The organism is Kocuria flava, assembly GCF_001482365.1.
GTDB classification, from domain to species: Bacteria; Actinomycetota; Actinomycetes; order Actinomycetales; family Micrococcaceae; genus Kocuria; species Kocuria flava.
Genome location: NZ_CP013254.1, coordinates 1,648,465 through 2,569,329 on the forward strand (window position 1 = coordinate 1,648,465; position 920,865 = coordinate 2,569,329).

The window sequence follows — 920,865 nt, forward strand, 5'->3', positions numbered from 1 at the left end:
CTGGTAGCTTCGTGGCGGCACTGGCTCACGCCGCTGCCGCGGGCACCGGGGCCAGCATCCCTCGCCGCGCCCCGTGCACCGCAGAACTCACACCTCCGCCGGTGTGAGGGAAACGCCCTCGTCCCGCCGGACGGGGGCGTTTTTTCCTGTCCGCGGACCGCGGACCGCGGACCGTGGTCACGGACCGGTGCCCGTGGACCACCGGCCGCGGGGCAGGTGCTCCGGGCAGCAGGGACTGCCCCGGGGCCGGTGTGCGGCGGGGCGGTGACGGAGTCGACGTTGCCGCCCCGAGCCCGGTGTGAGAACTTCGGGGAGAGCCCGCGCCACGCAGGGCTCCCGGACGAGGGGCGCCGTACCCGGTGTGCGACAAGACGGCCCGTGGAGGTCTCGTCATGTCCTGGTTCGTCCTCGTGCTCTCCGGCGTGCTCGAAGCGGTGTGGGCCACCGCGCTGGGCCGGTCGGAGGGGTTCACCAAGCCGGTCCCGTCCGTCGTCTTCTTCGCCGCCCTGGCCGCCAGCATGGCCGGGCTGGCCTGGGCGATGCGCGAGCTGCCGGTCGGCACCGCCTACGCCGTGTGGGTCGGCATCGGCGCCGTGCTCACCGTGGTCGTCGCGATGACCACCGGTGAGGAGTCGGTCTCGGCGCTGAAGATCCTGTTCCTGACGATGATCGTCGGCGGGGTGGTCGGGCTCAAGCTCGTCCACTGACGCCCGTCAGCCGGCGGGAGCGCTCACGCGAGGGCCCGGCGCATCAGCACCCGCGGGAAGCCGTTGAGCACCGAGGAGGTGTCGGCGGCCTTGGCGAACCCGGCCCGCTCGAACATCGCCCGGGTGCCGACGAAGGCCATGGTCGTGTCCACCCGGCTCCCGCGGTTGTCCACGGGGTAGCCCTCGACGGCCGGGGCGCCGTGTCCCCGGGCGTGCTCGACGGCCCCCTCGAGCAGGGCCTGGGCGATGCCGCGGCGCCGGTGGCCGGCGCGCACCCGGAAGCACCAGATGCTCCACACGGGCAGGTCGTCGACGTGGGGGATCGTCCGGCCGTGGGTGAAGGCGTGCAGCTCCGCCCGTGGTCCCACGCCGCACCAGCCGACGACCAGGTCGCTGTCGTAGGCGAGCACCCCGGGCGGGACCGGCCGGGCGCACAGCTGCCGGACCCGCTCGGCCCGCTCCCGCGGGGCGAGCGCGCGGTTCTCCTTCGACGGGAGGCGGTAGCTGAGGCACCAGCAGACCGCCGAGTCGGGGTTGCGCGGGCCGAGGATCGCGGCGACGTCGTCGAAGCGTTCGGCCGTGGCGGGACGGACGGGAAACGCGGGGGTGGTCATGGCCGCTCCTGGGGAACCCTGCCGGTGGGATCCAGGGTTGAGCGGGTGCCGGGGGAGGGCGAGACCGTGGGGCGGGCGGGCTCAGCGGCCGCGGCGGACCCGGTCGAAGGTCTCGCGGGCGATCGCCCAGGAGGTCTTGCCGACGTCGAAGTGGTCGGTGAGCATGTACACCCCGACCCAGCACTGGTAGGTCCACGACCGCTCGAGGAACCCGGGGTCCTTCGGCCCGGTGTAGCGGGCGTGGACGGCCCGGACGAACTCCTGCCCGTACTCGTGCAGCTCCGCGAAGTCCACGGCCGGGTCGCCCAGGCCCATGTCGCTGAAGTCCAGCACGGCCAGCGCCGCGGCGTCGTCGTCCCACAGCAGGTGCCGGGAGTAGACGTCGTTGTGCACGGGCACCGCGGGCAGCCTCTCCGCCAGCAGCGCGTCGACGGCGGCGAGCATCGCCTCTGCGTCGGCGAGCTCCTGCCGGCTCAGCACGGCGGGCAGGTGCGCCGCGGCCGCGGCCCGGACCTCCCGCTGGTCCTCCGGCAGTGAGACCGGCGCCAGGCGCTCGAGCGGGGTGCCGGCCACGGGGGCGGTGTGCAGACCCGAGAGGAAGCCGGCGAGCTGGTCCACGACCGCCGCGCGCGCCGGGGCGTCCAGGGCGGCGAGGACCTCCGGCTGCAGCGTGCGCCCGGGCAGCAGCGGGTAGCCGGCGAACGAGCCGTCGGGGGCCGTCCGGTCGTAGCGGGGCACGCGCACGGGCAGGCGCGGGGCCAGGTGCTCCAGGACCGCGACCTCCCGGGCGAGGCTCTGCACGTACGGCTCCTCCTGCGGGAAGCGGAACACGAGGGCGTCGTCCAGGACCACGACGACGTGGTCCCAGCCCTCGGTGATCCGCCGCGCCCGGTCCCACCGCAGGTCCGGGAAGGCCGCGGCGATCCGCTCCAGCTCGTCCATCGGGTGCTCCGTCCGCCGTGACCGGGCGGGATCCCGGTGCTCCGGCGCCGACGGTACCGGGCCGCACGGCACGGCGCGCACACCCGTTCTTGCGCATTCCGCAAGACCCGGTGCGGTTGAGGCATTGGCTGGCTACCGTGGAGGGCATGACGACCCCCGCGCACGCCGACGCCCAGGAGCACCCCGCCCACGGACCCCACGGGTCCGGACAGCACGGGGGCGGACAGCCCGGAGCAGGCCACGCCGGTTCCGGCCACCAGGCCCCCGGCGGCGAGGCCGAGCACGCCGAGCTCCTCGCGCTGGACGCGGCGTTGGCCGCGCCGACCGTCGAGCGGGTGGTCGACGAGGTGGCCCGCCACCTGGCCGCGGAGCCGGCCGCGGTCCTCGACCTCGGCTGCGGCCCCGGCGGGGGCACGCTGGCCCTGACCCGGCGCTTCCCGTCCGCGTCCGTGACCGCGGTCGACCGCTCCCCGGTGATGCTCGAGCGCGTGCGCACCGCCGCCCGCGCGGCAGGGCTCGGCGGCCGGGTGCGCACCGTGCCGGCGGACCTCTCCGGGGCCTGGCCCTCCCTGGACCGCGCCGACCTTGTGTGGGCCGCCTCTGTGCTGCACGAGCTCGCCGATCCGCAGCCCTTCCTCGGCGGCGCCCGCGCGGTGCTGCGGCCCGGCGGACTGCTCGCGGTCGTCGAGCTCGACGGGCTGCCCGGGTTCCTGCCCGCCGACCCCGGGGCCGGGCGGTCCGGGCTCGAGGACCGCTGTCACGCGGCCCTTGCCGCGGCGGGCTGGAGCGCCCACCCCGACTGGCGCCCGGTGCTCGAGCGCGCCGGCCTCGAGGTCCTCGCCGTGCGCACCGTCGACACCGTGGCCCCGCCCGCCGGGGCGGGGACCACCCGCTACGCCCGGGCCTGGTTCGCCCGCATGCGCCCGGCCCTCGAGGGGCGGCTGGCCGCCGGCGACCTCGCGGTCCTCGACGCGCTCCTGGACCCGGAGGACCCCGCGGCGCTGCGCCACCGCCGGGACCTGGCCTTCCGCAGCGGGCGCACCGTCTGGATCGCCCGCCGCCCCTGATCCGGCCGCCGCACCGGCACCCGTCCCACCCGCCCCACCGCACGAGGAGGTTCCCGTGACCCGTCAGACCCGCCCCGAGACCTGCGACGTCGTCGTCGTGGGAGGGGGTGCGGCCGGCCTCAGCGCCGCCGTCGCCCTGGCCCGCTCCCTGCGCTCGGTCGTCGTCGTCGACGCCGGCGAGCCCCGCAACGCCCCCGCCGCCGGCGCCCACAACGTCCTCGGCCGCGAGGGCGTCGCCCCGCTCGAGCTGCTGGCCGCCGGCCGGGCCGAGGCCGAGGGGTACGGGGCACGGGTGCGCGCCGACCGCGCCGTGGCCGTGCGGCGGGCCGACGACGACGGCTTCGCGGTCGAGCTCGCCGGCGGCGCCGTCCTGCGGGCCCGGCGCCTGCTGCTGGCCACCGGTCTCGTCGACGAGCTGCCCGAGCTGCCAGGCCTGCGCCCCTACTGGGGGACCGGCGTGCTCCACTGCCCGTACTGCCACGGGTGGGAGGTCCGCGGCCGGCGGATCGTCGTGCTCGGCAGCAGCCCGAACAGCGTCCACCAGGCCCTGCTCTTCCGGCAGCTCAGCGAGGACGTCGCGCTCGTGCGCCACACCATGCCCGACCCGGGCCCGGAGGCCGCGGAGCAGCTGGCCGCCGCGGGCATCGCCGTGGTCGAGGCCACCGCCGCCGGGGTCCGCGGCGCCGACGGGGTGCTGCGGGCCCTCGTCCTGTCCGACGGCACCGAGCTGGCCGCCGACGCCGTCGTCGTCGCCCCGCGCTTCGCGGCCCGCACCGGGCTCTACGAGCAGCTCGGCGGGACGCCCACCGACCACCCCTTCGGTGCGTACGTGGCCGGGGACCCCACCGGCCGCACCGAGATCCCGGGGGTGTGGGTCGCCGGCAACGCCGCGGACCTCTCCGCGATGGTCTCGGTCGCCGGCGGCGCCGGCGTGCTGGCCGGGGCGGCGATCAACGCCGACCTCGTCCGCGAGGACGTCGAGGCCGCCGTCCGCGCCCGCAGCGCGGCCCCTGCGCGCACGGGCTGAGGTTCCCGGCGGCCGCGCCCGGGGGGCTGTGCTCCCGGGGTCCGCGCGCGATCATGGTCGTGGAGGACACCACGAGCACCGAGGAGCCGCCGTGACCGGAGAAGCCGTCGTCGTCGGGGCCGGCATCGCCGGGCTCGCCGCCGCCCGGGGACTGCTCGCCGCGGGCTGGCGGGTGCAGGTGCGCGAGCGCTCGGACGGACTGCCGGTCACGGGCACGTCCCTGGGCATGTGGCCGGCGGCGATGCGGGCCCTCGACGACCTCGGTCTCGGCGAGGAGGTCCGTGCCGCCTCCGTCGAGGCCCGCGGCGGCCGGATCCTGCGCCCGGACGGCCGGGCCCTGGCCCGGCTGGGCCCTGAGCGCAGCGTGCGGATGGTGCCCCGCCCCGTCCTGCTGGAGGCCCTGGCCCGGGACCTGCCCCCGGGCACGATCGCCTGGCACCGACCGGCCGGGGACCCGGGCCTGCTGCCGGACGCCGACGTGGTCGTGGCGGCCGACGGCGTGCACAGCCCCGTCCGCACGGCCCTGTTCGGCGTCGCCGAGCGGCCGCTGGGCACCGTGGCGATCCGCGGGCGGGCGCTGCTCCCGGCCGAGGGCGTCACCGAGACCTGGGGGCCCGGCCGGATCTTCGGCATCACCCCGTACGACGCCATCAGCACCTACTGGTACGCGTGCTTCCGCGCCGAGCTGCTGCCGGAGCCTCCGCCCGCCGGCGCGACGGCGGAGGTGCTGCGGGGGCTCTACCGCGGCTGGCACCCCGCCGTGCAGCAGGTGCTGGCCGCCCTCGACGAGACCTCGCTGGACCGGCGGGAGCTGCTCGACGTCCCGCCGCTGCGCTCCTACGTCACCGCCCGCACCGCCTTGGTCGGCGACGCCGCCCACGCCATGGCGCCCAACCTGGGGCGGGGTGCGGCCGAGGCCCTCGTCGACGCGACCACGCTGGTCGACGCCCTGACCGAGGATGCCGAGCCGCTCGTCGACGAGGCCGGGGTCGCGGCCGCCCTGCGCCACTACGACGCCGTGCGCCGGCCCCCGACGACCCGCCTCGTGCGCGCGGCCCGCCTGCTCAACCGGATGAGCACGGGCCACCGCCTCGTGCGCCCCCGGGACCTGGCCCTGGCGGCCGTGGGCCGGCTGGTGTGACGTCCGGTCGGCACATCGGGGCCGTCCAGCGCGGACCCAGGCCCGCAGGGCACGGTGGGGAGCACGGCCGGATGTCGGCCCGATCGGCCCGATGTGACAACTAAGGGTGCTGATCAGTAGAGTGGGGAACGGCCGACCGGCGCCGGACCGGCCCCTCTCCCCGGGCGGACATGACCGGGGAGATGCGGGAGCGTTCCGTGCGCGTCCGGCCACGAGGTCCGCAGCCGGCTCCGGGGGTGCCGGCGCGGCGGCTCGGCTCCGCCGGGCGGGAATGTTTCGGACCCGCCCGCCGCGGGCCGTGCTCCGGCACGGTGCGGTGTGCCGCTGCTCTCGGGAGAGGGGGGCGGCACGCCGTGGCGACCGGCTCGACCGTTGCAGGACCGGATGCACCGACGGGGGCGCTCTCGACCAGGAGCGCCCCTTCGTCGTGCCCGGGGAGGTCGCACGGCTTCGCACAGGCCCGTCCGGGCCCCGCCGGTCCTAGCATGGGCGGTGGGCGCGGGTCGTCCGCGGCCGGACAGGTGAGGAGCTCCCATGCGCGCGGCACGGTACTACGGCAGGAACGACATCCGGATCGACGACCTCCCCGAGCCCGAGGTCGGTCCGGGCCAGGTGGGCATCGAGGTGGCCTGGTGCGGGATCTGCGGCACCGACCTGCACGAGTACCTCGAGGGCCCGATCTTCTGCCCGACCCCCGAAACGCCCCACCCGATCTCGGGGGAGACCGCTCCGGTGACGCTGGGGCACGAGTTCTCCGGCACCGTCTACGCCGTCGGGGAGGGCGTGGACGACCTGGAGGTGGGCCGGCACGTCGTCGTCGAGCCCTACATCATCCACGACGACGTCGACACCGGCCCGGAGAGCACCGACTACCACCTCTCGCCGGACATGGGCTTCATCGGCCTCTCCGGCCGCGGCGGCGGGCTCGGGGAGAAGATCGCCGTGCAGCGGCGCTGGGTCCACCCGATCGCCGACTCCGTGCCACTGGACCAGGCGGCTCTCATCGAGCCGCTGTCGGTCGGCTACCACGCGGTGCAGCGCTCCGGGGCGAAGGCCGGGGACGTCGCGCTCGTCGGCGGGGCCGGGCCCATCGGGCTGCTGACCTCCGCCGTGCTGAAGGCCCTGGGCGTGACCGTGGTCGTCTCCGAGCTCAGCCCGCTGCGCCGGCAGAAGGCCCTGGAGGCCGGCGTCGCCGACCACGCTCTGGACCCGCGCGAGACGGACGTCGTCGCGGCCGTGCGCGAGCTCACCGGCGGCCGGGGCGCGGACGTGGCCTTCGAGTGCACCAGCGTCCAGGTCGTGCTCGACACCCTCATGGAGGCGCTGCGGCCCACCGGCGTGCTGGTCGTCGTCTCGATCTGGGGCCACCGCTCCGAGTTCGACATGTTCACGCTCGTCATGAAGGAGATCGACGTGCGCGGGACCATCGCCTACGTCAACTCCCACCCGGCGACCATCGAGCTCGTGGAGTCCGGCAAGATCGACCTCGCCCCGTTCATCACGGGGCGGATCGGGCTCGAGGGGCTGGTCGAAGAGGGCTTCGACACCCTCATCCACCGCAACGAGACCGCGGTGAAGATCCTCGTCTCGCCCTCCGGCCGAGGGCTCTGACGTCGGGGCAGCCGGGCACGGGAGGTGGCCGCCGTGACCATGGACCGGGGGAGCAGTCCGCTGTGGGTGTGGTGGGACGCCCGCCGGGTCCACCGCCAGGGGGCGGAGGCGCTGCGCGCACGGCAGCGCGAGCGCCTGGCCGCCCTCGTGGCCCTCGCCCGCACGAGCTCCCCGTACTACCGGCGGCTCTACCAGGGGCTGCCGGAGCGGGTCGAGGACGTCACCGCCCTGCCCGTCACGGACAAGCGGGCGCTCATGGCCGCCTTCGACGAGGTCGTCACGGACCCGGCCGTCACCCGCGCGGCGGTCGAGGAGTTCGTGGCGGACCCGGCCCGGATCGGCGAGCGCTTCGCGGGGAAGTACCTCGTGGCGACCACGGCCGGCACCACGGGCACCCGCGGGCTGTTCGTCCTCGACGACCACTACTGGGCCGTCACGCAGGGGATGATGGCTCGGCTGAGCGCGGACTGGCTGCCGGCACGCGAGATCCTGCGGCTGATCGGGCGCGGGGGCCGCTTCGCCGGGGTCGTCGCCACCGGCGGGCACTTCCTGTCCGTGGCCGCGAGCACCCGGGAGCAGCGGGAGAAGCCGCGGCGCCACCGCCGGCTGCGGATCCTGTCGGTCCACCGGCCCCTGCCCGAGCTGGTCGCCGAGCTCAACGCCTTCCGGCCCCTGCTGCTGGGGGCCTACGCCAGCGTGCTGCGGCTGCTGGGCTCCGAGCAGGAGGCCGGGCGGCTGCGGGTGGCCCCGGTGCTCGTGCTCAGCACCGCCGAGGGCCTGCCCCCGGAGGAGCGGCACCGCCTCGAGCGGGCCTTCGGGGCGCCGGTGCGGGAGGTCTACGGGTGCACCGAGTCCGGCTACGCCGCCTCCAGCTGCGCCGAGGGGTGGCTGCACCTGGTCGAGGACTGGGTGATCCTCGAGCCGGTCGACGCCGCCCACCGCCCCGTGCCGCCGGGCACCGTCTCGGACACCGTTCTGATGACCAACCTCGCCAACCGGGTCCAGCCGATCATCCGCTACGACGTCGGCGACCGGGTGCTCGTGCGCCCCGACCCGTGCCCGTGCGGCAACCCCGCCCCGGCCCTGCGCGTGGAGGGCCGGGCCTCGGACGTGCTGAGCTTCCCCGACGACGACGGGCGCGGCCGGATCGCGGTGCCCCCGCTGGCCCTGGGCACCGTCGTCGACCGCACCCCCGGCGTGGAGCTGTTCCAGATCGTGCAGACCGACCCCACCGCCCTGACGGTCCGGCTGCTCCCGGCGGCCGGGACCGACCCGGAGCGGGTGCGGGCCGCGGTGCGGCAGGGGATCACGGGCCTGCTCGCCGGGCTGGGCCTGGCCCACGTCGCCGTGGACCTGGCGGCCGAGCCCCCGCAGCAGGGCCCGGGCGGGAAGGTCCGCACGGTCGTCCCGCTGCCGGCGGGCTGAGCGGCCTCCGACACGGAGCCGTCATGCGTCACGGTCCCGCCACGATCGGGGCGCCTGGAGGTCCCCATGGGGATCCTCAGCCGCCGCGACGCGCAGGGGCTGATCGTCGAGGAGCACCGCTGCTTCGACCTCTACCGGATGGCGGCCCAGCTCGGGCTCGTCCGAACGCTCAGGGCGTGCGCCAGTAGCGCTCCTCGAGCTGCCGGGCGACCCCGGTGCGGCGGGCCCGCCGGGCGAGCAGTCGCAGCACCGGCATCAGCGCCCGCCCCGGGCCGGGGAGGTTGATGTCGGACTCCACGAGGATCAGGGCGGCGTGGGAGAGCTTCTTCGGCCGCCCGTCCGCGTGGGTCAGCCCGTCGGAGGCCATCCGCTGCAGGGCCACGAGCCACTTCTCGAAGCCGGCGTGGGCGGGACGGACCTCGAGCACGAAGCGCAGGGTGCGCTCGCCGGCGGAGTGCCAGCCGTGCACGGCGCCCGGCGGGACGATCGTCTCCTCACCATCGGTCAGGACGACCTCCTGCCCGGCGACCCGGCCCTCGAGGGTGCCCTCGAACAGGTGCACGGTCTCGGTGTACTCGGTGTGGAAGTGCGGGAACACCGTGATCCCCGGTGCGTACTCGGCGTACATCAGGCTGTACTCACCGTCGGTCTCGGCACCCGTGCGCACCCACGTGAGCGCGGTGCCCTGCGCGGTGTCGCGGAAGGTCTCCCGGCCCTCGCGCAGCGCGGTGATCTGCTCCACGGTCCAGTTCATGGTCCTCGCCCCCACCGGCCAGGATACGACCGCACGGCCCCCGCGGACCCGGCCGTGGCCGGACCGCAATCTGTGACCCGCCGGGAACGGGCGGGGCTCAGGCCCGGCGCAGCGCGGGGGCCGGGTTCGGCAGCACGAAGGGCGTGCCGATGTCGGCCGGATAGCCGTAGTCGGCGCTGGCCACGGTGATGCGCTCCGGGGTGATCTCGCGGATGCGGACCTTCACCGGCTCGGGGTGGTCCTCGACGTCGAGCAGCCAGTCCTCGGCGAGGTAGCTCAGCCCGAGCTCCTCGAGCAGCGCCTCGGCGTCGGTGAGCTCCTGCGGGCCGGCGAGCTCGTTCCACATCAGGTCGATGGGCACGAACCGGCCGTCCTCGCTCAAGCGCAGGTAGCCCACGTGCTCGTTGTCGGATCCGCGGACGTGGGGGAACGTCGTGTCGTCGGCCATGCCCGCAGGCTATGCCACGGTGCGCCCGGGGTGGTGGAGGCGGGGCCGCTGCACCCGGGTGCCGCGGCCCCGCCGTGCTCAGACGAGCAGCTGGTGGGTGGCGAAGTCGCGGTAGAGGGTGCACCGTCCCACGAGCTCGTCGTGCGTGCCCGCGTCCAGGACCCGCCCGCCGTCGAGCACCACGATCTGGTCGGCGGTGACGACCGTGGACAGGCGGTGGGCCACGATGAGGGTGGTCCTGCCGCGGGCCATCTCGTCGAGGGCCTCGCCCAGCAGGGTCTCGGTGGTGGCGTCCACGCTGGCGGTCGGCTCGTCGAAGAGCAGCAGCCGCGGGTCCTGGAGGAGCACGCGGGCCCAGGCCAGGCGCTGCCGCTCACCGCCGGAGAGCACGGCCCCGTGGTCGCCCAGCTCGAGCTCCAGCCCCGCGTCCTGGCGGGCGACCAGGTCCTCCAGGCCCACCGCGGCAAGCACCCGGTGCAGATCCTCGTCGGTGGCGCCGGGGGCGGCGATGCGCAGGTTCTCGGCGAGGGTTCCGCCCAGCGCCGGCGCCCCCTGCTCGACGTAGGCCACCCGGCGGCGGTAGGCCTCGAGGTCGGCCTCCCGCAGGTCCTGACCCAGGCAGCGGACGGTGCCCTCGTCCGGGTCGGCGAATCCTTCGAGCAGGGACAGGACCGTCGACTTGCCGGCCCCCGAGGGGCCCACGATCGCGGTGCGCGACCCGGCAGGCACCGTGAAGGACACGCCGCGCAGCACCGGGTTCTCGCCGTAGCGGAAGTGCACGTCTTCGACGACGACGGCGGGCTCGCCGGGCCGGACCGGGCCGGTCGCCTCCGTGCTTCCGCCGCTGCGCTCCACGGGGCGCTCGAGCACCCGGCGGATGCGGTCGTAGGAGGCCAGGCCGAGCTGGATCTGGGTGTAGGCGCCCATCGCCTGGGTCACCGGCATCACCAGCAGGAACAGGTACATGATGAAGGCCATCAGCTCGCCCACCGTCATGGCACCCTGTGCCACGCGCAGCCCGCCGACCGCGAGGACCACGAGGAAGGCTCCCTGGATGCTCAGGGACATGATGGGCTGGACCCAGGCCTGGATCCGGGCCATCTCGATCCCGGAGGCCTCGGCCCGGCGGGCGAAGCCGGCCACGTTCTCGGCCTGCTCCCGGGTCGCGGCGCTGGAGCGCACCAGCACGATCGAGGACAGGGCCCGGTCGGCGGCCGAGGTCATGCGGGCGACCTCGGCCTGGGTGACCTCGCTGGTGCGGCGCATCCGGGCGCCCATGACGGTGACGCCCGCCCCGCCGAGGACGACCCCGGCCAGGGTGAGGGCGAACAGCAGCGGATCGAGGGAGACCATCAGCACGATGGCCGCCCCGAACATCAGCACCGCGGAGACCAGCTCGAACAGCCCCGAGGTGACGATCGTGCGCACCTGGCCGGTGTCGGAGCCGAGGCGGCTGATCCACTCGCCCTTCGGGGTCGCGGCGTAGTCGCGCATCGGCAGCCGCAGGAGACGGGCGATCAGCGACCGCCGCAGTCCGCCGATGAAGGCCTCGCCCGTGCGCTGGAGCATGTAGGACTGCGCGCCGCGCAGCAGGGCCTCGGCCACGGTGACGCCCACGAGCCACCACACCCAGGGGTTGTCCCCGCCACGGCTCGTGGCGTCGATCATGCGCTGCATCATCAGCGGCTGGGCCACGCCGAAGACCGTGGCGGTGAGGGAGAGCACGGCGACGACCACGAGGGCGGGCCGGTGCGGGGCCACGGCGGCGAGGAAGTCGCGGAACGCGCCCTTGGGGGCCATGGGCCGGGGGTGCTGCGGGGGCGGGCTCCCGTGGTTGTCGGCCATGGTCGTGTCCTCCGTGATCGGTGCCGGTGCTGTCATGCTTCCTCCTCGGGGTGGGTGCCGGGCGCAGGCCGGGTGCCGGGCGTGGCGCGCAGGACCCGGTCCAGGTCCGTGCCGCCCAGCACGGTCTGCTCCAGCACGTGCCACCGCACCCGGTCGGGCGGGGTGCCGATGGGTCCGGTGCGGTCGGCCACGGTGCGTGGCAGCCGGTCGGCGTCCAGGGCGTGGGGGTCCTCCACGAGGTAGACGGCGCCCCAGACGCCGTCCTGCGGGTTCGAGTACCAGGACTTGAGGGCGACGCCCGGCAGTCCGCGGTAGGCGGCCGCGCCGGGACCGCGGGCCCAGGTGCGCAGGTCCTCGAGGGAGGCGTGGTGCCGGTGCAGGTCCCACTCGGCGGTGACGACGAAGTGCACGGTGGTCGGGTCTCCGTTCAGGGGAAGGGGTGGGGCAGCACCGGGTCCGAGGCGTCCGCCCCGGGGCGCAGGCCCAGGCGGGCGGGCACCGTGTCGAGGCGGGCGATGCCCTCGATTCGGCGCAGGTGGTGGCCGAAGGTCATGGTCAGCGACCCGGTCACGAGCACCTTGACGCAGGTCAGGCCGGCGGCGCGGTGCTCGTCGGTGGTCTGGTCGACGACCAGCACCTCCTGTCCCTCCGCGGTGAAGCGCCCGACCATCTCGAGGAGGTCCTCCGTCAGGCTCGCTCCGGTGAACTGGCGGGGGTCCCGCTCGGCCTCGGCGAAGGAGACCTCGGGCCCCTCGTCGAGGAAGTCGAGGTGGTGGCGCATCCGGGGCGAGCCGAAAAGTGTGGAATGGTCCTCCATGGTCCGCACCAGGGAGAAGTCGTCGACCATCCGCTCGGCCCGCTCGGCGAGGGAGGGGAAGCGGGCGATGAAGTCGTTGAGGAACGGGCCGAGCTCGCTCAGGGCGTTGAGCGCGGCCTTCTCCAGGGACGGGTGGGCGCCGGCGGCGCAGACCAGGGCCGGACGGTCGCGGGCCGAGGGATCGGGGTGGCGTGCCAGCGCCCACACGGACGGGATGCCGTTCTCCGTGGTCTGGTCGTGGAGCTGGACCCGGTAGCCGGTCTCGCGCTCGATCATCCGCAGCTGCGCCTCGACGGGATGGTCGCGGGCCGTGGCGGGGCGCAGCCGGGGCAGCGCGAGGCGCCGGTACCAGGCCAGGAGGAAGGCGTCACGCTCGGCCACCTCGAGCAGCCCGTGCAGCGCGGCCTCCTCGGGGGCGGAGCCCAGGGCGCAGCCGTTGGAGACCTCGTACAGGTAGGGGGCGGGGCCCGTGTCGTGGGCGACGTAGTAGTAGGCCTGCGACTCCAGCACGAGCCGGGGACGGTCGTGGAGGAAGGAGTGGGCCCACACCCAGCGGTACGGCGCGTGGGGGTCGAAGTCGCGGTAGTGGTTGCCGGGATCGGCGTAGGTCGCCGCCGGGTGGGCGCCGAACAGGCGCGGGTCCACCGCGTCCTCGCCCAGGTCGGCGAACGAGGCCTCCACGATGGTGCGCCGCCCCCCGGGCTGGACGCCGCCGTAGCGCTCGAGCGCCTCGAGGATCGCTGTGGCCTCGCTCTCCTCGTAGTCGCGGCTGCGGCCGAACCCGGGCTCGACCCACTCGTGGCGGCGCAGCTTCATCAGGGCCCCGGCCACGGCGAGACCGCCCTGGGTGTCCCGGCGCAGGGAGTGCAGCACTCCGCAGAACTCGTCGACGTAGAGCTCCTTGAGCTCGTCGAGGCGCTGGACGGGATCCTCGTACCGGTAGGAGCGGGGTCCCTGCTTGCGCCGGTGGCCGAGCGTCGGACGGGCGTCCTCGGCCCGGTCCGCGGGCAGGTTGCCGCAGACCCGGCACAGGGGGTCGGGCAGATAGCGGTGAGTGGTCGGGGCCAGGGTCTGCGCGTCCACCCTGATCGCGGCCCGGGCCGGGAACGGGTCATCGTGGGCCACCAGACTGCGGGCGACGGCCAGGACGGTCCCGGCGAGGTCGGCCGGCTCGGCGCAGCGGGTGAGCGGGGGGTCGGCGGCGACCCACTGCGCCTCCGCCTCCTGCACCTCGAGGTGCTTCGGGTTGGCCAGGCGGTGGCGGGTGAGCAGGCAGGCGGGGCAGCCGGGGCGGCGGGGGTCGTGGGCGACGACCAGTGCTGCGCCAGGGCGCAGCACCACGGCGACCTCGGGGCCGGCGGGGGCCCGGCGGCCGGTGGCGAACGCGTCGGCGGTGCCGACGCGCAGGGACCAGCCGGTGCCGTGCGCCCGGAGGGCGGGGGCATGCTCCAGCAGGTGCTGCTCCACGGTCCGGCGGTAGCGGGACCAGGTGCGCATCTCGGGCAGGACGGCGGTCATGGGTCAGGCACCTCCGGGGACGAGCAGGACGAGGGAGCGGTGGGGCAGCGCGGCGTCGAGGGCCGGGCCACCGCGCAGGGGGACGACCACGGGTGTGCCGTGCTCACCCAGGACGGTGTCGAGGTCCGCGGCGGCCCGGGGGTGCTGGCCCGGCCCCGGGTGGGGGGCCGCCCACGTGCGGGGGGCAGCGGCCTCGTTGCCCGGGTCCTGCCCCTGGTGGTGGAGCAGCGCCTGGACGACTGCGTTCCGCACCGCCTCCCGTTCGCCGTGCAGGGAGACGCCCGCGACGACCGTGCCGGGGGCCACCGGCAGCGCGACGAGGGCGAAGGGCAGCCCGGTGGCCACCAGCAGCTCGCCCGGGTCCTGGTGAAGGGCGAGCAGGTCCGCGCCGGGCGCCGCGGGCGGCAGGGCGGCGCTGCGCCACGGGCCCCGGCCGTGCTGCAGCACGAGGTGGGCGGCCAGGCGCACGGCTGCGGCGCGTGCGCTGCCGGCGGCGGTGGCCCCGAGGGCGGCGGCCGCGCGGCCCTCGGCGAGCCGGCGCTCGACGTCCCGGCGGGGCAGCCGCACCGGCTCACGGGGAGCCGGTGCGGCCTCCTGGAACCGGTGCGCCGTGACCTCCGGAGCCAGGCGGGAGAGGCCGTGCTCGAGGACGGCCTCTCCGACCGCGCGTCCGCGGGCCTCCTCGAGGCTCCACCCGTGGCCGGTCACCGTGCGGAGCGCCCCGTCGTCCAGGCGCACGCGGCAGGCGGAGAGCTGCAGGGGCAGCTGCCGCAGACCGCTCTCGGTGGGCACGCCCAGGGGACTGGTGACGTCGTCGACGAGCGGGGCGCAGCGGCGCGAGAGCACGAGCGGGTCCGCGAGGTCCTCCGCCGGCCGGTTCAGGGCGGCGGGTGCCGGCGCGGTCCCCTGGGCCGGGTCGGGAAGCTCGTGGACGAGCCGGTGCTCGTCCAGACGGTAGGGGACCCACCCGAGCCGGACGCAGCGGTCGCTGCCGGCCGCGGTCAGCAGGGTCCGGGACAGCCACGGCACCCAGGCCTCCCAGGAACGGTCGTCCGGGTCCGGGTCCGATGCGACACCGGCCCGTTGCAGGTGGCGGAGCAGCTCGGCGGCGCCGGTGCCCCGGGAGGACCCGGCCCCCGGGAACAGCCCCAGCCACAGCTGCTCACCGGTGACGACCACCCGGAGACCGGTCTCCGTCCCGGTGGACGTGCCGTGGTGGACGGTGCCGTCCACGCACCCCGGTGCGGTGCCGTCCACGCACCCCGGTGCGGTGCCGGCCCCGACCGTGCAGGCGGCGCCGGCGGCCCGGAGCCGCTCGCCCAGCCGGCCGGCGAGCGCGGCGGACGCCGGGTCCCCGCCGTGGGTCAGCCGCACGCGGGCAGCCCCGGACGGGACCGGTGCCCCGGGCGCGGCGACGACCGCACCGCGGGTGGTCAGGGCCTCGAGCAGCCGGCGCATCCGGTCCCGGGCCGCCGGGGGCAGGGGGGCGAGCAGCTGCTCCTCGGGCACCGGTGTGCCCAGGCGGGAGCGCAGCCAGTCCACGGGAGCGCCGAGGCCGGTGCCCTTGAGCTGGTGGGCACCGCCCTCGTCGTGGACGAGGACCCCCCAGTCGTGGGTCGTGACGACGGCGGTGGCGGACCACTGCAGGGACCCGGCGCTCATGCGGGACGCTCCTGGAAGCGCTCGTCGGGGTGCGGGGTGCCGAGGAGGAGCTCCCCGACGCTGGTGCACTCCAGGGGGTCGAGCCCGGTGGCGCGGGAGAACAGGTCGCTGTCGCCGCTGCCGATCGCACAGGCGGCCAGGCCCATGTCGGTGGCCACGAGGTACATCGTCTGCATGAGCACTCCGACGTGCTTGAGCATCACGGCGTAGCCCATCTGTTCGTACTTCCACAGGATGCGCCCGAAGCGCGGGGCCATGAGCACCGTCACCTGCGGGGGAGCGTCCACGGTCGAGGAATGGGCGGCTTCGCGCAGCAGGGCCGCGACGTCCGGGTGCCCGAGTCCTTCCCGGACGGGGGCGAGCCCGTGCTCGGCGGGGTCGTAGCGCCACAGCCCGGGGGAGAGACCCTGCACGCGGCGGACCAGGAGGTAGAGCTCGGTCTCGTAGACCGATCCGCCCGAGGGGTAGGGCTTGCTGCCGTACTCGACGCCGTCGACCTCCTGGGCGAGCCGCAGCCGGGCGGTGCGGTGGAGGAACTCGCCGAGGCGGTGCCGGTCCAGCGGGGCCTCGTCGTCGTGACGGCGGACCGAGCGGCGGTCCTCGAGAGCCCGGTGCAGGCTCAGGGACCGGGCGCCGATGGTCGCGGGGTCCACGGGGTCGAAGCGGACGGTGACCGCTGCGGCGCCGTCGGGCCGCAGCGGCGGGGGCGGGAAGGCGCCGCGGGCCCAGAAGGTGCCCCCGAAGCCGCGCTCGCGCCGGTAGCGGCGGGAGCGCTCGTGGAACCACAGCTCGTGGGCCGACCACTGGCGGTGCCCGAGGTCCTCGCGCTCCTCCCGGGGGTCGACGAGGACGCCGCACCACAGCAGGAGCTGCTCCTCGAGGCCGGTGCGCCCCGGACCCTCGAGGCACCGGTGGGTCTGCTCGAGGTCCGGGAAGCGGAGGTCGCACCAGGAGTGCGGTGCCTCGAGGCGCCAGCCGTCGTCCGCGGGCACGAGCACGGCGTGCCGGGACAGGTGCGGCTGCGGGACGGAGCGCGGCCGCCGGTGCGGCGGCCGGCGCCGCGGGAGGACGGTGACCCCGTGGGCCGAGCCGGTGCCGACGGTGACGGTCAGCCAGCCGTCATCGAGCAGCTGCTCGGGCAGGTCCGTGCCGGGCAGGGCCGGCCCGCCGTCCAGCAGGCCGGGGTCGGCCTCGACGCCCTCGGGACTGCCGAGGCGGGTGAGCAGCTCCTCGGTGGCTGCGTCCCACCGGGCCAGGGTGCGGCTGCGGGGCCAGCGCACGAGCACCGCCCGGCCGGCGTCGCGGGCGAGCCAGACGTCCGGGGCGAGGCCCAGGCGCAGGGAGGCCGAGGATCGGGCGGGGGACGGGAGCCGGGGTGCGGTGGCGGTCTCAGGCACGGGAGAGGCCTTTCAGGACGTCGGCGGCGGTGGTGCGGGTCAGGTCCTGCGCGGCGAGGGTGAGCAGGTGGCAGGTGTAGAAGCGGTGGTGGGGGCTCAGACCCAGCTTGCTCAGGTGCCGGTAGGCGAGGTTGAGCACGAGCCGGTACCGGGCGAACCACGCGTCGTGGCGGACCGCGTCCTGCCAGCCGCGGTTGCGGCTCAGCGACGTGTGGAACGCGGAGGAGGAGAGCGCTCCGCCGGAGGCGGGCAGGGCGCTGCCGCCGAAGAGGGCCAGCGGGTCGGTGGCGTCGGCGACCGCGGCGAGGACGTCCGTGACGGCGGTGACGTCGGCGGGCAGGGTGCCCTCCGCCGCCTGGCGCGTGCGCTGCTCGAGCAGCCGGACCAGGGCCGGCCGGTGCCTTGCGTAGGCCTCGTCCCAGCGGGCACGGGTGCCGGCGGCGGCGTCCGTGGCGAGGTAGGCCTCGGCGTGGGAGGCGAAGGACGGGTAGGTGGCGCGCAGGTCGGAGTCGGTGAACCGGGCGGCGACGCCGGCGAGCAGGTCCAGGGCGTGGGCCTCGACGCGCCGCTCGCCCCGGGCGGCCCGGGCGAACAGCGTGAGCTCCGTCTCCAGCAGCCGGGTGTGCGCCTGCTCCACCGTGCGGTCGAGGTCGCTGTCGCCGCCACCGTCCTCGCGCGGAGGCCGGGGGCGCAGCAGGGCCCGGCCGTCCGGCAGCCACGGCTCCAGCGGCCCGGGACGCCGCTCGTAGCGGGCCAGCCGCCCGTGCAGCTCCCGGTGGCGCGCCGGGTCGGTCTCCGGGCCGGGGCCGAGGGCGGTCAGCAGCTCCTGGGCCCGGTCCACCAGCCCGGCGGCCCGCAGGGTCTCGGCCTCCTCCGGGGTGACCCGGAAGCACAGGGACACGTGGGGTCCCTGCCACCAGTCGGTGTCCACGTAGACGGGCCGGCCACCCAGCGCGTCCCGGGCGAGCAGCGGGGCGATCACGTGCGCGACGACGCGGGCGTGCTCCCCGCCCCAGCGCACCAGGACCAGCTCCCACCAGGGGCCCTCCGGCCCGCTCACGGGACTCGCTCCAGGTGCGGGGCGGACGCCGGGTCGAGGGCCTCCCACGAGCTGCGCCGCACGGCCAGCTCCTGCTCGAGGGTCAGGCCCAGCCGGTTGCACACCAGGTGGTGGCAGATGTCGATGCCGGTGCGGCGCTGCGCCGGCGGGACGCCCGCGGCGGCGAGGTCGTCCCACAGCCGGGCGAGGGACGCCCGCCAGGACCCCGACCACGGATCGGTGCCCGCCCGGGCACGCTCCAGCAGCCCGGCGAGGAGCCCGGGGCGGGCCTGCGGTGCGCTCCGGCGGTCCAGAGGCCGGGACGAGTCCCACCGGCCGACCAGCTCCTCGCGCGGCTGCAGGCCCGGGCCCAGGCCCGGGGACGTCCAGCCCGTCAGCACCAGCGCCGCGGCCAGGGAGAGCACCTGGGTGGGACCGGGGTGGCGGCGCAGGGCACGAGCCGCGAGGACCGAGGAGTCCTGGAAGTGGCGCTCGTAGGCGTGCAGCGACGTCCCGGCCCCGTACTTGCCGGTCTCCGGCTCGTAGGCCTGCTCCCAGACCCGGCCGTGGGGCTGCCAGGCCAGCACAGGGCGGTCCTGGCCCTCACGGGCGGCCAGCTGCCCGGCGATCCGGTCGTAGTGGGTGCCCGGGTCGTCGTAGCCGGGGTCGTTGCCGCTCAGCCATGCCCCGGCGCGCTCGCGGACGGTCCGCCGGGCGGCCGCGTGCGCGGCGGGCGGGAGGAGCAGGCGCAGCCGCACGTGCGGGCCGCCCTCCCAGTAGCGCAGGTAGAACCACGCGGCACCGGGCACACCGGCCACGAGCTCCTCGGCGGTGTCCAGGAGGACGGTGCGGAGGAACGCGTCGGTGTCCCCGTCGCAGCGCAGGTGCAGGGACAGCCAGGCGTGCTCCCGGGCGGGGGAGGTCGGGTGGTGGCTCATGGGGTGGGGGATCCTCCGTCGTCGGGGCGGTGCGGGGGGACCTCGGCCAGCAACTCGGTCACCGGGCTCGCGGCGTCGTGGTGGTAGGGATCGGGCAGCGCCTCGTCGAGCACCACGAACCGGGCACCGCCGCTGTGGCGCAGCAGCTCCGTGACGGTCCACCAGGAGTCGAGGTCCAGCAGCATGGGCTTGCGGGCCTTGACCTTGTCCCCGCGCAGCTCCTGGCCCCAGGCCCGGGCGTAGGCGGTTGACGGCAGACCGTGGTCCGCGAACCAGTCGCGCAGCTGCCCGAGGTAGACGGCCCTGCTCTGCGACGGGACCGGCCGCGGGAGGAGATCCGCGGGCACCACGAAGCGCCGCCGCTGGACCACGACGTCCTCGACCTGCACCCGGGGCAGCCGGGTGATCCCCGTCAGCCGGTCCAGGGGCAGGTCGGAGGCGAAGGGCGGGTTGCTGGGGTGGAGCAGGTAGGCGTCGCCGAAGACGCGCTCGACGAACCGGGCCAGCGGCGGCAGCTGGTAGTCGGCGAGCATGCCGACGTGGGCCGGGACGACCACGGTGCCGTCACGGGGGTCGACGAGCTCCAGCAGGCCCGGGACGGCACTGCGGCGCACGTGCAGGCGGCCCACCGGGACACGGCGCTGCCCCGACGCGGGACCGGTGGTGTGCGGGTAGTCCAGGGCCGTGGGCAGGACCGGGCGGCGGGCGTTGAGCGAGGAACCGTGGGTGCCGGTCCACTCGGCCGCGACCGCTCCGGCGGGCCGGTCGGGGCGAGCGGGGTGCAGGGGCCGCGGGTCGAGCCCGGCACAGCGCATGAGGTGGTCGGTGCGGGCGCGGCCGCGGCCGTGCCCGCCGTGCAGGACGTTGACCACCCACCGGCTGCCGGGCTCCTGCGTGGCCTGGAGGTAGGCGGCGGCCGGCGCCCCGGAGCGCAGCAGCTCGGGGCGCAGACGCAGCTGCTCCTGCACGAGCTCGAGGGGGATGCGGGCGCTCTGCCGCTGCGCGTCCGTGCAGCGGCCGACGAGCTCGGTGGCGCGCCGGCGCTCCTCGTGCAGCTGCCGCAGACCGGCGGTCAGCGCCGTGAGAGGGGTGTCGAGGCCGGGCTGGCGGGGCACGGCGGCGAACCAGGTGCGCAGGTGCTCCGCGAGCGGGCCGTCCCCGCGGCGCAGCTCCTGGTGGACGGCCCGGTAGAACTCGAGCAGGGGGAGGGAACCCCCCTCGGGCAGGAGGGTCTCGGCGAAGGCGGCGACCGCCAGACGGCCCGGCCACTTGACGTCGAGCGCCGAGAGCCACGACCGGGCGGTGCCGATCAGGTCCAGGTCCCCGGCCGTGGGGACGCTCGCGGGCAGGACGGGCCGGTCGAGCACCGCCGACTCGTGCACCGGCTCGAGGTCGGCGCCCAGCTCGTCGGGCGTGTGTCCCAGGGCGGCCAGCAGGTCCTCCACCGCACCGTCGAGCTCGCGGCGGTGCACGCGCTGCGCGGATGCGTCCGTGGGCCGCGGCTTCGGCTCGAGCAGACCGGCGAGCCGGGCCAGGAGCGGGAACCAGGGCACGGCCGGGGCGAGCCCGTGGAGTTCGAGCCAGTGCACGAGCTCGCCGACGGGGCGGTCCCCGTGCTCGGACACCGGGTCCTGCGCCTGGAGCGCGCCGGCGCGCAGCAGCATGGGCACGAGTCCGTCGTCGTCGGCCTCGAGGCCGAGCTCTCCGGTGAGGCGCCTGGTCCAGACCTGCGCGGGCACGGGCTCCGGCGGGCCGGTGCGCACCGCCCGCAGCGCGGGGTGCTCGGGCAGCAGACGCAGCTGCTCCTCCGGCGGCGGGCCCAATAGCGCGGTCCGGGACAGCGAGGGGAGCCAGGTGAGGGACGGGTTCGGCCGCACCGGCCACACCGCGGCGAGGGCGTCCCTGCCGCGCAGGTCCTGCAGCAGCAGCGCCCAGATCTTGCCGTCGAGCTGGCGGACCAGCCGCACGGACTCGGCCCCGGGGCGGAGGAGCGCTCCGTCGTCGACCGCGGACCCGGAGCGCCCCGTGCAGGTGAAGGTCGAGAACGGGCTGGTCTTGGCCGCGGCGCGGTGGACGAACTGGGCCACACGGGTGGCGCGCTTGTCCGAGGACAGGTGCGCCGGCCACGTCGCGGCGTCCACGAGGGCCTCGAGGGTGGGGGCGGAACGGAGGATGCCGGTGCGCAGCAGCGGGTCCGCGGCCAGGCCGGCGAGAAGGCTCCGGGTGCGGTCGAGGTCTGCGGCGAAGGCCGTCTCCAGGTGGGCGGCGGCGTCCTCGTGCGCCGTCCGCGCGGCGGCGACCTGCCGCAGCGCCGCGGCCACCGGATCGGGGAGCCCGGCCAGGGCCTCGGCGGACGGCGTCCGTCCGCGGCCCAGCGCCCGCTTGATCCGCAGGAGCTCCTTGGCCGGTGCGCCGGAGGTCCCTGCGGTGCCGATCGCGGTGTAGAGCACGGCGTCGGCGGCGGCCGTGCACTGCTCCAGCGCACGGTGGGCCCGCTCACGGGCCTCGAGTGCCGACCGGGTGGCGGTGAAGCGCAGCTGCGCGAGGACCCCCGCCGGCAGAGCGGCGAGGCGGACGTCCATGACGTCGTCGTGCGCGGCGTCGCCGGTGGTGCCGGTCGCGGACAGCGGCCGGTCGTCGAGGCGGGGGGTGGGCATCTGCGGTGTCCTTCGGTCGTCGGCCCAGGGGGCAGGAGGAGGGCCTGGTCGGTGGGGCGAGCGCGGTGCGCCCGCCCCACCGCGTCAGGTCAGGCGCTGCTCGACGGGGCGGAGCAGGAGCAGCAGGGGTAGCAGAAGCAGTTGGTCGAGGCGCCGACCTCGGTCATGCCGTGACCGGCGGTCAGGGACGTGACGTCCATGCCCTGGTCCTCGAGCTCGAAGACGTCCATCGGGAGGTCGACGATGTCGTGGGGGGTGCGATCCATGGTGATCTCTCCTGTCGTGCGGTTCTCCGGCGCCGCTGACCGGTGCGCGCCGGAGCTCGTCCGGCCGACGGCACTTCGCAACGGGCGGGTGCCCGTCCCCACGGAAACTACGGAAGGGGGCCCGGCGGCAGAAGGAGAAGAAGGATGAACCGGAACTGTCCGAACGGATGAGCGGCGGCCCACCGGCACCCGCTACACGGGCCCGGTGGCCGGGCTGCTCCCTCGTGGTGCACTCCGCGCCGGAACCCGGCCGGCCCGTATCTCCGGGCCGGCCGGCCGAGGCAGGGCTCGTTCCTGCGCAGAGCTGGTCCTCCGCACGGATGGCCGTCCGGTGCTCCGAAGGGATGAGCGGTCATCGGCCCCTCCCGGGTCGCCGGCACGGTGCCGTCCCTCCGTGTCTTTCTGTGACCCGGGTGCGCCCCGAGCCGGCAGGCCCGCGGTGAACGCCGCGCGGCAGGATCCTGCGGACACGCCGGTCCGCGCCCCGCCCCATGGGCCCGGACCGGGCAGACTCGGTGCTGACCAGGGGGAACACGAGATCGAGGGGGCCGGTCATGGCGCGAGCACGAGCACGAGGACGGGGACAGGCACGGACGATGACGGCGGGGGCGGCGGCCGCCGCGCTCGCGGTGACGGGCGCGGCCGGGGCGGGGCCCGCCGGCGCGACCCCGGCCCACGCCGCAGGGCAGCCGTCCTTCGGCTGGGCGCAGGGCTGGCGGGTCGGCGAGCACCTGCGGGAGCTGGCCGACGTGAACGGGGACGGGCGGGCCGACGTCGTCGGCTTCGGGGACCCCGGGACGTTCACCGCCCTGGGCCGGGCGGACGGGACGTTCGCCGCCCCCGAGCCGGCGGTGCCGCACTTCGGCTCGGCCCAGGGCTGGGCGGGAGCCGAGCGCACGACCGGCGACGTCGACGGCGACGGCCGCGACGACCTCGTCGGCTTCGGTGCCCGGGGCGTGCAGGTGGCCTACGCGCAGGCCGACGGCACGTTCACCGCCCCCGAGCGGACGGTCGACGACTTCGGGTCGGCCCAGGGCTGGACGCCCGCCCGGCACGTGCGCGAGGTCGCCGACGTCGACGGGGACGGCGTCGAGGACGTCGTGGGCTTCGGGACCGGCGGCACCTGGGTGGCCCTGGGCCGGACCGACCGCTCCTTCGGCCCCGCCCGGCGGGTGCTGCAGGATTTCGGGTGGGCCCAGGGGTGGCGCCCCGGGCAGCACCCGCGGCTGGTGGCAGACGTCGACGGCGACGGCACCGCTGACCTGGTCGGCTTCGGCGCCGCCGGCACGTGGATGGCCTGGGGCCGCGCCGACGGGACGTTCACGGACCCGGTGCTGGAGGTGCGCGACTTCGGCACGGACCAGGGCTGGCGCGCGGACGAGCACGTGCGCACGGTGGGCGACGTCAGCGGGGACGGGCGCGCCGACGTCGTCGGCTTCGGCCACCGCGGTGTGCAGGTGGCCCGCTCGACCGGCGACCTGCCGCTTCCCGCGACCTTCCACCCCAGCGGGCTCGAGACCCGCGACCTCGCGACCGTCCAGGGCTGGCGCACCGACCGGCACCCGCGCGTCCTCGCGGACGTCACCGGGGACGGGGCCGACGACGTCGTCGGCTTCGGCGACGCCGCCACCCTGGTGATCCCCGGCAACACCGTCCCGCTGCGCGCGGCCGAGCAGCTCACCCCCGCGTTCGGCCGCAACGACGGCTGGACCCCGGCCCGCCACCTGCGCCTGCTCGGGGACGTCGACGGGGACGGGGCCGACGACGTCGTGGGCTTCGGCCGTGCCGGGCTGAGCGTGCGGCTGTCCTGAGCCGGACACGGGCGGGCCCGGCCCCTTCTCGGGAGCCGGGCCCGCCCGCAGGACCGCTCCGCGCGGCGGGCCGGCAGGTCCTCCGTGCGGGTCAGTGCGACTAGCGGTCGACCTTGAGCACGGAGCCGTTCTCGGCGTTGATGTGGACGTCCACCGAGGTGCCGTCGGACTCGTCGACGTCGACCTCCCACACGACCACGCCGTCCTCGGTGTCCAGCTCGGCGGAGTCCAGGGTGCCGTCCACCTCGTCCAGGGCGGTGCGCACGGCGTCCTCGAGCGGCACCTGGACCGCCGCGAGGTTGTCCCGGTCGGCCGGGTCGAGCTCGTCGTCGGTCTCCTGCGGGGTGACCTGCTCGCCGTCGGCGGAGACCTCGACCTCCTGCTCCCGGTCCTCCACGGCCAGCGTCACCTCCCAGCCCTCCCCGGAGTCCTTGCGGTCGATCTCGAAGGCCTGCCCGCCGGTCACGGCCTCCTCCGCGGCCACGACCGCTCCGGTCACGGCGCCGGCCTCGGCGCCGCCCGAGGGGGTCGCGGAGGGAGAACCGCTCGCACTCCCGGACGCGCTCGGGGAGGCCGTCCCGCCGGCGCTCTCGGAGGCGCTCGGGCTCCCGGAGGAGGTCGGGCTCCCGGAGGCCGACTGCTCCGCGGTGGGCGTGGCGCTGCCGGTCGCCTCGGTGGCGGCCGACCCGCCGGTCGGCTCCTCGCCCCCGCCGCCTCCGCCCCCGCCGAGGTCGCCGCACCCGGCCAGCAGCAGGGCGGAGAGGGTCAGAGCCCCCATGGACAGAACTTTTTTGTCAGTGTGCTTCATAAAACGGGATTGTTCCCCGCGACCGTCGTCGGCGCAAGAGTTCGCGCCCGTCCGGACGGATCGAGTCGTCGGTGCATGCTGCCGGAAGGCGCTCCGCGGGTGCCGGAGCATCCTCGGTACAGGAAACGATGTACCGTGGAGGGCGTGACCACCGTGACCCCGCCCCACACCGCCGCCCTCGCGCGGCTGGGCCACGCCCTCTCCGACGGGGTGCGCACCCGGATCCTGCTCGTCCTGCGGGCCGGCCCGGCCACGCCCTCGCAGCTGGTCGAGGCGCTGGGGGTGTCCAAGCAGGTGGTCTCCAACCAGCTGGCCTGCCTGCGCGGGTGCGGGCTGGTGAGCGCGACCAAGGAGGGCCGCCGCTCCTGGTACCGGCTGGCCGCCCCGCACCTGGGCGCCGCCCTGGGCGACCTGCTCGAGCTGGTCGTCACCGTGGACCCGGAGTGCTGCACCCCGGACGGGTGCACCTGCGCATGAGCACGACCTCCCGGGACCCGCAGCCCCTCACCGCCGCCCGGCGGGACGTCCTCCACCGGCGGGTGCGCTGGATCGTGGCCGGCACCATCGCCTACAACGTCCTCGAGGCGGTCGTCGCGCTGAGCGCGGGCGCGATCGCCTCCTCCGCGGCGCTGATCGGCTTCGGCCTGGACTCGATCGTGGAGGTCCTCTCCGCCGCGGCCGTGGCCTGGCAGTTCGCCGCCCCGGACCCGCACCGGCGGGAGCGGGCTGCGCTGCGGGTGATCGCGTTCTCCTTCTTCGGCCTGGCCGCCTTCGTCACCGTCGACGCCCTGCGCGCCCTGCTCGGCGCCGCGGAGGCCGAGCACTCCCCGGTGGGCATCGCGCTGGCCGCGGTGAGCCTCGCGGTCATGCCCCTGCTGTCCTGGGTCGAGCGGCGCACCGGCCGGGAGCTGGGCTCGGCCTCGGCGGTGGCCGACTCCAAGCAGACCCTGATCTGCAGTTATCTCTCGGCCGTGCTGCTGGCGGGCCTGGTGCTCAACGCCACCCTGGGATGGGCGTGGGCCGACCCGCTGGCCGCCCTCGTCATCGCCGCCTTCGCCGTGCGGGAGGGCCTCGAGGCCTGGCGCGGGGACGCGTGCTGCACCCCCGTGGCCGTGCTCCTCGACGAGGACGACGACGGGTGCCGCTGCGCCCCCGGCTGCTCCTGCTGCGGCGACTGACACCCCGCACCAGGAGGCGCCGCGACGTCTTCTTGACACGGTGACGGGCCGCACAGGACCCTGGCGCCTCAGGGCCATCAGCGCTCGGACCGCGCTCCCCGCCTCGTGCAGGCCGGGGAGGGCGTCGCGGACAGGGCCGGCTCGACGCAGACCACGGAGGCCGCCCCATGGACGACGCCCAGCCCACCTGGTACACCGCCGCGCAGGTCGCCGAGCGGGTCCCGGCCGACCGCGCCCGGCGGCTGCTGGAGAAGGTCCTCCTCGAGGGCTTCGACCCCGCGGCGGACCCCGGCCGGATCAGCACGCCGGCCGGCACCGGGCACCTGCTCCTGATGCCCTCGAGCATCTCGGCGTGGACCGGGGTCAAGGTCGCCTCCGTGGCCCCGGGCAATCCGGACCGGGGCCTGCCCCGGATCCAGGCGGTCTACGTCCTGATGGACACCGAGACCCTGACCGTCCGTGCCCTGCTGGAGGGTGCGGCCCTCACCGCCCTGCGCACCCCGGCCGTCTCGGCCGTGGCCGCCGACGCCCTCGCCCCGCCCGGCCCCGCCCACCTGGTGGTCTTCGGCACGGGCCCGCAGGCGGTCGGCCACGTCCGGGCGTTCGCCGCGATCCGGGAGCCGGCCCGCGTCACGGTCGTCGGGCGCCGCCCCGAGAGGGTCCGGGCCGTCCTCGCGGAGCTCGCCGACCTGGACACCGTGCTCGCGGCGGGGACGCCCGGCGACGTGGCCGGGGCCGACATCGTGGTCTGCGCGACCTCGGCGGCCGAGCCGCTCTTCGACGGGTCCCTGGTCCGCGACGGCGCGTGCGTCGTGGCGATGGGCTCGCACGAGGCCGACCGGCGCGAGCTGGACGCCGGGCTCGTGGGCCGGTCCCTGGTGGTGGTCGAGGACGTGGCGACCGCGCTGCGGGAGGCCGGCGACGTCGTCCTGGCCGTCGCCGAGGGGGCCCTCGAGGAGAGCGCCCTGGTGCCGCTGCGGCAGGTGGTCACCGGGGCGGTGACCCGCCGGGAGGACGCCCCCAACGTGTTCAAGGGCGTGGGGATGTCCTGGCAGGACCTGGCCGTCGCCGTCGGGGTCGTGGACCCGCAGGCCTGAGGGCCCGCATCGGGTCCGTCCAGCGGGTCGTAGGGTGAACAGGTGAGAAGCACAGCGGCCGCCTGGCTGGAGCGGCACCAGGTCGGCGTGTACCTGGCCGCGATCGCCGCCGGCCTCGCCGCCGGGTGGTGGGTCCCCGGGGCCGGCGCCCTCGAGGCGGCCATCACCCCGGTGCTGGGGCTGCTGCTGTTCGCCACGTTCCTGGCCGTGCCGTTCACGGCGATCGGCCGGGCCTTCGCCGACCTGCGCTTCCTGGCCACGGTGCTCGTGCTGAACTTCGTGCTCGTGCCCGTCGTCGTCCTCCTCCTGTCCCGGTTCGTGGCGGGGGAGGAGGCGCTGCTGCTGGGGGTGCTGCTCGTGCTGCTGACCCCGTGCGTGGACTACGTCATCGTCTTCTGCGGGCTCGCCGGGGGTGCGGCCGACCGGCTGCTGGCCGCGGCACCGCTGCTGATGCTCGCCCAGATGCTCCTGTTGCCCGCCTGGCTGTGGGCCTTCGCCGGGCCGGAGACGGTGGGGCTCGTGGAGCCCGCCCCGTTCGCCGAGGCGTTCGTGGTGCTCATCCTCCTGCCGCTGGCCGCGGCCGCCGCCGTGCAGTGGGCCGCCCCGCGTGCGGCCGCGGCCCGGGCGGTCGAGTCGTCCACGGCCGCGGCGATGGTGCCCCTGATGGCGGCGACCCTGTTCACCGTGATCGCCTCGCAGGTGCGCGGGGTGGGGGAGCAGCTCGGTGCCCTGGCGGCCGTGGTGCCCCTGTACGCGGCGTTCCTGGTGCTCATGGTCCCGATCGGGCTGCTCACCGCCCGCGCCGCCCGCCTGGACGTGCGCTCCTCGCGGGCGCTGGTGTTCACCGGCGCCACCCGCAACTCCCTCGTCGTCCTGCCCCTGGCGCTGGCCCTCCCGGAGGCCCTGGCCCTGACCCCGCTGGTGGTCGTCACCCAGACGCTGGTGGAGCTGGTCGGGATGATCGTCCTCGTCCGGCTCGTCCCGCGGCTGCTGCCGGAGCGGGCGCGGGACTCCGCGCCGGGGCGTCCGACCTCGGACGGATCCCGGCAGCGGTAGCGGTCCGCGCCGCTACCGGCGGGCGGTCACGAGCGGACGACCAGCACCGGGCAGTGGGCGTGGGAGACCACCGCGGAGCTGACCGAGCCCAGCAGCCGCCCCATGACCCCGCCGTGCCCGCGGGAACCGACGACGAGCATCCGCGCCCCTTCGCTCGCCTCGATGAGGGCCTCGGCCGCGCGGCCGTGGACCAGCCGGGTGCGCAGGGTCTGCGGGCGGTCCTCGCCGAAGACGTCCTCGAGGGCGCCCTCGAGCATCCGCTCGGCGGTGGCGCGGAAGGCCTCGGGGGTCAGCGCCTCCGGGATCCGGCCCTCGTAGACCGCGTACTCGCTGAAGTCGCGCCAGCACGTGACCGCCTCCAGCGGCAGGTCCAGCGCCTCGGCCAGGCGCGCGGCCTCCCGCAGCGCCCGCTTCGCGTGCTCGGAGCCGTCCACCCCCACGACGACGCGGTCGCCGCCGGCGGTGCTGTCGGTGTGCTCGGTCATGGTCGGTCCTTCCACCCGTGGGGCGGTCCCGTGCCGGGACCCGGCCCTGCCGGCGGTTCCCCCTGGCCGGCGGGCCCGGTTCCACGGTAGGCACCCGCCGCCGGTGCCGTAAGGGGCCGTGCCCCGCCGGACGGTTCATGACGTGCGGCGCAGCCTCTTCCGAGCGGTGCTCCCACGGCGTACGGTGCCGCCATGGTCGAGCAGCAGCCGTACTCGACGGTGCGCCGGTATCCCGCCTTCGAGCTGCGGCACTACCCCGAGCTCGTGCTCGCGGAGGTCGAGGTCACCGGCCCCTTCGAGGGAGCGGCCAACAGCGCCTTCAACGCTCTGTTCCGCTACATCAGCGGCCACAACCGGGAACGCCGGGAGATCCCGATGACCGCCCCGGTCGTCCAGGAGGAGGGCGGGTCGCGGAAGATCGCCATGACGGCCCCGGTGTGGCAGCGCTCCGTCTCCGGCGGGGAGGTGGAAGCGGCCGACGCCCACGTCGTCGCCTTCGTCCTGCCCGCCGCCCTCACGGCGGCGACCGCACCGGTGCCCTCCGACCCGGCCGTGCGGGTCCGCGTGGAACCGGCGGCCTGGGCCGCCGTGCTGCGCTACCGCGGGCGGTGGACCCGCGGCTCCTACGAGCGGCACCGCCGGCGCCTCGAGCGGGCGGCGCGCGAGGCCGGGCTCGTGCCGGTCGGGGCGGCCCGCTTCGCGCGGTTCAACCCGCCCTTCACCCCGCCGTTGCTGCGCCGCAACGAGGTGGTCCTGCCCGTCGGCGACCCCGGCCCGGAGACGCCGGCACGGCCCTGAGCGCGGCCGCCGCGGTCGGTGTGCGGCCTCCACCCGGCAGGCCGCACGGGACCGCAGGTCTCCCGGTCAGGGACGGACCACCAGCACCGGGCAGGAGGCGTGGGAGACGACGGCGGAGCTGACCGACCCGAGGAGCATCCCCACGACGCCTCCGTGGCCGCGGGAGCCGACGACGAGCATCCGCGCCCCCTCGCTCGCTTTGATGAGGGCGTCGGCGGGGCGGCCGTGCCAGAGCCGGACCCGCAGGCGCTGCGGGCGGTCGTCCCCGAAGACCTCCGCCAGCACGTCCTCGACCATCTTCCGGCTGCCGGTGCGCACGTCCTCCGGGTCCAGGGAGGGGATGTAGCCGTAGGCGCCCGCGGCGAGGGTCACGTCCTGCCAGCACGTGACGACCTCCAGCGGCAGGTCCAGGGCCTCGGCCAGACGTGCCGCCTCCCGCAGCGCGTGCTTCGCGTGCTCGGAGCCGTCCACGCCCACGACGATGCGCTCGCCGCCGGACACGCTCTCGGGGTGCTCGCTCATGGTCCGTCCTTCCACCGGTGCGGCGGTCCCGTGCCGGGACCGGGTCCCGCCGTCGCCCCTGCTCGGGCCGGCGGTCCCGGTCCCACCGTAGGCCTGCGGTGGGGGAGTCGTCAGGGGACGACGGCGAGCGCACCGGTCATGACGCCCGGGGCCGTCCGCGCCGCCCCTGCTGCGGACGGAGGGGGGCGTAGGATGTTCGGCATGGGCGGACAGGTGCGAGCGGCGCGAGAGGCGATGCTCCCTGTCCTCATGCCCGTCCGTGGCACGGCGAGGACCCAGGAGGACGCCGGCGGTCTCCCCGCCGGCCGCAGATAGCCCTCGCCGACCGGATCCCCGGCCGGCACCGCTCCGGAACCGCACCGCGCTGACCACCGCGACGCCGTCGTCCTGCACCAGGAGAACCCGTCACCGGTCTGCGCGCTCAACGATCTGGTGCGTGCCGAGATCCCGCTGATCCGAGCCCGGGGCGCCCGCCCGTCCCGGGGATCGGTTCCGGGCGGCCGCTGAGCGCCTCCGCGCCACCGAACCTCCGCGCGGCCGCTGCCGCCCATCCCTCCTGTGCTCCCGCTCCGGGCTGCCCGGCCGTCCCGGCGACGGTCCGGCCGACGCCGTGCCGCCCCGGGGCAGGGAACCGCCAAAGACATCCGAAGGACTTCTCCATGCTTCCGCTGACCGACCGGCAGATCCGCTCGAGCTTCCTCAACTGCTCCCGCAAGGACGCCGCCCGTCTGCCCCTGCCTCCCGGCCTCGACACGCTCGACTGGGACCGGCTGGACTACCTGGGCTGGCGCGATCCCCAGTCCCCGCGGCGCGGCTACGCCGTGGTCCCCACCGAGGACGGGCCGAAGGGCATCGTCGTGCAGACCGCCGCACGCGCGGGCACGGGCAAGCAGGCGCTGTGCGCCTGGTGCCAGGACGTGCGTCTGCCCCACCCCGTGGTCCTCTGGGTGGCCAGGCGCGCCGGCGCCGCCGGGCGCGCGGGCTCCACGGTGGGCACGCTGATCTGCGAGGACTTCCAGTGCTCGGCCAACGTCCGCAAGCGCCCGCCCATGCCGTACAAGGGCTTCGACATGGACGCCCACGTCGAGGGTCTCATCGAAGGCCTGCGCGAGCGCTCCCGCGGCTTCCTCGCCTCGGTGGACCGCTGAACGACCGCGGGGCCTGGACACGAGACTCGTGTCCGGGCCCCGCAGGCGCAACAGTTCAGGAGTCGCAGGTGCTCCTGTGGTGGTTGACCCGCACCTCGGAGTTCGAGGAGTGGGAGACCGAGTGGTACCGGCAGTGCCCGTCCGGGGTGGTGACGGTGCCCTTCTCGACGACGTGGGAGACGTGGGGCCACGGGATGTCCCAGGCGGTGATCTCCTTCTTGGTGAACTCCTGCTCCCGGACCAGCTCGCCGTCCACGGTCGTGGTGTGGACGGCCTCGTACTTGTCCTTGTTCAGCCCGCGTCCTGCCGGGTTGGCGTGGCCGCTGCGGGTGCCGGTGGCGGCGTGGCAGTACTCCGTGGCCCCGATGCTGTTGCAGCTGACGGTGTCGTAGGACTCCGAGGAGGCGTACGGCAGCGCCGCGGAGGCCGAGCTCATGCCGGCGAACAGGAGCGCCCCCGCGCCGAGCGTGCCGAGAGCTGCGTGCGTGAACTTCGTGGTCATCGATCCCCCTGGATGGTCGGCGCAGGTCTGTCCTGCGCCGGGGCGGGACCCCCGACGGCGCTGGGGCCGCCGGATCGGCCAGCCGTCGGCCGGCGCTCCGCCCCGACCGATCCTCCGGAGGACGTTCACGAAAGTCAAAGGACGAGGCGTGTGCCCTCTGACGAGCACCGATACGGCCACCAGCGGCGATGAGGGGGCCCGCGCTGTCCCCCGGTCGGGCGACGACGCCGGGCCCGGTCTCGGCCCCGGCCGGCGTGGGTCCGCCCGCGAGGCACGGGGTCAGGGATTCCGGTGCGCGGCGCCGGCCTCCTCGCCATGATGGCCGCCGTCGTGGAGCGGACCTCCCGGCCCATGCTGGAATGGGCGCCACCGGCGGTCAACGGTGCGGGGGAGCGGTGTCGTCACGGGGCGACATCCCGGTGCGGAGGAGCAGCCATGGACGGCATGTCAGAAGGAACCACCCGGTGCCGGGCCTGGGCCTGGGCGAGGCGGGCGGTCGGCGTCTACTTCGCCGGCTCGGCTGTGCTCAACGCCGTGTACACCGTGCGCCGGGCCACCGACCTCGTGGCCTGGTTCCGAGACGGCGCGTGGCTGCCGCCCTACCGGACGGTGCTGGGCGCGCTCGTTCCCGTGGCCCGGCCGGTCGTGCTGGCCACGGCGGCGTTCGAGGCCGTCGTCGGGTGGCACCTGCTGCGCGGACGCCGGGTGAACGGGGCCCTGCGCTGGGCCCAGGCGTGGGTGCTCGGCCTGTGCCCGGCGCTGCCGTGGCCCTACTGGGTGCCCAACGCCCTCTCCGCGCCGCTCTTCGAGCTCGTCCGCCGCCGGGCGACCTGACGTCAAGCCGTCGAGGTCGAACCCGGTCCCGCGTACCGGTCAAGCGCGGCTCGCAGAGTCTTCTCGGCGGCGGATCGTTCGCGGGTCGTCCCCCGTTCGTAGAGATCCAGGGCCGTGGTGAGGGGAGAGGAGACCGGATCTTCGTCGGTGAGGTGGAGGAAGACCTCGCCGTCGGCGTCGGCCTCGAGACCGAAGCGCAAGGAGAGAGCCTCCAGCTCGGGGCGGAGCGCATAGCCCTCGACGAGCTCCGTCCCGCCGCCGGCCAGCCCGAAGTGCGCCGCGGTGGACGGGTCATCAAGGGCAGAGCGTCCGGTGAGGGCCAGCGACTGCTTCAGGGCCTCCGCGCGGCGACGGGTCTGCGTCATCCGCCGTGTCTCCGCGCGGTCCGCGGCCAGACGGGCGAACTCCTCGACCGAGACCTGACCCAGCCTGCTCTTCAGCCGGGTGAGTGTGCTCCCGGTGATCCGGTCGGTCCGGCCGTGGTCGAGAAGGTCGATGGCGGCCCACGCGGTGGTGGCGTTCCAGCGGCGGCCTCGCTGGGTGCTCACCCGGCGCCGGCGGAGGACACCGGAGTCCTCGACGATCACGTTGCGCCCGACCCTGCGCACGACCTGCAACCGGCCGTCCTGGGCGAGCCGCTGTGCCTGGCGGACGGACACCCCCAGTCGCGAGGCTGCTTCGGTCAGGGTGAGTTCCATGCATATAGTGTCGCATGAGCGACTATATGTGGGCAATGGACCTTACGTGCGGGGCAGGACGGTGTCCACCAGGAATTCGTGGAAGCGGCCGGGCTCGTCGAAGTGCGGGGTGTGCCCGGAGCGGTCGAAGACCACGAGCTCCTTCTGCGGCGCCTCGAGCCGCTCGAACCACTCGCGGGCGAGGTCGGCCCGGCCGGGGGACTCGTGGGCGCCCTCCACCACGAACACCGGCACCTCCAGTGCGGGGACGTCGCGGCGGAAGTCCGTCTCCTGCAGCTGCGGGTAGAGCACCGCGAACGTGTCGAGGATCCCGCCCATGCCGCGGACCTGCTCGGTGAGCGTGTACTCCGGCACGAACAGGGACGCGGGGTACTCGCTGGCGGGGTCGTAGTCCTCCCCGTGCGGGAAGTCCCGGTACTCCGGGTTGGCCGAGAGCGCGTCGGGGTAGGCGAGCATGTCCTCGTAGGGCGGGGGACCGTTGGCGCGCAGCCGTGCGGCGAGGTTCTCGGCCCCGGTCCGCTCCGCCCAGGCCAGGGACTCGGCGTACATCCGCCGGTCGGTCTCCTGCTGGTCCACCATCTGCCCGGCGCCGACGTACGCGTGGTACTTCTCCGGCGCCCGCTGCACCGCCAGCACCCCGAGGGTCGAGCCCCAGGAGCTGCCCACGAGGTAGATCCGCTCCTGCCCGAAGCGTTCGCGCAGGTGGTCGGTGACCGCCAGGGTGTCCGTCACCATCTGCTCGACCGTCAGTGTGGCGGTGGGCTCCAGCGCGGAGATCGACTTTCCGGTGCCGCGCTGGTCCCACACCGCCACCGTGAAGTCCTCCTCGAGGGCCTCCCCGGCCACCCTCATCCGGCCGATGCCCGTGCCGCCGGGCCCGCCTTCCAGGTAGAGCAGCACCGGGTTGTCGGCGTCGGCCCCGCGCAGCATGAGCGCCTGCTCGTGCCCGCCGACCTCCACCGTGGTCAGCTCGGCCACGCTGCCCGGCAGCGGCTCGCCGTCGGGGCCGGGAATCGGGGCCGTGGTGGCCGGCCGCAGCAGCCCGGCTGTCAGGACCAGCACCAGGGCCGCCGCGACCACGGCAGCGGCGAACCGCAGCCACCCGCCGGCCGAGCGCCCGGCCCGAAGACCGTCCCCGGCGGCGCGCCGCGCGAGGAGCCGGCCCCACACCACGCCCACCGCCAGCGGCACGTACATCACCACCGCGTCGAAGCCCCGGCCCGCCAGCAGGGCGATGACCGAGTAGACGCTTCCCAGGTGGATCCCGTCCACGGTCGGCCCGCTCGCCGGCACCCGGACCAGCTCGAACGCCGCCGCGAAGACCAGCGGGGCGAGCAGCACCACCCACCGCGACGCCGTGCGCAGCCCCACCAGCAGACCCAGGGCGGCGCAGACCACGAGCACCGTCACGGACTGCGCCGTGGTCACCGGCCCCCGGGGCAGCACCACCCCGGTGACCAGCCCGGCCGCGGCCACGAGGACCACGACGACGACGGAACGCTGCCGCGCCCGCTGCGCACGGGCCGGGCCGGTGCGGGCGGCGCGGTCGTGGACGGTGCTCACGGCTGCCTCATCTCCTCGGTGGCCCGCCGCCGCGGGCGAGGGGAGGCCAGGTCCGGGCCGGTCATCAGCGCCACGACGAGCGCGAGCACTGTCATCACCACCGCCTCCACCGCCTGGAACCCCCGCCACAGGGCGGTGTCGCCGGCGAACAGCACGTCCCCGACCGCGTTGCCGGTGCCGTGCAGGAGCACGAGGACCAGGACGCTGCGGCCGGTGCTGTTGAACACCCAGGCCCAGACCACGCTGGTCGCCAGCACCGACAGGACATAGAGCGGCAGGGGGTAGGCCGACATGGGGTTGCTGCGGTCCAGCAGCAGCGGCAGGTGCCATGCGGCCCACACCACCCCGAGGACGAGTGCGGCGGCCGTCCCGTTCCAGCGCTCCTGCCACCGCGGCAGGGCGAAGCCGCGCCAGGCGGCCTCCTCGGGCACCGCGGCGACGAGCCGGACGAGGAGCACCGCGGACCACGCCCAGGAGGCCCCGAGATCCGCCACCCGGTCGAGCCGGCCCAGGACGGCGAGCGCGCCCAGGGCGAGCAGAACCGGCCCGGCCAGGGCCAGGACGTACCAGCCGGGGCGGACCCGCCAGCGGGTGAGCGGGGCGAACAGCCGGCGCCCGGCCGCCGGACCGTGCTGGGCCCGCAGCACGAGCCACGCCGCCAGCAGCGGCCCCGTCCCGCCCACCACGAACAGCACCGGGACGAGCGGGGCCGGGCCCGCCGGCAGCAGCCTGTAGGAGGCCAGGACCGTCGGTGCCCAGGCAATCCAGGTGATGCCCAGTGCCAGCACGGTGAACGCAGTCAGCGGGTGCGCGGCGGCCCACGTCGCCGCCGGCCGGGCCGTCACGGTTCGCCCCTGCGGGGACGGTCCGTCCCGGAACGGCCCCCGGATGCTGGAGGGAACCCGGAGGCCGGGACGGTGGACCGGCCGAGCGGGCGCAGAAGGCCCCACAGCACCGCCGCCGCCGCGACGGCCAGGACCAGGAACCCCGCCACGGGTCCCACGATCTCCGGGACCGTGAAGACCACCCCGGCCCGCAGCTGCAGCACCGTCTGCACCGCGATCAGCGGGGCCAGGAACACCTCGAGCACCAGCACGGCGCAGGCGATCACGTACCCCAGCGGCCGGCCGCGGGCGATGAGCACCGCACCCCACACCGTGGCCGGGACGAGCACCGCCAGGTCCAGCGCGTGGGTGAACGGCACCGTGTAGGGCCCCAGCCGCCCGGGCGCCGCGCCCGTGACCGCCGCGGCGAGCAGCGGAGCGCCCCACACCACGACCAGCACCACCGCGCTCGCGGCCAGCAGCACGACCGGCCCGCGGCGCGGGGTCCCCGGCGGGAAGAGCCGCTCGGGGCCCCGGCGGACCAGCGCGGCGAAGAGCAGCACGAACGTGTACAAGGTGGCCGAGAACAGGACCACGGAGAGCAGGAACAGCCGGTGGTAGGCCACCGCGCCCAGGGCGTACCCGCCGTGGACGTAGAGGAAGAACCCCAGGGTGCCCAGCAGCAGCGGACCCGCCCACGGCGCGCCCCGCCGGAAGCGCAGGGTGCACAGCACCAGCAGCGGCACGCCGAGGACGAGGGTCACCAGGTCCGTGCCGCGGCTGCCCGCGGCGGTGAAGAGCGTGTCGTAGAAGTACAGCCCCGTCCCGGCCAGCTCGACGCGCTCCCCGCGGACCGTCTCCACGGGGAAGGGTCCCGGTCCGGCCGGCCAGAGCAGCCCGGCCAGGGCCGCCACCGTCGCGAGCACGGCGATCGCCCAGCACAGCGCCGGGAGTGTGCGCGGGTCCGTCGTCGTCGGCCGTTCGGCGGGCGACCGCGTCTCAGCCGGGCGCATCGAGGTGGTCCGCGACCCACGCGTGGACGGCCGGCACGAGCGCGGCCGCGAGCACCGCGGCGCTGCCGAGCAGGTGCAGCCAGAGGTTGATCTGCACGCCCATGTCGCCCAGCCCGACCTCGAGGCGGCGCTGGGCGAGCGCGAACGGGACGACGGCGAGGATCCCGACCACTCCCGACACCACTGCGGCCGTGTCCCACCAGGCGTGCTGCCTGTACACCGCCCACGCGGTGACCGAGAACCCCGCGATCGCCAGGTACGCCAGGACGTTGGTCACGGTCCACAGCCGCCCGGTCGGGGGAGGGGTGCGCCCGGCCATCATGGACGTCATCCACCAGAAGGTCGTGCCGAACAGGAACAGGCCGATGGCCGTCATGCCGCGAACAGTCCACATGATGCCTCCCCGGGGCTCCGTAGAACCATGGTGCGATCCAGCCGGGTTGCGGAAGAAGAACTGCCCGGTACGAGACGACGGCCGGCCGCTCGTCGCTTCGCCCGAGTAGTCATGCCGGGGTAACGCAGACGGGGTGACAGTGAGCGTGGCCTCGGGGTCGTCCCGTACTCCCGGAGCACCACGACCCCGCTCGGCCACCGGATCGGCCCGACTGGACGGCCGCCGGACGGTTTCTAGGATTTCGAGGGGTCCGTGATGAGCAAGCACAACCACCTGGAGGAGCCGGCGTCGAGGAACGGCTCGCTCGTGATGTCCCGCCGCGGTCTGCTGACGACCGGCACCGCGGTGGCCTCCGTCGTCGCGGTCGGGGGGATCCCGTCGGCGGCGACGGCCGCCCCGAACGCCAACGGCGTCATCTACGCGATCGAGTACGACTGGGACCTGCTGTGGTACCGCCACGAGGGCCGCGGCAACGGCACGCCCCGGTGGGCCAACAACGGCCGCGGCAAGAAGGTCGGCAACGGGTGGGACTTCGCCCACGTCTTCCAGGGCGCCGAAGGAGTCGTCTACGCGGTCGGGCACAACGGCGACCTCTGGTGGTACCGCCACCAGGGGATCTTCGACGGCACACCCCGGTGGGCCAACAACGGCCAGGGCAAGAAGGTCGGCAGCGGGTGGAACTTCGCCCACGTCTTCTACGGCGGCGGCGGCGTCATCTACGCGGTCGGCCACAACGGGGACCTGTGGTGGTACCGGCACGAGGGCCGCGGCAACGGCACGCCCCGGTGGGCGAACAACGGCCAGGGCAAGAAGGTCGGCAGCGGCTGGGACTTCGCCCACGTGTTCTACGGCGGCGACGGGATCATCTACGCGGTCGGGCACAACGGCGATCTGTGGTGGTACCGGCACGAGGGCCGCGGCAACGGCACGCCCCGGTGGGCGAACAACGGCCAGGGCAAGAAGGTCGGCAGCGGCTGGGACTTCGCCCACGTGTTCTACGGCGGCGACGGGATCATCTACGCGGTCGGGCACAACGGCGATCTGTGGTGGTACCGGCACGAGGGCCGCGGCAACGGCACGCCCCGGTGGGCGAACAACGGCCAGGGCAAGAAGGTCGGCAGCGGCTGGGACTTCGCCCACGTGTTCTACGGCGGCGACGGGATCATCTACGCGGTCGGGCACAACGGCGATCTGTGGTGGTACCGGCACGAGGGCCGCGGCAACGGCACGCCCCGGTGGGCGAACAACGGCCGGGGCAAGAAGGTCGGCAGCGGGTGGAACTTCGCCCACGTCTTCTACGGCGGCGGCGGCGTCATCTACGCGGTCGGCCACAACGGGGACCTGTGGTGGTACCGGCACGAGGGCCGCGGCAACGGCACGCCCCGGTGGGCGAACAACGGCCAGGGCAAGAAGGTCGGCAGCGGCTGGGACTTCGCCCACGTCTTCGGCGGCGGCGGCGGCATCATCTACGCGGTCGGGCACAACGGGGACATGTGGTGGTACCGCCACGAAGGCCGCCACAACGGCACCCCCCGCTGGGCCAACAACGGCCAGGGGAAGAAGATCGGCAACGGCTGGAACTTCGCCCACGTCTTCTACGGGAACTGAGCGACGCCGTCCGGGTCGCGACCCGCACGACTTCTGGCACACCGACGAGGGCACCTTTCCCGGTGGAGGGTGCCCTCGTCGGTGTGCCGCAGCAGGCGGCCGGGGCCTGCGCCGGGAGCACGCACACCAGCCGCACGTCTTGCGATGTGGCACCGGGTTCGGCAGGTCATGTTCGGTCGCATCCGCACTGTGCCGCGAATCAGGGAACACAATGCCGTGTGACCAGGGGATTCACCACGGCACGGGGGTCGGTCATGCAGTGTTCACCGCAGTCGAAGCTCATCACGGGGGCGGTTGCAGCCGCGCTCGCGGTGGCAGGCCTGGGGGCGGCGACCCCCGCACACGCGGCCGCCCAACCGTACTTCACGTACGGGCAGGGGTGGCGGGTCGACCAGCACGTGCGGGAGCTGGCCGACGTCGACGGGGACGGACGGGCGGACGTCGTCGGCTTCGGCGACCCCGGCACGTTCGTCGCCCACGGCCGGGCCGACGGCACGCTCGCCCCGCCGGTGCTCGCGATCCGCGACTACGGCACCGGCCAGGGATGGTCGGAGAGCCAGCGGACCACCGGGGACGTCAACGGGGACGGCCGCGACGACCTCATCGGCTTCGGCACCAAGGGCGTGCAGGTCTCCTACGCCCGCGCCGACGGCTCCTTCACCCCGGCCGCGCAGGTGGTCGACGACTTCGGCTGGGTCCAGGGCTGGACGGCCGAGCGCACGCCCCGGCACGTGGCCGACGTCAACGGCGACGGCATCGAGGACGTCGTCGGCTTCGGCTACGGAGGCGTGCGGGTGGCCTACGGCCGGGCGAACAACTCGTTCACCCCGGCGGTGCTCGCGATCCGCGACTTCGGCACCGCCCAGGGCTGGCGGACCGACCAGCACCCGCGGGAGGTGACCGACGTCAACGACGACGGCGCCGCCGATGTGGTCGGCTTTGGTGCCGGCGGCGTGTGGATGTCCTACGGGCGGGCCGACGGAACGTTCACCGCACCCGCACTGGAGGTCCGCGACTTCGGGGTCGCCCAGGGCTGGCGGGTCGACCGGCACCCGCGCACGGTGGGGGACGTCAGCGGCGACGGGCGGGCCGACGTCGTCGGCTTCGGCGACCGCGGCGTGATGGTGGCCCCCTCCATCCCCACGCTGCCGCGCAACATCAACTTCTACCCCTCGCGCCTGGAGGCGGCCGACTTCGGGGTGGCCCAGGGCTGGCGGGTCGACCGGCACCCGCGCCACCTGGCGGACGTGACCGGGGACGGGATCCAGGACGTGGTCGGCTTCGCGAACGCCGGCACGTGGGCGGCCTTCGGCGGGGAGGAGAGCCTCCAGAGCCCGGGGCAGTACAACGGTGAGTTCGGCTGGGACGCCGGCTGGACCCCGGAGCGCTACCCCCGCCTGCTCGGGGACGTGAACGGCGACGGCCACGAGGACGTCGTGGGCTTCGGACACTCCCTGACGAGCGTGCGACTGTCCCCGTGACGCCGGGGCGGCAGATGTCCTGAGAGCGAACACGACCGCGGCGTGCGCTCGATGTCCAGAGGCAGAGCAGGCACAGCAGCAGGGGCGCCCTCCGGAGTGGAGGGCGCCCCTGGCTGTGCGGTGCGGAAGCGGTCAGGCCCGGTGCGTGCCCTTGCCCGGGCGCTGCCACGCGGCGAGGTCGAAGCGCTCGGCCTCGGGCTCGTCGGCCGGCAGGTCGGAGACCGCGGCGTCGGCGGGGGACTCGGTCTCCAGGGCGGCGGTGGAGCCGGTGTCCGGCGCGCTGGACCCAGGAGCAGCGGGACCGGCGGCCGGGACCTCCTTCGCCGGGCGCAGGGGCGCCTCGGCGGCGTCCTCCCCGGAGTCGTCGGAGGCGTAGTAGCTCTTGCCGTAGTACCCGTAGAAGCCGGCGTCGGCCCCGGTGGTCGGCACGTGGTTGAGCACCACGCCCAGCACGCGCCCGCGCACCTGCTCGATGTTGCCCAGCGCCTTGCCGAGCTCGTCCACCGTGGTGCCCTGGGCCGTGGCGACCACGAGGGCGCCGTCGGCGGAGGCGGTGAGCAGGGCGGCGTCGGTGACGGGCAGCAGCGGGGGAGCGTCGACGAGCACGAAGGCGTCCTCGGCGAGCTCGGCGAGCATGGTGCGCATCGCCTGGGAGGCGAGCAGCTCGGTGGGGTTGGGCGGGGTGCGCCCGGCGCCGAGCACCTGCAGGTTCGGGAACTTGTCGTAGACCTGCAGGACGTCGTCGACCTCGGCCTCACCCACGAGCACGTCGGTGATGCCCACGCCGGGGACCAGCCCGAACAGCTCGGTCATCACGGGGCGGCGGAGGTCGCCGTCCACGACCACGACGTCCCGGCCGGTCGAGGCGATCGCCACCGCGAGGTTCGCGGAGATCGAGGACTTGCCCTCACCGGGCATCGACGAGGTGACGACGACGACGCGCGGCGGCGCGTCCACCGACACGAAGCTGAGGTTGGTGCGCAGCTCGCGCAGCGCCTCGGAGAACGCGTGATGGCCGCGGCCGCCGGAGGCGCCGGTCTCGATGATCTCGCGGTGGTCGGCGAGCCGGTCGTCCTCGGGGATGATGCCCAGCACCGGGGTGCCGAAGGTCTCGCGGACCTCCTCGACGGAACGGATGCGGCGGTCCATCTTCCAGCGGGCGAAGGCGTAGAGCAGCCCGAGGCCGAGCCCGCCCACGAGCCCGAGCGCGAGGTTGAGCTTCGTGTTGGGGGAGGAGGGGGACAGGGGCAGCGAGGCGTTGCTCAGCGGCTGGACGGCCACGCGGTTGATCGCGTCCTCGTCGTCGCCCCCGGTCTCCAGCTCCTGGACCTGCTCAGCCAGGGCCACGACCCACGCGTTGGCGAGGTCCGCCGACTCGGTCGGGTCCAGGGCCTCGGTGGTCACCCGGATCTCGGTGGTGTCCACGGGCACGTCCGTGGAGACCCGCTCGAGCAGCTGCTCGGGCGTGGTGTCGAGGTCCAGCTCGTCGATGACGCCCTCGGCCACGGGCCGGGAGGTCGCCAGCGACTCGTAGGAGACGGCCTTGGACTGGGCGAGGTTCTCGCCCGCCAGCGCGCTGGCCAGGTCCTGCTCGCCCACGGTGACGACGAGCCCGGAGGCGGTCGCCGAGTAGACCTTCGGCTGCAGCAGGGTCCAGCCCAGAGCGAGCAGGGTGCACAGCAGCGTGATGAGCGTGATGCCGCGCCAGTGGTTCCGCACCAGCCGGAGCAGGTCCCTCGCGTCGAGCGCGGGGGCCTCCCGCTCCACGTCGATGTGCTCCATGGTTCTCCTCGGTGTCGGTGCGGTCTCGTTGGGAGCGGCCTGCGCGGCCGCCGGCGGGTGCTGCGGCGCGGGGCTCACCCGCGGATCTCGTCCTGGTGCTCGCGGTACCACGCGACGGTGTCGCGGATGCCTTCCTCGAGGCCGATGCGGGCCCTCCAGCCGGCGTCGGCGAGCTTGGTGACGTCCATGAGCTTGCGCGGGGTGCCGTCGGGCTTGGTGGTGTCCCACTCGATGGTGCCCTTATAGCCCACGGCCTCGGCGACGATGGACGCGAGCTCCTTGATGGACACGTCCGTACCGGTGCCGACGTTGACGTGCTCCGCGCCGTCGTAGTGCTCGAGCAGGTGCAGGCAGGCGTCGGCCATGTCGTCGACGTGGAGGAACTCCCGCAGCGGGGAGCCGGTGCCCCAGTTGGTCACCGACGCGTCCCCGTTGAGCCGGGCTTCCTCGTAGCGGCGGATCATGGCCGGGAGCACGTGGGAGCCGGTGGGGGAGAAGTTGTCACCCGGGCCGTAGAGGTTGGTGGGCATCGCCGAGATCCAGGGCAGCCCGTACTGGCGGCGCACGGCCTGGATCTGGAGGATCCCGGCGATCTTGGCGATCGCGTAGGCATCGTTGGTCGGCTCCAGGTGGCCGGTGAGGAGGTACTCCTCCTTCAGCGGCTGGGGCGCCAGCTTCGGGTAGATGCAGGAGGAGCCCAGGAACAGCACCCGCTCGACCCCGTGCTCCAGGGCCGCGTCCAGGACGTTGACCTGGATCCGCAGGTTCTCCGAGAGGAAGTCGACCGGGTAGGTGTTGTTGGCCAGGATCCCGCCGACCTTCGCCGCGGCCAGCACCACGTAGCGCGGCTTGGCCTCGGCGAAGAACGCGAAGACCGCCTCGCGGTCCTTGAGGTCCAGCTCGGTGGAGCTGCGGCCGATGAGGTTCGTGAAGCCCTCGGCCTCCAGCTTCCGCCAGATGGCCGAGCCCACGAGCCCGCGGTGGCCGGCCACGTAGAACGGGGCGGTCCGGTCCAGCGGGCCGGGGGTGAAGTCGGTGGTCGAGGGGGCGGTGGTGTCCGTCGTCGTCGTCATCGTGCGGGGTGCTCCGCTCACTTGGTCCAGGAGGCGAGCTGGACGGTGTCCACCCAGCCGTCGGTGTTCTCGAGCATGGCGATGTCCGCGTCCACCATGAGGCGGGCCAGCTCGGGGGCCTTGATGGTGGCCTCCCAACCGAGCTTGTCCTTGGCCTTGGCGGGGTCGCCGATCAGGGCGTCGACCTCGGTGGGGCGCAGGTAGCGCTCGTCGAACTCCACGTGCTCGCGCCAGTCCAGCCCGGCGTGGTCGAAGGAGAGCTCCAGGAACTCGCGCACGGTGCAAGGGGTGCCGGTGGCCAGGACGAAGTCCTCGGGCTCGTCGGCCTGCAGCATCCGCCACATGCCCTCGACGTACTCGGCGGCGTAGCCCCAGTCGCGGATGGCCTGCAGGTTGCCCATGTAGAGCTTCTCCTGCGTGCCGGCCTTGATCGCGGCCACGGCACGGGTGATCTTGCGGGTCACGAAGGTCTCGCCGCGGCGGGGGGACTCGTGGTTGAACAGGATGCCGTTGACGGCGAACATCCCGTAGGCCTCGCGGTAGTTCTTGGTGATCCAGTAGGAGTAGATCTTCGCCGCGCCGTAGGGGGAGCGGGGGTAGAACGGGGTGGTCTCGTTCTGCGGCGGCGGGGTCGCCCCGTACAGCTCGGAGGTCGAGGCCTGGTAGTAGCGGGCGTCGACGTTGGCCATGCGCATCGCCTCGAGCAGGCGCACGGTGCCCAGCCCGGTGGTGTCCCCGGTGTGCTCGGGCTCCTCGAAGGAGACCTTCACGTGCGACTGCGCGGCGAGGTTGTAGACCTCGTCCGGGCGGATCGTGTCCAGCAGCGTGACCAGCCGGGACCCGTCGGAGAGGTCCCCGTAGTGCAGGAACAGCTTCGCCTCGGGGTCGTGCGGATCGGTGTAGAGGTGGTCGATCCGGTGGGTGTTGAAGGTCGAGGCGCGCCGGATCAGCCCGTGCACCTCGTAGCCCTTGGCCAGCAGCAGCTCGGCCAGGTAGGAGCCGTCCTGACCGGTGATACCGGTGATGAAGGCCTTCTTGGGGGTGGGCGTCATGATGCGTCCTTCGGGGGGAGGTGCCGGCCGGGGCGCACAGGGCGTGGGCCGTTGGGGGGACGGGACAATGCTAGTGAATGCATCAGGGAACCGCTTAGTTCTGGGCGGCATGTTGCAGTGGAAATTTAGCCCACCATTCGGGCCCCCTCACGTAACCGGAGCCTCGGGGCTCAGGGCAAGGGATCTGCCACCAACAACAACCGTCCAGCCACATGTAGCAGGAACGCAGGCGAGCACCGACAAGGGCAACAAACTGTGATCTACCCCTCAGAACTAGTGGACAAAAGTATATTGCTCCATGCCCAAATGAGAGATATACGAGCGAATAAGTCCTCGATATCAAGGCAGCAAAGTGTAAGGGGGCAGCCAGGTCCCGAGTCGACCATCCAGGCAGCATGCCCATCACCGCAGTCGAGCAACTGCCGCGAGACACTGGGCGTCGAACGCCCTTCCACCAGCACCACCCCTGGTACTGTCACGGGCGACCAGTGGCACCCGATTGACCTCATGCCGTGGCACGTCCCCAAACGTTTAGGGAGCAAGCTTGACCATCGTCATTATTTCATTCACCACCCGTCCCGGGCATGGTAGCGAAGGCGGCGTCGGATGGTCGTTCCTGCAAGCCGCTGCTGAAGTAGCCACACGCCAGGAGGAGAAGGTCATAGCAATAATTGATGACCGTGACGCCAGGCCGATCCATGAATCTATGCAGGCGTCCAAAATTAGTAGCGTTGTCGAAATCCGGCCTGTAAAAGTCCCTCGACCGCTCCTAAGAATGTATGGCAATCGAAGAACTCGGGCAAGCTATATCGGATGGGCCATCTGCGCACGGAAATTGCTTAAGGAAATTATAGCGGACCGCCAGCCTCGTATTGTGCATCAAGTCACTTTCGCCACAGCATCGCTTCCCCCAGTATTTTTCGGCATTAAGGACGTCAGGGCCCTATGGGGCCCAATTAACATAACAAGTGAACCCGCCAAAATTCCGGGACTGCCCACAGGAATAACACGGCGGATAATCCAATTCACTGGCAAGTGTTTTGCTTTCGGGGCGAGCGACGTAATCGCTACCAACAAAAACACTCAGGCCATACTTGCCCGCACAAATAAGCGTGTGTACCTTGAACCAAATATTTTTGTGGATCCGCCGAGCACATTATCCACCAATGCACTTGACTATCAACTCTGCATGGTGGGAAATCTAAATGAGCGAAAAAGGCCATTCCTTGCCATACGAATGATGCAGAATCCCGAATTCAGCGATTACCACCTCGGAGTAGTCGGCGACGGACCGCTCCGAAAGGAACTTGAAGATTACGCACAAAAACACAACCTGTCTCACCGGGTGCACTTTCTTGGGCGCGTGTCGCGTGGGGATGCGATGAAACACATCGCACAGAGCCGTGTTCTCATACACCCATCAGCGAGCGAAGGCGCGGCATGGGTGGTCGGCGAAGCTGCAGCTCTCGGCGTACCAGCTGTCGCGTTTGAAGGTACAGGAGCTGATTCGACAATTACTTTATGTGGCAATGGTGGCGTGATAGCTGAGTCAGGAACTAAAGACGATGTTCAAGCTCTAGCGGCAGCTGTCTCAAAATGCATAAAGCGACCAAAGCCTGAACCTAGCAAACGATGGTCGTCAGACAGATTACCTGCACTTCTCGAAGAATGGTGGAAATAAAAAGTGGATCACCCGTCATTTTACGTCGCTGGAATCGAAGTTAAGGCAACATCGCCGTCGGAAGCAACTAACTTTGTCGTAAAGAGCGCTCTAAGCGATAGCAGCTCCGCGGTACATTTTATAAACGCTTATACCATTTCACTGGCAGCAACAGACGTAAACCTGAAACAGATTCTCAATTCTGCTACAGCCAATTACCCTGATGGCAAACCACTTAGCTGGATCGGGCGCCTTCGTGGAATAAACGCAAATCAGGTGCGAGGCCCGGAAACTTTTGAGAACGTGCTAGATCAAGGCCGAGTCAAAGGTCTCCGTCATTTTCTACTCGGGGGATCGCCCGATACGCTTGCATCATTAGCAACTGCGATCACGGAAAAGTATGAGGGTGTCCATATTGTAGGCACATACAGTCCACCATTTAGGAAGCTTTCACAAGCGGAACTAGATGAGCAGGATGAACTAATTAGAGACAGCGGAGCCAACATCGTATGGGTCGGCCTTGGAACACCCAAACAGGATTATGAGACAGCTCGTTTAGCTAGATCCGTGCCGATCACCGCAGCCGCAGTCGGTGCCGCTTTCGACTTCACAGCAGGTACAAAGCAGATGGCGCCGGCTTGGATATCTAAGGCTGGATTTGAATGGCTTTATCGATTTATCACTGAGCCAAGACGACTCTGGAAACGGTATACAATCGGAAACGCCAAATTCCTGTATTTTGCCGCGCGAAACTGGAATAGTGATGAAAAGCCTTAAAAGTCGTATCCTGAAAAAACTAGCCATCAGAAACAACGTAGTTGCCGGAAGTAATTTCCACGTCGGACCCGGAACGGTGATATGGGCACCCCGCAGTCTTGACATAGGAAATGATGTATACATTGGAAAAAATGTAACTATAGAGGTCGACGGCAAAATAGGTGACGGGTCTCTTATTGCCAATACTGTTGGGATCGTTGGCCGTCGTGACCATGACATGCGGGCGATCGGTGTTACTGTCCGTCGTTCGCCCTGGGTCGGTGAAGATCCGCATAGATTGAGTGATTTCACGATAATCGGATCTGATGTGTGGATCGGTTACGGAGCAATTATTCTTTCTGGAGTTAGATTGGGAGATAGTTGTGTAGTGGCGGCTGGCGCAATCGTGACTAATGATGTGCCGAGTAATACAATCGTTGCTGGAACGCCAGCACGTATTGTCGGGGCACGTTATGAATCCGAGGACTTTAAGAAACATTGGCAGATATTAGAAAGTAAAGGAATAAAGCCGATGCAGGACGGAATCTGAGCAAATGCGCATAGCCATTATTCATCCTTGGTTTCCTCAGTATCGTCGCGAGTTTTTCGCTCTTCTACGAGAAAAGTCTCTGGAAAACGGTTTCTTCGTTGATATTTATTATGGAGCGGCCCCACCGGAGGTCGCAGCGCGTGACGACGCAGTAGCGGATGTGTCTGCTACAGAACTGCCTACAAAATACTTTAGTGTAGGAACTAGAAGTATTGGCTATAAATCCCTGCGTGAAGTACGAAAGGCGGGTGGGTACGAATTAGTTATAGTTGAACAGGCCGTGCGCAATTTGGAAACATACGCATTACTTATTAACCCCCTTAGCCGTCATTTAGCCTTTTGGGGGCATGGGCGTACGTACACAAAGAGCGTAGGAAAGTGTCAGGAAAGACTTAAGACCCTTCTCACAAATCGAAGCGATTGGTTTTTTTCTTATACGGAAGGTGGAGCTGCCGCCGTAGCAGGCCACGGATTTCCCTCGAGCTCGGTTACCGTGGTCAACAACTCAATTGACACTCGAAGCTTGCAGAAGAGCATTGCCGATGTCAGATCGCGGGATGTCGAGGTATATAAAAAAACGATTGGTGCGCATGGACGTTTGGGGCTGTTCATGGGCGGTCTCGATCAGTCCAAGAGGATTGACTTCTTAATTGCGGCGGCAGCACGGGTGGCGGAGCAAATCCCCCACTTCAAGCTAGTCATTGCTGGCCGGGGAATTGAAGAGAGGGTTGTCGCCAAGGCAGCTGAGGAGAATGAATTTATCGTGTATGCCGGCCCTCTGGCAGGCAAGCAAAAGGCACTTGCAATGGGCGCCTCGGACGTCTTAATGATGCCCGGTCGGGTTGGGTTAGTAGCGGTCGACAGCTTTGCCGCAGGTACTCCGATAGTCACGACAGATTGGCCATGGCATGCACCAGAGTTTGAGTACCTCGAGCATGGCGTAAATGCCGTTATAAGTGAAGACAACATAGAAACCTATTCCAGCAGTGTTGTTGATGTATTAGCAAATCAAGACCAGCTCGAAAAACTTTCGGAAGGATGCGTTATTGCATCCAAAAAATATACAGTAGAAAACATGGTGAACAATTTCGTTCAAGGGTTAGTTAATTACAGAGAATCCTTCACCGAATCAAATGTTTAGCGATGATTTAGGGCAAAAGTTGATGCATTGGGCCAAGAGTGGGACGTCTTGGAAATCTCTGGCTCAAACTGCGTCTCAAGGTCTATCTTCGGCCAACAACTTACTTCTTACAACGGCCGTTCTTTCAGTTGCTTCGGTGGAGGGATTAGGCCATTTTAACCTTCCCTTTGCACTGTATCTTGCCGTCTTGGGAATTCATCGTGCATTAATTGTAGACACCGTACTTGCTTTACGGCGGCGTGACGTTTACGTGGCTGCCCAGCGTGTTTCCATATGCCTTTCCCTGATGCTTTGTTTTATCATCGCAAGCTTCGGCTATTTAGGCCAAAATTACGTTCTTTTGCTTTTTGGTGTTCTTCTCCCCGGGCTTCTTTTAATTGATTTGCGAAGAAATTGGGCGATCGTCTCGGGCGCCCCGAGCGCGGCACTGTTTATTGACGCATTGTGGGTCATGGGAACGCTTTTATCCCTTATTTTACCTATTAATGGTTTAGTGTCTGTTGTAGCTATCTGGGGGGCATCGGGAATTGTGGCTTTAATCCTCAGCTTCTTCCTCCGCGCGCCGAGCACGTCTCAAGGTAATAATAGGAGAGTCAAGTTCTGGAAGGAGGCAAAGGGCATCGCCACTTCCAGTACGGCAGAGTCAGTCGTGTTCCAGATCGGCTGGCAGTTGCCAGTCGCTTTTACTCTGGAGTTGTTGAGTGCGACTGCGGCCGGTGAGTACCGACTTGTTGTCACGCTATTTGGGCCTTTGGCCGTAATAGTTACTTCTTGGACTTTAGGAACATACCGTTTATCGGACGTCGTTGGCCACGTTGACCGCTTCATATCGAAGCGCTCTATAGGCATTGGAATTATCAGTTTGTCCTACTGGTTTTGCTGCCTTGTGGCGTTTTTGATAATTTCGAATTATCTGACAGATCGCAGTTTTCAAATTTCGGTATTTACGTTAGCCATTGTTGGGTTGCAGGTCCCTATCACCGCTACTACAAGTCAGTTTGCCGTTTGGCTTAAGAAGCATCGCTTAGCGGTGGTACTCTTGGTATCTCGACTTTACTCTTCCATAATTGTTTTTGGTGCCTGTGCATTGGCTGTGTGGCAGTTTGCTTCGGTTTACGCATTATCCGCAATGACACTAGCCTTGGCTTTTCATAGTGTGCTTGTTTTTATTTTGTATCGTCGCGAATTACGGAATGCTGTTTAGTATTTATGGTCATCTTTAAACTCGGAAGAAGTTTATGTCAATAATTTTAGTTGGATACTTGGCGTCCGTTCTTGCATGGTGCTTTAGCGGAATTCGAAGTGGTAAGTTCCTGCGAAACGTGGGTGTTTTTGGATTTTCACTGCTTTCGTTGAGTCTTGTCCAAGGCGAAGGTGGCGCTTTGTCCGTTTTGGGAGACCCTGTAATTACGACGGTTTCCATCGCTGTATTGGCCATAGTCGCTGTATTGGCTCGCGTATTTGAGGACAGGAGTATGCGGCGGCCTCCTACTCTTATTGTTCTACTTTCCTTGTTTTTTCTATGGTGCGTCCTTTCTGGGGTTACCAATGTCCGCGACACAGAGCAATGGCGAGTTTTTGCAGTTTACTCCGTAATCTTTCTGCTCCCTATTTTGTATCCATTTACGCATAAAAGCGTTCCGTTACACGGTTTAATGCTTGGTTCGTTTGTTCAGATATTAGCCGTCTTGGTTGGCAATGAGCGAATTTCCACAATATCAGGCATTGGTCAATTAAGTGGGGGAGTGCAGCCTAATATTCTTGCTTTGCAGGCGGTCAGTGTATCTCTTTTTGGCGCATGGATCGCAGGTCGTTCAAGGGCCAGCGCTGCGCAAGTATTCATAGGACTTATTGCTTCATTTGTGGGGCTTCTTGCTGTCGTGGGGACTGTCAGTCGATCTGGTCTAGTTGCACTTGTGTTTGCTGTAATTATTATGTCGATGCTGGTGGTGCCCTTGAGATGGTTCATTCTGCTTGTATTGCCGTCCTTGACTTTGATTTTAGCGTTATTGGGGGGAATATTGCCCAGCGCCTGGGCCAGTGATTGGTTTATTCGAGGGGACGCTACGTCCCTTAGTAGTTTGACAGGTCGAACGGATATTTGGTCCTTCTCGCTTTCGATGGTGTCAGCCAAGCCATTTATGGGCTGGGGATTTGGCGCATTGTACGCGGAAAATTATTCCGGTGGATTCTTCTTAAAGGCTGTGGAAGGAACCAATGCGCACAACGCTTGGTTGCAGCTGGCTGTTGAGGTGGGGATTGTTGGGGCTGTTATGTTTTTGTTGATATTCGTTATTGTTTTTATGTGTGCGTGGCGCAATCGGCGCACCGCTGACGGAGTTATTGTCCTGGGCATGCTGGCGGCATTGTTCAGCAATTCTCTGGCGAGTGCAGGATTTTCAACTCTAGGTTATGCGGCGATTCTGTTTGCTTCGCTTATTTCGATTGAGGCGTGGGCATTGAAGCCCAAGCGTAGAAGAAGAAATGTTCATATTATTTCTCACGCAAAGCTTGGGACATAGGTCTTGCGTGTGTTCTGCCTTGGTCATCTGCGCGTATACTGTTCTTTTTTACCAAGTACTATGCGTTCCGTCAGGTAACGTCCTAGATCGACTCAGGATTGAGTTCGGAGTGTCAGACGTGGGTTGCCGACCTTTACCGATGTGTCGGCACTATGTCCGCCTAATGCTCTCCTGAGTTCTGAAGTGAACCCTGTGGAGCGGACGCCTCGTTCTGTGTCATGGGCTGTCGTTTGTGTCGGATTGAGCTGGGATTGACCAGCCGGGGGGAGGCGCCAGCGAGGGCTGTAGACGGCGTCGAGGCAAGAGAAGACGGCCGTCTCGAGTTTGTGCTAGGTGGGCTGGCAGCGATGGTAGGCGAATTGTGTCTTCAGGGTGGTGAAAATCATCTAAGCCATCTCGTTGTTGAACGCGTTGTCAAACACCGAAGGTGACCGGCCTGTCGACGCCAAGATGCCTGCGATGCTCAATGTCCCCGAACTCACAGGATCTGTACTGCGATTCGTGGGCCGCGTGGTGGATTATCCCCGGCGCGGGTTGCGACTTAATACCGTTACTCCGACCGTGTCCCGGACCAGCTTGGTCCGTAGGTGGTTGACCATTATCGAGCCCATGACCCTTTGCGAGCAGGCGTCCATGGCGACGGCGAGGTACATGGATCGTGCCCAACTCCGCAGATACATGATGTCAGCGCCCCAGAGCTTGTTCAGCGCTGAAATAGTGAACTGCCGCGCGACCGCATCCGGGGCCGTGGCTGTTGAGGCCGGTCATTTGCCGTACCTTGCCGCGATGGCGCCGGCTGACACCTTCGATGCGGCTCAGACGCATCAACGACGGCGACCCTCTTGCCGTCCCTTTCATGCCCGTGGTGGCGCAGCCTGGAAGTGAGCCCGCGGGTCCCGTACACACGTCAGTGTTCTGCCAACGCGGCGCGGATCTGATGGGCCTCATGCACATCGGCCTCATCATCAGCCGATGGGAGACCCTCTCCGGGGCGATGCCCGTAGCATGCGGACTTTGCTGCCCCCGAACTCCCTGCACAGCCAGCGAACCCCGTAGTTTGTCTTCTTAAGCATCGACGATCTCCATCAGCTTGTCCCGGAGGCTTGTCGACTGTCCTTGGCGAGAAAGACTGCTACTTTTTCGGGGTGTCGTTCTCCTCCTCGAGTTCGGCGACCTTATGGCGTAGCCGAACCAGCTCGGGGTCGCTGACCACTGCTCAACGGTGCCGGACCGTCGGCACGGCCAGGGTGTGCCTTTGTCATCCAGTTCCGCGCGTCACGTAGTTGATGTTCAGTTCCCGGGTTGTGTCCCGGGTATCGCGGCCGCCGTCGGGTACCCGTGCGACGGCCCGCTCGCCGAATTGAAGGACGGTACGCGCTCACTCGGCCCATCAGGGCCTCCTACACTGGCTTCTGCCATGTCTGAAGTGGTCCGGCCATGGAAGTCGCTTCATTCATACGTCGTACGGTGATCAAGGCTGCATCGCTTATAGAAATCTGGCACCGGCTCCGACTGTTTTCGGGCGCGAGTTGCGGCTTGTGTCACGGCAAGCATATGCCGCTACTTGTAGCTATGATGTGGCCATGGAGCGAGCTTCTGAAAAGTTGAAAAAGGATTTGAAGGCCAACGAGCGTAGCGCCAAGGGGCGCCTGGTTATGCGACTTTTCCGTGCAGGACAGATGTTGCCTCAACCATTGCGGAGATTCTACCGGATTATCTACTACTCCGGTGTAGACATCGTGATGGGAATTTCTTTGCCCTTTGAGGCGGACATTGGGGGAGGGTTTGTCCTCCGCCACGGACAAGGGGTGGTGGTGTCGTGGAAATCCCGTATTGGGAGGAACTGTGAAATTCACCAAGGTGTCACACTTGGGGAAAAGAACGGCGCGGCGCCAGTTCTTGGTGATAATGTCACCATCGGAGCAAACGCTGTGCTCATTGGTGGAATAACTGTGGGGGATGGCGCCTACATCGGAGCCGGAGCTGTCGTCACGAAAGACGTTCCTGCAGGTGCCATAGCCATAGGCACTGCCGCCGCGATTCGATAGGGGGCCCTTCCCAAATGAGTGTGGGTAAGGGCCCAAGCGGGGTGTGTGTCACGGGGGTCGGGTAGGGGCCGAGGCCTCCAGGATGGGGGTGCTGAATCCAACCGTCCTCGAAGGCCTCGACGTGTCCCATGCTATGTGCGCGCCGGCGTGCGCGCTCTTCGACCTGCCCGATGTCCACGTGCTCACGATCGAGCGGCACCGCTCCTCGTTCACCCTGGTGGTCGAGACCGTGCCGTCACTGGTGGGCTGTCCGGCTTGCGGGGTGCTCGCCGTCGGCCATGGCCGGGTGGCGGTGCTGCTGCACGACCTGCCTTGCGCCGGGGTGCCCGTGCGGGTGGTCTGGCGCAAACGCCGCTACCGCTGCCATGAGACGGCGTGCGAGGTGACGACCTTCAGTGAGGTCCACGAGCTGGCGGCACCGCGGGCCAAGCTCACCACCCGCGCGATTGCTTGGGCGGTGACGCAGCTGCGCTGCCACGACATCGCGGTCTCGGCCCTGGCCGAGATGCTCGGGGTCGCCTGGAACACCGTCTGGGACGCCATCACTCCGGTCATCGAGGCCCAGCTGGCCGCCGAGGACCGGCTGGCCGGGGTGAACGCCCTGGGCGTGGACGAGCACCTCTGGCGCCACGTGGGCCCACCCGGCACTGGGCTGGTCACCGGGATCGTGGACCACTCCCGCGGCGAGGACGGCCGGCCCCGGGCACGACTGCTGGATCTGGTGCCCGGGCGCACGGGGGCGGCCTACGGCGACTGGCTCATCGAGCAGGGACCGGCGTTCACGAGCGGGATCCGCACGGCGACGCTGGATCCGTTCCACGGCTACGCCAATGCCATCCGCGACGAGCTCCCGGAGGCGATCACCGTTCTCGACGCTTTCCATGTGGTCAAGCTCGGCGGGCAGGTCGTCGATGAGGTCCGCCGCCGCGTGCAGCAGGACACTCTGGGTCACCGCGGGAGAGCCGGGGACCCGTTGTACGGGATCCGCCGCACCCTGCAGATCGGCGCCGAGCACCTGACCGAGAGGCAGGTCCGCCGACTCAACACGAAGCTCGAGGCCGGGGACCCGCATCACGAGGTCACCCTTGCCTGGCATTGCTACCAGAAGCTGCGCGCGGTCTACCACGCCCGCCCCGAGCAGGGGCGCCGGCTCGTCGCCGAGATTCTCGGTGCCTTCCCGTCCTGTCCCATTCCGGAGATCGCCCGGCTCGGACGGACCTTACGCCGGTGGAAGGCCGCGATCCTGGCCTACTTCGATACCGCAGGGGCCTCGAACGGGCCCACGGAAGCGGTCAATGGCGTCATCGAGACCATGCGTCGCGTCGCCCGCGGCTTCCGCAACTTCGACAACTACCGGTTACGGGCTCTGCTCGCCGCAGGCGGTCATCGCCCCTGGCGGAGAACCGCTACCCACACTCAGCTGTGAAGGCCCCGATAGGGTTTGTGTGTGGTACGTTGGCCTGCTGGCCGGAATTTTGACAATTGTAGTCAAGCGGGTGTATGTCGTGGGTAAATAGTCGCTCTGGATTGCGCTTAGTTGTAAGAGGGCATGACGTTATTGGCGCGGGCGGGGGCGTGTGAGGCTGGGGGCTGATCACCACAGGCGGTGTGGGGCCGATGGTAGTTGAAGTGGTTCACCCAGACCCAAATCGCTTGCCGGCGGGCCTGCTCGCTGGGATAGGGACGAACGTAGAGCACCTTGTCGGCCAGTAGCCAGTTGTACCGCTCGACCTTGCCGTTGTGCCGGGATGTATAGGGCTTGATGCGCTGGTGCCGGCCCGCGAGGGCTTCCACGCACCGGGTGAAGTCGCGGGCCTTGTAGTTGGCGCCATTGTCGGTCACGACCAGGTGGATCTTCTCGATGCGGTGGGCGGCGAAGAACGCCCGGGCTCGGCAGAAGAATCGATCGTGGTCACCGCCTTCTCGTCGTCCAGGGCCTCGGTGTAGACCAGCCTTGAGAAGCCGTCCACGGCCGAGTGCAGGTAGGTGTAGCCGACCTTCGCCCCGGGCCCGCGCGTGGCCGCCTTCGCCGCCGTACTGCCGCGGCCGTGGGCCCGCCAGACACCGCCGTCGGGGATGCGCGCGACCTTCTTCAGATCGAGGTGCACCATGTGCCCGGGCCAGGCAGTCCGGATCCGCTGGGGCGGGCGTCTCAGGTCGTCCCCGGCCGGAGTGAGGTCGCGCAGGCGGGGAATGCCCAGCCGGGCCAGCCAACGACCGACCCCGCGCAGGTGCAGCTCGTGCCAAAGATCCAGCAGGTGGCGGTGGATTCGCCTGGCCGACCATTTCCGGTCTCGCCGGAGGGAGTCGATGAGCTCCACCACCTCCGCAAGGGTGCGCTGAGCGCCGTGCCTTGGGACTAAGGGGCGGTAGGTCGATCCCGCCTTACCGGCGGCGAGGTAGCGGGCCACCCAGGTCGCCACCGCCGGGCAGCTGATCCGGAACTCGACGGCCACATCGGCCTTCGGAATCCCGTCTTCGAGGTGGCGGCGGACCATGCGCGACCGGCTGTTGGGGCGTTCATGTGGGACAGGAACGGACTCTCTATTGCTGCGGACGGACGGTGTAGGAGCTTCCATGCTGTGGCGATGAGCCCGTTCCTCATCTCATCGGCATCCCGTGGCAACAACCTCCTGCCCCACAGCAGTTAGTAAGCCCCTTCCTTGGCGACGACGGCTTTGAGCGTGCGCCCCAAAATGAGCATGTCCTCGATGGGCGACCAGTTCTCCACGTAGTAGAGGTCCAGCCGGACCGACTGCTCCCAGTCCAGGTTGCTTCTTCCCGAGACCTGCCAGAGACCGGTGATGCCGGGCTTCACGCGCATGCGGCGGTGGACGTAGTCCTCGTACTGTGCGACCTCCTGGGGGAGGGGCGGGCGGGGACCGACCAGGGACATGTCGCCCTTCAGGACGTTGAGGAACTGGGGCAGCTCGTCGAGGGAGTAGCGGCGCATCCAGGTGCCGGGGCCGGTGACGCGGGGGTCGTCCTTCATCTTGAACAGCAGGCCGGCGCCCTCGTTGCGCTCCTTGAGCTCCTTCAGCACCTGCTCGGCGTCCGTGCGCATGGAGCGGAACTTCAGCATCCTGAACCGGCGGCCGTCCTGGCCCACGCGCTCCTGGGCGAAGAGGGCCGGGCCCTTGTCGTGGGCCCGCACGATGCCCGCCAGGGCCAGCAGGACGGGGGAGAGGACCAGCAGGGCCACCGTGGAGAGCAGGATGTCCATCGCCCGCTTGGTCAGGGCACGGCCGCGGCTGAGCTTCGGGGTGGCCACGTGGATCAGGGGCAGGCCGGCGACCTGCTGCATGTGGATGCGGGGGCCGGCGATGTCCGTCAGGCCGGTCTCCATGACCAGGCGGATGCGGGCGTCGGCCAGCTGCCAGGACAGGTGGCGGATCTCCTTGGTGGACAGCGGCACGTTCTGGGAGACGATCACCGTCTCGATGCCGTGGCGGCGGCAGGTGGCCACGATGCCGTCCACGGACGGGGATTCGCCGGCGGGCAGGGCGTTCGGGGGCAGCTCGACCCGGCGCAGCTCGGGCGGGAGCTGCCGCTTGGTCGTGGGGGCGTAGACGGCGGCGGTGTCGAAGCCGGCCATCGGGTGGCGGCGCAGGGACTGGTGCAGCTCCGTCACCCCGGCCAGGCGGCCGACGAGCAGCGTGCGGGAGAGCGACTCCCCGGCCGCGCGCTCCTTGGCCAGGGCGTCACGCAGCACGAACCGCCCGCCGATGAGCAGGCCCAGGCCCAGGGGGAGGGCGATGAGCACGTAGCTGCGCGCCGTCGGGATGGCGAAGGCGAAGGAGACGATGGCCAGGGCGCCGAAGAGCACGAGCGTCGCGGAGACGACCTGGCGGGTCTCCTCGAGGCCGTAGCCGATCAGCCGGACGTCGCGAGCCCCGCGCAGCTCGAGGAAGCCCCACCACACCAGTGCCAGGGCGGTGCCGACGGTCCAGTACGGGACCGAGAGGGGGCCGAGGTCCAGGCCGGCGTTCTCGAGCTGGAAGCGGATGAGGTGGGTGCCCATCAGGGCGAGGGCGACGGCGAGGGCGTCGACCGCGCGCATGCCGGTGACGTAGCGCCTCCGCCAGCCGGTGGTCGTGGGGGAGGTGCCCGGTGCCTCGGCGCGCGTGGACCCGGTCGAGTCCGCGGGCCGGGCAGCACCGGGTAGGTACGCGGCGGTGGCGTTCTCCTGCACCTTGAGCATCGGTCGGTTCCCTCCCCGAACAGGCACGAGCCCGCCCAGGGGGTTGCCTGTCTCCCGGGGGAGGAGACGGTGGGGGGTTCGTGCGGCAACACGTCTGTGGCCAGTTTAGGGGCGCAAATAGATGAAAGTGTTTGTGTGTCACCGACCGTTCACAATCGGGAAGTGTCTGGCCCGGCGTCCCGCGGAACGGCGTCGTCGCACGTCATCCTCCCAGTCCGTACGCCGGGGAGGGTCCCGGCGCGCGGTGGACGATCCTCCAGAAATCGTCCCCCGGCTGGGGGACGGGGCCCTAGTGGGCGCCCTCCTTGGCCACCACCGCGCGCACGGTGCGGGCGAGGATGACCAGGTCCTGGACCGGGGACCAGTTCTCCACGTAGTAGAGGTCCAGGCGCACGGCCTGGTCCCAGTCGAGGTCGTCGCGCCCGGAGACCTGCCACAGCCCGGTGATCCCGGGCTTGACCCGCAGCCGGCGGTGGACGTGGGCCTCGTACCGGGCGACCTCGCTGGGCAGGGGCGGGCGCGGGCCCACCAGGGACATCTCGCCCCTGAGCACGTTGAGGAACTGGGGCAGCTCGTCCAGGGAGTACTTGCGCATCCACTTCCCCGGTCCGGTGACGCGGGGGTCGTCCGCCATGAAGAACAGCACCCCGCCCTTGGCGTCGTTCTGCGCCATGAGGGCGGCCTTGCGCTCCTCGGCGTCGGGGTACATGGAGCGGAACTTCAGCATCCGGAACGGGCGCCCGTCGAGGCCGGTGCGCTCCTGGGCGAAGAGCACCGGCCCGCCGTCGTGGCGCTTCACGATCAGCGCCAGCACCGCCATGACGGGGGCGAGCAGGAGCAGGGCGGTGGCCGCGCCGGCGACGTCGACCGCCCGCTTGAGCAGCAGCCGCGAGCGCGAGAGCCGCGGGGTGGAGACGTGGATCAGGGGCAGCCCGGCCAGGTGCTGGGTGTGGATGCGCGGGCCGGCGACGTCGGTGAGCCCGGTGTCCAGGACCAGGCGCACGTGCTCGTCGGCGAGGTACCAGGAGAGGTGGCGCACCTCCTCCGAGGACAGTGGCGCGGAGGCGGCCAGCACGAGGGTCTCGATCCGGTGCTCCCGGCACGCGGCGACGATGTCCTCCACGCCCGGCCGGCCCCCGGCCGGCAGGAGGTTGGGCGGGACGTCCACGCCCGCCAGGGAGGCGGGGAGGACGAACGACGACGACGGGGCGTAGACCGCCACCGGCGCGAAGCCCGACTCCGGGTGCTCCTGGAGCGAGCGCACCATCTCGACCACCCCGGGGACCCGGCCCACCACGAGGGTGCGGGTCATGGCGGTGCCGGCGCGGCGGGCCCGGATCAGGCGGTGGCGCACGAGGCTGCGCCCGGCCAGCAGCAGCACCAGGCCGGTGGGCAGGGCGGCGACGATGTAGCCGCGGGCCATGGGGATGCCCAGGGCGTAGGAGGCGATGGCGAGCCCGCCGAAGAGCACGAGGGTGGTCGAGACCACCTGGCGGTACTCCTCGGTGCCGTAGCCGATCAGCCGGACGTCGCGGGCCCCGCGCAGCTCGAGGAATGCCCACCACGCCGCGGCCAGGGCGATGCCCACGGCCCAGTACGGGACCGGGACGGGTCCGAGCTCGAGGCGCTCCTGGCCGGAGCCGAAGCGCACGAGCTGCGTGAGCGCGAGCGCGCCGGCCACGGCGAGCGCGTCGGCGCGGCGCATCGCCGCGATGTAGCGCTCGCGCCAGGCGGCCGGGCGCACGGACAGGTTCTTCTTCAGCATGATGGACACTCCCCCCGAAGTGCTGGACGGAGGAGCCGGAACACTCCCTGACGCCCCCCGGCGTGGTTCCGGCTCCCCCGTGAGTTCTGACTTTACTGACGCACATTCATGCAAACAGGTGCTCAACGGGGGACATCCGATCCCCGATGTGGGGGCATTTTCATGGATGTGCGATTGCTACCGTGGAGGCGCACGTCGAGCGCGGCGCACGGGCTGCGGCCGCGCACCGGCGTGCACACGCGGGATCCGGGGGGATCCCGCCGCCGGCCGGGGGACACCGGCCGGCCCGTTGCAGGCGGCAGCCGCCGCCGTCCGTTCTGGGGGGAACCACATGCTCAAGCACCAGAGGCAGCTCAGCCGCACCGGCGAGATCGAGATCCCGGTCAGCGGGGTGCGCGTCACGCCGATGGACGCCGGCGAGCTGCTGCGCTGGATCGACGCCACGTGGGGGCAGCGGCGCAAGGCCGCGATCCTCGCCCACAACCTGCACAGTCTCTACACGTGGGAGGTCAACCCGGTCTTCCGCGCCTTCTACGAGCAGGCCGAGGTGGTGCTCACCGACGGCTTCCCGGTCCTGAAGCTCGCGAAGTGGCGCTCCGGGCGCGACCTCTCCGCGAAGCGCCACCGCCTCGGCACGCTGGACTGGCTGCCCGGTCTGATGAGCGAGACGCCGGTGCGGCGCGTCGCCGTCGTCGGCGCCACCCCCGAGGGCAACGCGCGCACGGTCGGCCTGCTCCAGGCCCAGGCCCCGGAGCGGACGGTCCGCGGCTGGGCGGGGGAGGGGTGGAACCCTGCCCTCGAGGAGCGCGTGGTCGCCGAGCTGCAGGAGTTCGCCCCCGACTTCGTCATCGTGGGCCTGGGCATGCCGCTGCAGGAGGAGATGCTGAGCCGCCGCTGGGCCGAGCTGCCCCCGGCGATCTACGCGGCCGTGGGCGGCGGGATCGACGAGTACGCCGGGATCCAGAAGCCCCCGCCCCGCTGGCTCGGGCCCCTGGGCCTGGAGTGGGCCTACCGGCTCGTCACCCAGCCGCGCCGGCTGGGCCACCGCTACGTCGTCGAGCCGTGGCTGCTCGCCGGGCACCTTGCGCGCAAGGCCGTGCGGGGGGAGCGCGCGCGGGGCTGAGCGCCCCTGGTTCACCCGCGCTCCCCGGGGCGAGCCCGTGCTACCCTGATGCGGTTGCCGAGGCGAGGGGACCCCCGTGGTCCCGTGATCGACGAGGCTGGTTCGAGGATCCCGACCCCGGGAGCGCGGCACGCATCCGTTCGTGCACGGCACGGCTTCCGCCGTCCGGGGAGGGTCTGCGGCCGGTGTCCTCGCCCGGCCGATCCGAGCGAACTGCTCCCGGCAGTTCCCGTCCAGACCCGCACCGAGGAGTTCCCATGGTCGAGACCATCCAGATCCCCGCCGAGACCCGCACCGACTTCGGCAAGGGCTACGCCCGCCGCATCCGCGCCAACGACCAGATCCCCGCGGTCGTCTACGGCCACGGCGCCGAGCCCAAGCACGTGATCATCCCCGGCCACATCACCATGCTCGCGGTCCGCAACCGCAACGCCGTGCTCGAGCTGCAGCTCGACGGCGGCAAGGAGCTCGTGATGGTCAAGGACATCCAGCGCCACGCCACCCGCCCGGAGATCCTCCACATCGACCTTCTCGCCGTGCGCCGCGGCGAGAAGGTCGAGGCCGAGATCCCCGTCCACGTCATCGGCGAGGTCGCCCCGGGCGCCGTGCACAACGTCGAGGAGAACACCCTCACCGTCGAGGCCGAGGCGCTGAACATGCCCGAGTCCCTCACCATCAACCTGGACGGCCACGCCGCCGGCGACCACGTCTACGCCGCCGACGTCCGCCTGCCCCAGGGCGTCACCATGGTCTCCGACCCCGAGCTGCTCGTGGTCAACGTCTCCGAGCCGCAGGCCGCCGAGCTGCCCGAGGAGGGCGAGGAGTCCGCCGAGGCCGGCGCCGCCGCCCCGCAGGGCGACGTCGTCGAGGAGAACGAGGCCTGAGCCTCTTCCTCCACTCGATAGGGTGATCCGCGGAGCGCGGGGCGGCCCCGGCCGTCCCGCGCTCCGTTCTCCTTCGTCCCGTTTCCCTTCCGCGCTCCGCGCGTGGTCCGTGCCCGAGGAGGCATCGATGTCCGACGCATGGCTGGTCGTGGGGCTGGGCAACCCCGGCCCCGAGTACGCCCGCACCCGGCACAACGTCGGGCAGATGGTCCTCGACGAGCTCGCCACCCGCACCGGCGGCCGCTTCAAGACCCACAAGGCCCGCGCCCAGGTCCTCGAGACCCGGCTGCGCCCCGGCGGCCCCCGCCTGGTGCTGGCCAAGCCGCTGACCTACATGAACACCTCCGGCGGGCCCGTGGCCGGCCTCGCCAAGTTCTACGGCATCGACCCGTCGCGCATCGTGGCCGTCCACGACGAGATCGACATCCCCTTCGCCGCCGTCAAGCTCAAGCTCGGCGGGGGAGAGGGAGGGCACAACGGGCTGCGCGACATGTCCAAGGCGCTGTCCACCAAGGACTACCACCGGGTGCGCGTCGGTGTGGGCCGGCCTCCCGGCCGGATGGACACCGCCGCCTACGTCCTCAAGCCCTTCTCCTCGACCGAGGCCAAGGAGCTGCCCTTCCTCCTCGACGACGCCGCCGACGCCGTGGAGCACCTCATCGACCACGGCCTGCTCGAGGCGCAGCAGAAGTTCCACGCGAGGGCCTGAAGGCCCCGGACGCCCGCGGGGCCGCTCCGCCCGCTGCGCGGCGGCCCACCCCGCACGCCCGGGCCGGGGCCCCCGGCGGGGCGGGCGGCAGCACCGTCCGCGCGCCGTCGCCGCCGGCGCACCCGCGGAATTGTTACGGACGCAAATGGTGCATGTGCAGCGCGGTCCTGCCACGATGGCTCTCGTCGGGGCGGAGTTCACGAACGTGATCTCCCGCGGCGGTGCCGGGCACCGCGTCCCGCTGCCACCGGCCGTCGGGGAACACGGCCGGGGCGGTCAGCAACGGTGGGATGGGGGAAGGGATGCACCAGAACAGTCCGCGAACGTCCGCGCCGGGCAGCGGGCGCGCGCTCGCCGGCCGGCCGGCCTGGACGCACGGGAGGGCGCGGCTGCCGCGGGCGGCGAAGGCCGCCGGGGCGGTCGTGGCCGGCACGGCCGTGGTGCTCACGAGCACCGGTGTGACCGCGCTGCCCGTGCCGTCCGCCGCGGTGCCGCAGGTCCTGGCGGCTCCTGCCGAGCCCGAGGAGCTGATCGTCAACGGGTTCCTCGCCGCGGGGGCGGACCTGCCGGAGTGCTTCTTCGCGGCCGGCTGGGGTGACCGGACGGCGCAGGGCTCGTTCAGCACCGACGTCCCGGCAGGCTCGCCGGACGGCGCCCGCTCCTACGCCCTGACGGTCAGCAACCACATCTCCGGGGACGCCAAGCTGCTGCCCTCGGAGGCCTCCGGCTGCGCGCCCACGATCTCGCCCGGCGAGAGCTACGACCTCTCGGTCGACTACTCCTCCACCAGCGACCGCAACGCGCTGACCGTCTTCGTCCACACACCGGCCGGCTGGCGCTACCACACCGACCTGAGGACCCTGCCGGCCACGCAGGGGTGGACCACGGCCGAGGCCCAGCTGACGGACCTGCCCGCGGATGTCGACCGGATCTCCTTCGGGGTCTCCCTGGGCGGGGACGGCGAGCTGCGCACCACGAACTACTCGCTGCGGCGCACCCCGCCGCCCCCGGCGGCCCCGGGCGAGGGCGAGCTCGTGGTCAACGGCACCCTCGCCGAGGGCGGGGCGGTGCCCACCTGCTTCCTGCCCGCCGGGTGGGGGGACCGGGCCGTGAGCCAGCGGGTGAGCACGGACGTGCCCGCCGGCGCCGCGCCCGGCAGCCGCTCCTGGGCCGTGGACGTCTCCGCCTACGCCTCCGGGGACGCCAAGCTGATCCAGGCGGAGACCGCGGGCTGCGCGCCCACGGTTGTCCCCGGCGAGAGCTACGACGTCTCGGTCGACTACACCTCCACGACCGACCGCAACGCCCTCACGGTGTTCGCGCACACGGCCCAGGGGTGGCAGTACCTCACCGACCTCAAGACCCTGCCCACCAGCAGCGAGTGGACCACGGCCACGGCCCGGATCGAGAAGATCCCGGAAGGCGTGGACCGTATCTCCTTCGGCGTCTCCCTCGCCGGCAATGGGCAGCTGAGGACCACGAACTACTCGCTGCGCCCGGTCGAGCAGGAGCCGCCGCCCGTGGCGGGCGCCCCCGAGCTGGTGGGCCGGTGGGACGTCCTGGAGACGGAGCTGCCGATCCGGGCCATCCACACCACGCTGTTGCACGACGGGCGCCTGCTGTTGATCGCCGGCTCCGGCAACGACGGCAACCTCTTCGCCGCCGGCACCTTCCGCGCCGTCGTGTGGGACCCGGTCACCAACGACTTCACCGAGATCCCCGTGCCCTACGACATGTTCTGCGCCGGGCACGTCACGCTGCCCGACGGCAAGGTCCTGCTCGCCGGAGGCACCGCGGCGTTCCCGGAGGAGGACCAGGGGCCGAACACCTTCAAGGGCTCCGACCAGAGCTACTACTTCGACCCCGCCGACGACTCCTTCCACCGCACGGCCGACATGACGGGCGCCCACTGGTACCCCTCGCTGACGAAGCTCGGCAACGGCGACGTGTGGGCCGCCGGCGGCCTCGACGAGAAGGCCGAGGGCACGGTCCTCACGGAGCTGTTCGACACCTCCACCATGAGCTGGCTGCCGCAGAACGCCGTGCCGCAGACCTGGAGCTTCTGGGGCACCTACCCGCACATGTTCCTCCTCGACGACGGCACGATGTTCTACACCGGCGCCCACACGTTCGGCAACGGACTGCCGGGCACGGGCGCCTCCCTCTACGACTGGACCACGGCCCGGATCTGGGACGTGCCGGGCCTGCGCGAGAAGGACCTGCGGGACCAGGCGGGCTCGGTGTTCATCGGCCCGGCCCAGGACCAGCGGATCATGATCGTGGGCGGAGGCAACACGGACGGGAACATCCCGGCCACGAACCTCGTGGACATCATCGACCTGAACGAGCCCACCCCGGCCTACGAGCCCGGGCCCACCCTGCCCGGCCCGGGCAAGGCCTACGTGAACCTCGTGAACCTCCCCGACCGGACCGTGCTCGCCGCCAACGGCGCCCAGTACAACCGCACCGGGGACGTCTTCAGCGCGGCGCTGTACGACCCCGAGGCCAACAGCTGGTCCTCGATCGATCCCGATCCCGTTGGGCGCAACTACCACTCCTCCTCGATCCTGCTGCCGGACGGGAGGGTCGCCGTCTTCGGGTCCAACCCCGCGGACAACTCCTTCGACTTCCGGATCTCCGTGTACAGCCCGCCGTACCTCTTCCAGGGGGAGCGCCCGCAGCTCACCCGGGCGCCGGAGCGTGCCGGGTACGGAGACGTCGTCGAGCTCGGCGTCTCCGGGGAGGTGGTCTCGGCGTCCCTGATGGCCCCGATGTCCGCCACGCACCAGACCGACACGAACGCGCGGCTCGTGGACCTGCCCATCGCCGGCGAGGGCGCCGCCCGGACCGCGCAGATACCCGACAACCCGAACCTCCTGCCGCCGGGGCCGTACATGCTCACGGTCCTCGACGCGGACGGGGTTCCCAGCGAGGCGAAGTGGGTGTGGATCTCATGAGCACCGGAACGAGGCGAGCACGGCGGCGCAGGACGCTGATCGCAGGGGCGGCGCTGGTGGTGCCCGTGGCCCTCGGCGCCGCGGCGGTCACGACCACCGCGTCCGGGGACGGCACCGCGGCCGAGGGCGGGAGCGCCCCGGCGGCCCGCGCGCAGGCGCGCGGGACCGACCGGGTCGAGGCCGGTGACCGGTCGTCCCGGGCCCCGTCCGACCGGGGCTCCTCCGACCGGGCCCCGTCCGACCGCAGCTCGCAGCAGGCGCCCGGCCGCGACGGTGTCCCGGCGGACCCCGCCCAGCCCGTGACGGGAGGGCCCGAGGGAAGCCTGGCCGGTGCGGCCGGGTCCGCGTCGTCGTCCCCGGGCCGGGAGCAGGGGCCCGCCGAGCAGGCGCGCGGCGGCCTCGAGCGGGCGGCCTCCGCCCGGCACGAGCAGGACCGTGGCCCCGTAGACCGCACCGCGGGCCTGCCCGAGCGGGCCGCGGTGGACCCCGCGGAGGTGCTCTCCGAGGCGACCGCTCCGGGCGGGTGCGTGCCCGAGTACGGGGCGGACGGCCAGTGCCTGCCGGCCGTTCCCCCGAGCCTGGTCCAGCACGTGCAGGACATGGAGCAGGCCGGTCTGGACCCCTCCACGATGCCGCACCGCTGGAGCTGCGCCGAGCTGCGCACGGTTTTCCCGGAGGGCATCACCGTGCGTCAACAGGGCAAGGACCCGCAGGAGCTCGACGGCAACGGCGACGGCACGGCCTGCGGGCCCGGCGACTGACGCGGCGGGTGGGCCGGGGCGCCGGCGTTCCCGGAGGACGTCGAGCACCACGAGGACGGCAACCGGCACATGGCCCTGGCCACGGTCCACGACGAGCTCCCGCCGGCACCGCAGGGCCGGGCCCTGCCGAGAACCCGGGGCCCGGCGCCCGATCCGGCGGCACCCTTCCGGGCCTGGGCGCAGCGGCACCGGTGGGACCGGCCCGTGCGGGGCCTCAGCCCTGCACCCGGTGGACCGTCCACTGCCCGGCGGTGAAGGCCACCTCCGCGTGCGCCAGCGCCTGCAGCACCGTGCTCAGCTCCAGGCGGTCGACGGTGCGGCGGCTGTCCGGGCCCAGCACCACCCACTCGACCTCGCGCCAGCCGCGGGGGTGCACCTCGCGGAACTCGGGGTCGAGGTCCGCCTTCTCCAGGGCGATCGTCTCCCACGGCCCGTCCCGGCGCCGCTCGGCGAGCTCCACCCACGCGGCGTAGGGCACGAGCAGGGTGTCCTCCTCGGGAACCTGCGCCGCCACCCACCGCACGGCCGCCGCCCGGTCCGCGTTCGCGTCCCGGTGCAGCAGGTCCGTGTGTCGCTCTGCCCACTGTGCCGCCGGCAGCGCCAGCACCACGACGCACAGTCCGGCGAGCCCGGCCGCCCGGGGGCGCGCTCCGCCGGGCCCGGGCTGTCCCGAGAGCATGCGGGCGCCGATGCGGTCCACGACCGCGCCGACGGCCAGGGCGAGGAAGGGCAGGGACCCCACCACGAACATCGCCGGCAGGTATCCCTCGCTCACGAGCACGGGCAGTGCGAAGCCGGCGAGGGCGACCGGGAGCCAGGCGGTGCGCCGGCGCGTGGCGCACGCCAGGCCCGCCACGAGCCCGCCCACCAACAGCACGGCGTCGTAGTGCAGCCATCCCCGCACCAGTTCCGCCCGTGCGGAGCCGCTGTCCCAGACGGAGCCCGATCCCTCCCGGCCCACGAGCTGGTGCACCAGGGCCTCGTAGAGGGAGACGTGCTCCGGCCCGGGGAGCAGCTCCCAGGCCAGCAGGGCCATCAGCGGGTAGAACGCCAGGACGAGACCGCCGACGACCACGAAGCCCACCACGGAGAACGAGCGGTTCGACCAGGCGCGCTGGTTGAGCAGCGCGGCCAGCAGGGCCGGGCCCGCCACCGCGAACGTCTCCTTGGACAGGACCGCGAGGGCGAAGAAGATCCCGGCCCCCACGTGGTGCCACAAGGCCTTGCGGCGGTTGAGGGCGAGAAGGAAGGCCAGCAGCAGCCAGGGCAGGCCGATGTTGTCCAGGTACACCTGCCGGCCGAGGGTGAAGGCCAGCGGCGAGGCGAGCACGAGCGCCCCCGTGAGGACCGCCGCCGGGCGCGTGAGCTCCAGCCGCCGGGCGACCAGATAGGTCAGCACCACGGTGGCGACGAAGAAGGGGACGACGGCGAAGCGCGCGGCGCCCTCCGGCGTCCCGTCCCCCCACCCGAGCAGGCGCGGGACCCAGGCCAGCAGTCCCAGCTGGATCCAGCCCAGGGGCGGGTGGTCGTACTGGTAGGTGTAGGGGGCGAGGTCGCCCTCGAGCACGCTGACGGCCTGCGCGGTGTAGGTGCCCTCGTCGTCGGCGTAGGGAGTCGCTCCGGTCAGGTTCCACGTGCCGACCAGCAGGGCGCACAGCCCCAGGACGAGCACCGCGGCGCGGTCAGGCCACCGGAGCGAGGCCCGGCGACCGCCCGGACGCCCGGTCTCCTCGCCGCGCACCTGCGGCACGCCGTGGCGGGCCGGCGCGGGACGGTGGCGGTGCGGCCGGTGCCCGTGGCGTGCGGGCGAGCGGGTGGGGGCGCTCACGGAAGTCCTCCCCGTCCGCGGTCCGGGGCCGTCACGACGCCCGCTCCTGCAGGCTGGTCCCGCCCGGGGCGACGGCCGGCCCCGGTGCCGCCGGGCGCGCGGCGGCCGCGGCGGGCCTGACCTCCCGGTAGACCACCCGGGAGTGGTACAGGTACCGGACGACGAAGGCGCCGGCCAGCGTGGCCGCCTGCGCCGCCACGCTGTTCGCGCCGAGGACCTCGACCAGCCCCCAGAGCAGGGGCAGGCGCAGGGCGGCGTCGGCGTTGTTGAACACGAAGGAGCGTAGGAACCGGCGCTGGAGCGGGCCCGCCGCCGATCGCGTGCGGTGGAAGACCATGCGCTCCTGCATCAGGAAGTTCGTCACGATGGTGACCTCCGCCGCCACGACCGCGGCGACGAGGTAGTGGGCGCCGAGCCCGACGAGCACCCCCATGATGAGCAGGTTCAGGACCGTGCCGATGGCGCCGACCAGTCCGAACCCCGCCAGCCGCCCGAAGCGCAGCACGGCGAGCTGGCGCAGGAACCGCCCGCCCTCCCGCCACCCGGCCTTCGAGTCCCCGGCGAGGCGCTGCCCGAAGACGAAGGGCACCTCCGCCACGTCGAGCCGGTGGCGGCCGAGGATCTCCAGGAGGATCTTGAAGCCGGACGGGCGCAGCCGGTCGGTGTGCACCGCGGCGCGGCGGAAGCCGAAGAACCCGGTCATGGGGTCGGTGCAGGAGCGCAGCCGCCGGGGGAACAGGCCCCGGGCCAGGAGCGTGGCGCCGCAGGAGACGGCCCGGCGGGTACCGTTGGCCAACCCGCCGGCGCTCCCTCCCGCGCCGCAGTAGCGGGAGGCCACCACCACGTCGGCCACGCCCTCGCGCAGCCGCGAGAGGAGCACCGGCAGCATGTCCGGCGGGTGCTGGAGGTCACCGTCCATGACGATGCAGTGCGCGGCGGTGCTCGCCCGGATGCCGCAGATGACCGCGCCGCCGAGCCCCCCGGTGGGAGCGGTGCGGTGCAGCAGGCGCACGGGCAGCGGGGCGCCGGCGGCGGTCGCCTCGATCACCTCCGGGGTGCGGTCCGTCGAGTCGTCGACGAACAGGATCTCGGCCTCCACCCCGTGCAGCGCCTGCGCCGCGCGGCGCACGAGCTCCGGGACGTTCGGGGTCTCGTTGAAGGTGGGGACGATGACGGTCAGTTCCATGACAGCTCTTCTCCGGCTACCGTCCGGGCGGACGAGTGGGCCTGGTGCCGGCGGGCGGACGGGCGGTGGGGACGAGGGGGTGGCTCAGCCGCCGCCGGAGCGGTGGACGCTCCAGCCGCCGAACGCGGCCACCGGTTCGGCCCCCTCCAGGGCCTCGCCGGCCATGGTCAGGCCGAGGCTGTCGATGTTGGACCGCACGAACGGGCCCTCCACGATCCAGTCGACGGCCGCGGCGCCCTCCGGGTGGACGGTGCGGAACTCGGGGTCGAGGTCCGCCTTCTCGGTGGCCACGACGTCCCACGGGTCCGACCAACCGCTGCCGTGGAGGTCCTGCCACATGGAGTACGGGACGAGGACCGTGTCCTCCCGGTCGGCGTGGGTGCGGACCCACTCGAGCGCGGCGCGCCAGTCCTCGTTGGCCTCCTGGGCCATCAAGGTGCGGTGGTGGCCGCCCCAGTGAGGGACCACGGTGACCAGCAGCGCCGCCGCCAGCACGGCGAGCCCAGCCGCGCGCCCGGCGGGCAGCAGCTCGGGGCGGCGGCGCAGCCACCGCCGGCACGCGCGCCACAGCAGGTCGAGCCCGCAGACCACGGCGAGGGCGAGGAACGGCAGCGCACCCACCACGTACATGGCCGGCAGGTACCCCTCCCCGGTGACGACCGGGACGGCGAAGCTGACGAGCGCCACCGGCAGCCACAGCGTTCTGCGCCGCAGCAGGCACAGGGCGGCGGCCACGAGGCCCGCCACGATCAGGGGCTGGTCGTAGAACAGCCAGGACTCCAGCAGCTCGGCGCGGCTCGAGCCCTGCTCCCACACCGATCCCGACCCGGAGCGCGTGAGGAACTGGTAGACCAGGGCGTCCTGGAGCGAGACGTGACCGGGACCGCTCAGCAGCTCGCCCCGCAGCAGCGCCAGCAGCGGGTAGAACGCCAGCACGACCGCCCCGGACACGAGGAAGCCCACGACCGAGAACACCCGGTTGGCCCACGCGGGCCGGTTGAGCAGCGCGAGCAACAGCGCCGGGCCGAAGATGGAGAGGGTCTCCTTCGAGAGCACGGCGACCGCGAAGACCACGCCGGCGCCGATGTGGTGCCACAGGGCGCGGCGGGGGGAGAGGACCAGGTAGAACGCGAGCAGCAGCCACGCGATGCCGATGTTGTCCAGGTAGACCTGACGGCCGATCGTCAGGGCCAGCGGAGAGAGGGCGAACAGGGCCGTGGCCAGCACCGCGAGGGGCCGGCCGATCTCCAGACGCCGGGCGACGAGGTAGACCAGCGCGCCGGTGGCGACGAAGAACGGGGCGATGGCCAGGCGGGCCGCGCCGATGTAGGTCTCGTCGCCGAGCCCCAGCAGCCGGGGGAGCCAGACCAGTGCACCCAGCTGGATCCAGCCCAGCGGCGGGTGGTCGTACCAGTAGGTGTAGGGGGCGAGCTCCCCGTCGTCGACCACGCTGAAGGCCTGGGCCGTGTAGGTGCCCTCGTCGTCCTGGTAGGCCGTGGCGCCGGTGACGTTCCAGAGGCTGACCACAGTCAGTGCGGCGACGAGGACGGCCAGCACCACCCGGTCCCGGTCGGCCCCCAGCAGCCTCGCGCTCAGGGCCGGCCACCGGGTGGAGCCCGCGGTCCCGGGCTCCGTGGTCCTCGCGGGGACCAGTTCCAGGGTGGGGTTCATGCCGCACCCGCCCCGGCCACGGGATGCACGTAGGACAGGTGCGCGCCGGAGTGGGCCGTCTTCTCCCAGCGGAAGTCGCCGCGGTAGAACTTCACCAGCGCCCGCACGGCCGCCAGCGCCAGCACCAGCTGGTAGAACGGCGTGCTGACCACCAGCCGCGCGTAGTCCCAGAGACTGACCCGGAAGCTGTGGTCCCGTCCGAACTCGTGCAGCATGCACACGTCGAAGGCGACGGTGGCCAGGGTGGGGACCAGGGGCAGGAAGGCGATGAGCGTCACGGTCATCGGGAAGTCGCCCCACACGGCGGCGACGACCGCGATCGGGATGACGATGCCGGCGAAGGCCATGAAGTGCTGCTGCATGAGCGTCCACCAGGCCAGCGCCCGCCGCCGCCGCGTGGGCAGGCTCCGCCAGTCGCCCTTGGCGAAGACCTGCATGAAGCCCAGCGACCAGCGCGTGCGCTGCTTCACCAGGCTGCGGAGGCTGTCGGGGGTCTCCTCCCGGGTGACCAGGTCCGCGGAGTAGGCGACGACGATCTCGTGGCCCAGGGTCGACAGCCGCACGCCCATGTCGCAGTCCTCGGCGAGACAGGAGGTGTCCCAGCCGCCCACCTCCAGGAGCAGCTCCCGCTTGATGAACACGGTGTTGCCCCCCAGGGGGATGAACCCCTTGTGGGCGTGGGCGTGCAGCCGGGAGCGGAACCACGTGAAGTACTCGAGACAGTTGCGCAGGGAGTACCAGGTGTCCTTGTAGTTGACGAGCTGGACGGCGCCCTGGACCACGTCCGCACCGCGGACGACGAAACAGCTGTCGATGTTGCGCAGGAGGTCCGGGGCGGCGATGGACTCCGCGTCGAACACGCCCACGATGTCGTTGCGGCACATGGCCAGGGCAGCGTTGAGCTGTAGGGGCTTGTTCTTCACCGCGCTGCCCTCGACGCTCACGCGCACCGTGCCGGGGTGCTCGGCCGCGAGCCTACGGGCGATGTCGACGGTCTCCGGGTCATCGTGGCCGACCGAGATGATGATCTCGACCTCCCGGTGGGACTGGCCCAGCAGCGCGTCGAGGGTGGCGCGCATGACCGGCTCCTCCTCGTGCCGGCACGGCATGATCAGCGAGAAGGAGTGCCGCTCCTGCTGGAGCAAGCCTCCGTAGAAGGTGCGCTCCTGCGTCCGCGGATCCCACCACGCGTACGTGTTGAGATACAGCGTCGAGGTGGCGATGGCGAACAGCACGAGTGCGATGAGCACGACCAGAACTGACAGTGCGACCAGGAACACCTGATCCTCCCCCTTGGACCGACCGGCGGCACGATGAACGGTGTCGGACCCGCCGGTCGATGGCAGGGGGTGCGCTGGGTGTCCTCAGCCGTTCTGTGTTCCCCCGAACACGGTCCCCGAACAGCGAGGCCGTCCGCTCCCCCGAGCGGCCCGACGGCGTCATGTTTGCAGGTGCACCTCATGCAATGCCAATAATTTCCAATTGCGACCCGACGGTCGGTGACGGGCTGTCCCTACTGTGGGGAGGGCGGAGCCCGGTTCCGCGGGGAACTCCGCTCTCGCACGCGCCGGCCCGCGGCATGCCGTGGGGAGAAGAGGGGACAAGAACGAGGTTCGTCGTCGTGCGCGGTTTGTCACACGGGCTGGCGATCCGCACCGCCCGTGACTGCTGCCTTGGGGTCCTTCCGCCCACCAGCACGGTCGCCGGCATCGCCGCCCGCTGGGGCTTCGCCCACCCCGGCCGCTTCGCCGCCGTCTACCGGGAGCGCTACGGGCACGGCCCCGCGGAGTCGCTCTATTTCTGACCGGTGCTCTGCCGCCCGGAGCGTGCGCTCTGGCCGGGACGTGGTCCCGCCGGGGCCGTGCCGCCTGCGCCCGGGGACGCAGGCGGCACAGTCGCAGAAGGTCACCGAGGCGTCCGGGAGCCGCAGACCACGTCCATCCGGCGCACCGTCAGTCCCCTGAGCGTCGACGGGCTCCGGAGGCCCGGCCCATCCTGGAGGCGCGCACGGACGAGGAAGCACTGCCGTGCGCGCCGGACCGTCGGTCGCCCGCGAAGCGAGGGGTCCCGGCCCGAGGACGTTCACGGTGGGGGGACCGATGAGCACGATGGAGACCGCGGTGCAGCACGCCAGGGTGCTGCGCCGGTACCTGGACCAGCACCACCTCGACGTGCACCGCCTGTGGTGGAGCGCGTTCCAGCTGGGCGGGGACGTGGGGGAGACCGAGATCGACGCCTACGTGCACGAGTGCCTGCACCTGCCGCCGGCGGTGCGCGGGCTGCTTGTGCGGGCGGCGCAGACGGCGGCGGCCGCGTCGTCGCCCCCGGGACACGCCGGGAACCCGGCATGACGACCTGGGAGGTGCGCGCCTCGATCCGCCCCGAGGCCCGCCCGCACCCAGCCGTGCTCGCCGCGCTGCGCGCGACGCTGCGCGGGCGCCCCGGCACCGAGATCCTGGCGATGGCCGGCGGGATCGGTGTGCGTCTGCTCGCCACGTCCCCGACGCCGGCGGGAGCCTACGCCCTGGCGCTGGCGGTGCTCACCACCGACGTGCTGCCCGTGCTGGACCCCGCCGAGCTCAACGACCTCCAGGTCCGGCCGGTCTCCGGCGGACCCGCCGCCGGGCACCCTCTCGCGGCATGAGCGCCGTCGCGGTGCGGTGGCGCCCAGCAGTCCGTGGCGCCGTGCGGTTGGTGTCCTGCGGTCCTGGGGACGACAATGCTCGCAGAGCACGGGACGTCCGGGGCCGTGCCCTTCCCAGGAGGAGGCGAGCGGCTGTGGCAGACGAGAGCGACACGTTCGGGGTGGCCGTGGCGGTGGCCGGCCTGCAGGGCCTGCTGCTGGAACCGGCGAACGCCACCGACGCCGTCCGCCGGCTGGCCGAGGTGGCCCGGGACCTGGCGCCCATGGCCACGGGCGCCGGCGTCACCCTGGTCGACACCCACGGCGTGCCCACGTCCACGGCCGTCACCGACCCGGTGGTCGAGCAGCTGGACGCGCTCCAGTACGAACTCGGGGAGGGTCCCTGCCTCACGGCCTGGGACACGGTGACCGTCCAGTCCGTGGAGGACACCACCACTGATCTGCGCTGGCCCCACTGGGCGCTCGCGGCCGCGGCCGCAGGGGTCCGATCGGTGCTCAGCGTCCCCCTCGTCCACCGGGGCGAGGAGATCGGCGCGGTGAAGATCTACGCCGCCGAGCCCCACGCCTTCACCGAGCACGAGGAGCACCTGCTGCAGCTGCTCGCCACGGCGGTGAGCGCGCTGCTCGGGTGCGCGGCCACCACGGAGAGCCTCCGGCGCACGACCGCCGCGCTGCAGTCCACCCTGGCCGAGCGCCAGACGGTCCAGCAGGCCGTCGGGGTGCTCATGGAGCGCCACGACCTCGGCCCCGAGCCCGCCCACACCCTCCTGCTGCGCGCCGCCCGCGAGCAGCGGACGACCGTGCACGCACTGGCCGTCCGGGTGGTGCACCGCTCGGACGACCCCAGGCTCTGACGGGAGGGCTGCCCATGGACGACGACGCCATCGGCGCCGACCAGGCCCGGCGGCTCCACCGGGGCCTGCACACCGCAGGGCTCCACGCCCACGCCCTGTGGCTGCACTACTTCCGTCCCGGCGGCACCGTGAACCTCCTCGAGGTCGAGGCCTACCTCCACCACTCCCTGGCCCTGCCGGCCCTGCAGCGGGACCTGCTGGCCCAGGCGCTCGCCGAGCTGGCCGCCGACCTGCCGGTCCCGGCCGTGCTCTTCACCGACGACTACGTGTCCGGACCTCCCGACGGCCGCGGAGCCGGGCGGCTCGTGCCCGCCGGTGCACCATCCGACCCACCGGACGGCGACCCGCCGGCCAGTGACCCGCCGAGAGATGACCCGCTCGACGGAGAAGCGCGGGCCCCTGACGCCCCGCCGTCGCACCGGCGTCTGGCGGATGCGGACAGCGGCCGCCCCGGCGGACCGCTTCCCTCCGAGGAGCAGGACCGCGACGGCTGCGGCCACGATGAGGAGGCCTCGTGACCTCGGCCCTGCCCGAGGCCGACCTGGCGGTGGTCCTCGCCGAGCTGCGCGGGATGCTGCTGAGCCGGGAGGGGGCCACCGAGGCCGTGGCCCACCTCGCCCGTGTGGCCCGCGACCTCGTGGGTCCGGCGGCAGGGGCGGGGGTCTCGGTGTTCGAGCCGGGGGAGGGACGGATCACCACGGCCTCGACCGACGAGCTCGTCGAGGCCGCCGACGCCCTGCAGTACGACCTGGACGAGGGCCCGTGCCTGGCCACCTGGACCACGGGGGCGGCCCACCGGCTCGAGGACACCGGCTCCGACCGGCGCTGGCCGGAGCTCGCCGCCGCCCTGGCCCGGCTGGGCGTGGGGTCGATGCTCAGCGTGCCCCTGAACCTGCCGGACCGCACCGTGGGCACGCTGAAGGTCTACGCCACCACCGCCGGGGCGTTCTCCGCCCACGACGAGGCCGTGCTCACCGAGCTCGCCGCCGCCGCGGCCACCCTCCTCGGCGCCGGGCAGGGCCCGGAAGCTCCCCGTGGTCTGACCGACGGCGCGCTCGAGGCCCTGGCCGACCGCCGGACGGTCGACGTGGCCACGGGCGTGGTCATGGAGCGCCACCGCCTGGCGGAGGACGACGCCCGCCGCCGGCTGCTGACCGACGCGCGGGACACCGGCCGGCCCCTGGTCGAGCACGCCCGGCGGCTCGTCACCGACGTCGGCCGGCGTTCCTGACCTTCTCCTGACGCACTGGCGTCTACTCGACTCGCCCGGAGCGTTCGCCTCGTACGGCACCTGCCTGCACGGTGGAGCTCTCCGTCTCCGCCGTGCTCTCCCGCCCCGCTGGGTCGTTCTTCGCGGTGTCCTCCTGCGCCGTGTCCTTCGCCGCCACGGGGTCGCTCTGCGCCGCCGGGTCGTTGTCGGCCGCAGGATCCTGCGCGCTCGGGTCCTTCGTCGCCGCCGCGTCCTGGGCCGCGGCCAGGTCGTACTCGGCCGAGACCCTGCGGTAGACGGGCGTGAGGAAGGCCAGCAGGGCGGCGGCGACCATGACGATGCCGGCGACCAGGAAGACCAGGGCGATGCCGCGGGACGTGCCCTCGCCCAGCAGCGGCGCCAGCCGCGCGGAGCCCTCGGCCGAGCGGGCGTAGGGGATGATCCAGATCTCGGCGACCGGGGCGATGAGGAACGCGGTCACCGGCGCCGCCGCGGACTCGAAGGCCATCGCGAAGCCGAAGACCCGGCCCTGCCGCTCGAGCGGGACGACCCGCTGGATGACGGTCTGCTCGGCGGCCTCCACGAACGGGACGAGCACGAGGTAGAGCCAGATGCCGGCCACGTACAGCCAGGCCCACTCCCGCACGGTGAACACCGCACCCAGCACGCCCATGACGACCACGGCCAGGAGCATGGTGCGCAGCGGGTTCTTCCCGAGGCCGAACTTGCCGATCAGCGCCCCGCCGGCGATGAATCCGGTGGCACCGAGGGCGAAGACCCCGCCCCAGATCTCCACCGGGAACATCTCCAGGCCGTAGGGGTCCATCAGGGCCATGTAGACCCCGCCGATGAAGTTGTTGAACGTGGAGAACAGGATCAGCGCGAACAGCCCCGACACGGCGAGCACGGCGGCCAAGGACCCGCGCAGGTCGAAGCCGCCGGAGGCGTCCGTGGCGGCCGCCCGCACCTCCTCGGGCATGCGGAGGAAGAGCAGATGGGCGAAGGCCACGGCCGTGAGCGCCACGGCGACGGCGACCGTCCACCCCATGCCGAGCAGCCCGACCGACAGGCCGGAGAGCACCGAGGTGACGATGAACATCAGTCCCTGCACCATGCCGACCAGGCCGTTGGCGTTGGCTCTCCGGTCCGGGTCGATGAGGATCGTCACCGTGGTGGACAGGGCGATGTTGCGCATGTTCTCCACGACCGCCCCGATCAGCACGACCAGGGCGAAGACCCAGATCCACGGCCGGGTGAGGTCGGACATGGCCGCGGCGGGCGTGAGGCCGAACAGGAGGCCGGCCAGCGCGAACAGCACCAGGGTGAAGGCGGCCGCGAAGCGCATCACGGACAGCTTCCGGTAGCGGTCCACGAAGGTGCCGAAACTGATGCTCGAGAGCGCGATCAGCAGCATGTAGGCCCCGCCGACCACACCCGTGGCGATGACGTTGCGGGTCTGGAGGTACACCCAGAACGTCAGGGCGAACCACAGGTAGCTGGTCGTGACGTTGGCCAGCGCGGTGTTGACCAGGATCCCGGTGAAGGTCCGGAACCGCTGCTGCGGGGTGCGCACGGAGGTGTCAACCGCGCCGGGGTCGACCAGGGCGGGAGGGCCGGCGTCGGAGGCCGGGAGGGGAGGGGTGGGTGCTGTGACGACCGGGTCCGCGGGGAGTCCGGCGCCGCCGTCCGGAGCCGCTGCGGTCCGGGACGGGTGATGCTCGTCCATGCCCCCAGTCTAGGAGTGACCCAGGACACCGTAACGTCCCGGTGGAACGACGGACGGCCGCCCCGGAGCAGTGCTCCGGGGCGGCCGTCCGTGTGCCGTGCCGTGTCAGCTCGCGGCGTCCAGCTTGTCCACCGCCACGCCCTGGGCGCGCAGCTTCTTGTAGTGGGCGTTGCGCACCGACAGCAGCGTGCCGCCGATGACCGCGGCGATCGCCGAGCCGGTGAGGATGCCGACCTTGGCGTGCTCGTTGTGCGGGCTGCCGATGCCGAAGCTCAGCTCGGCCACGAGCAGGGAGACCGTGAAGCCGATGCCGGCGACCAGGCTCAGGGCGCCGAGGTCGAACCACGAGTAGTCGTCGTCCTTGGCGGCCGGGGTGAAGCGGTCCATCAGCCAGGACGCCGAGAAGATGCCGATGGTCTTGCCGAGGACCAGGCCCAGCACGATGCCGATGGCCACCGGGTCGGTCAGGGACGCGGTGACGCCCTCGAGCCCGCCCACGGCCACGCCGGCGGCGAAGAACGCGAACACCGGGATCGCCAGGCCGTTGGACAGCGGCCGGAAGCGGTGCTCCAGGGCCGGGGCGAGGCCGAGCCGGGGGTCCTCCTGGCGGATCACCCGCGGGGTGACCTTCTTGACCGGCACCACGAAGCCGAGCAGCACGCCGGCGATGGTCGCGTGGATGCCGGCCTCGAGGACGAACAGCCAGGTGATGACGCCGATCGGCAGCAGGATCACCCAGGCGGCCCAGTGGTGCTGCATGAAGAACTCGGGGAACTTCTGGGCCAGGAACGCGTAGATCCCCAGGGGGATCAGGGCGAGCGCGAGGTAGAGCAGCTTGAGGTCGTCGGTGTAGACGAAGGCGATGATGACGATCGCGATGAGGTCGTCGACCACGGCCAGGGTGAGCAGGAAGGTCCGCATCGCCACGGGCAGGGCCGAGCCGACCACGGCGAGCACGGAGACGGCGAAGGCGATGTCCGTGGCGGTGGGGATGGCCCAGCCGGTCATGGTGGACGGGTCGCCGTCGTTGATCGTGTTGACCGCCACGTAGATCAGGGCGGGGACGACCACCCCGCCGAACGCGGCGACCACGGGCAGCAGGGCCTTGCGGATGTTGCGCAGCTCGCCGTCGACGAACTCGGTCTTCAGCTCGAGGCCGACGAGGAAGAAGAAGATCGCGAGCAGACCCTCCGAGGCCCACTCGCCCACGGTGTGGTCCAGACCGGGGAAGTCGATGCCGATGTGGGTGTCGCGCAGCGCGAAGTAGGTGTCCGCCCACGGCGAGTTGGCGAACACCAGCGCCGCGAGCATCGCGGTCAGCAGCAGCACGCCGCCCACCAGGTCCTTGCGCAGGAAGCTGCCCAGGCCGCGCCCGTGCTCCTCGGTCTCGTCGGTCGGAGCTGCTGCCACCGTGGTCTCCTGTTCGTCGTGGATCGGGAACCCGCACCGTCGTCGGGGACCCGCACAGTCTAGGCCGCGTGACGCGCGTCATCCCACGCGGGGCATCCCGCTCCGCCGGACGTGAGCGGTGTCACGGCACCGGGGACGGACCTCTCTCGACGTCGGCGCGGCGGCGCGACGACCGCTGGAGGACGGGTGTCCGGCGCCGGGTGCGGCGCGGCCGGACGCGCCGCCAGTGCAGCACGCCGGGGATCCCGCCCCGCTCGGGCAGGCCGTTGCCGCGGGCGAAGTCCGCCCACACGGCCCGCAGGGCGCGCCCGGCCTCCTCGACCCGGGACCACTCGGTGCCGCGCAGCAGCTCGGCCCCGGCCCAGGTGCGCTCGTCGCCGAGCAGCAGGGGCAGGTCGACGGTGTGGGTGCTGCCCCAGGCGTTGTCGGGGCCCCAGGTGAGCACGTAGCGCCAGGCCCGCCCGCCGGCGCGGGCGTGCCGGGCGGCGAACGCGGTGCTCGCCGCGGCGTAGACGCTGCGGGTGACCACGGCGTTGAGGGCCCGGTCCAGGAGCGGGCCGAGGACGGGCACGCGCACGGCGCGGCAGGCGAGCGGCTGGACGGGGTAGAAGAACCGGGCCTCGTGGGTGGTGTGCCCGATGAGGACGTCGACGCCGGGGGCCGCGGCGTCCCACGCCGCCGCCACCTCTCCCTCGGCGGGCAGTGGGCCGTGGCCGTACTGGGTGCCGAAGGGCATGAACCGGCGCAGCCCGAGCCCGGTCGCCGCCGCGACGACCCCGGCCTCCTCGGCCAGCACCTCCTCGGTGCTCGAGGTCCGGTCCACCCGGCCGGCGGCGGCGTTCATCGCCGCGGTCATCGGCGCCCGGCCGGTGCGGATGCCCAGCGGGGCGCTCTGCAGGATCACCCGCTCGACGAGCTCCTCCCCGCCGGCGGCCAGCAGGTGCGCCACGGCGTCCCCGCCGGCGGACTGGCCGAAGGCCGTGACGCAGCCGGGGTTCCCGCCGAAGGCCGCGATGTTGCGCCGCACCCAGCGCAGCGCAGCGAGCAGATCCAGCAGGGCCAGGTTCGCGGGACGGTCCCCGCCGTCGCCCAGGCACCCGAAGAGCCCGAGCCGGTAGGTCACGGCGACGACCACGACGTCCTGCTCGGCCACCAGCCGGGCCGGGTCCAGGCCGGGGGAGTCCCCGGCCCCGGCGGCGTAGGAGCCGCCGTGCACCCACACCAGCACCGGGAAGCCGTCCTCGGGCGGGGTCGTGCGGGGGAGGGCGATCGACAGCCGCTGGCAGTCCTCGTCCGTGGGCAGCCCGCCGAGCACGGGACCCAGCATCCGGTCGAGGAACGGCGAGGGCTGCTGCGGGCACGCCGGGGACGGCGCGGTCGCGTCGAGGACCCCGGCGTGGTCCGGGGCCGGCACGGGCGCCTCGAAGCGGCCCGCCCGGGCGTAGGGAATGCCGGTGGCCCGCAGGACGGCGCCGTCGGCCCACCCGCGGACCGGTCCGCACGGCGGGTCGAAGCGGGGCCGGTCCACGGCGTGGGACGCGTCCACCGGGCTCAGGCCCGGTCGGCCAGCCAGGCCTGCGCCTCCTGCGACTGCAGCGAGATCGCCTTGGAGACGAACGGCTCGGCGGCGGCGGCGATCTGCTTGCCGACGAACGGGATGTTGGCCTGCACCACGCACTCCACGTGCACCTCGGTGTGCTCGCCCTGCGGGCTCAGCCGCTGGGTCGCCGTGCCCGAGACGGGCAGGGACGCGACCTGGATCTCGGTGGACACCACGCGCACGCCCTCGGCGTCCGGATCGGCGTAGCGGTCCACCTGGGTGGCCCGCACCGAGCTGCCCACGAACTTGCGGGCCATCTCCGGCAGCTTCGCCGCGTCCATCGCCCGCACCGTGGTCACGGTGAAGCGCGCCTCGACGTCGCCGTCGACCTCCACCGACTCGAGGGTCGCCCCCGCGCGGTGGGTGACGTGGCGGATGAACTCCTCGTCGCGGAAGGTCACCACGACCTGCTCGACGGGCGCGGGAACGGTGGTGGAGGCGGTGACGGCCATGGGAACTCCTGGGATCGGGCGATCGGTTCCTCCCATGGTAGGGCCGGGCGCCTGTCCGCCCCCGGGAGTAAGCTGGGGGCCGCGCTCGCCGGGAACCACGGCCCGCGCCCCACCGCTCCCGTCCCGCACCAGGAGACCGCGCACCCATGACCCTGTCCGGACTGCTCGACGCCCTCTCCGCGGAGCGCTCCTTCGCGAACATCCGCACCCAGGCCGCCCTCCCGCCCGGCGAGCGCAGCCCCGAGACGGTCATCAGCGCCCCGGACGGGATGCGCGCGGTGCTCACCGCGCAGATCCGCCGCGCGCTCGACGACGCCCCCGCCCCGGCCGAGGGCCAGTCCCCGCCGGTGGTGCTGGCCGTGACCGCCACGGGCCGGGAGTCCGAGGACCTCGCCGCCGCGCTGGCCGCCTACCTCCCGCAGCAGGAGGTCGCCGAGTTCCCGGCCTGGGAGACGCTGCCGCACGAGCGGCTCTCCCCGCGCTCGGACACCGTGGGCCGGCGCCTCGAGGTGCTGCGCCGTCTGGCCCACCCGGACGCCGGCGGCCCGCTGCGGGTGCTCACCGCCCCGGTGCGCTCCGTGCTGCAGCCGGTGGTCGAGGGCCTGGGGGACATGGCGCCCGTGCGGTTCGTGCGCGGGGAGGAGCTCGACTTCGACGACGCCGTGGCCGCCCTCGCCCGGGCCGCCTACGCCCGGGTGGACATGGTGACCCGCCGCGGGGAGTTCGCCGTGCGCGGCGGCATCATCGACGTCTTCTCCCCGGTGGCCGACCACCCCGTGCGCATCGAGTTCTTCGGCGACGAGGTCGAGGAGCTGCGCTGGTTCGCCGTGGCCGACCAGCGCACCCTGGCCACCGGCGACCACCCCGACTCCCTCACCGCCCCGCCGTGCCGCGAGGTGCTCATCACCCCCTCGGTGATGTCGCGCGCGGCGACGCTGCGGGACAGGCTGCCCGGGGCCGAGTCGATGCTCGAGCGGATCGCCGGCGGGATCTACGTGGAGGGCATGGAGTCGCTGGCCCCGCTGCTCGTCGACGGCATGGTCCCGGTGCTGCAGCTGCTGCCGCCGGGCTCGATCGTCGTCGTCGTGGAGCCCGAGAAGGTGCGGGCGCGCGCCCACGACCTCGTGGCCACCAACGAGGAGTTCCTCCTCGCCGCCTGGGACTCCGCCTCGGACGGGACGTCCGCGCCCCTCGACCTCACCTCCGCGCAGGCCGCGGGCGACGACGGGGGCCGCACCCTGGCCGCCGGCTCCTTCCAGACCCTCGGCGAGGCGCGGGCCACCGCGCTCGGGCACGGCACGGCGTGGTGGTCGCTCACCGCGCTGAACCTCGCCCTGGCCTCGGCCGCCGACGTCGACGCCGACACCTCCGACGAGGCCGTGGCCCTGCTCGACTCCGAGGCCGACTCCCTGACCGTCGCCGCCCGCGAGCCCCACGGCTTCGCCGGGGACGTCGAGGCGATGCTCGAGTTCCTCGGCAAGCGCGTGGCCGACGGCTGGCGCGTCGTCGCCGTGACCGAGGGCCCCGGCCCGCTCGCGCGCATCGCCGAGCTGCTGCACGAGGCCGGGGTGCCCGCCGCCCGCAGGGACTCCCTCGACGAGGCCCCGCAGCCCGGCATCGTGGAGCTGACCACCGCGGTGGCCGGGAAGGGCTTCGCCCTCGACGCCCTCGAGCTGGCCCTCCTCACCGAGGCCGACCTGCTCGGGAAGGCCAGCCCCTACACGACCAAGGACATGCGCAAGCTGCCCGTGCGGCGCAAGCGCAACGCCGTGGACCCGCTCGCGCTCTCCCAGGGCGACTTCGTGGTCCACGAGCAGCACGGCATCGGGCAGTTCGTGGAGCTCACCCAGCGACCCATCGCCGGTGCCGTCACCAAGCCAGGCCAGCCCAAGCCGGTGCGCGAGTACCTCGTGCTCGAGTACGCCCCGTCCAAGCGCAACGGCCCCCGCGACCGCCTGTTCGTGCCCACCGACCAGCTCGACCAGGTCACCACCTACGTGGGCGGGGAGACCCCGGCGCTGTCCAAGATGGGCGGGGCCGACTGGAACAAGACCAAGCGCGCCGCGAAGAAGGCCGTCAAGGACATCGCCAACGAGCTCATCCGGCTCTACTCCGCCCGGATGGCCTCCCGCGGCCACGCCTTCGACCCCGACACCCCGTGGCAGCGGGAGCTGGAAGAGGCCTTCCCGTACATCGAGACCCCCGACCAGCTGACCACCATCAACGAGGTCAAGGCCGACATGGAGCGGGAGATCCCCATGGACCGGCTGATCTCCGGGGACGTGGGCTACGGCAAGACCGAGGTCGCCGTGCGCGCGGCGTTCAAGGCCGTCCAGGACGGCAAGCAGGTCGCGGTGCTCGTGCCCACGACCCTGCTCGCCCAGCAGCACACCGAGACCTTCACCGAGCGCTTCTCCGGCTTCCCCGTGCGCCTGGCCACCCTCTCCCGCTTCCAGACCGCCAAGGAGACGAAGGCGACGCTGGCCGGGCTCGAGGACGGGTCGATCGACGTGGTCATCGGCACCCACCGGCTGCTGTCGAAGGAGGTCGTCTTCAAGGACCTCGGGCTCGTGGTCATCGACGAGGAGCAGCGCTTCGGCGTCGAGCACAAGGAGAAGCTCAAGGCGATGCGCACCAACGTGGACGTCCTGGCGATGTCCGCGACCCCCATCCCGCGCACCCTGGAGATGTCGCTGACCGGCATCCGCGAGACCTCGACCCTGGCCACCCCGCCCGAGGAGCGCCACCCGGTGCTCACCTACGTGGGCGCCTACACCGACAAGCAGGTCTCGGCCGCCGTGCGCCGGGAGCTCATGCGCGAGGGCCAGGTCTTCTACATCCACAACCGGGTCTCCTCGATCGAGCGCAAGGCCAAGGAGATCGCCGAGCTCGTGCCCGAGGCCCGCATCGCCGTGGCCCACGGGCAGATGTCCGAGTCCCGGCTCGAGCAGATCATCGTGGACTTCTGGGAGAAGAAGTTCGACGTCCTCATCTGCACGACCATCGTGGAGACCGGTCTGGACATCGCCAACGCCAACACCCTCATCGTCGACGGCGCCGACCGCTACGGGCTCTCCCAGCTGCACCAGCTGCGCGGGCGCGTGGGCCGCGGCCGCGAGCGGGCCTACGCCTACTTCCTCTACCCGGCCGAGAAGCCGCTGTCCGAGACCGCCCTGGAGCGGCTCAAGGCCGTGGCCGCCCACAACGAGCTCGGCGCCGGCATGCAGCTGGCCATGAAGGACCTCGAGATCCGCGGTGCCGGCAACCTGCTGGGCGGAGAGCAGTCCGGGCACATCGCCGGGGTCGGTTTCGACATGTACCTGCGCCTGGTCGGGGAGGCCGTGGCAGAGTACCGCGGCGAGGAGGACGAGCGGCCCGCCGAGATGAAGATCGAGCTGCCCGTCAACGCCTACCTGCCCCACGACTACGTGCCGGGGGAGCGGCTGCGCCTGGAGGCCTACCGCAACCTCGCCAACGCCGCCACGGACGAGGCGATCCAGGAGGTCGCCGACGAGCTCGCCGACCGCTACGGCGAGCTGCCCGAGCCCGTGCAGAACCTGCTCGAGGTCGCCCGCTTCCGCGTGGTCGCCCGCGCCGCCGGGCTCACCGACGTCGGGGCGATGGGGAACACGATCCGCTTCGCCCCCGCGGACCTGCCCGAGTCGCGGCGGATGCGCCTGACCCGCCTCTACCCGGGAGCCCAGGTCAAGACCGTGCCCGGCACCGAGACCGCCCAGGTGCTCGTCCCCAAGCCCAAGACCGCCCGGATCGGGGGCAAGGACCTGGTGGACCGGGAGATCCTCGAGTGGGCCCGCGGCGTGGTCGAGGCGGTCTTCGCGAAGGAGCCGGCGGCGGCCTGAGCCGCTGCCCGTCCCGCACCCCGGACACGACGAAGGGCTCCTCCCCGTGCGGGAGGAGCCCTTCGTCGTCGGTGCCTGCGGGACTTACTGCACGGCCTTGCCGTACTTGTCGTCGCCGTGGGCGCGCGCGGTGAGCGCGTCGCGGGTGCGGGCGTCCTGCGGGCCCTGCGGGAACTCGGCGGCCACGGGCTGGTGGCCCGGGACCTCCGTGGAGGGCGGGACGTCCATGGCGAGGGTGCGGCCGCCCTCGGCGCGCTTGGCGGTGGAGGTGCTCAGGAGCCCGACGGGGATGAGCAGGGCCAGGGCGTAGAGCAGCAGGCCGATGATCCACACGGTGGGGCTGTTGGGGTAGGAGGCGAAGGCCCAGAAGCTGCCGATCATCACGGCCATGGCCAGCACGAGGAAGATGAGGTTGTTGACCGTCCGGCCCTGGCCCGAGAACGAGCGGACGGTGGTCCCGGAGGGGCCACCGGTCATGGTGCCCCCGGGCGTGCCGGTGGACGAGGGAGCGCGGTCGGACATGAGAGGTCACCCTTCTGGCGGTACTGGCGGTGGGCAGCGGCCGGTGCGGCTGCCGTGGCGTTCGGACCCAGTCTAGTCGCACCGACCGACCCGGGGTTCCCGGGCGTCCGGCGCCTCGAGCCTCTCGCCGCGCTCCCGGTTCCAGCGCTCTGCCGAGATCTCCGGGCGACCCGGCGCCGTGCGCGGGGTCCGGCTCGCGCCGTTGTCCCGACGACGGACGGCTCCCCTCCCGGCAGCAGGGGAGAGGAGCCGTCCGTCGTCGTCGGGCGGGTGCGCCTACTGGGTGGTGCGGCCCAGGGCGTCGTCGCCGTGCTCGGCGCGGACCTCGGCGTCGCGGCGGGCCGGGTCGCGCGGGGCCTGGCCCAGCTGGGCGGCCTTGGGGTCGTCGCCCGGGACCTCGGTGGTCGGCGGGACGTCCATGGCGAGGGTGCGGCCTCCCTCGGCGCGCTTGGCGGTGGAGGTGCTCAGGAGCCCGACGGGGATGAGCAGGGCCAGGGCGTAGAGCAGCAGGCCGATGATCCACACGGTGGGGCTGTTGGGGTAGGACGCGAAGGCCCAGAAGCTGCCGATCATCACGGCCATGGCCAGCACGAGGAAGATGAGGTTGTTGACCGTCCGGCCCTGGCCCGAGAACGAGCGGACGGTGGTCCCGGAGGGGCCACCGGTCATGGTGCCCCCGGGCGTGCCGGCGGAGGAGGAGGTGCGGTCGGCCATGGTGACGGTCCTTCTGACGGAGCGGGACGGGCCGTGCTGCACGGCCCCGGGCAGTTGGCCCCAGTCTAGTCGAGCGGGGGCGCGGTTCAGCCGAGCAGGGCCGGGCCGCTGCTGGCGCCGATGCGGGTCGCGCCGGCCTCGATCATCGCCAGCGCGTCCTCCCGGGTGCGGATCCCGCCCGAGGCCTTGACCCCGATGTCCGGGCCGACGGTCGCGCGCATCAGCCGCACGTCCGCCACGGTCGCGCCTCCGGTGGAGAAGCCGGTGGAGGTCTTCACGAAGTCGGCACCGGCGGCCACGGCGGCCTCGCACGCGAGGACCTTGGCGTCGTCGTCGAGCAGGCACGTCTCGATGATGACCTTCAGCAGCGCCCCGCCGGCGTGGGCCGCCTCGGCGACGGCGCGGACGTCACGCTCCAGGGTCTCGCGCTCGCCGGCGCGGGCGGCGGCGATGTCGACGACCATGTCGATCTCCTGGGCGCCGGCGTCCACGGCGGTGCGGGTCTCGAAGGCCTTGACCTCGGTGGCGGAGGCGCCCAGCGGAAAGCCGACCACCGCGCAGGTCCGCACGTCGCTGCCGGCCAGCCGCTCCCGCACGAAGGACGTCCACAGCGGGTTGGTGCACACCGCCGCGAAGCCGTGCGCCACCGCCTCCTCGCACAGCGCCGCGATCTGCTCGCGCGAGGCCTCCGGCTTCAGCAGCGTGGAGTCGATGTAGGGGGCGAGGTTCGGGGCGTCGGACACGGGCGGGCCTTTCGACGGGACTGGACGGGGTAGGTCGGGGCCAGCCTACCGGCGATTCAACGATGCCCTGAGCTGGCTCACTTGAGCTCGGACACCGGAACGAATTCGAACCCGAGGTCCTTGATTCCTTGGACCGTCTTCTTCAAGTACTCCAGGTCGAGGTAGGGGTGGAAGAAGAAGCTGGCCGTTGACTCGCGCACTACCAGGTTGGCTTCCGCCCGAGAGACGAGAAACTTTGGATCACGGACGGCGTGGTTGTTCTGTTCCGTCTCGGTGATGTTCCCCAGGTTCTCGGGGTAGACCTTGGTTCCGTAGATGTCATGGACAGTGTAGGGAAAGTGCTGGCTGTAGGCCTTCCCGGGTTCGCTGGGCTTCTGCGACAGAATGCCCGCGAAGTAGTCAGCCTGCTCGTAGCGGGCATCGTAGACCTCGGACATGGCCGCGTAGGCGTTGACGGAGGCGGCGTAGTGCGGAGTCTCGAAGATCACCGGTTCGCCCAATCCCGCGTCCTTCATGACCTGACGACCCTGCTTGATCCGGGCGACATGCTGCGCCACGCTGTCCTCGGCCACCGGCCCGATCTGGCGGATGTAGGAGTCGTTCTCGCATTCGCCGAATTCGTACGGTTCCTGTGCTGTCGTACTGCATCCGTATCGATAGAACTCATAGTCCTCGCCGGTGCGCCCGCTGTAGGGGTTGTTGGCCGCCCCGAACTGATGGGTCGTTCCGTGCTGAATCAACGTCCCTCCTCGCTCCTGCATGTACTTGAGCGCGTCCACCACCTCAGGACGGTCCAGAAGGCTCAGCCCGTACCAGTCATCTCCATCCGGCGTTCGTGCGACGTGGATCGGCATCACCGCAACCTGAAATGGCACGCCGGCTCCGTGCAGAAGGTCAGCCACGGCACGAAGGTCCTGCGGGTCCGCTTCCGGACCGACGTCCTCGAGTCGTACCGCTGCCTGCTTCACCTCGGGCGTTTCCGGCGCCAGCAGGTCGTAGAACAAGTCGGAGTAGATGAGGTAGACATCGTTCACGTCGATGTAGTCCAGAGGAATCTCAGAGACATAGGTGAGGTTTCCTGAGCGAATCGCCCACGGAGCTTCATCGGACGGCACAGGCTGGTCCGGGCTGCACTGCGTCGGTCCGTCGTCGTTCCGGCACTGGGAGGTTGCGAGAACCCCGACAGTCTTCTCGTTTTCGATCACCGGCGCCGCGAGTTCCGTAACACCTTCGGCTGTGCGGGACACCTCACGATCTTTGTACGCGACCGTCCTCACAAGACCGCTGTCCACCGTCAGGGACTTGTGCGGGTCCCAACCGTACTGGTCGACGAAGGCGGCCGAACTCCCGGCCTCCCACCCCGCGAGGTCGTCGATGTTCTGGTCGACCCACATCACCGGTATCCCGCCTTCACGGACGTCATCGACGAAACCCCTCGGAAGGGAAGCTTCGGAGTCGGTTCCGATATAGATGACAGCGCCAAATGACTCCATCGTGTTTGCCGCATAGTCGGCCACCGGCTGGATCTCTGCTTCCCCGAAGTGCGTCGCCAGATTGGCGGTTGCCATGGCATACATTTCAGCGTCGTCGGACATCTCGCCGGTGTTGTCATAGAGGACCAAGGTGGACATTTTTCCGGGCTGCCCGAATCGCCGATCGAATACCGCCTCTGCAGCGTGAGCATCTGAGCCTGCTTTCGTTTCTGTTGCATACTGCTGCGCCAGCGGGGAGCCTTCTCCTTCGACCAAGGTGTCGTCGGTAAGACCGAAAACAGTTCCGACGGACACAGCCAGCAGAGCGGCCAGACCGACGAACCACTCGATTCTCCCCCGTCTCGTCAGCTGAAAGGGCTTGCTCATCGGGTCTCCTCAGCAAGACTCCCCGAAACGTCGGTGGAACGCACCGGGGAGTTCGTCGTGCAGAATCTCGTAAGGATCAGCTGGTCGTTGACACAGTGAGCTGGGGTTCGTAGGTGAACTCGTCGACGAGATCGTCGAACCCGAAGTGTCGAGCAAGGGCGCGCACGGTGCGCTCTGCAGCGCGTCCGTCACCGTAGGGATTGAGAGCCCTGGCCATGCGGCTGTACTCGGCCTGATCTGTGATGAGCGTCGAGACCTCTCGCACGATCGTCTCTTCATCGGTGCCCACGAGCTTGACGGCCCCGGCAGCAACGGCCTCGGGGCGCTCTGTGGTCTCCCGCATGACGAGCACCGGCTTCCCAAGGGACGGGCCCTCCTCCTGGACGCCCCCGCTGTCGGTAAGAACGATGGACGCCCGTTCGAGCAGGGCACAGAACTGTGCGTAGGGAAGAGGCTCTGTCATCAGAACATTTGTCAGGTCTTGGATGGCCGGCTGAATGGCGTCCCGAACCAGGGGATTGCGGTGTGCGGGAAAGACGAAATCGTGGTCGGGGTGCTGTCGAGCCAGCGCAGCGATCGCTCTGCCGACAGCCCGGAGAGGCTCACCCCACGACTCGCGCCGGTGCGCGGTCACGAGGATCACGGGTCGCCCCTTCGCGAGGCGCGCCGCCAGATCGGAGTCCTCAATGCGGGGCTGTGACGCCACAGTGATGAGCAGCGCATCGATGACGGAGTTGCCGGTGACCACGATGCTCGACGCATCGATGTTCTCCTTCAGGAGGTTCTCACGGCTTGCCGCTGTCGGAGCCAGGTGCAGGCTGGCGATCTGCCCGGTCAGCCGGCGATTGATCTCTTCGGGGAACGGGGAGTACTTGTTGCCCGTCCGCAGTCCTGCCTCGGTGTGAACGACCGGGATCTCCGCGTAGAAGGCGGCCAGAGCACCGACGAAAGTGGTCGAGGTGTCTCCTTGTACGAGGACGGCATCGGGGCGGTCCTTCTGCAGAACTTCTGTGAGGCCTTCCAATGTGCGATTGCTGATCTGCGTCAGGCTCTGCCCGGGCGCATGGATGTCGAGGTCGCCATCGGGGGTGATGCCGAAGTTCTGGTTCACCTGATCAAGCATCTCCCGGTGCTGTCCCGTGACGACCACGCGTACTTCGAAGCGTGGGTCGTCGCGGAGCGCGAGAACGAGAGGAGCCATCTTGATGCCCTCCGGACGAGTGCCGTAGATCGCCATGATGGTGATGGGTTTGCTGGGGAACGTGCTGGACATGGTGGCTCCTGATCGATCGATGTAGTCCGCGCTGGCGCACCGGATATCACGTGTCTGTGCTGTTGATGACGTCCAGGTCTTGAAACCGGACGCGGGCGTCCTCGGTGTACAGGCCGATGGCGCCGCCGCGATACGGTCGCTCGTCATCGACGATGGTGGTCAGTTCTCGGCCGTCGACGCGTACGGTCATTCGTGGCCAGTCCTGCTCGACCTCGACACGGTAGGCCTGGCCAACAGGGAAGGTCCTGTCGTCACCTGTTGCGAGGAATCGCTGGCTCCCGGGATAGGCCGGGTCCTGTTTCGAGATCTCCCACCCGTTGGGTTTGAGTGCGACGGCATAGAAGTGGTCGTTGTCCCTGAAGTTCCACAGAACCCAGCCCACTTCCCACACATTCGGGTCGCCCTGCCGGAGCTGCTCCTCAGTCTTCATCGTGATGGCGAAATCAGCGTCCTCGTAGGACTGCGTGGTGTGCACCAACGATCCGTGGGTGACGTCAGGTGTGGCAGCAGCGTTCGGCTCCAGGACCACCTGTTTGTCCGAGCCCACAACGCGTCCGTACCCGGTGTAGAGAACGGACCACTGGCCATGGGTCTCGCCGTCGGACCAAGGCTGAATACGCCACATGTTGTTGACCCCTGCCACGACGACCAGAGCAAGTATCCCGACTCCTAGCACAATCCGGACAGGTTTACTCATGTGTGCACCTCGGTGGTGAGCTCATTCGCGGATGAGTCGACCTGGGTCTTGTTCTCGACGACACGTTCTGTTTTCGACCAGCCGTTCTGCCCGCGTACAGCTCGGTACGTCGCCTTCCATCCCGCGAGGTACCACAGCGTCGCGTAGAGCACGTACGCATGCATGAGAACAACGGCGGTCGGCACTCGCAGACCGTGGTGCCGTTCTTGGGACCAGTAGACGAGGCCGAATAGGAGAGCTGGCCCGAATGCGACGAGATAGGCGGAGATCCACCACCGTGAGACGACGGCGTCGCCCACCACGATCCCGAGGATGACATCGAATGCCCACAGGGCGAAGGCCACGCTGAGGCACGACGTAATCAGCAGGAGGAACGGACTGGTCAGGTGGTACACCAGGTCGGCTCGCCGTGTTCCGGTGAGGTCACGGAGCACCCAGGGGACCAGGCCCCAGGACTGCAGGTGTCCCTGGAACCAGCGAGTCCGTTGCTTCACCCATCGCTTGACGTCCACAAGTCCTTGCTGATGCACCGACGACGTCGAGCAGAACTCCGTCTCCCATCCGTCGATGAGGAGTCGCACGCCTAGGTCGAGGTCTTCCGTAAGGCTGCGCGACCACGGTGACTCTCCCAGCCCGTTCAGGGCGGAGAGGCGGACGAACTGACCATTGCCACCAAGACCGACACTCCTGAGATGGCGTCGTCCACGCTGGAAGACATGTGTGTAGAGCACGAACTCCAGATCCTGCATACGTGCCAGCAGGTTTTGATGCCGGTTGTTGATACGGACGCCGATCTGCACGGCACCGAGCCGATTGTCCATGAACAGCGGAAGAACGTCCCCCAGGGCGTGAGCGTCGAGTCGCCCATCGGCATCCATGACGCACACGACAACCTCGGAGTGGGGTATCCCGGCAATCAGATCACTGTGACGCAAATGCTGGATCGCAGCGTTGAGAGCTTCACCCTTCCCCTGTCGGGCCCCCGGAAGTACTCGTTGGAAGAGATGAACCCGTGGATCCGGGTGTGTGCGCACGATGTCTGCCGTGTCGTCGTCGGAGCCATCGTCGATGACAAGAATGTGCACCCGGGGATGTTCTAGACTTGCCAGACGGTCCAAGCTCGCATTGAGGACCCTGTCCTCGTTCAGGCACGGCACGACGAACACGACCGTCTTGTCCTCCGGAACAAAGGAGCAGAACTCTCGTCGTGCTCGTGCGGAGCGTGGCTCCCACCGCGAGAGAACAAGGACCGTCAGGCCGTACAGGACACTGATGGTCACGAGGAGCACAGCAAGAGAGAGGACGAGGTCAATCCTCTCTCCGAACAGCATGATCATGGTCGGACGCCTCAGGCGCTCAGGGCGCGCTCATCAGCGGCCTCAACCGGCCGGCCGCCCCAACCAACCTCCACCTGCACGGGCAGCGAGGTCACGGTGGCATGCAACTCCTCATGCTGATGACGGTTGCGAATGCGTGTGGCAACGCTCGAGATGGCGACAGCGCTCATCAAGAACAGCAGGTAAGCCATGAAGAGTGCCATGGCGAGCGTGAGCAATATGCGACTGCCGTCCTGCAGGAAGGATTGAGCGGAAGCCGCAAAGGAAGCGGTGCTCATGGGCATGACAAGATTGACGTACACAGAGTTCCCCCCGATGCGAAGCGGGCCCATCCCCCCGATGGGCCAGCCAGCCACCTTCCCCAAGGTGAACCAGCTAGTAATAGAGTTCCAGAAGGGGGGTGCCTATGCAAAAGGGAGGTCTTCCCGCCATCATCTGCGGCAATCCATCCCCATGTGCTTGTTTAAGCAAATATGATTCATAACCATATAAACCATAGGTGCCCGCCCGCTCGTTTGCTACTCAATGTAGCTCGAAGTGGGGACAGACAGAGCTGCACTTTTCAGGCCTGCTGAGATGTTCCGGGTGAGGTCACAATTCGCGCATGACCAGTTGTTTCGTCCCTCAACTCCCCGCTCACAAGCCGCGATTTGCAGTCATGTACCCACACGTCGCTGTAGGCAGGGATGTCCTAGCAGTCCTGGGTGTCGATGTGCAGCAACCGATCAGGAGCGAGCTCAGCTCAGCGCGTCGACCAGCTGCTTGAGCATCGCGCCCATCCGGAAGCGCTCCGGGACGAGCGGTTCGAGGCCCATCGCCTCGAGCGGGGCGGCCGTGACGGGCCCGACGGTCGCGGCGAGCATGCCGTTCCGGAAGGCGGCGAGCAGCTCCTCGTGGAGGCCGAGCTCCTCGGCGGTCGAGAACAGGGCGTCGACGGCCGGGGCGGCGGTGAACGTGATGGCGTCCACGCGGCCGGCGGCGGCCTCGCGGATCAGGACGGGGACCTGCCCGTCGTCGTCGGCGGGGGCCCACCGGTAGGGGGTCACGGTGAGCACGCGGGCCCCGGCGTCGGTGAGCCGGCGGCGCTGGGCGACGTCGGCGATCCCGTGCAGCTGCAGCCCCACCGTGCGGCCGGTGAGGTCCCCGCCGTGCTCGGCGAGCACGAGGTCCACGAGCCCTGCGGTGGTCTCGTCGGCCGACATCCCCGCGTCCTCGAGGCCCAGCCCGCGCACGGCGCCGCGGCCCTTGGGCCCGCGCACGTACACGGCGGCCCCGTGCAGGCAGATCAGCAGCTCGGCGTCGAAGCCCTGGGCCACCGCGGCGTCGTGCCAGCGGCGCAGCCCGTAGCCGGTCGTGATGAGCACGAGGTCCGGCCGGGCCTCGAACAGCGCCCGGGACGCGGCGGCGAGCGGGCCGTCCCGGTCCACGGGCTCGACCTTCAGCGCCGGCGCGTGGATCACCCGCGCGCCGCGGCGCTCGAGGGCCGCGATCTGGTCCTCGGCGCGGCGGTGGGCGGTCACGCCCACGACCCGGCCCGTCAGCGGACCGGGCTCAGCCATGCGCGGCGACCTCCGCGAGGAACGCGTTGCGCTCCGCGGTCGCCAGGCGCACGACCGGGCCCACGACGACGACGGCGGGGGAGCCGCAGCCCGCCCGCGCCGTGTCCTCGACCGCGTCGCGCAGCGAGGTGATCGTGGAGCGCTGCCGGTCGGTGAACCCGCGCTCGACCACGGCCAGGGGCGTGGCGGGGTCGGCCCCGGCGCGCACCAGCCCGGAGACGAGGTGGGGGAGCGTGCCCACGCCCATGAGCACCACGAGGGTGCCGCCGGCGGCGCCGAGGCCCGCGAAGTGCTGCAGCTCCGCCTCGGAGAACGGCACGTGGCCGGAGGCGACCGTGAACATCCGGGAGACCTCGCGGAAGGTCACCGGGATCCCGGCCGCCCCGGGCACCGAGACCGCGCTCGTGATCCCCGGGACGACGTCGACCGGGATGCCGTGGGCGGCGCACGCGGCCAGCTCCTCGCCGCCGCGGCCGAAGACGTAGGGGTCCCCGCCCTTGAGCCGCACGACCGACTTCCCGGCCAGGGCGTGGACGACGATGAGGTCCTGGATCCGCTCCTGCGGCACCGGGTGGTGGCCGGGGGTCTTGCCGACCGGGATGACCTCGGCGCCGGGGGCGGCCGCGGCGACCGCCCCGGCCGGGGCGAGCCGGTCCACGAGCACGACGTCGGCGTCCTGCAGCGCCTGCACCGCCCGCACCGTCAGCAGGTCCTCGGCCCCCGGGCCGCCGCCGACCAGGGTGACCCGCCCGCCCTCGCGGGCGGCCGGTTCGTGGACGACCGGCACGCGGGCCCCGGCGTCGTCGAGGGCCTTCCGCCACCGGGCACGGCCCTCCCCGACGACGACGGCGAGCCCCGCCCCGGCCACGTCGGCCGGGCGCAGCTGCTCGGGGGCCGCGACCGGGCGGACCTCCGCGCCGGCGGCGGCGCAGCGGCGCAGGGCGCGGCGGGCGGCGGCGGGTTCGCCCAGCACGAGCACGGGCACGGCGGTGAGGTCGGCGGTCAGGAGCATGCGGTCCTCCAGGGGGTGGGTGCACCGGGGTGCACGTGTGGTCCGGACTCCAGCGTGCGGCATGCGTGTTTCCCCGGCATTGCCGCGTGACGTCGCATGACGACTGTTGCGTTCCGTGCCGGTTGCCGCTCCCGCACGGGCCTGGCTCCGTTCCGTGAGGCGGGGATCCGGGTCCTAGGCTGGTGCCCATGTCCTCGACCGGTTCCCCCGTCCTGCTCGCCTGCGCCCACGGCACCCGCTCGCGCGCGGGCCGCCGCGCGGTGTCCCGCCTCGTCGACGCGGTCGCCGCGGCGCTGCCCGGCACCGAGGTCGTGCCCACGTGGGTCGACGTCCAGACCCCCGACCTCGCCGAGCGCACCGGGCAGCTGGCCGGGCGGCCCGCGGTGGTCGTGCCGCTGCTGCTCTCGGCGGGCTACCACGTCTACGTGGACGTGGCTCGGGCCGTCGCCGCGGACGAGCAGCACCGGGTCTCCGCGGCGCTCGGCCCGGACCGGGCCCTCGCCCGCCTGCTCGCCCGGCGCGTGCACGAGGCCTGCGCCCGCACCGGCACCCCGCTGCGGCCCGCCGACGCCGTGGTGCTCGCCACCGCCGGTTCCTCCGACCGCCGTGCCGTGGCCGACTGCGCGGTCGTGGCCGAGCAGCTGGGGGAGGAGCTGGGCCGGCCCGTGACGGTGTCCTACCTCGCGGCGGCCTCGCCCCGCGTGGCGCAGGCGGTCGCCGACGCCCGGTCCTCCGTGCCCGCGGGCGGGCGGGTCGTGGTCGCCAACTACCTGCTGGCACCGGGCTACTTCCTGGACCGCTCCCGGGAGGCCGGCGCCGACGTCGACGCCGACCCGCTCGCCCTGCCCGACGGCGAGGTCCCGCCGGAGCTGGTCGACGTCATCGTCACCCGCTACCGCTCGCAGCTGCCGGCCTGACCCGCCGGCCGGCTTTCGTGGTGGCCCTGCGCCCGGGGAAGCCCCTCGCGGCGCCGAGTCCCCACCGTGGCCCCCGGCCCGCGCCCGCGCCGAGTGCCCACAGCACTGACCCCTGCGTCCGCCGAGTCCCCACCGCACCACCTCCCGCACCGCCAGGACTCCAGCACATCGGGCCTGCGTCCGCCGAGACCCCACCATGCCGACGCTGGCGTCGCCGAGTCCCCATCCGCGCAAACCGCTGCTCTCGCTGAGTCCCCATCTCACCGGCTCCGGCAGTGCGGAGTCCCCACGCCACCTGGTCTGCGTTCACCGAGTCCCCTACTGGGCAACCGGTTTGTCGCCGAGTCCCCTTGATGTCGGCATTTCCCCCGTCGCGCGACGGGGGAAATGCCGACATCGAGGGGACTCGGCGACAAACCGGTTGCCCAGTAGGGGACTCGGTGAACGCAGACCAGGTGGCGTGGGGACTCCGCACTGCCGGAGCCGGTGAGATGGGGACTCAGCGAGAGCAGCGGTTTGCGCGGATGGGGACTCGGCGACGCCAGCGTCGGCATGGTGGGGTCTCGGCGGACGCAGGCCCGATGTGCTGGAGTCCTGGCGGTGCGGGAGGTGGTGCGGTGGGGACTCGGCGGACGCAGGGGTCAGTGCTGTGGGCACTCGGCGCGGGCGCGGGCCGGGGGCCACGGTGGGGACTCGGCGCCGCGAGGGGCTTCCCCGGGCGCAGGGCCACCACGAAAGCCGGCCGGCGGGTCAGGCAGTTCTGTCCCAGGATCACGATCGCGCACAACGCCAGGGCGATCATCGGTCCCAGCGGGAAGAAGCGGGCCTTGTACGGGAGGTCGGCCAGGTCCTTGCCCTGGGCCAGGTAGGCCTTGCGGAAGCGGTAGTGGCTCCAGGCGATGCCCATCCACACGATGAACCCCGCCAGCCCCGACGCGCTCACGAGCCAGACGTAGGCGGCCCCGTCGCCGATCAGGGTGGTCAGGAAGCAGGCGGCCCCGACGGTGGTGGTGGCCAGCAGGGCGTTCATCGGCACCCCGCGCCGGTTGACCTTCGCGAGGAACTTGGGGGCTTTGCCGGAGTCGGCCAGGGCCCAGAGCATGCGGGTGGAGGCGTAGAGCCCGGAGTTGCCGGCCGAGAGGATCGCGGTGAGGATCACCGCGTTCATCACCGAGGCCGCGGCCAGGACCCCGGCGTTCTCGAAGACCAGGGTGAACGGGGAGATGGAGATGTCCTCGACCCCGGAGCCCAGCAGGTGGGGGCTGGTGTAGGGGATGAGGAACCCGACGATGGTGATCGCCCCGACGTAGAAGAGCAGGATGCGCACGAACACGGTGCGGATCGCGCGCGGGACGTTCTTCTCGGGGTCCTCTGCCTCACCGGCGGCGACACCGACGAGTTCGGTGCCCTGGAAGGAGAAGCCGGCGACCATGAAGATCGCCAGGATCCCGGCCCCGCCCCCGACGAAGGGGGCGTCCCCGGTGGTCCAGTTGGAGAACCCGGGGGATTCGCCGCCGAGGATGCCCACGATCATCAGCACGCCCAGGACCAGGAAGATCACGACGGTGGCGACCTTGATGAGGGAGAACCAGAACTCGCTCTCACCGTAGGCCCGGGTGGACAGGGCGTTGAGGCCGAAGAGGACGGCCAGGAACAGGGCCGACCAGATCCAGGAGGGGACATCGGGCAGCCAGTAGCGCATGATCAGGGCTGCGGCCACGAGTTCGGCGGCGACGGTGATCGCCCAGTTGTACCAGTAGTTCCAGCCGATGGCGAAGCCGAAGGAGGGGCTGACGAAGCGGGTGGAGTACTCCTCGAAGGCCCCGGAGACCGGCAGGTAGGTCGACATCTCGCCCAGCGACTGCATGAGCAGGAACACCATGAGTCCGATGGCGACGTAGGCCAGGAGGGCCCCGCCGGGGCCGGCGGTGGCGATGGTGTTGCCCGAGGCCACGAACAGGCCGGTGCCGATGGCACCACCCATCGCGATCATCGTCAGGTGGCGGGTCTTGAGGGTGCGGCGCAGGTGCCCCTGGGTCTCAGGGGTCGGCTGCTCGTGCACCGGTGGTGCGGCGATGGCCACGGGATTCTCCTTGAACGGGTGCGGTGGAGGGCACGCCAGGGAGAGGCCCGGGGGGTCACCGTCCCCCCGAACGGTCACAGGGCATTATGGGCGTTCCCGTTTGCGGGCACAAAACGAGCTGGTCGGAGCGGGGTGGAGCGCGCCTCTACGATGGTCGGATGCACCGAGCGCCCGACCCCGAGCAGGGGCACCGTCCCCGTCGTCGTGCCCTGGCCGCGACGGTCGTGGCCGCGGGGCTGGCCCTCGCGCTGGTGCTGATCGCGCTCCCGCGGCTGCTGTGGGAGCCGGGGCTGGAGGCCCCGGGAACGGTCTCGTGCGCGGCCTACGGGCTGCCGGAGCTGACCGTGCCGTCCCGCCCGGACCACCGCCCGCTGGGCGACGGGCCGGTGCTCTCGCAGGGCCCGCGCCTCGGGGAGGGGCCGGCGGACCGCTGGGACGTGGCCTTCGAGCACGAGGGCGTGACCAGCACCTACCACGTGCTCGCCGACGGCATCGACTGGTCCCGGCCGGTGGGCGTGGTCTTCCGGCTCCACGGCGACGGCGCCTACGAGTTCCACCATCCGCAGCGCAAGCTCTCCTGCCTCGCCGAGGTCGCCCGCTCGCACAACGCGATCCTGGTCGCCCCGCGCACCCCGGACCGCACGGGGGAGCCGACGTGGTGGGAGGACCTCGACGGCAACGCCGAGTGGTTCCTCGCCCTGGCCGAGCAGCGGATCTTCGCCGGGTACGACCTCGACCGCTCCCGCACGTGGCTGCACGGGTACTCGGGCGGGGCGGAGTTCATCAGCTACGAGCTGCTCGCCGACAGGATCGGCCTCCTCGAGGGCGGCGGCGCCATCCTCTCCGGCGGTGGGGGCGCCCCGGCCGGCGCGGCGTCCGCCCCCACCGCGGAGCAGCGCGCGGACCTGCGCCTGCACTGGGACGTGGGGGCCGACGACGACGGCACCGACCCGCACGCCCCCTTCGACGCGCTGCGGGCGGCCCGGGCCGGGGAGGCTTGGTACGACCGCCGTGGCTTCGAGCGCACGAGCCTGCAGGTGCGGGAGAACACCGACCACTTCGAGCTGCCCGAGGCACGGGTCCTCGACCGCCTGCTGACGGCCGCCGAGGACTGAGGCCGGCGGAGGGACACTCGCTGCCGTCCGGCACCCGTGGGGGCCGGGGGAGCGGGGCACCCGCTGCCGTCGGGCACCCGTGGCGGCCGGGAGCGGGCGGCGTCCGGCACCCGTGGGGCCGGGGCCGAGCGGCGACCGGTGGCGGGTACGGGCGCAGACCCACCCGTGCTCGGGGCCGGACGGCCCGGTCCGCGCCGGTCCTCCGACGTGGTCCGCACCACGCCGGCGTGACGCGGAACGCACCTGTGATCCTTCTCTCGACTCACCGGTAACCACTAGCTGGCCTGTGGGGCTTGCAACTGCAACCGATCCGTCCGTACGGTATAGTTACGCAGCCGGCGGGGGCCGGCTCAGGGGGGACGACCGGCGCCGGGGGTGCCGGTCCGGACGACCGTCCGACACGCACGCACCCGCCGCCGGCCACGATCCGGCGCGGGCCACGACGTCCCGCGGCCGGGAGCACCGGCCTGCTGAGCGCACCTCGACCTCCCGTCGGCCACGGCCGCGGCACAGACCTGCCGCGGCACGGACGTCGATGGGGGATTTTCAGATGACAGTGCGCCCGATCTCGCGCAGCGGCTCCACCGGGCACCTGGGTGGCTCCGCCGGCGCCGGGAGCCGGCTCGCCGGCGACGGGTGGTCGGAGGAGAACGGTGTCCTCGAGACCGCCCTGCGGACCCAGCCGCTGCCCACCGTCCGCGGCCGGGCCGTCTACCCGGCCGTCGCGCCGCCCGCGCCCCGCACGCTCGTGGACATCGTCCTCGACACCGTGAACCGGCACCCGGGCGCCGTCGCGATCGACGACGGCGGCACCGAGCTGACCTACGCCCAGCTGCTCGAGCGCGTCGAGGCCGAGGCCCAGCGCCTGTGGGACCTCGACGTCGGGCGCGGGGACCGCGTGGGCATCCGGGTGCCCTCCGGCACCGTGGACCTCTACGTCGCGATCCTCGGGACGATCTTCGCCGGCGCCGCCTACGTCCCGGTCGACTTCGACGACCCCGACGAGCGCGCGAACACGGTGTGGGAGGAGGCCGGCGTCGCCGTCGTCTACGGCGCGGGCCTGGCCCTCGAGCGCCGCCCCGGCGTGCGCACCGGCGCCGACAGCGACCAGCCGCGCACCACCGACGACGCCTGGATCATCTTCACCTCCGGCTCCACCGGCAAGCCCAAGGGCGTGGCCATCAGCCACCGCTCCGCCGCCGCCCTGGTCGACGCCGAGGCCGAGCTCTACCTGCCCAAGCGCCCCCTGGGCCCGCGCGACCGCGTGATGGCCGGGCTCTCCGTGGCCTTCGACGCCTCCTGCGAGGAGATGTGGCTGGCCTGGCGCTCCGGCGCCGCGCTCGTGCCCGCACCCCGCTCCGTGGTGCGCTCCGGCACCGACCTCGGGCCCTGGCTCGTGGAGCGCGGGATCACCGCCGTGTCCACCGTGCCGACCCTGGCCTCCATGTGGCCGGCCGAGGCCCTCGAGCGGATCCGCCTGCTGATCTTCGGCGGCGAGGCCTGCCCCAACGACCTCGCCGCGCGCCTGGTCCACCCCGGCCGCGAGGTCTGGAACACCTACGGCCCCACCGAGGCCACCGTCATCGCCACCGGTGCGATCCTCACCGGTGAGCCGCCCGTGCGCATCGGCCTGCCCCTGCCCGGGTGGGAGCTCGCCGTCGTCGACTCCTCCGGCAACCCCGTGCGCTGGGGTGAGGAGGGCGAGCTGATCATCGGCGGCGTCGGCCTCGGCCGCTACCTCGACCCCGCCAAGGACGCCGAGAAGTTCGCGCCCATGGACACCCTGGGCTGGGAGCGGGCCTACCGCTCCGGCGACGTCGTGCGCGCCGACCCCGAGGGCATCGTCTTTGTGGGCCGCGCCGACGACCAGGTCAAGATCTCCGGGCGCCGCGTGGAGATGGGCGAGATCGACGAGCAGATGACCCGCCTGCCCGGCGTGGCCGCGGGTGCCGCCGCCGTGCACACCACGCCCGCCGGCAACCAGGTGCTCGTGGGCTACCTCGTGCCCCAGGAGCCCGGCTCGATCGACGTGCAGGAGGCCCGCCGGCTGCTGGCCGACCGGCTGCCCGGCCAGATGGTCCCCGCGCTCGCGCTGATGGACGAGCTGCCGATGAAGACCTCCGGCAAGGTCGACCGCAAGGCGCTGCCGTGGCCCCTGCCCGGAGGCTCCACCGCCGTGGAGGCCCCCGCGCTCGAGGACGGGCTCGAGTGGCTCGCCGGCCTGTGGGCCGACCAGCTCGGCCCGCTGCCCATCGACCGCGACAGCGACTTCTTCGCCCTGGGCGGCACCTCCGTGGCCGTGGCCAAGCTCGTCTCCGAGCTGCGCCGCACCTACCCCGGGGCCGAGATCGCCCAGCTCTACCGCCACCCCACCCTCCAGGAGATGCACGAGTACCTGGAGTCGCTGGAGCGCGCCGACGTCGTCGCCCGGGACGCCGCCGCCGTCTCGACGGTGCGGGACACCCCGCGCCGCGCAGGGCTCGTGCAGGTGCCGTTCCTCGTGGCCCTCTACGCCGTCTCCGGGCTGCGCTACGTCGTGGGCTCGCTGCTCGTCGTGTGGGTCCTGTTCAACCTCTTCGGCGCCGGCTGGGTCCCCGACCTGCCGCTGCTGCCGCTGCTCGCCGGCTGGCTCGTGCTCTTCGCCCTGCCCGGCCGCATGGTCCTCACCGCGCTGTTCATCCGGCTGCTCACCTTCCGGCTGCGCCCCGGTGCGCACGCCCGCGGCTCCTGGACGCACCTGCGGGTCTGGATGGCCGAGCGCGTGCTGATCTTCAACAAGTTCGACCCGGTCATGGGCACCCCGCTGATGGCCGTGTTCTTCCGGATGCTCGGCAACCGCGTGGGCGACCACGCCCACCTCGACACCATGCCGCCGGTCAGCGGCCTGGCCGTCGTCGGCTCCGGCGCGGCCGTGGAGCACGAGGTCGACCTCTCCGGCTACTGGCTCGAGGGCGACGTCTTCCACCTGGGCACGGTGACCGTGGGCGAGAACGCCCGCGTGGGCGCCCGCACCCTGCTGGACCCCGGCGCGGTCGTCGAGGCCGGCGCCGAGGTCGAGCCCGGCTCCCACGTGGTGGGCACCGTCCCCGCCGGCCGGCTCGCCGCCGGCTCCCCGCTCGAGGACCTCGGCGAGGCCCGCGCCTCCTGGCCCGCCCAGCGCGCCGGCCACGACCGGCCCCTGCGCACCTGGGCGCTGTACTCGCTCGGGCTCGGCACGGTCGGGCTGCTGCCCGTCCTCGCGATCCTGCCCGGCGGCCTGCTCGCCTTCAGCCAGGTCCGCGACCTGCAGTTCTACGAGGCCGTCTTCCCCGTCCTGGCCCTGTGGGTGCCGGTGTTCGCGGTGCTGACCCTCCTCACCTACCTCGCGCTCGTCGTGGTGCTCGTGCGCCTGCTCGCCCGGATGATCACCCCCGGCCACCACCGCGCCGAGGGCCCCGTGGGCTGGGCCGTGTGGCTGACCGGCGTGCTGCTGCAGAAGTCGCTGGTGTCGACCTACCCGGTCTACGCCTCGATCGCGACCCCGCTGTTCCTGCGCCTGCTCGGCGCCCGCGTCGGGCGCCAGGTCGAGATCTCCACCGTGGAGACCCTCCCGCACCTGAGCACCTTCGCCTCCGGGTCCTTCATGGCCGACCACTCGATGGTCAGCGCCCCGCGCACCGGCTTCGGCTGGCTCCACGTCGGCCACTCCTCCGTGGGGGAGCGCTCCTTCGTGGGCAACTCCGCGGTGGTCGGCGCCGACCGCGACCTGCCCGCCGACTCCCTCGTGGCCGTGCTCTCCTCGGCCCCCGAGCACGCCGAGCCCGGCACCTCCTGGCTCGGCCGGACCCCGGAGCAGATCGCCCGGACCTCCGACGCCGCCGACGAGGGGGCCACCTACCGGCCCCGCCGCCGGCTGGTCGTGGCCCGCACCCTCGTGGAGTCGCTGCGCATCGTGCCGTTCATGGTCACCGCCTGGATCGACCTCGCGATCGTCTACGCCCTGACCACGATCTACATGGGCTCCGCCTCCCCGGCCGAGGGCCTCGTGGCGGTCCTGCTGTGGGCCACCCCCGTGGTGCTCGCCGCCGGCGTGGTCGCCGCGCTGATCCCCGTGCTCGTCAAGTGGGCCCTCATGGGCCGCTTCACCCAGGGCGAGCGCCCGCTGTTCAGCTTCTTCGTGTGGCGCAACGAGCTCGCCGACGTGTTCGCCGAGTCCCTCGCTGTGCCCGGCCTGATCCGCCTGGCCGTCGGCTCGCCCGTGTTCAACGTCTGGGCCCGCATGATGGGCGCCCGGATCGAGCGCGGCGTGTGGTGCGAGACCTGGTGGCTGCCCGAGTTCGACCTCGTCCACCTCGGGCGCGGCGTGTCCGTCAACCGCGGCACCGTGCTCCAGACCCACCTGTTCCAGGACCGCATCATGCGCCTGCAGCCGGTGCGCATGGAGGCCGGCTCCACCCTCGGGCCCAACAGCTTCGTGCTGCCCGGCTCCACGGTGGAGGAGGGCGCGACCGTCTACCCCGGCTCGCTGGTCATGGCGCAGGAGACCGTGCCCGCCGGCACCCGGTGGGGCGGCAACCCCATCCGCCCGATGAGCACCCACGCCGATCAGCCGGTGGAGGCCGGCGCCCGTGCGCACTGACCGCGCCGCCGGACGGCGCGGGGGAGCGGCGGTCCTGGGCGTCCCGGCGCCCGAGGGCGGCCGCACCCGGCGCCGGCTCGTGGGCGCCGACGCCGCCCGCGGGCTCGCCCTGCTCGGCATGGTCGCCGTGCACACCCTGCCCGTGTGGGACGCCGGGGCCGAGCGGGCCTCGCTGAGCTGGTCGCTGTTCGCCGGCCACTCCGCGGCCCTGTTCGCGGTGCTCGCCGGCGTCAGCCTCGCCTTCCTCTCCGGCGGGGCGGCCCCGCACACCGGCGCCCGCCTCACCGGCGACCGCGCCGGACTGGTCGGGCGGGCCGCGGTGCTCGCCCTCGTCGGCCTCCTGCTCGGCTTCGCGGCCCCGCCGGTGAACAACATCCTCGTGTACTACGGGGTGTTCTTCCTGCTGGCGATCCCGTTCCTGGGACTGCGCATCCGGCACCTGCTGATCGCCGCGGCCGCCTTCGCGGTCGTCTCGCCGTTCCTCATGCAGTGGTCGCTGGAGGTGCTGCCCTCCCACGTCTACGGCAACCCCACTCCGTGGGACCTCGCCACCGACCCCGTCACCGTGCTCGCCCAGCTGCTGCTGACCGGCACCTATCCCGCCCTGCCGTACATGAGCTTCCTGTGCGCCGGGCTGGCCCTGGGCCGGATGAACCTCGCCAACCGGCGCGTGCAGACCTGGCTCGTCGGGGCGGGGGCGGCCCTGGCCGTGCTCGCCTACGGTCTCTCGAGCCTGCTGCTGCTCGGCCTCGGCGGCTACGGGCGGATCTGGGCCGCGACCCCGTGGCTGTCCGAGGCGCAGATCGACGAGATCATCGTCTTCGGCCCCGATCCGTCGCTGCCCACCACCACGCTGTGGTGGTTGATCGTGCCGGGCCCGCACACCAACACGCCGTTCGCGCTGCTGGTCAGCCTCGGCGTGGCGGTCGCCGTCCTCGGCGGGTTCCTGCTGCTGGCCCGCGCGGCCGGCACGGTGCTCACGCCGCTGGCCGCCGCCGGGTCGATGACCTTGACCCTCTACACCGCCCACCTGCTCTTCCTCGCCACGGGGCTGCAGGACCTCGCCCCCGGGCTGGCGTTCTGGGGGCAGGTCGTGGTGCTGGGCCTGTTCGCCCTCGCCTGGCAGCACGCCCGGGGCCAGGGCCCGCTGGAGAAGGTGGTCGCCCGGGTCTCGAAGCAGGTGGCCCACCGGGTGACGGCGCGCCCGGACACGGCCGGTGGGCCTCGGGCCGGTGGGCCTCGGGCCGGTGCGGCCCGGGCGGCCTCGGCCCGGCCCGGCTCGGCCGCGCCCCGCCGGGACGAGCCCCGGTTCCGCAACGACTGACCCACCCGGGCGCCCGCCTCCGCCGCCGAGTCCCCGCATCCGCCGCCGAGTCCCCTCTGGGGCGTCATCTCCCCCGTAGCGCAACGGGGGAGATGAACGAAGTTGCATCAGATGCACGATTTCGCCTGGTGACAGTGCCGACGTTTGACATCAGGGTGTCTATCCGATCCGGTGAACCCCTCGTCATGCAGAAGGCTCTCGGATAGTCTCTGCATTAGATGCATGATTCGCCCATTTGGTGATGGGGTTCTGATGGTGAAGGCCGAAGTGCCGCAGGGGGCGGCCTCCTTGGTGCTGGCCCCTGGTGTGACCTTTCTGCAGGAGGAAGAAGCCGTCTTCGAGGCCATGGTCCAGGGGTGGTCGGCGCAGATGATCGGCGGGCGTGGACTTCAGCGGCGGTCCGTGGCCGCGGTGGTGTCCACGGTGCGGCGGTTCCAGGCCAGCACCAACGAGTGGCCGTGGCGGTGGAGTCCGCAGTTGTTCGATGAGTGGATGACCGACCGGGTCAGCACCCGGGCGCTGGCCCCCACCACCATCCGCTCCTACCAGTACGCGGTGCGTTCTTTCTGCGCCTATCTGTGCTCGGAGCACTACGGGTGGGTCGCCCAGTGCGAAGGGCGCTTCGGTGAGCCCCCGAGCCAGATCTGTCACGAGGAGAACACCGCCCAGCACCTGCAGGGCTACGAGGGGCGCCCGGGGCGTCGGCCGTTGAGCCGGGATGAGCTGCAGAAGTTGTTCGATCGAGCCGATGCCGAGGTGGCGGCCCGGCTGGATGCCGGGCGCAAGGGCGCGGTGATCGCCTATCGCGACGCGACGCTGCTGAAGGTGGTCTACGCCTGGGGCTTGCGCGCCAATGAGGCCGCGCATCTGGATGTCACCGATTTCTACCGTAACCCGCACGCTGCCCAGTTCGGTGACTACGGGGTGCTGCAGGTCCGCTTCGGGAAGGCCTCCCGGGGTGGTGCGCCCAAACGCCGCTCGGTCGTCTCCCTCTTCGACTGGGCGGTGGAGGCCGTGGTCGACTACATCACCCACGTCCGTCCCCTGGTCGTGAAGAGCGCTTCCAGTGCGGCCTCTAATGCGCTGTGGTTGACCGAGCGCAGGACCCGGCTGCAGGCCCGTGACGTCGCGGACCGGTTCGGGTTCTACCGCGATGAGCTCGGCCTGGATCCGGACCTGTCCCCGCACTGTCTGCGCCACAGCTACGTGACCCATCTGATCGAGGACGGGGTGGACCCCCGCTTCGTCCAGGAACAGGCCGGTCACGTCTACCAGTCCACCACCGCGCTTTACACGGCCGTGAGCGGGGACTTCAAGAACAAGATGCTCCACGACGCGATCCGGGCCGTGCTGCCCACGACCCCGGGAGGGCAGAGACAGTGAAGGTCATCGGCTATGAGTGGAAGCTGCGGCAGGTGATGGCGGCTGCGGGGATGTTCAGTACCACCAAGCTCATCCCGGAACTGGAAGCGAGGGGTATCCATCTGTCGGCCAGCCAGGTCTACCGGCTGGCGGCGGAGAAACCGGAACGGCTGAGTCTGCACGTGCTGGTGGCCCTGATGGACATCTTCGGCTGCACCGCCGATGATCTCATCACCCGCGTCGATCTCGGCGCGGCCACCACTCGCACCCGCACCGGCACCGAGGCGGGGTCGCCCGAGGGCTCGGCTGATGCGTTGCGCGCCTCCGGGGCCCGGCCCAAGCGGGCCCAGATCGTGCCTCCCAGCGATGGTTGAGCACCCGGGGCGGTCTCTCACCGAGGTGATCAGCATGGTGGAGGCCGGTGTACCCGCCGACCGCCTCCGGGAGATCCTGGCCGTCATCGTCGTGCGGCCCCCCTCCGGGACCCGGCTGCTGGGTCAACTTCAGGCGGACCCGGGGCTGTTGACCTCGGGGACCAATGCGATGCCGACCCTGCTGCAGCGCGTCATCGCCGCCCTGCTCGAGGCCGGTGCCACCTCGGTGCGTCTGCCGCGCTGCGCCGGCTGTGGTCTCGAGCGGATGTTGCCCGAACGCCTCGACGGGCACCGGGTCTGCTCCACGTGCAAGAAGCGGGCCGGCACCAGGGCCATCATCTGTCATTGCTGTCGACGAGAGCGTCAGCTCGCCTCCTGCGTTGGGGACGTCGACTACTGCGGGACCTGCTGGCGGGGCATGTACGGGCAAGCACCGGCGATCTTCGTCGCGGCCGCCCACGGCCTGATCCCCTCCCTGGATCCTGCGGTCCTGGCGGGGATCTTCGCCCAGCTTCCCGCCGTCCCCGGGCGCCGGTTGCGCTTGGCCCTGGAGGTCGCCGACTACGGAGCGGACTGGTTCGCAGCCCCTGCCCGGGGGGCGGCCCTCTTCGGTGTCCTCTACGATCAGCTGACCCACCAGGCACCCGAGTTGCCGCCGGCGTGCTGCGGGCACTGCGGGCAGCACCGGCCGCTGACCAACGTCTATGAAGGTCTGCGCTGCTGCTCCCGGTGCTACACCGCACTGCGATCCCAACCGTGCGACGGATGTGGGCGTACGGCCCCGATCGCCCGACGGATGACCGACGAGGCCCGGCTGTGCCAGGGGTGCGCGAAGGCCCTCCCGGATGCCTCAGACACCTGCACCCAGTGCGGCACCCACCAGCACATCGTCTACCGCGGCCCCGCCGGACCCGTCTGCGCCCCGTGCCGGCTCAACGCCCAGATGGACACTTGCACCCGGTGCGGGCAGACCAGACCGTGCCGGTTCCCCGGCACCCCGGACGCGATGTGCGAGAAGTGCCGCAAGCGGAGGGAGACATGCTCCCGGTGCGGCCAGGAGCGGGTCGTCGCCACCCGGGATGAGCACGGGGCCCCGATCTGCCACAGCTGCCACCACATCCTCGAGCCCTGCAGCGTCTGCCACCGACACCGGCGCGTCGTGGGACGGGTGAAGGGGGCGCCCCTGTGCGAATACTGCTACCCGCGCCACCCGGTCAGCTTCCGCGACTGCACCCGCTGCGGCCGCCACGCCAAGCTGAAACGCACCGGGCTGTGCGACCGGTGCACCGCCGATGACCAGCTCGCCACCTTGTTCCCCCCCGAACTGCTCGCCAGCAACGGGTCCGCCCGCACGATGCTCACCGACCTCCAGACCGGGAACCCCGGCACCATCCGCAATGCCTTCCACTGCCACCGCGCCGTGGAACTGCTACGCACGGTGTTGGCCACCCCGGAGCTGCTCGATCACGAGGCCCTCGACGAGCTGGGGCCCGAGTACACGACCCGGGCGGTGCGGGCGCTGCTGGTCGAGCACGGCCTGCTGCCCGCTCGCAATCTGCCCCTGGCCCGGTTCCAGGCGTGGATCCCCACCGCCGCCCAACTGATCGAGGACCCGGGTGAGCGGCAGGCGTTCCTCCAGTTCGCCACCTGGAAGCACCTGCGCGATCTCAGGAGCCGTACGGAACCCCTGTCCGGTCCGCTGGTCACCAGCCGCCGGCGCGAGCTGCGGATCGTGATTGAACTGCTCGCCTGGGCCCGGCACCGGGGCAAGACTCTGGCGACCCTGGATCAGGCCGATCTGGACCACTGGGCCACTACCGGCGCCGAAAGATACCTCGTGGGCGGCTTCCTCACCTGGGCCCACATCAACGGCCGCAGCCAGCCCCTGGAGATCACCCGCCCGCCCAGGACGTACCTGCTGGCCGGAGGACTCAGCGATGACCACCGACGCCAGGTCCTGGATGACGTCCTGGAGCGCGAGGCCATCGGGCCGGGGACGAAGCTGGCTGCCGCCCTGGTGCTGGTTTTCGGCATCCGCCCGGCCCAGATCACCCGGATCCGCCTGTGCGATATCCAGTCCACCGGCGGGACGGTTGAGGTCACGGTGGGACCGGAGCCGCTGCTGTTGCCCGTCCCCCTGGCCGAGTTGGCTACAGGGGCCGCGGCGGACCGCACCGCACGCCGGATGCTGGCCCCCGCCCGCGACCACCACTGGCTGTACCCGGGCGCCCAACCAGGGACACCCTTGTCGGCGGCCGCTCTGGTGCGACGGCTGGCCGCCGCCGGTGTCCTGGTGGCTCCGGCCCGGACCGGGGCGCTGACCACCCTGTCCCAACAGCTGCCACCACCCGTGCTCGCCGACCTCATTGGCATGCACCTGGCCACCGCCGTGCGCTGGCGCAGTACCGTCGCCGCCAGCAACGCTCACTACGCCGGACTGCTGCTCGCCGCCGAAGAGAGCCCAACCGCAGTGCTGCGAACCGTGCTTCCCTCGGCATCCAGCACAGCGCAGCCCTGAGCGTCGCAAGCCGGAGTGATCCGCGGCGTCGTTTGGTTCACCGCCGGGTGGGCGAACTCGTCATCCGTGTTCGTGGGACCGCCGCCTGCGCGTCAGGTGTCGCAATCGGTGCAGTACTTGGCGCCTGGGCCCTCACGAGCGAGCTGGCTGCGGTGGTGAACCAGGAAGCAGGAGGCGCAGACGAATTCGTTCTCTCGCTCGGGAATGACCTGGATGGTCAGATTTTCCTCGATGAGGTCCGCGTCGGGCAGGTCGATGCTCTCGGCAGTGTCGTCGTCGTCTTCGAGGATCGGAGTTTGGGCGGTTGCGTTGCGTTGGGCGCGGATCTCCTCCAGCGATTCGCGGACCGGCTCGTCCTCAGGGGCTGTGCGGGGAGCGTCGTAATCGGTGGCCACGGGGTTTCCTCCCTACGGTCACGGCGGTGGTCACTGACGTGCCCGGTGTGTACGACCGCGCCGCCGAGGGTGGCCTGCGACCACGGGTTTGGCTGGTTCCCCCGGGGACGTCGAGAGTAGGCGCACCGATGAAGCCATCTCGGGCACCGCGCTCAGGCTCACAGCCGGCCACGGGGCTGCCGAGGACGGGGACCAGGCGGGGGCGGGACGGTGATCGGGCAGCTCGGCAGGGGTGAGAATCTGCACCGGGCTGGTGACCTCGTGCGGGCACTCGTCGTGGTCAAGCGCCCAGCGCAGCAAATCCACCGCGGGGGCCTCCACATGGGCGGCGGAGGTGAGATCGACGCTGACGATCACCGGCGGGAGCAACGTCCGGGCCCGTGCCACCACGGGGGACAGGGCCTGCTGGCTGGCCTCGGTCAGGCATCCGGTGACGAGCAGACACACATAGCGGCCGTCGAGGTCGACCTGGACAAGCACCGAGAGCTGGTGATCCATAGGGGCACCCTTCATCGCGTGCACGATCACCGACGACCTGCCGGCGCCTGTCCACGCGAGGGAGGTCCCCCGGGGATCACAAGGGGATCTGCTGGAGCGTGCCCACATTTCCCTAACCGACGAGTACCTTTGAACCTGCCGTTGACAAGGGTGGATGCCGGGGCGGCCGGGGTGTCACCGGCCGGTGTCGGTCAGGCGGCAGCAAATCACGGCCGGGGCGCGGTCGGGGTGATGAGCGCATCCTCGCGCTCGAGTTCTTCCTCGCTGCGGTTCTCCGCGTCGTAGAGGGTGGGGTCCTTGACGTCGAGCTGGCGCATGATGACGTCGAGTTTGAGGTGCACGGCGGCGCTGTCGCGGTTCTGGGTGTTCTGGATGATGAACACCATCAGGAACGTGATCAGGGTGGTGAGGGTGTTGATGATCAGCTGCCAGGTGTCGGAGAAGTCCAGGAACGGCCCGCTCACCGCCCAGGCGACGATGAGCGCCGCGGCCAGCAGGAACATCCCGGGCCGGCCCAGGGCGTTGGCGGCAGCGGTGGTGAACCGGGCGAAGTGACCCGGGTGACTGTCGGTCTTCGAGGTGGTGGGCATGGTGTCCTTCCGGTTCATGATCCGCTTCAAGCGGTGAGGGTCGTCGACTTTCCCTCTGGGGCGTGGTGGATGAGGGCCAGCACCCTGCGTGCGATGTCTCCCAAGCTGTGGCCGGTCGCGTGGCTTCGCGTTGATGCCACACCCCGCAGCCATCACGCAGGATGTCGGCCACCACCACTTCGACCTGCTCCTGCTGGCCGTACTCGGCCAGCACCGGGCGGAGGAGCTCTGGCAGCCGCGCGACGACGTCGCCGGCCCGAGCGGGGTGCCGCTGGCCAGGGCGATCAGCCGCTGCTCGACCCCGGTGTGGCTGCTCCGCCACGACCACGCGCGCCGCAGGTGTGGTGGCCCGGGGACCCGGGGCGGGGCGTCAATGGACGGGTGCGGTGGAGGCGAGGGCGCTCTCGCGGGCGTCGAGCTCGGCAAGGACCTCCTGATGGCGGTCCAGGGTGAACGGGTGAGCCCCCTCCGGGGTGGTGAGGTACTCCCGGTCGAGCTGACGGCAGATCTGGCTGTGCAACACGTGCAGCTCGATCAGGGACAGAGCGCTCAGATCAGCCGGGAAAGCACAGTCCGGCCCCAAACAGGTGCTGGTGGCACCCTCGGTGGGGGCAGAGGCGGTCGGGCTCATGCCGCCACCTTCCGGGCCGGGCCCGTGCCGGCGGAGCTGTCGGGCGTCACCCGACTTTCCGGTGAGACGGTGATCCGGTGGTGGGGCAACACGTCCGGGACCACCAGGGCCACTGGGCGGCTACCGGCGGAGTCGGTGTCCTCGAGGGCGCGGCGCAGCAGCTCCATCCCGGTCGCCTCGATGTGGTGGGCCCCGGACAGGTCGACGGTGACGTGGATGCCGGGAGTCGGGATGCGGGCCCGGCGGATCAGCGGGTGCAGGGCGCGCTGGCTGGCCTCGGTGAGGCACCCGGTGGCGAGGACGCGGACGTACTCGCCGTCCAGATCGACCTGGACGGTCACGGAGAGCTTGTGATTCACAACAGCAGCTTTCGGCGTACACGAACGGTGGCGCGGCCCACTGCTGGACCACCCTTCAACAATAAGTGGTACAGCAACCGGCTTCCAGTCAGGCCCCGTGTCCGAGCAGGTGACCGAAGCGGCCCTGTCGGGCCCACCGGCGGTGCCGTGGCACAGCCGGTGGGCACGGGCAGACGGTCAGGCCTCGAAGTGGGTGCTGGCCGGTCCCTTGCCGACCTGGGCGACGAGGTCGGCGACCAGCTCGCGCAGCTTGACGTTGCGGTGGCTGGAGGCCGCCCGCAGGATCTCGAAGGTCTTCTCCTGGGTGCAGCGGTTCTGGCCCATGACGATGCCCACGGCCAGGTCGATGGTGGTCCGCGAGGCCATGGCCGCCTGCAGGTCCGCTTCGGTGTCGTGGTGGCGGGCCAGGCGCACAGCCAGGCGCACGGCCAGGCGCAGAATGGTGGAGGCCTCGGCGACCTGGCGCTGGATGACCTCCCGGGTTGCCGCGTCAAGGCGTCGGGGCGGTCGGCGTAGACGTCCAGGCCCGCGGTGGCCTCACCCCAGCTCCAGGGGCACGCCCAGAGCGGAGCGGATGCCGTTGGCCGCGGCGGCGGCCCCGTAGGCCGGCCACCTCGGGCCGGTGCGGGTAGCGGAAATGCAGACCACCCGGTGTTCCTGCGCCCCGTCAGACACGACCCGTCGACGTAGTGGTACTGGATCTCATCCAGCGCCTCGGCCCGGGTGCTGGAGGCGGCCACGGTGGTGGAGCGCTTGGGGCGCAACAGGGTCACCGCGCATCACACCTCGTCGCGATCGGTGGACAGGGCTTCGGCGATGGTGGCGGTGAAATCGTCGAGGAACCCGGTGATGTCCTCGGACGCCAGCAGCAGCTCCTGCAGGTCCGACACGGGTGCCGCACTGTTGGGCGCGTGAAGCCCGGCACGTTGTGTGGCGACGCAGGGGGTGTTCGCCAGGATGGCTCTGCTGCGGTGGGGGGCTGATTCCGGCAGGGGTCCTCGGGCAGAGGCTCAACGCCCTTGAAGAGCGCTGAGCCGGTCCGGACCCGCACCGGGAGTCTCGGGTGGAGCGTTCGCCCCTCTCGGGGGCGTTGTTTGTCGGCCATGCCGGCCGCAGCATGGGCGCATCCGGTGGATCCGCCTGGTGACGGGGCGGGGACGGGCTGGTGGGTCTGTCCCCGCCCCGTCGGGGCGTGTCAAAGGTGGGTGGTGGCCCGTTGGTGGGGTGTTGTCACGGAGTGGCTCCACCGTCGGCGGTGGCGTCCGCGGTCGTGGCGTTGTCGCCCACGGGCGCGGCGTCGGGGCCGGCCCCCGTGTCGGCGGGGGTGGCGGCGAAGTGCAGTGCGCCGTCTTGGAGGGTCACAGTCACCGTGTCGCCGGGGTCGACCTCACCACTGAGGATCAGGCGGGAGAGCTTGTTGTCCAGTTCTCGCTGGATGGTGCGGCGCATCGGGCGGGCACCGAACTCGGGCTGGAATCCGCGCTGAGCCAGCCAGTCCACGGCCGCTTCGTCGATGTCGAGGGTGAGGTTCTGCGCCCGGGCCCGGCGACGGGTCTGCTCCAGGAACAGATCGGTGATCTTGCGCAGCTGGGGCTGGTCCAGGCCGCGGAAGATGATGATCTCGTCGATGCGGTTGAGGAATTCCGGCCGGAACTGCTGGCCGAGCAGGTCCATCAGCGTCTCGCGCAGCTCCTCGAGCGGTTGCCCGGCCTGGGCGGTGGCGAGGATGCGGTCGGCGCCGACATTACTGGTCATGATGACCACCGTGTTGGAGAAATCGATGGTACGGCCCTGTCCGTCCGTGAGCCGGCCCGCGTCCAGGAGTTGGAGCAGGGTGTTGAAGACGTCGGGGTGGGCTTTTTCGATCTCGTCCAGGAGCACGACGGTGTACGGGGTGCGGCGCACGGCCTCGGTGAGCTGACCGGCGTCTTCGTAGCCGACGTAGCCCGGAGGTGCTCCCACGAGCCGGGAGACGGTGTGCCGCTCCTGGAACTCGCTCATGTCGAAGCGCACCATCCGGTCCTCGTCCCCGAACAGGGCCTCGGCCAGGGCGCGGGCCAGTTCGGTCTTGCCGACACCGGTCGGGCCCAGGAACAGGAACGAACCGACCGGCCGGTTCGGGTCGGCCAGCCCGGCGCGGGCGCGTCGGACGGCTTCGGCCACGGCGTCGACGGCTTCTTCCTGGCCGACCACGCGCGCGTGGAGGGTTTCTTCCAGGCGCAGCAGCCGGGACCGTTCCTCCTCGGTGAGCTGGGCCACGGGGATGCCCGTGGTGCGGGAGACGACCTCGGCGATGTCCTCGGCGGTGACCGAGGGCACCGGGCTGCGCATTTGCTGGGCGTCCTCGAGCCGGGCGCGGGCGGTGTCCAGTTCGGCCTTGAGCTCATCGGCACGCCCATAGCGCTCTGCCGCCACGGCGGCGTCCTTCTCGCGTTCGAGCGTGGTGATCTGCTCGGTCAGCTCCCGGGTGTCCGCCGGGACGGCCCGGGCTCGTAGCCGGACCCGGGCGCTGGCCTGGTCGATGAGATCGATCGCCTTATCGGGCAGGAACCGGTTGGTGACGTAGCGGTCGGACAGCTCCGCGGCGGCGGTGATGGCCTCGTCGCTGATGCGGACCTGGTGGTGGGCCTCGTAGCGGTCGCGCAGCCCGCGCAGGATCTCAATGGTGTCCTCCACGGAGGGCTCCGGAACGAGGATCGGTTGGAAGCGCCGCTCCAGGGCCGGGTCCTTCTCGACGTTCTTGCGGTACTCATCGATGGTCGTGGCCCCGACGACCTGCAGCTCACCGCGGGCCAGGGCGGGTTTGAGCATGTTCCCGGCGTCCATCGATCCTTCGGCGGCGCCGGCGCCGACGACGGTGTGCAGCTCGTCGATGAACAAGATGACGTCGCGCTCGGCGGCTGTGACCTCGTCGATGACATTTTTCAAACGTTCTTCGAACTCCCCCCGGTATTTGCTGCCGGCGACCATGCCCGCCAGGTCCAAGGTGATGACACGGCGGTTCGCCAAGGTGTCGGGCACGTCCCCGTTGACGATGCGCTGGGCCAGCCCTTCCACGATGGCGGTCTTGCCGACACCGGGGTCACCGATGAGCACCGGATTGTTCTTCGTCCGCCGCGACAACACTTCCAGGGTCTGCTCGATCTCGGAGTCACGACCGACGACCGGGTCCAGCTGCCCCTCGCGGGCCGCCTCGGTGAGATCCCGACCGTACTCATCCAGGGTGGGAGTGCTGGATGGCTCAGCCCCCTGGGACTGGCCGTCGTGCTGACCGGCCCGGGTGTGTCCGCCGGAAGGTCCGGCCTTGGTAGGGCGCACGGCATCGGTGTTCGGCAGCGCACGGGCCAACAGGCGCCCGGCCACGGAGTCAGGGTTCGCGGTGATGCCGAGCAGAACGTGTTCGGGGTTGATCGTTCGCGAACCGGCCTGACGCGCCTGGTGGTAGGCATCCAGCAGGGCGCGTTTGGCCGCAGGCGTCAAGGACGGCTCCTGCTCGTCGGCGCGGGCAGTGTCGGCGGCCACGAGCTGCTGGATCTGGCCGGCGAGCTTGCTCACGTCCACCCCGGCCTGCTCGAGCAGGGAGGCGGTGGCCGGGACCTGGGTGAGCGCCCAGAGCAGGTGCTCGGCGTCCACGTCGGAGCTGCCCCACTCCGCGGCCTGTTCCACGGCAGCGCGGACCAGGGCGCGGGCCTCATCCGAGAGCAACCGGGACAGGTCCACGCGCTGCACCGAGGGCGTGGTGCCTTGCCGGGCGCCCAGCACGCTGAAAGGATCGCGGCCGCCGAAAAAACGACCCATGATGTCATCGAACGGGGAGTTCAGGTCAAACGGATCGTTCGTCATTGTTGCCTCCTACAGGCGTTGAGTGATCGTTAGTTGGCATACCTGACACGGCATCGTTCCGCATCCGCAGATGCTGGGGTCGGTCGGAGGGAGCCCAGAACATCACCGTAAGCAGAGCCTAGCCAGCTTTCGGACGGCGGCGATAGGGCTCAGTGGCATCCGTCGCCCACGGTGCCCCGCCTCGGGCCGCGCGCAGCAAGCGAAGACGGCATCGCGACGGCGTTGGCGAGGACCACGGGTGGGGCTGTGCCACCGGAAGAAACCCGCAGGCCCGTGCCGCTGGACGATGGTGCTGAGCGGTGAGGTCTCGTGGTGGTGCCCGTGCACACCGGTGCGGCCCAGTGTCCTGGCCGGTATCACCCAAGGGGAACAGCCCTCCTGGCGCCTACCCTCTGACCGGGCCCGCACATCGGCGGCCCCGGTCTCTCGATAGGCCCGGCGGTGTGGAGTCAGGCCGTGGGGCGGCTGGTGCCGAGCTTGGCGGCGGCTGCATCGAGGTACTCGGCCTCCACGAGGATCTCGTAGGAGGTCGCCTCGATGCCTTGGACGCTGCTGAAGTCCCGGCGCCCGCCGGTGGCGGCGTGGCCCAGGAGCCCGAAGATCAGCCCCCACACCGCGCCCAGGACCACCGACCACAGGATCACCGACAGCCACCCCACGATGACGAAGATGCCGAACAGCAAGCCGATGAGCAGCCCCAGCCAGGCCCCGGAGGCGGCTCCGTACAGGGCGGCCTTGCCGTAGGTCATCCGGCCGGTGACCTGCTCGACCAGGCGCAGGTCGGTGCCGACCACGCGCACGTGCTCGACGGGGAACCCGGCGTCGGAGAGGGAGTCGACGATGCGCTGGGCCTGGGCGTAGGTGGGCACCGTCCGCAGGACCTGGTAGTGGGTGGAGGCGGTGGGCTGGGTGGGATGGGACATGGTCGTCACTTCCTGTTCGTGGTCTCGTCCTGGGCAGCCCGGTGGCCGGCAGCCGGCGCTGCTGACCACCAGGTTCGGGGTCGACAGGAAGACCGGGGACCGTACGGGCGCGGCGGTCGTCCTGGTCCCCTTCTCCCTGGGGCCGGTGGTGGCGGGCCAGGCGCGCCTGGCCCGCCACCACCGCGGTGCGGTCGTGCGTCAGCCGCGGGTGACCTCGATCTTCTGGGTTCTCTGCTGCTCGTCCCGCTCCGGCATCGGGGCCCGGACCTCCAGCACCCCGTCGGTGTAGGTGGCGGTGATGTCCTCCTCCTTGCACCCGGCCGGCAGCGGCAGGACGCGGGAGAAGGAGCCGTAACGGAATTCGGAGCGGTAGCTGTCCTTGTCCTTGTGCTCGGACTGCTCCCGCCGCTGGGCCCGCAGCCGCAGGGTGTCGTTGACCACGGTCAGCTCCACGTCCTGCTCCGGGTCGATGCCGGGCAGCTCGGCGCGGATCACCTGGGTGTTCCCGTCCTGGAACTCCTCCACCCGCGGCCAGGAGGGGCTCAGATCGCCCTCCAGCAGGCGACGGAAGGGCTCGAGCGCATCGAAGTTCCTACGCATCAACTCAGCCATGGTCGTGGCTCCTCTCGTTCTCAGCGGCCCCGCATCACCAGCCTCCGGGTCCGTGACGGGCCGACGGAGGACCCGCTGACCAGGGCCTTTCGTGTTCTCCTCGAGCACCACCAGTGTAAGCACACTTAGTGTCCTCGCCAATACCAGGCCCGTCACCGGCGGCTCATGACGCCCGGGTCGTCGCCGTTTTCCCACCCGGGCATCACTGGACGACGGTCTGCGCCCCGGGCCCAGGCGGCGTGCGGTACGTGGCGCCCCGTCGCCGGTGGGACGCTGCTGCTGTGCCGCTCAGGCCGGTTTCGGCGCCATGACCTGCCGTGCCACCGACCGTACGGCGGAGCCCAGGGCGGTGGAGGCGGCACGGGCCCTGTCCTGGAGGGCCAGGATGGCGTCGCTGTCGAAGGCGTGGGGCCGGTCGCAGTAGACGTTGAGTCCGGCCCGCAGCGGCTGATCGCCCAGCTCGAAGGGCATCCCCAGTACGCAATGGATCCCCTCGGCCGCGGCGGCCCGCAAGAACTCCGGTCACCGGTGGTCGGTGCGGGTGTCCCCGGTGTGGACCAGGACGTGCTCGCGGGCCGAGGCCAGGCAGGGTCCGTCCGGGAACCGCAGCTGCAACTGGTCCAAGGACAGGGCCCGGTCGTTGCTGGCCGCGATCGTCTCCGCCCGACCCCCACCCAGCACCGTCACCGCGCACCACACCCGGGTCTCCCCGGGCCGGGAGAGATCCTCTTCCAGCACCCGGGCGAACCCGGTGAGGAAATCGGTCAGGAGCTGCTGGTCCGCCGGCACGCGTTGTTGGAAGCCGGATGCCTCCGTCACCCCCGGTGCCCCGGCATCCTCGTGGTGATCCATCACGGCTCCCCCTTGCCCCCGGTGGGGTGCGGCATCACCACACCTCACTCCAGATACCCTTCGCACGAGCCACCTCCAGCCGTCCTGGAGGGAAGCCAAGGACGTGGAGACCTCGGGTCCTCCTACCGGAGTCCGGTTGCGGCCTCCCCGCCGGTCATACCGTCACCCCTCCTTTCGCCCCCGTCCGGCCCCGGCCAGGACGTGCCCAGGAGCTGGGGTTGTCGTGGTTTTCCGGAGGGCGTGCACGGTGATGTCCACAGCCCCGCAGCGCCACCCCGTTCTCTGCACCACCGAAACAACACGATCCTCCACCCCGGAGGCGATGGCCACCGCAGCACGCAACCGGTCAGCAGCGGCCACCCCGGCTGGGTCGATGCACAGGTGCACGGCCACCTCTGCCCGTCCGCCGACAGCGCGCACGTGCACGCCGCTGCAGGTGCCGACGCGGGTACGGGACGGTCGCCAGGATGGGTCCGGGGCATCGGTCACCGGCGAGACCACCGCCAGCACAGCGGTGGCCGGCGTCGGCTGCAACCGCACCACCCCGGGGGCATCCGCCACCGAACAGGCCACAGCTCGCGCCACCGTCCGGCACGTGGTCGCCGCCGGGGCCGCCGAAGCAGGACCCTCCGCCGGCCACCGCTGCACCACGGTTGCCAGCTGCACCCGAGAACGCCACCGCGACGGCAGCACCTGGCTCAAGACGCCCCCACTCCATCGCAGAGCGCGGCCAACCACTGCCACCCCCAGAGGCCCGGAGGAGCGCAGCAGGCTCCCCCGGGCGATATTGCCGGCAGGACCCAGCAGATACCGCTTCTGACCCACGAGACCCCCGTTCCTCGCAGCGAACACCCCAACCCATTGCCCGCCGCCTGGCACCGGGATGGTCGGGGCGAGCACCGACGGGCACATCAGGGATGGCGGGCAAGCGGCCGGAAAGCCAGCCTACGAGCCGAAACACCCATTGGCAAGCGACCTTATTATTGCTTGGTGCCCGTCGTCCTGGACGGGGACCACCCGCCCCTGGACCTGTCGGACATCTGGTAAGAGCGTGTACTGCAGGCCACCGGCGTTACTGCGGCCCGGGGGCGACCTCCTCCAGCACTCCGTTCTCGTCGCGGCGCCACCGGGTGCCGGAGGCGTCCGTGAACTCGAACGCCGTGACCTTCTGATCGGTGGAGGTGGTCATGGGGCGCAGCCGCTGGCACTCGTCCGGGCGCCGCTCCGTGTCCCAGATGCGCTCCGGGTGCAGACCGTAGACGAGGTGGCCGGGCGGGAAGATATGCAGGCGCAGCCGGGAGTCCCGACCCGAAGTCCGGCGAGGCCCGGGGGAGAAGAGGCCGGTGGAGACGACGACGAGGTCGTAGATCGGTGCGCCCGAGCGGTTCTGGACCTCGATCACCGGTGCGCTGCTGCCGGCGTCGTGCAGTTCGGAGGACACCCACGCCGTCACATCGTCCGCCTGTCGCCGGCGCGCCGCCGCGGTCTGCGGTGCACTGCTCTCGGCATGTCCGGCGTCACGGCGCGTGCTCCCGGAGTGCGCGGGGCGCCGGGGGGCGGTTCCCTGGAGCCGACGGGTCTGCGCCACCGCCCACACGGCCACGGCCAGGGCGAGCAGGGCGAGGAGAACGGACAGCAGCTCGATCATGCCGACATGATCCCAGACCGGCCCGCCCCCGCTCCAGCCGAGTCGCCGATGGGGGAGAACCGCTCATCCTCCGCTACCAGGCGCAAGTGACCATTACCCTGCGCCGATACCTCGAGGCTGCTGCCGCATCTTGGAAACAACCATGCGCCTGCAGCCAGCCGCGAGACGATCGTCGCTCTCCACCGCGGATACCGCACCTTTACGCATCTCCTCTGTTCATCAAACGAAGGTTTCCGCTACAAAAACGCCGATCGGCGAAATTTGCCCGTTCGAGGTCCCTCGTGCCGTGTTTTTTGTAGCGGAACCCTGTAGCGATATCTATGGTGCGGTACTGACGGGCTGTGACGGGTTTCGATACATTTGGGGAATGGGGCATCTTCTCGGCTACGCGCGTGTGTCCACCATCGACCAGGACGCCTCGCTGCAGATCGACGCGCTGAACGCCGCCGGATGCTATCGGGTGTTCGTGGACACGATCTCCGGGGCCTCCGCCCAGCGCCCGGAGCTGGAGAAGCTGCTGGACCAGCTGCGCCCCGGGGACACGCTGGTGGTGTGGCGCCTGGACCGGTTGGGCCGCTCCATCCGGCACCTGATCGATCAGCTGCAGGTGCTGGCCGAACGCGGGGTGGGGTTCCGCTCCCTGCAGGAGACCATCGACAGGACCTCCTCGGGGGGCCGGCTGGTGTTCCACGTCTTCGCGGCCCTGGCCGAGTTCGAACGCGATCTGATCCGGGAACGGACCAACGCCGGGCTGGCCGCCGCCCGGGCCCGGGGCCGGAAGGGCGGCCGGCCCCCGGCCCTGAGCTCGGATCAGGTGCGGGCCGCGCGGCGGATGTATGAGCAGCAGGATCTGACCGTCACCCAGATCGGAGAGATCCTCGGGGTCAGCCGCACCACCATCTACCGGGCGCTGGCCCGAGCCCCCGAAAGGCCCGTCACACCCAGGCCGCCGCGGGCGCGGCGCCAGGCATCTGTCTCGACGAGCATGGAGTAGGCCAGACCGTGGACGGGGCCGGGCGGTGGCGGATCCTGCGGTTGCACGTCGAGAACGGCATTCCGCTCACCACCCTCGCCCAGGACACGGGATCGGGCCGCGGACCCTTTAGCGCCGGCACGCCCACTACCGCGCCCACGGCTACGAGAGACTTGGTCACGCCCACCCACGCGGACGCCAGAGACCGCCGCCCTCCGACCAGGCTCGTCACGGGACAGGTCAAGAGGCATCAGACAAGGGATGCCGCGGAGATACCAACGGGCGGCCTGGGCCCGTTTAGGCCACCGGTTACCCCCGGAGGACCTGCCGCATGGGTTTCACCGTGAAGAGCCCAGTAATGATGTCGCCCCCCCGCCGGTATACCAGTCCTCATGAGCAGTGACTTCGTCTCCAAAGGCAGGGAATACCGCAAGAACGAACATCGCAACATACCAACAAGATGACGCCCCAGAGGGGACTCGCCGTCTCTGCTGCCGGGCGGGTGGGGAGTCGGCGAGGGTGGGGCGGGTGGTGTGGGGAGTCGGCGCGGGTGGGCCGGCCGGTGTGTGGGCTCGGCGTGGGGCACGCGGCGCACGTGGACGTCGGGCTCACCGGGAGGCGGGAGGGGCGTGAAGGGAAGTGCACCGAGCCGTTACCGCCGCCGCCCGGCGCGGAAACACGGGCTCCCTAGCGTGAGGAGCACGCCGCGGCCCCGGGCCCGGCGACCTGCACCCGCGCCCCAGGAGGCCCCCGTGAGCCCAGCACCATCGCCCGGCACCCCGCACCCCGGCACGGACACCGGCACGGACACCGCCCCGGCCGGCAGCACCGGCACCGCGTCCGGCGCCCGCTCCGCCACCGCCGTCGATCCCGGCACGCTCGAGACCGGGGGAACAGAGGCCGGCGGGGGGACCGCCCGGACCCTGCCGCCGCTGGCGCTGCGCGAGCGGCCCGGCCGGTGGCTGGACGGCTACCGCCCGGAGGACCCGGCGTTCTGGGAGTCCACGGGCCGGCCGATCGCCCGGACGAACCTGCGCTGGTCGATCCTCGCGGAGTTCCTGGGCTTCGCGGTCTGGCAGCTGTGGGCGATCACGGTCGTGTTCCTGCCGGACGCCGGCTTCACCCTGACCGACGCGCAGATCTTCTGGCTGCTCTCGCTGCCGTCACTGGTCGGCGCCACGCTGCGGGTGCCCTACACCTTCACGGTGGGCCGCTTCGGCGGGCGCAACTGGACGGTCGTCTCGGCGCTGCTGCTGCTGGTCCCCACCGTGGGCCTGGCGCTCGCGGTGTCCGACCCGGCGACCCCGTTCTGGGTGCTGCTCGCGCTCGCGGGGACGGCGGGCTTCGGCGGCGGCAACTTCGCGTCCTCGATGGCCAACATCACCTACTTCTACCCGGCGCGGGAGAAGGGCTACGCGCTGGGGCTCAACGCGGCCGGCGGCAACCTCGGCACGGCCGTGGCGCAGCTGGTCGTGCCGCTGGCGGTCACGGTCGGCGCGGCCGGGGCGCTGGCCCTGCCGCTGGCGGGCTGGATCTGGGTGCCGCTGATCCTGCTGGCCGCGTGGGGCGCGCGCACGCACATGCACAACCTCTCGGACGCCACGGGGGACGTGGCCGGGTCGCTGGCCACGGTGAAGGAGCCGCACTTCTGGGTGATGTCCTTCCTCTACATCGGCACGTTCGGCTCCTTCATCGGCTTCTCCTCCGTGTTCCCGAAGCTGATCACGGACGTCTTCCCGGAGTTCTCGACGTTTACGGTGGGCACCGCGGCGCTCTCGCTCGCGTTCCTGGGCCCGCTCGTGGGCTCGGTGGCCCGGCCGTGGGGCGGGCGCCTGGCCGACCGCTTCGGCGGGGCCGCGATGACGACGGCGGTCTTCGCGGTCATGGCCCTGCTGGCCCTGGCCGTGGTGCTGACCCTGCCGCTGGCGAGCTTCTGGCTGTTCCTGGGCCTGTTCCTGCTGCTGTTCACCGCCGCGGGCATGGGCAACGGCACCACCTACCGGATGATCCCGACGATCTACCGGGTCCGCGGCGCCGGGGGAGCCGGCGGGGTCTCGGCCGAGCGCAAGGCCTCGGCGGCGCTCGGGCTGATCGGGGCGGTCGGCGCCTACGGCGGCTTCGCGATCCCGCAGGTGCTCAGCCTCTCCAGCGGGGCGACCGGCGGCTACGGGACGGCGTTCCTGGGCTTCGTCGGCTTCTACGTGCTGGCGCTGGCGGTGACCTGGGCCTGCTACCTGCGCCCGGGCTCCGCGATGGCCGCCCACCGGGTCTGAGCCCGCACGCACCGACGCGACCGACGACGACGCCCCGGCGAAGGAGACCCCTCGTGCCCACCGCGACCCACTGCCCCTACTGCGCCCTGCAGTGCGCGATGACGCTGGACCCGGCCGGTCCCGGAACCCCCCGGGTCGCCGGCCGCGACTTCCCGACCAACCGCGGCGGGCTGTGCCGGAAGGGCTGGACCTCCGCGGAGCTGCTGGGCCACCCGGAGCGGCTCACCGCACCGCTGCTGCGCGGCCCGGACGGGGAGCTCGCGGAGGTCCCGTGGGCAACGGCCCTGGACCGGATGGCCCACGAGTTCCGGGCGGCGCGGGCGGCCCACGGCCCCGAAGCCGTCGGGATCTTCGGCGGCGGGTCGCTGACCAACGAGAAGGCCTACCAGCTGGGCAAGTTCGCCCGGGTCGCGCTGGGCACCTCCCGGATCGACTACAACGGCCGGTTCTGCATGTCCTCGGCGGCCGCCGCGGCCAACCGCTCCCTGGGCCTGGACCGCGGGCTGCCGTTCCCGGTCACCGACCTCGACGACGCCCGGGCCGTGCTGCTGCTCGGGTCGAACCCGGCCGAGACGATGCCGCCGTTCGTGCGCCACCTGGAGCGGGCGCGGGCGGAGGGCGGGCTCGTCGTCGTCGACCCCCGCCGCACGGCGACCGTGCGGCTGACGGAGGAGGGCGGGGGCGTGCACCTGCAGCCGGTGCCCGGCACGGACCTCGTGCTGCTGCTGGGCCTGGCCCACGTGGTCGTCCACGACGGGCTGGCGGACCGCGGCTACCTGGCCCGCCGCACCCGCGGCCTCGAGACGCTGCTGCCCGGGCTCGCCGCGTGGTGGCCCGAGCGGGTCGAGCAGGTCACCGGGGTGCCGGCGGAGCGGCTGCGGCGGGCCGCGCACCTGCTGGCCCGGCGCCGGGAGGGCACCTACGTGCTCACCGGCCGCGGGGTCGAGCAGCACGTCGACGGCACGGACACCGCGACCGCCGCGATCAACCTCGCCCTGCTGCTGGGCCTGCCCGGCCGCACCGGCTCCGGGTACGGGACGCTCACCGGGCAGGGCAACGGCCAGGGCGGGCGCGAGCACGGGCAGAAGGCCGACCAGCTGCCCGGCTACCGCTCGATCGCCGACCCGGCCGCCCGCGCCCACGTCGCCGCGGTCTGGGGTGTGGCCCCGGAGGACCTGCCCGGGCCCGGGGTGCCGGCCGTCGAGCTGCTGCGCGGGCTGGGCACCGAGGGCGGGGTCCGGTGCCTGTGGGTCAACGGCTCCAACCCGGTCGTCGGCGCCCCGGACGCCGGGGCCGTCGAGCGGGGGCTGCGAGCCCTCGACTTCCTCGTGGTCGCCGACTTCTTCCGCTCCGAGACCGCCGAGCACGCCGACCTCGTGCTGCCCGTGCTGCAGTGGGCCGAGGAGGAGGGCACCATGACCAGCCTCGAGGGCCGGGTGCTGCGCCGGCGCCGGGCCGTGGACCCGCCGCCGGGGGCCCGCGACGAGCTGTGGATCATGGCCGAGCTCGCCCGCCGGCTCGGCGCCCCCGGCACCTTCGACCCCGACCCGGCGGTGGTGCGCGACGAGCTGCGCCGGGCCTCCGCCGGCGGGCGCGCCGACTACTCCGGGATCACCGACGAGCTGCTGGACTCCGGGGCGCCCTGCTACTGGCCGCACCCCGCCGGCGGCACCGGCACCCCGCGGGTCCTCCTCGACCGCTTCGGCCACGACGACGGGCGCGCCGTGCTCGTGCCCGTCCGCCCCCGCGCCGCCGGCCGTGCCGCGGACCCCGGCCCGCCCGCCCACCGGCGCCCGGCCCTCCACCGGCCGGGCACGCTGACCCTGACCACCGGCCGGTGGCTCGAGCACTACCAGTCCGGCACCCAGACCCGCCGCACGGCCTCGCTGCGGTCGGACCGCCCCGAGGCCCGCCTGCAGATCCACCCCGCCACCGCCGCCGGGCTCGGCATCGACGACGGCGCCCCGGTCGAGCTGACCGCCCCCGCCGGCACCGCCGTGGCCCGGGCGCAGCTGAGCACCGACGTCCGGCCCGACACCGTCTTCCTGCCCTTCCACTTCGCCGGGGACCAGTGCGCCAACCGGCTCACCGGGACCACCGCCGTGGACCCCTCCTCGGCGATGCCCGAGTTCAAGGCCACCGCCGTGACCCTCCGCCCGCTCGCCCCCGACGACGACGCCGGCCGCCCCGCCGGCACTCCCCGCCGCCGCTCCGCCCCGGACGGGCCGGTCCCCGTGCCCGACGTCCCGGAAGCCCGCCGATGACGTCCCCGACCCGGCACGGCACGCCCCGCCCCCGTGCGCGGTGCACCGTGCCGGCCCGCCCCCGGACGGTCCGCCCGTGATCCCCGTGCACCCCTCGGCCGCCGCTGCGGTCACGGGTCCGGCCGCCGGCGCCGTCCTCGTCCCCGACGCCCAGGAGGCCCGCCCATGATTCCCGTGCACCCCTCGACCGCCGCTTCGGCCCGCCCGCGCCGGGGAGCACGCTCGGCGGCGGCACCGCTGCGGGCGGGAGAGCACGTCGTCGTCGTCGGCTACGGGCCGGTGGCCGCGCGCTTCGTCGAGGACGCCGCCGACCTCGTGGCCGAGGGCGCGCTGCGGATCACCGTGGTCGGGGCCGAGGCCGAGCCCGCCTACAACCGGGTGCTCGTCGGCGAGCACGCCGTGGGCCGCACCGCCCGGGACGCGATGGCGCTCTCGGACCCGTCCGCCCTGGCGGCGGCGGGCGTGGAGGTGCTGCTGGGGACGACCGTGGTGCGCCTCGACCGCGCCCGGCGCGTGCTGAGCCTGCGCGACGGAGCGGGCGCGGAGCGCGAGCTCGCCTGGGACCGGCTCGTGCTGGCGACCGGGGCCCGCCCCAACCTGCCCGTGCTGCGCGGGCTCAACCCGGACCCGGCCGCCTACTCCCACCTGCCCGCCGGCGTCACGGCGCTGCGCGACCTCGCCGACGCCGCCGCGGTGCGCGCCGTCGTGGCCCGCCGCGGGCGCGTGGTCGTGCTCGGCGGCGGGGTGCTCGGCCTCGAGGCGGCGCTCGCCGCGGCCGAGGCCGGCTGCCCCGTGCACGTGGTCCACCACGGGCCCTGGCCGATGACCCGCTCGCTCGACGCCGCCGGCGGCGCCCTGCTCGAGCGCGCCCTGGCCGGAGCGGGCGTCGAGGTCGTCTCCTCCGCCCAGGCCCGCGAGGTCCTGCTCGACGACGCCGGGGCCTTCACCGGCCTCGCCCTCGAGGACGGCCGGACCCTGCCGGGGGAGCTGCTGCTGCTGTCGGTCGGCGTGCGCGCCCGCACCGAGCTCGCCGAGGGCGCCGGGCTGCGCACCGCCCGCGGGGTGCTCGTCGACCACGAGCTGCAGGCCGACGTCGAGCAGCGGGTCTTCGCCCTCGGCGACTGCGCCGAGGTGCTGTGCCGCGATCCCTCCTGCACCGTGTGCCCCGGGCGCGCCGGCGCCGGTCCCTCCGGGCTGATCGGCCCGGGCTGGCGGCAGGCGGAGTGGCTCGCCGCACGCTTCCGGGCCGAGCTGCGGGCCGTCGCCGGGGGCGGCACCGCCGTGGTCGAGCCGCTCGTGCAGGGCCCGGAGCCGGCGGTGCGGCTGAAGGCCCGGGCCGTCGAGCTGGCCTGCGCCGGGACGGTGTCCGGCGAGCCCTGGCAGGCCGGTCCGGACGGCGGGTCGGTCGTGCAGTGGGCCGACGGCGGGGCCGGCAGCTACCTCAAGCTCGTGCTGCGCGCCGACCGGACCCTCGCCGGCTACGTCGCGCTCGGGCTGCCCCGTGCCGCGGCCGAGGTCGGACTGCTGCACGAGCGCGGCACCCCCGTGCCGGCCGACCCGGGGATGCTGCTGCGCCTCGACGGCGTCGACGCCCCGGCCCCCGCCGCGCCCGGCCCCGAGGCCACGGTGTGCTCGTGCGCCGGGGTCAGCGCCGCCCGCATCGTCCGGGCGGTCGACGACGGCGCCGACTCCCTCGACGCCGTCCGCCGCACCACGCGCGCCGCGACCGGCTGCGGCGGCTGCACCGACAGGGTCCGCCGCCTGGTGGAGGAGCACGCGGCGCGCGTCCCGGCCTGATCCCGTCTGCCGGGTCCGGGCCCGCCGCGACGCCCGGACCCGCACGCCCTGCGCACCGGCTCTCCGTCCGATCGCTCACCAACTCGCAGCGAGTCCCCAACCCCTCGCCGAGTCCCCAACTCTTCACCGAGTCCCCTCGGGGCCGTCGTTTCCCCCGTCGGGCAACGGGGGAGTCGCCGCTTCCGAGGGGACTCGGCGGCGGAGGTGCTGCGGGGTGGGGGAGTCGGCGCGCGGGGGTGCTGCTGGGTGGGGGAGTCGGCGCGCGGGGGTGCTGCTGGGTGGGGGAGTCGGCGCGCAGGGGTGTTGCGGGTGGGGACTCGGCGCGGGAGTGGGGACTCGGCGGGGCCGGTCAGACCGCCAGGCGGTAGCCGCGCTTGATGACCGTCTCCACCAGGGGGACCGGCAGCGCCCGGCGCAGCCGCGACACGGTCATCTCCAGCGCGTGGCCGCTCTCGGCGCCGGCCAGCAGCGCGCTGCGGGGGACCACCGTGCCGGGGACGCGGGCCAGGGCGCGCAGCACGGCGACCTGGCCGTCGGGCAGGGCGAGGAACCGCCCGTCCAGCACCGCGCCGGTGCCGCGCACCTCGAGCGGGCCGAAGCGGGTCGGGGCCCGCAGCGTGCGCTCCGCGGCCACGTGGGTGCAGACCGAGCGGACGAGGGCGCCGAGCCGGTAGCGCTCCGGGACGACCGGCTCGATCCCGGCCTCCCGCAGCGGGCCGGCGCACACCGGGCCGACCGCCGCGGCGGTGACCCCGCTGCGCAGCGCGTCCACGAGCTCCTCGAGCCGGCCCAGCTCCTGCGCGGTGCTGAACAGGGCGTCGACGGCCGGTGCCGCCGTGAACGTCAGCACGTCGAGCCGCCGCGCGCAGACCTCGCGGATCAGGGCGGGCAGGCGCTCGCCGTCGTCGGCGCTCAGCCACCGGTAGGGGGCCACCGTGTCCACGCGGGCGCCGGCGGCCACGAGCCGCTCCAGCTGCAGCTCGTCGGTGAGCCCGTGCAGCTGCACGGCGACCCGCCGCCCGGCCACGCCCTCGGCGAGCAGCCGGTCCACCACCGAGGAGGTCCGCTCGTCCTCGGCGACCTCGGCGTCGTCGAGCTCGAGGGAGAGCACCTGGCCGCGGGCCTTGGCGCCGCGGGCGAGCACGCGGGCCCGGCGGAACGCCTCGCGCAGGTCCTCGCCGAGCCCGGCGGCGTCGGCGGCCTCGAACCAGCGGCGCAGCCCGTAGGCGGTGGTCACCACGACCACCTCGGGGCGGTGGGCGAGCAGCGCCCGGGTGTCCTCGACCACGCGGGTGTCCTCGGCGACGGGCGAGATCCGCAGCGCGGGCGCGTGCAGCACCTGGGCGCCGCGGCGCTCGAGGGCGGCGATGAAGTCGGCGGCACGGCGGTGGGCGGTGACGCCCACGCGGAAGCCGGTCAGCTCGCCGGGCTCGTCGGGGGCGCCGGGGCTCTGGGGGGAGGACATGCCCCGAGCGTAGGAACGGCCTGTGTCGGCAGTGTTTCCCGGCCGTGTCCGGCGGCTCACAGTTCGGCGGGGCGGCGGGCGCCCTCCCGCACCGGCAGCACCGGCCCGGCCACGAGCACCGCGGGGCGCTCGCGCTCGGCGGCGGTGGCGGGGCGGCGCTGGCCGCGCTCGAGCACGTAGGCCTGGGAGTCGTCGGGGGCGGCGTCGTTGACGAAGGAGCGGAACCGGCGCAGCCGCTCGGGGTCCTTCAGCGTCGCGGCCCACTCGTCCTCGTAGCGCTCGACGTGACGGGCCATCGCCTCCTCGAGCTCCGCCCCGATCCCCAGGGAGTCCTCGACGACGACGGCGCGCACGTGCTCGATGCCGCCGTCCAGCTCCTCCTGCCATCGGGCGGTGCGCTGGAGGCGGTCCGCGGTGCGGATGTAGTACATCAGGTAGCGGTCGACGTACCGGACCAGGGTCTCGTCGTCGAGGCCCTGGGCGAGCAGCTGGGCGTGGGCGGGGGTGGCCCCGCCGTTGCCGCCGGTGTAGAGGTTCCAGCCGTCGGTGGTGGAGATGATCCCGACGTCCTTGCCGCGGGCCTCGGCGCACTCGCGGGCGCACCCGGAGACACCCATCTTGAACTTGTGCGGGGAGCGCAGCCCCCGGTAGCGCAGCTCCAGCCGCACGGCCATCCCGGTGGAGTCCTGCACCCCGTAGCGGCACCAGGTGGAGCCCACGCAGGACTTCACGTTGCGCAGCGCCTTGCCGTAGGCCTGGCCGGACTCGAAGCCGGCGTCGACGAGCTCGCGCCAGATCTCGGGCAGCTGCTCGAGGCGGGCGCCGAACATGTCCACGCGCAGGGCGCCGGTGATCTTGGTGTAGAGCCCGTACCTCCGTGCGACCTCGCCCAGGACGATGAGCTTCTCCGGGGTGATCTCCCCGCCGGGCACGCGGGGGACCACGGAGTAGGTGCCGTCCTTCTGCATGTTCGCCAGCGCCCGGTCGTTGGTGTCCTGCAGGGCCCCGCGCCCGGCGTCGAGCACGTACTCGTCGCGCTGGGAGGCCAGGACGGAGGCGACCACGGGCTTGCAGACGTCGCAGCCCAGGCCCGTGCCGAAGCGGGCGAGGACCTCGTCCCAGGAGCCGAGGTCGAGGGCGCGCACGGCCTCGAAGAGCTCGGGCCGGGAGAGCTCGAAGTGCTCGCACAGGGCGGTGGAGACCTCCACCCCGGCCTTGGCGAGCTCGAGGTCCAGGGTCTTCTTGAGCATCCCCACGCAGGAGCCGCACTGGGTGCCGGCGCGGGAGCAGGCCTTGAGCTCGCCGAGCTCGTGCACCCCGCAGGCGATCTGCTCGCGCACCGCCCCGGTCGTGACGTTGTTGCAGGAGCACAGGACGGCGTCGTCGGGCAGCTCCCCGGCGGGGGCCTCGCCGCCCGAGGCGGAGAGGTAGGCGCCGGGCTCGCCGGGCAGCTCCCGGCCCAGCAGCGGGCGCAGCGCGTTGTACGGCTCGGCGTCGCCCACGAACACCCCGCCCAGCAGGGTCTTCGCGTCCTGGGTGACCACGAGCTTCTGGTACATCCCGCGGGCGGGATCGGCGTAGACGACCTCCAGGCACTCGGGGGTGGCGGCGTGGGCGTCGCCGAAGGAGGCGACGTCCACCCCGGCGAGCTTGAGCTTCGTGGCGGTGTCGAAGCCGCCGATCCCGGCGCGCCCGCCGGCGAGGCGGTCGGCGACGATCTCGGCCATGGCGTTGGCCGGGGCAACGAGGCCCAGGCACTCCCCGTTCCAGGAGGCGACCTCGCCGATCGCCCAGACGTGCTCCGCGGAGGTCCGGCACGCCTCGTCGATCACCACGCCGCCGCGCGGGGCGGTCTCGATCCCGGCGTTGTAGGCCAGCCGGTCCCGGGCCCGGATGCCGGTGGCCACGATCACCAGGTCCGCCTCGAGGTCGGGGCCGTCGCGGAACTCGACGGCGCACACCTCGCCGTCGGACCGGCGCAGCCCGATCCCGGTGGGCCGCTCGCCCAGGCGCAGGTCCACCCCGCGCGCGGAGATCAGCGCGTTGAGGGCCCGTCCGGCGCCCTCGTCGAGCTGGGTGTTCATCAGCCAGCGGCGGGAGTGCACCACGGTGGCCGCGGCACCGAGCTCCTGCAGCCCGCCGGCGGCCTCGAGACCGAGCAGCCCGCCGCCGATCACGGCCCCGCGCGGGGGCCGCCCGTGCAGGGCGCGCAGCCGCCCGACCTCGGCGCGGATCGCCGCGACGTCGTCGAGGGTGCGGAGGACGAGGGCGTGGTGGGCACCGGGGACGTCGAGGCGGGCGGCGGCGGAACCGGTCGCGAGCACGAGCTCGTCGTAGCCCAGCACCTCGCCGGCGGCGGTCGTGACCGTGCGGGCGGCCGGGTCCAGGGCCTCGGCGCGGGTGCCCAGGCGCAGGTCCACGCGCGGGTCCGCCCACACGGTGCCCCCGCCGAGGGTGAGGTCCACGGACCCCGCGGGCCCGGTCAGCGCCGCCGAGAGCTGCACGCGGTCGTAGGGCACCCACGGCTCGTCGGCGAGCACGGTCAGGCGCACGTGGTGGTCCTCGGCGGCCAGGGCCGCCTCCGCGAAGCGGTGGGCGGCGGGACCACCGCCCACGACGACGACGTGCTGCGGGCTGCGGGCGGAGAAGGGGGAGCGGCTCACGGGGACCTCCGGGACGGACGGGCTGGGTGCTCCCCCCGACCGTAGGAGCCCGGGATTGCCCCGCCGTTGCCCGGTGGTTCCGGCGGGTTTGCGGTCCGCTCACGGCCGGGGACGGCGTCCGTGAGCGGACCGGAACGCGGGAGCAACGGGTGCGGCGCACGGGCGAAACCCGCCGCGCCTAGCGTCGGGTCCGACACCCCGACCCGCAGGAGGACCCCGTGACGCTGACCCACCCCGGCCCCGCCACCGCACCCGGCCTCGCCACCGCGCCCGGCCCCGCCACCGCGCACCGCCGAGGGACCACGACCGGACCCGCGTCCGGTCCCGCGGGTCAGCCCGCGGCCGAGCGCTCCTGGTACGACGTGTGCGCCCTCGCGGACCTCGAGCCCCTGTGGGGGGAGGCCGCCCGGGTGGGCGGCCGCCAGGTCGCGCTGTGGCGGCTCGACGCCACGACCGTGCTCGCCGCCGACCACCGCGACCCCCGCACGGGGGCGTGCGTGCTCGCCCGCGGCATCCTGGGCTCCCGCGGCGGGGCCGTGACCGTGGCCTCCCCGCTGCACAAGGAGGTCTACGACCTGGCCGACGGCCGGTGCCTGAGCGGCCCGGGCCCGGTGCTGCCGGTGCACCCGGTGCGCGTGGCCGACGGGCGCGTGCTGGTCGGCCTGCCGCCCGGGAACGGGGCCGCCGCTCACTAGGATGGGCGCGTGAGAGCCGACACCCCTCCCGCGCAGCGCCCGCCGCGCTCCCGCCCCGGCCGGCGCCTGCGCGCGGCCCCCCGCCGTCCGGTGGCCACCGCCCTCGGGCTCGTGCTGCTCCTGCTCGTCCTGACCGCCGTGGCCCTGCTCGTGGGCCGTCCGGGCGGGACGCCCGGGGCGGACGACGACGGGGCCGCCGAGACCGTCGCGTGCGGGACCTGGGGCCTGGAGGGGGTCGAGGCGCCGGTGCGCGGCCCGGACGTCCCGCACAGCGGCGGGCTGTTCGGGGTCGACCTGTTCGGCCCCGGCGAGCAGTGGCGCGACCGCTTCGGGCTGGAGTTCGAGCACGAGGGGATCGCCAGCGGCTACCACGTGCTCGCCGACGGCGTGGACCCGGAGCGGCCGGTCGGGGTGGTCTACCACTTCCACGGCGACGGCGGCTTCGAGTACGACCACCCCGAGTACGCCGTCTCCTGCATGGCCGAGGTCGCCCGCGAGCGCAACATGCTGCTCGTGGTCCTGCAGACCCCCGACCACGACGACCCCGAGGTCACGTGGTGGGAGGAGCGCGGGCGCAACGGCGAGTGGTTCCGTGCCCTGGTCGAGCAGCGCCTGCGCGCCGACTACCCCCTCGACCCGGAGCGGACGTGGTTCACCGGCTACTCCGGCGGGGCCCAGTTCATCAGCCAGGAGCTGCTGGCCGACCACGCCGACCTGCTCCCCGGCGGCGGGGCCGTGATGATGGGCGGCGGACAGCGCCCGAACTCCGATCCCGCCACGGAGCCCACGGCGGCGCAGCTCAAGGACCTGCGGCTGCACTGGGACGTGGGCCGCCTCGACGACGGCTCCGACCCGGCCGCGACGTTCGACGCCCTCTCGGCGGCGCGCGACGGCTACCGCTGGTACACCCGCTGGATCGGCTTCGAGGACACCAGCCTGGAGGTGCGCCGCGGCATCGACCACTTCGGCCTGCCCTACGCCGGGATCCTCGAGGACGTCCTCGACGGCGAGCTCTAGCCCCGGACCCGGACGCGGGAAGGCCCCGGCGACTCGGCGTCGCCGGGGCCTTGCCGCAGGGTTGCCGGTGGCGGATGGCCTGTGGCCGGACGACCGGAGACCGCAGTGCCGGGATCGGGCCCGCTGGCCGGCGGGCAGGGGACCGGGCCGGTGGGCCGGGGACCGCCGTGCCGGATCCGGTCAGGACGGCCGGCCGGCGGCGGCCTCCTCGGGCTCGACGCCGAGGCGGTAGAGCTTCCCGCTGCGGCGGTCGGCGAGGTACTCCTTCATCTCCCGCTTGATCACGGGCAGCAGCAGGTAGACGCCGAGCAGGTTGACGAAGGCGCAGACGAACAGTGCCGCGTCCGAGAACGCGATGACCTCGCTGAAGGTCAGCACGCAGCCGGCGACGGTGAAGAAGAGGTAGACGATCCGGAAGACCATCCCGCTGGTGCGGGAGCGGCCGAAGAGGTACTCCCAGGCCTTGAGCCCGTAGTAGAACCAGGTGACCAGGGTCGAGAACGCGAACAGGACCACGGCGATCGCGAGGATCACCGGGAACCACGGGATGACGGTGGCGAAGGCGTCGGAGGTGAGGATGACGCCGTCGGGGGTGCCCTCCCCGGCCTGGACCTGGGCCATGCCCGCCCCGAAGCTGGGGGCGCCGGCGATGATGATGGTCAGGGCGGTCATCGTGCAGATGACCACGGTGTCCACGAACGGCTCGAACAGCGCCACGAAGCCCTCGCTGACGGGCCGGCGGGTCTTCACCGCGGAGTGGGCGATGGGGGCCGAGCCGAGGCCGGCCTCGTTGGAGAACGCCGCGCGCTGGAACCCGACGATCATCACGCCGATGACGCCGCCGGCCACGCCCTCGGGCGAGAAGGCGCCGTCCACGATCGAGGCGAACGCCGCCGGGACGTGGTCGAGGTTGACGAGGATGACCACGAGGCAGGCGGTGACGTAGACGACGCCCATGGCCGGCACGAGCCGGCTGGTCGTCGCCCCGATCGAGCGGATCCCGCCGATGATCACCGCGCCCACGAGGGCCGCGAGGACCAGGCCGAACACGAAGGCCGCCGTGGCGCTGCCCAGGAAACCGTCCGCTCCGCCGGTGACGTTCTGCACCTGGGCGAAGGTCTGGTTGGCCTGGAACATGTTGCCGCCGGCGGAGCCGAAGAACAGGATGGCCACCGCGAAGACGCCCGTGAGGATCTTGGCGGGCCACCGGCCGAAGCGGCCGAAGGCGATGGGAAGGTACTTGAAGGGCCCGCCGCTGACCGTGCCGTCCTCGTGGACGTCGCGGTACTTCACGCCGAGGGTGCACTCGGCGAACTTCGTGGCCATGCCGAGCAGCCCGGCGCAGATCATCCAGAACGTGGCCCCGGGCCCGCCGAGGGCCATGGCGGCGCCGACGCCGGCGATGTTGCCCAGCCCCACGGTGCCCGACAGGGCGGAGGTGAGCGCCTGGAAGTGGGGGACCTCGCCGGGGTCGTCCTTGGCGGAGAAGCGACCGCGGACCACTTCGTAGCCGACCTTCAGCCCGCGGAACTGGATGAAGCCGAAGTAGACGGTGAAGACGACGCCGGCGGCGATCAGCCAGGCCACGACGGCGGGGAAGCTCAGGTCGCCGATGGTGATCGGGAAGAAGACGATGCTGGAGAAGACCTCGGTGACGGGGGCGAAGGCCGAGTTGACGGCCTCGTCCACCGCGGCGAGCCAGCCCACCTCCTCGGTGACGGTGGTCATGGGGAGTGTGTGCGCGATCTGCATTCCCCAACTACAGCGGGGAAATGTGACGCACGCAACACCGGAGGAGGTTTTGCCCCCACAATTTCCGGACGGGAACGCCCGGGTGTGCCCACGGGTGGAGCCGTGGCGCCCGAAGGGGGGCCTGGCCGCCCGCCGCCCGTGCTGTGATACTGATCGCACACGACCGGCAGGAAACGAGCGCGGGAGGTCCGGACCATGGCGAACGAGGCAGCGGCGGGCATCGTGGTGGGGGTCGACGGGTCCGAGGGCTCCGTCGAGGCCCTGCGCTGGGCGGCGCGGATGGCACCCGTCCTGGGTGCGCGGATCCGGGCGGTCGGGGCGTGGGAGTACCCGCCCGAGTACGCGGGCTACGTGCCGATCGGCAGCGACAACTTCGACGAGATCACCCGCAAGCGGGCCGAGGCGGCGGTGCGGGAGGCGTTCGGCGACGACCTCCCGGAGGGGCTCACGACCTCCGTCGTCTTCGGCCACCCGTCCCGGGTCCTCGTGGAGGAGAGCGAGGACGCGGCCATGCTCGTGGTGGGCCGGCGCGGCCACGGCGGCTTCCGCGGACTCCTGCTCGGCTCCGTGAGCGCCGCCTGTGTGTCGCACGCGCACTGCCCCGTGCTCGTGATCCACGAGGACGGCGGGACCCGCTCCGAAGGGGGCGAGAAGGCCCGGAAGCGGCGCTGACCTGGGAGTTTACCCATCATTCAGATGCATGAGATTGATCACGGAATCGTGATCTTTTCGTGACCTGTTACGGCTGTCCCCTGTAGTGTGGTTGCCGCCCCCCAGCCGATGCGCCGATCCGTCGCGTCCTGCCCGCACGGGCGGGGGCCAACCGACGGCGTCGAACCGCAGGGGGACCTCGATGACCATGGCACCGCACATGGCCCAGCACGAAGCACCGCACACCGAAGCGCAGGGGAGCGCGCCGGCCCGCCCGGGCGAACCCCGCGACCGGTCCCGGGCACGCCGGGGCAAGCGCCTCGTCGGCGTCGATGCCGCGCGCGGTCTCGCGCTCGTGGGCATGGTCGCCGTGCACACCCTGCCCGTCTACGACGCCGAGGCCCAGCGCGCCACGCTGTCCTGGTCCCTGTTCAGCGGCCACGCCTCGGCCCTGTTCGCCCTGCTCGCCGGCGTCGGTCTCGCCTTCGGCTCGGGCGGCCCGGCACCGCGCACCGGCCGGGCGCTGACGGCCGCCCGGTGCGCCACCGCCGTGCGCGCCCTGCTGCTCGGGCTCGTGGGCCTGTCCCTGAGCCTGCTGCCCCTCCCGGTGGCCAACATCCTCCCGTACTACGCGACCCTGTTCCTGCTCGCCCTGCCGTTCCTGGGCCTGCGCATCCGCCACCTGCTCACGGCCGCGGCCGCCGCGATGCTGCTCACGCCCTTCCTCATGCAGCTCGCCCTCGACGTCCTGCCGCCCGACGTGCACGGCAACCCCAGCCTGCGCACCCTCGCCGCCCACCCCGAGGCCGTGCTCCCGCAGCTGCTGCTCACCGGCACGTACCCCGCGCTGCCCTGGCTGGCCTTCCTGCTCACGGGCCTCGCGATCGGGCGGATGGACCTGCGCGAGGTCGAGGTGCAGGTGCGCCTGATGCTCTCCGGCGCCGGGCTGGCCGTGCTCGGCTGGGGCGCCTCCGCCCTGGCCCTCGGGCCCCTCGGCGGCTACGACGCCATCGCCGCGGCCACCCCGCAGTACGGGACCGACCGGATCGACGAGGTCATCGTCTACGGCCCGGACCCGGAGCTGCCGACCACGACCCTGTGGTGGCTCACCGTCCCGGGCCCGCACACCAACACGCCCTTCGCCATCGCGCTCAGCCTCGGCGTCGCCGTCGCGGCCCTGGGCCTGTTCCTCCTGCTGACCCGCGCGCCCGCCCTGGCCGCCGTCCTGCGCCCGCTCACGGCGGCCGGGGCCATGACCTTCACGCTCTACACCGCGCACCTGGTGTTCATGGCCCAGCGCCTGCACACCGGCGCCCCCGTGGCCTGGTTCTGGACCCAGATCGCCACGGCCCTGGTGCTCGCCCTGCTGTGGCGGGGCCTGTTCGGCCAGGGCCCGCTCGAGCGGGCGGTCGCGACGGCCTCGCGCGCCGCGGGCCGCGCCGTGATCGGCCGCGGGCCCGCGGCGGCGCGCGCCGACGGGGCCTGAGCGCCGGCAGGCGCCGACGGGGCCTGAGCGCCGGCGGGCGCACCGCGCCCGTCGTCGCCGGCCGGTCACGGACGCGGGCGACGACGACGGGCGCGGTGCCGCCCTCCCGCTCGTCGCGCCGGTGCCGCGGGGAGAACCGCGGGACCGTCCCGGCGCCGGTGTCCTACAGGCCCAGCGCGGTGCCCAGCTCGGCGCGCACCGCCGCCAGTCGCCGCGCGGCCGCGGTCCGGGCGGCGGGCAGCTGCGCCCGGTCGTCCACGGGCAGGACGACCTCGAGATAGCACTTGAGCTTCGGCTCGGTGCCCGAGGGGCGCACGACGACCCGCGTGCCGTCCTCGGTGAGCAGCCGCAGCCCCTCGGTGGGCGGCAGCCCGGTCGCGGGGTCGGTGAGGTCCTCGGTCCGCGCGACCGCCGACCCGGCCAGCGCGGCCGGCGGGTGCTCGCGCAGGGCCGCGAGCATGGCGGGGATGCGGGCGAGGTCGGCCACGCGGACGCTGAGCTGGTCGGTCGCGTGCAGGCCGTGGGTGAGCGCGAGGTCGTCCAGGACGTCCTGGAGGACGCGGCCCTGCCCGCGCAGCTCGTCGGCGAGCACGGCCACGGCCACCGCGGCGCCGATCCCGTCCTTGTCCCGCACGACCTCCGGCGAGACGCAGTAGCCGAGGGCCTCCTCGTAGCCGTAGACGAGCCCGGGCACGCGGGCGATCCACTTGAAGCCGGTGAGCGTCTCGCGGTGGCCCAGTCCGGCCGCGGCGGCGATCCGGCCGAGCAGGCGCGAGGAGACGATCGAGCAGGCGAGCACCGCGTCCTCGCCCCGGCCGGCGGCCGCCCGCGCGGCGGCGGCGCCCAGCAGCGCGCCGACCTCGTCGCCGCGCAGCACCCGCCACGCGCCCCCGGGGGACCCGGACGCCGCGGCGTCGCCGGCCCGGTCCGGCCCTCCGGCCGCGCCGCCCGCACCGGTCGCGCCGGGGGAGGTCGCCGGCGCGGGAGTCCCGGCGGCTCCGGGGCCCGGCGGCGCGGCCACCTCGGCGGGTGCGTCCGGCCCGGCGGGGCGCACCGGCACGGCCACCGCCACGCGGTCGGCGTCGGGGTCGTTGGCCAGCACGAGGTCGGCCCCGACCCGGCGGGCCTCGGCGAGGGCCAGGTCCAGCGCCCCGGGCTCCTCGGGGTTGGGGAAGGCGACCGTGGGGAAGTCCGGGTCCGGCTCGGCCTGGGCGGCGACGGGGTGGACGTCGGGGAACCCGGCCCGGTGCAGCGCCTCCGTCGTCGTCGTCCCGCCGACCCCGTGCAGGGCGGTGTGCACGATCCGCAGGCCGCGTGGCGCGCCCGGCGCGGCGGGGGCGACCGCGGGCAGGACGGCGTCGAGGTAGCGCCGGGCGGTGCCGGCCGGCAGCACGGTCCAGCCGCGCTCGGCGCGAGGGATCGAGGCGACCGGCCCCACGGCGTCGATCCGCGCGGCGATCTCCCGGTCGTGCGGGGCGACGATCTGGCAGCCGCGGGCGGCGGGCTCGACGGCCCGCCCGCCGAGGTAGACCTTGTAGCCGTTGTCCGCCGGCGGGTTGTGGCTCGCGGTGACCATCACGCCGGCCTCGGCGTCGTGGGCGCGCACCGCCCAGGCCAGCACGGGCGTGGGCAGGGGCGCGGGCAGGACCAGCGTCTCGATGCCCGCGGCGGTGAGCACCGCGGCGGTGTCCCGGGCGAAGACCGCCGAGTTGTGCCGGGCGTCGTAGCCGACCACGGCCCGCGGCGGGCGCTCCGGGTCCGCGCCGGAGCCGCGGGTCAGGGCGAGGACGTGCCCGGCGAGCCCGGCCGCGGCCCGGAGCACGACGACCCGGTTCATCCGCATCGGCCCGGCGCCCAGGGCTGCGCGCAGCCCGGCCGTGCCGAAGGCCAGGGTGCCGGCGAAGCGGTCGGCGAGCTCGGCCCGGGCGGCGGCGTCCCCGTCCCCGGCGCGGTCCGCCAGCTCCTCGAGCTCGGTGCGGGTGGCCGGGTCCGGGTCCTCGGCGGCCCAGGCGCGGGCGGCGGCGAGCAGGTCCTCGCCGGTGCGGGGGGCGTCGGTCATGGCGGGTCCTCCAGGCGGGGTGCTCGTCGGGTGCGGCGCGGGCCGGCTCAGAGCGCGGCGACGATCCGGGCCAGCAGCGCCGAGATCCGGGGGCCGGCCGCCCGGCCGGCCTCGAGGACCTCCTCGTGGGAGAGCGCGGCGGGGGAGATGCCGGCGGCCTGGTTGGTCACCAGGGACAGCCCGAGCACCTCCATCCCGGCGTGCCGGGCCGCGATCGCCTCCAGGGCGGTGGACATCCCCACGAGGTCCGCGCCGAGGATCCCGGCCATGCGGACCTCGGCGGGGGTCTCGTAGTGGGGGCCGGGGAACTGGGCGTAGACGCCCTCGTCCAGGGACGGGTCGATCCGGCGGGCCAGCGCGCGCAGGCGCGGGGAGTAGAGGTCGGTGAGGTCCACGAAGGTCGCGCCCTCCAGCGGGGAGCGGCCGGTGAGGTTGAGGTGATCGGAGATCAGCACCGGGGTGCCCGGGCCCCACGCCGGGTCCAGCCCGCCGCAGCCGTTGGTGAGCACCATGGTGCGGGCCCCGGCGGCGGCCGCGGTGCGCACCCCGTGCACGACCGCGCGCACGCCGCGGCCCTCGTAGTAGTGGGTGCGCGCCCCGATCACGAGCGCGTGGGCGCCGCCGGGCGTGCGGATCGAGCGCAGGGTGCCGACGTGGCCCTCGAGGGCCGGCGGGCTGAACCCGGGGATCTCGGCGGCGGGCACCTCGGCGACCGTCTCGCCGATCAGGTCCGCGGCCTGCCCCCAGCCGGAGCCGAGGGTCAGGGCCAGCTCGTGGGTGTCCACGCCGGTGGCCCGGCGCAGCGCCTCGGCGGCCTCGCGGGCCAGGGCGGCGGGGTCGTCGGCGCGGTCGGGCCGGAGGTCCCGGTGCGGGTGCTCGCTGTGCTGGGTGTCCACCCGCCCGAGGCTACCGCACGGGGGCTGCGGGGCCGGGGCGGCGCGGTTGCCAGGCCGCGACGGGCACCTGCAAGAATGGCCGGGTGAGTGCACACAGCGAATTCTCCATCCAGAAGCTCGTCATCATCGGCGGCGGCCCCGGCGGCTACGAGGCCGCGCTGGTCGCCGCCAGCCTCGGCGCCGAGGTGACGATCATCGAGAAGCAGGGCCTCGGCGGTTCCGCGGTGCTCACGGACGTGGTGCCCTCGAAGACGCTGATCGCCTCGGCCGACGCGATGACCCGCTTCGCGGAGGCCGCCGACCTCGGGGTGCACGTGCGCGGCAGCAAGGACGGCAACGAGATCAACGACCTCGCGGTCGACCTCGACAAGGTCAACACCCGCCTGCTGCGCCTGGCCGCCACCCAGTCGCGCGACATCAAGCGCGGCCTCGAGCGGGTGGGGGTGCGGGTGATCGCCGGCACCGGGCGGCTGCTGAGCCCCACGGAGGTGGAGGTCACCACCGAGGACGGGCTCGAGTACACCCTCGAGGCGCAGGCCGTGCTGCTGGCCGTGGGCGCCTACCCGCGGGAGCTGCCCACGGCGAAGCCGGACGGGGAGCGGATCTTCACGTGGAAGCAGCTCTACCACCTCACCGAGGTCCCCGAGCACATGATCGTGGTCGGCTCGGGCGTCACCGGCGCCGAGTTCGCCTCCGCCTACCGGGGCCTGGGCGCGGAGGTCACGCTGATCTCCTCCCGCGACCGGGTGCTGCCCGGGGAGGACGAGGACGCCGCCGTGGTGCTCGAGAACGTCTTCGAGCGCCGCGGCATGAACGTCGTCTCCCGCTCCCGCGCCCAGGCGGTCGAGCGCTCCGGGGACGGGGTGGTCGTCACGCTGGCCGACGGCCGCAAGATCGCCGGATCCCACTGCCTCGTGGCCGTCGGCGGGATCCCCGCGACCCAGGACCTCGGCCTCGAGGAGGTCGGGGTGGCCGTGGCCGACTCCGGGCACATCAAGGTCGACGGCGTCTCCCGCACCACGGTGCCGGGGATCTACGCGGTCGGCGACTGCACGGGCGTGCTGCCCCTGGCCTCGGTCGCCGCGATGCAGGGACGGATCGCCGTGGCCCACCTGATGGGCGACACCGTCAAGCCGCTGCGCACCCACCTGGTGGCCTCCAACATCTTCACCTCCCCGGAGATCGCCTCCGTGGGCGTGAGCGAGAAGGCCATCGAGGAGGGCACCTACCAGGCCGACACCATCATGCTGAAGCTCTCGACCAACCCGCGGGCCAAGATGATGGCGGTCGAGGACGGCTTCGTGAAGATCTTCTCCCGCAAGGGCTCCGGCACCGTGATCGGCGGCGTCGTCGTCGGCCCCCGCGCCTCCGAGCTGATCTTCCCCATCTCGATGGCGGTCACGCACAAGCTGCACGTGGACGACCTCGCGGACACCTTCACGATCTACCCCTCGCTGTCCGGGTCGATCTCGGAGGCCGCCCGCCGCCTGCACGTCCACCTCTGAGCCGCCCGGCCCACGAGGAAGGGCCCCGCCGCCGGTGATCATCGGCGGCGGGGCCCTTCGTCCGCGGGCAGGGAACGCGTCAGCGGCGGGTCCCCACGCTGGTCATGTCCACGTCCTTGGTCTCCGGGGAGAACCACAGCGCCACGAGCGTGAGCACCGCGCCGAAGGCGAGGTAGAGGCCCACCGCGCCCACGCCGTGCTCGGCGTTGAGGTAGACGGCGACGTAGGGGGTGATCGCCGCGCCGAGGATCGAGGAGGCGTTGTAGGCCACGCCCGAGCCGGTGTAGCGCACGTTGGTCGGGAACAGCTCCGGCAGGATCGCCGACATCGACCCGAAGGTCAGGCCCATGAGGGTCATGCCCACGGCCAGGAAGACCAGCACGCGCACGAGGCTGACGTCCTCGCCGGTGCCCACGGCGGCCGGGTCCATCAGGGTGCCGAAGAGCAGCCCGAAGCCCAGGATCGCGGCGGTGATCACGAGCTGGGAGCTGCGCCGGCCGTACTTGTCGGCCAGGCGCCCGGAGACGGGGACCATGGCGGCGAACAGCAGCACGGCCAGCAGCTGGAGCACGAGGAACTCGCGGTAGGGGATGCCCAGCCCGCCGTTCTCGGGCTTGCCGATGCCGTAGGACAGGATCCAGGCGGTCATCAGGTAGAAGAGCACGTAGGTGGCGAGCATGATGAACGTGCCCTGGACGATCTGCAGCCACGAGGTGCGGAAGACTTCGGTCAGCGGGGTCTTCACCTTCTGGCCCTGCTCGAGCGCCTGGCGGAAGACCGGGGTCTCCTCGAGGCGGAAGCGCACCCACAGGCCCAGCACGACCATCACCACGGAGGCCAGGAACGGGATGCGCCAGCCCCAGGTGAGGAAGGGGTGGTCGGCACCCTGCTCGGCCACGGACACGAAGCCCATCACGAGGGTGAGCACGAGGAAGAAGCCGTTGGCGAGGATGAAGCCGAACGGCGCGCCCAGCTGCGGCCACATGGCGGCGCGGGCCCGCTTGCCCTCCTCGGCGTACTCGGTGGCCAGCAGCGCGGCCCCCGACCACTCGCCGCCCAGGCCCAGGCCCTGGCAGAAGCGCAGGATCGTGAGGATCAGCGGGGCCCACAGGCCGATGGAGTAGTAGGTGGGCAGCAGGCCGATGAGGAAGGTGGCGACGCCCATGGTCAGCAGCGCGCCGATCAGGGTCGCCTTGCGGCCGATGCGGTCGCCGTAGTGGCCGAAGATCACGGAGCCGATGGGGCGGGCCACGAACGCGGCGGCGAAGGTGGCCATGGAGGCCAGCAGCTTGGCGGTCTCGTCCTGGCCCGTGAAGAACAGGGCGGGGAACACGGCCACGGCCGCGGTCGCGTAGACGTAGAAGTCGTAGAACTCGATCGTGGTGCCCACGAGGGACGCCATGATCACGCGGCGGCGGGGAACGGCGGTGGCGGAGGACAGCGAGGGGGCGGACGCGGCGTCCGCCCCGGTCACCGATGAGGACATGGGGATACCTCGGAACAGTTCGCGGTGGGTGGGGAACAACCCCCACATGCTACGCGGCCCGTCCGAATGCTGAGTCGTCCGTCCCACATCGTGGACACATGCGGGCTCGCCCGCGGGCGGCCCGCCGGGCCCGGCCCCGGGGAGGGGCCGGCGTGGCCGGCCGCTGCCGGGAACTCAGTCGGCGCGCACCGTCAGCGCCGCCCGGACGGTGCGCGGCAGCCCCTCCAGGTCGAGGGTCCGCCAGCCGGGCACGGGCCGGGCGGGCTCGGGCCCGGCGCCGACGAGGTCGAGGGCCGGGTCCCGCGACAGGCCGGTGCCCATCGCCTTGAGCAGCGACTCCTTGCGCACCCACACGACGGTGGTCGCCCGTGCCCGGCGGCCGCGGCGCACCCGGGCGAGCGCGCGCTGCTCCTCGGGGTGGAGGACGGCGGCCACCTGCCGGGCCGCCGCGAGGGAGGGGACGGTCTCGAGGTCGGCCCCGAGCTCGCGCGGGCCGGTCGCGAGCAGGACGTGCTCGCCGCTGGAGCTCAGCGAGAAGTGCACGCCGGGCACCCCGGGCTTGCCGTGGCGCCCGGCGGGGCCGGGCAGCGGGGCGATCGGCACCGCGGCGGGGTCCGTGCCGAGGCGGGCGGCGAGCACGGCGCGCAGCAGGCACCGGCGGGCCTCGAAGGCGTCCCGGTCGGCGGCGCGCCGGAGCCGGTCGCGGCGGGCGCGCTCGGCGGCGTCCAGCCAGGCGGGGGCCACGGTGCGCGCCCAGGGCACGAGCCGGGCCAGGCGGGCGTGCACGAGGGCGGCGCCCTCCGCGCCCGGGGGCACGGGCAGCCGGGCGCCCGGGGCCCCGGACGTCCCGGGGACGCTCACCGGGGCGGGTCCGAGGGCGGGGCCGGCGGCGGGGCCGACGACGACGGGCCCGCGCACGCGGCGAGGTCGGCGAGCAGCTCGTCGCGGTGCTCGGCCAGCGGGTGGTGGCCGCCCTCGTACTCGCGCACGTGCACCGGCCCGCCGGCGGCTGCCCGCCAGCCGGCCATGGCGGCCCGGCCCACCGTGGCGTCGCGGGTGCCGCGCAGCAGCAGCAGCGGGGCGGCCACGGGGGCGGGCAGCCGGTCGTGCGCCAGGGACAGGCGCAGGTCGGCGCGCAGCACCGGCAGCTGCAGGGCCAGCAGCTCCGGATTGGCCAGCACCGCCTCCGGGGTCCCGCCGAGCCCGCGCAGCCAGCGCACGAGGGCCTCGTCCGAGTCCAGCTCGTCGGCGCGCAGCCCGGCCGGGCCGTCCCCGTCCGCGGGCTCGTCGGCGCCGGGCCCGTCGGTGCCGGGCCCGTCGGTGCCGGGGGCGGCCTTGGCGGAGAGCGCCAGCAGCGCGGGGCGCAGCCCGTGGCGGTGCTGGAGGGCCGAGGCGAGTTCCGCGGCCACGGCCGCGCCCATGCTGTGGCCCAGGACCACGAGCGGGACCCCGTCCCCGGCCCACGGCGCGGCGGCGGCCGCGGCGGCGGCCTCCTCGGCGAGGGCGGTCAGGGACGGGGCGGCCGGGTCCCGGAAGCGGGACTCGCGGCCGGGGTACTGCACGCCGAGCACGTGGACGTCCTCGCGCACGAGGAAGCGCCAGTACCCGGCGGCGGCCCCGGAGGGCGGGCAGCACAGCACCCGCAGCCGCGGCGCGGCCGCCGGGGCGCCGGTGCGCAGCCGGGCCTGCGCCGAGAGGTCGACGAGGCTACGGGGCTCGCTCACGGCCGGCCTCAGGAGATCGTGGCCAGGACCGTGCCCGCGGAGACGGTGTCCCCGGGGGTCACCGAGAGCCCGGAGACCGTCCCGGCCTTGTGGGCGGTCAGCGGCTGCTCCATCTTCATGGCCTCGAGCACGAGCACGAGGTCGCCCTCGGCGACCTCGTCGCCGTTGTCGACCGCGATCTTCACGATCGTGCCCTGCATGGGCGAGGTCAGCCCGTCCCCGCCGGCCGCGGCCGCGGTGCCGCCGCGGCTCGCGCGGGACCGGCGCGGCTTGGACGCGGACCCGGCCGGCTTGGCGACCCCGGCGGCCGCGGCCGCCGGCAGGACGACCTCGAGGCGCTTGCCCGAGACCTCCACGACGATCGCGTGGCGCTCCTCGGCCTCGGGACCGGCCTCGGGGGTGGCCTCGAACGGCGGGACCGTGTTGTCGAACTCGGTCTCGATCCAGCGGGTGTGCACCCGGAAGGGCTCCCCGCCGGCCGGGGCGAACGCGGGGTCCTCGACCACGGCCCGGTGGAAGGGCACCACGGTGGGCAGCCCCTCCACGCGCAGCTCCCGCAGCGCCCGGCGCGAGCGCTCGAGGGCCTGCTCCCGGGTCGCCCCGGTGACGATCAGCTTCGCGAGCATGGAGTCGAAGTTCCCGCCCACGGTCTCCCCAGCCTCCACGCCCGAGTCGACGCGCACGCCGGGGCCGCTGGGCAGGGACAGGGCGGTGATGGTGCCGGGGGAGGGCATGAAGTTGCGGCCGGGGTCCTCGCCGTTGATCCGGAACTCGATCGAGTGCCCGCGCACGGCGGGGTCGTCGTAGCCGAGGGCCTCGCCGCGGGCCAGCCGGAACTGCTCGCGCACCAGGTCCAGGCCCGTGACCTCCTCCGAGACCGGGTGCTCGACCTGCAGACGGGTGTTGACCTCCAGGAAGGAGATCGTGCCGTCGGCGGCCACGAGGAACTCGCACGTGCCCGCGCCCTGGTAGCCGGCCTCCTTGAGGATCGCCTTGGAGGACTCGTAGAGCCGGCGGTTCTGCTCCTCGGTCAGGAACGGGGCCGGGGCCTCCTCGACGAGCTTCTGGTTGCGCCGCTGCAGCGAGCAGTCGCGCGTGGAGACGACCACCACGGTGCCGTGGGCGTCGGCCAGGCACTGGGTCTCGACGTGGCGGGGGGCGTCGAGGAAGCGCTCCACGAAGCACTCGCCGCGCCCGAAGGCCGCGGTGGCCTCGCGCACGGCCGACTCATAGAGCTCGGCGACGGCCTCGCGCTCGCGGGCGACCTTGATCCCGCGCCCGCCGCCGCCGAAGGCGGCCTTGATGGCGATCGGCAGCCCGTGCTCGTCGGCGAAGGCGAGCACCTCCTCGGCGGAGGAGACGGGGTCGGTGGTGCCGGGAACCTGCGGGGCGCGGACCTTCTCGGCGATGTGCCGGGCGGCGACCTTGTCCCCGAGCTTGGCGATCGCGGCCGGGGGCGGGCCGATCCAGGTCAGCCCGGCCTCGAGCACGGCCAGCGCGAAGTCGGCGTTCTCGGAGAGGAACCCGTAGCCCGGGTGCACGGCGTCGGCACCGGAGCGGGCGGCGACCTCCAGGAGCTTGTCGGCCACCAGGTAGGACTCCGCGGCGGTGGCCCCGCCCAGCGCGTAGGCCTCGTCGGCCATCCGCACGTGCAGCGCGTCCCGGTCCGGCTCCGCGTAGACCGCCACGGAGGCGATCCCCTCGTCCCGGGCGGCACGGATCACGCGCACGGCGATCTCGCCGCGGTTGGCCACGAGGACCTTGGTGATGGGGCGGATGGCGCCGTCCGCAGGGCTGTGGTGGGTCACGTTGCACTCCTTGTCGAAATCCTCGGATGCACTGTATTCCCCGGCGCGCTCGATCGCCCAACCACCGGCCGGGCGGCCCGAAATGCGCCCCGGTTTCTGTAGGACTCCTACAAAGGACCGGCCGGGGTGCTCAGGGGCGCGGGGTCCACAGCTCGGGCACGCCCACCCCGGCCTCCGCCAGCAGGCGGCGCAGCACCGCCAGGCTCAGGCCGACGACGGCGTGCACGTCCCCCTCCACGCGCTCGACGAACGAGGCCCCGAGGGAGTCGATGGTGAAGGAGCCCGCCACGTGCAGGGGCTCGCCGGTGGCGACGTAGGCGGCGACCTCGTCGTCGGACATCGGCGCGAAGAAGACCTCGGCGCTCGCCGGGGCGCCCCCGGCGAAGCCCGTGCCGCCGGCGGCGGGGCCGCGGGTGTCCACGAGCCAGTGCCCGGTGTGCAGCACGCCCGAGCGACCGCGCATCGCCCGGATGCGGGCGGTGGCCACGGCCGGGTCCAGCGGCTTGCCGTGGACCTCGCCGTCGAGGGCGAAGACCGAGTCGCAGCCCAGCACGAGGGCGCCGGCGGCCTCGGGCAGCGCCGCCACGGCCTCCGCCTTGGCCCGGGCCAGGACCATCGCGGTCTCCTCGGCGCCGGTCACCCCGCGCTCCCGGACCACGGCGTCCTCGTCCACGTCGGAGACGAGCCGGTCGTGGCCGATCCCGGCGTCGGCCAGCAGCTTGGTGCGGGCGGGGGAGCGGGAGGCGAGGACGAGGCGGGGAGTCACCGTCCCAGGATACGCAGGCCGTGCGCGCGAGGGGCCGCGCTGCGCCCTCGCCCACGCGCGCGGGGCCGCGTCCTGCTGATGAGACGTTCTCCCACCGACAGGACGCGACCCCTCACGATCGCCCGGGACGGGACGCGACCCCTCGCGTCCGCCCGGATCAGTACTCGACGACCACGCGGCCCTCGATCTTGCCCTTCTCCATCTCGTCGAGGATCGCGTTGACGTCCTCGAGCGGACGGGTGCTGTAGGTCGGGTGGATCAGACCGCGCGCGTAGAAGTCGAGGGCCTCGACCATGTCCTGGCGCGTGCCCACGATGGACCCGCGGATGGTCAGGCCCTTGAGCACGATGTCGAAGATCGGCGCCGGGAAGTCCCCGGGCGGCAGACCGTTGAACACGATCGTCCCGCCGCGGCGGACCATGCCGATCGCCTGGCCGAACGCGGCCGGGTGCACGGCGGTCACCAGCACGGCGTCCGCACCGCCCGGGATCTGCGCGAGCACGGCCTCGGCCGGGTCCTCCGCGAACGCGTTGACGGTGATCTCCGCGCCGTGCTTGCGGGCGAGGGCCAGCTTGTCGTCGGCGACGTCGACCGCCGCGACCCGCAGGCCCATGGCCACCGCGTACTGCACGGCCAGGTGCCCCAGGCCGCCGATGCCGGAGATCACCACCCACTCCCCGGGCCGCGCCTCGGTCATCTTCAGGCCCTTGTAGACGGTGACCCCGGCGCACAGCACCGGCGCCACCTCGTACGGGTCGGCGCCCGCGGGGATCTGCGCGGCGAAGCGGGCGTCGACCAGCATGTACTGGCCGAAGGACCCGTCGATGCTGTAGCCGCCGTTGACCTGCTCCTCGCACAGCGTCTCCCAGCCGGTGCGGCAGTTGCGGCAGTGCCCGCACGCCGAGGCCAGCCAGGCGTTGCCCACGAGGTCGCCCTCCTGCACCTCCGTGACCCCCGGGCCGAGGGCCACCACCGTGCCCACGCCCTCGTGGCCCGGGACGAAGGGCGGGGTGGGCTGGACCGGCCAGTCGCCGTGGGCGGCGTGCAGGTCGGTGTGGCACACACCGGTCGAGATCAGCTTGACGAGGACCTGGCCGGGGCCGGGCTCGGGGACCGGGAGGTCCTTGACCTCCAGGGGCTGCCCGAAGGCGGTGACGACGGCGGCGGTCATGGTGCCGGGGACCGCGGTGGCCGCGGACTCCTGGACGGTCGGGGCTTGCTGGGCGTTCATGGTGCTCCTCCTGGAACGGGACGGACGGTCGGGACGGGCCGGGTGAGGGCGGTTTAGAAGAAGCCCTGGGCGTCCTCGGAGTAGGAGACCAGCAGGTTCTTGGTCTGCTGGTAGTGGTCCAGCATCATGAGGTGGTTCTCGCGGCCGATGCCCGAGGACTTGTAGCCGCCGAACGCGGAGTGGGCGGGGTAGTTGTGGTACTGGTTCACCCACACGCGCCCGGCCTGGATGTCGCGGCCGGCGCGGTAGGCCAGGTTGCCGTTGCGGGCCCAGACCCCGGCGCCGAGGCCGTAGAGGGTGTCGTTGGCGGTGGCCATGGCGTCGGCGTAGTCGGTGAAGCGGGTGACCGACAGGACGGGCCCGAAGATCTCCTCCTGGAAGATGCGCATCGAGTTCTCGCCCTCGAACACCGTGGGGGAGACGTAGAAGCCCTCGGCGAGGTCCCCGTCCAGCACGTTGCGCTCGCCGCCCACGAGGACCTTCGCGCCCTCCTGCCGGCCGATGTCGATGTAGGAGAGGATCTTCTGCAGCTGGTCGTTGGAGGCCTGCGCCCCGACCTGGGTGTCGAGGTCCAGCGGGTTGCCCTGGACCATGCCCTTGACCCGCTCGACGCCGTCCGCGAGCAGCCGGTCGTAGATCGAGCCCTGGATCAGGGCCCGCGAGGGGCAGGTGCAGACCTCGCCCTGGTTGAGGGCGAAGAACGCGAAGCCCTCCAGCGCCTTGTCGTAGAAGGAGTCCTGGGCCGCGGCGACGTCCTCGAAGAAGATGTTCGGGGACTTCCCGCCCAGCTCGAGGGTCACCGGGATGATGTTCTGGGACGCGTACTGCATGATGAGCCGGCCGGTGGTGGTCTCGCCGGTGAAGGCGATCTTGCGGATCCGGGGGCTGGAGGCCAGCGGCTTGCCGGCCTCCACGCCGAAGCCGTTGACCACGTTGACCACGCCCGGGGGCAGGATGTCCGCGAGCAGCTCCATGAGCACCATGATCGAGGCCGGGGTCTGCTCGGCCGGCTTGAGCACCACGGCGTTGCCCGCGGCCAGGGCCGGGGCGAGCTTCCACACGCCCATGAGGATCGGGAAGTTCCAGGGGATGATCTGCCCCACCACCCCGAGGGGCTCGTGGAAGTGGTAGGACGTGGTGTTGTCGTCGAGCTGGGAGAGGGTGCCCTCCTGGGCGCGGATGGCCCCGGCGAAGTAGCGGAAGTGGTCGATGGCCAGGGCGATGTCCGCGTTGATGGTCTCGCGCACGGGCTTGCCGTTGTCCCAGGTCTCGGCCACGGCGAGCATCTCGAGGTTCTGCTCCATCCGGTCGGCGACCCGGTGGAGCACCAGCGCCCGCTCGGCGACCGGGGTCTTGCCCCAGGCCGGGGCGGCGGCCCACGCGGCGTCGAGCGCGGCGTCGATGTCCTCGGCGGTGCCGCGGGCCACCTCCGTGAAGGGCTTGCCGTTGACCGGGGAGATGTTCTCGAAGTACCGGCCCTGCACGGGCGGGACCCACTGTCCGCCGATCCAGTGCTCGTAGCGGGGCTTGAAGGTGACCTTCGAGCCCTCGGTGCCCGGCTGCGCGTAGACGGTGGTGAGGGACTGGGTTTCAACGCTCATGGTGACCTGCTCCTGGTGCGTGACGGTGCGTGTGGCACGGGTGCGGACCGCCTCGTCCGCACCATCGTGTGATGCGGATCACGCTACGGGGGGCCACGTTGCACGCACGTTGCACGCACGGTGCGGCGGGCGCCGGGGCCGGTCAGCGGCGCAGCCGCTCCAGCTCGAGGACGGCCTCGGCGCGGGCGGGGGAGCGGGCCGGCAGGAGGCGCAGCAGCAGCGCCCACGCCTCGGCGTCGTCGGCGGCCTCCGGCAGGGTGAGGTACTCGCGCACGGCCTCGGCCGAGCCGTCGGTGAGGACGGCCTCGCGCAGGAGCCCGGTGAGGCGGTGGCGCAGGGCCACGAGGGACGGCGCCTCGGAGTGCGGCAGCAGCGCCCCGGTGTACTCGCGCAGCGCCCGCCGGTGCGAGCCCCGGGCGAGCAGCTCGAGCACCCGGCCCGCATCCGAGGGCAGCGGGGTCTCGAGCCGGTAGGGGCGGGAGGCGATCGCCGGCCCGCCCCGGGACTCGAGCAGCCGGCGCAGCCGCAGGACCTCGGCGCGCACCGTGGTCTCCTGTGCCCGGCCGGCCCACAGCTGCTCCGACAGCTCCGCGGTGCTCAGGCCGTTGCCGGCGCGGGACAGGGCCAGGAGGATCTCGGCGTGGCGCTCGGTGAGCTCCAGGGCCTGCCCGTCCAGCACCAGTGCCGGCGGGGCGTCGCCGAGCACGCGCAGGAACGCGCCGTGGGCGGGGGCGGCGGACGGCGCCGCCGCGGCGTTCTCGGAGCGGCGCGCGGAGCGCAGGGCGAGGGCGAGCTCGGCCCGGGCGGCGCGCACTGCCGCGCCGACCAGCGCCCGGGTGGCGGGGCTCGCGGCGGCGTCCCCGCCCGTCAGGTCCACGGCCCCCAGCAGCGCCCCCGTGACGGGGTGCAGCAGGGGGGCAGCCGTGCAGGTCCAGGGCCGGGCCTCGGGGTAGAAGTGCTGCTCGCGGTGCACGGTTACGGGCCGGCGCAGGACCAGGGCGGTGCCCGGGGCGTTGGTGCCCACGGCCGGCTCGGACCAGTCGGCGCCCTCGACGAAGCCCATGGACTCGGCCCGCCGCCGGGTCGCGGCGCTGCCCCGGACCCGCAGGATCACGCCGCCGGGGTCCGTGACGGCCACGACCAGCCCGGTGTCCTCGGCCAGCGGGGTGAGCAGCTCGTCGAGCACGGGCATCAGCAGCCGCAGCGGGGAGCGGGCTTCCCGGACGTCGGAGCCGTCCAGCACGACCCGCGGGGTGCAGCGCTCGGGCGCCGAGAGGTGGTCCAGCGACCGGGCCCAGGACAGTCGCAGCAGCGGGTCCGTCGTCGTCGGTCCCTCCGCCGGTGCGCCCACGCGCAGCCTCCTGTCCCGTGCTGTGACCCAGCTCTCATGCCCGTCCCAGGGTAGCCCGTGACGCGTCCAGGAACAGCGAGGGGCGGGGAACTGCCGGAATGCGTCGAGCATTCTCCCAGTTCCCCGCCCCTCGCGGTGGGGACGGCGGCGCCGGGGCTCAGCGGGCCCCGGTCGCCGCGGCCTCCTCGGGGGTGGCGCCCTCGGGGGCGGCGTCCTCGGGGACGAAGGGGTCGCCGGAGCGCGGGGCGTCGTAGAGCTCCCGGTCCAGCAGCCCCTCGCGGTGGGCGACGATCGTGGGCACCAGGGCCTGGCCCGCCACGTTGAGCGCGGTGCGGCCCATGTCGATGATCGGGTCCACGGCCAGCAGGAGGCCCACGCCGTCGAGCGGCAGGCCCAGTGTGGACAGCGTCAGGGTGAGCATCACGGTGGCGCCCGTGGTGCCGGCGGTCGCCGCGGAGCCCAGCACGGACACGAGCGCGATGAGCACGTAGTGCGTGACGTCCAGCTCGATCCCGTAGAACTGCGCGACGAACAGGGCGGCGATCGCGGGATAGACCGCGGCGCAGCCGTCCATCTTGGTGGTGGCGCCCAGGGGCACCGCGAAGGAGGCGTAGGCGCGGGGCACGCCGAGGTTGCGCTCGGTCACCCGCTGGGTCAGCGGCATCGTGCCCACGGAGGAGCGCGAGACGAAGCCCAGCTGCACGGCCGGCCACACGCCGGAGACGTACTGCTTCACGGACAGCCCGTGCAGGCGCACGAGCACGGGGTAGACCACGAGGGCCACGACGAGCAGGCCGGCGTAGACGGTGGCGACGAAGGCCAGCAGCCCGCCCATGGAGGTCCAGCCGTACTCGAAGACGGCCCTGCCGATCAGCCCGAGGGTGCCCAGCGGGGCGAGGCGGATGATCCACCACACGACCTTCTGCACCACGGCCAGCGCCGAGCGGACCACGGCCAGGAACGGCTCGGCGGGTTCGCCGACCTTCAGGGCGGCGATGCCCACGGCGGCCGAGACGACGAGCACCTGCAGGACGTTGAAGCTCGTGGTGGTGGCCACCGCCCCGGCCCCGGTCACGGTGGAGGAGGCCTGCAGGCCCAGGAAGTTGCCCGGGACCAGGCCGGTGAGGAACGCGAGCCAGGACCCCTGGGTCCCCTCGTAGGACTCCGCGGGGGCGCTCGCCCCGGTGCCGGCCCCGGGCTGGACCACGAGCCCGAGCACGAGGCCCACGACCACGGCGATCAGCGCGGTGATGCCGAACCACAGCAGCGTCTTCCAGGCCAGCCGGGCCGCGTCGGAGACCTCCCGGAGGTTGGCGATCGAGGAGATGACGGCGGTGACCACGAGCGGGACGACCGCGGCCTTCAGCAGGGTGACGTAGCTGGTCCCGATCGTGTCGAGGGCGGTCATCAGCCCGTTCGGGTCGGTGTCGGGATCACCGCCCAGCGCGTCGGCGGCGAGGCCGAGGGCGACGCCCAGGACGAGGGCGAGGACGATCTGCGGCCCGAAGGCGGTGGCCCAGCGGGGCAGACGCGGAGTGCTTGAAGCGGAAACCATGGGCGCCACAGTACGGCGGCGTACAATAGCGTGTCGAGCTTGTGTGACGCGTTTGTGACGTCGGGCAGATCACAGGTTCAGGGCGAACTCCAAGGTGTCGAGGCCCACGGAGCCCAGCCGCAGCGCCCGCGTGTGGAAGTCCCGGAGCCGGAACCGCGCCCCGGCGGCCGCGCGCGCGTGCTCCCGGGACCGCTCCCACAGCCGCTGGCCCGCCTTGTAGGAGGGCGCCTGGCCCGGCCAGCCGCGGTAGCGCAGCCACTCGAAGCGCAGCATCGGCTCGGCCATCACGATGTTCGCGCGCAGGAACCGCCAGCCGTCCTCGGCGCTCCACACCACCCCGGGGCGGGCCCCGCCCAGGGCGTCCCCGAGCTCGCCCGGGACGGTGAACCCGCAGTGGAAGCCGATGTCGAAGACCACCCGGGCGGCGCGCAGGCGCTGGGAGTCGAGCATGCCCATCCGGTCCCCGGGGTCCTCCAGGAAGCCGAGCTCGTCCATGAGCCGCTCGGCGTACAGGGCCCACCCCTCGCCGTGGCCGGAGACCCACAGTCCCGCCCGGCGCCACAGGTTCAGCTCGGCGGCGTTGGCCAGGGCGGTCGCGAACTGCAGGTGGTGGCCCGGCACGCCCTCGTGGTAGACCGTCGTCGTCTGCTCCCAGGTCGTGAAGTGCTCCGTGCCCTCGGGCACCGACCACCACATCCGGCCCGGCCGGGAGAAGTCCGCGCTGGGGCCGGTGTACCAGATCCCGCCGTCGTGGGTCGGGGCGATCCGGCACTCGAGCCGGCGCATGGGCGCCGTGATCTCGAAGTGGGTCCCAGCCAGCGCGTCGACGGCCGCGTCGGAGAGCTCCTGCATCCACGCCTGCAGGGCCCCGGTGCCGTGCAGCCGGCGGGCGGGGTCGGCGTCGAGGAACGCCACGGCCTCCGCCACGGAGGCGCCCGGGACGATCCGGCGGGCCAGCCGGCGCTGCTCGTCGACGATGTCGGCGAGGTGGTCCACGCCCCAGGCGTAGAGCTCGGCCGGGTCCACGGTGGCGCCGAGGAACTCCCGCAGCCGCAGGGCGTACTCCTCGGGCCCGACCGCGTCGGTTCCCCGGGCCCGCACGGTCAGCTCCCCGGACAGGGCGTCGGCCAGCCCGGTGTAGGCCTCCCGGGCGGCGGCCGCGGCGGCGGCGACCTCCTCGCGCAGCGCCTCCGGGACGCGCCGGTGCCGGGCGAGCCGGTCGAAGAACCCGCCGGGCGCCGCGTAGCCGCGGGCCTGGCGGGCGGCCGTGCGCATCTGGTCGGCGGAGGCCGACCGGCCACGCGCCTGGGCCTGGTGCAGCGCCCGCAGATAGCCGGCCACGGCCCCGGGCACCGCGCGCAGGCGCTGCGCGACGGCCCGCCAGTCCTCGGCGCCGCCGCGCGGCAGCCCGTCGAAGACCTCCCGGATCTCCTGGACGGGGGAGGCGATGTTGTTGACCTCCCAGCCGGTCAGCCCGGCCTCGTGCAGGTCCAGGCCCACGCCCAGCCGCTCGCGCAGGGCGTGGGCGGTGACCCGGTCGGTGTCGTCGGAGGGGGCGGTGCGGGCCAGCTCGGCGAGGGTGTCCCGGGCTGCCTCGGCCCACGCCCGCGGACCGTCCGGGCCGTAGTCCCGGTAGCCGGTCTCGTGCGGGCGGATCCCGTGCAGCGCGGCCTGCGCGGGGTCCAGCTCGAGGGTGCGGGCGTACCAGCGCTCGGCGACGGCGTCGACCGCGGTGGCGTGGCGGGTCCCGGCGGGCACCGGGTCCCCGGAGGGCGTGGTGGCGGACAGGTGGGCGGTCATGCGGGCCACCCTAGCGCCGCGGCCCCCACGGTGGGTGCGGGCCTCAGCCGGGGCGGATCACTCCTCGGCCCGGGAGCGCCGCCACGCGCCGCGGCCGGGGCGCAGCCGCAGGCCCAGGCGCATCCGGCGGAACTGGGCGCGCGGACCGGTGGCCGCCCGCTCGTCCTGCTCGGCCGGGGGCCGGCGGGCGAGCAGGACCGCGGTGACCGCGGCGACCTCCTCGGGGGTCGGGCTGCCGGCGACGAAGCGCAGCGCCGGCGCCTGCTGCTCGGGGGCGCTCACAGCGGGATGTTCCCGTGCTTCTTGGCCGGCTGCGTGGCGCGCTTCTCGCGCAGGGCCCGCAGCGCCCGGACCACCTGCAGCCGGGTCTCCGAGGGGGCGATCACGGCGTCCACGTAGCCCAGCTCCGCGGCCTGGTAGGGGTTCAGCAGCTCCTCCTCGTACTTCTGCACGAGCTCGGCGCGCAGCGCGTCGACGTCCTCGCCGCGCTCGGCGGCGGCCGCGAGGTCGCGGCGGTAGAGGATCTCGACGGCGCCCTGCGCGCCCATCACGCCGATCTGGGCGGTGGGCCAGGCGAGGTTGACGTCGGCGCCGAGCTTCTTGGAGCCCATCACGATGTAGGCCCCGCCGTAGGCCTTGCGGGTGATCAGGGTGACCAGGGGCACGGTGGCCTCGGCGTAGGCGTAGAGCAGCTTGGCCCCGCGGCGGATGATGCCGTTGAACTCCTGGTCGGTGCCGGGCAGGAACCCGGGCACGTCCACGAGGGTGAGCACGGGGACGTTGAACGCGTCGCAGTGGCGCACGAACCGGGCGGCCTTCTCCGAGGCGGCGATGTCCAGGGTCCCGGCGAACTGCAGCGGCTGGTTGGCGACGATCCCCACGGTGTGGCCCTCGACCCGGGCGTAGCCGATGAGCACGTTGGGCGCGTAGAGGGACTGCATCTCGAGGAAGTGGCCGTCGTCGACGACCGCCTCGATCACGGCGCGCATGTCGTAGGGCTGGTTCGCGGAGTCGGGCACGAGCCCGTCGAGGGCGAGGTCGGCCTCGGTGGTCTCCTCCTCCTGGTCGTGCTCGAGCAGCGGGGCCTCGTGGAGGTTGTTGGCCGGGAGGAACTCCAGCAGCTCGTGGACGAACTCGAAGGCGTCCTGCTCGTCCTCGGCGAGGTAGGTCGCGGTGCCGGTCGTCGTGTTGTGCTGCCGGGCCCCGCCGAGGGTCTCCATGTCCACGGTCTCGCCCGTGACGGTCTTGATCACGTCCGGGCCGGTGATGAACATGTGCGAGGTCTTGTCGACCATCACGATGTAGTCGGTCAGGGCGGGGGAGTAGGCGGCCCCGCCCGCGCACGGGCCCATGATCAGCGAGATCTGGGGGACCACCCCGGAGGAGCGGACGTTCATGTTGAAGATGTCGGCGAACATCGCCAGGGAGGCCACGCCCTCCTGGATGCGGGCCCCGCCGCCGTCGTTGATGCCGATCACCGGGCAGCCGTTGCGCAGCGCGAACTTCTGCACCTTGACGATCTTCTCCCCGTTGACCTGGGACAGGGACCCGCCGAAGACCGCGAAGTCCTGCGAGTAGACGGCCACGAGCCGGCCGTCGACCGTGCCGTAGCCGCTGACCACGCCGTCGCCCAGCAGCTTCTTCGACTCCATGCCGAAGGCCGTGGAGCGGTGGGTCGCCAGGGCGTCGAACTCCACGAACGAGTCCTCGTCGAGCAGCATCTCCACGCGCTCGCGCGCGGTGTTGCGCCCCCGGGCGTGCTGCTTGTCGATCGCCGCCCGGCCCGCGGGCGCCTCGGAGCGGGCGCGCCGGTCGTGGAAGTCGGCGATCTTGCCGGCGGTGGTGGTCAGGTCGTGGCTCATGGCACCTCGTGGTCTGCTGCGCGGCCGGCCCGGTCGGGGCAGGTCGGGGACCCGACCACTCTATGCCTCGCCCCGGGCGGGCCCGGTTGTAGGAGTCCTACAATTTCCGCCGCCCCGGCTTCGGCCCCGCCCGGCCCGCCCCGGGGCCCGCCCCGGTCCCGGCGCGGAGCCGGCGCGGAGCCGGCCGCGGAGCCGGCCGCGGGGCGGGCCGGACGGGGCCGGGAGCGCAGGCGGCTCAGCCCACGCGGCCCAGCACGACGTTCCACGGGCGCACGGTGCGCTCGGTGACCACGCCGTGGCGCACCAGGGGGTCCTCGTCGGTGAGCCGCGCCACCTCGGCGGGCTCCGCGGCGAAGACCAGCAGCGCACCGGCGGGCCCGTCGTCGTCGTAGGGACCGGAGGCCAGCAGCAGGCCCTGCTCCACGAGCCCGCGCAGGTACTCGCGGTGCTCGGGCCGGCGGGCGGCGAGGACGTCGGCGGGGCCGCCGTAGACGTAGGTGACGGCGACGACGGGGGGCTGCTCGGGGCTCACGGTGGCTCCTCGGGCTCGGGCCGGTGCCGGGTGCCCGTCCGGGCGCCTCCCGGTCAGCGCGGCTACTGTTGTGGACACCACGAAACCCTACGCGGGGCCGCCGTTCCCCGCCCGTCCGGAGGAGCACCGTGTCCGATCCCCGCGCCCCCGGCGCCGACCTGCGGGACCCCGCCGCGCTGGCCGCCCTCGAGGCCGTGGGCCTGCGGCGGGTCGAGGTGCTCGACGAGGTCGGCTCCACCAACGACCACCTCGCCGCCGCCGCCCGCCCGGCCGGCGGGACGGACCCGGCCGCCGCCTGGCCGGACCTCTCGCTCGTGGCCGCGGGCCACCAGAGCGCCGGGCGCGGGCGGCTCGACCGGGTCTGGACCACCGAGCCCGGCACCGCCCTGACCTTCAGCCTCCTGCTGCGCCCGGCCGGAGCCGTCCCGCTGCCGGACTACCCCTGGCTGACGCTGCTCATGGCGGTCTCGGTCGCCGAGGCGCTGGCGGCCGAGGGCGTGGACGCGGCCGTGAAGTGGCCCAACGACGTGCTCGTGGACGGGCGCAAGATCGCCGGGCTGCTGGCCGTTCTCGTGCCCGGGGACCCGCCGGCGGTGGTGCTCGGCGCCGGCGTCAACGTCGGCCAGGACGCGCTGCCCGTGCCCACCGCGACCTCGCTGCGCCGACTCACCGGCCGCGCGAGCCCCCGCCCCCAGCTGCTCGTGCGCGTGCTCGAGGCCTTCCTGCCGCGCTACCGCCGGTTGTGCGCCGAGCCGGGCGCCGCCGCCCCGGGCGGGGCGCTGCACGCGCAGGTCGCGGGGCGGATGGAGACCCTGGGGCGGGCCGTGCGCGCCGAGCTGCCGGGCGGGCGCCCGCCGCTGGTGGGCACGGCCGAGGGGCTGGGGGCCTCCGGGGCCCTGCTGGTGCGCGACGCGGCGGGGACCGTGCACGAGGTCACCGCGGGGGACGTCGTCCACCTGCGCCCGGCCGCCCCGGCCGCGGCGGCCCCCGGGGCGTCCGACGGCGGGGCGGGGGACCGGCCGTGAGCGCCCGCCCGCCCCTGGGCGCGGGGGAGCGGGTGCTCGTGGCCACCCGCCCGCACGGGGTGCACCTGCTGCGCCCGTTCCTGGTGCTGCTGCTCGTCGTCTTCGCGCTCTCCCTGGCCCAGCGGGCCCTGGGGCTGGTGTGGCGGCCCACGGACGAGCCGTGGCAGAGCCTGCACGCCGGCGCGGAGCTGCTGCTGCTCGCGGCGGCGGCCTGGGTCGTGCTGCGCCGGGTGCTGCTGCCCCTGCTGCGCTGGTGGCGCACCCGCTACGTGCTCACCACCCGCCACCTCGTGCTGCTGCGGGGCGGGCACGAGCCGGTGCGGCTGCCCCTGGCCGGGCTGCGGCACGTGGCCGTGGACGGCCCGCGCGTCCCGGCGCTCGGGCGCCGGGACGGGCGGGTCGTGGCCGACTTCGGCCCGTGGGGCGGGCTGCGCCTCGAGCACGCCCCGGAGGCCCGGCGCTTCGCCGACCTGCTGCGGCGGGCCGCCGACGAGGAGCTCGCCCGCTCCGCCGGGCCCGGTCCGGGCGCCGCCGGGGGAGCGAGCACTACAGTGGGACCCGACGCGGTCCCCGCGCCGCACCCCCGTCCGTCCGCCCGGCCGCTCCGTCTCTGGGGCGGGCGGGCCGCCCACCAGCAACAGGAGTGACGCGTGGCCAGTGAGGACCCGGAGCACGAGGGCGGGCCGTCGGTCGGCCCCCAGACGCAGCAGCTGAACCTGAACCTGCACAACCCCGTCCAGGCCAACCTCTACCGCTCGGCCGAGGCCAAGGCGGCCGTGCGGGCGCTCGAGCGGACCCTGCTGGGCTCCGAGCGCGCCCTGCGCCGGCGCGAGGCCGCCCGCCGCGGCGGGCTCTCGCTGCTGTCGGCGCGCAAGGTCTGGCGCGCCCTGGGCTTCCCGAACGTCAGCGACGACGACGTCTGGTTCACGGAGCAGGACTCCGAGGCGCTGCGGGTGCTCTCGACCATGGTCCTCGAGGAGAAGATCACCGAGGAGGCCGCGCTGTCCCTGGTGCGCTCGATCGGGCAGATGACCGACCGCATGGTGGTGTGGCAGGTCGAGGCGCTCGTGGAGGACATGGTCATCAACGAAGGGATGACCGACGCCGCCGCCCGCCGCGAGCTGCTGCACCTGCTGCCCGACCTCATCGACGCCGTCGAGCAGCTGCTCGTCTACTCGTGGCGGAGGCAGATGAACGCCGCGGTGCAGCGCCTGGCGATGCGCGTGGAGCGCCCCGACGGGTCCACGGCCACCGGGCCCGTGGCCGACGAGAGCGGCGCGGCGATCCTGCCGCTGGCCCGCGGGGTGGGCTTCGCCGACCTCGTCTCCTACACGGCCCTGTCCCGGCAGATGAACGAGCGGACCCTGGCCCACCTCGTCCAGCGCTTCGAGAACCTGTGCGCCGAGGTGATCTCGGTGGGCGGGGGCCGGCTGATCAAGACCATCGGGGACGAGGTGATGTTCCTCGCCGAGAGCCCCGAGGGGGGCGCCCTGATCTCCCTGGCCCTGGCCCGCGCCATCCGCGAGGACCCCGACCTGCCCCAGGCACGCGTGGCCTTCGTGTGGGGCCGGGTGCTGCCGCGCCTGGGCGACATCTACGGGCCCACGGTCAACCTCGCCTCCCGGCTCGTCTCCCTCACGGAGCCGGGCTCCGTGCTCGTCGACGCCTCGACGGCGGCGGTGCTCGCCGGCGACGACCGCTTCATCCTCCTGCCCCAGCCCACGCGCAACGTGCGGGGCTTCGGGGACGTCCAGCCGGTCCTGCTCTCCCAGGGCTCCGGACCCGGGCTGGAGGTCGACCTCGAGTGAGCGCGCCGCTCGTCATCCGCGCCGGCGCCGCCACCGACCGCGGCCTGCGCCGGGAGACCAACGAGGACGCTCTCGTCGTCACCGCCACCATGTGCGCGGTGGCCGACGGCATGGGCGGGCACGAGGCCGGGGAGATCGCCGCGGCGCTGTGCGTGCGCACGCTCGGGTCCTCGCCGCTGTTCACCCTCGCCGACCCGCTCGGGTTCCCGGTCGAGGAGCCCCCGCCGCCGCTCGACGTCGCCCGCTTCCGCGCGACCGTCGAGCGGGAGCTGCGCCTGGACCCGGACGTGCCCGAGGGCGCGATCGAGGCCGTGCGCCGGGTGCGCTCCGTGCTGTGGCAGGCCGACCAGCACATCCAGCACGCCTGCGCCGGGCGGGCCGGGACCACGGTCACGGGCGTGTGGCTGACCCGGATCGAGGACCGGGACCTGTGGATCGTGTTCAACACCGGCGACTCCCGCACCTACCGGCTGCACCCGCCGGAGGCCGCCGCCGCGGACGGCACCCCCGAGCTCGAGCAGCTCACCGTGGACCACTCCGAGGTCCAGTACCTCGTCTCCATCGGGCAGATCACCGCCGCGCAGGCGCTCGTGCACCCGCGGCGCAACGTCATCACCCGTGCCCTGGGCACCGGGCAGGTCTGGGAGCCCGACGTCCGCGTGCTGCCGGCCCGGCCGGGGGAGCGGCTGCTGCTGTGCTCCGACGGGCTGACCAACGAGCTCAGCCCCGCCCACATGGCCCGGGTCCTCGGGCGCACGGCCCACCCCAAGGAGGCCGCCGACGTCCTGCTCGAGGCCGCCCTGCGCACCGGCGGGCGGGACAACGTCACCGTGATCGTCGCCGACGCCGCCCGGGCCGAGGAGGCGACCGGGCCGCTGCCCGCCCAGCCCCCGGCCTGACGCCCGTCCGGACCGGGACCCGCGCGGACCGGGACCCGCGCGGACCGGGGCCGGGCGCGGGCCGGGCCGCGGCACGGACCGGCCCGTGGGCCGCCCGGCCCACGGGCCCGGCCGGTGTCCCCCCAAGTGGGGAGCGTGCGAAAGCGTCACACGGGCCCGCCGGGCCCCCGCGCTCTTTACCTTCGAGAACATGTTGCTCTCCCGCCGCTCCCTCCTGCGCTCCGGGGCGCTGCTGGCCGCCGCGGGCTCCGTGGGCGGGGCCCTGGCGCCGCTCGGCTCCCGGCCCGGCCCCGCGCGCGAGTTCGTGCTGTGGGGCTCGTCCTCGGCCGCCAGCGCGCTCGCCCGGGACCGCCCGCCGGGGTTCCCCGAGGTGCGCATCGACGTCCTGCTCTCCCGCCTGCTGGAGGTCCCCGGGACCTCGCGGGCCGTCAGCGGCGACGTCTCCTCCCAGACCCTGGCCCTGCGCAGCCGGGAGCACCCGTACAAGGTCCTGCTGGGCCGGGGCGGGCTGCCCGCCCACGGGACGGTGGTGGTCCCCACCGCCGACGGCCGGGCGCCCAGCGCGCTCGTCGCCGAGCCGGGCACGGTCGCCGGGGTCGGGTGCACGATCCGCGGGGTGCGCGGGCGCGAGGGCGTGGTCGCGCTGCACCGGGTCGTCCCCGGGGCGGCGCTCGCACCCGGGACCGGTCCGCAGAGCTGGTGGCGCACCGCCCTGCAGGAGGCCCACCGCGGTCAGGTGCACCTGGTGTGGACCGGGAAGAACAACATCGCCGAGCACTGGCAGGTGCTGGCCGACACCCGGGCGATCTGGGCCGTGGAGCCCGAGCGCACCGTGGTGATGGGCCACTGGCACACGTGGCGGGACCGCCGCGGCACCGCGCGCTGGGAGCATGTGCGGGCGGTCAACGCCGCCTACCGCCACGAGTACGGGCAGCGCTTCTACGACACGATGGCCGATCTGCGGGACCCGCGGCTGTGGGCGCTGCCCGCACTGCGGCCCCACCGGATCGGGTCCTCGGCCGAGGACCGCCGGTGGCTCGCCCAGGGGCTGCCCCCGCGCTCGGTGGTCGCGGCCGACCGAGCCCACCTCAACGCCCTGGGCAACACGGTCCTCGCCCACGGCCTGGCCCGGTTCCTCACGGGCCCCGCCGGGCTGTACTGAGCACCGGCCCCCGGGGCGCCCGCGGTCACGGGCGCCCCGGGGGCCGGCTCCGGTGACGGCCGCCCGAGCACCCTCCGGGGCCGGCTCAGGCCCCGGCCGCCCGCGCCTCCTGCGGGGCGGACCCGGCGGCGTCCCCGGCCCGCGCGGGCTCCCGCTCCTCCGGCCGGTCGTCCTCCGCCCGCGCGGGGGCCTGCTGCGCGGCCGCGTCCTCCGCGGCGGCCCGGCGCCGGGTCTTCTTCAGGCCCCGCAGCTCCAGCCGGCGCGCGCGGCGGCGGTCGTGCCGGCGCTCGCCGCGCCGTCCGCCCGTGCCCGGTCCGCCGGCCGGCTCCGCCGCGGGCTCCCCGGGGCCGGGAGCCGGGGCGCCGGCCCCGGTGCCGCCGGTGCGGGCGTCGTCCTTCGCGGTGTCCTTCCCGGCGTCCCTGCCGGCGCGGCGGCGGCCCTCCGCACCCTCGCGCGGGGGAGCGGTCTCCTTGACCGGGGCGTCGCCGGAGGCCCGCAGCCGGCGGTAGTGGGCGGCGGCCTCCTCCTGCCGCTGCGCCTCGACGCCCGTGGCGATCTCCGCGCGCAGGTGCCCCTGCTCGAGGCCGAAGGCGGCCACGAGGTCGAGCGCGTGCGGGCGCAGGCGGGCCAGCAGCCGGTCGACGTACTCGTCGAGGCTGCGGCCGCGGCGCATCGAGACGCGCCCGTAGGAGAGGTACCAGGCGAGGTTCTTCTCGATCAGCCGCAGCCCGAAGACGTCCCGCAGCCACGTGAGCACGGTGCGGGTGCCTGGGTCCTCGACCCGCCGCAGGGCCCGAGTGAAGGCCTCCCACTGCAGCAGCTCGGCGTGGGCGCGGGCCGCCGCGATGAGCTTGTGCTGGTTCTCGTTGAACAGCGCCGCCGCCTCCGCCCGGGGCAGGCGGGCGGTGGGCCGCAGGTTCTCGGCGACCTCGGCGACCATCGTCTGCACCCGGTCGGCCAGCAGGGCGTGCTGGGCGGACTCCTCGCGCAGGGCGTTGACCGAGCGGCGTACGTCCCCGGTGTCGCGGAAGGCCTGGCCCAGCTTGCGCAGCCCGGAGCGGTGGTAGGTCGCCTCGGTGGCCCGCCCGGCGACGTAGCGGGCCATCACGCCCACGTCCACGTGCTTGAGCTCGTCGGCCCAGTCGGAGAGCAGGCGCTTGGCCACGAGCTGCAGCAGCACGGTGTTGTCCCCCTCGAAGGTCGCGTAGACGTCGAGGTCGTGGCGCAGGGAGGTCAGCCGGTTCTTCGTCATGAACCCGGCCCCGCCGCAGGCCTCCCGGCAGGTCTGCAGCGTGTCCAGGGCGCTCCAGGTGGACAGCGCCTTGAGGGCCGCGGCGAGGGTCTCGAGGTCCTGGCGTTCCTCGTCGGTGTCCCGGCGCCCGGAGAAGACGTCGTCGTACTTGGCCAGCAGCTCCTGGTGGGCGAAGTCCATCGCGTAGGTCTCGGCCAGCAGCGGCAGCAGCCGGCGCTGGTGCTCCTGGTAGTCCAGCAGCACTTCCTCGCGCACGTCGGAGGAGGCGTTGAACTGCCGGCGCTCGCTGCCGTAGCGGATCGCGATGGTCAGCGCCGCCTTGTTGGCGACCACGGCCGCGCCGTCGAGGGAGACCCGCCCCTGGACCAGGGTGCCGATCATGGTGAAGAACCGCCGGCCCGGGCTGGCGATCGGCGAGCTGTAGGTGCCGTCCGGGGCCACGTCGCCGTACTTGTTGAGCAGGTGCGTGCGCGGGACCCGCACCCGGTCGAAGCGCAGCCGGCCGTTGTCCACGCCGTTGAGCCCGCCCTTGCGGCCGTCGTCCTCGCCGGAGACGCCGGGCAGGAACGCGCCGTCGTCGTCGCGGATCGCCACGTAGAAGGCGTGCACGCCGTGGTCGACCCCGCGGGTGAGCAGCCGGGCGAAGACCACGGCGGCGCGCCCGTGCCGGGCGGCGTTGCCGAGGTAGTCCTTGGTCGCGGCGGTGAACGGGGTGTGGATCTCGAACTCCTCCGCGGCCGGGTCGTAGGTCGCGGTCGTGCCGATCGAGGAGACGTCGGAGCCGTGGCCGATCTCGGTCATCGCGAACACCCCGGGCACCCGCAGGTCGCGGATGGCAGGCAGCCAGCGGCGGTGGTGCTCCTCGGTGCCGAGGTTGAGCACGGCGGAGCCGAACAGGCCCCACTGCACCCCGGCCTTGATCTGCAGCGAGGGGTCGCCCAGCAGCAGCTCCTCGAAGCCGGCCACGTTGCCGCCGGGGTCGCCCTGACCGCCGTAGGCCTCGGGCAGGCCCCGGCTCATCGCCCCGTGCTCCACGAGCAGGTGCAGCTGGCCCAGGACCCGCTCCCGGTTCTCCTGGTAGCTCAGGTTCTCCTGCGTGTGCAGCCGCTCGTCGAGCAGCATCGCCCGGGTCTGGCGGCGGACCTCGGCCCAGCGCCCGAGCAGCAGCTCGCCGAGGGCGGCGACGTCCACGGCGGCCGGGGCGGTCGCCTCCTGCGCGGTGCCGGTGGGGCGGTCGACGGTGGTGGTCATGTCCTCGCTCCTTCTGCGAGGCCCCGGTCGCGGCGGTCGCCGGGACGGGGCCGGTGGATCGGCGGGGTCCGGGCGGGAAGGTCCCGCCGGCCCCGGGGAGGGACGGGCTCCGGCGCTCAGCCGCCGGGGCCCCGGTGGTCGGGGTCGGGGGCCGCGGGGGCGCCGGGGTCCCCGGCGGGGCGCAGCCCGTGGACGGCCCAGCCCAGGATCAGCTCGGTCATCCGCTGCCGGGAGGGGCGCTCCGTGCCGGCCGGGGTGGACATCCAGGCCTCCCCGGCGCCGCGGACCATGCCGATGGTCGAGGCGGCCCAGTAGCTGAGCATCGGCTCGGGCAGGCAGTGCTCGGCGGGGGAGTGGCGCACGTGCGCCTCCGCGAGCAGGGCCGCGACCGCGTCCGTGAACTCCTGGATGAGGTAGCGCTGCGCCCCGCCCGCGGCCCCGCCGGTCCCGTCGGGGCGCTCGCCGGCCTCCTCCTGGCGGCCGGTGCGGGTGCGCCGGTCGTGGCGGTGGCGCTCGCCCCGCCCCGTTTCGGGAACGGCCCCGACGACGAAGCGGTACACCGCCGGCGAGCGCTCGATGCTCAGCAGGTACTCGGCGACCATCGCCTCGACCGTGCCCTCGAAGGTGCCGGCGGCCCGGGCGGCGTCCCGGAGGCGGTCGCGCATCCGGGTGACGGTGTACTCGCCCACGGCCCGCTGCAGCCCGGTCTTGTCCCCGAAGTACCGGTAGTACACGGACTTGGACGTGCTGCACGCGGAGGCGATCTCCTCCATGGACGCCTGCGGGCCGAGCTCGTCGACGGCCGCGCGGGCCGTGCGGATCAGCTCGAGCCGGCGCTGCGCGCGGTGCCGGGCCCAGCGGGAGGAGCGGCCGTCCTCGACGGCCGGGGCGGTGGCGCCCTCGTCGGATTGCTGTTTCACGATACCCAGGGTATCAGGTAACATCGGCGACGACGTGACCCGCATCACCTCACTTCGGCCCACGGGCCGGGCCGCAGGACCCCGGCGGGCCGCGAGGCCACCGACCGACGAGACCCCAGGAGCAGCTCCGTGACCGAGACCCCCCGCCCCGCCGAGCAGACCGAGACCACCGCCGAGCACACCGTTCCCGCCGCGGCCGAGCGCACCGGCGTGGCCCGCCGCGCGGTCGTCGTCGGCGGCAACCGCATCCCGTTCGCCCGCGCCCACGGGGCCTACGCCTCCGCGAGCAACCAGGAGATGCTCACCGCCGCCCTCGACGGGCTCGCCGCCCGCTGCGGCCTGGCCGGCGAGCGCATCGGCGAGGTCGCCGCCGGAGCCGTGCTCAAGCACCCCAAGGACTTCAACCTCACCCGCGAGGCCGTGCTCGGCTCCGTCCTGGACCCGCGCACCCCGGCCTTCGACGTCCAGCAGGCCTGCGCCACCGGCATGGAGGCCGTCTCGACGCTCGTGAACAAGATCCGGCTGGGCCAGATCGACTCCGGCATCGCCGGCGGCGTCGACTCCGCCTCGGACGCCCCGATCGTGGTGGGCGAGGGGCTGCGCCAGGTGCTGCTCGAGCTCAACCGGGCCCGCAGCACCGGCCAGAAGCTCAAGGCGCTCTCCCGGCTGCGCCCGGGCGACCTCAAGCCCGCGGCCCCCGGCACCGGCGAGCCCCGCACGGGGCTGTCCATGGGCGAGCACCAGGCCCTGACCACCGCCCGCTGGGAGATCTCCCGGCAGGCCCAGGACGAGCTCGCCGCCGCGAGCCACCGCAATCTGGCCGCCGCGTGGGAGCGCGGCTTCTTCGACGACCTGGCCACCCCGTTCCGCGGGCTCGCCCGCGACAACAACCTGCGCCCCGACAGCACCGTGGACAAGCTCGCCGGGCTCAAGCCGGTCTTCGGCCGCTCCCTGGACGCCGAGGCCACGATGACCGCCGGCAACTCCACCGCCCTGACCGACGGCGCCTCCACCGTGCTGCTGTCCTCGGTCGAGTGGGCCGAGGAGCACCGGCTGCCCGTGCTCGCCGACGTCGTGGACGTCGAGGCCGCCGCCGTCGACTTCGTCCACGGCGACGAGGGCCTGCTGATGGCCGGCGCCTACGCCGTGCCCCGGCTGCTGGCCCGCCAGGGCCTGTCCCTCGAGGACTTCGACCTGGTCGAGATCCACGAGGCCTTCGCCTCGACCGTGCTCTCGACCCTCGCCGCCTGGGAGGACGAGCGCTTCGGGCGCGAGCGCCTGGGCCTCGACGGCGCCTTCGGCACGGTCGACCGCTCCCGGCTCAACGTCGCCGGGTCCTCGCTCGCGGCCGGGCACCCCTTCGCCGCGACCGGCGGGCGCATCGTGGCGACCCTCGCCAAGCTGCTGCGCGAGCGCGCCGAGCGGACCGGCCGGCCCGCCCGCGGGCTGATCTCGGTGTGCGCCGCCGGCGGGCTGGGCGTCACCGCCGTGCTCGAGGCCCGCTGAGACCGCCGACGATCCCGAGGAGAGCCCCTGTGACGGACACCTATCTCGACCTCGTCAGCACCGGCCCCGGCGCCGCCCTCGCCGGCCGGCTCGGGCTGCCCCGCCCCGTGCGGCTGCGCCGCCACGACCCCGCGGCCCCGCTCGTGCCCGGCCCGGTCCTCGTGCTGGGCCGCGGCCCCGACGCGGACCGGATCGCCGAGGCGCTGCTGGACTGGGACCTCGACGTCCGCCGCCGCGCCGAGGGCGCCGGGCGCCTGGGCGCCGTGCTGCTCGTGCTCGCCGACCTCGAGGCCCCCGGCGGGCTGCAGGAGCCGGCCCTCGCCCTCGGCGCGGTGCTGCGCCAGCTGGCCCCCGGCGGGCGCGTGGTCACCGTCTCCCGGCCCGCCCCGGGCGTCGGCGCGGGCGCGGCCTCGGCGACCCCCGCGGCCGCCGAGCCGCTCCCGCCCGCGGTCGCCGCGGCCCGCCAGGCCGTCGTGGGCCTGCTGCGCTCGGTGGCCCAGGAGCTGCGCGGCGGGGCCACCGCCAACGGGGTCCTGCTCGCCGACGGCGTCGGCCCCACGGCTCCCGGCGTGCTCGGAGCGCTGCGCTTCCTGCTCTCCGGGCGCAGCGCGTTCGTCTCCGGGCAGTTCGTGACGGTCGGCGGGACCACCGGGACCCTGCCCGCCGACTGGGAGGCCCCGCTCGCCGGCCGGGTCGCCGCCGTCACCGGCGCCGCCCGGGGCATCGGCGCGCAGATCGCGCGCACGCTCGCCGCCGCCGGCGCCCGCGTCGTCGTCGTCGACGTCCCCGCCGCCGGCGAGCCGCTGGCCGCCCTGGCCAACGAGCTGCACGCGGTGGCCCTCCAGCTCGACGTCACGGACGAGCACGCCGGGCGGCGGGTCCTGGCCGCGGCCCGCGAGCGCTTCGGGCACCTCGACGTGGTGGTGCACAACGCCGGGATCACCCGGGACAAGCTGCTGGCCAACATGGACGAGGCCCGCTGGGCCTCCGTGCTCGCCGTCAACCTCGAGGCGCAGCTGCGGATGAACGAGCAGCTGCTCGCGGGCGAGGGCCTGGGCGAGGCCCCGCGCATCGTCTGCCTCGCCTCCACGAGCGGGATCGCCGGCAACCGGGGGCAGACCAACTACGCCGCCTCCAAGGCCGGGGTGATCGGGATGGTCGCCGCCGCCGCGCCCCTGCTCGCGGCGCGCGGGGGCGCGATCAACGCCGTGGCCCCGGGGTTCGTCGAGACGGAGATGACCGCACGGATCCCCGCGGCCCGCCGCCAGGTCGCGCGCCGGCTGAACGCGCTGCAGCAGGGCGGGCTGCCGGTGGACGTCGCCGAGGCCGTGCTCTACCTCGCCTCCGGCGCCGCCGCCGGGGTCAACGGCCAGACCCTGCGGGTCTGCGGGCAGAACCTGGTGGGCGCGTGACGGGCCCGCAGCCGGGGGAGCGCCGGCAGGTCGTGCTCGAGGAGGCCCCCTCCCTCGGCGGGCTCTACGTCCGTGCCGCGGCCGGCGCCGCCGGCGGGGCCCTCGCCCGCCGGCTCCCGGCCTCCCTGGGCGGGGACCGGCGGGGCGGGGAGCCCGTGCTGCCCGCCGTCGAGCACGTCGTCGAGGGCGTGCGCGTCGACCCGGCCGGGCACGAGGCGTTCTGCCGCACCGTCGGCGCCCCGCGGCGGGAGGGCCCGCGCGGACCGGAGGCGTTCTCGGGGCACCTGCACGCCCTCGCCTTCCCCGTGGCCATGAGCGTGCTCACCCGCCCGGACTTCCCGCTGCCCGTGCTCGGCATGGTCCACCTGGCCAACGAGGTCGAGCACCGCGGCGCCGTCGTCGTCGGGGAGGAGCTCACGGTCACGGCCCGCGCCGAGCGGCTGCGCCCGCACCGGGCCGGGGCGCAGGTCGACGTCGTCGCCCGCCTGGCGCGGGAGGACGGCGGAACCGTGTGGACGGGCCGCTCCACCTACCTCGCGAAGGGGGTGCGCGTGCCGGGCACGGCCGAGGACCGCCCGCGCCGGGAGTTCGTCCCGCCGGCCCCGACCGGCACCTGGAGGCTGGCCGCCGGCACGGGACGGGACTACGCCGCCGTGAGCGGGGACTGGAACCCCATCCACCTCTCCGGGCCCTCCGCGCGGGCCCTGGGGATGCCGGGGGCGATCGCCCACGGCATGTACTGCGCCTCCCGCGCCCTCGCCGGCGTCGCCGTCCCCGCCGGGACGGCCTTCCGGTGGACCGTCGAGTTCGCCGCCCCCGTCCCGCTGCCGGGCACGGTGGCCGTGGCGGTCGCCGACGACGGGCGCGGGCCGGGCTGGCGGCGCTCCGACTACGCCGGCTGGGACCCCCGCCGCCGGCGCCCGCACTTCACCGGGACGGTCGAGCGGCTCGGACCGTGAGCCCCCGCCCGCCCCGGCCGCTGGACCCGCAGGGCCCGCCGCTGCCCACGCGCCGGGTCGCGGAGCAGCAGTGGCGGGACGCGTGCTTCGTGCACTGGCGCACCGACCCCGCGCTGGTGGCCCCGCTGCTGCCGCGCGGGGTCCGGCCCGACGTCCACGACGGCTCCGCCTGGGTGGGCCTGGTCCCGTTCCGCATGGTGGGCGCGGGCCCGCCCGGGCGGGGCGGGGTGCCGTGGCTGGGCAGCTTCCTCGAGCTCAACGTCCGCACCTACTCCGTGGACGGGCAGGGCCGGCGCGGCGTGGTCTTCCGCACCCTCGAGGCCGAGCGCGCCGCCGTCGTGCTGGGGGCCCGGGCCCTGCTGGCGGTGCCCTACCGCTGGGCCCGGATGCGCCTGGACCGGGAGCAGGACGACGCCGGGCGCACCGTCCTCGACCACCGCAGCCGGCGCCGGGCCGGGCGCACCCGCCCGGGCAGCCGGGTGCGCGTGGCCGTGGGGGAGCGCCTCGCGCGGCCCGGGCCCCTCGAGGTGTTCCTCACCGCCCGCTTCGGCCTGCACACCCGGGCGTGGGGCAGGTCCCTGTGGGTGCCCAACACCCACGCGCCGTGGCCGCTGCACCGGGGCGAGCTGCTGGCCCTCGAGGACGACCTCGTCCGCGCCACCGGGTTCGGTGACCTCGCGGACCGGCCCCCGGACAGCGTCCTGTGCTCGCCCGGGGTGCGCACCGCCTTCGGGCTGCCGCTGGGCCTCGACGACCCGCGCTGAGCCCGGGCCGGCGGGGCCCGTGCCGCACCGGGCCCCGGCCTCCCGGCGGAGACCCGCCGTGGTGCGGTGCCCCGGCCCGCGGGACGGGGCACCGCGGTGCCGGGGTGCCGCGCCCCGGGCGTGCGGGCCGTGGGACACAATGGTCCGGTGAGCCCACAGCAGACCAGCACCGCGCAGCCCGTCGACGCCTCCGGCCAGGACCTCAACCCGGCCGAGCCCGACGACGCGCTCAAGGAGGAGTACGCCGAGCTCGTCGACCGGGTCCGCGCCGCCCGCACGGCCTACTACGTCGAGGACGCCCCGCGGATCTCCGACGCCGAGTACGACGCCCTGTACCGCCGGCTCGAGGAGCTCGAGGCCCTGCACCCGCAGATCGTCGCCAACGACTCGCCCACCCAGGAGGTCGGCGGCGAGGTCTCGGCCGCGTTCGCCCCGGTCGAGCACCTGGCCCGCATGTACTCCCTCGAGGACGTCTTCTCCACCGACGAGCTCGTGGCCTGGATGGACAAGACCGCCGCCGCGGTCGCCGAGCTGCCCGGCGCACCGGCCCCCGCGTGGCTGACCGAGCTGAAGATCGACGGCCTCGCCGTGAACCTGCTCTACCGCGGGGGCGAGCTCGTGCGTGCCGCGACCCGCGGGGACGGGACCACCGGCGAGGACGTCACCCACAACGTGCGCACCATCGGCTCGATCCCCACCGTGCTCCAGGGCGAGGGGATCCCCGAGGAGGTCGAGGTCCGCGGCGAGGTCTTCATCTCCGCGAAGGACTTCCGCGCCCTCAACGAGGCCATCGTCGCGGAGGGCCGGGCACCGTTCGCGAACCCGCGCAACGCCGCGGCCGGGTCGCTGCGGCAGAAGGACCCGGAGGTCACGGCCCGGCGCCGGCTGTCGATGTACGTCCACGGCGTGGGCGCCGCCACGGGCTTGGAGGCCGCGACCCAGTCCGAGGTCTACGGCCTGCTCGAGGGCTGGGGCCTGCCCGTGAGCCCCTACACGAAGGTGCTGGCCTCCACCGGGGAGGTGCTCGAGCTCATCGAGGAGTACGGCCGGCGCCGCCACGACCTCATCCACGAGATCGACGGCATCGTGGTGAAGATCGACGACCGCCGCACCCAGTTCCGCCTGGGCCACACCTCCCGCGTGCCCCGCTGGTCGGTGGCCTACAAGTACCCGCCGGAGGAGGTCAACACGACGCTGCTCGACATCCTCGTCAACGTGGGGCGCACCGGCCGCGTCACCCCCTTCGGGCTCATGGAGCCCGTGCGCGTGGCCGGCTCCACCGTGGAGATGGCCACCCTGCACAACCAGGACGTGGTGCGGGCCAAGGGCGTGCTCATCGGGGACACGGTCGTGCTGCGCAAGGCCGGGGACGTCATCCCCGAGATCGTCGGGCCCGTGGTCGCCCTGCGCGACGGCAGCGAGCGGGAGTTCGTGATGCCCACGCACTGCCCCTCCTGCGGCACCGAGCTGCGCCCCGCCAAGGAGGGGGACGTCGACATCCGCTGCCCCAACGCCCGCAGCTGCCCGGCCCAGCTGCGCGAGCGCGTCTTCCACGCCGCCGGGCGCGGGGCCTTCGACATCGAGGCCCTCGGCTACGAGGCCGCCCTCGCCCTGACCGCCCCGGACGAGCCCGCGACGCCCCCGCTGACCAGCGAGGCCCAGCTGTTCGACCTCACCCCGGAGGACCTGCGCGAGGTGCGGATCCGCCGGGAGAAGCGCCGGAAGGGCGAGCCCACGGGCGAGACCGAGCTCGTGCCCTACTTCTGGACCAAGGGCACCGCCAAGAAGCCCTCCGAGCCGACGGCCACCACCCGCAAGCTCTTCGAGGAGCTCGAGAAGGCCAAGTCCCAGCCCCTGTGGCGCGTGCTCGTGGCCCTGTCCGTCCGGCACGTGGGCCCCACCGCCGCCCGCTCCCTGGCCACCGCCTTCGGGTCGATGCAGGCCATCCGCGACGCCGACGAGCAGACCCTCGCCGGGGTGGACGGGGTGGGCCCGACCATCGCCGCCGCGGTGACCGAGTGGTTCGCCGAGCCCTGGCGCTGCGAGATCGTGGAGCGCTGGGCCGCCGCCGGGGTCCGGATGGAGGACGAGGTCGACGCGTCCCTCCCGCGCACCCTCGAGGGCGTCACGGTCGTGGTGACCGGCTCGCTCGAGCGCTACAGCCGCGACTCCGCCAAGGAGGCCGTGCTGCAGCGCGGTGGGAAGGCCTCGGGATCGGTCTCGCGCCGGACCGACTTCCTGGTGGCCGGGGAGAACGCGGGCACCAAGCTGGACAAGGCCGAGCAGCTCGGCGTGCCCGTCCTCGACGAGGCCGGCTTCGAGCTGCTCCTCGCCCGGGGGCCGGAGGCCTTCGCCGGCGACGGGGACGACGACGACACCCCGCCGCCGCCCGGCGCCGGGCAGGACGCGGCCGCGGAGACGACGGACGACGAGGACGGGAAGTGAGCATGGGACGCCACGACGACGTGCTGGAGGGCCTGGGCCCAAGCGGCCACGAGCTCGAGGAGCTGCTGGACACGGCGCTGGCCGCCGCCGCCGCGGGGGCCGAGGTGCTGCGCGGGCGCGACGGCGCGCACCTGGACGTCAGCGGCAAGGCCGAGGAGGGCGACTGGGTCACCCGCTTCGACGTCGCCGCCGAGCAGGCCGTGCTCCGCGCGATCCTGGACCGGCGCCCGCACGACACCGTCACCGGCGAGGAGTCCGGCACCCACCGGCCCGATGCGCCCTCGGGCATCCGCTGGTCCGTGGACCCGCTGGACGGGACCACCAACTTCATCCGCGACATCGTCTACTACTGCACCTCCGTGGCCGCCTCCGACGCCGAGGGCAACTGGCTCGTGGGCGTCGTCGACGCCCCCGCCCTGGGGCGGACGTACTACGCCGTGCGCGGGGCCGGGGCCTGGGTCGAGCGCGACGGCGCGTCCCGCCGCCTCTCCGGGCCGGTGCCGGGCCGCCCGGGCCGGCTCTACGGGACGGGCTTCGCCTACGACCCCGAGCGCCGGGAACGCCAGATCGATACTTTCTTGCGATCGATGAGGCAGTACACAGACATGCGGCGTCTGGGTTCGGCGGCCCTCGACCTGTGCATGGTCGCCGAGGGCACCCTCGACGGCTACGCCGAGCAGGGGCTGCACGAGCACGACTGGGCCGCCGGCGCGCTCATCGCCGAGGAGGCCGGCGCCCTCGTGGAGCGCCCCGACCTGCCTGCCGCGGCCGACGGCCCGGTGCCCGTCGCGGCCCGCCTGGCCGAGTGGATCACCGCACGTGAGCGGGGGATCCCGGGCTGAGCCCGGACGCCCGGGGAGCCCGCCGGGGCCGCCGCCCGGGGGTGTGAGCTCCCTCCCAGTCAACGGTCGTGACTTGACCGTGACCTTTTCGTGCCCGTAGCGTGATTCGCGGTGTTCGACGGTGGGCTCGTCCCCCGACCGGCACCAGGACCTCGGTCCCGCCGGCCCGGCCCTGCCGAGCCGGTCGCGCTTCCGGCCGCGGTGTGGGCTACACCACGTCGGCCGGAAAAGGGTGGTGCAACGGAAATCGTTACGCTACTGTTATCAACAGCTTCCCCGGGATTCCCCCAGGGGATCCCCGTGCGTCCGGGCGCCTCTGCCCTGACGTCACCCCACGAAGAACACAACTCCATGCCGGGTGCTGCCGTACCACCGCACGTCGTCCAAAGGGCAGCAACCTGTAAGCACACACCCAACACACTTCTGTCGGGTGGACGGCGGCGCGAAGACATCCGGGGACGGAAACGAGCGCAGGTGGCCCGAGGGAGCATCATGACCAACACCACTGCTGTTCGTCGCAACGTCCGTCGCGGTGCCGCCGCCCTCCTGCTCGGCGGGACCGCCGTCGGCGCCATGGCCCTGCCGGCCAACGCCGCCCCGACCTCCACCTGGGACGCCCTGGCGCAGTGCGAGTCCGGTGGCAACTGGAACATCAACACCGGCAACGGCTTCTCCGGTGGCCTGCAGTTCACCCCGTCCACCTGGGCCGCCTTCGGCGGCACTGGCGCTCCCCAGAACGCCACCAAGGCGCAGCAGATCGCCGTGGCCGAGAACGTCCTCGAGGGCCAGGGCTGGGGCGCGTGGCCCGCCTGCTCGGCCAAGCTCGGCCTGAGCGGTGCGGCCAACCCCTCCGAGAACCCGATGGGCACCGCCTCCACCGTGGCCCCGCAGTCCGTGCAGGCCCCGGCCCCGATCGAGGCGCCCGCCCCGGCTCCCGCCGCCGTGCAGGCCCCCGCCCCCGTCGAGGCCCCGGCGCCCGCTCCGGCCCCGGCTCCGGCCCCCGCCGCCGTCGAGTACGTGGCCCCGGCCGCGACCGCCGCCCCGGCCGCCTCGGGCGAGACCTACACCGTGGTCGCCGGCGACACCCTGTCGATCATCGCCGAGAAGCTCGGCCTCGAGAGCTGGGAGGCCCTGCACGCCGCCAACGCGGACGTCGTGGCCGATCCCAACCTGATCTTCCCGGGCCAGGTCCTGCAGCTGCCGGCCTGATCCTCCCGGATCCGGTCCACGCGAAGAGGGCCCCCACCGCACGGTGGGGGCCCTCTTTCTCGTGTCCGGTCTCGCAGGCCCGGGGCACACGGCCCCGCAGCCCCGGGGCACACGGTCCCGCCGGCCCGGGGCGCCCGGGGTCAGGGCGCCCCGCCGCCCGGGGTCAGGATGCGGGGGGAGCGGGGCGCCGGACGCTCATGCCCACAGCCACCGGCCGGCGGGCTCGGCGACCGCGTCGCCGAAGCCGACCGTGCGCTCCGCGCCCCTGACCCGGTAGGGCTGGACCACCGTCAGCGCGGCGCCCTCCCGGTGCTCGGTCTCGACGACCACGGCCTCCTGCGCCTGCCGGTCGGGCAGCGTCGCGGGGAAGGCCACGCCCGCGCACACGAGCTCGTCGCGCCGCTCCACGGCCAGGGCCCGCAGCGCCGCGAGCACCGCCTCGGGGGCGAGCCCGGCCGTTTCCCCGGGGTCCAGGGTGTCCAGCTCGTACTCGCCGTCCTTGCGCGCGGTGACGAGGAACGCGGGGAACGCCCCGTGCCGGCCCAGCTGCTCCTCGGCCACGGCCTGCACGTGGGCCATCAGGGTGTCGATCGTGGCGGCCGCGTCCCGGCTCACCCGCTGGCGCCAGGCGTTGGCGGCGTCGGCGGCGGAGCGGCCCGCCGAGGGGGCGCTGCGGGCCCGTCCGCGGGGGCGCTCCTGGCGGTCGCGGCCCGCGCCGCGGGCCTTCTTCGTGCGGGCGGGCTTCTTCTCGGCCATTCGGTGCAGCTCCTTCGCGGTTGCCCGCGCTCGTCGGTCGGGTCCTCCCAGGGTAGGCCCGCGCGGGCGCCCCGTCCGCCCGCAGCCGCTCCCGGGCCCGCCGGGGCCCGGCCGGGGCGCGGCTAGACTGGTCCGGACACCGAACCCGATCCCCGAGCAGGAGTCTGCATGTCCGCGATCACCCGCGAGCAGGTCGCCCACCTGGCGAAGCTCGCGCACATCGAGATGACCGAGGAGGAGCTGGCGGCCATGGCCGGGGAGCTCGACCTCGTCGTCGACTCGGTGGCGTCCGTCAGCGAGGCCGCCGGGCCCGACGTCCCGGCCACGAGCCACCCGATCCCGCTGCACAACGTCTTCCGCGAGGACGTGGTGGGCCCGACCCTCACGGCCGAGGAGGCCCTCGGCGGCGCCCCCGACCGCGCCGAGGGCAAGTTCAAGGTTCCCGCCATCCTGGACGAGGAGTAGTCGCATGCCGAACACCGGAACGCCCCAGGGCGTCGTCGGCCTCACGGCCGCCGAGCTCGCCGACCGCCTCGCCGCCGGGGAGACCACCTCGGTCGAGGCCGTCGAGGCCCACCTGGCCCGCATCGGGGCCACCGACGGCACGCCCGTCGACCCGTCCGACCGCTCGCGCGGGAAGGCCGGTCTCAACGCCTTCCTGCACGTCAACGCCGAGGAGGCCCTCGAGGTCGCCGCGGAGGTCGACGCCGCCCGCGCCCGCGGGGAGCAGCTGCCGGGGCTGGCCGGCGTGCCGATCGCCGTCAAGGACCTGATCGTCACGAAGGGCCAGCCGACCACCGCCGCCTCGCGGATGCTCGAGGACTGGCGCAGCCCCTACGACGCCACGGTCGTCGAGCGGTTGCGCGCGGCCCGGATGCCGATCCTGGGCAAGACGAACCTCGACGAGTTCGCGATGGGCTCCTCCAACGAGCACTCGGCCTTCGGCCCCGCCCGCAACCCGTGGGACCTCGCCCGCATCCCGGGCGGCTCCGGCGGCGGCTCCGCCGCGGCCGTGACGGCCTTCCAGGCGCCCCTGGCCCTGGGCACCGACACCGGCGGGTCCATCCGCCAGCCCGCCGCCGTGACCGGCTCGGTGGGCGTGAAGCCGACCTACGGCGGGGTCTCCCGCTACGGCGTGATCGCCATGGCCTCCTCCCTCGACCAGGTGGGCCCCGTCTCCCGCACGGTCCTCGACGCCGCCCTGCTGCACGAGGTCGTCGGCGGGCACGACCCGCGCGACTCCACCTCCCTGCCCGAGCCCGTGGGCGGGCTCGCCGCCGCCGCGCGGGCCGGGGCCGCCGAGGGCGGTCTGGCCGGGCTGCGGGTGGGCGTGGTCAAGGAGCTCACCGGCGAGGGCTTCCAGCCCGGCGTCGAGCAGCGCTTCCGGGAGGCCGTCGAGGCCCTGCGCGAGGCCGGGGCCGAGATCGTCGAGATCGAGACCCCGCACTTCCGCTACGCCCTGGGCGCCTACTACCTGATCATGTCCTCGGAGGTCTCCTCCAACCTCGCCAAGTACGACGGCGTGCGCTTCGGCCACCGCGTGCTGCCCGAGGAGGGGCCGCTGACGATCGAGCGCGTCATGGGCGCGACCCGCGCCGCGGGCTTCGGCGCGGAGGTCAAGCGCCGGATCATCCTCGGCACCTACGCCCTGTCCGCCGGCTACTACGACGCCTACTACGGCTCCGCGCAGAAGGTCCGCACCCTCGTCCAGCGCGACTTCGCCGCCGCGTTCGAGCAGGTCGACGTCCTCGTCTCCCCGACGGCCCCGACCACCGCGTTCGAGCTGGGCGCGGTGGACGAGTCCGCCGACCCGATGCAGATGTACCTCAACGACATCGCGACGATCCCCACGAACCTCGCCGGCATCCCGGCGATCTCCGTGCCCGGCGGCCTCGCCCCCGAGGACGGCCTGCCCGTGGGCATCCAGTTCATGGCCCCGGCCCGCGAGGACGCCCGGCTCTACCGCGCCGGCGCCGGCCTCGAGGCCCTGCTCGCCGACCGGTGGGGCGGGCCGCTGTGGCGGGACCTGCCGGAGACCACCGAGCTCGTCCGGGACCTGGCCGAGTCCACCCTGTCCGCCCCGGCCCGCGGAGGAGCCCGCTGATGACGCAGACGACCGCTGAGATCCTGTCCTTCGACGAGGCGATGGCCGCGTTCGACCCCGTGCTCGGCTTCGAGGTGCACGTGGAGCTGAACACGCGGACCAAGATGTTCGACGCCGCCCCGAACACCTTCGGCGACGAGCCCAACACGAACACCACGCCGGTCTCCCTGGGCCTGCCCGGGGTGCTGCCCGTGGTCAACCGCGCGGCCGTGGAGTCCGCCATCAAGCTCGGCCTCGCGCTGGGCTGCGAGATCCGCCCGGTCTCCCACTTCGCCCGGAAGAACTACTTCTACCCGGACACCCCGAAGAACTTCCAGACCTCCCAGTACGACGAGCCGATCGCCGAGAACGGCTCGATCGACATCGAGCTGGAGGACGGGACCGTCTTCACCGTGGAGATCGAGCGCGCCCACATGGAGGAGGACGCCGGCAAGCTCACCCACATGGGCGGGGCCGCCGGCCGCATCCAGGGCGCCGACTTCTCCCTGGTCGACTACAACCGCGCCGGGGTGCCGCTGATCGAGATCGTCACCCGGCCCATCGTCGGGGCCGGGGAGCGCGCCCCGGAGCTGGCGCGCGCCTACGTGGCCGCCATCCGCGAGATCGTGAAGAACCTCGGGATCTCCGACGCCCGCATGGAGCGCGGCAACGTCCGCTGCGACGCCAACGTCTCCCTCATGCCCAAGGGCGCCACCACCTTCGGCACCCGCTCGGAGACGAAGAACGTCAACTCCCTGCGGGCCGTCGAGCGCGCCGTGCGCTACGAGATCCAGCGCCACGCGGCCGTGCTGCAGGCCGGGGGCACGATCGTGCAGGAGACCCGGCACTGGCACGAGGACACCCGCTCGACCACGAGCGGGCGGCCGAAGTCCGACGCCGACGACTACCGCTACTTCCCCGAGCCCGACCTCGTGCCGGTCGTCACGGACGAGGCGTGGATCGAGCGGCTGCGCGCCGAGCTGCCCGAGCCCCCGGCCGAGCGCCGCCGCCGGCTCAAGGCCGACTGGGGCTACGCCGACCAGGAGTTCCGCGACGTCGTCAACGCCGGGGTGCTCGACGAGATCGAGCAGACCGTCGCCGCCGGGGCCACCCCGGCCGCGGCCCGCAAGTGGTGGATGGGCGAGATCGCCCGCCTGGCCAAGCAGCGGGAGGCCGAGATCGCCGAGCTCGGCGTCACCCCGGCCACCGTCGTCGAGCTCGACGGGCTGATCGCCGAGGGCCGGATCAACGACAAGCTCGCCAAGAAGGTCCTGGCCCACGTCCTGGACGGCGAGGGGAGTCCGGCCGAGGTCGTCGAGGCCCGCGGCCTGGCCGTGGTCTCCGACGACTCCGTGCTCACGGCCGCGATCGACGACGCCATGGCCGCGATGCCCGAGGTCGTCGAGAAGGTCAGGGGCGGGAAGGTCCAGGCCGTCGGCGCCCTCATCGGCCCGGTCATGAAGGCCACCCGCGGCCAGGCCGACGCCGCCCGCGTGCGCGAGCTGATCCTGGAGCGCCTCGGCGTGCAGGGCTGAGCCCGGCGCCGGGGGCCGCGCCCCGTCCGACCCGTCCTGCGGGCCGGGCGGGGCGCGGCCCCTTCCGCGTGCGAGCATGGGGGCATGGACCTCGACTGCGACGTGCTGGTGATCGGCGGCGGCATCGCCGGGCTCTCCCTGGCCTCGGAGCTGGCGCGGCGGCGCGGCACCGGGGCCGGCGTGGTGCTGGCCGAGGCCGAGCCCCGTCCGGCCCACCACACCTCCGGGCGCTCCGCCGAGCAGCTCATCCCCAGCTACGGACCCGCGCCCGTGCGCGAGCTCACGGAGCTGACCGTCGCCGCGCTGCTGGCCCCCGGCCCGGACGCGGAGCGGCCCGTGGCCTGGCCCTCGACCGTGGTCGTCGTCGGCGCGGGGGAGGCCCTGCGCGCCGAGGCCGTCCCGGGCACGACCGAGCTGGACCGGGAGGCCGTGCTCGGACTGTGCCCGGAGCTGGCGTGCGCACCGGCCGCGGAGGTCGAGGGCGGGCTGCTCGACACGACCTCGGTGCGCACCGACGCCGCCGCCCTGGTCGAGCGCCACCGGCGGGCGGCCGAGGCCGCCGGCGCCCGGATCCTGCTGCGGGCCCCCGTCACCGCCGCCGCCCGGGAGGACGGCGCCTGGGCGGTGCGCGCCGGGACCCACCGGGTGCGCGCCCGGCAGGTCGTGGTCGCGGCCGGGGCCTGGGCGGACGCGGTCGCCGGGCTCTTCGGGGCCGTCCCGCTGGGCCTGGTCCCGCTGCGGCGCACCGCGGCCCTCGTGCGCCTGGCCCGGCCCCTGGCCGCGGACCACCCCATGGTCGTCGCCGCCGGGGACGCCTGGTACTACCGCCGTGCCGGGGCGGGGGCGCTGGTCTCCCCGGCCGAGGCCGTGCCCAGCGAGCCGTGCGACGCCCGCCCCGTCGCCGCGGACGTCGACGCGCTCGTGGCCCGCCTCAACGAGCTGACGTGCCTGGGGATCACCGGGGTCGAGCGGGCCTGGACCGGGCTGCGCACCGAGGCCGCCGACGGGGTGCCCGTGTGCGGGCCGGACCCGGAGGTGCCCGGGCTGCTGTGGCTGGCCGGGCAGTCCGGCTACGGCTTCCAGACGAGCACGGCGATGGCCCGCGCGGCCGCCGACCTGCTGCTCGAGGGCGCGGTCGGCCCGTGGTGCACCCCCGCCACGGTCGCCGCCCTGGACCCGGCCCGTCTGCGCGGCTGAGCCCGGACCGCGGCCGGGGCCCCGTCCGGACCCCGGCCGCCTGCGCGGGAGGAGCACGGCGCCCGGCCCGCGCGGGGCGGTCCCGGCAGCCGGCCCGGGACGCACGCCCGCGCCCGGGGGCTCAGGCGCCGGCCAGGCCCATCTGGTCGAGCACCCACGCGTACTCCCAGGCGGTGTCGCGCCACTGCGCGTACCGGCCCGAGGCCCCGCCGTGGCCGCCGGCCATCTCGCAGCGCAGCAGCACCGGGTGCCCGGAGGTCGAGCGCTCGCGCAGGGCCGCGACCCACTTGGCCGGCTCGACGTAGAGCACCCGGGTGTCGTGCAGGCTCGTGACCGCGAGCACCGGGGGATAGGGCCGGGCCCCGACGTTCTCGTAGGGGGAGTACTCGCGCATGTACCGGTAGACGTGCGGGTCCTCGATGGGGTTGCCCCACTCCTCCCACTCCAGGGCCGTCAACGGCAGCGAGGGGTCCAGGATCGAGGTCAGCGGGTCCACGAACGGCACCGCCGCGAGGGCCCCGCAGTACTTCTCCGGGGCGAGGTTGAGCACCGCGCCCACGAGCAGGCCCCCGGCCGAGCCGCCCATCACGAGGATCCGCCGCTCGTCCACGTCCGGGCGGGCGGCCAGGTGGTCGGTGACGGCCACGAAGTCCGTGAACGTGTTGGCCTTGTGCAGCTTCTTCCCGTGCTCGTACCACGACCGGCCCAGCTCCCCGCCGCCGCGCACGTGCGCGACCGCCCACACCACGCCGCGGTCCAGCAGGGACAGCCGCGAGACGGAGAAGGCCGGGTCCGTGCTGTGCTCGTAGGAGCCGTAGGCGTACTGCAGCACCGGCGCGGGCACCGAGGGGTCGAGGTCGGCGCGCCGGACCAGCGAGACGGGGATGCGCGTGCCGTCGGCGGCGGTGGCCCAGTCGCGCTCCACGGTGTAGTCGGCCGGGTCGTAGCCGCCGAGCACCGTCGCCTCGCGGCGCAGCAGCGGCTCGGCCGGCAGGGCGTCGTCGTCGCCGGTGGCCCCGGCCGCGAAGACGTCGTAGACGCGCGGCGGGGTGGTGAAGGAGGTGTAGGACAGCCGCACCACGGGGGCGTCGAACTCCGCGGCCGCGACGGTAGCGGTGTAGAGCTCCTCCCCGAAGGCCGGCTCGACGGCGGCCGCGGCCGGGTCCGCCGCGAGCGCGGCCAGCGGCACGAGCCGGACCCGCAGCGTGGTCCCCGCGCGCACGGAGACCACCAGGTGCCCGGCGGTGACGGCGCAGCCGTGCACGCGCTCGCCGGGCACGGCGGGCACGACGTCGCGCAGCGCCACCTGCGCCACCGGCCGGCCCAGGTCGGCGGGGTCCATCAGCGAGACCCGGGAGTCGGGGGCCTCGTGGTCGTGGGTGAGCAGGATCTGCTCGCGCCCCCCGAGCAGGAACGGCTCGGCCTCGTAGAGCACCCGGTCGGTGCGCGGGAGCACGACCCGCGGCTCGGCGCCGGGGTCGTCGGCGGGCAGCAGGCGCACCTCGGAGTACTCCGAGCAGGCGGCCTCGAGCAGGATCCACCGCCGGTCGGCGGAGAGCCCGGCGCCCAGCCACAGGCCGGGGTCGTCCTCCTGCGCCACCACGACGTCCTCGGCCACCGGGGTGCCCAGCTCGTGGCGGCGCACCTGGTGGGGCCGCCAGGCGTCGTCGACCACCGTGTAGTAGACGCTCCGGGCGTCGGGGGAGAGGAACGCCCCGTAGAAGACGCCGGGGATCTCGTCCGCGAGCACGGCGCCGGTGACGAGGTCCTTCACGCGCAGCACGAAGCGCTCGTCGCCGGTGGTGTCCTCGGCCCACGCGAGCAGGCTCCCGTCCTCGGCGACGTCGAAGGAGCCCAGGGCGTAGAAGGAGTGCTTCGCGGCCTCGGCGTCGGCGTCCAGGAGCACCTGTTCCCCGGGCATGGGGGTGCCGGGCTCGACCACGGGCGGGGTCCAGTCGGCGAGAAGATCCCCGGTCGTGGCGGCGGGCACCCGGCAGAAGGACTGGTGGGCCCCGCCCTCCACGGTGCGGGCGAAGTACCACCAGTCCCCGCGCCGCTCGGGCACGGAGAGGTCGGTCTCCCGGGTGCGGGCGCGGATCTCCTCGTAGACCGTCTCCCGCAGCGGCCCCAGGTGGGCGGTGGAGGCCTCCGCGTAGTCGTTCTCCGCCCCGAGGTGGGCCAGCACCTCGGGGGACTCCTTCTCGCGCAGCCACTCGTAGGGGTCCTCGAAGAGGTGGCCGTGGAAGGCGCGCTGGGCGGGGCGGCGGTCGATCCGTGGGGGCTGGACAGTCATGGGGCCATCCTAGGGATCCGCGGACGACGGGCGGGACACCCCGTGGGACGGGGGAGCCGGGGACGGGACACCTCCGCGGGGCGGGGGAGCCGGGGCGCGGGCACCGGGACGGCGACGGGACGGCGGCGGGCCGGACGGGAGCCGGAGCGGGGGCGTCCCGCAGGGCGCCGGGGAACCGGGGCCGGGGAGCGGCGGGACCGATAATGGGCCGATGAGCACCCCCGCCGTCCCCGACCCGCCCGCGACCCCCGGCCGCGCCGCCCCCGTGCTGGGCTCGGCCCGCGCCGACCTGTGGACCCAGGTCCTGCTCGTGCTCGGCGTCTCCCTGGGGGCCTCCGCCGTCTACGCCGTGCTCTCCCTGGCCGAGCAACTCGCCCGGGGGCCCCTGGCCGAGGCGCAGGCGACCCTCAACCCGGCGCTGAGCCCCCTGCCGCTGCTGGACCTCGCCCGCCAGCTCGCCGGCATCGGCCTGGACCTCGTGCCGGTGCTGCTCGCGCTGTACCTGCTCGCCGGCTCCGCCGCGGCCCTGCCGGCCGTGCTGCGCCGGATCGGCCTCGACGCCCGCATGCCCTGGCCGGACCTGGGCCTGGGCGCGGTGCTCTTCCTGCTCATGGGCCTGGGCACCCTGGCCCTGTACGCGGCCGGGCGGGCCCTGGGCCTGACCGCCGCGGTCAGCACCTCGGGGCTGGGGGAGCACTGGTGGACGGTGCCGGTGCTGCTGGCCTCGGCGCTGCGCCACGCGCTGGTCGAGGAGGTCGTCGTCGTCGCCTTCCTCGCCGACCGGCTCACCCGGCTGGGCTGGCGCTGGCCCGCGGTGCTCGCCGCGACCGCCGTGTTCCGCGGGCTCTACCACGTCTACCAGGGCGTCGGCCCGTTCCTGGGCAACGTGGTCATGGGCCTGGTCTTCGCCGAGCTCTACCGGCGCACGGGCCGGGTCATGCCGCTCGTGGTGGCGCACTTCCTGCTCGACGCCGTCGGCTTCCTCGGCAGCGCCTGGCTGCTGGGCTGAGCCCCCGGGCCCGGCGGGACGCGGTACGGCGGCCCGCAGGACGGCGCGAGGGGCGGCGTCCGGCGGCTCCCGGGAGGGGAGAACCACCGAACGCCGCCCCTCGTGGTCCGGGCGGGCGGTGCCTCAGATGGTCACGGCCCCGTCGGGGGTCGTGAACGTCACCTCGAGCAGCCCCGGCGTGCCCTCCGGGTAGCGCCACTCGACCTCGAGGTCCTCGAGCACCTCCTCGACCGGCGCGCCCAGCCAGTCGGTGACCCGCTCCGGGGAGCCCGCGATGGACATCCCGTGCAGGCCCACGTCCGTGATCCGCGCCTGCGAGGGGTGCATCTCGGGGGCGGAGTCGAAGTGCACCATGAACGGCAGCTGCGGGTCCGCGATGAGACCCTTGACGCCGATCTGGTGCCACTGCAGGCACCGGCCGTCCGGGAACACCCGGTGGCCCGGCACCGCCTCGCGCCCCAGGCGCCGCTCGAACGGGGCCAGGTCCTCGACCTCCACGACCCAGCCCAGCCAGCCGCCGCCGGCGGCGGAGCGGGCCCGCACGGCCTGCCCGTAGGGCGCCTTCTCGGCCGCGGGGTGCTGGAGCACCTCGACGACCTCCACGTACTGGTGGTTGGTCAGCGGCAGGATCATGTTGCGGGTGCCGAAGCGCGGGTGCACCCCGCCCTTGACCGGCTCGATGCCCAGCCGGTCGGCGATGCGCTCCGTGGTGGCCTCGAGGCCCTCGGGGCGGCAGGCGTAGGACACGTGGTCGACTCTCATGGGCACATCGTGGCACCCTGTGAGATTCGTCTCCAAATCGGCTCGTCCCGCCCCGACACGGGCCCGCCCGGGCCGCACCGCGCACCGGCGCAGCACCGCCTCCCGGGCCGGTGCACGATCCTGCCCGGCCCGGTGCGCGCAGCGTCCGGGGCCGCCGCGCGGGCCCCGTCGGGCGGCCCCGGCTTGACGCCGCGTTCCCGGACTCAAGAGAATGAGCCGCAGGTCATGAGCGCCAGCACCGAGCCCCAGCTAGCTGGCCGGCAACCCTCCACCGCGGTGGGGTGCCCTGGGTGAAGACCAGGCTCCTCGCGCCCGGCGAGCGAGCAAGCGCGGGTCCTCGGTGCCCGGCCGCAGCCGGCCGCACCGCTCCGGCCGGACACCGGACCCCTGACCATCCGCAAGGAGCTCACGGCATGTCCGAGTCCCCCCGCACCACCACCGACGAGCGGCCCACGCCCGAGAACCCGGGCGGCTGGTCCTTCGAGACCCGGCAGATCCACGCCGGCCAGAGCCCCGACCCGGTCACCGGCTCGCGCGCGCTGCCGATCCACCAGACCACCTCGTTCGTCTTCCCGGACGCGCAGGCCGCCGCGGACCGCTTCGCGCTCGCCGAGCTCGGCCCCATCTACACCCGGATCGGCAACCCGACCACCGAGGTCGTCGAGAACCGGATCACCGCCCTCGAGGGCGGGGTGGGCGCGCTGATGCTCAGCGCCGGCCAGTCCGCCACGAGCTTCGCGGTGCTCAACCTCGCCGGGGCCGGCGACCACGTCGTGGCCAGCCCGAGCCTCTACGGCGGGACGTTCAACCTCTTCAAGTACACCCTGCCGAAGCTGGGCATCGAGACCACGTTCGTCGAGGACCCGGACGACCCCGAGGCGTGGCGGCGGGCCGTGCGGCCCACCACGAAGGCCTTCTTCGCCGAGTCGATCCCCAACCCGCGCAACGACGTGCTCGACATCGAGACGGTCGCGGGCCTCGCCCACGACGCCGGGGTCCCGCTGATCGTGGACAACACCGTGGCCACCCCCTACCTGGTGCGGCCCTTCGAGTGGGGCGCCGACGTCGTCGTGCACTCCGCGACCAAGTTCCTCGGCGGCCACGGCACCGCGATCGGCGGGGTGATCGTCGACGCCGGGCGCTTCGACTACGGCCGCGACCCCGAGCGCTTCCCCGGGTTCAACCAGCCGGACGAGTCCTACGGCGGGCTCGTCTACGCCGAGACCCTCGGCGCGGACGGCCCGTTCGGCGTCAACCTCTCCTACATCCTCAAGGCCCGGGTGCAGCTGCTGCGCGACCTCGGCTCCTCGATCTCCCCGTTCAACGCGTTCCTCATCGAGCAGGGCACCGAGACGCTGTCCCTGCGCATGGAGCGCCACGTGGCCAACGCCGAGGCGGTCGCCCGGTGGCTCGAGGCCCGCGACGACGTCCGCTCCGTCTCCTACGCCGGGCTGGCCTCCTCACCGTGGCACGCCCGCGCCCGCAAGTACGCCCCGCGCGGGGCCGGGTCGATCGTGGGCTTCGTGCTCGACGGCGGGCGGGAGGCCGGCTCCGCGTTCGTCGACGGGCTCACGCTGCACTCCAACGTCGCCAACATCGGCGACGTCCGCTCGCTGGTGATCCACCCCGCCTCGACCACCCACAGCCAGCTGCTGCCCGAGGAGCAGCTGGCCGCCGGGGTCGAGCCCGGCTTCGTGCGCCTGTCCGTGGGCCTGGAGCACGTCGAGGACATCCTCGCCGACCTCGAGCAAGGCTTCGCCGCCGCCGCGGCCCGCGGGGGCGCGGCATGACGGTGGTCCTGCCGCGCGGCGCGGCCGCCCCCGGACCGGTCCGCGAGGACGGGGTGCTGCGCCACGCCGAGATCGGCACGCTGGAGCTCGAGTCCGGGTTCCGGCTGCCCGGGGTGCGCCTGGCCTACGAGACGTGGGGCACCCTGGCCCCGGACGGCTCCAACGCCGTGCTGGTCGAGCACGCCCTCACCGGCGACACCCACGTGGCCTCCGGCCGCGCCCGTCCCGGCGCCCCCGCGGACGAGCAGCGCGCCGCCGAGGCCGGCGGCTGGTGGGAGGGCCTCGTCGGTCCCGGTGCGGCGATCGACACCGACCGGTGGTTCGTGGTCTGCGCCAACATCGTCGGCGGCTGCTACGGCTCCACCGGCCCCGCCAGCCCGGCCCCGCCCGAGGTGGACCCCGAGGGGCGGCCGTGGGGCTCGCGCTTCCCCATGATCACGATCCGCGACGCCGTGCGCGCCGAGGAGGCCCTCGCCGACGCCCTGGGCGTCGGCGCGTGGCGGCTGGTGATCGGCGGGTCGATGGGCGGGGCCCGGGCCCTGGAGTGGGCCGTCACCGTCCCCGACCGGGTGCGCGCCTGCGCCGTGATCGCCGCGTGCGCCCAGTCCAGCGCCGAGCAGATCGCCTGGGGGCAGGCGCAGAACCTGGCCATCCGCCAGGACCCGGACTTCCGCGGCGGCGACTACTACGACGGCCCCGCCCCCGTGGCCGGCCTCGGCCTGGCCCGGCGGATCGCCCACGTCACCTACCGCTCCGCCGCGGAGCTGCACCACCGCTTCGGGCGCACCCCGCAGGGGGAGCGGGACGTGATCGGCGCCCGCCCGGCCGAACGAGGCCGCTACCAGGTGGAGAGCTACCTCGACCACCAGGCCTCCAAGCTCGCCGGGCGCTTCGACGCCAACTCCTACCTCGTGGTCAACGAGGCCCTGATGTCCCACGACGTCGCCCGCGGCCGCGGCACCCTCGAGGAGGCGCTGGCCCGCGCCTCGTGCGAGTGGCTCGTGGCCGCGGTGGACTCCGACCGGCTCTACCTGCCGCACGAGTCCGACGTCCTGGCCGCGGCCCTGCCGGGGGAGGTGCGCCGGCGCACCCTCACCTCGCCCTCCGGTCACGACGGGTTCCTCATCGAGGGCCCCCAGCTCGGGAAGCTGCTCGTGGAGACCGTCCTGCGGGAGGACTGAGCCGTCCGCGGCGGGTGGCACACTGGGGACCATGACCGACGCCCCCGCCGATCCCACGACCGCCCACCCCGGTGCGGCCCCCGCGCCGTTCGCCGTGTGGAGCAACGACGCCGACGCCCGCCCCGGGACCCCGCTGCTCGTGCTGCTGCACGGCTACGGCTCCCACGAGCAGGACCTCATGGGGCTGCTGCCCGCGCTGCCGCCCGAGTTCAGCGTGGTCTCCCTGCGGGCCCCGCAGCCGGTGCAGGCGGGCTACCAGTGGTTCCCGCTCTCCGGCGAGCTCGGCTTCTCCGCCGAGGCGGTCGTGGAGGCGGTGCTCCCGGTGGCCGCCTGGCTGCGCGAGCGCGCCGCCGAGCACCCGAGCACCACCCTGCTGGGCTTCTCCCAGGGCATGGCGATGGCCACCTCGCTGGCCCGCCACATGCCCGGGGAGATCGCCGCGGTCGTGGGGCTGTCCGGGTTCGTGGTCCCGGGGGAGCACCCCGCCTTCGACGACGCCCGGCTGCGGGAGCGGCCGCTGCCGCTGTTCTGGGGCCGGGACCCGCAGGACCCGGTCATCCCGCCGGCGCTCGTGGACGCCACGGCCGAGTGGGCGCTCGAGCACGCCGACGCCATGAAGGTCCAGTACACCGGGATCGGCCACGGCATCGGCCCCCAGGAGCTCGGCCACGTCGGGGAGTACCTGCGCCACGTGGTCCTGGGCGCCCGCGCCTCCTGAGGGCCGCGCCCTCCCGAGAACCCCGTCCCTCCCGGGTGCGGGACCGGAACGGCTCAGTCCGCGGCGGTGATCCGCACGGCGGCGCCGCCGGCGGCGACCACGTCCCCCGGGTGCAGCTGGCGGCCGCGGCGGGTCTCGACCTCGCCGTTGACCCGCACCTGCCCGTCCTCCACGAGAGCCCGGGCCTGGGCCCCGTCCTCGGCGAGGTTCGCGAGCTTCAGCGCCTGACCGAGGCGGATCATCCCGTCGCGGATCGGCAGGTCGTCGGCGGGTCCGGGGTGCTGGGAGGTCGTCATGGGCCCATTCTCCCGCACCCGCCCCGGCACGCCCACATCCTCCGGGCACGCTCCCGCCCCGCGCCCGGACAGCACCCCGGCCGGCCACGGAGCGGCGGCGGCGCGGTGCCGCGGACCGCGGCCGGTCCGGCCCGGGCGGCGGGCCCGTCGACAATTGGCTACCCTGGGGCGAGGACGTCGCACGCGGCGTCCTCGTTCGTGACGGCCGCAGGCCGTCCGCCCCGCGGCGGACACGCCGGGGGCGACCCATCCCACGCGCGTCCGCAGCCGGCGGTCGGGCGAGACCCCGGAGGAAACCCCTATGGCCCCCAAGACCACGCTGGACAACGTCATCTCGCTGGCCAAGCGCCGCGGATTCGTCTTCCAGGCGGGTGAGATCTACGGCGGCTCCCGCTCCGCCTGGGACTACGGGCCCCTGGGCGCGGAGCTGAAGGAGAACATCAAGCACGAGTGGTGGCAGACCTTCGTGCGCGGGCGCGAGGACATGGTGGGCCTGGACTCCTCGATCATCCTGCCCAAGGCCGTGTGGGAGGCCTCCGGGCACGTGGCGACCTTCACCGACCCGCTCGTCGAGTGCCTCTCCTGCCACAAGCGCGCCCGCCAGGACCACCTGCTGGAGGCCTTCGAGGAGAAGAAGGGCCGGGCCCCCGAGAACGGCATGGCCGAGATCCCCTGCCCCAACTGCGGCACCAAGGGGCAGTGGACGGACCCGCAGCAGTTCTCCGGGCTGATGAAGACCTTCCTGGGCCCCGTGGACAACGAGGAGGGCCTGCACTACCTGCGGCCCGAGACCGCCCAGGGCATCTTCGTGAACTTCAACAACGTGGTGACCGCCGCCCGCAAGAAGCCGCCGTTCGGCATCGGCCAGATCGGCAAGGCCTTCCGCAACGAGATCACCCCGGGCAACTTCATCTTCCGCACCCGCGAGTTCGAGCAGATGGAGATCGAGTACTTCACCCACCCGGACGAGGCCGCCCGCTGGTTCGACGAGTGGGTCGAGGCCTGCTGGAGCTGGTTCACCGACCTGGGCATCGACCCGGAGAACATGCGCCGCTTCGACGTCCCGGCCGAGGAGCGGGCCCACTACTCGGCGGGCACGATCGACATCGAGTACCGCTTCGGCTTCCAGGGCAACCCGTGGGGCGAGCTGATGGGCGTGGCCAACCGCACCGACTACGACCTCGGCGTGCACAACGAGCACTCCAACGCGGAGCTGAGCTTCTTCGACCAGCAGACCGAGGAGCGCTACGTCCCCTACGTGATCGAGCCCTCCTTCGGGCTGACCCGGTCGATGATGGCCTTCCTCGTCGATGCCTACACCGAGGACGAGGCGCCCAACTCCAAGGGCGGGGTGGACAAGCGCACCGTGCTCAAGCTCGACCCGCGCCTGGCCCCGGTCAAGGCCGCCGTGCTGCCGCTCTCGCGCAACGAGCAGCTCTCGCCCAAGGCCCGCGACCTCGCCGCGGAGCTGCGCCGGAAGTGGAACATCGACTTCGACGACGCCGGGGCGATCGGGCGCCGCTACCGCCGCCAGGACGAGATCGGCACCCCGTACTGCATCACCGTGGACTTCGACACCCTCGAGGACCAGGCCGTGACCGTGCGCGAGCGCGACGCCATGACCCAGGAGCGGGTCTCCCTCGACCGCGTCCGCTCCTACCTCGCCGAGAAGCTCGACTGCTGATGCGCACCCCCGCCGGCCTGAGCATCCGTCCCTGGCGGGACGGCGACGACCTGCGGCTGCTCGAGGTCTGGCCCGACCCCGAGACCCCGCAGTCCCAGCAGTTCCGGGCCCTCCTGCGCCCCGACGACGACGCTCCGTGGTCGCGCACGCTGGTGGCCGAGGACTCCGGCGTGCCCGTGGCCGCCGGCACGGTCCACGAGTCGCCCCTGCACCCGCTGCGGCTGTGGGCCTGGGTCGAGGTCGCCCCCGACCGCCGCGGCGAGGGGATCGGCACCGCGCTGCTGGCCCGGCTGCGCGCCGAGGCCGCCTCCGCGCCGTCGGGCACCACGGCCCTGCGCACCCGGGTGGCCCCCGGCTCGGCGGGGGAGCGCTTCGCCCGCGCCGCGGGCCTGGACCCGGTGCGCACCTCGCGCGTGGTGCGGGTCGGGGCCGGCGCGCTGCCGGTGCGCCCGCTCGACGCCGGCCCGGACGGCTCGCCCGCCCAGACGGTCGAGGACCTGGCCACCGGCTCGGTCGAGCTCACCCGGGCCCTGTGGGAGTTCTACCGGGCCGAGCACGGCTGGGACCCGCCGGCCGACCTGCCCGTGGGCCGGGTGAACACCCTCTTCCTCTCCGACGCCGCCCACGCCTTCGGGGCCGTCGTGCTGCGCAACGGCGCGGCCCCGGGGGAGCGGGGCCGGATCTCCGCCTTCGCGGTCAGCTACCGCCCCGTGGAGCTCGACGCCGCCCCGGGGGCCGCGCCCCAGGGGCCGGCCGAGGCCGCGGCCAACGTCCTGCTGGGCTGGGCCCCGGGTGATCCCGCGGCCGGGCGGGCCCTCGAGCAGCTGCTCGCGCTGCTGGTGCACGACCGTCCGGTGCAGCTGCAGGTGGACGGGACCACCTCCCCGCTGGCGGTCGTGGTCGAGAACCTGCTGGCCGCGGGCGCGGCCGCCGTCGTCGAGGAGTCCGTGGTCCTCGCCGAGCCCGCCGCCGAGCCCGTCCGGTAGGCCCGCCGGTCCGGGTGCCCGGACCGGCGGCGCCCGGACCGCTCAGGCCCCGGGGCGGGGGACCGGCACGCCACCGGCCGCCGGGCTGTCCCGGGGGTCCCGTCCGGGTGCGCCGGCCCCCGGCGAGGCGCCGCCGCCGTCCTCCCCGGTGTCGTCCCCGCCGGGAGCCAGGGCCAGCACCACGAGGGCGGTCCCCAGCACGCCCAGGCCCGCCCAGCCCACCGGCGGCAGCCGCTCGCCGACCACGGCCACCGCCAGCAGGGCGGCCACGGCCGGCTCGGCGAGGGTCAGGGTCGTCGCGGTGCTCGGGCGCAGCCGGGTCAGCCCGAGGCCGAAGAGCCAGTAGCCGAGGAACATCGGCACCAGCGCCATGTAGGCGGCCACGGCGAACGAGCTCCCCGAGGCCAGCAGGGGCGCCCCCGTGAGCAGCAGCACGGGCAGCAGCAGCGCGCCGCCGGCGCCGAAGACCGCCCCCATCGACGCCGCACGGCCCACCCCGTGGCCCATCAGGCGGTGGACCGTACAGGAGTAGAGGGCGTAGGCGGCTCCGGCGACCAGCCCCAGCCCCACCCCCGCGGCGCTCGCCCCGGCGGAGCCCGCGGTGCGCCCGGTCCCGGACAGGCACAGCAGGGTGCTCCCGGTCGTGCCCAGGGCGGCGGCGAGCATCCACCACCGGCCCAGCGGCCGCCGCTCGAGCACCCGCTCGAGCACGCCGGAGGCGAGCGGGGCCGAGGCCAGGGAGACCACCGTGCCGATCGCGACCCCGGCCAGGTGCATCGAGGAGTAGAAGGCCAGCGGGTAGACGGCCACCGCCGCGGCCCCCGCCGCGACGAGGGGCCGGTGGGACCGCAGACCGGTGCGCGCCCGGCGCAGGGCGGGCAGGGCGATCGCCGCCTGCAGCAGCCCGCCGATCCCGAGGGCCGCGGCCCCGATCGCCAGGGGGCCGGCGCCCGGGGCGAAGGTCGCCGCCGTGCCCGTGGTGCCCCACAGGACTGCGGTCGTCAGCACGGCCGCGACCCCGGCGGGGGTGCCCGGCGCCGCGCGGGGGCCCGCGGCCCTCACGGCGCCGCCGTCCCCGCAGGGCCCGCTGCGCGGGACCGGGGCGGGACCAGGTCGCTTGTCGTCATCGCCGTCCCTTCGTCGACCGGCCGCGAGTCTACCCGGCGGCCCGCCCGGCGGCCCGCCCGGCGGCCGGTCCGCCGGGCGGGACACCGGCCGGCGCGGGGACCCGTGCTGCCCGCGGTCCCCGCGCTGGGGCAGGTCCCCGCCCGTGACGGGGGCGAGGACCCCGGCTCCTGCGGCGTCGGCCGTCCGTGAGAGAATTCCCCGGTGATGGACACGACCACGACGCAGCGCCCGACGCACGACCCGGCACCGCCGGCACGCCTCGACCTGCCGCCCCTGCGGCTGGGGAGGCTGACGGTCGACGTGCCGGTCGTGCTCGCCCCGATGGCGGGCGTGACCAACAAGGCGTTCCGCCGCCTGTGCCGCGAGTACGGCGGCGGGCTCTACGTCACGGAGATGGTCACCGCCCGCGCGCTCGTGGAGCGCCGGCCCGAGTCGATGCGGATCATCGACCACGACCCGGACGAGACGCCCCGCTCCATCCAGATCTACGGGGTGGACGCGGTCAACGTCGGCCGGGCCGTGCGCATGGTCGTCGAGGAGGACCGCGCCGACCACGTCGACCTCAACTTCGGCTGCCCCGTGCCCAAGGTCACCAAGCGCGGCGGCGGCTCCGCCCTGCCGTGGAAGACCGACCTGTTCACCGCGATCGTGCGCACCGCCGTCGAGGAGGCCTCCCGCGGGGACGTGCCCGTGACCGTGAAGATGCGCAAGGGCATCGACGACGAGCACCTGACCTACCTCGAGGCCGGCCGGATCGCGCGCGACCACGGGGTCGCCGCGGTCGCCCTGCACGGGCGCACCCTCGAGCAGCACTACTCCGGGACCGCCGACTGGGACGCGATCGCACGGCTGCGCGAGGCCCTGCCGGACATCCCGGTGCTGGGCAACGGGGACATCTGGAGCGCCGAGGACGCCGTGCGGATGGTCGAGCGCACCGGCGTGGACGGCGTGGTGGTCGGACGCGGCTGCCAGGGCCGCCCCTGGCTGTTCGGCGACCTCCAGGCCGCCTTCGAGGGCCGCGCCGAGCGCTTCCGCCCCGACCTCGCGACCGTCGCCGGCATCCTGCGCCGCCACGCCCAGCTGCTCGTGGAGACCTTCGGGGACGAGGGCAAGGGCGTGCGCGAGATCCGCAAGCACGTCGCCTGGTACTTCAAGGGCTACCCGGTGGGCGGGGAGCTGCGCGCCCGGCTCGCCCAGGTCCCCGACCTCGCGACCCTCGAGGCGCTGCTGGCCGAGCTCGACCCGGACGTCGGCTACCCGGGGACGGCGGTCGAGGGCCCCCGCGGCCGCGCCGGCTCCCCGCGCCGGGCCCACCTGCCCGACGGCTGGCTGGCCTCCCGGGAGCTCGGCGACGCCGAGCGCCTCGGGCTGACCGCCGCCGAGCTCGACGTCTCCGGCGGCTGAGCACCGCCCCCACCCGAGAGGACCGGCATGCACCACATCTCCGTCGAGGCCGACCGCCCGGCCGTGCCCGCCCCGGGCTACGAGCCCCGGGACGCCGAGCGGCGGGTGGCCGAGGAGCACCACAACCGCCACCGCTCGGACTTCGAGCGCGACCGGGCGCGGATCCTGCACTCCGCCGCGCTGCGGCGGCTGGCCTCGAAGACGCAGGTGGTCTCCCCGGACACCGACGACTTCGTGCGCAACCGGCTCACGCACTCCCTCGAGGTCGCCCAGATCGGCCGGGAGCTGGGCCGGATGCTCGGCTGCGACCCCGACGTCGTCGACGCCGCCTGCCTCTCCCACGACCTCGGCCACCCGCCGTTCGGGCACAACGGCGAGGCCGCCCTCGACGAGCTGGCCCGGTCGGTCGGCGGCTTCGAGGGCAACGCCCAGACCCTGCGCCTGCTCGCGCGCCTCGAGCCCAAGGTCCTCGACGACGACGGGCGCCCCGCCGGGCTCAACCTCACCCGCGCCGCCCTCGACGCCGCGTGCAAGTACCCCTGGCGCGCCGAGGACGCCCCGCTGCGCGCCGACGGCACCCGCTCCCGCAAGTTCGGCGTCTACGAGGACGACCTGCCCGTGTTCGCGTGGATGCGCGAGGGCGCGCCCGCGGGCACCACGTGCCTGGAGAGCCAGGTGATGGACCTCGCCGACGACATCTCCTACTCCGTGCACGACGTCGAGGACGCCATCGCCTCCGGGCTCGTGCAGCTGGGCTGGCTCGCCGACACCGCCCAGCGGGAGAAGGTCGTGGAGTGGACCCGCCGCTGGTACCTGCCGCACACCGACCCCGCCGTGCTCGACGCCGCCCTCACCCGCCTCGAGGACACCCCGCTGTGGCTGCGGGAGATGGACGGCTCCCACCGCGCCCTGGCCCGGCTGAAGAACATGACCAGCCAGCTCATCGGCCGCTTCGCGATGTCCGCCGAGCACGCCACCCGGGCCATCTACGGCGACGAGCCCCTGACCCGCTACGCCGCCCGGCTCGTGGTCCCCGAGGACACCGCCACCGAGATCGCCGTGCTCAAGGGCATCGCCACCGCCTACGTGATGACCGTCCGGGACGCGCAGCCGATCTACGAGAACCAGCGCGAGGTGCTCTCGATCCTCGTCACCGCGCTGATGGACACCGACGGCCGGCACCTCTCGGCCGCCTTCGCCGAGGACTGGCACGCCATCGGGGACGGCCCCGGCGCCGAGGCGGCACGGCTGCGGCTCGTCGTGGACCAGGTCGCGTCCCTCACCGACCTCTCCGCCGTCGCCCTCCACGACCGCATCCGCGGCACGCACTGGCGGGTGGGGGACAAGCCCCTCTGGTGAGCCCGGGCGGACCCCGGCGGCTCCCCGGCCCGCCGTCCCGTTCAACGGGTGTGAGCTGTGCCTCACGGGTGAGCCTCCCTACACTCGTCGAGTCCGCGCCCGTCTGCCCCTAGGAAGACCACCCATGTCCTCTGCCTCCGCCAACACCCCCGCGGCGTCCCGGCGCCCCGGGGGTGCGCCGATCCTGCGCTCCCGCGCCTGGGTCGCCCCCCTGTGCTGGACCGCCGTGCTCCTCGACGGCTTCGACGCCGTGGTCCTCGGCGCCGTCCTGCCCTCGATGCTCGAGGGCGGCGCCCTCGGCATGACCACCGCCGAGGGCACGGCCGTGGCCACCGCCGGCCTCGTCGGCATGATGATCGGCGCCCTCGCCATGGGCTACCTCACCGACCGGCTCGGCCGCCGGCGGATGCTCATCGGCGCCGTCGTGCTGTTCTCGCTGCTCACCTTCGCCGCCGCGTTCTCCCCGAACGTCCTCGTCCTCGGCCTGCTGCGCTTCCTCGCCGGCCTCGGCCTCGGCGGCTGCCTGCCGACCGCCATCGCCATGGTCACCGAGTTCGCCCGCCGCGGCCGGGGCTCCAACGCCACGACCGTCATGATGACCGGCTACCACGTGGGCGCCGTGCTCACCGCCGCCATCGCGATCGTGGTCGTGCGCCAGTTCGGCTGGCAGGAGATGTTCGTCCTCGGCTCCCTGCCCGCCCTCGTGCTCGTGCCCCTGATGCTGCGCTACCTGCCCGAGTCCCCGTCCTACCTCTCCTCCGCCGGGCGCACCGCCGAGGCCCGGGCCGTCGCCGAGCACTACGGCCTCGAGCTCGAGCACCACGCCCCCGGCGAGGACGCCGCCGAGAAGGTCGGCGCCTCGCTGCTGCTCTCCAGCGGGTGGCGGCGCAACTCGATCGCCATCTGGATCGCGTCCTTCATGGGCCTGCTGCTCGTCTACGGCCTCAACACCTGGCTGCCGCAGATCATGCGCGCCGCCGACTACGACCTCGGCAACTCCCTGGGCTTCCTGCTGATCCTCAACGTCGGGGCGGTCGCCGGCCTGTGGGTCTCCGGGCGCGTGGCCGACCGGATCACCCCGCGGGTCGCCGGGATCGCCTGGTTCCTCGGCTCGGCGGTGCTGCTCGCGGCGCTCGCGGTCAAGCTGCCGCTGGCCGGGATCTACGTCATGGTCTTCCTCACCGGCTGCTTCGTCTTCTCCTCCCAGGTGCTCGTCTACGCGTTCACCGCGGCCAACCACCCGCCCCGGGTGCGGGCCACGGCCCTGGGGATGTCCGCCGGCGTGGGCCGGCTCGGGGCGATCTCCGGGCCGATCGTGGGCGGCACCCTGCTCGGCGCCGGCCTGGCCTACCCGTGGGGCTTCTTCGCCTTCGCGGCCGTCGGCGCCCTGGGCGGGCTCGCCCTGACCGGCACGCGCACCCGCCAGGAGCTGCGCGAGACCGCCCGCTGAGGCGCACGGACCGCACCCGGCGCCGGGGGCGGGGTGCGGCGGCCCGTCCGCCGTGCCCCGCCCCCGCTGCACCTCCGGGGCCCGGGCGGGCGCGTCCGCCCGCACGCCTACACTGAACCCCGTGGCAGGACTGATCAGGCGCGAGGACATCGACGAGGTCCGCTCTCGCACGGACATCAAGGAGATCGTCGACGGCTACGTCACGCTCAAGAGCGCCGGCATCGGCTCGTGGAAGGGCCTGTGCCCGTTCCACGACGAGCGGACCCCCTCCTTCCACGTGCGCCCGCAGATGGGCACCTACCACTGCTTCGGCTGCGACGAGTCCGGGGACGTCATCGCGTTCCTGATGAACATCGACCACACCACCTTCACCGAGACCGTCGAGAAGCTCGCCGCGCGGATCGGCTACGAGCTGCACTACGAGCAGGGCTCCGGGCCCAAGAGGGAGGAGGTCGGCAGGCGCCAGCGGCTGCTGGACGCGCACAAGGTCGCCGCCGAGTACTTCCAGCGCAACCTCTACACCCGCCAGGCCGGCCCCGCCCAGCAGTTCCTGGGCGAGCGCGGCTTCGACGGTGACGCCGCCCGCCGCTACGGCGTCGGCTACGCCCCCCGCGGTTGGGACCACCTGCTCAAGCACCTGCGCGGGCGCGGCTTCACCGACCAGGAGCTCAAGCTCACGGGCATGTTCTCGGAGGGCAACCGCGGGCTCTACGACCGCTTCCGCGGCCGGCTCGTGTGGCCGATCCGCGCGGTGGCCGGGGAGGTCATCGGCTTCGGCGCCCGCAAGCTCTTCGACGACGACCAGGGTCCGAAGTACCTCAACACCCCCGAGACGCCCCTGTACAAGAAGTCCCAGGTGCTCTACGGGATCGACCTCGCCAAGCGGGAGATCGCCAAGCAGCGGCGCGTCGTCGTCGTCGAGGGCTACACCGACGTCATGGCCTGCCACCTCGCGGGCGTGCCCACCGCGGTCGCGACCTGCGGCACCGCCTTCGGTCCCGAGCACATCAAGATCGTCCGCCGCTTCCTCTCCGACAGCGGGGGCGGGGGAGAGGTCGTGTTCACCTTCGACGGCGACGCCGCCGGGCAGAAGGCGGCCCTGCGCGCCTTCGAGGAGGACCAGAAGTTCGTCGCCCAGACCTACGTGGCCGTCGAGCCCCACGGCATGGACCCCTGCGACCTGCGCCTGGCCCGCGGGGACGCCGCCGTCGTCGAGCTCGTCGGGACCCGCCGGCCCCTGTTCGAGTTCGCGATCCGGGCGACCCTGAAGAACTTCGACCTCGACACCATCGAGGGCCGGATCCGGGCGATGCGCGCGTGCGCGCCGATCGTCGCCCGCATCCGCGACCGCTCGCTGCGCCCCGCCTACGCCCGGCAGCTGGCCGGGTGGCTCGGCCTGGACCCCTCCGAGGTCCAGCGCGCGGTCGACGCCGCCGGGCGCGCGCCCCGCGAGGACCGGGCCCCGGCCCGCGCGCCCGAGGCGGAGCCCGCCGCCGAGCCCGGCGGGCAGCTGCCCGACCCCCGGGAGCCGGTGGCCCGGATGGAGCGGGAGGCCCTCGAGACCGTCATCCAGTGCGCCCACCTGCTCCAGGACCGGCACTGGGAGGAGTTCGGGCTCAGCGTCTTCCGCTACCCCGTCCACGGGGCGGTGCACGACGCCGTGCTCGCCGCCCGCTCCGGGCTGCCCGCCGGCACCGCCCCCGCCGGGCAGCCGTGGGTCGACGCCGTGCGCGGGCACCTGCCCGAGCCCCTGCACGGCTACCTCGCCGAGCTGGCCGTGACCCCGCTGCCCGCGACCACCGAGTCCCAGCTCGAGCGCTACACCGCCGACATCCTCAACCGGCTCTTCGAGCTGCAGATCAACCGGCGCAAGTCCGACCGGCTCGCCGAGCTGCAGCGCACCGACCCCACCGCCCAGCGCGAGCGCTACCAGCAGCTGCAGCGGGAGCTGCTCGAGCTCGAGATGCAGCGCCGCAGCCTGCGCCCGGACTGAGCGCCGCGCCCGCCGCCCCGGGGACCGGGGACCGGGACAATTTGGCGTTCGCGCGGCGGGGACGGTACAGTGATGGCTCGTTGCACGCGTGCGTGCACGGTCCCCCGTAGCTCAATTGGCAGAGCATTCGACTGTTAATCGAAGGGTTACTGGTTCGAGTCCAGTCGGGGGAGCAGCACAGGAGGCCCTCGCCGGCGGAACAGCCGGTGGGGGCCTTTTCCGTGCCCGCCGGGGTCACCGACGGCGAGACCCACGCCGCCCGGCCGCCCGGGACGGACTGCTACGACGCCTGCTGCGTGGACGACGTCCCCGGGTGCGCCGCCGCAGCGGCGGCACAGGGTGGTGCGCTGGTCAGCCGGCGGTCACCGGAGCCGGGCGCCCGACGTGGTCGGTGGCGGTCCCGACGCCGTGGGCCGCCCGCAGCACCGTGGCCTCCTCGAAGGCCCGCCCCATCGGCTGCAGCCCGATCGGCAGGCCCTCCGTGGTGGAACCGCACGGCACGGAGGTCGCCGGCAGCCCGGTGAGGTCGCCCGGGATGCACAGGCGGGTGTGGGCCTCGGTCGCGTGCTCGCCGGCGCCGCCGGGCCACTACACGATCAGGCCGTCGGCCGGCACCGCCGGCATCGGGGTGGTCGGGGCCAGGACGACGTCGACCTCGGAGAGCACCCGCTGCCAGGCGGCCTTGATCTGCCGGCGGTGGCGGTGGGCGTCGATGTGGTCGGCGGCGAGGATCGTCTCCCCGACCTCCAGGAACGCCCGGACGTCGTCGGTGTAGAGCTCGTAGTGCGAGCGCATGGTCTCGCGGTGGTGGGCGCTGGCCTCGGAGAGCATGATCGCCCACTCGGCGGCCTTGTACCGGTCGGCCAGCGGGGCGGTGACCGGCACGATCCGCGCTCCGGCCTCCCGGTAGACCTCCACGGCCCCGGCCACCGCGGCGGCGCCCTGTGGGTCGACGTCGTCGGTGACGTAGTTGTCCGGCACCCCGACCCGCAGACCCTGCACCGCGACCGCGAGCCCGGTGGTGGATTCCTCGTCGGGACGGTCCACGCTGGCCGGGTCGCGAGGGTCGCGAGGGTCGTGGCCGGCCAGGGCGGTGAGGACCACCGCGGCGTCGCGGACGCTGCGGGTGATCGGCCCGGCGTGGTCCAGGGACCAGGACAGGGAGGCGACCCCGTAGCGGGAGGTCCGCCCGCAGGGAGGTGACCAGCTCCACGGGGGAGAGCTCCCCGGCTGCGACGGCCGTCGAGATCTGGACGAGAGTGAGCTCATACGGTTCCACGGGCAGGTCCTTTCGAAGGGGCGCCGGTCACTGGACGCGGAAGGCGAAGTCCGGCGGGGTCTCGCCCAGGCCGGTGCCGCGCAGCGTTGCCATCAGCGCCTGGACGTCGCCGGCCAACGACCGGAAGGACTCCTGCTGCTGCGGCGGGATGCCCAGCCCGGTGGAGGCGGCCACCTCGTGCCACAGCTGCGGGTTCTCGGGGACGGTCATGATTCCTCGCTTCCCTCCTGGCCCCCTCGACCGGGGAGCCGTGCTGCCAGCGAGCCAAACCGTCTCCGGGGCGACTGCTCGACCGGCACCGGGCCGGGGCTCGTCAGTGGCGACTCACCGGCGCGGGCAGCGTTCCCGGAGGATGCGCGCCAGGGAGTGCAGGCGCCGACGGGCCGGGTGGCGGGCCTCCGAGAGCCGGGGCGGGCGCGTGAGGTGGGACCAGGAGCTGTACATCGCACTGCCCTCGGTGACCGCCATGCGGTTGAGCAACGACGGCTGGCCCCCGGGACCGATGACCCGGCAGGAGACCTTGTCATAGGTGTATCCGTCGTCGAGGGTGAACGTCGTCGCCGTCTGCCGCACCACGTGCCGGGCCACGGCGTGCTCAGCAGCGAGCATCCCGGGGTGCACGATGGCCCGCGCCCCCGGATGCGTGGCACCGCCGTAGTTGACGGACAGGGGGTCTGTCATGACAGGGAGCTCCAGGTGGAGGTGGGGGATCGGCGGGAGCTCGGGAGGCGCGCGCCGGGGTCCCCACCAGGGTACGTCGGTTCCTTGACGGGTCAACCACACAGGGCGAGCCGGCGTCACAGCCCGGGCCGCCGACCGGGCGGCCCGAAGCCTCTGGCCGCTCTGCTTCGCTGTGGGCGGGCCGGTGCCGCACGCCTCTCCTGCGGCGGCTGCACCGGGTCGAGGTCGAGGGGAACCCGCAGCCGATCAACCCGCTCTGCTACGAGGACACCGCGTGCGCCCGGCGGTGTGGCCGAGGCGGTTCGCCGGAGATCGTCGGGGATTCCGGGCCGGCGACGATCACGGGCGAGCCCTCGGGCCGGTCCTCGGCGGGCGCCCGGTGTGGGGCCCGGCACGTCACGAGGGACGTCGCATCAGCAGCGGAGGCCGCCCTGAACGACACCCGCACGTCCGTCGTCGGGCCCGTGCAGGGGACGACCGGAGGAAGAAGGCGGCGCGGACCGTCCGCGCCATCGACGGCCATGACGACGCCGCGTACGCCGGGGCCCGGGCCTCCCGCCGTCCGGGCAGCGGTACGCCCTGCGGAGCCGCGGCACCGAGCGGGCGCGGTCGGCATCCTGGGGCGGACCCGGGCCGGACCGCCGCCCCGGCGACGCGGGGGACTAGCGGGAGGAGCCGCGGTCCCGCGGTTCGCCCCGGTCCCTCGGGGCGGGCGCCTCGGGCCGGCCGGTCAGCGGGCCGGCGTCCTCGTCGGCCACCCGGTCGTCGTCCTCGTCCGTGTTCGCCGTCAGGGCGTCCTCGTCGAGGACGCTCAGGTGCTCCTGCTGCTGCTCGGCCCAGGCCTGGTCGCGGTCGTCGGGCTGGTGGGTCATCGTCGCGCTCCTCGCTCGATCGGCGGTGGTGGCCCGAATCCTACGCGCCGGCCGGGGGCCCTGCCCGGTTCAGGCGGGGACGTCCTCGCCGGCGGGGCGGTCCTCGAGGACCAGGTCCCAGCCGTGCGCCCCGCGCAGGACCGTGGCGCACCGTGCGGTGCCGTCCCGGTCGAACCAGCGCAGGGCCCCCTCGCGGAGATCGACCCGGTAGCCCGACTGTGCGGCCACCCACGCGGCCTCCGCCAGGGCGTCGTCGCGGCTCTGCGGCCAGGAGAACCAGCCGACCGCGGCCGCGGCGGCGTAGCCGAGGACGAGCGCGAGGGCGAGCACGCCCAGCAGGGGCGGGACGAACGGGATCCAGGTGAGGGACACCGACAGGGGCATCCCGACGACCGCGACCACGGCCGGGTTGTTCCAGCCGCGCGGTGCGGGGGTGCGGGGAACGCGGGCCACGTCGGCGAAGACGCGCACCGGGGCGCCGGTGGCGGTCGGGCGGGATCCGTCGAAGTGCTGCTGCAGGCTCACGGTGGTCTCCAGGGGCAGGCAGGAACAGCCGCCTGCTGCGGTCGGTGGGGAACGGGATCGGGGAGCCGGCACGGCGGTGGCTGCGCGCGCGTTTTCCGGGCCCCCCTCTGGTGTACCACCGGGGACGTCCGGGAGCGTCGTCGGGGGACCGTTCGTTTGCTCACACGGGACCCGCGGTACCGCCGAGGTCGCCCCCCGAGGTGGGTGCCCTCGATGACGACCCGGTAGTAGTTCCCGTCCGTGACGGGACCGTGAAGACCCCGAGATCCGTACTGCTTTGTAGCGCTGACCAGGAGTTTTACCTTGGTGACACCTACTCGGGTTGGGGGAAGCCATGAAGAGTCTGCGCACGATCGTCACCGGCCTCGCGGTCACGGGGCTGCTGGCCGCGGGAACCGTCCCGGCCGTCGCCGACGGCAGGGACGGCAGGGGTCACAAGGACGAGCACATCAAAGTGGTCCTCGTCGAGAAGCACGCGAGGAGCGGGCACAAGAAGGTCGTCGAGGAGAAGAAGGTCGACCTGAAGGAGGCCGCCCGCTACGCCGACCGCAAGTGCGAGGACGGCCACTACTGGAAGTTCTACCGGACCGCCAAGTGGGTCGAGGAGAAGGACAGGAAGTGGGTCGAGGTCTGCTCCTACGACCACCGCCACAACAAGCACAAGGACTACTACGTCTACTTCTCGGACGTGGATGCGAAGAAGCACGACCACCACGGCAGGCGCTGAGGTCCCTGCGGACGCCGTGAGCGGGAGGACCCGCCCGGGACGACCGGGCGGGTCCTCCCGTGCGTGCGGCCGGACCGTGTCCCCGGCCGTCGCGGCCGGCGGCCCGGTGCGCGCCCGGCGGCGCCGTCCCCGGTGGTAGCTTTGTGCTCAGTCAACGTACTATCCACGAGCATCCACGGAGGCGGGCATGAGTCACTCGGTAGGCCCCGGCACGGCCGGCACCTCGAAGGCGGGGACGGAGCACTCCGACCCCGGGGAGGCGTCGATCCTCGACGTCGTCAAGGTCTTCGCCCGGCTGCTGCCGAAGCAGCTGAAGGACGAGGCGCAGCTCGCCAAGCTCGAGCTCACCGACAAGGCCAAGACCCTCGGCAAGGGCGCCGCGTTCGTCGCCGTCGGCCTCGTGTTCCTGCTGCTGGCCACGATCGCGCTCGTGGGCGCGGCCATCGCCGGTCTCGCGCAGGTCATGCCGTCGTGGCTCGCGGCCCTGCTGCTCGCCGTGCTGTTCCTCGTGGTGCTCGCCGTGGCGGCGCTGATCGGCGTCTCGACGATCAAGAAGGCCCTGCCGCTGGTCCCGCGCAAGGCCGTGTTCGGCACCAAGTACGACCTCGGCGTCGTCAAGGAGGGCTCGGCCTACACCGAGGCGCGCGTCCAGCGCGAGGAGCAGCTGGCCCGCGAGCGCAAGGAGCAGGAGAAGCGCGAGGCCGCGCAGGACCCCGCCCGCCAGAAGCCGCCGGCTCCCACCGAGGAGCAGCTGCGCCACCGCCTGAAGCTGCGCCGCGAGCACCTGAAGACCCTGCGCGACGACGTCCAGGGCCGCGCCGAGACCATCCAGGCCGCGACCAAGGGCTTCGTGGACCGCACCGGGCGCACGGTGCGCTCGACCCCGAAGGACGTCCGGTCCGCGATGGGCGCCGCCCGCGGCACCCGTCCGGCCGGCGCGAGCGGCGGGCAGGGCGCGGGGCTGGGCGGGCGCTGGCAGCCGCTGACCGTCCTCGCCGTGGCCGGCAGCGCGTTCGTGGTGTTCCTGCGCAAGCTCTTCCGCTGACGCAGGGCCACGGCCGCGCCGTGGAGAAGAGCCCCGAGGGCCCGGGAGCACGCCGCTCCCGGGCCTTCGCCGTGCGTTCACCCGGAGGCCACGCGGGCGGGCGGGTCCGCCGGGTCCGCCCCGATAGACTCGCCGCTGTGGACGAAGGACGGTGGTCGGGATGAACCAGTGGCTGGCCGTCGTCCTCGCCGTCGCCTCGGCGCTGTGCCTGGCCGTGGGGACGCAGCAGCAGGGCACCGCCGTGGCCGACCGCGTGCCCGGCCGGCTGAGCCCCCGTGCCCTGCCCGCCCTCCTGCGCAGTCCGCGCTGGCTCCTGGGCCTGGGGCTGCTGGGGGCCGGCACGGCGCTCAACGTCACCGCCCTCGGTCTCGCGACCGTGACCGTGGTCCAGCCCATCGGCGTGGTGGCGCTCGTGGTCACGACCCTGCTCCACGCACGCCACCGGCGGCTGCGGATCAACCGCCGCACGTGGGCCGCGATCGGGATGTGCACCGCCGGCGGGGCCGTGTTCGTCACCTGCGCGGTCTCCGCCACCGACCCCGCACGCACCATCTCGCGGTGGGCCGAGCACACGGTCGTGCTGGCCCTCGTGGTCCTCGTGTGCGTGCTGGGCACCGCCGCCCTGCTGTTCCGCGGCAGCCTGGGCGGGACCTTCTACGTGGTGGGTGCCGGGATCCTCTACGGGTTCGTGGCCGTGCTCGTGCGCCTGACCCTGACCCGGATCCAGGGCAGCACCGGCGGGCCGCTGGACGACGTCAACTGGGCCGCCGTGGGCGTGGGCGCCGCGGCGGCGGTGCTCGGCGGGTGGTTCGTGCAGAGCGCCTTCGCCGGCGGGCCGCCCGACGTGGTGATCGCCGGGCTGACGGTCCTCGACCCGATGGTGGGCGTGCTGCTCGGCATGCTGGTGCTGGGGGAGGCCGCCGACGGCTTCTCCGTGGTCACCGGCGTGCTCATGGCCGTCGCCGGCGCCGTTGCTATAGTCGGGGTCGCCGTGCTCTCGCAGCACCACCCGGAGGTCCTCGCCCGCCGTGCGGCCCCCGCCGGGCCGCGGCCCCCCGCCCCCGGCGCCCCGGCGGCGGACCCCGCAGCCCCTGACCGCGCAGCACTCCACCGACCGGGAAGCCACGCTTGAGCGCCGAGACCACGACCCCCGACCGGCCCCTGACCGTCCTGCTGGGCGCGGAGACCTACCCGCCCGACGTCAACGGCGCCGCGCAGTTCGCCCACCGCCTCGCGCGCGGCCTGCACGAGCAGGGCCACCGCGTGCACGTGGCGTGCATGCGCCCCGAGCCGGGGCCGTCGCAGCGGCGGGAGGACGACGGCGTGGTCGAGCACCGCCTGCGCTCCCACCACGCCTTCACCCACCCCTACTTCCGGCTGTGCCTGCCCTGGGAGGTCCTCGGGCCGATCCGCCGGATCCTCGACGAGGTGCGCCCGGACGTGGTGCACGTGCAGTGCCACTACATCCTCGGGCGCCTGCTCGTGCGCGAGGCCCGCCGCCGCGGCATCCGCACCGTGGGCACCAACCACTTCATGCCGGAGAACCTCGAGCCGTTCCTGCCCTTCCCCGGCTGGTTCCTGCGCTGGTACCGGGGCGTGTCGTGGCGGGACATGGTCCGGGTGCTCGGCCGCTGCGACGTCGTGACGGCCCCGACCCCGCTGGCCGTGGCCACGATGCGGGAGAACGGCTTCCCGGACTCGGTGCTGGCCGTCTCCAACGGGATCCGGATCGGCGACTACGAGCCGCGCCCGGGGGAGCGGGCCGGCGCGCCGGACCGGCCCACCGTCCTGTTCGTGGGCCGGCTCGCCGTGGAGAAGAACGTGGACGTGCTCGTCGAGGCCGTCGCCCGGCTGCGCCGCGAGCACGGCCTGGACGTGCGCGCCGAGCTCGCCGGCGACGGCGAGCAGCGCCCCCGTCTCCAGGAGCTGGCCCGCCGCCACGGCGTGGCCGACCGGGTGGACTTCCTCGGCCACGTCAGCGACGAGCAGCTGCGGGAGGCCTACCTGCGGGCCGACGTGTTCTGCCAGCCGGGCACCGCGGAGCTGCAGTCGCTGGTCACCCTCGAGGCGATGTCCGCGGCCCGTCCCGTGGTCCTCGCCGACGCCCGCGCCCTGCCGCACCTGGTGGACGAGGGCGTCAACGGGTGGCTGTTCGCCCCCGGCGACGCCGCTGACCTCGCCGAGAAGCTGGCCCGGGTGCTCGGCGCCCCGCCGCAGGAGCGGGCCCGGATGGGGCGGGCCAGCCGGCGCAAGGTCGAGCGGCACAGCTTCCCGCGCACCCTCGAGACCTTCGTGCGGCTCTACCGCGGGCAGCCGGTGGAGCAGGCTCCGGGGCCGCACGCCCACGACGGCGGGGACCGGCCCCGCCGGCTCCTGCGGCTGCGCGGCCCGCGGCCGGTCCGGGCCGCGCGCGTGCGGTAACGTGGAGCTGCGCCGCCGGGGCCCCGCCCCGGCGCGGGGCCGTAGCTCAGCTGGTCAGAGCAGAGGACTCATAATCCTTCGGTCGCGGGTTCAAGCCCCGCCGGCCCTACCCCCCGCACCCGAGAGGCCCCGGACCCCGTCCGGGGCCTCCGCTCGTCGCCGCCCGGCCAGGTCCGCGGGCACGGGCAGCAGCACCGAGGGCTCCAGGGCGCCGACGAACAGCAGCGGGTTGAGGTAGTCCCGGTCGCGGCGCACGCCCCAGTGCAGGCAGGTTCCCGGGTCGCAGTGGTCCCGGCCGCGCAGGGTGCCCACCGCCTGGCCGCGGCGCACGCGGTCCCCGGGCCGCAGGGAGGACTCCACCGGCTCGAAGCTCGAGCGCAGCCCCGCCCCGTGGGCCACGGTGAGCACCGGACGGTCGACGACGACCCCCGACCAGCTGACGGTGCCGTCGGCGGGGGAGCGCACGACCGCCCCCGGCCCGGCGGCCAGGTCCACGCCCCGGTGCCCGCGCAGCCACCGCTCGGCCGGCGGCGCCCACGCCCCCACGACGCGCGGCCGCGGGAGCAGGGGCCACGCCCAGCCCGCCGGGGCGGTCGCGGCCGGGGGAGCGGGTGCGGCCCCCGCCGGCGCGGGCGGCCCCGGCAGCAGCAGGGCCGGGAGCAGGAGCACGAGGGCGGCCCGGGGCAGGACGCGGCGGGCGGGGGAGCGCGGGGGCAGGACGGCCATGGCCCCACCGTGGCCCGGGCGCGCACCGCGGGGAGGGGCGCGTGCGCCTGTGGGCGCAGCCGGCGGCGGGGCCGGCGGTGTGCAGGAGGGATCCCGGCCCTGTAGTACACTCGGGGGCGCAGTCTGCTCTCTGCGCCCCTGTGGCGTGCCCTTCCGTCCCCGACCGGCCCCGGCCGGACACCGGGACGGGGCGGCGAGCGGCTGACTTCGCGCGCAGCGCCGCCGGGAACTCCTGCTCCCGGCCCGGCCGCCTCCGGTCCGCGCCCCGCACCGGCGGGACGCGGCAGGCGGCCGGCGGCGGACCCCACCCGGGTCCGGCCCGCCGCTGCGCCAGGGGCTCGTCCGCCGGACGCAGCCGACAACCGTGGAACCGCGGCCGGGCGCACGAACGCGCCCGGGCGCACGAGAGACCAGGAGACGACATGTCCGTCGTTACCATGCGCCAGCTGCTCGACAGCGGCGTGCACTTCGGCCACCAGACCCGCCGCTGGAACCCGAAGATGAAGCGCTTCATCTTCACCGAGCGCAACGGCATCTACATCATCGACCTCCAGCAGTCGCTGTCCTTCATCGACCGCGCCTACGAGGCCGTCAAGACCACCGTCGCCCACGGCGGCACCATCCTGTTCGTCGGCACCAAGAAGCAGGCCCAGGAGGCCATCGCCGAGCAGGCCACCCGCGTGAACATGCCCTACGTGAACCACCGCTGGCTCGGCGGCATGCTCACCAACTTCACCACGGTCTCCAAGCGCATCGAGCGCATGAAGGAGCTCGAGGAGATCGACTTCGACGACGTCGCCGGTTCGCAGTACACCAAGAAGGAGCTGCTGCTGCTGCGCCGCGAGAAGGAGAAGCTGGAGCGCACCCTCGGGGGCATCCGCAACCTGACCCGCACCCCGTCGCTGATCTGGATCGTCGACACCAAGAAGGAGCACCTCGCGGTCGACGAGGCGCAGAAGCTGGGCATCCCGGTCGTCGCGATCCTCGACACCAACTGCGACCCGGACGAGGTCGCCTTCCCGATCCCGGGCAACGACGACGCCATCCGCTCCGTCAACCTGCTGACCCGCGTGATCGCCGACGCCGTGGCCGAGGGCCTGATCGAGCGCCACAACCGCCGCACCGGCGGTGGCGAGGCCGCCGCCGAGCCGATGGCCGAGTGGGAGCGCGAGCTGCTCGAGCAGCACAACGCCGAGCAGAACGCCCCGGCCGCCGAGGCGCCCGCCGCGGAGGCGCCCGCCGCGGAGGCCCCGGCCGCCGAGGCCCCGGCCTCCGAGACCGCCGCCGAGTAGTCCCGACCACCCCTTCTTCCCCGGTGCGGCCGTGCGCCGCACCGGGGCCGGCCGGGGCGGCCGCGCGCCGCCCCGGCCGGCCCACCGACAACGTGAGGAGTTCCCATGGCGAACTACACCGCCGCTGACATCAAGGCCCTGCGCGAGCGCACCGGCGCCGGCATGCTCGACGTCAAGAAGGCGCTCGACGAGGCCGACGGCGACCTGCAGAAGGCGCAGGAGATCATCCGCGTCAAGGGCCTCAAGGGCGTCACCAAGCGCGAGGGCCGCGCCACCGCCGAGGGCCTCGTGGCCGCCCGCGTCGAGGGCACCGTCGGCTACATGGTCGAGGTCAACTCCGAGACCGACTTCGTGGCCAAGTCCGCCCCGTTCGTCGAGTTCGGCACCAAGGTCCTCGACGCCGCGGTCGCCGCCGGCGCCTCGACCCTCGAGGAGCTGCTGGCCGCCGAGATCGACGGCAAGCCCGTCTCCGAGCACGTCGTCGACGCCGGCGCCCTGCTCGGCGAGAAGATCGTGGTCCGCCGCATCGCCCGCGTCGAGGGCGAGAACGTGGCCGTCTACCTGCACAAGACCTCCAAGGACCTCCCGGCCCAGGTCGGCGTGCTCCTGGCGGTCTCCGGGACCGACGCCGCCCAGGTCGCCCACGACGTCGCGGTGCACATCGCCGCGCTGTCCCCGACCTTCCTCACCGAGGAGGACGTGCCCGCCGAGACCGTCGAGTCGGAGAAGCGCGTCGCCGAGGAGACCGCCCGCGCCGAGGGCAAGCCGGAGAAGATCATCCCGAACATCATCGCCGGCCGCCTGAAGGGCTACTACAAGGACGTCGTCCTGCTCGACCAGGACTTCGCCAAGGACTCCAAGAAGACCGTCGGCAAGGTGCTCGAGGAGGCCGGGGCCACCGCCACCGCCTTCGCGCGCTTCCGCGTCGGCGCCTGAGACCGGCCGCCGGGCAGCGCCCGGCACCGACCACGAGGGAGGCTCCCCGTCCGCGGGGGCCTCCCTCCGTCGTGCGGCGCCCGGCTCCCGGGCCCGGACGACGGCGGGGCCGGCCCCCGGTGCCCCGCCCGGCGTTCTGTATGCTGAGGAGGGCCCGTCCCGCCTCCCCCGCACGCCCCCGTGCGGGCGGCAGGACCCGCGCCCGCCCACACCGCACCGTCGTCGCCGGGAGGAACCCATGCCCACCACGTCCGCCTCCGAGATCCAGGACGAGGCACTGCGCATGAGCAGGGACCCGCGTGCCACCCCCACGCGCCGCCGGGTGCTGCTCAAGCTCTCCGGGGAGGTCTTCGGCGGCGGCTCGATCGGCGTGGACACCGGTGTGGTCCGCGACATCGCGGAGCAGATCGCCGCGACCGTCGGCCGCGTCGAGACCGCCATCGTCGTCGGCGGCGGCAACTTCTTCCGCGGTGCCGAGCTCTCCCAGGCCGGCATGGACCGCTCCCGCGCCGACTACATGGGGATGCTGGGCACCGTCATGAACTGCCTGGCGCTGCAGGACTTCCTCGAGCAGTGCGGGGTCGACACCCGCGTGCAGTCGGCGATCAAGATGGAGCAGGTCGCGGAGGTCTACATCCCCCGCCGGGCGATCCGGCACATGGAGAAGGACCGCGTGGTGATCTTCGGCGCCGGCGCCGGGCTGCCCTACTTCTCCACGGACACCGTCGCGGCCCAGCGCGCGCTCGAGGTGCACGCCGACGAGGTGCTCATGGCCAAGAACGGCGTCGACGGCGTCTACACCGCCGACCCGCGCACCGACCCGCACGCCGTGCGCCTGAACTCCCTCACCTACGACGACGCCCTCGCCCGCGACATCCGCGTGATGGACCAGACGGCCTTCAGCCTGTGCCGGGACAACGACGTCACGATGCGCGTGTTCGGCATGGAGGGGCAGGGCAACGTCACCCGCGCGATCCTCGGCGAGCAGATCGGCACCCTCGTCACCGCCTGAGCCGGGTCCGGCCGGGGCCCGGCGGGCCCGGCGATAGACTGGCCGGAGCACCCGACCGCGCGCCGCAGGCGCCGGCACCGGCCGAGAACGACCCCGCGCGGGCACGCCGTGCGGAACCGACGAAGGAGCCTTGCGTGATCCCAGAGATCCTGTCCGAAGCGAAGACCAAGATGGCCAAGGCCGTCGACGCGGCGAAGGAGGACTTCGCGGCCGTGCGCACCGGGCGCGCCAACCCCTCCCTGTTCTCCGGGCTGCTCGTGGAGTACTACGGCACGCCGACCCCGCTGCAGCAGCTGGCCTCCTTCCAGAACCCCGAGGCCCGCACGCTGCTGATCACCCCCTACGACCGCTCGGCGCTCAACGACATCGAGAAGGCGCTGCGCAACTCCGACGTCGGGGCGAACCCCGCCAATGACGGCAACGTCATCCGTGTGGTCATGCCCGAGCTGACCGAGGAGCGGCGCAAGGAGTACGTGAAGATCGTCGGGCACAAGGCCGAGGAGGCCCGCGTGTCCGTGCGCAACATCCGCCGCCACGCCAAGGACCAGGTCGAGAAGCTGGTCAAGGACGGCGAGATCGGCGAGGACGAGGGCAAGCGCGCCGAGAAGGACCTCGACGGCTCGACCCGCAAGCACATCGAGCAGATCGACGAGCTGCTCAAGAACAAGGAAGCCGAGCTGCTGCAGGTCTGATGTCCGACCCGTCCCGCGCGCCGCACCGCGGGACGGGGACCTCCCCGGCGAGCCCCGGGCAGGCCCCCGTCCCGGGGGCGCCCGCCGCCCCGGAGCCGGCCCGCCGGCACACCGCGCCCTCGCGGGCGGGCCGGAACCTGCCCGCTGCCGTCGGGGTGGCCGCGGTCCTCATCGGCACGCTGCTCGTGGGCCTGTTCCTCCAGCCCCTCGTGCTCGCGCTGCTGGCCGGCGTGGCCTCCGGCATCGGCGTGTGGGAGGTCGGGCGCTCCCTGCGCTTCCGCGGCATCCACATCCCGCGCGTGCCCGCCGTCGCGGCCGGGATGCTCATGCCCCTGGCCGCGTTCGCGGGCGAGGGCGAGGCCCTCATGATGGCCGTGATCGTCGGCCTGACCCTCGTCATCGTCTGGCGGGCCCTCGGGCGGCGGGAGGGGATGATCCTCTCCGTCATGGGCTCGGTCTTCGCCCTCGTGTGGGTCGGCTTCCTGCTGAGCATCGCCCTGCTGCTCTACCACACCGAGGGCGGGCCCCTGAAGGTGCTCACGGTCATCCTCGTGGCGGTGGGCTCGGACACCTTCGGCTACGCGGTCGGCGTGGTCTGGGGCCGCCACCCCATGGCCCCGCGGATCAGTCCCAAGAAGTCCTGGGAGGGCTTCGCCGGGTCCCTCGGCGGATCGGTGCTGGTGGGCGTGCTGTGCGCCGTGCTCCTGCTCGACCACGCCTGGTGGGAGGGCGCCGTGCTGGGTCTCGTGCTCGTGTGCGCGGCCACCCTCGGGGACTTCTCGGAGTCCATGGTCAAGCGCGAGCTCGGCATCAAGGACATGGGCACGCTCCTGCCCGGCCACGGGGGCGTGATGGACCGGATCGACTCCATCCTCTTCGCCGTGCCCGCCGGCTACCTGCTGTTCGCCCTCTTCGCGGCCGTCTGAGCGGGGAGCTGCCGACCGTGTCCAGCGAGCCCCCCGGCGCGGCCCCCGCTCCGCCCGTGCTGCCGCGCTGCCCGCAGCACGAGTCCGGCTACGACCCCGCACCGGTCGACGCCCTCCTGGCCGCCGTCGCGCGGCGCCTCGCCGCCGGCCCCGCCGCACCCGGGCCGGGCGTGCCCGGCCGCGACGGACGCGGGACCTGCGCACCCGACGACGGCGTGCCCGACGACGACGTGCGCGAGGACGGCGTGCCCGACGACGGCGCGCCCGGCCGCGAGGGACCCAGCCCCGGTGCCCTCCGGCCTGCTCCGGACACCGCGGCGGGAGCCGCCCCCGGCCCGGGGGAGCGGCCGGTGATCACGAGCGCGGCCGTGCGCGCGGCGGTCTTCGACGCCGTCCTCGGCGGCTACCGCACCGGCCCCGTGGACGAGGCGCTGGCGCGCGCGGAGGAGGAGCTCGCCGCGCTGGAGCGCACTACCTGCGTGCGCGCCCACGGGGCGGCGGCGTGGCGGGCGCGCACCGACGAGCTCGCCGCCGTGCTGCGGGGGCGCCTCGAGCGGCCCCGCACGCAGCGCTTCCGCCGGCCCGCGCGCGTGCGCACCCGCGGCTACTCGGCCGCCCACGTCGACGTGCTGTGCGAGCGCGTCGCCGAGCGCCTCGCCACGGGGACCGGCCCCGACGCCGCCGCCGTGCGCGAGGCCGTCTTCCCGCCCGCCCACGGCGAGCGCGCCTACGAGGAGCAGCAGGTGGACGCCTTCCTGGACCGGGTCGTCGAGTACCTCCTCGCCGTGCGCTGACCACCCTTCCCGGGGCCGCTGTGTATACACGGTGCGCACGGTTCAGTCCAGAAAGCTCCGCAGGAGTGTCTTCTTGCCGCCGGTTCCGCCTTTTCCGGCAATTCGTCTTGCCCCTCTGCATACAAAGTGCGTACTGTGGTGCGCATCACACGAGGGAGGAGCCCCATGTCCCACCAGCCGCACGTCGGCGCCGCGGATCCCGCCGCGGGCGTCGACTTCCCGACCGCGCAGCGGTCGCCCGAGTTCCAGGAGCTGCGCCGGACGCACCGCAGCTTCGTCTTTCCGCTCGCCGTCGCGTTCCTGGTCTGGTACCTGCTGTACGTGGTCCTGGCCATGTACGCGCCGGACCTGTTCACGATCCGGGTGATCGGCAACGTCAACCTGGGCGTGCTGCTCGGGCTGCTGCAGTTCGTCACCACCTTCGCGATCACGGGCGCGTACGTGTCCTTCGCCAACCGCAAGCTCGATCCCAAGGCCACGGCGATCCGCGAGGACCTCGAGTCCCGCCAGGCGGGCGCCGCCGGTCGTCCCGGACAGGAGAACTGACCGATGCCCCACCTGTACACCGCGGCCGCGCCCCTGGTCCCGGCCGCCGCCACCGAGACGGTCGGCACCCCGTGGATCAACATCTCGATCTTCGGCGCCTTCGTCCTCGTCACCATGGTCGTCGTGTTCCGGGCCTCGAAATCCACGCAGACGGCGGCCGACTACTACGCCGGCGGACGCGGCTTCACCGGCACCCAGAACGGCCTGGCGATCGCGGGCGACTACCTCTCGGCGGCGTCCTTCCTGGGCATCGTCGGCGCCATCGCGGTGCAGGGCTACGACGGCTTCCTCTACTCCATCGGCTTCCTCGTGGCCTGGCTCGTGGCGCTGCTGCTCATCGCGGAGCTGCTGCGCAACACGGGCAAGTTCACCATGGCGGACGTGCTCTCCTTCCGCCTGCGCCAGCGCCCCGTGCGCGTGGCCGCCTCGATCTCCACGCTCGCGGTCTCCGCCTTCTACCTGCTGGCCCAGATGGCCGGCGCCGGCGCGCTCGTGTCCCTGCTGCTGGGCATCGGCTCCAAGGCGGGGCAGTCGCTGGTGATCGTCGTCGTCGGCGCGCTGATGATCGTCTACGTCCTCGTGGGCGGGATGAAGGGCACCACCTGGGTGCAGATCATCAAGGCCGTGCTGCTCGTCACCGGCGTGGCCGTGATGACGGTGTGGACCCTGGCCCTGACCGGCTTCAACTTCTCCGAGCTGCTCGGCGAGGCCGTGGCCACCTCCGGCAACCCGGAGATGCTCGAGCCCGGCCTGAAGTACGGCGTGAGCGAGACCAGCAAGCTCGACTTCATCTCCCTGGGCCTGGCCCTGGTCTTCGGCGCCGCCGGCCTGCCCCACGTGCTGATGCGCTTCTACACGGTGCCCACCGCCAAGGAGGCCCGCAAGTCCGTGGTCTGGGCGATCGCCCTGATCGGCCTGTTCTACCTCTTCACCCTGGTGCTGGGCTTCGGCGCGGCGGCCTACATCGGCGCCGAGCGCATCCAGGCGGCCCCGGGCGGGGTGAACTCCGCGGCACCGCTGCTGGCCTTCGAGCTCGGCGGCCCGCTGCTGATGGGCATCATCGCCGCCGTGGCCTTCGCCACGATCCTCGCGGTCGTCGCGGGCCTGGCCATCACGGCCTCGGCCTCCTTCGCCCACGACATCTACACCAGCGTGATCAAGAACGGCGACTCGGACCCCCGCCAGGAGCTGAAGGTCGCCAAGACCACCGTGGTCGTCATCGGCATCGTCTCCATCCTGGGCGGCATCGGCGCCCAGGGGCAGAACGTCGCGTTCCTCGTGGCGCTCGCCTTCGCGGTGGCGGCCTCGGCCAACCTGCCGACGATCCTCTACTCCCTGTACTGGAAGGGCTTCACGACCCGCGGGGCCGTGTGGTCCATGTACGGCGGCCTGATCATCTCGGTGGGCCTGATCATCTTCTCCCCGGTGATGTCCGGCACGGAGACCTCGATGATCCCGGGCGCCGACTTCGCGTGGTTCCCGCTGCAGAACCCGGGCATCGTCTCGATCCCGGCGTCCTTCCTCCTCGGCTTCATCGGCTCCGTCACGGAGCGGCGCGTCGAGGACCCGGTCAAGCAGTCCGAGATGGAGGTGCGCTCCCTCACGGGCATCGGCGCCGAGAAGGCCGTCTCGCACTGACCCACCCGCTCCCACCTGGGACGACGCACAGCCCGCCCGGAACCCCGTTCCGGGCGGGCTGTGCCGTTGCACATCCGTGAAGAACAGGGCACTGACTTTCAGGTACTGTGGAGTCAGCGGCTCAGGGAGTTCACAGCTTCCGGGGCCGGAGACCGCACAGGACCACGCAACACGAAGGGAAACTGACATGGGAATTCTCGGTTGGATCGTCCTCGGCCTGATCGCCGGCGCGCTCGCGAAGCTCATCATGCCGGGCAACCAGGGCGGCGGCATCATCGTCACCATCGTCCTCGGCATCGTCGGCGCCCTGCTGGGCGGCTTCCTCGGCTCGCTCATCGGCATCGGCAGCATCGACAGCTTCTGGGACCTGGGCACGTGGATCACCGCGATCGTCGGCGCCCTGATCGTCCTGTTCATCTGGGGAGCCGTCACCGGCCGCAAGCGCCACTGACACCCGCACCCGGATCCACGGGGCCCCGCACGCCGGCGACGGCGCGCGGGGCCCCGCCGTCGTCCCGGGACCGGCGGCCGGACCCGACACCCGCCCCGGCAGGGGAGGGCCCCGGGGTGGGGAATACTGGGACCCATGACCTCCCCCGCCGCCCCCCGCACCCGCCCGACCCCCGAGCTGCAGGCCCTGGCCGCCGCGGGCCCGCGCCGGATCGCCGTGCTGGGCGCCACGGGCTCCATCGGCACGCAGGCGCTCGACGTCGTGCGCGCCGCCCGGGCCCTGGACGGGGGCGGCCCCTTCGAGGTCGTCGCCCTCGCGGCCGGGGCCGGGCGCCTCGAGCTGCTCGCCGAGCAGGCCGTCGAGACCCGCGCGCAGGTCGTGGCCACGAGCGGCACCGGCGTGGACGCCGACCGGCTCGCCCGCCTGATCGCCGAGCGCGCGGGCGCCGCGGGCGCGGGCTCCTGGCGCCCGGAGATCCTCCACGGTCCCGGCGCCGCCGCTGCGGCCGCCGCCCACCCGGGCACCGATCTCGTGCTCAACGGCATCACCGGCTCGATCGGGCTGGCCCCCACGCTGGCCGCCCTGCGGGCCGGGCACCGGCTCGCCCTCGCCAACAAGGAGTCCCTCGTGGCCGGCGGGGCGCTCGTGCGGGAGGCGGCCGCGGCCACCGGCGACCCGGACGCGATCGTGCCCGTGGACTCCGAGCACTCCGCCCTCGCCCAGGCCCTGCGCGGGGGCACCGCCGCGGAGGTCGACCGGCTCGTGCTCACCGCCTCCGGCGGGCCGTTCCGCGGCCGCACCCGCGCCGAGCTCGAGGCCGTGACCCCGGAGGAGGCACTGCGCCACCCCACCTGGGACATGGGCCCGATGGTCACCACGAACTCCGCGACCATGGTCAACAAGGCCCTCGAGGTGCTCGAGGCCCACCTGCTCTTCGACGTCCCGCTCGAGCGCATCGACGTGGTGGTCCACCCCCAGTCGGTCGTGCACTCGATGGTCCAGTTCGTCGACGGCTCCACCCTCGCCCAGGCCTCCCCGCCCGACATGCGCCTGCCCATCGCCCTGGGCCTCGCCTGGCCGCACCGCGTGCCGGGGGCGGCCCGGCCCTGCGACTGGACCCGCGCGGCCACCTGGACCTTCGAGCCGCTGGACGCCACGGCGTTCCCCGCCGTCGAGCTGATCAAGGCCGCGGGGGAGCGCGGGGGCACCTTCCCGGCCGTGTTCAACGCGGCCAACGAGGAGGCCGTCCACGCCTTCCACGCCCGGCGCATCGGCTTCCCCGGGATCGTCGACACCGTGCGCGCCGTGCTCGAGGACCACGACGAGGACGGACCGCTCACGCTCGAGGCCGTGCTCGCCGCCGAGGAGCGGGCCCGCCGGCTCGCCCGCGCGCTCCTCTCCCGCTGAGGGCCGCACCGGTCCCGGCGACGGGGACCGGACCCGCCGTGCTAGTCTGTCGTCCGGATGACGAGTCCCAGCACCGAGCCCTGGCTTGCTGGGCGGCAACCCTCTCCCGTAGTGGGGTGCCCCAGGTGAACCATCCGGCCACGGCCGACGACGGCCGGCGGCAAGTACGGCTCGACGCCCGCCGCGCTCCGCACCGCGCGCCGATCGACCGTGGCCGCCGGACCCCGGCCTTGCTGACCTCCGCACATCACGGATCCACGGAAAGGCACCCCATGCGATCGCAGCGCCTCCCCCTCCTCGCCCTGGCCACGACCCTCGGCCTCACCCTCACCGCCTGCGGCGGCTCCGCCGAGGAGTCCTCCGGCGAGGGCGCCCTCGCCGACGGCAAGGTCACCATCGGGGTGGTCGGCACCGACCCCACCCACGACGCCCTCAAGCAGCTCGCCGAGGAGCAGGGGATCACCGTCGAGTACGTCGACTTCTCCGACTACAACCAGCCCAACCCGGCCACCGAGTCCGGCGACGTGGACATGACCTGGTTCCAGCACATCCCCTTCCTCGCCGACTACAACAACTCGGCGGGCGGGTCCATCACCCCGGTCGGCTCGACCTCCATCTACCCCCTGGGCCTGTACTCCAACCAGTACGACTCCGTGGAGCAGTTCCGGGAGGGCGACGAGATCGCCGTCCCCAACGACGCCGTGAACCTCTCCCGGGCGCTGATCGTGCTCGAGTCCGCCGGGCTGATCGAGCTCACGAGCGACACCCTCATCCCCACGGAGCTCGACGTCGACACCGAGGCCTCGAAGGTGCGCGTCACCCCGGTCTCCGCCGAGCAGACGGTGCTCTCCCTCGACTCGGTCGCCGGCTCCGTGATCAACAACGACTTCCTCTCCCGGGCCGACATCGACCCGAAGTCCGCCCTGGCCCAGGACGACCCCGAGGCTGAGGGCTCACGCGCCTACGTCAACCTGTTCACCACGACCGAGGAGCTCGCCGACGACGAGACCCTCAAGCAGGTGGCCGGCCTCTACCATGAGCAGCCCGTGATCGACGCGGAGATGACGGAGACCAAGGGCACCGCCGTGCCGCTGCAGCTGGAGCAGGAGGAGCTGCGCGAGCTCACCGAGCGCTACCAGCAGGAGCTGAAGGACCAGCAGAAGTGAGCGCGGCCGAGCCCGGCCGGCCGGGCCCGCCCGGGCGCCCCGGTGAGGTGCTCGTGTCCTTCCGCGAGGTCTCCAAGGTCTTCCGCACCGGCAGCGGGCGCGCCGCCCGCGAGGTGCGCGCCGTCGACGACGTCACCCTCGACGTCCACCGCGGGGAGATCTTCGGGGTGATCGGCTACTCCGGCGCCGGCAAGTCCACCCTCGTGCGGCTGATCAACGGCCTCGAGCCCGTCACCAGCGGCTCCCTGACCGTGGCCGGCGTCGAGGTCGCCGGGCGCACCGAGACCGAGCTCGCCCCGGTGCGCCGGGACATCGGGATGATCTTCCAGCAGTTCAACCTCTTCACCTCCCGCACCGTGGCCGGCAACGTCGAGTACCCGCTCAAGCGCGCCGGCTGGGACAAGGAGCGGCGCCGGGAGCGGGTCGCGGAGCTGCTGGAGTTCGTGGGCCTGGCCTCGCGCGCCGGCAACTACCCCGAGCAGCTCTCCGGCGGGCAGAAGCAGCGCGTCGGCATCGCCCGCGCACTGGCCACGAGCCCCGAGCTGCTCCTCGCCGACGAGTCGACCTCGGCCCTGGACCCGGAGACCACCCAGGAGGTCCTCCAGCTGCTCCAGCGGGTCAACCGCGAGCTGGGCATCACGATCGTGATCATCACCCACGAGATGGACGTGGTGCGCACGATCGCCGACCGTGTGGCCGTGATGCAGGACGGCCGGGTCGTGGAGCACGGCCCCACCGTCGACATCTTCGCCCGCCCGCGCACCGAGACGGCCCGGCGCTTCGTGTCCTCGGTGATGCACACCGTCCCGGACGAGCGCGACCTCGAGCGGCTGCGCCGGGCCCACCGGGGCCGGCTCGTGATCGTCGACGTCGGCGACGGCATCGACATCGGCGGCCCGCTCTCCGACGGCGCCGCCCACGGGGTGCGCTTCACCATCGCCTACGGGGGGATCAGCGTGCTGCAGGAGCAGTCCTTCGGCTCGCTGACCCTCGAGCTGACCGGCCCGGACCCGGCCGTGCAGGACGTGGTCGAGCAGCTGGCCCGGGTCACCGAGGTGCGGGAGGTGGCGGCGTGAACAACGACTGGTCCCTGCTCGGGCCCCAGCTGCTGAGCGCGCTGGGGGAGACCCTCTACATGGTCGCCGCGACCCTGCTGCTGGCGGGGGTGCTCGGCATGGTCGTCGGCGTCGGGCTCTACGTCACCCGCCGCGGCAACATCCTGGAGAACCGGGCGGTGCACTCGGCGATCAACGTCGTCGTGAACTTCGTGCGGCCCATCCCGTTCATCATCCTGCTCGCGGCCCTCGGGCCCCTCACGCAGAACGTCGTCGGCACCCGGCTGGGGCCGAACGCGGCGATCTTCGCGATGACCATCGGGGCGATGTTCGCCGTGGCGCGCATCGTGGAGCAGAACCTCATGAGTGTGGACCCCGGCGTCGTCGAGGCCGCCCGTTCCATGGGCGTGTCCCGGTGGCGGATCATCACCACCGTGATCCTGCCCGAGGCGCTCGGCCCGCTGGTGCTCGGCTACACGTTCCTCGTCATCGGCATCACCGACATGTCCGCCATGGCCGGTGCGATCGGCGCCGGCGGCCTGGGCGACTTCGCGCTGCGGCTGGGCTACCAGCGGTTCAACGACGAGGTCACGTGGGCGGCGGTCGCCGTGATCGTGGTGCTGGTCCAGCTGGTCCAGTTCGCCGGCAACCACCTGGCCCGGCGCATCCTGCGCCGCTGAGCGCACCGGGCGCACCGACGGCCGGCCCCACCCGCGGAGGGAGGGGCCGGCCGTCGTCGTCCCCGGCTCCCGGTCCGCTCCCGGCCCCGGTCCGGGCGCCGCCCGGGCCGATGGTGCACACTGGTTCCCGCCGTGCCCCGCACGGCACCGCCCCGGCGCCCGCCGCGGGCGCCCGACGACCCCGGAGGTCCCCGGATGGGCACGGCCCTGTTCCTGGTGGGCGTGGTGCTGGCCGCCGTGGCCATCGCCGCCTCGATCGCGCTGCACGAGCTCGGCCACCTGGTGCCCGCCAAGCTGTTCGGGGTGCGCGTGACCCAGTACATGGTCGGCTTCGGGCGCACCCTCGTGTCCGTCCGGCGCGGGGAGACCGAGTACGGTCTCAAGGCCGTCCCGCTGGGCGGCTACGTCGCGATGGCCGGGATGTACCCGCCGGCCGCGGACGGCGCCCCTGCCGTCGCCTCCCGCACCGGCTTCCTGCAGCAGCTCGCGGCGCAGGCCCGCACCGCGGACGAGGAGCGCACCGGCCCCGCGGGGGACGGCCGCGAGTTCCACCGCCTGCCCGTGTGGCAGCGGGTCGTGATCATGCTGGGCGGGCCCGTGATGAACCTGCTGCTGGGCACCCTGTGCCTGACCGTGCTGCTCACCGGCTTCGGCACCCCCACCCCGACCACCACGGTCGCGTGGGTCGCCGAGTGCGTGGTGCCCGCCGAGCAGCAGGCCGCCGGGCGCACCGAGTGCGGCCCCGGGGACCCGCCGGCCCCCGCCAACGCCGCCGGGCTGCGCCCGGGTGACGTCGTGACCGCCGTCGACGGCGCGCCGGTGGGCTCGTGGACCGAGCTCACCGAGCGGATCCGGGACCGGGCGGGGAGCCCGACCACCGTGGTCCTCGAGCGCGGGGACCGCACCGTCACGGCCGAGCTCACCCCCGTGGCCACCTCCCGGCCGGTCCTGGACGCCACCGGCGCCGCGGTGACCGGGGAGGACGGGCAGCCGCGCTACGAGGACGCCGGGTTCATCGGCATCAGCCCCACCAGCGAGCCCGTCCGGCAGCCGGTCGGGGAGGTCCCGGGCGCGGTCGCCGAGGCGCTGGGCCGGATCGCCGGGGTGGTCCTGCACCTGCCCGAGCGGGTGGTCGAGGTGGGCCGCGCCGCCTTCGGGGACGCCCCCCGGGACCCGGACGGGCCGATCTCCGTGGTCGGGGTCGGCCGCATCTCCGGGGAGATCGCCGCCCACGAGGAGATCGCGCTGCGGGACAAGGCGGCCTCGCTGGTCGGGCTGGTCGGCTCCGTGAACCTGGCCCTGTTCGTCTTCAACCTGCTGCCGCTGCTGCCCCTCGACGGCGGGCACATCGCCGGGGCCCTGTGGGAGCAGCTGCGCCGCGGCAGCGCCCGCGTGCTCGGCCGCGCGGACCCCGGGCCCTTCGACCCGGCCCGCCTGCTGCCCCTCACCTGGACCGTGGCCGCCCTGATGATCGGGGTCTCGGGGCTGCTGGTCTACGCCGACGTCGTGGCCCCGGTGCAGCTGTTCTGAGCGCCCCGGGTGGGGCGGGCACGGGGTCGGGGTCGTCACACCGTCCACCGCCCCCGGGGACCCATGGGGCACAATGGAGGACGACGACGGGCCCGCCTGCGGGCCCCGCTGCCACCGCTCGACGTCCCCGCCCTCGACCTCTCGGAGGAACTCCTTGACCCCGGTCAGCCTCGGCATGCCCGCCGCGCCCCAGCCCGTCCTCGCCCCCCGCCGGAAGACCCGGCAGATCCGGGTCGGGTCCGTCGGCGTCGGCTCCGACTCGCCGGTGAGCGTCCAGTCGATGACCACGACCCCCACCACGGACATCAACGCGACCCTGCAGCAGATCGCGGAGCTCAACGCCGCCGGCTGCGACATCGTCCGGGTGGCCTGCCCGTCGCAGGACGACGCCGACGCGCTGCCGATCATCGCGAGGAAGTCCCCGATCCCGGTGATCGCCGACATCCACTTCCAGCCCAAGTACGTCTACGCCGCGATCGACGCCGGCTGCGCCGGGGTGCGCGTGAACCCGGGCAACATCCGCAAGTTCGACGACCAGGTCGGGCAGATCGCCCGCGCCGCCAAGGACGCCGGGGTCTCGATCCGCATCGGTGTCAACGCCGGATCGCTCGACCAGCGGATCATGGACAAGCACGGCAGGGCCACCCCCGAGGCCCTCGTCGAGTCCGCCGTGTGGGAGGCGTCGCTGTTCGAGGAGCACGACTTCCACGACTTCAAGATCTCCGTCAAGCACAACGACCCCGTGACGATGGTCCGCGCCTACCAGCTGCTCGCCGAGCGCGGGGACTGGCCGCTGCACCTGGGCGTGACCGAGGCCGGCCCGGCCTTCCAGGGGACCGTCAAGTCCGCCACGGCCTTCGGCGCGCTGCTCTCCCAGGGCATCGGCGACACGATCCGGGTCTCCCTCTCCGCCCCGCCGGTGGAGGAGGTCAAGGTCGGCGCGCAGATCCTGCAGTCCCTGGGCCTGCGCCCGCGCAAGCTCGAGATCGTCTCCTGCCCCTCCTGCGGCCGCGCCCAGGTGGACGTCTACAAGCTCGCCGACGAGGTCACCGAGGGCCTCGAGGGCCTCACCGTGCCGCTGCGCGTGGCGGTCATGGGCTGCGTGGTCAACGGCCCGGGGGAGGCCCGCGAGGCCGACCTCGGCGTGGCCTCCGGCAACGGCAAGGGCCAGATCTTCGTCAAGGGCGAGGTCGTGCGGACCGTGCCCGAGGACCGGATCGTGGAGACGCTGCTGGCCGAGGCCCACCGCATCGCCGAGGAGATGGCCGCCGAGGAGGACGCGGAGACCGCCGGCCCCGCCGGGCCCGTCGTCACCGTCGGCTGAGCAGGACCGGGACGAGGGCGCGGAACGGGGGAGCGGGGCCGTGAGGACGCAGGGCAGGCTCGCGCAGCGGCTCGTGCCGGCCGGGGAGGTGGACGAGGCCGGGCTGGACCGGCTGCTCGACGCCGACCCGGTCGCGCACGCGTTCGTCGCCGCCCACGTCGACGCCCACCGCGCGAGCCGGGGCGGGCGCGTCCCGCCCGTGCTCGGCACGGCCGGGCCCGACGGCGTGCTCACCGGCGCCTGCTGGGTCGGCACCAACGTCGTGCCCGTGGCCCTCGACGAGGAGGGCATGGACCTCGTGGCCGGCCACCTGCGCCGCGGCGGCTCCCGGCACGCCTCCCTGTTCGGCCCCGCCGAGCCGGTCACCGGCCTGTGGGAGCGGCTGCGGCGGTCCTGGCCCCGGCCCTTCGACGTCCGCCCCGTCCAGCCGCTGCTCGCCCTCGACCACGACCCCGCCGTCGAGGCCCACCCCGGGGTGCGCACGGCCGGGCCCGAGGACCTGGCGGCCGTGCTGCCCGCCAGCATCGCGATGTTCGAGGAGGAGGTCGGCTACTCGCCGACCGCCGGCGGGGACCGCGGCTACCGGGACCGGGTGCGGGGGCTCGTGGAGTCCGGGCGCTGCCTCGTGCTCACCGGGGAGGACGGCCGCGTGGTCTTCAAGGCCGACCTCGGCTCCGTCGCCCGGGGCGTGGCCCAGGTCCAGGGCGTGTGGGTCGACCCGGCCCACCGCGGCCGCGGGCTGGCCGTGCCCTGCATGGCCGCCGCCGTGCGCCTGGCCCGCCGCCGCACCCCCGTCGTGAGCCTCTACGTCAACGACTTCAACGCCCCCGCCCTGGCCACCTACGCCCGCGTGGGCTTCGCCCGCGTCGGGACCTTCGCCACCGTCCTGCTCTGAGCGCGGACCGGGCGCCCGGCCGCCCGGCGGGGGTGTAGATTTGACCGGAATCCGCGGTGCTCCGGCGCCGCCCGACCCCACCACGCCCCGGGCCCGGCACCACCGTGCGCCGCCCTCCCCGGGAGAAACGGAGCCCACGTGGCGCTGCGCCTCTCCTCACTGTTCCTGCGGACCCTGCGCGAGGACCCGGTCGACGCCGAGGTCGACAGCCACCGCCTCCTGGTCCGCGCCGGCTACATCCGCCGCGCCGCCCCGGGGATCTACACGTGGCTGCCGATGGGACTGCGGGTCCTCGGGAAGGTCGAGCGGATCGTGCGCGAGGAGATGGACGCCATCGGCGGCCAGGAGGTGCACTTCCCCGCGCTGCTGCCCCGGGAGCCCTACGAGGTCACCGACCGGTGGACCGAGTACGGCGAGAACCTCTTCCGGCTCAAGGACCGCAAGGACGCGGACTACCTGCTCGCGCCCACGCACGAGGAGATGTTCACGCTGCTCGTGAAGGACCTGTACTCCTCGTACAAGGACCTGCCCGTGACCCTGTACCAGATCCAGACCAAGTACCGCGACGAGGCCCGCCCGCGCGCCGGGCTGCTGCGCGGGCGCGAGTTCGTCATGAAGGACTCCTACTCCTTCGACGTCGACGACGCCGGCCTCGACGAGTCCTACGCCCGCCACCGCGCCGCCTACGTGCGGATCTTCGAGCGCCTCGGCCTGCCCGTGGTCGCCGTCTCCGCCCAGTCCGGGGCCATGGGCGGGTCCCGCTCCGAGGAGTTCCTGCACCCCACCGAGGTCGGCGAGGACACCTTCGTGCGCTCGCCCGGGGGCTACGCGGCCAACGTCGAGGCCGTCACCACGGTCGTGCCCGACGAGCTCGACCCGGGGGCCGCCCCGCCGGCGCGCGTGCTGGAGACCCCCGACAGCCCCACCATCGAGACGCTCGTCGAGCGCTCCAACGAGCTGCACCCGCGTCCGGAGGGCCCGTGGACGGCCGCCGACACCCTCAAGAACGTGGTGCTGGCCGCCGTGCTGCCCGACGGCACCCGCCGGCTCGTGGCCGTGGGCCTGCCCGGGGACCGGGCCGTGGACCTCAAGCGCATCGAGGCGGGCCTCGGCGCCGCCCTCGAGGTCTCCGGGGAGCTGCTCGTCGAGCAGGCCACCGACGAGGACCTGCGCGCGTGCCCGCTGCTCGTCAAGGGCTACATCGGCCCGGGCCTGGCCCCCGACCAGGCCGTGCTGGGGGCGGACTCCGGCACCGGCATCCCCTTCTTCGTCGACCCGCGCGTGGTGCGCGGCACCCGCTGGGTCACCGGCGCGAACGTCTCCGGCAAGCACGTCTACGACCTCACCGCCGGGCGCGACTTCACCTGGGACGGCGTCCTGGAGTGCGCCGAGGTCCGCGAGGGCGACCCCGCCCCGGACGGGTCCGGGCCCCTGGAGGCCGCCCGCGGCATCGAGATGGGCCACATCTTCCAGCTCGGCCGCAAGTACGCCGAGGCCCTCGGGCTGAAGGTCCTGGACCGCAACGGCAAGCTCGTCACGGTCACCATGGGCTCCTACGGGATCGGCGTCACCCGCGCCGTCGCCGCCCTCGCCGAGGCCTACCACGACGACAAGGGCCTGGTGTGGCCCCGCCGCGTCGCCCCCGCCGACGTCCACGTCGTGGCCACCGGCAAGGGCCCCGAGGTGCTCGAGGAGGCCGAGCGCGTCGTCGCCGAGCTCGAGGCCGAGGGCCTCGAGGTCCTCTTCGACGACCGCCCCAAGGTCTCCCCGGGCGTGAAGTTCGGCGACGCCGAGCTGCTCGGCGTCCCGACCGTGCTCGTCGTGGGCCGCGGCCTGAAGGACGGCGTGCTCGAGCTCAAGGACCGCGCCAGCGGCGCCGCCGAAGACGTCGCCCGGGAGGCCGTCGCCGCCGTGGTCGCCGCCGCCGTGCGCGGCTGAGCCCCGTGGCGGCCCTCGGGGACCTGCTGGGCCCCTCGGGACTCGCCCAGGCCGACCCCTCGGTCCTGCTCCTGCTCGCCGCCGCCGGGCTCGCCGCCGGCTTCGTCGACGCCGTGGTCGGCGGCGGCGGGCTGCTCCAGCTGCCCGTGGTGCTCATGGTCCCGGGCATCAGCCCGGTCCAGGCGCTGGCGACCAACAAGCTGGGCTCCGTCTTCGGCACCGCCACCAGCGCCCTGACCTACTACCGCCGCACCTCCCCGGACCTGCGCACCGCCCTGCCGATGGCCGGGGTGGCGCTCACCGGCAGCTTCGGCGGGGCGGCCGTGGCGGCGGCGCTGCCGGCCGAGGTGTTCCGCCCGGTCATCCTGGCCGCGCTGCTCGCGGTGCTGCTGTTCACCGCCGCCCAGCCCACGGTCGGGCAGCTGACGCAGCTGCGGCACGCGGGGGCCCGCCACTACGGGACGGCCGTGGCCATCGGCGCGGTGATCGGCTTCTACGACGGGGTGATGGGCCCGGGCACCGGGTCCTTCCTCGTGATCGCCATGGTCACGCTGATGGGCTACAGCTTCCTCGCCGCGAGCGCCAAGGCCAAGATCGTCAACCTCGCCACGAACGTCGGGGCCCTGGTGTTCTTCTTCGGCCACGGCTCGGTGCTGTGGGGCCTCGGCCTGGTGCTGGGGGCCGCCAACATGGCCGGCGGCTACCTCGGGGCGCGCACGGCGGTCGCCCGGGGCGGGCGCTTCATCCGCGCGGTCTTCCTCGTGGTCGTCTCCGTGCTGATCCTCAAGCTCGGCCTGGACGTCCTGCGCGGGGCCTGAACGGCCCCGCGCCCGCCCGCCGCCGTCACGGCCCGGCCGGGTCCTCGCGGACGATCCCGGGCAGGGCGTCCACCGCCCCGGTGAGCCCGGCCTCGAGGCCCGCGGCCCGGCGCAGGGACTCCAGCGCCCAGCACCGCTGCGCGGTCCCGCCGCGGCCCAGCACGTGGGCCGCGGCGGCCTGGACGTCCTCGGCGACCGCCACGGCCGCCGCCGCCGGGTCCTGCGCCCACCCGGGGGGCAGCACGTAGGCCCCGGCCCGCAGACCGGGATCGGCCGCCACGGCCGCCCGCGCGGGCGGGACCGCCAGCAGCTCCCGCAGCCCGTCCGCGGCGCCCACCGGCACGGCCGGGGCGCCGTCCGGGCCGGTCCCGCGGGCGGCCAGGGCCGGCAGCGCGTACACGGCCCGGTCCAGCGCCGACCACAGCACCGCGGCCGGGCCGGTGCCGTCGCCGTCGCGCCCGGGGTCGCACAGCGGGGCGGCCGGCCCGCCGGCGGTGTGCGCGGCGCCCACGGCGCGCGCCGCCGCCGCGGAGCCCAGGACCCGGGCCGTGGCGGGCTCCGGGACCGTCAGGGCGTCCCCGGCCAGGTCCCGGGCCGAGGCGGCGAGAAGGCCCGCGGCGCCGGCCGGTGCCCCGGCTCCGCCGGGTGCGGACCCGGTGTCCGGCCGGGGAGCCGGGGCGGGGGAGCGCGGGCGGTCCGCGGCCGCCGCCGCGCGCTCGTCGGGGGCGGGTCCGAAGGCCTCGCGCTGGGTCCGCAGGTCCGCCCGCAGCCGCTCGTCCGCCGCCGGGGTCCCCAGCGCCGGGGCGTCGAGCAGCTCGTCGGTGCCCTGCCACGCCCGGGCGCGGGCGGTCTCGGCCGCGGGCACGGGCCGGCCGCTCCCCAGCCACCACCCGGCGGCCAGGCCCGCGGCCAGCAGCAGCGCCAGGAGGGCCGCCACCACCGCCGCCGGCCGGGGGCGGCGGGAGCGCGGGACGGGGTGGTCCACGGGGCGGCTCCTGGAACGGGGAGGAACGGGCGAGGGCCCGGGCCGGGGGTGGGGGCCGGGCGCGCGTTCAGCATAGGATCTCCAGGACCGGGCCGCCGGCAGCGCCGCCCGCGCGCCCCGGCGGCGTCCCGGGCAGGACCGACAGAGCACCCAGGAGGAACCCGTGAGCGAGCACAGCACCACCGGCCCGGAGTCCCGCGACCGCCTGAGCGCGCTGCTCGGGCCCGTCGTCGAGGCCTCGGGGCTGGTCCTGGAGGACGTGGCGCTGAAGACCTCGGGCACGGGCCTCGTGCTGCAGGTGCTCGTCGACCTGCCGGAGGGCCTCGAGGGCGGGGTGGACCTCGACCGGATCGCGGAGGTCTCCCGGGCGCTGTCCGAGGAGCTCGACCGGGAGGACCCGGTGCCGGGCTCGGCCTACGAGCTCGAGGTCTCCTCCCCGGGCGCCACCCGCGAGCTGAGCCTGCCGCGGCACTGGCGCCGCGCCGTGGGGCGTCTGGTGCGCGTGAACCCGGTCGAGGGGGAGAGGTTCACCGCCCGGCTGCTGGAGGCCGGCGAGGACGCGGTCGTGCTCCAGCGCAGCCACCAGGCGAAGAAGGGCATGCCCCCGCGCCTGCTCGAGCCCGAGCGCTGGGCGCTGGCGGACGTGCGCCGGGCCCGCGTGGAGGTCGAGTTCACCGACTGAGCCGGTGCCCGGCGGGCGAGTGTAGGATGGCCCGTTGACACCGCGGCGCCGCACGGCGCCGCACTGGGCAGCGCCCATCGAGTGCAACGACACGGAACGTGCGCACACGGCCCCCGGCAGCGCTCCGTCCCCCGCGGCGGTGCGCTGCTGCGTCTGCCGGGGGCCGACACGCGAGGAAGGCCGGACATGGACATCGACATGAGCACCCTCCGACTGCTGGAGCGTGAGCGCGACATCCCGGTGGACCTGCTCATCCCCACGATCGAGCAGGCCCTGCTGCTGGCCTACCAGAAGTCCCCGGGCGCGCTGCCGGGGGCGCGGGCCGAGATCGAGCGGCGCACCGGGCACGTGACCATCTGGGCGCCCGAGCTCGACGAGGAGGGCAACGCCGTCGGCGAGTTCGACGACACCCCGGCCGGGTTCGGGCGGATCGCCGCCTCCACGGCCCGGCAGGTCATCCTGCAGCGGCTGCGCGACGTCGAGGACGACGCCGTGCTGGGCCACTTCAAGGGCCGGGAGGGCGAGCTGGTCTCCGGGCAGATCCAGCAGGGGCACAACCCGCACATGGTGCAGGTCGACCTCGGCACCGTCGAGGCCGTGCTGCCCCCGCACGAGCAGACCCCGGGGGAGAAGTACCCGCACGGGGCGCGGATCCGCGCCTACGTGGTGGAGGCCAAGCGCGGGATGAAGGGCCCCTCGATCACGCTCTCCCGCTCCCACCCCGACCTCGTGCGGCGGCTGTTCGAGATGGAGGTGCCCGAGCTCGCCGACGGCACCGTCCAGATCATGGCGGTGGCCCGCGAGGCGGGGCACCGCACCAAGATCGCGGTGCGCGCCACCCGGCCGGGCCTCAACGCCAAGGGCGCGTGCATCGGCGAGATGGGCTCGCGCGTGCGCGCCGTGATGAACGAGCTGCACGACGAGAAGATCGACATCGTCGACTTCTCCGAGGACCCGGCCCGCTTCATCGCCAGCGCCCTGTCCCCGGCGAAGGTCTCCCGGGTCGAGGTCCTCGACGAGCGGGGCCGGTCCTCCCGGGCGGTGGTCCCGGACGACCAGCTGTCGCTGGCCATCGGCAAGGAGGGCCAGAACGCCCGCCTCGCCGCGAAGCTGACCGGCTGGCGGATCGACATCGTCCCCGCCTCCCGGCACGGCGCCGGCGCCTGAGCCCGGGAGGGACACCCGCCCGCCCCGCCCGCCCGCTCCGTCCGGGCCCGGGCGGGGCGTCCGCGCGCCCAGGATTCGGCCTGGGGGCCGCACCGCGATAGACTGGTCAGCGGTCAGACCGTTGGTGGTCCCTGTCCGGCGCCGGGCGACCGCGCCACCGGGGCGTCCCGACGTCCCGGCACGCAGCCGCCAGGGCAGTGAGGAGAGCGAACGCGAAGTGAGCGCGACCTCCCGCCGCACGTGCGTCGGATGCCGGACCACCGAACACCCTGACCAGCTCGTACGTGTGGCGACCGAGACGACCGGGAACGGCCCGCGGGCCGTCCTCGACCCGTCCGGGCGCCTCGGCGGTCGCGGAGCCTGGCTCCACCCCTCCCTCGAGTGCCTCACCACGGCCCTGCGCCGGCGCGCCTTCGGGCGGGCCTTCCGGGGCCCGGTGGACACGGAGGACCTCGCCGCCGAGCTGGACGCCCTGCTGTCCTCCCGGACGGCCCCGCGACCGGGCGCACGAGTGCCGACCACGGCCGTCCCCGGACGGCAGCCCGCACGGTCCGACCGGACCGAGGACCACGTCCCCCGGCGGGCCGGAACTGGAAAGCGAGTCAGAGAACCCATGGAAAACCGATGAGTGCCCAGCGATGAGCGCCTCGTTGTGCTCTGCCAACGGCCTCCCGCGTCCCCGCGCCGTCGTCGACGGCCGGACGGGCTCAGGGAGCCTCAACGGAAAATAACTGGTTCGTGCCTGTTTCGGTGCGGACCGAGACAGGAGAGAAGTGGCCAAGCCCCGCGTTCACGAGCTCGCGAAAGAGCTCGGAATAACGTCCAAGGAAGCGATCTCCACGCTTCAGTCACTGGGTGAGTTCGTCCGAGGCGCGTCCTCGACCGTCGAGCCCCCGGTCGCCAAGAAGCTCCGCTCAGCGTTCGCCGGCAAGGCCGAGCGCGCGGCGGAGCCCAAGTCCGCGCCGAAGCCCGGCACCAAGCCGGCCCCGAAGCCCGCCACCGGCGCCCGCCCGGGTGCCGGCACCAAGGCCGGTGCGCCCGCCCCGGGCGCCGCGGCCCCGAAGCCCGGCGACAAGCCCGCCCCGCGGTCCGCCGAGCCCACGGCCGAGCGCCGTGCCCCGCAGCCCCCGGCCGCGGAGCGCCCCGCCCAGGACCGTCCGGCGCCCGAGCGCCCGGGCACCTCGCGGCCCGCCCCCGGCGGCCGCGCGCCCAGCCCCGGCCCGCGCCCGGGCAACAACCCGTTCGCGGCCCAGCAGGGCATGTCCCGGGGCGGCTCCGCGCCGCGTCCGGGCGCGCCCCGCCCCGGCGGCAGCGGCCCGCGCTCCCAGGACGGCGCACCCCGCCCCGGCGGGCCCCGTCCCGGTGGCCCGCGTCCGGGCAACAACCCGTTCGCGGCCCAGCAGGGCATGCGCTCGGGCCGTCCGCAGGGCCAGGGCGGTCCCCGCCCGCAGGGCGGTGCACCCCGTCCGGGCGCGGCCGGCCCCCGCCCGCAGGGCCAGGGCGGCCCGCGTCCCCAGGGCGGTCCCCGCCCCGGCGGCCCGCGCCCCAGCCCGAACATGATGCCCGGGCACACCACCGGTGTCGCCCCGATCGGCTCCCGCCCCAGCGGCGGGGGCGGCGGTCCCCGCCGCGGCGGCCCCGGTGGCGGCGGCGGGTTCTCCCGTCCCGGCGGCGGCCCCGGCCGCGGCGGCCGCGGCGGCACCCAGGGCGCCTTCGGGCGCGGCGGTGCCCGCGGCAAGCAGCGCAAGTCGAAGCGGGCGAAGCGCCAGGAGCTCGAGCAGATGAAGGCCCCGACCGTCGGCGGCGTCTCCGTGCCCCACGGCGACGGCACCACGGTCGTGCGGCTGCGCCGCGGCGCGTCGCTGACGGACTTCGCGGAGAAGATCAACGCGAACCCGGCCTCGCTGGTCACCGTGCTCATCACGCTCGGCGAGATGGCCACGCAGACGCAGTCCCTCGACGAGGAGACCTTCCAGCTGCTCGGCGCCGAGCTGGGCTACAGGATCCAGGTCGTCTCCCCGGAGGACGAGGAGCGCGAGCTCTTCGAGTCCTTCGACATCGACCTCGAGGCCGAGGCCGCGGCCGAGGGCGACGACGTCCTCGAGGCGCGCCCCCCGGTCGTGACGGTGATGGGCCACGTCGACCACGGCAAGACCCGCCTGCTCGACGCGATCCGCAACACCAAGGTGATCGAGGGGGAGGCCGGCGGCATCACGCAGCACATCGGCGCCTACCAGATCGAGACCGAGGTCGACGGCCAGGACCGGCAGATCACGTTCATCGACACCCCGGGCCACGAGGCGTTCACCGCCATGCGTGCCCGCGGTGCCCAGGTGACGGACATCGCCGTGCTCGTGGTCGCCGCGGACGACGGCGTCATGCCGCAGACGGTCGAGGCGCTCAACCACGCCCAGGCCGCCGGCGTGCCGATCGTGGTGGCGGTCAACAAGATCGACAAGCCCGAGGCGAACCCGGACAAGATCCGCGGCCAGCTCACCGAGTACGGCCTGGTCCCCGAGGAGTACGGCGGCGACACCATGTTCGTCGACGTCTCCGCGCGCCAGAACCTCAACATCGACGACCTGCTGGACGCGATCGTGCTGACCGCCGACGGCGCGCTCGAGCTGCGGGCGAACCCGGCCAAGGACGCCCGCGGCGTGGCCATCGAGGCCAACCTCGACAAGGGCCGCGGCGCCGTCTCCACCGTGCTGGTGCAGTCCGGCACGCTGCACGTCGGCGACGCGATCGTGGCGGGCGCCGCCTACGGGCGCGTGCGGGCGATGTTCGACGAGAACGGCCAGGCCGTGGAGACCGCCGGGCCGTCGCGTCCGGTGCAGGTGCTGGGCCTCGACTCGGTGCCGCGGGCCGGCGACACGTTCATCGCGACCCCGGAGGAGCGCACCGCGCGCCAGATCGCCGAGAAGCGCCAGGCCGCGGACCGCAACGCCCAGCTGGCCAAGCGCCGCAAGCGGATCACCCTCGAGTCCTTCGACGAGGCGGTGGCCCAGGGCAAGATCGACACGCTCAACCTCATCATCAAGGGCGACGTGTCCGGTGCCGTCGAGGCCCTCGAAGACTCGCTGCTCAAGATCGACGTGGGCGACGAGGTCCAGCTGCGCGTCATCCACCGCGGTGTGGGTGCGATCACCCAGAACGACGTCAACCTGGCGACCGTCGACAACGCCATCATCATCGGCTTCAACGTCCGTCCCGCCGAGCGCGTGACGGAGCTGGCCGACCGCGAGGGCGTCGAGATGAAGTTCTACTCGGTGATCTACAACGCCATCGACGACGTCGAGAACGCGCTCAAGGGCATGCTCAAGCCGGAGTACGAGGAGGTGTCGCTGGGCACCGCGGAGATCCGCGAGGTCTTCCGCTCCTCCAAGTGGGGCAACATCGCCGGCGCCTACGTCACGAAGGGCATCATGCGCCGCAACGCCAAGGCCCGGCTCGTCCGGGACGGCAGCGTGGTCGCGGAGAACCTCACGATCGAGTCGCTGCGGCGGTTCAAGGACGACGCCACGGAGGTCCGCGAGGGCTACGAGTGCGGTGTCGGCCTCGGGTCGTTCAACGACATCCGCGAGGGCGACGTCATCGAGACGTGGGAGATGCGCGAGAAGCCGCGCACCTGACCCGTCCACGGGCCCCGCGCACCGCGCGGGGCCCGTTCCCCCGGGGCGTGCGGGCGGCACCCGCCCGCACGCCCCGGGTCCCGTCCGACCGACCCCAGGAGCATCCACCATGGCCGACGCCCCACGCGCCGCCCGACTCGCCGACCGCATCAAGGTCGTCGTCGCCCAGGCGCTCGAGCGCCGGGTCAAGGACCCCCGGCTGGGGTTCGTGACCGTCACCGACGCCCGCGTCACCGCCGACCTGCAGCACGCGACCGTCTACTACACCGTCTTCGGCACCGCCGAGGAGCAGGAGGCCACCCGCGCGGCCCTCGAGTCCGCCAAGGGCGTGCTGCGCAGCGAGGTGGGCCGCAACATCACGGCCCGCCTGACCCCGACCCTGACCTTCGTGGCCGACGAGGTCCCCGTCAACGCCCAGCACCTCGAGGAGGTGCTGCGCGCGGCCCGCGAGAAGGACGCCGAGGTCGCCGCCCGGGCCGCGGGCGCGAGCTACGCCGCGGGCGAGGACCCCTACCGCCGCCCGGCCGAGGAGGACGACGAGTCCTCCGAGGACCGCTGAGCGGGTCCGGCCGGGTGAGCCGCGCACGCCCGGAGGTCCCGGCCCCCGACCCGTCCCTGCCCGTGCCCGCCGGGCTCGTGGTCGTGGACAAGCCCGCCGGCTGGACCAGCCACGACGTCGTCGCCCGGCTGCGCCGGCTGGCCGGCACCCGCAAGGTCGGCCACGCCGGCACGCTGGACCCCATGGCCACCGGCGTGCTCGTGGCCGGCATCGGCAGCGCCACCCGTCTGCTGACCTACGTCGTGGGCCAGGACAAGACCTACGAGGCCGTCCTGCGCCTGGGGGTCTCGACCGTGACCGACGACGCCGAGGGCGAGCCGACCGCCGTCGCCGACCCCGCGGCCGTCGCCGCCCTGACCGACGGGGCCGTGACCGCCGCCGCGGCCCGGCTCACCGGGGACCTCATGCAGGTCCCCGCGTCGGTGAGCGCGATCAAGGTGGACGGCCGGCGCGCCTACGCCGAGGTCCGCGCCGGCAAGGACGTCGAGCTCGCCGCCCGCCCCGTGACGGTGCACGCCTTCGACGTCCACCGGATCACCCGCACGGACGACGGCGCCGGGCACCCCGTGGTCGACGTCGAGGCCACCGTGACCTGCAGCTCCGGGACCTACGTGCGGGCGCTGGCCCGCGACCTCGGCGCCGGCCTCGGCACCGGCGGGCACCTCACGGCGCTGCGCCGCACCCGCGTCGGCGCCCTCGGGCTCGAGCACGCCGCGACCCTCGAGGAGCTCGCCGCCCACGTGGCCGCCGGCCGGCCCCTGCCCGTCACCGCCCCCGAGGAGGCCGCCGCCGGGCTGTTCCCCGTCCGCCGGCTCACCGCCGCGGAGGCCGGCGACCTCGCCCACGGCCGCCGGATCGGCCCCACCGCGGGCCCGGACGAGGCCGGGACCGGGGCCGTCACCGCGGGCCTGGCCCCCGACGGGCGGCTCGTGGCCCTGCTGCGCGACCGCGGGCTGCCCGGCGAGCGCACCGCCAAGCCCGAGCTCGTGCTGCTGCCGGGGGAGCGCTTCGACGGCGGCCCCGGAGCGGGGGAGGAGCGGTGATGCCGGGCGGCTGGGACTGGTGGTTCTGGACCGCCGCGGTCCTGGGCGCGGTCTCCGCGCTGGTGTGCACCGTGCAGGCCCTGCGCGGGCGCCGCCCGGACGACCTCACCCAGGGCTCCGTGCTGCTGCTCGAGGCCTTCCTGCTCGTCTACGCGGCCGGTTCGGTGCTCATGCACCTGCTCGGGCCCGGCCCCACCGGCTCGGCCCTCGAGTACTGGGGCTACCTGCTCACGGCCCTGCTCGTGCCGGCAGGGACCTTCGTGTGGTCCCTCGTGGAACGCTCGAGCTGGTCGAACTGGGTGCTGGCGGCGGCGGGCCCCGTCGTCGTCGTCATGGTCTACCGGATGAACGTGATCTGGTACTACCAGTGAGCCGCCCCGACCCCGTCCCCGTCCCGTCCGCGCAGGAGCCGACCCCGTGACCACAGACCGCGAGACCCCGCAGGCCCGCCCCGGCGGGCGCTCCCGCCTCCAGCAGCGCTTCGGCCCCCGGACCGGCGCCGTGCGCACCGACGCGAAGGCCTCCGGCTTCGGCCGGCTCGTCGTCGTGGTCTACGGGGTGTTCTCCCTCTCCGCCGGGGTGCGCTCGCTCTACCAGATCCTCACCGACTTCCCGGCGGCGCCCCTGCCGTACCTGCTCTCGGCGCTGGCCGCGGCCGTCTACGTCCTCGCGACCGTCGCCCTGGCCCGCCCCGGCGCCCGGTGGCACCGGGCGGCGACCGCCGCCGTGCTGGTCGAGCTCGCCGGCGTGCTGGGCGTCGGGCTGCTCTCGGTGCTCGCCCCGCAGCTGTTCCCGGAGCAGAGCGTGTGGTCGCACTTCGGCGCCGGCTACGGCTACGTCCCCCTCGTCCTGCCCTTCGTCGGCCTCGTGTGGCTGTGGCGCTCCCGCCCCGGCCGCCCCCGCGCCTGACCCGAACCCCGACCTGCACAGGAGCCCGCCCATGCCCGCCCTCCTCGCCGGCGCCGAGCACTACGACGTCCCCGTGCTCGACGACGGCACCGTGCGCCTGCGCCGGCTCGAGCCGCGCGACGTCCCCCAGTTGGCGCTCAACTGCGCCGACCCCGCGGCCGCCGAGTTCACCACCGTCCCGCTGGGCTACACCGAGGACGACGCCCGGTGGTACGTCGGGCAGTTCGTGCCGGAGGCCTGGCGGGCCGGGCGCGAGTACAACTGGGCGGCCGTGGACGCCGCCACCGACCGGCTCTGGGGCACCGTGGGCCTCAACGCCCTGCGGGGCACCACCGCCGACGTCGGGCTCAACTTCGGCCCCCACGCCCGCGGCACCGGGGCCGCCGAGGCCGCCTGCCGGCTGCTGCTCGACCACGCGTTCCCCGCGCTCGGGCTCACCTATGCTTACTGGATGGCCAAGGTCCCCAACTGGGCCAGCCGGAAGCTCGCGTGGAAGCTCGGCTTCCGGTCCCCGGTGCGGATCGACGGGTTCATGGAGCAGCGCGGCGCCTCGGTGGACGCCTGGATCCTGACCCTCGCGGCCGGCGACCCCCGCACCCCCACCACCGCCTGGGACGGACCGCCCGCCCCCGGGAGCGCGGGACCGGAGCGGCGGCCGTGACCGCCGCGCCCGCCCGCACCGCCGGCCCCCACCGCCGCCCTGTCCGCCCCTGCGAGGAGAACCGTGTTCCGCTGGCGCAAGCTCACTGACGTCCCCCCGGGCACCGGCCCGTCCGTGGTCACCATCGGCAACTTCGACGGCGTCCACCGGGGGCACCAGCAGGTGATGCGCCGGCTCGTGGCCACCGCCCGCGAGCGCGGCTGGTCCTCCGTGGTCGTGACCTTCGACCCGCACCCCGCCCAGGTGCACCGGCCCGGGGCCCACCCCGGGCTGATCATGGGCACCGAGGACAAGCTCGACGCCCTGGAGGACACGGGCGTCGACGCGGTGCTCGTGCTGGAGTACACCCCGGAGCTGGCCGCGCAGACCACCGAGGAGTTCGTGCTCGGGGCCCTGGTCGGGCCCCTGGGCGCCCGGTGCCTGGTCGTCGGCTCCGACACCCGCCTGGGCCGGGACAACACCGGCAACGTCGACACGCTGCGGGCGCTGGGGCGGCGCCACGGCTTCGAGGTCGTCGTCGTCGACGACCTGCTCGACCCCGCCCCCGAGGCCGACGCGCACGCCCCGGAGGCCGTCGCCGGGCGGCGGTGCTCCTCCACGTGGATCCGCTCCTGCCTGCAGGCCGGCGACGTCCGGGCCGCGGCCCGGCTGCTCGGGCGCAACCACCGGGTGCGGGGCGAGGTCGTGCACGGGGCGGCCCGGGGCCGGGAGCTGGGCTACCCGACGGCGAACCTCGCCCCGGACGCGGTCGGGTTCGTCCCCGCCGACGGCGTCTACGCCGGGTGGCTCGTCGACGCCCACGGCACCCGGTGGCCCACGGCGATCTCCGTCGGGTCGAACCCGACCTTCGAGAACGTGCCCCGCCAGGTCGAGGCCCACGTGCTCGACCGCCCGGAGGAGCCGGTGGAGGACTTCGACCTCTACGGCCAGGAGGTCGCGGTGGAGTTCGTGGAGCGGCTGCGCGGGATGGTCGCCTACGAGGGCGTGGACCGGCTCGTGGCGCAGATGGACGACGACGTCGCCCGCGCCCGGCGGATCCTCGCCGCCGAGGCCTGAGCCGGCCCCGGGGCGGTGCCGCCGGGGGCCGGCCCCGGCCTCACATCTCCTCGTGCTCGTCCGGGTCGTAGCCGGAGGCGCTCAGGCCCGTGTGCAGCAGCCGCATCCGGTGCATCTGCTCCTCGTCCAGCTCCCAGTCGAGCACGTCGAGGTTCTCCGCCATCCGCTGCGGGTCCGAGGTCTTGGGGATCGGGACGGTGTGCGACTGCAGGTGCCAGCGCAGCACCACCTGCGCCGGGGTGCGCCCGGTCCGCCGGGCGATCCGCTCGATCCACGGGTGCTGCAGGATGTCCGTCTTGCGCCCCAGCGGCGACCACGCCTGGGTGATGATCCGGTGCTCCTCGTGGAAGGCCCGCAGCCGCTCCTGCTGGTACTGCGGGTGCAGCTCGACCTGGTTCACCGCCGGGGTCTCCCCGGTCTCCGCCACGAGCCGGCGGATGTGGGCGGGCGTGAAGTTCGACACCCCCACCGAGCGCACGAGGCCCTCGTCGCGCAGCCGCAGCATCGTCCGCCACGACTCGACGTAGCGGTCCACGGAGGGGTTGGGCCAGTGGATGAGGTAGAGGTCCGCGTGGTCGGTGCCCAGCCGCCGCAGCGACCCCTCGAGGGAGCGGCGCACCGAGTCCGTGCCGTGGTCGCGGCCCGGCAGCTTGGTGGTGACGAACACCTCCGAGCGCGGGACGCCCGAGGCGGCGATCCCGCGGCCCACGCCCGTCTCGTTGCCGTAGTTCACGGCCGTGTCCACCATCCGCCAGCCGCGCATCAGGGCCTCGGCGACGTCCGCCTCGGCCTGCGCGTCGTCCATGGGGTAGGTGCCCAGCCCGATCACCGGGATGCGCCGGCCGTCCCGCATCACGTGCGTGCGGTCCGCCGGGACCGTGCCCACCTGGTCTTTCGTGCTCACGCGCTGCTCCTCGCTGTGCTCGCCGTCAGTGCTGTCCCCACCCATCCTCGCCCATTCCCGGCCGATCGGGGACTCCCCGGCCCCGGCGCGCCCGGGCCGCGGCTGGGGTGCGGCGGGACCGTCCGCTAGACTGGACGGCGGTCCGACTGCAGTCCGTGGTTGTCGGACCCCCGGGCCCGCCCGGGACCCGGGGACGAACCCGCCGCCCGGGCCGCACGGTACTGACTCGAACGGAGTTATCACGTGGCACTCGACGCCGCCGTCAAGCAGCAGATCATCACGGAGTACGCGACCCACGAGGGCGACACCGGTTCGCCCGAGGTGCAGATCGCGGTGCTGACCCGACGGATCTCGGACCTCACCGAGCACCTGAAGCAGCACAAGCACGACCACCACACCCGCCGCGGCCTGATGGCCCTGGTCGGTCGCCGCCGCCGCATGCTGACCTACCTGCGCGACACCGACATCACGCGCTACCGCTCGCTCATCGAGCGGCTCGGCCTGCGCCGCTAGTCCGGTCCCGGCGGCGCCCTCCTCCCCGGGGGGCGCCGCCCGCCCGGCCCGCACCGGGCCGGGCGGCACTTGCAGGACCACCGAAGCACGATCCAGAACACCAGCACCCAGGAGGGGACCTCCGCGCGGACCACGTCGCGGTCCTCGGTAGTGATCTCCGGAACCCGGACGGCCCACGGCCGCCGGTGGTCCGTGGATCTCGATCGAAGACCGGGTGGCCGCGGGACGTCCCGCCGCACACGAAACGGAGGTGACCCGTGGAGGGTCCCGAGATCCAGTACGCCGAGGCCGTCATCGACAACGGCTCCTACGGGAAGCGCACCGTGCGCTTCGAGACCGGCCGGCTCGCCAAGCAGGCCGCCGGCGCCGCCCTCGTCACCATCGACGAGGACACCACCCTGCTCTCCGCCACCACGGTGGGCAAGTCCCCGCGCGAGGGCTTCGACTTCTTCCCCCTGACGGTGGACGTCGAGGAGCGCATGTACGCCGCCGGGCGCATCCCCGGCTCCTTCTTCCGCCGCGAGGGCCGCCCCTCCACGGACGCGATCCTCACCTGCCGGCTGATCGACCGCCCGCTGCGCCCCGCCTTCGGCAAGGGCATCCGCAACGAGGTCCAGGTCGTCGTCACGGTCCTGTCCATCAACCCGGACGAGATCTACAACACCGTGGCGATCAACGCCGCCTCGATGTCCACCTCGCTGTCCGGGATGCCCTTCCAGGGCCCCATCGGCGGCGTGCGCATGGCCCTGATGGCCGGCCCGGGCGGGACCCACCAGTGGGTGGCCTTCCCGAAGCACTCCCAGCTCGAGAACGCCGTGTTCGACATGGCCGTGGCCGGGCGCGTGGTGACCGGCGCCGACGGCACCGAGGACGTCGCGATCATGATGGTCGAGGCCGAGGCCACCGACAACTCCTGGGAGCTGATCAAGGCCGACGGCGCCGTGGCCCCCACCGAGGAGCTCGTGGCCGAGGGCCTCGAGGCCGCCAAGCCCTTCATCAAGGCCCTGTGCGACGCCCAGGCCGACCTCAAGGCGCGGGCCGCCCGGCCCGCCCTCGAGCTGCCCCGCTTCGGCGGCTTCGGCGACGACGTCCGCGACGCCGTGGCGCAGGCCGCCGGCACCCGGCTGGCGGAGGTCTACTCGATCGCCGGCAAGCAGGAGCGCGAGGCCGCCACCGACGAGCTGCACCACGCCGTGCTCGCCGAGCTCACCGGCGAGGGCAGGCCCTTCGCCGACCGCAAGGACGAGGTCAACGGCGCCTACCAGGCCCTGACCAAGCACACCGTGCGCCAGCGGATCCTCACCGAGCAGGTGCGCATCGACGGCCGCGGGCTGACGGACATCCGCCAGCTCACCGCCGAGGTCGAGGTCCTCCCGCGGGTGCACGGCTCGGCGATCTTCGAGCGCGGCGAGACCCAGATCATGGGCGTGACCACGCTGAACATGCTCAAGATGGAGCAGCAGATCGACTCGCTGTCCCCGGTGAAGACCAAGCGCTACGTCCACCACTACAACTTCCCGCCGTACTCCACCGGCGAGACCGGCCGCGTGGGCTCGCCCAAGCGCCGCGAGATCGGCCACGGCGCCCTGGCCGAGCGGGCCATCACCCCGGTGCTGCCCTCCCGCGAGGAGTTCCCCTACGCGATCCGCCAGGTCTCCGAGGCGCTGGGCTCCAACGGCTCCACGTCGATGGGCTCCGTGTGCGCCTCGACCCTGTCGCTGCTCAACGCCGGCGTGCCCCTGCGCGCCCCGGTCGCCGGCATCGCCATGGGCCTGGTCTCGGACGAGGTCGACGGCGAGACCCGCTACGCCGCCCTGACCGACATCCTCGGCGCCGAGGACGCCCTCGGCGACATGGACTTCAAGGTCGCCGGCACCGCCGAGTTCGTCACCGCCATCCAGCTCGACACCAAGCTCGACGGGATCCCCTCCTCCGTGCTGGACGCCGCGCTGACCCAGGCCCGCGAGGCCCGCCTGCACATCCTCGAGGTGATGACCGGCGCGATCAGCGAGCCCGACGAGATGAGCGAGTTCGCCCCGCGCGTGATCTCCGTGACCGTGCCCGTCTCCAAGATCGGCGAGGTCATCGGCCCCAAGGGCAAGATGATCAACCAGATCCAGGAGGACACCGGCACCGACATCTCCATCGAGGACGACGGCACCGTCTACATCGGCGCGACCGACGGCCCCTCCGCCGAGGCGGCCCGGGCGGCGATCAACGCGATCGCCAACCCGCAGGTCCCCGAGGTCGGCGAGCGCTACCTGGGCACCGTGGTCAAGACCACCGCCTTCGGCGCGTTCGTGTCGCTGACCCCGGGCAAGGACGGGCTGCTGCACATCTCGGAGCTGCGCAAGCTCAACGAGGGCAAGCGCGTCACCGACGTCGAGGACGTCCTCGGCGTGGGCCAGAAGGTCCAGGTGGAGATCACCAAGGTCGACGACCGCGGCAAGCTCTCCCTCGCCCCCGTCGTGGCCGAGGAGCCGGGGGAGGCCGCCGAGGCCGAGCCCGCCGACCAGGACTGAGCCCGCCCCGGGCACCCGCCCGGGCCGAGCCCACCACCGCAGCACCGCGCAGCCTCCGGCTGCCGGACGAGCACAGGAGCAGATCTCCCGCATGACGGCAGTCGAGCTGCCGCTGGAGGCGGGCGGCCGCGCCCCGGGGTCCACCCCCGGGCCGGGCGCCCGCCTCTCGGCGGTTCCCCCCACCGGATTCACCCACACCCTCCACGAGGGGGAGGGCGGCAGCGCCGTCCGGCGCACGGTGCTGCCGTGCGGGACCCGCGTGCTCACCGAGCGGATGCCCGGCCAGCGGGCGGTGACCGTCGGCTTCTGGGTGGGCGTGGGCTCGCGCGACGAGCAGCCCGGCCGCCTGGGCTCGACGCACTTCCTCGAGCACCTGCTGTTCAAGGGCACCGCCCGCCGCTCGGCCCTGCAGATCGCCGAGGCCTTCGACGAGGTCGGCGGGGAGTCCAACGCGGCCACCGCCAAGGAGCACACGTGCTACTACGCCCGCGTGCTCGCCGAGGACCTGCCGATGGCGGTCGACGTCATCACCGACATGGTCGCCTCCGCCGTGCTCGACCCCGAGGAGCTCGAGCGCGAGCGCGGGGTGATCCTGGAGGAGCTGGCGATGGACAAGGACGACCCCGAGGACGTCGCCTTCGAGGAGTTCACCCAGCGCGTGCTGGGGGAGCACCCGCTGGGCCGGCCCATCGGCGGGACCCCCGAGGAGATCCTCGCCGTGCCCCGCGACGCCGTCGTCGAGCACTACCGGCGCCACTACCGGCCCGAGGCCCTCGTGGTGACGGCGGCCGGCGGGCTCGAGCACGAGGTGGTCGTGGCGCTCGTGGCCGAGGCCCTCGAGCGCGCCGGCTGGGACCCCTCCCGCCCGGCCGCGCCCGTGCCCCGGCGCGAGCGCACCCCGGCGCTGCTGGCCCCGGCCTGGGGCGAGCACGTCCTGGACCGGCCCGTCGAGCAGGCCAACGTCGTCGTGGGCCGGCCCGGGATCGTCGCCGGCGACGACCGGCGCTTCGCGATGACCGTGCTCAACGCCGCCCTGGGCGGGGGGATGTCCTCCCGGCTGTTCCAGGAGATCCGGGAGCGGCGCGGACTGGCCTACAGCACCTTCTCCTTCTCCGGGGCCTACTCCGACGCGGGCTACTTCGGCATGTACGCCGGGTGCCTGCCCGCCCGCACGGGCGAGGTCGTGGCGCTGATGACGGGCGAGCTCGAGAAGCTCGCCGCGCACGGGCCGGCCCCCGAGGAGCTGCGCAAGGTCGTCGGCCAGCTCGGCGGCGGCACGGTCCTGGCGCTGGAGGACACCGGCTCGCGGATGTCGCGGCTGGGCTCGGCCGAGCTGAAGGCGGGGGAGTTCCTGGACCTCGACGAGTCGCTGCGGCGCGTGCGCGCCGTCACCGCCGAGCAGGTCCGCGAGCTCGCCGCCGAGCTGGCCGAGGGCCCCGTGGTCACCACCGTCGTGGCGCCGGCGCGCCCGTGAGCACCGTCTAGAGTGGGGACCATGACCGAGCGCACCGCACCCGTCCCGCCGCCCCCCGGACCCGCCGGCTCCCCGGAGGACCCCGCCGACCTGCGCGTGGCCGTGCTCGGCGCCCGCGGCCGGATGGGCAGCGAGGCCGTGCAGGCCGTGCGCCGCGCCGAGGGCCTGCAGCTGGTCGCGGAGCTCGGCTCGGAGGACTCCCTCGAGGCTCTCGTGGCCGCCGGCGCGCAGGTCGTCGTCGACCTCACCGTGCCCTCGGCCACCGAGGCCAACGTGCGCTTCGCCGTCGAGCACGGCATCCACGCCGTCGTGGGCACCACGGGCTGGGACGAGGAGTCCCTCGACCGGCTGCGCGCGCTGCTGGAGCGCCACCCCGGCACCGGCGTGCTGATCGCCCCCAACTTCTCCATCGGCGCGGTCCTGGCCATGCGCTTCTCCGCCCTCGCCGCCCGCTTCTTCGAGTCGGTCGAGATCGTCGAGCTGCACCACCCGGACAAGGTCGACGCCCCCTCGGGCACGGCCGCGCGCACCGCGGCCCTGGTCGGGCGCGCCCGCCGCGAGGCCGGGGTGGCCCCGTCCCCGGACGCCACCCAGCAGGACCCGCACGGGGCCCGCGGGGCCGTGGTCGAGGACGTGCACGTGCACTCGGTGCGGCTGCGCGGGCTGGTCGCCCACCAGGAGACCCTGCTCGGCGGCACCGGCGAGCAGCTGACGATCCGCCACGACTCCTTCGACCGGATCTCCTTCATGACCGGCGTGGTCCTCGCCGTGCGCGAGGTCGGCTCCCGTCCCGGGCTCACCCACGGGCTCGAGGGCTACCTCGACCTGGGGCTGTGACCCCGTGAGCTCGGTGCGCACCTGGGGCTGGGCCCTGCTCGCCGCCGCCCTGCTGACGCTGTGGCTGCTCCCGATCCCCGGCGGGTCCAAGCTGTGGCTGCTCGCGGTCCTGGCCTTCGCCGGGGTCTTCACGCTGCTCGAGGCCGGCGGCCGCGACCGCGTGCTCGCGGGCGCCATGGTCGCCCTGCTCGTGGTCTACCTGGGACTGAGCCTGCACCGGGCGGTGCTGCTGCTGGGCACCGGGGGCTGGATCGCCACCGGCTTCGGCCTGGCCCTGCTCGCCCTGCCCGCCGTCGGCGCGTGGGCGATGGTGCGCGAGATCGCCTTCGGCGTGCGCACCGAGCGCATGGCCCGCACCCTCGAGGCCGAGGGCGGGCTGCCCGCCGACGACCTGCCCCGCACCCCCGGCGGCCGCATCGAGCGCGGCGCCGCCGACGCCCGGTTCGCCGAGGAGCGGGCCCGCACCGAGGCCGCCCCGGGGGACTGGCGCAGCTGGTACCGGCTCTCCCTGGCCTACGCCGCCGCGGGGGACCGCACGCGCGCCCGCTCGGCGATGCGCGACGCCGTGGCCCTGTCCCGGGGCCGGCCCGCCCGCAACGTCGGGCCGGCCGGCCCGGCCGGCCCGGCCGGCCCGGAAGGCTGAGCCCGTGGCCCCCACCGCCACCCCCGCGGCGCCCGCCCGCCCCCGCCGCGGCGCGGGGGCCCGCGCCGAAGCGGTACGCTGGCACCCATGACTGCTTCACCGGAGACCCCGCGCACCGACCGCCCCGCGGCCGAGGACCGGCCCCTGTTCGGGACCCTGCTCACGGCCATGATCACCGTCTTCGCCGAGGACGGCTCCGTGGACCTCGACGGCACCGTCGGCGTCGCGCAGCAGCTGGTCGACGACGGCTGCGACGGGCTCGTGGTGTGCGGCACCACCGGGGAGTACTCCACGATGACCGACGAGGAGAACCTCTCGGTGTTCCGCGCCGTCAAGGACGCCCTCGGCGGGCGCGTGCCCCTGCTGGCCGGCACCGGCTCCAACGACACCGAGCACTCCCGCCACCTGTCCCGGGAGGCCGAGAAGATCGGCATGGACGGGCTGCTCATCGTCACCCCGTACTACAACAAGCCCACCCAGGCCGGGGTGGAGGCCCACTTCCGCAGCCTCGCGGACTCCGTGGACCTGCCCATCATGCTCTACGACATCCCCGGCCGCACCGGCATCCCCCTCGAGCCGGAGACCCTGATCTCCCTGGCCGCCCACCCCAACATCGTGGCCGTCAAGGACGCCAAGGCGGACCTGTTCGCCGCGACCCGGGTGCTGGCCGAGACCGACCTGCTCTACTACTCCGGCGACGACGGCCTGACCCTGCCCTGGATGGCGATCGGCGCCGCCGGGCTGATCGGCGTCACCACGCACGTGGCCACCGCCCGCTACCGCGAGCTCGTCGACGCGGTGCGCGCCGGCGACCTGGCGACCGCCCGCCGGATCAACTTCGAGCTCGAGCCCGTGGTCCGCGCGACCATGACCCGGGCCCCCGGCGCCGTGGCCGCCAAGACGATCCTCACGTGGCAGGGCCGCCTGCCGCACCCCACCGTGCGCCTGCCGCACGTGCCCCTCACGCCGGCCGAGGCCGCCCTGGTCCGCGCGGACCTCGAGGGCTCCGTCCTCGCCGGCACCCTTCTCGAGACCATCGACTGAACGAAAGGGGTCTCATGACCCGATTCACCGCCGACCTCTCCGCGCCCCCCGCGCTCGGCAAGGACGTCCTGCGCGTCGTCCCGCTGGGCGGGCTGGGCGAGGTGGGGCGGAACATGACCGTGTTCGAGATCAACGGGCAGCTGCTCGTGGTCGACTGCGGCGTCCTCTTCCCCGAGGAGACCCAGCCCGGCGTCGACCTGATCCTGCCCGACCTCAACCACATCGTCGACCGGCTCGACGACGTCGTGGCCGTGGTCCTGACCCACGGCCACGAGGACCACATCGGCGCGGTGCCGTACCTGCTCAAGCGCCGCCCCGACATCCCCGTGATCGGTTCCCAGCTGACCCTCGCGCTGATCGAGGCGAAGCTGCAGGAGCACCGCATCAAGCCCTACACCATGGCGGTGCGCGAGGGGCAGGTGGAGCACCTGGGCGAGTTCGAGTGCGAGTTCGTCGCCGTGAACCACTCCATCCCGGACGCCCTGGCCGTGTTCCTGCGCACGAAGGCCGGCACGGTGCTGCACACCGGCGACTTCAAGATGGACCAGCTGCCCCTGGACGGGCGGATCACGGACCTGCGCCACTTCGCCCGGCTGGGCGAGGAGGGCGTGGACCTGTTCCTCACCGACTCCACCAACGCCGAGGTCCCCGGCTTCACCCCCACGGAGAAGCACATCGGCCCGGTGCTCGCCGACGTCATCGGCCGCGCCCCCAAGCGCGTGGTCGTGGCCTCGTTCTCCTCGCACGTCCACCGCGTGCAGCAGGTCCTCGACGCCGCCGCCGAGCACGGGCGCAAGGTCGTGTTCATGGGCCGGTCGATGATCCGCAACATGACCATCGCCGAGAAGCTGGGCTACCTCGAGGTCCCGCCGAACACCCTGATCGACCAGAAGCGCCTCGACGACCACCCCGACTCCAAGGTCGTCATCATGTGCACCGGCTCCCAGGGCGAGCCGATGGCCGCCCTGTCCCGGATGGCCAACGGCGACCACAAGGTCCAGCTCGACGAGGGCGACACCGTGATCCTCGCGTCGTCGCTGATCCCCGGCAACGAGAACTCCGTGTTCCGGATCATCAACGGGCTCATGCGCCTGGGCGCCCACGTCGTGCACAAGAGCAACGCCAAGGTGCACGTCTCCGGCCACGCCGCCGCCGGCGAGCTGCTGTACTGCTACAACATCGTCGAGCCCGAGTACGTCATGCCCGTCCACGGCGAGGTGCGCCACCTGATCGCCAACGGCAAGCTGGCCGAGGAGACCGGTGTGCCCACCGACCACGTGCTGTACGCGGTCAACGGCACCGTCGTCGACATGGCCGGCGGGCAGGTCCGGGTCACCGGGCAGGTCGAGTGCGGCGACGTCTACGTGGACGGCTCCTCGGTGGGGGAGATCACCGACGCCGACCTCAAGGACCGGCTGATCCTCTCGGAGGAGGGGTTCATCTCCGTCATCACGGTCGTCAACCGGGACACCGGCAAGGTCGTCACCGGCCCCGACGTCCACGCCCGCGGCGTGGCCGAGGACGACCGGGTCTTCGACGACATCAAGGTCAAGATCGCCGCGGCCCTCGAGGACGCGCTCTCCCACACCGGCAAGAACCACACGACCCAGCAGCTCCAGCAGGTGGTGCGCCGCACGATCGGGGCCTGGGTCTCCCGCAAGCTGCGGCGCAAGCCGATGATCGTGCCCGTCGTCATCGAGGTCTGAGCCCTCCGGCGGCCGGCGCCGGCCCCCTCCCGTCCGCGGTGCGACCCGGACGGGAGGGGGCCGTGGTCTACCCTGGGAGGCATGGCGACCCGTACTTCCCCCGCCCGCAAGGGCACCTCGACGTCGCGCGGCAAGAGCTCCTCCTCGTCCGCCCGCTCGACGGGGTCCTCCCGCGGCCCCGCCCGCTCCTCGCGGGCCCGCGGCTCCGCCGCGCGCACCCCGGCCCCCGCGCCGGGATCGGGCCCGGCGCGCGCGCTGGGCGCCGCCGTGCTGTGGTGCGCGCGCGTGGTCGCCGGGGCCTGGAACGGCGTGGCCCGCCTCGTGGGCGGGGCCGTGCGGCGGATGGGCACGCCCCGCACCGGGGTGCCCGCCGAGCGCACGCGCGACGGCGGGGCGCTGCTGCTGCTGCTGCTCGGGCTGCTCGTGGCCGCCGTCGAGTGGTGGAACCTGCGCGGGGCCGGCGCGGCGTGGCTGTCCGTGCCCGCCGAGACGGTCCACGCCGTGGCCGCCGGCAGCTTCGGCTGGACCGCCGTGCTCCTGCCCCTGCCGCTGACGGGCTTCGCCCTGCGCCGCTTCCGCCACCCGGAGGAGACCGCGGCGAACAACCGGATCGCGATCGGCCTCGCCGCCGCGGTCGTCGCCTGCGCCGGGCTGTCGCACCTGCTGGGCGGGCGCCCGCCGATGAGCCGCGGCCACGAGGCGATCAGCGCCGCCGGCGGCACCGTCGGCTTCCTGGCGGCCGACCCCCTCAGCGCCCTCGTCACCCCGTTCGGGGCCGGCGCCGTGTTCGCGGCCGTGCTGGGGCTGTCCGTGCTGGTGGTCACCGCGACGCCCGTGAACCTCATCGTGCCGCGGCTCAAGCAGGCCTACTGGCGCCTGATGGGCCAGGACGGGCCCGTCTCCGCCACCGACCTCGCCGCCGACGCCCACGACCGCTCCTACCTCGAGCGCCACCACGGCGCCCCCGAGCCCACCCGCCGGCAGAAGCGCCGCGAGCGCAGGAAGGAGGCCGAGGCCGAGCGGCAGCGCGCCCTGGACGGCTACCGCGGCGACGAGGCCTTCGAGCGCGCCGTCGTCGAGGACGGCCAGGCCGTCGACGAGCAGGGCCGCACCCGCGTCTTCGACGTCGACTCCGGGGACCGCCCGGCCGCCGGGCCCCGGGCCCGGAAGGCGGCCGCGGCCGCCGGCGCCGGCCCGGCCGGGACGGACGAGCCCGGGCTGCGCCCGGGGGAGAAGCGCCCGACCCGCGACGAGCTCGCCGCCCAGCAGCTGCGCCGCTACCAGGGCCTCGGGACGGGCGGGGAGCCCACCGGGGCGCCCGGGGCGACCGCGCAGGACACCGCCGCGGGCTCGGGCTCACCGGCCCTCGAGGACGTCGCCGCGCCCGCCGCCCCCTCGACCGGGTCGACGGCCGTCACCGCCCGCACCCACACCCCCGAGGCCCCGATCCCGGCCCGCTCCGAGCAGCTGCAGCTGGACGGGGACGTCGCCTACTCCCTGCCCGCCGCCGCGTCCCTCGTGCAGGGCCCGCCGGCCAAGGAGCGCTCCGAGGCCAACGACGCCGTCGTCGCGGCGCTGACCAGCGTCCTGGAGCAGTTCAACGTCGACGCCGAGGTCACCGGCTTCTCCCGCGGCCCCACGGTCACCCGGTACGAGATCGAGCTGGGCTCCGGCACCAAGGTCGAGCGCGTCACCGCGCTGTCGAAGAACATCGCCTACGCGGTGGCCTCCGCCGACGTGCGGATCCTCTCGCCGATCCCCGGCAAGTCCGCGATCGGCATCGAGATCCCCAACACCGACCGCGAGACGGTCTCCCTGGGCGACGTCCTGCGCTCGCACAACGCCCGCAAGACCGACCACCCGATGGTCATGGGCGTGGGCAAGGACGTCGAGGGCGGCTACGTCGTGGCCAACCTCGCGAAGATGCCGCACCTGCTCGTCGCCGGCGCCACCGGCGCCGGCAAGTCCAGCTTCGTGAACTCCATGATCGTCTCGCTGCTGATGCGCGCGACCCCGGACGAGGTCCGGATGGTCATGGTCGACCCGAAGCGCGTGGAGCTGACCGCCTACGAGGGCGTCCCGCACCTGATCACCCCGATCATCACGAACCCCAAGAAGGCCGCCGAGGCCCTGCAGTGGGTCGTGCGGGAGATGGACGCCCGCTACGACGACCTCTCGCACTACGGCTACAAGCACATCGACGACTTCAACAAGGCCGTGCGCAACGGCAAGGTCCAGCCCGAGCCCGGCTCGAAGCGGGTGATCCGGCCCTACCCGTACCTGCTCGTGATCGTCGACGAGCTGGCCGACCTCATGATGGTCGCCCCGCGCGACGTCGAGGACGCGATCGTGCGCATCACCCAGCTGGCGCGCGCGGCCGGGATCCATCTGGTGCTCGCGACCCAGCGCCCCTCGGTCGACGTCGTCACCGGCTTGATCAAGGCGAACGTGCCCTCCCGCATGGCCTTCGCGACGTCCTCGGTCACGGACTCCCGCGTGGTCCTGGACCAGCCGGGGGCCGAGAAGCTCATCGGGCAGGGCGACGCCCTGTTCCTGCCCATGGGCGCCTCCAAGCCGATGCGCGTGCAGGGCGCCTGGGTCTCCGAGTCGGAGATCCACGAGGTCGTCGACCACGTCAAGGGCCAGATGGCCGCCCGCTACCGCGACGACGTGGTGCAGGAGGCGCCGAAGAAGACCATCGACGAGGACATCGGCGACGACCTCGACGTGCTGCTGCAGGCCACCGAGCTCGTGGTCACCACCCAGTTCGGCTCCACCTCGATGCTCCAGCGCAAGCTGCGCGTGGGCTTCGCCAAGGCGGGGCGGCTGATGGACCTGCTCGAGTCCCGCGGCGTCGTCGGGCCCTCGGAGGGCTCCAAGGCCCGCGACGTGCTCGTCAAGCCCGACGACCTCGCCGCGACGCTCGCGGTGATCCGCGGCGAGGAGCCGCCCGCGCCCGCCGCCCCGCCCGGCGGGTCCGTGGACTACGGCGAGGACCCCGTCGAGGCCTCCCTCGCCCAGCCCGCCCCGGAGTACCACGACGGCGCCGACGCCGAGGGCTCCGAGGACGCCTGGCAGCTCACCGGCCGCTGAGCCCCGACCCGACGACGACCCAGGAAGGCGGCCCCGATGAGCCCCGCGCAGGACCAGCACCGGCCCTCCAACCTCAACCTGCCCAACTCGCTGACCGCCCTGCGGATCCTGCTCGTGCCCCTGTTCGTGTGGTTCCTGTGGGCCGGCGGGCCCTGGGGCGAGGACGCGCTGGGCATGCGGTGGGCCGCCTTCGCGGTGTTCGCCGCCGCCATGATCACCGACAAGCTCGACGGCGACATCGCCCGGGCCCGCGGGCTGATCACCTCGTTCGGCAAGATCGCCGACCCCATCGCGGACAAGCTGCTCACCGGCGCCGCGTTCGTGGTGCTGTCGATGCTGGGGGAGCTGTGGTGGTGGGTCACCGTCGTGATCCTCGTGCGCGAGTGGGGGATCACCGTGCTGCGCTTCGTCGTGATCCGCTACGGGGTGATGGCCGCGTCCAGGGGCGGGAAGCTCAAGACCGTCCTGCAGACCGTCGCCCTCCTCCTCCTGCTGCTGCCGCTCGTGCCCCTGGTCGGCGGCTGGTGGCCCTGGCTGGGCTGGACCGCGATGGCCGCCGCGCTCGTGGTCACGGTCGTCACCGGCGTCGACTACGTGGTCAAGGCCCTGCAGCTGCGCCGCGACGCCCTCGCCGGCCGGGGGACACCGTGACCGGCCCCGCCCGGCCGGACACCCCGGCCGGGGCGCTGGTGGCCGAGGCGGTGCGGCAGGGGCTGACCCTGGCCACCGCCGAGTCCCTCACGGGCGGGGCCCTCGCCGCCGCCGTGGTCGACGTCCCCGGGGCCTCCGCGTGCTTCGAGGGCGCAATCGTCTCGTACTCGAACCGCGTCAAGGCCCGGGTCCTCGGCGTCCCGGCCGAGCTCCTCGCCGCCCGCGGGTCCGTGGACCCCGAGGTCGCCACCGCCATGGCCGAGGGGGTCCGCCGACGCCTGGGCACGGACTGGGGCGTGTCCACCACGGGCGTCGCCGGCCCCGAGCCCCACGACGGCCGCCCCGTGGGCACCGTCTACGTCGGTCTCGCCGGCCCGGGCGGGCGGTCGGTGCACGAGCTGCGCCTGTCCGGGGACCGCGCCGCGATCCGCGCGGCCACCGTCGCCCGGGCCCTGCGCCTGCTGACCGGTGCCCTCACAGCCAACTCCAAGGAAAAAAGCCGGCCAGGGGGGGAAGAATGGAACCATCAGCGGGGTTAGCAACCAGTGCAGGCCCGCGTCGGGCCGGACGGAGCAGCGCCGGGTGCCGGTCGCGACCGGCGGAGGCTCCGGACCAGGCGGCGGGCACGTCGCAGAGCACGAGGAGACAAGCGATTCAGATGACGAAGCAGCCCGTGTCCGTCAATGGCGTCGTCCGTTGGATGGACGTGGGAGCGGACCACGACGACCGGACCGAGACGAAGGACATGAAGATGGGTGTGTTGCGCCAGGAGATCGGCGAGGTGCTGCGCAGCGTGCGCCAGCGGCAGGGACGCACCCTGCGCGAGGTCTCCCACAGCGCCCGCGTCTCCCTCGGCTACCTCAGCGAGGTCGAGCGCGGGCAGAAGGAGGCGTCCTCCGAGCTGCTCGCCTCGATCTGCGCCGCTCTGGACATCCCCCTGTCCCAGATGCTGCGGGAGGTCGCGGACCGCCTCGCCCACGCCGAGGGCCTGCTGGTCCCCGACACGGTCCCCAGCGACCTCACCGAGCAGTACTCGCGGGAGTTCGGCCGGGTCAGCGGCGGCGAGGCCGCCGCGGCCGGCGCCCGCTGATCCCGGGGACGGCGGCGCCGTCCCGCCCACCGTGCCGCAGGGCCCGCCGGTCGCAGGACCGGCGGGCCCTGCGCCGTCCGCGGCACCGACCCGTGACCCCGTCCCGTGGCACCATCGGGAACGGCCGTTCCCCACGCACCATCGGGAACGGCCGTTCCCCACGCACCATCGGGAACGGCCGTTCCCCACGACGAAGGAGTCCCCCGTGCGCCTGAGCAGCTTCTGGCAGCTGATGGCCGACGAGTTCGGCCCGGGCTACAGCAAGGTCCTCGCCCGCGACCTCGTGCTCGGCGAACTGGGCCAGCGCAGCGCCGCCGAGGCCCTCGAGGACGGCGTGGACCCCAAGGAGGTCTGGTTCGCCGTCTGCCGCGCCCAGGACGTCCCCGAGGCCCGGTGGTGGGGCGAGGACCGGCCGCCCCGCGGCTGAGGCCCCGGCGCGGCCGTGGACCCGCGCGCCGTTCGAAGGTATATTCGATCCTGCGGTGCGGGAGCCCGCGTCCGGGCCCAGCGCCGGAGGCCGGACCCGTCCCCGTCCCCAGGGCCCGCGGGGGCCCTTACGGTGTCGGCCCGCCCCGGTACCGTGGAGCCCGAACCCAGCAGGACGACCCCAGCAGCACCCGGTCCCGACACCGCACCGCGGGGCCCCGAACGACACGAGGTGGAGATCATGGCAGGCAAGGCCAGGACGCAGAGCACGGAGCAGCAGTTCGGCTCCGACCGGGAGAAGGCCCTCGAGACGGTCCTCGCCCAGATCGACAAGAACTACGGCAAGGGCTCGGTCATGCGCCTGGGCGACCGCCCGGCGAGCAAGATCGAGACGGTGCCCACCGGCTCCATCGCCCTCGACGTCGCGCTCGGCATCGGCGGCTTCCCGCGCGGGCGCGTCGTGGAGATCTACGGCCCGGAGTCCTCCGGCAAGACCACGGTCGCCCTCCACGCGGTGGCCAACGTCCAGAAGGCCGGCGGCATCGCCGCCTTCATCGACGCCGAGCACGCGCTCGACCCCTCCTACGCCGAGAAGCTCGGGGTGGACACCGACAACCTGCTCGTCTCCCAGCCGGACACCGGCGAGCAGGCCCTCGAGATCATGGACATGCTCGTCGGCTCGGGCTCCATCGACATCATCGTCATCGACTCGGTCGCGGCGCTCGTGCCGAAGGCCGAGATCGAGGGCGAGATGGGCGACAGCCACGTCGGCCTGCAGGCCCGGCTCATGAGCCAGGCGCTGCGCAAGATCACCGGGCGGCTCTCCCACTCGAACACCACGGCGATCTTCATCAACCAGCTGCGCGAGAAGATCGGCGTGTTCTTCGGCAGCCCGGAGACCACCACGGGCGGCAAGGCGCTGAAGTTCTACGCCTCGGTGCGCGTGGACGTCCGCCGGATCGAGACGCTCAAGGACGGGGCCAACCCGGTGGGCAACCGCACCCGCGCCAAGATCGTCAAGAACAAGATGGCCCCGCCCTTCAAGCAGGCCGAGTTCGACATCCTCTACGGCGAGGGCATCTCCACCGAGGGCGGGCTCATCGACATGGGCGTGGAGCACGGGATCGTGAAGAAGTCCGGTGCGTGGTTCACCTACGAGGGCGACCAGCTGGGCCAGGGCAAGGAGAACGCCCGCCGGTTCCTCAAGGACAACCCGGAGCTCGCCGAGGAGATCGAGCGGCGCATCCTCGTCAAGCTCGGGATCGTCGTCGAGGAGGAGGCCGCCGCCGAGGACGAGACGGAGACCGCCCTGCCCGCCGGCCTCGCCGCCGAGGTGCCGGGCCCGGCGTTCTGAGTGCCGTGAGCGAGAGCCCCTACGCACGCCGCCGCCGCCGCTCCGCCGCCCGCTCCCGCGGGCCGGAAGGGCAGGCGGCGGCGTCGTCCGTGGCCGCCGACCCGGAGCCGGACCCCCGGGAGGTGGCCCGGGCGATCGTGCTGCGCCAGCTCACCGCCGGCCCCAGGAGCCGCAAGCAGCTCGAGGACAAGCTCGCCGACCGCGGCGTCCCCGAGGAGGTCGCCCGTGCGGTCCTCGACCGCTTCGAGGAGGTCGAGCTCGTCGACGACGCCCGGTTCGCCGAGGTCTACGTCCGGTCCCGCGCGAGCACCCGCAAGCTCTCCCGCTCCGCCATCCGCCGCGAGCTCTCCGCCCGCGGCGTCGACGGGGACGTCGCCGAGCAGGCGCTCGAGCAGCGCACCGACGACGACGAGCGCGCCGACGCCGCGGAGCTCGTGCGCCGGAAGCTGCCCGCCGGGGCCGACCTGGGCGACCGTGCCGAGCGGGACCGGCTCGTGCGCCGGCTCGTCGGGATGCTCGGGCGCAAGGGCTACCCGCCCGGCACCGCCTTCGGCGTGGTCAAGGAGGAGCTGGCGGCCCGGGAGGCCTCCGCCGAGGACCTCGAGGAGCCGTGGCCCGGGAGCCCGTGAGCGCCAGGGCCCGGGCCCGCCGTGAGCGGCTGACCGCCTGCGCCGCGGGCCTGCTGGGGGAGCCGGTGCGCCTGGAGCCCCTGCCCGGGTCCTCGGGCCGTTCCGTGCTCCACCGGGTCCGCCGCCCGCCCGGCGCCCCCGCGCTGCTGGCGAAGCACTTCCCGCGGCGCGACGGCGCCCGCAACGCCGGCGGCTTCGGCTACCTGCGCGAGCGGGCGGGCGCGGGACTGGTCGAGGCCGCCCCCGCGATGGCCGGCTGGTGCGACGAGCACCGGCTCGTCCTGGTCGAGGACCTCGGCCCCCTCCCGGACCTCGGCTCCCTCCTGCGCGCCGCCCCGCCCGGACCCGCCGTCCCCGCGGCCCTGCGCGCGTGGGCCCGCGCGCTCGGCGCCCAGGCCCGCCCCGACCCCGCCCGCGCCGCCGAGCTCGCCGCCCGGCTCGCCGCCGCCGACCCCGAGGCCCGCGACCCCGGGCGCCTGCCGTCGCCGGGTCTGGCCGACCGCGGCCTGGAGCGGCTCCTGGCCGGGGCGTCCCCCGGGCAGAGCGCGGCGGTGCGCGCCGAGCTGGCGGAGCTGCCCGTGCTGCTGCGCCGGGGCCCGCACTCGTGCGTGAGCACCGGCGACCACTCCCCGGCCAACGTGCTGCTCGGCCCGGCGGGCCCGCGCTTCGTCGACCTCGAGGGCACCGCCCACCACCACCCGGCGCTCGCCGCGGCCGCCGTGCGCGGCGGCTGGCCGCTCGCCGAGCAGCCCGTCCTGTGGGACCGGGCCACGGGGGAGGAGCTGCTGGCCGAGTTCCTCCGCGGCGGCGGACCGGTGCTGCACGTCCTGGCGGCCGAGCCGCGGTGGCCGCGCCTGGTGGCTCTCGGCGGCGCCCACGCGGTGCTCACCGGCCTCGAGCTGTGCGCCGCCCCCGACCGCGCCCGCGCGCTCGCCGCGTGGGGGGCCCGGCAGACGGCGGCGCAGCTGCCCGCCCTCGCGGCCCGGCTGGACTGCCGGGCCCGGGAGCAGGGGACGGGACGGGGACCGGCCCGGGGCCGTACAATCGATCGGTGATCTCGACCCCCGCCGCACCCGCACCGCACGCCGCCGACGCCCCGCGCACCTACGAGGTGCGCACCTTCGGCTGCCAGATGAACGTCCACGACTCCGAGCGGATCACCGGGCTGCTCGAGGCCTCCGGCTGGGTCCCCGCCGGGGACGCGGAGCCCGACCTGGTGGTCTTCAACACCTGCGCGGTGCGCGAGAACGCCGACAACAAGCTCTACGGCAACCTCGGCCGGCTCGTGCCCGCGAAGCGGCGCAACGAGCGGATGCAGATCGCCGTGGGCGGGTGTCTCGCGCAGAAGGACCAGGACACGATCCTCGAGAAGGCCCCGTGGGTCGACGTCGTCTTCGGCACGCACAACATCGGGTCCCTGCCCGCGCTGCTCGAGCGCGCCCGGCACAACGCCGAGGCCCAGGTCGAGCTGCTCGACGCCCTCGAGGTCTTCCCCTCGACGCTGCCGACCAAGCGCGAGAGCGCCTACTCGGGGTGGGTCTCGATCTCCGTGGGCTGCAACAACACCTGCACGTTCTGCATCGTCCCGTCCCTGCGCGGCAAGGAGCGCGACCGCCGGCCGGGCGAGCTCCTCGCCGAGGTCCAGGCCCTCGTCGACGACGGCGCCGTGGAGGTCACCCTGCTGGGCCAGAACGTGAACTCCTACGGCGTGGAGTTCGGCGACCGGGGGGCGTTCGCGAAGCTGCTGCGCGCGTGCGGGCGGATCGAGGGCCTCGAGCGGGTGCGCTTCACGAGCCCGCACCCGGCCGCGTTCACCGACGACGTCATCGACGCGATGGCCGAGACCCCCAACGTCATGCCGCAGCTGCACATGCCCCTCCAGTCGGGCTCCGACCGGGTGCTCAAGGCCATGCGCCGGTCCTACCGGGCCAAGCGGTTCCTGGGCATCCTCGAGCGGGTCCGCGAGCGCATCCCGGACGCGGCGATCACCACCGACATCATCGTGGGCTTCCCCGGGGAGACCGAGGAGGACTTCCGGGCGACGCTCGAGGTCGTCGAGGCCTCCCGCTTCTCCTCCGCCTTCACCTTCCAGTACTCGATCCGCCCGGGCACGCCCGCGGCGCAGATGCCCGACCAGGTGCCCAAGGAGGTGGTCCAGGAGCGCTACGAGCGCCTGACCGCCCTGCAGGACCGGATCGCCGCCGAGGAGAACGGCCGGCTCGTGGGGCGCCGGGTCGAGCTGCTCGTCACCGCCGAGGCCGGGCGCAAGGCCGAGCGCACCCACCGGCTCTCCGGCCGGGCCCGCGACCAGCGCCTCGTGCACTTCTCCGTGCCCGAGGGGGCCGGGACCCCGCGCCCGGGCGACCTCGTGACCGTGCCCGTGACCGGGGCCGCGGCCTTCCACCTCGTGGCCGACCCGGCCGGCCCCGGCGACTACGCCCTGCGCCGCTCCCGCGCCGGGGACGCCTGGGACCGCCGCCAGGCCGAGTCCTGCGGCGTGCCCGCCGGTCCCGGCGCGGGCGGGCGCGGCAGGGTGGGGCTCGGCATGCCGGCCCTGCCCGGACGGTGAGCGCCCCGTGAGCGCCCAGCCGCCGGTCGTCGCCGTCGTCGGCCCCACGGGCACCGGAAAGTCCGCGCTCGGCGTCGAGCTGGCCCGCGCGCTGGGCGGTGAGGTCGTCAACGCCGACGCCATGCAGCTCTACCGCGGCATGGACATCGGCACCGCGAAGATCCCGCCGGCCGAGCGGCACGGGGTCGCCCACCACCTCCTGGACGTCCTCGACGTCACCGAGGAGGCCTCCGTCGCGGACTTCCAGCGCGCCGCGCGCGCGACGATCGCCGGGATCCGGGCCCGCGGGGCGGTGCCCGTGCTCGTCGGCGGCTCCGGGCTCTACGTGCGCGCCGCCCTCGACGTCCTCGAGCTGCCCGGCACCGACCCGCGGGTGCGGGCCCGCCTCGAGCAGGAGCTCGCCGAGCGCGGTCCCGGCCCCCTGCGCGAGCGGCTGCGGCAGGTGGACCCGGACTCGGCCGCCCGGATCCGCGACGACCGGCGGGTCGTGCGCGCCCTGGAGGTGTGGGAGCTCACCGGCCGGCCCTTCACCGCGTTCATGCCGCGCCGGGAGCACCTCGAACCGACCGTCCAGATCGGCCTCGACACCGAGCGCACGGTGCTCCACGACCGGCTGGCCGCCCGCGTGGAGGCCATGGTCGCGGCCGGGCTCGAGGACGAGGTCCGGCGCCTGGCCGCCCGCGGGCTGCGGGAGGGGCGGACCGCCTCCCGGGCGCTCGGCTACGGGCAGTTCCTCGACGTCGTGGACGGCCGGGCGAGCACGGCGGAGGCGGCCGGGGCCACGGTCGTGGCCACCCGGCAGTTCGCCCGCCGCCAGCGCACCTGGTTCCGCGCCGACCCGCGCGTGCGCTGGCTCGACCCCGCCGAGCCCGGGCTGCTCGAGCGGGCCCTGCGGCTGGTGGCGGACGGGCCGGAGCGCTGAGCGGCCCCGGCTATCATGGTCCGGTGACCACGCCACGGACGACCCCCGCCCCGACCGCCCCCGCCCCCGCCGACGCCCGCTGCGGCGAGCTGGCGGGCCGGGCGTTCACCAAGGGCCACGGCACCGGCAACGACTTCGTGCTGGTCACCGACCCGCGCGCCGAGCTCGAGCTGGACCCCGGGCTCGTGGCCCGGGTCTGCGACCGCCACCGGGGCCTCGGCGGCGACGGCCTGATCCGCGCCGTGCGCTCCGAGGCCCTGCCGGAGGGCCGGGAGCTGCTCGGCGCCGCCCCGGACGCCGAGTGGTTCATGGACTACCGCAACAACGACGGCTCGGTCGCCGAGATGTGCGGCAACGGGGTGCGCGTGTTCGTCCAGCACCTCGTCGAGGAGGGCCTCGTGACGGTCCCCGAGGGCGAGGTGCTGCGCATCGGCACCCGGGCGGGCGTGCGCACCGTGGGCCGCACCCGCTCCGGCTGGGCCGTGGACATGGGCCCGTGGACGTTCCTCGACGGCGAGGCCGCCCGCTCCCGCGGCTCCGACGCCGTGGTCAGCGCCGGCGGCCTGCAGGTCCCGCGCCCGGCGCTGTCGATCGGGATGGGCAACCCCCACACCGTCGTCGCGCTCGCCGAGGGGGAGAAGCTCGACCAGCTGGAGCTGACCACGGCGCCCGTGGTGCGCCCCGAGCCCGGGGACGGGACGAACGTGGAGTTCGTCGTCCCCGGCGACGGCGACGACGACGGCGTGGGCCGCGTGCGGATGCGGGTGCACGAGCGCGGGGTCGGGGAGACCCAGTCCTGCGGCACGGGCGCCTGCGCCGCGGCCGCGGCGACCCGCTTCTGGGGAGGGGCCGGGGCCCCGGACCAGTGGCTCGTGGAGGTCCCCGGCGGCACGGTCTCCGTGACGTTCGTGCCCGCCCCGGACGGGGCCGAGCACGTCGTGCTGGCCGGTCCCGCCGAGCTCGTGGCCCGCGGCACGTTCGCCTGAGCCCCCGGGCCCTTCCGGGGCGGGGTGGCCGCCCCGGGCCCGGCAGGACGGGGGCGGCTCAGGGGAGGCGCTCGACGCGCAGCACGCGGAAGCCCTTGTCCGTGGTGGCGCGCGCGACGGCGAAGCCGTCGCCCAGGGCCCCGGACAGCCACTTCTGCAGCGAGTCGGCCCCGAGGTTCTTCTGCACCACGAGCCACGCCGTCCCGCCCGGGGCCAGCCGCGGCAGCCACAGCAGCAGCAGCTCGTGCAGCGCGTCCTTGCCGATCCGGATCGGGGGGTTCGACCAGATCGTGCCGAAGCGCCGCTGCGGGTCCACGTCCTCGGGGCGCAGCGCCTCGACCGTGCCCAGCCCCAGGGCCGCGGCGTTGTCCCGGGTGAGGGCGAGGGAGCGCTCGTTGACGTCCACGGCCGTCACCCGCGCCCCGGGGGCCGCGGCGGCCATCGCGAGGGCCACCGGACCCCACCCGCAGCCGAGGTCCAGCAGCTCCCGGCCGGCTGGGTCGGGAACATTCTCGAGCAGCACGGACGTTCCCCTGTCGAGGCCTCGCGGGCTGAAGACCCCGCTGGAGGTCTGCAGCGCCACCTCGCGCCCGCGCAGGCGGACCGTCACCGTCCGCCGCGCCTCCGGCGTCGAGGGGTCCGCCGAGAAGTAGTGCTCGGGCGCCGGGGCGGGGCGGTCGTCGGGGGAGGCCATGGCACCCCATGCTACCGACCTCCCCGCCGCCCCGCCCCGGTGTCCGGGGCGGGGACTAGACTCCCTTCCACCAGCAGAGCCCTCCGAAAGGAACCATGACCCAGTCCCACCCCACCCCTGCCGACCGCTCCGCCGGCGCGGAGCACGCCCCCGAGGGGCTCAGCCGGCAGGAGCTCGAGGACGTCGTCGAGCGCGTCCTTGCCCGCGCCCGTGCCCGCGGCGCCGCCGCGGAGCCCACCACCGAGGACGAGACCGACGGGACCGGTGTGCTCACCGGCCGCGCCCGCGAGCTCGCCGAGCCCGGCACCGGGCACGGCGAGCACGACGGCGAGCAGCAGGACCTCGAGGAGCGGCGCGCGCTGCGCCGCGTCGCCGGGCTGTCCACCGAGCTCGAGGACGTCACCGAGCTCGAGTACCGCCAGCTGCGCCTGGAGCGCGTGGTGCTCGCCGGCCTGTGGACCGAGGGCACGCTCGAGGAGGCGGAGAACTCCCTGCGGGAGCTCGCCGCGCTCGCCGAGACCGCCGGCTCCGAGGTCCTCGACGGCATCGTCCAGCGGCGGCTCAAGCCCGACCCGGCGACCTACCTCGGCTCCGGCAAGGCCCGGGAGCTGCGCGACATCGTCGCCGCCACCGGCGCCGACACCGTGATCGTCGACTCCGAGCTCGCCCCCTCGCAGCGCCGCGGCCTCGAGGACGTCGTGAAGGTCAAGGTCATCGACCGCACCGGCCTGATCCTCGACATCTTCGCCCAGCACGCGAAGTCCAAGGAGGGCAAGGCCCAGGTCGAGCTCGCGCAGCTGGAGTACATGCTCCCGCGCCTGCGCGGGTGGGGCGAGTCGCTCTCCCGCCAGGCCGGCGGCCGCGCCGCGGCCGGCGAGGGCATCGGCTCCCGCGGCCCCGGCGAGACCAAGATCGAGCTGGACCGGCGCCGGATCCGCGCCCGGATGGCCAAGCTGCGGCGGGAGATCGCCGCCATGAAGCCGGCCCGCGAGACCAAGCGGCTCAACCGCCGCCGCAACGCGGTGCCCTCCGTGGCGATCGCCGGGTACACCAATGCCGGGAAGTCCTCGCTGCTGAACCGGCTCACCGACGCCGGCGTGCTCGTGGAGAACGCCCTGTTCGCGACCCTGGACCCCACCGTGCGCCGGGCGCAGACCCCGGACGGCATCGGCTACACCCTCTCGGACACCGTCGGCTTCGTGCGCTCGCTGCCCACGCAGCTCGTCGAGGCGTTCCGCTCGACCCTGGAGGAGGTCGCCGACGCCGACCTGATCCTGCACGTCGTCGACGCCTCCCACCCCGACCCCGAGGGGCAGATCCGGGCGGTGCGCCAGGTCTTCACCGACATCGACGCCCAGAACATCCCCGAGATCATCGTGCTCAACAAGGTCGACGCCGCCGACCCGTTCGTCGTCGAGCGGATCCGGCAGCGCGAGCGCAGCGTCGTCGTGGTCTCCGCCCGCACGGGGGAGGGCATCGACCGGCTGCGGCAGCGGATCAGCGAGTCCATCCCGCGCCCGCAGACGGTCCTGGACCTCGTCGTGCCCTACCGGCGGGGCGACGTCGTGAGCCGGCTGCACGAGTGGGACGCGGAGATCCTGCGCACCGAGCACCTGGCCGAGGGCACGCACCTGCTCGTGAAGGTCCGCGACGAGCTCGCGGCCGAGCTCGCGGAGTTCGTCCCGGAGCACGCGCCGGCCTTCGGCGCCGAGAGCGCCTGACCCGGTGGCCGCGACGACCGCGGGCACCGCACCGGGCACGGCCGCGGCGCGCCCGGAGACGCTGCCGGGCGCGAAGGACGCCCTGGACCTGCTCGACGCCGCGGTGGACGCCATGGGCGGGCAGGTCCGGGAGGGCCAGCGGCTGATGGCGGCCAAGGTCGCCGAGTCCCTGGACCGCGGCCGCCACCTGCTCGTGCAGGCCGGCACCGGCACGGGCAAGTCCCTGGCCTACCTCGCCCCGCTGCTGGCCCACGCGCAGCGGGCGGACAAGCCCGTGGTCGTGGCCACCGCGACCCTCGCGCTGCAGGCCCAGATCGTGGGCCGGGACGTGCCGCGGCTGCTGAGCTCCCTCGAGGGCCGCCTCGAGCGCGAGCTCGACGTCGCCCTGCTCAAGGGGCGCAGCAACTACGCGTGCCTGCACAAGCTCGAGGGCGGCTACCCCTCCGAGGACGAGCCCGGAGCCCTGTTCGCCCTGCCCGACGCCGCACCGCACCCCGGACCGGCGGAGGCCGGGCCCGCCGCGGGCCGGCTCGGCCAGGAGGTGCAGCGGCTGCGCGAGTGGGCCCGGTCCACGGAGACCGGCGACCGGGACGAGGTCGTGCCCGGGGTCACGGACAAGGCCTGGCGGCAGGTCTCGGTCACGGCCAAGGAGTGCCTGGGCCGCGGCTGCCCGCTCGTGGAGGAGTGCTTCGCCGAGCTGGCCAAGCAGCGCGCCGGCGAGGCCGACCTGGTCATCACCAACCACGCGCTGCTGGCGATCAACGCCTTCGAGGGCGTCACGGTGCTGCCCGAGCACGACGTCGTGGTCATCGACGAGGCCCACGAGCTGCAGGACCGGGTCACCGGGGCCGTGACCGGGCAGCTGTCCGCGGCCATGGTCCGCGCCGCCGCGAGCTCCCTGCGCAAGCACACCTCCGCGAGCCCCGACGCGCTCACCGCCGGGGCGGCCGCCCTCGAGGCGGCCCTGCTGGGCGCCCCGGCCGAGCTGCTGCACCGGGGGCTCACCGACGCCCAGGCCGCCGCCGTGGCCCAGGTCCGCGACGCCGCGCGCACCGCGCTGACCGAGTCGAAGTCCGGGCAGGGCGCGGAGAAGGACGCCGACGCCGGGCGGCAGATGGCCCGCTCCCGCGTCAGCGACGTCCTGGAGCTCGCCGAGCGGGTGCTCGCCGCCGAGGGTTCCCGCGAGGTGCTGTGGCTCTCCCGCCAGGGCGGCTGGGAGCCGGGCCGCGGGTGGGTGCCCGCGGAGGACACCGACCCCGCGACCCTGCACGTGGCCCCCCTGTCGGTGGCCGGCACGCTGCGCGAGGGCCTGTTCGACGGCCGCACGGTCGTGCTGACCTCCGCGACCCTGTCCGTGGGCTCCTCCTTCGACGCCGCGGCCGGGGCGCTGGGCCTGCGCGGCGAGGGCGCCCCCCGCTGGGAGGGCATCGACGTCGGCAGCCCCTTCGACTACCCCCGGCAGGGCATCCTCTACCTGGCCCGGCACCTGGAGAAGCCCGGGCGCCGGCTCACCGAGGCGCAGCTCGACGAGATGCTCGCCCTGCTGGAGGCCTCCCGCGGCGGGGCCCTGGGCCTGTTCTCCTCCCGCCGCGCGGCCGAGGAGGCCGCCGAGGCGCTGCGGGAGCGCACCGATCTGCCGATCCTGTGCCAGGGCGACGCCTCCCTGGCCGGGCTCGTGCAGGAGTTCGCCGAGGACCCCGCGGCGAGCCTGTTCGGCACGCTGAGCCTGTGGCAGGGCGTGGACGTGCCCGGCAGCTCGTGCCGGCTCGTGATGATCGACCGGATCCCGTTCCCGCGCCCCGACGACCCGCTGGCCACGGCCCGCAGCCGGGCCGCCGAGCGCGCCGGCGGCAACGGGTTCATGTCGGTCTCCGCCACGCACGCGGCCGTGCGGCTGGCCCAGGGCGCCGGCCGGCTCATCCGGGCCGGCGGGGACCGCGGCGTCGTCGCCGTCCTGGACTCGCGGATCGCCACCGCCCGCTACGGCGGGTTCCTGCGCGCCTCGCTGCCCCCGCTGTGGACCACCACGGACCGCTCGGTGGTCCTCGGGGCCCTGGCGCGCCTGCCGGCGGGCTGAGCCCCCGGGCCACCCGGCCCCCGGACCGTTCGGCCCCCGGACCGCTCGTGCGGCCGGGGACGACGACGGCGCCCGGACCCCTGCGGATCCGGGCGCCGTGCGCGCAGCGGTGGGCGGCCCTCAGAGGCTGCGCAGCACCGAGACGACCTTGCCCATCACCGTGGCGTGGTCGCCCAGGATCGGCTCGTAGCGGGTGTTCTGCGGCAGCAGCCACGTGTGGCCGTCGCGCTGGCGGAAGGTCTTGACGGTGGCCTCCTCGTCGAGCAGCGCCGCGACGATGTCGCCGTTGTCGGCCGAGCTCTGGCGGCGGACCACGACCCAGTCGCCGTCGCAGATCGCGGCGTCGACCATCGAGTCGCCCTTCACGCGCAGCATGAACAGCTCGCCGTGGCCCACGAGCTGGCGCGGCAGGGCGAGCACGTCCTCGACCGCCTGCTCGGCGGTGATCGGCCCGCCCGCGGCGATGTGGCCGACCAGCGGGACCATCGTGACGTCGGCGGAGGTCGACAGCTCGGCGACGGCGTCCGCGCCCGTGCGCGCCCCGGCCGGCTCGCCGCCGGCGGGCTCCGCCGTGCCGCGCAGCTGCAGGGGGGTGAGCACCTCCATGGCCCGCGGCCGCTTGGGGTCCCGGCGGAGGTAGCCGAGCTTCTCGAGCTGGGAGAGCTGGTGGGTGACGCTCGACAGGGACGCCAGGCCCACGAGGTCGCCGATCTCGCGCATCGACGGCGGGTAGCCGCGCTCGGCGATCGAGCGCTGGATCGTCTCCAGGATCGTGCGCTGGCGCGGGCTCAGGCCGCGGGAGCGCCGGGTGCGCGCCGGGCGGTCCCGGGGCTCCTCGGGGGTGGGCAGCTGGGGCATTGCGCGTCGTCCTTTCCCGTCCGGTCGGCGCCGGCGGGCCCGTGCCGTACTCCGATGTCGGACCCGGGTGGTTCTCTGGGTGTCCGGTCGGCCGCCGCACCTGGTGCGCGCCGGGCCGGACCGTTCCCGGACCTGCCCCCAGCCTAGGCGAGTCCGCCGGTGTCTTCAAACACATGTACGAGCAAGTGTCGACACCGTTCGCAGGCACGTGCTAGACATGGTCCGTCGGTGTTCGAAGATGTGTTCGATCGAATGGAGTTCGTACGAATCCGCCGATCGCAGAGCCGTTCGAGGATCGCCCGTCGCCGCGGGCCCGTCAAGGAGTTCATGCCATGAGTGCCAGTGCCAGCATCCGCACCGGGGAGCACGCCGCCCGGCTGACCCTCACCCGCCGCGGCCGGTTCGTGCTCGTGGGGCTGCCCCTGCTCACGGGAGCGGCCGCGCTCGTCGTGCTCGCCGTGATCTTCCTCGTGCCCTCCACCGCGTCCGCGGGCAGCGACCCGCACGTCGGCGCCGGGACCGAGCGCGCCGTCGTCCACCCCGGCGAGAGCCTGTGGGACCTCGCCGTGGCCGCCGACCCCCAGCGGGACCCGCGCGACGTCATGGACGAGATCGTCGAGCTCAACGACCTGCGCAGCTCCGCCCTCGTCGCCGGCCAGGAGCTCGTGGTCCCCGCCGCCTGAGCCGGACCGGGTTCGGGTCGCACGGGGCCGGGGACTAAGCTGTCCGGGTGACGCAGAACCTGGACCGCCTCTCCGCCCTCCCGCTCCGCGACAGCCTGCGCGGCCGCACCCCGTACGGCGCCCCGCAGCTGGACGTCGCCGTCGCCCTCAACACCAACGAGAACACCCACCCGGTGCCGGAGGACGTGCACGCCGCGATCGTCGCGGAGGTCACGGAGGCCGCCCGGACGCTCAACCGCTACCCGGACCGCGAGTTCAACGCCCTGCGCGAGGAGCTCGCCCGCTATCTCGGCCACGGTCTGCGCGCCGAGCACCTGTGGGCGGCCAACGGCTCCAACGAGATCCTCCAGCAGCTGCTGCAGGCCTTCGGCGGTCCGGGCCGGCGCCTGCTGACGTTCGTGCCCACCTACTCGATGTACCCGCTGCTGGCCGCCGGCACGGACACGGAGTTCGTCGCGGGGGAGCGCACCGCCGACTTCGGGCTCGACGCCGCGTCCGCGGCCGAGCAGGTCCGCCGGCACCGGCCCGACGTCGTGTTCCTGTGCTCCCCGAACAACCCCACCGGCACCGCCCTGGGGCTCGACGTGGTCCGCGCCGTCTACGAGGCCACCGAGGACCACCGCGCGCTGGTCGTGGTGGACGAGGCCTACGCCGAATTCGCCCATGCCGGCACGGCCTCGGCGCTGAGCCTGCTCGAGGGCCGCCCGCGCCTGGTCGTCTCCCGCACCATGAGCAAGGCCTTCGCGCTGGCGGGGGCCCGGCTGGGCTACTTCGCGGCCGCCCCCGAGGTCGCCGACGCCGTGCGCCTGGTGCGCTTGCCCTACCACCTCTCGGCCGTCACCCAGGCCACGGCCCTCGCGGCGCTGCGCCACTCCGCGTCCCTGCTGGCCAACGTCGAGGACATCAAGGCCCAGCGCGACCGGATCGTCGCCGGTCTGCAGGAGCTCGGGCTGCGCCCGGCCGTCTCCGACTCCAACTTCGTCTTCTTCGGGGGCATGGCCGACTCTCGCACCGTGTGGGAGGCCCTGCTCGCGCGCGGCGTGCTCGTGCGCGACGTCGGGATCCCCGGGCACCTGCGCGTGACCGCGGGCACCGAGGCCGAGACCACCGCCTTCCTGGAGGCCCTGGCCGGGGTCGTCGCCGAGGGCGCCGGCACCCCGTCGCACGCCTGACGCCCCGGGACCGGGCGCCCGCCCGCGCCCGATAGCATGGGAGCAGACCCCCGGGGACCCCGCCGCCCGCCCGGCGGCGGGCCCGCCCCGACCACCCCAGCGGTCCGGCCCTCCCGCCGGAGGGCCGCGCCCGCGCCCGCGAGGAGTTCCACCGGATGAGCACCCAGCCCGCCGCGCCCCGCCGCGCCGTCGTCGAACGGCGCACGAGCGAGTCCTCGGTGACCGTCGAGATCGACCTGGACGGCACCGGCAGCAACGACATCGAGACCTCGGTGCCGTTCTACGACCACATGCTCACGGCGCTGTCCAAGCACTCCCTGATCGACATGCGCATCCGGGCCGAGGGCGACACCCACATCGACGTCCACCACACCGTGGAGGACACCGCGATCGTCCTGGGCGAGGCCCTGCGCCGGGCCCTCGGGGACAAGGCCGGCATCCGCCGCTTCGGGGAGGCCACCGTGCCCCTGGACGAGGCCCTGGCCCACGCCGTGGTCGACATCTCCGGGCGGCCCTACGCGGTGCACACCGGCGAGCCCGAGGGGCAGCAGTACCACCTGATCGGCGGGCACTTCACCGGGTCGATGGTCCAGCACGTCTTCGAGTCCCTCGCCCACCACGCCGGGATCTGCCTGCACATCACCCTGCTCTCCGGACGGGACCCCCACCACATCGCGGAGGCCCAGTTCAAGGCCCTGGCCCGCGCGCTGCGCCAGGCCGTCGAGCCCGACCCGCGCGTGCAGGGCGTGCCGTCCACGAAGGGAGCGCTGTGAGCGAGCCGACCCCCGGCGCCCGGGACCGGGCCCGCCCCACCGTGACCGTCCTCGACTACGGGGCCGGCAACGTCCGCTCCGCCGTGCGCGCCCTCGAGGAGGCCGGCGCCGACGTGGTGCTCAGCGCCGACCCGCGCGCCGTGCTCGACGCCGACGGCCTCGTGGTCCCCGGCGTCGGCGCCTTCGCCGCCGTCATGGACGGGCTGCGCGCCGTGGACGCCCCCCGGCTGATCGGCCGCCGCCTCGCCGGCGGGCGCCCGGTCCTGGGCATCTGCGTCGGGCTGCAGGTGCTCTTCGACGCCGGCGTGGAGCACGGGCAGCACAGCGAGGGCCTGGGCGAGTGGCCCGGCACCGTCGAGCGGCTGCGCGCCGAGGTCGTCCCGCACATGGGGTGGAACACGGTGGAGCCGCCCGAGGGCAGCGTGCTGTTCGAGGGCATCGAGGACGAGCGGTTCTACTTCGTCCACTCCTACGGGGTGCAGCACTGGGACTTCCCCCAGTCGATCGAGCGGATGCGCCCCCCGCAGGTGACCTGGTCGGACCACGGCGGCCGGTTCGTGGCCGCCGTGGAGAACGGCGCCCTGTGCGCGACCCAGTTCCACCCGGAGAAGTCCTCCACCGCCGGGATCCGGCTGCTGCGCAACTGGCTGGCCACGCTGCCGCGCACCGGCCGGCTCGACGACCTCGTGGCCGCCGACCCGCTGGCCGCCGCCGACGAGCCCGCGGACCGGCCCGGCCCCGCCGACCGCCCGGGGCAGGCCCCGGCGTGAGCGCCGCCGTCGTCGTCATGGCCCTCGGCGCGTTCGTCGCCGGCGGGGCCATCTCCTTCCACCAGCAGAAGAAGCCGGCCTGGACCGTGGTCCTGCTCGCCCTCGTGGCCGCCGGGCTGATCGGCTACGGCTGGTTCGCCTGGCTGCAGGGCCGCTGACCCGCACCCCACCGCCCCGCCCGGTCCCGCCGGGCACCCCGGGCCGCCCGGCCCGCGCTGCACGCCCCGCCCGCCCGGGCGGGGACCGACCACCGACCGAGAAGAAGGACCCCATGCCCCTGAGCGAGACCCCCCGCCTGCAGCTGCTGCCCGCCGTCGACGTCGCCGGCGGCCAGGCCGTCCGCCTCGTCCAGGGCGAGGCCGGCTCCGAGACCGGCTACGGCGACCCGCTCGAGGCCGCCCTCGCCTGGCAGGAGGCCGGGGCCGAGTGGATCCACCTCGTCGACCTCGATGCCGCCTTCGGCCGCGGCGACAACGCCGGGGTCCTGCGCCGCGTGGCCGCCGAGCTCGACCTGAAGGTCGAGCTGTCCGGGGGCATCCGCGACGACGCCTCGCTCGAGCGCGCCCTGTCCCTCGGGCCCGCCCGGATCAACCTGGGCACCGCGGCCCTGGAGAACCCGGAGTGGACCTCGAAGGTGATCGCCGAGCACGGCGAGGTCATCGCCGTGGGCCTCGACGTGCGCGGCACCACCCTGGCCGCCCGCGGCTGGACCGAGGAGGGCGGGGACCTCTGGGAGATCCTCGACCGCCTCGAGGCCGACGGCTGCGCCCGCTACGTTGTCACCGACGTCACGAAGGACGGCACCCTGCGCGGCCCCAACCTCGGGCTGCTCGAGCAGGTCGCCACCCGCACCGACAAGCCGGTCGTGGCCTCCGGCGGGATCTCCTCCCTCGACGACCTCGCGGCCCTGCGCACCCTGGTCCCCTCCGGGGTCGAGGGGGCCATCGTGGGCAAGGCCCTCTACGCGGGCCGCTTCACCCTCGAGCAGGCCCTCGACACCGCCGGCCGCCCGGGGGCGCGGTGACGCAGCGGCCGCTGCCGGAGCACATCGCCGCCCAGCTGCGCGGGGCCGGCGGCACCGCGGACACCGCCGGGCAGGCCTGGGCGGGACGCAACCTGGGGCAGGGCACCAGCCACACCCACCGGTTCCCCGACGACGACGGCGCCGCCGCCCCGGGCGTGCTCGCGGCGCTGGCCGCGCTGCGGGCGGGGGAGGGCGACGAGTCCGCGGTCGTGGCCGCCCTGGCCGGCGCGCGCCTGTTCGTCCCGGTCGTCGCCGAGGTCTCGTCCTCGACCCGCACCGAGGACGGGCTCGTGGCGGACAAGGAGGCGGACATGGCCCTCGTGACCCTGCGCGCCGCCGACGGCCGGCAGGTGCTCCCCGCCTTCACCTCGACGGAGGCCCTCACGGCGTGGCACGCCGGGGCCCGCCCGGTCGCCACCGACGCCCGCCGGGCGGCGGTGGCCGCCGTCAAGGACGGCACCCAGCTGCTGGTCCTGGACCCCGGCTCGGCCGCCCCGTTCGTGGTCCGCCGCCCGGCGCTGTGGGCGCTCGCCCAGGGCCGGGAGTGGGTCCCCTCCTACCGCAGCGCCGAGGTGGCGCAGGCGGTGCAGCGGGCGGCCGCGGGCCTGCCCGGCGTGGTCTCGGCGAGCACCGCCCCCGGGGACGGCGTGGCGGCCCGCGCGGCCGACGGCGCCGCGGTGCCCGGCGGCGGCACGGGCCCGGAGCTCGCCGTCGTCCTCGCCCTGCGCGCCGGGCTGGACCGGGCGGCGCTCGAGGACGTCGTGGCCCGCCTCCAGGCCCGGCTCAGCACGGAGCGCGCCCTCGCCGAGGACGTCGACTCGCTGCAGGTGCGCCTCACGGCCGCCGAGCGGGCCTGAGCGCGGTCCCGGACCGGTCGGGGCGCGGGGCCCGCGCCGCGGGCCGGCTCAGCTGACGGGGCCGGTGAACTTCTCGCCTGGGCCCTGGCCCGGCTTGTCCGGATAGGCCGAGGCCTCGCGGAAGGCCAGCTGCAGGGTGCGCAGGCCGTCGCGCAGCGGCGCGGCGTGCTGCGAGCCGATCTCCGGGGCCGCGGCGGTGACGAAGCCGGCGAGCGCGGTGATCAGCTTGCGGGCCTCGTCGAGGTCCTTGAGCTCCTGGGCGTCCTCGCCCGCGGCCAGCCCGCACTTCACGGCGGCCGCGCTCATCAGGTGCACGGCGGCGGTGGTGATGACCTCGATGGCCGGGACCTCCGCGATGTCGCGCATCTGCTCGTCGACCGCCCGCACCGTGTCCTCGGGGACCGCCTGCGCGGCGGGCTGCTCGGCGCCGTCGCCGGCGCCGTCGTCGAAGCGGAAGGTGTTCTCGGAAGTCATGGTCCCACTCTGCCACACCGCGCCCCGCCGCCCGGGCCGGGAGCGGCCTATCCTGCAGGCAGCGGCCGGGCCCGGCCGGGACGGGAGGAGCTGCGCGTGTGGATCGGCTGGATCGAGTTCGACCTGCTGCTGGGGGACGTGCACTCCCTCAAGGCCAAGCGCTCGGTGGTGCGCCCCCCTCGTGGCCGAGCTGCGCCGCCGGTTCCCGGTCAGCGCGGCCGAGGCCGGGCACGCGGACCTGCACCGGCGGGCCCTCGTGGGGGCCGGCCTCGTCGCGGGGGAGCGCGCCCGGGTCGTGGAGGTCCTCGACGAGCTCGAGCGCTTCGTGGCCGCCCGCCCCGAGCTGGAACTGCTCTCGGCCCGGCGGGGGCTGCGCCGCAGCGACGAGGACTGACGCGGCGGCGCGCCCGCGCTTTCCGATCCGCCCCCGGGTGCGCTAGACTGTCCGGCAGTGTGCAAGTGGAGACTTCTCCCACCCGCGCCGGCCTCGGCCGCCGGGTCCGCGACGACATCGTCCGCACGAGGCCCCGGCGGGCGCGACATTTCCGCCGGTGCGCATCCGTGTCCGGTGTCCCGCGAGCCGAAAAGCGTTCCCCTCGGGGAGTTTCGGTCCGAAGAAGCCTCCGCCTGCCGACCGCAGCGGGGGCTTTCGTCGTTGCGGACCACACCGAACCATGAGGTCCCCGGAGCCCTCCGGGCGATCACGCGACACATCAGGAGCACGGCATCAGCGATCCACGCATCAATGACAGAATCCGCGTCCCCGAGGTCCGGCTCGTCGGACCCGCTGGCGAGCAGGTCGGCATCGTCCGCGTCGAGGACGCGCTCAGGCTGGCCCGCGAATCGGATCTCGATCTGGTCGAGGTGGCCCCCAACGCCAAGCCGCCGGTGGCCAAGCTCATGGACTTCGGCAAGTACAAGTACGAGGCCGCGGTCAAGGCCCGCGAGTCGCGCAAGAATCAGACGAACACGGTCCTCAAGGAGGTCCGGTTCCGCCTGAAGATCGACACGCACGACTACGAGACCAAGGTCGGTCACGCCCGGCGGTTCCTCTCCGCCGGGGACAAGGTCAAGGCCATGATCCAGTTCCGCGGCCGCGAGCAGCAGCGCCCCGAGATGGGCGTGCGCCTGCTCGAGCGCTTCGCCAACGACGTCGCCGACCTCGGCTCCGTCGAGTCCAGCCCCCGGGTGGACGGGCGCAACATGGTGATGGTCGTGGGCCCGCTCAAGAACAAGGCCGAGGCCAAGGCCGAGGCGCGCCGCCAGAAGCAGCGCGACGAGGCCCGCGCCGAGAACGACCGCAAGGCCAAGGAGAAGCTCGACACCTCCTCCGCCGAGCCCGTCACCCAGTCGATCGGGGACGCGTTCCCGGCGGAGCTGCGGCAGCAGGCGGAGCAGCCGGCCCAGGCCGCCCCCGCGGCGGCCCCGGAGCCCGAGCAGCCGGCCCCGGTCGAGCAGCCGGCCGCGGCCAAGGCTCCGGCACCGGCGCCCAAGCCCGGCCGTCCGACGCCGGGCCCGCGCCCGGGGGCCTGAGCCGGCCCGCAAGATCTGACAGCGCCCCCGGGCGGGCGGCCGCACGGCCGTGCCCGGGGGCACCGTTGAGGTGCGACGGACGTCGTCGTGCCCTCCGGCGGGAACCCGCCGGACGACTCACAAGGAGAGCGGCTCACATGCCGAAGATGAAGACCCACAGCGGGGCGAAGAAGCGCTTCAAGCTCACCGGCACCGGCAAGGTCAAGCGCCAGCAGGCCAACCGCCGCCACTACCTGGAGCACAAGTCCTCCCGCCTCACCCGCCGTCTGGCCTCCGACCAGATCGTGACCCCGGGCGAGGCCAAGGTCATCAAGAAGATGCTGGGCAAGTAAGGCCCGCACCCTCTTCCGGGGAGGCCCCTCCCCGCCCCGCACCACCAGACTTCCCGGCCCCGCGGCCGGGACCCAAGTGAAGGAGTACGCACGTGGCACGTGTGAAGCGGGCGGTCAACGCCCACAAGAAGCGCCGGGAGATCCTGGAGCAGGCCTCGGGCTACCGCGGCCAGCGCTCGCGCCTGTACCGCAAGGCCAAGGAGCAGGTCACCCACTCGTTCGTCTACAGCTACAACGACCGCCGCAAGCGCAAGGGCGACTTCCGCCGGCTGTGGATCCAGCGCATCAACGCCGCGGCCCGCGCCAACGGCTTGACCTACAACCGCTTCATCCAGGGCCTGAAGGCCGCCGAGGTGGAGGTCGACCGCCGCATGCTGGCCGAGCTTGCCGTCAACGACCAGGCCGCGTTCGCCGCCCTGGTCGAGGTCGCCAAGAAGGCCCTGCCCGAGGACACCTCCGCGCCGCGCGAAGCCGCCGCCTGAGCACCGTCCCCAGCAGCGTGGACCTCACGGAGCGCCTGGCCGGCCGGCCGATGACCAACCCCCGAGCGGATCGGGTGAAGGACGTCGCCGGCCTGGCCGGGCGCTCCGCGCGCTCCCGGCGCGGTCTGTTCCTCGCCGAGGGACCCCAGAACGCCCGCGAGGCCCTCGCCCGCCACCTCGAGGCCCCGTGCGTGGACGCCGTCTACGTCACCGCCGAGGCCCTCGCCCGCCATCCCGACGTCGCCGTGCTGCTCGAGCAGGTGCTGGCCGACCGCTCCGTGTTCGTCCGCCTGGTCTCCCGCGAGGTGCTCGCCGCGATGAGCGACGCCGTCACCCCGCAGGGCGTCGTCGTGGTCTGCCGCCTGCTCGACGTCCCCGCCGAGCAGGTCCTCGCGACCCGGCCGCGGCTGCTCGCGGTGCTGGTCCGGGTGCAGGACCCCGGCAACGCCGGGACCGTGCTGCGCGCCGCCGACGCCGCCGGCGCGGACGCCGTGGTGCTCACCGCCGGCAGCGTGGACGTCTACAACCCCAAGGCCGTGCGCTCCACCGCCGGCTCCCTCTTCCACCTGCCCGTGGTGCAGGGCGCCGACCTGCCCGGCCTGATCGACGGGGCGCGCGCCGCCGGGTGCGGGGTCCTGGCCGCCGACGGCCGCGGGGACGCCGACCTCGACCGGCTCCAGGACGCCTCCGCCGCCCGCGCCGCCGGCCTGCCCGCCGCGGGCTACGACCTGGCCCGCCCCACGGTGTGGCTGTTCGGCAACGAGGCCCAGGGCCTGTCCGCGCCGGAGAAGGCGCTGGCCGACCACCGCGTGGCGGTGCCCGTGCACGGGCGGGCCGAGTCGCTCAACGTCGGCACCGCCGCGACCGTGTGCCTCTACGCCTCGGCCCGCGCCCAGCGCCGCGCCCCGGCGTCGGGAGCGGGCCGGTGAGCGCCCCGCCCACGAGGTTCCGCACCCAGGTCGTCGGCGCCGCCCTGCTCGACGACGCCGCGGCGCCCACCGCGCTGCTGGCCGCCCAGCGGGCCTACCCCGAGGCCCTGCGCGGGCTGTGGGAGTTCCCCGGCGGCAAGCAGGAGCCGGGGGAGGGCCCCGAGCAGGCGCTCGTGCGCGAGTGCGCCGAGGAGCTCGGCACCGCCGTCGAGCTGCTCGAGGAGCTGGCCGGCCCGCACCCCCAGGGCTGGCCGCTGACCGGCACCGCCGCGATGCGGGTCTGGACCGCCGTGGCCGCCGCGGGCGCCCCGGTCGCCGGCGCGGACCACCTCGCCGTGCGCTGGCTGCCCCTGGACGACGCGGACGCCGTGCTCGCCCTGCCGTGGATCCCGGCGGACCTGCCGGTCGTGCGCGCGCTGCTGGCCCGGCTCGCCGGCTGACCCGCGCGCACGTCCGCACCGCGGCCGCCCCCTTCTGGTACGCGAGTGACCACGGAACCGTCCGGTGACCCCGCGGTCGCGGGGTCACCGGACGGTTCCGTGGTCACTCGGGGTCGGCGGGGGCGCCGCCGTCCGGGACGCCGCCGGGCACCCGGTAGCCGCCGTCGGCCAGCCCCGCCCGGACCTCGAAGACGTTGCGCAGCGCCGGGTGGCCGGTGCGCAGCAGCGACCACGCCGCGGCCGCGCCGTAGAGCGGCAGGAACGGCAGCCCCAGGCACGCGGCCCACTGGCTCGCGTGGCGCGCCTCGTGGGCGAGCAGCCGCGGCCGGGCCGCGACCTCGGCCGGCCCGGCCCGGAAGAGCACCACGTTGCCGACCGTGAAGGCCGCCGCGCGCGGCAGCCGGCCGCGGTAGCCGAAGCCCAGCAGCAGCCCCTCGGGCCCGCGCACGAGGCGGGTGCGCGTGGCCGCGGCGACGGCCAGGCCCAGGGGCGTGGAGAGGTTGAGCGCGTTCCACCCCGCGCGCAGGCGGGCCGGGCGGCCGGGGACCGGGTGCATGCCCCCAGGCTACGGTCCCGGTCCTGCTTCGTCTCCCGCACGGCGAGTCACTAGACTGGACCGCGCCCGTGGCCCCGCCCGGGCTCCCCGCGCCCCGCGCCGCACCCGCCCGTGCGCCGGCGCGCCCGGACGCCACCGTCCCCGAGCCGAAGAAGACGCCAGCCGATGCCTGAACCGACACCCGAAACCGCCCCCGACGGCGCGCTCGACCCGACCGACGAGGCCGCCGTCGCGGCCGCCGTGGACGCTGCCCTCACCGCCGTGGAGACCGCCCAGGACCTCGAGCAGCTCAAGGAGGTCCGCCTCGCCCACGCCGGGGAGCGCTCCCCGCTGGCGCTGGCCAACCGGCGGATCGGCACCCTGGACAAGACGCAGAAGGCCGCCGCGGGCAAGCTCGTCGGCCAGGCCCGCGGCCGCGTCAACCAGGCGGTAGCCGCCCGCACCACCGTCCTGGAGGAGGAGCGCGACGCCCGCATCCTCGTGGAGGAGGCCGTGGACGTCACCGCCGCCGGCCGCCGGCGCCGCCTGGGCGGGCGCCACCCGCTGTCGACGCTCATGGAGCACGTGGGCGAGACCTTCACGGCCATGGGCTGGGAGGTCGCCGACGGCCCCGAGGTCGAGTCCGAGTGGTACAACTTCGACGCCCTGAACTTCAAGCCGGACCACCCGGCCCGCGAGCTGCAGGACACGTTCTTCGTCGACCCGCCCGAGGCGCACCTCGTGCTGCGCACCCACACCTCCCCGGTGCAGATGCGCACGCTGCTGGAGCGCGGCGTGCCGGTCTACGTCGTCGTCCCCGGGCGCGTGTACCGCACCGACGAGCTGGACGCGACCCACACCCCCGTCTTCCACCAGGTCGAGGGCCTGGCCGTGGACAAGGGGCTGTCGATGGCCGACCTCAAGGGCACCCTCGAGCACTTCGCCCGGCAGATGTTCGGCCCCGAGGCCCGCATCCGGCTGCGCCCCAACTACTTCCCGTTCACCGAGCCCTCCGCCGAGATGGACGTGTGGCACCCCAACGCCAAGGGCGGGCCGCGCTGGATCGAGTGGGGCGGGTGCGGCATGGTCCACCCCAACGTGCTGCGCGCCGCCGGGGTCGACCCGGAGGTCTACTCGGGCTTCGCGTTCGGCATGGGCATCGAGCGCACCCTGATGTTCCGCAACAACGTCCCGGACATGCACGACATGGTCGAGGGCGACATCCGCTTCAGCGAGCACTTCGGGATGGAGATCTGAGCATGCGAGTACCTGTGTCATGGCTGCGCGAGCACGCACCCGTCCCCGAGGGGGCCACCGCCGAGGACGTCCTGGCCACCCTGATCCGGGTCGGCTTCGAGGAGGAGGCCGTCCACCGTCCCGCCGACGGGATCAGCGGCCCCGTCGTCGTGGGCCAGGTGCTCACGAAGGAGCCGGAGACCCACTCCAACGGCAAGACCGTCAACTGGTGCACCGTCCGCGTGGTCCCCGAGGGGCAGGAGCAGACCCTCACCGGCAAGGGCATCGACCCCTCCGGGGTGCAGGGCGTGATCTGCGGGGCCCACAACTTCGAGGTCGGCGACAAGGTCGTGGTGACCCTGCCCGGCGCCGTGCTGCCCGGGAACTTCCGGATCTCCGCCCGCAAGACCTACGGCCACACCTCGGCCGGGATGATCGCCTCCGTGCGCGAGCTCGGCATCGGCGAGGACCACGACGGCATCCTGGTGCTCTCCACCCTCGGCCTGGACCCGGAGCTCGGCACCGACGCCCTGGAGCTGCTCGGGCTCCACGACGAGGCCGCCGAGATCAACGTCACCCCGGACCGCGGCTACGCGTTCTCGGTCCGCGGCGTGGCCCGGGAGTACTGTCACGCCGTGCGCACCCCCTTCGCCGACCCGGCCCTCGCCATCGGCGAGCGCGTGCCCGCCCCCACCGCCGGGGGCTTCCCCGTGGCGGTCGACGACGACGCCCCGATCCACGGCAACCCCGGGTGCACCCGCTTCACGGCCCGCACGGTCACCGGCATCGACCCCACCGCCCCCACGCCCCCGTGGCTGGCGGCGCGGCTGCGCCTGGCCGGGATCCGCTCGATCTCCCTGCCGGTGGACATCTCCAACTACGTGATGCTCGAGCTGGGCCAGCCCCTGCACTTCTACGACCTCGCGCGCCTCACCGGCGGGATCACCGTCCGCCGGGCCCGGGCGGGGGAGGAGCTGACGACCCTCGACGGCCGGCGGCGCACCCTGGACCCCGAGGACCTGCTCATCACCGACGGCTCCGGGCCGATCGGCCTGGCCGGGGTCATGGGCGGGGCCACCACCGAGGTCTCCGGGACCACCGTGGACGTGCTCGTGGAGGCGGCCCGCTTCGACGAGGTCTCGATCGCCCGCACCACCCGCCGGCACCGGCTGCCCTCGGAGGCCTCCAAGCGCTTCGAGCGCGGCGTCGACCCGCAGATCGCCCCGGTCGCCGCCCAGCGCGCCGTCGAGCTGCTCGTGGAGCTCGCCGGCGGCACCGCCGTCGAGGAGGCCACCGACCTCGACCGCACGGTCGCCCCGCGGGCGGTCGAGCTGCCGCGCGCGTACCCCGCCCGCCGCGTGGGCGTGGACTACCCGGCCGAGACGGTCGCGGGCCTGCTCACCGAGCTCGGCGCCTCCGTGAGCGCCGTCGAGGACGGGTGGAGCGTCGTCCCGCCGACCTGGCGACCCGACCTCACCGCCCCCGAGGACCTCGTCGAGGAGATCGCCCGGCTGGACGGCTACGACAACATCCCGTCGCGGCTGCCCGTGGCCCCGCCCGGCGGCGGGCTGACGGACGAGCAGCGGGCCCGCAAGCAGGTCGCGGACGCGCTCGCGGCCGCCGGGCTGGTCGAGGTGCTCGCCTACCCGTTCGTGGCGCAGGCCGACAACGAGCTCTGGGGCGCCCCGCGCGCCGGGGTGCCCGTGCCCTCGGTGAAGCTGGCCAACCCCATCAGCGAGGCCCAGGGCGTGCTGCGCGTGTCCCTGCTGCCGGGGCTGCTGGACGTGCTGCGGCGCAACACCTCCCGCGGTTTCCGCGACCTCGCCCTGTACGAGCTGGGCCGGGTCTTCCGCCCGGGCGAGCAGGTGGGCTCGGCGGAGATCCCGCCCCTGGGCGCGCGGCCCGCCGAGGAGGTCCTCGCGCAGCTCGAGGCGGGACTGCCCGCCCAGCCGCGCCACCTCGCGGCGGTGCTCGCCGGCCGGGACGCGGCCGAGGGCCCGTGGACGGCGCCGCGGGCGCTCGACTGGCAGGACGCCCTGGACGCCGCCCGGCTGGCCGCCGAGGTCCTGGGCGTGGAGCTGACGGTGCGGCAGGGCACCCACCAGGCCTTCCACCCCGGCCGCACCGCGGTGCTGGCCACCGCGGACGGCACCCCCGCCGGCTACGCCGGGGAGCTGCACCCGAAGCTGGTCGCGGCCCAGGACCTGCCGGAGCGGACCGTGGCCATGGAGCTGAACCTCACCACGCTGCTCGCCGCGCGCGGGGGGGTCCGGCAGGCCCGGCCGATCTCCGGCTACCCGGCCGCCACGCAGGACGTCGCCCTCGTCGTCGACGCCGCCGTCCCCGCGGGGGACCTGCACGAGGCGCTCGTCGAGGGCGCCGGGGAGCTGCTCGAGGACGTGCGCGTCTTCGACGTCTACCGGGGCCCCGGCATCGAGGACGGCAAGAAGTCCGTGGCCTTCGCGCTGCGCTTCCGCGCCCCGGACCGCACCCTCACCGCCGAGGAGGCCTCCGCGGCCCGCGAGGCGGCCGTGGCCGTCGCCGCCGAGCGCCACGGCGCGGTGCTGCGCGGCTGAGCACCGAGGCACGCACGGGCGGCCCGTCCCCGGACCGGGGACGGGCCGCCCGTGCTCCCGGCCCCGGGGCGGGTAACACGGGGGCACACCCGGCGGGGGCCGGAGCGGACTTCGGTACTGTGGCCCCCGGGCGGGCCCCGCACCCCGCTTCCCCCCGACCTTTCGTCCAGGAGCTGAGCATGACCGAGGAGACCACCGGACGGCGAGACCCCTTCTTCGCCTTCGACGACGAGACCGACGAGCGGCCGGAGGAGCCCGGGGAGGGCCGGCGCGGGCGGACCGTCGCGTGGAAGCCCATCGGCGTGGGCCTGCTGGGGCTGCTGCTGGGCCTCGTGCTCGCCGTCAGCGGCGCCCTGACCTGGGACGACTCCCGGCGGATCGCCGGCTATGCCGACCGCTCGTGGGTGGTCGGCGGGCAGTACCAGGACCTCACCAACGACCTGCGCACCAAGGACTACAACCCGGTCTACCGCGGCGTCCTGCCGGCGGACCCGGCGGTCGCCGAGCAGCCCTTCGACTCCGGGCTGGCCGACCCGCGGCCGGTGGAGCCGGGGGAGGAGATCGTCTTCCGCGGCACCCAGACCGGCTCCCGGGAGGACGACTTCCACGCGGAGGCCGACGCCCTGCTCGCCGTCGAGGACGGCACGCTGCAGGTCGTGGCCACCGACGAGGCCGGCGCCTACGGGGAGGGCATCACCGCCGGGACCGTGGCCTGGGAGCGGACCAAGGCCGCACTGCTCGTGCTCGGCGGACTGGCGGTCGCCGGTGCCGGGCTGTGGTGGGCCCGCCGCCTCTGGCTGCGCGGCGCCTGAGCCGGACCGACGGGAACGGGCCCCGCAGGACACGACGTCCTGCGGGGCCCGTTCCCGTCGGCGGCCGGGGCGCTCAGGGCAGCTCCGGCAGGGCCGGGCGCAGCAGCCAGGCGTCCAGCAGCGCGTCGAGCCCCGCCCAGCGCTCCCGGGGGGCGAAGCCCCGCAGGTGCTCCCGGAAGCCGTCCGTGCTCACCCAGGCGCCGCGGTGCACGCTCGCCCAGCTGCGCAGCACCTCCCGGAACACGGCGTCGCCGAGCTCCACGCGCAGCGCGTGGAGGGTCAGCGCCCCGCGCACGTAGACGACGTCGTCGAAGAGCCGCACGTGCCCGGGGTCCCCGATCACGAGGTCCTGGCGCATCCTCGACAGCGTCCGGTGGGCCTTCTCGGCGTGCCACCCGGCGGGGCGGCCCCCGGAGGCCTCCGACCAGATCCACTCGGCGTAGGAGGCGAAGCCCTCGTTGAGCCAGATGTCCCGCCAGGAGCCGAGCACGAGGCTGTTGCCGAACCACTGGTGGGCCAGCTCGTGGGCCACGAGCCGCTGCTCCTCCCAGTCCGTGCCGAGCTGGTTCTTGCCGAACACCGAGCAGGAGTGGCACTCGAAGGGGTCCTCGAGCGAGGTGTCGACCACCACGGCCGTGTAGCTGGGGAAGGGATAGGGGCCGAACCACTCGGCGAAGACCTCCAGCATCCGGCCCTGGTCGGCGAAGGTCCGCTCGGCCTTCTTGCGCCGCTTCTTCGCCACCACGAGCAGCTGGGGCACCCGCGAGCCGGTGAGCTCGACCCGCTGGAACGGACCGACCGCCACCGTGGCCAGGTAGGGCGGCAGCGGGTCCGGGGAGACGAACACCCAGGTGCGCTCGCCGTCGTCCTCGGTCACGGACTCGAGCTCGCCGCTGGCGTGGACGGTGTAGTCCTCGTCGGCGCGCACGGTGATCCGGAACGTCGCCCGGTGCGAGGGGTGGTCCACGCACGGGAACCACGTCGACGCGCCCGTGGGCTGGCCCGCGACCACGGCCCCGTCGTCCAGCTCGGTCCAGCCGACCTCCCCCCACGGGCCGTCGGTGCACTCGGGCCAGCCCTCGTAGGAGACCGTGACGGTGAACCGGTCCCCGGCGGCCACCGGCCGCGGCAGCGCCACGACCAGGCGGGAGCCGTGGTGGCGGGCCTCGGCCCGCCGGCCGCCGAGCAGCCCGCCGAGCCCGCCGGTGCTCACGCGCACCTCGGTCACGGCCAGCTCCGTGAGGTCGAGCTCGACCCGGTCGGTGGCCCGCAGCGCGCGGCAGGACAGGGCCGCCCGGGCCTCCAGGCCGTTGTCCTCGACGTCGTAGTCGAGGAAGAGGTCGTAGTGCTCCACCGTCACCGCGGTGCACCCCACCCCGGGGGTGTAGGGATCGGGCGCGCCGTCGGCGCCGAGGAAGCGGTGGGCCGTGGCGGTGCTCACGGGACCAGCAGCAGCTTGCCCTGGGCGGTGCGCGACTGCAGCACCTCGTGCGCGCGCCGGGCCTCGGCCAGGGGGAAGGTCCCGGCGACCCGCACGCTCAGGGTGCCCTCGAGCACGGCGTCGAAGAGCTCCCCGGCCCGCCAGCTGCGCTCCTTCTCGTCGCGCAGGTAGTCGTTGAGCGTCGGGCGGGTGACGTAGAGGGATCCGTTCTGCGCCAGGCGCTGCAGGTCGAAGGGCGGGACCTGCCCGGAGGAGCCGCCGAAGAGCACGAGCGTGCCGCGGGCGCGCAGGGCCGTGAGCGACTCGTCGAAGGTGTCCCTGCCCACCGAGTCGTAGACGACGTCCGCGCCGCGCCCGTCCGTCAGCTCCCGGACCCGGGCGGCGAAGCCCTCGTAGCCGACGAGGACCTCGTCGGCCCCGAGCGAGCGCGCGGTGCGCGCCTTCTCCTCCGAGCCGACCAGGGCGACCACGGTGGCCCCCTGCCGCTTGAGCAGCTGGACCGCCAGCCCGCCCACGCCGCCGGCGGCGGCGGTGAGCACGGCCACGTCCCCCTCCTGCACCGGGTGCGTGGAGCGCACGAGGTAGTGGGCGGTCAGCCCCTGCAGCGGGATCGCGGCGGCGACCTCGTCCGGGATCCCCGCCGGCACGCGCAGCGCCTTGTCGGCGTCCACCACGAACGCGTCGGCGTAGGTGCGGGCGGCCTGCGAGGTCGTGACGCGGTCGCCGAGGGCGAAGTGCTCGACGCCCTCGCCCACGGCCGTGACCGTGCCGGCGCCCTCGCTGCCCGGGGTGAAGGGGTGCTCGACGGGGTAGATCCCCTCGCGCTGGTAGACCTCGATGAAGTTCACCCCCGCCGCGCTCGTGCGCACGAGCAGCTGGCCCGGTCCGGGCTCGGGGTCCGGGCGCTCGCCGAGGGCGAGCACCTCGGGACCTCCGGGCCGGTCGACGATCACGCTGCGAACCATGGTGGGGCACCTCCGGGGCCTCGGGAACGGGGACTCGTGGCCCATCGTAGGCCCCGGCCGGGCCCGCGCCGGGCCCGCGGCGCCGGAGGCCGGGGCCCCACAAGTGGGGATAGCCGGGCCTCCGTCACGAAGTCCTGTTCGCAGTCGGGAAGCGTAGATTGGACGGCAACCGTCCGGGGGGACGCGCACGGGGCGGGAGCGGCCGGAGCGGGGCCACCGGGCAGGAGCGCCGCGCCGGAGGGGACCGCGCACGGCCGGGCCGCCCGTCCGCCTCGAGATGGTGCATAATTATTGATCACCGTGCATAACTTTGAGTTAGAGTGGGGGACATGACGTTCAGCGCAGCAGTGTCGGGGGCATCGGGGTACGCCGGGGGAGAGGTCCTGCGGATCCTCGCCGGCCACCCGGAGATCGAGATCGGGGCCGTGGGGGCCCACTCCAACGCCGGTCAGCGGCTCGGGGAGGTGCAGCCGCACCTGCACTCCCTCGCGGACCGGGTGCTCGTGGGCACCACCGCCGAGAACCTCGCCGGCCACGACGTCGTCTTCCTGGCCCTGCCGCACGGTGCCTCCGCGGAGATCGCCGCCCAGCTGCCGCCGGAGACCGTGGTGATCGACGCCGGGGCCGACCACCGGCTGGAGAGCGCCGAGGCCTGGGAGCAGTTCTACGGCTCGGCGCACGCCGGGACGTGGCCCTACGGACTGCCCGAGCTGCTCGTGGGCACCGACGGCGCGCGCCAGCGCGAGCGGCTGCGCGAGGCCACGCGCATCGCCGTGCCCGGCTGCTACCCGACGGGCTCGCTGCTGGCCCTCGCCCCCGGCTTCGCCGCCGGCCTGCTCGAGCCGGAGGACGTCGTGATCGTCGCCGCCTCCGGGACCTCGGGCGCCGGCAAGGCCGTCAAGCCGCACCTGCTGGGCTCGGAGGTCATGGGCTCCATGTCCCCCTACGGCGTCGGCGGCGTCCACCGGCACACCCCCGAGATCGAGCAGGGGCTCGCGCGCGCGGCCGGGGAACCGGTGCGGATCTCCTTCACCCCCACCCTGGCGCCGATGCCCCGCGGCATCCTCACCACCGCCACCGCCCGCGTCGCCGAGGGCGTCACCGCCGCCCAGCTGCGCGAGGCGTGGGAGGAGGCCTACGCGGCCGAGACCTTCGTGCGGGTGCTGCCCGAGGGCCAGTGGCCCGCGACGAAGTCGGTGGCCGGGTCCAACCACGTCCAGCTGCAGCTGGCGCTCGACCCGCGCGCCGGGCGCGTGGTCGTCTCGTGCGCCGTCGACAACCTCGTCAAGGGCACCGCCGGCGGTGCGGTGCAGTCCATGAACCTCGCCCTGGGGCTGCCCGAGGGCACCGGCCTGAACCTGCAAGGAGTCGCACCGTGAGAGCCTACCCGTCCCAGAACCCCGCCGGGACGCTGACCATCGACACGGCCCGCGGCGTGACCGCGGCCCGCGGCTTCCGCGCCTCCGGCACCACCGCCGGTTTCAAGGACTCCGGCACCCCCGACCTCGCGCTCGTCGTCAACGACGGCCCCCAGCACGCGGTCGCCGCCGTCTACACGACCAACCGGATCAGCGCCGCCCCCGTCCAGTGGTCCCGGGCCGTCACCGCCGACGGGAGGGCCACCGCCGTGGTGCTCAACTCCGGCGGGGCCAACGCGTGCACCGGGGCCCAGGGGTTCCAGGCCGCCCACCGCACCGCCGAGCTCGTGGGCGAGGCGCTGGGCACCGGCGCCGGCGACGTCGTCGTGTGCTCCACCGGGCTCATCGGCGTCCAGCTGCCCATGGACGTCATGGAGGCCGGGCTGGCCCCCGCCGTCGAGGCGCTCGCCGACGACGCCGCCGCCGGGGTGGCCGCCGCCCGGGCGATCATGACCACCGACTCCGTCCCGAAGCTCGCCGCCCACGAGGGCGGGGGCTGGACGGTCGCGGGCATGGCCAAGGGCGCGGGCATGCTGGCCCCCGGCCTGGCCACGATGCTCGTGGTGCTCACCACCGACGCCGAGGTCTCCTCCGACGCCCTCCAGTGGGCGCTGCAGGACGCCGTGAAGGTCACCTTCAACCGCACCGACTCCGACGGCTGCATGTCCACGAACGACACCGTGGTCCTGCTCGCCTCGGGCGCCTCGGGGGTCCGCCCGGACGAGTTCGAGTTCGGCCAGGCCGTCACGGCCGTGTGCCACTCCCTGGCCCAGCAGCTGATCCACGACGCCGAGGGCGCCGCGCACGACATCGAGATCACCACCGTCAACGCGGTCACCGAGTCCCAGGCCGAGGACGTCAGCCGCAGCGTGGCCCGCTCCAACCTGTTCAAGACCGCGATCTTCGGCAACGACCCCAACTGGGGTCGTGTGCTCTCCGCGGTCGGCACCACGGACGCCGCGTTCGACCCGGACCGCATCGACGTGACCATCAACGGCGTCACGGTCTGCCGCGACGGCGCCATCGGGGACGCGCGCGAGGGCGTGGACCTGGCCGCCGACCGCCGCGTCACCGTGCTGATCGACCTCAAGGCCGGCGACGCCGACGCCACCGTCTGGACCAACGACCTCACCCACGACTACGTCGAGGAGAACAGCGCCTACTCGACCTGAGCCGGCCCCCGGCGCCGGCACCGGCGCCCCGGAGCCCGCACGACGACGCGCAGGAGAGAGATGACCCACCCCACCGCACCCACCGCCGGGCCCGCCGTCCAGGACCGGGCCGCCGTCCTGCTCGAGGCGCTGCCGTGGATCCGGCGCCACGCCGGGACCGTCATGGTGTTCAAGTACGGCGGCAACGCCATGGTCTCGGAGCCGCTGCGGCAGGCCTTCGCCGAGGACATGGTGCTGCTGCACCACCTGGGCGTCCACCCCGTCGTCGTCCACGGGGGCGGGCCGCAGATCAACCGCATGCTCGAGCGCCTCGGGATCGCCTCCGAGTTCCGCGGCGGGCTGCGGGTGACCTCCCGGGAGGCCCTCGAGGCCATCCGCATGGTCCTCACCGGCCAGGTCCAGCGGGAGCTCGTCTCGCTGCTCAACGCCACCGGCCCCTACGCGGTGGGCCTGTCGGGGGAGGACGCGCGCCTGTTCGGGGCCGTCCGGCGCGGGACCGTCGTCGACGGCGAGGAGGTCGACCTCGGCTGGGTGGGCGAGGTCGTCGCCGTCGACCCCGCACCCGTGCGCCAGCTGCTGGACGCCGGGCGCATCCCGGTGATCTCCTCGGTGGCCCCCGAGGTCGACGGCGGGGGCGAGCCCACCGGCGAGGTCCTCAACGTCAACGCCGACACCGCCGCCGCGGCCGTCGCGGTCGCCCTGGGCGCCGAGGCGTTCGTGGCGCTGACCGACGTCGAGGGCCTCTACGCCGACTGGCCGGACCGCGACTCGCTGATTTCCTCCCTGACCGCCGGGCAGCTGCGCGAGCTCCTGCCCGGGCTGCAGTCGGGGATGATCCCCAAGATGGAGGCCGCCCTGCGCGCGGTCGAGGGCGGGGCCCGCCGGGCGGCGATCGTCGACGGCCGCGTCCCGCACGCCTGCCTGCTCGAGATCTTCCCGGGCGCCCGCACCGGCACCCAGCTCATCCCCGACGACGGAGTCCTCCCATGACCGCCATCCACCGCACCGACACCACCGCGCAGCAGTCCCTGCTCGGGGAGTACGCCGAGTCCCTGCTGGGGGTCTTCGGCACGCCCTCGCTCGTGCTGACCTCCGGCCGGGGGGCCGTGGTCACCGACGCCGACGGCAGGGACTACCTCGACCTGCTCGCCGGGATCGCCGTCAACGCCCTGGGCCACGCCCACCCGCGCTGGGTCGAGGCCGTCACCCGGCAGCTCGGGACCCTCGGGCACGTCTCGAACTTCTTCACCTCCCCCCAGCAGATCGCCCTGGCGGGCAAGCTGCTGCAGCTGGCCGGCGCCCCCGCCGGCTCCCACGTGTTCTTCGCGAACTCCGGCACCGAGGCCAACGAGGCCGCCTTCAAGCTCGCCCGGCGCAGCGGCCGGGAGCGCCCGGGGCCCGACGGCCGTCCGCGCACCACGGTCCTGGCCCTGGAGTCCGGCTTCCACGGGCGCACCATGGGCGCCCTGGCCCTCACCGCGAAGGAGGCCTACCGAGAGCCCTTCGAGCCGCTGCCGGGCGGGGTCCGGCACATCCCCGCCACGCTCGAGGCCCTCGAGGAGCACCTCGACGACACGGTCTCCGCCCTCGTCGTGGAGCCGATCCAGGGCGAGGCCGGCGTCCTGGGGCTGCCCGAGGGCTACCTGCGCCGCGCCCGCGAGCTGACCCGCGAGCACGGCGCGCTGCTGGTCGTCGACGAGGTCCAGACCGGCATCGGGCGCACCGGCCGGTGGTTCGCGTCCTCCGCCGAGCTCTCCGGCGAGGACCTGCCGGACGCCATCACCCTGGCCAAGGGGCTCGGCGGGGGCTTTCCCGTCGGGGCCCTGCTCACCATCGGCGCGGAGGTCTCCGGGCTGCTCACCGCCGGCCAGCACGGGACGACCTTCGGCGGCAACCCGCCGGCGACCGCCGCCGGGCTGGCGACCGTGCTCATCATCGAGGAGGACGGCCTGCTGGCCAACGCCCGCGAGGTCGGGGCGCTGCTGGGCGAGGGCCTGGCCGCCGTCCCCGGCGTGTCCGCCGTGCGCCAGCACGGCCTGCTCATCGGCGCCGACCTCGAGGTCCCCGAGGGGGTGCAGGTCCCGTGGGCCCCCGCCGTCGTCGAGGCCGCCCGCCGGGCGGGGTTCCTCGTCAACGCCCCCGGGCCGCGGACCCTGCGCCTGGCCCCGCCGCTGATCCTCACCCCCGAGCAGGCGCGCTCCTTCCTCGCCGCCCTGCCCGGCATCCTGTCCGACGCCGCCGCCGCCGTCGCCTCCCCCGGCGCGGCGCCCGGTGCCAGCACCCCGAAAGAAGCCTGACCTCCCCATGCCCACCTCCCCCCGGCACTTCCTCGTCGACACCGACCTGACCCAGCAGGAGCAGTCCGAGGTCCTCGACCTCGCCCGGCGGCTGAAGGCCGACCGCTGGGCGCACCGGCCCTACGCCGGCCCCCAGACGGTCGCCCTGCTCTTCGACAAGACCTCGACGCGCACCCGCGTGTCCTTCGCGACGGGGATCGCCGACCTCGGCGGCAGCCCGCTGGTGGTCAACCCGGGGGAGTCCCAGCTGGGGAAGGAGAGCGTGGCCGACACCGCCCGCGTGTTCTCCCGCATGGTCTCGACCATCGTGTGGCGCACCTACGCCCAGGAGGGCCTGGAGGAGATGGCCGCCGCCTCGGACGTGCCGGTGGTCAACGGGCTCTCCGACGCCTACCACCCGTGCCAGATCCTCGCCGACCTGCTCACCGTGCGCGAGCACAGGGGCGACCCCGCCGGGCGGACCTTCGCCTACCTGGGCGACGCCGCCAACAACATGGCCCACTCCTACCTGCTCGGCGGGGCCACCGCGGGGATGCACGTGCGGGTCGCCGGCCCCGAGGGCTACCTGCCCGACCCGGCGGTCGTGGCCGCCGCCGAGGAGCGGGCGGCGAGCACCGGCGGGTCGGTGCGCGTGACCACCGACCCGGACGAGGCCCTGGCGGGTGCGGACGTCGTGTGCACCGACACCTGGGTCTCGATGGGCCAGGAGGCCGAGCGGGAGGCCCGGGCCCGGATCTTCGCCCCCTACGCGGTCGACGCCGCCGCCCTGGCCAAGGCGGACCCGGAGGCGGTGTTCCTGCACTGCCTGCCCGCCTTCCGGGGCTGCGAGGTCACCGCCGAGGTCCTCGAGGGCCCGCAGTCGGTGGTGTGGGACGAGGCCGAGAACCGGCTGCACGCCCAGAAGGCGCTGCTGGTGTGGCTGATGGCCCGCTCCGGACGCTACGACCTCGCGACCGGCTCGTGAGCATCCCCGCGACCAAGACCGCCCGCCAGGCGCGGATCGTGGCCCTCGTGACGGGCGGGTCCATCCACTCCCAGGCCGAGCTGGCCGCCCGGCTCGCCGAGGACGGCGTGCAGGTCACCCAGGCGACCCTCTCCCGCGACCTCGTGGAGCTCGGGGCCGTGCGGGTGCGCGACGGCGAGGGCACCCTCGTCTACGCCGTCCCGCAGGCCGGCGCCGACCGCTCGCCCACGGCGGGGGTCACGCAGGAGAGCCTCGACGCCCGGCTCTCCGGGGTCTGCCGCGAGCTGCTCGTGACGGCCGAGGCGAGCGCGAACCTCGTGGTGCTGCGCACCCCGCCCGGGGCCGCCCAGTACTTCGCCTCCGCGATCGACGCCTCGGTCATCCCGTCGGTGCTGGGCACCATCGCCGGCGACGACACCATCGTGGTCGTGTGCCGGGAGCCCGACGGCGGGGCGGCCGTGGCCGGGCGGTTCCTGGAGCTCGCCCGCTGAGCAGCGGTCCCGGGGGCTGCTAGCGCCCGGTGTGCTCCTCGAGCACGGGGATCAGGTCCGTGCGCTCGAAGACGCGCGCGAAGTCCACCGCGGAGTGGGCCCCGGCCGTCTGCGAGGCCCCGGCGGCGAGCAGCCGCCGCACGATGGCCTCGTGTCCACGGAAGACCGCGCTCATCAGGGCCGTCTGCCCGTTGTCGTTGACCCGGTCGGGGTCGGCGCCGGCCTCCAGCAGGGCCGCGACCGTGTCCTCGTGCTGGTGGTAGGAGGCGAGGATCAGCAGGGTGTCGCCCTTGCCGTTGGTCAGGTTCACGGGCACGCCCGCCTCCAGCGCCGGCACGAGCTCCCCGGTGCGGCCCTCGCGGGCGGCGTCGAACAGGGACAGCACGTAGGCCATCTCCTCCTCGCTCAGCTGCGGGGCGCCGCCGTCCTGGGGCTGCTGGGGGTCCTGGGTCACGGCGCACCGTCCTTCGGGCTCGGGGATCTGTCCTGCACGGCAGTCTATCGGGGCGGAACCCCGGCGGGTGCCCGGGTCTTGACGTCGCAGTAACCCGCTGGCACGCTCGTGTGGCACGGCTCACACGACCGACCACGACCCCGGGGCCGCCACCCGGAGACGGGACCCCCATGCCCAACCTCGCCACACTGCTCACCGACTCGGCCGCGGCGTCCCCCGGGGCGCGGGCCGTGGTGCTCGACGACAGCGTCCTGACCTACGGCGCGCTCGACGACCTCTCCGCCCGCGTCGCCTCGCTGCTGACCTCCCGCGGCGTCCGGGCGGGGGACCGCGTGGCGCTCATCCTGCCCAACGTCCCGCACATGCCCGTGGCCTACTACGGCGTCCTGCGCACCGGCGGCGTCGTCGTGCCCCTGAACCCGCTGCTGAGCCCGCGCGAGCTCGGCTACCACTTCCAGGACGCCGAGGTCTCCCTCGTGCTCGTGTGGGAGACCGTGGCAGGGGCCGCGCGCGCCGCCGCGGCAGAGCTCGGGCGCGACGTCCCGGTGGTCGAGATCACCGCCGCCGGCACGCTCCCGGAGCTGCGCCGGGTGCCGCCCCTGCCGGAGGTCGCCGAACGGGCCGGGGAGGACCCCGCCGTGCTGCTCTACACCTCCGGGACCACGGGACGGCCCAAGGGGGCGGTCCTGACCCACGCCAACCTCACGAGCAACGCCCGGCTCTCCGCCGAGCTGTTCTCGCTGGCCCCCGGCGACGTCATGTTCGGGGGGCTGCCGTTCTTCCACGTCTTCGGCCAGACCGTCGCCCTCAACGGCGCCCTGGGCGCCGGGGCCACCGTCACCCTCCTGCCGCGCTTCGACCCGGCCCGGGCGCTGGAGATCCTCGTGCGCGACGAGGTCACGGTCTTCGCCGGGGTGCCGAGCATGTACGTCGCCCTGCTCCGGGCGGCCGGCGGGGAGCCGGTCCGGGCGCCGCACCTGCGTGCGGGGGTCTCCGGGGGCTCACCGCTGCCGGTCGAGGTGCTCGAGCGCTTCGAGGCCCTGTTCGGGGCCCCGGTCTACGAGGGCTACGGGCTCTCCGAGACCTCCCCGGTGGTGTGCTTCAACCAGGAGGACCGGGGGCGGCGCCCCGGCTCCATCGGCACCGTGGTGCGTGGCGCGCAGCTGCGGGTCCTCGACGACGCCGGGGCGGAGGTGCCCGTGGGCGAGATCGGCGAGCTCGCCGTGGCGGGGGAGTACGTGATGGCCGGCTACTGGCGCAACCCGGAGGCGACCGCGGCGGCGATCCAGGACGGGTGGTTCCGCACCGGGGACCTGGCCCGGGTCGACGAGGACGGCTTCTACTGGATCGTGGACCGGAAGAAGGACATGGTCCTGCGCGGGGGCTACAACGTCTATCCCCGCGAGATCGAGGAGGTGCTCTACCAGTACCCGGGGATCGCGGAGGCCGCCGTCGTCGGGGTCCCGGACGAGGCGATGGGGGAGGAGGTCGCGGCCGTCGTCGCGTTCCGGGACGTGCCCGAGCCCGAGCGCCCGGCCCGGCTCGACGAGCTCGACGCCTTCGTGCGCGAGCGCCTGGCCCGCTACAAGCACCCGCGGTGGTACAAGGTCGTCGAGGAGCTGCCCAAGGGCCCGACCGGCAAGATCCTCAAGCGCTCGCTCGACCTCGAGGGCGCGGTGCGCCGCTCCTGAGTCCCGCCGTGCCCCCGGCCGGGAGCACGACGGAGGGCCCGCCGTGGATCGCGGCGGGCCCTCCGTGCGCAGCCCGGGATCGTGCCGGGCGGGATCCCTGGGGACCCGCCCGGCACGGTTCCGGTGCCGGCGTCAGTTCGACATCATCGCGGGGCTGCGCTGCGGCTCCCGCTCGACGACGACGCGCTCGTTCGGCACGCAGTGGGTCATCGTCAGGCCCTCGACGTCGCGCGGGCCGTTGTTGCCGAGGTTGGCCACGCGCTGCAGCTCCTCCTCGGACAGGCGCTGGGTCGGCAGCGGGCCGAGGTCCTTGACGTCCTCGAGGGAGACGCCGATGCCCTCGCCCACGCGCCGGCCGAGCTCGTCGTGGACCATGTAGAAGTGCCAGACCATGCGCTCCTGGATGGGGCGGTCGCACTGGGAGAGCGCGTCGACGAAGTTCGCGATCAGCTCCTCCTTCTCCCACTCCTCCTGGAGCTGGAAGCGCTCGCCGGCCTGCTTGTAGTCGTTGGTCCGCTCGATCCGGGCGCGGGTCAGGCGGCCGCCGATCTCCGGGCCGACCTCGGCGTGGTAGTCATCGCCCTTCGGGGCCTCCTGCACGCCGCCGGTGATGGACGGCTCGTAGTTGACGTGCGGGTTCTGACCGGGGGCGTGGTCGACGTGGTAGGCCATCTGGCCGTCGCGCTGGTTGGTGGCGACCTTGGCCTTCGGCGCGTTGACCGGCAGCTGCAGGTAGTTCGGGCCCACGCGGTAGCGCTGGGTGTCCGAGTAGGAGAAGGTGCGGCCGACGAGCATCTTGTCGTCGGAGAACTCGAGGCCGTCCACCAGCACACCGGTGCCGAAGGCGATCTGCTCGTTCTCGGCGAAGAAGTTCTCCGGGTTGCGGTTGAGCACCATGCGCCCGACCGGCTTCGGCGGGAACAGCTCCTCCGGCCAGACCTTGGTGTCGTCCAGCGGGTCGAAGTCCAGCTCCGGGTGGTCGTGGTCGTCCATCAGCTGCACGCGCAGCTCCCACTCGGGGTGGTCGCCGGCCTCGATCGCGTCGTAGAGGTCCTTGGTGTGCGAGCCGAGGGTGCCGGCCTGGACGTTGGCGGCGTCCTCGGAGGTGTAGGACTTCACCCCGTCCTTCGGGACCCAGTGGTACTTCACGAGCTTGGACTCGCCGGCGGCGTTGACCCAGCGGTAGGTGTTGACGCCGAAGCCCTGCTGGTGGCGGTAGTCCGCCGGGATGCCGCGCGGGCCGAAGACCAGCATGATCATGTGCATCGCCTCGGGCGACTGGCTGAAGAAGTCGAAGGCCCGGTTGGCGACGCCGGCCTCGAAGTTCACGGGGTCCGGCTTCTGGGAGTGGATGAAGTCCGGGAACTTGATGGCGTCGCGGATGAAGAACACGCCGAGGTTGTTGCCGACGAGGTCCCAGTTGCCGTCCTCGGTGTAGAACTTCACCGCGAAGCCGCGCGGGTCGCGGGCGACCTCGGAGGAGTCGCGGCCGCCGGCCACGGTGGAGAAGCGCAGCGCCACATCGGTGCGCTTGCCCTTCTCCTGGAACAGCTTCGCGCGGGTGTAGCGGGAGATGGGCTCGTCGCCCCAGGTCCCGTAGGACTCGAAGTAGCCGAACGCGGTGGTGCCGCGGGCGTGGACCACGCGCTCGGGGATGCGCTCGCGGTCGAAGTGGCTCATCTTCTCGAGGAACTGGTAGTTCTCGAGCGTCGCCGGGCCGCGGGAGCCGATCGTGCGGGTGTTCTGGTTGTCGCGGACCGGGTGGCCCTGCCGGGTGGTCAGGGTCTGGTCGGGCTCGTACGTCATGAGGGTTCCTCTCGGGGTCGGGACCGTGTGGAGGCGGAGCGGACCGGGCCCGCTCCTCCCGGAGCCGCCGCCGGCGGTCCGGGTGTCGTTCCCCAGTATGTCCCACGCCCGACGTTATTGCTAGCAATTCACAATTGAAGCCGAGGTGTCCTGCCGGTGTCCGCGCGGTGCGGGCGCCCGCCCCGGCATGATGCATAAATAAAACAAGATGTGTATAGTCATGCACAGAGAGGGTCCGTGCCGGCGGTGCCCGGACCGACCACAGAACGAACGAAGGAGAACACCGTGACCGAGCGCGTCGTGCTGGCCTACTCCGGGGGCCTCGACACCTCCGTGGCGATCGGCTGGATCGGGGAGGCGACCGGGGCCGAGGTCGTCGCGGTCGCCGTCGACGTCGGGCAGGGCGGGGAGGACCTCGAGACCATCCGCCAGCGCGCCCTCGACTGCGGCGCCGTGGAGGCCTACGTGGCCGACGCCCGCGACGAGTTCGCCGCGGAGTACTGCATGCCCGCCCTGCAGGCCAACGCCCTGTACATGGACGCCTACCCGCTGGTCTCCGCGCTCTCGCGCCCCGTGATCGTCAAGCACCTGGTCGCCGCCGCCCACCGCTTCGGCGCGACCACCGTCGCCCACGGCTGCACCGGCAAGGGCAACGACCAGGTCCGCTTCGAGGTCGGCATCCAGACCCTGGGTCCCGAGCTCAAGTGCATCGCCCCGGTGCGCGACCTCGCGCTGACCCGCGACAAGGCCATCTCCTACGCCGAGAAGCACGACCTGCCGATCGCCACCACGAAGAAGAACCCGTTCTCCATCGACCAGAACGTCTGGGGCCGCGCCGTCGAGACCGGCTTCCTCGAGGACATCTGGAACGGTCCCACCAAGGACGTCTACGACTACACCGACGACCCGGCCTTCCCGCCGGCCCCCGACGAGGTGGTCGTGCGCTTCGAGCGCGGGATCCCCGTGGCCCTCGACGGCCAGGACGTCACCCCGCTGCAGGCGATCCAGGAGATGAACCGCCGCGCCGGCGCCCAGGGCATCGGCCGCATCGACATCGTCGAGGACCGGCTCGTGGGCATCAAGTCCCGCGAGATCTACGAGGCCCCCGGGGCCATGGCCCTCATCGCCGCCCACCGCGAGCTCGAGAACGTCACCGTCGAGCGCGAGCAGGCCCGCTTCAAGCGCGGCGTCGACCAGCGCTGGACCGAGCTCGTCTACGACGGCCAGTGGTTCTCCCCGCTCAAGCGCTCGCTGGACGCCTTCGTGCAGGACACCCAGCGCCACGTCGAGGGCGAGATCCGGATGACCCTGCACGCCGGCAACGCCACGGTCACCGGCCGCCGCTCCGCGACCTCGCTCTACGACTTCAACCTGGCCACCTACGACGAGGGCGACACCTTCGACCAGTCCCAGGCCCGGGGCTTCATCGAGCTGTTCGGCATGTCCTCGAAGGTCGCCTCCGCCCGCGACCAGCGCCTCGAGGGCGGGACGCGCTGACCGCCCGCTAGGCTCGGTCCGGGAACGGCGCCGGCGACGACGGAGGGCCCCATCCCCGCGGTGGGGCCCTCCGCGCGCCCGCACCCCGGACCGTCCCGCACGCCCGCACCGCACGCACCGCACGCCGCAAGGAGACCTGACCATGGCCCAGCACGACAAGCACGGCACGAACGAGGGGGCCCTGTGGGGCGGGCGCTTCGCCGGCGGCCCGGCCGATGCCCTCGCGGCCCTGAGCCGCTCGACCGACTTCGACTGGCGGCTGGCCCCCTACGACATCGCCGGCTCCCGCGCCCACGCCCGTGTGCTGCGCACCGCCGGGCTGCTGACCGACGAGGAGCTCGAGGGCATGCTGGCGGCCCTCGACGCCCTCGAGGCCGACGTGCGCTCCGGGGCCTACGTCCCGGCCCCCTCCGACGAGGACGTGCACGGCTCCCTCGAGAAGGGGCTCATCGAGCGCGCCGGACCCGCCCTCGGCGGCAAGCTGAGGGCAGGCCGCTCGCGCAACGACCAGATCGCCACGCTCGGGCGGATGTACCTGCGCGACCACGCGGCGATCATCGCCCGCGACGTGCTCGCCGTCGTGCAGGCCCTGCTCGACCAGGCGAAGGCCCACCCCGAGGCCCCCATGCCCGGGCGCACCCACCTCCAGCACGCGCAGCCGGTGCTGCTCTCCCACCACCTGCTCGCCCACGCGTGGGCGATGCTGCGCGACGTCGAGCGCCTCGTCGACTGGGACGCGCGCGCGGCGGTCTCGCCCTACGGCTCCGGCGCCCTCGCCGGGTCCTCCCTGGGTCTGGACCCCGCCGCCGTGGCGGCCGAGCTCGGCTTCGACTCCGCCGTGCACAACTCGATCGACGGCACGGCCGCGCGCGACGTCTACGCCGAGTTCGCGTGGGTCTGCGCCATGATCGGCGTCGACATGTCCCGGATCTCCGAGGAGATCACCACGTGGGCGACCAAGGAGTTCTCCTTCGTCACCCTCGACGACGCCTTCTCGACCGGCTCCTCGATCATGCCGCAGAAGAAGAACCCGGACGTGGCCGAGCTCGCCCGCGGCAAGGCCGGCCGGCTCATCGGCGACCTCACGGGCCTGCTGGCGACCCTCAAGGGCCTGCCGCTGGCCTACAACCGCGACCTGCAGGAGGACAAGGAGCCGGTCTTCGACGCGATCGACCAGCTCGAGGTCCTGCTGCCCGCCGTCGCCGGGATGGTGGCCACCCTGACGTTCCACACGCAGCGGATGGCCGAGCTGGCCCCGCAGGGCTTCGCCCTCGCCACGGACGTGGCCGAGTGGCTCGTGCGCCAGGGCGTGCCGTTCCGCGACGCCCACGAGATCGCCGGGGACGCCGTGCGCGTGTGCGAGCAGCACGGGATCGAGCTGTGGGACCTCACGGACGAGCAGCTCGCGGCCGTCTCGGCGCACCTGGACCCGGCCGTGCGCGAGGTGCTCACCGTCGAGGGCTCCCTCGCCTCCCGCAGCGCCCAGGGCGGCACCGCGCCGTCCGCGGTCGCGGCGCAGGTCGCGGAGCTCGAGCGCCGGCTGGCCGCGGTCGAGGCGTTCTCCCGCCGGGACCCGGTGGTCCGGGGCTGAGCGGGCGGCACCCCGTGGAGCACCCCGCCCTGCTCCGGCTGCTGGCCCGTCCGGCGCCCGAGGTCGCGCCGCGGCTGCTCGGCGGGCTCTTCGGCCACCGCACCGCCGAGGGCGCCGTCGTCGTGCGGATCACCGAGGTCGAGGCCTACGGCGGACCGCCGGGCACCGACCTGCCCGACCCCGGGGCGCACACCTGGCGCGGGCGCACGGCCCGCAACGCGTCGATGTTCGGCCCGCCCGGGCACGCCTACGTGTACTTCACCTACGGCATGCACCACGCGGTCAACCTCGTCTGCCGCCCCGACGGCGTCCCCGGCGGCTGCCTGATCCGCGCCGGGGAGGTCGTCGAGGGCGCCGGGCTGGCCCGGGCCCGGCGGGAGGCCGGCCGCGCGGGACCGGTGCCGGACGCGGCGCTGGCCCGCGGGCCGGGCAACCTCGCCAAGGCCATGGGCATCGTCCTCGCCCACGACGGCGCGCCCCTGGCGGCCGGCGAGCGCCCCGGTGCGCACGGGCCCGCCCACGGGTTCTTCCTCCGTCTCCCGGAGCGCCCGGAGCCCTCCGCCCACGGGCCGCGCACGGGGGTGTCCGGGCCGGGCGGGACCCCGGAGTACCCGTGGCGCTGGTGGGTCCCGGGCGAGCCCACGGTCTCCCCCTACCGCCCGGCGGCGGCCCGGCGGCGGCGGGGGAGGTCCCCCGGCGGCGACGACGGATAGCATGGTCGCCGTGACCGAATCCGTGGAGCAGCTCGTCGAGCGCCTGTGCGCGAAGATCCCCGACCACCCCGAGCCGGGGGTGCTGTTCCGGGACCTCACGCCGCTGTTCGCGGACGCCGACGGGTTCCGGCGCACCACCGACGCCCTCGCGGAGGCGTTCCGGGGCCGGTTCGACTTCGTGGCCGGGATCGAGGCCCGCGGCTTCCTCCTGGCGGGAGCGGTCGCCTACGCCTCCGGCACGGGCATCATCCCCGTGCGCAAGGCCGGGAAGCTGCCGCGGGAGACCTACCGCGAGGAGTACGTGCTCGAGTACGGCTCGGCCGTGCTGGAGATCCACACCGACGACGTCCCGCGCGGCTCCCGCGTGCTCGTGCTCGACGACGTCCTGGCCACCGGCGGCACGCTCGGGGCGACCGCGCAGCTGCTGCACCGGGCAGGGCTGCACGTCGCCGGCTTCGGGCTGGTCATGGAGCTCACCGAGCTGCGCGGGCGTGCCCGGCTGGGCGGGCACCGGGTCCGGGCCCTCTACCGCGTCTGAGCCGCGGGCTCCGCGTCGGGGCCCCCGACGGCCCGGCCGCGGACCCCGGGGCCGCGCCGGCGCTGTGCTTCCGGACACACTGTGACGCGCGGTGCGCCGACGGGCCCGGCAACCGGCGCGGGCGTCGCTAGAATGGATCGCCTGTCCGACCGGGAACGAGGTGTGCACCCATGGCAGAGACCGTCGCCACGACGGCGGCCGAGCAGCTGGCCGTCGAGCGCGAGTACGTCGCGAGGCTCTACGAGCGGCTGGACGAGCTGCGGGCCGAGAAGACCGAGGAGCTCGCGGCCGTGCGCCGCAGCCGCTCCAGCGGCAACCACCAGAACCGCTCCGAGCGCGACGCCTTCGCCTCGCACTACGAGGACCGGCTGGCCCAGCTCAACGCCGTGGACCACCGCCTGGTCTTCGGCCGGCTCGACACCGACGAGGACGAGCGCCGCTACGTGGGCCGGATCGGCCTGGCCACCGAGGACCACCAGCGGCTGATGGTCGACTGGCGCGCCCGCGAGGCCGCCGCGTTCTACCAGGCCACCGCCCAGCACCCCATGGGGGTGCGGCGGCGCCGCCACCTGATCCTCGAGGGGCGGGAGGTCACCGCCCTGGAGGACGACGTCCTGGACCCGCAGATGCTCGACGACGAGGGCGTGCTGCACGGCGAGGGAGCCCTGCTGGCGGCCCTGAACCAGAAGCGCACGGGCCGGATGTCGGACATCGTGGCGACGATCCAGGCCGAGCAGGACCGGATCATCCGCGCGCCCCTGCCCGGGGTGCGGGTCGTGCAGGGCGGGCCCGGCACCGGCAAGACCGCTGTGGCGCTGCACCGTGCCGCGTACCTGCTCTACGAGCACCGGGAGCGGCTGCGGAAGGCGGGAGTGCTGATCATCGGCCCGTCGTCGTCGTTCCTGTGGTACATCGAGCGCGTGCTGCCGGCCCTGGGCGAGACGGGCGTCGTGATGTCCTCCCTCGCGGAACTGTTCCCCGGCGTCTCCGCCGTGCCCGAGCGGGACCCCGAGGCGGCCCGGCTGAAGGCCGGGCTGGAGATGGCCGAGGTCGTGGCCAGGGCCGTCAAGGACCGGCAGAAGGTGCCCGGGGCCGACCAGGTGCTGCGCGTGGACACCCACCGGGTCACCCTGACCCGCAAGGCGGTCAAGCGGGCCCGCGACAAGGCGCGCGCCACGGGCAAGCCGCACAACGAGGCCCGGAACACCTTCGTGAAGATCCTGCTGCGCGAGCTCACCGAGCAGCTGGGGGAGCACCTGAACAGCACCAGCGGCAACGTCATGGACCGCTCCTACCTCGCCGAGGACATCCGCCAGTCCCGGGACGTGCGGGTGGCCCTCAACCTCGCGTGGCTGCCGCTGACCCCGCAGCAGCTCGTGGACCAGCTGCTCAGCAAGCGCCACTACCTCGAGTCGGCCGCGCCGCACCTGCGCCCCGCCGAGGTCGAGGCGCTGCTGCGCCCGGCCGGCGCCCCCTTCACGGTGGCCGACGTCCCGCTGCTCGACGAGGCGGCCGAGCTGCTCGGCGACCTCGACGCCGCCGGCGTGCGGGTGCGGGCCGAGGCGGAGCGCGAGCAGCGGCGGTCCGCCGAGAACGCCGAGCGCGCCCTGCAGAACATGCACCAGAGCCTCGAGGACGTGGGCGTCGACGGCGTCGTCTCCGCCCAGGACCTCACCGCGTTCAACACCGTGACCCCGCACCGGATGACGGCGGCGGAGGCGGCCACGGCCGACCGGACGTGGGCCTACGGGCACGTGGTCGTCGACGAGGCCCAGGAGCTCACGCCCATGCAGTGGCGGGTGCTCATGCGCCGGTGCCCCATGAAGTCCTTCACGGTGGTGGGGGACATCGCCCAGGCCGGCTCTACCGTCGCCGCCCGCAGCTGGGCGGAGTCGCTCGGACCGTTCGTGGGGGACCGGTTCGCGCTCGAGGAGCTGACCGTCAACTACCGGACCCCCGCCGCGATCGCCCGGGCCGCCGCCGGGGTGGCCCGCGCCGCGGGCCTGGAGGTCTCCTCCCCGCGGGCGGTGCGCGAGGGCGAGCCCCCCGTGCTCACCCGCGTCGGCGAGGACGGGCTGGTCGAGGGCGTGCTCGAGCAGGTCCGCGCGGAGCTCGAGGTCGTCGAGGGCGGGCTCGTGGCCGTCATCGCCGCCGAGGACCGGCTGCCCGAGCTCGGCGCCGCCCTCGCCCGGGCCCTGCCCGGGACCGTCGGGGCCGGGGTGCGCCGGCTCGACCGTCAGGTCGTGGTGCTCTCGGCGTGGGACGCCAAGGGCCTGGAGTTCGACGCGGTCGTGCTCGCGGAGCCCGCGGCGCTGGTCCACGAGGCCGGCGGCGGTGTCGGCAACCTCTACGTCGCCATGACCCGGCCCACCCAGCGCCTGCGCGTGGTCGCCGCCGGGGAGCTGCCGGCGGGCCTCCAGCAGGACTGACGCCCCCGGTGCCGGGGCGCGGGCGCGCGCCCGCGCCCTGGTACCTTGGAGGCCGTGTCCAACGCGATCGATCTGAACTCCCAGCACAACGACCCGACCTTCGCCACCGTGTGGCAGGAGCTGACGTGGCGGGGGCTGGTCCACGTCTCCACCGACGAGCAGGCCCTCGAGCGGGCGCTGTCGGAGGAGACCGTCACCTATTACTGCGGGTTCGATCCGACCGCCGCCTCGCTGCACCTGGGCCACCTCGTGCAGCTGCTGCTGATGCGCCGGCTGCAGCTGGCCGGGCACCACCCCATCGGCCTGGTCGGCGGCTCCACGGGACTGATCGGCGACCCCCGGCAGACCTCCGAGCGCGTCCTGAACTCCCGGGAGACCGTGGCCGAGTGGGTCGGGTCGCTGCGGGAGCAGATCCACCGGTTCCTCTCCTTCGAGGGGGACAACGCCGCGGTGATGGTCAACAACCTCGACTGGACCGCGCCGATGTCCGCGATCGACTTCCTGCGCGAGATCGGCAAGCACTTCCGGGTGGGGACCATGATCAAGAAGGAGATCGTGGCCAAGCGGCTGAACTCGGAGGAGGGCATCTCCTACACCGAGTTCAGCTACCAGGTGCTGCAGGGCCTGGACTACCTCTACCTCTACCGCGACCACGGCTGCACCCTCCAGACCGGCGGGTCCGACCAGTGGGGCAACCTCACCTCCGGCACCGAGCTGATCCGCAAGGTCGAGGGGGCCGCGGTGCACGCCATCGGCACGCCCCTGATCACCAACTCCGACGGCACCAAGTTCGGCAAGTCCGAGGGCAACGCCGTGTGGCTGGACCCGGAGCTGACCTCGCCGTACGCGTTCTACCAGTTCTGGCTCAACACCGCCGACGCCGACGTGGTCGACCGGCTCAAGGTCTTCACGTTCCTGACCCGCGCGCGGATCGAGGAGCTCGCCCAGCAGGTGCGGGACGCCCCCTTCCGCCGCGAGGCGCAGAAGGTGCTCGCCTGGGAGGTCTGCACCCTGGTGCACGGGACCGCCGCCACCGAGCAGGCCGTCGCCGCCTCCGAGGCCGTGTTCGGGAAGGGCGAGCTGGCCGGGCTGGACGAACCGACGCTCGCCGCCGTCGCGGCCGAGCTGCCCTCGGTCGTGGTCGGCCGGGAGGAGCTCTCCGTCGTCGACCTGCTCGTCGCCACCGGCCTGGCCGAGTCCCGCTCGGCCGCCCGCCGCACGCTCAAGGAGGGCGGCGCCTCGGTGAACAAGGCCAGGATCGAGGGGGAGGACGCCGTCATCGACCCGGAGCAGCTGCTCCACGGGCGCTACGCCCTGCTGCGCCGCGGCAAGAAGCACCTGGCGGCGGTCGTCGTCGAGCACTGAGCCGGCCCGTACCGCTCCCGTCCCGCCCCGGGGCCTGGTTTGCAGGCCCCGGGGCGGGCGTGTAATGTTTTCGAAGTCGCAGGGCGGGGCCGAGAGGCCGGCCGGCGACGAAGCCGCAAAGATCAGCACGGTGAACTCGCCGTGCCTAGTTCATGCGGAGGACCGTTCGCACGGTCCGGAACGGGGTGCACGTCAAGTTGACACGCCGAGAACGGACTGCGTAGGATGATCCAGTCGCAACGGGCCGGGAACGAAGAGTTCACCGGCCGGGCAGCGACGAGAATTCATCTCGGTTTCGGGGTCTAGTGGCCCGGTTGCCGGTCTGTTGTTTGAGAACTCAATAGTGTGCCATGTTTGTTGATACCGGATGTTTTTTGTCTGGTTGATGGATCGCTGTGCCCTGCCTCCGTGGGGTGTGGTGGTCTTGTCGGCCGGGGTTTTGTTTTCTGTTTTTTGACGGAGAGTTTGATCCTGGCTCAGGACGAACGCTGGCGGCGTGCTTAACACATGCAAGTCGAACGCTGAAGCTCCAGCTTGCTGGGGTGGATGAGTGGCGAACGGGTGAGTAATACGTGAGTAACCTGCCCTTGACTCTGGGATAAGCCTGGGAAACCGGGTCTAATACTGGATACGACGTCCTACCGCATGGTGGGGGGTGGAAAGGGTTTTACTGGTTTTGGATGGGCTCACGGCCTATCAGCTTGTTGGTGGGGTAATGGCCTACCAAGGCGACGACGGGTAGCCGGCCTGAGAGGGTGACCGGCCACACTGGGACTGAGACACGGCCCAGACTCCTACGGGAGGCAGCAGTGGGGAATATTGCACAATGGGCGCAAGCCTGATGCAGCGACGCCGCGTGAGGGATGACGGCCTTCGGGTTGTAAACCTCTTTCAGCAGGGAAGAAGCCACAAGTGACGGTACCTGCAGAAGAAGCGCCGGCTAACTACGTGCCAGCAGCCGCGGTAATACGTAGGGCGCAAGCGTTGTCCGGAATTATTGGGCGTAAAGAGCTCGTAGGCGGTTTGTCGCGTCTGCTGTGAAAGCCCGGGGCTCAACCCCGGGTCTGCAGTGGGTACGGGCAGACTAGAGTGCAGTAGGGGAGACTGGAATTCCTGGTGTAGCGGTGAAATGCGCAGATATCAGGAGGAACACCGATGGCGAAGGCAGGTCTCTGGGCTGTTACTGACGCTGAGGAGCGAAAGCATGGGGAGCGAACAGGATTAGATACCCTGGTAGTCCATGCCGTAAACGTTGGGCACTAGGTGTGGGGGACATTCCACGTTCTCCGCGCCGTAGCTAACGCATTAAGTGCCCCGCCTGGGGAGTACGGCCGCAAGGCTAAAACTCAAAGGAATTGACGGGGGCCCGCACAAGCGGCGGAGCATGCGGATTAATTCGATGCAACGCGAAGAACCTTACCAAGGCTTGACATCCACCGGACCGCACTGGAGACAGTGCTTCCCTTCGGGGCTGGTGGACAGGTGGTGCATGGTTGTCGTCAGCTCGTGTCGTGAGATGTTGGGTTAAGTCCCGCAACGAGCGCAACCCTCGTTCTATGTTGCCAGCACGTGATGGTGGGGACTCATAGGAGACTGCCGGGGTCAACTCGGAGGAAGGTGGGGATGACGTCAAATCATCATGCCCCTTATGTCTTGGGCTTCACGCATGCTACAATGGCCGGTACAAAGGGTTGCGATACTGTGAGGTGGAGCTAATCCCAAAAAGCCGGTCTCAGTTCGGATTGAGGTCTGCAACTCGACCTCATGAAGTCGGAGTCGCTAGTAATCGCAGATCAGCAACGCTGCGGTGAATACGTTCCCGGGCCTTGTACACACCGCCCGTCAAGTCACGAAAGTTGGTAACACCCGAAGCCGGTGGCCTAACCCCTTGTGGGAGGGAGCCGTCGAAGGTGGGACCGGCGATTGGGACTAAGTCGTAACAAGGTAGCCGTACCGGAAGGTGCGGCTGGATCACCTCCTTTCTAAGGAGCCGTTGACCGCCGTGTGGTGGTCGCCCCCGCCTGAGTGCCCGTTCGTGGTGCTGGTGGGGTGAGCTCATGGGTGGAATATCAACGAACGAGTGGCCGCACACCACGGCCGCCGTCTCCTGCTGTCCCCGTTGCGGGGTGGTCGGTGCTGGTGGTGGTGGGGTGCTGGTGGTGCGGGTCTGTTCAGTACCTGCTCCTGGGGGTTCCTTGACGGGGGCCTGTGGGGGTGGTGGAACGCGGGTCCGGTGCTGCTGGTGCTGGTGTGGTCCTTGGCGCACTGTTGGGTCCTGAGACAACAGGCCCCTCTGTTGTCGCTGTCCTGCTGTGGGTCGGTCGCGGGTTCGTCCTGTGGTCGGCGTGGTGGGGTGGTGGTGCGGGGGGTGTGGTGTTTCGGTTGTTCCCGGCGCCCTGCGTCGGATGCTTGTCCCGGGTCTGGTCCCGTTCTCCGTGGTGGAGGGCGGGGGTGGGTTCCTGGGGGTGGCGTCCGGGTGGTGTGGGGTGTGTGGGTTGTTGTTTGAGAACTGTATAGTGGACGCGAGCATCTTGAAGACGCCGCACCGTGCTCGCCCCGTTCGCGGGGTGGGTTCCTGCCTGTCGGGTGGGGTGGTGCGGGACGTTTTCGTGATTTGTGATCGCCGCCGGCTGCCGGCCGTGGTGCCCTCGTGCTGTCCTTCCCGTTGTGTCGGGGTGGGTGGTGTGGTGGTGCCCGGTGTGTGGCCGGTCGGTGTGTTCTGTGATCATGTGGCAAGTTTTCAAGGGCGTACGGTGGATGCCTTGGCATCAGGAGCCGATGAAGGACGCGGTAATCTGCGATATGCCTCGGGGAGCTGATAAACGAGCTGTGATCCGAGGGTCTCCGAATGGGGAAACCCCGCCGCGTGTTATGCGTGGTGACCCGTACCTGAATTCATAGGGTGCGTGGAGGGAACGTGGGGAAGTGAAACATCTCAGTACCCACAGGAAGAGAAAACAACAGTGATTCCGTCAGTAGTGGCGAGCGAACGCGGAAGAGGCTAAACCGGTGGTGTGTGATACCCGGCAGGGGTTGCATCATCGGGGTTGTGGGGCGTGTTTGTCCTGGGTCTGCCGGCCCGGGCGTGTGAGTGCAGGGCGATAGTCGAACCGGTGTGAGTGCCGGGCCGTAGAGGGTGGAAGTCCCGTAGACGAAATCGTTGCTGCCGCATGGAGCGCGTGCCCAAGTAGCACGGGGCCCGAGAAATCCCGTGTGAATCTGCCAGGACCACCTGGTAAGCCTAAATACTCCCTGATGACCGATAGCGGACCAGTACCGTGAGGGAAAGGTGAAAAGTACCCCGGGAGGGGAGTGAAATAGTACCTGAAACCGTGCGCCTACAATCCGTCGGAGCCTTACGGGGTGACGGCGTGCCTTTTGAAGAATGAGCCTGCGAGTTAGTGTTACGTCGCGAGGTTAACCCGTGAGGGGTATCCGTAGCGAAAGCGAGTCCGAACAGGGCGTGTGAGTGGCGTGATCTAGACCCGAAGCGAAGTGATCTACCCATGGCCAGGTTGAAGCGCGTGTAAGAGCGCGTGGAGGACCGAACCCACTTCAGTTGAAAATGGAGGGGATGAGCTGTGGGTAGGGGTGAAAGGCCAATCAAACTTCGTGATAGCTGGTTCTCCCCGAAATGCATTTAGGTGCAGCGTTGCGTGTTTCTTGCCGGAGGTAGAGCTACTGGATGGCCGATGGGCCCTACAAGGTTACTGACGTCAGCCAAACTCCGAATGCCGGTAAGTGAGAGCGCAGCAGTGAGACTGTGGGGGATAAGCTTCATAGTCGAGAGGGAAACAGCCCAGACCACCAACTAAGGCCCCTAAGCGTGTGCTAAGTGGGAAAGGATGTGGAGTTGCTCAGACAACCAGGAGGTTGGCTTAGAAGCAGCCACCCTTGAAAGAGTGCGTAATAGCTCACTGGTCAAGTGATTCCGCGCCGACAATGTAGCGGGGCTCAAGTACACCGCCGAAGTTGTGGCATTGCACCAATGATACCCAACCGGTCCTCTTCGGGGGTCCGGTTCAGGTGGTGCGATGGGTAGGGGAGCGTCGTGTGGGCAGTGAAGCTGCGGGGTGACCCAGTGGTGGAGCCCACACGAGTGAGAATGCAGGCATGAGTAGCGAAAGACGGGTGAGAAACCCGTCCGCCGAATGATCAAGGGTTCCAGGGTCAAGCTAATCTGCCCTGGGTCAGTCGGGACCTAAGGCGAGGCCGACAGGCGTAGTCGATGGACAACGGGTTGATATTCCCGTACCGGCGAAGAACCGCCCCTATCGAACCGGGGACACTAACCACCCGAACCGGGCCACGCGGTGACCATTGGTCATCGCCGGCGCCGGGGAGCGTGGGACCTGAACCGGGGAGGTAAGCGTATTAACAGGTGTGACGCAGGAAGGCAGCCGAGCCGGGCGATGGTAGACCCGGTCCAAGCGTGTAGGGCGATCCGTTGGCAAATCCGCGGATCACGGGCCTGAGACGTGACGGGACCCCCATTCGTGGGGGGATTCGGTGATCCTATGCTGCCGAGAAAAGCATCGACGCGAGGTTCCAGCCGCCCGTACCCCAAACCGACACAGGTGATCAGGTAGAGAATACCAAGGCGATCGAGAGAATCATGGTTAAGGAACTCGGCAAAATGCCCCCGTAACTTCGGGAGAAGGGGGGCCCGGACCGTGAACGGAACATGCTTCCGGGAGCGGGTAAGGGCCGCAGAGACCAGGGGGAAGCGACTGTTTATCAAAAACACAGGTCCGTGCGAAGTCGCAAGACGATGTATACGGACTGACTCCTGCCCGGTGCTGGAAGGTTAAGAGGACCCGTTAGCCTCACGGCGAAGCGGAGAATTTAAGCCCCAGTAAACGGCGGTGGTAACTATAACCATCCTAAGGTAGCGAAATTCCTTGTCGGGTAAGTTCCGACCTGCACGAATGGAGTAACGACTTCCCCGCTGTCTCAACCATGAACTCGGCGAAATTGCAGTACGAGTAAAGATGCTCGTTACGCGCAGCAGGACGGAAAGACCCCGAGACCTTTACTATAGTTTGGTATTGGTGTTCGGTGTGGCTTGTGTAGGATAGGTGGGAGACTGTGAAGCGGGCACGCCAGTGCTCGTGGAGTCATCGTTGAAATACCACTCTGGTCACTCTGGACATCTAACTTCGGCCCGTGATCCGGGTCAGGGACAGTGCCTGATGGGTAGTTTAACTGGGGCGGTTGCCTCCTAAAGAGTAACGGAGGCGCCCAAAGGTTCCCTCAGCCTGGTTGGCAATCAGGTGTCGAGTGTAAGTGCACAAGGGAGCTTGACTGTGAGAGCGACAGCTCGAGCAGGGACGAAAGTCGGGACTAGTGATCCGGCGGTACATTGTGGAATGGCCGTCGCTCAACGGATAAAAGGTACCTCGGGGATAACAGGCTGATCTTGCCCAAGAGTCCATATCGACGGCATGGTTTGGCACCTCGATGTCGGCTCGTCGCATCCTGGGGCTGGAGTTGGTCCCAAGGGTTGGGCTGTTCGCCCATTAAAGCGGTACGCGAGCTGGGTTCAGAACGTCGTGAGACAGTTCGGTCCCTATCCGCTGCGCGCGCAGGAAATTTGAGAAGACCTGTCCTTAGTACGAGAGGACCGGGACGGACGAACCTCTGGTATGGCAGTTGTACCGCCAGGTGCACCGCTGCTTCGCTACGTTCGGAAGAGATAACCGCTGAAAGCATCTAAGCGGGAAGCTCGCTTCGAGATGAGATTTCCACGCACCCTCGTGGTGCGAGAGGCCCCCAGCGAGACCACTGGGTTGATAGGCCGGAGGTGGAAGCACGAACCAACGACGTGCGCAGCCGACCGGTACTAATAGGCCGACAACTTACCCACAACCCCCACCCCTGGTGGGGCACAGAACACCGCGTCCACTATACGGCTCCCAACCAACAACCCCCGTCCCCGACCCCGTGGTCGGGCAACGGTACGGGAACCACAACTGAATACTCACGAGCAGTCGTGACACGACTTCCCACCCACCCCGGGCACCCCCCCGCGGGCCGGGCCGCGGAGAACGAGTTACGGCGGTCATAGCGTGGGGGAAACGCCCGGTCCCATCCCGAACCCGGAAGCTAAGACCCACAGCGCCGATGGTACTGCACCCGGAAGGGTGTGGGAGAGTAGGACACCGCCGGACCACACCAGAAGGGTCGAGCCCCCGCACCACACGGTGCGGGGGCTCCCCGCATTAAACCACCCCCACCCGGCACCCACGGGCCCCCGGACCCCCCGGGGGGTGACCACCACAGGCCCCGCCGACCGGGACCGGACTTCCGCACAGCCCCGCACCCCACGGTCCGGGGGCTCCCTGCCGCCCCCGGACACCGGATTGGGCACCGGACCCGACACAGCACACCGTGCCGGCCCCACCCGCCACAGGACACCGGACACTGGGCCGGACCCGGCCCGGGACCACCCCGCAGGGACACCGGCGCCCGCGCCAGCCGCACCGACCCCGGCGGGCACATCGTCCCGACAGCTGCCTTCACCGGTCGCCGTCGGGCATGCCGGTTCCGTTCGTGCAGCGTCCGGCGCAGACTGGTCCCATGGATGACAGCACCCGGCGCCCCGACCACCGCGGAACCCCGTCCGGTCCCCGTGTGACCCGGTGTGCGGGCCGGCACACCGCCGTCGTCCGCGGGACGGTGGCGATGGAGGAGCTGCGTCCGTTCTTCGACGAGGCCTTCCGGGACCTCGGCCGGGCCGTGGCCCGGGGAGAGATCGTTCCGGACGGACCGGCCCTCGCGGTGTACCAGGCCGAACCCGGGCGGACCGTGGCGCTGGAGGTCGGGTTCCCCGTCGTGCACCCGGTGGTCCCGTCGGGGAACATCGTGCCGGGACGGCTGCCGGCGGGCCGCGTCGTCGAGCTGGAGCACCGCGGCGGCTACGACGGGCTCGGCTCCGCCTGGGAGCGGCTGCGCACCTGGGCCCGGGAGCAGGGCGTGGTGCTCGGGGCGCCGCTGTGGGAGGTCTACGAGACGCAGCCGTCCCCGGAAGCGGATTCCGGGTCGATGCGCACGCGGCTGTGCTGGTCCGTCGCGGACTGAGGTCACGGCCGTGCTCCGGTGGGACGGGCTCCGGGAGCGCAGAGGGCCCCGACCGCACGGTCGGGGCCCTCTGCGCTCCCGGAGCCCGTCGTCCTGCCCGGGCCGAGACGGTCAGGAACGGCGGAGAGGTCCCTCCCCGGCGGTCCCGGTCGCGGAGGGCGCACCGTCGTCGTCCGAGGTGATCACCAGCTCCGGCTCCAGGCCCTCGACCCGGGTGCCGATGAGCTTCTGCATGATGGTGGCGAGGGCGCCGTCGCCCGTGACGTTCGTGGCCGTCCCGAAGGAGTCGATGGCGATGTAGGTGGCGATCATCAGCGCCACGGCCGTCTCGTCGAACCCCAGCATCCCCTGGAGCACGCCCACGGCGGCCATGATGGCCCCGCCCGGCACGCCCGGGGCGGCGACCATGGTCACCCCGAGCATCAGGATGAAGCCGAGGTAGGTCAGGTCGTCCACCGGCATGCCCGTGATCGTCATGATGGCGAGGGAGAACAGGACGATCTTCAGCGTCGACCCGGAGAGGTGGATCGTGGCCGCGAGCGGGACGACGAACCCCGCGACGGGGCGGCTCACGCCGTTGGCCTGGACGCACCGCAGGGTCACGGGGATCGTGGCCGCCGAGGACGAGGTGCCCAGTGCCGTCGCGTAGGCAGGCAGCATGTTCTTCAGGAGCACGAACGGGTTGCGCCGCGTGTAGAGGCCCGCAACCGTGTACTGGAGCAGCAGCAGGGTGACCGTGAGGACCAGCGCCAGCACCGTCACCGTCAGGAACGTGGTGACGACCGTGAGGATCTGCCCGTTCATCGTCAGCCCCAGGAACATCCCGAAAATGTACACGGGCAGCAGCGGGATGATGACCAGCTCCACGATCCGCATGATGATCCGGCGCAGGTCGTCCATGCTCCGGTGCAGCGTGTCACCGGGGATCAGCGTGATGCCGACCCCCAGGCAGAAGGCGAGCACCAGCGCCGTCATCACCCCGAACACCGGGTCGATCTCGAGGACGAAGTAGCTGCTGAGGCCGCTCTCCTCGGGGCTGGCCAGGGCCTCGACCGAGCGCTGCCCGCCGAGCAGCCAGGGATACGTGCCGCGCGCCACCAGGTAGGCGACGAGGCCGGCGAAGACCGTGGAGCCGTAGGCCAGCGCCGCCGTCAGCCCGAGCCACTTCCCCGCGCCGCGGCCCAGGTCGGCGATCGCGGGGGTCACCAGCCCGAGGATGAGCAGCGGGATCAGGAAGCCCAGGAACGCACTGAACAGGCCGTTGAACGTGACGAAGACGCGGGCGAGCTCCTCGGGGAAGAACAGCCCGCACACGACGCCCAGGGCGATCCCGATGAGCACGCGCACCAGCAGGTGGGACGTGAGTGGTTTCTTGGTCATGCCCACGATTATCCCGTGGGCGGGACGTGGTCCCGACCACGGCATCGGGGGCCGCCGCCCGCCTCGCCTAGAATGGGTGCGATCAGAACAGGGGGTCGTTCGGCCGTGGTGGCCGCGATCCGCAACCACGAACGCCACCGGTCCCCGGTCGGCACAGAGGAGCGGTACGTGTCCGAGTCTTTCCAGCACGGTTCCCGGGACGAGCGCGACGGCGGTGGCCCGCGGTCCGGCCGCTCCGGCTCGGACGGCAGCTCCGGCCGCTCCGGCCGCTCCTCCGGTCCCCGGGACGGCCGCTCCGGCGGTCCGGGGCGCCGTGAGGGCCGCGGCGAACGTCCGTGGCGTGACCGCGGTCCGCGCGAGGACGACCGCCGGGGCGGACCCGGCCGGAACGAGGAACGCAGGGGCGAGGGCCGTGGCGGCCACGGCGCCCGCCGCGAGGGCGGTGCTGCCGGTCAGGGCGGCCGGGACCGCCCGGGCGACCGGCGGGACGACCGGCGCGACGGCTACGGCGACCGGCGTGAGGACCGGGAGAGCCGTCCGTGGCGTGACCGCGGTCCGCGCGAGGACGACCGCCGTGGCGGACCCGGCCGGTGGGAGGACCGGCGCGGAGGAGCCGAGCGGCGGAACGACGACCGGCGCGGGGGTTTCGGTGAGCGTCGCGAGGGTGGTGCCGGGTCGCGTCAGGGCGGCCGGGACGATCGGCGCGGGGGTTACGGTGAGCGCCGCGAGGGTGGTGCCGGGCCGCGTCAGGGCGGCCGGGACGACCGGCGCGGCGGCTACGGCGACCGGCGTGAGGACCGGGGGGGCCGTCCGTGGCGCGAGCGCGGTCCGCGCGAGGACGACCGCCGGGGCGGACCCGGCCGGCGCGACGACCGGGCAGGGGAGCGCCGGGGCGGCTACGGCGACCGGCAGGACGCCCGCAGCGGCGGAGGACCCCGCCGGGACGACCGGTGGGTCGGTGGCGGGCGGCGCGAGGACCACCGCGAGGACCGCTACGACGCCTCCACCCACCGGCACCGCGCCCCCGAGGTCGACGAGGACATCACCGGCCGCGAGCTCGACAAGCCCACGCGGGCGCAGCTGGGCGCCCTGGAGCCCCGCAACGCCGAGGCCGTGGCCAAGCACCTCGTGATGGCCGGGCGCTATCTGGAGGACGACCCGCAGCTCGCGCTCGAGCACGCCCAGGCCGCGGGCCGGCGGGGCGGGCGCATCGCCGCCGTACGGGAGGCCACGGCGATCGCCGCATACGAGGCCGGAGACTGGGCGCTCGCGCTCAAGGAGCTGCGCACCTACCGGCGGATGACCGGCTCCCAGGAGCACCTGCCCCTCATGGTCGACTGCGAGCGGGCCCTCGGGCGCCCGGAGAAGGCCGTGGAGCTCGCGACCTCGGAGGCGGTGGCCGAGCTGGACGCCGCGGGCCGGGTCGAGCTGGCCATCGTCCTGGCCGGCATGCGCCGCGACCAGGGCGACGCCCAGGGGGCCGTGGACGCGCTGAGCATCCCCCAGCTGGACCGCAACCGGGGCTTCTCCTACAGCCCCCGCCTCTTCCGCGCGTACGCCGAGGCGCTGCGCGGGGTCGGCCGCGACCGCGAGGCCGTCGCGTGGGACCGTCAGGCGGTGGTCGCCGAGGCCGCTCTCGGCACGGGCCAGTTCGCCGAGCCGGAGATCGTGGACCTCGTCGGCGAGGAGCCGGAGGAGACGGGCGTCGAGCTGCCCGACGACGCCGCGGCCGGCGGCGAGCAGGCCTCCGGCGCGGGCGGTCCCGGCGAGCAGGCCGTCGTCGCCGAGACCGCTCCCGGCGGCACCGCCACGCAGGACCCGGACGACGGGGCCGAGGACGGGACCGAGGACGTGCTCGACGAGGGGACGGACGAGGAACCGGAGGACGACGACGAGCGCGGCGAGGACCTCGACCCGGACGACGAGGGCGAGGGCGGCCGGGAGGCCGACCTGGACCCCGACGACGACGAGGAGCTCGTCGCCGACGACGCGGACGGGGCACAGGAGGGGCCGGCGCGTGGCTGAGCGCCTCCTGGACCGCTTCGACGCCGTGCTCAGCGACCTGGACGGCGTCGTCTACGCCGGTGACCACGCCGTGGCCGGGGCTCCCGCGACGCTGGCGCGCGTCGTCGCCGACGGGGTGCCGGTCGTCTACGTGACGAACAACGCCTCCCGGTCCGTCGGCGCGGTCGCCCGCCACCTCACGGACCTCGGCCTGCCGGCCTCGCCCGAGGCCGTGGTCAGCTCGGCGCAGGCCGGCGCGGAGCTGCTCGCGCAGCGGCTGTCGGCGGGCACGGCCGTGCTGGTCACGGGCGCCGCCGCGCTCGAGGAGGTGGTCGCCGGGGCCGGGCTGCGTCCGGTCCGCACCCAGGCCCAGGCCCCGCGCGCGGTCGTGCAGGGCCTGGACCCCGAGCTGCGGTGGGCGGACCTGGCGGAGGCCTCCTACGTCCTGGCCGACCCGGACGTGCTGTGGATCGCCACCAACACGGACCTGACCATCCCCAAGGAGCGGGGCATGGCCCCGGGCAACGGCGCGCTCGTGGCCGCCGTGGCCACTGCCACCGGCCGCACCCCGGAGGTCGCCGGGAAGCCGGAGGCACCCATCTTCCGCACCGCCGCGCGACGGGTGGGCAGCACCCGTCCCGTCGTCGTGGGCGACCGCCTGGACACCGACGTGCTGGGCGGCAACCGGGCCGGTTTCACCACGGTCGCCGTGCTCACCGGCGTCGACACCCGCGAGAGCATCCTGGCGGCGCGCACCGCCGAGCGCCCGGACCACGTCGTCGCGACCCTCGAGGCCCTGCTCGCGCCCTGTCCGGAGGTCGCGGCGGAGTCCTCCGCGGACGGCCACCGCGCCGCGTGCGGAACGGCCCGCGCTGAGACCGACGGCGCGGTGCTGCGCGTCCACGGGGACCCCGATGACCTCGACGCCTGGCGGGCCGCCTGCGCGGCGTGGTGGGCGGCCCACCCGCAGACGGACGAGCCGCGCCGGCCCGAGCTGGTGTGGACGGGATCCCGGTGACGCAGGGGGAGGACGCGGGGAGCCCCGCACCGGACCCCGCCCCGGACGGGACCGCCCCGCCCCCGACGGGGCATCCCGAGGTGGACGCCGCGCTCGCGCCGGTGGCCGAGCTCGCCACGACCCCGCTCGAGGAGCACGCCGAGCTCTACGAGACCGTGCACGCCCGGCTGAGCGCGGCCCTGGAGGCCGAGCCCGGGGCCGTGCCCGCAGCCCTGCGCCCCGAGGCCCCGGAGCAGGACGCGGGGCCGTGAGCGCACGCCTCGACCAGGAGCTGACCTCCCGGGGCCTGGCCCGCTCGCGGACCGTGGCCGCGCGGTGGATCGCCGGGGGACGCGTCGCCGTGAACGGGACCGTGGCGCGCAAGCCCTCCGCCCGGGTCGGTCCCGGGGACCGCCTCGAGGTGCGCCCCGCCGAGGTCCCGGACTACGTCAGCCGCGCCGGGCACAAGCTCGCCGGGGCGCTCGAGGCGTTCCGCGAGGTCGTGGTCGCCGGGCGGCGCTGCCTGGACGCGGGGGCCTCGACGGGCGGCTTCACCGACGTGCTGCTGCGCGCCGGGGCGCGCGAGGTGCTCGCGGTCGACGTCGGCCACGACCAGCTGGATCCCGGGCTGCGCGCCGACCCGCGGGTCCGGGTCCACGAGGGCCTCAACGTGCGGGGTCTGCGCCCCGAGGACGTCGGCGGGCCCGCCGAGCTGACCGTGTGCGACCTCTCCTTCATCTCCCTGACCCTGGTGGTGGGCCCGCTCGCGGCGGCCACGGTCCCCGGCGGCGACCTGCTGCTGATGGTCAAGCCCCAGTTCGAGGTCGGCGCGGACCGGCTCGCGCGCACCGGTGTGGTCACCTCCGAGGCCGAGCGGGCCCGGGCGGTGGAGGCGGTCGCCTCGGCGGCCCGCGCGCACGGGCTCGAGGTGCTCGGCCGGCGGCGCAGCCCGCTGCCCGGCCAGGACGGCAACCACGAGTTCTTCCTGTGGTGCCGCCGGCCCGGGACCACCGCGGCGGGAACCTGCTGAGAGTCCGCGGGCTCGCGTAGGGTGGAGCACGGTCCCCGCCGCCGGGGCACCGTGGCCAGCCACCCCGAACCCACCAGTGGAGGACGTGAGGACCCGTGAGCAGGAAGATTCTGGTCATGGCCCACATGGGCCGGCAGGAGGCCAAGGACGCCGCGCGCGACTCGTGCCGCCAGCTGCACGACGCAGGGCTCGTCCCGGTGCTCTCCCGGGCCGACCTCGACGCCCTCCAGGAGGACATCGAGCCGCTGGCCCCCGTGGAGGTCCTGGAGGAGGACGTCTCCCTGCGGCAGATCGAGCTCGTGATGGTCCTCGGCGGGGACGGGTCGATCCTGCGCGCCGCCGAGCTCGTGCGCCGCGTGGACACCCCGCTGCTCGGGGTGAACCTGGGCCACGTGGGGTTCCTCGCCGAGAGCGAGCGCTCGGACCTGGCCGGGACGGTCGAGGCCGTCGTCGACGGCCGCTACACCGTCGAGCAGCGCATGGCCATCGACGTCACCGTGTGGCAGGGCGAGCACAAGGTGCTGCACACCTGGGCCCTCAACGAGGCCTCGGTGGAGAAGGGCAACCGGGAGAAGATGATCGAGGTGGTCGTCGAGGTCGACCGCCGGCCCCTGAGCACCTTCGGCTGCGACGGCGTGGTCCTGGCGACCCCCACCGGCTCCACCGCCTACGCCTTCTCCGCCGGCGGGCCGGTCGTGTGGCCCGAGGTGGAGGCGCTGCTCATGGTGCCGCTGAGCGCCCACGCCCTGTTCTCCCGGCCGCTGGTGATCTCCCCGAACTCCATGATGGCCGTGGAGGTGCTCACCCGCACCGACACCCGGGGGGTGCTGTGGTGCGACGGCCGGCGGACCACCGAGCTGCCGCCGGGGTCCCGGATCGAGGTCGTGCGCTCCCCGCGCGCCGTCAACCTCGCCCGCATGCACCGCACCCCGTTCTCCGAGCGGCTCGTGCGCAAGTTCGAGCTGCCCACCACGGGCTGGCGCGGACCCGTGCCCCCCGAGGAGGCCGCCGCGGCGCGCACCGCCGCGCTGCCCACGGTCGCCGCCGAGCCCCCGGCCCACGCCGGCGTGGGCCGGGAGATGCCCTATCCCGCGGACTCCGACGTCCCCGGTCCCGCCCCGTCCTCCGGGGGGCCCGGGGCATGATCGAGGAGATCCGCATCCACGACCTCGGCGTCATCACCGACGCCGTGCTGCCCCTCGGGCCGGGCCTGAGCATCCTCTCCGGCGAGACCGGGGCCGGCAAGACCATGGTCGTCACCGCGCTGGGGATGCTGCTCGGCAACCGCTCCGACGCCGGCGCGGTGCGCGCCGGGGCCCCCCGCGCCGTCGCCGAGGCCGTCGTGCGCGTGGCCGGCGGGCACCCCGCGGCGGCACTCGTCGAGGACGCCGGCGGGGCCGTGGACGTCGAGACGGTCGGCGCGCACGAGGAGGCCCTCGTCACCCTGGCCCGCACCGTGACCGCCGAGGGCCGCAGCCGCGCCCACGTGGGCGGGCGCTCGGCGCCCGTAGGGACCCTCTCGGCCGTGGGCCAGACGCTCGTGGCCGTGCACGGCCAGTCCGACCAGCTGCGCCTGAGGTCCCCGGCCGCCCAGCGCCACGCCCTCGACCAGTACGCGGGGGAGGAGCTGGCCGCGGACCTCGCCCGCTACCGGGGCCTGCTGGGCGAGTACCGCACCGCGCAGCAGCAGCTGCGCGAGGTCACCGAGCACGGCCGGGAGCGGGCGCTGGAGGCGCAGACCCTGCAGGGGGCGCTCGAGGAGATCGACGCCGTGGACCCCCAGCCGGGCGAGGACGAGCGGCTGGACCAGGAGAGCCAGCGGCTGACCAACCTCGAGCAGCTGCGCGCCGCCGCGCTGACCGCCCACACCGCCCTGAGCGGCGGCGAGTTCGCCGAGGGCGACGCCGCCGACGCGACCGCCCTGATCGCCGCCGCCCAACGGGCCCTCGAGCAGGAGGCGGCCGCCGACCGCGAGCTCGAGGAGCTCGCCGCCCGGGTCGCCGAGCTCAGCGTGCTCGTCACCGACGTCGCCGCCGACCTCTCCGGCTACGCCTCCGGGCTCGACGACGAGGGCCCGGCCCGCCTCGCCGAGGTCGAGGCCCGCCGCGCCAGGCTCAAGACGCTGACGCGCAAGTACGGGGCCACGGTCGACGAGGTCCTCGAGTGGGCGGACCGGTCCCGGCAGCGCCTCGACGAGCTCACGGACGACCCCGCCCGCGAGGAGGAGCTGCGCGCCCGGCTCGAGCAGCTGCGCACCGGGCTGGCCGAGCTCGCGGACCGGATGACCCGGCGCCGCCGTGAGGCCGCCGAGCGGCTCTCGGCGGCCGTCAGCGAGGAGCTCACGGCGCTCGCGATGCCCAACGCGTCCCTGGTCATCGAGGTCGAGCCCGTCGAGGAGTTCACCGCCCACGGCCGTGACGAGATCTCGTTCCTGCTCCGCCCGCACGCCGCGGCGACCCCCCGGCCCCTGGGCAAGGGCGCCTCCGGCGGTGAGCTCTCCCGCCTGATGCTGGCCATCGAGGTGGTCCTGGCCGCCGTGGACCCCGTGCCCACGTTCGTCTTCGACGAGGTCGACTCCGGGGTGGGCGGCAAGGCCGCCGTCGAGATCGGGCGCCGGCTGAAGATGCTCGCCCAGCACGTCCAGGTGCTCGTCGTCACCCACCTGCCCCAGGTCGCGGCCTTCGCCGACCAGCACGTGCTCGTGACCAAGAGCGGCGACGCCACGGTCAGCGACGTGCGCGTGCTCGACGAGGAGGAGCGGGTCGTGGAGCTCGCCCGCATGCTCGCCGGGCACGAGGACTCGGCCGCCGCCCGGGAGCACGCCCGCGAGCTCGTGCGCGGCGCCGCGCTCGAGCCGGCCGGCGGCACCGGGGCGGACCCCGGCCGCCCGGGCGGGGAGCGTGCCCCGCGGGGCGACCGGCCCGGCGGCGCCCGCTCCGCGCGGTGACCTGACGCACTGACCCCCAGGCCGAGGAGGCAAAGAATGCTAGGCTCGAATTCCGTGGTGAATGCAAACGAAGCCGCCCCCGGGGCCGGCGCACAGCAGACCGAACGCACGCGACCGGAGAAGGTCACCCGCCAGATCTTCGTTACGGGAGGTGTGGCCTCCTCGCTCGGCAAGGGACTCACCGCCTCCTCCCTGGGGATGCTCCTGCGGGCGCGCGGGCTGTCCGTGACGATGCAGAAGCTGGACCCCTACCTCAACGTGGACCCGGGCACCATGAACCCGTTCCAGCACGGCGAGGTCTTCGTCACCGACGACGGCGCCGAGACGGACCTGGACATCGGCCACTACGAGCGGTTCCTCGACGAGAACCTGGACGCCTCCGCCAACGTGACCACGGGCCAGGTCTACTCCACGGTCATCGCCAAGGAGCGCCGCGGCGAGTACCTCGGGGACACCGTGCAGGTCATCCCGCACATCACCGACGAGCTCAAGAACCGGATGCGCCGCCGCGCCGAGGGCGAGGACCGACCGGACATCATCATCACCGAGATCGGCGGCACGGTCGGGGACATCGAGTCCCAGCCCTTCCTCGAGGCGGCCCGCCAGGTCCGCCAGGACGTGGGCCGGCGCAACGTGTTCTACCTGCACGTCTCCCTCATCCCGTACATCGGCCCCTCCGGGGAGCTGAAGACCAAGCCCACCCAGCACTCCGTGGCCGCGCTGCGCGGGCTGGGCATCCAGCCCGACGCCCTCGTGCTGCGCTCGGACCGGCAGGTCCCCGACGCGATGCTGCGCAAGATCGGCAACGCCTGCGACGTCGACCACGACGCCGTCATCTCCTGCCCGGACGCCCCGAGCATCTACGACATCCCCACGACCCTGCACTCCCAGGGCCTGGACACCTACATCCTGGACTACCTGGGCCTGGACTACCGCGACGCCGATCTCGCCCAGTGGGAGCGGCTGCTGCACGCGGTGCACGAGCCCTCGCACTTCGTGACCGTGGCCATGGTCGGCAAGTACATCGACCTGCCCGACGCCTACCTGTCGGTCTCCGAGGCGCTGCGGGCCGGCGGCTTCGCCAACGACGCCCGCGTGAAGATCAAGTGGGTCGCCTCCGACCTGTGCGAGACCCCCGAGGGCGCCGAGCGAGAGCTCGGCGACGTCGACGCGATCTGCATCCCCGGCGGCTTCGGCATCCGCGGCATCGAGGGCAAGCTCGGCGCCCTGAGCTACGCCCGCCGCCACCGCATCCCCGCCCTCGGGCTGTGCCTGGGCATGCAGTGCATGGTCATCGAGTTCGCCCGCACCGACCTCGGCCTCGCCGATGCGTCCTCGACCGAGTTCGAGCCGGAGACGGCGCACCCGGTGATCGCCACGATGGACGAGCAGAAGCAGTTCGTCGAGGGCGGCGGGGACCTCGGCGGCACGATGCGCCTGGGCCTCTACGAGGCCCGCCTGGCCGAGGGCTCCGTGGTCGCCGGGACCTACGGCTCCACCAGCGTCCAGGAGCGCCACCGGCACCGCTACGAGGTCAACAACGAGTACCGGGAGCGCCTCGAGCAGGCGGGCCTGGTGCTCTCCGGGACCTCGCCGGCCGGCACGCTCGTGGAGTTCGTGGAGCTGCCCCGCGAGGAGCACCCCTACTACGTGGGCACCCAGGCGCACCCCGAGCTGATGTCGCGCCCGACCCGCCCGCACCCGCTGTTCGACGGCCTCGTGAAGGCCGCGCTCGAGCGCCGGGAGGCCGTGGGCCGCTGAGCCCGGGCCCGTCCCCGCACGGGCACCCCGCGCAGGCGCCGCGTCCCGGCAGGGACCGGCGCCTGCGCCGTCCCCGCACCGACCACCGGAAGGACCCCATGGACATCCGCAGCATCGCCCCCGAGGAGCTCGCCGACCGCACCAGCGAGCGCCGCACGGTGGCCTCCGAGACCGTCTACGAGGGGCACATCTGGGACGTGCGCCGCGACGAGTTCGAGCTCGCGGAGGGCACCGGCGCGCTCAGCCGCGACTACATCACCCACCCGGGGGCGGTCTCCGTGCTCGTGCTCGACGACGAGGACCGGGTGCTGCTGATCAACCAGTACCGCCGCCCGGTCGGGATGACGATGTGGGAGATCCCCGCCGGGCTGCTCGACGTGGCCGGCGAGGACCCGGCCGCGGCCGCGCGGCGTGAGCTCGCCGAGGAGGCCGACCTGCGGGCCGAGCGGTGGGCGGTGCTCGTGGACTTCCACAACAGCCCGGGGTCCTCGTCCGAGGCGAACCGCATCTTCCTGGCCCGCGGCATCGGCGAGGTCCCCGAGGACCGGCTGCACGAGCGCGACGGTGAGGAGGCCGAGATCCACGGCGCCTGGGTCCCGCTCGACGACGCGGTGCGGGCGGTGCTCGAGGGGCGGCTGAACTCCCCGGCGGCGGTCATCGGCCTGCTCGCCGCCCACGCCGCGCGGGCCGACGGCTACCGCAGCCTGCGCCCGGCCGACACCCCGTGGCCGGGGCACCCGGCCCACCGGTGACCGCCCCGGCTCCGTCCGGGCGGGGACGTCCTGGGGCAGCGGACCCCGGGCGGCCCGCTGCGGGCGGACCGTCCGCAGCGGCGAGGGCCCCCGAGGGGTCCGGTGCCCTCGCCGGCGACGCCGGCGAGCGGGTCCCCGGCGAGCAGGTCCCCGCCGGGACGGACCGGCCGGAGGGCCGCCCGGCGGCGGCCGGCTCCGGGACCGGAACCCCCGCAGCGGACACCCCGCGCCCGGAGGTCCCGGGGGCGCCCGGGGCGGGCGAAGACGGGCCCGACGAGCTGGCCCGCGCCGCGGAGCGCTACCTGCAGCACCTGGCCGTGGAGCGCGGGCTGTCCGCCAACACCCTGACCGCCTACCGGCGGGACCTGCGGCGCTACGCCGAGCACCTGCGCGCCCGCACCGACCCGCCGGTGACCGCGCCGCGGGCCGTGACCACCGGGCACGTGCGCGCGTTCCTGCGCGCCCTGCACGAGGGCACCGCGGAGCACCCGCCGCTGAGCACCCGCAGCGCCGCCCGCGTGCTCGTCGCCGTGCGGGGCGCCCACCGCTTCTGGGTCCTGGAGGGCCTCACCCGCACCGACCCGGCCGCGGCCGTGGCCCCGCCGACCCCGGGGATGCGCCTGCCCAAGGCCGTGCGCGTGGACGAGGTGGAGGCGCTGCTGGCCGCGACCGGGACGGAGACCCCCCAGCAGCTGCGCGACCGGGCGCTGCTGGAGGTGCTCTACTCGACCGGGGCGCGGATCTCCGAGGCGATCGCCCTCGACGTCGACGACCTCTCCCGGGCCGTGCGCCGGGGCGGGGAGGAGACCGGGCTGCCGTTCGTGCGGCTGTTCGGCAAGGGCGGCAAGGAGCGGATGGTGCCCCTGGGCTCGTGGGCCGTGCGCGCGGTCGACGACTGGCTCGTGCGCGGGCGGCCGGCGCTCGCGGCGCGGGGCCGCGGGACCCCCGCGCTGTTCCTCAACGCCCGCGGGGGCCGGATCAGCCGCCAGACGGCCTGGACGGCCGTGAAGGACGCCGCCGAGCGGGCCGGGCTCGGCGAGCGGATCACCCCGCACACGCTGCGCCACTCCTTCGCCACCCACCTGCTCGAGGGCGGCGCGGACCTGCGGGTGGTCCAGGAGCTGCTCGGGCACGCGTCCGTGAGCACCACGCAGGTCTACACCCTCGTGTCGGTCGAGTCCCTGCGCGAGGTCTACGCCGCGGCCCACCCCCGCGCCCGGTAGCCCACGGGCGGCCCTGCCGCCGGAGCCGGTCCGCCGTGCGGTCCCCGCGGCCGGTGGGGCCCGGAGGCCCTACCTGCGCGCGGCCCGGCGTCCTACCCTGGATGTGCACCCGCACATCCAGGGGGCGGGTCCGAGGGATCGAGGCGCCGTGGAACGGGAACTGCTTGCCGGGGGCCGGGTGCGCCGGAGCCTGTCGGTCCTGCTGTGCGCGGCGGGGCTCGTGCTCGGGCCGGTCGTCGTCCCGGGGGGATCGGCGCCGGCCTCCGCCGCCACGGCCATCGAGGCGGAGCACGCCCGGCTCGGCGGGGTCGGCGGGCGGCTCGGCGCGGCCCTGGGCCCGGAACGCTGCGGGCTGCCGCGCGAGGGGTGCTGGCGGCGGTTCGAGCGGGGCCACGTCCACTGGTCGCCGGCCACGGGGGCCCGGGCCACCTGGGGTGCCGTGCGCGCCGCCTGGGCCGCCCAGGGGTGGGAGCGCGGGCCCCTGGGCTACCCGGTGGGCCGGGAGGTCTGCGGGCTGCGGGACGCCGGCTGCCGGCAGGCCTTCGAGGGCGGGGTGGTGCTGTGGTCACGGCCGAGCGGGGCCCACCCCACCGGGGGAGCGATCCGGGCGGCCTGGCTGCGCCACGGCGCCGAGCGGGGCGCCCTCGGCTACCCCGTCTCGGGCGAGAGCTGCTCCGGGGGTTCCTGCCGGCAGTCGTTCCAGCGCGGCCGGGCCGAGTGGTCCCGCGGCGGCGGCACCCGGGTCCACCGGGAGATCGACCGGGCCGCGTCCGTCCACGTCGTGGTCAACAAGCGCCGCCCGCTCGTGCCGGCCGACCACGCCCCGGCGGACCTGAAGGCCGTGGAGGGCCAGCAGCTGCGCTCGGCCGCCGCCGCGGCACTGCGGCGGATGCAGCGGGCCGCGGCCGCGGACGGCGCTCCCTTCACGGTGGTCAGCGGCTACCGCTCCCACGCCGTGCAGGCGAGCCTCTACCAGCGCTACGTCGCCCTGTACGGGCAGGCGCAGGCCGACCTGATCTCCGCGCGGCCCGGCCACAGCGAGCACCAGACGGGCCTGGCCGTGGACATCGGCGACCCGGGCGGTGCCTGCGGTCTGCAGACCTGCTTCGAGCGCACCGCCGCCGGGGCCTGGGCGCGCGCCCACGCGCACGAGCACGGGTTCGTGGTGCGCTACCCGGCCGGGCACACGGCCACCACGGGCTACGCGTACGAGCCCTGGCACCTGCGCTGGGTCGGCGAGCACGTGGCCCGGGGCATGGTCGAGCAGGGCATCCCCACCCTCGAGCACTACATGGGACTGCCGCCGGCGCCGTCGTACTGACGGCACCGGCGGCAGGACCCGACGTGCGGGCGGGCTCAGGCGCCGGGCACGTGCCGCTCGTCGGGGCCGTTGTACTCCGACAGCGGGCGGATCAGGGAGTTGGCCGCGACCTGCTCCATGACGTGCGCGGTCCAGCCCGTGATCCGGGCGGCGACGAACAGCGGGGTGAAGGTCGGGATGTCGAAGCCCATCAGCCAGTAGGTCGGCCCGGCGGGGTAGTCGAGGTTGGGCTTGATGTCCTTGGCCTCGCCCATGGCCTTCTCGAGGCCGTTGTACAGCCCCAGCAGCTCCGGGCGGCCGTAGTGGTCGATCATCCGGTCCAGGGCCGCCTTCATCGTGGGCACCCGGGAGTCGCCGTGCTTGTAGACCCGGTGGCCGAAGCCCATGATCTTCTTCTTCGCCGCCAGCGCCTCCTCCATCCAGGCCTTGGCCCGGGCCTCGGCGTCCGCCGGGGACTCGTCGGCGCGGATGCCCAGCTCCTCGAAGGTCTCCATGACGGCCTCGTTGGCCCCGCCGTGCAGCGGGCCCTTGAGCGCGCCGATCGCCGCCGTGACCGCCGAGTGCAGGTCCGACAGGGTCGAGGTGACCACGCGGGCGGTGAACGTCGAGGCGTTGAAGGAGTGCTCGGCGTAGAGGATCATCGAGACGTTGAACGCCTCGACCACCGCCGGGTCGGCCTCCTCCCCGAAGGCCATCCACAGGAAGTTGGCGGAGTAGCCCAGGTCCTCGCGCGGGGCGACAGGCTCCTGGCCGCGGCGGCGGCGCTGGTCGTAGCAGACGACCGCCGGCATGGCCGCGAACAGCTTCTGGGCCTTGCGCAGGTTCGCCTCGGGGGAGGAGTCCTCCGCCTCGGGGTCCTGGGCGCCCAGGACGGAGGCCGCGGTGCGGCACACGTCCATGGGGTGACAGGTGGTCGGCAGCGCGTCGACGATCGCCTTCAGCTCCGGGGTCAGCGCGCGGTGGGCCCGCTCCCGGGCCGTGAACTCGGCCAGCTCCTCCTCCGTGGGCAGCTCGCCGGTCCACAGCAGCAGCGCCACCTGCTCCATCGAGCAGGACGCGGCCAGCTCCTGGACCGGGTAGCCGCGGTAGAGCAGCGAGTTGGTCTCGGGGTTGACCTTGGAGACGGCCGTGTAGTCGGCGACGACGCCGGCCAGGCCCTTGCGGACCTCGGTCTGGGACTCGGTCATGAGGTTCTCCTGGGGGATCGGAATGGGTGCGGGTCGGATCAGCGGTGCAGGCCGGGGACCTCGAAGTCGAAGATCCCCGAGTCGAACCGGTTGTAGCCGGTGTAGTCCACGAGCTCGTAGAGCCGGGCGCGGGTGAGCATCTCGTCCACGGCGGCCTGCTGGGTGCCGTCGGCGCGCAGGGTGGTCAGCACCCGCTCCATCGCCCCGAGGGCGCTGCGCAGCAGCGTGACGGGGTAGATGACCATGTTGACCCCCACGTCCTGGAGCTGGTCAAGGGTGAACAGCTCCGACTTCCCGAACTCCGTCATGTTCGCCAGGATCGGCACGTCGACCGCGGCGCGCATGGCCTCGAACTCCGACAGGTCGGCCATCGCCTCCGGGAAGATCGCGTCCGCCCCGGCGTCGACGAGGGCCTTCGCCCGGTCGGTGGCGGCCTTCAGGCCATCCACCCCGCGGACGTCGGTGCGGGCCATCACCAGGAAGTCCGGGTCGCGGCGGGCCTGGGCGGCGGCGGCCACGCGCTTGACGGCCGTCTCCAGGTCCACGACGTTCTTCCCGTCCAGGTGCCCGCAGCGCTTGGGGTTGAACTGGTCCTCGATGTGGCACCCGGCAAGCCCCGCGTTCTCGAGCTCCTGCACGGTGCGGGCCACGTTCATCGGCTCGCCGAAGCCGGTGTCGGCGTCGACCAGGCACGGCAGGTCCGTGACCCGGGCGATCTGCCCGGCCCGCTGCGCGACCTCCGGCAGGGCCGTGAGGCCGATGTCCGGGAAGCCCAGCTCGTTGGCGAGCACGGCCCCGGAGATGTAGACGCCGTCGAAGCCCTGCTCGGCGATCAGCTTCGTGGACAGCGGGGTGAAGGCCCCGGGGAACTGCACGGTGCGCCCGGAGGAGAGCATCTCGCGCAGCGCCCGGCGCTTGGCCTCGGGGGTGGTGGTGGAGAACAGCATGCTCAGAAGACTCCCTTCGTGCCGGTGCGCAGGGTGCGGGCGGCGGTGACGTTGAGCGCGTCCAGCTCCCCGGCCCCGAGCGAGGTGAGGTTCTCGGCCGCGGCGATGAACCGGTCGAGCTCGGCGTCCTCGACGATGCCCTCCGCCAGGGTGCGCAGTTTCGCGACGTACTGCTCGCGGGCGAAGGGACGGGCGCCCAGCGGGTGGGCGTCGGCCACCGCGATCTCCTCGACGACGGTGGACCCGTCCGACAGGACGATCTCGGCGCGGCCGCCGAAGGCCTTCTCCTGGGGGTCGAGGGAGTGGTAGCGGCGGGTCCACTCGGCGTCCTCGGCGGTGGTGACCTTGTGCCACAGGGACACCGTGTCGGGGCGGCCGGCGCGCTCCGGGGCGTAGGAGTCCACGTGGTGCCAGGCGCCGTCCTGGAGGGCGACCGTGAAGATGTAGGGGATCGAGTGGTCGAGGGTCTCCCGGGTGGCGGCCGGGTCGTACTTCTGCGGGTCCCCCGCCCCGGAGCCGATCACGTAGTGGGTGTGGTGGGAGGTGTGCAGCACGATCCGCTCGATCCGGGAGGGATCGGCCAGCTCGGGGCGCTCGCGGTGCAGCTTCCGGGCGAGGTCGATCCAGGCCTGGGCCTGGTACTCGGCGGAGTGCTCCTTGGTGTAGGTGTCGAGGATGGCCCGCTTGGCCTCGCCCGGGGCGGGCAGCGGCACCTCGTAGCAGGCCCCGGGGCCGTCCAGCAGCCACGCGATGACGCCGTCCTCGCCCTCGTAGATGGGGGTGGGGGAGGTCTGCCCGCGCATCGCCCGGTCGACGGCCTCGACGGCCATCTTGCCGGCGAAGGCGGGGGCGTGGGCCTTCCACGTGGAGATCTCGCCCTTGCGGGACTGACGCGTCGCGGTCGTGGTGTGCAGGCCCTGGCCGATGGCGTGGAAGATCGTCGGCACGTCGAGCCCGAGCAGCGTCCCGATCCCGGCCGCGGCGGAGGGGCCGAGGTGGGCCACGTGGTCGATCTTGTGCTTGTGCAGGCAGATCGACTTCACCAGGTCGACCTGGAGCTCGTAGCCGGTGGCGATCCCGCGCACCAGGTCCGCACCGGAGGCCCCGGCGTGCTGGGCGACGGCGAGGATCGGCGGGATGTTGTCCCCGGGGTGGGAGTACTCCGCGGCCAGGAAGGTGTCGTGGTAGTCGAGCTCGCGCACTGCCACGCCGTTGGCCCAGGCCGCCCACTCGGGGGAGACCTTCCGCTCGCCGGGGTGCACGCCGAACAGCGCCGAGCCGGTGCCGCCGGGGGTCGCGGCGTGGGCCAGGGCCTGGTCGCGGGCGGAGACGATCGGGCCCCGGTCCAGGGAGGCGATGGCCACGGAGGCGTTGTCGAGGATCCGGTTGATCACCATCTCGGTGACCTCGGGGGTCACCTCGACCGGATCGGCGGCGACCTCGGCCATCTTCCAGGCCAGCTGCTCCTCGCGGGGCAGGTTGTCCGCGGACGGGTGGACGCGCACGGTGTGCAGGACGGTCATGGGTCTTCCTCTCGGGTGTTCCGGTCGGGGCGGTCGGTGGTTCGGGGGTGCGTGGGCCGGGGGCGGGCCCGCCGTGCCGGGCGGGCTCAGCCGGCCTCGTCCAGCGGCGGGGCGGGGGCCACCCACTCGCGCACGGGCGTGGTGAGCACCGCCTGCAGCGAGTTGGCCAGGTGGACGCGGGTGGCGGCCTCGGCGAGCTCCTCGGCGCCCGCGGCGATCGCCCGGGCGATCTGGGCGTGCTCGGCGGCGGCCCGCACGAGACGGTCGGGGTTGGTGCGGGAGAGCTTGCGCACCCGCGCCAGGTGCAGGCGCAGGGAGCGCTGGGCGGAGGCGAGGTAGGTGTTGCCGGCGGCCTCGTCGATGGCCCGGTCCATGCGCTCGACGAGCTCGTAGTAGCCGCCCCGCTCCGCCCCCGGGGCCGCGGCTGCCTCCAGCTCGGCGGCCAGGCCCTCGAAGACCCGGGGGTCGCGGCGGCGCGCGGCGAGCCGGGCCGCCCGGCAGTCCAGGGCCTCCCGCAGCTCGAACAGCGCGCGGACGTCCTCGAGGGAGACCTGGGAGACGACGACCCCGCGGCCGCGGTGGGGCTCCGCGAGCCCGTCCGCCGTCAGCCGGCTCAGGGCCTCGCGCACGGGCGTGCGGGAGATGCCGAAGCGCTCGGACTGCTCGACCTCGCCGAGCAGCTGCCCCGGCAGCAGCCGCCACTCGACGATGTCCTCGCGCAGGGCCTGGTAGGCGCGCTCGCTGGCTCGCACGGCGGCCTCCTTCCTCGCTCCCGGTCCGCGGCCGGGGGCCGCGGGTCCGGTCCGGTGATCCATCTCACAGGACATCGTCAGTGTATACACAACAGCCCCAGGTTAGCTAGGTTCCGGCCAGATGTCCCGAACTTTCCGCCAGTTGTGTATACACACCCCTTGTCGGGTGTGATCCCTGCCACTAGATTGGCAGACACGACCAGCGCCCTGCCGCCGCCCCGCCCGCGTGCCGACGCGGGCGGGGCGGCCGGCACGGCACCCGCGAGGCACCGGAGGAACCATGAGCGACGACCGTCCCACCCCGCCGCAGGACGCACCGGCCGGCCCCGGCTACGCCGAGGTCTACCGCCGCAGCACCGAGGACCCGGAGGGCTTCTGGCTCGAGGCGGCCCGGGCCGTGGACTGGGACGAGCCGCCCACCCGCGCCCTCGACGATAGCTCGGCGCCCCTCTACCGATGGTTCCCCGACGGCCGGCTCAACACCGCCTACAACGCCCTGGACCGCCACGTGGAAGCCGGCCACGGCGAGCGCACCGCCCTGATCTACGACTCCGCGGTCCTGGGCGTGCAGGAGCACTACAGCTACGCGCGGCTGCGCGACGAGGTCGCCCGCTTCGCCGGGGCGCTCGCCGCCCGGGGCGTCGGCAGGGGCGACCGCGTGCTCATCTACCTGCCGATGATCCCGCAGGCGCCGGTGGCGATGCTCGCGTGCGCCCGCCTGGGCGCCGTGCACTCGGTCGTCTTCGGCGGCTTCGCCCCCAAGGAGCTGGCCGCCCGCATCGACGACTCCCGGCCGCGGCTGGTCGTGACCACGACCGGAGGGGTGGAGCCCAAGCGGCGGATCGAGTACATTCCCGCCGTGGAGGAGGCGCTGCGGCTGGCCGAGCACGACCCGGAGGCCGTGGTGGTGCACGAGCGGGCGGGCTTCGAGCACGACGTCGAGGGCGCCCGGGGGCGCGCCGGTCGCGACGGTCAGCCCGCGGTGCAGTGGCTGAGCTGGGACGAGGCGCTCGAGGGTGCCGAGCCGGCCGCCCCCGTGCCGGTGGCGGCCACCGATCCGCTCTACGTCCTCTACACCTCCGGCACCACCGGGGCGCCCAAGGGCGTGGTCCGGGACAACGGCGGGCACGCGGTGGCCCTGACGTGGTCGATGCGCCACGTCTACGACGTCCGGCCGGGGGACGTGATGTGGACGGCCTCCGACGTCGGCTGGGTCGTCGGGCACTCCTACATCGTCTACGGCCCGCTGCTCGCCGGGGCGACCACGGTCCTCTACGAGGGCAAGCCCGTGGGCACCCCGGACGCCGGGGCGTTCTGGCAGCGGGTGGAGGAGCACCGCGTCAAGGTGCTGTTCACCGCGCCCACGGCCCTGCGCGCGATCCGCCGGGCGGACCCGGAGGGGGAGCTCGTGCGCCGGCACGACACCGGGTCCCTCGAGACGCTGTTCGTGGCGGGGGAGCGGCTCGACCCGGAGACCTGGAGCTGGGCCGGGCGGGTGCTGGGGGTGCCCGTCGTCGACCACTGGTGGCAGACGGAGACCGGGTGGGCGATCTGCGCGAACCCCTACGGCATCGAGCGGCTGCCGCTGAAGGCCGGGTCGCCGTCCGTGCCGGTGCCCGGGTACCGGGTGGAGATCCTCGACCCGCTGGGGCAGCCCGTGGCGCCGGGGGAGGACGGCAACATCGCCCTGCGCCTGCCGCTGCCGCCGGGCACGCTGACGACGCTGTGGGGCGACGACCGGCGGTTCGTGGAGTCCTACCTCACGGCCTTCCCCGGCTACTACGCGACCGGCGACTCCGGGCACGTGGACGAGGACGGCTACGTCTACGTCATGGGCCGCACCGACGACGTCATCAACGTCTCCGGCCACCGGCTGTCCACGGGCGCGATGGAACAGGTCCTGGCGGCGCACCCGGCGGTGGCCGAGTGCGCCGTCATCGGCGTGGCCGACCCGCTCAAGGGCCAGCGCCCGGCCGGGTACGTGGTGCTCAAGGCCGGGGCGCGGATCCCCGAGGAGCAGCTGCGCACCGAGCTCGTGGCCACGGTCCGGGAGCAGATCGGGGCCGTGGCCGACTTCAAGGACGTCTTCGTGGTCGAGGCCCTGCCGAAGACCCGCTCGGGCAAGATCCTGCGCAAGACCATGCGGCAGATGGCCGACGGCCAGGAGTGGACCGTGCCCTCCACGATCGAGGACTCCTCGGTGCTCGACGCCCTGGCCGAGGTGCTCCGCCCGCCCCGCTGAGCGGACCCGGCCGGGCCCGCTCCGGAGCGTGCGTCCCCGGTCGTGTCCCGGGCGGCGGCGCCCGCCGGGAGCGGACGGACCCTCCGGGGCGCTCCGCTCCCGGCGGGCGCTCAGGGGCGGGACGGGCCGCGCCCGCCGGCCCAGCCGTACTCCTGCTCCGGGCGCCCGGGCGTCCCGTAGCGCGCCCGGCGCTCCACGAGCCCGCGCTCGGCGAGGTGCTCGAGGTAGCGGCGGGCCGTGACCCGGGACAGGGCGCTGCGCTCGGCGACCTCCCCGGCCGAGAGCCAGGCGCCGCCGCGCACCAGCTCCGTCACGGCCGCGAGCGTCTGCGGGGACAGCCCCTTCGGCGCCGGCGCCGGGGTGGACTCGCCGAGCGCGGCGAAGGCCCGGTCGACCTCGGCCTGGTCCACGGACCCCCCGCGGCCCAGCAGCCCGCGGTAGCGGCGGTAGGCGGCGAGCTTCTCCTCGAGCGCGGCGTAGGTGAAGGGCTTGATGAGGTAGCCGACCACGCCCAGGGTGCCGGCCCGGCGCACGGTGGCGACGTCCCGGTGGGCCGTGACCACGAGCAGGTCCACGGACTCGCCCGCCGCCCTCAGTCCGCGGGCCACGTCCAGCCCGGAGACGTCCGGGAGGTTCACGTCGAGCAGCACGAGGTCCACGGGCCGGCCTGCGCCCCGGGCGGCGCGCACGGCCTGCACCGCGGTGCGCCCCGACACGGCCGTGCCCGCCAGCTCGAAGCCGGGGGTGCGCCGGACGTACTCGGCGTGCGCGGCCGCGGTGAGCGGCTCGTCGTCGACCACGAGCACGCGCACCGGCGCGCTCACGCCGTGCCCCCCGGCGCGGCGGCCCCCGCGGTCCGCGGCAGCGGGAACGTCACCGTGAACACCGCGCCGCCGTCGTCGACGTGCTCGATCCGCCCGCCCCAGCGCCGGACCACCTCGCGCACCAGGTGCAGGCCCACCCCGCGGCCTTCCGGGCCCGCGGGCTTGGTCGTGCTGCCGGCCTCCCACATCGCCTCGCCCAGGCGGGTGGCCGCGCCCATCCCGGAGTCGGCGACCGTCACGACCACGGCCGGCCGCTCCTCCTCGGCGGCCCACCCGTGGGTCAGGGCGACCTCGACCACGGGCCGGGCCCGGGCGGCGTTCTCGGCGGCGGCCTCGACGGCGTTGTCCACGAGGTTGCCCACGAGCGTGACGAGGTCCGCGGGCGGGACGGGGACCGCGGGCAGGCCGGCCTCGACGTCGACGACCAGCTCGACCCCGCGCTCGTGGGCGGCGGCGGTCTTGCCGACGAGCAGCGCGGCGAGGAACGGGTCCTCGAGCCGGTCCACGAGGTCGTGGGAGAGCTCCAGGGCCCGGGCACGGTCGGCCGAGGCGAACTCGAGGGCCTCCCCGGCCCGGCCCAGCTCGAGCAGCGAGACCACCGTGTGCATCCTGTTCGCGTGCTCGTGGGTCTGCGCGCGCAGCGCCGCAGCCATCGTCGTGGCCGCGCGCAGCTGCCCGGACAGCCGCGAGATCTCGGTGTGGTCGCGCAGCACGACCACCGTCCCGCGCGCGGACAGCGCACCGCGGGCGGGCAGGGCCGAGACGATCAGGGTGCGCTCGCCGACGACGAACCACTGCTCCTGCACGGCCGTCCCGGCCAGCAGCAGCTGCTCGAGAGCCTCCGGCAGCCCCAGCCCGGCGACGGGCACGGCGGCGTGCCCGCCCGCGTCCCCCGGCGGGCCCGGCAGGCCGAGCAGCTCCCGGGCCCGGGCGTTGGCGACCTCCACCGCGCCGTCGTGGACGAGCAGCAGGCCCTCGGTGGCCTCGTTGAGCACGGCGTCGTGCAGGGCGTGCACCTGCGCGAGCTCCTCGGGCCCCCACCCGTGGGTGGCCCGGTCGAGGTAGCGGGCCATCAGCGCGGCCACGGCGGAGGAGGCCGCGAGCAGCAGCGCCCCGACCAGCAGCACCGCCGGCAGCTGCCGCAGCGCCCGCTCGGCCAGCGCGTCCAGCAGCACGCCCGTCGAGACCAGCGCGACGATCTCGCCGTCGTCGTCGCGCACCGGGGCGATCGTGCGCACCGACGGGCCCAGGTCGCCGCGCTCCGTGGACGTCCAGGACTGCCCGGCCAGCGCGTGCGTGCGGTCGCCCTGGTACGTCCGGCCCACCTCGTCCGGGTCCGGGTGGGTGAAGCGGGTCCCGTCCGGGGCCATGATCGTCACGAAGTCCAGCTCCGTGTCGGCCAGCAGCCGGTCCGTCAGGGGCTGCAGCGCCGCGTGCGGGTCGGGGGAGCGCACCGCCTCCTGCACGAAGGGGTCGTCCACCAGCGTGGTGGTCACGGCACGGGTGACGCCCACGGCCCGCTCCTCGACGGACTCGCGGGCCTGGTCGTAGAGCACCAGGGACACCGCGACGACGACGAGCACGACGACCGCGAGCTGGAGGCGCAGGAACCGCCCGGCCAGGGACATCCGCGTGCTCCTCCTCCCGCCGTCCCGCCCCTGTGGTGGGGGTCACGACCATTATGACCACAACGCGACACCGCCCCGGGCGCCGGTGAGACTCGTCACAGCCGCCCGGTCCGCCGGGCGGGACCCGTCCCAGAGCACCCCCGGCACAAGGAGAACCATGGCCGCCGTGACCACGGAGCCCGTCGACCCGAAGCGGTCCGCCCCGAAGAAGAAGGACCGGACCCACTACCTCTACATCCTCGTGATCGTCGCCGTCGTCGCCGGCGCGGTCCTGGGCCTGGCCGCCCCCGAGTTCGCGACCACCCTCAAGCCGGTGGGCACCGCCTTCATCGCGCTGATCAAGATGATGATCGCCCCGGTGATCTTCTGCACCATCGTCCTGGGCGTCGGCTCGATCGCCCGGGCGGCGACGGTCGGCAAGGTCGGCGGCCTGGCCCTGGGCTACTTCATGGCCATGTCCACCCTCGCGCTGGCCATCGGCCTGCTCGTGGGCAACTTCGTCCACCCGGGCGAGGGTCTCGACATCCAGGGCAGCGCCTACGAGGTGCCGGCGAGCTCCCACGGCGAGGACGAGGGCACGGTCGGGTTCCTGCTGGGCATCATCCCCACCACCCTGGTCTCGTCCCTGACCGAGGGCAACATCCTGCAGACCCTCTTCGTCGCCCTGATCGTGGGCTTCGCCCTGCAGCAGATGGGCGAGGCCGGCAAGCCCGTCCTCAAGGCGGTCGCCCACCTCCAGGCCCTCGTCTTCCGGATCCTCGTGATGGTCATGTGGGTCGCCCCCATCGGCGCCTTCGGCGCGATCGCCGGCGTGGTCGGCGAGACCGGGGTGCAGGCGATCGTCTCCATGGCCACCCTGATGCTCGCCTTCTACCTCACCTGCGTGCTGTTCATCGTCCTCGTGCTGGGCACCCTGCTGAAGCTCGTCACCGGCGTGAACATCTTCCGGCTGATGAAGTACCTGGCCCGGGAGTACCTGCTCATCTTCTCCACCTCCTCCTCCGAGGCCGCCCTGCCGCGGCTGATCGCCAAGATGGAGCACGCCGGGGTCTCCAAGCCGGTCGTGGGCGTGACCGTGCCCACCGGCTACTCCTTCAACCTGGACGGCACCGCGATCTACCTGACCATGGCCGCCCTGTTCGTCGCCTCGGCCATGGGCTCCCCGCTGGCCCTGGGCGAGCAGATCTCCCTGCTGGTGTTCATGATCATCGCCTCCAAGGGCGCCGCCGGCGTCACCGGCGCCGGTCTCGCGACCCTCGCCGGGGGCCTGCAGTCCCACCGGCCGGACCTGGTCGACGGGGTGGGGATCATCGTGGGCATCGACCGGTTCATGTCCGAGGCCCGCGCGCTGACCAACTTCACCGGCAACGCGGTGGCCACCCTGCTCGTGGGCAAGTGGACCCGGGAGATCGACCTCGTGCAGGTCGAGCGGGTGCTCTCCGGGCTGGACCCCTTCGACGAGGCCACCATGGACGCTGGCGTGCACGCCGCACCGGCCCGCCGGGAGGCCCCGGCCCAGGTCGCCGAGGCCGCGGCCGGGCGCTGACCGGCCCGCCCGCACCGGCCGCGCCCGTCGTCCCCTCCGGGACGGCGGGCACGGCCGGTGCCGGGGGACGGTTTGCGGGCCCCGCCCGCGGCGGCGGTACCCTGGAGGCTGATCCGGCGCCGACGACGCCCCAGGTCGGCCCCGCCGGCCGCCGGAGCCGCCCCCAGAACCCGACACGGAAGAACGGTGCCACGAGTGAGCCAGCGCAGCGACGAGCGGATCCCCGGGACGGGCCGGGACACGGCGGGGGCCGTCGGCCCCACCGGCCGCCCCGTCCGGGACTTCCCCGAGCCCCCCGAGCTGACCGAGCACGGGCCCGCGCGCATCATCGCGATGGTCAACCAGAAGGGCGGGGTCGGCAAGACCACCTCCACGATCAACCTCGGGGCCGCGCTGGCCGAGCTGGGCCGGAAGGTGCTGCTCGTGGACTTCGACCCGCAGGGCGCGCTCTCCGCAGGCCTCGGGGCGAACCCGCACGAGCTCGAGCTGACCGTCTACAACGTGATGATGGACCGCTCCGTGGACGTGTGGGACGTCGTGCAGGAGACCGAGGTCGAGGGCGTGGACCTGCTGCCGGCCAACATCGACCTCTCCGCCGCGGAGGTCCAGCTCGTGACCGAGGTCGCCCGCGAGCAGGTCCTGGCCAGCGCGCTGCGCAAGGTCGAGGAGCACTACGACGTCATCATCATCGACTGCCAGCCCTCCCTGGGGCTGCTGACGGTCAACGCCCTCACCGCCGCCCACGGGGTGATCATCCCGCTGATCGCCGAGTTCTTCGCCCTGCGGGCCGTGGCCCTGCTCGTGGACTCCATCGAGAAGGTCCAGGACCGGCTGAACCCGCGGCTGCAGATCGACGGGGTGCTCGCCACGATGTTCGACTCCCGCACCCTGCACTCCCGCGAGGTGATGGCCCGGATCGTGGACGCCTTCGGGGAGAAGGTCTTCGACACCGTGATCAAGCGCACCGTGAAGTTCCCCGACGCCACCGTGGCCGCCGAGCCGATCCTCTCCTTCGCGACCGCCCACCAGGGCGCCGAGTCCTACCGGCAGCTGGCCCGGGAACTGATCAGCCGCGGGGGCGCGCCCTGATGAGCCCCGACGAGCCCCCGGTCCCGCAGGAGGGTCCCGGGGGCTTCGCCGTGCGCCTGGAGAACTTCGCCGGGCCCTTCGACGTCCTGCTCTCCCTGATCGCCCAGCACGAGCTCGACATCACCACGGTGGCGCTGGCCACCGTCACCGACGAGTTCCTCCGGTACGTGCGCGCCCTGCAGGAGGAGGGCTCCGCCCGGGCCCTCGACGAGGCCAGCGAGTTCCTCGTCGTGGCCGCCACGCTGCTCGACCTCAAGGCCGCCCGGCTGCTGCCGCGCGGGGAGGTCGAGGACGAGGAGGACCTGGCGCTGCTCGAGGCCCGGGACCTGCTCTTCGCCCGGCTGCTGCAGTACAAGGCGTTCAAGGAGGTGGCCGGACTGCTCGACGAGCGGCTGCGGGCCGAGTCGGCGCGCCTGCCCCGGTCCGCGCCCCTGGAGCCGCAGGCCGCCGCCGCCCTGCCCGAGCTGGACTGGCGGACCACTCCCGAGCAGTTCGCCGCCCTCGCGCTCGCCGTCCTGAGCTCCCGCCCGGGGGCCCCCGCCGAGGTCGGGACGGAGCACCTGCACGGCGCCGCCGTGACCGTGCGCGACGAGGCCGAGGTGCTCGCCGGGCTGCTCGCCGACGGCCGCCCGCACGGCTTCCGCGCCCTCGTGGCCGACGCCGCCTCGGTCCTCGTGGTGGTCGTGCGCTTCCTCGCCCTGCTGGAGATGTTCCGCGACGCCGTCGTCGACCTGGTCCAGGACGGCCCCCTCGGGGAGCTGACCGTGCGCTGGACCGGAGGGCCCGGCTGGAGCGCCGACCGGCTGGCCGAGGACACGGACGGGGCCGGGGCGGCGGACCCGGCCGGCGCCCCGGCCCCGGAGGGCCCCGTCGTCGGGGGCCGGGCGGAGGTGCCCGCGTGAGCGCCCCCGCGCCGCCGCCCGGGGAGCGTGCCGGCCCCGACCTCGAGGCGCTGCCCGGCGGGCTGCGCGCGGCCGTCGAGGCGATCCTCATGGTCGCCGACGAGCCGGTGAGCGAGTACGCGATCGCGGCCGCGCTCGTGGTGCCCGTCGCCGCGGTGCAGCGGGTCCTCGACCGGCTGCGCGCCGAGTACGACGGCCGCTCGGCGGATCCGGGGTATGATGGTCAGCTGGAGCCGCGCGGCTTCGAGCTGCGCAGCACCGGCGCCGGCTGGCGGATCTACTCCCGCAGCGAGTTCGCCCCGGTGGTCTCCGCGTTCGTCGCCGAGGGGCAGACGGCCCGGCTGTCCCAGGCGGCCCTGGAGACCCTGGCCGTGGTGGCCTACCGCCAGCCCGTGAGCCGCGGGCGGATCTCCGCGATCCGCGGGGTGAACGTCGACGGCGTGGTGCGCACGCTCCTGCAGCGCGGGCTCGTGCGGGAGGTCGAGCGGGACGCCGCGTCCGGCGCCGTGCTCTACGGCACCACCGCGCTCCTGCTGGAGAAGTTGGGCATCGGCTCCCTCGACGAGCTGCCCAACCTCGCCCCCCACCTGCCCGGCATCGACCAGATCGACGACTACGAGGACTGAGACACCACCATGGCTGCTTCACGATCATCATCCGGCCGCCCCGGCGACCGGCGCGGCACCCCCGGCGGGCGTCCCGCGCAGGGCCGCGGCTCGGCCGGCAGGGCCGTGGGCGGCTCCGGCCGGGGCAAGGGCTCCGGCGCGGGCGGGGCCCGGGACCGGACCTCCGACCGCGGCGCCGCCGGCGGTTCGCGCGGTGCGGCCCAGGGCGGCCCCCGCGGTGGCGCCCAGGGCGGTTCCCGCGGTGGCGCCCAGGGCGGTTCGCGCGGTGCGGCCCAGGGCGGTCCCCGGACCGGCCCCGCGGCCGGAGGGCGCGCCGGCGCGAAGGGCGCCGCGCGCGGCGCCGGGCCGGAGCGCACCGGCCGCCAGGGCGGCCCGGCCCGCTCGGCCGGTCCTGGCGGCCCCCGGCCCTTCGCCGCCTCCGAGCGGGGGGCGCGCCGGATGCCGGCGGTCCCGCCCAAGGGCCCGCACCGCAAGCGGCGGCCCAAGAACCCGCCCGTGGACCGCCTGGACCAGCACGACCCCGCCGGCGTGCGCCTGCAGAAGCTCATGGCCCAGGCCGGCGTCGCCTCCCGGCGCGTGTGCGAGGAGATGATCGAGGCCGGCCGCGTGCAGGTCAACGGGGAGACCGTCACCGAGCTCGGTCTGCGCGTGGACCCCGCCACGGCGGAGATCCACGTGGACGGCATCCGCGTCCAGCTCGACGAGAACCTCGTCTACTACGCCTTCAACAAGCCCGAGGGCGTGCTCTCGACCATGGAGGACCCCGAGGGACGGCCGTGCGTCGCCGACTTCCTGGACCACCGCCGCAACGAGCGCGTCTTCCACGTCGGCCGCCTCGACGTGGAGACCGAGGGCCTGCTGCTGCTGACCAACGACGGCGAGCTCGCCAACCGCCTCACCCACCCCTCCTACGAGGTCCCCAAGACCTACCTCGTGCAGGTCCGCGGGCCCATGGACAAGGGCATCGGCGCCGCCATGAAGGCCGGCATCGAGCTCGAGGACGGCCCGGCGAGGGTCGACTCGTTCCGCCTCGTCGACTCGACCCCCGGCCACCTGCTCGTGGAGGTCGTCCTGCACTCCGGGCGCAACCGGATCGTGCGCCGGCTCTTCGACGCGGTGGGCCACCCCGTGGAGAAGCTGGTGCGCACCCAGGTCGGCCCGATCCGCATCGGCGACCAGCGCCAGGGCACCGTCCGCCGCCTGTCGAAGACCGAGGTCGGGCACCTGCTCGCCTCGGTCGGGATGTGAGGAACGGCGGTGGCAGCGCGCACCCCCGGGGCTGAGCCCGCGACGCCCCCCGCCGCGACCGAGGGCCCCGTCCTCGTGGTCGGCGCCGGGCTGCTCGGGGCGAGCATCGGCCTCGGGCTGCGCCACCTCGGGGTGGAGGTCTGGCTCCAGGACGCCTCCCCGACCGCCGAGGCCGTCGCCGAGGACATCGGCGCCGGCCGCTCCTGCCGCGCCGCGGCGGAGGACCGGGTCCCGGAGCCGGGCCTCGTCGTCGTCGCCGTCCCGCCCGACGTCGCCGCCGAGACGGTCGCCCGGGCGCTGGAGGAGCACCCCGCGGCCGTCGTCCTCGACGTCGCCTCCGTCAAGGAGGCCGTGCTCGAGGGCGTGCGCGCCCGCGGGGCCGACCTCACCCGCTACGTGGGCACCCACCCGATGGCCGGGCGCGAGCGCTCCGGGCCGGTGGCCGCCCGCGGGGAGCTGTTCACGTCCATGCCGTGGGTCGTGTGCGACTCCGGCAGCTCCTCGCCCGCCGCGCTGGCGGCCGCCCGGCACCTGGCCGTGGACCTCGGGGCGACCGTGACGTTCATGGACGCCCGCGAGCACGACGCCACGGTCGCGCTGATCTCCCACCTGCCGCAGGTGATGTCCTCGCTGCTGGCCTCCCGGCTGCAGGAGACCCCGCTGCACCACCTGTCGCTGGCCGGGCAGGGGCTGCGGGACACCACCCGCATCGCCGCCTCCGACCCGGGGCTGTGGGTGCAGATCCTCGCCGCCAACGCCGGGCCCGTCGTGGCCGCCCTGCACGGGGTCCGGGAGGACCTCGACCGCCTGATCGCCACGCTCGAGGCCCCCCGGGCCCCCGGCGCGCGCCTAGACATCGCCCAGCTGATGGCCGAGGGCAACGCCGGGCGGGCGCGGATCCCCGGCAAGCACGGCGGCGCGCCCCGGGCCTTCGAGACCGTCACGGTCCTCGTCGGCGACGTGCCCGGCCAGCTGGCCCGCCTGCTGGCCGAGATCGGGGAGATCGGCGTCAACCTCGAGGACCTGCGCCTCGAGCACTCCCCGGGACAGCCCGTGGGCCTCGCCGAGGTCTCGGTGCTGCCCCACCGCCGCAAGGAACTGATCGAGGCGCTCCAGGAGCGCGGATGGAAGGTCGTGCAGTGAACACGGGTCCCACCGAAGCAGTCGTCGCGTTCCCCGGCGGGGCGCCCGCCGGGGCGGGGGAGGAGCCCCTGGTCGTCGCCATCGACGGCCCCTCGGGCTCCGGGAAGTCGAGCGTCGCCAAGGAGGTGGCCCGCCGCTTCGGCCTCGCCTACCTGGACACCGGGGCGATGTACCGCGCCCTGACCTGGTGGTGCCTCGAGCAGGGCGTGGACCTGACCGACGCCGCCGCCGTGGCCGGGGCCGCGGCCGCGCTGCCCCTCGAGCAGGGCACCGACCCCGACCGCGAGGTGGTGGTCGTCGGCGGCACCGACGTCGCCGCCGCGATCCGCGGCTCGCGCGTGACCGACGCCGTCAGCGCGGTCGCCACCCACCCCGCGGCCCGGGCCGTGCTCGTGGCCCGCCAGCAGCAGGTCGTCGCCGCCAGCGGCCGGCGGATCGTGGCCGAGGGCCGCGACATCACCACGGTCGTGGCCCCCGACGCCGACGCCCGGATCCTGCTCACCGCGGACGAGCGGGCCCGGATGGCCCGCCGCGGCCTGCAGCTGGGCGGGGAGCAGGACGCCGAGCGCCTGCACCGCCAGGTCGTGGGCCGCGACGCCAAGGACGCCACGGTCGTCGACTTCACCCGCGCCGCGGACGGCGTCGTGACCGTCGACTCCTCCGAGCTGACGGTCGAGCAGACCGTCCAGGCCGTGATCGACGTCGTCGTCCGCGCCGCCGGGCGCCCCGCCTAGACTGGCGCCGGGGACCGCCCCGCTCCGCCACCCGCACCCGAACCGGCCGTACCGGCCCAGCGAAGGACAGCCATGACCGGCACCCCCGAGACCCCCGAGCACGCCCACGACGACGAGACCTACGGGCCCGCGACCGACGACGTCGCCGAGCGGCTCGCGGCCCTCGACGACGACGAGGCCGAGCAGCGGGCCCGCGTGCTGCGCGCCGGGCTGGAGGACTACGAGCTCGACGACGAGGACGCCGCCCTGCTCGAGGACTGGAGCGGGGCGGAGGAGGAGGCCCCGGCCCGACGGCCCGCGCCGGTGCTGGCCGTCGTGGGCCGGCCCAACGTCGGCAAGTCCACCCTGGTCAACCGCATCCTCGGCCGCCGCGAGGCGGTCGTGGAGGACGTCCCCGGGGTGACCCGCGACCGCGTCTCCTACCGGGCCACCTGGAACGGGCGCAACTTCACCCTCGTGGACACCGGCGGGTGGGAGTACGACGCCAAGGGCATCAACGCCCGCGTCGCCGAGCAGGCCGAGCTCGCCGTGGAGCGCGCCGACGCCGTGCTGCTGGTCCTCGACACCACCGTGGGGGTCACCGCCGCCGACGAGGCCATCGTGAAGATGCTCCGCCGGGTGAAGAAGCCGGTCGTGCTCGTGGCCAACAAGGTCGACTCCCCGGCCCTCGAGGTCGAGGCCACCTACCTGTGGTCCCTCGGCATGGGCGAGCCCCACCCCGTCTCCGCGCTGCACGGGCGCGGCGCCGCCGACGCCCTGGACGCGGCCGTGGCCGCCCTGCCCGAGTTCTCCGCCGTGGGCGGGACCGAGATCACGGGCGGGCCCCGCCGCGTGGCGCTCATCGGCCGGCCCAACGTGGGCAAGTCCTCGCTGCTGAACCGGCTCGCCGGCACGGAGCGCGTCGTCGTCGACCCCCTGGCCGGCACGACCCGCGACCCCGTCGACGAGATCGTCGAGCTGGGCGGGAAGCCGTGGCGGTTCATCGACACCGCCGGCATCCGCCGCCGCGTGCACATGCAGCAGGGCGCCGACTTCTACGCCTCCCTGCGCACCCAGGCCGCGCTCGAGCGCGCCGAGGTCGCGGTGGTGCTGCTGGCCGCCGACGAGGTGCTCTCCGAGCAGGACGTGCGGATCCTGCAGATGGCCGTGGACTCCGGGCGCGCGCTCGTGCTCGCGTTCAACAAGTGGGACCTCGTGGACGAGGACCGCCGCTACTACCTCGAGAAGGAGATCGACCGCGACCTCGCCCACGTGGCGTGGGCCCCGCGCGTGAACGTCTCCGCGCGCACCGGCTGGCACAAGGACAAGCTGGTGCCCGCCCTCGAGACGGCGCTCGAGTCGTGGGACACCCGCATCCCCACCGGCCGGCTCAACGCGTTCCTCGGCGAGATCGTCGCCGCCCACCCGCACCCGGTGCGCGGCGGCAAGCAGCCCCGCATCCTCTTCGGCACCCAGGCCTCCTCCCGGCCCCCCAAGTTCGTGCTGTTCACCAGCGGGTTCCTCGAGCCGGGCTACCGGCGCTTCATCACCCGCCGGCTGCGCGAGACCTTCGGCTTCCGGGGCACCCCGATCGAGGTCTCGATGCGGGTGCGCGAGAAGCGGGCGCGCCGGCGCTGACCCGCCCGGGCGCCGAGATGAATTCCGCCCGGGGTTGCTGTATGGTGTTGCGAGTGCTCAGGGCGGGAACGCACTGAGGAATTCGGGCTGTGGCGCAGCTTGGTAGCGCACTTGACTGGGGGTCAAGGGGTCGCAGGTTCAAATCCTGTCAGCCCGACGAATTCGAGGCCGGTGGACCGCGGGAACGCGGACCACCGGCCTCTTCCCGTGCCCGGGCCCCGGCACGGTCCCCGGGCGAGGGGCCGGGACCCTCAGCCGCGCGGGGCCTGCCGCCGCACGAGCTCGGGGGACAGCCCCGGGCGCCCGCCCGCCGTGCCGGCGACCTGCGCGGAGGCGACCGCCGCCCACCGGGCGGCGGTGCCGGGCTCCTCGCCGTGCAGCAGCCCGACCGCCAGCGCCGCGACGAACGCGTCGCCCCCGCCCGTGGGGTCCACCGGGTCCGGCTCGAGGTGGGGGAGGACCACGTGCCCGCCGGGCCAGGCCACGACGTCCGCGCCCTCGGGGCTCGCCAGGGCGACGACGCGCGGGCCCCGCCCCAGCAGCTCCCGCGCCGCCCGGACCGTCCCGGCCGTGTCCCCGGGGGCCCGGCCGGTCAGCGCCGCGGTCTCGGCGGTGTCCGCGCGGACCGCGTCGGCGCGGTCCAGGACCAGCTCCCGGACCCGCTCGTCGTCCGGGGCGCCGTCGGCGACGACCAGCGACCCGGGGGCGACGGCGCGCAGCGCCTCGGCCACGGACGGGCCGGGCTGCTGGAGCTGCAGGAGCACGGCGTCGGCGCCGCCGAGGAGCGCGGCGGCCGCCCGCACGTCGTCCGGGCGCAGCAGGACCTCCTCCGGGACGTCCTCGAGCAGCCGGCGGACCCCCGGCGGGCCGACCACGTCGACCAGCAGCGCGGTGGCCGCCCCGTCCCGGCGGACCACGCCGGTCACGTCGATGCCGTCGGCGGCCGCCGCGGCCAGGGCGTCCGCGCCCGCGGCGTCGGCGCCCACGACGGCCACCAGCGCGGCCCGCGCCCCGAGCTGGCGGCAGCCCACGGCCTGGTTGGCGCCCTTGCCCCCGAGCAGCTCCCGGCGCCGGCGCACCGGCGCGGCCCCGCCCTCCGGGGGGACCCCGTCCACCTCCAGGACCAGGTCCCGCCCGACCTGCCCGACCACCACGATCCCGCCCATGCCGTCCTCCTGCTCCGTGCCGTCCCGTCGCTGCCCGGGGCGCCGCCCGCTGCCGGGACGGCCCCCGGGGCGAGCCTAGGCGAGCCGCCCGCCGCACGCCGGGCGCCGGTGCGTAGGATGCGGGGAGCGCGCCCGCCCGGGCGCGCCGGAGCGCAGGAGGAGAAGACGGTGGCGGACGCGCGGAAGGACCTGGACGCCCTGCCCAAGGCGGAGCTGCACCTGCACGTCGAGGGCACCCTGGAGCCGGAGCTCGCGTTCGAGCTGGCCGAGCGCAACGGGGTGGACCTCCCGTACGCCTCGGTCGAGGAGCTGAGACGGCAGTACGACTTCGAGGACCTCTCCTCCTTCCTGGAGCTCTACTACGCGACCACGGCCGTCCTGCGCGGGTCCGCCGACTTCGAGGCCCTCACGAGCGCCTACCTCGACCGCGCCGCCGCGCAGGGGCTGCGCCACGTCGACCTGTTCTTCGACCCCCAGGCCCACACCGTCCGGGGCGTGCCGCTGACGGCGGTCGTGGAGGGCGTCCGCGCCGGCCTGGACGCGGCCCGGGAGGAGCGGGGGATCACGAGCACCCTGATCATGTGCTTCCTGCGCGACCGGCCCGTGGCCGAGGCCCTCGAGCTGGTCGACGCCGCGGTGGCGCAGCCGGGCCTGGTCGACGGCGTCGGCCTGGACTCCGCCGAGGTGGGCCACCCGCCGGGGCTGTTCGAGGAGGTCTTCGCCCGGGCCCGGGCCGCGGGGCTGCACGTCGTCGCCCACGCCGGGGAGGAGGCCGGTCCCGAGTACGTCCGGGAGGCCCTCGACGTGCTGGGCGTCGAGCGGGTGGACCACGGCATCCAGTGCCTGCGCGACCCCGCCCTCGTCGAGCGGCTCGTGCGGGAGCGGATGCCGCTGACCGTCTGCCCGTTCTCGAACGTGCGCCTGCGGGTGGTCGGCGAGCTCGCCGACCACCCGGTGCTGCGGATGCTCGAGGCGGGGCTCGTGGTCACCGTCAACTCCGACGACCCGGCGTACTTCGGCGGCTACGTGGGGGACAACTTCCGGGGCCTGCGGGAGGCGCTGGGGCTGACCGACGCCCAGGCCGAGACCCTGGCCCGCCACGCCGTCGACGCCTCGTTCGCCGGTCCCGGCCGCCGCCGGGAGCTGCACGCCGAGATCAACGCGTGGGCCGCCGGCTGAGCCCCGCGGCGCGCCCCGGACGCCGGGGCGCCGTGTGCCATAATCGAGCCGACCGCACCCGACGGACCAGGAGTGACCCATGAGCACCGTTCCCGCCGACCTGTCCTACACGGCCGAGCACGAGTGGATCGCCGCGCCCGACGCCGAGGGCGCGGTGCGGATCGGCATCACCGACCACGCGCAGAGCGAGCTGGGCGACGTCGTCTTCGTCCAGCTGCCCGAGGTCGGCGAGGCCGTCGAGGCGGGTGCGGCCGTCGGGGAGATCGAGTCCACGAAGTCGGTCAGCGACATCTTCGCCCCCGTCGCCGGCGAGGTCGTGGCCGTCAACGAGCGGCTGCAGGACGAGCCCGGCGTCGTCAACTCCTCGCCCTACGGGGACGGCTGGCTCTTCGCGGTCCGCCCCTCCGCCGAGGACCACCGGGCCGGGCTGCTGGACGCCGAGGGCTACACCGCCCAGATCGGCTGACCCGGCCCTCCCCGGCAGCGGCCCCCGCGCCGCGCCCCGTCGCACCCACCCGGTACACTGAGCACCATCCGGGCGGCTCCGGCCGCCGCCCGGGACACCGCCGGGAAGGCGGTTGTGCGGCCGGGGTCCGGCACGGACCAGTCGTCCACCACCACGAGTCGAGGGAACAGATGTCCACACAGCGCCACGGCCCGAAGGTCCCCCAGGGGGAGCCGGACACCACGTCGATCCAGATCGTGGGCGAGGTCCTCTCCCGCGCGGCCTCGCACAAGCTCTCCCCGGAGGAGAACGCCGCCGTCGCGGCGCTGCCCCCGCGCTCCGCGCTGCTCGTGGCCCACGACGGCGCCGGCGCCGGCTCGCGCTTCCTGCTGGACCGGGACGAGGTCCCCGCCGGGCGGCACCCGTCCTCGGAGATCTTCCTCGACGACGTCACCGTCTCGCGACGCCACGCCCGCTTCGTGCGCCGCGGTGAGACCTTCGAGCTCTTCGACGCCGGCTCCCTCAACGGCACCTACGTCAACGGCGACCGCGTCGACCACGTCGTGCTCGACAACGGCGACGAGGTGCAGATCGGGAAGTTCCGGTTCACGTTCTACCGTTCCCTGCGTCAGCAGCCGGAGCAGTAGAAGGGAGTCATGACCGACCACGCGCACGCCGCCTCCGCCCGGGACGAACCGGCGCCGGTTCCCCGGGTGGGCATCAGCGCCGTGCTCAAGGAGCTCGGGGAGGACCACCCCGGCATCACGGCCTCGAAGCTGCGCTTCCTCGAGGACCAGGGCCTCGTGCACCCCGCCCGCACGGCCTCGGGCTACCGCAAGTTCTCCCGCGCGGACATCGCCCGGATCCGGCGGGTCCTGGAGCTGCAGCGCGACCGCTATCTGCCGCTGAGGGTCATCCGCGACCGCCTCGACGCCGAGGAGCGCGAACCCGTCCCCGGGGCCGCGGACCACGACGACGAGCGCCGCCCCGCCCCGGGGGAGGCCGCCGCGCCCGTCACGGCACCGCTGCCGGTCGTGCCCCCGGCGCGCGCCTACTCGCTGCGGGAACTGGCCGCCCGGACAGGGGCCGGGGTCCCGCTCGTGCGCGAGCTCGTGAGCTACGGCCTGATCCGCGAGCAGGGCGGGGCCTTCGACGACCACGCCCTCGAGATCACCCGTGCAGCGCTGGCCCTGACCGCCCACGGGCTCGAGCCGCGCCACCTGCGCCCCTTCAAGGCCGCCGCGGACCGCGAGCTCGGCCTCGTCGAGCAGGCCGTGGCCCCGCTGGCCTCCCGGCGCGACCCCGCCTCCCGGGCCCGGGCCGCGGAGCGGGCCCAGGAGATCTCCGGGCTGTGCCTGACGATCCACACCTCGCTGGTCCGCTCCGAGATCGCGGCGCTGCAGGAGCGCGCGGGACTGGAGGGCTGAGATGGCCGTGCACCAGGTCCTCATGGAGATCGCCGGCGTGCGCATGGACGTCCCCTCGGCGCAGCCGGTGGTCGTGCTGCGCGAGGTCGAGGGCGGGCGCCACCTGCCGATCTGGATCGGCACCAACGAGGCGACGTCGATCGTCTTCGCCGTCCAGGGCATCGACCCGCCCCGCCCGCTCACCCACGACCTCGTGCTGTCGGTGGCCACCGCGTTCGGGCGCACGCTGACCCGGGTGCGCATCCACACGGTCGACGAAGGCGTCTTCCACGCGGCCCTGGAGTTCTCCGACGGCACGGTCGTGGACTCCCGGGCCTCGGACGCCATCGCCCTGGCCGCCCGCACCGACTGCCCGATCCTGTGCACCGAGACCGTCCTGGACGAGGCGGGGCTCGTGATGAGCGCCGACGGCGAGCTGCGCGAGCCCGAGCACCGCGACGGTGGGGGCGGGGAGCAGGTCCCCCCGGAGACCCAGGTCCAGCAGTTCCGCGACTTCCTGGACAACGTCGACCCCGAGGACTTCTGAGCCCGACCGGGCGGCGGCCGCCGACACGGCCGCCGGCCGGTCCCGCCGTCTTTGACCCGGCCGCGGGGGAGGTCTAACGTCGACCGTAGTGCGCGCACCCCCGCCGGGATCCGGGGACCGCGCGCGGACACCGGACCGGCGCCGCCGGGGCCGGTCCCACGACCGAGGAGGCCGCGTGAGCAACGGCGAGAACCCCGGCGGCACGCCCGCCCCGGGTGCCCCGCTCGCGCAGGGCACCCAGGGCGTGCTCTTCGACGACGCCGCCGTCCGCGACGAGTCCATCGGCTACCGCGGGCCCACCGCGTGCAAGGCCGCGGGGATCTCCTACCGCCAGCTCGACTACTGGGCCCGCACCGGCCTGGTCGAGCCCACCGTGCGCGGGGCGTCGGGGTCGGGCACGCACCGGCTCTACAGCTTCCGCGACATCCTCGTGCTCAAGATCGTCAAGCGCCTGCTGGACACCGGGGTGTCCCTGCAGCAGATCCGCACCGCCGTCGGCGCCCTGCGGGCCCGCGGGATCGAGGACCTCGCGCAGCTGACCATGATGAGCGACGGCGCCAGCGTCTACGCCTGCACGTCGCCCCACGAGGTGATCGACCTCGTCCAGGGCGGCCAGGGCGTGTTCGGCATCGCCGTCGGGCGCGTGTGGCGGGAGGTCGAGGGCACCCTGGCCGCACTGCCCGGCGAGCACGCCGACCGCGCCGCGGGACAGTCCACCGCCCCGCCGGACGAGCTCTCCGCGCGGCGGGCCCGCCGGCAGGGCGCGGGCTGAGCCCCGCGGTCCCGGTTCAGGCGGAGCGCCCCAGCAGTCCCCGCAGCAGCGCCGTGTAGCGGCCCGCCAGGTCCCGGGCCTCCCCGCCCGGCCAGCGGTGGATCGGCCAGGCGGCGCCCTGCGCCTGCTGCCACACCGGCAGGTCCGGGAGCACCGGGTCCACCAGCAGCGGGCCGAACAGCTCCGCCAGCTCGTCCAGGCGGTGCCGGTGCTCCGCGGAGGAGTGGCGCACCTTGTTGACGACCACCCCCGCCGCCGGCACCGCCCACGTGCGGCTCTGCTCGAACTGGGCGATCGCCGTCATCGTGCGCTTGGTGCCCGCCACGGAGAACAGGGACGGCTCGGCGACCGAGAGCACCTTGTCGCTGGCCGCCCAGGCCGTGCGCGTGAGGGCGCTGAGCGTGGGCGGGCAGTCGACGAGCACGAGCTCGTAGCCGGCCGTGCCCGCGAGGGCCCGCTCGAGCCGGCCGAGGTCCTTGTCCCGGTAGTCGGAGCGGTCGAAGCGCGAGGAGCGGGCCGAGCCGGGGGCGACGTCGAGGGCCTTGCTGTCGCGGCCCTCCTGGACGGCCCACGACGAGGCCATGAGCACCTTCTCGAGGGCGCCGCGGCGCGGGCGCGCGAGGACCTCGCCGACGTCGTGCCCGTGCCGGGCGCGCACGCCCAGACCCGTGGTCGCGTCGGCGTGCGGGTCGAGGTCGACCACGAGGGTCGGCACGCCCTCCTGCAGCGCCGCCGAGGCGAGGCCCAGGGTCACCGAGGACTTGCCGACCCCGCCCTTGAGGCTGCTGACGCTGACGATCTGCACCGGGGGACATCCTTCGGTCGGGGGGCTCGGACGGGGCGGCGGGGACCGCCCGGTCGCCCGCGGCGGTCCCGGACCATCCTAGCCGGGAGCCCTCCCCGGACCCGCGGCGCGGCACGGCCGGCCCGGCCTGCGCCCCGGCCAGACCGGCGCGTGTGACAGCCGACACACGCCGTCCCGTCCCCGGCGTGGTTGACTGTGTGCCACGGACCCCGGCCGGCCACCCCGGCCGCGGTCCTCGCTCTGCACGAAATCCAGCGAACAAGCGCCTGCGACGCGGCGGGCGCGGGACGGGTGTCAATGTTCTCCAAGATCCTGGTCGCCAACCGCGGCGAGATCGCCATCCGGGCCTTCCGGGCCGCCTACGAGCTCGGTGCCAAGACCGTGGCCGTCTACGCCCACGAGGACCGCAACTCGATCCACCGGCAGAAGGCCGATGAGGCCTACCGCATCGGCGAGGAGGGCCACCCCGTCCGGGCCTACCTCGACGTGGACGAGATCGTGCGCGTGGCGAAGGAGTCGGGGGCCGATGCGATCTACCCGGGTTACGGGTTCCTCTCCGAGAACCCGGACCTGGCCCGGGCGGCCGAGGCCGCCGGGATCACCTTCGTGGGCCCGCGGGCCGAGATCCTGGAGCTGGCCGGGAACAAGGTCGAGGCCCTGCGGGCCGCGAAGCGGGCCGGGATCCCCACCCTGGAGTCCTCGGAGCCGTCCGCCGATCCCGACGCGCTGCTGGCCGAGGCCGAGCGGATCGGCTTCCCGATCTTCGTCAAGGCGGTCGCCGGCGGCGGGGGCCGCGGCATGCGCCGGGTGGAGACCCCGCAGGAGCTGCCCGAGGCGCTGGCCGCCGCGATGCGCGAGGCCGACACGGCGTTCGGGGACCCCACGGTCTTCCTCGAGCAGGCCGTGCTGCGCCCGCGCCACATCGAGGTGCAGATCCTCGCCGACGACGAGGGCGGGATCGTCCACCTCTTCGAGCGCGACTGCTCCCTGCAGCGCCGCCACCAGAAGGTCGTGGAGATCGCCCCGGCCCCGAACCTCGACGAGGGCATCCGGCAGGCCCTCCACACCGATGCCGTGCGGTTCGCGAAGGAGCTGGGCTACGTCAACGCCGGAACCGTGGAGTTCCTCGTGGACACCGCCGGCGAGCGGGCCGGCCAGCACGTGTTCATCGAGATGAACCCGCGGATCCAGGTCGAGCACACGGTCACGGAGGAGGTCACCGACGTCGATCTCGTCCAGTCCCAGCTGCGCATCGCCGCGGGGGAGAGCCTGGCCGACCTCGGGATCGCCCAGGACCGGCTCGCGGTGCGCGGCACGGCCGTGCAGTGCCGGATCACCACGGAGGACCCGGCCAACGGGTTCCGCCCCGACGTCGGGAAGATCTCCGCCTATCGCTCCGCCGGCGGCGCCGGGGTGCGCCTGGACGGCGGGACGATCTACGCGGGTGCCGAGATCTCCCCGCACTTCGACTCGATGCTCGTGAAGCTCACCTGCCGCGGGCGCGACTACGCCACGGCCGTGCACCGCGCCCAGCGGGCTCTCGCGGAGTTCCGGATCCGCGGGGTGGCCACCAACATCCAGTTCCTGCAGGCGGTGCTCGGGGACCCCGAGTTCCTCGCCGGGGACGTCGCCACCGACTTCATCGAGAAGCGCCCCGAGCTGCTGCGGGCGCGGGTCTCCGCGGACCGGGCCACCAAGGCGCTGACCTGGCTCGCGGAGGTGACGGTCAACAAGCCCAACGGTGAGCGCGTGGAGGGCATCGACCCGCGCACCAAGCTGCCCGCCCACCCGGGGGACAAGAGCGAGGAGCCGGACCGTTCGCCCTTCGACGGGCCCTCGGCGCACACCCCGCCGGACGGGTGGCGGCAGCGGCTCCAGGAGCTGGGCCCGGAGGGCTTCGCGAAGGCCCTGCGGGCCCAGCAGGCCGTGGCCGTGACCTCCACGACCTTCCGCGACGCCCACCAGTCGCTGCTGGCCACCCGGGTGCGCACCCGCGACCTGCTCGCCGCCGCCCCGGCCTACGCCCACACCCTCCCGCAGCTGCTCTCGGTCGAGGCCTGGGGCGGGGCGACCTACGACGTCGCCCTGCGCTTCCTGGGCGAGGACCCGTGGGAGCGGCTGCGGCTGCTGCGCGAGGCGATGCCGAACATCCCGATCCAGATGCTGCTGCGCGGGCGCAACACGGTCGGCTACACCCCGTACCCCACCGAGGTCACCGACGCGTTCGTGGCCGAGGCCGCGGCCACCGGCGTGGACATCTTCCGCATCTTCGACGCGCTCAACGACGTCTCCCAGATGGCCCCGGCGATCGAGGCGGTGCGCCGGACCGGGACCGCGGTCGCCGAGGTCGCCCTGTGCTACACCGGGGACCTCAACGATCCGGACGAGCAGCTCTACACCCTGGACTACTACCTCGACCTCGCCGACCGGTGCGTCGAGGCCGGGGCGCACGTGCTGGCGATCAAGGACATGGCCGGGCTGCTGCGCCCGGCCGCGGCCGCGAAGCTGGTGAGCGCGCTGCGGGAGCGCTTCGACCTGCCCGTGCACCTGCACACCCACGACACCGCCGGCGGGCAGCTGGCCACCCTCATGGCCGCGATCGACGCCGGGGTCGACGCCGTGGACGTCGCCGACGCCTCGATGGCCGGCACCACCTCGCAGGTCCCGGCCTCCGCCCTGGTCGCGGCGCTCGAGCACACCGAGCGGGACACCGGCATCCCGCTGGAGGCGATCTCCGCGATGGAGCCCTACTGGGAGGTCATCCGCCGGATGTACGCCCCGTTCGAGTCCGGGCTCACCGCCCCGACCGGGCGCGTCTACCGGCACGAGATCCCCGGCGGGCAGCTGTCCAACCTCCGCCAGCAGGCCATCGCGCTGGGCCTGGGGGAGCGCTTCGAGGCGATCGAGGACATGTACACCGCCGCCAACGCGATCCTCGGCCGGCTGGTGAAGGTCACCCCCTCCTCCAAGGTCGTGGGCGACCTCGCCCTGCAGCTGGTGGGGATGGGCGTGGACCCGGCCGAGTTCGAGGCGAACCCCCAGAAGTTCGACATCCCGGACTCCGTGATCGGCTTCCTCGCCGGGGAGCTGGGGACCCCTCCCGGGGGCTGGCCCGAGCCGTTCCGCGCCAAGGCTCTGGAGGGCCGCACCGTGAAGGTCGGGGTGACCGAGCTGAGCGAGGACGAGCAGCAGGGTCTGGCCGGGGACTCCGCGACCCGGCGGGCCACGCTCAACCGGCTGCTGTTCCCCGGCCCGACCCGCGAGTACGAGGCCGGCCGCGAGAAGTACGGGGACGTCTCCGTGCTGCACACCCGCGACTTCCTCTACGGGCTGACCACCGACCACGAGCACATCATCTCGCTGGGCAAGGGGGTGCGCCTGCTCGTGACCCTGCAGGCCATCTCGGAGCCCGACGAGAAGGGCATGCGCACCGTGATGGTCACCCTCAACGGCCAGCCGCGCATGGTCGAGGTCCGCGACACCTCCGTGGCCTCGGCCGTGCCGGAGACGGAGAAGGCCGACGCGTCGAACCCCGGGCACGTGGCCGCCCCCTTCGCCGGGGCCGTGACCGTGACCGTGGCCGAGGGCGAGACCGTCGAGGCCGGCGGGCAGGTGGCCACCATCGAGGCCATGAAGATGGAGGCCTCCATCACCGCCCCCACCGGCGGAACGGTCGAGCGGGTGGCCCTGCAGGGCGTCACCCAGGTCGCCGGCGGCGACCTGCTGCTGGTGCTGCGCACCGACGGCTGAGCACCGCACCGCCGGCCCCGCCCGGCCCGCCCCGTCCCGGGCGGGCCGGGCGGGGCCGCGCGCATAGGATGGGCCGCATGCGGACATTCGACCTCATCATCATCGGCTCCGGCTCCGGGAACTCCATCCTCACCGAGGACTACGAGGGCCTGGACGTGGCGATCGTGGACGGCGGGACCTTCGGCGGCACGTGCCTGAACGTCGGCTGCATCCCCACCAAGATGTACGCCTATCCGGCCACGCTGGCCCGCCACGCGGTGGAGGCCGGCCGCCTCGGGGTCGACGCGCAGCTGGCGGGGGTCGACTGGCGGGGGATGCGCGACCGCATCTTCGGGCGGATCGACGCCATCTCCCACGGCGGCCTCGAGTACCGGAAGTCGCTGCCGAACGTCACCGTCGTCGAGGAGCGGGTGCGCTTCACCGGTCCGCGGACGCTGCGCACGGCCTCGGGGGACGAGCTCACGGCCCGGCAGGTCGTGGTCGCGGCCGGCTCCCGCCCCGTCCTGCCGGAGGTGCCCGGCATCGACCTGCCGCAGGTCCACACCTCGGACACGGTCATGCGCCTGGAGGAGCTGCCGCGGCGCGTCGTCGTCGTGGGCGGCGGGTACATCGGCGCGGAGTTCGCCCACGTGTTCTCGAGCCTCGGCGCGAAGGTCACCCAGGTCAACCGCTCGCACCGCATCCTGCGCTACCACGACCCCGAGATCGCCGAGCGCTTCGCCCGGGAGGCGTCCCGGCAGTGGAAGCTCGAGATGGGCTGGACGCTCACCGGCGTCGAGCCGGCCGCGGACGGCGAGGCCGCCGTCTCGGCCACGTTCTGCGACCCGGAGGACCCGGAGCAGACGATGCGCCTGCCCGCCGACGTCGTGCTCGTGGCCACGGGGCGGCGCCCCAACACGGACGTGCTCGACGCCGCCGCGGGCGGGCTGGACGTGCGGGAGGACGGGCTGCTGGCGGTCGACGAGCAGCAGCGGGCGCTCTCCGGCGGCCGTCCCGCCGAGGGCGTGTGGGCGCTGGGCGACATCAGCTCCCCGTACCAGCTCAAGCACGTGGCCAACGCCGAGGCGCGCACCGTCCAGCACAACCTCCTGCACCCCGAGGACCTGCGGGCCACCGACCACCGCTTCGTGCCCTCGGCCGTGTTCACCAGCCCGCAGATCGCCTCCGTCGGGATGACCCAGGAGGAGGCCGAGGACTGGGCGCTCGAGCACGGCACCGAGGTCACCGTGAAGGTCCAGGAGTACGGGGCCACCGCCTACGGCTGGGCCATGGAGGACCGGACGGGGCTGTGCAAGGTCATCGCGGAGAAGGGCACCGGCCGGCTGCTCGGCGCGCACCTGATCGGGGAGGAGGCCTCCGTGCTCATCCAGCCGCTCGTGCAGGCGATGTCCTTCGGCCTCGACGCCGGGAGCATGGCCCGCGGGCAGTACTGGATCCACCCGGCGCTGAGCGAGGTCGTGGAGAACGCCCTGCTCGGCCTCGAGGTCCCCGAGCACAGTCCCCTCGACGCCGCGGCCCTCGCCGGCCGCCGCTGACCCGCCGGGCCCGACCCGCCCGGGTCGGGCCCGGCGGGTCGGGTCAGGCCCGGCCCGGCAGGTGGACGCCCGAGAGCCGCTCCCGCAGCCGCTCCCCGGTGCCGGGGACCGGGGCGGGCCGGGAGTAGATCTCCTCGATCTCGGCGGCGAAGTCCCGCGCGATCTCCGCCCGCCGGATCTTCAGCGAGGGGGTCAGGTGCCCGGAGGCCTCGGTCCAGTCGGTGCCGAGGACCTCGAAGGCGCGGATCCCCTCGGCCCGGGAGACCGCCCGGTTGGCGTGGTCGACGATGTCCTGGACGTGCGCCAGCACCTCCGGGTGCCGGGCCGCCTCGGCCGCCGGCATGGCCGGGTCCAGGCCCATCAGCTCGAGCCGGGCCGGCAGCACCTCCCGGTCGAGGGTGATCAGCGCCGCCACGAACGGCCGGTCGTCGCCCACCACCATCACCTGGGAGACCAGGGCGGAGGCGCGGACGGGGTCCTCGAGCACGTTGGGCACCACGTTCTTGCCGCCCGCGGTGACGATGATCTCCTTCTTGCGCCCGGTGATCGTCAGCACCCCGTCGTCGTCGAGGGAGCCGAGGTCGCCGGTGCGGAACCACCCGTCCTCGAAGGCCGCGGCGGTGAGGTCCGGGCGCCCGTGGTAGCCGCGCATCACGTGGGCGCCGCGCACGAGGATCTCGCCGTCCTCGGCGAGCCGGACCTCGTTGCCCGGCAGGGGCAGGCCCACGGTCCCGATCCGGCCGACCTCCGGGGTGTTGGCCGTGATCGGGGCCGTGGTCTCGGTCAGCCCGTAGCCCTCGACGACGTAGATCCCGATGCCGTCGAAGAAGTGCCCCAGCCGGGACCCGAGGGCCGCCCCGCCGGAGACGGCGTGGGTGACCTCCCCGCCCATCGCCGCGCGCAGCCGGGCGTAGACCAGCCGGTCGTAGAGCCGGTGCCGGGCGCGCAGGAGGGGCCCGGGGCGCCCGGCCTGCCGGGCCCGGGAGAAGGCGACGGCGGTCGCGGCGGCCCGCGCGAAGACCAGCCGCCGCAGCGGCCCGCCCTGCTCGGCGCGCAGCCGCGCCCCCTGGTAGATCTTCTCGAACACCCGCGGGACGGCGAGCACGAAGGTCGGCCGGAAGGCCTCGAGGTCCGCCATGAGGTGCTTCACGTCCGGGGTGTGGGCCAGCACCGTGCCGGTGTGCAGCGCGATGACCTCCACGAACCGGGCGAAGACGTGGGCCAGGGGCAGGAACAGCAGCGTGCGCGCCCCCGGGTGGACGATCCCGGGCACCAGCAGGGCGGTGTCCTCGCACAGCCGCACGAAGTTGCCGTGCGTGAGCTCGCAGCCCTTGGGCGGGCCGGTGGTCCCGGAGGTGTAGATGAGGGTCGCGACGTCGTCGAGGCCGCGGGAGGCCCGCCGCGCCTCCAGCTCGTCGTCGTCGACCGTGGCGCCGGTGCGGGTCAGCTCGTCGAGGTCGGCGCCGTCCAGGCGCCAGACCCGCCGGGCCGTCCCGGTGTCTCCCCCGGCGGCGTGCACGCGGCGGGCGAGCTCCTCCGTCCCGGCGAACACGGCCCGGGCCCCGGAGTCGGCGAGGATCCAGGCGATCTGCTCGAGGGAGGAGGAGTCGTACACGGGCACCGGGACCGCCCCGGCGTACCAGATCGCCAGGTCCGCGAGCGTCCACTCGTAGCAGGTGCGCGCGAGGATCGCCACGCGGTCGCCGGGCTCGATGCCGGCGGCGACGAGCCCCCGGGCCAGGCCCCGCACCGCGGCGTGGACCTCCTGCGCGTGCACGGGCCGCGAGGTGCCGTCCGGGGCGAGGACCGCGTAGAGCTGCGGGTCCTCCGGGCGGGCGGCCTGCGCGAGCAGGAAGTCCGTGACGGAGCGGTGCACGGGCGGGTCCACGAACGCGTCCGTGACGACGTGGTGCATGGGGGGGCTCTCCTCGGCTGCGGGCACTGGGACGGGGCGGTGCTGCCGCCAGTCTAGTGAGCGCGCCCGCGGCGGCCGGCTCAGACCCGGGCGCCGTCGTCGAGGTCGTCGCGGTCCTCGGGCAGGGACCGCAGCAGGTGCCCGATCGCGACCAGCACGGCCGTCAGCCCGGTGCCCGTGACCCACCCGGGCAGGGGCCCGGGGAGCAGGGTCAGGACCACCAGCAGCACGGGCACGCCCACGAGCACCGTCCACGCCAGCAGCGCCCCGCGGCGCATGCCCCGCACCACCGGGCCCGGGTCGGGGGAGTAGGGGGCGTCCTCGTCGTCCTCGTCCGCCGCCGGCGCGCCCTGGACGGCCCCGGCGCCCCGGCCGTCCCCGACCGGCCGTTCCGGGACCGGGTCCCCGGGGGCGTCCCCGAAGACGGCCTGCTCGGGGGAGCGGTCCCGGGCCCCGTCCAGGTGCCGGTCCCCGGCCCGGCGCACGTCCTGGAGCTCCGCCACGATCCGGGCCCACTCGTCGTCGGGGTCGGGCCCGCGGCCCGTCGTCCCGCTCACCGGGCGCCCCCGGCGACGGGGCCGGCCCGGTCCACCGGGCCGGCCCCGGACAGCGGGCGCCCCGTCACCGGGTCGGTCCCCGCCACGAGGTCCGCCACGAACCGCTCCGACCGGGCGTGGACCACGTCCGCGTCCCGGTCCAGGGTGGCCACGTGACGGCTGCCGTCCAGCCGGACCAGCTCCACGCTGCCGCCCACCGACCGGAGCACGTGCTCGTGCGAGCGGTCGGAGACCACGCCGTCGGCGCGGGAGCGCAGCACCAGCACGGGCACCGTCACGGACGGCAGCAGGCGCCGGGTGCGGACCATGAACCGCCCCAGCTGGGCCACGCCGGCCACCGGGGTGCGCGGATAGGCGTGCTCGGTGACCCCGGGCAGGGAGATGTCGTCGCCCACGGCGGGGACCGAGGGCACCAGCCGGTGCAGGGCGGGGGCGAGGCGGGCCGTGCGGCTGACCACCGACAGGGCCGGGTTGAGCGCCACCACCCCGTCCACCGGCAGCAGCGCCGCCAGGTGCAGGGCCAGGGCCCCGCCCATGGACAACCCGCACACCACGACGACGTCGTGCTCGGCGCGCAGCCGGCGCACGTGCGCCGCCGCGTGGTCGCGCCACTGCTCCCAGCGGGTCCCGGCCAGGTCCTCCCAGCGGGTGCCGTGCCCCGGCAGCAGGGGCCCGCTCACGTGCACCCCCGCACCGTGCAGGGCCCGCCCCCACGGGCGGACGCTGTGGGGCACCCCCGTGAAGCCGTGCAGCACGAGCGCGGCCGCCGGCCCCGCGGCCGGCAGCTCGAAGGGCTCGGCGGGGGAGAGCGCCCCGGGCTCCCCGGCGGGGTCCGGGGGGAGGAGGTGGTCCGCGACGGGAGGCGTCATGGCTCCATGATGACAGGCCGCCGGGTCCGGTGGGGGCGCCCCGCCCGGCTCCCGCGCCGTCCGGGCGGGGGAGCGCCCGGACGGCGCGCGGGGCGGCATCTCCGCGGTGGCCCGTGCGCACGCGAGAGGGCCCGGCGCCCGCCGGTCCGGCCGTGCCCGGACCGGGCCCGGCGGCCGGCGTCGCACGGGCCCCGCGCGGACGTGAGAGAATGTGCCCAGCCCGGAGACCGTCCGCGCGGCAGGAGCCCCCGCGGCCGGCCGCCCCGCACGAAGGAGCCCTCTGCCCATGGTCTACATGTTCCTCAGGAGCTACGTCGTCCGCCCCCTGGTGGCCCTCGCCTTCCGGCCCGAGGTCCGGGGGCTGGAGCACGTCCCCACCGAGGGGCCGGCGATCCTGGCGAGCAACCATCTGTCCGTCTCCGACTCGGTGTTCATGCCCGTGGCGGTGCCGCGGCAGGTGTTCTTCCTGGCCAAGGCGGACTACTTCAACGGCCCCGGGGCCAAGGGCCGGGTCGTGGCGGCGTTCATGCGCGCGATCAACCAGATCCCGATGGACCGCTCCGGCGGGCGGGCCTCGGCGCGCTCGCTGAGCGCGGGCGGGCGCACGCTGCAGGAGGGCCGGCTGCTCGGGATCTACCCCGAGGGCACGCGCTCCCCGGACGGGCGGCTGTACAAGGGCAAGATCGGCGTGGCCCGCCTGGCCCTCGAGAGCGGGGCGCCCGTGGTGCCGATCGCGATGGTCGGCACCGACAAGGTCCAGCCCATCGGGTCCCGGCTGCCGCTGCCCCGGCGCGGCACCCGCGTGACCACGATCTTCGGCGAGCCCCTCGACTTCTCCCGATATCGCGGGCGCCAGGGCGAGCACGCGGTCCTGCGCGAGGTCACCGACGAGATCATGCGGGCCATCCAGGCGCTCTCCGGCCAGGTCTACGTCGACGTCTACGCGGCCGAGCACAAGCGCCGGCTCGCGGAGCAGAAGCGCCAGGAGGCCAAGCAGGCCGCCGCCGAGATGCTCGGCACCGCCAAGGACAAGGCCCGCAGCGCGGCGCACACCGCCGCCCAGTCCGCCCGGCACGTGGCGGACTCCCTCACCCACCGCGACTCCCCGGCCGTGCCGGGCGAGGACGCGGCCCGGACCACCGAACCCTGATCCCCCGTCCGGCCCCGGCCGGACGAGACATAGGAAGACACGATGCTCGACTTCACCGTTCCCGACGCCCTCAGCCGGTCCGCCGCCCCCGTGCCCTCCGCGGCCGACTACCCCGGGCTCGACGCGTGGCGGGACCTGGCCGCCGACCAGCAGCCGACCTGGCACGACCACCCGGAGTTCCCCGCCGCGATCGAGGAGCTCAGCTCCGTGCCGCCGCTCGTGTTCGCCGGCGAGGTGGACCAGCTGCGCGCCCGGCTCGCGGAGGTCGCCCACGGCCGGGCCTTCTTCCTCCAGGGCGGCGACTGCGCCGAGACCTTCGAGGGCGCCACCGCCGACCGGATCAGCGCCCGCGTGAAGACGCTGCTGCAGATGGCCGTGGTCCTGACCTACGGCGCGTCCATGCCCGTCGTGAAGATGGGGCGCATGGCCGGGCAGTTCTCCAAGCCCCGCTCCTCCGGCGAGGAGACCCGCGACGGGACCACCCTGCCCTCCTTCCGCGGGGAGATGGTCAACGGCTTCGACTTCACCCCGGAGTCGCGCGCCCACGATCCCCGCCGCATGGTGCGCGGCTACCACACCTCCGCCTCCACCCTGAACCTGATCCGGGCGTTCACCACCGGCGGCTTCGCCGATCTGCGCCGGGTGCACGCCTGGAACATGGGCTTCACCACCAACCCGGCTCACGCCCGCTACGAGTCGCTGGCCCGCGAGATCGACCGTGCCGTGAAGTTCATGGACGCCTGCGGGGCCGACTTCGACGCGCTGCGGACCACGGAGTTCTACGCCGGGCACGAGGCGCTGCTGCTGGACTACGAGCGCGCCCTGGCCCGCATCGACTCCCGCACCCACCTGCCCTACGGCACCTCCGGGCACTTCCTGTGGATCGGCGAGCGCACCCGCGAGCTCGACGGCGCCCACGTCGACCTGCTCTCCCGGCTGCGCAACCCCATCGGCGTGAAGCTCGGCCCGAAGACCACGGGCGAGGACGCGCTGGCGCTGATCGACAAGCTGGACCCCGAGCGCGAGCCGGGCCGCCTGACGTTCATCACCCGCATGGGCGCGAAGAACATCCGGGAGAAGCTGCCCCCGCTGGTCGAGGCCGTCGAGCGCTCCGGGGCGAAGGTCGTGTGGGTCACCGACCCGATGCACGGCAACACGGTCTCCCTGCCCTCGGGCTACAAGACCCGCAACTTCGACGACGTCGTCGACGAGGTGCGCGGCTTCTTCGAGGTGCACGAGGCGATCGGCTCCTTCCCGGGCGGCATCCACGTCGAGATGACCGGCGACGACGTCGCGGAGTGCCTCGGCGGCGCCGACCCCGTGGACGAGTCCTCCTTCGGGGACCGCTACGAGTCCCTGTGCGACCCGCGCCTGAACCACATGCAGTCGCTGGAGATCGCGTTCCTCGTGGCGGGCTACCTCTCCCGCCGCTGAGCGCCGCCCGGACGGGGCCGGGCCCGCCGCTCCCTCACAGGACGGTGAGCACGACCCCGTCCGCGGTCGTCTCCTGGGCCACGACCACGCCCAGGGACACGCCCAGGGGCTCCTCCACGACCACGGGCCACCCGGCGGCCTCGAGCTCGCGCACCGCGTCGGCGACCGGGGCGCCGAGCACCCCGGGGGCCTCCTGCGCGCGGGGCCCGGCGGAGACGGCGAGCAGCACGGACTCCCCGCGCGCCACGGCGGTGCCCGCCGCGGGCTCCTGGCCCACGACCGTCCCGGCGGTCGCGGCCGAGGGCACCTCCGTCCGCTCGCCCGGCTCCAGACCGGCGTCGGCCAGCCGGTCCCCGGCCTCCTCCACGCCCATTCCCACGACGTCCGGGGCGACCACCTGCTCGGGTCCGGTCGAGACGATCAGCACCACCTGCTCGAGGGGACGCACCGCCGAGCCCTGCGCGGGGTCCGTGCCCACGACCGTGCCCTCGGGGGCCGTCGGGTCGGGGGACTCGCGGACGACGACGTTGCGCAGGCCCGCGCCGGCGAGGTACTGCTCGGCCAGCTCCGTGCCCGTGCCGCGCACGTCCGGGACGGCCACCGGGGCGCCGGGGCCGGAGCCGAGCAGCCAGCCCAGGAAGGCGGCCGCGGCCACCGCGAGCGCCGCGACCGCGAGCACGCCGGCGGTGCGCAGGGGCCGGGCCGGGCGCAGCTCGACCGCCGGCCGCCACGGGTCCGTGGAGCCGGAGGCGCCCCGCTCCTGCCGCTCCGGGCGGCGGGTGCCCAGCGCCCGGGTGGGGTCGCCGGGGCGCAGCACCTCGGTGGCGGTGCTGCCTCCCGGGACGTGCCGGGCACCGAGGACGCGGGTGCTCCCGCCGTCGCCGGGCGGACGGGTGCCCAGCACCTGGGTGCGGTCGTTCCCGCCGGGCGGACGGGCGCCGAGCACCTCGGTGGGGTCGTTCCCGGCGGGCGGACGGGCGCCGAGCACCTGCGTGGGGTGCTCGCGGCCGAGGGCGGCCCGCACGGCGCGCAGCTGCTCGAGCATGCGGCCGGCGTCGGCCGGGCGGTCCTGCGGGTCGTGCGCCGTGGCCCGGGCGACGAGGTGCGCGACGGGCGCCGGGACACCGGGGGCCGCGGAGCGCACGTCGGGGACGGGCCCGTCGGCGTGGGCGCGGGCCACGACCAGGGGCGGGCCGTCGAAGGGCCGCCGCCCGGCGAGCAGCTCGAACAGCACCACCCCCGTGGCGTAGACGTCGGAGCGGGCGTCGACCCTCCGGCCCATGACCAGCTCGGGGGCCGCGTAGCCGACCGTCCCGAGCACAGTGCCGGTGCCGGTGTGCTGGTCGGCCGCCCGGGTCAGGCCGAAGTCGGCCACCGTGATCCGTCCCCCGGCGTCGAGCAGCACGTTCTCGGGCTTCACGTCCCGGTGCACGAGCCCGGCGCGGTGGGCGGCGGCGAGGCCGTCCAGCAGCGCCTCGAGCACGTCCAGGGCCTCGGGCACGGGCAGGGCGCCGCGCTCGCGCAGCACCCGGCGCAGGGTCGGGCCCTCCACGAGCTCCATGACCAGGTAGGGCGTGCCGTCGGGGGAGCGGCCCTGGTCGAGCACGGAGACGACGTGCGGGTGGGACAGCCGCGCGGCCGCGCGGGCCTCCCGGGCGAAGCGCTCGGCGGCCCCGGCGTCCTCGGCGAGGTGGGGGTGCAGCAGCTTGACCGCCACGGGACGGTCCAGCCGGCGGTCGCGGGCGCGGTAGACGGTGGCCGTGCCGCCGCGGGCCAGCCGCGGGCCGAGCTCGTAGCGGCCCTCGAGGACGGTGCCGCTGAGGCGGTCGGGAACGGGATGCTGCACGCGACCAGCCTAGGCCGCGGCGCTGGAGGATCGCTGGGGCCCTGGCGGGAGGCTCACCGGGCGAAGTCCCGGGCGTGGCCCTTGACCGCCCGCACGTACTGCTTGGTGTCCTTGTACATCCCGTACTTCTGCACCCCGTGCAGACCCTGGTAGTACGCGGCGATCGCGACGTCGCGGGAGGGGGCGCTGCGCCCGAGCTGGCGGATGATCGCCACTCCGGCGGTGATGTTGTCCTGCGGGTCCAGCAGGTCCAGCTCCCGCCCCACCATCCCGGAGGCCCACTCGCCGGCGGAGGGGGTGACCTGCATGGTCCCGACCGCGTCGGCGGGGGAGACCGACCGGTGGTCGAAGCCGGACTCCTGGTAGGCGTGGGCGAGGGCCAGGGCGGGGTCCACGCCCATCCGCTCGGCGGTCTCGTGCACCATCGCCCGCACCTGCTCGCGCGAGGGCGCGGGACGGGCGGCGAGCTCGGCGTGGTGGCGGTTGGCCGCGTCGACGACGGGGTCGTCGTAGGTGCGGCCCAGGAAGGTCCTGCCCACGGCCCGCTCGGGGTCCGGGCGCTGGGCGGCCGGGGGCTGGGCGGCCGGGGGCTGGGCCGCGGCCGGCTCCGGGGCCTGCTGAGGCGTGAGGGCGCCGCCGAGGGCGAGGCGCTGGCCGGGCCGCAGCAGCGAGCCGACGGTGAGGTCGTTGTCCTCCAGCAGCTGCTGCACGGCCACGCCGTGGGCCTGGGAGATGCTCCACAGGGAGTCCCCGGCCCGGACCGTGTAGTCCTCGGCCGGCGCGGGGGCCGCGGCTCGCTCCGCGGGGCGGGCGGGGGCGTCCCCGGTGGCCGGGGCGGGCTCGGCGGCGAGCCGGAGGCGCTGGCCCGGGTGCAGCAGCGCGGCCCCCGACAGGTCGTTCCAGCGCATGAGCTCGGCCACCTCGACGTCGTGGCGCCGGGCGACGGACCAGAGCGAGTCGCCGGGGGAGACCACGTGGACGGGCCCGTCCTCGTCGGCGGCACCGGCCGGGTCGGGCGCCGCGGCCACGTGGGCGACGGGTGCCGGCGGGGCGGCGTGCGCGGCCGTCCCGCCGCCGAGGGCGGCCAGGGCCGCGACGGCGGTGGCGGCGCGGGTGCGGCGGCCCCAGGCCGGCTCGGGGGCGCGGGGGGCGGGGTGCTGCGGGGCGTCGTCGGGGGCGGTCGTGTCGCTGTCGGGGGGGAACGGCATGGAGGGCTCTCTGACGCTGATCGGGGACGGCGCGGAAGGCTCGGCGATCTCCGCCCGACGAGCATAGCGTGGCACGCCGCGGGGGCCGGGGCGGCACGCGCGTGCGCGCCCGGCGCCGGACGTGGCACCCTGAGGGGGTGAAGCGCACAGCCGGAATCAGCACCGAGGAGTTCGACCGACTGGACGGGCTCGTCCAGGAGTGGTTGCCCCTGCCCGACGTCGCCGAGCGGCTCGGGCTCGTCGTCACCCGCGTCCACGGCCTCGTGGACGACGGGACCCTGCTCGCCGTGCGGAACCCGCACGACGGGATCCGCCGCGTGCCCGCGGCGTTCCTCGTCGACGACGGGGTCCTGGACCCGCTGCGGGGCACGATCGCCGTGCTGCGCGACGCCGGCTACACCGACGTCGAGGCGATCGGCTGGCTGTTCGCGGAGGACGACTCCCTGCCCGGGCGCCCCGTCGACGCCCTGCGCGCCGGGCGCAAGACCGAGGTCCGCCGCCGCGCCCAGGCCCTCGCCTGGTGAGCGCCGCCCGCGCGCGCCCGGCGCCGGGGGCGCCACGACCCTGACACCGTGGGGTGACGCGTCCCCGGACGGGCCCTGCGGCGGGTGCCTCAGGCCGCCCGGCGGACCGCGGCCTCGGCCAGCGCCCGCAGGGCGGCCTCCGCCACCGGGTCGGCGCCCAGCCGGTCGAGGCCGGCGGCGGCCCGGCGGCTGAGGTCGTCGATCAGCTCCTCCGTGGCGCCCAGCGCCCCGCAGTCCTCGATGATCCCGCGCAGCCGCCCAACCTCCTCCGCGTCCAGGTCGGGCCGGCCCAGCGCCTGCTCGAGGCGGGCGATCTGCTCCTCGCCGCCGAGCCGGCGCACGAACCCCACGAGCACCGTGCGCTTGCCCTCGCGCAGGTCGTCGCCGGCGGGCTTGCCGGTCGTGGCGGGGTCACCGAACACCCCCAGCACGTCGTCGCGCAGCTGGAAGGCCTCGCCCAGCGGCAGGGCGAAGGCCGAGCAGCGGGCCAGCAGCTCCTCGTCCGCCCCGGCGAGGGCCGCGCCCAGGGCCACGGGGTGCTCCACGGAGTACTTGGCGGACTTGTAGCGCACCACGTCCAGGGCCCGGGCGACCGCACCCGCCCGGTCCTGGGCCGCGCCGGCCACCTCGCCCTGGACGTCCAGGTACTGTCCGGCCATCACCTCGGAGCGCATCAGGTCGAAGACCTGCCGCGCGCGCGTGCCGCCGGGCAGCGCCCCCGCGGCCGCGGTGAACAGCTGCTCGCTCCAGGACAGGCACAGGTCGCCCGCGAGGATCGCCGCGGCCGTGCCGAAGGCCGAGCCGTCGAGGGCCCAGCCCTGCTCGGCGTGCAGCGCCTCGAAGCGGCGGTGGACGCTGGGGGCCCCGCGCCGGGTGTCGGAGCGGTCGATGACGTCGTCGTGGATCAGCGCCGCCGACTGGAAGAGCTCGAGCGCGGCGCCCGCGCGGGCGACCGCCGGCTCCCCGGCCGCTCCGCCGGCGGCCCGCCACCCCCAGTAGCACAGCCGGGCCCGCAGCCGCTTGCCGCCGGAGGACAGCTGCGCCACCGACTCCAGCAGCGGCAGCGCGTCGGGGGAGATCCCGGCCAGGACCCCGCGCTGGCGGTCCAGGAAGGCCTCGAGCTCCCCGTGCAGCAGCTCCCGGTGCGCGGCGTCCTCCGCGCGGAAGGCCTCCCGGTGCTCCGCCGCGGGGGCGGGCGGGACGGCGGCTTCCGGGTCGACGGTGTCGCGGGGGTGCGAGGGGGACGTCATGGGCGGGTCGACCTCATCTCGGTGCGGCGGCGGGGCGGGCCCCGGGGATCCGCCCCAGCCTAACCAAGGACCCGGGACCCGCGCCGGGGATGTCCGGGGCGCTGGCTATGCTGTCCTCGCCCCGGGACCGGCCCGGGGCGGGGCGTGCCGGCACCCGACCGCACCGGTGCACCCGGCCGGCGGACCGCGCCCCGGAGGAGGACGGAGCAGCCATGACCGAGCAGGACGCCCGGGCGCGCGAGCAGCGCCTCGCCCGCTGGCGCTCGTGCGCGGTCCTGCACGTGGACATGGACATGTTCTACGTGGGCGTCGAGCTGCTCACCGCCCCGCACCTGCGGGGCCGGCCGGTGGTGGTCGCCGCCGCCGGGCACCGCTCGGTCGTCCTCTCGGCCTCGTACGAGGCCCGCGCCTACGGGGTGCGCTCCGGGATGCCCCTGGCCCGGGCGCGGGCGCTGTGCCCCGCCGCCGTCCTGCTCGAGCCGCACCGGCAGGCCTACGAGCAGGTCTCCCGCCGGGTCATGGCCACCTTCGCCGAGCTGACCGACCTCGTCGAGCAGATCAGCGTGGACGAGGCCTTCCTCGACGTCTCGGGGGCCGTGCGCCGGCTCGGCCCCCCGGTGGGCATCGCCCGCGGGCTGCGCGCCCGGATCCGGGAGGAGCTGGGCCTGACCGCCTCGGTCGGCATCGGCGCGACCAAGACCGTCGCCAAGATCGCCTCGACCCGGGCCAAGCCCGACGGGCTGCTGCTCGTGCAGCCCGAGGACACCGTGGCCTTCCTCGCGGAGCTGCCCGTCTCCGCGCTGTGGGGCGTCGGCGCCCGCACCGCCGAGGTGCTCAACGGGGCGGGCCTGCGCACGGTGGGCGACCTCGCCGCGGTGCCCGTGCCCCGCCTGGTCCGGCTCGTGGGTCCCGCCGCGGGGCACCACCTGCACGAGCTCGCCTCCGGGCGCGACCCCCGCCCGGTCGTGCCCGTGCGGGAGGAGAAGAGCCTCGGCGCCGAGGAGACCTTCGCCCAGGACGTCGCCGACACCCGGGTCCTGCACGAGACGCTCCTGCGGCTGAGCCACCGCACCGCCTCGCGGCTGCGCCGGCAGGGGCTGCGGGCCCGGCGCGTGGGCCTGAAGCTGCGCTGGGCGGACTTCAGCACCATCACCCGTTCCCGCACCCTCGCCCAGCCCTTCACCTCCGCGCACGACCTGCACGAGCACGGCACGGCGCTGCTCACCGAGCTGGGCCGCCGCCCCCAGGCGGTCCGGCTCATCGGCATCCGCGCCGAGCGCCTCGAGCCCGCGGGGGACGCCCTGCAGCTGAGTCTCGACGGGCGGGAGGAGGAGTGGCGCGCGGCGGAGGAGGCCATGGACCGGGTGCACGCGCGCTTCGGCCCGGGCCGGCTCGGTCCGGCCCGCCTGCTGCGGCCCGCCGGGACCCGCGGTGCCCCCGGGGCCGGGCCGGCGGTACCCGCGCCGGGGGCGTCGCCCGGCCGCCCCGGTCCGAACTCGCAGGGTGTTGACAGCCGCGTCCGCGATGCCAATTCCCCACCCGACGGTCTATCCTGGTAGCACTGCGGTGCCGGATCAGCCGGGCAGCCCGCAACCGAAGGATGAGGAGGCATGACGTGCCACTGTCCGAGCACGAGCAACAGCTCCTGGCCCAGCTGGAGAAGCAGCTCCACGCGGACGACCCCCGGTTCGCCACGAGCATGGGCTCCCGTGCCCTGAAGGGCGCCTCCACCCGCAACATCGTCCTCGGCATCGTGATCGCGGTCGTCGGTCTGCTGGTCCTGCTGGGCGGGGTCGCCCTGAAGTCCGTGCTGGTCGGCGTCCTGGGCTTCATCGTGATGGGCGCCGGCGTCTACTTCGCCACCCTGCGCTCCGGCAAGGCCTCCGGCGGCGGGGAGCGCAAGCCGCGGCGCAGCTCGCCGTTCCTGCAGAACCTGGAGCAGCGCTGGGACCAGCGCAACTCCGGCGACCAGCCCTAGACCTCCCCGCTCCCGTCCGCGACGCCGCGGACGGGACCGCACGAGCAGCTCCCCGGCACCGCGCCGGGGAGCTCTTCTGTTGGACGCGACGTCCGCTCCGCCGCCCGTGCGGAACAGGGTCCTCGTGCGGAGCCGGTCGGCCCTCCGGGATCCGGGTGCTCCTCCGCGACCCGGGCCCCGTGTGCCCGGCACCCGTCCGCCACCGTGCTGCCGGGGCCCCTCCGACCCCGGTTCCCGCCCCGCCTCCGCGTCCCCCTCCACCGTTCTTCCCCGGGGTCCTCCACTTCCCACCCCGTGTTCCGTCCCGGGGTCCTCCACTTCCCACCCCACCTCCCTCCCCGCGGTGCTCCACCGGGCCCCGGACGGGCGTGCCGCCGTGCTCCGGCCGGGTCCTGCCCGCACCGCGCCCCGCCCGCCGCGCCGTGCCCCCACACCGCTCCCCGCCCGGTGCCCGGCCGCCGCCGCAGCACCGCGGGAGCGGCCGTGCGATCCGCGGCGGCGGCTCCCACCTGCGGCGACGCCCCGGCGGCGCCGGGGGAGCGGCCTTCGCGACGCCCGGGCGACCACGGCCGGTCCGCCGCGCCGCACCGCCTCCTCGGACCGCGCGTTCGTTGACCGGGGAGTGAAGTGGAGTAAAGTGGGGCCCAGAAGAGGACCGGGAGAACCCTCGGGCTGGAGAGGCGGTGGGCATGTTCCTCGGAACGTACTCACCCCGCCTCGACGAGAAGAACCGCGTGATCCTGCCGGCCAAGTTCCGCGAGGAGCTGGCCGACGGGCTCGTCCTGACCCGCGGTCAGGAGCGGTGCCTCTACGTCTTCAGCCACCGGGAGTTCGAGCGGGTCCACGAGCAGCTCCGGGCGGCACCGCTGTCCTCGAAGCAGGCCCGGGACTACATCCGCGTCTTCCTCTCCGGTGCCTCGGACGAGGTCCCGGACAAGCAGGGCCGAGTGACCATCCCGCCGCCGCTGCGGGAGTACGCGGGACTCGGCCGGGAGCTGGCCTTCATCGGGGCCGGCACCCGCGCCGAGATCTGGGACGCCACGGCCTGGAACGACTACCTGAACGAGAAGGAGGCCGTCTTCTCCGACACCGAGGAGGAAGTGGTGCCGGGGCTCTTCTGAGCCGCGCGCCGCGGAGCACGCACCCCGGGACCGCGTCCCGGATGAGATCTCCAGCCGCACAGCCGTCACCGTCCTGGCTCACCTTCCCCTGAGCCAGGCCGGGTTCGAGGGTCGGCCAGCGGATGGGGTTCTGATCCTGGACCGCCCACCCCCGTCCCACGGCGTCGCCCGGCGCCGGCCGACCCGACCGACCGCCGAAGAGAGAGCCCATGGCGCAACGCCCCGCCGAGCAGCGGCACGTCCCCGTGCTGCTCCAGCGCTGCCTGGACCTGATGGCGCCGGCGCTCCAGGAGGACGGGGCCGTCGCGGTCGACGCGACCCTCGGCATGGGCGGGCACTCCGAGGCCCTGCTCCGGCGCTTCCCCGGCCTGCACCTCGTCGGCATCGACCGCGATCCCCAGGCCCACGCCCTGGCGGGTGCGCGCCTGGCCGGCTTCGGCGACCGGTTCCACCCCGTGCACGCCACCTACGACCGCATCCCCGAGGCACTCGCCGAGCACGGCTTCGCCCGCGCGGACGCCGTCCTGTTCGACCTCGGCGTCTCCTCCCTCCAGCTCGACGAGCGGGAGCGCGGCTTCGCCTACTCCTACGACGCCCCGCTCGACATGCGCATGGACGGCTCAGCGACCCGCACCGCCCGCGACGTCGTCAACGACTACCCCGAGGCCGAGCTGCGCCGGATCCTGCGGGACTGGGGCGAGGAGCGGTTCGCGGCCCGCATCGCCCGCGCCCTCGTCGAGCGCCGGGCCCAGGCACCGCTGCGCACCACCGGCGAGCTCGTCGACGTCGTGCGCGCGGCCGTGCCCCAGGCGGCCCAGCACCGCAAGGGCCACCCCGCCAAGCAGACCTTCCAGGCCCTGCGGATCGAGGTCAACGAGGAGCTCGACGTCCTGCGCCGGGCCGTGCCCGCCGCCCTCGGCGCCGTGCCCACCGGCGGGCGCGTCGTCGTGCTCAGCTACCACTCCCTCGAGGACCGCATCGTGAAGCAGGCCTTCGCCCGCGGTGCGGCCTCCTCGGCGCCCAAGGGCTTCCCCGTGGAGCTCGAGGAGCACCGGCCCACCCTGCGGGTGCTCACCCGCGGGGCCGAGACCCCCACCCCGGAGGAGATCGCCGAGAACCCCCGCGCCGCGTCGGCGCGGCTGCGGGCCGTCGAGCGCATCCGGGAGGACACCCCCCAGCACGCAGCACAGAAGGCACAGAGGACCAGGGCATGAGCGCAACCGGACTGCAGCGACGACCGGCCCTGCGGGGCGAGCGGCGCCCCGGCGTCGGCGCCTGGGCGGCCCGCCGCACCCACCGCCCGCCCACGGACGGCAGCGCGGCGCGCCGGCTGGAGGCCCCCGCCCCCCGCACCCCCGGGGTGCCGGAGCGCTCCGGCCCCGACCGGGCGCCGCTGACGGTCGTGCCGGCCCGGGCCCGGCGCCGACGGGTGTCCACCGTGGCCGTGAGCCTGCTGGCCCTCGTGGTCGCCCTGGCCACGATCCTGGTGCTCAACGTGCAGATCTCCGGCGGGCAGTACCGGCTCGTGGAGCTGCGGGCCGAGGAGCAGGCACTGAGCCAGCGCAACGAGGCCCTGACCCAGGACCTCGAGTTCTACAGCGCACCGCAGAACCTCGCCGTGATGGCCGCGGACCTGGGGATGGTCCCCGCCGAGGGCTCCGGCACGGTCGACCTCACCGACGGCAGCGTCGAGGGCGACCCCCTGCCGGCGCAGCCGCAGGAGGACCACGAGGTGCTCGTGGAGCACCCGCACCAGACCGGGTCCGAGGCCGCCGACCGGGCGGCCGAGCGGGCCGAGGAACGGGCCCGGGAGAAGGCGGAGCAGGACCGCGCCGAGGCCGAGAAGGCCCGCGCCGCCGCCCGCGCGGAGGCCGGCGGCGGAGCCCTCGAGGCCCCGCAGCAGCGCGCCCCCGGCAGCTGAGCCGGGACCCCGTCCCGCACCCGCGCGGCCACCGCCCGCGGGACCGTCCGCACGCCCCCGAACGCACCAGGAAACGAGGCACCCACGTGGCACGCGCACGCTCGAGCACCGGACGCGCCCTCGCGGACCGGGGGATCGGCCGCAGCCACGTCGGCCTCGCGCTCGTGCTGACCCTGCTCCTCGTGCTGGGCGTGCGGCTGGTGTGGGTCCAGGGCCTCGACGTCGGCGGCCGCGCCGAGTCCGCCGCCGCCGAGCGCTCCCGCACGGAGACCGTCCCGGCCCTGCGCGGGGAGATCCGCGACGCCGACGGCAACGTCCTCGCCCGCACCCTCCAGCGCTACGACGTGACGGTCGACCAGACCCTGGTGCGGGAGTTCCAGCGCCCGCGGGCCGACGGCACGAGCGAGACCGTCACCCCCACCCAGGCCGTCTACCGCCTCGCCGACGCCCTCGACCTGCCGGACACCGAGGTCAAGGACGCCCTCGACGGAGAGGAGAAGTTCGCCTACGTGGCCCGCGGGGTCACCCCCGAGCAGTGGAACGCCGTGCGGGAGATCGGCCTGCCCTACGTCTACGGCCAGCCCACCTCCGACCGCATCTACCCGGACGGCCCGCTCGCCGGCAGCGTGGTCGGGTTCATGGGCGGGGACCAGGAGGCCCTCGGCGGCATCGAGCAGTCCATGGACGAGGTCCTCTCCGGCACCGACGGGCGGCGCACCTACGAGATCAGCGCCGACGGCGTGCGCATCCCGGTCGCCCCGACCGAGGAGACGCCCGTGGAGGACGGCTCCTCCGTGCGGCTGTCCCTGGACAGCGAGGTCCAGTTCTTCGCCCAGGAGGCCGTCACGGCCCGGGCCCAGGAGCTCGACGCCGAGTGGGGCAGCGCCGTGGTGATGCGCATCTCCGACGGCGCGGTGCTCGCCCTGGCCGACTCCTCGACCGTGGACCCCAACGACCCGGGCGCCGCCGAGGCCGAGGACCTGGCCGCCCGCTCCGTCACCCAGGCCGTGGAGCCCGGCTCCACCCAGAAGATCCTCACCGCGGCCGCCGCGGTCGAGGAGGGCCTCGTGACCCCGCACACCGAGATCACCGTCCCGCCGTTCCTGGAGATCGACGGGGAGAAGATCACCGACGCCTTCGACCACGGCGAGCAGGACCGCACCTTCGCGGGGATCATCGCGGACTCGATGAACACGGGCACCGTGATGGTCGGGAGCAAGCTCACCCCCCAGCAGCGCCACGACTGGATGGCCCGCTTCGGGGTCGGGGAGGCCACCGGCATCGAGCTGCCGGGGGAGTCCCCGGGCATCCTCGCCCCCGCCGACCAGTGGGACCCCCGCCAGCAGTACACGGTGCTCTTCGGCCAGGGCGTGGCCCAGACCCCGCTGCGCACGGCCACGATCTTCCAGGCCATCGGCAACGGCGGGGTGCAGGTCGAGCCGCGCATCGTGGACGCGGTGATCGGCCCCGACGGCACCGAGAACGCCGTCGAGCGGCCCGAGGGGGAGCGGATCGTCTCCGAGGAGACCGCCCAGCAGGTCCTCGACATGATGGAGGTCACCGTCACCCAGGGCGGGGCCAAGGAGGCCGCCGTCGAGGGCTACCGGGTCGGCGGGAAGACCGGCACCGCCGAGGCGCCGAGCGCCGAGGGCGGCTACGACGGCTACACCACCTCCTTCGTGGGGGTGGCCCCGATCGAGGACCCCCAGTACCTGGTGGCCGTCACGATGCAGCGCCCCGAGGGCGACGTGCGCACCATCGGCACCACCGCGACGTTCAGCACGATCATGGGCCAGGTCCTGCGCCACTACGGCGTGCCGCCCTCGACGACCGAGCCGGTGGAGATCCCGCTGCGCACGGATGTCGACGAGGACGACCCGGAGACCGGCGAGGACGCCGCGGCCGGGGCGCAGGAGCCCGCCGGGGACGACGACCCGGCCGGGCAGCAGCCCGGCGCCGACCCCGCCCCGGCGGGCGCCGCCGACCGCTCGGCGTCCAGGCCCGTCGACGAGGACGGCTAGACTTCCGTAGCGCCGTGCCCGGCCGACCCCGGCCCCGCCGCACCCCCCAGGGCGGAACGACCCCCGCCGCCCGACCGACCACGAAGGACGTTGATGGACGCGACAGCCCCTCCGGGACCCGACGCGCAGACCCTGCGACCCACCCGCCCCCGGCCCCTGCGCCTGGACGAGGTCGCCCGGCTCGCCGGCGGGGAGCTCGCGACCGGCGCCGCGGCCACCGAGGTCACGGGGATCTCCCTGGACTCCCGCGGCCTGCGCCCCGGGGACCTGTGGGCGGCGCTGCCCGGGGCCCGCACCCACGGCGCCGCCTTCGCCGCCGCGGCCGAGCGCTCCGGGGCCGCCGCCGTGCTCACCGACCCCGAGGGGCTGCGGCTGCTGGAGCGGGCCGGCACCGGCCTGCCCGCCGTCGTCGCCGCCGAGCCCCGCCGCGCCGTGGGCGCCCTCGCCGCGCACGTCTACGACTCGCAGCCCGCCGACGGGACGGCCCCGCTGCTGCTGGCCGTCACCGGCACCAACGGCAAGACGACCACCACGTACTTCGCCAACGCGCTGCTGCGCGCCCTCGGCCACCGCACCGGCCTGATCGGCACGATCGAGATCCTCGCCGGCGACGAGCCCGTGCCCTCCCGGCTCACGACCCCGGAGGCCCCCCACGTGCACGCCCTGCTCGCCGTCATGCGCGAGCGCGGGATCACCGCCGCCTCCATGGAGGTCTCCTCCCACGCCCTGGAGTTCTCCCGCGTGGACGGGGTGCGCTACGACGTCGCCGGCTTCACCAACCTCACCCAGGACCACCTCGACCTGCACGGGTCCATGGAGGAGTACTTCGCGGTCAAGGCCCGCCTGTTCACCCCCGCGCGCACCCGCCGGGCCGTGGTCGTCGTCCAGGACGAGGACGACCACTGGGGCCTGCGCATGGCCGAGCACGCCCGGGCCGAACTCGGCGCCGAGCACGTCGACGTCCTCGCCCTGCGCGGCGGCCTGCCCGCCGACGACGACGCCGGGCCCGCCCGCCGCGGCGCCGACTGGACGCTGGGCGCCCTCGACCGCCGCGGCATCGGCCACGCCTTCGAGCTGCGCCACCGCGACGGGCGTCTCGTGCGGGCCGCCACCGGGCTGCCCGGGGACTTCAACGTCGCCAACGCCGCCCTCGCCGTGCTGATGGTCCTGGCCGGCGGGGCCGACCCGGAGCGCCTGCAGCGGGCCCTCGACGAGCTCGACCCCCTGACCACGGACGTGCCCGGCCGGATGCAGCTGATCGGCACCGGGCCCACCGCCGTCGTCGACTTCGCCCACAACCCCGACGCCCTGCGCCGGGCCCTGACGGCGGTCGAGCCCCCGGACGGGCGGGGCCGGGTCATCGTGGTCTTCGGCGCCACCGGCGAGCGCGACCGCTCCAAGCGCCCCGTGATGGGCGAGGTCGCCGCCCGGCACGCCGACGTCGTGATCGTCACCGACGACGACCCGCACGACGAGGAGCCCGCCGGGATCCGCGAGGAGGTCGCCGCCGGCGCCCGCGCGGCCGCCGGGGCCCGGGCCGCCGAGGTGCTCGTGCTCGCGCCGCGGGCCGTGGCCATCCGGGCCGCCGTCGCGATGGCCGGGCCGGAGGATTCCGTGCTCGTGGCCGGGCGCGGCCACGAGACCGTCCAGGAGATCCTGGGCGTGGACCATCCGCTGGACGACAGGGACGAGCTGCGGGCCGCACTGGCCGACGCGCAGCAGGGCCGTTGGGAGGACCGATGATCGAGATGACCGCCGCGCAGATCGCGCAGGTCACGGGCGGGCGCACGGTCGGCGGGGCCGAGGAGCGCCCCGCCGTCGAGCACGTCACCACCGACTCGCGGGAGGCCCGCCCGGGCACCCTGTTCGTCGCGAAGCCGGGCGAGGTCACCGACGGCCACGAGTACGTCGGCGCCGCGCTCGCGGCCGGGGCCGTGCTGGCGCTGGCCGAGCGGGAGGTCCGCGACGCCGCCGGCGCCGTGTACCCCGCGGTCCTCGTGCCCGACGTCGTCGAGGCCATGGGCCGGCTCGCCGCGTGGACGGTCGCGCAGCTGCGCGCCGAGCACGGGCTCACCGTCGTGGCCGTGACCGGCTCCGTCGGCAAGACCACCACCAAGGACCTGCTCAAGGGCGTCCTCGGGGCCGAGGGCCCCACGGTCGCCCCGCGCGGGTCCTACAACGGCGAGGTGGGCGTGCCGCTGACCGTCTTCGAGGCCGACGCGCGGACGCGCTACCTCGTGGTCGAGATGGGCGCCACCCGCATCGGCAACATCGACTACCTCTGCCGCATGGTCCGCCCCGACATCGGCATCGTGCTGTGCGTGGGCTCGGCCCACGCCGGGGAGTTCGGCGGGGTCGCGAACATCGCCCGCGCCAAGGGCGAGCTCGTCGAGGCCCTCGGGGCCGACGGCGTGGCCGTGCTCAACGACGACGACCCGGCCGTGCGTCTCATGCACGCCCGCACCGCGGCCCCCGTGGTGTTCTTCGGGGAGTCCCCCGAGAACACCCAGCCCGAGGTGCCCGCCGCCCGCGTGCACGCCTCCGGGGTGCGCCTGGGCCCCGGCGGCAGCCCCGAGTTCACCCTGCACCTGCCCGACGGCTCCGCCCACCCGGTGCGCTCCCGGCTGATCGGGGAGCACCACGTGAGCAACCTGCTCGCGGCCGCGGCGGCGGCCTTCGTCGCCGGGGTCGCCCCCGAGCGCATCGCCGCGTCCCTCAGCGCCCAGGGCCCCGCCAGCCGGTGGCGGATGGAGCGCACGGAGCGCGCCGACGGCGTGACGGTCGTCAACGACGCCTACAACGCCAACCCCCAGTCGATGCGGGCCGCCCTGCAGACCCTCGCGCAGCTGGGCCGCGGCACCGCCGGCGCCCCGGCCCGCCGCACCTGGGCCGTGCTCGGCGGCATGCACGAGCTCGGGGAGACCACCGTCGAGGACCACGACGCCCTGGGGCGGATGGTCGTGCGCCTGAACATCTCCAAGCTCGTCGCCGTGGGCGAGCTCGCCCGCCCGGTCTACGACGCCGCCCAGCTCGAGGGCTCGTGGGGCAACGAGGCGACCTGGGTCGCGAGCGCCGAGGAGGCCGAGGAGATCCTGCGCCACGAGCTCGCCCCCGGCGACATCGTCCTGTTCAAGTCCTCCAACGCCGCGGGCCTGCGCCTGCTCGGCGACCGCGTCGCCGCGGCCGGCGGGCCCGCGCACCAGGACCCGGCCCCGCCCAACGACGCCCCCGCCCGCGGGGACCACTGGCGCTCCGCCGGCCCGTTCGTCAACGCCCCCCTGGCCGCGGGGGAGGAGCGTCCGTGATCCAGATCCTCATGGCCGCCGGCCTCGCGCTGCTGCTGTCCCTGTTCGGCACCCCCGCCTTCATCCGGTTCCTCGCCCGTCGCGGCTACGGCCAGTTCATCCGCGACGACGGGCCCACCAGCCACCACACCAAGCGGGGCACCCCCACGATGGGCGGTGTGGCGATCCTCGGCTCCGTGGTGGTCGCCTACGGGCTCACCCACCTCGTCTCCGGGCTGCTGTGGCCCTCCTACGGGGGCGTCACCCTCTCGGGCCTGAGCGCGCTGCTGCTGATGCTGGGCATGGGGGCGGTCGGCTTCGTCGACGACTACAAGAAGATCGCCAAGAAGCAGAACCTCGGCCTCTCCGCCGCCGGGAAGATCGTGCTCCAGGGGCTGATCGGCGTCGCCTTCGCCCTGCTCGTGCTGCTCGTGCCCGGCCCGGACGGGTCCACCCCCGCCTCCTCCGCCATCTCGATCACCCGCGACACGGCCCTCGACCTCGCCTTCGCGGGCCCCGCGGTGGGCGCCGTGCTGTTCGTCGTGTGGGTCAACCTCATCGCCACCGCCACCACGAACGCCGTCAACCTCACCGACGGCCTGGACGGGCTGGCCACCGGCGCCTCGATCCTCGTGTTCAGCGGGTACATGCTCATCGCCATGTGGCAGAACACCCACCTGTGCGCCACCGGTGCACAGGGCGTGTGCTACGAGGTGCGCGACGCCGCCGACCTCGCCTTGACCGCCGCCGCCCTGGTCGGCGCCCTCGTGGGCTTCCTGTGGTGGAACACCTCCCCGGCGAAGATCTTCATGGGCGACACCGGCTCCCTCGGCCTCGGCGGCGCGCTCGCCGCCTTCGCCGTGCTGACCCGCACCGAGCTGCTGCTCGTGCTCATCGCCGGGCTGTTCGTGGTCATCACCGTCTCGGTGATCCTCCAGGTCGGCTACTTCAAGCTCTCGGGCGGCAAGCGCATCTTCAAGATGGCCCCGCTGCAGCACCACTTCGAGCTCAAGGGCTGGAACGAGGTCACCATCGTGGTCCGGTTCTGGATCATCGCCGGGCTGTTCGTGGCAGCCGCGCTCGGCGTCTTCTACGGCGACTGGCTGCTCTCCCACGGAGGTATGGTCCAGTGATCCACGCGGACAACGACAACCCCGTCCTCGACGACCCCCGCCTGGCGGGGCTCACCAGCTGGGACGCCGACTGGTCCGGGCTGCGCGTGGTCGTGGCCGGGATCGGCGTCTCCGGCTTCGCCGCCGCCGACACGCTCGTGGAGCTGGGTGCGCGCGTCGTCGTCGTCGACGGCGCGGACACCCCGGCCACCCGCGCGAAGGCCGAGACCCTGCGCATCGTCGGCGCCGCCGACGTCCACCTGGGGGAGGGCGCCTACGACGCCCTCCCCCAGGTGGACGGGGCCCGCCCCGAGCTGGTGGTCACCTCCCCGGGGTTCCGCCCCGACCACCCGCTGCTGCGGGCCGCCGTCACGGCGGGCGTGCAGGTCTGGGGCGACGTCGAACTGGCCTGGCGCGTGCGCGAGCGCGCCGGGCGGCGCACCGCCGAGTGGGTGTGCCTGACCGGCACCAACGGCAAGACCACCACCGTGGGCCTGACCGCCGCCATGCTGCGCGCGGGCGGGCTGCGGGCGGCCGCCGTGGGCAACGTCGGCACCCCGGTCCTCGACGCCCTGCGCGAGCCCGTCGAGTACGACGTCCTCGCCGTGGAGCTCTCCAGCTTCCAGCTGCACTGGACGCACTCGGTCTCCCCGCTGGCCTCCGTGGTGCTCAACATCGCCGAGGACCACGTCGACTGGCACGGCGGCTACGCCAACTACGCCGCGGACAAGTCCCGGGTCTACGAGAACACCCGGGTCGCGTGCGTCTACAACGCCCAGCAGCCCGAGACCCTGCGGATGGTCGAGGAGGCCGACGTCGTCGAGGGCTGCCGGGCGGTGGGCTTCACCCTCGACACCCCGGACGTGAGCATGCTCGGCGTGGTCGAGGACCTCCTCGTCGACCGGGCCTTCCTCGAGGACCGGCGCACCGCCGCCCTGGAACTGGCCTCGGTCGCCGACACCGGCCCGTTCCCCACCCGCCACGGCGTGGCCAACGCGCTCGCCGCCGCCGCGCTCGCCCGCGCCGCCGGCGTCGCCCCCGAGGCCGTGCGCGAGGGGCTGATCACCCACGAGCCCGGCCCGCACCGCATCCAGCCCGTGGCCACGACCCACGGGGTCGTGTGGGTCAACGACTCCAAGGCCACCAACCCGCACGCCGCCGACGCCTCCCTGTCCGCGTTCGAGACCGTCGTGTGGATCGCCGGGGGCCTGTCCAAGGGGGTGCGCTACGACGAGCTCGTCGCCCGCCACGCCGGGCGCCTGCGCACGGTCGTGCTCATCGGCACCGACAACGACGCCCTGCTCGCCGCCCTCGCCGAGCACGCCCCGGAGGTCCCGGTGCTGCACGCCGGGGAGCCCGGCAGCACCGCCGGCGACGCCGTCATGGCCGAGGCCGTGCGCCTGGCCCACGAGCAGGCCCGCCGGGGCGACACGGTGCTGATGGCCCCGGCCGCCGCCTCCATGGACCAGTTCGGCTCCTACGCCCACCGGGGGGACGCGTTCGTCCGGGAGGTCGCCGAGCTCGTGGAGCGGCTGACGTGACCGCCCTCCAGGACCGCCCCGGCGTGCAGCAGGCCGCCCGCGGCTCGGCCCGCGGGGTCCGCCGGTTCTGGCGGGCCGTCGTGGAGGGGCCGCTGATCCACTCCTACTACGCCCTGGCCGGGTCCGTCCTGCTCCTGACCGCCATCGGCATCATGATGGTCCTCTCCGCCTCCGCGGTGGAGTCGATCTCCGCCGAGCGCTCCGCCTACTCCTACTTCCTGAAGCAGGCGGTCTACGCGGGCCTGGGGGTGGCGCTGATGTTCGCGCTCTCCTTCGTGCCCACCGCCTGGTACCGGCGCGGGGCCACCTGGCTGCTCGGGCTGGCCGTGGCCCTGCTGGGGCTCGTGTTCACCGGGCTGGGCAGCACCGTCAACGGCAACCGCAACTGGATCGTGGTCGGCGGGCAGAGCTTCCAGCCCTCCGAGGCCGCCAAGCTCGCCCTGTGCGTGTGGCTGGCCGCCGTGCTCGCCCGGCAGGGCAGCGCCGTGCGCGACTGGCGCCGGGCGCTGTGGCCCTCGGCGGCGGGCTTCGGCGTGCCCGTGCTCATGGTCGCGCTCGGGCAGGACATGGGCACCGTCCTGGTGTTCGTGCTCATCTACGCCGCCGCCCTGTTTTTCGCCGGGGCGCCCCTGCGCCTGTTCGGCATCGCCGCCGCCGGCGCCGCCGTGCTCGGGGCGCTGGCCGTGGCCACGGCCCCCCACCGCGTGGACCGGATCACCGGGTGGCTCTTCGGGGAGTGCGGGGCCACCGACGCCTGCTGGCAGGCCCAGCAGGGGCTCAACGCGCTCGCCTCCGGCGGCTGGTGGGGCGTGGGCCTGGGCCAGTCGCGGCTGAAGTACAACTACGTGCCCGAGGCGCACAACGACTACATCTTCTCGATCATCGGCGAGGAGCTCGGCCTGCTGGGCACGGTGCTGATCCTGGCCCTGTTCGCGCTCATGGCCCTGGCCATGGCCCGGGTCATCCTGCGCGCCCGCGACCCCTTCGTGCGCCTGGCCACGGCCGGGGTCGTGACCTGGCTCGTGGGCCAGGCGTTCATCAACATCGGGATGGTCACCGGGGTGCTGCCGGTCATCGGCGTCCCCCTGCCGTTCATCAGCTACGGTGGGTCGTCGCTGATGATGAGCCTCGCGGCCGTGGGCGTGGTGATGTCCTTCACCCGCCTGCCGCGCCGGATCCCCGTCCCCTCCGGGTCACCCCGCCCCCGCACCCCCAGCAAGGAACGCCCATGACCCCCACCGACCCGGCTCCCCGCGAGCCCTCCGTCCTGCTCGCCGGCGGCGGCACCGCCGGGCACGTGAGCCCGCTGCTGGCCGTCGCCGCCGCGCTGCGCGAGCAGGCCCCCGGCGTGCGGCTCACCGCCGTGGGCACCGCCTCCGGGATGGAGACCCGGCTCGTGCCCGCCGCCGGCCTCGAGCTGGAGCTCGTGGACCGCGTGCCCCTCCCGCGACGGCCCTCCGCGGACCTGCTGCGCCTGCCCGCCCGGCTCGCCCGGGCCGTGCGCCAGGCCGGCGCGATCCTCGACCGGATCCGCCCCGACGTGGTCGTGGGCGTCGGCGGCTACGTGTGCACCCCCGTCTACCTCGCCGCCGCCCGCCGCGGCCTGCCCCTGGTCGTCCACGAGGCCAACGCCCGCCCGGGGCTGGCCAACCGGGTGGGCGCCCGGTGGGCGCGCACCGTGGCCACCGCGTTCCCCGGCACGCCCCTGCGCGGGGCCGTGACCGTGGGCATGCCCATGCGCCGGGAGGTCTCCGGCCTCGACCGGGCCGCACTGCGCGCCGGCGCCCGCGCCTCCTTCGGCCTCGACCCGGACCTGCCGACCGTCGTGGTCACGGGCGGGTCCTCCGGCGCGCTGGCGATGAACCGCACGGTGGCGCAGGTCGCCGGGGAGGTCGCCGGCCACGGCTACCAGCTGCTGCACGTCACCGGCCGCGGCAAGCAGCTCACCGGCGCCGACGGCGCACCCCTCGCCGCGCCCGGCTACGTGCAGGTCGACTACGTCGACGGCATGGAGCGGGTCTACGCGGCCGCCGACCTGCTCGTGGCCCGGGCCGGGGCCGCGACCGTCTCCGAGGTCGCCGCCGTCGGGCTGCCCGCCGTGTTCGTGCCCCTGCCCGTCGGCAACGGCGAGCAGGCCCTCAACGCCCGCTCGCTCGTCGAGGCCGGCGCCGCCCGCGTCGTGGCCGACGACGCCTTCACCCCCGAGTGGTGGCGCGCGAACGTCCACCCCCTGCCCGCCGACCGCGAGCGCCTCGCCGCGATGGCCGCGGCGAGCCGCGCCCACGGCGTGCGCGACGCCGACGCCGTGCTGGCCCGTCTGATCCTCCAGGAGGTCCCCCGTGAGCGCTGAGCAGGTCCTCGACCCCGGGCGGCTGGGCCGGATCCACCTCGTCGGCATGGGCGGGGCCGGGATGTCGGCGGTCGCCAAGCTCCTGCTCGCCCGCGGCGCCGCGGTCAGCGGCTCCGACCGGCAGGACTCCCCGGCCCTGCGCGAGCTGGCCGCCCTCGGCGCCACGGTGCACGTGGGCCAGCGGGCCGAGAACGTGGCCGGGGCGGACACCGTGGTCGTCTCCACGGCCATCGCCGCCGACAACCCCGAGTACGCCGCGGCCCGCGCCGCCGGCACCCGGGTGCTGCACCGCTCGGACGGCCTCGCCGCGGCGATGCAGGGCCGCGACGTCGTCGCCGTCGCCGGCACCCACGGCAAGACCACGACGAGCTCGATGGCCGCCGTCGCCCTGCGTGCCGCGGGCCTGGAGCCCTCGTGGGCCATCGGCGCCCACGTGGCGGACCTGGGCTCCAACGCGGCGCTGGGCGCGGGCCGGTGGTTCGTGGCCGAGGCCGACGAGTCCGACGGCTCGTTCCTCAGGTACGGCCCCCGCATCGCGGTCGTGACGAACATCGAGCCGGACCACCTCGACTTCTACGGCTCGGCCGAGGCCTTCCAGCGCGCCTTCGACGACTTCGCCGCGACCCTGGCCCCCGGCGGGCTGCTCGTGGCCTGCGCCGACGACGCCGGGTCGCGCGCCCTGGCCGAGCGCCACCGCGCCGCCGGCGGGCGGGTCGTGACCTACGGCACCGACCCCGGCGCGGACGTGCGCGTGCTGCCCGGGACGGCCGAGGGCCTGGCCACCCGCAGCACCCTCGTGCTCGGCACGGGCCCGGAGCGCCGGCAGCTGCCCCTGGAGCTGGGCGTGCCGGGGCGGCACAACGTCCTCAACGCCGCCGCGGCCCTGTGCGCCGCCGTCGAGGCCGGCGCCCCGCCCGAGGACGCCGCCCGCGGGCTCGCCGGCTTCACCGGCTCCGCCCGCCGCTTCGACCTGCGCGGCGAGGCCGGGGGCGTGCGGGTCGTCGACGACTACGCCCACCACCCGACCGAGGTCGTCGCGGCGCTGACCGCGGCCCGGGAGGTGGCCGGGGACAACCGCGTGCTCGTCGTCTTCCAGCCGCACCTGTTCTCCCGCACCCGGGAGTTCGCCGCCGAGTTCGCCGCCGCCCTCGCCCTGGCCGACGAGGCGTTCGTCCTCGACGTCTTCGCCGCCCGCGAGCAGCCCGTGCCCGGGCTCACGAGCGAGGTCATCACCTCCCGCGCCCCCGGCCACGTGCACTACGTCCCGGGCGCCGACGAGGCCGTGGCCCGCGCCGCCGCGGCAGCCCGCCCCGGGGACCTCGTCCTGACGGTCGGCGCCGGCGACGTCACGGCCCTGGGCCCGCGGCTCCTGGAGCAGCTCGCGGACCGCGCGCGGGAGCGCTGATGAGCCGGCACGGCCGGCCCCACCAGCCGCACCTGGGCGGCGACCCGGAGGACCCCCGCCCGGAGGCCGCGGGGCAGGAGGCCCCCGACGCCGCGCGGGCCGAGGACCCGCGGGGGAGCGAGGACGGGGTCCCCGGGGCCGGCGCGCCCCGGGGCGACGCCCCGGCGGAGCACACCCCCGCAGGGCAGGCCCCGCAGGCGCGGACCCCGCAGGTGCCGGAGGAGGCGGGCCCGCCGGCGGCACGGATCCGCGTCAACGACGACGCCAAGGTCACCCCCCTGGCCGAGGACGAGGCGCTGCAGGAGGTGCCCGACGCCGGCGGCCGGTTCAGCGCCTGGCGCCGGACCCGGCAGGAGCGGGCGGCCGCCCGCACCCTCACCGCCTCCCGCCGCGCCGACGACCTGCCCCCGGCGCCGGCACCCGTCCCGCCCGCCGGTGCGGCGGAGCGGACCGCCGGACCGGGCGGCTCCACCGTCGTCGCCTTCCCCGGCCCGTCCGCGTCCCGCCGGCGGCGCCGCCGCCTCGCCGGGGTCCTCACCGCCCTCGTGCTGATCGCCGTGCTCGCCGGCGTCCTGTTCCTCACCCCGCTGCTCGCGGTGCGCGAGGTCCAGGTCCGCGGGGCCGAGCTCACGGACCCGGCCCGCGTCGAGGAGGCCCTGGCGGGCTACCACGGGGTGCCGCTGCCGCGGGTCTCCGAGGACGAGGTCCGCGACGCCGTCGACGCCGTGCCCCAGGTCCGCTCCATCGAGGTCGTCCTCGAGCCGCCGCACCGCCTCGTCGTCGAGCTGCAGGAGCGGGTGCCGGTCGCCGCCGTCGCGGACGGCGGGGAGTTCTCGGTCGTCGACTCGGAGGGGGTCGAGCTGCGCACGGCCGCGACCGCGCAGGAGGCCGGCGTCCCCGTCGTGGAGGGCGGGCCCGAGGTCCTGGGCACCGAGCGCTTCGAGGCGATCGCCGGGGTGCTGGCCGCCCTGCCCGAGTCCGTGCTGGGTCAGCTCAGCGCGGCCTCCGCCGAGTCGCTGTCCTCCGTGGAGCTGGACTTCGCCGACGGCCGCACGGTGGTGTGGGGCACGGCCGAGGACAGCGAGCTCAAGGCGCAGGTGCTCCGCGAGCTCGTCGAGGCCCGCGGCACCGCGAGCGGGGTCGAGACCTACGACGTCTCCAGCCCCACCCGCCCCGTGGTGCGCTGAGCAGGGCCTGACCCTCCGCACGAGCCTGAGAGTTGGGCGCGAACCCGGCGCCGCCTGCGGTTTCGGCGAAAAGTGTCGGCATCGGGACGCGTTGTCGTGCAGGGGCACCCGGGGGTTGTTAGGCTTGGGCCGACATCGACACTCCCCGGGGAGCCGCCGAACGATGCAAGATTCGACCTTCGATCGAAGGTTGAGGATCGGTTCGCGAACCCGGACCCGCCATCCTCTCGAGTTAGGTACCCATGGACTCCTCCACCCCCCAGAACTACTTGGCCGTCATCAAGGTCGTCGGAATCGGTGGCGGCGGCGTCAACGCCGTCAACCGGATGATCGAGGAGGGGCTGCGCGGCGTCGAGTTCATCGCGATCAACACCGACGCGCAGGCCCTGCTGATGAGCGACGCCGACGTCAAGCTCGACGTCGGCCGGGAGCTCACCCGCGGCCTCGGCGCCGGCGCGAACCCGGACGTCGGGCGGCAGGCGGCGGAGGACCACCACGAGGAGATCGAGGAGGTCCTCAAGGGGGCCGACATGGTCTTCGTGACCGCCGGCGAGGGCGGCGGCACCGGCACCGGCGGCGCCCCCGTCGTCGCGCGCATCGCCCGCTCCCTGGGGGCCCTGACCATCGGCGTGGTCACCCGCCCGTTCACCTTCGAGGGCCGCCGCCGCTCCAACCAGGCCGAGAACGGCATCGAGACCCTGCGCGACGAGGTCGACACCCTCATCGTCATCCCCAACGACCGGCTCCTGTCGATCTCCGACCGCAACGTCTCCATGCTCGACGCGTTCAAGTCCGCCGACCAGGTCCTGCTCTCCGGCGTCCAGGGCATCACCGACCTGATCACCACCCCGGGGCTGATCAACCTCGACTTCGCCGACGTGAAGTCGGTGATGCAGGGGGCCGGGTCCGCGCTGATGGGCATCGGCTCCGCCCAGGGCGAGGACCGTGCGGTCAAGGCCGCCGAGCTGGCCATCGCCTCGCCGCTGCTGGAGGCCTCCATCGACGGCGCCCACGGCGTGCTGCTGTCCATCCAGGGCGGGTCCGACCTCGGGCTGTTCGAGATCAACGAGGCCGCCCGCCTGGTCCAGGAGGTCGCCCACCCCGAGGCCAACATCATCTTCGGCGCCGTCATCGACGACGCCCTGGGCGACCAGGCCCGCGTCACCGTCATCGCGGCCGGCTTCGACTCGGTGAGCCCCGAGACCAACGCCAACAACACCAGCCCCGCGGCGCAGCAGGCCGCGAGCACCCGGGCGGCCTTCGGCTCCGGCGCGGCGCAGCCCGCCGGCGTCGGCCGTGCCCCGCAGCGCGGCGGCTCGCCCTCCTACGCCCAGCAGCCGGCCCCGCAGAAGTGGGCCCAGCCGGCCGCCAACGACGACGTGCCCGACGACGCCGGGTTCGACGTCGACCTCCCGGCGGAGGCCGAGACCGGTGCGGGCCCGGCCCGCAAGGACTCCCTGGACTTCCCCGACTTCCTGAAGTGAGCACCGGCCGGGGGCCGGGCGCGCACCGCGCGCCCGGCCCCCGGCCGTCCGCGCAACGGCACGTCAGGCAGCAGGAGCAGGAGGAGCCAGGTGTTCTGGTGGCAGGAGGACGCCGGGGACGGCGTCCGGGTGGCGTTCACGGACCGCGCGGCGGGCAACCTCGCGCTGCACACGGGCGACGACCCGCAGTCGGTGCGGGCCCGGCGCGCGGTCCTCGAGCGGGAGATGGGCGTGCCCCGCGGCACGCTGCTGTTCCTCGACCAGGTGCACGGCACCGACGTCGTCGACGCCGACGCCCCGGACCGCCCGCAGGTCCCGCGGGCGGACGCCGCGGTCAGCGCCGGCGCGACGCCGCTGGCGGTGATGGTCGCCGACTGCGTGCCCGTGCTGCTCGCCGGGACGTCCCCCGCCGGGCCGGTGACGGGGGTGGCCCACGCCGGACGACGGGGCCTGCTGGAGGGCGTGCTCGAGCGCACCGTGGACCGGCTGCGCGCGCGCGGGGCGGAGCGGCTGCGGGCCTGGATCGGGCCCGCCGTGTGCGGGGCCTGCTACGAGGTCCCCGCGGCCATGCAGGCCGACGCGCTGCGGCACCTGCCGGCCGCGGCGGCCACGACGCGCCACGGCACCCCGGCCCTCGACCTGCCCGCCGGCGCCCGTGACGTCCTCGGACGCCTGGGCGTGGCCGTGCGCACCCCGCAGGGCGGGCCCGGCCCGGCGTGCACCCTCGAGAACGAGGGGCTCTCCTCCCACCGCCGCGACCCCGCCTCCGGGCGGATCGCCGGCCTCGTGTGGCGGTCCGCCGCCGGGGAGCGTGCCGCGTGAGCGCCGCCCCCGACGACGCCCGCACCCGCGAGCTGGCCGCCGCCCTCGAGCGCGTCCGCCGGCGCGTGCGCACGGCCGCCGCGGCGGCCGGGACCGCCGAGCCCGTGCTCGTGGCCGTGACCAAGTTCTTCCCCGCCGCGGACGTCGTGCGCCTGCACGGACTGGGCGTGCGCGACGTCGGGGAGAACCGCGACCAGGAGGCCGCCGCCAAGGCCCGGGAGGTCCGCGCGCTGGTCGAGGACCCGCCCGCCTGGCACTTCGTGGGGCAGCTGCAGTCGAACAAGGCCAGGTCGGTCGTGCGCTACGCCTCGTGGGTGCACTCCGTGGACCGCGCCTCGCTCGTCGACGCCCTCGGCCGGGCCGTGGCCCGTCACCGCGAGGCGGCCGCGGCGGGGGAGCAGGAGCCGGGCCCGTGCGCCACCGCGGACCTCGTGTGCCTGGTGCAGGTCTCCCTCGACGCCGAGGAGCACCGCGGGGGAGCCCGCCCCGAGGACGTCGTCGAGCTCGCCCGCCGGATCGAGGACACCGAGGGACTGCGCGCGGGCGGCGTCATGGCGGTGGCCCCGCTCGGGGCCGAGCCCGGGCCCGCCTTCGACCGGCTCCGGGAGGTCTCGCAGCGGCTGCAGGAGGCCCTGCCGGGGGCCAGTGCGGTCTCCGCGGGCATGAGCCAGGACCTCGAGGAGGCGGTCGCCCGGGGGGCCACGCACGTGCGCGTCGGCTCGGATATTCTCGGTCCCCGGCCGCCCGTAGGATAGCTTGGAGGACGGCCCGCACCCGGTCCCCCGACGGGCACGGCGCCGCCCAGGATCACGGTCCTTCCCCCACCGCCGACATCCGCACCGACAGACCTTCCCCAAGGAGAGCACCATGGCCGGAGCCCTGCGCCGCACCATGATCTATCTCGGCCTGGCCGAGACGGACGAGGACTACGACGACGCACCGGCCCGTGAGGAGCACTCGTCCGCGGTCGCGGTCCGCGAGGAGCCGCGGGAGGCCCGCACCCCCGAGCCGGCCGCCGCCGTCGCGACGCGGCGCCCCGCGGAGTACCGGGCCCCGGTCACCCCCATCAAGCGGGCCGGCGCCCGTTCCCGAGAGGACAGCTCGACCTTGCGCACGATCACCACGGTCCACCCCCGGTCCTACAACGACGCGAAGTCCATCGGCGAGGCCTTCCGCGAGGGCACGCCCGTCATCATGAACGTCTCCGACATGGGGGAGGCCGAGGCCAAGCGGCTCGTCGACTTCTCCGCCGGACTGGTGTTCGCGCTGCACGGGTCCATCGAGCGGGTCACCGGCAAGGTGTTCCTGCTCACCCCGTCCTACGTCGAGGTCGTGGGCCAGGCCGGCCCCGCCGAGGACGCGGAGGGGACCGACGACGACCGCGAGGACCGGGACACCCCATGAGCCTGCTGCTGTCCGTGCTGTACCTGGCCCTGCACCTCGTCTACGTGGCGCTGCTGGGCCGCCTGGTCCTGGACTGGGTGCAGATGTTCGCCCGGAACTGGCGGCCCCGCGGTGCCGCCCTCGTGGTGGCCTCGGCCGTCTACACGCTCACGGACCCCCCGATGCGCCTGCTCCGCCGCCTCGTGCCGCCGCTGCGCTTCGGCGGCGTGGCCCTGGACCTCGGCTTCCTCATCCTGATCTTCGCGGTCAGCATCGTGCAGAGCATCGTCGGCTCCCTGCTCGTCTGACCCGCCGGCCCGGCCCCGGTAGCCTGGGGACCGGGCGGACCCCCGCCGCCACCGGGCGCGCCCGTCGCCGCGCCCGCCCTTCCCGAGGAGGAGAGCCCCATGGCCCTGAGCCCCGAAGACGTCATCAACAAGCGGTTCCAGCCCACCAAGTTCCGCGAGGGCTACGACCAGGACGAGGTCGACGACTTCCTCGACGAGATCGTCGTGGAGCTGCGCCGGCTGAACCAGGAGAACGCCGACCTCAAGAAGCAGCTCGAGGCCGCGGGCCACCCCGTCGCCCCGAAGGAGGCGGCCCCCGCCGCCGCGCCCGCCGAGGAGCAGCCCCGCCCGGCCGCGGGCACCCCCGCCGCCCCGGCGGCCGATGCCGAGGAGTCCTCCGGCGCCGCGGCCGCCGCGGAGCCGGCGGCCGAGCCGGCCACCGCGGCTCCGGACGCCGCCCAGTCCGCCGCCGGCGTGCTCGCCATGGCCCAGAAGCTGCACGACGACTACGTCGCCGAGGGCACCGCCGAGCGCGACCGCCTCGTCGCGGAGGGCCGCGCCCAGGCCGAGGAGCTCGTCGAGGACGCCCGCCGCACCCGCGAGCAGACGCTGTCGGTGCTGGAGCAGGAGCAGAGCGAGCTCGAGACCCGGGTCGCCGGGCTGCGCGAGTTCGAGCAGCGCTACCGCACGGGACTGAAGGACTACATCCAGGACCAGCTGCGCGACCTCGACGCCACCCCGTCCCTCGAGCCCGAGCCGTCCGCGGAGGTCCCCGCGGACCGCGCCTGAGCCGGACCCGGCCGAGGAGACCATGACCGACCGCCCCCGGGACCCCGCGGCCCGCCCCGCGCCCGCCGCCCGCCGCGCCGTGCTGCCCCTCGCTGTCGGGGCCGCCCTGCTGGTCTACGCCCTGGACCAGCTCACCAAGTGGTGGGCCGTCGCCCAGCTCGTGCCAGGCGTGCGCGTGCCCGTCGTCGACGGGCTGCTGTGGTGGCAGTTCATCCGCAACCCCGGGGCGGCGTTCTCCCTCGGGGAGGACATCACCTGGGTGTTCACCCTCGTGATGGCGGTCGTCTCCGTCGCCGTCGCCGTCACGCTGCGCAGGGTGCGCTCCCGCGCCTGGGCCCTCGCCCTGGGGCTCGTCCTCGGCGGGGCCCTGGGCAACCTCACCGACCGGCTGCTGCGCGAGCCCGGCTTCGGCGTCGGGCACGTGGTGGACTTCATCGCCGTGCCCCGCTTCGCCATCTTCAACGTCGCCGACTGCGGCGTGGTCGTGGGCGTGGGCCTGGTCGTCCTGCTCACCCTGCTGGGCCGCGAGCTCGACGGCACGAGGACCGGGCGCGGCGCCGGGGGGACCGCGGCGCCCGGGGGCGGGCAGCCCGCCGGCGCGCCCGGGCCGGAGGAGCAGGCCCGTGGCTGAGCCCGCGCACACCGAGGAGCGCTTCACCGTCCCGGCCGAGCTCGAGGGCGCCCGGGCGGACGCCGCCGTGGCCGCCCTCACCGGCCTGTCGCGCACCGTCGCCGCGGAGCTGTGCGCCCAGGGCCGGGTGCTGCACCGGGGCCGGGCCCTGACCAAGTCCGCGCGCGTGGAGGCCTCGCAGACCCTCGTCGTGCACGTGCCCGTCCCGGAGGACCCCGGAGCGGTCGTCCCGCAGCTCGTGGAGGACTTCCGGGTGGTCCACCTCGACGACGACATCGTCGTGGTGGACAAGCCCCCGGGCGTCGCGGCCCACCCCTCGCCCGGGTGGCGGGGCCCGACCGTCGTCGGCGCCCTGGCCGGGGCCGGGATCGCGATCACCACCTCGGGCGCGCCCGAGCGGCAGGGCATCGTGCACCGGCTCGACGTCGGGACCTCCGGGCTGATGGTCGTGGCCCGCACCGAGCGCGCCTACACCCTGCTCAAGCGGGCGTTCAAGGAGCGGACGGTCACGAAGGTCTACCACACCGTGGTCCAGGGCCTGCCCGACCCCCTGCGCGGCACCGTCGACGCCCCCGTGGGCCGGCACCCCGGCTACGAGTGGCGCTTCGCGGTCGTCGAGGACGGCCGGCGTGCGGTGACCCACTACGAGGTGCTGGAGGCCTTCGGGCGCGCCGCCCTCGTGGAGGTCCACCTCGAGACCGGGCGCACCCACCAGATCCGCGTCCACTTCGCGGCCCTGCGCCACCCCTGCTGCGGGGACCTGACCTACGGCGCCGACCCGGCGCTGTCCGCCGGGCTGGGCCTGACCCGCCAGTGGCTGCACGCCCGCCGGCTGGGCTTCGAGCACCCCGGCACGGGCGAGCCGGTCGAGTACGAGAGCCCGTACCCGCCGGACCTCGCCTTCGCCCTGGAGACCCTCCGGGACGGCGGCCCCGCCTGACCCGGCGGGGCCCGGGGCCCGCCCGTGCGGGCCCCGGGCGGCGACGGCGCGGCCGGCGCGGGCCACTACACTGGTCGGGTGACGACGGCGACCGGCAAGAACAGCTTCACCCACCTGCACGTGCACACCGAGTACTCGATGCTCGACGGCGCGGCCCGCCTCGACGACCTCTTCGAGGCCTGCCACGAGCTCGGCATGACGTCCCTGGCGAGCACCGACCACGGCTACGTGTTCGGCGCCTTCGACTTCTGGGACAAGGCCCGCAACGCCGGGATCAAGCCCATCATCGGCGTCGAGGCGTACCTGACCCCGGGCACCGCCCGCGGCGACCGCACGCGCGTGAAGTTCGCCGACGGCGGGCGCGACGACGTCTCCGGCGGCGGCGCCTACACCCACATGACCCTGCTCGCGGAGACCACCGAGGGCATGCAGAACCTCTTCCGCGCCTCCTCCCTGGCCTCCCTCGAGGGCCAGCTGTACAAGCCCCGCATGGACCGGGAGCTGCTCAGCACCTACGGCAAGGGCCTGATCGCCACGACCGGCTGCCCCTCCGGGGAGGTCCAGACCCGGCTGCGCCTGGGCCAGTACCAGGAGGCCCGGGCCGCCGCGGCCGAGTTCCGCGACATCTTCGGGGCCGAGAACTTCTACTGCGAGCTCATGGACCACGGGCTCGGGATCGAGAAGCAGGTCACCTCGGACCTGCTCAGGCTCGCCAAGGACCTGCAGCTGCCGCTCGTGGCGACCAACGACCTGCACTACACCCACGCCGAGGACGCGAAGTCCCACGCGGCGCTGCTGTGCGTGCAGTCGGGCTCGACGCTGGCCGACCCCAAGCGGTTCAAGTTCGACGCCGACGAGTTCTACCTGAAGTCCCCGGCGGAGATGCGCGAGCTCTTCCGCGACTTCCCCGAGGCCTGCGACAACACCCTCGAGATCGCCGAGCGCTGCAACGTCGAGTTCGACACCTCCGCGAACTACATGCCGCGCTTCCCGGTGCCCGAGGGCGAGGACGAGGAGTCCTGGTTCGTCAAGGAGGTGCAGAAGGGCATGCACCACCGGTTCCCGGGCGGGATCCCGGAGGAGTGCCAGCGCCAGGCCGACTACGAGATCGGCATCATCGTCCAGATGGGCTTCCCCGGCTACTTCCTCGTCGTGGCCGACTTCATCAACTGGGCCAAGAACAACGGCATCCGCGTGGGCCCGGGCCGCGGGTCGGGGGCCGGCTCCATGGTCGCGTACGCGATGCGCATCACGGAGCTGAACCCGCTCGACCACGGGCTGATCTTCGAGCGCTTCCTCAACCCCGAGCGCGTGTCCATGCCCGACTTCGACGTCGACTTCGACGACCGCCGCCGCTCCGAGGTGATCCGCTACGTCACCGAGAAGTACGGCGACGAGCGGGTGGCGATGATCGTCACCTACGGCACGATCAAGGCCAAGCAGGCCCTGAAGGACTCCTCCCGCGTGCTCGGCTACCCGTTCTCCATGGGCGAGCGGCTCACCAAGGCCATGCCGCCGGACGTCATGGGCAAGGGCATCTCCCTCAAGGACGTCTACGACTCCTCCGCCAAGCGCCACGGGGAGGCCGAGGAGCTGCGCGAGATCCTGGCCGAGGACCCCGAGGCGAAGAAGATCTTCGAGACCGCCCAGGGCCTCGAAGGCCTCAAGCGCCAGTGGGGCGTGCACGCCGCCGGCGTGATCATGTCCTCGCACCCGCTCATCGACGTCATCCCGATCATGCGCCGCGAGCAGGACGGCCAGGTCATCACGCAGTTCGACTACCCCACGTGCGAGGGGCTCGGGCTGATCAAGATGGACTTCCTGGGCCTGCGCAACCTCACGATCATCTCCGACGCCCTGGAGAACATCGCGTTCAACCGGGACGGCTTCGAGCTCGACCTCGAGACCCTCGCCCTCGACGACGCCGCCTCCTACGAGCTGCTGGGGCGCGGCGACACCCTCGGGGTGTTCCAGCTCGACGGCGGGCCGATGCGCCAGCTGCTCAAGCTCATGCGCCCGGACAACTTCGAGGACATCTCGGCGGTGCTCGCCCTGTACCGGCCCGGGCCCATGGGCGTGAACTCGCACACCAACTACGCGCTGCGCAAGAACGGCCAGCAGGAGATCACCCCGATCCACCCGGAGCTCGAGGAGCCGCTCGCGGAGATCCTCGACACCACCTACGGGCTGATCGTCTACCAGGAGCAGGTCATGGCCGCGGCGCAGAAGCTGGCCAACTACTCCCTGGGCCAGGCGGACCTGCTGCGCCGGGCGATGGGCAAGAAGAAGAAGTCCGAGCTGGACAAGCAGCAGGCGGTCTTCTTCGAGGGGATGCAGGCCAACGGCTACTCCCTGGACGCCTGCCAGACGCTGTGGAACGTCCTGGAGTCCTTCTCCGACTACGCGTTCAACAAGGCCCACACCGCCGCCTACGGGCTCGTCTCCTACTGGACGGCCTACCTCAAGGCCCACTACCCGGCCGAGTACATGGCCGCGCTGCTGACCTCGGTGGGCGACGACAAGGACAAGCTCGCGCTCTACCTCAACGAGTGCCGGCGGATGGGCATCACCGTCCTGCCCCCGGACGTCAACGAGTCGGCCCTGAACTTCACCCCCGTCGGCACGGACATCCGCTTCGGCATGGGCGCGGTGCGCAACGTCGGCGCGAACGTGGTCACCGCGATGGTCGAGGCCCGCGAGGAGAAGGGGGAGTTCACCTCCTTCAACGACTTCCTGGCGAAGGTCCCGGCCGTCGTGTGCAACAAGCGCACCATCGAGTCGCTCGTAAAGGCCGGGGCCTTCGACCGCCTCGGCCACACCCGCCGGGGGCTGGTGATGTGCCACGAGGAGGCGGTCGACGCGACCGTGGCCGTCAAGCGCCAGGAGGCCGCCGGCCAGTTCGACCTGTTCGGCGGCATGGGCCTGGACGAGGACGACCCGACGGCGTCCCTGACCGTCGCGGTCCCGGAGGTGCCCGAGTGGGAGCGCAAGGACCTGCTCGCCTTCGAGCGGGAGATGCTGGGGCTCTACGTCTCCGACCACCCGCTGCGCGGGCTCGACGAGGCGCTGGGCCAGTACGCGGACACCGCGGTCCAGCCGCTGCTGGGGGAGGACGGGCGCCCCGACGGCGCCGTCGTGACGGTCGCGGGGATGATCACCTCCCTGTCGCGGCGGATCGCGAAGACCTCCGGCAACGCCTACGCCCGCGTGGAGCTCGAGGACCGCACGGGCTCGATCGAGGTGATGTTCTTCGGCAAGGCCTACGCGCCCATCGCCGGCGTGCTCGCCGAGGACCTGATCTGCGTGATCAAGGGCCGGCTGCAGCGCCGCGACGACGGCTCGGTGACCATCTCCGCCCAGGAGCTCACCGTGCCCGAGCTCAGCGCCGACGGGCACAGCGGGCCGGTGCTCATCGCGCTGCCGGAGTTCCGGGCCACCGAGGCGACCGTCAAGGAGATCGGCGCGGTCCTGCGCAACCACCGCGGCGACTCCGAGGTGCGCATCCACCTCGAGACCCGGCAGAAGGTGCAGGTGCTGCGCCTGGGACCGGACCTGCGGGTCAACCCGTCGCCGGCGCTGTTCGGCGACCTCAAGGTCCTGCTCGGACCCACCTGCCTGGAGGTCTGAGCCCGGGCCGCGGCCGCCGGCGGGACCGGGCGGCCGCGGCCCGGCCAGCGGCGGGCCGCCCCGGTGGAATACCATGGATGCCGTGACGACAGCTGAGACGACCACGACCCCGGCCCTGCGGACCATCGACCTGCGCGGACGCCACCTGTCCTGGTCGGAGCTGCGCGCGGTCGTCCCGCGGCAGAGCGCCGGCTCGCGGGCCTCCGCCGAGGAGGCCGTCGAGCAGATCCTCGCGGCCGTGCGCACCGAGGGCGCGGCCGCCCTGCGCGGCTACGCCCGCCGCTTCGACGGCGTGGAGCAGGAGCGCCTGCGCGTGGACCCGGCGGAGATCCGCCGCGCCGTCGACGCCCTCGACCCCGCGGTGCGCCGCGGCCTGGAGACCGCGATCGCGCGCACCCGGGCCTTCGCCGAGGCCCAGCGCCCGGCCGACGCCCGGCTCGAGGTCGCCCCCGGCGCCGTGCTCGTGCAGCGGTGGACCCCCGTGCGCCGCGCCGGGCTCTACGTGCCCGGCGGCCTGGCGGTCTACCCCTCCTCGGTGGTGATGAACGTCGTGCCCGCCCAGGCCGCCGGCGTGGACTCCGTGGTGCTGTGCTCCCCGCCGCAGCGCGAGTTCGGCGGGCTGCCCCACCCCACGATCCTGGCCGCCGCCGGGCTGCTGGGCGTCGAGGAGGTGTGGGCGATCGGCGGGGCGCAGTCCCTGGCCGCGATGGCCTACGGCGTGCGCGACGGCGAGGACGTCCTCGAGCCGGTCGACACCGTCACGGGCCCGGGCAACGTCTACGTCGCCACCGCCAAGCGGCTGCTGCGCTCGGTGGTGGGCGTGGACGCCGAGGCCGGGACGACCGAGATCGCCGTGCTCGCCGACGGCACCGCCGACCCCGCCTACGTGGCCGCCGACCTCATCTCCCAGGCCGAGCACGACCCCGCCGCCGGGTCCGTGCTCATCACCGACTCGCCGGAGCTCGCACGGCGGGTCGCCGCCGAGCTCGAGCGCCAGGTCCCCGCCGCGAAGCACCGCGAGCGGATCACGACCGCCCTGACCGGGCCGCAGTCGGGGGTCGTGCTCACCGACGACCTCGACGCCTCGGTGGCCGTGGCCGACGCCTACGCCGCCGAGCACCTGGAGGTCCACACCGCCGACGCCCGGGAGGTCGCGGCCCGGGTCCGCAACGCCGGGGCGATCTTCGTGGGCCCGTACAGCCCCGTCCCGCTGGGCGACTACGCCGCCGGGTCCAACCACGTGCTGCCCACCGGCGGCACCGCGGTGCACACCCAGGGGCTGTCCACCACCTCGTTCCTCAAGGCCGTGCAGGTCGTGGAGTACACCCGGGACGCGCTGGCGGAGATCGGCGAGGACATCGTGGCCGTGGCCGAGTGCGAGGACCTGCCCGCCCACGGCCGGGCCGTCACGATCCGCACCGGGGACTGATCCCGCGTGCACTGCCCCTTCTGCCGGCACACCGACTCGCGCGTCGTGGACAGCCGCACCACGGACGACGGCACCTCCATCCGCCGCCGCCGCCAGTGCGCCGAGTGCGGGCGGCGCTTCACGACGCTGGAGACCACGACCATCTCCGTGATCAAGCGCTCGGGGGTGACCGAGCCGTTCGACCGGCAGAAGATCGTCAACGGCGTGCGCAAGGCCTGCCAGGGGCGCCCGGTCAGCGAGGACGACCTCGCGATGCTCGCCCAGGAGGTCGAGGAGACGATCCGCGCGGCGGGCGCCGCCGAGATCGAGGCCCACGAGGTGGGCCTGGCGATCCTCGCGCCGCTGCGCCGCCTCGACGTGGTCGCCTACCTGCGCTTCGCGAGCGTCTACCAGGCCTTCGGCGGACTGGAGGACTTCGAGGACGCCATCGAGCTGCTGCGCGCCCAGCAGGCCGAGCACAGCGGCCAGCAGACCATCCCCGCGACCGTCGAGCCCCCGGGCGGCGGGGCGAAGAAGCGCTCCGGGCGACGGCCCCGGGCCCGCAACGGCGAGGGCCTCACGCAGCCCCGCCTGCTCTGAGCGGGCCTCGTCCTCGGCTGGAGGTTGAAGGTTTTTCGCCCCTCGAGGTCTCGACCTGAGGACGAGGTGAAGAATTCCGGCGTGTCTCTTGCCCGACGCGGGGACCGGTCGTAGAGTGGTGCTCACAACAGGCTCCCGCCGGGGCCGCGGAGGGGAAGCCGCGGCCCCGGCGGGGTTATTTCTGCCCCGGCGCCCTCCCGGGCCGGCACGGGGCGCCGCGCCCGCCGGAGGTGCTCCCGCACGACGGACGCCCGGGGTCCCACCGCAGCAGCGGTCGGACCCCGGGCGTCCCGGTGCGCGGGTGCGGCCGGGCGCTCAGCCCGCGGCGTCGTGCGGCACGAAGGCCCACAGGGCCGAGCCCACGATGCCCGCGTTGTTGCGCAGCCGGGCCACCTCCACGGGCGTGCGCAGGGAGAGGTGGGGGAGGAACTTCTCGGCCTTCTTCGACACGCCCCCGCCCACGATGAACAGGCTCGGGGTGAAGAGGAACTCCACGTGGCTGAAGTAGCGCTGCAGGCGCGTGGTCGCCCACTTCTTCCACGGCAGGTCCTCCCGCTCGCGGGCCGCGGCGGAGGCGCGGGTCTCGGCGTCGTGGCCGTCGATCTCGAGGTGGCCGAGCTCCGCGTTGGGCACGAGCTTGCCGTCCATCACGAGCGCCGAGCCGATCCCGGTGCCGAGGGTGATGACGATCACCAGGCCCTTCACGCCACGCCCGGCCCCGTAGACCGCCTCGGCGAGCCCGGCCGCGTCGGCGTCGTTGAGGGCCTCGACGGGCCGGCCCAGGCGCTCGGTCATCAGGGCGTCGACGTCGGTGCCGATCCAGGACTTGTCGATGTTCGCCGCCGAGAGCGCGACCCCGTCCTTGATGATCGCCGGGAAGACGATGCCGACCGGGGAGTCCGGCTCGGGCGCCTCCGGGCGGGACTGGAGCTCGGCCACGATCTGCGCCACGACCTCCGCCACGGCCTCGGGGGTCGCCGGCCGCGGCGTGGCGATGCGGAAGCGCTCGCCCACGAGCTCACCGGTGTCCAGGTCGACGATGCCGCCCTTGGTCCCGGTGCCCCCGAAGTCGATGCCGATCACCCGGCGGCTGGGCACGGGGACGACGGTGGTGTCTGGCGTGGTCATGGAGCGGTCCTCTCGGGGGCGGGAATTCAGGACGGCAGTCTACGGCAGGGTCAGGACGTCGGCGCCGTCCTCGGTGACCGCGAGCGTGTGCTCGAACTGGGCGGTGCGGCGGCGGTCCCGGGTGGTGACCGTCCAGTCGTCGTCCCACTGCTCCCACTGCACGGTGCCCAGGGTCAGCATGGGCTCGATGGTGAAGACCATGCCGGGGACCATGACCGTCGCGTAGGAGGGCGCGGCGTCGTAGTGCGGGACGATCAGCCCGGAGTGGAACTCGCGGCCGACCCCGTGGCCGGTGAAGTCGCGCACCACCCCGTAGCCGAAGCGCTGGGCGTACTTCTCGATCACGCGGCCCACGACGTTGATCTCCCGGCCGGGGCGCACGGCCCGGACGGCCCGCTGCAGCGCCTCCTCGGTGCGCTCCACGAGCAGCCGGGACTGCTCGTCGACCTCGCCCACCAGCAGCGTGCGGTTCGTGTCGCCGTGGAAGCCGTCCTTGTACGCGGTCACGTCGAGGTTGACGATGTCGCCGTCCTCGAGGACCGTCGAGTCCGGGATGCCGTGGCAGATGACCTCGTTGAGGGAGGTGCAGATCGACTTCGGGAACCCGCGGTAGCCCAGGGGCGAGGGGTAGGCGCCGTGGTCGCAGAGGTACTCGTGGGCGATCCGGTCGAGCTCGTCCGTGGTGGTCCCGGGCACGGCGGCGCGCCCGGCCTCCTGCAGCGCGCGGGCGGCGATCCGCCCGGCGGCCCGGATCCGCTCGACGTCCTCGGGGGAGTAGACGTCCCCGGACCGTCCCTCGTCCGGCTCCGCGCGCCCGACGTACTCGGGGCGGGGGATGGCGGGCGGCACGGGGCGGGCGGGGCCCACGGTGCCGGGGGCGAGGGTGCCGAGCGGTGCGGCGCCGGCGGCGGGAGCGGGGCTGTTGTGCGAGGGCACGGGGGACTGGACCTCCTGGATCGGGACCGCCCGGCCCCGTCGGTGCGGGTCCGGGCCTAGGATCTACCCTAACGCGCCGGGGCGCCGAGCAGCCCGGGCGCCCGAGACGAGGAGGCGGCATGAGCGAGTACTGGTTCAACCTCTACACCAAGCAGGTGGAGGAGGGCCCGCAGTCCGACTACCGCAAGCTCCTGGGGCCCTACGCGACCCGGCAGGAGGCCGAGAACGCGCTGCGGCTGGCCGCCGAGCGCACCCGCCGCTGGGACGAGGAGGACGAGGCCTACCGCGAGGGGTGAGCCTCCCGGCTCAGAAGCCGTGCTCGGGGGCCGGGAAGCGGCCCTCGCGCACGTCCTCGACGTAGCGGCCCACGGCCTCGGTGACGACCCCGTGCAGGTCCGCGTAGCGGCGCACGAAGCGCGGCATCCGCCCCTGGCGCAGGCCCAGCATGTCCTGCCACACCAGCACCTGGCCCGTCGTCGTCGCCCCCGCGCCGATGCCCACGGTCGGCACGTGCACGGCGGCGTCCACGGCCGCGGCCGCCTCGGCCGGGACCATCTCCATCAGCACGGCGAAGGCCCCGGCCTCCTGCAGGGCCAGGGCGTCCTCGACGAGCGCCCGCCCGGCCTCGCCGCGGCCCTGCACCCGGTAGCCGCCCAGGGCGTGCTCGCTCTGCGGGGTGAAGCCGATGTGCGCCACGACCGGGGCCCCCGCCTGCGTCATCGCCCGCACGTGCGGGGCGAACCACGCCCCGCCCTCGACCTTGACGGCGTGCGCGCCGCCCTCCTTCAGGAACCGCACGGCGGTGCCGACCGCCTGCTCCGGGGAGGCCTCGTAGGAGCCGAAGGGCAGGTCGACGACGACGAGCGCCCGCTGCGCCGCCCCGGCGACCGCCCGGCACAGGGGCAGCAGCTCCCCGACCGTCACCGGCAGGGTCGTCGCGTGGCCCAGCACGGTGTTGCCCGCCGAGTCCCCCACGAGCAGCACGTCGACGCCGGCGGCGTCGAAGACCGCGGCGGTGAGCGCGTCGTAGCACGTGAGCATGGCGAACCGCTGCCCGCGCCGCTTCGCCTCGCGCAGGTGGTGGGTGCGGACCCGGCGCACGTCGAGCGCGCCGGTCGCCGGGCGGGGGCCGTCCTGGGGCTGCTGGGTCATGCGCCCAGCCTATCGGGCGCGCCCGTGCCCCCGGGCCCGTCCCGGCGGCGCGTTAGAGTGGGCGGGACAGCCATGTCCCCGGTTCCCCGGCCCCCGCGAGCGGCCGGGGCGGGCCGGGGGAGACGACGAGGGAAGAGGACCATGGACCGTCAGCAGGAGTTCGTGCTCAGGACCATCGAGGAGCGCGACGTCCGCTTCGTCCGCATGTGGTTCACCGACGTCGTGGGCGCCCTGAAGTCCGTCGCGCTCGCGCCCGCCGAGGTGGAGGCCGCCTTCGAGGAGGGCCTGGGCTTCGACGGCTCCTCCATCGAGGGGCTCTCCCGCGTGTCGGAGTCCGACATGCTCCTGCAGCCGGACCCCTCCACGTTCCAGATCCTGCCGTGGCGCGGGGAGACGGAGCCGACGGCCCGAATGTTCTGCAACATCCTCACCCCCGACGGCGAGCCGTCCTCCTCGGACCCGCGCGGCGTGCTGGGCCGGGTGCTGGAGAAGGCCTCGGACATGGGCTTCACCTGCTACACGGCCCCCGAGATCGAGTTCTATCTGCTGAAGTCCGACCAGCTCGACGCCGAGGGCGAGCCCGTGCCGGTGGACCACGAGGGCTACTTCGACCACGTCCCCGGCGGGGTGGTCCAGGACTTCCGCCGCAAGGCCGTCGCGATGCTCGAGGCCGTGGGGATCTCCGTGGAGTTCTCCCACCACGAGGCCGGTCCCGGGCAGAACGAGATCGACCTGCGCTACGCCGACGCCCTGCAGACGGCCGACAACATCATGACCTTCCGCACGGTCGTGAAGGAGGTCGCGCTCTCCCAGGGCCTCTACGCGACCTTCATGCCCAAGCCCTTCACGGAGCACCCCGGCTCGGGGATGCACACCCACTTCTCGCTGTTCGAGGGCGACACCAACGCGTTCTTCGAGGCGGGCGCGGAGTTCCGGCTCTCCCGCACGGCCCGGCACTTCATCGCGGGGCTGCTGCGCCACGCCCCGGAGTTCACCTCGATCACCAACCAGTTCGTGAACTCCTACAAGCGGCTCTGGGGCGGCGGGGAGGCCCCCTCCTACCTGTCCTGGGGGCACAACAACCGCTCCGCGCTGGTGCGGGTGCCGCTGTCGAAGCCCGACAAGGTCCAGGCGGCGCGCGTGGAGTACCGCGGGATCGACTCCGCCACCAACCCCTACCTCTCCTACGCGGTGCTGCTCGCCGCCGGGCTCAAGGGCATCGAGAACGAGTACGAGCTGCCGCCGGCCGAGCTGGACGACATCGCCGCCATGAGCTCCGCGGAGCGCCGCGCGCTGGGCCACAACCCGCTGCCCTCGAGCCTCTACGACGCGATCCGCGAGACCGAGGACTCCGAGTTCATGGCGGAGCTGCTGGGCGAGCGGGTCTTCGAGCACTTCCTGCGCAACAAGCGCCGCGACTGGAACGACTACCGGCGGGTCGTGACGCACTTCGAGCTCAAGAACAACCTCGGCATCCTCTGAGCCGCGGACGGAGCGGGCCATGACGCAGTCCCCCCAGTCCCGCGGCACGGCCGCACCCGTCCCCGCGAGCCGGCTCATCCGCGTGGGCTTCGCGAACCTGGAGAAGGCCCAGCGCTGGCTGGGCTTCCGCGAGCTCGCGGACGTGGACCGCGAGCGCCTCCTCGAGGGCCTGGCGCTCGCGGCCTCCCCGGACACCGCCCTGCGCCAGACCGTGCGCCTGCTCGAGCGGGTCCCGGACCTGGCGCGGCGCGTCGACGCCGGGCCGGAGGCCTCCGCCACGATGTTCCGCCTGCTGGGCGCCTCCGAGGCGCTCGGGGAGTTCCTGCTGCGCCGCCCGGAGCACCTCGACGTGCTCGACGAGCCCGCCGCCGCGGAGCCGGAGGAGATCCCGGCCGAGCAGTTCCGCACGGCGCTGCTGGAGGCCGTCGGCGCCGACCCCGGGGCCGCCACCCCCGTGGCGGCGGACACCGGCGAGACCGCGCGCACCGCCCTGCGCACCGCCTACCGGAGGGGGCTGGCCCGCGTGGCGGTCCGGGACCTGGGCGCCGCCCGCCCGGTCGAGCACATGCCCGCCGTCGGGCGCCAGCTGGCCGACCTCGCCGCCGCGGCCCTGGAGGCCGGGCTCGCCGTGGCCCGGGCGGAGGCCGCCGAGACGTGGGATCCGGGCACCGTCGAGCGGGTCCGGCTCGCCGTGATCGGGATGGGCAAGTGCGGGGCCCGGGAGCTGAACTACGTCTCCGACGTCGACGTCGTGCACGTGATGGACGTGGCCGACCCGGACGGCGCCCCGCCGCTGGACCCCGCGGAGGCGACCGCGGTGGCCACGGCCCTGGCCAGCGGCACCGCCCGGGCCGTCATGGCCCGCGGCGAGGAGCCGCCGCTGTGGGAGGTCGACGCGAACCTGCGCCCCGAGGGCAGGGACGGCCCGCTCGTGCGCACCCTCGACTCGCACGTGCGCTACTACGAGCGCTGGGCGCAGTCCTGGGAGTTCCAGGCGCTGCTCAAGGCCCGCCCCGTGGCCGGGGACCCCGACCTGGGCCGGGCCTACCGGGAGGCGATCGACCCGTTCGTGTGGCGCAGCTCGGCACGGGAGAACTTCGTCGAGTCCGTCCAGGCGATGCGCCGGCGGGTGACGGAGAACATCCCCGACGCCGAGCGGGACCGCCAGCTCAAGCTCGGGCCCGGGGGGCTGCGCGACGTCGAGTTCACCGTCCAGCTCCTGCAGCTCGTGCACGGGCGCACGGACGAGCGGGTGCGCACCCGCGCCACCACCGAGGCGCTCGCGCTGCTGTCCGAGGGTGGCTACATCAGCCGCCGCGACAGCGAGCAGTTCGGCGCCGACTACCGGTGGCTGCGGCTGCTCGAGCACCGCATCCAGCTCTTCCGGCTGCGCCGCACCCACCTCGTGCCCCGGGACGAGGAGGAGCTGACCGTGCTCGCCCGCTCGGTGCGGGGGGCGGGGGACACGTCCCTGCCCACGGGGGAGGCGCTGCTCGAGCAGTGGCGGCGGGTCAAGCGCGCGGTGCGGGGGATGCACGAGCGGATCTTCTACCGGCCGCTGCTCGCCGCCCTCGCCCACCTGCCCGAGGCGGGGACCACGCTCTCGCCCGAGTCGGTGCGCGACCGCCTCGCCGCCCTCGGCTACCGCGACCCCCGCGCCGCCGTGCGCCACATCGAGGCCCTCACCCGCGGGGTCAGCCGCCGCGCCGAGATCCTGCGCACGCTGCTGCCCGTGCTCCTGGGCTGGTTCGCGGACGGGGTCGACGCCGACGCCGGGCTGCTGGGCTTCCGCCGGCTCGCGGAGTCCCTGGGCACCTCGCCGTGGTTCCTGCGCCTGCTGCGCGACTCCAACGCCGCCGCCGAGCGGCTGTGCCACATCCTCTCCAGCTCCCGCTACGTCACCGACCTGCTGGAGAACTCCCCCGAGGCCACGGCGTGGCTGGGCCACGACGACGACCTGCGCCCGCCGTCCTTCGAGGCGCTGTGGGCGGAGATCCGGGCCCAGATGTCCCGCCACCCCGAGTCCGCGGAGGCGGTGCGCATGGTCCGGCTGCTGCGCCGGCGCGAAGAGCTGCGGATCGCCCTCGCCGACACCTCGGGCCTGCTCGACGTCGAGGAGGTTGTGGCGGCGCTGTCCGCCGTCGACCACGCCTGCATCCTCGGCGCCCTGCACGTCGCCGAGCGCGAGGTCCACGGGCGGGAGGGCCGCCTCGCCGAGGTCCTCGTCGTCGCCATGGGCCGCCAGGGCGGGCGCGAGACCGGCTACGGCTCCGACGCGGACGTCGTCTACGTGTACGGCCCGGTCGACGGCGCCGACGACGACGCGGCCCGCCGGCAGGCCGAGACGCTGCTGCAGCGCATGGTGCAGCTGCTCAAGGCCCCGTGCTCGCCGCCGATCGTCGCCGAGCGCGTCCTGGAGATCGACAACGACCTGCGCCCCGAGGGCCGCCAGGGGCCGATGGTGCGCTCGGTGAGCTCCTACGCCGAGTACTACGCCCGGTGGGCGGAGACGTGGGAGTTCCAGGCCCTCACCCGCGCCCTGCCCGTGGCCGGCAGCGACGCGCTCGCGGAGGCCTTCCGCCGGGTGATCGACCCCCACCGCTACCCGAGCGCGTTCACGGAGCGGCAGGTGCTGGAGATCCGCCGGATGAAGGCCCGGGTGGAGAACGAGCGCATGCCCCGCGGTGCCGACCCGGCCCGGCACGTGAAGCTGGGCCGCGGCGGCCTCTCGGACGTGGAGTGGCTCGTGCAGCTGCTGCAGCTGCAGCACGGCCACGAGGTCGAGGGGCTGCGCACCACGAGCACCCTCGGTGCCCTGCGCGCGGCCGAGCAGGAGGGGCTGCTGCGCCCCGAGGACGCCGCGGCGCTCGAGGCCGCCTGGCGGCTGGCCACGGCCGTGCGCAACGGGACCGTGCTGCGCACCGGGCGCCGCTCGGACGTGCTGCCCGCCAAGCGCGGGGACCTCGAGGCGGTCTCGCGCTGGTGCGGCTATCCCCACGGCGCGGCCGGGCGCTTCGAGGAGGACTACCTGCGCACGACCCGCCACGCGCGGGCCGTGTTCGAGCGGCTCTTCTACGGGACCTGAGCCCGCACCGGCCCGCCGGTGTCGCCGCACGCGCAGGGCCCCGGATCCGCACGGATCCGGGGCCCTGCGCGTGCGGCGATCAGACGCCGTAGTACATCGAGAACTCCAGCGGGTGCGGGACCACGGCCAGCGGCAGCAGCTCGTTCTCGCGCTTGTACGCGATCCACGTCTCGATCAGGTCCTCGGTGAAGACGTCACCGGCGAGCAGGAACTCGTGGTCCTCCTCGAGCGCCTGCAGGGCCTCCTCGAGCGTGCCCGGGGCCTTCTTGATGTCCTTGGCCTCCTCCCACGGCAGCTCGTAGAGGTCCTTGTCGATCGGGTCGGCCGGCTCGATGCGGTTGCGGATCCCGTCCAGGCCCGCCATCAGCTGCGCGGCGAAGGCGAGGTAGGGGTTGCACGAGGGGTCCGGGGCGCGGAACTCGAGGCGCTTGGCCTTCGGGTTCGTGCCGGTGATCGGGATGCGGATCCCGGCCGAGCGGTTGCCCTGGGAGTAGACCATGTTGACCGGCGCCTCGAAGCCCTTCACGAGGCGGCGGTAGGAGTTCACGGTCGGGTTGGTGAACGCGAGCACCGCCGAGGAGTGCTCCAGCAGCCCGCCGATGTACCAGCGGGCCAGGTCCGAGAGCCCGGCGTAGCCCTTCTCGTCGTAGAACAGCGGCTCGCCGCCCTTCCACAGCGACTGGTGGCAGTGCATGCCGGAGCCGTTGTCGTTGAACACCGGCTTGGGCATGAAGGTCGCGGACTTGCCGAAGGCGTCGGCGGTGTTCTTGATGACGTACTTGAACTTCAGCAGGTCGTCGGCGGCCCTGGTGAGGGTGTTGAAGCGGTAGTTGATCTCCGCCTGGCCCGGGGCGCCGACCTCGTGGTGGGAGCGCTCGACCTCGAGGCCGACCTCGTCCATGGCCACGCACATCGCGTCGCGCAGGTCCGCCTGCTTGTCCACCGGGGAGACGGGGAAGTAGCCGCCCTTGGTGGCGGTCTTGTTGCCGAGGTTGCCGCCCTCCTCCGTGCGGCCGGTGTTCCACGGCGCCTCGTCGGAGTCGATGGCGTAGAAGGAGCCCTGCGGCTGGACGTCGTAGCGGACGTCCTCGAAGATGAAGAACTCCGCCTCGGAGGCGAAGTTCGCCACGTCGGCGATGCCGGTGGAGGCCATGTAGGCCTCGGCCCGCTCGGCGACCCCGCGCGGGTCGCGGTGGTAGGGCTCCCCGGTGCGCGGGTTGACGATCGAGCAGGTGACCACGAGGGTCTTCTCGACGCGGAAGGGGTCCACGAACGCGGAGGACGGGTCCGGGATGAGCTGCATGTCGGACTCGGCGATGCCCTGGAAGCCGCGGATGGAGGAGCCGTCGAACAGCTGGCCGTGCTCGAAGAAGTCGCCGTCCACCGACTTGGCCGGGAGGTTGAAGTGCTGCTGCACGCCGGGCAGGTCCGTGAACCGGATGTCGACGAAGACGATCTCCTCGTCCTTGATGAACGCGAGGACTTCCTCGGGTGTCTGGAACATCTGCTGTTCTCCTTGGTAGGTGGGCGGGACGGCCGTGCCGCAGCGTCGTGCGGCGTCCTCTTCCGCTGTCCACGCTACGGAGGGGCCATTAAGCGACCGTGTCCCTGGTGTTTCCGCGGTGTTACGCCCAGCGGGGAGGAGCGCCGGCTCCGACCAGTCTAGGCGAGGCCGGCCGCGCGCCGGGCGGGCGATACGCTGGGGTCCATGATCGACAGACGTGACCTGGGCTCCTGGCTCGAGGGCCCGCGCACCCGCGGCGGGCATCCCGGGGAGCGCCTCGGACGGCCCGCGCAGGGCCCGGGCTCGGTGGGGCGGCCGGGACGCCGGCTCGTGGCACTGGTCGTGGACTGGTACCTGTGCTGGGCGCTGGCCCAGTGGCTGCTGCCCGGGTGGAACGACCACGGCCTCGTCACGGTCGGGGTGCTGCTGGTGCTCAACGTCCTGGCCGTGGGGGCCACCGGTCACACCCCGGGGCACCTGCTCACGGGGCTGCAGGTGCAGACCCTCGAGGGACGCCCGGCGGGCTTCGCCCGGGCCGTGGTGCGCGCGGTGCTGCTGTGCCTCGTGATCCCCGCAGTGGTCTTCGACGCCGACCAGCGGGGCCTGCACGACCGCGCCGCCGGGACCCTGCTGGTGCGGGTGCGCTGAGCCGGCACCGGGGACGCCGCCCGCGTCCGCGCCGCGCGCACGCCGGTCGCGGGGCCGGCGACGACGGACGGAGGCGCCCCTCGGCGAGGAGCGCCTCCGTCCGTCGTCGCGGACCGGGTCAGCGGCCGCGCATGGCCCGCCGGTCGGGGCGGGCGCGCATGGGGTCGACCCCCTTGGGGATGGGCAGGCGGTTGCCCAGGGTGCTGATCCGCCGGTGCACGGTCTGCACCTCCTGCTTGGTGAGCTTCGTCTCGAGCTTGTTCATCCGCTTGGACAGCTCACGCAGGGGCACCTGGCCCTCGCCCTTGCCGGTCTTCAGGACGTGGATCGGCACGTTCTGGATGACGGGACCGATCCGGCGCCGCTCCTTGGTCACGAGCTTGTCGACCCGGCCCGACGGGCCCTCGGTGACGAGCACGACCCCCGGGCGGCCCACGGCGCGGAAGACCAGGTCGCGGGTGCGCGGGTCCATGGCGGCGGGCTGGTCCTCGACGATCCACCCGCGGCGCAGGGAGGACAGGGCCGCGCCGGCCGCCCCGGGCTGGTCCTCGATCCGGGCGAACGCGGCGCGCTCGGCCCGGCGGGAGAGGAAGAAGGACGCGGAGAGCACGGCGAAGGGCAGGCCGATCAGCAGCCACGTGATCCAGTTGCCGGTGAGCAGGCCGATCAGCAGGAACACGGCCAGCACGGCGAGGCCGATGAGCAGCATCCACCAGCCGATGTTCGGCTCGGTCTCCCTGGTCATCCGGAAGACCTGCTTGATCTGGCCGAGGAACCCCGGGCCCTTGGCGGCCCGGCGCCGCTGCTTCTCCTCGCGGCGCTGCTCCCGGGACGGCTTCCCGGCGGGCTGACCGCCCGGTCTCCCGGCGGAGGCGGCGCGCGACTTGGCGGTGGAGGGTGACACGGTGGGACCTCGTCTGTGTGGTGCGGGCGGGACATCCGGGACGCCGGGGGAGGTGCCGGGGGCACGTCCGCAGCGGCGGTCCGGCGTCCAGTCTAGCCGGTGGCGCGGCCCCCGGCCCGCTCAGCCCAGGCGCTCGACGAGGGAGGACGCCTCCTGCGAGGCGCTGCCGGTGTCCTCGATGTGCGCGAGGTGGGTGGGGATCTCCCGGCCGGACTTCTCCATGGCGCGGGCCCACAGCCGGCCGGCGCGGTAGGAGGAGCGGACCATGGGCCCGGCCATCACGCCGAGGAACCCGATCTCCTCGGCCACCTGCGAGAGCTCCACGAACTCCTCCGGCTTCACCCACCGGTCGATCGGGTGGAAGAGCGGGGAGGGCCGCAGGTACTGGGTGAGGGTGATGATGTCGCACCCGGCGTCGTGCAGGTCGCACAGCGCCTCGTGGATCTCCTCGTTGGTCTCGCCCATGCCGAGGATCAGGTTCGACTTGGTGATCATCCCCGCCTCCTTGCCCTGGGTGATGACGTCGAGGGAGCGCTCGTAGGTGAACGCGGGGCGGATCTGGCGGAAGATCCGCGGGACCGTCTCGACGTTGTGCGCGTAGACCTCGGGCCCGGCGTCGACGATCTGCTGCAGCCGGTCCGGCTTGCCCTGGAAGTCGGGGATGAGGATCTCCACCCCGGTGTTCGGGTTCAGCGTGTGGATCGCCCGGATCGTCTCGGCGTAGAGCCAGGCGCCGCCGTCGTCGAGGTCGTCGCGGGCCACGCCCGTGACGGTCGCGTAGCGCAGCCCCAGCTCCTTGACGGACTCCGCGACCTTGCGGGGCTCCGTGACGTCGAGCAGGTCCGGCTTGCCGGTGGCGATGTCGCAGAAGTCGCAGCGGCGCGTGCACTTGGAGCCGCCGATCAGGAACGTCGCCTCGCGGTCCTCCCAGCACTCGTAGATGTTGGGACAGCCCGCCTCCTCGCAGACCGTGTGCAGGCCCTTGCCGCGGGCGAGCGACTTCAGCTCCTGGAACTCCGGGCCCATGCGGGCGGTGTTCTTCAGCCAGGAGGGCTTCTTCTCGATCGGCGTCTGGGCGTTGCGCGCCTCGACGCGCAGCAGGCGGCGGCCCTCGGGGGCAACGGTCATGGTCGGTCTCCTAGGTCGGGGTCTCGACGGCGGGCACCCGGACCCCTCTCTGCGGGGCCCGGTGCGGATCAGCCGACGGCGGTGGGCCGCGGCAGCGGGGCGGGTGCGCCCGCGGGGGTGAACTGTTCGCACAACTCGGCGGCGCGGGCGGAAAATTCCTGCTCGACGCGCCCGACCACGTCCGCGGGGGTCACGAGCCGGCCGGTCTCGGCCGAGATGCTGGTGACCGAGGCGTCCGTGATCCCGCACGGGATGATCTTGCCGAACGGGCGCAGGTCGTTGGAGCAGTTGAGCGCGAAGCCGTGCATGGTCGCCCGGCGGGAGACCTGCACGCCGATCGCGGCGATCTTCCGGTCGGGGCCGCGCTCGTCGGCGAGCACCCACGCGCCGGAGCGGCCCTCCACGGTGGTGGCGGCCACGCCCAGGTCGGCGAGCACGGCCACGAGTACCTGCTCCAGCTGACGCACGAAGCGCACGACATCGATCGGGACGGGCAGCCGCACGATCGGGTAGCCGATCAGCATCCCGGGCCCGTGGTAGGTCAGCTTGCCGCCGCGGCCGATCGGGACGACCTCGGTGCCGTCGTAGGGGTACTCGTGCGGCTCGGTGCGGCGGCCCGCCGTGTAGACCGGCGGGTGCTCCAGCAGCAGCAGGGTGTTGTCCCGCTCGCCGGCCACGACCCGGCGGTGGACCTCCTGCTGCAGCTCCAGGGCCGCCCGGTAGTCGACGAGGTCGGGGGCGAACCCGACGCGGTGGAAGGTGAGGGACATGGGCCCAGCCTATCGCGGTGCACCGACGGGCCCGGACCCCGTGACGGCTGTGGACAGCGCCCCCGCGCCGACCCGGCGGCGGGGCATGGTGGTCCCGTGCAGCGGAGCAGGGGACAGGACGAGCAGCAGGACCCGGGCCTGGTCGCGGGCCCGGCCCGCCGGGCGGAGGGCGGGCGGACGGACGGGGGGCGCCGGCCCGCGGCCCAGCGCGGCCGGTCCACGGGGGCCGGCGGGACCGGCGGGGCCACGCCGCGGGCCCGGCTCGCGGCCGCGACCGCGGGGGAGCCCGTGGCCCCGCCCGGCCGGCAGGCCCGGCCACGGCCCGCCGACCGGCCGGGCACCTCCGGCCCCGGCGGGCCCGCCGCCGGGGGAGGCGTGCCGGGCCCGGGGCACGGGCACGGGGGTGCAGCGGCCGGGGACCCCCCGGAGGACGGCGGCGCGCTCCCGCCCCCGGTGCTGGCCCCGGAGGAGGGCCTGATGCCCGTGCGCGCCCTCGGCGCCCGGACCTGGCTGGTCCGGGAGACCCGCGCCGGCGAGCCGTTCGTGCTGCGCCGGTGCGCCGGTGCGGACGGCGCGGCCGCGGCCCGGGCGGCCGCCGTGCAGCTGGCGCGGCGGGAGCTGCCCGGCCTGGTCCGCCTGCACGCCCTGGCGGGCCCGGCCGGCCGTCCCGCGGGTCTCGTCGAGGAGCACGTGGCCGGTGGTTCCCTCGAGCAGCGCGTGCGCGCGGACGGCCCGCTCGACCCCGGTGCGGCCGCCGCGCTGCTCCGCGGGGCGGCGGCCGGGCTCGCCGCCCTGCACGGGCTGGGCTGGCGGCACGGGCGCCTCACCCCGGCGCGGGTGCTGCTGCGCGGGCCCGGCGCGGAGGGGGCGGTCCTCACCGGGGCCGGGCTCCCGCCCGGTACCGAGGGACCGGGCCCGGCCGAGGACGTGCGCGCCCTCGGCGCGCTCGTGTGGTGGGCCATGACCGGTCGGTGGCCCCGGCAGGGGGCCGGCCGTCCGCCGCTGGGGCTGCTCTGCCCCGGGTCCGGGCCGGAGCTGGCCGCCGCGGTCGAGGCGGCGCTCGCCGAGGACGCCGGACGGCGCCCCACGGCCGCCGAGCTGGCGGAGCGGACGGCCGTTCCGTCGGGGTCGGGCGGCGCCGAGGGACCCGTCTCCGACGGGAGGGCCGCACGGGCGACCGGCGCGCCGCCGGTCCCCGGGATCGCCCCCGTCGACGGTCCCGAGCCGGCCGCCGGCAGGGCTCCGGCGGACGGGTCCGCGCCGGTCCCCGGACCCGGTGACCACGACGGCGCGTCCGGGCGGCGCCGGGCGGGCGGCGCCGCGGGCTCCCGGCCGATGCGCCGGCGCCCGGCGGAACGCCCCGGGAGCCGGGTGCGGCGGCCCGGGCCGGGACGGGACGGGAACCGGCCGGTCCCGGCACGGGTGGCGACGCACCTGCTCGCCCCGGCGGCGGCGCTGCTGACCGGCTGGCTGCTGTTCGGGGCGCTGGTGCCGGCGCCGCCGGGAGACTCCGGGCCCGCGGCGGAGCCCGTGCCGGCGGCCGGACCGCTGCGGCTCATGGGCGGTGCCGGGGCGGCCGGGGGCCCGGCCGCCCCGGCACCGGCGGCGGAGGCCACCGGGGACCCGGCCGAGGCCCTGGCCGACCTGGTGCGGCTGCGGGGACGGGCGCTGCGCACCGGGGACGCGGCCCTTCTCGAGCGCGTCCACGCCGCCGGGGGCCCAGGCCTCGCGGCCGACCGGCGGCTCGTCGAGGAGCTGGCCCGCCGCGGCACGGACCCGTTCGCCGCCCTCGAGCTCACGGCGGAGCGGATCCGTCCCCTGCCCGGGACCGGCGGCCCGGGCACGGCCGCCTTCCGGGCCCGGGTGCGCGCGGAGGGCTGGCGCGCCCCGCGGGATCCCGGTTCCGCGGTCGTGCCCGCCGGGGACGGCTGGGCCCAGGACGTCGAGGTGCGGCTGGTGGACGACGGCGCCGGCTGGCGGCTCGCGGAGGTCGCCCCCGTGCACCCCGCGGACCGGGACGACGCCGGCCCCCGGCGCTGACGGACAGCACCGGGGGCCGGGACGGGGGCGGGAGGGTCTACCAGAGGGTGGCCACCGCCATGTTGATCAGTGCCGATCCGCCCACGGCGTGGGCCAGGCCCGTGGAGACGGGCTGCCCGCGCTTCGTCCGGCGCTGGCCGACGAACGCGGCGATCGCGACGGCGAGGGCGATCAGCAGCTTCACCGCGACCTTGGCGTGGTTGACCGGGTCCTCGCCCATCTCGTGGATGCCGACCAGGAGCAGCCCCGTGATCAGGCTCAGCAGCGACGCGTGGAACTGGCCCGGCGAGACGGTGGGGCGCTTCATGGTGTAGATCCACGTGCCCACGATGATGGCGGCGCCGACGAGGTGCAGGAGGACGAGGAGACCGGTCACGAAAGTCATGCACCGAGCCTATCGGAGCCCCCTCCCGGGGACGCCCGGAGGGCGTGCCCCTGTGATCAGGAACACGCCCTCCGGCGGTGTGCGCTCAGCGCGCGGGGGTGCGCACGGCCGTCAGAGCCCGACCTCCGACTCGAAGCGGCCCTCCTCCAGGCGCGCCTTCAGCGCCTGGAGGAAGCGGCCGGCGTCGGCGCCGTCGACCAGGCGGTGGTCGTAGGTCAGCGACAGGTAGCACATCCGGCGGATGGCGATGGTGTCGTTGCCGTCGGCGTCGGAGACCACCATGGGCCGCTTCACGATCGAGCCCGTGCCGAGGATCGCGACCTGCGGCTGGTTGATGATCGGGGTGTCGAACAGGGCGCCGAAGGAGCCCAGGTTCGTGATCGTGAAGGTCCCGCCGGTCAGGTCGTCCGGCGTGATGTTGCCCTCCTTGGCCCGCGAGCCCAGGTCGGCGATCTGCTTGGCCAGGCCGCCGAGGTTGAGGTCGCCCGCGTCCTTGATCACCGGCACGAGCAGGCCCTTGGGCGTGTCCACGGCGATCGCGATGTTCTCGGAGGCGTTGTAGACGATCTCCTTCTCGGCCTCGCGGAAGGTGGCGTTGAGCTTCGGGTGCGCCTGCAGCGCCTCCGCCACCGCCTTCGCGAAGAACGGCAGGTAGGTCAGCTTCGCGCCCTCGCGCTCCTGGAATCTCGTCTTCGCCCGGTCGCGCAGCACGGCCACGCGGGTCATGTCGACCTCCGTGACCTGGGTCAGCTGCGCCGACTCCTGCAGGGACTCGCGCATGCGCTGGGCGATGGTGAGCCGGATGCGCGGTGCCTTCTCCGTGGTGCCGCGCTTGGCGTCCGGCTGCGGCGCCGCCCGGGGGGCGGACGGGGCCGACGGCGCGGCCTGCTGCTCCTCGGCGGCCGGGGCCGCGCCCTTCTTCTTCTCCTCGGCGGCGGCCAGCACGTCCTGCTTGCGGATCCGTCCGCCCACGCCGGTGCCGGTGAGCGTCGAGAGGTCGATGCCCTCCTTCTTGGCCAGCTTGCGCACGAGCGGGGTGACGTAGGGCGAGCCGTCGCCGGAACCGGCGGCGTCGGTGCGGGCGCCGTCGCGCTCGCCGGCCGGGCGCTGCTCCTCGTCGCCGGTCTCGGCGACCGCGGGCTCCTCGGTGCGCACGAGCGCCTCGTCGCGGGACGGGGCGGGCTCGGGCGCGCCGGCGGCACTGCCCTCGTAGCCCTCGGCACCGCCCTCGGCACCGCCCTCGGCGCCGGCCGGGGAGGTCCCGGCCTGCTCGGCGGCGGGCTGCTCGGAGGGCTTCTCCTCCCGGGCCGGGGCCTGCCCGGAGCCGATCACGGCCAGGACCTGGCCGACCTCGGCGTCCTCGTCCTCCTGCACGCGGATCTCCAGCAGGGTGCCGGCCACGGGGGAGGGGACCTCGGTGTCGACCTTGTCGGTGGAGACCTCCAGCAGCGGCTCGTCGACGGCGACCTCGTCGCCGACCTGCTTGAGCCAGCGGGTCACGGTGCCCTCGGTCACGGACTCGCCCAGGGCGGGGAGGGTGATCTCGGTGCCCTCGCCCGACTGCCGGGTGTCGGCCGTGGGCTTCTCGGCCGGGGCCTGCTCCGCCTCCTCGGCCGCCTCCCCGGTGTCCTCGGGGGCGGAGGCCTCGGTCGCGGCGTCCTCGGCCTGCTCGGCGGCGGGCTGCTCGGAGGGCTTCTCCTCCCGGGCCGGGGCCTGCCCGGAGCCGATCACGGCCAGGACCTGGCCGACCTCGGCGTCCTCGTCCTCCTGCACGCGGATCTCCAGCAGGGTGCCGGCCACGGGGGAGGGGACCTCGGTGTCGACCTTGTCGGTGGAGACCTCCAGCAGCGGCTCGTCGACGGCGACCTCGTCGCCGACCTGCTTGAGCCAGCGGGTCACGGTGCCCTCGGTCACGGACTCGCCCAGGGCGGGGAGGGTGATCTCGGTGCCCTCGCCCGACTGCCGGGTGTCGGCCGTGGGCTTCTCGGCCGGGGCCTGCTCCGCCTCCTCGGCCGCCTCCCCGGTGTCCTCGGGGGCGGAGGCCTCGGTCGCGGCGTCCTCGGCCTGCTCGGCGGCGGGCTGCTCGGAGGGCTTCTCCTCCCGGGCCGGGGCCTGCCCGGAGCCGATCACGGCCAGGACCTGGCCGACCTCGGCGTCCTCGTCCTCCTGCACGCGGATCTCCAGCAGGGTGCCGGCCACGGGGGAGGGGACCTCGGTGTCGACCTTGTCGGTGGAGACCTCCAGCAGCGGCTCGTCGACGGCGACCTCGTCGCCGACCTGCTTGAGCCAGCGGGTCACGGTGCCCTCGGTCACGGACTCGCCCAGGGCGGGGAGGGTGATCTCGGTGCCCTCGCCCGACTGCCGGGTGTCGGCCGTGGGCTTCTCGGCCGGGGCCTGCTCCGCCTCCTCGGCCGCCTCCCCGGTGTCCTCGGGGGCGGAGGCCTCGGTCGCGGCGTCCTCGGCCTGCTCGGCGGCGGGCTGGTCGTCCCCGCCACCGCCGCCGGAGCCGTCCCCGATGACGACGAGGGGGGCGCCGACCTCGACGTCCTCGTCCTCCTCGACCAGGATCTTCTCGATCACCCCGGCCACGGGGGAGGGGATCTCGGTGTCGACCTTGTCGGTGGAGACCTCGACCAGGGGCTCGTCGACGGCGACCTCGTCGCCGACCTGTTTGAGCCACCGGGTCACGGTGCCCTCGGTCACGGATTCGCCCAGTGCGGGCAGGTTCACGGTTTCTGACATCGTCCGACCGTCTCTCTTTCGGTGCCTACTGTGGTGCGCTCCGGGTGCGGTGCCCGGGGCCGGGGTGCGGGGGCGAGGCCCGCCCGCGGGGGCGGGGCCTCGGTGCGGTCAGCCGTGCAGCGGCATGCCCGCGAGCGCCATGGCGGCCTCGCCGATGGCCTCGTTCTGCGTGGGGTGGGCGTGCACGAACGCGGCGACGTCCTCCGGGTAGGCCTCCCAGTTCACGATGAGCTGGCCCTCGCCGATCTGCTCGCTGATGCGCTTGCCGATGGCGTGGAAGCCGACGATGGGGCCGTCCTTCTCGCGCACGAGCTTGATGATGCCGCCGGTGCCCAGGATGGAGCTCTTGCCGTTGCCGGCGAGGTTGTACTCGGCGACCTCGACGTTGTCCTCCCCGAACTTCTCCTTGGCCTTCGGCTCGGAGTAGCCCACGGAGGCGATCTCCGGCTCGGTGAAGGTGACCTTGGGGATGTTGACGTCCTCGACGATCGCGGGGTCGAGCCCGGCGATCTCCTCCGCGACGAAGCGGCCCTGCTGGTAGCCGCGGTGGGCCAGCTGGACGCCCGGGACGATGTCGCCGATCGCGTAGATGTTGCCGACGCCGGTGTGCAGCCGCTCGTTGGGGGTCACGAAGCCGCGGTCCATGGGGATCCCCTGCTCCTCGTAGCCCATGTCCGCGGTGTTCGGGCCGCGGCCGACCGCGACGAGCACGATGTCGGCCTCGAAGACCTTGCCGTCGGCGAGGGTCACGCGCGCGACGTCGTCGTCCTGCTCGACCTTCTCGAAGAAGGTGCCCAGGTTCGACTTGATCCCGCGCTTCTTGAACTCGCGCTCGAGGGTCTTCACGATCGAGGGGTCCTCGTTGGCCACGAGGTGGGGCAGGCCCTCGATGACGGTGACGTCCACGCCGAAGGACTTCCACATGGAGGCGAACTCGCAGCCGATCACGCCGCCGCCGAGCACGATCGCGCTCTTGGGCACGAAGTCGATCTCCAGGGCCTCGGTGGAGGTCATGATCCGGCCGCCGATCTCCACACCCAGGGTCTTGGACACCGAGCCGGAGGCCAGCACGATGTGCTTGCCGGTGTAGGTCGTGCCGTCGACCTCGATCGTGTTCTGGCCGGTGAGCCTGCCGACGCCGTCGATCACCGTGACCTTGCGCATCTTCATCAGCCCGGACAGGCCCTTGAACTTGCCGGCGACGATCTTGTCCTTGTACTCGCGCACCGCGGCCATGTCGATGGACTCGAGCGTGGTGTGCACGCCGTACTTGGCGCTCTCGCGGGCGTCCTCGGCGAGCTCGGCGGAGTGCAGGTACGCCTTCGTGGGGATGCAGCCCCAGTGCAGGCAGGTGCCCCCGAGCTTGTTCTTCTCGACCAGACCCACCGTGAAGCCGAGCTGCACGGCCCGGAGCGCGGCGGCGTAGCCCGCGCTGCCGCCGCCCAGGATCAGGATGTCGAATTCGTTGTCGGCCACGTGTTTGGCTCCTCGTCGGTTGGCGTCGGGGGACGGGCGGGTGGCGCACCGTCCGGTGACACGGTGTCTGTCGTGCTTACCTTATCCTCACCGTCCAGCGAGTCTCCAGGAAGGCGGAGCGCGCCGGACGGCGGGGTGCGGGCGGCCTCAGCCGCGGCGCGCGGCGGTGTCCTCGAGCAGGCGCACGAGGGTGCGCACGCCCGCGCCGGTGCCCTCCGCGGGGGTGTAGCCCCACGGGGAGGACTCGTTGAAGGAGGGGCCGGCGATGTCGATGTGGGCCCACGGGATCCGGGTGTCCCCGGTCCCGCCCGCGAACTCGCGCAGGAACAGTCCGGCCACGAGCATGCCCCCGTGCTTGTCCCCGATGTTCTTCAGATCGGCGACCTTGGAGTCCAGCGAGGCGCGCAGGTGCTCCGGCAGCGGCATCGGCCACGCGTCCTCCCCGGCCGCCCGCGCGGCGTCGACGACGGCGGAGCGCAGGTCGTCGTCGCCCATGACGCCCGCGGTGCGGGTGCCCAGGGCGACCATCTGGGCGCCGGTGAGGGTGGCGATGTCGACGACGGCGTCGGGGCCCTCCTCGCACGCGGCCACGAGCCCGTCCGCGAGGACGAGCCGGCCCTCGGCGTCGGTGTTGAGGACCTCGACGGTGCGTCCGCCCCGGATCGTGATGACGTCGCCGGGGCGGGTGGCGGTGGCGGAGGGGAGGTTCTCGGCCAGGCACAGCCAGCCGGTGACGCGCACGGGCAGGCGCAGCTCCGCGGCGGTGAGGACCGTGGCCAGGACGGCGGCCGCGCCGGCCATGTCGGACTTCATGGTCATCATCGAGGCGGCCGGCTTGAGCGAGAGCCCGCCGGAGTCGAAAGTGATGCCCTTGCCCACGTACGCCACGTGCCGGGAGGCGCGGGCGGGGGCGTACTCGAGCCTGACCAGGCGCGGGCCGTTCACGGAGCCCTGGCCCACGCCGACCAGGCCGCCGTAGCCGCCCTCGGCGAGCTCCTGCTCGCCGAGCACCCGCACGGTGACCTTCGTGCCCCGGGCGGCCCGGCGGGCGTACTCGGCGACGGCCTCGGGTGAGGTCACGTTGGGGGAGAGGTCCACGAGGGTGCGCGCGGCCCGCACCCCGCGCCCGAGGGCCGCGGCGCGCTCGAGCGCCCGGCCCAGGGCCGCCTTCGGGACCTCGGGCGCGTGGACGACGGCGGAGGCCAGCGGCGCCTTGACCGCCCCGGCGGTCGCGGCGCGCTGGTGGGCGAACGCGAAGGCCCCGAGCGCGGCGCCCTCGGCCACGGCGGCGGCCTCCTCGGGGGTCCCGGCCGGCAGGGCGAGCACGGCGGAGTCGCGGCCGGCGAGCCGGCGCACGGCCGCTCCGGCGGCCCGCCGCAGCGCCTCGGCACGGGCGTCGGGGTCCCCGGCGGGGGTGCCGAGGCCGGTGAGCACGACGACGGACCAGGGCAGCCCCGGAGGCGCCGGCAGCACCGCGACCTCGTCCGCGCCCCCGCCGGCGGCGACCGCCTCGGCGGCCTCGACCACACCGGCGAGCCGGCGCTGCTCACCGGCGGGCAGCAGCACGCGGGCCGCGGCGCCGGGGGCGTCCCCGTCGCGCTGCACGGCCAGCACGAGGGCCTGCGCCGGGGTGCGGGCGAGGGACTTGTGGGTGGCGGTGAGCTCGATGCCCCGGGGCTCGAGCAGGTCCTGTACGTCGGGCATGGGTCGTCCTTTCGCTGGCGGTCGCCGGAGCCGGCGCGGGGGTCCCGGCCGCGCCGGGCCCGACCCGCGGGCGTCCCCCGATCCTAGCCCCGGGCGGCCCGCCGGCCGGCACCCGCGGCGCGGCGGCGTGCGGGAATACCGGGCGGGGCCCCGCCGTTGGAACCCACCGAGGCACGACCGCCGGCCGTGCCGCGCCGACCGACCCGCATCCCAGGAGGACTCACCGTGCTGGACCCCACCTCGCTGTACCTGAGCAACCCCGCGCTGCTCGAGGACGCGCGGGTCCGAGGCCTGCCGCTGATCGTCGCCCTGTCGGGCTACGCGGAGGCCGGTCACGTGGCCGACCAGCTGGAGAACGCCATCACCGACGCCCTGCCGCACGAGGTCGTGGCGCGCTTCGACCTCGACCAGCTCTACGACTACCGGGCCCGGCGCCCGCACGTGCGCTTCGTCGAGGACCACTTCGAGCAGTTCCGCAATCCGGAGCTGTCCCTGCGCCTGGTCACCGATCCCCTGGGCCGCAGCTTCGCCCTGCTCACCGGCCCGGAGCCGGACCTGCAGTGGAACCGGTTCGTCGAGGCCGTGGTCGGGCTCGCCCGCCGCCTCGACGTCTCCCTCGTGGCGCTGGTGGCCGGCATCCCCATGCCCGTGCCGCACACCCGCCCGGTGCTGGTGTCCGTCCACGGCAGCCGGGCCGACCTGCTGCCCACCGAGCACGCCTGGAAACCGGTGGTCGAGATGAGCTCCTCCGCGGCCCAGCTGCTGGAGATCCGCCTCACCGAGGCCGGGATCGACAACATCGGCTTCACCGTCCACGTCCCCCAGTACCTCGCCGAGGCGCACCTGCCGCACGCCGCGGTGGCCGCCCTCGAGCACGTCAGCGCGGTGACGTCCCTGACGCTGCCCTCCGACGAGCTGCGCGAGGCCGCTCGGGAGATCGAGCGCCAGATCGACCACCAGGTCGGCGCCTCGCCGGAGGTCCAGGCCGTCGTGGCGGGCCTGGAGCAGCGCTACGATGACGTCGTCGACGCCTCGGCCCCCCGCTCCCTGCTGGTCGGGGACGAGTCCGAGCTGCCGGACGCCGACGAGATCGGCGCCGCGGTCGAGGCGTTCCTCGCCGCCCAGGAGGACGACCAGGACTGAGCCCGCCCGCCGGGTGGCGCGGTCCGGCGCGCCCGGGGCGGTGCCGTCCACCCCGGGCCCGGCCCGCCGTCCCGAAGAGCGGAGCGCATGAGTTTCCACCGGTCCCGTCCCCGCGAGCCCGGCAGGGACTCCGCGCGCGCGTACCTGGTCCTCGGCATCGGCACCTTCGCCTACTTCAGCGCCGTCGCCCAGCGCACCAGTTTCGGGGTCGCCTCCGTCGACGCCGCCGAGCGCTTCGGGGCCGCCGCGTCGGTGCTGTCGCTGTTCTCCCTGATGCAGGTCCTCGTCTACGCCGCGCTCCAGGTCCCGGTGGGCGTGCTCGTGGACCGCTACGGCTCCCGCGTGCTGGTCGCCGCCGGTGCGGCGCTCATGGTGGTCGGTCAGGTGCTGCTCGCGGCGGCGGACACGGTCCTGGAGGGCGTGACCGCCCGCGTCCTGGTCGGCGCCGGGGACGCCGCGACCTTCGTGTCGGTGATGCGCCTGATCCCCGCCTGGTTCTCCCCGCTGCGCGTGCCGATGCTCACGCAGTTCCTGGGCGTGGTCGGCAACCTCGGCCAGCTCGTCTCCGTCGTCCCCTTCGCCGGGGCCCTCGAGCGGGCGGGGTGGTCACCGTCGCTGCTGTCCCTGGCCGGGCTGGCCGCCCTGGCGGCAGTGCTGGCCGCGGCCGTGCTGCGCGACGCCCCTCCCGGGACCGACGTCCGCCGCCGCGAGCCGGGCCTGCGGCGCACGGGCCGGGTGGTCCGGGAGAGCCTGGCGGAGCCGGGCACCCGGCTGGGGTTCTGGGTGCACTTCACGACCCAGTTCGCCGGCAACACCTTCGTGCTCATGTGGGGCTACCCCTACCTCGAGTACGCCCAGGGCCTGCCCGACCGCGCCGTCTCGGTCGTGATGACGTCCTTCGTGCTCACCAACGTGGCCGTGGGCCTGGTGCTGGGCCGGCTCACCGCCCGTCGCCCGGGCCGCCGCGTGCGGCTCGCCCTGACGGTCACCGGCGTGATCTTCGCCGCCTGGGGCGTGCTGCTGCTGTGGCCGGGGGCGGCCCCGGCCCCGGTCGTGCTCGTGGCAGTGTGCACCATCGCGATCAGCATGCCCGCGTCCCTGATCGCCTTCGACGTCGCGCGCAGCTTCAACCCGCCCCACCGCTCGGGCACGGCCACGGGCATCGTCAACGTGGGCGGGTTCACGGCGACCGTCCTCGCCGTCCTGCTCACGGGCCTGGTCCTGGACGCCCTGCACGCCGCCGGCTTCCGCCCCGACCGCTACGACCCCGACGCGTTCCGGCTGGCCGTCGCCGCCCAGTACCTCGTGGCCGCCGCCGGCGCGGCCGGCGTGCTGGCCACCGCGCGGCGGGTCCGGCACCGGCACGGCCCCGGCCGGGTCTGAGGCCTCCCGGGGTCCGCCCTGCACCGGCCCGCGGGTCCGGGGCCCGCCGCTGCCGCCGTCCCCAGGCCCTGCTCCCCGCCGGCGGGGCGCGGCCGGCGCGGTCCACCGTGGCGGGCATGAGAGAGCACCCCGCCCCGAACCCGTTCGCCCCCGTCGTCCGCTGCGCCGCCGACCTGCTGGCCGTGGTGCCCCACACCCTCGGCTACTGGCCGGCGGACTCGCTCGTGCTGCTCGCCGCCGGCGGGGGCACCGCCGGCGCCTGCGTGCGCGTCGACCTGCCCGCCGAGGCGGCGCCGGCCGCGGCGGCGGAGCACTTCGTGCGCGAGCTGGCCGAGCTCGTCGGCCACGACACCCTGAGCGACCGCGTCTTCGTGGTCGTCTACACCTCCGCCGGCGCGGGCCCGGCCGGACCGGCGGAGCGCGCCGCGGCCGTGCTGACGCTCGCCGAGGAGGCGGCCGCCAGGGCCGGGCGGGAGGTCGCCGCCCGGTGGGTCGTCGCGGGCGAGCACTGGTGGCCGGCCGAGGACCCCGGGGACGTGCAGGCCGTGGCCGGCATCCTCGACAGCGCCGTCAACGCCGCCCTCGTGGCCTCCGGCAGCTCCTGGGCCGCCGCACCGCGCCGGGCGATGGACCACGAGTACGGCGCCCTGCCCGCCGGCACCGACCGGTCCGCCGCCGCCGCGGCCCGGCGCTGGGTCCGCGAGGGCCGCGGCACCTGGCACCGCCTGACCCGCGTCCACGAGCTCCTGCGGCTCTGGGACCGGGTGCTGGCCCAGGTCGGGGGCGCCGGGGAGGACTGGCTCCCGCGGCTGCTGGCCCTCGACGACGACCTGCTCGGCTGCCTGGCCGCCGGCTGGACCGACCCCGTGCTCGCCGACCTGCTCCTGGCGTCGTGCGCCACCGGGCGGCCCCGCACCGTCGGGGCGGCCGCGGCCCTGTGGGCGCAGCTGTGCGACGAGCTCCCCCACGAGGAACCGGTCCCGCCCTCCGGGGCGCACGGCACCCCGGACGGGGAGCCCCCCGGGACGGGCCCGGCCGCCGCGGCCGGGCCGACCCGCCGCGCCCCCGCCGGCCCGGCTCCCGCCCTGCCCGCCGGTCCGGACACCCCCGGCGCCGACCCCCGCCCGGGGCCGGGGGAACCCGGCCCGGACGCCGGGGCCCTGATCCTGCTCACCCGCGTGCTCGCCGGGGAGTGGGAGCGACGCCCGGACTGGGAGCGCCTGGACGCGCTGTACCGCGTGCTCCTGGCCCTGAGCTGGCTGCTCGAGCCCGACGAGGGGACCGCCGCGGCGGACCCGGAGGGCGGGCCGGACCCCACCGCGCTCGCCGGCGTGCTCGTCGGGCTCGCGCAGCTGAACCGGCTGCGGGCACGCGGCTCCCACACCGCCCACTTCGTCCGGCGGGCCACGGCCCTGGTGCCGGGCCACCCCGGGGCCCTGCGCGTGCTGCGCCTGGCCGAGACCCGCCCGGTGCCGCGGTGGGCCCGGGACCGGCGCACCGCGTGGCACGGCTGAGCCCCGGCCGCGGCCCCGCCGGGTGCCGCGACCGGGTGCCGCGACCGGGCGCCGGCCCCTGCAGGCCGGTGCCCGGCCGGCAGGGGGTGCGCGCGGCCCGGGGGAGGGTGGGGCAGCAGGGCGCGAGAACGTCGGGGAGGAGCGGGAACAAAATCCGGGCGGGGGTGGTTCCGCCTCCTAGGACCCTTCAAGGCCACCGCGGCGGGCGATGCCCGGCGCACGGACTTGACAGGGTCATAGGCGTGTTGCCCCGAGGGCGGGCGCCGGAAACCGCTCAACGAAAGGCTCTCTGTGTCACCTGCCGCCAGCAACAAGACGACTGACACCACGGCCGAGGCCCAGGCCTCGGGGGCGACCGGCGCCCCCGCCCGGGCCAGGAGCGCCGCGGCGAAGTCCACCGCGGCCAAGAAGACCGTGGCCGCCAAGAAGACGACGGCGGCGAAGTCCACCGCCGCCAAGCCCACGGCGGCGCGCTCGAGCGCGTCCCGCTCCGCCGCCCCGGCCTCGCGCACCGCCGCGAAGCGTGCGGCGGCCCCGAAGACCGCCGAGCCCGCCGCCGAGGAGGTCCTCGCGGACGGGACCGCCCAGGAGCAGGCGCCCGCCCGGCCCGCCGCGCGGCGCAAGACCGCCGGGGGCAAGGGCGCCGGCAAGCAGGCGAAGGCCGCCCCGGCCGAGGACGGGACCGCGGCCGACGACGACCTCGAGGTGGACCTCACCGACGAGGATGAGACCACCGCCGAGGAGGAGGCCGCCGCCGAGGAGGACACCGCCGAGGAGGCCGAGGAGCAGGCCCCCGCCGCCGCGCCCCGCGACGAGAAGAAGTCCGGGTTCGTGATCACCAACAACGACGACGACGACGCCCCCGCGCAGCAGGTCGTCTCCGCCGGCGCGACCGCCGACCCGGTCAAGGACTACCTGAAGCAGATCGGCAAGGTCGCCCTGCTGAACGCCGAGCAGGAGGTGGACCTGGCCCTGCGCATCGAGGCCGGCCTCTACGCCGAGCACAAGCTCGCCGAGCAGAAGGACAGCCTGGACCCGCAGACCCGCAAGGAGCTGCGCTGGGTCATCCACGACGGCAAGCGGGCGAAGAACCACCTGCTCGAGGCGAACCTGCGCCTGGTCGTCTCCCTGGCCAAGCGCTACACCGGGCGCGGGATGCTGTTCCTGGACCTGATCCAGGAGGGCAACCTCGGCCTGATCCGCGCGGTGGAGAAGTTCGACTACACCAAGGGCTTCAAGTTCTCGACCTACGCCACGTGGTGGATCCGGCAGGCGATCACCCGCGCCATGGCCGACCAGGCCCGCACCATCCGCATCCCCGTGCACATGGTCGAGGTGATCAACAAGCTCGCGCGCGTCCAGCGGCAGATGCTGCAGGACCTCGGCCGGGAGCCGACCCCGGAGGAGCTGGCCAACGAGCTCGACATGACCCCCGAGAAGGTCGTCGAGGTGCAGAAGTACGGCCGTGAGCCGATCTCGCTGCACACGCCCCTGGGCGAGGACGGGGACTCCGAGTTCGGCGACCTCATCGAGGACTCCGAGGCCGTGGTCCCGGCCGACGCGGTGAGCTTCACCCTGCTCCAGGAGCAGCTGCACTCCGTGCTGGACACGCTCTCCGAGCGCGAGGCGGGGGTCGTGGCCATGCGCTTCGGGCTCACCGACGGCCAGCCCAAGACGCTCGACGAGATCGGCAAGGTCTACGGCGTGACCCGCGAGCGGATCCGCCAGATCGAGTCGAAGACGATGTCGAAGCTGCGCCACCCCTCCCGCTCCCAGGTGCTGCGCGACTACCTGGACTGAGCACCCGTGCCGCCCGCCCCGGACGGGGCGGGCGGCACGACGGACAGCGGGCCCCGGCACGAGGTGCCGGGGCCCGCTGTCCGTCGGGGTCGTGGGGGCCGAACGGCCGTCAGGAGCCGATGCGCTCCGTCTCGTCCTGCCACGTGGCCGCGAGCGGGCGCAGCTTCTCCTCGTTCTTGCGCGCGTGGTGGGCGCAGAAGAGCAGCTCGCCGCCCGTGGACTCGAGGATCACTCGGACGTAGGCCTGGGCGCCGCACGCGTCGCAGCGGTCGGTCGCGTTCAGCTCTCGGCTTTCCAGTGTGGCGTTCACGGGATCCTCCTCCTGTGTCGTACGCGTCGCACGCGGGGTGCTCGTGCTCCCCCCGGTGCCGGTACCCGGGGTCTCGTGGACGCATCGGGGTACTGCTACATACAACCACGACGGTCGGACATCCGATCCCGTCCGGAGCGGATTTTCGCCCCGGGCGTAGGTGCCCGCCGGCCCGGGGACGCCCGCGGCGGGCCCCGGGCCGCCGGGCGGGGCCCGGGGCGGCCGTGTCGGGGGCCGCGACTACAGTGGGGGAGAACCCCGCCGTCCCCCAGGAGCCGTACCCCCGTGACACCGTCCCGTTCCGAATACAACGCCCGCCACCTCTCGGTCCTGGAGGGCCTCGAGGCCGTCCGCAAGCGACCGGGCATGTACATCGGCTCCACCGACTCCCGGGGGCTGATGCACTGCCTGTGGGAGATCATCGACAACTCCGTCGACGAGGCCCTCGCGGGCTACGGCCAGGAGATCACCGTGGTCCTCCACGCGGACGGCGCGGTCGAGGTCCACGACGACGGACGCGGCATCCCCATCGACGTCGAGCCCCGCACCGGGCTGCCCGGCGTCGAGGTCGTGTTCACGAAGCTGCACGCGGGCGGGAAGTTCGGCGGCGGCTCCTACAGCGCCTCCGGCGGCCTGCACGGCGTGGGCGCCTCGGTGGTCAACGCCCTCTCGGCCCGCCTCGACGTCCAGGTCGACCGCGGCGGGAAGACCTACCAGATGTCCTTCCGCCACGGCGAGCCGGGCCGCTTCCTCGACAAGGGCCGGCCCTCCCCGCACGCGGAGTTCGCGCCGTTCACGGAGGGCTCCGAGCTCGACGTCGTCGGCCGGGCCAAGCGCGGGGTCACGGGCACCCGCATCCGCTACTGGGCGGACGAGCAGATCTTCACCGCGGACGCCCGGTTCAGCTACGAGGACCTCGCCCGGCGCGCCCGCCAGACCTCCTTCCTGATCCCGGGGCTGCGCATCACCGTCCGGGACCAGCGCGGGCTGCCGGGCACCCCGGGGGAGTTCGGCGTGCACGAGGAGGTCTTCCAGCACGACGGCGGGATCGCCGAGTTCGTCGACCACCTCGCCGTGGACAGCCCCGTCACCGACGTCTGGCGCCTGCACGGGGAGGGCCGGTTCAAGGAGACCGTGCCCGTCCTCGACGACACCGGCCGGTCCCGGCTCACGGAGGTCGAGCGCACCTGCGAGGTGGACCTCGCCGTGCGCTGGGGCATCGGCTACGACACCACGGTGCGCTCCTTCGTGAACATCATCGCGACCCCCAAGGGCGGCACCCACCAGGCCGGCTTCGAGGCCGCGCTGCTGAAGACGTTCCGCAAGCAGGTCGAGGCCAACGCCCGGCGGCTGAAGGCGGGCACCGACAAGGTCGAGAAGGACGACGTCCTGGCCGGGCTCACCGCGGTGCTCACCGTGCGCCTGGCGGAGCCGCAGTTCGAGGGCCAGACCAAGGAGGTCCTCGGCACCCCGGCGGTGCGCCAGATCGTGGCGCGCGTGGTGGAGAAGGAGCTCACGGCCCGGCTCACCGCCACCTCCCGGCACGGCAAGCAGCAGGCGGGGGCGCTGCTGGAGAAGGTCGTGGCCGAGATGAAGTCGCGCATCTCCGCGCGCGTGCACAAGGAGACCCAGCGGCGCAAGAACGCGCTGGAGACCTCTTCGATGCCCGCCAAGCTCGTGGAGTGCCGCTCGACCGACGTCGAGCGCTCCGAGCTGTTCATCGTCGAGGGCGACTCCGCGCTCGGCACGGCCCGGCTGGCCCGGTCCTCGAACCACCAGGCGCTGCTGCCGATCCGCGGCAAGATCCTCAACGTGCAGAAGGCCTCGATCACCGACATGCTCGCCAACACCGAGTGCGCCGCGCTGATCCAGGTCATCGGCGCGGGCTCCGGGCGCACCTTCGACCTCTCCGCCGCCCGCTACGGCAAGGTCATCATGATGACCGACGCCGACGTCGACGGCGCCCACATCCGCACCCTCCTCCTGACCCTGTTCTACCGGTACATGCGCCCGCTCGTGGAGGCCGGCCGGGTCTACGCGGCGGTCCCGCCCCTGCACCGGGTCGAGGTGGTCAACCCCGGCGGGAAGGCCAACGAGATGGTCTACACCTACTCGGAGCGCGAGCTCGACGGGCTGCTGGCGCGCCTGGAGCGGGAGGGCCGCCGCTACAGGGAGCCCATCCAGCGCTACAAGGGCCTGGGCGAGATGGACGCCGACCAGCTCGCCGAGACGACGATGGACGTGCGCCACCGCATGCTGCGCCGGATCCGGGTCGAGGACGCCGAGGCCGCCGAGCACGCCTTCGCGCTGCTCATGGGCTCCGAGGTGGCCCCGCGCAAGGACTTCATCATCGAGGGCGCCGCGCAGCTGGACCAGGACCGCATCGACGCCTGACCCGCGTCCCGGGCGGGGCGGCCGGGGCTAGGCTGGGCGCGACGACACCGTCCGCGTCCGCGCGTCCCCGGAAGGACCCCGCATGAGCACCTCCTCGCCCGCCCGCCCCGTGACCGTGACCGTGACCGGCGCCGCCGGGCAGATCGGCTACGCCACCGTCTTCCGAGCCGCCGCCGGGGACCTGCTCGGCCCCGGCACCCCCGTGCGCCTGCACCTGCTGGAGCTGCCGCAGGCCCGCCGCGCGGCCGAGGGCACGGCCCTCGAGCTGCAGGACGGCGCGTTCCCGCTCCTGGAGGGCGTGGAGGTCTTCGACGACCCGGCGGCGGCCTTCGAGGGGGCCTCCGTGGGGCTGCTCATCGGCTCCCGCCCGCGCGGGCCGGGCATGGAGCGGGCGGACCTGCTCGAGGCCAACGCCGGGATCTTCTCCGTCCAGGGGCGGGCGATCAACGCCGGCGCGGCCGAGGACTTCCGCGCGGTGGTGGTCGGCAACCCGGCGAACACCAACGCGCTCATCGCCGCGTCCCACGCCCCGGACGTGCCGCGCGAGCGCTTCACGGCCCTCACCCGCCTGGACCACCACCGGGCGGTCGCCCAGCTGGCCGCCGCGACCGGGGCGCGCACGGCCGAGGTCGACGGCGTGGCGATCTGGGGCAACCACTCGGCCACCCAGTACCCCGACCTCACCCACGCCACGGTCGGGGGCCGGCCCGCCCTCGAGGTCCTCGCCGCGGCGGGCCACGACCGGGACTGGGTCGCGGGCACGTTCATCCCGCGGGTGGCCCGCCGGGGCGCCGAGATCATCGAGGTGCGCGGGGGCTCCTCGGTCGCCTCCGCCGCCCACGCGACCCTGTGCCACGTCCGGGACTGGGTGCTCGGCACCCCCCAGGGCTCCTGGACGTCCATGGCCGTGGCCTCCGACGGCTCCTACGGGGTGCCCGAGGAGCTGGTCAGCTCCTTCCCGGTGACCTGCCGGAACGGGGCGGCCACCGTGGTGCCGGGGCTGGAGCTGGACGCGTTCTCCCGCGAGCGGGTGGAGCGCTCCGTGCAGGAGCTCGCCGAGGAGCGCGCGGCCGTCGCCGCCCTGGGGCTGCTGGGCCCGCGCGGCTGAGCCCGGGGGCCGGCCCGCCGGCTCAGCCGTAGGCCGGGCCGACGGCGTCGATCACCTGCTCCAGCGGCACGCCGGAGCCGTCCCGGCGCCCGTGCTCGACGGGCAGCGCCCGCGCCACCCCGGTGGCGGAGACGGCCTTGGCCGGGCCGTGGCCGGCCCAGGCCAGCACGAGGCCGGTCTCACCCTTGAGGAAGCGGTGGGCCCGCACCCCGCCGGTGGCCCGGCCCTTGGGCGGGTACTCCGCGAACGGGGTGACCTTCACGGAGTACGGCGACATCCCGGGCAGCACCTCGCCGGCGCGGGCGACCGTCACGACCACGGGCGTCTCGTCCGCGGCGCGCACGACGCCGAAGAACACGACCTCGTCGCCGGGGGAGAGCTTCATCCCCGCGACCCCGCCCGCGGTGCGGCCCTGCGGGCGCACCGAGCCCGCCGGGAAGTGCAGCAGCTTGCCCTCCCGGCTGATCAGCACCAGCGCGTCGTCGTCGGCGGCGGACTCGGCCAGGCCCACGACCTCGTCGCCGTCCTTGAGGCCGATGACCTCCCAGTCCTCCCGGTTGAGCGGGTGGTCGGGGTTGACCCGCTTCACGACGCCGCGGCGGGTGCCCAGGGCCAGGACCGCGCCCAGCGGGGCCAGGCCCACGAGCCGCTCGCCCCGGGCCAGGGTGAGGAAGTCCTTGACGGGCACGCCGTCGCCGAGCTTCGGGGTCCCCTCGAAGGCCGTCAGCACGGGCACGTCCATCACCTGCACGCGCACCATCCGCCCGGCCGAGGTCAGCGCCCCGATCTCGCCGCGGGCGGTGGCGCGCACCGCGGAGGTCAGGGCGTCGTGCTTGACCCGCCGCGGGGGGTCCACGAGCGGGACCTGCACGGAGGTCCGGGCCAGCTGCCCGGAGGTGGACAGCAGCACCCAGCACGGGTCGTCGGCGATCTCCAGGGCCAGGCCCGCGCCGGCGCGCCGGCCCGGCTCCGGCAGGACGGCCGCGGCCGGACCGGGCAGGGCCTCGGCCTCCAGCAGCTCGGTGCGCCGGTCGTCGCCGTGGGCCGCGGCGACCTCGGCGAGCTCGGCGGAGACCAGCGCGCGCAGCCGGGCGTCGGAGGCGAGGACCTCCTCGAGCTCGCCGATCTCCCGGCGCAGCCGCTCCTGCTCCTGCTCGAGCTCGACGCGGGAGAACTTCGTGAGCTGCCGCAGCCGCAGCTCGAGGATGTGCTCGGCCTGGGTCCGGCTCAGCCCGAAGGCCTCGACGAGCCGGTCGCGGGCCACGGCGGTCTCGTCGGAGTCCCGCACGATCCGGATCACCTCGTCGATGTCCAGGATCGCGACGAGCAGCCCCTCGACGAGGTGGAGGCGGTCGCGCTTCTTCCCGAGGCGGAAGCCGGTGCGCCGGCGCACCACGGACAGGCGGTGCTCGACGTAGACCTGCAGCAGCTCCAGCAGACCCATGGTGCGCGGCTGGCCGTCGACCAGCGCCACGTTGTTGATCCCGAAGGAGTCCTCCATGGGGGTGTGCTTGTACAGCTGCTGGAGCACGGCCTGGGGGTTGAAGCCGTTCTTGAGCTCGATTACGAGCCGCAGCCCGTTGCGACGGTCGGTGAGGTCCACGACGTCGGAGACGCCCTGCAGCTTCTTCGCCTGCACGGCCTCCTTGATCTTCTCCGTCACCTTCTCGGGACCCACCATGTAGGGCAGCTCGGTGACCACGATGCCCTGCTTGCGCGGGGTGACCTGCTCGATCGAGACCTTCGCCCGCGTCCTGAACGAGCCCCGGCCGGTGCGGTAGGCGTCCTTGATCCCGTCGAGGCCCACGATCCGCCCGCCCGAGGGCAGGTCCGGGCCCGGGACGAAGCGGATGAGCTCCTCGAGCGTGGCCTCGGGGTGCTCCACGAGGTGGCGGGCCGCGGCGACGACTTCCCGCAGGTTGTGCGGGGCCATGTTCGTGGCCATGCCCACGGCGATCCCGGAGGAGCCGTTGACGAGCAGGTTCGGGTAGGCGGCCGGCAGCACCCCCGGCTGGGAGAACTGGTTGTCGTAGTTGGGCACGAAGTCCACGACGTCCTCGTCGAGGTCGGCCGTGAGCGCCAGCGCGGCCGGGGCCATGCGCGCCTCGGTGTACCGGGACGCGGCGGGGCCGTCGTCGACCGAGCCGAAGTTGCCGTGCCCGTCCACGAGGGGCAGGCGCATCGCGAACGGCTGGGCGAGGCGGACCATGGCGTCGTAGATCGCGGAGTCCCCGTGCGGGTGCAGCTTGCCCATCACCTCGCCCACCACGCGCGCGCTCTTGACGTGGCCGCGGTCCGGACGCAGGCCCATCCGGTCCATCATGAACAGGATGCGCCGCTGCACGGGCTTGAGCCCGTCGCGGGCGTCGGGCAGGGCGCGGGAGTAGATCACCGAGTACGAGTACTCGAGGAAGCTCGTGCGCATCTCGGAGGTCACGTCGATGTCGACGATGTTCTCCCGGAAGTCGGCGGGCAGCTCGTCCGCGGGGGACGGGCGGGTGGACGCACGGCGGCGGGCCATCACAGCAGGGGGGTCCTTCGGGTCGGGGGTCGGCCCCGGCGGGCCGGCGGGCTCGGGAGAGCGCGCCGGGACGCACCGGGGCGCACCGTTGACGGTGCGGGTTTGTCTACTAGCCTGAATCCTATGGTTCCAGAGACCGCGGACACGGAGACCACCGGCCGGTACCCCGAGTACTGGGAGGCCGACGTGATCCTGCGCGACGGCGCCACGGCGCACCTGCGCCCCATCTCGCCGGCGGACAGGGACGCCCTCCGCCGCTTCCACGAGTCGCAGTCCGAGAACAGCATCTACCTGCGCTTCTTCTCCTACAAGCCGACCCTCAGCGCCCGGGAGCTGGACCGGTTCACGGTGGTCGACCACCGCGACCGGGTGTGCTTCGTGCTGCTGCTGGGGGAGCGGATCATCGGGGTGGGCCGCTACGACCGCACCCACGACCCGCACGACGCCGAGGTCGCGTTCATGATCTCCGACGCCCACCAGGGGCGCGGGATCGGCTCCATCCTCCTCGAGCACCTGGCCGCGGCGGCCCGGGAGAACGGCATCGACCACTTCTCCGCCGAGGTGCTGCCCGAGAACCGCAAGATGCTCCACGTCTTCGCGGAGGCCGGCTACGAGCTGACCCGCCGCTTCGACGACGGCGTGGTCGTGGTCGGCTTCGACATCGACCCCACCGAGAAGTCCCTGGCCGTGATGGCCGCCCGCGAGCACCGGGCCGAGGCCCGCTCGATCGCCGACCTCGTCAGCCCCTCCTCGATCGCGGTGATCGGCGCGTCCCGCGACCCCGGCCAGGCCGGGCGGATGGTCGTGGAGCACCTGATCGGCTCCGGCTTCACCGGCCGGCTGTTCGGAATCAGCCCCACGCCCTTCGAGCGGGAGGGGATGGTGCACGCCACGGCCATCGCCGAGGTCCCCGAGCGGGTCGACCTGGCCGTGGTGGCCGTGCCCGTGGACCAGGTCGCCGACGTCGTCGACCAGTGCGGGGCCGCCGGGGTGCACGCCGTCGTCGTCGTCACGGGCGGCTACGCCGAGGCCGGGGCCGAGGGCCGGGCCCGGCAGCGGGAGCTCGTGCGCCGGGCCCGCTCCCACGGGATGCGCGTGGTCGGGCCCGCCAGCCTGGGCCTGTACCGCACCGGTCCCGCCCACCGCTTCAACGCCTCGGTGCTGCCCGTCCTCCCGCCCGACGGCACCCTGGGGCTGTTCAGCCAGTCCGGGGCGGTGGGCACGATGCTGCACGCGGCGGCCGTGCGCCACGGGGTGGGCGTGTCCACCCACCTGTCCGCGGGCAACCGGGCGGACGTCTCGGGCAACGACATGATGCAGTACTGGGAGGACGACGACGCCACCCACGCCTGCGGGCTCTACCTGCAGTCGGTCGGCAACCCGCGCAAGTTCTCGCGCATCGCCCGGCGGCTGTCGCTGCACAAGCCGGTGATCGTGGCCAAGAGCGAGGTCACCGGCCTGCGCCTGCCGCCCGGCCACACCGGGCGCACCACCCAGGCGCCCCCCGGCGCGCTCGACGCGATGTTCCGCCAGGCCGGGGTGATCCGCGCCGAGAGCAGCGAGCAGCTGATGGACGTGGCCGGGATCGTCACCGGCCAGCCGCTGCCCGCCGGGGGGCGCACGGGCCTGGTCTCCAACGCCCTGGCCCTGGGCCAGCTCATGGAGGACCGCTGCATGCAGCTGGGCCTGGAGGTCGCCGCGGTCGAGGCGGGGGTCGTGACCGGCGCCGGCGGGCCCGAGGCCCTCGAGGCCCTGCGCGCCACCGCCGACCGGGTCCTGCGCGGGGCCGACGCCCTCGTGGTGACGCTGATGCCCGTGCCGGGCGCGACCCGGGAGGAGATCGCCGGGACCGTCGGGCGGGTCGCCCGGGAGCACGGGCGCCCCGCCGTCGTCGTGTTCACCGGCAGCACCGAGCCGGGGGCGATCTCCGCGGTCCACCACGGCCCCGACGGGCTGACCGTGCCCTGCTTCGACTCCCCGGGGGCGGCCCTGCGCGCGCTGGCCAAGGCCGTGGACTACGCCCGCTGGCGGGCCCAGGACCAGGGCGTGCACGCCGGCCCGGAGGGCGTGGACCGCGAGGCCGCCGAGACCTTCGTCGAGGAGCTGGCACCCCGGGTGCCCGGTGACGGGCTGCTGGAGCTCGACCCCGGGCAGGCCGCGCGGCTGCTGGGCACCTACGGCATCGAGGTCCTGCCCAGCGTGCGCTTCACCGACACGGACGAGGCCGTGGCCGCCGCCGAGCGGATCGGCTGGCCCGTGGTGCTCAAGACCACCGACCCCAACCTGCGCCACCGCCTGGACCTCGGCGGGGTGCAGCTGAACATCCAGGACGCCGCGCAGCTGCGCGCGGCGGTGGCCACGATGCGCGCGGCGCTCGCCGCCTACGGCTCCTTCGACCTCGAGGTCCAGCGGATGGCCCCGCCCGGGCAGGCGGTGGTGCTGCGCGCGATCGAGGACCCGCTGATCGGCCCGGTCGTCTCCTTCGGGATGGCCGGGGACGCCGTGAACCTGCTCGAGGACTGGGCCCACCGGGTGCCCCCGCTGACCGACCAGGACATCACCCGCATGGTGCGCGAGCCCAAGGCCGCGCGCAAGCTCTTCGGCCTCCAGGGCGTGCCCGCCGTGGACGTGAACCGGCTCGAGGACCTCATCAGCCGCGTGGCCCTGCTCAAGGACCGGCACCCCGAGATCGCGCGGGTACAGCTGAACCCGGTGCTGCTGTCTACCGGGTCGCTGACCGTGCTCGGCGCGTCGGTCGGGCTCGGCAACCCCCAGCAGCGGACGGACAGCGCGCGCCGGGCCATGCGCAGCTAGGCCGGCCGGGACGTGGCCGACACCATCGCCGGGCGGTACACGCTCATCGACCCCATCGCCCGCGGGGGCAGCGGGTCCGTGTGGCGCGCCTGGGACGGGCGGCTGCACCAGCTGTGCGCCGCGAAGGTGCTGCGCCAGCGCGACTCCGCCGACCTGCTGCGCTTCGCCCGGGAGCAGTCGGTGAAGCTCGACCACCCGCACGTGCTCGCCCCCTACGGGTGGGCCGCCGAGGACGCCCACGTGGTGCTGGCCATGCCCCTGGTGCACGGGGGCACCCTCGAGTCCGCGCTGCAGGACAACGGCGCCGCCTCGCCCGAGCTCGTCGAGGAGGTCCTCGCCCAGCTGCTGCAGGCGCTGCAGTTCGTGCACGCCCAGGGGTGGGTCCACCGGGACGTGAAGCCCGCCAACCTCATGCTCGAGAGCACCGGCACGGGACGACCGCACGTGCTGCTGTCCGACTTCGGCATCGCCGTGCGGGTCGAGGACGCCCGGCTCACCCGCACCGGCACGCTCGTGGGCACCCCCGGCTACCTCCCGCCGGAGGCCTACGAGCTCGCGGACCCGGATCCCGCCCAGGACCTCTACGCGGCCGGGGTCACCGCCCTGCGCATGCTCGACCCCTCGCTCGAGCCGCCGGAGGAACTCGGGCCGGCCGACGCCCGGCGGGTCGTGGGCCGGCCCGGAGACCTCGCCGAGCACCTGGCGGCGCTGCTGACCCCGGACCCCGCCCAGCGCCGGCGCGCGGCCGTGAGCGTGCTGCACGCGCTGACGGACGCCGCCGCCCGGCGCCGCTTCGACCCCGCCCGCACCCGCGACGGGGAGCCCTTCGAGGTCTTCGACGTCCTCGAGCCGCTGCCCGTCCCGTGGGCGCGGCGCGTCGCGGCCGCCGCGGCCGGCACACCGCTGCCCGAACCGGCCGCGGAGGAACCCCGGGCGGAGGAGCCGCCCGGGGCCCCGGCCGGCCGGGATCCCGCCCCCGGGGACGGGCCCGACACCGGGCAGGCCGGCGCGGCACCGACCGGCGCGCCGCAGCCCGGGGCGGGGCCCGCGACGGGGGAGGGCCCCGTGACCGGGAGCTCCGCGGGGCCCGCCGGGACCGGACGGGCCCCCGACGGTCCCGGGCGCCCCGGCGGCCCCCCGGCCCGCACCGGCCCGGTCCCGGAGGGGCCCGTCACCCCCGCGGCCGTGGCGGCCACCGCGACCCTCGAGCGGGAGCCCCCCGCCCGTCCCCGCAGGGCCCCCCGCCGCGGCGCGGCGGGGGGAGTGCTGCTGGCGCTGATCACCCTCACCCTGCTGCTGGGCGCGTGGCTGCTCGTCGAGCAGGGCGGGTCCGGGCGGCCGGCGGCCCCGGACCCGACGGCGCCGGCCCCCACTCCGGCCGCGCCGGAGACGCCGGGGGAGGAGGACCCCTACGTCCTGGAGCGGGTGTGCGAGGACCGCGGCGGCGGCGTGGAGGAGTGCTCCTTCCGCGCCCGGTGAGGGCCCGTGTTGGGCCAGGGCGGGCCGGTGGGGGAAAATGGCCCCCATGACGTATTCAGGTGAGCGCGGCCAGCGGCTGGTCGACGACATCAACAAGGCCGGGTTCTACCCCCAGCTGGTGATCGACGTGGTGCAGGACTCCCTCGACGGGCGGTCCCCGGTCTCCCACCTCGTGCAGCTCGAGACCCACCTCGACCGCACCGAGGTGCACCGCCACATCACGGCGCTCGTGCTCGCCGAGGACGTCCTGCACGTCACCCACGTGGACGACGAGGAGTTCGACGAGAACGGCCGCGACGTGGTGGCGCGCGTGTCCACCGAGACGGTGGGCATCTCGCAGATCCGCTCGGTGACCCTCAGCTACTCCTACTACCAGCCGGCCAACTACCGCCCCGACAGCCCGATCTCCGAGGTGACGCTCGCCATCGCGTGGACGGGCACCCTGCACGTGGACCTGACCCCCGCGGTGTGCGACGACCCGCAGTGCCAGGCCGACCACGGCTACACGGGCACCGCCGCCCGCGAGGACATCGTCCTGCGGATCAGCGCGGAGGCCGACGGCCCGGCCGCGGTCGAGGGCGCCCGCGAGTTCGCCCGCACGCTGCGCCGGGCGAACCTGGCCCCGCTGACCAACGGCGCCCAGATCGCCCAGCCCGTCCACGCCCGCACGCCCGCGCCCCGCCGGGGCCCCACGGCCACCCCGCGGACCCGCTTCACCGACCGGTTCACCGGCCGGGACGGCGGCGCCGCCCGATGAGGGTCCTCGAGGAGCACCTGCCCGGTCTGCCCGAGGGCCTGCCCGCCCCGCCGCGCTACGGCACCCGCTCGGTCGCCGAGGTCCTCGGCTCCGCCGCCGCCTCGATCGGCGTGCCCGGGTTCACCGACGCGCTGGGGCTGCCGGCGGCGCGCCGCGTCGTCGTCGTGCTCGTGGACGGGCTCGGCCGCGCCCAGCTGCGCGCCCGGGCGGGCCACGCCCCGCTGCTGTCCGGGGCGCAGGCCCTCGGCACCCTCGACGCGGCGTTCCCGACGACGACGGCGGCGTCGCTGGCCTCCCTGGGCACGGGCACGCCCCCGGGCCGCCACGGGCTCGTCGGCTACGACGTGCTGGACCCGGCCCGGGACACGGTCGTCAACCAGCTCGGCGGCTGGGACCCCGAGGTGGACCCGGCCCGCTGGCAGCCGGTGCCCACCGTCCTGGAGCGCGCCGCCGAGCACGTCGACGTCGTCACGGTCAGCCGGCACCGGTTCGCCGGCTCGGGCCTGACGGGCGCGGCGCTGCGCGGGGGCCGCTTCGTGCCCGCGGACGGGCCCGCCGCCCGGGTGAGCACCGCGCTCGACCAGCTCGCCCCCGGGCGGGAGAGCCTCGTCTACTTCTACTGGGACGAGCTGGACCGCACCGGCCACGCCCGCGGCTGGGAGTCCACCGAGTGGACCGAGCAGCTCGAGGAGCTCGACGGGGCGCTGCGCCGGTTCGTGGCCCGCGTCCCCAAGGACACGACCGTGCTGGTCACCGGCGACCACGGCATGCTCGACGTCCCGTCCGCCGCCCGGGCCGACTACTCCGCGCTGCCGGGGCTGCTCGACGGGGTCCGGCACACCGCGGGCGAGCCGCGCGCGGTCCAGCTGCACCTCGAGCCCGGCCTCTCGGCCCGCGAGGCCGGGGACCTGGTCGCCGCCTGGCGCGAGCACTTCGGGTCGCGGACCTGGCTCGTGACCCGGGAGGCGGCGCTGGCCGCCGGCTACTTCGGCCCGCCGGCGCAGGTCCGCGACGAGGTGCGCGGGCGGATCGGGGACCTGCTGGTCCTGGCACGGGAGCCGCTGGCGCTGTTCGACCTCCGGCGCCAGCCGGCCAGTGTCCTGGCGATGGTCGGCCAGCACGGCTCGCTGACCCGGGCCGAGCGCGAGGTCCCCCTGCTGCGCCTGGCCTGAGCCGGGCTCAGTCCCGGGCGTTTATGCCGGGCCCGTCCTCGCCGGCCTGCCGGGCGGGGTCCTGTGCGTCCGCGTCCTGTTCGTCCGCGTCCGGGGCGTCCTCGCCGCCCGCCCCGGGGGGCTCCTCCTCGGCGCCCCCGGCCGGGGACGTCGCCGGCGGGGCCGTCGGCTCCTCCGGCGCCGGGGGCGGCGGCGCCGGGGCGGGCGGCGCGGGCGCGGGCACCGGGGCGGGTGCCGGCGGGGGCGCCGGTGCCGGCACCACGGGCGCCGGCTCGGGCACGGGCGGCGGCGCCGGGGCCGGCTGCGGCGGCACGTACGGCGCGGGGGCGACCGGCTCCGGGGTCGGGCTCGGCGTGGGGGTCGGGGTGGCCGTGCGCGTGCGCGCAGGCGTCGGCGAGGGCGTGGGGGACGGCGCGGTGGTCACCTCCGGGGCGGGGACGAACTCCGCCTCCCGCCCGGCGCCGAAGAGGTCGCGGCCGACGCCGCCGAGGTACAGTGCCCCGAGCCCGGCCAGCAGCACGAGCACGACCGCTCCGGCCACCAGCCCGGCGACGAGCCCTCCGGGGACGGGGGCCTCCGGTGTCCCCGCGTGCGGGGCCGCGGCCGCGGGACCGGAGGACGGCGGCGCGGCGGCGGGGGACCGGTCGGCGTCCTCGTCGACCGCGCCCAGCCCGCCGAGCAGGTCCAGGCCCTGGTCGGCGTCGGCGGCGCCCGCCGCCCGCCCGGGTGCGGCCGGTCCCGGCGAGGCGTCGAAGTCGTCCTCCCCGAAGAGATCGTCCTGGATGGAATTGGCCATGCCGTGCAGCCCCTGACGCGGTCTCGTCCTGTGCCGGGCGCGCCAGGTGGGGGAGCGCGCGGGTGCGGGGCCGCGGCGCGGTCCCCTGCTGGGTGCACTGTAGCGCGCCGTCGGCCCGGGACCCGGCAGGGCGCGCGCTGCCGGGCGGTGCCCGCGGGGCCCGGTGCCCGGCGGGGCCGGGCCGCGGGCGGGGTCGGAGCGGACCGCCCGGGAAGCTGCCGGGGCTACTGGTCCGAGGAGCTCCCGAAGACGATCTCGTCCCAGCTGGGGACGGAGGAGCGGGCGGAGCGGCGGGACTTGCCGGTGCGGTTGCGCGGGCGCGGCCGCGCGGGGGAGCCGTCGTCCCCGGGGTCCGTGCCCGTGCCGCCGTCGGCCGGTCCGTCCTCGCCGCCGGGCCGCGGACCGGCGGGCGTGGGCGCGTCCTCGGCCTCCGGCGCCTGGCCGGCACCGTCCGCCCCGGTCCCGGCCGCGGAGGACTCCTCCGGCCCGGGGACGGAGGGCTGCGCCCCGGGTGCGGCCCCGGGCTCGGCGGGGCGGGGCGGGGCCGCGGGGCCGGCCGGGGCCGGGAACTCGGTGGCCGGCTGGTAGGGGCGGTCGAAGACCGGCAGGTCCTCCGGGGCGGCCAGCGGGCGCGGCCGGCGCTCGGAGCGGCCCATCCCGCGGCCGAGCAGCTCGGCGAGGGCGTCGTCGCCCTCCTCGTCCTCGCCGATGCGCTGCCCGCGGCGGGACTGCAGGACGTCGAGCAGCTCGTCCGCCTCCACGGCGGGGCGGCGCAGCGGCGCCGGGGCGGTGTCCGCGCCGCCGGGCAGCACGCCGAGTGCGGCCGCGACGGGGGTGTCCGGGCGCGGGGGCTCCGTGAGCGCCTCGGCCCACGCGTTGGCCGGGCGGACGCTCTGGTTGGCCGGGTTGTACAGCCACTCCGCGGGGGGCTCCTCGCCGGGCCCGGCCGCGGGGTCGTCGACGGCGAAGCGGGCCACGACCGTCCACAGCTGGTCCTCGCGCTGCCACGAGTCCCACTCCAGGCTCCCGGGGTCCACCCCGAGCTGGCCCGCGCGGTGGGCGACGGCCCGGCCCAGGGTCAGGGGCTCGCCCTCGAAGACGGAGTGGTATCCGCGGTGGGCGGTGGGGTCGTCGATCTCCACCTTCTGGGCCTCGGTGGCCACGTGGGCGCGCTCGGCGAGGATGGGCCACTCGTAGCGGCGGACCCGGGCGGCCTCCCACCCGCTCTCGGCGACGATCTCCTCCACGGTGGCCCCGGCGCGGAACCGGGCCTGGATCTCGCGGGGACCGAACTGTCCTGCGCCGCGGGGCCGGCCCCCCGGCAGCCGGCGGGCGCGCTGCACCGCGAGGCGCAGCTCCTGGTCGATCCGCAGGAGGCGGCGCGTGCCCGTCCCGTCCTCGAGGACGAGGTGCTCGCCGTCGTCGTGCACGCCTGCCAGGCGCAGCTGCTCCATGCTGTTCATCCTCCGGTGGGTCTGTGGGGTGCGCCGCGGCGGTCGGCGGGGCGGCAACGGGCCGACGGCGTGCTCCCCGCGCGGCGCCCCCATCCTACTGGCCGGAGCGCGGGCCGGAAGGGGCCGTGCGGCACGGTCCGGGAGCCGTTCCGGGGCGTGCTCCGGGGCGGTCGCCACGGTTGGATTTTTGACCCCGTTTGGTGAACAATCTACGCGATACAGGGCCGGGCGGGCCTCTCCGACGCCCCGCCGGAGCCCATCCCCGGACCCATTGGAGCAAAGACCTCACCATGGCCACAGATTACGACGCGCCGCGCAAGCAGGACGACGAGCTCAAGGAGGACTCGATCGAGGAGCTGCAGACGCGCCGCAGCGACTCGCAGTCGGGCAGCGTCGACGAGGACGAGGCGGCCGCGGCCGAGAGCTTCGAGCTGCCGGGGGCCGACCTGTCCAACGAGGAGCTCTCCGTGGTCGTCCTGCCCGCGCAGGAGGACGAGTTCACCTGCGGCTCCTGCTTCCTGGTGCGCCACCGCTCGCAGATCGCCGAGGAGAAGAACGGCGTGAAGTACTGCGTCGAGTGCGTGGGCTGAGACCCCGACGCGCTCCCCGGGCGGCCCTCCGCGGGCCGGTGCGCCACGAGAACCCCGCCGCGACGGACGTCGCGGCGGGGGTCTCGTCCTGCACGGGGCCTGCACGGGGGGCCGTCCGGGCCGGCCCGGCCGCCCTGGGCCCGGTCGCTCAGGGGCCGGTGAGGACCTCGACGAGCCGCTCGGGGTGGCGGGTGGAGGTCAGCCAGTAGGGGGTCGGGTCGACGGGGTCGGTGATGCGGATCCGCACCAGCGGTCCCACGGAGGCGCGGAAGTTCATGTAGGCGCGCCCGTCGAGCTCCGGGCCGCGCACCCGGCGCACGTCGTCGCCGCGGAAGGCCTCCGCCTCGCCGACGAAGCGGCGCTCGATGCGGGCCCGCCCCACCTGGAGGTGCTCGTCCGTGACGACGATCGAGCGGCTCGAGGTGACGAGCAGGACACCGGCGCCGCCGGCGGCGACGACCGCGGCCACGACGGCGACGACCATGTCGATGGGGGCCAGCGAGACGAGCACGACGACCCCGGCGAAGAGCACGAGCAGCCACATCCACCACGCGGGGGTGAGGCGCTCCTCGTAGAGCACGCGTCCGGCGGAGGACGGGCGGGTGCGCGGGGCGTCGGCGGGACCGGGGCCGGAGGGTGCGGGGCGGGACATGCCCCGATTCTCTCACGAGCACCGCACGACCTCTTCCGCCGCCCGCGCCGGGGCGGGGAGGGAGCGGGCTAGAGTGGGGCACTGTGAACGACCAGTCGACAGCCCACCGGCCGCCGGCCACCCGGAGCCCCCTCCGCGTGGCGCTGCAGGCCCTCGACCCCGACCTGCCCCCGCCCGCCTACGCCCGGCCCGGCGACGCGGGTGCGGACCTGCGCTCGCGCGTGGACCTGGTCCTGGCCCCGGGCCGGCGCGCCCTCGTGCCGACCGGGATCGCCGTGGCCCTGCCGGAGGGCTACGCCGGCTTCGTCCACCCACGCTCGGGCCTGGCCGCCCGCCACGGCATCACCGTGGTCAACGCCCCGGGGACGGTGGACGCCGGCTACCGGGGCGAGATCATGGTCACCCTGCTCAACACCGACGCGGAGCAGCCCTTCGAGGTGCGCCGCGGCGACCGCATCGCCCAGCTGGTGGTGCAGCGCGTGGAGCAGGCGCAGTTCGAGGTGGTCGCCGACCTGCCGGTCTCCGCGCGCGGCGCCGCGGGCTTCGGCTCCAGCGGCACCGCCTGAGGACACCCCCCGCACCCGGTCCCGCCGGCGCCCCGCGAGGGCGCGGCGGACCGGCCCAGGAGCCGGCACCCGCTGCCGGCGGAGGAGCAACGAAGAACATGTTCGGTCGCAAGAAGAAGCAGCCGGTCACCGGCGCCGCCGACCCGGCCCCCGCCGCGCCCGAGCCCGCGGACGGGCGCGAGGACCCGCAGGGCCCGCGCGACGTCGCCCGGGTGCCGGACCGCGAGGGCTACCTCGACCTCGGGGCGCTGCTCGTGAAGCCGCGCCCGGGACTGGGCGTGCGCCTGGAGATCGACGAGCGCAGCCAGCGCCCGCGGGCCGTCGCCCTCGACCTCGGCGGCGGCTCCGTGCAGGTCCAGGCCTTCGCCGCGCCCCGCTCCGAGGGGCTGTGGGACGAGGTGCGCCGCGAGCTCGTCCAGTCCCTGCGCGAGGGCGAGGGCGAGCCCACGGTGGAGGAGGGCCCCTTCGGCCTCCAGGTGCTCACCCGCTTCCCCGCGACCGCCTCGGACGGCACGCGCGGCTACCGCCTGGCCCGCTTCGTGGGCGTGGACGGACCGCGCTGGTTCGTGCGCGCCGTGTTCACGGGCACTGCCGCGGTGGCCGACGAGGCCGCGGAGCTCGAGGAGGTCGTGCGCGAGCTCGTGGTCGTGCGCGGCGAGGACCCCATGCCCCCGCGCGACCTCATCCCGCTCACCGTCCCCGAGGGCGCGGTGCGCCGCCCGGCCGGGGAGGAGCCCCCGGCGGCACCGCCCCGGCGCGGGCCCGAGATCACGGAGATCGGCTGAGCCGTGACCGTCCTGCACCGCACCGCCGACCTGCCCGCGACGACGGGCGGGACCGGCGCGATCGACGTCGTCACCGAGGCGCCGGTGTGCGCCGCCGACCTCGACCCCGCCGTGGCAGGGCGCGCCCGGCGCCGCCGCGTGATGGCCAGCGGCCTCGTCCAGGAGGTCACCGTGCCCCCCGCCTCGGGCGCGCAGAACTACACCGCGCTGCTCGTGCCCGAGTGCGCCCCGGGCGAGGGCCCCGGCCGGGCCCGCCCCCTGCGGCTGGTCTGGCAGGGTCAGCGGCAGGTCCCCGGCGTGGGGGCCGGCACCCGGCTGCGCTGCGTGGGCGTGGTGAGCTTCCGCGACGGCCGGCCCACGATCTTCAACCCCCGCTACGAGATCATCGCCAAGCAGGTCAGCAGATAGGCAGGTGCCCCATGCGGCAGACCCTCCCCGCGCCCACCGACGAGCCGACGGACCGGGTCCCCCGGTGAGCGGCGAGCGGGCCCCCGGGCCGGAGCGCCCCGGGCGCGACGACGTCGAGCGCTCGGTCGCGGCCTACGCGGCCCGCTCCGGCATGCGCCGCCGCGACGACGGCCAGCTCGACGTCCTGCACGCCGTGGGCGGCTGGCGGGGGCTGGCCGAGACCGTCCTGCCGGGGCTCGTCTTCCTCGTCGTGCTCCTGGTCGGCGGCGCCCTGGGTCCGGCGCTCACCGCCTCCCTGGGGGCCGCCGGGGTGTTCACGGTCCTGCGCCTGCTCCAGCGGCAGAGCCTGGTGCAGGCGCTGTCGGGGTTCGTGGGGGTGGCCGTGTGCGCCCTGTTCGCCCGCGCCACGGGCGAGGCCCTCGACTACTACGTGCCCGGCTTCTGGATCAACGCCGCCTGGTTCCTCGGCCTCGGGGTCTCCCTGGCGGTGGGGTGGCCGCTGCTGGGGGTCTTCTACGGGTTCGTGCGCGGGGAGGGCACCGAGTGGCGGGCCGTGCCGGTGCGCCGGCGCGCCTACCGGGTGGCCACGCTCATGCTCATGGGCATGTTCGCGGCGCGGCTGCTCGTGCAGGTCCCGCTCTACCTCGCCGAGAACCTCACCGGGCTGGGCGTGGCCCGGATCGGAATGGGCGTGCCGCTGTACGCGCTCACCCTGTGGCTCGCGTGGCTGGTCTCGCGGCCGCCGGAGCAGATCGCCGCCGAGGAGCAGGACGGGATCTGACCCGCGCGGCTCACCCCTGCGGGGCCGGGTCCTCGTGGGGGCGCCGGTCGGCGGTCGTGAACATCGCCCGCAGCTGCGCCTCGCCCTCGGCGCTGGAGACGAAGAACAGCTGGTCGGCGCCCTCGAGGACGTCGTCGCCCGAGGGGGTGACGGGCACGCCGTCGCGCAGGATCGCCACGAGCGAGACGTCCGGGGGCCACGGCACCTGGGAGACCATCGTGGCGATCACCGGGTGCTCGTGGGGGACCGTGTAGGCCGACAGCGAGGCCCCGCCCGTCTGCAGGGTCAGCAGCCGCACGACGTCGCCGACCTCGACGGCCTCCTCGACGAGCGCGGTCATCAGCCGCGGCGTCGACACGGCGACGTCCACGCCCCAGGCGTCGTCGAAGAGCCATTCGTTCTTGGGGTTGTTCACCCGCCCGACGGTGCGCGGCACCCCGAACTCGCTGCGCGCCAGCAGGGACACCACGAGGTTCGCCTTGTCGTCCCCGGTGGCGGCCACGACGACGTCGGTGTCCTCCAGCCCGCCCTCGCGCAGCGTCGAGAGCTCGCAGGCGTCGCCGATGATCCACTGGGCCCCGCGCAGGTCCGAGCGCCCGATCACCTCGGGCTTCTCGTCGAAGATCACGACCTCGTGGCCGTGGGACAGCAGCTCCCGGGCGATCGAGGCGCCCACGGCGCCCGCGCCCACCACGACCACCCGCATCAGCCCTGCCTCCCGTCGTCCTCGGCCGCCCCGTCGGCGTCGCGCCGCAGGGAGTTGGCGAGGTCCAGCACGTCGGGGGAGGGCGGCCGGGACAGGATCCGGGAGACGGCCTCGACCTCGTCGGTGCGCATCATCGCGTGCACCACGTCGCCGCGCTGGTAGCTGGTGTCGGGGCCCGGCAGGACGCCCTCCCCGAAGCGGGTCACGAACGCGACCCGCACCCCGGCGGCCTCCTCGATCGCCTCGAGGTGCAGTCCCGACCACGAGTCGTCGAGGGAGAGCTCCCCGAGCTGCAGCCGCCCGGAGGCCTCCCGGTAGTCGCCCGTGATGGTCTGCTCCGGCAGGATCCGGCGCAGCGCCTGGTCGGCGCTCCAGCGCACGGCCGCGACCGTGGGGATGCCCAGGCGCTGGTAGAACTCCGCGCGGTTGGGGTCGTAGATGCGCGCCACCACGCGGCGGACCTTGAACGTCTCGCGCGCCACGCGCGCGGCGATGATGTTGGAGTTGTCCCCGCTGGAGACCGCGGCGAAGGCGTAGGCCTCCTCGATCCCGGCCCGGCGCAGCACGTCCCGGTCGAAGCCCACACCGGTGACCTTCTTCCCGCCGAAGTCGCGGCGCAGCCGCCGGAAGGCGCGGTCGTCCTGGTCGATCACCGCCACGGTGTGCCCGGAGTCCTCGAGGGCGTGGGCGACCATCACGCCGACCCGCCCGACTCCCATGACTACGAAGTGCGCCATGGGCCCCAGCCTAGGCCACCGCCGGGGACCCCCGGCGCCGCCGGTCCGCCCGTGCGGGACCCGTGCGGGTGAGGAGCCGGCGCCGCCCGGGCGCCCGGCTCTGCGGGCCGGGCGCGTGTCCGGCCCGGCCGCCGGGCCGTGCCGGCGCGCGCGGGCCCGCGGCGCAGCGGTTCCGGCCCGAACAGGACGGGCCCGGTGCCGCCCGGCGGAGGGGCCGGCGGACAAGCGGGGCGGGAGGGGCTACCGTGGGGTGCCGTGCAGAGCATTCCCCGGGCGCTGAGGCGTGCACTCGTCGGCAAGCCCATCCACAGCGAGCGGGCCGGTGAGGCGGTGCTGCCCAAGCGCACGGCGCTGCCCGTGTTCTCCGCCGACGCCCTCTCCTCGGTGGCCTACGCCCCCGACGAGATCATCCTCACCCTCGCCCTGGCGGGCACCACCGCGATCGCGGTCTCGCCCTGGGTGGGCCTGGCGGTGCTCGTGGTGCTGGCGGTCGTCATCACGGCCTACCGGCAGAACGTGCACGCCTACCCCTCCGGCGGGGGCGACTACGAGATCGTCTCGAAGAACCTCGGCCGCACCGCCGGCGTGGGCGTGGGCGCGGCGCTGATGGCCGACTACGCGCTCGTCGTCGCCGTGTCCATGGCCACGGGCGCCCAGTACGTCACCGCCGCGCTGCCCGGGCTCGCCGACCGGCGGGTCGAGCTGGCCGTGGCCGGGATCCTGCTCGTGGGCCTGCTGAACCTGCGGGGCCTCGCCTTCGTGGGCCGGGCCTCCGCGGTGCCCACCTACTTCTTCCTCGCCGTGCTCGCCGCGCTGATCCTCACGGGCCTCGTCCTGGACCTCACCGGCGGGCTGGGCCCGGCCCCCAGCGCCGGGTACGAGGTGCTCCCGGCCGCCGGCCACGACGCCGGGCTGGCCGGGCTGGCCGGGGCCCTCGTCGTGCTCCGGGCCTTCTCCTCCGGGGCGGTGGCCCTCACGGGCGTGGAGACCATCACCAACTCCGTGCCCTACTTCCGCAAGCCCCGCGCCGCCAACGCCGCCGCGACCCTCGGGGTGCTCGGGGCGCTCTCGGCCGCCCTGCTGGCCGGGGTGCTCTACCTCGCCGACCGCACCGACGCGGTCGTCGTCGCCGACCCGGACCAGCAGCTGCTCATCGACGGCAGCCACCCGCCCGCCGACTTCTACCAGTACCCGGTGCTGGGGCAGCTGGCCCGCACCGTGTTCGGCACCGACTCGGTGTGGTTCTACGTCCTCGCGGCCGCGACCGTCGCCGTGCTCGTGCTCGCCGCCAGCACCGCCTTCTCCGGCTTCCCCACGCTCGCCTCCCGGCTGGCCCGCGACGCCTTCCTGCCCCGCCAGCTGCAGGCCCGCGGGGACCGCTACGCCTTCACCAACGGCATCGTGGTGCTGCTGCTCGTGGCCGTGGTGCTCACCGTGGCGTTCGAGGCCAGCGTCAACCGGCTGATCCAGCTCTACATCGTCGGGGTGTTCTTCTCCTTCACCCTCACCCAGGCCGGGATGCTGCGCCACTGGTCCCGGGTGCGCCGCGCCCGCCGCAGCCCCGAGGCCCGGCGGGCGCTGCTGCCGCGCCGGGCCGTGGCGCTCGTGGCCTTCGTGCTGTGCGCGGCCGTGCTCGTCGTGGTGCTCGTGACCAAGCTGACCCAGGGCGCGTGGATCACCCTCGTGGCCATCGCCGCCCTCGGGGCCGTGATGGCCGGGATCCGCCGCCACTACGACGCCGTGGACGCCGAGCTCGCCCTCGAGCCCGACTCCCCGGTGCGGGCCCTGCCCTCCCGCGTGCACGCCGTCATCTACGTCTCCTCGGTGCGCAAGCCGCTCATGCGCGCCCTCGCCTACGCCCGCGCCTCCCGGCCCTCCACCCTCGAGGCCGTCGTGGTCGACACCAACGCCGCCGCCACCCGCCGGATCCTCGACGAGTGGCAGCGCCTGGAGATCCCCGTGCCCGTGACCGTGCTGCACTCGCCCTACCGGGACACCATCGGCCCCGTGGTCGACCACGTGCGCGGGGTGCGGCGGAAGTCCCCCCGGGACCTCGTGGTCGTCTACCTGCCCGAGTACGTGGTGCGCCGGCGCTGGGAGCGGCTGCTCCACAACCAGGCCATCCGGCCCCTGCGCGCCCGCCTGCACCAGGAGCGCGGCGTGATGACCGCCTCCGTGCCGTGGCACCTGTCCACCGCCCAGGGCCGCGACGTCGGCCCCGAGTCCGCCGCCGCCGGCCCCCGCCGCGCCCCCGAGCAGGAAGACCGCCCGTGACCCCTCCCGCCCCCGCCGACCCCGCCGGCACCCCGCCCGCCGAGCTCGAGCTGCGCCTCGGGCCGATCGCCCACGGCGGGCACACCGTCGCCCGCACCCCCGAGGGGCGCGTCGTCTTCGTCCGCCACGGGCTCCCGGGGGAGCGCGTGCGCGTGCGCCTGACCGACGCCGGGCAGACCGCCCGCTACTGGCGCGCCGACGTGGTCGCCGTCCTCGAGGCCGACCCCGCCCGGCGCGAGCGGCACGTCTGGGCCCCCGCGGACTCCCTGCGCACGTGGGCGGAGGGCCGCCCGCCCGTGGGCGGCGCCGAGCTCGGCCACGCCGCGCTGCCCGCCCAGCGGGCGCTCAAGGCCGCCGTGGTCGCCGAGCAGCTGCGCCGGCTCGCGGGCCTCGACGGACCCGTGGAGGTCGAGCCGATGCCCGGGGAGGACCCCGAGGGGCTCGGCTGGCGCACCCGGGTCCACTTCGCCGTCGACGCCGCCGGGCGGATCGGCATGCACCCCCACCGCAGCACCGCCGTCGTGCCGGTGGCCGGCTTCCCGCTCGCGCTGCCGGGGATCGGGGCCCTCGGGCTCGCCGGGCTGGACCTGCGCGGGGTCGAGCGGGTGGACGTGGCCGCCCCCGCCGACGGCGGCGCCCCGCTGGTCCACCTCGAGCTGGCCGCCGGGGCGGACGAGGACCGGCTGCGCCGCGAGACGGCCCGGCTGCCCGCCGGCACCTCCGTGGCCGCCCGCCCGCACGGCGCGGCCCGGCCGGCCCCCTGGGCGGGCCGGCCCGCCGTCGTCGAGCACGCCGGCGACCACCGGTGGGAGGTCTCCGCCGGGGGCTTCTGGCAGATCCACCGGGCCGCCCCGGACCTGCTGCACCGGCTCGTGCCCGCCGCCGCCGCCCCGCAGCCCGGCGGCACCGCCCTGGACCTCTACGCCGGGGCCGGGCTGTTCACCGCGGCGCTCGCCGACGCCGTGGGGGAGACGGGCGCGGTCGTGGCGGTCGAGGGCTCGCCCGTCACGAGCGCCGACGCCCGGCGCACCTTCGCCGGCCGTCCCGCCGTGCGCGTCGAGCGCGGCAGCGTGGACCGCGTGCTCGCCCGCCTGTGGCCCGACGCGGGCCCGGCGCCGCGCGGCCGCCGCCGCGCCCCCCGCGGCGCGGGGATCCCCCGTCCGGGGGCCGTGGTCCTGGACCCGCCCCGCGCCGGCGCCGGCCGCGAGGTCGTGGACCGGCTGATCGCCCTCGCCCCCCGCCGGGTCGCCTACCTCGCGTGCGACCCCGCGACCCTCGCCCGGGACCTCGGGCGGTTCCGGCGGGCAGGCTGGCGCGTGCGGCAGGTGCGCGCCTTCGACATGTACCCCAACACCCACCACGTCGAGACCCTCGCCGTCCTCGAGCCCTGAGCCCTCCGGGCGGCGCCTCCGTGACGCCCGCCCGGAGGGGCGCTCCGTGGCGCCCGTCGCACACGGGCTACACTGGCCAGTGACTGTTCACGGGAGAACGCACGGCGGTGTGCCGGGTCCCTCCCGTGGGCGTTTCCAAGACGGTGGCGAGAGGAGTTCCACGCACATGAGCACGGTGGACAGCTTCGGAGCCAAAGGCGTCCTCGACGTCGACGGCACCGAGTACGAGATTTTCCGACTGAACGCGCTGGAGGGGGCCGCGAAGCTCCCGTACAGCCTGAAGGTTCTGCTCGAGAACCTGTTGCGCACCGAGGACGGCGCCAACATCACCTCCGAGCACATCCGGGCCCTGGCGGAGTGGGACGCCGAGGCCGAGCCGAGCATCGAGATCCAGTTCACGCCCGGTCGCGTGATCATGCAGGACTTCACCGGCGTGCCCTGCATCGTCGACCTCGCCACCATGCGCGAGGCGGTCGCGGACCTCGGCGGCGACCCCTCGCGCGTGAACCCGCTCGCCCCCGCCGAGCTGGTCATCGACCACTCCGTGCAGATCGACGCCTTCGGCACCGCCGACGCGATCGAGCGCAACATGGACATCGAGTACCAGCGCAACGGCGAGCGCTACCAGTTCCTGCGCTGGGGCCAGACCGCGTTCGACGACTTCAAGGTCGTGCCCCCGGGCATGGGCATCGTCCACCAGGTCAACATCGAGAACCTCGCCCGCGTCGTGATGACCCGCGAGGTCGACGGCGCGCTGCGCGCCTACCCCGACACCTGCGTGGGCACCGACTCCCACACGACCATGGAGAACGGCCTGGGCGTGCTGGGCTGGGGCGTGGGCGGCATCGAGGCCGAGGCCGCGATGCTGGGCCAGCCCATCTCGATGCTCATCCCGCGGGTGGTGGGCTTCAAGCTCACCGGCGAGATCCCCGCCGGCGCCACGGCCACCGACGTGGTGCTGACGATCACCGAGATGCTGCGCGAGCACGGCGTGGTCGGCAAGTTCGTCGAGTTCTACGGCGAGGGCGTGGGCGCGGTGCCGCTGGCCAACCGCGCGACCATCGGCAACATGAGCCCCGAGTTCGGCTCCACCGCCGCGATCTTCCCGATCGACGACGTCACCCTCGAGTACCTGCGCCTGACCGGGCGCTCCGACGAGCAGGTCGCGCTCGTCGAGGCGTACGTCAAGGAGCAGGGGATGTGGCACGACCCCTCCGAGGAGATCACCTTCTCGGAGTACCTCGAGCTGGACCTCTCCACCGTGGTCCCCTCGATCTCCGGGCCCAAGCGCCCGCAGGACCGCATCGCCCTGACCGAGGCCAAGGCGCAGTTCCACGAGGACATCAAGAACTACGCCACCCACGTCGACGACGCCGCCTCCGGCGACACCGTGGACGACGTCGCGGCGCAGTCCTTCCCGGCCTCCGACGCCCCGGGCTACACCGCGGACGACCACCAGTCCGAGGCGGACCGCCCGCGCGAGCACCACGCCCACGCCGAGAACGGCCGGCCGACCAAGCAGGTCCCCGTGACCATGCCCGACGGCCGCGAGTTCGAGCTCGACCACGGCGCCGTGTCGATCGCCTCGATCACCTCGTGCACCAACACCTCGAACCCCTCGGTGATGATGGCCGCGGCCGTGCTGGCCCGCAACGCCGTCGAGAAGGGCCTCAAGGCCAAGCCGTGGGTGAAGACCTCGATCGCCCCGGGCTCGAAGGTCGTCACCAACTACTACGAGAAGTCCGGGCTCGTCCCGGCGCTCGAGGAGCTCGGCTTCTACATCGTCGGCTACGGCTGCACCACCTGCATCGGCAACTCCGGGCCGCTGGAGGAGGAGATCTCCCAGGCGATCCAGGACAACGACCTCGCCGTGACCTCGGTGCTCTCGGGCAACCGCAACTTCGAGGGCCGGATCAACCCGGACGTGAAGATGAACTACCTGGCGTCCCCGCCGCTGGTCATCGCCTACGCCCTGGCCGGGAACATGGACTTCGACTTCGAGACCGAGCCCCTGGGCCAGGACGCGGAGGGCAACGACGTCTACCTCAAGGACATCTGGCCCGACCCGGCCGAGGTGCAGCGGATCATCGACTCCTCGATCGACACGGAGATGTTCACCCGCGAGTACGGGACCATCTTCGACGGCGACGAGCGGTGGCAGAACCTGGACACCCCGACCGGCAAGACCTTCGAGTGGAACGAGCAGTCCACCTACGTCCGCAAGCCCCCGTACTTCGAGGGCATGACGATGGAGACCACCCCGGTGGAGGACATCACGGGCGCCCGGGTGCTGCTGAAGCTGGGCGACTCGGTCACCACCGACCACATCTCCCCGGCGGGCTCCTTCAAGTCCGACACCCCGGCCGGCAAGTACCTCATCGAGCACGGCGTGGAGCGCAAGGACTTCAACTCCTACGGCTCCCGCCGCGGCAACCACGAGGTCATGATCCGCGGCACCTTCGCCAACATCCGGATCAAGAACCAGCTGCTGGACGGCGTGGAGGGCGGCTTCACCCGCGACTTCACCCGCGACGGCGGCCCGCAGGAGACCGTCTACGACGCCGCGATGAACTACAAGGAGGCCGGCGTCCCGCTGGTCGTGCTGGGCGGCAAGGAGTACGGCTCCGGGTCCTCGCGCGACTGGGCGGCCAAGGGCACCTCCCTGCTGGGCGTCAAGGCCGTCATCGCCCAGAGCTACGAGCGCATCCACCGCTCCAACCTCATCGGCATGGGGGTGCTGCCGCTGCAGTTCCCGGCCGGCGAGTCGGCGGAGTCCCTGGGCCTCGACGGCACGGAGAGCTTCGACGTCCAGGGCGTGACCGCGCTCAACGAGGGCACCACGCCGAAGACCCTGAAGGTCGTCGCCACCAAGGAGGACGGCGCCACGGTCGAGTTCGACGCGGTCCTGCGCATCGACACGCCGGGCGAGGCGGACTACTACCGCAACGGCGGCATCCTGCAGTACGTGCTGCGCCAGATCGCGAAGTGATCCCTGCCGGCCACCGCCGGTGAGCAGCGCCCGGAGGGCCCGGTCCGCACGGACCGGGCCCTCCGGCCTGCCCGGGCCCGTCGGGGCGAGCGAGTAGGATCGGGGGACGCGCCGCCCCGGAGGACCCCGGGGGGCGGGCAACGAGCGCCGAGCAGAGCGGAGGAAGCATGAGCGTGCTGGAGCGGGTCTCCGGACCGGAGGACCTCGCGGGGCTGAGCCGTGCCGAGCTGACGGAGCTCGCGGCGGAGATCCGCGACTTCCTCGTCACCCACGTCTCCGCCACGGGCGGGCACCTGGGCCCGAACCTCGGCGTGGTCGAGCTGACCGTCGCGGTGCACCGGGTCTTCGACTCGCCGCGCGACTCGATCGTCTTCGACACCGGCCACCAGTCCTACGTGCACAAGCTGCTCACGGGCCGGAAGGACTTCTCCACCCTGCGCCAGCAGGGCGGGCTCGCCGGCTACCCCGACCGCGGGGAGTCCGTGCACGACATCGTGGAGTCCTCCCACGCGTCCTCCTCCCTGTCCTGGGCCGACGGGATCTCGCGCGGCTACGCCATGACGGGTCAGGACGACCGCCACACCGTGGTCGTCGTCGGCGACGGCGCCCTGACGGGCGGCATGGCCTGGGAGGCCGTGAACAACATCGCCTCCGACCGGCGCCGGAAGGTCGTGATCGTCGTCAACGACAACGGCCGCTCCTACGCGCCGACCGTCGGCGGCTTCGCCAACCACCTCGCCGAGCTGCAGGCCAGCGTCCAGCAGGGGGTGGACGCGGTGCGCACCGACCGCCGCTACGAGCAGACCCTCGAGTCGGTCAAGCGGCTGCTCGCCTCCTCCGGGCCCCTGGGCGAGATGGTCTACCGCGGGCTGCACGGGATGAAGCAGGGCATCAAGGACGTCGTGGTGCCCCAGGGCATCTTCGAGGATCTCGGCATGAAGTACGTGGGCCCGGTCGACGGCCACGACCTCGAGGCCCTCGAGCAGGCGCTGTCCAACGCGAAGAACTTCGGTGGGCCCGTGATCGTGCACGCCATCACCGAGAAGGGCCACGGCTACGGCCCGGCGACCGCCCACGTTGACGACCAGTTCCACGCGGTGGGCGTGATCGACCCGGTGACCGGGCGCTCGACCGCCACCAGCTCCGAGCGCAGCTGGACGGCCGTGTTCCGCGACGAGATCGCCCGCATCGCCGACGAGCGCGAGGACGTCGTGGGCATCACCGGCGCGATGCTCATCCCCGTGGGGCTGCAGAAGATGCAGGCCGCCCACCCGGAGCGGGTGGTCGACGTCGGGATCGCCGAGCAGCATGCGATCGCCATGGCCGCCGGGATGGCCTACGGCGGCCTGCACCCGGTCGTGGCCCTCTACGCGACCTTCCTCAACCGCGGTTTCGACCAGCTGCTGATGGACGTCGCCCTGCACCGGGCAGGGGTCACCGTGGTCCTCGACCGGGCCGGGGTCACCGGTCCCGACGGCCCCAGCCACCACGGGATGTGGGACCTGGCGCTGCTGCAGATCGTGCCCGGGCTGCACCTGGCCGCCCCGCGCGACGAGCCCACCCTCGTGGAGGAGCTGCGCGAGGCCGTGGCCGTCGGCGACGCCCCCACGGTGGTGCGCTACCCGAAGGGTTCCGTCGGCGCCCCCGTCCCCGCCCTCGAGCGCCTCGAGGACGGCGTGGACGTGCTCGCCCGGCGCGGGGCCGAGAGCACCGCGCCCGGCGCCCGCCGCGACGTCCTGCTGGTGTCGGTCGGGGCGATGAGCGCGCTGGTCCTCGACGTCGCCGACCGGCTCGAGGCCCACGGCGTCTCCTCGACCGTGGTCGACCCCCGGTGGGTGCTGCCCGTGCCGGGCTCCGTGCTCGAGCTCGCCGCGCAGCACCGGATCGTCGTCGTCGTCGAGGACGGCGTGCGCGCCGGGGGAATCGGCTCCCGGATCCGCCAGGAGATGCGCGCGGCGGGCGTGGACACCGCCCTCAACGAGGTGGGCCTGCCCACCGAGTTCCTCGCCCACGGCTCCCGCGCCCAGGTCCTCGAGCGCGTGGGGCTCACCGCCCGGCGCGTCGCCCAGGACACGCTCGCCTCCGTGCTCGGCACCCGGGTGCCGTACGCCCGCTCCGCCGGCCCGGACACCGGGGCCGGGCCGGTCGTGCCCGGCCGGCAGGACGTGGCCGACGACGCCCGCCTGCGCCACCGCGGCTGAGCGCACGGCCCCCCGCCCGGACACCGGGGCGCCCCCTGCCCGTGGCGGGTCCCCTCGGGCGCGCTTCCGGCCCCGGACGACGGCGACCGGGCCCGGCTCACCCCTCCAGGAGGATCCGGCCGCCCTCCACGCGGACGGCGCGGGGCTCGAGCCCGGTCCCGGCGGGCCCGGCGAGGACCTCCCCGGTGGCCAGGTCGAAGCGCGAGTCGTGGCACGGGCAGACGTAGGCGCCGTCGCGCGGGGCGACCGTACACCCCTGATGCGGGCACACGGGGGAGTAGGCCACCACGGTCCCCTCCGCCGGGCGCCCGACGACGGCCTGCACCCCGTCCCGGTCCACCCTCAGGCCCGAGCCGACGGGCAGGTCCTCCAGCGCCCCGGCGTCGACCGTGCCGGCCGCGCCCTGCGGCTCGTCCCCGCTGCCGCACGCGGTCAGCGCCGCACCGGCGGCCAGCCCGGTCGCCCCGAGCACGAGGCGCCGCGACGGCCCGGAGCCCGCGCCCGGCGGTGCGCCCGGCGGTGCGGGGTGCGGCGCGGCCTCGGGCGGCAGCGCGGTCGGGGTGCTCGGCGGGGGCGCGGGCTGCTGGTGCACGGTGATCTCCTGGGCGAGGGGACGGGTCCGGCGCCAGTCTAGGCGGGCCGGTAGCCCGGTCGGCCCCCGCCCGCCCGGGCTGCCCGCGTCCGCGGCGGTGATCGCTCACAGCGGAGCACCCGCCGGGGCGGTGTCGGGACGCGGGAGGTCGTCAGTAGGATGACGACCACAGCACACGGTCCGGGACCCGCCCGGACGGACGGAAGGACACCACCATGATCAAGCGCCTCATCTTCGCGACGGGCTTCGGCGTCGGCTTCGTGGTCGGCTCGGCCTCGGGCCGCAAGAGCTACGAGACCCTCAAGGCCAACGCGCTGCGCACGTGGCAGGACCCCAAGGTCCAGGAGAAGGTCTCCGAGGGCACCGACTGGGTCAAGGCCGAGGTCCCCGTCGTCGGCGAGAAGCTGGCCGACGGGGCCAAGAAGGCCGCCGGCACGGTCGGCGCGAAGGCCTCCGACGCCTCGGCGACCGTCAAGGACAAGGTCACCGGGGGCTCGGGCGAGGGTGGCGGGACCCCGGCCGGCGGCACCGCCGCCACGAGCGACTACGCCGACCTGCGCGCGGCGGAGCCGGTGACCCCCGAGTCCCCGATGTCCCCGGCCGAGCCCCGTCCCGCCGAGGGCGAGCCCGGGAACTGACCGGTCCGGCGACGGGCCCGGCCCGCCGCGCACGAGGGCCCCGGCCGCACGGCCGGGGCCCTCGTGCGCCCGTCCGCGGGAGCGGTCCGCGCCGGCTCAGCCGGCGCTCCGGTCCTCCCCGGACCGGCCGGGATGGCCCTCCGGCCCGTGCCCGGGAGCGGCGTCGGCGGTCCCGCCGGCGTCCGCGCCGCCGTGCCCGGGGTCCGCGTGCTCCGGGTGGTGGGCGGCGGTCTCCCGCTCGGCGCGCTTGCGGGCCCGCAGCTCCCGCCAGGCCGCGGCCAGCGCGGGCGCGGTGAGCTCGACCTGCCACGGCCGGGCCCCGAGGGCGGTGAGCCGGTCCGCGACGGCCTGGTCGGAGGTGCTGCGCGGCGGCTGCCAGCACAGTCGCCGCAGGTGCTCCGGGGTCAGGAGGTTCTCCGTGGGCAGCCCGTGCTCCTCGGCCAGCCGCGCCACGATCGGCTTGAGGGCCTTCAGCCGGGCGGCCGCCTCGGGCCGCTTGGCCTCCCAGGCCTTCACCGGCGGCAGGGCCTCCGAGCGGACGGTGAAGGGCACGAGCTCGGTGGCCCGCCGCGCCTCGTCGACCGCGCGCACCCAGCGGGGGCCCTCACGGGCGGCCAGCCGCCCGTGGAAGCCGGGGGTCGCCAGCAGCTGCGGGACCGTGCGCGGCATCGCCTGCGCGGCGGCCACGAGCGCCGCATCGGGCAGCAGCCGGCCGGGGGAGAGGTCCTTGTGCTGGGCGAGCTTCTCGCGCTCCTCCCACAGGTTGCGCAGCGCGGTGAGCTGGCGGCGGCCCTTGACCTTCGTGATCCCGGAGGTCCGCCGCCACGGGTCCTTGCGCGGGGGCGCCGGCGGCGCGGTGCGCACCGCCTCGAACTCCTGCAGCGCCCACTCGAGCTTGCCGCCCTCCCGCAGCACGTCCTCGAGGGCCCAGCGCAGCTGGATGAGCATCTCCACGTCGAGCGCGGCGTAGTTGAGCCAGTCCGTCGGCAGCGGCCGCCGCGACCAGTCCACCGCGGAGTGCTCCTTGGCGAGGGTGTAGCCCAGCAGCTCCTCGGTCATCGCCGCGAGCCCGACCCGGCGCAGCCCGGCGATCCGCCCGCCCAGCTCGGTGTCGAACAGCGCGTCCGGGTGCATGTCCAGCGCCCGCAGGGAGGGCAGGTCCTGGGTGGCCGCGTGCAGGACCCACTCCACGCCGGAGAGCGCCTCCCCGAGCACGGCCAGCGAGCCGGTGGCCTCCGGGTCGATCAGCAGCGTCCCGACGCCCTCGCGGCGCAGCTGCACGAGGAAGGCCCGCTGGCCGTAGCGGAACCCGGAGGCCCGCTCGGTGTCGATGGCGGCCGGGCCGGTGCCCGCGGCGACCGCGGCCGCGGCCCGCTCGAGCCCGGCGGCGGTCCCGATCACGGGCGGGATGCCGTCGAACGGCGCGGACAGGTGCACGCTGTCGGGGATCGCGTAGTCCTCGAAGCCGGCGACCACGGGGGTCGCGGGGTTCTCGGTCGCGGCGGATCGGGCGGCTGGCTCGGTCACGGGGTCGTCTTCGATTCTGTCTCGGCCCCGGGGCGGGGCGCGGTCGGTCGGGGTGGTCCTCAGCGGCGCGGGTGCAGCACGGTCACGCCCTGCGGGTAGGGCGGCAGGCCGGCGAAGGTGCAGACCGTGTCCGCCCAGGCCGCCAGGTGGGGCTCCACGTCGGGGCCGTCGGGCGTCCACGCCGCGCGCAGCTCGACGTCGGCGCCCTCCTCCTGGTCGCCCAGCACCCCGAAGCCCTCCGCGAGGACCCGGGACGCGGTGCCGCCCTCCCGAGAATATCCGGCCCGGTGCCGCTCGAGCGCCTCGAGCAGCCAGGCCCACGCGAGCGCGCCCGTGCCCGCGTCCCGGCCGACCTCCCGGGCGACCGCCGCGCGGGCCCAGGTCACGACCCGGAAGGCCCCGCCCCAGGCCGGGGGCTCGGCGGGGTCGTGGAGCAGCACGAAGCGCCCGGTGGCCAGCTCGTCGCCGGCCGCACCGCCCGAGCGGCCACCGGCCACGAGGACGTCCGCGGCCGGACCGGAGCGGCGGCCCGCGGCCGGCGCGGCGACGACGCCCGCGACCCGGCGGACGTCGGCCCGCACGGCCACCGCGAACGGGGCGAGGTGGCCGGGGGCGGGGATCTCGGTGAGCTCGATGCCGTCCCGCGGGTGCGCCCGGCGCAGATGGGCGAGGGCGGCCCGGAAGTCCTGGGGCACCTGCGACAGGCCGTTGTCCGCACTCACACTGGCAGGGTAGGCGCTGGCCCGTCCGCGCGGGCCGTGCCACGCCGCCCGCCCCGCGGCGCGGCGGGTCCGGCCGGCGGCGGGGCGGTCAGGACTGCGCGGGCACGAGGCGGACGGAGACCGAGTTGATGCAGTAGCGCAGGTCGGTGGGCGTGGGGAAGCCCTCGCCGCCGAAGACGTGCCCGAGGTGGGAGTCGCAGGCCGCGCACCGGACCTCGACGCGCTCGGCGCCCAGGCTCGTGTCCTTGAGGTAGCGCACCCTGTCCTCCGCGAGCGGGGCCCAGAACGAGGGCCAGCCGCAGTGGGCGTCGAACTTCGTGTCCGAGCGGAACAGCTCGGCCCCGCAGGCCCGGCAGCCGTAGACGCCCTCGGTCGTGGTGTTCCAGTACTCGCCGGTGAAGGGCCGCTCCGTCCCGGCCTCCCGGAGGACGTGGAACTCCTCGGGGGTCAGGACCGCGCGCCAGTCCTGCTCGGTGCGGGGGGCTTCCCCGGCGGCCTCGCCGGGGCGGGTGGTCTCGGTCATGGCGTCCTCCTGGGTCGGGTGCTGGCTCCCGGTCCGGTCCCCGGGGCTCCGCGGCCGGCGGGCCGGGCCGTCCGCAGGGACAACGACGTGCCGGGCGGGGTTATGCCCGGGCCCCCGCGGGCGCCCGTGGAAGACTGGGGACATGCTCCGTCGACTCCTGCCGCCCGCCGCCCCCGAGCCCGAGCCGGCCGCGCAGTGGGCCCGGGGCGCGGTGGTCGGCGCCGCGGCGACCGTCGGCGCGGCCTCGCTGACGTTCGGGCTCTCCAGCGCCGCCGCGGCCTACTTCGCCCGGCAGGTCGTGGTGCCCCCGCGCTACCGCTCCGAGGACCTGCCCGTGCTGGGCACGTCCCGCACGGGGGAGGAGGGCGAGCCCGGCGCCGAGACGGTCGTGCGGCTGCCGGCCACCGTGGACACGACCGTGGAGGGCACCTACAGCCTGCGCTTCGACGCCGGGCGCGGCCACGCCCGGATCGGGGCCATCCGCTCCTGGTCGCCCGCGGAGGGCACGGTCACCCGCGTCGTCGAGGAGGTCTACTCGGGCGACCTGTCCCGGGCGAGCCGGGGCTTCTGGTCCGGGACCGTCTACCCCGATCCGGGGGCCGCCGGCCTGCCGTACGAGGAGGTCGAGATCCCCATCGAGGTCGGCCCGGCCCCGTGCTGGGTCGTGCCCGCCCACGGCGGTCCCACCCCGGCGGGGGAGCGGCCCCGGATGCTGCCCGGCCCGTGGGCGATCATGGTCCACGGCCGCGGCGCCAGCCGCATGGAGACGATCCGGGCCGTGCCCACGGCCCGCGCCCTCGGGCTGACCTCGTTGCTGATCTCCTACCGCAACGACCGGGAGGCCCCGCCCACCCACGACTTCCGCTACGGCCTCGGGTTCACCGAGTGGAAGGACGTCCAGACGGCGATCAGCTACGCGAAGTCCCGGGGGGCGACCCAGATCGTGCTCTTCGGCTGGTCGATGGGCGGGGCGATCGCGCTGCAGACGGCGGACCTGACGTTCTACCGGGACGACATCGCCGCGCTCGTGCTCACCGGCCCGGTCGTGGACTGGTTCGAGCTCATCGCCCACCACTCCCGCACCCGCCGGATCCCCTCCGGGATCGGGCGGCTGGCCACGAACCTGATCTCCCACCCCGCGGGCCGGATGCTCACCGGGCTGGCGGCCCCGGTGGACCTCAAGGCCCTGGACTGGCTCTCCCGCGCCGATCACCTGCGCACCCGCACCCTCGTGCTGCACTCGGTCGACGACGAGTTCGTGCCCGCGGCCGGCTCCCGCCGGCTCGCCGAGCTCAGCCCGCTGGTCGACTTCGTGCCCTTCACCCGGGCCCGGCACACCAAGGAGTGGAACGTGGACCCGCGCCGGTGGGAGGACGCCGTGCGCTCCTGGCTGCCGCAGCGGCTGGCCGAGCACGCCCGCACGACCGGGCCCGTGCCCGGCACCGCCGCCGGTGCGGGCAGCACCGCGGCCGAGGGCGCGGCGGGCGCTCAGGCCTGAAGCGCCGCCGTCCGGCCGCCGGTCAGCCGCAGCAGGTCGGCGGGGGCGAGCTCGACGTCGAGGCCCCGCCGGCCGCCGGAGACCAGCACGGTCCCCCACGCGAGCGCCGAGTCGTCGAGCAGCAGCGGTGCGGGCGTGCGCTGGCCCAGCGGCGAGATCCCGCCGACCACGTAGCCGGTGCGCCGCTCCGCCGCCCGCGGCTCGGCCAGTGCCGCGCGCTTCCACCCCAGTGCCGCCGCGGCCGCCCGCAGGGACAGCCGGGCGGAGACGGGCACGACCGCGACCGCCCAGTCCCGGTCGTGGACGACCATCAGCGTCTTGAGCACCTGGCCCGGGTCGCGGCCCAGGGCGGCGGCGGCCTCCGCGCCGAAGGACGCCGCGCCCGGGTCGTGGTCGTAGGGGTGCAGCACGTGGGCCACCCCGGCGTCCTCGAGCACGGCCACCGCGGCGGTGGGTCCCGTCCGGCCGCGCCCGGCCACGGCGCTCAGCCCTCCTGGAGCTCGCGGACCCGGCGCTTGATCCGGGCGAGCATGGCCGACATCCCCCGCATCCGCAGGGGCGAGACGAGCTGGGTGAGCCCGAAGCGCTCCGGCAGGTCGTCGGGGACCGCCAGGACCTCCCGGGCGGGCAGACCGTCGAGGCCCTCGTGCAGGATCGAGGCGAAGCCGCGGGTCGTCGGGGCCTCCGCGGGCGCGGAGAAGAACAGCCGCACGGGGGTCTCCGGGCCCGGGGCGGCGTCCTCGGCCCACTCGACGGCCAGGAACAGGGGGGACTGGCACTCCACGACCTGCTCGAGCTCCTCGGGGTGCTCGCCCAGCCGCTCCGGCAGCGCCGGCAGCGACCGGGAGAACTCGAGCAGCAACTGCAGCTTGTCCTCCTGCGGCACGGCCGTGAAGTCCTCGACCAGCTCCTCGAGCTGGGCCGGCAGCCCCGCGCTCACGCCCCGGCCCCCGGGGCCTCGCCGCGCTCCTCGCCCAGCACGATCGGCACGCGCACCGAGTTGCCCCACTCCGTCCAGGACCCGTCGTAGTTGCGGACCTTCTCGAAGCCCAGCAGGTACTTGAGCACGAACCACGTGTGCGAGGAGCGCTCGCCGATGCGGCAGTAGGCGATGACGTCGTCGTCGTCGCTGAGCCCCGCCTCGTCGCGGTAGACGGCCTCGAGCTCGGCCCGCGGGCGGAACCGCCCGTCCTCGGCCGCCGCCCGGGCCCACGGCACGGACGCGGCGGTGGGGATGTGCCCGCCGCGCAGGGTGCCCTCCTGCGGGTAGTCGGGCATGTGGGTGCGCTCGCCCGTGTACTCGGGCAGCGAGCGCACGTCGATCAGCGGGCCCCGCCCGAGGTGGGCGAGCACGTCCTCCTGGTAGGCCCGGCCCCGGGCGTCCTCGCGCTCGACGACGGGGTAGTCGGCGCGCGGGCGCTCGACCTTCGCCGTGGACAGCTCGCGGCCCTCGGCGACCCACTTGTCGCGCCCGCCGTTCATCAGGCGCACGTCGGGGTGGCCGAAGAGCTCGAAGACCCACAGCGCATAGGCGGCCCACCAGTTGGACTTGTCGCCGTAGACCACCACGGTCGTGTCGCGGGAGATGCCCTTGCGCGACATCAGCTCCGCGAAGCCGGCGCCGTCCACGTAGTCGCGGGTGTCGGGGCGGTTGAGGTCGGTGTGCCAGTCGACCTTGACGGCACCGGGCACGTGGCCGGTCTCGTAGAGCAGCACGTCCTCGTCGGACTCGACGACGACCACGCCGGGGTCGTCCAGGTGGTCGGCGACCCACTGGGTCGACACCAGCTTCTCGGGGTGCGCGTACTGCGCGAACTCGTCGTTGTTCTCCACGGCAACGCCCATGGTGGTTCCTTCCGGGTCGGGAGCGGGGGACCCTCGCGGGCCAGGTCTGCCCCCAGCTTAGGGGCCGGGACCGGGCGGCGCGCCCCGCCCGGGCGCGGGCTCCCGTCCGGGCCCCGCGCCCCGGCCCCGTCCGGGCCCGCCGCGGCCGGGACGCGGCGGATAGGATCGCGGGAGCACCGCCGTGCGCCCGCCGGCGCGCGGACCGCCCACCGAACCGCCGCTCCCGGCGGACAGAGAGGTCGCCCCGTGAGCACCGAGACCGTCCACCTCACCGACCGCCGCCCGCACGTGTCGGCGGATGAACTGCTGGCGGGCTTCCGGCCGTCGGAGCGCTTCGGGGAGGTCTCCTTCGACACCTACCGGCCCGACCCGCAGCAGCCCTCGCAGGCGCGGGCCGTGGAGGAGCTGCGCCGGTTCGCGGACTCGGTGGGCCGGGGCGGGGGCGGCGGCTTCCTCGCCCGTCTCTTCGGCGGCGGGTCCCGGACGGACGTGCGCCAGGGCATCTACCTCGACGGCGGCTTCGGCGTGGGCAAGACCCACCTGCTCGCCTCCCTGTGGCACGCCGTGCCCGGGCCCAAGGCCTTCGGCACGTTCGTGGAGTACACCAACCTCGTGGGCGCCCTGACCTTCCGCAAGGCCGTCGACGCGCTGAGCTCCTACACGCTCGTGTGCATCGACGAGTTCGAGCTCGACGACCCGGGGGACACCGTGCTGATGTCCCGGCTGATGCGGGAGCTCTCCGACGCCGGGGTGCGGATCGCGGCCACCTCCAACACCCTGCCGGGCTCCCTGGGCGAGGGCCGCTTCGCCGCCCAGGACTTCCAGCGCGAGATCCAGGTCCTCGCCGACCAGTTCGAGGTGCTGCGCATCGACGGCGAGGACTTCCGCCACCGCGGGCTGCCGCAGGCCCCGGCCCCGCTCGCGGACGTGGAGCTCGCGGCGGTGGTCGAGCAGCGCTTCGGGGGCCGGGTCGTGGCCGCCGACGCGTTCGCGGACCTCGTCGAGCACCTCTCGCACGTCCACCCCTCCCGCTACCGCAAGCTCATCGAGGGCGTCGACGCGGTGGTCTGGCGCGAGGTGCGCACCATCGAGCAGCAGGCCGTGGCGCTGCGCTTCGTGGTGCTCGCCGACCGTCTCTACGACAAGAACCTGCCGATCATCGCCTCGGGCCGGCCCTTCGACCAGGTCTTCACCCCGGAGATGATGGCCGGCGGCTACCAGAAGAAGTACCACCGGGCCGTCTCCCGGCTCACCGCCCTCGCCCGCGAGGGGATCCTGGGCGACGTCTCGGCCGTGTGAGGCCCCGCCCCGGCGGGGGGGCGGGGCGTGCCGCGCGGGAGGGCCGTCCGCGGGCACCGGGGGACCCTCGCGAGCACGCGGTCCCCGGTGCGGCCGCAGCGGCACCGGGGCGCGGGGAGCCCGCCCCGGGCACGACGAAGGCCCCGGCTCACGAGGAGCCGGGGCCTTGTCCCTACCTGCCGTGCGCGATACTGGGTTCGAACCAGTGACCTCTTCGGTGTGAACGAAGCGCGCTACCACTGCGCCAATCGCGCTTGCTGCTCCAGAACCATAACGCACATCCGTCGCGGTGGCCAAACGGGACCGGGGCGCGCGCCGGGGGCCGTTCCGTGACCCCCGGAGCGGCCGTCTGCGGGCCCGCCCGGGCGCACGCGCCGGCCCCGATGGGGGCTGGGGCGGCTCCGGCAGGGGGTGACCCGGCCCGGCGCCGGTGGCCCCCGGCGGCCCGCGCCGGGGCGATTTGGCGTTCCGGCGAGCGGTCCCGTACAGTCTTTCCCTGTCAGGAACACGGGTTCCCACCGGGACCGCCGCGAGGCGGGACCACCGGGTGCCGCGCAGGGCCGACCACCGGGCGACCGGGAGGAGCAGCTGTGCTAGAGTTCCGAACCGGACGATCGCCGATCGCCCGGACAGACATGCGGACGTAGCTCAGCTGGTAGAGCACCACCTTGCCATGGTGGATGTCGCGGGTTCGACTCCCGTCGTCCGCTCGCTCAGGTCACGGCACCCCGTGCCGTGACCGGCGGCCCCGTCCGCGAGGACGAGGTCCCCGGTGGGGTGGCCGAGTGGTTAGGCAGCGGCCTGCAAAGCCGTCAACGCGGGTTCGAATCCCGTCTCCACCTCGGTGCACACCCACCACGCACCGGCGGTTCCCGCGAGGGTCCCGGCGGACAGGCGCGATTGGCGCAGCGGTAGCGCGCTTCCCTGACACGGAAGAGGTCACTGGTTCGATCCCAGTATCGCGCACGAGGGCGAAGGCCCCGGCTCGGCGAGTCGGGGCCTTCGCTGTGCCCGGGGTGCGTCCTTGTCCGAGGCGCCCGGTAGCGTGCCGGACGGAGCCCGGGGGACCGGGGCGGCGAGAGCGGGGAAGGCGGCGAGCGGCGTGACACAGCCCAGGCTGGCGGAGCAGACCGAGTACGGCAGGATGTACGCGCGCTCCACCTCGGAGCAGGCCACCGTCCCGTCCATCACCACGGTCATCTCCCGCGCCGCCCACGACCTCGGCGGCTGGTACGGCTACACCGCCGCCCAGGCCGCCGTGCGCGACGACCGGCTGCGCCAGGCCCTCGGCTCGCCCGCGCAGCTGCGCGCCGTGGTCCGCGACGCCGCGAAGGCCGCCGAGCGCCACCGGGACGCCGCCGCGGCCCGCGGCGACCGGGTGCACTCCTACGCCGAGCAGATCGCCCTGCGCGCCATGGGCCGCCCGCACCGGGCCGCCGAGGCCCGCGCGACCCTCGCCGAGCACGGCGAGGAGCGCTTCGCCTCCCGCTTCGACGAGTGGTGGGACCTCTACGCCCCCGAGCCGCTCGCGGTCGAGGTCACCGTGTGGAACTCCACCGTCGGCTACGCCGGCACCCTCGACCTCGTGGCCCGCATCGCCGGGCGCACCTGCCTGATCGACTACAAGACCAAGGGCACCGACCGGGACGGGCGGGTCAAGGCCCTGGACCCCAAGGTCGTCACCCAGCTCGTCGCCGGCCTCAAGGCCGAGGAGCAGCTCGTCGACGCCGAGACCGGCCGGTGGGAGCCCTGGGCCCACGGGGACGCCGACCTGCTGCTGGGCGTCGCGATCGGGGAGACCGAGGTCGTGCCCGTGCAGGCGGTGCCGGCGGTGCTCGAGGCCCACTGGTACAAGTTCTGCGCCCTGCACCGGGTCTGGACGCACGAGACCGCCCTGGCCGCCGCGGGGCCGGCCCTGCGCCCCGTCCCGCCCCCGCCCGTGACCGCCCCGCCCGCGCCCGCCCCGGCCGCCGACTGAGGCCCCGGCGTGCCCGGGCGCCGGGCGCCCCGTAGACTCGGGAGGGTCGGAAGCGAGGTCCCTCCATGCCCATCCTGCCCGTCCGCACCATCGGCGACCCCGTCCTGCGCACCCGCGCGCAGGAGGTCACGGTGCACGACGACGCCCTGCGCCGCCTCGTGGCGGACATGCACGAGACGATGCTCGACGTCGGCGGCGTCGGCCTGGCCGCGCCCCAGGTCGGGGTGAGCCTGCGCGTGTTCACGTGGGCGGTCGAGGGCTCGAGCGGCCACGTCGTCAACCCGGTGCTGGAGGTCGGCGAGGAACCCCAGGAGGGCGGGGAGGGCTGCCTGTCCGTGCCCGGGCTCGGCTTCGAGACCCCGCGCCGGAACTGGGCCCGCGTCACGGGCACGGACGTCCACGGCGAGCCCCTGGTCGTCGAGGGCACCGGGCTGCTCGCCCGGCTGCTCCAGCACGAGACCGACCACCTGGACGGGCGCCTCTACGTCGACCGCCTCGAGGGCCCCGCCCGGCGGGAGGCGATGCGCGCCCTGCGCGCCGCCGACTACGGCCGGGTCGTGGGCGAGGTCGCGGAGGAGCGGGCCGGTTCCGTCGGCTCCTCCTTCGGCGCCTGACCCCGGCCCCGCCCCCCCGTGCAGACCCCAGGAGACCCGTGAAGATCCTCTACGCCGGCACGCCCGCCGTGGCCGTGCCGCCCCTCGTCCACCTCGCCGAGCGCCCCGACGCCGAGATCGTCGGCGTGCTCACCCGCACGGACGCCCCCGTGGGCCGGCGCCGGGTGCTCACGCCCTCGCCCGTGGCCCAGGAGGCCGAGCGGCGCGGCCTGCCCGTGCTGAAGGCCAACCGCGTGGACGCCGCGCTGACCGGACGGCTCCGGGAGCTCGGCGCCGACGTCGCCGCGGTGGTCGCCTACGGGGCGCTGGTGCCGCAGGAGGCCCTCGAGGCGCTGCCGCACGGGTGGGTGAACCTGCACTTCTCCCTCCTGCCGCGCTGGCGCGGGGCGGCCCCCGTCCAGCGGGCCCTCATGGCGGGGGAGGCGGTCGCGGGCGCGAGCACGTTCCTGCTCGAGACCGGGCTCGACACCGGGCCCGTGATCGCCACCACGACCGACCCGGTGCGCCCGGAGGACACCGCCGGCACCGTCCTGGACCGGCTCTCCCGGACCGCGGCGCCCCTGCTCGCGGACTCGCTGCGGGCCGTGGTCGACGGCACCGCCCGCCCCGAGCCCCAGCGCGGGGAGGTCACCCTCGCCCCCAAGCTCACCGGGGAGGACGCCCGCGTGCGCTGGGAGGAGCCCGCCGCGGCCGTGGCCGCCCGGGTGCGCGGGGTGAGCCCCGAACCGGGTGCCTGGACCCTCCTGGACGGGCGCCGGCTCAAGCTCGGGCGCGTCGAGTCCCGCCCGGACGAGCACGGCCTGGCCCCCGGCGAGTGCGCCCTGCGCGACGGGTCGGTGCTCGTGGGCACCGGCGCCGGCGCCGTGCGCCTGACCGAGGTGCAGCCGGCCGGGAAGAAGGCCATGGACGCCGCCGCCTGGATGCGCGGCACGGGCACGGCCGGGGTGGTGCTCGGATGAGCCCCCGCGAGTCGGGACCCGGCGGGAACGACCGCCGCGGGCAGCGGCCCGGGCACGGCGACGGCTCCCGCCGCAACGCCCGCGGCCACGAGCGCAACCGGCGCGGGCTCGCCGAGCGGCAGCGCTCCGCCGCGGCCCCCTCCCGCCGCACCCGCGGCGCGGACCCGGCCCGGCTGGCCGCGTTCGAGACGCTGCGGGCCGTGAGCGCCGAGGGCGCCTACGGCAACCTCGTGCTCCCCGGGCTGGTGCGCGCCCACCGGCTCGACCGGCGGGACGCCGCCTTCGCCACCGAGCTGGCCTACGGGGCGCTGCGCCGCCAGGGCACCTGGGACGCGGTCCTCGCCCGGTGCGTGGACCGTCCCCTCGACCGCCTCGACGGCGCGGTCCTCGACGCCCTGCGCCTGGGCGTCCACCAGCTGCTCGCGATGCGCGTGCCCGACCACGCCGCCCTGGACCGCACCGTGGGCCTCGTGCGCGCCGAGATCGGGGCCGGGCCCGGCGGCCTGGTCAACGCCGTCCTGCGCAAGGTCGCGGCCAAGGACCTGGCGGCCTGGACGGCGGAGCTCGAGGCCGGGGCCCCCGACGAGACCGCGCGCCTGGGCCTGCGCCACGCCCACCCGGCGTGGCAGGTGCGTGCCCTGCGCCAGGCGCTCGTGGCCCACGGCCGCGACGCCGGCGAGCTCGAGGCGCTGCTCGAGGCCGACAACGCGCCCCCCGTGGTCAACCTCGTGGCGCTGCCCGGGCTGGGCGAGCTGGACGAGGCCCTCAGGGCCGGGGCCCGGGCCGGGGAGCTCGTGCCCGGCTCGGCGCTCAGCAGCGGCGGGGACCTGCACCGGCTCGCCTCCGTGCGCGCCGGCGGCGTCCGCGTCCAGGACGCTGGCTCGCAGCTGGTCGCCCGCGCCCTCGTGGCCGCCGGCGGGGACGTCGCCGCCGGCGAGCGCTGGCTGGACCTGTGCGCCGGGCCCGGCGGGAAGGCCGCCCTGCTGGCCGCGCTCGCCGACGCCCACGGCGCCCGGCTGACCGCCAACGAGGTCGCCCCGCACCGGGCGGAGCTCGTGCGCCGGGCCCTGCGCCCCGTGCCCGCGCGGGCATGGGAGGTGCGCACGGGCGACGGCCGGGAGGCCGCGGCGCTGCTGGGCGGGCGCCCCGCCGCCGAGGCCGGCTTCGACCGGGTGCTCGTCGACGCCCCGTGCACCGGGCTGGGCGCCCTGCGCCGCCGCCCCGAATCGCGCTGGCGGCGCACCCCCCGCGACCTCGCCGAGCTGGGGCCGCTGCAGCGGCAGCTGCTGCGGGCCGCGGCCGACGTCACCCGCCCCGGCGGGCTGATCGCCTACGTCACCTGCTCCCCGCACGCGGCCGAGACCCTGGCCGTGGTCGAGGACGTCCTGCGCGAGCGCCGGGACCTCGAGGCGGTCGACGCCCTCGGCCCCGTCCGGGAGGCGGCCCTGCCCGGGTCCCTCGAGGGCGAGCGGGACCCGGGCCTGTCCCGGGACGGCGGTCCCGCCACCGTCCAGCTGTGGCCCCACGTCCACGGCACCGACGCCATGTTCCTGGCCCTGCTGCGCAGGCGCTGACCGCACCCCGACCGACCGAATCCCAGGAGCTCCCGTGCCCCGGACCTGCATCCACCCCTCCCTGCTCTCCGCCGACTTCGCCAACCTCGAGGCGGAGCTGCGCCGGATCGGCACCGCCGACGCCGTGCACGTGGACGTCATGGACAACCACTTCGTCCCCAACCTCACCCTGGGGCTGCCGGTGGTGGAGCGGATCCAGGCCGTCAGCGCGGTCCCGCTGGACATCCACCTCATGATCGAGGACGCCGACCGGTGGGCCCCCGCCTACGCCGAGCTCGGCTGCGAGTCGGTGACCTTCCACGCCGAGGCCGCCCGGGCCCCGCTGAAGCTCGCCCGCGACCTGCGCGCCCACGGCGCCCGCGCGGGGATGGCCCTGCGCCCGGCCACGCCCGTGGAGCCCTACCTCGACCTGCTCCCGGAGCTGGACATGCTGCTGGTCATGACGGTCGAGCCGGGCTTCGGCGGACAGGCGTTCCTCGAGGTGACGCTCCCGAAGATCCGCCGGGCCGCCGAGGCGATCCGCGCCGGGGGCGGGCAGGTCGCGCTGCAGGTCGACGGCGGGATCACCGAGGAGACCATCGTGCGCGCCGCCGAGGCCGGCGCGGACACCTTCGTGGCCGGCTCGGCCGTCTACGGCACGGGGGACCCCGAGGCGGCGATCGCCGCCCTGCGCGGGGCCGCCCGCTCGGCCCGGGGCTGAGCGTCCGGCGCCACCCCGCGGGGCGGGCGGCGCCGGTCCCGCGTGGGCTGTGCCATAATCGGGGGCAACAACGTGTTCCGGGGTCGGTGCAAGTCCGAACCGGCGGTCACAGTCCGCGAACCGGACACCGTGCACCGGCAGGCGCCCGCCGCCCGCCGGGAGCGGTGCCCGGCCGAACCGGTGGAACTCCGGTACCGACAGTCACAGTCTGGATGGAAGGCAGCACGTTCGACGCCCCCTGCCGGCGCGCCCACGCGGACGCCCGGGAGCCCGGCGCCGTCGTCCTGCCCCCCGGTCGGAGACCCGGGGAAGGACGGCGGGAGATGCACCCCCAGCGCGACCACGGCGGCGACGCCGAGCGCGCGGCCATGCGCGCCGCGCTGCACGCGGCCGCCCGCGGCCCGCGCGGCGCGAACCCGCTCGTGGGCGCGGTCCTCGTGGACGCCTCCGGCCGGATCCTGCACGAGGGCCACCACCGCGGCGCCGGCACCCCCCACGCCGAGGTCGACGTCCTGCAGCGCGCCGCCGCCGCCGGCACGGACCTGCGCGGCACCACCATGTACGTCTCCCTGGAGCCCTGCGACCACTGGGGCCGGACCGGCCCGTGCTCCCGGGCGATCGTGGCCGCCGGGGTGCCCCGCGTCGTCTACGGCGCCCCCGACCGCACCACCGCCGCCGCCGGCGGGGCGCGCACCATGCGCGCCGCCGGGGTCGAGGTCCGGCCCGGCCCGCTGGCCGACGAGGCCGAGGCCCTCAACGACCGGTGGGCCGAGACGATGCGCGCCCAGCGCCCCTTCGTGACCCTCAAGGTCGCCCAGTCCCTCGACGCCCGGATCGCCGCCGCCGACGGCACCAGCCAGTGGATCACCTCGTCCTCGGCCCGCGAGCACGGCCACGACCTGCGCGCCCTGGCCGACGCCGTGCTCGTGGGCACCGGCACCGTCCTGGCCGACGACCCCCGCCTGACCGCCCGCACGGGCGAGGGCGCCGTGCCCGCCCGCCAGCCGCTGCGCGTGGCCATGGGCCTGCGCCCCGTGCCCGAGCGGGCGCGCGTCCGGGGCGACGACGGGCTCTTCCGCCAGGTGCTCACCCACGACCCGCACGCCGCGCTGGCGGAGCTCTACGACGCCGGTGTCCGCCACGTGCTGGTCGAGGGCGGGGCCGGGGTCGCCGCGGCGTTCCTGCGCGCCGACCTCGTCGACGAGCTCGCCCTCTACCAGGCCCCGCTGCTGCTGGGCGCCGGCCGCCCGGCCTTCGAGGACCTCGGCGTCGGCACGCTCGCCGACGCCTCCCGCTGGCGCCTGGACCCGGCCGGGGGAGGACCCGTGCGCCGCCTGGGCCCCGACCTGTGGCTGCACCTGCGGCCGGCCCCGGCGTGCTGAGCACGCCACGGCTCCCCGGGCCCGGGCCGGCGGGGACACGCGCGGGGGAGCAGACGCGGAGCAGCAGCCACACCGAGGAGGAACCGATGTTCACAGGAATCGTCGCCGGGCAGGGCACCGTCCGCTCGGTCGAGCTGCGCCCGGACGGCGCGAGCGCCCGGCTGCTCGTCGACGCCGGCCCGCTGGTCGCGGACCTGCCGCACGGCGGCTCGCTCGCCGTCAACGGCGTGTGCCTCACCGCCACCCGCACCGCGGAGCTGGCCGAGGGCCAGTTCCACGCCGACGTCATCGGCGAGACCCTGCACCGCACGACCCTGGGGGCGCTCGCGCCGGGGGACGCCGTGAACCTCGAGCGCTGCGTGCCCGCGGGCGGGCGGCTCGACGGGCACGTGGTCCAGGGCCACGTGGACGGCACCGGGACGGTGGCCGAACGCGAGGACCTGGGGGACTGGGAGCGGGTGCGCGTGCGCGTGCCGGCCCGCCTGGCCCCGTTCCTCGCGGAGAAGGGCTCGGTGGCGATCGACGGCGTGTCCCTGACCGTCACCGCCGTCAGCGATCCCGCCGACCCCGAGCCCTGGTTCGAGGTGGGGCTGATCCCCGCCACCCTGGCCGAGACCACGCTCGGGGCCCGGCCCGCGGGCTCGGCCGTCAACCTCGAGGTCGATGTCCTCGCGAAGTACGCCCAGCGGCTGCTGGCCTTCGCCGGGACCGGCACCCCGGCGGCCGCTCCCGCGCCCGCCACGGACGCCGCGGGCCCCGCCGGCCCGGCGGCAGGAGAAGGAGCATGATGCCCACCAGCAGCACCCACCCGCAGACCGGGGCCGGCGCGCCGGTCCGGCTCGACCCCGTCGCCGAGGCCGTGGCGGCCGTGGCCCGGGGCGCGGCCGTCGTCGTCGTCGACGACGCCGACCGCGAGAACGAGGGGGACCTCGTCTTCGCCGCCGAGCACGCCACCGAGCGGCTCATGGGCTTCACCGTCCGCCACACCTCGGGCGTGGTGTGCGTGCCCCTTCCCGCCGACCGGGCCGACGCGCTGCAGCTGCCGCCCATGGTCGCCGTCAACGAGGACGCCAAGGGCACCGCCTACACCGTCACCTGCGACGCCCGCACCGGCGTGAGCACCGGCATCAGCGCCGCCGACCGCGCCCTCACCGCCCGCGTGCTGGCCGACCCGCAGGCCGCCCCCGCCGACCTCACCCGGCCCGGGCACATGCTGCCCCTGCGCGCTGTGGCGGGCGGGGTGGCCGTGCGCCGGGGGCACACCGAGGCCGCCGTGGACCTGTGCACGCTGGCCGGGCTGCAGCCCGTGGGCGTGATCGCCGAGCTCGTCCACGACGACGGGTCCATGATGCGCCTGCCCGCCCTGCGCGAGTTCGCCGACCGGCACGGGCTGCTCCTGGTCAGCATCGAGGACCTGGTGGTGCACCTGCGGGAGGGCTCCCGATGACCGGTGCCGTGCCGCTGGTGGCCTCGGAGCCGGTCGTCGTGCCGACCCCAGAGGGTCCCTTCGAGGTCGTCGGCTGGCAGCTGCCCGGCGGCGCGGGCGAGCCCGTCGCCGAGCACCTGAGCCTCACGGCCCCGCCTCCGGCGGGCGCCGCGGCGGGGGAGCCGCCGCTGGTGCGGCTGCACTCCGAGTGCCTCACGGGCGACGTCTTCGGGTCGTTCCGCTGCGACTGCGGGCCCCAGCTGCACCTGGCGCTGCGCCGGATCGCCGCCGACGGCGGCACGCTGCTCTACCTGCGCAACCACGAGGGCCGCGGCATCGGGCTGGTCAACAAGCTGCGGGCCTACAAGCTGCAGGACGGGGGAGCGGACACCGTCGAGGCCAACGAGCTGCTGGGCCTGCCCGCCGACGCCCGCGACTACACCGCCGCCGCCGCGATCCTGCACCGGCTCGGGCTGACCCGGGTGCGGCTGCTGTCCAACAACCCCGCCAAGGCCGAGCACCTGGCCGACCTGGGCGTGGAGGTCGTGGAGATGGTCCCCAACGAGGTCCCCGCCCGGCCCGAGAACCACGACTACCTCGCGACCAAGCGCGACCGGATGCGCCACCGCCTCCACCACGTCGACGACGCCGCGATCACCGACAGCGACAGTTTCAACAGCGACGCCGGGCGGTCCCCGACCGCCGCGGCGGGGACCGTCCCCGCCGCGGACCCGGCCCCCGAAGGAGAGAGCACCCCATGAGCGGACACGGAGCCCCCGACATCGACCTCGCCGGCACGGACGCCAGCGGCCTGCGCGTGGCCGTGATCGCCTCCAGCTGGCACACGGTGATCATGGACGGGCTGCTCGACGGCGCCCGCCGCGCCCTGGCCGACGCCGGCGTGGAGGCGCCCCGCGTCGTGCAGGTGCCCGGCAGCTTCGAGCTGCCCGTGGCCGCGGCCCGCCTCGCGCCGACGGCCGACGCCGTGGTCGCCCTCGGCGTCGTGGTCCGCGGCGGCACCCCGCACTTCGACTACGTGTGCTCCGCCGCCACCCAGGGGCTCACCGACGTGGCCGTGCGCACCGGGGTGCCGGTGGGCTTCGGGGTGCTCACCTGCGACACCGAGCAGCAGGGCCTCGACCGGGCCGGGCTGCCCGGCTCCCAGGAGGACAAGGGCTACGAGGCCGCCGCCGCCGCGGTGCGCACCGCCGCCCTGCTGCGCTCCCTCGGCGCCTGAGGCCCGGACCCGGACGGGGAGCGGCCCGCGCCGCGCCCGGTCCGGGGCAGGTCCCCGGAGCGACTACCCTGGAGGCGTGAAAACCTTCGAGACCCTCTTCGCCGAGATCAGCGACAAAGCCGTCACCCGTCCGGAGGGCTCGGGCACCGTCCGCGAGCTGGACACCGGGGTGCACGGCATCGGCAAGAAGATCGTCGAGGAGGCCGCCGAGGTGTGGATGGCCTGCGAGCACGAGAGCCTCGAGGAGGCCGCCGAGGAGATCTCGCAGCTGCTCTACCACGTCCAGGTGATGATGGTCGCCAAGGGCCTGTCGCTCGAGGACGTCTACACCCACCTCTGAGCCGCCCGCCCGCCGGGCGTGCCCGGCAGCCCCCACCGAAGCCGAGAAGGATCCCCATGCTGCGAGTCGCCGTGCCCAACAAGGGCGCCCTGTCCGAAGCCGCCGTCACGATGCTCAAGGAGGCCGGGTACCGCCAGCGCCGGGACTCCCGCGAGCTGGTCCTCGTGGACCCCGAGCACCGGATCGAGTTCTTCTACCTGCGCCCGCGCGACATCGCGGTCTACGTGGGCGGGGGGACCCTCGACGTCGGGATCACCGGCCGGGACCTGCTGCTCGACTCCGGGGCCCACGCCGACGAGGACCTCGCCCTGGACTTCGCCCGCTCGACCTTCCGCTTCGCCGGGCCCGCCGGGGAGTTCTCCGCCCTCGAGCAGCTCGCGGGCCGGCGGATCGCGACCAGCTACGACGGGCTGCTGCGCGACTACCTCGCCGACCGCGGCGTCGAGGCCTCCGTGGTGCGCCTGGACGGCGCCGTGGAGTCCTCCATCCGCCTGGGCGTGGCCGACGCCATCGCCGACGTCGTCGAGACCGGCAACACCCTGCGCGCCGCCGGGCTGCAGGTCTTCGGCGACCCCATCATGACCTCCGAGGCGCTGCTGATCCGCAGCCGCCGCGACGAGGAGCCCGAGGGCCTGGCCGTGCTGCGCCGGCGCCTGCAGGGCGTGCTCGTGGCCCGACGGTACGTGATGATGGACTACGACATCGCCGAGGAGCTCATCGACGCCGCCACGCAGATCACCCCCGGCATGGAGGGCCCCACCATCTCCCCGCTGGGCCGCGGCAACGCCTGGGCCGTGCGGGCCATGGTCCCCAAGGCCGACACCAACAAGGTCATGGACGCGCTCTACGAGGTCGGCGCGCGCGCGATCCTCGTCTCGCCCATCCAGGCCGCCCGCATCTGAGCCCGACCGCACACCAGCCGAGGAGGTCCCGCCCGTGGGCGTAGCCGTACGAGTCATCCCGTGCCTGGACGTCGACGCCGGGCGCGTCGTCAAGGGCGTGAACTTCGAGAACCTGCGCGACGCCGGGGACCCGGTGGAGCTGGCCAAGCGCTACAACGAGGCCGGCGCCGACGAGCTGACGTTCCTCGACGTCACCGCGTCCTCGGCCGCCCGGGCCACGACCTACGACGTCGTCACCCGCACCGCCGAGCAGGTGTTCATCCCCCTGACCGTCGGCGGCGGGGTGCGCGAGGTCGCCGACGTCGACCGGCTGCTGCGCTGCGGGGCGGACAAGGCCTCGATCAACACCGCCGCCGTCGCCCGCCCGGCGGTGATCGACGAGATCACCGCCCACTTCGGCAGCCAGGTCCTCGTGCTCTCCCTCGACGCCCGGCGCACCGGCAGGACCGCCTCCGGGTTCGAGGTCACCACCCACGGCGGGCGCACCCTCACCGGCCTCGACGCCCTCGCGTGGGCGCACGAGGCCCAGGAGCGCGGGGTCGGGGAGATCCTGCTCAACTCCATGGACGCCGACGGCACCCGGGAGGGCTTCGACCTCGAGATGATCCGCGCCGTGCGCGAGCGGGTGCACGTGCCCCTCATCGCCTCCGGCGGGGCCGGGGCCCCCGCACACTTCCCGCCCGCGGTCGCCGCCGGCGCCGACGCCGTGCTCGCCGCCTCGATCTTCCACTTCGGTCCCGTCGACGCCATCGCGGAGGTCAAGGCGGCGCTGCGCGCGGCCGGCCACGAGGTCCGCTGAGATCCCCGTGACCGCGGGCGGGCACCGGGCGTACAGTCGGCAGTGAGCTGACGGACGTCGCTCGGAAGACCGACCGGAGGAGTCCACCGTGGGACTGAACAGCATCATCAGGAGCGTCACCGGATGGGGCGCCGGGCGTGCGGCCGGAGGCCGCCGCGGAGCCCGCGGGGTCAACGCCGCCGGCCAGGCCGGCGCCCGCCGCAGCGGGGGCCGCGGCCTCGGGGGCATGCTGCGGGGCCTGCTCGGCCGCCGCTGACCCGCGCGCCGGGGCCGGGCGCCCCGGCCCCGGGGTGCCCGGCTCCGGCGCGCGCTCCGGCGTGCGCCCCGGTCCCGCGCCGGGGACGCCCGTCGGGCGGGACGCGGGCCGGGCGGGACGCCGGACCGCCGCGGGCGGGAGTGACCGGCGGCCCGGGTCGATAGGATGGGTCCGATGAACGAGCACAGCCCCGACACCGGAACCGCCGTCCTGGACCCCGCGGTGGCCGCGCGCCTCAAGCGCGACCCCGCCGGCCTCGTGGCCGCCGTCGTGCAGCAGCACGACACCAAGGAGGTGCTGATGCTGGGCTGGATGGACGACGAGGCCCTGCGCCGGACCCTCACGGAGGGACGGGTGACCTTCTGGTCCCGCTCCCGGCAGGAGTACTGGCGCAAGGGCGACACCTCCGGGCACGTCCAGCACGTGCGCGCCGTCAGCCTCGACTGCGACGGCGACGCCCTGCTCGTGCAGGTCGACCAGACCGGGCCCGCCTGCCACACCGGCACCCGCACGTGCTTCGACGGCCGCGACCTCGGCGCCGTCGTCGCCGGCTGAGCCCCTCCGCCCCCCCCCCCGCACGCCCGTCCCGGGCCGCCCCGGGAGACCACCAGGAAGACAGGTTCCACCCATGCAGGACCTGGGCACCATCAGCCCCACCCTCGAGGAGTTCCGGGAGCTCGCGGCCGAGCGCCGCGTCGTCCCGGTGCGCCTGCGGATCCTCGCCGACGCCCTCACCCCCATCGGCCTCTACCGGGCCCTGGCCCTCGACGAGGACGGCGCCGCCCGCCCCGGGACCTTCCTCATGGAGTCCGCGGCCGAGGGCGGGGTGTGGTCGCGCTACTCCTTCGTGGGCGCCAACTCCCGGGCGACGCTGACCGCCAAGGACGGACAGGCGCACTGGCTCGGGCAGGCCCCCGCCGGCGCGCCCACCGGCGGGAGCCCCGTCGAGGCCCTGCGCGACACGATGGCCCTGCTGCACACCGAGCGCTTCGAGGACGTCCCCCCGCTGACCTCCGGGCTCGTGGGCTTCGTCGGCTGGGAGGCCGTGCGCCGCTGGGAGCGGCTGCCGCACCCGCCCGAGGACGACCTCGGGATCCCCGAGCTGGCCATGAACCTCGTCTCGGACATCGCGATCCACGACAACACCGACGGCACCGTGCTGCTCGTGGCCAACGCCGTCAACTTCGACGCCACCGACGAGCGCGTCGACGAGGCCTGGGCCGACGCCGTGGCCCGCGTCCGGGCGATGCTGGCGAAGCTCGCCGGGCCCCCGGCCGGCGCCGCCGTCTCGACCCTCGAGGACTCCGGCAGGGTCGAGGCCGACCTCGAGTCCGAGGTCGCCCAGAGCTGGGACCGCACCCTGTTCCTGAACTCCATCGTCGAGGGCAAGAAGGCCATCGTCGACGGCGAGGTCTTCCAGGTCGTCGTCTCCCGCCGCTTCGAGACCGCCTGCTCGGCCGACCCCCTGGACGTCTACCGGATGCTGCGGGCCATCAACCCCAGTCCCTACATGTACCTCTACAGCTTCGAGGACGCCGAGGCCCGCCCCTACGCGGTCGTCGGCTCCTCCCCGGAGGCGCTGGTGACCGTCACGGGCGACCAGGCCGTCACCCACCCCATCGCCGGCTCCCGCCCGCGCGGGCGCACCGTCGAGGAGGACCTCGCCCTCGAGCGGGACCTGCTCCAGGACGAGAAGGAGCGCTCCGAGCACCTGATGCTCGTGGACCTCGCCCGCAACGACCTGTCGAAGATCGCCGTGCCCGGCTCCGTGGACGTCACCGAGTTCATGGAGGTCGAGCGCTTCAGCCACATCATGCACCTGTGCTCCAACGTCGTCGGACGGATCCGTCCCGGCGCCACCGCCTACGACGTCCTGGCCGCGACCTTCCCCGCGGGCACGCTCTCCGGGGCGCCCAAGCCGCGGGCGCTGCGCCTGCTCGACGAATACGAGCCGCTGCGCCGGGCCGTCTACGGCGGGGTGGTCGGCTACCTCGACTTCGCCGGGGACATGGACATGGCCATCGCCATCCGCACCGCCCTGCTCGTGGACGGGCGCGCCTACGTCCAGGCCGGCGGCGGGATCGTCGCCGACTCCGACCCCGAGACCGAGGCCCAGGAGTCGCTGAACAAGGCCACCGCCCCGCTGCGGGCCGTGCTGCTCGCCCAGCGGCTGCGCCCCCTCGACCTCGGGCGCACCGCCGTGCCCGGCACGGGGAGCGCCCGTGGCTGAGCCCGCCCCCGCGCGCACCCTGTCCCGCAAGCCGGTCGTGGTCCTGGCCGGCCTGGTCGCCGCCCTCGCGCTGTTCGCCTGCTCGGCGGCCACGTGGGTCGCCGCCACCGCGGAGACCACGCTGCAGCCGGTGGCCGTGGACGTCGCCGGATCCGACGCCGCACCGGCGGTCACGGCCCTGGGCCTGGTCGCCGCCGCGGGCGCCCTGGCCCTCGCCGTCACGGGCCGGGCCCTGCGCACCGTCGTGGCCGCGGTCGTGGCGCTGGCCGGGGTCGGCGCCCTGGTGGCGACCGCCGCCGTGCTGGCCGACCCGGCCGGGGCGGCCCGCCCGGTCGTGGGCGAGACCACCGGGATGGTCGGCGCCGGCGGCGAGCACGTGCTCACCGTCTGGCCGTGGCTGGCCGCCGTCGCGGCCCTGCTCGTGACCGCCTGCGGGGTGTGGGCCCTCGTCGCCGGGCGCGGCTGGAGCGCGGCCCGCCGCTACGAGCGCCCCGGCACCGCTCCCGGGGAGCGCCCCCGCGGGGACGAGATCGACTCGTGGGACGCCCTCACGGAGGGACGCGACCCCACCGCCTGAACGGGCCCGCGCCGGAGGCGCGGGGGCCCCCGTCCAGGTGGCACAATGGGGGAGAACACACTGTCAGCAAGTGCCGCGCCCCCGCAGGGGGCCGCGGGACCGGGACCGCACGGTCCCGGCCGGAGATCGGGAGTGCAGAAGATGACCAACGGCAACCAGACCGTCCTCGACCACACGGGCTTCGTGGGCCACGGCAACACCCTCGCGGCCTGGACGACCGTCGGCATCATGTCGGTGGCCTTCATCGTGGCCACGGTCGGGTTCACGATCGGCGCCACCCCCGTCACGATCGTCGGCATCGGCCTGCTCGTCGTCGGCCTCATCGCCGGCGCGGTGCTGCGCGCCATGGGCCACGGCGCCGGGTCGGAGCAGCGCAAGCACGAGGAGCGCCACCAGCACGGCTGACGCGGGGACCGGTCGCACGGTCCCCCCGTCCGGTCCCGGCGCACGCCGCGCGGGCCGGCCCCCGGCGACCGGGGGCCGGCCCGCGCGCCGACCGGCACCGGGACCCTCCCCACGCACGAGGCGGCCGCAGCCGCCGAGAGGACAGGAAAGCATGTCGCACAAGAGCACCGGGACCGTCCTGGACGCCATCGTCGAGGGCGTCCGCGAGGACATGGCGGCCCGCCGCGAGCAGGTCGGCCTGGAGGAGCTCAGGGCCCTGGCCGCCGCCCGGCCCCCGGCCCTGGACGCCGAGTCCGCCCTGCGCGGGCCCGCGGCCGACGCCGTGCAGGTGATCGCGGAGGTCAAGCGCTCCAGCCCCTCCAAGGGCGCGCTCGCCGAGATCGGCGACCCCGCCCGCCTCGCCGCCGCCTACGAGGACGGCGGGGCCTCGGTGATCTCCGTGCTCACCGAGCGCCGCCGCTTCGGCGGCTCCCTCGAGGACCTCGACGCCGTGCGGGCCGCCGTCTCCGTGCCCGTGCTGCGCAAGGACTTCACCGTCGACGAGTACCAGATCTGGGAGGCCCGCGCCCACGGGGCCGACCTCGTGCTGCTGATCGTCGCCGCCCTCGACGACGACGAGCTGCGCCGCTTCCTGGACCTGACCCACGAGCTCGGCATGCACGCGCTCGTGGAGGCCCACACCCCCGAGGAGATCGCGCGCGCCGCCGCCGCCGGCGCCCGCATCATCGGGGTCAACGTGCGCAACCTCAAGACCCTCGACGTCGACGTCGAGACCTTCGGGCGGCTGTCCGGGCTGCTCCCGCGCGACGCCGTCGTGGTCGCCGAGTCCGGGGTCGAGGGCCCCGAGCAGGTCGCCCGCTACGCCGCCGACGGCGCCAAGGCCGTGCTGGTCGGCGAGGCCCTCGTGCGCAGCGCCGACCCCGCCGCCACGATCGAGGCCTTCCGGGCGGCGGGGGCCGCCGCCCCCGCCCCCCGCCACGCCCCGGCCGAGGAGGCCGAGCGCGCCGCCGCCGCGGCGGCGTCCCTGCGCCACGCCGCCGGCCCCTACTTCGGGGAGTTCGGCGGGCGGTGGATGCCCGAGTCCCTCATCGCCGCCCTCGACGAGCTCACCGAGACCTTCGAGAAGGCCAAGGCCGACCCCGAGTTCACCGCCGAGTTCGAGCGGCTCTCCCGGGACTACTCGGGCCGGCCCTCCCTGCTCACCGAGGCCCACCGCTTCGGCGCGGAGGCCGGGTGCCGGGTCCTCCTCAAGCGCGAGGACCTCAACCACACGGGCTCCCACAAGATCAACAACGTCCTAGGCCAGGCCCTGCTCGCCCGCCGGATGGGCAAGACCCGGCTGATCGCCGAGACCGGCGCCGGCCAGCACGGGGTCGCCTCCGCGACCGCGGCCGCGCTGTTCGGCATGGAGTGCACGGTCTACATGGGGGAGGAGGACACCCGCCGCCAGGCGCTCAACGTCGCCCGCATGGAGCTGCTCGGCGCGACCGTCGTGCCCGTCACCAACGGCTCGCGCACCCTCAAGGACGCCATCAACGAGGCGCTGCGCGACTGGGTCGCCTCCGTGGACACCACCCACTACCTGCTCGGCACCGCCGCCGGCGCCGCCCCGTTCCCCGCCATGGTCCGGTTCTTCCACGAGCAGATCGGCGAGGAGGCCCGCGCCCAGGTCCTCGGGCAGACCGGGCGGCTGCCCGACGCCGTGGCCGCGTGCGTGGGCGGGGGCTCGAACGCCATCGGGATCTTCCACGGCTTCCTCGACGACCCGGCCGTGGAGCTCTACGGCTTCGAGGCCGGCGGCGACGGCGTGGAGACCGGCCGCCACGCCGCGACCATCTCCCTGGGCCGGCCCGGGGTCCTGCACGGGGCCCGCACCTACCTCATGCAGGACGAGGACGGCCAGACCGTCGAGTCCCACTCGATCTCCGCCGGCCTGGACTACCCGGGCGTGGGCCCGGAGCACTCCTACCTGCACGACATCGGCCGGGCCCGCTACGAGGCGGTCACCGACACCGAGGCGATGGAGGCCTTCCGGCTGCTGTGCCGCACGGAGGGCATCATCCCGGCCATCGAGACCGCCCACGCCCTGGCCGGGGCGCTGCGCCTGGGCCGGCGCTGGACCGAGGAGCTCGGCCCGGAGGCCGCGGCCGAGCGGATGATCGTCGTCTCCCTGTCCGGGCGCGGCGACAAGGACGTGGCCACGGCCGCGGAATGGTTCGGGATGCTCCCGAACGGCAGCTCCGAGGAGGAGCTGGGCGAGAAGGGGGAACAGCTGTGACGACCACCCGCCACCAGACCGGGGGCGCGGACCTCGCCTCCCGCCTGCTGCCCCCCGGGCTGCGCCCCGCCCGGGACTCGCGCCTGTCCGCCCGCCTGGCCGAGTGCCGGGCCCAGGGCCGGCCGGCGCTCGTGGGCTACCTGCCCGCGGGCTTCCCCACCGTGGAGGAGTCGATCGAGGCCGCCGTGGCCCTCGGCGCCAACGGCGCCGACGTCGTCGAGATCGGCATCCCGTACTCGGACCCCGTCATGGACGGGCCCGTCATCCAGCAGGCGACGACGACGGCGCTCGCCCACGGCTTCCGCGTGGCCGACGTCTTCCGGGTCGTGCGGGCGGTGGCCGAGCGCACCGACGCCGTCCCGGTGGTGATGACCTACTGGAACCCCGTGCTGCAGATGGGCGTGGACACCTTCGCCGAGCGCCTGGCCGAGGCCGGGGGAGCGGGGATCATCACCCCCGACCTCGTCCCGGACGAGGCCGGCGAGTGGTTCGAGGCCTCCCAGCGCCACGGCCTGGACCGGATCTTCCTGGTCGCTCCCTCCTCTTCGCGGGAGCGGCTGGACCTCGTGGCCAAGGCCTCCAGCGGCTTCGTCTACGCCGTCTCCGTCATGGGCGTCACCGGGGCGCGCGAGCGGGTCTCCGACGCCGCCGAGCAGCTGGTCGCCGACACCCGCGCGGCCGGTGCGGAGCACGTGTGCGTGGGGCTGGGCGTCTCCCGCCGCGAGCACGTCGAGGAGATCGGCGCCTACGCCGACGGCGTGATCGTGGGCACCGCCCTCGTGAAGGCCCTCGGCGACGGCGGCCCCGAGGCCGTGGCCGCCCTCACCCGGGAGCTCGCCGGACGCGACCCGTCGTGACCGCCGGGGGCCCGGCAGGGCCCTGATACCGTGACGGGCGGGCGCCGACGGGCGCCCGCCCGCCGCCGTGCCCGACCCCGCGAGGACCCCGAATGACGCTGCCCCCCGTCCTGCTCTCCGTGCCCGTCCACCGCGGTCTCCCGTCCCCCGACTGGTCCGGGTTCTCACTCGGGCCCCTCACGGTGCACGCCTACGCGCTGTGCATCCTCGCCGGGATCGCGGCCGGGCTGTGGCTGACCACCCGGCGGTGGGCCGCCCGCGGGCTGGACCCCGACGTCGTGTGGGACGTCGCGATGTGGGCGGTGCCCGCCGGGATCGTCGGCGCCCGCGCCTACCACGTGCTGATCACCGACCCCGCCGGGTACTTCGGCCCCGGCGCCGACCCGCTCGACGCCCTGCGGATCTGGGAGGGCGGGCTCGGGATCATGGGCGCGGTCGCCTTCGGGGCCGCCGCCGCCTGGTGGGTCTGCCGCCGCCACGGGATCCGCCTGTCCGTCTTCGCCGACGCGGTCGCCCCCGGCCTGCTGCTGGCCCAGGCGATCGGGCGCTGGGGCAACTGGTTCAACCAGGAGCTCTTCGGCCGCCCCACCGACCTGCCCTGGGGCCTGCGGATCGACCCCGCGAGCCCGAACTTCCCCGACGGGCTGCCCGCGGGGACCCTCTTCCACCCGACCTTCCTCTACGAGTCGCTGTGGAACCTCGCCGGGGTCGTGCTGCTGCTGGCCCTGGACCGCCGCTTCCGCCTCGACGGCGGGCGCCTGTTCGCCCTCTACCTCGTCCACTACGGGCTGGGGCGGATGCTCATCGAGCTTCTCCTGCGCATCGACCCCTCCCTCATCGTCCTCGGGCAGCGGGTGCACGTGTGGACCTCGCTGGGGCTCGTGCTGCTCGGGGGGGTGCTGTTCGCCGTCCTCACCCGGCGGCGTGCCCGCGGGGACGCCGGGGCTCCCGCCGCGGCCCGCGGCTGAGGCCCGCTGCCGGGTGCCGCCGGGGCCGCCCTCCGGGCGGTTCCCCGGTGAGCCCGCAGGTGCGCGTTACACGGATGTAGCACTGCTGTAACATCCCGCTGTTAGGTTTGTGCGGCGCCGCACCCGAGGGGCGGCCGATCCGTGCCCCTCGACCGGGCACGCGCACCGGGGCCCGCCGCGAGCGGACCGCCCCGGCCCGGACCGCCCGCGGGCGGTCCCCGAGCACCGCCAGGGGCCCACCGGCCCGCGATCCGGCGGCACCTCCCACCGGAGCCCTGCCGCGCCGGGCCGCTCCCGTTGACCGCACTCCAGGTGAGGAGACGTCTGCCATGACCTCTACCCCCGCCGGCACCCCCGGTGACCAGCCCGACCAGGACGACGCCGCGACCCGCCCGGCCGAGGCCGCCGAGGGGACCGTGCGGTCCCCGTTCGAGCAGTTCTCCGACGCCCCGGAGGAGCAGGGCCTCTACCACCCGGACGAGGAGAAGGACGCCTGCGGCCTGGCCGTCGTGGCGACCCTCAACGGCACCCCCGAGCACGGCATCGTCGAGGCGGCCCTGACCGCCCTGCGCAACCTCGAGCACCGCGGCGCCGTGGGCGGCGACGAGGGCACCGGCGACGGCGCGGGCCTGCTCACCCAGGTCCCCGACGCGTTCTTCCGCGCGGTCGTCGACGTCGAGCTGCCCGCCCTCGGCGGCTACGCCGTGGGCACGGCGTTCCTGCCCACCGGCGGCGAGGGCGCGGACCGGCTGCTGGGCGCGCTCGAGGAGCTCGCCGCCTCGGAGGACCTGCAGGTCCTGGGCCGCCGCGTCGTGCCCGTGGCCGAGGACGTCGTCGGCGCCTCCGCGCGCGCGGTGATGCCGTGGTTCGTCCAGGTCTTCGTGGCCGAGACCGACCCCGCCCCCGGGGACGAGGACGCCCGCCGCCGGCTGGACCAGAAGGCGTTCCGGCTGCGCAAGCGCGCCCAGAACCGGCTGGGGATCTACTTCCCCTCGCTGTCCTCCCGCACGATCGTCTACAAGGGCATGCTCACCACCCAGCAGCTCGAGCCCTTCTACCCGGACCTCTCCGACGAGCGCTTCCGCACCGAGCTCGCGATCGTCCACTCGCGCTTCTCGACCAACACCTTCCCGTCCTGGCCGCTGGCCCAGCCCATGCGCACCCTCGCCCACAACGGCGAGATCAACACGGTCAAGGGCAACCGCAACTGGATGCGCGCCCGCCAGTCCCAGCTGAAGTCCCCGCTGCTCGGGCGCAGCCCCGAGGAGCTGTTCCCGATCTGCTCGGAGGGCGCCTCCGACTCCCAGTCCCTCGACGAGGTCGCCGAGCTGCTCGTGCTCTCGGGCCGGCCCGTCACCCAGGCCATGATGATGATGATCCCCGAGGCCTGGGAGAACCACGAGACCATGGACCCGGCCCTCAAGGGCTTCTACCGCTACCACGCCTCCTTCATGGAGCCGTGGGACGGGCCCGCCGCCGTGGCCTTCACCGACGGCGTGCGGGTCGGGTCCCTGCTCGACCGCAACGGGCTGCGCCCCGGCCGGTTCTGGGTCACCGACGACGGGCTCGTGGTCCTCGCCTCGGAGGTCGGCGTCGTCGACGTCGGCGACCGCAAGATCGTGCGCAAGGGCCGGGTCTCCCCGGGCACGATGTTCCTCGTGGACACCGCCGCCGGGCGCATCGTCGAGGACGCCGAGATCAAGGCCGAGGTCGCCTCCGCCGCCCCCTGGCACGAGTGGGCCGAGGCGAACATCGTCGACATCCAGGACCTGCCCGAGCGCGAGCACATGGTCCACCCGCGCGCCTCGGTGACCCTGCGGCAGAAGACCTTCGGGTACACGCAGGAGGAGCTCAAGCTCATCGTCGGCCCCATGGCCGCCAAGGGCGCCGAGCCGATCTACGCGATGGGCACCGACACCCCGATCGCCGTGCTCTCCGAGCGCTCCCGCACCCTGTTCGACTACTTCGTCCAGTCCTTCGCGCAGGTCACCAACCCGCCGCTGGACGCCATCCGCGAGGAGCTCGTGACGAGTCTGCGCGGGTCGGTCGGACCCTCCGGGAACCTGCTGACCACGGACCGGGTGCGCACCCGCCAGATCGCCATGGACTTCCCGGTGATCGACAACGACCAGCTGGACCAGTTCCTGCACCTCGAGAACGAGGACGGGATGCCGGCGGCGCTGAAGATCCGCGGGCTCTACCGCCCCGACGGCGGCGCGGACTCCCTGCGCGCCCGGATCGCGGAGATCTGCGAGAAGGTCTCGGCGGCCGTGGCCCGCGGGGTCGAGTACGTCATCGTCTCCGACCGCGACTCCAACGGCGCCTGGGCGCCCATCCCGTCGCTGCTGCTGACCTCGGCGGTCCACCACCACCTGCTGCGCTCGGCCACCCGCACCAAGGTCGCCCTGGTCGTCGAGGCCGGGGACGTGCGCGAGGTCCACCACGTGGCGCTGCTGATCGGCTACGGCGCCTCCGCCGTGAACCCGTACCTGGCCATGGAGTCCGCCGAGGAGCTCGTGCGCTCCGGGGAGCTGACCGGGGTCACCCCGGAGCAGGCCGTGCAGAACCTCATCAAGGCCCTCGGCAAGGGCGTGCAGAAGATCATGTCCAAGATGGGCATCTCCACGGTCTCCTCCTACTGCGGGGCCCAGGTCTTCGAGGCGCTGGGGCTGTCCAAGGAGCTGGTCGACGACTACTTCACCGGCACCCACACCCAGATCGGCGGCGTGGGCCTCGACGTGATCGCCGAGGAGACCGCCCACCACCACCGCCGGGCCTACCCCTCGGACGGCGTCACCGAGCCGCACCGGGAGCTCGAGACCGGCGGGGAGTACGACTGGCGCCGGGACGGGGCCCCGCACCTGTTCAACCCGCAGACCGTCTTCCGGCTCCAGCACGCCACCCGCACGGGCCGCTACGACATCTTCCGCTCGTACACGAAGCTCGTGGACGACCAGTCGAAGCACCTGATGACCCTGCGCGGGCTGCTGGGCTTCCGCTCCGACCGCCGGCCCGTGCCGCTGGAGGAGGTCGAGCCCGTCAGCGCGATCGTCAAGCGCTTCTCGACCGGGGCCATGAGCTACGGCTCCATCTCGAAGGAAGCCCACGAGACCCTGGCGATCGCCATGAACCGGCTGGGCGCGAAGTCCAACACCGGCGAGGGCGGCGAGGACGTCGACCGGCTGCTCGACCCCGAGCGGCGCTCGGCGATCAAGCAGGTCGCCTCCGGCCGGTTCGGGGTGACCAGCCTCTACCTCACCAACGCCGACGACATCCAGATCAAGATGGCCCAGGGCGCGAAGCCCGGCGAGGGCGGCCAGCTCATGGCCCAGAAGATGTACCCGTGGGTCGCCCGCACCCGGCACTCCACCCCGGGGGTCTCGCTGATCTCCCCGCCGCCGCACCACGACATCTACTCGATCGAGGACCTCGCCCAGCTCATCCACGACCTCAAGCGCGCCAACCCGCGCGCCCGGGTCCACGTGAAGCTGGTCTCCGAGATCGGCATCGGGACCGTGGCCTCGGGCGTGACCAAGGCCAAGGCCGACGTCGTGCTCGTCTCCGGCCACGACGGCGGCACCGGTGCGGCGCCGTTGAACTCCCTCAAGCACACCGGCGCCCCGTGGGAGCTCGGCCTCGCCGAGACCCAGCAGACGCTGATGCTCAACGGGCTGCGCGACCGCGTGGTCGTGCAGGCGGACGGGCAGATGAAGACCGGCCGCGACGTCGTGATCGCCGCGCTGCTGGGCGCCGAGGAGTTCGGCTTCGCCACCGCGCCGCTGATCGTCGAGGGCTGCATCATGATGCGCAAGTGCCACCTGGACACCTGCCCGGTGGGGGTGGCCACCCAGAACCCCGAGCTGCGCAAGCGCTTCACCGGGCGCGCCGAGCACGTGATCAACTTCTTCGAGTTCATCGCCGAGGAGGTCCGCGAGTACCTGGCCCAGCTCGGCTTCCGCTCCGTCGAGGAGGCGGTCGGCCACGCCGAGGTGCTCGAGACCCGCGCGGCGATCGAGCACTGGAAGGCCCAGGGCCTGGACCTCGCCCCGATCCTGCACTCCTCGGTGCTCGAGGGCCGCGGCGCCGCCGTGCGCAGCCTGCGGGGCCAGGACCACGAGCTCGAGAAGCACTTCGACAACGAGCTGATCCGCCTCTCGGCGGCGGCCCTGGAGAAGCGGGAGCCGGTGCGGATCCAGCAGCGGGTGATCAACACCGACCGCTCCGTGGGCACGATGCTGGGCCACGTGGTGACCCGCACCTTCGGCGTCGACGTGCTCGCCCACGACACCATCGACATCACCCTCACCGGCCAGGCCGGGCAGTCGCTGGGGGCGTTCCTGCCCCAGGGCATCACGCTGCGGCTCGAGGGCGACGCCAACGACTACACCGGCAAGGGCCTGTCCGGGGGGCGGATCATCGTGCGCCCCGAGCGCGACGCCGTGTTCGAGGCCTCCGAGAACGTGGTGGCCGGCAACGTCATCGGCTACGGCGCCACGAGCGGGGAGATCTTCCTGCGCGGGACCGTGGGGGAGCGCTTCCTGGTCCGCAACTCGGGGGCCACCGCGGTGGTCGAGGGCATCGGCGACCACGGCTGCGAGTACATGACCGGCGGCACCGCCCTGGTGCTGGGCCGGACCGGGCGCAACTTCGGCGCCGGCATGTCCGGCGGCGTGGCCTACGTGATCGACCTGGCGGAGACGTCGGTGAACAAGCAGGCCCGCGAGTCCGGGGAGCTGCAGCTGCTGCCCCTCGACGAGGCCGACGCCGAGACCGTGGTCGGTCTCATCACCCGCCACGCCGAGGAGACGGGCTCGGCCCTGGCCGACCGGCTGCTGGCCGACCCCGTGGCCACCCTCGGCCGTTTCACGAAGGTGCTCCCCCGGGAGTACGCCGCCGTGCAGGGCATCCGCGAGGAGGTCCTCACCGCCGGCGGGGACCCGGACGGCGACGAGACCTGGCACAAGATCCTGGAGGTGACGACCCGTGGCTGACCCGCGCGGATTTCTGAAGGTGACCGAGCGCGTCGACCGGCCCAAGCGGCCGGTCCCCGTGCGGATCATGGACTGGGCCGAGGTCCAGGAGCGCCAGGCCCGGGGGACCCTGCAGGAGCAGGCCGGGCGGTGCATGGACTGCGGCATCCCGTTCTGCCACGAGGGCTGCCCGCTGGGCAACCTCATCCCCGAGTGGAACGACCTCGTCTGGCGCGGCCTCGACGCCGAGGCGGTCGAGCGCCTGCACGCGACGAACAACTTCCCCGAGTTCACCGGCCGGGTCTGCCCGGCCCCCTGCGAGTCCTCCTGCGTGCTGGGGATCAACCAGCCGCCCGTGACGATCAAGCAGGTCGAGTACGAGATCGGGGAGATGGCCTTCGACGAGGGCATCGTCAAGCCCTTCGTGCCGCAGCGGCTCGTCGGCAGGACCGTGGCCGTGGTCGGCTCCGGGCCGGCCGGGCTCGCCGCGGCCCAGCAGCTGACCCAGGCGGGGTTCACCGTGGCCGTCTACGAGCGCGACGACCGCATCGGCGGGCTGCTGCGCTACGGGATCCCCGACTTCAAGATGGAGAAGGACGTCCTCGACCGCCGCCTCGAGGTGATGCGCGCCGAGGGCACCCGCTTCCGGGCCGGGGTCGAGATCGGCAAGGACATCCCCTGGGACCAGCTCAAGCGGCGCTACGACGCCGTCGTCGTCGCCACGGGCGCGACCCGCCCGCGGGACCTGACGATCCCCGGGCGCGAGCTCGAGGGCGTGCACTTCGCGATGGACTACCTCGTCCAGGCCAACCGCGTGGTCGCCGGCGACGAGGTGCCCGGGCAGATCGACGCGAAGGGCAAGCACGTGATCGTGCTCGGCGGCGGCGACACCGGCTCCGACTGCATCGGCACCGCCCACCGCCAGGGCGCGGCCTCCGTGACGTCCCTGGCGATCGGGCGCAAGCCCCCGGCCGACCGCTCCGACGCCGACCCCTGGCCCATGATGCCGAAGGTCTTCGAGGTCTCCACCTCCCACGAGGAGGGCGGGGAGCGGACCTACCTGGCCTCCACCGTCGAGTTCACGGGCGAGGACGGCCGGCTCACGGGCCTGAAGGTCGCCGAGACCGAGTACCTGCCCGACGGCCGGCGCGCGCCCCGCGGCGGCACCGAGCGGGTCCTGCCGGCCGACCTCGTGCTCCTGGCCCTGGGCTTCACCGGCAACGAGTCGGAGGGGATCACCGCGCAGCTGGGCGCCGAGCTGGACGGGCGCACGAACGTGGCCCGCGACGACCGGTACATGACCAGCGTCGACGGCGTGTTCTCCTGCGGCGACGCCGGCCGCGGCCAGTCCCTGGTCGTGTGGGCGATCGCCGAGGGCCGGGCCTGCGCGGCCGCGGTCGAGCGCTTCCTCATGGGCTCCACCCGGCTGCCCGAGCCGGTGGCGCCCACCGACCGGGCGATCGACCTCAGCCTGTAGTCCCGGTCCACCGCCCGCACGGCGCGGGGCGCGCCCCGAGGGGGCCGCGCCCCGCGCCGTGGTCGTCCCCGCCCGCGTCCCCGGGACCCCCGGGTCGGGGTTCCTCGACAGCGCGGGAGGCGTTGGTAGGCTGGAGCCGACCTCCCCGTTCGCGGGGCGGACGGACCAGGCAGAGCGGCCGGGAGCTCCGCCGCGCCCCGCGCGGCGGCCCGGCCGCTTTCTGGTGCGCGTCCTGCCCGCGGCACCCGACCAACCCAAGGCGGCACACATGCGACGAGCGAAAATCGTGGCCACGATCGGCCCGGCCATCTCCTCCTACGAGAACCTCGCCCGGGCGATCGACGCCGGGGTGGACGTCGCCCGGCTGAACATGAGCCACGGCGACCACTCCGTCCACGACGCCTCCTGCGAGAACGTCCGCCGCGCCGCGGCGGACCTCGGCCGCACCGTGGCCATCCTCGCCGACCTCCAGGGCCCCAAGATCCGCCTGGGCCGCTTCGCCGACGGGCCCCACGAGCTGCTGCCGGGCGACGTCTTCACCATCACGGTCCGCGACGTCGAGGGCACCGCGGAGATCTGCTCGACCACCCACAAGGGCCTGCCCGGCGACGTCAGCGTGGGGGACCCCCTGCTCATCGACGACGGCCGGGTCGCCCTGCGCGCGACCGCCGTCACCGACACTGACGTCACCACCGAGGTCGTGGTCGGCGGGCCGGTCTCCAACAACAAGGGCATCAACCTGCCCGGGGTGGCCGTCAACGTCCCGGCGCTGTCGGACAAGGACGAGGACGACCTGCGCTGGGCCCTGCGCCGCGGGGTCGACATCATCGCCCTGTCCTTCGTGCGCGACGCCGCCGACATCGACCGGGTCCACGAGATCATGGACGAGGAGGGCAAGCGGCTGCCGGTGATCGCCAAGATCGAGAAGCCCCAGGCCGTGGACTCCCTGCACGAGATCATCGACGCCTTCGACGGCATCATGGTCGCCCGCGGCGACCTCGGCGTGGAGCTGCCCCTGGAGCAGGTCCCGATCGTGCAGAAGCGCGCCGTGGAGCTGGCCCGCCGCTGGGCCAAGCCGGTGATCGTGGCCACCCAGGTGCTCGAGTCGATGATCGACAGCCCCCGCCCCACCCGCGCCGAGGCCTCCGACTGCGCCAACGCCGTGCTCGACGGCGCCGACGCCGTGATGCTCTCCGGGGAGACCTCGGTGGGCAAGTACCCGATCGAGACCGTCGAGACGATGGCGCGGATCATCGAGGCCACCGAGTCCCAGGCGCTCGAGCGCGTGCCGGGGCTGGGCACCGAGCCGCGCACCCGCGGTGGTGCGGTCACCCGCGCGGCCGTGACGATCGCCCGCCAGCTCGACGTCAACTACATCTGCGCGTTCACCCAGTCCGGGGACTCCGCACGCCGCCTGTCCCGGCTGCGCCCGCCGCACCCGATCCTCGCCTTCACCCCCGAGCCCGTGGCCGAGGCCCTGATGTCCCTGCTGTGGGGCGTGCAGCCGATCCGCGTGGCGGCCGTGGACCACACCGACGAGATGACCAAGCAGGTCGACCGCCACCTGCAGGAGCAGAACCTCGCCGGCCGCGACGACCTCGTGGTGATCTGCGCCGGCTCGCCCCCCGGGGTCGCCGGCACCACCAACCTCGTGAAGGTCCACCGGGTCGGGGACGTCGCCGACGCCGGGGAGCTGCTCAACCGCCCCGCCCGGCGCGAGCGGGTCGGCCCGTGGCGGGAGTCCTGAGCGGGTCCGCCGGTCTCGGGCCGGAGGAGCACACCCGGGATCTGGTCGCGCACGGGGTCCCGGCGGAGCTGCACGGCAGCTTCCCCGGCCACGGGGTCGGCGGGCTGGCCCGGGCGATGGGCATCCGCTTCACGGAGCTGGGCCCCGAGCACGCGGTCGCGACGATGCCGGTGGAGCCCAACACCCAGCCGGCGGGGATCCTCCACGGGGGAGCCCACTGCGTGCTGGCCGAGACCCTGGCCTCGACCGCCGCGACCGTGCACGCCGGTCCCGGGCGCTACGCCGTGGGGGTGGACGTCAACGCCACCCACCAGCGCTCGGCGGCCCGCGGCACCGTGACGGCCACGTGCACCGCCCTGCACCTGGGCTCGACCCTGACCGTGCACGAGGTCGTGGTGACCGACGAGCAGGGCCGGCGGCTCTCCACCGCCCGGGTGACGAACCTGCTGCGGGACCGGCCCGCCGGCGCCTGAGCGGCGCGGGCCCGCGACGGCAACGACCCCGGACCGTGCGGTCCGGGGTCGTCCGTGCCCAAGGTGGGACTCGAACCCACACTCCGGAGAACCGCATTTTGAGTGCGGCGCGTCTGCCAGTTCCGCCACTTGGGCCCTCGTCCGGGCGCCGCCGACGGGGGCCGCGGCGCTCGCCCACTCTACTCGACGCCCCGGGCCCGCTCCAGCACGGGCCCGCCCGCACGGGCCCGCCCCCGGACCCGCGCGGGCCGGGGCCCGGGGTCCCGCGGGGCGGGGCAGGAGCCGGCCGCGGGGCGGGCGGGGGAGCGGGCCGCTGTAGGCTGGGCGCGAGAACCGGGACGGCCCGCACGGACCCGGAGGTCATCGCCGCGCCCACCCCGCCGGGGCGCCCGCGGCACGAGAAGGCAAGGAGTCAGCGTGACCGAGCAGCCGAACCCCACCCCGCCGGCCGAACCCGGCGCACCGGAGGGCACGGAGCCCGCGCCGGGCACCGCCGAGGGCGCCCGCCCGGCCCGCCGCGTGGTGGTCGCCGAGGACGAGGCGCTGATCCGCCTCGACATCGTCGAGATGCTGCGCGAGGCCGGCTACGACGTCGTCGCGGAGGCGGACAACGGCCGGCTCGCGGTCGAGCTCGCCCGCGAGCACCGCCCCGACCTCGTGCTCATGGACGTGAAGATGCCCGTGCTGGACGGCATCACCGCCGCGGAGCAGATCGCCGCCGACCGCATCGCCCCGGTCGTGCTGCTCACCGCCTTCAGCCAGCGCGAGCTCGTGGAGCGGGCCCGGGAGGCCGGGGCCATGGCCTACGTGGTCAAGCCGTTCACGGTCGACGACGTCGTGCCCGCCATCGAGATCGCGATCTCCCGGTTCGAGGAGATCGCCGCGCTCGAGCGGGAGGTCTCGGACATGAAGGAGCAGTTCGCGACCCGCAAGCTCGTGGAGCGGGCCAAGTCCCTGCTCACCACGAAGATGGGCCTGAGCGAGCCCGAGGCGTTCCGCTGGATCCAGAAGACCTCCATGGACCGCCGGCTGTCGATGCGCGAGGTCGCCGAGGCCATCATCAACCAGGTCTCCTAGGCCCGCCCGCCCCGCCGCGGGGCGGCCCCGGCCGGGCCCTAGGATGGGGACCGTGAGCACAGAGACGCAGCCGACACCGACCGCCGAGACCCCCGAGACCGCCGTCCGCACCGTGACCGTCGGCGCGGAGACCGACCACCCGGTCGAGGTGGCGATCCCGCGGCCCGTCTCGCGCCCGGACCGCAGGCTGCTGCTCGTCGACGGGCACTCCCTGGCCTTCCGCGCGTTCTTCGCGCTCTCGCGCGCCGCGGAGTACGGCGGCGGCCCGGCGTTCGTGACCTCCGACGGGCGGCACACCGAGGCCGTCTACGGCTTCGTGAACACCCTCGTGAAGCTCGTGCGCGAGCAGCGGCCCACGCACCTGGTCGTCTCCTTCGACCTGGACGGGCCGACGCTGCGCTCCGAGCAGTACGAGCACTACAAGGGCGGGCGCGACGAGACCCCCGAGGAGTTCCACGGCCAGGTCCCGCAGATCCAGCGCCTCCTCGAGGCCCTGGGCGTGCCGGTCGTCACGGCCGAGGGCCACGAGGCCGACGACGTCCTCGCGACCCTGGCCCGCCGCGGCGCCGAGGCCGACTACGAGGTGCTCGTCTTCTCCGGGGACCGGGACGCGTTCCAGATGATCGACGACCACGTCACGGTGGTCTACCCGGGCCGGACCCCCTCCGACCTCAAGCACATGGACGCCGCCGCGGTCGTCGAGAAGTACAAGGTCCCGCCGCAGCACTACCCGGACCTCGCCGCCCTCACCGGCGAGCAGGCCGACAACCTGCCCGGCGTGCCCGGGGTCGGCGCGGGGTTCGCGGCCAAGTGGATCCTCGCCTACGGCGGGGTGGAGACCCTGCTCGAGCACGCCGACCGGATCAAGGGCAAGAAGGGCGAGGCCCTGCGCGCCCACCGCGCCGACGTCGAGCGCAACCGTCGGCTGAACCGGCTCGTGGACGACCTCGAGCTCGACGTCGAGCTGGGCGCCGCGGCCCTGCCCGTCCCGGACCCCGCCGCCGTCGGGGAGGTCTTCGACGACCTCGAGTTCGGGGAGGGGCTGCGCAACCGCCTCTTCGAGGCCTTCGGCGCCCCGGCCGAGGAGCCCGAGGCGGTCCACGTCGAGGTGGGCGAGCCCGTGCGGCTCGAGGAGGCCGCGGCCCTGGCCGACTGGCTGGGCGACGGCGAGGACCCGGTGGCCGTGCGCCCCGTGGCCCGCCCCGGCGACGCCGTCCTGCCCGGCGCGCACGAGACCTCCCGGCTCGTGCTGGCCCGGGGGAGCGAGGCCGCGTGGGCGGACCTCGGCGAGGCGGAGCCCGCGCTCGAGCAGGCGCTCGGGCGGTGGCTGGCCGACCCCGCCCGCCCCAAGGTCGTGATGGACTTCAAGGACTCCTACAAGTCCCTGCGCGCCCGGGGCCTCGTGCTCGACGGCGTGACCGACGACCCCTCCCTCTCCGGCTACCTCATCCAGCCGGAGCGGCGCTCCTACGCCCTGGCCGACATGCTCGAGCAGCACCTGCAGCTGAGCGTGCCCGGACCCGCCGCGGCCGCGGCCGGGCAGACGGAGCTCGAGCTCGACCCCGGCGCCGCCGAGGCGGCCGAGCTCGCCCGCGAGGCCGCCCTCGCCGCCGGCACCCTGCGCCTGAGCGAGCACCTCGCGCCGCTGCTGGCCGAGCGCGGGGCCGACCGGCTGCTGCGCGAGCTCGAGCTGCCGCTGGCGCGCGTGCTCGGGGACATGGAGCTGGCCGGCATCGCTGTGGAGCCCGACGGCGTGCAGGTGCTGCTGGACGACTTCGCGGGCGTGATCGAGCAGGCCCGCGCCGAGGCCCACGCCCAGATCGCCGAGCCCGTCAACCTCGGCTCGACCAAGCAGCTGCAGCAGGTGATGTTCGAGGAGCTGGGCCTGCCGAGGACCAAGAAGATCAAGTCCGGCTACACCACCGACGCCGACGCGGTCGCGGAGCTGCTCACCCGCACCGACCCGGACTCGAAGGGCCACCGCTTCCTCGCGGCCCTGCTGGCCTACCGCGACGCCAACAAGCTGCGCCAGACCGTGGAGGGGCTGCAGAAGGCGGTCGCCGACGACGGGCGGGTGCACACCACCTACGTGCAGAACGTCGCCGCGACCGGGCGGCTGTCCTCCACGAACCCGAACCTGCAGAACATCCCCGTGCGCACCGAGGCCGGCCGGCGGATCCGGGCGCTGTTCGTGGTCGGCCCCGAGCACGAGGCGCTACTGACCGCCGACTACTCCCAGATCGAGATGCGCATCATGGCCCACCTCTCCGGCGACGAGGCCCTCATCGCGGCCTTCCGCCAGGGCGAGGACCTGCACCGCTTCGTGGGCGCCAAGATCTTCGGCGTGGAGCCCGCCGAGGTCAGCGCCGAGATGCGCTCGAAGGTCAAGGCGATGAGCTACGGGCTGGTCTACGGGCTGAGCTCCTTCGGGCTGTCCAAGCAGCTGCGCATCCCCGTCGACGAGGCCCGCACGCTGATGAGCGACTACTTCACCCGCTTCGGGGCCGTGCGCGACTACCTGCGCGGGGTCGTGGAGCAGGCCCGGGAGGACGGCTACACCGCGACCATCGACGGCCGCCGCCGCTACCTGCCCGAGCTCTCCAGCGACAACCGCCAGGTGCGGGCCATGGCCGAGCGGGCCGCCCTCAACGCCCCGATCCAGGGCTCCGCCGCGGACATCATCAAGAAGGCCATGCTCGGCGTCGACCGGCGCCTGGGCGCCGAGGGGCTGCGCTCGCGGATGCTGCTGCAGGTCCACGACGAGCTCGTCGTGGAGGTCGCCGCCGGCGAGCACGAGGCCGTCGAGACGGTGCTGCGCGAGGAGATGGGCGGGGCCGCGCAGCTGTCCGTGCCGCTCGAGGTCAACGTGGGCTTCGGGCGCACCTGGCACGAGGCCGCCCACTGACCCGGGGCCGGCCCCCGCGGCCGGCCGAGACGAAGGAGGCCGCCGTGGCGGACCGAGCGCAGCAGCCCACCGAGCCCCCCGCCGTCCAGGAGTACGCGGCGGGCGGGCACGAGTACACGGTCACGCGCTTCCGCGTGGACCCCGGTGGGCCCTCCGCCAACCCGGAGGCGGTCGAGTGGGTGCGCGCCGTGCGCCAGGGCTTCCACCAGACCGAGCCGACCCCGGAGACCCTCGAGCGGACCCTCGCGTGGCTGCACGAGGACCGGGTGCTGCTGTGCGCCGCCCACCCGCGGGAGGTCCCCGAGGCGGCGCTGCCCCCGCGCCGACCCGCGGCGACGTTCGCGTCCTGGGAGGGCACGCTCAACGTGGGCGGCCCGGCCCTGCTGCCGGCCCGGCTGATCTCCGAGGTGACCGTGCGCCCCACCCACAGCCGCCGCGGGCTGCTGCGCACGCTCATGGGCACGGAGCTGGCCGCGGCGCGCACGGCCGGGCACGCGGTGGCGCTGCTGACCGTCACCGAGGCCACGATCTACGGCCGCTTCGGCTTCGGGGCGGCGACCTTCGACCGCACGGTCGAGGTCAGCGCCACGACGCGGCTGCGGCTGAAGGCCCCGACCTCCGGCACCGTGGAGCTGGCCGACCCCGAGGCGCTGCGGGAGCTGGCCCCGCGGCTGTTCCGCCGCTTCCACGAGAGCTCGCACGGCTCGGTCAGCCGCGTGTCCTACCACTGGCGCGAGTACACGGGGGAGTACGGGCTCACGGCCCAGGAGCCGGACCCGGCGGTGCGCTGCGCGGTCCACCACGACGAGCACGGCCGCCCGGACGGGTGGGTGACCTACCGGTTCGAGCCGACGACCGGCTACCCGCTGACGCTGACGGTGGTCGACCTCGTGGGCGCCAGCCCGGACGTCTCGATCGCCCTGTGGGAGTTCGTCACCTCCCTGGACCTCGTGGACCGGGTCCGCTTCGGCCGCGCCCCGGTGGAGGACCCGCTCGCGTGGGCGCTGGCCGACCGCGGCGACTACCGGGTGACGGGGGAGTCGGACCGGATCTGGCTGCGGGTGCTCGACCCCGTCGCGGCCCTCGCGGCGCGCTCCTACACGGCCCGCCGCCGCGTCGTGCTCTCGGTCGTGGACCCGATGGGCCACGCCGACGGGCTCTTCGCCCTCGACACCACGGGCGGGGCGCCCGTGGTGGAGCGCGTCGGGGACCGGCCCCGCACCGCCGACGACGACGCCGGGGCCTCGCTGCCGGCGGTGGAGCTGCCGCCGGGGGCGGACGCCGCGATGCGCGTGGACGCGCTCGGGTCGCTGTACCTCGGGGCGGTCAAGGCGAGCACGCTGGCGCGGGCGGGGCTGGTCGTGGCCCGGGACGAGGACGCGCTGCGGGCGCTGCAGGACCTCATGGAGACCCCCACGGCCCCCTACGGCGTCACCCAGTTCTGAGCGGGGGCCCGCCACCGTGCCCGGGGCGTGTTGACCGCGTTTTGGCCCGACCGTAGACTGACCCGGTGCGTGCTCTGCACGTGCCCTGTCCACAAGTCCTCCGGACCGGACCGCCGCCCGCCCGGGCGGCACCGTTCCGGCTGATCAGAACCTATCCCCATCGGAGCCCCTACTACATGACCACCACCACCCCGCAGGTCGCCGTCAACGACATCGGAACCGAGGAGGACTTCCTCGCGGCCGTCGACGCGACCATCAAGTACTTCAACGACGGCGACCTCGTCGAGGGCACCGTCGTCAAGGTCGACCGCGACGAGGTCCTTCTCGACATCGGCTACAAGACCGAGGGCGTCATCCCGTCCCGCGAGCTGTCCATCAAGCACGATGTCGACCCCGACGAGGTCGTGACCGTGGGTGACGAGGTCGAGGCTCTGGTCCTCACCAAGGAGGACAAGGAAGGCCGCCTGATCCTGTCCAAGAAGCGGGCTCAGTACGAGCGCGCCTGGGGCGACATCGAGAAGATCAAGGAGGACGACGGCGTCGTCACCGGCACCGTCATCGAGGTCGTCAAGGGCGGCCTCATCCTCGACATCGGCCTGCGCGGCTTCCTGCCCGCCTCCCTCGTGGAGATGCGCCGCGTGCGCGACCTCGCGCCCTACATCGGCCAGCAGATCGAGGCGAAGATCATCGAGCTGGACAAGAACCGCAACAACGTGGTCCTGTCCCGCCGCGCCTGGCTCGAGCAGACCCAGTCCGAGGTCCGCTCCAACTTCCTGCACAAGCTCGAGAAGGGCCAGGTCCGCACGGGCACGGTCTCCTCGATCGTCAACTTCGGCGCGTTCGTCGACCTGGGCGGCGTGGACGGCCTCGTGCACGTCTCCGAGCTGTCCTGGAAGCACATCGACCACCCCTCCGAGGTCGTCGAGGTCGGCCAGGAGGTCACGGTCGAGGTCCTGGACGTCGACATGGACCGCGAGCGCGTCTCCCTGTCGCTCAAGGCGACCCAGGAGGACCCCTGGCAGCTGTTCGCCCGCACCCACGCCCTCGGGCAGGTCGTGCCGGGCAAGGTCACCAAGCTCGTCCCCTTCGGTGCGTTCGTGCGCGTCGAGGACGGCATCGAGGGCCTGGTGCACATCTCCGAGCTGGCCCAGCGCCACGTGGACATGGCCGAGCAGGTCGTCTCCGTGGGCGAGGAGCTGTTCGTGAAGGTCATCGACATCGACCTGGACCGCCGCCGCATCTCGCTGTCGCTCAAGCAGGCCAACGAGGGCGTGGACCCGGACTCCACCGAGTTCGACCCGGCCCAGTACGGCATGGCCGCCGAGTACGACGAGCAGGGCAACTACAAGTACCCCGAGGGCTTCGATCCCGAGACCAACGAGTGGATCGAGGGCTACGAGGAGCAGCGCGCCGCCTGGGAGCAGCAGTACGCCGACGCCCAGGCCCGCTGGGAGGCCCACAAGGAGCAGGTCCGCAAGTCGATCGCCGAGGACGCCGAGGCGGCCGCCGGCGGCACGACCTCGTCCTCCTCCTCGTCCTCGTCGTCGTCCTCCGCGCCGGCCCCGACCAGCTACTCCTCCGAGGCTCCGGCGTCCGACTCCGGCACGCTGGCCTCCGACGAGGCCCTGGCCGCGCTGCGCGAGAAGCTCACCGGTCAGTGACCCGGTAGCGACGTCCCGGCAGCGGTGCCCGCACCGCGCCTGACCGCCACGAACGGCCCCCGCCCCCAGGGCGGGGGCCGTTCGTGCGTCCCGGGGTCCTCAGCGGGGCAGGTCGACCCAGTCGGTGCCGGCCGGGCGGAGCACGCCCGTGCCGGCGGTGAGGGACGCGACCCGGGCGGCCAGGCCCGCGGCGGCGTCCCCGTCGTCGGGCACGGCCAGCAGCAGCTCGGCCCCGGCGGGCCCGTAGGCGGTCCCCAGCACGGGGGTCCCCGCGGCGCGCAGCTCGTTCTCCAGCCGCCCGGCCTCGGCGTGCCCGGCCGGCAGGGACCACCGGCGCAGCCGCTCCCGGTCCACGAGCGCCGCGGCGTCGAGGGCCCGCGAGACCGCCTCGGAGTAGGCGCGCACGAGCCCGCCGGCGCCCAGCAGCGTCCCGCCGAACCAGCGCACGACCACGGCGGTGACGTCGGAGAGGTCGGTGCGGTCCCGGCCCTGCGCGTCGGCGCCGGTGCGGCGCTGCACGAGGGCCTCGAGCATGGGGATCCCCGCGGTCCCGGCGGGCTCTCCGTCGTCGGAGGAGCGCTGGACGTCCCGGTCGGGGCCCAGCACGAAGGCCGAGCAGTGGTGGCGGGCGTCGTGGTGCTCCCGGCGCAGCCGCTCGGTCAGCGCCCGCGCCTCGGCCTCGGTCCCGGCGCGGCCCAGCACCGCCAGGAAGCGCGAGCGCTTGATCTCCAGCTCGGACACCGCCTCCGTGCCCGCGGCCAGGGTCGTGTAGCGGGTGGCGCGGCTGAGGGCGGGGTCGGGGTCCATGCCCGACAGCCTAGGGCCCGGCTAGCATGGGGGCGTGCTCACCATCGGACTCACGGGCGGGATCGCCTCCGGCAAGTCCACGGTCGCCCGCCGCCTCGCCGAGCGCGGGGCCACCGTCGTCGACGCCGACGCCATCGCCCGCGCCCTCCAGGAGCCCGGCGAGCCCGGGCTCGAGGGGATCGTCGCCGAGTTCGGCCCCGGGGTGCTGACCCCCGAGGGGCGCCTGGACCGGCCCGCCCTCGGGGCGCTCGTCTTCGCCGACCCGGCGGCGCGCGCCCGCCTCAACGCCGTGATCCACCCGCTGGTCCGGGCCGAGGCCGAGCGCCTGGCCGCGGCGGCGGGGGAGGACGCGGTGCTCGTGGAGGACATTCCCCTGCTCGTGGAGACCGGACGGCACGACCGCTTCGACCTCGTCCTCGTCGTCCAGGCCCCCGAGGAGGAGCGGGTGCGGCGGATGGTCGAGGACCGGGGGATGACGGCCGGGGACGCCCGGGCCCGGATCGCCGCGCAGGCCACCGACGCCGAGCGGGCGGCGGTGGCCACGGCCGTGCTCGTCAACGACGGCACCCCGCAGCGGCTGCGCGAGCGGGTCGACGCCTGGTGGGACGCCGAGGTCGCCCCGCGGCGGCGGACCCCCGCCTGACCCGCCCGGGACGGCCACGGGGGAGCGGGGCGGTTCCCAGCTCGCGATAAGGTGCTGTGCAACCGAAGCAACACCCCGAGACACGGCCGCCGGCCGTTCGAAGGAGCAGCCGGCGACCGGGGAAGTTCCCTGCGATGCTCGACAGACTCCACGACGCTCTCCGCCTGCGGACGAGCCCCACCATCTTCTTCGGCTCGGCGGCGGTGATCCTCGTCTTCGTCGTGCTGACCCTCGTGTTCACCGACACGATGGACGCGGTCTTCGCCCAGGGCTCCGCCTGGGTCATCGAACAGCTGGGCTGGTTCTACATCCTCGGCGTGACCGTCTTCCTGCTCTTCCTGGTCTACCTGATGATCAGCCGGTTCGGGCAGGTCCGCCTGGGCGCCGACGACGAACGGCCCCAGCACAGCAACATGTCCTGGTTCGCGATGCTCTTCGCCGCCGGCATCGGCACGATCCTGATGTTCTGGGCCGTGGCCGAGCCGGTGAACCACTACGCGAACCCGCCCCGCCAGGGCGTGGTCCCCGAGTCCACGGAGGCGGCGACCGAGGCGATGGGCTTCACGCTCTACCACTTCGGGCTGCACACCTGGACGATCTTCACCCTCCCGGCCCTGGCCTTCGGCTACTTCATGTACAAGCGCAACCTGCCCCCGCGCGTGTCCTCGATGTTCCAGCCGCTGCTGGGGGAGCGCATCCACGGTCCCGTGGGCCGGGTCATCGACATCCTCGCGATCGTCGGCACCCTCTTCGGCGTGGCCGTCTCGATCGGCCTGGGCACGATGCAGATCAACAGCGGCCTGGCCCGCCTGTTCGGGATCTCCGAGTCGGCGCTGTCGCAGATCCTCATCATCACCGCCGTGAGCATCGTCGCCGCGGTCTCCGTGGCCCTGGGCCTGGACCGCGGCATCAAGCGGCTGTCCAACGCCAACATCCTCATCGCGATCGCCCTGCTGGTGTTCATCCTGGTCTCCGGGCCCACGGTGATGATGCTCAAGGGCACGGTCGAGTCCGCCGGCACGTACCTGTCGATGCTGCCCGCCCTCGCCTTCTGGAACGACACCCTCGCCGACACCGGCTGGCAGAGCGGGTGGACGGTCTTCTACTGGGCCTGGACGATCACCTGGTCGCCGTTCGTGGGGATCTTCATCGCCCGCATCTCCCGCGGGCGCACCATCCGCCAGTTCGTCTCCGGCGTGCTCGCCCTCCCCACGCTGTTCACGATCATCTGGTTCGGCATCTTCGGGATGGGCGTGTTCGACATCGAGCGCAACGGCGACGGCGGGCTGGTGGAGGCCGTGGTCACCGAGGGCGACATCCCCGGGGCGATGTTCGTCTTCCTCGAGAACTTCCCGCTGTCCACGGTCACCTCGGCGGTGGGCGTGCTCATCGTGGTGTTCTTCTTCATCACCTCCATCGACTCCGCAGCCCTGGTCATGGACACCATGGGCAGCGGCCACGAGGAGGAGTCCCCGGTGCTCCAGCGGGTGTTCTGGGTCGTGGCCATCGGCGTGATCGCCGCGATCCTGCTCACCGCCACCGGCGCCGAGGGCCTCACCGCCCTGCAGAACGTCGCGATCCTCATCGGCCTGCCGTTCTTCGTGCTCGGCTACGTGATGATCTACTCGCTGCTGCGCGCCCTGCGCGAGGACGCCGGCGAGGTCGGCGTCCTGCCCACCCGCCGCTGGCGCCGCGTGCTGCCCCCGGAGGAGTTCCAGCGCCGGACCACGACCGGTCAGCTCGACGAGGGCGTCGTCGTCGCCCCCGACTACGTCGAGGGCTCCGAGCCGGACAACGCCCCGCCGATCGAGCACCCCGCGCAGCCGGACTACGTGCAGGAGTACCACACGAGCTCGATGCGCACGGTCCGCCCCGAGGAGCAGCGGATCCGGCCCTGACCCCGGCCGCGGGTGCGGGTCTACACTGGTCGCACCTGCACCCGCGGCCTCGAGGGGGACGCCATGAAGAGACAGCACGAGGGAACCGGCGGGCCGGAGGTGCCGCGCTCCTCCCTCCTCGACCGCCTCAACCGGATCGCGATGCGCGTGTACGGGCCGGGGGACCGGGCGCCCCAGGACGCCGCCGGCGCCCCGATCAGCCCCGCCGCCGAGCAGTGGTACCGCGAGGTCTGCGAGCACTTCCAGATCGAGCGGGACGAGCACGGCAACGAGTACCTCTTCCACCGGGACGACTCCGCCGAGCAGCCCCGGACCGGTTCCGAGCGCAACTGAGCACCCGCCCCGGCCGCCGCTGCCGGGCGCCGGCACGGGGCGCCGCCCGCACGGGCGGCGCCCCGTCGTCGTCCCCGGGCCCCACAGCAGGCTCCGTCCGGGCCGCCGCCGTGCGAGCCCCCCGAGGCACCTCCTGCGCCCCACAACGGCGTCGTGACGGGGACCCTCCGGGGTGGGAGGATGGGACACCACACGAGAGCGGGGGCGTCATGGGCGAGGTCGGTCGGCAGGTCCGGAGGGCGGCGGGCGCCGCCGAGGACGCGGGGGATTCTCGCGGGCTGCGGCTGGCCGCGCGCGTGGGCTACGCGGCCTCGGGGCTGCTGCACCTGATGATCGGCGTCATCGCCCTGCGCGTGGCCGGCGGCGGCTCCGGCTCCGCGGACCAGAGCGGCGCCGTCGCCCAGCTCGCCGGGAGCCCCGGCGGGGCCGTGCTGCTGTGGGTGTGCTTCCTCGGCGCGGTGGCGCTCGCGGTGTTCCTGCTCAGCGAGGCGATCGTCGGCGCCCGCCGGCTCGACGGCAGGGAGCGCGCCCAGCACCTGCTCAAGCACCTCGGCCAGGCCGTGGTCTACGGGGCGGTCGGGGCGACCTTCGGCGCCGCCGCGCTCGGCGGGGGCGGTGACTCCAGCGCCGCGAGCCAGACCTGGAGCGCCCGGCTCATGGCCCACCCGGCCGGCACGGTGCTGCTCTACCTCGTCGGCGCCGGCATCGCCGTGGCCGGGATCTGGTTCGTCCACCGCGGGGTGACCCGCGGGTTCCTCGAGCACTTCGGCGACCTGCCCCCGGGACGCGCCGGGAAGGCCGTCACGTGGCTCGGCACCGTCGGGTACGCGGCCAAGGGCGTCGCCCTGGCCGTGCTCGGCGGCATCGTCGTGCTCGCCACCGCCCGTCACGACCCCGAGGACTCCAGCGGTCTCGACGGCGCCCTCAAGACCCTCGCCGCCCAGCCCTACGGCATGTGGCTGCTCGGGGCCGTGGCCGTGGGCCTGATCTGCTACGGCGTCTTCATGGGAGTGCGCGCCCGCTACCAGCGGATGTGACCGCGTCCCGACCCGACGGCGGGACGGGCCCGACGACGCCCGCCGTGCCGGGCCACCTCGCCCCGGCGGGCGTCGGTCGCCCGGGGCGCCGCCCGCGCCCCGTAGGGTCGGAGGATGAGCACCGCACCGCAGGGCAAGGCCGGAGGGCCGGGCAGGGAGCCGTTCCTGACCGCCCTGCTCCTGGGCGCTCTCTACCCCGTGCTCTCCCGGCTGGTCGACAGTTCCGTGGTGGCCCTGGTCTGCTCGGTGGCCCTGGGCTTCGTGGTCTCCGGGCTGCTGCGCCAGCGGGCGCAGGCACGCGACCAGGCACCGACGCCCGCCGATGCCGGGCCCGGGGTGCCCGGGGACCGGGACGACGACGGACGAGCGTGAGCCGGTGCGGGTGTGTGCCCCGATCCGGGGCCGCGGCGTTGTCCCCCCGGACGAGGACCGCCCGCCACGAGATGCCTCGCAACGGGCCCCGTCCTGACCGAGTAGCCAGGCGCGGCGCAGGAGCTCGGAGGACGGATGCGCCCGGGCACGACCTAGAGTGGTCGAAAGCAAACACCCGAGGACCGAGGAGAGGCCCGCCGTGCGCAGCAGCCTGCAGTTCCCCCTGACCGTCGTCTGCGCGGCCGCGCTGCTGACCGGCTGCGCGGGCGGTGCCGGGACGGCCACCGCCCCGGAGAGCACCGGGGCCCCGGCGACGGCGGCCGCCCCGTCGTCGTCGACCGCGGAGCCCGGCGCCACGCCCTGGACGGCGGACCACGGGCTGGCCGAGGTCCCCCTCGAGGACGCCCCGCGGGAACCGACCCCGCTGGAGCGGTCCCTGCTGGTCGAGCCCGGGCCCCACGCCGAGGAGGGCACCGACGAGGAGGTCCTCGCCGCGGCCCGCGAGCGGGACCCGCGCACCGCCGAGGAGTGGAGCGCGGCGATCCTCGCCCAGATCCACGGCGACTACGCCGAGGACGTGCGCACGACCGTGCGCTTCGACCCGGGCACCGGAGAGCGCGGCGCCGAGCCCACCGCGACCGCCACCGGACCGGCCGGGGCGCGCAGCGTGGGCACCAACCACTTCGCGCTCGTGCTCGACGCCAGCGACTCCATGGCCCGGGACGCGGGCGGCGGCACGCGCATGGACGCCGCGCGCGCGGCACTGACCGGGTTCGTCGAGGAGCTGCCGGAGGGCAGCACGGTGAGCCTGCGCCTGTACGGGCACGCGGGTGACGCCACCGAGTCCGGCAAGCAGCAGTCGTGCACGACGACCGAGGTCGTCCACTCCGGGCCCGCGGACGCCGAGGAGCTCGGGGCGGCCCTCGACGAGGTCCGCCCGACCGGCTTCACCCCGCTGGCGCGCGGCATCGAGGCGGCCGCCGGGGACTTCCCCGAGGACGCCACGGACGGCATCGTCTACGTCGTCACCGACGGCGTGGAGACCTGCGGCGGGGACCCCGTGGCGGCCGCCGAGCGGCTGAGCGCCTCGGGGATCGAGCCGGTCGTCAACGTCCTGGGCTTCCAGACCGGCGACGCCGACCAGCAGGCGCTGGCGGCCATCGCCGAGGCCGGCCGCGGGCAGTACACCCGCGCGGGCTCGCGCGCGGAGCTCGAGGCCTACTGGCGGGACCAGAACGCGGCGATGGCCCGGGCCTGGAACGAGTGGCGCAACACCGAGCTGCGCGAGATCAACGAGGCCGGCAACGCCAACAAGCGCCTGGCCAACGAGGTCGGCAACCGCATCAAGACCTGGTCTCATAACTCTTCTACCTGACGCAGTCGGCGGAAGTTGATGAGCGTGACGGCGAGCAAGAGCAGCGGGAGCAGCGTGGCTGCAGTGCGGTCGTAACGGATCCCGAGACGCTTGAACCGCAGGACCCAGGAGATGGTGCGCTCCACGACCCAGCGGTGCCGGCCCAGGTGGGTCTTGGCCTCGATTCCGCGCCGGGCGATCCGGACCTTGATGCCTCGCCGGTGCAGGTAGCGGCGGCACCTCGGGTAGTCGTAGCCCTTGTCCGCGTGCAGCTTCTCCGGCCGGCGGCGGGGCCGCCCCGGACGCCTTCGCCGGCCACGCACACTCGGGTTGGTCTCCAGCAACGGCTCGAAGAGTTTGCTGTCGTGGACGTTTGCGGCTGAGGCCAGCACATGCAGGGGCAGCCCGGCCGCGTCGGTGAGCAGGTGGTACTTCGTCCCCGGTTTCCCGCGGTCGGTGGGGTTCGGGCCGGTCAGCTCGCCCCCCTTTTGGCACGTACGGACACCGCGTCGATACTGGCCCGCGACCAGTCGAGGATCTCCTGCTCGGAGAGCTCCTCGAGCACTGCCCGGTGCAGCTTCTCCCACACCCCGGCCCCCTGCCACTGCCTGAGCCGGCGCCAGGCGGTGTGCCCGGACCCGCAGCCCAGGGCCGGGGGCAGGTCCCGCCAACGGCACCCGGTGTGCAGCACGAACAGGATCCCCTCCAGTGCCGCCCGGTCCTCGATCCGGGGTCGCCCCCCGGGCCCTCGAGGTGGTGGCTGGGGTGGGATCAGCGGGGCGATCAGCTCCCACAGACGGTCATCGACCATCCACGACTGTGTCCTCGTCGTCATGCAGGCACTGTGGACCGTTCCCAGGCAGGTGGGCAACGACCGATCAGGTTTTGAGACCAGGTCCAAGCGCACCTCCAACGAGGAGGGCAACCGCGGCAAGCGCGTGGCCAACATGCTCGGCCAGGACGTGGACGAGCAGGTCCGCCAGGAGGTCTGGGACTTCTTCGACGAGCGCGGCAGGACGATCTGGGACTGGGGCGACCGGACCCACCTGGCCAACTGGAACGCGGCCGACGACCGGCTCCAGCAGGACTGGCAGGCCGTCTACGACCGCGGCGAGGCCAAGTGGAGCGAGTACTACGAGCGCCTCCAGTAGTCCCGGGCGCCGTGTGCGGGCGGGACGGGTGCGGTAGAACGGGGGCATGAGCTCCCCGGACCTGCCCTCCGACCTGACCGCCGGCCTCGACGTCGAGCGGGCCGTGCCCGTCGGCGGCGGCGACACCGCCGCGGCCTACCGCCTGGAGACCGCCCGGGGCCCGCTGTTCGCCAAGACCGTGGCGGGCGCCCCCGAGGGGATGATGGCCACCGAGGTCGCCGGCCTCGAGGCGCTGCGCGAGCACGCCCCGACCTCCCTGGGCGTGCCCGAGGTCGTGCGCTGGAGCGCCGGGGGCATCGTGCTCGAGTGGATCGAGGAGGGCGGCAGGCGGGGGAGGGCCACCGAGGAGGAGCTCGGGCGCGGGCTCGCGCAGCTGCACCGCACCCGCGGTCCGCACTACGGGGTCCTGGACCCGGACCTGCCCGGCTGGATCGGGTCCTCGCGCCCGGACATGTCACCGGCCGGGGACTGGGCGCAGTTCCTGCTCGAGCGGCGCATCCGGCCGCTGCTGCACGACGCGCTCGCGGCCGGGCGGATCGACCCGGTGGCCGAGGACCTGCTGGCGGAGCTCGCCCCGCGGGCCCGGGAGCTGGCGGGCCCGGCCGAGCCGCCCACGCTGGTGCACGGCGACCTGTGGGCCGGCAACCGGCTCGTGGACGTCCACGGCCGCAACTGGCTGATCGACCCGTCGTCGTACTGGGGCCACCGCGAGATCGACCTGGCGATGATGCTGCTCTTCGGCGGCTTCGGCGAGGCCTGCTTCGCCGCCTACGCGGCGCAGCACCCGCCGGCGGCGGGCTGGCGGGAGCGGGTGCCGTGGTACCAGCTGCCGCCGCTGCTGCGCCACGCCTACCGCTTCGGCGGCGGCTACGGGGACGCCGCGGTGGAGGCGATGCGCCGCCTGCTGGACTGAGCCGGCCTCAGACCAGCTCGCCGAAGGCCTCCACCGCCCGGGTGGGGCCCGTGACGAGGATCTGGTCGTCCTCGTAGAGCACGGTGCCCGGCTCGGTCGCCTCCCAGCCCTGGCCGGGGCGGCGCACGGCGACGACGGCGACCCCGTGGGCGCGGCGGACGTCGAGCGCGTCGAGCGGGTGCTGCTGCACCGCCTCCGGCGCGGGGCAGCGGATCAGCGCGAACCCCTCGTCGATCGAGAGGAAGTCCAGCACCCGCCCCTGGATGAGGTGGGCGGCGCGCACCCCCATGTCGTGCTCGGGGCTGATCACGTGGTGGACCCCGAGCTGGTCGAGGATCTCGGCGTGCGGGGTGGTGATGGCCTTCGCCCAGATCTCCGGGTGGCCGAACTTCAGCAGCCGGGAGGCGACCAGGATGCTGGCCTGGACGTCGGAGCCGATGCCCACGACGACCTTGTCGAACTCGTCCACGCCCAGCTGGCGCAGGACCTGCTCCTGGGTGGCGTCGGCGCGCACCACGGAGGTGAGCCGGCCGTTGAGCTCCTGCACGACCTCCTCGGCCGTGTCGATGCCGAGGACCTCGGCCCCGTTGCGCATCAGCTCGAGGGCGAGCGCGGCGCCGAAGCGGCCCAGGCCGATCACGGCCACGGTGGCGGGCTCGCGGCGGCGGCGCGGGGAGCGGTGGGCGGCGGAGCCGCCGCGGGCGGGGAACATGCGGGGAGCCTCCGGGGAGTCTCGGGCGGCCGGGTGCGGCCGCGGAGCGAACGGGTCGGGGTGCCTCAGCCGATCAGGGGTCGTTCCTTCGGCAGCTCGTAGAGCGTGCGGCGGGTGCGGGCGGCCAGGGCCGTGGCCACCGTGATGGGCCCCAGCCGGCCCAGGAACATCAGGGCGACGAGCACGAGCTGCGCCGCGGGGGAGAGCTGGGCGGTGATGCCCGTGGACAGCCCCACCGTGGCGAAGGCCGAGACCACCTCGAAGAGGATCCGGTCCAGGCCCAGGTCCTCGTGCAGGAGCATCAGCACCGTCGTGGCCGTGGCCACCGCGCCCAGGGCGAGCACGACCACGGTGGTGGCCTGGCGCTGGACCGACCGGGAGAGCCGCTTGCCCAGGACGGTGACGGCACCCTGCCCGGTGATCTCGGCCCAGGCGACGAAGCCCAGCACGGCGACCGTGGTGACCTTCAGCCCGCCGGCGGTGCCGGCGGGCCCGCCGCCGATGAGCATGAGCAGGTCCAGGCCCAGCCAGGAGACGGGGTGCATGGCGGCGACGTCGATGCTGTTGAAGCCGGCGGTGCGGGCGATCACGGACTGGAAGAGCCCGGCGAGCAGCTTCTCGTCCGTCCGCATCGGCCCGAGCGTGGCGGGGTTCGACCACTCGACCGCGCACAGGAAGACGGTGCCGGCCCCGAGCAGGACCGCGGTGGCCATGAGCACGAGCCGGGTGTTCATGCTCCACCGCAGCGGCCGGCGCCACTCCCGGCGCAGCTGCTGGAGGACGGGGAAGCCGAGGCCGCCCAGGACGACCGCGACCATGAGCGGCAGGGTGATCCACGGGTCGGCGGCGAAGTCCGTGATCGACAGGGAGTAGAGGGCGAAGCCGGCGTTGTTGAACGCCGAGACCGCGTGGAAGACCCCGTGCCACAGGGCGCGGGCCGGTTCGTAGCCGTAGCCGAGGCCGAAGCGCAGCCCCAGGGCGGCGGCCACGGCGGCCTCGATCACCACGGTCGTGGCGAGGATCCGCAGCAGCACCCCGCGCATGTCCCCGTAGCCGGGGCTCTTCGTCTCCGTGGCGCTGGTGATCCGGGCCGAGAGCCCCAGGCGCCGGAACAGCAGGATCCCCAGCACCGTGGCGAAGGACATCACGCCGAAGCCGCCGAGCTGGATCAGGGCCAGGATCACGGCCTGGCCGAACGGGGTCCAGTAGACGGGGGTGTCGACCACGACCAGCCCGGTCACGCAGATCGCGGAGGCCGCCGTGAAGAAGGCCTCCAGCGGCGTGGCCGCCCCGGGGCCGGTGCGGGCGGCGGGGAGCAGGAGCAGGACCGTGCCCACGGCCAGCGCGGCGGCGAAGGCGCCGACGAGCAGCTGGGCCGTGCGCTTGGGCGTGACCTCGCGCGGGTCGGTGGTGCGGCGGGGACGGGGGGTCCGGGCGCGGGGCCCGGCCCGGCGGGTGAGGCGGCGGACGCGGGCCCGCAGCAGTGCCTCTTCCAACGGCATGCGCACAACCTACACCCGCCGCGGCCTCCCGGCCCACGACGACGGCGGGCCTACACGTAGCTGTCGCCGGCGATGGTGCGCAGGGCCTGCTCCAGGGCGGTGGTGGGCCGCCCGATCAGCCGGGACAGGTCCCCGGTGACCAGGTCCAGGGCGCCGTCCTCGATGTTCGCGTCGAGGGCCACGAGGAAGCGCGCGGTGGCCTCGTCGACCCCCGACTCCTCGAGCGCCGCGAGGTGCTGCTCCGGGCTCAGCCGGCGGTGGACCACCTCGCGCCCCAGCACCCGGGTGAGGGTCGCGGCGAGCTCGTCGTGGTCCCACGCGGTGTCCCCGGAGAGCTCGTAGGTCTGCCACGCGTGCCCGTCCTGGGCGAGCACGGCGGCGATGCCCTCGGCGTAGTCCTCGCGGGTGGCGCTGGCCACCCTCCCGCCGCCCGCGTTGGAGAGCACGAACCCGGTCTCGGCCGCGTAGTGCACGGCGGGCTCGAAGTTCTCCGTGTACCAGCCGTTGCGCACGATCGTCCACGGCAGCCCGGAACCGGTGACGAGCTCCTCGGTCGCCAGGTGCTCGTCGGCCAGCAGCAGCTTCCCCCGGTCGGCGCCGAGGGCGCTGGTGTAGACGAGGCGCCCGGCCCCGGCGCGCACGGCGGCCTCGACCGCGTTGCGGTGCTGGTCCACCCGGCTGCCGACCTCGCTCGAGGAGATCAGCAGGACGGTGTCGGCGCCGTCGAACGCGGCGTCCAGGCTCGCCGGGTCGCCGTAGTCGATCCGGGCGGTGGTCAGCTCCAGCTCCCGCAGGGAGCGCAGCTTCTCCCGGCTGCGGCCGGCGGCCACGAGCTGCTCGCGCGGGACGTCCAGGCGCAGCAGGGCGCTGAGCACGAGCCGGCCCAGCTGGCCGGTCGCGCCGGTGATGGCGATGGTCATGGCGGTCCTTCCCGAGCCGGCCCGCGCACCTGCGCGCGGTGGTGCTCCTGTCCTACGGCAGGCGGGGCGGGTTGTCCAGCACCGGGGCCCGATCGCCTCCGGAGGAACCCGCCCCGGGTGTCGGGGGCGGCGCGTAGCCTGGGGACCATGAGCCTCGCGCAGAAGATCAACCGCGTCGTCGCCCCCTTCGAGGTGATCTCCGACTACCGTCCCGCCGGCGACCAGCCGAAGGCGATCGAGGAGCTGGCCACCCGCATCGAGGCGGGCGAGAAGGACGTCGTGCTCCTGGGCGCCACCGGCACCGGCAAGTCCGCCACCGCCGCGTGGCTGATCGAGCGCGTCCAGCGGCCCACCCTGGTGATGGTGCAGAACAAGACGCTGGCCGCCCAGCTGGCCAACGAGCTGCGCGAGCTGCTGCCCAACAACGCCGTCGAGTACTTCGTCTCCTACTACGACTACTACCAGCCGGAGGCCTACGTCCCGCAGACGGACACCTTCATCGAGAAGGACTCCTCGATCAACGAGGAGGTCGAGCGGCTGCGCCACTCCGCGACCAACGCGCTGCTGACCCGCCGCGACGTCGTCGTCGTCGCCACCGTCTCGTGCATCTACGGCCTGGGCACCCCCGAGGAGTACGTCGCCCAGATGGTGACCCTGCGCCGGGGGGAGGAGATGGACCGCGACGAGCTGCTGCGGAAGTTCGTGAACATGCAGTACGCCCGCAACGACGTCGACTTCCACCGCGGCACCTTCCGGGTGCGCGGGGACACCGTCGAGATCATCCCGATGTACGAGGAGCACGCGGTGCGGGTCGAGTTCTTCGGCGACGAGATCGAGTCGATCTACACCCTCCACCCGCTCACCGGGGAGATCATCCGGGAGGAGACCGAGATGTACGTCTTCCCCGCCTCCCACTACGTCGCCGGGGCCGACCGGATGGCCCGGGCCGTGAAGACCATCGAGGCGGAGCTCGCCGCGCGGCTCGAGGAGCTCGAGTCCCAGAACAAGCTCGTCGAGGCCCAGCGGCTGCGCATGCGCACCACCTACGACCTCGAGATGATGGAGCAGATGGGCTACTGCAACGGCATCGAGAACTACTCGCTGCACATCGACGGCCGCCCCCGCGGGTCCGCCCCGCACTGCCTGCTCGACTACTTCCCGGACGACTTCCTGCTCGTGGTCGACGAGTCCCACGTGACGATCCCCCAGATCGGCGGCATGTACGAGGGCGACATGTCCCGCAAGCGCACCCTGGTGGAGCACGGCTTCCGGCTGCCCTCGGCGATGGACAACCGGCCGCTGAAGTGGGACGAGTTCCTCGAGCGGATCGGCCAGACCGTCTACCTCTCCGCGACCCCGGGCAAGTACGAGCTCTCCCAGGCCGACGGCTACGTCGAGCAGATCATCCGCCCCACCGGCCTGGTGGATCCCGAGGTGATCGTCAAGCCCACGAAGGGCCAGATCGACGACCTCCTCGAGGAGATCAACCTGCGGGTCGAGCGCGACGAGCGCGTGCTCGTGACCACGCTGACCAAGCGGATGGCCGAGGACCTCACCGAGTACCTCATGGAGCACGGGGTCAAGGTCCAGTACCTGCACTCGGACGTCGACACCCTGCGCCGCGTCGAGCTGCTGCGCGAGCTGCGGATGGGCAGCTTCGACGTCCTCGTGGGCATCAACCTCCTGCGCGAGGGCCTGGACCTGCCCGAGGTCTCCCTGGTGGCGATCCTCGACGCCGACAAGGAGGGCTTCCTGCGCTCCACGACCTCCCTGATCCAGACCATCGGGCGCGCGGCCCGCAACGTCTCCGGGCAGGTGCACATGTACGCCGACCGGATCACCGACTCGATGGCCACGGCGATCGACGAGACGAACCGGCGCCGGGCGATCCAGGTCGCCTACAACGAGGAGCACGGCATCGACCCGCAGCCGCTGCGCAAGCGGATCGCCGACATCACCGACCAGCTGGCCCGGGAGGAGGAGGACACCCGGGAGCTGCTCGCCCAGCGCGCCGCGGCCGGGAAGAAGACCGCCGCCACCGGGGGCCGGGACGCCGCGGCCGCCGCCGAGGACAAGCTGCGCCACGACGGCCTGGCCGCGGCCCCCGCCGAGGACCTCACCGACCTCATCGCCCAGCTGACCCAGCAGATGCAGGCCGCCGCCGAGGAGCTGCAGTTCGAGCTCGCCGCCCGGATCCGCGACGAGCTCGGGGACCTGAAGAAGGAGCTGCGGCAGATGCAGCAGGCCGGCCACGCCTGAGCCCGCGCCCGGGGGAGGACCCGCCCGAGCCCGCACCCGGCGGCTGGTCCTCCGGGCGGCCGCCCGCGCACGGTGCCCGCCCCGGACTGGGGTAGAGTGCTCCCCGCGCAGGGGAGTATCCCTCAGCGCTGCGGTCGTCAGCACGCCGGGCAACGGAGCCGGGCCGGTCGCAGCGGTCGCACCCCGGCACGGGCCCCGTCCGCCCGGGACCGGCGGAGATACTTGCGGCCCATCGTGATGCCCCGGCCGGCCCCGCCCCACGGACGACGCCCGACCGAGGGCACACCCGTCCCCGAGCGAAAGAACTCGCGTGCCCACACAACTGCCTGCGTGGTTCGAGATCGGCTCCTTCGTCGTCCTCGGCTGCATCCTGCTCTTCGACCTGGTCCTGGTCGCCAAGCGCCCCCACGAGCCCTCCATGAAGGAGGCCGGCACCTGGGTGGGCGTCTACGTGGCGCTCGCCCTCGTCTTCGCCGGGCTCATGTTCGTCTTCGCCGGCGTCGAGCCCGGCACCCAGTTCGTCGCCGGCTGGATCACCGAGTACAGCCTGAGCATCGACAACCTCTTCGTGTTCATCGTGATCATGGCCCGCTTCTCCGTGCCCCGGAAGTACCAGCAGGAGGTGCTGATGGTGGGCATCATCATCGCGCTCGTCCTGCGCGGGGTGTTCATCCTGCTGGGCGCCACGATCATCGCCAACTTCTCCTGGGTCTTCTACCTCTTCGGTGCGTTCCTGCTGTGGACCGCCTGGCAGCAGGCCAAGGACGACGGCGAGGACGAGGCCGAGGAGAACGGCCTCATCCGCCGCCTGCGCACCGTGGTGCCCATGACCGATCACTACGACGGCAACCGGCTGCGCACCACCGTGGACGGCAAGCGGGTGTTCACCCCCATGCTCGTGGTCTTCGTCACCATCGGCGTGACCGACCTGATGTTCGCCTTCGACTCGATCCCCGCGATCTTCGGCCTCACCCAGAGCCCGTTCATCGTCTTCACGGCGAACATCTTCGCCCTCATGGGCCTGCGCCAGCTCTACTTCCTGCTGGGCGGGCTCATGGAGCGGCTGATCTACCTCAAGCACGGCCTGTCCCTGATCCTCGCGTTCATCGGCGTGAAGCTGCTGCTGCACGCCATGCACGAGAACGAGGTGCCGTTCATCAACGGCGGCGAGCACATCGGCTGGGCCCCCGAGATCCCCACGTTCGTCTCCCTGGGCGTGATCGTGGCGATCATCGCCGTGGCGACGATCGCCTCGCTGCTCAGCCCCCGCGGCCGCTCCGCCCACGCCGCCGCCGAGCTGCAGCGGGCCATCGACAGCTACCGCTCCCTCGGGGAGGACGCCGCGACCGGGCAGATCCGCCGGGTCCAGGCCGAGCTGGTGCGCACCCACGGCACCGCCGAGACGGCGGCCCGCCGGGCGCCCGTCGTGCTGCCGGACGTGCACGAGCACACGGGCAAGACCCTGGACGAGCACCGCACCGAGAGCGCGGCGCACCGCCCGGAGCAGCCGGCCGGGCGCTGAGCCCCTGCCGCACCGGAACCCCCGGGGCCCGTCCCGCCGCACGGCTAGACTGGCCGCAGCGTAGGGGAGTATCCCTTCAGCGCTGCGGACGTCAGCACGCCGGGAGCCAACGGGCCCGGCCGGACGCAGCGGCCGGTCCCGGCGAGCCACAGGTGCCGCGGGCGGCGGAGAGACTTACGGCTGTCCCGTCCCCGACCCCGAAAGCGAAACCATGGAAGTCTCGACCACCGTGTGGGTGCTGACGATCGTCGCGATCGTCGGCCTCCTGCTGTTCGACTACGTGTTCCACGTCCGCAAGGCCCACGAGCCGCAGCTGAAGGAGGCGGCGATCTGGTCGGCGATCTACGTCGGCATCGCCCTCCTGTTCGGCCTGTTCGTCCTGTGGGAGTGGGGCGGGGTCTACGCCGGCGAGTACTACGCGGGCTACATCACCGAGAAGGCGCTGTCGGTCGACAACCTCTTCGTGTTCCTGATCATCATGGCCTCGTTCAAGGTCCCGCGCGCCGACCAGCAGAAGGTCCTCCTGTTCGGCATCACCTTCGCCCTGGTCGCCCGCACCGCCCTGATCTTCGTGGGCGCCGGGCTGATCAACCAGTTCGCCTGGGTCTTCTACCTCTTCGGCCTGATCCTGCTGCTGACGGCCGGGTCGCTGATCAAGGGCGAGCTCTCCGAGGGCGACCACGACGAGGCCGACAACTTCGTGGTGCGCCTGGCCAAGCGCTTCATCCACACCACCGACTACTACGACGGCGACAAGCTGTTCACGATCCACAACGGCAAGCGGGCCATGACCCCGATGCTGCTGGTGATGGTCGCGATCGGCGGCACCGACGTGCTCTTCGCCCTCGACTCGATCCCCGCGATCTTCGGCCTCACCCAGCAGCCCTACCTGGTGTTCACGGCCGTGGCGTTCTCCCTGATGGGCCTGCGCCAGCTCTACTTCCTCATCGACGGGCTGCTGGACCGGCTCATCTACCTCTCGTGGGGCCTGGCGATCATCCTGGGCTTCATCGGGATCAAGCTCATCCTGCACGCCCTGCACGAGAACACCCTGGGCTTCATCAACAACGGCGAGCACGTGGAGGTCGTCGAGGTCTCCATCGGGCTGTCCCTGACCGTGATCATCGGGGTGCTCACCGTGACGATCCTCGCCTCCCTGTACAGCCCCAAGGGCCGGGCCCTGCGCACCATCAGCGGCCTGCAGCAGGTCGCCGAGCAGTACGTGACCCTGCCGCAGGACGCCCCGGAGGAGCGCCGGCGGGCCCTGGCCACCAAGGCCGGCCGGCTCCAGGAGCAGATGGCCAAGGTCTCCCCGAAGCACCGGGAGGAGCTCATCGAGTCCGAGAAGCACTTCCACGACCTGCTGGACCGGGCCCGCGGCAAGCACCGCGAGTTCGAGGCCACCGGCGTGGCCCCCGAGCCCGACCCGGTCCCGGACCCCGAGGCGGAGTCGGTCGAGGGCGCCCACGCGGACACCCAGCAGGCCGCCGGGACCACCACCCCGGACGGCCCCCGCGGCGGCAGCTCGGCGGTCTGACCCGGCCGGGGGCACCCCGCCCCCGCAGCGGCGCAGCCCCCGGTGCGCACCGAACAGGTGCGCACCGGGGGCTGCGCCGTCGTCGGGCGTCCGCTCGCCCCGGTGCCGGGGTCCGGTCAGCGGCCGGTCTCGGTCACCGGCCCCACGTTGTCGACGAGCACGGCCGGGAAGCCGTCCTCGTCGGAGGCCCGCAGGTCGATGCGGGCGTTGATCCCCCAGTCGTGGTGGCCCTCCGGGTCGTCGAAGACCTGCAGGACCGTCCAGTACCCCGGCATGCCCTCGGGGTGCTCGTCGATGCGCACCAGCCCGGGCCCGCGCGACTGCGGGTCGGTGTAGATGTCCTCGTGCTCGTCGAAGTAGGCGTCCATCGCCTCCGCCCACCGGTCGCGGTCCCACCCGTGCTCGCCGTCGAGGGCGCCCAGGACCTTGTCCTTCTCGTCGGCGAACAGCTCCACCCGCTGGAACAGCGCGTTGCGCACCATCACCCGGAACGCCCGGGGGTTGGCGGTGATGGCGGGGGGCTGCTCGTCGATGAGCTCCTCGAGGGAGTCGGCGGTGGTGCCCATGGGCGACTCCTCCCCGGCGGCGAGCTTCTCCCACTCGTCGAGCAGCGAGTTGTCGGTCTGGCGCACGAGCTCCCCGAGCCACTCGATCAGGTCCGAGAGGTCCTCGCGCAGCAGCTCCAGGGGCACGGTCTGGCGCAGCGCCTTGTAGGCGTCGGAGAGGTAGCGCAGCAGGATCCCCTCGGAGCGGGCCAGCCCGTAGAACTGCACGTAGTCGCCGAAGGTCATCGCCCGCTCGTACATGTCCCGGACCACCGACTTCGGGGTCAGCTCGAACTGGGCGACCCACGGGGCGGAGGCGCGGTAGGTCTCGAAGGCCTGGCCGAGCAGCTCCTCGAGGGGCTTCGGGTAGGAGACCTCCTCGAGCTCCTTCATCCGCTCCTCGTAGTCCAGGCCCTCCGCCTTCATCGCCGCGACCGCCTCGCCGCGGGCCTTCTTCTCCTGCAGGTTCAGCACCTGCCGCGGCTTCTCGAGGGTCGCCTCGATCACCGAGACGACGTCCAGGGCGTACGAGGGGCCCTCCCGGTCGAGCAGGGTCAGGGCCGCGAGCGCGAAGGGGGACAGCGGCTGGTTCAGGGCGAAGTTCTCCTGCAGCTCCACGGTCAGCCGCCAGGTGCGGCCCTCCTCGTCGGGCTCGGGCAGCCGCTCGACGACGCCGGCGGCGCGCAGCTCCTTGAGGATCCCGATGGCCTGCTTGACCAGGGCCCGCTGCCGCTGCGGGGTCTCGTGGTTGTGCGTCAGCAGGTGCCAGGCCGCCAGAACGGGGTCGCCGGGGCGCTGGAGGATGTTCAGCAGCATCGAGTGGGTGACCGTGAAGGAGGAGCTCAGCGGTTCCGGCTCGGCGGCCACGAGGGTCTCGAAGGTCGGCTTCCCCCAGGAGACGAAGCCCTGCGGGGGCTTCTTCCGCGGGACCTGGCGCAGCTTCTTCTGGTCGTCGCCGAACTTGGCCTGGGCCTTCTTCAGCGCCTTGGTGTTCTCGATGACGTGCTCGGGGGCCTGGACGACCACGGTGCCGGCGGTGTCGTAGCCGGCCCGGCCGGCGCGGCCGGCGATCTGGTGGAACTCGCGGGCGTTGAGCCGGCGGGTGCGCTCGCCGTCGAACTTGGACAGGGCGGTGATGACCACGGTGCGGATGGGCACGTTGATGCCCACCCCGAGGGTGTCGGTGCCGCAGATGACCTTCAGCAGCCCGGTCTGGGCGAGCTGCTCGACGAGGCGGCGGTACTTGGGCAGCATCCCGGCGTGGTGGACGCCGATGCCGTGGCGGACCAGCCGGTTGAGGGTCTTGCCGAAGCCCGCGGCGAAGCGGAAGCCGCCGATCAGCTCCCCGATCCGCTCCTTCTCCTCCTTGGACAGGACGTTGACGGACATCAGGGACTGCGCCTGGTCCATGGCCTGCAGCTGCGAGAAGTGCACCACGTAGACCGGGGCCTGGTTCGTGCTCAGCAGCTCCTCGAGGGTCTCGTGGATGGGGTCCTCGGACCAGTAGTGGTGCAGGGGGATGGGCCGCTCGGCGGAGGCGACCGTGGCGGTCGGGCGTCCGGTGAGCTCGGTGAGGCCCTCATCGAAGCGGCTGACGTCGCCCAGGGTGGCGCTCATCAGCAGGAACTGCGCCTGGGGCAGCTCGAGCAGCGGCACCTGCCACGCCCAGCCGCGCTGGGGGTCGGCGTAGAAGTGGAACTCGTCCATGACCACGGGCCCGAGGTCGGCGTCGCGGCCCTCGCGCAGCGCCACGTTGGCGAGGATCTCGGCGGTGCAGCAGATGATGGGCGCCCCCGCGTTGACGGCGGAGTCGCCGGTGACCATCCCGACGTTCTCCGCACCGAAGATCTCCAGGAGCGCGAAGAACTTCTCGGAGACCAGGGCCTTGATGGGCGCGGTGTAGTAGGAGCGCTGCCCGGCGGCCAGGCCGGCGACGTGCGCGGCGATGGCCACCGTGGACTTCCCGGAGCCGGTGGGGGTTGCCAGGATCACGTTGGCGCCGCCGGAGAACTCCAGGACGGCCTCGTCCTGGGCCGGGTAGAGCTCCATGTCCCGGGAGGCGATCCAGCCGAGGAAGCCCTCGTAGACCTCGTCGTCGGAGAGGGGGTTGGTGACGAAGTCGCCGCGGTCGTACGGGTGGCCGGGGGTGCCGAGCTCGGGGGAGAGGGCTTCGAGGAGTGTCATCGCCCCCAGCCTATCCGCCGCCGGTCCCCGCGGGGCCGGGCCGCAGCTCCTCCTCCGCTGCCCAGGGGCGCAGCATCCGCTCCGTGGGAACCCACCACAGCAGCGCGGCCCAGGTCAGCGCGCCGGCGGCCGTCGCCGCCGGCCCCGGCAGGGGCGCCCAGGCCCACGCGGCGCCGGCGAGCGCGGCGCCGGCGGCCAGCGCCGCGGCCGGGGCCGGGCGCAGGAACCCGGTGAGCACGAGCAGCCCGACCGCGGTCAGCGCCAGGGCCGCGGGCGCCCCGGGCGGCAGGGCGGGCGGCGGCACGGGACCGAGGGCGGCGGGGACCCACAGGGCCACGGCGGCGAGGACGACGACGCCGGCCCGCACCGGCTCGTCCCGGGCACCCTCCGGCGGCAGCCGCAGCAGCAGGGCCGCCGCGGCGCGCTCGGCCGCCACGGCCCCGCCCAGCAGCACGAGCACGAGCGGCCCGTGGCCGTGGACCGCGGCGGCGGCGGCCGGCAGCAGCAGCGCCACCGCGGCCGCCGCGAGGACCCCGGCCCGGCGGGCGGCGCGCGACCGGGCCGCGGCCACGACGGCCGGGGGCACGGGGCCGGGCACCGGGCCGGGGTCCGCGGGCCCGTGGGTCCCCGGAGCGGCGGGAGCGCCGGCGGCCCCGGGGGTGGTCGCCGTGCCGGCCGCAGTCCGGGGCAGGCTCCCGGCCGGGGGCGCCGTCCCGGGCACGGGCCGCCGGGGGCGGGCCCCGGCGGTGAGGACCCGGGTGCGGGCGCAGACCCGGGACCACCGGTGCCGGCCCCGGCGCGCCGAGCGCACCAGCGAGACCGCGAGCACGGCGGCGGCGGCCGCGACGAGCCCGGTCCACCCCGGGGCGGGCCCGCCCCCGGGGGCGGCCGCGAGCACGAGCCCGGCGGCACCGGCCACCAGGGCCGCGGCGGCCCGCACGGGGGTCAGCACCAGCGGGGCGAGCACGAGCAGCGGGCCCAGCACGAACAGTCCCGCCTCCCACACGGCCCGGGGCAGGTCCGGGGTGCCGGCGAGGGCGCGCCCGAGCACCCGCAGCCCGCGCGAGGCCAGGCCGATCCGGTAGCCGGGGGCGAGCCGCCCGAGGCCGTCGGCCCCGCCGGCGGGGAGGCCGCCCGCCCCGCCCGGGCCGCCGTCCCGGGCGGCGACCAGGGCCTCCTGCAGGTCCCGCCGGTCGCGCACGGCCGCGGCGTCCGCGGCGGGCGGGCCGAGCACGGGTCCCTCGGCGCCGTCCGGGCCCCGGGCGCTGAGGCGGGCCAGGAACCCCGCGGCCCCGGCGGCCGCGTCGAGGCGGCCCCACCACCAGTCGTCGACCCGCCAGGCGGCGGCGAGGAAGCCCTGGAAGTTCAGCAGCCCCGTGCCGGCGAGCTTCGCCGCGGCGGGCACGCGGCCGGGGACGGGGGAGAGCAGCCGGTCCAGCTCCTCGTCGGTGGGCTCGGGGGCGTGCAGGGCCTGCTGCAGGCGCACGCGCCCGGCGGCGCGCTCGAGGCCCGCGGCGGCGGGGCCCGGGGCGGGCGGCTGGTCGCCGCGAACCTCCCCGTAGGCGATGCGGGAGACGGCCCCCGGCACCCCGGCCGCGGCCAGGGCCGGGGGCAGGTCCCGGGCGCCCAGCGGCGCCGGCGGGGCGGGCAGGCGGCTCCACGGCGCGCCCGCCCAGGTCTGCGCCCACGCGGGCCGGTCCGCGTCGGGCGGGGCGGGGCGCCAGGTGCGCAGGGCGGCGACGGCGGCGTCGAGCACGTCCCACCCCTCGGCGGGACCGTCCGGGCGCCACCACGCCGCCACGGCATCGGTCACCGGGGCGCCGGGGGCGGCGGTGGCGGCCAGGACGTCGCGCAGCAGCCGGTCCTGGGCGTGGCCCGCCCCGGCCAGGACCGCGTAGGCGTCCGCGCGCACGGCCTCCAGATCGAGCCCGGCGGGCACCGGCGGCGGGTCCCGGGGATCCAGGGCCACGTCCTCGAGGGCGCGCACCCAGGCGAGGACGGCCGCGGCGGCGTCGGCCAGGGCGGCCGGTCCCTCGAGCACGGCCCGGGCCGCGGGGTCGTCCAGGGGCCCGCGCGCGAGCTCCTCCGCCCGCTGCACCAGTGCCGTGCCCAGCGGCTCCAGCTCGGCGGGGGTGCGGGCGCGCACCGCCGAGCGCTCCGGCAGGCTCGAGCGCAGCTGCCACTGCGCCGGGCGGGTCAGGACCCGCACCAGCAGCCGCGCGTCCGTGCGGGCCCGGTGGCGCAGGTGCGCCCGGGCCCGCTCCTCGAGCGCGGCGGGGTCCCAGCGCTCCAGCAGCGGGGCCAGCTGGTGCAGGCGGCTGCGGGCCACCCGCTGGCCGGCGAGCCAGTCGGCCAGGGCGAGGACCTCGTCCTGGCCGGTCTCGCGCCGCCGCAGCCGGGTCAGGGTCGCGGCGAGGGTGCGGGCGAGCCGCGGCAGGTCGAGGTCGCGGGCGGGCGGGGCCGGCCGGGCCGGCGGGTCCGGGTCGAGGTAGAGCAGGCAGCGGTCGGCGTGGCGCAGGGACCGGCGGGTGCGGGCGGCCTCGAGGGCCCGGTCGACGGGGACGTTGTCGAAGACCCCGCCGTCGATCACCCGGTAGGGCCCCAGCCGGGGGTCGCGGTGGGCGGAGAACGCGTGGGTGAGGTCGGGGCGGGGCAGCGGGCGCAGCGGGCCCGGCGTCGGCGCCGACCACACCGCGGCCGGCTCGAAGGCCCCCGGGAAGGACGCCGTGGCGCGGGCGGCGTAGGCCAGGCGGGACAGGGCCGCGGCGGGCGCGGCGGCGTCGGGCGCGGTCCCCGGGCGGGCCGGGACGGTGCTCCCGGGCGGGGGAGCGGGGGCCCCGGGGGTGGGGGTGGTGAAGCGGAAGCCGGCCCGGCCCTCGGCGGCCGCCCCGGGGGCGGCCGGGTCGCCGTCGAGGACCGTGGCCGAGAGCTCGACCGTGACGTGCTCGGCGACCAGGTCGGGGTGGCCGGGCCCCGTGTGCACCGCGTGCAGGACGGACTCCAGCTCCGGCCACAGGTGCTCGTCGCCGCGCAGCAGCGAGTCCACGGGCCCGCGGCCCAGGGGCCGCAGCAGCCGGGAGAGGCCCGCGCCCCGCTCCCACAGCCCGGCGAGGGCGTCGAGGCCGGCCCCGGAGCGCTGGGCGACCGCGTGCACCACGGCGTTGAGCCCGCCGGCGCTGGCCCCGGCCAGGACGTCGAACTCCACCCGGTCGTAGCCGGCCCCCGCCAGCAGCCGCGCGTAGACGCCCGCCCGCCGGGTCAGCGACGGGTCCGGGTCCGGGCCCGGGTGCAGCAGGAACGCGTGCACCTGCCCGTCCGGGTCGCGGTGCAGCCGCAGCCGCCGCAGGACGTCGAGCTCGGCGAGGGCCCCGCCGATCCACACGGCGAGGCTGACCCCGCCGCGCAGGGCCAGGGCCACGCGCAGCGTCCGGCCCGTCGCCGCCGGGCGGCCGGCGACGGCCTCGGCGAGGGACCGGCCCGCGGGCACGACGCTCAGCCGGGGCACCGGCGTCCGCGGGTCGGTCACGGCCCGGTCAGCCGCGGCGGGCGTCGGCGCGGCGGCACAGCAGGGCGAAGACGGCGCCGGAGAGGTTGTGCCACACCGAGAAGACCGCCCCGGGCAGGGCCGCGAGCGGGTTCAGGTACTGGGCGGCCAGGCCGGCGGCGAGCCCCGAGTTCTGCATCCCGACCTCCACGGCCAGGGTGCGCCGCACGGGCACGGACCGGCGGGTGAGCACGCCCACGAGGTGGCCGAGGGCCGTGCCGAGGACGTTGTGCAGGGCCACGGCGGCCAGCACGAGCAGTCCCGCCCCGGCGATCCGGTCGGCGCTGCCGGCGACCACGACCGCCACGATCACCGCGATCGCGGCGACCGAGACCCAGGGCAGGGCGGGCAGCGCCCGGGCGACGAGCCGGGGCAGCAGCAGCCGCACGGCCAGGCCGACGACGACGGGCAGCAGCACGATCCGGGTGATCGACCCGGCCATCGCGGCGCCGTCGACGGGGAGGTACTGCCCGGCCAGCCACAGCGTCAGCAGGGGAGTGAGCACCGGGGCCAGCAGCGTGGAGACCGTGGTCATCGCCACCGACAGCGCCACGTCCCCGCGGGCCAGGTAGGCGACCACGTTGGAGGCCGCGCCCCCGGGGGCCGCCCCGACCAGGATCACGCCCGCCGCCAGCTCCGGCGGCAGCCGCAGGGCGAGGGCCACGGCCAGGGCGAGCAGCGGCATGAGGCCGTACTGGGCGGCCACGCCCAGGGCCACGGGCAGGGGGCGCCGGGCCACGAGGGCGAGGTCGGCCGGGCGCAGGGTCAGGCCCATGCCGAACATCACGAGCCCGAGCAGCGGGTTGACCCATCCCGAGAGCCCGGCGGCCCCGGGGGCGAGGAAGCCCGCCAGCCCGCCGGCGAGCACGAGCACCGGGAAGAGCAGGACCGCGGCGTAGGCGCCCCGCTCGGGCGCCGCCGCGGTCGCGGATCCCCGTCCGGTCACCACCCGCGGGCGCGCCACTCGTCCAGGTGCGGGCGCTCGGCGCCCAGCGTCGTGGGCCGGCCGTGCCCGGGGTGGACCACGGTGTCGTCGTCGAAGCGGTCGAAGATCCGCTCGCTGACGTCGGTGATCAGCTGCCGGAAGTCCTCGGGGCTGTTCGTCTTCCCGACCCCGCCCGGGAACAGGGAGTCGCCGGAGAAGATGTGGGCCGGACCCTCGGGGTCCCGGTAGACCAGGGCGATGGACCCTGGGGTATGGCCCCGCAGCCCGATCACCTCGAGGTCGAAGCCGTCGAGCTCGGCGGTGTCGCCGTCCTCGAAGGTGACGTCCATGGGCACGGCGATGTCGGCCTCGTCGTCGGCGCCGCAGGCGGTCATCGCCTCGGACCGGGAGCGGACCTCCTCGAGGGCGCGCACGTGGTCCCAGTGCGAGTGGGTCGTGACGATGAGCTGGAGGTTGCCGTAGGACGCCGAGCAGTCACCGCAGCCGGCGCCGACCAGACCGGCGATGGCGCGGGCGTCGTCGGCGGCGTCGATGAGGACCTGGGTGCCCTCCTTCTTGGAGGTGAGCAGGTAGACGTTGTTGTCCATCTCCCCGACCGAGATCCTGCGGACGGTGACCTCCGCGAGGTCGATGACCTCCGTCTTGGTTGCGATCATGCGCCCCAGGCTACTCAGGGTCCTCCCAGCGAGCCAGTCGGGCGGTCCCGCCCCGCCGCGGCGCGCCGGGAGGGGGCCGTGCGCGCCGCGGTGGGATCCCTCACACCCGGCCCCGCAGGGCCGCCGCGGCCTTGTGCCCGCCGGACCCGGACCGTAAAGTTGCGTGCAGCAACGAAACATCCGGGCACCCGGACCCACCCCGCCGCGTCGGCGCCGACGCGGGCCCCGCAGCGCGGGGACGTGCGGTCCGGGTGCCCGTCGTCGTCCCCGCCGCCGTCCCGAGGAGGAACCCCGTGCCCGTCTCGCACGAGACCGCCGTCGAGCTGGTGCGCGACCTGCTGGAGCTGCAGCGCGTGATGCGCCGCGTCACCAAGGTCGAGCCCGGCCGCCGCCGGCTGAGCCCTACCTCGGTCGGGCTGCTGTCCTACCTGACCAGCACCGGCCCCCGGCGCGCGACCGTCATGGCCGCCGAGACCGGCCTGGGCCCCTCCGGGCTGAGCCGGCAGCTGGCCGGGCTCGAGGAGGCCGGGCTCGTCGAGCGCACCCCCGACCCCGAGGACGGGCGCGCCGCCCTGGTCGCCGTCACGGACCACGGCCGCGACGAGGTGCGCGCCGCCGTCGAGCTCGACGCCCAGCGCCTGGCCGAGCGCCTGGCCGGCTGGGACGAGGACCGCGCCCGGTCCAGCCGCGGCGCCATCAACGAGATCACCACCGTGTTCCTCGACTCCCTCGGCGTCGAGCGCACCACCTCCTGCCGCGGCGGCCACGAGCCGCCGGACGGGGCGGGCCCCGCCGGGGCCCCCGAGGACCGACCGCAGCACGCCGAGCACGAGGAGCAGACCGCACGATGACGTCCCAGCACCCGACCACCGCCCCGGGCGGGGGCACCGGCGCCTCGCACCGGGACGTCCTGCGCGCCCTGACGGCGATCCTGTCCGTGTTCTTCATGGCGATGGTCACCCTCACGATCATCGGCACGGCCCTGCCCGTGATCATGGCCGACCTCGACGGCGACCAGACCTCCCTGGCCTGGACGGTCACCGGCACCCTGCTCGCCAACGCCGCGACCACGCCGATCTGGGGCAAGTTCGCCGACCTGTTCGACAAGAAGCGCCTGCTGCAGCTGGCCATCGTGATCTTCGTGCTCGGCTCCGGCATGGCCGGGCTGGCCCCGAACGTCGAGTTCCTCGTCCTGGCCCGCGTGGTCCAGGGCGTGGCCATGGGCGGGATCATGGCCCTGGCCATGACGATCATGGGCACGATCATCCCGCCGCGCGAGCGCGGCCGCTACGCCGGGTACATGGGCGCCGTGATGGCCGTGGCCACCTCCGCGGGCCCCCTGCTGGGCGGGCTCATCGTGGACCTCTTCGGCTGGCGCTGGGTCTTCCTCATCCCCGCGCCCCTGGCCGTGCTGGCCGCCGTGCTCGTCCAGCGCACCCTGCAGCTGCCCCCGCAGCAGAAGCGCCGCCCGCGCATCGACTGGCCGGGCATCGTCCTGCTGCTGCTGGCCTCGACCTCCCTGCTGCTGTGGGTCTCCCTGGCCGGCAAGCCCGGCACGTTCGCCTGGGCCTCGGCGACCTCGGCCGCCCTCGTGGGCACCGGCCTGGCCGCCACCGTGGCCTTCGTGCTCGTCGAGCGGCGGGCGGCCGAGCCGGTCGTGCCCATCCGCGTGGTCACCGAGCGCACCACCGCGCTCGCGATCGTCGCCGCCGTGGCCACCGGCGGGGCGATGTTCGCCTCGACCACCTACCTGGGCCAGTACTTCCAGCTCGGCCAGGGCTACACGCCCACCATGGCGGGGGTGCTCATGCTCCCGCAGGTCCTCGGCTCGCTCGTGGGCGCGACCGTGGCCGGGCAGCTGATCACCCGCTACGGGCGCTGGAAGATCGTGCTCGTGGTGGCCGCGGTGCTGATGTCCGCCGGGCTGTTCCTGGCCGCGACCATCGGCCACGACACCCCCGTGGCGCTCGTCGGCGCCTACATCCTGCTCATCGGCACCGGCATCGGCGCGCTGAACCAGAACCTCGTGCTGGCCGTGCAGAACACCGTGGGGCTGAAGGACATGGGCGCGGCGTCGTCCTCGGTCGCGTTCTTCCGCACGATGGGCGGGGCCGTGGCCGTCTCCGCGTTCGGGGCGCTGCTGAGCTCTCACCTCTCCGGCGCCCTCGCGGCCGAGGCCCGCGCCGGCAGCGCCGCCGCCGCCTCGGCCGACGCCTCGGAGATGGACCTCGCCGCCCTGCCCCCGTCGGTCGCGCAGGTCGTGCAGGAGGCCTACGGCTCGGGCACCGCGCTGATCTTCCTCGTGGCCGCCGTCGCGTCCCTGTTCACGCTGGCCGCCGTGCTGCTCATCAAGGAGGTGCCCCTGCGGCGCACGGTCGACATCGTGGAGGTCGACCCGCACACCGGCCAGGTGCGCGTGGTCACCCGCAGCCTCGACGCCCGGGAGGTGCGCCGGCGCCGGTCCGCGGCGGCCGGGGACGGCCCCCCGGCCGGCGACGGCGACGCCCCGGCCGGCGGGCCCGGCGGACACCCCGCCCGGGAGCGCGAGGACACCTCGACCGGGCCCCTGGACCGCCTGTGAAGCCGCCCACCCGGCAGGCCCGGATGTCCGGGCCCGGTACTACAGTGGAACGCGTGTCCGAACCCATCCCCGCGTCCACCCTGGTCCTGAACGACTCGTCCCCCGAGGAGCGCGCCGCCGCCGACGAGCCGCCGGCCGTGCCGTCCCCGGCCCCGCGCGCCGGCGGCCGGTCCGACCTGACCGAGATCGTCGTGCAGGGCGCCCGCGAGCACAACCTGCACGACGTCTCGTTGACCGTCCCGCGCGACGCCATGGTCGTGTTCACGGGCCTGTCCGGGTCCGGGAAGTCCTCCCTGGCCTTCGACACCATCTTCGCCGAGGGCCAGCGCCGCTACGTCGAGTCCCTGTCCTCCTACGCCCGGATGTTCCTGGGCCGGGTGGACAAGCCCGACGTCGACTTCATCGAGGGCCTGTCCCCGGCGGTGTCCATCGACCAGAAGTCGACCTCCCGCAACCCCCGCTCGACCGTCGGGACGATCACCGAGATCTACGACTACATGCGCCTGCTGTGGGCGCGCATCGGCCGGCCCCACTGCCCCGAGTGCGGGGAGCCCATCGAGCGCCAGACCCCGCAGCAGATCGTCGACCAGCTGCTGGAGATGCCGGAGCGCACCCGCTTCCAGGTCCTCGCCCCGGTCGTGCGCGAGCGCAAGGGCGAGTTCGCCGACCTCTTCCAGGAGCTCTCCGCCAAGGGCTTCTCCCGGGCCACCGTGGACGGGGAGACCGTCCAGCTCGCCGACCCGCCGAAGCTGAAGAAGCAGTACAAGCACACCATCGAGGTCGTCGTGGACCGCCTCGTGGTCAAGGACGGCATCCGCCAGCGCCTGACCGACTCGGTCGAGACCGCACTGGGCCTGGCCGAGGGCCGCGTCGTCGTCGAGCTCGTCCCGCGCACGGACGAGGAGATCGCCCACCCGCTCGAGCTGCGCCGGCCCTTCTCCGAGAACCTGGCCTGCCCCAACGAGCACCCCCTGCAGGCCGACGAGATCGAGCCCCGCTCCTTCTCCTTCAACGCCCCCTTCGGCGCGTGCCCCGAGTGCGACGGCATCGGCTCCCGGCTCGAGGTCGACGAGCAGCTCGTGGTGCCCGACCCGGACCTGAGCCTCGTGGAGGGCGCGATCGCCCCGTGGTCGCTGGGCAAGGCCACCAGCGACTACTGGAACCGGCTGCTGGCCGGTCTGGGCGAGGAGCTCGGCTTCGACCTCGTCACCCCGTGGCACAGGCTGCCGGCCAAGGCGCGCAAGGCGATCCTCGACGGCAAGGACTACGAGGTCACCGTCGCCTACCGCAACCGCTTCGGCCGCGAGCGCCGCTACACCCAGGGCTTCGAGGGCGTGGTGGGCTACATCAAGCGCAAGCACGCCGAGACCGAGTCGGACTCCGCCAAGGACCGCTACGAGCAGTACATGCGCCAGGTGCCCTGCCCCGCCTGCGACGGCGCCCGGCTGAACCCGACCATGCTCGCCGTGACCGTGGGCGGGAAGAACATCGCCGAGACCACGCGCATGCCCATGCGCGAGGCCCAGGAGTTCTTCCGCGACCTGCGCCTGAGCGCCCGCGACGCGCAGATCGGCGACCAGGTGCTGCGGGAGATCCAGGCGCGCCTGACGTTCCTCGTGGACGTGGGCCTGGACTACCTCAACCTCGAGCGCGCCGCCGCGACGCTCTCCGGCGGCGAGGCCCAGCGCATCCGCCTGGCCACCCAGATCGGCGCCGGCCTGGTCGGGGTGCTCTACGTCCTCGACGAGCCCTCCATCGGCCTGCACCAGCGGGACAACCGCCGGCTGATCGAGACCCTGACCAAGCTGCGGGACATGGGCAACACCCTCATCGTCGTCGAGCACGACGAGGACACCATCCGCGAGGCCGACTGGGTCGTCGACGTCGGTCCCGGCGCCGGCGAGCACGGCGGGCGGATCGTCCACTCGGGCACCTACGAGCAGCTGCTGGCCAACGAGACCTCGCTGACCGCCGACTACCTCTCGGGACGGCGCTCCATCGCCGTGCCGGCCGCGCGCCGGCCGGTGGACCGCAAGCGGATGCTCAAGGTCGTGGGCGCGCGCGAGAACAACCTGCGCAACCTCGACGTCTCGTTCCCCCTGGGCGTGCTCACCGCCGTCACCGGGGTCTCCGGGTCGGGGAAGTCCACGCTGGTCAACGACATCCTCTACACCGCCCTGGCCAACAAGCTCAACGGCGCCAAGCAGGTCCCCGGCCGGCACAAGCGCATCGACGGCGTGGACCAGCTCGACAAGGTCGTGCACGTGGACCAGAGCCCCATCGGGCGCACCCCGCGGTCCAACCCCGCCACCTACACCGGGGTCTTCGACCACATCCGAAAGCTCTTCGCGGAGACCCCCGAGGCGAAGGTGCGCGGCTACCAGCCCGGCCGCTTCTCCTTCAACGTCAAGGGCGGGCGCTGCGAGGCGTGCACCGGCGACGGCACGATCAAGATCGAGATGAACTTCCTCCCCGACGTCTACGTCCCGTGCGAGGTGTGCAAGGGCGCCCGGTACAACCGGGAGACCCTCGAGGTCCACTACAAGGGCCGCACGATCGCCGAGGTCCTGGACATGCCGATCGAGGAGGCCGCGGAGTTCTTCAAGGCCTTCGGCCCGATCGCCCGCCACCTGAACACCCTCGTGGACGTCGGCCTGGGCTACGTGCGGCTGGGCCAGCCGGCCACGACGCTCTCCGGCGGCGAGGCCCAGCGGGTGAAGCTGGCCGCGGAGCTGCAGAAGCGCTCCAACGGGCGGTCGATCTACGTGCTGGACGAGCCGACCACGGGCCTGCACTTCGAGGACATCCGCAAGCTGCTGCTCGTGCTGCAGGGCCTCGTGGACAAGGGCAACACCGTGATGACCATCGAGCACAACCTGGACGTCATCAAGTCCGCCGACTGGATCGTGGACCTCGGCCCCGACGGCGGCTCGGGCGGCGGGCAGGTCGTGGCCGAGGGCACCCCGGAGCAGGTCGCCGCCCACCCGGACAGCCACACCGGCCGCTTCCTGGCCGAGATCCTGGGCACGGCCCCCGCCGGGAGCGCCCGGTGAGCGCCCCGGTGGTCCTGTGGGACCTCGACGGCACGCTGCTGGACCCGGCCGGGGCGATCACCGGCGGGATCGCCCGGGCCCTGGCCGAGCACGGCCACGCCGTGCCCGAGGACCTGCGCCGGTTCGTGGGCCCGCCCGTGGGCGTGTCCCTGCGGGCCTTCACCGACGTCCCGGAGGAGCGGATCCCCGAGGTCGTGGCCACCTACCGGGCCCGGTACCGCACGGAGGGGATCGAGCAGACCCGGGTCTACCCCGGCGTGGCCGAGCTGCTCGGGAGCCTCCACGGCGCCGGGGTCCGCATGGCCGTGGCCACCCAGAAGCCCGAGCCCACGGCCGAGCTGCTCGTGGCCCGCTTCGGCCTCGACCGCTGGGTCGAGACCGTCTCCGGGGCCGCCGACGACGCCGCGGCCGTCCCGCGCGGGGGCCTGGCCCACGACAAGCCCGCGATCATCGGCGAGGCCCTGCGCCGGCTCGGCGTGCACGCCCCGGACCCGGCCCGCACGGTGATGGTCGGGGACCGCCGCTACGACGCCGAGGGCGCCGCCGCCCACGGCCTCGACTGCCTCGGCGTGGCCTGGGGCTTCGCCGACGAGGACGAGCTCGGTGCCTGTTTCGCCGCCGTGGCCCGCGACGCCGCCGAGCTGGCGGGTCTGCTCGCCGGCTACACGAGCCCGGCCCCCGCGGGCCGCTGAGGGGGGACCGGACCGTGGCCGATCCGGCGACCTACCGACCCGCCCGCCAGGACATCCCCACCGACCCGGGGGTCTACCGCTTCCGCGACGAGCACGGGCGGGTGATCTACGTGGGCAAGGCGAAGAACCTGCGCAACCGGCTCAGCTCCTACTTCGCGCCCCTGCACGCCCTCAGCCCCAAGACCCGCGCCATGGTCACCACCGCCGCGGGCGTGGAGTGGACCGTGGTCGGCAGCGAGCTGGAGTCCCTGCAGCTCGAGTACACCTGGATCAAGCAGTTCCGGCCCCGGTTCAACATCGCCTACCGCGACGACAAGTCCTACCCCTACCTCGCCGTGACGATGGGGGAGAAGGTCCCCCGGGCGCAGGTGGTGCGCGGGGAGAAGAAGAAGGGCCACCGCTACTTCGGCCCCTACTCCCAGGCCTGGGCGATCCGCGAGACCCTCGACGCCCTGCTGCGCGTGTTCCCCGTGCGCACCTGCTCGAAGGGCGTCTACCGGCGCGCGGAGCAGTCCGGGCGCCCGTGCCTGCTCGGCTACATCGACAAGTGCTCCGCCCCGTGCGTGGGCCGGATCTCCGCCGAGGACCACTACGCCCTGGCCGAGGACCTGTGCCGGTTCATGGCCGGGCAGGCCACGCCGTTCCTCAAGGAGCTGCAGCGGCAGATGCAGGAGGCTGCCGCGGCCACGGACTTCGAGACCGCCGCCGCGCGCCGGGACGACATCGCCGCGCTCGAGAAGGCGTTCGAGCGCAACGCCGTGGTGCTCTCCGACTCCACGGACGCCGACTTCTTCGCCCTGGCCGAGGACGAGCTCGAGGCCGCGGTGCAGGTCTTCCACGTGCGCGGCGGGCGCATCCGCGGCCAGCGCGGGTGGGTGACCGAGAAGGTCGAGGAGGCCGACGGCGGGCGGCTGCTCGAGCAGCTGCTCGAGCAGGTCTACGGCGAGACCGCCGCCGAGGCCGCGGAGTCCACCGCCCTCGCGGCCGCCGCCGCACCCCCGGAGCGCGGCTCCAAGCACCGGCCGGCCGCCGAGCTGGCCTATCGCGAGGACGCGATCCCGCGCACCGTGCTGCTCTCCGAGCCCGCCGACAACGCGGACCGGCTCGAGGAGTGGCTCTCGGAGCTGCGCGGCTCCCGCGTCCACCTGGCCGTGCCCCAGCGGGGGGAGAAGGCCCACCTGATGGAGACCGTCCGGGAGAACGCCCGGCAGGCGCTGAAGCTGCACAAGTCCCGGCGGGCGGGGGACCTCACCACCCGCTCGGCCTCCCTGCAGGAGCTGCAGGAGGCCCTCGGCATCCCCGTGCCCCTGATGCGGATCGAGTGCTACGACATCTCCCACGTCCAGGGCACCAACGTCGTCGCCTCGATGGTCGTCTTCGAGGACGGGCTGCCCCGCAAGGCCGAGTACCGGAAGTTCTCCGTCACCGGCGAGGCCGCCCGCGACGACACCGCCTCCATGTACGACGTCATCTCCCGCCGGTTCCGCCGCCACCTGGCGGAGAAGGCCGAGCGGGAGGCCGGGGGCCCCCGCACCGGCGCGGTCGACGCCGCGGCGGAGGTCCCCGAGCGGGCCCCGTTTGCCTATCCGCCCAGCCTCGTCGTCGTCGACGGCGGGCCGCCGCAGGTGGCCGCCGCCGCCCGCGCCCTGGCCGACCTCGGGGTCGACGACGTCCACGTCGTGGGCCTGGCCAAGCGCCTCGAGGAGGTGTGGGTGCCCGGCGACGACTTCCCGGTGATCCTGCCGCGCGCGAGCCAGGGGCTGTACCTGCTCCAGCGGATCCGGGACGAGGCCCACCGCTTCGCGATCACCTTCCACCGCCGGAAGCGCTCCGCGGCGATGACCGTCTCCGCGCTCGACGGCCTGCCGGGGGTGGGCCCCGCCAAGCAGAAGGCGCTGCTGAAGCACTTCGGCTCGGTGCGCAGGCTGCGGGCGGCGCGCGTGGAGGAGATCGAGGAGGTCCCCGGCTTCGGGCGCACCCTCGCCGAGAAGGTCGCCGCCGCCCTCCGGGACCAGGGCCGGGACACCGCCCCCGCGGTCAACACGACCACCGGCGAGGTGCTCTCCTGAGCGGGGTCCCGGCCCGATAGGCTGGCCGGGGAGCGCCGGCGGCCGCGGGCGGGAACGGACGAGACGGGCCCGGGACGGCTTCCCGGGGGACGGAGAGGCGATGATCGAGGCAACGACCGGCCCGGACGGCGGCACCGACGCGGTGCCGGCGGCCGCGCCGCCGGCCGGCTCCGAGCTGCTCGTGGTCACGGGCATGTCCGGGGCCGGCCGCAGCACCGCCGCCAACGCCCTGGAGGACCTCGGCTGGTACGTGGTGGACAACCTGCCCCCGCAGATGCTGCACACCCTCGCCGACCTCGTCGCCCGCACCCCGCAGGCGCTGCCGCGGCTGGCGGTGGTCATCGACGTGCGGGGCAAGGCCCTGTTCAACGACATGAAGGAGACCCTCGCCGCGCTCGAGGCCTCCGACGTCGACTTCTCCGTGCTCTTCCTCGACGCCTCCGACGAGGTGCTCGTCTCCCGCTACGAGCACCAGCGGCGTCCCCACCCGCTGCAGGCCGGCGGGCGGATCCTCGACGGCATCCGCGCCGAGCGCGCCCTGCTCAAGGACCTGCGCGAGTCCGCCGACGTCGTGCTCGACACCTCCGGCTTCAACGTCCACGCCCTCTCGCGGGCCGTCGCCGACCTGTTCGCCACCGACGGGCCCGTGGTGCTGCGCCTGACCGTGCTCAGCTTCGGCTTCAAGTACGGGGTGCCCGCCGACGCCAACTTCGTCGCGGACGTGCGCTTCATCCCCAACCCGCACTGGGTCCCGGCGCTGCGCCCGCGAACCGGGCAGGACGCCGAGGTGCGCGACTACGTGTTCCGCGAGGAGGGCCCGCAACAGTTCGTCGAGCGCTTCGTCGCGATGCTCGAGCCCGTGTTCGCGGGGTACCGTACCGAGAACAAGCACTACGCCACCGTCGCGATCGGCTGCACGGGCGGGAAGCACCGCTCGGTGGCCGTCAGCGAGGAGGTGGCCCGCAGGCTCGCCAAGCTGCCGCTCGTGACGGTCAACATCCAGCACCGGGACATGGGCCGGGAGTGACCGGCGGACCCCCACCCGCATTGGACCCTCGATGACCGCTTCCCCCACCGGCGCGTTCCCCCGGCTGCCCCTCGGCAGCGGCGCCGACGCCGACCCCCACCACTCGCCCGACGCCGCCGCCCGCCGCCCCGGGGGCGGGCGCCCCTCCGTGGTGGCCCTCGGCGGCGGGCACGGGCTCTCGGCGAACCTCGCGGCGCTGCGCCGCATCACCCCGGCGGTCACCGCCGTGGTGACCGTGGCCGACGACGGCGGCTCCTCCGGCCGCCTGCGCGACGAGCTCGGGGTCCTGCCCCCGGGGGACCTGCGGATGGCCCTGGCCGCCCTGTGCGACGACTCCGAGTGGGGCCGGACCTGGCGCGACGTCATGCAGCACCGCTTCTCCTCCACCGCCGAGCGGCCCACGGGCCTGGACCACCACGCCTTGGGCAACCTGCTCATCGTCGGCCTGTGGGAGCTGCTGGGGGACCCGGTGGCCGGGCTCGAGTGGGCCGGGGCCCTGCTGGGGGCCCGCGGGCGGGTCCTGCCCATGTCCACCGTGCCGCTGGTCATCGAGGGCGACGTCCCGGAGCCCGCCCCCGGCGGTGGCCCCGCCCCGACCCTGCGCACGATCACCGGGCAGGCCCACCTGGCCAAGCAGGCCGACGTGTGCAACGTCCGGCTCGTGCCCGCCGACGCCCCCGCCTGCCCCGAGGCCGTCGGGGCCGTGGGCGCGGCCGACTGGGTCGTGCTCGGGCCCGGCTCCTGGCACACCTCCGTGCTGCCCCACCTGCTGCTGCCCGGGCTGCGGGAGGCGATCTGCACGGCCCCCGGCCGGCGGTGCGTGACCCTCAACCTCTCCCCGGACACCGAGACCCGCGGCAAGACCGCCGCCGACCACCTGCGGGTGCTCCAGGCCTACTGCCCCGAGCTGACCCTCGACGTGATCCTCGCCGACCCGTCGGCGACCGAGGACCGCGGCGACCTCGAGCGGGTCGCCGCCGGCCTCGGCGCGGCGGTCCACTACGCCGACGTCCGGGCGAGCCCCGGCACCGGCGTGCACAACTCCCTCAAGCTCGCGGCCGCCTACCAGGAGATCCTCGAGCGCCACCGCTGAGCACCACCGCTGAGCACCGGCCCGCCGGCACCGCCGCGGCCCGGCCCCCCCACCCCCACACCGGAAAGGAACCGCGTGGCCCTGACGTCATCGGTCAAGGAAGAACTGTCCCGCCTCGAGGTCAAGAAGTCCTCGGAGCGGCGGGCCGAGCTCTCGGCGCTGCTGCGCTTCGCCGGGGGGCTGCACATCGTCGCCGGCCGGATCGAGGTCGAGGCGGAGGTCGACTCCGGGGCCACGGCCCGGCGGGTGCGCCGCACCATCGCCGAGGTCTTCGGCCACGACAGCGAGCTCGTGGTGGTCTCCGGCGGCGGCCTGCGCCGCGGCAGCTCCTACGTGGTGCGCGTGGGCCGCGACGGCGAGGCCCTCGCCCGCCAGACCGGTCTGCTCGACGGCCGCGGCCGGCCCGTGCGCGGCCTGCCGCCGGCGGTCGTCAACGGGGCGGTGGCCGACGCCGCGGCCGTGCTGCGCGGGGCCTTCCTCGCCCACGGCTCGCTGACCGAGCCCGGGCGCTCGGCCGCCATGGAGTTCACCTGCCCGGGCCCGGAGGCCGCGCTCGCCCTCGTGGGCGCCGCCCGCCGGCTCGGGGTGCTCGCCAAGGCACGGGAGGTGCGCGGGGCCGACCGCGTGGTCGTGCGCGACGGCGACGCGATCGCGGCGCTGCTGACCCGGATGGGCGCCCACCGCACGCTGCTGCAGTGGGAGGACCGCCGGATGCGCAAGGAGGTCCGGGCCACGGCCAACCGCCTCGCCAACTTCGACGACGCCAACCTGCGCCGCTCCGCCCAGGCCGCGGTGGCCGCCGGGGCCCGCGTCGAGCGCGCCCTCGAGATCCTGGGCGACGAGGTCCCCGAGCACCTGCGCCAGGCCGGGGAGCTGCGGCTGTCCAACAAGCAGGCCAGCCTCGACGAGCTGGGCCGGCTGGCCGACCCGCCGCTGACCAAGGACGCCGTCGCCGGGCGGATCCGGCGGCTGCTCGCGATGGCCGACCGCCGGGCCGAGGAGCTCGGCGTGCCGGGCACGGACGCGGCGGCCGAGACCGCCGCCGGGACCGCGGCCGAGGGAGCCGGGCCCGCCCCCGCCGCGGCCGGTGAGCCCGCCGCCGGGCCGCCCGCCGGCGGCCGCTGAGCACGGCGGGACCGCTCCCGGGCGGGCCCGCCTGCGCTTCCGTGGGTTCGCTCCCGGACCCGTCCGGGAATGTGGGTTTGTGTGGGTTCTGGGCTGAGGAGCCGAAAAAACTTTCACGACCCCAAGACAACCAATCGAATACCACGTAGACTGGAGCACAACAGCACCGAACTCCACACCGACCACAGCACAGGAGAACGCAGTGACCATTCGAGTGGGCATCAACGGCTTCGGACGCATCGGCCGCAACTTCCTCCGGGCGGTGCGCGAGCACGGCCAGAACGTCGAGGTCGTGGCCGTCAACGACCTCACGGACCCCAAGACCCTGGTCCACCTCTTCCGCTACGACTCCGTCCTGGGCCGCTACCCGGGCGAGGTCACCCTCGAGGACGACGTCATGACCGTGGACGGGCAGCAGGTCCGCTTCCTGGCCGAGCCCGACCCCGCCAAGCTGCCGTGGGGCGAGCTGGGCGTGGACGTGGTCGTGGAGTCCACCGGGCGCTTCACCAACGGCACCAAGGCGAAGGCGCACCTGGACGGCGGGGCGAAGAAGGTCGTCCTCTCCGCCCCGGGCAAGGAGATCGACGGCACCTTCGTGCCGGGCGTGAACCTGGACGCCTACGACGCCGCGTCGATGGACATCGTCTCGGCCGCCTCCTGCACCACCAACTGCCTCGCACCCATGGCGAAGGTCCTCAACGACGCGTTCGGCATCGAGCGCGGCCTGATGACCACCATCCACGCCTACACCGCGGACCAGAACCTCCAGGACGGCCCGCACAAGGACCTCCGCCGCGCCCGCGCCGCCGCCCTGAACATGGTCCCCACCACCACCGGGGCCGCCGCCGCCGTGGGGCTCGTGCTCCCGGAGCTCAAGGGCAAGCTCGACGGCTTCGCGGTGCGCGTGCCCGTCCCGACCGGCTCGCTCGTGGACCTCACCTTCGAGGCGTCGAAGGACGTCACCGTCGAGGAGGTCAACGCCGCCATGAAGGCCGCCGCCGAGGGCCCCATGAAGGGGATCGTCAAGTACACCGAGGACCCGATCGTCTCCTCGGACATCCAGGGCGACGACATCTCCACGATCTTCGACGCGCCGCTGACCAAGGTCATCGACGGCCAGGTCAAGGTCATCGCGTGGTACGACAACGAGTGGGGCTACACCGTGCGCCTCGTCAACGTCGTCTCCCACGTCGCGTCGCAGCTCTGAGGCCCGGCACCCCGGTAGGGTGAGCGTCATGGCACATGCACTTGACGAACTGATCGCCGACGGCGTCGCCGGGCGCCGCGTCCTCGTCCGCTCGGACCTCAACGTCCCCCTGGACGGCGTCACGGTGACCGACGACGGCCGCGTCCGCGCGTCCCTGCCGGTCATCGAGAAGCTCGCCCACGCCGGGGCCCGCGTGATCGTGATGGCCCACCTCGGCCGGCCCAAGGGCCAGGTGGACCCGAAGTACTCGATCGCCCCTGCCGGGCAGCGCCTGGCCGAGCTGGCCGACGTCCCGGTGCGGATCGCCACCGACGTCGTCGGCCAGGACGCCCGGGACAAGGCCGCGGCCCTGGCCGACGGCGAGGTGCTGGTGCTCGAGAACGTGCGCTTCGACCCGCGCGAGACCTCGAAGGACGACGCCGAGCGCGGCGCCCTCGCCGACGAGCTGGCCGCCCTGACCGGCGAGAACGGCGCCTACGTGGGCGACGCCTTCGGGGCGGTGCACCGCAAGCACGCCTCCGTCTACGACATCGCCCACCGGCTGCCCGCCTACCAGGGCGACCTCGTCAGGCGCGAGCTCGAGGTCCTCACCAAGGTCGTCCAGGACCCGGAGCGGCCCTTCGTCGTCGTGATGGGCGGGTCGAAGGTCTCGGACAAGCTCGCCGTGATCGACAACCTCATCGGCCGGGCCGACGCCCTGCTCATCGGCGGCGGCATGGTCTTCACCTTCCTCGCGGCCCAGGGCCACCGCGTCGGCGGGTCCCTGCTCGAGGAGGACCAGCTCGAGACGGTCAAGGGCTACCTCGAGCGGGCGGCCGACGCCGGCACCGAGATCGTCCTGCCCGTCGACGTCGTCTACGCGGAGCGCTTCGCGGCCGACGCCCCGCACGAGACCCGCCCCGTCGAGGACATCGTCGGCGGGCAGATCGGCGCCTCCGGCCTCGGCCTGGACATCGGCCCCGCCTCCGCGGCGCTGTTCGCCGACCGGATCAAGGCCGCCCGCACGGTGTTCTGGAACGGGCCCATGGGCGTGTTCGAGATGGACGCCTTCGCCGCCGGGACCCGGGCGGTCGCCGAGGCCATCGTCGCCTCGGAGGCCATGAGCGTGATCGGCGGCGGCGACTCCGCCTCCGCCGTGCGCAACCTCGGCTTCACCGACGAGCAGTTCGGCCACATCTCCACCGGCGGCGGCGCGTCGCTGGAGTTCATCGAGGGCAAGGAGCTGCCCGGCGTCGTCGCCCTCGGCGCCTGACCACCACCACGGCGGAAGGGCATCCCGGGACACGCGCCCGGGGTGCCCTTCCCGCACCCCGCACGAGCAGCGGCGAGAGCGCCGCGGACAGGACCAGCAGATGACCTCGCAGACCAACGGGAGCTTCGACCGCACGCCGCTGATCGCCGGCAACTGGAAGATGAACATGGACCACGTCCAGGGCATCGCCCTGCTGCAGAAGCTGGCGTGGACCCTCGACGACGCCAAGCACGACCACGACCGCGTCGAGGTCGCCGTGTTCCCGCCGTTCACCGACCTGCGCTCCGTGCAGTCCCTCGTGGAGGCCGACGGGCTGCGGGTGCGCTACGGCGCCCAGGACCTCTCCGACAAGGACTCCGGGGCCTACACCGGGGACGTCTCCGGGCAGTTCCTCGCCCGCCTCGGGTGCACCTACGTGCTCGTGGGCCACTCCGAGCGGCGCACCCTCCACGGCGAGACGGACGCCCTGTGCGCCGCCAAGATCGCCGCGGCCCACCGCCACGGCCTCGTGCCGGTGCTGTGCGTGGGCGAGGGCCTGGAGGTCCGCCAGGCCGGCGAGCACGTCGGCCACACCCTCGAGCAGCTGCGCGGGGCCGTCGCCGGGCTCGACGCCGAGCGCGTGGCGGAACTCGTGGTCGCCTACGAGCCCGTGTGGGCCATCGGCACCGGCGAGGTCGCCGGACCCGAGGACGCCCAGGAGATGGCTGCCGCGATCCGCGCCGAGCTGGCCGACCTCCACGACGCGCGCACCGCCGCCCGCACCCGCATCCTCTACGGCGGCTCGGCGAAGGCCGCCAACGCCGCGGCGCTGCTGAAGGGCAGGGACGTGGACGGCCTGCTGGTCGGCGGGGCCAGCCTCGACGCCGAGGAGTTTGCTAGCATTGCCAGGTTCGAGCAGCACCTCGTGACCGACTGATCACGACCCCCTGACCGACGGCGCCCGCCCCGGGCGCCCGCTCGGCACCGACCCCCGGGAAGGGCCTCCGTGGAAATCCTGCAGACCGTGCTCCTGGTGATCATCGTGGTCACCAGCCTCCTGGCCGTCCTGCTCGTCCTGCTGAACAAGGGCAAGGGCGGCGGCCTGTCCGACATGTTCGGCGGCGGCATGACGCAGTCGCTCAACACCTCCGGCGTGGCGCAGAAGAACCTCGTGCGGCTGACCACGATCGTGGCGGTCGCGTGGGCGCTGGCCGTGGCGGCCTACGCGCTGACGATGCGCTTCACCACGCCGGGCGCCTGACGCGGCACCCGTGCACGGGCCCCCGGGACGCCGTCCCGGGGGCCCGTGCACGTCCGGCACCGCGGCGGGCGGGCGCCGCTCAGGCCCCGGCGGCGTCCCGGGCGAGGAGCAGGAGGGTCTCCTGCGCGCCCCGGACCCCGGCCCCGGGCGTGCGCCCGACCGGTGCCCCGGCGCGCACCGCGGCGACGGCCTGCGCCTTCTCCGCCCCCGCCACGAGCAGCCACACCCGCTCGGCCGCGTTGATCAGCGGCAGCGTCATGCTCACCCGCTGCGGCGGCGGCTTGGGCGAGTCCCGCACCCCCAGCACCGTGGCCCGCTCCTCGTGCACGTGCGGGCGGCCCGAGAACAGGGAGGCCACGTGCCCGTCCGGGCCCAGGCCCAGCAGGGAGAGGTCGAAGCGGGGGAGGGGCCCGTCGCGGCCCTCGCGCGCCGCGGCCGCCGCCAGCTCCCGCAGGTAGTCCTCGGCGGCCTCCTCCGGGGACGTGAACTCGTCGGCGGAGCCCATGCAGTGGACCCGGTCCGGGTCCAGGGCGAGCGCCCCGCCCACGGCCTCGGCGGCCTGGACGCAGTTGCGCTCCGCGCTGGCGCCCTCGGTGAAGCGCTCGTCGGACCACCAGACGTCGACCCGGGACCAGTCCACGGCGGAGCGGTCCGGGGAGGTGGCCACGGCGGCGAGCACCGCCGTGCCCATGCCCCCGCCGGTCAGCACGACGGAGGCCTCGCCGCGTTCGTCCTGGGCCGCGGTCAGCACGTCGAGCACCCGCCCGGCCGTGGCCTCGGCCAGGGTCCGGGCGTCGGGGTGGACGGCGGTCCGGAGCTCGCTCACGGTGTTCCTCCTCGGGTCCCGGTCTGGGGGGTGCCGGCGGCGGGGGCGCCCGACCCGGCGTCGCCGGGGGCGGCGGCGGGCACGGCCGCCGGCTGCTCGCGGCCCCCGCCGTGGGCGGCCAGGAAGGCCGCCGCGCCGGGGGAGAGCTCCCCGGAGTGGTCCACCACGCGCGCCACGCGCACGTCGCGCAGCCCCGTGGTGAGCACCTCGCCGTAGACCTCGTCCGGGTCCAGGCGGCGCAGCTCCTCGGCCAGGCACGCGTTGAGGTCGCGCACCGGCATCGCGACCTGCTGGTCCGGCTGGCCCGGCTGGCGCAGCACGGCGACACTGCGGCCCGGGCGCTCGAGCGCGATCTCGCCGTCGTCGCGCACCAGCACCACCCGGTGCAGCCGCCGGTTGCCGGGGGAGTCGATGAACGAGACCTCGGCGTCCAGGCGGGTGCCCAGCCACGCCCCGAGGAGCACGACGCTGGGGGAGCGCCCGGAGCCCTCGACGACGACCTCGCGCACGGGGGCCGGGCCCGCCTGGTCGAGGACCGCCGCGAGCTGGATCCGCCAGTTGGTGATCCGGGTCCAGGACAGGTCGGTGTCGCCGGGCACGTAGCGGGAGCCGAGGTCGTGCAGGGCCGCCCAGGCGTCCTCGTGGCGGGCGGCGTCGGTGATCCGGCGGTGGGCGATGCCCGCGATCGAGGACGTCGTCGGGGAGGTGTCGGGGACCCGGTGGGCCCACCACACCACGATCGGGGCGTCAGGCAGCAGCAGCGCCGAGAACAGCGTCTCGGTGGGCTCGGCGAGCGCGCCGTAGCCGTGCAGGACGATCACCTCCGAGGCCCCGGCGTCCCCGCCCATGCGCAGCTGCGCGTCGAGGCGGGTGTCTTCCGAGGAGGCGTGGGCCACGTGCACGATGATCCGGCACGGGTGCTCGTGGCTGGCGAAGTTCGCCGCCTCGAGGGCCGCCTCGGAGTGGCCCGCCTGGGCGAGCACCACCAGCGTCAGCACGCGCCCGAGGGTCACCACCCCGTGCTGGTCGCGCAGCTGGTGCAGCTTCTTGTCGATGGCGGAGGTGGTGGTGTTCTCCATCGATACGATCACGGTCGCCTCCAGACGCGTCCGTCGCGGGCCAGGAGCGCGTCCGCCCCGGCGGGCCCCCACGAGCCGGGGGCGTAGGACTCCGGCACGATCCCCTGCTCCTGCCAGCACTGCTCGAAGGGGTCGAGGATCCGCCAGGACAGCTCGACCTCCTCGTGGTCCGGGAACAGGGGCGGCTCCCCCAGGAGCACGTCGAGGATCAGCCGCTCGTACGCCTCGGGGCTGGACTCGGTGAACGAGTGCCCGTAGCCGAAGTCCATGGTCACGTCGCGGATCTCGGACTGGGTGCCGGGGACCTTGGAGCCCAGCCGGATCGTCACCCCCTCGTCGGGCTGGATCCGGACCACGATCACGTTGCGCCCGAGGTCCTCGTGCCCGTTGTCGCCGAAGAGCAGGTTGGGGGAGCGCTTGAGCTGGACCGCGACCTCGGTCACCCGCCGGCCCAGGCGCTTGCCGGCCCGCAGGTAGAACGGCACCCCGGCCCAGCGCCGGTTGTTGATGTCCAGGCGCAGCGCGGCGTAGGTCTCGGTGCGGGAGTCGGCCGGGATGTCCTGCTCCTCGTGGAAGCCGCGCACCTGCTGGCCGCCCTGCAGCCCGGCCGCGTACTGGCCGAGCGCGGAGTACGCGGCGAGGTCCTCGGGGACGACGACGGAGGCCAGCACCTTCGCCTTCTCGGCGCGCATGTGGTGGGCCTCGAAGGACAGCGGCTCCTCCATCGCAGTGAGCGCCAGCAGCTGCAGCAGGTGGTTCTGGATCACGTCGCGGGCCGCGCCCACGCCGTCGTAGTAGCCGGCCCGGGAGCCGATGCCGATGTCCTCGGCCATGGTGATCTGCACGTGGTCCACGAACCTGTTGTTCCACAGCGGCTCGAACATCTGGTTGGCGAAGCGCAGCGCCAGGATGTTCTGCACCGTCTCCTTGCCCAGGTAGTGGTCGATGCGGAACACGCAGTCCGCGGGGAAGACCCGTTCGACGATGGCGTTGAGCTCGGCGGCGGACTCGAGGTCGTGGCCGAAGGGCTTCTCGATCACCACCCGCCGCCAGCCGGAGGCGTTCTCGTGGTCGGCGAGGCCGTGGTCGGCCAGCTGCTGGCACACGGTCTCGAAGGCCTTGGGCGGGATCGAGAGGTAGAAGGCGTGGTTGCCGCGGGTCCCGTAGTGGACGTCGAGCTCCTTGAGCGTCGCCTTCAGGGACTCGTAGGCGCGGTCGTCGTCGAACTCCCCGCGCACGAACCGGATCCCGGTCGCGAACTGGCGCCAGACGTCCTCCCGGAACGGGGTGCGGGCGTGGGCCTCGACGGACTCGCGCACCACGGCGCGGAAGTCGTCGTGGGTCCACTCCCGCCGGCCGAAGCCGACGACGGCGAACGAGGGCGGGAGCAGGCCGCGGTTGGCGAGGTCGTACATCGCCGGCAGCAGCTTCTTCTTGGCGAGGTCGCCGGTGACGCCGAAGAGCACGAGCGCCGACGGCGCGGCGACGCGCACGAGCCGCCGGTCCCTCCGGTCCCGCAGGGGGTTGCGGGCGAACTTGTCTGGCAACGGATCTCCTTTCCGTCCCGGCGCGTCCCGGGGACCGGGGCCGGGGGCCTGCACGCGGGAACGGTCGGCGCGGGCGAGCCCGCGCCGACCGTGGCGTCCCCCCAGTCTAGGGGAGCACGGGGCGCTCCTCCCAGCCGGGTGGGCTCAGCCCGCGAGGGCCTCCACGGCGCGCACCAACTGACGCACGCCCTCGGCCCGGTCGGTCAGGCGCAGGCGCAGGACCGGGCGGCCGTGGTCGGCGAGCACCTGGGCGTCGCCGTCGGCCTGCGCGGAGATCAGCTCGCCGAAGCTGAACGGGCTGTCGGGGATCTCCAGGTCGGTGTCCGAGGCGGCGGTGACCTGCAGGTACACGCCCTCGGCGGGCCCGCCCTTGTGGTACTGGCCGGTGGAGTGCAGGAACCGGGGACCCCACCCGAAGGTCGTGGGCCGGCCCGTGGCGCGGGCCAGCAGCGGGCGCACCTGCTCCAGCTCGGCCCAGGAGAGCCGGTCGAAGTAGGCCTGCACCGCCACGTAGCCGGAGTCGGGCAGGGCCTCCAGCAGGTGGCGCAGGGCCTGCTCGACGGTCGTGGCCCCGCGCAGCAGCTGCGCGTCGCCGCGGATCTCCACCGCGCCGTCGACCGCCTCGGGCGCCGTGGGCTCCGGCTTCGCCTCGAGCAGGGCGCGGGTGGCGGTCTTGGCGGACTCGACGTCGGGCTGGTCGTAGGGGTTGATCCCGAGCAGCCGGCCGGCGACCGCGGTGGCGACCTCCCACAACAGCAGCTGGGCGCCCAGGGACCCGCCCACGCGCACGGCGTCGCCCTCCGGGGCGTCCTCGGCGTCGGCGGCGACGAGGTCGACCACGAGCACGTCCGGGGCCCCGGCCTCCGGGGCCTCGCCCGCGCCGACGACGACGGGCAGCAGCCCGGTGCCCTCCTTGCCGGTGGACTCGGCGATCAGCTGCTCGGCCCAGTCGGCGAAGCCGGCGATGCCCGAGCCGAGGTCGCGCAGCACGAGCTTGTTGCGCAGCGGCTCGGTCCCGCCCAGGGCGGCGCCCAGGTGCAGGCCGGGGTTGTCCTCGGCGTCCTCGCGCAGGACCTCCGCCGCCTCGTCGGCGTCGTCGAGCAGGGCGGCGACGTCCACGCCGGCCAGGCCCGCGGGGACCAGCCCGAACGCGGTCAGCGCCGAGAAGCGCCCGCCCACGGTCGGGTCGGCGGTGAAGACGCGGCGGTAGCCGGCCTCCCGGGCCGAGGCCTCCATGGGGGAGCCGGGGTCGGTGACGACGACGATCCGGGAGGCGGCGTCGATGCCGGCCTGCTCGAAGGCGCGGGCGAAGGCGCGCCGGGCCGAGTCGGTCTCCACCGTGGAGCCGGACTTGGAGGAGACCACGATCGCGGTCCGCTCCAGCCGGTCGGCCAGGGCGGCGGCGACCATCTCCGGGTCGGTGGAGTCGAGCACGAACAGCTCCGCGCCCGCGGTGCGGGTGATCACCTCGGGGGCCAGCGAGGACCCGCCCATGCCCGCGAGCACGAAGCGGTCCACGCCCTCGGCGGCGAGCTCGTCGCGCAGGGCGGTGATCTCGGGCACCAGCGGGCGCGAGACCTCGGCGGCCTCGACCCAGCCGAGGCGCTTGGCGGACTCCTCCTCCGCGGCGGCCCCCCACAGGGTGGGGTCCTGGGCGAAGAGCTTGCCCGCGAAGCCGTCGGCGACGAGGGCGGGCACGTGGCGGTCGACGGCCTCGCGGGCCGCGCCGGAGGTCTGGACGGTCAGGGAACTCATGGGCTCTCCTCGGGGTCGGTGCGGCCCCGTCCCGGGCCGGGACGGGGCCGGGTGCCGGCGCGCCGCCGGCCGGTGCGGGTCAGCGGGCGTTGTCGAGGGCGGTGCGCACGGTCTGGAGCAGCTCCGCCCAGGAGTCCTCGAACTTGGTCAGGCCCTCGGTCTCGAGCTGGGCGACGACCTCGTCGTAGGAGATGCCCACGCCGGCGATCTCGTCGAGCACGGCGTTGGACTGGGCGTAGGTGCCGGTGATGGTGTCCCCGGTGACCTCGGCGTGGTCGTAGGCGGCCTCGAGGGTCTTCTCCGGCATGGTGTTCACCGTGTGCGGGGCGACCAGGCCGGTGACGTAGAGGGTGTCGGGCAGGGACGGGTCCTTCACCCCGGTGGAGGCCCACAGCGGGCGCTGGGGGTTGGCCCCGGCGGCGGCCAGGCGCCGCCAGCGCTCGGTGTCGAGGGACTCCTCGAAGACCTGGTAGGCCAGGCGGGCGTTGGCCAGCCCGGCCCGGCCCTTGAGCGCGGCGGCCTCGTCGGTGCCGATGGCCTCCAGGCGCTTGTCGATCTCGGTGTCCACGCGGGAGACGAAGAAGGAGGCCACGGAGTGGATCCCGGACAGGTCCTTGCCGTTCTCCAGGGCCTGCTCCAGGCCCAGCAGGTAGGCGTTGACGACCGCCCGGTAGCGCTCGAGGGAGAAGATGAGGGTGACGTTGACGGAGATGCCCTCGGCGATGGTGGCGGTGATCGAGGGCAGCCCGGCCTCGGTGGCGGGGATCTTGATCAGGGCGTTGGGCCGGTCGATCGTGGCCGAGAGGCGGGCGGCCATGGCCGCGGTGGCCTCGGCGTCCTGGGCCAGGCGGGGGTCGACCTCGATCGAGACCCGCCCGTCCACACCCTGGGTGGCCTCGGCGATCGGGGCGAAGAGGTCGCAGGCGGCGCGCACGTCGTCGGTGGTGATGGTCAGCACGGCCTCGTCGACGTCGGTGCCGGCGGCTGCCAGCTCCTGGACCTGCTCCTCGTAGGCGTCGTGGGCGGCCAGGGCGGCGGCGAAGATCGTGGGGTTGGTGGTCACGCCGACCACGTTCTTCTCCTCGATCAGGGCCTGCAGCCCGCCCGAGGCCAGCCGCTGGCGGGAGAGGTCGTCGAGCCAGATGGAGACGCCGGCGTCGGAGAGCTTCTGGGTGGGGGTGGTCATGGGTGCCTCGGTTCCTCGGGGTTCTTCGGGTGCTGGGGGCGGGTGCTGCGGGCGGACGTCCCCGCGGGGCCGGTGCGGCCGCGGTCCCGGGACGCCGCGCGGGCGCCCCGGGACCGGTGCGGGCCTCAGCGACCGGCGGCGGCGATGGACTCCTGGGCGGCGGCGGCCACGGCCTCGGCGGTGATGCCGAACTCGCGGTAGAGGGTCTCGTAGTCGGCCGACTCCCCGAAGTGCTCCAGGGACACCGCCCGCCCGGCGTCGCCGAGCAGGTCGCGCCAGGACATGGCGATCCCGGCCTCGACGCTCACCCGGGCGCGCACGGCCGGGGGGAGCACGGAGTCGCGGTAGTCCTGGTCCTGGGCGTCGAACCACTCCCGGCAGGGCATGGACACGACCCGGGCGGCCACCCCCTGGGCGGCGAGCTGCGTCCGGGCCTCCAGGGCCAGGGCGACCTCGGAGCCGGTGCCGATGAGCACCACGTCCGGGTCCTCGCCCTCGGGAGCGTCGGCGAGGACGTAGCCGCCGCGGGCCACCCCTTCGGCCGAGGCGAACTTCTCGGTCTCGGCCTCCGGGTGCAGGTCGACGCGGGCGAAGGTGGGCACGTTCTGGCGGGTCAGGGCGATCCCGGCCGGGCCGTGCCGGTTCTCCAGCATCGTCCGCCACGCGATCGCGGTCTCGTTGGCGTCGGCGGGCCGGACCACGTCCAGGCCCGGGATCGCGCGCAGCGCCGAGAGCTGCTCCACGGGCTGGTGGGTGGGTCCGTCCTCGCCGAGGCCGATGGAGTCGTGGGTCCACACGTAGATCGAGGGGACCTTCATCAGCGCGCCCAGGCGCACGGCCGGGCGCTGGTAGTCGGAGAAGATCAGGAACGTCCCGGAGAACGCCCGGGTCTGGGAGGACATGGTGATGCCGTTGACGATCGCCGCCGCGGCGTGCTCGCGGATGCCGAAGTGCAGCACCCGCCCGTAGGGGTTGCCGGTCCACTTCGCGGTGGAGCGGGCCTCGGGAATGAAGGAGGGCGCGGACTCGATGGTGGTGTTGTTGGAGCCGGCCAGGTCGGCCGATCCGCCCCACAGCTCGGGGAACGTGTCGGCGATCGCGTTGATCACCTTGCCGGAGGCCGAGCGGGTGGCCACGTCCTTACCGGCCTCGAAGACGGGGAACGCGTCACGGTAGTTCTCCGGCAGCTCCTCGGCACGGATCCGGTCGTAGAGGCGCGCCCGCTCCGGGTTGGCCTCCCGCCACGCGGCGAAGTCCTGCTCCCACTCCTCGCGGACCTGCTTCATGCGGTCCTGGATGGAGCGCGTGTGGGCCAGGATCTCCTCCTCCACCTGGAAGGACTTCTCGGGGTCGAAGCCGAGGATCTCCTTGGTGGCGGCGACCTCCTCGGCCCCGAGCTTGGAGCCGTGGATGGCCCCGGTGTTCTGCTTTCCCGGGGCCGGCCAGCCGATGATCGTGCGCAGGGCGATCAGCGAGGGCTTGCTGGTCTCGGCCTTGGCGGCCAGGATCGCCGCGTGGAGCTCCTCGACGTCCTCGACGTAGTCCCCGGACTTCGTCCAGTCCACCCGGGCCACGTCCCACCCGTAGGCGGCGTAGCGGGCCAGGACGTCCTCGGTGAAGGCCACGTCGGTGTCGTCCTCGATCGAGATGTGGTTGTCGTCGTAGATCACCACGAGGTTGCCCAGCTCCTGCACCCCGGCCAGCGAGGACGCCTCGGAGGTCACCCCCTCCTGCAGGTCCCCGTCGGAGGCGATCACGTAGACCGTGTGGTCGAACACGGAGGTGCCGGGGGCGGCGTCCGGGTCGAACAGCCCGCGGGTGTAGCGCTGGGCGTAGGCGAACCCCACGGCCGAGGCCAGGCCCTGGCCCAGCGGGCCGGTGGTGATCTCCACCCCGGTGGTGTGCCGGTACTCGGGGTGGCCCGGGGTCTTCGAGCCCCAGGTCCGCAGGGACTTGATGTCCTCGAGCTCCATGCCGTAGCCGGAGAGGAACAGCTGCAGGTACAGGGTCAGGGAGGTGTGCCCGGGGGAGAGGATGAACCGGTCCCGGCCGGTCCACCGGTCATCGGCCGGATCGTGGACCATCACCTTCTGGAACAGCAGGTAGGCCGCCGGGGCCAGCGACATCGCCGTGCCCGGGTGGCCGTTGCCCACCTTCTCCACGGCGTCCGCGGCCAGCACGCGGACGGTGTCCACCGCGCGCTGGTCCCGCTCGGTCCAGATCAGCTTCTCAGGAAGGTCGGTCACGTGCATCAGGCCCTTTCTGCTGGGATCGGCTGCCGTGCGCAGCACCTGCCGGCACGGGCCGGCGGTCCGTGGTCCAGCTTAGGTCACGGCCCCGGGGCCCCGGCGCCGATTGCGGCCGGTTGCCCCCGCGCCGCCGCCGGGCCCGGGGCGGGAGCCGCCGGGGCCCGGGTCGCCCCCGGCACGCGCTATGCTGTATGGGACCTTTCCCGCACGCCCGTGGCCGGCCACCGCGCCGCCCTCCGCGCCGCACCGCGCGCCGGCCCCCGCCGTGCCGACCCGCCCGCCCCGGAGCACCTGCACGGCGCCGGGAGGAACCACCGCAACCGGGAGCAATGATTCTGTGAACTTCCTCGAGACGTCGGGACCCGCGGGGCCAGCGACCCCGGGCGCCGGGACCACGGGCACCGCCCCGGGCCCGCGGTACGAGGGGCGGATGACGGTCTCCCGGAAGCTGCGGGCCTACGTGGCGCTGATGAAGCCGCGGATCATCGAACTGCTGCTGGTGGCCACGGTCCCCACCATGATCTTCGCCGAGCAGGGCATGCCCGACTTCCTGCTCGTGCTCAACACCCTCGTGGGCGGCACCCTCGCCGCCGGCGCGGCCGGGGCGTTCAACTGCTTCATCGACCGCGAGGAGGACCGCGTGATGAAGCGGACCGCCCGGCGGCCGCTGGTCACCGGGGAGGTCACCGACCGCGAGGCGCTGGTCTTCGCGTGGGTGCTCTCCGCGGTCTCCGTAGTGTGGCTGGCCGTCGGGGTCAACGCGCTCGCCGCCGCGCTGGGTGCGGTGGCGATCTTCCTCTACGCGGTCTTCTACTCGATCGTCCTCAAGCGGCGCACCGCCCAGAACATCGTCTGGGGCGGGGTCGCCGGGTGCATGCCCGTGCTCATCGGCTGGGCGGCGGTCACCGGCGGGCTCGACTGGCCCGCGCTGATCCTGTTCCTGTTCATCTTCCTGTGGACCCCGCCGCACTACTGGCCGCTGTCCATGAAGTACGCCGAGGACTACTCCCGGGCCGGCGTGCCGATGCTCGGCGCGGTCTCGAGCGCCCGCACGGTCGGCAGCCAGGTGGTGCTCTACGCGTGGGCCACGGTGATCTGCTCGCTGCTGCTCGTCCCAGTGGGCGGTGCCGGCTGGGTCTACGCCGTCACGGCCCTCGCCGCCGGCGTCTGGTTCACCGGCCACAGCCACAGGCTGCACGCCCTGGCCGTGGCCGGGCGGCCCACCGACAAGCAGGCCATGTACGTCTTCCACGGTTCGATCGCCTACATCACCGTGGTCTTCCTGGCGCTCGCCCTGGACCCGTTCGTCGGCGGCCCCGTCCTCTGAGCACACCCGCCGCTCCGGGGGCGGCGCGGACCGGGACCCGCCACGTCCGGTCCTAGGATGGATCCATGCTGACCATGACCTTCCGGGGCCTCGTCGCGTACCCCGTGACCCCCTTCGCCCCCGGCGGTGACCTGGACCTGGGCTCCCTCGAGCGCTACGTGGGCCGGCTCGTGCGCGCCGGGGTGGACGAGGTCGTCGTCCTCGGCACCGCGGGAAGCTTCGCCTACCTCAGCCTCCACGAGCGCACCGAGGTGGTGCGCGTGGCCGTCTCCGCCGCCCGGCACTCCGGCGTGCCGGTCGGCGCGGGCATCTCCGCGATGACCACCCGGGAGGTCCTCGAGACCGCCCATGCCGCCGAGAACGCCGGGGCGGACGGGCTCGTGCTCAACCCGCTGTCCTACATCCCGCTCGTGGCCCAGGAGATCGCCGACCAGGTCGAGACGGTCTCGGCCTCCGTGGCGCTGCCGCTGTGCCTGTACAACAACCCCACCACGACCGGGTTCGACTACCCGGTCGAGCTCGCCGCCGAACTGTCCTGGCTGGAGAACGTCACGGCGTTCAAGGACACCGCGACCGGCCCCGCGGTCCTGGCCGAGCGGCGCCGCCGCTTCGCCCGGCTCGCCGAGCCGGGAACGGTCCACGGGGTCAGCGGGGAGCGGCTGCTGCACGAGGCCGCCCCGGACGCCCAGGCCTGGCACTCGGGCATCGCGGCCGTGCTGCCACGCCAGTACGCGGCGTTCCGGGCGGCCGTGCTGGCCGGGGACGAGGAGGCCGCGCGCACGTGGCAGGCGGCCCTGGCCCCGCTCCTGGAGATCCTGCGCCAGGAGCGCCCGCTGAGCTCCCTCTACGCCCTCGCGGAGGTCTGCGGGGTCAGCACCGCCCCGCCGCGGCGGCCGCTGCTGCCGGTGCCCTCCGCGGGCCGGCAGCGCCTGGCCGAGGCCGTCGAGGTGCTCCTGGACGAGGCGCCCGACGAGCGGTTCTGAGCACCCCGCGGGGCGCACGGCCACAGGACCGGCCGTACGACACCGTGGCCGGGACCGGCCGAACGGACCCGTGGCCGGGCCGGACGCTGTCGCCCTCAGTCCTGGGAGGCGCCGGCGGGCCGGGCGGCGCCGAGGACCGGCGCCGGGACGGCCGTGACGGCGAATCCCTTCTCCACGACCCGGGCCACGGCCCACACGAGCACGGCGGAGCCGACGAGGTGCAGGGCCACGGCCACGATGGGGACGCCGTTGAAGTACTGGTAGTAGCCGATCAGCGCCTGGAGCACCAGCGCCGCGAGCACCACGTTGAGCCCGGAGGCCACGGCCACGGGCCAGCGGTGCCGCCGGGCCAGGACCAGCCCGGCGACGGTCGCGGCGACGAGCAGGTACACGGGCACGGCGTGGGCCCGGGTGATCAGGTAGGCGTCGAAGGCGTGCCGGGCGCTGGAGTCGTCCCCGGCGTGTGGGCCGGTGCCCGTGACGAGGGTGCCCAGGTAGAGCACCAGCAGGGTCAGCAGGCCGATCGCGCCCAGCAGCCGGCGCAGCGCGGACCGGTGCGCGTGGACCTGCCCCGGACGTTCGGCCTCGCCCACGGCGGGCAGGGAGTACCGGCGGGTGCGGTTGACCAGCACGGTGGCCAGGGCGATCATCGCCGACGAGATCAGGTAGTGCACCCCCACGATCCAGGGGTTCAGGCCGGTGAGCACGGTGATCCCGCCGACCACCGCCTGCAGGGGGATGCCCAGACCCAGCACCAGCGCCAGCCGGAAGAGGTCGCGGTGGCGCTCCCGCAGCCGCCACACCGCCAGGAACGTCAGCACGGCGATCGCCGCCAGCAGGAACGTCAGCAGCCGGTTGCCGAACTCGATGATCCCGTGCACGCCCATCTCGGCGGTGTTCGTCCACGACTCGTCGGTGCAGCGCGGCCACGTGGGGCAGCCCAGGCCCGAGCCCGTCAGGCGCACGAGCCCGCCGGTGAGGATGAGCAGGGCGTTGGCCAGCAGGGAGGCCAGCGCCAGCGCCCGCACCCACGGGGTGATCCGGAGGGGCAGCAGCACCCCTCCGAGGGCTCGGGGGCCGGTGGCGGTGGGGGCGGCGGTCATGGTCTCACTTCCGGGCGGAACGGCGGGTGGGCTCGGGGCCAGTTTATCCGGGCCCCCGGCGCCCGGGTGCCGCCGGTGCGCGGCTCAGCTCCAGCGGAACCAGCGCACGGCCCCCGCCCACGCCCCCGCGGCCCACACGGCCAGCACGAGCAGCGGCAGCGGGTGCGGGGCGCCGGTGAGGAACGTCTCGCGCAGGGCCTGGCCCAGGGCGCCCGAGGGGAGCAGGCCCACGAGCCAGGCGGGGCCCTCCGGCAGCGTGCCGGCCGGGAACAGGGTGCCGCCGACCGCCGCGAGCAGCACCCACACGAGGTTGGTCACGGCCAGCGTGGCCTCGGCGCGCACGGTGCCGGCGAGCAGCAGCCCGAGCCCGGTGAACGCCGCCGCGCCCAGCAGCAGCACCGGCACCGAGACGAGCACGGCGAGCACCCCGGGCCGCCACCCGAGCGCGGCGCCCACGGCCGCCACGAGCACGTACTGCACCGCGAGCACGGCCAGCACGGCCAGCAGCTTCCCGGCGATCAGCCCGCCGCGGCCCAGCGGGGTGGTGGAGAGCAGGCGCAGCACCCCGTAGCGGCGGTCGAAGCCGGTCTGGATGCCCTGGCCGGAGAAGGCGTTGGAGAGCACGCACAGCGCGAGCACGCCGGGCACGGCCACGTCCACGCGCTCGGCCCCGGGCGGAACCACGGCGTCGAGCATGCCGGTCAGGCTCAGCCCGGCGAGGCCCATCAGCGGCAGCACGACCAGCAGCAGCAGCTGCTCGCCGTTGCGCAGCATCGCGACGGTCTCGAAGCGGGCCTGGGCGGCCACGCGGCGCAGCAGCGGGGCGGGGGCGGAGGCGGTCGTCGTCGTCATCGGATCTCCCGTCCGGAGATCTCGAGGAACACGTCCTCGAGGGTGCGGGGCTGGAGGGACAGGGCCTCGGGCATCGTCCCGGTGGTGCCGATCCACCGGGTCACGGCCTCGAGCAGGGGAGGGGTGAGCGGACCGGAGAGCGTCACGGTGCGCTCGGCGCGGCCCACGCGCACGGCGGCGAACTCGGGGGCCTCCCACGGGAACGGGCGCGCCTCGAGCTGGGCGGGGGCCAGGACGAGCTCCAGGACGGAGGGGGCGTCCGCGCCGGGGGCGACGAGCTCGGCCACGGAGCCCTCGGCCATGACCCGGCCATGGTCGACGATGCAGACCCGGTCGGCCAGGCGCTGGGCGTCGTCGAGCAGGTGGGTGGTGAGGATGATGCAGCGGCCCTCGCGGCGCAGCTGGCCGATCAGGTCGAAGACGATGTGGCGCGACTGCGGGTCCAGCCCGGCGGAGGGCTCGTCGAGGAAGACGACCTCCGGGTCCCCGGCCAGGGCGGCCGCGAGCGCCAGGCGCTGGCGCTGCCCGCCGGAGAGCCGCCGCACCACGGTGCGGTCGAAGGCGGCGATGCCCAGCCGCTCGACCAGCTCGTCCATGTCGCGGGGGCTGCGGTGGAGGGCGCAGACGTGGCGCAGCAGCTCGAGGGGGCGCACGGCCTGCGGCAGGCCGCCGTCCTGGAGCATCACGCCCACGCGGGCGCGCAGCGCGGGGGAGGCCCGCCACGGGTCCTGGCCGAGCAGCCGCACGGTCCCCGCGTCGGGGCGCTGCAGGCCCTGGGCGCACTCGAGGGTCGTGGTCTTGCCCGCGCCGTTGGGTCCCAGCAGCGCCGTGACCTCGCCGTGGCGGGCCGTGAGGGAGAGCCCGTCCACGGCGCGCACCGCGTCGCCCGCGGCCGCGCCGCTCCCACGGCGGCGGGCGGGGAAGTGCTTGACGAGCCGCTCGATCGACAGGGCGGGGGCGGCCGGGGGCGCGGGGGAGTTCTGGACGGGCACCGGACCAGTGTAGTGGCGGCGCGCCGGGCCCTGCCCTTGGCCCCGGCGCTCCCACCCGTTATTATGAATAGGTCGGAATTTCCGCCCCGGGACCGCTTAGGTGCGGCTTACTGGCGGGGCCGGAAGAAATTACGACATGATCTGGTTGTGTATTGAGCACCCTGTGGTGCCGCACCGTCGCCGGCCGCCCGCGGCCCCGCGACCACCCCCGAGCAAGGAAGACACGGTTCGACCATGACCCACTCCACGGACGTCCGGAGCCCCGGCCGCTCCGGGCCCCGCGCGGAGGAGGAGAACACCCGCTCGCGCGTGCTCGGCGCGGTGCTGGAGCACGGGCCGGTCTCGGCGGCCGACCTCGGGGAGATGCTCGAGCTGACCCCCGCCGCGGTCCGCCGGCACCTGGACGCCCTCGAGCAGCAGCACTACATCGAGGTGACCATGGTCCGCCGCCGCACCGGCGGCGCCGGCCGGCCCGCCCGCCGCTACGTCGTCGCCCCCGAGGGCCACGCGAAGCTGGGCGACGACTACCTCGAGATCGCCACCGACGCCCTCGAGTCGATCCGCCGCGTCGCCGGGCCCGAGGCCGTGCGCGCCTTCGTCCAGGAGCGCGTGGACCGGCTCGAGGCCGCCTACCGGCCCCGCGTGGAGGCCGCCGGGGACGAGGTCGCCGAGCGCCTGCCCGTGCTCGTGCAGCTGCTGAGCGAGGACGGCTTCGCCGCCTCCACCAACGAGGTGGCCGTGGGGCAGGGGGAGCGGCGCACCATCGTCTCCGCCCAGCTGTGCCAGGGCCACTGCCCGGTCCGCGAGCTCGCCGCCCGCTACCCGCAGTTCTGCGAGCTCGAGACCGACCTGATCGCCCGGCTGCTCGGCACCGACGTGCGCCGGCTCTCCACCCAGGCCGCCGGCGCGCACGTGTGCACGACCCACGTGCCCCTCGCCCGGCCCGCTCCCCGGCCCGCCGCCGGGGCGGCGCCCCCGACACCCGCAGACCAGACCACGGACCACACCAGCAAGGAAGGCCGTCATGACTGAACAGATCGCCCGCGGCAACGACACCGTCATCACCGACATCCTGGAGAAGAACCCGGAGCTCGAGGGCATCGGCACCTACGAGTACGGCTGGGCCGACACCGACACCGCCGGCGCCACCGCCCGCCGCGGCATCAACGAGGACGTCGTCAAGGACATCTCCGCGAAGAAGAGCGAGCCGGAGTGGATGACGAAGCTGCGCCTGAAGGCCCTGAAGTTCTTCGAGCGCAAGCCCATGCCCACCTGGGGCGCGGACCTGTCCGGGATCGACTTCGACAACATCAAGTACTTCGTGCGCTCCACCGAGAAGCAGGCCCAGACCTGGGAGGACCTGCCGGAGGACATCCGCAACACCTACGAGAAGCTCGGCATCCCCGAGGCCGAGCGCGGCCGCCTGGTCGCCGGCGTCGCCGCCCAGTACGAGTCCGAGGTCGTCTACCACCAGATCCGCGAGGACCTCGAGGCCCAGGGCGTGATCTTCATGGACACCGACACCGCCCTCAAGGAGCACCCGGAGTTCTTCGAGGAGTACTTCGGCACGGTCATCCCCGTGGGCGACAACAAGTTCGCCGCGCTGAACACCGCCGTGTGGTCCGGTGGCTCCTTCGTCTACGTCCCCAAGGGCGTGCACGTCGAGATCCCGCTGCAGGCCTACTTCCGGATCAACACCGAGAACATGGGCCAGTTCGAGCGGACGCTGATCATCGCCGACGAGGACTCCTACGTCCACTACATCGAGGGCTGCACCGCGCCGATCTACAAGACCGACTCGCTGCACTCCGCCGTCGTCGAGATCATCGTCAAGAAGAACGCCCGCGTGCGCTACACGACCATCCAGAACTGGTCGAACAACGTGTACAACCTCGTCACCAAGCGCGCGATCGCCCACGAGGGCGCCACCATGGAGTGGATCGACGGCAACATCGGCTCGAAGGTCACCCAGAAGTACCCGGCCGTCTACATGACCGGCGAGCACGCCCGCGGCGAGACCCTCTCGATCGCCTTCGCCGGCGAGGGCCAGCACCAGGACACCGGCTCGAAGATGGTGCACATCGCGCCGAACACGTCGTCGTCGATCGTCTCGAAGTCCGTGGCCCGCAACGGCGGGCGCTCCGCGTACCGCGGTCTCGTGCAGGTGCGCGAGGGCGCGAAGAACGCGAAGTCCAACGTGGTCTGCGACGCCCTGCTGGTGGACACGATCTCCCGCTCCGACACCTACCCCTACGTCGACATCCGCGAGGACGACGTGTCGATGGGCCACGAGGCGACCGTCTCGCGCGTGTCCGAGGAGCAGCTGTTCTACCTCATGCAGCGCGGCCTGGCCGAGGACGAGGCGATGGCGATGATCGTGCGCGGCTTCGTCGAGCCGATCGCCCGCGAGCTGCCCATGGAGTACGCGCTGGAACTGAACCGCCTCATCGAACTGCAGATGGAAGGATCCGTTGGCTGACATGTCGAAGCTGAACGAAACGATGCGCGACGCGGCCGAGGCCGCGACCTCCGCGGCGACCGCGGTCGCCGAGAAGGCCGCCGGCCTCGCCGGGACCGTGACCGAGAAGGCCAAGGACGCCCTGGGCGAGAGCGTGGGCGGGGTGCCCACCGGCGACCGCCGCGTGGCCATCCCCGGGATGGACCAGGAGGGCGAGAAGCTCGCCGACCAGGACGAGCGCACGGGCCAGACCAGGCGCGAGGCCCCCGCGGCCTCCCGCGGCGAGCGCTTCGCGTCCTACGCCGTCGCCGACTTCGCACCGCTGACCGGCAAGGAGGAGGACTTCCGGTTCACCCCGCTCAAGCGCCTGCGCGGGCTGCACACCGACGAGCTGACCGGGCCCGCCCCGGCCGTGCGCGTCGAGGCCCCCGCGGCCGTGCGCACGGAGACCGTCGGCCGCGACGACGCCCGCATCGGCTCCGCGGGCATCCCCGAGGACCGGCTGGCCGCCAACGCCTGGAGCAGCTTCCGCGAGGCCACGGTCGTGACCGTGCCCCGCGAGGCCGAGCTGGAGGGCCCCGTGCTCGTCGACGTCGAGGGGGCCGGGGACGGCGCCGCCGCCCAGCACCTCGTCATCGACGCCCAGCCCTTCTCCAAGGCCCTCGTGGTCCTGCGCCACCACGGCTCCGCCGTGCTCTCGCAGAACGTCGAGTTCCGGGTCGCCGACTCCGCGAACCTCACCGTCGTGACCCTCCAGGAGTGGGACGACGACGCCGTGCACGCCTCCGCGCAGCACGCCCGCCTGGGCCGCGGCGCCCACTTCAAGCACGTGCTCGTCTCCCTCGGCGGCGACCTCGTGCGCGTCACCCCGTCCACCCGCTTCGACGCCCCCGGCGCCTCGGTGGAGATGTACGGGCTGACCTTCGTGGACGCCGGCCAGCACCTCGAGTCCCGGCTGCTCGTGGACCACGCACAGCCGCACTGCACCTCGCGGGTGACCTACAAGTCCGCGCTGCAGGGCGAGAACGCCCACGGCGTGTGGGTCGGCGACGTCCTCATCCGCGCGGCCGCGGAGGGCACCGACACCTACGAGCTCAACCGCAACCTCATCCTCGGCGACGGGCCCCGCATGGACTCGGTGCCCAACCTCGAGATCGAGACCGGCCTGATCGCCGGCGCCGGCCACGCCTCCACCACGGGGCAGCTGGACGACGAGCACCTGTACTACCTCATGTCCCGGGGCATCCCCGAGGACGAGGCGCGCCGGCTCGTGGTCCGCGGCTTCCTCTTCGAGATCCTCCAGCAGATCGGCGTGGAGGACATCGAGGAGCGGCTGCGCGGGGCCGTCGAGGACGAGCTCGCCGCCGCCGACCACTGACCCCTCCCACCCCAGACTTTTTCGACCACAGGAGAACCATCCATGGCAACTCTCGAGATCAAGGACCTGCACGCGTCCGTCGTGCTCGACGACGAGACCACCAAGCCGATCCTCAAGGGCGTGAACCTGACCATCAAGTCCGGTGAGGTCCACGCGATCATGGGACCCAACGGCTCCGGCAAGTCCACCCTGGCCTCCACCATCGCCGGGCACCCCAAGTTCGTCGTCGACTCCGGCCAGGTCCTCCTGGACGGCGAGGACGTCCTGGAGATGTCCGTGGACGAGCGGGCCCGCGCCGGGCTCTTCCTCGCCATGCAGTACCCGGTGGAGATCCCCGGCGTGACGACCTCCAACTTCCTGCGCACCGCCAAGACCGCGATCGACGGCGAGGCCCCCTCGCTGCGCACCTGGACCAAGGACGTCAAGGCGGCCATGGAGCAGCTGAAGATCGCCCCCGAGATGATCCAGCGCAACGTCAACGAGGGCTTCTCCGGCGGTGAGAAGAAGCGCCACGAGATCCTCCAGCTCGAGCTGCTCAAGCCGAAGATCGCGCTGCTGGACGAGACCGACTCCGGTCTCGACGTCGACGCCCTCAAGGTCGTCTCCGAGGGCGTCAACCGCGCCCTCGAGACCAACGACACGGGCATCATGCTGATCACCCACTACACCCGCATCCTGCGCTACATCAAGCCGCAGTTCGTGCACGTGTTCGCCGACGGCCGCGTGGTCGACGAGGGCGGGCCCGAGCTCGCCGACCGGCTCGAGGACGAGGGCTACGACCGCTACCTGGCCGCCGCCCAGTAGTCCTCACCCGCACCCGCCCGAAAGGAGGCCAGCCATGGCCGACACCCCTGCCGAGAACGCCGTCCAGGCGCCCGCCGGCCAGCTCCCCGCGGAGGAGGTCGAGGAGGCGCTCAAGAACGTCATCGACCCCGAGCTCGGCGTGAACATCGTGGACCTCGGGCTGCTCTACGGCCACGAGTGGGCCGAGGACGGCGCCCTGGTCCTGGACATGACCCTCACCACCGCCGCCTGCCCGCTGCAGGACGTCATCGAGGAGCAGTGCGCGCAGAACCTCGACCCGCTGGTGGACGAGTGGCGCGTGAACTGGGTCTGGATGCCGCCGTGGGGTCCCGAGCGGATCACCGAGGACGGCCGCGACCAGATGCGGGCCCTGGGCTTCAACATCTGAGTCCCCTCCCGCGCCGACGGCGCCCGTGCCCACCCGCAGCGGTGGGGGCGGGCGCCGTCGTCGTCCTCCCGCCCGCGCCGGTCCCGGCGCGTCCGTCCGGGTCCGACGGCGTCATCCGTGCGCGCCGGCTGCCGCAGGTCCTACACTCCCGGCATGGGAAGTGCCCTGATCTTCGGGCTCGTCGCCTCCAGCCCCCTGGTGGTCGGCGCCCTGATCGGCGTGCGCTTCACCCTTCCCAAGCGGGTCCTGGCGATCCTGCTCTCGTTCGCCGCCGGTGCGCTCATCACGGCCCTGACCTTCGAGCTGTTCGAGGACGCCTACGAGAAGGGCGGGATCCGGCCGGCCGTGCTCGGCCTCTTCGCGGGGGCCGTGGTCTTCACCGCGCTCAGCGCGCTCCTGGACCGCTGGGCCGCTCCGGGGTCCCGGTCGAGGGAGGTCGAGAAGGAGCAGGGCAGCGTGAAGCTGGACACCGACGCCGCGGCGGAGGGGACGAGCCCCACGGCGGCGTCCACCGGGGGAGCGGCGGGCCCGGCCCTGCTCGCCGCGGTGACCCTGGACGGCGTGCCGGAGAACGTGGCCCTGGGCGTCGCCCTCAGCGAGGGCACCGGCGGGCTGGCGCTGCTCGCGGCGATCTTCGTCTCCAACCTGCCCGAGTCCCTCGTGGGGGCCTCCTCGATGCGCGAGCAGGGGATGTCCGCCGGCAGGGCGGTGGGACTGTGGGCCGTCTGCGGGGTCCTGCTCGTCGGCGCCGTGCTGCTGGGCGCCGGGCCGCTCGCCGGCAGCGCCCCCGAGACGATCTCCCTGCCGCTGGCCTTCGCCGCCGGCGCGGTCATCGCGTCCCTGGCCGACACCCTGATGCCCGAGGCCTACGAGCACGGCGGGCCGGCGGTCGCGCTGAGCACCGCCGCCGGCTTCGTGCTCTCCTTCGCCCTGTCCCTGGCCTGAGCCCTCCGTCCCCGGTTGCGTCCCGCCCGTCGGGGCGGCATGCTCGGGAAGTGAACACCGACGAGAAGCGCATCGCCCTGCTCATCGACGCCGACAACGCCCCGGCCTCGAAGATCGACGTCATCCTCGCGGAGGTCGCCCGCCACGGCGCGGCGAACGTCCGGCGGGCCTACGGCAACTGGAAGAGCCCCCACCTGCAGCAGTGGGAGGCGGTGCTGCACGCCTACGCGATCCGGCCCATCCAGCAGTTCGCCTACAGCACCGGCAAGAATGCCTCCGACATGGCCATGGTCATCGACGCGATGGACCTGCTCTACGCCGGCTCGGTGGACGGCTTCGCGATCGTCTCCAGCGACGCCGACTTCACCCCGCTGGTCATGCGGATCCTCACCGACGGGCACAAGGTCTACGGCTTCGGCCAGCGCCAGACCCCGGAGCCGTTCATCAACGCGTGCTCGCAGTTCACCTACGTCGAGAGCCTCGGCGAGCCCGCCGAGGAGTCCCCGGGCGAGACGACGGGCCCCACCCCGCAGCAGACGCTGCGCCGGGACTCCCGGCTGGTCCGGATGCTGCGCAGCGCGGTCGACGCCGCCAGCGGCGACGACGGCTGGGCCCACCTCGGCGCCGTGGGCCAGCAGATCGGCAACCAGGCCTCCTTCGACTCCCGCAACTACGGCTACCGCAAGCTCAGCGACCTCATCGAGGCCACCGGGCTCTTCGAGGTCCGCCGGGACAACGTGGCCGTGCAGGTGCGCGACCCCCGCCGCAGCTGAGCGCCGCCGGCCTCCGCTCCGGGCCGGGTTTCGGAGTACCTCCGGCGCGGGCTTGTCGCGGGGCGGGGCTCCCCCCCCGGTCCCCGGCCGGTCCGTCGCACACCCGCTCCGCCGCCCCCGGCCGCCGGCATCCTGTGCTCGGGCACACACCGGGCCCTAGACTCGGCACCAGCACCGGAGTCCCCAGGGTGCAGGCGCCCGGACCGGACGGAGCACCGTCCGGCGGCGCCGGAGCGGCTCGACCGAGGAGGAGTCCCGAGATGGAACCGTGGATGTGGATCGTGCTGGCGGTCGTCGTGCTGGCGATCGTGGTCGGACTGGCGCTCGCCTCCGGCCGCAAGCGCAAGGAGCGCGAGCGCGCCCGGGAGCGGGAGAACCAGCAGCGCGCCGCCGAGCTGCGCCGCCGCGGCGAGGAGGAGGAGCTGCGCGCCCGCGAGCAGGAGGCCGACGCCTCGGCGGCCCAGGCGGAGGCGGAGAAGGCCCGGGTCGAGGCCGACCGGCTGGCCCAGGACGCCCGGCGCCGCGCCGAGGAGGCCCAGCAGGTGCGCGGCCGGGCCGAGTCCCACCGGCGCGAGGCCGACGAGCTCGCACCGGACCACCACGACCGCGACGGCGCGGGCGGCCGGGGCGCCGCGACCGCCGGGGCCGCCTTCGCCGGGCGGGCGGGAACGGAGAACGACCGCCACGGCAGCGCCGCGGACCAGGACGGCCCCGCGGACCGGTTGCGGGACGGCTCCGACCGCACGGCCGGGGACCGCGCCGACGACTCCCGCGGGCCGGTGGACGGGCTCCGGGAGCGCACCGACGACCACGCCGGGGGCGGGGACGCCGCTCCCTGGGAGGAGAACGGCGGGCCGGGCGGCGCCGACCGTCCGCGCACCTGACGCCCTGCTCGTTCACCTGCCGGCCGCCACGGGACGACCTCGCGGTGGCGGCCGGCGCACGCCCGGCCCGAGGCGCACGCGAATGGGGCGCAACCACCACGGCCACCCCGACCTGCGCGGCCCCGGCACGCCTGACCGTCCGCCGAGTCCCCTCTGTCGCGGCATTTCCCCCGTTGCGCAACGGGGGAAATGCCGCGACAGAGGGGACTCGACGTTTGTGGTGGTGCGGGGTGGGGGACTCGGCGTGGGCGGCGTGGCTGATGTGGGGACTCGGCGTGGGCGGCGTGGCTGATGTGGGGACTCGGCGTGGGCGGCGCGGCTGATGTGGGGACTCGACGTCGCCGGTGGGCTCGGTGGGGAGTCGGCGTCGCCGGGCGGGGCCGGCGGGGTCAGAAGGCCGCAGCCGGGTTGTCCAGGTCCGCGGCACGGAAGGTGTCGCAGCGGTTGAGGTCGCCGGTCTCGTAGCCGGTGTAGAACCACACCTGGCGCTGGCGGGAGGTGCCGTGGGTGAAGGCCTCGGGGGTGACCCGCCCCTGGGTGGTCTGCTGGATCCGGTCGTCGCCGATCACCTCGGCGGCGTCCAGGGCCTGACCCAGCTGGGCCGGGGTGATCGCCTCCAGGTCCACCGCCCCCGAGGTGTCCCCGGCGGCGTGCCCGGCCCACAGGCCGGCGAGGCAGTCCGCCTGCAGCTCGACCCGCACCGCCCCGGACTCGGGGCCCTGCGGGTCCTGCTGGGCGTAGCCGAGGGTGCCGATCTGGTGTTGGATGTGGTGGCCGAACTCGTGGGCCAGCACGTACTCCTCGGCCAGCGGACCGCCCTCGGCGCCGAACTGCGCCTGCAGCTGCTCGAAGAACCCGACGTCCAGGTAGGCGGTCTCGTCGGCGGGGCAGTAGAAGGGCCCCACGGCCGAGGACGCGGCGCCGCAACCGGTGTCGGTGCGGCCCTGGAAGAGCCGCAGCCCGGGCTGGACGTACTGCTCGCCGGTGGTGGAGGGCAGGTACTCCTCCCAGAACTGGTCGAGGCTCTGGGCGGTGGCGATCATCCGGCAGTCGGTGTACCGGTTGGCGTCCTCCCCCGTGCGGCAGTGCGCGAACTCCTCCTCCGGCGAGCCCTGGGTGGTCGAGCCCTGCCCGGTGCCGCCCGTGAGCTGCTCGACCGCGTCCGGGCCGAAGAGCAGGCCGACGACGAGCAGGAGCAGGGTGCCGCCCAGGCCGCCGCCGACGGCGAGCCCGCGGCCTCCTCCACCGCTCGCGCGGCCCGGGTCGAGCTGGGAGTCGTTGCTGAACGTCATGGGGAGAGCATAAGCCGTCTGACGAACGGTCGGGGAGGGCTCAGCGGGTGCCGGCGATGCGGGGGAAGACCTTGTGCACCGCCACGGCCAGTGCCGCCGCGAGCACGCCCTTGAGCAGGTCGCCCGGCCAGAACACGAGGTCGGCGGCGACCGCCTCGCCCAGCGAGAGCCCGCCCGCGGTCAGCAGCCCCAGGACCCCGCCGAGGTGCAGCACCACGAGGCCGACGAGCGCGCCCGCCAGCAGCCGCAGCAGGTAGGCGCCGGTGCGCTCGTAGCGCGCGCTCGTGGCCCCGCCGTCGTCGTGGCGCCGGGCGGGGATCAGCCACTGGGCCGTGTACCCGGCCGCGGCCGCGGCGAACGGGAACGCGAGCACGTAGCCCGCGGACGGCCCGTCGAGCACGTCGGGCCCGCCGCGGAAGCCCTCGAAGACGGGGGCGCCGGCGAGGCCCGCGAGCACGTAGAGGCCCACGGCGGCCAGGGCGCGGGTGCCGCCCAGCACCAGGCCGGTGAGCAGCACGGCCAGGCTCTGGAGGGTCAGGGGCACGCCGGCGTCCCCGAAGGGCAGGCCGGGCAGCACGGAGACGGCGGCGGTGAGGGCTGCGAACACCGCGATGTTCACGAGGTCCTCGGCGGTCACGGAACGGCGCTGGTCGGTGCTCATGGCCCCAGCCTAGGACCTGCGCGCGTCCGTGTCCGCGTCCCGCCCGCCGGCGGGATCCCCGGAGGCCTCCTGCCCGGGGTCCTCCTGGCGGGCGGCGTCCTTCTCGGTGGCCCCGAAGCGGCCGCCGAGGGCCTGCTGATAGCGCATCCGCTGGTACTTCCAGCGCTCGGCCATCGTGGCCTTCGCCTCGACCCGGTCCTTGGGGTTGACGGGGTCGGGGCCCAGCACGGGGTCGTCGCCGACCTGGTAGCTGTCCGTCCACACCTGGATCACGGCCCAGGCCACGGCGGTGTAGGGGACGGCGAGGATCGCCCCGAAGATCCCGCCGACGAGGGTGCCCACGGTCAGGGCCAGCAGCACCATCAGGGCGTGCAGGCTGAGCGTGCGCCCCATGATGACGGGCTGGAGGATGTTGCCCTCGATCTGGTTGACCACGATGATCCACCCGACCACCGCGAGGGCGATGACCGGGCCGTTGGTGACCAGGGCGACGAGGGCGGCGATGATCCCGGCCACCGTCGCGCCGACGACGGGGATGAAGGCGGTGACGAACACGAGCACGGCCAGGGGCAGGGCCAGGGGCACGCCGACGATCATCAGGAAAGCGCCGATGAACACGGCGTCGATCAGGGCGACCAGCGCGGTGCCGCGCACGTAGCCGCCGAGGACCTGGCTGCCGCGGTCCACCGACTCCGCCAGGCGGGCCCGGCGCTCGCCGCGGAACCAGCGCAGCGTGAAGTTCCACATCTTCTCCCCGTCCTTGAGGAAGAAGAACAGGATCACGACCATCAGCACGAGGCCGGTGAGGAAGGTCGCGGCGGCGGAGAGCCCGCTGAGGGCGCTGCCCGCGAAGCTGCCGCTGGAGACGAACTCACCGGCCCGGCGCAGCGCGGCGTCGACGCTCGCGGTGTCCACCGGCAGGGGGCTGGACTGCAGCAGCCGCTGCAGCTCCGACCAGCCCTCGCCGGCCTGGGCGGCCAGGGTGTCCCACTGGTTGCGCACGGTGAGCACGATCCCGGTGATCACCCCGCCCAGCAGCAGGAGGATGCCGAGGAACGCGGTGAGGGTGGCCAGCAGGTTGGACCAGCCGCGGCGCTCGAGCCACTTCACGACCGGCCCCACCGCGGAGGCGAGGATCAGGGCGACCATCGCGGCGATGACCACGACCTTGATCCGCAGCAGGACCCACACGAGGCCGGCCACGACGGCGGCGATCAGCAGGGTCTGGGCGGCGCGGGAGCCGGCCCGCCCGAGGGAGTCGGCCCAGGGGCTCACGGCCGGGGCCAGCGACCGGGTGGCCTCCTGGAGTCCGGCGGGCTCGTCGGCCGCGTTGGAGGCGGGGACCGCCTGACCGGGGTCGGCCCGCCCCCCGAGGACCGCCTCGGCGTGCAGCGGGGCGGCGGAGGATCCGCCGGAGCGGGCGGCCGGCCGGTCCGGCCGGGAGGACGTGGGCATGGGGTCTCCTCGGGGAGGGCGGTCGGGGGCGCGCGTGCGGGCACGACGGCGTTCGCCCCAACCCTAAGGCGGCTGTCGGAGGGGTGTCCACCGGCCGCGGCGCGGCCCTGCCGCAGCTCGCGGGCGTGGTCCGCGTCATGGGCGGATCCGCGGGCCTCGGCTAGCATGGATGGGTTGCCCGCCCGGGCTCCCGCCTCCCCGCCGTCGTCCGGAAGGACCTCATCACCGTGATCACTGTCCAGAACCTCGAGCTGCGCGCCGGTGCCCGGCTGCTGATGGACGAGGTGAACTTCCGCGTGGACAGGGGGGACAAGATCGGCCTCGTCGGCCGCAACGGCGCCGGGAAGACCACGATGACCAAGGTCCTGGCGGGGGAGACCCTCCCGGCCGCCGGGTCCGTGACCCGCACCGGCACCATCGGCTACCTCCCGCAGGACCCCAAGGTCGAGGACATGGACCAGCTGGCCCGGGACCGGATCCTCTCCGCGCGCAACCTCGCCGGGGTCGTGGCCCGCCTGCGCCAGGCCGAGCAGGACATGGCCTCCGAGGACGAGGCCGTGCGCGCGAAGGCGATGCGCCGCTACGACCGGCTCGAGGCCGAGTTCCTCGCCGGCGGCGGCTACGCGGCGGAGTCCGAGGCCGCCACCATCACCTCCAACCTCGACCTGCCCGAGCGGATCCTCGGCCAGCCGCTGCGCACGCTCTCCGGCGGACAGCGCCGGCGCGTGGAGCTGGCGCGGATCCTGTTCTCCGACGCCGACATCATGCTCCTGGACGAGCCCACCAACCACCTCGACGCCGACTCGGTGGTGTGGCTGCGGGAGTTCCTGAAGAACTTCCAGGGCGGGCTGCTCGTGATCTCCCACGACGTGGAGCTCATGGAGATGGTCGTCAACAAGGTCCTCTACCTCGACGCCAACCGGTGCGTGATCGACCTGTACAACATGGGCTGGAAGAACTACCTGCTCCAGCGCGAGCAGGACGCCCACCGGCGCAAGCGCGAGTACGCCAACGCCGAGAAGAAGGCCTCCGCCCTCATGGAGCAGGCCAACAAGATGCGCGCCAAGGCCACCAAGGCGGTCGCGGCCCAGCAGATGATCAAGCGCGCGGAGCGGCTCATGCAGGGCCTCGAGGGCGAGCGCGTGCAGGACCGGGTCGCGGCCATCCGCTTCCCCAAGCCCGCCGACTGCGGCAAGACCCCGCTCACCGCCCGCGGGCTGTCGAAGTCCTACGGCTCGCTGGAGATCTTCACCGACGTCGACCTGGCGATCGACAAGGGCTCGCGCGTGGTGATCCTCGGCTTCAACGGCGCGGGCAAGACCACGCTGCTGCGCATGCTCGCAGGGGAGGCCGCCCCGGACACCGGCGAGGTCCGCCCCGGCCACGGGCTCAAGCTCGGCTACTTCGCCCAGGAGCACGACACCCTCGACCACGACCGCACGGTGCTCGAGAACATGCGCAGCGCCGCCCCGGACCTCGCGGACACCGAGGTGCGCAACATCCTCGGGTCCTTCCTCTTCCAGGGCGACGACGTCGCCAAGCCCGCCGGCGTCCTCTCCGGCGGGGAGAAGACGCGCCTGGCCCTGGCGACCCTCGTGGCCTCCTCGGCCAACGTCCTGCTCCTGGACGAGCCCACCAACAACCTGGACCCGGCCTCCCGCCAGGAGATCCTCAACGCGCTGCGCACCTACGAGGGCGCGGTCGTGCTCGTCTCCCACGACGAGGGCGCGGTCGAGGCCCTGGACCCCGAGCGCGTGGTCATCCTGCCCGACGGCACGGAGGACCTGTGGAGCCAGGAGTACCAGGACCTGATCTCGCTGGCGTGAGGACCCGGCGGCCCGGTCGGGCGAAGGAGCGGCGCGTGGAGGCCTCCCCGGAGGACCGGATCCGGGCCGGGCTGCGCCGCGGGGACCTCGACGAGGTCCGGGACCGGCTGCTGGCCCGGTCCCTGCCGGAGCAGGTCGCGCTGCTGGAGCGGCTGGCGCCCGCCGACCGGGCCGTGGTCTACCGCCTGCTCCCGCGCGGGCGCGCCTTCGAGGTCTTCACCCGGCTCGACGCCCCGCTGCAGCGGGAGCTGCTCGAGGCGCTGCAGGAGGAAGAGGTCCGCGGCGTCGTCGACGACCTCGACCCCGACGACCGCGTCCGGCTGCTCGACGAGCTGCCCGCCACGGTCGCCCGCCGGCTGCTGGCCGGGCTGACGCCCCAGGAGCAGGACGCCACGGGTCTCGTCATGGGCTACCCCTCCGGCTCCGTCGGGCGGCTGATGAGCCCGGAGCTCGTGGTGCTCGACGCGGCGGCGACCGCGGCGCAGGCCCGGGACACGGTGCGCTCGCGGCTGGAGACGGCCGAGACCGTCTACATGCTCCCGGTCGTGACCGCCGGCCGGCTCACCGGCGTGGTGGGGCTGCGCCGGCTGCTGGCCGCCGACGACGACGTGCCCGTGGCCGCCCTCGCCCGCGAGCCCGTGGCCGTCGACGCCCGCGTGCCGGCGGAGGAGGCCGCCCGGCTGTGCGCCCGGGAGAAGCTCGTGGCCCTGCCGGTCGTGGACGGGGACCGGCGGCCCGTGGGGGTCTTCACCTTCGACGACGCGCTCGACGTCCTGGAGGCGGCCGAGGACGAGGACGTCGCCCGCTCCGGCGGCGCCGAGCCGCTGGGCCGGCCCTACCTGTCCACGCCCGTGCGCGCCGTCTACCGGGCCCGCATCGTGTGGCTGCTCGTGCTGGGGGTCGGGGCGACCCTGACGGTGCGCGTGCTCGAGGCCTTCGAGGCGACCCTCGAGCAGATGGTCGTGCTCAGCGTGTTCATCCCCCTGCTCATCGGCACCGGCGGCAACACCGGCAACCAGGCCGCCACCACCGTCACCCGCGCCCTGGCCCTGGGCGACGTGCGGGTGCGCGACGGCGCCCGCGTGGCGCTGCGCGAGCTGCGCACCGGGGCCCTGCTGGGCGCCAGCCTGGGCACGGCCGGGCTGGTGGGCGTGGGGCTGCTCTACGGCTGGGACGTGGGACTGGTCATCGGCCTGACCCTGCTCGTGGTCTGCTCGCTCGCGGCGACCGTCGGCGGGCTCATGCCCGTCCTGGCGCGGGCGCTGCGGGTGGACCCCGCCGTGTTCTCCAACCCGTTCATCACGACCTTCGTCGACGCCTCCGGGCTGGTCGTCTACTTCCTCGTCGCCGCCGCGGTGCTCGGCCTGTGAGCCCCGCCCCCGCCCGCACGGCACGGGACCGCCGGGCGGGCGGGGGCCGCTCAGCGCGGGTCCCGCAGGACCACCGGCCCCGCGGCGGCGCACAGGCCGGCGGCCGCCGCCCCCGGCCGACAGGCCCGCGACCGGGTCCCCGGGCGGGGACGGCCGGGCGGGGCGGCAGGGCTCAGTCGCCGGCGGCCCGGCGCTCGAGCGCGTCCAGCAGCGCGTCCTCCTCGTCCTCGGCCGTGGGCCGGGAGCGCCGGCGCTGCGGCCGGGGCCGCATGAGCTGCTTGAGGTGCGGGGGCATGTCGTCGGCCATCTCCAGCTCGCGCAGGACCAGCTCCTCGTCCCCCTCGCCGATGTAGGTCCCGTCCTCGTCGTAGAAGCGCGCGAGCCGTCGCTCCACCTCGGCCGCGTACTGCCGGTCCCACTCGTCGTTGCGGACCTGCTGGCGGGCCGCCCAGCCGTAGGCGACGAAGAACAGGGCGGCGAACGCGTACCACTGCAGGGAGTAGGACAGGTGCGGCCCCGAGTCGACCTCCGGGGCCGGGGCCGGGGCCGGTGCCGTGGCGGGGGACGGCTGCTCGGAGCGGACCTCGCCGTAGGCGGCGGTGCCGATCGCGTACCCCCACCGGTCCCGGAGCTCGTCCAGGTCCACGGAGGCGATCTGGCCCTCCGGGGCCCCGCGGTCCACGGCGGGCTCGCCCGGCTGGAGCCGGGCCTCGACGACGACCTCGCCGGCGGGCGGGGCGGGCACCTCGTCCGGCATCCCGTTGGCGGCCTCGCCCGTGGGCACCCAGCCGCGGTCCAGCACGACCGTCGCGCCGCCGGTGGTGCGGAAGGGCACGAGCACCTCGTAGCCCACGCGCCCGTCCTGGGGGCGGTTGCGCACGAGCACCTGGTCCTCGGGCAGGTAGCGTCCGGTCAGCCGCACGGGGTGCCAGGTCAGGGACGGGTCGGCGCGCGCGAACGGGGCCGCGGCCGCCGACCCCTCGAGCGGCTCGGCGTCGTAGTTGCGCTCGATCTTGGCGTTCTCGCCGGTGAGGTGGTCGTTGCGGTCCATCTGCCAGCCGGCGAGGTGGACCGAGACGGCCGCGGCGGCGCAGGCGAGCAGGAACCACCCGATCCAGCGGCCGCTGAGCAGGAAGCGGTAGCGGCCCATCTCAGGCGTTCTCCGCCGGTGCCCCGCCGGCCGCGTCCGGGCCGGTCATGGGCACGGTGTCCTTCCAGAAGCCGCGGGCGCGCAGGAACTGCTCGAGGTGCTCGCGGTGGTCGGGGCAGGCCAGCCAGGTCTTGCGCCGCTCGGGGGTGTGCACGCGCGGGTTGTTCCAGCGGATCCGCCACGCGGCCGCCTCCCGGCAGCCCTTGCGCGAGCACTGCGGGGCGTCGGGTCCCGCGGGGGTGTTCTCCCGGTCCCGCGGCGTCAGCGATCCCAGCAGGTCGAACTCCACGGCGGTCGTGCTCCTCAACAGTGCGGCGGGCGCGGCGGGCGGCTCAGGCGGCGCCGCGGGAACGGTCGTCCCCGACAGTAGCCGAGGAACCCTGGCCCCCGCTGGGAGCCGGCCCGGGCCCGGAGCGGCCCGGGCCGGGTCCTCCGGCGGCGGGCTCCGCGGGCTCCTTCGGGTCGCCGTGCCCGGCGACGAACTCGCCCTCGATGACCTGCTCGACCGCCGCCGGTGCCGGGCGCGGCGCCTCCGGGGCGGCGGTGAGCGCGGGGGCCGCGGGCGGCTCGTAGTAGTGGCTGGTGCGCGCGGAGCGGTCGGCGCCGCGGTTGGCCAGCAGCACCGCCATCCAGGGCAGGACCGCCACCCCGGCGATCGCCACGCCCCGCACCCACAGGTTGTCGACGAGCACGAACACGATCAGGCACACGACGCGCAGCCCCATCTGGATGCCGTAGACCTTCATCCGGTGGCCCATGTCCTGGGTGTGCGGTGCCGCGGTCGTCGTGATGGAGTGGACGTCCTCGCCCCCGGCCTCGCCGGTGGTCAGATAGCGCTTGCTCATGGCCCTCCCGAATCAGACGCCCCATTCTCGCACCCGGCACCGACATCGCGCTCCCCGCCGGGCCCCCGGACCGGACCGGTCCCGGCGCCGGACGGTGCCCCGCGCACGCTACCGGCCGGTTCCCGGGCCTGCCGATACGATGGGACCCGTTCCCGCCCGCCGGCGCGCCCGTGCCGCGGGCAGCACCCGCGCCTCCCGACCGAAAGGCCCCACCTCCCATGGCAGACCAGCAGACCGGCCCGTCCCCGCGCACCGTCCTCGTCACCGGCGGCAACCGGGGCATCGGACGGGCCATCGCGCAGGCCTTCAAGGACGCCGGGGACAACGTGGCCGTCACCCACCGCTCCGGCGAGGCCCCCGAGGGCTTCCTCGCCGTGCAGGCCGACGTCACCGACGCCGCGTCGATCGACGCCGCCTTCAAGGCCGTCGAGGCCGAGTTCGGCCCGGTCGAGGTCGTCGTGGCCAACGCGGGCATCACCCGCGACACCCTGCTGCTGCGGATGAAGGAGCAGGACTTCCAGGACGTCGTGGACACCAACCTCACCGGTGCGTTCCGCGTCGTCCAGCGCGCGGCCAAGGGCTTCATGCGCCTGAAGCGCGGCCGCGTGGTGCTGATCTCCTCGGTGGTCGGCCTCTACGGCTCGCCCGGCCAGGTCAACTACGCCGCCTCGAAGGCCGGGCTCGTCGGCATGGCCCGCTCCATCACCCGCGAGCTGGGCGGGCGCAACGTGACCGCCAACGTCGTCGCCCCCGGGTTCATCAACACCGAGATGACGGCGGCCCTGCCGGAGGACACCCAGAGGGACTACCTCGCGTCCATCCCGGCCGGCCGCTTCGCCGAGCCCGAGGAGGTCGCCGCGGTCGTGCGCTGGATCGCCTCGGACGAGGCGAAGTACATCTCCGGGGCCGTCATCCCCGTCGACGGCGGCCTCGGCATGGGCCACTGAGCCCGGCCCCCACGATCCCCGCACGTTCCACCGAAGGAGCACCATGAGTTCACTCGCAGGCAAGACCGCGGTCGTCACCGGGTCCTCGCGCGGCGTCGGCGCCGACACCGCCAGGCTGCTGGCCGCCCAGGGCGCCAACGTCGTCGTCAACTACCGGCAGAAGGCCCCGCGCGCCACCAAGGTCGTCAAGGAGATCGAGGCCGCCGGCGGGCACGCGATCGCCGTGCAGGCCGACATGACCGAGCCCTCCGACGTCCGCCGCCTGTTCGCCGAGGCCGTCGAGGCCTTCGGCGGGGTCGACGTCCTCGTCCTCAACGCCTCCGGCGGGATGGAGACCGACCTGGGGGAGGACTACGCCCTGAAGCTCAACCGCGACGCCCAGGACGACACCCTCACCGCCGCCCTGGAGCACCTGCCCGAGGGCGGGCGCGTGGTCTTCGTGACCAGCCACCAGGCGCACTTCATCAACGACGTCGAGACCATGCCGGAGTACGTGGAGGTCGCGAGGTCCAAGCGCGCGGGCGAGGACACCCTCACGGCCCGCATCCCCGAGCTGTCCGCGAAGGGCATCACCTTCGTGGTGGTCTCCGGGGACATGATCGAGGGCACCGTCACCGCGACCCTGCTCAACCGTGCCCGCCCCGGCGCCCTCGAGCAGCGCCGCGAGGCCGCCGGCAGGCTCTACTCCGTGCACGAGTTCGCCGAGGAGATCGCGCGGATGGTCACCGCCGACGTCCCCACGGGGCACGTCGAGCTCGTGGGCGGGGCCGAGGACTTCCTCGCCCAGGCCGGCGGCCGCTAGCACCCACGCCGCCGGGGCCGGAACGGCGCGCCCGGGGCTCAGCCGCCGGGCGCGCCGGCGTCCTCGATGCTGACCATCCAGTGCATCCCGAACCGGTCGGTGCACATCCCGAACAGCCCGCCCCACGGGGGCCGCTCCAGCGGCATGGTCACCGCCCCGCCGTCGCTGAGCCGCTCCCACCAGCCGCGCAGCAGCGCCTCGTCGTCGCCGCCCACCGAGAGGGAGACGTTGTCCCCGGGGGTGAGGTCCACGGCCCCCGGGGTGTCGGAGGCCATGAGCACGAGGCCGTGCTCGGTGGTCAGCGACGCGTGCATGACCTTCTGCGCCTCGGCGGGGTCCTCGCTCGCGCCGTACTCGGCGAAGCGGCTGATCGTCAGCTCCCCGCCGAACACGGAGCGGTAGTACGTCATCGCCTCCTCGGCGGTGTCGCGGAAGGTGAGGTAGGGGTTCAGCTGCACGGCCACGTCGGGTCCTCCGTCTCGTCCGGTCCTCGCCCCTCCCATCCTGGTACCGCGGCGGGCTCCGGGGAAGCCCGCGCGGGGCGCCGGCCGGTCCGTGACGGAGGGGCCGGCAGCCCGTCCCGGGGCCGTGCCGGGCGGGGCCCCGCGGCGTACGCTGGGCCCATGAGCAGAGTGCAGTACTACGTGGCGGCCAGCGCCGACGGGTACATCGCCGACCGGGAGAACCACCTCGACTGGCTGCTGCAGTACGGCTTCGAGGCCTACCAGGACCACTACGACGCGTTCCTCGCCGAGGTCGGCGCCCTGGCCATGGGGGCGAGCACCTACGAGTTCGTCCTCGGCCAGGAGGAGGCGTGGGCCTACGGGGACCTGCCCACGTGGGTGTTCACCCACCGGGAGCTCCCGCGCGTGCCCGGGGCGGACCTGCGCTTCACGGCCGGGGACGTCGCCGTGCAGCTGGGGGCGATGCTCGACTCCGCCGGCGGGCGCAACCTCTGGGTCGTGGGCGGGGGCCGGCTGGCGGCCCAGTTCGCCGACACCGACCTGCTCGACGAGCTGTGGCTGACGGCGATGCCGATCGTGCTCGGCGCCGGCCACCCCGTGCTGCCCACCGCCCGGCACAAGGACCTGCGGCTGCAGCGCACCACGCACTTCGAGGGCGGGGCCGTGGAGCTGCGCTACGCCCTGCAGCCGGGCCGGCAGGTCTGGCCGGAGTGATCCGGCGCGCCGGGACGGCCGGGGCCGCTCACAGGTCGGCGAAGAAGCGCACCGCGTCGAGGTTGGGGATGTTCAGCTGCGCGTCGGCGGCGGCGCGCAGGGCCGGCTTCGCGTTGTAGGCCACGCCCAGTCCCGCGGCGGCGAGCATGTCGAGGTCGTTGGCGCCGTCGCCCACGGCCACGACGTCGGCGGGCTCCACGTCCAGCTCCTCGGCCCACCGGCGCAGGGAGCGCTCCTTGGCGGCGCGGTCCACGACCTCACCGACCACGCGGCCGGTCAGCCGCCCGCCGGAGACCTCGAGGGTGTTGGCCGTGTGCCGGGTCAGCTCCAGCTGCCGGGCCAGCGGGTCGAGGACCTCCAGGAACCCGCCGGAGACCGCGGCCACGCCGTGGCCCTCCCGCAGGAACGCCTTCACGAGCACCGCCGCCCCGGGGGAGAGGCGCACCGCGGCGGCGACGTCCTCCAGCACCGAGACCGGCAGCCCCTCGAGCGCGCGCACCCGGGCGTGCAGGGACTCGGCGAAGTCGAGCTCCCCGCGCATGGCCGCCTCGGTGACCTCGGCGACCTCCGCCTCCCGGCCGGCGTGGGCGGCGAGCAGCTCGATCACCTCCTGCTGGATCAGCGTCGAGTCGACGTCGAGGACCAGCAGCTTGCGCCGGTCGGGGTCGAACAGGCGGGTGGGGACGACGTTGACGTCCACCCCGGGCATGAGCTGGGCGAGGGGGTCGGGGCGCAGCGCGGCGAGCAGGCCGCGGGCGTCCCCGCCGCGCAGCAGGGCGGTGAACGCGTTGTAGCCGGGCACCTGCGCGTCCGGGCCGGCGGAGCCGGAGCCGGTGACGCGCACGGCCGAGAACCGCTCGACCTCGGCCCCGGCGTCCTGCACCATCGCGAGGATGCGCTCCCGCGCCTCCGGGTCCGGATGCTGGGCGAACGCGATCACGGCGAGGTCGGTGGTCATGGGCCCCAGTGTATCCACCGCGCGCCCCGGGCCCGCCCGGGACGCCACGCCCCGGGAGGGCCCGGGGCGTGTCCTAGAGTGGCGGGTATGAGTGCTGTGGTGGAGATGGCGGACGTCAGCGTGGTCCGCGGGCGCAAGACGCTGCTGGACGCGGTGGACTGGGTGGTCCGCGAGGGGGAGCGGTGGGTCGTGCTCGGCCCCAACGGCGCCGGCAAGACGACGCTGCTGTCGATCGCGGCGGCCCGGCTGCACCCCACCCGCGGGATGGTGGACATCCTCGACGAGATCCTCGGCGCCGTCGACGTCTTCGAGCTGCGCCCCCGGATCGGGCTGAGCTCGACGGTGCTGGCCGCCCAGATCCCCGCGTCGGAGACCGTGCGCGACTGCGTGGTCACCGCCGCCTACGGGGTGACCGGGCGCTGGACGGAGCGCTACGACGCCGACGACGACGCCCGGGCGCAGGAGCTCATGGCCGCCTGGGGCATCGACCACCTGGCGGAGCGCCGCTTCGGCACCCTCTCCGAGGGCGAGCGCAAGCGCGTGCTGGTCGCCCGGGCGCTGATGACCGACCCGGAGCTGCTGCTGCTCGACGAGCCGGCCGCGGGCCTGGACGTCGGCGGCCGCGAGGACCTCGTGGCCCGCCTGGACGAGCTCGCCCGGGACGGGAGCGCCCCGGCGGTGGTCATGGTCACCCACCACCTCGAGGAGGTCCCCGACGCGTTCACCCACGCCCTGCTGCTGCGGGAGGGCCGCGTGGTCGCCGCCGGGCCGGTCGAGCAGGTGATCACCCAGCGCAACCTCTCCGAGACCTTCGGGGTGGCGCTGAAGCTCGTGCGCGTCGGCAACCGCTACGCCGCCTTCGCCCGGACCTGACGGCCGTGCTGACGCAGACGGCCGGTGGCCTCGGCGAGCTCGCCGCGGCCTTCCCGTTCGAGTGGTGGCAGGCCGCGCTCATCCTGGTCGCCGGGGTGTGGGCGGGGCTGATCAACACCATCGTGGGCTCCGGCACCCTGGTGACCTTCCCCGTGCTCGTGGCCATGGGCGTCCCTCCCGTGACGGCGACGATGTCCAACGCCATGGGCCTGATCGCCGGCAACCTCACCGGCGCCTGGCACTACCGCGCCGAGCTGCGCGGGGTGGAGCGCACGCTGCTCAAGCTGCTGCCCTGCTCGGTCGCCGGCGGCGTGGTCGGTGCCGCGCTGCTGCTGCACCTGCCCGAGTCCGTCTTCGGCTACGCCGCGCCGGTGCTCGTCGTCGTCGCCCTCCTGTTCGTGGTGTTCCAGCCGCGCCTGCAGGCGGTCGTGCGCCGGCGCAAGGACGCCCAGGCGCAGGCGGCCGCGGAGGCCGCCCGCGCCCGCGGCGAGACCCCCCGCCCGCTGGACCCGGACCGCTCCGCCCAGCCCGCGGCCCTCTACGTCCTCGTCACCCTGGCCGGGGTCTACGGCGGGTACTTCGTGGCGGCCCAGGGCGTGCTGCTGCTCGGGATCCTCGGGGTCTTCCTCCTCGCGTCCCTGCAGGCGGCCAACGCCGTGAAGGTCGTGCTCGTGGCGGTGGTCAACATCGTCGCCGCCGTCTCCTACATCCTCTTCGCCCCCGAGCGCATCGACTGGTGGGTCGTGGCCCTGATCGCGCTCAGCTCCTCCGCCGGGTCCTGGGCCGGGGCCAAGATCGGGCGCCGGCTCTCCCCGGTGGCGCTGCGCACCGTCATCGTGCTGCTGGGCCTCGTGGCCCTGGTGGCCCTCGTCGCCCGCCTGCTGTGACCGCCCGACCCGAGTCCCCGACCCCCGGAGCCCCCGTGACCGATCTGCCCCAGCCCGTGCGCCTCGACACCGCCGAGGACCCCCGCGTGGACGACTACGCCCGGCTCACCGACGTGCGGCTGCGCCGGCGGATCGAGCCGGAGCGGGGGATGTACATCGCCGAGTCCTCCAAGGTCCTGCGCCGGGCCCTGGCCGCCGGGCACCGCCCCCGCTCCTTCTTCATGGCCGAGAAGTGGCTGGCCGAGATGGCCGACGTGCTGGCCGCCCACCCGGACGTGCCCCTGTACGTGGGCCCGGACGCCGTCCTGGAGCAGATCACCGGCTTCCACCTCCACCGCGGGGCGCTCGCGGCCATGCAACGGCCCGAGCCGGTGGACCTCGACCGGCTGCTGGCCGGCGCGCGGCGGGTGGCGATCCTCGAGGACGTCGTGGACCACACCAACGTGGGGGCGGTCTTCCGCTCCGCCGCCGCCCTCGGGGTGGACGCCGTGCTCGTCACCCCCCGCTGCGCCGACCCCCTCTACCGCCGGGCCGTCCGCGTGTCGATGGGCACCGTCTTCCAGGTGCCGTGGGCCCGGCTCGAGCACTGGACGGGCGACCTCCAGCGGGTCAAGGACGCCGGCTTCACCACCGCGGCGCTGGCGCTGAGCGAGGACTCCGTCCCGCTCGACGAGCTCGCCGCGCGCCGCGACGAGAAGCTCGCCCTGGTCCTGGGCACCGAGGGGGACGGGCTGAGCGCGGCGGCCGTCCACCACGCCGACCTCGTGGTGCGCATCCCGATGTCCCACGGCGTGGACTCCCTCAACGTCGCGGCCGCCTCGGCGGTGGCCTTCTGGGAGACCCGCCCGCGGTCGTAACGATCCGGGCGTCGATCCCGCCCCCACCAGGGATCTTCCCGCTCGCGAACGGTAGGATCGGGGTGTCCGCACGTCCCGGTCCGAGGACCGCGGCACCCGCCGGGCGGCCGGGCGCGGACGAGCGGGAAGGTGCGTCATGAAGAAGCTGATCTCGTGGCTGGCGGCACTGGTGCTGGCCACGGGCCTGGGACTGGTCGTCCCGGCCGGCGCGAACGCCGCGGCTCCCTACTGCGGCATCCGGTGGGGCTCCGGCCCGAAGCTCGCGGTGGAGGGCCCGGGCGGGGACACCCACGTCACGAACGTCAGGGCGGGCCGGCACGCGTGCTTCGACCGCCTGGTCGTGGACATGGACGCACCCTCGGACGGGTACGTCGTGCGCTACGTCGACGAGTACACGGGCGTCGCCGGGGCGCACCCGATCGTCCTGCGCGGGGGCGCGGACCTGTCGGTCGTCGCCTTCGCCGCGGCCTACGAGGAGGACGGCCACGGCGGGATCCGGGGCACCTACGCGTTCGACGACCCGCAGGAGCTCGTGGACGTCACGGGCTTCCGGACCTTCCGGCAGGTCGCCTGGGGCGGCAGCTTCGAGGCCCGCACGAGCCTGGGCCTGGGCGTGCGCGCCCGGCTGCCGTTCCGCGCGTTCCTGCTCGACGGCCCGGGCGAGGGCTCCCGCCTCGTCGTCGACGTCGCCCACCGCTGGTGACCCGGGCGGGGACGCGGGCGGACGGTCCGGGACGGCCGGCGGCACGGTCCCGCAGGGCCCGGCGGACGCCGGGCCCTGCGGCGGCGGGGCGCACGTGACCTGCGGCCCGTTCTCCGGTACGCTGGAGCGCTGGTGCCCGACGCCCCCGCCCTCCTCCCCGGACCGCGGGACCGCACGACGACGCGCCACCCACCGAGCGAAGCCGTGCCTGGCAAAATCCAGGCACCGACAGAAGGTACGAAACCCATGAAGACCGACATCCACCCGGACTACCACCCGGTGCTCTTCCGCGACCTCGCCTCCGGCAAGGTCATCCTCACCCGTTCCACCGCCACCTCGGAGAAGACCGAGACCTGGGAGGACGGCAACGAGTACCCGATCATCGAGGTGGAGATCTCCTCGGAGTCCCACCCGTTCTACACCGGCAAGCAGCGCATCATGGACTCCGCCGGCCGCGTGGAGCGCTTCAACGCCCGCTTCAAGAACTTCGGCAAGTCGAACGGCTGAGCAGCCGCCGCACTCCGTCGAGCCCGGACCGGATCGGTCCGGGCCCGACGCGTCCCCGGGACCCGTTCCCGGCAGCCCCCCGCCCCGGCCCGCCGTGCGGGACCGCCGTTCCCGCGGGGCCGCACGGCGGACCCGGTCCGGCCGGGCGTAGGCTGGTCCGGGACCCCGGCGGCGGAGCAGGAGGAGCACGGATGGTGCAGCAGCGGCGGCACGGCGAGTACAAGGTCACGGGCGGCAAGCTCGTGGTCGCGGACCTGTCCGTGGTGGACGGGCGGCTGGCGGAGGTCTCCGTCAACGGCGACTTCTTCCTCGAGCCCGACGAGGCGCTCGAGGACATCAACGCCGCCCTGACCGGACTGCCCGAGGACGCCGCCCACGCGCAGATCGCGGCGGCGGTGCGCGAGGGGCTGGACCCGTCCGTGGTGCTGCTCGGGTTCTCCCCGGAGGCCGTCGCCACCGCCGTCCGGCGCGCCCTGGCCCGGGCCACCACGTGGGAGGACCACGAGTGGGAGGTGATCCCGCCGGTGGTGCGCCCCACCCTCGAGAACCTCGCCCTCGACGAGGTGCTGGCCCGCGAGGTCGGCGCCGGCCGGCGCCGGCCCGCCCTGCGCCTGTGGGACTGGACGGAGCCGTCCGTGGTGATCGGCTCGTTCCAGTCGCTGCGCAACGAGGTGGATCCGGAGGGCGCCGCCCGCCACGGGATCTCCGTGGTCCGCCGCGTCTCCGGCGGCGGGGCGATGTTCATGGAGGCGGGCAACTGCATCACCTACTCCCTGTACCTGCCGCAGACGCTCGTGGACGGGCTCAGCTACGCGGACTCCTACCCGTTCCTCGACCGGTGGGTCATGCAGGCCTTCCAGGAGATGGGCCTCGAGGCGTTCTACGTCCCGCTCAACGACATCGCCACCGAGCACGGCAAGATCGGCGGCGCCGCGCAGAAGCGCTTCGCCGGCGGCGGGATGGTCCACCACGTGACCATGAGCTACGACATCGACGCCGAGAAGATGACCGAGGTGCTGCGAATCGGCCGCGAGAAGCTCTCCGACAAGGGCCACCGCTCCGCCCGCAAGCGGGTGGACCCGCTGCGGCGCCAGACCGGAATGGCCCGCGCCGACGTCGTCGCCAAGCTCGTGGAGGTCTTCACCGCCCGGCACGCGGCCGTGCCCGGTGCGGTGAGCGAGGCCGAGCTGGCCGCGGCCCGGGAGCTGGTGGCCGCCAAGTTCGCCACCCCGGAGTGGACCGCCCGCGTGCCCTGAGCCCGCTCCCGCCGCGCGGACCCCGGTGAAGCGGCCGCGCGCCGCGCCGCCGCCGCGGTGCCGGGGCCCGCGGGTCCGGGGGCGTTCCCGGGGCGGCGGGCTAGCATGGGCCGTCGCCCGTTGCCCGTGCCGAGACCCGGAGGCCCGCCATGACCGTCCCCGACCCCCGCGACGCGCACCGCTCCCCGGGCGCCGCGGACCGTGCGCCAGCGGACGGCCCCGCCGGCGCCCCGCCCGGACCCGCCGGCGGCCTCCCCGTGCGACCGGACCGTCCCCGCCCGCACGAGCCGGCCCCCGCGCCCCGCGGCGGCGGGCTGCGCCGGGCGCTGCTCGTCCTGCTCGCGCTGGTGCTCGTGCTCGCCCTCGCCGCCGGGGCCTTCGCGTGGCTGCTGGGCCGGACCTTCGACGAGCGGCGGCAGACCACGGACGCCGCCTTCCCCGCGGAGTCGGTGCGCCCGGCCGCCGGCTCGGCCCGGGACCGGGGCACCACCGTGCTGGTGCTGGGCGCGGACCAGCGCCCGGCGGGCCAGGAGGACCCCGGGGTGACGGGGGAGCGGGCGGACTCGATCATGCTGCTGCACGTGCCCGAGGAGGGCGGGGAGGTCTTCGTGATGTCCCTGCTGCGCGACACGTGGGTGAGCGTGCCGGGGGTCGGGGAGGCGAAGCTCAACGCGGCCCTGGACGCCGGCGGGCTGCCGCTGGTGGTGCGCACGGTCGAGGACCTCGTGGGCGTGCGCGTGGACGAGGTCGCGGAGGTCGACTTCGAGGGCTTCGCCGCCCTCACCGACGCCGTGGGCGGGGTGACCGTGGACGTGCCCCAGGACTTCGTCTCCAACGAGGGGATGGTCTTCGAGCAGGGCCCCGAGCACATGGACGGGCGGCGGGCCCTGGAGTTCGTGCGCGAGCGCAAGGCCTTCGCCGAGGGCGACTACGCGCGCGTGGTCAACCAGCGCACCTACGTGGCGGCGCTGCTGGACCGGCTGACCAGCCCCGCGGTGCTGCTCAACCCGCTGCGCCTGCACGCGGTCGTCCACGACTTCTCCCCGTACCTGCTGGTCTCCGAGGGCCTCGACGCCGGGATGCTCGCCGGCCTCGCCCCGGAGCTCGTGGGCGTCTCCGGGCAGGACGTGCGGATGTTCACCGCCCCCACGCTGGGCATCGGCACGTCCCCCGACGGGCAGTCGGTGGTGCTGCCGGACCTCGCGGCCACCGCGCGGATCGGGGACGCCGTGGCCGCCGGGGAGCTCGGGGACCTTGTTGCTACGCTGGAGGACGAAGCCCCCTAGGCCGCCCGCGCCCCCCCCACGCGGGACCGGCACCTCCTCGACCGCCCGTCCCGGCCCCCGCCCGGGACGGCGCCTCGTGACCCCCCCCAGGGAGAGCCATGCCGCACCTGCCCCGGCGGCCCGCCGCCCGCTACGAGGCCCGGCTGGCCCGCGCCCTCGCCGGCCGCACCGACCCCCGCCGCGCGCGGCGCCTGGCCGAGGAGGCCCTGGACCGGGGCCGGCCCGAGGACGCCGGGCACCTGCTGGCGCTGCTGCCGCCCGGGCTGCCCGGGCTGGCCGGCACGAAGGCCCGCCACGACCGCGAGCTGGGCCGGCTCACCGAGTCCGTGGTCGGGCTGCGCCGGGCGGTGGCCTCCGGGCGCGCCGGCGCGGCCGAGCGCCGGCAGCTGCACCGGCACGAGGACGAGCTGCGGCTGCTCTCCGGGCTGCGCCCGGTCCTGCCCGCCGCCGTGGGCCCTCGGCCCGAGCCGGGCACCGTGCTGCACGTGCGGGCCGCGGCCGCACCGGCCCCGCCGGCGACCTCCGACCGCACCCACGCGGTGCTCGCCGAGGCCGCCGCACAGGGCCGGCGCGTGGTGCGCGCCACCGGGGGGCGGCGCGGGTCCGGCCCCGAGCTCGCCGACGGCGTGGCCCACCACCGGCTGGGCCCCTCCCGCCCGGCGCCGACCGCCTCCGGGCGGCTCCAGCAGCAGGCGCAGGCCCTGCTCGACCTGGCCCTGGACGTGCGCCCGGCCGTGCTCCACGCGGAGGGCGGCCACGCGGACGCGCTCGTGGTGCGGGCCGTCGCCGAGGCCCTCGGCCTGCCGTGGGTGCACCAGCAGATCGGCTGCCCCGCGGCCCGCTGGGCGGCGCGGCGCCCCGCGGCGGCCGCCGGCAGCGAGGTGCACCGGCTGCTGGCCGCCCGGCAGACCGAGTCCCTGCTCGCCGCCGACCGGGCCCTCGTGGCCGACCGGGCGGCGGCCCGGCGCCTGGAGGAGCTGCGCCCCGGCCCGGCCGTGCGGACCGTGCCCGTGCCCCTGGACCCGGCGAGCCTGGGGGCCCCGCGCCCGGCGGCCGAGGCCCGCCGGGCGGTGGGGCTGCCCGCGGCCGTCCCGGTCCTGGGCGCCGTGGCCGGGCCGGGGGAGTCCGACGGGGTCGGGGACCTCCTGCGCGCGGCGGCGCTCGTGGCCGCCGGCGCCCCGCAGCTGCTCGTCGTCGTCCTCGCGGACGGACCCGGCGAGCGGGCCCGCCTGGAGGCCCGGGCCGCCGCGCACGGCGTGCTCGACCGGCTGCGCGTGGTCGCGGGGGCCGCACCGGAGCGCCGGCTGCTGGTGCTGCGGGCCGTCGACGTGCTCGTCGCGCCCCTGCGGGCCCCGGCCACCGGCCCGGAGCCGCCCGGCGTCGCCGAGGCCCTCGCGGCCGGCACCCCGGTGGTCGCCTCGCGCCTGTCCGCGCTGGCCGAGCTGGTCGCCGACGGGATCACCGGGATGCTCACCCCCGCGGGGGACCCCGCGACCCTGGCCACGGTGCTGGGGATGCTGCTGGGGTCCCCGGCCGTGCGGCGCTGCCTCGGGGACGAGGCCCGCCGCCGGGCGCTCGCCGAGCGCGGGCCCGCCGCCGTGGCCGCGGCGCTCACCGCGGCCTGGGACGAGCTCGCCGCCCCGGCCCCCGCCCGCGGGGCGACGGCCTGAGCCCCCGACGGCTCAGGAGAGCTCGATCGCGGCGGCCACCCGGTCGCGGATCGCGATGAACTCCGGGGCCGACTTCATCTCCGCACCCACGTCCGGGCCCAGGACGGAGGCGAGGTCCACCGGCTCGTCCAGGACCACCCGGCCCGGGCGCGGGCTCATCACCAGCACCCGGTCGCCCAGGAACACGGCCTCCTCGACGCTGTGGGTGATGAAGAACACCGTCTGGCGCCGGCGGCGCTGGATGCGCAGCAGGTCGGCCTGCAGGCGCTCGCGGGTCAGGGCGTCGAGGGCCCCGAACGGCTCGTCCATGAGCACGACCTCGGGCTGGTTGGCCAGCACCCGGGCGATCTGGGCCCGCTGCTGCATGCCCCCGGAGAGCTCGTAGGGCTTCGCGTCCCCGAAGCGCTCGAGGCCCACCATCCCCAGCAGCTCCTCGGCCCGCTCGCGCCGCCGCGGCCGGGACACGCCCCGGAACCGGGGCCCCAGCTCGACGTTGCCGCGCACCGTCAGCCACGGGTAGAGGCTGGGCTGCTGGAAGACCACCCCGCGGTGGTGGGAGGGCCCGGTGATCGCCTCTTCGCCGTAGCGGGCGGTGCCGGCCGAGGGGCGCAGGAAGCCCGCGAGCACCCGCAGGAGCGTGGTCTTGCCGCAGCCGGACGGGCCGACCACGCACACGAACTGCCCGCCGGGGATGCGCAGGCTGGTCGGTGCGACCGCGTGGACGACGTCCCCGGCGTCCGTGACGTAGTGGTGGCCGACCCCGTCGAGGACGAGGTCGCGGGTGCCGGACCGGAGGGCGGCCCCGGGCTCCTCGGCGCGGCTCATCGGGCGGCCACCTCCTCGATCGCCTCGGCGTAGGGCATCTGCCGGTAGGTGGCCGGGGGCGCGGTGCCGTCCGTCTCGCGGGCCTCGACGAGGAAGGCGGCGGTGTCCACCAGCACGTCCCCGAGGGCCCCGCCGAAGAACTCCGGACCGGCCTGCTCCCGCGCGTCGGGGTAGCGCAGGCCCCGGATCTGCTCCCGGGCGGCGTCGGGGGAGACGCCCAGCTGCACCGCCACGGACTCCACGGCCCCGGACTCGCCGGCGGCCAGCGCCCGGGCCGCCTCGTCCTGGGCCACGGTCCACATCCGCACGAAGTCCTCGTTGTCCTCGACGAACCCGGCGGTGGCGGCGGCCATGTCGAAGGTCGGGTGCCCGGCCTCGGCGGTCTCGGCGCTGGTGAGCACGACCGTCCCGGTGCGGCGCAGCTCCGGGAGGGTCGGGGCCCACACCCACGCGGCGTCGATCTCCCCGCGCTGCCAGGCGGCGGCCATCTTGTCCGGGGAGAGGTTGACCAGCTCGACCTCGTCCTCGATCCCGGCCTCCCGCAGCGCGGAGAGCGTCGAGTAGTGGGCGGTGGAGCCGAACGGTGTGGCGATCCGCCGGCCGGCGAGCTCGCGCACCGAGCGCACGTCCGCGTCGCGGACCACCAGGGACTCCGCGGAGCCGATGACGTCGGTCAGCCACAGCACGCGCAGGTCGATGTCCAGCGGCGGGGAGACCGCCTTGACCGCCGGGCTGGAGCCGATCAGCCCCAGGTCCACGGAGCCGGCGCCGAAGGCCTGGACCACGTCCCCGCCGGAGTCGAACTTCGACCACGTGATCTCGGCGTTGGGCATGCAGGCCTCGAGCACGCGCCGGTCCTTGACGACCAGGTCGCCGTTGGGGATCGCCTGCCAGGCGATGCGGGCGGTGGTGGTGATCGACGGGTCGGGCTCGACGGGGCAGCGCGCCTCCGGCTGCACGGCGTCGGGGTGGACGGTGCGCCCGGACTCGACGCAGCCGGCGGCGAGCACGGCCACGGCGGCGGCCAGGGCCAGCGCCCGCGTGCGGGATCTCGTCATGGTCAGGCCTTTCCCTGCCACGGGACCAGGACGTGCCCGAGCCGGACGATGAGGGCGTCCAGGGCCACGGCCACGAGGCCGATCGTGATGATGCAGGCGATGGTGAGGGGCGTGTTGAGCTGGGTGCCGGAGAGGTAGGCCAGCCCGCCGATGCCGGGGATGCCGTTGTTGAGCTCCGCGGCCACGACCGTGGTCCAGGCGAAGCCGGCGGCCAGCCGCACGCCCGAGAGGATGCTCGGCAGCGAGGAGGGCAGCACGACCTGGGTCGCCACCTGCATCCGGGACGCGCCCAGGGACAGGGCGGCGTTGGTGCGGTCCGCGGACACGCCCCGCACCCCCTGCACGGTGGCGATGACGATCGGGGGGAAGGCGGCGAGGAACAGCAGGACGTTCTTCGAGGCGTCGCCGATGCCCAGCCACACGATGAGCAGGCCGATGTAGCCCAGCGGGGGCAGCGCCCGCAGGAAGTTCAGGTAGGGCTCGAACGCGACGGACAGCCACCTCGAGGAGCCCATGAGGAAGCCCACGGCCAGGCCGGCGAGGACCGCCGTGCCGAGGCCGGCGGCGATCCGCTGCAGGGAGGCGACCAGGTGCTCCCACAGGTAGTAGTTCTGCTCCCCGCACACGGTGCGGGACAGTCCCTCGGCCACGGGCCGGCAGGTGTTGGCCTGCACGAAGGAGTGCAGCACCGCCCCCGGGGACGGCAGGTACAGGGCGGGCACCAGCTGCAGGGCCGTGACCAGCCACCACAGGGCGAGCACCGCGACCAGGACCGCGGCCTGCAGGACCAGGCGCCGGCCGCGGGAGCGGCGGGCGGCGCGGCGCACGCCCGCGGCCACGGCGGTGCCGTCGCGGTCGGCCGGGGGCGCCCCCGGGGCGGTGGTCGTGTCCGTCATCGTCCCTCCGGGGTCGGCGATCGCGCGGGCGCCGGACCCGTTCCCCGGGTGCGGGGGCGGTCGGCCGCCCCAGTCTAGGGGACGGCCGACCGCTGGGCGCTCAGGGGGCGGGGTCGGCGCCGGCGAGGGAGCTCAGGGGCTCCCCGCCGAGGAAGCGCAGCAGCTCGGGGGAGCGGGTGAGCACCACCTCGTGGTAGCGGCCGGGGGTCTCCGGGTCGCGCCCGATGATCAGCCGCTCGACGTCGTCGGCCACGAACAGGGTCAGGGCCCCGCGGAAGAGGTCGAGGGTCTGCGGGTCCTCCACGAGGGTGCGCACGGCCGCGGGAACCCGGCGCACCAGCCCGTCGTCGCGCACCAGGTCCACGAACTCGGGGGTGTCCGCCGCGGCCCAGCGGGCGCTGCCCGCGGTGGTGAGGACGCCGATGCTCTCCACGGCCTCGCCGACCACCAGGGCCGCGTGGGCGAGGGCCGTGGCGACCTCCTCGCAGCCGTCCCGCCGGGTGCGCCGGCCCCGCAGGCCGAGCCGGCGCCGGCACGGCGGCGTGCCCAGGGCCAGGTACTCCAGCCGCAGCTGCCCGTGCTGGCCCTCGATGAACGAGACCGTCACAGGCTCCGCGGCCGGGACCCCGCGCACGGCGCCGTAGGCGCTGCGCAGCAGCGCCTGCAGGTCGTTGGAGCCGCGCCCCAGGGAGCGGGCGGACAGGCGCACGGGCCGGCCCTGCGCGTCCAGGCACCGGACCGTGAGGGGCACGCGGGCCGTCGCCGGCCGGGGTCTGGTCTCCACGCTGGTTCGGGCCTTCCGGGACGTCGGGACGGGGGGTCCCCCCAGTCTAGATGCGCGTGCATGAGAAGGGGGGAGCGCGGAAGTCCCTGCTTTTGGGGACAGACTGCGCGCTCACCTGCGGCGATGCCGCCCCGTCCCGGTCGTCGTCGCAGGGGGTGGGGCGAGGGCCCCGCCCGCGGCCGCCGGCGGCCTCGGGCGGGGCCCTCCGGGCCGGCTCAGGGCCAGGAGCCCTCCTCGGCGTGGGCGATGAACAGCTCGCGCACCTCGCACCCGGCCGGCTGGTTCAGGGCGAACAGCACGGCCGCGGCCACGTTCTCCGGGTCGTTGAGCTGGGAGTCGTCCTGGGGCCTGTACTGCTCGTCGCGGTCGTCGAAGAACCGGGTCTTCATCCCGCCGGGGATCAGCTGGGTGACGCCGACCTCGCCCTTGAGCTCGGCGGCCAGGGCCTGGGTGAAGCCCAGGACGCCGAACTTGGAGGCGCAGTAGGCGGTGGCGTCCGAGACGCCCTTCAGGGCCAGGGTCGAGGCGACCGTCACCACGCGCCCGCGCGAGGCGCGCAGGGCCGGCAGGGCGGCGCGGACCACGGAGACGGTGCCGAAGAGGTTGACGGCCACGACCTTCTCCCAGTCCTCGACCGCGACGTCCTCGAGCCGCCCGCACCGGTCGATGCCCGCGGCCGTGACGACCGCCTCCAGCCCGCCGGCGGCCTCGACCGCCTCCCGGACCGTCGCGGTGACGGCTGCGGTGTCCGCGACGTCGACCTCGTAGGCGGTCACGCCCTCGAGCGCGCTGATGTCCCGGTCCAGGACGATGGGGGTGCCGCCGGCGGCACGGACGGCCTCGACCAGGGCGGCGCCGAGGCCCGAGGCCCCCCCGGTGATCAGGACGCGGCCGGGGGTGGTGGGCTGGGAAGTCATGCAATGTCCTCTCTGCTGTGCGCTGCCGCGCCGCGGCGGGGGCCGGGGCGCGGCGGGGCCGTCCCGGTCCGGGACAGCGCTCAGGCCGCCGCGGGTGCGCCGGCCTGGTCACAGCTACCGTAGCCGCTCCGGCGGGGTCGGTAAGTATGCTTCACCAGGACAGCCCCGCCGCGCCCCGGAGCACCCGGGCCGCGGCCGCCGGACCGACGAAGGAGCTCCATGACATCCGTCACCACCACCGCCGCGACCGAGCTGACCGTGCGGGACCCCCGCGACGGCACGCTGGTCGGCGTCCTGCCCGCCGCCACCGAGGAGCAGGTCCGCGCCGCGGTGGAGACCGCCCGCGCCGCGGCCCCCGGGTGGGCGCGCACCGACCCCGCCGAGCGGGGCAGCCTGCTGCGCGCGGCCGCCGACCGCCTCGCCGAGCACGCCCAGGAGCTGGCGGAGCTCAACGCCCGCGAGACGGGCAAGCCCGTGGAGGAGTCCCTGGGCGGGGTCATGGCCGGGGTCGGCACCCTCCACCAGTACGCCGAGCTCGGCCCCGTCCACCGCGGCCACAGCCTGCGCGGGTCCGTCCTCGCCGCCGACTGGACGGTCGCGGAGCCCCGCGGCGTCGTCGTGGCCCTGACCCCCTGGAACGACCCCGTGGCCGTGGCCGCCGGCCTGCTCGGGGCCGCGGTCGTCACCGGCAACACCGTGGTGCACAAGCCCAGCGAGCGCTGCCCCCACACGGGCGCCCGGCTCGGGGAGGTGCTCGCGGCCGCCCTGCCGCCGGGCGTGCTCACGACCGTCGACGGCGGCGCCGCCGTCGGCGCGCGGCTCACGGCCCACCCCGGCGTGGACGTCCTCGCCCACGTCGGCTCGACCGCGACCGGGGAGGCCGTGGCCCGCGCGGCGGCGGCGACCGGCGCCCACGTGGTGCGCGAGAACGGCGGCAACGACGCGCTCGTCGTCGACGACGACGTCGACCCGGCCTGGGCCGCAGAGCAGGCCGCGACCGGCGCGTTCGCCAACTCCGGGCAGATCTGCGTGGCCGTCGAGCGGATCTACGTCCACCGCGCCGTCGCCGAGCCGTTCCTGGCGGCGCTCACCGAGCAGGCCCGCCGCCGCAACGCCGGGGGCATCGCCCCGCTGGTCGACGAGCGGCTGCGCGAGGAGGTCCACCGGCAGGTGGCCGAGAGCGCCGCCCGGGGCGCCGTCGTGCTCGAGGGCGGGCGGGTGCCCGAGGGCCCCGGGGCGTTCTACCCCGCGACCGTGCTGCGGGAGTGCACCGGCTCGATGCCCGTGATGCAGGAGGAGACCTTCGGCCCCGTGGCCCCCGTGCAGGTCGTCGACTCCTTCGCGGAGGGCCTGCGCCTGGCCGCGGCCGACCGCTACGGGCTCGCGGCGACCGTGCTCACCGGCCGGATCGCCCACGCCCAGCAGGCCGTGGCGGAGCTGCCCGTGGGCACGCTGAAGGTCAACAACGTCTTCGGCGGCGCCCCCGGCGGGGCCGCCCAGCCGCGCCGGGCCAGCGGCGCCGGGTTCGGCTACGGCCCCGAGCTGCTCGACGAGATGACCCAGGTCAAGGTCGTGCACGTCGAGATGCCGCCCGCCGGCTCCTGAGCCCGGGCGCACGGCCCGCGGCTCAGGCGCCGCGGGCCGTGCGCACCAGTCCCGTCAGCCGCGGCGAGGGGGCCGCGCCCAGCTCGCGGGCCAGGGCGTCCGCGTGCTCGCGGCAGGCCCGCTCGGCGGCGGCCTCGTTGCCCAGCGCCAGGTGGGCGCGCACGAGCGCGCGCACCGCGCTCTCCCGCAGCGGGTCCAGGTCCCGGGCCGCGGAGGCCAGCAGCAGCGCCCGGTAGGGGTCGTCCAGGGCCAGCGCCTGCCCGGCGCGCCGCTCGAGGACGACGACGCACTGCTGCCCCAGCCGCTCCTGCTCCTCGAGCACCCAGTCGTCGTACCACCCCGGCAGCAGCCCGGCCCGGCAGCCCGCCAGCAGCCGCCGGTCCGCCGCGGCGGCCCGCCGCCCGGCGTCCGGGCCCTCGGGCGCGGGCTCCTCCAGCTCCCGGCGCAGCCCGTGCAGGTCCACCACCACGCGCGGTCCCAGGGCCAGCCCGGCGCCCCGGCACTCGAGGGCCCCGGGCAGGCGGCGGGTGAGGGCGAAGACGGCCGCCCGCAGGCTGCCCCGGGCGTGGGCCTCGTCGTCCTCCGGCCACAGCAGGCCCTCGAGGAACCGGCGGGAGCGCTCGCCGTGCACCGCCAGCGCCGCCAGCAGCCGCTGCTGGCGCGGGCCGACCGCCACGGCGTGCCCGCCCGTGCCCGCCCGCCACCGGCCCAGCAGCTCCAGCTCGATCGCACCGTCGTCGTCCATGATCCCGAACCCCTCGCTGACCAGGCACGACGCCCGTCCGGGCGCCCACGGCCATGCTCGGCCCGGGGGTGCGGGAAGTCAACGGGAACGCCCGTGCGCGGCGGTCCGTGACGCGCCGCGGGAGGCCCTCAGAAGCGGCGGCGTCCGCGCAGCGCCGAGACCAGCCGCCGAACCCGGGGCACGTTGGTGGAGAGCACCAGGTAGCCGGCCAGGGTGCCCACGGTGGTCGCCCCGCCGGCGATCAGCGGGGTGTGGAACCTCCGCCACCGCTCGGGGTCCGAGGCGAGGATGTGGGCCATGCCGTTGATGGACGCGGCGATCACGGCGCCGGCCACGACCTGGTGGCCGATCTTCTCCCCGCGCTGCAGCAGCGGCTCGAGCTCGTCGCCGCGCAGGTGGACGTCGAAGCCGCCGCGCTCGAGCACCACGATCAGCCGGCGCAGGTACTCGGGGGCCTCCACGCCCATCTGCACGGCGTCCTCGACGACCTCGCGCAGGCGCTTGAGCAGCACCTCGGGGGAGAGTCGGTGGAGCACGAAGCGCTGGGCGTAGGGGGTGAGCACCGAGACGAGGTCGAAGCCGGGGTCCAGGCCCGTGCCCACGGACTCGGCCGTCACCAGCATCCGCAGGAACAGGGCGGACTCCCGGGGCAGGTGCATCCGGTACCGCCGCAGCAGCCGGATCAGGTCGCCCATCAAGTGCCCGATGCGCACCTCCTGCAGGGGCCGGTTGGCGTAGCGGCGCAGCAGCAGGGCGACGTCGCGCTCGAGCTCCTTCTTGTTGACGTCCTGCTCCTGCCAGGTCACCCCGAGCAGCCCCGCGGCGGCCCGCCGCGGGTTCTGCTGCACGACCCCGAGCATGACGGTCACCAGGTGGTCGCGGAACTCGTCGGAGAGCGTGCCCATCATGCCGAAGTCGATGATCCCGATCCGCCCGCCGGCCTCCACGAAGAGGTTGCCCGGGTGCGGGTCGGCGTGGAAGAACCCGTGCTCGAAGATCATCCGGCAGATCGCCTCGGTGGAGTCCACGGCCAGCTGGTGGCGGTCCAGCCCGGCGGCCTCGAGGGCGGGGTAGTCGTTGATCTTGATCCCGCGGACCCGCTCCATCGTGAGGATCCGGGAGGTCGTGGCCTCCCAGAAGATCCGGGGCACGTGGATCGTGGGGTCCCCGGTGAAGTTCTCCGCCATCCGCTGGGCGTTGCGGGCCTCGGTGAGGTAGTCCAGCTCCTCGCGCAGGGACTGGGCGAACTCGTCGGCCAGGCCCTCGAGGTCGAAGTGCTCGACGGCGGGCCAGTAGGTGCCCAGCAGCTTCGCGAGCTCCGCGAGGATCTCGAGGTCGCGGTTGACCTCCTCGACCACCCCGGGCCGGCGCACCTTCACGACGACCTCGACGCCCTGGTAGACGGCCGCGTGCGCCTGCCCGATCGAGCCGGTGGCCAGCGGCACCGGGTCGATCCGGGCGAGGATCTCCTCCGCGGCGGAGTCGGGCTCGGACTCGATCATCTCCCGGATCCGCTCGGGGGGCACCGGCGGGGAGCTGTCCTGCAGGCGCGCCAGCTCCTGCACGTAGCGCGGGGGCAGCAGGTCGGGGCGGGTGGAGACCAGCTGGCCGAGCTTCACGAACGTGGGGCCGAGCTCCTCGAGGGCCTGGCGCAGGTGCACGGGCTGGCTGTAGAGCTTCTCCGGGTCGATCAGCCGCACCCGCGCCAGCGGCGCCCGCCACTGCTCCTTGATCCCGCCCAGGGCGAAGCCGAACCCGTGCTTGGAGAGCACCTCCAGGATCTGGAGGAACCGTTCCCGCCGGCTGATCATCGCCCGGCCACGCTCATCCGCGCCAGGTAGAAGGACATGAAGCCGGTGGCCACGGCCACGATGAAGCACAGGGCGCTGACCAGCGGCTCGATGCCGAGGAAGACGACGCCGACCACCCCGAGCACCAGGGTCATCGCCAGCAGCGCCCACACCGCCACCGAGACCTGCCCGAAGGACGTGGGCCCGGACCCGCCGGCGGAGCGCTGGGCCGACGGGCCCGCCTCGGGGCCCGCCGGGGCCTCGGCCGGGGCGGCGACCGCGAAGCCCTTGCGCCACTTGCGGGCGTTGCGGGAGCGGTCGGCCTCGGCGGGGACGTAGGCGTCGGGCACGGGGTAGCTCTCGGCGGGCGGCAGCAGCTCGGGGACGTCGTTGGGCAGCTCCTCGAACCAGGACGCGGGGATCTCGTCGGGCCGCGCCGCCTGGACCGTCATCGACACCTCGTAGGCGGAGCCGCGCACCGTGCCCCACACCGCGGTGAGCAGCTCGTGCTGGAAGGCGTGGTCGATGATCGGGATGAACTGCCGCGACATCTGGGTCGCCAGCCGCCCCACCTGGCGGCGCTCGTAGAGGACGTCGACGGTGTCCACGGTCTGCCCGTGGGCGTTGCGCACCTTGTTGACCTCGAGGGTGAGCATCACCCGCCCCTCGCCCGAGGGCGGGACGATCCCGTGCAGGTACTCCGCGAACTCCTGCTCGTCGAGGACCTTGATCGAGGGACCCTGGGGGAGCACCGCCGCCTGTGCGGGCGGGGTGTTGAGCGGGAACAGCAGGTCCGGGGCCGCGATGGACAGCCGGGCGGTGGCGTCCACCTCGGCCTGCCCGTCCTGGCGCAGCACGGTCGCCTCCAGCTTCAGCGGTGCCACGGGCGTGTACCCCGAGGCGACCACCCGGGCCAGGTAGGGCCAGTAGCGCTGGGCGTCCTGCTGGGCGAGGTGGCCGATCTTGTTGCGCCCGATCCGCACCGAGACCGTGGTGGGGTCGAAGGGGTTGTCCGGCTCCGGGACCAGCGCGGCGGGGCCCTCCCACGTGCGCAGCTTCCCGAAGGACAGCCCGCCGAACACCCGCATGATCTCGGTGTCGTAGAAGTTCTCCGTGACGATCTCCAGAGAGCCGCGGTCGTTCAGCGCGTAGTCGGTCATGGTCTCCCTCGGCGGAGCTGGGGGGTGTTCGAGTCGTCCATAGCTTCTCACGATTCCGGCGGCGCCCGGCGGAGGCCGCAGACGCCGTCGACCTGCGCCGACGCCCCCGCGCCCGGGGTCGGGGGCTCAGCCGCGCGCGGACGCCTGGGCGCGCAGGGCCCGCAGCAGGTGGTCGCGCTCCTCCACGAGGATCCGCCGCAGCGCCGCGGGCGCCCCGGCGTGGTTGGTCAGCCACAGCTCCGTGCGCGCCACCACGGGGTGGCGGGCCGAGTCGTGGCCGGGCTCGAGGTCGGCGTCCGAGGGGTAGAGGCCCTCCACCAGCCGCGTGGCCATCCCGATCGAGCGCTGCGCCCAGACCTCCTCGAGCATCGCGAAGTAGCGCTCGCGGTAGGGCTCGAGCAGCTCCGGGGGCCCGAGGCGGAAGCCGGTGATCGTCGCGGTGAGCAGGTCGTTGGACAGCTCCTCCCCGGTGATCGCCGCCCAGGCGGCGGCCTTGGCCTGCGGGGTGGGCACGGCGGCGCGGGTCCGCGCGGCGCCGAGCCGCCCGGTGCGCGTGCGGTCGGCGGCCTGCTCCCGCTCCAGGGCCGCCGTGAGCGCCGGGTCCTCGCCGGCGGCGGTCGCGGCCAGGGCCGTCCACAGCGCCCAGCGCAGCTCCGGCCCCAGGGGCAGGCCCGGCAGCGCGGCCCGGCCCTCGAGCAGGTCCCGCAGCCATGCGGCGTGGCCGCCGTCGCGGCGGGCCAGCCGGGCGGCCAGCCGGGCCAGGGCCAGCTGCCGGTCCCCGCCCGGGTCGGCGGCGCGCAGCTCGCGGACCACGGCGTCCAGCAGCCGCCCGCGCAGCCGCGCCCGGGCCGCGCGGGGGGCCAGCCGCTCGACGGCCTCCACGGCCCGGTCCCCGGCGGTGGCGAACACCCCGGCCAGGGGCTCGTCGAAGCCGTGGTCGAGCACCGCGCCGACGAAGTCGGAGGGGTCGAGCTCGGCGTCCCGGGCGGCGTTCCACAGCGCGGACCACAGCTGCGCGCGCGCCATCCCGTCCTCGACCGAGGACAGGGAGCTCAGGGCCGTGGCCAGGGAGACCGGGTCCAGGCGCACCTTCGCGTAGGTGAGGTCCTCCTCGTTGACGAGCATCAGGGGAGCGGTCGAGCCCACGAGCTCCGGGATCTCCACCGAGGCGGCGGCCGGCAGGTCCACCTCGACCGTGCCCGTGCGCACCAGCAGGTCCCCCGGGCCGCGCTCGTAGCTGCCCAGCAGCAGCCGGTGGGGGCGCAGCACCCCGGACCCGGGCTCCTGGAGCAGCGCGGCGAAGCCGACGGCGCCGTCGTCGTCGCGGGCCAGGTCCAGGGAGAGGGTGGCGACCCCCGCGGTGCCCAGCCAGGCGTCGGCCCAGCCGCGCACGTCCCGCCCGGAGGCCTCGGCGAGCACCGCCAGGAAGTCCTCGAGGCCCGCGCACCCCCAGGCGTGGCGGCGGAACAGCTCCCGGCAGGCCGCCACGAACGGGCCGTAGCCCACGAAGGCCACGAGCTGCTTGAGCACGGCCGCGCCCTTGGCGTAGGTGATGCCGTCGAAGTTCTGCTTCGCGGCCTCGAGGTCGGGCACGTCGGCGACGACGGGGTGGGTGGTCGGCAGCTGGTCCTGGCGGTAGGCCCACGCCTTGCGGCGGTCGGCGAAGGCGATCCAGGCCTCCTCGAAGTCGGTGGCGCGCACGGAGGCGTGGGCGCCCATGAACTCGGCGAAGGACTCCTTCAGCCACAGGTCGTCCCACCACGGCATGGTCACGAGGTCGCCGAACCACATGTGGGACATCTCGTGCATCAGGGTGTTGGCCCGGCCCTGCAGCTGGGCGCGGGTCGCGCCGTCGGGGAAGAGGTACTCCTCCGTGAAGGTCACCAGCCCGGGGTTCTCCATGGCCCCCAGGTTGTACTCGGGCACGAAGGCCTGCTCGTACTTGCCGAACGGGTAGGGCCGGCCGAAGAGCTCCGTGAAGAACGTCAGCCCCTGCCGGGTGAGGTCGAACAGCTCCCGGGCGTCCAGGTGCTCCGCGAGGGAGGCCCGGCAGTACAGGGCCAGCGGCACGCTCATCCGGGAGCCGTCCTCGAAGGCGTGGCGCCACTCCCCGGTCACGCGGGCGTAGGGCCCGGCGAGGACCGCCGTGATGTAGGTGGAGATCCGCTCGGTGGCCGAGAACGCGTGGCGCACCGCCCCCGCCCGCTCCGCGGCCGGCTCGGGCGCCGCGGCCATGCGCACCCCGTTCGAGGAGACCTCCCAGCCGTGCGGGGCCACGACGGCGAAGCGGAAGGAGGCCTTGAGGTCGGGCTGGTCGAAGCAGGCGAACACCCGGCGGGCGTCGGCCGGCTCGTACTGGGTGTAGAGGTACACGGCGCCGTCGGCCGGGTCCGTGAACCGGTGCAGCCCCTCGCCCGAGCGGGAGTACCGCCCCCGGGCCACCACCGTGACCTCGTTGTGGGCGGCCAGCGAGGGCAGCCGGACCCGGGCGCCCTCGACGACGTCGTCGGGGTTCAGCTCGGTGCCGTTGACGACCACGGACTCCACGGTCGCGGCGACGAGGTCCAGGAAGCTCTGGGCGCCCTCCTCGGCGCGGAAGCGCACCGTGGTCGTCGTCGGGAAGGTGCCCACGGCCGGGTCCGGGGCCGCGGAGAGGTCCAGCAGCACCTCGTAGTCCTCCACGGCGATCAGCGCGGAGCGGTCGGCGGCCTCGCGGCGGGAAAGGTTCTCGTTGCGCACGCCTGCCATTGAACCACCCGGGCCCGGCGGCGGGCGCGGGCCTGGACACCGCGCCGTGCGCGCCTACGCTGGAGGACAGCGCCCGCGCCGCCGCGGGCACCGGACCCGGCGGCCCGACCCGGAGGAGGCCCCCGTGACACCTGCCGACGTCCCGGCCCCCGGGCCCCGCCGCACGGGGGCCCCGGAACGGCGGACCGTGCTCTCCGGTGTCCTGTTCGGCTGCGGGATCGCCGCGTCGCTGATCGACCTGTTCGTCTTCCACCTGCTCCTGCAGTGGCACCACTTCTACGACCTCTCCACCACGGCGGTCGCCCTGGCCGCCGACGGCCTCTTCCACGCCGCCGGGTGGTTCCTCACCGTGTGGGGCCTGTTCCTGCTCGCCGACGCCCGCCGCCGCGCCGAGGTGCGGTGGGCCCGCTGGGGCGGGGCGGTGCTCGCCGGCGTGGGCCTCTTCCAGCTGGTCGACGGCGTGGTCCTGCACAAGGTGCTGCGGATCCACCAGATCCGCTACGACGTGGACCTGCTCGTCTACGACGCCACCTGGATCGGCTCCGCGGCCCTGGCGCTGCTGGCCGGGCTGGCCGTGCTGCGCGCCACCCGCCCGGCCCGCTGAGCGTGGACCACGCCGGCCACGGGGCGGGAGCCGGGGCGCCGCCCTGGGTCCTGCTCGACGGCGCCGTGCTGCTGCTCCTGCTCGCCGCCGCCGCCGGGTGGGCGCTCGCGCTGCGGGCGGCCCGGGACCGCGGCCCGTGGCCGGTGCACCGCACGGTGCTGTGGGCGGCCGGGCTGGTCTGCGCCGGCGCCGGGCTGGCCGGGCCGCTGGCCGCCGCCGCCCGCACCGGGTTCCCCGCCCACATGGGCGCGCACCTGCTCGCGGGCATGCTCGCCCCGCTGCTGCTGGTCCGGGCCGCCCCGGTCACCCTGGTGCTGCGGGCGCTGCCCGCCGGCCGGGCGCGGGCGCTGGTGCGCGTGCTGCGCACCCCGCCCGTGCGGGTGCTCACGCACCCGGTGGTCGCGGCGGCGCTGAACCTCGGCGGGCTGTGGCTGCTCTACACCACGGAGCTCTACCGGCTGATGCACGCCTCCGTGCCCGTCCACGCGCTGGTGCACGCCCACGTCGTGCTGGCCGGGTGCGTGCTCACCGCGTCGCTGGTGGGGGTGGACCCCGACCCGCACCGGGCGTCCCTGCGGGTGCGGGCGGCGGTGCTCGTGGTCTTCGTCGCGGCCCACTCCGTGCTCGCCAAGTGGCTGTGGGCGCACCCGCCGGCAGGGGTCGGGGCGGCCGAGGCGCGGACGGGCGCGCAGCTGATGTACTACGGCGGCGACGTCGTCGACGTCGCCCTGATGGTGCTCCTGCTCGCCGGCTGGTACCGGGCCGCCCGGTCCCGCCCGGTGCCCGCCCGCCCGGCCTGAGGCGGGCGCCCCGGCGGGCGCGGCCTCAGGCCGCGACGCCGTCGCGGCCGCCGTCGGACCAGGGCCCGGCCGGCAGGAAGGGCTCGCCCGGCACGGGCAGCCCGAAGGGCGCCGGGCGGGTCAGCAGGCGCACGGGGCCGCCGGGGCCCGGGCCGTCGTCCGGGTCGAGGCAGCGGCGCAGCCGCTCGAGCCCACCGGGGTCCACGTGGTGGGCGCGGGTGAGGTCCACGTCGACCGCCGCCCCCGGCGCCAGGGCGCGGGCCCGCTCCACGAGCGGGGGCAGACCGGCGTGGTTGCGCTCGGTGAGGCAGCCCGTGACGAGGAGGTGGACGTAGCGGCCGTCCACGTCGACCTGCACGACGACGGAGAGCTTGTGGTCCATGGGGCGGGTCCTTCCGCGAGGTGCCGCGCCGCCGCGGTCGGGCGGCACGCGGCGGCCGGTGCGGGACCGGTGCCTCCGAGGGTAGGCGCGCACCGGCGCACCCGCCAGGGCCCGGCGGTGTCGTGACCGACCGTGACGGCACGATAGCGTCGGGGCCATGCGCATTCTCGTGGCCGGGTGGTCCAGTGTCCTGCACGGCGAGGCGACGGCGGGCGACGTCCTCGCGACCGAGGCGGTCGCCGGCGCCCTCGCCGGGGCCGGGCTGCCCTTCGACACCGCCTGGAGCGCCGTGATGTGCCCGCCCGGCGGGCTGCGCCTGGACGACGCCCGCCCGGAGGACTACACCCACCTCGTCTTCGTCTGCGGCCCGGCCACGGGGGCCCCCGTGGCGGAGCTGCACGAGCGCTTCGCCCACTGCGAGCGCCTCGCCGTGGGGGTGAGCGTGCTCGACCCCGCCGACCCGGCAACGGCCGGCTTCCACCGGGTGATCGCCCGGGACCGCCCCGGCGCGGGCGCCCACCGCGACCTGGCCGCCGGCCCGGAGCCGGCGCTCGTGCCGGTGCTGGGCGTCTACCTCACGGGCGGGCAGCGGGAGTACGGGGCGCTGCGGCGCCACGACGCGGTGCGGGCCGGCCTCGAGCAGTGGCTCGGGGGCCTCGACGCGGCCCGCCTGCCCCTGGAGACCCGGCTGGACCCGCGCGACTGGCGGCTGCCGGCGACCCCGGCGCAGGCCGGGTCCGTGGCCGCCCGCTGCGACGCCGTGGTGAGCATGCGCCTGCACGGGCTGGTCCTGGCCCTGCGCGCCGGGGTGCCGGTGCTGGCGGTGGACCCGGTGGCCGGGGGCGGGAAGGTCACCGCCCAGGCCCGGGCCTGGGACTGGCCGGCCGTGGTCGGCGCCGAGGAGGCCGCCGGGGCCGAGGCGGGCGAGCACTTCGACGCGCTGCTGGACTGGTGCCTGTCCGGGCCCGGCCGCGCGGCCGCCGCCGAGCGCGCCGCCCTCGCCCCGGCCGGGGCCGAGCAGCTCGAACAGCTGCTGGCCGCCCTGGCCCCGGCCCCCGCGGTGCCCGGGCGCTGAGGCCCGCCGGACGCGCCGCCCGGGATGCGCACCGGCAATGTCAGCCGCCTGATCACCGTGTGCCATACTCCGGATCATGAACTTCCTGGGCATCAACGCGATTTTTCATGACCCCGCGGCGGCGCTCGTCGTGGACGGCGAGGTGGTGGCGGCCGCGGAGGAGGAGCGCTTCTCGCGGCGCAAGCACGGCAAGCGGCCCGTGCCGTTCTCGGCCTGGGAGCTGCCGGAGCAGGCGATGCGCTGGTGCCTGGACGAGGCCGGGCTGACCCCGGAGGACCTCGACGCCGTGGGCTACTCCTTCGATCCCTCGATCGCGGCCGAGATCCCGGACGACCCCTACGACCCCGTGCGCGTGGACTACGCCCGCCGGGCCCCCGGATTCCTCGCCGAGGCGCTGCCCGGGCTGGACCGGGGAAAGGTCCGGTTCGTGGAGCACCACGTCGCCCACGCGGCCTCGGCCGGGCTGGCCGCCCCCTCGCGCACCAGCTCCGTGCTGGTCGTCGACGGCCGCGGGGAGGCCCACTCCCACCTGGCCGGGCGCTACCGCGACGGGCGGCTGGAGGTCCTCCACCGCCAGGCCCTGCCCGAGTCCCTGGGCCTGCTCTACGAGTCCCTCACCGACCACCTCGGCTTCCTGCGCTCCTCCGACGAGTTCAAGGTCATGGCCCTGGCCTCCTACGGCGAACCGCGCTTCCTGCCCGAGCTGCGCGAGCTCGTGCGCGCCACCGGCGACGGCGGCTTCCGCGCCCAGGCCCCGGACTGGACCCGCTTCGCCCCGCGCCGGGTCGACGACGGCACCTGGGGCGGGGACCACGCCGACCTCGCCGCCTCCGTGCAGGCCGTCGTGGAGGAGGTCCTCGTGGACCTCGCCACCTGGCTGCACGGGCGGACCGGGGACCGGGTGCTGACCATGGCCGGCGGCACCGCCCTGAACTGCGTGGCCAACTCCCGCATCTGGCGCGAGACCCCCTTCGAGGAGGTCTGGGTCCAGCCGGCCTCCGGCGACTCCGGCACCGCCCTGGGCGCCGCCCTGCACCTGGCCCAGGAGGCCGGGGAGCTCGGCGCCCCGCAGCCCACCGCCGCCCTCGGGCGCAGCTGGTCCGACGACGAGCTGGCGCGGTGGCTGACCACCGCCCAGGTGCCCTTCACCACCCCCGAGGACCTCGCCGGGGAGGTCGCCGACGTCCTGGCCGACAACGGCGTGGTCGCCTGGTTCGACGGCCGCAGCGAGTTCGGCCCCCGGGCCCTGGGCCGCCGGTCCCTGATCGCCAACCCGATGCACGCCGAGAACCTCGAGCGGCTCAACGACGTCAAGGGCCGCGAGCAGTTCCGGCCCGTGGCCCCCATGGTCCTCGCCGAGCGCGCCGAGGAGATCTTCAGCGGCGGGCCGATGCCCAGCCCCTTCATGCTCTTCGTCCACGACGTCGCCCCCGAGTGGCGGGAGCGGATCCCCACCGTCACCCACGTGGACGGCACCGCCCGCATCCAGACCGTCACGGACGCGGACAACGCCGGGATCGCGGCCCTGCTGCGGGCCTTCGACGAGCGCACCGGCGTTCCCGTCGTCGTCAACACCTCCCTGAACACCGCCGGCCGGCCCATGGTCGACGACCCCCGCGACGCCCTCGAGCTCTTCGGCTCCGCCCCGGTCGCCGCCCTCGTGCTCGGCCCGCACCTCGTGCGCCGCGCCGCGTTCTTCCAGGAGGCCCGATGACCGCGGCCGCCGGCGGCACCCCCGCACCCGCCTCCTACGCCGTCGTCATCCCCTCGGTCGGCCGGCCCACGCTGCAGTGGCTGCTGGACACCCTCTCCGCCCAGGACGTCGACGCCGCCCACCCCGGCCCGCTGGAGGTCGTCGTCGTCGACGACCGGCCCGGGGACGTGGCACCGCTGACCCCGGCCGTCCCGGAGACCGTCGCCTGGAGCGTGCGCACCGTGCGCGGCCACGGCCGCGGGCCCGCCGCCGCCCGCAACCGCGGCTGGCGTGCCGCCCGCCGCTCGGGCGCCGAGTGGATCGCGTTCCTCGACGACGACGTCGAGCTGCCCGCCGGCTGGGCCCGGGCGCTCGCCGAGGACCTCGCCGCGTGCGGGCCCCGGGTCGGGGCGACCCAGGGCCGGATCGACGTCCCGCTGCCGGGCACCCGCCGGCCCACCGACTGGGAGCGCAACACCGCCTCCCTCGAGCGCGCCGACTGGGCCACCGCCGACATGGCCTACCGGGTCGCCACCCTCGAGGCGGTCGACGGCTTCGACGAGCGCTTCCCGCGCGCCTACCGGGAGGACGCCGACCTCGCCCTGCGCGTGCGCCGGGCCGGCTGGGAGCTCGTGCGCGGGCAGCGGCGGATCACCCACCCCGTGCGCCCGGCCGACGACCTCGTGTCCCTGCGCGTGCAGGCCGGCAACGCCGACGACGCCCTCATGCGCCGGCTGCACGGGCCGGACTGGCGCACCGCCGCCCAGGCGCCCCCCGGGGGCTTCCGGTGGCACGTCGCGACCGTCGCCGCCCTGGGCACGGCCGCCGCCGGGGCCGGCACCGCCCTCGCCGCCGCGGCCGCGGGCCGGCGGGGCGCGGTGCGCCCGGCCCTGACGGCCGCCGCGGCCGGCGCGGCCGCGTGGGGGTGGCTCACCGGCCGGTTCCTGCTGCTGCGCACCGCGCCCGGGCCCCGCCCCGGGGACGACGGGTTCCTGCCCGAGCTCTCCCGCATGGCGCGCACGAGCGCGGCGATCCCGCCGGCCGCCGTGCGCCACCGGGTGAGCGGCTGGTGGCGCCACCGCCGCACCGGGCCGTGGCCCGTGCCGGTGCGCGCGGTGCTCTTCGACCGGGACGGCACGCTCGTCCACGACGTGCCCTACAACGGCGACCCGGAGCTCGTGGCGCTCGTGCCCGGGGCCCGGGAGGCCGTGGCCGCCGCCCGCGCCGCCGGGTGCCGGGTCGGGGTGGTCTCCAACCAGTCCGGGATCGGCCGGGGGCTGCTCACCCGCGCCCAGGTCGACGCCGTCAACGCCCGCGTCGCCGAGCTGCTGGGCCCCTTCGACACCTGGCAGGTCTGCCCCCACGCCCCGGAGGACCGGTGCGCGTGCCGCAAGCCGGCCCCCGGCATGGTCCGCGCCGCCGCCGCCGAGCTGGGCGTGGACCCCGCCGAGTGCGTGCTGATCGGCGACATCGGCGCCGACGTCGAGGCGGCCCGGGCCGCCGGCGCCCGCTCCGTGCTGGTGCCCACCCCGGTCACCCGCCCCGAGGAGGTCGCCGCCGCCCCCGAGGTCGCCGCGACCCTGACCGAGGCCGTGGCCGCCGCCCTGGGCGGGCCCGCCCCCGGTGCCCACGGCGCGGCCGCGCCGGGCCTCGAGGTCCCCGCCCCGGCGGGCCGGGGCTGAGCGTGGGCCGCATCCTCGCCGTCCGCCTCGACTCGGACGGGGACGTCCTGCTGACCGGCCCCGCCGTGCGGGCCCTGGCCCGCCTCGGCCCGGTGGACCTGCTGGCCTCCCCGGCCGGGGCCGCCGCGGCCCGGCTGCTGCCGGACGTGGCCGAGGTGCTGGTCCACGCCGCGCCGTGGTCCGGGTTCCGCCCGCCGGCCGTGGACCGGGAGGCCACCCTCGCGCTCGTCGAGGAGCTCGCCGGGCGCGGCTACGACCTCGCCGTGGTGTTCACCTCCTACCACCAGTCCCCGCTGCCGATGGCCCTGCTCGCCCGCCTGGCCGGCATCGGCCGGGTCGTGGGCACGAGCGAGGACTACCCCGGGTCGCTGCTCGACGTCCGCCACCGCCGGGCCGACCCGCCCGGCGGCGGCCACGAGGTGGAGGCCGCCGTGGAGCTGGCCGTCGCCGCCGGCGCTCCCGCGCCGGCCGGGGCCGGGCTGCGCCTGGCCGTGCGCCGCCCGCTGCCGGACCCGCCGGCCGAGGTCGCCGCCCTGGACGGGGACTTCGTGGTCCTGCACCCGGGGGCCTCCGTGCCCTCGCGCGGGCTGACCCCCGGCCACGCCGGGTCCCTGGCGGCGGGACTGGCCGCCGCCGGCCACGCCGTCGTCGTCACCGGCGGGCCGGGGGAGAGGGAGCTCGCCGCCGCCACCGCGGCCGCCGCCCGCGCCGCCGTCCCCGGCGCGACCGTGCTCGACCTCGCCGGGCGCACCGACCTGCCCGGCCTGGCCGCGGTGCTGGACGCCGCCCGGTGCACCGTCGTCGGCAACACCGGCCCCGCCCACCTGGCCGCGGCCGTGGGCACCCCGGTCGTCTCCCTCTTCTCCCCGGTGGTCCCGCCCGAGCGGTGGGCGCCCTGGGGCGTGCCCGTGGTCCTGCTCGGGGACCAGCAGGCCCCCTGCCGGGACTCCCGCGCCCGGGACTGCCCGGTCCCCGGCCACCCCTGCCTGTCCGGGGTCGGCCCCGACGCCGTGGTCGGAGCCGTCGAGCGGCTGGCCGGGGACCCCGCCCCCGACCCCGAAGGAGGACGCGCGTGCGCATCCTGATCTGGCACGTCCACGGCTCCTGGACCACCTCGTTCGTCCACGGGCCCCACGACTACCTCCTGCCCGTGCTCCCGGACCGCGGCCCCGACGGCCGCGGCCGCGCGCAGACCTGGGACTGGCCCGCCGCCGCCCGCGAGCTGACCCCCGAGCAGCTGGCCGGCGAGGACTTCGACGCGGTCGTGCTCCAGCGCCCGCACGAGGCCGGGCTGCTCGAGCGCTGGACCGGTCGCCGCCCCGGCCGCGACGTGCCGGCCGTCTACGTCGAGCACGACACCCCCCGCGGGCCGGCCGCGACCACCCGCCACCCCATGGCCGGGCGCACGGACGTGCCCGTCGTGCACGTCACCCACTTCAACCGCATGATGTGGGACAACGGCGAGGCCCCCACCGAGGTCGTCGAGCACGGCGTGCTCGACCCCGGCCACCTCTACACGGGGGAGCGCGGGAGCCTCGCCGTGGTCGTCAACGAGCCCGTGCGCCGGTCCCGGATCGCCGGCACCGACCTCGTCGTCGACCTGGGCCGGCAGCTGCCGGTCGAGGTCTACGGCATGGGCATGGCCGAGCTCGCGGCCGCCGCCCCGCACCTGGCCGGGGGCCTGCACGAGAACTACCCCCAGCACCGGCTGCACGCGGCCCTGGGCGCCCACCGGGCCTACTTCCACCCCTACCGGTGGACGAGCCTGGGCCTGGCGCTGCTCGAGGCCATGACCCTGGGGATGCCGGTGCTCGGGCTCGTCACGACCGAGGCCCCCCGGGCGGTCCCGCCGGAGGCGGGGCTGCTCTCCAACGACCCCCGGGCCCTCGCCGCGCAGGCGCGGGCCTGGCTGGCCGATCCCGACGCGGCGGCCGCCGCGGGCAGCGCCGCCCGCGAGCACGCCCTGGCACACTACGGTACGGACCGCTTCCACGCGGACTGGGACCGCATCCTGGAGAAGGTGACAGCATGAGAATCGCAATGGTCTCCGAGCACGCCAGCCCCCTGGCCGCGCTCGGCGGGGTCGACGCCGGGGGGCAGAACGTCTACGTCGCCGCCCTGGCCGAGGGCCTGGCCCGCCGCGGTCACGACGTCAGCGTCTACACCCGCCGCGACGACCCGGCCCTGCCCGAGGTCGTCGAGCAGGCCCCCGGCGTGCGCGTCGTGCACGTGCCCGCCGGGCCCGCCGGGCCGCTGCCCAAGGACGAGCTCGCCCCCTACATGGACGAGTTCGGCCGCTGGCTCGCCCGCGACTGGGCCCGCACCGGCGCCCCCGACCTCGTCCACGCCCACTTCTGGATGTCCGGGCTGGCCGCCCGCCGGGCCGCCGAGGCCCACCGGATCCCCGTGGTGCAGACCTTCCACGCGCTCGGGGCCGTCAAGCGCCGCCACCAGGGCGCCGCCGACACCAGCCCCGCCGGGCGCCTCGCCGCCGAGCACGGGCTGATCACCGGCGCCGACCTCGTCCTGGCCACGTGCCGCGACGAGCGCGCCGAGCTGCTCGCCCTCGGCGGGGACCCCTCCCGCATCGACGTCGTCCCCTGCGGGGTCGACCTCGGGGCCTTCGCCCCCGCCCCGCCGCGCCCGGCCGGGGCCCGCCGGCGGATCCTGGCCCTGGGCCGGCTGGTCGAGCGCAAGGGCGTCGACGTCGCCGTGCGCGCGCTCGCCGAGCTGCCCGGCGCCGAGCTCGTGGTCGCCGGCGGACCCGAGCGCGCCGAGCTCGACCGGGACCCCGAGGCGCTGCGCCTGCGCGCCCTGGCCCGGGAGCTCGGGGTGGCCGACCGGGTGGAGCTGCTCGGCCGGGTGGACCACCGGGACACCGCCGAGCTGCTGGCCGGGGCCGACGTGGTCGCCTGCCTGCCCTGGTACGAGCCCTTCGGGATGGTCCCGCTCGAGGCCATGGCCTGCGCCCGGCCCGTGGTCGGCTCCGCGGTCGGCGGGCTGCTGGACAGCGTCGAGGACGGGGTCACGGGCCTGCTCGTGCCGCCGCGCGACCCCGCCGGGGCCGCGACCGCCCTGCGCGCCCTGCTCGAGGACCCGCAGCGGGCGGCCCGCATGGGCCGGGCCGGCCGCGAGCGCGTCGAGCGGTGCTTCGGCTGGGGGCGGGTCGCCGAGCAGACCGAGCGCTCCTACGAGCGGGTGCTCGAGCGCCACCGCCGGGAGCACCCGCCGCTGCGCGAGCGCACCGAGGCGTGGCTGGGTGCCCACCTCGACGAGCTCGCCGTGGCCGCCCGCGACGCCGCCCAGCACGCCGGCACGGTCGACCGGTGGGGCGCCCGCCTGGCCGGGCTGCTCGGCGCTGGCGGGCGCGTCCTGGCCGCCGGCAACGGCGGCTCCGCCGCCGAGGCCCAGCACTTCACCGCCGAGCTCGTGGGCCGCTTCGTCGAGGAGCGCCGGGCCCTGGCCGCCGTGTGCCTGTCCGCCGAGACCTCGAGCCTGACCGCGATCGTCAACGACTACGGCGCCGAGGAGCTCTTCGCCCGCCAGGTCGCCGCCCACGGCCGGCCCGGGGACGTGCTCGTGCTGCTGTCCACCTCCGGGCGCAGCCCCAACGTGCTCGCCGCCGCCGAGCGGGCCCGCGAGCACGGCCTGACCGTCTGGGCCCTCACCGGTCCGGGCCCCAACCCGCTGGCCGAGCTCGCCGACGAGGCGCTGACCGTGGCCGCCCCGTCCACCTCGGTGATCCAGGAGGTCCACCTGATGCTGCTGCACGCCGTGTGCGCCGCCGTCGACGCCCGGCTGGTCCCACCCGCCCCGGCCCCCGAGGAGCAGGAGGCCCCCGCACCGCGGACGGCCCTGCGGGCGGGGGTGGCATGAGCGCCGCCCGCATCGTCGTGGTCGGCGACGCCCTGCTCGACCGGGACGTCACCGGCACCTCCACCCGCCTGAGCCCCGACGCGCCCGTGCCCGTCGTGGACGCCGACGCCGTCTTCGCCAGCCCCGGCGGGGCCGGGCTCGCGGCCCTGCTGTGCGCCGAGCCCCCGGCCGTGGGCTCCGTGCCCGCCCGGGCGCAGGTGACCCTGCTCGCCCCCGTCGCCGCGGACGCCGCCGGGGCCGAGCTGGCCGCCGCCCTCGGCGAGGTCGCCCTCGAGCGGCTGGGCCACGAGGGCGGGACCCGCACCAAGACCCGCATCCGCAGCTCCGGCCAGACCCTCGTGCGCGTGGACGAGGGCGGGCCGGGCACCCCCGTGGGCGTCACCGCCGAGGCCGTCGCCCGCGTCCTGGCCGGCGCCGACGCCGTGCTCGTCTCCGACTACGGGGGCGGGGTCACCCGGGACCCGGCCGTGCGCCGGGCGCTGACCGACCACGCCCGCACCGGCACGGTCGTGTGGGACCCGCACCCGCGCGGCGGCGAGCCCGTGCCCGGGTGCGCGCTCGTGACCCCCAACGCCGCCGAGGCCGCGGCCGCCGCCGAGCGCCCCGGCGCCGGCCCGCGCGAGCTCGCGCCCGTGCTGCGCGAGCGCTGGGCGGCCCGCGCGGTCGCCGTCACGGCCGGTCCCCGGGGCGCCGTGCTGGCCACCGCCGCCGGCACCGAGCACGTCCCCGCCGCCCCCGTGCGCGACACGGACCCGTGCGGGGCGGGGGACCGCTTCGCCTCGGCCGCGGCCCTGGCCCTGGGCGGGGGCGCCGACGTCACCGCGGCGGTCTCGACCGCGGTGGAGGCCGCCGGTCAGTGGGTCGCCGACGGCGGGGCCGCGACCTTCCGCACCCGCCGTGCGGCCGGCACCGGCGCGGCGCCGGAGCTGCCCCCCGGCGCCGCGGCGCTGCCGCGGGAGGTCCAGGACCTGCTCGTGGAGGTCCGCGGCCGCGGCGGGACGGTGGTGGCCACCGGCGGGTGCTTCGACGTGCTCCACGCCGGGCACATCGCCTCCCTCGACGCCGCCCGGCGCCTGGGCGACGCCCTCGTGGTCCTGCTGAACTCCGACCGGTCCGTGCGCCGGCTCAAGGGGCCCGGACGCCCCGTGGTCGGCCAGGAGGACCGCGCGCGCGTGCTCGCGGCCCTGCGCAGCGTCGACGCCGTGGTCGTCTTCGACGAGGACGACCCCCGCGCCGCCCTCAACGTCCTGCGCCCCGACGTGTGGGTCAAGGGCGGGGACTACACCCCCGAGCAGCTGCCCGAGGCCGCCGACGTCCGGGGCTGGGGCGGGCAGGTCAGCGTCCTGCCCTACCTCTCCGGGCGCTCGACGACCGCGATCCTGCAGCGGGCCGGCCGTGAGGGCTGAGCCCGACGGCATCGGGCCCGGCGACGTCCTGGTCCTGCGCGCCCTCGGCCTCGGCGACGCCCTCACCGGGGTGGCCCCGCTGCGCGGGGTGCGCCGGATGCTGCCCGGCCACCGGCTCGTGCTCGCCGCCCCGGAGGCGATCGGGACGTGGCTGGCCGGGCTCGGCGTGGTCGACGCCGTCCTGCCCACGACCGGGCTCGAACCCCTGCCGCCGCTGCCCGGCGGGCACGTGGCCGTCAACCTCCACGGGCGCGGGCCCCGCAGCCACGAGCTGCTGCGGGCCGGGAACCCCCGGCGCCTCGTCGCCTTCGCCGCGGACGGCCACGACGGGCCCGCCTGGCGCGCCGACGAGCACGAGGTGCACCGGTGGTGCCGGCTGGTCGGCGCCGCCGGGGGCCCGTGCGGCCCGGAGGACCTCCGGCTGCGCGCCCCCGTCCCGGCGCCCGCGCACGCGCCCGTGGTGATCCACCCCGGGGCGGCCTCGGCCGCCCGCCGCTGGCCGGCCCGGCGCTGGCGCCGCGTCGCCGCGGAGCTCACCGCCGGGGGCCGCACCGTGGTGGTCACCGGCTCCGCCGCCGAGGCCCCCCTGGCCGCGGCCGTCGCCGAGGGCCTGGCCGGGGTCCAGGACCGCTGCGGGGACCTGTCCCTCGAGCAGCTGACCGCCACGGTCGGATCGGCCGCCGCGGTGCTCAGCGCCGACACCGGCGTGGCGCACCTGGCCACCGCCCTGGCGGTGCCCTCCGTGGTCCTGTTCGGCCCGACCCCGCCCGCCTGGTGGGGCCCGGCGGTGGACCCCGGCCTGCACACCGTGCTGTGGCACGGCGACCCGCACGCCGGGGCCTGGGGCGACCCGCACGCGGACGTGCTCGACGAGCGCCTCGCCGCGGTGACCGCCGACGAGGTGCTCGCCGCCGTCCGCGCCCTGCTCGAGCGCACCGGTCCGGACCGCCCCGGCCCGGAACCGCCCCGTCCCCGTGGGCCCGGCCGCCGCCCGGCCCTGACCGGCCCGGTCCCGCGCCCGGCACACCCCGACTGAGCCGCCCCCCGCACGTCCCGCATCCCGTCCCACCGACCCGAGGAGCCCCGTGAGCACCACCGACGCCCCGATCCCCGCCCGCACCGTCCGCCGGGCCGTCGTCACCGGCGGCGCCGGCTTCCTGGGCAGCCACCTGTGCACCGAGCTGCGCCGGCGCGAGGTGGAGGTCGTGTGCCTGGACAACTTCCTCACCGGCTCGGCCGCCAACATCGAGCACCTGGTGGGCGACCCCGGCTTCCGGCTCGTCCAGTGCGACATGACCGACTACGTGCACGTGCCCGGGGACGTGGACCTCGTGCTGCACTTCGCCTCCCCGGCCTCGCCGATCGACTACCTCAAGCTGCCCATCCACACCCTCAAGGTCGGCTCGATCGGCACCAACCACGCCCTGGGCCTGGCCAAGGACAAGGGCGCCCGGTTCGTGCTGGCCTCGACCTCCGAGGTCTACGGCGACCCGCAGGTCCACCCCCAGCCGGAGAGCTACTGGGGCCACGTCAACCCGGTGGGCCCGCGCGGGGTCTACGACGAGGCCAAGCGCTACGCCGAGGCGCTCACGGTCGCCTACCGGGCCGAGCACGGGGTGGACACCGCGATCGTGCGGATCTTCAACACCTTCGGGCCGCGCATGCGGCCCTTCGACGGGCGGGCGATCCCGACCTTCATCCGCCAGGCGCTGGCGGGGGAGCCGCTGACGGTGGCCGGGGACGGCTCTCAGACCCGGTCCGTGTGCTACGTCTCCGACCTCGTGCGCGGGATCCTGGCGCTGGCCGACAGCGGGCACAGCGGGCCCATGAACATCGGCAACCCGCACGAGCTGTCCGTGCTGCGCATCGCCGAGGACGTGCTCGCCGCGACCGGCTCGGCCTCGTCCCTCGAGTTCGTCGGCCGCCCGGTCGACGACCCGCAGGTCCGCCGCCCGGACACGACGCTGGCCGCCGAGGTCCTGGGTTGGGCCCCGGAGGTCGCCTGGGAGGAGGGGCTGCGGCGCACCGTCGAGTGGTTCCGCACCGCCCTCGAGGCCAGCGCCGCACCCGCCGCGCACCGCGCCGGCTGACCCGCCCCGCGCCCCGGCGGGACCCGGTGCCGGTCAGTCCAGCGTCGGCACGGAGAGGTAGGCGGTGCGGGCGGCGCCGACCACGCCGGCGGCCGCCCGCAGCGCCGCCGGGACCACCGGGGTGGACAGCCGCAGCAGCGGCAGGAACCGCTCGTGCTGCTCGGACAGCGTCCCGCCCACGACGATCAGGTCGGGGGAGGCGACGAACTCCAGGTGGGCGAGGTAGCGCTGCAGCCGCTGCGCGTAGGCGGGCCAGTCCAGGCCCTCGCGCTCCTTCGCCTCCGCCGAGGCGAGCTGCTCGGCCGGGACCCCGCCCACCTCGAGGTGGCCCAGCTCCAGGTTGGGCACGAGCCGCCCGTCGACGATCATCGCCGAGCCGATGCCGGTGCCCAGGGTCACCAGCAGCACCGTCCCGACCACCGGCCGCCCGTCCGGGTCCCGGCCGGCGCCGTGGTGGGCCTCGGCGATCCCCGCGGCGTCGGCGTCGTTGATCACGTGCACCGGCCGGCCCACCCGCTCGGCCAGGAACCGGTCGGCGGCCAGCCCGACCCACCCCGGGTCGATGTGCGCGGCCGAGCGCGTGGTGCCCTGCCGCACGATCGCCGGCAGGGCCACGCCCACGCTGGCCTCCTCGTCCGGGGCGTGCGGGCCGGCGGCCAGCTCGGCCACCGCCTCGGCCACCACGGCCGCGACCGCCTCCGGGGTCGCGGGCACCGGCGCCGGCACCCGCCGCACCGGGGTCAGCAGCGAGCCCGGGACCGGGTCGACCACCGCGGCGGCCACCTCCGCCCCGCCCACGTCCACGCCGATGTGGAGCCGGTGCAGCGTGGACCAGCCGCTGATGGAATCCCGGCGCCGGCCGTAGCGTGCCATCGTCGTCCTCCTGGTGCAGTCGTTCGTGGTCCGTCCCGTCGGGGTCGGGTTCGTGGGGTGCGGTGCGGGACGCGCGGGTCCGCGCCGCGGGGGGCGGGCCCGCCGTGCGCGGGCGCGGTCCTCAGCTGACGTAGCGCCGGGCTGCGCTGGTGCGCTGGGAGTCCTCGAGGGCGAGGAAGCGGCGCTCGACCCGCTCGGGCAGGGGGCGCCGCTCCCGCAGCACCCACGGCGCCCCGCGCACGGCGTCGAGGACCGCCAGCGCGGTCACCCGGTCGCGCGGGGCCCCGGCCAGCACGTCGCGGCTGCGGCGCAGCGCCGCCCGCAGGGGCCGGCGCAGCCAGATGAACCACAGCGTGTTGCGCAGCCCGTGCCGGCGGCGCAGGTGCGGGTCGCGCACGGTCGAGGCCTGGTGGTGGACGACCACCTCGGGCAGGTGCACGAGCTCCCACCCGGCGGTGGCGAGGTCGGCCGCCAGCAGCTCCTCCTCGCCGCCCAGCCACAGCCGCTCGCTGAAGCCGCCGACCTCCCGGAAGGCCTCCGCGCGCACCACGGAGGCGCCCGCGAGGAAGCTGCCCAGGGCCGGTCCCGGCAGCCAGTCGGGGCCCTCCACGGGGGAGTGCAGCAACTCGGCGTTGATCGCGTCCTCCCGGCCCCCCGGCTCCACGAGGATCCGGCCCGTGACCACCCCCAGGCGGGGGTGGGCCTCGAGCGCGTCGGCGGCCCGGCGCAGCGACCCGGGCTCCCACCACGTGTCGTCGTCGCAGAAGGCGACGTAGGGCGTGTCCACCCGCTCCATCGCGACGTTGCGCCCGACCGCCCCGAGGTTCACGGGGCTGGCCACGAGCTGCGCCCACGGGTGCTGCGCGCGGATCGCCTCGGCCGTGCCGTCGGCGGAGCCGTTGTCCACGACCACCACGTGCGGGGCCTCGGGCAGCTCCCGCAGCCGCGCCAGCGCCAGCAGCGCCTCCTCGCGGCGGTTGTGGGTGATCATCACGACGGCCACCCGGTCGTCGGGGCGTGCGGCGGGATCGGTCACGGGCTCTCCTCGAGGTCGGCGGTGCGGGGTGCGGGGGCGTCCTGCCCATGCAGCCGGGCCAGGGCGGCCTCGGTCGTGGGCGAGACCCGGCGGCGGGCGCGCAGGGCGGCGGGCACGCGCGGCAGCGCGGAGACCAGCCCGCGCCGCCCGCGCGAGCCGGCCCGCAGGGCGCCGGCGGCCTCGCGGGCCACGGCCCGCCACGGGCGGCGCATCAGGGCGGTGAGCAGCCGGCTGCGCACGAGCTCGGCCTGGCGCCGGTCGCCGCTCTCGCGCCGGGGGGAGGGGTGGTGGTGGGCGCGGACCTCGGGGACGTAGGCCAGCCGCCAGCCCGCGTCGAAGAGGTCGAGGGCCACCCGCTCCTCCTCCCCGGGGAAGCGCACGACGTCGTCGAAGCCGCCCACGGCCAGGAACGCCGAGCGGCGCACGATCGCCCCGCAGCCCACGAAGCCCAGCAGGGCCGGGCCGGGGCACCCGGCCGGGATGCCCAGCGGGGAGGCGGCGAGCACGGCGTTGAGCGGGTCGGGGCGCTCCTGCGGGCCCACGGCGATCGAGCCGGCGATCAGGCCCACCCGAGGGTGGGCGTCGAGCACCGCGGCGGCGCGGGCCAGGGCGCCGGGGGCCCACCACGAGTCGTCGTCGGCGAAGGCCACGTACGGGGTGCGGGCCGCGCGGACCCCGACGGTGCGGGCCACGGCCCCCGCGTTGCGCGGCAGCGCCACGACCTGCACGTCCGGGCGGGCGGCACGCACGGCCTCGGCCGTGCCGTCCTCCGAGGCGTTGTCGACGACGACGACGGGGCCCTCGTGGTGGTGCAGGTGGGCGAGCAGCTCCTCGCGGCGGTTGCGGGTGGCCACGACCACGGTCACCCGCGCGGCGCCCTCGTGCGCGGGGCTCATGCCAGCGGCTCCAGGACGGGCCCGCCCTGCGGGCGCGTGGGCATCCGGTGCAGGTCGTAGCGCAGCCCGGCCGGGTCGGTGCGCCACGGCCGGGAGGCCAGGTGCGCGGCGGCCACGGCGAGGACCGCGACCGTCACGTCCTCGCCGGGGCAGCGGTGGCCCCCCGCGACCTCCCCGCCGCCCTGCGGGACGAGGTTCGCGGCCGCGGCCGCCCCGGTCCCCAGGAAGCGGGCGGGGTCGAACTCCCCGGCCCGCTCCCACTCCCAGGGATCCGTGTTGGTCCCGTGCACGTCCAGGACCACGCGCTGCCCGGCCTCCAGCCGGTGCCCGCCCCACTCCAGGGGGCGCCGGGCCCGGGCGGCGAGCAGGGGCACGAAGGGGAAGAGCCGGCGGACCTCGTGGGCGAAGGCCGTGGCCTCGGGCCCGCCCACGGCCGTGGCCCGCCCGGCCGCCTCCTCGCGCAGGCGCCGGGCCCACCCGGGGTGCTCGTGCAGGGCCAGGGCGGCGAAGGCGGCGAACCAGCTCACCGCCACGGTCGGGCGCAGCAGGTTCAGCAGCTCCACCGCGGCGGTGTGCCCCGGCAGCAGCTGCCCGTCCTCGCCCCGGTGGCCGGCCACGAGCTCGAGCACGCTCAGCTCGTCGGGCGCCCGCCCGGCGCGCACGGCGTCCAGCCGGGTGCGCCCGATCAGCTCCAGGGCCCAGGACTCGCTCTCCCGGCGGGCGCGCAGGGCCTGCACCCAGGCCGGGCCGGGCACGCCGAAGCCGTCCACGACCTGCGCGAGCCCGGCCGCGCGCCGGTCCAGCTCCGCCTCGGGCAGCTCGATCCCGGCCCAGCGCTGGACCGCGCGCCCGTGCACGCGCACCGCCGTGGCGTGCACGTCGAGCGGGCCCCCGGCGGCCACGGCCCGCGCCCAACCGGCGTCGGCGGCGGCCACGAGGTCCGCCCGGCGCCGGGGCTCGGTGGCGCGCAGGAACAGCTCCTTGCGCCGGTGGTGGGGCCCGTCGTCGAGCCCGTGCACGGCGCCGCGGCCGAACAGCGGCAGCCGCACGGCCAGCGGCACCGCGCCCTCGCGGCGCAGCAGCGTCCCGTCGTAGAAGAAGCGCACGGCCTCGGCCCCGCGCACCAGCAGCGCCGGGCGCCCGAGCAGCCGCACCGGCAGCGCCCGGGCGGCGGGGTCGGCGGCGCGGGCGCGGGCGGCGTCGGCCCAGGTGTAGCCGTCGCGCAGCAGGTCGCGGGTGGCGTCCTTCGAGCGGGTGCGGGCGTGCTCGGTGGGCATGGTCCTCCAGGCGGCGGGTCGGTCGGTCGCCTCCATCGTATGGGCACGTCCTGCGGGTTCCCGGGACGTGCCCCGTGACAGAATCGGGGCACCGCCGTGGACCACGGCGCGTGCCCCCGCTCCCCGCCGGGGACGAGCCCGGAAAGGCGCGTGACCGCCCGCGATGTCCGACCTGTTCGACCACTACGCCGCCGAGATGGCCGGCGCGGCGGCCTACGACGAGATGTTCACCCCCGAGCAGCGGCTGCGCCCGGCCTACGAGCAGATCGGGCAGGTGCTCGACGGTCTCTCGCTGGGCGACGTCCACGCGCGCGCCGACTCGATGGCCCGCTCCTTCCTCGACCGCGGGGTCACCTTCGACGTCGCGGGGGAGGAGCGGCCCTTCCCCCTCGACATCGTCCCCCGGGTGATCCCCGCCGAGGAGTGGGCCGTGATCGAGCGCGGGGTCGTCCAGCGGGTGCGCGCCCTCGAGTGCTTCCTCGACGACGTCCACGGCGACCAGCGCGTCGTGGCCGACGGGATCGTCCCGCGCTCGCTGATCACCTCCTCCGCCCACTTCCACCGGGCGGTCTGGGGCTTCCGGCCCGCCGGCGGGGTGCGCATCCACGTGGCCGGCATCGACGTGATCCGCGACCAGCAGGGCGTGTTCCGGGTCCTCGAGGACAACGTGCGGGTGCCCTCCGGGGTCTCCTACGTCATCGAGAACCGCCGGGCGATGACCAAGGGCCTGCCGGAGGCCTTCATGTCCCGGTCCATCCGCGCCGTCGAGGCCTATCCCCGCCACCTCTACCGGGCGCTGCGCGCCACCGCCCCCGAGGCCGCCGAGGACCCCGTGGTCGTGGTCCTCACCCCCGGGGTGTTCAACTCCGCCTACTTCGAGCACGCCCTGCTCGCGGGGCTGATGGGCGTGGAGCTCGTGGAGGGCCGCGACCTCGTGGTGCGCGGGGACAGGGTCTACATGCGCACCACCGACGGCGAGCAGCGGGTGGACGTGATCTACAAGCGCATCGACGACGAGTTCCTGGACCCGCTGCACTTCCGCCCCGACTCCGTGCTGGGCTGCTCCGGGCTGGTCAACGCCGCCCGCGCCGGCAACGTGACGATCGCCAACGCGGTGGGCAACGGTGTGGCCGACGACAAGCTCACCTACTCCTACGTGCCCGACCTCATCCGCTACTACCTCGACGAGGAGCCGGTGCTGCCCAACGTGGACACCTACCGGCTCGAGGAGCCCGAGGCCCGCGCCTGGGTGCTCGAGCACCTCGAGGAGCTCGTGGTCAAGCCGGTCGACGGCTCCGGCGGCAAGGGCCTGGTGATCGGCTCCACGGCCACGGCCGCCGAGCTGGCGGAGCTGCGGGCGAAGGTGCTGGCCGACCCGCGCGGGTGGATCGCCCAGCCGGTGCTGCAGCTGTCGACCGTGCCCACGTTCGCCGACGGCGGCTTCGGCCCGAGGCACGTGGACCTGCGTCCCTTCGCGGTCAACAGCGGCGACGGGGTCTACGTCCTGCCCGGCGGGCTGACCCGGGTGGCCATGCAGAAGGGCTCGCTGATCGTCAACTCCTCCCAGGGCGGGGGCTCGAAGGACACGTGGGTGCTCGGGCAGCCGCAGACCCAGGACCTCGACCCCGGCCGGGTGCCGCCGGCCGACGTCGACGGCACCGTGCACACCTGGCCGGTCTCCGCGTCCTGGCAGGACGAGGGGGACACCGGGCAGGAGCAGCAGCAGCAGCAGGCCCGCGCCGCGGGGACGGGGAAGGGGGCGCCGTGCTGAGCCGGATCGCCGAGTCGCTGTTCTGGATCGGGCGCCACGTGGAGCGCGCCGACGGCGTGGCGCGCATCCTCGACGTCCACCTGGAGCGGATCACCCAGCTGCCCGCCGCGGAGCAGGAGGCGGAGGTCCGCCGGATCATGGCCGTCATGGGCGTGGCCCCCGAGCACGGGGACTACGGCGTGGACTCGCTGATCCACGAGCTGGCCTGGAACCGGGACTCGCCCACCTCCATCTCGGGGTCGCTGCACGCGGCCCGCGAGAACGCCCGCCGGGCCCGGGAGACCGTCTCCTCGGCCATGTGGGAGGCCCTGAACTCGACCCACTACGGGCTGGGCGGGCACCGCCGCGACGTCGTGGGCACCTTCCGCGTCTGCCACTGGGCGATCGAGCGGATGGCGACCGTGCGCGGGCAGATCCAGATGACGATGTCCCACGACGAGTCGTGGCTGTTCCTGGGCCTGGGTGCGGCCCTGGAGCGGGCCGACATGACCTCCCGGCTGCTGTGGACCCGGTCCACGACCGCGACCGAGGGCATGTCCTGGGTCTCGATCCTGCACTGCGCCGGGGCCTACGAGGCGTTCCTGCGCACCCGCTACGGGACCTTCAGCGACGAGTCGGCCACCCAGTTCCTGCTCCTGGACCGGCTCTTCCCCCGCTCGATCCTGCACGCGCTGACCACCGCCGAGGAGATCCTCGTGCAGATGGAGCCGGGGCTGCAGCGGGTCGGCTTCAAGGACGACGCCCGGCGGATCGTCGGCGAGGCCCGCACCGCCCTGGAGTTCCACCACGCCGAGGACCTCATGGCGGTGCTGCCCGGGCACCTCAACAACGTGCAGGCCGCCTGCGCCCGCGCCTCGGAGGCCGTGGGCGCGAAGTACTTCTCCCACGCCGTCGAGGACTCATGGTTCGGAGGGATCCTGTGACCCGTCTCACGATCGACCACGTCACCCGCTACGACTACGGGCGCTCCGTCTCGACGTCCTACAACGAGGCGCGGATGACGCCGGTGACCGACGACGAGCAGGTGGTGCTCGAGGCGGAGCTGACGCTGAGCCCCGGCACCGCCACGGTCAGCCACTACCGCGACTACTGGGGCACCCGGGTGACGGCCTTCGACATCCAGGGCCGCCACCACCACCTGGAGGTCCGCTCCGCGGCGACCGTCGAGGTGCACCGCCCGCCGCCCGGGCGCGCCCCGGACGGGCTCTCGTGGGAGGAGCTCGCCGTGCCGGAGGTCCTCGACGCGGTCTCCGACCACGTGCCGCAGACCGCGCTCACCCGGCTGGGCCCGGAGCTGGAGGCCGTCGCCGAGGACGTGCGCGCGGGCGCGGCCGACCCCGCCGCGGCGGTCGCGGCCGTCTACGCCCGGATCGCCGGGCACATGCGCTACGCCCCCGGGGTGACCGGGGTGCACACCGACGCCGAGGCCGCCTGGCGCGAGGGCAGGGGGGTCTGCCAGGACCTGGCCCACGTGGCGATCGGGATGCTGCGCCACCTCGGGGTGCCGGCCCGCTACGTCTCCGGCTACCTCCACCCCGACGCCGGGGCCGAGGTGGGGGCCACGGTGCAGGGGGAGTCCCACGCCTGGGTCGAGTCGTGGAACGACGGCTGGTGGGCCTACGACCCGACCAACCACACGGCGCTGACCGACTTCCACGTCACCGTGGCGCGCGGGCGGGACTACACCGACGTCACCCCGCTCAAGGGCATGCTCACCGGCGGCGGCGGGGCCACGGAGCTGGCCGTGACCGTCGAGGTCACGCGCCGGGCGTGACCGGCCCCCTCGCACGCCGACGGCGGGCCGTCCTCCCGGGAGGAGGGAGCGGCCCGCCGTCGTCGTCCCGCCCCAGCAGGACGGGGCAGGGGCTCAGCGGCCGAAGCGGTAGTTCTTCGGGGCGACCGTCAGCCCGGAGGGGGTGACGGTCAGCCCGCGCGCCCGGTCCTCCTCGTGGTCGACCCCGACGCGCACGCCCGGGGGCACCACGACGTTCTTGTCGAGGATGCAGCGCTCGACGACGGCGCCCTCGCCGATGCGCACGTTGTCCATGAGCACCGACTGGCCCACGGTGGCGTCGTTCTCGACGTAGACCTTGGGGGAGAGCACCGACTCGCGCACCCGCCCGCCGGTGATGAGCACCCCCGCGGAGAGCATCGAGTCGGTCGCGACCCCGCCCTCGCCGTGCGGGCCGCGCACGAGCTTCGCCGGCGGGGCCTGGACGCCGTAGGTGTAGATCGGCCAGGAGTAGTTGTAGAGGTTGAACACCGGCAGCGGCCGGATCAGGTCCATGTGCGAGTCGTAGTAGGAGTCCAGGGTCCCGACGTCGCGCCAGTACTGGCGGTCCCGCTCCGTGGAACCGGGCACGTCGTTGTGCGTGAAGTCGTAGACGGCCGCCTCGCCCCGGTCGGCGAACCAGGGCATGATGTCCCCGCCCATGTCGTGGGCCGTGTCCTCGCGGGCCTCGTCGGCGCGCAGGGCCTCCACGAGGGCGTCGGTGTCGAAGACGTAGTTGCCCATCGAGGCGAGGAACGCGTCGGGGTCGTCCGGCAGCGGCGCGGTCGAGGACGGCTTCTCCACGAAGCGGGTGATGCGGGTGACGTCCTCGGGGTCCGTCTCGATGACGCCGAAGGAGGTGACCATCTCCATCGGCTGGCGCACCCCGGCCACGGTCGCCCGCGCCCCGGAGGAGATGTGGAAGTCGACCATCGCCGAGAAGTCCATCCGGTAGACGTGGTCCGCGCCCACGACGACGACGATGTCCGGCTTGGCGTCGTCGATGAGGTTCATCGACTGGTAGATGGCGTTGGCCGAGCCCAGGAACCAGTCCTTGCCGCGGCGCTGCTGGGCCGGGACCGTGGTGACGTAGTTGCCCAGCTGGGTGGACAGCCGCCAGGTCTCCGAGACGTGGCGGTCCAGGGAGTGCGACTTGTACTGGGTGAGGACCACGACCTGCAGGTAGCCGGAGTTCACGATGTTCGACAGCGCGAAGTCGATCAGCCGGTAGCTGCCGCCGAACGGGACGGCCGGCTTGGCGCGGTCCTCGGTCAGCGGCATGAGGCGCTTGCCCTCCCCTCCGGCCAGGACGATCGCGAGTACCTTCTTACGGTGGGGCATGGGAACCTCTCTGACGTCGTCGGCAACGGGTCCGGCCGGACCGGTCGGTGCTGGCCTCATTGTGTCTTAAGGGACGCCCGCGCGGGCGAGCGGCGGCACACGGGTTGCGTCGTGGGGCGTCACTCCCGCGCCGCGCCCGCCCGCCCGCCCCTGCGGGCGGGGCCCCTGCAGTACGCTCGGGGGCGTGCGAGTCGATATCTTGTCCAAGGAGTTCCCGCCCGAGATCTACGGCGGCGCCGGAGTCCACGTGTCCGAGCTCTCGCGGGTGCTGGCCCCGCTGGTCGACCTGCGGGTGCGCTGCTTCGGCGCGCCCCGCGAGCCGGAGGTCGCCGGCGCGAAGGTGCAGGCCTACCCGGTCCCGGCCGAGCTGTCCGGGGCCAACGCGGCGATCCAGACCCTCGGCGTGGACCTCGCCATGGTCGGGGACGTCGCCGGGGCCGACCTCGTGCACTCCCACACCTGGTACGCCAACATGGCCGGGCACCTCTCCGCGCTGATGCACGGGATCCCGCACGTGCTCTCCGCCCACTCCCTCGAGCCGCTGCGGCCGTGGAAGGCCGAGCAGCTCGGCGGCGGCTACGCGGTCTCCTCGTTCGTGGAGCGCACCGCCTACGAGTCGGCGGCCGCGATCATCGCCGTCTCCGACGGGATGCGCGAGGACATCCTGCGCTCCTACCCGGCGGTGGACCCGGCGCGGGTGCGCACCGTGCACAACGGCATCGACGTCGCGCAGTGGTCCCCGGACCCGGACACCGACGTCCTGGAGTCCTACGGGATCGACCCGCAGCGGCCCTCCGTGGTCTTCGTCGGCCGGGTGACCCGCCAGAAGGGCGTGCCCTTCCTCCTGCGCGCCGCCGCCCGCCTGCCCGAGGACGTCCAGCTCGTGCTGTGCGCCGGGGCCGCCGACACCCCCGAGCTCGGCGCCGAGGTCAACGCCCTGATCGCCGACCTGCAGGCCACCCGCTCCGGGGTGGTGCTCATCGAGAAGATGCTGCCGCGCCGGGAGATCGCCCAGATCCTCTCCCACGCCACGGTCTTCGCCTGCCCATCGGTCTACGAGCCGCTGGGCATCGTCAACCTCGAGGCGATGGCCTGCGGCACCGCCGTGGTCGCCTCCGCGACCGGCGGGATCCCCGAGGTCGTCGACGACGGCGTCACGGGCCGGCTCGTGCCCCTCGAGCAGGTCCAGGACGGCACGGGCACGCCGCTGGACCCGGAGCGCTTCGTCGCCGACTTCGCCGCCGCCCTCACCGAGGTCGCCGCCGACCCGGCCCGCGCCGCCGCGATGGGCGAGGCCGGGCGCCGCCGGGCCGAGGAGCACTTCGCGTGGGAGTCGATCGCCGAGCGCACCCTGGAGGTCTACCGCTCGGTGCTGTGAGCGTCCCCGCCCGGATGAAACCGCCCGCACGGTGTGGTAGATTATTCCTCGTTGCGTTCAGGACGGACGGCCCCGGAAGGGGCCGGACGAGGTCCTGGATCCACTCGCGCGGGTGGCGGAATAGGCAGACGCGCTAGCTTGAGGTGCTAGTCCTCGTATTAGAGGGTGGGGGTTCAAGTCCCCCCTCGCGCACGATGCGATGTCCCAGGACATCGGAGACACCCCGGACCTGTGGTCCGGGGTGTTTTTCTGTCTCCGGGTGCTGGTCGAGGGATCGTGGCCGGTCGTCGCGGCCCGTGCCTGCGCTGAAGCCCACCGAGCGATGGCAGGGGGGGGAACGAGTGCAGTCCGGGAACGGTGCCGAGCCTGTCGGTGCGCCGGAGCACCGCTTCAGGTGGCTGTGGTGGGTCGCCGCGTGGTTCCTGTGGACCTTCCTCGGCGACGAGCTCCTCGAGGCGGTGTGGAGCCGGCTGATCGCCGTCGGCGGGTACGGACTGACGAACGCCGTGTCCGGTCTGATCGCCTTGTCGATCTGTTTCGTGGTCCTCATCCGCACCCGGGTCCGGCACCGGCAGCTGGAGACGCAAGGGGATCCGGAGCCGCTGCCGGTGACCACCGACTACGTCACCACGGCCCGGCCCCTGGTGGTGCTGTGCTGGCTGGTCGGGGTGGGGGCCTGGGGGGTGACCGTGCTGCTGGTCGCCCTCGCCGGGTTCGGCTCGGCCTGGGTGCTCGGGCCGGTCATCGGTACGGCCTTCATCCTGGGCGCCCGGATGGAGAGCGCCCACGCCCGGACGATGGACGCCCGGCGCGGGATGCCGCCGGCCGCTGCGGCCCGCACGTGAGGAGCTGGCCGGGCGTCATCGCTGATGTCCAAGACCTGCCGGCGGGGGCTGTGGCGGGCGCGGGCTCAGAAGAGCGTGGGAGGGGCCGGGTCGACGTCGTGGACCGGCCGGCAGTGGTGGTTCCCGGGGGGCGTGGTTCGTCGCGCGGGTCGTCGTCGGCGTGTCCGCGGCCCGTACCCGCTCGCTCTCCGGGCCGCGGACACCCGACGCAGGCGACCCCCGGCGTCGCTGAACGGTCGAGGAGACATCATGCAGGAGGAGACCGACCCGGTCCGGTTCACGGTGCAGGGCCAGGAGTTCACCGTCCGGGCCCGGGCCGGCGAGCCGGGGGTCTGCGACCACTTCTGGACCAACCACCCCGAGGGCTACGGCTTCACCTCCGCCGGCAACCCCGCCGACCCGGTGAGCCGCGAGGGAATGGAGCGCGACATCATCTCCTTCCTGGCCGAGATCAACCCGGAGACCGGGTACCTCGACTGACTCGCGAACCACGGCGTCGCCGATGAGATGACGCCGCTCGCCACCGGCTCGTGCCACGATGCGGGCAGCAGCATGACCGTGCAGGAGGGGGGCATCGTGCGTGGCGAGGTGCTCGGGGTCTGCGCCGGCGTGGCGGTGGTAGCCCTGGGCATGTGGATCATCCGGGTCTTCCGCGGGGTGTTCCCGATCTGGATCCTGCTGCTGGGATTCGCGTTCCTCATCGGTCGTCCGGTGCTGGACTGGCTGGAGTGGCGGATCCGGACCCACGAGCGAGACCGCCGCGACGAGGAGCAGCGCTCAGCTCCGGCCGGTTCCGGTGTGCCGAACGCCCCGGGTTCCGTCGTGGAGCTCCGGGGCGTTCATCCTCGCGGGTGGGCGGTCAGGCGTCCTGGGTCTCGATCTCGTCCTCGGAGCAGCAGGCGCAGGCGGCGTCGCGCAGATCGAACGTGGCCCGCACCAGCACGACGGTGCCCTTGCGGTGCGGGGAGCGGTCGGACGTCATTGCTGATGTGCAAGACCTGCCGGCGGCGGTCGTTGCGGGCACCGGGGTCGGAACGGCGTGCACGCACAGCGGCACGTCGCACCAGTGCAGGGACGTCCGGTCGGCGACCGCCTCCAGCCCGCCGTGGTCGGTGGCCAGGGCGAACCGGTGGGCGGAGACCACCTTCTGGCCGGTATCCGTGGCGAACCAGAACCGCCCGTACCCGTCGTCGCTGATCGCTCCCGTCCAATGACCAGCACGACTGCTCGGTCGGGCCCTTGAGCACGTGGGCGTAGAACCTCTCGACGTCGGCCGGGTTCACCGCATCCTCCGCTGCGCCACATCGGCTCCGCGGCCGGTGCCGGTGCCGAGCGTGGCACGGCCACCGGTCCGCAGGCGTTCGCCATGGCACCGACTCGGGCCCGAGTGTGACGGGTCCGCCGGGGGTGACGATAACGATCACGCGGCCAGCCGCCTGCTGCCCGCGTCCTGGACCGGGCGGGCCGGTCACACTGGAGCCCCGGGCGCCGTCCGGTGACGCCCGCGGCACCGCTTCCATCCGCTGCACCCGCCGGGGACCGCAGTCCGGCTCCGTCCTCGGCGCCCGACTCCCAGGACCGATCATGGACACCACCCACCGCGTCATCGCCGCGACCGCCGCACTTCTGCTGGCCGTGGCCGCACCGGCCACCGCCGCCGAGCCCACGCCGCCACCTGAGCCACCGGCCGAGAATCAGTTCCCGCCGGCGAGCACGCACGGGAAGTTCGTGCCGCTGCCCGAGGAGTTCTTCGCGACCGACACCGTTCCGCTGTGCGGTTCGGAGGTCACCATCGCCGCCGACGACGCCGGCACCGGCCGGTACCGCGCCCTGGTGACGGACGAGGGGGACACCGTGGTCGAGTACCGCGGGGACCTCACCGTGGACATCACCCGGGCCTCCGACGGGGCGACGCTGGAGGACGTGCTTCTGGACGGGCGGGCGATCGAGACCTACGACGCCGACGGTGTGACCGCCACCTTCGACTACACCGGACCGTCGCTGGTGATCGCCGTCGACGAGATGGACGTCCAGGCCATGGAGGAGGCCGGGCTGCCGCAGGCGTTCATCTACCTCTCCGGACGCCTCTCGAGCACCATCACCCTGGAGTCGGCACCGGTGCCCGGCCAGCAGCCACCGCCTGCGGTCTCGGTGGAGATCACCGAGAACACCGCGGAGTACGTCGTCGACCTCTGCGACCTGCTCGACCAAGCCGCTCCGGAGGCCGCACCTGCCCCGTAGCCGACCACCCGCACCGGCCTCGCCATCAGGGGCGGGGCCACCCCGACCAGGAGAGGAACCCGTCATGAACGACACCCACACCAGCAGTGGCGCCGGTCCCGGCGGCGCAGCGACCGGAGATCGCCGGCAGCTGGTCGAGCGGGCCATCGCAGCGCTCAACGCCCACGACACCGCGGCGTTCGCCGCGACCTACAGCCCGGATGCCGTCGTCCACACCTCCGCCAATCCGGAGCCGGTGCGTGGGCGGGAGGCCATCGAGCAGGACACCGAGCACTGGAACACCGCAATGCCGGACATGGCGATCGAGATCGAAGACCTGGTCGTGGACGGCGCCACCGTGGCGATGCGGCTGCTGTTCACCGGCACCCACACCGGACCCCTGACCACCCCTGACGGTGAGGTGCCCCCCCCACCGGGAAGGCGGTGTCGGTCCCCATGGCCGTGTTCAACCGGAACGACGAGAACGGGCTGACCTCGGTGGAGCACCGCTACCTGGACCTGGCCGACATGGCCCGGCAGCTCGGACTCGCGTGAGCGGGCGAACCAGCGCTCACCCCGGTCTCCGTGCTGGACTACCGGGGTGTCCGTCGGCTCGGCTGGACGATCGGGCCTTCTGGGCTTCGAGCCCGGCGAGCTCCACCTCGGTCCTCCGGCATCCGTCGGGGGAGCGAGTTCTCGGCGCTGATCACGCCGTCGGGGGACCGGGCCCGGATCACGGTCGAGGTGCAAGCGGTCATCGGTCGTCTCCTCGGTGGTGACGGGTATGGCAGCGAACACCGCATCGGCCGGTGCCCGATCGTGGGGGTAGGTCCGCTGCGTGCAGTGGCCTTGCCGCACGAGCCCGCCTGCCGGCGCCCGAGTGCCGGGCCGGTAGACCGGTCCTGGGCCGTTGCGCGGTGGAAGTGCTCGTGGTCCTCAGCGGACTCCCGCGCGGACCGCCTGTCTCCTGGCAACAGGATCTGTCGATCCTTGTGCTCCGGGTCGATGTCCGCCGAATGGTCTGAGAAGACATTCCACAGTGCGGTGAGCCGTCGATGGCAGATCAGTACGCAGGCCGGTTCCAGGAGTCCGAGGTGGAGGTCGGCCCGACGCTCCCGCGAGTCCGGAGTCGCTCGCAGGAGAGCAGCCGGGCGAAGCCGCGCTGGACCACCCAGCGGCGCTGGCCCTGCCCGGAGCCGTGAGCGACTCCGCGGCGGGCGATGCGCGGGGTGATCCCGTGGGCGTGCAGCAGTCGCCGGTCCTCGCCGTGGCCGTAGCCACGGTCGGTCACCAGTTCCCGGGGTTGTCGCCGGGGCCGACCGCTGAGTCCGCGGATCGGTGGCGTGGAGTCGACCAGGGGCAGCACGTGCGAGCTGTCCACCGCGCACCGGTCCAGGTCCGGTGCCCCGGCTGCGTGCAGCTCGGCCAACGGCATCTCGTGCGCCGCCGGCCACACTCCAGCCTCCGTCCGGTCCCTCACGTGCCGCCAGCACGTCACCCCAAAGACCCTGGACTGATCCCGGGGCAGCCGGTTCCAGCCGAGCCCGGTCTCTGGCACGAACACAATCCCGCCCAGAACGGCCCAGTCGTGGGCCGGCTTGCGCCCGGGGTGCTGGTAGCGCCGAGGTGATCGTGCTGGCAGCAGGGGTTCGACTCGCTCCCACAACGAGTCCGGCACGAGATCCCCCCATCACGCCCACCAGGGTCGCCGGGGACCCCGTCAGCGTTCAACAGCTACGTGGCACTCACTCCGAGATGATCTCCGAGCCTTCCGACCGGGCTGGGCGTGACGATCACCGAGGAGCTCGTCGAAGCCGCCTGGGAACGCGGGGTGAGGACGGTCGTCACCGCCCTGCGCGCCCCGGACGCCGCGCTGACCGACGGGCTGCACATCACGCACACCGGCCGGCTGGTGGAGCCGACCTCGGTCGAGGCGAGCCGCACGACCGGCTGAGGGCCGTCATGAAACGACGGACGGTCACGGTTGCGTCGCTTCTCCCACCGTTTCGTTGCGAGTGCGAACACCGGGTCGCACGCTGATGGCGTCCGCACAACGCAGGAGGCGGTCGTGAGGACGACAGACCCGCACTACGGCGCCACGGGAGGCTGACATGGGTGGACGAGGACGAGCGGTCTGGGGCGGTGCCGCAGCAGGACTTCTGGTCCTGGCCGGCGGGACGCCCGCGCAGGCGGCGGGGCAGGGAGCGGTCACCGCAGGGAACCAGCCGTACGAGGTGCAGACCTGCTACGACGACATGCTGGGCAACAGGCTGTGCACCACGCTGGAGGGCCGGGCCCTGCAGGTGGTGCTGCCCAACGGCCGGCAGCTGAACCGGGACCGGGGCACGCACACCTCCGAGGGGTACACCTGGGACGGGTTGTACTACCGCGAGGCCGGCACCCATCACTCCTTCACGGTCTACGAGCAGTACACCTCGCCGTGGGAGTGGGACGACCAGGTCACCCGGGTGGATGCGACCACCACGCTGAGCTTCGAGAACGGAGACGTCTGCGTCATCAGCCAGACGTTCGTGCAGGTCGACGGGCAGGCGCGCAACGGCAGCTCCGAGGTCGTGTGCAACTGAGCGGGCCGCGGCACCCGGACCGACGGGCGCCGAGACTGGCCGGTCAGCCGGCGGCCGGCTGGTGCATCCGCGACTCGACCGCGGCGGCGATGGTGTCCGGGGCCGCCGCGGACCGGTCGTGGATCCGCGGGCCGGGAGTGTCCTGGTCGTAGCTGCGGTCGAAGACGACGTGCTGCCACATCGGGGTCGTCCGCCCGGTGCTCTTGTCCTCGTCGTCCACCAGCACGGCCCCGCGCAGCGTGGTGTTGTCGTGGGCGAGCACGAGCTCGTCGTGCCAGTCGTGTAGCCCTAGTTGTACCCGGTCAGGACGTTGGTAGCAGGAGGGTGTTGACGTGAGGAGAGCCTCCGGGTGGGGTGTGGCTTGTCTAAGGCCCACATCCACCACGGAGGCTCCCGTGTCCCACCGTAATGCCCGCACCACCGTCCACGGCAGGCTGCTCATCGTCTCCCGGCACCGTTCCGGGATGCCGAAGTCCCACATCGCCAAAGCCATGGGGATCTCGCGCAAGTGTGTGTCTCACTGGATCGCCCGCTACGACACCGAGGGCGAGACCGGTCTGCAGGACCGGTCCTCCCGCCCGCACACCACCCCGACCCGCACCTGCCCGAGCACGGAGCAGCGGGTCCTGGCGCTGCGCGCCAGGACCCGGCGGGGCCAGGACTGGATCGCAGGTGAGCTGGGCATCCCGGCACGCACGGTGGGGCGGATCCTGGCCCGCCACCAGGTCCCGTACCTGCGGGAGCTGGACCCGCTCACCGGTGCGGTGATCCGGTCCTCGAAGACCACCGCGGTGCGCTACGAACGCGAGCACCCCGGGGAGCTGGTGCACATGGACGTGAAGAAGCTCGGGCGGATCCCTGATGGTGGCGGCTGGCGTGCCTTGGGGCGTGCGAACGCGGTCAGAGATCGACGCCATGGGCCCGGCTTCGACTACGTGCACTCGGTGGTCGACGACCACTCGAGGCTGGCGTACTCGGAGATCCACGCCGATGAGAAGGGCGCCACCTGCGCGGAGTTCCTGGCCCGGGCGGCCGTCTACTTCGCCGGCCACGGGATCCCGAGGATCGAGCGGGTGATGACCGACAACGCCTTCGCCTACCGTCATTCCGCGGCCGTGCGGGAGGTGGTCGCGGCCCTGGGTGCCAAGCAGATCTTCATCCGCCCGCACTGCCCGTGGCAGAACGGCAAGGTGGAGCGCCTCAACCGCACCCTGGCCACCGAGTGGGCCTACCGGCAGGTCTTCATCAGCAACGACGAACGCACCGCCGCCCTTGCCCCCTGGATCGAGCACTACAACACTGAAAGACGCCACAGCGCACTCGGCGGACACCCACCGGTCAGCCGCCTGCGACCAACCTCATGACCGGGTACACCTAGTGCCCGGCCACCCGGTGCACCTTCGCGGAGTGGGCCATCGTGTCGGCGAGCATGGCGGTGGAGGCGAAGAGGACGTCCCCGACCGCGGCATGCAGCTGCTGCACCGCCTCCATGCACCCGTCCTCGGGGCCCGGCAGGCGGGAGAGGTCCGGGTGCTTCGTCGCCGCGGCCACCAGCTCGTCGCGCACCGGGTCCCCGGTCATCTCCCGGGCGGCGTGCTCCGGGGCCAGCGGGCTGGCCAGACCGGCCTCGGAGGGCGAGCGACCGGTGAGCGCGAGAGCGGTCAGCGTCGCGGCGGCGACACGGCGAACGGGGCGGATGGAACTCTGCACAGCGCCTTCTGTTGCGGGGTCGCGGACGGGCGCGGTGACGGTGGCGCACGCGCCTCCGGTCAGGACGGCGTACTCGGTGCTTGCCTTCATGGCGGGGCTCCTTCTCGGAGGAGCTGGGCTCGGCGTGCTCGCCGGGCGGGTGCACCTCATGCGTGCGGAGTCGCACCCTCATCGTTCACCCGGTTCAGAGGGCGGTGAGGAGCACGGTGGTGGCCGGCGCCGGCATCATCAGCGCGGTGGCCCCGTCCAGGACCTGCCAGGTGATCGGGCGGGTGGAGGCCGGCCGCAGCACCCCGATGCCGAATCCCGCTGCCAGGAACCACACCGCGCTGGCGGTGATCGCCCCGGCGCCGAACCACCACTTGTTCCCCGGCCCGCAGGAAGTGGCGGCGGCGCCGAGCACCAGCCCGGTCTCCAGGAGCACGTGGGCGTTCAGCCAGGTGATCGCGGTGATCGCCAGGGCGGTAGGGACCCAGAGGTGGGTGGTGAGGATCTGGCTCATCCCGGTGATCCCGGAGCTGATCAGCAGCGCGTCGGAGACGATGCAGATGCCGACGACGAGTCCGACGTGACGGTGGGCCGGGCCCTGGCGGATGAGGAAGGTGTGCTGCGCTCCCAGGGAGGTCAGCAGCGCGAGGTTCGCCCCGAAGCCGAGCAGCGCCACGGCGGTGACGGTGGTGGCAGGCATGGCGGGGATCTTCCGCAGGCGCGCAGGACGCAGCGACGACCGAGAGGGGAGCCGTCACCTGTCCCGCTGGCCGGCTGCCGCCGAGAGCGGCCGGGTCGGCAAGCGGAAGCGGACCCTGTACTCGGTCACCACCGCGGGCCGGGCTCAGCCGGGCCGGTGGCTGACCGAGCCGGGTGGGGCGCCGGTGCTGGAGTTCGAGGCGCTGCTGAAGGTCTTCTTCGCCGAGCACGGCACGAAGGCCGACCTGCTGGCCACTCTCGCCGCCGTGCAGGACTGGGCCGCTCAGCAGCTGGCGGAGGACGTACGGACCGCGGACCGCTGCCTCACCGGCGACGGCCAGTTCCCCGAACGGAGCGCCCATCTGGTGCTGGCGGGGAGGATCCTGTCCGACTTCGCCGACATGACGGGGCGGTGGGCTCGATGGGCGGCCGAGGAGGCGGGGCAGTGGCCGCAGGACCTCGGGGAGGCCACTCCGAACCAGGAGGCCCTGACCGAGATCGCTCGGCGCACGCCGGACCGGTGATCGGACTACCGCAACGTCTGGGGCGGACTGTCCGTCAGCGGCGGCCCGGATCATCACCGGGTGGGCGTTCAACGGCGCAGGCTCGAGGACGCGGTGGGTGACGGTCCAGGACCTGCGTTCGATGCGCCTCAGCCGGCGGCGGGGAACCGTCGGACCATGGCCACGCTGCTGCCGGGGACGATGCCGTACAGGAACGCCCCGACCGTCTCGAAGCCGTGCTCCCGGACAGCCCGGGCGATCTCGACCTGGCCCTCGTCGGCGCCGGTGAAGCCGGTGACGGTGCCCGCGGCGAAGATCGGCCCGGAGCCCGTCTCGGACTCCACGACCTTCCACCGGGTCGGGCCGGTGAACCCGGGCCCGGCGTCCTCGCCCCACTCCACCACCAGCGCGTAGAGCGTGTCGGTGCCCTCCTCCAGCTCCTCGATCGCGCGCCGCACGCTGCTGCGCAGCACATGGATGTCCCCGCCGCACTCCTGCTCCAGGTGCTCGCGCAGGAAGGCCAGCAGGGCGTCGTGGTCAGGCATGGGCTCCTCCTTCGGCTCCACCACGGGGTCTATGGCACCAGATGGTAGATCAGCTCCGCACCGACCAGCAGGCCCAACCGGAGAGGCTCAGCCGGTGGGGGCGCGGTAGCGCAGCCGCCACAGCGGGAGCCCAGCGACGACCCCCTGCCCGGCCAGGACGCTGAAGCCGTGGAGCCCGTCGGTGACCTCGATCCCGGCCACGGCCTCCTCTCGCCGGCCCGACACCGGACGGAGGTCCGGGTCGGCGCGGGAGAGGTCCGGCAGGCAGGCGCCGAGGTCGTCGAGGATCTCGGCCCACACCCGGTGCGCGTCCGGGGCCTCGGGGTAGGTCTGCGGGTCCGACCCGGCCGGCGGTGCGGGACGGCCGGCCGAGAGCAGCTGCGGGATGCGGTCCCGGTCGGCGTCACAGGGGATCGTCACCGTGGCCCCGGAAGTGCACCGGACCGCGGCCGTGTCCGGAGCGACGACCGCGGTGCGGGGGACGACCGGGCCGCTCCACCACGGCCGGCTCATGGCGGACGCTCCCGGCGACGGGACGGGTGTTCATGGGCAGCTCGGATGTGCAGGGCGTTTCGCACGACGTCCGGGCACGTGCCCGGAAACCCCCCGACAGTGCGTCGTCGTCACTCCGACAGAGCGCCTGTCCGACGTGTTCGTGCGGACGCCGACGCCGGCGATCGAGGGGCCCGCCGCAGTTGCGACGGACGCGCACACCCGGCCCGGAGCCGTGCGATCCCCGCGGTCGCCGAGCCGGCCTCAGCGGCGGTGGAACCAGCCGCGGTGCCGGCTCTCCGGTGCGGCCCGGTGCGTGCCGTCGCCGTGGTGCCGGCCGCCGGGATAGAGGGTCCGCGCCTCGGCCAGCTTCTCCTCCCGCAGCGCTGCCGCGGTCGCCGGGAACGACGCCGCGGCGGTCGGGGTGGCGAGTCGGGCGTCGCCCGCGGCGGTGACCGACCACCCGGTGCCGGCCTCCAGCAGCGACCGGTGCTTGGTCCGGTAGTAGTCGTCGCTGACCTCCAGGGCGGTGCCGGCGGCCCCGCAGGCGGCGGCGAGCAGGTGGAAGTGGAACCGGGTCGTCAGCCACGTCTGGCCCGGGCGTGCCGGGAACCCCTCGAGCCACACCTGGGTGAACGGCACGAAGTGCTCTGCGGGGATCAGATCGGCCAGCTGCTCGAAGCCCGTCCGGTCCGCCCCGGGGATGGCCTCCAGGTAGCGCACCGTCCGCCCGGCCAGGGGGCCCTCCAGGGCGGCGCGCACCGCGGCGACCGCGGCCTCCGCCGCTCCGGGGGAGGAGGTGTCGGACTGCAGGCACACCCACACGTCCCCGTCCGGCTCCCCGTCCTGCACCGGGTCTCCGGTGAAGCCGGGGACGGCCTCCAGCCCCAGGAAGGCGTCGTCGGGGCCGTGGGCCACCCCGGCCAGCTCGGCGCTGGGGGCGTCGCGGACGGTCGCGTGGTCGAAGACCGCCAGCGCCTCGCGCACCGCGGTCGCGTCGGCGGCGGGGTACAGGCCCAGGCCGGTGGCGTACAGTCTGGCCCCGGTGAGCTCCTTGAGCCGGCACGCCGCACGCAGCAGCCCGGCGTGGTGGGGCCAGATCGCGTTGAGGTAGCCGCCGCCGAGCAGGTGCACGGAGTCCGCCCGGCGCAGGGCCAGCAGCCCGAGGTCGTAGCGCGGGGAGCCGAGGTCGGTGATCAGCCGGTCGATGTGGGCGCCGGCGGCCACCGGGTCCATGGCGGCCGTGTCGACGACCAGTCGCCACAGCGTGTCGGTGAACCGCACCCGCGGGTGCAGCGAGCCGACGAGGTGGGCGGCCTGGCCGGGGTTGGTGCAGTCCAGCCACACCTCGGCCTCGGGGTGGACGGCGGCCAGGTGGCGCAGCCAGGCGGCGGCGATGAACTCGTCCCCGAAGTTCGGGTGCCCGGTCGGGGCGACGAGGTAGAGGACCGGGGCGGGCGGGGGCTGCTCGTGGTGGGATGTGCGCGGCATCGGCCCAGGCTATCGGCCGTGCGGGACCGGCGGAGCCCGGAGGTCGTGGACGCCCTGGATCCCACGCCGGAGGCCGTGGCGCAGCCGGTCGGCGTGCGGACGGCCAGGGACGGGAGAACGAGGAGGCGGCAGACAACAGGACCCAGGGGCAGGTGCGACGGCGGGCGACGCGGCGCCGTGCCGGCCCGTCGGCGCAATCGCGTGCTCCCGATCGTGCCTGTGTACGGTGGCGAACAGGGGCCGCGCCCCCCAGCGGCCCGGGACGAGAGGAACCCAGGATGTCCCCCCGCACCCTGATCACCCGCGGCCTGGCCGCCACCGCTCTGGCCACCACCATGGCGATCACCGGGATCGCCCCGGCCTCGGCCTACAGCGCCACCGTGTACTACTTCGCCACGAAAGCCCGTTGCGAGGCGAAGCAGCCGGCCTACAAGTCCGGCTGGACCAGCGTCTCCACGTGCCAGCCCAACGGCGGCGGATGGTCGTTCCGGGTCGTGCACTACAGCTGATGTCCGCTCGGGAGACGGTGCGCAGCTGGTCCAGTCGGTGGTGCAGCGCGGGGAGAGGTCTTCCTGCTGGCTGCGCCACGGCACCGGCGCCGCACGAGCAGAGAGGGGATCGCCGATGAGCACACCCCGCGTTCCCCCGCGCCCGAGGCCGGCCGCCCGGCTGAGCCGGACGGGGGAAACGCTGCTGACCCACGCCCGCCGCGCCTGGCCGGGGATCCGCCGGGAGGTGCTGCCGGCGCTGCTGGTCTTCTGGGTCAACCTCGTCGCCTGCGGCCTGGCGTTCGCCGCCCTGGAGTCCGACGACGACTGGTTCCGCGGCCTGTACTGGTCGGTGGTCACCGGCTCCACCACCGGCTACGGCGACGTCCTGCCGCAGAGCACGGCCGCGACCGTGCTGACCATCTACGCGATCGCCTCCTCCTGGTTGCTGAACCTCGTCGTGGCGACGCTGCTGATCAAGAACGTCATCCCCGAACCCCACCTGTTCACCGACGCGGAGCAGCGCCACGGCCAGGCCCACGACGCCGTGCAGACCGCCCACGCCCGCTACCAGACCGCCATGCTCGAGGAGCTCTGCCGGCACCGGACGGACGCCGATCCGCACACGGACCCGGCCTACCGGCAGCTGCGGGACGCCGAGGAGCGGCTGCACGACGCCGAGGCGGCCCTGCGGGACGAGCAGCACGAGCGCGGTGAGGCCCGGGCGCCCGGCGCACCCTGACGGCCCGGAGGCGTCCCCTCCGGCGCGACGTCCGCCTGCGCCGTTGCGTGCAGGAAGGGCTGCCGCATCAGCGTGTTCGCGGCGACCCCTCGGCCGGCGGCTGGTCCCGGAGCTGCTCGGCGTGCTGGTGCCAGCGGTTCTCCAGCCGGACTGCGTTCTCCAGCCAGCCGCCTGTGACCGGGAAGGGGACGACCTCCTCGGTGGTCGCGAAGTACCCGAGCTGGGCCTCGGTGCTGAGGCAGGTCTCGCCCCTCCAGGACAGTGCGCGGGCGGTGTAGCCCAGCTCGACGCCGTGCTTGCGCAGCTCGGTGATCCAGGTGTCGACCGCGGGATCCTGGTGCGAGGAGAAGGGCACGCTGGTGATCTGCCGGCGCCCGTCCTGGTCGAACAGGACGTGCAGGACCGGGGCCGACTCGGTGAGCGCCCCGCCGCCGTTCTGGACCAGGACGATGCGGCGCACGATCCGGTAGGAGGCCACGACGGAGGCCACGTCCGCCCAGGGGATGCTCCGGCGGACCGGGGCGTCGGCACCGACGGTGCTCCACTCGGTGGTCTCGATGCCGGCCTCGTGCAGGGTGCAGGTCGAGCGGTGGCGGGCGTGCCAGGCGCCTCGCCGCAGCAGGTCCACCGTTTTGACCAGGAGCAGGACTCCGGCCGCGACGGGAATCAGCGTGAACAGCAGCCACGGGTTCCCGAACGCGATCATCAGCCAGGCCGGCACGCCGATGAAGAGCCCGGCGAGAACCGCCAGGAAGAACAGTCCGACCACCGCGGCTCCGCGCCAGAACAGGTCCTCCGGCTGCTCCCGGAGGACGTGGACGACCGGGCTCCCGGTCACGGAGGTCTCGGGCGCGGGGCTGGGGTCCGGCGTCACGTCGGGGTGCTCGCTCTCGTCACGTGGTGGCTGCGGCCGGGTGGGGCGTCCCAGGCTCTCGGAGCCTATCGGCAGGCAGGTGCAGGACGCCGGAGACGGCCCACGCCCGGGCGGTGGATGCACGCCGGGGCGGCCCGGCGGCTCGTGGGAGGATGCGGTGAGCACGACGGTCGGAGAGGAGAGGTCATGGTCAACCCGAGGACGCAGTGGGCGACGCTGGGACCGGCGGTGGTGCTGACGGCCGTGCTGTGGGCGGCACTGGGCGGCTGGCAGTGGTGGTTCCCGGGGCTGTGGTTCGCGGCCCTCGTCGTCGTCGGGCTGGCCGGCACCCGGAACCGATCGCACGGCAGGCCCCGGAAGCCCTCCGCGGACACCGCCCGGCGTCGCTGCACGAACGAGCGGGCGCCGGGCGGCGTGCCACAATAGAGGAGTTACGAAAGCGAACGACCTGCTCCATCCTCACCCCTGGAGGTCACCGTGAACCGCTCCTTCTCCGCCGGCGCCGCCGTCACTCTCGTCCTCGGCCTGATCCTGCTGTTCGCCGTCTCCGCGCAGAGCCTGTCGCTGGGGAGCTTCTCCATCGACCTGGGTGTCCTGGGGTGGATCCTCACCGTCTCCGGCGCCGTGCTGCTGGTGCTCTCGCTGATCCCGCGGCGCACCCGCGCCCAGACCCGCCACGTGGACGCGGCCGGCCACGAGTCGGTCACCGACCGCGAGACCCGGATCTGAGTCCGGTCGTCCGCGCCGGCACCCGTCGTGACGGCCTCCGCGCCCCCGGGTGCGGGGGCCGTCGCGGTCCTCCGCGGCTCCCGCGCACCCGCCGGTCGTTCCCGACGGCCCGAACCGCTCGTGCGGGATCGCCCGGGGGACGGCCGGCGCCCCGGTCCGCTCGGTCGCGCCGCTCGGTCTCCGCGTGCCCGCGGACCGGCCGGGCCAGCGGAGCTGGGAGACCGGCGGGCATGACCGCAAGCGCTCTGCCGTACTGGCTGGAGGTCGTCCGGGCCCTGGGCGCCGGGATCGGCCCGGTCCTGCTCTTCCTCACGGCGGCGATCGCCGCGCTCGTCGCCTGGATGACCTGTCACCGGCGCAGGGCCGCCGACGATCTGGCGCTGCGCCGGCGCAAGGAGGCCGACGACCGTGCGGAGTGGTGGCGCCGGGCCCAGTGGGCCATCGACTACGTCGCCGACCGCGACGACGAGCGGACCCGGATCGGCAGCCGCGCCCCGGACCACCTGCTCGTCTCCGAGCTGGCCACCGACGAGGACGTCGTGCTGATCCGCGGGATCCTGGACGCCGTCATCGAGGGCACCCGGGACCGGGCCTACGATGGCACCACGAGCCAGGAGGCTCCGGCCGCGCCCCGGGCGCGCCGGCTGCCCTGGAGCAGACCAGGGGAGTGAACCCGATGGCGCAGAAGACCCCGCGGTACAGGGTCGGCCTCGACCACGCCTTCGAGGAGCTGGCCACCCCGAACCCGGACGGCACCTACAGCGTGCGCATCCCGTTCGAGGGCGACCGCGTGATCGTGGTGCCCACCGAGTCCAGGGCGAAGGTCGTCGCCGAGGCCCAGGCGCTGCGGATCAGGCTCAGCCCGGCCGCCTGAGGCCGGTCGTCCGCACGGGCGCCCCGTCCGGTACGCCCCGCCCCGGGTCCGCGCGGGCGCCGCTGCCCCGACGGACTCGTCCCGCCGTGGCAGGGCGGACCACGGCCGGCAGGTCCGGGGGCAGGTCTACCCCGGTCGTGCCCCCCTGATCAGTGGAACGTTCCCGGAAGGACGGTGGTTGCGGCATGGACTCCTCGTGCCCCGACACGGACGCTGCGGCCGGCGCACGCCGGGACGCCGGCGGGAGGCCACCGGCGACGACGGCCGGTGGCGCAGCCGCTCAGCACGTCCCCCCGGGACGGGAGCCGCGGACGGCGGCCGAGCCCGACGCCGACCGGTGGCGGATCCTGGCGGTGCTGCTCGTGGCGATCTTCATGTCGCTGGTGGGGGTGAGCATCGTCAACGTCGGTCTCCCGTCGATCCAGGAGGGGCTGGGGGCCAGCCGGACCCAGATCCAGTGGGTGCTCTCCGGGTACGCGTTGACCTTCGGCGTGGTGCTGGTGGCGGCCGGGCGGGCGGGGGACATCTTCGGCCGCGGCTTCCTGTTCGTGCTCGGGGCCGCCGTCTTCACCCTCGCCTCGCTGGCGGCGGGCTTCGCCTCCGACCCGGCGGTGCTCACCGCCGCCCGGTTCGTCCAGGGCCTGGGCTCGGGACTGCTCAACCCGCAGGGGGTGGGCATGATCCAGCAGTACTTCCGCGGGGCCGAACGGGGTCGTGCCTTCGGGCTGTTCGGCAGCGTGGTGGGCATCTCCGTGGGCGTCGGCCCGCTGCTCGGCGGGCTGCTCATCCACCTGGGCGGCGCCGCCGAGGGGTGGCGCTGGATGTTCTTCGTCAACGTGCCGGTGGGTCTGCTCGCCGTGGCGCTGGCGCTCGCGTGGTTCCCGCGGCCGCTGCTGAGACGCGGGCACGGGCGGACGGCGGGGAAGGTCCTGTCCGAGCTGGACCCCGTCGGTGCCCTCCTGCTGGGGACGGCGGTCCTGGCGCTGCTGCTGCCGTTCATCGAGGCGAGGGCCGCGACCTCGGCCTGGTGGTGGGCGCTGCTGCCCGCCGGGGCGGCACTGCTGTCGGCCTGGCTGCTGTGGGAGCGCCGGTACAGGGCCGCCGGCCGCAGCCCGATGGTCGACCTGGCGATCTTCCGGGTCCGCAGCTTCTCCTACGGCTCGGCCCTCATCGGTCTCTACTTCCTCGGCGTCACCAGTGTGTGGGTGCTGCTCGCCCTCTACATGCAGCAGGGCCTCGGGCACACCGCGCTGGAGAGCGGACTGATCGGCCTGCCCAACGCCCTGGCCAGCGCCCTCGCCGCGAACTGGGCCGGCCGCCACGTGCTGCGCCTCGGCAGGGCGGTCGTGGTGGGCGGGATGCTCAGCGTGCTGCTCGGCCTGGCCCTCAGCGTGCTCGTCATCCAGCTCGAGGACCGCGGGATCGGCAGCGAGTGGTGGCTGCTGGCCACCCTCGTCCTCGTCGGGCTGGGGCAGGGCGCCGTGGTCAGCCCCAACCAGACCCTGTCCCTGGCGGAGGTCCCGCTGGAGTACGCCGGCAGCTCCGGGGGGATCATGCAGACCGGTCAGCGCATCGGGACCTCGATCGGCATCGCCGTCGTCACCGCGGTGTCCTTCACCGTGCTGCCCGCCGCGGGCTGGGCCCAGGCGATCACCGCCGGGTTCGCGATGATCGCCGTCATCATCTCCTGCGCCCTGGCCGTGGGCGTCGCCGACCTGCGCCACCGGCGCAGGGCCGACCGCGGCCCCGCCTGACACATCTCCCGCGGCGGAACGGGAACCCCGTCGCCGTCGGCACACCGCGTGCCGACGACGACGGGGGCCCGTCGCTCCCGGGCCCTCGCCCCGTGGGCGCCGCGCCGGGCCGGTCAGGCCCGCGAGGGCTCGACCACGGGGTGGTGCAGGGCCAACGCCCCGCCGGTGGCGCAGTGGGGCATGTCCGCCTGCAGGGCCGCCCCGGCGGCCGAGGACAGCGCCCTGCCCATGGCCTCGGCGTCGGGGAGGTCGGCCTCGAAGACCGCGAAGGACGGGGAGTCGCCCTCGGCCGCTCAGGCCTCGACGTCGATGCCCAGGTGCGCGGCGAGCTGCGGAGCGAGCAGCTGCAGCTGGAGGGCGTCGACGGTCGTGCCGCGCAGGTCGCCCGGGCCGGTGATCTCGGGCAGGTCGACCCCGCGCAGGTCGACGTCGGCCAGTGCGGCCCCGGTGACGTCCAGGGCGCCCACCTCCGAGTCGGGGAACGCCATCCGCTCCACGCGGGCCCCGGCGAGGTCGAGCTCCCCGATGACGCAGTCCTCGAACACCACGTCCCGCGCGTCGGCCCCCCGGAGGCTCAGGTAGCCGACCTTGCACCCGCGCACGTGCACGGCGTCCCACGTGCCCTCGACGCACTGCAGCACGCCGAGCCGGGAGCGCTCGAGCAGGCTGTGGCGCAGCGCGGCGCAGGCGGCGGTGACCGTGGGGACGTCGAGGCGCGAGAGGCGGCAGTCGGTGAGCCGGGTGCCCGTCAGCTCGAGCTCGTGGGCGTTCAGCTCGGCGAAGGAGCACGCGCTGAAGCCGACGTCCGTCAGCTCCGTGCCGGTGAGGTCGTCGCCCGTGAACGCCAGGGCCTCGTACGTGGCGAAGGGGCGCGGCGGGGTGCCGGAGCCGGCCCCGAGATCGGGCAGCTCGAGGGCGCGGATCCGTGGGGGAGCGGGGGTGGTGCGGCCGGCCATGCGCTCCACGGTAGTTCCTCCGGGCCGTCCACCGGTCCTCGGGTCGGCCCCGGTACCACCGCAGGGCGGTGGACGGCGTCCTCGGGGGGCGCTGGGACTCCGTGGAGCATCTCAGGCCGGGCACAGGAACCGGTGGCAGGCTCGGGCACCATGAGCACCTCGCCGACCGGCCGCCACCACGAGAGCACCCCGACCGCGCGCACGGCCCTCCGCGCCCTCACGGCGCTGGTGACCGCCGCGCTCGTCGCCGGCGCCGTGCACTTCGCCGAGCTCGAGCTGCTCACCGCCGCGATGCTCGTGGCCGTGGCCGGGATCGCGGTCGACGTGCGGCTGACCGCCCGGCTCGCGCGGGTACGGGTCCGCCCGTAGCGGACCGGCCGCCGTGGTCGGCGTTCGGGGGCCTGGGTGCTCAGCGGACGAACGGGCCGTGGGCCTTCATCCAGTCGTTCAGCCACCGCTCCAGCGCGTCGGCGTCCCACGCCGGGGCGTGGACCAGCAGCGCGTCGGCGGCGCGCCGGTGCACCGTGTCGACGCCGGGCCGGCGGGCGAGCTCGAGCGCCATGAGGTCCACCAGGGCGGCCCCGCGCGCGGCGACGGCGGCGTGCACGCCGACGTCGAAGCCCTCCGGCTCGGCCACGACGACGACGGGGGACCCGCCCGGCACCGGCAGCGGCGGCCGGCCCGTGCGCAGGTCGGCGATGACCCCTTCCGCGTAGCGCTCCAGCTCGGTGGCGTGCAGGGAGCGCTCCCCGCGCTTGAGCCGCAGCACCCCGCCCAGCGGCAGGGTGGGGACGTAGACCTGGTGGCCGTTGCCGAGCAGCACCGGGTGGTGGTGCAGGTGGTGGGCCGGGTCCTCCGGTGAGCCCAGGCCCCACCGGACGGTGGGTGCCCCGGTGATGACCACGATGGCGAGGTAGGAGACCAGCCCGTCCAGCAGGACGTCCATCGTCGAGGACGGGACCCTGACCCCCATCAGGGTGTGGCGGGCCCACGACGGCCACTGCCGGCGGGGCAGCACGGCGGAGCCCGCCGCCGGGTCGGCGGCCAGCTCGGTGCGCCGGCTCTCGATCCACTGCCACAGCGGCGTCAGGGAGGCGGGCGAGCCGTCGAGCAGGGCGTCCGGGGCGAACCCGTGGGCGGCGAGCTCGGCGCGCAGGCGCGACCACGCCCGGGGACGCTCTGCGAGGAACTCCTCGAGGGCGGCCCGGGCCTGCTCGGCGGTCATCAGCCGGTAGGGGGTGAACGGCACGGCAGGATCCTGGGGACGTCGGGGACCGCCCCGCCGGGCGGGACGGGTGGACCAGCTCCACACCGTAGCCGCGGCGGCGGCCCGCGTCCGGATGGTGCGCAGTGCTACCGCGGCAGGTGCCGCTGCAGCCACAGGGTCAGCCACAGCTTCAGGCGCATCTCGTCCCAGTCGGGGACGTCCACGACCAGGGCGGCGGGGCCGTAGCGGTGCACCGATGCGACGCCGTCCCGGTCGGCGAGCTCGGCGATCAGCTCCTCCACGACCTGCGGGTGGACCGCGGGGATGTCCTCGCGCAGGCCGACGTCGAAGCAGTCGACCTCGGCGACCACCGTCACCAGCGGCTCCTCGATCGCCGCGGCCTCCGGGCCGCGCCCGTGCAGGGCCTCGACGGTGCGGGCGACGTGGACGCGCATCTCGTCCCCGGTCATCGGCGTGCGGCCGTGGGCGGACTGGTAGGCGCTGAACAGCGGGATGCCCGGGAGGAAGAGCTGGTGGTGGTCCGAGGCCAGCACGGGATAGTTCAGCAGCGGGTGGTCGGCGATCTGGTGCTCCCCGACCCACCACCGCGACTGCGGCACCAGGTCGGTGATCACCTCGGCGAGGTAGGAGACGAAGCCGTCGACGAGCGCCAGCGACTCCGCCGGCGGGTGCGGGTCGACCAGCCGGCCTTGGCGGGCCCAGCTGGGCCAGGACGGCCGCGTCGGGTCCTCCTCCAGCGCGGCCGCCGTCACGCCGAGCTCCGCCACCCGGTCGGTGATCCAGGCCCACAGCGGTCGGACCGAGTCGAGCGTCCCGTCGAGGACGACGACGTCGCCCGCCGCAGCGGAGACCGTCGCCCGCAGCGCACCGAGCGCGGTGGCGCGCTCGCGGAGGAACGCGTCGAGGGCGTCGGCGGCCTGGGCGGCGGTCATCAGCTCGTACGGCACGTCCCCCATGGCACCGACCCTAACCCCGCCGGCCTCCGTCGTCGGGCGCTCGGCGCGTCGAAGGCGCCGGTGCGTTCCGCGGACGGCCCGGCCCCGGCCGTCCCGCGCCGGTGTTTGCAGGCGCCCCGCCACGGTCCCTCCTGGAGGCCGCTCCTCGAGCAGGTCCCCGCGCACCCACGCCCTGAGCACCTCCAGGACCACGCCGACGAGCAGGCCGAGCTCGAGCGAGGAGGCGCGGTGGGTGAACACCATCAGCACCGCGCCGGCGCACGCGCCCAGCACTGCGCCGCGCACGATGAGCCGTCCGGCGGGCACCCCGGGGACCACCACGGCTCAGGCCGGGCGGGAGCGGGCGTGCAGCAGGGTCGTGGTGGCCACCACGATGACGGCGGCCAGCGCGATGAAGCCGTGGAGCCCCGGGACGAAGCCCGCGACCGCCACGGCCGCCACCGCGGCCAGGCAGCACCACGAGCCGAGAACGGCACGCCGTCGTCGGCGCACGCCCACGGACTCGCCGACCAGCAGCGGCCACGTGGTGGAGGTGAGCGCGACCAGACAGGCGATGAGGCCGATGGGCACGGCGATCGAGCCGTCGGTGAGGATCGGGTCCGGCACCGCGGGGTGCTCCGTTCAGGGTCGTCGGTCCGCCGGCCCCGGCGGACCGTGCATTCTCTTTCGCGAACGTACCAGAGCGTGCGGCGGCGCACTCCTCCAGAGCCTCGGTGCCCCGGGTGTGGAGCCTCCTCCTTCATGCAGCGACCACGCCACGGCGTCGCCGTCCTGAGGTCACCGTGGCCGGAACCCCGGCGTCCTCACCCCCGCAGGGCAAGGCGCCGCACCTCTGGGGCGGAGCTTACGGCTCTGCATCCTGGAGATCGTCGAGCAACCATTCCGCCAGCTGTCCGGGGGGCACCACGACCGTGGCCTCCTGCACCTGCCTGGCCTCTTCAGGGCTGAGACGGACCCCGGCGTCGCCGGCGGTCCCGACGATGTGCACGAGGCGCGCCGTGGCGTAGCCGGTGGCCAAGGCTGCACCCCAGGCCGGGCAGTGGTCGTACCAGGGGTGGTGCGGATCGGGACTGCACGCCTCCAGCCACCGTGCCGAAGCCAACGGGTACGGAGCGGGCGGCAGAAGGCACTGGTGCAACACCCACGTGACATCGGCCCACCGGCCGGCAGGAGTGTTGACCATGGGATAGAAGGTCGCCACCCAGTGGGTGGGGGAGTGCGGAGACAGCTCCACAGCGAGAACCTTGGGGGCGGAGGCGTCCATGCCGACTTCCTCTGTGCAGACGAACAATCACGTCGCAAGAAGGCGGCGGGGGACTGGGCCCCACAGCGGACGAGAACACGGCCCGAGGGTGATGGTCCATGGTAGCCCCGGCACAGGGAACAGCAGTACCTCGACGATCAGCGTGACTGCGGGGTTCACGCAAAGCATGGGATACGAGACGTCTCGTCCGAGAAATTTGCGCCCGCATGATTCCGGGGTTCGACCTGTCTCGCATCTTTGTGCTTTATCCATGGCCCTAGAATTGGATACTCAACGTTGGTTGCGAGACAGGTGAGGTGGACATGGGGAAGCTGATCGGGTACGCCAGGGTGTCGACGCGCCAGCAGGATGCACACCGTCAAGTGTCTGATCTCTTGGCCGCTGGCGTGCGGCGTGATGACGTGTACGTCGACAGTGGAGTGTCTGGAGGCCGTGCGTCCCGTCCAGCCTTCGACCAAGCGGTGGCCGCTCTCCAGGAGGGCGACACGCTGGTGATCACCACGCTGGACCGTCTGGGGCGGTCGACGCAGAACATGCTGGCCTTCGCCGAGGCGCTGCGGGGCAGAGGCGCCGGTCTGCGGGTGCTAAATCTTGGTGGGGGAGACGTGGACACCGCCACCCCGATGGGCTCGATGGTCTTTACCGTCATGGCCGCCCTGGCGCAGATGGAGCTGGAGATCAAACGGGAACGGATCACCGACTCGGTGGCCAAGCGCCGGGCCGCTGGCAAGGACCTCGGCGGGCGCCGCCCGACGTTCACCGACTCCCAGATCCGCAACGCGCTGCGGCTGATCGAGGGCGGGGAGCCGGCCACCCAAGTGGCTAAGGATCTCGGGATGTCGCGGGCGACGCTGTATCGGCGGGTGCGGGAGCTGCCGCAGGCGACGACCATCTGATTCCATCTCGGCTGTCCCCGTGCGCAGGGAAAGAACTCAGTGCAGGTGTCTCACCTCAGCCTGACGCACAGGGCGGCGGCGATCGCGCGGGCATCTTCTAGGACACTGGGACGTGAGTGGGCTTGGCCATGGCCACACCTGAGAAGACATCCGGTCGGGGACAGCTCACCCCTGCCAGCATCGTCAGTCAATACAGCCCATGCTGGCGCTTTACTAGAGCATTTGCGGGACTGGGGCGGGGTTGCGGGTGCTGAGCCTCGCTGGCGGAGACGTGTGGACCCCGCCACCCCGAGGGGGTCCATGGTTTCACTGCCATGGGCGTCCTGGTCCCGATAGGGTTGAAGATCAAGCGCGAACGCATCCCCGGCCCGGTGGCCGAGGGCCGGGCTGCCGGCAAGGACTTCGATGAACGCCGCCAAAAATTCATCGGCTCCCCAGTACGCAACATCGTCGGACTCCTTGAAGGCGGGGAGTTGGCCACCCATGTCGCCCGCTACTCGGGCATATTCGGGGCCCACCTCTCGGCGGGTCCGAGGGCTGCCCATGCTGATCACCTGAGGGGTGTGGTCCGGCAGTTGATGTCGCTGTGGCTCCGGTGCCCGGGGCCAGTCATCGCAGGTGGCAAGTGTGCCCGGCAGAGTGGTGGTCAAGTGTGGTGATGCTCAGGGCGTGTTCACGGCAGGCAGGGCGGCATCGTATTGCTGCCGTGCCGTCAGGATCGTGGGCATGTGCGTCTTCGCCCAGTTCTCCAGGGCCTGCAGGGGTTCCTGCAGCGTGACTCCGGCTTCGGTGAGCTCGTATTCGACTCTGGGGGGGACCTGGGGGTAGATCGTGCGGGTCACGAGTCCGTCGCGTTCCAGGGCCCGCAGTGTTTGGGTCAGCATCTTCTGCGACACTCCGTCGATGCGCGCCGCCAGCTGGGAGAACCGCAAGGGACCATCGCTGAGGGCGCCGACGACCAGGACGGTCCACCGGTCCCCGATCCGGTCCAGCACCTGGCGGGAGGGGCAGTCGCGTTGGTAGGGGTCGGCTGGTGGTCGGTCCATGAATGCGCTCCTGGGTTACTCCGGGGTGGGCCACTTACTCAGAAGTGCCTACTTCCGCGCCGATTGTCAGTTACTTAGAGTAACCAAGAGTGGTTCCAGAGGGAACCTTTGACCCCATGGCAGAGGAGAGACAGCACATGACGCGCATCGCAGTTCTGGGCGGCACCGGTTACGCCGGCTCGCACATCGTGGCCGAGGCGGCCCGACGCGGCCACGAGGTGACGTCCTACAGCCGCACCACCCCGGCGGAGCCGGTCGACGGAGTCGCCTACGTCACCGGCTCGGTGTTCGATGATGCCTTCCTGGCCCAGGTCGTGGCGGAGGCTGAGGTGGTCATCGAAACGCTCTCGCCCCGTGGGGAGCTGGAGGGCAAGCTCGAGGGCGTGATGGACCGGCTCATCGACCGGGTCCGGGCTGCCGGAGTGCGGTTGGGGGTGATCGGTGGTGCCGGGTCTCTGAGGGTGGCCGAGGGTGGGCCGAAGCTGATGGACACCGAGGGCTTTCCGGCCGAGATCCTGTCCGAGGTCCGGACCGGTGAGGCGCTGCTGGAGACCTTGCGCGGCACCGAGGAAGACCTGGACTGGTTCTACGTCAGCCCCGCCGGTGGCTTCGGCGCCTGGGCGCCCGGGGAGGCCACCGGGCGCTTCCGGATTGGCGGCGACGTACTGCTGATCGATGAGGAGGGCAACTCGTTCATCTCCGGGGCGGACCTGGCCACCGCCGTCGTGGACGAGATCGAGACCCCGACCCACTCCCGCCGTCGGTTCACCGTCGCCTACTGATCACCCGGCTTTCCCGCAGAGCCCCTGCGCCTACCAGGCGCAGGGGCCCTGCGCACCATCGTCGGGCCGGCCACTACGGGGGCGACAGGAGGGCGCCCCCATGAACCAGCCCTTCGTGCGCCAGGCTCTGGCAGCACCCCGGACCCAGCACGAGTACTTCCGGTGCAGCGGTCTTGAGACCGCCGCACCATCAAGTGAGAGGTCAACGTCGCCTCCCACTCCTGCTTTACATATGGCCCGGTTAGAGGCATGTAACCCACGGGAGTTCTCGCATCTGGTGCAACTCCCGTCCGGCCCATTTCGCTGCGGTTCCGCGGCGTGCTGCGGCCGGCCCGACGGCACTGGGCACCGAGTTGCTCGCCCGGGTGTTGCGGCTGCGCTGGCCAGCGTGGATTTCCTGCATCAGATGCACGATTCCACGATGACGTGGGATTCGGATGGACACTGCGCCCGGTCAGGTTCCTGTCGTCTTGGCCGACATCGGTGTGGGTTTGTTCCGCGCCGAGGAGCGGGTGTTCGAGGCAATGCTAGGCAGGCGGAGGGCGTCGGTAGCCCCGAGAAAGTAGCTAACTCCCGCCTCCTCAACTTCCGTGCCTACGGGTTCGTATTGGAGCGGGGCTGAGGGCTCCGATCTGGACCTCCCCGGGGATGGCGCAGGGGCGGCCGGGAAATGGTTCAGGCTTTGGGGGGTGCGGTGGAGGCTCGGGGGATGAGTTCGATGCCGTCGGGGATGGTTTCTTCGATCGCGTCCTGGGGGTCGGTGTCAAGGAGCAGGGCCACGGCGCGGCGACCCATCTCGAACAGGGGCATGCTCACGGTGGTCAGGGGTGGGTCGAAGGCACCGGCCAGGGGGTGGTCGTGGATGGCGATCACCGAGATGTCATCCGGGACGTGTTTGCCGTGGGCGCGCAGGCCCACGAGCAGCCCGGAGGCGGAGGCGATGTTGGCCACGACCACCCCGGTGGTCTCTGCCCCGGCGGCGAGCAGCGCGTCGGTGGCGGTGTTGCCGCCGGTGAAGGAGTAGTCGGCTTCCAGGATCGGCCCGGGGGCCAGGCCGTGGTCGGCCATGGCTTTGCGGTAGCCGCTGGTGCGGCGGCCGGCGGATTCGGCGTGGGCGGGCCCGGAGAGGTGGGCGATGCGGGTGTGGCCGAGGTCGATCAGGGCGGTGGTGGCCCGGTGGGCGGCGGCCTCGTCGTCGAGCAGCAGGTAGCGGCGGCTGCCTTCGGCCCGGCGGTTGAGCAGCAGCCAGGGCACGGGGGCGTCGGCCGGTGGGGTGTCGGTCTGGCCGGCGGTGGCGATGAGGATCCCGTCGAGACCGCCGTGGGCGCCGAGGTCCAGGAACTGTTGGACGCGTCCGGGGGTGCGGGCGGCACTGGCGACGATGAGGGTCTTGCCGCGGGCGTCGGCTTCGGTCTCGGCGCCGTCGACGACCACGGCCCAGATGGGGTTCTCGAAGTTGGGGATCACCAGTCCGAGGGTGTTGGAGGTGGCGGTGCGCAGGCTGCGGGCGATGCGATTGGGCTGGTACCCCAGCTCTTTCACGGCCTGGCGGACCCGTTGGCGGGTCTCCTCACGTGCCCGCAGGGCAGGGTCGTCGTTGAGCACTCGTGAAACGAGGGAACGATCGACACCTGCCCTGGCGGCCACATCAGCGATGGTGATTCGTTTGTTCACCCTCCCACAGTAACCATGGAGGTGACGGCCAGAACGCCCACGGAGATGATCACGATGGCCAGCAGGTCGAAGACCAGCCCGGTGCGGAACATGCGGGTAATGGGCACCATCCCGGAGCCGTAGACGATGGCGTTGGGCGGAGTGGAGACCGGGAGCATGAACCCGCAGGAGGCCCCAAACACTGCCGCCAGGGTGGGGACGGTGGGATCCATGCCCACAGCCACCGCGATGGGGATCACGACCGGGACGACCACGCCGACGGCGGCGGTGTTGCTGGTGGTCTCGGAGATCACGATGGCCAGCACCACGGCGAGCACGGTCACGGCCACGCCGCTGGTGAGGCCGAGCCCACCGGCGACCCCGGTGCCGATGACCTCGGCCAGACCGGTATTGGCCATCAGCCGGCCCAGCACCAGTCCGGCCCCGACCAGCACCACGGTGCCCCAGTCGATGCGCCCGGCATCGGCCCAGGAGAGGGTGAACTTCCGCTGCGCCCAGTTCAGGGGCAGGAAGAACAGCAGGGACGCCCCGATCAAGGCGGCGGTGCCCTCGTCGATGGCGGCGAAGGCGGCCAAGAACCCGGTCTCGGGGGCGGCGATGAGCTCCACCAGGCTGGGGCCCACCCACAGCACCACGGCGACCAGGAAGCAGATCAGCGTGTTGATCTCCCCGCGGCTCATCGTGCCCATGGCGTGGCGTTCGGTGCGGATGTACTCGGTGGCGCCTTCGATCTTGTTGATCTCGGGGCGGTTGAACAGCCACAGGGTCAGGCACATCGCGGCGAACATCACCACGACCAGCGGCCAGGTCAGCTGCCCCCAGGTGACGAAGTTGAGGCTGACCCCGACCTGCTCTTCGAGGAAGCCGCGCCCGACGATGTTGGCGGTGGACCCGATCGGGGTCAGCAACCCGCCCACGCTGGCGCCGTAGGCGATCATGAGCATGACCAGGGTGGCGAAGCGGGTGTGCTTGAAGTCCTTGATCCCGGCCGCGTGGGCGACCTCCGGGCCCAAGGCCCGGACAATGCCCAGGCCGATGGGCAGCAGCATCGCCGCGGCGGCCGAGTTGGACACGAAGGCCGAGACGATCGCGGCGACCCCGCCGAAGGCACACGCCACCCGGGTGGTGGACTTGGCGACCCCAGGCAAGGCCAACACGCTGATCGCGAAGCGGCGGTCCAGCCCGTGCACGGACATGGCCCGGGCGATGATAAATCCGCCGATGACCAGGAACAAGGTGGAGCTGGAGAACGCCCCGAAGACGAAAGCGGTGGCGTCCTGGGTGCTGTCCGGTTCCAGGGTCGGGATCTGCAGCACCACGCACAGGGCCATGGCCAACAGGGAGGTGATCGGGATCGGCAGCGCCTCGGTGACCCACATGATGATGACGAACACCATCACCGCGGCCAAGGCCTGCTGATTGGCCTCCAAGGGCAGGGGCAGCAGCAGCATCAGCACGAAGGCGGCCGGGCCGGCGAACAGGCCGATGGTCTTGCGGATGCGGTCGAACCGGTTGCCGCCGGCGTCGTGGTCCTCGATATCGGCGTCGAGAACGGGTGGGGCGGGCACGGGCGGGGCGGTGGGCGTGGTGGTCATCGGTGATCTCCTTCGGGCGGGCACGAGGGTCGTTTAGCGCCGGGTCCAGGCCCCGACGGCGGCCGCGCACATGGCGGTGGCCTCCCCGAGGTAGTCGGCAGGATCGATGCGGGTCGGGGTGGTGGTCAGGTCGGCGCCGGCGGCTGCCACGGCGGCGGTGACGGCCTCGCTCAAGGTGGCGCGCCCGGCGCGGACCTGTCCGACGGCGGAGTAGACGACGTCGTGGGATCTCTCGCGCCCGAGCACCGGGGCGAGGGAGATCATGTAGGCCTCGGCCATGATCAGCCCGCCGTCGTGGTCGAGGTTGGCCCGCATCCGGGCGGCATCCACGCGCAGCCCCTCCACCAGTTCGGCGGTGGCCTTCAGCGCGGCGGCGGTCAGCCCCATCAGGTGCGGCAGGACGTACCACTCGATCTGCCACTCCCCGGCGGCGCGCTCCTGGGGGACCTCCATCGCCCGGAACATTCCGGCCGACAGCGGCCCGGCGACTCCGGAGAGCCCGATGATGCCCTCGGCCAGGATCGGGTTGGCCTTCTGCGGCATCGTCGAGGACGCCCCGCGGTGTTTGCCGGCGGCCTCGCCGATCTCACCGATCTCGGTGCGGGAGAGATCGATGACGTTGCGGGCCATCCGCGCGCACGTGGCGGTCAGGGCCGCGGCGGTCTGGGCGAAGTCCGCCAGCCCGTCCCGGGACGGGTGCCAGGACACGTCCGTGGTGGACAGCCTCAGGATCTCGGCCACCACTGCCCGCACCTCGCGGCTGCGCGGGCCCTGGGCGGCGTTGGTGCCCCCGGCCCCGAACAGCGAGACCACCCGCACCCCCTCGGCCGCGGCCGCCCAGCGGGCCCGCTGCCGGGTGAGCTCGGCCAGCAGCGGGGCCAGCTGCGCCCCGAAGGTCGTGGGCACGGCCTGCTGGCCGTGGGTGCGCCCGGGCATCAGGGTTCCGGCGTGCTCGTCCACCAGCCGGGCCACCGCGTCCCCGATGTTGTTCAGGTGGTCGGTGATCACGGTGCTGGCCTCGGTCAGCTGCAGCACCAGGCCGGTGTCCATGATGTCCTGGGTCGTGGCCCCGTAGTGGACCCGACCGTCCGGACCGGCCGGCAGGGACGCGGCGATCTGACGCACCAGCCCCAGGATCGGGTACCCCACATTGCGCGCCGAAGCCCACAGCGCCTCGTAGTCGACCTCCAGGTCCTCACAGGCCTGGGCCACCGCCTGGGCCTCGGCTCCGGTGATCACCCCCCGGTCCCCCTGGGCGGTGGCCAGGGCGGCTTCGGTGCGCAACCAGGAGGCGACCATCGACTCCGGGCTGAAGACCGCGCTCATCCGCGCGTCCCCGTAGTTGTGCAGCAGCAGATCGAAAATCTGCGGTGACGCTGCTGCGGCGCCTGTCGGTGCGGTGGCGGGTGAGGGGTGCAGGGAAGAAGTGGTCACAGTGGCTCCTCAGTCGTGAGCAATCGATTGATCACGATCAAAGATGAGTTAGCTCACACTGTCAACCCCGGTGTGTTATCCGCGTCACCGGTAGCGATCGTCTTCGGGGCCGTCGTCCCGGCACCCTGTGGGCCGCCTGATCACCCGTTGTCAGATCTGGTCCTGAGATGAAGACGGGGCGACATCAATTCCCGTGCCGGCGTCTTGCGCACTGAGGCCACCCGAACCTGAGTCCTGTGGCGGGCCGAACCATTGCGGGCCGGTCCAGGGGCAGTGACTGCCAGAACAGCTCTGTTCCATCCGCTTTACATAGGGTCAGCTGCCGGTCCCACGGCAGTTACTGCATCTACTCCCACATCCCCTCCGGCTTCCTGGCACCGCCGCGACTGAAAACCAGCCTTAGGTCCCAGATCCTGTACTTGACTACCGGAGTGGCGCAGCCTGTCGGGTTAGCCGCGCGAACTCCTGGCAGGACCAGCACGCCCATGGCCAGGCGCACGCGTTACCCCGAGGCCGTGCCGGGCTCCACCAGGGTTGCCGCCGCCCCCTTTTTGGGTAGACTGGTCTACCTAAGAAGGGGGCGATTATGACGACATCTCCGCACAACGCCGAGCGGCGCCGTGGATCGGCCCGGGAACGGCTGTTGGAAGCGGCCGCGGGCCGGTTCTACGCCGAGGGCATCACGGCCACGGGCATCGACGCGATCACCGCCGAGGCGGGGGTGGCGAAGATGAGCTTGTACAACAACTTCGCCTCCAAGGCCGCCCTGGTGGAGGCCTATCTGCAGGACCGGCACGAGGAATGGCTGGCTCTGTACGGGGCCCGCCTGGCAGAGGCGCCCACACCCCAGGAGCGGGTGCTGGCGGTGTTCGACGCCTACCTCGATCACGCCGGTCTCGCCTATGACCACGGCTTCCGCGGCTGCGGGCTGCTCAACGCCGCGGCCGAGCTGCCTGCCGGTGACCCGGGGCGGGTGGTGGTGCGCCGGCACAAGGAGCAGGTCGAGGACCTGCTGGTCGAGCACCTGAACACGCTCACCGATCCGACCGAGGCCCGCCGGCTCGCGGAGCACTTCAGCTTCCTGCTGGAGGGGGCGATGGCCCGGGCCGGTCTGGAGGGCGATCCGGCCCGCCTGATCCATGCCCGGACGATCGCCGGAGGCCTGCTGGCCGGACTGGGGGCGGCCCGGTGAAGGGTACGACGGGCGGGATCTTCGCGATCCTGGTGACCGCGTTCCTGTGGGGCACGACCGGTACGGCGGCGACCTTCGCCCCGGAGGCCGGCCCGCTGGCGATCGGTGCCGCCGCGCTGGGGGTGGGCGGTTTGCTGCAAGCGGGGATCGCGGTGCCCGCCCTGCGCCGGGGGCGCCCGATGCTGTGGGCCCACGCGGGGCTGGTGGCCGTCGGGGCCGGCGCGGTGGCGGTCTACCCGCTGGCGTTCTACTCCTCGATGCATCTGGCCGGGGTGGCCATCGGCACGGTCGTCTCCTTGGCCTCGGCCCCGCTGGCCTCGGGGGTGCTGGAGCTGGTCCTGGAGCGCGAGCCGTTGAGCCGGTGGTGGGTGCTGGCGGCGTTGCTGGGCATCACCGGCAGTGCCCTGCTGTGCCTGTCCAAGACCGGTCAGACGAGCGGGTCAGCCATCGACACCGTCACCGGGATCGGGCTGGGCCTGGTGGCCGGAGCGACCTACGCCCTGTACTCCTGGGTGGTCCACCGGCTGATGGGCCACCAGGTGGAGCGGGCGGCGGCGATGGGCGCGGTCTTCGGGACCGGCGGGGTTCTCCTGCTGCCCGTGCTGGCCGCCACGGGGGCGCCCCTGCTGGCCTCGAGCCAGTCGTTCGCCGTGGCCGCCTACATGGCCCTGGTGCCGATGTTCCTGGGCTACTACCTCTTCGGGATCGGACTCACCCGGCTGCGCCCGAGCACGGCGACCACCCTGACCCTGACCGAACCGGCCGTGGCGGCACTGCTCGCGGTCCTCGTGGTCGGCGAACAACTGGCGGTGCTCGGCTGGATCGGGCTGTCGATCCTCGCCGCCGCGCTCATCGTGCTCGCGCTGGCACCGACCAACACCACCGGACCCCGACCAGCGGCCGCCGCCGGCGACGCTTCCAGCGAGAGCATGCCAGCCGGCACGAGCCCAGCCACCCAGGGAAGGCAGGCCGAGGCCGCCCCAGCACCGCTGCAATGACGGCGGCGTCGACAAGGGGCCGATGCTCCTGAGCGAACGGGAAGCTCAACCGCACCCGCAGGGGCGGTTGAGCTCCGCAGACGACGACGGTCCCGCCGCCTCCCGGTTTACGTATGACGGATTAGGGGCGGACTGCGCGGCGGTGGAAATGTCCAGGGAATGACCTCCTGGAGTCGCTGGGAAGTGCACTGGCGTCGGGCGGCCTGATGCCTGAGCTGTCAGGCCGCCCGTTCCTATGGGTCGCTAGAGAGCATCTGCGGGTTCGGTGGTGCTCGAGGCTGGTGTCAGCCGTCGGGCGATGCGTTGACCAGTTTCGCGTAGCAGGGCCGCGGAGAGCTCCGGGTCGGTGGCGCTGTCGGCTTCGGTCATGGCGCTGAGGGCGTAGACCTGATTGATGCCGTGAGCAGGCAGCCGGTCGGCGCCCAGGGCGTTGTGACCCACCACCGCGATCACCGGCACCGGGGCCGCGCGGTGCGCCACGACCACGGGCAGCTTGCCCGAGAGGGTCTGGGTGTCCAGCTTCCCCTCCCCGGTGATCACCAGATCGCATCCGGCCACTTGGGTGTCGAAGCCAAGCAGGTCCAGGAAGAAGTCCGCCCCGGAGGCCATCCTCGCGCCCAGCAGCATCGCGGCCCAACCCAACCCCCCGGCGGCTCCGGCCCCGGGGACACCGGCGGCCTCCTCGGCGGGCCAGCCGGCCTCCCACAGGCGCCGGATCAGCGCCCCCAACCCCTCCTCCAGCACCTCGAGGTCGTCCGGGGTGGCGCCCTTCTGCGGGCCATAAACAGCCGCCGCCCCGTGGGGGCCCAGCAGGGGATTCTGCACGTCGTTGGCCGCGATGAGCTCCACGCCCCCCAGATCGACGAGGCCGGTAAGGTCGACGTCGGCGATCGTCCCCAGGGTGCCACCGGTGGGCACGAAGGGGTGCCCGAGGGCATCGCGGAAGACCACTCCGAGGGCGCTGAGCATTCCGGCGCCGCCGTCGGTGGTGGCGCTGCCGCCCAGGGCCAGCACGATCCGGGCCGGGCGGTGGGCCAGCACGGCCCGGATGGCCTGGCCGAACCCGACGCTGCTGCTGGTGAGCGGGGCCGGTTGTCCGGGGGCCAGCATCTGCAATCCGGCGGTGGTGGCGACCTCGACCACGGCGGTGGTGCCGTCGAAGGCCACGGTGGTGGTGGCCGGCTCACCGGTGGGGCCGGTGATCGGCACGGTCATTGCCTGGAACCCGGCACCCAGAGCGGCCTCAACGCTGCCGTCCCCGCCGTCGGCCAGGGGCAGGGTGCGCACGTCGATGCCTGGGGTCTCGTGGCGCAGACCGGTGGCCAGGGCCTCGGCGACCTGGGCGGCGGTCAGCGACCCTTTGAACTTGTCCGGGGCGATCAGGATGCGCGGCGTGGTCGTGGTGGTGGCGCTCATCGGAGGGCCTCGCCCACCAGCTCGTCGTCGCGTCGCCAGGACGTGCGGGCGGGCGTCCGGTAGATGTTCTCGGCCATGGTGTGGTCCATGCGTGGTGTCCTCAGTCTCGAAAAGGAATGCTCTGCGGCGGGGCGCTGAGCCCTGAGTGAAAGCGTGGGTGAGCCTGTCGCAGGCCCCGAATAGGCAGGGGCCGACCGGCACGATGCCGGCCGGCCCCTGAAAGCGCCCCGGGGTGGGTGGGACTGCCCTGAACGGCTAATGCCTCAGGCGGAAGTCAACGACTTGGCCAGGGCCTCGACGATCGCCTCGGTGATCTCGTTCGTGTCGGCGGTGCCGCCGATGTCGCGGGTGAGGTGCCCGGCGGCGGTGGTGGCCTCGATCGCGGCCTCCACCCGGCGGGCCTCGGCGTGCAGGCCGAAGTGGTCGAGCATCAGGGCCGCGCTGGCAACGGTGCCGATGGGGTTGGAGATCCCCTTCCCGGCGATGTCCGGGGCCGAGCCGTGGACGGGCTCGAACATCGAGGGGAACCGCCGCTCCGGGTTGAGGTTCGCGCTGGCGGCCAGGCCCAGGCTGCCGGCCAGGGCGGAGCCGAGGTCGGAGAGGATGTCGGCGTTGAGGTTGGAGGCCACCACGACCGAGAGCTCCTCGGGGTGGAGGATGAACTTCGCGCTCATCGCGTCCACCAGCACCGACTCGGTGGCCACATCGGGATAGTCGGCGGCCACGCGGGCGAAGACCTCGTCCCACAGCACCATGCCGTACTGCTGGGCGTTGGACTTGGTGACGCTGGAGACCTTCCGCACCGCCCGGGTGCGGGCCAGATCGAAGGCAAAGCGGATGATCCGCTCACAGCCCTTCTCGGTGAACAGGGAGGACTGAATCGCGACCTCATTGCCGGGACCCCGGCCGGAGAGATTGCGCCCGCCCAGCCCGGCGTACTCGCCCTCGCTGTTCTCCCGCACCACGACCCAGTCCAGCTCGGTGTCATCGGCCGTGCGCAGCGGGGACACCACACCAGGGAGGAAGCGCACGGGACGGATGTTGGCCCACTGGTCGAAGTTCTGGGTGATGTTCAGCCGCAGCCCCCACAGGGACACGTGGTCGGGGACGTTCTCCCACCCCACCGCCCCGAAGAGGATCGCGTCGAAGTTCTTCAGTTCCTCCAGACCGTTGGGGTCCATCATCACCCCGTGCTCGGCGTAGTACTCGCTGCCCCAGGGGAACTCGGTCCACTCGAAGGAGAACTTCCCGTTGGACTGCTCGGCGAGGGCGTCGAGGACCTTGCGGCCGGCGGCGACGACCTCCTTGCCCACCCCGTCGGCGGGGATCGAGGCGATCTTGAAAACCTGGTGCTCAGCCATGGTGGTGCTCTCCTTGTCGAGGTCTATCTGATGTTGCCCGCATCACATCGCGGTGTCAGATACCAGTAGAGCGCCCCGGAACACATAAGGTCCAAGACTCAATTCGCATCCCCTACATAGGGAAGTTCTATGATGCGGAGGAGTGGGCTGCCGTGTGCCGGGCGGCGACCTCCAGGAAGGCTCGGGCGGCCGGCGTCAGGTCTGACGGGCGACTGAGCACGGCCACGTGCAGGACCGTGGTCGGCTCGATTCCCAGTACCCGCAGCCCCGCCTGGCGTGCCAATGGGGTCCAGGACGAGGGCATCACCGCGTGCCCGACGCCAGCCAGCACCATCGGCAGCACCGAAGTGCGGTGGGCGACCTCGGCGGCGATCTGCACCTGCACACCCCCTGCCAGGGCGTCGTCGACGAGCCAGCGCATCAGCGAGCCCCGCTGGGAGGCGACCACCCGGTGGCCGGCCAGGTCCTGCCGGCCGATGGCCTCACCCTCGCCGAAGTCGTCGGCGTTGGGGTTGACGATCAGCACCAGCGGCTGCTGCTCCAGGTGCATCACCTCGACCTCCGCGGAACGGAAGGGCCGGTCCGAGCCCAGGATCCCGATCTCCGCGCTGCCGGTGCGCACCGCCTCGGTCACCTCGTCGGGGGTGAAGGCGGCGGCGACATTGAGGGTCACCGCTGGGTGGGACTGCGCGTAGGCGGCGATCATCGACGTCAGCGGCTCGATGCCCGGGGAAGGCATGGCGATCACGTCTAGGCGGCCGCTGCGCACCCCGCGCAGATCATCGATGGCCGCCCGGGCCGCGTCGAGATCACGGACCACCACCCGGGCCGGACCCACCAGCTCCTGACCGGCCTCGCTGAGCACCACCCGCCGCCCGATTCGGTGGAACAGCGAGACCCCCAGTTCCCGCTCCAGACCCTTGATCGTCTGCGACAACGAGGGCTGGGCAATGATCAGCTGCTCCGCAGCCCGGGTGAAGCCGCCGTGATCCACCACCGCCAGGAAATACTTGAGCTGCCGAACGTCCATGTCTGCCTTTCACTTCTCGTGCACCCCTGGGTCCCGGGGCCGGTTCTGCGACCGGCGACGACGCAGGCTGGTCGCCACCGCATCGGCGCTCTGGCGCGTGCAGTGATCCAAGGTGTCGGATCGTGCCCGGGGCGCGGCCGGAGGTGGCGAAGGGTCGCGGGTCGATCAGAGGCCCGAAGCCGTCTCAACCACTGAACCCATTGGTTCTTCCTATCGGCGTAGTAGATAACAGGCCTTGGACGTGATGCAAGTCACGGGCGCATGGTGAGTCCATCCCACCGATGGAAAGGACCAGGACCGTGCAAACCCAGCAACCCGTCTCTGCCGGCCCCACGAGTGCTCCGCCCCGCACGGATGTGCGTACCGCCCTGCTGGGCGGCAAGACCTTCCGCAGCCTCAGCGAGCAGACCCTCTCGCCGCGGGAGGAGAAGTTCGAACGCGCCCGCCAGACCACCGGGCTGTTCCTGGCCCCAGCGGTGGCGATCCTCTTCGCGCTGCTGCCGCTGAACCTGGACGCGACCCAGCAGACCCTGGCCGCGGTGCTCCTGGGCGTGATCGTCCTGTGGATCTGCGAGCCGGTGCCCATCCCGGTCGGCGGCCTCATCGGCGTGGCCGCCGTGGTGATCCTCGGCGTCGCCCCGGCCGGGGACGTGCTGGCGCCCTTCGGCTCCACCACGATCTTTACCTTCATCGGCGCCTTCATCCTCGCCGCAGCCATGCTCAAGCACGGCATCGCCCAGCGCTTGGCCTTCGCGGTCCTGTCCCTGCCCGGGGTGGGGAAGTCCACCTACCGCATCATCATCGCCTTCGGCGTGATCACCTGCATGCTCTCGGCCTTCGTCTCCAACACCGCCACGGTGGCGATGCTGATGCCCACCGCCCTGGGCATCCTCGCAGTCATCGCCCAATTGATGCAGGACCGCGGCGTCGTGAAGGCCGACTTCGATCCCCTGCGCCTGCGCGTGGGTGCGGCCCTGCTGCTCATGCTCGCCTACGGTGCGTCCGTCGGCGGTCTGCTGACTCCGGTGGGCTCCCCGCCCAACCTCATCGGCCGCGGCCTGATCGAGGAGGCCACCGGCACCCGCATCTCCTTCGCCCAGTGGATGGCCGTGGCCTTCCCCATTTGCGCGGCCATGTTCGTGGTCCTGGCCGTCGTGATGTTCCTGCTCAACAAGCCCGAGATCCGCCGGATCGAAGGTGTGGAGGACTACATCCGCGAGCACCGTGCGGCCCAGGGGCCGATGTCCCGGGCGGAGAAGAACACCCTGGTCGCCTTCGGCCTGACCGTCACCCTGTGGCTGCTGCCGGCTTTCGTCAGCCTGTTCGCCGGCACCGAGTCGGCCGCCTACATCTTCCTCGACGATCGCCTCGACGAGGGTATCGTCGCCGTGCTTGGCGCCTCCCTGTTGTTCATCCTCCCCACCAACTGGAAGAAGCGTGAAGCCACGCTGACCTGGTCCGATGCCGCCAAGATCGACTGGGGCACCATCATCCTTTTCGGCACCGGCATCATCTTCGGCTCCCTGCTGGCCGATACCGGCCTGGCCGAGACCATCGGCACCGGGGCCTCCGAGAACCTCAACATCACCAACGTCGTGGCGATCACCGTCTTCTCGGCCGTGCTTGCGGTCCTCATCTCGGAGACCACCTCCAACACCGCCTCGGCGGCGGTGATCGTGCCGATCGTCATCCCGCTGTGCCAGGCCATGGGCGTGGACCCGTTCGTGCCCGCGATGGCCGCGACCTTCGCCGCCTCCTTCGGGTTCATGCTCCCCGTCTCCACGCCGCAGAACGCCATCGTCTATGGCACCGGGGCGGTGCCCATCACCCGCATGATCCGCACCGGCATCGTCTTCGACATCCTCGGCGTGGCTTTGATCGTCAGCATCGTCCCGGTGATGATCGCCCTCGTCGGCATCGGTGGATAACACACCCTCCATTTGCGAGAGCGGCGCCAGACGGTCGCGAACTCGCCGGAGAACGGATCCTTGAGGCCCCACCATGACGGTGGGGCCTCAAGGATTTTCCGTGCCCAAGCCCCAGCGAATCCCAGCAGCCACCGCGTGTCCTGCCCGGGGGACTGCAGAGGCACCATCTGCTTTACATATGGCCAGTTATCAGCCGTTAGCCCCACGGGAACGACGTTGCAGTGGGGATTCCCACGCGGACGGTGCCCGGTATGGATTTGACCGCAGAGGCCCGCGGCGAGCCCCTGCACGGAGGCCCCGTTGAAGAACCAGTTTGGCGATCAGCTCCGGAGGCAGGGGCCTGTGGCAGTAATGATCAAATGCGTTGAGTCGCGGTTGCTTGGCCCTTCGCATTCGCTTCGCGGATCTGGTCGGTCATGTCGGTGTAGAACTCGTCCTGGGGAGTTTTGATGCCCCACCCGCGGCCGAGGTTCTCGATGTAGCCGCACCAATGCCAACCGATGATCCAGGGCTCTGCAACGGCCCGCGCCAGGCCACTGGCGTAGTCCGCGCCGCGTTCGGCTTGGGTGTCCATGTCGCTCGTGCGGTGGGGGTTCATGTCCGTGGGGACCCAGTTGCCGATGTCTGCGATGACCACTGGCTTGCCCGTCAGCTCGTGCCACCCACGGAGGTCTTCGATCATGGTCGCGTATTCTTCGTCGGATTTCCCGGTGAAGTACTGGACGGAGAGGACGTCGACGAACGGCACCATGGCGCGCAGGACCGCTTCGGGAATGCCCTTGTTGCCGTTGTACCGGTCCCCGAGGATCAAGTGGTCCGGATCATAGCGCCGAATTGCCTCGGTAATCGTCCGGTAATACTGAGTAGCCACGTCGAACAACTTCTGGTCGTGCTCGGCTTGGCTCAGTCCTTCGAATCCGGGCCAGAACCGTCCGGAGGCATGTGGCAACCACCCCGGGATGTCGACGAGGAAGTAGCCGACCAGGTTCGGGCTGCCTTTGTGATCCGACACCATGCGCCGGGCGAGCCAGTCCGCGTACTTGTGGAAGTCCTCGCCGTACACGTCTCGGTACGCCGGGTGACCGTTCCAGTCCTCGATCTCCTGCACTCGGATCTGCACCACATAGGGCATTCCGGCGTCGAGAAGGTGCTGATCGGGCCAGGGATGGGAGTGGCCGAGGTCGACAGGGTCGCCGAACCAGTCCAGCGCCTCGCCCCATCCTCCGCTGACGTACTGGGATGTCCATCCGATGGTGTTGAAATTCAGATCCTGGAGGTCGCGGACGACTCCCTTGGTCCATGCTTGGCGTGAGCCGTACTTGCGTTCGAAGACCTCCACGTTGTGTGGATAGCGGAGGTCGGTGTCATCGAGGTGGTTGAGGGCCAGGGAGATGAACGGTTTGTCGTCCGGGTCGATGAAGCTCCAGGAGCCGCTCTCGCTTTGGGCCACGCGGAAGAATGCACCGGAAGTGCCTGTGGTTGAAGACATCGTTAGTCGATCCTTTCAGTCCTGGCGTTGTTGATGGTCTCTGCTGACCGGGTCCCGTATCCGGAAGCGGTGCACCCGAGGCCCGGGGCGCTCGGTCGCCCGGGTCCCGGCATGTTGCTATTCCCGGCCGAAGAAGTCCAGGTAGGCGGATGCCAGCGCTTCGGGGTCCTCCTCCGCCAACTGGTGGCCCCACGGGAGAATGACTCCGCGCACGTCCTCGGCGACCTCGCGCATCTGGCGCTCGTTGTCGGCCCCGATGAAGTACTCGCTGCCTACCGCGAGGACAGGCATCGTGAGCTTCTTCTTCGCTGCCTCACGGTTCTGGTCGGCGTCGTCGAGGGTCGCACGGTAGATCTCGAGCATGCTGCGCAGCCCGCCCGGTGAGGAATAGCAGCGGACGTACTCGTCCAGGGCGTCGGGGGTGATGGCCTGTGGGTTGTGGGTCTCGTGCTTGATGAAGTAGTTGAAGTACTCTCGCTCTTTGCCGCTGATGAGGAATTCGGGGAAGTGGGGGACGCTGTAGAAGTTGATGTGCCAGAGCCACACGTAGGTGCTGACGTTTTCACGGGTGAGGAACGAGTAATCCTCCAGGCCGAAGCCGGGGAGGATCATCTCCTGGTACACGAGCTTTTTCACGCGATCGGGGTACTGGGCTGCGACCTGGTAGGCGGTCGAGGCTCCCCAGTCCTCTCCGACGAGGTTGAAGGTCTCGTATCCGAGGTGAGTGGCCAGCTGGGCGATGTCCTCGGCCATGTTCTTCATGTCGAAGCCGTTCTCAGGGTGCTCCGAGTCGCCCAGCCCGCGGAGGTCCGGGGTGATGACCGTGTAGTACGGCGTCAGCAGGGGAACGACGCGGCGCCAGTGGTATGACGTCTTCGGCACTCCGTGCAGCAGAAACAGCGGTTCTCCCTGGCCGGCGATGGCGTAGTGCAAGCGCACGCCATTGACGAATGCCCGTCCGTGCTGGGCCGGGCGGCCGTTGTGGTCCTGGATGATCTCCATGCTTTTTCCTCCTGTGTTGCGTGGTGGCGACCGGCGTCGGCCGGCCAGGGTCAGTGTTGGTGGCTGAAGGCGGCGTCGAAGGAGGCCTCAGGGGTCTTCCAGAGCAGGGATCGGACGAAGCGGACGGCTTCGGCGGCGCCGTGGAGGCGATCCATGCCGGCGTCCTCCCATTCGATGGAAATCGGCCCGGTGTAGCCGATGGCGCGCAGGGCCCGGAAGGCGTCCTCCCAGGGCACGTCCCCGTGCCCGGTGGAGACGAAGTCCCAGCCCCGGCGGGGGTCGCCCCAGGGCAGGTGGGAACCCAGGATTCCGGATCGCCCGGTGGCCGGGCGCAGGCGGGTGTCCTTGCAGTCCACGTGGTAGATCCGGTCGGCGAAGTCGGTGATGAACCCGACCGGGTCGATGCCCTGCCACATCATGTGGCTGGGGTCCCAGTTGAACCCGAAGGCTGGCCGCCGGTCGATCGCCTCCAGGGCTTGGACGCTGGTCCAGTAGTCGTAGGCGATCTCGGAGGGGTGGACCTCGTGGGCGAAGCGCACCCCTTCGCCGTCGAAGACGTCGAAGATAGGGTTCCACCGCGCGGCGAAGTCCTCGTAGCCGGCTTCGATCACGGCGGCGGGCACCGGTGGGAACATCGCCATGTACTGCCAGATGGAGGATCCGGTGAAGCCCACGACGGTCTCGACCCCGAGTTTGCGGGCGACCTTCGCGGTGAGTTTGAGCTCTTCGGCCGCGCGGGCCCGCACGCCTTCGGCCTCACCGTCGCCCCAGACCCGGGAGCCGACGATGGCTTCGTGGCGGAAGTCGATGGGGTCATCGCACACGGCCTGGCCGGTGAGGTGGTTGGAGATCGCCCATACCCCCAGCCCGTGACGATCGAGGATGGCCATGCGCTCAGCCAGGTAGGCGTCGTCCTCGGCGGCCCGCCACACGTTGAGGTGTTCTCCGGAGCAGGCGATCTCCAGTCCGTCGTAGCCCCATGCGGCGGCCAGGCGAGCGACCTCCTCGAGCGGCAGGTCGGCCCACTGGCCGGTGAACAGGGTGACGGGGTGTGTGTTTTGAGGAGTCATGGTCGCATCCTTCTCGTCGTGGATATCGGCTCAGTCCGGCACAACAACCGTGGTGGGCGCAGAAGACCGGTGCCCAGGATTGCTAGGGGCTCCGGTGACGTCCACCCACTGACCCGAGGTTGCCGAGCTCAGCACCGCCTCGGTGAGGCACGCCGCTCGGAGGCCGTCATCGAGGGTGGGCAATCCGTCCACGTCGTCACCGCGGGCGGCCCGGTAGGTGTCTGCCACGAAAGACGTGAAGGCATCGCGCCACCCCTGGGGGTGTCCGCCGGGTGACTGGTCGTAGGCGGTGGACAACGGTGAGGCATCGTCGTCGGCCCGGTTCCAGATCCGGGTTTGTTCCCGTCCACCGATCCACAGGGTGTTCGGTTCCTCTTGGCGGAACTCATAGGAGTGGACCGGCGTGTCGATCGCGATGCGCAGGTCGTTCTTGTGCCCCGGGGCGGCCTGGGAGATCGCAGCGCTGCCCACGGTTCCACTGTTGAGGCGGAAGACCAGCAGGGCGGCGTCCTCGGTGGCCACCGGCACCGCCTCGGGTCCGCGGGTGTCGTAGACGGTGGACAGGTCCGCCATCAGCGAGGTGATGCGTTGCCCGGTGACGAACTCCAGCAGGTCGCACCAGTGCACCCCGATATCGGCGAAGGCCCGGGACTGACCGCCCTCGGTGGGGTCCACCCGCCAGTTGGTGTCCGTGGGGCGTGACAGCCAGTCCTGGAGGTAGCAGCCTCTCACCAAATGTGGCCTTTCGGCCCCGGAGAGCAGCCGTGCTCGCAACTCGCGCACCGAGGAGTAGAAGCGGTAGCCGAACGGGACGGTGGCCACCAGGTCGGTCGACCGCCAATAATCCACCATGGCTTGAGCATCGGCCCGGGTGGTGGCCAGGGGTTTCTCGCAGATCACATGCTTGCCGGCCTCGAGAGCGGCGCGCACCAGGCCGGGGTGCGTGTCGTTGGGGGAGCAGATGTGCACGACCTCCACGCGGGGGTCCTGGATCAGCTCCAGGGGGCTGGGGTGGGACTCGCGGGCCCCGGTCTGCTGGGCTGCACGCTGACCCGAGGCCGCGTCCCGGCCGGCCGCGGTGAGCACCTCGTGGCCGGCCGCTCGGACGGCGTGGGCGTGGACCCGGGCGATCATGCCTCCGCCGATGATTCCTGCTCGCATTGGACTACTTCCTCCGTGCCAGGGCCACGGCGAGGATGATGATGATGCCGCGGACGATGTTCTGCTGGCTGGTTTCCAGTCCCGCCAGGACCAGGGCGTTGTTGATCACGCCGATGAGCAGCGCCCCGACCACCGAGCCGACCACGGCTCCGCGGCCGCCGAAGAGGCTGGTGCCGCCGAGGATGACGGCGGCGATGACCGACAGCTCGTCCCCGCTGCCCCACTGGTAGCGGCCGGACTCGAGGCGACCGGCGTAGAGCATGCCGGCAAGCGAGGCCGCGACCGCGGAGGTGAGCAGAACACTGAAGATGATCCGGCGGGTGCGCACCCCGCTGTAGATGGCGGCCTGCTCGTTGCCGCCGGTGGCCAGGACCCGACGTCCGTAGGCGGTGCGGTGCATCACGATCGCCCCGATGACCGTGGCGATGATGACCCAGATCAGCAGGGCCGGGATCGGGCCCAGGGATCCCCCGCCGAAGAAGGCGTTGAAGCCGGGGGAGAGGATGGGCTGCGGCGCGGATCCGGTGATCCACATGGCCACGCCCATGGCGATGCCCATCATGCCCAGCGTCACCAGGAACGAGGGGATCTTGGCGAAGGCCACCAGGCTGCCGTTGACCAGGCCGACCAGCACCCCGGTGCCGATCCCGGCCAGAGCGCCGACGACAGGTCCGCCGGCGGCCACGCCCATGGCGGCGGTGACGCTGGCGAGGCCGGCGACGGCGCCGACGGACAGGTCGATCTCGGCGGCGGCGATCACGAAGGTCACGGCCACCGCCATGAGAGCGATCATGGCGGTCTGCCGGAAGATGTTGAGCAGGTTCTCGGTGGTGGCGAAGCCGGAGTCGTGCAGGAAGAGCACGCAGATCCCGTACACCAGCACGATGCCGATGTAGATGATGTAGTTGCGCCAGTCCAGCGGGGCTTTGCGTGCAGCGGTGCCTTCTTGCACCGGGGCCGGGGATGGGGTCGAGGTGGTGGTGGACATGTTCAGACTCCCTGAATGGTCAACTGGAGCGACTCTTCGTCGTGGATTTCGGAGCGGTCCAGGGTCTTGTGGAGCCGGCCCTTGCGCAGCACCAGCACGCGGTCGCTGACCGCCAGGAGCTCGGCAAGTTCCGAGGAGATGAGGATGACGGCGGTGCCCGAGCGGGCCAGGTCCCGGATGAGTTCGATGACTTCGCCTTTGGTGCCGATGTCGATGCCGGCCGTGGGCTCGTCCAGGATGAGGACCTTCGGCTCGGTGGACACCCACCGGCCCAGCACGACCTTCTGCTGGTTGCCCCCGGACAGGAGCCGGATCTCGAGGCCGGGGCTGGCACCCTTGACCTCGAACTTCGTCAGCACGTCCTGCACGAACCGCCGCGATCGCCCCTCGTCCATGAGCGGGCCCTTCCGGAATCGGGACAGCAACGGCAGCAGCAGGTTGTCGCGCACACTGTGGGAGAGCACCAGCCCCTGTTCCCGGCGGTCCTCAGGCACCAGGCCGAAGCCGGCCTCCATGGCCGAGACCGGATCGGTGACGGTGACGGGGCGCCCGTCGATGAGGATCTCCCCGTCGCGGTGCTTGTCGATGCCGAACAGGGCTCGGGCCAGCTCGGTGCGCCCCGAGCCCATGAGCCCGGCCAGCCCGAGGACCTCCCCGGGATGCACCGTGAAGGACACGTCCTCCAGGCCGTGGTCGGTGGACAGCCTCTTGACCTCCAGGCGTGGGGTGCCGGAGCGATCCACGACGTGGGTCTCGTAGGCCAGGGCGTTCTCGAGCCGGCGCCCGATGATGGCCTCGACCAGGTCTTCCGGGGTGATGCTGGTGGCGTGGTCGGTGAGCACCACGGCGCCGTCGCGCATGACGGTGATCCGGTCGGTAACCTGATAGATCTCCTCCATGCGGTGGGAGATGTAGACGATCCCGATGCCCTGGGAGGTGAGCCGCTTGATCAGGTCGAAGAGGATCTCGGATTCCTTCTTCGACAAGCTGGCGGTGGGCTCGTCCAGGATCAGCACCCGGGCGTTCTGCGAAACCGCTTTGGCGATTTCGGTCAGCTGCCAGTACGCCGTGCTCAGCCGTTCCACCGGGGTGCGTGGGTCGACGGGCACCTCGAAGGTCTCGAAGATCGCCCGCGTCTGCTCGACCATGGTGTCCTCGTCGATCAGGCCCATGGCGTTGCGGGGCTCCCGGTTGAGGAAGACGTTCTGGGCGACGCTGAGGGTCGGGACCAGGCTGAATTCCTGGAACACCATGCCCACCCCGGCCTCCCGGGCGGTGATCGGGGAGTCGATGGTGACGGGGTTCCCGCCCACGAAGATCTCCCCGGCGTCGGCGCTGTAGACGCCTTGGAGGATCTTCATCAGCGTGGACTTGCCGGCCCCGTTCTCACCGGCCAGGGTGTGCACCTCACCGGCGAGGACTTCGAAGTCCACGCCCTTCAGTACACGGTTGACGCCGAAGGCCTTCTCGATCCCGCGCATGGACACGGCGGTGGTGCCGGTCTTCGGCGGTGGCGTTGCGGTTGCGTGGGCCATGGCTACTCCAGTCCTGCCACATCGACCCACTGGCCGTTGTCGGCCGAGGCCAGGATCGCGTCGGCGATCTTTTCGATCTGGTACCCGTCGGCGAAGTTTGGGCTGGCTTGGGTGCCGTTGACGATGGCTTCGAAGAGGTCGTGGGCCTCGATGATCTTGGTCTCCCCGTAGCCGATGCCCAGAGCCGGGATGGGCCACAGCGCTTCCCCGTTGGGGTGGGCCGGTCCGGTGTAGATGGTGCGGAAGCCCCGCTCGGCCGGGTCGTCGGAGGCGAAGACCACCTGCAGCTGATCGCGCTTCTCGTAGTCGAAGGTGACGGAGCCTTCGGTGCCGTGGATTTCGAAGGTCAGGAAGTTGTTGCGCCCCCAGCCGTTGCGGGTGGCCTCGAGGCTGCCGATGGCGCCGTTGTCGAAGCGCAGCATGGTCATCACTTCGTCGTCGACGTCGACGGGCTCCTTCGGGGCGTTGGCGTCCCCGCCGGCGCCGAGCTTGTCGACGGTGCCGCTGGGCACGGGGCGCTCCGGGATCCAGGTGCGGGCCTGGGCGCTGACCGAGGAGATCTCTCCCACGAGGTAGCGGGCGATGTCCACGACGTGGGTGCCGATGTCGCCCAGGGCGCCGCTGCCGGCGAGGTCCTTGCGGAAACGCCAGGACAACGGGGAGTCGGGGCTGGCCGACCAGTCCTGCAGGTAGGTGCCGCGGAAGCTGAGGATCTTCCCCAGGCGCCCCTCGTCGATGAGCTTCTTGGCGTAGGTGATCGCCGGGGTGCGGCGGTAGTTGAAGGCCACCATGGTGGTGCAGTTGGTCTGCTGTGCCGCCTCGTACACGGCCTTGGCCTCTTCGGCCCCGCGGGCCAGGGGCTTTTCCGAGATCACGTGCTTACCGGCCTGCAGAGCGGCGATGGCGATCTCCGCGTGCAGGTGGTTCGGGGTGGCGATGTCGATGACGTCGATGCTCGGGTCCGCCACTGCATCACGCCAGTTGGTGCCGGAGCGGTTCCACCCGAACCGCGCGGCGGCCTCGGCGGCGGAGTCCTCGTTCACGTCGATCAGCAGCTCCCGCACCGGCTGTGCCGGGGCCGGCCAGAAGAACATCGGCATGGTGGCGTAGGCCATGGAGTGGGCCTTGGCCATGAAGCCGGCCCCGATGATGGCGATCTTGAATTCCTGCATGATGGGTCGTCCCTTTCGTAGGTGTGGTGGAGCGGTCAGCTCGTCGGAGCGGTGCATTCGCTGAAGGACTGCTGGACGGTTTCGGGGGCCGGCTGGTGATAGACGTCCTCCCAGGACTCCAGGAGGTTGTCGTGGTGGACCGGTAGGGCGCCCAGGGCGACGTAGGGAGGGGCGTCCTTGCCGAGCAGCCCGTAGGCGGCCAGGGTCGCCTCCGCCACACCCTGGTCGTAGGGTCGTTGGGCTCCCAGGCCGGCCACCATCGAGTTCTTGGCCATGGCGATGGCCACGTTGGTGCCGAGATCTTCCGTGGCGATCTTGATGTCCTCCCGCTCGGCCGAGCGGACGGCGGCCATGATCCCTTCGGTGGGCACGTCCCACACGCCCCAGATGCCGTTGATGTCGTCCTGGTACCGCAGCAGCATCGCGTTGGCGGTGTTCTGGGCCTGACCGGCCAGGTCATCGCCCGAGATCCCCCGCTCGGCGATGATGTGGATGTCGGGGTAGTCCTTCTTGATCGTGTCGACGAACCCCTGGTGCCGCTGATTGGTCACGAAGAAGTCCACCCCGAACTTGATCACCCCGATGTTCCCCTTGCCCTGAAGCGCCTGGGCCATGAGGTGGGCGGAGACGACGCCGTTGCCGTAGTTGTCGGCGGAGACCGCGGAGATGTAGTCCTCCCCCGGGGTGAAACCGGCCGGGACGTTGTCCATGAACACCAGGTGGATCCCCGCCTGGGCGGCCTTGCGGTAGGCCTGGGCGGTGGCCACGGCGTCGGTGGGGATCGAGATGATGATGTCGGGTTTGCGGGCGATCATGTTCTCGATGTCGGAGACCTGCTTGCTCGGGTCCTGGCCGGCATCGGTGACCGCGATGATCTCGACACCCAGCTCCTCGAAGCGGGTCTCCAGCCCGTTGAGCTGGGCCGCGGTCCAGTCGTCGCCGGTGTAGTGCATGACAATCGCCGCGGTGGCCTTCTTGGCCTTCACCTGCTCGATCTCGCCCTCGCTCAACTGCACGGAGTCGGCGGAGACCGGGTCCTCGCCCTGGGGGCCCTGGCTCAGAACCTGGCCCTCCATCTCCTGCAAGGCTTCCTCGGCAGGGGCGTAGTCGGGCAACAGGCAGGTGCTGTTGGCGGTGGTGGGCGCGCACGCGGTCGTCAACACCGACACGGCCAGGACACCGGCCACCGCAGTCAGGCGCAGGCGGCGGGTCACAGTCCCAGCCCCGTCAGGTACTGGCGGCTGCGCTGGGCGGCCTCGGCGGGATCACCGTCGTAGTAGTCCAGTTCGACGACCAGCCAGTCGTCGTAACCGGCGCCCCGGACCTCCTCGAGGATGCCGGGAAAGTCCAGTTCCCCATCACCCAGCGGCAGAAAACGACCGGTGGCGGCCTCGTAGTCCTTCAGATGAACCAGGGTCAGGCGGTCGGCGTATTTGCGGATCGCCTCCGCGGGGTTTCCGCCTCCAGCGGCCAGGTGCGCGGTGTCGGGGCAGAAGCCGATGCCGGTCTCGGCGAAGACGGTCTCCAGCTGCTCCGGTGACTGCACGATCGTGCCCAGGTGCGGATGGAAGCAGGCCCGCAGCCCGTTGCTCTGGGCGATCTGCGCCACGCTGTCCAGCGCCCCGCCCAGTCGCTTGTAGTCGTCGTCCTGGATGCCGGTCGCCCGGATGGCACCCCCACCCAGCACGAGGTGACCGGCCCCGGCGGCCGCAGCCAACTCGGCAGTGGACCGGACCTTGTGCAGCTCATCGGCCAGCGCATCGGCGTAGATGAAGCTTCCGCCGGTGTAGACGCTGACGAGCTCGAGCTCGTGGTCGGACAGGGACGACTGCAGGCCACCGAGGTCAGAGGCGAAGTCGTGGAGGTTGCCCTCGAACATCTCCACCCCGGCGTAGCCGGCCTGCTGAATGGGGCCGAACGACTCCGTCACATTCCCTGCGGACCGGTAGTAGAGGTCCTTGATGCTCGTGACCCCCGTGGGGTCCCCGACAACTCCGCCCCAGGTGATCGAGTGATAGGCCAACTTCATGGTGTGCTCCTTGCGCTGTGAGCGAGCTCACTGGTGATGTGCTTCACGTGCAGGCTATTGCCGTCTATGAACCGAAGTCAACCGCCTATGTCACATTCAGGGGCGAAAAGGTGTTGGATGGTGCCATGCCCACCACCGCTCTGCTCACCGGTACCGACGCCAACCTGGCGCACAGCGCCGCCTTGGTCTTGGAGATCCTCCGCCGCAACGGGCCCCAGACCCGCCCGGATCTGGCCACCGAAACCGGCCTGGGCCGGACGGCGCTGACCCAGCGACTCACCCTGCTGCAGGAGGCAGGGTTGCTCAGTGAGGGGGAGTACGGAGAATCCACCGGGGGGCGCCATCCCCGCCTGCTGCGCTTCAATGCCTCCGCCGGGCAGGTCCTGGCAGTGGAGTTCGGGGCCACCTCCGTCACGGTCGGCCTCACAGATCTCGCCGGTGAGATCCAGGCCCTCACCAGCGCCCCCCAGGACATCGCAGAAGGCCCCGAGCCGGCCCTGTCGCGCGCCGAGCAACTGGCCCAAACGCTGCTCGCAGAACAAGCCTCGCAGGGGGCGCGCCTGTGGGGTGTGGGCGTCGGGCTGCCCGGTCCTGTCGAATACGCCACCGGACGCCCCAGCGCCCCGCCCATCATGCCCGGATGGGACGGTTACCCCGTGCGGGAGCGGCTCACCACAGCGTTCCAAGCCCCCGTATGGGTCGACAACGAGGTCAACACCCTGGCCCTCGGAGAACTCCGCTCCCGGCCAGAGCTGCGAAACCAGGACTTCTTCTACGTCAAGGTCGGTACGGGCATCGGCGCGGGGCTGGTCTCGGGCGGGCGGTTGCATCGTGGGGCCCAGGGCAGCGCCGGGGACATCGGCCATGTCGCCGTGGTCGGGGCCGAACACGTGCCCTGCCGCTGCGGCAAATATGGGTGCCTTGAGGCCGTCGCCGGCGGCGGAGCCCTCAGTGCCCAAGGGCTGCGGGCGGCAAAGGACGGTCGGAGCCCCTTCCTGGAAAAGCGCTATGCCGAGTCGGGCACCATCACGGCCGAAGACGTCGCCACGGCAGCCCGACACGGCGATCACTTCGCCGTCGAGGCCATTTCTGCCAGCGGCAGGACCATCGGCTCGCTTCTGGCGTCCTTCGTCAACTTCTTCAACCCGGCCATGATCCTGATGGGCGGAGCAGTAGTCTCCGGCAGCGGGCAACTCCTGGCCAGCATCCGGGAAGCCGTCTATCAGCGGTCCTTGCCCCTGGCCACCCGGGACCTGGTCATGAGCACGTCCCACTTGGACAGCCGCCGGGAAGGCGGGGTCGTGGGGGCCGCCCACCTGGCCCTCGACGAACTGTTCAACCCGGCCACCTTCCAACGGCTGATCAGCCATGACCCCCCACGCAGCGTTCAAGAACTCCAGCTACCGATGGCTTCGGCGCAGGATTGATGCACTGGATCCCGACATAAGGGGACTGTAAGAACAATGGTGTGTGAGGGTCCGGCCTGATCCGAAAGGAGACGGCCGTGTCAGAGTCCACGACCGAGATGACAGGCACGATGATCGATCCCGTGACCGGAGAGATCATCGATCAGAAGGACCTCGCCGAGCGGCTGCTCGCCCAGGCCAAGGAGCAAGGCGTGAGCCTGGTCGGCCCGGGCGGTCTGCTGAACCAGCTGATGAAGAACGTCCTCGAGACCGCCCTGGAAGCCGAACTGACCGAGCACCTCGGTCACGACCACGGGCAGACCCCGATCGCGGCCAACATGTGCAACGGCACGAGGTCGAAGACCGTGCTGACCGAGATCGGCCCCGTCGAGATCGAGGTGCCCCGGGACCGGGAGGGGTCCTTCGAGCCGGTGATCGTGCCCAAACGGAAGCGGCGCCTGGACGGGATCGACCAGATCGTGCTCTCCCTGTCGGCCCGCGGGCTGACCACCGGGGAGATCGCCGTGCATTTTGAGGAGGTCTACGGGGCGAAGGTCTCCAAGGGCACCATCAGCCAGGAATCACCGAGAAAGTCGCCGGAGAACTGGCCGAGTGGTCTTCCCGCCCGCTGGACCCGCTCTACCCGGTGCTCTTCGTCGACGCGATAGTGGTCAAGGTGCGCGACGGGCAGGTACGCAACACGCCGTTCTACGTCGTGATGGGCGTGACCGTGCACGGGGAACGCGAGATCCTCGGGATCTGGGCCGGTGACGGCGCCGAAGGCGCCCGGTTCTGGCTGCAGGTCTTCTCTGAGCTCAGGAATCGGGGCGTCGAAGACGTGCTCATCGGAAGTCTGCGACGGGCTCAAGGGCCTACCGGAGGCGATCACGACCACCTGGGATCGCACGGTCGTGCAGCAGTGCATCGTGCACCTGATCCGCAACAGCTTCCGCTACGCCGGCCGCCGGCACCGCGACGGCATCGTCAAGGCGCTCAAGCCCGTCTGCACCGCCTCCAGCGAGGCCGCGGCGAAGGACCGGTTCGCCGAGTTCAAGGCCGAGTGGGGCCAGCGGTATCCGGCGATCGTGCAGCTGTGGGAGTCCTCCTGGGCTTCAGTTCGTGCCCTTCGACGGAGTACGACGTGGAGATCCGCTTCGGTGATCTGCACGACGAACGCGATCGAGTCGATCAACGCCCGCTACCGCAGGGCGGTGCGGGCCCGCGGACACTTCCCGCACGAGCAGGCCGCGCTGAAGTGCCTGTACCTGGTCACTCGCTCCCTTGACCCCACCGGCGGAGGAAGAGCACGGTGGGTGATGAGGTGGAAGCCGGCGCTGAACGCGTTCGCGATCACCTTCGCCGGACGGTTCGAGGGAACCGCTCACTGATGAAAACCGCCGGGCCCCACACACCGTTTATCGGACAGTCCCGACATAAGCGTCCTTCGAGGTGGACAGTTCCCCTGAGGGCGCCGTTACGGAGGCTAGGCCGTGGGGTACGGTCGGAGACGGTGCCTGGTTGCTGTTGGAGACCGATGCGGCGCCGGTTCTGGACGCTGAGGACGACTGCGGAAAGCGGGCATAGGTGCGTACGATTTTCGATCCGGGTGAGTTGTCGTCGCGGGATTTCTACCGGTTGTTGACCGCGGTGGTGGTGCCGCGGCCGATCGCGTGGGTGTCCAGCACTTCGGCGGAGGGTGTGGACAATCTGGCGCCGCACTCGTTCTATACGGTGGCGTCGGTGCGTCCGCCGATTGTGCAGTTCACTTCGGTGGGGGAGAAGGACTCGCTGCGCAATATCGAGGCGATGGGGGAGTTCGTCGTGAATCTCACCCCGGCGTGGTTGTTCGAGGAGACCAATGCCACGGGCACGGATTTCGGCCCGGAGGTCAGTGAGTTCGACGCGGTCGGGCTGACCCGGGAGCCGAGTGAGAGGGTCCGGCCGCCGCGGGTGCAGGAGTCGCCGGTGGCTTTGGAGTGCCGGCTGCACCGTACGTTGCCGATGGGCGATTGCACGTTGGTGTTCGGGGAGGTGGTCCATGCCGCGGTGTCTTCGGAGGTGCTGGAGGGGGCGCATCCGCGGATCGATCTGCTGGAGCCCTTGTCCCGGCTGGGCCGCGATGAGTGGGGAACCTTGGGGCCGGTGCAGGAGATCAAGCGGATCCGGGCCCGGGACTGGCCAGGTCACTTCAGTGCGCAGGACGAGCAGCGGGACTGACCGTGCAGTGACGCGCAGGGCGCCCCCGAGGTGGTCCCGGGGGCGCCCTGACGGTTGTGGACCGGGTGTTTACCCGAGGCCGAGCTGGACGAAGATGAACCACACCAGCAGCGGGACCACACCGATCATGGCGATGGCCCACAGCAGCAGCGCGCGGAAGAACAGCCGCTCGTCCTTGGGCTGGGCGCTGGCCATGAGCAGCGCCCCGCTGGTGGACATGGGGCTGACGTCGACGACGGAGGAGCTGATGGCGATGGCGGTGACGACGCCGATCGGGCTCAGCAGCGGGTCGGTGGCGATCGGGGTGACGATCGGGCTGATCACTCCGAGGGTTCCGGTGGTGGAGGCGAAGGCCGAGACGATGCCGACCACGTAGCTGGTGATGAGCGCGGCCACGGAGCTGTTGCCCAGGCTGGCGATACCGGCCTGGAGCTCTTCCAACGCGCCCATGGCCTCGAGCATCCCGACGTAGGTGACGATGCCGGTGACCAGGATGATCGCCGACCAGGGTATGTCTTCCACGGCCGGCTTCTGCACGGCGGGCTTGACGCAGATCAGCACCAGGGCGATGACCAGGGAGGCGACACCGACGTCCAGGCCGAAGGCGGTGGTGAGCACCAGCAGGGCCACCAGCCCAGCCAGGGTCAACACGCGCATCGGGGTCACGTCCACCTTGACGGGCCCCTCCACGGTGGGCTTCGGGGCCACCTTCGTCTGCGGGGCGGCGGTGAGGACGCCACCTTGGGTGCCGGCGGCCTCGGCCTCCTCCCGGGGATCCTGCCAGGCGGTCTCGGCCACGGCCTCGGTGGCGCCGGGTCCCTCGGTGGTCCCGGGGGTCGGTTCTACGGCTCGGGCGTGGCGGCGGTTCATGATCGTCTGCACGGCGGCGTAGGCGAGCACGGCCAGGATCGCGTTGAAGACGAAGCAGTAGATGTACAGCTTCAGGGTGTCCTGGCCGCTGCCGCCGGCCTCGTCGAGCATGACGTTGGCCAGCACGCCGAAGGGGTTGACCGGGGAGAAGGCCCCGGCGTTGGCGCCCTGGACGATCACCAGGCCCATGGCCAGGGTGCTGATCCCGAAGCGGGTGCCCAGGGCGAGGGCGACCGGGGCGACGATGGCGATGGCCGCCGGGGTGAAGGCCCCGGCCGAGGCGAGCACGGCGGTGAGCAGGAACATCAGCGCCGGCACCAGCAGCCGCCGGCGCCCGGCGAGGCGTTCGGCCCAGTAGGCCATCAGATCGATGGTGCCGGTGACGCGCACGATGCCGAACAGCAAGGTGGCGCCGACGAGGATGAAGAACAGGCCGGACGGGAACTGGGCGATCACGTCCTTGACGGGCATGCCAGCGACCAGGGCACCGACCCCGAAGGCGGCCACCGTGGCCACCAGGCCGGCGTTGATCCGGGTGAAAGACCCCAGGGCGAACGCTGCGATGAGGACGAGGAACGCGATCAGTGACAGGGACATGGTTCCTCCTGGTCAGCCGCGCCGGGCGGCGGCCGTGGTGTGGGCCCCGGACAGCAGCCCGCCGGCGCCGGTAATCGCCGGCTTGTGGCCCAGGGCCTTGAGGATCTCGTAAGTGGTGGCCGTGGCGGCGGTGATGACCGGCACGCCCAGCTCGTCCTCGGCCTGCTGCACCGCCGGCAGGGAGGGCATCTGCACACAGGCCGAGAGGATGACCGCGTCGACGTCGTCGCGCTTGAGTCCCCGGGCGATCTCCGGCAGGTTCTGCGGATCCAGGGCGCCCACGGCGAGGTTGTCGTCGACCTCCAGGCTGATGGCGTCCACGACCTCGATGCCGGCTCCCTCGATGTACTCGCGCACCATCTGAGTCAGCGGCAGCTTGTACGGGGCCACCATGGCGATCCTCCGGGCCCCCATGTCCTGCAGGGTGCGCACCAGCGCCCCGGCGCTGCTGGCCACCGCGGCCGGGTGGCCGTTGTCCTCAGCGGCCTCGGCGATGACCTTCTCGGAGATCTCATGGGCGTTCGGTCCCTGAGCCATCACTGCCACCAGGCAGGCATAGGCGATCACGTCCACCGCGGCGTCGGAGACCGCCCGGGCGCAGTCCCCGGCCTTGTCCACCATGGCCAGCAGCTCTTCACGGTTGACGTTCTTCAGCCCGGCCCGAGCCGAGTGGAAGGTGTAGCGCTGGCCGGTGACCTCGGACTGGCGGCGGAACAGCTCCGGCAGCTCGGTCTCCATGGTGGTGTTCGAGCTCGGGACGATCAGACCGATCCGCGACGTCTTCGCACCCTTCGGTTCGGGGGCGGTCTCGCAGGTGATGTCAGACAGGCTCACGGATCCTCCAGGAAGTCGAGAGTGATGGGATGTGCTCTAGCCCACTTCGTGGGTTGCGAACCCAGTATGTGGATCTTGGCGTGAGGGTGTAAACTGCGTCACACTCCATGACCCGGGTCACGTCACCAGCTCGACTCCCCTGGAGGCGGTGTTGGCTACCATGAGGACGCCCACTGGGACGGCTCAGCGGGCAGGAAGATTGGGTGGGAGACGATGGACGCGAAGCAGGGCTCTGCGGCGGCACCGATCCTGGTGCTGCACAAAGTGGCCCAGGTCTTGGACTGCTTCTCCGTCGAGGAGCCCGAGCCGACCCTGCAGCAGCTGATCCGGAAAACCGGCCTGCCCTCCAGCACGTGCCAGCGGCTGGTGCAGAACATGGTGCGAGAAGGATTCCTGGACCGCGACGGGGATCGCTACCGGATCGGCATCGGGCTCGTCCGCTGGGCCACCCCGGGAACGGTCGGCCTCGATGTCGTGCGTCTCATCAAGCCGATCCTGCAGGAACTGCGCGATGAGACCGGGGAGAGCGCCTGCTTCTACACCCGCGACGGGGCGTTCCGCACCGTGGTCGCGGTCGCCCAGACCCGCCATGTGGTGATGCGCCCGTTCATGGTCGGCCAGGTCATGCCCATCCACGCCGGGGCCCCGGGCAAGATCTTTCTCGCCTACGACCCGGAAGCCTGGCAAGCCCTGGAGCAGGCGCCGCTGACCAAGTTCGCACCCGCCACCCCGGACAGCCTCGAGCTCCTGCAACAACAGACCGCAGCGGCCCGGGAGCAGGGTTTCTACGCCGCGTTCGGTGAGCGCCACGCCGACGTCGGGTCCATCAGCGCCCCCGTCTTCGACCACGCCGGGGACCTCGCCGGGGTCCTGGGCCTGGGCTTCCCCACGCAGCGCGTCGGACCCGATGACGTCCCCCGCCTGGGGCCCGTCGTCCGCCGGGCAGCCACGCGAGCCAGCCAAGCACTGGGGCATGACATCGCGCAGGCTTGAAAGCACGGGGTCCCAGAATGATGCGGGCCCGTAGGCGGCGGCCGTCACCTCGGGCGGCGGAGGCCTCGTTCCGATCCTGGACGCAGCGGTAGGGCCGGCGCGCTGCCCGACATTGGATGCTTGTACGTCACATCCCGTCCGGGGTGCCGCGGTGCCGGGTGCGCTTAACGCCGTGCTTTCTCGCCGGGGTGCCACCTGCGCACAACGGGTCCGGGCGGCGTGACGTCTACGACATCATGGGCCCGTCGAGGGGGGGCGCCCTGTGCACGAAGTCGGCGACGTCGTCGTGGTGAATCCCGGTCAGTTCCGCCAACTCTTCGATGCTCGCCCCTTTCCGGTGCAGGGTGTACATGGCGTGGTTGCGTTCTTGCACCGCCGCGCCACGGTCCATGATGAGCGTGTGGATCCGGTCGGTGAGGTCGTTGATGCGCCGTCGAAGAGCGTCGGCCTCGTCCAAGCACGTGTCGTCGTGGTCTGTGGGCGTGTCGTTCGGCATCAAGTGGATCGTTTCTTCCTGAATAGGGGGTCTCGGGGTTGTCTCCGCGCTGGGACCTCGAAGAGGGGCTGGGTGCGGAACCGGCTCCCGGTGTGTCGTCGTGTGTGGGGGCGATCGGGGGTGCATGGCAGGCATTGCGCTGCTCGTGCCCCTTGGCCCGAGCAGCGCAACGTCTGCCGCCTCATGGGTCAGCGCATGCGGTGGGTGAATCCCTCACATGGTGGGGGTCGTCGGCACCTCGAGATAGACCTTGTTCCCGGACGCCCGGAACTGGGCGGACTTGGCTTGCATACCGGCTCGGGCCGCTTGCTCCTGTGGGCCGCCGAAGCGGTCGCGGATGTCCTGGGAGATGCGCATGGAGCAGAACTTCGGCCCGCACATTGAGCAGAAGTGGGCGGTCTTGGCCGGTTCGGCCGGCAGCGTCTCGTCGTGGAAGGCCTCGGCGGTGTCCGGGTCCAGGGACAGGGCGAACTGATCGCGCCAGCGGAACTCGAAGCGGGCCTTCGACAGCGCGTCGTCACGTTCCGCGGCTCCGGGGTGGCCCTTGGCCAGATCGGCGGCGTGGGCGGCGATCTTGTAGGTGATCACCCCGGTCTTCACATCGTCCTTGTTCGGCAGCCCCAGGTGCTCCTTCGGGGTGACGTAGCAGAGCATGGCCGTGCCGTAGCGGGCGATCTCGGTGGCCCCGATCGCGGAGGTGATGTGGTCATAGCCCGGGGCGATGTCGGTGACCAGCGGGCCCAGGGTGTAGAAGGGGGCGCCGTGGCACAACCGCTGCTGGCGTTCCACGTTCTCCCGCACCAGGTGCAGGGGCACGTGCCCGGGGCCTTCGACCATGACCTGCACGTCGTGCTTCCAGGCCCGGGCGGTGAGTTCGGCCAGGGTGTCCAGCTCGGCGAACTGCGCGGCGTCGTTGGCATCAGCGATCGACCCCGGGCGCAGGCCGTCGCCGAGGGAGAAGGCGACGTCGTAGCGGGCGAAGATCTCGCAGAGCTCCTCGAAGTGGGTGTAGAGGAAGTTCTCCCGGTGGTGGGCCAGGCACCACCCGGCCATGATCGAACCCCCGCGGGAAACGATGCCGGTGACCCGCTCGGCGGTCAGCGGCACATAGCGCAGCAACACCCCGGCGTGGATGGTCATGTAGTCCACGCCCTGTTCGCACTGCTCGATCACCGTGTCGCGGAAGATCTCCCAGGTCAACGCGTCGGCTTCCCCGTTGACCTTCTCCAGGGCCTGGTAGATCGGCACGGTCCCGATGGGCACCGGGGAGTTGCGGATGATCCACTCCCGGGTTGTGTGGATGTCCTCACCGGTGGACAGGTCCATCACGGTGTCCGCGCCCCACCGCGTGGCCCACTGCATCTTGTCCACCTCCTCGGCGATCGAGCTGGTGACGGCGGAGTTGCCGATATTGGCGTTGATCTTCACCAAGAACGCCCGCCCGATGATCATCGGCTCGGCCTCGGGGTGGTTGATGTTGGCGGGGATGATCGCCCGCCCCGCTGCCAGCTCGGAGCGGACCAGTTCCACCGCGCAGTTCTCCCGCAGCGCCACGAACCGCATCTCCTGGGTGATGATCCCGGCGCGGGCGTAGTGCATCTGTGTGACGGTTCGGCCGTCCCGGGCTCGCAGCGGGACCGGGCGGGCGCCTTTCCACTCCTGGGAGGCGGCCCCTCGGCGGATCGCGGTGCGACCGTCGTCGAGCAAGTTCCGCACCCGGCCCGCGTAGGCCTGCACGTCACCTCGGCCGGCGATCCAGGACTCCCGCAGCGGTGGTAACCCCACGACCGGGTCACTGCCGGGACCGGCCGTGCGATAGACCTGCAGTGGGGGATTCGGGGTGTTACCGGGGCTGTCCCCCATGGTGATCTCGGTGACCGGCACGCGGAGGTCGTGCTCCGGATCGTGGACATGCGTCAGAGCAGACTGAGCAGATGCGCTCATGATGGGGTTCCTCTTCCTTCGCCGGCATTACCCGGACAGGTTCGACGGTCGCAGGCTGCCTCAGCCCGATCTCAGCCCCTGCAATAGGGCTCCCGTGTGGATGACACCGACCCTAACACCCCCGGGAAATCGGTCACCATCCAGATGACCACCGCGTCCGGGACTGCCGCGCCCAACGGTTAAGACGACTCCCCTCGGCCGAAGTCACCGACACGGCTGGGGCGCAGGCGCCCAAGGTCTGGGTGGGTGAGCGCTCCTATCGTGCCAACGCTTCCAGCGACACCTGGTGGCCGACCTACCGTCGGTCGCCGCTCCGCGCGGGCGATCCGCCCTGCTTCACGCAGACTGCTGCGCGCCGCTACTTCACGTCGGAGGGGTGCTTGGCCAGGGGCACCACGGTGATGTCCATGTAGGGGAACAGCGGCAGGTTCTGCAGGATGTCGTGCAGCTCGTCGTGGGAGTCGACGTCGAAGAGCGAGTAGTTGGCGTACTCGCCCACCACGCGCCAGATCTCCGGCCACTTCCCGGAGCGCTGCAGCTCCTGCGAGTAGGCCTTCTCGGTGGCCTTGATCTCCGCGGCCTCCTCGGCGGGCATGTCGGTGGGCAGGTGGATGTCCATGTGGACCAGGTACTTCACGGTGCGTCCTTCCGTCGGGATGGGTGTTCGGGACCGGTGTCCGGGATCGGTTCCCGGGCCGGGTGCGCGGGCCGGGTCTACCGGTCGGTGCGGTAGCGGGCGAGCTTGTCCTCGTCCACGGCGGTGCCCACCCCGGGCACGTCCGGGACGCGGATCCGCCCCTCGGCGATGACCACGGGCTCGGCGAGGAGGTCGTCGGACATGTCCAGGAAGTTGGACAGCTCCCCGGCCCGCTTCGAGGTGTGGACCAGGGCGGCGCCGAAGACCACGGAGGCGACCGTGCCGACCTGGGTGTCGATCTGGTTGCCCACGTAGACGTCCACGCCCATGCCCTCGGCCAGGCCCACGATCTTCGCGGCCTCGGTGAAGCCGGAGCGGGCGGTCTTCACCGCCAGCAGGTTCGCCCCGCCGGTGAGGATCTCCCGGGCGGCCTCCCCCAGGTTCGGGGCGGACTCGTCGGCGGCGATGGGGATCGTCGAGTGCTCCACCAGCCGGCGGCGGCCGAGGACCTCGCGGGCGTCGTCGGGCTCCTCGAGGAACTGCAGGCCGAGGTCGGCGGTGCGCCGCAGCACCTCGGCGGCCTCGTTGGCGGACCAGCCGCGGTTGGCGTCCATGTAGATCTCGGCGTCCTCGCCCAGGCCCTCGCGCAGCACCCGGGCGGCCTCGACGTCCAGGGACAGCGGGCGGCGGCCGGTCTTGAGCTTGAAGGTGGTGATCCCGTAGGTCTCGCGGAACTCGAGGGCCAGGTCCAGCAGCTCGGCGGCGGGCTGGAAGCCGAGCATGTGGGAGACGCGCATCGAGTCGGTGTACCCGCCCAGCAGCTTCGACACCGGCTGCCCCAGGGCCTGGCCGATGACGTCCCACAGGGCGATGTCCACCGCGCCCTTGGCGGTCTCGTTGTGGACCGTGCGGGCCATCACCGCCTGGGCCTTCTCGCGGTCGAGGACGTCCAGGCCCACCAGCTGGGGGGCGAAGAGGTCCTCGACGACGGCCACGATGGACTTCTGGGTCTCTCCGTAGGTGTAGGGCCGCGGCGGGGTGTCGGCGGTGCCGACGATCCCGTCGTCGGTGGTGATGCGCACCAGGACGTGGTCGGCCTCGTGGACGGCTCCGGAGGCGAAGTGCAGCGGGTGGAGGTAGGGGATCGAGTAGGGGATCGCCTCGATGGCTGCGATCTTCATGGGCGGGCGGACCCTTTCCTGGGCGGGCGGTTGACGTCAATGTTGGTGATGTCGATGCGGGGACCGGCGCGCCTTGGCTAGAGGCCGGCGGCATCCTCGGAGCACCTGCCCCGAGGATGCCGACGAAGGGCAGCAGGTCTGTAAGCAGCGCCCCGGTTTATTTGACCTGCCCTTCCTTGGCGAGGACGTAGTCGTAGACGACCTCCTCGCCGACCCTGCCGTCGGTGCGCGGGGCCGGGTCGAGCATCAGCTCGGGCTTGACCGCCGAGGCGATGTCGTCCTCGTTGTGCGGGTCGCCCGGGAAGTACAGCTGCTGGGTGACCAGCTGGTAGCCCGGGGCCGAGACCTTGATGTGGATGTGCGCCGGGCGCCAGGCGTGCCACCCGGCCGCGGCGATCAGCTGCCCGCAGGCCCCGTCGGTGGGGATCTGGTAGGGGGCCGGGCGCATCGTGTTGATCTCGAAGTAGCCGTTCTCGTCGGCCTTCACGGTCCCGCGGAACAGCCACTCCGGCAGCCCCGGGGCGTACTGGGAGTAGAACCCGGCCGCGTCGGCGTGCCAGATCTCCACCTGGGCGTCCTTGATCGGGTTGCCCTCGGTGTCGGTGAAGTGGCCCTTGAACAGCAGCGGGGTGCCCTCCTCGTCCTCGCGCATCTCCAGCGTGGCCGGGGTGGGCAGCACCGGGGAGTCCGGGACGTAGTAGGGGCCCTCGATGGTGCCCACCGCGCCGGGACGCTCGGCGGAGTTGACGTCCTCGATGGTGTGCTCCAGCCACACGTCCAGGAACAGCGGCCACTCCCCGTCGGTGCCGACCTTGATCAGCCACGCCTTGAGCGCGTTGTACTCCTCGTAGGTGACCTGGTGCTCCACGGCGATGTCGTTGATCGCCTTGATCGCCGCGCCCGCCAGCAGCGACACGCGCTCCTTGGGGACGTCGAGCCTGGCCAGCTTGCCCGAGGCCGCGAAGCGCTCGGTGGCCTTGGAGCCGGCCTCGACCGCCGTGCCCTCGTTCTCTCGGCGGGCATCTGTCGAAACGGCCTCGGTTTGGGGGTTGGTCATGGTCTCCACGCTCCTTGTGGTCTGTCGTTGGACATGAGGTGTTGTTGTCGCGACGGGCGCGCCTCCAGCGGGGCCCGCCGTGACGGTGGGTGGTGGCCCGCGGCCCCAGGCAGACGACATCCTGGGGCCGCGGGCAGTCAGGGTGCGACGGGTCAGCGGTCGCGGAGGGCGCCGCCGAGTCCGGTGCGGTCGCGGTCGCGCTGGAGGTAGGCGTTGACGTCGGAGCCGTCGAAGAGGTCCGGGACGGTCCAGCCGTCGAGGTCGTACTCGGCCATGCAGTCCTCGACCATGCCGTGCATCGTGTCGGTCGCGCCGCTGTTCTTGGCGTGCATGAGCATCTCCACGCGCACGTTCTCGTGGTTGCCCGAGTAGTTGCGCTCGTAGAGCTCGTGGCGGCCGCCGAACTCGGAGCCGATCGCGTCCCACAGCAGCTTCATGAGCTTGACCCGGTCCACGGCCTGGATGCCGTTGGACCCGCGCACGTACTTGTCGAGGTAGGGGCGGATCTCGGCGTTCTTGAAGTCCAGGGATCCCGAGGGCAGGTAGATCAGCCCGGAGGCGACGTCCTGCTCGATGATCTCCTTGATCCGCGGGTAGCCCTGGGCCATGAACATCCGGTAGGCCAGCCCGTAGTCCATCTTCGGCAGCACGGACCCGTTCGGCCCGGGATCCGGGTTGAGCATCATCGCGTCGACCAGGCCCCAGAACAGGTTGCGCCAGCCGATGACCTCCCCGGCGCGGGCCTGCACGCCGCGGAAGTCCTGGGTGCCGCCGATCTCGAGGGCCTTCAGCAGCAGCCCCGCGATGAAGTCCAGCTTCACGGCCAGGCGAATGCAGCCCTGAAAGGTGAAGCGCTGGATGAACCCGGTCTGGGGCATGAAGCCGTTGATCTGGTCGGGATCGCCGTAGGCGAAGATGTTCTCCCACGGCACCAGCACCTTGTCGAAGACGAACACCGCGTCGTTCTCGTCCATGCGCGAGGACAGCGGGTAGTCGAACGGGGTGCCGGTGACGGCGGCGTTCTGGGCGTAGGAGGTCCGCGAGATCAGCTTGATGCCCGGGGCGTCCATGGGCACCGTGCAGATCAGGGCGAACTCCGGCTTCTTGATCGGCAGCCCGTAGTGGGAGATGAAGTTGAAGTTGGTGATGGCCGAGCCGGTGGCCACAACCTTGGCCCCGGAGACGACCACGCCGTTGTCGGTCTCCTTCTCCACCTTCATGAAGACGTCCTCGACCTGGTCCGGCGGCAGGTGGCGGTCCACCGGGGGGTTGATGATCGCGTGGTTCCAGTAGGAGACGCTCTCCTGGGACTCCTTGTACCAGCGCTGGGCGTTCTCCTGGTACGGGGCGTAGAACTCCGGCATGGCCCCGAGGGTGCCCAGGAACGCCGCCTTGTAGTCGGGGGAGCGGCCCAGCCAGCCGTAGGTCATCCGCGCCCAGGTCTCGATCGCGGTCCTCGACTCCTTGAGATCCTCCACGGACTTCGGCACCTTGAAGAAGGGGTGGGTCCTGCCCCCGGAACCGGTGTCGGTGTCGGAGAGCAGCTTCTCGGAGGTGGCGGGGTCGTGGAAGCCGTCGTAGAGGCGGGCGACCATGCGCACGGAGTTGCGGAAGGCCGGGTGGGTGGTGACGTCCTCGACGCGCTCCCCGTGCAGGTAGACCTCCCGGCCGTCCTTGATGGACTCGATGTACTCGTCCCCGGTCATCGGCAGCTTCGGGTCGGCCGGGGTGGTGCGCTCGGACATGTCGCCGGAACGGGGCTGGCGGTCGGTGTCGGGCGTGGCGGTCATGGGTTCTCTCCTTCGAGGGTGGTGCCGGAACGGGCGGGTAGGACCCGGAGCGGGATGTGGGCAAGGGGTCAGAAGGACCGGAACGAGGTGGATCCCTCGAACCAGCCGGTGGCCAGGCTGTCGCCGCAGCCCTCCCAGGGGCTGCCGCCGGAGAAGCCGCCGACCTCCCGGAACTTCCCGGAGACGAACAGCAGGGGTTCGACGTCGTTGATCTCCAGGGCGGTGACCTCGCCGATGACGATGAGGTGGTCGCCGCCGTCGTAGATTTTCCAGGGCTTGCACTCGATGGTCGCGGCGTTGCCCTCCAGGACCGGGATGCCCTCCTCGGAGCGCCACCGCGGGGCGTCCTTCATGGGCTTGCCGGCGAAGTGCAGGCAGGTCCTCAGCTGGTCGGCGGCCATGATGTTGATCGCGAACGGGGCGTCCTCCAGGTACTGGGAGGCCTTGTTGCCGCGGATAAGGGTGACCTGGGCCAGCGGCGGATCCAGGGATACCGCGGTGAAAGCGTTGACGGTCGCCCCGTGTGGGGTGCCGTCGGGGGTGCGGCAGGTCACCACGGTGACCCCGGTGGCGAACTTGCCGAACGCCGTGCGCAGCTGCCGGGAATCGATGGCCGGCGCCGGTCGTTCGGTGGCTGCGGTTTCAGTCATGGAAGCGTCCTCCTCCTGGGGTGTGCACCCGAAAGCGGTGCAATCAGGTCGTACCCAAGAGTGTTCTGCGTCACGTGAAAAGGGCCCAGGGTCTGTCCCGCACGGGACAGGCGATGTCCCGTGCAGACAATCGCGATATCTCCGGCCACCGCATTGAGACGGTGAGGGAATCGGTACGTGCTCTACGCCTCGGTGGCGCGCTGCAACTCCAGCGGAGTCACCCCGGTGCGGGCCTTGAAGGATCGGGAGAAGTGCGAGGGTGAGGTGAACCCGCAGCGCCGGGCGATCTCGGCGACCGGTGTGCGGGGCTCGGAAACCAGCAACGCCTCCGCCGCCTGCAACCGGTGGGTCTGCAAATGCTCGGCGAAGGTCTCACCCTGCGCAGCGAACAGACGGGAGAGTTGACGTTCACTCACCCCCGCCGCTAGTGCCACTTGCGCCCGACCCAGTGAGATGTCGGCGTAGCGGCGTTCGATCTCCTGCATGGCCCGTCGATACGCCGAGTCCCTGTCGTTGCCGACCGCGCGGGCCAGCAGCCGTTCCATCAGGCTGAAGGCCTCCTGTTCCACCCGATGCGGGTCATCTTGCGGCCGGCGCAAGGCGGAGTTGATCAGGGAAGCCAGGCTCGTGGCAGCCGGGTCCTTACCCGGGGAGCCGGAGCCGGTGGCGAAGTCGAAGACCACTGGCTCCTTCAGGGGCTTCCCGCGCGTCAAGCGCACATATTCTTCCCGAGGGATTGTGAGCACCAGCTCACGAAGGCCCCGGGCGAAGCCGCGCACGAACGGCCGATCAGCGTCGTAGAGCACCGCCTGGCCGGGCTTGAGCATGATCATTCCCGCGGAGTGGTAGAAGAAGGCCTCCCCACTCAACGCGAAGAACATCGCCACATCCCCGGTGGGATGCTCAGCAATGATCCGAGCGGATCGCTCCACGATCTGGGACGAGCCCTTCACCCCGGCGAACCGCAGGGCGGGGAAGTAGAGGTTGACCTCCTCGGCCGCCAGGGGCGTGTTTTCCAGGGTGCGGATGTCCAGTCCGATGAGCGCCTTGGCGTTGTGGGACTCCCAGTACTCGATACGGTGACCGGCCGGAATCTGGGCTGTAGTGAAATGGACCAAGCCCGAGGACGAAGAAGCCTCCTGCGGCTCCGTCACGGCATCACCCCCTCTGATGGATGTGTGAGTTACGGCACTCCCACAGTTATAGAGAGTTTGGGGACTTCAATCCACTGCAAGGTCATTAAGCCTTCCTGGCCGAGCCTGGCGGGACGGCCCCATGCGGAACACCGAGGAAGGGGCAAGCAAACCTGGCGGTCCTCTACTTTGCATAAGACCTGGTCTCATAACTCTTCTACCTGACGCAGTCGGCGGAAGTTGATGAGCGTGACGGCGAGCAAGAGCAGCGGGAGCAGCGTGGCTGCAGTGCGGTCGTAACGGATCCCGAGACGCTTGAACCGCAGGACCCAGGAGATGGTGCGCTCCACGACCCAGCGGTGCCGGCCCAGGTGGGTCTTGGCCTCGATTCCGCGCCGGGCGATCCGGACCTTGATGCCTCGCCGGTGCAGGTAGCGGCGGCACCTCGGGTAGTCGTAGCCCTTGTCCGCGTGCAGCTTCTCCGGCCGGCGGCGGGGCCGCCCCGGACGCCTTCGCCGGCCACGCACACTCGGGTTGGTCTCCAGCAACGGCTCGAAGAGTTTGCTGTCGTGGACGTTTGCGGCTGAGGCCAGCACATGCAGGGGCAGCCCGGCCGCGTCGGTGAGCAGGTGGTACTTCGTCCCCGGTTTCCCGCGGTCGGTGGGGTTCGGGCCGGTCAGCTCGCCCCCCTTTTGGCACGTACGGACACCGCGTCGATACTGGCCCGCGACCAGTCGAGGATCTCCTGCTCGGAGAGCTCCTCGAGCACTGCCCGGTGCAGCTTCTCCCACACCCCGGCCCCCTGCCACTGCCTGAGCCGGCGCCAGGCGGTGTGCCCGGACCCGCAGCCCAGGGCCGGGGGCAGGTCCCGCCAACGGCACCCGGTGTGCAGCACGAACAGGATCCCCTCCAGTGCCGCCCGGTCCTCGATCCGGGGTCGCCCCCCGGGCCCTCGAGGTGGTGGCTGGGGTGGGATCAGCGGGGCGATCAGCTCCCACAGACGGTCATCGACCATCCACGACTGCGTCCTCGTCGTCATGCAGGCACTGTGGACCGTTCCCAGGCAGGTGGGCAACGACCGATCAGGTTTTGAGACCAGGTCTAAGGCGAACTACCGGCCACTTCCCACGATGAACCGTCACGGGTTTGATGCCGCTTCCTTTCGATGAAGGATGAGGACATGCCCAAGAAGTACGACGCCGAGTTCAAGGCTCGAGCGGTGCGCATGGTGCGCGAGCACCAGCAGGACTATCCGTCGCTGACGGTGGCCTGTCAGCAGATCGGTCAGCAGCTGGATCTGGGTCAAGCCCCCGGGAGTGGTGTAGCGATCCTTCGTGCGGGGATCAGGCGGTGAGGGCGGTCAGGGGGTCGGGGCTCACCTCGCTTCCGGTGTCGGCGACGGTGGTGAGCCGGCAGCGGGTGAGGACCTCCAGGCCGAGGTAGCGGCGGCCCTCGGCCCATTCGTCGGTCTGCTCGGCCAGCACCGCGCCGACGAGGCGGACGATGGCTGCGCGGTTGGGGAAGATCCCGACCGCGTCGGTGCGGCGCCGGATCTCCTTGTTCAACCTCTCGGCAGGGTTGTTGGACCAGATCTGCGCCCAGACGTCCTTGGGGAAGCTCGTGAAGGCGAGGATGTCCTCCCGGGCATTGGCCAGGTGCTCGGCCACCGCCGGGAGCTTCTCGGTGACGTAGTCGATGAGGCGGTCGAACTGGGCGTTCACGGCGGTGGCGTCGGGCTGGTCGTAGACGCTGTGCAGCATGGCTTTGACGGCCGGCCACATGCTCTTCGGGCAGATCGACATGAGATTGGCCGCGTAGTGGGTGCGGCACCGTTGCCAGGCGGCACCGGGCAGGTTCGCGGCGATCGCGTCCTTGAGCCCGGCATGGGCATCAGAGGTGACCAGCCGGACCCCGCCCAGTCCCCGGGCGACGAGGTCGGCGAAGAACTCGTTCCAGGCCGCCCCGGTCTCGGCCGTGGCCACCCGCATCCCGAGGACCTCCCGGTGGCCGTCGCCGTTGACCCCGGTGGCCAGCAGCACGACCGCGTTGACCACCCGCCCGCCCTCGCGGACCTTCATGGTCAGTGCGTCGGCGGCCACGAAGGTGAACGGCCCGGCCTCGCCCAGGGGCCGGTGGCGGAAGGACTCCACGTGCTCGTCGAGGTCGGTGGCCATTCGGGAGACCTGGGACTTCGACAGGGAGTTGATGCCCAGGGTCTTCACCAGCTTGTCCATCCGGCGGGTCGAGACCCCGGCGAGGTAGCAGTCGGCGACCACGGTGATCAGGGCGGATTCGGCCCGCTTGCGGCGCTCGAGCAGCCATTCCGGGAAGTAGGTGCCAGCGCGCAGCTTCGGGACGGCCACGTCGATCGTACCCATCCGGGTGTCGAGGTCGCGGTGCCGGTACCCGTTGCGCTGGGTCACCCGCTCGGGAGCGGGTCTGCCCCACTCGGCGCCGACCACCGCGTCCGCGTCGGCGGAGAGCAGCGCGTTGATCACTGTCTGCAGCAGGGTCCGCATCAAGTCCGGGGAGGCTTCGGTCAGGGCTTCGCCGAGCAGGCCGGCAGGGTCGACAATATGAGGAGCGGTCATCGTGATGATGTCCTTTCGAGGGTGCTGTGAGAGGTGAACTCGAAAGATCTCACGGTGGCCGCGCTCTCGTCCGGGACGACGAGCAGGGCCACCGCGCTACACCACTATCGGGGGCTCAACTTGGATCTGGGGCGGGAGACGTTGCGCAACTGGGTCCGTCAGGCCGAGATCGACTCCGGGGACCGGGATGGAGTCACCACGGCCGAGGCCGAGGAGATCAAGCGGCTCAAGGCCGAGAACAAACGGTTGCGCGAGGCCAACGAGATCCTGCGCAAGGCCTCGATTTTCTTCGCGTCAATGTCATCGTAGGAAGTGCCGGCGGGGTTGGCTCGTTTATTCGCTGCCCTCGATTCTGGTGGGCTTGTCCGCGATGTGCCGCCCCGCCGGTCCGGCCGGGCGAGGTCCGGGTGTGGCCTGATAGGAGCGTGCGCTGTTCGGCGTCCGATTGAGGCGTGCCCGCCGGGGGCTCGTCCTGCCTTTCGATCAGGCACGAGGAGCACGCAGAGGTAGCCATGGTCACCGTCGTGGGGATCGACACCCACAAGAACACCCACACCCTGGTCGCCGTGGACGGGCTCGGGCGAAGACTCCAGGAGCTCACCGTCGAGGCCCGGCCCAGCGGCCACGAGAAGGTCCTGGCATGGTTGAGCTCCCAGGGCGCGGTGAAGGTAGCGGTGGAGGACTGCCGGCATCTCTCACGCGCCTTGGAGGTCGACTTGTTGCTGGCCGGCCACCAGGTCGTGCGGGTGCACACCCGGTTGATGGCCGGCATGCGCCGCGGGGCCAGGGAACGCGGCAAGTCCGATCCGATCGACGCTGAGGCCGTCGCCCGCGTCGCTCTGCGCGAGGAGGATCTGCCGACCGCGGTGCTGGCCGGTCCGGAACGCGATCTGAAGCTGCTGGCCGACCACCGTCGGTCCATGGTCGTCCGGCGCTCGGCCCTGCAGTCGAAACTGCGGTGGTTCCTGCACGAGATTGATCCGGCCATCGAGGTCCCTTCCCGGGCTTTGCGCCGCTACTGCGTCCTGGACTCCCTGCAAGAGCAGCTGGCCGGCAGGGACGGGGTGGTCGTCGAGATCGCCGGGGACATGATCGCCGAGATCGTCAGCCTGACCCGGCGGATCAACGAGCTCGAGGCGCGGCTGGGGCGACTGGTGCGCACCGAGTACCCGCACCTGTTGGCCGTGGACGGTCTCGGGGTGCTCGGTGCGGCGACGATTGTCGGAGAGACTGCCGGGGCTGTGCGCTTCCACTCAAAGGACGCCTTCGCCCGGTTCAACGGCACCGCCCCGATCCCGGTATGGTCCGGCAACCACGAGCGGTTCCGTCTCAACCGTGGCGGCAATCGTACGATCAACACCGCCCTGCACATGGCTGCCGTGACTCAGCAGAGGCTGGGCTACGAAGGAGCGGACTACGTGGCCAAGCAATTGGCCCGCGGCAAGACCCACACCGAAGCGATGCGACTGCTACGACGGAGGATCTCGGACCGAGTCTTTGCCGCTCTGCGCGCCGATGAGAAAGCCAAGGAGTCACCAATCGACCTCAGGAATCGCCCTGGTCCGGAACCAGTTTTCGAGGTTGCTGCTTGACATAGGAGCATCGGGGAGCTCGACCCCCGCAATCGTTGATCGCCGGGTTCATCGACCAGATGAGGGCCGAAGGCTATGCGGTCGAGTCGATCTGCGCGGTCCTGCGCGAGCAGGGCGTGCCGGTCGCCGCGAGAACCTATCGATCCTGGAAGCAGCCCGGTCGGCAGCCTGCCTCGCGCACGGTCAGCGACGCGATCGTCATGGATGCGCTGCTGGCCACCGTGGGCACCCCGGAAGGGCTCTACGGCCGGCGGAAGATGACCGCGTACCTGCGCCGGTGTGGGCTGGTGGTGGCCCACTGCACGGTGGATCGACTGATGCGCTCCCTCGGGCTGGCCGGGGTGGTCCGAGGGCGGCGGGTGCGTACCACGATCCCGGCCAAGGATGGGACGCGGGCGTCGGATCTGCTCAACCGCAACTTCACCGCCGCGGCCCCGAACACCGTGTGGGTCGCCGACTTCACGTACGTGCGCACGTGGGCCGGATTCGTCTACGTCGCCTTCATCGTCGATGTCTTCGCGAGAGCGCATCGTGTCCTGGAACGTGGCCACGACCCGCACGACGGATCTGGTGCTCACCTGCCTGCGAATGGGCCGGTGGGACCGGACCCGTCAGGGCCTGGTGCTGCCGGAGGGGTTGATCCATCACCACGACGCCGGGTCCCAGTACACGGCGCTGCGCTTCACCGAGCACCTGGCCCTGGAGGGGATGGCCCCGTCGATCGGTTCGGTCGGGGACGCCTACGACAACTGCCTCATGGAGTCGATCATCGGTCTGTACAAGACCGAGTGCATCCGCCCGGGCCCGTTCGTGAGGGCACCACTGAAGACCGTCAGCGACGTCGAGTACGCCACGCTGGCCTGGGTGGACTGGTACAACAGCCGCCGGCTGCACTCCAGCCTCGGCAACGTCCCGCCTGCCGAGTTCGAGGCCGCCCACTACGATCAGATCACTGCGCCCCAGCCGGCGGCGCAGCCCGTATGAAGACGGCAGAGAAGCCGTGACGGTTCAATCGCAGAACCGTGGCAGGAATCAACGGGGACGCATTATCGCTTTACATATGGCCGGTTACTGGTCACTAAGTAGGACGAGTAGAAACAGGTGCGAGAACTCGTCCCACTCTGCCTACGGGCGTCTGCCCAGGTGGCAACAGGGTGCGCGGCGGACCGGTGGGATCGGCGAGCTCGTGACGCCGGCATCGTTCACGCAGGACAGCATGGAGAACTCTCGTTTAATGAGAGATTCGCGCGTACAGCTGAGGTATGGAACGGCGCGGGGTCGTGCACCGGGGCTCTTCGTCGGCGAAGGCGTCGCATGGTTGTGGGTTGAGACTCGGGCGCTGGAGGTGCACGCACGGCCGCCCCAGCGACTGATCTGCCGGCGTGGCAGGAAGTTACTCGTCCTGCCTCAACACGTCTCGCTACCGGTCGCCTAAGAGTTCAGCGTTGCAACGGTATTTCTTGACTGACGGGTGTGAGGCACCCACGTACGAAGGTGCGCAGCCACTGCTGGGCGGGGTCGTTCTCGCGCTGAGGGGTCCAGGTCATCGAGACCGGGAACCGCGGTGTGGGGATGGGGGGCTCCGACAGGGTCAGTGCGGTGGCCGCGGCGAAGGCGGCGGCGGCGTGGTGGGGGAGGGTGACGACCACGTCGGCGGTGCGCAGCGGGGTGAGGGCCCCGGCGAAGTGGGTCGTGGAGCCGATGATCCGCCGGCGCAGCCCTCGGGCCTCGAGCAGCTCATCGACGATCCCGCGGCGCCCGTCGTAGGAAACCAGCAGGTGCGGCAGTGCCAGGTAGTCCTGAAGGGGCAGCGGGGCGCCCAGACCCAGCCGGGCACCGTCGTAAAGGCAGGCGTAGCCGGAAGTGAACAGCTCCTCCCGGTGGAAGCTTGCGGGCAGCCCGGGCAGAGCCCCGATCGCCAGGTCCACGGATCCCTCCGCCAGCAGGGACTCGACGGTGTAGCGGTTGGACTGGCGCACCAGCACGGACACGCCCAGCCGCTCGGCCTGCAGCCGCTGCAGGACCCGCGGCAACAGGTGCGCCTCCACATCGTCGGACATCGCCAGCACGAACACCCGGTCGCTGTCGGCCGGGTCGAAGACGGCCTCTTCGAAGAGCACCCCGGACAGTTCCCGCAGCGCCCACCGGATGCGCGGGGCGATCTCTTGGGCCTTGGGGGTCGGGGCCATCCCGTCCTTGGTGCGCACGAACAGTTCATCCCCGAAGAGCCGGCGCAGCCGGGCCAGGGCGGCACTGGCGGCGGCCTGACTGATCCCCAGTGCGTGGGCGGTGTGGGTGACGTGGCGTTCGCGCATGAGGACCTCGAAGGTCACCAGCAGGTTGAGGTCCACCTTGCGGAAATCACGTTCGTCGATGTTCATCATCGCCCATATTAGTTTCCCTTCTGATGGGGGGCGGAGGACACTTTTGGGTATGACAACCGTGCGAGCGGCCGTCGTGCAGGCCGGGTCCGTCCTGTTCGACACCGCGGCCACCCTTCAGCGGGCCGAACGGTACATCCGGGAAGCCGCCGACCAGGGGGCCGAACTGATCGTGCTCCCGGAGGCCTTCCTGGGCGGCTACCCCAAGGGCTTGGACTTCGGGATCACCGTCGGAACCCGGGCCCCCGAAGGCCGGGAGCTGTTCGGTCGCTACTTCGCCGCTGCCGTGCAGGTGCCCGGGCCCGAGACCGAGCACCTGGCCGGGTTGGCCGCCGAGCTGGGCACCCATTTGGTGGTCGGGGCGATCGAGCGTGACGGGTCCACCCTGTACTGCACCGCGTTGTTCTTCACCCCGGCCCAGGGGCTGGTGGCCACCCACCGCAAGCTCATGCCCACCGCCGCCGAACGCTATCTGTGGGGTGTCGGCGATGGCTCCACGATGCCCGCGGTGGCCACCGAGGTGGGGGTGCTGGGGGCGGCGATCTGCTGGGAGAACTACATGCCGCTGTTCCGTCAGGCGATGTACGCCAAAGGCGTGCAGATCTGGTGCGCACCCACCGTGGACGATCGGGACCAGTGGCAGGCCAGCATGACCCACATCGCCCTGGAGGGGCGGTGTTTCGTGCTCAGCGCCAACCAGTATCTGACCCGGGCGGATCTACCCTCCGACGTACACCCCGTCCAGGGCGACGACCAGGAGACGGTTCTCATCGGCGGGGGCTCCACCATCGTCTCCCCCCTGGGGGAGGTGTTGGCCGGGCCGCTGCGCGGCACCGATGGTGTGCTGGTCGCCGATCTGAACCTCGACGAGCTGCCCCGGGCGAAGTTCGACCTGGACACGGTCGGCCACTACGCCCGCCCGGACGTCTTCACCCTGACCGTGGACGCAACCTCCCGTGCCCCCGTCCGCACCGAGAGCACCCTCATCCCGGCGAACGGACAGAACCGGGCCTGACATCTGTCTCTAGCCATCTGCCCACCACCACTGCGGGCCCAGCGCGGCACCGGCCGGCGGAAACCCCGTGCCCGCTCCGTGCGCCCACCCGAAGCACCCCACGAGCACCCACCCTGAGGAACACCATGAGCAAGAGTCCCCGCCCCAACGGCGAAGAGTCCAACCAGCCCAAGCGCAGCCTCTTCCGCCGCTTCGACGACTTCGCCATGCGCTTCTACGGCCCCGCCGTGCGCAGCCCCCGCGACCTGCGGGGCCAGGACCAGCCCAGCGAGCAGACCAAACAGTGGTACCAGAACCTGCAGCAGGAATACGTCACGGAGAAGGACGCCTCCGGCCGCACCTATCTACGTCCCCGCCGCCCCGAGGACGGCCCGGCAGCCTCCCCGGAGAACCCCCAGTGACTTCGTCGACCGCCCCCACCGTGGCGCCCCTGACCGATCCCGAGGTGCGTGCGCTGCGGGAGGACTTCCCGCTGCTGGCCGGCAGCCCGTCGGTCTACCTGGACTCGGGGGCGACCTCGCAGAAGCCCCTGGCCGTCCTGGACGCCGAGCGGGACTTCTACCTGCACCGCAACGCCGCGGTCCACCGCGGCGCCCACGCCCTGGCCGTGGAGGCCACCGACGCCTACGAGGAGGCCCGCCGGGTGGTGGCCGGCTTCGTGGGGGCCACCGAGCGGGAGCTGGTGTGGACCTCCAACGCCACCGAGGCGATCAACCTGATCACCTACTCCTTCTCCAACGCCTCGGCCGGACGCGGGGGCCAGGAGGCCGCCCGCTTCGGGCTGGGCCCGGGTGATGAGATCGTCACCACGGAGGCCGAGCACCACGCCAACCTCATCCCGTGGCAGGAGCTGGCCGCCCGCACCGGGGCGAGCCTGCGCTGGATCCCCGTGGACGAGGAGGGGCTGCTGGACTACGAGGCCGCCGGTCAGGTGATCGGGGCCCGGACGAAGGTGGTCGCCTTCAGCCACGTCTCCAACGTCACCGGGGCGATCACCGACGTCGCGGCCCTCGTGGGCCTGGCCCGGGAGGCTGGGGCGCTCACGGTGCTGGACGCCTGCCAGTCGGTGCCGCACCTGCCCGTGGACCTGCCCGCCCTGGGGGTCGACTTCGCGGTGTTCTCCGGGCACAAGATGCTCGGGCCCACCGGCATCGGGGCGCTGTGGGGGCGGTCCGAGCTGCTGGACACGATGCCGCCGTTCCTCACCGGCGGGTCCATGATCACGAAGGTCACGATGGAGTCCGCCCGTTACCTGCCGGCTCCGACCCGCTTCGAGGCCGGCACCCAGCGGGTCGCCCAGGCCGTGGGCCTGGCCGAGGCGGTGCGCTACCTGCAGGGCATCGGGATGGAGCGGGTCGCGGCTCACGAGCACGAGCTGGGGCAGCGGCTCGCGGCCGGTCTCGCCGAACTGGAGGGGGTCCGGTTGATCGGCCCGCCCCCGGGTGCGGAACGGGTGGGTCTGGCCGCGGTGGACGTGGCGGGGGTGCACGCCCACGACGTCGGGCAGGTGCTGGACTCCGCCGGGGTGGCCGTGCGGGTGGGCCACCACTGCGCTCAGCCGCTGCACCGGTCCCTGGGACTGACGGCCTCGACCCGGGCCAGCGGTTACCTCTACACCACCACCGCCGAGGTGGACCGGTTCCTGGACGAGTTGGCCGGGGTCCGCCCCTACTTCGGGGTGGGGAGCGCCCGGTGAGCGGCCTGGACGCGCTCTACCAGGAGGTCATCCTCGACCACGCCAAACGCCGGACCGGGGAGGGCCTGGCCGCCCCGGCCCCCGGTCACGCCGTGGGCGAGTCGCACCAGTACAACCCCACGTGCGGCGACGAGATCACCGTGCGCGTCGAGCTCGCGACCGGCCCCGAGAACGGGGAGCCGGTGGAGCGGCTCAGCTGGGAGGGCGAGGGCTGCTCGATCTCCATGGCCGCGGCCTCCGTGCTGGCCGAGACGGCACCGGGCCTGACCCGGGCCGAGCTGCTCGGGCTGATCGGGGCGTTCCGGGAGCTGCTGCGGTCGCGGGGCACCGTGGAGCCGGACGAGGAACTGCTCGGCGACGCCGCGGCCTTCGCCGGGGTCTCCCGCTTCGCGGCCCGGGTCAAGTGCGCCATGCTCGGCTGGGTCGCCGCCGAGGAATCCCTCGGGCGGGCGGTCTAGGTCCGGGCCGGAACCACCGTCTGACCCTGCTTGCACTTGCCGCCCCGCGACGGCCTGAACAACCATGCCTCTCCGTGGTTGCTCAGGACCTCACCGTTTAGGCGTTCAGGCGCAGATTACTCGCTTTACATATGGCTTGTTAGCGGCGGACCGTGCTGCGGTAGAGGTGCCTTCAGCGGGCATCCGTATCGGGTGGTGTGGTGGGTGTCTTCGGCATGGGTGGCGCCTCCTTGCCCGTGCCGGCTCAGGCTTCCCGCCAGGGGCCGACCCGTTCGCGCCGCTGCCCGCTGCCCAGCAGCTCTCCGGCGTCTGCGACGTCGCCCACGCGGTGGACCTTGACGAGGTTGGTGGTGCCGGCGACCCCGGGGGGCGAGCCGGCGCAGATCACCACGAGGTCGTCCTTGCCCGCGAGGCCCTGTTCCTGCAGGTGCAGGTCGACCTGCCGGGTCATCTCGTCGGTGTGGTCGACCTTCGCGACCTGGATGGGCTGCACCCCCCACAGCAGGGACATGAGTGCGGTGACGAGGGGCTCCGGGGTGAACGCCAGGATCGGGTGGGCCGGGCGCAGCCGGGACAGCCGGCGGGCGGAGTCCCCGGACTGGGTGAACGTGCAGAGGTAGCTGACGTCGAGCTGCCGGGCGATGGTCACCGCGGCGCGGGTCACCGCACCGCCGCGGGTGCGCGGTTCCGTGCCCAGGGCCGGGACGCGCTCGAGGGCCTGGGACTCGGTGGCCTCGATGATGCGGGCCATCGTCTCGATCGTCTCGATCGGGTACTTGCCGACCGAGGTCTCCCCGGAGAGCATGACCGCGTCGGCGCCGTCGAGCACGGCGTTGGCGCAGTCGGAGGCCTCGGCCCGGGTGGGGCGGGGGCTGTCGATCATCGACTCGAGCACCTGGGTGGCGACGATCACGGGCTTGGCCCAGCGCCGGGCGAGCTCGATGGCGCGCTTCTGCACGATCGGGACCTGCTCCAGCGGCAGTTCCACGCCCAGGTCCCCGCGGGCGACCATGATGCCGTCGAAGGCGTCGATGATCTCGTGCAGGGAGTCCACCGCCTGGGGCTTCTCGATCTTGGCGATCACCGGCAGCCGCCGGCCCTCCTCGTCCATGATCTCGTGCACCCGGACGATGTCCTTGGCGTCGCGCACGAAGGACAGGGCGATCAGGTCCACGCCGCGGCGCAGGGCCCAGCGCAGGTCGTCCTCGTCCTTGTCGGACAGGGCCGGGACGTTCACGGCCACCCCGGGGAGGTTGATGCCCTTGTTGTTGGACACCGCCCCGCCCACGACCACCTCGGTGGTGACGGTGGTGTCGGAGACGGCGGTGGCGCGCAGCGCCACCCGGCCGTCGTCGATGAGCAGCGGGTCGCCCACGTTGACGTCGCCCGGCAGGGCCTTGTGCGTGGTGGAGCACAGGCTCGGCGTGCCCTCGACGTCCTCGACGGTGATGGAGAACACGTCGCCGGGGAGCAGCTCGTGCGGGCCGTCCGCGAAGCGGCCGAGCCGGATCTTCGGTCCCTGCAGGTCCGCGAGGATCGCGACCGTCTGCCCGGCGTCCGCCGAGGCGCGCCGCAGGTTCTCGTAGGAGGAGTCGTGCACGGAGTGGTCGCCGTGGCTCATGTTGAGCCGGGCCACGTTCATGCCGGACCGGATCGCCTGGGAGAGGTTCTCGTACGAGGAGATGGCCGGGCCGATCGTGGCCACGATCTTCGCTCGTCGCATAGGGGGGACTTCCTGTCGTCAGTATTGAGGGGAGAGGGATACAGAGAAGGGGACAGACCACCACCTGTGTGGCCGGGATACTCGTGCTTGGTGCCCGACGGGTTGGCTGTGCGGGGGCGCCGGTGGAGCCGCTATTTGTTCCGGATTCCTCCAGGTGCGGAGTCGGACTGTGCTCAGTCGGTAGCTCGGCGCTGTTGCTCCGCGGTGGAAATCCACAGTTGTTCTCAGCGGCCGAAGAGAACTTTGGCCTCGTCCCAGCGGTACTGGGGGACGGTCTTGAGCCCGTCGAGGGCCTCGGCGAAGGGGACCCGGATCATGTCGGTGCCGCGGATGGCGACCATCTGCCCCCAGCCCTTGTCCGAGACGAGGTCCACGGCGGCCAGGCCGAAGCGGGTGGCCAGGACCCGGTCGAAGCCGGTCGGTGCCCCGCCGCGCTGGATGTGGCCCAGGGTGGTGTTGCGGGTCTCGATCCCGGTGGCCGCCTCGATCTGCTCGGTGATGTACTCCCCGACCCCGCCCAGGCGCGGGCGGCCGTTCTGCTCGGCACCGTGGGCGGCCAGGACCTCGTCGTGGCCCTCGGGGATGAAGCCCTCGGCGACCACGACCAGGGGGGAGCGGCCGCGCTCGTGCACCTCGGAGACCCAGGTGCAGACCTGGTCCATGGACACGGACTGTTCGGGGATCAGCACGGCGTGGGCGCCGGCGGACATCCCCGAATGCAGGGCGATCCACCCGACGTGGCGGCCCATGACCTCGGCGACCATGCACCGGTGGTGGGACTCCCCGGTGGTGCGCAGCCGGTCCATGGCGTCGGTGGCGATGGCCACGGCGGTGTCGAAGCCGAAGGTGTAGTCGGTGGCGGCCAGGTCGTTGTCGATGGTCTTGGGGACCCCCACCACCGGCAGCCCGGCCTCGGCCAGCCGGGCGGCCCCGGCCAGGGTGCCCTCCCCGCCGATGGCCACGATCGCGTCGATGTGGTGGCGCTCGAGCATCACGGCGATGCGCTCGGGCCCGCCCCCGGGGCCGTCGTAAGGGTTGGTGCGGGAGGTCCCCAGGATGGTGCCGCCCTCCCCGGCCAGACCCTTCACCCTCGTGCGGGGTAGATCCATGATGTTGCCCTCGAGCACCCCGCGCCAGCCGTGACGGAAGCCCACGAACTCGTGGCCGTAGGTTTTGATCCCGTGCAGCACCGCGGCGCGGATCACCGCGTTGAGCCCGGGGCAGTCCCCGCCACTGGTCAACAGTCCGATCTTCATTCAGTCTCCTTGCAAGGTGAGGGGGCGTAGGCGTGAGGACCCGCCGCCTGTCAGCGTTTAGCGGATGTGGTTGTGGGCATGAAAGAGAGGGAGAGGCAGTGGGCCTCGGACGCCTGCGGAGGGGAGCAAAGCGCGGTCGGTGCTCCCGCTAGTGCCGGGACGGTGCCGCGATGTAGGCGTGGCGGGCGGCGCCGATGATGCCAGCAGCGTTGCGCAGCTGCGCGGGGACGATCGGAGTCTCCAGGTGCAGGTGTGGGAGGAAGTCCTCGTGCCGGGCCGAGATCCCGCCACCCACGATGAGGAGGTCGGGGGAGAAGAGGAACTCCAGGTGGGAGAGGTAGCGCTGGAGGCGCCGGGCGTATTCGGGCCAGTCCAGGACTTCGCGTTCGCGGGCCACGGCTGAGGCTCGGGTCTCCGCCTTGGTGCCGTCGAGCTCCAGGTGGCCCAGTTCCAGGTTCGGCACCAGCTGCCCGTTGACGAACAGGGCCGAGCCGATCCCTGTGCCCAAGGTCAGGATCAGCACCGTGCCGGGGGTGGGGCGTCCATCGGTTCCTCGCCCGGCACCGTAGCGGACTTCGGCCAGCCCGGCCGCGTCGGCATCGTTGAGCACGTGCACGGTGCGGCCGAGCCGGTCGGTGAGGAATTGCTCAGCATCCAGGCCGATCCAGGCGCTGTCGATGTTCGCGGCGGACCGGGCCACGCCGCGGCGGACGATGGCGGGCAGGGTTACTCCGACACTGGCCGCCGGGTCAGGGGCATGCGGGCGGGACTGCAGCCGCTCGAGGAGCACACCGAGCACCTCCGCGACGTCTTCGGGTGAGGCGCCCAGGGGGGTGGGTAGCTGCTGGACGGGGGTGGTGGGCCGGCCGTCGGCCATGTCTATGACGGCGTACTTGATGGCGGTACCGCCGATATCGACGCCGATGTGGTGGCGGTGCAGGGTCGACCAGGTAGTTGAAGAAGACGTGGTGGTCTCGTCGGTGCTCAGCAGGGGCATGGGTCTCCAAAGTCCTGTGTCGTGATGAGTGGCACCGGGCGGCAGCCGGCGTGAGCCGGGTGGGTCAGGCGTTTGCCGGGTCGGTGGCCGGTCCCGTGGAGGAACGCACGACGAAGTGGGCCGGGAGGACCTCGTTCGTGGGCTCGTTGTTCTTTCCAGCCAGGTGTTCGAGGAGCCGGTCGACAGCGCGGGTGCCCTGTTGCCGGGCGTGCTGGTCGATGGTCGTCAGGCCGAAGGCCTCCCCGATGGGGTGGGCGTCAACGCCGATGACCGACAGGTCCCCGGGCACGGTGAGGCCCAGGTCCCTGGCGGCCAAGATCGCTCCGGCGGCCATCTCGTCGGAGGCGGCGAAGATCGCCGTGGGGCGGCTGGTGGGGTCCGCCAGAAAGTTCTTGGCGCGCTGGTAGGCATCGGTGAACGTGTAGTCGGACACGAGCGACCACGCAGGATCGACGGGCAGACCCGCCCCTGCCAGTGCGTGCTCATAGCCGGCGCGTCGTCCTCTGGACATCGCGAAGTAACGACCGTGCTCATTGACGCCGCCGATGTGGGCGATCCGCCGGTGGCCCAGCCCGATGAGGTGCTCGGTCGCGCGGCGCCCAACGTCGAGGTCGTCGATGCTGATGGTGGGCACACCCTCCAGCGGGCCTCCGACCCCGACGAGGGGGATGCCGGCAGCAAGCAGTTGGGCCGTCTCGGTCGGGTCCAGGTACAAGGAGACCGCCACGGCGGCGTCGAGCCGCTTGCGCAGCAGGAAGTCGGTCAGGACGGTCTCTCGGTAGCGGTCGCCCTCGAAGTTGTAGAGGGACAGGTCGTATCCGGCGTCCATGAGAGCTCCGGCCGCTCCTTCCAGGACCGTGGAGAAGTACCACCGGTCGACGTAGGGCAGCACCACCCCGATGTTGCGGCTGCGACCGCTGGCCAGGCTCGAGGCGTGGTAGGAGACGACGAAACCCAGCTCGTGCGCGGCCTGTTGCACTTTCGCCCGGGCCCGGGAGGACACATGCCCTCTGCCGCTGAGCGCGCGGGAGACGGTGGCCGTAGACACCCCGGCCCGGTCGGCGACGTCTTGGAGCCGCGGGGGGTTCAAGGCCCCGTGATCCCGGGGTCGTCCAGGCTCAGCCATATGCACTCCTCCGGGCTCAGAATACGGGGCGCAGCCGTCCCGGAGTCGCTGCGGAGCAGGATCGGCAGCTCCGGCAGTTCCACCGCGGTGGTGCCCATGTTGAGCAGCACCAGCACGTCGTTGTTGACGAACCCGAGGCAGCCCTGCCCGGTGAAATCCTCGGCCCAAGCCAGCGAGCCGGCACCGAGCCCATGGGCTCGTCGCAACGCCAGGGCGGCACGGTAGAGGGACAGTGTGGAGGCCGGGTCCTCCCGCTGTGCTTCGCGCGAGAGCTCCGACCAGTCGGCGGGCTGCGGCAACCAGGACTCGCCGGTGGCGCTGAATCCGAGGGAGCCCCCGGTGGTGGTCCACGGCAGTGGTACCCGGCAGCCGTCGCGCCCGATCCGGTCGTCACCGGTGCGGTGATACGTGGGATCCTGCCGGAAGCCGTGGGGCAGGGTCGTGTGGTCGGGTAGCCCGAGTTCCTCCCCCTGGTACAGGTACACCCCGCCCGGCAGGCCCAGCATGAGCAGCGACGCCGCGCGCGCCCGACGTGTGCCCAGGATGTGGTCCGGCTGCGCGTCCTCAGGCCCGAGGCCGTCGCCCGGGCGGGACACGTTCTCGGGCAGCCCCAGACGGGTGGTGTGCCGTACGACGTCGTGGTTGGACAGTACCCAGGTGGTGGGTGCTCCGACCGCGTCGAAGGCCTCCAGGGAGGTGGTGATGATCCGGCGCAGCTCCGCGGCGTCCCACGGCGCCGCCAGGTAGGAGAAGTTGAAGGTCTGGTGCATCTGGTCCGGGCGCACCCAGTCGGCCAGGCGCGTGAGCGGCTCCACGCTGGCCTCGGCACACAGGATCCGCTCGCCGTCGTACTCCGCGAGCACCTCGCGCCAGCGGCGGTAGATGTCGTGGATCTGCGGCTGGCCGAACATCGGTGCGTCGGTGAAGGGGTAGCCCGGAATGCTCCCGCCGTCGGCGCGTCCTCCCCAGTCGGGCAGGCCCTCGGCTTTGATCAGGGCGTGCGCCACGTCCACCCGGAAGCCGGCGACGCCGCGGTCGAGCCAGAAGCGCAGCACGCGCTCGAACTCCTGGCGGACCAGCTCGTTGTCCCAGTTGAAGTCGGGCTGCGACGAGTCGAACAGGTGCAGGTACCACTGGCCGGGCTGCCCGTCGGGCTCGGTCACCCGGGTCCAGGCCGGGCCCCCGAAGTGGGACTGCCAGTTGTTGGGGGGCAGCTGCCCGGACGCGCCGCGGCCGTCCCGGAAGACGAACAGGTCGCGCTCCGGGGCGCCGGGACCCGCCGCGAGGGCCTGCCGGAACAGGAGATGCTCCTGCGAGCAGTGGTTGGGCACCAGGTCGATGATCACCCGGATCGACAGCGCGTCCGCGGCCGAGACCAGCGCGTCGAAGTCCGCGAGGGTGCCGAAGGAGGGGTCGACGTCGCAGTAGTCGCTCACGTCGTAGCCGCCGTCGCGCTGCGGGGAGGGGTAGAAGGGGGAGAGCCAGATCGCGTCGATGTCCAGCTCCGCCAGCTGTCCCAGCTCGGCAGTGATGCCGGCGAGGTCACCGACGCCGTCCCCGTCGAGGTCCCGGAACGAGCGGGGATACACCTGGTAGATCACCGAGGAGCGCCACCACTTCGGCTCCTGGTCGCGGGCGTGGACGGGTGTGAGGCGCAGGGACTGCAGCGCGGGGGAGGTCGTGGACATGAACTCCATCGTAGAGTGCAAGGGCCGAATCTGGAAGCGCTGTCACATCGTCGGTACTGATTTAACAACTATCACCGCAGGTCTAGACGGCCGATGTGTAATCGCTTACGGTGGTGATCTGACTCACTACTAATCTCCACGCCTTGCAGTCAGACGTTCCCGGTTTCCTGCTCCGTGCCGTGTTTCTGCTCATGAGCGTGGGTGCCAGAGTCGTCGACGAATCACCGGGGCCGATCTGAGATCGTACCACCGCGGACTCCCAGAGTCGGGGAGCCTTCGAAAGGAATCGCCATCATGTCTGCCGTCACCTACGACCATGTCACGTGCCAGTACCCCGGGGCCGAGCGCCCCTCGGTGTCCGACCTGAACCTTCAGATCGCCGAGGGGGAGTTCCTCGTCCTGGTCGGCCCGTCGGGGTGTGGGAAGTCCACCACCTTGCGGATGCTGGCCGGACTGGAGGAGGTGACCGGAGGGCGGATCCTTATCGGGGACCGCGATGTCACCGACGTTCCCTCCCGGGACCGCGACATCGCGATGGTCTTCCAGAACTACGCCCTGTACCCGCACATGACCGTGGCCGAGAACATGGGCTTCGCCCTGAAGATCGCCAAGATCGACGCCGCCGAACGTCGAGCCCGGGTCGAGGAGGCCGCCAAGATCCTGGACCTCACCGACTACCTGGACCGCAAGCCCAAGGCCCTGTCCGGCGGGCAGCGCCAGCGGGTGGCGATGGGCCGGGCGATCGTGCGGTCCCCGCAGGTGTTCCTGATGGACGAGCCGCTGTCGAACCTGGACGCGAAGCTGCGGGTGCAGACCCGCACCCAGATCGCCTCGCTGACCCGCCGGCTGGGGGTCACCACGGTGTACGTCACCCACGACCAGGTCGAGGCGATGACGATGGGCGATCGGGTGGCGGTGCTCAAGGACGGGCTGCTGATGCAGGTCGACACCCCGCGCAGGCTTTACGACCGGCCGGCCACGGAGTTCGTGGCCGGGTTCATCGGGTCGCCTGCGATGAACCTCTTCCGGGTGCCGGTCACCGAGGCCGGGGCCCAGTTGGGCACGGTGCGGATTCCGCTGACAGGCGCCCAGCGGTCGGCCGTGACCGGGTCCCAGGTGTCAGTGGGGATCCGCCCCGAGGACCTGCACCGGGCCAGTGAGGGCACCGGGCTGCCGATCGTCGCCGACGTCGTCGAGGAACTGGGAGCGGACGCCTTCGTCTACGGCCACCTGGCCCCGGTCACCGCCGCCAACACGATCGTGCCCGTGGACGCCACCACCGGAACCGCCGACGACCCCACCACCCACGAGTTCATCGTCCGGGTCGAGGGCCGCACTCCGCCGCGGGCCGGGACCACCATCTGGGTCGCCCCGGACCTGGAGCACGTGCACCTCTTCGACGCCGCCACCGGCCGACGCCTGCCCGACTGACTCCGGATCCCACGCTCACGCCGCCGACTGACTACGGACAATGATGAGGAACCCCACCATGAAACAGACTCACCGGGCGGCCGGAGCCGTCGGTGCCGCGATCCTGCTCGCCGGCTGCGCGTCGGCACCCACGGCCGGCCTGGCCGGCGGACCGGGCAGCATCAAGATCCAGGCGGGCGAGGACGAGATCCCGGCCTTGGAGCAGGTCGCTGACAGCTTCACCGCCGACACCGGGGTGGAGGTGGAGTTCGTCCAGCGGGAGATCAACGCGCAGGCGATCTCCAACTTCATCTCCCAGTCCCCCACGGGGCAGGCCCCGGACATCATCGTCTCCCCGCACGACAACCTCGGCCAGCTCGCCGCCAACGGGGTGGTGGCCCCCGTGGAGATGGGAGACCGGGCGGAGGATTTCACCGAGAACGCCCGTGAGGCCGTCGTCTACAACGGGGTGAGCTACGGGGTGCCGTACGCGATCGAGAACGTGGCGCTGCTGCGCAACAACGACCTCACCGCCCAGGACCCCGCCACGTTCGACGAGCTGCGCGCGATCGGGCACCGGCTCATGGAGGAGCGGGGGATCGAGTACCCCTTCACGGTGAGCCAGTCGCCCGAGGCCGGCGACCCCTACCACCTCTACGCCCTGCAGACCTCCTTCGGGGCCGAGGTCTTCGAGCGCACCGCGGAAGGGGAGTACACCAGCAACCTCACCATGGGGGGCGAGGACGGCCACGAGTTCGCCCGCTACCTGCAGGACCTCGGACAGACCGGGGACCTGCAGACCTCCATGACCCCGGACATCGCCAAGGAGTCCTTCCTCAACGGCGAGTCCGCCTTCCACCTGGGCGGGCCGTGGGAGCTCACCGACGTCGAGGCCGCCGGGATGGACGTGAGCGTCCTGCCCGTGCCGCCGGCCGGGGACGAGGAAGCACGCCCGTTCGTGGGCGTCCGGGCGTTCTTCGTCAATGCCAACGCCCCCAACCCGGTCGCGGCCCAGGACTTCGCCGCCAACTACCTGACCCGCCCGGAGTCGCAGACGGCCATGTATGAGAGCACGGGCCGGCCCCCGGCCAGCCAGGTGGCGATCGACCGCATGCAGGGCGACCCGCTGCGCGCCGCCTACGCCGAGATCGCCGAGACCGGCCTGCCCATGCCGGCCATCCCCGAGATGGGCGCGGTGTGGAGCTTCTGGGGCACCACGGAGAACGCCATCATCAACGGCCGCGGAAACCCCGTGGAGCTGTGGGACCGCATGATCGACAACATCGAAGGACAGATCTGATGAGCACGCACATCACCGCACGGGGCACCACCGCCGCCCCCGGCGAGGCGGGGGGCGGTGCCGGGCTCGGCGCGCCCCTGGACCTGCGCAACTCGCACTCCCGGGGATTCGGCCTGGGCTTCGTGGTCAAGCTGGTCCTGATGGCGCTGATCAACGCGTTCGGCCTCTACGGCATCCTCGCGGCCTGGGCCGCCGGCAGCTGGGGCATCCTGGCCTTCCTGGCGTTGGCCCTGATCGTGGCCGACCTCGTCTACTTCCTGCCCGGCCGGAAGATCCTGCCCGCCAAGTACCTCTACCCGGGGCTGATCTTCCTGCTGATCTTCCAGATCTTCGTGGTGCTCTACACCGCCGCCACGGCGTTCACCAACTACGGTGACGGACACAACGCCACCAAGACGGCGGCGATCAGCCAGCTCACCACCACCTACGAGCAGCGGGTCGAGGGCTCCCAGGCGTACCCCGTCACGGTCCTCGAGGGCGATGACGGACTTGCGCTGGCCACCGTGCAGGACGACCAGGTGCTCGTGGGCGCCGCCGATCAGCCGCTGGCCCCGCTCGAGGACGCCACGGTCACGGACGACCGCGTCGTCGAGGCGCCCGGCTACGAGGTGCTCGACTACGGCGGCGTCGTGGCGGCCGCCGACGAGCTGACCGACCTCCGGGTGCCCGTGAGCGGACAGGAGGCCGACGACGCCGCACTGCGCACCGACGACGGCCGGACCGCCTACGTGTACGAGTCCACGCTCGTCCACGACGAGGCGGCCGACGCGATGGTCGCCGACGACGGCACCGTGTACGCGAACAACGGGGAGGGCGCCTTCGTCGGACCCGAGGGCGAGGCCCTGCGGCCGGGCTGGCGGGTCTTCGTGGGCCTGGACAACTTCGCGGCGATCTTCGACCCGGCCGTCCTGGGCGGCCCGTTCGTCTCGGTGACCCTGTGGACCTTCACCTTCGCCATCATGTCCGTGGTACTGACCTTCTTCCTGGGCCTGCTCCTGGCGATCCTGTTCAACGACGAGAAGCTGAGGTTCCGGAACGTCTACCGGGCCATCATCTTCCTGCCGTACGCCTTCCCCGCGTTCCTGTCCATCCTGATCTGGGCAGGTCTGCTCAACACCGACTACGGCTTCGTCAACGAGATCCTGCTGGGCGGCGCCGGAGTTCCCTGGCTGGACAACCCCTGGCTGGCCAGGATCTCGCTGCTGCTGGTCAACCTCTGGCTGGGCTTCCCGTACATGTTCCTCGTGACCACCGGCGCCCTGCAGTCGATCCCGAGCGAGATCTACGAGTCCTCCGAGATGGACGGGGCCGGACCGGTCCGTCAGTTCGGGTCGATCACCCTGCCCATGCTCATGGTGGCGGTCGGCCCGATGCTCATCGCGTCCTTCGCCATGAACTTCAACAACTTCAACGTGATCTACCTGCTCACCGGCGGCGGGCCCCAGGACGTGGAGTCCACCACCGGAGTGGGCGCCACCGACATCCTCATCTCGTTCGTCTACAAGATCGCCTTCGCCGGAGGCACCAACGACTACGGACTGGCCTCGGCCCTGTCCATCCTCATCTTCATCATGGTGGCCGTCATCTCCGCGCTGACGTTCCGCCGCAGCAAGGCTCTCGAGGAGATCAGCTGACATGTCCACTCCCACCACGCCCACCCCGGGCGACCGCCCCGGCCACGACGGCACCAACGGCTCGGACCGCGCCCCCTGGGCCGCGGCCACGGCCGCTCCGTCCACCGGCACATCGAACATGATCCAGCCCACCGACTCTCTGGCCCCGGTGGGACCCCGGACCGGAGGGTCCACCGGTCCGGGGCGCCCCCGCCGCAGCGCCGGGCAGCGTTTCGCCCGCGGCGGGTGGAAGCACCTGGCCGCGATCGCCGCCTGCGTCTTCGCCCTCTTCCCGCTGGTCTACGCGTTTTCGGCGTCCCTGTCCGCTTCGGGGTCGCTGCTGGGGTCCAACCGGCTGTTCTCCGACGTGACCGGCGCCAACTACACGAACCTGCTCACCGATCCGCAGAACCCGTACCTCACCTGGTTCGCCAACTCGATGTTCGTCTCGGTCACCACGGCCGTGGGCACCGTGCTCATGGGTGCGGCCGCGGCCTACGCCTTCTCCCGGTTCAAGTTCCGCTCCCGCAAGGGCGGGCTGCTGGCCCTGCTGATCATCCAGATGTTCCCGCAGCTGCTGGCGTTCGTGGCGATCTTCCTGCTGCTCTTCGCCATCTCCGAGGTCTACCCGTTCCTGGGCCTGAACTCCCGGCTGGGACTGGTCGCCGTGTACCTGGGAGGAGCACTAGGGGCGAACACGTTCCTCATGTACGGCTTCTTCAACACCATCCCCAAGGACCTCGACGAAGCGGCCACCCTCGACGGCGCCTCGCACGCCCAGATCTACTGGACCATGATCCTGCCCCTGGTCACCCCCATCCTCGTTGTGGTCGGCATGCTGTCCTTCATCGCGTCCTTCTCCGACTTCCTGCTCGCCCAGATCGTGCTGCAGGACCCCGACAAGTACACCCTGGCCGTGGGGCTCTACCAGTTCGTCTCCGTGCAGTTCGGCGAGAACTGGGGGGTCTTCACCGCAGGGGCCATCCTGGCGGCGATCCCGGTGGTCGCGCTGTTCCTGTTCCTCCAGCGCTACATCGTCTCCGGACTCACTGGCGGCGCCGTGAAGGGCTGACGTCCGGCCGGGGCGGCACCGGTCGGCCGTGCACGACCGGTCCCGCCCCGGCCCCGCTTTCTGCTCCACCTCCGACCCACCTGGAGACTCCCATGAAACGTCGTCCATCTTCCGTCCTCACGGCCCTGCTGTCCGTCGCTGCTGTCGGTCCCGTCCCGATAGGAATCGTCACCGCCTCCTCTGCCGCCGCGGCCGACCCAGTCGTGACCCTCGTCGGCAGCCTGCAGGATGAGCTCGGCTGCGCCTCCGACTGGCAACCGTCCTGCTCCGAGACGGTGCTGGCACCCACCGGGGACGGCACCTATGAAGGCGTCTTCGAGGTTCCTGCCGGCACCTGGGAGTACAAGGTCGCCCTGAACGGCTCGTGGGGCGAGTCCCACCCCGCCGATAACCGGCCCGTGGTGCTCGATGGCCCCGCGACCCTCGAGTTCAGCTTTGACGACACCACCGACACGGTCTCCGTGCGGCCTGCCGCAGTGACGGGGGACGAGGTCACTGAGCAGGACCGGGCACTGGCCGGGGACAGCCTGCGCGCACCGGTCACCTCCGAGCAGTTCTACTTCGTGATGGCCGACCGCTTCGCCAACGGCGACCCGTCCAATGACACCGGCGGCCTCCAGGGCGACCGCCTCGACCACGGCTACGACCCCACGGACAAGGCGTTCTACCACGGCGGCGACCTGCAGGGCATCCACGACAAGCTCGACTACATCGAGGACCTCGGTACAACCGCGATCTGGCTCACCCCGTCCTTCAAGAACCAGCCCGTCCAGGGCCAGGGCGAGGCGGCAAGCTCCGGGTACCACGGCTACTGGATCACCGACTTCACCCAGATTGACCCGCACCTGGGCACCAACGAGGACATGCAGGAACTCGTCGACGCCGCCCACGCCCGCGGCATGAAGGTCTACTTCGACATCATCACCAACCACACCGCGGACGTGATCACCTACGAGGAGGGCTCCACCGCCTACATCCCGAAGTCCGAGGAACCCTACCGCGACGCCGCAGGCCAGCCCTTCGACGACGCCGCGTTCGCCGGCTCGGAGGACTTCCCCGAGACCGACCCGGAGATCTCCTTTCCGTACACCCCGGCCTTCCGCTCCCCGGAGGACGCGTCCGTCAAGGTCCCGGAGTGGCTCAACGACCCGAACCTCTACCACAATCGCGGGGACTCCACCTGGTCCGGGGAGTCGGTCACCTACGGGGACTTCGTGGGCCTGGACGACCTGTTCACCGAGCGTCGCGAAGTCGTCGACGGCATGGTCGACATCTACTCGACCTGGGCGGAGATGGGCATCGACGGGTTCCGGATCGACACGGTCAAGCACGTCAACCTCGAGTTCTGGCAGGAGTTCAGCCCTCGGGTTCTCGACGCCGCCCGGGCGGGCAACGAGGACTTCTTCATGTTCGGCGAGGTCTACGACGCCTCCCCCGAGTACCTGTCGTCTTTCACCACGGCGGGCAATCTACAGGCCGTGATCGACTTCGGCTTCCAGGCCCGCTCGATCGAGTTCGCCCGGGGCGGGAGCACCACGTCGCTGCGGGAGTTCTACGCCGCCGACGACCACTACACCGACACCGACTCCAACGCCTACCAGTTGCCGACCTTCACCGGCAACCACGACATGGGCCGGGCTTCCTGGTTGCTGTTCGACGCAGGCTTCCGCGACGCGGAGCTGCAGCAGCGGGTGGAGCTCTCCAACGAGCTGATGTTCCTCACTCGCGGCCAGCCGGTGGTCTACTACGGCGATGAGCAGGGCTTCATCGGCTCCGGAGGGGACCAGCTCGCCCGCCAGGACATGTTCGCCACCCAGGTCCCGCAGTACCTGGCCGAGCCCATGATCGCCGCCGAGCCCGGCGCGGCCGACCGCTACGGCACCGACCACCCGCTCTACGAGCAGATCGCGGAGCTCTCCGCACTACGCGAAGCGCACCCGGCTCTGGCCGACGGCGCGCAGATCCATCGCTACTCCTCGGAGCAGGACGGCGTCTACGCGTTCAGCCGCATCGACGCCCAGGAAAAGCTCGAGTACGTGGTGGTCACCAACAACTCCGAACAGACCCGCACCGTGACGCTGCCGACGTCCTCGGACAACACCCAGTTCACCGCCCTCTACGGTGACGACGCCAAGCTCAAGGCCGCCAAGGACGGGCGGCTCACGGTCGATGTCGCCCCGCTCTCCACCGAGGTCTACCGCGCCGGGCGCGCCCTGTCCCCGGAGCAGGAGGCCCCGCAGGTCCGCCTGCAGGCGCCCGGTGCGGCCGGGATCCTCGAGGAACGGGCGGAGATCCGCGCGGCCGTGCCCGGCGACGGATTCGCGCAGGTGAGCTTCGCCGTACGTCCCGTGGGCACGCAGGAGTGGACCGCGCTGGGCACCGACGACAACGCCCCGTACCGGATCTTCCACGACGTCTCCGGCCACGCCGAGGGCACGATGCTCGAGTACCGGGTGGTGCTGAAAGACTCCTCCGGCAACCTCTCCGCATCCTCCGCCTCCGGGATCGTCGGGGACGTCCCGGCCCCGGCCGGCGGCGGGACCCCGATCGTCGGTGAAATCGTGCAGCCGTCGTCGGTCTCCGTGGCCGGCACGCACAACACAGAAATGGGCTGCGCCGACGACTGGGCGCCGGGCTGCGCAGAAGGGCAACTGACCCTGGACGAGGAGGACGGGATCTGGAAGGGCACGTTCGACCTCCCAGCCGGGGACCATTCCTACAAGGCCGCGATCGACGGCACCTGGGACGAGAACTACGGTACCGGTGGCGTCCTCAACGGGACGAACATCAGCTACACCGCACCCGGCGGGCCGGTCACGTTCTACTACGACCCGGCCACCCACTGGGTCACCACCGACGCCGACGGACCCCTGCTCACCGCCTCGGGCACGTTCCAGGACGAGCTCGGCTGCACCGCGGACCGGTCACCGGAGTGCCTGCGGCCCTGGCTGCAGGACCCGGACCGGGACGGCACCTGGGCATGGTCGACGACCCTCATCCCCGCCGGACAGTACACCTTCCGCGTCGTGGAGGACCTCGGCACGGGCGCCGCGTACGGACAGGACGGCGCCGTCGACGGACCCGAGGTCACCCTCTCGGTGCCCGAGGACGGGCTTGTGACCACCATCGAGTACGACGCCGCCACCCACGAGATCCACACCAGCACCAACGAGCCCGAGCAGCAGGCGGCCGGCCCGGACCTGAGCACCACCCGGGCCTCCTGGGTCACCACTGACCTCATCGCGGTCCCCGCCGGAGTCGTTCCGGAGGGCACCGACCCGGCACTGCTCGACTGGGCCTTGACCTGGGGCCGCGAGGGGCAGCTGGCGCTCGACGCCGAGACCGTCACCGGCGGGACCGGTACCGTGCCGCTGACGCCCACGGAGCTGCCGGACAACGTCGTCGCCGCGCAACCCGAGCTCGCGGGCGGGCTCGCCCTGCGGGTGGACAAGCACACCACCCGCCAGGCCGGCGACATCCTCGGCGGCCAGGTAGTCATCGCCGCGGCCGACGACACCCGGGGCATCGTGACCGCCACGGGCGTGGCCGACGCCAGAGCCACGGAGCAACCGAAGGGACGCCGCACGCATGACGCGGGCGCCGGCTCCTGAGCGGAGAGGTCCGCACACTGGAAAGGTCCCGAACCCGCCCACCAGCTGTCCATCGTCAGCGTTGCAGGAGGGGGTGCTGTCCTACACGCCTTTGCGCCTGTTCTCCTTCACCAGTGCTGCCAGGTACATGTACGAAGGCAGACCACCCACGATGTAAAAGCCCAAGACCGCAAAACCCAACCACTCCGGTCCACCCAAGAACGCCGATACAAAACCGAGCCCCAGGGCTCCCAGTACCCCCGCGATCGTGGCCACGCGCATCATCGTCGGATAGTTGGGGGGATCCCCAATGATCATCTTTCCGCTGTCGTGGTTCCCCATGCTCACGCCCCCATTCGTGGGTAAACCTGCGTCGCCCACCACCTTTGCACTCGAAAACCAGGAAAACCAGTGTTGCCTGCCTGAGCCTCGTTCCAATCGTGCAAGACGTAGCTACGTACATACCGATCCAAGGGACACGCCCTATGCCCGGGACTGTCGCTCTAACGGTGTAAGAGGCGTTTCCATGGTTAGTGGTTCTCCGCCGCCGGCATCCGGTCGGCGAAGGTGATGGCAAAGGCGTTCAGCGCCGGCTTCCACCGTGTGACCCATCGTGTCTGCCCGGTGCCCTTCGGGTCCAGGGATCGCACGACCAGGTACAGGGTCTTCATCGCGGACTGCTCGTTCGGGAAGTGCCCACGGGCCCGCACCGCCCTCCGGAACCGGGCGTTGAGGGACTCGATGGCATTCGTCGAGCAGATCACCCGGCGGATCTCCACGTCGTAGAGCCTGTTGCAGAATCGGGTGTTGCCCAGGCGTGGTTTGTCGGTGGCGGGCAGGGGATGATGTGACATGGCCAAGTCGTATCGCCCGGTGCTCCGGAACCAGCCGATGCTGTTGCCGGTGGATCTGCGGGAGTGGCTTCCGCAGAATCACCTGGTCTGGTTCGTGCTGGAGACCGTCGAGGCTCTCGACACCACTGCTCTGGAACGCACCCGGCGTCGCGGTGGGGCCGGCGCGGCCGGCTACGACCCGCAGATGCTGCTGGGACTGTTGGTCTACGCCTACTGCCAAGGGGTGCGGTCCTCGCGGGCGATCGAACGGATGTGTCTCACCGACGTGGCGTTTAGGGTGTTGTGCGCCCAGGACGGCCCGGACCACACCACGATCGCCCGGTTCCGCGCCGATTCCCAGGACGCGTTCACGGAGTTGTTCGCGCAGGTCTTGATGATTGCCGCCCGGGCCGGGCTGGGCCGGTTCGGTACGGTCGCCATCGACGGCACCAAGATCGCAGCCAACGCCTCGATCGACGCCAACCGTGGCCAGGACTGGTTCGACCGCCACGTCGCCGGCGTGGTCGCCGAGGCCGAGGAGACAGACCGGGCCGAGGATGCTGCAGCACATGAGAGTGATGGCGACGACCGCCCGGATCGGGTGCCCGCCGCCTTGCGGGATCGCACCCGGCGGCTGGAGAGGATCCAGCAGGCCTCCGAAGAGCTCAAGGCCCAGCGGCAACGACGGACCCGGGAACAGGCCGAGCACGAGGCCGCCGCATTGGCCCGGCGCCGCCGCTCGGAGCAAGGACAGCCGGTGGTGGGCCGGATCCCGAACGGGCCGCACCGGCTGGCTGAGGCACGGGCGCACCTGGCCCGGGAGATCACCTCCCATCAGGCGAAACTGGACCGGTACGCCGCCCTGGTCGCGGCCGGCAGGAAACCGATGGGGCGACCACCGGTGCCGATGGCCGAGAGCACCAGGGTGGCGCGGGCGCGCCGCGTCGTGGCCAACGCCGAGGCCGCCGCAGCCGCCGTGGAGCCGGTCCCGGCCGGGAAGGAGCTGCCGAAGGTCGTGGCGAACACCACCGACCCGCAATCGCGGATCATGCCGACCCGTCGAGGGTTCCTGCAGGGATACAACGCCCAGGTCGCGGTCACCAGCGATCAGCTCATCGTCGCGGTGCAGGTGGGACAGACACCGAACGATCAAGCCTGCTTCACCCCGATGATGGACGCCGCCCAGGACGCCGCGACGCGGATGCACGCCCACACCGGCAACCCCGATCACCTGGTGGGCACCGTGCTGGCCGACGCCGGGTACAACAGCGACGCCAACCTCACAGCCGCAGGACCGGACCGATTGATCGCTCTGGGCAAGCGGCGCGACGACCAGCGCGCCGCAGCCCAGGAACCAGCACACGGGCCGCCGCCAGCGGAGGCGACCCCGCGTGAGGCCAACGCCCACCGGCTACGCACCCGTGAAGGCCGCGATCTCTACAAGCGGCGAGCAGCGACGGTGGAACCCGGCATCGGCAACCTGAAGAAGATCATCGACCGGTTCTCCTGCCGCGGCCTCGATCACGCCACCAGCGAGCTACACCTGGCCGCCACAGCGTTCAACATCCTCAAAATCCACCGAGCAACCCCCACCGCCTGAAGGCAGGGGTCCTGGACCCCTGTCCTCGGCGCGGTTCTGGGCCGGCCCCTCGTCATCATCGGCTCAGGCCAGCTTTGGACCGGCTCCTGCAGGCCGATTCTGCAACAGGCTCCGTAGTCCAGGAACGGCACGAACTCGGTCCAGGCATTGCGCCACAGCCGGCTGATCGCCGGGTAGCGGGCGCCCCACTTCTCTTCCACCTCCTCCAGGGCGGCCTCGGCCGCAGCCGCGGTCGGGGCGGTGTAGACCGGTTTCAGGTCCCGGGCGAGCTCGTCCCAGTACTGCCGCGAGGCGTAGCGGAAGGTCCCGCGGATCAGGTGGATGATGCAGGTCTGGACGATCGCGGCCGGGAACACCGCGTTCACGGAGTCGGGCAGGCCTTTCAGCCCGTCGCAGACCACGAAGAAGACGTCCTTGACCCCGCGGGACTTCAGATCGTTCAGGACCGCGTACCAGAACTTCGCCGACTCCCCGTCGCCGTCCCCGGCCCACATGCCCAGGATGTCCTTGTGCCCGGCCAGGTCCACCCCGATCGCGGCGTACACCGGCCGGTTGCGGACCTGCCCGTCGCGGACCTTGACCATGATGGCGTCGATGAAGATCGCCGCGTAGACCTGCTCCAGGGGCCGGGCCCACCACGCCTGCATCTCCTCGATCACCCGGTCGGTGATCCTCGTGACGGTGTCCTTGCTGACCTCGGCCCCGTAGACCTCGCCCAGATGCGCGCTGATCTCCCCGGTGGTCAGCCCCTTGGCCGACAGGGACAGGACGACCTGGTCCAGGTCCGACAAGCGGCGCTGGCGCTTCTTGACGATCACCGGCTCGAAGGTCGCCTCTCGGTCGCGGGGCACCTCGATCTGCACGGGGCCGGCGTTGTCGGTGATGACCGTCTTGGCCCGTTTCCCGTTGCGGGAGTTGCCCCGGTTGCGCCCCTGCGGCGTCGCCGGGCTCATAGCCGAGGTGTTCGTTCATCTCCTCGTCCAGAGCGGCCTCGACGACCATCTTGGTCAGCTGCTTCAACAACCCGCCCGGGCCGGTCAACGCCGCCCCGCTGGCGCGGGCGGCGCGGACCAGCTCCCGGACGGTGTCTTGTTCGGCCGCGCTCAGCTGCGCGTTGTCTTCCGGCTCGTCACCGGGCTTCGGTGGGCTCACGTCCACCAGTGTCTCGATCTTCTCGCTCATGTCGACCCTCCAACCCCGAACGGGGTGATTGGGCCTCTTACACCGTTACTGCGATAGTCCCTTGCAATAGGGAGTTTAGTGTGAGCGCTGGAGACGTCTCTTCGGTACGTCAGGGTCGTGACGGTGGCGTTCGGATCAGGTGTGGTTGCGGGCAGACTGGGGCCATGCATCCTACCCGTCCTGAGCATCCGTCCATGGCCGATCGACTGGTTTGTCTGGCCGGTCAGGCCCCGGCTGCGGTCGGCCTGGGCTCATCGCCCGGAGACGGAGACGAGGTACGTCTGCTCGGGCAGGGGGAGAGCTTCGCGGCCTGGTTGCTGGAGGCCGGCGGGCAACGGGTGGTGGTGCGAATCGCCCGGCGGCCCGTGGCGGAGCTGCCGCGGCCGATGGGGGAGGAGTTCCACGGGCTGAGCCTGGTGTCGGCCGGCATTGGCCCGCAGGCGCTGGTGCTGGAGGAGTCGGCGGACAATCCGTTGGGCGCTCCGTACATGGTGGTCAGCTTCGTGCCCGGCCGCATCCTGCCACCGGGGGAGTGGACTCCGGCGCTGGTCCGGGCCCACGCCCAGCAGATGGCTGGTCTGCATGCCCAGCGCTTTGACCGTTGTGGAGACATCACCGCCCCGGTGGAGGAACGCCGGGAGAGGGTGGACATCGCCGGCCAGTTCTCCGCCGGGCTGGACTGGTGGGCGGACAACCACCCGGCCGTGCTGGCCGAGCCCGACGTGACACGACTGGCGCGGGCCGTGGGGGCGTATCTGCGCGACGCGCAGAAGACCTTCGACCGGTTGGAGTCCTTCGCCCTGATCCACGGGGATCTGATGCTGCCCAACATCCTCGTCGACGGGGACACCACGGTGCGCTACATCGACTGGGAGTGGTCGGAGATCGGGGACCCCGCCCAAGACCTCGCATACCTCGGTGGGCTGATCACCGTGGACCCATGGCACCTGCCCATGACCCGGGCCCGGACCCGGGACCTGATCGAGGTCTACCTGGCGGCCAGTGAGCACCGGGCGGCCACGGGCACCGTGGAAGAAGTGCTGGTCCGCCGCGACGCCTGGGAGGTCTACGAACGGTTCCTCACGTCCCTGCATCACCGCAGTCTCCTGGCCGGCCGCCTGGATATGACCGGCTCGGAGCGGGATATGTACGCTCTCGCGGCTGCCCACGTCACCCGGGAGCTGGACCGCCGGTTCGGCTGAGGCCCTCCGGATAGGGCCGTGCCATGGGCGAGGAGATGTTGACCGGCGGCAACTCCACCACCGTCGTACGGGTCGACGACAGTGTCCGTCGCACTGTCGGACCCTTGACCCCGGCGGTGCATGCACTGTTGAGCCGGTTGCGGGCGGAAGGGATCACCGAGGTCCCGGAGCCTCGCGGGGGGGACGAAGACGGCCGGGAGGTCCTGTCCTACATCGTCGGGGTGGTGCCCGGCTATCCGTTGCCCGAGTGGGTGTGGGCGGAAACGGTCCTGGTGGCGGCAGCGCAACTGCTGCGCCGGATCCACGACGCGTCCACCGCGCTCGTGGGGGAAGATCTGGTCTGGCAGCTGCCCACCCACCACCCGGTTGAGGTGATCTGTCACAACGACTTCGCCCGTACAATCTGGTGTTCCGCAACGGTCGGCTGCGCGGGGTGATCGACTTCGACACGGCCTCCCCGGGCCCCAGAATCTGGGACCTGGCCCACCTGGCCTACCGGTTGGTGCCGTTGACCGATGACGCGCACGACGGCGGCCCGCCCGCACCCGACCGTGCGGCTCGCCTCCGGCTGCTGATCGACTCCTACGGGGCGCTGTATGAGCCCGTGGACCTGGTGGCCGCGGTGGCGGCACGGCTGGAAGAGCTCGCGGTGTTCACGGACGCACGAGCCGCCGAGACCGGCCGGGACGACTTCGCCGAGCACGCCGCGATGTACCGCCGCGATCGTGACCGGGTGCTGGCCACCGGTTGACCCTCTTGCTGGTGACGCACCGCCTGGAGCGGTGGTCACTGATAGGTTCCCCACCATGAAGACGGTGTGAGCGCCTGCCCTGTGAACGACGAATCCCCGAGTACGTCAGGAGCACCACCATGCCTCATCCCTCTTTCGCACGTCCGCTGCAGGGCAGAACCGCCCTGGTCACCGGGGTCTCCCGCCGCCGCGGCATCGGGTACGCGGTGGCCGTAGAGCTCGCCGCCCTGGGGGCGAGCGTGTTTTTCCACCATTACAGCGCCCATGACACGGACCAGCCCTGGGGCGCCGACGACCTCGATGCGGTACGCGCCGGCATCCGCGCCGCTCTGCACGATGGTGCCCTTACCGGCGATGCCTCCGCGGACTTGAGGGACCCGGACGCCGCCGAAGACCTCGTCGAGCAGGCCCACGCCCTGACCGGGCGCCTGGACATCCTGGTCTGCAACCACGCCCGCAGCGGCGGGGACGGGTCCGTCCTAGACATGACCGCCGAGACCCTGGACGCGTTCTGGGACACCAACACCCGCTCCACCCTGCTGCTGACCCGGCACTTCGCCCACCGGCACGCCACGACGACGTCCCGGTCCGCACCCGTCCGGCCCGGCGACCGGATCGGGAGGACCCGGCCCGCCGCCCGCTCGGCGGCGGGCCGGGTGTTCTGGATGACCTCGGGCCAGGGCCAGCGGCCGATGCGGGGCGAGGTCGCCTACGCCACCAGCAAGGCCGCGCTGGCCGGGGTGACTCCCACGGTGGCCGCGGAGCTGCTCGAGCTCGGCATCGTCCTGAACACGATCAATCCGGGGCCGGTCAACACCGGCTACCTGGACCCCGGGACCACCGATCGGTCCTTGGAGGAGCTCGAGGCGTGGCGACGGGCCACCCCGTTCGGCCGCTGGGGACGGCCCACGGATCCGGCGCGGCTGATCGGGTGGCTGGCCACCGACCATGGTGTGTGGGTCGCCGGTCAAGTCATCACTACCGACGGGGGCATGAGCCTGACTTGAACGCACAACGGCGCCCGACAACTCCGCTCTGACGAGAACAGCCATCCCAAGGTGACAAGCAGGACCCCACACACGCTCCATGACCTATACGGTGCAGTAAGGGTTCCTTTTGGGCTTTGCGGTCGGGGATCAGGCCTGCGTAGCGCCGCCGTGTCTGTGGTGGGTGTGCGGGTCCTGCTCTGACGTTGGCTGCCCTCCGGTTCGGGGACGCCGGAATCCGGGCCATCCGTCGAACGGGTGTCGGTGTGCGAATGGGATGCGTTGCGGTCCGGCATCGTGCCTGGTCACGTGGGGAGCCGTTCGATTCCCGTCGGCGCAGCCTCGGGGTGCCTAGGCTTGAAGCACAGCGTGTGCATATTTCGAGGGATCGGGGGACCCCATGCGCGTGACGGTCTTCGGTGCTGACAACGACATCGGCCGTAAGGTTGTTCAGGAGCTGATCTGGCGTGGTTATGAGGCCCTGGTCTTCGTATCGGACCCCAGCACGGTGACCGGCACCTGGGGGCACCGGGTGCAGGTAGTGAGCGGGCAGCTCACCGACCCGGTGGCCCTGGCCGCGGTCCTGGCGCGGACCGAGGCCGTGGTCAACGCGCTCGATCCGCGCCTGGACCGTCCCGGTGCGCACCTGGTGGAAGGCACCGCGCGCATGGTGGCCGCGATGCAGGACCACGGAGTGCCCCGCTACATCGGCCTGGGCAGCCCCGCCGTCGGGCTGTGCCCGAAGGAACAACCCACCCCGGTGGTGAAAGCCCACCGGGTTCTTCTGAGAGCCCTGCATCCGCGTGTCCACGGCCAGATGCGGCAGATGATGGCCACGGTCACCGGCGCCGATCTGGACTGGACGATCGTGCGGTTCCTGCGCCACACGCCCGGTCGAGGTCGAGGGCTGAAGTACGTCGGATACTTCGGCCACGATGACATCGGCTGCAGCGCGGCCGCCGGCGACATCGCCGCTTTCACCGTCACCCAGCTCCTCGATGCCCGCCACGTCACGGAGGCCCCGGCCGTCAGCAACTGAGCCGCGCGGCGCCCCAACGACCACTGACCTGCAGACTGCCCTTCTTGATCACCAGATGACGGCACCGGTGCTGGGCCGGCTGGAGCTCAACACGTGGCCGGGCGCGTACGGTGTCCTACTTTCGCAAGCAAGCCCCGATCGTGCGGGACGGGGATGGTGAGTTCGGCAAAATCCTCCCGGGTGCGGTCGGAAAAGCCGTGCAGAGGCCGGCTGGTGCCTCGAAGGGCGGTGTGGATGGGCCTGGCGTATCTGAGCGCGGAGGTCTTCGGGGTGGATCGCTCTAGGTCACCCATCGGCGGAATCCTGGGGGTGTACCTGGTATTCCCGCAGGTCCAGGAGCTTGCGTTCTCCCAGTCCGTCCTCGCGGATCCACACCATACCCAACGGGATCGCGACCGTCTCCACCGTCCCCATCCAATGCACCACCCCGTGCATCTGCGCCTGCACCCGCTGGCCCGGGAGCAGCTGTTCCCCCGTCGCGCCGATATTGCTGGGCGCGTCGTCGGCCTGGCGCTCTGCCACCGCGTCTCCTGTGCCCTCGCCGCCCTCTGCGGCTTCATGCCAGCTCATGGTCCATCCTCATCACTGGAACGAAGCGGTCGGGAACTGTGACCGAAAGTGGCACTGACCTGCGGGAAGCAGCCGCCCATGGAATTCGGCAGATAGAGACCGACCTGCCGAAGGACCCTCACGCACCGTTTCCAAACAGTCCGAGCCAGGAGCGGCTCCGGCCCCTGTCGCTTTACATATGGCCGGCTACCGGACATTTTCTAGGAGCACGACGCTGCAGAATGGCCTCCCCTTGCGGGACATGCGGTCATCCATCGCTGAGTTTCAGCCGTCCATAACGGGTGACGGAACGGTCGCGGCGACTTTGTATGGTTCTCCGGGCAAGGCAGTACCTCACATGCGTTGTGCGCCGCGGCCACCACATGTCGGTTCCGGTCGAATAGGTAGCTGAAGTTCCGGTCGAAAAGTGAGCAGCTCGTCCAACGATTGGAGAGTGATCACTGTGGAGGATTGGGCGCTGATCCGTCAGCTGCATCGGGTGGAGGGCTTGTCGCAGGCGGCGATTGCCAGGAGGTTGTCGCTGTCGCGGAACACGGTGGCGAAGGCGCTCCGTTCCACGGACCCGCCGTCCTATTCACCGCGTCCGCCGGTGGAGGGGGCGTTCAGCGAGGTCGAGGCCGCGGTGCGGGATCTGCTGGGCCGGTTCCCGTCGATGCCCACCGCGGTGCTCGCCGAGCGGGTCGGCTGGGAGGGGTCGAGGTCGTGGTTCTACGCCAACGTGGCCCGGTTGCGCCCGGGCTACCGGGTGGCGGATCCGGCGGACCGGCTGGTGCATCATGCCGGGGAGCAGATCCAGTGCGATCTGTGGTTCCCGGGCCGGCTGATCCCGGATCATGCCGGGGTGGTGCGGGACTTCCCGGTGCTGGTGATGGTCGCCTCTCACTCCCGCTACGCGGTGGCCGCGGTGCTGCCCAGCCGGAGGACCGGGGACCTGCTGGCGGGGATGTGGTGGTGTGTGGCCGAGGGTTTCGGGGCGGTACCGCGGCAGCTGTTGTGGGACAACGAGGCCGGCATCGGCCGCGGCGGCAAGCTCGCCGAGGGCGTGGCCGCCTTCTGCGGGGCACTCGGGGTGCGCCTGGTGCAGGCCCGCCCCTACGATCCCGAGACCAAGGGTGTGGTCGAGCGGTTCAACGGGTACCTGGCCACCTCGTTCCTGCCCGGGCGCACCTTCACCGCCCCGGTCGACTTCCAGGCCCAGCTCACCGACTGGCTGATCACCGCCAACCAGCGCACCCACCGCACCACCCGCACCCGCCCGGTTGAGGCCATGACCACCGAGCGGGAGGCGATGGGGCCCCTGCCGCCGGTGGACCCGGTGATCGGGCACCGCTTCACCACGCGCCTGCCCCGGGACTACTACGTCACCGCCGCCGGGGCCGCCTACTCCGTGCACCCGGGCGTGATCGGGCGCCTGGTCGAGGTGGTCGTGGACCTGCACACCGTCACCGTGACCTGTGCTGGGCGCACGGTGGCCACCCACCAGCGGGCCTGGGGATCCGGGGCCACCGTCACGGACCCGGTCCACGTGGCCGCCGCGGCCCTCATGCGCCGGACTCACCAGCAGCCCCGTACCGAGGGCGCTGCCGGCGGGCAGGTCGAGGTCGCCGATCTCGGGGTCTACGACCGGCTCTTCGGGATCGAGGTCGCCTGATGCGACCGGCCACCGAGCCCGCTGGGCGGACGCTGACGGATGCGGACAAGCAGATCCTCCACCACGCCCGTCAACTCAAGGCCCCCAGGATCGCTGCCGACTACGCCCGGATCGCTGACACCGCCCGGGCCCAGCAGTGGAGTTTGGAGGAGTACCTCGCCGCGGTACTGGGGACCGAGGCCGCCGCGAGGGCCGCCTCGGGGGCCGCACTGCGGATCAAGGCCGCCGGATTCGAGGCGATCAAGACGCTCACCGACTTCGACTTCACCGCCCAGCCCTCCCTGGACCGCGGTGTGATCGCGCGCCTGGAAGCCGGGGCGTACCTGGTGCAGGCCGGCAATGTGGTGCTGCTCGGGCCCCCGGGCACCGGCAAGACCCATGTGGCCACCGGGTTGGGGATCGCCGCGGCCCAGACCGGGCACCGAGTCGCGTTCAACTCCGCCACCGGCTGGATCACCCGCCTGCACACCGCCCACGCCACCGGGCGCCTGGAAGCGGAACTGGCCAAGATCGCCCGGATCCCGCTGGTCATCATCGACGAGCTGGGCTACGTTCCGATCGAGGCCGAGGTCGCGAATCTGTTCTTCCAGCTGGTCTCGACCCGCTACGAGAAGGCCTCGCTGATCATCACCTCGAACCTGCCCTTCTCGAGATGGGGCGAGGTCTTCGGCGACACCACGATCGCCGCGGCGATGATCGACCGCATCGTCCACCACGCCGAGATCATCACCACCAAGGGCACCAGCTACCGCATCCGGCACACCAGCATCGAGACCCTGCCTTCCGTCACCGAGACCGGACCGGCAGACTAGAACAACCCCAAGAGGTGCTCACTTTTCACACGGACAAACAGCTCAAACTTCGAGCGGAACCGACATGGCCTCCGAGACTGTCAACGAGTTGCTGACCCGGCAGGTGGGCCAGTTGAGCCCCTGATAGTGGATGCTCCTATTGGCGTCAAGCGGTTTTGAGGCGTTGCTGGTCGGTCTCCTCGAGCCAGTGCTGACAGCGGTGGACGAGGTCGGGATCGGTGCGGGTGCCCGGCTCCAGGCGCCGTAGCCGCTGGTAGGGCACCTCCAGGGTGCGGGCGGCGTCGGTGAGGCGGATGCCCAGCGCCTGGCGTTGCCGGCGCAGCAGCGGCCCCGGGAGGGGATCGGCAGGCGGATGGGTGAGCAGGGCGAAGACTTCGTTGGCGATGTGGCGCTTCAGGCACCGGATGATGTCGCGGTCGGCCAGTCCTTCGGCTCGGCGGCGGGCGAAGTAGGCCATGGTGCGGGGCTCGCGGAAGCGCATGCGGATCAGCACGATCCGGTGCAGGGCATGGTTGGCTTGGCGGTTCCCGCCCCGGGAGAGCCGGTGCCGGTGGGTCCGTCCGGAGGAGGCCGGGATCGGGGCGACCCCGCACAGGCCGGCGAACTGCGCCTGGGTGGCGATCCGGTCCGGGTTGTCCCCGACGGTGGCCAGCAAGGTCGCGGCCACCACGGGCCCGACCCCGTGGGTGGCCAGCAGGGCGGGGTTGAGTCGGGCCGCGATCTGCGCGAGCTGGTCGTCCAGAACGGTGATCTCCTCGGTGAGGACCCGGTGGCGGCCCGCCAGGCGTTTCAGCGACGCACGGGCGAGCTGGTCGGGGTCATCGCCGGGTCCGGGGCGGGTGCGAGCGAGCACGTCCATCAGCTTCTGACCGTGATAGCGGTGGAAGTCGGTGCGCACGTCGCCGGGAGCGGTGATCAGCAGGGCGTGGATCTGGTTGAGGACCGCGGTGCGGGCCTTGGTCGCCGAGGTGCGCTCGGCCAGCAGGATCCGCAAGGACTCCACGAGCCCGTCGCGTTGCTTCGGGACCACCGTGGCCCGGCCGGCGGCCACGGTGAGCGCGGCCTGCTCGGCGTCCAGCGGGTCGGACTTGCCCTTGAGGCGCCGGTGCTGGCGGTTGGCGCGCATCACCTCGATCACGGTCACCCCCGCGGCCGCCAGGATCCGGGCCAGTTCGGCTCCGTAGGAGCCGGTGCCCTCCACGCCGACGGCAAGGACGGGCCCGTGGTCGTGCAGGAAGTCCACGATCTGCCGATACCCGGTGTTGGTGGCTACGAACTGCCGGTCGGCCACGGTCCGGCCCAGCTCGTCGACGACCGCCACGTGGTGGGTGTCGCGGTGTGTGTCGACCCCGGCATACCGTCCCGGGTTCGTGTTCCCAGAAGGGTTGGCCGCCGCCGGTGGCACTGTCATGATCGTCATGACCGGTGATCCTTTCCGTGATGGAAGAGCAACTGGTCACCGTCGGTCAGATGGGGCAGACAGCACAGAGGTGGGGCGACTTCCCGGTCAGGCTCCTATCAAGTCATGCTCCGTCTGGCCATACGGTTCACGGCCCCGGTGGGGGCGGACAGATCCACTGGAAGACAACACCTGCGGGCGTCGGTGTAAGGGCGAGCCACACCACCGCCGGAACCTGCGTCCATCATCTCTGTGTACGGGTAGCCCGGTGAGCGCGTCGTCATAGACGAGGGCGGTCACCGCGTGATCCTTCGAGTGAACCTTCCACAGCACTCTCGAAGAGGACCATCACGATGACCGCTCCTTCCAGTGTCGACCCTGCCCAGTTCCTGCACGAGCACCTCGCCCAGGCCGGTGCGGTCGAGCTCGGTCACACGCCGCAGGTTGCCACGGTTGAGGAGCGCGGCCGGGGAGAGCCCTCCTGTGGTGCCGGAGGACGAATCCGATGGCTCCGTGCCCAGCTCCCGGGATCCGGTTGACGCCGTTCACCACGTCGTCGACGACGCCCTGGTCTTCCGCCGGAACATCGCCGAGCCCACGATGAGGGCCGGGCGGCCGGCCGTCACAACCTGTCACAAACACGGCCCGACATCGGCCGAGCGCGACCGCCCGGCCCGAAGATTTCGCGACGTGTGGTTTTGTGACAGCCGCCCCACCGTCCGTTGGACTGCAGAGCCGTCCATCGAGTGGGATGAGCGCACCACACCATCCAGAGCGGCCGAGAGATCTGGCTCGACGACGCCGCAGCAACCAGTCGGCCGACCCCGGGACACCGGGACCGGCGGACACGGTGCTACCGCCAGGACCGATGGAGGATCGAATGACTCACCACGCCACCCAACAGGTCCACGCCGGTTACGAGCCCGAGGTCCCCTGCCGGCCGGTGGCCGTGCCCATCCACCGGACGGCGGCCTACCGCGTTCCCGATCACGCCACGGCCGCCTCGGTGTTCCGGCTGGAGACTCCCGGGTTCACCGACAGCCGCACGGGCAACCCCACGGTTGCCGTGTTCGAGAACCGACTGGCGGCCCTGGAGGGCGGGATCGGGGCCATCGGCACCGCCACGGGGCGAACCGCGCGAACGGTCGCCGAGCACCTGGCCCGGCACCCCACCGTCGGGCGCGTCCACCACCCGGCGATCCCCGCGCGCCCCGGACCGGTCAGCACCGCGTCACCGCCGCGGCCCGGAGAACCGGCAGCCCGCAGGCCCGGACCGACGTCGTCCGGGCAGCGCCGGGGGTGCCAGGAGCATGACTGAGGCGGCCTTCGGGAGGGCAGTGCACGAGCAGCAGGCAACGACGTTCGAGACGAGTGCGGACCTGGACGGCAGGCCCCCGGTCCACAGTGAGGAATCGATGCAGCAGACCATCAGGACGAACGACTTCACGTTCGGTATCAGCACGACCCGCTTCGATGAGGACTACTGCCCGTCGTCCAGTTCCCGGGGTACGACGAACTTCGCGAACCTGGCCCGCGGCGAGAACCGTCGGCAGAACCTCCGAAACACCCTGACAATGATCAACAATCGCTTCAACGACCTGGCCGACTGGGACAATCCCAGCCGGGATCGCTATGCCGTGGAGATCGAGATCGTCTCCGTGGACCTGCACGTCGCCGCCGACGGCGACGACGCGGTGTTCCCCCTGATCGAGGTCCTCGACGTGCAGATCCTCGACACGCTGTCCGGTGTGCGCATCGACGGGATCGTGGGGAACAACTTCTCGTCCTACCTCCGGGACTACGACTTCAGCGTGGTGCTGCCGGAACACCACGCGAAGGTGTCCCGGTCCAGCATCCCCGATGACTTCGGCGCATTGCACGGGAAGCTCTTCACGCACTTCCTGGACTCCGCTGCCTACCGCGAGCGGTTCGCCCAGCCGCCCGTGATCTGCATCAGCGTCTCGAGCACCAAGACGTATCGTCGGCTCGAGAACCACCATCCGATCCTCGGGGTCGAGTACCGGCAGGACGAATCCTCCTTGACGGATCGATACTTCGAGAAGATGGGACTGCGGGTCCGCTACTTCATGCCCCGCGGCGCGGTCGCACCCCTGGCGTTCTATTTCCGGGGCGATCTCCTCAATGACTACTCCAGCCTGGCACTCATCGGTCTCATCAGCACGATGGAAACGTTCCAGAAGATCTATCGCCCGGAGATCTACAACGCCAATGCGGCGGCCGGCCGCATCTACCGGCCGAGCCTGGGAAGTCGGGACCACTCGGTGACGCAGATCGGCTACGACCGCGAGGAGCGCAGTCAGCTGGCCCTCATGCAGGGGAAGTTCGCGGAGGAGCACTTCGTGAAGCCGCACCGGACCCTCCTGGAGCAGTGGGCCGCGGCCCACTCCGGACGAGAGAAGGAGACGCACCGATGAACACCCTGTTGCCCACCACCGTCGTCGGCAGCCTGCCCAAGCCCTCCTGGCTCGCGGAAAGCGAGACGCTGTGGTCCCCCTGGAAGCTGGACGGCGAGGAACTGCGCGAGGGCAAGCGGGATGCGCTGAGCCTGGCCGTGGACGAGCAGCACCAGGCGGGCATCGACATCATCAGCGACGGCGAACAGACCCGTCAGCACTTCGTCACCACGTTCATCGAACACCTCAGCGGCGTCGACTTCGAACACCGGAGGACCGTGCGGATCCGTGACCGCTACGACGCGAGCGTCCCGACGGTCGTCGGCGCGGTGGGCCGTGAGCGGTCGGTCTTCCTCGACGACGCGAGGGCCCTCCGTGCGCGGACCAGCCAGCCCATCAAGTGGACGCTCCCCGGTCCCATGACCATGATCGACACCCTCTACGACGAGCACTACAGGAGTCGCGAAGAGCTCGCCTGGGAGTTCGCGAAGATCCTCAACCAGGAGGCCAAGGAGCTGGAGGCGGCGGGCGTCGACATCATCCAGTTCGATGAGCCTGCCTTCAACGTGTTCTTCGACGACCTCAAGGAGTGGGGCGTGGCCGCACTGGAGCGAGCGGCCGAGGGACTGCGCAGCACGACGGCCGTGCACATCTGCTACGGCTACGGCATCAAGGCCAATACCGAGTGGAAGGCGACGCTCGGGTCGGAGTGGCGCCAGTACGAGATGTCGTTCCCGCTGCTCCAGCAGTCGACGATCGACATGGTCTCCCTGGAATGCCACAACTCCCGCGTCCCGGTCGAGCTCATCGAGCTGCTCCGAGGCAAGAAGGTGATGGTCGGGGCCATCGACGTCGCCGACGGCGCGATCGAGACCCCGGAGGACGTGGCCGGCACCCTCCGGCAGGTGCTCCGCTTCGTCGATGCGGACAAGCTGTATCCGAGCACCAACTGCGGCATGGCGCCACTGGCTCGACAGGTTGCGCGGGACAAGATGACCGCTCTCGCCGCGGGAGCGGAGATCATCCGAGCGGAACTCTCCGGAGCGGCGCCCTCGACGTGACGGCCAGGGCGACGACAGTGGTGCCCTGCCCGGCGGGGTCGGCGGCGGCCATCGAGCGGGCATCCGCCGGGACGCCGGGGCGGGTGGAGGCGGCCATGGGCACACCGTGGCAGACACCCGGTCGGGGCAGCGCGCCACCGCTTCGGACATGGCCCGCTGTGGGTCCCGGCTGATCGCGTGGGGACCGTTCGACGGAGCGCAACAGCGAAGAGGTGCAGTCCATCACGGGTTGCACCCCTTCTGCGCTGTTCTCGATGGTCTCGAGCCAGGTCGACGCCGTGTGCTGTCACTCCGTGCACCGCGTGGGGGGAGCGAGAAGATCCGGTCCAGAAGCTTCGACCGGGACCAGGCACGGGAACCGCTCGCCCTGTGCACAGGTGTCCGTTCCGCCGGTTCAGGGTCCGTGGGGCAGCCGGCCCGGTGCCGGCGTGGCGACCGGTCCGGACGGTCGGCCGAAGAGCCGCTCCAGGACGTGGTGGACGCGGTCGCTGCCGCGTTCCCGGACACCCTGGCCGGGCGCGCCCTGGCCCGGGTGCTGCGCGGCACTGCCCCGGCCGGGCTTCTGCGGACGGCTGGGGACGGTGTCCTCAGCGGCGCCGAGGCGCAGGCCCACGATCTCCGGGTTGTGGTCGGAGGCGCGGTAGGGGTCGGCCGTGTAGAGGTCGGTCACGTTGTGGTTGTGCCGGCTGTACTCCAGGCCTGCGGACTCGTGGGCGTTGATCTCCCAGACGTCCGAGCCGGTCACGGTCCCGGCCGCGGCGGGCGAGGACGTGGTCCAGGGAGCCGACCATGCCGTTGAAGGCATAGGAGTGCTCGCCCGCCGGAGCCAGGTTCACGTAGCCGGCCTCGTGCAGGACTCGCATCGGGTCCTCCTGGTCGTAGGCGTTGAAGTCGCCGGTCAGGAGGATCCGGTCGGTGCCCCGGGTCCTCTTCACCTGCTCCGTGAGGGTCACCGGTGCCTGGGCCTGGGTAGTGCGATCGGCGTTCCACGCCCCGGCGCCGTTCCCGGTATCGGCGTTGGGCCCGGAATCCGGCGCGGAGCCCTTGGACTTGAAGTGGTTCACGACGACGGTGAAGTCCTCGGCCCCGGTCCTGCCGACAGGGCGGAAGGTCTGGGCCAACGGCTCACGGGCGTTGTCGAAGTTCTCGTCGTCCTGCAGGATCACGGACCCGCCCACCGTTTCGAGTGCGGCCGGCTTGTAGATGAACGCGGTCCGGATGACGTCCTCGGCCTCGGGGGCCGGCCGTTCGGCCGGGGACGGCACGTAGGCCCAGACCTCGGAGCCCGCCGCGGTGTTGAGGGCGTCCACCAGCTCGGACAGCGCCTGGTCGCGGTCCTTGCCGAACTTCGCGGAGTTCTCGATCTCCTCCAGGGAGACGACCTCGGCGTCCAGGGCATCGATCGCGGCGACGATCTTGGCCTGCTGGCGTTCCAGGTCCTCCTGTTCGGCGGCCCCGCGGGCGTCGCAGCCCCCGCGCACCGAGACCGGGTCCCCGGCGCGGTCCGAGTAGTAGGTGCAGCCGGCCAGCTCGTCGCCGGTGGTGGTGAAGTAGTTCAGGACGTTGAACGTGGCCAGCTGCACGTCCCCGCCGACCGGCTCGGGAGCGGCGGTGCGGGTGTTCTCGGCGACCACGGGGGCGTCCTCGAGGTTCTCACCGGTCAGGTGGGCTGGAGGCGCCACGCGTCGAAGGAGTAGGAGAGCACCACCGGCGCCACGAAGTCCACGGGCGCGCCGATCCGCATCGGGGTCTCGCGGGAGAGGTAGGGCAACGGGATCGCGGCGTTGGCGACGTTGCCGTAGTCGGTCGTCGCCCCGTCGTCGAGCAGCACCCCACGAGCCTCGTTCTCGGCGGCCTGCGCGGCCGCCTCGGGGGAGCCGGGCGCGCCGACGGCGGTGGGCTGGACCAGGGGCGTGGTCCCTGCGGCCAGCCCGATCTCCCCGTAGCGGTTGAGGTCGTAGTTGTCGGTGATCACGAACTCACCGGCCGGGTCCAGGAGCATGCCTTCGAGGTCCTCGCGTTCGGCCTCCTCGGCGGGACACCCGACGACGGCGGGCTTGACGGCCTCCGCGGGCTCGTCCAGGACCCGCAGGCCGTCGGCGCGCACGCTGATCCGGGTCTGGCCGTGGTACTCCACGACCGCGCCGGTGACCTCCACGTGCTGTCCCGGCCGGACGGTGCCCACGGTGTCGGGGGAGTGCACGACGATCGCCTCGGAGGCGTCATGGGCGCCCGGGTCGAGCTCCCCGCCGGTCCCCGGGGTCTGGACGTGGTAGCCGTTGAGCCCGCCGGTGGCGTAGACGGCGGTGACGACGCCGCGGGTGGTCACCGCCTGCCCCACCATCGGGGAGGTGTCCCCGGTGCCACGTTCCGTGCCGCAACGACCGGTCCGTCCCATGACCGGAGGGAGCACGGCATGACAGCAGCCGCCGTCATCGGCTGGTGGGCGTGCATGATGTCTTCTTCCCCGATCCGTCCGCCCGGACCGACCGCAGGACCACTGGGCGAGCATCATCCGAACGCCGCTTCGCTCGGGGCCTCCACCCGTTGGACGAGCACCGGCCCGCACCGGCTCAACGGTGGGGGACGAGCTCCTTGGTGAAGACCGTGCCGCCGTGGCCGTCGCGCAGGCTCACGGTCAGCACGTCGTCCTCGTCCAGCTGCACGTGGCCGAAGAACTGGAAGCGGCCGTCGCGAGGGGAGCCGGCGGTGGGTCCTGCCTTGGCGAAGACCTGCTCCGGGCCGAAAGTGCCGTCCAGCTCGTTGGGGCCGAAGGTGCCGGCGTTGATGGGGCCGGCCACGAACTCCCAGAACTCGTCGAAGTCGGTGAACGCTGCCCGTTCGGGCGAGTAGTGGTGCGCCGCACAGTAGTGCACGTCCGCGGTCACCCACACGACGTTGCGCACCCCGGCGTCCTTGAAGGCCTTGAGCACCCGGGCCAGCTCGAGCTCCCGGCCCAGCGGGGCCCCGTCGTCGGCGTTGCTGATCGACTCCTGGGCCTTCCCGTCCGGGACGATCACCCCCAGGGGGAGGTCCGCGGCGATCACTTTCCAGGTGGCGCGCGACGAGCGCACGCCGTCGATGAGCCACCGCACCTGCTCCTCGCCGAGCAGGGGCGTGGCGTGGGGCTCCAGACCGGCCGTGTTCCTGCCCTTGAAGGTGCGCATGTCGAGGCAGAAGACGTCCAGCTGCGGGCCGCGCTCGATCCGGCGGTAGATCCGCCGGCCCTCGAACCCGGTGGTGCCCGGACGCAGGGCACGTGCTTCGCCGATGGGCTGGTACTCCTGCCAGGCCCGCCGTCCGCGGGCGGCCAGGGTGTTGACGTCGCGCACGGTGTAGCGCTCGTCCTCGAGGATCTCCCCGGGCCACCAGTTGTTGGTCGTCTCGTGGTCGTCCCACTGGGCCACGACGGGTACGTCGGCGTACATCGCCCGCACGTTGGTGTCCATGAGGTTGTACCGGTGACGGGCCCGGTACTCCTCCTGGGTCTCGGCGACCTTGGTGACGCCTTCGGTGACCAGGTTGCGCCAGATGCGGCCGTCCGCCTCGACGACCTCCGCCTGGATGGGGCCGTCGGCGTAGATCGTGTCCCCGGAGTGGATGAAGAAGTCCGGGTCCAGGTCGTGCATCGCCCGGTAGGTGTACATCCCGCCCAGATCCGGGTTGATGCCCCAGCCCTGTCCGGCCGTGTCACCCGTCCACACGAAGGACTGGCTGCGGCGGCCGGGGCCGTGCCCGTGCCCCCCGGATCGGCCCCGTCCGCGGACGCCCGGTGCTGTCCGGAAGGTGCCGTGGTGGACGTCGGAGAGCACGCCCTCCTCGTCCTCGAAGCGCACCTCCAGGGCGAAGCGCGTGCCGGCGGGCAGGTCCGTGGCCCCGATCTTGACGGTGTGGTCGGTCGCCTCGCCCACCCACCCGGAGGTCAGGGTCCGCTCGAAGCCGCCGCGGCCGCGGAGGGGCGCGCCGTCGGCGTCCACGGCCCGCAAGTGCGCCACCATGCGACCGGTGCCGTCCGTGCGGGACCACAGGATCGCCGAGGAGGACGTCACGTCGCCGGTGGCGATGCCGCTGGGCAGGTGCAGGCGCCGCCGCACCAGGGCCGGGGACGACGGGCCGGCCGGCATCACGGGGCGGGCGGCGGAGGCCGGGGCTGCGCCGGCCACGGTCAGAGCGGAGGCCGCGAGGGAGCCCTGGAGCAGGCCGCGGCGGGAGAAGGTAGCCATGGCCCGATCCTCCGCCCCCCGGCTGACCCGGAATTGAACAACCGTCGACGGTCCGCCGACCGGCCGGTGAGCGATCTGCCGCCGGGGGCCGGTCACGGGATCAGCCGTGCGGTCCCCGTGCCGGATGCCACGGTTGCTCGCATCGACCGCACCGGGGCTTCCGCGCGATCGGGTGAAATCTCGATCCGGCTCGCCCTCAGGGTGGGCACGGCCGAGGTCCAAGGATGCGGCTGTGCAGCCGGCCTTCGCTGCGGGCCCGAGCTCGGCCGTCCTCGCGCTGCCGCGGCCGTGGGCTCGCCGGGCGGCGCCCGGCGGTCGAGGCCGTCTTCGCGGGGTCGTGCCGAGGCTGTGGGCGAGCGTGCCACCGGGCAGCGGCCGGTCCTGTCTCCGGGCGCCTCGGAACCCGGCGCCGCTGCCGGCGCCGGGTCGGGTTCGCGGGCCTCGATAGAGTCGGACGGATGCGACATGAACACGATGTTCTCGATCGAACGGCGTCGACGCTGTCCGCGCCGGCCCCCGAGCACTCCACGGACGGTCTCGTCCGGGTCCGTGGCGCCCGGGAGAACAACCTGCACACTGTGGATGTCGATGTGCCGCGCGATGCGATCGTGGCGTTCACCGGTGTCTCCGGCTCAGGCAAGTCGTCCTTGGCCTTCGGCACCATCTACGCCGAAGCCCAGCGTCGGTACTTCGAGTCCGTCGCCCCGTACGCCCGCCGGCTCATCCAGCAGGGACACCATCCCAAGGTGGAGCAGATCACGGGTCTGCCCCCGGCCGTGGCGCTGCAGCAGCGTCGCGGCACGGCCACGGCCCGCTCCACCGTCGGCACCCTCACCACGCTGTCGAACTCGCTGCGCATGCTCTTCTCGCGTGCCGGCACCTATCCGGGCGGGGCCGCTCAGCTGGACTCGGATGCTTTTTCCCCGAACACCGCTGCAGGGGCCTGCCCGGAATGCCACGGCTTGGGCACTGCGCACACCGTCAGCGAGACGTCCCTGGTCCCCGATCCGTCTCTCAGCATCCGCGACGGGGCCATCGCCGCCTGGCCCGGCGGCTGGCAGGGCAAGAACCTGCGTGACATCCTCACGCACCTCGGGCACGACATCGACACCCCGTGGCAGGAGCTGCCCCGGAAGGACCGGGACTGGATCCTCTTCACCGGGGAGCAACCGGTCGTGGAGGTCACGCCGCAGCGTGATCGCGTCGCCAAGCCGTACAGGGGCCGGTTCTGGAGCGCCCGCAGCCATGTGCTGCACACCCTGGCCGAGTCCAAGAGTGCCACCATGCGCGAGCGTGTCCTGGGCTTCATGCAGACCGGGCCGTGTCCGCGGTGCGGCGGCAGCGGACTCAGGGCAGAGGCTCTGGCGGTGACCTTCGCGGGAAAGAGCATCGCCGAGCTCAACATCCTGCCGATGACCGAACTTGCCGAGGTGATCCGCCCCACCGCAGAACGCACAGCAGCCGGAACCGCCTCGCGCACGCAGGCCTCGGGTGAGGACAACGAGGTGGCCGTGACCATTGCCCGAGACCTGCTGGTGCGGATCACCGTGCTGCTGGACCTGGGGCTGGGCTACCTCGCCCTGGGCCGTTCCACTCCCACCCTGTCCCCGGGGGAGATGCAGCGCCTGCGGATCGCCACCCAGCTCCGCTCCGGGCTGTTCGGGGTGGTCTACGTGCTCGACGAGCCCTCAGCCGGGCTGCATCCTGCCGATGCCGAGCCGCTGCTCGCGGTGCTGGAGCAGCTCAAGTCCTCCGGCAACTCGGTGTTCGTGGTGGAGCACAACATGGACGTGGTGCGCCGCGCGGACTGGCTGGTGGACGTGGGACCGGGAGCTGGTGCCGGAGGAGGTGAGGTGCTCTACAGCGGACCGGTGGCCGGCCTCGCCGAAGTCCACGAGTCCGTGACCCGGCCGTTCTTGTTCACGCACGGTTCCGACGGAACGACCGCCTCCGGCGTCCGCCGGAACGCGACGGGCTGGCTGGAACTGCAGGACATCAGCAGGCACAACCTGCGCGAGCTCGACGCCGGCTTCCCGCTGGGGGTGCTGACAGCGGTCACCGGTGTGTCCGGTTCGGGCAAGACGACCCTGGTCAGTCAGGTACTCGCCGAGGCGGTCGGCGCCGGGCTGCACCCGGGAGCCGAGGCTGCGGAAGAACCGGAACCGGGGAACCGCGGCGACGGCGCCGGTGACTCCGTCGGGGCCCGGAGCTGGGGAGCCGTCTGCGGACTGGAGCAGCTGGACCGGCTGGTGACGGTCGACCAGAAGCCCATCGGCCGCACCCCACGCTCCAACCTGGCGACCTACACGGGGCTCTTCGATGCCGTCCGGAAGGAGTTCGCCGCCACGGACGCGGCCCGTGCCCGGGGCTTCGGCGCTGGACGGTTCTCCTTCAACGTGGCCGGAGGTCGCTGCGAGACCTGCGAGGGGGAGGGATTCGTGGCTGTGGAGCTGCTGTTCCTGCCCGGCAGCTACGGGCCCTGCCCCCAGTGCCACGGCGCACGGTACAACCCCGACACGCTGGAGGTCACCTACCGCGGCCGGAACATCGCCGAGGTCCTGGCCATGACCGTGGACACCGCCGCCGAGTTCCTGGCCGACGTTCCCGCCGCCGCTCGCAGCCTCCAGGCGCTGCGGGAGGTGGGCCTGGGCTACCTGGGACTGGGCCGGCCGGCCACCGAGCTCTCCGGCGGAGAGGCCCAGCGCATCAAGCTCGCCACCGAACTGCAGCGCGCTGCCCGAGGCCACACCCTCTACCTGCTGGATGAACCCACCACAGGACTGCACCCCGCCGACGTCCAGCTCCTGATGGCCCAGCTGCACCGGCTCGTCGACGCCGGCAACACGGTGATCGTCGTCGAGCACGAGATGGACGTGGTGGCCGGCGCCGACTGGGTGATCGACCTGGGACCCGCCGGTGGCGACGCCGGGGGCCGGATCGTCGCCGCCGGAACACCCGCCGTGGTTGCCGGTTCCGACAGGAGCCGGACAGCGCCGTACCTGGCTGCCGCATGCCAGAAGCGACCCTCAGCAGAACGGTGACTCGAGGTCGAGCGCCGGCACCTGGGTGGTCGTAGCGGCCCCCGGCGCCGAACACGGTCGATCTGTTCCCGGCCGCCCGCGGCCGGCCTCCGCTGTGGGGTGGGCTGGCGGCGGCGGGAGCAGCTGCGGCCGGCTGGTCCAGGCCCGGGCCGCGGCGCGTTCGTCGAGACGGAGCCGGCGGGTGGGGATGTGCAGGAGCTCGGAGGTCCACTCGGAGGCCTTCGCCTCCCGGTCCACGTCGGTGACCACGGTCAGCCGGGCGAGCTTCTTGACGCAGCCGGCGGACGTCCGGGCCAGCCACGGCGCCTTCGGGGAGACGTCGCCGACATCGAGCTCACCGCGGGTCGCGACCATCCGCACGCTGTCGTGGTCGCGGAGCGCCTCGTCGAGGACCGCGCGCACGTGCAGCATCTCCTCGGCGGTGATCCCTCCGTGGGCGTCGAGCGTGACGATGTTGGTGCCGGGCTGCACCGTGGTCTCCAGCACGGTCTCCTCCTGCTCCGCCGCGGCGCCGACGGCGTGGAAGCTACGGCAGGACCGCGCACGGCAGCGCTCAACGGGATGACGCGTGCACGGCACGGTTGAGGCAGTGGGGAAGCGACGGACCACTCCTCGTTCACAGTGTCACACAGCACGTCTTGCGGGGGCCGTGCCGTTACGCTGAGGCGGATCTCTCCCGGACACGTGGGGGCGTGAACATGATGAAGACCATCGGTGGAGTTCTCGGCGGTGCGGCAGCACTGAGCCTGGTGACGGGGCTCGTGGCGCCCTCGGCGGCGGTCGCGACAGGAACGACCTACGACATCGACTCGGCCTCCAGCCCGACGGTGGTGGTGAACAAGCACCGCCCCCTGGCCCCCCGGACCTACGTGCCGAAGCCGCTCAGCCGCATCCAGGCCGAACGGATGCGCTCCGATGCGGCGGAGGCGTACCAGAAGATGGCCCGGGCGGCCAAGGCCGACGGGGTGAACATCGTGGCCGTGAGCGGGTATCGCTCCTACGGCGCGCAGGCCGGCCTCTACGACAGCTACGTTCAGCAGTACGGCCAGGAGACCGCCGACACCATCGCGGCCCGGCCGGGCCACAGCGAGCACCAGACCGGGCTGGCCATGGACGTGGGCAACGCCTCCGGGGTGTGCGCGCTGCAGGACTGCTTCGCGGACACCCCAGTCGGGGCGTGGGTCGCCGAGCACGCCGGAGCCTACGGGTTCATCATCCGCTATCCCGATGGTGCGGACAATCAGGCCGTCACCGGTTACGCCTACGAGCCCTGGCACATCCGCTACGTCGGTCACGACCTGGTCCGGGACATGGAGGACGCGGCTCTGGTGGACCCGGAGGTCGACACCATGGAGGAGTTCTTCGGCCTGGAGCCGGCCCCGGACTACCTCCCGTGAGCGGAGTCGACCCGGCGGTGTCCGACGCCGGGGGCGGGGCCCGGCAACACCCGCGGCGGGGCGCGTCCACAGGGCTCCTCCGCGCCGGGCTCAGCTGACGAGGATCTGGGTGGAGGTCTCCTTCAGCTTCGCATTGGCCCAGCGCATCTGGCGCAGGGTCTCGGGGTGGCAGCGCTGGGTGACGTCGAGGAGGTCGTGGTGCTTGATGCCCTGGGCGGCCTGGGCGAGCATCTCCCAGTCGGCCGAGACCCCGGAGGCCATCGTGTAGACCTCCCGCAGGTCGAGGAGCATGAGCAGCTCCGCCTTGCCCCGGCGGCCGATGAGCTCGCTGCTCTTCTCCCGCACCGTCTCCAGCAGACCGGACTCGTCGGCGGGCTCCGGGTCGAGGTCCTGGCCGTAGGTGGTGCCGATCCCGGCGATCGCCCGGACGTGGTGCTGGGACCAGCGGGCGAGGTCGCGGGCCAGGTGGTAGATCTCGTGGTCGACCTTGTGGCGTTCGGAGACGTGCAGCAGCTTCCGCGCCAGGTCGTTCTCGGAGCGGTGCAGCTCGTGCAGGACCAGGCCGATCTTCATCGTTCCCCCTCCGTGGTGGCATGGACGTTCTCGTCCACCGCGGCCGTGGCGTCCCCGCGGGTGGGCCGGCCGGTGTCGGTCTCGGGTGCCGAGGCGGTGGTGGTCGGGGCGGGTGCGGCCCCGGGACCGGCGCCGAGGCGTTCCAGGCGGGCGGCGGCGGTCTTGAAGATCGGCTGCTTGGAGGCGGCGTCCCAGTCGGTGATGGTCAGCTCGTTGGCCGCCCGTCCCGTCGCGTCGGGCTCGTGCCCGCCCGGGGTGTCCCAGTACCCGAAGTGGAAGGGCAGGAACACCACCCCGGGACGGATGCCGGTGATGCGCGCCTGGGCCTGCACCGAACCCCTGGGGGTGGTGACCCGCACGAGGTCGCCCTCGCTCACGCCCTGGGCGGCGGCCTCGGCGGGGGAGACCTCCACCCACACCTCCGGGGCCGCCTCCTGCAGCTGCGGGGCGCGGGCGGTCTTGGTGCGGGTGTGGAAGTGGTACAGGGTCCGCCCGGTGATCAGCTGCAGCGGGAACTGCTCGCTGGGGACCTCGTGCGGGGGCAGGTACTCGGCGGCCTTGATGACGGCCTTGCCGGAGGGGTTCAGCGCCTTGTACTCGGCCGGCTCCAGGGGGGCGCCCGTGACGAGGTCCCGGCCGTAGCTCTCGCAGTAGGCGGGATCGGACCAGAACGCGCCGTCGACGTAGATGCGCTCGGTGCCGTCGGGGTGCTCCTCGTTGCACGGCCACTGGATCCCGGAGCCCCCGCGCAGCTTCTCGTAGCTCATGCCCGTGTAGTCGCAGGGGCGCCCGGCGGTGCACTCCTTCCACCCTTCGAACGCCGACTCCGCGTCGTCCCACGTCACCAGCGGGTTCCCGTCCTTGTCGCGCAGGTCCAGCCGGCGGGCGTAGTCGATGAAGATGTCCAGGTCCGGCTTCGCCTCCCCGGGCGGGTCGACGGCCTTCTCGGACAGGTGCACGGTGCGGTCCACGTTGGTGAACGTGCCCGTCTTCTCCCCCCAGGTGGCCGCCGGCAGCACGACGTCGGCCAGCCGGGCGGTCTCGGAGAGGAAGATGTCCTGGACCACCAGGAAGAGCCGGTCCTGCTCGAGGATCGAGCGGATCCGGGCCAGCTCCGGCAGGGACACGGCCGGGTTGGTCCCGCTGACCCACAGCAGGCGGATGGAGCCGTCCTCGACGTAGCGCATCATCTGCATCACGTGGGTGGGCGGGGAGTAGTGCGGGATCTGGAACGGTTCGATGTTCCAGACCCTCGCCAGGTCCTTCACGTGCTCCTCGTTGGACCAGTTCCGGAAGCCCGGGAGGTCCCCGTCGCCGCCGCACTCCCGGGTGTTCTGGGCGGTGGGCTGGCCGTTCATCTGCAGGATCCCGCGCCCGGGGGCGCCGAGCATGCCGCGGACGATGTGGATGTTGTTCACCTGCACGGCCGCGGCGGTGGCCTGGTTGGACTGGTAGAAGCCCTGCAGCACCGTGGACAGCAACCGTTGCGCACCGCCGATGATCCGCGCGGCCTCCCGGATCTGCTCGGCGGGCACGTCGCAGATCGTGGAGACGGCCTCCGGGGTGTACTCCTGCACCCGTTTCTCCAGCTCGGCGTAACCGACCGCGTGGGCGCTGATGTAGTCGTGGTCGACCCGGTCGTGGGCGATGAGCTCGTGCAGCAGTCCGTTCATCAGCGCCACGTTGGTGCCGGGACGCGGGGCCAGGTGCACGGTCGCGTGCCGGGCGACCGGGGTGGGGCGGGGATCCACGCAGACGATCTGCGGCGGGTCCTGCCCGGCCAGCCGGTCCAGGATCCGGGTCCACAGCACGGTCTGGGTCTCGGCCATGTTGTGCCCGTACAGGGCGATCACGTCTGCGTGGTCGATGTCGGTGTAGGAGCCCGGCTGCCCGTCGCAGGCGAAGGACTCCTTGAGCGCGGCGGCGGCGGTGGCGGTGCACAGCCGGGTGTTGCCGTCCACGTGGTTGGTGCCCAGCCCCCCGTGGGCGATCAGCCCCAGGGTGTAGTACTCCTCGGCGAAGAGCTGGCCGGTGGTGTAGAAGCCGATCGCGCTGGGCCCCTGCTCCGCCATCAGCTCCTGCGTGCGGGCGACGACCCGGTCCATGGCGGTGTCCCAGTCCGTTTCCACCAGCTGCCCGTTCTCGCGGACCAGCGGTTTCGTGAGCCGGTCCGGGGAGGCGTTGGCCTGCCACCCGTAGAGGTCCTTCGGGCCCAGCCGGCCGTGGTTGACGCGGTCCACCGCCCGGCCCCGGACCCCGGCGATCCGCCCGTCCTTGACCGCGATGTCCAGCGCATCGCCGTTGGAGTGCAGGATCGAGGCGGTCTGCACCCACCGGTCCACGTCCTCGGGGCTCAGTCCCTCGGCCAGGTGGGTGTCCACCCGCACCGGCCAGTCCTGCCCGGCGGCGTAGGGGGTGCGGGTGCCCCACGGTTCGGCGATCCGGTCCTTGCTCGTCATCGGAACCCCTCCGGTGTTCCCTCGGCGGGCTGAGGCCTGCGTCGGCACGGTGCCCGCGCCCGGACTGCCCCGCACTCTACGCACGGCGCCCCCCGACGACAAGGGTGCCGACGAGGGCGGCGGGAGCGTCTCGACCGTCGTCGGCCGTCGCGGAGCCGGCGACTGGGGGACCGGCCGCCGGCGACGGAGGACCGGTCCTCCGTCGCCGGACGGCTCAGCCCGGCCACGTCCTCTCCCGGCCTGCCGGAGGCCTCCCGCGGTGGTCACGCCCCGACCGGCGGCGCCGGCGGGATCCATGCGCTCGGGCCGGGCCGTCCGCGGGTCCTCCGAACGCACCGCCGATCCTGCGGAGCGGTCACGGCAGGGTGGAGGGAAGCTATGCTCGGGGCATGAAGAGACTGGTCAGCGCACTGCTCGTCGGGCTGGGGGTGATCCTGGCATCGGCCGGGTGCGCCGGGCTCTACCCGGCCGATCCGCACGGGACGCTGTCCGAGGTCACCGGCGGGGTGCTGCGGGTGGGGGTCTCGCACAACGAGCCCTTCGTCTCCGTCCGGGGACCCGTCCCGTCCGGGCGCGAGGTGGAGCTGGTGGAGGACTACGCGCGGACCCTCGACGCGGAGATCGCCTGGACCGCCGACGGGGAGGAGGAGCTGGTGGACCAGCTCGAGCACGGGCAGCTGGACCTGATGATCGGGGGCCTGACGAACCGGACCCCCTGGGAACAGAAGGTCGGGCTAACCCGCCCCTACACGGAGACGACCGACGAGTTCGGGCAGCAGGAGAAGCACGTGATGGCGGTGCGCAAGGGCGAGAACGCATTCCTGCTCGACCTCGACGAGTTCCTGCAGTCGCAGGGAGGGCAGTCGTGATGGCCGCGCACCACAACATCGAGAACGAACCGCTGCCCGAGGAGGTGGCAGCCGATCTCCGCCGGGCGGTGCGGCTGGAGTGGGCCACCATCGTCTGCCTCGTGCTCATCGTGGGGCTGGTCTATGCCGTGATGGGCAACTCCCAGGCGATGAAGACGGCCTGGATCGAGGACATGCTCTCCTTCGTCCCGCCGATCGCGTTCCTGATCGGGGTGCACATGACCCGCAGGCCGGCCACCGCGGAGCGGCCCTACGGCTACCACCGGGCCATCGGCATCGCCCACGTCGTGGCGGCCACGGCGCTGCTGGTGATGGGCGGCTACCTCGTCGTGGACTCGGCGCTGAAACTGATCACCGTGGACCACCCCACGATCGGCGGCATCCAGTTGTTCGGCACCACGCTCTGGCTGGGCTGGCTGATGATGGCCGCCATGGTGGTCACCGCGATCCCGCCGGTGATCCTGGGGCGGATGAAGCTGAAGCTGGCCCCGCCGCTGCACAACAAGGTCCTCTACGCGGACGCGGACATGAACAAGGCCGACTGGATGACCTCCCTGGCCGCCACCGTGGGGGTCGCGGGCATCGGGCTGGGCTGGTGGTGGGCGGACTCGGCCGCGGCGATCGTCATCGCGACCTCCATCCTCAAGGACGGGATCACGAACCTGAAGGCGGCCGTGGCCGGGCTCATCGACGCCCGTCCCACCAGCGTGGACAACAAGGACCCGCACCCCCTGCTGGGGGACATCGACGCCTACCTGCGCGGTCTGGACTGGGTGCACACCGCCGGGGCCCGTGTCCGCGACGAGGGACAGGTCTTCCACGTCGAAGGGTTCGTCGTCCCCCGGGCGGCGGAGCTCCCCACCCCCGACCGCATCCAGGCAGCCCAGCGGGGGCTGTTCGACCTGGACTGGAAGGTCCGCGACGTGACCATCACCCCCGTCCGCAGGCTGCCGTCCGTGCTCGAGGCCCACGCCGGACCCTCGCGGCACTGACGCGTCCGGCCGGTCCGCAGGTCCCGTGGGATCCTCGAGGAACGACCGCACCGCACCACGACCGACGAGCAAGGAGACATCATGCAGATGGGACTGGTAGGCCTGGGGAAGATGGGCGGGAACATGCGCGAGCGCCTGCGCCGGGCCGGGCACACCGTCATCGGCTACGACACCGACCCGCAGCTGTCCGACGCCGACAGCCTGGCGGCGATGGTCGAGCGCATCGACAGTGAGCTGCAGGTGGTGTGGGTGATGGTCCCGGACACCGTCGTCGACCCGGTGATCGAGGAGCTGGCCGGGCTGCTCGGGGAGGGTGACGTCATCATCGACGGCGGCAACTCCCGGTGGGTCCACGACGCCCCGCGGGCGCGGCGGCTGGCCGAGCGGGGCATCGAGTACCTGGACTGCGGGGTCTCCGGTGGTGTCTGGGGCATCACCCAGGGCTACGCCCTGATGGTCGGCGGCAACGGGACGACCGTGGCGAAGGTGCAGCCGATCTTCGACTCGCTCAAGCCCGCCGGGGAGTTCGGCTTCGTCCACGCCGGGGAGCACGGCGCCGGCCACTTTGCGAAGATGGTGCACAACGGCATCGAGTACGCGATCATGCAGGCCTACGCCGAGGGCTGGGAGCTGATGGAGGCGGCCGGGCACGTGACCTCCGTGCGGGAGACCTTCAACTCCTGGCGCGAGGGCTCGGTGATCAAGTCGTGGCTGCTGGACCTGGCCGTGAACGCTCTCGACGAGGACGAGCACCTGGAGCGGCTGGCCGGCTACGCCGAGGACTCCGGGGAGGGCCGGTGGACGGTGGAGTCCGCCCTCGACCTGGCGGTGCCCGTCCCGGCCATCGCCAACGCCCTGTTCGCCCGCTTCACCTCCCGCCAGGACGAGGCCCCGGCGATAAAGATGATCGCGGCGATGCGCAACCAGTTCGGCGGGCACGCCGTGCGCGACGTCGCCGCCGGCCCCGAGCACCTCGAGGCCGAGCCCGGGGAAGAACCAGCCCACCCGTCCGAGCAGTGAGACTCCGCCACCGCGTCGAGGGGAGCCCCGGCACCGACGGGGCGTAGCATTCCCCGGGAACGGGAGAATGACAGGACAAACACGGAGGTGGGCCGCCGGTGGACGTGGTCATGGCGGCCCTGCCCATCGTGCTGACCCTGGGCCTGCTGCTCGTGCCCGCGCCGGCGTGGGTGGCCCCCGGGGCCGGACTGCTCGCGGCCGTGGCGGTCGGCCTGGCCTGGTTCGGCACCCCCGCCGCCGACGTGGTCGCGGCGTTCGGCGACAGCGCCTGGACGCTGGTCGAGGTGCTGGCGATCATCGCCGGGGGGATCCTGCTCGCCCGCGTCATGGACCGCAGCGGCGCCCAGCGGGGACTGGCCCGGTGGCTCTCGGCCGGCGGCGGGCCCACGGTGGCCTCGGCGCTGCTGATGGCCCACGGTGTCGTGCCCTTCATGGAGACGGTCACCGGCTTCGGGGTCTCGGTGATCATCGGGCTGCCGCTGCTGCTGTCCCTGGGGTTCACGCCGCTGCGGGCCGCCACGCTGTCGCTGATCGCCCTGATGGTGGGGCCGTGGGGCTCGATGGGCCCGGGCACGCTGCTGGGCGCCCAGATCGCCGGGGTCCCCCTGGACGAGCTCGGGGTGGCCTCGGGGGTCCTCAACGTCCTCGCCTTCCTCGGCTCCGGCGCCGTGGCCGCGGTCGTCGCCGGCCGCGGCCTGCCCGCCCCCGAGGCCCGGTTCCGGGCCGCCGTCCACGCCCGCTGGATCGGCGCGGGGCTGGCCTCGGGCGCGGTGCTCTCCGTCCTGGTCCTGGCCGCCAACCTAGCCCTCGGCACGGCCGTGGCCGGCGCGGTGGCGACCCTGGTGATGTCCGCGGGCTGGGCCGCCGTGATCAGCCGGGGCCGGCTGGGCCCCGTCCCGGTCCGCGCGCTGGTGCCGTACGCGGTCCTGCTGGCGGGCACCACCGCCGGGCAGCTCCTCGAGCGGGCGCTGCCGCTGGGCGGGTTCGGTGCGGTGCTGGGCTCCCCGGCCCTGTGGTCGAGCACCGGTGCCCTGGCCGGCGTCGTCGTGCTCGGCCTCGACAGGAGCCACCGGCGGCGGCTCCCCCGGGAGACCCTGCGGATGTGGCTGCAGGTGGCGGTGCCGACGGGCCTGTACCTGGTCCTGGGCACCGCGGTCTCCGGGGGCGGGCTGGCCGAGGCGCTGGCCGCCGCCCTGACGGGGCTGGGGCCGGCCTACCTGTTCCTCGTGCCGCTGCTCGGCGGCCTGGGCGGCTACATCACCGCATCGGGCACCGGGGCCAACGCCATGTTCGGCGGCACCCAGGACGCCGCCGCGCAGGCCCTCGGGATCGACCCCCTGTGGATGATGGCCTCCCAGAACGTGGCCGCCGGGCTGGCCTGCCTGGCCAGCCCGGCGCGCATCGAGCTCGCCTACCGCATGGCCGGCCCGCACCAGCGCCGGGACACCCCCGGGCCCGCCCTCACCCGCGGGGCCCTGGTCGCCAGGACGCTGCCGTTCGTGCTCGTGTGCCTGGTGCTGTGGGGCCTCGGCAACCTGCTCTGGCTGCCGACCGCCGGCTGAGCCCCGCCGCCGGCCACACCGGCAGCGACCGCCGGCGCCGCGCCCTCCTCGTCCCGCGCCGAAGGCGCGAGCCCGCACCGCGGACATCTTGGGACATCGGCCGCCCCGGTCGCCCACAATGGTCCCGTCGGCACCTGCCGGCCCGGAGGAAGGACGCACGATGACACCACCACGGGCCACCGGCCGGCCCGAGATCCGCCGGGACGGGACGTGGATCGTGTTCGTCCGCCACCTCGACGCCCCCGTCGAGCAGGCGTGGGCGGCCGTCACGGACCCCCGGCGCCTGGAGCGCTGGATCGGCACCTGGACCGGGGACCCGGCCTCCGGCAGCGTCGCCTTCCGGATGACCGCCGAGGAGGGCATGCCGGAGGAGGTGCACCACATCGAGGCCTGCGAGCCCCCGCGGCTGCTGCGCACGCGCGCCCGCGGCGAGGGCCTCGACGGGCAGGACCACGACTGGCGGCTGGAGATCCGGCTGGCCGAGGACGGTGGCGGGACGGCGCTGCACCTCGCCCAGTTCCTGCCGGAGGCGGCGTGGGCGCACAGCATCGGGCCCGGCTGGGACTACTACCTGGACCGGCTCGTGGCGGCCGAGACGGGCGGGGACGTCGCGGCCGTCGACTTCGGGCGCGACTACCACCCGGCCCTCGTGCCCGCCTACGAGCAGCGCTTCCCGCTCGCGCCCCGGCGACCGTGACGGTCCCCGGCGACGACGGGCCCGGCGGTGCACGCCGGTCGCTGTGCCTGTACACCCGCTCCGCCGACCCCTCCGGGATGGGGGCGCACCTGCTGGAGCTGGCCGGCGGACTGGCCGGCCGCATGGACGTCACGGTGCTGTGCCGCACCGGCGAGCGCGTGCGCTGGCTCTTCGAGGCGGCCTCCGCGTGCGGGGCGCGCGCGGTGGCGCTGCCGGGGCCGCACGATCCGGCCTATCCCGAGGTCCTGGGCGCGCACCTCGCCTCGCACCCGGTGGACGTCTTCCACTGCCACGCCGGGTGGAGGTGGGAGGACCCGCACGGCCTGCGCCTGGCCGCGGCCGCCGGCGTGCCGGCGGTGGTCATCACCCACCACCTGTCCTACCTGCTGCGCCATCCCGGCAAGGCCCAGCGGCTGGTGCGCAACACCTCCTGGGCCCACTGGCGGATCGCCGTGTCCGACACGCTCCGGGAGTCCTACCTCGCCCGCGGCGTCAGCCCGGAGCGCTTCGTCACGGTCCCCAACGGCATCGGCCCGCGCCGGCAGGCCCCCGGGAGGGCGGCCGCCAGGGCGGCGCTGCGGCTGCCCGCGCAGGTTCCGGTCGTGCTCTCGACCGGGCGGCTGACCGCGGTCAAGGACCATCGGTCCCTAATCGGGGCCGCCGCGCTGCTCGCACCGGAGCACCCGGACCTGCAGGTGGTGGTCCTGGGGGAGGGCGAGCTGCGGGCGGAGCTGGAGGGCCTCGTGGCCGCGCTGGGCCTGGGCGGCGTCGTGCACCTGCCGGGCCACCGGGCGGACGCGCGGGCGCTGCTGGACGCCGCGGACGTCTTCGTGCTGCCGTCGCGGGCCGAGGGCATGCCGCTGACCGTGCTCGAGGCGATGGAGGCCGGACTGCCGGTCGTCGCCACCCGGGGCACGGGCTCGGAGGAGGCCGTGGTCCACGGCCGGACGGGCCTGCTCGTGCCTCCCGGGGACCCCGGGGAGCTGGCCGCGGCGCTGGGGGCGCTGCTCGACGACGACTGCGTCCGCGGCCGGTACGGCACCGCCGGGCGCCGGCGGTATCTGGAGCGCTTCACCGTCGAGGCCATGCTGGCCGGCACGCTGGCCGTCTACGACGCGGCCCTGGCGCCGCGGGGCGCGGGGGCACGCGCCCCCGGCGGCTGAGCCGTTGCGCCCGAGGTGCGGCGGCGTGCCCGGCACGGAGGCCGCCGAGCACGTCCGTGCCGGGGCTCAGCCGGCGGTCACCAGCTCCTGGACCCAGTTCCGCAGCGCGGCGACGGTGCGGGGACCGAGGCCGTGGCCGCCGGGGTCGCGGCGGCCCAGGACCTCGGCGCCGGAGCCGGTGTGCAGGTAGGACCAGGTGCGCTCGAGCAGCTCGCGGGGGATGACCGTGTCCGCCTCGCCCTGGGTGACGAACACCGGGGTGCCGGCCAGCCGGGCGGGCTCCACGGGGATCCCCGCGTCGAAGGGCAGGGTGCCGTGGAGGATCGCCGCCCCGGCGAAGCGGGCGGGCTCGCTCAGCAGCAGGGCCCCGGCGAAGGCCGCGCCGCCGCTGAAGCCGATGAGGACCACCGGCCGGCCCGCCGGGGCCGCCCCGTCCAGCCAGGAGCGGAACCAGGCGGTGGTGGCGGCCAGGGACGCGGCCACGGGCCGGCCGATGCCGCGGTTGGCGAACCAGGCGAAGCCTGCGCCCTCGGGGATCGGGGCGCGCACGGCGGCGTAGGCGGGCCCGGTGGGCAGGTGGTCGGCCACGCCGAGGATCTCGCGCTCGTGCGAGCCGCGCCCGTGCAGCAGCACCACCAGGGGTGCGTCCGGGTCGGTGCTGCCGGCCGTGGCCACCACGGGGGCGGGGAGGGCGGCGGCGCTCATGCCCGCTCCGCCGGGGCGCTGTCCTGCACGAGGGTCCCGGCGGTGGGGGTGCCCGGCCAGCGGTGCAGCTCGGCCGCCAGGTCGAGGGCCTCGACCGGGGCCTCGTGCTCCCAGCGGCCCCAGTCCTGCCGGGGCAGCATCCACATGATCTCGAACTCGTGGCCGTCGGGGTCCGCGCCGTAGACGCTCTTGGTGGCGCCGTGGCTGGACTCCCCGGCGTAGGCCCCGGCCGTCAGGAGGAGCTCCCGGGCGGCGGCGAGCTCCTCGACGGTGTCGACCTGCCAGGCGAGGTGGTAGAGCCCGATGCCCCCGCGGGCACGGGCCGGGGCGTCGGGGCCGACCCCGAAGAGGCCGAGGTCGTGGTGGTTGCCCGAGCGCGGCAGGCGCAGGAACGCCGCGTGGGCACGGGGTTCGCGGGCGACGACGGTCATGCCGAAGACCTCGGTGTAGAAGTCCAGGGCGCGGTCGAGGTCGGCGACGAAGAGCACGGCGTGGTTGAGCCGGACCGGGTCGATGGGCATGGGTCCTCCGGAGGGTCGGGGTGGGCAGCGGGGCGCGGCCCCGCCGGGCGGACCGGACGGGTCCGTCCCGTCCGGCGCCGGCGGGTCGGGCAACGCGGGCGGAACCGGCGGACCAGGAGGTCCGCCCGGCGGCCGCGGCGAGGACGGCCCGGCCCGTGGAGCCGGTGCCGAGGAGGCTGGTGCGGACCGTGGACGTGCTCCGTGCTGCGGGGATCGTTTACTTGACGCTACAAGTAAAACCGTACCGGGAGGTGTTTGAAGCGTCAAGCATATTTCCAGCGGTGGGCCCCGGGCGAGCACGGCGGCCCAGGAGGTGCGGACGCTCGCACGCGGCGCCGCGCCGTCCCGGCGGGAGGGGACCTTTCCGGCCGGTCCGCGGCGCCTGTCCGGCGGGTGAACCGCGGGTGAACGGGTAATGTATCGGTACGCGGTTCCCACGGGCCCGAGAGCGGGTCGGCCGTCGAGGATGTCCGGTGCACGCACGCGCATCCGGAACGCGAGGTGTTGCCATGTCCGACCGAGTCCTGCCCGTGCTGCGGCGGGCCGGCGTCGTCGTCGGCCGCCTCGGGGTCCTCGTGCTGATCTGGGCGGGACTGGCCCTGCTCGTCGCCGCCGCCGGGATCCGGTACTTCTGGGGCGAGATCTCGGTGGGGCAGATGATGCTCAACCTCGTCTCCGTCGAGCTCGACGGCGGGGGCGGGCCCATCGTGTGGATGGGCATCCTGGGGGTCGGCGTCGTGCCCCTGCTCCTGACCGTCGGGATCGGGCTGTGGCTGCGCGCCCGGCGCCGCGGGCGGACCCGCCCCGGCGGGGACGGGCGTGCGCACGGCCGGCTCCGGATCGCCCGTGTCGTCCCCACCGCCCTGGTGGCCGCGGTGGTCCTCGGCGGCACCACCGCCTTCGCCACCACCGTGGGCGTGGGGGACTACCTCCGGGCCGGCAACTCCTCCTACCTCCTCGGCGACTACTACGTCGAGCCGGTCGTCACCGGCGACGCGGGGCGGCGCAACCTCGTGCTGATCTACCTCGAGTCCGGGGAGGCCACCCTCGCCGACGACGAGCTCTTCGAGAAGGACGCGTTCGTCCCGCTCGAGGAGGCCACCCGGGCCGAGGACGGCTGGCAGAGCGTGGAGGGCCTCCAGCAGTACAGCGGCGGGGGCTGGACCATGGCCGGCATCGCCTCCACCCAGTGCGGCGTGCCCCTGAAGGGCATCGGCTCCGCCGCGGGTAGCGGCGCCCTCAACTCGCTCGGCGGCAGCGTCGACACCTACCTGGGCGGGATCACCTGCCTGGGGGACGTCCTGGGGGAGCACGGCTACACCAACGTCTTCATGGGCGGGGCCAACGCCTCCTTCGCCGCGAAGGACGCGTTCCTGCGCACCCACGGCTACGACGAGGTCAAGGACCTCGCCGACTGGCGCGCCGCCGGTGAGCCGGAGAAGAACTTCCGCCCGGACTGGGGGCTCAGCGACGGCCGCCTCATGGCCCACGCCGAGGAGGAGGTCGACGCGCTGCACGCCGAGTCCCGGCGCACCGGCCGCCCGTTCAGCCTCACCGTGCTGACCCTCGACACCCACGAGCCGGTCCACGTCTACGACTACTGCGACGTGGACACGGACAGCGAGGTCACCTCCGTCTTCGAGTGCTCCATGGCCCAGGTCGCCGGGTTCGTGGAGCACCTGGAGCAGCAGGGCTACCTCGAGGACACCGCCGTGGTGATCATGGGCGACCACCTCAAGCACATGAGCGCCGGCGACGCCTTCCACGAGCAGCTCGACGACCACGAGGACCGGACCATCTTCAACCGGATCCGGGTCCCGGGCGAGGACGGCGCGCTGCGCCCGCGCGTGGACCAGCTGAGCATGTACCCCACGCTCCTGGAGGCCGCCGGCCTGAGCCTGCAGGACGGCGCGGCCGGGCTCGGCATCTCGGCCCGGTCCGGGCAGGTCCCGCCGGGCTCGGCCCAGGCCCTGGAGCCGGGCGCCTACGAGGAGCTCCTGGCCTCGCGCTCGCCGCTGTTCTACGCCCGGGCCTGGGCCGGCGAGGACGCCGCCGGGTAGCACCCCCGGCCGCCGCGCCCGCACGCGGTGGCCGGCGGGACGCCGCGCTCAGTCCGCGCGCCGGCCGCCGGGGCGGGGCGGGGCCACCTGCAGCGGCTGCAGCACGTGCTCGGGGTGGGCGACCAGCGGCCGGCCCAGCACCAGGGCGTTCGAGAGCCCGTGCGCCAGCCGGTGCTGCAGCGGGACGAACCCGGCCCCGCCGTAGAAGGCCAGCACCTGCTCGGCGCCCGGCCGCGGGGTCGCCGGTTCCGGGCGCAGCACGGCCCAGGTGCTGCCGGCGGCGCGGGCGGCGTCCAGGAACCGCTCCAGCAGGTCCGCCCCGATGCCGCGGCCGCGGTGGGCGCGGGCGACGACGAGGGTGTCGAGGTAGCTGCAGCGCCACTGCGGGTCCGGCTCCGGCTCCACCACGACGCTCTGCCACGTCGCGGAGGCGTGGTTGCCGTGGCACAGCCCGACGACCTCCCCGCCGACCGTGGCCACGGTGGTGGTCTCCAGCCACGCGGTGAAGCGCTCGCGGGTCAGCTCCCGCCCGGGCACGACCTGGGCGTGGAGCGCGACGGCGGCGGCGTGGTCGCTCGCCCGTGCGGGGCGGATCTCGTGGCCGGCGCTGCTCATGCCCTGATCGTAGCGGCGACGGCCGCGGCCCCGCCCCCGCGGTGCGGGGACGGGGCCGCGGCCGTGCCGGGACGGCTCAGCGGTAGTCGATGCGCACCCCGCGCCCCGAGGCCCAGCTGATCTGCCCGCCCTGGAAGTTCTGGACGGTGGTGGTCCCGGAGCGGTACTCCTCGGAGGTGGGGTAGCCCAGACGCCCGGCCGGGCCGCCGAGGTCGGCGTAGGCGACGCCGATCGCCCCGTAGGTGGCGCGGGTGCCGGCGCCGGGGGCCCAGTAGACGTTGCCGCGCTGGAAGCCCTGGACCACGCCGCCGTTGACGGAGGGGGTCTCGTCGGTGGCCGGGTAGCCGAGCTTGCCGGTGACCCCGCCCAGGGAGGTGAAGCGGGCGCCGACGGCGCCCAGCAGCGGGTGGGCGGCGGTGGCGGCGGACCAGACGATCTGCCCGCCCTGGAAGGGCTGGACCGCACCGCCGTGGCCGTCGGGCCCCTCGGCGGCCGTCGGGTAGCCGAGCTTGCCCGTGGTGGCCCCGGCGCGGTCGTAGGCGGCGTCGATCGCGTTGCGGACGGCGATCGAGCCGGTGCCCGCCGACCACACGATCCGGCCGCGCTGGAAGAGCTGGTAGGCCCCGCCCTTCCCGTCGGAGCGCTCGTCGGAGGTCGGGTAGCCCAGGGCGCCCTTCTCGGAGCCGGCGCGGGTGTAGGCGGAGTTGATGCCGTTGACCACGGCGTAGCCGCCGGTGGACGGGCCCCAGATCACCTTGCCGCGCTGGAAGAGCTGGTAGGCCCCGCCGATGCCGTTGGAGCGCTCCGGGGCGGTCGGGAAGCCGAGGGCGCCGGTGGCGCGGCCGGTGCGGTGGAAGGCGGAGCGCACGCCGCCGGCGACCATCTGCGTGCCCGAGGCCGAGGACCAGTACACGGTGCCCTTCTGGAACTCCTGGTACACCCCGGCGCCGTGCCGGACCTCGTGCGAGGTCGGGGTGCCGAGGGCGCTCCGGTGGTTGCGGTAGAAGGTGTCGATCGCGCCCTTGGTGGTGTAGGTCGGCGTGCTCGGCGTCGGGGTGGCCGGGGCGATCGTCGAGGCGGGGGTGATCCACAGGGCGTCGTGGGAGTTGAGCGTCTTGGCCCCGGAGAGCTGGGTGCGCGGGTCGCCGGAGTCGAGGATCTTCGCCTTGTACTGCTCGGCGCTCAGCGTCGGGTTCTTCTGCTTGAGCAGCGCCACGGTGCCGGCCACGTGCGGGGCGGCCATGGAGGTGCCGTAGTCGAACTTCGTCGACGGCGCCACGGGGCCGCGGGTGCCGGTGTTGGCGGAGGAGAGGATGTGGTGGCCGGGGGCGTAGATGTCCACGGCCCACCCGTGGTTGGAGTAGGGGGCCTTGTAGTGGTCCGAACCGGTGGCCCCGACGGTGATGACGTTGTAGCAGTTGCCCGGGGCCCAGTCGATCGCCGGCTGGTCCCAGTTGCCCGCGGCCACGACCACGGGGATGTTGCGGGACCAGGCGGTGTTGATGGCGCTCTGCAGCAGCGGCGGGCAGCCGCCGGGCATCGACAGGGACATGTTGATCACGTCGGCGCGCTTGCCGGGGGCGCGGGCGGCGCCGACGGTGTCCCCGGCCAGCCAGCGCACGGCGTCGGCCATGTCGGAGACGTAGCCGGTGCCGCAGGCGCCCAGGGCGCGGGCGTTGAGGATCGTGGCGTCGGGGGCGACGCCCACGGTGCCGTAGGTGTCGCGCCGGGCGGCGGCCGAGCCGGCCACGTGGGTGCCGTGCCAGATGGAGTTCGACGCCGGGGACCCGCTGTAGCACTGCCCCGCGGTGGACCAGGTGCCGGGGTCGCGGGCGTCGGCGTCGCGGCCGTTGCCGTCGTTGGACAGGGCGGTGGAGGAGACGAAGTCGTAGCCGCCGATGATCTTGGAGTCCAGGTCGGGGTGGGCGGCGATCCCGGTGTCGACGACGCCGATCGTGGCGCCCTTGCCGGTGGCGGTGTCCCAGGCCTCGAAGGCCCGCAGGTTCGTCAGCGCCCACAGGGACGGCACCCCCGGGTCGTAGGCGGCGGCCGCGGTGGTCGCCAGCCGGTCCTCCTCCTCGTCGTCCATCCCGGGGATCTCGGCGACGGCGACCATGCGGTCGGGCTCGGCCCAGGCCACGGCCGGGTCCTCGGCGAGCTCGGCGGCGAGCTTCTCGACGTCGGCCACGGGGGCGTCGTCGGCGAGCTCGAGGACCTCGGCGCCGTCGGTGGTGGTGCGCACCGGCGTGGTCCGCTCGGCCTCGCCGAGACCGCTCTCGGCGGCGGCCTCGTCGAGCAGCCGCTCCTTGGCGGCGTCGTCGACGGGGGTCTCGTACTTCACGACGATGCGGTCGGTGGCCTCGGGCAGGTCGGTGGTGCGGGCCGAGCCGGCGCCGGAGGAGGCGGCCGCGGCGGCCGCGGCCCCGGGGGAGGTCTCGGTGGCGAGCGCGGGTGGTGTGGTGGTCAGCAGGACGGTGGCCGCGGTGAGCGCGGACAGGAAGGCGGTAGGACGCACGGATCAGGCTCCTGGCAAGGGGGGAGGGGGGAGCCGTGGAACGCCCAGGTGTCCCACGGCCGGCGGAACGAGCACAGGTGCGCGGTGCGCCGGGGGGCGACCGCACCAGGGGGAAGGAGCCCGCTGTCCACGCCGGACAATAGCATTCGCAAATAGTGGGGCGGCAAGGCGGCACGCCGACTGTTACGCCGTGGTACGGACGAGGGCCCGTCCGTGCGGGCCGGGGAGGGGCGCGGGGTGGGCCCGGTCAGGACAGGCGCACGCGGGTGCCGGCGCCGGGGGTCCAGGTGATCGTGCCGCCCTCGAAGGCCTGGACGGTGCCGCCGGCGGCGCGCTGCTCGCCGGACACGGGCCGGCCCAGGACGCCGTGCTCGCCGCCGAGCCGGGCGTGGCGGGCGGCGATCGCCCCCTGCACGGGATGGGCCCCGGTGGCCGCGGACCACAGGATCCTGCCGTGCTCGAAGCGCTGGGCGACCCCGCCGGCGCCGTCGGGCCGCTCGCCGGTGCGGGGGTAGCCGAGCGCGCCGTGCTCGTCGCCGAGCTCCGCGTAGCGGGCGGCGACCGCCCCGCGCAGGACCTGGGCGCCGGTCGCGGGCGACCAGAGGAGCTTGCCGCGCTGGAAGACCTGGTAGGCCCCGCCGAGGCCGTTGGGGCGCTCGGCGCCCACGGGATAGCCCAGGACCCCGGCCTGGTGGCCGGTGCGGGCCCAGGCGGCCCCGATCGCCCCGCGCAGGATCCGGGCGCCGGTCGGGGGCGACCACACGATCCGCCCGTGCTGGAAGGACTGGACGACCCCGCCGGTCCCGTCGGCACGCTCCTCGGTGGTCGGGAAGCCGAGGGCGGCAGGGTCGCCGGCCGCGCCCCTGTGGGCGGCGCGGACGGCGCCGCGGGTCGTGCGCGCCCCCGTGGCCGGGGACCAGTGGACGGTGCCGCGCTCGAACTCCTGGCGTGCGCCGCCGGGCACGGGGACCTCCTCGCCCAGCGGCTGGCCCAGGGCGGGGCGCGCCGAGAGCCAGTAGCGCCCGATCGCGCCGGCCACGGGGAAGTCGGGCTCCGCGGCCGGGGCCAGCCCGAGGGCGGCGGAGGCGTCGGCGACCGGCACGGCCCCGGCGGCGGTGGCCCTCAGCCGGGCCTCGAGCTGGGCCGGGGTCGCGGCCGGGTCCTGCTGCTCGAGCAGCGCCACGAGGCCCGCCACGTGCGGGGCGGCCTGGGAGGTGCCGGAGAGCTCGCCGTAGGAATCGCCGGCCGGGCCGGTCCGGCCGGCGTCGAGCGTGGAGCGGATCGCCGTGCCGGGGGCCCAGACGTCCACCGTGGGCCCGTGGTTGCTGAACCAGGCCGGCTCGTGCCGCTGGTCGACCGCGCCCACGGCGATCACGCCCCGGCAGTTCGCCGGCATGGAGGCGGAGGCGTCCAGGCCGTCGTTGCCCGCGGCGACCACCACGGGCACGCCGCGGCCCACGGCCGCGTCCACGGCCGACTGCAGCACCGGGTCACAGGTGCTCAGCGCCCCCAGGGAGATGCTGATGACGTCGGCCGCCCGCGGCGGGGCCGGGGCGCCGGTCACAGGCTCCCCGGCCAGCCAGCGGATGGCGTCGGCGACGTCGGAGGTGTAGCCGAGGTCGCAGGCCCCGATCGCCCGGGCGACCAGCAGCCGCGCGTCGGGGGCGACCCCCGCGACGCCCCGGCCGTTGCCGGTCACGGCCGCCGCGACCCCGGCCACGTGGGTGCCGTGCCAGCTCGAGCGCGCGGCCGCGTTGCCGGCCCCGGTGGCCGGGTCGACCCAGCACTGACCGGCGGCGGCGTGGCTGCCCGGGTCCGCCCAGCGGCCGTCGCGGGGGTCGCCGTCGTTGGCCAGCGACAGCGAGGAGACGAAGTCGTAGCCGCCGATCGCCTTCGGGCTCACGTCGCTGTGGGCGGCCAGCCCCGAGTCCACCACGCCGATGACCGTCCCGGCGCCGGTCGAGGCGTCCCAGGCCTGCGGCAGCCCCAGGGCCCCGGCGGCCCACTGGGCGCCCGGGTCGAGGTCGTCGGGCCGCCACTGGCCGGCGAGCAGCCGGTCCGGGGCGGCGCTCTCGACCGCCGGTGAGCCGGTGAGCTCGGCGGCCAGCTCCGCGAGCTCGCCGACCGGCGCCGCCTCCGGCAGCTCGAGGACCTGCCCCCGCGCCGCGTCCCCGGCCACGACCGCGGCCGAGGCGGCCCCGGCGAGCCCCGTCGCGGCCGCGGCCTCGCCCAGCGCCCGGCGCCGCTCGGCGGCGGAGGCCTCCGGGGCGAACCGCACCACCAGGCGGTCGGTGACCTGCGGCGCGGCGCTCGCCGGCCGCGGCGCCGCCGACCCGGCGGTCGGCGTGGACCCGGCGGAGGACGTGGACCCGGCGGGCGCGGCGGGGTCCGTGGCGGCGGCCGGGGCCGCGGGGGCGAGCAGCAGGGACAGGCAGGTCAGCAGCGGGAGCAGGCGGTGGGTGCGCACGGGCGGTCTTCCTTCGAGTCATGGGCCTCGCCCCGGGACCGGCGCCGGTGGCAGCGGCGGGCGCACCCCCTGTGCGCCGCCGGACTGCGATCATGCACGATCATCGGCTTCGGGGTGCCATCGGCGCGGTGCCCGCCGGTCGTGCGGGGTCCCGGCGACGGGCCCACCTGCGGCGACGTCCGCGGGCCCGGGGCCGGGCCGGGCGGCCGCGTCCCGCCGTCGTCCCGGGGGCGGGGGACACCGGCCCGGTCGCGGGCACGGGCGTCCGCTCCGCGGCGCGGGTGGTGCGGGTCAGCCCGCCCGCCTCGCGCGGTCCACGGGCGGTCCGGACCGGCGCAGGCGCACGAGGGTCGGGACCGCCGGCACCGCGAGCCCGGTCAGCAGCGTCAGCCCGAACAGGCCCAGGGCCCAGACGGTGAGCAGCAGCGGGGCGGCGGCGGGCAGGCTGAGGACCGCCAGGACGACGGCGGCCGTCCGCCGGGCCTCGGTCACGGCCTCGCGGCGCAGCACGGGCAGGACCACGACCAGCTGGACGACGATCAGCGCCGGGTAGCCCAGCAGCGGCAGGGCGAGGATCAGGGCTTCGAGGGCGAGGACGCTGGCGTCGGCCACGGGTCCTCCGTTCGGTGCGGCGGGGGCGCCGGCGGGCGCCGCGAACAGGTGTTCTTCTCCGTGAACCTACCCGTGGGTCCCCGCTCCGGGGGCGCAGTGGCGAGCGCGTCCGGCGGACGGCCGTGCGCGCTGCGGCGCCGTGCCGGGCCGGGGGCTCAGCCCGTCCAGGCGGGCCACAGGCTGCGCTCGAGCCGGACCTCGAGGCGCGCGACCGTGTAGCCGTCGGGCCAGACGTGGCCGTCGAGGATGCGCGAGAGGGTGGTGTGGTCGACCCCGGTCGCCGCGGCGGCCTCGCGCAGCGTGGCGCCGGCCAGGGCCCGCCGGAGGTTGAGCACGAACAGCCGTGCCCGCTCGGAGACGGGGTCACGGCAGATCTCCTGCGGCCACGAGGAGGTCGCCGCCCGCGGTTCCGGTCTCGCCCTGCTGGTCATGGCGGGCAGTGTAGGGATGCAGGCTGAGCATGTGCTTGGTCCCGGTCCCCGTGCGGGACCGGCAGGCGCCCCGGCCCGCTCCGGGGCGGCGCTCAGGCGGTGGCCTGCTCGTCCCCGGCCGCCCACCGTGCCGCGGCAGCGGCGTTGAGCTCCTGGACCTGGCGCTCGACCAGGCGCACGGGGCGGGCCCCGCGGGAGACGAGGCGGTAGCCGGCGATCCCGGACAGCGTGCGGGTCGGGCCCTCGGCCATGACGGCCTCCACGGTCAGCGGCAGCACCTGGGTGCCCGGCCGGGCCGCGGCGCCCAGGGCGTCGCGCAGCTCGCGGGCGGCGGCCGCCGTGGGCACGACGGTGGTGGAGACCACGCCCGCGCGCGGGCGCCCGTCGGGGGCCGGGAGCATGGGGACGACGACGAACGCCGGTGCGGCCTGCGGTGATGTCACGGGCGCACACGATAGACGCTCGGGCGGCGGGCCGGAAGTCCCCGTCCGTTCAACGCATTCCCGTGCGCGGGCGGGCCGCGGCCCGGTCGTGCTCAGCCGGCCTCGGGGGTCTCCACGGCGATCACCTCGCCCGGGGCCGCGGGCGGGCCGCCGGTGAGCCCGCCGAGGACCTGCGTGGTCGCGGCCACGGCGGTGCGCGCCGTCGCGGAGGCGGTGGAGGGGGAGACGGTCACGACCCCGGCGAGCAGCACGAGCACGCCCAGGGCGGTGTAGGACCGGCGGCGGTGCCCGGCGACGATCAGCAGCCCGGCGGCGGCGAGGATGCTCCCGGCCACGGCCAGCAGCACGGGAGCCAGCTGCTCGGGGGTCACCGGGCACCGCCGGGGCGGGCGGGAGTGCGGGGGAGCGCGGCGTGCACGAGGACCTCCGGGGGGAAGAAGCGAAGCATGCGGTGCGGCGGCGGGGGGAGCCGCCTGCACTCATTATGGCCGGGCGGCGGGGCGCCGGCGGTGCGGCGCGCGCCGTGCCGCACCGGGAGCGCGCCGCGCAGCCGTGCCACCGGGGCGCCGCGGTGTCCTGGCGGGCGGGGGAGGAGCCCGCAGTGCGGCCCGGGGGCCGGCCGGGGCGGGCACCGCCGGCGCGGGCGCCCCGGGCAGGAGCCCCGGCGGGTGCGGTGCCCGGGGTCCCGGTCAGGCCCGGAGCCCGGGCACCGACCACGCCCCGGGGCGGGCCGGGTGGTCGGTGTGCTCGAGCAGCTCGAGGTCGCGCGCCGGCAGCAGCGCGCCCGGGGCGTGGCCGTCGGCCTCGCAGCGCACGAGGACGACCAGCCCGAGCGCGGCGGGCTCGTAGACGGCGGCCAGCACCGTCTCCCCGGCCCGCAGGGCCAGTCCGGGCCGGTCGCAGCGCAGCCGGTAGCGGGCCAGCGGGGTCGACGGGACGGCCGGCTGCGCGCGCGGGGCATGGTCCGCGTCGCGGCCCGGCGGGCGGCCGGACTCCGTGGTCGCAGAACGGGGCGCGGCGGGGCGGGGAGCGGGCGGAGGGGCGGGGGAGACGGGGGCGTCCACGGTGTGGGGCGCGTCACAGTGCCGGGGCATGGCCCGAGCCTGACAGCCGTTCCTGGACGCCGCCCGGATCCGGGCTGGGCGTTCGGCTCCTCAGCGGGAGGTCGAGGTGATCTCCCCGCCGAGGTCCTCCCGGATCTCCTCGAGGCGGGCCCGGTCCTGGGAGGCGGCGACCCAGTTGCCCTGGACCAGGTAGTGGATGCCGTCGATCCCCTCCAGCCCCTCGATCATCTGCTGCTCCATCCGCTCGCTGTCGGCCACCCCGAGCAGCAGGTCCTGGTCGCAGGCCAGCACGGTGCTGTCCGTGCCGCCGCCGGTGTCGCGCACGACCTGCTCGCCGGGACAGCGCGCCCCGGCCTCGACGACGGCCCGGCGCAGCGCCCCGGCGTCGTCGAAGCGCACGCCCCCGGCGGGGATCATGCTCTCGACCGCCAGGGTGGACGGACCGCAGCCGGTCAGGGCCAGGGCGGCGAGGCTCAGCAGGGCGGTGGTGGTCGTGCGGCGCATGGGCGCTCCTGTCGTTCGGGGAGGAGGGGGTGCACGGCCCGGGGGCGGTCCCCGTCCCCGGGCGCCGCACGGACCCGGGCAGGGGGGCGGGACGCCCCGGGTCAGGCGCCGCCGGGACCGCAGTCCGGCTCCCGGCCGGGCGGGTCCTGGCGGCGGGTGCGCCGGGTGCGCACCCAGACGGTCAGGACCGCCCCGACCACGGCGAGGGCGACGAGCACGAGCAGGGCCACGGCGGCCGGGGAACCCGGCTCCACGGGCTGCGCGGCGGTCAGGACGGCGGTGGGGCTCATGCACGGCAACCTAGCAGCGGGCGCCACCCCGGCACGAGTCCCGGGCGGCCCCGGGAGCGCGTCCCCGGGCGCGGACGACGGCGTCCCGGCACGCCTGCGCCGGGACGGGCGCGCGGGCGCATAGGATCCGTGCCGATGAGCTCCGCGACCCCCCGTTCCCGCACCGCCGACGCCGAGACCGCCCTGCACGCCGCCGAGCAGGCCCTGCGCCGGGCCCGGCGCACCTACGCGCGCCGGCTGCTGGGCCTGGTCGCCGACGCCCTGGCCGAGCGCCACCCCGAGGCCGTGCGCCTGGACGTGCGCACGGTCGTGGACGGGCGCGAGCACCTCGCCGACGCGCTGCACGACGCCCGCGGCGAGTACGTGTGGGGCGACCCCGGCCGCGTCGTCGTCGTGCGCGAGACCGCCGACGACGCCCTCGGGGGCCCCGTGACCGTCGCCGTCCACGACGCCCGCGACCTGGTGCTGCGGGCGCTCGAGGTCCACGACGGGCCGCTGGAGGAGCTGCTGCGCCACGACCCCGCCGACGGGACCCACTGGATGCCGTTGCGCCGCGGCTGAGCCCGCCCCCGGCGGCCCGGGCCGGGCACGGGGCCCGGTGCGGGCCGCGATGTGGGCCGAAGGGCTCACGCGCCCGGCCCCCGCGACGGGACCATACTGGCCCATGGACACCGCCGCCCACCTCGGCACCGCGCTCGCCGGCGGGGCGCCCGCCCACGCCGCCGCGCTCCTGCACCTGCTCCTCCCGGCGCTGCTGACCGTGCTGGGGCTCCTGGCGGCGGCGACCGCCGGCCTGGTGCTGCGGGCGCTGCTGCGCCGGGCCCGGCCCGGCGCGGCGCCGGGCGCACCGGTGCTCGAGCTGGGGCTGGTGGTCGCCGCGGCCGAGGACGAGCTCGACGCCGACCCCTGGCCGCTGTACTGCCCGCCGCCCGTACGCCCCCGGCACCGGCCCGCGTAGGATGCTCCGGGCGGATCCCACCGGTCGGTGGCCCGCCCCCGCCGCCCCGGAGGAAGGAGCCCCTCATGACCGCGTCCGCTGCAGGCCGCCCCCACCCGGTGCGCTGATGGCCAAGCTCTACTTCCGCCACGGGGCGATGAACTCGGGCAAGTCCACGGTCCTCATCCAGGCCGCCCACAACTACGAGGAGCGCGACCAGCGGGTGCTCGTGGCCAAGCCCGCCGTCGACGCGAAGGGCGCGGGAACCGTCGTCTCCCGGCTCGGGGAGTCCCGGCCGGTGGACCTGCTGCTGGCCCCGCAGGACCCGGTCCGCGCCCGGTTCCGGGACGCGGCCCGGGCCCGGGGCCCGGTGCACTGCCTGCTCGTGGACGAGGCCCAGTTCCTGGCCCCGGCCCAGGTCGACGACCTGCTGCGCATCGCGGTGCTCGACGACGTCCCCGTGCTCGCCTACGGGCTGCGCACCGACTTCCGGACCCGGCCGTTCCCGGGCGCGGCCCGGCTGCTGGCCGTGGCGCACACGGTGGAGGAGCTGCGCACGATCTGCCGGTGCGGGTCCAAGGCGATGTTCAACGCGCGCACGGCCGGGGGCGAGTTCGTCTTCGAGGGCGAGCAGGTGGCCATCGACGGGGTCGACGCCGGCTACGAGTCGCTGTGCGCCCGCTGCTACCTCGAGCGCTCCGGCGGGCGGCTGGGCGAGGACGCGGTGCCCGCGTCCCCGGCCGGCTGAGCCCGCCGGGCCCCGCGCAGCGCGGCCAGTGCCGACCAGGCCGCGCCCGCGGCCAGCAGCGCCGAGGCCAGATGCGCCGTCCACGGGGTGCGCGCGGCGGTCTCCGCCCCGGCCCACGGGTCGCCGGGGACGTAGAGGACCGTGCCGGGCGGCACGGGCGCACGCCCGGGGATGAAGACGGGCTCGCCGGCGGCCGGCGCCGCGAGGACGGGCGCGGAGTGCTGCGGGGACGTCCGCCCGGCCGCGGGGGCGGGTTCCTGCCCGGTGGGCGGGGCGGGGGTCGCCGTGGCCCGGGCGGTCGCGGCGTCCTCCGGGTTCTCCCGCCGCTGCTCCGGCGCGCCGGCGACCGCGGGCGGTGGGCTCGCGTCCCGGTCCCCGGTGCCGGCCGCGGGCTGCGGGTCGGCGGCGACGCGGTCCCGGGGCTCGGCGGGGGCCTGCGGGTGCTCGGGGGCGGCGGTGGACCCGTCCCCGGGGACCGGCTCGTCCTCCGGCAGCGGCTCCGGGACGGGCGCGGGGTCCTCGTCCGTCTCCGGGGAGGGGGCGGGCTCCGGGGCGGGGGCCTCGCCCGTCGGGGCAGTCGCGGGGCCGGCGGTCTCGGCGGCCGGGGCGGGGGACGGGGCGAGCAGGAGCAGGCCGGCCAGCGCCAGGGCGGCGGCGGGAGGCGGGGCGGTCAGCGGGCGAGCGGGCATGGCGGACTTTCTGCGCGACGCGGGGGGAGAGTCGGAGAAGACGGGGGCGGCCGCACCGGCGGCCACCGACGATCCTACGCAGGGCCGCGCCCGTCCGGGCGCGGCCGGGACGCCGACCTGCCCGGATGACCTCGTGTGACCTGACCGGCCGGGGCCCGTCCCGAGGACGCCTCTCCGGGCCCGGGTGCGGGGCGCGGGCCACGGCCGGTCCCGGGATGGGCGAGGATGGACGGCGGGCCGGTGCCCGGCCCGCCGGCCGGACCGGGCACCGGCCCGCCCGCCTCCCGGAAGGTCCCCGCATGCCCGACGTCCCGCCCCCCGCTCCGCGCCCCCGGCGCCCGGTCCCGCGCGCCGGGCTGCTGCTGGTGTGCATCGGCCTGGTCGCCCTCGTGCTGCGCACCCCCATCGTCGCCGTGGCGCCGGTGCTGGGGCAGCTGCGGGACGAGCTCGGGATCACGGCCGCGCAGGCCGGGCTCCTGACGACCGTCCCCGTGCTGTGCTTCGCCGTGGCCTCCCCGCTGGCCTCCGTGGCGATCCGGCGCCTGGGCGTGGAGTTCGCGATCACCGCCACGCTCGTGGGCGTGCTCGCCGGCGTGCTCGTGCGCTCCGCGGGCGGGGTGGGGGCGGCGATGGCCGGGACCGTGGTGATCGGCCTGGCGATCACCGTCGGCAACATCGCCGTGCCCCTGCTCATCCGCCGCGACTTCCCGCCGCACCGGCACAGCGCGGCCACCGGGCTCTACACCGCGGCGCTGAACATCGGCTCGACGCTCGCGGCCCTGCTCACCGCGCCGCTGGCCGAGGCCGCCGGGTGGCGGCTCGCCCTGGCGGCCTCGGCCTCGGCCGTGCTCGCCGGGGTCGTGGTGTGGTGGCTGACCGCCGGGCGCCGGGCCGTCGTGCCGGGGGCCGTGTCCCGGCCGGCGCCGGCGGGACGGGCACCGGCCGGCGGGCGGTGGGCCGCGGCGGGGCTCGCGGCGGGCTTCTCCGGGCAGGCCTTCGCCTACTACGGGGTCACGGCGTGGCTGCCCTCGCTGCTGGGCGACACCGTGGGGATGACGGTGGTCGGGGCCGGGGCGGCGTCGTCGTTCTTCCAGGTCTTCGCGATCGCCGGCGGGCTCGGGGTGCCCCTGGCCGCCCGCCGGTTCAGCACGGCCCGGGTGGCGGCCGCGATCGGGGTGCTGTGGCTGAGCCTGCCGGTCGGGCTGCTGCTGGCCCCGGCCCAGTGGTGGGCCTGGACGGCCCTGGGCGGGGTCGCCCAGGGCGGGGGGATCACCGTGATCTTCGTGGCGATCATGCAGCTGGCCCGGGACAACGCCTCGGCCGGGCGCATCTCCGCGGTCGTCCAGAGCGTCGGCTACGGCTTCGGGGCGCTGGCCCCGACCGTGGTGGGTGCCGTCCAGGCCCGCACCGGGTCCTGGACGGCGGCGCTGCTCGTCGTGCTGGCGGCCACGGCCGCCTACCTGCTGGGCACGACCCTGTCGGTGCGCGCGATCGCCCGCCGCGGGCGGGTCCGCTGAGCCGCAGGGCCCCGGCCGCGGGTGCGGCCGGGGCCCTGCGGGCGGGGACGGGCTCAGCGGCGCACGACGGTGGTGCCGCCGCCGGCGCGCCACTCGATGCGCCCGCCGGTGAACTGCTGGGCGACCCCGCCGGCCGTGGCGTACTCGTCGGTGGTGGGGTAGCCCAGGCCGCGCTCGGCGCCCAGGCCGGCCCAGGCCCGGCCGATCGCCCCGAACTCCTTCACGGCGCGGGCCCCGGTGCCGGCGGACCACAGGATGCGGGTGCGCCGGCCGGCCGCGTCGAAGACCTGGGAGGCCCCGCCGGCCGCGCGCTGCTCGTCGCCGGCCGGGACGCCGAAGGCCTCCGCGTAGCCGCCGTGGCCGAAGCGCTGGCCGATGGCCCCGCCGTAGTCCACCACGCGGGCCCCGGTGCTGCCCGACCAGTAGATCGCCTTGTCGCGGCCGTCGGTGCCCGTGAAGCGCTGGTAGACGGACCCGTGCGCGGAGACGTGCTCGGCACTGACCGGGCGCGCCCAGGAGGTTCCGCCCAGCGCCCGCCACCGGGCGCCGATGGCCCCGGCCACCGGCCACCCGTCCACGGCGTCCTCGGTGCTCGGCGCCACGGTGCCCGGGGCCGTGCCGCGGTAGAGGCGGTCGAGGTCGTCGCCCACGAGGTCGGGCAGGTCGTAGTTGGTGTGGTGCAGCCCGGGCAGCACGACCCGGTCGGCCAGGGCGAAGCCGGCGGCCCGGTAGGCCGCGGCGCCCTTGCCGGCGGCCTCGAACGCCGACCAGTTCGCCGGCTGGGTGGCCCCGTAGCCGTCCTCGGATCCGACGTACCACGTGGGGTCGGTGGTCCTCAGGGCGGCGTCGGGGGCCGACTCGAGCCCGCCCCGGTAGACGCCGCCGCCGCCGATGAGGGTCGCCCCGCCGCCGCGGATCCAGCCGGCCCGGTCCGAGAGCGCCTCGGTGGCGATGAACTCGGCCCCGCCGGAGTAGCCGGCCAGGTGCACCCGGGTCGCGTCGGCGCGCTGGTCGGCCATGACCTCGGCGGCGAGTGCGCGGAACCAGTCGCCGACGGCCTCGCTGTTGGCGGTCCACGACCGGTTCGCCGGCGCCACGGGCACCACGAGCACCATGTTGCGCGCCGCCGCGCGGGCGGCCATGGTGCGCAGCATCGTGGTGGTGGGGCGCTGGGCGTAGTACTGGCCGTCGCCGTCGAAGTAGAAGACGACGCCGACGGCCTTCGAGCGGTCGACCCCGGCGTCGTAGACGTGGTACGAGGAGGTGATCCCGGCGGCGGAGAAGGAGGTGTTGGCCGAGTCGGCGGCGGCCGGGGCGGTGGTGCCCACGGCCAGGGTGGCGGCCAGCGCACCGGCGACCAGGGCGGAGCGCAGGGCGCGCGAGGGCAGGGCGGAGGACAGCAGTGTCATGGGGACCTCTGGGGGGAAAGAGGGCAGGGGGGACGTCCGCCGGACAGCCCGTCCGGCGACGCGCCCACTGTATTGCATTAGCAAACTCCGGCGCCGGATGTGACGGCCCCGTGACCTGCGGCGTGTTCCGCCGCCGTCCCGGGGCCCGTGCACCGGCGCCCGCGGGCTCCTAGGCTGGGGGCACCGGCCGCCGGAGGGAGGAGACGCCGTGGGGAACGCGCAGCACGGGGAGGACCCGCCCGCGCCGGCCGGGGGCCGCGGGCGGGCGCAGCTGCCCGGGCTGCTCGGGCTGCACGGGCGCAAGCAGGCCGGCAAGGACACCGCGGGGGCACGGCTGGTCGCCGCCCACGGCTACACGCGGGTCGCCTTCGCCGACCCCCTGCGCCTGTTCCTCGAGCGCCTGGACCCCCTCGTGGGCTGCCGCGACGGCGCCGGGCTGCGCCTGTCCGAGGTGCTCGCCGCCGCGCAGGGGCGGTGGGACCGGCTCAAGGACGAGGCCCACGACCCCGTGCACCGGGAGATCCGGGTGCTGCTCCAGCGCCTGGGCAGCGAGGCCGGCAAGACGGTCCTCGGCGAGACCGTCTGGGCCGACACGGGCCTGGCCGCCGCCCGCCGCGCCGGCGGGCCCGTGGTCTTCACCGACGTCCGCTTCGACGTCGAGGCCGAGGCCATCGTGGCCGCCGGCGGCCGGGTGGTGCACATCGTGCGCCCCGGCGCCGGGGGACCGGCCGACCCTCACCCCTCGGAGGCCGGGATCGACCCTCGGTGGATCGCGGCCACCGTGGTCAACGACGGCACCGTTGAGCAGCTGCACGCGCGCATCGACGCCCTCGTCGCCGGGGGCTGAGCCCGCCGCCCCGGAATATCCCGCCCGCGTCCCTGGTTGCGGCGGACACGAACGGGCCCGCCCGGTCCCACCGCCGGACGGGCCCCGCCGCGGCGACCGCCGCGGCGGTCCCGACCTCCCCGTAAGGAGCACCCCCGTGGCACGCGTGCTGATGATCGTCTCCGCCGCCGACTCCCTGACCATGCGCGACGGCACCGAGCACCCGACCGGCTTCTGGGCCGAGGAGCTCGTTATCGCCCACCGCGTCCTGCGCGAGGCCGGCCACGACGTCGACGTCGCCACCCCCGGCGGGCGGCGCCCGACCGTCGACCGCGTCTCCCTCGAGCCCGACGCGGCCGGGGGAGCGGAGCGCGCCCAGCAGTTCCGGGACTACCTCGCCGGGATCGACGCCGAGCTCTCCGCGCCGCTGGTGCTCTCCGAGCTCGACGCCGCCGACTACGACGCCCTCGTGCTCCCCGGCGGCCACGGCCCCATGGCCGACCTCGCCCACGACCCCTCCCTCGGCCGGCTGCTCGCCGCCGCCGACCGCGCCGGCACCCTCATCGCCCCCTTCTGCCACGGCCCCGCGGGCCTGCTGGCCGCCCAGGACGACGGCGCCTTCCTCTTCGCCACCCGCCGGATGACCGTGTTCAGCAACGAGGAGGAGCTCGGCGGCGGCACCGGGGAGAACACCCCCTGGTTCGTCGAGACCGTCCTGCGCGAGAAGGGCGCCGTGGTCGAGATCGGCCCCGCCTGGACCCCGCACGTGATCCGCGACGCCAACCTCGTCACCGGCCAGAACCCCCAGTCCAGCCAGGCCGTGGCCGAGGTCGTCGCCGAGGCCCTCGCCGAGTAGCCCCGCCGCCCGCCCGCCCGGCCCCCGCCGGGCGGGCGGGTAGGCTCGGCCCCACGCACCGGAGCCGACCACGAGGAGCACCATGTTCACCCGAGCAGTCGCCGACGGCGTCCACCGCCTCACCCGCGCCCACGTCAACTGCTACCTGGTCGAGGACGACGACGGCCTGACGCTGGTCGACGCCGGACTGCCCAGCATGTGGCCCCTGCTCCAGGACGCCCTGGACGAGCTCGGCCGCACCCCCGCCGACGTGAAGGCCCTGCTGCTCACCCACGCCCACTTCGACCACGTCGGCTTCGCCCGCCGCGCCGAGGACGAGTGGGACCTGCCCGTCCACGGCCACCCCGCCGACGCCCGCCTGGCCGCCCACCCCTACCGCTACCGGCCCGAGCGCAACCGCTTCCTCTACCCCCTGACCCACCCGCGGTCCCTGCCCCTGCTCGCCCGCATGGCCGGCGCCGGGGCCCTCACCGTCAGGGGCGTGCGCCGGCTGCGGCCCCTCGGCACCGGCGGGCCGGTGCCCGTGCCCGGAGGCCCCGTCGTCGTGCACACTCCCGGCCACACCGACGGCCACGTCGTCCTCGACCTGCCCGGGCGCTCCACCGTGCTCAGCGGCGACGCCCTCGTCACCCTCGCCCCCTACACCGGCCGCCGCGGCCCCCAGATCGTCGCCTCGGCCGCCACCAAGGACACCGCCACCGCGCTCGCCTCCCTCGACGCCGTGGCCGCCACCGGCGCCGGGACCGTGCTGCCCGGCCACGGCGAGCGCTGGACCCAGGGGGCCGAGGCGGCCGCCCGCCACGCCCGGGCCGTCGGCGCGCACTGAGCCGGCGGTCCTCCGGCCGCTGCCGGTCCGCCGCCGGGCGCACCGGGGGTGCGCACCCCGGCCTGCGGCGCCGCGGCCGGGCCCGGGCGCGGGGTAGACCCGGGGAGGGACCGGGCACCCGGCCCCGTCGCCCCGCCGCCGGAGGAGCCGCCCCGTGGACCAGCCCGTCACCGCGCCGGCGGACCCCGGCCGCCCGGCCCCGCCCCGCACCGCCGCTGTCCGTCGACCGGACCCGGCGGCGCCCGGGATGCTGCGCGGGGTGCGGTACGTGCTGCCCCTGCGGTGGTCGCAGGACGCGGGGCTGGCGGAGCTGGCCGCCTACCTGGAGCAGGTCGTGCAGTGGCTGCCGGTCACGGTGGTCGACGGCTCCGCCCCGGAGCGGCGGGCCGCCCACCGCCGGGCGTTCCCGGCGGCGGTCGAGCACGTGGTGCCCGACCCGTGGCCGGGGCGCAACGGGAAGGTCGCCGGGGTGATGACCGGGGTCCGCCGGGCGCGCGAGGAGCGGATCGTGCTCGCCGACGACGACGTGCGCCACACCCGGGCGAGCCTGGAGCGGATCGCGGCCCTGCTGGAGGAGGCGGAGGTCGTGCGACCGCAGAACTACTACCTCGAGCTGCCCTGGCAGGCCCGCTGGGACACCGGGCGCACGCTGCTCGCCCGCGCCCTCGGCGGGGACCACCCGGGCACCCTGGGGGTGCGCCGCTCGGTGCTGCTGGGCGCCGGGGGCTACGACGGCGACGTCCTGTTCGAGAACCTCGAGCTGATCCGCACCGTGCGCGCCGCCGGCGGGCGGGAGCGGGTGGCCCTGGACGTGCTGGTGGGCCGGGTCCCCCCGGACGTGGCCCACTTCCGCGGCCAGCGGGTGCGCCAGGCCTACGACGACCTCGCCCAGCCGGTCCGGCTGCTCGCGGAGCTGTCCCTGCTGCCCGTGCTGTGCTGGGCGGCGCGGCGGCCGGTGCGCCTGGCGGCGGGGGCGGGGACCGTGTGCGCCCTGGCCGAGGCCGGCCGGCGGCGGGCCGGGGGACGGGCCGTCTATCCGGCCACGTCCGCGGCGTGGGCGCCGCTGTGGGTGCTGGAGCGCTCCGTGTGCGTGTGGGCGGCCGTGCTCGCCCGCTGCCGCGGCGGGGTGCCCTACGCCGGTGCCCGCCTGCGCACCGCCGGGCACTCCACGGCCCGGCTGCGGCGGCGGCTGCGGGCGGGCGCCGGTCCCGCCGGCCCCGAGCAGGGGAGCCCTGGGACCGGAATCCCGGGGTGACGGGGAGTCCCGGGTGAGGGGGTCCCGGGCACGGAGGCCGTGCGCACGGGGGCAGGCCCCCCGCCGGGGGCGGGAGGCCTGCGGGGGAGCGCACCGTGCGGGCTACTCCTTCCTGAGCGTGTCCTGGATCGCCCCGGCGGCCTTCTCCTTGAGGTTGGACTGCTCGGTGGTGCCGTAGAACCGGGCGTCCGGGTGGGTGGGCGGGGGCATCGGCACCCCGGCCATGGGCCGGTCCCGGTAGCCGAACTCGCCCTTGCCGTCCGGGCTCGGCCCGGAGGCCCAGGAGCCCTCGGCGGCGGCGGTGCCGTCGGAGAAGTTGTAGTAGTCGTAGGAGAAGTCGGTGGCCTCCTTGGCCTGCGGGAAGTTGGAGGGCACCGGCATCTGCTCCAGCCCGTCGGCCTGCAGCTCGCGCACCGCGGCCATCCACTGGTTCTGGTGCATGGTGTCGCGGGCCAGCAGGAAGGAGAGCATGTCCCGCACGCCCTTGTCGTCGGTCATGTGGTAGAGCCGGGCAACCTGGGTGCGGCCCTGCATCTCGGCGTTGACGTTGGCGGTCATGTCGGCGAGCAGGTTCCCGGAGGCGGTGACGTAGGACCCGGACCAGGGGTTGCCCATCGAGTCCACCGGCCGGGCCCCCGCCCCGGCGACGATCGCGTGCTGGAGGTCGGTGCCGCCGATCACCGCCGCGACCGCCGGATCACCCTGGACGGCGTCCTCGGTGATGCCCAGCGGGGCCTTCTCCAGCAGCTGGGCGACCATGGTCGCCAGCATCTCGATGTGGCCGAACTCCTCGGCGGCGGTGCCGAAGAGCAGGTCCCGGTACTTGCCGGGGATGTGGGCGTTCCACGCCTGGAAGCTGTACTGCATCGCCACGGTGATCTCCCCGTACTGCCCGCCGATCACCTCCTGGAGCTTGCGGGCGTAGACCGCGTCGGGGGCCTCCGGGGTCGCCCGGTACTGCAGGGTCTGACTGTGCGTGAACATGCGTCTCCTCCGTGTCGTCGCCGTGGGGCCCTGCCGCACCGGGCGCGGGCCCGGTCCGGCGCAGGTGAGGCCACCCTAACCGCGGCCCGTGGCGAAGGGAAGGGTGCTGACGGATCGTGGTGCAACGGCTACGCTGGGCACGGCGGAGCACCCGGCGCCCCCGGCGCCCTGCCTCCGGTTTCGATCCCCACCCCTCCAGGAGCACCCGTGCAGCAGCTCGCCCTCGCCGCCCCCGGCGGCCTCGACCGCCTCGCCCTCCAGGACGCCCCCGACCCCGGCGCCCCCGGTCCCGGGCAGGTGCGGGTGCGCGTGCGGGCGAGCTCCCTGAACTACCACGACTACGTGGTCGTCACGGGGGCGAGCCCGGCCGCCGACGGGCGGATCCCGCTGGCCGACGGCGCCGGCGTCGTCGAGGCCGTCGGGGAGGGGGTCGAGGAGTTCGCGGTGGGCGAGACCGTGGTCTCCTGCTTCTTCCCGCACTGGCAGGACGGCCCGCCGGTGGACGGCGACTTCCGCCGCGTGCCCGGCGACGGCCTCGACGGCTACGCCCGCGAGGTGGTCGTGCGTCCCGCCACGTGGTTCACCCGCGCCCCCGCCGGGTGGAGCGCCGCCGAGGCCGCGACCATCACCACGGCCGGGCTCACCGCCTGGCGCGCGCTCGTGGTGGACGGCGGGCTGCGGGCCGGGGACGTGGTGCTGACCCTGGGCACCGGCGGGGTCTCGGTCTACGCCGCGCAGCTGGCCAAGCGGCTGGGGGCCACCGTCATCGCGACCTCGTCCTCGGACGCCAAGCTCGAGCGGATCCGGGCCCTCGGGGCGGACCACACGATCAACTACCGGGAGGACCCCTCGTGGGGGCGCACCGTCCTGGAGCTGACCGGCGGGCGCGGGGCCGACCACGTCGTGGAGGTCGGCGGGCCGGGCACGCTGCCCCAGTCGGTGCGCGCGGTGCGCATCGGCGGGCACATCGCCCTCATCGGGGTGCTCACCGGCGCCGCCGGGGAGGTGCCCACGGCCCTGCTGATGGCCAAGCAGGCCCGCCTGCAGGGGCTGATCGTGGGCAGCCGCCGGCACCAGGCCGACTTCGTGCGCGCCCTCGAGACGACGGGGCTGCGCCCGGTGCTGGACCGCAGCTTCGGGCTGGCGGAGACCGCCGAGGCCTTCCGCCACCAGGAGTCCGGGGCGCACTTCGGCAAGATCGTCGTCGAGCTGTGAGCGCCCGGGCCCCGGCGGGGCCCGGGCGGAGGGCTCAGCGGGTCGCCCAGGTGGCCCCGGTGGCCGGGGACCAGTGCAGGACGTGGCCGGAGGCGAAGCGCTGCTGGACCTCCGCGCCCACCCGCACCTCGTCGGTGACGGGGTAGCCGTAGCCGTGCTCGCGCCCGGCGGCGATCCAGGCCTGGCCGATCGCCCCGTGGTTGGCCACCGCGTGCGAGCCCAGGCCGGGGGCCCAGTAGACGGTCGTGATGCGGCCCGCGAGCGCGAACTCCTGGTAGCACCCGCCGCCGGCCAGGCCGCAGCGCTCCGGGGTGATCGGCTCGCCCAGCGCGGTGCGCCCGCCGAGGCGGGCCCAGTGCTCGCCGATCGCCCCGCCCACGGCGTGCCCGCCGGAGGTCGGGGCCAGGGCGGCGGGGGCCGCCCCGACGCGGTCGGCGGCGTCGGCCGGGGCCCCGCCGCGGGCGTACTCGTAGAGGTTGACGGTGGCCAGCACCTGCCAGGGCTTGCCGGTGCTCTCGAGGCGGCCGTCGGCGTAGGTCAGCCCGATGCCGATGACCTGGTGGCGGGGGTCCTTGATGGCCTTGTCGTGGGCGGCGGAGGTGGTCCACCACGTCACGAGCGCGCGCACGTCGCGGTGGTGCTCGAGGGCGATGACCTCGTTGGCCTTCGTGTAGGGGCCGGTGCGCGGGTCGGTGAGGAAGGCCGTGCCGTGGGAGAACTGCTCGGCGGCGACCTGGCGGTCGGACTCCTGCTGGACGATCCGCGACAGGGTCGCGGAGTAGCGCACCGGCGGGGCGCCGTGGGCGGCCCGGTACCGGTTGATCTCCTCGAGCATCACCTGCGCGTCGGCCTGGCGCTGGGCGGGGCCGACCTCGACGATGTCCCGGGCCGCGGCCCGGGCGGGCGGGGCGGCGGCGAGGGAGGCGGTCGCGAGGCCCGCGAGGCCGAGGCCGGTGGAGAGGGCAAGGGCCGTGAGCCGGCCGGGACGGCGCGCGGGAGCGCAGCGGTGCTTCGCCATGGGTGTTCTGCTTCCTGGTCTGTCGGCACGCGCGGACGGAGGGGGGGAACCGCGCGCCGGGGGGCTTGCGCCGGCCGGGTGGCCGGCGGGACAGAGGAGGGCCGGGGAAGGGGCCCGCTGGGCTGGGGAAGACGCCCTGGGTGCTGGTGCCATCAGATGCTGACACACATAGTTGCCGAATCGTGACATGACCAGGGCGGACGCGTGTCGCGCCGGCGGGGCGATAGGCTGGCAGGGCCCGTCCGGGCCCGCACCGCCGCCTCCGTCCGGGCGCCCGCGCCCGCGCCGCACCGCAGCGCACCGTCCGCCCACCCGCCCCAGGAAGGACCCCATGACCGACCACCGCAGCGCCGCCGCCTCCACGCCCGAGGGCGAGACCGTGGAGATCTGCCGCAACCTCATCCGGATCGACACCTCGAACTTCGGCAGCGGCGACGCCCGCGGGGAGCGCCGCGCCGCGGAGTACGTGGCCGGGCTGATCGAGGAGGTCGGGGTCCCCACCACGCTGCTGGAGTCCGCCCCGGGCCGGGCCAACGTCTTCGCCCGGATCGAGGGCACCGACCCCTCGGCCGACGCGCTGCTCGTGCACGGGCACCTCGACGTGGTCCCGGCCATCGCCGCGGACTGGTCGGTGGACCCCTTCGGCGGGGAGCTGCGGGACGGGATGATCTGGGGCCGCGGCGCCGTGGACATGAAGGACATGGACGCGATGATGATCTCCGTGCTGCGCCACATGGTGCGCACCGGCCAGCGCCCCCGACGCGACATCGTCTTCGGCTTCTTCGCCGACGAGGAGGCCGGGATGGTCTACGGTTCCCACTGGATCGCCGAGCACCACCGGCACCTCTTCGACGGGGTCACCGACGCCATCAGCGAGGTCGGCGGGTACTCGGCGACCATCGGCGGGCAGCGGGCCTACCTGCTGCAGACCGCGGAGAAGGGCCTGATGTGGCTGCGGCTGCACGCCCGCGGCACCGCCGGGCACGGCTCCCAGCTCAACGACGACAACCCCGTCACCCGCCTCTCCCGGGCGCTGGCCGACATCGGCTCCTACCGGTGGCCGATCGAGCTGACCAAGACCACCCGGGCGTTCCTCGACGGGGTCACCGAGCTCACCGGCGTGGAGTTCGACCCCCAGGACCCGCAGCGGCTGCTGCGCGAGCTCGGCTCGGTGGCCCGCTTCGTCGGGGCGACCCTGCAGACCACCGCCAACCCGACGATGCTCGAGGCCGGGTACAAGGTCAACGTGGTCCCCGGCTCCGCAGAGGCCGGCCTCGACGTGCGCTACCTGCCCGAGCAGCGCGAGATCGTGCTGGCCAAGCTGCAGGAGCTCGCGGGGGAGGGCGTGGAGTTCTCCTTCGAGTCCGACGACATCGCCCTGGAGGTGCCCTTCTCCGGGACGGTGGTCGACGCGATGGTCGACGCCCTGCACGCCGAGGACCCCGGGGCGGTCGTGCTGCCCTACATGCTCTCCGGCGGCACCGACAACAAGTCCCTGGACCCGCTGGGGATCACCGGCTACGGGTTCGTCCCGCTGCGCCTGCCCGACGAGCTGGACTTCCCGGCCATGTTCCACGGGGTCGACGAGCGGGTGCCCACCGACTCCCTCGAGTTCGGCTCCCGGGTCCTGCACCGGCTGCTCACCTCGTACTGACCACCCGACGGAGGAGACCCGTGCCCGACGACGACGCCCTGCTGCACCGGCTGCTGCCCGAGCAGCTGCTCACCACGCTGCGCGGCCGGGCCGCCGGCTACGACCGCGAGAACCGCTTCTTCACCGAGGACCTGGCCGACCTCGTGGCCACCGGCTACCCGCTGCTGCTCGTCCCGCGCGAGCACGGCGGGGCCGGGGCCGATCTCCGGCAGGCCGTGGCCGCCCAGCGGCGTCTGGCCGCCGCCGCCCCGGCCACGGCCCTGGGGATCAACATGCACCACGTGGTCATGGGGATGGCCCGCACCCTGCACCAGCGCGGGGACCGGCGCGCCGAGCACCTGTTCGCCCAGGCCGCCGCCGGCGAGCTGTTCGCCTTCGGCATCTCCGAGGCCGGCAACGACGCGGTGCTCTTCGACGCCGCCACCGAGGCCGTCGCCGACGGGGACGGCTACCGGCTCAGCGGCACGAAGATCTTCACCTCCCTCTCCCCGGCCTGGACCCGGCTGCTCGTCCACGCCCGCGAGACCGCCGCCGAGCGCAACCCCCTGGTCTTCGGGGTGCTCGAGCGCGACGCGGAGGGCATCGAGGTCCGCCAGGACTGGGACACCCTGGGCATGCGCGCCTCCCAGTCGTGCACCACCGTGCTGGAGGGCGCCCCGCTGCGCCCCGAGCACGTGCTCACCCGCACCCCCGCGGCCCCCAACGCCGACCCCGTGGTGTGGGGGATCTTCGGGTGCTTCGAGCTGCTGCTGGCCGCCGTCTACACCGGTCTCGCCGACCGGGCGATCGAGGTCGCGGCCGGGATCGCCGCCACCCGGCGCTCGCGGGCGGCGCAGGCCCCGTACGCGCAGGACCCGGACATCCGGTGGCAGCTGGCCGAGGCGGTGATCGTGCGCGACGGGATCGAGCTGCAGCTGGACCGGCTCGCCGCCGACGTCGACGCCCTGGGCACCCCCGCCGAGCCACCGCACGGGGCGCGGTGGTTCCTGCTGTTCTCCGGGCTCAAGCACCGGGCGACCGAGGCGGCGCGCCGGGTCGTGGACCTGGCCGTGCGCTCCTCCGGGGGCGGGCAGTACTTCCGCGGCGCGGAGCTCGAGCGGCTCTACCGCGACGTGCTGGCCGGGATCTACCACCCCTCCGACAGCGAGTCGGTGCACGCGGCGACCGCGCGGGCCCTGCTGGGACCGGCCGCGGGCTGAGCCCCGTCCGGGGCCTCAGGCCGTACGGCGCACCCGCATCACGCGCCGGCGCAGCCAGTACTTGCGGGCCCCGCCGTAGAGCTGCACCGAGCGGGTCAGCTCCCACTTGCCGTACTCGGCGTGCTCGCTCAGCCGGGCTCGGGCCTCGCCCACCCGCTCGTGCGGGGCGACGGTGAGCAGGAGGTACTCGTAGCGCTGGTCGGCGTCCGGGACCGGGGGCGCCTGCGCGGTGCGGACTTGTTCTCTCATCGGTCCCCATTCTGCACGGAATGGCGCTAACGTCTACCTCATGAGCAACGACCCTCGTGCCGCGCTGCAGACCCTCGTGAGTGCCTTCGAAGAACACCTCGCCGCCGCCGCCAACCGCCGCGGCGACGACGACCCGGCCGTGGACGGGGCCTACCTGGCCATCGCCGACGCCTTCGACGCCTACGAGGAGGCCCTCTACGAGGCCTACGACGAGGTCACGCCCCTGACGGTCTTCGCCGAGGAGGAGGACGACGACCTCGACGACGAGGACGACGACGAGGACCCGGACGAGGAGCTGCTGGAGGACAACGAGATGCTCGACGACGACCTCGTCGACGAGGAGGACTACGAGGACCTCGGGGAGGACGGCGCCGCCCGCGCCCGCCGCTGAGGGCCCCCGCCTCCCGCCGGTCCCCGTCCCGGCCCCGCACCGGGGCGTGTCCGCGGGGCCCGGACGGCGGTGCCCGGTGCCGTAGGGTGGCCGGGTGAACTGGATCGAAAGCATCATCCTGGGCCTCGTGCAGGGCCTGACCGAGTTCCTCCCGGTCTCCTCCTCGGCGCACCTGCGCATCGTGGGGGAGTTCCTGCCCCACAGCGCCGACCCGGGCGCGGCCTTCACCGCGATCACCCAGCTGGGCACCGAAACCGCGGTGGTGATCTACTTCTGGCGCGACATCGTGCGGATCCTGCGGCAGTGGGGCCTGTCACTGGCCGGACGGGTGCCCCGCTCGGACCCCGACGCCCGGATGGGCTGGCTGATCATCCTGGGCTCGCTGCCCATCGGCGTGCTCGGGCTGCTGTTCGAGGACTGGATCGACACCGAGTTCCGGTCGCTGTGGATCACCGCCACGATGCTCGTGGTCTTCGGCGTGTTCCTGGCGGTGGCCGACCGCGTCGGGCGCCAGCACCGCCACCTCGACGACCTCACCGTCCGCCACGGCGTGCTCTACGGGCTGGCCCAGGCCCTCGCGCTGATCCCCGGGGTCTCCCGCTCGGGCGGGACGATCACCGCCGGGCTGCTGATGGGATACACCCGCGAGGCGGCCGCCCGCTACGCCTTCCTGCTGGCCATCCCGGCGGTCTTCGCCTCCGGGCTCTACAAGTTGGCCACCACGGTCGGGGAACCGCAGGCGGGCCCCTACGGCACCGCCGAGACGCTGCTGGCCACCGGGGTGGCCTTCGCGGTCGCCTACGTGATCATCGGCTGGTTCATGCACTACATCTCCAACCGCAGCTACACCCTGTTCGTGTGGTACCGCATCGCGGTGGGCCTGGTCCTGTTCGTGCTGCTGGGCCTGGGCCTGATCAGCGCCTGACCGGGGGACGAGGGCCGAGCGGTCTCCGGTAGGTTGGGGGAGGCCGTGCGCGGCCCCGTCCCCGAACCCCTTCCCACGAGGTGAGCATGAGAGCCTGGTCCGCCCGTCCCGTCCCCGACCTGCCCGGCGAGGCACCCCTGCCGGTCGTGCAGGACACCCGGCTGCGGCGGGCCGTCGCGCTGCCGCGCCAGGAGCGGGCGAGCCTGTACGTGTGCGGGATCACCCCCTACGACGCCACGCACATGGGGCACGCGGCCACCTACGTGGCCTTCGACCTGCTGCACCGGGCCTGGCTCGACGCCGGCACCCCGGTCGACTACGTCCAGAACGTCACCGACGTCGACGACCCCCTGCTCGAGCGCGCCGCCGCGACCGGGGTGGACTGGCGGGAGCTGGCCGCCGAGCAGACGGAGCTGTTCCGCACGGACATGGCCGCCCTCAACGTCCTGCCGCCCCAGCACTACGTGGGGGCCACCGAGTCCGTGGCGTGGATCGTCCCGGCCGTCGAGCAGCTGCTCGAGCGCGGGACGGCCTACCGGGTCCCCGGCACCGGCGGGGAGCCCGACGGCGACGTCTACTTCGACGTGGAGGCCGCCGGCGGGCAGGCGTGGACGCTGGGGGAGATCTCCGGGCTGGACGCCGATCAGATGCTGCCGCTGTTCGCCGAGCGCGGCGGGGACCCCGAGCGCCCGGGCAAGCGCCACCGGCTGGACCCGCTGCTGTGGCGGGCCGCCCGGGACGGGGAGCCCTCCTGGGACGGCGGCGGGCTCGGGCCGGGCCGGCCCGGCTGGCACATCGAGTGCTCCCTGATCGCCCTGCACCACCTGCCCGCCCCCTTCACCGTCCAGGGCGGGGGCTCCGACCTCGTCTTCCCCCACCACGAGATGGGCGCGGGGCACTGCTCGGCCCTGACCGGCCGGCCCATGGCCGAGCACTTCCTGCACACCGGCATGGTCGGGCTCGAGGGCGAGAAGATGTCGAAGTCGCGCGGGAACCTGGTGCTCGTCTCCCGGCTGCGCGCCGAGGGCGTGGAGCCGGCGGCGATCCGCACCGCGATCCTCGCCCACCGCTACCGGGAGGACTGGTCCTGGACCGCCCTGGGCCTGGCCACCGCCGTCGCCCGCCTCGACACCTGGCGCCGCGCCCTGGGCGTGGCCCCGGCCGGGTCCGCGGCCCCGCTGCTGGAGCGGGTGCGCGCCGCCCTGGCCGAGGACCTCGACGCCCCGGCGGCGCTGGCGGCCCTGGACGACTGGGCCGCGGCCGCTCTCACCGGCACCGCCGAGGCCTCGGCCGAGGACGCCGGGCTGGTGCGTGCGCTCGTGGAGGCCCGGCTGGGCCTCGTGCTCTGACACCCGCGCCGGGCCCGGCGGGGGATCCCCGCCGGGCTCAGCGCTCGTCGCGGCGGCGGCGCAGGTAGCGCTCGAACTCCCGGGCGATGGCGTCGCCGGTGGCCTCGGGCAGGTCCGTGGTGTCCTTGGCCTCCTCGAGCTGCTGGACGTAGGCGGCGATCTCCGGGTCGTCGGCGGCCAGCTCGTTGACCCCGCGCTCCCAGGCCTCGGCGTCCTCGGCGATCGTCTCCAGCGGAAGGGTCAGGCTCAGCAGCTCCTCGAGCTCGCGCAGCAGCGCCAGCTCCGCCTTGGGCGAGGGCGACTGCGCGACGTAGTGGGGCACCGCGGCCCACAGGCTCAGCGTGGGGAACCCGCCCAGGGAGGCCATGTGGGAGAGCACCCCCACGATCCCGGTCGGGCCCTCGTACGGGGAGGAGTCGATGTGCAGCTCCTCCTGCAGCTCCTCCGTGTCGGAGGTCTTCGAGACCGGGATCGGGCGGGTGTGCGGGACGTCGGCCAGCAGCGCCCCGACCATCACCACGAAGTCCACGTCCAACAGCGTCGCCTGCTCCAGCAGCTCGGCGGTGAACGCCCGCCACCGGTAGGACGGCTCCCACCCGTGCAGCAGCACCAGGTCCAGGTTCGTGCCCGGCACGCTGGCCGTGGACAGGCGGGTGGTGGGCCAGACGATCTTCACCTCGCCGGTGGCCGCCCGGCGCACGATCGGGCGGGAGAACTGGTAGTCGTAGTAGTCGTCGGAGGAGACCTCGAAGACGTCCCGGGCCCCGAGGTGCTCGGCGAGGAACTTCACCGCGTCGGTGGCCGCGTCCCCGGCGTCGTTCCAGCCCTCGAAGGCGGCGACCAGCACGGTCACGCGCTCCGGGTCCTCGCCCTCGCGGACGACGCCGAAAGGCCCGGCCTGCGGGGCGGGGGGCGTCTCGTCGAATTCGCTCACGCCCCCACCCTACGCTCAGCGCCCCCCGCGACAAGAGGCCCGGTCGGGGCCGGTGCCCGTGTTGCGAGAACTACGATGGGCCCCATGCCCCACCCCGCCGCACCACCCCTGACACCCCCCGGCACGCGCCCGTGCGCGCTGCCCTCGGCCGTGCTCTTCGACATGGACGGCACGCTCGTGGACACCGAGCCCTCCTGGTTCGCCGCCGAGGCCCAGCTCGTCGCCGACCACGGCGGGTCCTGGACCGAGACCGACTCCCTGCGCCTGGTCGGGTGGGGCCTGGAGGACGCCGCCGCCGAGCTGCGCCGGGCCGGGGTGCGGCTGGGGGTGCGCGCGATCGTCGACGAGCTGCTGACCCGCGTCGTGGCCGCCACCCGCGCCCGGACCGTCCACCGCGCCGGCGCCCGCGAGCTCGTCGAGGCCCTGCGCGCCCGGGGCGTGCCGCTGGCCCTGGTCACCAGCAGCGAGGCACCCCTGGCCGAGGTCGTCATCGCCTCCCTCGGCGGCCCCGGCGTCTTCGACGTCGTCGTCACCGGGGACCTCGGCCACCCCGCCAAACCCGCCCCCGACCCCTACCTGCGCGCCGCCGCCGCCCTGTCCCGCCACCCCGCCGGGCCCCCGGACCCGGCCCGCATGCTCGCCGTCGAGGACTCCCGCACCGGCATCCGCTCGGCCACCGCCGCCGGGCTGTGCACGCTCGCCGTCCCCCACCTCGTGCCCGTCGACGACGCCGGGGCCCACCACGTGCTGCCCACCCTCGCCGGGGTCGGCCCCGAGGACCTCGGCCGGCTCGTGGCCCGGGCCCGCCCGTGAGCGGGCCCGCCCCCGCCGCCCCCCGGTCCCCGGGCATCCCCCTGGGACGCATCGGCGGGGTCGCCGTCACCCTGTCCTGGTCCTGGTTCGTCATCGCCGCCGTGACCGTGCTGCTCTACACCCCCGTGCTGCTGCGCGCCTACCCCGGGATGGGCGCCCTCGCCTACGCCGCCGCCCTGGGCTTCGCCGTGACCCTGGCCCTGTCCGTGCTCCTGCACGAGCTCGCCCACGCCTGGACCGGCCGCGCCTTCGGCTGGCCCACCGGCCGGATCGTGCTCACCCTCCTCGGCGGGCACACCCACTTCGGAGAGGTGCGCACCACGCCCCTGGCCTCCGCCGTGGTCTCCCTCGCCGGCCCCGCCGTCAACCTCGCCCTCGCCGCCGCCGGCTGGGCGCTGCTGCGCGCCGCCGACCCCGGCCCCGGCCTCGGCTGGGTCCTGCTCGACCTCACCACCTGGGCCAACCTCATCGTCGGGGTCTTCAACGTCCTGCCCGGCCTGCCCCTGGACGGCGGGCGCGTGGTCGAGGCCCTCGTGTGGGCCGCCACCGGCCGCGAGTCCCGCGGCACCGCCGTGGCCGCCTGGACCGGGCGCGCCCTGGCCGCCGGGCTGCTCGTGTGGGTCGCCGCCACCGGCGCCTGGCGCCACGCCCCCACCCTCGTCGTCACCGTCCTCGTGACCGTGTTCATGTGGCAGGGCGCCACCGCCTCCCTGCGCCAGGCCGCCGTGCTCTCCCGCCTGCACGGGCTCACCGCCGGGTCCCTGGCCCGCACGGCGCTCGCGGTGGACGCCCGGGCCTCCCTGGCCGAGACCGACCGGCGGGTCCTGGACTGGCTGGAGGGGCGCGCCCCGGGCACGGCCGTGCCGCAGGTCGTGGCGGTCGACCCCGACCGGGGGGTCGTGGGGGTCCTCGCCGCCGCGGCGGCCGACGCCGTGCCGGGGCCGCGGCGGGGGGAGACCCCGCTGACGGCGGTCGTGCACGGGGTCGACGCCGACGCCGTGCTCGCCGCGGAGCTGGGGGAGGAGGCGCTGCTGCGCGCCGTCGCCGCCCGCCCCCACCCGCGGTGGGTGGTCACCGCCGCGGACGGGGCGGTCGTGGGGGTGCTCGAGACGGCGGCCCTCGAGCGGCGCCTGACCGGCTGAGCCGCGGGCGGTGACACAATGGGGGCGGGGACCGCGGGGCCGCGCTCCCGTCCCCGTCCGCCCGTGAGCACCACCGCCCCTGGAAGTGAGCCGATGACCCCTCCCGCCGACCCGACCGCGACCGAGACCGCCGCGCCGTCCGCCCCGACCGGGGCCGAGCTGCGGCGGGGGCCCTTCCGCCCCGGCGAGCGCGTGCAGCTGACCGACGAGCGGGGCCGGATGAACACGATCACCCTCGCCGAGGGCGGGGAGTTCCACTCCCACCGCGGCGTGCTGGCCCACCGGGAGCTGATCGGGCACCCGGAGGGAACCGTGGTGGAGAACTCCGCCGGGTTCCGCTACCAGGCGCTGCGCCCGCTGCTGAAGGACTTCGTGCTCTCGATGCCGCGCGGGGCCGCGGTGGTCTACCCGAAGGACGCCGGTCAGATCGTGACCATGGCCGACATCTTCCCCGGCGCCCGGGTCGTGGAGGCCGGGGTGGGCTCCGGGGCGCTGTCGATCTCGCTGCTGCGGGCCGTGGGCGACCGGGGGCGGCTGCACTCCTTCGAGCGGCGCGAGGAGTTCGCCGAGATCGCCCGCGGCAACGTCGAGACGATGTTCGGGGGCCCGCACCCGGCCTGGCGGATCACCCTGGGGGACCTGGCCGAGGAGCTCGGCGCCCACGAGGCCCCCGGCTCGGTGGACCGGGTCGTGCTGGACATGCTCGCCCCCTGGGAGTGCCTCGACGCCGTGGCGCAGGCGCTGACCCCCGGCGGGGTCGTGATCTGCTACGTGGCCACCGTCACCCAGCTCTCCCGCACCGCCGAGGCGCTGCGCGCCGACGGGCGCTTCACCGAGCCCGACGCCTCCGAGACGATGGTGCGCGGCTGGCACGTGGAGGGCCTGGCCGTGCGCCCGGACCACCGCATGGTCGCCCACACCGGGTTCCTGCTCACCGCCCGGCGCCTGGCCGACGGCGCCGAGCGGCTGGCCCCGAAGCGGCGGGCCTCCAAGTCGGAGTTCTCCCAGGAGGACCTCGACGCCTGGACCCCGGTCGCGCTGGGGGAGCGGGAGGCCTCCGACAAGAAGCTGCGCCGGGCCGCCCGCGACGCCCGCTCCCTGGCCGAGCGCGCCGCCGGGGCCGGGCCCGCCGACCGGGACCCGGAGGACGGGACCCCGACCGGCGGGACCCCGGGCGCCGCGGCGCCCGGGCCACCGCAGGCCCCCGCGCCCCACGGCGCTCGCGCGCAGGAGCCCGCGGAGGAGCAGGAGGACCGGCCGTGACCGAGACCCCCCGACCGGCCCCCGCCCACCCCGAGGCCGCCGAGGAGACCCGGCGGGCGCTGACCAACGCCCAGCGGCAGGTCAACATCCTGCGCGACCAGAAGCGGGCCCTGGACAAGCAGCTGGCCACCGCCGGGACGCAGAACCAGAAGCTCGCCCGCCTGCTCGACGCCACCCGCGCCGAGATCCAGCGGCTCAAGCGCGCCCTGGAGAACGACCTCGTGCCGCCGCTGAGCCAGGGCACGGTCCTGGCCGCCAACCCCGGGCGCCGGCCCGTGGGCCAGGACACCGGCTCCGGGCCGGCCGTCACCGACCCCACCCTCGACGTCCTCGTCGCCGGGCGCCGGATGCGCGTGGCCGTGAGCCCCCTCGTGGCCCTCACCGCGTGCGAGCCCGGCCGCCAGGTGCTGCTGGACCAGAACTACGTCGTCGGCGCCGTGCTCGACTACGAGCAGACCGGGGAGATCGCCACCGTCAAGGAGATCGTCGACCACGACCGCGTGCTCACCGTCGGGCGCTCGGACGAGGAGCGGGTGCTGCTGCTGTCCGGGCGGCTGCGCCGGCAGCGCCCCGAGATCGGCGACGCCGTGACCATCGACCACCGCACCGGCTTCGCCCTCGAGCCCGTCGAGCGCACCGACGTCGAGCAGCTCGTGCTCGAGGAGGTCCCGGCCGTCTCCTACGACGACATCGGCGGGCTCGGCCCCCAGATCGAGCAGATCCGCGACGCCGTCGAGCTGCCCTTCGTCCACCCCGACCTCTACCGCGAGCACGGGCTGACCCCGCCCAAGGGCATCCTCCTCTACGGCCCGCCCGGCAACGGCAAGACCCTCATCGCCAAGGCCGTCGCCCGCTCCCTCGCCGAGCGCGCCGCCGACCGCGCCGGGCGCGAGCGGGCCCTGGGCTACTTCCTCAACATCAAGGGCCCCGAGCTGCTGGACAAGTACGTCGGGGAGACCGAGCGCCAGATCCGCGCGATCTTCCTGCGCGCCCGCGAGCAGGCCGCCCGCGGCATCCCCGTCGTCGTGTTCTTCGACGAGATGGACTCCCTCTTCCGGGTGCGCGGCTCCGGGCTGTCCTCCGACGTCGAGACCACCATCGTCCCCCAGCTGCTCACCGAGATCGACGGCGTGGAACGGCTCGACAACGTCATCGTCATCGGCGCCACCAACCGCGAGGACATGATCGACCCCGCCGTGCTGCGCCCCGGGCGCCTGGACGTGAAGATCCGCATCGACCGCCCCGACGCCGCCGGCGCCCGCGAGATCCTGCGCCTGTACGTCACCGAGGACCTGCCCCTGGCCGAGCACGAGGTCACCGCCGCCGGCTCCCGCCCCGGCGCCGTCGCCGCCCTCGTCGACGCCGCCGTCGAACGCATGTACGAACGCAGCCCCGAGACGCAGTTCCTCCACCTGAGCTACCGCGACGGCACCGAGGAGACCCTCCACTTCCGCGACTTCACCTCCGGGGCCGTGATCCGCAACGTCGTCGACCGCGCCAAGAAGCAGGCCATCAAGGACCTGCTCACCACCGGCCGCCGCGGCCTGACCCGCGAGCACCTCGTGCGCGCCGTCGACGAGGAGTTCCACGAGCAGCAGGACCTGCCCAACACCGCCAACCCCGAGGACTGGGCCCGCATCTCCGGACGCCGCGGCGACACCATCACCGACCTGCGCGTGGTCCTCCACCGCGACCCCCACCCCTCCGGCCCCCGGGAGGAGACCCCGTGAGCGTCCACCGCGTCATGGGCGCCGAGACCGAGTACGGCGTCCTCGCCCCCGCCCACCCCGCCGCCAACCCCGCCGTGCTCTCCACCCAGGTCGTCACCGCCTACGCCGCCCTCGTCCGCCGCCGCCTCGGCGCCACCGGCACCACCACCGGCTGGGACTACCACGGCGAGCAGCCCCTCACCGACGCCCGCGGCCACACCCTCGCCCGCGAGCACGCCCGCCCCGACCAGCTCACCGACACCGCCCCCGTGCTCACCGCCGAAGAGATCGCCGCCGAGGCCCTCACCGAGACCGGCCTGTGGGCCGAGGACACCGCCCACCGGCCCGTCACCAACACCGTCCTGCCCAACGGCGCCCGCCTCTACGTCGACCACTCCCACCCCGAGTACTCCTCCCCGGAGGTCACCACCCCCCGCGACGCCCTGCGCTGGGACGCCGCCGGCGACCGCATCGCCCTCGAGGCCGTGCGCGCCCTCGCCGCCTCCGCCGAGCACACCGGCCTGCCCGCCGTGAACCTCTACAAGAACAACACCGACAACAAGTCCGTCTCCTACGGCGCCCACGAGAACTACCTCGTGCCCCGCTCCGTGCCCTTCCCCGACCTCGCCGCCGGCCTCCTGCCCTTCTTCGCCTCCCGCCAGGTCCTCTGCGGCGCCGGCCGCGTCGGCCTCGGCCCCCGCGGCGAGCGCCCCGGCTTCCAGATCTCCCAGCGCGCCGACTTCTTCGAGCGCGAGATCGGCCTCGAGACCACCGTCCACCGCCCCCTCGTCAACACCCGCGACGAACCCCACGCCGACCCCGGCCACCACCGCCGCCTGCACGTGATCATCGGCGACGCCAACCTCGCCCACACCTCCACCCTCCTGAAGTTCGGCACCACCGCCCTCGTGCTCGGGCTCATCGAGGCCGGCGCCGCCCCCGACGCCGCGCTCGCCGACCCCGTCGCCGCGCTGCGCACCATCAGCCACGACCCCCACCTGCGCGCCACCGTGCCCCTGCGCGACGGCCGCGAGCTCACCGGCGTGCAGCTGCAGCGGCTCTACCTCGACGCCGCCCGCGCCCACGAGCACGCCGGCGGCACCCCCGACGAGGACACCCGCGAGGTCCTCGACCTGTGGGCGGAGGTCCTCGACGCCCTCGAGACGGACCCCCTCTCCCTCGCCGACCGCCTCGACTGGGTCGCCAAGCACGCCCTGCTCCTGGGCTACCGCCGCCGCGACGGCCTCGCCTGGGACGACCCCCGCATGACCCTCGTCGACCTCCAGTACCACGACGTCCGCCCCGAGAAGAGCCTCCACCACCGCCTCGTCGCCGCCGGACGGATGCGCACCCTCCTCGACGGCCACCGGATCGCCGAGGCCGCCGACCGGCCCCCCGAGGACACCCGCGCCTGGTTCCGCGGCCGCCTCGTCGCCCGCTTCCCCGACGCCGTCGCCGCCGCCAACTGGGACTCCGTCTCCCTCACCCTGCCCACGCCCCCCGGCACCGCCCCGCGCGGGGCCCGCATCACCATGCCCGAACCCCTCGCCCTCACCCGGCCCGAGACCGACGCCCTGCTCGGGGCCGCCACCGGCGCCGAGGACCTCGTCACCGCCCTCGCCGCGGCCCACCCCGGCCTCGTGCGCACCGGCGCCCTCGGCTGAGACCACCCACCGCACCCACCAGGAGGACCCCCATGGCCCAGGAACGCATCTTCGGCACCGGCGAGCGCCGCCGCGAGGACACCGACCTGCCCGACCCCGCCCCGGCACCCACCGCCCCCACCGCGCAGACCACCCCCACCACCGGCACCACCGACGACCTCCTCGCCGAGATCGACGGCGTCCTCGAGACCAACGCCGAGGAGTTCGTCAAGGGCTTCGTGCAGAAGGGCGGCCAGTAGCCCCCATGGACCGCAGGATCTACGGCATCGAGACCGAGTTCGGCCTCGCCCACAGCGCCCCCCGCGCCCGCCCCCTGCCCCCCGAGGAGGCCGCCCGCCGCCTCTTCGCCCCCGTCGTCGCCTGGGGCCGGTCCTCCAACGTGTTCCTGCCCAACGGCGGCCGCCTCTACCTCGACGTCGGCTCCCACCCCGAGTACGCCACCGCCGAGTGCGCCACCCTCGAGGACCTCGTCGCCCAGGACAAGGCCGGCGAGCTGATCCTCGACGACCTCCGCCGCCGCGCCGAGCACGCCCTCGCCGAGGAAGGAGCGCCCGGCAGCCTCTACCTGTTCAAGAACAACGTCGACTCCCGCGGCAACTCCTTCGGCTCCCACGAGAACTACCTCATCGCCCGCCGCACCGGCTTCCCCCGCCTGCTCGCCGTGCTCATCCCCTTCCTCGTCACCCGCCAGCTGCTCGTCGGCGCCGGGAAGCTCCACCCCACCGGCCCCGAGCAGTTCGGCACCACCGCCCTCGGCACCCCCGGCGCCCCCAGCTACTCCTTCTCCCAGCGCGCCGACCACATCTGGGAGGCCTCCTCCTCCGCCACCACCCGCTCCCGGCCCCTCATCAACACCCGCGACGAACCCCACGCCGACCCCCAGCACCACCGCCGCCTGCACGTGATCGTCGGGGACTCCACCATGTCCCAGACCACCACCGCCCTGCGCATCGGCACCACCGACCTCGTCCTGCGCATGATCGAGGCCGGGCGCATCATGCCCGACCGCACCCTCGCCGACCCCGTCCGCGCCCTGCGCGAGATCTCCCACGACCTCACCGGCACCACCCGCGTCGCGCTCGCCGACGGCAGCCGCCGCTCGGCCCTGGACCTGCAGCGCGAGCACCTCGAGGCCGCCCGCGACTTCGTGGACCGGGAGGGCGCCCACCACGACCGCGTCCCGTGGGTGCTCGACCTGTGGGAGCGCGGCCTCGAGGCCGTCGCCCGCCGGGACGCCTCCGCGGTGGACACCGAGCTGGACTGGGCGATCAAGCGCCGGCTGCTCGACGACTACGCCGCCCGCCACGGCCTCGACGAGGCCTCCCCGCGGCTGGCGCAGCTCGACCTCGCCTACCACGACACCGCCCCGGGGCGGGGGCTGTTCGACCTGCTCGAGCGCCGCGGCCTCGCCGCCCGCTTCGTGCCGGCCGAGCGGGTCGAGGCGGCCACCCGCACGCCCCCGCCCACCCGGGCGGCCGTGCGCGGGCGCTTCGTGGAGGCCGTGGTGGCCTCGGGCCACCACTACACGGTCGACTGGGTGCACCTGAAGGTCAACGACCGCGCCCAGCGCACCGTCGTGTGCCAGGACCCCTTCGCGGCCGTCAGCGCCGAGGCCGACGCCCTCATCGACTCCCTGCGCCCCGCCGGCGCGGGCCCGGCCGCGCCCCACGGGGACACCCCCGTGCTCTGAGCGCCGGGCCCGTCCAGGCGGCGTCCAGCGCCCTGCACTAGGCTGGGCGCGGCCGCCGACGGCCCGTGCCGCCCCACCCGTTCCCCCCGGAGGAAGAAACCTGTGCGAAAGACCCTGACCACCACCGGTGCCGCCCTGTCCCTTGCGCTCGTGCTGGCGGGCTGCTCCGGTCCCGGCGTCGACTCCGTCGAGCTCGAGGGCGACCCGGCCGAGGGCACCGCGCCCTCCGTGTCCTTCGAGACGCCGATGAACGTCGAGGAGGCCGGGGCCAAGGTCCTGCGCGAGGGCGAGGGGGAGGAGCTCGGCGAGGGCGACACCATCCTGCTGCAGGCGGCCCTGTTCAAGGGCTCGGACGGCTCCTCGATCGGCGAGACCTACTCCCAGGGCGCCGGCCAGGTGCTGCGCGTGGAGGAGGGGCTCAAGGAGTCCATCCCCGAGATGTACGACGCCCTCGTGGACGCCAGGGAGGGCGCGATCATCGCCTACTCCTCCCCGCAGACGGCCGGGGCCGCCGGCGACGAGTCCACCTCCGTGGAGGTCTACGAGGTCGTCAAGAAGATCCCCGCCGGCGTGGAGGGCGAGATGGAGGACGTCCCGAAGGGCCTGCCGGAGGTGACCGAGAACGAGGAGGGCGTCCCGCAGATCGCGAAGCCCGAGGGCAAGGCCCCCGGCAAGCTCGTCTCGGAGTACCTCATCGAGGGCGACGGCGAGGAGGTCGCCGAGGGCGACACGGTCGTGGCCAACTACGTCGGCGTCGCCTGGTCCGACGGCAAGACCTTCGACTCCTCCTACGAGAACGGCACCCCCGCCGCCTTCGCCCTGGACAACGTCATCGAGGGCTGGCAGAAGGGCCTGGTCGGGAAGAAGACCGGCTCCCGCGTGGTCCTGTCCGTCCCGGTCGACCAGGCCTACGGCACGAAGAAGGAGCTGGGGAAGGACTCGACCTACCCGGCCGGCTCGCTGCTGTTCGTCGTCGACGTCCTCGCCGCCGTCGACACCCCGGAGGCCCCCGCCGCCGAGCCCACCGGCGAGCCCTCCGCCGCCCCGTCCGGGAAGGCCGGCGGGTCCGGGGAGTAGCCTCCCGTCCGCTATCGTGGCCCGGTGGGGCTCCGGCCCCGCCGCGGGGCCGGAGCCCCGCGTCCTCCCACCGGCGGCCGACCGGCCGCCCCGACCCCTCCAGGAGCAGCCATGTCCTTCGGAGAGCGCAAGCTCGACCGCACCAAGCCGGAGATCGACTTCCCCGAGGGGGAGGCCCCCACCGAGCTGGTGATCACCGACCTGATCGAGGGCACCGGCGCCGAGGCGACCGCGGGCAAGCAGATCTCCTGCCACTACGTCGGGGTGACCTTCTCCGGCGGCGAGGAGTTCGACGCCTCCTGGAACCGCGGTCAGCCCCTGGACTTCACCGTGGGCATCGGCCAGGTCATCCAGGGCTGGGACCAGGGCCTGCTGGGGATGCGGGTCGGCGGGCGCCGCCGCCTCGAGATCCCTGCCGCGATGGCCTACGGCTCCCGGGGCGCCGGCGGGGTCATCGGCCCCGACGAGGCGCTGATCTTCGTGGTGGACCTCCTCGACGTCCGCTGAGGACCCCCCGGATGGCAGCCCGATCGACGGAGCGGCTTCTCAACCTGCTCATCGCCCTGGTCTCCCGCGAGCGCGGGTACACGCGCGCCGAGCTTCGGGAGGCCGTTCCGTCGTACGCGGAGTCCGCCTCGGAGGAGGCGTTCGAGCGGATGTTCGAGCGCGACAAGGCCGAGCTGCGCGATCTGGGCTACCCCATCGAGGAGGTCGCCGACGACCCCCTCTTCCCGGACGACACCCACGGGCACCGGTACCGGATCCCGCGCGGGTCCTTCACGCTGCCGCCGCTGCGCTTCACCGCCGAGGAGTCGGCGGTGCTCGCCCTGGCCGCCAACGCCTGGACGGACGCCTCCCTGGGGGAGCTCGCCCGCCGGGCGCTGCGCAAGCTCGAGCCCGCGATCGACGGCCTGCCCGACGACGACGCCCCGCCGCTGCTGCAGCCCACGCTCACCGCCCACGAGCCGTCCTTCGAACCGCTGCTCTCGGCGGTGGTCCGCCACCGCGAGGTCCGCTTCGACTACCTCGCCCGCTCCACCGACACCCTGACCACCCGCCGGGTGCGCCCGTGGGGGATCGGCTCCCGCTACGGCAACTGGTACGTGGTGGGCTGGGACCTCGACCGGCAGGACTCGCGGACCTTCCGGCTGTCGCGGATCGTCTCCGACGTGACGGTCACGCGGCGGCAGTTCGACCCGCCGGCGGACTTCTCCATGAACGAGGCGCTGTCCGCGATGGTCTCCCACGCCCCCGCGCGCACCGTCGCGGTCCTGGCCCGCCCCGGCCACGCCCTGATGCTGCGGCGCATGGCCTCGACCTGCGAGGCCGGCGCCGGCCCCGGGGGCGCCGACGTGCTGCACATCCCCTTCGCCGAGACCGAGATCCTCGCCGAGGAGATCGCCGCGGCAGGTCCCGGCGTCGTCGTGCCCGCCGAGGGGGACGGCACCGCCCCGACCCTGCAGGCCGAGGTCCGCGCCGCCGTGGTGCGCCGCCTGCGGGCGGCCGCCGCCGCGCACGCGCGCTTCCGCGGGGTCGAGGTCGACTGGACGGTGCGCTCCCGCAAGGCCACCCGCAACAAGCTCTCGACGGCCGACCACCTCTCCCGGCTGCTGGAGATCGTCCGGTGGGTCTACGCCCACCAGGGCGCCGAGCTGGAGGAGACCGCCCGCCGCTTCGGGATCACCGACCAGGAGCTGATCGCCGACCTCAACACCCTGTTCGTGTGCGGCAAGCCCGGGCACATGCCCGACCAGCTCATCGACGCCTCCTGGGACGACGGCCACGTCTACCTCTCCAACGCCGACGAGCTCTCCGACCCCGTGCGGCTGACGCAGCCGGAGGCCTCGGCGCTGCTGGTGGGGCTGCAGACCCTGCGCACCGTCCCCGGCGGGGACTCCGAGGCGGTGGCCTCGGCCATCGCGAAGGTCGCCGGCGCGGCCGGGGACGCCACCGGGCTGGCCAACGCGGTCGGCGCCCGGCCCACGACCGACGCCCCCGCCGCGGCCCTGGCCGACGTCATGGCCACCGTGCGCCGGGCCGTGGAGCAGGGGCGGCGGCTGCGGATCCGCTACGTGGTGCCCTCCCGCGACGAGCTCACCGAGCGGGTGGTCGACCCCGTGCAGGTGTTCTCCTCCAACACCCACTGGTACGTGCGCGCCTGGTGCCTGGAGGCCGAGGGGATGCGCAGCTTCCGCCTGGACCGGATCTCCTCGGTCGAGGACGCCGGACCGGCGGGGGAGCGCCCGGCCGCGGCCCGGGACGCCGCCGGGGCGCTGCCCCCGGCCCCGGGCACCCCGGACACCGTCGAGGTGGTGCTGATCACCGACCGGCGCAGCCGGTGGATCGCCGACCAGTACCACGCCGTGCGCACCGCCGTGGTCCGCCCCCCGGACGCCCCGCGCACCGGCCCGGCCGGGGAGCACGAGGCGGCGCTCGTCGGGTTCCAGACCGCCGAGGCCGTCTGCTCGCTGGTCACCCGCTACGGCGGGCAGCTGGCCGTGGCCGGACCGGAGGCCGTGGCCGAACAGGTCGAACTCTGGGTGAACTCTGCGCTGACGGGCTACGACGGGGCCGGGGCCGGGTGAGCGCCGCGCCTATACTGGGGGTCATGCTCTGGTGGTCCTGGGTCCTGCTGTGGACGGTGCTCGTCCTGGCCGGTGCCGTGGTCCTGGGGCTGCTGCTCTGGCGGGTCGTGCGCCGCGGCCTGGCCGTGCTGCACGAGGCGGAGTCCGCGGCCGAGGACCTCGGCGGCCGCTGGGACGCCGCCGCCGTGGCGCGCCCCGTGCGCCCGCGGCCCGAACCGGCCGTCCTCACACCCGTGGGGCAGGCCCTGGCCGACTACCGCCTCGGCCGCGACCGACGATCGACCGCCCGTCTGCAGCGCCGCATCGAGCGCAAGGACCGCGCGGGCCGGCCCCAGCGGATCAGCGACCTCCGCCGGGCCGAACGGAAAGGAATCCTCCATGGGTAGATTGTTCGACAGCCCGGTGATGCTGCTCATCATCCTGCTGGTCGTCCTGCTGCTCTTCGGCGCCCCCAAGCTCCCGGGCATGGCCCGCAGCCTCGGCCAGTCGATGCGCATCTTCAAGTCCGAGGTGAAGGAGATGAAGAAGGACGACGAGCCCGCGGGCCGGACCACCGTGGTCGAGGGCGAGACCCGCGACCCGGCCGACCCGCGCCCGGCCGACCCGCGCCCCGCCGCCGACCCGCGCCCGCCGCGGGACCCGGACGAGCGCCCCGGCAGCTCCCCGGCCTGAGCGCCGGTCACGGCTCCGCCTTCCCCGCCCGGCGGGGGGGGCGGAGCCGCGCGCGCCCCGTCCCCGCCCGCACCCGTCGCCCCGAGGTCCCATGCCACCGCACAGCCCCCGCGCCCCCAAGAAGCCCCGGTCCCGGCGCCGGTCCAACCCGGAGGCGCAGATGGCCCTGGCGGAGCACCTGCGGGAGCTGCGCAACCGCACGATCAAGGCCGCCGTGGCCACCGTCCTGGGCATGGTCGGCGGCTTCCTGCTCTACGAGCCGTTCATGGCCTACATCACCGAGCCGCTGCAGCGGCTCACGGAGGCCGAGGGCCGCGAGGCCACCATCAACTACTCGGCCGTGGGCTCGCCCTTCAGCCTCATGGTCGAGGTCTCCTTCGTCCTGGGCCTCGTGCTGGCCAGCCCGGTGTGGCTCTACCAGCTCTGGGCGTTCGTCACCCCCGCGCTGCACCGGCGCGAGCGCCGCTACGCGATCGGGTTCCTGCTCGCCGCCGTGCCGCTGTTCCTCGCCGGGGCCGGGACCGCGGTGCTGACCCTGCCCGCGGCGGTCTACGCGCTGACGGCCTTCACCCCCGCGGGCGGGCTGAACCTGGTCGACGCCCTGTCCTACCTGCGCTTCTTCCTCCAGCTCATCCTCACCTTCGGCGTCGCCTTCGTGCTGCCGGTGTTCCTGGTGGGGCTGAACATGCTGGGGGTGCTCTCCGGGCGCACGATCCTGCGCAGCTGGCGGGTCGTGGTGGTGCTCGTCATGCTCGTCTCGGCCATGGCCGCCCCGGGCCCGGACCCCATGACGATGTTCTACCTCGCCGTGCCCCTGCTCGCGCTGTTCTTCGTCGCCGTCGTCCTGTGCCTGCTGCTGGACCGGCGGCGGGCGCGGCGGGAGGCCCGCCGCGCGGCCGCGACCGGGGCCGGCGCCGACGCCGCGACCGCCGCCGAGGACCTCGACCGGCTCGGCCGCGACCCCGAGGAGCACCCCGGCGCCTGACCGGACCCAGCCCGCCCCTCGGCACGGCGCTCGGCCCGACCCGGCACCCGCCCCGGGAGCTGTTCCGCCCCCGGGAACGGACTCGCCCCCTTCGGGCGCGGCCCGCGGTGCCGTTCCCGGACGGGCCCGCCGCCCGGCCCGTCCGGGGCCGCTCGGCCCCTCGCGAACGGGGCGGCCCGCGGGCCCGGCGGGCGCCTGCCCGGCGATAGGGTGGGACCATGTCCTCCCACGCCGACCGTTACCTCGCCGCCAAGCAGCGCGCCGCCCACGCGAGGACGGAGCTGGCGGCGTTCCAGCAGCGCCTGGACTTCGCGATGGACGACTTCCAGCTCGAGGCCTGCCGCAGCCTCGAGGACGGCCGCGGGGTGCTCGTGGCCGCCCCCACCGGGGCCGGCAAGACGGTGGTGGGGGAGTTCGCCGTGCACCTGGCGCTGGCGAGGGGGCAGAAGGCCTTCTACACGACCCCCATCAAGGCGCTGAGCAACCAGAAGTTCCACGAGTTCGCCCGCGCCTTCGGCGCCGGGCGCGTGGGCCTGCTCACCGGCGACACCTCCGTGAACTCCGAGGCCGACGTCGTGGTGATGACCACCGAGGTCCTGCGGAACATGCTCTACGCCGACTCCCCGACGCTGCGGAACCTCGGGTTCGTGGTCATGGACGAGGTCCACTACCTCGCCGACCGCTTCCGCGGCGCCGTGTGGGAGGAGGTCATCCTGCACCTGCCCGAGTCCGTGCAGCTGGTCTCCCTCTCGGCGACCGTCTCCAACGCCGAGGAGTTCGGGGCGTGGCTGGACACCGTGCGCGGGGACACCGACGTCGTCGTCTCCGAGCACCGCCCCGTGCCCCTGTGGCAGCACGTGCAGGTCGGCAGCCGGCTGCTGGACCTGTTCGTGGACGACACCACGGTCGAGGAGGCCGCCGAGCGCCTCGGCCGCGACGAGCCCGAGGTCAACCCCGAGCTGCTGCAGCTGGCGCGCGCCGAGCACCCGCGCGGGGGCCGCCGCGGCGGCCGCGGGCCCGGCGGGCGCTCCCGCGACCGCAACGCCCGCCGCAACGGCGGCGAGGGCTTCCGGCCCTCGCCCGAGACCCGGCGGGTCTCCCGCCCGCAGCTGATCCGCCGCCTCGACGCGGAGGGGCTGCTGCCGTGCATCACGTTCATCTTCTCCCGCGCCGGCTGCGACGCCGCCGTGGAGCAGTGCCTGGCCGCGGACGTCCGCCTGACCACCGACCGGGAGCAGCAGACCATCCGCGCCCGCGTCGCCGAGGCCGCCGCGACACTGGAGACCGCCGACCTCAACGTCCTCGGCTTCCACGAGTGGCGCGACGGGCTGCTGCGCGGCGTCGCCGCCCACCACGCCGGGATGCTGCCGGCGTTCAAGGAGCTCGTCGAGCAGCTGTTCGCCGACGGGCTCGTCAAGGCCGTCTTCGCCACCGAGACCCTCGCCCTGGGCATCAACATGCCCGCCCGCTCCGTCGTGCTCGAGAAGCTCGACAAGTTCAACGGCGAGGCCCGCGTGGACATCACGCCGGGGGAGTACACCCAGCTCACCGGCCGCGCCGGGCGGCGCGGGATCGACGTCGAGGGCCACGCGGTGGTGCTCTGGCAGCCCGGCATGGACCCCCGCGCCGTGGCCGGGCTCGCCTCCAAGCGCACCTACCCGCTGAACTCCAGCTTCCGGCCGACCTACAACATGTCGGTCAACCTCGTCGCCCAGTTCGGGGCCGAGCGCTCCCGCAGCATCCTCGAGGCCTCCTTCGCCCAGTTCCAGGCCGACCGCTCCGTGGTCGGGCTCGCCCGCCGGGTCCGCTCCCAGGAGGAGTCGCTCAAGGGCTACGAGGAGGCCATGACCTGCCACCTCGGGGACTTCGGCGAGTACTTCGGCCTGCGCCGGGAGCTCAAGGAGGCCGAGAAGGCCGCGGAGAGGACCGACTCCCGCCGGCGCCGCTCCGACGCCGTGGCCTCCCTGCACGACCTGCTGCCCGGCGACGTCATCGACATCCCGCGCGGGCGCAACGCCGGCTACGCCGTGGTCCTGTCCACCGACACCCACCGCGACGACCCCCGGCCCTCGATCCTCACGATCGACCACCAGGTGCGCCGGGTCGGGGCCCAGGACCTCGACGGCCCGCTCGAACCGGTCTCGCGCATCCGCGTGCCCAAGCACTTCACGGGCAAGACCCCCAAGGAGCGCCGCGACCTCGCCTCCTCCGTGCGCGCCGCCCTGCGCGAGCACCGCCCCCCGCGCCCCGGCGCCGCCCGCCCGCACGCCGCCCAGTTCGACCGCGGCACCTCCTCGGCCGAGCGCCGCATCACCGAGCTGCGCCGGGCCCTGCGCGCCCACCCCTGCCACGGCTGCTCCGACCGCGAGCAGCACGCCCGCTGGGCCGAGCGCTGGTGGAGCCTGCGCCGGGAGACCGACGGCCTGGCCCGCCAGATCGCCGGCCGCACCAACACGATCGCCAAGACCTTCGACCGGGTCTCGCAGGTCCTCACGTCCTTCGGCTACCTCGAGACCCGCCCCGACGGCGAGGTGCGGCCCACCCGCGCCGGGGAGCAGCTGCGCCGGATCTACGGCGACCGCGACCTGCTGCTGGCGCTGAGCCTGCGCGACGGCTTCCTCGACGGCCTCGACCCCGCCTCCACCGCCGCGGTCGTGACCCTGCTGGCCTACCAGGCCAAGCGCGAGGAGCAGGGCTTCCAGCCCGTGCTGCCCTCCGCGGCCATGGACCGCTCCGCCCGCACGGTGGTGCGCAACTGGTCGCTGCTCACCGACCGGGAGACCGAGCACCAGCTGCGCCCCACCGCCGAGCCGGACTTCGGCCTCGTCGAGCCCATGCACCGCTGGGCCCGGGGCGCGTCCCTGGCCACGGCGCTGGCCGGCACCGAGCTGGCCGCCGGCGACTTCGTGCGCTGGGCCAAGCAGGTGGTCGACGTGCTCGACCAGCTCGCCAAGATCGACCTGCTCGACGAGTCCGTGCGCACCCGGTGCCGCCGCGCCATCGACCTGGTCCGCCGCGGCGTCGTGGCCCACTCGGCCTTCGACGACTGAGCCCCGCCCCGCCCCGAGAAGGAGACCCGTGCGTCCCGACCTGCCCGCCCCGCCCGCCCGGCCCGTGCTCTACCGCAACGGCTCGGTCTACAGCCCGGCCGACCCGTTCGCCTCCGCGGTGCTCGTCGACGGCGCCCGGATCGCCTGGGTCGGCTCGGAGGAGGCGGCCTCGTCGATCCAGGATCCCGGGATGGACGTCGTCGACCTCGACGGCGCGCTGCTGGCCCCCGCCTTCGTCGACTCCCACGTCCACGTCACCGAGACCGCCCTGGCCCTGTCCACCCTCGACCTCTCCGGCGCCGGCGGTCTGCAGGAGCTGCTCGACGCGGTCGCCGCCGCGGCCGGGACCGGCACGGGCGTGCTCCTGGGCTCCGGCTGGGACGAGTCGGGCTGGCCCGAGCGCCGGGCCCCGCGCGCCGAGGAGCTCGAGCGCGCCGCCGGCGGGCGCGAGGTCTACCTCACCCGCGTGGACGTGCACTCCGGGGTCGTCTCCACCGGCCTGGCCCACCGGCTGGGCCTGCCCGGCACCGCCGGCTGGCACGAGGACGGCCGCGTCGAGGACGCCGCCCACGACCGGGTCCGCACCGCCGTCCTCGACCTCGACGACGGCCGGCGCACCGAGCTGCACCGGCTCGCCCTGCGCCACGCCGCCTCCCGGGGGTACGCGGCCCTCGCCGAGAACAGCGCCCCGCAGGTCGCCCCGCTCCAGGACCTCGTGCGCCTGGTCGCCCTGGCCAACCACGGCGTCGGCGCCGAGGAGCCCCTGCCCCGGGTCCTGCCGTACCTCGGGGAGCTCGTGGCCGACGCCGAGGGCGCCCGAGCCGTGACCGGACGCTTCGACGAGGCCCTCGCACAGCTGCTCGGGCGCCCCGTGCGCCGGGGCGAGTCGCTGATCGGCCTCGCCGGGGACCTGTGCGTCGACGGTGCCCTCGGCTCGCGCACCGCGGCCCTGCGGGAGCCCTACGCCGACGCCCCGGGCAGCACGGGCCGGACCTACCTCGACGCCGGGCAGATCGGCGCCCACCTGGCCGCCACGACCGAGGCCGGTCTGCAGGGCGGCTTCCACGTCATCGGCGACGCCGCCATGGACGCGGTCCTCGAGGGGCTCGACCGCGCGGCCGAGCGCGTGGGGGAGCGGGCCCTGCGCGCCGCGGGGCACCGCCTCGAGCACGCCGAGATGGTCGACGCCGAGGGCGTCGAGCAGCTGGCCCGCGCGTCCGTGACCGTCTCCGTCCAGCCCGGCTTCGACGCCGCCTGGGGCGGACCCGGCGGGCTCTACGAGCAGCGCCTCGGCCCCGGCCGCGCCGCCGGAATGAACCCGCTGGCCGCCTTCCACCGGGCCGGGGTGCCCGTGACCCTGGGCAGCGACGCCCCCGTGGTGGGCCTGTCCCCGTGGGAGACCGTCCGGGCCTGCCTCGCCCACCACGACCCCGGGCAGCGGATCTCCGCGCGCGCGGCGTTCCTGGCCTCCACCCGCGGGGCCTGGCGGGCCGCCCGCACCCCCGACCCCATGCAGGGCCAGCTCGCCCCCGGCACGCCGGCGACCTTCGCCGTGTGGGACGTCGAGGCGCTCGTGGTGCAGCAGGCCGAGGGCACCGGTGCCGCCTGGAGCACCGACCCCCGCGCCCGCACGCCGCTGCTGCCCGCTCTGGACACGGACCGCCTGCCCGAGTGCCGGCGCACCGTCCTCGACGGCGTGGAGCTCTACCGCGCCGACGCCTGACGCGTCCCCGCCGTGCCCGCGGCGTTCTTGGCCGCGGGCACGGTGCAGGATAGGCTGGGCAACTGCTGCCGGGTGGGCCCGCTCGTCCGTAGAAAACAGGTTCGTGTCCCCTCAGGGCGGACCTGGTCCGAAGGCGAGAGGGCCTGCCCTGTGGTCTGTCCGAACCCCGAAAGGACCCCGCCCGGTGCGCGTACTGACCGTCATCCCCACCTACAACGAGCGCGAGTCGCTGCCGACCGTGATGCGCCGGCTGCGCCAGGCCGTGCCGGAGGGCCACGTGCTCGTGGTGGACGACAACAGCCCCGACGGGACCGGCCGGCTGGCCGACGGGATCGCCGCCGCCGACGCCAACGTCCACGTGCTGCACCGCGCGGGCAAGGAGGGCCTGGGGGCCGCCTACATCGCCGGCTTCCGCTGGGGCCTGGAGCGCGACTACGACGTCCTGGTCGAGATGGACGCCGACTGCTCCCACCAGCCCGAGCAGCTTCCCCTGCTCCTGGACGCCGTCGAGCGCGGCGCCGACCTTGCCATCGGCTCGCGCTACGTCCCCGGCGGGCGGACCGTGAACTGGCCGCTGCAGCGCCAGCTGCTCTCGCGCGGCGGCAACCTCTACGCCCGCACGCTGCTGGGCTCGCGGATCAACGACATCACCGCCGGGTACCGGGCCTTCCGCCGGGAGACCCTGGAGCGGATCGGCCTGGACTCCGTGGACTCCAAGGGCTACTGCTTCCAGATCGACCTCGGCTGGCGCACCGAGCGCGCCGGGCTCACCGTCGTCGAGGTGCCGATCACCTTCGTGGAGCGCGCCGAGGGCGTGTCCAAGATGAGCCCGGACGTCACCCGCGAAGCCGTGGTCCGCGTCGCCCAGTGGGGCCTGGGCGCCCGGGCGCGCACGCTCGCGCGGAAGCTGGGCCGCGCGGGCTGAAACCCACCGTCCGCCCGGGTCGTGCCGGGACCCGGCCACCACGTGCAGGAGGCCCCCACCCGTCGCGGGTGGGGGCCTCCTGCACGTGCGCGGGGCGGCGCGCTCAGATCGCGTGCTTCTCCCGGTAGTACTCGATGCGCTGCTGCAGGATCTCCTCCAGCTCGTCCACGCTGCGCCGCTCGAGGAGCATGTCCCAGTGCGTGCGCTGGTGCTTCTCGTTCGGGTTCTCGGGCTTCTCGCCGTTGACGATCACGGCTTCCTTGCCGCTCTTGGAGACCCACACGGGCGGGATCTCGGCCTCCGCGGCGAACGTCACCACGACCTTCTCGCCGTCGGCGGTGCGGTACTCCACGCGCTGGCGCGGCGCCGGCTCGACGCCGGCCTCGGTCTCCATGGACTGGGAGCCCAGGCGCATTCCCCTGAGGCTGCGGTCGCTCATGCTGGTGGTTCCTCCATTGGCTGGTCGGTGGTCTTCGGGCGTCCGGCGCGCCACGGGGCGTGCCCTGCGCCGGCGCTCCGGCGGCCGGCGCGCGGCCGGGGTCCGGACAGTGCAACGCGGGAGCGGGCGCGGATGTTCCCCGGGCGCCCCGGTCGGTGCCGGTCGGGGCCCGTCCGGGGCGCAGGGCCGCAGAGCGGACCGGTGCCGATCCGCCGCGCGGCCGCGGTCCGGCGGTCCGGAGCCGCGCGACCGGACGCCGGCACGCGGCTCCGGCCGCCGCGCCGGGTGCAGCAGCGCGGGTCCTACCGTCCGGGACCGTTCCCTCCGGACCCCGGCGTCCCCGGACCGGTCTCCCCGGCGCCCGGCACGCCGTCACCGCGCTCGTCGTCGAGCGCCGGGCGCCCGGGCACGGGGTCCTCGAGCACCACGGGGGCGTCGGGGTCGATGCTCGAGGGGCCGGGGACCGTGAAGGCGTCCGGGTCGACCGTGGTGCGCTCGAGGTCGGGGCGCAGGTCCTCGTCGGTGACCCGGACCTCGACGGGCTCCACGATCGGCTCGTCCGCCGGGACGTCCTCGGGCTCGGGCTCCGCGGCGGGTCCGTCCTCGTCGGGCCCGCCGGCGTCCGCGTCGGGGCGGGAGAGGAACTCGCCGACCCCGCGCAGGGCGTCGCCCAGCTCCGCGGGGATCATCCAGACCTTGTTGGCGCTGCCCTCGGCGACCTTCGGCAGCGTCTGGATGTACTGGTAGGCCAGCAGCTTCTGCGTGGGCCGGGCCCGGTGGATCGAGTCGAAGACCTTGCGGATGGCCTGCGCCTCGCCGTCGGCGCGCAGGATCGCGGCCTTCGCGTCGCCCTCCGCGGAGAGGATCGCCGCCTGCCGCTCGCCCTCGGCCGTGAGGATGCTCGCCTGCTTGTCGCCCTCCGCCGTGAGGATCGCCGCGCGGCGGTCCCGCTCGGCGCGCATCTGCTTCTCCATGGAGTCCTGGATGGAGGGCGGGGGAGTGATCTCCTTGATGTCCACGCGCGAGACGCGGATGCCCCACCGGCCCGTCGTCGAGTCCAGCACCCCGCGCAGCTCGGCGTTGATCTGGTCGCGGGAGGTCAGGGCCTCCTCGAGGTTCAGCCCGCCGACGACGTTGCGCAGCGTCGCCGAGGTCAGCTGGTCCACGGCCTGGATGTAGTCGACGATCTCGTAGGTCGCCGCCCGCGGGTCGGTGACCTGGAAGTAGACGACCGTGTCGATCCCGACCACGAGGTTGTCCTCGGTGATCACGGACTGGGCCGGGAAGGACTGCACCTGCTCGCGCAGGTCGATCAGCGGCAGGAGGCGGTCGACGAAGGGCACGAGGAAGTGCAGGCCGGGGGTGAGCGTGGTGCGATACTTGCCCAGGCGCTCGACCACGCCGGCGCGGGCCTGGGGGATGATCCGCACCGAGCGGACCAGCACGATCACCGCCAGGACGACCAGCAGGGCGAGCAGGACGATCACGGCGAGGTCCACGGGGGCTCCTTCTCGGCGGTGGGCCGGGGTCGGCGGTGGTGCGGGCCGGCGGCCGGGTGGGCCGCCGGCCCCGGGTGCGGCGGTGCCGGTGCGGACCGGGCGCCGGGGTGGTCGGGTCGGGACGAGGTCGGCGGGACGTCAGTAGGACGGGCGCGGGGCGGGGCGGCCGTCGGCGGCCGCGGCGGGGTACGGGGCGACGAGGGCGGTGGCCCCCTCGATGTCGTGGACCCAGGCGTCGGAGCCGGCCGGCAGCGGCTCCCCGGTCACCGAGCGGGCGCTCCAGCTCTCGCCCTCGAGCCGGACCAGGCCGCCGCGGTCGGTCACGGCCTCGAGGACCTGGCAGGGCAGCCCGATCAGGCGGTCGGTGTTGGAGGCGGTGTCCGGGGTGGACCGGTTGAGCCGGCGCAGCGCGACCGGCCGCACGAGGAAGATCAGCAGCACCGAGGTCACGGCGAAGGCCACGACCTGGAGCACGAAGCTGTCCGTGACCCAGCTGAGCCCGAAGGCCAGCAGCGCGGCCGTGGCCATCATGAGGAAGAGGAAGTCCAGGGTCAGCAGCTCGACCGCCGCCAGGACGACCACGGCGATCAGCCAGAACAGCCAGGCGTTCTCGGCCAGCCACTCCCACATGCCGATCCCGCCCTCCCGCTCGTCCGGACCTGTTCCCCCATTGTGCCGCAGACCACCGACAGGGTCCCGCAGCGGCGCGGCGTCCCCGGAATAGCGGCTGTCGTGCCCGCGTTGAGATCTCTACTGTGGGGTCACCGTCCACCGGGCGCGGCCGGTGCCCTCACCGCTCCACGTCCGGCCGGAACGGAAGGAGGCACCGGATGCGACCCCTGACCTCGGTGGCGGTCTCCGCCGCGGGCGCCTGGCTCGCGGGCAGCGCGACGGCCGTGCTCGGCCTGTCCGTGCTCCGCTCCCGGCTGCCCTCCGTCATGACCCGCTGGCTCGCCGCCGAGCCCGACGTCGAGCGGGCCGTGGTGCTGCTCGGCACGGGGGAGTGCGGCCCGGGTGACCGGCGGGCCGAGCGGCTGCGCGCCCGCCTGGAGGCCCACTACGGCCGGCCCGTGGTCTACGTCGACCTCACCGTCCGGCCCGGGACCTCGGCGCGCCAGGCAGCCCGCACGCGCGAGCTGGCCCGCAGCTTCCACGCCGACCACGTGCTCGACCACGACGTCGAGGGCCGGGACGCGCCCCGGGCGGCCGCGGACTGCTGAATCCGCGCCACCCGGGGGCGCCGCCGCGCGCCGGCGGCCCGGGACCGGTCGCGCTCAGCCGCCCGTGGTCGTCACGGGCACCGGCGCCGTGGCGTCGAGCAGGTGGAAGGCCTCCGCGCTGAAGTCGATCTGCACCTCGTCGCCGGCGGCCGCCTCCGGCACCTCGGACAGGTCGAGGGTCACGACCGTGCCGTGGTCGAGCAGCACCGGGACCTGCTTGCCGCCGACCGTGTACGTCAGCTCGTTCTCGCGCGACGGGATGTGGTTGACGATCCCGACCTTCTTCGGGGCGGTGGTCGGCTCGGTGCAGCCGTAGTCGATGCACCAGCCCTCGGGCAGCGTCTTGACCTGGGTGAGCTCCGTGGTCCACGAGTAGAGCCGGGTCTCGGGCGGGCTGCTGGCGAAGAACATCCCGCCCACGCGCAGCAGGTCGTAGTACAGCGGCTCGATCTCCTCGGCGAGCACGTCGCTGGCGCCCGCGTGGATCAGGGCGTTCTCGCCCAGCCCGGCGTCGCGGATGGAGGCCACCGCCTCGTCGAAGCGGTTCTTCTGGGCGACCGTGGTGTTCGCGGTGTCGTTGCGCTCGATGGCGGCACCGTCCTCGGCCGTGACGGTCGAGAAGTGGGTCGCGATGCCCGCGAGCTCGAGGTGCTCGGCGTCCTCGACCGCCCGGGCCAGCGGCAGCGCCTCCTCGGGCACGACGCCCTCGCGCCCCATGCCCGTGTCGACCCACACGTGGGTCCGCAGCGTCCCGCCGGTGGTCGCCAGCACCTGCTCCGCGGCCTCGACCCAGGCGGGGTCCGTGGCCGGCACCTCGACGTCGTAGTGCACCAGCAGCGGGATGTCCTCGACCTCGGCGGCGTAGAGCACGGCGATCTTCGCCTCGACCCCGGCCTCGCGCAGGCTGATGGCGTCCTCGAGCTTCGGGACGAAGACGTAGTCGACGTCGGCGGCCTCCTCGATGACCTTGCCGAAGACCCCGACGGGCTCGCCGTTCTTCAGCACCGCGCCCAGCTGCAGACCCATGGGGTAGTCGGCGCGGATCGCCTCGGCGTTGCTGCGGACCGTCTCGGTGTCCACCCGCAGCAGGGGCACGTCCTGGGTGCCCGGCGTGGTGTAGGTGTAGGAGGTCTTCTCGCCGACCTCGGCGCCCCCGGCGGAGAAGGAGACCTCCACCGTCCCGGGGCCCTGGTGGGCGGGGGCCGTGCAGGCGTGCCGGGACGAGCGCTCGTCCCACGCGCACTCCACCTCGGCCTCACCGAACCGCGCCGTCACCGGGTCCTTCGTGTCCCCGCCGGTGTCCGCCAGGACGAGGTTGCCGCCGCTCAGACCACCGTGCGAGGGGGCCAGGGCCACGGAGCCCGACGCGGTGGCCGGGGGCGCGTCCGCGGCCGCGCCGCCGTCCTGGCCGCACCCGGACAGGACCAGCACGGACAGCCCCAGCACCGGCGTCACCAGCCGGCGGCTCCCTCGTCGCGACGTGCTGCTCCTGAGCTGTGCTCCCACGGTGTTCCCCCCTGGACGTTCGTTTGCCGGTGCACATCACCGGCGGCCACAGCGAGCGTAGGACGCACCGACGGCCCGGGACCGCCCGGGAGGCCGAAGACCCCCACAAGTGGCCACAGCCAACGGCGGGGGAGCGCGCAACATCGGTTCACAGGCCCCGCCACGACGTCCGTGCCGGCGGTGGCACGGCCGCGCCGTCCCCGCGGGGCCGGACCCCGGGGCCGGGAGGAACGGCAGGCGACGACGACGATCCCGTCCGCACCGGCGTCCGTCGGCGGCATCCGTCGGCGGCGCCCGTGATCGGCGCCGGTGCGCCGCCTCCGGGAAACGCGCACCGGCGCCGGACGGACCCGACCGCGGTCCGTGACGCCCCGGTGTGCGCGAGCACGCCGACCGGATGACGACGGTCGGGCTCGGCGCACGGACCGCGGTCCGGTGATCCGTCTCCGGCCCGTCCGGCCGGCGCTGCCGGTGACGTGCGGCGTCGACGTCCTCTCGTCCGCGTCGCACGGCACGGTGCGGACGGCGTGCTGCGGGCGGCCGGGACACAGCCTCCGAGGGCCCTCGAGCCTCCTCCCCGAACCGGTAGGCACGGATGTTGATGAGGCGGGAGTTCCGCTCTGACGGTGCTATTGGCGTGCGGCGATGTAGCGGGCGTAGGTGCTGGCCGCATGGGTGGCGTGGCGTTCGATGGTGCTGGGGTGGTAGCCGAGGATCTCGGCCAGGACCGGGATGGGATCGAGCTTGGTGAGCTCCTCGAGGGTGCCCAGGCGGGCGGCCCGGGGCGCGCACACGGTCTTCAGCCGTCGCCGCAGGGGGCTTGCGTCGAGGTGCTGGCCGGGGGAGTTGCCCCTGAAGATCCACCGGCTGTTCGGGTGCGCGGCCGTCCGGTCGTGGCCGGGCTCGGCGACCAGGTGCCGCAGGGGCTGATCCAGTGGTGACGGTAGCTCGACGGGGTGTGCCCCGACGGTGATGGTGACCCGGTCGTCGTCGATGGTGATCTGGTCCCAGGTCAGGCCGACGACGTCGTCGATCTGTTGGGCCAGCACGAGGACGAGGATGGCGGCGAGGCGGTCTCTGGGGCTGAGCTCTTCGTGGTCCACGGCCCGTGCCAGGGCGCGGGTCTGGTCGGGGTGAGACATGCGGGCCGCGGTGTCGCGCCGATGGGGTTGCAGGCGCAGGCGTGGGTCCACGAGCTGGGCGGTGGCCGCCCATCGCAGGAAGCGGTCGGCCAGTTCCCGGGTGGTGGGCCCGCCGGATTGCCAGGCGTCGAGGTCGGCCTGGGTGAGCTCGCTGAGGGTGGTGCCTCGGCTGGTGAGCCAGGTCAGGAAGTCGACGGCCACGGTGGTGGTCTGTTTGGCGGTGAGGAAGGTGCCCCGGGTGGTTTCGCCGTCGGTGGTGGTCATCCGTCGGGCCTGGTGCCAGCGGACGAAGCGTCGTAGGGCCTCGCGGTGCTCCCCGGTGGGCAGGCGTTGGATGGCGTCCTGGCTCCAGGTGATGAACCGGGCCAGCTGCTCGTCCCGGGCCGGCAGCCCGCCGTGGGTCACCAGCAGGGCCCGTACGTAGTCGCGGGTGCGGGTGTGCGGCAGCGCGTCGAGGATCTCGTGGCTGATGGTTGCAGTGGTGGCCAGGTCGGTGAGGAAGGCGGTGACGTGGGGCTGGTTCAGCCAGGTCAGGCCGCTGTTGGGGCGGGTCATCGCCTTCAGCGCGGCGGCCACCGGGGCCAGGGACGGGTGCATCTGCTGGGTGTGCGGGTTGGTGAGCAGCTGGTCGACGGTGGCGGCCAGCACGCAGGCCCAGCACTGGCCGCCGGAGTGCAGTTCGGCCTCGGCCCTGCAGGTGCGGCAGTCCCGGCAGGCGGGGCGCCCGTCGAGGCGGCCGGGCAGGATGCCCGTGTGTCCGCAGGCGCAGGTACCGGTGGTGCGCTTGGCGGCCTGGTAGCAGTAGCGGCACACGGGCCCGTCGGGCCAGTGGGCGGCGATCTCGTAGTGGCCCCGGCAGCGGGTGCACGGGGTCGGCCAGGTGTCCGGGTCGCTGGGTGGGCGGGGCCTGCTCACGAGGACTCGTCGTTCTCCTCGGGCGCCAGGTGGATGCGGCGGGCGATCGGCCGGCCCGGGTCAACGCCGATGTCCTGCGGGCGGGTCGGGGCGTTGGCGGTGGCCGCGGCGCGCAGTTCGAGGTAGGGCTCGAAGAGGTCGTTGGGGGAGCAGTCCAGGATGTCGCACAACGCGGCGAGGGTGCGGGCGGGGATGCGTTCGGGGGTGCCGGTCACCAGCCGGTAGACCTGGCTTTCCGACAGGGCGATCCCGCGGGCGCGCAGCAGCGGCAGCAGCTCGGTGCTCTTCCACAGGTTGCGCTGAGCCATCACGGTGCGCAGGTGCCAGCGATAGCCGATGCGGCGCTGTTCAGGCATCAGGAACCTCCTCGAGCCCGGTGGCCAGGCGGGCGGCGATCATCTGCTGGATGGTCTTCTGCTTGAAGTCGGAAGAGACCGAGGTGTACAGCTCGGTGGTCGAGGCGTGGGCGTGGCCGACCTGGGTCTGCACGAACGCCGGGTCGTAGCCGGCCTCGATCAGGTGCGTGACGTAGGAATGACGCAGGCAGTGCAGGCCCAGTTCCTTCGGCAGCCCGACCTCCTCGCGCAGCGCCGCGAAGGCGTCCCCGAGGCTGCCCAGGCGCAGGCGGCCGCCGCGTTCACTGGGCCACAGCGCGTCAGTGGACTCGGCAGCCGGGAAGCGGGCCCGCCCGCCGGGGCCGGTCCAGAACCGCAGCAGCCCCACGACCCAGTCAAACTCCGGGACCGTGAGCACGGTGCGCCGGCGAGGGCCTGATCCGGTGGTGCCCTTGGCCCAGCGCACCTGCATCGCACCGAAGCGCCCGTAGGCCGGCACGTGCGGGTTGGGCCCGAAGTCGCCCACCTCGAGCATCGTCAGCTCCCGGCGCCGCAGCCCGTAGGCGTAGCAGGTCTTGAACGCGATCGAGTCCCGCAGGGCCGGCAACCAGCGTTTGCTCCCGGCGGCGTGCTCGCGGTCGATGTGGTCGTCGAGATGGTCGAACAGCCGCTGCAGCTCGGCCCGGGTGAACGCCCGGCGCCCCGGGGCGATGGCGTCATCAGCCGTGTGCCGGGGCGTGTTCCACTCGAAGACCACCTGGGCGGGCACGTCCCCGAACGCCTGCTGGCAGAAGGCCGCCCATCCGTAGACCGGGGTCGTGAGGTAGGTGCAGAACGCCGCGACCGCGCTGGAGTCCGCGCGCAAGGTCGTGATGCTGATCGGCCTGGGGCCGGAGCGTCGCTGCGCCTGGAAGTCCTCCAGATCTTCCGGGCCCCATTGCCAGGGGAATGTCCCGGCGAAGCGCTGGAACCGTGCCACGACACCGTACCGGGCCTTGATCGTCGTCGAGGTCAGCCCGCGGGCCAGCATCTGCGCCCGCCACCCGTCCAGCATCGCCTCGAACACCCGCTCGTCGGCGCGGAACAGTCCGACGTCGGCGTCGGTCAGGACGGCAGGAACCTGGCCCGGTACAGCCTCCATCCGAATCCCACCTCACCGTGGAATCGTGCATCTGATGCAGGAAATCTACGCCGACCAGCGACCCAGCAACACCCCGGTGAGCCATCCGACGTCCGGCACAGTTACGTGCACCGCAGAACACCGCGGCACCTATGCAGAATCGGCCAGACGGGAGTTCCAACAGCTGCAAGAACTCCCGTGGGTTGAACGCCGATAATCAACATTATGTAAAGTCGAGCGGACGACGAGGTCCCCCGGGCGGTGCCCGAGCCCGTTTTGTACCAGGCCGCCGCCCCCGGCGGACGCACTGTCGGGCCACGCCACCGCCACCCGGGCCCCGCGATCGCCCGCTGCCGGCATCCGCCCGGGAGCGCGCCCGCACCGCGCGAGGACCCGTCCCCTCGGACGCCTCCCACACGTCGCACCGCATTCGACCTCCGCCGTTTGGTTGAGACTTTTCCTTCAACCTTCGACCGAGAGTTGAATGCTGCTGCGGATCCGTCGTCGTCCCGTGCCGCGCGGCTAGACTGCCAGCATGCACACGCCCCTCGACGACTCCCCGCGTGCGGCCTCGGCCGCACCCCGGCCGCGCACCCCGGCCTGGCCCGTGGCGGCCGTCCTCGACGTCGCCGTCGTACTGCTCTTCGCGGCCCTCGGCCGTCGCGCCCACGCCCTCGACCCGCTGGGCGTGCTCGAGACCGCCTGGCCGTTCCTCGCCGGCCTCGCCCTGGGCTGGGCGGCGTGGCGGCTGCCCCGGGCCCCCTTCGCGCCGTGGCCGCAGGGCGTGGCCCTGTGGGCGACGACCGTCGCGGCCGGGATGGTCCTGCGGGCGCTCACCGGTCAGGGCACCGCGCCCAGCTTCGTCTTAGTCACCCTCGGCGTGCTCGGGGCGCTCCTGCTGGGCACCCGTCTCGCGGTCCGGCTGCTCGCCCGCGTCCGCCGGGGCGGCTGACCGTCCCCCTCCGTCCTCCGCCGGTGCCCCGGCGGCCCGCCCCGACCCGAAAGAGGTGCCCATGCTCACCGCCATCGTCCTCGTCAAGACCACCGCCGACCGGATCCCGGAGGTCGCCGAGGAGATCTCGGACATCCCCGGCATCAGCGAGGTCTACTCCGTGACCGGCGAGTGGGACCTCATCGCGATCGTGCGCGTGCACGAGCACGAGGACCTCGCGGACGTCATCGCCGACCGGCTCTCGAAGGTCGAGGGCGTGGTGGGCACCAACACGAACATCGCCTTCCGCACCTACAGCCGTCACGACCTCGACGCCGCGTTCTCGCTCGGCATCGAGTAGAGCGCCCGACCGCCCCGCACGGGGCTGACGGCACGGGACCCCGGACCGCTCTGGTCCGGGGTCCCGTGCACTCCGCGTCGGGCAGCGCGCGGGGTCAGGAACGGCTGTGGGCGATCCAGCGGTCCAGCACGGCCCGGGCGGCACCGGAGTCGACGGACTCCTCGGCCCGGCGCACGGCCGCCGCCATCCGCTCCTGCAGGGAGCCCTCCGCGGCGGGGTCCAGCGCCACGAGCCCGGCCGCGGCGTTCAGCAGCACGGCGTCGCGCACGTGCCCCTGCTCCCCCGCGAGCACGCGCTCGACGACGCGGGCGTTGTAGGCGGCGTCCTGGCCGCGCAGGTCCTCGAGGGTGGCCCGCGGCATGCCGAGGTCGAGCGGGTCGAGCCGGTGCTCGGCGACCGTGCCGTCGCGCACCTCCCAGACCTCAGAGGGTCCCGTGACCGTCAGCTCGTCCAGGCCGTCGCCGCCCCGGAAGACCAGGGCCCGGTCGCCGCGGGCGGCGAAGACGCCGGCGATCAGCGGGGCGAGGGCGCGGTCGGCCACCCCGATCGCGGAGGCCTCGACGCGTGCGGGGTTCGTGAGGGGCCCGAGGAAGTTGAAGGCCGTGGCCACGCGCAGCTGCTTGCGGGCCGCGGCCGCAAAGCGCATGGACGGGTGGAAGGTCTGCGCGAACAGGAAGGTGATGCCCACGGCCTGCGCCGCGGACTCGACCTTCGCGACGGGCAGGTCGAGACGGACTCCCAGCGCCTCCAGCACGTCGGCGGAGCCCGACTTCGACGAGGACGCGCGGTTGCCGTGCTTGACCACCTTCGCGCCCGCGCCCGCGCACACGAGCGCCGACATCGTGGAGATGTTCACGCTCGAGTGCCGGTCGCCGCCGGTGCCGACGATGTCCAGCGCCGGACCGGGGATGTCCACCGGGCGGGCGTGCTCGACCATGGCGTCGGCCAGGCCCGTCAGCTCCTCGACCGTCTCCCCCTTGGCCCGCAGCGCCACCAGGAACCCGGCGATCACCGCGTCGGGCACCTCCCCGGACATGATCGTGTCCATGGCCCAGTGGGCCTGCTCGCGCGTGAGGTCCGTGCCCGAGATCAGCGCGGTGATCAGATCGGGCCACTCGAGATGCGGTGCCGTGGGAGGAGTCGTCGTGTTCACGCCCCGATCGTATCCCCCGGCCGCCCGCTCCCCCGCCGGGTTCGTGCCCGCCGGCACCCGTCCGGATGTCGTCGTTCTCACACTCCGGGCCCCGTCCCGCACGGGCTCCGGCGCCCGCCCGCGGACCTGCACGGACCCCTCGGCGGCGGCCTCCGTCCGGGCCGGTGACACGCGAACCGCCCGATCCCGGCCGTGGTTGGTCCACCGGGAGTTTTGTCGACATAATGTCTCTGTGACGACTGCAACCCATACCCCAGCCAAGCCGGTAGGCGGGTCGATCAACCGACCCAACCTCACCTCCGTGGGCACCATCGTGTGGCTCGCCTCGGAGCTGATGTTCTTCGCCGGGCTCTTCGCCATGTACTTCACCCTCCGCTCCACCTCCCCGGAGCTGTGGGCGACCGAGTCCGCCAAGCTCAACGTGCCGCTGGCGCTCGCCAACACGATCGTGCTGGTCCTCAGCTCGGTGACCTGCCAGTTCGGCGTCTTCGCCGCGGAGCGGCTCCAGCCGCGCCGCAGCGGCGGGCTGTTCCAGATCACCAGGTGGGGCATGATCGAGTGGTTCGCGCTGACCTTCATCATGGGCGCGATCTTCGTGGCGGTGCAGGCCTTCGAGTACGCCGAGCTGGTCGCCCACGGCATCAGCATCCCGGCCCACGCCTACGGCTCCGCGTTCTACATCACGACGGGCTTCCACGCCCTGCACGTGACCGCGGGCCTCATCGCGTTCCTGTTCATCATGGGGCGCGCCTTCATCGCCAAGCGCTTCGGCCACTTCGAGGCCACCTCGGCGATCGTGGTCTCCTACTACTGGCACTTCGTGGACGTCGTCTGGATCGTCCTCTTCCTGGTGGTCTACTTCCTGCGGTAGACCCCACGTCCCGGGGACGCACCGAAACAACCAACGCAGCACCGAGTAAAAGGAACGTTTGACGTGAAGGCACTCTCGCAACAGCGGCGCCACCCCCTCGCAGTCCTCGCACTGATGGTCCTGGCCCTGCTCCTCAGCGGTGGGCTGTACGCAGTCGCCACCACCACCAATGAGGCCAAGGCCCAGACCCAGACCTACACCGCGCAGGACATCGAGGAGGGCGAGAAGCTCTTCATCGCGAACTGCTCCACCTGCCACGGGCTCGAGGGCACCGGCACCCCCTCCGGTCCCTCCCTCGTGGGCGTGGGCGCCGCCGCCGTCGACTTCCAGGTGGGCACCGGCCGCATGCCCATGCAGGCCAACGGCCCGCAGGCCGAGAAGAAGCCCGTGCAGTTCTCCGAGGAGGAGATCCAGCAGATGGCCGGCTACGTCGCGACCCTCGGCCCCGGCCCCGCCCTGCCCGAGGAGCAGTACCTCGACGTCGCCGAGGGCAACGCCGCCAACGGCGCCAAGGTCTTCCTCGCCAACTGCGCCATGTGCCACAACGCCGCCGGCGCCGGCGGCGCCCTGACCCGCGGCAAGTACGCCCCGTCGCTGATGGACGTCTCCGAGAAGCACATCTACGAGGCCATGCAGACCGGGCCGCAGAACATGCCCGTGTTCAACGACGCCAACATCACCCCCGAGGAGAAGCGGGACGTCATCACGTACCTGAAGACCCTCGAGCAGAGCCCCCAGGTCGGCGGCTTCGGCCTCGGCTCGCTGGGCCCCGTGTCCGAGGGCCTGTTCGTCTGGACCGTCGGCCTCGTCGTCATCATCGGTTTCACCGTCTGGCTCACCTCGCGTTCGGCCTGACGCCGGGCACCGACCTCGTTGTCGGACCCCGAAGCTACGATCACCTGCACCAAGAGAAGAAGAATGAGGGACCACATGGGAAGCCACAGTGACGGCACTCCCCACCAGTCGGGAACCGTTGCCACCACGGGCACCACGGAGATGGAGCGTTTTCCCGATCCCGGGCTGCCCCCGCACCGCCCCCGTCTGACCGACATCGACGAGAAGGCGGCCAAGCGTGCCGAGCGGCAGGTCGTCCTGCTGTTCCTGATCTCCGTCCTGGGCTCCGTCCTGTTCTTCGTCGGCTACTTCGGCATCCAGATCGACGGCGCCCCCAAGTACGACGTCACGGACCCCTCCGGCTCCCGCGCCCTCCAGGTGCAGAACCTGCTGCTGGGCCTGGGCATCGCCCTGGGCATGTTCGGCATCGGCATCGGCGTCGTCCACTGGGCCCGTACCCTCATGCCGGACCACGAGCTCGTCGAGAGCCGGCACGCGGTGCGCACCGAGGAGCAGCGCGCCGACGCGCAGGAGATCCTCACCACCATCTACGACGAGTCCGGGATCAAGCGCCGCCCGCTGCTGCGCAACACCCTGATCGGCGCCGCCGTGGTCGCCCCGCTGCCCTTCATCGGGCTGCTCAAGGACCTCGGCCCCACCGACCTCGACGTCCTCAAGCACACGCTGTGGGACGAGGGCGTCCGGCTCGTGCGCGACCCCTCCGGCACCCCCATCAAGGCTTCGGACGTCACCCTCGGCTCCACCTTCCACGTCGTGCCCGAGAACCTCGCCCAGATCGGCCACAACGAGGGCTACCTGGACGAGAAGGCGAAGGCCGTGGTCCTGCTCATGCGCCTGGACCCGGACTCGGTCAACGTCTCCCCCGAGCGCCAGGACTGGAACGTCGACGGCATCTTCGCCTACTCGAAGGTGTGCACCCACGTCGGCTGCCCGGTGGCGCTCTACGAGCAGCAGACCCACCACCTGCTGTGCCCCTGCCACCAGTCCACGTTCGACCTCACCAACGAGTGCGAGGTCATCTTCGGGCCGGCGGCACGTCCCCTCCCGCAGCTGCCGATCACCGTGGACGCCGAGGGCTACCTCGTCGCCCGCAGCGACTTCACGGAGCCCGTCGGCCCCACCTACTCGCAGCGCGGTACCCATGTCGAAGAAATGCAGGGTGAGGCAAACTGATGTCCACGACCACCGATTACGAGTACAAGCCGCGCACCGGCACCGGTCGGATCGCGAACTTCGTCGACACGCGTGTGGGCATGTCGCCGATCGTCAAGGAGTTCGGGCGCAAGATCTTCCCGGACCACTGGTCCTTCATGTTCGGCGAGGTGGCCCTGTACACCTTCGTCATCCTGCTGCTCTCCGGCACGTTCCTCGCCCTGTGGTTCGACCCCTCGATGGCGGCCCTGGAGTACGAGGGCTCGTACGTGCCCATGCAGGGCGTCGAGATGTCGGCGGCCTACGCCTCCGCGCTCGACATCTCCTTCGACATCCGCGGCGGGCTCTTCCTGCGCCAGCTGCACCACTGGTCCGCCCTGGTCTTCGCCATGGCCGTGTCCGTGCACATGCTCCGCGTGTTCTTCACCGGCGCGTTCCGCCGCCCGCGTGAGCTGAACTGGGTCGTGGGCGTGGGGCTCTTCCTGCTCGCCATCGTCGCCGGCTTCTCCGGCTACTCCCTCCCCGACGACGTGCTCTCCGGCAACGGCCTGCGCATCGCCGACGCGATCCTGAAGGCCATCCCGCTCGTGGGCGCCTACCTGTCGATGTTCCTGTTCGGCGGCGAGTTCCCCGGCCACGACATCATCGGGCGCCTGTACATCATCCACGTGCTGCTCATCCCGGCCGTGATCCTGATGCTGATCGTGATCCACCTGTTCATGGTCGTCGTGCACAAGCACACCCAGTTCCCCGGCCCCGGCCGCACCGAGGACAACGTCGTCGGCTTCCCGGTCGGGCCCGTCTACGCGGCCAAGGCCGGCGGGTTCTTCTTCGTGGTCTTCGGGATCATGGCCCTGATGGCCGGCACGACCACCATCAACGCCATCTGGAACTACGGCCCCTACGATCCCTCCCCCGTGCAGGCCGGCTCGCAGCCCGACTGGTACATGGGCTTCACCGACGGCGCCGTCCGCCTGATGCCCGGCACCTGGCCCTGGAACTGGGAGTGGCAGCTCCTGGGGATGTCCATCCCCATGAACGTGCTGCTGCCGATGGTCCCGCTGGGCCTGCTGTTCGCCGCCCTGGCCCTGTGGCCGTGGATCGAGCGGTGGGTGACGAAGGACAACAAGGAGCACCACATCCTCGACCGCCCGCGCAACGCCCCGTTCCGCACCGCGGTCGGTGTGGCCGGCGTGCTGTTCTACGTGGTCCACCTCGTCGCCGCCTCCGGTGACCTCATCGCGACCCACTTCCGGGTCTCGCTCAACGACGTCATCTACTGGCTGCGTGCGGCGTACTTCCTCGCCCCGATCCTCGGGTTCATCATCACCCGGCGCATCTGCCTGGCCCTGCAGCGCAAGGACCGCGAGATCGTGCTGCACGGCCGCGAGACCGGCCGGGTCCAGCAGCTGCCGCACGGCGAGTTCATCGAGGTGCACGAGCCGCTGGACGAGTACAAGCGCTACCGCCTGGTGGACTACCAGGACCGGCAGGTCATCCCGGCCCAGCCCAACGGCAAGGGCAAGATCACCGGCACCGAGAAGCTCCGCGGCCGCATGAGCCGCTGGTTCTTCGAGGACCGTGTGGCGCCGGTGACCCCCGCCGAGCTCGAGGCGGCCCACCACCACCACGAGGCCGTCACGGCCGGCTCCCCGGACAAGGAGCTCGTCCGCTGACGGTCCCCGCCCGGACCGACGAGGCCCCGCACGGAACGTCCGTGCGGGGCCTCGTCGTGTGCGCCTCGCAGGCCCGAGCCGCAGCAGCCCACCACGGGGCGCACGGGACGACCTCCGCCGCCGAGAGCGGCAGAGGTCGCCGGGCGCGTCGGTCCGGTGGGCCGGGGCGCCCCGGGAGACCGGGAGAGTCCTCGGCACGGACGGCCTGCCGGTCCCCCGCCACGACCACGGTTCCCGACCGGGGCGACGCCCCCTGTGTCGCGCGGCCCCATCACCGGGAGCCCCGGCACCGGGTCCGCGCGGGCGGGCTCGGTCCCGTCGTCTCCCCGTCGCACCGTGCGTGCTCGCCGCCGGTGCCGACGACGGTCGGGCGGCACGGACCGTGACGAGAGCGCACGCCGCCGTCGCCGACCGGTGCCGGCCCGTCGTCGGCCGTACGGGGCGCACGCCGCCGGCACCCCGGGCACTGCCGTGCCGCCGGTGACGGCCGGCGCAGCGGCCGGGCCGGTGACTGCTAGCGGACATGCCAATCTCCCTGTAGGCGGACACGTATCTCCCTGCTGACGGACAGCTGATCTCCCTGTCCTGGGCCCCCGGGGCCGGGCTCGTGTCGGTCCCTCCGCAGACGTCCCTCCGGGGGTTCGCTCGAGGTCTCTGACCACCTTGAGCCACCACCCGCCGGAGGGACGCATGAAGAAGTCTGACAGGGAGATCATGGAAATTCTCGAAGCCTATGACGCCACCGGTTCCGCGCACTCGGCCGCGACCCTGGCCGGGGTGGATCCGAAGACGGTCCGGCGCTACGCCGCCGCCCGGGATGCGGGCCGGCCGGTGACCGGGCCGGGCCGCCGGCCCCGGATGATCGACGCTTACCTGCCGAAGATCGAGGAGTGGGTCGAGCGCAGCCAGGGCACGGTCCGCGCCGACGTCGTCCACGCCCGCCTGGTCGCGGTGGGGTTCCCGGGGACCGAGCGCACCACCCGCCGGGCGGTGGCGCAGGTGAAGGCGGCCTGGCGCACCGGGCACCGGCGCACCTACCGGCCCTGGATCACCGAGCCGGGTCTGTGGCTGCAGTTCGACTGGGGCGAAGGCCCGAAGGTCCCCGGGGTGGACGGGACGCCGCGGCGCACCTGGTTGTTCTGCGCCTGGCTGGCGTGGTCACGGTACCGGGTGGTGATCCCGGTGTGGGATCAGATCCTCCCGACGTTGATCGGGTGCCTGGATGCGACCCTGGCCCGGATCGGCGGGGTGCCGACCTACGTGCTCACTGACAACCCCAGGACCGTCACCGTCGATCACGTGGCCGGGGTGCCGGTGCGCCACCCGCAGATCGTTCAAGCTGGCCGGCACTACGGCACGCAGGTGCACACCTGCGTGCCGTATGACCCGGAGTCCAAGGGCGGGTCGGAGTCCACGGTGCGCATCGCCAAGGCCGATCTGGTGCCCACCGAGGCGAACCTGCGTGAGCACTACGCCTCCTTCGCCGCACTCGAGGCCGCCTGCGCGGCGTTCTGCGCCAAGGTCAACGGGCGCACCCATCGGGAGTCCGCGCGGATCCCGGAGCAGGCGTTGGTCGAGGAGCAGCAACGCCTGCACGTGGCCCCGACCGCCCCGCACACCACCGCCCTGGGGGTGACCCGCACGGTGGGCACCGACCAGACCATCCGGTTCGGCTCGGTGCGCTACTCCACCCCGCCCGGGCTGGTCGGGGCCGAGGTGTGGGTGCGGGTCGCCGGGGCCGAGCTGGTGGTCGTGGCCGACCTCGACGCCCTTCCGGTGGCCCCGGGTTGGGCGGCCGGGAGGGCCGGGCTCACCGAGGTCGCCCGCCACCGCCTCTCGACCCCGGGCAATCCACGGATCGACTTGGCCCACTACCTCGACCACCCCCAGGACCCCACGGGTGCCCCGCGCCCGCCTCGGCCACGGGCCCGCAGCGCGGCGGAGAAGGACTTCCTGGCCCTGGGCGCCGGCGCGCACGCGTGGCTGGTGGAGGCCTCCGCGGCCGGGGCCACCCGGATCCGGGCGAAGATGGCCGCCGCGGTTGAGCTCGCCGCCCTCATCGGGGACGGGCCCGTGGACGCCGCCCTCGGGGTAGCCGCGGCCGCCGGGCGCTTCGGCGAGGGTGATCTGACCGCGATCTGCGATCACCAGGCCACCGGGGCCACCGCCGCCGGGCTCGTGGCCGCCGACGAGACCCACTCCGCCCAGCCCGGCACCGCCGCCTGGGCGTCCTTCGGCGCCAGCACAACAACCAGCACAACCCCCACCACCAAGGAGACCGCTCAATGAACACGGCCACCGCCCCGGCAGCGCCGCCGCTGCCCGACGATCTCGCCGCGGTGCTCAAGCGCATGCGGATGCCCTACCTGCGCGCGGCCGCCCCCGAGGTGCTGGCCACCGCCCGCTCCCAGCGCTGGGACCCCACCGAGGTCCTCCGGGTGCTGCTGGCCGAGGAAGCCCGTGGCCGCGACGAGGCCACCCGCGCGGCCCGACGCAAGGCCGCGGGCCTGCCGGCCGGGAAGACCTTCGAGTCCTGGCGGTCAGGCGATTCTTCGATCCCGGCCCCGACACAGTCCGCCCTGGCCACCCTGGAATGGGTGGGCCGGGCGGAGAACCTTGCGATCTCAGGGCCATCGGGCACCGGCAAGACCCACTTCCTCGAGGCCCTGGCCCACCAGGTCATCGACGCCGGGATGCGGGTCTCCTGGTTCACCCTCGAGTCGCTGACCGCCGCGATCGGGCGGGCCGGGGTGGACGGTTCGATCGGCAAGACCATCGCCCGGATCACCCGGGCCGAGCTCATCGTCGTGGACGACATCGGGATGCTGCCCTCGGGCCAGGCCGCCGCCGAGGCCTTCTACCGTCTCGTCGACGCGACCTATGAACGCCGTAGCCTCGCGGTGACTTCCAACATCCATCCGGCAGGGTTCGACACGATCATGCCCAAGACCCTGGCCACCGCAGCCGTGGACCGGCTCCTGCACCACGCCCACGTCATCATTACCGAGGGCACCTCGCTGCGGCTCACCGAGGCCACCGCCGGACGCGGGGTGGTCCCTTTGACCTGACCGGCAGGGAGATCACCTGACCGCGGACAGGGAGATCAGCTGTCCGCCGACGGGGAGATCACCTGACCGCCCACAGGGAAGTCGAGCTGACCGTTGACAGTGACCGCGGGACGCCTGCGCTGCTCGCCTGCGACCGGAGCCGACGGACCGCACGGTTCCCCGGCGGAAGGCGTCCGGCGGGCGCTCCGGGGACGCCGCCGTGGTGCTGCCGCGGCCGGCGCGAGGCGGTCCGCGCGGTGGCCCGGATGCGCATGCCGCAGGGCCCCGCCCGCACGAGGTGCGCGGGCGGGGCCCTGCGGAACGGACCGGATCAGCGGTCGGCGGTGCTGCGGACCGGACCCCTCGGCGGGACGGTCGCGTCGCGGCCCGCCCGCTCATCGACGGCGGGCGGGGGCACGAGGGCCTCTCCCTCGCCGACCGCCTCGCCCTCGACGACCCGCTCGAGCGACGTGGCGAGCTCCTTCTCCCGCACGAAGCACAGCAGCAGCGCGGCCACCAGGGCCAGCGGCACGATCCACAGGAAGATCGGCGTCAGGGCGTCGTTGTAGGAGCTGACGACCGGGGCCCGCACGGCTTCCGGCAGGCCGGCGACCACGGCCGGGGTCAGCGAGTTCGTGCTCGCCGCCGTTCCGCCCTGCGCGGGCAGCCGCTGCGCCATGAGGTCGGTCAGCCGGCCCGCGAAGACGCTGCCCACGACCGCGGAGCCGAGAGTGGCCCCGATCTGGCGGAAGTAGTTGTTGGCCGCGGTGGCGGTGCCGACCTGTCGCAGGGGGAAGGTGTTCTGCACGATGAGCACGAGGATCTGCATGGACAGCCCCAGGCCCAGCCCCAGGACAGCGATGAACACGCACAGGTGCCACAGCGCGTCCCCGGCCGTGAGGGTGGACAGCAGCGCCAGCCCGGCGGCGACCACGAGGCTGCCCGCGATCGGCATCCACTTGTAGCGCCCGGTGCGGCTGACGAGCTGGCCCGACAGCGTCGAGGCGACCAGCAGCGCGCCCATCATCGGGACCATCAGCAGCCCCGACGCGGTGGCGTCCACGCCGTGGACCATCTGCAGGTACGTGGGCATGTACCCGATGGCCCCGAACATCGCGACGCCGATGAGCAGACCGGCCACGGTCGTGAGGTTGAAGTTCGCCTCGCCGAACAGGTGCATCGGGATGATGGGCTCGGCCGTGCGCCGCTCCACGGCCACGAACGCGGCGCCCGCCGCCACCGTGCCGGCGACCAGTGCCAGGATCACGGGATCGGTCCACTCGTACCGGCTCCCGCCCCAGGTGGCGAAGAGCACGAGGCACGTGGTGGCCACGGCGAGCAGGACCATGCCGGCGACGTCCAGGCGTGGCCGCTCCCCGTGCCGGGGCAGGTGCAGGAACAGGACGGCGCCCGCGAGGGCCAGCAGCCCGAGCGGGATGTTGATCCAGAACGCCCAGCGCCACCCGGGTCCCTCGGTGACGAAGCCGCCGAGCAGCGGGCCGGCCACCGAGGCCAGGGCGAACACGCCGCCCATCACGCCCATGTACTTCCCGCGCTCCCGGGCCGGGACGACGTCGGCGATGGTCGCCTGGGCCAGGATCATCAGGCCGCCGCCGCCCAGCCCCTGGAAGACCCGGGCGACGATCAGCACGTCGATCGTGCCCGCGAGGGCGCCGACGACGGAGCCGGCCATGAACAGCAGGATCGCCGTGACGAGCAGCGGCTTGCGGCCCATCAGGTCTCCGAGCTTGCCGTAGACGGGCATCGTGATGGTCGAGGCCAGGATGTAGGCGGTGATCACCCACACCATCTCGTCCACGCCGTCGAGCTCCCCCACGATGGTGGGCAGTGCGGTGCTGAGCACCGTCTGGTTCAGGGCCGCCAGCAGCATCGAGAGCATCAGGCCGACGAACAGCAGCCCGAGGTGCTGTGTCCGCTCCGCGGGCTCCGCCCGGTGGGCCGGGGTGCGGCTCACGGGAGGACCCTCCGGACGCGCCGGAACAGGGCGAGGGACGCCTCGAGGGCCTCGGCGGTCAGGCCGGCCTCGGCGGCGTGGGCGGGCGAGGACAGCGCGAAGCGCAGGGGGACGCCGGCGAGCAGCACGACCATCCGCGCCAGCTCGTCCGCCCCTGCCGCCTCCGCCCCTGCCGCCTCCGCGCCGGCCTCCTCGGCGGATCCGGCCGCCCAGGGCGGGTCGGCGGCGAGCCGGTCCGCCAGGGCGCGGCGCACGAGCTCCTCGGCCTCCTCCGCGTGCTCCCGGCGGCGCTGGCCCAGCTGCGGGTACTGCTGGACGAGCCGGCGGCGGCGGCCGCGGTTCCCGCCCGCGTAGGCGGTGCGGGCGACGGCCAGCAGCAGCCGGGTCACCTGCTCCAGGAGTTCGTGCCCGGGGTCGAGGTCGTCCAGCAGGGCCGGGTCCAGCACGGGGGCGCGCATCCCGAGGACCGCGTCGTCCTTGGACGGGAAGTAGTTGAAGAACGTGCGCGGGGAGATCCCGGCGCGCTCGGCGACGGCCTCGACCGTGGTGCGCTCCAGGCCCCGGTCGAGGGCCAAGGACGCGGCCGCCTCGTGGATGGCCGTCCAGGTCTCGGCCTTCTTGCGCTCGCGCAGGGAGGCCGGTGGAATCGATGTCATGGCCGCCCTTTTTTGCACTACTGCACTTTATGCACAACTGCACGTATCCCGCGGGTGGGGACGGAGTGGGCTGGTGCGGGACGGCACAGGCCGCCGCGAGCCGGACACGCCGGAGGCCCCGGACACCAGGTGGTGTCCGGGGCCTCCGGTGCGGGCGGGCGCGCGGGTCAGTGCGCGTGGTCGCCGCGGGAGTACTCGAAGATGAGCCCGACGAGGGCCACCGCCACGAGGGGCAGCGCCAGCATCATGATCCACCAGCCCATGGCCAGGGCGATCACGCCGAGGGCGGCGCCGGCACCGAGGGCGATGGGCCACCAGCTCCACGGGGAGAAGTGGCCGTACTCACCGGCGGACTCGACGATCTCGCCGTCGAGCTTGTCCTCGGGCAGGATGCCGCCGGTGCTGCGCTCGGTGAGCCACAGGTAGACCGCGAGCATGAAGGACATCGCGGAGGTGGCCAGCAGGGCCGGGAAGCCGACGAGCTCCTGGAACTGCGTGAGGAAGCCGTAGACGACCGCCACGATCAGGGTGAAGACGCCGAGCAGGACGAACAGTTTGATGGACAGCTTCATGTGCTCAGCCCTTCCGCGTGGCCATGGCGGCGTCGTCGACCGGAGACTGCTGCGGGGACTCCGCGGCCAGTTCCGGGTGGTGGAGGTCCAGCGCCGGGCGCTCGGAGCGGATCCGGGGCAGCGAGGTGAAATTGTGCCGCGGGGGCGGGCAGGACGTCGCCCACTCGAGCGATCCGCCGAAGCCCCACGGGTCGTCGACCTCGACCTTCTTGCCGTTGCGGTGGGTGGTCCACACGTTGTAGAAGAACGGGATCATGGACACGCCGAGCAGCATGGACCCGACCGTGGAGATCTGGTTCATCCAGGTGAACCCGTCCTCGGGCAGGTAGTCCGCGTAGCGGCGGGGCATGCCGTCCACGCCCAGCCAGTGCTGGATGAGGAAGGTCATGTGGAAGCCCAGGAACAGCAGCCAGAAGTGGATCTTGCCGATCCGCTCGTTGAGCATGTAGCCGGTCCACTTCGGCCACCAGAAGTAGAACCCGGCGAACATGCCGAACACCACGGTGCCGAAGACCACGTAGTGGAAGTGGGCGACCACGAAGTAGGAGTCCGAGACGTGGAAGTCCAGCGGCGGGGTCGCCAGGATCACGCCGGTGAGACCGCCGAACAGGAAGGTGAACAGGAAGCCGAGCACCCACAGCATGGGGGTCTCGAAGGTGATCGAGCCCTGCCACATGGTGCCGATCCAGTTGAAGAACTTCACGCCGGTGGGCACCGCGATCATCATCGTCATGAACGCGAAGAAGGACAGCATCACCGCACCGGTGACGTACATGTGGTGGGCCCACACGGTCACCGACAGGGCGGCGATGGCGATGGTCGCGAAGACCAGGCCCTTGTAGCCGAACAGCGGCTTGCGGGAGAACACCGGGATGATCTCGGAGACGATGCCGAAGAACGGCAGCGCCAGCACGTAGACCTCGGGGTGGCCGAAGAACCAGAACAGGTGCTGCCACAGCACCGCTCCCCCGTTGGCCGGGTCGAAGATGTGCCCGCCGAGGGTGCGGTCCATGCCCAGGGCGAACAGGGCCGCGGCCAGGGGCGGGAAGACCATGACGATCAGCAGCGAGGTGATCAGGGCGTTCCAGGTGAACAGGCCCATGCGCCACACGGTCATGCCGGGGGCGCGCATCGCGATGATCGTGGTGATGAAGTTGACCGCGCCCATGATCGTGCCGAAGCCCTGCAGGGCCAGGCCGAACACCCACAGGTTGCCGCCGGCGCCCGGGGAGAAGGACGAGTTGGACAGCGGGGTGTAGGCGAACCAGCCGAAGGACGCCGCACCCTGCGGGGTGATGAACCCGGCGAGGGCCACCAGGGAGCCGAAGAGGAAGAACCAGAAGGCCAGGGCGTTCAGCCGCGGGAAGGCGACGTCGGGGGCGCCGATCTGCAGCGGGACGATGACGTTGGCGAAGCCGGCGAACAGCGGGGTGCCGAACATCAGCAGCATCAGCGTGCCGTGCATGGTGAACAGCTGGTTGTACTGCTCCTTCGTCTCCAGGACCTGCATGCCCGGCTCGAAGAGCTCGGCACGGATCAGCAGCGCCATGACACCGGCGATGCAGAAGAACGTGAAGGAGGAGATCAGGTACATGTACCCGATGGTCTTGTGGTCCGTGGACGTGATCCAGTTGACGATCAGACGTCCCTTGGAGCGAGGCACGACGCGCGGAGCGACCGCGGCGGCCTCGTCCCGTGAATACTCGAGTGTCGACACCGGAACTCCTTAGTTGAACGCAGTTTCTGAGTGCTGGTCTTCCGCGCCCGGGTAGGAGTCGCGGCTGTACTCCTCGCCCAGCGCACCGGTCTGGCCGGCGTCGCGCAGGGACTGGATGTGCGCGTCGTACTCCGCCTGGTCGACCACGGCGACGTTGAACAGCATCTCGGAGTGGTACTCGCCGCAGAACTCGGCGCACTTGCCGTAGAACTCGCCCTCACGGCCCGTGGTGATGCTGATGTAGTTGGTCCGGCCGGGGAACATGTCGGCCTTCTCGAGGAACGCGGGGACCCAGAACGAGTGGATGACGTCGCGGGAGGTGACCTGCAGCTCGACCTCGCTGTTCGAGGGCAGGTAGAGGGTCGGCACCCGGTCCGGGACGCCCTCCTCGCCGTCGAGGTGGCCCTGGATGCCGGTGTCCCAGACGTCGTCGCTGAGGTAGTTGAAGTCCCACGCCCACTGCTTGCCGTAGACCTGGACGACGGTGTCCGGGTCGTCGTGGCGCTCGGTGATCTCCGACTGGGTGCGCTCCGTGAAGAAGAACAGGGAGACGATCATGGCGATCGGCACGATGGTGTAGAAGACCTCGAGGGGCGCGTGGTAGGCGACCTGACGGGGGTAGCCGGCCTCGTTCTTCCGGCGCCGGTAGGCGATCATGCACCACAGCATCAGCGCCCAGGTCAGCAGGCCCACGGCCAGTGCCGCGATCCAGGACCCGACCCACAGGTCGAGGATCAGATCAGCGTTGTCGGTCGTGCCCCGCTCGGTGGGCATCCACCCGAGCTTCGCCTCCTCCGCGCATCCGGTCAGCGCGGTCGCTGCCAGGACTGCTACCGCCGACGCCTTCGCCGTGCGGCGAAAGCGGCTGTCGGTTCGTGTGTGCGAACTCACAGACGGCCCTTCCTCTTCTATCTCGTGCTCGTCGCCTGCGCGCCGTGGACCCCGGACCCCGAGGACGTCGGACACGGTCAGCCGGATTGTTTCCCTCCGAGCTTACCCCCAGTCGACGACATCTGCTGACACTGTGTCAGTGTCGGCGGGGTCGCCCGCGGGCCGCCGCGGACGGGCTCCCGCGGGCACGACGGAGGCCCGCCGTCCGGTCGGACGGCGGGCCTCGTGGGAGCGCTCCGCAGGGGTGCCGGACCCCGGCGGCTCAGGGCTCGGCCGGCGGCGGCGCGGGGCTCAGTGGAAGGAGTCGCCGCAGGCGCAGGAGCCGCCCGCGTTGGGGTTGTCGATCGAGAAGCCCTGCTTGGAGATGGAGTCCTCGAAGTCGATGGTCGAGCCCTCGAGGTAGGGCACGCTCATCTTGTCCACGATGACCTCGACGCCCCCGAAGTCGCGCACGGCGTCCCCGTCGAGGATGCGCTCGTCGAAGTAGAGCTGGTAGATCAGCCCGGAGCAGCCGCCGGGCTGCACGGCCACGCGCAGGCGCAGGTCGGTGCGGCCCTCCTGCTCGAGCAGGGCGCGGACCTTCTCGGAGGCCACCTCGGTCAGCTGGACGCCGTGGGCCGGGAGGCCGTCCACTGCGGCGCCGTTGTCGGTCGTGACGCTCATGATGCTCACTTTCTGTGGATGGGTGCCGCGCGGCCCGGGACCGGCGACGGGTCTACCACGGGGCACAACGGCCCCGCGGCGCGGATCATTCCCGCCCGGCGGGGCCGTGGGCCGCGTCGAGGGCGAGCAGCAGCAGCGCCTCGGCGACGACGGCCCGCTCGAACTCCCCCAGGTGCAGGGACTCGTCGGCGCCGTGGGCCCGGGAGTCGGGGTCCTCGACGCCGGTGATGAGGATGTCGGCGCCGGGGTAGACCTCGGTGAGGTCGGCCGTGAAGGGGATGGACCCGCCCACGCCCGTCTCCACGGGCGGGCGGCCCCAGGCCTGCCCCAGGGCCCACTGCATGGCCCGGGCGGCCGGGGAGGACATGTCGGTGCGGAAGGGCTGGCCGGTCTCCTCGATCCGCACGTCCACGCGGGCGCCGAAGGGGGCGTGCTCGAGCAGGTGCCGGCGCAGCGCCTCCGCGGCGGCGGCGGGGTCCTGGCCCGGGGCGATCCGCAGGCTCAGCCGGGCCCGGGCCGAGGGCGCGATGGTGTTCGAGGCGACGTCCACGGGGGTGACGTCCATGCCCGTGACCGACAGCGCCGGCCGGGTCCACAGCCGGGAGGCCACCGACCCCCGCCCGGCCAGCCGCACCCCGTCGAGCACGGCGGCGTCGGCGCGGAACCGGTCCTCGTCGTAGACGAGGTCGGTGCCGTCCTCGGCGTGCAGCCCCTCGACGGCGACGGCGCCGTCGTCGTCGTGCAGGGTCGCGACCAGCCGGGAGAGCAGGGTCGGGGCGTCGAGCAGCGGCCCGCCGTACATCCCCGAGTGCACGGCGTGGGCCAGCACGGAGACCTCCACCACGGCCCCGACCACGCCCCGCAGGCTCGTGGTGAGGGCGGGCACCCCGACCTCCCAGTTGGCGGAGTCCGCGATGACGATCACGTCCGCGGCCAGCCGGTCGCGATAGGCCTCGAGGAACGCACGGAACGAGGGCGAACCGGCCTCCTCCTCCCCCTCGACGAACACGGTCACGCCGAGGCCGGCGTCCTCCCCCGCGACGGCGTCGAGCACGCGCAGGGCGGCCACGTGGGCCATGACACCGGCCTTGTCGTCGGCCGCCCCGCGGCCGTAGAGGCGCCCGTCGCGCTCCTCGGCCGTGAACGGGTCGGAGTGCCACAGCTCCCGCCGGCCGGGGGGCTGGACGTCGTGGTGGGCGTAGAGCAGCACCGTCGGGCGCCCGGGGGCCGCGCGGCGGCGGGCGACCACGGCCGGCCGGCCCGGTCCCCCGGCGTGGGGCACCCGGAGGATCTCGACCTCGTCCAGCCCGGCCTCCTCGAGCAGCGCGGCCACCGCGCGGGCGCTGCGCTCGAGCTGCCCGGGGTCGAAGCTCTCCCACGCGATGCCGGGGATCGCCACGAGCTCGCGCAGCTGCTCGACGGTGCGCGGCATGCCGGCGCGCACGGCCTCGCGGACGGCCTCGACGGGCAGGGACGGGGGCGGGGTCCAGGACTCGGTCATGCCGAACACCCTACGTCCGCCCCGCCCCGTGCCGCCGCCGGGCCGGCCGGAGGGGCCGGTCGGCTATCCTTGACGGGTGTTTGGACGCAAGAAGGACGCAGACCGTGCGGGTTCCACGTCGGTGACGGCGCAGCCGCCCGCCGACGAGGCCGTGCCCGCCCCCCGGCAGACCCCCGGCAAGGGCCGGCCCACCCCGAGCCGGCGCGAGCGGGAGGCCGCCCGGCGGCGACCGCTGGTGCCGGAGGACCGCAAGGCCGCCAAGGCCCAGTCCCGGGACGCCGCCCGCGAGCAGCGGCTGCGCGCGCAGGCGGGCCTGGCCGCGGGCGACGAGCGGTTCCTGGGCCCGCGCGACCGCGGCCCGCAGCGCCGCTTCGCGCGCGACTGGATCGACTCCCGCTTCAACCTCGGCGAGTACCTGCTCGTCGTCGCGGTCGTGGCCCTGTTCGTCCTGTTCTTCCCGAACCAGAACGTCGCCGCCTACGGCGTCTACGTCATCTGGGCCCTGATGGTCCTGGGGATCGTCGATGCCGTCGTCACGACCGGGCGGATGAAGAAGGCCATGCGGGCGAGGTTCGGCGACGTGGAGCCCGGCGTGCGCTGGTACGCGGCGATGCGCGCGTTCTCGATGCGCCGCCTGCGCCTGCCCCGCCCCCAGGTGAAGCGGGGCGATCGGCCCGCCTGAGCAGGCCGCCGCTCCCCCGGAAGGCGCACCGCCCCCGGACCTCGTGCGAGGTCCGGGGGCGGTTCCCGTTCCGGGGTCCGTGCCCGTTCGGGAGTGGTTCAGCGCCGGGCGCGGGCCAGACCCCGGTTGATCCGGTGCGCCCAGAACGGGCCCTCGTAGAGGAAGGCGGTGTAGCCCTGGACGAGGGTCGCGCCCGCGTCCAGGCGCTCGCGGACGTCCTCCGCGGTGGTCACCCCGCCGACCGAGACGAGGGTGAGCCGGTCCCCCGCCCGCTCCCGCAGCAGCCGCAGCACCTCGAGGGAGCGCCGGCGCAGCGGCGCCCCGGAGAGCCCGCCGGCCCCGCAGGCCTCGACCTCGGCGGGGTCCGAGGCGAGGCCCTCGCGGGCGGTCGTGGTGTTGGTGGCCACCACGCCGTCGAGGCCGAGGTCCAGGGCGAGGTCGGCGACCGCGAGGACGTCCTCGTCGGTGAGGTCGGGGGCGATCTTCACCAGCAGCGGCACGTGCCGCCCGGCGGCGCCGTCCGCGGCCTCGCCGACGGCGCGCAGCAGCGGGCGCAGGCTCTCGATCTCCTGCAGCTGCCGCAGCCCGGGGGTGTTCGGGGAGGAGACGTTGACGACGAGGTAGTCCGCCAGCGGGGCGAGGACCCGGGTCGAGCGCAGGTAGTCCTCGACAGCGTCCTCGAGCGGGACGAGCTTGGTCTTGCCGATGTTCACCCCGACGACGGGCCGGGCCCGGCCGGGGTGCTCGCGCCCGAGACGGCGGCGGGCCGCGGCGAGCCGGGGGGCGACCGCCTCGGCGCCGTCGTTGTTGAACCCCATCCGGTTGACGACCGCCCGGTCCCGCACGAGGCGGAACAGCCGGGGCCGGGGGTTGCCGGGCTGTGCCTGCGCGGTGACGGTGCCGATCTCCACGTGCCCGAAGCCGAGGTCGGCCAGCGCCCCGATGCCCTCCGCGCCCTTGTCGAAGCCGGCGGCCAGGCCGAACGGCGAGGGGAAGCGCAGGCCCATGGCCCGCACCTCGGCGCCGGGGTCGGGGCGGGTGCGGGCGCGCAGGACCGCGCCGAGGGGCGTGGCCCCGGCCGCCCGGATCCCGGCGAAGCCGATCCGGTGGGCCCGTTCCGCGTCCATCCGGGAGAAGACGGCCTGGAAGAACATAGGGTAGAAGCGCATGGGCCCAGTCTTCCACAGGGCCCGCGCGGCTCCCGCGGGCCGGCATCGGCGGGGCCCCGGCGGAACGAGGACCGATGAGCACAGCGGCGGACGGCTGGGAGCCCGACGTGCTCGGGCCCGGGTTCACGGCGCGGACGGTGGACCTGGCGGCGGGCTCGGCCCCGCACACGACGGCCACGGTCGTGCGCCACCGCCCGGAGGCCCGGGCGTCCGCGGCGCGCCCCCACGGCGCGGTGCTGTACCTGCACGGATGGTCCGACTACTTCTTCAACGCCGAGCTCGCCCGCGCCGTGACGGCGGCCGGCTGGTCGTTCTACGCCCTGGACCTGCACGGGTACGGGCGCAACCTCACCGACGAGGTGCTGCGCGTGCCCGAGGGCCCGCCCGGGCACACGACCGACCTGCGCGACTACGACGACGACGTGGCGGCGGCCCTGGAGGTCCTCGCCGAGGACGGGGCCCCCGGCCCGGGCGGGAAGCTCGTGCTGATGGGCCACTCCACGGGCGGGCTGACCGCGGCCCTGTGGGCGGCCCACCACCCCGGCCGCCTCGACGGGCTGGCCCTCAACGCCCCGTGGCTGGGGCCCCACGGGGCCGACGTGGTGGGCCGGCTGCTGCGCCGGGTGCTGGGGCCGCTCGCCCGCCGCCGCCCCGAGCGGGAGCTGCGGCTGCGGTTGCGCAGCCACTACTACCGGGTGATCAGCCACCACGCCGAGGGCGAGTGGCCGATCGACCCGCGCTGGCGCCCGGAGACGAGCTTCGCGCTCACCCCGGGCTGGCTGAACGCTGTCCTTCAGGCTCAGCTCGAGGTCGTGGAGGGGCTGAACCTTCAGGTTCCCGTGCTGCTCCAGGTCTCGGCGCGCTCCTGGATCCGCCCCTGGTGGTCGGAGCGGATGCGCTCGGCGGACACCGTGCTCGACGTGCGGCAGATCCGCCGGCACGCCCGGGACCTCGGCCCGCACGTGGTGGTGCGCAGCTACGAGGGGGCGGTGCACGACGTCCACCTGTCGCGGGAGCCGGTGCGCCGCGCGGCGCAGCGCGACCTCGTGGCCTGGCTGGAGGGCGTGGCCGGGGCGGGCGGGCGCCCCGGGGCTCAGCGGGCGTACCGGCGGTCGCGGCGGGCGTAGACCTCCACCGCCTCCCACAGGGTGCGGCGGTCGACGTCGGGCCACAGCACGTCCTGGAAGACGAGCTCGGCGTAGGCCGACTGCCACAGCAGGAAGTTGGAGATCCGCTGCTCCCCCGAGGAGCGCAGGAACAGGTCGACGTCCGGCAGGTCCGGCTCGTCGAGGTAGCGCTGGACCGTCTCCTCCGTGATCCTCCGCGGGTCCAGCCGGCCCGCACGGGCGTCGGCGGCCATCGCGGCCGCGGCGTCGGCGATCTCCGCCCGTCCGCCGTAGTTGACGCACATGGTGAGGGTGACGGCGTCGTTGCCGGCGGTCGTGCGCTCGGCCTCCTCGAGCCGGTTGATCACGGAGCGCCACAGCCGGGGCCGGCGCCCGGCCCAGCGGATGCGCACGCCCCACTCCTGGAAGGTCTCCAGGCGCCGCTCCATGACGTCGGCGGTGTAGTTCATGAGGAACGTGACCTCGTCGAGGGAGCGCTTCCAGTTCTCGGTGGAGAAGGCGTAGGCGCTCACGTACGGGATGCCCATCTCGATGGCACCGGCCACGACCTCGACGAGCGCGGCCTCCCCCGCCTTGTGGCCCTCGTTGCGCGGCAGCCCGCGCTGGTTGGCCCAGCGTCCGTTGCCGTCCATGACCACCGCCACGTGCCGCGGCACGAACTGCGGCGGCACGGGCGGGGCGGTCGCTCCGCTGGGATGCGGGGGCGGGGCGGCAAAGCCGGGCATGGGTCAGCTCCGTTCCACGAGGTTCAGGGCCTTCACGGCCCTCTCCAGGTGCCACTGTACGTAGGCGGCGACGATCCCGGCGGCGGCCCGCCCGGTGCGCGGCTCGGCGGCGTCGATGCGCTCCCAGTCCCCGGTCAGCAGCGCGGCGAGGTGGGCGAGCACGGCCGGGTCCGGGGCCGCCGAGCCGGGCGGGCGGCAGGCCGGGCACACGACCCCGCCCAGCGGTGCGGAGAAGGCCTCGTGCGGACCGGGGGCGCCGCAGCGGGCGCAGTCGGTGAAGCTCGGCGCCCAGCCGGCGGTCGAGACCGCGCGCAGCAGGTAGGAGTCGAGGACCGCGCCGGGTTCGTGCAGGCCGCGGGCGAGGGCGGAGAGGGCGCCGGTGAGCAGCCGGTACTGCTGGGCGGCGGACTCGTCGTCGCTCTCCGTGAGCTTCTCGGCGGCCTCGGCCATGGCGGCCGCGGCGGTGTACTTGGCGTAGTCGGCGGCGATCGCGGAGCCGTAGCCGCGCTTGCCCAGGGCCTGGGAGACGATGTCGAGGTTGCGCCCGGAGACCAGCTGCAGCTCGGCGACGTTGAACGGCTCCAGGCGCGAGCCGAAGCGGGAGGTGGTGCGGCGCACGCCCTTGGCCACGGCGCGGACCTGGCCGTGGTCGCGGGTCAGCAGCACGACGATCCGGTCGGCCTCCCCCAGCGTGTAGGTGCGCAGGACCACGGCGTCGTCCCGATAGCTGCGCGATGCGAAGGTCGTCCTGGCCACCGGCCCATTCTCCCACGGGCCGCCGACACCGCGGGCCCGGCGCCGGGGAGGCCCGTGGGCGCGGTCCCCGCGGAGGGGACCGCGCCCACGGGCGTGCTCGGCTCAGGCCTGGGCGTCGCGCACCGCGCGGTTGACCGCGGAGACGACGGCCTTCAGGGACGCGCGGGTGGTGTTGGCGTCGATCCCGACACCCCACAGGACCCGGTCCCCCACCGCGGCCTCGACGTAGCTGGCCGCCTGGGCGTCGCCGCCGGCGGAGAGGGCGTGCTCGCTGTAGTCGAGCACGCGCACGTCCACGCCCTCGGCGGCGAAGACGCCCAGCAGCGCCTCGATCGGTCCGTTGCCGTGGCCGGTGCGGTGGTGGGCGACACCGTCGACGTCGAGGCCGACCTCGAGCGTCGTCTCCCCGCCCTCCTCGGAGGTCGCGGTGCTCAGGCTCGTGATCCGGTAGCGGCCCCAGCGCTGCGGGCCGCCCTCCTGCGGGGCGGGCAGGTACTCGTCGGTGAACACCCGCCACAGGTCGGCCCCGGAGATCTCCCCGCCGGCGGTGTCGGTGTGCTCCTGGACCGCGCGGGAGAACTCGATCTGCGCCCGGCGGGGCAGGTCGAGCCCGTGCTCATGCTTGAGCAGGTAGGCCACCCCGCCCTTGCCGGACTGGGAGTTCACCCGGATGACCGCCTCGTAGGTCCGGCCCAGGTCCTTCGGGTCGATCGGCAGGTAGGGCACGGCCCACGGCAGGTCGTCGACCCCGCAGCCCTGGGCCGCGGCGTCGCGCTCCATGGCCTCGAAGCCCTTCTTGATGGCGTCCTGGTGCGAGCCCGAGAACGCGGTGAACACGAGGTCCCCGCCGTACGGGGAGCGCTCGGGCACGGGCAGCTGGTTGCAGTACTCGACGGTGCGGCGGATCTCGTCGATGTCCGAGAAGTCGATCTGGGGGTCCACGCCCTGGGTGAGCAGGTTCAGGCCCAGGGTGACGAGGTCCACGTTGCCGGTGCGCTCGCCGTTGCCGAACAGGCAGCCCTCGATCCGGTCGGCGCCGGCGAGGTAGCCCAGCTCGGCGGCGGCCACGCCGGTGCCGCGGTCGTTGTGCGGGTGCAGGGACAGGATCGTCGCCTCGCGGTTGTAGAGGTTGCGGCTCATCCACTCGATCGAGTCGGCGTAGACGTTGGGCGTGGTCATCTCCACGGTCGCGGGCAGGTTGAGGATCATCTCGCGGCCCGGGCCGATCTCGAAGGTCTCGGCGACGGCGTTGGCGATGCGCGCGGCGAACTCCAGCTCGGTGCCCGTGTAGGACTCCGGCGAGTACTGGTAGGTGACCTCGGTGCCGCGCAGCTGCTCCTCGTGCTTGAGGCACAGGCGGGCGCCGGTCAGGGCGATGTCGACGATCCCGTCCATGTCCTGGCCGAAGACCACGCGCCGCTGCAGCGTGGAGGTCGAGTTGTACAGGTGCACGATGGCCCGGTCGGCGCCCTCGATCGCCTCGTAGGTGCGCTCGATGAGGTGCTCGCGGGACTGGGTGAGGACCTGGATCGTGACGTCGTCGGGGATCCGGTCCTCCTCGATCAGCCGGCGCACGAAGTCGAAGTCCGTCTGGGAGGCGGAGGGGAAGCCGACCTCGATCTCCTTGTAGCCCATCCGCACCAGCAGCTCGAACATCTTCAGCTTGCGGTCGGAGTTCATGGGGTCGATCAGGGCCTGGTTGCCGTCGCGCAGGTCGACGGCGCACCAGCGGGGGGCCTCGGTGAGCACCCGGTCGGGCCACGTCCGGTCGGGCAGGTGCACCCGGAACTGCTCGTGGTACGGGACGTACTTGTGGGCCGGCATGCCGGAGGGCTGCTGCAGGTTCTGCATGGGGACGGTCCTGTTCTGCTGGGAGGTCGTGGGTGGCCGGGCGTCAGCGACTCCGCAACGGGAGGCCGGCCGGTCGACGACGGTTCAGGCCCCGTTGCGGCAGCTAAGGAGGAGCGTCCGTGTCCGCATGTGTCCAACGTATCACGCGGCCCGGGCGCGTCCCCGGTCACCAGTCGCCGGCGGCCTGCTGGCAGGTGACCTGGTCGGCGGTCTGGCCCTGCAGGTCGCCGGGCAGCACGGAGCCCGTCTCCAGGCGCTCCCCCTCGGTGAAGTTGCCGCCCACGGAGACCTGCACCCCGTCGATCGTGGTGGTGGGCACGAGCTGGGCGGAGGGCACGCCGAGCTGCTCGGCGACCTCGGCGGCCGGCCCGTACCAGCCGGGCCCGAAGAAGACCTGGGTGGTGGGCAGCGGGGCCGTCACGGCACCGATCGGCTCGGGCGCCCAGCCCTCGTCCTCGAGCAGCTCGGCGACCTCGCGGTCGCGGTCCTCGACGCCGGAGGCGTCGGCCACGGTCAGGGGCACGGCGGCGCGGTCCACGGACGGGGTCTGCTCCGGGGTGCCGGCCCCGGTCGGCGACGACGACGGCGTGGCCGCCGGATCGGGGGCGTCCGTGAGCGAGCGGTCCTCGCGCAGACGCTCGAAGAGGTCGCCGGCGGCCTCCTCGTCGAGCTGCAGGCGGTTGGGGTCGAGCGCGTAGGGCTCGGTCGGCACGGTCACGAAGGCGGTGCCGGCGAGGTCGAAGCCGCGCAGCGCGGTGGCGAGCCCCACCATCGTCGGCACGGAGCCGAGGTCGTCGTCGACGTGGAGGTTGCGGGTGGCGACGTCGGCGATCGTGTAGAGGCGGGGCAGGTCGGTGAGGGTCCCCTCCTCGCGGACCTTGCGGGCCAGCGAGGCGAGGAAGGACTGCTGGGAGCGGATGCGGCTCTGGTCCCCGCCGTCGCCGAAGGCGGCGCGGCTGCGGAGGAAGGCCAGGGCCTGCTCGCCCTCGACCGCGGAGACGCCCGCGGGCAGGTCGAGGCCGGACTTGGGGTCCTCGACCGCCTCGTTGACGCACACCTCGACCCCGCCGACCGCGGTGGAGAGCTCCTTGACGGCCTGGAAGTCGGCGAGCATGAAGTGGTCGATGCTCAGCCCCGTGAGCTCGTTGAGGGTCGCGACCGTGCAGCCGGGGCCCCCGTTGGCGATGGCGGAGTTGAGCATCGCGTCCTCCTCCGCGGGGTGGGTGCGGCCGGACTCCGGGTCGGTGCACTGCGGGAGGTCGACGACGAGGTCGCGGGGGAAGGAGACCACGGTGACGTCCTGCCGGTCCTCGGGGACGTGGACGAGCATCATCACGTCGGTGAGCCCGGCCCCGGAGCTGTCCTCGTCGTCGCCGTAGGCGTCGTTGCCATCCCCCTCCCGGGTGTCGGTGCCCATGACGAGGATGTCCAGCGGCCCGTTCTCGACCTTCTCGCCGCCGCCGAGGTCCAGCGGGGACGTGCTCAGGTTCGACTGCAGCCGCCACACGGCCGCCGCGCCGGCGCCCAGGAGCACGAGCAGCACCGCGAGCAGGCCCAGCACGACCCAGCGGCTGCGGTGCCGGGGCCGCCGCGCGGCGCCGGCCGGGACGCTCCCGACGCCGGGCCCCTCCGGGTCCGGGCGCGCCGCCGCGGGCGCCCCGGCGTCGCTGCCCGGTGCGGGGGCCTCGCCGGCGGCCGCGGGGGACGCGTCGTCGCGCCGTGCGGGGCCGTGCGGCGCCGTGCCGGGGCCGAGCGCTGCCGGCCCGGCGCCGGAGCCGTCCGCGCCGGAGCCGTCCGCGCCGGGGCCGCCTGTGACGGAGCCGTCCGTGTCGGGGCCGCCCGTGGCGGAGCTGTCGGCCTCGGGGGTCCGGGCGTCGGGGGTCCGGGCGTCGCGGTTCTCGGGTCCGGGCGGGGGCGTGGACACGGGGGGATTCTCCTGGGGGGCGGGACCGGCGGGGTGCGGTGGCGGGGGGCCGCCCCGGCGGGTGGCGGGAGGGGGTATGCGGTGCGGGCGGGTCAGAACCCGAGGCGGGAGAGCAGCTTGGGGTCGCGCTGCCACTCCTTGGCGACCTTCACGTGCAGGTCGAGGTGGATGCGGGTGCCGAGCAGGGCCTCGATGGCGGCGCGGGAGCGGGTGCCGATCTCGCGCAGCCGGGCCCCGCCCTTGCCGATGACAATGGCCTTCTGCGACTGCCGCTCGACGTAGACGTTGACGCGCACGTCGAGCAGCGGGCGGTCCGCGGGCCGGCCCTCGCGGGGCACCATCTCCTCCACGACGACCGCCAGCGAGTGGGGCAGCTCGTCCCGCACGCCCTCCAGGGCCGCCTCGCGGACGAGCTCGGCGACCATCGTCAGCTCCGGCTCGTCGGTGAGCTCCCCGTCGGGGTACAGGGGCGGGGACTCGGGCATCCGCGCGACGAGCAGCCGCGCGAGGGCCTCGACCTGGAAGCCGTCCACGGCGGAGACGGGGATGACCTCGGCCCAGCCCGGCTCGCCGGGCGCGGGGCGGGGAGCCGGTGCCGCGCCGGCGCGGTGGCGGGGCTTGCGGGCGGACCGCTCGGCGCGCTCGGCCCGGGCCGCCTGCTCCTCGGCCATGACGGAGCGGCCGAGCTCGGTGACGGCGAGCAGCTGCTCGGTCAGCTCGGCGCGGGAGACGGTGTCGGTCTTGGTGACGATCGCGACCACGGGCTTGTTCCCGGACGCGGCGAGCTGCTGGGCGATGTAGCGGTCGCCGGGGCCGATCTTCTCGTTGGCCGGCACGCAGAAGCCGATGACGTCGACCTCGGCGAGGGTGTCGGCGACGAGGTCGTTGAGCCGCTGTCCGAGCAGGGTCCGGGGCCGGTGCAGCCCCGGGGTGTCGACGAGCACGAGCTGGCCCTCGGGGCGGTGGACGATCCCGCGGATGGTGTGCCGCGTCGTCTGGGGCCGGTTGGAGGTGATGGCCACCTTCTGGCCCACGAGGGCGTTGGTGAGGGTGGACTTCCCGGCGTTGGGCCGGCCCACGAGCACGGCGAAGCCGGCGCGGAACGGGCCGGCGGGCTCGCCGCCGGGTGCGGGGCGGTCGGGCTCAGACATGGTGGTCCTCCTGCTGGGACGGCGGGGCGGCGGGCGCCGTGGCGGCGGGGTCCACGGCGGTGGAGCCGGGCGGGACCCAGTCGGGGTCGCGGCGGACCTCGAGCTGGCCCACGCGGTTGCGTCGGCCCTCGAGGGTGACGGCCTCGAGGACGATGCCCTCGACGGTGGCGCGGGAACCCACGATGGGCACCCGGCCGATGGACTTCGCGAGCAGGCCGCCGGCGGTGTCGACCTCGTCGTCGTCGAGGTCGACCTCGAAGAGGTCGCCGAGGTCCTCGACGCCGAGGGCGGCCGAGATCCGGTAGCGGCCCCCGCCCAGGGCGACGACCTCGGGCTTCTCGCGGTCGTACTCGTCGACGATCTCCCCGAGCAGCTCCTCGATGAGGTCCTCGAGGGTCACGAGCCCGGCGGTCCCGCCGTACTCGTCGACGACGACGGCGACGTGGATCGACTCCCGCTGCATCTCGCGCAGCAGCTCGTTGACCTTCTTGGACTCCGGGACGTAGCGCACCTCGCGGGCGAGGCGGGACAGCCCCGTGGCCGCGAGACGGGTGCTGCCGCGGTGGACGGCCTCGGCGAGGTCCTTCTGGTAGAGCACGCCCAGGACGTCGTCGGCGCTCTCGCCCACCACGGGGATGCGGGAGTAGCCGGAGCGGAAGAAGAGGTTCAGGGCGTCCTCGACGGTCCCGTCGTCGTCGACGGCGACCATGTCGGTGCGCGGGACCATCACGGCGCGCACGGCGGTGTCGTCGAGGTCGAAGACGGAGTGGAGCAGCTCGGCCTCGTCGTCCTCGATGAGGTCCTGGTCGGTCGAGCGGTCGACGAACTCGAGCAGCTCCTCCTCGGTGAGGTGGCCCGGCGTCGCCCGTCCGGGGTCCCGGGCGACGGCGGAGCCCAGCCGCACGAGCAGCCCCGGCACGGGCCCGAGCACGGTGCGCAGCACCCGCACGAGGCCCGCGGTCAGTCGCACGGTCCCCACCGGGTTGGCGCGGCCGATCTGGCGGGGCGAGACGCCCGTGAGCACGAAGCCGACCGCGGCCATGACCACGGTCGCGAGCAGCGCGGCCAGCCAGACGCGCTCGAGGGCGTCGAGCAGGGCGAGGGCGACCGCCACGGCCGAGGCGGTCTCGAACCACACCCGCCAGAACCGCAGGGCGTGCAGGTGCGCGGCGGGGCTCGCGAGGATCTTCGCCGCGGCGGAGCGGGGGGCGTCGCGCTCGACGGCCTCCGCCGCGGAGCGGGGCAGGTAGGTCAGGCCCGTCTCGGCCGCGGTCAGCACGAAGGCGGTGCACAGGAAGCCGATCGCCGCGGCGATCAGGACGGCGCTGGTCACGGCGGTGCCTACTCCATGGTCTCGACCGGCGCGGGCCGGCCGAGGAAGTCGGTGAGCAGCTCCCGCTGGAGCTCGAACATGGTGCGGCGCTCCTCCGGCTCGGCGTGGTCGTGGCCCAGGAGGTGGAGGATCCCGTGCACGGTCAGCAGGCACAGCTCGTCGGCCGCGGGGTGGCCGGCGGCCTCGGCCTGGCGGAGGGCGACGGTGGGGCACAGGACGATGTCCCCGAGCGTTCCCTCGGCCGGGACCTCGGCGGTGCCGGGGCGCAGCTCGTCCATGGGGAAGGACATGACGTCGGTGGGGCCGGGCAGGTCCATCCACTCGACGTGCAGCCGCGCCATCTCGTCCTCGTCCACCACGGCCACGGACAGCTCCGCGTCGGGGTGCACGTGCAGGCGCTCGAGGGCGAACGCCGCCAGCCGGCCCAGCAGGCCGGTGTCCACGGCCGCCCAGGCCGGGCGGTCCTGCGGGGGGACCTCGTCGGGGCTCAGGCGGACGTCGAACTCGACGGCCATCAGGCGCTCTCCCCGTCATCGGCCGGGCGCTCGCCGCCGGGGGGCGTGCCCCTGCGCCGGCGCCGTTCGTCGCGGCGCCGGTTGACGGTGTCGAAGGCGTCGTAGGCGCTGACGATCCGGCTCACCAGCTCGTGGCGCACGACGTCCTCGGAGGTCATCTCCGTGAAGGCGACGTCGTCGACCCCGCCCAGCACGTGCTGGACCTGGCGCAGGCCCGAGGAGGTGCCCCCGGGCAGGTCGACCTGGGTGACGTCGCCGGTGACGACCATCTTCGAGCCGAAGCCGAGCCGGGTGAGGAACATCTTCATCTGCTCGGGCGTCGTGTTCTGCGCCTCGTCGAGCACGATGAAGGCGTCGTTGAGGGTGCGCCCGCGCATGTAGGCCAGCGGGGCGACCTCGATGGTGCCGCTCTCCATGAGCCGCGGGATGGAGTCGGGGTCCATCATGTCGTGCAGCGCGTCGTAGAGCGGGCGCAGGTACGGGTCGATCTTCTCGCTCAGGGTGCCGGGCAGGAAGCCCAGCCGCTCCCCCGCCTCGACGGCCGGGCGGGTGAGGATGATCCGGTTGACCTCCTTGGCCTGCAGCGCCTGGACGGCCTTGGCCATCGCCAGGTACGTCTTGCCCGTGCCGGCCGGGCCGATGCCGAACACCACCGTGTGCTCGTCGATCGCGTCGACGTAGGCCTTCTGCCGCAGGGTCTTGGGCCGGATCTTGCGGCCGCGGCTGGAGAGGATGTTCTGGGTCAGGGCACCGCTGGGACGGGCGGAGAGGTCCCGGCCGATGATCTCCAGCAGCTGGCCGATGACCTGCGGGGTGATCGCGGTCTCCCGCCCGGCCAGGACCTTCAGCTCCTCGAACAGCGTCGTGACGATCCGCACGGCGGGATCGGGACCCTCCAGCCCGAGTTCGAGGCCGCGGGGGCGGGTGGCCAGCCCCGGGAAGGCCGTCTCGACCTGGCGCAGCGTGTCGTCGCCCGGCCCCAGGCAGCGGACCATCGTCTCGCGGTCCGGGAAGGGGATGACGGCGCGGTTCGTCAGGGGGTGCGTGGTGCCGGGCAGCGTCTCAGTCATGGGTCCGGCCGGGGCGGCCGTGCGCTCGCTTCCTCGTGGTCGTCGTGGACGGTCGGGTCCCGGGCGGGCGGCGCGGCGTGCGGGGCCCGTGCCGGGAGGTGCCTCCAGGGTACCGCGCCGGCCGGCGGGTGCGGGTGCGCCGCCGCCCGGATTGCGATTCGGTATCGGTCCGGGCCTCGGGGGCCTTCCGTGCGGGGTCGGCCGGTGCGGGCGTGCTTGGATGGTCGGGCCCTCCGGACAGGGGGGCCGGAGCGGGCGCCCGGACCCGTGCCGCCCGCCGCCCCCTCCCGTCCCGGTCCCGACCCCCCGAGGTGCGCTCCCCCGCCATGCCCGCTCCCCAGCCCCGCCCCCGACGTCCCCGTCGCGTCCCCGCCGCGCCCGTGCGCCGGGTGCGCGCGGCAGCCGCGCTGCTGGGCGCCGGCACGGTCCTGCTGACGGGGTGCGCGGCGCCGGGCCCGGGGGCCCCGGCCGGCACGGCGGCGCCGGGGACCGTCGGCCGCAGCGCCGCGACGCCTGCTCCGTCGGCCGCGACGACGGCCCGGGACGGCGCGGACACGGTCGCCACCCGCCGGCTGCCGGTCTACTGGGTGGGCGGGCCCGAGGGCCGGGAGCGGCTCTACCGCGAGCTGCGCGAGGCCCCGGTCGGCGCCCCCCGGGGCGGGGCGGACCCCATCGCGGCGGCCGCCCAGCTGATGGCCTCGGAGCGGCCCCGGGACCCGGACTACCGCAGCCTGTGGGGTGACGTCGAGCGGATCGGCACGTCGACCTCGCCCGACGGGACGATCACGGTGGACCTGCCCGCCGCGGCCGTGTCCGCGGAGCTGGAGCCGGACCGGGCCGGGCTGGCGGTCCAGCAGCTCGTGCACACGGTCACGGCGGCGGCCGCGACCTCCGGGCTGCTGCCGGCGAGCTCGCGCCCCGAGGTCGTGCTCCTGGTAGAGGGCCGGGCCGGCCAGGAGCTCTTCGGCGCCGTGCGCCCGGCGGGCCCGGTGGCCCCGGACGAGGACCTGGAGGCGCCGCTGTGGCTCGCCGGCCCCGAGGAGGACGCGCGCTCCGGCGGGGGCCTCGTCCTGTCGGGCCGGATCCGCTCCGGGGTCGAGGAGGGCCGCTGGACGGTCTCCGACCGGGAGGGGCGGCAGGTGGCCGGCGGCCGGATCGAGCCGGCCCCCGCCCGGGCCGGAGCGGCCCCGTTCCGGGCGGAGGTGCCGCTGGCGCCGGGGCGCTACACGGTCTCGGTCCGCGGGCGCGCCGGCGACGGGTCCGTGCGCGACGACAAGGCCGTGGAGGTCACCGCCTCCTGAGGTGCCGGCGGGCCCCGGTGCGCTCAGGCGTCCCCGCTCGCCCACCGGCCGAGCAGGGCGGCGAGCACGGCCAGGGCCGCCGGGCCGGCGGTGGAGCTGCGCAGCACCTCCCGGCCCAGCCGCACGGGCAGCGCCCCCGCCGCGCCCAGGCGCTTCAGCTCGGCCGGGGTGATGCCGCCCTCCGGGCCGACGACGAGCAGGACCTCCTCGGCCCCCGCGAGGGCCTCGTCCTGCCCCCCGGAGGCCGGGGCGAGCAGGTCCACGAGGGGACGCTCGGCGTCCTCGTGCAGGACGAGAGCGAGCGTGCCGGGGCGGGCCGCCCGCCCGGCGAGGTCCTCGGTGCTCGCCAGGGGCGCCACCTCCGGCCAGGCCGCGCGGCGGGACTGCTTCGCCGCCGCGGCGACCGTGTGCACCCACTTCTCGTGGCTCTTCGCCGCACGCTCCCTGCGCCAGCGCACGATCGAGCGCTCGGCCTGCCAGGGCACGACGGCGTCGGCCCCGAGCTCGGTGGCCGTCTCCACGGCCAGCAGGTCGCGCTCGCCCTTGGCGAGGGCCTGGGCCAGGACGAGCCGCGGCGTGCGCACGGGCTCGGCGGCCACGGCGTCCACGCGCACCGTCATCCGCTCCCGCTCGGCGCCGGTCACCGTGCCCGCGGCCCGCAGGCCGTGCCCGTCCACGAGCTCGAGCCCGTCCCCGGCGCCGAGGCGGCGCACCGTCAGGGCGTGGCGGGCCTCCGGGCCCGTGACCACGACCTCGGCGCCGGGGGCGGCGGCCCCGAGCGTGCCGGGGTCGGCGCGGAAGACGGGGCGGCTCACAGGTCGGTGAACCGGTCCCGCAGGCGGGAGAAGAACCCGCCGGAGCCGGCCGGGGAGTTCAGCGTGGTGCCGGTGGACTGCTCCTCGCCGCGCAGCCGGGCGAGCTGCTCGAGGAGCTCGCGCTGCTCGTCGTCGAGCCCGGAGGGGGTCTCGACCTCGAGGTGGACGTGCAGGTCGCCGCGGCCCCCGCCGCGCAGGCGGGTGGCGCCGAGGTCGTGGAGGGTGACGGTGTGCCCCGTCTGCGTGCCGGGCTCCACCGCGAGCTCGCGCTCGCCGTCGAAGGTCTCCAGCGTCAGCGTCGTCCCCAGCGCGGCGGAGGTCATGGGCAGGCGCACGCGGGCGTGCAGGTCGTCGCCCTGCCGCTCGAAGGTGGGGTCGGGGTCGACCTTGAGCTCGACGTAGAGGTCGCCGTTGGGGCCCCCGGCGGTGCCGGCCTCGCCCTGGCCCGAGAGCCGGATCCGGTTGCCGGTGGAGACCCCGGCCGGGATCTTGACGGTCAACGGGCGGCGGTCGCGCACGCGGCCCTCGCCGTAGCACTCGTGGCAGGGGTGCTTGATGACGGTGCCGAAGCCCTGGCAGGTGGCGCACGGGGCGGCGGTGACGACGGTGCCGAGGATGGACTGGACCTGGCGCTGGACCTGCCCGGAGCCGTGGCAGACCTCGCAGGTCTCGGGCTGGGTGCCCTCCTGGCAGCACGTGCCGTTGCACGTGGGGCACACCACCGCCGTGTCGACCGTGATCTTCTTCTCGGTGCCGAAGACGGCGTCGCGCAGGGACACGCGCACGTTGATCAGCGCGTCCTGTCCCTGGCGGGTGCGGGAGGCCGGGCCGCGGCGGCCCGCCCCGGCGCCGCCGGCGCCCTGGAAGAAGGTGTCGAAGATGTCCTGGAAGCCGAAGCCGGTGCCGGGGAAGCCCCCGCCGAAGCCGGTGTCGGTGCCGTTCTCGTTGCCGGTGGCGTCGTAGACGCGCCGCTTCTCGGGGTCGGAGAGGACGTCGTGGGCGTGGGAGACGCGCTTGAACTCCTCGGCGGCCTCGGTGCCGGGGTTCACGTCCGGGTGCAGCCGGCGGGCCTTCTTCCGGTAGGCCTTCTTGATCTCCTCCGGGCTGGCGTCGCGGGACACGCCCAGGGTTTCGTAGTGATCGCTCACCGTGGTCCGTTCTGTCGGGTCGGTCGGGATGCTGGTCGGGTGCTGCGCGGGGGACGGCGGGGGCCGGGGCCCGCGAGGGTCAGCCCCCGAGGATACGGGAGAGGTAGCGGGCCACCGCACGCACGGCGGCCATGGTGGACGGGTAGTCCATGCGCATGGGCCCCACCACGCCCACCTTGGACTGGGCCTGCGGGCCGTAGCCGGTGGCCACCACGGCGGCCTCGGCCAGCGGGTCCACGGCGCTGGGGGCGCCGATGCGCACCGCGACGCCGCGGGCGTCCTGCTCCATCTCGGAGAGCAGCCGGAGCATGACCACCTGCTCCTCGAGGGCTTCCAGGACCGGCCCGATGCTCAGGTTGAAGTCCCCGGTGGCGCGGGCGAGGTTCGCGGTCCCGGCCATGGCCATGCGGTGCTCGGTCGAGCCGGCGGCGAGCGCGGAGACGGTCTCGGCGACGGCGGCGAGGGCGGGGGGTGCGGTGGCGGCGGCGAGCTCGAGGGCGTCGTGGACCTCGGTGAGGGTGCGGCCGGTGGTGGCGGCGAGGACGCGGGCGCGCAGTTCGAGGAGGGTGTCCTCGTCGAGGGGTGCGGGGACGGGGGCGACGCGCTGGACGACGCGGCCGTTGGTGGGGATGAGGACGACGAGGACCTGGCCGGCGCCGAGGTCGACGAGCTCGACGTGGCGGACGGTGACGCCGGAGGCGTGGGGGTACTGGACGACGGCGACCTGGTGGGTGAGCTGGGCGAGCAGGCGCACGGTGCGCTCCATGACGTCGTCGATGTCGGCGGCGTCGTCGAGGAGGCTCTGGATGGCGCGGCGTTCGGGGCCGGAGAGGGGCTTGACGGCGGCGATGCGGTTGACGAAGGTGCGGTAGCCCTTGTCGGTGGGGATGCGCCCGGAGCTGGTGTGGGGGGCGGCGATGAGGCCCTCCTCCTCGAGGGCGGCCATGTCGTTGCGGACGGTGGCGGAGGAGACGCCGAGGCGGTGGCGCTCGACGAGGGCCTTGGAGCCGACGGGTTCGCGGTAGCGGACGTAGTCCTCGACGATGGCCTGCAGGACCTGCAGGCGTCTGGGCTGGTTCACGTCGCGCTCCTTCCCCGGTCCCGGTCCGGCGCCCGTCGGTGGCGGTGGGTGGTCCCGGCGCGGGGCCGGGTCTGGCACTCGGGCGCTCACAGTGCCAGTTTCCCCAGTGTAGCCCCCGGGCGGGGGGCGGGGGCACGGGGTGTGGCCTGGTACGCTTCCGGCCGGTCCGCGGCCCCGTTGCCCGTGCGCGGGCCGGGAAGGGATGGACGGATGAGCACCTACGGATGGGGGCCGCGCTCCCTCGACGACGACGCCCTCGCGCGGCGGCGGCCGGTCTCGGCGGAGGTGCCGGTGGAGCCGGGGCTGCTGCTGGAGGACGTGGGCACGGGGTGGGTCGGTGCCGTGGTGTCCCTGGAGACCATCGGGGGGATGCGGGTGATGGGGCTGGAGGACCGCCGGGGGCGGGTGAAGGCGTTCCCGCTGGGTCCGGGGTTCCTGCTGGAGGGCGAGCCCGTCGTCGTCGTGGAGCCGCGCCGGGCGGCGGGGCCGCGGCGGCCGGCGCGCACCCGGTCGGGGTCGGTGGCGGTGGAGGGCCTGCGGGCCTCGACGGCGAAGGCCTCGCGGGTGTGGGTGGAGGGCTACCACGACGCGGAGCTGGTGGCGAAGGTGTGGGGCCACGACCTGGCGGTGGAGGGGATCGTGGTGGAGCCGCTGCACGGGGTGGACGACCTGCCGGCGGCGGTGCTGGAGTTCGGGCCGGGTCCGGGGCGGCGGCTCGGGGTGCTGGTGGACCACCTGGTGGCGGGGTCGAAGGAGTCGCGGATCGCGGCGGAGACGATGCGGGTGCCGGGGGCGGCGGGCAACGTGCTGGTGCTGGGCCACCCGTACGTGGACATCTGGCAGGCGGTGCGGCCGCGGGTGCTGGGCTTCGAGGCGTGGCCGGAGGTGCCGCGGGGCACGGACTGGAAGACGGGCACGGCGGCGGCGCTGGGGTGGCCGCACCGGGAGCCCGGGGACCTGGGGCGGGTGTGGCAGCACATCCTCTCGCGGGTGGAGACCTACGCGGACCTGGAGCCGGCGCTGCTGGGGCGGGTGGAGGAGCTCATCGACTTCCTGACGGCCCCGGGGGCGTGAGCGGGTTCGCGGCGCGCCACGTCACATTCGCACACCTGTGGTGCGGGGCACGGCGCGGCGGCGGGGGCGGCCGCTAGCATGGGGGCACCACCTGTCGACCGACCGTGCCCGCGGTCCTGCCGCTGAAGGACGCCCGTTGCCCGTGCAGACCTCTCCCCGACCGAGCCGCGAGAACGACCGGCCTCCCTTCGAGGGGCTCTCCGCCGTGGCCCAGCCGCTGACCGTCGCCGAGGACCGCCAGTGGGCGACGCTCGCGCACTTCGGGGGCGTGGCCGGTTTCCTGCCCTCGCTGCTGATCCACCGGGCCTTCCGGGGCCGGGGCCGGTTCACGGAGCAGGAGTCGCTGGAGGCGATGAACTTCACGCTGCTGCCCTCCCTCGTGGTGGTGGCCGGTGCGCTGCTGGCCCCGGTGCCGTTCGTGGGGTGGCTCTTCGCCCTGGCCGCCGCGGCGGCCTGGCTGCTGCTGGCGATCGGGTCGCTGGCGGGCGGCATCCAGGTCAACCGCGGGGAGCCCTACGTCTACCGCTACAACACCCGTCTCTACGACCGGATCGCGGCGCGGCTGGCGGAGCGCTCCCGGGAGCGGGCCGCCCGCCGCTAGCACGCTCGCCCGGCGGGCTCAGCCCAGCAGGCGCCGGACCACGGCGTCGCCGAGCAGGCGCCCGCGCAGGGTGAGCACGACCCGCCCGCCCAGCGCCGCGGCCGGGTCGACGAGCCCGTCGGCGATCAGCCCGGCGACGGCGGCCCGGCCGGGGGCCTCGAGGGCGGTCACGGGCAGCCCGTCGCGGATGCGGGCCTCGAGCATCACCCGCTCCAGCCGGCGGGTCGGGGCGTCGAGGACCTCGCGCCCGGCCGCGGGCGAGTGCCCGGCCCGCACCCGGTTCGTGTAGGGCACCGGGTGCTTGAGGTTCCACCAGCGGGTGCCGCCCACGTGGGAGTGGGCGCCGGGGCCGATGCCCCACCAGTCCTGGTTGTGCCAGTAGGCGAGGTTGTGGCGGCTGCGGTGGGCCGTGCCGTCGGGGCCCGCGGGCCGGGCCCAGTTGCTGACCTCGTACCACTCGTAGCCGGCCTCGGCCAGGAGGCGGTCGGCGAGCTCGTACTTGTCGGCCTGGTCGTCCTCGTCGACCGGGGGGACCTCGCCCCGGCGCATGCGGGCGGCCAGCCGGGTGCCGTCCTCGATGATGAGGGCGTAGGCGGAGACGTGGTCGGGCTCGTAGGACAGCGCCGTGCGCACGGAGTGCTCCCAGTCGGCCAGGGACTCCCCGGGGGTGCCGTGGATGAGGTCCACGCTCACGCCCAGTCCGGCCTCGCGCGCCCAGGCCACCGCCCGGGGGACGTTGTCGGGGTCGTGGGTGCGGTCCAGCACCGCGAGCACGTGCGGGACCGCCGACTGCATGCCGAAGGACACCCGGGTCACCCCGGCCGCGGCCAGCACGGCGAGGGACTGCGGGGTCACGGAGTCGGGGTTGGCCTCGGTGGTGACCTCGGCGCCCTCGGCGAGCCCGAAGCTCGCCCGGGCCTGGTCCAGCACGGCGGCGAGGTCCTCGGCGGGCAGCAGCGTCGGGGTGCCGCCGCCGAGGAACACGCTGTGCAGGGGCCGCACCGCGACCCCGGAGTCCGCCAGCACGCGGCGGGCCCAGCGCACCTCCGCCGCGGCGTCTGCCGCGTAGGCGTCCTGGGAGACCCCGGGGCCCAGCTCGACGGCGGTGTAGGTGTTGAAGTCGCAGTACCCGCAGCGCACCGCGCAGAAGGGCACGTGGACGTAGAGGCTCAGCGTGCGCTGCGCGGAGGCCTCCGCGGCGGAGGCCGGCAGCCGCCCGTCGAGCGGGGCCGGCAGGCCCTCGGGCTGGGCGGGGGCCACTACTTCTTCTTGTCCTTCTTCTCCCCGGCCTCGTCGGAGGACAGCGCCGCGACGAAGGCCTCCTGGGGGACCTCCACCCGGCCGACCATCTTCATCCGCTTCTTGCCCTCCTTCTGCTTCTCCAGCAGCTTGCGCTTGCGGGAGATGTCGCCGCCGTAGCACTTGGAGAGCACGTCCTTGCGGATCGCCCGGATGTTCTCGCGGGCGATCACCCGGGAGCCGATGGCGGCCTGGATGGGGACCTCGAACTGCTGGCGCGGGATCAGCTCGCGCAGCTTGCCGGTCATCATCACCCCGTAGGAGTAGGCCTTGTCCCGGTGGGTGATCGCGCTGAACGCGTCCACGGGCTCGCCCTGGAGCAGGATGTCGACCTTCACGAGGTCGGCGGCCTCCTCCCCCTCGGCCTTCCAGTCCAGGGAGGCGTAGCCCTTCGTGCGGGACTTGAGCTGGTCGAAGAAGTCGAAGACGATCTCGGCCAGCGGCAGCCGGTAGCGCAGCTCGACCCGGTCCTCGGAGAGGTAGTCCATGCCCTTGAGCTGCCCGCGCTTGGACTGGCACAGCTCCATGATCGCCCCGATGAACTCGGAGGGGGCCAGCACGGTCGCCGAGACCATCGGCTCGCGGATCTCCCCGACCCGCCCGGTGGGGAACTCGGAGGGGTTGGTCACGACCGTCTCCGTGCCGTCCTCCAGGGTCACGTTGTAGCTCACCGACGGGGCGGTGGAGATCAGGTCCAGGTCGAACTCCCGCTCCAGGCGCTCGCGCACGATCTCGAGGTGGAGCAGACCCAGGAACCCGCAGCGGAAGCCGAAGCCCAGGGCCGCGGAGGACTCGGGCTCGTAGACCAGCGCGGCGTCGTTGAGCTGGAGCTTGTCCAGGGCGTCGCGCAGCACCGGGTAGTCGGAGCCGTCGATCGGGAACAGCCCCGAGAACACCATCGGCTTGGGGTCCTCGTAGCCGCCCAGGGACTCGGCGGCCGGCTTCTGGGCGTTGGTGACGGTGTCGCCCACCCGCGACTGGCGCACATCCTTCACCCCGGTGATCAGGTAGCCGACCTCCCCCACGCCCAGGCCCGCGGTGGGCTTGGGCTCCGGGGAGATCACCCCGATCTCGAGCAGCTCGTGCTGGGCGCCGGTGGACATCATCCGGATCCGCTCGCGCGGGGTGAGCCGGCCGTCGACGACGCGCACGTAGGTGACCACGCCGCGGTAGGTGTCGTAGACCGAGTCGAAGATCATCGACCGGGAGGGGGCCCCGGGGTCCCCGACCGGGCCCGGGACCTCCTGGACGATGCGGTCCAGCAGCGCCTCCACGCCCTGGCCCGTCTTGCCGGAGACCCGCAGCACGTCCTCGGGGTCCACGCCGATGAGGTTGCCCAGCTCCTCGGCGTACTTCTCCGGCTGGGCCGCGGGCAGGTCGATCTTGTTGAGCACCGGGATGACCGTGAGGTCGTTCTCCATGGCCAGGTACAGGTTGGCCAGGGTCTGGGCCTCGATGCCCTGGGCGGCGTCGACCAGCAGCAGCGCGCCCTCGCACGCGGCCAGCGACCGGGAGACCTCGTAGGTGAAGTCGACGTGGCCGGGGGTGTCGATCATGTTCAGCGCGTAGTCGGCCCCGGCCACGTTCCACGGCATGCGCACCGCCTGGGACTTGATGGTGATCCCGCGCTCGCGCTCGATGTCCATCCGGTCCAGGTACTGGGCCTTCATCTCCCGCGGGGTGACCACCCCGGTGGCCTGCAGCATCCGGTCCGCGAGCGTGGACTTGCCGTGGTCGATGTGGGCGATGATGCAGAAGTTGCGGATGACGGCGGGGTCCGTGGAGGCGGGAACCGGGGCGTTGACGGCCAGCGGAGACACGGGCGGTCCTTTCTCCGGCGGGCGCGGCCCTGCCGGGGATCTCCTGGGAACGGTCGGCAACGGGGACCGTGCCGGGGACTCAGCTGTCCAGTTTCCCACGTTTGGACCGGGCGGGCCATCCGGCCCCGCCCCGGACCCCCGGGGCGGTCCTTCTGCGGCGGGCGCGGCGCCGGTAGAGTGGTGTGCATCACGGTCGGCGAGCACAGGGGTGGAGCCATGGCCGAGCACGAGGCCCCGCGGGACGCGGCGGAGGACCCGCGCCACGGACACCGGGAGGAGCGCGACCGCACCGGCCGCACCGACGCCCCCGGGTCCGGGTACGGGATCCTGGACCGGATCAACAACGTGGTGCTGAAGGTCTACGGGCCCGCGGCACGCCGGCCGTCGGCCGAGCACGGCGCGGACGAGTCCGCCGTGGTGCGCCACTGGTACGAGCAGATGCAGGAGCACTTCGTCGTCGAGCGCGACGAGCGCGGCAACGAGTACCTCTACCACCGCGACGACGTCCCGGAGGAGCCCCCGCCCGGGGCCTCCCACAACTGGTGAGCCGCCGCTGAGCCGCCGCACCGGCACCCGCGGGCCCGGGGACGGGCCGCCCGTGCGCGGCGCTCCCCCGCCGCCGCGCACGGGCGGCCCGTCGTCGCCGCACCGCGCGCCGTCGGGGCCGGCCCGCGGTGCGGATCCGGACGCGGTCGGAACCCGGGGTGCCGTCGGGACCCGGGGTGCCGTCGGGACCCGGGATGCGGTGGGCGCGCCCGTGGCTACAGTGGCGGACATGAAGCTGAACCTGCGCACGCTGGGCCGGCTGGCGGTCCGCGCCCTCGACGTCTACCGCAGCACCCGGCAGGCCCCGGGCCCCGCCACCGGTCGCACCGCGCCCCGCCGGGCCCCCGGACGGCCGGGCCGCCGCGCGCCCGAGGGGCTCTCCCGTCCCTACCCCGGGGACTGGACCGGCCCCGTGCGGCCGGTCTACCGGCCCCTCTCCGACGGCCAGGCCGACCCGGGCGAGGTCGTGTGGACGTGGGTGCCGTTCGAGGAGGACCCCTCCCGGGGCAAGGACCGCCCGGTGCTCGTGGTCGACCGCGCCGGGGAGCACCTGCTGTGCCTGATGCTCACCTCCCGGGACCGCACCGACCACCTGCGGCAGGACCCCGACTACGTCGACGTCGGCACCGGCGCCTGGGACCCGCGGGGACGGCCATCGGAGGTCAAGCTCGACCGGGTCGTGCAGGTGCTGCCCGCCGACGTCCGCCGGGAGGGCGCCGTGCTGCCCGAGGACCGCTTCGACCGCGTGGCCGCCGCCCTGCACCGCCGCCGCACCTGAGCCCTCCCCGCCGGGGCGCCCGCCCAGGGGAGCCCACGGCCCCCCTGGGCCCGGACGGACCCGGGCGCGCGGCGGACCCGCGCCCACGGCGGACCCGGGCCCACGACGGGCCGGGACGCGGCCGCGGACGGACGCGCCGGGGTCCTGTCTGCTAGACTGTCCTGCTGTGTGTCCGCGCTGGTCGTCGGGCACTGCAGCACGGCCGCCACAAGGGTGTCCCCACTCCCGTTCTCAGTTCGGGCCGGGCTGTTTGCCCTCACTGACCGTATCGACGCATCCATCGAGGAGTTCATCCGTGGCCAACATCAAGTCCCAGAAGAAGCGCATTCTCACCAACGAGAAGTCCCGCCTGCGCAACAACGCCTACAAGTCCGAGCTGAAGACCCTGGTCCGCCGGGTCGACGAGGCCGTGGCCTCCGCCGACAAGGAGACCGCCCAGGACGCCCTGCGCACCGTCTCCCGCAAGCTCGACAAGGCCGTGAGCAAGGGCGTGCTGCACAAGAACAACGCGGCCAACAAGAAGTCCGGTCTCGCCAAGCGCGTCGGCGCGCTCTGAGCGACTGAGCGCCCCCGCCGCACCCGCACCGGCGGGCCGCCCGCAGGCCCCGTCCCCGCCCGGGACGGGGCCTGCGTCGTGTCCGGGTGCGGGCAGGTGCCGGACCGGCCGGCCGGAGAGGCGGCTCGGCGCCGGCCGGAGAGGCGGCTCAGTGCCGGCCGGAGAGCGCGATCGTGGTGATCGCCCGCTCGACGGCGTAGGCGGGATCGCGCCCCTCCCCCTTGACCTGGGCGTCGGCCTCCGCCAGCGCCCCGAGCATCCGCACCAGGTCCGCCTCGGCGAAGCGCCGCCCCTCCTCCTGGGCGCGCTCCACCTGCCACGGGGCGGACCCCACGCGCTGGGCGAGCCGGGCCGACCCCCCGCTGGTGCCGTGGACCTGCGCGATCGTGCGCAGCTTCGCGGCCAGCGCCCCGACCATGGGCACCGGGTCCACCCCGGTGTCCAGCGCCTGGCGCCACAGCTTCAGCGCCGCCTCGGTGCGCCCGGCCAGGGCGGCGTCGGCGACCTTGAACGCCGTGGCCTCGACCCGGCCCCCGTAGTACTTCTCGACGTCGTCGAAGGTGATCGTCGCCGGGCCGTCCGAGAGCAGCTGCGCGCAGGCCGCGGCGAGCTCGGCCGTGCTGCTGCCCACGGCCGCGGCCAGGGCGCGAGCGGCGTCCGGGTCGATCCGGCGCCGGTGGGACCGGAACTCGCTGAGCACGAACTCGCTCTTGTCCCGGTCGTTCTTCAGCGGCCGGCACTCCACGACCTGCGCGCCGGCGGCCCTGAGGGCGTCCAGCAGCTTCTTGCCGCGGTTGCCGCCGGAGTGCTCCCACACGACCACGACGTCCGGGTCGGGGGCGGCCGCGTAGGCGAGCCCGTCCGCGAGCATGTCGTCGTTCATCGCGGCGAGACCGGTGACGTGGATGAGCTTCGCGTCGTCGAACAGGGACGGGCTCGCGAGCGCCGCGAGCTGGCCGGGGGCGTAGGCGGAGGCGTCGACGACGCTCTGCTCGACGGGACCGCGCCGCTCCCTGAGCAGGGTGCGCACGCGGTCGCGGGCGCGTGCGGCGAGGTAGTCCTCGGGCCCGGTGAGCAGGACGAGCGGGGCGGGCTCGACGTCGCGCCACGTGGGTCCGGTGGCCGGGGCGGGACGGCGTGCGGGGGTCATGGCCGCGTCCTCCTTCTGGGGCGGCGCGGGGCCGCGGGCGCTGGGTGGGTCGGGCTCCAGCTTCTCACGGCGGGAGGACATGTGCTGGTCCGTGCGCGGGGGCGGGAGGCATCATCGGGGCATGGGCGGCAGGGGGCGGCCGGGGGCCGCGGGCGCGCGGGGTCCGGGGTGGCGGGTGCCGGGGTGGGGGCGCACGGCGGGGGCGGTGCTGTTCCTGGTGGCGTGGGCGTGGCCGATCCTGGACCCGGGCGCGGGGGTGGAGCCGGTGTCCCGGGCGGTGCTGGCCGGGGTCTGGGGCCTGTTCGCGGTGGACTGCGGGGTGCGGCTGGCGCGGGCGGGCGACCGGCGGCGGTTCGTGGCCGGGCACGTGCTGGACCTGGCGGTGGTGGTCTTTCCGCTGCTGCGCCAGTTCCAGGTGCTGCGCCTGGTGGGGCTGGGACTGGTGGTGGGCCGGCGGGCGGCGGCGGACCTGCGGGGGCGGGTGGCCGTGCAGCTGGTGGGCGGGGCGGCGCTGCTGGAGCTGGTGGGGGCGCTGGCGGTGCTCGACGCCGAGCGCGGGGCGGCGGGGGCCCGCATCGTCGACCTGGGCGACGCCCTGTGGTGGGCGGCGAGCACGATGAGCACGGTGGGCTACGGGGACGTCTACCCGGTGACGGGGGCGGGGCGTGCGGTGGGGGTGGTGGTGATGTTCGGGGGCCTGGGCGTGCTGGGGCTGGTGACGGCGCTGCTGGCGTCGTGGCTGGTCGAGGTGGTGCTCGACCGGCGCGAGGCCGCCGCCGACGGCGAGGACGGCGACCGGTAGGGACGCCCGGAGCGGGCGGTGCCCTACCCGTCCGCGGGCACGGCACGCAGGCGGGGGCCCTCCCGCAGGATCCACACGGGCCCGTGCCGGTCGGTGCGCACCACGGGCACGCCGAGGCGCTCGAGGTGGCCGAGCACGGCGGGGTGCGGGTGGCCGTAAGGATTGTCCGCCCCCACGGAGGCCACGGCCAGGCGCGGGCGGGCGGCGTCGATGATCGCGGTGCCCCCGTTGCGGGCCCCGTGGTGGGAGAGCTTCAGGACGTCGACGTCGACGGCCTCCGGGCCGCGGCGCAGCAGGGCGCGGGCGCCCTCCTCCTGCAGGTCCCCGGCGAGCAGCCACGAGGAGCCGGTGCCGCCGGGGCCGGTGAGCTCGGCGCGCAGGACGAGGGAGGCGTTGTTCTCCTGGGCGGAGTCGGGCGCCGTCCCGGCCCCGGGGCGCCGCGGCGGGTCGGGGGCGAGGACGGTCAGGCGCAGCGGGCCCAGGTCCCGGACCGTGCCGGGGGCGGGGGTGGCCGCCGGCACCCCGGGCAGGGCCGCGGCGAGCTCCCGCGGTGGGGCGGCGGCCGCGGTGGAGTACCACACGGCGGCCACCGCGGGCCCCCGGGCCAGGGCGGGCAGCCCGCCGGTGTGGTCGGCGTGGGCGTGGCTGAGGACCACGAGGTCGAGGCGGTCGATCCCCGCCCGGCGCAGGCAGCGCTCCAGCGCCCGCGGGTCGGGGCCGGTGTCGACGAGCACGGCCCGGGCCGGGCCGGTGCGCAGCAGCAGGGCGTCGCCCTGCCCGACGTCGCACACCAGCGCCTCCCACGCGGGCGGGGGGCGCCGCTCGAGGTGGGCCGCGCGCAGGGCGGCCGCGGCGACCAGGGCCACGAGCAGCGCGGCCGCGGCGGCGCGCCGGCGGCGGGTGCGGTCCCGGGCCCGCCAGTGCTCCTCGGGGTGGGACGGCGGGGCCGGTCCCCCGCGCAGCCGCCCGGCGGTCGGGCGCGGGCGGCGCCTGCGGAGGTCCAGGGCGTGCACCGCGAGCAGCACCGCCGCGCTGAGCCCGGCCATCAGCACGGCCCCGCCCGCCCCGGTGGGCCACGGCGCGAGGGCGCCCGGGGCGGCGGCGAGGCCGCGGGCGGTGCCGGCGACGAGGCGGGCGGCGAGCCCGCCGGCGGTCAGGGGCACGAGCGCCGCGGTCTCCCCCGCCCCGTCCGGCAGGGCCAGCAGCGCCAGCCCGAGCAGCCCGCAGACGGTGACCAGGGGGACCACCGGGGCGCTCAGGACGTTGGCCGGCAGGGCGTAGACCGGCACGGCCGGCTGCAGGAGCACGAGCACGGGCGCGCACCACAGCTGCGCGACGGCCGGGACGGCCACGGCGGTGCCGAGCAGCTCCGGCACCCGTGTCCCGAGCAGGCGCGTCAGCGGGCGGGCGGAGACCACGATCCCCGCGGTCGCGAGCACGGAGAGCACGAACCCGTACTCGGCGGCGAGTCCCGGGCGCACCACGAGCAGGACGGTCACGGCCGCGCCGAGGGTGGCCAGCGACACGGCCGGGCGGCCGGTGAGCAGCGCCAGGGCGGCCAGCCCGCCCATGGTGGCCGCCCGCAGGACGGAGGGGTCGGGGCCCACGAGGACGGCGAAGCAGCCCACCGCGCCCAGCCCGGCCAGCAGGCAGGTCCGGCGCCCGGCGCCCAGGGCCAGCGCGGCCCGGCCGGCGAGGACGGCCACGAGGGCGCAGTTGGCCCCGGAGACGGCGGTGAGGTGGGTCAGGCCGGTGTCGCGCATCGCCTGCTCGAGGGCGGGGTCGAGCCCGGCGCGCTCGCCGAAGGTCATGCCCGGCAGCAGCCCGGCGGCGTCGGGACCCAGCCGGTCGGTGCGTTCGGTGAAGCGGGCGCGCAGCCGCTCGCGCGCTCCGGGCTCCGGGCCGGGCACCACGGTCGGGGCCGCCGCGGCGCGCAGCACCGGGGCGGTGCCCGCGGTCCCGGGGCGGGCGGCCAGCACCGCCGTGAGCCGCTGCCCGGGCCGCAGGTCCGCCCAGGCGGGGCCCTGCGCGAAGACGGTCGCGGTCGTGCCGGCACGGGCCCGGCGGGCGTCGTGGACGACCTCCTCGAGGGCGAGCTCGACGACGACCCCGCTGCGCTCCTCCCCCGCGTCCCACGGGGCGCGCCCGGCCGGCTCCCCGGCGGACGGGGCGGCGCCCGGACCGGCCGGCGCGGTGCCCGGCGCCGCCGGCGCGGCGGACCACGGCCGCGGGGCCTCGAGCACCCGGGCGGTCACGGCCAGCGTCCCGCCCTCCGCCAGGGCGTCCCCGAGGGGCCCGCCGATGGTGGCCCGGCCGTCGGCGACGGCGCCGAGCAGCACCGCCGCGGCCGCGAGCGCGGCCAGGGCCAGCGCGGACCAGGCGGGCCCCGTCCGGGTGCCGGGGCGGGGGGTGCCCCGCAGCCGGGCGAGGGCGCGGGCGGCCAGGGGCGGTGCGGCCGCGGAGACGGCGGCGAGCAGGGCGAGGCAGGCGGCGGCGCCGGCGGCCGCGGGGAGCGGTCCGGGCCCGGTCGTGGCGAGCAGGGCGGTGACCCAGGCGGTGAGGGCCGCGGGCAGCAGGCGCAGGTCCCAGGTGCGGCCCGGGGCGCGGGCGTCGCGGTGCTCCTGGTGCTCGAGCGCGCGGGCCCACCGGCGGGCCCACCGGCGGGCCGGAGGGCTCACACGGTCACCAGCGGGGTGAGGGCGGCCATGAGGGCGGGGCCGATGCCCTCGACGGCATCGAGGTCGGCGACGGCGCCGAAGCCGCCGTGCGCGTCGCGGAAGGCGATGATGCGCTCGGCCAGGACGGGCCCGACCCGCGGCAGCTGCTCGAGCTCGGCGGCCGTGGCGGTGTTGAGGTCCAGGGGCGCGTCCGCGGTGTCCTTCCCCGCGCCGGCGGGTGCGGCCGGGCCGGGGGCACCGGGGGCCGGGGCGGACGGGTCACCGGGACCGGGCACGAGCACCTGCTGGCCGTCGGCGACGGGGGCGGCGAGGTTGATCCCGGCGGTGCTCGCCTGCGCGGTGAGCCCGCCGGCGGACTCGACGGCGTCCACGACGCGCGCCCCGGGGGCCAGGCGCACCACCCCGGGGCGGTGGACCTGCCCGGTCACGTGCACGAGCAGGGCCCCGTTCCCGGTCGTGGGCCCGGGGGACGGGGCGGACGGGCCCGGAGCGGGGTCGGGGGCGCTGCCCCGCGACGGCGGCGGGGACGCCGGGCCGGTCGCGGGTGCGGTGACGGGTGCGGCCGGCAGCTCCGCCAGCACGTCCCCGTCCTCCGGTGCGGAGGGGCCGAACACGGTCCAGGCCAGGGCGGCGAGCCCGCCGGCGGCCAGCAGCAGCAGGGAGCGGGGCACCCGGGTCCGGGCGGCGGTCTCCCAGCGGTGGGCGGGCCCGGGCGGGGCCTGGGGCGGGTCGTCGGCCGGGTGCTCGGCCGGCTCCCCGGGCGGGTCCCCCGGGGCCGAGGAGGAGGGTGTGCGCATGGGCCCACTCCACCGTCCCCGGGACGGCACCGGCAGGTGCGGGCCCCGCCCTGGGGACGGGCGGGCGGGGCCGGACCCCGTGGGGAGCGGCGGTGCCGGGGGTCCCCCGGCCGGGCGGGAGGGCTCAGTCCCCGCCCGGTGCGGTCCCCGGGGGCACCGGGTGCAGCACGGGGCGGGCGGAGGGGCCCTCGACCACGGCGGCGCGCGCGCCCAGGCCCACGTGCGCGGCGAGCACCGGCGGCAGCGGGCACACGAGCAGCCGCGCGTCCGGGCGGTGGGCCTCCACGAGCTGCTCGCCCAGTTCGCGGGCGCCGTCCTCGTCGCCCAGGTGGTGGAGCACCAGCACGGGGTCCTCGTGCTCGGCGGTGGCCAGGGCCTCCCCGACCAGGGCCGCGAACCGGGCGCGGGCCCGCGCGGCGGTGCGCGGCTTCTCCACCGCCACCAGCCGCCCCCCGTCGATCGACAGCAGCGGCCGGATCGGGAGCACCTGACTGAGCACGGCCGCCGAGGGCGCCAGCCGCCCTCCCCGGCGCAGGGGCTCCAGGGAGGGCACCCACAGCAGCAGGGTGTTGTCGCGGCTGCCCTCCCGGGCGGCCGCGGCGACGTCCTCCAGCCCCGCCCCGGCGCCGGCGGCGGTCCAGGCCCGCTGCACCCCGAAGCCCTGGGCCATCGCGGCGGTGCGGGAGTCCACGACCGTCACGGGCACGTCCACGGCCCGGCGGCCGATCCGGGCGGAGCCGGTGGTCCCGGACAGCTCCGCCGACAGGTGCACGGAGACGATGCCCTCGTAGCCGGCGGCCTCCAGGCGCCGGTAGACCCGCCGGAACTGCCCCGGGGACGGCCGCGAGGTCGTCACGGGCCGGCCCTCCGCGAGCGCCAGCAGCAGCGCGCGCGGCACCTCGTCGTCGCCGGCCCCGGGGGCGCGCTCCGGGGCGGGGAAGATCTGCCCGTCGATCATCACGGGCATCCCGACCACGGCCAGCCCGCCGGTGCCGGCGGCGGCGGCCGCCCAGGCCGGGGGCAGGGCGGCGGCGTCGTCGGTGACGACCGCGATCCGGCGCGCGCTCACGGGGCCGGGCTCAGACGACGATGTTGACGAGCTTGGGGGCGCGCACGATCACCTTGCGGATCTCGGCGCCGTCCAGCTGCCGGCGCACGGCCTCGGAGGCCAGGGCCAGCTCGCGCAGCTCGTCCTCGCCGATGCCGGCCGGGACCTCGAGCCGGTCGCGGACCTTGCCGCGGACCTGGACCACGGCGGTGACGGTGTCCTCGACGAGCAGGGCGGGGTCGACCTGCGGCCAGCCGGCGACGACGACGGAGCCCTCGTGGCCCAGGGCGTGCCACATGTCCTCGGCGGTGTAGGGGGCGACCAGGGACAGCAGGACCGCCACGGCCTCCGTGCCCTCGCGCACGGCCGGGTCGGCGGGGCCGCACCCGGAGTCGACGGCCTTGCGCAGGACGTTGACGAGCTCCATGGTCTTGGCGACGACCACGTTGAACTTCCCGGCGTCCAGCAGCTGGGCGGCGTCGTCGACGGCGCGGTGGGCGGCCCGGCGCACGGTCCCGTCCCCGCCGGCGGGGTCGGTGCCGGGGGCGGAGGCGACGTCCTGGGCCAGGCGCCAGGCGCGGGCCAGGAACTTCTGCGCCCCGGACGGGGAGACGTCGGCCCAGTCCACGTCGTCCTCCGGCGGGGAGGCGAAGACCATGGTCAGGCGCACGGCGTCGACGCCGTACGCGTCGAGCTGCTCACCGAGGTCCACGCCGTTGCCCAGCGACTTCGACATCGCCCGCCCGCCGTTGAGCACCTGGCCCTGGTTCAGCAGCGCCTTGAACGGCTCGGTGAAGTCCACCAGGCCCATGTCGTGGAGGACCTTGGTGAAGAACCGGGAGTAGAGCAGGTGCAGGATCGCGTGCTCGACCCCGCCCACGTACTGGTCCACGGGCAGCCACCGGCGGGTCTGCTCGGGGTCGAACGCGGCGGTCTCGTCGTTCGGGGAGGCGAAGCGCAGGTAGTACCAGGAGGAGTCCACGAAGGTGTCCATGGTGTCGGTGTCCCGCCGGGCGGGGCCCCCGCAGGCGGGGCAGGCGACGCCGACCCAGGACTCGGCCGCCGCGAGCGGGGACCGGCCCTTGGGCGCGAGCTGCTCCCCGCGCAGGTCCTCGGGCAGGCGCACGGGCAGCTGGTCCTCCGGCACGGGCACCTCGCCGCAGTCCGGGCAGTGCACGATCGGGATGGGCGCGCCCCAGAAGCGCTGGCGGGAGAGCAGCCAGTCGCGCAGCCGGTAGTTGACCTGCCGCCGCCCGGTGCCGGCGGCCTCCACGAGGCCGATGGCGGTCTCGATCGCCTCGGCCTTGCCCAGCCCGTCCAGGGCCCCGGAGTTGATCAGGGTGCCCTCGCCGGTGGTGGCGACCCCGGTCACGGCCGGGTCCTCCTCGCCGGTGTCCAGGACCGCGCGCACGGGCAGGCCGAAGGTGCGGGCGAAGTCGAGGTCGCGCTGGTCGTGGGCGGGCACGGCCATGATCGCCCCGGTGCCGTAGTCGGCCAGGACGTAGTCGGCGGCCCACACCGGCAGCTTCTCCCCGGTGAGGGGGTTGACGGCGTGGCGGCCCAGGAACACCCCGGTCTTGACCCGGTCGGTGGCCTGGCGCTCGATGTCCGACAGCGCCTTGACCTGCTCGCGGTAGGCGGCCAGCTCCGCGGCGTGCTCGGGGGCCACCAGCTCCTCGGCGAGGTCGGCGTCGGCGGCCACGACGAAGAACGTGGCGCCGTGGAGGGTGTCGGGGCGGGTGGTGAACACGGTCACGTCCCGGTCGCCGCCGTCGGCCCCGGCGCCCTCGACCGCGAAGTGCACGTGGGCGCCCTCGGAGCGCCCGATCCAGTTGCGCTGCATCGCCAGGACCCGCTCGGGCCAGTGCCCCTCCAGCTGGGCCATGTCCTCGAGCAGCCGGTCGGCGTAGTCGGTGATCTTGAAGTACCACTGGTTCAGGGCCTTCTTCGTCACCGGCGTCCCGCACCGCTCGCAGGCCCCGTCGACGACCTGCTCGTTGGCCAGCACCGTCTGGTCCTGGGGGCACCAGTTGACCGGGGAGTTCTTCCGGTAGGCCAGGCCGCGGTCGAAGAACTGCAGGAACAGCCACTGGGTCCACCGGTAGTACTCGGGGTCGGAGGTGTGGATCTCCCGGGACCAGTCGGCGCTGATCGCGTAGCGCTGGAACGAGGCCTTCTGCGTCTCGATGTTCGCGTAGGTCCACTCCGCGGGGTGGGCGTCGCGCTTGATCGCGGCGTTCTCGGCCGGCAGCCCGAAGGAGTCCCACCCGATCGGGTGCAGCACGTCGTAGCCGCGCTGGCGCCAGTAGCGGGCGACGACGTCGCCCATCGCGAAGGCCTCCGCGTGGCCCATGTGCAGGTCCCCGGAGGGGTAGGGGAACATGTCCAGCACGTAGCGGCGCTCGCGGGAGCCGTCGTCGAGCGGCTCGAAGACCCGCTGCTCGGCCCAGAAGGCTGGCCACCGCTGCTCGATGGCCCGGAAGTCGTAGCCGGTGGTCTCGGTCGTGTGCGGGTGTTCGGTCACGGTCCTCGCCTTCGCGCTCGGGGGACCGGCCCGGCCCGGGTCGCGGGCCGCCCGGTCGCGTGGGCGGCGCCCGGGCCGGACGGGACGGCCCGGGCGCGCGCCGACGGTGTCAACGGTGGTGGAATCCGTCCCATCCTAGCCCAGCGCCCCGCCCGCGGGCCCCGGGCCCGGGGCCCGCGGGCGGGGCGGGCAGCCGCTACCATCGGGGGCGTGCCGACCTCCGCCCCGCCCACCGCCCGGGCCCGCGAGCTCGTCCTCGACGGGCGCCGCGTGCGCTACTGGTGCCACGGCCCCGACGACGACGCCCTGCCCCCGCTGCTGCTCGTGCACGGCTTCCGCGGGGACCACCACGGCCTGGAGCTGCTCGCCCGCCGGCTGGGCCCGCACCGGCGGGTCGTGGTCCCGGACCTGCCCGGCTTCGGCCGCAGCGAGCCCCTGCCCCGCCGCCCGCACGACGTCCCCGCCTACACCGCCTTCCTGCACCGCTTCCTGGCCGCCCTGCCCGGAGGCCGGCCGGCGGCCGCGGTGCTCGGGCACTCCTTCGGGTCCGTGCTCGCCGCCCACCTGGCCGCCGAACACCCCGCGGACCTGGAGCGGCTCGTGCTGGTCAACCCCATCTGCGAGCCCGCCCTGGAGGGCCCCCGGGCGGTGCTGAGCCGCCTGACGGCCGCCTACTACCGGCTGGGCCGGGCCCTGCCCGAGCCGGTCGGCCGGGCCCTGCTGTCCGGGCGGGCGGTCACCGACGCGATGAGCGCGCTGATGACCGTCTCCCCCGACCCCGCGGTGCGCCGCTGGGTGCGCGAGCAGCACCGCACCCACTTCTCCTCCTTCGCCGACCGCGACGTCGTCCTCGAGGCCTACACGGCCTCCACGACCGGCACGGTCGCCCAGGTCGCCGAGCGCCTCGCCGTGCCCGTCCTGCTGGTGGCCGGGGCCGAGGACGAGCTGGGCTCCGTGGCCGCCCAGCGGCGGATGGCCGCCCGGATCCCGCGGGCGCGGCTGACGGTGCTCGCCGACGTGGGGCACCTGATCCACTACGAGGCCCCGGAGGTCACCGCCGCCCTGGTCCGGGACTTCCTGGGCCCGGCCGGGGGACGCCCGTGAGGCTGCTGCTCGACGCCCGCTACACCCGCCCCGAGGGCCACGACGGGATCAGCCGCTACGGGGCGAGCCTGATCGGCGCCGTCGCGGCCCTGGCCGCGACGGACCCGGGGCTCGACCCGGCCGTGCTCGTCAGCGACCGGCGCCAGCTGGCCGCGCTGCCGGAGCTGCCGCACGTGCTGGGCCCCTCGCCCGTCTCGGCCGCCGAGGCCGCCACCGGCCTGCTGCTGCGCCGGGTGCGGCCCGACGTCGTGTTCTCCCCGATGCAGACCATGGGCTCGGCCGGGCGCCGGCACGGGCTGGTGCTGACCCTGCACGACCTGATCTACTACGACCACCCCGAGCCCCCCGCCGACCTGCCCCCGGCGGTGCGGGTCCTGTGGCGGGCCTACCACCGGGCGTGGTGGCCCCAGCGGCTGCTGCTGGACCGCGCCGACGCGGTCGTGACCGTCTCGCACACCACCCGGGAGCTGATCGCCGCCCACCGGCTGACCCGCCGGCCCGTGCACGTGGTGCCCAACGCCGCCCAGCCCGGCAGCGTGGTCGACGACGCCACCGCCCTGGCCCGCCTGCCCCACCGGGAGCCCGTGCTGGTCTACATGGGCTCGTTCCTGCCCTACAAGAACGTCGAGACCCTGCTGCGCGCCGCCGCCCGGCTGCCCGATCACGAGCTGCACCTGCTCTCCCGCGTCCCCCCCGCCCGGCGGGCCGAGCTCGAGGCGCGCACCCCGCCCGGGGCCCGGGTCGTGTTCCACGACGGGGTGGGCGAGGACGAGTACCGGGACCTGCTCGCCCGGGCGGCCGCACTGCTGACCGCCTCCCGCGCCGAGGGCTACGGCCTGCCCGTGGTCGAGGCCCTGGCCGCGGGCACCCCCGTGGTGTGCAGCGACCTGCCCATCTTCCGCGAGGTCGCCGGGGACGCGGCCGCCTTCGCCCGGTCCGACGACGACGCCGGGTTCGCCGCCGCCGTGCGCGCCCTCCAGGACCCCGCCCGGGCCCGCGCCCAGGTGCTGGCGGGCCTGGACCGCGCCCGGGCCTACTCCTGGGAGGACTCGGCCCGGCGGCTGCTGGAGGTCGCCCGCGGGGTCCACGCCCGCCGCACGGCCCCCCGCCCGTGACCCGGGGCCGGGCCCGGCCCCGGCCCGGTCCCGCCCCGCCCGCGCGCCCGCCGCGGCGGGTGCGCCCGGGAGGAGGACCCGTGCACGTCGTGGTCTGCGGCGCCGGCACCGCCGGACCGGCCCTCGCCCTGCCGTTGCACCGGCAGGGCGCGGACGCCCCCGTCGTCGAGGCCGCCCCCGGCCCCCGCACCGAGGGCTGGGTGCTCGACTTCTTCGGCCCCGGCCACGCCGCCGCCCGGATGGGGCTGCTGCCCCGGCTGCAGGAGCTCAGCCGGCCCGTGGAGGAGCTCGTCCGGGCCGGGGCACCGCCCTGGAGGCCGACCTGCTCGTGGGCGACGACGGGCTGCGCTCCCGGGTGCGCACGGCCGCCTTCGGCCCGGTCCCGCTGCGGCTGCTCGGGATGCACACCGCGGCCTTCGCCGTCGAGGATCCCGCCCTGCACGCCGCCCTCGGCCGGCGGCTGTGGCTGACCGACACGCTCGACCGGATGCTGGGTCGCTGCGCCCTCGAGGGGGCACGGGTCCCCGTGGTCACCGTCCACCGCACCCCCGCCCCGCGGGCCGACGCCCGCGCGCAGCTGCGGGCGGTGTTCGCCGGGCTGGGCGGGCAGCGCTGCGGCTGCTCGCGCTGCCCGGCGCCGAGCGGCTGCTGCGGAGGCGGCCGGGCGGACCGGATCCACCGGGCGGGGACCTCCCCGCGGCACCCGGCCCGTCCTGAGCACCCCGGCCATCGCCCCGTCAGGGCACCGGCCAGGTGTGCACCGGGGCGTTGCCGTCCATGTGCCCGGCGTAGGCGGCGAGCATCCGGCGCAGGGCGGTGGGCCGGTCGGCGCCGTGGCGCTCGAAGTGCGCCACGGCCCGGGTCTGCCACACGGCCCCGTTGACCCCGGACACGCACCGGCCCTCGACGATCCCCAGGTAGCGCTCGACCACCTCCGGGGCGACCCCCCAGTCCCGCAGCCCCTCGTGGGCCAGGGGCAGCAGGTGGCGCAGCACGAGCTCGTCGGCGCCGACCTCCCCGAATCCGGGCCAGTAGAGCCGGGCGTCGATGCCGTCCCGGGCCGCCCGGTCGAAGTTCTCGGCGCAGGCCGCGAAGCTCATCCGCGTCCACACGGGCCGCTCCTGGCGGGCGAGCACCCGCCCGGCCCCGTAGTAGAACGCGGCGTTGGCCAGCACGTCGGCGATCGTCGGGCCCGCCGGCAGCACCCGGTTCTCCACCCGCAGGTGCGGGCGCCCGGCCACGACGTCGTAGACGGGGCGGTTCCACCGGTAGACGGTGCCGTTGTGCAGCCGCAGCTCGGACAGCTCCGGGGCCAGGCCCGCCCGCAGCGCCGCCGCGGGATCCTCGTCGGAGCACTCGGCCAGCAGCGCCGGGAAGTAGCGCACGTTCTCCTCGAACAGGTCGAAGATCGAGGTGATCCACCGCTCCCCGAAGAACACCCGCGGGCGCACCCCCTGGTTGCGCAGCTCCACGGGCCGGGTGTCCGTGGCCTGGGTGAACAGCGCGATGCGGGTCTCGGCGTGCAGCCGCCGCCCGAAGAAGTACGGGCTGTTGGCGCCCAGGGCCAGCTGCGGGGCGGCCAGCGCCTGCGCGGCGTTCCAGTGCGCGGCGAACTCGCCCGGGGCGACCTGCAGGTGCAGCTGCACGGAGGTGCACGCCGACTCCGGGGCGATGGAGTCGCTCCACGTCGAGACCCGCTCCCCCGTGGGCCCCTCGATCTCCAGGCGGATGTCCTCGCCGCGGGCCACGAAGATCGAGTCGTTGAGCGCGGTGTAGCGGTTGTTGTCGCTGATCCACGGCCGCCGGTAGTGCTCCGGGCGCAGGGTCGGCAGGATCCCGATGGCCACGATCCGGGCCCCCGTGCGCCAGGCCTTCGCGTCGGCGGCGTTGAGCGAGGCCCGCAGGTCCTCCTCCAGCTCCAGGGCCGCCCGCCCGGGCAGGGGCCGCGGGGCCACGTTGAGCTCGATGTTGTACTGCGCGAGCTCCGTCTGGTACTCCGGGTCGGCGATCTCCGCCAGGACCTCGGCGTTGCGGAACGCCGGTTCGAGGTCCTCGTCCACCAGGTTCAGCTCGATCTCCAGGCCCGTCAGGGGCCGGTCGAACTCGAACGCGGTCCCGCCCAGCATCCGCTCGAACACGTCCAGGTCCTCCCGGACCTTCTCCCGGTAGCGCCGGCGCTGCTCGCGCGTGTAGCTGCGGGAGCCGACCTCCTCGCCCACGACCACCTCCGATCCCCGGGCGCGCCCGCGCCCCGTGGACACCAACCAACCACACCGGGGCCCGCGCGCCAACACCCGCCCCGGCGGGGCGCCTCAGAGCAGGTCGGTGACGTCGCAGCGCACCTGCACCGGGGGGTGCTTGCGCAGCGCGGAGGCCTTCGCGCGCGCCGCCCGCAGCCGGCGGGTGACCTCCGCGGCGGGCCCGTAGCCGAAGAACAGCAGCGCCCGGTGCGGGGCGTCCTCCCCCGGCGGGGCGTCCTCCAGCGGTGTGGGGCCCACCACGCGCACGGTGCCCGGCAGCTCGAGGTCGGCCAGGAACGCCGCGACCGCGGCCGCCGGGCCGGTCACCGCCGCCGAGCGCACCGCCGGGGGCAGGCCCAGGGCGTGGCGCTCGGCCAGCTCCCGCTCGGCGTGCCCGGACGGGTCCCAGCGCACGAGCGCCCCGACCACGCCCTCGTGCCCGGCGGTGACGACGACGACGCCGCCGTCGCGGGCCCGGCGCACCAGGGCCGCCGCGTTGTACCACCGGCGCAGCACCTGCTCCGCGGCGCGCAGCGCCGGGCGCATCAGCATCCGGTCCCCGTCCAGCAGCAGCGCGGCCGCGTAGCCGCCCTCGGCCACCGGCTCCGCCCCCGGGGTGGCGACCACGAGGGCCGGGGCCGAGCCCACCGCCGCGCGCACGGTCTCGCCCGAGGAGGCGATCACGGGGACCCGGGGGAAGGCCCGGCCCAGCTCCTCCGCGGTGCGCAGCGCCCCGGCCGCGACCAGCCGCATCCGGGTCCCGCCGCAGGCCGTGCACGCCCACCGGTGGGCCGAGCGCCCGCACCACCCGCAGCGCGGGACCCCGCGGGCGGAGGGCACCCCGAGCGGGCCCTCGCAGGCGGTGCACCGGGCGGGCTCCCGGCAGCGCTCGCAGGCCAGGTGCGGGGCGTAGCCGGCGCGGGCGACCTGCACGAGCACCGGGCCGTGCTCGAGGGCGGCCCGGGCGGCGCGGAAGGCGGCCTCGGGCAGCCGGGCCCGGGCCGCGAGCGGGTCGCGGGCGCTGTGCCAGGAGTCGGCGGTGGCCACGACCCGGGGCATGAAGGCGCGCAGCACGTCCCGTCGCGGGGCCACCCGCCGGGCCCAGCCGGTGGTCACGAGCCGCTGCGCCTCGGGGCTGACGGCGTGGCCGGCCAGCAGCGCGGCGCAGCCCGTGGCCCCGGCGCGCAGCAGCAGCACGTCGCGCACGTGCTGGTAGGGGGCCCGCTGCTCGACGAGGTTCTCGTCGCCGTCGTCCCAGCAGCACACCAGTCCCAGCTCGTCCACGGGCGCGTAGGCGGCCGAGCGGGTGCCCAGCACCACGCGCACCTGCCCGGTGGCCGCGGCCAGGAACGCCCGGTAGCGGGGGGTGGGCCCGTCCTCGGCCTGCAGCCGCACGAGGTGCTCGGCGCCGATCTCGTCGGCCACGGTGTGCTCGAGGCGGGCCAGGGCCTTCTGGTCCGGGACCACCGCCACCGCCCCGCGCCCGGCGCGCCAGGCCGCCCCGATCGCGGCGGCGAGCACGTCCGTCCAGTCGTGGGCGGGGTGGGCGGGCAGCACCTCGGCCACCGCGCGCGGGGAGCCGCCGGCGGCGAGCTGGGCCAGGAAGGCGGGCCCGCCCTCGTAGTCGGCCCACGCGGCGTCGTGGGAGGGGCCGGGGGCCTGCGGGGACAGCCCGGTGGAGCGCTCGGGGGCCTCGGCCAGGCGCTGCTCGACCTCCTTCTCCACGCGCGCCACGCGGGGCGGCACGGCCAGGCGCACGACGTCGGCCGCGCTGCCGGCGCTGCGGGCCGCGACGTCCTCGGCGAGGCGGGCCACGGCCGGGGCCAGGACGGGCAGCGGGGACAGGACCCGGCGCAGCGGCTGCAGCCGCCCGCGCACCTGGGTCGCCGCGGTGCGCTCGAGCACGAAGCCGGTGAGCTCCTGGCCGCCGAAGCCGACCTTCACCCGGGCACCGGGCACCGCGGTCGCGGCCATCTCGGCGGGCACGGCGTAGTCGAAGGCCCGGTCCAGGTGCGGGACGTGGGTGTCCAGCAGCACCCGGGCCACGGGGTCGCGCTCGGCGGTGCGCGGGGCGCCCACGCCCTCGGCCCCGGGCCGGGCCGGCGGGAAGCCCGCGAGGAGGGACAGCTGCCGCGGGGCCTCCGCGGCGGCCGGGTGCTCCTCGCCGGGCACGCTCAGGCCCCGGCGGCCGACCGCAGCTCCTCCACGCGGTCGGTGCGCTCCCAGGTGAACCCCGCCTCGGCGCGGCCGAAGTGGCCGTGGGCGGCCGTGCGGGCGTAGATCGGGCGCTTGAGGTCGAGGTCCTCGATGATCGCCAGCGGCCGCAGGTCGAAGACCTCGCGCACGGCCCGCTCGATGCGCACCGGGTCCACGTGGGCGGTGCCGAAGGTCTCGACGTAGAGGCCCACGGGCGCGGCGCGCCCGATGGCGTAGGCGACCTGGATCTCGGCGCGGTCGGCCAGGCCGGCGGCCACGACGTTCTTGGCCACCCAGCGCATCGCGTAGGCGGCGGAGCGGTCGACCTTGGAGGGGTCCTTGCCGGAGAAGGCGCCGCCGCCGTGGCGGGCCATCCCGCCGTAGGTGTCGACGATGATCTTGCGCCCGGTCAGCCCGGCGTCGCCCACGGGGCCCCCGCGCACGAAGTTGCCGGCGGGGTTGGTGATGATCTCGGTGGCCGACAGGTCCAGCCCGGTCTCGGCCAGGACGGGGTCGATCACGGAGGCGCGCAGGTCCGAGGCGAGCTGGCCCAGGTCGTAGCCCTCGGCGTGCTGGGCGGAGACGACCACGGTGTCCACGCTCACGGGCCGGTCGCCGTCGTAGCCGAGGGTGACCTGGGTCTTGCCGTCGGGGCGCAGCCCGGGCAGCACCGCGGTCTTGCGCACGCGGGTGAGCTGCTCGGAGAGGCGGTGGGCGATCCAGATGGGCGCGGGCATGTACGCCTGCGTCTCGTTGGAGGCGTAGCCGAACATGATGCCCTGGTCCCCTGCGCCCTGGGCGTCGCGGGGGTCGGCGGCGCGTCCCTCGCGCACCTCGAGGGACCTGAAGACGCCCTCGTAGATCTCCGGGGACTGCTCGCCCACGCTGATGGACACCCCGCAGAACTCGCCGTCGAAGCCGTGCACCGAGGAGTTGTAGCCGATGTCGAGCAGCGTCTTGCGCACCACGGAGGGGATCTCCACGTAGCCGCGGGTCTTGACCTCCCCGGCGACGTGCACCAGCCCGGTGGTCACCATCGTCTCGACGGCCACCGAGGACTCGGGGTCCTGGCGCAGCAGCTCGTCCAGGATGGAGTCGCTGATCTGGTCGCAGATCTTGTCGGGGTGGCCCTCCGTGACGGACTCGGAGGTGAACAGTCTCAGGTGCTGGGTCGTCTCGCTCACGGGAGTCCACACTACCCGCCGCCCCGGACGGCACAGCGCCCGCGCGGGGCGGGCGCGGGGCCCGCTCAGCCGGCGGGGACGGCGGCGAGCTCCCGCGCGATGCGGTCCACGAGGCCGCGGGCGACCTCGTCCTTCGTGCCCTCGAGGACCTGCTCGTCGCCGCCGCGGGCGGAGAGCACGGTCAGGGCGGTGGTGTCCTGCCCGAAGACGAGGTCCTCCCCGACCTGGTTGACGGCGAGCAGGTCGCAGCCCTTGCGGGCGAGCTTCTGCCGGCCGAACTCCACGGGTGTGGTCCCCGCCTCCCCGGTCTCGGCGGCGAAGCCGACGACGAGCTGGCGGCGCCGGGCGGTGTTGCGCAGGTCCACGAGCTCCCGCAGGATGTCGGGGTTGCGCACGAGCTCCAGCACCGGGGCGGAGCCGTCCTCGGTCTTCTTCATCTTGGTCTCGGCGACCCGGGCCGGGCGGTAGTCGGCCACGGCCGCGGCCATGACCACGACGTCGGCGCGGGCGGCGGCGCGCACGCAGGCGCGCCGCAGCTGCTCGGCGCTGCCGGCGTGGACGAGCTCGACCCCGGCGGGCGGGGCGACCTCGAGGTGGGCGGCGGCCAGCACGACCTCCGCCCCGGCGTCGCGGGCGGCGGCGGCGACCGCCACGCCCTGGCGCCCGGAGGAGCGGTTGCCCAGGAAGCGCACCGGGTCCAGCGGCTCGCGGGTGCCCCCGGCGCTGACGAGCACCCGCAGCCCGGCCAGGGGGCCCTCCCCACCGCCGGCCCGGGCGGCCAGGCGCAGGGCGGCGTCGTGGATCACCTCGGGCTCGGGCAGCCGGCCCGGGCCCGAGTCGGGGCCGGTGAGCCGGCCCACGGCGGGCTCGAGCACGGTGTGCCCGTGGGCGCGCAGGGCCGCCACGTTGGCCTGGACGGCCGGGTTGAGCCACATCTCGGTGTGCATCGCCGGGGCGAACAGCACCGGCGCGCGGGTGGCCAGCAGCGTGGTGGTCAGCAGGTCGTCGGCGTGGCCGTGGGCGGCGCGCGCGAGCAGGTCGGCGGTGGCGGGGGCGACGACGACGAGGTCCGCGGTCTGGCCCTGGTGGACGTGGTTGACCTCGTCCACGCGGTCGAAGACGTCGGTGCTCACCGGCACCCCGGACAGCGCCTCCCACGTCGGGGCGCCGACGAAGCGCAGCGCGGCGGCGGTGGGCACCGGCACGACCTCGTGGCCGGCCTCCGTGAACAGCCGCAGCAGCAGCGCGGCCTTGTAGGCGGCGATGCCCCCGCCGACGCCGAGGACGACCTTCACGCCGTGCGCCCCGCCCGGGACCGGGGGCTCACTGGTCCTGGAGGTCCCCGGGCTCCCGGCCCGGCTCCTGCGGGGCGGCGTCGGCGGCGTCACCGGCGCCGTCGGCGGGGTTCTCCGTGCCGTCGCCGGGCAGGTCGCCCAGCGGCTCGGGGGCGCCCGCGGAGAAGTCCACGCTCGCGCCGTCGGAGAACGCGGCTCCTGCGGAGAAGTCCTCGTCCTCGGTGCGGGCGAAGAAGTCCGCGCCGAAGACGTCGGCGGCGACGTCCTGCTCGCTCACGAGCTGGCCGTTCTCGGCGAAGCCGGCGTGCTCGACCGGGCGGGCGTCGATCAGGCCCTCGTCGATCTCGCGGAAGGCGATGGACAGCGGCTTCTCGTTGAGCTGGGTGTCCACCAGCGGGCCGACGTACTCGAAGAGCCCCTCGTGCAGCTGGGAGTAGTAGGCATTGATCTGCCGGGCCCGGCGGGCGCCGAAGATCACGAGTCCGTACTTGGAGTCGGACTTCTTCAGCAGGGCGTCGATCGGCGGGTTGATGATGCCTTCGGTGTGGGATGACAAGCGTTCGCTCCAGACGGGTGGACGGGGTTCAGGATGCGTGCTCGGGGTGGCCCCCCATGAGCTGCACCAGTTCGGCGGCGGCGCGCTCGACCCGGTCGTTGACGACGGTGTGGTCGAACTCGGGCTCGGCCGCGAGCTCCAGTTTAGCGGTTTCCAGCCGGCGCCGCTGTTCCTCGGGGGTCTCGGTGCCCCGGCCCACGAGCCGGGCGACCATCTCGTCCCAGCTGGGCGGGGCCAGGAAGACGAAGGTGGCCTCCGGCATGGTCTCGCGGATCTGCCGGGCCCCCTGCAGGTCGATCTCCAGCAGGACGCTGCGCCCGGCGTCCAGCGCGCGCTCCACGGTGGGCCGCAGCGTGCCGTAGCGGTGGGAGTTGTGCACCACCGCCCACTCCAGCATCCGCCCCTCGCGCACCATCTCGTCGAACTGCTCGTCGGTGACGAAGTAGTAGTGCACGCCCTCGACCTCCCCGGGGCGGGGGGCGCGGGTGGTCGCGGAGACCGACAGCCACACCTGCGGGTAGTGGTCGCGCACGTAGGTCGACACGGTGCCCTTGCCGACCGCCGTGGGGCCGGCGAGCACGGTGACGGACGGGCGCGCGGGGCGGGGCGCGGCAGGGCTCACGGATTCTCCTCCTGGACGTGGGGTTCCCCCCAAATCTAGCCCACGCCGGGGCCGCCCCGTCCGGCACGGGCCCGCCGCCACCCCCGCCGGGCCCCGAGGAGGGGCGGGCGGGGGCGCTCAGCGGTCGAAGTGCTCCACGAGCGCCCGGCGCTGGTGAACGCCCAGCCCCCGCAGGCGCCGGGTGCGCGCGATGCCGATCTCGTCCATGATCGCCGCCGAGCGGACCTGCCCGATCCCGGGCACGGACTCCAGCAGGTCCGAGACCTTCAGCCGGCTCACGGCCTCGTCCCGGTCCGCCCGCTCCAGGATCTGCGCCACCGTGAGCGTGCGCTCGCGCAGGCCCTTCTTGACCTCCGCGCGCACGGTGCGCGCCCTCGTGGCCTTCTCGCGCGCGGCGGCCCGCTCCTCGTCGGTCAACGGACGCAGTGCCATGTGGTTCCTCCTCGTCGGCACGGACGGCAGCCCCGTCCCGTCGGAGGACGGACCGCCCGTTTGCAATCGAAACTACATGAGGAACGATGCATTTGGAACCATCCGAACCGCGTCGTGACCTGCGGTGCCGTCCGCCGGCGGGCTCAGCCGAGGGTCTCCGCGAGCTCCCCGGCCGAGCGCCGCACGGCCTCGCGCAGCGCCGGCACGGACGGGCCCTCGCGCAGGATGGCCCGGCTGGAGGTCGCCAGCACCTGCCCGCGGGCGCCGCCGAAGACGGCCGGCAGGTCCTGGGCGCGGGCGCCCTGCGCCCCGTAGCCGGGCGCCAGCAGGGGCCCGCGCACGGCGCGCAGGTCCAGGCCCAGCTCCTCGAGCGCGGGACCGACGGTGGCCCCGACGACCAGCCCGCACGGGCCCAGCCCCGCGCGACCGGCCGGGCCCCCGGACGGGCCGGCGGCGTCCTCCGACAGGCGGGCGGCGTTCTCGGCGGCGGCCGCCTCGACCACCCCCCGGGCGACCGAGCCGGGGGCGCCCGCGTGCTGGACGGCCCGGCCCTCCGGGTTGGAGGTCAGGGCCAGCACGAACGTCCCGCGCCCGGTGCGCGCGGCCAGCTCGAGGGCCGGGCGCAGCGAGCCGAAGCCCAGGTAGGGGCTCAGCGTCACGGCGTCGGCCGCGAGGGGGGAGCCCTCCCCCAGCCAGGCGGCCGCGTAGGCCTCCATGGTGGAGCCGATGTCCCCGCGCTTGGCGTCGGCCACGGTCAGCAGCCCGGCGGAGCGGGCCTGCGCCAGCAGCTCCTCGAGGGCGGCGATCCCGGCGGAGCCGTGGGCCTCGTAGAGGGCCACCTGCGGCTTGAGGGCCGCGGCGTGGCCGGCGGCCGCCTCGAGCACCGCGGCGCCGAAGCGGCGCAGCCCCTCGGCGTCGCGCGGCAGGCCCCACGCCTCGAGCAGGCCAGGGTGCGGGTCCACGCCCACGCACAGCGGGCCGTGGGCGTCCATGGCCGCCCCGAGCCGCGCGCCGAAGGACGCGCGGGCGGGGGCGGGCTCAGGCACCGACGACCTCGGCCGGGCGGGCGGTGAGCTCCGCCAGGCGCTGCTCGTGCTCCTGCAGGGAGGTGACGTCCCACGCGTAGGCGCGCAGGGCGGTGACCGCCTGCAGGGCCGCGCCGAGCACGGAGACCGTGGTCATCATGGGCACCCCCACGCTGGTGGCCGCGGCGCGGATCTCGTAGCCGTCGTGGCGGGCGGCGCCGCCGGCGGGGGTGTTGAAGATCAGGTCGATCTCCCCGTCGGTGATCATGTCCACGATGGTGCGCTCCCCCGGGGCGGCCTCGCGGATCTTGCGCACCACGGTCGAGTCGATGCCGTTGCGCCGCAGCACGGCCGCGGTCCCGGCCGTGGCGAGGACCTCGAAGCCGAGGTCGCGGAACATGCGCACGTAGACGATCGAGGCGCGCTTGTCCTTGTTGGCGACCGAGACGAAGATCCGCCCGCCGGTGGGCAGGGACACGTTCGCGGCGGCCTGGGCCTTCGCGAAGGCGGTGTCGAAGTACTTGTCCAGGCCCATGACCTCGCCGGTGGAGCGCATCTCGGGCCCGAGCAGGGAGTCCACCACGGCGCCCTCGGCGGTGCGGAAGCGGGCGAAGGGCAGCACGGCCTCCTTCACGGCCACCGGTGCGGAGGCCGGCAGGGTCGAGCCGTCGGCGCGCAGGGGCAGGCGCCCCTCCTCGCGCAGCCGGGCGATCGTGGTGCCGGTGCCGATCAGCGCCGCGGCCTTGGCCAGCTGCACCCCCGTGGCCTTGGAGACGAAGGGCACGGTACGGGAGGCGCGCGGGTTGGCCTCGATGACGTGGAGCAGGTCGGAGGCGACGGCGAACTGGATGTTGATCAGCCCGCGCACCCCGACCCCGCGGGCGATGGCCAGGGTCGCCTCGCGCACGCGCTCGACGACGTCGGGACCCAGGGAGATCGACGGCAGCGTGCACGCGGAGTCCCCGGAGTGGATCCCGGCCTCCTCCAGGTGCTCCATGATCCCGCCCACGTAGAGCTCGTGGCCGTCGTAGAGGGCGTCGACGTCGATCTCGATCGCGTCCTCGAGGAACTTGTCGATCAGCGCCGGGCGCGACGGGGAGACCTCGGTGGCGTTCTCGAGGTAGCGGGCCAGGGCCGCCTCGTCGTAGACGATCTCCATCCCGCGCCCGCCCAGCACGTAGGAGGGGCGCACGAGCACCGGGTAGCCGATCTGGTCGGCGATGCGCTTGGCCTCGGCGAACGTGGAGGCGGTGCCGTTCTTGGGCTGGCGCAGCCCGGCCTCCCCGAGCACCCGGGCGAACTCGCCGCGGTCCTCGGCGAGGTCGATCGCCTCGGGGGTGGTGCCGAGCACGGGCACGCCGGCGGCCTTGAGCTGGGCGGCGAGCTTGAGCGGGGTCTGCCCGCCCAGCTGCACGAAGACCCCGAGCAGCCCGCCGGAGCGGCGCTCGGCCTCAACGACCTCCATCACGTCCTCGAAGGTGAGGGGCTCGAAGTACAGCCGGGTGGAGATGTCGTAGTCGGTGGAGACGGTCTCGGGGTTGCAGTTGACCATGACGGTCTCGTAGCCGGCCTCCCGCAGCACGAGGGAGGCGTGCACGCAGGAGTAGTCGAACTCGATGCCCTGCCCGATCCGGTTCGGCCCGGAGCCGAGGATCATGATCGAGGGCTGGTCGTGGGGCCGGATCTCCGACTCCTCGTCGTAGGAGGAGTAGTGGTAGGGGGTGAAGGCCTCGAACTCGGCGGCGCAGGTGTCCACGGTCTTGAACACCGGGCGGATGCCCAGGGCGTGGCGCACGCCGCGGACCACCGCCGGGTCGAGGTGGACGAGGGCCCCGATCTGCTCGTCGGAGAAGCCGTGGCGCTTGGCCAGGCGCAGGGTGCGGGCCGAGAGGTCGGTGTCGGCGGCCACGGCCCCGGCGACCTCGTTGAGCAGCACGAGCTGGTCGAGGAACCAGGGGTCGATGCCGGTGGCCCCGTAGAGCCGCTCCACGGACGCGCCGGCCAGCAGCGCCTGCTGGACCTGCTGGATCCGCTCGGTCGTGGGCGTGCGGGCGGCCTCCACCAGCCGGTCCAGGCCGGCGTCGTCGAGGGCGGGGGGCACGAACGAGAAGGAGGAGCCCTTCTGCTCGAGGGAGCGCATGGCCTTCTGCAGGGCCTCGGTGAAGTTGCGCCCGATGGCCATGGCCTCGCCCACGGACTTCATGGTGGTCGTCAGCGTGGGGTCCGCCGCCGGGAACTTCTCGAACGCGAAGCGCGGGACCTTCACGACGACGTAGTCCAGCGTCGGCTCGAAGGAGGCCGGGGTCTTGCGGGTGATGTCGTTGGGGATCTCGTCGAGGGTGTAGCCCAGCGACAGCTTCGTGGCGATCTTGGCGATCGGGAAGCCGGTGGCCTTGGAGGCCAGCGCCGAGGAGCGGGAGACCCGCGGGTTCATCTCGATGACGACGACGCGGCCGGTGTCCGGCTCGATCGCGAACTGGATGTTGCACCCGCCGGTGTCGACGCCGACCTCGCGGATCACGGCGATCGCGATGTCGCGCAGCTTCTGGTACTCGCGGTCGGTGAGCGTCATGGCCGGGGCCACCGTGATGGAGTCGCCGGTGTGCACGCCCACGGGGTCGAAGTTCTCGATGGAGCACACGACCACGACGTTGTCGTTGCGGTCGCGCATCATCTCCAGCTCGTACTCCTTCCAGCCGAGGATGGACTCCTCCAGGAGCACCTCGGAGGTGGGGCTGTACTGGATGCCGGCGCCGGCGATGCGGTGCAGGTCGGCCTCGTCGTAGGCCATGCCCGAGCCGAGCCCGCCCATGGTGAAGGACGGGCGCACGACCATCGGGTAGCCCAGCTCCTCGGCCGCGGCCAGGGCCTCGTCCATCGAGTGGACGATCACCGACCGGGCCGACTCCGCGCCGCAGCGCTCCACGACGCCCTTGAACTTCTCCCGGTCCTCACCGAGGTTGATCGCCTCGACGTTGGCGCCGATCAGCTCCACCCCGTACTTCTCGAGCACCCCGTTGGCGTCGAGGGCGATCGCCGTGTTCAGCGCCGTCTGCCCGCCCAGGGTCGGCAGCACCGCGTCGGGGCGCTCCTTGGCGATGATCTTCTCGACCACCTCGGGGGTGATGGGCTCGACGTAGGTGGCGTCGGCGAACTCGGGGTCGGTCATGATCGTGGCCGGGTTGGAGTTGACGAGGACCACGCGGATCCCCTCCTCCTTGAGCACCCGCAGGGCCTGCGTGCCGGAGTAGTCGAACTCGGCGGCCTGGCCGATGACGATCGGCCCGGAGCCGATGACGAGAACGCTTGCGATGTCTGTCCTGCGCGGCATGTCAGTGCTGCCCTTCCTGTGCGGCCCCGGCGCCCTGCGCGTCCTGCGCGCCGCGGGGGTCGGCGTTGTCGATGGTGGGGTCGGCGCGGCCGTCCCGGTGGCTGTCCATGAGCTCGACGAAGCGGTCGAAGAGGTAGGAGGCGTCGTGCGGGCCCGCGGCGGCCTCGGGGTGGTACTGCACGGAGAACGCGGGCAGGTCCAGGCAGTTGAGGCCCTCGACGACGTCGTCGTTGAGGCACACGTGGCTGACCTCGACGCGGCCGAACTCCTCCAGCGGCGCCGTCACGGGGCCCTCGAGGGGGGCGTCGACGGCGAAGCCGTGGTTGTGCGCGGTGATCTCCACGCGACCGGTCCGGCGGTCGAGCACGGGCTGGTTGATGCCCCGGTGGCCGAAGACGAGCTTGTAGGTGCCGAAGCCCAGGGCCCGGCCCAGCAGCTGGTTGCCGAAGCAGATCCCGAAGAACGGGGTGCCCGAGCGCAGCACGGCGCGCAGCGTCTCGATCTGGCGCTCGGCCGTGGCCGGGTCGCCGGGGCCGTTGGAGAAGAACACCCCGGAGGGGCGGCGGGCGGCGATCTGCTCCCAGCCGGCGGTGGCGGGCACCACGTGCACGCGCACCCCCCGCTCGGCGAAGCGGTGCGGGGTCATGGACTTCAGGCCCAGGTCCACGGCCACGAGCTCGTGGCGGACCTCCCCCTCCCACCCGTGCTCGGCGGGCTCGACGACGTAGGGCTCGGGGACCGTGACGGTCTCGGCCAGGGCCCGGCCCTCCATCCGCTCGGCGGCGGTCACGGCCGCGACCAGCTCGGCGTCCGGGCGGCGGGCGGCGTCCCCGGAGAAGATCCCGCCGCGCATGGCCCCGCGGTCGCGCAGGTGGCGGGTGATCGCCCGGGTGTCGACGTCCTGGATGCCGACGACGCCCTGCGCGGCCAGCTGCTCGTCGAGGGCGCCCTCGGCGCGCCAGTTCGAGGGGCGGCGGGCGGGGTCGCGCACCACGTAGCCGGCGACCCAGATGCGGCGGGACTCGGCGTCGGCGGCGTTGACGCCGGTGTTGCCGATGTGCGGGGCGGTCTGCACGACCAGCTGGCCCGCGTAGGAGGGGTCGGTGATGGTCTCCTGGTAGCCGGTCATGCCGGTGGAGAACACGGCCTCGCCCAGGGCGGTGCCGAGCGCGCCGTAGGCCCGGCCGCGGAAGACGCGGCCGTCCTCCAGCACGAGCACGGCGGGTTCTGTGGTGGTGGAGCTCACGGTGTCCTCACGTTCGTTCGTGGTTCGGGTCGGGCAGGTGCGGGGGCGCTCAGGCCGGCAGGCCGGGGGCGAGGGCCTCGAGGGCGGCCAGCAGCCGTCGGCGGTCGGCGGCGCGGCGGGTGCGGAAGCCGGTGTCCACGGGGGTGCCGCCGAGGGACCAGGTGAGCACGACGAGCCCGTCGCGCTCGACGAACTTCCCGGCCATCCCGGAGGCCGTGCCGGTCCCGAGCACGGCGGCGGCGGGCACGAACAGCGGCGCCTCGCCGTCGCGGGCGTAGAGCACGCCGTCGTCGTGGACGGCCACGGCGGCGCGGGCGCGCAGGCCCAGCCCGTGGGCGGCGACCCGCTCGAGCGGAGCGCCCTGCAGGGTGGTGCTCACGTACATGCCCGCCACGGCCAGCCGCGGGGTCCGCTCCGCGAGCCCGGCCGGCGGGGCGGGCGGGGCGGGCAGGCCGGCCTGGCGGCGCAGCCGCCCGGCCCATCCCCGGCGGATCAGGACGAACAGGGCGGTGACGACGAGCAGCGTCAGCAGCACGGCGGTCGTTTCGGGACCCATGCGGGCAGCCTCCGGGCGGTGGTGAGGGGCGGACGGGGGGTCAGGCGGCGGGAACGGGGGTGTTGAGCCGGCCGTCGAGGACGGTGGGGTGGCCGCGGTAGAAGGTCGCCCGGACGGCGCCGGGCAGCTCCGTGCCGCGGTAGGGGCTGTTGCGGCCCTTGGAGGCGTGGCGGGCGGGGTCCACGGTCGTGCGGGCGGCGGGGTCCCACAGCACGAGGTGGGCGGGCTCGCCCTCGGCCAGCGGACGGCCCTGGCCGGCGAGGCGGCCGATCCGGGCCGGGGTCTCGGAGGTGATGCGGGCGACCCCGCGCCAGTCGAGCAGGCCGGTGTCCACGAGGGTGTGCTGGACGACCGACAGGGCGGTCTCCAGTCCGGTCATGCCGTTGGCCGCGCAGGACCACTCGCACTCCTTGTCCTCGGCGGGGTGCGGGGCGTGGTCGGTGCCGATGACGTCGATGGTGCCGTCGGCGACGGCCTCGCGCAGGGCCCGGACGTCCTCGTCGGTGCGCAGCGGCGGGTTGACCTTGTAGACCGGGTCGAAGGTGCGCACGCGCTCGTCGGTGAGCAGCAGGTGGTGGGGGGTGGCCTCGGCGGTCACGTCGATGCCGCGCTGCTTGGCCCAGCGCACGATGTCCACCGAGCCCCTGGTGGAGAGGTGGCAGATGTGCACCCGGGAGCCGACGTGCTGGGCGAGCAGGACGTCGCGGGCGATGATCGCCTCCTCGGCCACGGCCGGCCAGCCGGTGAGCCCGAGCTCGGCGGAGACCGCGCCCTCGTTCATCTGGGCGCCCTCGGTCAGCCGCGGCTCCTGGGCGTGCTGGGCGACGACGCCGTCGAAGCCCTTGACGTACTCCAGCGCCCGGCGCATCAGCACCGGGTCGTGCACGCACATGCCGTCGTCGGAGAAGACCCGCACGCCGGCCCGGGAGTGGGCCATGGCGAGGATCTCGGCCAGCCGCTCGCCCCGCAGGCCCACGGTCACGGCCCCCACGGGGCGGACGTCGACCCACCCGGCGGCCCGGCCGAGCTCGTGGACCTGTTCCACGACGCCGGCGGTGTCGGCGACGGGGTCGGAGTTGGCCATGGCGAACACGGCGGTGTAGCCGCCCAGGGCCGCGGCGCGGGTGCCGGTCTCCACGGTCTCGGCGTCCTCGCGGCCGGGCTCGCGCAGGTGGGTGTGGATGTCCACGAGCCCGGGCAGGGCGACCAGCCCGGCCGCGTCGACGACGACGGCGTCGCCGGCCTCGGCGGAGAGGTCGGGGCCGATGCGCTCGATGCGGCCCCCGGCCAGGAGGAGGTCGGCGGTCTGCTCGCCGAGCAGGGCGGCGCCCTGGATGAGGTACGAGGTCACGGGATTCAGCGCTCCTGGGCGTGTACGGGGTCGGTGGGGGTGTCGAGGTCGTCGCCGGAGAGCAGCAGGTAGAGCACCGACATGCGCACGGAGACGCCGTTGCGGACCTGGTCCAGGACGGTGGAGCGCGGGGAGTCCGCGGCGGCCGAGGAGATCTCCAGGCCCCGGTTCATCGGGCCCGGGTGCATGATCGCCGTGGGCGCCCCGGCGGCGTCGAGGGCCGCGAGGCGCTCCGGGGTCAGGCCCCACTCGCGGGCGTACTCCTGCGGGGTGGGGAAGAACGCGGCGTGCATCCGCTCCCGCTGCACCCGCAGCATCATCACGGCGTCGGGGGCCGGGTCCAGCGCCTGGTCCAGGGAGTAGACGACCTCGCACGGCCACTGCCCCACGCCCACGGGCAGGAGGGTGGGCGGGGCCACGAAGGTCACGCGGGCGCCGAGGGTGGTGAGCAGCCACAGGTTCGAGCGGGCGACCCGGGAGTGGAGGACGTCGCCGACGACGGCCACGTGCAGGCCCTCGAGGTCCAGGCCGCGGGTGCTCTCCCGCCCCTCGGTGCGGGCCCGGTGCTGGCGCAGGGTCATGGCGTCGAGCAGCGCCTGGGTCGGGTGCTCGTGGGTGCCGTCCCCGGCGTTGACCACGGCGGCGTCGATCCAGCCGGACTCGGCCAGCTGCTGCGGGGAGCCGGAGGCGGAGTGGCGGATCACCACGGCGTCGGCGCTCATCGCGGCCAGCGTCTGCGCGGTGTCCTTGAGGGACTCGCCCTTGGAGACCGAGGAGCCCTTGGCCGAGAAGTTCAGCACGTCCGCCGAGAGCCGCTTGGCGGCCGTCTCGAAGGAGATGCGGGTGCGGGTGGAGTCCTCGAGGAAGAGGTTCACGACCGTGCGCCCGCGCAGGGCCGGCAGCTTCTTGACGGCGCGCTGGCCCACGGCGGCCATCTGGTCGGCCGTGTCCAGCACGGTGAGCGCGGCGTCGTAGGAGAGGTCCTTGGTGGAGAGCAGGTGCCTCATGCGCCGGCCGCCTGGGCGGGGGCCTCGATGACCACGCAGTCGGCGTGCTCGGCCGGGCGGGGCTCGGGGTCGGTCTCCCTCAGGCGCACCCGCACCTTCTCCTGGGAGGAGGTGGGCAGGTTCTTGCCCACGTGGTCGGCGCGGATCGGCAGCTCCCGGTGCCCGCGGTCCACGAGCACGGCCAGGCGCACGACGCGGGGGCGGCCGAGGTCGACGAGGGCGTCGAGGGCCGCGCGCACGGTCCGGCCCGAGTACAGGACGTCGTCGACGAGCACGACGGTGCGCCCGTCGAGGCCGGCCACGGGGATGCGCGTGGGCTGCGGGGTGCGGGCGGGGTTGCGGCGCAGGTCGTCGCGGAACATGGTGACGTCGAGCTGGCCGAGGCCGGTGGCCGGGTCGAAGCCCGGGTCGGTGGCGGCGATGCGCTCGGCGATCCGGCGGGCCAGCGGGTAGCCGCGGCGCGGGATGCCGAGCAGGACGAGGTCCTCGCTGCCCTTGTTCGCCTCGAGGATCTCGTGGGCGATGCGCGTGAGCGCACGGTCGATGTCGGCCGCCGAGAGGATGACGCGCGTGCTCACGGGCCCCGCGGGGGTGCCCGGCACGGAGGTGTCGCCGGTCAAGGGTGCCGCCTCCTTCCCCGCCTCACAGGACGGACTTAAAGGTTGCTTGCTCGGCTCAAGGTAGCACAGCGGCCCCGCCGCGCCCGGCGGGCCGTGACCTGGGTCTCCTCCCCCGGCCCGGCCCCGGCCGTCCCGGGCGGGCGGGACGGCCGGGGCCCCGGGGACCGTGCGGTCCCCGGGGCCCCGGTGCGGTGCGCGGCTCAGCCGAGCAGGGTGGGCTTCATCTGCTGCAGCCGGCCCAGCAGGCCGTTGACGAAGCGCGGGGACTCGTCCCCGCACAGCTCCCGGGCCAGGGACACGGCCTCGGCCACGGCCACCGCGTCCGGGACCTCCTCGTTGTAGAGCAGCTCCCACGCGCCCACGCGCAGCACGTTGCGGTCCACGGCGGGCATCCGCTCGAGGGTCCAGCCCTGCGAGTACGTCTCGAGGTACTCGTCGATCTCGCCCCGGCGCATCAGCACCCCGTGCACCAGCTGCTCGGCGTAGGGCGAGACCAGCGCGTCGCTGTGCAGGCGGCGGCGCTCCATGACCTCGCGCGCGTCCTGGCCGCGCTGCTCGGCCTCGAACAGGATCTCGACGGCGCGCCGGCGCGCCTTCCCCCGGGCGCTCACTCGTTGACGCGGCCGAGGTAGTCGCCCGTGCGGGTGTCGACCTTGACCTTCGTGCCCTGCTCGAGGAAGAGCGGGACCTGGATCTGGTAGCCGGTCTCCACGGTGGCCGGCTTGGTGCCGCCCGTGGAGCGGTCGCCCTGCAGGCCGGGCTCGGTGTAGGTGATCTCCAGCACCACGGACGGCGGCAGCTCGACGTACAGCGGCGAGCCCTCGTGCAGGGCGACCGTCACGTTCTGGTTCTCGAGCATGAAGTGGGCGGCGTCGCCGACGACCTCGCCGGGGACGGTGATCTGGTCGTAGGTCTTGTTGTCCATGAAGACGTAGTCGGCGCCGTCCTGGTACAGGTACTGGTACTCGCTGCGGTCCACGGTGGCGGTCTCGACCTTGGCTCCGGCGTTGAAGGTCTTGTCGACCACCTTGCCGGAGGTGATGTTGCGCATCTTGGTGCGCACGAAGGCGCCGCCCTTGCCCGGCTTGACGTGCTGGAACTCGATGATGTTCCACAGCTGGCCCTCGAGCTTGAGCACGGTGCCGTTCTTGATGTCGTTGGTGGTAGCCACAGGTTCTCTCTCTGTCGGTTGCGGGGGGTCGTCGGGGCGCGAGGTCGTCGTCGCCGCGCGGGGCGGCGGGCGCGGCCGGGTCGTGCGGGCCCCGCCCTCCCGGACCGCGGACCATTCTAGCGGGGCGCGCCCTCGGCGATCTCCTGGTAGGTCGCGAAGAGGATCGCCGGGTCGGGGACCTCCAGGATCCGCGGGCGGGCCACGGCGTCGAGGACCACGAAGCGCAGGAGGTTCCCGCGGGTCTTCTTGTCCCGCTTCATCACCTCGAGCAGCCGAGGCCACTGGTCCCACCGGTAGGTCGTGGGCAGCCCCAGGGAGCCCAGGACGGTGCGGTGGCGCTCGACGACGTCGTCGGCGAGGGTGCCGGCGGTGCGGGCGAGCTCGGCGGCGAAGACCATCCCGACGGACACGGCCGCGCCGTGGCGCCACTGGTAGCGCTCGTTGTGCTCGATGGCGTGCCCGAGGGTGTGGCCGTAGTTGAGCATCTCGCGGCGGCCGGACTCGCGCAGGTCGGCGGAGACGATCCCGGCCTTCACCCGCACGCCGCGCTCCACGAGCTCGCGCACGAGCCCGGACTGCGAGTCGCGCACGGCCTGCGGATCCCCCTCGATCAGCTCGAGGATCCGCTCGTCGGCGATGAAGCCGCACTTGACGACCTCGGCCATGCCGGTGAGCAGCTCGTGCTCGGGCAGGGTCCGCAGGGTGTCGAGGTCGCACAGCACGCCGGCGGGCGGGTGGAAGGCCCCCACGAGGTTCTTGCCCTCGGCGGTGTTGATCCCGGTCTTCCCGCCCACGGCGGCGTCGACCATCCCGAGCAGGGTCGTGGGCACGTGCACCACGCGCACGCCCCGCAGCCAGGTGGCGGCCACGAAGCCCGCGACGTCGGAGACCGCGCCCCCGCCCACGGAGACCACGGCGTCGGAGCGGGTGAAGTCGTTCTGCCCCAGCACCTGCCAGCAGAACGCGGCGACCTGGACGTGCTTGCCCTCCTCGGCGTCGGGGATCTCCGCGGTGAAGGCCTGGTAGCCGCGCCCGCGCAGCTCCTCCATCACCACGTCGCCCGTGCTGCGCAGGGCCCGCGGGTGGACCACGAGCACCCGCTGGACGCGCTCGCCCAGCAGCCGGGGCAGCTGCCCGAGCAGGCCGTGGCCGACCAGCACCTCGTAGTCCTCGCCGGGGCGCTCGCCCGTGACGGGGATGGTCGTGACCGTGCCGGTGGGCTCGCTCATGAGGGGACCTCCTGGGTCGTGTCGGGGGTGGTGCGCAGACGGGTGATCCGCTCGTGCAGCTCGGCGGCGATCTCGGCGACGGGGCGGTCGCCGGTGCCGTCGAGGACGATGTCGGCGAGCTCCTCGTAGCAGCCGCGGCGGGCCTCGTAGAGCTCCTGCCAGCGCTGCTCGGGGTCCGGGCGCAGCATGGGGCGGCTGCGGCTGCCGCGGATGCGCGGCAGCACGGTGGCGGCGTCGACCTCGAGGTAGGCCACGAGCTCGTGGCGCAGCGCCTCGCGCACGGACGGGGTCATGGGCGCGCCGCCGCCCACGGAGAAGATCGCATCGGCGTGGTCGGGGTCGCGCAGCACCTCGGCGATGGTGTCGGCCTCGAGGTCGCGGAAGTACTTCTCGCCGTGCCGGGCGAAGATCTCGGCGATCACGCCGTGGCGCGAGACGATCAGCTGGTCGGCGTCGACGAAGTCGTAGCCGTAGAACTTGGCCATGTGCAGGGCGAGGAAGGACTTCCCGGCGGCCATGGGGCCGATGAGCACCACGGGCCGCTGCGGGACGGCGCCCGTGCCGGCGGGGGCGGGGAACTGCGCGTTCACGGCCGCTCCCCCGGCTGCTCCGCGGGGGCCACGAGGGGGTCGCCCATGTGGTCGCCCGCCGCGGGCACCTCCTCGCCGGCGTCCTCGGCCAGCTCCCCGGAGGAGGCCAGCAGGGCGGGCACGGCCGCGAGGTAGGCGTCCTTGTTGCGCACGATCTCGGCCAGGGAGTCCCCGCCGAACTTCTCGGTGACCGCCTCGGCGAGCACGAGCGCGACCATGGCCTCGGCCACGACGCCGGCCGCGGGCACGGCGCACACGTCGGAGCGCTGGTGGTGGGCGCGGGCGGGCTCGCCGGTGGCGACGTCGACGGTGCGCAGCGCCTTCGGGACGGTGGCGATGGGCTTCATGGCCGCGCGCACGCGCAGGACGCCGCCGATCGACATCCCGCCCTCGATGCCCCCGGCGCGGTTGCTCACGCGGTGGACGGCCCCGTCGGTCCCGCGCACGATCTCGTCGTGGGCGGCGGAGCCGGGGCGGGCGGCGGTGCGGAACCCGTCGCCGACCTCGACGCCCTTGATCGCCTGGATCCCCATGAGGGCGGCGGCCAGGCGGGAGTCCAGCCGGCGGTCCCAGTGCACGTAGGAGCCCAGCCCCGGGGGCAGGCCGTAGGCGAGGACCTCGACGACGCCGCCGAGGGTCTCCCCCGCCTTGTGGGCCTCGTCGACGGCGGCGACCATCGCCTCGGAGGTCGCCGGGTCGGCGCAGCGCAGCGGGTCGGCGTCGAGCGCGGCGACGTCGCCGGGCAGCGGCAGGCGGGCGTCCTCGGGCACGGCGACGCCGCCCACGGCCGTGGTGTGCGAGACCAGGTGCACGCCCAGGGCCTCGAGCAGCTTCGCGGCCACGGTGCCCAGGGCCACGCGCGTGGCGGTCTCGCGGGCGCTGGCGCGCTCGAGCACCGGGCGGGACTCGGCGAAGCCGTACTTCTGCATCCCGGTCAGGTCGGCGTGGCCGGGGCGGGGCCGGGTCAGGGGGGCGTTGCGGGCGCGGCCCTCGAGCACGGCGGGCTCGACCGGGTCGGCGGACATCACCTCGCGCCACTTCGGCCACTCGGTGTTGGCGATCTCGATCGCGACCGGCCCGCCCTGCGTCACGCCGTGGCGCACGCCGCCGAGCAGGCGCACCTCGTCCTGCTCGAACTTCATCCGGGCCCCGCGGCCGTAGCCGAGGCGGCGGCGGGCCAGCGCGTCGCGCACGTCCTGGCTCGTGAGGCCCACCCCCGCCGGGACGCCCTCGATGATGCCGACGAGCGCCTCGCCGTGGGACTCGCCGGCCGTGAGCCAACGCAACATAACAACTCTTTCCGTTCGGGGTCTTCGGCGGGCGGCCCGGCGGGCCCCTCCTGCCGTCAGGTGCGGTTCCGGGGCACGGCCGGGGGGACGCGGATGGGCCGTCCCACCGCCGTGCACATCGCAGCGATCACGTCCTGCTCGCGGGGCAGGGGCTCGCCGAGGCTGCGGCCGGTGAACAGGCGGACCTGGTCGACCGCCTGGAAGATCAGCATATCGAGTCCGGGCGCCACCGCTCCCCCGGCCGCCGACCAGGCCCGGGCGATCGCCGAGGGCCACGGGTCGTAGGCCGCGTCGAGCAGCACCCCGGTCGTCGCGGGCGCGGCCCGCCCGAGGGCGGCGGCCAGCTCGTCGGCCCCGTGCGGGGGCAGGGTGCACACGACGACGTCGTAGCCGGCGAGGGCTCCCGTCGCCTCCTCCCACGGGCGCAGCCGCACGGGCAGCCCGAGGGCGCTCCCGGCCGCGGCGGTGCCCCCGGCGCGGGCGGAGGAGCGGACGAAGACGTCGGCGGACCGGGCCCCGAGCTCCCTGGCGGCGGCCACGGCGGCCGTGGCGGTGCCGCCGCCGCCGAGGACGGCGACGGCGGGCACGGCCGGGACGTGCCCGGCGGCGCGCACGGCCCCGACGATCCCGGCGACGTCCGTGTTGTGCCCCAGGACCGTCCCGTCGGGGCGCAGGACGAGGGTGTTGACCACCCCGACGGCGGCGGCCAGCTCCGTCAGCTCGTCGGCGCACGCGGCCGCGGCCGCCTTCAGGGGCATCGTCACCGACAGCCCGCGCCAGGCGGGGTCGCCGCGGCGGGCGGCGACCCAGCCGGGCAGCTCCTCCTCGGCCAGCTCCTGCCGGTCGTAGGCGATCTCCTCGCCGAGCACCGCGTAGGCGGCCCGGTGCAGGTCCGGCGAGCGGGAGTGGCCGACCGGCCGGCCGACCACGGCCGCGCGGCCGGGGCTCAGGCGCACCGGCCCTCGTTCTCGCTGCACCACTGGTTGTACTCCTCGACGTTGCGCAGGTGCTCCGCGTAGGTGTCGGCGAACTTCGTCTCCCCCGTGTCGAGGTCGACGGTGACCCAGAAGTAGTAGTCCGTCTCGACGGGGTCGGCGGCGGCCTTGATGGCGGCGTCGCCCGGGGAGCCGATGGGGCCCACGGGCAGGCCCGGGTTGGCGAAGGTGTTGTACTCGTTGTCCGCGTCCCGGCGCTCCTCCTCGGAGAAGTCGTAGCCCTTCCGGCCCAGGCCGTAGGTGACGGAGGCGTCGGACTGGATGAACCCGGAGGTCTCGCCCTCGGGGTTCTCCAGGCGGTTCTCGATGGCCCCGGCGACGATGTCGTAGTGCTCCGGCTGGACCTCGAACTCGATGATCGAGCCGATGGTGAGCACCTCGAAGATCCGCTCCTCCTCGGTGATGCCGTTGGCGTCGAGGGTCCCGCGGGTGCGGTCGACCATCGTCCGCAGGGCCTCCTCGGCGGTGACGTCCAGCGGGAAGCGGTACTCCCCCGGGTGCAGCCAGCCCTCGAGGGTGGGGAAGCGGTCGGGGATCCCGAAGGTCTCGGTGTCCTCGGCGTAGGCCTCGAACTCCTCGACGGGGATGCCGGTGGACTCGCTGAGGATGGGGAAGACGTCGCTCATGCGCAGGGTCTGGGCCACGGCGGCGTAGTGGACGGCCTCGCCCTCCTCCATCAGGGCGGTGACGACGGCCTCGGAGCTCATCTCGGTGCGCAGCTCGTACTCCCCGGGCTGGATGAACTCCTGGGCGTGGTCCTCGGAGTAGGTCTCCACGAAGGTCTGGGCGTCGGCGACGATGCCCTGCTGCTCGAGGGAGGCGGCGATCTGCCCGGTGGTGGCGCCCTCGGGGACGGAGAAGGTCACGGGGTCCTTGCCGTCGCCGCGGTAGTCGCGGACCTCGAACCAGCCGAAGGTCGAGGCGAGCACGGAGACGGTGATCAGGGCCGCCAGCGAGAACAGGGCGATCGCGGTGGTCAGCGACACCCGGCCGCGCCGCTGCCGGCGGCGGACCTGCTCGGGGGTGAGCTCCTCGTGCTCGAAGGCCCCGCGCAGCCCGGAGGGCGCCGCGTCGTGCCCGGCGGGGGCGTCCAGCAGGCTGCCCAGCCGGGCGGACCCGCCGTCGGCGGCCTCCCGGGGCGCCTCGGGGCGGCGGGGGGACGCCTGGTCGTACGGGTCGTCGCTCACGAATGCTCTCCGTCCGGATCGGTGGTCGTCAACGGGGCCCCCGGGTCCGGGGAGGGCGCCGCGGCGGCGCCGGGCGGCCGGTGCCCGTGCGGTCCCGGGGCGGGGGCGGCGGGGCCCTCCCCATTATGGGGGACACCCCCGGGCCCGGTCCCGGAGGCGGACCCGGCCGCGGGCGTGCCGGGCTCCGTGCCGGTGGCCCGGGTCCGGTCGAGGGCGCTCTGGAGGATGGTCGCGGCCGCGACCTGGTCGACCTTGTCCATGTGCTCGCGCCGGGAGACCCCGGCCTCCAGCAGCGCCCGGTGGGCGTCGACGGTGGTCAGCCGCTCGTCGACCAGGCGCACGGGCACGGGGCGGCCCTTGGCCCGCAGCCGCCGCACGAGCGCGGCCGCCCAGTCGCGGGCCATCGCGGTGGAGGCGTTCTCGCCGCCGTCGAGGCTGCGGGGCAGCCCGACGTAGACGGCCACCGCACCGTGCTCCTGGACGAGCCCGGCGAGCAGCTTCACGTCGAAGCCCTTCCGCAGGTCCCGCTGCAGGGTCGTCAGCGGGGTCGCGAGGATCCCGTCGGGGTCGGACAGGGCGACCCCGACGCGGACGGCGCCGACGTCGACGCCCATCCGCCGTCCGCGCACCGGGGCGCCGTTCACGCGGGGGCGCCGCCCGTCGCGCGGGAGACCTCGGCGAGGACGGCCTCGAGGGCGGGCCCGGTCTGCGCCGGGTCCTGGCCGCCGCCCTGGGCGACGTCGTCCTTGCCGCCGCCGCCGCCGCCGAGGACCTTCGCGGCGGTGCGCACGAGCTGCCCGGCCCTCACGCCGGCCGCGCGGGCGGTCTCGGTCGTGGCCACCAGCACGAGCGGGCGGCCCTTGGCCGTGCCGGTGACGGCGACGACGAACGGCTCGGCGGTCATCCGGCCGCGCAGGTCCAGGGCGAGGGCGCGCAGGTCGTCGGGCCCGGAGACCTCGCCCAGGTCGTGGGCGAGGGCCTTGACGGGCCCGACCTGCCGGACGCCGTCGAGCAGGGACCCGGCCCGGGCCTGGAGCCTCTCCCGGCGCAGGACGGCCAGCTCCTTCTCGGCGGCCTTGAGCTTCTCGAGGGTGCCGGCCAGGCGCTCCGGCAGCTCGGCGGAGGACTGGACCTTGAGCATGTCGGTGAGCTGGTTGACGAGGGTGCGCTCGGCGGCGAGGTGGCGGAAGGAGTCCAGGCCCACGAGGGCCTCGACGCGCCGGTTGCCCGAGCCCACGGACTGCTCGGTGAGCAGGGTCAGGGACCCGATCTGGGCGGTGCCGCCCACGTGGGTGCCGCCGCACAGCTCCCGGGACCAGGCGCCGTTCATCTCCACGACGCGCACGCGGTCGCCGTACTTCTCCCCGAACAGGCTCGTGGCGCCCATGGCCTTGGCCTCGGCCAGCGGCATCTCCTGGGTGAGGACCGCGTGGTTGGCGTGGATCGCCGCGTTCGAGGCCTCCTCGATCTCGCGCCGCTGCTCCTCGCTCAGCCCGGCGCCCCAGGCGAAGTCGAAGCGCAGGTAGCCCTCCTTGTTGAAGGACCCGCGCTGGACGGCCTCGGGGCCGAGGACCTCGTGCAGGGCGGCGTGGACGATGTGCGTGCCGGAGTGGGCCATCTCCCCGGCGCGGCGGCGGCCGGTGTCGACCTGGGCGAGGACCTCGGTGCCGGCCACGGCCTCGCCCTCGCGGACCACGGCGTGGTGGACGGACAGGCCCTTGACGGGCTGCTGCACGTCGGTGACCTCGAGCACGAACCCGTCGCCGCGGATCGTGCCGGTGTCGGCGGCCTGGCCGCCGGCCTCGGCGTAGAAGGGGGTCTCGTCGAGGACGACCTCGACGCGCTCCCCGGCGGAGGCCGCCGGGACGCTCGTGCCGTCGCGCAGCAGCGCCCGCAGGACGGTGCCGGTGCGCAGCTCGTCGTAGCCGGTGAACACGGAGCCGCGCTCCTCGAGCAGGCGGCGGAACACGGAGAGGTCGGCGTGGGCGCCCTTCTTGGCGCGGGCGTCCTCCTGGGCGCGGCGGCGCTGCTCGTCCATGAGCCCGCGGAAGGCCTGCTCGTCGACGGCCACGCCGGCCTCGGCGGCCATCTCGAGGGTCAGGTCGATGGGGAAGCCGTAGGTGTCGTGCAGGGCGAACGCCTCCGCCCCGGAGACGGCGCCCCCGGTGCGGCGTGCGGCGGTGACGGCCTCCTCGAGCCGGGTGGTGCCGGACTCGACGGTCTTCAGGAACGCCCGCTCCTCGGCGTAGGCGATCCGGGAGATCCGCTCGAAGTCCTCGGCGACGTAGGGGTAGACGCCCTTCATGGCGTCGCGGGAGGCGGGCAGCAGCACGGGCAGGCACGGCTCGGTGACGCCCAGCAGGCGCATCGCGCGCACGGCCCGGCGCAGCAGCCGGCGCAGGATGTAGCCGCGGCCCTCGTTGGAGGGGCTCACCCCGTCGGCGATGAGCATCAGGGAGGAGCGGACGTGGTCGGCGACCACGCGCATGCGCACGTCGTCCTCGTAGCCCTCCTCGCCGGCGCGCTCGGTGCCGCGGTAGGTGCGCCCGGACAGCTCGGCGGCCCGGTCGAGCACGGGGCGGACCTGGTCGGTCTCGTAGAAGTTCTCGACGCCCTGCAGCAGCATCGCCAGGCGCTCGACGCCGAGGCCGGTGTCGATGTTCTGCTCCGGCAGGTCCCCGAGGATCTCGTAGTCCTTGCCGGTGCCCTCGCCGCGCTGGTACTGCATGAACACGAGGTTCCAGATCTCGATGTACCGGTCGTCGTCGACGGCCGGCCCGCCCTCCTTGCCGTAGCGGGGGCCGCGGTCGTAGAAGATCTCGGAGTCGGGACCGGCGGGGCCGGGCTGGCCGGTGTCCCAGTAGTTCTCGTCGCGGCCCATGCGCTGGATCCGCTCGGCGGGCACCCCGACGGTGTCGCGCCACAGGGCGTAGGACTCCTCGTCGCCCTCGTAGACGGTCACCCACAGCCGGTCGGGGTCGAGGCCGAAGCCGCCCCGGTCCTGGGGGGTGGTCAGCAGCTCCCAGGCCATGGGGATGGCCTTCTCCTTGAAGTAGTCGCCGAAGGAGAAGTTGCCGGCCATCTGGAAGAACGTGCCGTGGCGGGCGGTCTTGCCGACCTCGTCGATGTCGAGGGTGCGGATGCACTTCTGGATCGAGGTGGCCCGGCGGTAGGGCGGGGTCTCCTGGCCGAGGAAGTACGGGATGAAGGGCACCATGCCGGCGATGGTGAACATCGAGCCGGGCTGGGTGGAGATCAGCGAGGCGGAGGGCACCACGGTGTGGCCCTGGCCCTCGAAGTAGTCGAGCCAGCGCTTCGTGATTTCGTGAGAGAGCATTACCGGTGCTTTCCTTGGCGGTCGGTCGAGGGGTCGGTGGGGGCGCCGCGGTCGGGGGCGCCGAGCGCGCCGGGGGCCCCGAGCGCTCCGGGGCGGGCGCCGGGCAGCGACGACGGGCGGGCGCCGGGCGCCGGCGCGCCGAGGGAGGCGCGCAGCTCGGCCTCGCGCTCGGCCATGCCGGTGCGGACCTCGGCGGCGAAGCGGTAGAGGCGGGAGCGCCAGTCGCCGGCCCGCGCCGGGCGGGGCGCCGCGGCGCCGGGGCGCACGGCGAGGTCCTGGCCGGGGGTGCGGGCGAGGCGGGTGGCGGCGGCGCCGAGCAGGCCGCCGGCGGCGACGAGGGCGAGCTTGCCCCACAGGCTCACGGGGTCCCCTCCCCGGTCGGGCCGGCCGCGGGGCCGGCGGCGGGGCCGTAGGGGTCGGCGCGGTGCTCGGCCTCGCCGGCGAAGGCGCGGCGGACGCCGTGGGAGAAGGCCGCGACCTTGATCAGCGGCTGGCCCACGGTCGAGGCGACCAGGGAGGACAGCGCGGAGACGTTCGCGGAGGCGTCGGAGACGTTGGTCGTGATGCCGTCGACCTTCTCCAGCTGGGAGTTGGTGGTCGACACGGTCCGGGTGACCTCGTCGATCAGCGGGACGGTCTCGTTGTTGAGGGCGCGGATGGTCAGGCGCAGCTCGTCGAAGACCTTCCCGAGCTTGAGGATCGGCACGGCGAGCAGGGCGACGAGGACGGCGAAGACCCCGGCCGCGAGCAGTCCTGCGATTTCTCCACCGGTCATGGGGCGGGGCGCTCCTTGCTGGTCGGGGGCGGTGCGGTCCGCCGCGGACCCCGGGAGGGGGGCGGACCCGGGGATCCACTCTACCGAAGGCAGGAGCCCGCGGCGCGGGCGCCGCGGGCTCCTGCCCCGGTGGGGCCCCGTTCCCGGCGGACCGGGAGCGGGGGCCCGGACGGCCTCAGGCCATGCGGGCGTAGTACTCCACCACGAGCTGCTCCTCGCAGGTCACGGGGACCTCGGCGCGCTGGGGCTTGCGCACCAGCTTCGCCTGCAGCTTCTCGATCTGCACGTCCAGGTAGGCCGGGGTGTCCGGCAGCACGGCCTGGTGGGCGCCGGCGGCGGCGACCTGGAAGGGCACCATCTTCTCCGACTTGGGGTGCACGTGGATCAGCTGGCCCTCCTTCACGCGGAACGAGGGGCGGTCCACCCGCTGGCCGTCCACCAGGATGTGGCGGTGCACGACCATCTGGCGGGCCTGGGCCATGGTCCGGGCGAAGCCGGAGCGCAGGACCAGGGCGTCGAGGCGGGACTCCAGCAGGGTGACCAGGTTCTCACCGGTCTGGCCCTCCAGGCGCTTGGCCTCGACGTAGGCGATGTGCATCTGCTTCTCGCGGATGTTGTACTGCGCGCGCAGGCGCTGCTTCTCGCGCAGGCGCACGGCGTAGTCCGAGTCGGCCTTGCGGCGGGCACGGCCGTGCTCGCCGGGGCCGTAGGGACGGCGCTCGAAGTACTTCTCGGCCTTGGGGGTCAGCGCGATGCCGAGGGCGCGGGACTTGCGCACCTGGCGGCGCGCACGCGTGTTGTTGGCCACGTCTACCTTTCACTGCTGCGGTGCCCGACCGGGTCGCGGGTCGGGCGTGTTCTGGTCGGTCCGGCCTCCGTGGACGGGATCGGTCCCGCCGGAGAGGTGAGGATCAGCCGCAATCCTCCGGTCCTACAAGCGCCGTGGCCGCGCGCCGGGCACCGCTGGTTGGGACGGTGCCGGGGGCGTGCGGGGGCACGGGCCTTGCCGGCCGACGACCCAGTATAGCGTGCCCGCGCCGCGCCGTCGGCCCCGGGGTGCCGGCGGCGCGCACGACCACGCCGGCGGCCCGTGGCGGGGACGCCGGCGCGGTCGCGGGGCGGGCGGGGTGCTCAGTCGACGTCCTCGTCGACCCAGCCGAAGGACTTGGTGACGGCCTTCTGCCAGTTGCGGAACAGCCGTCCCCGCTCCTGCTCGTCGCCGGCCGGCTCCCACCGCTTGTCCTCGGCCCAGTTGCGGGCGACCTCGGCGGTGTCGTACCAGAAGCCCACCGCGATGCCGGCGGCGTAGGCGGCGCCGAGGGCGGTGGTCTCCGTGACCTCGGGGCGGATGACGGGCACCCCGAGCTGGTCGGCCTGGAACTGCATCAGCAGCTCGTTGGCGGTCATCCCGCCGTCGACCTTCAGCTCGGTGATGTCCACCCCGGCGTCGGCGTTCATCGCCTCGACCACCTCGCGGGACTGGTAGGCGGTGGCCTCGAGGGCGGCCCGGGCGATGTGCGCCTTGGTGACGTAGCGGGTCAGGCCCACGAGGGCACCGCGGGCGTCGGAGCGCCAGTGCGGGGCGAACAGCCCGGAGAAGGCCGGCACGAAGTAGGCCCCGCCGTTGTCCGCCACGGACGCGGCGAGCGGCTCCACCTCGGGCGCGGAGGAGATGATGCCGAGGTTGTCGCGCAGCCACTGCACGAGGGATCCGGTCACCGCGATGGAGCCCTCCAGGGCGTAGACGGCCGGCTGCTCGCCGAGCTTGTAGCACACCGTGCTCAGCAGCCCGTTCTGCGAGTGGACCACCTCGGTGCCCACGTTCATGAGCACGAAGCTGCCGGTGCCGTAGGTGTTCTTGCCCATGCCCTTCTCGAAGCAGGCCTGGCCGAACATCGCCGCCTGCTGGTCGCCGAGGATCCCGGCGATCGGGACCTCCGGCAGGAACCCGCGGGTGCGGCCCCTGCCGTAGACCTCCGAGGAGGAGCGGATCTCGGGGAGCATGGAGACGGGGATGCCCATGTCGGCGCAGATCTCCTCGTTCCAGTCGAGGCTCTCGAGGTTCATCAGCATCGTGCGGGAGGCGTTGGTGACGTCGGTGACGTGGACACCGCCGTCGGTGCCCCCGGTCATGTTCCACACCAGCCAGGAGTCCGTGGTGCCCATCAGCAGGTCCCCCCGCTCGGCGCGCTCCCGGGCGCCGTCGACGTTGTCGAGGATCCACTTGACCTTCGGGCCCGAGAAGTAGCTGGCCAGCGGCAGGCCCACCCGGTCCTTGTACCGGTCGGGGCCGGCGTCCCCGGCGAGCTCCTCGACGATCTTCTGGGTGCGGGTGTCCTGCCACACGATGGCGTTGTACACCGGCTCGCCGGTGGTGCGGTCCCACACGACGGTGGTCTCGCGCTGGTTGGTGATGCCCACGGCGGCGATGTCGCGGGCGTTGATCTCCGCCGAGGCCTCGGCGTCGGCCACGACCTTGCGCACGTTGCGCCAGATCTCGAGCGGGTCGTGCTCGACCCAGCCGGCGCGGGGGAAGATCTGCTGGTGCTCCAGCTGCCCGACGCTGACGATGCGGCCCTGCTTGTCGAAGATGATGGCGCGGGAGCTGGTAGTGCCCTGGTCGATGGCCATCACGTACTGCGGGTCGGTGCTCATGGGGTCTCCTCGTGTCGCGGTGGTGTGCGGTCGGCGCCGGGTCAGGCCGGCGGGTTGGCGTAGAGCTGGTAGAAGCCGCCGGCGAGCAGGGCGCCGAGGATCGGGCCCAGCACCGGCACCCAGGCGTAGCCCCAGTCGCTGGCGCCCTTGCCGCGGATGGGCAGCAGGGCGTGGGCGATGCGGGGGCCGAGGTCGCGGGCGGGGTTGATGGCGTAGCCGGTGGGCCCGCCGAGGCTGGCACCGATGCCGACCACGAGCAGCGCCACGGCCAGCGGCCCGAGCTCGGAGGGGGTGTTGCCGAAGAGCAGGATCACGGCGACGAGCACGAACGTGCCGATGATCTCGGTGACCAGGTTCCAGCCGTAGGAGCGCACCGCGGGCCCGGTGGAGAACACGGCGAGCTTGGTCTCCCCGAGGACCTCCTCCTCGATGTCCTCGTCGAAGTGCTTCTTGTAGGCCAGGAACGCCAGGACGGCGCCGAGGACGCCGCCGAGCAGCTCGCCGGCGAAGTAGACGAGGGTGCTCACGGGGGTGATGGCCACGCCGGGGGCGTACTCCTGGGCGCCGCTGGCCCACAGGCCCACGGTCACCGCCGGGTTGATGTGGGCCCCGGACTGGTAGGCGACGTACACGCCGGCGAACACGGCCAGGCCCCAGCCGAAGTTGATCATCAGGAACCCGCCGCCGAGCCCCTTGGTGCGCGGCAGCACGGCGTTGGCGACGACGCCGCAGCCGAGCAGCAGCAGCATCGCGGTGCCGGCGACCTCGGACCAGAAGACGGTGGAGAGCGGGATGTCGGCGGGTGGCACCACGGTCGGTGCCAGGGCGGTGGACAAGGTCAGCAGCACTGCGGACTCCTCGGTCGGTGCGGACGGGGCGCGGTGTCCCCTCGGTCGGTGACGGGGCGGTGGGTCCCGTCCCGCCGGGGAAGCATCAGCCGGCGTCCCGGCGGACGAGCTCGAGCACGTCCGGGGCGGCGGCCCGGGCGGCGGCGGCCGCGGCGTCGTCGGGGGCGGCGGCGGCCGCGTCCTCCGCGGCGCAGCGCAGCCGGTAGGCCTCGACCTCGGCGGCGCGCCGGTCCGCGTCCCAGCCCAGGGCCCCGGCGGCGAGCTCGGCGATCTCGTCGAGGGCGTCGAGGCCGTGCCGCGGCCGCTCCCAGGTGAGGCGGGTGCGGGTGTCGAAGACGTCCTCGAGGTGCAGGGCGCCCTCGTGGGTGCAGGCGTGGACGATCTCGGCGCGCAGGTAGGGTGCGGCGCCGCCGAGCGGGCGGCCGAGGTCGGGGCGCTGCTCGACGAGCTCGAGGATCTCCTCGACGGCCGAGCCGTAGCGGCGCAGCAGGTGCAGCACCTGCTCCTCGTCCCAGCCGTGGGCGCTCCCGAGGGTGCCGGCGCGACGGCGCAGGGCGAGGTAGCCGTCGGCGCCGAGCAGGGCGGTGCGGTCGGTGACCGAGGGCAGCTCCTTCGCCCGACCGGCCCCGAGGGCGAGGTCGACGGCGTCCTCGGCCATCACCCGGTAGGTGGTCAGCTTGCCGCCGGCGATGGTGATCAGCCCCGGGACGACCTCGGTGACGGTGTGCTCCCGGGAGATCTTCGTGGACTGGGCCGGCTCGCCCCCGCCCTTGGTCCCCGGCTGCAGCAGCGGGCGCAGCCCGGCGTAGACGCCGATGACGTCCCCGCGCCCCAGGGGCTCGTCGAGGACCACGTTGGCGTGCTCGAGCACGTAGTCGATGTCCGCGGAGGTGGCCACCGGGTTCTCGAGCTCCTGCTCGTAGGGGGTGTCGGTGGTGCCGATCAGCCAGTACCGCTCCCACGGGATGATGAACAGCACGGACTTCTCGGTCTGCAGGATCAGCCCGGTGTCGCTGCGGATCCGCTCGCGCGGCACCACGATGTGGATGCCCTTGGACGCGAGCACCTTCAGCCCGCCCTCGGCCTGGGCGCGGTCCTGGATCCGCTCGGTCCACACCCCGGTCGCCGCGATCACGGTGCGGGCGCGCACGGTGCGCTCCCGGCCGGTCTCGAGGTCGCGCACGACCGCGCCGGTGACCCGCCCCCCGGCGTCGCGCGGGAAGTCCACGGCCCGGGCCCGGTTGGCCGCGAGCGCGCCGTGGCGCACGGCGGTGCGCACGATGGTGAGCACGAGGCGGGCGTCGTCGACGCGGGCGTCCCAGTACTGGACGGCGCCGACCATGGAGCCGGGCTTGACGTCGGGGAAGACGCGGGCGACGCCGGCGGCGGTGAGGTGGCGCTGGTAGGGCAGGGTGGCGACCTTGGCGCCCAGGTGGGCCAGGGCGTCGTAGAGGCCGATGCCGGCGGCGACGTAGGGCCGCTCCCACCAGCGGTGGGTCAGGGGGTAGAGGAAGGGGACGGGCTTGACCAGGTGCGGGGCGAGGAAGTCCAGGAGCAGCTCGCGCTCGCGCAGGGCCTCGGCGACGAGCTTGAAGTCGAGCTGCTGGAGGTAGCGCAGGCCGCCGTGGACGAGCTTGGAGGACCACTGGGAGGTGCCGCCGGCCCAGTCCTGGGCCTCGACGATGCCGGTGCGCAGGCCGCGGGTGGCGGCGTCGAGGGCGATGCCGGCGCCGGTGATGCCGCCGCCGACGACGAGGACGTCGAGCTCGGGTCCTCCGCTCATCGCGTCGAGCGCGCGGGCGCGGTCGGTGGCGGAGAGGGTGGGGTGGGCCATGGGAGGGTGCTCCTGGGTCTCGGCCGGGCGGGCCCGGACTGTGCGGTTGCTCACACTCTGACCGTCGGCGCACCTATGCTCAATCAGGATGAACGAACGTGCAGGAAAGGAGGGGGACCGTGCACGATGCTGCCGATCTGCACCACGCCGCGGAGCTGTACTACGTGCAGGGGATGACGATGGAGGCGGTCGCGGACCGGTTCGGGGTCTCGCGCCCGACGGTCTCGCGGATGCTGCAGGCGGCCCGGGACCGCGGGATCGTGCGGATCAGCCTCTCGGCCCCCCCGGACGCGGGACAGGACCTGGCGCGGCGGCTGCGGGAGGCGTTCGGGGTCGTGGTGCACGTGGCGGGCACGCCGCGGGCGGCCACGGAGCCCCAGCGGCTGGACTCGGTCGCGCGGGCGGCGGCGGCGCTGCTGGCGGACTGGTTCGGGGACGGGATGACGCTGGCGGTGGCCTGGGGCACGACGGCCTCGGCGGTCGCCGCGCAGCTGCACCCGAAGGCGACGCGCAACGCGCTGGTGGTGCAGATGAACGGGGCGGTCAGCGCCCGCTCCCCGGAGACGGTGCAGTCCCCGGCGCTGCTGTCGCAGATGGCCACGGCGTTCGGGGCCTCGCTGCTGCCCTTCCCCGCCCCGGCGTTCTTCGACGACGAGCGCACGCGCACGCTGATGTGGCGGGAGTCGACGGTGCGGCGGGTGCTGGAGGTGCGCAACGGGGCGGACCTGGCGGTCTTCAGCGTGGGCGCGTTCCGGGGGCCGATGATCTCGCAGGTCTACAGCGGCGGGTACCTGGCCGAGGACGCGGTCCGGGAGCTGGTGGCCCACCGGGTGGTCGGGGACGTGTGCACGGTGTTCCTGCGCGAGGACGGCACCTACGCGGACATCGGCCTCAACCGCCGGGCCACGGGTCCCACGCCCCTGGAGCTGCGGCGGATCCCGCGGCGGCTGTGCGTGGTCGCCGGGGACCACAAGGTGCCCGGGGTGCTGGGGGCGCTGCGGGCCGGGGTGGTGACGGACCTGGTGATCGACGAGCGGACCGCGGAGGCGGTGGTGCGCCGGCTCTTCGGCCGCTGAGCCCGCAGGGGGCCCGGGGCTCAGTCCCGCCCGCGGACGATGCCGCGCAGGATCTGCAGCCGCTCGGCGATCTGGCGCTCGCGGCCGCGGTCGGCGGGCCGGTAGTAGTCGGTGCCGACGAGCTCGTCGGGCGGGTACTGCTGGGTCGCCACCCCGGTGGGCTCGTCGTGGGTGTAGACGTAGCCGCGGCCGTGGCCGAGCTGGCCGGCCCCCGGGTAGTGGGCGTCGCGCAGGTGCGGGGGCACCGGCCCGGCCCGGCCGGCGCGGACGTCGGCGATCGCGGCGTCGATCGCGGTGTAGGCGGCGTTGGACTTCGGGGCGGTGGCGAGGTGGGCGACCGCCTGGGCCAGCGGGATCCGGCCCTCGGGCATGCCGATGAGCTGGACCGCCTGGGCGGCGGCGACGGCGGCCTGCAGGGCGGTGGGGTCGGCGGTGCCGATGTCCTCGGCGGCGGAGATGATCAGCCGCCGGGCGATGAACCGGGGGTCCTCCCCCGCCTCGATCATCCGCGCGAGGTAGTGCATCGCGGCGTCGACGTCGGAGCCGCGGATGGACTTGATGAACGCGCTGACCACGTCGTAGTGCTGGTCGCCGTTGCGGTCGTAGCGCACCGCGGCCCGGTCGAGGGCCTCCTCGGCGTGCTCGCGGGTGATCAGCGGCGGCGCACCGGGCCCCTCGTCCGGCGCGGGGGCCTGCGCGGGCTCCTGCGCGGTGCCGTGCTCGGTGCCGTGCTCGGACAGGGCGACCCCCGCGGCGGCCTCGAGCGAGGTCAGGGCCTTGCGGGCGTCCCCGCCGCACAGGTCCAGCAGGTGCTCGCGGGCCTCCGGGGACAGCCGCACGGCCCCGGCCAGGCCGCGGGGGTCGGCGACGGCGCGGTCGAGCAGCCCGGCGATGTCGGCCCGCTCCAGCGGCTGCAGGCTCAGCAGCAGGGAGCGCGAGAGCAGCGGGGAGACCACGGAGAAGGACGGGTTCTCGGTGGTGGCCGCGACGAGCACGACCCACCGGTTCTCCACGCCGGGCAGCAGGGCGTCCTGCTGGGCCTTGGTGAAGCGGTGGATCTCGTCGAGGAACAGCACGGTGGTGCGCCCGTGCAGGTCGCGGTCGGTGAGGGCCTCGTCCATCACCTTCCGCACGTCCTTGACCCCGGCGGTGATCGCCGAGAGCTCCACGAACGTCCGGGAGACCCCGCGGGCGATCACGTGGGCGAGCGTGGTCTTGCCCGTGCCCGGGGGCCCCCACAGGATGATCGACGACGGCCCGGCCGGGCCCCGGTCCTCCCCCGCCAGCACGCGCAGCGGCGAGCCGGGCCGGAGCAGGTGCTGCTGGCCCACGACCTCGTCGAGGGTGCGCGGGCGCATGCGCACCGCCAGCGGCGCGCGCGCGCGCCGGGACCGCCCGGGCGCGGGCCGGTCCGCGGCGGGGTCGCCGCCGGGGTCGTCGAGGTCGTCGAAGAGGGAGCCGCTCACCCGTCCAGGCTAGCCCCCGCCCGGGCTCCACCCGCCGCGGGCCGGGCGCTCAGCGGGAGGAGGCGGTGCCGCGGCGCCGCCGGGCCGCCAGCGCGCGGTCGGCGAGCACCCCCAGCACCGTGGCCAGCAGCGAGACGGCCACCGCCGCGGCCGCGGCCGCCACGAGCCCGCTCACGCCCAGCCAGGGGGTCAGGGCCGAGACCGCCCAGATCAGCACGGCGTTGACCGTCAGGGTGAGCAGGCCCAGCAGGACCGTGGAGCGGGGCCGGGGCAGGCGGTCGGTGAGCAGCGGGGCGAGGGCGTTGGCGAGGCCGATGAGCAGGGCGACCAGCAGGTGCGCGAGGGCACCGCCGCGCAGCTCGACGCCGGGCAGCAGCCAGGCGGTCAGCTCCACGGCCACCGTCAGCACGAGCCACCGCACGAGCAGGGACACGATCATGGGGCTCTCCTCCGCCGGTCGGCCTCGGGCACCGCGCCGGGTGCTCTCTCCAGGCTACGCCGGGCCCGTCCGTCCCGCACCGCCCCCGGGGGGCGGGGAGGACCGGCGCGGGCGGGCCAGCTCGGCGCTGTCCAGCAGCACGGTGACGGGCCCGTCGTTGACGAGCTCGACCTGCATGTGCGCGCCGAAGCGGCCGGTCTCCACCCGGGCGCCGAGCTCCCGCAGCGCGGCCGTGTAGGCCTCGAACAGCGGCTCCGAGACGGGTCCCGGCGCCGCCGCCGACCACGAGGGGCGCCGCCCCTTCCGGGCGTCGCCGTAGAGGGTGAACTGGCTGACGGCGAGCACGGGGGCGCCGGTCTCGGCGCACGAGCGCTCCCCCTCGAGCAGCCGCAGGTTCCAGGTGCGCTCGGCCAGCTTCGCGGCGACGGCGGCGTCGTCGCCGTGGGTCACGCCCACGAGGGCCACCAGGCCCGGCTCCGCGAGGGCGCCCACGACCTCGCCCCCGACGCTGACGGCGGCACGGGTCACTCGCTGCAGGACGATGCGCATGCCCCCCAGTCCACCACACGCCCGCCGCGGCCGCGCGCCGCACCGGTCCGCTCAGCCGAGCAGCGACCAGCCGGGGGGCAGGCAGCGGCGGCCGGTGAGGGCCTGCAGCAGCTCCGGGACCCGGCCGCGCTCGGCGGCGATCTCGGCGAGGGTCAGGGCGGTGTCGGCGAGCACGTGGTCGGGCGGGGTGCGGTCGAGCCCGCAGGCGGCGGCGACGTCGAGCCCGTGCACGGCCAGCTCGAAGGTGCGCGTGGGCATGTAGGTGCGCAGCCGGGCCCCGCCGAAGGGCGTGCGGATCAGCGGGTCCTGCTCGAGGGGCACGCGCGCCAGGGCCTCGCGGGCGGCCTCGAGGGCCGCCCGCACGGCCGCGGCCGGCTCGGGCCCGAGCTCCCGGCCGGCCGCCGTGCCGCGGGCGGCGACCTGCTGCGGGTCGGCCGAGGCCGCGAGCGCGTAGTAGTGCCCGGTGCCCGTGCACTCCTCGGCGGCGGCCGGGCGGTCCAGGTAGGCGGTGAGCGTGCTCAGCGCCCGGCCGGCGTGGCCGAACAGGGCGCGCAGGTCCCACGAGCCCAGGGCGGGGCGCTCCCACAGGGAGTCCTCGGCGGCCTCGTCGAGCTCCTCGACCTCGTCGGCGAGGCGGGCCAGGAACACCCCGGCCTCGAGGAAGGCGGCACGGGCGGCGGCGGGGTCACGGGTCACGGCGGGCTCCTCGCGGTGGGCACGGGAACGGGCCGGGACCCGCCCGTTCGGGGCGGGTCCCGGCCCGTGCGGTGACCGAGAGCCTACTGCGCGGCGGCCGGGGCCGGGGCCGTGTTGCCCTCGGTTGCGTCCCGGTCCGCGGGAGCCTTCTCCCCGCGCGCGGCGGGCTTCGCGTCCACGCCGGCCTCCTTGCGCTGCTGGGCCGTGATGGGTGCCGGGGCGGCGGTGAGCGGGTCGTAGCCGTTGCCGGTCTTGGGGAAGGCGATGACCTCGCGGATCGAGTCGGCCCCGGCGAGCAGGGCGACGACGCGGTCCCAGCCGAAGGCGATGCCGCCGTGCGGGGGCGCGCCGTACTGGAAGCCCTCGAGCAGGAACCCGAACTTCTCGTCGGCCTCGGCCTCGCCGATGCCCATGACCTCGAACACGCGCCGCTGGACGTCCTGGCGGTGGATGCGGAGGGAGCCGCCGCCGATCTCGTGGCCGTTGCACACGATGTCGTAGGCGTAGGCCAGGGCGGAGCCGGGGTCCCGGTCGAAGGTGTCGAGGAACTCGGGCTTCGGGGCGGTGAAGGCGTGGTGGACGGCGGTCCAGGCGCCGGCGCCCACGGCGACGTCCCCGGACTCGACGGCCTCGGCCGCCGGCTCGAACAGCGGGGCGTCGACGACCCACACGAACGCCCAGGCGTCCTCGTCGATCAGCCCGGTGCGGTGGCCGATCTCCACGCGGGCGGCGCCGAGCAGGGCCCGGGAGGACTTCCGCTCGCCGGCGGCGAAGAAGATGCAGTCCCCGGGGTTCGCGCCGGTGGCCGCGGCCAGGCCCTCGCGCTCGGCCTCGGTGATGTTCTTGGCCACCGGTCCGGTGAGGGTCCCGTCCTCGCCCACGAGCACGTAGGCCAGGCCCTTGGCGCCGCGCTGCTTGGCCCACTCCTGCCAGGCGTCGAGGGTGCGCCGCGGCTGGGAGGCCCCGCCGGGCATCACGACGGCGCCCACGTAGGGGGCCTTGAACACCCGGAAGGTCGTGTCCCGGAAGTAGTCGGTGAGCTCGGTCAGCTCGAGCCCGAAGCGCAGGTCCGGCTTGTCGGAGCCGTACTTGGCCATGGCCTCGGCGTAGGTGATCCGCCGGATCGGGGTGGGGATCTCCACGCCGATCAGCCGCCACAGGGCGGCGACGATGCGCTCGCCCAGGGCGATGACGTCGTCCTGCTCCACGAAGGAGGCCTCGATGTCGAGCTGGGTGAACTCGGGCTGGCGGTCGGCGCGGAAGTCCTCGTCCCGGTAGCAGCGGGCGATCTGGAAGTAGCGCTCCACGCCGCCGACCTGCAGCAGCTGCTTGAACAGCTGCGGGGACTGGGGCAGCGCGTACCACGAGCCCGGGGCCAGGCGGGCCGGGACGAGGAAGTCGCGGGCGCCCTCCGGGGTGGAGCGGGTCAGGGTCGGGGTCTCGACCTCGAGGAAGTCCTCGGCGTGCAGCAGCTCCCGCGCCACGCGGTTGGCCTCCGAGCGCAGACGCAGGGCCCGGGCGGGGCCGGGCCGGCGCAGGTCGAGGTAGCGGTGGCGCAGGCGGGCGTCCTCGCCGACCTCGACGTGCTCGTCGATCTGGAACGGCAGCGGTGCGGCGGTGTTGAGCACCGTCACGGTCTCCGCGATGACCTCGACCTCGCCGGTGGCCAGCGCCGGGTTCTCGTTGCCCTCGGGCCGGCGCTCCACGGAGCCGGTGACCTGCAGGACGTACTCGTTGCGCAGGTGGTGGAAGTCCGCCTCGTCGCGCACCACGATCTGCGCGACCCCGGAGGCGTCGCGCAGGTCGAGGAACGCGACGCCGCCGTGGTCGCGGCGGCGGCCGACCCAGCCGGCCAGCGTGACGGTCTCGCCGATGTGCTCGGCGCGCAGGTCGCCGAGGTTGTGTGTGCGCAGCACTGGAAAACCCTTCGTTGTGCAGGATCCGACGGGGCGGCGGAGAGAACCGCGCGTTTCCCCGGGGTTTGCCCGGTGCCCCTAGTCTCGTTCGGGAACGAGTCTACAGCCCGGCCCTTCCGGGCCGGCACGCCCCGGAAGGACCCCGCATGCCCGCCGCTCCCCCGCCCCCCGCGCTCGCCCGCCGCCTCGGCACCGTCGACGCCGCCCTGATCGGCGTGGGCTCGATGGTCGGCGCCGGGGTGTTCGTCGTCTTCGCCCCCGCCGCCGCGGCGGCCGGGCCGTGGCTGCCGGGCGCCCTGCTGCTGGCCGCGCTCGTGGCGTGGTGCAACGCGACCTCCACCGCCCAGCTCGCCGCCCGCTACCCCGCCTCCGGCGGGACCTACCTCTACGCCGGGCACCGGCTCGGCGCGTGGCCGGCGTTCGTGGCCGGCTGGGGATTCGTGACCGGCAAGACCGCCTCGGCGGCGGCCATGGCCCTGACCTTCGGCCTCTACGCGGCCGAGCTCACCGGGGCCGACGACGCCGGGGCGCGGCTGCTCGCCGTCGCCGCGATCGCCGGGCTGACCGCCGTGAACCTGGGCGGGGTGAGCCGCACCGCCCGGCTCACGCGCCTGCTCGTGCTGCCCGTGCTCGCCGTGCTGCTGGCCCTCGCGGTGCTGCTGCTGACCGGTCAGCCCCCCGCCGCCGTCCGCCCGGGCGCGGGGGCGGCGGCTCCCCCGTGGGGCGTGCTGCCGGCGGCGGGCCTGCTCTTCTTCGCCTTCGCCGGCTACGCCCGCGTGGCCACCCTCGGGGAGGAGGTCCGCGACCCGGCGCGGACGATCCCCCGCGCGGTGCTCGGCGCGCTCGCGGCGACCCTGCTGCTCTACGGCCTGCTCGCCCTGGGGCTGCTGCGCTTCCTCGGCGCCGAGCGGCTCGCCGACTCCCCGGCCCCGCTGCTCGCCGCGGTGCGCGCCGCCGGCTGGCCGGAAGGGGCGGAGGCGGCCGGGGCCGCCGTGGTCACCGCCGCCGCGGCCCTCGCCACCCTGGGGGCGCTGCTGGCGCTGGTGGCGGGGATCTCCCGCACGGCCCTGGCCATGGCCCGGCAGCGGGACCTGCCCGCCGGCCTCGCCGCGGTCTCGCAGCGGCACCGGGTGCCCTGGGCGGCCGAGCTGGCGGTGGCCGCCGTCGTCGTCGTCCTCGTGCTCGTCGGGGACGTGCGCACGGTGATCGGCTTCTCCAGCTTCGGTGTGCTCGTCTACTATGCCCTGGCCAACCTCTCCGCGCTCACCCTGGCGGAGCGCCCCGGCTGGGCGCCGCGGGCGGTCAACGCGGTCGGCCTGGCGGGCTGCCTGCTGCTGGCGTTCACGCTGCCGTGGGCGTCGGTGCTCACGATGCTCGCCGTCTTCGCCGTGGGCCTGGCCGCCCGCGGGCTCGTGCTGGCCCGCCGCCGCACCCGCGCGCGCGCCGACGACCGCTGACCACCACCGCTGCACCCGCACCCACAGCGCCGAGCCCCCTCACAGTCGTCGTTTCCCCATGTGCGCGCATGGGGAAACGACGACCGTGAGGGGACTCGGCGGAACGAGCGGCGGCACGGTGGGGACTCGGCGACGCCTGCGCACGGCCGGCAACGCCCCGGCGGCGGCCGCCCCGTCCCGACGGCCCGGCGCCGGGCCGTCCCGCTCCCCGGGTCAGGCCCCGGCGGTCACCGCGCGCACGACCGGGCGCAGGTCCTCGGCCGGCGGGGTCCAGGAGGCGGGGTCGGCGCCGACCTGCTCGCCCGAGCGGATGTCCTTGACCTCGTGCACCGGCACCCCGTCCTCGCCGCGGGCCGTGAACCACACGAAGGGGATGCCGCGGCGCTCGGCGTAGCGGATCTGCTTGCCGAACTTGGCGGCGTTCGCCGAGACCTCGCAGGCGATGCCGCGCCCGCGCAGCTGCGCGGCGACGTCCTGGGCCTCGGACCACGAGTCCTCGTCGGCGAGGGAGACCAGCACGGCCGTGGGCACCTTCCGGGAGGGGGCCGCCATGCCCTGGGACAGGATCCGGGAGACGAGACGGGTCACGCCGATCGACAGGCCCACCCCGGGGTAGGTCTTCTTCCCGGTCGAGGCGAGGGACTCGTAGCGGCCGCCGGAGCAGATCGAGCCGAGCTGCTCGTGGCCCACGAGCACCGTCTCGTAGACGGTGCCGGTGTAGTAGTCGAGACCCCGGGCGATCGACAGGTCGGCGACCACCGTGCCGGGGGCGCGGCGGGCCGCCTCGCCCACGACCTCGGCGAGCTCGGCCAGGCCCTCCTCGAGCAGCCGGGTGTTCACCCCGAGGGCGCGCACCTGCTCGACGAACGAGGTGTCCTCGGTGCGGATCGAGGCCAGCTGGAGGGCGGCCCGCGCCTGCTCGGGGCTCGCGCCGAGCTCCTCCTGCAGCGCCGCCGCGACGCGCTCGGGCCCGATCTTCTCGAGCTTGTCGATGCTGCGCAGCACCCCGGCGGTGTCGTGCAGGCCGATGCCCTGGTAGAAGCCCTCGGCGAGCTTGCGGTTGTTGACCCGCAGCACGAACGGCGGGACGGGCAGGCGGGAGAGGGCGTCGATCATCACCAGCGCCAGCTCGACGTCGTAGCGGAACGGCAGCGTGCCGTCGCCGACGATGTCGACGTCGGCCTGGGTGAACTCCCGGGCCCGGCCCTCCTGCGGGCGCTCCCCGCGCCAGACCTTCTGGATCTGGTAGCGGCGGAAGGGGAAGGCCAGGTGCCCGCCGTTCTCCACCACGTAGCGGGCGAAGGGCACGGTCAGGTCGAAGTGCAGGGCCAGGCGGGCGTCGTCCTTCTCGGGGGCGCCCTCGTCCTCCTGGAGGCGGGAGACGACGTAGACCTCCTTGTCGATCTCCCCCTTGCGCAGCAGCTGGCCCACGGTCTCCACGGCGCGGGTCTCGATCGAGGAGAAGCCGTGCAGCTCGAAGGTCTCGCGCAGCACGTCGAGCACGTGCAGCTCGACCAGACGCTCCTCCGGAAGCCATTCGGGAAAGCCGGACAGGGAGGTCTTGCGGGCCATGGGCAGCTGCTCCTGGGGTGCGACGGGGTGCGGGGGCTGGGCGGACGGCGCGGCGGGCTGCGCCGGGGCGCGGGTCCGTGCTCATCCTAGAGAGGCCTGCCCGCCGCCCCCAAAGCGGGCCGGAGCGCCCCGGCGGCGGGGCGGGGGGCGCCGGGGCCTCGTCGGTACTATGGGCCACGACGACTGTCCGAAGCCGGGCGACGGTGCCGGACCCGCTCCGGGCCCCGCCGACCGGCGCGAGCGAAAGAGTTCCAGCGGTGACCGAACGTCTCGAGTCCGACGACCAGCCCACGCCCCGCCCCACCCCCGCCCCGGGACCGCGCCCCGCGCCCGGCCCCTCGGCGGTCCGGCCCGCGCCCGGCCCGAAGCCGGCCCCCGCGGCCCGTCCGGCGGCGGCAGGGCCCGCGGCGGCAGCGGGAGCGGCGCCCGGACCGGCCGCCGCTGCGTCGTCGGCCCCCGCCCCGGCGCTGGCCTCCCCCGAGACCCTGGAGCGGGCCCGCCCCTTCGGGCGGGTCACCGAGGACGGCCACGTGCACGTGCTCGTGGACGGCGAGGAGATCCTCTGCGGGCAGTACCCGGACGCGACCGAGGACGAGGCCCTGGGCTACTTCGCCCGCAAGTACGAGGACGTCGAGGCCCAGGTCGCGCTGCTCGAGCAGCGCGTGGCCGCGAAGGCACCCTCCGCGGACATGACGCGCACCGTCGACCACCTCGCCGAGCAGGTCGCCCAGCGGGCCATGGTCGGGGACCTGCGCGCGCTCGAGGCCCGGCTGGAGGCGCTGCGCCCGGCCATCCGCGAGCTGGAGGCCGCCGAGCGCGCCGCCCACGAGGCCGAGCGCGCCCAGAACGTCGCCGCGCGCGAGGCGATCGTGGCCGAGGCGGAGAGGATCGCCGCCCAGGACCCGCAGCGGATCCAGTGGAAGCAGGCCTCGGGCCGGATGGCGGAGCTGTTCGACCAGTGGAAGGCCCACCAGAAGTCGGGCGTGCGCCTGGGCAAGTCCGCCGAGGACGCCCTGTGGAAGCGGTTCCGCACCGCCCGCACGACCTTCGACAAGCACCGCCGGGCGTTCTTCTCGCAGCTGGACGCCGACAACGCCGAGGCGAAGAAGGCCAAGGAGGCCCTCATCGCCGAGGCCGAGGCGCTCTCGGGCTCCACCGACTGGGGTCCCACCGCCGCCGAGTACCGGCGCCTGATGGACCGGTGGAAGCAGGCGAAGCGGGCCTCCAAGAAGGACGACGACGCCCTGTGGGCGCGGTTCCGGGCCGCCCAGGACCGGTTCTTCGACGCGCGCAAGGCCGCCAACGCGCAGCTCGACGCGGAGTTCGAGGCCAACCTCGCGGTCAAGGAGCAGCTGCTCGCCGAGGCGAGGGCCCTCATGCCCGTCACCGACCTCAAGGCCGCGAAGCGGGCCCTCGGCGAGATCCTCGACCGGTGGGAGCAGGCGGGCAAGGTCCCCCGCGCCCACCTGCGCCGCGTCGAGGCCGAGCTGCGCGAGGTCGAGGACGCCGTGCGCCGGGTCGAGGATGAGAAGTGGCAGCGGACCAACCCGGAGACGAAGGCCCGCTCGAACTCGATGCTCAGCCAGCTCGAGGCCAAGATCGAGGACCAGGAGGCGTCCCTGGCCCGGGTGCGCGAGGCCGGGGACGCCCGGCGCGCCGCGAAGCTGGAGGAGGAGCTGGCGACCAGCCGGCAGTGGCTCGAGACCCTGCGCCGCTCCGCCGCCGACCTGCACTGAGCCCCGCCGGCAGGACCGGTCCCGGAGGGCCCCGTCCCCGCGCTGTCCACAGCCCGGGGACGGGGCCTTCCCCGTGCCCGGGGCCCGGCGGCAGGCTGGGCGCATGTCCGCGCTCCCGCACCCGCCGCCCGGCCCGCACCCGCCACCCGGCCCGCACCGGACCGGACCGGACCGGACCGCCCGTCCCCGCCCGGCCCTCCCGGGCGGGGACGGGCCCGGCCGGGACGCGCCCCGGCCGGAGCCCACCGGCCGCGGCGCGCCGGGCCCCGCCCCGCTCCCCCGGCCCGGGGACCTGTTCCTGCCGGGCCGTCCCTTCGACCGGGTCGAGCTGCGGGCGCTGGTGGCCGACGGCGTGCTCGTGCCCGTGGTGCTGGAGGCCCACGCGCTGCGCGGGCGGCCGGTGACCCGGGCCGTGAAGCTCGCCGCCCTCGAGGCGCAGCTGCCCCCGCACCTGCTGCGCCGCGGGGTGCTCGGGCGGCTCTCGGCGGCCTGGTTCTACGACTGCGCCGCCCCGCCGCCCGTGCTGCCCGTGCTGCTGGACAAGCTGCGGCGGACCACGATGAGCCCCGTGCCCGAGGGCCTGGCCCTGCACCAGGTGACGCTCGGCGGCTACGACGTCCACACCGCGGGCCCGGTGCAGGTGACCACCCCGCTGCGCACCGCCGTGGACCTGGCCCTGCACGTGCCCGGGCCGGAGGGCACGGCGGCCCTGGAACGGCTGCTGCACGCCCCGCACCTGCACTGCCCGCCGGCGCTCGTGGCCGCGGCCCTGCGCAGCTTCGGCCGGCTCCCGGGGCGGCGGGCGGCCCTGCTGCGGGTGCGCCGGGCGGCCCGGGCCGTCGGCCGCCCGCTCCCGTGAGCCGCAGGCCCCGCCGCGCACCGGGGACCGGCCGGTCAGCGGCCCGCCGGCTCCGAGATCGGGCGGTGCCCCGAGGTGCGGTAGACGTCGTAGACCCCGTCGATGCGCCGCACCTGGTTGAGCACGTGGTCGAGGTAGCGGGGGTCGCCCATCTCGAAGGCGAACCGGGAGATCGCCAGCCGCGACTTCGAGGTGTGCACGGAGGCGGAGAGGATGTTGACGTGGTTCTCCGACAGCACCCGCGTGACGTCGGAGAGCAGGGACTTGCGGTCGAGGGCCTCGACCTGGATCTCCACGAGGAAGACGCTGGACTGGGTGGGGGCCCACTCGACGTCCACGACGCGCTCCCGGGAGGTCAGCGCGAGCATGTTGGCGCAGTCCCGCCGGTGCACCGAGATCCCGGCCCCGCGGGTGACGAAGCCCATGATCTCGTCGGGCGGGACGGGGGTGCAGCACCGGGCGAGCTTGACGTAGACGTCGGAGGCGCCCTTGACGACCACCCCGGAGTCCGACACGCGCGGGCGCACCGGGTGGGTGGCGACCGTGGTCTCGGCGAAGTCCTCCTCGGCGCCGTCGGCCCCGCCGAGGTTGCCCACGATCTTCTCCACGACGTCCTGGGCGCTGACCTGGTCGGAGCCGATGGCCTCGTACAGGGCGCTGATGTCGGTGCGGTGGAAGTCCTGGGCGACCGCTAGCAGCGACTCGGAGGTCAGGGTCCGCTGCAGCGGCAGGTGGTGCTTGCGCAGGGCGCGGGTGAGCGCGTCCTTGCCCTTCTCGATCGCCTCCTCGCGCCGCTCCTTGGAGAACCACTGGCGGATCTTGTTGCGGGCCCGCGGGGAGCGGACGAACTTCAGCCAGTCCTGGGAGGGCCCGGCGTGCTCGGACTTGGAGGTCAGCACCTCGACCCAGTCCCCGTGCTGGAGCTCCGAGGACAGCGGCACGAGCTTGCCGTTGACGCGCGCGCCGATCGTCTTGTGCCCGACCTCGGTGTGCACGGCGTAGGCGAAGTCCACCGGGGTCGAGCCCGCGGGCAGGGCCATGACCTCGCCCTTGGGGGTGAAGACGTAGACCTCGGAGGTGTTGATCTGGTAGCGCAGGGAGTCGAGGAACTCGGAGGAGTCCTGGGTCTCCTCCTGCCACGAGACCAGGGAGCGCAGCCAGTCGAGGTCGCCCTCCCGGGCGCGGGGGGTCGCGGAGTTCGCCTGGTTGACCTGGTCCTTGTACTTCCAGTGGGCGGCCACGCCGTACTCGGCGCGCCGGTGCATCTCGTGGGTGCGGATCTGGATCTCCACGGGCCGCCCGTCGGGGTCGATCACCGTGGTGTGCAGGGACTGGTACATGTTGAACTTCGGCATGGCGATGTAGTCCTTGAACCGCCCCGGCAGGGGCCGCCACCGCGCGTGCAGGGCGCCCAGCGCCGCGTAGCACTCGCGCACCGTGTTCACCAGGACCCGCACGGCCTGCAGGTCGTGGATCTCGTCGAAGTCCTTCCCGCGCACGATCATCTTCTGGTAGATCGAGTAGTAGTGCTTGGGCCGGCCGGTGATGGTCGCCTCGATGCCGGCCTCGGAGAGGTCCTCGGCGATCCGCTCCCGGATGGCGGCCAGGGAGCGCTCGCGCTGGGGCTGGCGCTCCCCCACCATGCGCACGATCTCCTCGTAGACCTTGGGGTAGAGCGCCGCGAAGGCGAGGTCCTCGAGCTCCCACTTGATGGTGTTCATGCCCAGCCGGTGGGCCAGGGGCGCGAAGATCTCCAGGGTCTCCCGCGCCTTCTTCGCCGAGGACGCCGGGGGCACGAAGCGCCAGGTGCGGGCGTTGTGCAGCCGGTCGGCCAGCTTGATCACGAGCACCCGGATGTCCTTGGCCATGGCCACGATCATCTTGCGCACGGTCTCGGCCTGGGCGGCGTCCCCGTACTTGACCTTGTCCAGCTTGGTCACGCCGTCGACGAGCGCGGCCACCTCCTCGCCGAACTCCGCCCGCAGCTGCTCGAGGGTGTAGTCGGTGTCCTCGACGGTGTCGTGCAGCAGCGCGGCCACGAGGGTCGCCCCGGTCATGCCCAGCTCGGCGAGGATCGTGGTGACCGCGACCGGGTGGGTGATGTAGGGGTCCCCGCTCTTGCGCTTCTGGCCCTCGTGGCACTTCTCGGCGACCTTGAAGGCCCGCTCGAGGACCTCGAGGTCCTCCTCGGGGTGGGTCGCGCGCACGGTGTGCAGCAGCGGCTCGAGGATCGGCGAGTGGTCCATGGGCCGGCCCGCGAGGTAGGACAGGGAGGAGCGGGTGCGGTCGCTGCGGCCCGGGAACACGGAGCGGCCCAGGAGGGGCCGGGAGGCGGGCAGCACGTAGTGCGTCCCGGCCGTGTCCGACCGCCGGGGCGGTGGTGGAGGCGCGGTCCCCTGGCCTGCGGGGGCGCCGTCGTCGGTGCTGGCCATCCCCGTGGCTCCTTCCCGGTGATGCACGGGGGCGGCGGCCGTGCGGCCGCCGCCCCCGTGCCGAGCTGACGTGGTGCTGACGTGTGCTGGTGCGCGGCGGGTGCTGCGGTGCCCCCGCCCACGGTGGACCCAGTCTAGACCGCCGCGCTCCCCTCGGCGGCACGCCCGGGCGCGGGGGCCTCCTCGTCGAGCCCCGCGAGGGAGGCGTTGGCGGTCTCGGGCGGGGCCACCGCCCCGGCCTCCTGCGCGCGCACCGCGGGCTCCCGGGCGCGCAGCAGCGCGTAGAGCGGCCCGGCCACGAACAGGGTGGCCACGGTGCCGACGATGATGCCGACGAACAGGGACAGGGACAGGTCCTTGAGCGTGCCGGCGCCCAGGACGAGCCAGCCGATGAACAGGATCGAGCCCACGGGCAGGATCCCGACCACGGAGGTGTTGATCGAGCGCACCAGCGTCTGGTTGATCGCGAGGTTGACCTGGTCGGAGAAGCGGGTCGCGGCCCGGTCGGGCGGAGCCGTGCCGTCGAGCATGCCCTCGGTGTTCTCCCGGACCTTGTCGAAGACGACGACCGAGTCGTAGAGGGAGTAGCTGAGCACGGTGAGGAAGCCGATCACGGCCGAGGGGGTGACCTCGAAGCCCACGAGCGAGTACACCCCGGCGGTGATCGCGACGCTGGCGAGCATCCCGGCGATCGCCGAGACGGACATCTTCCAGGTGCGGAAGTACAGGGCCATGAGCACCGTGGCCAGGGCGACGAAGACGACGAGCCCGCGCAGGGCCTGGCTCGTCACGCCCGCGCCCCAGGTGGGTCCGACGAACGTGGAGGTGACCTCGTCGCCGGTCACGCCGTAGGCCTCGACGAGGGCGTCCTTCACGGCGAGGGTCTCGTCGTCGTCGAGCTGCTCGGTCTGCACGCGCACGGTGCCCGGGGCGATGGCGGTGACCCGGACCTCCTCGGCGTCGGAGGACTCGGCCACGGCCCGCTGGCCGGTGGCGACGTCGGCGTCCCCGACGGCGGAGACGGTGAACTCGGAGCCGCCGGTGAACTCGATGCCGAGGTTGAACCCGCCCTTGACGACGGGCACGAGCAGGGACAGCAGCACGAGCACGCCGGTGACGATCAGCCACAGGCGGGCCCGCGCGACGAAGGGGTAGGACTTCCGCCCGCTGTGCAGGGCGTTGCCGAAGTCGGCGAAGCGGGACATCAGGGGTTCTCCTCGGGGGTGCGGGGGGCGGACGACGACGGCGCGCCGACCGGGGTGCTGCCGCCGGGCCGGCGGTCCTCGGCCGGCGGGGCGCCCTCGTCCGCGTCCTGCCCGTCGGCCGGCGCGGCGGCCTGCTGGGCGGCGCGGCGGCGGCGCTCGGCGATGGTCAGCCCGTCGTGGCCGGTCCCCGGCTCGCGCAGCCGGCCGGCGCCGCGGTAGAGGGGCACGGCGTCCAGGGCCTCCGGGCTCAGCCCCGAGTGCTTCCCGCCGCGGCCGAAGTAGCCGGTGCGGGCCAGCAGGACCATGACCGGGTGGGTGAAGAGGAAGACGACGAGCAGGTCGGCGATCGCGGTCAGGCCCAGGGTGAAGGCGAAGCCGCGGACGTTGCCGACGGCCACGAAGTAGAGCACGAGCGCCGCCAGCAGGTTCACGGCCTTGGAGGCCAGCACGGTCTGGCGGGCCCGCTGCCAGCCGTGGTCGACGGCGGCGGGGATCGAGCGTCCGGAGCGGATCTCGTCGCGGATGCGCTCGAAGTAGACGATGAACGAGTCCGCGGTCTGGCCGATGGCCACGATCAGCCCGGCCACCCCGGCGAGGGAGAGCCGGTAGTTGGCCGACCAGCCCAGCAAGGTGATCGCCAGCCAGGTGAGCACGCCCGCGACCACGAGGGAGCTGATCGTGACCAGGCCCAGGAGCCGGTACTGGAACAGCGAGTAGACGCACACGAGCACGAGCCCGATGATCCCGGCGAGGATGCCCATCCGCAGCTGGTCGGAGCCGAGGGTCGCGGAGATCTGCTGCTCGGACTGGATCTCGAAGCTCACCGGCAGGGCGCCGTACTTGAGCTGCTCGGCGAGGAAGCGGGCCTGCTCCTCCGTGAAGCTGCCGGTGATCTGGGCCTGGCCGTCGGCGATCACGGCGTTCATGGACGGGGCGGAGACCACCTGGCCGTCGAGCAGGATCGCGAACTGGCTGCGCGGGTCCCCGGGGCTGGACTGGCCGATGCCGTAGAGGCGCTCGGACAGCGCCCGGAACCGGTCGGTGGCCTCGGGGCCGAACTGGAGGTTCACGGCGAACTGGTTCAGGGACACGCCCTGGGCGTTGGAGGCGGTGCCGTAGGAGGCGTCGGCGATGCCGGTGCCCTGGATCTCGACCGGGCCCAGCAGGTACTTGGTGCCGGTCCCGGGCTCGCAGGCCACGACCGGCGCGTCGGCCGGCTGCTGCTCGCGCTCCTCCGGCGGCAGCGGTGCGGTGCAGTCGGTGGCCTCGAAGCGCTGGTAGAGCTCGGGGGTGATCCAGTTCGGGTCGGAGGAGTCCGCGGGCTCGCCCTCGGGCTCGGGCAGCTCGTCCTCGGGGGTGCGCTGGTCCGCGGGCACGGCCTCGGCGGGGGCGGTGGTGAGCACGGGGCGGAAGGCCATCTCGGCCGAGGCCTGGATCAGCTCGCGCGTCTCGGCCGAGGGCGTGCCGGGCATGGAGACCACGATGTTGTCCCCGGACTGGGTGGCGATCTCGGCCTCGGCCACGCCGCTGCCGTCGACGCGCTGGCGGATGATCTCCACCGCCTGGTCGAGCTGCTCGGGGCTGATCTCCTGGCCGGTCTCCTCGCCCTGCAGGGTCGGGGACAGGATCATCTGCGTGCCGCCCTCGAGGTCGAGGGCGAGCTTGGGCCCCCAGCCGGTGCGGTCCGTGCCGGCGCCCCAGGCGAGCAGCCCGCCCAGCAGGGCCAGCAGCACGAGCAGCCCCAGCAGGGCCCGGCGCGCCCCGCCCACGGCGGCGCGGGGCCCGGAGAGGGTCCGGGTCCTCGGGCCGGGGGGCGGGGACGGGCGGGCGGGGTCGGGGTCGCCGGAGGGTCGGGGAGGGGTCTGTGCCATGGTGTTCCTTCTCGCGCGTCGGCCGTGGGGGCGGGCCTGCTCATGGGAACGGGCCGGCCAGTGGCCGGCCCGTGGTCCCGCGGGGGTCAGTCGGTGCGCTGCCCGGGCTCGCGCGGGGTCTCGCCGTCGGGGCCCGCGGCGGAGGAGCCGGCACGGTCCTCGGCCGCGGGGGTCCCGAGCGGGCCGGCGGGCAGCCCGCCGGCGGTCTCCGGGGCCGTGCCCTCGGCGGGGACCTCGCCCCCGGCGGGGGCCTCCTCCTCGACGACGGTGGTGAGGGCCTGGAGGTGGACGGTCACGGCCGTGCCGGGGGCGACCTCGAGGACGGCCTTGTTGGCGTCCCGGTCGATCTCGACGACGGTGCCGTAGAGCCCGAAGCTCGTCATGACCTCGGTGCCGGGGCCCATGGTCGCCTGCTTCTGCTTCATCTGCGCCATGGCCTTCTTCTGCCGGCGCATCGGCAGCCACAGCAGCAGCACGAAGGCCACGAGCATGAGGGGCAGCAGCCAGGAGCCACCGCCGCCCTGGGGCTGGGCCGCCTGGGCGGCGAGGGACTGGGCGATCAGGTGCGAGGTCACGGACGTCCGTTCGATCGGGAGCGGGTTTTCCGTCCCATGGTAGGGGATCCCCCTGGGCGGGGCCCGGGAGCTCAGTCCTCGAACAGGGTGGCGTCGTCCTCGTCGGGGCCGCCGAGGGCGGCGCGCAGCGCGGGGTCCCGGTAGGCGGCGTGCTCCGGGGCGGGCAGCCCGAGGTGCTCCCACGCGGCGGCCATGGCGATCCGCCCGCGCGGGGTGCGCCCGAGCAGCCCCTCGCGCACGAGGTAGGGCTCGGCGACGGTCTCGACGGTCTCGGTCTCCTCCCCCACCGCGATCGCGAGGGTGGAGAGCCCGACGGGCCCGCCGTTGAACTTCGTCACGAGCGCGGTCAGCACGGAGCGGTCCAGCCGGTCGAGGCCGCGGGCGTCGACCTCGTACATGTCCAGGGCGGTCGAGGCGGCGCGGGCGTCGATCCGCTCGACGCCGTGCACGAGCGCCCAGTCGCGGACCCGGCGCAGCAGCCGGTTGGCGATGCGGGGGGTGCCGCGGGAGCGGGAGGCCACCTCGGCGAAGCCCTCGGCGGTCATGGCGAGGTCCATCAGCCCGGCGGAGCGGCGCAGCACGAGCTCGAGCTCCTCGACGGAGTAGAACTCGAGGTGACCGGTGAAGCCGAAGCGGTCACGCAGCGGGCCCGGCAGCAGCCCCGCCCGGGTCGTGGCCCCCACGAGGGTGAACGGGGGCAGGTCCAGCGGGATGGAGGTCGCCCCGGCGCCCTTGCCCACGACGATGTCGACGCGGAAGTCCTCCATCGCCATGTAGAGCATCTCCTCGGCGGGCCGGGACATCCGGTGGATCTCGTCGAGGAACAGCACCTCGCCCTCGGTCAGGGAGGACAGGATCGCGGCGAGGTCCCCGGCGTGCTGGATGGCCGGGCCGGAGGAGATCCGCAGGGGCGCGCCCATCTCCTCGGCGATGATCATCGCGAGGGTGGTCTTGCCCAGGCCCGGGGGCCCGGACAGCAGCACGTGGTCGGCGGAGCGCCCGCGCAGGCGGGAGGCCTCCAGGACGAGGGAGAGCTGCTGGCGCACGCGCTTCTGGCCGACGAACTCGTCGAGGTTCGCCGGGCGCAGCGCCGACTCCAGCTGCTTCTCGTCGGGCTCGTCGGTCGCGGAGACCAGCCGGTCCCGGGCGTTCACGGCGGCGCCGTCCTCCCGTGCCACGCTCACACCCCCCGGTCGGCGGTGCGGGTGCCGGCCTTGGCGGCGCCGAGCCAGCCGAGCACGGTGCGCAGGATGAGGGGGACGTCGCCGGAGGCGGCGAGCTCCTCGCGGCCGTCGAGGGCGTCGGCGACCCCGCGGGCGGCGTCCTTCTCGCTCCAGCCCAGCCCCACGAGCGCCTCGAGCACCTGCGCGCGCCACGGCTCCACCGGGGCGGGGGCGGGCTCGGCGGGGCGCTCGGGGACCACGAGCTTGTCGGCGAGCTCGAGCACGATCCGCCGGGCCCCCTTGGGCCCGATGCCGGGGACCCGGGTGAAGGCCGTGGCGTCGCCCTCGGCGATGGCCCGGTGGACGTCGTCGGGGCCGAGCACCGCGAGCACGGCCAGGGCGGTGCGGGGGCCGACGCCGCTGACGCCGAGCATGGTCTCGAAGACCTCCCGCTCGGCGGGGGCCCGGAAGCCGAAGAGCAGCGGGGACTCGTCCTTGCGGGCGACCCAGGCGGTGTCCAGGCGCACCTGGCGCCCGACCCGCAGGCCCGCGAGCGTCTCGGCGGTGGCGTGGACCTGGACGCCGAAGCCGCCCACGGAGACGACGGCGGTGGTGAGGCCGACGTGCTCGACCTCTCCCGTGATGGACGCGATCACCGCGCGGCTCCTTCCCGTGGTCCCCCGCCGGCGCGCCCGGCCGGGCGCGGACGATTCGAACGGATCTACGAATGCGGGTCGACGGCCACTGTAGCAGGGCGGGCCGACGCCCCGCACCGGCCCGGCCGGGGGGCTCAGCCGGCCCGGCCGCGCCGGGCCCGGGCCTCCGCCTCCGCCCACGCCCGCTGGGCGGGGGTCATGGCGGAGCGGCGGGCGGCCACGGGCCGGGCGCCCTGGTGGGTCTCGGTGCCGGCGGTGGCGTCGAGGCCGGTGCCGCCCCCGCGCCAGCCGTGGCAGATGGCGATGGCCAGGGCGTCGGCGGCGTCGGCCGGGCGCGGGGCCTCGGCCAGGCGCAGGATCCGCACGACCATGCGCGCGACCGAGGCCTTGTCGGCCCGGCCGTCGCCCGTCACGGCGGCCTTGACCTCCGAGGGGGTGTGCCAGGCGACGGGCACCCCGTGGCGGGCGGCCGCGGCGATCACGGCCCCGGAGGCGTGGGCGGTGCCGATCACGGTGTGCACGCTGGCCTGGGCGAAGACCCGCTCGAGGGCCAGGGCGTCGGGGCGGTGCCGCAGGATCCACTCGTCGGTGGCCTCCCAGATCCGCAGGATGCGCCGGTCGAGGGGCTCGGCGGCCTGGGTCCCGGCGACGCCGACCTCCACGAGCGTGGCGGTGCGGTCCCCGCGCACCTGCACGAGGCCGAACCCGCACCGGGTCAGCCCGGGGTCGACCCCGAGGATGCGCTGGCCCTGCGTGCTCAGTCCTCGTCCTCGAGCCGGGCGAGGACCTCGGCCGGGATCTCGGCGTTGGAGTAGACGTTCTGCACGTCGTCGAGCTCCTCGACGGCGTCGGCCAGGCGCAGGAACTTGCGGGCGCCGTCCTCGTCGAGCTCGACCTTCATGGACGGGCGGAACTGGGGGTCGTCGTTGTTGTACTCGAGCCCGGCCTCGTCGAGGGCAGTGCGGATCGCGGGCAGGTCGGTGGCCTCGGAGACGACCTCGAACTCCTCCTCGCCCTCGATCACCTCCTCGGCGCCGGCGTCGAGGACGGCCACGAGGACGTCGTCCTCGGTGAGCCCGTCCTTCTTCGCGACCTCGACGACGCCCTTGCGCTCGAAGAGGAAGGCCACGGACCCGGAGTCGGCCATGGTGCCGCCGTTGCGGGTGACGGCCACGCGCACCTCGGAGGCCGCGCGGTTCTTGTTGTCGGTGAGGCACTCGATGTAGAGGGCGGTGCCCTGGGGGCCGCGGGCCTCGTAGAGGATCTCGTCGTAGTTGATCGTCTCGCCGGTCAGGCCGGCGCCGCGCTTGATCGCCCGGTCGATGTTGTCGTTGGGCACGGAGTTCTTCTTGGCCTTGGTCACGGCCAGCTCGAGCGCCGGGTTGCCGGCGGTGTCGGGCCCGCCCATGCGGGCGGCGACCTCGATGCCCTTGATGTACTTGGCGAAGGCCTTGGCGCGACGGGCGTCGATCACGGCCTTCTTGTGCTTGGTGGTCGCCCACTTGGAGTGTCCGGACATGCGTTCCTCCTCGGGAAGTCCTGCGGTGGGGGCGCGCCCCCGCGGCGGCTGCGCCCCGGGGACGCGCCGGGGGCGGCCCGGGAGAGTCGTGGACCATTCTACCGGGTGCGCCCGCCCCGGCCGGTGGCTCAGCGGGGACGGGCGATCGCGGCCTCGCGGGCGCGCTCGGCGAGGGTGTCGTCGAGGGGCTCGGCGTCGAAGCTCCCGTGCCGGCGCTCGACGGCGGCGCGGATGAGGTGGTCGGCCACGGCCGGGTTCTTCGGCAGCAGGGACCCGTGCAGGTAGGAGGCGACCACATGGTGGACGCGGGCGCCCTCGGTGCCGTCCTCGCCGTTGTTGCCGGCGCCCTTGACCACCCGTCCCAGCGGGTCCTGGCCGGGGCCGAGGCGGGTGAGCCCCGAGTGGTTCTCGTAGCCGACGACGGTGCCGAACTCCGGGGACTCCAGGACGATGTTGCCGATCAGCCGGGTGGGCCCGGCCGCGGTGGTGGCGTCGAGCAGGCCGATGCCGGGCAGCACCTCCCCGGAGGCCGTGCGGAACTCGTGGCCGAGGAGCTGGTAGAGCCCGCAGATCGCGAGCAGGGGCACGCCGTCGGCGGCCATGGCGCGCAGCTCGGGGGCGATGCGCTGGAGGTCCTCCTGGACGCGGAACTGCCCGGAGTCCTGTCCGCCGCCGCCCACGAGCAGGTCGGCGTCGGCCGGGAAGGGGTCCCCGGGGTCGTGGTCGCTCAGCCGCACGGCGTAGCCGTAGCGCTCGAGCCGGCGCTTGAGGGCGAGGGTGTTGCCCCAGTCCCCGTAGATGTTCATGTCCTTCGGGTAGAGCTGGACGAGGTGGATGCTGCGCTCGGTCATGGGGAGCTCCGCTCAGATCTCGGCGACCTCGGCCACGCGGGAGAGCTCCCGGCGCAGCTCGAGCATGGAGGTGTAGGTGCAGAACACGCGCATGGGGCGGTCCCCGGCCCCGGCCACGAAGCGGCGCAGGGCGTCGCCGAGGCCGGGCACGACCTCGCGCACGGGCACCTCGTCGTGGTCCAGGCGCAGGGCCATGTCCCAGGCGCGCGTGCCGGCGACGACGTCGACCCCGCCCTCGCGCAGGGAGTGGAAGTCGACGTCCCACAGCCAGGAGACGTCGCGGCCGTCGGCGTACTCGTCGTTGATGGTGATCATCGTGGCGTAGTCCCCGGGGCGGGCCGAGGCCAGGGAGAGCCGGAACCCGGCGGGGTTCTTCACGAGCAGCAGCTGCAGCGGGCGCCCGCCGACCTCGATGGTCTCGCCGCGGCCGAAGGCGGGGGTCACGCGGGAGAGCTCGGCCAGCAGCGCGGGCCGGTCGGCGTCGGGGCCGGCGACCGCGAGCGCGAGGGCGAGGGCGGCGGCGGCGTTGTAGATGTTGTAGACGCCGTAGAGGTCGACCGTGGTCTCGACGGGCCGGCCCTCGACGAGCAGCCGCACCCGGTTGGCCTCGAAGGAGCTCAGCTCCACGGCGGCGGCCGGGCGGGGGGCGAGCTCGTCCTCGTGGTCGGCGCCGGCCTCGGGCCCGCCGGCGGAGCGCATGTCGTCGTCGGAGGGGAACAGGGGGCGCAGGGCGGCGGAGAGGCCGAACCAGCGGATCCCGGTGCCCTCCGGGACGTGCTCGGCGAGGGAGGCGATGCGGGGGTCCTCGCGGTTGAGCACGACCGTTCCGGTGGTGGCGGCGGCGATCCGGGCGAGCATCCGGCGGGTGGTGTCGATCTCGCCGAAGCGGTCGAGCTGGTCGCGCATGACGTTGAGCAGCAGGGCGTACCGGGGCTCGACCTGCTTGACGAAGTGCACGGCGTGGGCCTCGTCGAGCTCGAGGACGGCGATGTCGGCGTCGAGCCGGCCGGTGAGGCTCATCTCCCCCAGCAGGGCCGCGGCCACCCCGCGCACGAAGTTGGAGCCGGTGCGGTTGGTGAAGACCTTCAGGCCCTGGGCGCGCAGCAGCTGCACGGCCATCTTGGTGGTGGTGGTCTTGCCGTTGGTGCCGCTGACGACCACGACCCCGTGGGGCAGCTTCGCGAGCTCCTCGGCGACGAACCCGGGGTGCAGCTTCTCCATCACGAGCCCGGGGAAGGCGGAGCCTCCCCCGCGCAGGGTGGTCAGGTACCGGATGCCTTGGCCGAGCAGGCGCACGTGGGGTCGGGACATGCGCTCCATCCTAGGACGTGGGCGTCGCACCCGGGCACGCAGGGCCGCGGGAGGCTCCGCCCCGCGGCGGCGGACGGGGGCGGGCCCGCGCTCCTGCTGCCCCGGCCCCCGCCCCGCCTGCGGCCCGCGCACCCGGTCCGCGACCGGCCCGGGGACGGGACCGGGCGCGGGAGGACGACGGCGCCGCTCAGGTCCGGGGCCAGGCCTCGGCGATGTCCCGGCGGGTGTCGCCGAGGGTCTGCATGATCGCCTTGGTCCCGGCGAGGACGGGCATGAAGTTGGCGTCCCCGTTCCAGCGCGGCACCACGTGCTGGTGCAGGTGCTCCGAGAGGGACCCGCCGGCCGCCGGGCCCAGGTTGAGCCCGATGTTGAACGCGTGCGGGGAGGCCACCTGCCGGATCGTGCCGACGGCGGTGCGGGTGAGCTGCGTGAGCTCCTCCGCCTCGTCGTCGTCGAGGTCGGTCAGGTCCCCGACGTGCCGGTACGGGCACACGAGCAGGTGCCCGGGGTTGTACGGGAAGAGGTTGAGGATCACGAAGCACCGCTCGCCGCGGTGGACGATCAGCGACTCCTCGTCGGCGCGCTCGGGGCCGCCGCAGAACGGGCAGCCCGGGGAGGCCTGCACGGAGGGGTCCTCGCCGCGGACGTAGGCGAGCCGGTGGGGGGTCCACAGCCGCTGGAAGCTGTCGGGGACCCCGGGGATCTCGAACTCGTCCTGGCGGATCCAGCCGGGCGGGGGCGCGCCGCAGGAGCGGTCCGCGGGTCCGGTCACTGCCCGGCTCCCGCGGCCGCCGCCGCGTCCTCGCGGCGCGCGGGGGCGGTGGGGTCCTCGTTGACGCGCCCGCGCACGTGGGCCACGATCCGCTCGACGGCCTCCCCCACGAGCACCCCGTTGTCCTGGGAGCCGTCGCGGAAGCGGAAGGAGACCGCGCCGGCCTCGGCGTCCTCGCCGCCGGCGATGAGCACGAACGGGACCTTGTCCTTGGCCGCGGTGCGGATCTTCTTCGGGAACCGGTCGGAGCCGGCGTCGAGCTCGGCGCGGATCCCGCGGGCGCGCAGACTCGCCACGACCTCCCGGAGGTAGTCGTCGAAGGCCTCGGCGACCGGGATCGCCCGCACCTGCACGGGGGCCAGCCAGGCGGGGAACGCACCCGCGTAGTGCTCCACGAGCACCCCCAGGAACCGCTCGATCGAGCCGAACTTGGCGGAGTGGATCATCACCGGGCGCTGGCGGGTGCCGTCGGCCGCCTGGTACTCGAGGTCGAAGCGCTCGGGCTGGTTGAAGTCGTACTGGATCGTGGACATCTGCCAGGTGCGCCCGATCGCGTCCTTGGCCTGCACGGAGACCTTCGGCCCGTAGTAGGCGGCTCCCCCGGGGTCCGGCACGAGGTCCAGGCCGGTCTCGGTGCAGACCTCCTCCAGGACGCGGGTGGCCTCCTCCCACTGCTCGTCGGAGCCGATGAACTTCTCCGACTCCGGGTCGCGGGTGGAGAGCTCGAGGTAGAAGTCGGTCAGGCCGAAGTCCCGCAGCAGCCCGAGGATGAACTCGAGCAGGTGGCGGATCTCCGCGGGGGCGTCCTCGCGGGTGACGTAGGAGTGGGAGTCGTCCTGGGCGAAGCCGCGCACGCGGGTGAGGCCGTGGACCACCCCGGACTTCTCGTAGCGGTAGACGTGGCCGAACTCGAACAGCCGCAGCGGCAGGTCGCGGTAGGACCGGCCCCGGGAGCGGTAGATGAGGTTGTGCATGGGGCAGTTCATCGCCTTGAGCCGGTAGTCCTGGCCCGGCTTGGTGACGGTGCCGTCCTCGTCGCGCTCCTCGTCGACGTGCAGCGGCGGGAACATGGTCTCCGCGTAGTAGGGCAGGTGCCCGGAGGTGTGGAAGAGCCCGTCCTTGGAGATGTGCGGGGTGCCCACGTACTGGAAGCCCTCGTCCACGTGGCGGTCGCGGACGTAGTCCTCCATCTCCCGCTTGATGATCCCGCCCTTGGGGTGGAACACGGGCAGGCCCGAGCCGAGCTCGTCCGGGAAGGAGAACAGGTCCAGCTCGGCGCCCAGGCGGCGGTGGTCGCGCCGCTCCGCCTCGGCCAGGCGCTCCTTGTACGCGGTCAGCTCCTCCTTGGTCGGCCAGGCGGTGCCGTAGATGCGCTGGAGCTGCTGGTTCTTCTCCGACCCGCGCCAGTAGGCGGCCGCGGAGCGGGTGAGGGCGAAGCCGTTGCCGATCAGCTTGGTGTCGGGCAGGTGCGGTCCGCGGCACAGGTCCTTCCAGACCGTCTCCCCGGTCCTGCGGTCCACGTTGTCGTAGATCGTCAGCTCGCCGGCGGCCACCTCCACGGAGGCGCCCTCGGCGGCGGCGTCGACGTCCCCGCCGGAGCCGGGGCCCTGGGCGAGGCCGATGAGCTCGAGCTTGTAGGGCTCGTCGGCCATCTCGGCGCGGGCCTCGGCCTCGTCGACCGCTCTGCGGCGGAAGGACTGGGTCGAGTTGACGATCTTCTGCATCCGCTTCTCGATCGCCTTGAGGTCCTCGGGGGTGAAGGGCTGCGCGACGTCGAAGTCGAAGTAGAAGCCGTCGATGATGTACGGGCCGATCCCCAGCTTCGCCTCCTCGTGCAGCTGCTGCACGGCCTGGGCCATCACGTGGGCGGCGGAGTGGCGCAGCACCTCGAGGCCCTCGGGGTCGGAGATCAGCACCCGCTCGACGACGTCGCCGTCGGCCAGCTCGTGGGTCAGGTCCCGCAGGACGCCGCCGACGCGGGCGACGACGACGGCGCGGTCCTCCCGGTACAGGTCCGCGGCCGTGGTCCCCGCCCCGACCGTGCGCCGCTCGCCGTCGACGGTGATGGTCAGGGACGCGGGCGAGGTCGTGGGCTCCGGCGCGGTGGTCATCGGGAGGCAACTCCTTGGGTCGTGGGGTGGGCGCGCGCCCGTACGGAGGGGCGTGCGGAGGCGGCGCCGCACGGCAGGCGGCACGCACCGCCTCCGATGGTACCCGCCCGCACCGCGGCGGCCCCGGGACCGGTGCGGGACGCCCGCGGCGGGCACGGCGGAGCCCCCGCCCCCCGGGACGGGGAACGGGGGCTCCGGGGCCGCCGGGACGGGCCCGGCGGGATCGGAGGTCTCCGATCAGATGCGGTCGCGGCGGTCGCGGTCGGTGAGGCCGCGGTCGGCGTCGTTCTCGACGTCGACCTGCTCCTTGCGCACGTCGGCCTCGACGCGCTCGGTGTCGCGGACGGTCTCCTTCTCGAGCCCGACCTTCTCGACGCCCACGGTCTCCTTGGCGACGACGGGGCGCTCCTCGTGGAGGGTCACCTCGACGTCCTCCTCGCCGATGGTGCCGGCGGTCGCCTCGGTGCCGCTCAGCGGGGTCCGCTCGACGCGGACCTCCTCGCGCTCCACCGGCACGTCCACGGTCTCGTGGTCGGTCACGACGTACTTGCGCAGGCGGGCGCGGCCGGTCTCCCGGCGCTCCTTGCCGACGTGCAGCTGCTCCTCGTGGCGGACCACGGAGCCGTCGTCGACACCGGTGCGGTCGCGGTCGAGGTCCGCGGTGCCGGCCGTGCGGTCGCGGTCGAGCTCCTCGGTGCGCTCGGTCTCGGCGTAGCCGGCGGTGCCCGCCGTGCCCGCGGTGGTGCCGGTGGCCGGCACGGCGTTGCGGTCGGTGTCCGTGGCGTAGCGGTCGTCGCGCTCGGTCCCGGCGTAGCCGGCGGTGCCCGCCGTGCCGGCGGCGGCCGTGCCCGCGGCGGTGCGGTCGCGATCGGTGCGGGCGGCGGTGCCGTCGTAGTTCATCTTGTAGTAGCGGTAGAGCTCCTCCTCCTCGGCCGGAGAGAGGTGCTGGTCCGCGTCGACGCCGGGGGCGTCCTTGACGACGTCCTTGGTGTACGGGAGGACGAGGCGGTCGCCGTCCTGCTGCGCGCCGTCGACGGGCACGAAGCTCTCCTTGGTGCCGAACAGGCCGGTGTTGACGGTGACGAAGGTGACCTCCTCGGTGTTGTCGTCCAGGAAGACCTGCTCGACCTTGCCGATCTTGTCGCCGTCCGAGCCGTAGGCGGTGGCCGACAGCAGTGCGTTCACGTCGTACGTAGCCATGAGAACTCCTTCTCCGGTTGGTCTGCGTTCCAACGGCCCCGGGTGGGGTCCGTCGCGGGCGAACCGCCGGGGGTGGCGGTGCAGCTCGTCCGCTGTTGGTAGTAACCATACTGCCGATCAGCCCACTGACCAATGGCTTCACTCAGAGTGAAATCCGGTGCGGGCGGGACCGGCCGGGGGGGCGGCGCCCGGTCAGCGCCGGCGCGGACGGCGCCGGGCGGACCCGGCGCCGCCCTGCCGGCGGCGGTCGAGGAGGCGCCCGATCACGATGGGGGCGAGGGTCAGCAGGATCTTGCGCATGCTCGTGGTGCTCCGTTCCCGGTCCCGCCGGGGGCGGGACCACTCGTTTGATCAGTGTGCTGATCGTACCTGCAGGGCTGGTCCCCGGCCACCGCCGGGACGGGCGGGCCCCGGCGCCCCGGTCGCGGCCCGCACCGCGGCGGGGGTCCCGGGGTCGGCGAGGTCCCAGGCCTGCAGCGCGCTCACGCTGATCCCGCGGGGACCGGTGCGCCGCGTGCGCCCGTGCACCAGCAGCAGGCGGGTGCCGAACAGGTGCCGGCCGGAGCGCTCCTGGGCGTCGTCGAAGAAGGCGCAGTCCACGGCCCCCGTGCCGTCGTCGAGGCTGACGAAGACCACCCGGCGGCCGCTGCGGATCGGCGGGGTCATGGTCGAGACGCGCACCCCGGCCACGAGCACCTCCGAGCGGCTGCGCAGCTCGAGCAGCCGCTCCGCCGGCGTCACCCCGAGCGCGCGCAGCAGCGGCGCCCAGCTCTCCAGCAGGTGGGCCGAGACGTCCACGGAGAGCAGGTCCAGCTCGGTGCGCACCTTCTCCGCGAGCGAGGGCTCGGGCCGCTCCGCGGGCAGCGCGCGCAGCTCGAGGTCCCCCAGGTCGAGGGCCAGCTGGCCCTCGACCTCTCCCGCCCCGCCCGCCCGCGGGGGCCGGGCGGCGTCGGCCCGCGCCCGCAGGGCGTGCACGAGGTCGGCCCGGGAGGCGGCGGCCCCCGAGCGGTGCAGCAGACCGTCGAGGGCGCCCACGGCGGCGAGGCGCTCGAGGGTCCGCCGGCCCGGCCGGGCCCGCTCCCGCAGGTCGGCCAGCGAGGCGTAGGGCCGCCCGGCGGCGATGCGGCGCAGCTCGGCCCGGGCCACGCCGTGGACCCCGGTGAGGGCCATCCGCACGCCGAGGCGGGACGGGTCGTCGTCGAGGCGCTCGACGCGGTAGTGCTCGTCCGAGCGGTCGACGTCCACGGGCAGGACCGGGATCCCCATCCGCCGCGCCTCCCCCACCAGCAGCCGCTTGGGGTACATCCCGGGGTCGTGCTCCCACAGCCCGGCCAGGAACGCCTCGGGGTGGTGGGCCTTCAGCCACGCGGACTGGTAGGTGGGCACCGCGAACGCCGCCCCGTGGGCCTTGCAGAAGCCGAACGAGCCGAACGCGGCGAGGATCCCCCACACCCGGTCCACGACGTCCGGGGGGACGCCCCGGTCCCGGGCGCGCTCGCGGAAGAGGGCCTCGACCCCGGCCTCGCGCTCGGAGCCCAGCCGCCGGCGCAGCTCGTCGGCGCGGGCCAGGCCGCACCCGGTGAACGCGTCGAGGATGCGCAGGACCTGCTCGTGGAAGACCGTCACCCCCTGGGTCTCGGCGAGGATCGGGTCGAGGGCCGGGTGCACCGGTTCGGGGCGGGACCACCCGTGGCGGTGCTCGAGGAAGGGCCGCACCATGTCCGAGTGCATCGGTCCGGGGCGGAAGAGCGAGATGTCCACGATCAGGTCCTCGAACCGCTCCGGGGCCATCTTCCCGATGAGCTCCCGCTGGCCGGGGGACTCGATCTGGAAGCACCCCAGGGTGTGGGTGGTGCGGATCAGGGCGAACGTCGCCGGGTCGTCGCGCGGGACCGCGTCGAGGTCCAGGCGGGGCCGGCCGGGGTGGATCCGGGCGATCTCCTCCACGGCGTGGGCCAGGGCGGACTGCATCCGCACCCCGAGGACGTCGAGCTTGAGCATCCCCATGGGGTCCATGTCGTGCTTGTCGAACTGGCTCATGGGCAGGCCCATGCCGCTGGCCTGCACGGGGGTGCGGTCCAGCAGGCGGCGGTCGCCGAGGATCACCCCGCACGGGTGCACGGAGATGTGCCGGGGCAGCCGGTCGAGGCGCTCGGTGAGGTCCACGAGCAGGTCCAGCTGCCGCTCCCGGGCCACCTGCTCGGCCAGCTCCCGCAGCTCGGGGCGCTCGGCCAGGGTCGTGCGCAGCGTGGCGGCGGGCAGGTTCCACAGCTGCTTGGCCACGGCGTCCACGGCCTCCGGGTCCAGGCCCAGGGCCAGGCCGGCGTCCCGGACGGCGCCGCGGGCCCGGTAGGCGTTCTGCATGCTCATCAGGCTCACCCGCTCCGCGCCGAAGCGGGCGAAGACCTCGCGGTAGACCCGGTGGCGCTGGGCGGACTCGACGTCGATGTCGACGTCCGGCAGGGTCGAGCGGTCCCCGGAGAGGAAGCGCTCGAAGAGCAGGTCGTGCTCGAGCGGGTCCACCTGGGAGACGTCGAGCAGGTAGTTCACGAGGGAGGAGACCCCGGAGCCGCGGGCGGCGTGGCGCACCCCCAGCGCCCCGATCATCGCGGAGACCTCTGCGACGGTGAGGAAGTAGGCGGCGAAGCCCAGCTCGTCGATCACCCGCAGCTCCTGCTCGAGCCGGTCGCGCACCCGGGGGCCGTCGCGCCGGTGCGGGTAGCGGCGGGCGAGCCCGGCCTCGCAGCGGGCCCGCAGCTCGGCGGCGGCGGGCCGCTCCAGGCCCAGGACGGCGGCCTCGGGCACCACGGGCCGGCCCCAGCCGCAGTCCGCGACGGGGTCCAGCCGGGAGCGGTCGGCCACCCGCCCGGTGCCGGCGAGCAGCGCCGCGGTCCCCTCCGCGCCGAGGTCGGCGGCCCGGGCGACCTCGGCGGCCAGCGCGTGCATCTGGTGTGCGGGCTTGAGCCAGCCCTGCCCGTTGGGCTGCAGCATGGCCGTGGCCCTCTCCCGGCCCCCGCGCGCCCCGGCGGCCCCCAGCGCCTCGAGGGGGGTCAGGGCGCGGGCGGCGTCGAGGACGTCGGCGGTCGCGGCCTCCGCGGGGGTCGCGTAGCGCACCGCGTTGCTGAGCACGGGGGTGAGCCCGGCCTCGAGGGCGGCCCGCAGCATCCGGGCCGCGTGGGGGGTGCTGCCGGCGACGCCGGGGGCGGCCAGGTGCGGGACGACCTCCACGGCGAGCGCCTCGGCGGGCAGCAGGGAGCGCCAGCGGGCGAGGGCGGCCCGGGCGCTCCGGTAGCGGCGGGCCGCGAGCGCGCGGCCGACGTCGGAGTCCGGTCCCAGCAGGACGGTCAGCGCGGGGGTGCCCGGGGCGAGGAGGCGCGCGTGGGCGGCCAGGCGGCGGGCGTCCACCCCCACGGGGAGGGACCCGCCGCGCCCGGGGCCGCGCCCGTCCCGTGCGCCGGGGTCGGCGTGGGCCGCGGAGACGAGCCGGCACAGGGCGGCGTAGCCCGCGCCGCCCGTGCCGCCGGCGGCGAGGACCACGACGCGCCCGAGGACCCGGTGCCGGTCGTCGTCGAGGAGGGCGAGGTCGGCGCCGAGGACCGGGTCGAGACCGTGCTCGCGGCAGGCGCCCAGGTGCTTGACGGCGCCGTAGAGCCCGTCCCGGTCGGTGCAGGCGAGCGCGTCCGCGCCGTCGGCGGCGGCGGCCGCGGCGAGCGCCCGGGGGTGGCTGACCCCGTAGTGGGCACTGAATGCGGTGGCGACGTGGAGGTGCGGGAAGCTCACCCCTTCATTCGAAGATGTGTTCGACCTTAAGTCAATCGCAAACCGCCGACGGGGGCCCGGTGCGTTCTGCGCGGCCCGGGGAGCCGGGACGGGTCCTCGTCGCGCCGGCCCGTCCCGGCCCCGGGCCCGGGGCGGCCACCGTTTCGGGCGGCGGGTGCGGGGGCGCAGGGATCCGGGCGGCCGGGGCGGAGGGGACGTGCCCCAGCGCTGAGCGACCGGGCGGCCGGGGCGGAGGGACGTGCCCCAGCGCCGGGCGGCCGGGGCGAGGGTGCCGGGAGGCCCGGTGCTAGGGCAGCCGGGAGGCCCGGCGCAGCACGGCCTCCCCGGCCCGCTGCGGCTCGAGCGGCACGGGGCTGTGCAACACCGCCGGGCCGCGGCGGAGGACCCCGTCCGTGAGCACCCGGCAGCGGATTCCGCCGCGCCCGCGCATCGCCGCGTGGGCGCCGGGGGCCAGCACCTCGTCCATCCAGGCGCAGGGGTGGGCCGCCCGGCCGCCCCGCAGGCGCACGGGGGCGCCGCCGGTCTCCAGGGCGAACTCCTCGCCCAGCAGCGGGGGCAGGTGCGCCCCGCGCAGCACCACGTTGCGCCGGGTCAGCAGCGGGTCGAAGGGCGCGGCGGCGCCCAGCTCGGCGGCCATCGCCTCGAGGGCCTCGACGGCGAGCAGGGTCACGGCCGCGTCCATGTGGGCGGCCTTCCCGAAGAAGCGGTCGCCGACGACGCCCTTGCCCGCCACGAGCTCGACCCGGTCGGCGTCCCGGGTGGGCACGTCGGCGGCGCCGTCGCGGGCCCTGCCGAAGTAGGCGTGCCCGGGCGAGACGAGCAGGTGCAGGATCTCCACGTCGTAGCGGTGCGGCATGCTCATGCCCCCAGCATCCCACCCCCACGGGCCCCTGCAGCACGGACCCCGCAGCACGGGCCCCCGCAGCACGGGTCCGCGCCGCCCGCGCCGTCCGGGCCCGCGCCGTCCGGGCCCACCCCGGGAGCCCGCCGCCCCGCAGTCGCTCCGGGGCGCCCGCTCCCGTGCGCCCCCGGGGCCCGGAGGGGCGCGCTGCGATCCCGGTTAGAGTTCCCCCATGGGCGAACTGCTGTACGAGTGGATGACGCAGCAGCAGGCGGCGGCCGCGCTGGAGGAGTACCGCGCCGAGCGCGGCCCGGCGCTGCGGCGGCTGCGGTCCTGGCTCGGGGCGCAGGGGGCCGCCCCCGACGACCTGCTGGACGGCACCCCGGAGTCCACGGCCCCGCTGTGGGACCGGATCACCGCGCGGATCACGGCGCTCGGCACGGACCCGCGCACCCTCGACACCGATCCGACCCGGTCCCGGTGGCCGAGCTGGGCCCGCCACGGGAAGCTGGTGGACCCGCACCCGCCGGAGGAGTCGCTGGTGCTCGTCGACGGGTTCTGCGCCTACCTCGCCGAGGTGCTCACGGCCGCCGTGCCGCAGGCGCGCTGGCAGGTGGGCGAGCACCGTCTCGTCGACCACCCGTCGCTCAACTACCCGGTGCTCGCCGCCGGCGGCCACCAGGTCTTCCTGCCGGGGCTGCCGCTCTACAGCGCCTACCAGTCCGCCCACGGCCGCGACCCGATGGACGGGGACGCGATGCTGGCCCACGTCCGCCGGACGGCCGTCGCGCTGCGCGGCGGCACGGTGGAGGGCGGGTCCTCCGGGGAGCCGCTGGTGACGGTCGTGGCCGAGGTCGGCTGCTTCGACGTGGGGCTGCGCGCCGACCTGCCCGAGCGGCACCCGGCGCTGGTGGAGCGGCTGGTCGACGAGCTGTGCGAGCGCGACGGCGTCGTCTCGGTGCACCGCTACGGGCCCGCCGCCCTGGTCGTCGACGTCCCGGAGTGGGACGAGGTGCGCCTGAAGCTGTGGCTGACCCTGTGGCTGGAGCGCAACCTGCCCCACTGACCGGCGTCCCGCTCAGCCGGCCAGCTGCGGGAGCACCTCCTGGCCGAAGGCGTCGAGGAACGGCGCCTGCTCCCGGCCCACGTGGTGCAGCTGCAGCTCGTCGAAGCCCAGCTCGGCGTACTCGTGCAGCCACTGCGCGTGCCGGCCCAGGTCCGCGGAGACGTTGACCGCCCCGGCCACCTGCTCGTCGCCGACGTCCTGCTGGACGGCCTTGCGCTCGTAGTCCTGGGGGGAGGCGAGCTCGGCCATGGTCACGGGGTCGAAGACGTTGGTGCGCCACTGGTCCCGGGCGATCGCCCGGGCCTGCTCGGGCTCGGGCGCCCAGCTCAGGTGCACCTGGAGCACGGTGCGCCCGGTGCCCCCGCCCTCCCGGTAGGCCTCCAGCATCCGGCGCAGGTCCTCGAGCGGCTGGTTGACGGTGATCAGCCCGTCGGCGACCGGGGCGAACCGGCGGGCGGTGGCCGGCGTCAGGGCGGGCACCAGCAGGGGCGGGGGCACCTCGGGGGCGCTCCAGACCCGCGCCCGGTCCGCGCGGAAGGGCTCCTCGCGGGTCACCTCCTCGCCCGCGTGCAGGCGGCGGACGACGTCGAAGCTCGCCTCGAGGAAGCGCTGCCGCTCCTCCTTGGCCGGCCAGTGCGGGGAGACGGGCCGCTCGTTGAGCCGCTGCCCGGTGCCCAGCGCCACCCAGACGCGGCCGGGGAACATCCGCGCCAGCGTGGCCGTGGCCTGGGCCGTGACCACGGGGTGGTAGCGCCGGCCCGGGGCGTGCACGAACCCGAACGGCAGCGCGGTGGAGGCCAGCGCCGCCCCCAGCCAGGACAGGGCGAAGCCCGCGTGCCCCTGCCGCGGGGACCAGGGCTCGAGGTGGTCCGAGCACATGGCGGCGGCGAAGCCGGCCTGCTCGGCGTGCCGGACGTCGCGCAGCAGCTGCTCGGGCGGGATCTGCTCGTGGGAGGCGTGGAAGCCGACGGTCGCCATGGGGTCTCCTCCGGTCGCGGTCGGGTCAGCGGGGCAGCAGGTCCTCGGCGGGGGTGCACACGTTGCGCAGCTCGCCGATGCCCTCGATCTCGGTGACGACCTCCTGGCCGTCCCGCAGCCAGATCCGCCGCGGCTTCTTCGCCAGGCCCACGCCGGCCGGGGTGCCGCAGGCGACGAGGTCGCCCGGCTCCAGGGTCATGAACCGGGTGAGGTACTCCACCAGCTGCACCGCGGAGAAGATCATCCGGTCGGTGCTGGAGTCCTGGTGGCGCACCCCGTCCACCGTGCAGCGCACGGCCAGGCCGGCCTCGGGGTCGACCTCGTCCGGGGTCACGACGACGGGGCCCACCGGGGTGGTGCGGTCGAAGTTCTTGCCCTGGAACCACTCGGAGGTCCGGCCCTGCCAGTCCCGCACGGAGACGTCGTTCATGATCGTGTACCCGGCGATGGCCGCCCGGGCCCGTCCGGCGTCCGCGTGGCGGACGGTCGTGCCGATCACCGCGACGAGCTCGGCCTCCCAGTCGATCTTCTCGGACTCCTCGGGCATCGCGATGGGGTCGACGGGGCCGACGAGGGCGTTGGCGTACTTGGCGAAGATCGTGGGGTGCTCGGGGATCTCCTGGCCGACCTCCTCGGCGTGGTCGTGGAAGTTCAGCCCGGCGCACAGGATCTTCCCGGGCCGCAGCACCGGGGTGAGCAGCTCCTCCGGGGCGGGGGCGGGGCCGGGCTCCCCGGGCAGGGAGAGGTCGCCCCCGGCCAGCAGCGCCCCCACGTCCGGGACGGGCAGGTAGACGGTCTCCCCCGCCTCCTGCCGGAAGGCCTGGGTGCTGCCGCTGCGGGCCACGGTGCCGAGTCTCACGGGTGCTGCCTCTCTGCCGGACGAACCGCGCGGGGAGCGCGGTCGGTGCGGGGCGCCGCGCGGACGGCCCGCACCCCCGATCCTATGCACGGGACCCGCCGCGCGCGGGCCCGCCTCACGCGCAGCGCCCGACCCGGATCCCGGTCGCGCTCGTGGCCGCGAGCAGCCGCCAGCGGCCGGTGTCGAGGGTGTGGACGAGCTCGAGGGTGAGCAGCTCCGTGCGCGGGCCGAGCTGGACCTGCACCCGCCACATCTGCTGGTCGACGACCCCGGCGCCCCGCTCCCGGGGCAGCCGCAGGTCCTCCGCCCACCACGCCCGCCGCTCGTACCAGCGCACGGGGTCCTGCGCCACGCGGTAGGCCCGCCCGCGCCAGCGCACCCCCACCGGCACGCCCTCGGCGTCGCAGTCCACGTCCACGCTCTCCGTCAGCACTCCCACCACGGCTCCTCTCCCTCCGACGGCGCCCGCCGGCCGGGCACCCTGTCCTCTGGAAGCTAGAACACCTGTGCGACAGGCTAAGCCGATGAGCTTCCTGCGGGGAACACGTGTTCACTGGCCGGAGCCTGCCGCCCGGACCGCGCCGGGACGCCCGGAATCCGTGGACAACCCCGGTGAAATGGATACGCTGAGAGGACGGAGGACGCGCCCGCCGGGTCCTCCCTGACGCCCCTGACCCCTCGTCCGCCCCCGCCGGAGCAGCCGGCGTCGACCCACGGAGGCCCCCATGACCGGAACCATCACGCTGATCGCCCGCACCGTGGCGAACACCAGGCCGAACCCGGTGCCCACCCGCCCGGCCACGCCCGAGGACGCCGAGGCCCTGGCCCAGCTCTACTACTCCTCCTACGAGCAGGGCGGGGTCTCCAGCCTCGCGGAGGCCCGCCAGGTCGTCCAGGGCGTCTTCGCCGGCGAGTACGGCCCCCTCCTGGCGGAGGCCTCCCCCGTGGTCGCCGACGAGGACGGCACGATCGTCGCCGCGGCCCTGACCCTCGAGCGCCGCGTGGGCGACGGCGAGCTCCCGGACGCCCCGTACCTCTTCGAGCTGTTCACCGCCGCGTCCCGCCGCCGGCAGGGTCTCGCCGAGCAGCTCGTGCGCTCCAGCATGGACACCCTCTGCCACAGCGGCTACGACCAGCTGTGCCTGCGCATCGCCGAGGACAACGCCGCCGCGCTCGCGCTCTACCTCACCCTGGACTTCAACCGCTGGGTCCCGGAGGACGACGACTACTGAGCCGACCACCGGACCGGGGGCGAGGAGGAGGCCCGGGACCCGCTGCGGGTCCCGGGCCTCCTCCCGTCCGCCCTCCGGCACCCCTTGTCCCCAACAGGTGAAGAGTGCTTCACTTGTTCGTGTCAGGGAGGGGAGTATCCCACCGTCGTCCCGTCGTCATTCCGGCCCCGCGGGGCCCGGCGGGGCGGGCCCCGCGGGGCCGGGAGAGACCTCCGATCGGATCGATCGGAGGGTTTCGTCGTGGATGTCCCGTTCTGGATCTGGGCCGCGGTGCTCGGCTTCATCGTGCTCGTGCTGGCCGTCGACCTGTTCGCCCACCGCCGCGCCCACGTGATCGGCGTGCGCGAGGCGGCCGTGTGGTCGGGGGTGTGGGTGGCTTGCGGCGTGGCCTTCGGTCTCGTCGTCTGGCGGGTGTGGGGGGCGGAGCTCGGCCAGCAGTACTTCGCCGGCTACCTCATCGAGAAGTCCCTGGCCGTGGACAACGTCTTCGTCTGGGCGATCGTCTTCAGCTGGTTCGCCGTCCCGCGGGAGTTCCAGCACCGCGTGCTGTTCCTGGGAGTGCTCGGTGCCCTGGTGTTCCGCGGGATCTTCATCGCCGCCGGGGCGGTGCTGATCCAGAACTTCTCCTGGGTCCTCTACGTCTTCGCCGCGTTCCTGCTCTGGACCGGCTGGCGGATGATCCGCCAGCGCAACGAGCACCTGAACCCCGACCAGTCGGCGGTGCTGCGCGCCTTCCGCCGCCTCGTGCCCATGACCGAGGCCTACCACGGGCAGAAGCTGCTGGTCCGCAAGGACGGCGTGCTGCTGGCCACCCCGCTGCTGGCGGTGCTGGTGCTGATCGAGGCCACCGACGTCGTCTTCGCCGTGGACTCCATCCCCGCGATCTTCGCCGTGACCGACGAGGTGTTCCTGGTCTTCACCGCCAACGCCTTCGCGATCCTGGGCCTGCGGGCCATGTACTTCCTGCTCGCCGATCTGATCCACCGCTTCGTGTACCTGAAGATCGGCCTCGCCCTGGTGCTGATCTGGGTCGGGGTCAAGATGCTGCTCAAGATCGACCTCTTCTACATCCCCACCGGCATCTCCCTGGCCGTGGTCGCCACGATCATCGCCGTCTCCGTCGTCGCCAGCCTGCGGGCCACCCGCGGCCAGGGCCGCCGCTCCCTGCCCGTCCCGGCCGAGCCGCCGTTCCGGGTCGCCACCGAGGCCGAGGTCGCCGCCCTCGAGCCCCTGCGCACCCGGCGCCGCCCCGCGCGCGCCGCCGGGCGGGGCGCGGGCCTGGATTCCGGCGCCCGCCGGGAGGAGGAGCGGCGATGACCGCCCTGGCGCCCTCCCCCTGCCGGCCGGTGGCCGCGGTGGTCACCGACGGCCCCGAGGCCGTCGCGGTCGCCCGGCGCGCGGCGCGGATCGCCGCGGAGGAGGGCCGGCCGCTGGTGCTGCTGGTCCCGGTGCTGCGGGCGGCCGCCGCGCAGGACGCGGTGCGCACCCGGCAGGCCCGCCGGGCGGCGCACCGGGAGGCCGAGGCCGTCGCCGCCCGCGTGCGGCCCGTGCTGGAGGCCACCGGGATCCCGGCCACGACGCGGGCGGTGTGGCACCGCAGGTGCCCGTTCCGCCGGGCGCGGCAGGCCCGGGCCATCGCCCTGGCGCACGCCGCGCACGCGGCGGGGGCGGCCGTGGTGGTCACCCCGGCGGCGGTGCCGCTGCCGACGGTGCGCTACGGTGCCGGGACGGTGCTCGTGGCGGGACCCGAGGACAGGCCGCTCACGGTCCACCGCCCGGCACCCCCGAGGGGACCGGACCGGCTCTGAGGGCCCCGCCCGGCACGCCCGGGCCGGCGCCTCCCGGCCCCGCCACGAGAGGAGATCCGTGCCCACCTCCGACGACGCCGCCGGGGACCCGGCGGGAGCGTCCCGCCGCCCCGCCGGGGCGGTCCCGCCCCGGCGCCCGGCCTGGACGCTGCTCACCACCCACGGCCACGTCCTGCTGGCCGCGGCCCGCTCCCCGGACGCCCGGGTCGGCGAGATCGCCGAGCAGGTGGGGATCAGCGTGCGCGCGACCCTGTCCGTGCTCAAGGACCTCGAGGAGGCCGGCTACCTCACCCGCCACCGGGTGGGCCGGCGCAGCCACTACACCGTCGACCGGCGGCGGCACTTCCGGCACCCCGCCACCGCCGCCCACGAGGTCGGCGAGCTGCTCGACGTCCTGGCCGACGACCCGCCGGGCACCGGCTGACGCGGGGCGGAGCCCCTGCCCGGGACAGGACACCACGCACCGGCGGCGCGAGCGCCGGAGAGGCCGTGCCGAGAGGCGCGTGCCGGGCAGAGGAGGTCCCGGAAGGTGCGTGCCGGAGCGCGAGCTGGAGCGGGCGCCCCCGGAGGCACGTGCCGACAGAGCGCGACGGCAGCGGCACCGCGGCGCGGCCCGGCCGGCGCAGGGCTCAGGGCCCAGGACTCAGGGCTCAGGGCCAAGGACTCAGGGCTCAGGACTCAGGACTCAGGACTCAGGACTCAGGGCTTCATGGCTCAGAACTCAGAGCTCTGAGCTCAGAGCTCTGAGCACGGTCTCCTCGCGCACCGGGGGGTCGACCGCGACGTCGACGAACCGCACCCAGCCCACCGTGACCTCCACGAGCCGGGTCGCGACCGGGTCGTGGCCGCCGGAGCCGGGGTGGCGGGACTCCAGCAGCCCGGCGGCGGCCCGCGCGGGCTCGCCCGCCAGCACCACGGCCTCGCCCTCGAGCTGGTACTCCTGGCCCGTGCCCGAGACCACCACCAGGGAGACCCGGGGGTCGGCGCCCAGGTTGGCGAACTTGCGGCTGGCCGTGTTGGTGCCGAAGACCAGCCGGCCGTCGTCGTCGGCCACGAGGTTGACCCAGGCGGACTCGGGGCAGGCGCCGGGGGCGTTGGTGGCCACGACGCCGCCGCCGTGGGTGCGGACGAAGTCCACGAGGCGCTCGACGGTCTGCCGGTGGGCGGGGGTCATGCGGATCTCCTCCGGTCGGGGAACGGGCGCGGGGAACAGGACGGGGCGGGACCGGGCAGTGCAGCGGGGCGGCCGGACAGGGCCGCTCCGGGCGCAACGACAGGGCCGCCGGACGGGGCCCGGGCGGAGGCACCGTGCGGGGCAGCGGTCCGCGGCGGGCCGGGGCCCCCGCGCCGGCCGGGAGCCGGCCGGGGTCCGGAGCGGGACGCCGGTGGTCCCCGGCGGCCGGCCCCCCGGCTCAGAACAGCTCCTGCTGCGGGACCACGAGCTCCGGGGAGTTGTTGCGCACGTTGCCCACGGCGGGGTCCACGGGGTCGAGCACCCAGCGCGCGGCGACCCGGGAGGCCTCGGCGCGGACGAGGTCCACCAGCTGCGGGGCCTGCTCCTCCCCCGGGCGCAGCCAGTCGTCCAGGTGCTCCGGCGCCAGGGGGATCGGCATGCGGTCGTGGAGCTCGTGCAGCTGCGTCAGCACGGGGTGCTCCGCGGAGGGCTCGGGGGCGTCGGTGGTGAGCACCGAGCAGGACAGCAGCCAGGACCCGGTGCCGCCGCGGCCGGGCTGCAGGGCCCCGGAGTCCGGCTCCGCGCCCTCGGGCACCCGCCACCACTCGTAGATCCCGGCGAACCAGATGGTCTCCTCCGGGTCGGCGGGGTGGACGTAGTAGGGCTGCTTGCGCCCGCCGCGGCCCGGGCCGGGGAGCTTCTTCCACTCGTAGTAGCCGTTGGCCGGCACGGCGCACCGCCGGGCCCGCACGGCCTTGCGGAACGAGGGCTTCTCGAGGACCGTCTCGGAGCGGGCGTTGAACATCTTCGCCCCGACCGCCGGGTCCTTGGCCCACCCCGGGACCAGGCCCCACCGGGCCACGTGCAGCTCCCGGACCCGTCCGGCGTCGTCGCCCTCCCCCGCCAGGCGCTCGAGGACGATCGGCACGTCGGTGGTGGGCGCGGTGTTCCAGTTGGCCCGCAGGGCCGTCTCGTCGCCCCCGCCGAGGCTCTCGTCGGGCACGGCGCCGGTGGCGGCCACGAGGTCCCCCACCGCCCGCGCGATCACGTAGCGTCCGCACATAGCTGCCTCCTCGCCGGCCCCGCAGGGCCCCGGTCAGTCCGGTTCCGTGAGCGGGCCGTAGCCCAGGTGGTGCGCGTACATCCCGTAGACCTTGCGGATCCCCCGCTCGACGTCGGCGACGGTCGTGCCGGGGCGCAGGTCGTCGACGGCCCCGGCGGTGGCCGGGTCCCAGTCCAGGTCCAGCGCGGCGTAGACGTCGGTGAGCACGGAGCGGATCGGCTCGGACTGCTCGACCACGACGACCGTGGAGAAGTACCAGGCGCCCGCGACCACCCGCTGGGCGGTGCCCGCGAGCTTGACCCGCCGGCCGGCGGCCGGGGTGCCGGACGGGTGGGTGCCGTGGACGCTGTGCTCGCCGGCGCAGTACTCCCCGGGGATCTCCCCGACGTCGGCCTCGACCTCGAGCTCCTCCAGCGCCGCCACGACCATGTCGCCGAAGAGCCGGTAGCGGTCCTGGATCCCGGAGGTGGGGTCCTCCGTGGGCTCGAGGTGGTCCACGACCAGGCACCCGCCGTGGTAGGCGGCCGCCCGTCCGCCGACGCGGCGGACCAGGGGCTCGAAGCCGCTCTCCCGGGCGGCTCGGGCGGCGGCGGCGAAGCCGGGGCGCAGCTCGTCGCGGCGCCCGAAGGCGACCGTGGGCACGGGCTGGTAGAGGCGCAGCACGGGTCCGGTGCGGTGGACGTCGGCGAGGAGGGTCATGGCGCTCTCGTAGTCCTGCTGGGCGCCCAGGGACTCGCGCTGGCGGAGAAGTCTCATGCTGGTGCCCATCCTAGTGCGGGCCGCCGGCCGGCAGGTCGCTGGCGGCGAACCACGCGGCGAGCTCCCGGGCGCTGGTCTCGACCTTCTCGGCCCACGCCAGCGCGGCCTCGTCCGCGGCGTCGGAGACGTGCTTGACCATCCGCAGCCGCACGCCCAGGTGCCGGCAGGCCACCGCGACCGCCCAGCCCTCCATGTCCACGAGGTCGGCGCGGGCGGCGAGCGCGTCCCGCACCGGGCCGCCCGCCACGAACGAGTCGCCGGTGGCCAGCACGGGCCCCTCCCCGCCGAGCTCGAGGACGTTGTCCACCGGGATCCCGGCGGCGCGCAGCAGCTGCTCGTCGACGTCGCGGTTGATGATCCGGGAGGGCTCGTGGACACCGCTCAGCCCGTCCCGCAGGGCCCCGGCGCTGCCGATGTTCAGCACGGTCAGCCCGTCGCGGCCGGCGGGGTCCGGGCAGCGGGTGAGGACGGCCTCGGTGGTGCGCACGGCGGCGGCGGACATCCCGACCCCGGTGAGCACGAGGTCGAGGCCCGGCGGGAGGTACCGGGTCTCGAGGGGGTGGGCGGCGAGCACGAGCAGTCGTTCCATCGCGCCCACTCTAGCCGGGCGCCGGCGGCGGCCCGGACGGTTCCGCGGGGCTCAGGCGGGGGCGCCGGCGAGCTCGGCGAGCAGCCGGTCCGAGCGCTCCTGCGCCTCGAGGTCGGCGGCCCCGCCCGTGACCATGAGCTCGTCGGCGCCGGTGTCCTCGACCAGCCGGGCCAGGCGGCGGCCGACCTCGGCGGGGGTTCCGGTCACCGCCGTCGCCAGGTGCTCCTCGACGAGGTCGCGCTCGCGGGCGGGCAGCCGCGCGAGCTCCGCCTCGGTGACGGGGGCGAGCGGCGGGAACTCCCCGCGGGTGCGGGAGTGGGCCATGGCCCGGGCCTGGGGCAGGGCGAGCGCCCGGGCCGCGCCGGCGGTGGGGGCGACGGCGACGTCGGCGGCGAGGACGACGTGCGGGCGCTCCCACCAGCGCGAGGGCCGGAAGCCCGCGCGGTAGCGCTCGAGGGCGGCGGCGGCCCCGCGCTCCCCGCGGCGGGTCGTCGCCGGGCCCCCGAGGACGACGGCGAGGCCCGCCCGCGCCGCGATCTCCACGCCCGCGCCCGTGGCCAGCACGAACACGGGGGTCCGGGCCCGGTCGCGGGGCCGGGCGGTCACGGGGGCCTCGCCGGCGAGCAGCGCCAGCAGCCGGGCGAGGTCCGCCTCGAAGCGCTCGGCGGCGCCGGGGCCGGTGCCCAGGGCCTCGCGCACGGCGCGGGTGAAGCCGAGGGAGCGGCCCAGGCCCAGGTCGATCCGCCCGGGGTGCAGGGCCTGGAGGGTCGCGGCCTGCTCGGCGACGACCAGCGGCCGGTGGTTGGGGAGCATGATCCCGCCGGAGCCGACGCGGATGCGCTCGGTGCGGGCGGCGACCGCGGCCATCAGCACGGCCGGGGCGGCGCCGGCGATGCCGGGCACGCCGTGGTGCTCGGCGACCCAGAACCGCCGATGGCCCAGCGCCTCGGCTTGCCGGGCCCGCTCCAGGACCCGGTGCAGGGCCTCGGTCTCGGTGCCGCCGGCGAGCAGGTGCGCGCGGTCGAGGACGGACAGGGGCACGCGCGGCGCCACGGGCGGGGACGGGGTCACGGCAGCAGGGGGCACAGTGCGCACAACCGGGTCCGCGCCCGGGTTGTTCCGTCCGCGGGGCCGGAGGAGCCCGGGACCGGCGGGCGGCACCGCGGCACGGCCGGTGCGGCGCCGCCGTCGGGCCCGGCGCGACCCGGGGCAGCCGAGTCCGACCGGGCGCGGTCCGCGCGGTGCTCCCCGGACGGCGTGGTCAGCGCGGGCGGGCCCGCACCTGGACGCGGTCCTGCTCGACGCGGGTCTCGTAGGCGGGCTGCGGGCTGGTGGCGGGCCCGTGGACCACCGACCCGTCGGCCAGCCGGAAGACGCTGCCGTGCCAGGGGCAGCGCACGCAGCCGCCGGCGACCTCGCCCTCGTCCAGCGGCCCGCCCATGTGGCTGCAGACGCTGTCGAGGGCGTGGACGCGCTCCCCCTCCCGCACGAGCACGAGGCTGACCCGCCCGGCCACGACCCGGCGGGGCTCGCCCTCGGGCAGCTCGCCGGCGGCGGCGACGTCGGTCCACCGGGCGGGTCCGCGGCGCCAGGCGGTGCGGTTGACGCCGACGCCCTCGACGTAGCTGAGGTGCCCGCCCAGGTAGCCGCCGGCCGTCAGCGCGCCCAGTCCGGCCAGGCCCAGGGCCTTGCCGGCGGTGCGCCGGCCGCGGAGGCGGGCGAGCAGCGACGCGGTGTAGAACCCCAGGGCGGCGCTGTTGGCGGCGGCGTGGACGAGCCCGACCCGGCGCGGCCCGCCGCGGGTGTCGGACCAGTCGTGCAGGCCGGTCGCCGCGGTGGGCACCGCGGCGGCGACGCCGGTGGCCACGAGCACGTCCGCGGCCGGGGCGGCGGCCCGCCCGCCGACGAGGTCGAGCAGCCCGGCCATGGTCCACGCCCCGATGGGGACGTCGGTGAGCAGCGGGTGCAGGGGGTGGCCGAGCACCGCCCCGCTGAGGAGGTCGCGGACCGGGCCGGGCCGGGCGGCCCGGGCCACGGCGGTGGCCAGCGGGTCGGCCGCCCGGTCCAGGGCGCTCCAGCGCTCGATGCGCCGGGCGAGGTCGTCGAACACGCTCATGGCCGCCTCCTCGGTGCCGGGGCGGTCAGTGTCCCACCGGGTCCGGCACCGGACAAGGACGGCGCCGGACGTGACGGACCACGACGACGGGACGGGACGGTCACCTGGCGGCGCGGGGTGCACCCGGCACCGCCGGACGGGGACCGGCGCCCGGGCGCGCGGTGGCAGGTCACGACGGCGGGACGGGCGACGACCCGGCGGCGCGGGGCGCACCCTGCGACCCCGGACGGGGCCGGCGCCTGAGGCCCCGGGGCGCAGCCCACGACGGCGGGCCACGACGTCCCCGCCGGGAGGACCGCCCCCGGCGGAGCGGGACCACGACTGCTGCCCGGCCGGGAGCGGCGTCCGGCCCGGCCGCGCGGGGCTCAGGCCGCGCGGGCGAGGGCCTCCTCGGCGGCGACCCAGCCGAGCATCGCGCACTTGACCCGGGCCACGAAGCGGGAGACCCCGGCGAAGGCGGCGGCGTCCCCCAGGACCTCCTCGTCCGGCTCGGCGGTGCCGCGGGAGCGCAGCAGCGCCCGGAACTGCTCGATCAGCTCGAGCAGCTCCCGGCGGGTGAGCCCGGGGGCGGTCTCGGCCAGCACCGAGGCGGCCGCCATGGAGATCGAGCACCCCTGCCCGGCCCAGGTGACCCGCTCCACGACCGGCTCCGCGCCGGGCCCGGCGGGGGCCAGCTCCACGCGCACGGTGATCTCGTCGCCGCACGTGGGGTTGTACTGATGGGACTCCCCCGCGCCGTGCCCCGGGACCGGGTCGGCCAGTCCCTCCCCGGAGCGCCGCTTGGCGTGGTCGAGGATGACCTCCTGGTACAGCCCGTCCAGCGCGCTCATCGTCGTCCTCTCGGTCGGTCCGGCCCGGCGCCCGCGGTGTCGGTGCGCACCCGATCAGCCTGCCACGCCGAAGTAGGAGCGGACCCCGGCCAGTTCGGCCAGGAACCGGTCGACGTCCTCGGCGGTGGTGTACAGGTAGGTGCTGGCCCGGGTGGTCGCGGTCAACCCGAGGGCCCGGTGCAGCGGCTGGGCGCAGTGGTGGCCCACCCGCACGGCGACCCCGGCGGCGTCGAGGACCTGCCCGACGTCGTGGGCGTGCACCCCGGCCACGTCCACGGCCGCCAGTCCCACGCGGTCCGCGCCCGGGGGCGGGCCGATCAGCCGCACCCCCTCCAGATCGGCGATGCCCTCCGCCAGCCGCTGCCCCAGGGCGTGCTCGTGGGCGGCGACCCGCTCCATGCCCACGGCCCGGAGGTAGCGCACGGCCTCGGCGAGCGCGACGGTCTGGGCGATCCGCTGGGTGCCGGCCTCGAACCGTGCGGGGGCCGGCAGGTACTCGGCCTCCTCCATCGTGACCCTCGTGATCATCGAGCCGCCGGTGAGGAACGGCGGCATCGCGTCCAGCAGCTCGGTCCGGCCCCACAGGGCGCCGATGCCGGTGGGCCCGAGCATCTTGTGCCCGGAGAACACGGCGAGGTCCACGCCCAGGCCCGGCAGGTCCACTGGCAGGTGGGGCACGGACTGGCAGGCGTCCAGGACGGTCAGCGCCCCGGTCTCCCGGGCGAGCTCGACGAGGGCGGGGACGTCGGTGAGCGCGCCGGTGACGTTGGAGACGTGCGTGAACGCCACCACCTTCGTCCGCTCCCCGATCACCCGTGCGGCGGCCTCGTGGTCCAGCTGCCCGGTCCCGTCGACGGGGATCCACCGCAGGCTCGCCCCGGTGCGGGCGGCCAGCTCCTGCCACGGGATCAGGTTGGCGTGGTGCTCGGCCTCGGTCGTGACGATCTCGTCGCCGGGCCGGAGCCGGAAGCGCTCGGCGGCCTGCCCGCCGCGCCCGGCGGTGGCGTTCGAGAAGGCGTAGGCGATCAGGTTCAGCCCCTCGGTGGCGTTGGAGGTCCACACGAGCTCGCGCTCGCCGGCGCCCACGAAGCCGGCGACGACGCGGCGGGCCTCCTCGTAGGCGTCGGTGGCCTCGACCGCCAGGGTGTGCGCGCCGCGGTGCACGGCGGCGTTGCGGTGCAGGTAGAACTCCCGCTCGGCGTCCAGCACGGCCAGCGGCTTCTGCGCGGTCGCGCCCGAGTCGAGGTAGACCAGGGGGGCGCCCATCACCTCGGTGCCCGTGAGCAGCGGGAAGTCCTCGCGCAGGGCACGCACCTCGGTGTCGGTCAGGGGCGGGACGGTCGTCGAGGGCACGGCGGGGTCCTTTCGGGGGTGGGCACGATTCTAGGCGGGACGCCCCGGCGGGCGTCTCCCGGCGTCACATCCGCACCGGGAACCGGGGGCAGCAACGGCGCCGGGGCAGGAGCGCGCACCGTGACGGCCCGGCGGCGGCCCCTGCCCGGGCGGCTGATGCCCGGTGGCGGCCCCTGGGCTCAGCCGGGGGCGAAGCGGCGGGTGGGCGGCCCCGGCGCGGGGGCGCCGCCGAGGGCGGGCCGGCCCCGCAGGGAGGTCGCGCACGCGACCCCGGCGGCGGCGCCCTCCCCGACGGCGATCGGCACCAGCTGCAGCCCGGGTGTGACGTCCCCGGCGGCGTAGACGCCGTCCACGCTGGTGAGCTGGAAGCCGTCGACGGTAATCAGGCCCTCGTGGTCGAGCGCGCAGCCCAGCTGCCGGGCCAGGTCGCCGGCCGGGAGGTGGGCGTAGGAGAAGAACACCTTCGCGGCGGGCACGGTGCGCCCGTCGGCCAGCCGCACCCCGCGCAGGTCCCCGGGCTCGCCGGTCAGCGCCACGGCCGTCCCCTCGAGCACCTCCACGCCGTGGTCGGCCAGGGCGGCCCGCTGCCCGTCGTCGATCCCCGGCTCCGCCGGGTCGAGGACCAGGCGCACCGGCGCGGCCCAGTCGAGCAGCTCCGCCGCGTAGCCGGGCAGCTGGGCGCCGGACCCGAGGACCACGACGGCGCGGTCCTGCGCGGTCGGGCCGTCGCAGGCCGGGCAGTGGTGGACGTCCGTGCCGTAGTGCGCGGCCAGGCCGTCGAGGTCGGGCAGGCGGTCGCGCACACCGGTGGTGAGCACGACGCGCTCGGCGGCGACCTCCCGGCCGTCGACCTCGGCCCGGAACGCCCCGTCCTCGTCGCGGCGCAGGGCCGTCACGCACCCCTGGTGCAGGCGCACGTGCGGGTACTGGGCGAGCCCTGCGCGGGCGTCGGCCAGCAGCTGCCGCGGGGTGGTCGGGTCCCGTCCCAGCAGGCCGTGGGCCCGGTCGGCGGCGAGGTTGCGCTGCTCGCCGGCGTCGACCACGAGCGTGGGGCGGCGGTAGCGGCCCAGCCACGTCGCGGCGGACAGCCCCGCGGGGCCGCCGCCGACGACGAGGGCGCAGACCGTCCCGGGCAGCACGCCGGGGGCCTCAGTGCCCGTCGGCGGGCTCCTGGACCGTGGCGGCGCCCTCGTCGCCGAGGGTCTGCTCCGTCATGTCGAGGCTCACGATCCCGACGCCGACCATCGCGGCCAGCGACAGGAGGAAGCCGAGCACGATCGCGATCAGCGGTCCGGAGGACCCCCGGTCGGAACGGCCGTTGATGGTGCGGGTGGGTGCGTGCTGCTCGCTCATGCCCGTCATTGTGCCAAACGGCAGGCCCGGGTGCGCACAGGGCACGCACGGCGGGCGCGGGGCACCCCCGCCGGCCTGCGGCATCCCGGGGCGGGCGCGGGTCGCGTCCCGGCCCGGGCGGACCGGATCCCCGGCGGCCGGACGGCCCGCCGGGCGGAGCCGCGGAGCACGCGCGAGCGCCGGGGACCTCCGCTCCGACCTCCCGCCGCGGCCGCTGGAGGCCCGCGGTGCCGTCCGGGGCCCTGCGCCGCGCCGGGAAGAGGGCCGTGACGGCCCGGGACGCCCGGTCTGCCCGATCATGGTGGCGGACCTCACCCTCGAGACCCCCCGCACGAGGAGCCATCATGAACCCGCCCGTCCCACCGCGCGCCCCGCTGCACCCGCCGGCCCCCGAGGAGAACCGGGAGGCCGCCCGGCCCGCGTCCCCGGACGCGCAGGCGCAGGCGCCGGAGCCGGGGACCCCGGGTCCGGCGTCACCGTCCGCGGCGTCCGGGGAGGCCGCCGCCCGGCCGGACACCGGTCCGGGGACCGCCGGCGCCGGGGAGATCCTGGCCGCCGTGGCGCAGGCCGTGGCCCCCGACCGCATCGACTCGCAGCTCTCGCTGCTCAACCGGTGCGCCGAGCACGACGACGTCGACCTGGTGGTCGGCCCCGTCCTCGGCGCGGTCGTGGACGCGGCGCTGCGGGCGGCGCTGCTCACCAGCGGGCTCGTGGACCCCACCACCGGCGGGGCGGCCTGGCGTGGCCTGGACGGGCTGCCGGCGGCACCCGCCCCGGGTCTCGGGGAGCTGTCCTACGACCCCGCCACCCGGCGGCTGCGCATGGCCCGCGGCACGGTCCTCGACCTGGGTCCTGCCGCCCGGGCCTGGGCGGCGGAGCAGGTCGTGGCGGCGGCGGAGCACGACAGGCCGGGGACGGCCGTGCTGCACCGCGCCGGCGACGCGCTGGCGGTGGCCGGCCCGGACGACGACGCCGCCGTGCTGCTGGAGCGGGAGCTGCGCGCGGAGACCGGCCTCGGTGCCGCCGCCTGGGCGCGGCTGCTCGCCGGCGGTCGCCGGGGCGTGGCCGTGGTCGAGGGCCCGGAGCACGCGGTGGTCAACCCCGTGACGGGCGCCGCCGCGCGCAGCCCCTGGCGGCAGGTGGTCGTGGTCGCCGACCGCGCCGTGGAGGCCCAGGCCTACGCGCGGGCGGCCCACCTGCTGGGCTCCGAGGCACCGCCGTGGGTGGCGGCCTGCGGGGCCGCGGGCCGGTTCGCGCCGTCGCCGGCGGGGTCCCACGCCGCGCCGTCGTCGAGCTCTCCGGAGGCGGCGGGGCCCCCCGCACGGCCGGGCACGCGCCGGTAGCGCAGCGCCTGCACCGCCCAGGTGGCGGCGTAGAGCGTCCACGCGAGCATCACCAGCGCCATGACGGTGCTGAAGCGGTCCCCGGGACGCCACTCGTGCAGCGCGCCGAGGGTCATCAGCAGACCGAGCGCGCCCAGGACGGCGCACGCCGGCCGGTCGGCGGCATCGGGCACGGCAGTCCCCCTCGTTCGTCGTCCGGTGGTCCGCGGGGACCTGCTGTCCACGGGGAGCACGGGCTCCCCGAGGAACCGTGGTCCCCGGCAGCCGCGGCCCCCTGAGAACTCGCCGCCCCCTCGGAACTCCCGGTCCCCTGGGAGCCCGGTGCCCCCTGGGAGCCCGGTGCCCCTGGGAGCGCCCTGTTCCCCCGGCATCGTGGCACGCGGGTCCCACCCCTGTCTGACCCCACTTCGGGGGTCAGCGGCTCTGCGGGCGCGGCGCCGGGGCCGGGTGCTCCCGCGCAGCGCCGCCCCCGTGCCTGCTCCCCGCCGCCCGGGCACCCTCGCCGTGACGGACCTCACGTCCCCGGGGGAAATCCTCTGCGCCCCCCATGTTGTTGAAGCGTCAACAGCATGTTCCCGTTCCGCCCCAGGAGGACCCCCATGACCGTGGACACCGCCGAGACCCGCACCGGCCTGCTGGTCGAGGACCGGCTCGCCATCGACGCCGGCGCCGCCGACCGCCTCTTCCTCGAGGCCCGCACCGCGAGCGCCTTCTCCGACGAGCCCGTGACCGACGAGGACCTGCGGG

General features: G+C 74.0%; 798 protein-coding genes, 9 tRNA genes, 3 rRNA genes, 12 pseudogenes and 6 riboswitches (1 of these 828 only partly in view). Of the genes and pseudogenes, 465 read left to right on the top strand and 357 right to left on the bottom strand.

Features of this window, described 5'->3' with window-relative positions; all coding sequences use genetic code 11:
* Positions 1–311: 311 nt before the first annotated feature.
* Positions 312–381: riboswitch (guanidine-III (ykkC-III) riboswitch) on the top strand.
* Positions 382–392: 11 nt separating this feature from the next.
* Positions 393–707, top strand: coding sequence for a DMT family transporter (locus tag AS188_RS07410; protein WP_058858318.1), 315 nt, complete (start codon positions 393–395; stop codon positions 705–707).
* 23 nt (positions 708–730) lie between these two features.
* Here AS188_RS07410 and AS188_RS07415 read toward each other — a convergent pair whose 3' ends face one another.
* Together AS188_RS07415 and AS188_RS07420 are read right to left on the bottom strand one after the other, a co-directional pair.
* Positions 731–1,321, bottom strand: a complete 591-nt coding sequence (locus AS188_RS07415) for a GNAT family N-acetyltransferase (protein ID WP_058858319.1) — start codon at positions 1,319–1,321, stop codon at positions 731–733.
* An 81-nt stretch (positions 1,322–1,402) separates the two neighbouring features.
* Positions 1,403–2,263: a phosphotransferase family protein gene (locus AS188_RS07420; RefSeq protein WP_058858320.1), complete on the bottom strand. Its 861-nt coding sequence runs from the start codon at positions 2,261–2,263 to the stop codon at positions 1,403–1,405.
* 146 nt (positions 2,264–2,409) lie between these two features.
* Between AS188_RS07420 and AS188_RS07425 the strand changes: the two genes are divergently transcribed.
* The 5 genes from AS188_RS07425 to AS188_RS07445 all read left to right on the top strand — a co-directional run bounded on the left by AS188_RS07425 (position 2,410) and on the right by AS188_RS07445 (position 8,534).
* A complete protein-coding gene (locus AS188_RS07425; protein WP_083529315.1) occupies positions 2,410–3,330 on the top strand; it encodes a class I SAM-dependent methyltransferase in 921 nt (306 codons plus the stop codon).
* A 55-nt stretch (positions 3,331–3,385) separates the two neighbouring features.
* Positions 3,386–4,357, top strand: a complete 972-nt coding sequence (locus AS188_RS07430; RefSeq protein ID WP_058858321.1) for an NAD(P)/FAD-dependent oxidoreductase — start codon at positions 3,386–3,388, stop codon at positions 4,355–4,357.
* A gap of 91 nt (positions 4,358–4,448) precedes the next feature.
* On the top strand, positions 4,449–5,498 hold the full coding sequence (locus AS188_RS07435) for an FAD-dependent monooxygenase (RefSeq protein ID WP_058858322.1): 1,050 nt from the start codon (positions 4,449–4,451) through the stop codon (positions 5,496–5,498).
* A gap of 534 nt (positions 5,499–6,032) precedes the next feature.
* Positions 6,033–7,109 (top strand): 2,3-butanediol dehydrogenase, encoded by a 1,077-nt coding sequence (locus AS188_RS07440; protein WP_058858323.1) that lies wholly within the window; start codon positions 6,033–6,035, stop codon positions 7,107–7,109.
* A 39-nt stretch (positions 7,110–7,148) separates the two neighbouring features.
* The gene (locus AS188_RS07445; protein WP_058859798.1) at positions 7,149–8,534 is read left to right on the top strand and encodes a phenylacetate--CoA ligase family protein; all 1,386 of its coding nucleotides are present in this window, start codon (positions 7,149–7,151) and stop codon (positions 8,532–8,534) included.
* Between the two features lie 169 nt (positions 8,535–8,703).
* Here AS188_RS07445 and AS188_RS07450 read toward each other — a convergent pair whose 3' ends face one another.
* The 11 genes from AS188_RS07450 to AS188_RS07500 form a co-directional block, all read right to left on the bottom strand.
* On the bottom strand, positions 8,704–9,288 hold the full coding sequence (locus tag AS188_RS07450; protein WP_058858324.1) for a cupin domain-containing protein: 585 nt from the start codon (positions 9,286–9,288) through the stop codon (positions 8,704–8,706).
* Positions 9,289–9,385: 97 nt separating this feature from the next.
* A complete protein-coding gene (locus AS188_RS07455; protein WP_058858325.1) occupies positions 9,386–9,736 on the bottom strand; it encodes a hypothetical protein in 351 nt (116 codons plus the stop codon).
* Between the two features lie 78 nt (positions 9,737–9,814).
* On the bottom strand, positions 9,815–11,617 hold the full coding sequence (locus AS188_RS07460; RefSeq protein WP_058858326.1) for an ABC transporter ATP-binding protein: 1,803 nt from the start codon (positions 11,615–11,617) through the stop codon (positions 9,815–9,817).
* Positions 11,614–11,991, bottom strand: a complete 378-nt coding sequence (locus AS188_RS07465) for a hypothetical protein (protein ID WP_058858327.1) — start codon at positions 11,989–11,991, stop codon at positions 11,614–11,616. The genes AS188_RS07460 and AS188_RS07465 overlap by 4 nt, the downstream gene beginning before the upstream one ends.
* 17 nt (positions 11,992–12,008) lie before the next feature.
* On the bottom strand, positions 12,009–13,916 hold the full coding sequence (locus tag AS188_RS07470) for a TOMM precursor leader peptide-binding protein (protein ID WP_058858328.1): 1,908 nt from the start codon (positions 13,914–13,916) through the stop codon (positions 12,009–12,011).
* Positions 13,917–13,919: 3 nt separating this feature from the next.
* On the bottom strand, positions 13,920–15,578 hold the full coding sequence (locus tag AS188_RS07475; RefSeq protein ID WP_058858329.1) for a hypothetical protein: 1,659 nt from the start codon (positions 15,576–15,578) through the stop codon (positions 13,920–13,922).
* A complete protein-coding gene (locus AS188_RS07480; protein ID WP_058858330.1) occupies positions 15,575–16,975 on the bottom strand; it encodes a SagB/ThcOx family dehydrogenase in 1,401 nt (466 codons plus the stop codon). The genes AS188_RS07475 and AS188_RS07480 overlap by 4 nt, the downstream gene beginning before the upstream one ends.
* Positions 16,968–18,035: a lantibiotic dehydratase C-terminal domain-containing protein gene (locus AS188_RS07485; RefSeq protein ID WP_058858331.1), complete on the bottom strand. Its 1,068-nt coding sequence runs from the start codon at positions 18,033–18,035 to the stop codon at positions 16,968–16,970. Before AS188_RS07485 ends, AS188_RS07480 begins: the two co-directional genes overlap by 8 nt.
* On the bottom strand, positions 18,032–18,952 hold the full coding sequence (locus tag AS188_RS07490) for a lantibiotic dehydratase C-terminal domain-containing protein (RefSeq protein WP_058858332.1): 921 nt from the start codon (positions 18,950–18,952) through the stop codon (positions 18,032–18,034). The genes AS188_RS07485 and AS188_RS07490 overlap by 4 nt, the downstream gene beginning before the upstream one ends.
* Positions 18,949–21,609 carry a hypothetical protein gene (locus tag AS188_RS07495; protein WP_058858333.1) on the bottom strand — a complete coding sequence of 887 codons (2,661 nt, stop codon included), beginning with the start codon at positions 21,607–21,609 and terminating at the stop codon, positions 18,949–18,951. The genes AS188_RS07490 and AS188_RS07495 overlap by 4 nt, the downstream gene beginning before the upstream one ends.
* A gap of 89 nt (positions 21,610–21,698) precedes the next feature.
* Complete coding sequence (locus AS188_RS07500; protein WP_058858334.1) at positions 21,699–21,875, bottom strand: thiomuracin/GE37468 family thiazolyl RiPP peptide; 177 nt, start codon at positions 21,873–21,875, stop codon at positions 21,699–21,701.
* 596 nt (positions 21,876–22,471) lie between these two features.
* On the opposite strand from AS188_RS07500, the gene AS188_RS07505 reads away from it, so the two are divergent.
* Positions 22,472–23,686, top strand: coding sequence for an FG-GAP repeat domain-containing protein (locus AS188_RS07505; protein WP_058858335.1), 1,215 nt, complete (start codon positions 22,472–22,474; stop codon positions 23,684–23,686).
* A gap of 100 nt (positions 23,687–23,786) precedes the next feature.
* On the opposite strand, the gene AS188_RS07510 is transcribed toward AS188_RS07505, so the two are convergent.
* Positions 23,787–24,494: a PepSY domain-containing protein gene (locus AS188_RS07510; RefSeq protein ID WP_169797990.1), complete on the bottom strand. Its 708-nt coding sequence runs from the start codon at positions 24,492–24,494 to the stop codon at positions 23,787–23,789.
* 144 nt (positions 24,495–24,638) lie between these two features.
* Between AS188_RS07510 and AS188_RS07515 the strand changes: the two genes are divergently transcribed.
* The 4 genes from AS188_RS07515 to AS188_RS07530 all read left to right on the top strand — a co-directional run bounded on the left by AS188_RS07515 (position 24,639) and on the right by AS188_RS07530 (position 27,825).
* A complete protein-coding gene (locus tag AS188_RS07515) occupies positions 24,639–24,971 on the top strand; it encodes an ArsR/SmtB family transcription factor (RefSeq protein WP_058859799.1) in 333 nt (110 codons plus the stop codon).
* Complete coding sequence (locus tag AS188_RS07520; RefSeq protein ID WP_058859800.1) at positions 24,968–25,672, top strand: cation diffusion facilitator family transporter; 705 nt, start codon at positions 24,968–24,970, stop codon at positions 25,670–25,672. The genes AS188_RS07515 and AS188_RS07520 overlap by 4 nt, the downstream gene beginning before the upstream one ends.
* A 167-nt stretch (positions 25,673–25,839) precedes the next feature.
* A complete protein-coding gene (locus tag AS188_RS07525) occupies positions 25,840–26,769 on the top strand; it encodes an ornithine cyclodeaminase family protein (protein WP_058858337.1) in 930 nt (309 codons plus the stop codon).
* Positions 26,770–26,811: 42 nt separating this feature from the next.
* The gene (locus tag AS188_RS07530; RefSeq protein WP_058858338.1) at positions 26,812–27,825 is read left to right on the top strand and encodes a bile acid:sodium symporter; all 1,014 of its coding nucleotides are present in this window, start codon (positions 26,812–26,814) and stop codon (positions 27,823–27,825) included.
* 26 nt (positions 27,826–27,851) lie between these two features.
* Here AS188_RS07530 and AS188_RS07535 read toward each other — a convergent pair whose 3' ends face one another.
* Positions 27,852–28,310, bottom strand: a complete 459-nt coding sequence (locus AS188_RS07535) for a universal stress protein (RefSeq protein ID WP_058858339.1) — start codon at positions 28,308–28,310, stop codon at positions 27,852–27,854.
* Positions 28,311–28,502: 192 nt separating this feature from the next.
* On the opposite strand from AS188_RS07535, the gene AS188_RS07540 reads away from it, so the two are divergent.
* Positions 28,503–29,108 carry an SOUL family heme-binding protein gene (locus AS188_RS07540; RefSeq protein WP_058858340.1) on the top strand — a complete coding sequence of 202 codons (606 nt, stop codon included), beginning with the start codon at positions 28,503–28,505 and terminating at the stop codon, positions 29,106–29,108.
* A gap of 66 nt (positions 29,109–29,174) precedes the next feature.
* Here the strand turns inward: AS188_RS07540 and AS188_RS07545 are convergent, their stop codons facing one another.
* Positions 29,175–29,630, bottom strand: coding sequence for a universal stress protein (locus AS188_RS07545; RefSeq protein WP_058858341.1), 456 nt, complete (start codon positions 29,628–29,630; stop codon positions 29,175–29,177).
* A gap of 659 nt (positions 29,631–30,289) precedes the next feature.
* Here AS188_RS07545 and AS188_RS07550 point away from each other — a divergent pair.
* A complete protein-coding gene (locus tag AS188_RS07550) occupies positions 30,290–30,778 on the top strand; it encodes an FBP domain-containing protein (protein WP_058858342.1) in 489 nt (162 codons plus the stop codon).
* Between the two features lie 55 nt (positions 30,779–30,833).
* Here AS188_RS07550 and AS188_RS07555 read toward each other — a convergent pair whose 3' ends face one another.
* Positions 30,834–31,280, bottom strand: coding sequence for a hypothetical protein (locus AS188_RS07555; RefSeq protein ID WP_058858343.1), 447 nt, complete (start codon positions 31,278–31,280; stop codon positions 30,834–30,836).
* Between the two features lie 435 nt (positions 31,281–31,715).
* Here AS188_RS07555 and AS188_RS07560 point away from each other — a divergent pair, with 435 nt between their 5' ends.
* The gene (locus tag AS188_RS07560; protein ID WP_058858344.1) at positions 31,716–32,114 is read left to right on the top strand and encodes a hypothetical protein; all 399 of its coding nucleotides are present in this window, start codon (positions 31,716–31,718) and stop codon (positions 32,112–32,114) included.
* A gap of 2 nt (positions 32,115–32,116) precedes the next feature.
* On the opposite strand, the gene AS188_RS07565 is transcribed toward AS188_RS07560, so the two are convergent.
* The 5 genes from AS188_RS07565 to AS188_RS07585 are packed head-to-tail and all read right to left on the bottom strand — an operon-like array spanning position 32,117 to position 36,588.
* On the bottom strand, positions 32,117–32,812 hold the full coding sequence (locus AS188_RS07565) for a hypothetical protein (RefSeq protein ID WP_147050444.1): 696 nt from the start codon (positions 32,810–32,812) through the stop codon (positions 32,117–32,119).
* Positions 32,813–32,854: 42 nt separating this feature from the next.
* The gene (locus AS188_RS07570; RefSeq protein WP_083529320.1) at positions 32,855–34,375 is read right to left on the bottom strand and encodes an alpha/beta fold hydrolase; all 1,521 of its coding nucleotides are present in this window, start codon (positions 34,373–34,375) and stop codon (positions 32,855–32,857) included.
* Positions 34,372–35,220 carry a CPBP family intramembrane glutamic endopeptidase gene (locus AS188_RS07575; protein WP_058858346.1) on the bottom strand — a complete coding sequence of 283 codons (849 nt, stop codon included), beginning with the start codon at positions 35,218–35,220 and terminating at the stop codon, positions 34,372–34,374. The genes AS188_RS07570 and AS188_RS07575 overlap by 4 nt, the downstream gene beginning before the upstream one ends.
* Complete coding sequence (locus tag AS188_RS07580; RefSeq protein ID WP_058858347.1) at positions 35,217–36,212, bottom strand: hypothetical protein; 996 nt, start codon at positions 36,210–36,212, stop codon at positions 35,217–35,219. Before AS188_RS07580 ends, AS188_RS07575 begins: the two co-directional genes overlap by 4 nt.
* Complete coding sequence (locus tag AS188_RS07585; RefSeq protein WP_058858348.1) at positions 36,199–36,588, bottom strand: hypothetical protein; 390 nt, start codon at positions 36,586–36,588, stop codon at positions 36,199–36,201. Before AS188_RS07585 ends, AS188_RS07580 begins: the two co-directional genes overlap by 14 nt.
* Before the next feature lie 273 nt (positions 36,589–36,861).
* Between AS188_RS07585 and AS188_RS07590 the strand changes: the two genes are divergently transcribed.
* Together AS188_RS07590 and AS188_RS07595 are read left to right on the top strand one after the other, a co-directional pair.
* Positions 36,862–38,214 (top strand): tachylectin-related carbohydrate-binding protein, encoded by a 1,353-nt coding sequence (locus AS188_RS07590; protein WP_058858349.1) that lies wholly within the window; start codon positions 36,862–36,864, stop codon positions 38,212–38,214.
* 254 nt (positions 38,215–38,468) lie between these two features.
* Complete coding sequence (locus tag AS188_RS07595) at positions 38,469–39,695, top strand: FG-GAP repeat domain-containing protein (protein WP_058858350.1); 1,227 nt, start codon at positions 38,469–38,471, stop codon at positions 39,693–39,695.
* A 132-nt stretch (positions 39,696–39,827) separates the two neighbouring features.
* On the opposite strand, the gene AS188_RS07600 is transcribed toward AS188_RS07595, so the two are convergent.
* From AS188_RS07600 to gmd, 3 genes are all read right to left on the bottom strand, one after another.
* On the bottom strand, positions 39,828–41,477 hold the full coding sequence (locus AS188_RS07600) for a tyrosine-protein kinase domain-containing protein (protein WP_083529321.1): 1,650 nt from the start codon (positions 41,475–41,477) through the stop codon (positions 39,828–39,830).
* A 74-nt stretch (positions 41,478–41,551) separates the two neighbouring features.
* Positions 41,552–42,550 carry a GDP-L-fucose synthase family protein gene (locus tag AS188_RS07605; protein ID WP_058858351.1) on the bottom strand — a complete coding sequence of 333 codons (999 nt, stop codon included), beginning with the start codon at positions 42,548–42,550 and terminating at the stop codon, positions 41,552–41,554.
* Positions 42,551–42,567: 17 nt separating this feature from the next.
* Positions 42,568–43,602, bottom strand: coding sequence for a GDP-mannose 4,6-dehydratase (gmd, locus tag AS188_RS07610; protein ID WP_058858352.1), 1,035 nt, complete (start codon positions 43,600–43,602; stop codon positions 42,568–42,570).
* 544 nt (positions 43,603–44,146) lie between these two features.
* Between gmd and AS188_RS16445 the strand changes: the two genes are divergently transcribed.
* The 8 genes from AS188_RS16445 to AS188_RS07620 all read left to right on the top strand — a co-directional run bounded on the left by AS188_RS16445 (position 44,147) and on the right by AS188_RS07620 (position 53,705).
* A complete protein-coding gene (locus AS188_RS16445) occupies positions 44,147–45,283 on the top strand; it encodes a glycosyltransferase (protein ID WP_147050448.1) in 1,137 nt (378 codons plus the stop codon).
* A 3-nt stretch (positions 45,284–45,286) separates the two neighbouring features.
* On the top strand, positions 45,287–46,039 hold the full coding sequence (locus tag AS188_RS16450) for a WecB/TagA/CpsF family glycosyltransferase (protein WP_083529323.1): 753 nt from the start codon (positions 45,287–45,289) through the stop codon (positions 46,037–46,039).
* On the top strand, positions 46,026–46,568 hold the full coding sequence (locus tag AS188_RS17725; protein ID WP_147050450.1) for an acyltransferase: 543 nt from the start codon (positions 46,026–46,028) through the stop codon (positions 46,566–46,568). The genes AS188_RS16450 and AS188_RS17725 overlap by 14 nt, the downstream gene beginning before the upstream one ends.
* A gap of 4 nt (positions 46,569–46,572) precedes the next feature.
* A complete protein-coding gene (locus tag AS188_RS16455) occupies positions 46,573–47,709 on the top strand; it encodes a glycosyltransferase family 4 protein (protein ID WP_083529324.1) in 1,137 nt (378 codons plus the stop codon).
* Positions 47,702–48,913, top strand: coding sequence for an MATE family efflux transporter (locus AS188_RS16865; protein ID WP_147050452.1), 1,212 nt, complete (start codon positions 47,702–47,704; stop codon positions 48,911–48,913). The genes AS188_RS16455 and AS188_RS16865 overlap by 8 nt, the downstream gene beginning before the upstream one ends.
* A 118-nt stretch (positions 48,914–49,031) precedes the next feature.
* On the top strand, positions 49,032–50,231 hold the full coding sequence (locus AS188_RS16460) for an O-antigen ligase family protein (protein WP_169797991.1): 1,200 nt from the start codon (positions 49,032–49,034) through the stop codon (positions 50,229–50,231).
* Between the two features lie 1,583 nt (positions 50,232–51,814).
* Complete coding sequence (locus AS188_RS16465) at positions 51,815–52,279, top strand: serine acetyltransferase (RefSeq protein ID WP_083529326.1); 465 nt, start codon at positions 51,815–51,817, stop codon at positions 52,277–52,279.
* A gap of 88 nt (positions 52,280–52,367) precedes the next feature.
* Positions 52,368–53,705 carry an ISL3 family transposase gene (locus AS188_RS07620; protein ID WP_211268320.1) on the top strand — a complete coding sequence of 446 codons (1,338 nt, stop codon included), beginning with the start codon at positions 52,368–52,370 and terminating at the stop codon, positions 53,703–53,705.
* 107 nt (positions 53,706–53,812) lie between these two features.
* Here AS188_RS07620 and AS188_RS07625 read toward each other — a convergent pair.
* From AS188_RS07625 to AS188_RS07635, 3 genes and pseudogenes are all read right to left on the bottom strand, one after another.
* Positions 53,813–54,777 (bottom strand): annotated as a pseudogene (locus tag AS188_RS07625) (IS481 family transposase).
* A 149-nt stretch (positions 54,778–54,926) separates the two neighbouring features.
* The gene (locus AS188_RS07630) at positions 54,927–56,480 is read right to left on the bottom strand and encodes a sugar transferase (RefSeq protein ID WP_236945079.1); all 1,554 of its coding nucleotides are present in this window, start codon (positions 56,478–56,480) and stop codon (positions 54,927–54,929) included.
* A 289-nt stretch (positions 56,481–56,769) separates the two neighbouring features.
* Positions 56,770–58,245: a sugar transferase gene (locus AS188_RS07635; RefSeq protein WP_058858354.1), complete on the bottom strand. Its 1,476-nt coding sequence runs from the start codon at positions 58,243–58,245 to the stop codon at positions 56,770–56,772.
* Between the two features lie 331 nt (positions 58,246–58,576).
* On the opposite strand from AS188_RS07635, the gene AS188_RS07640 reads away from it, so the two are divergent.
* The 5 genes from AS188_RS07640 (at position 58,577) to AS188_RS07660 (ending at position 64,679) form a co-directional block, all read left to right on the top strand.
* Positions 58,577–59,368: a WecB/TagA/CpsF family glycosyltransferase gene (locus AS188_RS07640; RefSeq protein ID WP_058858355.1), complete on the top strand. Its 792-nt coding sequence runs from the start codon at positions 58,577–58,579 to the stop codon at positions 59,366–59,368.
* 257 nt (positions 59,369–59,625) lie between these two features.
* Positions 59,626–60,252, top strand: coding sequence for a 50S ribosomal protein L25/general stress protein Ctc (locus AS188_RS07645; protein ID WP_058858356.1), 627 nt, complete (start codon positions 59,626–59,628; stop codon positions 60,250–60,252).
* Positions 60,253–60,379: 127 nt separating this feature from the next.
* A complete protein-coding gene (gene pth / locus AS188_RS07650; protein WP_058858357.1) occupies positions 60,380–60,961 on the top strand; it encodes an aminoacyl-tRNA hydrolase in 582 nt (193 codons plus the stop codon).
* 302 nt (positions 60,962–61,263) lie between these two features.
* Positions 61,264–63,918: a kelch motif-containing protein gene (locus AS188_RS07655; RefSeq protein ID WP_058858358.1), complete on the top strand. Its 2,655-nt coding sequence runs from the start codon at positions 61,264–61,266 to the stop codon at positions 63,916–63,918.
* Positions 63,915–64,679 (top strand): hypothetical protein, encoded by a 765-nt coding sequence (locus AS188_RS07660; protein ID WP_147050419.1) that lies wholly within the window; start codon positions 63,915–63,917, stop codon positions 64,677–64,679. Before AS188_RS07655 ends, AS188_RS07660 begins: the two co-directional genes overlap by 4 nt.
* Before the next feature lie 214 nt (positions 64,680–64,893).
* On the opposite strand, the gene AS188_RS07665 is transcribed toward AS188_RS07660, so the two are convergent.
* The 4 genes from AS188_RS07665 to AS188_RS07680 all read right to left on the bottom strand — a co-directional run bounded on the left by AS188_RS07665 (position 64,894) and on the right by AS188_RS07680 (position 70,644).
* A complete protein-coding gene (locus tag AS188_RS07665) occupies positions 64,894–66,507 on the bottom strand; it encodes a glycosyltransferase family 39 protein (protein WP_058858360.1) in 1,614 nt (537 codons plus the stop codon).
* 31 nt (positions 66,508–66,538) lie between these two features.
* Positions 66,539–67,693, bottom strand: a complete 1,155-nt coding sequence (locus AS188_RS07670) for a glycosyltransferase (RefSeq protein WP_058858361.1) — start codon at positions 67,691–67,693, stop codon at positions 66,539–66,541.
* Between the two features lie 84 nt (positions 67,694–67,777).
* Complete coding sequence (locus AS188_RS07675) at positions 67,778–69,364, bottom strand: ArnT family glycosyltransferase (RefSeq protein WP_058858362.1); 1,587 nt, start codon at positions 69,362–69,364, stop codon at positions 67,778–67,780.
* The gene (locus AS188_RS07680) at positions 69,361–70,644 is read right to left on the bottom strand and encodes a glycosyltransferase family 2 protein (RefSeq protein WP_204356394.1); all 1,284 of its coding nucleotides are present in this window, start codon (positions 70,642–70,644) and stop codon (positions 69,361–69,363) included. The genes AS188_RS07675 and AS188_RS07680 overlap by 4 nt, the downstream gene beginning before the upstream one ends.
* Positions 70,645–70,985: 341 nt before the next feature.
* On the opposite strand from AS188_RS07680, the gene AS188_RS17225 reads away from it, so the two are divergent.
* The 6 genes from AS188_RS17225 (at position 70,986) to AS188_RS07710 (ending at position 74,093) form a co-directional block, all read left to right on the top strand.
* A complete protein-coding gene (locus AS188_RS17225) occupies positions 70,986–71,168 on the top strand; it encodes a helix-turn-helix transcriptional regulator (protein ID WP_058858363.1) in 183 nt (60 codons plus the stop codon).
* 295 nt (positions 71,169–71,463) lie between these two features.
* Positions 71,464–71,715 carry a hypothetical protein gene (locus tag AS188_RS07690; RefSeq protein WP_058858364.1) on the top strand — a complete coding sequence of 84 codons (252 nt, stop codon included), beginning with the start codon at positions 71,464–71,466 and terminating at the stop codon, positions 71,713–71,715.
* A complete protein-coding gene (locus tag AS188_RS07695) occupies positions 71,712–72,008 on the top strand; it encodes a hypothetical protein (protein ID WP_058858365.1) in 297 nt (98 codons plus the stop codon). The genes AS188_RS07690 and AS188_RS07695 overlap by 4 nt, the downstream gene beginning before the upstream one ends.
* A 134-nt stretch (positions 72,009–72,142) precedes the next feature.
* Entirely contained in the window at positions 72,143–72,862 is a 720-nt protein-coding gene (locus AS188_RS07700; RefSeq protein ID WP_058858366.1) for a GAF and ANTAR domain-containing protein, read from the top strand.
* Positions 72,863–72,876: 14 nt separating this feature from the next.
* On the top strand, positions 72,877–73,380 hold the full coding sequence (locus AS188_RS07705) for a hypothetical protein (protein WP_058858367.1): 504 nt from the start codon (positions 72,877–72,879) through the stop codon (positions 73,378–73,380).
* Positions 73,377–74,093, top strand: a complete 717-nt coding sequence (locus AS188_RS07710) for a GAF and ANTAR domain-containing protein (protein ID WP_058858368.1) — start codon at positions 73,377–73,379, stop codon at positions 74,091–74,093. Before AS188_RS07705 ends, AS188_RS07710 begins: the two co-directional genes overlap by 4 nt.
* A gap of 22 nt (positions 74,094–74,115) precedes the next feature.
* Here AS188_RS07710 and AS188_RS07715 read toward each other — a convergent pair whose 3' ends face one another.
* The 4 genes from AS188_RS07715 to AS188_RS07730 form a co-directional block, all read right to left on the bottom strand.
* The gene (locus AS188_RS07715) at positions 74,116–75,798 is read right to left on the bottom strand and encodes an MFS transporter (protein WP_236945080.1); all 1,683 of its coding nucleotides are present in this window, start codon (positions 75,796–75,798) and stop codon (positions 74,116–74,118) included.
* Positions 75,799–75,903: 105 nt separating this feature from the next.
* Positions 75,904–77,208 (bottom strand): Na+/H+ antiporter NhaA, encoded by a 1,305-nt coding sequence (nhaA, locus tag AS188_RS07720; RefSeq protein WP_058858369.1) that lies wholly within the window; start codon positions 77,206–77,208, stop codon positions 75,904–75,906.
* A 121-nt stretch (positions 77,209–77,329) separates the two neighbouring features.
* Positions 77,330–78,754: a carboxylesterase family protein gene (locus tag AS188_RS07725; RefSeq protein ID WP_236945081.1), complete on the bottom strand. Its 1,425-nt coding sequence runs from the start codon at positions 78,752–78,754 to the stop codon at positions 77,330–77,332.
* Positions 78,755–78,759: 5 nt separating this feature from the next.
* Positions 78,760–79,260, bottom strand: a complete 501-nt coding sequence (locus tag AS188_RS07730; RefSeq protein WP_058858370.1) for a DUF2505 domain-containing protein — start codon at positions 79,258–79,260, stop codon at positions 78,760–78,762.
* A 146-nt stretch (positions 79,261–79,406) separates the two neighbouring features.
* On the opposite strand from AS188_RS07730, the gene mfd reads away from it, so the two are divergent.
* Positions 79,407–83,120, top strand: coding sequence for a transcription-repair coupling factor (gene mfd / locus AS188_RS07735; protein WP_058858371.1), 3,714 nt, complete (start codon positions 79,407–79,409; stop codon positions 83,118–83,120).
* Positions 83,121–83,204: 84 nt separating this feature from the next.
* Here mfd and AS188_RS07740 read toward each other — a convergent pair whose 3' ends face one another.
* From AS188_RS07740 to cobA, 10 genes are all read right to left on the bottom strand, one after another.
* Entirely contained in the window at positions 83,205–83,642 is a 438-nt protein-coding gene (locus tag AS188_RS07740) for a hypothetical protein (protein WP_058858372.1), read from the bottom strand.
* A gap of 276 nt (positions 83,643–83,918) precedes the next feature.
* Positions 83,919–84,356, bottom strand: a complete 438-nt coding sequence (locus AS188_RS17230; protein ID WP_058858373.1) for a hypothetical protein — start codon at positions 84,354–84,356, stop codon at positions 83,919–83,921.
* Between the two features lie 86 nt (positions 84,357–84,442).
* The gene (deoC, locus tag AS188_RS07750; RefSeq protein WP_058858374.1) at positions 84,443–85,099 is read right to left on the bottom strand and encodes a deoxyribose-phosphate aldolase; all 657 of its coding nucleotides are present in this window, start codon (positions 85,097–85,099) and stop codon (positions 84,443–84,445) included.
* A 77-nt stretch (positions 85,100–85,176) separates the two neighbouring features.
* Complete coding sequence (locus tag AS188_RS07755) at positions 85,177–86,958, bottom strand: DUF2334 domain-containing protein (RefSeq protein ID WP_083529329.1); 1,782 nt, start codon at positions 86,956–86,958, stop codon at positions 85,177–85,179.
* A gap of 76 nt (positions 86,959–87,034) precedes the next feature.
* On the bottom strand, positions 87,035–88,231 hold the full coding sequence (wecB, locus tag AS188_RS07760) for a non-hydrolyzing UDP-N-acetylglucosamine 2-epimerase (protein ID WP_058858376.1): 1,197 nt from the start codon (positions 88,229–88,231) through the stop codon (positions 87,035–87,037).
* A gap of 46 nt (positions 88,232–88,277) precedes the next feature.
* Positions 88,278–88,928, bottom strand: coding sequence for a 3-keto-alpha-glucoside-1,2-lyase-like domain-containing protein (locus tag AS188_RS07765; RefSeq protein ID WP_083529331.1), 651 nt, complete (start codon positions 88,926–88,928; stop codon positions 88,278–88,280).
* Positions 88,925–90,265: a glycosyltransferase gene (locus AS188_RS16470; protein ID WP_083529332.1), complete on the bottom strand. Its 1,341-nt coding sequence runs from the start codon at positions 90,263–90,265 to the stop codon at positions 88,925–88,927. Before AS188_RS16470 ends, AS188_RS07765 begins: the two co-directional genes overlap by 4 nt.
* Before the next feature lie 11 nt (positions 90,266–90,276).
* Positions 90,277–90,543, bottom strand: a complete 267-nt coding sequence (locus tag AS188_RS07780) for a hypothetical protein (RefSeq protein WP_147050421.1) — start codon at positions 90,541–90,543, stop codon at positions 90,277–90,279.
* Positions 90,544–91,002: 459 nt separating this feature from the next.
* Positions 91,003–91,824, bottom strand: coding sequence for a uroporphyrinogen-III synthase (locus AS188_RS07785; protein ID WP_058858380.1), 822 nt, complete (start codon positions 91,822–91,824; stop codon positions 91,003–91,005).
* Positions 91,817–92,836, bottom strand: coding sequence for a uroporphyrinogen-III C-methyltransferase (cobA, locus tag AS188_RS07790; protein ID WP_058858381.1), 1,020 nt, complete (start codon positions 92,834–92,836; stop codon positions 91,817–91,819). Before cobA ends, AS188_RS07785 begins: the two co-directional genes overlap by 8 nt.
* Before the next feature lie 188 nt (positions 92,837–93,024).
* Here cobA and AS188_RS07795 point away from each other — a divergent pair, with 188 nt between their 5' ends.
* Positions 93,025–93,753 (top strand): sirohydrochlorin chelatase, encoded by a 729-nt coding sequence (locus AS188_RS07795; RefSeq protein WP_058858382.1) that lies wholly within the window; start codon positions 93,025–93,027, stop codon positions 93,751–93,753.
* 499 nt (positions 93,754–94,252) lie between these two features.
* On the opposite strand, the gene AS188_RS07800 is transcribed toward AS188_RS07795, so the two are convergent.
* A complete protein-coding gene (locus AS188_RS07800; RefSeq protein WP_470368375.1) occupies positions 94,253–95,836 on the bottom strand; it encodes an amino acid permease in 1,584 nt (527 codons plus the stop codon).
* A gap of 158 nt (positions 95,837–95,994) precedes the next feature.
* Here AS188_RS07800 and AS188_RS07805 point away from each other — a divergent pair, with 158 nt between their 5' ends.
* From AS188_RS07805 to AS188_RS07830, 6 genes are all read left to right on the top strand, one after another.
* A complete protein-coding gene (locus AS188_RS07805) occupies positions 95,995–96,951 on the top strand; it encodes an alpha/beta hydrolase family protein (RefSeq protein ID WP_186815350.1) in 957 nt (318 codons plus the stop codon).
* Positions 96,952–97,501: 550 nt separating this feature from the next.
* Positions 97,502–101,569, top strand: a complete 4,068-nt coding sequence (locus tag AS188_RS07810; RefSeq protein WP_083529333.1) for a Pls/PosA family non-ribosomal peptide synthetase — start codon at positions 97,502–97,504, stop codon at positions 101,567–101,569.
* The gene (locus AS188_RS17670) at positions 101,559–102,893 is read left to right on the top strand and encodes a heparan-alpha-glucosaminide N-acetyltransferase domain-containing protein (protein ID WP_083529334.1); all 1,335 of its coding nucleotides are present in this window, start codon (positions 101,559–101,561) and stop codon (positions 102,891–102,893) included. The genes AS188_RS07810 and AS188_RS17670 overlap by 11 nt, the downstream gene beginning before the upstream one ends.
* Before the next feature lie 252 nt (positions 102,894–103,145).
* Positions 103,146–104,276 (top strand): tyrosine-type recombinase/integrase, encoded by a 1,131-nt coding sequence (locus AS188_RS07820; RefSeq protein ID WP_058858384.1) that lies wholly within the window; start codon positions 103,146–103,148, stop codon positions 104,274–104,276.
* Entirely contained in the window at positions 104,273–104,629 is a 357-nt protein-coding gene (locus AS188_RS07825; RefSeq protein ID WP_204356326.1) for a helix-turn-helix domain-containing protein, read from the top strand. The genes AS188_RS07820 and AS188_RS07825 overlap by 4 nt, the downstream gene beginning before the upstream one ends.
* On the top strand, positions 104,622–107,147 hold the full coding sequence (locus AS188_RS07830; RefSeq protein ID WP_147050504.1) for a PHD finger domain-containing protein: 2,526 nt from the start codon (positions 104,622–104,624) through the stop codon (positions 107,145–107,147). Before AS188_RS07825 ends, AS188_RS07830 begins: the two co-directional genes overlap by 8 nt.
* A gap of 92 nt (positions 107,148–107,239) precedes the next feature.
* On the opposite strand, the gene AS188_RS07835 is transcribed toward AS188_RS07830, so the two are convergent.
* The 12 genes from AS188_RS07835 to AS188_RS07890 form a co-directional block, all read right to left on the bottom strand.
* Complete coding sequence (locus AS188_RS07835) at positions 107,240–107,542, bottom strand: DUF4193 domain-containing protein (protein ID WP_058858386.1); 303 nt, start codon at positions 107,540–107,542, stop codon at positions 107,240–107,242.
* A 30-nt stretch (positions 107,543–107,572) separates the two neighbouring features.
* A complete protein-coding gene (locus AS188_RS07840; RefSeq protein WP_062737170.1) occupies positions 107,573–108,040 on the bottom strand; it encodes a hypothetical protein in 468 nt (155 codons plus the stop codon).
* Between the two features lie 206 nt (positions 108,041–108,246).
* Positions 108,247–108,630: a low affinity iron permease family protein gene (locus AS188_RS07845; RefSeq protein ID WP_058859808.1), complete on the bottom strand. Its 384-nt coding sequence runs from the start codon at positions 108,628–108,630 to the stop codon at positions 108,247–108,249.
* Between the two features lie 370 nt (positions 108,631–109,000).
* A complete protein-coding gene (locus AS188_RS07850) occupies positions 109,001–109,261 on the bottom strand; it encodes a hypothetical protein (RefSeq protein ID WP_058858388.1) in 261 nt (86 codons plus the stop codon).
* Entirely contained in the window at positions 109,258–109,620 is a 363-nt protein-coding gene (locus AS188_RS07855) for a hypothetical protein (protein ID WP_058858389.1), read from the bottom strand. Before AS188_RS07855 ends, AS188_RS07850 begins: the two co-directional genes overlap by 4 nt.
* Before the next feature lie 177 nt (positions 109,621–109,797).
* Positions 109,798–110,046, bottom strand: a complete 249-nt coding sequence (locus tag AS188_RS17460) for an ANTAR domain-containing protein (protein WP_058858390.1) — start codon at positions 110,044–110,046, stop codon at positions 109,798–109,800.
* A gap of 804 nt (positions 110,047–110,850) precedes the next feature.
* Positions 110,851–113,463 (bottom strand): ATP-dependent Clp protease ATP-binding subunit, encoded by a 2,613-nt coding sequence (locus AS188_RS07865; RefSeq protein WP_058858391.1) that lies wholly within the window; start codon positions 113,461–113,463, stop codon positions 110,851–110,853.
* Between the two features lie 449 nt (positions 113,464–113,912).
* Entirely contained in the window at positions 113,913–114,386 is a 474-nt protein-coding gene (locus AS188_RS07870; RefSeq protein ID WP_058858392.1) for a YflT domain-containing protein, read from the bottom strand.
* 198 nt (positions 114,387–114,584) lie between these two features.
* On the bottom strand, positions 114,585–114,998 hold the full coding sequence (locus AS188_RS07875; RefSeq protein WP_058858393.1) for an Hsp20/alpha crystallin family protein: 414 nt from the start codon (positions 114,996–114,998) through the stop codon (positions 114,585–114,587).
* A gap of 288 nt (positions 114,999–115,286) precedes the next feature.
* Positions 115,287–115,469 (bottom strand): hypothetical protein, encoded by a 183-nt coding sequence (locus AS188_RS07880; protein ID WP_062737167.1) that lies wholly within the window; start codon positions 115,467–115,469, stop codon positions 115,287–115,289.
* Positions 115,470–115,520: 51 nt separating this feature from the next.
* Positions 115,521–115,787, bottom strand: a complete 267-nt coding sequence (locus tag AS188_RS07885) for a hypothetical protein (RefSeq protein WP_157570917.1) — start codon at positions 115,785–115,787, stop codon at positions 115,521–115,523.
* Between the two features lie 1,135 nt (positions 115,788–116,922).
* A complete protein-coding gene (locus AS188_RS07890; protein ID WP_058858396.1) occupies positions 116,923–117,498 on the bottom strand; it encodes a hypothetical protein in 576 nt (191 codons plus the stop codon).
* A gap of 367 nt (positions 117,499–117,865) precedes the next feature.
* On the opposite strand from AS188_RS07890, the gene AS188_RS07895 reads away from it, so the two are divergent.
* From AS188_RS07895 to AS188_RS07910, 4 genes are all read left to right on the top strand, one after another.
* A complete protein-coding gene (locus AS188_RS07895) occupies positions 117,866–118,492 on the top strand; it encodes a recombinase family protein (RefSeq protein WP_058858397.1) in 627 nt (208 codons plus the stop codon).
* A gap of 902 nt (positions 118,493–119,394) precedes the next feature.
* A complete protein-coding gene (locus tag AS188_RS07900; protein ID WP_058859809.1) occupies positions 119,395–120,744 on the top strand; it encodes an MFS transporter in 1,350 nt (449 codons plus the stop codon).
* Positions 120,745–120,842: 98 nt separating this feature from the next.
* Complete coding sequence (locus AS188_RS07905; RefSeq protein ID WP_083529567.1) at positions 120,843–123,008, top strand: molybdopterin oxidoreductase family protein; 2,166 nt, start codon at positions 120,843–120,845, stop codon at positions 123,006–123,008.
* A gap of 165 nt (positions 123,009–123,173) precedes the next feature.
* Positions 123,174–124,805: an FAD-dependent oxidoreductase gene (locus tag AS188_RS07910; RefSeq protein ID WP_083529336.1), complete on the top strand. Its 1,632-nt coding sequence runs from the start codon at positions 123,174–123,176 to the stop codon at positions 124,803–124,805.
* A gap of 349 nt (positions 124,806–125,154) precedes the next feature.
* Here the strand turns inward: AS188_RS07910 and AS188_RS07915 are convergent, their stop codons facing one another.
* Together AS188_RS07915 and nirB are read right to left on the bottom strand one after the other, a co-directional pair.
* The gene (locus AS188_RS07915) at positions 125,155–126,270 is read right to left on the bottom strand and encodes a uroporphyrinogen-III synthase (protein ID WP_058858398.1); all 1,116 of its coding nucleotides are present in this window, start codon (positions 126,268–126,270) and stop codon (positions 125,155–125,157) included.
* A gap of 56 nt (positions 126,271–126,326) precedes the next feature.
* Positions 126,327–128,933 (bottom strand): nitrite reductase large subunit NirB, encoded by a 2,607-nt coding sequence (gene nirB, locus AS188_RS07920; RefSeq protein ID WP_058858399.1) that lies wholly within the window; start codon positions 128,931–128,933, stop codon positions 126,327–126,329.
* 218 nt (positions 128,934–129,151) lie between these two features.
* Between nirB and nirD the strand changes: the two genes are divergently transcribed.
* Positions 129,152–129,628, top strand: coding sequence for a nitrite reductase small subunit NirD (gene nirD / locus AS188_RS07925; RefSeq protein ID WP_373865623.1), 477 nt, complete (start codon positions 129,152–129,154; stop codon positions 129,626–129,628).
* A gap of 9 nt (positions 129,629–129,637) precedes the next feature.
* Positions 129,638–130,645: an alpha/beta hydrolase family protein gene (locus tag AS188_RS07930; RefSeq protein ID WP_058858400.1), complete on the top strand. Its 1,008-nt coding sequence runs from the start codon at positions 129,638–129,640 to the stop codon at positions 130,643–130,645.
* A gap of 180 nt (positions 130,646–130,825) precedes the next feature.
* Here the strand turns inward: AS188_RS07930 and AS188_RS07935 are convergent, their stop codons facing one another.
* A complete protein-coding gene (locus tag AS188_RS07935; RefSeq protein ID WP_236944932.1) occupies positions 130,826–132,373 on the bottom strand; it encodes an alanine/glycine:cation symporter family protein in 1,548 nt (515 codons plus the stop codon).
* Positions 132,374–132,592: 219 nt separating this feature from the next.
* On the opposite strand from AS188_RS07935, the gene AS188_RS07940 reads away from it, so the two are divergent.
* Positions 132,593–133,069, top strand: a complete 477-nt coding sequence (locus tag AS188_RS07940) for a universal stress protein (RefSeq protein WP_058858402.1) — start codon at positions 132,593–132,595, stop codon at positions 133,067–133,069.
* 199 nt (positions 133,070–133,268) lie between these two features.
* The gene (locus AS188_RS07945) at positions 133,269–134,534 is read left to right on the top strand and encodes a heparan-alpha-glucosaminide N-acetyltransferase domain-containing protein (protein ID WP_058858403.1); all 1,266 of its coding nucleotides are present in this window, start codon (positions 133,269–133,271) and stop codon (positions 134,532–134,534) included.
* A 163-nt stretch (positions 134,535–134,697) separates the two neighbouring features.
* Here the strand turns inward: AS188_RS07945 and AS188_RS07950 are convergent, their stop codons facing one another.
* The gene (locus AS188_RS07950) at positions 134,698–136,593 is read right to left on the bottom strand and encodes a phospho-sugar mutase (RefSeq protein ID WP_058858404.1); all 1,896 of its coding nucleotides are present in this window, start codon (positions 136,591–136,593) and stop codon (positions 134,698–134,700) included.
* Between the two features lie 47 nt (positions 136,594–136,640).
* A complete protein-coding gene (locus AS188_RS07955) occupies positions 136,641–137,489 on the bottom strand; it encodes a purine-nucleoside phosphorylase (protein ID WP_058858405.1) in 849 nt (282 codons plus the stop codon).
* Between the two features lie 83 nt (positions 137,490–137,572).
* Here AS188_RS07955 and AS188_RS07960 point away from each other — a divergent pair, with 83 nt between their 5' ends.
* Positions 137,573–138,994: an NAD(P)H-quinone dehydrogenase gene (locus tag AS188_RS07960; protein WP_058858406.1), complete on the top strand. Its 1,422-nt coding sequence runs from the start codon at positions 137,573–137,575 to the stop codon at positions 138,992–138,994.
* A 79-nt stretch (positions 138,995–139,073) separates the two neighbouring features.
* Here AS188_RS07960 and AS188_RS07965 read toward each other — a convergent pair whose 3' ends face one another.
* From AS188_RS07965 to AS188_RS08025, 13 genes are all read right to left on the bottom strand, one after another.
* Positions 139,074–140,480: an MFS transporter gene (locus AS188_RS07965; protein WP_058858407.1), complete on the bottom strand. Its 1,407-nt coding sequence runs from the start codon at positions 140,478–140,480 to the stop codon at positions 139,074–139,076.
* 174 nt (positions 140,481–140,654) lie between these two features.
* The gene (locus AS188_RS17115) at positions 140,655–141,341 is read right to left on the bottom strand and encodes a 4'-phosphopantetheinyl transferase family protein (RefSeq protein WP_169797992.1); all 687 of its coding nucleotides are present in this window, start codon (positions 141,339–141,341) and stop codon (positions 140,655–140,657) included.
* Positions 141,338–142,204: a thioesterase II family protein gene (locus tag AS188_RS07975; protein ID WP_058858408.1), complete on the bottom strand. Its 867-nt coding sequence runs from the start codon at positions 142,202–142,204 to the stop codon at positions 141,338–141,340. Before AS188_RS07975 ends, AS188_RS17115 begins: the two co-directional genes overlap by 4 nt.
* 8 nt (positions 142,205–142,212) lie before the next feature.
* On the bottom strand, positions 142,213–144,012 hold the full coding sequence (locus AS188_RS07980; RefSeq protein ID WP_058858409.1) for an acetyl/propionyl/methylcrotonyl-CoA carboxylase subunit alpha: 1,800 nt from the start codon (positions 144,010–144,012) through the stop codon (positions 142,213–142,215).
* Between the two features lie 130 nt (positions 144,013–144,142).
* The gene (locus tag AS188_RS07985) at positions 144,143–144,778 is read right to left on the bottom strand and encodes a Maf family protein (RefSeq protein ID WP_058858410.1); all 636 of its coding nucleotides are present in this window, start codon (positions 144,776–144,778) and stop codon (positions 144,143–144,145) included.
* A 157-nt stretch (positions 144,779–144,935) separates the two neighbouring features.
* Entirely contained in the window at positions 144,936–146,009 is a 1,074-nt protein-coding gene (gene adhP, locus AS188_RS07990) for an alcohol dehydrogenase AdhP (protein ID WP_017834229.1), read from the bottom strand.
* A gap of 53 nt (positions 146,010–146,062) precedes the next feature.
* A complete protein-coding gene (exaC, locus tag AS188_RS07995) occupies positions 146,063–147,610 on the bottom strand; it encodes an acetaldehyde dehydrogenase ExaC (protein ID WP_058858411.1) in 1,548 nt (515 codons plus the stop codon).
* A 142-nt stretch (positions 147,611–147,752) separates the two neighbouring features.
* Complete coding sequence (locus AS188_RS08000; RefSeq protein WP_058858412.1) at positions 147,753–148,961, bottom strand: sigma-54-dependent transcriptional regulator family protein; 1,209 nt, start codon at positions 148,959–148,961, stop codon at positions 147,753–147,755.
* A 157-nt stretch (positions 148,962–149,118) separates the two neighbouring features.
* Positions 149,119–150,516 carry a dicarboxylate/amino acid:cation symporter gene (locus AS188_RS08005; protein WP_058858413.1) on the bottom strand — a complete coding sequence of 466 codons (1,398 nt, stop codon included), beginning with the start codon at positions 150,514–150,516 and terminating at the stop codon, positions 149,119–149,121.
* A 69-nt stretch (positions 150,517–150,585) separates the two neighbouring features.
* Entirely contained in the window at positions 150,586–152,316 is a 1,731-nt protein-coding gene (locus tag AS188_RS08010; RefSeq protein ID WP_058858414.1) for a DUF885 domain-containing protein, read from the bottom strand.
* 57 nt (positions 152,317–152,373) lie between these two features.
* Complete coding sequence (locus AS188_RS08015; RefSeq protein ID WP_058858415.1) at positions 152,374–152,598, bottom strand: acyl-CoA carboxylase subunit epsilon; 225 nt, start codon at positions 152,596–152,598, stop codon at positions 152,374–152,376.
* Entirely contained in the window at positions 152,595–154,178 is a 1,584-nt protein-coding gene (locus AS188_RS08020; protein WP_058858416.1) for an acyl-CoA carboxylase subunit beta, read from the bottom strand. Before AS188_RS08020 ends, AS188_RS08015 begins: the two co-directional genes overlap by 4 nt.
* 235 nt (positions 154,179–154,413) lie before the next feature.
* Positions 154,414–154,710 carry a YciI family protein gene (locus AS188_RS08025; RefSeq protein ID WP_058858417.1) on the bottom strand — a complete coding sequence of 99 codons (297 nt, stop codon included), beginning with the start codon at positions 154,708–154,710 and terminating at the stop codon, positions 154,414–154,416.
* 128 nt (positions 154,711–154,838) lie between these two features.
* Here AS188_RS08025 and AS188_RS08030 point away from each other — a divergent pair, with 128 nt between their 5' ends.
* From AS188_RS08030 to AS188_RS08050, 5 genes are all read left to right on the top strand, one after another.
* Positions 154,839–155,735 carry a biotin--[acetyl-CoA-carboxylase] ligase gene (locus tag AS188_RS08030; protein ID WP_058858418.1) on the top strand — a complete coding sequence of 299 codons (897 nt, stop codon included), beginning with the start codon at positions 154,839–154,841 and terminating at the stop codon, positions 155,733–155,735.
* Positions 155,732–156,382: a hypothetical protein gene (locus tag AS188_RS08035; RefSeq protein WP_058858419.1), complete on the top strand. Its 651-nt coding sequence runs from the start codon at positions 155,732–155,734 to the stop codon at positions 156,380–156,382. Before AS188_RS08030 ends, AS188_RS08035 begins: the two co-directional genes overlap by 4 nt.
* Before the next feature lie 3 nt (positions 156,383–156,385).
* Positions 156,386–157,543: an adenylate/guanylate cyclase domain-containing protein gene (locus AS188_RS08040; protein WP_058858420.1), complete on the top strand. Its 1,158-nt coding sequence runs from the start codon at positions 156,386–156,388 to the stop codon at positions 157,541–157,543.
* Positions 157,540–158,442: a PP2C family protein-serine/threonine phosphatase gene (locus AS188_RS08045; protein WP_058858421.1), complete on the top strand. Its 903-nt coding sequence runs from the start codon at positions 157,540–157,542 to the stop codon at positions 158,440–158,442. The genes AS188_RS08040 and AS188_RS08045 overlap by 4 nt, the downstream gene beginning before the upstream one ends.
* Before the next feature lie 190 nt (positions 158,443–158,632).
* Positions 158,633–159,604 carry a hypothetical protein gene (locus tag AS188_RS08050; RefSeq protein WP_058858422.1) on the top strand — a complete coding sequence of 324 codons (972 nt, stop codon included), beginning with the start codon at positions 158,633–158,635 and terminating at the stop codon, positions 159,602–159,604.
* Positions 159,605–160,037: 433 nt separating this feature from the next.
* On the opposite strand, the pseudogene AS188_RS08055 reads toward AS188_RS08050, so the two are convergent.
* Together AS188_RS08055 and AS188_RS16880 are read right to left on the bottom strand one after the other, a co-directional pair.
* Positions 160,038–162,107 (bottom strand): annotated as a pseudogene (locus AS188_RS08055) (acyl-CoA dehydrogenase family protein); the annotation flags it as partial.
* 116 nt (positions 162,108–162,223) lie between these two features.
* On the bottom strand, positions 162,224–163,027 hold the full coding sequence (locus tag AS188_RS16880) for a TetR/AcrR family transcriptional regulator (RefSeq protein ID WP_058858424.1): 804 nt from the start codon (positions 163,025–163,027) through the stop codon (positions 162,224–162,226).
* Between the two features lie 129 nt (positions 163,028–163,156).
* On the opposite strand from AS188_RS16880, the gene AS188_RS08065 reads away from it, so the two are divergent.
* From AS188_RS08065 to AS188_RS08095, 7 genes are all read left to right on the top strand, one after another.
* Complete coding sequence (locus AS188_RS08065) at positions 163,157–164,533, top strand: acetyl-CoA C-acetyltransferase (RefSeq protein ID WP_083529340.1); 1,377 nt, start codon at positions 163,157–163,159, stop codon at positions 164,531–164,533.
* A gap of 29 nt (positions 164,534–164,562) precedes the next feature.
* Positions 164,563–165,945, top strand: coding sequence for a 3-oxoacyl-ACP reductase (locus tag AS188_RS08070; protein ID WP_058858425.1), 1,383 nt, complete (start codon positions 164,563–164,565; stop codon positions 165,943–165,945).
* Positions 165,942–166,904 carry a MaoC/PaaZ C-terminal domain-containing protein gene (locus AS188_RS08075; RefSeq protein WP_058858426.1) on the top strand — a complete coding sequence of 321 codons (963 nt, stop codon included), beginning with the start codon at positions 165,942–165,944 and terminating at the stop codon, positions 166,902–166,904. Before AS188_RS08070 ends, AS188_RS08075 begins: the two co-directional genes overlap by 4 nt.
* Entirely contained in the window at positions 166,901–167,668 is a 768-nt protein-coding gene (locus AS188_RS08080) for a YqjF family protein (protein WP_058858427.1), read from the top strand. Before AS188_RS08075 ends, AS188_RS08080 begins: the two co-directional genes overlap by 4 nt.
* Before the next feature lie 147 nt (positions 167,669–167,815).
* Complete coding sequence (gene ligA / locus AS188_RS08085; RefSeq protein WP_058858428.1) at positions 167,816–170,113, top strand: NAD-dependent DNA ligase LigA; 2,298 nt, start codon at positions 167,816–167,818, stop codon at positions 170,111–170,113.
* A 2-nt stretch (positions 170,114–170,115) separates the two neighbouring features.
* A complete protein-coding gene (locus tag AS188_RS08090; protein WP_058858429.1) occupies positions 170,116–170,955 on the top strand; it encodes an inositol monophosphatase family protein in 840 nt (279 codons plus the stop codon).
* Between the two features lie 492 nt (positions 170,956–171,447).
* On the top strand, positions 171,448–172,164 hold the full coding sequence (locus AS188_RS08095) for a LysM peptidoglycan-binding domain-containing protein (protein ID WP_058858430.1): 717 nt from the start codon (positions 171,448–171,450) through the stop codon (positions 172,162–172,164).
* 195 nt (positions 172,165–172,359) lie between these two features.
* Here the strand turns inward: AS188_RS08095 and AS188_RS08100 are convergent, their stop codons facing one another.
* Positions 172,360–172,920, bottom strand: a complete 561-nt coding sequence (locus AS188_RS08100) for a hypothetical protein (protein WP_147050428.1) — start codon at positions 172,918–172,920, stop codon at positions 172,360–172,362.
* A 168-nt stretch (positions 172,921–173,088) separates the two neighbouring features.
* Between AS188_RS08100 and gatC the strand changes: the two genes are divergently transcribed.
* From gatC to AS188_RS08120, 4 genes are all read left to right on the top strand, one after another.
* Positions 173,089–173,385 carry an Asp-tRNA(Asn)/Glu-tRNA(Gln) amidotransferase subunit GatC gene (gatC, locus tag AS188_RS08105; protein WP_058858431.1) on the top strand — a complete coding sequence of 99 codons (297 nt, stop codon included), beginning with the start codon at positions 173,089–173,091 and terminating at the stop codon, positions 173,383–173,385.
* A gap of 4 nt (positions 173,386–173,389) precedes the next feature.
* Positions 173,390–175,024, top strand: coding sequence for an Asp-tRNA(Asn)/Glu-tRNA(Gln) amidotransferase subunit GatA (gatA, locus tag AS188_RS08110; RefSeq protein WP_058858432.1), 1,635 nt, complete (start codon positions 173,390–173,392; stop codon positions 175,022–175,024).
* Complete coding sequence (gene gatB, locus AS188_RS08115) at positions 175,024–176,538, top strand: Asp-tRNA(Asn)/Glu-tRNA(Gln) amidotransferase subunit GatB (RefSeq protein WP_058858433.1); 1,515 nt, start codon at positions 175,024–175,026, stop codon at positions 176,536–176,538. The genes gatA and gatB overlap by 1 nt, the downstream gene beginning before the upstream one ends.
* A gap of 84 nt (positions 176,539–176,622) precedes the next feature.
* A complete protein-coding gene (locus tag AS188_RS08120) occupies positions 176,623–177,735 on the top strand; it encodes an NAD(P)/FAD-dependent oxidoreductase (RefSeq protein ID WP_058858434.1) in 1,113 nt (370 codons plus the stop codon).
* 121 nt (positions 177,736–177,856) lie between these two features.
* Here AS188_RS08120 and AS188_RS08125 read toward each other — a convergent pair whose 3' ends face one another.
* Positions 177,857–180,028: a S9 family peptidase gene (locus tag AS188_RS08125; RefSeq protein WP_058858435.1), complete on the bottom strand. Its 2,172-nt coding sequence runs from the start codon at positions 180,026–180,028 to the stop codon at positions 177,857–177,859.
* 211 nt (positions 180,029–180,239) lie between these two features.
* Here AS188_RS08125 and AS188_RS08130 point away from each other — a divergent pair, with 211 nt between their 5' ends.
* The gene (locus AS188_RS08130) at positions 180,240–181,037 is read left to right on the top strand and encodes a CPBP family intramembrane glutamic endopeptidase (protein ID WP_058858436.1); all 798 of its coding nucleotides are present in this window, start codon (positions 180,240–180,242) and stop codon (positions 181,035–181,037) included.
* Positions 181,038–181,160: 123 nt separating this feature from the next.
* Here the strand turns inward: AS188_RS08130 and AS188_RS08135 are convergent, their stop codons facing one another.
* A complete protein-coding gene (locus tag AS188_RS08135) occupies positions 181,161–181,799 on the bottom strand; it encodes a VOC family protein (RefSeq protein ID WP_058858437.1) in 639 nt (212 codons plus the stop codon).
* 221 nt (positions 181,800–182,020) lie between these two features.
* A riboswitch (SAM riboswitch) is annotated at positions 182,021–182,135 on the top strand.
* 77 nt (positions 182,136–182,212) lie between these two features.
* On the opposite strand from AS188_RS08135, the gene AS188_RS08140 reads away from it, so the two are divergent.
* The 3 genes from AS188_RS08140 to AS188_RS08150 are packed head-to-tail and all read left to right on the top strand — an operon-like array spanning position 182,213 to position 185,488.
* On the top strand, positions 182,213–183,589 hold the full coding sequence (locus tag AS188_RS08140; RefSeq protein WP_058858438.1) for a bifunctional o-acetylhomoserine/o-acetylserine sulfhydrylase: 1,377 nt from the start codon (positions 182,213–182,215) through the stop codon (positions 183,587–183,589).
* Positions 183,586–184,770, top strand: coding sequence for a homoserine O-acetyltransferase MetX (gene metX / locus AS188_RS08145; protein WP_058858439.1), 1,185 nt, complete (start codon positions 183,586–183,588; stop codon positions 184,768–184,770). Before AS188_RS08140 ends, metX begins: the two co-directional genes overlap by 4 nt.
* A 31-nt stretch (positions 184,771–184,801) precedes the next feature.
* Complete coding sequence (locus AS188_RS08150; protein WP_058858440.1) at positions 184,802–185,488, top strand: alpha/beta hydrolase; 687 nt, start codon at positions 184,802–184,804, stop codon at positions 185,486–185,488.
* Between the two features lie 53 nt (positions 185,489–185,541).
* On the opposite strand, the gene AS188_RS08155 is transcribed toward AS188_RS08150, so the two are convergent.
* On the bottom strand, positions 185,542–185,784 hold the full coding sequence (locus AS188_RS08155; protein WP_058858441.1) for an RNA-binding S4 domain-containing protein: 243 nt from the start codon (positions 185,782–185,784) through the stop codon (positions 185,542–185,544).
* A gap of 301 nt (positions 185,785–186,085) precedes the next feature.
* On the opposite strand from AS188_RS08155, the gene AS188_RS08160 reads away from it, so the two are divergent.
* Positions 186,086–187,468, top strand: coding sequence for a glycine--tRNA ligase (locus AS188_RS08160; RefSeq protein ID WP_058858442.1), 1,383 nt, complete (start codon positions 186,086–186,088; stop codon positions 187,466–187,468).
* The gene (locus AS188_RS08165) at positions 187,468–188,454 is read left to right on the top strand and encodes a GNAT family N-acetyltransferase (protein ID WP_058858443.1); all 987 of its coding nucleotides are present in this window, start codon (positions 187,468–187,470) and stop codon (positions 188,452–188,454) included. The genes AS188_RS08160 and AS188_RS08165 overlap by 1 nt, the downstream gene beginning before the upstream one ends.
* A 42-nt stretch (positions 188,455–188,496) precedes the next feature.
* Here the strand turns inward: AS188_RS08165 and AS188_RS08170 are convergent, their stop codons facing one another.
* Entirely contained in the window at positions 188,497–189,462 is a 966-nt protein-coding gene (locus AS188_RS08170; RefSeq protein ID WP_236944934.1) for a DMT family transporter, read from the bottom strand.
* A 324-nt stretch (positions 189,463–189,786) separates the two neighbouring features.
* On the opposite strand from AS188_RS08170, the gene dusB reads away from it, so the two are divergent.
* From dusB to AS188_RS08195, 5 genes are all read left to right on the top strand, one after another.
* Positions 189,787–190,986: a tRNA dihydrouridine synthase DusB gene (gene dusB / locus AS188_RS08175; RefSeq protein WP_058858445.1), complete on the top strand. Its 1,200-nt coding sequence runs from the start codon at positions 189,787–189,789 to the stop codon at positions 190,984–190,986.
* 27 nt (positions 190,987–191,013) lie between these two features.
* Entirely contained in the window at positions 191,014–192,345 is a 1,332-nt protein-coding gene (locus AS188_RS08180; protein WP_058858446.1) for a deoxyguanosinetriphosphate triphosphohydrolase, read from the top strand.
* A gap of 124 nt (positions 192,346–192,469) precedes the next feature.
* The gene (locus tag AS188_RS08185) at positions 192,470–193,795 is read left to right on the top strand and encodes an MFS transporter (protein WP_083529341.1); all 1,326 of its coding nucleotides are present in this window, start codon (positions 192,470–192,472) and stop codon (positions 193,793–193,795) included.
* Between the two features lie 121 nt (positions 193,796–193,916).
* Positions 193,917–195,788: a DNA primase gene (dnaG, locus tag AS188_RS08190; protein WP_058858447.1), complete on the top strand. Its 1,872-nt coding sequence runs from the start codon at positions 193,917–193,919 to the stop codon at positions 195,786–195,788.
* A 100-nt stretch (positions 195,789–195,888) separates the two neighbouring features.
* Positions 195,889–195,961: transfer RNA gene (locus AS188_RS08195), tRNA-Asn, on the top strand.
* 178 nt (positions 195,962–196,139) lie between these two features.
* Here AS188_RS08195 and AS188_RS08200 read toward each other — a convergent pair.
* From AS188_RS08200 to AS188_RS08220, 5 genes and pseudogenes are all read right to left on the bottom strand, one after another.
* Positions 196,140–197,057: pseudogene (locus AS188_RS08200) on the bottom strand (amidase).
* 37 nt (positions 197,058–197,094) lie between these two features.
* Complete coding sequence (locus AS188_RS08205; RefSeq protein ID WP_058858449.1) at positions 197,095–197,277, bottom strand: hypothetical protein; 183 nt, start codon at positions 197,275–197,277, stop codon at positions 197,095–197,097.
* Positions 197,278–197,391: 114 nt separating this feature from the next.
* A complete protein-coding gene (locus tag AS188_RS08210; protein WP_058858450.1) occupies positions 197,392–197,748 on the bottom strand; it encodes a hypothetical protein in 357 nt (118 codons plus the stop codon).
* Between the two features lie 662 nt (positions 197,749–198,410).
* Positions 198,411–198,620 carry a hypothetical protein gene (locus tag AS188_RS08215; protein ID WP_058858451.1) on the bottom strand — a complete coding sequence of 70 codons (210 nt, stop codon included), beginning with the start codon at positions 198,618–198,620 and terminating at the stop codon, positions 198,411–198,413.
* Positions 198,621–198,689: 69 nt separating this feature from the next.
* Positions 198,690–199,145, bottom strand: a complete 456-nt coding sequence (locus AS188_RS08220) for a hypothetical protein (RefSeq protein ID WP_058858452.1) — start codon at positions 199,143–199,145, stop codon at positions 198,690–198,692.
* A gap of 334 nt (positions 199,146–199,479) precedes the next feature.
* Here AS188_RS08220 and AS188_RS08225 point away from each other — a divergent pair, with 334 nt between their 5' ends.
* From AS188_RS08225 to AS188_RS08245, 5 genes are all read left to right on the top strand, one after another.
* The gene (locus AS188_RS08225; RefSeq protein ID WP_058858453.1) at positions 199,480–199,872 is read left to right on the top strand and encodes a hypothetical protein; all 393 of its coding nucleotides are present in this window, start codon (positions 199,480–199,482) and stop codon (positions 199,870–199,872) included.
* A gap of 187 nt (positions 199,873–200,059) precedes the next feature.
* On the top strand, positions 200,060–200,917 hold the full coding sequence (locus AS188_RS08230; protein ID WP_058858454.1) for a phage holin family protein: 858 nt from the start codon (positions 200,060–200,062) through the stop codon (positions 200,915–200,917).
* 160 nt (positions 200,918–201,077) lie between these two features.
* A complete protein-coding gene (locus tag AS188_RS08235) occupies positions 201,078–202,049 on the top strand; it encodes a DMT family transporter (protein ID WP_083529343.1) in 972 nt (323 codons plus the stop codon).
* A complete protein-coding gene (locus AS188_RS08240) occupies positions 202,046–203,338 on the top strand; it encodes a glycosyltransferase (RefSeq protein WP_083529344.1) in 1,293 nt (430 codons plus the stop codon). The genes AS188_RS08235 and AS188_RS08240 overlap by 4 nt, the downstream gene beginning before the upstream one ends.
* A 35-nt stretch (positions 203,339–203,373) precedes the next feature.
* Positions 203,374–203,447 (top strand) — tRNA-Ile (locus AS188_RS08245).
* Here the strand turns inward: AS188_RS08245 and AS188_RS08250 are convergent.
* Entirely contained in the window at positions 203,429–204,064 is a 636-nt protein-coding gene (locus AS188_RS08250) for a M23 family metallopeptidase (RefSeq protein WP_083529345.1), read from the bottom strand. The genes AS188_RS08245 and AS188_RS08250 overlap by 19 nt on opposite strands.
* A 422-nt stretch (positions 204,065–204,486) precedes the next feature.
* Here AS188_RS08250 and rpsB point away from each other — a divergent pair, with 422 nt between their 5' ends.
* From rpsB to AS188_RS08340, 18 genes are all read left to right on the top strand, one after another.
* Positions 204,487–205,356, top strand: a complete 870-nt coding sequence (rpsB, locus tag AS188_RS08255) for a 30S ribosomal protein S2 (RefSeq protein WP_058858455.1) — start codon at positions 204,487–204,489, stop codon at positions 205,354–205,356.
* Between the two features lie 105 nt (positions 205,357–205,461).
* Positions 205,462–206,292, top strand: coding sequence for a translation elongation factor Ts (gene tsf / locus AS188_RS08260; RefSeq protein WP_058858456.1), 831 nt, complete (start codon positions 205,462–205,464; stop codon positions 206,290–206,292).
* 283 nt (positions 206,293–206,575) lie between these two features.
* The gene (gene pyrH / locus AS188_RS08265) at positions 206,576–207,304 is read left to right on the top strand and encodes a UMP kinase (protein WP_058859817.1); all 729 of its coding nucleotides are present in this window, start codon (positions 206,576–206,578) and stop codon (positions 207,302–207,304) included.
* 134 nt (positions 207,305–207,438) lie between these two features.
* Positions 207,439–207,996 carry a ribosome recycling factor gene (gene frr / locus AS188_RS08270; RefSeq protein WP_058858457.1) on the top strand — a complete coding sequence of 186 codons (558 nt, stop codon included), beginning with the start codon at positions 207,439–207,441 and terminating at the stop codon, positions 207,994–207,996.
* Positions 207,996–208,922, top strand: coding sequence for a phosphatidate cytidylyltransferase (locus AS188_RS08275; protein WP_058858458.1), 927 nt, complete (start codon positions 207,996–207,998; stop codon positions 208,920–208,922). The genes frr and AS188_RS08275 overlap by 1 nt, the downstream gene beginning before the upstream one ends.
* Positions 208,923–208,939: 17 nt before the next feature.
* Complete coding sequence (locus AS188_RS08280) at positions 208,940–209,716, top strand: DivIVA domain-containing protein (RefSeq protein WP_058858459.1); 777 nt, start codon at positions 208,940–208,942, stop codon at positions 209,714–209,716.
* 165 nt (positions 209,717–209,881) lie between these two features.
* Entirely contained in the window at positions 209,882–210,262 is a 381-nt protein-coding gene (locus AS188_RS08285) for a DUF485 domain-containing protein (RefSeq protein WP_058858460.1), read from the top strand.
* A gap of 3 nt (positions 210,263–210,265) precedes the next feature.
* Positions 210,266–211,900 (top strand): solute symporter family protein, encoded by a 1,635-nt coding sequence (locus AS188_RS08290; RefSeq protein WP_058858461.1) that lies wholly within the window; start codon positions 210,266–210,268, stop codon positions 211,898–211,900.
* Between the two features lie 187 nt (positions 211,901–212,087).
* Positions 212,088–212,351, top strand: a complete 264-nt coding sequence (locus AS188_RS08295) for a GlsB/YeaQ/YmgE family stress response membrane protein (RefSeq protein WP_058858462.1) — start codon at positions 212,088–212,090, stop codon at positions 212,349–212,351.
* 135 nt (positions 212,352–212,486) lie between these two features.
* Complete coding sequence (dxr, locus tag AS188_RS08300) at positions 212,487–213,758, top strand: 1-deoxy-D-xylulose-5-phosphate reductoisomerase (protein ID WP_083529346.1); 1,272 nt, start codon at positions 212,487–212,489, stop codon at positions 213,756–213,758.
* Between the two features lie 56 nt (positions 213,759–213,814).
* Positions 213,815–213,931, top strand: a riboswitch (SAM riboswitch).
* Between the two features lie 99 nt (positions 213,932–214,030).
* Entirely contained in the window at positions 214,031–214,924 is an 894-nt protein-coding gene (locus tag AS188_RS08305; RefSeq protein ID WP_058858463.1) for a MetQ/NlpA family ABC transporter substrate-binding protein, read from the top strand.
* Positions 214,921–216,000, top strand: a complete 1,080-nt coding sequence (locus AS188_RS08310; RefSeq protein WP_083529347.1) for a methionine ABC transporter ATP-binding protein — start codon at positions 214,921–214,923, stop codon at positions 215,998–216,000. Before AS188_RS08305 ends, AS188_RS08310 begins: the two co-directional genes overlap by 4 nt.
* A gap of 59 nt (positions 216,001–216,059) precedes the next feature.
* On the top strand, positions 216,060–216,659 hold the full coding sequence (locus AS188_RS08315) for a methionine ABC transporter permease (RefSeq protein ID WP_058859820.1): 600 nt from the start codon (positions 216,060–216,062) through the stop codon (positions 216,657–216,659).
* Between the two features lie 195 nt (positions 216,660–216,854).
* The gene (locus AS188_RS08320; RefSeq protein WP_058858464.1) at positions 216,855–218,189 is read left to right on the top strand and encodes a M50 family metallopeptidase; all 1,335 of its coding nucleotides are present in this window, start codon (positions 216,855–216,857) and stop codon (positions 218,187–218,189) included.
* Positions 218,190–218,343: 154 nt separating this feature from the next.
* A complete protein-coding gene (gene ispG / locus AS188_RS08325) occupies positions 218,344–219,513 on the top strand; it encodes a flavodoxin-dependent (E)-4-hydroxy-3-methylbut-2-enyl-diphosphate synthase (RefSeq protein WP_058858465.1) in 1,170 nt (389 codons plus the stop codon).
* 40 nt (positions 219,514–219,553) lie between these two features.
* Positions 219,554–220,408 (top strand): GNAT family N-acetyltransferase, encoded by an 855-nt coding sequence (locus AS188_RS08330; protein WP_230779513.1) that lies wholly within the window; start codon positions 219,554–219,556, stop codon positions 220,406–220,408.
* Positions 220,409–220,546: 138 nt separating this feature from the next.
* Positions 220,547–222,346, top strand: coding sequence for a proline--tRNA ligase (locus tag AS188_RS08335; protein ID WP_058858467.1), 1,800 nt, complete (start codon positions 220,547–220,549; stop codon positions 222,344–222,346).
* Between the two features lie 26 nt (positions 222,347–222,372).
* Positions 222,373–223,164 (top strand): TSUP family transporter, encoded by a 792-nt coding sequence (locus AS188_RS08340; protein ID WP_058859821.1) that lies wholly within the window; start codon positions 222,373–222,375, stop codon positions 223,162–223,164.
* Positions 223,165–223,189: 25 nt separating this feature from the next.
* On the opposite strand, the gene AS188_RS08345 is transcribed toward AS188_RS08340, so the two are convergent.
* Positions 223,190–224,149 (bottom strand): hypothetical protein, encoded by a 960-nt coding sequence (locus tag AS188_RS08345; RefSeq protein ID WP_058858468.1) that lies wholly within the window; start codon positions 224,147–224,149, stop codon positions 223,190–223,192.
* A 163-nt stretch (positions 224,150–224,312) separates the two neighbouring features.
* Here AS188_RS08345 and AS188_RS08350 point away from each other — a divergent pair, with 163 nt between their 5' ends.
* The 10 genes from AS188_RS08350 (at position 224,313) to AS188_RS08395 (ending at position 233,858) form a co-directional block, all read left to right on the top strand.
* Positions 224,313–224,831, top strand: coding sequence for a ribosome maturation factor RimP (locus AS188_RS08350; RefSeq protein ID WP_058858469.1), 519 nt, complete (start codon positions 224,313–224,315; stop codon positions 224,829–224,831).
* Positions 224,832–225,017: 186 nt separating this feature from the next.
* Positions 225,018–225,998, top strand: a complete 981-nt coding sequence (nusA, locus tag AS188_RS08355; protein ID WP_058858470.1) for a transcription termination factor NusA — start codon at positions 225,018–225,020, stop codon at positions 225,996–225,998.
* Positions 225,999–226,284: 286 nt separating this feature from the next.
* The gene (locus tag AS188_RS08360; protein WP_236944936.1) at positions 226,285–226,626 is read left to right on the top strand and encodes a DUF448 domain-containing protein; all 342 of its coding nucleotides are present in this window, start codon (positions 226,285–226,287) and stop codon (positions 226,624–226,626) included.
* A gap of 145 nt (positions 226,627–226,771) precedes the next feature.
* A complete protein-coding gene (gene infB / locus AS188_RS08365) occupies positions 226,772–229,630 on the top strand; it encodes a translation initiation factor IF-2 (protein WP_058858471.1) in 2,859 nt (952 codons plus the stop codon).
* A 109-nt stretch (positions 229,631–229,739) separates the two neighbouring features.
* Complete coding sequence (rbfA, locus tag AS188_RS08370; RefSeq protein ID WP_058858472.1) at positions 229,740–230,189, top strand: 30S ribosome-binding factor RbfA; 450 nt, start codon at positions 229,740–229,742, stop codon at positions 230,187–230,189.
* A 14-nt stretch (positions 230,190–230,203) separates the two neighbouring features.
* Positions 230,204–231,232 (top strand): tRNA pseudouridine(55) synthase TruB, encoded by a 1,029-nt coding sequence (truB, locus tag AS188_RS08375; protein ID WP_083529349.1) that lies wholly within the window; start codon positions 230,204–230,206, stop codon positions 231,230–231,232.
* Positions 231,232–231,603: a hypothetical protein gene (locus AS188_RS08380; protein WP_058858473.1), complete on the top strand. Its 372-nt coding sequence runs from the start codon at positions 231,232–231,234 to the stop codon at positions 231,601–231,603. The genes truB and AS188_RS08380 overlap by 1 nt, the downstream gene beginning before the upstream one ends.
* A gap of 46 nt (positions 231,604–231,649) precedes the next feature.
* Entirely contained in the window at positions 231,650–232,141 is a 492-nt protein-coding gene (locus AS188_RS08385; RefSeq protein WP_186815375.1) for a hypothetical protein, read from the top strand.
* A gap of 31 nt (positions 232,142–232,172) precedes the next feature.
* Positions 232,173–232,802, top strand: a complete 630-nt coding sequence (locus AS188_RS08390) for a GNAT family N-acetyltransferase (RefSeq protein ID WP_058858474.1) — start codon at positions 232,173–232,175, stop codon at positions 232,800–232,802.
* 63 nt (positions 232,803–232,865) lie between these two features.
* The gene (locus AS188_RS08395) at positions 232,866–233,858 is read left to right on the top strand and encodes a bifunctional riboflavin kinase/FAD synthetase (protein ID WP_058858475.1); all 993 of its coding nucleotides are present in this window, start codon (positions 232,866–232,868) and stop codon (positions 233,856–233,858) included.
* 40 nt (positions 233,859–233,898) lie between these two features.
* Here AS188_RS08395 and AS188_RS08400 read toward each other — a convergent pair whose 3' ends face one another.
* Positions 233,899–234,711 carry an aldo/keto reductase gene (locus AS188_RS08400; RefSeq protein ID WP_058859824.1) on the bottom strand — a complete coding sequence of 271 codons (813 nt, stop codon included), beginning with the start codon at positions 234,709–234,711 and terminating at the stop codon, positions 233,899–233,901.
* Between the two features lie 294 nt (positions 234,712–235,005).
* Here AS188_RS08400 and rpsO point away from each other — a divergent pair, with 294 nt between their 5' ends.
* From rpsO to dapF, 18 genes are all read left to right on the top strand, one after another.
* Positions 235,006–235,275 carry a 30S ribosomal protein S15 gene (rpsO, locus tag AS188_RS08405; RefSeq protein ID WP_058858476.1) on the top strand — a complete coding sequence of 90 codons (270 nt, stop codon included), beginning with the start codon at positions 235,006–235,008 and terminating at the stop codon, positions 235,273–235,275.
* Between the two features lie 257 nt (positions 235,276–235,532).
* Complete coding sequence (locus AS188_RS08410) at positions 235,533–237,797, top strand: polyribonucleotide nucleotidyltransferase (protein ID WP_058858477.1); 2,265 nt, start codon at positions 235,533–235,535, stop codon at positions 237,795–237,797.
* A gap of 91 nt (positions 237,798–237,888) precedes the next feature.
* Positions 237,889–239,271 carry a M16 family metallopeptidase gene (locus AS188_RS08415; protein WP_058858478.1) on the top strand — a complete coding sequence of 461 codons (1,383 nt, stop codon included), beginning with the start codon at positions 237,889–237,891 and terminating at the stop codon, positions 239,269–239,271.
* A gap of 123 nt (positions 239,272–239,394) precedes the next feature.
* Positions 239,395–240,108, top strand: coding sequence for a 4-hydroxy-tetrahydrodipicolinate reductase (dapB, locus tag AS188_RS08420; RefSeq protein ID WP_058859825.1), 714 nt, complete (start codon positions 239,395–239,397; stop codon positions 240,106–240,108).
* Between the two features lie 4 nt (positions 240,109–240,112).
* Positions 240,113–240,751, top strand: a complete 639-nt coding sequence (locus tag AS188_RS08425; protein ID WP_236944944.1) for a hypothetical protein — start codon at positions 240,113–240,115, stop codon at positions 240,749–240,751.
* 87 nt (positions 240,752–240,838) lie between these two features.
* Positions 240,839–241,795 carry a 4-hydroxy-tetrahydrodipicolinate synthase gene (gene dapA, locus AS188_RS08430; protein ID WP_083529352.1) on the top strand — a complete coding sequence of 319 codons (957 nt, stop codon included), beginning with the start codon at positions 240,839–240,841 and terminating at the stop codon, positions 241,793–241,795.
* Positions 241,796–241,809: 14 nt separating this feature from the next.
* Entirely contained in the window at positions 241,810–243,501 is a 1,692-nt protein-coding gene (locus AS188_RS08435) for a ribonuclease J (protein ID WP_058858479.1), read from the top strand.
* 81 nt (positions 243,502–243,582) lie between these two features.
* Positions 243,583–246,594 (top strand): FtsK/SpoIIIE family DNA translocase, encoded by a 3,012-nt coding sequence (locus AS188_RS08440; RefSeq protein WP_058858480.1) that lies wholly within the window; start codon positions 243,583–243,585, stop codon positions 246,592–246,594.
* Between the two features lie 36 nt (positions 246,595–246,630).
* Positions 246,631–247,245, top strand: a complete 615-nt coding sequence (gene pgsA, locus AS188_RS08445) for a CDP-diacylglycerol--glycerol-3-phosphate 3-phosphatidyltransferase (protein ID WP_058858481.1) — start codon at positions 246,631–246,633, stop codon at positions 247,243–247,245.
* On the top strand, positions 247,242–247,784 hold the full coding sequence (locus AS188_RS08450; RefSeq protein WP_058858482.1) for a CinA family protein: 543 nt from the start codon (positions 247,242–247,244) through the stop codon (positions 247,782–247,784). The genes pgsA and AS188_RS08450 overlap by 4 nt, the downstream gene beginning before the upstream one ends.
* A 119-nt stretch (positions 247,785–247,903) precedes the next feature.
* Complete coding sequence (locus AS188_RS08455; RefSeq protein ID WP_058858483.1) at positions 247,904–248,335, top strand: helix-turn-helix domain-containing protein; 432 nt, start codon at positions 247,904–247,906, stop codon at positions 248,333–248,335.
* A 205-nt stretch (positions 248,336–248,540) separates the two neighbouring features.
* Positions 248,541–248,762, top strand: a complete 222-nt coding sequence (locus tag AS188_RS08460; RefSeq protein WP_058858484.1) for a DUF3046 domain-containing protein — start codon at positions 248,541–248,543, stop codon at positions 248,760–248,762.
* Between the two features lie 240 nt (positions 248,763–249,002).
* Positions 249,003–250,115: a recombinase RecA gene (gene recA, locus AS188_RS08465; RefSeq protein ID WP_058859828.1), complete on the top strand. Its 1,113-nt coding sequence runs from the start codon at positions 249,003–249,005 to the stop codon at positions 250,113–250,115.
* Between the two features lie 5 nt (positions 250,116–250,120).
* A complete protein-coding gene (locus AS188_RS08470; RefSeq protein ID WP_058858485.1) occupies positions 250,121–250,744 on the top strand; it encodes a regulatory protein RecX in 624 nt (207 codons plus the stop codon).
* Positions 250,741–251,799 carry a hypothetical protein gene (locus AS188_RS08475; protein WP_157570918.1) on the top strand — a complete coding sequence of 353 codons (1,059 nt, stop codon included), beginning with the start codon at positions 250,741–250,743 and terminating at the stop codon, positions 251,797–251,799. The genes AS188_RS08470 and AS188_RS08475 overlap by 4 nt, the downstream gene beginning before the upstream one ends.
* 77 nt (positions 251,800–251,876) lie before the next feature.
* Entirely contained in the window at positions 251,877–253,313 is a 1,437-nt protein-coding gene (miaB, locus tag AS188_RS08480) for a tRNA (N6-isopentenyl adenosine(37)-C2)-methylthiotransferase MiaB (RefSeq protein ID WP_236945103.1), read from the top strand.
* A 7-nt stretch (positions 253,314–253,320) separates the two neighbouring features.
* Positions 253,321–254,235: a tRNA (adenosine(37)-N6)-dimethylallyltransferase MiaA gene (gene miaA / locus AS188_RS08485; RefSeq protein WP_058858487.1), complete on the top strand. Its 915-nt coding sequence runs from the start codon at positions 253,321–253,323 to the stop codon at positions 254,233–254,235.
* A gap of 23 nt (positions 254,236–254,258) precedes the next feature.
* Positions 254,259–255,221 carry a diaminopimelate epimerase gene (gene dapF, locus AS188_RS08490; protein WP_058858488.1) on the top strand — a complete coding sequence of 321 codons (963 nt, stop codon included), beginning with the start codon at positions 254,259–254,261 and terminating at the stop codon, positions 255,219–255,221.
* 58 nt (positions 255,222–255,279) lie between these two features.
* Here the strand turns inward: dapF and AS188_RS08495 are convergent, their stop codons facing one another.
* Positions 255,280–255,915 carry a class I SAM-dependent methyltransferase gene (locus tag AS188_RS08495; RefSeq protein WP_058858489.1) on the bottom strand — a complete coding sequence of 212 codons (636 nt, stop codon included), beginning with the start codon at positions 255,913–255,915 and terminating at the stop codon, positions 255,280–255,282.
* A gap of 95 nt (positions 255,916–256,010) precedes the next feature.
* On the opposite strand from AS188_RS08495, the gene hflX reads away from it, so the two are divergent.
* Complete coding sequence (gene hflX / locus AS188_RS08500; RefSeq protein WP_058858490.1) at positions 256,011–257,636, top strand: GTPase HflX; 1,626 nt, start codon at positions 256,011–256,013, stop codon at positions 257,634–257,636.
* Positions 257,637–257,640: 4 nt separating this feature from the next.
* Complete coding sequence (locus AS188_RS08505) at positions 257,641–259,713, top strand: ATP-dependent DNA helicase (protein WP_373865631.1); 2,073 nt, start codon at positions 257,641–257,643, stop codon at positions 259,711–259,713.
* Positions 259,714–259,833: 120 nt separating this feature from the next.
* Here AS188_RS08505 and lexA read toward each other — a convergent pair whose 3' ends face one another.
* Positions 259,834–260,571: a transcriptional repressor LexA gene (lexA, locus tag AS188_RS08510; protein WP_058858491.1), complete on the bottom strand. Its 738-nt coding sequence runs from the start codon at positions 260,569–260,571 to the stop codon at positions 259,834–259,836.
* Between the two features lie 332 nt (positions 260,572–260,903).
* On the opposite strand from lexA, the gene AS188_RS08515 reads away from it, so the two are divergent.
* The 7 genes from AS188_RS08515 to AS188_RS08540 all read left to right on the top strand — a co-directional run bounded on the left by AS188_RS08515 (position 260,904) and on the right by AS188_RS08540 (position 265,850).
* Positions 260,904–261,254, top strand: a complete 351-nt coding sequence (locus AS188_RS08515) for a LysM peptidoglycan-binding domain-containing protein (RefSeq protein WP_058858492.1) — start codon at positions 260,904–260,906, stop codon at positions 261,252–261,254.
* Between the two features lie 47 nt (positions 261,255–261,301).
* Positions 261,302–262,426 carry a histidinol-phosphate transaminase gene (locus tag AS188_RS08520; protein WP_058858493.1) on the top strand — a complete coding sequence of 375 codons (1,125 nt, stop codon included), beginning with the start codon at positions 261,302–261,304 and terminating at the stop codon, positions 262,424–262,426.
* A gap of 155 nt (positions 262,427–262,581) precedes the next feature.
* A complete protein-coding gene (hisB, locus tag AS188_RS08525; protein WP_058858494.1) occupies positions 262,582–263,199 on the top strand; it encodes an imidazoleglycerol-phosphate dehydratase HisB in 618 nt (205 codons plus the stop codon).
* Positions 263,196–263,969, top strand: coding sequence for an imidazole glycerol phosphate synthase subunit HisH (gene hisH, locus AS188_RS08530; protein ID WP_058858495.1), 774 nt, complete (start codon positions 263,196–263,198; stop codon positions 263,967–263,969). Before hisB ends, hisH begins: the two co-directional genes overlap by 4 nt.
* Positions 263,966–264,127, top strand: a complete 162-nt coding sequence (locus AS188_RS17120; RefSeq protein WP_169797995.1) for a hypothetical protein — start codon at positions 263,966–263,968, stop codon at positions 264,125–264,127. The genes hisH and AS188_RS17120 overlap by 4 nt, the downstream gene beginning before the upstream one ends.
* Before the next feature lie 113 nt (positions 264,128–264,240).
* Positions 264,241–264,993 carry a bifunctional 1-(5-phosphoribosyl)-5-((5-phosphoribosylamino)methylideneamino)imidazole-4-carboxamide isomerase/phosphoribosylanthranilate isomerase PriA gene (gene priA / locus AS188_RS08535; RefSeq protein WP_058858496.1) on the top strand — a complete coding sequence of 251 codons (753 nt, stop codon included), beginning with the start codon at positions 264,241–264,243 and terminating at the stop codon, positions 264,991–264,993.
* The gene (locus AS188_RS08540; protein ID WP_058858497.1) at positions 264,990–265,850 is read left to right on the top strand and encodes an SseB family protein; all 861 of its coding nucleotides are present in this window, start codon (positions 264,990–264,992) and stop codon (positions 265,848–265,850) included. The genes priA and AS188_RS08540 overlap by 4 nt, the downstream gene beginning before the upstream one ends.
* A gap of 48 nt (positions 265,851–265,898) precedes the next feature.
* Here the strand turns inward: AS188_RS08540 and AS188_RS08545 are convergent, their stop codons facing one another.
* Entirely contained in the window at positions 265,899–266,324 is a 426-nt protein-coding gene (locus AS188_RS08545) for a DUF1844 domain-containing protein (protein WP_058858498.1), read from the bottom strand.
* Between the two features lie 96 nt (positions 266,325–266,420).
* On the opposite strand from AS188_RS08545, the pseudogene AS188_RS08550 reads away from it, so the two are divergent.
* From AS188_RS08550 to AS188_RS08575, 6 genes and pseudogenes are all read left to right on the top strand, one after another.
* Positions 266,421–266,718 (top strand): annotated as a pseudogene (locus AS188_RS08550) (DUF503 domain-containing protein).
* A 359-nt stretch (positions 266,719–267,077) separates the two neighbouring features.
* Positions 267,078–267,857 carry a translation initiation factor IF-3 gene (infC, locus tag AS188_RS08555; protein ID WP_236945107.1) on the top strand — a complete coding sequence of 260 codons (780 nt, stop codon included), beginning with the start codon at positions 267,078–267,080 and terminating at the stop codon, positions 267,855–267,857.
* A 137-nt stretch (positions 267,858–267,994) separates the two neighbouring features.
* Positions 267,995–268,189, top strand: coding sequence for a 50S ribosomal protein L35 (rpmI, locus tag AS188_RS08560; protein ID WP_047803998.1), 195 nt, complete (start codon positions 267,995–267,997; stop codon positions 268,187–268,189).
* Between the two features lie 92 nt (positions 268,190–268,281).
* Positions 268,282–268,671, top strand: a complete 390-nt coding sequence (gene rplT / locus AS188_RS08565) for a 50S ribosomal protein L20 (protein ID WP_058858500.1) — start codon at positions 268,282–268,284, stop codon at positions 268,669–268,671.
* 17 nt (positions 268,672–268,688) lie between these two features.
* Entirely contained in the window at positions 268,689–269,600 is a 912-nt protein-coding gene (locus tag AS188_RS08570; RefSeq protein WP_058858501.1) for a TrmH family RNA methyltransferase, read from the top strand.
* Positions 269,597–270,040 (top strand): NUDIX domain-containing protein, encoded by a 444-nt coding sequence (locus AS188_RS08575; RefSeq protein WP_058858502.1) that lies wholly within the window; start codon positions 269,597–269,599, stop codon positions 270,038–270,040. The genes AS188_RS08570 and AS188_RS08575 overlap by 4 nt, the downstream gene beginning before the upstream one ends.
* Before the next feature lie 103 nt (positions 270,041–270,143).
* On the opposite strand, the gene AS188_RS08580 is transcribed toward AS188_RS08575, so the two are convergent.
* Positions 270,144–270,596 (bottom strand): eCIS core domain-containing protein, encoded by a 453-nt coding sequence (locus AS188_RS08580; protein WP_058858503.1) that lies wholly within the window; start codon positions 270,594–270,596, stop codon positions 270,144–270,146.
* A gap of 165 nt (positions 270,597–270,761) precedes the next feature.
* Between AS188_RS08580 and pheS the strand changes: the two genes are divergently transcribed.
* The 3 genes from pheS (at position 270,762) to AS188_RS08595 (ending at position 275,199) form a co-directional block, all read left to right on the top strand.
* Complete coding sequence (pheS, locus tag AS188_RS08585; RefSeq protein ID WP_058858504.1) at positions 270,762–271,832, top strand: phenylalanine--tRNA ligase subunit alpha; 1,071 nt, start codon at positions 270,762–270,764, stop codon at positions 271,830–271,832.
* Positions 271,833–271,834: 2 nt separating this feature from the next.
* Complete coding sequence (gene pheT / locus AS188_RS08590; RefSeq protein WP_058858505.1) at positions 271,835–274,387, top strand: phenylalanine--tRNA ligase subunit beta; 2,553 nt, start codon at positions 271,835–271,837, stop codon at positions 274,385–274,387.
* Between the two features lie 179 nt (positions 274,388–274,566).
* Positions 274,567–275,199 (top strand): hypothetical protein, encoded by a 633-nt coding sequence (locus AS188_RS08595; protein WP_058858506.1) that lies wholly within the window; start codon positions 274,567–274,569, stop codon positions 275,197–275,199.
* Positions 275,200–275,272: 73 nt separating this feature from the next.
* Here AS188_RS08595 and AS188_RS08600 read toward each other — a convergent pair whose 3' ends face one another.
* Both AS188_RS08600 and AS188_RS08605 read right to left on the bottom strand, forming a co-directional pair.
* Positions 275,273–276,640, bottom strand: coding sequence for a M1 family metallopeptidase (locus AS188_RS08600; RefSeq protein WP_058858507.1), 1,368 nt, complete (start codon positions 276,638–276,640; stop codon positions 275,273–275,275).
* Positions 276,637–277,605 carry a quinone oxidoreductase family protein gene (locus tag AS188_RS08605; protein WP_058858508.1) on the bottom strand — a complete coding sequence of 323 codons (969 nt, stop codon included), beginning with the start codon at positions 277,603–277,605 and terminating at the stop codon, positions 276,637–276,639. The genes AS188_RS08600 and AS188_RS08605 overlap by 4 nt, the downstream gene beginning before the upstream one ends.
* Positions 277,606–277,934: 329 nt before the next feature.
* On the opposite strand from AS188_RS08605, the gene argC reads away from it, so the two are divergent.
* The 6 genes from argC to AS188_RS08635 are packed head-to-tail and all read left to right on the top strand — an operon-like array spanning position 277,935 to position 283,947.
* Positions 277,935–278,984, top strand: a complete 1,050-nt coding sequence (argC, locus tag AS188_RS08610; RefSeq protein ID WP_058858509.1) for an N-acetyl-gamma-glutamyl-phosphate reductase — start codon at positions 277,935–277,937, stop codon at positions 278,982–278,984.
* Positions 278,981–280,195, top strand: a complete 1,215-nt coding sequence (argJ, locus tag AS188_RS08615; protein ID WP_186815363.1) for a bifunctional glutamate N-acetyltransferase/amino-acid acetyltransferase ArgJ — start codon at positions 278,981–278,983, stop codon at positions 280,193–280,195. Before argC ends, argJ begins: the two co-directional genes overlap by 4 nt.
* A gap of 60 nt (positions 280,196–280,255) precedes the next feature.
* Positions 280,256–281,185 (top strand): acetylglutamate kinase, encoded by a 930-nt coding sequence (gene argB / locus AS188_RS08620; RefSeq protein ID WP_058858510.1) that lies wholly within the window; start codon positions 280,256–280,258, stop codon positions 281,183–281,185.
* On the top strand, positions 281,182–282,492 hold the full coding sequence (locus tag AS188_RS08625) for an acetylornithine transaminase (protein WP_058858511.1): 1,311 nt from the start codon (positions 281,182–281,184) through the stop codon (positions 282,490–282,492). Before argB ends, AS188_RS08625 begins: the two co-directional genes overlap by 4 nt.
* A 7-nt stretch (positions 282,493–282,499) precedes the next feature.
* Positions 282,500–283,456 carry an ornithine carbamoyltransferase gene (argF, locus tag AS188_RS08630; protein WP_058858512.1) on the top strand — a complete coding sequence of 319 codons (957 nt, stop codon included), beginning with the start codon at positions 282,500–282,502 and terminating at the stop codon, positions 283,454–283,456.
* Complete coding sequence (locus tag AS188_RS08635) at positions 283,453–283,947, top strand: arginine repressor (RefSeq protein WP_058858513.1); 495 nt, start codon at positions 283,453–283,455, stop codon at positions 283,945–283,947. Before argF ends, AS188_RS08635 begins: the two co-directional genes overlap by 4 nt.
* Before the next feature lie 19 nt (positions 283,948–283,966).
* Here AS188_RS08635 and AS188_RS08640 read toward each other — a convergent pair whose 3' ends face one another.
* Positions 283,967–284,401 (bottom strand): ankyrin repeat domain-containing protein, encoded by a 435-nt coding sequence (locus AS188_RS08640; protein WP_236944947.1) that lies wholly within the window; start codon positions 284,399–284,401, stop codon positions 283,967–283,969.
* Positions 284,402–284,571: 170 nt separating this feature from the next.
* Between AS188_RS08640 and AS188_RS08645 the strand changes: the two genes are divergently transcribed.
* A complete protein-coding gene (locus tag AS188_RS08645) occupies positions 284,572–286,092 on the top strand; it encodes a long-chain-fatty-acid--CoA ligase (protein WP_058858514.1) in 1,521 nt (506 codons plus the stop codon).
* A gap of 132 nt (positions 286,093–286,224) precedes the next feature.
* Here the strand turns inward: AS188_RS08645 and AS188_RS08650 are convergent, their stop codons facing one another.
* Entirely contained in the window at positions 286,225–287,898 is a 1,674-nt protein-coding gene (locus tag AS188_RS08650; protein ID WP_058858515.1) for a catalase, read from the bottom strand.
* A 285-nt stretch (positions 287,899–288,183) separates the two neighbouring features.
* Between AS188_RS08650 and AS188_RS08655 the strand changes: the two genes are divergently transcribed.
* The 10 genes from AS188_RS08655 to AS188_RS08700 all read left to right on the top strand — a co-directional run bounded on the left by AS188_RS08655 (position 288,184) and on the right by AS188_RS08700 (position 303,111).
* A complete protein-coding gene (locus AS188_RS08655) occupies positions 288,184–289,395 on the top strand; it encodes an argininosuccinate synthase (protein WP_058858516.1) in 1,212 nt (403 codons plus the stop codon).
* 142 nt (positions 289,396–289,537) lie between these two features.
* The gene (argH, locus tag AS188_RS08660; RefSeq protein WP_058858517.1) at positions 289,538–290,986 is read left to right on the top strand and encodes an argininosuccinate lyase; all 1,449 of its coding nucleotides are present in this window, start codon (positions 289,538–289,540) and stop codon (positions 290,984–290,986) included.
* 14 nt (positions 290,987–291,000) lie between these two features.
* The gene (locus AS188_RS08665) at positions 291,001–291,699 is read left to right on the top strand and encodes a DNA-3-methyladenine glycosylase (protein ID WP_236944949.1); all 699 of its coding nucleotides are present in this window, start codon (positions 291,001–291,003) and stop codon (positions 291,697–291,699) included.
* 1 nt (position 291,700) lies between these two features.
* Positions 291,701–292,237 (top strand): adenine phosphoribosyltransferase, encoded by a 537-nt coding sequence (locus AS188_RS08670; protein WP_186815362.1) that lies wholly within the window; start codon positions 291,701–291,703, stop codon positions 292,235–292,237.
* 170 nt (positions 292,238–292,407) lie between these two features.
* Positions 292,408–294,666 (top strand): HelD family protein, encoded by a 2,259-nt coding sequence (locus AS188_RS08675; RefSeq protein WP_058858518.1) that lies wholly within the window; start codon positions 292,408–292,410, stop codon positions 294,664–294,666.
* 54 nt (positions 294,667–294,720) lie between these two features.
* Complete coding sequence (gene tyrS / locus AS188_RS08680; protein ID WP_058858519.1) at positions 294,721–296,031, top strand: tyrosine--tRNA ligase; 1,311 nt, start codon at positions 294,721–294,723, stop codon at positions 296,029–296,031.
* A 453-nt stretch (positions 296,032–296,484) separates the two neighbouring features.
* Positions 296,485–298,013 (top strand): 16S ribosomal RNA (locus tag AS188_RS08685).
* A 748-nt stretch (positions 298,014–298,761) separates the two neighbouring features.
* A 23S ribosomal RNA gene (locus tag AS188_RS08690) occupies positions 298,762–301,897 on the top strand.
* Between the two features lie 187 nt (positions 301,898–302,084).
* Positions 302,085–302,201: ribosomal RNA gene (rrf, locus tag AS188_RS08695) — 5S ribosomal RNA — on the top strand.
* Together the 16S, 23S and 5S rRNA genes form the textbook arrangement of a ribosomal RNA operon.
* A gap of 409 nt (positions 302,202–302,610) precedes the next feature.
* Positions 302,611–303,111 carry a GyrI-like domain-containing protein gene (locus AS188_RS08700; RefSeq protein WP_169797996.1) on the top strand — a complete coding sequence of 167 codons (501 nt, stop codon included), beginning with the start codon at positions 302,611–302,613 and terminating at the stop codon, positions 303,109–303,111.
* Between the two features lie 111 nt (positions 303,112–303,222).
* On the opposite strand, the gene AS188_RS08705 is transcribed toward AS188_RS08700, so the two are convergent.
* The gene (locus AS188_RS08705) at positions 303,223–304,491 is read right to left on the bottom strand and encodes a dicarboxylate/amino acid:cation symporter (protein WP_058858521.1); all 1,269 of its coding nucleotides are present in this window, start codon (positions 304,489–304,491) and stop codon (positions 303,223–303,225) included.
* Between the two features lie 168 nt (positions 304,492–304,659).
* Between AS188_RS08705 and AS188_RS17235 the strand changes: the two genes are divergently transcribed.
* From AS188_RS17235 to AS188_RS08755, 10 genes are all read left to right on the top strand, one after another.
* Positions 304,660–306,516 (top strand): hypothetical protein, encoded by a 1,857-nt coding sequence (locus tag AS188_RS17235; RefSeq protein WP_186815354.1) that lies wholly within the window; start codon positions 304,660–304,662, stop codon positions 306,514–306,516.
* Entirely contained in the window at positions 306,509–307,513 is a 1,005-nt protein-coding gene (locus tag AS188_RS08715) for an HAD-IIA family hydrolase (RefSeq protein WP_058858522.1), read from the top strand. The genes AS188_RS17235 and AS188_RS08715 overlap by 8 nt, the downstream gene beginning before the upstream one ends.
* Positions 307,514–307,593: 80 nt before the next feature.
* Positions 307,594–307,764 (top strand): hypothetical protein, encoded by a 171-nt coding sequence (locus tag AS188_RS16890; protein ID WP_157570919.1) that lies wholly within the window; start codon positions 307,594–307,596, stop codon positions 307,762–307,764.
* Positions 307,761–308,522, top strand: a complete 762-nt coding sequence (locus AS188_RS08725; protein WP_058858524.1) for a TlyA family RNA methyltransferase — start codon at positions 307,761–307,763, stop codon at positions 308,520–308,522. The genes AS188_RS16890 and AS188_RS08725 overlap by 4 nt, the downstream gene beginning before the upstream one ends.
* 95 nt (positions 308,523–308,617) lie before the next feature.
* Positions 308,618–309,667 carry an NAD kinase gene (locus AS188_RS08730; protein WP_058858525.1) on the top strand — a complete coding sequence of 350 codons (1,050 nt, stop codon included), beginning with the start codon at positions 308,618–308,620 and terminating at the stop codon, positions 309,665–309,667.
* Positions 309,664–311,469 carry a DNA repair protein RecN gene (gene recN, locus AS188_RS08735; protein ID WP_083529355.1) on the top strand — a complete coding sequence of 602 codons (1,806 nt, stop codon included), beginning with the start codon at positions 309,664–309,666 and terminating at the stop codon, positions 311,467–311,469. Before AS188_RS08730 ends, recN begins: the two co-directional genes overlap by 4 nt.
* Before the next feature lie 36 nt (positions 311,470–311,505).
* Complete coding sequence (locus tag AS188_RS08740; protein ID WP_058858526.1) at positions 311,506–313,230, top strand: CTP synthase; 1,725 nt, start codon at positions 311,506–311,508, stop codon at positions 313,228–313,230.
* 98 nt (positions 313,231–313,328) lie between these two features.
* Positions 313,329–313,982: an NUDIX domain-containing protein gene (locus AS188_RS08745; RefSeq protein ID WP_058858527.1), complete on the top strand. Its 654-nt coding sequence runs from the start codon at positions 313,329–313,331 to the stop codon at positions 313,980–313,982.
* 317 nt (positions 313,983–314,299) lie between these two features.
* Positions 314,300–315,205 carry a site-specific tyrosine recombinase XerD gene (locus tag AS188_RS08750; RefSeq protein WP_373865629.1) on the top strand — a complete coding sequence of 302 codons (906 nt, stop codon included), beginning with the start codon at positions 314,300–314,302 and terminating at the stop codon, positions 315,203–315,205.
* Between the two features lie 148 nt (positions 315,206–315,353).
* Complete coding sequence (locus tag AS188_RS08755) at positions 315,354–316,526, top strand: D-alanyl-D-alanine carboxypeptidase family protein (RefSeq protein ID WP_157570920.1); 1,173 nt, start codon at positions 315,354–315,356, stop codon at positions 316,524–316,526.
* A gap of 35 nt (positions 316,527–316,561) precedes the next feature.
* On the opposite strand, the gene AS188_RS08760 is transcribed toward AS188_RS08755, so the two are convergent.
* From AS188_RS08760 to AS188_RS08775, 4 genes are all read right to left on the bottom strand, one after another.
* Positions 316,562–317,713: a bifunctional 2-methylcitrate synthase/citrate synthase gene (locus tag AS188_RS08760; RefSeq protein WP_058858529.1), complete on the bottom strand. Its 1,152-nt coding sequence runs from the start codon at positions 317,711–317,713 to the stop codon at positions 316,562–316,564.
* Between the two features lie 38 nt (positions 317,714–317,751).
* Positions 317,752–318,660: a methylisocitrate lyase gene (prpB, locus tag AS188_RS08765; RefSeq protein WP_058858530.1), complete on the bottom strand. Its 909-nt coding sequence runs from the start codon at positions 318,658–318,660 to the stop codon at positions 317,752–317,754.
* 2 nt (positions 318,661–318,662) lie between these two features.
* Entirely contained in the window at positions 318,663–320,183 is a 1,521-nt protein-coding gene (locus AS188_RS08770; protein WP_058858531.1) for an MmgE/PrpD family protein, read from the bottom strand.
* Between the two features lie 86 nt (positions 320,184–320,269).
* Positions 320,270–320,935, bottom strand: a complete 666-nt coding sequence (locus AS188_RS08775; RefSeq protein WP_058858532.1) for a GntR family transcriptional regulator — start codon at positions 320,933–320,935, stop codon at positions 320,270–320,272.
* A gap of 280 nt (positions 320,936–321,215) precedes the next feature.
* On the opposite strand from AS188_RS08775, the gene AS188_RS08780 reads away from it, so the two are divergent.
* The gene (locus tag AS188_RS08780) at positions 321,216–323,177 is read left to right on the top strand and encodes a propionyl-CoA synthetase (RefSeq protein WP_058858533.1); all 1,962 of its coding nucleotides are present in this window, start codon (positions 321,216–321,218) and stop codon (positions 323,175–323,177) included.
* 110 nt (positions 323,178–323,287) lie between these two features.
* Here the strand turns inward: AS188_RS08780 and AS188_RS08785 are convergent, their stop codons facing one another.
* On the bottom strand, positions 323,288–324,001 hold the full coding sequence (locus AS188_RS08785; protein ID WP_058858534.1) for a response regulator: 714 nt from the start codon (positions 323,999–324,001) through the stop codon (positions 323,288–323,290).
* Complete coding sequence (locus tag AS188_RS08790; protein ID WP_058858535.1) at positions 323,998–325,629, bottom strand: sensor histidine kinase; 1,632 nt, start codon at positions 325,627–325,629, stop codon at positions 323,998–324,000. Before AS188_RS08790 ends, AS188_RS08785 begins: the two co-directional genes overlap by 4 nt.
* A 157-nt stretch (positions 325,630–325,786) precedes the next feature.
* Here AS188_RS08790 and AS188_RS08795 point away from each other — a divergent pair, with 157 nt between their 5' ends.
* From AS188_RS08795 to AS188_RS08835, 9 genes are all read left to right on the top strand, one after another.
* Positions 325,787–327,175, top strand: a complete 1,389-nt coding sequence (locus AS188_RS08795) for a cation:dicarboxylate symporter family transporter (RefSeq protein WP_058858536.1) — start codon at positions 325,787–325,789, stop codon at positions 327,173–327,175.
* Positions 327,176–327,370: 195 nt separating this feature from the next.
* Positions 327,371–328,264 carry a ParA family protein gene (locus AS188_RS08800; RefSeq protein WP_058858537.1) on the top strand — a complete coding sequence of 298 codons (894 nt, stop codon included), beginning with the start codon at positions 327,371–327,373 and terminating at the stop codon, positions 328,262–328,264.
* Positions 328,264–329,166, top strand: coding sequence for a segregation and condensation protein A (locus tag AS188_RS08805; protein WP_058858538.1), 903 nt, complete (start codon positions 328,264–328,266; stop codon positions 329,164–329,166). Before AS188_RS08800 ends, AS188_RS08805 begins: the two co-directional genes overlap by 1 nt.
* Positions 329,163–329,792 (top strand): SMC-Scp complex subunit ScpB, encoded by a 630-nt coding sequence (gene scpB / locus AS188_RS08810; protein WP_058858539.1) that lies wholly within the window; start codon positions 329,163–329,165, stop codon positions 329,790–329,792. Before AS188_RS08805 ends, scpB begins: the two co-directional genes overlap by 4 nt.
* A 9-nt stretch (positions 329,793–329,801) precedes the next feature.
* Positions 329,802–331,040, top strand: coding sequence for a pseudouridine synthase (locus AS188_RS08815; RefSeq protein ID WP_186815365.1), 1,239 nt, complete (start codon positions 329,802–329,804; stop codon positions 331,038–331,040).
* Positions 331,041–331,049: 9 nt separating this feature from the next.
* Positions 331,050–332,183, top strand: coding sequence for a prephenate dehydrogenase (locus AS188_RS08820; protein ID WP_058858541.1), 1,134 nt, complete (start codon positions 331,050–331,052; stop codon positions 332,181–332,183).
* Positions 332,180–332,917, top strand: coding sequence for a (d)CMP kinase (gene cmk, locus AS188_RS08825; protein WP_236944952.1), 738 nt, complete (start codon positions 332,180–332,182; stop codon positions 332,915–332,917). Before AS188_RS08820 ends, cmk begins: the two co-directional genes overlap by 4 nt.
* A 72-nt stretch (positions 332,918–332,989) precedes the next feature.
* On the top strand, positions 332,990–334,534 hold the full coding sequence (gene der / locus AS188_RS08830) for a ribosome biogenesis GTPase Der (protein ID WP_058858542.1): 1,545 nt from the start codon (positions 332,990–332,992) through the stop codon (positions 334,532–334,534).
* 83 nt (positions 334,535–334,617) lie between these two features.
* Positions 334,618–334,691 (top strand) — tRNA-Pro (locus AS188_RS08835).
* Positions 334,692–334,785: 94 nt separating this feature from the next.
* On the opposite strand, the gene AS188_RS08840 is transcribed toward AS188_RS08835, so the two are convergent.
* Complete coding sequence (locus tag AS188_RS08840; RefSeq protein WP_058858543.1) at positions 334,786–335,700, bottom strand: PfkB family carbohydrate kinase; 915 nt, start codon at positions 335,698–335,700, stop codon at positions 334,786–334,788.
* A 168-nt stretch (positions 335,701–335,868) separates the two neighbouring features.
* Between AS188_RS08840 and AS188_RS08845 the strand changes: the two genes are divergently transcribed.
* The 6 genes from AS188_RS08845 to AS188_RS08870 all read left to right on the top strand — a co-directional run bounded on the left by AS188_RS08845 (position 335,869) and on the right by AS188_RS08870 (position 340,049).
* On the top strand, positions 335,869–336,879 hold the full coding sequence (locus tag AS188_RS08845) for an adenosine deaminase (RefSeq protein ID WP_169797997.1): 1,011 nt from the start codon (positions 335,869–335,871) through the stop codon (positions 336,877–336,879).
* A 79-nt stretch (positions 336,880–336,958) separates the two neighbouring features.
* Entirely contained in the window at positions 336,959–337,345 is a 387-nt protein-coding gene (gene gcvH / locus AS188_RS08850; RefSeq protein ID WP_058858544.1) for a glycine cleavage system protein GcvH, read from the top strand.
* Positions 337,346–337,515: 170 nt separating this feature from the next.
* Positions 337,516–337,971, top strand: coding sequence for an FHA domain-containing protein (locus AS188_RS08855; RefSeq protein ID WP_058858545.1), 456 nt, complete (start codon positions 337,516–337,518; stop codon positions 337,969–337,971).
* Positions 337,972–337,980: 9 nt separating this feature from the next.
* Positions 337,981–338,751 carry a transcriptional regulator FtsR gene (ftsR, locus tag AS188_RS08860; RefSeq protein WP_058858546.1) on the top strand — a complete coding sequence of 257 codons (771 nt, stop codon included), beginning with the start codon at positions 337,981–337,983 and terminating at the stop codon, positions 338,749–338,751.
* Position 338,752: 1 nt separating this feature from the next.
* Positions 338,753–339,277, top strand: a complete 525-nt coding sequence (locus tag AS188_RS08865; RefSeq protein ID WP_058858547.1) for a bifunctional nuclease family protein — start codon at positions 338,753–338,755, stop codon at positions 339,275–339,277.
* 175 nt (positions 339,278–339,452) lie between these two features.
* On the top strand, positions 339,453–340,049 hold the full coding sequence (locus AS188_RS08870) for a MerR family transcriptional regulator (protein ID WP_058858548.1): 597 nt from the start codon (positions 339,453–339,455) through the stop codon (positions 340,047–340,049).
* Positions 340,050–340,065: 16 nt separating this feature from the next.
* Here AS188_RS08870 and AS188_RS08875 read toward each other — a convergent pair whose 3' ends face one another.
* Positions 340,066–340,854, bottom strand: a complete 789-nt coding sequence (locus AS188_RS08875) for a ParA family protein (RefSeq protein ID WP_058858549.1) — start codon at positions 340,852–340,854, stop codon at positions 340,066–340,068.
* Positions 340,855–341,151: 297 nt separating this feature from the next.
* Between AS188_RS08875 and AS188_RS08880 the strand changes: the two genes are divergently transcribed.
* Both AS188_RS08880 and AS188_RS08885 read left to right on the top strand, forming a co-directional pair.
* Positions 341,152–344,604, top strand: a complete 3,453-nt coding sequence (locus AS188_RS08880; protein ID WP_058858550.1) for a pyruvate carboxylase — start codon at positions 341,152–341,154, stop codon at positions 344,602–344,604.
* Positions 344,605–344,681: 77 nt separating this feature from the next.
* Complete coding sequence (locus AS188_RS08885; RefSeq protein ID WP_058858551.1) at positions 344,682–346,139, top strand: mycothione reductase; 1,458 nt, start codon at positions 344,682–344,684, stop codon at positions 346,137–346,139.
* Positions 346,140–346,182: 43 nt separating this feature from the next.
* Here AS188_RS08885 and AS188_RS08890 read toward each other — a convergent pair whose 3' ends face one another.
* The 3 genes from AS188_RS08890 to AS188_RS08900 all read right to left on the bottom strand — a co-directional run bounded on the left by AS188_RS08890 (position 346,183) and on the right by AS188_RS08900 (position 349,480).
* Positions 346,183–348,054, bottom strand: a complete 1,872-nt coding sequence (locus AS188_RS08890; RefSeq protein ID WP_058858552.1) for an AMP-dependent synthetase/ligase — start codon at positions 348,052–348,054, stop codon at positions 346,183–346,185.
* A gap of 80 nt (positions 348,055–348,134) precedes the next feature.
* Positions 348,135–348,611 (bottom strand): hypothetical protein, encoded by a 477-nt coding sequence (locus tag AS188_RS16895; RefSeq protein WP_058858553.1) that lies wholly within the window; start codon positions 348,609–348,611, stop codon positions 348,135–348,137.
* Positions 348,608–349,480, bottom strand: coding sequence for an alpha/beta hydrolase (locus AS188_RS08900; RefSeq protein ID WP_058858554.1), 873 nt, complete (start codon positions 349,478–349,480; stop codon positions 348,608–348,610). The genes AS188_RS16895 and AS188_RS08900 overlap by 4 nt, the downstream gene beginning before the upstream one ends.
* 286 nt (positions 349,481–349,766) lie before the next feature.
* Between AS188_RS08900 and AS188_RS08905 the strand changes: the two genes are divergently transcribed.
* Together AS188_RS08905 and AS188_RS08910 are read left to right on the top strand one after the other, a co-directional pair.
* A complete protein-coding gene (locus AS188_RS08905) occupies positions 349,767–350,630 on the top strand; it encodes a lysophospholipid acyltransferase family protein (RefSeq protein WP_058858555.1) in 864 nt (287 codons plus the stop codon).
* Between the two features lie 42 nt (positions 350,631–350,672).
* Positions 350,673–352,064 carry a class II 3-deoxy-7-phosphoheptulonate synthase gene (locus AS188_RS08910; RefSeq protein ID WP_058858556.1) on the top strand — a complete coding sequence of 464 codons (1,392 nt, stop codon included), beginning with the start codon at positions 350,673–350,675 and terminating at the stop codon, positions 352,062–352,064.
* A 34-nt stretch (positions 352,065–352,098) separates the two neighbouring features.
* On the opposite strand, the gene pknB is transcribed toward AS188_RS08910, so the two are convergent.
* Together pknB and AS188_RS08920 are read right to left on the bottom strand one after the other, a co-directional pair.
* Positions 352,099–353,910, bottom strand: a complete 1,812-nt coding sequence (pknB, locus tag AS188_RS08915; protein ID WP_058858557.1) for a Stk1 family PASTA domain-containing Ser/Thr kinase — start codon at positions 353,908–353,910, stop codon at positions 352,099–352,101.
* 53 nt (positions 353,911–353,963) lie between these two features.
* Positions 353,964–355,118 carry a lytic transglycosylase gene (locus tag AS188_RS08920; RefSeq protein WP_058858558.1) on the bottom strand — a complete coding sequence of 385 codons (1,155 nt, stop codon included), beginning with the start codon at positions 355,116–355,118 and terminating at the stop codon, positions 353,964–353,966.
* A gap of 137 nt (positions 355,119–355,255) precedes the next feature.
* Here AS188_RS08920 and AS188_RS08925 point away from each other — a divergent pair, with 137 nt between their 5' ends.
* Positions 355,256–355,642, top strand: a complete 387-nt coding sequence (locus AS188_RS08925; protein ID WP_058859838.1) for an Rv2175c family DNA-binding protein — start codon at positions 355,256–355,258, stop codon at positions 355,640–355,642.
* An 89-nt stretch (positions 355,643–355,731) separates the two neighbouring features.
* On the opposite strand, the gene AS188_RS08930 is transcribed toward AS188_RS08925, so the two are convergent.
* Positions 355,732–356,892, bottom strand: coding sequence for a polyprenyl synthetase family protein (locus tag AS188_RS08930; protein ID WP_083529359.1), 1,161 nt, complete (start codon positions 356,890–356,892; stop codon positions 355,732–355,734).
* Positions 356,893–357,104: 212 nt separating this feature from the next.
* Between AS188_RS08930 and dinB the strand changes: the two genes are divergently transcribed.
* The 25 genes from dinB to nrdR all read left to right on the top strand — a co-directional run bounded on the left by dinB (position 357,105) and on the right by nrdR (position 386,783).
* Positions 357,105–358,451 carry a DNA polymerase IV gene (dinB, locus tag AS188_RS08935; protein WP_058858559.1) on the top strand — a complete coding sequence of 449 codons (1,347 nt, stop codon included), beginning with the start codon at positions 357,105–357,107 and terminating at the stop codon, positions 358,449–358,451.
* A 56-nt stretch (positions 358,452–358,507) separates the two neighbouring features.
* Entirely contained in the window at positions 358,508–358,870 is a 363-nt protein-coding gene (locus tag AS188_RS08940) for a DUF3040 domain-containing protein (protein WP_058858560.1), read from the top strand.
* Between the two features lie 689 nt (positions 358,871–359,559).
* A complete protein-coding gene (mraZ, locus tag AS188_RS08945) occupies positions 359,560–359,991 on the top strand; it encodes a division/cell wall cluster transcriptional repressor MraZ (RefSeq protein ID WP_058859840.1) in 432 nt (143 codons plus the stop codon).
* Between the two features lie 209 nt (positions 359,992–360,200).
* Complete coding sequence (rsmH, locus tag AS188_RS08950) at positions 360,201–361,205, top strand: 16S rRNA (cytosine(1402)-N(4))-methyltransferase RsmH (RefSeq protein ID WP_058858561.1); 1,005 nt, start codon at positions 360,201–360,203, stop codon at positions 361,203–361,205.
* Entirely contained in the window at positions 361,202–361,912 is a 711-nt protein-coding gene (ftsL, locus tag AS188_RS08955; RefSeq protein WP_236945113.1) for a cell division protein FtsL, read from the top strand. The genes rsmH and ftsL overlap by 4 nt, the downstream gene beginning before the upstream one ends.
* A gap of 86 nt (positions 361,913–361,998) precedes the next feature.
* On the top strand, positions 361,999–363,933 hold the full coding sequence (locus AS188_RS08960; RefSeq protein ID WP_083529360.1) for a peptidoglycan D,D-transpeptidase FtsI family protein: 1,935 nt from the start codon (positions 361,999–362,001) through the stop codon (positions 363,931–363,933).
* A gap of 93 nt (positions 363,934–364,026) precedes the next feature.
* Positions 364,027–365,676, top strand: a complete 1,650-nt coding sequence (locus AS188_RS08965) for a UDP-N-acetylmuramoyl-L-alanyl-D-glutamate--2,6-diaminopimelate ligase (RefSeq protein ID WP_058858562.1) — start codon at positions 364,027–364,029, stop codon at positions 365,674–365,676.
* A complete protein-coding gene (locus AS188_RS08970) occupies positions 365,673–367,238 on the top strand; it encodes a UDP-N-acetylmuramoyl-tripeptide--D-alanyl-D-alanine ligase (protein ID WP_083529361.1) in 1,566 nt (521 codons plus the stop codon). Before AS188_RS08965 ends, AS188_RS08970 begins: the two co-directional genes overlap by 4 nt.
* Entirely contained in the window at positions 367,235–368,350 is a 1,116-nt protein-coding gene (gene mraY / locus AS188_RS08975) for a phospho-N-acetylmuramoyl-pentapeptide-transferase (RefSeq protein ID WP_058858563.1), read from the top strand. Before AS188_RS08970 ends, mraY begins: the two co-directional genes overlap by 4 nt.
* The gene (murD, locus tag AS188_RS08980) at positions 368,347–369,870 is read left to right on the top strand and encodes a UDP-N-acetylmuramoyl-L-alanine--D-glutamate ligase (RefSeq protein WP_058858564.1); all 1,524 of its coding nucleotides are present in this window, start codon (positions 368,347–368,349) and stop codon (positions 369,868–369,870) included. The genes mraY and murD overlap by 4 nt, the downstream gene beginning before the upstream one ends.
* Positions 369,867–371,102 (top strand): putative lipid II flippase FtsW, encoded by a 1,236-nt coding sequence (ftsW, locus tag AS188_RS08985; RefSeq protein ID WP_058858565.1) that lies wholly within the window; start codon positions 369,867–369,869, stop codon positions 371,100–371,102. The genes murD and ftsW overlap by 4 nt, the downstream gene beginning before the upstream one ends.
* Positions 371,099–372,220 (top strand): undecaprenyldiphospho-muramoylpentapeptide beta-N-acetylglucosaminyltransferase, encoded by a 1,122-nt coding sequence (murG, locus tag AS188_RS08990; protein WP_058858566.1) that lies wholly within the window; start codon positions 371,099–371,101, stop codon positions 372,218–372,220. Before ftsW ends, murG begins: the two co-directional genes overlap by 4 nt.
* Entirely contained in the window at positions 372,210–373,625 is a 1,416-nt protein-coding gene (gene murC / locus AS188_RS08995; RefSeq protein ID WP_058858567.1) for a UDP-N-acetylmuramate--L-alanine ligase, read from the top strand. The genes murG and murC overlap by 11 nt, the downstream gene beginning before the upstream one ends.
* Complete coding sequence (locus AS188_RS09000; protein ID WP_058858568.1) at positions 373,625–374,812, top strand: cell division protein FtsQ/DivIB; 1,188 nt, start codon at positions 373,625–373,627, stop codon at positions 374,810–374,812. Before murC ends, AS188_RS09000 begins: the two co-directional genes overlap by 1 nt.
* A 242-nt stretch (positions 374,813–375,054) precedes the next feature.
* Positions 375,055–376,296 (top strand): cell division protein FtsZ, encoded by a 1,242-nt coding sequence (gene ftsZ / locus AS188_RS09005; RefSeq protein WP_058858569.1) that lies wholly within the window; start codon positions 375,055–375,057, stop codon positions 376,294–376,296.
* A 90-nt stretch (positions 376,297–376,386) separates the two neighbouring features.
* Complete coding sequence (locus AS188_RS09010) at positions 376,387–377,118, top strand: purine nucleoside phosphorylase YfiH/LACC1 family protein (protein ID WP_058858570.1); 732 nt, start codon at positions 376,387–376,389, stop codon at positions 377,116–377,118.
* On the top strand, positions 377,115–377,873 hold the full coding sequence (locus AS188_RS09015) for a YggS family pyridoxal phosphate-dependent enzyme (RefSeq protein WP_083529572.1): 759 nt from the start codon (positions 377,115–377,117) through the stop codon (positions 377,871–377,873). The genes AS188_RS09010 and AS188_RS09015 overlap by 4 nt, the downstream gene beginning before the upstream one ends.
* 112 nt (positions 377,874–377,985) lie before the next feature.
* Complete coding sequence (locus AS188_RS09020; protein WP_058858572.1) at positions 377,986–378,522, top strand: cell division protein SepF; 537 nt, start codon at positions 377,986–377,988, stop codon at positions 378,520–378,522.
* Entirely contained in the window at positions 378,519–378,809 is a 291-nt protein-coding gene (locus AS188_RS09025; protein WP_058858573.1) for a YggT family protein, read from the top strand. Before AS188_RS09020 ends, AS188_RS09025 begins: the two co-directional genes overlap by 4 nt.
* Before the next feature lie 99 nt (positions 378,810–378,908).
* Positions 378,909–379,577: a DivIVA domain-containing protein gene (locus AS188_RS09030; RefSeq protein ID WP_058858574.1), complete on the top strand. Its 669-nt coding sequence runs from the start codon at positions 378,909–378,911 to the stop codon at positions 379,575–379,577.
* 22 nt (positions 379,578–379,599) lie between these two features.
* Positions 379,600–380,208: a signal peptidase II gene (gene lspA / locus AS188_RS09035; protein ID WP_058858575.1), complete on the top strand. Its 609-nt coding sequence runs from the start codon at positions 379,600–379,602 to the stop codon at positions 380,206–380,208.
* Entirely contained in the window at positions 380,201–381,148 is a 948-nt protein-coding gene (locus tag AS188_RS09040) for an RluA family pseudouridine synthase (protein ID WP_058858576.1), read from the top strand. The genes lspA and AS188_RS09040 overlap by 8 nt, the downstream gene beginning before the upstream one ends.
* A 138-nt stretch (positions 381,149–381,286) precedes the next feature.
* A complete protein-coding gene (gene dnaE, locus AS188_RS09045; RefSeq protein WP_058859842.1) occupies positions 381,287–384,775 on the top strand; it encodes a DNA polymerase III subunit alpha in 3,489 nt (1,162 codons plus the stop codon).
* A gap of 73 nt (positions 384,776–384,848) precedes the next feature.
* On the top strand, positions 384,849–386,204 hold the full coding sequence (gene hisD / locus AS188_RS09050; protein ID WP_058858577.1) for a histidinol dehydrogenase: 1,356 nt from the start codon (positions 384,849–384,851) through the stop codon (positions 386,202–386,204).
* A gap of 6 nt (positions 386,205–386,210) precedes the next feature.
* Positions 386,211–386,783: a transcriptional regulator NrdR gene (nrdR, locus tag AS188_RS09055; protein WP_083529363.1), complete on the top strand. Its 573-nt coding sequence runs from the start codon at positions 386,211–386,213 to the stop codon at positions 386,781–386,783.
* Positions 386,784–387,098: 315 nt separating this feature from the next.
* Here nrdR and ppgK (AS188_RS09060) read toward each other — a convergent pair whose 3' ends face one another.
* Both ppgK (AS188_RS09060) and map read right to left on the bottom strand, forming a co-directional pair.
* Positions 387,099–387,911 (bottom strand): polyphosphate--glucose phosphotransferase, encoded by an 813-nt coding sequence (gene ppgK, locus AS188_RS09060; protein WP_058858578.1) that lies wholly within the window; start codon positions 387,909–387,911, stop codon positions 387,099–387,101.
* Between the two features lie 39 nt (positions 387,912–387,950).
* A complete protein-coding gene (gene map, locus AS188_RS09065; RefSeq protein WP_058858579.1) occupies positions 387,951–388,847 on the bottom strand; it encodes a type I methionyl aminopeptidase in 897 nt (298 codons plus the stop codon).
* A gap of 119 nt (positions 388,848–388,966) precedes the next feature.
* On the opposite strand from map, the gene AS188_RS16900 reads away from it, so the two are divergent.
* Entirely contained in the window at positions 388,967–389,143 is a 177-nt protein-coding gene (locus tag AS188_RS16900; RefSeq protein WP_112255526.1) for an aldehyde dehydrogenase family protein, read from the top strand.
* 10 nt (positions 389,144–389,153) lie between these two features.
* On the opposite strand, the gene panB is transcribed toward AS188_RS16900, so the two are convergent.
* Positions 389,154–389,999 (bottom strand): 3-methyl-2-oxobutanoate hydroxymethyltransferase, encoded by an 846-nt coding sequence (gene panB / locus AS188_RS09070; protein WP_058858580.1) that lies wholly within the window; start codon positions 389,997–389,999, stop codon positions 389,154–389,156.
* Positions 390,000–390,140: 141 nt separating this feature from the next.
* Here panB and glnA (AS188_RS09075) point away from each other — a divergent pair, with 141 nt between their 5' ends.
* Together glnA (AS188_RS09075) and AS188_RS09080 are read left to right on the top strand one after the other, a co-directional pair.
* Entirely contained in the window at positions 390,141–391,481 is a 1,341-nt protein-coding gene (gene glnA / locus AS188_RS09075; RefSeq protein ID WP_058858581.1) for a type I glutamate--ammonia ligase, read from the top strand.
* 19 nt (positions 391,482–391,500) lie between these two features.
* Positions 391,501–394,566 (top strand): bifunctional [glutamine synthetase] adenylyltransferase/[glutamine synthetase]-adenylyl-L-tyrosine phosphorylase, encoded by a 3,066-nt coding sequence (locus tag AS188_RS09080; RefSeq protein WP_058858582.1) that lies wholly within the window; start codon positions 391,501–391,503, stop codon positions 394,564–394,566.
* Between the two features lie 79 nt (positions 394,567–394,645).
* On the opposite strand, the gene glnA (AS188_RS09085) is transcribed toward AS188_RS09080, so the two are convergent.
* Complete coding sequence (gene glnA / locus AS188_RS09085) at positions 394,646–396,070, bottom strand: type I glutamate--ammonia ligase (RefSeq protein WP_058858583.1); 1,425 nt, start codon at positions 396,068–396,070, stop codon at positions 394,646–394,648.
* Between the two features lie 204 nt (positions 396,071–396,274).
* Here glnA (AS188_RS09085) and AS188_RS09090 point away from each other — a divergent pair, with 204 nt between their 5' ends.
* Positions 396,275–396,718: an RDD family protein gene (locus AS188_RS09090; RefSeq protein WP_058858584.1), complete on the top strand. Its 444-nt coding sequence runs from the start codon at positions 396,275–396,277 to the stop codon at positions 396,716–396,718.
* 118 nt (positions 396,719–396,836) lie between these two features.
* Here the strand turns inward: AS188_RS09090 and AS188_RS09095 are convergent, their stop codons facing one another.
* The 3 genes from AS188_RS09095 to lipB form a co-directional block, all read right to left on the bottom strand.
* Positions 396,837–397,622 (bottom strand): DUF4191 domain-containing protein, encoded by a 786-nt coding sequence (locus AS188_RS09095; RefSeq protein ID WP_058858585.1) that lies wholly within the window; start codon positions 397,620–397,622, stop codon positions 396,837–396,839.
* Between the two features lie 120 nt (positions 397,623–397,742).
* Complete coding sequence (gene lipA / locus AS188_RS09100) at positions 397,743–398,750, bottom strand: lipoyl synthase (protein ID WP_058858586.1); 1,008 nt, start codon at positions 398,748–398,750, stop codon at positions 397,743–397,745.
* A gap of 68 nt (positions 398,751–398,818) precedes the next feature.
* Positions 398,819–399,520, bottom strand: coding sequence for a lipoyl(octanoyl) transferase LipB (gene lipB, locus AS188_RS09105; RefSeq protein ID WP_058858587.1), 702 nt, complete (start codon positions 399,518–399,520; stop codon positions 398,819–398,821).
* Positions 399,521–399,616: 96 nt separating this feature from the next.
* On the opposite strand from lipB, the gene AS188_RS09110 reads away from it, so the two are divergent.
* Complete coding sequence (locus tag AS188_RS09110; RefSeq protein WP_058858588.1) at positions 399,617–401,560, top strand: serine/threonine-protein kinase; 1,944 nt, start codon at positions 399,617–399,619, stop codon at positions 401,558–401,560.
* A gap of 37 nt (positions 401,561–401,597) precedes the next feature.
* Here AS188_RS09110 and AS188_RS09115 read toward each other — a convergent pair whose 3' ends face one another.
* The 4 genes from AS188_RS09115 to AS188_RS09130 all read right to left on the bottom strand — a co-directional run bounded on the left by AS188_RS09115 (position 401,598) and on the right by AS188_RS09130 (position 407,867).
* Complete coding sequence (locus AS188_RS09115) at positions 401,598–401,945, bottom strand: hypothetical protein (RefSeq protein ID WP_058858589.1); 348 nt, start codon at positions 401,943–401,945, stop codon at positions 401,598–401,600.
* A 111-nt stretch (positions 401,946–402,056) separates the two neighbouring features.
* Positions 402,057–404,687 carry a 2-oxoglutarate dehydrogenase, E2 component, dihydrolipoamide succinyltransferase gene (sucB, locus tag AS188_RS09120; protein WP_083529364.1) on the bottom strand — a complete coding sequence of 877 codons (2,631 nt, stop codon included), beginning with the start codon at positions 404,685–404,687 and terminating at the stop codon, positions 402,057–402,059.
* Between the two features lie 108 nt (positions 404,688–404,795).
* Positions 404,796–406,163 (bottom strand): dihydrolipoyl dehydrogenase, encoded by a 1,368-nt coding sequence (gene lpdA / locus AS188_RS09125; RefSeq protein WP_058858590.1) that lies wholly within the window; start codon positions 406,161–406,163, stop codon positions 404,796–404,798.
* A 147-nt stretch (positions 406,164–406,310) separates the two neighbouring features.
* A complete protein-coding gene (locus tag AS188_RS09130; RefSeq protein ID WP_058858591.1) occupies positions 406,311–407,867 on the bottom strand; it encodes a leucyl aminopeptidase in 1,557 nt (518 codons plus the stop codon).
* Positions 407,868–408,092: 225 nt separating this feature from the next.
* On the opposite strand from AS188_RS09130, the gene AS188_RS09135 reads away from it, so the two are divergent.
* The 4 genes from AS188_RS09135 (at position 408,093) to AS188_RS09150 (ending at position 413,707) form a co-directional block, all read left to right on the top strand.
* The gene (locus AS188_RS09135; RefSeq protein WP_083529365.1) at positions 408,093–409,010 is read left to right on the top strand and encodes a PAC2 family protein; all 918 of its coding nucleotides are present in this window, start codon (positions 408,093–408,095) and stop codon (positions 409,008–409,010) included.
* 87 nt (positions 409,011–409,097) lie between these two features.
* Positions 409,098–410,393 carry an MFS transporter gene (locus AS188_RS09140; RefSeq protein WP_058858593.1) on the top strand — a complete coding sequence of 432 codons (1,296 nt, stop codon included), beginning with the start codon at positions 409,098–409,100 and terminating at the stop codon, positions 410,391–410,393.
* Positions 410,394–410,509: 116 nt separating this feature from the next.
* On the top strand, positions 410,510–411,907 hold the full coding sequence (locus AS188_RS17675) for a DUF4192 family protein (RefSeq protein WP_058858594.1): 1,398 nt from the start codon (positions 410,510–410,512) through the stop codon (positions 411,905–411,907).
* A gap of 291 nt (positions 411,908–412,198) precedes the next feature.
* Complete coding sequence (locus tag AS188_RS09150; RefSeq protein WP_083529366.1) at positions 412,199–413,707, top strand: RNA polymerase sigma factor; 1,509 nt, start codon at positions 412,199–412,201, stop codon at positions 413,705–413,707.
* Positions 413,708–413,816: 109 nt separating this feature from the next.
* On the opposite strand, the gene AS188_RS09155 is transcribed toward AS188_RS09150, so the two are convergent.
* Positions 413,817–414,017: a DUF7455 domain-containing protein gene (locus tag AS188_RS09155; protein WP_058858595.1), complete on the bottom strand. Its 201-nt coding sequence runs from the start codon at positions 414,015–414,017 to the stop codon at positions 413,817–413,819.
* Positions 414,018–414,302: 285 nt separating this feature from the next.
* Here AS188_RS09155 and AS188_RS09160 point away from each other — a divergent pair, with 285 nt between their 5' ends.
* Both AS188_RS09160 and AS188_RS09165 read left to right on the top strand, forming a co-directional pair.
* On the top strand, positions 414,303–416,411 hold the full coding sequence (locus tag AS188_RS09160; RefSeq protein WP_058858596.1) for a DNA gyrase/topoisomerase IV subunit B: 2,109 nt from the start codon (positions 414,303–414,305) through the stop codon (positions 416,409–416,411).
* A gap of 82 nt (positions 416,412–416,493) precedes the next feature.
* Complete coding sequence (locus tag AS188_RS09165; protein WP_058858597.1) at positions 416,494–417,519, top strand: malate dehydrogenase; 1,026 nt, start codon at positions 416,494–416,496, stop codon at positions 417,517–417,519.
* Between the two features lie 22 nt (positions 417,520–417,541).
* Here the strand turns inward: AS188_RS09165 and AS188_RS09170 are convergent, their stop codons facing one another.
* Positions 417,542–420,040: a DNA gyrase/topoisomerase IV subunit A gene (locus AS188_RS09170; RefSeq protein WP_058858598.1), complete on the bottom strand. Its 2,499-nt coding sequence runs from the start codon at positions 420,038–420,040 to the stop codon at positions 417,542–417,544.
* A 123-nt stretch (positions 420,041–420,163) separates the two neighbouring features.
* Here AS188_RS09170 and AS188_RS09175 point away from each other — a divergent pair, with 123 nt between their 5' ends.
* From AS188_RS09175 to AS188_RS09190, 4 genes are read left to right on the top strand one after another with little or no spacing between them, the layout of a single operon-like run.
* Positions 420,164–422,854, top strand: coding sequence for a bifunctional acetate--CoA ligase family protein/GNAT family N-acetyltransferase (locus AS188_RS09175; protein WP_058858599.1), 2,691 nt, complete (start codon positions 420,164–420,166; stop codon positions 422,852–422,854).
* 12 nt (positions 422,855–422,866) lie between these two features.
* Positions 422,867–424,333, top strand: a complete 1,467-nt coding sequence (locus AS188_RS17680) for a serine/threonine-protein kinase (protein WP_058858600.1) — start codon at positions 422,867–422,869, stop codon at positions 424,331–424,333.
* Positions 424,334–424,379: 46 nt separating this feature from the next.
* The gene (locus AS188_RS09185; RefSeq protein ID WP_058858601.1) at positions 424,380–425,090 is read left to right on the top strand and encodes a DUF5998 family protein; all 711 of its coding nucleotides are present in this window, start codon (positions 424,380–424,382) and stop codon (positions 425,088–425,090) included.
* The gene (locus AS188_RS09190; RefSeq protein ID WP_058858602.1) at positions 425,087–426,262 is read left to right on the top strand and encodes an alkaline phosphatase family protein; all 1,176 of its coding nucleotides are present in this window, start codon (positions 425,087–425,089) and stop codon (positions 426,260–426,262) included. Before AS188_RS09185 ends, AS188_RS09190 begins: the two co-directional genes overlap by 4 nt.
* A 7-nt stretch (positions 426,263–426,269) precedes the next feature.
* On the opposite strand, the gene AS188_RS09195 is transcribed toward AS188_RS09190, so the two are convergent.
* Both AS188_RS09195 and sepH read right to left on the bottom strand, forming a co-directional pair.
* Positions 426,270–427,058, bottom strand: coding sequence for a hypothetical protein (locus tag AS188_RS09195; protein WP_058858603.1), 789 nt, complete (start codon positions 427,056–427,058; stop codon positions 426,270–426,272).
* A gap of 224 nt (positions 427,059–427,282) precedes the next feature.
* Positions 427,283–428,512: a septation protein SepH gene (sepH, locus tag AS188_RS09200; RefSeq protein WP_058858604.1), complete on the bottom strand. Its 1,230-nt coding sequence runs from the start codon at positions 428,510–428,512 to the stop codon at positions 427,283–427,285.
* Positions 428,513–428,802: 290 nt separating this feature from the next.
* Here sepH and AS188_RS09205 point away from each other — a divergent pair, with 290 nt between their 5' ends.
* Complete coding sequence (locus AS188_RS09205) at positions 428,803–429,102, top strand: DUF4193 domain-containing protein (RefSeq protein WP_058858605.1); 300 nt, start codon at positions 428,803–428,805, stop codon at positions 429,100–429,102.
* A gap of 148 nt (positions 429,103–429,250) precedes the next feature.
* Here AS188_RS09205 and AS188_RS09210 read toward each other — a convergent pair whose 3' ends face one another.
* Positions 429,251–429,754, bottom strand: a complete 504-nt coding sequence (locus AS188_RS09210; RefSeq protein WP_058858606.1) for a DUF3093 domain-containing protein — start codon at positions 429,752–429,754, stop codon at positions 429,251–429,253.
* 137 nt (positions 429,755–429,891) lie between these two features.
* Between AS188_RS09210 and dut the strand changes: the two genes are divergently transcribed.
* The 4 genes from dut (at position 429,892) to AS188_RS09230 (ending at position 432,294) form a co-directional block, all read left to right on the top strand.
* Positions 429,892–430,320, top strand: a complete 429-nt coding sequence (gene dut, locus AS188_RS09215; RefSeq protein WP_236944954.1) for a dUTP diphosphatase — start codon at positions 429,892–429,894, stop codon at positions 430,318–430,320.
* A 98-nt stretch (positions 430,321–430,418) separates the two neighbouring features.
* Positions 430,419–431,105: a DUF3710 domain-containing protein gene (locus AS188_RS09220; protein ID WP_058858608.1), complete on the top strand. Its 687-nt coding sequence runs from the start codon at positions 430,419–430,421 to the stop codon at positions 431,103–431,105.
* Positions 431,106–431,108: 3 nt separating this feature from the next.
* On the top strand, positions 431,109–431,513 hold the full coding sequence (locus AS188_RS09225; protein WP_236944955.1) for a single stranded DNA-binding domain-containing protein: 405 nt from the start codon (positions 431,109–431,111) through the stop codon (positions 431,511–431,513).
* Positions 431,514–431,577: 64 nt separating this feature from the next.
* Complete coding sequence (locus AS188_RS09230) at positions 431,578–432,294, top strand: DUF3159 domain-containing protein (RefSeq protein ID WP_058858609.1); 717 nt, start codon at positions 431,578–431,580, stop codon at positions 432,292–432,294.
* A 10-nt stretch (positions 432,295–432,304) separates the two neighbouring features.
* Here the strand turns inward: AS188_RS09230 and AS188_RS09235 are convergent, their stop codons facing one another.
* Together AS188_RS09235 and AS188_RS09240 are read right to left on the bottom strand one after the other, a co-directional pair.
* Positions 432,305–433,000 carry a potassium channel family protein gene (locus AS188_RS09235; protein WP_058858610.1) on the bottom strand — a complete coding sequence of 232 codons (696 nt, stop codon included), beginning with the start codon at positions 432,998–433,000 and terminating at the stop codon, positions 432,305–432,307.
* Complete coding sequence (locus tag AS188_RS09240; protein ID WP_058858611.1) at positions 433,000–433,737, bottom strand: potassium channel family protein; 738 nt, start codon at positions 433,735–433,737, stop codon at positions 433,000–433,002. Before AS188_RS09240 ends, AS188_RS09235 begins: the two co-directional genes overlap by 1 nt.
* A 255-nt stretch (positions 433,738–433,992) precedes the next feature.
* Here AS188_RS09240 and AS188_RS09245 point away from each other — a divergent pair, with 255 nt between their 5' ends.
* The 4 genes from AS188_RS09245 (at position 433,993) to dxs (ending at position 442,592) form a co-directional block, all read left to right on the top strand.
* Positions 433,993–436,011 carry an APC family permease gene (locus tag AS188_RS09245; protein ID WP_058858612.1) on the top strand — a complete coding sequence of 673 codons (2,019 nt, stop codon included), beginning with the start codon at positions 433,993–433,995 and terminating at the stop codon, positions 436,009–436,011.
* Positions 436,008–437,402, top strand: a complete 1,395-nt coding sequence (locus AS188_RS09250) for a class I SAM-dependent RNA methyltransferase (RefSeq protein WP_058858613.1) — start codon at positions 436,008–436,010, stop codon at positions 437,400–437,402. The genes AS188_RS09245 and AS188_RS09250 overlap by 4 nt, the downstream gene beginning before the upstream one ends.
* Positions 437,403–437,568: 166 nt before the next feature.
* Entirely contained in the window at positions 437,569–440,391 is a 2,823-nt protein-coding gene (locus tag AS188_RS09255) for an aconitate hydratase (RefSeq protein WP_058858614.1), read from the top strand.
* A 167-nt stretch (positions 440,392–440,558) separates the two neighbouring features.
* Complete coding sequence (gene dxs, locus AS188_RS09260; protein WP_058858615.1) at positions 440,559–442,592, top strand: 1-deoxy-D-xylulose-5-phosphate synthase; 2,034 nt, start codon at positions 440,559–440,561, stop codon at positions 442,590–442,592.
* A gap of 97 nt (positions 442,593–442,689) precedes the next feature.
* On the opposite strand, the gene AS188_RS09265 is transcribed toward dxs, so the two are convergent.
* Positions 442,690–443,184, bottom strand: coding sequence for a Rieske (2Fe-2S) protein (locus tag AS188_RS09265; protein ID WP_236944956.1), 495 nt, complete (start codon positions 443,182–443,184; stop codon positions 442,690–442,692).
* A 215-nt stretch (positions 443,185–443,399) separates the two neighbouring features.
* Between AS188_RS09265 and AS188_RS09270 the strand changes: the two genes are divergently transcribed.
* Entirely contained in the window at positions 443,400–443,822 is a 423-nt protein-coding gene (locus AS188_RS09270) for a hypothetical protein (protein WP_058858616.1), read from the top strand.
* Between the two features lie 96 nt (positions 443,823–443,918).
* On the opposite strand, the gene AS188_RS09275 is transcribed toward AS188_RS09270, so the two are convergent.
* The 3 genes from AS188_RS09275 to msrB form a co-directional block, all read right to left on the bottom strand.
* Complete coding sequence (locus AS188_RS09275; RefSeq protein WP_373865624.1) at positions 443,919–445,349, bottom strand: HRDC domain-containing protein; 1,431 nt, start codon at positions 445,347–445,349, stop codon at positions 443,919–443,921.
* Between the two features lie 59 nt (positions 445,350–445,408).
* Complete coding sequence (locus AS188_RS09280) at positions 445,409–446,071, bottom strand: DUF3000 family protein (protein WP_058858617.1); 663 nt, start codon at positions 446,069–446,071, stop codon at positions 445,409–445,411.
* Positions 446,072–446,159: 88 nt separating this feature from the next.
* On the bottom strand, positions 446,160–446,594 hold the full coding sequence (gene msrB, locus AS188_RS09285) for a peptide-methionine (R)-S-oxide reductase MsrB (RefSeq protein ID WP_058858618.1): 435 nt from the start codon (positions 446,592–446,594) through the stop codon (positions 446,160–446,162).
* Positions 446,595–446,736: 142 nt separating this feature from the next.
* On the opposite strand from msrB, the gene AS188_RS09290 reads away from it, so the two are divergent.
* Positions 446,737–448,092: an alpha/beta hydrolase family protein gene (locus tag AS188_RS09290; RefSeq protein ID WP_083529367.1), complete on the top strand. Its 1,356-nt coding sequence runs from the start codon at positions 446,737–446,739 to the stop codon at positions 448,090–448,092.
* Here AS188_RS09290 and ybaK read toward each other — a convergent pair.
* From ybaK to AS188_RS09305, 3 genes are read right to left on the bottom strand one after another with little or no spacing between them, the layout of a single operon-like run.
* Positions 448,083–448,571, bottom strand: a complete 489-nt coding sequence (gene ybaK, locus AS188_RS09295; protein ID WP_083529368.1) for a Cys-tRNA(Pro) deacylase — start codon at positions 448,569–448,571, stop codon at positions 448,083–448,085. The two genes, AS188_RS09290 and ybaK, sit on opposite strands and share 10 nt — an antisense overlap.
* Positions 448,572–448,576: 5 nt before the next feature.
* Complete coding sequence (locus tag AS188_RS09300; RefSeq protein WP_058858619.1) at positions 448,577–449,032, bottom strand: SufE family protein; 456 nt, start codon at positions 449,030–449,032, stop codon at positions 448,577–448,579.
* Positions 449,029–449,937: a sulfurtransferase gene (locus AS188_RS09305; protein WP_058858620.1), complete on the bottom strand. Its 909-nt coding sequence runs from the start codon at positions 449,935–449,937 to the stop codon at positions 449,029–449,031. Before AS188_RS09305 ends, AS188_RS09300 begins: the two co-directional genes overlap by 4 nt.
* A gap of 246 nt (positions 449,938–450,183) precedes the next feature.
* Between AS188_RS09305 and zapE the strand changes: the two genes are divergently transcribed.
* Positions 450,184–451,236 carry a cell division protein ZapE gene (gene zapE / locus AS188_RS09310; protein WP_058858621.1) on the top strand — a complete coding sequence of 351 codons (1,053 nt, stop codon included), beginning with the start codon at positions 450,184–450,186 and terminating at the stop codon, positions 451,234–451,236.
* Positions 451,237–451,418: 182 nt separating this feature from the next.
* Here zapE and AS188_RS09315 read toward each other — a convergent pair.
* Positions 451,419–451,490: transfer RNA gene (locus AS188_RS09315), tRNA-Val, on the bottom strand.
* 383 nt (positions 451,491–451,873) lie between these two features.
* On the opposite strand from AS188_RS09315, the gene AS188_RS09320 reads away from it, so the two are divergent.
* The 29 genes and pseudogenes from AS188_RS09320 (at position 451,874) to AS188_RS09450 (ending at position 479,385) form a co-directional block, all read left to right on the top strand.
* Positions 451,874–451,946: transfer RNA gene (locus AS188_RS09320), tRNA-Gly, on the top strand.
* Between the two features lie 61 nt (positions 451,947–452,007).
* Positions 452,008–452,078: transfer RNA gene (locus AS188_RS09325), tRNA-Cys, on the top strand.
* Between the two features lie 52 nt (positions 452,079–452,130).
* A tRNA-Val gene (locus AS188_RS09330) sits at positions 452,131–452,202 on the top strand.
* Positions 452,203–452,338: 136 nt separating this feature from the next.
* On the top strand, positions 452,339–453,214 hold the full coding sequence (locus AS188_RS09335; RefSeq protein ID WP_058858622.1) for a cytochrome: 876 nt from the start codon (positions 452,339–452,341) through the stop codon (positions 453,212–453,214).
* 65 nt (positions 453,215–453,279) lie between these two features.
* A complete protein-coding gene (gene def / locus AS188_RS09340) occupies positions 453,280–453,828 on the top strand; it encodes a peptide deformylase (RefSeq protein ID WP_058858623.1) in 549 nt (182 codons plus the stop codon).
* Positions 453,829–453,866: 38 nt separating this feature from the next.
* Positions 453,867–454,787: a methionyl-tRNA formyltransferase gene (gene fmt, locus AS188_RS09345; RefSeq protein WP_058858624.1), complete on the top strand. Its 921-nt coding sequence runs from the start codon at positions 453,867–453,869 to the stop codon at positions 454,785–454,787.
* Entirely contained in the window at positions 454,784–456,361 is a 1,578-nt protein-coding gene (locus AS188_RS09350; RefSeq protein ID WP_058858625.1) for an RsmB/NOP family class I SAM-dependent RNA methyltransferase, read from the top strand. Before fmt ends, AS188_RS09350 begins: the two co-directional genes overlap by 4 nt.
* Before the next feature lie 34 nt (positions 456,362–456,395).
* Positions 456,396–457,061, top strand: a complete 666-nt coding sequence (gene rpe / locus AS188_RS09355; RefSeq protein WP_058858626.1) for a ribulose-phosphate 3-epimerase — start codon at positions 456,396–456,398, stop codon at positions 457,059–457,061.
* A gap of 68 nt (positions 457,062–457,129) precedes the next feature.
* Positions 457,130–457,291: riboswitch (FMN riboswitch) on the top strand.
* Complete coding sequence (gene ribD / locus AS188_RS09360; protein WP_236944957.1) at positions 457,274–458,443, top strand: bifunctional diaminohydroxyphosphoribosylaminopyrimidine deaminase/5-amino-6-(5-phosphoribosylamino)uracil reductase RibD; 1,170 nt, start codon at positions 457,274–457,276, stop codon at positions 458,441–458,443. Its footprint overlaps the riboswitch before it by 18 nt.
* A gap of 86 nt (positions 458,444–458,529) precedes the next feature.
* Positions 458,530–459,231, top strand: a complete 702-nt coding sequence (locus AS188_RS09365; protein WP_058858628.1) for a riboflavin synthase — start codon at positions 458,530–458,532, stop codon at positions 459,229–459,231.
* The gene (gene ribB / locus AS188_RS09370; protein ID WP_083529369.1) at positions 459,231–459,890 is read left to right on the top strand and encodes a 3,4-dihydroxy-2-butanone-4-phosphate synthase; all 660 of its coding nucleotides are present in this window, start codon (positions 459,231–459,233) and stop codon (positions 459,888–459,890) included. Before AS188_RS09365 ends, ribB begins: the two co-directional genes overlap by 1 nt.
* The gene (locus AS188_RS09375) at positions 459,887–460,630 is read left to right on the top strand and encodes a GTP cyclohydrolase II (protein WP_083529370.1); all 744 of its coding nucleotides are present in this window, start codon (positions 459,887–459,889) and stop codon (positions 460,628–460,630) included. The genes ribB and AS188_RS09375 overlap by 4 nt, the downstream gene beginning before the upstream one ends.
* Positions 460,627–461,106 carry a 6,7-dimethyl-8-ribityllumazine synthase gene (ribH, locus tag AS188_RS09380; protein ID WP_058858629.1) on the top strand — a complete coding sequence of 160 codons (480 nt, stop codon included), beginning with the start codon at positions 460,627–460,629 and terminating at the stop codon, positions 461,104–461,106. Before AS188_RS09375 ends, ribH begins: the two co-directional genes overlap by 4 nt.
* A 76-nt stretch (positions 461,107–461,182) precedes the next feature.
* On the top strand, positions 461,183–461,446 hold the full coding sequence (locus tag AS188_RS09385; RefSeq protein ID WP_058858630.1) for a phosphoribosyl-ATP diphosphatase: 264 nt from the start codon (positions 461,183–461,185) through the stop codon (positions 461,444–461,446).
* Positions 461,447–461,502: 56 nt separating this feature from the next.
* Positions 461,503–462,348: an ATP phosphoribosyltransferase gene (gene hisG, locus AS188_RS09390; protein ID WP_058858631.1), complete on the top strand. Its 846-nt coding sequence runs from the start codon at positions 461,503–461,505 to the stop codon at positions 462,346–462,348.
* Between the two features lie 34 nt (positions 462,349–462,382).
* Entirely contained in the window at positions 462,383–463,147 is a 765-nt protein-coding gene (gene hisF, locus AS188_RS09395; protein WP_058858632.1) for an imidazole glycerol phosphate synthase subunit HisF, read from the top strand.
* 88 nt (positions 463,148–463,235) lie between these two features.
* Positions 463,236–463,403 carry a hypothetical protein gene (locus tag AS188_RS16905; RefSeq protein WP_157570921.1) on the top strand — a complete coding sequence of 56 codons (168 nt, stop codon included), beginning with the start codon at positions 463,236–463,238 and terminating at the stop codon, positions 463,401–463,403.
* A 174-nt stretch (positions 463,404–463,577) separates the two neighbouring features.
* Entirely contained in the window at positions 463,578–463,958 is a 381-nt protein-coding gene (hisI, locus tag AS188_RS09400) for a phosphoribosyl-AMP cyclohydrolase (RefSeq protein WP_058858633.1), read from the top strand.
* A 73-nt stretch (positions 463,959–464,031) separates the two neighbouring features.
* Positions 464,032–465,633 (top strand): anthranilate synthase component I, encoded by a 1,602-nt coding sequence (locus tag AS188_RS09405; RefSeq protein WP_058858634.1) that lies wholly within the window; start codon positions 464,032–464,034, stop codon positions 465,631–465,633.
* Positions 465,626–466,210, top strand: coding sequence for a Trp biosynthesis-associated membrane protein (locus AS188_RS09410; RefSeq protein WP_058858635.1), 585 nt, complete (start codon positions 465,626–465,628; stop codon positions 466,208–466,210). Before AS188_RS09405 ends, AS188_RS09410 begins: the two co-directional genes overlap by 8 nt.
* A gap of 141 nt (positions 466,211–466,351) precedes the next feature.
* Positions 466,352–466,615, top strand: coding sequence for an HGxxPAAW family protein (locus tag AS188_RS09415; protein WP_058859848.1), 264 nt, complete (start codon positions 466,352–466,354; stop codon positions 466,613–466,615).
* Between the two features lie 211 nt (positions 466,616–466,826).
* A pseudogene (gene trpC / locus AS188_RS17490) lies at positions 466,827–467,531 on the top strand (indole-3-glycerol phosphate synthase TrpC); the annotation flags it as partial.
* 108 nt (positions 467,532–467,639) lie between these two features.
* Entirely contained in the window at positions 467,640–468,893 is a 1,254-nt protein-coding gene (gene trpB, locus AS188_RS17495; protein ID WP_236945115.1) for a tryptophan synthase subunit beta, read from the top strand.
* Between the two features lie 47 nt (positions 468,894–468,940).
* Entirely contained in the window at positions 468,941–469,750 is an 810-nt protein-coding gene (trpA, locus tag AS188_RS09425; RefSeq protein WP_236945116.1) for a tryptophan synthase subunit alpha, read from the top strand.
* Positions 469,751–469,842: 92 nt separating this feature from the next.
* Positions 469,843–470,718, top strand: a complete 876-nt coding sequence (gene lgt, locus AS188_RS09430) for a prolipoprotein diacylglyceryl transferase (protein WP_058858637.1) — start codon at positions 469,843–469,845, stop codon at positions 470,716–470,718.
* A gap of 329 nt (positions 470,719–471,047) precedes the next feature.
* Complete coding sequence (gene gltB, locus AS188_RS09435; protein WP_058858638.1) at positions 471,048–475,709, top strand: glutamate synthase large subunit; 4,662 nt, start codon at positions 471,048–471,050, stop codon at positions 475,707–475,709.
* Positions 475,702–477,165, top strand: a complete 1,464-nt coding sequence (locus AS188_RS09440; protein ID WP_058858639.1) for a glutamate synthase subunit beta — start codon at positions 475,702–475,704, stop codon at positions 477,163–477,165. The genes gltB and AS188_RS09440 overlap by 8 nt, the downstream gene beginning before the upstream one ends.
* Before the next feature lie 268 nt (positions 477,166–477,433).
* Positions 477,434–478,912, top strand: a complete 1,479-nt coding sequence (pyk, locus tag AS188_RS09445; protein ID WP_058858640.1) for a pyruvate kinase — start codon at positions 477,434–477,436, stop codon at positions 478,910–478,912.
* Positions 478,897–479,385, top strand: coding sequence for a PaaI family thioesterase (locus AS188_RS09450; protein WP_083529372.1), 489 nt, complete (start codon positions 478,897–478,899; stop codon positions 479,383–479,385). Before pyk (AS188_RS09445) ends, AS188_RS09450 begins: the two co-directional genes overlap by 16 nt.
* A 55-nt stretch (positions 479,386–479,440) precedes the next feature.
* On the opposite strand, the gene AS188_RS09455 is transcribed toward AS188_RS09450, so the two are convergent.
* Positions 479,441–479,520, bottom strand: a tRNA-Leu gene (locus AS188_RS09455).
* A gap of 384 nt (positions 479,521–479,904) precedes the next feature.
* On the opposite strand from AS188_RS09455, the gene AS188_RS09460 reads away from it, so the two are divergent.
* The 4 genes from AS188_RS09460 to rpsA all read left to right on the top strand — a co-directional run bounded on the left by AS188_RS09460 (position 479,905) and on the right by rpsA (position 486,473).
* On the top strand, positions 479,905–480,462 hold the full coding sequence (locus AS188_RS09460) for an ANTAR domain-containing response regulator (protein ID WP_058859851.1): 558 nt from the start codon (positions 479,905–479,907) through the stop codon (positions 480,460–480,462).
* Positions 480,463–480,505: 43 nt separating this feature from the next.
* Positions 480,506–483,367: a DNA polymerase I gene (polA, locus tag AS188_RS09465; RefSeq protein ID WP_083529374.1), complete on the top strand. Its 2,862-nt coding sequence runs from the start codon at positions 480,506–480,508 to the stop codon at positions 483,365–483,367.
* A gap of 44 nt (positions 483,368–483,411) precedes the next feature.
* On the top strand, positions 483,412–484,812 hold the full coding sequence (locus AS188_RS09470; RefSeq protein ID WP_058858641.1) for a GNAT family N-acetyltransferase: 1,401 nt from the start codon (positions 483,412–483,414) through the stop codon (positions 484,810–484,812).
* Positions 484,813–484,988: 176 nt separating this feature from the next.
* Positions 484,989–486,473 (top strand): 30S ribosomal protein S1, encoded by a 1,485-nt coding sequence (gene rpsA / locus AS188_RS09475; RefSeq protein ID WP_058858642.1) that lies wholly within the window; start codon positions 484,989–484,991, stop codon positions 486,471–486,473.
* A 99-nt stretch (positions 486,474–486,572) separates the two neighbouring features.
* Here the strand turns inward: rpsA and AS188_RS09480 are convergent, their stop codons facing one another.
* Entirely contained in the window at positions 486,573–487,280 is a 708-nt protein-coding gene (locus tag AS188_RS09480; RefSeq protein WP_058858643.1) for an IMPACT family protein, read from the bottom strand.
* 34 nt (positions 487,281–487,314) lie between these two features.
* Here AS188_RS09480 and coaE point away from each other — a divergent pair, with 34 nt between their 5' ends.
* The 6 genes from coaE to AS188_RS09510 all read left to right on the top strand — a co-directional run bounded on the left by coaE (position 487,315) and on the right by AS188_RS09510 (position 492,938).
* Positions 487,315–487,923, top strand: coding sequence for a dephospho-CoA kinase (gene coaE / locus AS188_RS09485; RefSeq protein ID WP_058858644.1), 609 nt, complete (start codon positions 487,315–487,317; stop codon positions 487,921–487,923).
* 134 nt (positions 487,924–488,057) lie between these two features.
* Positions 488,058–489,821, top strand: coding sequence for a BCCT family transporter (locus AS188_RS09490; protein WP_058858645.1), 1,764 nt, complete (start codon positions 488,058–488,060; stop codon positions 489,819–489,821).
* 63 nt (positions 489,822–489,884) lie between these two features.
* Positions 489,885–490,154, top strand: coding sequence for a hypothetical protein (locus AS188_RS09495; RefSeq protein ID WP_083529576.1), 270 nt, complete (start codon positions 489,885–489,887; stop codon positions 490,152–490,154).
* A gap of 209 nt (positions 490,155–490,363) precedes the next feature.
* Positions 490,364–491,191, top strand: a complete 828-nt coding sequence (locus AS188_RS09500; protein ID WP_058858647.1) for a DUF1206 domain-containing protein — start codon at positions 490,364–490,366, stop codon at positions 491,189–491,191.
* Between the two features lie 114 nt (positions 491,192–491,305).
* A complete protein-coding gene (locus AS188_RS09505) occupies positions 491,306–491,563 on the top strand; it encodes a hypothetical protein (RefSeq protein ID WP_058858648.1) in 258 nt (85 codons plus the stop codon).
* A 199-nt stretch (positions 491,564–491,762) separates the two neighbouring features.
* Positions 491,763–492,938, top strand: a complete 1,176-nt coding sequence (locus AS188_RS09510) for a vWA domain-containing protein (protein WP_058858649.1) — start codon at positions 491,763–491,765, stop codon at positions 492,936–492,938.
* On the opposite strand, the gene AS188_RS16500 is transcribed toward AS188_RS09510, so the two are convergent.
* A protein-coding gene (locus AS188_RS16500; RefSeq protein WP_371212492.1) for an IS5 family transposase occupies positions 492,920–493,728 on the bottom strand; the annotation gives its coding sequence in 2 pieces (ribosomal slippage) (positions 492,920–493,407 and positions 493,407–493,728; 810 coding nt in all). The genes AS188_RS09510 and AS188_RS16500 overlap by 19 nt on opposite strands.
* A 22-nt stretch (positions 493,729–493,750) precedes the next feature.
* On the opposite strand from AS188_RS16500, the gene AS188_RS16910 reads away from it, so the two are divergent.
* A complete protein-coding gene (locus AS188_RS16910) occupies positions 493,751–494,068 on the top strand; it encodes a hypothetical protein (RefSeq protein ID WP_157570922.1) in 318 nt (105 codons plus the stop codon).
* 46 nt (positions 494,069–494,114) lie between these two features.
* Positions 494,115–494,981, top strand: a complete 867-nt coding sequence (locus tag AS188_RS09530; protein ID WP_058858651.1) for a fructosamine kinase family protein — start codon at positions 494,115–494,117, stop codon at positions 494,979–494,981.
* A 7-nt stretch (positions 494,982–494,988) separates the two neighbouring features.
* Here AS188_RS09530 and AS188_RS09535 read toward each other — a convergent pair whose 3' ends face one another.
* The 3 genes from AS188_RS09535 to AS188_RS09545 all read right to left on the bottom strand — a co-directional run bounded on the left by AS188_RS09535 (position 494,989) and on the right by AS188_RS09545 (position 498,115).
* Entirely contained in the window at positions 494,989–495,693 is a 705-nt protein-coding gene (locus tag AS188_RS09535; protein WP_058858652.1) for a potassium channel family protein, read from the bottom strand.
* A 65-nt stretch (positions 495,694–495,758) separates the two neighbouring features.
* Entirely contained in the window at positions 495,759–497,195 is a 1,437-nt protein-coding gene (locus AS188_RS09540; RefSeq protein WP_083529376.1) for a TrkH family potassium uptake protein, read from the bottom strand.
* A gap of 50 nt (positions 497,196–497,245) precedes the next feature.
* Positions 497,246–498,115, bottom strand: coding sequence for an SDR family oxidoreductase (locus tag AS188_RS09545; protein ID WP_058858653.1), 870 nt, complete (start codon positions 498,113–498,115; stop codon positions 497,246–497,248).
* Between the two features lie 147 nt (positions 498,116–498,262).
* On the opposite strand from AS188_RS09545, the gene uvrB reads away from it, so the two are divergent.
* The 3 genes and pseudogenes from uvrB (at position 498,263) to AS188_RS09560 (ending at position 503,433) form a co-directional block, all read left to right on the top strand.
* On the top strand, positions 498,263–500,374 hold the full coding sequence (gene uvrB, locus AS188_RS09550) for an excinuclease ABC subunit UvrB (protein ID WP_058858654.1): 2,112 nt from the start codon (positions 498,263–498,265) through the stop codon (positions 500,372–500,374).
* Positions 500,375–500,684: 310 nt separating this feature from the next.
* Positions 500,685–501,710: pseudogene (locus AS188_RS09555) on the top strand (TerC family protein); the annotation flags it as partial.
* A 397-nt stretch (positions 501,711–502,107) separates the two neighbouring features.
* Positions 502,108–503,433 (top strand): TerC family protein, encoded by a 1,326-nt coding sequence (locus tag AS188_RS09560; protein ID WP_058858656.1) that lies wholly within the window; start codon positions 502,108–502,110, stop codon positions 503,431–503,433.
* Between the two features lie 116 nt (positions 503,434–503,549).
* On the opposite strand, the gene AS188_RS09565 is transcribed toward AS188_RS09560, so the two are convergent.
* The 4 genes from AS188_RS09565 to AS188_RS09580 are packed head-to-tail and all read right to left on the bottom strand — an operon-like array spanning position 503,550 to position 511,308.
* Positions 503,550–506,162 (bottom strand): DEAD/DEAH box helicase, encoded by a 2,613-nt coding sequence (locus AS188_RS09565; RefSeq protein WP_058858657.1) that lies wholly within the window; start codon positions 506,160–506,162, stop codon positions 503,550–503,552.
* Between the two features lie 10 nt (positions 506,163–506,172).
* Entirely contained in the window at positions 506,173–509,688 is a 3,516-nt protein-coding gene (locus AS188_RS09570; RefSeq protein WP_058858658.1) for a DUF3376 domain-containing protein, read from the bottom strand.
* A 7-nt stretch (positions 509,689–509,695) separates the two neighbouring features.
* On the bottom strand, positions 509,696–510,652 hold the full coding sequence (locus tag AS188_RS09575) for a bile acid:sodium symporter family protein (RefSeq protein WP_236944959.1): 957 nt from the start codon (positions 510,650–510,652) through the stop codon (positions 509,696–509,698).
* Positions 510,649–511,308, bottom strand: coding sequence for an MBL fold metallo-hydrolase (locus AS188_RS09580; RefSeq protein WP_058858660.1), 660 nt, complete (start codon positions 511,306–511,308; stop codon positions 510,649–510,651). The genes AS188_RS09575 and AS188_RS09580 overlap by 4 nt, the downstream gene beginning before the upstream one ends.
* A gap of 293 nt (positions 511,309–511,601) precedes the next feature.
* On the opposite strand from AS188_RS09580, the gene AS188_RS09585 reads away from it, so the two are divergent.
* The 12 genes from AS188_RS09585 (at position 511,602) to secG (ending at position 526,647) form a co-directional block, all read left to right on the top strand.
* Positions 511,602–512,159 carry a MarR family winged helix-turn-helix transcriptional regulator gene (locus AS188_RS09585; RefSeq protein ID WP_058858661.1) on the top strand — a complete coding sequence of 186 codons (558 nt, stop codon included), beginning with the start codon at positions 511,602–511,604 and terminating at the stop codon, positions 512,157–512,159.
* Complete coding sequence (locus AS188_RS09590) at positions 512,156–513,889, top strand: MDR family MFS transporter (RefSeq protein ID WP_058858662.1); 1,734 nt, start codon at positions 512,156–512,158, stop codon at positions 513,887–513,889. Before AS188_RS09585 ends, AS188_RS09590 begins: the two co-directional genes overlap by 4 nt.
* 44 nt (positions 513,890–513,933) lie before the next feature.
* Positions 513,934–516,942 (top strand): excinuclease ABC subunit UvrA, encoded by a 3,009-nt coding sequence (gene uvrA / locus AS188_RS09595; protein WP_236944960.1) that lies wholly within the window; start codon positions 513,934–513,936, stop codon positions 516,940–516,942.
* On the top strand, positions 516,939–517,634 hold the full coding sequence (locus AS188_RS09600) for an HAD family hydrolase (RefSeq protein ID WP_236944961.1): 696 nt from the start codon (positions 516,939–516,941) through the stop codon (positions 517,632–517,634). The genes uvrA and AS188_RS09600 overlap by 4 nt, the downstream gene beginning before the upstream one ends.
* A gap of 14 nt (positions 517,635–517,648) precedes the next feature.
* Entirely contained in the window at positions 517,649–519,703 is a 2,055-nt protein-coding gene (gene uvrC / locus AS188_RS09605; RefSeq protein ID WP_058858663.1) for an excinuclease ABC subunit UvrC, read from the top strand.
* Between the two features lie 100 nt (positions 519,704–519,803).
* Positions 519,804–520,730, top strand: coding sequence for an RNase adapter RapZ (rapZ, locus tag AS188_RS09610; protein ID WP_058858664.1), 927 nt, complete (start codon positions 519,804–519,806; stop codon positions 520,728–520,730).
* 31 nt (positions 520,731–520,761) lie between these two features.
* Positions 520,762–521,823 carry a gluconeogenesis factor YvcK family protein gene (locus AS188_RS09615; RefSeq protein ID WP_083529377.1) on the top strand — a complete coding sequence of 354 codons (1,062 nt, stop codon included), beginning with the start codon at positions 520,762–520,764 and terminating at the stop codon, positions 521,821–521,823.
* 75 nt (positions 521,824–521,898) lie between these two features.
* Positions 521,899–522,948: a DNA-binding protein WhiA gene (gene whiA, locus AS188_RS09620; protein WP_058858665.1), complete on the top strand. Its 1,050-nt coding sequence runs from the start codon at positions 521,899–521,901 to the stop codon at positions 522,946–522,948.
* Between the two features lie 202 nt (positions 522,949–523,150).
* Positions 523,151–524,155 (top strand): type I glyceraldehyde-3-phosphate dehydrogenase, encoded by a 1,005-nt coding sequence (gap, locus tag AS188_RS09625; protein WP_058858666.1) that lies wholly within the window; start codon positions 523,151–523,153, stop codon positions 524,153–524,155.
* 28 nt (positions 524,156–524,183) lie between these two features.
* On the top strand, positions 524,184–525,407 hold the full coding sequence (locus AS188_RS09630; RefSeq protein ID WP_058858667.1) for a phosphoglycerate kinase: 1,224 nt from the start codon (positions 524,184–524,186) through the stop codon (positions 525,405–525,407).
* Between the two features lie 100 nt (positions 525,408–525,507).
* Positions 525,508–526,323 carry a triose-phosphate isomerase gene (tpiA, locus tag AS188_RS09635; protein WP_058858668.1) on the top strand — a complete coding sequence of 272 codons (816 nt, stop codon included), beginning with the start codon at positions 525,508–525,510 and terminating at the stop codon, positions 526,321–526,323.
* A 69-nt stretch (positions 526,324–526,392) separates the two neighbouring features.
* On the top strand, positions 526,393–526,647 hold the full coding sequence (secG, locus tag AS188_RS09640; RefSeq protein ID WP_058858669.1) for a preprotein translocase subunit SecG: 255 nt from the start codon (positions 526,393–526,395) through the stop codon (positions 526,645–526,647).
* 79 nt (positions 526,648–526,726) lie between these two features.
* On the opposite strand, the gene pgl is transcribed toward secG, so the two are convergent.
* The 6 genes from pgl to tkt all read right to left on the bottom strand — a co-directional run bounded on the left by pgl (position 526,727) and on the right by tkt (position 535,292).
* On the bottom strand, positions 526,727–527,473 hold the full coding sequence (gene pgl, locus AS188_RS09645) for a 6-phosphogluconolactonase (RefSeq protein WP_058858670.1): 747 nt from the start codon (positions 527,471–527,473) through the stop codon (positions 526,727–526,729).
* Positions 527,470–528,564, bottom strand: a complete 1,095-nt coding sequence (locus AS188_RS09650; RefSeq protein ID WP_083529378.1) for a glucose-6-phosphate dehydrogenase assembly protein OpcA — start codon at positions 528,562–528,564, stop codon at positions 527,470–527,472. Before AS188_RS09650 ends, pgl begins: the two co-directional genes overlap by 4 nt.
* Complete coding sequence (gene zwf / locus AS188_RS09655) at positions 528,561–530,072, bottom strand: glucose-6-phosphate dehydrogenase (RefSeq protein WP_058859857.1); 1,512 nt, start codon at positions 530,070–530,072, stop codon at positions 528,561–528,563. The genes AS188_RS09650 and zwf overlap by 4 nt, the downstream gene beginning before the upstream one ends.
* Positions 530,073–530,243: 171 nt before the next feature.
* Entirely contained in the window at positions 530,244–531,854 is a 1,611-nt protein-coding gene (locus tag AS188_RS09660) for a glucose-6-phosphate isomerase (RefSeq protein ID WP_058858671.1), read from the bottom strand.
* 79 nt (positions 531,855–531,933) lie between these two features.
* Positions 531,934–533,040, bottom strand: coding sequence for a transaldolase (gene tal, locus AS188_RS09665; protein ID WP_058858672.1), 1,107 nt, complete (start codon positions 533,038–533,040; stop codon positions 531,934–531,936).
* 125 nt (positions 533,041–533,165) lie between these two features.
* Positions 533,166–535,292 carry a transketolase gene (gene tkt / locus AS188_RS09670; protein ID WP_186815360.1) on the bottom strand — a complete coding sequence of 709 codons (2,127 nt, stop codon included), beginning with the start codon at positions 535,290–535,292 and terminating at the stop codon, positions 533,166–533,168.
* 427 nt (positions 535,293–535,719) lie between these two features.
* Between tkt and AS188_RS09675 the strand changes: the two genes are divergently transcribed.
* On the top strand, positions 535,720–536,616 hold the full coding sequence (locus AS188_RS09675; RefSeq protein WP_058859859.1) for a heme o synthase: 897 nt from the start codon (positions 535,720–535,722) through the stop codon (positions 536,614–536,616).
* A gap of 65 nt (positions 536,617–536,681) precedes the next feature.
* Positions 536,682–537,599: a dihydrodipicolinate synthase family protein gene (locus AS188_RS09680; RefSeq protein ID WP_058858673.1), complete on the top strand. Its 918-nt coding sequence runs from the start codon at positions 536,682–536,684 to the stop codon at positions 537,597–537,599.
* Positions 537,600–537,694: 95 nt separating this feature from the next.
* On the opposite strand, the gene AS188_RS09685 is transcribed toward AS188_RS09680, so the two are convergent.
* The 3 genes from AS188_RS09685 to AS188_RS09695 all read right to left on the bottom strand — a co-directional run bounded on the left by AS188_RS09685 (position 537,695) and on the right by AS188_RS09695 (position 540,546).
* The gene (locus AS188_RS09685; RefSeq protein ID WP_058858674.1) at positions 537,695–538,702 is read right to left on the bottom strand and encodes a COX15/CtaA family protein; all 1,008 of its coding nucleotides are present in this window, start codon (positions 538,700–538,702) and stop codon (positions 537,695–537,697) included.
* Between the two features lie 84 nt (positions 538,703–538,786).
* Positions 538,787–539,554: an ABC transporter permease gene (locus AS188_RS09690; RefSeq protein ID WP_058858675.1), complete on the bottom strand. Its 768-nt coding sequence runs from the start codon at positions 539,552–539,554 to the stop codon at positions 538,787–538,789.
* Positions 539,551–540,546 carry an ABC transporter ATP-binding protein gene (locus tag AS188_RS09695; RefSeq protein ID WP_058858676.1) on the bottom strand — a complete coding sequence of 332 codons (996 nt, stop codon included), beginning with the start codon at positions 540,544–540,546 and terminating at the stop codon, positions 539,551–539,553. Before AS188_RS09695 ends, AS188_RS09690 begins: the two co-directional genes overlap by 4 nt.
* 234 nt (positions 540,547–540,780) lie before the next feature.
* Between AS188_RS09695 and AS188_RS09700 the strand changes: the two genes are divergently transcribed.
* The 8 genes from AS188_RS09700 (at position 540,781) to AS188_RS09735 (ending at position 548,176) form a co-directional block, all read left to right on the top strand.
* Entirely contained in the window at positions 540,781–541,578 is a 798-nt protein-coding gene (locus AS188_RS09700; protein ID WP_058858677.1) for a helix-turn-helix transcriptional regulator, read from the top strand.
* Positions 541,571–543,025 carry a Fe-S cluster assembly protein SufB gene (sufB, locus tag AS188_RS09705; protein WP_058858678.1) on the top strand — a complete coding sequence of 485 codons (1,455 nt, stop codon included), beginning with the start codon at positions 541,571–541,573 and terminating at the stop codon, positions 543,023–543,025. Before AS188_RS09700 ends, sufB begins: the two co-directional genes overlap by 8 nt.
* A 1-nt stretch (position 543,026) precedes the next feature.
* Positions 543,027–544,382: a Fe-S cluster assembly protein SufD gene (gene sufD, locus AS188_RS09710; protein ID WP_373865632.1), complete on the top strand. Its 1,356-nt coding sequence runs from the start codon at positions 543,027–543,029 to the stop codon at positions 544,380–544,382.
* A 42-nt stretch (positions 544,383–544,424) separates the two neighbouring features.
* Positions 544,425–545,186 carry a Fe-S cluster assembly ATPase SufC gene (sufC, locus tag AS188_RS09715; protein WP_058858679.1) on the top strand — a complete coding sequence of 254 codons (762 nt, stop codon included), beginning with the start codon at positions 544,425–544,427 and terminating at the stop codon, positions 545,184–545,186.
* 34 nt (positions 545,187–545,220) lie between these two features.
* Positions 545,221–545,574 carry a metal-sulfur cluster assembly factor gene (locus AS188_RS09720; protein ID WP_058858680.1) on the top strand — a complete coding sequence of 118 codons (354 nt, stop codon included), beginning with the start codon at positions 545,221–545,223 and terminating at the stop codon, positions 545,572–545,574.
* A 153-nt stretch (positions 545,575–545,727) separates the two neighbouring features.
* Positions 545,728–546,519 carry a ZIP family metal transporter gene (locus tag AS188_RS09725; RefSeq protein ID WP_058858681.1) on the top strand — a complete coding sequence of 264 codons (792 nt, stop codon included), beginning with the start codon at positions 545,728–545,730 and terminating at the stop codon, positions 546,517–546,519.
* A gap of 50 nt (positions 546,520–546,569) precedes the next feature.
* Entirely contained in the window at positions 546,570–547,292 is a 723-nt protein-coding gene (locus AS188_RS09730; protein WP_058858682.1) for an NYN domain-containing protein, read from the top strand.
* Positions 547,293–547,552: 260 nt separating this feature from the next.
* The gene (locus AS188_RS09735) at positions 547,553–548,176 is read left to right on the top strand and encodes a hypothetical protein (protein WP_058858683.1); all 624 of its coding nucleotides are present in this window, start codon (positions 547,553–547,555) and stop codon (positions 548,174–548,176) included.
* A gap of 389 nt (positions 548,177–548,565) precedes the next feature.
* Here the strand turns inward: AS188_RS09735 and ypfJ are convergent, their stop codons facing one another.
* Genes ypfJ through AS188_RS09750 form a run of 3 tightly spaced genes read right to left on the bottom strand, consistent with a single transcriptional unit; the run spans position 548,566 to position 551,584 of the window.
* Positions 548,566–549,468, bottom strand: a complete 903-nt coding sequence (gene ypfJ, locus AS188_RS09740) for a KPN_02809 family neutral zinc metallopeptidase (protein ID WP_058858684.1) — start codon at positions 549,466–549,468, stop codon at positions 548,566–548,568.
* A gap of 40 nt (positions 549,469–549,508) precedes the next feature.
* On the bottom strand, positions 549,509–550,129 hold the full coding sequence (locus tag AS188_RS09745) for a biotin transporter BioY (protein WP_058858685.1): 621 nt from the start codon (positions 550,127–550,129) through the stop codon (positions 549,509–549,511).
* 9 nt (positions 550,130–550,138) lie between these two features.
* Positions 550,139–551,584, bottom strand: coding sequence for an AI-2E family transporter (locus AS188_RS09750; protein ID WP_083529379.1), 1,446 nt, complete (start codon positions 551,582–551,584; stop codon positions 550,139–550,141).
* A 227-nt stretch (positions 551,585–551,811) separates the two neighbouring features.
* On the opposite strand from AS188_RS09750, the gene AS188_RS09755 reads away from it, so the two are divergent.
* Together AS188_RS09755 and mgtE are read left to right on the top strand one after the other, a co-directional pair.
* Positions 551,812–553,410: an ABC-F family ATP-binding cassette domain-containing protein gene (locus AS188_RS09755; RefSeq protein ID WP_058858686.1), complete on the top strand. Its 1,599-nt coding sequence runs from the start codon at positions 551,812–551,814 to the stop codon at positions 553,408–553,410.
* Between the two features lie 35 nt (positions 553,411–553,445).
* Entirely contained in the window at positions 553,446–554,780 is a 1,335-nt protein-coding gene (gene mgtE, locus AS188_RS09760; RefSeq protein ID WP_058858687.1) for a magnesium transporter, read from the top strand.
* Positions 554,781–554,952: 172 nt separating this feature from the next.
* Here mgtE and AS188_RS09765 read toward each other — a convergent pair whose 3' ends face one another.
* Genes AS188_RS09765 through AS188_RS09775 form a run of 3 tightly spaced genes read right to left on the bottom strand, consistent with a single transcriptional unit; the run spans position 554,953 to position 556,775 of the window.
* Entirely contained in the window at positions 554,953–555,930 is a 978-nt protein-coding gene (locus AS188_RS09765; protein WP_058858688.1) for an SURF1 family cytochrome oxidase biogenesis protein, read from the bottom strand.
* 1 nt (position 555,931) lies between these two features.
* Positions 555,932–556,219, bottom strand: a complete 288-nt coding sequence (locus tag AS188_RS09770) for a hypothetical protein (RefSeq protein ID WP_058858689.1) — start codon at positions 556,217–556,219, stop codon at positions 555,932–555,934.
* 43 nt (positions 556,220–556,262) lie between these two features.
* On the bottom strand, positions 556,263–556,775 hold the full coding sequence (locus AS188_RS09775) for a DUF3099 domain-containing protein (protein ID WP_083529380.1): 513 nt from the start codon (positions 556,773–556,775) through the stop codon (positions 556,263–556,265).
* Between the two features lie 218 nt (positions 556,776–556,993).
* Between AS188_RS09775 and AS188_RS09780 the strand changes: the two genes are divergently transcribed.
* Together AS188_RS09780 and AS188_RS09785 are read left to right on the top strand one after the other, a co-directional pair.
* The gene (locus tag AS188_RS09780; RefSeq protein WP_058858690.1) at positions 556,994–557,722 is read left to right on the top strand and encodes a beta-ketoacyl-ACP reductase; all 729 of its coding nucleotides are present in this window, start codon (positions 556,994–556,996) and stop codon (positions 557,720–557,722) included.
* Between the two features lie 43 nt (positions 557,723–557,765).
* Complete coding sequence (locus tag AS188_RS09785) at positions 557,766–558,524, top strand: SDR family oxidoreductase (RefSeq protein WP_058858691.1); 759 nt, start codon at positions 557,766–557,768, stop codon at positions 558,522–558,524.
* 38 nt (positions 558,525–558,562) lie between these two features.
* On the opposite strand, the gene AS188_RS09790 is transcribed toward AS188_RS09785, so the two are convergent.
* Entirely contained in the window at positions 558,563–558,988 is a 426-nt protein-coding gene (locus tag AS188_RS09790; RefSeq protein ID WP_112254795.1) for a VOC family protein, read from the bottom strand.
* A gap of 159 nt (positions 558,989–559,147) precedes the next feature.
* Here AS188_RS09790 and AS188_RS09795 point away from each other — a divergent pair, with 159 nt between their 5' ends.
* Positions 559,148–559,702, top strand: coding sequence for a dihydrofolate reductase family protein (locus tag AS188_RS09795; RefSeq protein ID WP_058858693.1), 555 nt, complete (start codon positions 559,148–559,150; stop codon positions 559,700–559,702).
* A 28-nt stretch (positions 559,703–559,730) separates the two neighbouring features.
* Here AS188_RS09795 and serB read toward each other — a convergent pair whose 3' ends face one another.
* Positions 559,731–560,660: a phosphoserine phosphatase SerB gene (gene serB / locus AS188_RS09800; RefSeq protein WP_058858694.1), complete on the bottom strand. Its 930-nt coding sequence runs from the start codon at positions 560,658–560,660 to the stop codon at positions 559,731–559,733.
* Between the two features lie 87 nt (positions 560,661–560,747).
* Here serB and AS188_RS09805 point away from each other — a divergent pair, with 87 nt between their 5' ends.
* From AS188_RS09805 to AS188_RS17685, 8 genes are all read left to right on the top strand, one after another.
* Positions 560,748–561,533, top strand: a complete 786-nt coding sequence (locus AS188_RS09805) for an ABC transporter ATP-binding protein (RefSeq protein WP_058858695.1) — start codon at positions 560,748–560,750, stop codon at positions 561,531–561,533.
* Positions 561,534–561,541: 8 nt separating this feature from the next.
* Positions 561,542–562,420 carry a sulfite exporter TauE/SafE family protein gene (locus tag AS188_RS09810; protein ID WP_058859862.1) on the top strand — a complete coding sequence of 293 codons (879 nt, stop codon included), beginning with the start codon at positions 561,542–561,544 and terminating at the stop codon, positions 562,418–562,420.
* 35 nt (positions 562,421–562,455) lie between these two features.
* Complete coding sequence (locus AS188_RS09815) at positions 562,456–563,277, top strand: TrmH family RNA methyltransferase (RefSeq protein WP_058858696.1); 822 nt, start codon at positions 562,456–562,458, stop codon at positions 563,275–563,277.
* Between the two features lie 136 nt (positions 563,278–563,413).
* The gene (locus AS188_RS09820; protein ID WP_058858697.1) at positions 563,414–563,980 is read left to right on the top strand and encodes an AMIN-like domain-containing (lipo)protein; all 567 of its coding nucleotides are present in this window, start codon (positions 563,414–563,416) and stop codon (positions 563,978–563,980) included.
* Between the two features lie 246 nt (positions 563,981–564,226).
* Positions 564,227–564,487 carry a type B 50S ribosomal protein L31 gene (locus tag AS188_RS09825; RefSeq protein ID WP_058858698.1) on the top strand — a complete coding sequence of 87 codons (261 nt, stop codon included), beginning with the start codon at positions 564,227–564,229 and terminating at the stop codon, positions 564,485–564,487.
* Between the two features lie 191 nt (positions 564,488–564,678).
* Positions 564,679–565,743: a lipoate--protein ligase family protein gene (locus AS188_RS09830; RefSeq protein ID WP_058858699.1), complete on the top strand. Its 1,065-nt coding sequence runs from the start codon at positions 564,679–564,681 to the stop codon at positions 565,741–565,743.
* A 149-nt stretch (positions 565,744–565,892) separates the two neighbouring features.
* Complete coding sequence (locus tag AS188_RS09835) at positions 565,893–567,029, top strand: LCP family protein (RefSeq protein ID WP_083529381.1); 1,137 nt, start codon at positions 565,893–565,895, stop codon at positions 567,027–567,029.
* Positions 567,030–567,127: 98 nt separating this feature from the next.
* On the top strand, positions 567,128–568,699 hold the full coding sequence (locus tag AS188_RS17685) for a glycosyltransferase family 4 protein (RefSeq protein ID WP_058858700.1): 1,572 nt from the start codon (positions 567,128–567,130) through the stop codon (positions 568,697–568,699).
* Positions 568,700–568,711: 12 nt separating this feature from the next.
* Here AS188_RS17685 and AS188_RS09845 read toward each other — a convergent pair whose 3' ends face one another.
* The 5 genes from AS188_RS09845 to AS188_RS09865 form a co-directional block, all read right to left on the bottom strand.
* Entirely contained in the window at positions 568,712–569,524 is an 813-nt protein-coding gene (locus AS188_RS09845) for an ABC transporter ATP-binding protein (RefSeq protein WP_058858701.1), read from the bottom strand.
* Positions 569,521–570,582, bottom strand: coding sequence for a taurine ABC transporter substrate-binding protein (locus tag AS188_RS09850; protein WP_058858702.1), 1,062 nt, complete (start codon positions 570,580–570,582; stop codon positions 569,521–569,523). The genes AS188_RS09845 and AS188_RS09850 overlap by 4 nt, the downstream gene beginning before the upstream one ends.
* 2 nt (positions 570,583–570,584) lie before the next feature.
* Entirely contained in the window at positions 570,585–571,478 is an 894-nt protein-coding gene (locus AS188_RS09855) for an ABC transporter permease (RefSeq protein ID WP_083529382.1), read from the bottom strand.
* Positions 571,479–571,578: 100 nt separating this feature from the next.
* Positions 571,579–572,262, bottom strand: coding sequence for a hypothetical protein (locus AS188_RS09860; RefSeq protein WP_147050367.1), 684 nt, complete (start codon positions 572,260–572,262; stop codon positions 571,579–571,581).
* A 215-nt stretch (positions 572,263–572,477) separates the two neighbouring features.
* Positions 572,478–573,179 (bottom strand): SDR family oxidoreductase, encoded by a 702-nt coding sequence (locus AS188_RS09865; RefSeq protein WP_058858704.1) that lies wholly within the window; start codon positions 573,177–573,179, stop codon positions 572,478–572,480.
* A 219-nt stretch (positions 573,180–573,398) separates the two neighbouring features.
* Here AS188_RS09865 and AS188_RS09870 point away from each other — a divergent pair, with 219 nt between their 5' ends.
* A complete protein-coding gene (locus AS188_RS09870) occupies positions 573,399–574,784 on the top strand; it encodes an aldehyde dehydrogenase family protein (RefSeq protein ID WP_058858705.1) in 1,386 nt (461 codons plus the stop codon).
* A gap of 22 nt (positions 574,785–574,806) precedes the next feature.
* On the opposite strand, the gene AS188_RS09875 is transcribed toward AS188_RS09870, so the two are convergent.
* From AS188_RS09875 to pepN, 4 genes are all read right to left on the bottom strand, one after another.
* Positions 574,807–575,529, bottom strand: coding sequence for an AfsR/SARP family transcriptional regulator (locus AS188_RS09875; RefSeq protein WP_058858706.1), 723 nt, complete (start codon positions 575,527–575,529; stop codon positions 574,807–574,809).
* 128 nt (positions 575,530–575,657) lie between these two features.
* Positions 575,658–577,340, bottom strand: coding sequence for an ABC1 kinase family protein (locus tag AS188_RS09880; RefSeq protein WP_058858707.1), 1,683 nt, complete (start codon positions 577,338–577,340; stop codon positions 575,658–575,660).
* Entirely contained in the window at positions 577,337–578,479 is a 1,143-nt protein-coding gene (locus AS188_RS09885) for a hypothetical protein (protein ID WP_058858708.1), read from the bottom strand. Before AS188_RS09885 ends, AS188_RS09880 begins: the two co-directional genes overlap by 4 nt.
* A gap of 126 nt (positions 578,480–578,605) precedes the next feature.
* A complete protein-coding gene (gene pepN / locus AS188_RS09890; RefSeq protein WP_058859865.1) occupies positions 578,606–581,218 on the bottom strand; it encodes an aminopeptidase N in 2,613 nt (870 codons plus the stop codon).
* Positions 581,219–581,351: 133 nt separating this feature from the next.
* Here pepN and AS188_RS09895 point away from each other — a divergent pair, with 133 nt between their 5' ends.
* Together AS188_RS09895 and AS188_RS09900 are read left to right on the top strand one after the other, a co-directional pair.
* Positions 581,352–581,831 (top strand): DUF2243 domain-containing protein, encoded by a 480-nt coding sequence (locus tag AS188_RS09895; protein ID WP_058858709.1) that lies wholly within the window; start codon positions 581,352–581,354, stop codon positions 581,829–581,831.
* 2 nt (positions 581,832–581,833) lie between these two features.
* Entirely contained in the window at positions 581,834–582,631 is a 798-nt protein-coding gene (locus AS188_RS09900) for a cytochrome c oxidase assembly protein (protein ID WP_083529383.1), read from the top strand.
* A 25-nt stretch (positions 582,632–582,656) separates the two neighbouring features.
* On the opposite strand, the gene AS188_RS09905 is transcribed toward AS188_RS09900, so the two are convergent.
* Entirely contained in the window at positions 582,657–583,013 is a 357-nt protein-coding gene (locus tag AS188_RS09905) for a hypothetical protein (protein ID WP_058858710.1), read from the bottom strand.
* A gap of 157 nt (positions 583,014–583,170) precedes the next feature.
* Here AS188_RS09905 and AS188_RS09910 point away from each other — a divergent pair, with 157 nt between their 5' ends.
* From AS188_RS09910 to AS188_RS09950, 9 genes are all read left to right on the top strand, one after another.
* Entirely contained in the window at positions 583,171–584,088 is a 918-nt protein-coding gene (locus AS188_RS09910; protein ID WP_058858711.1) for a polysaccharide pyruvyl transferase family protein, read from the top strand.
* A gap of 76 nt (positions 584,089–584,164) precedes the next feature.
* Positions 584,165–585,802, top strand: coding sequence for a carbamoyltransferase family protein (locus tag AS188_RS09915; protein ID WP_058858712.1), 1,638 nt, complete (start codon positions 584,165–584,167; stop codon positions 585,800–585,802).
* A complete protein-coding gene (locus tag AS188_RS09920; RefSeq protein WP_083529384.1) occupies positions 585,799–587,463 on the top strand; it encodes an HAD-IIIA family hydrolase in 1,665 nt (554 codons plus the stop codon). Before AS188_RS09915 ends, AS188_RS09920 begins: the two co-directional genes overlap by 4 nt.
* 2 nt (positions 587,464–587,465) lie before the next feature.
* Positions 587,466–588,548 (top strand): glycosyltransferase family 9 protein, encoded by a 1,083-nt coding sequence (locus AS188_RS09925; RefSeq protein WP_058858713.1) that lies wholly within the window; start codon positions 587,466–587,468, stop codon positions 588,546–588,548.
* Positions 588,536–589,495 carry a glycosyltransferase gene (locus AS188_RS09930; RefSeq protein WP_058858714.1) on the top strand — a complete coding sequence of 320 codons (960 nt, stop codon included), beginning with the start codon at positions 588,536–588,538 and terminating at the stop codon, positions 589,493–589,495. The genes AS188_RS09925 and AS188_RS09930 overlap by 13 nt, the downstream gene beginning before the upstream one ends.
* Positions 589,492–591,339 carry a glycosyltransferase gene (locus AS188_RS16505; protein ID WP_083529385.1) on the top strand — a complete coding sequence of 616 codons (1,848 nt, stop codon included), beginning with the start codon at positions 589,492–589,494 and terminating at the stop codon, positions 591,337–591,339. Before AS188_RS09930 ends, AS188_RS16505 begins: the two co-directional genes overlap by 4 nt.
* On the top strand, positions 591,336–592,745 hold the full coding sequence (gene rfaE2 / locus AS188_RS09940; protein ID WP_058858715.1) for a D-glycero-beta-D-manno-heptose 1-phosphate adenylyltransferase: 1,410 nt from the start codon (positions 591,336–591,338) through the stop codon (positions 592,743–592,745). The genes AS188_RS16505 and rfaE2 overlap by 4 nt, the downstream gene beginning before the upstream one ends.
* A complete protein-coding gene (locus AS188_RS09945) occupies positions 592,735–593,781 on the top strand; it encodes a glycosyltransferase family 9 protein (protein ID WP_236944962.1) in 1,047 nt (348 codons plus the stop codon). Before rfaE2 ends, AS188_RS09945 begins: the two co-directional genes overlap by 11 nt.
* 49 nt (positions 593,782–593,830) lie before the next feature.
* Positions 593,831–594,835 carry a UDP-glucuronic acid decarboxylase family protein gene (locus AS188_RS09950; RefSeq protein WP_083529386.1) on the top strand — a complete coding sequence of 335 codons (1,005 nt, stop codon included), beginning with the start codon at positions 593,831–593,833 and terminating at the stop codon, positions 594,833–594,835.
* 33 nt (positions 594,836–594,868) lie between these two features.
* Here AS188_RS09950 and ppgK (AS188_RS09955) read toward each other — a convergent pair whose 3' ends face one another.
* The 4 genes from ppgK (AS188_RS09955) to AS188_RS09970 all read right to left on the bottom strand — a co-directional run bounded on the left by ppgK (AS188_RS09955) (position 594,869) and on the right by AS188_RS09970 (position 598,917).
* Positions 594,869–595,708, bottom strand: a complete 840-nt coding sequence (gene ppgK / locus AS188_RS09955; RefSeq protein WP_083529387.1) for a polyphosphate--glucose phosphotransferase — start codon at positions 595,706–595,708, stop codon at positions 594,869–594,871.
* A 121-nt stretch (positions 595,709–595,829) separates the two neighbouring features.
* Positions 595,830–596,744: a glycosyltransferase family 2 protein gene (locus tag AS188_RS09960; RefSeq protein WP_058858716.1), complete on the bottom strand. Its 915-nt coding sequence runs from the start codon at positions 596,742–596,744 to the stop codon at positions 595,830–595,832.
* Entirely contained in the window at positions 596,741–597,640 is a 900-nt protein-coding gene (locus AS188_RS09965) for a glycosyltransferase family 2 protein (RefSeq protein ID WP_058858717.1), read from the bottom strand. Before AS188_RS09965 ends, AS188_RS09960 begins: the two co-directional genes overlap by 4 nt.
* Positions 597,637–598,917, bottom strand: a complete 1,281-nt coding sequence (locus AS188_RS09970) for a cytochrome P450 (RefSeq protein WP_162629049.1) — start codon at positions 598,915–598,917, stop codon at positions 597,637–597,639. Before AS188_RS09970 ends, AS188_RS09965 begins: the two co-directional genes overlap by 4 nt.
* Before the next feature lie 163 nt (positions 598,918–599,080).
* On the opposite strand from AS188_RS09970, the gene AS188_RS09975 reads away from it, so the two are divergent.
* The 3 genes from AS188_RS09975 to AS188_RS09985 are packed head-to-tail and all read left to right on the top strand — an operon-like array spanning position 599,081 to position 602,462.
* Positions 599,081–600,688: a circularly permuted type 2 ATP-grasp protein gene (locus AS188_RS09975; protein ID WP_058858719.1), complete on the top strand. Its 1,608-nt coding sequence runs from the start codon at positions 599,081–599,083 to the stop codon at positions 600,686–600,688.
* Positions 600,682–601,611, top strand: a complete 930-nt coding sequence (locus AS188_RS09980; RefSeq protein WP_058858720.1) for an alpha-E domain-containing protein — start codon at positions 600,682–600,684, stop codon at positions 601,609–601,611. Before AS188_RS09975 ends, AS188_RS09980 begins: the two co-directional genes overlap by 7 nt.
* Positions 601,608–602,462: a transglutaminase family protein gene (locus AS188_RS09985; protein ID WP_058858721.1), complete on the top strand. Its 855-nt coding sequence runs from the start codon at positions 601,608–601,610 to the stop codon at positions 602,460–602,462. Before AS188_RS09980 ends, AS188_RS09985 begins: the two co-directional genes overlap by 4 nt.
* Positions 602,463–602,555: 93 nt before the next feature.
* Here AS188_RS09985 and glgC read toward each other — a convergent pair whose 3' ends face one another.
* Positions 602,556–603,800, bottom strand: a complete 1,245-nt coding sequence (glgC, locus tag AS188_RS09990) for a glucose-1-phosphate adenylyltransferase (protein ID WP_058858722.1) — start codon at positions 603,798–603,800, stop codon at positions 602,556–602,558.
* Between the two features lie 184 nt (positions 603,801–603,984).
* Between glgC and glgA the strand changes: the two genes are divergently transcribed.
* The 4 genes from glgA (at position 603,985) to AS188_RS10010 (ending at position 606,503) form a co-directional block, all read left to right on the top strand.
* Positions 603,985–605,178 (top strand): glycogen synthase, encoded by a 1,194-nt coding sequence (gene glgA / locus AS188_RS09995; protein ID WP_083529388.1) that lies wholly within the window; start codon positions 603,985–603,987, stop codon positions 605,176–605,178.
* 106 nt (positions 605,179–605,284) lie between these two features.
* A tRNA-Leu gene (locus AS188_RS10000) sits at positions 605,285–605,370 on the top strand.
* A 149-nt stretch (positions 605,371–605,519) separates the two neighbouring features.
* Entirely contained in the window at positions 605,520–606,023 is a 504-nt protein-coding gene (locus AS188_RS10005) for a hypothetical protein (RefSeq protein WP_058858724.1), read from the top strand.
* 249 nt (positions 606,024–606,272) lie between these two features.
* On the top strand, positions 606,273–606,503 hold the full coding sequence (locus AS188_RS10010) for a hypothetical protein (RefSeq protein ID WP_058858725.1): 231 nt from the start codon (positions 606,273–606,275) through the stop codon (positions 606,501–606,503).
* A 379-nt stretch (positions 606,504–606,882) separates the two neighbouring features.
* Here AS188_RS10010 and AS188_RS17630 read toward each other — a convergent pair whose 3' ends face one another.
* On the bottom strand, positions 606,883–607,005 hold the full coding sequence (locus AS188_RS17630; protein WP_257721091.1) for a hypothetical protein: 123 nt from the start codon (positions 607,003–607,005) through the stop codon (positions 606,883–606,885).
* Between the two features lie 602 nt (positions 607,006–607,607).
* On the opposite strand from AS188_RS17630, the gene AS188_RS10020 reads away from it, so the two are divergent.
* Together AS188_RS10020 and AS188_RS10025 are read left to right on the top strand one after the other, a co-directional pair.
* Positions 607,608–608,264, top strand: coding sequence for a hypothetical protein (locus AS188_RS10020; RefSeq protein ID WP_058858727.1), 657 nt, complete (start codon positions 607,608–607,610; stop codon positions 608,262–608,264).
* Between the two features lie 64 nt (positions 608,265–608,328).
* The gene (locus AS188_RS10025) at positions 608,329–608,736 is read left to right on the top strand and encodes an ester cyclase (RefSeq protein ID WP_058858728.1); all 408 of its coding nucleotides are present in this window, start codon (positions 608,329–608,331) and stop codon (positions 608,734–608,736) included.
* A gap of 544 nt (positions 608,737–609,280) precedes the next feature.
* Here AS188_RS10025 and AS188_RS16510 read toward each other — a convergent pair.
* Positions 609,281–609,921: pseudogene (locus AS188_RS16510) on the bottom strand (transposase); the annotation flags it as partial.
* 108 nt (positions 609,922–610,029) lie between these two features.
* On the opposite strand from AS188_RS16510, the gene AS188_RS16915 reads away from it, so the two are divergent.
* Positions 610,030–610,197, top strand: coding sequence for a hypothetical protein (locus AS188_RS16915; protein WP_157570923.1), 168 nt, complete (start codon positions 610,030–610,032; stop codon positions 610,195–610,197).
* A gap of 157 nt (positions 610,198–610,354) precedes the next feature.
* Positions 610,355–610,828: a hypothetical protein gene (locus tag AS188_RS10035; protein ID WP_147050755.1), complete on the top strand. Its 474-nt coding sequence runs from the start codon at positions 610,355–610,357 to the stop codon at positions 610,826–610,828.
* Between the two features lie 43 nt (positions 610,829–610,871).
* Here the strand turns inward: AS188_RS10035 and AS188_RS16920 are convergent, their stop codons facing one another.
* Positions 610,872–611,321, bottom strand: coding sequence for a hypothetical protein (locus tag AS188_RS16920; protein WP_211268343.1), 450 nt, complete (start codon positions 611,319–611,321; stop codon positions 610,872–610,874).
* On the opposite strand from AS188_RS16920, the gene AS188_RS10045 reads away from it, so the two are divergent.
* Positions 611,224–612,192, top strand: a complete 969-nt coding sequence (locus AS188_RS10045; RefSeq protein WP_147050849.1) for an IS481 family transposase — start codon at positions 611,224–611,226, stop codon at positions 612,190–612,192. The two genes, AS188_RS16920 and AS188_RS10045, sit on opposite strands and share 98 nt — an antisense overlap.
* Before the next feature lie 10 nt (positions 612,193–612,202).
* Here AS188_RS10045 and AS188_RS10050 read toward each other — a convergent pair whose 3' ends face one another.
* Both AS188_RS10050 and AS188_RS10055 read right to left on the bottom strand, forming a co-directional pair.
* Positions 612,203–612,628 (bottom strand): hypothetical protein, encoded by a 426-nt coding sequence (locus AS188_RS10050; protein ID WP_058858731.1) that lies wholly within the window; start codon positions 612,626–612,628, stop codon positions 612,203–612,205.
* Between the two features lie 94 nt (positions 612,629–612,722).
* Positions 612,723–613,226: a LysE/ArgO family amino acid transporter gene (locus tag AS188_RS10055; RefSeq protein ID WP_058858732.1), complete on the bottom strand. Its 504-nt coding sequence runs from the start codon at positions 613,224–613,226 to the stop codon at positions 612,723–612,725.
* Positions 613,227–613,410: 184 nt separating this feature from the next.
* On the opposite strand from AS188_RS10055, the gene AS188_RS17130 reads away from it, so the two are divergent.
* A complete protein-coding gene (locus tag AS188_RS17130; protein WP_162629083.1) occupies positions 613,411–613,749 on the top strand; it encodes a hypothetical protein in 339 nt (112 codons plus the stop codon).
* A 128-nt stretch (positions 613,750–613,877) separates the two neighbouring features.
* Here the strand turns inward: AS188_RS17130 and AS188_RS10065 are convergent, their stop codons facing one another.
* The 3 genes from AS188_RS10065 to AS188_RS10075 form a co-directional block, all read right to left on the bottom strand.
* Entirely contained in the window at positions 613,878–614,273 is a 396-nt protein-coding gene (locus AS188_RS10065; protein WP_058858734.1) for a hypothetical protein, read from the bottom strand.
* A gap of 87 nt (positions 614,274–614,360) precedes the next feature.
* Positions 614,361–614,693, bottom strand: a complete 333-nt coding sequence (locus AS188_RS10070) for a hypothetical protein (protein ID WP_147050401.1) — start codon at positions 614,691–614,693, stop codon at positions 614,361–614,363.
* Between the two features lie 336 nt (positions 614,694–615,029).
* Positions 615,030–616,256, bottom strand: a complete 1,227-nt coding sequence (locus AS188_RS10075) for a polysaccharide pyruvyl transferase family protein (protein WP_058858736.1) — start codon at positions 616,254–616,256, stop codon at positions 615,030–615,032.
* Positions 616,257–616,534: 278 nt separating this feature from the next.
* On the opposite strand from AS188_RS10075, the gene AS188_RS10080 reads away from it, so the two are divergent.
* Positions 616,535–616,765, top strand: coding sequence for a hypothetical protein (locus tag AS188_RS10080; protein ID WP_058858737.1), 231 nt, complete (start codon positions 616,535–616,537; stop codon positions 616,763–616,765).
* A gap of 115 nt (positions 616,766–616,880) precedes the next feature.
* The gene (locus AS188_RS10085; protein ID WP_058858738.1) at positions 616,881–617,486 is read left to right on the top strand and encodes a potassium channel family protein; all 606 of its coding nucleotides are present in this window, start codon (positions 616,881–616,883) and stop codon (positions 617,484–617,486) included.
* Between the two features lie 67 nt (positions 617,487–617,553).
* On the opposite strand, the gene AS188_RS10090 is transcribed toward AS188_RS10085, so the two are convergent.
* Complete coding sequence (locus AS188_RS10090; RefSeq protein ID WP_058858739.1) at positions 617,554–618,360, bottom strand: hypothetical protein; 807 nt, start codon at positions 618,358–618,360, stop codon at positions 617,554–617,556.
* A gap of 186 nt (positions 618,361–618,546) precedes the next feature.
* Here AS188_RS10090 and AS188_RS10095 point away from each other — a divergent pair, with 186 nt between their 5' ends.
* The 5 genes from AS188_RS10095 (at position 618,547) to AS188_RS10115 (ending at position 621,717) form a co-directional block, all read left to right on the top strand.
* Positions 618,547–618,786 (top strand): hypothetical protein, encoded by a 240-nt coding sequence (locus AS188_RS10095; protein ID WP_058858740.1) that lies wholly within the window; start codon positions 618,547–618,549, stop codon positions 618,784–618,786.
* Positions 618,787–618,837: 51 nt separating this feature from the next.
* Positions 618,838–619,089: a DUF6458 family protein gene (locus AS188_RS10100; RefSeq protein ID WP_058858741.1), complete on the top strand. Its 252-nt coding sequence runs from the start codon at positions 618,838–618,840 to the stop codon at positions 619,087–619,089.
* 230 nt (positions 619,090–619,319) lie between these two features.
* Complete coding sequence (locus AS188_RS10105; protein WP_058858742.1) at positions 619,320–619,760, top strand: hypothetical protein; 441 nt, start codon at positions 619,320–619,322, stop codon at positions 619,758–619,760.
* A gap of 5 nt (positions 619,761–619,765) precedes the next feature.
* Positions 619,766–619,963 carry a hypothetical protein gene (locus AS188_RS10110; RefSeq protein ID WP_147050399.1) on the top strand — a complete coding sequence of 66 codons (198 nt, stop codon included), beginning with the start codon at positions 619,766–619,768 and terminating at the stop codon, positions 619,961–619,963.
* 185 nt (positions 619,964–620,148) lie between these two features.
* Complete coding sequence (locus AS188_RS10115) at positions 620,149–621,717, top strand: MFS transporter (protein ID WP_083529389.1); 1,569 nt, start codon at positions 620,149–620,151, stop codon at positions 621,715–621,717.
* A gap of 293 nt (positions 621,718–622,010) precedes the next feature.
* Here the strand turns inward: AS188_RS10115 and AS188_RS16925 are convergent, their stop codons facing one another.
* Positions 622,011–622,682, bottom strand: coding sequence for a pentapeptide repeat-containing protein (locus AS188_RS16925; protein WP_058858744.1), 672 nt, complete (start codon positions 622,680–622,682; stop codon positions 622,011–622,013).
* Positions 622,683–622,823: 141 nt separating this feature from the next.
* On the opposite strand from AS188_RS16925, the gene AS188_RS16930 reads away from it, so the two are divergent.
* Positions 622,824–623,042 carry a hypothetical protein gene (locus AS188_RS16930; protein WP_147050397.1) on the top strand — a complete coding sequence of 73 codons (219 nt, stop codon included), beginning with the start codon at positions 622,824–622,826 and terminating at the stop codon, positions 623,040–623,042.
* A gap of 40 nt (positions 623,043–623,082) precedes the next feature.
* Here AS188_RS16930 and AS188_RS10130 read toward each other — a convergent pair whose 3' ends face one another.
* The 4 genes from AS188_RS10130 to AS188_RS10145 all read right to left on the bottom strand — a co-directional run bounded on the left by AS188_RS10130 (position 623,083) and on the right by AS188_RS10145 (position 626,121).
* Positions 623,083–623,922, bottom strand: a complete 840-nt coding sequence (locus AS188_RS10130) for a hypothetical protein (RefSeq protein ID WP_058858746.1) — start codon at positions 623,920–623,922, stop codon at positions 623,083–623,085.
* A 104-nt stretch (positions 623,923–624,026) separates the two neighbouring features.
* Positions 624,027–625,163: a hypothetical protein gene (locus tag AS188_RS10135; protein WP_236944963.1), complete on the bottom strand. Its 1,137-nt coding sequence runs from the start codon at positions 625,161–625,163 to the stop codon at positions 624,027–624,029.
* Positions 625,164–625,181: 18 nt separating this feature from the next.
* Complete coding sequence (locus AS188_RS10140; protein ID WP_058858748.1) at positions 625,182–625,463, bottom strand: hypothetical protein; 282 nt, start codon at positions 625,461–625,463, stop codon at positions 625,182–625,184.
* 238 nt (positions 625,464–625,701) lie between these two features.
* Complete coding sequence (locus AS188_RS10145; protein WP_058858749.1) at positions 625,702–626,121, bottom strand: hypothetical protein; 420 nt, start codon at positions 626,119–626,121, stop codon at positions 625,702–625,704.
* 302 nt (positions 626,122–626,423) lie between these two features.
* Here AS188_RS10145 and AS188_RS10150 point away from each other — a divergent pair, with 302 nt between their 5' ends.
* A complete protein-coding gene (locus tag AS188_RS10150; protein WP_058859871.1) occupies positions 626,424–627,017 on the top strand; it encodes a recombinase family protein in 594 nt (197 codons plus the stop codon).
* A gap of 662 nt (positions 627,018–627,679) precedes the next feature.
* Here AS188_RS10150 and AS188_RS10155 read toward each other — a convergent pair.
* A complete protein-coding gene (locus tag AS188_RS10155; RefSeq protein WP_058858750.1) occupies positions 627,680–628,063 on the bottom strand; it encodes a winged helix-turn-helix transcriptional regulator in 384 nt (127 codons plus the stop codon).
* A gap of 137 nt (positions 628,064–628,200) precedes the next feature.
* Between AS188_RS10155 and AS188_RS10160 the strand changes: the two genes are divergently transcribed.
* Positions 628,201–628,845 (top strand): NAD(P)-dependent oxidoreductase, encoded by a 645-nt coding sequence (locus AS188_RS10160; protein WP_058858751.1) that lies wholly within the window; start codon positions 628,201–628,203, stop codon positions 628,843–628,845.
* 675 nt (positions 628,846–629,520) lie between these two features.
* Here AS188_RS10160 and AS188_RS10165 read toward each other — a convergent pair.
* From AS188_RS10165 to AS188_RS10175, 3 genes are read right to left on the bottom strand one after another with little or no spacing between them, the layout of a single operon-like run.
* The gene (locus AS188_RS10165) at positions 629,521–630,519 is read right to left on the bottom strand and encodes a LacI family DNA-binding transcriptional regulator (RefSeq protein ID WP_083529391.1); all 999 of its coding nucleotides are present in this window, start codon (positions 630,517–630,519) and stop codon (positions 629,521–629,523) included.
* The gene (locus AS188_RS10170; RefSeq protein ID WP_058858753.1) at positions 630,516–632,114 is read right to left on the bottom strand and encodes an SLC13 family permease; all 1,599 of its coding nucleotides are present in this window, start codon (positions 632,112–632,114) and stop codon (positions 630,516–630,518) included. The genes AS188_RS10165 and AS188_RS10170 overlap by 4 nt, the downstream gene beginning before the upstream one ends.
* Before the next feature lie 33 nt (positions 632,115–632,147).
* Positions 632,148–633,548 (bottom strand): lyase family protein, encoded by a 1,401-nt coding sequence (locus AS188_RS10175; protein ID WP_211268300.1) that lies wholly within the window; start codon positions 633,546–633,548, stop codon positions 632,148–632,150.
* Positions 633,549–634,134: 586 nt separating this feature from the next.
* Between AS188_RS10175 and AS188_RS10180 the strand changes: the two genes are divergently transcribed.
* Together AS188_RS10180 and AS188_RS10185 are read left to right on the top strand one after the other, a co-directional pair.
* On the top strand, positions 634,135–634,740 hold the full coding sequence (locus AS188_RS10180; RefSeq protein ID WP_058858754.1) for a TetR/AcrR family transcriptional regulator: 606 nt from the start codon (positions 634,135–634,137) through the stop codon (positions 634,738–634,740).
* Positions 634,737–635,738: a DMT family transporter gene (locus tag AS188_RS10185; RefSeq protein WP_058858755.1), complete on the top strand. Its 1,002-nt coding sequence runs from the start codon at positions 634,737–634,739 to the stop codon at positions 635,736–635,738. Before AS188_RS10180 ends, AS188_RS10185 begins: the two co-directional genes overlap by 4 nt.
* A 243-nt stretch (positions 635,739–635,981) precedes the next feature.
* On the opposite strand, the gene AS188_RS10190 is transcribed toward AS188_RS10185, so the two are convergent.
* The 3 genes from AS188_RS10190 to AS188_RS10200 all read right to left on the bottom strand — a co-directional run bounded on the left by AS188_RS10190 (position 635,982) and on the right by AS188_RS10200 (position 639,545).
* Entirely contained in the window at positions 635,982–637,154 is a 1,173-nt protein-coding gene (locus AS188_RS10190; RefSeq protein ID WP_058858756.1) for a glycerate kinase, read from the bottom strand.
* A gap of 263 nt (positions 637,155–637,417) precedes the next feature.
* On the bottom strand, positions 637,418–638,515 hold the full coding sequence (locus tag AS188_RS10195; protein ID WP_058858757.1) for a tartrate dehydrogenase: 1,098 nt from the start codon (positions 638,513–638,515) through the stop codon (positions 637,418–637,420).
* Positions 638,516–638,642: 127 nt separating this feature from the next.
* Complete coding sequence (locus AS188_RS10200; protein WP_058858758.1) at positions 638,643–639,545, bottom strand: LysR family transcriptional regulator; 903 nt, start codon at positions 639,543–639,545, stop codon at positions 638,643–638,645.
* Positions 639,546–639,901: 356 nt separating this feature from the next.
* Between AS188_RS10200 and AS188_RS10205 the strand changes: the two genes are divergently transcribed.
* The gene (locus AS188_RS10205; RefSeq protein WP_180814681.1) at positions 639,902–641,473 is read left to right on the top strand and encodes an SLC13 family permease; all 1,572 of its coding nucleotides are present in this window, start codon (positions 639,902–639,904) and stop codon (positions 641,471–641,473) included.
* 355 nt (positions 641,474–641,828) lie between these two features.
* Here the strand turns inward: AS188_RS10205 and AS188_RS10210 are convergent, their stop codons facing one another.
* From AS188_RS10210 to AS188_RS10250, 9 genes are all read right to left on the bottom strand, one after another.
* A complete protein-coding gene (locus tag AS188_RS10210) occupies positions 641,829–642,962 on the bottom strand; it encodes a hypothetical protein (RefSeq protein ID WP_058858760.1) in 1,134 nt (377 codons plus the stop codon).
* 117 nt (positions 642,963–643,079) lie between these two features.
* Positions 643,080–643,964, bottom strand: coding sequence for an alpha/beta fold hydrolase (locus tag AS188_RS10215; RefSeq protein ID WP_081994287.1), 885 nt, complete (start codon positions 643,962–643,964; stop codon positions 643,080–643,082).
* 50 nt (positions 643,965–644,014) lie between these two features.
* Positions 644,015–645,034 (bottom strand): sugar phosphate isomerase/epimerase family protein, encoded by a 1,020-nt coding sequence (locus AS188_RS10220; protein ID WP_058858761.1) that lies wholly within the window; start codon positions 645,032–645,034, stop codon positions 644,015–644,017.
* Between the two features lie 30 nt (positions 645,035–645,064).
* Complete coding sequence (locus tag AS188_RS10225; RefSeq protein ID WP_058858762.1) at positions 645,065–646,195, bottom strand: Gfo/Idh/MocA family oxidoreductase; 1,131 nt, start codon at positions 646,193–646,195, stop codon at positions 645,065–645,067.
* A 4-nt stretch (positions 646,196–646,199) separates the two neighbouring features.
* Complete coding sequence (locus tag AS188_RS10230; RefSeq protein ID WP_083529392.1) at positions 646,200–647,183, bottom strand: ABC transporter permease; 984 nt, start codon at positions 647,181–647,183, stop codon at positions 646,200–646,202.
* A gap of 2 nt (positions 647,184–647,185) precedes the next feature.
* Positions 647,186–648,718: a sugar ABC transporter ATP-binding protein gene (locus AS188_RS10235; RefSeq protein WP_058858763.1), complete on the bottom strand. Its 1,533-nt coding sequence runs from the start codon at positions 648,716–648,718 to the stop codon at positions 647,186–647,188.
* 2 nt (positions 648,719–648,720) lie between these two features.
* A complete protein-coding gene (locus AS188_RS10240) occupies positions 648,721–649,890 on the bottom strand; it encodes a levoglucosan dehydrogenase (RefSeq protein WP_058858764.1) in 1,170 nt (389 codons plus the stop codon).
* Between the two features lie 35 nt (positions 649,891–649,925).
* Positions 649,926–651,104 (bottom strand): substrate-binding domain-containing protein, encoded by a 1,179-nt coding sequence (locus AS188_RS10245; protein ID WP_058858765.1) that lies wholly within the window; start codon positions 651,102–651,104, stop codon positions 649,926–649,928.
* Complete coding sequence (locus AS188_RS10250; protein ID WP_058858766.1) at positions 651,101–651,919, bottom strand: sugar phosphate isomerase/epimerase family protein; 819 nt, start codon at positions 651,917–651,919, stop codon at positions 651,101–651,103. Before AS188_RS10250 ends, AS188_RS10245 begins: the two co-directional genes overlap by 4 nt.
* Before the next feature lie 17 nt (positions 651,920–651,936).
* Between AS188_RS10250 and AS188_RS10255 the strand changes: the two genes are divergently transcribed.
* The 5 genes and pseudogenes from AS188_RS10255 (at position 651,937) to AS188_RS10265 (ending at position 655,542) form a co-directional block, all read left to right on the top strand.
* A complete protein-coding gene (locus AS188_RS10255; RefSeq protein ID WP_147050393.1) occupies positions 651,937–653,346 on the top strand; it encodes an ROK family transcriptional regulator in 1,410 nt (469 codons plus the stop codon).
* 77 nt (positions 653,347–653,423) lie between these two features.
* Positions 653,424–653,993 carry a transposase gene (locus AS188_RS17830; protein WP_418000807.1) on the top strand — a complete coding sequence of 190 codons (570 nt, stop codon included), beginning with the start codon at positions 653,424–653,426 and terminating at the stop codon, positions 653,991–653,993.
* Positions 653,954–654,112 (top strand): annotated as a pseudogene (locus AS188_RS17835) (transposase); the annotation flags it as partial. The gene AS188_RS17830 and the pseudogene AS188_RS17835, both read left to right, overlap by 40 nt.
* Before the next feature lie 124 nt (positions 654,113–654,236).
* Positions 654,237–654,713 (top strand): transposase, encoded by a 477-nt coding sequence (locus AS188_RS17840; RefSeq protein WP_418000808.1) that lies wholly within the window; start codon positions 654,237–654,239, stop codon positions 654,711–654,713.
* Positions 654,714–654,909: 196 nt separating this feature from the next.
* Positions 654,910–655,542, top strand: a complete 633-nt coding sequence (locus AS188_RS10265; protein ID WP_058858767.1) for a flavin reductase family protein — start codon at positions 654,910–654,912, stop codon at positions 655,540–655,542.
* Between the two features lie 69 nt (positions 655,543–655,611).
* On the opposite strand, the gene AS188_RS10270 is transcribed toward AS188_RS10265, so the two are convergent.
* Entirely contained in the window at positions 655,612–657,009 is a 1,398-nt protein-coding gene (locus AS188_RS10270; protein ID WP_058858768.1) for an SLC13 family permease, read from the bottom strand.
* A gap of 12 nt (positions 657,010–657,021) precedes the next feature.
* Positions 657,022–657,843, bottom strand: a complete 822-nt coding sequence (locus tag AS188_RS10275; RefSeq protein WP_083529393.1) for a maleate cis-trans isomerase family protein — start codon at positions 657,841–657,843, stop codon at positions 657,022–657,024.
* Positions 657,844–658,056: 213 nt separating this feature from the next.
* On the opposite strand from AS188_RS10275, the gene AS188_RS10280 reads away from it, so the two are divergent.
* Positions 658,057–658,836 carry an IclR family transcriptional regulator gene (locus tag AS188_RS10280; RefSeq protein ID WP_058858769.1) on the top strand — a complete coding sequence of 260 codons (780 nt, stop codon included), beginning with the start codon at positions 658,057–658,059 and terminating at the stop codon, positions 658,834–658,836.
* A 226-nt stretch (positions 658,837–659,062) separates the two neighbouring features.
* On the opposite strand, the gene AS188_RS10285 is transcribed toward AS188_RS10280, so the two are convergent.
* The 9 genes from AS188_RS10285 to AS188_RS16520 form a co-directional block, all read right to left on the bottom strand.
* The gene (locus AS188_RS10285) at positions 659,063–659,332 is read right to left on the bottom strand and encodes a hypothetical protein (RefSeq protein WP_058858770.1); all 270 of its coding nucleotides are present in this window, start codon (positions 659,330–659,332) and stop codon (positions 659,063–659,065) included.
* Positions 659,333–659,545: 213 nt separating this feature from the next.
* Positions 659,546–661,276, bottom strand: a complete 1,731-nt coding sequence (gene thiC, locus AS188_RS10290) for a phosphomethylpyrimidine synthase ThiC (protein ID WP_058858771.1) — start codon at positions 661,274–661,276, stop codon at positions 659,546–659,548.
* A riboswitch (TPP riboswitch) is annotated at positions 661,273–661,382 on the bottom strand. (Overlaps the previous gene by 4 nt.)
* A 252-nt stretch (positions 661,383–661,634) precedes the next feature.
* Positions 661,635–661,913, bottom strand: coding sequence for a muconolactone Delta-isomerase (catC, locus tag AS188_RS10295; protein WP_058858772.1), 279 nt, complete (start codon positions 661,911–661,913; stop codon positions 661,635–661,637).
* Between the two features lie 77 nt (positions 661,914–661,990).
* Positions 661,991–663,094, bottom strand: a complete 1,104-nt coding sequence (locus AS188_RS10300) for a mandelate racemase/muconate lactonizing enzyme family protein (protein WP_058858773.1) — start codon at positions 663,092–663,094, stop codon at positions 661,991–661,993.
* A gap of 157 nt (positions 663,095–663,251) precedes the next feature.
* On the bottom strand, positions 663,252–664,151 hold the full coding sequence (gene catA, locus AS188_RS10305; protein ID WP_058858774.1) for a catechol 1,2-dioxygenase: 900 nt from the start codon (positions 664,149–664,151) through the stop codon (positions 663,252–663,254).
* A 152-nt stretch (positions 664,152–664,303) separates the two neighbouring features.
* On the bottom strand, positions 664,304–665,941 hold the full coding sequence (locus AS188_RS10310; protein WP_058858775.1) for a 4-hydroxyphenylacetate 3-hydroxylase N-terminal domain-containing protein: 1,638 nt from the start codon (positions 665,939–665,941) through the stop codon (positions 664,304–664,306).
* A gap of 68 nt (positions 665,942–666,009) precedes the next feature.
* On the bottom strand, positions 666,010–666,591 hold the full coding sequence (locus tag AS188_RS10315) for a flavin reductase family protein (protein WP_058858776.1): 582 nt from the start codon (positions 666,589–666,591) through the stop codon (positions 666,010–666,012).
* A 182-nt stretch (positions 666,592–666,773) separates the two neighbouring features.
* Complete coding sequence (locus AS188_RS10320; RefSeq protein WP_083529394.1) at positions 666,774–667,745, bottom strand: helix-turn-helix domain-containing protein; 972 nt, start codon at positions 667,743–667,745, stop codon at positions 666,774–666,776.
* A 185-nt stretch (positions 667,746–667,930) separates the two neighbouring features.
* Positions 667,931–668,739, bottom strand: a protein-coding gene (locus AS188_RS16520; RefSeq protein ID WP_371212492.1) for an IS5 family transposase whose coding sequence is annotated in 2 segments (ribosomal slippage) — positions 667,931–668,418 and positions 668,418–668,739 — 810 coding nt in all. Because the reading frame shifts where the segments join, the coding sequence is not laid out codon by codon here.
* Positions 668,740–668,904: 165 nt separating this feature from the next.
* On the opposite strand from AS188_RS16520, the gene AS188_RS16935 reads away from it, so the two are divergent.
* Positions 668,905–669,078, top strand: coding sequence for a hypothetical protein (locus AS188_RS16935; protein ID WP_157570925.1), 174 nt, complete (start codon positions 668,905–668,907; stop codon positions 669,076–669,078).
* Here AS188_RS16935 and AS188_RS10335 read toward each other — a convergent pair.
* Positions 669,068–670,315, bottom strand: coding sequence for an IS256 family transposase (locus tag AS188_RS10335; RefSeq protein WP_058857610.1), 1,248 nt, complete (start codon positions 670,313–670,315; stop codon positions 669,068–669,070). The genes AS188_RS16935 and AS188_RS10335 overlap by 11 nt on opposite strands.
* A 135-nt stretch (positions 670,316–670,450) precedes the next feature.
* On the opposite strand from AS188_RS10335, the pseudogene AS188_RS17505 reads away from it, so the two are divergent.
* The 3 genes and pseudogenes from AS188_RS17505 to AS188_RS10350 all read left to right on the top strand — a co-directional run.
* A pseudogene (locus AS188_RS17505) lies at positions 670,451–670,606 on the top strand (transposase); the annotation flags it as partial.
* Between the two features lie 221 nt (positions 670,607–670,827).
* The gene (locus AS188_RS10345; RefSeq protein ID WP_058859876.1) at positions 670,828–671,907 is read left to right on the top strand and encodes an IS110 family RNA-guided transposase; all 1,080 of its coding nucleotides are present in this window, start codon (positions 670,828–670,830) and stop codon (positions 671,905–671,907) included.
* A 14-nt stretch (positions 671,908–671,921) separates the two neighbouring features.
* Positions 671,922–672,891: pseudogene (locus tag AS188_RS10350) on the top strand (IS3 family transposase); the annotation flags it as partial.
* A 455-nt stretch (positions 672,892–673,346) separates the two neighbouring features.
* Here the strand turns inward: AS188_RS10350 and AS188_RS10355 are convergent.
* Positions 673,347–674,291: a LysR substrate-binding domain-containing protein gene (locus tag AS188_RS10355; RefSeq protein WP_058858778.1), complete on the bottom strand. Its 945-nt coding sequence runs from the start codon at positions 674,289–674,291 to the stop codon at positions 673,347–673,349.
* 49 nt (positions 674,292–674,340) lie between these two features.
* Here AS188_RS10355 and AS188_RS10360 point away from each other — a divergent pair, with 49 nt between their 5' ends.
* The 4 genes from AS188_RS10360 (at position 674,341) to sufU (AS188_RS10375) (ending at position 677,457) form a co-directional block, all read left to right on the top strand.
* Positions 674,341–675,303, top strand: coding sequence for a nitrilase-related carbon-nitrogen hydrolase (locus AS188_RS10360; protein WP_058858779.1), 963 nt, complete (start codon positions 674,341–674,343; stop codon positions 675,301–675,303).
* A gap of 125 nt (positions 675,304–675,428) precedes the next feature.
* On the top strand, positions 675,429–675,704 hold the full coding sequence (locus AS188_RS10365; RefSeq protein WP_058858780.1) for a hypothetical protein: 276 nt from the start codon (positions 675,429–675,431) through the stop codon (positions 675,702–675,704).
* The gene (locus AS188_RS10370; RefSeq protein ID WP_058858781.1) at positions 675,701–676,999 is read left to right on the top strand and encodes an aminotransferase class V-fold PLP-dependent enzyme; all 1,299 of its coding nucleotides are present in this window, start codon (positions 675,701–675,703) and stop codon (positions 676,997–676,999) included. Before AS188_RS10365 ends, AS188_RS10370 begins: the two co-directional genes overlap by 4 nt.
* Positions 676,996–677,457, top strand: a complete 462-nt coding sequence (sufU, locus tag AS188_RS10375) for a Fe-S cluster assembly sulfur transfer protein SufU (RefSeq protein WP_058858782.1) — start codon at positions 676,996–676,998, stop codon at positions 677,455–677,457. The genes AS188_RS10370 and sufU (AS188_RS10375) overlap by 4 nt, the downstream gene beginning before the upstream one ends.
* A 244-nt stretch (positions 677,458–677,701) precedes the next feature.
* On the opposite strand, the gene pyk (AS188_RS10380) is transcribed toward sufU (AS188_RS10375), so the two are convergent.
* From pyk (AS188_RS10380) to AS188_RS10400, 5 genes are all read right to left on the bottom strand, one after another.
* Positions 677,702–679,180 (bottom strand): pyruvate kinase, encoded by a 1,479-nt coding sequence (pyk, locus tag AS188_RS10380; RefSeq protein WP_058858783.1) that lies wholly within the window; start codon positions 679,178–679,180, stop codon positions 677,702–677,704.
* A gap of 224 nt (positions 679,181–679,404) precedes the next feature.
* Positions 679,405–680,436 carry a 6-phosphofructokinase gene (locus AS188_RS10385; protein WP_058858784.1) on the bottom strand — a complete coding sequence of 344 codons (1,032 nt, stop codon included), beginning with the start codon at positions 680,434–680,436 and terminating at the stop codon, positions 679,405–679,407.
* Between the two features lie 148 nt (positions 680,437–680,584).
* Positions 680,585–681,313 carry a polyphosphate--glucose phosphotransferase gene (gene ppgK, locus AS188_RS10390; RefSeq protein WP_236945121.1) on the bottom strand — a complete coding sequence of 243 codons (729 nt, stop codon included), beginning with the start codon at positions 681,311–681,313 and terminating at the stop codon, positions 680,585–680,587.
* A 184-nt stretch (positions 681,314–681,497) separates the two neighbouring features.
* Positions 681,498–682,559 carry a LacI family DNA-binding transcriptional regulator gene (locus AS188_RS10395; RefSeq protein WP_058858785.1) on the bottom strand — a complete coding sequence of 354 codons (1,062 nt, stop codon included), beginning with the start codon at positions 682,557–682,559 and terminating at the stop codon, positions 681,498–681,500.
* Entirely contained in the window at positions 682,520–684,247 is a 1,728-nt protein-coding gene (locus tag AS188_RS10400) for a glycoside hydrolase family 13 protein (RefSeq protein ID WP_058858786.1), read from the bottom strand. Before AS188_RS10400 ends, AS188_RS10395 begins: the two co-directional genes overlap by 40 nt.
* 294 nt (positions 684,248–684,541) lie before the next feature.
* Here AS188_RS10400 and AS188_RS10405 point away from each other — a divergent pair, with 294 nt between their 5' ends.
* The 5 genes from AS188_RS10405 (at position 684,542) to AS188_RS10425 (ending at position 693,253) form a co-directional block, all read left to right on the top strand.
* Positions 684,542–685,678 carry an ABC transporter ATP-binding protein gene (locus tag AS188_RS10405; RefSeq protein WP_058858787.1) on the top strand — a complete coding sequence of 379 codons (1,137 nt, stop codon included), beginning with the start codon at positions 684,542–684,544 and terminating at the stop codon, positions 685,676–685,678.
* Between the two features lie 58 nt (positions 685,679–685,736).
* Complete coding sequence (locus AS188_RS10410; protein WP_083529397.1) at positions 685,737–686,957, top strand: sugar ABC transporter substrate-binding protein; 1,221 nt, start codon at positions 685,737–685,739, stop codon at positions 686,955–686,957.
* Complete coding sequence (locus AS188_RS10415) at positions 686,957–688,591, top strand: ABC transporter permease subunit (RefSeq protein WP_058858789.1); 1,635 nt, start codon at positions 686,957–686,959, stop codon at positions 688,589–688,591. Before AS188_RS10410 ends, AS188_RS10415 begins: the two co-directional genes overlap by 1 nt.
* A gap of 1 nt (position 688,592) precedes the next feature.
* Positions 688,593–689,642 (top strand): sugar ABC transporter permease, encoded by a 1,050-nt coding sequence (locus AS188_RS10420; RefSeq protein ID WP_236944964.1) that lies wholly within the window; start codon positions 688,593–688,595, stop codon positions 689,640–689,642.
* A 92-nt stretch (positions 689,643–689,734) separates the two neighbouring features.
* On the top strand, positions 689,735–693,253 hold the full coding sequence (locus AS188_RS10425; protein WP_083529398.1) for an alpha-amylase family glycosyl hydrolase: 3,519 nt from the start codon (positions 689,735–689,737) through the stop codon (positions 693,251–693,253).
* 81 nt (positions 693,254–693,334) lie between these two features.
* Here AS188_RS10425 and AS188_RS10430 read toward each other — a convergent pair whose 3' ends face one another.
* Positions 693,335–693,580 carry a hypothetical protein gene (locus AS188_RS10430; protein ID WP_058858791.1) on the bottom strand — a complete coding sequence of 82 codons (246 nt, stop codon included), beginning with the start codon at positions 693,578–693,580 and terminating at the stop codon, positions 693,335–693,337.
* A 182-nt stretch (positions 693,581–693,762) separates the two neighbouring features.
* Positions 693,763–694,017: pseudogene (locus tag AS188_RS10435) on the bottom strand (transposase); the annotation flags it as partial.
* A 67-nt stretch (positions 694,018–694,084) separates the two neighbouring features.
* On the opposite strand from AS188_RS10435, the gene AS188_RS10440 reads away from it, so the two are divergent.
* Positions 694,085–695,665, top strand: coding sequence for a transposase (locus tag AS188_RS10440; protein ID WP_211268301.1), 1,581 nt, complete (start codon positions 694,085–694,087; stop codon positions 695,663–695,665).
* Here AS188_RS10440 and AS188_RS10445 read toward each other — a convergent pair.
* Positions 695,587–696,847 (bottom strand): annotated as a pseudogene (locus AS188_RS10445) (IS256 family transposase). The gene AS188_RS10440 and the pseudogene AS188_RS10445 overlap by 79 nt on opposite strands.
* Before the next feature lie 194 nt (positions 696,848–697,041).
* Between AS188_RS10445 and AS188_RS10450 the strand changes: the two are divergent.
* The 5 genes from AS188_RS10450 (at position 697,042) to AS188_RS10470 (ending at position 700,825) form a co-directional block, all read left to right on the top strand.
* Positions 697,042–698,049 carry a phosphotransferase family protein gene (locus AS188_RS10450; RefSeq protein ID WP_058858792.1) on the top strand — a complete coding sequence of 336 codons (1,008 nt, stop codon included), beginning with the start codon at positions 697,042–697,044 and terminating at the stop codon, positions 698,047–698,049.
* A gap of 23 nt (positions 698,050–698,072) precedes the next feature.
* The gene (locus AS188_RS17510) at positions 698,073–698,486 is read left to right on the top strand and encodes an aminoglycoside phosphotransferase family protein (protein WP_058858793.1); all 414 of its coding nucleotides are present in this window, start codon (positions 698,073–698,075) and stop codon (positions 698,484–698,486) included.
* The gene (locus AS188_RS17515) at positions 698,456–698,800 is read left to right on the top strand and encodes a phosphotransferase (RefSeq protein ID WP_058858794.1); all 345 of its coding nucleotides are present in this window, start codon (positions 698,456–698,458) and stop codon (positions 698,798–698,800) included. Before AS188_RS17510 ends, AS188_RS17515 begins: the two co-directional genes overlap by 31 nt.
* Positions 698,801–698,919: 119 nt before the next feature.
* Entirely contained in the window at positions 698,920–699,807 is an 888-nt protein-coding gene (locus AS188_RS10465) for an SDR family oxidoreductase (protein ID WP_058858795.1), read from the top strand.
* Between the two features lie 379 nt (positions 699,808–700,186).
* Positions 700,187–700,825 (top strand): NAD(P)-dependent oxidoreductase, encoded by a 639-nt coding sequence (locus AS188_RS10470; RefSeq protein ID WP_058858796.1) that lies wholly within the window; start codon positions 700,187–700,189, stop codon positions 700,823–700,825.
* Between the two features lie 285 nt (positions 700,826–701,110).
* Here AS188_RS10470 and AS188_RS10475 read toward each other — a convergent pair whose 3' ends face one another.
* Positions 701,111–701,395, bottom strand: coding sequence for a hypothetical protein (locus AS188_RS10475; RefSeq protein ID WP_058858797.1), 285 nt, complete (start codon positions 701,393–701,395; stop codon positions 701,111–701,113).
* Between the two features lie 442 nt (positions 701,396–701,837).
* On the opposite strand from AS188_RS10475, the gene istA (AS188_RS10480) reads away from it, so the two are divergent.
* Both istA (AS188_RS10480) and istB (AS188_RS10485) read left to right on the top strand, forming a co-directional pair.
* Entirely contained in the window at positions 701,838–703,046 is a 1,209-nt protein-coding gene (gene istA, locus AS188_RS10480; protein WP_058859879.1) for an IS21 family transposase, read from the top strand.
* A complete protein-coding gene (gene istB / locus AS188_RS10485) occupies positions 703,046–703,858 on the top strand; it encodes an IS21-like element helper ATPase IstB (RefSeq protein ID WP_058858798.1) in 813 nt (270 codons plus the stop codon). The genes istA (AS188_RS10480) and istB (AS188_RS10485) overlap by 1 nt, the downstream gene beginning before the upstream one ends.
* A 145-nt stretch (positions 703,859–704,003) precedes the next feature.
* Here istB (AS188_RS10485) and AS188_RS10490 read toward each other — a convergent pair whose 3' ends face one another.
* A complete protein-coding gene (locus AS188_RS10490; protein WP_236944965.1) occupies positions 704,004–705,278 on the bottom strand; it encodes an IS110 family RNA-guided transposase in 1,275 nt (424 codons plus the stop codon).
* Between the two features lie 741 nt (positions 705,279–706,019).
* Positions 706,020–706,132: riboswitch (SAM riboswitch) on the top strand.
* A 5-nt stretch (positions 706,133–706,137) separates the two neighbouring features.
* On the opposite strand from AS188_RS10490, the gene AS188_RS17520 reads away from it, so the two are divergent.
* From AS188_RS17520 to AS188_RS10505, 3 genes are all read left to right on the top strand, one after another.
* On the top strand, positions 706,138–706,575 hold the full coding sequence (locus tag AS188_RS17520) for a PLP-dependent transferase (RefSeq protein ID WP_058858799.1): 438 nt from the start codon (positions 706,138–706,140) through the stop codon (positions 706,573–706,575).
* 97 nt (positions 706,576–706,672) lie between these two features.
* Complete coding sequence (locus tag AS188_RS10500; RefSeq protein ID WP_058859881.1) at positions 706,673–707,692, top strand: DUF1852 domain-containing protein; 1,020 nt, start codon at positions 706,673–706,675, stop codon at positions 707,690–707,692.
* The gene (locus AS188_RS10505) at positions 707,689–708,732 is read left to right on the top strand and encodes a methionine synthase (protein ID WP_058858800.1); all 1,044 of its coding nucleotides are present in this window, start codon (positions 707,689–707,691) and stop codon (positions 708,730–708,732) included. The genes AS188_RS10500 and AS188_RS10505 overlap by 4 nt, the downstream gene beginning before the upstream one ends.
* A gap of 587 nt (positions 708,733–709,319) precedes the next feature.
* On the opposite strand, the gene AS188_RS17525 is transcribed toward AS188_RS10505, so the two are convergent.
* The 3 genes from AS188_RS17525 to AS188_RS10525 all read right to left on the bottom strand — a co-directional run bounded on the left by AS188_RS17525 (position 709,320) and on the right by AS188_RS10525 (position 712,955).
* Positions 709,320–710,414, bottom strand: coding sequence for an ExeM/NucH family extracellular endonuclease (locus AS188_RS17525; RefSeq protein WP_236944966.1), 1,095 nt, complete (start codon positions 710,412–710,414; stop codon positions 709,320–709,322).
* On the bottom strand, positions 710,393–711,076 hold the full coding sequence (locus tag AS188_RS17530) for a hypothetical protein (RefSeq protein ID WP_058858803.1): 684 nt from the start codon (positions 711,074–711,076) through the stop codon (positions 710,393–710,395). Before AS188_RS17530 ends, AS188_RS17525 begins: the two co-directional genes overlap by 22 nt.
* A 229-nt stretch (positions 711,077–711,305) precedes the next feature.
* Positions 711,306–712,955, bottom strand: coding sequence for an alkaline phosphatase D family protein (locus AS188_RS10525; protein WP_058858804.1), 1,650 nt, complete (start codon positions 712,953–712,955; stop codon positions 711,306–711,308).
* Positions 712,956–713,413: 458 nt separating this feature from the next.
* Here AS188_RS10525 and AS188_RS10530 point away from each other — a divergent pair, with 458 nt between their 5' ends.
* Complete coding sequence (locus AS188_RS10530) at positions 713,414–715,996, top strand: excinuclease ABC subunit UvrA (protein WP_058858805.1); 2,583 nt, start codon at positions 713,414–713,416, stop codon at positions 715,994–715,996.
* On the opposite strand, the gene AS188_RS10535 is transcribed toward AS188_RS10530, so the two are convergent.
* A complete protein-coding gene (locus tag AS188_RS10535; protein ID WP_058858806.1) occupies positions 715,982–716,482 on the bottom strand; it encodes a SpoIIAA family protein in 501 nt (166 codons plus the stop codon). The genes AS188_RS10530 and AS188_RS10535 overlap by 15 nt on opposite strands.
* A 212-nt stretch (positions 716,483–716,694) precedes the next feature.
* Here AS188_RS10535 and AS188_RS10540 point away from each other — a divergent pair, with 212 nt between their 5' ends.
* Positions 716,695–717,393: a M15 family metallopeptidase gene (locus AS188_RS10540; protein ID WP_147050343.1), complete on the top strand. Its 699-nt coding sequence runs from the start codon at positions 716,695–716,697 to the stop codon at positions 717,391–717,393.
* Positions 717,394–717,483: 90 nt separating this feature from the next.
* Here AS188_RS10540 and AS188_RS10545 read toward each other — a convergent pair whose 3' ends face one another.
* Together AS188_RS10545 and AS188_RS10550 are read right to left on the bottom strand one after the other, a co-directional pair.
* Entirely contained in the window at positions 717,484–717,966 is a 483-nt protein-coding gene (locus tag AS188_RS10545) for a hypothetical protein (RefSeq protein WP_058858808.1), read from the bottom strand.
* Entirely contained in the window at positions 717,963–720,425 is a 2,463-nt protein-coding gene (locus AS188_RS10550; RefSeq protein WP_058858809.1) for a molybdopterin oxidoreductase family protein, read from the bottom strand. Before AS188_RS10550 ends, AS188_RS10545 begins: the two co-directional genes overlap by 4 nt.
* A 389-nt stretch (positions 720,426–720,814) precedes the next feature.
* Between AS188_RS10550 and AS188_RS10555 the strand changes: the two genes are divergently transcribed.
* From AS188_RS10555 to AS188_RS10580, 6 genes are all read left to right on the top strand, one after another.
* Positions 720,815–721,294: a transporter substrate-binding domain-containing protein gene (locus AS188_RS10555; RefSeq protein ID WP_058858810.1), complete on the top strand. Its 480-nt coding sequence runs from the start codon at positions 720,815–720,817 to the stop codon at positions 721,292–721,294.
* Complete coding sequence (locus AS188_RS10560) at positions 721,294–722,286, top strand: cation diffusion facilitator family transporter (RefSeq protein WP_058859882.1); 993 nt, start codon at positions 721,294–721,296, stop codon at positions 722,284–722,286. Before AS188_RS10555 ends, AS188_RS10560 begins: the two co-directional genes overlap by 1 nt.
* Positions 722,287–722,367: 81 nt before the next feature.
* Positions 722,368–723,306 (top strand): phosphogluconate dehydrogenase (NAD(+)-dependent, decarboxylating), encoded by a 939-nt coding sequence (gene gnd / locus AS188_RS10565; RefSeq protein WP_058858811.1) that lies wholly within the window; start codon positions 722,368–722,370, stop codon positions 723,304–723,306.
* A 98-nt stretch (positions 723,307–723,404) separates the two neighbouring features.
* Positions 723,405–724,868, top strand: a complete 1,464-nt coding sequence (locus AS188_RS10570) for an L-lactate permease (RefSeq protein ID WP_058858812.1) — start codon at positions 723,405–723,407, stop codon at positions 724,866–724,868.
* Positions 724,869–725,028: 160 nt separating this feature from the next.
* The gene (locus AS188_RS10575) at positions 725,029–725,565 is read left to right on the top strand and encodes an SRPBCC domain-containing protein (RefSeq protein ID WP_058858813.1); all 537 of its coding nucleotides are present in this window, start codon (positions 725,029–725,031) and stop codon (positions 725,563–725,565) included.
* Positions 725,562–726,728, top strand: coding sequence for a glycosyltransferase (locus tag AS188_RS10580; RefSeq protein WP_058858814.1), 1,167 nt, complete (start codon positions 725,562–725,564; stop codon positions 726,726–726,728). Before AS188_RS10575 ends, AS188_RS10580 begins: the two co-directional genes overlap by 4 nt.
* 66 nt (positions 726,729–726,794) lie before the next feature.
* Here the strand turns inward: AS188_RS10580 and AS188_RS10585 are convergent, their stop codons facing one another.
* Both AS188_RS10585 and AS188_RS10590 read right to left on the bottom strand, forming a co-directional pair.
* The gene (locus AS188_RS10585; RefSeq protein WP_058858815.1) at positions 726,795–727,433 is read right to left on the bottom strand and encodes an alpha/beta hydrolase; all 639 of its coding nucleotides are present in this window, start codon (positions 727,431–727,433) and stop codon (positions 726,795–726,797) included.
* The gene (locus AS188_RS10590; RefSeq protein WP_058858816.1) at positions 727,430–727,954 is read right to left on the bottom strand and encodes a VOC family protein; all 525 of its coding nucleotides are present in this window, start codon (positions 727,952–727,954) and stop codon (positions 727,430–727,432) included. The genes AS188_RS10585 and AS188_RS10590 overlap by 4 nt, the downstream gene beginning before the upstream one ends.
* 509 nt (positions 727,955–728,463) lie before the next feature.
* Between AS188_RS10590 and AS188_RS10595 the strand changes: the two genes are divergently transcribed.
* Positions 728,464–730,014: an LTA synthase family protein gene (locus AS188_RS10595; protein ID WP_058858817.1), complete on the top strand. Its 1,551-nt coding sequence runs from the start codon at positions 728,464–728,466 to the stop codon at positions 730,012–730,014.
* Between the two features lie 48 nt (positions 730,015–730,062).
* On the opposite strand, the gene AS188_RS10600 is transcribed toward AS188_RS10595, so the two are convergent.
* From AS188_RS10600 to AS188_RS10645, 10 genes are all read right to left on the bottom strand, one after another.
* Positions 730,063–730,629: a GNAT family N-acetyltransferase gene (locus AS188_RS10600; protein WP_058858818.1), complete on the bottom strand. Its 567-nt coding sequence runs from the start codon at positions 730,627–730,629 to the stop codon at positions 730,063–730,065.
* A 76-nt stretch (positions 730,630–730,705) separates the two neighbouring features.
* Positions 730,706–733,144, bottom strand: a complete 2,439-nt coding sequence (locus tag AS188_RS10605) for a S8 family serine peptidase (RefSeq protein ID WP_058858819.1) — start codon at positions 733,142–733,144, stop codon at positions 730,706–730,708.
* Between the two features lie 247 nt (positions 733,145–733,391).
* Positions 733,392–735,611 (bottom strand): S8 family serine peptidase, encoded by a 2,220-nt coding sequence (locus tag AS188_RS10610; RefSeq protein WP_058858820.1) that lies wholly within the window; start codon positions 735,609–735,611, stop codon positions 733,392–733,394.
* A gap of 291 nt (positions 735,612–735,902) precedes the next feature.
* Positions 735,903–736,223: a hypothetical protein gene (locus AS188_RS10615; RefSeq protein ID WP_058858821.1), complete on the bottom strand. Its 321-nt coding sequence runs from the start codon at positions 736,221–736,223 to the stop codon at positions 735,903–735,905.
* Between the two features lie 155 nt (positions 736,224–736,378).
* A complete protein-coding gene (locus AS188_RS10620; RefSeq protein ID WP_058858822.1) occupies positions 736,379–736,654 on the bottom strand; it encodes a helix-turn-helix domain-containing protein in 276 nt (91 codons plus the stop codon).
* 92 nt (positions 736,655–736,746) lie between these two features.
* The gene (locus AS188_RS10625) at positions 736,747–737,097 is read right to left on the bottom strand and encodes a hypothetical protein (RefSeq protein ID WP_147050341.1); all 351 of its coding nucleotides are present in this window, start codon (positions 737,095–737,097) and stop codon (positions 736,747–736,749) included.
* A 92-nt stretch (positions 737,098–737,189) separates the two neighbouring features.
* Positions 737,190–737,468, bottom strand: a complete 279-nt coding sequence (locus AS188_RS10630; RefSeq protein WP_058858824.1) for a hypothetical protein — start codon at positions 737,466–737,468, stop codon at positions 737,190–737,192.
* 318 nt (positions 737,469–737,786) lie between these two features.
* Positions 737,787–738,191 carry a hypothetical protein gene (locus AS188_RS10635; protein ID WP_058858825.1) on the bottom strand — a complete coding sequence of 135 codons (405 nt, stop codon included), beginning with the start codon at positions 738,189–738,191 and terminating at the stop codon, positions 737,787–737,789.
* 60 nt (positions 738,192–738,251) lie between these two features.
* Complete coding sequence (locus AS188_RS10640) at positions 738,252–738,665, bottom strand: hypothetical protein (RefSeq protein ID WP_058858826.1); 414 nt, start codon at positions 738,663–738,665, stop codon at positions 738,252–738,254.
* 101 nt (positions 738,666–738,766) lie between these two features.
* Positions 738,767–738,955 carry a hypothetical protein gene (locus AS188_RS10645; protein ID WP_058858827.1) on the bottom strand — a complete coding sequence of 63 codons (189 nt, stop codon included), beginning with the start codon at positions 738,953–738,955 and terminating at the stop codon, positions 738,767–738,769.
* Between the two features lie 135 nt (positions 738,956–739,090).
* Between AS188_RS10645 and AS188_RS10650 the strand changes: the two genes are divergently transcribed.
* The 3 genes from AS188_RS10650 to AS188_RS10660 all read left to right on the top strand — a co-directional run bounded on the left by AS188_RS10650 (position 739,091) and on the right by AS188_RS10660 (position 740,640).
* Positions 739,091–739,516: a hypothetical protein gene (locus tag AS188_RS10650; protein ID WP_058858828.1), complete on the top strand. Its 426-nt coding sequence runs from the start codon at positions 739,091–739,093 to the stop codon at positions 739,514–739,516.
* Between the two features lie 103 nt (positions 739,517–739,619).
* Positions 739,620–739,913: a hypothetical protein gene (locus AS188_RS10655; protein ID WP_058858829.1), complete on the top strand. Its 294-nt coding sequence runs from the start codon at positions 739,620–739,622 to the stop codon at positions 739,911–739,913.
* A gap of 106 nt (positions 739,914–740,019) precedes the next feature.
* Positions 740,020–740,640 (top strand): thymidine kinase, encoded by a 621-nt coding sequence (locus AS188_RS10660; protein WP_058858830.1) that lies wholly within the window; start codon positions 740,020–740,022, stop codon positions 740,638–740,640.
* On the opposite strand, the gene AS188_RS10665 is transcribed toward AS188_RS10660, so the two are convergent.
* The gene (locus tag AS188_RS10665; protein ID WP_147050339.1) at positions 740,577–741,329 is read right to left on the bottom strand and encodes a hypothetical protein; all 753 of its coding nucleotides are present in this window, start codon (positions 741,327–741,329) and stop codon (positions 740,577–740,579) included. The genes AS188_RS10660 and AS188_RS10665 overlap by 64 nt on opposite strands.
* 299 nt (positions 741,330–741,628) lie before the next feature.
* Between AS188_RS10665 and AS188_RS10670 the strand changes: the two genes are divergently transcribed.
* A complete protein-coding gene (locus AS188_RS10670) occupies positions 741,629–742,846 on the top strand; it encodes an MFS transporter (protein ID WP_058858832.1) in 1,218 nt (405 codons plus the stop codon).
* A 53-nt stretch (positions 742,847–742,899) separates the two neighbouring features.
* Here AS188_RS10670 and AS188_RS10675 read toward each other — a convergent pair whose 3' ends face one another.
* Positions 742,900–744,255: an LGFP repeat-containing protein gene (locus AS188_RS10675; RefSeq protein WP_058858833.1), complete on the bottom strand. Its 1,356-nt coding sequence runs from the start codon at positions 744,253–744,255 to the stop codon at positions 742,900–742,902.
* Positions 744,256–744,463: 208 nt separating this feature from the next.
* Here AS188_RS10675 and AS188_RS10680 point away from each other — a divergent pair, with 208 nt between their 5' ends.
* The 4 genes from AS188_RS10680 (at position 744,464) to AS188_RS10695 (ending at position 748,018) form a co-directional block, all read left to right on the top strand.
* Entirely contained in the window at positions 744,464–745,102 is a 639-nt protein-coding gene (locus AS188_RS10680; protein ID WP_058858834.1) for a deoxynucleotide monophosphate kinase family protein, read from the top strand.
* 136 nt (positions 745,103–745,238) lie between these two features.
* Positions 745,239–745,937 carry a type 1 glutamine amidotransferase domain-containing protein gene (locus AS188_RS10685; RefSeq protein ID WP_058858835.1) on the top strand — a complete coding sequence of 233 codons (699 nt, stop codon included), beginning with the start codon at positions 745,239–745,241 and terminating at the stop codon, positions 745,935–745,937.
* 82 nt (positions 745,938–746,019) lie between these two features.
* Complete coding sequence (locus AS188_RS10690; protein ID WP_058858836.1) at positions 746,020–746,763, top strand: MBL fold metallo-hydrolase; 744 nt, start codon at positions 746,020–746,022, stop codon at positions 746,761–746,763.
* A 154-nt stretch (positions 746,764–746,917) separates the two neighbouring features.
* A complete protein-coding gene (locus AS188_RS10695) occupies positions 746,918–748,018 on the top strand; it encodes a glycosyltransferase family 2 protein (RefSeq protein ID WP_236944967.1) in 1,101 nt (366 codons plus the stop codon).
* A 102-nt stretch (positions 748,019–748,120) separates the two neighbouring features.
* On the opposite strand, the gene AS188_RS10700 is transcribed toward AS188_RS10695, so the two are convergent.
* On the bottom strand, positions 748,121–749,002 hold the full coding sequence (locus tag AS188_RS10700; RefSeq protein WP_058858837.1) for a manganese catalase: 882 nt from the start codon (positions 749,000–749,002) through the stop codon (positions 748,121–748,123).
* A 207-nt stretch (positions 749,003–749,209) separates the two neighbouring features.
* On the opposite strand from AS188_RS10700, the gene AS188_RS10705 reads away from it, so the two are divergent.
* Positions 749,210–750,217: a zinc-dependent alcohol dehydrogenase family protein gene (locus tag AS188_RS10705; RefSeq protein ID WP_058858838.1), complete on the top strand. Its 1,008-nt coding sequence runs from the start codon at positions 749,210–749,212 to the stop codon at positions 750,215–750,217.
* Positions 750,218–750,251: 34 nt separating this feature from the next.
* On the opposite strand, the gene AS188_RS10710 is transcribed toward AS188_RS10705, so the two are convergent.
* Complete coding sequence (locus AS188_RS10710) at positions 750,252–751,235, bottom strand: CAP domain-containing protein (protein ID WP_058858839.1); 984 nt, start codon at positions 751,233–751,235, stop codon at positions 750,252–750,254.
* 331 nt (positions 751,236–751,566) lie between these two features.
* Between AS188_RS10710 and AS188_RS10715 the strand changes: the two genes are divergently transcribed.
* Positions 751,567–752,889: a M20/M25/M40 family metallo-hydrolase gene (locus AS188_RS10715; RefSeq protein ID WP_058858840.1), complete on the top strand. Its 1,323-nt coding sequence runs from the start codon at positions 751,567–751,569 to the stop codon at positions 752,887–752,889.
* Positions 752,890–752,909: 20 nt separating this feature from the next.
* The gene (locus tag AS188_RS10720) at positions 752,910–754,088 is read left to right on the top strand and encodes an acyl-CoA dehydrogenase family protein (protein WP_236944968.1); all 1,179 of its coding nucleotides are present in this window, start codon (positions 752,910–752,912) and stop codon (positions 754,086–754,088) included.
* Positions 754,089–754,103: 15 nt separating this feature from the next.
* On the opposite strand, the gene AS188_RS10725 is transcribed toward AS188_RS10720, so the two are convergent.
* Positions 754,104–754,337, bottom strand: a complete 234-nt coding sequence (locus AS188_RS10725; RefSeq protein ID WP_058858841.1) for a DUF5703 family protein — start codon at positions 754,335–754,337, stop codon at positions 754,104–754,106.
* 40 nt (positions 754,338–754,377) lie between these two features.
* Here AS188_RS10725 and AS188_RS16945 point away from each other — a divergent pair, with 40 nt between their 5' ends.
* The 3 genes from AS188_RS16945 to mshC all read left to right on the top strand — a co-directional run bounded on the left by AS188_RS16945 (position 754,378) and on the right by mshC (position 757,002).
* The gene (locus AS188_RS16945; protein ID WP_058858842.1) at positions 754,378–754,728 is read left to right on the top strand and encodes a hypothetical protein; all 351 of its coding nucleotides are present in this window, start codon (positions 754,378–754,380) and stop codon (positions 754,726–754,728) included.
* Positions 754,729–754,822: 94 nt separating this feature from the next.
* A complete protein-coding gene (locus tag AS188_RS10735) occupies positions 754,823–755,653 on the top strand; it encodes an undecaprenyl-diphosphate phosphatase (RefSeq protein ID WP_058858843.1) in 831 nt (276 codons plus the stop codon).
* 86 nt (positions 755,654–755,739) lie between these two features.
* Complete coding sequence (mshC, locus tag AS188_RS10740) at positions 755,740–757,002, top strand: cysteine--1-D-myo-inosityl 2-amino-2-deoxy-alpha-D-glucopyranoside ligase (protein WP_058858844.1); 1,263 nt, start codon at positions 755,740–755,742, stop codon at positions 757,000–757,002.
* Between the two features lie 37 nt (positions 757,003–757,039).
* Here mshC and AS188_RS10745 read toward each other — a convergent pair whose 3' ends face one another.
* Entirely contained in the window at positions 757,040–757,936 is an 897-nt protein-coding gene (locus AS188_RS10745) for a PAC2 family protein (protein ID WP_058858845.1), read from the bottom strand.
* Between the two features lie 84 nt (positions 757,937–758,020).
* On the opposite strand from AS188_RS10745, the gene AS188_RS10750 reads away from it, so the two are divergent.
* From AS188_RS10750 to AS188_RS10825, 16 genes are all read left to right on the top strand, one after another.
* Positions 758,021–758,749 (top strand): HAD family hydrolase, encoded by a 729-nt coding sequence (locus AS188_RS10750; RefSeq protein ID WP_058858846.1) that lies wholly within the window; start codon positions 758,021–758,023, stop codon positions 758,747–758,749.
* Complete coding sequence (locus AS188_RS17690) at positions 758,746–759,891, top strand: site-2 protease family protein (RefSeq protein ID WP_058858847.1); 1,146 nt, start codon at positions 758,746–758,748, stop codon at positions 759,889–759,891. The genes AS188_RS10750 and AS188_RS17690 overlap by 4 nt, the downstream gene beginning before the upstream one ends.
* Before the next feature lie 93 nt (positions 759,892–759,984).
* Complete coding sequence (locus AS188_RS10760) at positions 759,985–761,154, top strand: tRNA (adenine-N1)-methyltransferase (RefSeq protein ID WP_083529402.1); 1,170 nt, start codon at positions 759,985–759,987, stop codon at positions 761,152–761,154.
* Positions 761,151–762,884 carry a proteasome ATPase gene (gene arc, locus AS188_RS10765; protein ID WP_058858848.1) on the top strand — a complete coding sequence of 578 codons (1,734 nt, stop codon included), beginning with the start codon at positions 761,151–761,153 and terminating at the stop codon, positions 762,882–762,884. The genes AS188_RS10760 and arc overlap by 4 nt, the downstream gene beginning before the upstream one ends.
* Positions 762,881–764,527: a depupylase/deamidase Dop gene (gene dop, locus AS188_RS10770; protein ID WP_058858849.1), complete on the top strand. Its 1,647-nt coding sequence runs from the start codon at positions 762,881–762,883 to the stop codon at positions 764,525–764,527. The genes arc and dop overlap by 4 nt, the downstream gene beginning before the upstream one ends.
* A 32-nt stretch (positions 764,528–764,559) precedes the next feature.
* Entirely contained in the window at positions 764,560–764,766 is a 207-nt protein-coding gene (locus AS188_RS10775; RefSeq protein ID WP_058858850.1) for a ubiquitin-like protein Pup, read from the top strand.
* Positions 764,767–764,771: 5 nt separating this feature from the next.
* Positions 764,772–766,217: a Pup--protein ligase gene (pafA, locus tag AS188_RS10780; protein WP_058858851.1), complete on the top strand. Its 1,446-nt coding sequence runs from the start codon at positions 764,772–764,774 to the stop codon at positions 766,215–766,217.
* A gap of 102 nt (positions 766,218–766,319) precedes the next feature.
* Positions 766,320–767,294, top strand: a complete 975-nt coding sequence (locus tag AS188_RS10785) for an FKBP-type peptidyl-prolyl cis-trans isomerase (RefSeq protein WP_058858852.1) — start codon at positions 766,320–766,322, stop codon at positions 767,292–767,294.
* A gap of 111 nt (positions 767,295–767,405) precedes the next feature.
* Complete coding sequence (locus AS188_RS10790) at positions 767,406–767,801, top strand: FKBP-type peptidyl-prolyl cis-trans isomerase (RefSeq protein WP_058858853.1); 396 nt, start codon at positions 767,406–767,408, stop codon at positions 767,799–767,801.
* An 11-nt stretch (positions 767,802–767,812) separates the two neighbouring features.
* Positions 767,813–769,879 carry a helix-turn-helix transcriptional regulator gene (locus tag AS188_RS10795; protein WP_058858854.1) on the top strand — a complete coding sequence of 689 codons (2,067 nt, stop codon included), beginning with the start codon at positions 767,813–767,815 and terminating at the stop codon, positions 769,877–769,879.
* Between the two features lie 23 nt (positions 769,880–769,902).
* Positions 769,903–770,265, top strand: a complete 363-nt coding sequence (locus tag AS188_RS10800) for a hypothetical protein (RefSeq protein ID WP_058858855.1) — start codon at positions 769,903–769,905, stop codon at positions 770,263–770,265.
* Positions 770,258–770,551 carry a Sec-independent protein translocase subunit TatA gene (gene tatA / locus AS188_RS10805; RefSeq protein ID WP_058858856.1) on the top strand — a complete coding sequence of 98 codons (294 nt, stop codon included), beginning with the start codon at positions 770,258–770,260 and terminating at the stop codon, positions 770,549–770,551. The genes AS188_RS10800 and tatA overlap by 8 nt, the downstream gene beginning before the upstream one ends.
* 91 nt (positions 770,552–770,642) lie before the next feature.
* Positions 770,643–771,536, top strand: a complete 894-nt coding sequence (gene tatC, locus AS188_RS10810) for a twin-arginine translocase subunit TatC (RefSeq protein ID WP_058858857.1) — start codon at positions 770,643–770,645, stop codon at positions 771,534–771,536.
* A gap of 218 nt (positions 771,537–771,754) precedes the next feature.
* A complete protein-coding gene (locus AS188_RS10815) occupies positions 771,755–774,586 on the top strand; it encodes a DEAD/DEAH box helicase (RefSeq protein ID WP_058858858.1) in 2,832 nt (943 codons plus the stop codon).
* A 28-nt stretch (positions 774,587–774,614) separates the two neighbouring features.
* A complete protein-coding gene (locus tag AS188_RS10820) occupies positions 774,615–776,309 on the top strand; it encodes an amidohydrolase (RefSeq protein WP_058858859.1) in 1,695 nt (564 codons plus the stop codon).
* Positions 776,310–776,493: 184 nt separating this feature from the next.
* Complete coding sequence (locus AS188_RS10825; RefSeq protein WP_058858860.1) at positions 776,494–777,234, top strand: polyprenol monophosphomannose synthase; 741 nt, start codon at positions 776,494–776,496, stop codon at positions 777,232–777,234.
* Between the two features lie 103 nt (positions 777,235–777,337).
* On the opposite strand, the gene AS188_RS10830 is transcribed toward AS188_RS10825, so the two are convergent.
* The 3 genes from AS188_RS10830 to AS188_RS10840 form a co-directional block, all read right to left on the bottom strand.
* Complete coding sequence (locus AS188_RS10830; protein WP_058858861.1) at positions 777,338–777,673, bottom strand: RNA polymerase-binding protein RbpA; 336 nt, start codon at positions 777,671–777,673, stop codon at positions 777,338–777,340.
* Positions 777,674–777,975: 302 nt separating this feature from the next.
* Positions 777,976–779,172, bottom strand: a complete 1,197-nt coding sequence (locus AS188_RS10835) for an SPFH domain-containing protein (protein WP_058858862.1) — start codon at positions 779,170–779,172, stop codon at positions 777,976–777,978.
* Positions 779,173–779,310: 138 nt separating this feature from the next.
* Positions 779,311–779,802 carry an NfeD family protein gene (locus tag AS188_RS10840; RefSeq protein WP_058858863.1) on the bottom strand — a complete coding sequence of 164 codons (492 nt, stop codon included), beginning with the start codon at positions 779,800–779,802 and terminating at the stop codon, positions 779,311–779,313.
* Between the two features lie 200 nt (positions 779,803–780,002).
* Here AS188_RS10840 and AS188_RS16950 point away from each other — a divergent pair, with 200 nt between their 5' ends.
* Positions 780,003–780,392, top strand: a complete 390-nt coding sequence (locus AS188_RS16950; protein ID WP_058858864.1) for a hypothetical protein — start codon at positions 780,003–780,005, stop codon at positions 780,390–780,392.
* A 54-nt stretch (positions 780,393–780,446) separates the two neighbouring features.
* Here AS188_RS16950 and AS188_RS10850 read toward each other — a convergent pair whose 3' ends face one another.
* The 4 genes from AS188_RS10850 to AS188_RS10865 all read right to left on the bottom strand — a co-directional run bounded on the left by AS188_RS10850 (position 780,447) and on the right by AS188_RS10865 (position 785,431).
* A complete protein-coding gene (locus tag AS188_RS10850) occupies positions 780,447–781,847 on the bottom strand; it encodes an alanine racemase (RefSeq protein ID WP_236944969.1) in 1,401 nt (466 codons plus the stop codon).
* A gap of 680 nt (positions 781,848–782,527) precedes the next feature.
* Positions 782,528–783,955, bottom strand: coding sequence for a Fis family transcriptional regulator (locus AS188_RS10855; protein ID WP_058858866.1), 1,428 nt, complete (start codon positions 783,953–783,955; stop codon positions 782,528–782,530).
* Entirely contained in the window at positions 783,952–784,311 is a 360-nt protein-coding gene (locus AS188_RS10860; RefSeq protein ID WP_058858867.1) for a helix-turn-helix domain-containing protein, read from the bottom strand. Before AS188_RS10860 ends, AS188_RS10855 begins: the two co-directional genes overlap by 4 nt.
* Positions 784,304–785,431, bottom strand: coding sequence for a tyrosine-type recombinase/integrase (locus AS188_RS10865; RefSeq protein WP_058858868.1), 1,128 nt, complete (start codon positions 785,429–785,431; stop codon positions 784,304–784,306). Before AS188_RS10865 ends, AS188_RS10860 begins: the two co-directional genes overlap by 8 nt.
* Positions 785,432–785,945: 514 nt before the next feature.
* On the opposite strand from AS188_RS10865, the gene AS188_RS10870 reads away from it, so the two are divergent.
* Positions 785,946–786,362, top strand: a complete 417-nt coding sequence (locus tag AS188_RS10870) for a DUF3054 domain-containing protein (protein WP_058858869.1) — start codon at positions 785,946–785,948, stop codon at positions 786,360–786,362.
* Positions 786,363–786,423: 61 nt separating this feature from the next.
* On the top strand, positions 786,424–786,702 hold the full coding sequence (locus tag AS188_RS10875) for an Lrp/AsnC family transcriptional regulator (RefSeq protein ID WP_058858870.1): 279 nt from the start codon (positions 786,424–786,426) through the stop codon (positions 786,700–786,702).
* 94 nt (positions 786,703–786,796) lie between these two features.
* On the opposite strand, the gene trpD is transcribed toward AS188_RS10875, so the two are convergent.
* Positions 786,797–787,855 (bottom strand): anthranilate phosphoribosyltransferase, encoded by a 1,059-nt coding sequence (gene trpD, locus AS188_RS10880; RefSeq protein ID WP_058858871.1) that lies wholly within the window; start codon positions 787,853–787,855, stop codon positions 786,797–786,799.
* A gap of 232 nt (positions 787,856–788,087) precedes the next feature.
* Here trpD and ctaE point away from each other — a divergent pair, with 232 nt between their 5' ends.
* The 6 genes from ctaE (at position 788,088) to istB (AS188_RS10910) (ending at position 795,477) form a co-directional block, all read left to right on the top strand.
* Positions 788,088–788,726 carry an aa3-type cytochrome oxidase subunit III gene (gene ctaE, locus AS188_RS10885; protein WP_083529404.1) on the top strand — a complete coding sequence of 213 codons (639 nt, stop codon included), beginning with the start codon at positions 788,088–788,090 and terminating at the stop codon, positions 788,724–788,726.
* A gap of 63 nt (positions 788,727–788,789) precedes the next feature.
* The gene (gene qcrC / locus AS188_RS10890; RefSeq protein ID WP_058858872.1) at positions 788,790–789,581 is read left to right on the top strand and encodes a cytochrome bc1 complex diheme cytochrome c subunit; all 792 of its coding nucleotides are present in this window, start codon (positions 788,790–788,792) and stop codon (positions 789,579–789,581) included.
* A 75-nt stretch (positions 789,582–789,656) separates the two neighbouring features.
* On the top strand, positions 789,657–790,754 hold the full coding sequence (gene qcrA / locus AS188_RS10895; RefSeq protein ID WP_236944970.1) for a cytochrome bc1 complex Rieske iron-sulfur subunit: 1,098 nt from the start codon (positions 789,657–789,659) through the stop codon (positions 790,752–790,754).
* The gene (qcrB, locus tag AS188_RS10900) at positions 790,754–792,409 is read left to right on the top strand and encodes a cytochrome bc1 complex cytochrome b subunit (protein WP_058858874.1); all 1,656 of its coding nucleotides are present in this window, start codon (positions 790,754–790,756) and stop codon (positions 792,407–792,409) included. Before qcrA ends, qcrB begins: the two co-directional genes overlap by 1 nt.
* 690 nt (positions 792,410–793,099) lie before the next feature.
* Positions 793,100–794,698, top strand: coding sequence for an IS21 family transposase (istA, locus tag AS188_RS10905; RefSeq protein ID WP_211268302.1), 1,599 nt, complete (start codon positions 793,100–793,102; stop codon positions 794,696–794,698).
* Positions 794,695–795,477, top strand: a complete 783-nt coding sequence (gene istB / locus AS188_RS10910; RefSeq protein WP_058858875.1) for an IS21-like element helper ATPase IstB — start codon at positions 794,695–794,697, stop codon at positions 795,475–795,477. Before istA (AS188_RS10905) ends, istB (AS188_RS10910) begins: the two co-directional genes overlap by 4 nt.
* A 310-nt stretch (positions 795,478–795,787) precedes the next feature.
* Here the strand turns inward: istB (AS188_RS10910) and AS188_RS10915 are convergent, their stop codons facing one another.
* The 7 genes from AS188_RS10915 to AS188_RS10945 all read right to left on the bottom strand — a co-directional run bounded on the left by AS188_RS10915 (position 795,788) and on the right by AS188_RS10945 (position 803,431).
* Positions 795,788–797,356: an MDR family MFS transporter gene (locus AS188_RS10915; protein WP_083529584.1), complete on the bottom strand. Its 1,569-nt coding sequence runs from the start codon at positions 797,354–797,356 to the stop codon at positions 795,788–795,790.
* 71 nt (positions 797,357–797,427) lie between these two features.
* On the bottom strand, positions 797,428–798,087 hold the full coding sequence (locus AS188_RS17240) for a TetR/AcrR family transcriptional regulator (protein WP_058858876.1): 660 nt from the start codon (positions 798,085–798,087) through the stop codon (positions 797,428–797,430).
* A 167-nt stretch (positions 798,088–798,254) separates the two neighbouring features.
* Complete coding sequence (locus tag AS188_RS10925; protein ID WP_058858877.1) at positions 798,255–798,659, bottom strand: cytochrome c oxidase subunit 4; 405 nt, start codon at positions 798,657–798,659, stop codon at positions 798,255–798,257.
* A gap of 4 nt (positions 798,660–798,663) precedes the next feature.
* Positions 798,664–800,376 (bottom strand): aa3-type cytochrome oxidase subunit I, encoded by a 1,713-nt coding sequence (gene ctaD / locus AS188_RS10930; RefSeq protein WP_058858878.1) that lies wholly within the window; start codon positions 800,374–800,376, stop codon positions 798,664–798,666.
* A gap of 9 nt (positions 800,377–800,385) precedes the next feature.
* Positions 800,386–801,267, bottom strand: a complete 882-nt coding sequence (gene ctaC, locus AS188_RS10935; protein WP_058858879.1) for an aa3-type cytochrome oxidase subunit II — start codon at positions 801,265–801,267, stop codon at positions 800,386–800,388.
* Positions 801,268–801,558: 291 nt separating this feature from the next.
* Positions 801,559–801,930 carry a HesB/IscA family protein gene (locus AS188_RS10940; RefSeq protein WP_058858880.1) on the bottom strand — a complete coding sequence of 124 codons (372 nt, stop codon included), beginning with the start codon at positions 801,928–801,930 and terminating at the stop codon, positions 801,559–801,561.
* 85 nt (positions 801,931–802,015) lie between these two features.
* Positions 802,016–803,431 (bottom strand): dipeptidase, encoded by a 1,416-nt coding sequence (locus AS188_RS10945; protein WP_058859887.1) that lies wholly within the window; start codon positions 803,429–803,431, stop codon positions 802,016–802,018.
* A gap of 121 nt (positions 803,432–803,552) precedes the next feature.
* On the opposite strand from AS188_RS10945, the gene AS188_RS10950 reads away from it, so the two are divergent.
* Positions 803,553–804,113 carry a DUF3043 domain-containing protein gene (locus AS188_RS10950; RefSeq protein ID WP_058858881.1) on the top strand — a complete coding sequence of 187 codons (561 nt, stop codon included), beginning with the start codon at positions 803,553–803,555 and terminating at the stop codon, positions 804,111–804,113.
* A gap of 98 nt (positions 804,114–804,211) precedes the next feature.
* Here the strand turns inward: AS188_RS10950 and AS188_RS10955 are convergent, their stop codons facing one another.
* Positions 804,212–805,282 (bottom strand): quinone-dependent dihydroorotate dehydrogenase, encoded by a 1,071-nt coding sequence (locus AS188_RS10955; protein ID WP_058858882.1) that lies wholly within the window; start codon positions 805,280–805,282, stop codon positions 804,212–804,214.
* 74 nt (positions 805,283–805,356) lie between these two features.
* Here AS188_RS10955 and AS188_RS10960 point away from each other — a divergent pair, with 74 nt between their 5' ends.
* Entirely contained in the window at positions 805,357–806,409 is a 1,053-nt protein-coding gene (locus AS188_RS10960; RefSeq protein WP_058858883.1) for an alpha/beta hydrolase, read from the top strand.
* On the opposite strand, the gene AS188_RS10965 is transcribed toward AS188_RS10960, so the two are convergent.
* From AS188_RS10965 to AS188_RS11000, 8 genes are all read right to left on the bottom strand, one after another.
* The gene (locus AS188_RS10965; RefSeq protein WP_058858884.1) at positions 806,376–807,134 is read right to left on the bottom strand and encodes an isoprenyl transferase; all 759 of its coding nucleotides are present in this window, start codon (positions 807,132–807,134) and stop codon (positions 806,376–806,378) included. The genes AS188_RS10960 and AS188_RS10965 overlap by 34 nt on opposite strands.
* A 3-nt stretch (positions 807,135–807,137) precedes the next feature.
* Positions 807,138–807,890 carry a DNA repair protein RecO gene (recO, locus tag AS188_RS10970; RefSeq protein WP_058858885.1) on the bottom strand — a complete coding sequence of 251 codons (753 nt, stop codon included), beginning with the start codon at positions 807,888–807,890 and terminating at the stop codon, positions 807,138–807,140.
* A 102-nt stretch (positions 807,891–807,992) separates the two neighbouring features.
* A complete protein-coding gene (gene leuA / locus AS188_RS10975) occupies positions 807,993–809,741 on the bottom strand; it encodes a 2-isopropylmalate synthase (RefSeq protein WP_058858886.1) in 1,749 nt (582 codons plus the stop codon).
* Between the two features lie 166 nt (positions 809,742–809,907).
* Positions 809,908–811,665 carry an LCP family protein gene (locus AS188_RS10980; protein ID WP_236944971.1) on the bottom strand — a complete coding sequence of 586 codons (1,758 nt, stop codon included), beginning with the start codon at positions 811,663–811,665 and terminating at the stop codon, positions 809,908–809,910.
* A 92-nt stretch (positions 811,666–811,757) separates the two neighbouring features.
* Positions 811,758–812,816 (bottom strand): GTPase Era, encoded by a 1,059-nt coding sequence (locus AS188_RS10985; RefSeq protein ID WP_058858887.1) that lies wholly within the window; start codon positions 812,814–812,816, stop codon positions 811,758–811,760.
* Entirely contained in the window at positions 812,809–814,149 is a 1,341-nt protein-coding gene (locus AS188_RS10990; protein WP_058858888.1) for a hemolysin family protein, read from the bottom strand. The genes AS188_RS10985 and AS188_RS10990 overlap by 8 nt, the downstream gene beginning before the upstream one ends.
* Before the next feature lie 8 nt (positions 814,150–814,157).
* Positions 814,158–814,664 (bottom strand): rRNA maturation RNase YbeY, encoded by a 507-nt coding sequence (gene ybeY, locus AS188_RS10995; RefSeq protein WP_058858889.1) that lies wholly within the window; start codon positions 814,662–814,664, stop codon positions 814,158–814,160.
* Positions 814,664–815,734, bottom strand: a complete 1,071-nt coding sequence (locus AS188_RS11000) for a PhoH family protein (protein WP_058858890.1) — start codon at positions 815,732–815,734, stop codon at positions 814,664–814,666. The genes ybeY and AS188_RS11000 overlap by 1 nt, the downstream gene beginning before the upstream one ends.
* A 326-nt stretch (positions 815,735–816,060) precedes the next feature.
* Here AS188_RS11000 and AS188_RS11005 point away from each other — a divergent pair, with 326 nt between their 5' ends.
* Complete coding sequence (locus AS188_RS11005) at positions 816,061–817,035, top strand: GerMN domain-containing protein (protein WP_147050580.1); 975 nt, start codon at positions 816,061–816,063, stop codon at positions 817,033–817,035.
* Positions 817,036–817,058: 23 nt separating this feature from the next.
* Here the strand turns inward: AS188_RS11005 and AS188_RS11010 are convergent, their stop codons facing one another.
* The 3 genes from AS188_RS11010 to hrcA all read right to left on the bottom strand — a co-directional run bounded on the left by AS188_RS11010 (position 817,059) and on the right by hrcA (position 820,079).
* Positions 817,059–817,850 carry a 16S rRNA (uracil(1498)-N(3))-methyltransferase gene (locus tag AS188_RS11010; protein WP_058858892.1) on the bottom strand — a complete coding sequence of 264 codons (792 nt, stop codon included), beginning with the start codon at positions 817,848–817,850 and terminating at the stop codon, positions 817,059–817,061.
* Positions 817,847–818,998, bottom strand: a complete 1,152-nt coding sequence (gene dnaJ / locus AS188_RS11015) for a molecular chaperone DnaJ (RefSeq protein WP_058858893.1) — start codon at positions 818,996–818,998, stop codon at positions 817,847–817,849. Before dnaJ ends, AS188_RS11010 begins: the two co-directional genes overlap by 4 nt.
* A 79-nt stretch (positions 818,999–819,077) precedes the next feature.
* The gene (gene hrcA, locus AS188_RS11020) at positions 819,078–820,079 is read right to left on the bottom strand and encodes a heat-inducible transcriptional repressor HrcA (protein WP_058858894.1); all 1,002 of its coding nucleotides are present in this window, start codon (positions 820,077–820,079) and stop codon (positions 819,078–819,080) included.
* Positions 820,080–820,289: 210 nt separating this feature from the next.
* Here hrcA and AS188_RS11025 point away from each other — a divergent pair, with 210 nt between their 5' ends.
* Positions 820,290–821,153, top strand: coding sequence for a DUF3097 family protein (locus AS188_RS11025; protein ID WP_058858895.1), 864 nt, complete (start codon positions 820,290–820,292; stop codon positions 821,151–821,153).
* Between the two features lie 142 nt (positions 821,154–821,295).
* Positions 821,296–821,754: a DUF4870 domain-containing protein gene (locus AS188_RS11030; RefSeq protein ID WP_307725715.1), complete on the top strand. Its 459-nt coding sequence runs from the start codon at positions 821,296–821,298 to the stop codon at positions 821,752–821,754.
* A gap of 18 nt (positions 821,755–821,772) precedes the next feature.
* Here AS188_RS11030 and hemW read toward each other — a convergent pair whose 3' ends face one another.
* Complete coding sequence (gene hemW / locus AS188_RS11035) at positions 821,773–823,014, bottom strand: radical SAM family heme chaperone HemW (protein WP_058858897.1); 1,242 nt, start codon at positions 823,012–823,014, stop codon at positions 821,773–821,775.
* Positions 823,014–824,873 carry a translation elongation factor 4 gene (gene lepA / locus AS188_RS11040; RefSeq protein WP_058858898.1) on the bottom strand — a complete coding sequence of 620 codons (1,860 nt, stop codon included), beginning with the start codon at positions 824,871–824,873 and terminating at the stop codon, positions 823,014–823,016. The genes hemW and lepA overlap by 1 nt, the downstream gene beginning before the upstream one ends.
* Before the next feature lie 216 nt (positions 824,874–825,089).
* On the opposite strand from lepA, the gene AS188_RS11045 reads away from it, so the two are divergent.
* The 3 genes from AS188_RS11045 to rpsT all read left to right on the top strand — a co-directional run bounded on the left by AS188_RS11045 (position 825,090) and on the right by rpsT (position 826,753).
* Positions 825,090–825,419, top strand: a complete 330-nt coding sequence (locus AS188_RS11045) for a hypothetical protein (protein ID WP_058858899.1) — start codon at positions 825,090–825,092, stop codon at positions 825,417–825,419.
* Positions 825,420–825,648: 229 nt separating this feature from the next.
* Entirely contained in the window at positions 825,649–826,197 is a 549-nt protein-coding gene (locus AS188_RS11050) for a type II toxin-antitoxin system PemK/MazF family toxin (protein ID WP_058858900.1), read from the top strand.
* 295 nt (positions 826,198–826,492) lie between these two features.
* Positions 826,493–826,753 carry a 30S ribosomal protein S20 gene (rpsT, locus tag AS188_RS11055; RefSeq protein WP_058858901.1) on the top strand — a complete coding sequence of 87 codons (261 nt, stop codon included), beginning with the start codon at positions 826,493–826,495 and terminating at the stop codon, positions 826,751–826,753.
* A 148-nt stretch (positions 826,754–826,901) separates the two neighbouring features.
* On the opposite strand, the gene holA is transcribed toward rpsT, so the two are convergent.
* Positions 826,902–827,903, bottom strand: a complete 1,002-nt coding sequence (holA, locus tag AS188_RS11060) for a DNA polymerase III subunit delta (protein WP_058859888.1) — start codon at positions 827,901–827,903, stop codon at positions 826,902–826,904.
* Between the two features lie 205 nt (positions 827,904–828,108).
* Here holA and AS188_RS11065 point away from each other — a divergent pair, with 205 nt between their 5' ends.
* Positions 828,109–828,705 (top strand): potassium channel family protein, encoded by a 597-nt coding sequence (locus AS188_RS11065; RefSeq protein WP_147050682.1) that lies wholly within the window; start codon positions 828,109–828,111, stop codon positions 828,703–828,705.
* Between the two features lie 23 nt (positions 828,706–828,728).
* Here AS188_RS11065 and AS188_RS11070 read toward each other — a convergent pair whose 3' ends face one another.
* The 4 genes from AS188_RS11070 to leuS all read right to left on the bottom strand — a co-directional run bounded on the left by AS188_RS11070 (position 828,729) and on the right by leuS (position 835,752).
* Positions 828,729–831,383, bottom strand: coding sequence for a ComEC/Rec2 family competence protein (locus AS188_RS11070; RefSeq protein ID WP_058858903.1), 2,655 nt, complete (start codon positions 831,381–831,383; stop codon positions 828,729–828,731).
* A complete protein-coding gene (locus tag AS188_RS11075) occupies positions 831,380–832,180 on the bottom strand; it encodes a ComEA family DNA-binding protein (RefSeq protein WP_058858904.1) in 801 nt (266 codons plus the stop codon). Before AS188_RS11075 ends, AS188_RS11070 begins: the two co-directional genes overlap by 4 nt.
* A 124-nt stretch (positions 832,181–832,304) precedes the next feature.
* A complete protein-coding gene (locus AS188_RS11080; protein ID WP_236944972.1) occupies positions 832,305–833,249 on the bottom strand; it encodes a DegV family protein in 945 nt (314 codons plus the stop codon).
* A 10-nt stretch (positions 833,250–833,259) separates the two neighbouring features.
* Positions 833,260–835,752: a leucine--tRNA ligase gene (gene leuS / locus AS188_RS11085; protein WP_058858905.1), complete on the bottom strand. Its 2,493-nt coding sequence runs from the start codon at positions 835,750–835,752 to the stop codon at positions 833,260–833,262.
* Positions 835,753–835,962: 210 nt separating this feature from the next.
* On the opposite strand from leuS, the gene AS188_RS11090 reads away from it, so the two are divergent.
* On the top strand, positions 835,963–836,856 hold the full coding sequence (locus tag AS188_RS11090) for an alpha/beta fold hydrolase (RefSeq protein ID WP_058858906.1): 894 nt from the start codon (positions 835,963–835,965) through the stop codon (positions 836,854–836,856).
* Positions 836,853–837,971, top strand: coding sequence for a glycosyltransferase family 4 protein (locus AS188_RS11095; RefSeq protein ID WP_058858907.1), 1,119 nt, complete (start codon positions 836,853–836,855; stop codon positions 837,969–837,971). Before AS188_RS11090 ends, AS188_RS11095 begins: the two co-directional genes overlap by 4 nt.
* A 737-nt stretch (positions 837,972–838,708) precedes the next feature.
* On the opposite strand, the gene AS188_RS11105 is transcribed toward AS188_RS11095, so the two are convergent.
* The 29 genes from AS188_RS11105 to AS188_RS11245 all read right to left on the bottom strand — a co-directional run bounded on the left by AS188_RS11105 (position 838,709) and on the right by AS188_RS11245 (position 871,542).
* Complete coding sequence (locus AS188_RS11105) at positions 838,709–840,190, bottom strand: glutamate-cysteine ligase family protein (protein ID WP_058859890.1); 1,482 nt, start codon at positions 840,188–840,190, stop codon at positions 838,709–838,711.
* A gap of 93 nt (positions 840,191–840,283) precedes the next feature.
* Entirely contained in the window at positions 840,284–842,383 is a 2,100-nt protein-coding gene (locus AS188_RS11110; RefSeq protein ID WP_058858909.1) for a primosomal protein N' family DNA-binding protein, read from the bottom strand.
* Positions 842,384–842,385: 2 nt separating this feature from the next.
* On the bottom strand, positions 842,386–843,591 hold the full coding sequence (gene metK, locus AS188_RS11115) for a methionine adenosyltransferase (protein ID WP_058858910.1): 1,206 nt from the start codon (positions 843,589–843,591) through the stop codon (positions 842,386–842,388).
* Between the two features lie 65 nt (positions 843,592–843,656).
* Positions 843,657–844,886, bottom strand: coding sequence for a bifunctional phosphopantothenoylcysteine decarboxylase/phosphopantothenate--cysteine ligase CoaBC (gene coaBC, locus AS188_RS11120; protein ID WP_058858911.1), 1,230 nt, complete (start codon positions 844,884–844,886; stop codon positions 843,657–843,659).
* Positions 844,887–844,914: 28 nt separating this feature from the next.
* Positions 844,915–845,442: a DNA-directed RNA polymerase subunit omega gene (gene rpoZ, locus AS188_RS16540; protein WP_083529408.1), complete on the bottom strand. Its 528-nt coding sequence runs from the start codon at positions 845,440–845,442 to the stop codon at positions 844,915–844,917.
* A gap of 28 nt (positions 845,443–845,470) precedes the next feature.
* Positions 845,471–846,064 carry a guanylate kinase gene (gmk, locus tag AS188_RS11130; protein WP_058858912.1) on the bottom strand — a complete coding sequence of 198 codons (594 nt, stop codon included), beginning with the start codon at positions 846,062–846,064 and terminating at the stop codon, positions 845,471–845,473.
* Positions 846,065–846,181: 117 nt separating this feature from the next.
* On the bottom strand, positions 846,182–846,496 hold the full coding sequence (gene mihF / locus AS188_RS11135; RefSeq protein ID WP_058858913.1) for an integration host factor, actinobacterial type: 315 nt from the start codon (positions 846,494–846,496) through the stop codon (positions 846,182–846,184).
* A gap of 143 nt (positions 846,497–846,639) precedes the next feature.
* On the bottom strand, positions 846,640–847,542 hold the full coding sequence (gene pyrF, locus AS188_RS11140; protein WP_058858914.1) for an orotidine-5'-phosphate decarboxylase: 903 nt from the start codon (positions 847,540–847,542) through the stop codon (positions 846,640–846,642).
* Positions 847,535–850,852 carry a carbamoyl-phosphate synthase large subunit gene (gene carB / locus AS188_RS11145; protein ID WP_058858915.1) on the bottom strand — a complete coding sequence of 1,106 codons (3,318 nt, stop codon included), beginning with the start codon at positions 850,850–850,852 and terminating at the stop codon, positions 847,535–847,537. Before carB ends, pyrF begins: the two co-directional genes overlap by 8 nt.
* A 1-nt stretch (position 850,853) precedes the next feature.
* Positions 850,854–852,098, bottom strand: coding sequence for a glutamine-hydrolyzing carbamoyl-phosphate synthase small subunit (gene carA, locus AS188_RS11150; protein WP_058858916.1), 1,245 nt, complete (start codon positions 852,096–852,098; stop codon positions 850,854–850,856).
* Between the two features lie 49 nt (positions 852,099–852,147).
* Positions 852,148–852,654 (bottom strand): PH-like domain-containing protein, encoded by a 507-nt coding sequence (locus AS188_RS11155; protein ID WP_058858917.1) that lies wholly within the window; start codon positions 852,652–852,654, stop codon positions 852,148–852,150.
* Positions 852,655–852,694: 40 nt separating this feature from the next.
* Positions 852,695–854,005, bottom strand: coding sequence for a dihydroorotase (locus tag AS188_RS11160; protein WP_058858918.1), 1,311 nt, complete (start codon positions 854,003–854,005; stop codon positions 852,695–852,697).
* Between the two features lie 5 nt (positions 854,006–854,010).
* Positions 854,011–855,012: an aspartate carbamoyltransferase catalytic subunit gene (locus AS188_RS11165; RefSeq protein ID WP_058858919.1), complete on the bottom strand. Its 1,002-nt coding sequence runs from the start codon at positions 855,010–855,012 to the stop codon at positions 854,011–854,013.
* Positions 855,009–855,632, bottom strand: a complete 624-nt coding sequence (gene pyrR / locus AS188_RS11170; protein ID WP_255666931.1) for a bifunctional pyr operon transcriptional regulator/uracil phosphoribosyltransferase PyrR — start codon at positions 855,630–855,632, stop codon at positions 855,009–855,011. Before pyrR ends, AS188_RS11165 begins: the two co-directional genes overlap by 4 nt.
* 200 nt (positions 855,633–855,832) lie before the next feature.
* Positions 855,833–856,243: a transcription antitermination factor NusB gene (gene nusB, locus AS188_RS11175; RefSeq protein WP_058858920.1), complete on the bottom strand. Its 411-nt coding sequence runs from the start codon at positions 856,241–856,243 to the stop codon at positions 855,833–855,835.
* Positions 856,240–856,803 carry an elongation factor P gene (gene efp, locus AS188_RS11180; RefSeq protein ID WP_058858921.1) on the bottom strand — a complete coding sequence of 188 codons (564 nt, stop codon included), beginning with the start codon at positions 856,801–856,803 and terminating at the stop codon, positions 856,240–856,242. The genes nusB and efp overlap by 4 nt, the downstream gene beginning before the upstream one ends.
* Positions 856,804–856,919: 116 nt before the next feature.
* Positions 856,920–858,032, bottom strand: a complete 1,113-nt coding sequence (aroB, locus tag AS188_RS11185) for a 3-dehydroquinate synthase (RefSeq protein ID WP_058858922.1) — start codon at positions 858,030–858,032, stop codon at positions 856,920–856,922.
* Positions 858,029–858,622, bottom strand: a complete 594-nt coding sequence (locus AS188_RS11190; RefSeq protein WP_058858923.1) for a shikimate kinase — start codon at positions 858,620–858,622, stop codon at positions 858,029–858,031. The genes aroB and AS188_RS11190 overlap by 4 nt, the downstream gene beginning before the upstream one ends.
* Positions 858,619–859,911 carry a chorismate synthase gene (gene aroC / locus AS188_RS11195; protein ID WP_058858924.1) on the bottom strand — a complete coding sequence of 431 codons (1,293 nt, stop codon included), beginning with the start codon at positions 859,909–859,911 and terminating at the stop codon, positions 858,619–858,621. Before aroC ends, AS188_RS11190 begins: the two co-directional genes overlap by 4 nt.
* A gap of 56 nt (positions 859,912–859,967) precedes the next feature.
* Positions 859,968–860,888, bottom strand: a complete 921-nt coding sequence (locus tag AS188_RS11200) for a shikimate dehydrogenase (protein ID WP_236944973.1) — start codon at positions 860,886–860,888, stop codon at positions 859,968–859,970.
* Entirely contained in the window at positions 860,858–862,093 is a 1,236-nt protein-coding gene (gene mltG / locus AS188_RS11205; protein ID WP_058858925.1) for an endolytic transglycosylase MltG, read from the bottom strand. The genes AS188_RS11200 and mltG overlap by 31 nt, the downstream gene beginning before the upstream one ends.
* Positions 862,090–862,707 (bottom strand): Holliday junction resolvase RuvX, encoded by a 618-nt coding sequence (gene ruvX / locus AS188_RS11210; protein ID WP_083529410.1) that lies wholly within the window; start codon positions 862,705–862,707, stop codon positions 862,090–862,092. Before ruvX ends, mltG begins: the two co-directional genes overlap by 4 nt.
* A gap of 26 nt (positions 862,708–862,733) precedes the next feature.
* Positions 862,734–865,430, bottom strand: a complete 2,697-nt coding sequence (alaS, locus tag AS188_RS11215) for an alanine--tRNA ligase (RefSeq protein WP_058858926.1) — start codon at positions 865,428–865,430, stop codon at positions 862,734–862,736.
* Positions 865,430–865,792, bottom strand: coding sequence for a hypothetical protein (locus AS188_RS11220; RefSeq protein WP_058858927.1), 363 nt, complete (start codon positions 865,790–865,792; stop codon positions 865,430–865,432). The genes alaS and AS188_RS11220 overlap by 1 nt, the downstream gene beginning before the upstream one ends.
* The gene (locus tag AS188_RS11225) at positions 865,789–866,205 is read right to left on the bottom strand and encodes a DUF948 domain-containing protein (RefSeq protein ID WP_058858928.1); all 417 of its coding nucleotides are present in this window, start codon (positions 866,203–866,205) and stop codon (positions 865,789–865,791) included. The genes AS188_RS11220 and AS188_RS11225 overlap by 4 nt, the downstream gene beginning before the upstream one ends.
* Positions 866,206–866,380: 175 nt before the next feature.
* On the bottom strand, positions 866,381–867,013 hold the full coding sequence (gene rpsD / locus AS188_RS11230) for a 30S ribosomal protein S4 (RefSeq protein ID WP_058858929.1): 633 nt from the start codon (positions 867,011–867,013) through the stop codon (positions 866,381–866,383).
* Between the two features lie 323 nt (positions 867,014–867,336).
* On the bottom strand, positions 867,337–868,860 hold the full coding sequence (gene glpK, locus AS188_RS11235; protein WP_058858930.1) for a glycerol kinase GlpK: 1,524 nt from the start codon (positions 868,858–868,860) through the stop codon (positions 867,337–867,339).
* Positions 868,861–868,901: 41 nt separating this feature from the next.
* Positions 868,902–869,708, bottom strand: coding sequence for an MIP/aquaporin family protein (locus tag AS188_RS11240; protein ID WP_373865626.1), 807 nt, complete (start codon positions 869,706–869,708; stop codon positions 868,902–868,904).
* Positions 869,709–869,793: 85 nt separating this feature from the next.
* A complete protein-coding gene (locus AS188_RS11245) occupies positions 869,794–871,542 on the bottom strand; it encodes a glycerol-3-phosphate dehydrogenase/oxidase (RefSeq protein WP_058858931.1) in 1,749 nt (582 codons plus the stop codon).
* A 119-nt stretch (positions 871,543–871,661) separates the two neighbouring features.
* Between AS188_RS11245 and AS188_RS11250 the strand changes: the two genes are divergently transcribed.
* Entirely contained in the window at positions 871,662–872,618 is a 957-nt protein-coding gene (locus AS188_RS11250) for a sugar-binding transcriptional regulator (RefSeq protein WP_083529411.1), read from the top strand.
* A gap of 20 nt (positions 872,619–872,638) precedes the next feature.
* Here AS188_RS11250 and AS188_RS11255 read toward each other — a convergent pair whose 3' ends face one another.
* The 5 genes from AS188_RS11255 to aspS all read right to left on the bottom strand — a co-directional run bounded on the left by AS188_RS11255 (position 872,639) and on the right by aspS (position 877,684).
* On the bottom strand, positions 872,639–874,084 hold the full coding sequence (locus AS188_RS11255) for a replication-associated recombination protein A (protein WP_058858932.1): 1,446 nt from the start codon (positions 874,082–874,084) through the stop codon (positions 872,639–872,641).
* A 49-nt stretch (positions 874,085–874,133) separates the two neighbouring features.
* Positions 874,134–874,523, bottom strand: coding sequence for a phage holin family protein (locus tag AS188_RS11260; protein ID WP_058858933.1), 390 nt, complete (start codon positions 874,521–874,523; stop codon positions 874,134–874,136).
* Between the two features lie 54 nt (positions 874,524–874,577).
* Positions 874,578–875,072: a D-aminoacyl-tRNA deacylase gene (dtd, locus tag AS188_RS11265; protein WP_058858934.1), complete on the bottom strand. Its 495-nt coding sequence runs from the start codon at positions 875,070–875,072 to the stop codon at positions 874,578–874,580.
* A 51-nt stretch (positions 875,073–875,123) separates the two neighbouring features.
* Positions 875,124–875,768 (bottom strand): maleylpyruvate isomerase N-terminal domain-containing protein, encoded by a 645-nt coding sequence (locus tag AS188_RS11270; RefSeq protein ID WP_058858935.1) that lies wholly within the window; start codon positions 875,766–875,768, stop codon positions 875,124–875,126.
* 83 nt (positions 875,769–875,851) lie between these two features.
* Positions 875,852–877,684, bottom strand: coding sequence for an aspartate--tRNA ligase (aspS, locus tag AS188_RS11275; RefSeq protein ID WP_058858936.1), 1,833 nt, complete (start codon positions 877,682–877,684; stop codon positions 875,852–875,854).
* A gap of 146 nt (positions 877,685–877,830) precedes the next feature.
* Between aspS and AS188_RS11280 the strand changes: the two genes are divergently transcribed.
* Entirely contained in the window at positions 877,831–879,141 is a 1,311-nt protein-coding gene (locus AS188_RS11280) for an APC family permease (RefSeq protein WP_058858937.1), read from the top strand.
* A 213-nt stretch (positions 879,142–879,354) separates the two neighbouring features.
* Here AS188_RS11280 and hisS read toward each other — a convergent pair whose 3' ends face one another.
* Positions 879,355–880,713: a histidine--tRNA ligase gene (gene hisS / locus AS188_RS11285; RefSeq protein WP_058858938.1), complete on the bottom strand. Its 1,359-nt coding sequence runs from the start codon at positions 880,711–880,713 to the stop codon at positions 879,355–879,357.
* A gap of 257 nt (positions 880,714–880,970) precedes the next feature.
* Between hisS and AS188_RS11290 the strand changes: the two genes are divergently transcribed.
* Both AS188_RS11290 and AS188_RS11295 read left to right on the top strand, forming a co-directional pair.
* Positions 880,971–882,449 carry a DUF349 domain-containing protein gene (locus tag AS188_RS11290; RefSeq protein WP_058858939.1) on the top strand — a complete coding sequence of 493 codons (1,479 nt, stop codon included), beginning with the start codon at positions 880,971–880,973 and terminating at the stop codon, positions 882,447–882,449.
* Positions 882,450–882,552: 103 nt separating this feature from the next.
* A complete protein-coding gene (locus AS188_RS11295; protein WP_058858940.1) occupies positions 882,553–883,308 on the top strand; it encodes a type IV toxin-antitoxin system AbiEi family antitoxin in 756 nt (251 codons plus the stop codon).
* A 35-nt stretch (positions 883,309–883,343) separates the two neighbouring features.
* Here AS188_RS11295 and AS188_RS11300 read toward each other — a convergent pair whose 3' ends face one another.
* The 15 genes from AS188_RS11300 to AS188_RS11370 form a co-directional block, all read right to left on the bottom strand.
* Positions 883,344–885,740, bottom strand: a complete 2,397-nt coding sequence (locus AS188_RS11300) for a RelA/SpoT family protein (RefSeq protein WP_058858941.1) — start codon at positions 885,738–885,740, stop codon at positions 883,344–883,346.
* Positions 885,741–885,874: 134 nt separating this feature from the next.
* Positions 885,875–886,945: a protein translocase subunit SecF gene (secF, locus tag AS188_RS11305; protein ID WP_058858942.1), complete on the bottom strand. Its 1,071-nt coding sequence runs from the start codon at positions 886,943–886,945 to the stop codon at positions 885,875–885,877.
* A complete protein-coding gene (gene secD, locus AS188_RS11310) occupies positions 886,945–888,816 on the bottom strand; it encodes a protein translocase subunit SecD (protein ID WP_058858943.1) in 1,872 nt (623 codons plus the stop codon). The genes secF and secD overlap by 1 nt, the downstream gene beginning before the upstream one ends.
* An 86-nt stretch (positions 888,817–888,902) precedes the next feature.
* The gene (locus AS188_RS11315; protein ID WP_058858944.1) at positions 888,903–889,391 is read right to left on the bottom strand and encodes a preprotein translocase subunit YajC; all 489 of its coding nucleotides are present in this window, start codon (positions 889,389–889,391) and stop codon (positions 888,903–888,905) included.
* Between the two features lie 71 nt (positions 889,392–889,462).
* Positions 889,463–890,545, bottom strand: a complete 1,083-nt coding sequence (gene ruvB, locus AS188_RS11320; RefSeq protein ID WP_112255261.1) for a Holliday junction branch migration DNA helicase RuvB — start codon at positions 890,543–890,545, stop codon at positions 889,463–889,465.
* Between the two features lie 26 nt (positions 890,546–890,571).
* The gene (gene ruvA, locus AS188_RS11325) at positions 890,572–891,210 is read right to left on the bottom strand and encodes a Holliday junction branch migration protein RuvA (RefSeq protein ID WP_058858946.1); all 639 of its coding nucleotides are present in this window, start codon (positions 891,208–891,210) and stop codon (positions 890,572–890,574) included.
* A 134-nt stretch (positions 891,211–891,344) separates the two neighbouring features.
* Entirely contained in the window at positions 891,345–891,899 is a 555-nt protein-coding gene (locus AS188_RS11330) for a crossover junction endodeoxyribonuclease RuvC (RefSeq protein WP_335339140.1), read from the bottom strand.
* A gap of 68 nt (positions 891,900–891,967) precedes the next feature.
* A complete protein-coding gene (locus AS188_RS11335) occupies positions 891,968–892,729 on the bottom strand; it encodes a YebC/PmpR family DNA-binding transcriptional regulator (RefSeq protein WP_058858947.1) in 762 nt (253 codons plus the stop codon).
* Positions 892,730–892,857: 128 nt separating this feature from the next.
* The gene (locus tag AS188_RS11340; protein ID WP_058858948.1) at positions 892,858–893,580 is read right to left on the bottom strand and encodes a type 1 glutamine amidotransferase; all 723 of its coding nucleotides are present in this window, start codon (positions 893,578–893,580) and stop codon (positions 892,858–892,860) included.
* Positions 893,581–893,592: 12 nt separating this feature from the next.
* A complete protein-coding gene (locus AS188_RS11345) occupies positions 893,593–894,900 on the bottom strand; it encodes a Mur ligase family protein (protein WP_058858949.1) in 1,308 nt (435 codons plus the stop codon).
* A gap of 178 nt (positions 894,901–895,078) precedes the next feature.
* Complete coding sequence (locus tag AS188_RS11350; RefSeq protein ID WP_083529414.1) at positions 895,079–895,663, bottom strand: HIT family protein; 585 nt, start codon at positions 895,661–895,663, stop codon at positions 895,079–895,081.
* Positions 895,660–897,774 (bottom strand): threonine--tRNA ligase, encoded by a 2,115-nt coding sequence (thrS, locus tag AS188_RS11355; protein WP_058858950.1) that lies wholly within the window; start codon positions 897,772–897,774, stop codon positions 895,660–895,662. The genes AS188_RS11350 and thrS overlap by 4 nt, the downstream gene beginning before the upstream one ends.
* Before the next feature lie 237 nt (positions 897,775–898,011).
* A complete protein-coding gene (locus AS188_RS11360; RefSeq protein WP_058858951.1) occupies positions 898,012–898,974 on the bottom strand; it encodes a DUF2382 domain-containing protein in 963 nt (320 codons plus the stop codon).
* A 351-nt stretch (positions 898,975–899,325) separates the two neighbouring features.
* The gene (locus AS188_RS11365) at positions 899,326–902,754 is read right to left on the bottom strand and encodes a DNA polymerase III subunit alpha (RefSeq protein ID WP_058858952.1); all 3,429 of its coding nucleotides are present in this window, start codon (positions 902,752–902,754) and stop codon (positions 899,326–899,328) included.
* 286 nt (positions 902,755–903,040) lie between these two features.
* Positions 903,041–903,616, bottom strand: a complete 576-nt coding sequence (locus AS188_RS11370) for an MOSC domain-containing protein (protein ID WP_058858953.1) — start codon at positions 903,614–903,616, stop codon at positions 903,041–903,043.
* A 211-nt stretch (positions 903,617–903,827) separates the two neighbouring features.
* Between AS188_RS11370 and AS188_RS11375 the strand changes: the two genes are divergently transcribed.
* Positions 903,828–904,661, top strand: coding sequence for a hypothetical protein (locus AS188_RS11375; RefSeq protein WP_058858954.1), 834 nt, complete (start codon positions 903,828–903,830; stop codon positions 904,659–904,661).
* A 12-nt stretch (positions 904,662–904,673) separates the two neighbouring features.
* On the opposite strand, the gene AS188_RS11380 is transcribed toward AS188_RS11375, so the two are convergent.
* The 3 genes from AS188_RS11380 to AS188_RS11390 all read right to left on the bottom strand — a co-directional run bounded on the left by AS188_RS11380 (position 904,674) and on the right by AS188_RS11390 (position 906,937).
* Entirely contained in the window at positions 904,674–905,639 is a 966-nt protein-coding gene (locus tag AS188_RS11380; protein ID WP_058858955.1) for a TIGR03885 family FMN-dependent LLM class oxidoreductase, read from the bottom strand.
* Positions 905,640–905,664: 25 nt separating this feature from the next.
* Positions 905,665–906,498 carry a fumarylacetoacetate hydrolase family protein gene (locus AS188_RS11385; protein ID WP_058858956.1) on the bottom strand — a complete coding sequence of 278 codons (834 nt, stop codon included), beginning with the start codon at positions 906,496–906,498 and terminating at the stop codon, positions 905,665–905,667.
* 115 nt (positions 906,499–906,613) lie between these two features.
* Positions 906,614–906,937 carry a DUF6504 family protein gene (locus AS188_RS11390; protein ID WP_058858957.1) on the bottom strand — a complete coding sequence of 108 codons (324 nt, stop codon included), beginning with the start codon at positions 906,935–906,937 and terminating at the stop codon, positions 906,614–906,616.
* Positions 906,938–907,223: 286 nt separating this feature from the next.
* Between AS188_RS11390 and AS188_RS11395 the strand changes: the two genes are divergently transcribed.
* The 4 genes from AS188_RS11395 to AS188_RS11410 all read left to right on the top strand — a co-directional run bounded on the left by AS188_RS11395 (position 907,224) and on the right by AS188_RS11410 (position 909,962).
* Positions 907,224–907,730, top strand: a complete 507-nt coding sequence (locus AS188_RS11395) for a GNAT family N-acetyltransferase (RefSeq protein ID WP_058858958.1) — start codon at positions 907,224–907,226, stop codon at positions 907,728–907,730.
* Positions 907,731–907,970: 240 nt separating this feature from the next.
* The gene (locus AS188_RS11400; protein WP_058858959.1) at positions 907,971–909,047 is read left to right on the top strand and encodes a TerC family protein; all 1,077 of its coding nucleotides are present in this window, start codon (positions 907,971–907,973) and stop codon (positions 909,045–909,047) included.
* Complete coding sequence (locus AS188_RS11405) at positions 909,044–909,538, top strand: hypothetical protein (RefSeq protein WP_058858960.1); 495 nt, start codon at positions 909,044–909,046, stop codon at positions 909,536–909,538. The genes AS188_RS11400 and AS188_RS11405 overlap by 4 nt, the downstream gene beginning before the upstream one ends.
* Before the next feature lie 58 nt (positions 909,539–909,596).
* Positions 909,597–909,962: a winged helix-turn-helix domain-containing protein gene (locus AS188_RS11410; protein WP_112255154.1), complete on the top strand. Its 366-nt coding sequence runs from the start codon at positions 909,597–909,599 to the stop codon at positions 909,960–909,962.
* Between the two features lie 297 nt (positions 909,963–910,259).
* Here the strand turns inward: AS188_RS11410 and AS188_RS11415 are convergent, their stop codons facing one another.
* The 10 genes from AS188_RS11415 to AS188_RS11460 all read right to left on the bottom strand — a co-directional run bounded on the left by AS188_RS11415 (position 910,260) and on the right by AS188_RS11460 (position 918,775).
* Positions 910,260–910,712: a pyridoxamine 5'-phosphate oxidase family protein gene (locus AS188_RS11415; RefSeq protein ID WP_058858961.1), complete on the bottom strand. Its 453-nt coding sequence runs from the start codon at positions 910,710–910,712 to the stop codon at positions 910,260–910,262.
* Between the two features lie 238 nt (positions 910,713–910,950).
* Complete coding sequence (locus AS188_RS11420) at positions 910,951–911,775, bottom strand: SOS response-associated peptidase (RefSeq protein ID WP_083529416.1); 825 nt, start codon at positions 911,773–911,775, stop codon at positions 910,951–910,953.
* 33 nt (positions 911,776–911,808) lie between these two features.
* Positions 911,809–912,531 (bottom strand): lipoate--protein ligase family protein, encoded by a 723-nt coding sequence (locus AS188_RS11425; protein ID WP_083529417.1) that lies wholly within the window; start codon positions 912,529–912,531, stop codon positions 911,809–911,811.
* 13 nt (positions 912,532–912,544) lie between these two features.
* Positions 912,545–913,123, bottom strand: coding sequence for a nucleosidase (locus tag AS188_RS11430; RefSeq protein ID WP_058859899.1), 579 nt, complete (start codon positions 913,121–913,123; stop codon positions 912,545–912,547).
* Positions 913,124–913,174: 51 nt separating this feature from the next.
* Positions 913,175–914,194: an MsnO8 family LLM class oxidoreductase gene (locus AS188_RS11435; protein WP_236944974.1), complete on the bottom strand. Its 1,020-nt coding sequence runs from the start codon at positions 914,192–914,194 to the stop codon at positions 913,175–913,177.
* Between the two features lie 190 nt (positions 914,195–914,384).
* Positions 914,385–915,239 carry a Rieske (2Fe-2S) protein gene (locus AS188_RS11440; protein WP_058858963.1) on the bottom strand — a complete coding sequence of 285 codons (855 nt, stop codon included), beginning with the start codon at positions 915,237–915,239 and terminating at the stop codon, positions 914,385–914,387.
* Positions 915,240–915,604: 365 nt separating this feature from the next.
* Positions 915,605–916,069, bottom strand: a complete 465-nt coding sequence (gene sufU / locus AS188_RS11445) for a Fe-S cluster assembly sulfur transfer protein SufU (protein ID WP_058858964.1) — start codon at positions 916,067–916,069, stop codon at positions 915,605–915,607.
* 54 nt (positions 916,070–916,123) lie between these two features.
* Positions 916,124–917,422 (bottom strand): SufS family cysteine desulfurase, encoded by a 1,299-nt coding sequence (locus AS188_RS11450; RefSeq protein ID WP_058858965.1) that lies wholly within the window; start codon positions 917,420–917,422, stop codon positions 916,124–916,126.
* A 179-nt stretch (positions 917,423–917,601) separates the two neighbouring features.
* Positions 917,602–918,561 carry an NAD(P)/FAD-dependent oxidoreductase gene (locus tag AS188_RS11455; protein ID WP_058858966.1) on the bottom strand — a complete coding sequence of 320 codons (960 nt, stop codon included), beginning with the start codon at positions 918,559–918,561 and terminating at the stop codon, positions 917,602–917,604.
* Positions 918,562–918,571: 10 nt separating this feature from the next.
* On the bottom strand, positions 918,572–918,775 hold the full coding sequence (locus AS188_RS11460) for a hypothetical protein (RefSeq protein ID WP_058858967.1): 204 nt from the start codon (positions 918,773–918,775) through the stop codon (positions 918,572–918,574).
* A 344-nt stretch (positions 918,776–919,119) separates the two neighbouring features.
* Here AS188_RS11460 and AS188_RS11465 point away from each other — a divergent pair, with 344 nt between their 5' ends.
* Together AS188_RS11465 and AS188_RS11470 are read left to right on the top strand one after the other, a co-directional pair.
* Positions 919,120–920,118 (top strand): FAD:protein FMN transferase, encoded by a 999-nt coding sequence (locus tag AS188_RS11465; protein ID WP_058858968.1) that lies wholly within the window; start codon positions 919,120–919,122, stop codon positions 920,116–920,118.
* A 599-nt stretch (positions 920,119–920,717) separates the two neighbouring features.
* On the top strand, positions 920,718–920,865 hold the 5' portion of the coding sequence (locus AS188_RS11470) for a malonic semialdehyde reductase (RefSeq protein WP_058858969.1). 491 nt of this gene lie beyond the right edge of the window; the window shows 148 of its 639 coding nt (coding positions 1–148); the start codon lies at positions 920,718–920,720; the stop codon falls past the right edge of the window.

Excerpts from the sequence above, each read along its gene's own strand:
- AS188_RS07410 (WP_058858318.1), top strand. The coding sequence starts at position 393 with ATGTCCTGGTTCGTCCTCGTGCTCTCCGGCGTGCTCGAAGCGGTGTGG.
- AS188_RS07415 (WP_058858319.1), bottom strand. The coding sequence starts at position 1,321 with ATGACCACCCCCGCGTTTCCCGTCCGTCCCGCCACGGCCGAACGCTTC.
- AS188_RS07420 (WP_058858320.1), bottom strand. The coding sequence starts at position 2,263 with ATGGACGAGCTGGAGCGGATCGCCGCGGCCTTCCCGGACCTGCGGTGG.
- AS188_RS07425 (WP_083529315.1), top strand. The coding sequence starts at position 2,410 with ATGACGACCCCCGCGCACGCCGACGCCCAGGAGCACCCCGCCCACGGA.
- AS188_RS07440 (WP_058858323.1), top strand. The coding sequence starts at position 6,033 with ATGCGCGCGGCACGGTACTACGGCAGGAACGACATCCGGATCGACGAC.
- AS188_RS07445 (WP_058859798.1), top strand. The coding sequence starts at position 7,149 with ATGGACCGGGGGAGCAGTCCGCTGTGGGTGTGGTGGGACGCCCGCCGG.
- AS188_RS07450 (WP_058858324.1), bottom strand. The coding sequence starts at position 9,288 with ATGAACTGGACCGTGGAGCAGATCACCGCGCTGCGCGAGGGCCGGGAG.
- AS188_RS07455 (WP_058858325.1), bottom strand. The coding sequence starts at position 9,736 with ATGGCCGACGACACGACGTTCCCCCACGTCCGCGGATCCGACAACGAG.
- AS188_RS07460 (WP_058858326.1), bottom strand. The coding sequence starts at position 11,617 with ATGACAGCACCGGCACCGATCACGGAGGACACGACCATGGCCGACAAC.
- AS188_RS07470 (WP_058858328.1), bottom strand. The coding sequence starts at position 13,916 with ATGACCGCCGTCCTGCCCGAGATGCGCACCTGGTCCCGCTACCGCCGG.
- AS188_RS07475 (WP_058858329.1), bottom strand. The coding sequence starts at position 15,578 with ATGAGCGCCGGGTCCCTGCAGTGGTCCGCCACCGCCGTCGTCACGACC.
- AS188_RS07490 (WP_058858332.1), bottom strand. The coding sequence starts at position 18,952 with ATGAGCCACCACCCGACCTCCCCCGCCCGGGAGCACGCCTGGCTGTCC.
- AS188_RS07495 (WP_058858333.1), bottom strand. The coding sequence starts at position 21,609 with ATGCCCACCCCCCGCCTCGACGACCGGCCGCTGTCCGCGACCGGCACC.
- AS188_RS07500 (WP_058858334.1), bottom strand. The coding sequence starts at position 21,875 with ATGGATCGCACCCCCCACGACATCGTCGACCTCCCGATGGACGTCTTC.
- AS188_RS07505 (WP_058858335.1), top strand. The coding sequence starts at position 22,472 with ATGACGGCGGGGGCGGCGGCCGCCGCGCTCGCGGTGACGGGCGCGGCC.
- AS188_RS07510 (WP_169797990.1), bottom strand. The coding sequence starts at position 24,494 with ATGAAGCACACTGACAAAAAAGTTCTGTCCATGGGGGCTCTGACCCTC.
- AS188_RS07520 (WP_058859800.1), top strand. The coding sequence starts at position 24,968 with ATGAGCACGACCTCCCGGGACCCGCAGCCCCTCACCGCCGCCCGGCGG.
- AS188_RS07525 (WP_058858337.1), top strand. The coding sequence starts at position 25,840 with ATGGACGACGCCCAGCCCACCTGGTACACCGCCGCGCAGGTCGCCGAG.
- AS188_RS07535 (WP_058858339.1), bottom strand. The coding sequence starts at position 28,310 with ATGACCGAGCACACCGACAGCACCGCCGGCGGCGACCGCGTCGTCGTG.
- AS188_RS07540 (WP_058858340.1), top strand. The coding sequence starts at position 28,503 with ATGGTCGAGCAGCAGCCGTACTCGACGGTGCGCCGGTATCCCGCCTTC.
- AS188_RS07545 (WP_058858341.1), bottom strand. The coding sequence starts at position 29,630 with ATGAGCGAGCACCCCGAGAGCGTGTCCGGCGGCGAGCGCATCGTCGTG.
- AS188_RS07550 (WP_058858342.1), top strand. The coding sequence starts at position 30,290 with ATGCTTCCGCTGACCGACCGGCAGATCCGCTCGAGCTTCCTCAACTGC.
- AS188_RS07555 (WP_058858343.1), bottom strand. The coding sequence starts at position 31,280 with ATGACCACGAAGTTCACGCACGCAGCTCTCGGCACGCTCGGCGCGGGG.
- AS188_RS07560 (WP_058858344.1), top strand. The coding sequence starts at position 31,716 with ATGGACGGCATGTCAGAAGGAACCACCCGGTGCCGGGCCTGGGCCTGG.
- AS188_RS07565 (WP_147050444.1), bottom strand. The coding sequence starts at position 32,812 with ATGGAACTCACCCTGACCGAAGCAGCCTCGCGACTGGGGGTGTCCGTC.
- AS188_RS07580 (WP_058858347.1), bottom strand. The coding sequence starts at position 36,212 with ATGCGCCCGGCTGAGACGCGGTCGCCCGCCGAACGGCCGACGACGACG.
- AS188_RS07585 (WP_058858348.1), bottom strand. The coding sequence starts at position 36,588 with ATGACGGCCATCGGCCTGTTCCTGTTCGGCACGACCTTCTGGTGGATG.
- AS188_RS07590 (WP_058858349.1), top strand. The coding sequence starts at position 36,862 with ATGAGCAAGCACAACCACCTGGAGGAGCCGGCGTCGAGGAACGGCTCG.
- AS188_RS07595 (WP_058858350.1), top strand. The coding sequence starts at position 38,469 with ATGCAGTGTTCACCGCAGTCGAAGCTCATCACGGGGGCGGTTGCAGCC.
- AS188_RS07600 (WP_083529321.1), bottom strand. The coding sequence starts at position 41,477 with ATGGAGCACATCGACGTGGAGCGGGAGGCCCCCGCGCTCGACGCGAGG.
- AS188_RS07605 (WP_058858351.1), bottom strand. The coding sequence starts at position 42,550 with ATGACGACGACGACGGACACCACCGCCCCCTCGACCACCGACTTCACC.
- gmd (WP_058858352.1), bottom strand. The coding sequence starts at position 43,602 with ATGACGCCCACCCCCAAGAAGGCCTTCATCACCGGTATCACCGGTCAG.
- AS188_RS17725 (WP_147050450.1), top strand. The coding sequence starts at position 46,026 with ATGAAAAGCCTTAAAAGTCGTATCCTGAAAAAACTAGCCATCAGAAAC.
- AS188_RS16455 (WP_083529324.1), top strand. The coding sequence starts at position 46,573 with ATGCGCATAGCCATTATTCATCCTTGGTTTCCTCAGTATCGTCGCGAG.
- AS188_RS16865 (WP_147050452.1), top strand. The coding sequence starts at position 47,702 with ATGTTTAGCGATGATTTAGGGCAAAAGTTGATGCATTGGGCCAAGAGT.
- AS188_RS16465 (WP_083529326.1), top strand. The coding sequence starts at position 51,815 with ATGGAGCGAGCTTCTGAAAAGTTGAAAAAGGATTTGAAGGCCAACGAG.
- AS188_RS07630 (WP_236945079.1), bottom strand. The coding sequence starts at position 56,480 with ATGCTCAAGGTGCAGGAGAACGCCACCGCCGCGTACCTACCCGGTGCT.
- AS188_RS07635 (WP_058858354.1), bottom strand. The coding sequence starts at position 58,245 with ATGCTGAAGAAGAACCTGTCCGTGCGCCCGGCCGCCTGGCGCGAGCGC.
- AS188_RS07640 (WP_058858355.1), top strand. The coding sequence starts at position 58,577 with ATGCTCAAGCACCAGAGGCAGCTCAGCCGCACCGGCGAGATCGAGATC.
- AS188_RS07645 (WP_058858356.1), top strand. The coding sequence starts at position 59,626 with ATGGTCGAGACCATCCAGATCCCCGCCGAGACCCGCACCGACTTCGGC.
- pth (WP_058858357.1), top strand. The coding sequence starts at position 60,380 with ATGTCCGACGCATGGCTGGTCGTGGGGCTGGGCAACCCCGGCCCCGAG.
- AS188_RS07655 (WP_058858358.1), top strand. The coding sequence starts at position 61,264 with ATGCACCAGAACAGTCCGCGAACGTCCGCGCCGGGCAGCGGGCGCGCG.
- AS188_RS07660 (WP_147050419.1), top strand. The coding sequence starts at position 63,915 with ATGAGCACCGGAACGAGGCGAGCACGGCGGCGCAGGACGCTGATCGCA.
- AS188_RS07670 (WP_058858361.1), bottom strand. The coding sequence starts at position 67,693 with ATGGAACTGACCGTCATCGTCCCCACCTTCAACGAGACCCCGAACGTC.
- AS188_RS07675 (WP_058858362.1), bottom strand. The coding sequence starts at position 69,364 with ATGAACCCCACCCTGGAACTGGTCCCCGCGAGGACCACGGAGCCCGGG.
- AS188_RS07690 (WP_058858364.1), top strand. The coding sequence starts at position 71,464 with ATGAGCACGATGGAGACCGCGGTGCAGCACGCCAGGGTGCTGCGCCGG.
- AS188_RS07695 (WP_058858365.1), top strand. The coding sequence starts at position 71,712 with ATGACGACCTGGGAGGTGCGCGCCTCGATCCGCCCCGAGGCCCGCCCG.
- AS188_RS07705 (WP_058858367.1), top strand. The coding sequence starts at position 72,877 with ATGGACGACGACGCCATCGGCGCCGACCAGGCCCGGCGGCTCCACCGG.
- AS188_RS07715 (WP_236945080.1), bottom strand. The coding sequence starts at position 75,798 with ATGGACGAGCATCACCCGTCCCGGACCGCAGCGGCTCCGGACGGCGGC.
- AS188_RS07730 (WP_058858370.1), bottom strand. The coding sequence starts at position 79,260 with ATGGCCGTCACCGCCTCCACCACCGTTCCCGCGCCCGTCGAGCAGGTC.
- mfd (WP_058858371.1), top strand. The coding sequence starts at position 79,407 with ATGACCCTGTCCGGACTGCTCGACGCCCTCTCCGCGGAGCGCTCCTTC.
- AS188_RS07740 (WP_058858372.1), bottom strand. The coding sequence starts at position 83,642 with ATGTCCGACCGCGCTCCCTCGTCCACCGGCACGCCCGGGGGCACCATG.
- AS188_RS17230 (WP_058858373.1), bottom strand. The coding sequence starts at position 84,356 with ATGGCCGACCGCACCTCCTCCTCCGCCGGCACGCCCGGGGGCACCATG.
- AS188_RS07755 (WP_083529329.1), bottom strand. The coding sequence starts at position 86,958 with ATGAGCAAGCCCTTTCAGCTGACGAGACGGGGGAGAATCGAGTGGTTC.
- wecB (WP_058858376.1), bottom strand. The coding sequence starts at position 88,231 with ATGTCCAGCACGTTCCCCAGCAAACCCATCACCATCATGGCGATCTAC.
- AS188_RS07765 (WP_083529331.1), bottom strand. The coding sequence starts at position 88,928 with ATGAGTAAACCTGTCCGGATTGTGCTAGGAGTCGGGATACTTGCTCTG.
- AS188_RS16470 (WP_083529332.1), bottom strand. The coding sequence starts at position 90,265 with ATGATCATGCTGTTCGGAGAGAGGATTGACCTCGTCCTCTCTCTTGCT.
- AS188_RS07780 (WP_147050421.1), bottom strand. The coding sequence starts at position 90,543 with ATGAGCACCGCTTCCTTTGCGGCTTCCGCTCAATCCTTCCTGCAGGAC.
- AS188_RS07785 (WP_058858380.1), bottom strand. The coding sequence starts at position 91,824 with ATGGCTGAGCCCGGTCCGCTGACGGGCCGGGTCGTGGGCGTGACCGCC.
- cobA (WP_058858381.1), bottom strand. The coding sequence starts at position 92,836 with ATGCTCCTGACCGCCGACCTCACCGCCGTGCCCGTGCTCGTGCTGGGC.
- AS188_RS07795 (WP_058858382.1), top strand. The coding sequence starts at position 93,025 with ATGTCCTCGACCGGTTCCCCCGTCCTGCTCGCCTGCGCCCACGGCACC.
- AS188_RS07805 (WP_186815350.1), top strand. The coding sequence starts at position 95,995 with ATGCACCGAGCGCCCGACCCCGAGCAGGGGCACCGTCCCCGTCGTCGT.
- AS188_RS07810 (WP_083529333.1), top strand. The coding sequence starts at position 97,502 with ATGACAGTGCGCCCGATCTCGCGCAGCGGCTCCACCGGGCACCTGGGT.
- AS188_RS07820 (WP_058858384.1), top strand. The coding sequence starts at position 103,146 with ATGGTGAAGGCCGAAGTGCCGCAGGGGGCGGCCTCCTTGGTGCTGGCC.
- AS188_RS07830 (WP_147050504.1), top strand. The coding sequence starts at position 104,622 with ATGGTTGAGCACCCGGGGCGGTCTCTCACCGAGGTGATCAGCATGGTG.
- AS188_RS07840 (WP_062737170.1), bottom strand. The coding sequence starts at position 108,040 with ATGGATCACCAGCTCTCGGTGCTTGTCCAGGTCGACCTCGACGGCCGC.
- AS188_RS07845 (WP_058859808.1), bottom strand. The coding sequence starts at position 108,630 with ATGCCCACCACCTCGAAGACCGACAGTCACCCGGGTCACTTCGCCCGG.
- AS188_RS07850 (WP_058858388.1), bottom strand. The coding sequence starts at position 109,261 with ATGAGCCCGACCGCCTCTGCCCCCACCGAGGGTGCCACCAGCACCTGT.
- AS188_RS07865 (WP_058858391.1), bottom strand. The coding sequence starts at position 113,463 with ATGACGAACGATCCGTTTGACCTGAACTCCCCGTTCGATGACATCATG.
- AS188_RS07870 (WP_058858392.1), bottom strand. The coding sequence starts at position 114,386 with ATGTCCCATCCCACCCAGCCCACCGCCTCCACCCACTACCAGGTCCTG.
- AS188_RS07875 (WP_058858393.1), bottom strand. The coding sequence starts at position 114,998 with ATGGCTGAGTTGATGCGTAGGAACTTCGATGCGCTCGAGCCCTTCCGT.
- AS188_RS07880 (WP_062737167.1), bottom strand. The coding sequence starts at position 115,469 with ATGCCCTTCGAGCTGGGCGATCAGCCGCTGCGGGCCGGACTCAACGTC.
- AS188_RS07890 (WP_058858396.1), bottom strand. The coding sequence starts at position 117,498 with ATGATCGAGCTGCTGTCCGTTCTCCTCGCCCTGCTCGCCCTGGCCGTG.
- AS188_RS07895 (WP_058858397.1), top strand. The coding sequence starts at position 117,866 with ATGGGGCATCTTCTCGGCTACGCGCGTGTGTCCACCATCGACCAGGAC.
- AS188_RS07905 (WP_083529567.1), top strand. The coding sequence starts at position 120,843 with ATGACGCTGGACCCGGCCGGTCCCGGAACCCCCCGGGTCGCCGGCCGC.
- AS188_RS07910 (WP_083529336.1), top strand. The coding sequence starts at position 123,174 with ATGATTCCCGTGCACCCCTCGACCGCCGCTTCGGCCCGCCCGCGCCGG.
- AS188_RS07915 (WP_058858398.1), bottom strand. The coding sequence starts at position 126,270 with ATGTCCTCCCCCCAGAGCCCCGGCGCCCCCGACGAGCCCGGCGAGCTG.
- AS188_RS07935 (WP_236944932.1), bottom strand. The coding sequence starts at position 132,373 with ATGACCACCGTCACCGAGGAGGTGGGCTGGCTCGCCGCGGTGGACGAG.
- AS188_RS07940 (WP_058858402.1), top strand. The coding sequence starts at position 132,593 with ATGGCGAACGAGGCAGCGGCGGGCATCGTGGTGGGGGTCGACGGGTCC.
- AS188_RS07945 (WP_058858403.1), top strand. The coding sequence starts at position 133,269 with ATGGCCCAGCACGAAGCACCGCACACCGAAGCGCAGGGGAGCGCGCCG.
- AS188_RS07950 (WP_058858404.1), bottom strand. The coding sequence starts at position 136,593 with ATGACCGACGCCCCCCGCACCGGCGAGGACCTGCTCGCCGCCGCCCGC.
- AS188_RS07965 (WP_058858407.1), bottom strand. The coding sequence starts at position 140,480 with ATGTCCTCATCGGTGACCGGGGCGGACGCCGCGTCCGCCCCCTCGCTG.
- adhP (WP_017834229.1), bottom strand. The coding sequence starts at position 146,009 with ATGAACGCCCAGCAAGCCCCGACCGTCCAGGAGTCCGCGGCCACCGCG.
- exaC (WP_058858411.1), bottom strand. The coding sequence starts at position 147,610 with ATGAGCGTTGAAACCCAGTCCCTCACCACCGTCTACGCGCAGCCGGGC.
- AS188_RS08005 (WP_058858413.1), bottom strand. The coding sequence starts at position 150,516 with ATGGTTTCCGCTTCAAGCACTCCGCGTCTGCCCCGCTGGGCCACCGCC.
- AS188_RS08010 (WP_058858414.1), bottom strand. The coding sequence starts at position 152,316 with ATGACCGCCCACCTGTCCGCCACCACGCCCTCCGGGGACCCGGTGCCC.
- AS188_RS08020 (WP_058858416.1), bottom strand. The coding sequence starts at position 154,178 with ATGAGCCACGACCTGACCACCACCGCCGGCAAGATCGCCGACTTCCAC.
- AS188_RS08050 (WP_058858422.1), top strand. The coding sequence starts at position 158,633 with ATGTTGCTCTCCCGCCGCTCCCTCCTGCGCTCCGGGGCGCTGCTGGCC.
- AS188_RS08090 (WP_058858429.1), top strand. The coding sequence starts at position 170,116 with ATGGGACGCCACGACGACGTGCTGGAGGGCCTGGGCCCAAGCGGCCAC.
- AS188_RS08095 (WP_058858430.1), top strand. The coding sequence starts at position 171,448 with ATGACCAACACCACTGCTGTTCGTCGCAACGTCCGTCGCGGTGCCGCC.
- AS188_RS08100 (WP_147050428.1), bottom strand. The coding sequence starts at position 172,920 with ATGGCCGAGAAGAAGCCCGCCCGCACGAAGAAGGCCCGCGGCGCGGGC.
- gatC (WP_058858431.1), top strand. The coding sequence starts at position 173,089 with ATGTCCGCGATCACCCGCGAGCAGGTCGCCCACCTGGCGAAGCTCGCG.
- gatA (WP_058858432.1), top strand. The coding sequence starts at position 173,390 with ATGCCGAACACCGGAACGCCCCAGGGCGTCGTCGGCCTCACGGCCGCC.
- gatB (WP_058858433.1), top strand. The coding sequence starts at position 175,024 with ATGACGCAGACGACCGCTGAGATCCTGTCCTTCGACGAGGCGATGGCC.
- AS188_RS08120 (WP_058858434.1), top strand. The coding sequence starts at position 176,623 with ATGGACCTCGACTGCGACGTGCTGGTGATCGGCGGCGGCATCGCCGGG.
- AS188_RS08125 (WP_058858435.1), bottom strand. The coding sequence starts at position 180,028 with ATGACTGTCCAGCCCCCACGGATCGACCGCCGCCCCGCCCAGCGCGCC.
- AS188_RS08130 (WP_058858436.1), top strand. The coding sequence starts at position 180,240 with ATGAGCACCCCCGCCGTCCCCGACCCGCCCGCGACCCCCGGCCGCGCC.
- AS188_RS08135 (WP_058858437.1), bottom strand. The coding sequence starts at position 181,799 with ATGAGAGTCGACCACGTGTCCTACGCCTGCCGCCCCGAGGGCCTCGAG.
- AS188_RS08140 (WP_058858438.1), top strand. The coding sequence starts at position 182,213 with ATGTCCGAGTCCCCCCGCACCACCACCGACGAGCGGCCCACGCCCGAG.
- metX (WP_058858439.1), top strand. The coding sequence starts at position 183,586 with ATGACGGTGGTCCTGCCGCGCGGCGCGGCCGCCCCCGGACCGGTCCGC.
- AS188_RS08150 (WP_058858440.1), top strand. The coding sequence starts at position 184,802 with ATGACCGACGCCCCCGCCGATCCCACGACCGCCCACCCCGGTGCGGCC.
- AS188_RS08155 (WP_058858441.1), bottom strand. The coding sequence starts at position 185,784 with ATGACGACCTCCCAGCACCCCGGACCCGCCGACGACCTGCCGATCCGC.
- AS188_RS08160 (WP_058858442.1), top strand. The coding sequence starts at position 186,086 with ATGGCCCCCAAGACCACGCTGGACAACGTCATCTCGCTGGCCAAGCGC.
- AS188_RS08165 (WP_058858443.1), top strand. The coding sequence starts at position 187,468 with ATGCGCACCCCCGCCGGCCTGAGCATCCGTCCCTGGCGGGACGGCGAC.
- dusB (WP_058858445.1), top strand. The coding sequence starts at position 189,787 with ATGGACACGACCACGACGCAGCGCCCGACGCACGACCCGGCACCGCCG.
- AS188_RS08180 (WP_058858446.1), top strand. The coding sequence starts at position 191,014 with ATGCACCACATCTCCGTCGAGGCCGACCGCCCGGCCGTGCCCGCCCCG.
- AS188_RS08185 (WP_083529341.1), top strand. The coding sequence starts at position 192,470 with ATGTCCTCTGCCTCCGCCAACACCCCCGCGGCGTCCCGGCGCCCCGGG.
- AS188_RS08205 (WP_058858449.1), bottom strand. The coding sequence starts at position 197,277 with ATGACCGTCCCCGAGAACCCGCAGCTGTGGCACGAGGTGGCCGCCTCC.
- AS188_RS08210 (WP_058858450.1), bottom strand. The coding sequence starts at position 197,748 with ATGACAGACCCCCTGTCCGTCAACTACGGCGGTGCCACGCATCCGGGG.
- AS188_RS08215 (WP_058858451.1), bottom strand. The coding sequence starts at position 198,620 with ATGACCCACCAGCCCGACGACCGCGACCAGGCCTGGGCCGAGCAGCAG.
- AS188_RS08225 (WP_058858453.1), top strand. The coding sequence starts at position 199,480 with ATGAAGAGTCTGCGCACGATCGTCACCGGCCTCGCGGTCACGGGGCTG.
- AS188_RS08230 (WP_058858454.1), top strand. The coding sequence starts at position 200,060 with ATGAGTCACTCGGTAGGCCCCGGCACGGCCGGCACCTCGAAGGCGGGG.
- AS188_RS08235 (WP_083529343.1), top strand. The coding sequence starts at position 201,078 with ATGAACCAGTGGCTGGCCGTCGTCCTCGCCGTCGCCTCGGCGCTGTGC.
- AS188_RS08250 (WP_083529345.1), bottom strand. The coding sequence starts at position 204,064 with ATGGCCGTCCTGCCCCCGCGCTCCCCCGCCCGCCGCGTCCTGCCCCGG.
- rpsB (WP_058858455.1), top strand. The coding sequence starts at position 204,487 with ATGTCCGTCGTTACCATGCGCCAGCTGCTCGACAGCGGCGTGCACTTC.
- tsf (WP_058858456.1), top strand. The coding sequence starts at position 205,462 with ATGGCGAACTACACCGCCGCTGACATCAAGGCCCTGCGCGAGCGCACC.
- pyrH (WP_058859817.1), top strand. The coding sequence starts at position 206,576 with ATGAGCAGGGACCCGCGTGCCACCCCCACGCGCCGCCGGGTGCTGCTC.
- AS188_RS08275 (WP_058858458.1), top strand. The coding sequence starts at position 207,996 with ATGTCCGACCCGTCCCGCGCGCCGCACCGCGGGACGGGGACCTCCCCG.
- AS188_RS08285 (WP_058858460.1), top strand. The coding sequence starts at position 209,882 with ATGTCCCACCAGCCGCACGTCGGCGCCGCGGATCCCGCCGCGGGCGTC.
- AS188_RS08290 (WP_058858461.1), top strand. The coding sequence starts at position 210,266 with ATGCCCCACCTGTACACCGCGGCCGCGCCCCTGGTCCCGGCCGCCGCC.
- AS188_RS08295 (WP_058858462.1), top strand. The coding sequence starts at position 212,088 with ATGGGAATTCTCGGTTGGATCGTCCTCGGCCTGATCGCCGGCGCGCTC.
- dxr (WP_083529346.1), top strand. The coding sequence starts at position 212,487 with ATGACCTCCCCCGCCGCCCCCCGCACCCGCCCGACCCCCGAGCTGCAG.
- AS188_RS08305 (WP_058858463.1), top strand. The coding sequence starts at position 214,031 with ATGCGATCGCAGCGCCTCCCCCTCCTCGCCCTGGCCACGACCCTCGGC.
- AS188_RS08315 (WP_058859820.1), top strand. The coding sequence starts at position 216,060 with ATGGTCGCCGCGACCCTGCTGCTGGCGGGGGTGCTCGGCATGGTCGTC.
- AS188_RS08320 (WP_058858464.1), top strand. The coding sequence starts at position 216,855 with ATGGGCACGGCCCTGTTCCTGGTGGGCGTGGTGCTGGCCGCCGTGGCC.
- nusA (WP_058858470.1), top strand. The coding sequence starts at position 225,018 with ATGGACATCGACATGAGCACCCTCCGACTGCTGGAGCGTGAGCGCGAC.
- rbfA (WP_058858472.1), top strand. The coding sequence starts at position 229,740 with ATGGCCGACGCCCCACGCGCCGCCCGACTCGCCGACCGCATCAAGGTC.
- AS188_RS08380 (WP_058858473.1), top strand. The coding sequence starts at position 231,232 with ATGCCGGGCGGCTGGGACTGGTGGTTCTGGACCGCCGCGGTCCTGGGC.
- AS188_RS08390 (WP_058858474.1), top strand. The coding sequence starts at position 232,173 with ATGCCCGCCCTCCTCGCCGGCGCCGAGCACTACGACGTCCCCGTGCTC.
- AS188_RS08400 (WP_058859824.1), bottom strand. The coding sequence starts at position 234,711 with ATGCGGGACGGCCGGCGCATCCCGGTGATCGGGCTGGGCACCTACCCC.
- AS188_RS08415 (WP_058858478.1), top strand. The coding sequence starts at position 237,889 with ATGACGGCAGTCGAGCTGCCGCTGGAGGCGGGCGGCCGCGCCCCGGGG.
- dapB (WP_058859825.1), top strand. The coding sequence starts at position 239,395 with ATGGGCAGCGAGGCCGTGCAGGCCGTGCGCCGCGCCGAGGGCCTGCAG.
- dapA (WP_083529352.1), top strand. The coding sequence starts at position 240,839 with ATGACTGCTTCACCGGAGACCCCGCGCACCGACCGCCCCGCGGCCGAG.
- AS188_RS08435 (WP_058858479.1), top strand. The coding sequence starts at position 241,810 with ATGACCCGATTCACCGCCGACCTCTCCGCGCCCCCCGCGCTCGGCAAG.
- AS188_RS08440 (WP_058858480.1), top strand. The coding sequence starts at position 243,583 with ATGGCGACCCGTACTTCCCCCGCCCGCAAGGGCACCTCGACGTCGCGC.
- pgsA (WP_058858481.1), top strand. The coding sequence starts at position 246,631 with ATGAGCCCCGCGCAGGACCAGCACCGGCCCTCCAACCTCAACCTGCCC.
- AS188_RS08455 (WP_058858483.1), top strand. The coding sequence starts at position 247,904 with ATGACGAAGCAGCCCGTGTCCGTCAATGGCGTCGTCCGTTGGATGGAC.
- recA (WP_058859828.1), top strand. The coding sequence starts at position 249,003 with ATGGCAGGCAAGGCCAGGACGCAGAGCACGGAGCAGCAGTTCGGCTCC.
- miaB (WP_236945103.1), top strand. The coding sequence starts at position 251,877 with ATGAACGTCCACGACTCCGAGCGGATCACCGGGCTGCTCGAGGCCTCC.
- AS188_RS08495 (WP_058858489.1), bottom strand. The coding sequence starts at position 255,915 with ATGGCCTCCCCCGACGACCGCCCCGCCCCGGCGCCCGAGCACTACTTC.
- hflX (WP_058858490.1), top strand. The coding sequence starts at position 256,011 with ATGACCCAGTCCCACCCCACCCCTGCCGACCGCTCCGCCGGCGCGGAG.
- lexA (WP_058858491.1), bottom strand. The coding sequence starts at position 260,571 with ATGCCCCAGCTGCCCACCCCCGAGGAGCCCCGGGACCGCCCGGCGCGC.
- AS188_RS08515 (WP_058858492.1), top strand. The coding sequence starts at position 260,904 with ATGAGTGCCAGTGCCAGCATCCGCACCGGGGAGCACGCCGCCCGGCTG.
- hisB (WP_058858494.1), top strand. The coding sequence starts at position 262,582 with ATGAGCACCCAGCCCGCCGCGCCCCGCCGCGCCGTCGTCGAACGGCGC.
- priA (WP_058858496.1), top strand. The coding sequence starts at position 264,241 with ATGCCCCTGAGCGAGACCCCCCGCCTGCAGCTGCTGCCCGCCGTCGAC.
- AS188_RS08545 (WP_058858498.1), bottom strand. The coding sequence starts at position 266,324 with ATGACTTCCGAGAACACCTTCCGCTTCGACGACGGCGCCGGCGACGGC.
- rpmI (WP_047803998.1), top strand. The coding sequence starts at position 267,995 with ATGCCGAAGATGAAGACCCACAGCGGGGCGAAGAAGCGCTTCAAGCTC.
- AS188_RS08580 (WP_058858503.1), bottom strand. The coding sequence starts at position 270,596 with ATGCACCCGGTCCCCGGCCGCCCGGCCCGCCTGCGCGCGGGGTGGAAC.
- pheS (WP_058858504.1), top strand. The coding sequence starts at position 270,762 with ATGCCTGAACCGACACCCGAAACCGCCCCCGACGGCGCGCTCGACCCG.
- pheT (WP_058858505.1), top strand. The coding sequence starts at position 271,835 with ATGCGAGTACCTGTGTCATGGCTGCGCGAGCACGCACCCGTCCCCGAG.
- AS188_RS08595 (WP_058858506.1), top strand. The coding sequence starts at position 274,567 with ATGACCGAGGAGACCACCGGACGGCGAGACCCCTTCTTCGCCTTCGAC.
- AS188_RS08605 (WP_058858508.1), bottom strand. The coding sequence starts at position 277,605 with ATGGTTCGCAGCGTGATCGTCGACCGGCCCGGAGGTCCCGAGGTGCTC.
- argC (WP_058858509.1), top strand. The coding sequence starts at position 277,935 with ATGACGTTCAGCGCAGCAGTGTCGGGGGCATCGGGGTACGCCGGGGGA.
- argB (WP_058858510.1), top strand. The coding sequence starts at position 280,256 with ATGACCCACCCCACCGCACCCACCGCCGGGCCCGCCGTCCAGGACCGG.
- AS188_RS08625 (WP_058858511.1), top strand. The coding sequence starts at position 281,182 with ATGACCGCCATCCACCGCACCGACACCACCGCGCAGCAGTCCCTGCTC.
- argF (WP_058858512.1), top strand. The coding sequence starts at position 282,500 with ATGCCCACCTCCCCCCGGCACTTCCTCGTCGACACCGACCTGACCCAG.
- AS188_RS08645 (WP_058858514.1), top strand. The coding sequence starts at position 284,572 with ATGCCCAACCTCGCCACACTGCTCACCGACTCGGCCGCGGCGTCCCCC.
- AS188_RS08650 (WP_058858515.1), bottom strand. The coding sequence starts at position 287,898 with ATGACGTACGAGCCCGACCAGACCCTGACCACCCGGCAGGGCCACCCG.
- argH (WP_058858517.1), top strand. The coding sequence starts at position 289,538 with ATGGCCCAGCACGACAAGCACGGCACGAACGAGGGGGCCCTGTGGGGC.
- AS188_RS08670 (WP_186815362.1), top strand. The coding sequence starts at position 291,701 with ATGGTCGCCGTGACCGAATCCGTGGAGCAGCTCGTCGAGCGCCTGTGC.
- AS188_RS08675 (WP_058858518.1), top strand. The coding sequence starts at position 292,408 with ATGGCAGAGACCGTCGCCACGACGGCGGCCGAGCAGCTGGCCGTCGAG.
- AS188_RS08700 (WP_169797996.1), top strand. The coding sequence starts at position 302,611 with ATGGATGACAGCACCCGGCGCCCCGACCACCGCGGAACCCCGTCCGGT.
- AS188_RS08705 (WP_058858521.1), bottom strand. The coding sequence starts at position 304,491 with ATGACCAAGAAACCACTCACGTCCCACCTGCTGGTGCGCGTGCTCATC.
- recN (WP_083529355.1), top strand. The coding sequence starts at position 309,664 with ATGATCGAGGAGATCCGCATCCACGACCTCGGCGTCATCACCGACGCC.
- AS188_RS08740 (WP_058858526.1), top strand. The coding sequence starts at position 311,506 with ATGCTAGGCTCGAATTCCGTGGTGAATGCAAACGAAGCCGCCCCCGGG.
- AS188_RS08745 (WP_058858527.1), top strand. The coding sequence starts at position 313,329 with ATGGACATCCGCAGCATCGCCCCCGAGGAGCTCGCCGACCGCACCAGC.
- AS188_RS08760 (WP_058858529.1), bottom strand. The coding sequence starts at position 317,713 with ATGACCGAGTCCCAGACCGAGGTCCGCAAGGGCCTGGCCGGCGTCGTC.
- prpB (WP_058858530.1), bottom strand. The coding sequence starts at position 318,660 with ATGCTGTTCTCCACCACCACCCCCGAGGCCAAGCGCCGGGCGCTGCGC.
- AS188_RS08770 (WP_058858531.1), bottom strand. The coding sequence starts at position 320,183 with ATGACCGTCCTGCACACCGTGCGCGTCCACCCGTCCGCGGACAACCTG.
- AS188_RS08780 (WP_058858533.1), top strand. The coding sequence starts at position 321,216 with ATGAGCGACGACCGTCCCACCCCGCCGCAGGACGCACCGGCCGGCCCC.
- AS188_RS08790 (WP_058858535.1), bottom strand. The coding sequence starts at position 325,629 with ATGTCCCTGGCCGGGCGGTTCCTGCGCCTCCAGCTCGCGGTCGTCGTG.
- AS188_RS08795 (WP_058858536.1), top strand. The coding sequence starts at position 325,787 with ATGGCCGCCGTGACCACGGAGCCCGTCGACCCGAAGCGGTCCGCCCCG.
- AS188_RS08805 (WP_058858538.1), top strand. The coding sequence starts at position 328,264 with ATGAGCCCCGACGAGCCCCCGGTCCCGCAGGAGGGTCCCGGGGGCTTC.
- AS188_RS08815 (WP_186815365.1), top strand. The coding sequence starts at position 329,802 with ATGGCTGCTTCACGATCATCATCCGGCCGCCCCGGCGACCGGCGCGGC.
- der (WP_058858542.1), top strand. The coding sequence starts at position 332,990 with ATGACCGGCACCCCCGAGACCCCCGAGCACGCCCACGACGACGAGACC.
- AS188_RS08840 (WP_058858543.1), bottom strand. The coding sequence starts at position 335,700 with ATGGGCGGGATCGTGGTGGTCGGGCAGGTCGGGCGGGACCTGGTCCTG.
- gcvH (WP_058858544.1), top strand. The coding sequence starts at position 336,959 with ATGAGCACCGTTCCCGCCGACCTGTCCTACACGGCCGAGCACGAGTGG.
- AS188_RS08855 (WP_058858545.1), top strand. The coding sequence starts at position 337,516 with ATGTCCACACAGCGCCACGGCCCGAAGGTCCCCCAGGGGGAGCCGGAC.
- ftsR (WP_058858546.1), top strand. The coding sequence starts at position 337,981 with ATGACCGACCACGCGCACGCCGCCTCCGCCCGGGACGAACCGGCGCCG.
- AS188_RS08865 (WP_058858547.1), top strand. The coding sequence starts at position 338,753 with ATGGCCGTGCACCAGGTCCTCATGGAGATCGCCGGCGTGCGCATGGAC.
- AS188_RS08880 (WP_058858550.1), top strand. The coding sequence starts at position 341,152 with ATGTTCTCCAAGATCCTGGTCGCCAACCGCGGCGAGATCGCCATCCGG.
- AS188_RS08885 (WP_058858551.1), top strand. The coding sequence starts at position 344,682 with ATGCGGACATTCGACCTCATCATCATCGGCTCCGGCTCCGGGAACTCC.
- AS188_RS08890 (WP_058858552.1), bottom strand. The coding sequence starts at position 348,054 with ATGCACCACGTCGTCACGGACGCGTTCGTGGACCCGCCCGTGCACCGC.
- AS188_RS08900 (WP_058858554.1), bottom strand. The coding sequence starts at position 349,480 with ATGACGCCTCCCGTCGCGGACCACCTCCTCCCCCCGGACCCCGCCGGG.
- AS188_RS08905 (WP_058858555.1), top strand. The coding sequence starts at position 349,767 with ATGGTCTACATGTTCCTCAGGAGCTACGTCGTCCGCCCCCTGGTGGCC.
- AS188_RS08910 (WP_058858556.1), top strand. The coding sequence starts at position 350,673 with ATGCTCGACTTCACCGTTCCCGACGCCCTCAGCCGGTCCGCCGCCCCC.
- AS188_RS08920 (WP_058858558.1), bottom strand. The coding sequence starts at position 355,118 with ATGCCGTTCCCCCCCGACAGCGACACGACCGCCCCCGACGACGCCCCG.
- AS188_RS08930 (WP_083529359.1), bottom strand. The coding sequence starts at position 356,892 with ATGACGTCCCCCTCGCACCCCCGCGACACCGTCGACCCGGAAGCCGCC.
- dinB (WP_058858559.1), top strand. The coding sequence starts at position 357,105 with ATGACCGAGCAGGACGCCCGGGCGCGCGAGCAGCGCCTCGCCCGCTGG.
- mraZ (WP_058859840.1), top strand. The coding sequence starts at position 359,560 with ATGTTCCTCGGAACGTACTCACCCCGCCTCGACGAGAAGAACCGCGTG.
- rsmH (WP_058858561.1), top strand. The coding sequence starts at position 360,201 with ATGGCGCAACGCCCCGCCGAGCAGCGGCACGTCCCCGTGCTGCTCCAG.
- ftsL (WP_236945113.1), top strand. The coding sequence starts at position 361,202 with ATGAGCGCAACCGGACTGCAGCGACGACCGGCCCTGCGGGGCGAGCGG.
- AS188_RS08965 (WP_058858562.1), top strand. The coding sequence starts at position 364,027 with ATGGACGCGACAGCCCCTCCGGGACCCGACGCGCAGACCCTGCGACCC.
- AS188_RS08970 (WP_083529361.1), top strand. The coding sequence starts at position 365,673 with ATGATCGAGATGACCGCCGCGCAGATCGCGCAGGTCACGGGCGGGCGC.
- murG (WP_058858566.1), top strand. The coding sequence starts at position 371,099 with ATGACCCCCACCGACCCGGCTCCCCGCGAGCCCTCCGTCCTGCTCGCC.
- AS188_RS09000 (WP_058858568.1), top strand. The coding sequence starts at position 373,625 with ATGAGCCGGCACGGCCGGCCCCACCAGCCGCACCTGGGCGGCGACCCG.
- ftsZ (WP_058858569.1), top strand. The coding sequence starts at position 375,055 with ATGGACTCCTCCACCCCCCAGAACTACTTGGCCGTCATCAAGGTCGTC.
- AS188_RS09020 (WP_058858572.1), top strand. The coding sequence starts at position 377,986 with ATGGCCGGAGCCCTGCGCCGCACCATGATCTATCTCGGCCTGGCCGAG.
- AS188_RS09025 (WP_058858573.1), top strand. The coding sequence starts at position 378,519 with ATGAGCCTGCTGCTGTCCGTGCTGTACCTGGCCCTGCACCTCGTCTAC.
- AS188_RS09030 (WP_058858574.1), top strand. The coding sequence starts at position 378,909 with ATGGCCCTGAGCCCCGAAGACGTCATCAACAAGCGGTTCCAGCCCACC.
- lspA (WP_058858575.1), top strand. The coding sequence starts at position 379,600 with ATGACCGACCGCCCCCGGGACCCCGCGGCCCGCCCCGCGCCCGCCGCC.
- dnaE (WP_058859842.1), top strand. The coding sequence starts at position 381,287 with ATGCTCGACGGCGCGGCCCGCCTCGACGACCTCTTCGAGGCCTGCCAC.
- hisD (WP_058858577.1), top strand. The coding sequence starts at position 384,849 with ATGGATGCCGTGACGACAGCTGAGACGACCACGACCCCGGCCCTGCGG.
- ppgK (WP_058858578.1), bottom strand. The coding sequence starts at position 387,911 with ATGACCACGCCAGACACCACCGTCGTCCCCGTGCCCAGCCGCCGGGTG.
- AS188_RS16900 (WP_112255526.1), top strand. The coding sequence starts at position 388,967 with ATGAGCGAGTACTGGTTCAACCTCTACACCAAGCAGGTGGAGGAGGGC.
- panB (WP_058858580.1), bottom strand. The coding sequence starts at position 389,999 with ATGACCCAGCAGCCCCAGGACGGCCCCCGCCCGGCGACCGGCGCGCTC.
- glnA (WP_058858581.1), top strand. The coding sequence starts at position 390,141 with ATGGACCGTCAGCAGGAGTTCGTGCTCAGGACCATCGAGGAGCGCGAC.
- AS188_RS09080 (WP_058858582.1), top strand. The coding sequence starts at position 391,501 with ATGACGCAGTCCCCCCAGTCCCGCGGCACGGCCGCACCCGTCCCCGCG.
- glnA (WP_058858583.1), bottom strand. The coding sequence starts at position 396,070 with ATGTTCCAGACACCCGAGGAAGTCCTCGCGTTCATCAAGGACGAGGAG.
- AS188_RS09090 (WP_058858584.1), top strand. The coding sequence starts at position 396,275 with ATGATCGACAGACGTGACCTGGGCTCCTGGCTCGAGGGCCCGCGCACC.
- lipA (WP_058858586.1), bottom strand. The coding sequence starts at position 398,750 with ATGACCGTTGCCCCCGAGGGCCGCCGCCTGCTGCGCGTCGAGGCGCGC.
- lipB (WP_058858587.1), bottom strand. The coding sequence starts at position 399,520 with ATGTCCCTCACCTTCCACCGCGTCGGGTTCGCCCCCGACCTCGTCGAC.
- AS188_RS09115 (WP_058858589.1), bottom strand. The coding sequence starts at position 401,945 with ATGACTTTCGTGACCGGTCTCCTCGTCCTCCTGCACCTCGTCGGCGCC.
- sucB (WP_083529364.1), bottom strand. The coding sequence starts at position 404,687 with ATGTCAGAAACCGTGAACCTGCCCGCACTGGGCGAATCCGTGACCGAG.
- AS188_RS09130 (WP_058858591.1), bottom strand. The coding sequence starts at position 407,867 with ATGCCCGACGTACAGGACCTGCTCGAGCCCCGGGGCATCGAGCTCACC.
- AS188_RS09140 (WP_058858593.1), top strand. The coding sequence starts at position 409,098 with ATGAGTTTCCACCGGTCCCGTCCCCGCGAGCCCGGCAGGGACTCCGCG.
- AS188_RS17675 (WP_058858594.1), top strand. The coding sequence starts at position 410,510 with ATGAGAGAGCACCCCGCCCCGAACCCGTTCGCCCCCGTCGTCCGCTGC.
- AS188_RS09165 (WP_058858597.1), top strand. The coding sequence starts at position 416,494 with ATGAGCACCTCCTCGCCCGCCCGCCCCGTGACCGTGACCGTGACCGGC.
- AS188_RS09170 (WP_058858598.1), bottom strand. The coding sequence starts at position 420,040 with ATGGCCCGCCGCCGTGCGTCCACCCGCCCGTCCCCCGCGGACGAGCTG.
- AS188_RS09175 (WP_058858599.1), top strand. The coding sequence starts at position 420,164 with ATGGTTCCAGAGACCGCGGACACGGAGACCACCGGCCGGTACCCCGAG.
- AS188_RS09185 (WP_058858601.1), top strand. The coding sequence starts at position 424,380 with ATGACGTATTCAGGTGAGCGCGGCCAGCGGCTGGTCGACGACATCAAC.
- AS188_RS09190 (WP_058858602.1), top strand. The coding sequence starts at position 425,087 with ATGAGGGTCCTCGAGGAGCACCTGCCCGGTCTGCCCGAGGGCCTGCCC.
- AS188_RS09195 (WP_058858603.1), bottom strand. The coding sequence starts at position 427,058 with ATGGCCAATTCCATCCAGGACGATCTCTTCGGGGAGGACGACTTCGAC.
- sepH (WP_058858604.1), bottom strand. The coding sequence starts at position 428,512 with ATGGAGCAGCTGCGCCTGGCAGGCGTGCACGACGACGGCGAGCACCTC.
- AS188_RS09205 (WP_058858605.1), top strand. The coding sequence starts at position 428,803 with ATGGCCACAGATTACGACGCGCCGCGCAAGCAGGACGACGAGCTCAAG.
- AS188_RS09210 (WP_058858606.1), bottom strand. The coding sequence starts at position 429,754 with ATGTCCCGCCCCGCACCCTCCGGCCCCGGTCCCGCCGACGCCCCGCGC.
- AS188_RS09220 (WP_058858608.1), top strand. The coding sequence starts at position 430,419 with ATGTTCGGTCGCAAGAAGAAGCAGCCGGTCACCGGCGCCGCCGACCCG.
- AS188_RS09235 (WP_058858610.1), bottom strand. The coding sequence starts at position 433,000 with ATGCGGGTGGTCGTGGTGGGCGCGGGCGCCGTGGGCGCCTCGATCGCC.
- AS188_RS09240 (WP_058858611.1), bottom strand. The coding sequence starts at position 433,737 with ATGGCGCACTTCGTAGTCATGGGAGTCGGGCGGGTCGGCGTGATGGTC.
- AS188_RS09255 (WP_058858614.1), top strand. The coding sequence starts at position 437,569 with ATGAGCACGGTGGACAGCTTCGGAGCCAAAGGCGTCCTCGACGTCGAC.
- dxs (WP_058858615.1), top strand. The coding sequence starts at position 440,559 with ATGAGCGTGCTGGAGCGGGTCTCCGGACCGGAGGACCTCGCGGGGCTG.
- AS188_RS09270 (WP_058858616.1), top strand. The coding sequence starts at position 443,400 with ATGATCAAGCGCCTCATCTTCGCGACGGGCTTCGGCGTCGGCTTCGTG.
- msrB (WP_058858618.1), bottom strand. The coding sequence starts at position 446,594 with ATGACCGAGACCACCCGCCCCGGCGAGGCCGCCGGGGAAGCCCCCCGC.
- AS188_RS09290 (WP_083529367.1), top strand. The coding sequence starts at position 446,737 with ATGCTCCGTCGACTCCTGCCGCCCGCCGCCCCCGAGCCCGAGCCGGCC.
- AS188_RS09305 (WP_058858620.1), bottom strand. The coding sequence starts at position 449,937 with ATGGGCGTTGCCGTGGAGAACAACGACGAGTTCGCGCAGTACGCGCAC.
- def (WP_058858623.1), top strand. The coding sequence starts at position 453,280 with ATGCCCATCCTGCCCGTCCGCACCATCGGCGACCCCGTCCTGCGCACC.
- AS188_RS09350 (WP_058858625.1), top strand. The coding sequence starts at position 454,784 with ATGAGCCCCCGCGAGTCGGGACCCGGCGGGAACGACCGCCGCGGGCAG.
- ribD (WP_236944957.1), top strand. The coding sequence starts at position 457,274 with ATGGAAGGCAGCACGTTCGACGCCCCCTGCCGGCGCGCCCACGCGGAC.
- AS188_RS09365 (WP_058858628.1), top strand. The coding sequence starts at position 458,530 with ATGTTCACAGGAATCGTCGCCGGGCAGGGCACCGTCCGCTCGGTCGAG.
- ribB (WP_083529369.1), top strand. The coding sequence starts at position 459,231 with ATGCCCACCAGCAGCACCCACCCGCAGACCGGGGCCGGCGCGCCGGTC.
- AS188_RS09375 (WP_083529370.1), top strand. The coding sequence starts at position 459,887 with ATGACCGGTGCCGTGCCGCTGGTGGCCTCGGAGCCGGTCGTCGTGCCG.
- ribH (WP_058858629.1), top strand. The coding sequence starts at position 460,627 with ATGAGCGGACACGGAGCCCCCGACATCGACCTCGCCGGCACGGACGCC.
- hisG (WP_058858631.1), top strand. The coding sequence starts at position 461,503 with ATGCTGCGAGTCGCCGTGCCCAACAAGGGCGCCCTGTCCGAAGCCGCC.
- hisI (WP_058858633.1), top strand. The coding sequence starts at position 463,578 with ATGAACGAGCACAGCCCCGACACCGGAACCGCCGTCCTGGACCCCGCG.
- AS188_RS09405 (WP_058858634.1), top strand. The coding sequence starts at position 464,032 with ATGCAGGACCTGGGCACCATCAGCCCCACCCTCGAGGAGTTCCGGGAG.
- AS188_RS09415 (WP_058859848.1), top strand. The coding sequence starts at position 466,352 with ATGACCAACGGCAACCAGACCGTCCTCGACCACACGGGCTTCGTGGGC.
- lgt (WP_058858637.1), top strand. The coding sequence starts at position 469,843 with ATGACGCTGCCCCCCGTCCTGCTCTCCGTGCCCGTCCACCGCGGTCTC.
- gltB (WP_058858638.1), top strand. The coding sequence starts at position 471,048 with ATGACCTCTACCCCCGCCGGCACCCCCGGTGACCAGCCCGACCAGGAC.
- pyk (WP_058858640.1), top strand. The coding sequence starts at position 477,434 with ATGCGACGAGCGAAAATCGTGGCCACGATCGGCCCGGCCATCTCCTCC.
- polA (WP_083529374.1), top strand. The coding sequence starts at position 480,506 with ATGGGGACCGTGAGCACAGAGACGCAGCCGACACCGACCGCCGAGACC.
- rpsA (WP_058858642.1), top strand. The coding sequence starts at position 484,989 with ATGACCACCACCACCCCGCAGGTCGCCGTCAACGACATCGGAACCGAG.
- AS188_RS09480 (WP_058858643.1), bottom strand. The coding sequence starts at position 487,280 with ATGGACCCCGACCCCGCCCTCAGCCGCGCCACCCGCTACACGACCCTG.
- AS188_RS09490 (WP_058858645.1), top strand. The coding sequence starts at position 488,058 with ATGCTCGACAGACTCCACGACGCTCTCCGCCTGCGGACGAGCCCCACC.
- AS188_RS09495 (WP_083529576.1), top strand. The coding sequence starts at position 489,885 with ATGAAGAGACAGCACGAGGGAACCGGCGGGCCGGAGGTGCCGCGCTCC.
- AS188_RS09500 (WP_058858647.1), top strand. The coding sequence starts at position 490,364 with ATGGGCGAGGTCGGTCGGCAGGTCCGGAGGGCGGCGGGCGCCGCCGAG.
- AS188_RS09505 (WP_058858648.1), top strand. The coding sequence starts at position 491,306 with ATGAGCACCGCACCGCAGGGCAAGGCCGGAGGGCCGGGCAGGGAGCCG.
- AS188_RS16910 (WP_157570922.1), top strand. The coding sequence starts at position 493,751 with ATGCAGGCACTGTGGACCGTTCCCAGGCAGGTGGGCAACGACCGATCA.
- AS188_RS09530 (WP_058858651.1), top strand. The coding sequence starts at position 494,115 with ATGAGCTCCCCGGACCTGCCCTCCGACCTGACCGCCGGCCTCGACGTC.
- AS188_RS09535 (WP_058858652.1), bottom strand. The coding sequence starts at position 495,693 with ATGTTCCCCGCCCGCGGCGGCTCCGCCGCCCACCGCTCCCCGCGCCGC.
- AS188_RS09540 (WP_083529376.1), bottom strand. The coding sequence starts at position 497,195 with ATGCCGTTGGAAGAGGCACTGCTGCGGGCCCGCGTCCGCCGCCTCACC.
- AS188_RS09545 (WP_058858653.1), bottom strand. The coding sequence starts at position 498,115 with ATGACCATCGCCATCACCGGCGCGACCGGCCAGCTGGGCCGGCTCGTG.
- uvrB (WP_058858654.1), top strand. The coding sequence starts at position 498,263 with ATGAGCCTCGCGCAGAAGATCAACCGCGTCGTCGCCCCCTTCGAGGTG.
- AS188_RS09560 (WP_058858656.1), top strand. The coding sequence starts at position 502,108 with ATGGAAGTCTCGACCACCGTGTGGGTGCTGACGATCGTCGCGATCGTC.
- AS188_RS09565 (WP_058858657.1), bottom strand. The coding sequence starts at position 506,162 with ATGACACTCCTCGAAGCCCTCTCCCCCGAGCTCGGCACCCCCGGCCAC.
- AS188_RS09580 (WP_058858660.1), bottom strand. The coding sequence starts at position 511,308 with ATGATCGCAACCAAGACGGAGGTCATCGACCTCGCGGAGGTCACCGTC.
- AS188_RS09590 (WP_058858662.1), top strand. The coding sequence starts at position 512,156 with ATGACGTCCCAGCACCCGACCACCGCCCCGGGCGGGGGCACCGGCGCC.
- rapZ (WP_058858664.1), top strand. The coding sequence starts at position 519,804 with ATGATCGAGGCAACGACCGGCCCGGACGGCGGCACCGACGCGGTGCCG.
- AS188_RS09615 (WP_083529377.1), top strand. The coding sequence starts at position 520,762 with ATGACCGCTTCCCCCACCGGCGCGTTCCCCCGGCTGCCCCTCGGCAGC.
- AS188_RS09630 (WP_058858667.1), top strand. The coding sequence starts at position 524,184 with ATGGCACATGCACTTGACGAACTGATCGCCGACGGCGTCGCCGGGCGC.
- tpiA (WP_058858668.1), top strand. The coding sequence starts at position 525,508 with ATGACCTCGCAGACCAACGGGAGCTTCGACCGCACGCCGCTGATCGCC.
- AS188_RS09660 (WP_058858671.1), bottom strand. The coding sequence starts at position 531,854 with ATGAGTTCCCTGACCGTCCAGACCTCCGGCGCGGCCCGCGAGGCCGTC.
- tal (WP_058858672.1), bottom strand. The coding sequence starts at position 533,040 with ATGACCACCCCCACCCAGAAGCTCTCCGACGCCGGCGTCTCCATCTGG.
- tkt (WP_186815360.1), bottom strand. The coding sequence starts at position 535,292 with ATGCACGTGACCGACCTTCCTGAGAAGCTGATCTGGACCGAGCGGGAC.
- AS188_RS09675 (WP_058859859.1), top strand. The coding sequence starts at position 535,720 with ATGACGGTCTCCCGGAAGCTGCGGGCCTACGTGGCGCTGATGAAGCCG.
- AS188_RS09680 (WP_058858673.1), top strand. The coding sequence starts at position 536,682 with ATGCTGACCATGACCTTCCGGGGCCTCGTCGCGTACCCCGTGACCCCC.
- AS188_RS09685 (WP_058858674.1), bottom strand. The coding sequence starts at position 538,702 with ATGACCGCCGCCCCCACCGCCACCGGCCCCCGAGCCCTCGGAGGGGTG.
- AS188_RS09690 (WP_058858675.1), bottom strand. The coding sequence starts at position 539,554 with ATGACGACGACGACCGCCTCCGCCCCCGCCCCGCTGCTGCGCCGCGTG.
- AS188_RS09700 (WP_058858677.1), top strand. The coding sequence starts at position 540,781 with ATGACCCACTCCACGGACGTCCGGAGCCCCGGCCGCTCCGGGCCCCGC.
- sufB (WP_058858678.1), top strand. The coding sequence starts at position 541,571 with ATGACTGAACAGATCGCCCGCGGCAACGACACCGTCATCACCGACATC.
- sufD (WP_373865632.1), top strand. The coding sequence starts at position 543,027 with ATGTCGAAGCTGAACGAAACGATGCGCGACGCGGCCGAGGCCGCGACC.
- sufC (WP_058858679.1), top strand. The coding sequence starts at position 544,425 with ATGGCAACTCTCGAGATCAAGGACCTGCACGCGTCCGTCGTGCTCGAC.
- AS188_RS09720 (WP_058858680.1), top strand. The coding sequence starts at position 545,221 with ATGGCCGACACCCCTGCCGAGAACGCCGTCCAGGCGCCCGCCGGCCAG.
- AS188_RS09725 (WP_058858681.1), top strand. The coding sequence starts at position 545,728 with ATGGGAAGTGCCCTGATCTTCGGGCTCGTCGCCTCCAGCCCCCTGGTG.
- AS188_RS09735 (WP_058858683.1), top strand. The coding sequence starts at position 547,553 with ATGGAACCGTGGATGTGGATCGTGCTGGCGGTCGTCGTGCTGGCGATC.
- ypfJ (WP_058858684.1), bottom strand. The coding sequence starts at position 549,468 with ATGACGTTCAGCAACGACTCCCAGCTCGACCCGGGCCGCGCGAGCGGT.
- AS188_RS09745 (WP_058858685.1), bottom strand. The coding sequence starts at position 550,129 with ATGAGCACCGACCAGCGCCGTTCCGTGACCGCCGAGGACCTCGTGAAC.
- AS188_RS09750 (WP_083529379.1), bottom strand. The coding sequence starts at position 551,584 with ATGCCCACGTCCTCCCGGCCGGACCGGCCGGCCGCCCGCTCCGGCGGA.
- AS188_RS09765 (WP_058858688.1), bottom strand. The coding sequence starts at position 555,930 with ATGGGCCGCTACCGCTTCCTGCTCAGCGGCCGCTGGATCGGGTGGTTC.
- AS188_RS09775 (WP_083529380.1), bottom strand. The coding sequence starts at position 556,775 with ATGAGCAAGCGCTATCTGACCACCGGCGAGGCCGGGGGCGAGGACGTC.
- AS188_RS09780 (WP_058858690.1), top strand. The coding sequence starts at position 556,994 with ATGGCAGACCAGCAGACCGGCCCGTCCCCGCGCACCGTCCTCGTCACC.
- AS188_RS09785 (WP_058858691.1), top strand. The coding sequence starts at position 557,766 with ATGAGTTCACTCGCAGGCAAGACCGCGGTCGTCACCGGGTCCTCGCGC.
- AS188_RS09795 (WP_058858693.1), top strand. The coding sequence starts at position 559,148 with ATGAGCAGAGTGCAGTACTACGTGGCGGCCAGCGCCGACGGGTACATC.
- serB (WP_058858694.1), bottom strand. The coding sequence starts at position 560,660 with ATGACCACCGACCTCGCCGTGATCGCGTTCGCCCAGCATCCGGACCCG.
- AS188_RS09805 (WP_058858695.1), top strand. The coding sequence starts at position 560,748 with ATGAGTGCTGTGGTGGAGATGGCGGACGTCAGCGTGGTCCGCGGGCGC.
- AS188_RS09820 (WP_058858697.1), top strand. The coding sequence starts at position 563,414 with ATGAAGAAGCTGATCTCGTGGCTGGCGGCACTGGTGCTGGCCACGGGC.
- AS188_RS09825 (WP_058858698.1), top strand. The coding sequence starts at position 564,227 with ATGAAGACCGACATCCACCCGGACTACCACCCGGTGCTCTTCCGCGAC.
- AS188_RS09830 (WP_058858699.1), top strand. The coding sequence starts at position 564,679 with ATGGTGCAGCAGCGGCGGCACGGCGAGTACAAGGTCACGGGCGGCAAG.
- AS188_RS09835 (WP_083529381.1), top strand. The coding sequence starts at position 565,893 with ATGACCGTCCCCGACCCCCGCGACGCGCACCGCTCCCCGGGCGCCGCG.
- AS188_RS17685 (WP_058858700.1), top strand. The coding sequence starts at position 567,128 with ATGCCGCACCTGCCCCGGCGGCCCGCCGCCCGCTACGAGGCCCGGCTG.
- AS188_RS09845 (WP_058858701.1), bottom strand. The coding sequence starts at position 569,524 with ATGAGCCGCGCCGAGGAGCCCGGGGCCGCCCTCCGGTCCGGCACCCGC.
- AS188_RS09850 (WP_058858702.1), bottom strand. The coding sequence starts at position 570,582 with ATGACGAGATCCCGCACGCGGGCGCTGGCCCTGGCCGCCGCCGTGGCC.
- AS188_RS09855 (WP_083529382.1), bottom strand. The coding sequence starts at position 571,478 with ATGACGGACACGACCACCGCCCCGGGGGCGCCCCCGGCCGACCGCGAC.
- AS188_RS09865 (WP_058858704.1), bottom strand. The coding sequence starts at position 573,179 with ATGACTTCCCAGCCCACCACCCCCGGCCGCGTCCTGATCACCGGGGGG.
- AS188_RS09870 (WP_058858705.1), top strand. The coding sequence starts at position 573,399 with ATGACATCCGTCACCACCACCGCCGCGACCGAGCTGACCGTGCGGGAC.
- AS188_RS09875 (WP_058858706.1), bottom strand. The coding sequence starts at position 575,529 with ATGGACGACGACGGTGCGATCGAGCTGGAGCTGCTGGGCCGGTGGCGG.
- AS188_RS09880 (WP_058858707.1), bottom strand. The coding sequence starts at position 577,340 with ATGATCAGCCGGCGGGAACGGTTCCTCCAGATCCTGGAGGTGCTCTCC.
- AS188_RS09885 (WP_058858708.1), bottom strand. The coding sequence starts at position 578,479 with ATGACCGACTACGCGCTGAACGACCGCGGCTCTCTGGAGATCGTCACG.
- AS188_RS09905 (WP_058858710.1), bottom strand. The coding sequence starts at position 583,013 with ATGGACCACAAGCTCTCCGTCGTCGTGCAGGTCGACGTGGACGGCCGC.
- AS188_RS09910 (WP_058858711.1), top strand. The coding sequence starts at position 583,171 with ATGCGCATTCTCGTGGCCGGGTGGTCCAGTGTCCTGCACGGCGAGGCG.
- AS188_RS09915 (WP_058858712.1), top strand. The coding sequence starts at position 584,165 with ATGAACTTCCTGGGCATCAACGCGATTTTTCATGACCCCGCGGCGGCG.
- AS188_RS09920 (WP_083529384.1), top strand. The coding sequence starts at position 585,799 with ATGACCGCGGCCGCCGGCGGCACCCCCGCACCCGCCTCCTACGCCGTC.
- AS188_RS16505 (WP_083529385.1), top strand. The coding sequence starts at position 589,492 with ATGAGAATCGCAATGGTCTCCGAGCACGCCAGCCCCCTGGCCGCGCTC.
- rfaE2 (WP_058858715.1), top strand. The coding sequence starts at position 591,336 with ATGAGCGCCGCCCGCATCGTCGTGGTCGGCGACGCCCTGCTCGACCGG.
- ppgK (WP_083529387.1), bottom strand. The coding sequence starts at position 595,708 with ATGGCACGCTACGGCCGGCGCCGGGATTCCATCAGCGGCTGGTCCACG.
- AS188_RS09965 (WP_058858717.1), bottom strand. The coding sequence starts at position 597,640 with ATGAGCCCCGCGCACGAGGGCGCCGCGCGGGTGACCGTGGTCGTGGCC.
- AS188_RS09970 (WP_162629049.1), bottom strand. The coding sequence starts at position 598,917 with ATGCCCACCGAGCACGCCCGCACCCGCTCGAAGGACGCCACCCGCGAC.
- AS188_RS09975 (WP_058858719.1), top strand. The coding sequence starts at position 599,081 with ATGTCCGACCTGTTCGACCACTACGCCGCCGAGATGGCCGGCGCGGCG.
- glgC (WP_058858722.1), bottom strand. The coding sequence starts at position 603,800 with ATGCCCCACCGTAAGAAGGTACTCGCGATCGTCCTGGCCGGAGGGGAG.
- AS188_RS10010 (WP_058858725.1), top strand. The coding sequence starts at position 606,273 with ATGCAGGAGGAGACCGACCCGGTCCGGTTCACGGTGCAGGGCCAGGAG.
- AS188_RS17630 (WP_257721091.1), bottom strand. The coding sequence starts at position 607,005 with ATGACGTCCGACCGCTCCCCGCACCGCAAGGGCACCGTCGTGCTGGTG.
- AS188_RS10020 (WP_058858727.1), top strand. The coding sequence starts at position 607,608 with ATGGACACCACCCACCGCGTCATCGCCGCGACCGCCGCACTTCTGCTG.
- AS188_RS10025 (WP_058858728.1), top strand. The coding sequence starts at position 608,329 with ATGAACGACACCCACACCAGCAGTGGCGCCGGTCCCGGCGGCGCAGCG.
- AS188_RS10035 (WP_147050755.1), top strand. The coding sequence starts at position 610,355 with ATGGGTGGACGAGGACGAGCGGTCTGGGGCGGTGCCGCAGCAGGACTT.
- AS188_RS16920 (WP_211268343.1), bottom strand. The coding sequence starts at position 611,321 with ATGGCTTTGGCGATGTGGGACTTCGGCATCCCGGAACGGTGCCGGGAG.
- AS188_RS10050 (WP_058858731.1), bottom strand. The coding sequence starts at position 612,628 with ATGAAGGCAAGCACCGAGTACGCCGTCCTGACCGGAGGCGCGTGCGCC.
- AS188_RS10055 (WP_058858732.1), bottom strand. The coding sequence starts at position 613,226 with ATGCCTGCCACCACCGTCACCGCCGTGGCGCTGCTCGGCTTCGGGGCG.
- AS188_RS10065 (WP_058858734.1), bottom strand. The coding sequence starts at position 614,273 with ATGCCTGACCACGACGCCCTGCTGGCCTTCCTGCGCGAGCACCTGGAG.
- AS188_RS10075 (WP_058858736.1), bottom strand. The coding sequence starts at position 616,256 with ATGCCGCGCACATCCCACCACGAGCAGCCCCCGCCCGCCCCGGTCCTC.
- AS188_RS10080 (WP_058858737.1), top strand. The coding sequence starts at position 616,535 with ATGTCCCCCCGCACCCTGATCACCCGCGGCCTGGCCGCCACCGCTCTG.
- AS188_RS10085 (WP_058858738.1), top strand. The coding sequence starts at position 616,881 with ATGAGCACACCCCGCGTTCCCCCGCGCCCGAGGCCGGCCGCCCGGCTG.
- AS188_RS10095 (WP_058858740.1), top strand. The coding sequence starts at position 618,547 with ATGGTCAACCCGAGGACGCAGTGGGCGACGCTGGGACCGGCGGTGGTG.
- AS188_RS10105 (WP_058858742.1), top strand. The coding sequence starts at position 619,320 with ATGACCGCAAGCGCTCTGCCGTACTGGCTGGAGGTCGTCCGGGCCCTG.
- AS188_RS10110 (WP_147050399.1), top strand. The coding sequence starts at position 619,766 with ATGGCGCAGAAGACCCCGCGGTACAGGGTCGGCCTCGACCACGCCTTC.
- AS188_RS10115 (WP_083529389.1), top strand. The coding sequence starts at position 620,149 with ATGGACTCCTCGTGCCCCGACACGGACGCTGCGGCCGGCGCACGCCGG.
- AS188_RS16930 (WP_147050397.1), top strand. The coding sequence starts at position 622,824 with ATGAGCACCTCGCCGACCGGCCGCCACCACGAGAGCACCCCGACCGCG.
- AS188_RS10145 (WP_058858749.1), bottom strand. The coding sequence starts at position 626,121 with ATGGACGCCTCCGCCCCCAAGGTTCTCGCTGTGGAGCTGTCTCCGCAC.
- AS188_RS10150 (WP_058859871.1), top strand. The coding sequence starts at position 626,424 with ATGGGGAAGCTGATCGGGTACGCCAGGGTGTCGACGCGCCAGCAGGAT.
- AS188_RS10155 (WP_058858750.1), bottom strand. The coding sequence starts at position 628,063 with ATGGACCGACCACCAGCCGACCCCTACCAACGCGACTGCCCCTCCCGC.
- AS188_RS10160 (WP_058858751.1), top strand. The coding sequence starts at position 628,201 with ATGACGCGCATCGCAGTTCTGGGCGGCACCGGTTACGCCGGCTCGCAC.
- AS188_RS10170 (WP_058858753.1), bottom strand. The coding sequence starts at position 632,114 with ATGACCACCACGCCCACCGCCCCGCCCGTGCCCGCCCCACCCGTTCTC.
- AS188_RS10180 (WP_058858754.1), top strand. The coding sequence starts at position 634,135 with ATGACGACATCTCCGCACAACGCCGAGCGGCGCCGTGGATCGGCCCGG.
- AS188_RS10190 (WP_058858756.1), bottom strand. The coding sequence starts at position 637,154 with ATGAGCGCCACCACCACGACCACGCCGCGCATCCTGATCGCCCCGGAC.
- AS188_RS10195 (WP_058858757.1), bottom strand. The coding sequence starts at position 638,515 with ATGGCTGAGCACCAGGTTTTCAAGATCGCCTCGATCCCCGCCGACGGG.
- AS188_RS10200 (WP_058858758.1), bottom strand. The coding sequence starts at position 639,545 with ATGGACGTTCGGCAGCTCAAGTATTTCCTGGCGGTGGTGGATCACGGC.
- AS188_RS10210 (WP_058858760.1), bottom strand. The coding sequence starts at position 642,962 with ATGTCTTCAACCACAGGCACTTCCGGTGCATTCTTCCGCGTGGCCCAA.
- AS188_RS10215 (WP_081994287.1), bottom strand. The coding sequence starts at position 643,964 with ATGGAGATCATCCAGGACCACAACGGCCGCCCGGCCCAGCACGGACGG.
- AS188_RS10220 (WP_058858761.1), bottom strand. The coding sequence starts at position 645,034 with ATGACTCCTCAAAACACACACCCCGTCACCCTGTTCACCGGCCAGTGG.
- AS188_RS10225 (WP_058858762.1), bottom strand. The coding sequence starts at position 646,195 with ATGCGAGCAGGAATCATCGGCGGAGGCATGATCGCCCGGGTCCACGCC.
- AS188_RS10230 (WP_083529392.1), bottom strand. The coding sequence starts at position 647,183 with ATGTCCACCACCACCTCGACCCCATCCCCGGCCCCGGTGCAAGAAGGC.
- AS188_RS10235 (WP_058858763.1), bottom strand. The coding sequence starts at position 648,718 with ATGGCCCACGCAACCGCAACGCCACCGCCGAAGACCGGCACCACCGCC.
- AS188_RS10240 (WP_058858764.1), bottom strand. The coding sequence starts at position 649,890 with ATGCAGGAATTCAAGATCGCCATCATCGGGGCCGGCTTCATGGCCAAG.
- AS188_RS10250 (WP_058858766.1), bottom strand. The coding sequence starts at position 651,919 with ATGAAGTTGGCCTATCACTCGATCACCTGGGGCGGAGTTGTCGGGGAC.
- AS188_RS10270 (WP_058858768.1), bottom strand. The coding sequence starts at position 657,009 with ATGTCCCTGTCACTGATCGCGTTCCTCGTCCTCATCGCAGCGTTCGCC.
- AS188_RS10280 (WP_058858769.1), top strand. The coding sequence starts at position 658,057 with ATGGACGCGAAGCAGGGCTCTGCGGCGGCACCGATCCTGGTGCTGCAC.
- AS188_RS10285 (WP_058858770.1), bottom strand. The coding sequence starts at position 659,332 with ATGCCGAACGACACGCCCACAGACCACGACGACACGTGCTTGGACGAG.
- thiC (WP_058858771.1), bottom strand. The coding sequence starts at position 661,276 with ATGAGCGCATCTGCTCAGTCTGCTCTGACGCATGTCCACGATCCGGAG.
- AS188_RS10300 (WP_058858773.1), bottom strand. The coding sequence starts at position 663,094 with ATGAAGATCGCAGCCATCGAGGCGATCCCCTACTCGATCCCCTACCTC.
- catA (WP_058858774.1), bottom strand. The coding sequence starts at position 664,151 with ATGACCAACCCCCAAACCGAGGCCGTTTCGACAGATGCCCGCCGAGAG.
- AS188_RS10310 (WP_058858775.1), bottom strand. The coding sequence starts at position 665,941 with ATGACCGCCACGCCCGACACCGACCGCCAGCCCCGTTCCGGCGACATG.
- AS188_RS10315 (WP_058858776.1), bottom strand. The coding sequence starts at position 666,591 with ATGACTGAAACCGCAGCCACCGAACGACCGGCGCCGGCCATCGATTCC.
- AS188_RS16935 (WP_157570925.1), top strand. The coding sequence starts at position 668,905 with ATGCCCAAGAAGTACGACGCCGAGTTCAAGGCTCGAGCGGTGCGCATG.
- AS188_RS10335 (WP_058857610.1), bottom strand. The coding sequence starts at position 670,315 with ATGACCGCTCCTCATATTGTCGACCCTGCCGGCCTGCTCGGCGAAGCC.
- AS188_RS10345 (WP_058859876.1), top strand. The coding sequence starts at position 670,828 with ATGGTCACCGTCGTGGGGATCGACACCCACAAGAACACCCACACCCTG.
- AS188_RS10355 (WP_058858778.1), bottom strand. The coding sequence starts at position 674,291 with ATGATGAACATCGACGAACGTGATTTCCGCAAGGTGGACCTCAACCTG.
- AS188_RS10360 (WP_058858779.1), top strand. The coding sequence starts at position 674,341 with ATGACAACCGTGCGAGCGGCCGTCGTGCAGGCCGGGTCCGTCCTGTTC.
- AS188_RS10365 (WP_058858780.1), top strand. The coding sequence starts at position 675,429 with ATGAGCAAGAGTCCCCGCCCCAACGGCGAAGAGTCCAACCAGCCCAAG.
- pyk (WP_058858783.1), bottom strand. The coding sequence starts at position 679,180 with ATGCGACGAGCGAAGATCGTGGCCACGATCGGCCCGGCCATCTCCTCG.
- AS188_RS10385 (WP_058858784.1), bottom strand. The coding sequence starts at position 680,436 with ATGAAGATCGGACTGTTGACCAGTGGCGGGGACTGCCCCGGGCTCAAC.
- ppgK (WP_236945121.1), bottom strand. The coding sequence starts at position 681,313 with ATGGCCGACGGCCGGCCCACCACCCCCGTCCAGCAGCTACCCACCCCC.
- AS188_RS10395 (WP_058858785.1), bottom strand. The coding sequence starts at position 682,559 with ATGGCTGAGCCTGGACGACCCCGGGATCACGGGGCCTTGAACCCCCCG.
- AS188_RS10400 (WP_058858786.1), bottom strand. The coding sequence starts at position 684,247 with ATGTCCACGACCTCCCCCGCGCTGCAGTCCCTGCGCCTCACACCCGTC.
- AS188_RS10405 (WP_058858787.1), top strand. The coding sequence starts at position 684,542 with ATGTCTGCCGTCACCTACGACCATGTCACGTGCCAGTACCCCGGGGCC.
- AS188_RS10410 (WP_083529397.1), top strand. The coding sequence starts at position 685,737 with ATGAAACAGACTCACCGGGCGGCCGGAGCCGTCGGTGCCGCGATCCTG.
- AS188_RS10415 (WP_058858789.1), top strand. The coding sequence starts at position 686,957 with ATGAGCACGCACATCACCGCACGGGGCACCACCGCCGCCCCCGGCGAG.
- AS188_RS10420 (WP_236944964.1), top strand. The coding sequence starts at position 688,593 with ATGTCCACTCCCACCACGCCCACCCCGGGCGACCGCCCCGGCCACGAC.
- AS188_RS10425 (WP_083529398.1), top strand. The coding sequence starts at position 689,735 with ATGAAACGTCGTCCATCTTCCGTCCTCACGGCCCTGCTGTCCGTCGCT.
- AS188_RS10440 (WP_211268301.1), top strand. The coding sequence starts at position 694,085 with ATGGCCAAGTCGTATCGCCCGGTGCTCCGGAACCAGCCGATGCTGTTG.
- AS188_RS10450 (WP_058858792.1), top strand. The coding sequence starts at position 697,042 with ATGGCCGATCGACTGGTTTGTCTGGCCGGTCAGGCCCCGGCTGCGGTC.
- AS188_RS17510 (WP_058858793.1), top strand. The coding sequence starts at position 698,073 with ATGGGCGAGGAGATGTTGACCGGCGGCAACTCCACCACCGTCGTACGG.
- AS188_RS10465 (WP_058858795.1), top strand. The coding sequence starts at position 698,920 with ATGCCTCATCCCTCTTTCGCACGTCCGCTGCAGGGCAGAACCGCCCTG.
- AS188_RS10470 (WP_058858796.1), top strand. The coding sequence starts at position 700,187 with ATGCGCGTGACGGTCTTCGGTGCTGACAACGACATCGGCCGTAAGGTT.
- AS188_RS10475 (WP_058858797.1), bottom strand. The coding sequence starts at position 701,395 with ATGAGCTGGCATGAAGCCGCAGAGGGCGGCGAGGGCACAGGAGACGCG.
- istB (WP_058858798.1), top strand. The coding sequence starts at position 703,046 with ATGCGACCGGCCACCGAGCCCGCTGGGCGGACGCTGACGGATGCGGAC.
- AS188_RS10490 (WP_236944965.1), bottom strand. The coding sequence starts at position 705,278 with ATGACGATCATGACAGTGCCACCGGCGGCGGCCAACCCTTCTGGGAAC.
- AS188_RS17520 (WP_058858799.1), top strand. The coding sequence starts at position 706,138 with ATGACTCACCACGCCACCCAACAGGTCCACGCCGGTTACGAGCCCGAG.
- AS188_RS10500 (WP_058859881.1), top strand. The coding sequence starts at position 706,673 with ATGCAGCAGACCATCAGGACGAACGACTTCACGTTCGGTATCAGCACG.
- AS188_RS10505 (WP_058858800.1), top strand. The coding sequence starts at position 707,689 with ATGAACACCCTGTTGCCCACCACCGTCGTCGGCAGCCTGCCCAAGCCC.
- AS188_RS17530 (WP_058858803.1), bottom strand. The coding sequence starts at position 711,076 with ATGGTGGGGCAGGCGGTGACCACCCGCGGCGTCGTCACCGCCGTCTAC.
- AS188_RS10525 (WP_058858804.1), bottom strand. The coding sequence starts at position 712,955 with ATGGCTACCTTCTCCCGCCGCGGCCTGCTCCAGGGCTCCCTCGCGGCC.
- AS188_RS10530 (WP_058858805.1), top strand. The coding sequence starts at position 713,414 with ATGCGACATGAACACGATGTTCTCGATCGAACGGCGTCGACGCTGTCC.
- AS188_RS10540 (WP_147050343.1), top strand. The coding sequence starts at position 716,695 with ATGATGAAGACCATCGGTGGAGTTCTCGGCGGTGCGGCAGCACTGAGC.
- AS188_RS10545 (WP_058858808.1), bottom strand. The coding sequence starts at position 717,966 with ATGAAGATCGGCCTGGTCCTGCACGAGCTGCACCGCTCCGAGAACGAC.
- AS188_RS10550 (WP_058858809.1), bottom strand. The coding sequence starts at position 720,425 with ATGACGAGCAAGGACCGGATCGCCGAACCGTGGGGCACCCGCACCCCC.
- AS188_RS10555 (WP_058858810.1), top strand. The coding sequence starts at position 720,815 with ATGAAGAGACTGGTCAGCGCACTGCTCGTCGGGCTGGGGGTGATCCTG.
- AS188_RS10560 (WP_058859882.1), top strand. The coding sequence starts at position 721,294 with ATGGCCGCGCACCACAACATCGAGAACGAACCGCTGCCCGAGGAGGTG.
- gnd (WP_058858811.1), top strand. The coding sequence starts at position 722,368 with ATGCAGATGGGACTGGTAGGCCTGGGGAAGATGGGCGGGAACATGCGC.
- AS188_RS10575 (WP_058858813.1), top strand. The coding sequence starts at position 725,029 with ATGACACCACCACGGGCCACCGGCCGGCCCGAGATCCGCCGGGACGGG.
- AS188_RS10585 (WP_058858815.1), bottom strand. The coding sequence starts at position 727,433 with ATGAGCGCCGCCGCCCTCCCCGCCCCCGTGGTGGCCACGGCCGGCAGC.
- AS188_RS10590 (WP_058858816.1), bottom strand. The coding sequence starts at position 727,954 with ATGCCCATCGACCCGGTCCGGCTCAACCACGCCGTGCTCTTCGTCGCC.
- AS188_RS10595 (WP_058858817.1), top strand. The coding sequence starts at position 728,464 with ATGTCCGACCGAGTCCTGCCCGTGCTGCGGCGGGCCGGCGTCGTCGTC.
- AS188_RS10600 (WP_058858818.1), bottom strand. The coding sequence starts at position 730,629 with ATGAGCAGCGCCGGCCACGAGATCCGCCCCGCACGGGCGAGCGACCAC.
- AS188_RS10620 (WP_058858822.1), bottom strand. The coding sequence starts at position 736,654 with ATGACCAGCAGGGCGAGACCGGAACCGCGGGCGGCGACCTCCTCGTGG.
- AS188_RS10635 (WP_058858825.1), bottom strand. The coding sequence starts at position 738,191 with ATGCCCCGGCACTGTGACGCGCCCCACACCGTGGACGCCCCCGTCTCC.
- AS188_RS10640 (WP_058858826.1), bottom strand. The coding sequence starts at position 738,665 with ATGCGCCGCACGACCACCACCGCCCTGCTGAGCCTCGCCGCCCTGGCC.
- AS188_RS10645 (WP_058858827.1), bottom strand. The coding sequence starts at position 738,955 with ATGAGCCCCACCGCCGTCCTGACCGCCGCGCAGCCCGTGGAGCCGGGT.
- AS188_RS10650 (WP_058858828.1), top strand. The coding sequence starts at position 739,091 with ATGAGCTCCGCGACCCCCCGTTCCCGCACCGCCGACGCCGAGACCGCC.
- AS188_RS10655 (WP_058858829.1), top strand. The coding sequence starts at position 739,620 with ATGGACACCGCCGCCCACCTCGGCACCGCGCTCGCCGGCGGGGCGCCC.
- AS188_RS10660 (WP_058858830.1), top strand. The coding sequence starts at position 740,020 with ATGGCCAAGCTCTACTTCCGCCACGGGGCGATGAACTCGGGCAAGTCC.
- AS188_RS10665 (WP_147050339.1), bottom strand. The coding sequence starts at position 741,329 with ATGCCCGCTCGCCCGCTGACCGCCCCGCCTCCCGCCGCCGCCCTGGCG.
- AS188_RS10670 (WP_058858832.1), top strand. The coding sequence starts at position 741,629 with ATGCCCGACGTCCCGCCCCCCGCTCCGCGCCCCCGGCGCCCGGTCCCG.
- AS188_RS10675 (WP_058858833.1), bottom strand. The coding sequence starts at position 744,255 with ATGACACTGCTGTCCTCCGCCCTGCCCTCGCGCGCCCTGCGCTCCGCC.
- AS188_RS10690 (WP_058858836.1), top strand. The coding sequence starts at position 746,020 with ATGTTCACCCGAGCAGTCGCCGACGGCGTCCACCGCCTCACCCGCGCC.
- AS188_RS10700 (WP_058858837.1), bottom strand. The coding sequence starts at position 749,002 with ATGTTCACGCACAGTCAGACCCTGCAGTACCGGGCGACCCCGGAGGCC.
- AS188_RS10710 (WP_058858839.1), bottom strand. The coding sequence starts at position 751,235 with ATGGCGAAGCACCGCTGCGCTCCCGCGCGCCGTCCCGGCCGGCTCACG.
- AS188_RS10715 (WP_058858840.1), top strand. The coding sequence starts at position 751,567 with ATGACCGACCACCGCAGCGCCGCCGCCTCCACGCCCGAGGGCGAGACC.
- AS188_RS10725 (WP_058858841.1), bottom strand. The coding sequence starts at position 754,337 with ATGAGAGAACAAGTCCGCACCGCGCAGGCGCCCCCGGTCCCGGACGCC.
- AS188_RS16945 (WP_058858842.1), top strand. The coding sequence starts at position 754,378 with ATGAGCAACGACCCTCGTGCCGCGCTGCAGACCCTCGTGAGTGCCTTC.
- mshC (WP_058858844.1), top strand. The coding sequence starts at position 755,740 with ATGAGAGCCTGGTCCGCCCGTCCCGTCCCCGACCTGCCCGGCGAGGCA.
- AS188_RS10750 (WP_058858846.1), top strand. The coding sequence starts at position 758,021 with ATGCCCCACCCCGCCGCACCACCCCTGACACCCCCCGGCACGCGCCCG.
- AS188_RS10760 (WP_083529402.1), top strand. The coding sequence starts at position 759,985 with ATGACCCCTCCCGCCGACCCGACCGCGACCGAGACCGCCGCGCCGTCC.
- AS188_RS10775 (WP_058858850.1), top strand. The coding sequence starts at position 764,560 with ATGGCCCAGGAACGCATCTTCGGCACCGGCGAGCGCCGCCGCGAGGAC.
- pafA (WP_058858851.1), top strand. The coding sequence starts at position 764,772 with ATGGACCGCAGGATCTACGGCATCGAGACCGAGTTCGGCCTCGCCCAC.
- AS188_RS10790 (WP_058858853.1), top strand. The coding sequence starts at position 767,406 with ATGTCCTTCGGAGAGCGCAAGCTCGACCGCACCAAGCCGGAGATCGAC.
- AS188_RS10795 (WP_058858854.1), top strand. The coding sequence starts at position 767,813 with ATGGCAGCCCGATCGACGGAGCGGCTTCTCAACCTGCTCATCGCCCTG.
- AS188_RS10800 (WP_058858855.1), top strand. The coding sequence starts at position 769,903 with ATGCTCTGGTGGTCCTGGGTCCTGCTGTGGACGGTGCTCGTCCTGGCC.
- tatA (WP_058858856.1), top strand. The coding sequence starts at position 770,258 with ATGGGTAGATTGTTCGACAGCCCGGTGATGCTGCTCATCATCCTGCTG.
- tatC (WP_058858857.1), top strand. The coding sequence starts at position 770,643 with ATGCCACCGCACAGCCCCCGCGCCCCCAAGAAGCCCCGGTCCCGGCGC.
- AS188_RS10815 (WP_058858858.1), top strand. The coding sequence starts at position 771,755 with ATGTCCTCCCACGCCGACCGTTACCTCGCCGCCAAGCAGCGCGCCGCC.
- AS188_RS10830 (WP_058858861.1), bottom strand. The coding sequence starts at position 777,673 with ATGAGCGACCGCAGCCTCAGGGGAATGCGCCTGGGCTCCCAGTCCATG.
- AS188_RS10840 (WP_058858863.1), bottom strand. The coding sequence starts at position 779,802 with ATGTGGGAGTGGCTGGCCGAGAACGCCTGGCTGTTCTGGCTGATCGCC.
- AS188_RS16950 (WP_058858864.1), top strand. The coding sequence starts at position 780,003 with ATGCGACCCCTGACCTCGGTGGCGGTCTCCGCCGCGGGCGCCTGGCTC.
- AS188_RS10860 (WP_058858867.1), bottom strand. The coding sequence starts at position 784,311 with ATGCCTGAACAGCGCCGCATCGGCTATCGCTGGCACCTGCGCACCGTG.
- AS188_RS10865 (WP_058858868.1), bottom strand. The coding sequence starts at position 785,431 with ATGGAGGCTGTACCGGGCCAGGTTCCTGCCGTCCTGACCGACGCCGAC.
- AS188_RS10870 (WP_058858869.1), top strand. The coding sequence starts at position 785,946 with ATGCACACGCCCCTCGACGACTCCCCGCGTGCGGCCTCGGCCGCACCC.
- AS188_RS10875 (WP_058858870.1), top strand. The coding sequence starts at position 786,424 with ATGCTCACCGCCATCGTCCTCGTCAAGACCACCGCCGACCGGATCCCG.
- qcrA (WP_236944970.1), top strand. The coding sequence starts at position 789,657 with ATGGGAAGCCACAGTGACGGCACTCCCCACCAGTCGGGAACCGTTGCC.
- qcrB (WP_058858874.1), top strand. The coding sequence starts at position 790,754 with ATGTCCACGACCACCGATTACGAGTACAAGCCGCGCACCGGCACCGGT.
- istA (WP_211268302.1), top strand. The coding sequence starts at position 793,100 with ATGAAGAAGTCTGACAGGGAGATCATGGAAATTCTCGAAGCCTATGAC.
- istB (WP_058858875.1), top strand. The coding sequence starts at position 794,695 with ATGAACACGGCCACCGCCCCGGCAGCGCCGCCGCTGCCCGACGATCTC.
- AS188_RS10915 (WP_083529584.1), bottom strand. The coding sequence starts at position 797,356 with ATGCTCTCGATGCTGCTGGCGGCCCTGAACCAGACGGTGCTCAGCACC.
- AS188_RS17240 (WP_058858876.1), bottom strand. The coding sequence starts at position 798,087 with ATGACATCGATTCCACCGGCCTCCCTGCGCGAGCGCAAGAAGGCCGAG.
- AS188_RS10925 (WP_058858877.1), bottom strand. The coding sequence starts at position 798,659 with ATGAAGCTGTCCATCAAACTGTTCGTCCTGCTCGGCGTCTTCACCCTG.
- AS188_RS10940 (WP_058858880.1), bottom strand. The coding sequence starts at position 801,930 with ATGAGCGTCACGACCGACAACGGCGCCGCAGTGGACGGCCTCCCGGCC.
- AS188_RS10945 (WP_058859887.1), bottom strand. The coding sequence starts at position 803,431 with ATGACCGAGTCCTGGACCCCGCCCCCGTCCCTGCCCGTCGAGGCCGTC.
- AS188_RS10955 (WP_058858882.1), bottom strand. The coding sequence starts at position 805,282 with ATGCGCTTCTACCCTATGTTCTTCCAGGCCGTCTTCTCCCGGATGGAC.
- AS188_RS10960 (WP_058858883.1), top strand. The coding sequence starts at position 805,357 with ATGAGCACAGCGGCGGACGGCTGGGAGCCCGACGTGCTCGGGCCCGGG.
- AS188_RS10965 (WP_058858884.1), bottom strand. The coding sequence starts at position 807,134 with ATGCCCGGCTTTGCCGCCCCGCCCCCGCATCCCAGCGGAGCGACCGCC.
- leuA (WP_058858886.1), bottom strand. The coding sequence starts at position 809,741 with ATGCAGAACCTGCAGCAGCCCTCCGGCATGCCGGCCCACAAGTACGTC.
- AS188_RS10985 (WP_058858887.1), bottom strand. The coding sequence starts at position 812,816 with ATGTCTGAGCCCGACCGCCCCGCACCCGGCGGCGAGCCCGCCGGCCCG.
- ybeY (WP_058858889.1), bottom strand. The coding sequence starts at position 814,664 with ATGGCCGTCGAGTTCGACGTCCGCCTGAGCCCCGACGAGGTCCCCCCG.
- AS188_RS11000 (WP_058858890.1), bottom strand. The coding sequence starts at position 815,734 with ATGACTGAGACGCTGCCCGGCACCACGCACCCCCTGACGAACCGCGCC.
- AS188_RS11005 (WP_147050580.1), top strand. The coding sequence starts at position 816,061 with ATGCCCGCTCCCCAGCCCCGCCCCCGACGTCCCCGTCGCGTCCCCGCC.
- AS188_RS11025 (WP_058858895.1), top strand. The coding sequence starts at position 820,290 with ATGAGCACCTACGGATGGGGGCCGCGCTCCCTCGACGACGACGCCCTC.
- AS188_RS11045 (WP_058858899.1), top strand. The coding sequence starts at position 825,090 with ATGGCCGAGCACGAGGCCCCGCGGGACGCGGCGGAGGACCCGCGCCAC.
- AS188_RS11050 (WP_058858900.1), top strand. The coding sequence starts at position 825,649 with ATGAAGCTGAACCTGCGCACGCTGGGCCGGCTGGCGGTCCGCGCCCTC.
- holA (WP_058859888.1), bottom strand. The coding sequence starts at position 827,903 with ATGACCCCCGCACGCCGTCCCGCCCCGGCCACCGGACCCACGTGGCGC.
- AS188_RS11075 (WP_058858904.1), bottom strand. The coding sequence starts at position 832,180 with ATGCGCACACCCTCCTCCTCGGCCCCGGGGGACCCGCCCGGGGAGCCG.
- mihF (WP_058858913.1), bottom strand. The coding sequence starts at position 846,496 with ATGGCACTGCGTCCGTTGACCGACGAGGAGCGGGCCGCCGCGCGCGAG.
- carB (WP_058858915.1), bottom strand. The coding sequence starts at position 850,852 with ATGCCGCGCAGGACAGACATCGCAAGCGTTCTCGTCATCGGCTCCGGG.
- AS188_RS11155 (WP_058858917.1), bottom strand. The coding sequence starts at position 852,654 with ATGGGTCCCGAAACGACCGCCGTGCTGCTGACGCTGCTCGTCGTCACC.
- AS188_RS11165 (WP_058858919.1), bottom strand. The coding sequence starts at position 855,012 with ATGAGGCACCTGCTCTCCACCAAGGACCTCTCCTACGACGCCGCGCTC.
- aroB (WP_058858922.1), bottom strand. The coding sequence starts at position 858,032 with ATGAGCGAGCCCACCGGCACGGTCACGACCATCCCCGTCACGGGCGAG.
- aroC (WP_058858924.1), bottom strand. The coding sequence starts at position 859,911 with ATGTTGCGTTGGCTCACGGCCGGCGAGTCCCACGGCGAGGCGCTCGTC.
- ruvX (WP_083529410.1), bottom strand. The coding sequence starts at position 862,707 with ATGGGCGTCGACGTCGGCGCCGTCCGCGTCGGGGTCGCCCTGTCCGAC.
- alaS (WP_058858926.1), bottom strand. The coding sequence starts at position 865,430 with ATGCTCTCTCACGAAATCACGAAGCGCTGGCTCGACTACTTCGAGGGC.
- AS188_RS11225 (WP_058858928.1), bottom strand. The coding sequence starts at position 866,205 with ATGACCGGTGGAGAAATCGCAGGACTGCTCGCGGCCGGGGTCTTCGCC.
- glpK (WP_058858930.1), bottom strand. The coding sequence starts at position 868,860 with ATGAGCACCGACCCGCAGTACGTGATGGCCATCGACCAGGGCACTACC.
- AS188_RS11245 (WP_058858931.1), bottom strand. The coding sequence starts at position 871,542 with ATGGCCCACCCCACCCTCTCCGCCACCGACCGCGCCCGCGCGCTCGAC.
- AS188_RS11260 (WP_058858933.1), bottom strand. The coding sequence starts at position 874,523 with ATGATCGTGTCCCTGCTCGTGCGGTGGCTCGTGCTGACGGTGGCCGTG.
- dtd (WP_058858934.1), bottom strand. The coding sequence starts at position 875,072 with ATGCGCATCGTCCTGCAGCGAGTGACCCGTGCCGCCGTCAGCGTCGGG.
- AS188_RS11280 (WP_058858937.1), top strand. The coding sequence starts at position 877,831 with ATGCCCGCCGCTCCCCCGCCCCCCGCGCTCGCCCGCCGCCTCGGCACC.
- hisS (WP_058858938.1), bottom strand. The coding sequence starts at position 880,713 with ATGGCCCGCAAGACCTCCCTGTCCGGCTTTCCCGAATGGCTTCCGGAG.
- AS188_RS11295 (WP_058858940.1), top strand. The coding sequence starts at position 882,553 with ATGTCCGCGCTCCCGCACCCGCCGCCCGGCCCGCACCCGCCACCCGGC.
- AS188_RS11300 (WP_058858941.1), bottom strand. The coding sequence starts at position 885,740 with ATGGCCAGCACCGACGACGGCGCCCCCGCAGGCCAGGGGACCGCGCCT.
- secF (WP_058858942.1), bottom strand. The coding sequence starts at position 886,945 with ATGTCCCGCTTCGCCGACTTCGGCAACGCCCTGCACAGCGGGCGGAAG.
- secD (WP_058858943.1), bottom strand. The coding sequence starts at position 888,816 with ATGGCACAGACCCCTCCCCGACCCTCCGGCGACCCCGACCCCGCCCGC.
- AS188_RS11335 (WP_058858947.1), bottom strand. The coding sequence starts at position 892,729 with ATGTCCGGACACTCCAAGTGGGCGACCACCAAGCACAAGAAGGCCGTG.
- AS188_RS11340 (WP_058858948.1), bottom strand. The coding sequence starts at position 893,580 with ATGACCGAGCGCAGCATCCACCTCGTCCAGCTCTACCCGAAGGACATG.
- AS188_RS11345 (WP_058858949.1), bottom strand. The coding sequence starts at position 894,900 with ATGGAGCGCATGTCCCGACCCCACGTGCGCCTGCTCGGCCAAGGCATC.
- thrS (WP_058858950.1), bottom strand. The coding sequence starts at position 897,774 with ATGACCACCGCGCCGGAGCCCACGACCTCGCCCGCGTCCCTGACCATC.
- AS188_RS11360 (WP_058858951.1), bottom strand. The coding sequence starts at position 898,974 with ATGGCTACGTACGACGTGAACGCACTGCTGTCGGCCACCGCCTACGGC.
- AS188_RS11370 (WP_058858953.1), bottom strand. The coding sequence starts at position 903,616 with ATGAGCATGCCGCACCGCTACGACGTGGAGATCCTGCACCTGCTCGTC.
- AS188_RS11375 (WP_058858954.1), top strand. The coding sequence starts at position 903,828 with ATGGGCGAACTGCTGTACGAGTGGATGACGCAGCAGCAGGCGGCGGCC.
- AS188_RS11380 (WP_058858955.1), bottom strand. The coding sequence starts at position 905,639 with ATGGCGACCGTCGGCTTCCACGCCTCCCACGAGCAGATCCCGCCCGAG.
- AS188_RS11395 (WP_058858958.1), top strand. The coding sequence starts at position 907,224 with ATGACCGGAACCATCACGCTGATCGCCCGCACCGTGGCGAACACCAGG.
- AS188_RS11405 (WP_058858960.1), top strand. The coding sequence starts at position 909,044 with ATGACCGCCCTGGCGCCCTCCCCCTGCCGGCCGGTGGCCGCGGTGGTC.
- AS188_RS11415 (WP_058858961.1), bottom strand. The coding sequence starts at position 910,712 with ATGACCCCCGCCCACCGGCAGACCGTCGAGCGCCTCGTGGACTTCGTC.
- AS188_RS11420 (WP_083529416.1), bottom strand. The coding sequence starts at position 911,775 with ATGTGCGGACGCTACGTGATCGCGCGGGCGGTGGGGGACCTCGTGGCC.
- AS188_RS11425 (WP_083529417.1), bottom strand. The coding sequence starts at position 912,531 with ATGAGACTTCTCCGCCAGCGCGAGTCCCTGGGCGCCCAGCAGGACTAC.
- AS188_RS11430 (WP_058859899.1), bottom strand. The coding sequence starts at position 913,123 with ATGGAACGACTGCTCGTGCTCGCCGCCCACCCCCTCGAGACCCGGTAC.
- AS188_RS11440 (WP_058858963.1), bottom strand. The coding sequence starts at position 915,239 with ATGAGCGTGTTCGACGACCTCGCCCGGCGCATCGAGCGCTGGAGCGCC.
- sufU (WP_058858964.1), bottom strand. The coding sequence starts at position 916,069 with ATGAGCGCGCTGGACGGGCTGTACCAGGAGGTCATCCTCGACCACGCC.
- AS188_RS11460 (WP_058858967.1), bottom strand. The coding sequence starts at position 918,775 with ATGAGCGAGCAGCACGCACCCACCCGCACCATCAACGGCCGTTCCGAC.
- AS188_RS11465 (WP_058858968.1), top strand. The coding sequence starts at position 919,120 with ATGAACCCGCCCGTCCCACCGCGCGCCCCGCTGCACCCGCCGGCCCCC.